Origin of the sequence: Cellulomonas carbonis (genome assembly GCF_014636275.1) — a bacterium.
In the GTDB taxonomy this organism is placed as follows: domain Bacteria; phylum Actinomycetota; class Actinomycetes; order Actinomycetales; family Cellulomonadaceae; genus Actinotalea; species Actinotalea carbonis.
The window spans coordinates 341,454-1,030,334 of the sequence record NZ_BMEB01000002.1 but is presented as its reverse complement, the minus strand read 5'-3'; the positions used below and the strand labels follow the sequence as shown (position 1 = coordinate 1,030,334).

At 74.7% G+C, this 688,881-nt stretch carries 608 protein-coding genes, 10 tRNA genes, 4 pseudogenes and 3 riboswitches (1 of these 625 cut by a window edge); of the genes and pseudogenes, 268 read left to right on the top strand and 354 right to left on the bottom strand.

Annotated features, from left to right (window positions below; translation table 11 throughout):
• Nucleotides 1-98: 98 nt before the first annotated feature.
• A pseudogene (locus tag IEV86_RS09925) lies at nucleotides 99-524 on the bottom strand (FAD-dependent monooxygenase); the annotation flags it as partial.
• A gap of 106 nt (nucleotides 525-630) precedes the next feature.
• On the opposite strand from IEV86_RS09925, the gene IEV86_RS09920 reads away from it, so the two are divergent.
• From IEV86_RS09920 to IEV86_RS09860, 13 genes are all read left to right on the top strand, one after another.
• A complete protein-coding gene (locus IEV86_RS09920; protein WP_043602269.1) occupies nucleotides 631-2,322 on the top strand; it encodes a thiamine pyrophosphate-binding protein in 1,692 nt (563 codons plus the stop codon).
• A complete protein-coding gene (locus IEV86_RS09915) occupies nucleotides 2,319-3,968 on the top strand; it encodes a fumarylacetoacetate hydrolase family protein (RefSeq protein ID WP_081978423.1) in 1,650 nt (549 codons plus the stop codon). Before IEV86_RS09920 ends, IEV86_RS09915 begins: the two co-directional genes overlap by 4 nt.
• On the top strand, nucleotides 3,965-4,645 hold the full coding sequence (locus tag IEV86_RS09910; protein WP_043602319.1) for a GntR family transcriptional regulator: 681 nt from the start codon (nucleotides 3,965-3,967) through the stop codon (nucleotides 4,643-4,645). The genes IEV86_RS09915 and IEV86_RS09910 overlap by 4 nt, the downstream gene beginning before the upstream one ends.
• A complete protein-coding gene (hpaE, locus tag IEV86_RS09905) occupies nucleotides 4,642-6,228 on the top strand; it encodes a 5-carboxymethyl-2-hydroxymuconate semialdehyde dehydrogenase (RefSeq protein WP_229734588.1) in 1,587 nt (528 codons plus the stop codon). Before IEV86_RS09910 ends, hpaE begins: the two co-directional genes overlap by 4 nt.
• Before the next feature lies 1 nt (nucleotide 6,229).
• Nucleotides 6,230-7,363, top strand: a complete 1,134-nt coding sequence (hpaD, locus tag IEV86_RS09900) for a 3,4-dihydroxyphenylacetate 2,3-dioxygenase (RefSeq protein WP_052425790.1) — start codon at nucleotides 6,230-6,232, stop codon at nucleotides 7,361-7,363.
• Nucleotides 7,360-8,151, top strand: a complete 792-nt coding sequence (locus IEV86_RS09895; RefSeq protein WP_043602265.1) for a 2-keto-4-pentenoate hydratase — start codon at nucleotides 7,360-7,362, stop codon at nucleotides 8,149-8,151. Before hpaD ends, IEV86_RS09895 begins: the two co-directional genes overlap by 4 nt.
• On the top strand, nucleotides 8,136-8,933 hold the full coding sequence (locus IEV86_RS09890) for an HpcH/HpaI aldolase family protein (RefSeq protein WP_043602264.1): 798 nt from the start codon (nucleotides 8,136-8,138) through the stop codon (nucleotides 8,931-8,933). Before IEV86_RS09895 ends, IEV86_RS09890 begins: the two co-directional genes overlap by 16 nt.
• A gap of 116 nt (nucleotides 8,934-9,049) precedes the next feature.
• Nucleotides 9,050-9,562 (top strand): SAM-dependent methyltransferase, encoded by a 513-nt coding sequence (locus IEV86_RS09885; protein ID WP_052425789.1) that lies wholly within the window; start codon nucleotides 9,050-9,052, stop codon nucleotides 9,560-9,562.
• 84 nt (nucleotides 9,563-9,646) lie between these two features.
• A complete protein-coding gene (locus IEV86_RS09880) occupies nucleotides 9,647-10,420 on the top strand; it encodes an EI24 domain-containing protein (RefSeq protein WP_043602262.1) in 774 nt (257 codons plus the stop codon).
• Nucleotides 10,421-10,623: 203 nt separating this feature from the next.
• Nucleotides 10,624-12,156 carry an alpha/beta hydrolase domain-containing protein gene (locus IEV86_RS09875; protein ID WP_152605525.1) on the top strand — a complete coding sequence of 511 codons (1,533 nt, stop codon included), beginning with the start codon at nucleotides 10,624-10,626 and terminating at the stop codon, nucleotides 12,154-12,156.
• Nucleotides 12,157-12,281: 125 nt separating this feature from the next.
• Complete coding sequence (gene arr / locus IEV86_RS09870; protein ID WP_043602314.1) at nucleotides 12,282-12,713, top strand: NAD(+)--rifampin ADP-ribosyltransferase; 432 nt, start codon at nucleotides 12,282-12,284, stop codon at nucleotides 12,711-12,713.
• Between the two features lie 71 nt (nucleotides 12,714-12,784).
• Entirely contained in the window at nucleotides 12,785-13,468 is a 684-nt protein-coding gene (locus IEV86_RS09865; protein WP_081978422.1) for a SigE family RNA polymerase sigma factor, read from the top strand.
• Nucleotides 13,465-15,069 (top strand): hypothetical protein, encoded by a 1,605-nt coding sequence (locus tag IEV86_RS09860; RefSeq protein ID WP_052425788.1) that lies wholly within the window; start codon nucleotides 13,465-13,467, stop codon nucleotides 15,067-15,069. The genes IEV86_RS09865 and IEV86_RS09860 overlap by 4 nt, the downstream gene beginning before the upstream one ends.
• Nucleotides 15,070-15,131: 62 nt before the next feature.
• On the opposite strand, the gene IEV86_RS09855 is transcribed toward IEV86_RS09860, so the two are convergent.
• From IEV86_RS09855 to IEV86_RS09790, 14 genes are all read right to left on the bottom strand, one after another.
• Nucleotides 15,132-16,190, bottom strand: a complete 1,059-nt coding sequence (locus IEV86_RS09855) for a LacI family DNA-binding transcriptional regulator (RefSeq protein ID WP_052425787.1) — start codon at nucleotides 16,188-16,190, stop codon at nucleotides 15,132-15,134.
• Between the two features lie 2 nt (nucleotides 16,191-16,192).
• Nucleotides 16,193-17,713: a sugar ABC transporter ATP-binding protein gene (locus tag IEV86_RS09850; RefSeq protein WP_043602255.1), complete on the bottom strand. Its 1,521-nt coding sequence runs from the start codon at nucleotides 17,711-17,713 to the stop codon at nucleotides 16,193-16,195.
• Between the two features lie 56 nt (nucleotides 17,714-17,769).
• On the bottom strand, nucleotides 17,770-18,798 hold the full coding sequence (locus IEV86_RS09845) for an ABC transporter permease subunit (RefSeq protein ID WP_043602254.1): 1,029 nt from the start codon (nucleotides 18,796-18,798) through the stop codon (nucleotides 17,770-17,772).
• The gene (locus tag IEV86_RS09840; protein ID WP_052425786.1) at nucleotides 18,795-19,871 is read right to left on the bottom strand and encodes an ABC transporter permease; all 1,077 of its coding nucleotides are present in this window, start codon (nucleotides 19,869-19,871) and stop codon (nucleotides 18,795-18,797) included. The genes IEV86_RS09845 and IEV86_RS09840 overlap by 4 nt, the downstream gene beginning before the upstream one ends.
• The gene (locus tag IEV86_RS09835; RefSeq protein WP_043602252.1) at nucleotides 19,868-21,367 is read right to left on the bottom strand and encodes a sugar ABC transporter ATP-binding protein; all 1,500 of its coding nucleotides are present in this window, start codon (nucleotides 21,365-21,367) and stop codon (nucleotides 19,868-19,870) included. Before IEV86_RS09835 ends, IEV86_RS09840 begins: the two co-directional genes overlap by 4 nt.
• 173 nt (nucleotides 21,368-21,540) lie before the next feature.
• Entirely contained in the window at nucleotides 21,541-22,536 is a 996-nt protein-coding gene (locus IEV86_RS09830) for an ABC transporter substrate-binding protein (protein WP_043602251.1), read from the bottom strand.
• Between the two features lie 282 nt (nucleotides 22,537-22,818).
• Nucleotides 22,819-23,634, bottom strand: coding sequence for a hypothetical protein (locus IEV86_RS09825; RefSeq protein ID WP_152605524.1), 816 nt, complete (start codon nucleotides 23,632-23,634; stop codon nucleotides 22,819-22,821).
• Between the two features lie 294 nt (nucleotides 23,635-23,928).
• Nucleotides 23,929-24,921: a class I mannose-6-phosphate isomerase gene (locus IEV86_RS09820; protein ID WP_043602249.1), complete on the bottom strand. Its 993-nt coding sequence runs from the start codon at nucleotides 24,919-24,921 to the stop codon at nucleotides 23,929-23,931.
• Nucleotides 24,918-25,922, bottom strand: coding sequence for a DUF4432 family protein (locus tag IEV86_RS09815; RefSeq protein ID WP_043602248.1), 1,005 nt, complete (start codon nucleotides 25,920-25,922; stop codon nucleotides 24,918-24,920). The genes IEV86_RS09820 and IEV86_RS09815 overlap by 4 nt, the downstream gene beginning before the upstream one ends.
• Nucleotides 25,919-27,136, bottom strand: coding sequence for an ADP-dependent glucokinase/phosphofructokinase (locus IEV86_RS09810; protein WP_043602247.1), 1,218 nt, complete (start codon nucleotides 27,134-27,136; stop codon nucleotides 25,919-25,921). Before IEV86_RS09810 ends, IEV86_RS09815 begins: the two co-directional genes overlap by 4 nt.
• A gap of 90 nt (nucleotides 27,137-27,226) precedes the next feature.
• Nucleotides 27,227-28,087, bottom strand: coding sequence for a ketose-bisphosphate aldolase (locus tag IEV86_RS09805; protein ID WP_229734584.1), 861 nt, complete (start codon nucleotides 28,085-28,087; stop codon nucleotides 27,227-27,229).
• A gap of 77 nt (nucleotides 28,088-28,164) precedes the next feature.
• On the bottom strand, nucleotides 28,165-29,049 hold the full coding sequence (locus IEV86_RS09800; RefSeq protein ID WP_052425785.1) for a carbohydrate ABC transporter permease: 885 nt from the start codon (nucleotides 29,047-29,049) through the stop codon (nucleotides 28,165-28,167).
• A 2-nt stretch (nucleotides 29,050-29,051) separates the two neighbouring features.
• On the bottom strand, nucleotides 29,052-30,017 hold the full coding sequence (locus IEV86_RS09795) for a carbohydrate ABC transporter permease (RefSeq protein WP_081978420.1): 966 nt from the start codon (nucleotides 30,015-30,017) through the stop codon (nucleotides 29,052-29,054).
• Nucleotides 30,018-30,098: 81 nt separating this feature from the next.
• A complete protein-coding gene (locus IEV86_RS09790) occupies nucleotides 30,099-31,391 on the bottom strand; it encodes an ABC transporter substrate-binding protein (protein ID WP_043602245.1) in 1,293 nt (430 codons plus the stop codon).
• Between the two features lie 204 nt (nucleotides 31,392-31,595).
• Between IEV86_RS09790 and IEV86_RS09785 the strand changes: the two genes are divergently transcribed.
• From IEV86_RS09785 to IEV86_RS09770, 4 genes are all read left to right on the top strand, one after another.
• Nucleotides 31,596-32,408 (top strand): DeoR/GlpR family DNA-binding transcription regulator, encoded by an 813-nt coding sequence (locus IEV86_RS09785; RefSeq protein ID WP_043602244.1) that lies wholly within the window; start codon nucleotides 31,596-31,598, stop codon nucleotides 32,406-32,408.
• A 149-nt stretch (nucleotides 32,409-32,557) separates the two neighbouring features.
• The gene (locus IEV86_RS09780; RefSeq protein ID WP_043602304.1) at nucleotides 32,558-33,955 is read left to right on the top strand and encodes an acyltransferase family protein; all 1,398 of its coding nucleotides are present in this window, start codon (nucleotides 32,558-32,560) and stop codon (nucleotides 33,953-33,955) included.
• Between the two features lie 199 nt (nucleotides 33,956-34,154).
• Nucleotides 34,155-35,333 carry an aminotransferase class I/II-fold pyridoxal phosphate-dependent enzyme gene (locus tag IEV86_RS09775; RefSeq protein WP_043602243.1) on the top strand — a complete coding sequence of 393 codons (1,179 nt, stop codon included), beginning with the start codon at nucleotides 34,155-34,157 and terminating at the stop codon, nucleotides 35,331-35,333.
• 81 nt (nucleotides 35,334-35,414) lie between these two features.
• The gene (locus tag IEV86_RS09770; protein WP_043602242.1) at nucleotides 35,415-36,086 is read left to right on the top strand and encodes a Type 1 glutamine amidotransferase-like domain-containing protein; all 672 of its coding nucleotides are present in this window, start codon (nucleotides 35,415-35,417) and stop codon (nucleotides 36,084-36,086) included.
• Nucleotides 36,087-36,131: 45 nt separating this feature from the next.
• On the opposite strand, the gene IEV86_RS09765 is transcribed toward IEV86_RS09770, so the two are convergent.
• Nucleotides 36,132-37,286 (bottom strand): endo-1,4-beta-xylanase, encoded by a 1,155-nt coding sequence (locus IEV86_RS09765; protein WP_052425784.1) that lies wholly within the window; start codon nucleotides 37,284-37,286, stop codon nucleotides 36,132-36,134.
• Nucleotides 37,287-37,490: 204 nt separating this feature from the next.
• On the opposite strand from IEV86_RS09765, the gene IEV86_RS09760 reads away from it, so the two are divergent.
• The 3 genes from IEV86_RS09760 to IEV86_RS09750 all read left to right on the top strand — a co-directional run bounded on the left by IEV86_RS09760 (nucleotide 37,491) and on the right by IEV86_RS09750 (nucleotide 39,837).
• Entirely contained in the window at nucleotides 37,491-38,183 is a 693-nt protein-coding gene (locus tag IEV86_RS09760) for a TetR/AcrR family transcriptional regulator (protein ID WP_052425783.1), read from the top strand.
• A 13-nt stretch (nucleotides 38,184-38,196) separates the two neighbouring features.
• Nucleotides 38,197-39,069, top strand: a complete 873-nt coding sequence (locus IEV86_RS09755; protein ID WP_043602240.1) for an alpha/beta fold hydrolase — start codon at nucleotides 38,197-38,199, stop codon at nucleotides 39,067-39,069.
• Nucleotides 39,070-39,147: 78 nt separating this feature from the next.
• Entirely contained in the window at nucleotides 39,148-39,837 is a 690-nt protein-coding gene (locus tag IEV86_RS09750; protein ID WP_052425782.1) for a histidine phosphatase family protein, read from the top strand.
• A gap of 2 nt (nucleotides 39,838-39,839) precedes the next feature.
• On the opposite strand, the gene nrdG is transcribed toward IEV86_RS09750, so the two are convergent.
• The 6 genes from nrdG to IEV86_RS09720 form a co-directional block, all read right to left on the bottom strand.
• Nucleotides 39,840-40,436: an anaerobic ribonucleoside-triphosphate reductase activating protein gene (gene nrdG / locus IEV86_RS09745; RefSeq protein WP_052425781.1), complete on the bottom strand. Its 597-nt coding sequence runs from the start codon at nucleotides 40,434-40,436 to the stop codon at nucleotides 39,840-39,842.
• A gap of 1 nt (nucleotide 40,437) precedes the next feature.
• Nucleotides 40,438-42,651: an anaerobic ribonucleoside-triphosphate reductase gene (gene nrdD, locus IEV86_RS09740; RefSeq protein WP_043602298.1), complete on the bottom strand. Its 2,214-nt coding sequence runs from the start codon at nucleotides 42,649-42,651 to the stop codon at nucleotides 40,438-40,440.
• Nucleotides 42,652-42,759: 108 nt separating this feature from the next.
• Complete coding sequence (locus IEV86_RS09735) at nucleotides 42,760-43,689, bottom strand: carbohydrate ABC transporter permease (RefSeq protein WP_043602238.1); 930 nt, start codon at nucleotides 43,687-43,689, stop codon at nucleotides 42,760-42,762.
• Nucleotides 43,686-44,852: a carbohydrate ABC transporter permease gene (locus tag IEV86_RS09730; protein WP_081978418.1), complete on the bottom strand. Its 1,167-nt coding sequence runs from the start codon at nucleotides 44,850-44,852 to the stop codon at nucleotides 43,686-43,688. Before IEV86_RS09730 ends, IEV86_RS09735 begins: the two co-directional genes overlap by 4 nt.
• A 162-nt stretch (nucleotides 44,853-45,014) precedes the next feature.
• Nucleotides 45,015-46,334, bottom strand: a complete 1,320-nt coding sequence (locus IEV86_RS09725) for an ABC transporter substrate-binding protein (RefSeq protein WP_043602296.1) — start codon at nucleotides 46,332-46,334, stop codon at nucleotides 45,015-45,017.
• Between the two features lie 52 nt (nucleotides 46,335-46,386).
• On the bottom strand, nucleotides 46,387-48,024 hold the full coding sequence (locus IEV86_RS09720; protein ID WP_052425779.1) for a GH39 family glycosyl hydrolase: 1,638 nt from the start codon (nucleotides 48,022-48,024) through the stop codon (nucleotides 46,387-46,389).
• Nucleotides 48,025-48,213: 189 nt separating this feature from the next.
• Between IEV86_RS09720 and IEV86_RS09715 the strand changes: the two genes are divergently transcribed.
• Entirely contained in the window at nucleotides 48,214-49,254 is a 1,041-nt protein-coding gene (locus IEV86_RS09715) for a LacI family DNA-binding transcriptional regulator (protein WP_043602236.1), read from the top strand.
• A 30-nt stretch (nucleotides 49,255-49,284) separates the two neighbouring features.
• Here IEV86_RS09715 and IEV86_RS09710 read toward each other — a convergent pair whose 3' ends face one another.
• Nucleotides 49,285-50,412, bottom strand: coding sequence for a LacI family DNA-binding transcriptional regulator (locus IEV86_RS09710; protein ID WP_043602235.1), 1,128 nt, complete (start codon nucleotides 50,410-50,412; stop codon nucleotides 49,285-49,287).
• 214 nt (nucleotides 50,413-50,626) lie between these two features.
• Between IEV86_RS09710 and IEV86_RS09705 the strand changes: the two genes are divergently transcribed.
• The 3 genes from IEV86_RS09705 to IEV86_RS09695 are packed head-to-tail and all read left to right on the top strand — an operon-like array spanning nucleotide 50,627 to nucleotide 55,496.
• On the top strand, nucleotides 50,627-52,606 hold the full coding sequence (locus IEV86_RS09705; RefSeq protein ID WP_043602233.1) for a right-handed parallel beta-helix repeat-containing protein: 1,980 nt from the start codon (nucleotides 50,627-50,629) through the stop codon (nucleotides 52,604-52,606).
• Between the two features lie 5 nt (nucleotides 52,607-52,611).
• Nucleotides 52,612-53,502 (top strand): dihydrodipicolinate synthase family protein, encoded by an 891-nt coding sequence (locus IEV86_RS09700; RefSeq protein ID WP_043602231.1) that lies wholly within the window; start codon nucleotides 52,612-52,614, stop codon nucleotides 53,500-53,502.
• A gap of 2 nt (nucleotides 53,503-53,504) precedes the next feature.
• Complete coding sequence (locus IEV86_RS09695; RefSeq protein WP_043602229.1) at nucleotides 53,505-55,496, top strand: YjhG/YagF family D-xylonate dehydratase; 1,992 nt, start codon at nucleotides 53,505-53,507, stop codon at nucleotides 55,494-55,496.
• A 127-nt stretch (nucleotides 55,497-55,623) separates the two neighbouring features.
• Here IEV86_RS09695 and IEV86_RS09690 read toward each other — a convergent pair whose 3' ends face one another.
• The 4 genes from IEV86_RS09690 to IEV86_RS09675 all read right to left on the bottom strand — a co-directional run bounded on the left by IEV86_RS09690 (nucleotide 55,624) and on the right by IEV86_RS09675 (nucleotide 59,711).
• Nucleotides 55,624-57,756 carry an alpha/beta hydrolase gene (locus IEV86_RS09690; protein ID WP_043602294.1) on the bottom strand — a complete coding sequence of 711 codons (2,133 nt, stop codon included), beginning with the start codon at nucleotides 57,754-57,756 and terminating at the stop codon, nucleotides 55,624-55,626.
• A 346-nt stretch (nucleotides 57,757-58,102) separates the two neighbouring features.
• The gene (locus tag IEV86_RS09685) at nucleotides 58,103-58,921 is read right to left on the bottom strand and encodes a GGDEF domain-containing protein (RefSeq protein ID WP_052425777.1); all 819 of its coding nucleotides are present in this window, start codon (nucleotides 58,919-58,921) and stop codon (nucleotides 58,103-58,105) included.
• Nucleotides 58,918-59,325, bottom strand: coding sequence for a DUF7793 family protein (locus tag IEV86_RS09680; protein WP_052425776.1), 408 nt, complete (start codon nucleotides 59,323-59,325; stop codon nucleotides 58,918-58,920). Before IEV86_RS09680 ends, IEV86_RS09685 begins: the two co-directional genes overlap by 4 nt.
• A gap of 197 nt (nucleotides 59,326-59,522) precedes the next feature.
• Nucleotides 59,523-59,711: a hypothetical protein gene (locus IEV86_RS09675; protein ID WP_229734582.1), complete on the bottom strand. Its 189-nt coding sequence runs from the start codon at nucleotides 59,709-59,711 to the stop codon at nucleotides 59,523-59,525.
• On the opposite strand from IEV86_RS09675, the gene IEV86_RS09670 reads away from it, so the two are divergent.
• On the top strand, nucleotides 59,701-60,126 hold the full coding sequence (locus tag IEV86_RS09670) for a winged helix-turn-helix transcriptional regulator (RefSeq protein ID WP_043602227.1): 426 nt from the start codon (nucleotides 59,701-59,703) through the stop codon (nucleotides 60,124-60,126). The two genes, IEV86_RS09675 and IEV86_RS09670, sit on opposite strands and share 11 nt — an antisense overlap.
• On the opposite strand, the gene IEV86_RS09665 is transcribed toward IEV86_RS09670, so the two are convergent.
• From IEV86_RS09665 to IEV86_RS09650, 4 genes are all read right to left on the bottom strand, one after another.
• A complete protein-coding gene (locus tag IEV86_RS09665; protein ID WP_052425775.1) occupies nucleotides 60,123-60,446 on the bottom strand; it encodes a PGPGW domain-containing protein in 324 nt (107 codons plus the stop codon). The two genes, IEV86_RS09670 and IEV86_RS09665, sit on opposite strands and share 4 nt — an antisense overlap.
• An 83-nt stretch (nucleotides 60,447-60,529) precedes the next feature.
• Nucleotides 60,530-61,564 carry an aldo/keto reductase gene (locus IEV86_RS09660; RefSeq protein ID WP_043602225.1) on the bottom strand — a complete coding sequence of 345 codons (1,035 nt, stop codon included), beginning with the start codon at nucleotides 61,562-61,564 and terminating at the stop codon, nucleotides 60,530-60,532.
• Between the two features lie 119 nt (nucleotides 61,565-61,683).
• Complete coding sequence (locus IEV86_RS09655; RefSeq protein ID WP_052425774.1) at nucleotides 61,684-62,997, bottom strand: PP2C family protein-serine/threonine phosphatase; 1,314 nt, start codon at nucleotides 62,995-62,997, stop codon at nucleotides 61,684-61,686.
• Between the two features lie 3 nt (nucleotides 62,998-63,000).
• On the bottom strand, nucleotides 63,001-63,975 hold the full coding sequence (locus tag IEV86_RS09650; RefSeq protein ID WP_043602223.1) for an aldo/keto reductase: 975 nt from the start codon (nucleotides 63,973-63,975) through the stop codon (nucleotides 63,001-63,003).
• A gap of 258 nt (nucleotides 63,976-64,233) precedes the next feature.
• On the opposite strand from IEV86_RS09650, the gene trhA reads away from it, so the two are divergent.
• Nucleotides 64,234-64,929: a PAQR family membrane homeostasis protein TrhA gene (trhA, locus tag IEV86_RS09645; RefSeq protein WP_043602222.1), complete on the top strand. Its 696-nt coding sequence runs from the start codon at nucleotides 64,234-64,236 to the stop codon at nucleotides 64,927-64,929.
• 28 nt (nucleotides 64,930-64,957) lie between these two features.
• Here trhA and IEV86_RS09640 read toward each other — a convergent pair whose 3' ends face one another.
• From IEV86_RS09640 to IEV86_RS09625, 4 genes and pseudogenes are all read right to left on the bottom strand, one after another.
• Complete coding sequence (locus IEV86_RS09640; RefSeq protein WP_052425773.1) at nucleotides 64,958-65,587, bottom strand: nucleoside/nucleotide kinase family protein; 630 nt, start codon at nucleotides 65,585-65,587, stop codon at nucleotides 64,958-64,960.
• A 146-nt stretch (nucleotides 65,588-65,733) separates the two neighbouring features.
• A pseudogene (locus IEV86_RS09635) lies at nucleotides 65,734-66,537 on the bottom strand (ATP-binding cassette domain-containing protein); the annotation flags it as partial.
• The gene (locus tag IEV86_RS09630; RefSeq protein WP_043602221.1) at nucleotides 66,534-67,586 is read right to left on the bottom strand and encodes an ABC transporter permease; all 1,053 of its coding nucleotides are present in this window, start codon (nucleotides 67,584-67,586) and stop codon (nucleotides 66,534-66,536) included. The pseudogene IEV86_RS09635 and the gene IEV86_RS09630, both read right to left, overlap by 4 nt.
• A 155-nt stretch (nucleotides 67,587-67,741) precedes the next feature.
• Entirely contained in the window at nucleotides 67,742-68,791 is a 1,050-nt protein-coding gene (locus tag IEV86_RS09625; protein ID WP_229734581.1) for a substrate-binding domain-containing protein, read from the bottom strand.
• 124 nt (nucleotides 68,792-68,915) lie between these two features.
• Between IEV86_RS09625 and IEV86_RS09620 the strand changes: the two genes are divergently transcribed.
• Complete coding sequence (locus tag IEV86_RS09620) at nucleotides 68,916-69,950, top strand: LacI family DNA-binding transcriptional regulator (protein ID WP_043602219.1); 1,035 nt, start codon at nucleotides 68,916-68,918, stop codon at nucleotides 69,948-69,950.
• A 10-nt stretch (nucleotides 69,951-69,960) separates the two neighbouring features.
• On the opposite strand, the gene IEV86_RS09615 is transcribed toward IEV86_RS09620, so the two are convergent.
• The 3 genes from IEV86_RS09615 to IEV86_RS09605 all read right to left on the bottom strand — a co-directional run bounded on the left by IEV86_RS09615 (nucleotide 69,961) and on the right by IEV86_RS09605 (nucleotide 72,766).
• Nucleotides 69,961-70,794 (bottom strand): isocitrate lyase/PEP mutase family protein, encoded by an 834-nt coding sequence (locus tag IEV86_RS09615; protein ID WP_043602217.1) that lies wholly within the window; start codon nucleotides 70,792-70,794, stop codon nucleotides 69,961-69,963.
• 153 nt (nucleotides 70,795-70,947) lie between these two features.
• Nucleotides 70,948-71,898, bottom strand: a complete 951-nt coding sequence (locus IEV86_RS09610; RefSeq protein ID WP_043602216.1) for an SDR family oxidoreductase — start codon at nucleotides 71,896-71,898, stop codon at nucleotides 70,948-70,950.
• Between the two features lie 52 nt (nucleotides 71,899-71,950).
• The gene (locus IEV86_RS09605) at nucleotides 71,951-72,766 is read right to left on the bottom strand and encodes a DUF3159 domain-containing protein (protein ID WP_052425772.1); all 816 of its coding nucleotides are present in this window, start codon (nucleotides 72,764-72,766) and stop codon (nucleotides 71,951-71,953) included.
• Between the two features lie 185 nt (nucleotides 72,767-72,951).
• Here IEV86_RS09605 and IEV86_RS09600 point away from each other — a divergent pair, with 185 nt between their 5' ends.
• Both IEV86_RS09600 and IEV86_RS09595 read left to right on the top strand, forming a co-directional pair.
• Complete coding sequence (locus IEV86_RS09600) at nucleotides 72,952-73,794, top strand: helix-turn-helix transcriptional regulator (protein WP_043602214.1); 843 nt, start codon at nucleotides 72,952-72,954, stop codon at nucleotides 73,792-73,794.
• A 67-nt stretch (nucleotides 73,795-73,861) separates the two neighbouring features.
• On the top strand, nucleotides 73,862-74,827 hold the full coding sequence (locus tag IEV86_RS09595; RefSeq protein WP_052425771.1) for a ribokinase: 966 nt from the start codon (nucleotides 73,862-73,864) through the stop codon (nucleotides 74,825-74,827).
• A 48-nt stretch (nucleotides 74,828-74,875) separates the two neighbouring features.
• Here the strand turns inward: IEV86_RS09595 and IEV86_RS09590 are convergent, their stop codons facing one another.
• Nucleotides 74,876-75,433, bottom strand: a complete 558-nt coding sequence (locus tag IEV86_RS09590; RefSeq protein ID WP_152605521.1) for a hypothetical protein — start codon at nucleotides 75,431-75,433, stop codon at nucleotides 74,876-74,878.
• Between the two features lie 267 nt (nucleotides 75,434-75,700).
• On the opposite strand from IEV86_RS09590, the gene IEV86_RS09585 reads away from it, so the two are divergent.
• From IEV86_RS09585 to IEV86_RS09565, 5 genes are all read left to right on the top strand, one after another.
• Nucleotides 75,701-76,588 (top strand): class I SAM-dependent methyltransferase, encoded by an 888-nt coding sequence (locus IEV86_RS09585; RefSeq protein ID WP_043602211.1) that lies wholly within the window; start codon nucleotides 75,701-75,703, stop codon nucleotides 76,586-76,588.
• Complete coding sequence (locus tag IEV86_RS09580) at nucleotides 76,585-77,424, top strand: Rossmann-fold NAD(P)-binding domain-containing protein (RefSeq protein WP_043602209.1); 840 nt, start codon at nucleotides 76,585-76,587, stop codon at nucleotides 77,422-77,424. The genes IEV86_RS09585 and IEV86_RS09580 overlap by 4 nt, the downstream gene beginning before the upstream one ends.
• An 821-nt stretch (nucleotides 77,425-78,245) precedes the next feature.
• Nucleotides 78,246-79,001, top strand: a complete 756-nt coding sequence (locus IEV86_RS09575) for a hypothetical protein (RefSeq protein ID WP_043602208.1) — start codon at nucleotides 78,246-78,248, stop codon at nucleotides 78,999-79,001.
• A 9-nt stretch (nucleotides 79,002-79,010) separates the two neighbouring features.
• Nucleotides 79,011-80,606 (top strand): DUF262 domain-containing protein, encoded by a 1,596-nt coding sequence (locus IEV86_RS09570; protein WP_043602206.1) that lies wholly within the window; start codon nucleotides 79,011-79,013, stop codon nucleotides 80,604-80,606.
• Between the two features lie 297 nt (nucleotides 80,607-80,903).
• Complete coding sequence (locus tag IEV86_RS09565) at nucleotides 80,904-81,293, top strand: hypothetical protein (protein WP_043602203.1); 390 nt, start codon at nucleotides 80,904-80,906, stop codon at nucleotides 81,291-81,293.
• Nucleotides 81,294-81,404: 111 nt separating this feature from the next.
• Here the strand turns inward: IEV86_RS09565 and IEV86_RS09560 are convergent, their stop codons facing one another.
• Nucleotides 81,405-81,719, bottom strand: coding sequence for a hypothetical protein (locus IEV86_RS09560; protein ID WP_043602201.1), 315 nt, complete (start codon nucleotides 81,717-81,719; stop codon nucleotides 81,405-81,407).
• A gap of 45 nt (nucleotides 81,720-81,764) precedes the next feature.
• The gene (locus IEV86_RS09555; protein WP_043602200.1) at nucleotides 81,765-82,142 is read right to left on the bottom strand and encodes a hypothetical protein; all 378 of its coding nucleotides are present in this window, start codon (nucleotides 82,140-82,142) and stop codon (nucleotides 81,765-81,767) included.
• 52 nt (nucleotides 82,143-82,194) lie between these two features.
• Here IEV86_RS09555 and mobF point away from each other — a divergent pair, with 52 nt between their 5' ends.
• From mobF to IEV86_RS09535, 4 genes are all read left to right on the top strand, one after another.
• Nucleotides 82,195-85,086, top strand: a complete 2,892-nt coding sequence (gene mobF, locus IEV86_RS09550; RefSeq protein ID WP_043602278.1) for a MobF family relaxase — start codon at nucleotides 82,195-82,197, stop codon at nucleotides 85,084-85,086.
• Nucleotides 85,087-85,122: 36 nt separating this feature from the next.
• Complete coding sequence (locus IEV86_RS09545) at nucleotides 85,123-85,335, top strand: helix-turn-helix domain-containing protein (RefSeq protein WP_043602199.1); 213 nt, start codon at nucleotides 85,123-85,125, stop codon at nucleotides 85,333-85,335.
• Nucleotides 85,335-86,636, top strand: coding sequence for a tyrosine-type recombinase/integrase (locus IEV86_RS09540; protein ID WP_229734580.1), 1,302 nt, complete (start codon nucleotides 85,335-85,337; stop codon nucleotides 86,634-86,636). The genes IEV86_RS09545 and IEV86_RS09540 overlap by 1 nt, the downstream gene beginning before the upstream one ends.
• Before the next feature lie 139 nt (nucleotides 86,637-86,775).
• Nucleotides 86,776-89,175 (top strand): SIR2 family NAD-dependent protein deacylase, encoded by a 2,400-nt coding sequence (locus IEV86_RS09535; RefSeq protein WP_152605519.1) that lies wholly within the window; start codon nucleotides 86,776-86,778, stop codon nucleotides 89,173-89,175.
• 362 nt (nucleotides 89,176-89,537) lie between these two features.
• On the opposite strand, the gene IEV86_RS09530 is transcribed toward IEV86_RS09535, so the two are convergent.
• Nucleotides 89,538-89,610 (bottom strand) — tRNA-Arg (locus tag IEV86_RS09530).
• Between the two features lie 136 nt (nucleotides 89,611-89,746).
• Here IEV86_RS09530 and IEV86_RS09525 point away from each other — a divergent pair.
• The gene (locus IEV86_RS09525) at nucleotides 89,747-91,159 is read left to right on the top strand and encodes a DUF2252 domain-containing protein (RefSeq protein ID WP_052425770.1); all 1,413 of its coding nucleotides are present in this window, start codon (nucleotides 89,747-89,749) and stop codon (nucleotides 91,157-91,159) included.
• A 47-nt stretch (nucleotides 91,160-91,206) separates the two neighbouring features.
• Here the strand turns inward: IEV86_RS09525 and IEV86_RS09520 are convergent, their stop codons facing one another.
• Entirely contained in the window at nucleotides 91,207-91,917 is a 711-nt protein-coding gene (locus IEV86_RS09520) for a DUF4386 domain-containing protein (protein ID WP_161784008.1), read from the bottom strand.
• 106 nt (nucleotides 91,918-92,023) lie between these two features.
• On the opposite strand from IEV86_RS09520, the gene IEV86_RS09515 reads away from it, so the two are divergent.
• From IEV86_RS09515 to IEV86_RS09505, 3 genes are all read left to right on the top strand, one after another.
• The gene (locus IEV86_RS09515) at nucleotides 92,024-92,713 is read left to right on the top strand and encodes a TetR/AcrR family transcriptional regulator C-terminal domain-containing protein (protein WP_043602196.1); all 690 of its coding nucleotides are present in this window, start codon (nucleotides 92,024-92,026) and stop codon (nucleotides 92,711-92,713) included.
• A 127-nt stretch (nucleotides 92,714-92,840) separates the two neighbouring features.
• A complete protein-coding gene (locus IEV86_RS09510; protein ID WP_043602195.1) occupies nucleotides 92,841-93,170 on the top strand; it encodes a hypothetical protein in 330 nt (109 codons plus the stop codon).
• Nucleotides 93,171-93,289: 119 nt separating this feature from the next.
• Nucleotides 93,290-94,228: a lipid kinase gene (locus IEV86_RS09505; protein WP_043602194.1), complete on the top strand. Its 939-nt coding sequence runs from the start codon at nucleotides 93,290-93,292 to the stop codon at nucleotides 94,226-94,228.
• A 117-nt stretch (nucleotides 94,229-94,345) separates the two neighbouring features.
• On the opposite strand, the gene IEV86_RS09500 is transcribed toward IEV86_RS09505, so the two are convergent.
• Nucleotides 94,346-94,735, bottom strand: coding sequence for a winged helix-turn-helix transcriptional regulator (locus IEV86_RS09500; RefSeq protein ID WP_043602193.1), 390 nt, complete (start codon nucleotides 94,733-94,735; stop codon nucleotides 94,346-94,348).
• A 105-nt stretch (nucleotides 94,736-94,840) separates the two neighbouring features.
• On the opposite strand from IEV86_RS09500, the gene IEV86_RS09495 reads away from it, so the two are divergent.
• From IEV86_RS09495 to IEV86_RS09485, 3 genes are all read left to right on the top strand, one after another.
• A complete protein-coding gene (locus IEV86_RS09495) occupies nucleotides 94,841-95,701 on the top strand; it encodes an NAD(P)H-binding protein (protein WP_043602192.1) in 861 nt (286 codons plus the stop codon).
• 224 nt (nucleotides 95,702-95,925) lie between these two features.
• Complete coding sequence (locus IEV86_RS09490; RefSeq protein WP_152605518.1) at nucleotides 95,926-96,402, top strand: hypothetical protein; 477 nt, start codon at nucleotides 95,926-95,928, stop codon at nucleotides 96,400-96,402.
• A 26-nt stretch (nucleotides 96,403-96,428) separates the two neighbouring features.
• The gene (locus tag IEV86_RS09485; RefSeq protein ID WP_043602189.1) at nucleotides 96,429-96,998 is read left to right on the top strand and encodes a hypothetical protein; all 570 of its coding nucleotides are present in this window, start codon (nucleotides 96,429-96,431) and stop codon (nucleotides 96,996-96,998) included.
• 85 nt (nucleotides 96,999-97,083) lie between these two features.
• Here IEV86_RS09485 and IEV86_RS09480 read toward each other — a convergent pair whose 3' ends face one another.
• Both IEV86_RS09480 and IEV86_RS09475 read right to left on the bottom strand, forming a co-directional pair.
• On the bottom strand, nucleotides 97,084-97,812 hold the full coding sequence (locus IEV86_RS09480) for a DUF4389 domain-containing protein (RefSeq protein ID WP_052425768.1): 729 nt from the start codon (nucleotides 97,810-97,812) through the stop codon (nucleotides 97,084-97,086).
• 154 nt (nucleotides 97,813-97,966) lie between these two features.
• Nucleotides 97,967-98,368, bottom strand: a complete 402-nt coding sequence (locus tag IEV86_RS09475; protein WP_152605516.1) for a DUF6766 family protein — start codon at nucleotides 98,366-98,368, stop codon at nucleotides 97,967-97,969.
• 116 nt (nucleotides 98,369-98,484) lie between these two features.
• Between IEV86_RS09475 and IEV86_RS09470 the strand changes: the two genes are divergently transcribed.
• On the top strand, nucleotides 98,485-98,964 hold the full coding sequence (locus tag IEV86_RS09470) for a hypothetical protein (RefSeq protein ID WP_043602185.1): 480 nt from the start codon (nucleotides 98,485-98,487) through the stop codon (nucleotides 98,962-98,964).
• Between the two features lie 150 nt (nucleotides 98,965-99,114).
• Here IEV86_RS09470 and IEV86_RS09465 read toward each other — a convergent pair whose 3' ends face one another.
• On the bottom strand, nucleotides 99,115-99,663 hold the full coding sequence (locus IEV86_RS09465) for a type 1 glutamine amidotransferase domain-containing protein (RefSeq protein ID WP_043602183.1): 549 nt from the start codon (nucleotides 99,661-99,663) through the stop codon (nucleotides 99,115-99,117).
• A 168-nt stretch (nucleotides 99,664-99,831) separates the two neighbouring features.
• On the opposite strand from IEV86_RS09465, the gene IEV86_RS09460 reads away from it, so the two are divergent.
• Both IEV86_RS09460 and IEV86_RS09455 read left to right on the top strand, forming a co-directional pair.
• Nucleotides 99,832-100,626, top strand: coding sequence for an alpha/beta fold hydrolase (locus IEV86_RS09460; protein WP_043602181.1), 795 nt, complete (start codon nucleotides 99,832-99,834; stop codon nucleotides 100,624-100,626).
• 17 nt (nucleotides 100,627-100,643) lie between these two features.
• Nucleotides 100,644-101,840 (top strand): PP2C family protein-serine/threonine phosphatase, encoded by a 1,197-nt coding sequence (locus IEV86_RS09455; RefSeq protein ID WP_043602179.1) that lies wholly within the window; start codon nucleotides 100,644-100,646, stop codon nucleotides 101,838-101,840.
• A gap of 101 nt (nucleotides 101,841-101,941) precedes the next feature.
• Here the strand turns inward: IEV86_RS09455 and IEV86_RS09450 are convergent, their stop codons facing one another.
• Both IEV86_RS09450 and IEV86_RS09445 read right to left on the bottom strand, forming a co-directional pair.
• The gene (locus tag IEV86_RS09450) at nucleotides 101,942-102,526 is read right to left on the bottom strand and encodes a hypothetical protein (protein WP_043602177.1); all 585 of its coding nucleotides are present in this window, start codon (nucleotides 102,524-102,526) and stop codon (nucleotides 101,942-101,944) included.
• Nucleotides 102,527-102,578: 52 nt separating this feature from the next.
• Entirely contained in the window at nucleotides 102,579-105,932 is a 3,354-nt protein-coding gene (locus IEV86_RS09445; RefSeq protein ID WP_188484641.1) for a VWA domain-containing protein, read from the bottom strand.
• Nucleotides 105,933-106,155: 223 nt separating this feature from the next.
• Between IEV86_RS09445 and IEV86_RS09440 the strand changes: the two genes are divergently transcribed.
• Nucleotides 106,156-106,965: a hypothetical protein gene (locus IEV86_RS09440; protein WP_052426513.1), complete on the top strand. Its 810-nt coding sequence runs from the start codon at nucleotides 106,156-106,158 to the stop codon at nucleotides 106,963-106,965.
• A gap of 70 nt (nucleotides 106,966-107,035) precedes the next feature.
• Nucleotides 107,036-108,424 carry a UTP--glucose-1-phosphate uridylyltransferase gene (locus tag IEV86_RS09435; RefSeq protein ID WP_043609471.1) on the top strand — a complete coding sequence of 463 codons (1,389 nt, stop codon included), beginning with the start codon at nucleotides 107,036-107,038 and terminating at the stop codon, nucleotides 108,422-108,424.
• Between the two features lie 151 nt (nucleotides 108,425-108,575).
• Here the strand turns inward: IEV86_RS09435 and IEV86_RS09430 are convergent, their stop codons facing one another.
• Nucleotides 108,576-109,310: a GAF and ANTAR domain-containing protein gene (locus IEV86_RS09430; protein WP_043609468.1), complete on the bottom strand. Its 735-nt coding sequence runs from the start codon at nucleotides 109,308-109,310 to the stop codon at nucleotides 108,576-108,578.
• Nucleotides 109,311-109,459: 149 nt separating this feature from the next.
• Here IEV86_RS09430 and IEV86_RS09425 point away from each other — a divergent pair, with 149 nt between their 5' ends.
• Nucleotides 109,460-109,819, top strand: a complete 360-nt coding sequence (locus IEV86_RS09425) for an STAS domain-containing protein (protein ID WP_081978912.1) — start codon at nucleotides 109,460-109,462, stop codon at nucleotides 109,817-109,819.
• Between the two features lie 62 nt (nucleotides 109,820-109,881).
• Here IEV86_RS09425 and IEV86_RS09420 read toward each other — a convergent pair whose 3' ends face one another.
• The 3 genes from IEV86_RS09420 to IEV86_RS09410 form a co-directional block, all read right to left on the bottom strand.
• Nucleotides 109,882-110,712: an ABC transporter permease gene (locus tag IEV86_RS09420; protein ID WP_043609462.1), complete on the bottom strand. Its 831-nt coding sequence runs from the start codon at nucleotides 110,710-110,712 to the stop codon at nucleotides 109,882-109,884.
• Entirely contained in the window at nucleotides 110,709-111,686 is a 978-nt protein-coding gene (locus IEV86_RS09415; protein WP_043609458.1) for a daunorubicin resistance protein DrrA family ABC transporter ATP-binding protein, read from the bottom strand. The genes IEV86_RS09420 and IEV86_RS09415 overlap by 4 nt, the downstream gene beginning before the upstream one ends.
• A gap of 153 nt (nucleotides 111,687-111,839) precedes the next feature.
• A complete protein-coding gene (locus IEV86_RS09410; protein ID WP_081978913.1) occupies nucleotides 111,840-112,625 on the bottom strand; it encodes an AfsR/SARP family transcriptional regulator in 786 nt (261 codons plus the stop codon).
• A gap of 523 nt (nucleotides 112,626-113,148) precedes the next feature.
• Here IEV86_RS09410 and IEV86_RS09405 point away from each other — a divergent pair.
• The 6 genes from IEV86_RS09405 to IEV86_RS09380 are packed head-to-tail and all read left to right on the top strand — an operon-like array spanning nucleotide 113,149 to nucleotide 119,770.
• Complete coding sequence (locus IEV86_RS09405) at nucleotides 113,149-114,690, top strand: M15 family metallopeptidase (protein ID WP_188484640.1); 1,542 nt, start codon at nucleotides 113,149-113,151, stop codon at nucleotides 114,688-114,690.
• Nucleotides 114,690-115,235, top strand: coding sequence for a hypothetical protein (locus tag IEV86_RS09400; protein WP_043607429.1), 546 nt, complete (start codon nucleotides 114,690-114,692; stop codon nucleotides 115,233-115,235). The genes IEV86_RS09405 and IEV86_RS09400 overlap by 1 nt, the downstream gene beginning before the upstream one ends.
• A gap of 10 nt (nucleotides 115,236-115,245) precedes the next feature.
• Nucleotides 115,246-116,037 carry a hypothetical protein gene (locus tag IEV86_RS09395; protein ID WP_043607427.1) on the top strand — a complete coding sequence of 264 codons (792 nt, stop codon included), beginning with the start codon at nucleotides 115,246-115,248 and terminating at the stop codon, nucleotides 116,035-116,037.
• Between the two features lies 1 nt (nucleotide 116,038).
• A complete protein-coding gene (locus tag IEV86_RS09390) occupies nucleotides 116,039-116,575 on the top strand; it encodes a hypothetical protein (protein WP_043607425.1) in 537 nt (178 codons plus the stop codon).
• Between the two features lie 21 nt (nucleotides 116,576-116,596).
• The gene (locus IEV86_RS09385) at nucleotides 116,597-118,426 is read left to right on the top strand and encodes a S8 family serine peptidase (protein WP_043607421.1); all 1,830 of its coding nucleotides are present in this window, start codon (nucleotides 116,597-116,599) and stop codon (nucleotides 118,424-118,426) included.
• A gap of 6 nt (nucleotides 118,427-118,432) precedes the next feature.
• A complete protein-coding gene (locus IEV86_RS09380; RefSeq protein ID WP_043607417.1) occupies nucleotides 118,433-119,770 on the top strand; it encodes an OmpA family protein in 1,338 nt (445 codons plus the stop codon).
• 119 nt (nucleotides 119,771-119,889) lie between these two features.
• On the opposite strand, the gene IEV86_RS09375 is transcribed toward IEV86_RS09380, so the two are convergent.
• Complete coding sequence (locus IEV86_RS09375) at nucleotides 119,890-120,876, bottom strand: aldo/keto reductase (RefSeq protein ID WP_043607413.1); 987 nt, start codon at nucleotides 120,874-120,876, stop codon at nucleotides 119,890-119,892.
• A 60-nt stretch (nucleotides 120,877-120,936) separates the two neighbouring features.
• On the opposite strand from IEV86_RS09375, the gene IEV86_RS09370 reads away from it, so the two are divergent.
• The 4 genes from IEV86_RS09370 (at nucleotide 120,937) to IEV86_RS09355 (ending at nucleotide 124,394) form a co-directional block, all read left to right on the top strand.
• On the top strand, nucleotides 120,937-121,479 hold the full coding sequence (locus IEV86_RS09370; RefSeq protein ID WP_052426280.1) for an SRPBCC family protein: 543 nt from the start codon (nucleotides 120,937-120,939) through the stop codon (nucleotides 121,477-121,479).
• Between the two features lie 215 nt (nucleotides 121,480-121,694).
• Complete coding sequence (gene ddaH / locus IEV86_RS09365) at nucleotides 121,695-122,486, top strand: dimethylargininase (protein WP_052426281.1); 792 nt, start codon at nucleotides 121,695-121,697, stop codon at nucleotides 122,484-122,486.
• Nucleotides 122,483-123,745, top strand: coding sequence for an ornithine--oxo-acid transaminase (gene rocD, locus IEV86_RS09360; RefSeq protein ID WP_043607410.1), 1,263 nt, complete (start codon nucleotides 122,483-122,485; stop codon nucleotides 123,743-123,745). Before ddaH ends, rocD begins: the two co-directional genes overlap by 4 nt.
• Nucleotides 123,746-123,896: 151 nt before the next feature.
• Nucleotides 123,897-124,394, top strand: a complete 498-nt coding sequence (locus IEV86_RS09355; RefSeq protein ID WP_043607409.1) for an Lrp/AsnC family transcriptional regulator — start codon at nucleotides 123,897-123,899, stop codon at nucleotides 124,392-124,394.
• A gap of 9 nt (nucleotides 124,395-124,403) precedes the next feature.
• Here the strand turns inward: IEV86_RS09355 and IEV86_RS09350 are convergent, their stop codons facing one another.
• From IEV86_RS09350 to IEV86_RS09335, 4 genes are all read right to left on the bottom strand, one after another.
• Nucleotides 124,404-125,333, bottom strand: coding sequence for a universal stress protein (locus IEV86_RS09350; RefSeq protein ID WP_043607407.1), 930 nt, complete (start codon nucleotides 125,331-125,333; stop codon nucleotides 124,404-124,406).
• A gap of 156 nt (nucleotides 125,334-125,489) precedes the next feature.
• Nucleotides 125,490-126,074, bottom strand: a complete 585-nt coding sequence (locus IEV86_RS09345; protein WP_229734578.1) for an HNH endonuclease — start codon at nucleotides 126,072-126,074, stop codon at nucleotides 125,490-125,492.
• Between the two features lie 248 nt (nucleotides 126,075-126,322).
• Nucleotides 126,323-127,111 (bottom strand): C40 family peptidase, encoded by a 789-nt coding sequence (locus tag IEV86_RS09340; protein WP_043607403.1) that lies wholly within the window; start codon nucleotides 127,109-127,111, stop codon nucleotides 126,323-126,325.
• A gap of 2 nt (nucleotides 127,112-127,113) precedes the next feature.
• Nucleotides 127,114-127,295, bottom strand: a riboswitch (cyclic di-AMP (ydaO/yuaA leader).
• 237 nt (nucleotides 127,296-127,532) lie between these two features.
• Nucleotides 127,533-128,294: an iron-dependent transcriptional repressor DtxR gene (locus tag IEV86_RS09335; RefSeq protein ID WP_052426279.1), complete on the bottom strand. Its 762-nt coding sequence runs from the start codon at nucleotides 128,292-128,294 to the stop codon at nucleotides 127,533-127,535.
• Between the two features lie 89 nt (nucleotides 128,295-128,383).
• Here IEV86_RS09335 and serC point away from each other — a divergent pair, with 89 nt between their 5' ends.
• Nucleotides 128,384-129,514: a phosphoserine transaminase gene (gene serC, locus IEV86_RS09330; protein ID WP_043607436.1), complete on the top strand. Its 1,131-nt coding sequence runs from the start codon at nucleotides 128,384-128,386 to the stop codon at nucleotides 129,512-129,514.
• A complete protein-coding gene (locus IEV86_RS09325) occupies nucleotides 129,511-130,800 on the top strand; it encodes an MFS transporter (RefSeq protein WP_052426278.1) in 1,290 nt (429 codons plus the stop codon). Before serC ends, IEV86_RS09325 begins: the two co-directional genes overlap by 4 nt.
• A 91-nt stretch (nucleotides 130,801-130,891) precedes the next feature.
• On the opposite strand, the gene IEV86_RS09320 is transcribed toward IEV86_RS09325, so the two are convergent.
• The 4 genes from IEV86_RS09320 to IEV86_RS09305 form a co-directional block, all read right to left on the bottom strand.
• Complete coding sequence (locus IEV86_RS09320) at nucleotides 130,892-132,229, bottom strand: MFS transporter (protein ID WP_043607400.1); 1,338 nt, start codon at nucleotides 132,227-132,229, stop codon at nucleotides 130,892-130,894.
• Nucleotides 132,226-132,696, bottom strand: coding sequence for a MarR family winged helix-turn-helix transcriptional regulator (locus tag IEV86_RS09315; protein WP_043607396.1), 471 nt, complete (start codon nucleotides 132,694-132,696; stop codon nucleotides 132,226-132,228). The genes IEV86_RS09320 and IEV86_RS09315 overlap by 4 nt, the downstream gene beginning before the upstream one ends.
• A 144-nt stretch (nucleotides 132,697-132,840) precedes the next feature.
• Nucleotides 132,841-134,154 carry a UDP-glucose dehydrogenase family protein gene (locus IEV86_RS09310; RefSeq protein WP_043607394.1) on the bottom strand — a complete coding sequence of 438 codons (1,314 nt, stop codon included), beginning with the start codon at nucleotides 134,152-134,154 and terminating at the stop codon, nucleotides 132,841-132,843.
• Nucleotides 134,155-134,273: 119 nt separating this feature from the next.
• Nucleotides 134,274-135,740: an NCS2 family permease gene (locus IEV86_RS09305; protein WP_043607391.1), complete on the bottom strand. Its 1,467-nt coding sequence runs from the start codon at nucleotides 135,738-135,740 to the stop codon at nucleotides 134,274-134,276.
• Between the two features lie 78 nt (nucleotides 135,741-135,818).
• Between IEV86_RS09305 and IEV86_RS09300 the strand changes: the two genes are divergently transcribed.
• The gene (locus IEV86_RS09300; RefSeq protein ID WP_043607389.1) at nucleotides 135,819-136,046 is read left to right on the top strand and encodes a DUF2530 domain-containing protein; all 228 of its coding nucleotides are present in this window, start codon (nucleotides 135,819-135,821) and stop codon (nucleotides 136,044-136,046) included.
• 33 nt (nucleotides 136,047-136,079) lie between these two features.
• Here IEV86_RS09300 and IEV86_RS09295 read toward each other — a convergent pair whose 3' ends face one another.
• The 4 genes from IEV86_RS09295 to IEV86_RS09280 form a co-directional block, all read right to left on the bottom strand.
• Entirely contained in the window at nucleotides 136,080-139,115 is a 3,036-nt protein-coding gene (locus IEV86_RS09295) for a sacsin N-terminal ATP-binding-like domain-containing protein (protein ID WP_188484639.1), read from the bottom strand.
• On the bottom strand, nucleotides 139,112-140,029 hold the full coding sequence (locus IEV86_RS09290) for a DUF3027 domain-containing protein (RefSeq protein ID WP_043610231.1): 918 nt from the start codon (nucleotides 140,027-140,029) through the stop codon (nucleotides 139,112-139,114). The genes IEV86_RS09295 and IEV86_RS09290 overlap by 4 nt, the downstream gene beginning before the upstream one ends.
• Entirely contained in the window at nucleotides 140,029-140,412 is a 384-nt protein-coding gene (locus tag IEV86_RS09285) for a cold-shock protein (protein WP_043610229.1), read from the bottom strand. Before IEV86_RS09285 ends, IEV86_RS09290 begins: the two co-directional genes overlap by 1 nt.
• Nucleotides 140,413-140,534: 122 nt before the next feature.
• Nucleotides 140,535-140,876, bottom strand: a complete 342-nt coding sequence (locus IEV86_RS09280) for a hypothetical protein (RefSeq protein ID WP_043610226.1) — start codon at nucleotides 140,874-140,876, stop codon at nucleotides 140,535-140,537.
• Between the two features lie 95 nt (nucleotides 140,877-140,971).
• Here IEV86_RS09280 and IEV86_RS09275 point away from each other — a divergent pair, with 95 nt between their 5' ends.
• From IEV86_RS09275 to IEV86_RS09245, 7 genes are all read left to right on the top strand, one after another.
• On the top strand, nucleotides 140,972-141,628 hold the full coding sequence (locus IEV86_RS09275; RefSeq protein ID WP_052426567.1) for a TetR/AcrR family transcriptional regulator: 657 nt from the start codon (nucleotides 140,972-140,974) through the stop codon (nucleotides 141,626-141,628).
• A gap of 10 nt (nucleotides 141,629-141,638) precedes the next feature.
• Nucleotides 141,639-144,233 carry a helicase-associated domain-containing protein gene (locus IEV86_RS09270; RefSeq protein ID WP_188484638.1) on the top strand — a complete coding sequence of 865 codons (2,595 nt, stop codon included), beginning with the start codon at nucleotides 141,639-141,641 and terminating at the stop codon, nucleotides 144,231-144,233.
• A 120-nt stretch (nucleotides 144,234-144,353) separates the two neighbouring features.
• The gene (locus tag IEV86_RS09265; RefSeq protein ID WP_043610400.1) at nucleotides 144,354-146,003 is read left to right on the top strand and encodes a DNA repair helicase XPB; all 1,650 of its coding nucleotides are present in this window, start codon (nucleotides 144,354-144,356) and stop codon (nucleotides 146,001-146,003) included.
• A 52-nt stretch (nucleotides 146,004-146,055) separates the two neighbouring features.
• Nucleotides 146,056-147,270 carry a nucleotidyltransferase family protein gene (locus tag IEV86_RS09260; protein WP_188484637.1) on the top strand — a complete coding sequence of 405 codons (1,215 nt, stop codon included), beginning with the start codon at nucleotides 146,056-146,058 and terminating at the stop codon, nucleotides 147,268-147,270.
• 79 nt (nucleotides 147,271-147,349) lie between these two features.
• The gene (locus tag IEV86_RS09255; RefSeq protein WP_052426599.1) at nucleotides 147,350-147,643 is read left to right on the top strand and encodes a PqqD family protein; all 294 of its coding nucleotides are present in this window, start codon (nucleotides 147,350-147,352) and stop codon (nucleotides 147,641-147,643) included.
• Nucleotides 147,640-148,068: a lasso peptide biosynthesis B2 protein gene (locus tag IEV86_RS09250; protein WP_043610525.1), complete on the top strand. Its 429-nt coding sequence runs from the start codon at nucleotides 147,640-147,642 to the stop codon at nucleotides 148,066-148,068. Before IEV86_RS09255 ends, IEV86_RS09250 begins: the two co-directional genes overlap by 4 nt.
• The gene (locus IEV86_RS09245; RefSeq protein ID WP_188484636.1) at nucleotides 148,056-149,267 is read left to right on the top strand and encodes an asparagine synthase-related protein; all 1,212 of its coding nucleotides are present in this window, start codon (nucleotides 148,056-148,058) and stop codon (nucleotides 149,265-149,267) included. The genes IEV86_RS09250 and IEV86_RS09245 overlap by 13 nt, the downstream gene beginning before the upstream one ends.
• On the opposite strand, the gene IEV86_RS09240 is transcribed toward IEV86_RS09245, so the two are convergent.
• Nucleotides 149,244-150,071, bottom strand: a complete 828-nt coding sequence (locus IEV86_RS09240; protein WP_043610510.1) for a hypothetical protein — start codon at nucleotides 150,069-150,071, stop codon at nucleotides 149,244-149,246. The two genes, IEV86_RS09245 and IEV86_RS09240, sit on opposite strands and share 24 nt — an antisense overlap.
• A 128-nt stretch (nucleotides 150,072-150,199) precedes the next feature.
• On the opposite strand from IEV86_RS09240, the gene IEV86_RS09235 reads away from it, so the two are divergent.
• From IEV86_RS09235 to IEV86_RS09225, 3 genes are all read left to right on the top strand, one after another.
• Nucleotides 150,200-150,349, top strand: coding sequence for a hypothetical protein (locus IEV86_RS09235; RefSeq protein ID WP_161784090.1), 150 nt, complete (start codon nucleotides 150,200-150,202; stop codon nucleotides 150,347-150,349).
• A gap of 119 nt (nucleotides 150,350-150,468) precedes the next feature.
• Entirely contained in the window at nucleotides 150,469-152,337 is a 1,869-nt protein-coding gene (locus IEV86_RS09230; RefSeq protein ID WP_229734577.1) for an ABC transporter ATP-binding protein, read from the top strand.
• Nucleotides 152,338-152,432: 95 nt separating this feature from the next.
• A complete protein-coding gene (locus IEV86_RS09225) occupies nucleotides 152,433-153,608 on the top strand; it encodes a polysaccharide pyruvyl transferase family protein (protein ID WP_152605678.1) in 1,176 nt (391 codons plus the stop codon).
• An 18-nt stretch (nucleotides 153,609-153,626) separates the two neighbouring features.
• On the opposite strand, the gene IEV86_RS09220 is transcribed toward IEV86_RS09225, so the two are convergent.
• The 6 genes from IEV86_RS09220 to IEV86_RS09195 form a co-directional block, all read right to left on the bottom strand.
• Complete coding sequence (locus IEV86_RS09220; RefSeq protein WP_043607380.1) at nucleotides 153,627-154,682, bottom strand: glycosyltransferase; 1,056 nt, start codon at nucleotides 154,680-154,682, stop codon at nucleotides 153,627-153,629.
• Nucleotides 154,683-154,696: 14 nt separating this feature from the next.
• Nucleotides 154,697-156,022: a polysaccharide pyruvyl transferase family protein gene (locus tag IEV86_RS09215; RefSeq protein WP_052426276.1), complete on the bottom strand. Its 1,326-nt coding sequence runs from the start codon at nucleotides 156,020-156,022 to the stop codon at nucleotides 154,697-154,699.
• Nucleotides 156,019-157,638, bottom strand: coding sequence for a lipopolysaccharide biosynthesis protein (locus IEV86_RS09210; protein WP_043607351.1), 1,620 nt, complete (start codon nucleotides 157,636-157,638; stop codon nucleotides 156,019-156,021). Before IEV86_RS09210 ends, IEV86_RS09215 begins: the two co-directional genes overlap by 4 nt.
• The gene (locus IEV86_RS09205; protein ID WP_043607350.1) at nucleotides 157,635-158,846 is read right to left on the bottom strand and encodes a glycosyltransferase family 4 protein; all 1,212 of its coding nucleotides are present in this window, start codon (nucleotides 158,844-158,846) and stop codon (nucleotides 157,635-157,637) included. Before IEV86_RS09205 ends, IEV86_RS09210 begins: the two co-directional genes overlap by 4 nt.
• A gap of 336 nt (nucleotides 158,847-159,182) precedes the next feature.
• On the bottom strand, nucleotides 159,183-160,961 hold the full coding sequence (locus IEV86_RS09200; RefSeq protein ID WP_043607347.1) for a hypothetical protein: 1,779 nt from the start codon (nucleotides 160,959-160,961) through the stop codon (nucleotides 159,183-159,185).
• Nucleotides 160,962-161,159: 198 nt separating this feature from the next.
• Nucleotides 161,160-162,785 (bottom strand): hypothetical protein, encoded by a 1,626-nt coding sequence (locus IEV86_RS09195; RefSeq protein ID WP_052426275.1) that lies wholly within the window; start codon nucleotides 162,783-162,785, stop codon nucleotides 161,160-161,162.
• Between the two features lie 217 nt (nucleotides 162,786-163,002).
• Between IEV86_RS09195 and IEV86_RS09190 the strand changes: the two genes are divergently transcribed.
• Nucleotides 163,003-163,926: a right-handed parallel beta-helix repeat-containing protein gene (locus IEV86_RS09190; protein ID WP_052426274.1), complete on the top strand. Its 924-nt coding sequence runs from the start codon at nucleotides 163,003-163,005 to the stop codon at nucleotides 163,924-163,926.
• An 80-nt stretch (nucleotides 163,927-164,006) separates the two neighbouring features.
• Here the strand turns inward: IEV86_RS09190 and IEV86_RS09185 are convergent, their stop codons facing one another.
• Nucleotides 164,007-164,945: a glycosyltransferase gene (locus IEV86_RS09185; protein ID WP_043607345.1), complete on the bottom strand. Its 939-nt coding sequence runs from the start codon at nucleotides 164,943-164,945 to the stop codon at nucleotides 164,007-164,009.
• 255 nt (nucleotides 164,946-165,200) lie between these two features.
• Between IEV86_RS09185 and IEV86_RS09180 the strand changes: the two genes are divergently transcribed.
• Genes IEV86_RS09180 through IEV86_RS09165 form a run of 4 tightly spaced genes read left to right on the top strand, consistent with a single transcriptional unit; the run spans nucleotide 165,201 to nucleotide 169,050 of the window.
• Nucleotides 165,201-166,232, top strand: a complete 1,032-nt coding sequence (locus tag IEV86_RS09180; protein WP_202595172.1) for a glycosyltransferase family 2 protein — start codon at nucleotides 165,201-165,203, stop codon at nucleotides 166,230-166,232.
• Nucleotides 166,229-167,362: a glycosyltransferase gene (locus IEV86_RS09175; RefSeq protein ID WP_161784056.1), complete on the top strand. Its 1,134-nt coding sequence runs from the start codon at nucleotides 166,229-166,231 to the stop codon at nucleotides 167,360-167,362. Before IEV86_RS09180 ends, IEV86_RS09175 begins: the two co-directional genes overlap by 4 nt.
• Nucleotides 167,359-168,228 (top strand): glycosyltransferase family 2 protein, encoded by an 870-nt coding sequence (locus IEV86_RS09170; RefSeq protein WP_043607342.1) that lies wholly within the window; start codon nucleotides 167,359-167,361, stop codon nucleotides 168,226-168,228. The genes IEV86_RS09175 and IEV86_RS09170 overlap by 4 nt, the downstream gene beginning before the upstream one ends.
• A gap of 45 nt (nucleotides 168,229-168,273) precedes the next feature.
• On the top strand, nucleotides 168,274-169,050 hold the full coding sequence (locus IEV86_RS09165) for a hypothetical protein (protein WP_043607338.1): 777 nt from the start codon (nucleotides 168,274-168,276) through the stop codon (nucleotides 169,048-169,050).
• A gap of 185 nt (nucleotides 169,051-169,235) precedes the next feature.
• On the opposite strand, the gene IEV86_RS09160 is transcribed toward IEV86_RS09165, so the two are convergent.
• The 3 genes from IEV86_RS09160 to IEV86_RS18190 form a co-directional block, all read right to left on the bottom strand.
• Entirely contained in the window at nucleotides 169,236-170,651 is a 1,416-nt protein-coding gene (locus IEV86_RS09160) for an O-antigen ligase family protein (protein WP_152605676.1), read from the bottom strand.
• 60 nt (nucleotides 170,652-170,711) lie between these two features.
• Nucleotides 170,712-171,809, bottom strand: a complete 1,098-nt coding sequence (locus IEV86_RS09155; RefSeq protein WP_052426272.1) for a glycosyltransferase — start codon at nucleotides 171,807-171,809, stop codon at nucleotides 170,712-170,714.
• Nucleotides 171,810-172,066: 257 nt separating this feature from the next.
• A complete protein-coding gene (locus IEV86_RS18190) occupies nucleotides 172,067-172,630 on the bottom strand; it encodes an acyltransferase (protein WP_052426271.1) in 564 nt (187 codons plus the stop codon).
• 87 nt (nucleotides 172,631-172,717) lie between these two features.
• On the opposite strand from IEV86_RS18190, the gene IEV86_RS09145 reads away from it, so the two are divergent.
• The 7 genes from IEV86_RS09145 (at nucleotide 172,718) to IEV86_RS09115 (ending at nucleotide 179,893) form a co-directional block, all read left to right on the top strand.
• Nucleotides 172,718-174,829: a TPM domain-containing protein gene (locus IEV86_RS09145; protein WP_188484635.1), complete on the top strand. Its 2,112-nt coding sequence runs from the start codon at nucleotides 172,718-172,720 to the stop codon at nucleotides 174,827-174,829.
• A 126-nt stretch (nucleotides 174,830-174,955) separates the two neighbouring features.
• Nucleotides 174,956-175,744, top strand: a complete 789-nt coding sequence (locus IEV86_RS09140) for a PspA/IM30 family protein (RefSeq protein WP_043610576.1) — start codon at nucleotides 174,956-174,958, stop codon at nucleotides 175,742-175,744.
• Nucleotides 175,745-175,868: 124 nt separating this feature from the next.
• Nucleotides 175,869-176,609, top strand: coding sequence for a response regulator transcription factor (locus IEV86_RS09135; RefSeq protein WP_188484634.1), 741 nt, complete (start codon nucleotides 175,869-175,871; stop codon nucleotides 176,607-176,609).
• Nucleotides 176,610-178,046 carry a sensor histidine kinase gene (locus tag IEV86_RS09130; protein WP_052426391.1) on the top strand — a complete coding sequence of 479 codons (1,437 nt, stop codon included), beginning with the start codon at nucleotides 176,610-176,612 and terminating at the stop codon, nucleotides 178,044-178,046.
• Between the two features lie 200 nt (nucleotides 178,047-178,246).
• Complete coding sequence (locus tag IEV86_RS09125) at nucleotides 178,247-178,999, top strand: HD domain-containing protein (protein ID WP_052426392.1); 753 nt, start codon at nucleotides 178,247-178,249, stop codon at nucleotides 178,997-178,999.
• Between the two features lie 208 nt (nucleotides 179,000-179,207).
• Nucleotides 179,208-179,495: a WXG100 family type VII secretion target gene (locus IEV86_RS09120; RefSeq protein WP_043608206.1), complete on the top strand. Its 288-nt coding sequence runs from the start codon at nucleotides 179,208-179,210 to the stop codon at nucleotides 179,493-179,495.
• A 71-nt stretch (nucleotides 179,496-179,566) separates the two neighbouring features.
• A complete protein-coding gene (locus IEV86_RS09115) occupies nucleotides 179,567-179,893 on the top strand; it encodes a DUF4031 domain-containing protein (RefSeq protein WP_052426393.1) in 327 nt (108 codons plus the stop codon).
• 62 nt (nucleotides 179,894-179,955) lie between these two features.
• Here the strand turns inward: IEV86_RS09115 and groL are convergent, their stop codons facing one another.
• From groL to IEV86_RS09095, 4 genes are all read right to left on the bottom strand, one after another.
• A complete protein-coding gene (gene groL, locus IEV86_RS09110) occupies nucleotides 179,956-181,581 on the bottom strand; it encodes a chaperonin GroEL (protein WP_043608208.1) in 1,626 nt (541 codons plus the stop codon).
• 177 nt (nucleotides 181,582-181,758) lie between these two features.
• Entirely contained in the window at nucleotides 181,759-183,237 is a 1,479-nt protein-coding gene (locus IEV86_RS09105) for a phytoene desaturase family protein (RefSeq protein WP_043608228.1), read from the bottom strand.
• Between the two features lie 132 nt (nucleotides 183,238-183,369).
• Nucleotides 183,370-184,023, bottom strand: coding sequence for a LytR C-terminal domain-containing protein (locus IEV86_RS09100; RefSeq protein WP_043608209.1), 654 nt, complete (start codon nucleotides 184,021-184,023; stop codon nucleotides 183,370-183,372).
• A 22-nt stretch (nucleotides 184,024-184,045) separates the two neighbouring features.
• Nucleotides 184,046-184,342 carry a DUF3263 domain-containing protein gene (locus IEV86_RS09095; RefSeq protein ID WP_043608213.1) on the bottom strand — a complete coding sequence of 99 codons (297 nt, stop codon included), beginning with the start codon at nucleotides 184,340-184,342 and terminating at the stop codon, nucleotides 184,046-184,048.
• Between the two features lie 211 nt (nucleotides 184,343-184,553).
• Between IEV86_RS09095 and IEV86_RS09090 the strand changes: the two genes are divergently transcribed.
• Nucleotides 184,554-185,306 carry a uracil-DNA glycosylase gene (locus tag IEV86_RS09090; RefSeq protein ID WP_052426394.1) on the top strand — a complete coding sequence of 251 codons (753 nt, stop codon included), beginning with the start codon at nucleotides 184,554-184,556 and terminating at the stop codon, nucleotides 185,304-185,306.
• Between the two features lie 9 nt (nucleotides 185,307-185,315).
• Here the strand turns inward: IEV86_RS09090 and IEV86_RS09085 are convergent, their stop codons facing one another.
• On the bottom strand, nucleotides 185,316-185,726 hold the full coding sequence (locus IEV86_RS09085; protein ID WP_043608215.1) for a hypothetical protein: 411 nt from the start codon (nucleotides 185,724-185,726) through the stop codon (nucleotides 185,316-185,318).
• 253 nt (nucleotides 185,727-185,979) lie between these two features.
• Nucleotides 185,980-186,054: riboswitch (cyclic di-GMP riboswitch) on the bottom strand.
• A gap of 102 nt (nucleotides 186,055-186,156) precedes the next feature.
• Between IEV86_RS09085 and IEV86_RS09080 the strand changes: the two genes are divergently transcribed.
• Entirely contained in the window at nucleotides 186,157-186,987 is an 831-nt protein-coding gene (locus IEV86_RS09080) for an SGNH/GDSL hydrolase family protein (protein WP_043608217.1), read from the top strand.
• 98 nt (nucleotides 186,988-187,085) lie between these two features.
• On the opposite strand, the gene IEV86_RS09075 is transcribed toward IEV86_RS09080, so the two are convergent.
• The 8 genes from IEV86_RS09075 to IEV86_RS09040 all read right to left on the bottom strand — a co-directional run bounded on the left by IEV86_RS09075 (nucleotide 187,086) and on the right by IEV86_RS09040 (nucleotide 193,624).
• A complete protein-coding gene (locus IEV86_RS09075) occupies nucleotides 187,086-187,781 on the bottom strand; it encodes a hypothetical protein (protein WP_152605699.1) in 696 nt (231 codons plus the stop codon).
• Nucleotides 187,782-187,860: 79 nt separating this feature from the next.
• Nucleotides 187,861-188,481, bottom strand: a complete 621-nt coding sequence (locus IEV86_RS09070) for a S24/S26 family peptidase (protein ID WP_052426395.1) — start codon at nucleotides 188,479-188,481, stop codon at nucleotides 187,861-187,863.
• A gap of 19 nt (nucleotides 188,482-188,500) precedes the next feature.
• Complete coding sequence (locus IEV86_RS09065; RefSeq protein WP_043608220.1) at nucleotides 188,501-188,923, bottom strand: hypothetical protein; 423 nt, start codon at nucleotides 188,921-188,923, stop codon at nucleotides 188,501-188,503.
• Nucleotides 188,924-189,280: 357 nt separating this feature from the next.
• A tRNA-Thr gene (locus IEV86_RS09060) sits at nucleotides 189,281-189,352 on the bottom strand.
• Between the two features lie 124 nt (nucleotides 189,353-189,476).
• A complete protein-coding gene (locus tag IEV86_RS09055) occupies nucleotides 189,477-190,178 on the bottom strand; it encodes a vitamin K epoxide reductase family protein (RefSeq protein WP_229734576.1) in 702 nt (233 codons plus the stop codon).
• Nucleotides 190,171-191,043 (bottom strand): DsbA family protein, encoded by an 873-nt coding sequence (locus IEV86_RS09050; RefSeq protein ID WP_043608221.1) that lies wholly within the window; start codon nucleotides 191,041-191,043, stop codon nucleotides 190,171-190,173. The genes IEV86_RS09055 and IEV86_RS09050 overlap by 8 nt, the downstream gene beginning before the upstream one ends.
• Nucleotides 191,044-191,138: 95 nt before the next feature.
• Nucleotides 191,139-191,696: a hypothetical protein gene (locus IEV86_RS09045; RefSeq protein WP_188484633.1), complete on the bottom strand. Its 558-nt coding sequence runs from the start codon at nucleotides 191,694-191,696 to the stop codon at nucleotides 191,139-191,141.
• A gap of 98 nt (nucleotides 191,697-191,794) precedes the next feature.
• Nucleotides 191,795-193,624: a serine/threonine-protein kinase gene (locus IEV86_RS09040; RefSeq protein ID WP_188484632.1), complete on the bottom strand. Its 1,830-nt coding sequence runs from the start codon at nucleotides 193,622-193,624 to the stop codon at nucleotides 191,795-191,797.
• 108 nt (nucleotides 193,625-193,732) lie between these two features.
• Here IEV86_RS09040 and IEV86_RS09035 point away from each other — a divergent pair, with 108 nt between their 5' ends.
• The 4 genes from IEV86_RS09035 (at nucleotide 193,733) to IEV86_RS09020 (ending at nucleotide 199,056) form a co-directional block, all read left to right on the top strand.
• A complete protein-coding gene (locus IEV86_RS09035) occupies nucleotides 193,733-195,958 on the top strand; it encodes a bifunctional alpha,alpha-trehalose-phosphate synthase (UDP-forming)/trehalose-phosphatase (protein ID WP_043605416.1) in 2,226 nt (741 codons plus the stop codon).
• 11 nt (nucleotides 195,959-195,969) lie between these two features.
• A complete protein-coding gene (locus IEV86_RS09030) occupies nucleotides 195,970-196,281 on the top strand; it encodes a hypothetical protein (RefSeq protein ID WP_043605420.1) in 312 nt (103 codons plus the stop codon).
• Between the two features lie 300 nt (nucleotides 196,282-196,581).
• The gene (locus IEV86_RS09025) at nucleotides 196,582-197,709 is read left to right on the top strand and encodes an ABC transporter ATP-binding protein (RefSeq protein ID WP_043605423.1); all 1,128 of its coding nucleotides are present in this window, start codon (nucleotides 196,582-196,584) and stop codon (nucleotides 197,707-197,709) included.
• A 99-nt stretch (nucleotides 197,710-197,808) separates the two neighbouring features.
• Entirely contained in the window at nucleotides 197,809-199,056 is a 1,248-nt protein-coding gene (locus tag IEV86_RS09020; RefSeq protein WP_043605426.1) for a DUF4032 domain-containing protein, read from the top strand.
• A gap of 30 nt (nucleotides 199,057-199,086) precedes the next feature.
• Here the strand turns inward: IEV86_RS09020 and rlmB are convergent, their stop codons facing one another.
• The gene (gene rlmB / locus IEV86_RS09015) at nucleotides 199,087-200,112 is read right to left on the bottom strand and encodes a 23S rRNA (guanosine(2251)-2'-O)-methyltransferase RlmB (RefSeq protein ID WP_043605429.1); all 1,026 of its coding nucleotides are present in this window, start codon (nucleotides 200,110-200,112) and stop codon (nucleotides 199,087-199,089) included.
• Nucleotides 200,112-201,554, bottom strand: coding sequence for a cysteine--tRNA ligase (cysS, locus tag IEV86_RS09010; protein ID WP_043605432.1), 1,443 nt, complete (start codon nucleotides 201,552-201,554; stop codon nucleotides 200,112-200,114). Before cysS ends, rlmB begins: the two co-directional genes overlap by 1 nt.
• A gap of 164 nt (nucleotides 201,555-201,718) precedes the next feature.
• Between cysS and IEV86_RS09005 the strand changes: the two genes are divergently transcribed.
• Nucleotides 201,719-202,654 (top strand): NADP-dependent oxidoreductase, encoded by a 936-nt coding sequence (locus IEV86_RS09005; RefSeq protein ID WP_152605614.1) that lies wholly within the window; start codon nucleotides 201,719-201,721, stop codon nucleotides 202,652-202,654.
• 101 nt (nucleotides 202,655-202,755) lie between these two features.
• On the opposite strand, the gene ispF is transcribed toward IEV86_RS09005, so the two are convergent.
• Genes ispF through IEV86_RS08990 form a run of 3 tightly spaced genes read right to left on the bottom strand, consistent with a single transcriptional unit; the run spans nucleotide 202,756 to nucleotide 204,520 of the window.
• Nucleotides 202,756-203,241, bottom strand: coding sequence for a 2-C-methyl-D-erythritol 2,4-cyclodiphosphate synthase (gene ispF / locus IEV86_RS09000; RefSeq protein ID WP_043605435.1), 486 nt, complete (start codon nucleotides 203,239-203,241; stop codon nucleotides 202,756-202,758).
• Entirely contained in the window at nucleotides 203,241-204,023 is a 783-nt protein-coding gene (gene ispD / locus IEV86_RS08995; protein WP_043605438.1) for a 2-C-methyl-D-erythritol 4-phosphate cytidylyltransferase, read from the bottom strand. Before ispD ends, ispF begins: the two co-directional genes overlap by 1 nt.
• 14 nt (nucleotides 204,024-204,037) lie before the next feature.
• Nucleotides 204,038-204,520, bottom strand: coding sequence for a CarD family transcriptional regulator (locus IEV86_RS08990; RefSeq protein WP_043605441.1), 483 nt, complete (start codon nucleotides 204,518-204,520; stop codon nucleotides 204,038-204,040).
• A 191-nt stretch (nucleotides 204,521-204,711) separates the two neighbouring features.
• Between IEV86_RS08990 and IEV86_RS08985 the strand changes: the two genes are divergently transcribed.
• The gene (locus IEV86_RS08985; RefSeq protein ID WP_052426124.1) at nucleotides 204,712-205,251 is read left to right on the top strand and encodes a hypothetical protein; all 540 of its coding nucleotides are present in this window, start codon (nucleotides 204,712-204,714) and stop codon (nucleotides 205,249-205,251) included.
• A gap of 54 nt (nucleotides 205,252-205,305) precedes the next feature.
• On the opposite strand, the gene pstB is transcribed toward IEV86_RS08985, so the two are convergent.
• The 7 genes from pstB to IEV86_RS08950 form a co-directional block, all read right to left on the bottom strand.
• Entirely contained in the window at nucleotides 205,306-206,085 is a 780-nt protein-coding gene (pstB, locus tag IEV86_RS08980) for a phosphate ABC transporter ATP-binding protein PstB (RefSeq protein ID WP_043605444.1), read from the bottom strand.
• A 34-nt stretch (nucleotides 206,086-206,119) separates the two neighbouring features.
• Entirely contained in the window at nucleotides 206,120-207,076 is a 957-nt protein-coding gene (gene pstA / locus IEV86_RS08975; protein WP_043605448.1) for a phosphate ABC transporter permease PstA, read from the bottom strand.
• A complete protein-coding gene (pstC, locus tag IEV86_RS08970) occupies nucleotides 207,076-208,065 on the bottom strand; it encodes a phosphate ABC transporter permease subunit PstC (RefSeq protein ID WP_043605451.1) in 990 nt (329 codons plus the stop codon). Before pstC ends, pstA begins: the two co-directional genes overlap by 1 nt.
• 58 nt (nucleotides 208,066-208,123) lie before the next feature.
• Nucleotides 208,124-209,248: a phosphate ABC transporter substrate-binding protein PstS gene (pstS, locus tag IEV86_RS08965; protein WP_043605453.1), complete on the bottom strand. Its 1,125-nt coding sequence runs from the start codon at nucleotides 209,246-209,248 to the stop codon at nucleotides 208,124-208,126.
• 308 nt (nucleotides 209,249-209,556) lie between these two features.
• Nucleotides 209,557-210,630: a phosphate ABC transporter substrate-binding protein PstS gene (pstS, locus tag IEV86_RS08960; protein WP_229734575.1), complete on the bottom strand. Its 1,074-nt coding sequence runs from the start codon at nucleotides 210,628-210,630 to the stop codon at nucleotides 209,557-209,559.
• Nucleotides 210,631-210,808: 178 nt separating this feature from the next.
• Nucleotides 210,809-211,504: a response regulator gene (locus IEV86_RS08955; RefSeq protein WP_043605458.1), complete on the bottom strand. Its 696-nt coding sequence runs from the start codon at nucleotides 211,502-211,504 to the stop codon at nucleotides 210,809-210,811.
• The gene (locus IEV86_RS08950; RefSeq protein ID WP_229734573.1) at nucleotides 211,501-212,700 is read right to left on the bottom strand and encodes a sensor histidine kinase; all 1,200 of its coding nucleotides are present in this window, start codon (nucleotides 212,698-212,700) and stop codon (nucleotides 211,501-211,503) included. Before IEV86_RS08950 ends, IEV86_RS08955 begins: the two co-directional genes overlap by 4 nt.
• 143 nt (nucleotides 212,701-212,843) lie before the next feature.
• Between IEV86_RS08950 and phoU the strand changes: the two genes are divergently transcribed.
• On the top strand, nucleotides 212,844-213,500 hold the full coding sequence (gene phoU / locus IEV86_RS08945; RefSeq protein ID WP_043605460.1) for a phosphate signaling complex protein PhoU: 657 nt from the start codon (nucleotides 212,844-212,846) through the stop codon (nucleotides 213,498-213,500).
• A gap of 69 nt (nucleotides 213,501-213,569) precedes the next feature.
• Here phoU and IEV86_RS08940 read toward each other — a convergent pair whose 3' ends face one another.
• The 3 genes from IEV86_RS08940 to IEV86_RS08930 all read right to left on the bottom strand — a co-directional run bounded on the left by IEV86_RS08940 (nucleotide 213,570) and on the right by IEV86_RS08930 (nucleotide 217,001).
• The gene (locus IEV86_RS08940) at nucleotides 213,570-214,310 is read right to left on the bottom strand and encodes a phosphoglyceromutase (RefSeq protein ID WP_043605462.1); all 741 of its coding nucleotides are present in this window, start codon (nucleotides 214,308-214,310) and stop codon (nucleotides 213,570-213,572) included.
• Between the two features lie 79 nt (nucleotides 214,311-214,389).
• Nucleotides 214,390-215,679, bottom strand: a complete 1,290-nt coding sequence (gene mshA, locus IEV86_RS08935) for a D-inositol-3-phosphate glycosyltransferase (RefSeq protein WP_229734571.1) — start codon at nucleotides 215,677-215,679, stop codon at nucleotides 214,390-214,392.
• 98 nt (nucleotides 215,680-215,777) lie between these two features.
• A complete protein-coding gene (locus tag IEV86_RS08930; RefSeq protein ID WP_043605464.1) occupies nucleotides 215,778-217,001 on the bottom strand; it encodes an ROK family transcriptional regulator in 1,224 nt (407 codons plus the stop codon).
• 90 nt (nucleotides 217,002-217,091) lie between these two features.
• On the opposite strand from IEV86_RS08930, the gene xylA reads away from it, so the two are divergent.
• Together xylA and xylB are read left to right on the top strand one after the other, a co-directional pair.
• Entirely contained in the window at nucleotides 217,092-218,279 is a 1,188-nt protein-coding gene (gene xylA, locus IEV86_RS08925) for a xylose isomerase (RefSeq protein ID WP_043605466.1), read from the top strand.
• Complete coding sequence (gene xylB, locus IEV86_RS08920) at nucleotides 218,279-219,751, top strand: xylulokinase (RefSeq protein WP_043605468.1); 1,473 nt, start codon at nucleotides 218,279-218,281, stop codon at nucleotides 219,749-219,751. The genes xylA and xylB overlap by 1 nt, the downstream gene beginning before the upstream one ends.
• 165 nt (nucleotides 219,752-219,916) lie before the next feature.
• On the opposite strand, the gene IEV86_RS08915 is transcribed toward xylB, so the two are convergent.
• The 4 genes from IEV86_RS08915 to nadC form a co-directional block, all read right to left on the bottom strand.
• Nucleotides 219,917-220,252 (bottom strand): histone-like nucleoid-structuring protein Lsr2, encoded by a 336-nt coding sequence (locus IEV86_RS08915; RefSeq protein WP_043605470.1) that lies wholly within the window; start codon nucleotides 220,250-220,252, stop codon nucleotides 219,917-219,919.
• A 291-nt stretch (nucleotides 220,253-220,543) separates the two neighbouring features.
• Nucleotides 220,544-220,711 carry a hypothetical protein gene (locus IEV86_RS08910; protein ID WP_188484654.1) on the bottom strand — a complete coding sequence of 56 codons (168 nt, stop codon included), beginning with the start codon at nucleotides 220,709-220,711 and terminating at the stop codon, nucleotides 220,544-220,546.
• Nucleotides 220,712-220,799: 88 nt separating this feature from the next.
• Complete coding sequence (gene lysS, locus IEV86_RS08905) at nucleotides 220,800-222,260, bottom strand: lysine--tRNA ligase (RefSeq protein WP_081978664.1); 1,461 nt, start codon at nucleotides 222,258-222,260, stop codon at nucleotides 220,800-220,802.
• Nucleotides 222,261-222,323: 63 nt separating this feature from the next.
• Nucleotides 222,324-223,307, bottom strand: a complete 984-nt coding sequence (gene nadC, locus IEV86_RS08900) for a carboxylating nicotinate-nucleotide diphosphorylase (protein ID WP_081978662.1) — start codon at nucleotides 223,305-223,307, stop codon at nucleotides 222,324-222,326.
• 74 nt (nucleotides 223,308-223,381) lie between these two features.
• Here nadC and IEV86_RS08895 point away from each other — a divergent pair, with 74 nt between their 5' ends.
• Entirely contained in the window at nucleotides 223,382-223,717 is a 336-nt protein-coding gene (locus tag IEV86_RS08895) for a rhodanese-like domain-containing protein (RefSeq protein WP_188484631.1), read from the top strand.
• 28 nt (nucleotides 223,718-223,745) lie between these two features.
• On the opposite strand, the gene IEV86_RS08890 is transcribed toward IEV86_RS08895, so the two are convergent.
• The 15 genes from IEV86_RS08890 to dacB form a co-directional block, all read right to left on the bottom strand.
• Nucleotides 223,746-225,455, bottom strand: a complete 1,710-nt coding sequence (locus tag IEV86_RS08890) for an L-aspartate oxidase (RefSeq protein ID WP_043605473.1) — start codon at nucleotides 225,453-225,455, stop codon at nucleotides 223,746-223,748.
• Between the two features lie 4 nt (nucleotides 225,456-225,459).
• Nucleotides 225,460-225,867: an aspartate 1-decarboxylase gene (gene panD, locus IEV86_RS08885; protein WP_043605475.1), complete on the bottom strand. Its 408-nt coding sequence runs from the start codon at nucleotides 225,865-225,867 to the stop codon at nucleotides 225,460-225,462.
• Between the two features lie 20 nt (nucleotides 225,868-225,887).
• A complete protein-coding gene (gene panC, locus IEV86_RS08880; protein WP_081978663.1) occupies nucleotides 225,888-226,901 on the bottom strand; it encodes a pantoate--beta-alanine ligase in 1,014 nt (337 codons plus the stop codon).
• Nucleotides 226,898-227,881 carry a Rossmann-like and DUF2520 domain-containing protein gene (locus IEV86_RS08875; RefSeq protein ID WP_043605476.1) on the bottom strand — a complete coding sequence of 328 codons (984 nt, stop codon included), beginning with the start codon at nucleotides 227,879-227,881 and terminating at the stop codon, nucleotides 226,898-226,900. The genes panC and IEV86_RS08875 overlap by 4 nt, the downstream gene beginning before the upstream one ends.
• On the bottom strand, nucleotides 227,878-229,422 hold the full coding sequence (locus IEV86_RS08870; RefSeq protein ID WP_188484630.1) for a PH domain-containing protein: 1,545 nt from the start codon (nucleotides 229,420-229,422) through the stop codon (nucleotides 227,878-227,880). Before IEV86_RS08870 ends, IEV86_RS08875 begins: the two co-directional genes overlap by 4 nt.
• Nucleotides 229,419-229,946 (bottom strand): PH domain-containing protein, encoded by a 528-nt coding sequence (locus tag IEV86_RS08865; RefSeq protein ID WP_052426574.1) that lies wholly within the window; start codon nucleotides 229,944-229,946, stop codon nucleotides 229,419-229,421. Before IEV86_RS08865 ends, IEV86_RS08870 begins: the two co-directional genes overlap by 4 nt.
• A 42-nt stretch (nucleotides 229,947-229,988) precedes the next feature.
• A complete protein-coding gene (locus tag IEV86_RS08860; RefSeq protein ID WP_043610311.1) occupies nucleotides 229,989-230,471 on the bottom strand; it encodes a DUF3180 domain-containing protein in 483 nt (160 codons plus the stop codon).
• A complete protein-coding gene (folK, locus tag IEV86_RS08855) occupies nucleotides 230,471-231,508 on the bottom strand; it encodes a 2-amino-4-hydroxy-6-hydroxymethyldihydropteridine diphosphokinase (RefSeq protein WP_052426575.1) in 1,038 nt (345 codons plus the stop codon). Before folK ends, IEV86_RS08860 begins: the two co-directional genes overlap by 1 nt.
• Complete coding sequence (gene folP / locus IEV86_RS08850; protein WP_438820992.1) at nucleotides 231,501-232,472, bottom strand: dihydropteroate synthase; 972 nt, start codon at nucleotides 232,470-232,472, stop codon at nucleotides 231,501-231,503. Before folP ends, folK begins: the two co-directional genes overlap by 8 nt.
• Before the next feature lie 64 nt (nucleotides 232,473-232,536).
• Nucleotides 232,537-233,214 carry a GTP cyclohydrolase I FolE gene (gene folE, locus IEV86_RS08845; protein WP_229734569.1) on the bottom strand — a complete coding sequence of 226 codons (678 nt, stop codon included), beginning with the start codon at nucleotides 233,212-233,214 and terminating at the stop codon, nucleotides 232,537-232,539.
• On the bottom strand, nucleotides 233,214-235,238 hold the full coding sequence (gene ftsH / locus IEV86_RS08840; protein ID WP_043610167.1) for an ATP-dependent zinc metalloprotease FtsH: 2,025 nt from the start codon (nucleotides 235,236-235,238) through the stop codon (nucleotides 233,214-233,216). Before ftsH ends, folE begins: the two co-directional genes overlap by 1 nt.
• 120 nt (nucleotides 235,239-235,358) lie before the next feature.
• Nucleotides 235,359-235,913 (bottom strand): hypoxanthine phosphoribosyltransferase, encoded by a 555-nt coding sequence (hpt, locus tag IEV86_RS08835; protein ID WP_043610163.1) that lies wholly within the window; start codon nucleotides 235,911-235,913, stop codon nucleotides 235,359-235,361.
• Nucleotides 235,914-236,996: a tRNA lysidine(34) synthetase TilS gene (gene tilS / locus IEV86_RS08830; protein WP_188484629.1), complete on the bottom strand. Its 1,083-nt coding sequence runs from the start codon at nucleotides 236,994-236,996 to the stop codon at nucleotides 235,914-235,916.
• Nucleotides 236,997-237,012: 16 nt separating this feature from the next.
• On the bottom strand, nucleotides 237,013-238,077 hold the full coding sequence (locus IEV86_RS08825; protein WP_043610264.1) for a zinc-dependent metalloprotease: 1,065 nt from the start codon (nucleotides 238,075-238,077) through the stop codon (nucleotides 237,013-237,015).
• Between the two features lie 4 nt (nucleotides 238,078-238,081).
• Nucleotides 238,082-239,491: a D-alanyl-D-alanine carboxypeptidase/D-alanyl-D-alanine endopeptidase gene (gene dacB, locus IEV86_RS08820; RefSeq protein WP_043610266.1), complete on the bottom strand. Its 1,410-nt coding sequence runs from the start codon at nucleotides 239,489-239,491 to the stop codon at nucleotides 238,082-238,084.
• 208 nt (nucleotides 239,492-239,699) lie between these two features.
• Between dacB and IEV86_RS08815 the strand changes: the two genes are divergently transcribed.
• Entirely contained in the window at nucleotides 239,700-240,197 is a 498-nt protein-coding gene (locus IEV86_RS08815; protein WP_043610269.1) for an inorganic diphosphatase, read from the top strand.
• A gap of 155 nt (nucleotides 240,198-240,352) precedes the next feature.
• Here IEV86_RS08815 and IEV86_RS08810 read toward each other — a convergent pair whose 3' ends face one another.
• Nucleotides 240,353-241,798: a C40 family peptidase gene (locus IEV86_RS08810; protein WP_188484628.1), complete on the bottom strand. Its 1,446-nt coding sequence runs from the start codon at nucleotides 241,796-241,798 to the stop codon at nucleotides 240,353-240,355.
• A gap of 558 nt (nucleotides 241,799-242,356) precedes the next feature.
• Between IEV86_RS08810 and IEV86_RS08805 the strand changes: the two genes are divergently transcribed.
• The 5 genes from IEV86_RS08805 to IEV86_RS08785 all read left to right on the top strand — a co-directional run bounded on the left by IEV86_RS08805 (nucleotide 242,357) and on the right by IEV86_RS08785 (nucleotide 247,728).
• Nucleotides 242,357-243,694, top strand: coding sequence for a bifunctional o-acetylhomoserine/o-acetylserine sulfhydrylase (locus IEV86_RS08805; protein ID WP_268235218.1), 1,338 nt, complete (start codon nucleotides 242,357-242,359; stop codon nucleotides 243,692-243,694).
• 86 nt (nucleotides 243,695-243,780) lie between these two features.
• Nucleotides 243,781-244,971: a homoserine O-acetyltransferase MetX gene (gene metX, locus IEV86_RS08800; RefSeq protein WP_229734568.1), complete on the top strand. Its 1,191-nt coding sequence runs from the start codon at nucleotides 243,781-243,783 to the stop codon at nucleotides 244,969-244,971.
• A gap of 61 nt (nucleotides 244,972-245,032) precedes the next feature.
• On the top strand, nucleotides 245,033-245,740 hold the full coding sequence (locus IEV86_RS08795; RefSeq protein ID WP_043607011.1) for a maleylpyruvate isomerase N-terminal domain-containing protein: 708 nt from the start codon (nucleotides 245,033-245,035) through the stop codon (nucleotides 245,738-245,740).
• Between the two features lie 31 nt (nucleotides 245,741-245,771).
• On the top strand, nucleotides 245,772-246,737 hold the full coding sequence (locus IEV86_RS08790; RefSeq protein WP_043607013.1) for a zinc-binding dehydrogenase: 966 nt from the start codon (nucleotides 245,772-245,774) through the stop codon (nucleotides 246,735-246,737).
• A gap of 7 nt (nucleotides 246,738-246,744) precedes the next feature.
• A complete protein-coding gene (locus IEV86_RS08785; RefSeq protein ID WP_043606975.1) occupies nucleotides 246,745-247,728 on the top strand; it encodes an alpha/beta hydrolase in 984 nt (327 codons plus the stop codon).
• A 37-nt stretch (nucleotides 247,729-247,765) separates the two neighbouring features.
• Here the strand turns inward: IEV86_RS08785 and IEV86_RS08780 are convergent, their stop codons facing one another.
• The 6 genes from IEV86_RS08780 to IEV86_RS08755 all read right to left on the bottom strand — a co-directional run bounded on the left by IEV86_RS08780 (nucleotide 247,766) and on the right by IEV86_RS08755 (nucleotide 253,872).
• Nucleotides 247,766-248,803 (bottom strand): hypothetical protein, encoded by a 1,038-nt coding sequence (locus IEV86_RS08780; RefSeq protein WP_052426242.1) that lies wholly within the window; start codon nucleotides 248,801-248,803, stop codon nucleotides 247,766-247,768.
• 133 nt (nucleotides 248,804-248,936) lie between these two features.
• Complete coding sequence (locus tag IEV86_RS08775) at nucleotides 248,937-249,572, bottom strand: ATP-binding protein (protein WP_043606978.1); 636 nt, start codon at nucleotides 249,570-249,572, stop codon at nucleotides 248,937-248,939.
• Nucleotides 249,569-252,520 (bottom strand): FAD-binding and (Fe-S)-binding domain-containing protein, encoded by a 2,952-nt coding sequence (locus IEV86_RS08770; RefSeq protein ID WP_043606979.1) that lies wholly within the window; start codon nucleotides 252,518-252,520, stop codon nucleotides 249,569-249,571. Before IEV86_RS08770 ends, IEV86_RS08775 begins: the two co-directional genes overlap by 4 nt.
• 64 nt (nucleotides 252,521-252,584) lie before the next feature.
• Nucleotides 252,585-253,172, bottom strand: a complete 588-nt coding sequence (locus tag IEV86_RS08765) for an MOSC domain-containing protein (protein ID WP_043606980.1) — start codon at nucleotides 253,170-253,172, stop codon at nucleotides 252,585-252,587.
• Nucleotides 253,169-253,375, bottom strand: coding sequence for a helix-turn-helix domain-containing protein (locus tag IEV86_RS08760; protein WP_043606984.1), 207 nt, complete (start codon nucleotides 253,373-253,375; stop codon nucleotides 253,169-253,171). The genes IEV86_RS08765 and IEV86_RS08760 overlap by 4 nt, the downstream gene beginning before the upstream one ends.
• Nucleotides 253,375-253,872 (bottom strand): DUF2975 domain-containing protein, encoded by a 498-nt coding sequence (locus IEV86_RS08755; protein WP_043606988.1) that lies wholly within the window; start codon nucleotides 253,870-253,872, stop codon nucleotides 253,375-253,377. The genes IEV86_RS08760 and IEV86_RS08755 overlap by 1 nt, the downstream gene beginning before the upstream one ends.
• 188 nt (nucleotides 253,873-254,060) lie before the next feature.
• Between IEV86_RS08755 and IEV86_RS08750 the strand changes: the two genes are divergently transcribed.
• Nucleotides 254,061-255,266 (top strand): zinc-dependent alcohol dehydrogenase, encoded by a 1,206-nt coding sequence (locus tag IEV86_RS08750; protein ID WP_043606991.1) that lies wholly within the window; start codon nucleotides 254,061-254,063, stop codon nucleotides 255,264-255,266.
• Nucleotides 255,267-255,330: 64 nt separating this feature from the next.
• On the opposite strand, the gene IEV86_RS08745 is transcribed toward IEV86_RS08750, so the two are convergent.
• The 3 genes from IEV86_RS08745 to ppdK all read right to left on the bottom strand — a co-directional run bounded on the left by IEV86_RS08745 (nucleotide 255,331) and on the right by ppdK (nucleotide 259,817).
• A complete protein-coding gene (locus IEV86_RS08745; protein ID WP_043606994.1) occupies nucleotides 255,331-255,768 on the bottom strand; it encodes an OsmC family peroxiredoxin in 438 nt (145 codons plus the stop codon).
• A gap of 107 nt (nucleotides 255,769-255,875) precedes the next feature.
• A complete protein-coding gene (locus IEV86_RS08740) occupies nucleotides 255,876-256,892 on the bottom strand; it encodes a DUF368 domain-containing protein (RefSeq protein WP_229734566.1) in 1,017 nt (338 codons plus the stop codon).
• Nucleotides 256,893-257,099: 207 nt separating this feature from the next.
• Complete coding sequence (gene ppdK, locus IEV86_RS08735) at nucleotides 257,100-259,817, bottom strand: pyruvate, phosphate dikinase (RefSeq protein ID WP_043606996.1); 2,718 nt, start codon at nucleotides 259,815-259,817, stop codon at nucleotides 257,100-257,102.
• Between the two features lie 208 nt (nucleotides 259,818-260,025).
• On the opposite strand from ppdK, the gene IEV86_RS08730 reads away from it, so the two are divergent.
• Together IEV86_RS08730 and IEV86_RS08725 are read left to right on the top strand one after the other, a co-directional pair.
• Nucleotides 260,026-262,536, top strand: coding sequence for a sodium-translocating pyrophosphatase (locus tag IEV86_RS08730; RefSeq protein WP_081978758.1), 2,511 nt, complete (start codon nucleotides 260,026-260,028; stop codon nucleotides 262,534-262,536).
• On the top strand, nucleotides 262,533-263,594 hold the full coding sequence (locus tag IEV86_RS08725) for a hypothetical protein (protein ID WP_043606999.1): 1,062 nt from the start codon (nucleotides 262,533-262,535) through the stop codon (nucleotides 263,592-263,594). Before IEV86_RS08730 ends, IEV86_RS08725 begins: the two co-directional genes overlap by 4 nt.
• 1 nt (nucleotide 263,595) lies before the next feature.
• On the opposite strand, the gene IEV86_RS08720 is transcribed toward IEV86_RS08725, so the two are convergent.
• Together IEV86_RS08720 and IEV86_RS08715 are read right to left on the bottom strand one after the other, a co-directional pair.
• Nucleotides 263,596-264,429 carry an SDR family NAD(P)-dependent oxidoreductase gene (locus IEV86_RS08720; RefSeq protein WP_043607025.1) on the bottom strand — a complete coding sequence of 278 codons (834 nt, stop codon included), beginning with the start codon at nucleotides 264,427-264,429 and terminating at the stop codon, nucleotides 263,596-263,598.
• A 79-nt stretch (nucleotides 264,430-264,508) separates the two neighbouring features.
• The gene (locus tag IEV86_RS08715) at nucleotides 264,509-265,120 is read right to left on the bottom strand and encodes a LysE/ArgO family amino acid transporter (RefSeq protein ID WP_052426243.1); all 612 of its coding nucleotides are present in this window, start codon (nucleotides 265,118-265,120) and stop codon (nucleotides 264,509-264,511) included.
• 69 nt (nucleotides 265,121-265,189) lie between these two features.
• On the opposite strand from IEV86_RS08715, the gene IEV86_RS08710 reads away from it, so the two are divergent.
• Nucleotides 265,190-266,062 carry a LysR family transcriptional regulator ArgP gene (locus tag IEV86_RS08710; RefSeq protein WP_043607001.1) on the top strand — a complete coding sequence of 291 codons (873 nt, stop codon included), beginning with the start codon at nucleotides 265,190-265,192 and terminating at the stop codon, nucleotides 266,060-266,062.
• A gap of 13 nt (nucleotides 266,063-266,075) precedes the next feature.
• Here the strand turns inward: IEV86_RS08710 and IEV86_RS08705 are convergent, their stop codons facing one another.
• From IEV86_RS08705 to IEV86_RS08690, 4 genes are all read right to left on the bottom strand, one after another.
• On the bottom strand, nucleotides 266,076-268,292 hold the full coding sequence (locus tag IEV86_RS08705) for a hypothetical protein (RefSeq protein WP_188484627.1): 2,217 nt from the start codon (nucleotides 268,290-268,292) through the stop codon (nucleotides 266,076-266,078).
• Nucleotides 268,293-268,449: 157 nt separating this feature from the next.
• Nucleotides 268,450-268,611, bottom strand: a complete 162-nt coding sequence (locus IEV86_RS08700; protein WP_161784093.1) for a hypothetical protein — start codon at nucleotides 268,609-268,611, stop codon at nucleotides 268,450-268,452.
• Nucleotides 268,608-269,972: a hypothetical protein gene (locus IEV86_RS08695; protein ID WP_188484626.1), complete on the bottom strand. Its 1,365-nt coding sequence runs from the start codon at nucleotides 269,970-269,972 to the stop codon at nucleotides 268,608-268,610. Before IEV86_RS08695 ends, IEV86_RS08700 begins: the two co-directional genes overlap by 4 nt.
• Complete coding sequence (locus tag IEV86_RS08690; protein ID WP_081978884.1) at nucleotides 269,969-270,580, bottom strand: RNA polymerase sigma factor; 612 nt, start codon at nucleotides 270,578-270,580, stop codon at nucleotides 269,969-269,971. The genes IEV86_RS08695 and IEV86_RS08690 overlap by 4 nt, the downstream gene beginning before the upstream one ends.
• 159 nt (nucleotides 270,581-270,739) lie before the next feature.
• Between IEV86_RS08690 and IEV86_RS08685 the strand changes: the two genes are divergently transcribed.
• Nucleotides 270,740-270,940 carry a hypothetical protein gene (locus tag IEV86_RS08685; RefSeq protein ID WP_043608778.1) on the top strand — a complete coding sequence of 67 codons (201 nt, stop codon included), beginning with the start codon at nucleotides 270,740-270,742 and terminating at the stop codon, nucleotides 270,938-270,940.
• Between the two features lie 34 nt (nucleotides 270,941-270,974).
• The gene (locus IEV86_RS08680) at nucleotides 270,975-271,862 is read left to right on the top strand and encodes a carbohydrate kinase family protein (RefSeq protein WP_043608781.1); all 888 of its coding nucleotides are present in this window, start codon (nucleotides 270,975-270,977) and stop codon (nucleotides 271,860-271,862) included.
• 235 nt (nucleotides 271,863-272,097) lie between these two features.
• Here IEV86_RS08680 and cspE read toward each other — a convergent pair whose 3' ends face one another.
• Nucleotides 272,098-272,301, bottom strand: coding sequence for a transcription antiterminator/RNA stability regulator CspE (cspE, locus tag IEV86_RS08675; RefSeq protein ID WP_043608786.1), 204 nt, complete (start codon nucleotides 272,299-272,301; stop codon nucleotides 272,098-272,100).
• A gap of 199 nt (nucleotides 272,302-272,500) precedes the next feature.
• Between cspE and IEV86_RS08670 the strand changes: the two genes are divergently transcribed.
• Entirely contained in the window at nucleotides 272,501-273,235 is a 735-nt protein-coding gene (locus IEV86_RS08670) for a glutamine amidotransferase (protein ID WP_043608787.1), read from the top strand.
• A gap of 63 nt (nucleotides 273,236-273,298) precedes the next feature.
• On the opposite strand, the gene surE is transcribed toward IEV86_RS08670, so the two are convergent.
• Together surE and IEV86_RS08660 are read right to left on the bottom strand one after the other, a co-directional pair.
• A complete protein-coding gene (gene surE / locus IEV86_RS08665; RefSeq protein WP_043608802.1) occupies nucleotides 273,299-274,060 on the bottom strand; it encodes a 5'/3'-nucleotidase SurE in 762 nt (253 codons plus the stop codon).
• Complete coding sequence (locus IEV86_RS08660) at nucleotides 274,060-275,013, bottom strand: PfkB family carbohydrate kinase (protein ID WP_152605725.1); 954 nt, start codon at nucleotides 275,011-275,013, stop codon at nucleotides 274,060-274,062. The genes surE and IEV86_RS08660 overlap by 1 nt, the downstream gene beginning before the upstream one ends.
• Before the next feature lie 172 nt (nucleotides 275,014-275,185).
• Between IEV86_RS08660 and IEV86_RS08655 the strand changes: the two genes are divergently transcribed.
• Nucleotides 275,186-275,446: a hypothetical protein gene (locus IEV86_RS08655; RefSeq protein WP_043608791.1), complete on the top strand. Its 261-nt coding sequence runs from the start codon at nucleotides 275,186-275,188 to the stop codon at nucleotides 275,444-275,446.
• Nucleotides 275,447-275,493: 47 nt separating this feature from the next.
• Here IEV86_RS08655 and IEV86_RS08650 read toward each other — a convergent pair whose 3' ends face one another.
• From IEV86_RS08650 to IEV86_RS08640, 3 genes are all read right to left on the bottom strand, one after another.
• Nucleotides 275,494-275,760: a PspC domain-containing protein gene (locus IEV86_RS08650; RefSeq protein ID WP_043608794.1), complete on the bottom strand. Its 267-nt coding sequence runs from the start codon at nucleotides 275,758-275,760 to the stop codon at nucleotides 275,494-275,496.
• Complete coding sequence (locus tag IEV86_RS08645; protein ID WP_052426461.1) at nucleotides 275,757-277,313, bottom strand: thioredoxin domain-containing protein; 1,557 nt, start codon at nucleotides 277,311-277,313, stop codon at nucleotides 275,757-275,759. Before IEV86_RS08645 ends, IEV86_RS08650 begins: the two co-directional genes overlap by 4 nt.
• Before the next feature lie 97 nt (nucleotides 277,314-277,410).
• A complete protein-coding gene (locus IEV86_RS08640) occupies nucleotides 277,411-277,923 on the bottom strand; it encodes an ATP-binding protein (RefSeq protein WP_229734565.1) in 513 nt (170 codons plus the stop codon).
• 229 nt (nucleotides 277,924-278,152) lie between these two features.
• On the opposite strand from IEV86_RS08640, the gene IEV86_RS17910 reads away from it, so the two are divergent.
• Nucleotides 278,153-278,881, top strand: coding sequence for a DUF5701 family protein (locus IEV86_RS17910; protein ID WP_052426462.1), 729 nt, complete (start codon nucleotides 278,153-278,155; stop codon nucleotides 278,879-278,881).
• A gap of 21 nt (nucleotides 278,882-278,902) precedes the next feature.
• Here IEV86_RS17910 and IEV86_RS08630 read toward each other — a convergent pair whose 3' ends face one another.
• Nucleotides 278,903-279,187, bottom strand: a complete 285-nt coding sequence (locus IEV86_RS08630) for a hypothetical protein (protein ID WP_052426463.1) — start codon at nucleotides 279,185-279,187, stop codon at nucleotides 278,903-278,905.
• A gap of 69 nt (nucleotides 279,188-279,256) precedes the next feature.
• Here IEV86_RS08630 and IEV86_RS08625 point away from each other — a divergent pair, with 69 nt between their 5' ends.
• The 6 genes from IEV86_RS08625 to IEV86_RS08600 all read left to right on the top strand — a co-directional run bounded on the left by IEV86_RS08625 (nucleotide 279,257) and on the right by IEV86_RS08600 (nucleotide 285,107).
• Nucleotides 279,257-279,562, top strand: a complete 306-nt coding sequence (locus tag IEV86_RS08625; protein WP_043608812.1) for a DUF2277 domain-containing protein — start codon at nucleotides 279,257-279,259, stop codon at nucleotides 279,560-279,562.
• Nucleotides 279,563-279,710: 148 nt separating this feature from the next.
• Nucleotides 279,711-279,983 carry a hypothetical protein gene (locus IEV86_RS08620; RefSeq protein ID WP_043608798.1) on the top strand — a complete coding sequence of 91 codons (273 nt, stop codon included), beginning with the start codon at nucleotides 279,711-279,713 and terminating at the stop codon, nucleotides 279,981-279,983.
• On the top strand, nucleotides 279,980-282,901 hold the full coding sequence (locus tag IEV86_RS18185; protein ID WP_188484649.1) for a helix-turn-helix transcriptional regulator: 2,922 nt from the start codon (nucleotides 279,980-279,982) through the stop codon (nucleotides 282,899-282,901). The genes IEV86_RS08620 and IEV86_RS18185 overlap by 4 nt, the downstream gene beginning before the upstream one ends.
• 109 nt (nucleotides 282,902-283,010) lie before the next feature.
• Complete coding sequence (ligD, locus tag IEV86_RS08610) at nucleotides 283,011-284,084, top strand: non-homologous end-joining DNA ligase (protein ID WP_043607239.1); 1,074 nt, start codon at nucleotides 283,011-283,013, stop codon at nucleotides 284,082-284,084.
• A 102-nt stretch (nucleotides 284,085-284,186) separates the two neighbouring features.
• On the top strand, nucleotides 284,187-284,867 hold the full coding sequence (locus IEV86_RS08605; protein ID WP_229734564.1) for an alpha/beta fold hydrolase: 681 nt from the start codon (nucleotides 284,187-284,189) through the stop codon (nucleotides 284,865-284,867).
• A 164-nt stretch (nucleotides 284,868-285,031) separates the two neighbouring features.
• A tRNA-Thr gene (locus IEV86_RS08600) sits at nucleotides 285,032-285,107 on the top strand.
• A gap of 56 nt (nucleotides 285,108-285,163) precedes the next feature.
• Here the strand turns inward: IEV86_RS08600 and IEV86_RS08595 are convergent.
• A complete protein-coding gene (locus IEV86_RS08595) occupies nucleotides 285,164-285,424 on the bottom strand; it encodes a hypothetical protein (RefSeq protein WP_043607236.1) in 261 nt (86 codons plus the stop codon).
• A gap of 265 nt (nucleotides 285,425-285,689) precedes the next feature.
• Between IEV86_RS08595 and IEV86_RS08590 the strand changes: the two genes are divergently transcribed.
• Together IEV86_RS08590 and IEV86_RS08585 are read left to right on the top strand one after the other, a co-directional pair.
• A complete protein-coding gene (locus IEV86_RS08590; protein ID WP_043607234.1) occupies nucleotides 285,690-286,331 on the top strand; it encodes a thioredoxin-like domain-containing protein in 642 nt (213 codons plus the stop codon).
• Nucleotides 286,328-287,008, top strand: coding sequence for a DUF305 domain-containing protein (locus tag IEV86_RS08585; protein WP_052426259.1), 681 nt, complete (start codon nucleotides 286,328-286,330; stop codon nucleotides 287,006-287,008). The genes IEV86_RS08590 and IEV86_RS08585 overlap by 4 nt, the downstream gene beginning before the upstream one ends.
• Nucleotides 287,009-287,036: 28 nt before the next feature.
• On the opposite strand, the gene IEV86_RS08580 is transcribed toward IEV86_RS08585, so the two are convergent.
• The 4 genes from IEV86_RS08580 to IEV86_RS08565 form a co-directional block, all read right to left on the bottom strand.
• Entirely contained in the window at nucleotides 287,037-288,584 is a 1,548-nt protein-coding gene (locus IEV86_RS08580) for an alpha/beta hydrolase (RefSeq protein ID WP_229734563.1), read from the bottom strand.
• A 59-nt stretch (nucleotides 288,585-288,643) separates the two neighbouring features.
• Complete coding sequence (locus tag IEV86_RS08575) at nucleotides 288,644-289,780, bottom strand: DNA polymerase III subunit delta' (protein WP_043607232.1); 1,137 nt, start codon at nucleotides 289,778-289,780, stop codon at nucleotides 288,644-288,646.
• Nucleotides 289,777-290,463: a dTMP kinase gene (gene tmk / locus IEV86_RS08570; protein ID WP_043607230.1), complete on the bottom strand. Its 687-nt coding sequence runs from the start codon at nucleotides 290,461-290,463 to the stop codon at nucleotides 289,777-289,779. Before tmk ends, IEV86_RS08575 begins: the two co-directional genes overlap by 4 nt.
• Nucleotides 290,464-290,572: 109 nt before the next feature.
• Nucleotides 290,573-291,580, bottom strand: coding sequence for a Gfo/Idh/MocA family protein (locus IEV86_RS08565; protein ID WP_043607228.1), 1,008 nt, complete (start codon nucleotides 291,578-291,580; stop codon nucleotides 290,573-290,575).
• 56 nt (nucleotides 291,581-291,636) lie between these two features.
• Between IEV86_RS08565 and IEV86_RS08560 the strand changes: the two genes are divergently transcribed.
• The gene (locus tag IEV86_RS08560) at nucleotides 291,637-292,668 is read left to right on the top strand and encodes a PfkB family carbohydrate kinase (RefSeq protein WP_229734562.1); all 1,032 of its coding nucleotides are present in this window, start codon (nucleotides 291,637-291,639) and stop codon (nucleotides 292,666-292,668) included.
• Here the strand turns inward: IEV86_RS08560 and IEV86_RS08555 are convergent.
• Nucleotides 292,647-293,669 carry an iron-containing redox enzyme family protein gene (locus IEV86_RS08555; RefSeq protein WP_043607223.1) on the bottom strand — a complete coding sequence of 341 codons (1,023 nt, stop codon included), beginning with the start codon at nucleotides 293,667-293,669 and terminating at the stop codon, nucleotides 292,647-292,649. The genes IEV86_RS08560 and IEV86_RS08555 overlap by 22 nt on opposite strands.
• Nucleotides 293,670-293,837: 168 nt before the next feature.
• Here IEV86_RS08555 and IEV86_RS08550 point away from each other — a divergent pair, with 168 nt between their 5' ends.
• Entirely contained in the window at nucleotides 293,838-294,092 is a 255-nt protein-coding gene (locus IEV86_RS08550; RefSeq protein ID WP_043607221.1) for a CDGSH iron-sulfur domain-containing protein, read from the top strand.
• A gap of 35 nt (nucleotides 294,093-294,127) precedes the next feature.
• On the opposite strand, the gene topA is transcribed toward IEV86_RS08550, so the two are convergent.
• The 4 genes from topA to IEV86_RS08530 all read right to left on the bottom strand — a co-directional run bounded on the left by topA (nucleotide 294,128) and on the right by IEV86_RS08530 (nucleotide 300,333).
• Nucleotides 294,128-296,884: a type I DNA topoisomerase gene (gene topA, locus IEV86_RS08545; protein WP_043607218.1), complete on the bottom strand. Its 2,757-nt coding sequence runs from the start codon at nucleotides 296,882-296,884 to the stop codon at nucleotides 294,128-294,130.
• Nucleotides 296,885-296,961: 77 nt separating this feature from the next.
• Nucleotides 296,962-298,053 (bottom strand): phosphatase PAP2 family protein, encoded by a 1,092-nt coding sequence (locus IEV86_RS08540; RefSeq protein ID WP_081978766.1) that lies wholly within the window; start codon nucleotides 298,051-298,053, stop codon nucleotides 296,962-296,964.
• Nucleotides 298,054-298,084: 31 nt separating this feature from the next.
• Nucleotides 298,085-299,614, bottom strand: coding sequence for a DUF7059 domain-containing protein (locus tag IEV86_RS08535; RefSeq protein WP_229734560.1), 1,530 nt, complete (start codon nucleotides 299,612-299,614; stop codon nucleotides 298,085-298,087).
• Nucleotides 299,611-300,333, bottom strand: a complete 723-nt coding sequence (locus IEV86_RS08530; protein WP_052426258.1) for an endonuclease/exonuclease/phosphatase family protein — start codon at nucleotides 300,331-300,333, stop codon at nucleotides 299,611-299,613. The genes IEV86_RS08535 and IEV86_RS08530 overlap by 4 nt, the downstream gene beginning before the upstream one ends.
• A 171-nt stretch (nucleotides 300,334-300,504) precedes the next feature.
• Between IEV86_RS08530 and IEV86_RS08525 the strand changes: the two genes are divergently transcribed.
• Entirely contained in the window at nucleotides 300,505-301,188 is a 684-nt protein-coding gene (locus IEV86_RS08525; RefSeq protein WP_043607215.1) for a hypothetical protein, read from the top strand.
• 100 nt (nucleotides 301,189-301,288) lie between these two features.
• Here the strand turns inward: IEV86_RS08525 and IEV86_RS08520 are convergent, their stop codons facing one another.
• On the bottom strand, nucleotides 301,289-303,586 hold the full coding sequence (locus IEV86_RS08520) for a sodium-translocating pyrophosphatase (RefSeq protein WP_043607213.1): 2,298 nt from the start codon (nucleotides 303,584-303,586) through the stop codon (nucleotides 301,289-301,291).
• A gap of 223 nt (nucleotides 303,587-303,809) precedes the next feature.
• Between IEV86_RS08520 and IEV86_RS08515 the strand changes: the two genes are divergently transcribed.
• Nucleotides 303,810-304,700 (top strand): SDR family oxidoreductase, encoded by an 891-nt coding sequence (locus IEV86_RS08515; protein ID WP_043607212.1) that lies wholly within the window; start codon nucleotides 303,810-303,812, stop codon nucleotides 304,698-304,700.
• Between the two features lie 129 nt (nucleotides 304,701-304,829).
• Here IEV86_RS08515 and IEV86_RS08510 read toward each other — a convergent pair whose 3' ends face one another.
• Complete coding sequence (locus IEV86_RS08510; RefSeq protein ID WP_043607210.1) at nucleotides 304,830-305,165, bottom strand: STAS domain-containing protein; 336 nt, start codon at nucleotides 305,163-305,165, stop codon at nucleotides 304,830-304,832.
• Between the two features lie 222 nt (nucleotides 305,166-305,387).
• On the opposite strand from IEV86_RS08510, the gene IEV86_RS08505 reads away from it, so the two are divergent.
• Nucleotides 305,388-307,934 carry a DEAD/DEAH box helicase gene (locus tag IEV86_RS08505; RefSeq protein WP_229734558.1) on the top strand — a complete coding sequence of 849 codons (2,547 nt, stop codon included), beginning with the start codon at nucleotides 305,388-305,390 and terminating at the stop codon, nucleotides 307,932-307,934.
• A 46-nt stretch (nucleotides 307,935-307,980) separates the two neighbouring features.
• Nucleotides 307,981-308,526, top strand: coding sequence for an NUDIX domain-containing protein (locus IEV86_RS08500; protein ID WP_043610448.1), 546 nt, complete (start codon nucleotides 307,981-307,983; stop codon nucleotides 308,524-308,526).
• 47 nt (nucleotides 308,527-308,573) lie between these two features.
• On the opposite strand, the pseudogene IEV86_RS18110 reads toward IEV86_RS08500, so the two are convergent.
• From IEV86_RS18110 to IEV86_RS08465, 7 genes and pseudogenes are all read right to left on the bottom strand, one after another.
• Nucleotides 308,574-309,020 (bottom strand): annotated as a pseudogene (locus tag IEV86_RS18110) (pilus assembly protein TadG-related protein); the annotation flags it as partial.
• Entirely contained in the window at nucleotides 309,017-309,427 is a 411-nt protein-coding gene (locus IEV86_RS08490) for a TadE family type IV pilus minor pilin (protein ID WP_188484624.1), read from the bottom strand. The pseudogene IEV86_RS18110 and the gene IEV86_RS08490, both read right to left, overlap by 4 nt.
• Nucleotides 309,424-309,864, bottom strand: a complete 441-nt coding sequence (locus IEV86_RS18180) for a DUF4244 domain-containing protein (protein ID WP_229734557.1) — start codon at nucleotides 309,862-309,864, stop codon at nucleotides 309,424-309,426. The genes IEV86_RS08490 and IEV86_RS18180 overlap by 4 nt, the downstream gene beginning before the upstream one ends.
• A gap of 151 nt (nucleotides 309,865-310,015) precedes the next feature.
• Nucleotides 310,016-310,525 carry a type II secretion system F family protein gene (locus tag IEV86_RS08480; RefSeq protein WP_161784100.1) on the bottom strand — a complete coding sequence of 170 codons (510 nt, stop codon included), beginning with the start codon at nucleotides 310,523-310,525 and terminating at the stop codon, nucleotides 310,016-310,018.
• Nucleotides 310,522-311,043 (bottom strand): type II secretion protein F, encoded by a 522-nt coding sequence (locus IEV86_RS08475; protein WP_188484623.1) that lies wholly within the window; start codon nucleotides 311,041-311,043, stop codon nucleotides 310,522-310,524. Before IEV86_RS08475 ends, IEV86_RS08480 begins: the two co-directional genes overlap by 4 nt.
• Nucleotides 311,044-311,258: 215 nt before the next feature.
• On the bottom strand, nucleotides 311,259-312,407 hold the full coding sequence (locus tag IEV86_RS08470; RefSeq protein ID WP_052426604.1) for a TadA family conjugal transfer-associated ATPase: 1,149 nt from the start codon (nucleotides 312,405-312,407) through the stop codon (nucleotides 311,259-311,261).
• Nucleotides 312,400-313,155, bottom strand: a complete 756-nt coding sequence (locus IEV86_RS08465; RefSeq protein WP_188484622.1) for a CpaE-like family protein — start codon at nucleotides 313,153-313,155, stop codon at nucleotides 312,400-312,402. Before IEV86_RS08465 ends, IEV86_RS08470 begins: the two co-directional genes overlap by 8 nt.
• A 241-nt stretch (nucleotides 313,156-313,396) precedes the next feature.
• Here IEV86_RS08465 and IEV86_RS08460 point away from each other — a divergent pair, with 241 nt between their 5' ends.
• Nucleotides 313,397-314,188 carry an HAD family hydrolase gene (locus tag IEV86_RS08460; protein WP_043604652.1) on the top strand — a complete coding sequence of 264 codons (792 nt, stop codon included), beginning with the start codon at nucleotides 313,397-313,399 and terminating at the stop codon, nucleotides 314,186-314,188.
• A gap of 274 nt (nucleotides 314,189-314,462) precedes the next feature.
• Here IEV86_RS08460 and IEV86_RS08455 read toward each other — a convergent pair whose 3' ends face one another.
• Nucleotides 314,463-315,443 carry a Fic family protein gene (locus IEV86_RS08455; RefSeq protein WP_229734556.1) on the bottom strand — a complete coding sequence of 327 codons (981 nt, stop codon included), beginning with the start codon at nucleotides 315,441-315,443 and terminating at the stop codon, nucleotides 314,463-314,465.
• Nucleotides 315,444-315,491: 48 nt separating this feature from the next.
• Between IEV86_RS08455 and IEV86_RS08450 the strand changes: the two genes are divergently transcribed.
• From IEV86_RS08450 to IEV86_RS17880, 3 genes and pseudogenes are all read left to right on the top strand, one after another.
• Nucleotides 315,492-316,931: an NAD-dependent malic enzyme gene (locus tag IEV86_RS08450; protein ID WP_043604700.1), complete on the top strand. Its 1,440-nt coding sequence runs from the start codon at nucleotides 315,492-315,494 to the stop codon at nucleotides 316,929-316,931.
• Nucleotides 316,932-317,137: 206 nt separating this feature from the next.
• A pseudogene (locus tag IEV86_RS18225) lies at nucleotides 317,138-317,485 on the top strand (wax ester/triacylglycerol synthase domain-containing protein); the annotation flags it as partial.
• A gap of 170 nt (nucleotides 317,486-317,655) precedes the next feature.
• Nucleotides 317,656-318,279 (top strand): WS/DGAT domain-containing protein, encoded by a 624-nt coding sequence (locus IEV86_RS17880; protein ID WP_229734555.1) that lies wholly within the window; start codon nucleotides 317,656-317,658, stop codon nucleotides 318,277-318,279.
• Nucleotides 318,280-318,316: 37 nt separating this feature from the next.
• On the opposite strand, the gene IEV86_RS08440 is transcribed toward IEV86_RS17880, so the two are convergent.
• From IEV86_RS08440 to IEV86_RS08430, 3 genes are all read right to left on the bottom strand, one after another.
• Nucleotides 318,317-319,387 (bottom strand): NADH:flavin oxidoreductase/NADH oxidase, encoded by a 1,071-nt coding sequence (locus IEV86_RS08440; RefSeq protein WP_043604697.1) that lies wholly within the window; start codon nucleotides 319,385-319,387, stop codon nucleotides 318,317-318,319.
• Nucleotides 319,388-319,548: 161 nt separating this feature from the next.
• Complete coding sequence (locus IEV86_RS08435; RefSeq protein WP_152605601.1) at nucleotides 319,549-319,752, bottom strand: MFS transporter small subunit; 204 nt, start codon at nucleotides 319,750-319,752, stop codon at nucleotides 319,549-319,551.
• Nucleotide 319,753: 1 nt separating this feature from the next.
• On the bottom strand, nucleotides 319,754-321,127 hold the full coding sequence (locus tag IEV86_RS08430; RefSeq protein ID WP_043604646.1) for an L-lactate MFS transporter: 1,374 nt from the start codon (nucleotides 321,125-321,127) through the stop codon (nucleotides 319,754-319,756).
• A gap of 188 nt (nucleotides 321,128-321,315) precedes the next feature.
• Here IEV86_RS08430 and IEV86_RS08425 point away from each other — a divergent pair, with 188 nt between their 5' ends.
• Both IEV86_RS08425 and acs read left to right on the top strand, forming a co-directional pair.
• Nucleotides 321,316-321,945 carry a hypothetical protein gene (locus tag IEV86_RS08425; protein ID WP_052426051.1) on the top strand — a complete coding sequence of 210 codons (630 nt, stop codon included), beginning with the start codon at nucleotides 321,316-321,318 and terminating at the stop codon, nucleotides 321,943-321,945.
• Nucleotides 321,946-322,052: 107 nt separating this feature from the next.
• Nucleotides 322,053-324,026 carry an acetate--CoA ligase gene (acs, locus tag IEV86_RS08420; RefSeq protein ID WP_052426056.1) on the top strand — a complete coding sequence of 658 codons (1,974 nt, stop codon included), beginning with the start codon at nucleotides 322,053-322,055 and terminating at the stop codon, nucleotides 324,024-324,026.
• Nucleotides 324,027-324,066: 40 nt separating this feature from the next.
• On the opposite strand, the gene IEV86_RS08415 is transcribed toward acs, so the two are convergent.
• Nucleotides 324,067-325,392 (bottom strand): DUF2254 domain-containing protein, encoded by a 1,326-nt coding sequence (locus IEV86_RS08415; protein ID WP_052426050.1) that lies wholly within the window; start codon nucleotides 325,390-325,392, stop codon nucleotides 324,067-324,069.
• 135 nt (nucleotides 325,393-325,527) lie between these two features.
• Between IEV86_RS08415 and IEV86_RS08410 the strand changes: the two genes are divergently transcribed.
• From IEV86_RS08410 to IEV86_RS08390, 5 genes are read left to right on the top strand one after another with little or no spacing between them, the layout of a single operon-like run.
• The gene (locus IEV86_RS08410; RefSeq protein WP_043604689.1) at nucleotides 325,528-326,052 is read left to right on the top strand and encodes a DUF421 domain-containing protein; all 525 of its coding nucleotides are present in this window, start codon (nucleotides 325,528-325,530) and stop codon (nucleotides 326,050-326,052) included.
• Complete coding sequence (locus IEV86_RS08405; protein ID WP_052426049.1) at nucleotides 326,031-326,936, top strand: potassium channel family protein; 906 nt, start codon at nucleotides 326,031-326,033, stop codon at nucleotides 326,934-326,936. The genes IEV86_RS08410 and IEV86_RS08405 overlap by 22 nt, the downstream gene beginning before the upstream one ends.
• Nucleotides 326,937-326,948: 12 nt before the next feature.
• Complete coding sequence (gene mshD, locus IEV86_RS08400) at nucleotides 326,949-327,884, top strand: mycothiol synthase (protein WP_043604640.1); 936 nt, start codon at nucleotides 326,949-326,951, stop codon at nucleotides 327,882-327,884.
• Nucleotides 327,885-327,937: 53 nt separating this feature from the next.
• On the top strand, nucleotides 327,938-330,268 hold the full coding sequence (locus tag IEV86_RS08395) for an RNA degradosome polyphosphate kinase (RefSeq protein ID WP_081978610.1): 2,331 nt from the start codon (nucleotides 327,938-327,940) through the stop codon (nucleotides 330,266-330,268).
• A gap of 9 nt (nucleotides 330,269-330,277) precedes the next feature.
• Nucleotides 330,278-331,261: an NUDIX hydrolase gene (locus IEV86_RS08390; protein WP_043604638.1), complete on the top strand. Its 984-nt coding sequence runs from the start codon at nucleotides 330,278-330,280 to the stop codon at nucleotides 331,259-331,261.
• 50 nt (nucleotides 331,262-331,311) lie between these two features.
• On the opposite strand, the gene IEV86_RS08385 is transcribed toward IEV86_RS08390, so the two are convergent.
• The 4 genes from IEV86_RS08385 to msrB all read right to left on the bottom strand — a co-directional run bounded on the left by IEV86_RS08385 (nucleotide 331,312) and on the right by msrB (nucleotide 334,400).
• The gene (locus tag IEV86_RS08385) at nucleotides 331,312-332,313 is read right to left on the bottom strand and encodes an inorganic phosphate transporter (protein ID WP_043604636.1); all 1,002 of its coding nucleotides are present in this window, start codon (nucleotides 332,311-332,313) and stop codon (nucleotides 331,312-331,314) included.
• A gap of 5 nt (nucleotides 332,314-332,318) precedes the next feature.
• Entirely contained in the window at nucleotides 332,319-332,939 is a 621-nt protein-coding gene (locus IEV86_RS08380; protein ID WP_043604634.1) for a DUF47 domain-containing protein, read from the bottom strand.
• 382 nt (nucleotides 332,940-333,321) lie between these two features.
• Nucleotides 333,322-333,957, bottom strand: a complete 636-nt coding sequence (locus tag IEV86_RS08375) for a hypothetical protein (protein WP_229734554.1) — start codon at nucleotides 333,955-333,957, stop codon at nucleotides 333,322-333,324.
• A complete protein-coding gene (msrB, locus tag IEV86_RS08370; RefSeq protein ID WP_052426048.1) occupies nucleotides 333,957-334,400 on the bottom strand; it encodes a peptide-methionine (R)-S-oxide reductase MsrB in 444 nt (147 codons plus the stop codon). Before msrB ends, IEV86_RS08375 begins: the two co-directional genes overlap by 1 nt.
• Before the next feature lie 192 nt (nucleotides 334,401-334,592).
• Between msrB and IEV86_RS08365 the strand changes: the two genes are divergently transcribed.
• The 3 genes from IEV86_RS08365 to IEV86_RS08355 are packed head-to-tail and all read left to right on the top strand — an operon-like array spanning nucleotide 334,593 to nucleotide 337,305.
• Nucleotides 334,593-335,912 (top strand): hypothetical protein, encoded by a 1,320-nt coding sequence (locus IEV86_RS08365; RefSeq protein ID WP_052426047.1) that lies wholly within the window; start codon nucleotides 334,593-334,595, stop codon nucleotides 335,910-335,912.
• A gap of 47 nt (nucleotides 335,913-335,959) precedes the next feature.
• Complete coding sequence (sigK, locus tag IEV86_RS08360) at nucleotides 335,960-336,571, top strand: ECF RNA polymerase sigma factor SigK (RefSeq protein ID WP_043604629.1); 612 nt, start codon at nucleotides 335,960-335,962, stop codon at nucleotides 336,569-336,571.
• On the top strand, nucleotides 336,568-337,305 hold the full coding sequence (locus IEV86_RS08355; RefSeq protein ID WP_043604627.1) for an anti-sigma factor: 738 nt from the start codon (nucleotides 336,568-336,570) through the stop codon (nucleotides 337,303-337,305). The genes sigK and IEV86_RS08355 overlap by 4 nt, the downstream gene beginning before the upstream one ends.
• Nucleotides 337,306-337,363: 58 nt before the next feature.
• On the opposite strand, the gene IEV86_RS08350 is transcribed toward IEV86_RS08355, so the two are convergent.
• Nucleotides 337,364-337,948 carry a 1-acyl-sn-glycerol-3-phosphate acyltransferase gene (locus IEV86_RS08350; protein WP_043604625.1) on the bottom strand — a complete coding sequence of 195 codons (585 nt, stop codon included), beginning with the start codon at nucleotides 337,946-337,948 and terminating at the stop codon, nucleotides 337,364-337,366.
• A gap of 209 nt (nucleotides 337,949-338,157) precedes the next feature.
• Here IEV86_RS08350 and IEV86_RS08345 point away from each other — a divergent pair, with 209 nt between their 5' ends.
• On the top strand, nucleotides 338,158-341,589 hold the full coding sequence (locus IEV86_RS08345) for an EAL domain-containing protein (protein ID WP_052426046.1): 3,432 nt from the start codon (nucleotides 338,158-338,160) through the stop codon (nucleotides 341,587-341,589).
• Nucleotides 341,590-341,614: 25 nt separating this feature from the next.
• Here IEV86_RS08345 and IEV86_RS08340 read toward each other — a convergent pair whose 3' ends face one another.
• From IEV86_RS08340 to IEV86_RS08320, 5 genes are all read right to left on the bottom strand, one after another.
• Complete coding sequence (locus tag IEV86_RS08340; protein ID WP_052426045.1) at nucleotides 341,615-343,177, bottom strand: glycoside hydrolase family 43 protein; 1,563 nt, start codon at nucleotides 343,175-343,177, stop codon at nucleotides 341,615-341,617.
• Entirely contained in the window at nucleotides 343,174-345,570 is a 2,397-nt protein-coding gene (locus IEV86_RS08335) for a beta-xylosidase/alpha-l-arabinosidase (protein WP_052426054.1), read from the bottom strand. Before IEV86_RS08335 ends, IEV86_RS08340 begins: the two co-directional genes overlap by 4 nt.
• Before the next feature lie 141 nt (nucleotides 345,571-345,711).
• The gene (locus IEV86_RS08330; protein WP_043604623.1) at nucleotides 345,712-346,602 is read right to left on the bottom strand and encodes a carbohydrate ABC transporter permease; all 891 of its coding nucleotides are present in this window, start codon (nucleotides 346,600-346,602) and stop codon (nucleotides 345,712-345,714) included.
• Nucleotides 346,599-347,615: a carbohydrate ABC transporter permease gene (locus IEV86_RS08325; RefSeq protein WP_043604620.1), complete on the bottom strand. Its 1,017-nt coding sequence runs from the start codon at nucleotides 347,613-347,615 to the stop codon at nucleotides 346,599-346,601. Before IEV86_RS08325 ends, IEV86_RS08330 begins: the two co-directional genes overlap by 4 nt.
• Nucleotides 347,616-347,623: 8 nt before the next feature.
• On the bottom strand, nucleotides 347,624-348,934 hold the full coding sequence (locus IEV86_RS08320) for an extracellular solute-binding protein (RefSeq protein WP_043604618.1): 1,311 nt from the start codon (nucleotides 348,932-348,934) through the stop codon (nucleotides 347,624-347,626).
• A gap of 331 nt (nucleotides 348,935-349,265) precedes the next feature.
• Between IEV86_RS08320 and IEV86_RS08315 the strand changes: the two genes are divergently transcribed.
• Entirely contained in the window at nucleotides 349,266-349,796 is a 531-nt protein-coding gene (locus tag IEV86_RS08315) for a flavodoxin domain-containing protein (protein ID WP_043604614.1), read from the top strand.
• Between the two features lie 21 nt (nucleotides 349,797-349,817).
• On the opposite strand, the gene IEV86_RS08310 is transcribed toward IEV86_RS08315, so the two are convergent.
• On the bottom strand, nucleotides 349,818-350,750 hold the full coding sequence (locus IEV86_RS08310; protein WP_081978607.1) for a 5'-3' exonuclease: 933 nt from the start codon (nucleotides 350,748-350,750) through the stop codon (nucleotides 349,818-349,820).
• Nucleotides 350,751-350,830: 80 nt separating this feature from the next.
• Between IEV86_RS08310 and IEV86_RS08305 the strand changes: the two genes are divergently transcribed.
• Complete coding sequence (locus IEV86_RS08305) at nucleotides 350,831-351,481, top strand: DUF2231 domain-containing protein (protein ID WP_152605600.1); 651 nt, start codon at nucleotides 350,831-350,833, stop codon at nucleotides 351,479-351,481.
• Between the two features lie 65 nt (nucleotides 351,482-351,546).
• On the opposite strand, the gene IEV86_RS08300 is transcribed toward IEV86_RS08305, so the two are convergent.
• The gene (locus IEV86_RS08300) at nucleotides 351,547-352,053 is read right to left on the bottom strand and encodes a dsRBD fold-containing protein (RefSeq protein WP_043604612.1); all 507 of its coding nucleotides are present in this window, start codon (nucleotides 352,051-352,053) and stop codon (nucleotides 351,547-351,549) included.
• Nucleotides 352,054-352,345: 292 nt separating this feature from the next.
• Here IEV86_RS08300 and IEV86_RS17875 point away from each other — a divergent pair, with 292 nt between their 5' ends.
• Nucleotides 352,346-352,705: an ATP-binding protein gene (locus tag IEV86_RS17875; RefSeq protein WP_052426044.1), complete on the top strand. Its 360-nt coding sequence runs from the start codon at nucleotides 352,346-352,348 to the stop codon at nucleotides 352,703-352,705.
• A gap of 60 nt (nucleotides 352,706-352,765) precedes the next feature.
• Here IEV86_RS17875 and IEV86_RS08290 read toward each other — a convergent pair whose 3' ends face one another.
• Together IEV86_RS08290 and IEV86_RS08285 are read right to left on the bottom strand one after the other, a co-directional pair.
• Nucleotides 352,766-354,250 carry an AAA family ATPase gene (locus tag IEV86_RS08290; RefSeq protein ID WP_052426043.1) on the bottom strand — a complete coding sequence of 495 codons (1,485 nt, stop codon included), beginning with the start codon at nucleotides 354,248-354,250 and terminating at the stop codon, nucleotides 352,766-352,768.
• A 70-nt stretch (nucleotides 354,251-354,320) separates the two neighbouring features.
• On the bottom strand, nucleotides 354,321-355,739 hold the full coding sequence (locus tag IEV86_RS08285; protein WP_188484621.1) for an MFS transporter: 1,419 nt from the start codon (nucleotides 355,737-355,739) through the stop codon (nucleotides 354,321-354,323).
• Nucleotides 355,740-355,808: 69 nt separating this feature from the next.
• Between IEV86_RS08285 and IEV86_RS08280 the strand changes: the two genes are divergently transcribed.
• A complete protein-coding gene (locus IEV86_RS08280; RefSeq protein ID WP_052426523.1) occupies nucleotides 355,809-356,483 on the top strand; it encodes an ArsR/SmtB family transcription factor in 675 nt (224 codons plus the stop codon).
• A 65-nt stretch (nucleotides 356,484-356,548) separates the two neighbouring features.
• Here the strand turns inward: IEV86_RS08280 and IEV86_RS08275 are convergent, their stop codons facing one another.
• Entirely contained in the window at nucleotides 356,549-357,127 is a 579-nt protein-coding gene (locus IEV86_RS08275; protein ID WP_043609586.1) for a hypothetical protein, read from the bottom strand.
• 57 nt (nucleotides 357,128-357,184) lie between these two features.
• Between IEV86_RS08275 and IEV86_RS08270 the strand changes: the two genes are divergently transcribed.
• A complete protein-coding gene (locus tag IEV86_RS08270) occupies nucleotides 357,185-357,946 on the top strand; it encodes an endonuclease/exonuclease/phosphatase family protein (RefSeq protein WP_043609589.1) in 762 nt (253 codons plus the stop codon).
• A 4-nt stretch (nucleotides 357,947-357,950) separates the two neighbouring features.
• On the opposite strand, the gene IEV86_RS08265 is transcribed toward IEV86_RS08270, so the two are convergent.
• Together IEV86_RS08265 and IEV86_RS08260 are read right to left on the bottom strand one after the other, a co-directional pair.
• Nucleotides 357,951-359,939 carry an ATP-dependent metallopeptidase FtsH/Yme1/Tma family protein gene (locus tag IEV86_RS08265; protein ID WP_052426524.1) on the bottom strand — a complete coding sequence of 663 codons (1,989 nt, stop codon included), beginning with the start codon at nucleotides 359,937-359,939 and terminating at the stop codon, nucleotides 357,951-357,953.
• A 405-nt stretch (nucleotides 359,940-360,344) separates the two neighbouring features.
• Nucleotides 360,345-360,908, bottom strand: coding sequence for a hypothetical protein (locus tag IEV86_RS08260; RefSeq protein ID WP_043609594.1), 564 nt, complete (start codon nucleotides 360,906-360,908; stop codon nucleotides 360,345-360,347).
• Nucleotides 360,909-361,082: 174 nt separating this feature from the next.
• Between IEV86_RS08260 and IEV86_RS08255 the strand changes: the two genes are divergently transcribed.
• Nucleotides 361,083-361,277: a hypothetical protein gene (locus IEV86_RS08255; RefSeq protein WP_043609597.1), complete on the top strand. Its 195-nt coding sequence runs from the start codon at nucleotides 361,083-361,085 to the stop codon at nucleotides 361,275-361,277.
• A gap of 54 nt (nucleotides 361,278-361,331) precedes the next feature.
• Here IEV86_RS08255 and IEV86_RS08250 read toward each other — a convergent pair whose 3' ends face one another.
• Nucleotides 361,332-361,790, bottom strand: coding sequence for a hypothetical protein (locus IEV86_RS08250; protein ID WP_152605776.1), 459 nt, complete (start codon nucleotides 361,788-361,790; stop codon nucleotides 361,332-361,334).
• 249 nt (nucleotides 361,791-362,039) lie between these two features.
• Complete coding sequence (locus IEV86_RS08245) at nucleotides 362,040-362,768, bottom strand: AIM24 family protein (protein ID WP_043609602.1); 729 nt, start codon at nucleotides 362,766-362,768, stop codon at nucleotides 362,040-362,042.
• 111 nt (nucleotides 362,769-362,879) lie between these two features.
• On the opposite strand from IEV86_RS08245, the gene IEV86_RS08240 reads away from it, so the two are divergent.
• Together IEV86_RS08240 and IEV86_RS08235 are read left to right on the top strand one after the other, a co-directional pair.
• Nucleotides 362,880-363,425 (top strand): hypothetical protein, encoded by a 546-nt coding sequence (locus IEV86_RS08240; RefSeq protein WP_188484620.1) that lies wholly within the window; start codon nucleotides 362,880-362,882, stop codon nucleotides 363,423-363,425.
• Nucleotides 363,426-363,497: 72 nt separating this feature from the next.
• The gene (locus IEV86_RS08235) at nucleotides 363,498-363,659 is read left to right on the top strand and encodes a hypothetical protein (protein WP_188484619.1); all 162 of its coding nucleotides are present in this window, start codon (nucleotides 363,498-363,500) and stop codon (nucleotides 363,657-363,659) included.
• Nucleotides 363,660-363,712: 53 nt separating this feature from the next.
• On the opposite strand, the gene IEV86_RS08230 is transcribed toward IEV86_RS08235, so the two are convergent.
• Both IEV86_RS08230 and IEV86_RS08225 read right to left on the bottom strand, forming a co-directional pair.
• The gene (locus IEV86_RS08230; RefSeq protein ID WP_229734553.1) at nucleotides 363,713-365,029 is read right to left on the bottom strand and encodes an MFS transporter; all 1,317 of its coding nucleotides are present in this window, start codon (nucleotides 365,027-365,029) and stop codon (nucleotides 363,713-363,715) included.
• Between the two features lie 87 nt (nucleotides 365,030-365,116).
• Nucleotides 365,117-366,052 carry a PfkB family carbohydrate kinase gene (locus IEV86_RS08225; RefSeq protein ID WP_188484618.1) on the bottom strand — a complete coding sequence of 312 codons (936 nt, stop codon included), beginning with the start codon at nucleotides 366,050-366,052 and terminating at the stop codon, nucleotides 365,117-365,119.
• 135 nt (nucleotides 366,053-366,187) lie between these two features.
• On the opposite strand from IEV86_RS08225, the gene IEV86_RS08220 reads away from it, so the two are divergent.
• Together IEV86_RS08220 and IEV86_RS08215 are read left to right on the top strand one after the other, a co-directional pair.
• On the top strand, nucleotides 366,188-368,530 hold the full coding sequence (locus IEV86_RS08220) for a glycoside hydrolase family 65 protein (protein ID WP_043602726.1): 2,343 nt from the start codon (nucleotides 366,188-366,190) through the stop codon (nucleotides 368,528-368,530).
• Nucleotides 368,531-368,645: 115 nt separating this feature from the next.
• Entirely contained in the window at nucleotides 368,646-369,062 is a 417-nt protein-coding gene (locus IEV86_RS08215; protein ID WP_043602724.1) for a ChaB family protein, read from the top strand.
• Nucleotides 369,063-369,148: 86 nt separating this feature from the next.
• Here the strand turns inward: IEV86_RS08215 and IEV86_RS08210 are convergent, their stop codons facing one another.
• Complete coding sequence (locus IEV86_RS08210) at nucleotides 369,149-369,340, bottom strand: hypothetical protein (RefSeq protein ID WP_043602674.1); 192 nt, start codon at nucleotides 369,338-369,340, stop codon at nucleotides 369,149-369,151.
• A 104-nt stretch (nucleotides 369,341-369,444) separates the two neighbouring features.
• Nucleotides 369,445-370,890 carry an LLM class flavin-dependent oxidoreductase gene (locus IEV86_RS08205; RefSeq protein ID WP_043602672.1) on the bottom strand — a complete coding sequence of 482 codons (1,446 nt, stop codon included), beginning with the start codon at nucleotides 370,888-370,890 and terminating at the stop codon, nucleotides 369,445-369,447.
• A 299-nt stretch (nucleotides 370,891-371,189) separates the two neighbouring features.
• Nucleotides 371,190-371,299, bottom strand: a riboswitch (SAM riboswitch).
• 250 nt (nucleotides 371,300-371,549) lie between these two features.
• On the opposite strand from IEV86_RS08205, the gene IEV86_RS08200 reads away from it, so the two are divergent.
• Entirely contained in the window at nucleotides 371,550-372,653 is a 1,104-nt protein-coding gene (locus IEV86_RS08200) for a right-handed parallel beta-helix repeat-containing protein (protein ID WP_043602668.1), read from the top strand.
• Nucleotides 372,654-372,777: 124 nt separating this feature from the next.
• On the opposite strand, the gene IEV86_RS08195 is transcribed toward IEV86_RS08200, so the two are convergent.
• Nucleotides 372,778-373,620, bottom strand: a complete 843-nt coding sequence (locus IEV86_RS08195) for an NmrA family NAD(P)-binding protein (RefSeq protein ID WP_043602666.1) — start codon at nucleotides 373,618-373,620, stop codon at nucleotides 372,778-372,780.
• A gap of 80 nt (nucleotides 373,621-373,700) precedes the next feature.
• Between IEV86_RS08195 and IEV86_RS08190 the strand changes: the two genes are divergently transcribed.
• Nucleotides 373,701-374,726: an AraC family transcriptional regulator gene (locus tag IEV86_RS08190; RefSeq protein ID WP_043602664.1), complete on the top strand. Its 1,026-nt coding sequence runs from the start codon at nucleotides 373,701-373,703 to the stop codon at nucleotides 374,724-374,726.
• Nucleotides 374,727-374,751: 25 nt separating this feature from the next.
• Here the strand turns inward: IEV86_RS08190 and IEV86_RS08185 are convergent, their stop codons facing one another.
• Nucleotides 374,752-375,993, bottom strand: a complete 1,242-nt coding sequence (locus IEV86_RS08185) for an NAD(P)/FAD-dependent oxidoreductase (protein ID WP_043602662.1) — start codon at nucleotides 375,991-375,993, stop codon at nucleotides 374,752-374,754.
• A gap of 179 nt (nucleotides 375,994-376,172) precedes the next feature.
• Between IEV86_RS08185 and IEV86_RS08180 the strand changes: the two genes are divergently transcribed.
• Entirely contained in the window at nucleotides 376,173-376,970 is a 798-nt protein-coding gene (locus IEV86_RS08180) for a DUF2510 domain-containing protein (RefSeq protein WP_188484617.1), read from the top strand.
• Nucleotides 376,971-377,049: 79 nt separating this feature from the next.
• On the opposite strand, the gene IEV86_RS08175 is transcribed toward IEV86_RS08180, so the two are convergent.
• A complete protein-coding gene (locus IEV86_RS08175) occupies nucleotides 377,050-377,508 on the bottom strand; it encodes an HNH endonuclease (protein WP_081978464.1) in 459 nt (152 codons plus the stop codon).
• Nucleotides 377,509-377,603: 95 nt separating this feature from the next.
• Between IEV86_RS08175 and IEV86_RS08170 the strand changes: the two genes are divergently transcribed.
• Together IEV86_RS08170 and IEV86_RS08165 are read left to right on the top strand one after the other, a co-directional pair.
• A complete protein-coding gene (locus tag IEV86_RS08170) occupies nucleotides 377,604-378,644 on the top strand; it encodes a GNAT family N-acetyltransferase (RefSeq protein WP_152605535.1) in 1,041 nt (346 codons plus the stop codon).
• Nucleotides 378,645-378,794: 150 nt separating this feature from the next.
• Nucleotides 378,795-380,870 (top strand): multicopper oxidase family protein, encoded by a 2,076-nt coding sequence (locus IEV86_RS08165; protein ID WP_081978469.1) that lies wholly within the window; start codon nucleotides 378,795-378,797, stop codon nucleotides 380,868-380,870.
• Nucleotides 380,871-380,936: 66 nt separating this feature from the next.
• Here the strand turns inward: IEV86_RS08165 and IEV86_RS08160 are convergent, their stop codons facing one another.
• The 3 genes from IEV86_RS08160 to IEV86_RS08150 all read right to left on the bottom strand — a co-directional run bounded on the left by IEV86_RS08160 (nucleotide 380,937) and on the right by IEV86_RS08150 (nucleotide 382,980).
• Nucleotides 380,937-381,536: a nitroreductase/quinone reductase family protein gene (locus IEV86_RS08160; protein ID WP_152605534.1), complete on the bottom strand. Its 600-nt coding sequence runs from the start codon at nucleotides 381,534-381,536 to the stop codon at nucleotides 380,937-380,939.
• Nucleotides 381,537-381,613: 77 nt separating this feature from the next.
• Nucleotides 381,614-382,201, bottom strand: a complete 588-nt coding sequence (locus IEV86_RS08155; protein WP_052425838.1) for a DUF998 domain-containing protein — start codon at nucleotides 382,199-382,201, stop codon at nucleotides 381,614-381,616.
• Nucleotides 382,202-382,281: 80 nt separating this feature from the next.
• Complete coding sequence (locus IEV86_RS08150; protein WP_043602713.1) at nucleotides 382,282-382,980, bottom strand: SDR family NAD(P)-dependent oxidoreductase; 699 nt, start codon at nucleotides 382,978-382,980, stop codon at nucleotides 382,282-382,284.
• 215 nt (nucleotides 382,981-383,195) lie between these two features.
• On the opposite strand from IEV86_RS08150, the gene IEV86_RS08145 reads away from it, so the two are divergent.
• The 3 genes from IEV86_RS08145 to IEV86_RS08135 all read left to right on the top strand — a co-directional run bounded on the left by IEV86_RS08145 (nucleotide 383,196) and on the right by IEV86_RS08135 (nucleotide 385,888).
• Nucleotides 383,196-383,268: transfer RNA gene (locus IEV86_RS08145), tRNA-Lys, on the top strand.
• 177 nt (nucleotides 383,269-383,445) lie between these two features.
• Nucleotides 383,446-384,519 (top strand): hypothetical protein, encoded by a 1,074-nt coding sequence (locus IEV86_RS08140; RefSeq protein ID WP_043602659.1) that lies wholly within the window; start codon nucleotides 383,446-383,448, stop codon nucleotides 384,517-384,519.
• Nucleotides 384,520-384,589: 70 nt separating this feature from the next.
• Complete coding sequence (locus tag IEV86_RS08135) at nucleotides 384,590-385,888, top strand: cation:proton antiporter (protein ID WP_081978463.1); 1,299 nt, start codon at nucleotides 384,590-384,592, stop codon at nucleotides 385,886-385,888.
• 52 nt (nucleotides 385,889-385,940) lie between these two features.
• Here IEV86_RS08135 and IEV86_RS08130 read toward each other — a convergent pair whose 3' ends face one another.
• On the bottom strand, nucleotides 385,941-387,263 hold the full coding sequence (locus tag IEV86_RS08130; protein ID WP_081978462.1) for a glycoside hydrolase family 6 protein: 1,323 nt from the start codon (nucleotides 387,261-387,263) through the stop codon (nucleotides 385,941-385,943).
• Between the two features lie 296 nt (nucleotides 387,264-387,559).
• Between IEV86_RS08130 and IEV86_RS08125 the strand changes: the two genes are divergently transcribed.
• Nucleotides 387,560-388,867 (top strand): EAL domain-containing protein, encoded by a 1,308-nt coding sequence (locus IEV86_RS08125; RefSeq protein ID WP_161784012.1) that lies wholly within the window; start codon nucleotides 387,560-387,562, stop codon nucleotides 388,865-388,867.
• A gap of 113 nt (nucleotides 388,868-388,980) precedes the next feature.
• Here the strand turns inward: IEV86_RS08125 and IEV86_RS08120 are convergent, their stop codons facing one another.
• Nucleotides 388,981-389,262 (bottom strand): hypothetical protein, encoded by a 282-nt coding sequence (locus IEV86_RS08120; RefSeq protein WP_043602657.1) that lies wholly within the window; start codon nucleotides 389,260-389,262, stop codon nucleotides 388,981-388,983.
• A gap of 349 nt (nucleotides 389,263-389,611) precedes the next feature.
• Between IEV86_RS08120 and IEV86_RS08115 the strand changes: the two genes are divergently transcribed.
• The 3 genes from IEV86_RS08115 (at nucleotide 389,612) to galE (ending at nucleotide 393,733) form a co-directional block, all read left to right on the top strand.
• A complete protein-coding gene (locus IEV86_RS08115; RefSeq protein WP_052425836.1) occupies nucleotides 389,612-392,218 on the top strand; it encodes an ExeM/NucH family extracellular endonuclease in 2,607 nt (868 codons plus the stop codon).
• 137 nt (nucleotides 392,219-392,355) lie between these two features.
• The gene (locus IEV86_RS08110) at nucleotides 392,356-392,613 is read left to right on the top strand and encodes a GlsB/YeaQ/YmgE family stress response membrane protein (RefSeq protein WP_043602653.1); all 258 of its coding nucleotides are present in this window, start codon (nucleotides 392,356-392,358) and stop codon (nucleotides 392,611-392,613) included.
• 148 nt (nucleotides 392,614-392,761) lie between these two features.
• Nucleotides 392,762-393,733 carry a UDP-glucose 4-epimerase GalE gene (gene galE, locus IEV86_RS08105; protein WP_043602704.1) on the top strand — a complete coding sequence of 324 codons (972 nt, stop codon included), beginning with the start codon at nucleotides 392,762-392,764 and terminating at the stop codon, nucleotides 393,731-393,733.
• 74 nt (nucleotides 393,734-393,807) lie between these two features.
• On the opposite strand, the gene IEV86_RS08100 is transcribed toward galE, so the two are convergent.
• Both IEV86_RS08100 and IEV86_RS08095 read right to left on the bottom strand, forming a co-directional pair.
• The gene (locus IEV86_RS08100; protein ID WP_043602651.1) at nucleotides 393,808-394,728 is read right to left on the bottom strand and encodes an LLM class flavin-dependent oxidoreductase; all 921 of its coding nucleotides are present in this window, start codon (nucleotides 394,726-394,728) and stop codon (nucleotides 393,808-393,810) included.
• A 16-nt stretch (nucleotides 394,729-394,744) separates the two neighbouring features.
• Nucleotides 394,745-395,089 carry a metallopeptidase family protein gene (locus tag IEV86_RS08095; protein ID WP_043602703.1) on the bottom strand — a complete coding sequence of 115 codons (345 nt, stop codon included), beginning with the start codon at nucleotides 395,087-395,089 and terminating at the stop codon, nucleotides 394,745-394,747.
• A gap of 218 nt (nucleotides 395,090-395,307) precedes the next feature.
• On the opposite strand from IEV86_RS08095, the gene IEV86_RS08090 reads away from it, so the two are divergent.
• The 5 genes from IEV86_RS08090 to IEV86_RS08070 all read left to right on the top strand — a co-directional run bounded on the left by IEV86_RS08090 (nucleotide 395,308) and on the right by IEV86_RS08070 (nucleotide 396,515).
• Nucleotides 395,308-395,380: transfer RNA gene (locus IEV86_RS08090), tRNA-Glu, on the top strand.
• Nucleotides 395,381-395,440: 60 nt separating this feature from the next.
• Nucleotides 395,441-395,515, top strand: a tRNA-Asp gene (locus IEV86_RS08085).
• A 43-nt stretch (nucleotides 395,516-395,558) separates the two neighbouring features.
• Nucleotides 395,559-395,631, top strand: a tRNA-Phe gene (locus IEV86_RS08080).
• Nucleotides 395,632-395,820: 189 nt separating this feature from the next.
• Nucleotides 395,821-396,234, top strand: coding sequence for a phage holin family protein (locus IEV86_RS08075; protein ID WP_043602649.1), 414 nt, complete (start codon nucleotides 395,821-395,823; stop codon nucleotides 396,232-396,234).
• A complete protein-coding gene (locus IEV86_RS08070; RefSeq protein ID WP_043602648.1) occupies nucleotides 396,234-396,515 on the top strand; it encodes a DUF3618 domain-containing protein in 282 nt (93 codons plus the stop codon). Before IEV86_RS08075 ends, IEV86_RS08070 begins: the two co-directional genes overlap by 1 nt.
• A 157-nt stretch (nucleotides 396,516-396,672) precedes the next feature.
• Here IEV86_RS08070 and IEV86_RS08065 read toward each other — a convergent pair whose 3' ends face one another.
• Nucleotides 396,673-396,870, bottom strand: a complete 198-nt coding sequence (locus IEV86_RS08065; protein ID WP_043602645.1) for a BldC family transcriptional regulator — start codon at nucleotides 396,868-396,870, stop codon at nucleotides 396,673-396,675.
• 580 nt (nucleotides 396,871-397,450) lie between these two features.
• Between IEV86_RS08065 and IEV86_RS08060 the strand changes: the two genes are divergently transcribed.
• The gene (locus IEV86_RS08060) at nucleotides 397,451-397,645 is read left to right on the top strand and encodes a DUF3073 domain-containing protein (RefSeq protein WP_043602644.1); all 195 of its coding nucleotides are present in this window, start codon (nucleotides 397,451-397,453) and stop codon (nucleotides 397,643-397,645) included.
• Between the two features lie 54 nt (nucleotides 397,646-397,699).
• On the opposite strand, the gene purM is transcribed toward IEV86_RS08060, so the two are convergent.
• The 8 genes from purM to IEV86_RS08020 all read right to left on the bottom strand — a co-directional run bounded on the left by purM (nucleotide 397,700) and on the right by IEV86_RS08020 (nucleotide 408,731).
• On the bottom strand, nucleotides 397,700-398,836 hold the full coding sequence (gene purM, locus IEV86_RS08055) for a phosphoribosylformylglycinamidine cyclo-ligase (RefSeq protein WP_229734551.1): 1,137 nt from the start codon (nucleotides 398,834-398,836) through the stop codon (nucleotides 397,700-397,702).
• Nucleotides 398,833-400,377: an amidophosphoribosyltransferase gene (gene purF / locus IEV86_RS08050; protein ID WP_043602642.1), complete on the bottom strand. Its 1,545-nt coding sequence runs from the start codon at nucleotides 400,375-400,377 to the stop codon at nucleotides 398,833-398,835. The genes purM and purF overlap by 4 nt, the downstream gene beginning before the upstream one ends.
• A 66-nt stretch (nucleotides 400,378-400,443) precedes the next feature.
• A complete protein-coding gene (locus IEV86_RS08045) occupies nucleotides 400,444-400,743 on the bottom strand; it encodes a hypothetical protein (RefSeq protein ID WP_043602640.1) in 300 nt (99 codons plus the stop codon).
• Nucleotides 400,744-400,827: 84 nt separating this feature from the next.
• The gene (locus tag IEV86_RS08040; RefSeq protein ID WP_081978460.1) at nucleotides 400,828-403,929 is read right to left on the bottom strand and encodes a bifunctional metallophosphatase/5'-nucleotidase; all 3,102 of its coding nucleotides are present in this window, start codon (nucleotides 403,927-403,929) and stop codon (nucleotides 400,828-400,830) included.
• A gap of 289 nt (nucleotides 403,930-404,218) precedes the next feature.
• Complete coding sequence (locus IEV86_RS08035; RefSeq protein WP_043602639.1) at nucleotides 404,219-404,596, bottom strand: sterol carrier family protein; 378 nt, start codon at nucleotides 404,594-404,596, stop codon at nucleotides 404,219-404,221.
• 1 nt (nucleotide 404,597) lies between these two features.
• Nucleotides 404,598-407,051: a phosphoribosylformylglycinamidine synthase subunit PurL gene (gene purL, locus IEV86_RS08030; RefSeq protein WP_043602638.1), complete on the bottom strand. Its 2,454-nt coding sequence runs from the start codon at nucleotides 407,049-407,051 to the stop codon at nucleotides 404,598-404,600.
• 105 nt (nucleotides 407,052-407,156) lie between these two features.
• Nucleotides 407,157-407,834 (bottom strand): hypothetical protein, encoded by a 678-nt coding sequence (locus IEV86_RS08025; RefSeq protein ID WP_052425835.1) that lies wholly within the window; start codon nucleotides 407,832-407,834, stop codon nucleotides 407,157-407,159.
• A gap of 135 nt (nucleotides 407,835-407,969) precedes the next feature.
• Nucleotides 407,970-408,731 carry a hypothetical protein gene (locus IEV86_RS08020; RefSeq protein ID WP_043602637.1) on the bottom strand — a complete coding sequence of 254 codons (762 nt, stop codon included), beginning with the start codon at nucleotides 408,729-408,731 and terminating at the stop codon, nucleotides 407,970-407,972.
• Between the two features lie 54 nt (nucleotides 408,732-408,785).
• On the opposite strand from IEV86_RS08020, the gene IEV86_RS08015 reads away from it, so the two are divergent.
• The 7 genes from IEV86_RS08015 to IEV86_RS07985 all read left to right on the top strand — a co-directional run bounded on the left by IEV86_RS08015 (nucleotide 408,786) and on the right by IEV86_RS07985 (nucleotide 415,733).
• Entirely contained in the window at nucleotides 408,786-409,766 is a 981-nt protein-coding gene (locus tag IEV86_RS08015) for a DMT family transporter (protein WP_052425834.1), read from the top strand.
• 46 nt (nucleotides 409,767-409,812) lie between these two features.
• Nucleotides 409,813-410,877, top strand: a complete 1,065-nt coding sequence (locus IEV86_RS08010; RefSeq protein ID WP_043602636.1) for an ATP-dependent DNA ligase — start codon at nucleotides 409,813-409,815, stop codon at nucleotides 410,875-410,877.
• Entirely contained in the window at nucleotides 410,874-411,707 is an 834-nt protein-coding gene (ppk2, locus tag IEV86_RS08005) for a polyphosphate kinase 2 (protein ID WP_043602635.1), read from the top strand. The genes IEV86_RS08010 and ppk2 overlap by 4 nt, the downstream gene beginning before the upstream one ends.
• 89 nt (nucleotides 411,708-411,796) lie before the next feature.
• Nucleotides 411,797-412,135 (top strand): hypothetical protein, encoded by a 339-nt coding sequence (locus tag IEV86_RS08000; protein WP_052425833.1) that lies wholly within the window; start codon nucleotides 411,797-411,799, stop codon nucleotides 412,133-412,135.
• A 50-nt stretch (nucleotides 412,136-412,185) separates the two neighbouring features.
• A complete protein-coding gene (locus IEV86_RS07995) occupies nucleotides 412,186-413,034 on the top strand; it encodes an alpha/beta fold hydrolase (protein WP_043602633.1) in 849 nt (282 codons plus the stop codon).
• 120 nt (nucleotides 413,035-413,154) lie between these two features.
• Nucleotides 413,155-414,528, top strand: a complete 1,374-nt coding sequence (gene hemG, locus IEV86_RS07990; RefSeq protein ID WP_043602632.1) for a protoporphyrinogen oxidase — start codon at nucleotides 413,155-413,157, stop codon at nucleotides 414,526-414,528.
• Nucleotides 414,525-415,733, top strand: a complete 1,209-nt coding sequence (locus IEV86_RS07985) for a TIGR04053 family radical SAM/SPASM domain-containing protein (RefSeq protein ID WP_052425841.1) — start codon at nucleotides 414,525-414,527, stop codon at nucleotides 415,731-415,733. Before hemG ends, IEV86_RS07985 begins: the two co-directional genes overlap by 4 nt.
• 24 nt (nucleotides 415,734-415,757) lie before the next feature.
• Here IEV86_RS07985 and IEV86_RS07980 read toward each other — a convergent pair whose 3' ends face one another.
• Complete coding sequence (locus IEV86_RS07980) at nucleotides 415,758-417,827, bottom strand: acyl-CoA dehydrogenase family protein (protein WP_043602631.1); 2,070 nt, start codon at nucleotides 417,825-417,827, stop codon at nucleotides 415,758-415,760.
• Entirely contained in the window at nucleotides 417,824-418,696 is an 873-nt protein-coding gene (locus IEV86_RS07975) for a TetR/AcrR family transcriptional regulator (RefSeq protein ID WP_229734549.1), read from the bottom strand. Before IEV86_RS07975 ends, IEV86_RS07980 begins: the two co-directional genes overlap by 4 nt.
• A 135-nt stretch (nucleotides 418,697-418,831) precedes the next feature.
• Between IEV86_RS07975 and IEV86_RS07970 the strand changes: the two genes are divergently transcribed.
• The 4 genes from IEV86_RS07970 to IEV86_RS07955 are packed head-to-tail and all read left to right on the top strand — an operon-like array spanning nucleotide 418,832 to nucleotide 423,139.
• Entirely contained in the window at nucleotides 418,832-420,187 is a 1,356-nt protein-coding gene (locus IEV86_RS07970; RefSeq protein WP_043602630.1) for an acetyl-CoA C-acetyltransferase, read from the top strand.
• Nucleotides 420,184-421,533 (top strand): 3-oxoacyl-ACP reductase, encoded by a 1,350-nt coding sequence (locus tag IEV86_RS07965; protein ID WP_043602629.1) that lies wholly within the window; start codon nucleotides 420,184-420,186, stop codon nucleotides 421,531-421,533. Before IEV86_RS07970 ends, IEV86_RS07965 begins: the two co-directional genes overlap by 4 nt.
• Nucleotides 421,530-422,483, top strand: coding sequence for a MaoC family dehydratase (locus IEV86_RS07960; RefSeq protein ID WP_081978458.1), 954 nt, complete (start codon nucleotides 421,530-421,532; stop codon nucleotides 422,481-422,483). Before IEV86_RS07965 ends, IEV86_RS07960 begins: the two co-directional genes overlap by 4 nt.
• A gap of 53 nt (nucleotides 422,484-422,536) precedes the next feature.
• Nucleotides 422,537-423,139, top strand: a complete 603-nt coding sequence (locus tag IEV86_RS07955; protein WP_043602628.1) for a pentapeptide repeat-containing protein — start codon at nucleotides 422,537-422,539, stop codon at nucleotides 423,137-423,139.
• Between the two features lie 93 nt (nucleotides 423,140-423,232).
• On the opposite strand, the gene IEV86_RS07950 is transcribed toward IEV86_RS07955, so the two are convergent.
• The 7 genes from IEV86_RS07950 to IEV86_RS07920 form a co-directional block, all read right to left on the bottom strand.
• On the bottom strand, nucleotides 423,233-423,886 hold the full coding sequence (locus IEV86_RS07950) for a GNAT family N-acetyltransferase (RefSeq protein ID WP_081978457.1): 654 nt from the start codon (nucleotides 423,884-423,886) through the stop codon (nucleotides 423,233-423,235).
• 213 nt (nucleotides 423,887-424,099) lie between these two features.
• Nucleotides 424,100-424,669, bottom strand: coding sequence for a GNAT family N-acetyltransferase (locus IEV86_RS07945; protein ID WP_043602627.1), 570 nt, complete (start codon nucleotides 424,667-424,669; stop codon nucleotides 424,100-424,102).
• An 81-nt stretch (nucleotides 424,670-424,750) separates the two neighbouring features.
• On the bottom strand, nucleotides 424,751-424,930 hold the full coding sequence (locus IEV86_RS18270) for a VOC family protein (protein ID WP_043602626.1): 180 nt from the start codon (nucleotides 424,928-424,930) through the stop codon (nucleotides 424,751-424,753).
• 41 nt (nucleotides 424,931-424,971) lie between these two features.
• Nucleotides 424,972-425,460 (bottom strand): GNAT family N-acetyltransferase, encoded by a 489-nt coding sequence (locus tag IEV86_RS07935; RefSeq protein WP_043602625.1) that lies wholly within the window; start codon nucleotides 425,458-425,460, stop codon nucleotides 424,972-424,974.
• Nucleotides 425,457-426,161, bottom strand: a complete 705-nt coding sequence (gene purQ, locus IEV86_RS07930; protein WP_043602688.1) for a phosphoribosylformylglycinamidine synthase subunit PurQ — start codon at nucleotides 426,159-426,161, stop codon at nucleotides 425,457-425,459. The genes IEV86_RS07935 and purQ overlap by 4 nt, the downstream gene beginning before the upstream one ends.
• 53 nt (nucleotides 426,162-426,214) lie before the next feature.
• Nucleotides 426,215-426,484, bottom strand: coding sequence for a phosphoribosylformylglycinamidine synthase subunit PurS (gene purS / locus IEV86_RS07925; RefSeq protein WP_043602624.1), 270 nt, complete (start codon nucleotides 426,482-426,484; stop codon nucleotides 426,215-426,217).
• Between the two features lie 165 nt (nucleotides 426,485-426,649).
• The gene (locus IEV86_RS07920; RefSeq protein WP_229734547.1) at nucleotides 426,650-427,015 is read right to left on the bottom strand and encodes a hypothetical protein; all 366 of its coding nucleotides are present in this window, start codon (nucleotides 427,013-427,015) and stop codon (nucleotides 426,650-426,652) included.
• A gap of 79 nt (nucleotides 427,016-427,094) precedes the next feature.
• Between IEV86_RS07920 and IEV86_RS07915 the strand changes: the two genes are divergently transcribed.
• Nucleotides 427,095-427,748 carry a nucleoside/nucleotide kinase family protein gene (locus IEV86_RS07915; protein WP_043602623.1) on the top strand — a complete coding sequence of 218 codons (654 nt, stop codon included), beginning with the start codon at nucleotides 427,095-427,097 and terminating at the stop codon, nucleotides 427,746-427,748.
• A gap of 47 nt (nucleotides 427,749-427,795) precedes the next feature.
• On the opposite strand, the gene IEV86_RS07910 is transcribed toward IEV86_RS07915, so the two are convergent.
• From IEV86_RS07910 to IEV86_RS07875, 8 genes are all read right to left on the bottom strand, one after another.
• Entirely contained in the window at nucleotides 427,796-428,842 is a 1,047-nt protein-coding gene (locus tag IEV86_RS07910; protein ID WP_043602685.1) for an alcohol dehydrogenase catalytic domain-containing protein, read from the bottom strand.
• Between the two features lie 53 nt (nucleotides 428,843-428,895).
• The gene (locus IEV86_RS07905; RefSeq protein ID WP_043602622.1) at nucleotides 428,896-429,936 is read right to left on the bottom strand and encodes a zinc-dependent alcohol dehydrogenase family protein; all 1,041 of its coding nucleotides are present in this window, start codon (nucleotides 429,934-429,936) and stop codon (nucleotides 428,896-428,898) included.
• A gap of 126 nt (nucleotides 429,937-430,062) precedes the next feature.
• Nucleotides 430,063-431,676, bottom strand: coding sequence for an amidohydrolase (locus IEV86_RS07900; protein ID WP_306460044.1), 1,614 nt, complete (start codon nucleotides 431,674-431,676; stop codon nucleotides 430,063-430,065).
• Between the two features lie 83 nt (nucleotides 431,677-431,759).
• Nucleotides 431,760-432,749: a phosphoribosylaminoimidazolesuccinocarboxamide synthase gene (locus IEV86_RS07895; RefSeq protein ID WP_043602621.1), complete on the bottom strand. Its 990-nt coding sequence runs from the start codon at nucleotides 432,747-432,749 to the stop codon at nucleotides 431,760-431,762.
• A gap of 10 nt (nucleotides 432,750-432,759) precedes the next feature.
• Nucleotides 432,760-434,061: a phosphoribosylamine--glycine ligase gene (purD, locus tag IEV86_RS07890; protein WP_043602620.1), complete on the bottom strand. Its 1,302-nt coding sequence runs from the start codon at nucleotides 434,059-434,061 to the stop codon at nucleotides 432,760-432,762.
• A gap of 97 nt (nucleotides 434,062-434,158) precedes the next feature.
• A complete protein-coding gene (locus IEV86_RS07885) occupies nucleotides 434,159-435,088 on the bottom strand; it encodes a phosphotransferase (RefSeq protein WP_052425832.1) in 930 nt (309 codons plus the stop codon).
• Between the two features lie 8 nt (nucleotides 435,089-435,096).
• On the bottom strand, nucleotides 435,097-436,383 hold the full coding sequence (locus IEV86_RS07880) for an adenylosuccinate synthase (protein WP_043602617.1): 1,287 nt from the start codon (nucleotides 436,381-436,383) through the stop codon (nucleotides 435,097-435,099).
• Nucleotides 436,384-436,546: 163 nt separating this feature from the next.
• The gene (locus IEV86_RS07875) at nucleotides 436,547-437,023 is read right to left on the bottom strand and encodes a DUF3151 domain-containing protein (RefSeq protein WP_043602615.1); all 477 of its coding nucleotides are present in this window, start codon (nucleotides 437,021-437,023) and stop codon (nucleotides 436,547-436,549) included.
• A 140-nt stretch (nucleotides 437,024-437,163) separates the two neighbouring features.
• Between IEV86_RS07875 and IEV86_RS07870 the strand changes: the two genes are divergently transcribed.
• Nucleotides 437,164-437,541, top strand: coding sequence for an STAS domain-containing protein (locus IEV86_RS07870; protein WP_052425831.1), 378 nt, complete (start codon nucleotides 437,164-437,166; stop codon nucleotides 437,539-437,541).
• 27 nt (nucleotides 437,542-437,568) lie between these two features.
• Here the strand turns inward: IEV86_RS07870 and IEV86_RS07865 are convergent, their stop codons facing one another.
• Nucleotides 437,569-439,764: a SpoIIE family protein phosphatase gene (locus IEV86_RS07865; protein ID WP_081978456.1), complete on the bottom strand. Its 2,196-nt coding sequence runs from the start codon at nucleotides 439,762-439,764 to the stop codon at nucleotides 437,569-437,571.
• A gap of 151 nt (nucleotides 439,765-439,915) precedes the next feature.
• On the opposite strand from IEV86_RS07865, the gene IEV86_RS07860 reads away from it, so the two are divergent.
• Nucleotides 439,916-440,386, top strand: a complete 471-nt coding sequence (locus IEV86_RS07860; protein ID WP_229734545.1) for an STAS domain-containing protein — start codon at nucleotides 439,916-439,918, stop codon at nucleotides 440,384-440,386.
• Nucleotides 440,387-440,504: 118 nt separating this feature from the next.
• On the opposite strand, the gene fbaA is transcribed toward IEV86_RS07860, so the two are convergent.
• Complete coding sequence (gene fbaA, locus IEV86_RS07855) at nucleotides 440,505-441,527, bottom strand: class II fructose-bisphosphate aldolase (RefSeq protein WP_043602613.1); 1,023 nt, start codon at nucleotides 441,525-441,527, stop codon at nucleotides 440,505-440,507.
• Nucleotides 441,528-441,693: 166 nt separating this feature from the next.
• Between fbaA and IEV86_RS07850 the strand changes: the two genes are divergently transcribed.
• Together IEV86_RS07850 and IEV86_RS07845 are read left to right on the top strand one after the other, a co-directional pair.
• Entirely contained in the window at nucleotides 441,694-442,092 is a 399-nt protein-coding gene (locus tag IEV86_RS07850) for a PadR family transcriptional regulator (RefSeq protein WP_052425830.1), read from the top strand.
• Nucleotides 442,089-442,838, top strand: a complete 750-nt coding sequence (locus IEV86_RS07845; RefSeq protein ID WP_188484616.1) for a hypothetical protein — start codon at nucleotides 442,089-442,091, stop codon at nucleotides 442,836-442,838. The genes IEV86_RS07850 and IEV86_RS07845 overlap by 4 nt, the downstream gene beginning before the upstream one ends.
• 115 nt (nucleotides 442,839-442,953) lie before the next feature.
• Here IEV86_RS07845 and IEV86_RS07840 read toward each other — a convergent pair whose 3' ends face one another.
• From IEV86_RS07840 to IEV86_RS07815, 6 genes are all read right to left on the bottom strand, one after another.
• Entirely contained in the window at nucleotides 442,954-444,177 is a 1,224-nt protein-coding gene (locus IEV86_RS07840) for an acetyl-CoA C-acyltransferase (RefSeq protein WP_052426554.1), read from the bottom strand.
• Nucleotides 444,174-444,833: a 3-oxoacid CoA-transferase subunit B gene (locus IEV86_RS07835; RefSeq protein WP_043610064.1), complete on the bottom strand. Its 660-nt coding sequence runs from the start codon at nucleotides 444,831-444,833 to the stop codon at nucleotides 444,174-444,176. The genes IEV86_RS07840 and IEV86_RS07835 overlap by 4 nt, the downstream gene beginning before the upstream one ends.
• Complete coding sequence (locus IEV86_RS07830) at nucleotides 444,833-445,630, bottom strand: CoA transferase subunit A (RefSeq protein WP_229734543.1); 798 nt, start codon at nucleotides 445,628-445,630, stop codon at nucleotides 444,833-444,835. Before IEV86_RS07830 ends, IEV86_RS07835 begins: the two co-directional genes overlap by 1 nt.
• A 461-nt stretch (nucleotides 445,631-446,091) precedes the next feature.
• A complete protein-coding gene (locus IEV86_RS07825; protein ID WP_052426553.1) occupies nucleotides 446,092-446,787 on the bottom strand; it encodes a TrmH family RNA methyltransferase in 696 nt (231 codons plus the stop codon).
• A complete protein-coding gene (locus IEV86_RS07820) occupies nucleotides 446,784-448,157 on the bottom strand; it encodes an ABC transporter permease (RefSeq protein WP_188484615.1) in 1,374 nt (457 codons plus the stop codon). The genes IEV86_RS07825 and IEV86_RS07820 overlap by 4 nt, the downstream gene beginning before the upstream one ends.
• Nucleotides 448,154-449,134, bottom strand: a complete 981-nt coding sequence (locus IEV86_RS07815; protein ID WP_043606943.1) for an ABC transporter ATP-binding protein — start codon at nucleotides 449,132-449,134, stop codon at nucleotides 448,154-448,156. The genes IEV86_RS07820 and IEV86_RS07815 overlap by 4 nt, the downstream gene beginning before the upstream one ends.
• Nucleotides 449,135-449,297: 163 nt before the next feature.
• Here IEV86_RS07815 and IEV86_RS07810 point away from each other — a divergent pair, with 163 nt between their 5' ends.
• Nucleotides 449,298-450,149 carry a YwiC-like family protein gene (locus IEV86_RS07810; protein ID WP_081978748.1) on the top strand — a complete coding sequence of 284 codons (852 nt, stop codon included), beginning with the start codon at nucleotides 449,298-449,300 and terminating at the stop codon, nucleotides 450,147-450,149.
• 36 nt (nucleotides 450,150-450,185) lie between these two features.
• Here IEV86_RS07810 and pyrE read toward each other — a convergent pair whose 3' ends face one another.
• Nucleotides 450,186-450,767 (bottom strand): orotate phosphoribosyltransferase, encoded by a 582-nt coding sequence (gene pyrE / locus IEV86_RS07805; RefSeq protein WP_081978749.1) that lies wholly within the window; start codon nucleotides 450,765-450,767, stop codon nucleotides 450,186-450,188.
• A gap of 69 nt (nucleotides 450,768-450,836) precedes the next feature.
• Nucleotides 450,837-451,646: an SDR family NAD(P)-dependent oxidoreductase gene (locus IEV86_RS07800; RefSeq protein WP_043606945.1), complete on the bottom strand. Its 810-nt coding sequence runs from the start codon at nucleotides 451,644-451,646 to the stop codon at nucleotides 450,837-450,839.
• Nucleotides 451,647-451,805: 159 nt separating this feature from the next.
• On the opposite strand from IEV86_RS07800, the gene IEV86_RS07795 reads away from it, so the two are divergent.
• From IEV86_RS07795 to IEV86_RS07785, 3 genes are read left to right on the top strand one after another with little or no spacing between them, the layout of a single operon-like run.
• Nucleotides 451,806-452,660: an exodeoxyribonuclease III gene (locus IEV86_RS07795; protein ID WP_052426236.1), complete on the top strand. Its 855-nt coding sequence runs from the start codon at nucleotides 451,806-451,808 to the stop codon at nucleotides 452,658-452,660.
• Nucleotides 452,657-453,355 carry a DUF4190 domain-containing protein gene (locus tag IEV86_RS07790; RefSeq protein ID WP_052426237.1) on the top strand — a complete coding sequence of 233 codons (699 nt, stop codon included), beginning with the start codon at nucleotides 452,657-452,659 and terminating at the stop codon, nucleotides 453,353-453,355. Before IEV86_RS07795 ends, IEV86_RS07790 begins: the two co-directional genes overlap by 4 nt.
• On the top strand, nucleotides 453,352-454,122 hold the full coding sequence (locus IEV86_RS07785; protein WP_052426238.1) for a septum formation family protein: 771 nt from the start codon (nucleotides 453,352-453,354) through the stop codon (nucleotides 454,120-454,122). The genes IEV86_RS07790 and IEV86_RS07785 overlap by 4 nt, the downstream gene beginning before the upstream one ends.
• A gap of 125 nt (nucleotides 454,123-454,247) precedes the next feature.
• On the opposite strand, the gene clpB is transcribed toward IEV86_RS07785, so the two are convergent.
• The gene (gene clpB / locus IEV86_RS07780; RefSeq protein WP_081978753.1) at nucleotides 454,248-456,914 is read right to left on the bottom strand and encodes an ATP-dependent chaperone ClpB; all 2,667 of its coding nucleotides are present in this window, start codon (nucleotides 456,912-456,914) and stop codon (nucleotides 454,248-454,250) included.
• Nucleotides 456,915-457,145: 231 nt separating this feature from the next.
• Here clpB and IEV86_RS07775 point away from each other — a divergent pair, with 231 nt between their 5' ends.
• Nucleotides 457,146-457,550 (top strand): universal stress protein, encoded by a 405-nt coding sequence (locus tag IEV86_RS07775; RefSeq protein WP_043606948.1) that lies wholly within the window; start codon nucleotides 457,146-457,148, stop codon nucleotides 457,548-457,550.
• Nucleotides 457,551-457,633: 83 nt separating this feature from the next.
• On the opposite strand, the gene IEV86_RS07770 is transcribed toward IEV86_RS07775, so the two are convergent.
• Nucleotides 457,634-458,566 (bottom strand): ABC transporter permease, encoded by a 933-nt coding sequence (locus tag IEV86_RS07770; protein ID WP_081978755.1) that lies wholly within the window; start codon nucleotides 458,564-458,566, stop codon nucleotides 457,634-457,636.
• On the bottom strand, nucleotides 458,563-459,558 hold the full coding sequence (locus IEV86_RS07765; RefSeq protein ID WP_043606949.1) for an ATP-binding cassette domain-containing protein: 996 nt from the start codon (nucleotides 459,556-459,558) through the stop codon (nucleotides 458,563-458,565). Before IEV86_RS07765 ends, IEV86_RS07770 begins: the two co-directional genes overlap by 4 nt.
• 106 nt (nucleotides 459,559-459,664) lie before the next feature.
• On the opposite strand from IEV86_RS07765, the gene IEV86_RS07760 reads away from it, so the two are divergent.
• Together IEV86_RS07760 and IEV86_RS07755 are read left to right on the top strand one after the other, a co-directional pair.
• Nucleotides 459,665-460,645, top strand: coding sequence for a helix-turn-helix transcriptional regulator (locus IEV86_RS07760; RefSeq protein ID WP_043606951.1), 981 nt, complete (start codon nucleotides 459,665-459,667; stop codon nucleotides 460,643-460,645).
• 7 nt (nucleotides 460,646-460,652) lie between these two features.
• Complete coding sequence (locus tag IEV86_RS07755) at nucleotides 460,653-461,645, top strand: alpha/beta hydrolase (RefSeq protein WP_043606953.1); 993 nt, start codon at nucleotides 460,653-460,655, stop codon at nucleotides 461,643-461,645.
• Between the two features lie 58 nt (nucleotides 461,646-461,703).
• On the opposite strand, the gene IEV86_RS07750 is transcribed toward IEV86_RS07755, so the two are convergent.
• Nucleotides 461,704-464,919: a S8 family serine peptidase gene (locus tag IEV86_RS07750; protein WP_052426239.1), complete on the bottom strand. Its 3,216-nt coding sequence runs from the start codon at nucleotides 464,917-464,919 to the stop codon at nucleotides 461,704-461,706.
• 245 nt (nucleotides 464,920-465,164) lie between these two features.
• Here IEV86_RS07750 and IEV86_RS18100 point away from each other — a divergent pair, with 245 nt between their 5' ends.
• Both IEV86_RS18100 and IEV86_RS07745 read left to right on the top strand, forming a co-directional pair.
• A complete protein-coding gene (locus tag IEV86_RS18100; RefSeq protein ID WP_268235210.1) occupies nucleotides 465,165-465,296 on the top strand; it encodes a hypothetical protein in 132 nt (43 codons plus the stop codon).
• Between the two features lie 43 nt (nucleotides 465,297-465,339).
• Nucleotides 465,340-465,717: a hypothetical protein gene (locus IEV86_RS07745; RefSeq protein WP_043606954.1), complete on the top strand. Its 378-nt coding sequence runs from the start codon at nucleotides 465,340-465,342 to the stop codon at nucleotides 465,715-465,717.
• A 62-nt stretch (nucleotides 465,718-465,779) separates the two neighbouring features.
• Here the strand turns inward: IEV86_RS07745 and IEV86_RS07740 are convergent, their stop codons facing one another.
• From IEV86_RS07740 to IEV86_RS07725, 4 genes are all read right to left on the bottom strand, one after another.
• A complete protein-coding gene (locus IEV86_RS07740; protein WP_052426240.1) occupies nucleotides 465,780-469,184 on the bottom strand; it encodes an EAL domain-containing protein in 3,405 nt (1,134 codons plus the stop codon).
• 227 nt (nucleotides 469,185-469,411) lie between these two features.
• Nucleotides 469,412-474,370, bottom strand: coding sequence for an endo-1,4-beta-xylanase (locus IEV86_RS07735; protein WP_161784053.1), 4,959 nt, complete (start codon nucleotides 474,368-474,370; stop codon nucleotides 469,412-469,414).
• 773 nt (nucleotides 474,371-475,143) lie between these two features.
• Nucleotides 475,144-476,604, bottom strand: a complete 1,461-nt coding sequence (locus IEV86_RS07730; protein ID WP_081978584.1) for a dihydrolipoyl dehydrogenase family protein — start codon at nucleotides 476,602-476,604, stop codon at nucleotides 475,144-475,146.
• A gap of 153 nt (nucleotides 476,605-476,757) precedes the next feature.
• Nucleotides 476,758-477,270 (bottom strand): septum formation family protein, encoded by a 513-nt coding sequence (locus IEV86_RS07725; RefSeq protein WP_161784024.1) that lies wholly within the window; start codon nucleotides 477,268-477,270, stop codon nucleotides 476,758-476,760.
• 212 nt (nucleotides 477,271-477,482) lie between these two features.
• On the opposite strand from IEV86_RS07725, the gene IEV86_RS07720 reads away from it, so the two are divergent.
• From IEV86_RS07720 to IEV86_RS07710, 4 genes are all read left to right on the top strand, one after another.
• Complete coding sequence (locus IEV86_RS07720) at nucleotides 477,483-479,219, top strand: FAD-dependent oxidoreductase (RefSeq protein WP_043604257.1); 1,737 nt, start codon at nucleotides 477,483-477,485, stop codon at nucleotides 479,217-479,219.
• A 107-nt stretch (nucleotides 479,220-479,326) separates the two neighbouring features.
• The gene (locus tag IEV86_RS18325; protein WP_497706742.1) at nucleotides 479,327-479,443 is read left to right on the top strand and encodes a DUF8730 family Cys-rich protein; all 117 of its coding nucleotides are present in this window, start codon (nucleotides 479,327-479,329) and stop codon (nucleotides 479,441-479,443) included.
• Between the two features lie 86 nt (nucleotides 479,444-479,529).
• Entirely contained in the window at nucleotides 479,530-480,729 is a 1,200-nt protein-coding gene (locus IEV86_RS07715; protein ID WP_052425998.1) for a YibE/F family protein, read from the top strand.
• 118 nt (nucleotides 480,730-480,847) lie between these two features.
• Entirely contained in the window at nucleotides 480,848-481,144 is a 297-nt protein-coding gene (locus tag IEV86_RS07710) for a metal-sensitive transcriptional regulator (protein ID WP_043604260.1), read from the top strand.
• 75 nt (nucleotides 481,145-481,219) lie between these two features.
• On the opposite strand, the gene IEV86_RS07705 is transcribed toward IEV86_RS07710, so the two are convergent.
• The gene (locus IEV86_RS07705) at nucleotides 481,220-482,614 is read right to left on the bottom strand and encodes a TrkH family potassium uptake protein (RefSeq protein ID WP_081978586.1); all 1,395 of its coding nucleotides are present in this window, start codon (nucleotides 482,612-482,614) and stop codon (nucleotides 481,220-481,222) included.
• Nucleotides 482,615-482,919: 305 nt separating this feature from the next.
• Between IEV86_RS07705 and IEV86_RS07700 the strand changes: the two genes are divergently transcribed.
• Complete coding sequence (locus tag IEV86_RS07700; protein WP_081978587.1) at nucleotides 482,920-484,017, top strand: sensor histidine kinase; 1,098 nt, start codon at nucleotides 482,920-482,922, stop codon at nucleotides 484,015-484,017.
• Nucleotides 484,014-484,688 carry a response regulator gene (locus IEV86_RS07695; RefSeq protein ID WP_043604265.1) on the top strand — a complete coding sequence of 225 codons (675 nt, stop codon included), beginning with the start codon at nucleotides 484,014-484,016 and terminating at the stop codon, nucleotides 484,686-484,688. The genes IEV86_RS07700 and IEV86_RS07695 overlap by 4 nt, the downstream gene beginning before the upstream one ends.
• Before the next feature lie 57 nt (nucleotides 484,689-484,745).
• Here the strand turns inward: IEV86_RS07695 and IEV86_RS07690 are convergent, their stop codons facing one another.
• The 3 genes from IEV86_RS07690 to IEV86_RS07680 form a co-directional block, all read right to left on the bottom strand.
• Nucleotides 484,746-485,186 (bottom strand): DUF779 domain-containing protein, encoded by a 441-nt coding sequence (locus tag IEV86_RS07690; protein ID WP_043604267.1) that lies wholly within the window; start codon nucleotides 485,184-485,186, stop codon nucleotides 484,746-484,748.
• Nucleotides 485,187-485,298: 112 nt separating this feature from the next.
• A complete protein-coding gene (gene adh / locus IEV86_RS07685; protein WP_043604270.1) occupies nucleotides 485,299-486,822 on the bottom strand; it encodes an aldehyde dehydrogenase in 1,524 nt (507 codons plus the stop codon).
• 226 nt (nucleotides 486,823-487,048) lie between these two features.
• A complete protein-coding gene (locus tag IEV86_RS07680) occupies nucleotides 487,049-488,371 on the bottom strand; it encodes a GAF domain-containing protein (RefSeq protein ID WP_043604273.1) in 1,323 nt (440 codons plus the stop codon).
• 718 nt (nucleotides 488,372-489,089) lie between these two features.
• On the opposite strand from IEV86_RS07680, the gene IEV86_RS07675 reads away from it, so the two are divergent.
• Nucleotides 489,090-489,278: a hypothetical protein gene (locus IEV86_RS07675; RefSeq protein WP_043604275.1), complete on the top strand. Its 189-nt coding sequence runs from the start codon at nucleotides 489,090-489,092 to the stop codon at nucleotides 489,276-489,278.
• A gap of 357 nt (nucleotides 489,279-489,635) precedes the next feature.
• Here the strand turns inward: IEV86_RS07675 and IEV86_RS07670 are convergent, their stop codons facing one another.
• From IEV86_RS07670 to IEV86_RS07650, 5 genes are all read right to left on the bottom strand, one after another.
• Nucleotides 489,636-490,079, bottom strand: a complete 444-nt coding sequence (locus IEV86_RS07670) for a hypothetical protein (RefSeq protein WP_152605582.1) — start codon at nucleotides 490,077-490,079, stop codon at nucleotides 489,636-489,638.
• A 32-nt stretch (nucleotides 490,080-490,111) separates the two neighbouring features.
• A complete protein-coding gene (locus IEV86_RS07665) occupies nucleotides 490,112-490,402 on the bottom strand; it encodes a hypothetical protein (RefSeq protein WP_043604280.1) in 291 nt (96 codons plus the stop codon).
• A 189-nt stretch (nucleotides 490,403-490,591) separates the two neighbouring features.
• Complete coding sequence (locus tag IEV86_RS07660; RefSeq protein WP_043604283.1) at nucleotides 490,592-493,933, bottom strand: type ISP restriction/modification enzyme; 3,342 nt, start codon at nucleotides 493,931-493,933, stop codon at nucleotides 490,592-490,594.
• Between the two features lie 127 nt (nucleotides 493,934-494,060).
• Nucleotides 494,061-494,996, bottom strand: coding sequence for a hypothetical protein (locus tag IEV86_RS07655; RefSeq protein WP_152605583.1), 936 nt, complete (start codon nucleotides 494,994-494,996; stop codon nucleotides 494,061-494,063).
• Between the two features lie 197 nt (nucleotides 494,997-495,193).
• Nucleotides 495,194-495,388 (bottom strand): helix-turn-helix transcriptional regulator, encoded by a 195-nt coding sequence (locus IEV86_RS07650; protein ID WP_043604341.1) that lies wholly within the window; start codon nucleotides 495,386-495,388, stop codon nucleotides 495,194-495,196.
• 126 nt (nucleotides 495,389-495,514) lie between these two features.
• Between IEV86_RS07650 and IEV86_RS07645 the strand changes: the two genes are divergently transcribed.
• Both IEV86_RS07645 and IEV86_RS07640 read left to right on the top strand, forming a co-directional pair.
• Entirely contained in the window at nucleotides 495,515-496,195 is a 681-nt protein-coding gene (locus tag IEV86_RS07645) for a helix-turn-helix domain-containing protein (RefSeq protein ID WP_188484614.1), read from the top strand.
• A 46-nt stretch (nucleotides 496,196-496,241) separates the two neighbouring features.
• Nucleotides 496,242-497,360 (top strand): site-specific integrase, encoded by a 1,119-nt coding sequence (locus IEV86_RS07640; protein ID WP_052426000.1) that lies wholly within the window; start codon nucleotides 496,242-496,244, stop codon nucleotides 497,358-497,360.
• Between the two features lie 80 nt (nucleotides 497,361-497,440).
• Here IEV86_RS07640 and IEV86_RS07635 read toward each other — a convergent pair.
• Nucleotides 497,441-497,513 (bottom strand) — tRNA-Arg (locus IEV86_RS07635).
• 208 nt (nucleotides 497,514-497,721) lie between these two features.
• Here IEV86_RS07635 and IEV86_RS07630 point away from each other — a divergent pair.
• On the top strand, nucleotides 497,722-498,639 hold the full coding sequence (locus IEV86_RS07630; protein ID WP_152605585.1) for an aminoglycoside phosphotransferase/kinase family protein: 918 nt from the start codon (nucleotides 497,722-497,724) through the stop codon (nucleotides 498,637-498,639).
• Between the two features lie 40 nt (nucleotides 498,640-498,679).
• Here IEV86_RS07630 and IEV86_RS07625 read toward each other — a convergent pair whose 3' ends face one another.
• The gene (locus IEV86_RS07625; protein ID WP_052426002.1) at nucleotides 498,680-499,195 is read right to left on the bottom strand and encodes a protein-tyrosine phosphatase family protein; all 516 of its coding nucleotides are present in this window, start codon (nucleotides 499,193-499,195) and stop codon (nucleotides 498,680-498,682) included.
• A gap of 165 nt (nucleotides 499,196-499,360) precedes the next feature.
• On the opposite strand from IEV86_RS07625, the gene IEV86_RS07620 reads away from it, so the two are divergent.
• The gene (locus tag IEV86_RS07620) at nucleotides 499,361-499,795 is read left to right on the top strand and encodes a rhodanese-like domain-containing protein (RefSeq protein ID WP_043604288.1); all 435 of its coding nucleotides are present in this window, start codon (nucleotides 499,361-499,363) and stop codon (nucleotides 499,793-499,795) included.
• Nucleotides 499,796-499,846: 51 nt separating this feature from the next.
• On the opposite strand, the gene IEV86_RS07615 is transcribed toward IEV86_RS07620, so the two are convergent.
• From IEV86_RS07615 to IEV86_RS07540, 16 genes are all read right to left on the bottom strand, one after another.
• Nucleotides 499,847-501,985 carry a PxKF domain-containing protein gene (locus IEV86_RS07615; RefSeq protein ID WP_043604291.1) on the bottom strand — a complete coding sequence of 713 codons (2,139 nt, stop codon included), beginning with the start codon at nucleotides 501,983-501,985 and terminating at the stop codon, nucleotides 499,847-499,849.
• 175 nt (nucleotides 501,986-502,160) lie between these two features.
• The gene (locus IEV86_RS07610) at nucleotides 502,161-502,547 is read right to left on the bottom strand and encodes a VOC family protein (RefSeq protein ID WP_043604293.1); all 387 of its coding nucleotides are present in this window, start codon (nucleotides 502,545-502,547) and stop codon (nucleotides 502,161-502,163) included.
• Nucleotides 502,548-502,667: 120 nt separating this feature from the next.
• Nucleotides 502,668-502,758 (bottom strand) — tRNA-Ser (locus IEV86_RS07605).
• Between the two features lie 148 nt (nucleotides 502,759-502,906).
• Complete coding sequence (locus IEV86_RS07600) at nucleotides 502,907-504,169, bottom strand: threonine/serine exporter family protein (protein WP_043604296.1); 1,263 nt, start codon at nucleotides 504,167-504,169, stop codon at nucleotides 502,907-502,909.
• Nucleotides 504,170-504,334: 165 nt separating this feature from the next.
• Nucleotides 504,335-505,108 (bottom strand): DUF1206 domain-containing protein, encoded by a 774-nt coding sequence (locus tag IEV86_RS07595; RefSeq protein WP_043604301.1) that lies wholly within the window; start codon nucleotides 505,106-505,108, stop codon nucleotides 504,335-504,337.
• Between the two features lie 146 nt (nucleotides 505,109-505,254).
• Nucleotides 505,255-507,312, bottom strand: coding sequence for an alpha/beta hydrolase-fold protein (locus IEV86_RS07590; protein WP_188484613.1), 2,058 nt, complete (start codon nucleotides 507,310-507,312; stop codon nucleotides 505,255-505,257).
• Between the two features lie 197 nt (nucleotides 507,313-507,509).
• Nucleotides 507,510-507,599, bottom strand: a tRNA-Ser gene (locus IEV86_RS07585).
• A 57-nt stretch (nucleotides 507,600-507,656) separates the two neighbouring features.
• On the bottom strand, nucleotides 507,657-509,021 hold the full coding sequence (locus IEV86_RS07580) for a GAF and ANTAR domain-containing protein (RefSeq protein ID WP_052426004.1): 1,365 nt from the start codon (nucleotides 509,019-509,021) through the stop codon (nucleotides 507,657-507,659).
• A 61-nt stretch (nucleotides 509,022-509,082) separates the two neighbouring features.
• On the bottom strand, nucleotides 509,083-509,856 hold the full coding sequence (locus IEV86_RS07575) for a GAF domain-containing protein (RefSeq protein WP_052426005.1): 774 nt from the start codon (nucleotides 509,854-509,856) through the stop codon (nucleotides 509,083-509,085).
• Between the two features lie 237 nt (nucleotides 509,857-510,093).
• Nucleotides 510,094-511,116 (bottom strand): hypothetical protein, encoded by a 1,023-nt coding sequence (locus IEV86_RS07570; protein ID WP_043604303.1) that lies wholly within the window; start codon nucleotides 511,114-511,116, stop codon nucleotides 510,094-510,096.
• Nucleotides 511,110-511,667, bottom strand: coding sequence for a hypothetical protein (locus IEV86_RS07565; RefSeq protein WP_152605586.1), 558 nt, complete (start codon nucleotides 511,665-511,667; stop codon nucleotides 511,110-511,112). The genes IEV86_RS07570 and IEV86_RS07565 overlap by 7 nt, the downstream gene beginning before the upstream one ends.
• 79 nt (nucleotides 511,668-511,746) lie before the next feature.
• Nucleotides 511,747-512,616, bottom strand: a complete 870-nt coding sequence (locus IEV86_RS07560) for a hypothetical protein (RefSeq protein WP_188484612.1) — start codon at nucleotides 512,614-512,616, stop codon at nucleotides 511,747-511,749.
• Between the two features lie 182 nt (nucleotides 512,617-512,798).
• Entirely contained in the window at nucleotides 512,799-513,431 is a 633-nt protein-coding gene (locus tag IEV86_RS07555; RefSeq protein ID WP_188484611.1) for a hypothetical protein, read from the bottom strand.
• 11 nt (nucleotides 513,432-513,442) lie between these two features.
• Nucleotides 513,443-513,991, bottom strand: coding sequence for a hypothetical protein (locus IEV86_RS07550; RefSeq protein WP_043604312.1), 549 nt, complete (start codon nucleotides 513,989-513,991; stop codon nucleotides 513,443-513,445).
• The gene (locus IEV86_RS07545; protein WP_152605587.1) at nucleotides 513,988-516,027 is read right to left on the bottom strand and encodes a DUF6571 family protein; all 2,040 of its coding nucleotides are present in this window, start codon (nucleotides 516,025-516,027) and stop codon (nucleotides 513,988-513,990) included. Before IEV86_RS07545 ends, IEV86_RS07550 begins: the two co-directional genes overlap by 4 nt.
• 11 nt (nucleotides 516,028-516,038) lie before the next feature.
• On the bottom strand, nucleotides 516,039-516,413 hold the full coding sequence (locus IEV86_RS07540) for a hypothetical protein (RefSeq protein ID WP_152605588.1): 375 nt from the start codon (nucleotides 516,411-516,413) through the stop codon (nucleotides 516,039-516,041).
• Between the two features lie 203 nt (nucleotides 516,414-516,616).
• Between IEV86_RS07540 and IEV86_RS07535 the strand changes: the two genes are divergently transcribed.
• On the top strand, nucleotides 516,617-516,913 hold the full coding sequence (locus tag IEV86_RS07535) for a hypothetical protein (protein WP_043604319.1): 297 nt from the start codon (nucleotides 516,617-516,619) through the stop codon (nucleotides 516,911-516,913).
• Nucleotides 516,914-517,043: 130 nt separating this feature from the next.
• Here the strand turns inward: IEV86_RS07535 and IEV86_RS07530 are convergent, their stop codons facing one another.
• The 11 genes from IEV86_RS07530 to IEV86_RS07480 are packed head-to-tail and all read right to left on the bottom strand — an operon-like array spanning nucleotide 517,044 to nucleotide 530,975.
• A complete protein-coding gene (locus IEV86_RS07530) occupies nucleotides 517,044-521,768 on the bottom strand; it encodes an FtsK/SpoIIIE domain-containing protein (RefSeq protein WP_043604322.1) in 4,725 nt (1,574 codons plus the stop codon).
• An 8-nt stretch (nucleotides 521,769-521,776) separates the two neighbouring features.
• The gene (locus IEV86_RS07525; RefSeq protein ID WP_188484610.1) at nucleotides 521,777-524,647 is read right to left on the bottom strand and encodes a hypothetical protein; all 2,871 of its coding nucleotides are present in this window, start codon (nucleotides 524,645-524,647) and stop codon (nucleotides 521,777-521,779) included.
• Nucleotides 524,644-525,159 carry a pilus assembly protein TadG-related protein gene (locus IEV86_RS07520; RefSeq protein ID WP_052426584.1) on the bottom strand — a complete coding sequence of 172 codons (516 nt, stop codon included), beginning with the start codon at nucleotides 525,157-525,159 and terminating at the stop codon, nucleotides 524,644-524,646. Before IEV86_RS07520 ends, IEV86_RS07525 begins: the two co-directional genes overlap by 4 nt.
• Nucleotides 525,156-525,569 carry a TadE/TadG family type IV pilus assembly protein gene (locus tag IEV86_RS07515; RefSeq protein ID WP_043610408.1) on the bottom strand — a complete coding sequence of 138 codons (414 nt, stop codon included), beginning with the start codon at nucleotides 525,567-525,569 and terminating at the stop codon, nucleotides 525,156-525,158. The genes IEV86_RS07520 and IEV86_RS07515 overlap by 4 nt, the downstream gene beginning before the upstream one ends.
• Nucleotides 525,566-526,039: a TadE family protein gene (locus IEV86_RS07510; RefSeq protein ID WP_052426585.1), complete on the bottom strand. Its 474-nt coding sequence runs from the start codon at nucleotides 526,037-526,039 to the stop codon at nucleotides 525,566-525,568. Before IEV86_RS07510 ends, IEV86_RS07515 begins: the two co-directional genes overlap by 4 nt.
• Nucleotides 526,039-526,326, bottom strand: coding sequence for a hypothetical protein (locus IEV86_RS07505; RefSeq protein WP_229734541.1), 288 nt, complete (start codon nucleotides 526,324-526,326; stop codon nucleotides 526,039-526,041). The genes IEV86_RS07510 and IEV86_RS07505 overlap by 1 nt, the downstream gene beginning before the upstream one ends.
• Nucleotides 526,327-526,340: 14 nt before the next feature.
• Nucleotides 526,341-527,258 carry a type II secretion system F family protein gene (locus IEV86_RS07500; protein WP_188484609.1) on the bottom strand — a complete coding sequence of 306 codons (918 nt, stop codon included), beginning with the start codon at nucleotides 527,256-527,258 and terminating at the stop codon, nucleotides 526,341-526,343.
• Complete coding sequence (locus IEV86_RS07495; protein WP_043609424.1) at nucleotides 527,255-528,172, bottom strand: type II secretion system F family protein; 918 nt, start codon at nucleotides 528,170-528,172, stop codon at nucleotides 527,255-527,257. The genes IEV86_RS07500 and IEV86_RS07495 overlap by 4 nt, the downstream gene beginning before the upstream one ends.
• On the bottom strand, nucleotides 528,173-529,486 hold the full coding sequence (locus IEV86_RS07490; RefSeq protein WP_043609427.1) for a TadA family conjugal transfer-associated ATPase: 1,314 nt from the start codon (nucleotides 529,484-529,486) through the stop codon (nucleotides 528,173-528,175). It lies immediately after the preceding gene.
• A gap of 12 nt (nucleotides 529,487-529,498) precedes the next feature.
• Nucleotides 529,499-530,278 carry a CpaE/TadZ family protein gene (locus tag IEV86_RS07485; RefSeq protein WP_052426509.1) on the bottom strand — a complete coding sequence of 260 codons (780 nt, stop codon included), beginning with the start codon at nucleotides 530,276-530,278 and terminating at the stop codon, nucleotides 529,499-529,501.
• Nucleotide 530,279: 1 nt separating this feature from the next.
• Nucleotides 530,280-530,975 carry an SAF domain-containing protein gene (locus IEV86_RS07480; RefSeq protein ID WP_052426510.1) on the bottom strand — a complete coding sequence of 232 codons (696 nt, stop codon included), beginning with the start codon at nucleotides 530,973-530,975 and terminating at the stop codon, nucleotides 530,280-530,282.
• Between the two features lie 297 nt (nucleotides 530,976-531,272).
• On the opposite strand from IEV86_RS07480, the gene IEV86_RS07475 reads away from it, so the two are divergent.
• Complete coding sequence (locus tag IEV86_RS07475) at nucleotides 531,273-531,914, top strand: GAF domain-containing protein (protein WP_043609432.1); 642 nt, start codon at nucleotides 531,273-531,275, stop codon at nucleotides 531,912-531,914.
• A 37-nt stretch (nucleotides 531,915-531,951) separates the two neighbouring features.
• On the opposite strand, the gene IEV86_RS07470 is transcribed toward IEV86_RS07475, so the two are convergent.
• The 5 genes from IEV86_RS07470 to IEV86_RS07450 form a co-directional block, all read right to left on the bottom strand.
• On the bottom strand, nucleotides 531,952-532,362 hold the full coding sequence (locus IEV86_RS07470; protein WP_043609434.1) for a PIN domain-containing protein: 411 nt from the start codon (nucleotides 532,360-532,362) through the stop codon (nucleotides 531,952-531,954).
• A 214-nt stretch (nucleotides 532,363-532,576) separates the two neighbouring features.
• Nucleotides 532,577-533,191: a GTP-binding protein gene (locus IEV86_RS07465; protein WP_043609436.1), complete on the bottom strand. Its 615-nt coding sequence runs from the start codon at nucleotides 533,189-533,191 to the stop codon at nucleotides 532,577-532,579.
• Nucleotides 533,172-533,597: a DUF742 domain-containing protein gene (locus IEV86_RS07460; RefSeq protein ID WP_081978911.1), complete on the bottom strand. Its 426-nt coding sequence runs from the start codon at nucleotides 533,595-533,597 to the stop codon at nucleotides 533,172-533,174. The genes IEV86_RS07465 and IEV86_RS07460 overlap by 20 nt, the downstream gene beginning before the upstream one ends.
• A 2-nt stretch (nucleotides 533,598-533,599) precedes the next feature.
• Nucleotides 533,600-534,049 carry a roadblock/LC7 domain-containing protein gene (locus tag IEV86_RS07455; protein WP_043609438.1) on the bottom strand — a complete coding sequence of 150 codons (450 nt, stop codon included), beginning with the start codon at nucleotides 534,047-534,049 and terminating at the stop codon, nucleotides 533,600-533,602.
• 93 nt (nucleotides 534,050-534,142) lie between these two features.
• Nucleotides 534,143-538,921, bottom strand: coding sequence for a nitrate- and nitrite sensing domain-containing protein (locus tag IEV86_RS07450; RefSeq protein ID WP_188484608.1), 4,779 nt, complete (start codon nucleotides 538,919-538,921; stop codon nucleotides 534,143-534,145).
• Between the two features lie 189 nt (nucleotides 538,922-539,110).
• On the opposite strand from IEV86_RS07450, the gene IEV86_RS07445 reads away from it, so the two are divergent.
• Both IEV86_RS07445 and IEV86_RS07440 read left to right on the top strand, forming a co-directional pair.
• Nucleotides 539,111-540,154, top strand: coding sequence for an NAD(P)H-quinone oxidoreductase (locus IEV86_RS07445; RefSeq protein WP_043606492.1), 1,044 nt, complete (start codon nucleotides 539,111-539,113; stop codon nucleotides 540,152-540,154).
• Nucleotides 540,155-540,256: 102 nt separating this feature from the next.
• On the top strand, nucleotides 540,257-540,868 hold the full coding sequence (locus tag IEV86_RS07440; protein ID WP_043606493.1) for a bacterial proteasome activator family protein: 612 nt from the start codon (nucleotides 540,257-540,259) through the stop codon (nucleotides 540,866-540,868).
• A gap of 56 nt (nucleotides 540,869-540,924) precedes the next feature.
• Here the strand turns inward: IEV86_RS07440 and IEV86_RS07435 are convergent, their stop codons facing one another.
• The 7 genes from IEV86_RS07435 to serS form a co-directional block, all read right to left on the bottom strand.
• Complete coding sequence (locus IEV86_RS07435) at nucleotides 540,925-541,788, bottom strand: EamA family transporter (protein WP_043606495.1); 864 nt, start codon at nucleotides 541,786-541,788, stop codon at nucleotides 540,925-540,927.
• A gap of 113 nt (nucleotides 541,789-541,901) precedes the next feature.
• Nucleotides 541,902-542,858: a carbohydrate ABC transporter permease gene (locus IEV86_RS07430; protein ID WP_043606497.1), complete on the bottom strand. Its 957-nt coding sequence runs from the start codon at nucleotides 542,856-542,858 to the stop codon at nucleotides 541,902-541,904.
• Entirely contained in the window at nucleotides 542,855-543,883 is a 1,029-nt protein-coding gene (locus tag IEV86_RS07425; protein ID WP_438501603.1) for a carbohydrate ABC transporter permease, read from the bottom strand. Before IEV86_RS07425 ends, IEV86_RS07430 begins: the two co-directional genes overlap by 4 nt.
• Nucleotides 543,884-544,032: 149 nt before the next feature.
• A complete protein-coding gene (locus IEV86_RS07420) occupies nucleotides 544,033-545,412 on the bottom strand; it encodes an ABC transporter substrate-binding protein (RefSeq protein ID WP_043606499.1) in 1,380 nt (459 codons plus the stop codon).
• Nucleotides 545,413-545,758: 346 nt separating this feature from the next.
• The gene (locus IEV86_RS07415) at nucleotides 545,759-546,796 is read right to left on the bottom strand and encodes a LacI family DNA-binding transcriptional regulator (RefSeq protein WP_043606502.1); all 1,038 of its coding nucleotides are present in this window, start codon (nucleotides 546,794-546,796) and stop codon (nucleotides 545,759-545,761) included.
• Between the two features lie 95 nt (nucleotides 546,797-546,891).
• A complete protein-coding gene (locus IEV86_RS07410) occupies nucleotides 546,892-547,707 on the bottom strand; it encodes an HAD family hydrolase (protein ID WP_202595162.1) in 816 nt (271 codons plus the stop codon).
• A gap of 14 nt (nucleotides 547,708-547,721) precedes the next feature.
• Nucleotides 547,722-549,014 carry a serine--tRNA ligase gene (gene serS / locus IEV86_RS07405; protein WP_043606507.1) on the bottom strand — a complete coding sequence of 431 codons (1,293 nt, stop codon included), beginning with the start codon at nucleotides 549,012-549,014 and terminating at the stop codon, nucleotides 547,722-547,724.
• A gap of 66 nt (nucleotides 549,015-549,080) precedes the next feature.
• On the opposite strand from serS, the gene IEV86_RS07400 reads away from it, so the two are divergent.
• Nucleotides 549,081-550,271, top strand: coding sequence for a diacylglycerol/lipid kinase family protein (locus tag IEV86_RS07400; RefSeq protein ID WP_043606533.1), 1,191 nt, complete (start codon nucleotides 549,081-549,083; stop codon nucleotides 550,269-550,271).
• 43 nt (nucleotides 550,272-550,314) lie between these two features.
• Here the strand turns inward: IEV86_RS07400 and pheA are convergent, their stop codons facing one another.
• A complete protein-coding gene (gene pheA, locus IEV86_RS07395) occupies nucleotides 550,315-551,274 on the bottom strand; it encodes a prephenate dehydratase (RefSeq protein WP_043606514.1) in 960 nt (319 codons plus the stop codon).
• A gap of 203 nt (nucleotides 551,275-551,477) precedes the next feature.
• On the opposite strand from pheA, the gene IEV86_RS07390 reads away from it, so the two are divergent.
• Nucleotides 551,478-553,991 carry a DUF2339 domain-containing protein gene (locus IEV86_RS07390; protein ID WP_152605645.1) on the top strand — a complete coding sequence of 838 codons (2,514 nt, stop codon included), beginning with the start codon at nucleotides 551,478-551,480 and terminating at the stop codon, nucleotides 553,989-553,991.
• Between the two features lie 75 nt (nucleotides 553,992-554,066).
• Here IEV86_RS07390 and IEV86_RS07385 read toward each other — a convergent pair whose 3' ends face one another.
• Both IEV86_RS07385 and IEV86_RS07380 read right to left on the bottom strand, forming a co-directional pair.
• Nucleotides 554,067-554,801: a glycosyltransferase family 2 protein gene (locus tag IEV86_RS07385; RefSeq protein WP_043606540.1), complete on the bottom strand. Its 735-nt coding sequence runs from the start codon at nucleotides 554,799-554,801 to the stop codon at nucleotides 554,067-554,069.
• 167 nt (nucleotides 554,802-554,968) lie between these two features.
• Nucleotides 554,969-555,808, bottom strand: a complete 840-nt coding sequence (locus IEV86_RS07380; RefSeq protein WP_043606518.1) for a DUF5926 family protein — start codon at nucleotides 555,806-555,808, stop codon at nucleotides 554,969-554,971.
• A gap of 126 nt (nucleotides 555,809-555,934) precedes the next feature.
• On the opposite strand from IEV86_RS07380, the gene pgm reads away from it, so the two are divergent.
• Nucleotides 555,935-557,647 carry a phosphoglucomutase (alpha-D-glucose-1,6-bisphosphate-dependent) gene (gene pgm / locus IEV86_RS07375; RefSeq protein WP_043606521.1) on the top strand — a complete coding sequence of 571 codons (1,713 nt, stop codon included), beginning with the start codon at nucleotides 555,935-555,937 and terminating at the stop codon, nucleotides 557,645-557,647.
• Between the two features lie 6 nt (nucleotides 557,648-557,653).
• Here the strand turns inward: pgm and IEV86_RS07370 are convergent, their stop codons facing one another.
• Entirely contained in the window at nucleotides 557,654-560,404 is a 2,751-nt protein-coding gene (locus tag IEV86_RS07370) for a bifunctional diguanylate cyclase/phosphodiesterase (RefSeq protein WP_161784045.1), read from the bottom strand.
• 130 nt (nucleotides 560,405-560,534) lie between these two features.
• Between IEV86_RS07370 and IEV86_RS07365 the strand changes: the two genes are divergently transcribed.
• Entirely contained in the window at nucleotides 560,535-561,749 is a 1,215-nt protein-coding gene (locus tag IEV86_RS07365; protein ID WP_052426194.1) for an MFS transporter, read from the top strand.
• A gap of 61 nt (nucleotides 561,750-561,810) precedes the next feature.
• Here IEV86_RS07365 and IEV86_RS07360 read toward each other — a convergent pair whose 3' ends face one another.
• From IEV86_RS07360 to IEV86_RS07340, 5 genes are all read right to left on the bottom strand, one after another.
• The gene (locus IEV86_RS07360; RefSeq protein ID WP_043606524.1) at nucleotides 561,811-564,312 is read right to left on the bottom strand and encodes a putative bifunctional diguanylate cyclase/phosphodiesterase; all 2,502 of its coding nucleotides are present in this window, start codon (nucleotides 564,310-564,312) and stop codon (nucleotides 561,811-561,813) included.
• Nucleotides 564,313-564,565: 253 nt separating this feature from the next.
• On the bottom strand, nucleotides 564,566-565,657 hold the full coding sequence (locus tag IEV86_RS07355) for a VIT1/CCC1 transporter family protein (protein WP_202595163.1): 1,092 nt from the start codon (nucleotides 565,655-565,657) through the stop codon (nucleotides 564,566-564,568).
• 93 nt (nucleotides 565,658-565,750) lie between these two features.
• Nucleotides 565,751-567,307 (bottom strand): HNH endonuclease signature motif containing protein, encoded by a 1,557-nt coding sequence (locus IEV86_RS07350; protein WP_043604530.1) that lies wholly within the window; start codon nucleotides 567,305-567,307, stop codon nucleotides 565,751-565,753.
• A gap of 415 nt (nucleotides 567,308-567,722) precedes the next feature.
• The gene (locus IEV86_RS07345; protein ID WP_052426026.1) at nucleotides 567,723-567,971 is read right to left on the bottom strand and encodes a hypothetical protein; all 249 of its coding nucleotides are present in this window, start codon (nucleotides 567,969-567,971) and stop codon (nucleotides 567,723-567,725) included.
• Nucleotides 567,972-568,252: 281 nt separating this feature from the next.
• Nucleotides 568,253-569,233 (bottom strand): TIGR03557 family F420-dependent LLM class oxidoreductase, encoded by a 981-nt coding sequence (locus tag IEV86_RS07340; RefSeq protein WP_043604533.1) that lies wholly within the window; start codon nucleotides 569,231-569,233, stop codon nucleotides 568,253-568,255.
• Nucleotides 569,234-569,570: 337 nt separating this feature from the next.
• Between IEV86_RS07340 and IEV86_RS07335 the strand changes: the two genes are divergently transcribed.
• On the top strand, nucleotides 569,571-570,542 hold the full coding sequence (locus IEV86_RS07335; RefSeq protein ID WP_229734539.1) for an FKBP-type peptidyl-prolyl cis-trans isomerase: 972 nt from the start codon (nucleotides 569,571-569,573) through the stop codon (nucleotides 570,540-570,542).
• Between the two features lie 216 nt (nucleotides 570,543-570,758).
• Complete coding sequence (locus IEV86_RS07330) at nucleotides 570,759-572,447, top strand: bifunctional 3'-5' exonuclease/DNA polymerase (protein WP_043604535.1); 1,689 nt, start codon at nucleotides 570,759-570,761, stop codon at nucleotides 572,445-572,447.
• Nucleotides 572,448-572,546: 99 nt separating this feature from the next.
• On the opposite strand, the gene IEV86_RS07325 is transcribed toward IEV86_RS07330, so the two are convergent.
• Genes IEV86_RS07325 through IEV86_RS07310 form a run of 4 tightly spaced genes read right to left on the bottom strand, consistent with a single transcriptional unit; the run spans nucleotide 572,547 to nucleotide 576,897 of the window.
• Nucleotides 572,547-573,638, bottom strand: a complete 1,092-nt coding sequence (locus tag IEV86_RS07325) for a glycoside hydrolase family 43 protein (RefSeq protein ID WP_052426027.1) — start codon at nucleotides 573,636-573,638, stop codon at nucleotides 572,547-572,549.
• A gap of 8 nt (nucleotides 573,639-573,646) precedes the next feature.
• On the bottom strand, nucleotides 573,647-574,585 hold the full coding sequence (locus tag IEV86_RS07320; protein WP_229734538.1) for a carbohydrate ABC transporter permease: 939 nt from the start codon (nucleotides 574,583-574,585) through the stop codon (nucleotides 573,647-573,649).
• A gap of 1 nt (nucleotide 574,586) precedes the next feature.
• The gene (locus IEV86_RS07315) at nucleotides 574,587-575,549 is read right to left on the bottom strand and encodes a carbohydrate ABC transporter permease (RefSeq protein ID WP_052426028.1); all 963 of its coding nucleotides are present in this window, start codon (nucleotides 575,547-575,549) and stop codon (nucleotides 574,587-574,589) included.
• Between the two features lies 1 nt (nucleotide 575,550).
• Complete coding sequence (locus tag IEV86_RS07310; RefSeq protein ID WP_161784026.1) at nucleotides 575,551-576,897, bottom strand: ABC transporter substrate-binding protein; 1,347 nt, start codon at nucleotides 576,895-576,897, stop codon at nucleotides 575,551-575,553.
• 420 nt (nucleotides 576,898-577,317) lie between these two features.
• On the opposite strand from IEV86_RS07310, the gene IEV86_RS07305 reads away from it, so the two are divergent.
• The 4 genes from IEV86_RS07305 (at nucleotide 577,318) to IEV86_RS07290 (ending at nucleotide 582,595) form a co-directional block, all read left to right on the top strand.
• Nucleotides 577,318-578,358, top strand: coding sequence for a LacI family DNA-binding transcriptional regulator (locus IEV86_RS07305; RefSeq protein WP_043604571.1), 1,041 nt, complete (start codon nucleotides 577,318-577,320; stop codon nucleotides 578,356-578,358).
• Nucleotides 578,355-580,508, top strand: a complete 2,154-nt coding sequence (locus IEV86_RS07300) for a glycoside hydrolase family 2 protein (RefSeq protein ID WP_081978597.1) — start codon at nucleotides 578,355-578,357, stop codon at nucleotides 580,506-580,508. Before IEV86_RS07305 ends, IEV86_RS07300 begins: the two co-directional genes overlap by 4 nt.
• Before the next feature lie 246 nt (nucleotides 580,509-580,754).
• Entirely contained in the window at nucleotides 580,755-581,651 is an 897-nt protein-coding gene (locus IEV86_RS07295) for a methylated-DNA--[protein]-cysteine S-methyltransferase (protein ID WP_152605597.1), read from the top strand.
• Complete coding sequence (locus IEV86_RS07290) at nucleotides 581,648-582,595, top strand: DMT family transporter (protein ID WP_052426030.1); 948 nt, start codon at nucleotides 581,648-581,650, stop codon at nucleotides 582,593-582,595. Before IEV86_RS07295 ends, IEV86_RS07290 begins: the two co-directional genes overlap by 4 nt.
• A gap of 105 nt (nucleotides 582,596-582,700) precedes the next feature.
• Here IEV86_RS07290 and IEV86_RS07285 read toward each other — a convergent pair whose 3' ends face one another.
• The 3 genes from IEV86_RS07285 to IEV86_RS07275 all read right to left on the bottom strand — a co-directional run bounded on the left by IEV86_RS07285 (nucleotide 582,701) and on the right by IEV86_RS07275 (nucleotide 588,727).
• Nucleotides 582,701-585,100 (bottom strand): glycoside hydrolase family 43 protein, encoded by a 2,400-nt coding sequence (locus IEV86_RS07285; protein ID WP_052426031.1) that lies wholly within the window; start codon nucleotides 585,098-585,100, stop codon nucleotides 582,701-582,703.
• Nucleotides 585,101-585,447: 347 nt separating this feature from the next.
• Nucleotides 585,448-587,907, bottom strand: coding sequence for a glycoside hydrolase family 94 protein (locus IEV86_RS07280; RefSeq protein WP_043604540.1), 2,460 nt, complete (start codon nucleotides 587,905-587,907; stop codon nucleotides 585,448-585,450).
• A gap of 247 nt (nucleotides 587,908-588,154) precedes the next feature.
• A complete protein-coding gene (locus IEV86_RS07275; RefSeq protein WP_081978600.1) occupies nucleotides 588,155-588,727 on the bottom strand; it encodes an OsmC family protein in 573 nt (190 codons plus the stop codon).
• A 341-nt stretch (nucleotides 588,728-589,068) separates the two neighbouring features.
• On the opposite strand from IEV86_RS07275, the gene IEV86_RS07270 reads away from it, so the two are divergent.
• From IEV86_RS07270 to IEV86_RS07255, 4 genes are all read left to right on the top strand, one after another.
• Nucleotides 589,069-589,686, top strand: a complete 618-nt coding sequence (locus tag IEV86_RS07270) for a hypothetical protein (RefSeq protein ID WP_043604543.1) — start codon at nucleotides 589,069-589,071, stop codon at nucleotides 589,684-589,686.
• 1 nt (nucleotide 589,687) lies between these two features.
• Nucleotides 589,688-590,869, top strand: coding sequence for an OmpA family protein (locus IEV86_RS07265; protein ID WP_052426032.1), 1,182 nt, complete (start codon nucleotides 589,688-589,690; stop codon nucleotides 590,867-590,869).
• A 97-nt stretch (nucleotides 590,870-590,966) separates the two neighbouring features.
• Nucleotides 590,967-593,063: an elongation factor G gene (locus IEV86_RS07260; RefSeq protein WP_043604545.1), complete on the top strand. Its 2,097-nt coding sequence runs from the start codon at nucleotides 590,967-590,969 to the stop codon at nucleotides 593,061-593,063.
• Nucleotides 593,064-593,486: 423 nt separating this feature from the next.
• Nucleotides 593,487-594,434, top strand: coding sequence for a type IV toxin-antitoxin system AbiEi family antitoxin domain-containing protein (locus IEV86_RS07255; protein WP_043604548.1), 948 nt, complete (start codon nucleotides 593,487-593,489; stop codon nucleotides 594,432-594,434).
• A 95-nt stretch (nucleotides 594,435-594,529) separates the two neighbouring features.
• Here the strand turns inward: IEV86_RS07255 and IEV86_RS07250 are convergent, their stop codons facing one another.
• Entirely contained in the window at nucleotides 594,530-595,465 is a 936-nt protein-coding gene (locus tag IEV86_RS07250) for an NAD-dependent epimerase/dehydratase family protein (protein WP_043604551.1), read from the bottom strand.
• A gap of 207 nt (nucleotides 595,466-595,672) precedes the next feature.
• On the opposite strand from IEV86_RS07250, the gene IEV86_RS07245 reads away from it, so the two are divergent.
• The 9 genes from IEV86_RS07245 to IEV86_RS07205 all read left to right on the top strand — a co-directional run bounded on the left by IEV86_RS07245 (nucleotide 595,673) and on the right by IEV86_RS07205 (nucleotide 605,284).
• Complete coding sequence (locus tag IEV86_RS07245; protein ID WP_081978601.1) at nucleotides 595,673-596,545, top strand: TetR/AcrR family transcriptional regulator; 873 nt, start codon at nucleotides 595,673-595,675, stop codon at nucleotides 596,543-596,545.
• Nucleotides 596,546-596,584: 39 nt separating this feature from the next.
• Entirely contained in the window at nucleotides 596,585-597,568 is a 984-nt protein-coding gene (locus IEV86_RS07240) for a siderophore-interacting protein (RefSeq protein WP_052426034.1), read from the top strand.
• 110 nt (nucleotides 597,569-597,678) lie between these two features.
• Nucleotides 597,679-598,281, top strand: coding sequence for a class I SAM-dependent methyltransferase (locus tag IEV86_RS07235; RefSeq protein WP_043604591.1), 603 nt, complete (start codon nucleotides 597,679-597,681; stop codon nucleotides 598,279-598,281).
• Between the two features lie 209 nt (nucleotides 598,282-598,490).
• Nucleotides 598,491-601,028, top strand: coding sequence for a D-alanyl-D-alanine carboxypeptidase family protein (locus IEV86_RS07230; protein WP_229734537.1), 2,538 nt, complete (start codon nucleotides 598,491-598,493; stop codon nucleotides 601,026-601,028).
• Nucleotides 601,029-601,196: 168 nt separating this feature from the next.
• The gene (locus IEV86_RS07225) at nucleotides 601,197-601,937 is read left to right on the top strand and encodes an HNH endonuclease family protein (protein WP_043604553.1); all 741 of its coding nucleotides are present in this window, start codon (nucleotides 601,197-601,199) and stop codon (nucleotides 601,935-601,937) included.
• Nucleotides 601,938-602,006: 69 nt separating this feature from the next.
• Nucleotides 602,007-602,624, top strand: coding sequence for an L-threonylcarbamoyladenylate synthase (locus tag IEV86_RS07220; protein WP_043604555.1), 618 nt, complete (start codon nucleotides 602,007-602,009; stop codon nucleotides 602,622-602,624).
• A 160-nt stretch (nucleotides 602,625-602,784) separates the two neighbouring features.
• Nucleotides 602,785-604,059 (top strand): sensor histidine kinase, encoded by a 1,275-nt coding sequence (locus tag IEV86_RS07215; protein WP_052426036.1) that lies wholly within the window; start codon nucleotides 602,785-602,787, stop codon nucleotides 604,057-604,059.
• On the top strand, nucleotides 604,056-604,697 hold the full coding sequence (locus IEV86_RS07210) for a response regulator transcription factor (RefSeq protein WP_043604557.1): 642 nt from the start codon (nucleotides 604,056-604,058) through the stop codon (nucleotides 604,695-604,697). Before IEV86_RS07215 ends, IEV86_RS07210 begins: the two co-directional genes overlap by 4 nt.
• Nucleotides 604,698-604,795: 98 nt before the next feature.
• Entirely contained in the window at nucleotides 604,796-605,284 is a 489-nt protein-coding gene (locus IEV86_RS07205) for a nitroreductase family deazaflavin-dependent oxidoreductase (RefSeq protein ID WP_052426037.1), read from the top strand.
• Here the strand turns inward: IEV86_RS07205 and IEV86_RS07200 are convergent.
• Nucleotides 605,217-605,654 carry a DUF2809 domain-containing protein gene (locus tag IEV86_RS07200; protein WP_081978605.1) on the bottom strand — a complete coding sequence of 146 codons (438 nt, stop codon included), beginning with the start codon at nucleotides 605,652-605,654 and terminating at the stop codon, nucleotides 605,217-605,219. The genes IEV86_RS07205 and IEV86_RS07200 overlap by 68 nt on opposite strands.
• A gap of 295 nt (nucleotides 605,655-605,949) precedes the next feature.
• Here IEV86_RS07200 and IEV86_RS07195 point away from each other — a divergent pair, with 295 nt between their 5' ends.
• Nucleotides 605,950-607,941, top strand: a complete 1,992-nt coding sequence (locus IEV86_RS07195; protein ID WP_081978602.1) for a DUF4914 family protein — start codon at nucleotides 605,950-605,952, stop codon at nucleotides 607,939-607,941.
• Between the two features lie 107 nt (nucleotides 607,942-608,048).
• Here the strand turns inward: IEV86_RS07195 and IEV86_RS07190 are convergent, their stop codons facing one another.
• The gene (locus tag IEV86_RS07190; protein ID WP_229734536.1) at nucleotides 608,049-608,978 is read right to left on the bottom strand and encodes a DNA-3-methyladenine glycosylase family protein; all 930 of its coding nucleotides are present in this window, start codon (nucleotides 608,976-608,978) and stop codon (nucleotides 608,049-608,051) included.
• Between the two features lie 354 nt (nucleotides 608,979-609,332).
• Here IEV86_RS07190 and IEV86_RS07185 point away from each other — a divergent pair, with 354 nt between their 5' ends.
• Entirely contained in the window at nucleotides 609,333-610,022 is a 690-nt protein-coding gene (locus IEV86_RS07185; RefSeq protein WP_043605738.1) for a Pr6Pr family membrane protein, read from the top strand.
• Between the two features lie 85 nt (nucleotides 610,023-610,107).
• Here the strand turns inward: IEV86_RS07185 and IEV86_RS07180 are convergent, their stop codons facing one another.
• Nucleotides 610,108-610,833 (bottom strand): DUF2510 domain-containing protein, encoded by a 726-nt coding sequence (locus IEV86_RS07180; protein WP_043605732.1) that lies wholly within the window; start codon nucleotides 610,831-610,833, stop codon nucleotides 610,108-610,110.
• 84 nt (nucleotides 610,834-610,917) lie between these two features.
• Between IEV86_RS07180 and IEV86_RS07175 the strand changes: the two genes are divergently transcribed.
• Genes IEV86_RS07175 through IEV86_RS07165 form a run of 3 tightly spaced genes read left to right on the top strand, consistent with a single transcriptional unit; the run spans nucleotide 610,918 to nucleotide 612,479 of the window.
• Entirely contained in the window at nucleotides 610,918-611,556 is a 639-nt protein-coding gene (locus IEV86_RS07175) for a hypothetical protein (RefSeq protein ID WP_152605625.1), read from the top strand.
• Between the two features lie 51 nt (nucleotides 611,557-611,607).
• Nucleotides 611,608-611,937 carry a hypothetical protein gene (locus IEV86_RS07170; protein WP_043605728.1) on the top strand — a complete coding sequence of 110 codons (330 nt, stop codon included), beginning with the start codon at nucleotides 611,608-611,610 and terminating at the stop codon, nucleotides 611,935-611,937.
• A gap of 59 nt (nucleotides 611,938-611,996) precedes the next feature.
• Nucleotides 611,997-612,479, top strand: a complete 483-nt coding sequence (locus IEV86_RS07165; protein ID WP_052426152.1) for a VOC family protein — start codon at nucleotides 611,997-611,999, stop codon at nucleotides 612,477-612,479.
• Nucleotides 612,480-612,578: 99 nt separating this feature from the next.
• Here IEV86_RS07165 and IEV86_RS07160 read toward each other — a convergent pair whose 3' ends face one another.
• Nucleotides 612,579-612,782, bottom strand: coding sequence for a hypothetical protein (locus IEV86_RS07160; protein ID WP_152605624.1), 204 nt, complete (start codon nucleotides 612,780-612,782; stop codon nucleotides 612,579-612,581).
• Between the two features lie 578 nt (nucleotides 612,783-613,360).
• On the opposite strand from IEV86_RS07160, the gene IEV86_RS07155 reads away from it, so the two are divergent.
• Together IEV86_RS07155 and IEV86_RS07150 are read left to right on the top strand one after the other, a co-directional pair.
• Nucleotides 613,361-613,948 carry a PH domain-containing protein gene (locus IEV86_RS07155; protein ID WP_081978684.1) on the top strand — a complete coding sequence of 196 codons (588 nt, stop codon included), beginning with the start codon at nucleotides 613,361-613,363 and terminating at the stop codon, nucleotides 613,946-613,948.
• The gene (locus tag IEV86_RS07150; protein WP_043605725.1) at nucleotides 613,945-615,669 is read left to right on the top strand and encodes a PH domain-containing protein; all 1,725 of its coding nucleotides are present in this window, start codon (nucleotides 613,945-613,947) and stop codon (nucleotides 615,667-615,669) included. Before IEV86_RS07155 ends, IEV86_RS07150 begins: the two co-directional genes overlap by 4 nt.
• A 29-nt stretch (nucleotides 615,670-615,698) precedes the next feature.
• On the opposite strand, the gene IEV86_RS07145 is transcribed toward IEV86_RS07150, so the two are convergent.
• Entirely contained in the window at nucleotides 615,699-615,854 is a 156-nt protein-coding gene (locus IEV86_RS07145; protein WP_161784039.1) for a hypothetical protein, read from the bottom strand.
• Nucleotides 615,855-615,923: 69 nt separating this feature from the next.
• Here IEV86_RS07145 and IEV86_RS07140 point away from each other — a divergent pair, with 69 nt between their 5' ends.
• On the top strand, nucleotides 615,924-616,370 hold the full coding sequence (locus IEV86_RS07140; protein ID WP_043605723.1) for a hypothetical protein: 447 nt from the start codon (nucleotides 615,924-615,926) through the stop codon (nucleotides 616,368-616,370).
• On the opposite strand, the gene IEV86_RS07135 is transcribed toward IEV86_RS07140, so the two are convergent.
• The gene (locus IEV86_RS07135; protein WP_052426151.1) at nucleotides 616,300-617,130 is read right to left on the bottom strand and encodes a DUF429 domain-containing protein; all 831 of its coding nucleotides are present in this window, start codon (nucleotides 617,128-617,130) and stop codon (nucleotides 616,300-616,302) included. The genes IEV86_RS07140 and IEV86_RS07135 overlap by 71 nt on opposite strands.
• Nucleotides 617,131-617,419: 289 nt before the next feature.
• Between IEV86_RS07135 and IEV86_RS07130 the strand changes: the two genes are divergently transcribed.
• Nucleotides 617,420-618,175, top strand: coding sequence for a glycerophosphodiester phosphodiesterase (locus tag IEV86_RS07130; RefSeq protein ID WP_052426150.1), 756 nt, complete (start codon nucleotides 617,420-617,422; stop codon nucleotides 618,173-618,175).
• Between the two features lie 158 nt (nucleotides 618,176-618,333).
• Here the strand turns inward: IEV86_RS07130 and IEV86_RS07125 are convergent, their stop codons facing one another.
• The 5 genes from IEV86_RS07125 to IEV86_RS07105 form a co-directional block, all read right to left on the bottom strand.
• Entirely contained in the window at nucleotides 618,334-619,431 is a 1,098-nt protein-coding gene (locus tag IEV86_RS07125) for an ABC transporter ATP-binding protein (RefSeq protein WP_043605721.1), read from the bottom strand.
• Between the two features lie 102 nt (nucleotides 619,432-619,533).
• Nucleotides 619,534-620,850 carry an ABC transporter substrate-binding protein gene (locus IEV86_RS07120; protein ID WP_043605719.1) on the bottom strand — a complete coding sequence of 439 codons (1,317 nt, stop codon included), beginning with the start codon at nucleotides 620,848-620,850 and terminating at the stop codon, nucleotides 619,534-619,536.
• A gap of 69 nt (nucleotides 620,851-620,919) precedes the next feature.
• Nucleotides 620,920-621,804 carry a carbohydrate ABC transporter permease gene (locus tag IEV86_RS07115; RefSeq protein WP_043605717.1) on the bottom strand — a complete coding sequence of 295 codons (885 nt, stop codon included), beginning with the start codon at nucleotides 621,802-621,804 and terminating at the stop codon, nucleotides 620,920-620,922.
• Nucleotides 621,801-622,814, bottom strand: a complete 1,014-nt coding sequence (locus IEV86_RS07110) for a carbohydrate ABC transporter permease (protein WP_229734535.1) — start codon at nucleotides 622,812-622,814, stop codon at nucleotides 621,801-621,803. Before IEV86_RS07110 ends, IEV86_RS07115 begins: the two co-directional genes overlap by 4 nt.
• Before the next feature lie 133 nt (nucleotides 622,815-622,947).
• The gene (locus IEV86_RS07105; RefSeq protein ID WP_152605623.1) at nucleotides 622,948-623,625 is read right to left on the bottom strand and encodes a DUF6318 family protein; all 678 of its coding nucleotides are present in this window, start codon (nucleotides 623,623-623,625) and stop codon (nucleotides 622,948-622,950) included.
• A gap of 394 nt (nucleotides 623,626-624,019) precedes the next feature.
• Between IEV86_RS07105 and IEV86_RS07100 the strand changes: the two genes are divergently transcribed.
• On the top strand, nucleotides 624,020-625,156 hold the full coding sequence (locus IEV86_RS07100; protein WP_188484607.1) for a hypothetical protein: 1,137 nt from the start codon (nucleotides 624,020-624,022) through the stop codon (nucleotides 625,154-625,156).
• A gap of 49 nt (nucleotides 625,157-625,205) precedes the next feature.
• Here IEV86_RS07100 and IEV86_RS07095 read toward each other — a convergent pair whose 3' ends face one another.
• The 4 genes from IEV86_RS07095 to IEV86_RS07080 all read right to left on the bottom strand — a co-directional run bounded on the left by IEV86_RS07095 (nucleotide 625,206) and on the right by IEV86_RS07080 (nucleotide 629,261).
• Nucleotides 625,206-625,967 (bottom strand): PKD domain-containing protein, encoded by a 762-nt coding sequence (locus tag IEV86_RS07095; protein ID WP_081978681.1) that lies wholly within the window; start codon nucleotides 625,965-625,967, stop codon nucleotides 625,206-625,208.
• A gap of 98 nt (nucleotides 625,968-626,065) precedes the next feature.
• Nucleotides 626,066-626,560: a DUF6318 family protein gene (locus IEV86_RS07090; protein WP_161784038.1), complete on the bottom strand. Its 495-nt coding sequence runs from the start codon at nucleotides 626,558-626,560 to the stop codon at nucleotides 626,066-626,068.
• Between the two features lie 314 nt (nucleotides 626,561-626,874).
• On the bottom strand, nucleotides 626,875-627,138 hold the full coding sequence (locus IEV86_RS07085) for a type II toxin-antitoxin system Phd/YefM family antitoxin (protein WP_161784037.1): 264 nt from the start codon (nucleotides 627,136-627,138) through the stop codon (nucleotides 626,875-626,877).
• A 47-nt stretch (nucleotides 627,139-627,185) separates the two neighbouring features.
• A complete protein-coding gene (locus IEV86_RS07080; protein ID WP_043605711.1) occupies nucleotides 627,186-629,261 on the bottom strand; it encodes a nuclease-related domain-containing DEAD/DEAH box helicase in 2,076 nt (691 codons plus the stop codon).
• A 128-nt stretch (nucleotides 629,262-629,389) separates the two neighbouring features.
• Here IEV86_RS07080 and IEV86_RS07075 point away from each other — a divergent pair, with 128 nt between their 5' ends.
• Nucleotides 629,390-630,565, top strand: coding sequence for an HNH endonuclease (locus tag IEV86_RS07075; RefSeq protein WP_052426147.1), 1,176 nt, complete (start codon nucleotides 629,390-629,392; stop codon nucleotides 630,563-630,565).
• Nucleotides 630,566-630,668: 103 nt separating this feature from the next.
• Here the strand turns inward: IEV86_RS07075 and IEV86_RS07070 are convergent, their stop codons facing one another.
• Nucleotides 630,669-632,513, bottom strand: a complete 1,845-nt coding sequence (locus IEV86_RS07070) for a DUF2075 domain-containing protein (protein WP_229734534.1) — start codon at nucleotides 632,511-632,513, stop codon at nucleotides 630,669-630,671.
• A 164-nt stretch (nucleotides 632,514-632,677) separates the two neighbouring features.
• Here IEV86_RS07070 and IEV86_RS07065 point away from each other — a divergent pair, with 164 nt between their 5' ends.
• The 4 genes from IEV86_RS07065 (at nucleotide 632,678) to IEV86_RS07050 (ending at nucleotide 636,004) form a co-directional block, all read left to right on the top strand.
• Nucleotides 632,678-633,052: a nucleotide pyrophosphohydrolase gene (locus IEV86_RS07065; RefSeq protein ID WP_229734533.1), complete on the top strand. Its 375-nt coding sequence runs from the start codon at nucleotides 632,678-632,680 to the stop codon at nucleotides 633,050-633,052.
• A gap of 122 nt (nucleotides 633,053-633,174) precedes the next feature.
• A complete protein-coding gene (locus tag IEV86_RS07060; protein WP_043605708.1) occupies nucleotides 633,175-633,570 on the top strand; it encodes an ArsR/SmtB family transcription factor in 396 nt (131 codons plus the stop codon).
• Nucleotides 633,567-635,282: a SulP family inorganic anion transporter gene (locus tag IEV86_RS07055; RefSeq protein WP_052426146.1), complete on the top strand. Its 1,716-nt coding sequence runs from the start codon at nucleotides 633,567-633,569 to the stop codon at nucleotides 635,280-635,282. Before IEV86_RS07060 ends, IEV86_RS07055 begins: the two co-directional genes overlap by 4 nt.
• 155 nt (nucleotides 635,283-635,437) lie before the next feature.
• A complete protein-coding gene (locus tag IEV86_RS07050) occupies nucleotides 635,438-636,004 on the top strand; it encodes a hypothetical protein (RefSeq protein WP_043605706.1) in 567 nt (188 codons plus the stop codon).
• A gap of 33 nt (nucleotides 636,005-636,037) precedes the next feature.
• Here IEV86_RS07050 and IEV86_RS07045 read toward each other — a convergent pair whose 3' ends face one another.
• Nucleotides 636,038-641,044: a hypothetical protein gene (locus IEV86_RS07045; RefSeq protein ID WP_188484605.1), complete on the bottom strand. Its 5,007-nt coding sequence runs from the start codon at nucleotides 641,042-641,044 to the stop codon at nucleotides 636,038-636,040.
• A gap of 305 nt (nucleotides 641,045-641,349) precedes the next feature.
• Here IEV86_RS07045 and IEV86_RS07040 point away from each other — a divergent pair, with 305 nt between their 5' ends.
• From IEV86_RS07040 to IEV86_RS07030, 3 genes are all read left to right on the top strand, one after another.
• Entirely contained in the window at nucleotides 641,350-642,762 is a 1,413-nt protein-coding gene (locus IEV86_RS07040; RefSeq protein WP_081978923.1) for an FAD-binding oxidoreductase, read from the top strand.
• 162 nt (nucleotides 642,763-642,924) lie between these two features.
• Nucleotides 642,925-643,443, top strand: coding sequence for a hypothetical protein (locus IEV86_RS07035; RefSeq protein ID WP_043609721.1), 519 nt, complete (start codon nucleotides 642,925-642,927; stop codon nucleotides 643,441-643,443).
• A complete protein-coding gene (locus tag IEV86_RS07030) occupies nucleotides 643,440-645,098 on the top strand; it encodes an SIR2 family protein (protein ID WP_052426530.1) in 1,659 nt (552 codons plus the stop codon). Before IEV86_RS07035 ends, IEV86_RS07030 begins: the two co-directional genes overlap by 4 nt.
• Nucleotides 645,099-645,182: 84 nt before the next feature.
• Here the strand turns inward: IEV86_RS07030 and IEV86_RS07025 are convergent, their stop codons facing one another.
• The gene (locus IEV86_RS07025; protein ID WP_152605788.1) at nucleotides 645,183-646,229 is read right to left on the bottom strand and encodes a hypothetical protein; all 1,047 of its coding nucleotides are present in this window, start codon (nucleotides 646,227-646,229) and stop codon (nucleotides 645,183-645,185) included.
• 248 nt (nucleotides 646,230-646,477) lie between these two features.
• On the opposite strand from IEV86_RS07025, the gene IEV86_RS07020 reads away from it, so the two are divergent.
• Nucleotides 646,478-647,398, top strand: a complete 921-nt coding sequence (locus IEV86_RS07020; protein ID WP_043609719.1) for an NADP-dependent oxidoreductase — start codon at nucleotides 646,478-646,480, stop codon at nucleotides 647,396-647,398.
• A 93-nt stretch (nucleotides 647,399-647,491) separates the two neighbouring features.
• Here the strand turns inward: IEV86_RS07020 and IEV86_RS07015 are convergent, their stop codons facing one another.
• Nucleotides 647,492-648,745, bottom strand: a complete 1,254-nt coding sequence (locus IEV86_RS07015) for a TerC family protein (RefSeq protein ID WP_081978980.1) — start codon at nucleotides 648,743-648,745, stop codon at nucleotides 647,492-647,494.
• Between the two features lie 516 nt (nucleotides 648,746-649,261).
• Here IEV86_RS07015 and IEV86_RS07010 point away from each other — a divergent pair.
• The gene (locus IEV86_RS07010) at nucleotides 649,262-650,749 is read left to right on the top strand and encodes an MDR family MFS transporter (RefSeq protein WP_081978969.1); all 1,488 of its coding nucleotides are present in this window, start codon (nucleotides 649,262-649,264) and stop codon (nucleotides 650,747-650,749) included.
• A 34-nt stretch (nucleotides 650,750-650,783) separates the two neighbouring features.
• Here the strand turns inward: IEV86_RS07010 and IEV86_RS07005 are convergent, their stop codons facing one another.
• On the bottom strand, nucleotides 650,784-651,254 hold the full coding sequence (locus tag IEV86_RS07005; protein ID WP_043610442.1) for an Ig-like domain-containing protein: 471 nt from the start codon (nucleotides 651,252-651,254) through the stop codon (nucleotides 650,784-650,786).
• A gap of 234 nt (nucleotides 651,255-651,488) precedes the next feature.
• Between IEV86_RS07005 and IEV86_RS07000 the strand changes: the two genes are divergently transcribed.
• From IEV86_RS07000 to IEV86_RS06985, 4 genes are all read left to right on the top strand, one after another.
• Nucleotides 651,489-652,412 (top strand): DUF4190 domain-containing protein, encoded by a 924-nt coding sequence (locus tag IEV86_RS07000; RefSeq protein ID WP_188484604.1) that lies wholly within the window; start codon nucleotides 651,489-651,491, stop codon nucleotides 652,410-652,412.
• Nucleotides 652,413-652,562: 150 nt separating this feature from the next.
• On the top strand, nucleotides 652,563-653,243 hold the full coding sequence (locus IEV86_RS06995) for a DedA family protein (protein ID WP_043606827.1): 681 nt from the start codon (nucleotides 652,563-652,565) through the stop codon (nucleotides 653,241-653,243).
• 63 nt (nucleotides 653,244-653,306) lie between these two features.
• A complete protein-coding gene (locus IEV86_RS06990; RefSeq protein WP_052426225.1) occupies nucleotides 653,307-655,850 on the top strand; it encodes a hypothetical protein in 2,544 nt (847 codons plus the stop codon).
• A 58-nt stretch (nucleotides 655,851-655,908) separates the two neighbouring features.
• Nucleotides 655,909-656,688, top strand: coding sequence for an LLM class F420-dependent oxidoreductase (locus tag IEV86_RS06985; protein ID WP_043606831.1), 780 nt, complete (start codon nucleotides 655,909-655,911; stop codon nucleotides 656,686-656,688).
• Nucleotides 656,689-656,743: 55 nt separating this feature from the next.
• Here the strand turns inward: IEV86_RS06985 and IEV86_RS06980 are convergent, their stop codons facing one another.
• The 3 genes from IEV86_RS06980 to IEV86_RS06970 form a co-directional block, all read right to left on the bottom strand.
• Complete coding sequence (locus IEV86_RS06980) at nucleotides 656,744-656,926, bottom strand: hypothetical protein (protein ID WP_043606833.1); 183 nt, start codon at nucleotides 656,924-656,926, stop codon at nucleotides 656,744-656,746.
• The gene (locus IEV86_RS06975; protein ID WP_043606835.1) at nucleotides 656,923-657,666 is read right to left on the bottom strand and encodes a M50 family metallopeptidase; all 744 of its coding nucleotides are present in this window, start codon (nucleotides 657,664-657,666) and stop codon (nucleotides 656,923-656,925) included. The genes IEV86_RS06980 and IEV86_RS06975 overlap by 4 nt, the downstream gene beginning before the upstream one ends.
• A gap of 68 nt (nucleotides 657,667-657,734) precedes the next feature.
• Complete coding sequence (locus tag IEV86_RS06970) at nucleotides 657,735-658,229, bottom strand: Lrp/AsnC family transcriptional regulator (RefSeq protein ID WP_043606836.1); 495 nt, start codon at nucleotides 658,227-658,229, stop codon at nucleotides 657,735-657,737.
• A gap of 96 nt (nucleotides 658,230-658,325) precedes the next feature.
• Here IEV86_RS06970 and IEV86_RS06965 point away from each other — a divergent pair, with 96 nt between their 5' ends.
• Nucleotides 658,326-659,492, top strand: a complete 1,167-nt coding sequence (locus IEV86_RS06965; RefSeq protein ID WP_043606838.1) for a trans-sulfuration enzyme family protein — start codon at nucleotides 658,326-658,328, stop codon at nucleotides 659,490-659,492.
• 57 nt (nucleotides 659,493-659,549) lie between these two features.
• Nucleotides 659,550-660,605 (top strand): phosphotransferase enzyme family protein, encoded by a 1,056-nt coding sequence (locus tag IEV86_RS06960; protein ID WP_161784051.1) that lies wholly within the window; start codon nucleotides 659,550-659,552, stop codon nucleotides 660,603-660,605.
• Nucleotides 660,606-660,685: 80 nt separating this feature from the next.
• Here IEV86_RS06960 and IEV86_RS06955 read toward each other — a convergent pair whose 3' ends face one another.
• Both IEV86_RS06955 and IEV86_RS06950 read right to left on the bottom strand, forming a co-directional pair.
• Complete coding sequence (locus IEV86_RS06955) at nucleotides 660,686-661,120, bottom strand: hypothetical protein (RefSeq protein ID WP_152605655.1); 435 nt, start codon at nucleotides 661,118-661,120, stop codon at nucleotides 660,686-660,688.
• A gap of 64 nt (nucleotides 661,121-661,184) precedes the next feature.
• A complete protein-coding gene (locus IEV86_RS06950) occupies nucleotides 661,185-661,466 on the bottom strand; it encodes a hypothetical protein (RefSeq protein WP_152605656.1) in 282 nt (93 codons plus the stop codon).
• 208 nt (nucleotides 661,467-661,674) lie between these two features.
• Between IEV86_RS06950 and IEV86_RS06945 the strand changes: the two genes are divergently transcribed.
• Nucleotides 661,675-663,234 (top strand): glucose-6-phosphate dehydrogenase, encoded by a 1,560-nt coding sequence (locus IEV86_RS06945; RefSeq protein ID WP_081978741.1) that lies wholly within the window; start codon nucleotides 661,675-661,677, stop codon nucleotides 663,232-663,234.
• Nucleotides 663,235-663,236: 2 nt separating this feature from the next.
• Here the strand turns inward: IEV86_RS06945 and IEV86_RS06940 are convergent, their stop codons facing one another.
• Nucleotides 663,237-664,082: a MerR family transcriptional regulator gene (locus IEV86_RS06940; RefSeq protein ID WP_043606844.1), complete on the bottom strand. Its 846-nt coding sequence runs from the start codon at nucleotides 664,080-664,082 to the stop codon at nucleotides 663,237-663,239.
• A gap of 194 nt (nucleotides 664,083-664,276) precedes the next feature.
• On the opposite strand from IEV86_RS06940, the gene IEV86_RS06935 reads away from it, so the two are divergent.
• A complete protein-coding gene (locus IEV86_RS06935) occupies nucleotides 664,277-664,744 on the top strand; it encodes an NfeD C-terminal domain-containing protein (protein ID WP_043606846.1) in 468 nt (155 codons plus the stop codon).
• Between the two features lie 31 nt (nucleotides 664,745-664,775).
• Nucleotides 664,776-666,275 (top strand): SPFH domain-containing protein, encoded by a 1,500-nt coding sequence (locus IEV86_RS06930; RefSeq protein ID WP_438501605.1) that lies wholly within the window; start codon nucleotides 664,776-664,778, stop codon nucleotides 666,273-666,275.
• A gap of 110 nt (nucleotides 666,276-666,385) precedes the next feature.
• Here the strand turns inward: IEV86_RS06930 and IEV86_RS06925 are convergent, their stop codons facing one another.
• On the bottom strand, nucleotides 666,386-667,618 hold the full coding sequence (locus IEV86_RS06925) for an MFS transporter (protein ID WP_043606848.1): 1,233 nt from the start codon (nucleotides 667,616-667,618) through the stop codon (nucleotides 666,386-666,388).
• A gap of 95 nt (nucleotides 667,619-667,713) precedes the next feature.
• Here IEV86_RS06925 and IEV86_RS06920 point away from each other — a divergent pair, with 95 nt between their 5' ends.
• On the top strand, nucleotides 667,714-668,520 hold the full coding sequence (locus IEV86_RS06920) for a GNAT family N-acetyltransferase (RefSeq protein WP_052426227.1): 807 nt from the start codon (nucleotides 667,714-667,716) through the stop codon (nucleotides 668,518-668,520).
• A gap of 49 nt (nucleotides 668,521-668,569) precedes the next feature.
• Complete coding sequence (locus tag IEV86_RS06915) at nucleotides 668,570-672,184, top strand: TM0106 family RecB-like putative nuclease (RefSeq protein ID WP_052426228.1); 3,615 nt, start codon at nucleotides 668,570-668,572, stop codon at nucleotides 672,182-672,184.
• Nucleotides 672,185-672,392: 208 nt separating this feature from the next.
• Here the strand turns inward: IEV86_RS06915 and IEV86_RS06910 are convergent, their stop codons facing one another.
• On the bottom strand, nucleotides 672,393-672,665 hold the full coding sequence (locus IEV86_RS06910; RefSeq protein ID WP_043606851.1) for a hypothetical protein: 273 nt from the start codon (nucleotides 672,663-672,665) through the stop codon (nucleotides 672,393-672,395).
• Nucleotides 672,666-672,974: 309 nt separating this feature from the next.
• On the opposite strand from IEV86_RS06910, the gene IEV86_RS06905 reads away from it, so the two are divergent.
• Entirely contained in the window at nucleotides 672,975-673,421 is a 447-nt protein-coding gene (locus IEV86_RS06905) for a hypothetical protein (protein ID WP_043606855.1), read from the top strand.
• A 170-nt stretch (nucleotides 673,422-673,591) separates the two neighbouring features.
• Here the strand turns inward: IEV86_RS06905 and IEV86_RS06900 are convergent, their stop codons facing one another.
• The 5 genes from IEV86_RS06900 to IEV86_RS06880 all read right to left on the bottom strand — a co-directional run bounded on the left by IEV86_RS06900 (nucleotide 673,592) and on the right by IEV86_RS06880 (nucleotide 677,321).
• Nucleotides 673,592-673,915, bottom strand: a complete 324-nt coding sequence (locus IEV86_RS06900; RefSeq protein ID WP_043606857.1) for a cupin domain-containing protein — start codon at nucleotides 673,913-673,915, stop codon at nucleotides 673,592-673,594.
• Between the two features lie 36 nt (nucleotides 673,916-673,951).
• Nucleotides 673,952-674,734 carry a purine-nucleoside phosphorylase gene (locus IEV86_RS06895; RefSeq protein WP_043606859.1) on the bottom strand — a complete coding sequence of 261 codons (783 nt, stop codon included), beginning with the start codon at nucleotides 674,732-674,734 and terminating at the stop codon, nucleotides 673,952-673,954.
• Between the two features lie 15 nt (nucleotides 674,735-674,749).
• Nucleotides 674,750-674,950, bottom strand: coding sequence for a methionine/alanine import family NSS transporter small subunit (locus tag IEV86_RS06890; protein ID WP_043606860.1), 201 nt, complete (start codon nucleotides 674,948-674,950; stop codon nucleotides 674,750-674,752).
• On the bottom strand, nucleotides 674,947-676,545 hold the full coding sequence (locus IEV86_RS06885; protein WP_229734532.1) for a sodium-dependent transporter: 1,599 nt from the start codon (nucleotides 676,543-676,545) through the stop codon (nucleotides 674,947-674,949). Before IEV86_RS06885 ends, IEV86_RS06890 begins: the two co-directional genes overlap by 4 nt.
• Nucleotides 676,546-676,646: 101 nt before the next feature.
• Entirely contained in the window at nucleotides 676,647-677,321 is a 675-nt protein-coding gene (locus IEV86_RS06880) for an LmeA family phospholipid-binding protein (RefSeq protein ID WP_043606862.1), read from the bottom strand.
• A 275-nt stretch (nucleotides 677,322-677,596) separates the two neighbouring features.
• Between IEV86_RS06880 and IEV86_RS06875 the strand changes: the two genes are divergently transcribed.
• Complete coding sequence (locus tag IEV86_RS06875) at nucleotides 677,597-678,238, top strand: hypothetical protein (RefSeq protein WP_043606865.1); 642 nt, start codon at nucleotides 677,597-677,599, stop codon at nucleotides 678,236-678,238.
• An 87-nt stretch (nucleotides 678,239-678,325) separates the two neighbouring features.
• On the opposite strand, the gene IEV86_RS06870 is transcribed toward IEV86_RS06875, so the two are convergent.
• Nucleotides 678,326-681,352, bottom strand: a complete 3,027-nt coding sequence (locus IEV86_RS06870; RefSeq protein WP_188484603.1) for an AAA family ATPase — start codon at nucleotides 681,350-681,352, stop codon at nucleotides 678,326-678,328.
• Nucleotides 681,352-682,572 (bottom strand): exonuclease SbcCD subunit D, encoded by a 1,221-nt coding sequence (locus tag IEV86_RS06865; RefSeq protein WP_043607474.1) that lies wholly within the window; start codon nucleotides 682,570-682,572, stop codon nucleotides 681,352-681,354. The genes IEV86_RS06870 and IEV86_RS06865 overlap by 1 nt, the downstream gene beginning before the upstream one ends.
• A 206-nt stretch (nucleotides 682,573-682,778) precedes the next feature.
• Here IEV86_RS06865 and IEV86_RS06860 point away from each other — a divergent pair, with 206 nt between their 5' ends.
• Nucleotides 682,779-684,980 (top strand): S9 family peptidase, encoded by a 2,202-nt coding sequence (locus IEV86_RS06860; protein WP_081978781.1) that lies wholly within the window; start codon nucleotides 682,779-682,781, stop codon nucleotides 684,978-684,980.
• Between the two features lie 118 nt (nucleotides 684,981-685,098).
• On the opposite strand, the gene IEV86_RS06855 is transcribed toward IEV86_RS06860, so the two are convergent.
• The 4 genes from IEV86_RS06855 to IEV86_RS06840 all read right to left on the bottom strand — a co-directional run bounded on the left by IEV86_RS06855 (nucleotide 685,099) and on the right by IEV86_RS06840 (nucleotide 687,981).
• Nucleotides 685,099-685,488: an STAS domain-containing protein gene (locus IEV86_RS06855; protein WP_229734531.1), complete on the bottom strand. Its 390-nt coding sequence runs from the start codon at nucleotides 685,486-685,488 to the stop codon at nucleotides 685,099-685,101.
• Nucleotides 685,489-685,645: 157 nt separating this feature from the next.
• Nucleotides 685,646-686,128 carry an aminoacyl-tRNA deacylase gene (locus IEV86_RS06850; RefSeq protein ID WP_052426285.1) on the bottom strand — a complete coding sequence of 161 codons (483 nt, stop codon included), beginning with the start codon at nucleotides 686,126-686,128 and terminating at the stop codon, nucleotides 685,646-685,648.
• Nucleotides 686,129-686,297: 169 nt separating this feature from the next.
• Nucleotides 686,298-687,134: a universal stress protein gene (locus IEV86_RS06845; protein WP_043607471.1), complete on the bottom strand. Its 837-nt coding sequence runs from the start codon at nucleotides 687,132-687,134 to the stop codon at nucleotides 686,298-686,300.
• Between the two features lies 1 nt (nucleotide 687,135).
• Entirely contained in the window at nucleotides 687,136-687,981 is an 846-nt protein-coding gene (locus IEV86_RS06840) for a universal stress protein (RefSeq protein ID WP_043607468.1), read from the bottom strand.
• A 287-nt stretch (nucleotides 687,982-688,268) separates the two neighbouring features.
• Between IEV86_RS06840 and gdhA the strand changes: the two genes are divergently transcribed.
• Nucleotides 688,269-688,881: the 5' end (the start) of an NADP-specific glutamate dehydrogenase gene (gene gdhA, locus IEV86_RS06835; protein ID WP_043607463.1), read on the top strand. It continues 725 nt past the right edge of the window; 613 of the gene's 1,338 nt are visible here — the first part of the coding sequence; the start codon lies at nucleotides 688,269-688,271; its stop codon lies off the right edge, out of view.

Sequence of the window (688,881 nt, the reverse complement as noted above, 5' to 3'; positions counted from 1 at the left end):
ACCGGTCCCCGAACGACTTCGAGGACCGTCACACCGCCGCCCTCACCGCGGCATGATCACCCAAACCAAAACTGTCCGGGAAACCGGGTCAGGCTCCCGCGCGCCTGGTTGACGATCAGGTGCGGGAACTCGCTGAGGCCGTGCGGGTCGTCCGGCGGCCGCTCCCCGCGGACGATGCGCGACGGGTCCTGCGGGTCCGGGTGCCAGAAGCACATCTCGGTGATCCGGTACGCCTCCTCGGCGATCCGGCCCGCGAAGCCGAACGCCTGGAACGTCTCGACACTGCGCGCCTGGATGCCGTCGGCCTGCCCGACCCGCAGCCGGCCGTCGCGGCGCTCGACGACGCGCGTGTGCACCTCGGGGAACTGCGCGAGCTGCGCGGCGGCGATCATCCCGGCCGGCCCCGTGCCCACGATCAGCACGTCGACCTCGTCCGGGAGCTCGGCCGGGCGGTCGAGGCCGATGCCTGCGGCGGGCTGGACGCGGGGGTCGCCCGAGACGTACCCGTGGTGGTGGAACTGCATGCGACCGACTCCCCTGACGCCGATGTCGAGGTGGATGGATCGTATATGATGGCTCGTCGCAGCGGCAACGAGGCCCTGCGGTCGCACGCCACGGGAGGGTCCGCGCATGCCGACGGTCTCCGCGCACGTCGCGGTCACGCTCGCCGCCCACGTCGACCACGTCTTCGGCGTCATGGGCAACGGCAACGCGTACGTGCTCGACACGCTCGAGCGCCGCACGAGCGCACGCTTCACGCCCGTCCGGCACGAGGCCGGCGCGGTCGTCGCGGCGGACGCGTTCCACCGCGCGTCGGGCCGGCTCGCGGCCGCCACGACGACGTACGGCGCGGGCTTCACCAACACGCTCACGGCGCTCGCCGAGGCCGTCCAGGCGCACGTCCCGCTCGTCCTCGTCGTCGGCGACGAGCCGACGTCCGGACCGCGCCCGTGGGACGTCGACCAGATCGCGATGGCCTCGGCCGTCGGTGCTCGCACCTACACCGTCGGCCGCGCGGACGCCGCCGCGACCACCGTCATCGCGGTCGAGCACGCGCTCACCTACCGCGTGCCGACCGTGCTCGCGATCCCGTACGACGTCGCGACGCTCGAGGTGGGGCCCGTCCCGGAGACGCCCTCACCGCGCCTGCCCGAGCCGCTCGTGCCGCGCGGGCCGTTCGCCGACGGCGTCGTGCGCGAGATCGCCGCGGCGCTCGCGACCGCGCGCCGGCCCCTGCTCCTCGCGGGCCGCGGCGCCTGGGTCGCCGACGCCGGCAAGGTGCTCGGCGAGCTCGCCGACGCCACGGGCGCGCTCACCGTCACCTCGGCGCTCGGGCGGGGCGTGTTCCCGCGGCCCGAGTTCGACCTCGGCGTCGCGGGCGGCTTCGGTGCGGCGGGCGCGATGGCGCTCGTGCGCGAGGCGGACGTCGCGGTCGTCCTCGGCGCGTCCCTCAACCAGTTCACGATGCGCTTCGGCGAGCTCTTCTCGCCCGGTACGCGCGTCTTCCAGGTCGACGTCGCACCGGCCGCGACGCACCCGCACGTCGGCGGGTACGTGCGCGGGGACGTCGCGGCGGTCGCCGAGGCGGTCCTGCGCGAGCTCACCGCGCTCGGCGACGGTCCGGCACCCCTCGGTCAGCACGGCGCTCCGCGTGCGGACGCCACGCCGTGGCGCGAGACGGTCGACGTCGCCTCCGCGCGGCGGCACGAGCCCGGCGACGGCGTCGCACCCGACGGACGCCTCGACCCGCGCTCGGCCGCCGCCCGGATCGCGGAGCTCCTGCCCGAGGACCGGGTCGTCGTCTCCGACGGCGGGCACTTCCTCGGCTGGTCGAACATGTACTGGCCCGTCGCCTCGCCCGACCGCACCGTCATGGTCGGCACCGCGTTCCAGGCCATCGGGCTCGGCTTCCCGAGCGTCGTCGGCGCCGCGATGGCGCGGCCCGACGCGACGGTCGTGCTGACGACCGGCGACGGCGGCGGGCTCATGGCCCTGTCGGACCTCGAGTCGGCCGTGCGGGTCGCGGGCGGACGCGGGCTCGCCGTCGTCTGGAACGACGGCGCGTACGGCGCCGAGGTCCACCACTACGGGCGCAAGGGCCTGGCGCGCGAGCCGATGCTCATCCCCGACGTCGACTTCGCGGGCGTCGCGCGCGCGCTCGGGGCCGACGGCGTCGTCGTCCGGACCGTCGAGGACCTCGACGTCCTGGCGACCTGGGCCGCGCGACCCGCGGCACGGCGGCCGTTCCTGCTGCTCGACCTGCGGGTCTCGGCCACCGTGGTCGCACCGTTCTACGAGGAGATCGCGAGGGTCAGCGCATGACGGACGACGCAGACCTCACCGGGACCCCCCGGGCAGCCGGGGCAGCCCGGGCCCCCGCCCCCGGCGGGCCCGCCGTCACGGACCCCCGGTTCGCGCCGCTGCCCCAGCGGCCCGGCAAGGTCCTCGCGGTGCACCTCGCCTACTCCTCGCGCGCGGACCAGCGCGGCCGCAGCCCCGCGCACCCGTCCTACTTCCTCAAGCCGTCGAGCTCGCTCGCGGCGGGCGGCGGGACCGTCGAGCGCCCCGCGGGCACCGAGCTGCTCGCGTTCGAGGGCGAGGTCGCGCTCGTCATCGGCACCGCCGCGCGGCGCGTGCCCGTCGAGCGGGCGTGGGAGCACGTCGCGTGGGTCACGGCCGCGAACGACCTCGGCGTCTACGACCTCCGTGCGAACGACCGCGGCTCCAACGTCCGCTCCAAGGGCCGCGACGGGTTCACGCCGATCGGCCCGCGCCTGCTCGACGCGCGCTCGCTCGACCCGGACGGGCTCCGGGTCCGGACGTGGGTGGGCGGCGAGCTGCGCCAGGAGGACACGACCGCGGGCATGATCTTCCCGCTCGCGCAGCTCGTCGCCGACCTGTCCCAGCACCTCACGCTCGAGCCGGGCGACGTGGTCCTGACCGGGACCCCGGCCGGCTCGTCGGTGATCGTCCCCGGCGACGTCGTCGAGGTCGAGGTCGACGCGCCGAACGCCCCGGGCGCACCGAGCACGGGCCGCCTCGTCACGACGGTCACGCAGGGCACGCACGCCTTCGACGGCACGCTCGGCTCGCTCCCGGCCGTCGACGACGTCCAGCGCGCCGAGGCGTGGGGGTCGCGCGCGGCGGCGGGGCTCCCGCCCGAGCCCCCGGCCGACGACGCAGCCGGCGTCGTGCCCGGCGCCGCACCGGACACCGCGCCGGACACCGCACCGGACACCGCAACCGGCGCCGCACCCGCGGTCGCGCGCCCCGCCCTCGCACCCGAGCTCCGCGAGCGGCTGACCCGCACCCCCGTCGCGGCGATCAGCGCACAGCTGCGCCGGCGCGGCATCGACGACGTGCACGTCGACGGCGTCCGCCCGGTGCTGCCCGGCACGAGGCTCGTCGGCACCGCGCGCACGCTGCGCCTCGTGCCGCACCGCGCCGACCTGTTCGCGAGCCACGGCGGCGGCTACAACGCGCAGAAGCGCGCGTTCGACTCGCTCGGCGAGGGCGAGGTGCTCGTCATCGAGGCGCGCGGCGAGGCGGGCTCCGCGACGCTCGGCGACGTGCTCGCGCTGCGAGCCAGGGTCCGGGGTGCCGCGGGGGTCGTGACCGACGGCGGGGTGCGCGACCACGCCGCCGTCGCGGCCGTCGGGCTCCCCGTCTGGTGCCGCGGACCGCACCCCGCGGTGCTCGGGAGGCGGCACGTGCCGTGGGACACCGACGTCACGGTCGCGTGCGGCGGCGCGACCGTCCAGCCGGGCGACGTCGTCGTCGCGGACGAGGACGGCGTCGTCGTCGTGCCGCGCGCGATGGTCGAGGAGGTCGTCGACGCGGCCCTCGCGCAGGAGGACGAGGACGCCTGGGTCGCCGACCAGGTCGCCGCGGGCCACCCCGTCGACGGCCTGTTCCCCATGGACGCCACGTGGCGCGCGCGCTACGACGCGTGGCGGGCGGGCCGATGACGACGACGGACCCGGCGACGGCGTCGCGCAGCAAGTCCCAGCGCGCGTACGACTGGCTGCACGAGCGCATCGCCGCCCGCGAGTACGCGCCGGGCTACCGCCTCGTCCTCGCGACGATCGCCGCGGAGCTCGACATGAGCGTCGTGCCCGTGCGCGAGGCGATCCGCCGGCTCGAGGCACAGGGGCTCGTGACGTTCGAGCGCAACGTCGGCGCGCACGTCGCGATGATCGACGACTCGCAGTACCGGCACAGCATGGCGACGCTCGGCGTGCTCGAGGGTGCCGCGACGGCGCTGGCGGCACCGCACCTCACCGCCGACGACCTGCGCCGCGCGCGCGCCGTCAACGACCGCCTGGTCGCGACGCTCGACGACTTCGACCCGCACGCGTTCACCGCGCTCAACCAGGAGTTCCACGCGGTGCTGTTCGCGCCGTGCCCCAACCCGCGCCTGCTCGACCTCGTCACCGCGGAGTGGGCGCGGCTGCGTCAGCTGCGCGACTCGACCTTCACGTTCGTGCCCGGCCGCGCGCAGGAGTCGGTGCGCGAGCACGAGGAGCTCGTGCGGCTCCTCGAGGCGGGCGCGCCGCTCGCCGACGTCGAGCGCGCCGCGCGCGAGCACCGCTCGGCCACCCTCACCGCCTACCTCGCCCACGAGCACCCGGGAGCGCACGCATGAGCACGCCAGACCGGCCCGAGACCCGCCCCGAGACCCGGCCGGGGAGCCGGCCCGGAAGCCAGCCGGTGAGCACCGACCACCGACCCTCGGGCCTCCCCGAGCGCCTGCGCCACTACGTCGACGGCGAGCACGTCGACTCGCTCGACGGCACGACGTTCGAGGTCCTCGACCCGACGACCTGCGAGGGGTACGTCCACGCCGCCGCCGGGAAGGCGGCCGACGTCGACCGCGCCGTCGCCGCCGCACGCCGGGCGTTCGACGAGGGCCCGTGGCCGCGGATGCTGCCCCGCGAGCGCTCGCGCGTGCTGCACCGCGTCGCGGACATCGTCGAGTCCCGCGACGCCCGGCTCGCCGAGCTCGAGAGCTTCGACTCCGGGCTGCCGATCACGCAGGCGCTCGGCCAGGCGCGGCGCGCAGCGGAGAACTTCCGGTTCTTCGCCGACCTCGTCGTCGCGCAGACCGACGACGCGTACAAGGTCCCGGGTCGGCAGATCAACTACGTCAACCGCAAGCCGATCGGCGTCGCGGGCCTCATCACGCCGTGGAACACCCCGTTCATGCTCGAGTCGTGGAAGCTCGGCCCCGCGCTCGCCACCGGCAACACGGTGGTGCTCAAGCCCGCCGAGTTCACGCCCCTCTCGGCGTCCCTGTGGGCGGGGATCTTCGAGGAGGCGGGCCTGCCGCGCGGCGTGTTCAACCTCGTGAACGGCCTGGGCGAGGAGGCGGGCGACGCGCTCGTGAAGCACCCGGACGTGCCGCTCATCTCGTTCACGGGCGAGAGCAGCACGGGTCGCACGATCTTCGCCAACGCCGCACCGCACCTCAAGGGCCTGTCGATGGAGCTCGGCGGCAAGTCGCCCGCCGTGGTCTTCGCCGACGCGGACCTCGACGCCGCGATCGACGCGACGATCTTCGGCGTCTTCTCGCTCAACGGCGAGCGCTGCACCGCGGGCAGCCGGATCCTCGTCCAGCGCGAGGTGTACGACGAGTTCGTCGAGCGGTACGCGGCGCAGGCGGCGCGCGTCGTCGTCGGCCCGCCGCACGACCCGCGCACCGAGGTGGGCGCGCTCGTGCACCCCGAGCACTTCGCGAAGGTCATGCGGTACGTCGAGATCGGGAGGACGGAGGGACGGCTCGTCGCGGGCGGCGGCCGACCCGACGGGTTCCCGACCGGCAGCTACGTCGCGCCGACGGTGTTCGCCGACGTGCCGCCCGATGCGCGGATCTTCCAGGAGGAGATCTTCGGCCCCGTCGTCGCGATCACGCCGTTCGACACCGAGGAGGAGGCGCTCGCGCTGGCCAACGGCGTGCGGTACGGCCTCGCCGCGTACGTCTGGACCGACGACCTGCGGCGCGCCCACACGTTCGCCCAGGCGGTCGAGTCCGGGATGGTCTGGCTCAACAGCAACAACGTGCGCGACCTGCGGACGCCGTTCGGCGGCGTCAAGGCGTCGGGCCTGGGCCAGGAGGGCGGCTACCGCTCGATCGACTTCTACACGCACCAGCAGGCCGTGCACGTGACGTTGGGGGCCGCGCACCACCCGACGTTCGGCAGAGCCGACGCGCAGACGGTGGAGGGCTGACATGACCGCACCCGTCCCGGGCCCCGGGTCCGGCCCGGCCGCCGACCGGATCCCGACGCCGTCGTCGCCCCCGCCGGACGTCGTGCGGTGCGCGTCGATGGAGCTCGTCGTGACCGACCTCGCGGCGTCGCGCGCGTTCTACGTCGACGTCCTCGGGCTCGTCGTGACCGAGGAGGACGACGACGCCGTCTACCTGCGCACGCTCGAGGAGTTCATCCACCACAACCTCGTGCTGCGCCGGGGGCCGGTGGCGGCGTGCGCGGCGTTCTCCTACCGCGTGCGCACGCCCGAGGACCTCGACCACGCGGTCGCGTTCTACACCGAGCTCGGGTGCCGGGTCGAGCGGCGTCCGGAGGGCTTCGTGCGCGGCGTCGGGGACTCGGTCCGCGTCGAGGACCCGCTGGGCTTCCCGTACGAGTTCTTCCACGACGTCGAGCACGTCGAGCGCCTCGCGTGGCGCTACGACCTGCACACGCCCGGGGCGCTCGTGCGGCTGGACCACTTCAACCAGGTCACGCCTGACGTCCCGCGCGCGGTCGCGTTCATGGAGAGCCTCGGCTTCCGGGTCACCGAGGACATCCAGGACGCCGAGGGCACGACGTACGCCGCGTGGATGCGCCGCAAGCCCACCGTGCACGACACCGCGATGACGGGCGGCGACGGGCCGCGCATGCACCACATGGCGTTCGCGACGCACGAGAAGCACAACATCATCGCGATCTGCGACCGGCTCGGGGCGCTGCGGCTGTCCGACCGGATCGAGCGCGGCCCGGGCCGGCACGGCGTCTCCAACGCGTTCTACCTCTACCTGCGCGACCCGGACGGCCACCGCGTCGAGATCTACACGCAGGACTACTGGACGGGCGACCCGGACAACCCCGTCGTCACGTGGGACGTGCACGACAACCAGCGCCGCGACTGGTGGGGCAACCCGGTCGTCCCGTCCTGGTACACCGAGGCGTCGCTCGTGCTCGACCTCGACGGCAACCCGCAGCCCGTGGTCCCGCGCGTCGAGGCGAGCGAGATGGCCGTGACCATCGGTGCGGACGGGTTCTCCTACACGCGCCCCGACGACGACGCCGACGCGCTGCCGTCGTGGAAGCAGGGCGAGTACAAGCTCGGGCACCAGCTGTGACCCGGACGCTCCCGGCCGACGAGGTCGCGGCGGTCGCCGACGAGCTCGCCGCGGCCGAGCGCGACCGGACCACCGTGCCGCTGCTCACGGCACGCCACCCGGGCATGACGGTCGACGACGCGTACGCGGTGCAGGCCGAGTGGCGCCGCCGCGCCGTCGCCGCGGGGCGCGCCCCCGTGGGCCGCAAGATCGGGCTCACGTCGAAGGTCATGCAGGCCGCGACGGGCATCGACGAGCCCGACTACGGCGCGATCCTCGCGGACATGGTCGTCCCGAGCGGTGCGGACGTCGAGCACGCGCGGTTCTCGAACGTCCGCGTCGAGGTCGAGCTCGCGTTCCGGCTCGCGGCCCCGGTCGGCCCGGGTGCGACGGTCGACGACGTGCTCGCCGCGACCGAGTACGTGGTGCCCGCGCTGGAGATCCTCTCCTCGCGCATCGAGCTCGCGGGGCGCACGATCGTCGACACGATCAGCGACAACGCCGCCATGGGGGCCATGGTGGTCGGCGACACGCACGTCGCGCCGCACGACGTCGACCTGCCGTGGGTGTCGGCCGTGCTGCGCCGCGGGGACGACGTCGAGGAGTCGGGGGTCGCGGCCGCCGTGCTCGGCCACCCGGCGCGCGGGGTCGCGTGGCTCGCCGACAAGCTCGCGCAGCACGGCGACCGGCTCGGGGCCGGTGAGATCGTGCTCGCGGGGTCGTTCACGCGACCCGTCTGGGTGCACCGCGGGGACACCGTGCGTGCCGACTTCCGAGAGCTGGGGACGGTCTCGTGCCACTTCGTCTGAACCCGACGTTCCGTGAGGTCCTCGCCGCGCGCGCAGCCGGTGACGGGCGCGCGCTGGTCGGGATGTGGGTGTGCTCGGGCAGCGCGTTGGTCGCCGAGGTGTGCGCCGGGTCGGGCGTCGACTGGGTGCTCGTCGACATGGAGCACTCCCCCAACGGGCTCGAGTCGGTCCTCGGCCAGCTCCAGGCGGTCGCGGCGTACCCCGTGACGCCCGTGGTGAGGGTCCCGATCGGCGACGTCGTGACGATCAAGCAGGTGCTCGACGTCGGCGCGCAGAACCTCCTGGTCCCGATGGTGTCCTCCGCCGACGACGCGCGCGCGGCCGTGGAGGCGGTGCGGTACCCGCCGCGCGGCCGGCGCGGCGTCGGGTCGGCCCTCGCCCGCTCGGCGCGGTGGGGACGCGTCGAGGGGTACGTCGACGACGCCGACGAGCACGTGTCGCTCGTCGTGCAGGTCGAGACCGCCGAGGGCGTCGAGGCGGCGGGCGAGATCGCGGCGGTCGAGGGGGTGGACGGCGTGCTCGTCGGGCCGGCCGACCTGTCCGCGTCGATGGGGCTGCGCGGTCAGCAGCGGCACCCCGACGTCGTCGCAGCCGTGCTGCGGACGTTCGAGGCGGTGCGCGCCGCCGGGAAGCCCGTGGGTGTCAACGCGTTCGAGCCCGACGCGGCACGCGGGTACGCGGACGCCGGGGCGTCGTTCGTCGCCGTCGGCGCCGACGTGACGCTGCTGGCACGCGGGTCGGAGGCGCTCGCGCGGGTCCTCGCGGACGACGGGGAGCGGTAGGCAGCGCGGCCCTCGGCGGCCCGTTCCGGGGAGACGCGTGCAGGAGCCAGGCGCACGCGACCTGACCCTCACCGGCCTGGGCGCCGCTCGTCGGTCGCGGTCGCTACCGTCGGGGGATGGCGCGTGCGGTACCGGAGCGGATCCTGGCCGCGGTCGAGTCGCTCGACCTGCGGCCCGACGCGCGCGTGCTCGAGGTCGGCTGCGGGACCGGCGTCGCGGCCGAGCTCGTGTGCCGCCTCGTGCCCGAGGGGCACGTCACCGCGCTCGACCGCTCCGCGACGGCCGTCACGCACGCCGAGCGGCGGCTCGCGCGCTGGACCGCGGCGGGCGTCGCCGACGTCGCCGAGCGCGACCTCGCGACGTTCCACGGTGACGGACGTCCGTACGACGTCGTGCTCGCGATCAACGTGAACGCCTTCTGGACGGGTCCCGCGACCGAGGAGGTCGCCCGCCTCGACGAGCTGCTGACCGACGACGGCGCCGTGCACCTGTGGTTCGAGGCCCCGCCCGGCGGGGACGCCGCGAGCGCGGGCGCCGCGGCGCGCGACGCGCTCGACGCGGGCAGCTTCGACGCCGGGCTGGAGAGCGTGGGTGCGCTCGCCCACGTCACCGGCCGACGACGACGGTGAGCGCGGTCCCCGGCGCCGTCGGGCGCGGGGACCGCCCAACGCCCCCCGCGTGACCTCGCGGCCGAGCCCCTACGCTGCCGCGTTGTGAACGAGCTCGCCCACGGTGCCCGCCTCCTCCTGCACGGCTGGGCCTTCTGGCGACGGCGCCCGACGGCGATGGCGTGGGGCCTGGTCCCCGCGGCGATCGCCGGGCTGCTCGTCGTCGGGGTCCTGGTCGTGCTCGTGCTCAACCTCGACCGGCTCGGGGACACCCTGACCGGGTTCGCCGACACGTGGCCGGCCGTGTGGCAGGGCGTCGTCGACCTCGCGGTCAAGGCGCTGCTGCTCGCCGCCGCCGTCGTGCTCGTCGTCGTGAGCTTCACGGGGTTGACGCTCGCGATCGGCGAGCCGTTCTACGACCGCATCTGGCGGGCGGTCGAGGTCGCCGAGACCGGTGAGGTGCCCTCGGGCGACACGGGCTTCTGGCGCGGCGCCGTCGACGGCCTCGTGATGGTGCTGCGCGGGCTCGCGGTCGCCGTCGTCGCCGGGCTCGTGGGGCTGGTGCCGCTCGTGGGGACGGTGCTCGGCTGGGTGGTCGGCGTGCTGCTCACGGGCTGGGTCCTCGCGCACGAGCTCACGACGAGGGCCCTCATCGCGCGCGGGATCGACCGGTCCGAGCGCAACCGCCTGCTGCGCGCGCACCGGCTGCGCGCCGTCGGCTTCGGGGCGGCCACGCAGCTGTGCTTCCTCGTCCCGGGCGGCGCGGTCGCGACCATGCCGGCCGCCGTCGTCGGGTCGACGCTGCTCGCGCACAGCATGCTCAGGGCGCCGGCCGGCGAGGGCGGCGCCACGCACGGGACCGCGGCGGCCGACGCCTGAGCCGGGCCTGAACCGACACCCTCGGGCGCACGTCTGTGCATCTTGCGGCCGGGTGGGTGCGGGACGCGGAGTCCGGACCTAGCGTGCGAACGGCGACGCAACGAGGCGCCGCAGGGGACGGCCCGCTCCCACGCGGGCCGGTGAGGAGCACAACCATGGTTCTCGGACCACGCAGTCGACGTCGCGCGAGAGGGGTGGCCCTCGTGGCCGCCGCCGCGCTCGCCGTCCCCCTCATGACGGTCGCCGGCCCCGCCGCGGCGGCCCCGGTCGCGCTCGACATCTCCGACGAGCTCGCCGAGGCCACCGGCCTCACGGACGTCGTCGGACCGCTGCCCGTCTCGCAGACGTCGTACCCGTTCGGCGCGGCCGACCACCAGCTGGTCCCCCAGGACCTCGACAAGGTCGGCTACGTCGAGGAGGAGTACCTCGTCAGCGGCCTCGCGAACGTCTACACGTGGCCCGAGGACGGCCCGGCCGAGGTCGTCACCGCGGACGCCCCGTACACCACGCGCGTGCTCGTCCGGCGGCCCGCCAAGGAGCAGCACTTCAGCGGCAACGTCGTCGTCGAGATGCTCAACCCGTCGAACCTCTTCGACCTCAACATCGGCTGGGCGCTCATGCACGAGCAGATCGTCCACAGCGGCGACGCGTGGGTCGGGATCACGGCCAAGCCCATCGCGGTGGACGCGCTGCAGACGTTCGACCCCGAGCGCTACGGCGCGCTGTCCTGGGCCAACCCGCTGCCGCTCGACGACCCGGCCAACTGCCTCGTCGTCGCGGCCGACAGCGACCGCAGCACCGAGAACGGCCTCGTGTGGGACATGTACACCCAGGTCTCGCAGTGGCTGCGCAGCGACGACGCGAGCAACCCGCTGACCTACGGCGACGGCACCTCGGCCGTCGAGTACGCCTACGGCTTCGGGTACTCCCAGACCGGCGGGTACCTCGTGAACTACATCAACGCCGTGCGGCCGCTCGTCGTCGAGGAGACGGGTGAGCAGCCCTACGACGGGTACGTCGTCGGTGTGGCCGGCGGGGCCTTCGCGGGCGCCTACCCCATGAACCAGTGCGAGCCCAGGCCTCCGAGCGACGACCCGCGCCGTCAGATCCAGGACGTCGGCGTCCCGGTGATGCGGATCATGTCCCAGTCGGACTACCTCGCCGGGATCGGGTCGCGCCGTCCCGACAGCGACGAGCCCGGCGACCTCTACCGCCACTACGAGATGGCCGGCGCGGGTCACGCGACGCCCGACGAGCTCTACTACTCGGCCGCGCCCGAGGACATCGTCCAGGCCGGGCGCACCGTCCCGCCGATGGCGTGCGACCAGGGTCCGCGCAGCCGCTTCCCGAGCGACGTGTTCTTCAACGCCGCACTGCAGAACCTCGACCTGTGGGTGCGCGAGGGCGTCGCACCGCCGCGCGCCGAGCCGATCCTCGTCGAGGACGGCGCACCCGTGCTGGACGAGTTCGGGAACGTCGTCGGCGGGTGGCGCACGCCGTACCTCGAGGTGCCGACGAGCACCTGGTACGGCACCGCCACGGGCGCGTCGTTCTGCTTCATCGCCGGCTGGGAGGACCCGTTCGACCAGGCGACGCTCGACGCGCTCTACCGCAACCACGGCACGTACGTGCGGGCCGTGAACGAGAGCGTCCGCGAGCTCGAGGAGCAGCGGTTCCTCACGTCCTACGACGCCCGCCAGATCCGCCGTGAGGCGGCGAGGTCGGACATCCCGTGACGTGACGCCGGGCCGGGCCGGGCACCCACCGCTGGGTGCCCGGCCCGGTACCGCATCCCGACCCTGCCCGGAGGAGGACGCCCGTGACCGACGCCGACGACGGGCCGACGCCCGCCCGCGAGCGCGTGACCTACGAGAGCTGCGCGCACGTCGAGGGCCCGTTCTTCCACGGGACCAGGTCGGTCGTGGCGCCCGGGACGGAGCTCGTGCCGGGGTACGGCTCGAACTTCGAGGACGGCCGCGTCTCGAACCACATCTACTTCACCGGGCTCGTCCCCACCGCCGCGTGGGGGGCGCAGCTCGCGACCGCGCTCGCGGGGGCCGAGGGGAACGGTCGGGTCTACGTCGTCGAGCCCCTGGGCCCCTTCGAGGACGACCCGAACGTCACCGACAAGCGGTTCCCCGGCAACCCCACGCAGTCGTACCGGACGCGTGACGCGTTGCGCGTCGTCACCGAGCTCGAGGACTGGGAGCCCCACCCGCCCGACGCCCTCCGGGCGATGCTCGACAGCCTCGCGCGCCTGCGCGAGCAGGGCCTCGACGTCATCGAGGACTGAGCGCGCCGCACCCGCTCAACCTTTCGGGCCGCCGAGCCGTTGGAGGGTCATGAGGGGCAGGTGAGGGGCCGATGAGGGGAACCGAGGCGACGGGCACGCCGGCCGCCGGCACGCCCGCCGCCGTCCCACCCACCCCGCGACCCGACGGCCCCGCGGAGCACGCCGTCGTCGTCCGCGACGGACGGGGCGACCCCGACGCCGACTTCGGCGCGTTCGTGCGCGCCGCCGCACCCGAGCTCGGACGCGTGGCCTGGTACCTGTGCGGCGACCCGGTCCGCGCTCAGGACCTCCTCCAGCACGCGCTGCTGCGCACGTACCTCGCGTGGGGTCGCGTGCACGACGGCGACCCGGTCGCCTACACGCGGCGCGTGCTCGCCAACGCGCGGATCGACACGTGGCGCAAGGACCGCCGCGAGACCCTCACCTCCCCGGACGCGATGCCCGACCCGTCCGCCGACGACGGCGCGGCCGCACGCGCCGAGCGCGACCGGCTCGGGCGGGCGCTGCGGGCGCTGCCGACGCAGCAGCGACGCGTCGTCGCGCTGCGCCACCTCGTCGGGCTGACCGAGGCCGAGACGGCGGCCGAGCTCGGCGTGTCCCTGGGCACCGTGAAGTCCACCGCGTCGCGCGGGCTCGCGCGCCTGCGGGAGCTGCTCGCCGAGGACCCCGGCGCGACGCCGGCACCGCGACCGACCGCACCGACGTCGCCACGCACCCACCCGACCGGACCCACGCACGACGGGAGCGCACCATGACCGGACACGGGATCGGGTCGCGCGGCAGGCACGGGACCCGAGGCACCGACGGCACCGACGGCACGGAGGACCTGCGCGCGCGCTTCGAGGACGTCGCGCCCGTCATCCTGGTCGACCCCGAGCCGGTCGTCCGACGGGGACGACGGCGCCGCGCGGCCGTGCGGGCGCTCTCGGGCCTCGGCGTGGTCGCGGCCGTGCTCGCCGTCGTCCTCGTCGTCCGGCCGGGTGGCGGCGGCGGAGGACCCGCCGTGACGGGCCCACCCCCGGCGGAGCCGAGCCGGCCGGTCGCGATCCAGGTCGCGCCCGCCGTGGTCGAGCCCGGCGGCGTGGTCACGGTCGTGCTCGTGGCGAGCGAGGCGAACGACCTGACCTTCGGCGTGGACGCCGAGGTCGAGCGCTGGGACGGGAGCCGCTGGCGGCGCGCGGGCGTCACGATGCTGTGCCTCGTCGAGTGGCAGTGCGTCGGCGAGGTCGTCGGCCGGATCGACGCCCAGCCCGACATCGGGCTGGGCGCGACGCCCGGCGAGCCCGGGCTCGCGACGGTCCTGAGCACCGAGGGCCTCGACGACGGCTGGTACCGGCTCGTGCAGCGCCCGTACCGCGGCGACGTCGCGACGGGGGTGTTCGAGGTCCGCACCGGTGCGGGCGCCGCGCCGCCGCAGCCGCCGTCGGACGAGGAGCGGCTCACCGTCGACCCCGTGATCGTCCCGGTCGAGGGCGGGCTCGTCCGCGTCGCGACCCAGGTCCCCGCGGGACCGGACGGCACGCTGACGGCGGAGGACATCGAGGCGGTCGACTCCGCGCTCGACCCGTCCGCGGTCGTCCAGCGGTGGACCGACGGCGCCTGGGTCGACGTGGTCGACGTGCCCGTCCGCGAGCGCGAGTCCGACCTCGGCGTCGAGTGGGGGTCGCCCGTCGCGCTCCCCGCGCTCGACGAGGGCTCGTACCGGGTGGTCCGTGCGAGGCCGGGCGGCTCCCCGCTGTGGGGCGTGTTCACGGTGACCGCGACGGCTCCCCCGCTCGAGCAGCCCGACGACGACGCTGCCGACGACGGCGCGCAGGACGACGACGCCCAGGACGACGGCGCCCCCGACCCGGCCGACGGCAGTCCGGACGCGGGCGACGTCGTCGGCGAGGACGCCTTCGCACCCGATCACCCGGTGTGCGCCGAGCAGCCCGGTCGCTGCCTCCTGGAGGCGTGGTGGCGGGACGTCACCGCCACGGTGGACGTCGAGCGGGGCGGCGGCGACCACGACTACGGGGTCCTGCTCACGGACTCCGTGCCGCTGGGCGACGGGTCGCTGTGGCTCACGCTGTTCCCCGCCGAGGCGCCGCCCGCGGTCGTGCCCCAGCCCGCCGTGGTCGGGAGCACCCGGGTGGGTGACGCGACCGTCGAGGTGGGGCGCTGGCCCGACGACGTCGGCGGTGGCGACGCGCGGCGCGTCACGTGCGGCGGCTTCGTGCTCCACACGTCGTCGACGGACGTCGCGGCGGACGAGGTCGACCAGGTCGTCGCCGCGCTCGCGGCCGCGATGCAGCCGTGCCCGGCCGACGTCGCGGCCCTCGCGGCGCGCTACCCCGCGTACCCGCCCGTGCCCTGACCCGAGCGACGGGCAGGGCCACGGGCACGGGCACGGGCACGGGCACGGGTACCCGCACCCGCTCAGAGCGGCTGGACGCGCTCCGACGCCGACGGCTCGAGCGCGTCTCGCACCGCGCTGCGCGTCGACTCGCGCACGACGAGGCGGGTCGGCAGGGGCGTGTCGGTCGTCTCCTCCTGGTCCTCCTCGAGCGTGACGAGGAGCTTCTGCACCATGAGGGCGCCGAGCGCGCTGAAGTCCTGCCGCACCGTCGTCAGCGGCGGGTAGAGGAACGCGGCCTCGGGGATGTCGTCGAACCCCACGACGCTGATGTCCTCCGGGACGCCGAGCGACCGCTCGCGCAGCGCCGACAGGAGCCCGAGCGCGGTGAGGTCGTTCGACGCGAACACCGCCATGCCGGGCTCGAGGTCCATCTCGCGGCCCAGCCGGTAGCCGGCCTCGGCCGTCCAGTCGCCGTACGCGAGGTCCACGACCGGGAGCCCGCGCTCCGCGAGCTCGTCGCGCCAGCCGCGCACGCGCTCGACCGCGTCGGCCGCCCGCGCGGGGCCGGCGATGTGCGCGATCCGCGTGTGGCCGAGCTCGGCGAGGTGCCGCACCGCGGCGCGCGCCCCGCGGTACTGGTCGATCTGGACGAGCAGCGGGCTGCGGCGCGACGACGACGCCGCGGCGACGACGGGCACCGACAGGTCGAGCTCGCGCACCATCTCGAGCACGCCGATGTCCATGACGATCATCGCGATGCCGTCGACGCGCCGTCGCAGGAGCCCCTCGATCGCGGCCCGGACCCCGCCCGGGTCGTCGTCGACGACGGCCACCGTGTCGACGCTGTACCGCGCGGCGTGCGCGGCGATCGAGAAGCTCATGCCGATCCGGGTGGGCCCGTGGTCCGACACGGCGGGCGCGATGAGGCCGAGGGTGCGCGTGCGGCGCGACACGAGCGAGCGGGCGGCCGGCGACGGGCTGTACCGCAGCTGCGCGATGGCGTGCTCGACGCGCTCACGCGTCGCGGGCCGCACGTTCGGCAGGTCGTTGAGCACGCGCGAGACGGTCTGGTGCGAGACACCCGCGAGCCGCGCGACGTCGAAGATGTTGGCGGCGCGGGGAGCCTTGTCGTCGGCCACCGTCAGTCCTCCTGCTCGTCGGGGCTCGCGACGAGCGCAAGGAGCGAGTCGACGGTGAGCTCCGCCGAGGGCAGCGTGTCGACGAGCCGGCCCTCGCGCAGGATCGCGACGCGGTCGCCGACCCGGAGGACCTCCTCGAGCTCGGCCGAGATGAACACGACCGAGAGCCCGTTGTCCGCGAGCTCGCCGACGAGGTTCTGGATCTCGACCTTCGCGCCGACGTCGATGCCGCGCGTGGGCTCGTCGAGCACGAGCACGCGCGGGGCGAGCGCGAGGAGCCGGGCCAGCAGCACCTTCTGCTGGTTGCCGCCCGAGAGGGTGCCCGCGGGTCGGTCCAGGTCGGCGGGTCGGATGCCGAGCGCCTCGACCCAGCTCTGCGCGAGCTCGCGCTGGCGTGCGGGCCGCATGCGCCGCAGGACGCCGCGCTGGGCCTGGACCGAGAGCGTGATGTTCTCCAGCACGGACAGCTCGCCGAGGATGCCCTCGGCCAGGCGGTTCTCCGACGAGTAGACGACGCCCAGCTGGATCGCCGTGCGGGGCGAGTCCAGGTCGACGGGCGTCCCCTCGATCCGGACGATCCCCGCCTCGAGGCGCGAGACGCCGGTCAGGGCCCGCGCGAGCGCGGTGCGCCCGGACCCGAGCAGGCCCGCGACGCCGACGACCTCGCCCTCGGCCAGGTCGACGTCGACCGGCGTGAGGTCGGGCGCCGACGCGATGCCGCGTGCGCTGAGGAACGCCTCGGTCCCGGGCTCGTCGTCGACCGGGACGCGTCGTCGTGCCTTGAAGTCGGAGACGTCGCGCCCGAGCATCTTCTGGACGAGGTCGATGCGCAGGAGCTGGCGCGTGAGGTACTCGCCGACGAGGTGGCCGTCGCGCAGCACGGTCACGCGGTCGCAGATCTCGTAGACCTGGTCCAGGAAGTGCGACACGAAGAGGATCGCGACGCCGCGCGACGACAGCTCACGGATGACCCGGAACAGCTCGGCGACCTCGTCGAGGTCGAGGCTCGACGTGGGCTCGTCGAGCACGAGGACGCGCACGTCGGTCGAGATGGCGCGCGCGATCGCGACGAGCTGCTGGACGGCGACGGGGTGCGAGCCGAGCGCCGAGCCGGGGTCGAGGTCGAGCCCCAGGTCGAGGAGGATCTCGCGCGCCCGCTCGCGCATGAGCCGCTGGCTGAGCACGCCGTGGCGCCGGGGCTCCCGGCCGAGGAGGACGTTCTCGGCGACGGAGAGGTTCGGCAGGAGCTCGACCTCCTGGTACACGGTGCTGATGCCCGCGCGCTGCGCGTCGTGCGGACCCGCGAACCGGACCGGGGTGCCGTCGAGCGTGAGCGTGCCCGCGTCGAGCGGCAGCACGCCCGTGATCGCCTTGATCAGCGTCGACTTGCCCGCACCGTTCTCGCCCATCAGCGAGTGCACCTCGCCGGGGAACATGCGGAACGAGACGTCGTCGAGGGCCGCGTCTGCACCGAAGCGGACCGTCGCCCCGGTCAGCTCGAGCAGCGGCAGCGCCCCGTCCATCTCGCCATTATCGCGAGACGGACGGGGCGCGGCGTCCACCGCCCCCTGCGCGGCGGCTATCGGCGTCGCTCCGCCCGGGCGACGATGGCCCGCTGGATGACGATGAAGAGGAGCAGGAGCGCCCCCACGATGATCTGCATCCACGACTGCTCGGCGCCCATGAACGAGATGATCGTCTTGATCGTCCCGAAGACGGCGACGCCCACGAGCGTCCCGAGCACGTAGCCGCGGCCCCCTGTGAGCAGGGTCCCGCCGATGACGACGGCCGCGATCGCGTCGAGCTCGGTGCCGATCCCGTTGCGCGGGTAGCCGGCGCCCGAGTAGGCCGTGAGCACGAGGCCCGCGAGCCCGCCGCAGAACCCGCTGATGACGTACACGGCGACCTTGGTGCGGGCGACGTCCAGACCCATGAGCCGCGCGGACTGCTCGTTGCCGCCGATCGCGTAGACCGTCCGGCCGAACCGCGTGAGGTGCAGCGTGAACGCGGCGAGCGCGACGACGACGAGCGCGAGGATGCCGGTCGGCGTGATGTACCAGTCGCCGAGCCGGATCCGGTTCTGCTGGAGCCACAGCACGCCGGTGTCCTCGACGCGGATCGACGACAGGCTCACGACGAACGCGAGACCGCGGGCCAGGAACAGCCCCGCGAGCGAGGCGATGAACGGCTGCACGTCGAAGTACTGGACGAGGACCCCGATGAGCAGCCCGATCGCGGACCCGCCGGCGAGCATGACCGTCACCGCGAGCCACGCGGGCACGCCGGACCCGAGCAGCTGGGCACCGAGGATGCCCGTGAACGCCATGACCGAGCCGACCGAGAGGTCGATGCCACCCGTCAGGATCACGAACGTCATGCCGACCGCGAGGATCAGCAGGTACGCGTTGTCGAGCAGGAGCGAGGAGATCGTCCGCGGCGTCACGAAGTCGCCGCGCAGCGAGGCCTCGGCACCGACGAGCAGCAGCGCGAGGATCACGAGCGCCGCGAACGTCGGCGTCATCGCGGCGTGCCTGCTCATGAACGTCCGGGTCGCGGCCGAGACGCGCTCGAGGCGCTCCGTCCGGCCCTCCGTCACCGTCGCGGTCATGCCGCCACCTCCGTCCGTCGGCCGGTCACGGCCTCGTGCTTGCTCGGTCCCGGCGGTCCGGTCGGTCCGTCCCGTCCGGGTCGCCGCACCATGCCGAACGCGCCCCGGACCCGCTTCGACTGGACCATGACCACGACGACGACGACGAGCGCGAAGAACACGGGGCTCTGCGCGGACGGGACGCCGAGGAAGAGGATCGTCGACTCGAGGGTCTGGATGACGAGCACCCCGATGACCGTGCCGGCGACCGAGAACTTGCCGCCCGCGAGCGACGTCCCTCCGAGCACGACCGCGAGGATCGCGTAGAGCTCGATGAACAGGCCCGCGGCGTTCGCGTCGGCGGCCTTGATGTTCGAGGCGTAGACGATGCCCGCGACGCCGGCGAGCGCACCGCTGAGCACGTACGCGCCCCACACGATGCCGCGTGACCGGACGCCCGCGAGGCGGCTGGCCTCGGGGTTGATGCCGACCGCCTCGGTCAGGACGCCCAGCGCGGTGCGCCGCTCGACGAGCGCGATGACCGCGACGGCGACGACCGAGATGACGAGCGCGAACGGCACGAGCGTGAGGTACCCGCTCGCGATGTAGGAGAACGGGTCGGAGTTGACCGTGGTGATGAACCCGCCGGTGATGAGCAGCGCGACGCCGCGTCCGGCGAGCATGAGCACGAGTGTCGCGATGATCGGCTGGATGCCCAGCACGGCGACGAGGAACCCGTTCCACACGCCCAGCACGAGCGCGACCGCGATCGCCGTCGCGACCGCGACGAGGACCGTCCCGAGGTTGCCCGGGTCGTCCGACCCGTCGATGACCGTGAGCGCGACCGCGCCCGAGACCGCCATGATCGCGCCGACCGAGAGGTCGATCCCCCGCGTCGCGATGACGATCGTCATGCCGAGCGCCACGAGCATGAGCGGTGCGCTGTTGCGCAGGATGTCGATGAGCGCGCCGTAGAGCTCGCCGTCACGCATCGTGATCGACAGGAACCGCGGACGCGCGATCGAGTTGACGGTGACGAGCGCGACGAGCGCCGCGGCCGGCCAGAACAGCCGGTGCTTCCAGAAGGTGGTCACGCCGCACTCCCCTTGCCCTCGTTGGCCAGGTAGTCGATGAGGCCGTCCAGGTCGACCTCGGCCGAGTCGAGCTCCCCGATCTTGCGGCGGTCCCGCAGCACGGCGATCCGTTGCGCCAATCGAAGCACCTCCTCCAGCTCGGACGAGATGAAGACCACGGCGAGTCCCTTGGCCGACAGCTCGGAGACCTTGCGCTGGATGTCGGCCTTCGCGCCGACGTCGATCCCGCGCGTGGGCTCGTCCAGGACGAGCAGCTCCGGTGCGGTCGCGAGCCAGCGCGCGAGCAGCACCTTCTGCTGGTTGCCGCCGGACAGGTTGCCGACGACGGCGTCCGGGTTGGCCGGCCGCACGCCGAGGGCCTCGATGTACTCGGCGACGATCGCGTCGCGTTCCGAGCGGCGCATCTTGCGCGCCCACCCGCGGCGCGCCTGGACGCCCAGGACGATGTTCTCCGCGACCGTCAGGTCGGCGATGATCCCCTCGCCGCGGCGGTCCTCGGACGAGAACGCGATGCGGTGGTCGATCGCGTGCCGCGGCGTCGTCATGCGCGCGGGCCGGCCGTGCACGGAGACGTGGCCGGTGTCGGCGCGGTCGGCCCCGTACAGGAGGCGGACCAGCTCGGTGCGGCCCGAGCCCAGCAGGCCCGCGAGGCCGACGACCTCGCCGGGGTAGACCTCCAGGTCCGCGGGCTCGAGGACCCCGCGCCTGCCGATCCCCTCGGCGCGCAGCACGGGCTCGCCCGACCGGTCGACCTCCCGGCGCGCCGTGCCCGACAGCGCCTCGAGGTCGTCGAGCGCGCGCCCGATCATCTCGGTGACGAGCACGTCGCGCGGCAGCGAGGCAGCGAGGTGCTCACCGACGAGCGAGCCGTTGCGCAGCACCGTGATCCGGTCCGAGATCTCGTAGACCTGGTCCAGGAAGTGCGAGACGAAGAGGATCGCGACGCCCTTGGCGCGCAGGTCGCGGATGACGCCGAACAGCTGCTCGACCTCGTCGCGGTCGAGGCTCGAGGTGGGCTCGTCCAGGACGAGCACCTTCGCGTCCAGCACCATCGCGCGGCTGATCGCGACGAGCTGCTGGATCGCGATCGAGTGCGACGACAGGAGCGAGCGCGGGTCGATGGTCAGGCCGAGGCCCCGGAGGTGACGCGCGGCCTCGGCGTGCGTCGCGCGCCAGTCGATCGTGCGTCCGCGTCGCCGCTCGTGGCCGAGCATGACGTTCTCGCCGACCGTGAGGTTCGTGCAGAGGTTGACCTCCTGGTACACGGTCGAGATGCCGGCGGCCTGCGCGTCCGCGGTGGACGTGAAGGTGCGCTCCTCGCCGCCGACGGTGATGGTCCCCCCGTCGACGCGGTAGACGCCCGTGAGGGCCTTGATGAGGGTGGACTTGCCGGCGCCGTTCTCACCCATGAGCGAGTGGACCTCGCCCGGGCGGAGCAGCAGGTCGACGTGGTCGAGCGCGAGCACCCCCGGGAACCGGATGGTGATGCCGCGCATCTCGACGACGTACGGGGAGCTGTCCGCTGCGGTCTGCGTCGATGTGGCCGCTGCGGGGTCCGCAGAGGTGTCCGCTGACATGTGGGGCTGCTTTCCTCGTCGGTCGCGGGGCGGCGACGTCGGACCTGGGGCCGACGTCGCCACCCCGCTGCTCGGTGTGACGGTCCGACCGGTCAGTACTTGCGGTCGGGCAGCGCCTCCTCGGCGGCGGCCTGGTCGAAGGCCTGGTCCTCGACGATCGTGCGCTTGTCGACCTCCTCGCCGTCGAGCACGGCCTTCACGAGCTCGGCGGCCTTCTCGCCGAGCAGCGGGTTGCACTCGACGATGTAGTTGATCTTGCCGTCCACGAGCGCCTGCATGCCGTCGCGGACCGCGTCGATCGTGATGATCTTGATGTCCTCGCCCGGCACGGCACCCGCGGCCTCGATGGCCTCGATCGCGCCGAGGCCCATGTCGTCGTTGTGCGCGTAGACCAGGTCGATCCCGTCGACGCCGTACTTCTGGAGGAAGCCCTCCATGACCGACTTGCCGCCGTCGCGCGTGAAGTCGCCCGTCTGCGAGTCGATCTTCTCGATCGGCGTGCCCTCGATGGCGGCGTCGAAGCCCTCGGCACGGTCGTTGGCCGGGGCGGAGCCCGTGGTGCCCTCGAGCACGACCATCGTGGTGGGCTCGGTGAAGTTCTCCGCGGCCCACTCGCCGGCCTTCTGGCCCTCGAGCTTGAAGTCGAGGCCGACCCACGTGGCGTAGAGGTCCTCAGACGCCGTGACCGTGCGGTCCTCGAGGATCACCGGGATGTCGGCGTCCTGCGCCTCCTGCAGGACGTCGTCCCAGCCGTCCTCGACGATCGGCGCGATGACGATCGCGTCGACGCCCTGGTTGATGAACGACCGCACCGCGGCGATCTGGGCGGCCGGGTCGTTGTCGGCCGCGTTGAAGACGAGCTCGAAGCCGTTCTCCTCGGAGAACGCCTCCTTCATGGACTCGGTGTTGGCGCTGCGCCACCCGCTCTCGGAGCCGGTCTGCGCGAAGCCGACCGTGATGACGTCGTCGCCTCCGCCACCGCCGCCCGAGCCGGCCGCGACGTCGTCGCCACCGTCAGAGCCGCATGCCGAGAGCCCGAGCGTCACGGCACCGAGCAGCGCCAGTCCGGACAGAACCTTGTTCCGCATCTCCAAAACCTCCTTGTTCTGGTCCGGCGTCATCGCCGGCCACGGGTGCCCCCGCCGAGGCCCTCCGTCGGGCCGTGTGATGAATGATAGCGCTCACAATTCCTCACACGTCGAGACGCTGGATGTCACGGTTCGGTAACGTCCGTGCGTGATCAGGGGCTTTCCGGTGCCGGGAGCGCGTGATGTGACACATGCGTACGGGTCACATCGAGCGGACGCTGGTGGGATGTCCGCCCAGGCGCGACCCCGTCGCGGGTCCCCTCCGAGCGGCCCGGCCGCGCGTCAGGCGAGGCGCCGCGCGACCTGCTCCTCGTCGATGAGCGACAGGACGGCCCGACGGTCCGCCTCCCCGAGCCGCCGGAACACGCGGTCCACGAGGAACAGCGAGCGCGTGCTCCGGCCGCGCGCCACACCGAGGGCGATCGCACCGGAGACGAGGACGACCCAGACCACCCACGGCCACGGCTGGAAGCCCGCGAACCCGCTGAGCGCCCCGAGCAGCACGAAGGTGATGAGCTGCGAGAGCGCGACGGCGGCGAGCGCGACGACGACGTCGCGCCGCAGCACGCGGTGCGCGACGTACGCGCCGATCGGGACCGCGGCGACCATCGTCAGCAGCAGACCCAGCACGGTGGCCGCCCCGCTCGTCCCCGCCGAGCCGAGCAGGACCTCGGACTCCGCCGTCGTGAGCACGCCGGCCTCCTCGCCCGCCCACGAGACGGCGGCCGCGCCCACGAACGCGACGACGTACGTGACCCACTCGGTGAGCGCGAGGAGCCCCGCAGCGATGATCGCCGCGTAGACGGGCGGCCGCGCGAACGTCCCCGAGAGCATCTCCTGCACGTGCTCGACCTTGCTCTTGCGCCGCTCACCGCGGCGGATCGCGACCATCGGGACGAGCGCGCCCGAGGCCGTCGACACCGGTGCGGTCACCTCGCTCGGCACGTCCAGCGCGCGCAGCGCGACCGCGGTGCCGGCGATCACGGCGATCGAGATCATCGAGACGACGACGGAGTCGGGCCGGCCCGACGCGGCGGCCGGGACGGATGCGGGCGCGGACGGCGGGACTCCCCTGCCTGGGACGGATGTCGCGCTCATCGCTCACCCCCCGGACGTCTGCCCCGGTCCACCCAGCGTCAGCCCGGGGGTCGACGACAGCAAGGGACCTCCGGCCCGCGCCCGACGACGCCGAGGTCCCGGGCGCGCGCGGACCCCTCCGGGCCCACCCCGCCCCGTCGCTGTGTGAAGCGAACGGGTCGCGTACCGACCCATCGGCTTCACGGAAGCGCCGGCCGCACGGCGAACCCGACGGGCGGCGGCTCGTTCGACCGGCTCCGGGCCCCCGGCTCCGGCTCCGGGCAGGCCCTTGTGCGGAGCCGGTGGAAACGTCGGTCAGGTCGCCGGGGCCGGCGGACGGCAGACGACGACGCGCAGTTCGGCGCCGTCGAGCGCGACCGGGCCGGCCGACGCGGGCACGACGACGGTCGCGCCCCGGCGCACGGGCAGCTCGGCCCCGCCCGCCGCGAGCGTCCCCGACCCGTCGACGACCACGACCACCGCGAACCCGGCGTCGAGCGCGCGCGAGCCGGCCCACCGCTCGACGCGGAAGAACGGCGCGGCGCCGGGCAGCAGGTCGCCGTCGTCGGACGCCGTCGCGCCGCGCAGCCGGGCGACGTCCTCGGGGGACCAGCCACGCCGGTCGACCGCGGCGAGCGCGACGTCGAACCCGAGGCCCAGGTGCCCGGCAGCGGCGCCGTCGATCGCGAAGCCGTCCCACTCGAGGAGGATCGACAGGTCGGTCGGCTCCTGGAGCTCGACGACGAGCGCGCCCTCGCCGATCGCGTGCGGCAGGCCCGCGGGCACGAGCACGGCGTCGCCCGCCGCGAGGTCGAGCGTGTGCATCGCGCCGAGCATCGCGTCGGTCGCCTGGTCGGCGACCCACCCGGCGAGCTCGTCGGCGCCGACGTCGCGCGTGAAGCCGAGGTGGACGCGCGCGGGCTCGAGGACGACCCAGGCCTCGGTCTTGCCGTGTGCGAGTCCGAGGTGCGCGGCGGCGAAGGGCACGTCGGGGTGCGCGTGCACGGGCAGCCGCTGACCCGCGTCGAGCAGCTTGACCAGCAGCGCCGGGTCGGAGCCGAACGCCGCGACGTGGTCGGCGCCGAGCCACGCGACGGGGTCGGCCTCGATCGCGTCGCGCAGGGTCCCGCCGTCGGGCAGCACCGTGAGGCCGACCGGGTCCTGCCCGAAGACCGCGGTGGTCGACGCGACCCAGTCCTCGGGCTCGTGCGTCGCCCAGGTCGCCGTGCCGCGCAGCGCGGCGATCTGCCGACCGCCCGCGTAGAACCGGTCGGCGGGCTGGTTGGCGGGCAGCGCGACAGGCCTCATGCGGCTCCTCCTCGGTGGGGTTCGACGGCGATCCGCACGCCCGTGCGCCAGGTCTCCCCCGGCTCGAGCACGGGCGCACCCGCGTGCGGGAGGTCCCGCTCGGGGCCGAACAGCGGCGCGTTGGTCGGCTCGACGCCCAGCACGTACGCGCCGCGCGCCGGCCAGCTCCACGTGCACAGGCGCGGGAGCGTCGCCCCGGTCCAGGCGACGACGACGTCCGGGTGCTCGTCGTCGCCGAGGAGCGTCGCGCGTGCGCCGCGCACGCCGACGTGCTCGGCGACGACGGGCTCGAGCCCGCGTGCGGGGTCCGGGGTGACGAGCGGGTCGCGCCCGCGCGGCAGGGGGTCGCGCACGACGACGTCGTCGGCCGCGACCTCGAGGCGCGCACCCGGCCGCAGCAGCGGTGCGCCGAGGTTCACGTGGTAGAGCAGCGGGACGCCGACGGCGTGGTCGCCGACGTTGCGGACGACGTCGCGGACCTCGACCGCGGCGGAGCCCGTCGACGCGACGACCTCGCGCTCGACGAGCACGCGCGGCCCGTCGAAGGTCGTGTGCGCGACGGCACCGCGCACGGACACCTCGACACCGTCGCCGGTGGTGCGGCGCGACCAGTGCACGTCGGTCGCGGGCGTGAGGTGGTGCGTGCCGTGCTGGCCGGACGACCCGCGCGGCGGGCCGATGTTGTCGGGGCCGCACGTCGCGAGCAGCCCGCCGAGGAAGCGCGACTCCCAGCCGTGGCCGGGCCCGGGGTCGACCGGGTGCATCGACCGCCACGCGACGGGGGTCGAGCCCCACCACGTCGCGCCGAGGTCGAGGCCCCGGTCGGGCAGCACCTCGAACGCCAGACCGCCCGCGAGCCGGACCGCGACGGTCCGACGCCCGTCGGCGCGGGTGAGCTCCTCGACGGACGCGAGCGCCTCGGGCAGCGTGACGCGGCCGTCCCGCAGCAGGTCCGCCCACGACGGCGTGCCCGCCCCGCGGGCGTCGGGCGTGGCGGTCATGCCTCCTCGCCGCGGCCGGTGGCGAGCGCGGCGAGGAAGCCGCCGATGAACGTGTCGCCGAGGCCGATGGTCGTCGGCGCGCGGACCGCCGTGAGGTCGAGCGCGGGGACGACCGTCGCGTCCGGACCGAGCAGGCGCTCGACCTCGGCGGCGACCTTCGCGGCGTCCTCGCCGGGGGCCGTCGCGGCCGTGGCCGCGTAGTCGTCGGCCGTGAAGCCGTCGCCCAGGCGGTAGCGCGTGCTCGCCATGACGATGCCGCCACGGAGCGCCGGCCCGAGGGACCGGGCGCGCTCACCGACCGCGAGCGCCCAGTGCTGCGTGTGGACGACGAGCGTCGGCGCGGGCACCAGCGCGCGCAGGTCGCCGACGGCGGCCGCGACGTCGGACGGGTCGACCAGGTCGACGCGGCGGCCGAGGTAGGACTGCATCTCGTCCTCGTTGAGGCTGTAGACGTCGACGACGCCGGCCATGACGTCGCGCACGCGCGTGCTGAAGGCCGGGACGTGGAAGCCCGCGTCCTCGAACATGACGAGCGCGCCGTCGGGCATCGCGCCCAGCGCGTCGACGCAGCGCGCCAGCCGGTCCTCGAGCGTCACCGGGTCCTGGATGACGTTGAACGACGAGAGCAGGAACACGTCGGCGGTGCGCAGCGCGTCGGGCAGGTCCTCGGCGATGCGGAGCTCGCGGTGGGGCGGGTCGTTGGCGTAGATGATGCGGTTCGGGCGCGGTGCGACGACGTCGACCGCGCCGGGTCCCGTGCCGAGGCGGACCCGCGCGCCCGCGGGGTACTGCACGATCAGGTGGGGGTCGAGCGTGTCCTCGGTCGCGCTCGAGACGTGGTCGACGGTCGCTGGGAGCAGCCGCCGCACGGTGTCGTCGATCGAGACCAGGTGCACCGTGCTCGGTACGCCGAGGACGTCCATCGCGATCGCGGCCCGCACGCACGTCCCGCCGAGCGTCACGGCCTTGTCGAACCGGGCGGCGACCGCCTCGACGATGTCGGAGGAGGCGACGAACCGCTCTCCTCCGACACCGTCGCGGACGAACGCCAGCAGGCTGCGCACCAGGTCGCGGACCGAGTCGACCGGGGCGTCGAGGTCGAGGTCGTCGGGCCCCACGCCGTGCTCGGCGGCGAGCGCCTCGAGCACCTGAGGGTCCCACCGGATCTCGTAGTCGACGGTCCCACCCATCCCCAGCACGAACTGCGTGCTCATGTGCGGCCTGCTCCTCTCGTGCTGGTGCGCGTCGTCCTGGCGTGCCGGGCCCTCGGGCCCCTCGGGCCCCTCAGCGGCCCTCGGCAGCCGTCAGTACAGGTCGGCCTTGCCTGCGGCGTCGAAGAGGTGGATCTTCTGCGCCGCGACCTCCTGCATCGCCGCGATCGCGGGCGGCTGGATCACGAGGGGCTCGCGCAGCGTGGTGTCCGCGAGGACCTCGCGCATGCGGTCGTGGTACGCGACCTTGATGTCGCTCGAGATGTTGATCTTGTTGACCCCGAGCTTGACCGACTGGCCGATCTCGTCGTCCGGGTTGCCCGAGCCGCCGTGCAGCACGAGCGGGATGGGCAGCAGCTCCTTGATCTCGCGGAGCAGGTCGAGCTTGAGCTCGGGCTTCATGTGCTTGGGGTACAGCCCGTGCGCCGTGCCGATCGCGACGGCGAGGCTGTCGATGCCCGTGCGCTCGACGTACTCGACCGCCTGCTGCGGATCCGTGTAGGTGATCGCGGAGACGGCGACGCCCTCCTCGGCCTGCTCGTCGAGCTTGCCGATCGTGCCGAGCTCACCCTCGACCGACAGGCCGACCGCGTGCGCGGTGTCGGCGACCTTCCGGGTGATCGCGACGTTGTCCTCGAAGGGCTGCATCGACGCGTCGATCATCGCCGACGTGAAGCCGTACTGGATGGCCTCGAGCACCTGCTCGTACGAGCCGCCGTGGTCCCAGTGGATCGCGACGGGCACCGACGAGCGGTGTGCGCGCTGGATGATCGCCGGGAGCGCGTCGCGCCCGAGGTGCGCGACCTCGTCCGGGTGGATCGCGACCATCAGGGGCGCGCGCAGCTTCTCGCTGATCTCGAAGATGCCCTTGCCCATCGCCCAGTCGCTGATGTTGAACGCCGGGATGGCGAAGTAGTTCTCGTTCGCGACCGCCAGCAGGTCCTTGCCGCTCATCAACATGGTTCTTCTACTCTCTGTCCGTCTGCGGGTGTGCGTTCTCGGTACGTTCGTGGATGGAATTCGCTGAGTGCTCAGATCTTGACGGCGCCGGCAGTCATCCCCCCGATGAAGTAACGCTGGAAGAAGAGGAACAGCAGCAGCACCGGGATGCAGCCGAGAATGCTCATCGCCATCATCTCGTTCCACTCGTACGAGTGCTGGCCCATGAGCAGCTGGATGCCGATCGGGACGGTGCGCATGTCCTCGGTGCGGGTCAGCGTCAGCGCGAACAGGAACTCGTTCCACGCGATCATGAAGGTGTAGACGCCGACCGAGACGAGACCGGGCACGGAGATCGGCACGAGAATGCGCCACAAGGCGGTCATCGGACCGGCCCCGTCGACCTTCACGGCCTCGTCGAGCTCTTTCGGGAGGGTGTTGAAGTAACCCGTCATCATGATGATCGCGTACGGCAGCGTGAACACCATGTAGGTGAGGATCAGACCCTGGTAGGTGTTGTACAGACGCAGCCCGACCATGAGCCCGAAGTACGGGATGAGCAGCGTGATCGGGGGCACGGCCTGCACCGAGACGACCACCACGTTGATGGTCTTCTTGCCCCAGAACTCGTACCGGCTGAACGCGTAGGCCGCGAGCACCGCGACGACGAGCGTCAGCACGGTGACCGACAGCGCGACGACGTAGCTGTTGAGGAAGAACCGCAGCTTCACCGGGTCCGTGAGGATCGTCGTGTACGCGTCGAACGAGAACCCCGGCGTGATCAGCCGCGGCGGGAACTCGAAGATCTCCGAGTTCCGCTTGAAGGAGCTCGCGAGCATCCAGACCACGGGCAGCGCCGAGAAGCAGCCGCCGAGGATCAGCGCGACCAGCAGCGCGGCCTTCTTGCCGGTCTTCCTCGGCGCCGTCCGCTGCGGTGCGGGCTCGGCGATGATCGCGGGGTCGGCGAGAGTGGTCATGGTCAGTCCCTCGACTTCTGGTGCCGGACGTAGAAGAACGCGAGCACCATCGACATCAGCAGCACCAGGACCGCCGAGGCGGAGGCGACCGAGAAGTCGTAGCGCGTGAACGCGAGCTTGTAGGTGAAGGTCGACAGGACCTCGGTCGCGTCGATCGGGCCACCGCCCGTCGTCATCCAGATGAGCGCGAACTGCTGCGTCGTCCAGATGAAGTCCAGCAGCGCCATCGAGATGATGATCGGCCGCAGCTGCGGGAGGGTCACGTGGCGGAACTGCGCCCACGCTCCCGCGCCGTCGACCCGGGCCGCCTCGTACAGCTCGCGCGGGATGCCCTGCAGGCCCGCGAGCAGCGAGATCATGAAGAACGGATAGCCGGACCAGATGTTGATGAAGGTCACGGCCGCGAGCGCGGTGGACGGGTTGGCGAGCCACTCCGTCTGCCCCTCGGTCAGGCCGGTCGCCCCGAGCAGGTAGTTGATGACGCCGTTCGGGCTGAGCAGGAGCCGCCACAGCACGGCGACGATCGCGACCGTGAACAGCCACGGCAGGATGTAGATGACGCGGAACAGGCCCTTGATGCGGTCGCCCAGCAGCGGCGAGTTGAGCATCAACGCGAAGCCGAGCCCGATCCCGAAGTGCACGACCACCGAGGTGAGCGTGAAGACCAGGGTGTTGCGCACGGCCTTGAAGAAGACGGGGTCGGTGAGGACCTCGGCGTAGTTCTCGAACCCGATGAACGCGGGGTTCTTGTTGGTGATGACCCCGTCGAGCAGCGAGTACGTGATCACCATGATGATCGGCGTGACCATCAGGATGACGAGCAGGATGCCGGTCGGGGTGAGGAACCCGTAGGGCGTCAGCCGGCGCTTGAGCCGCGAGACGCGGCGTGCGCGGGCCCCGTCGTCGGGGCCGGCCGCCGGCACGGGGGCCTGGCGCGCCTTCCGCGGCGGGCTGGTGATCTGGGACATGACGCGGCTCTCTCTTCGGTGGCGGGTGGTGCCGGTCACGGTGCGCGTGGCCGGCACCACCCGGGGTCCAGGTCAGACGGCCTAGAACTCCTCTTCCCACGTGGCCTGCGCGGCGGCGAGCGCCTCCTCCATGGACTGCTGGCCGTCGAGCGCGCGCTGGAACTCCTCGCCGAAGTCGCGCATCAGCTGCTCGGCGACGGGCAGGCCGGTGAACTCGTTGGCCGGGAAGCCCGACTGGTAGATCTCGAACGCCGTCCCGAAGAGCTCGTCCTCCTCGACGAAGTCCGGCACCGAGTCGACGTTGCCCGGGAACGCGTTGGCGATCGAGGACAGCTCGCTGTTGACCTCCTCGCTCATGAGGAACTCGACGAGCTTGAAGGCCTCCTCCTTGTTCTCGGAGTTCTCGGCGACGCCGATGCCCCACGAGGCGTAGGGGATGCCGCGCTCGCCCTCGTAGCCCTCCTCGGCCGGGATGGCCGAGATGCTGAAGTCGAGGTCGGGGTTCTGCTCGCGGATGAGGTTCACGTGGGCAAGCGAGTCGATCATCATGCCGACGCGGCCGTTGGTGAACTCCTCGACCTTGTCCTGCTCCTTCATCGTGAAGGCGCCGGGGGCGACGACGCCGTCGTCCCACAGGCCCTGGATGAACTCCATCGCGCTGCTGACCTCGGGGTTGTCGACCAGGGCCGGCTGACCGCCGTCGAGCATCGAGCCACCGGACGCCCACACCCACGACATGACGTCGTTCTGGATGCCGTTGGGCGCCTCGAGCGAGAGCGGCAGGACCCAGCCGTACGCGCCGTCGCCCGTGACGGCGGCCGCGGCGTCGGCGAACTCGTCGCGCGTCGTCGGCGGGGCGTCGACGCCCGCCTCGGCGAGGAGCGCGTCGTTGGTGAACATCGGGTAGACGAAGTTGACGACGGGGATCATGTACGTCGCGTCGTCGACCTGGACCTGGCTCGCGAGGCCGGAGTCGTCGTAGCCGACCTCCTCCATGAGGGCCGTCAGGTCGGCGATCGCGCCCTGCTGGGCGAAGTCGCTCACCCAGGCGCCGTCGAGGCCGACGACGTCGGACATCGTGCCCGCGGCCGCGCCGGCGACGACCTGCTCCTTGGTCGAGGCGTACGGGCCGGACAGGAGCTCGACCTTGATGCCGGGGTTCTCCTCCTCGAACTGGTCCATCAGCTCGCGGAAGGCACCCTCCGGGAGCTCGGGCTCCCACCACTGCGAGAACTCGAGGGTGACCTCGCCACCGTCGCCGGTGCCGCCGTCGGTGGCACCACCCGTGTCCGCGGTACCCGAGCAGCCTGTGAGTGCGAGTGCTGCGGCACCGCTGACGGCGATGAAGCGTCCAACGTTCGCGCCCTTGCTCATGACTCTCCTTCTGGGGGCTCTGCCGCTTCCTGCGCTTCGCTGCGCACTCTTGCGGGTTTCTGCAACGTAGACCGGCTGACGAGTGTGTGTCAACCGTCACAACGACGCGTTGTCGTGCGTGGGACGGGTGCGCGGGCTCGGGCGGCGCAGGTGTACGGATGCGCGTTCTTGCACGAACCCGCATCCGTGGGTTTCACTTCCTGCATGTCAACGACGATCGACAGCTCCTCGCGGCGGCTCCCCGCAGGTCGCAAGGCCGAGCTCGCGGCGTACGTCGCGGAGACCGGCCAGGTGACCGTGGCGAACCTGGCCGAGAGGTTCGACGTCTCCCCCGACACCATCCGCCGGGACCTCGACCAGCTCGACGCCGACGGCGTGCTGATCCGCACCCATGGCGGGGCGATCAGCCTCCAGGCGGTGCCGCGGCCCGACACGGGGCTCGACGTGCGCCTGCGTCTGCAGACCCAGGCCAAGGACCAGATCGGGGTGCTCGCCGCGGGCCTCGTGCACGACGGCGCCGCCATCATGATCAACGCCGGGACGACGACGCTCGCGACGGCGCGGCACCTCACCGACCACCGCGACCTCACGATCGCGACGAACTCGCTGCGCCTCGCGACCGAGCTCAACCCGATGGCGTTCCGGGACCTGTACGTCTTCGGCGGCGTGGTGCGGCTCAGTGCGCAGGGGACGGTCGGACCGGTCGCGTTCCCGGCCCACAGCGGCGCCGACCGCGACATCCGCTGCGACCTCGCGCTCATCGGCGTGGGAGCGGTCTCGGCCGACGCCGGCTACTCCACGAGCAACCTCGGGGAGGCGACGATGATGCGCGAGATGATGGACCGCTCCGCGCGCGTCGCGGTCCTCGCGGACTCGACCAAGTTCGGCCGGCGGCTGTTCGCGCAGATCGCCGACCTCGGCCGCGCCGACTACCTCGTGACCGACGCGCCTCCCCCGCCGGACCTCGCCGAGGCGCTCCGCGAGGCCGACGTCGAGGTCCTCACCCCCGCGTCGTAGCGGCGCAGGTCCCGGGACGACGGCGCGGCGGGCGTGTCGCCGTCCGCGCCCGGCCGGGCGTCGGCGCTGTGCGGATCGAGGCGGTCGGATCCCGACCGTCCGACTCCGCAGAGGCCGGCGCCCGGACGCGCGCGCCTATCGTGGTCGGTGTGGGCACTCTGCGTGAGCGGGTGGACCGCACGCCGCCCCGCCGTGAGCGCCACGTCGACCTGCTCCGCGTGGTGGCGATCGGCGCCGTCGTCCTGGGCCACTGGCTGATCGTCTCGATCCGCGAGGAGGACGGTGTCCTCACGGGCACCAGCGCGCTCGTCGAGCTGACGTGGGCGCATCCGCTGACGTGGCTGTTCCAGGTCATGCCGGTGTTCTTCGTCGTCGGCGGGTTCGCGAACGCCGCCTCGCTGACCGCCGCGCGGCGTCGCGGCGAGGGCGACGTCGGCTGGCTGCTCGCACGCGGCGCACGGCTCGTCCCGCCGGTGACCGTGCTCCTGCTCACCGTCGCCGCGGCGGCCGTCGTCGCCCGGCTCGTGGGCGGTGACCCGCGCCAGGTCGGCGAGAGCGTCGCGGCCGCCGTCCTGCCCCTGTGGTTCCTCGTGGCCTACCTCGCGGTGGTGCTGCTCACGCCCGTCGCCCACGCGCTGCACCGCCGGTTCGGACTGCGTGTCGTCGGCGTGCTGCTCGTCGCGGTCGCGGTCGGCGACGCCGCGCTCCTCGGGCCGCTGCCCGACGCCGTCGGGTACGGGAGCTTCCTGCTCGGCTGGGTCGTGATGCACCAGGTCGGGTTCGCGTGGCGCGACGGGTCGCTGCCGCGGGGTGGGCGCGCGGCGGTCACGATGCTCGTCGGCGGGCTCGCGGTGCTCGTCGCGCTCACCGTCCTCGGGCCGTACCCCGTGAGCATGGTCAACGTCCCGGGCGCCGCCGTGCACAACGCGTCGCCGCCGAACCTCGCGCTGCTCGCGCTCGGGACCGCGCAGCTCGGCCTCGCGCTGGCGGTGCGCGGGCCGTCGGAGCGGTGGCTGCACCGACGTGGCCCGTGGACGGCGGTCGTGGCGGCGAGCACGGTGACGTTCACGCTGTTCCTGTGGCACATGCCGACCGTCGTGCTCGTCGGGACGGTGCTCGACGCCCTCGGCGCGCTGCCGCACGCGGACGTCGGGTCCGGTGCGTGGTGGGCGTGGCGGGTCCCGTGGCTCGTGCTGCTCGCGGTCGTGCTCGCGGGGATCGTCGCCGTCGTCGGCCGGGTCGAGCAGCGAGGACTCGGCGGATCTGGCCGGCTGGGCGCCCGGCTCGGTGACGGACGGGCGGACACCGGTACCGGCAGGGCGGTCCAGGGCGGGCACGGCGTCGTCGTCGGCACCGTCGTCGTCACGGCGTACCTCGGTGCCGCGCTCGGCCTGCTGTCGATCGCCTGGGCCGGGCCGGGCGTGCACGGTCCGTTCGGCCTCTCGACGGCGGGGCTGGCGGCCTGGCTCGGCGGTGCCGCGGCGTTGGCCGTCGTACGGCGCACCCGGTCGCGTGACCGACGCCGCGGCGACGTCGCCGCTCACTAGGCTCGCACCAGCAGGGGGCCGGTCACCGGGCGGACGCCGAGGTGTCGGCTCGTGGATCTCGCAGACCGTCGACGCCTGACCTCGTGCGAGCCGGTCCGCGCACCGGCCGGCGGCCCGCGCCCCTGTCGCGGCGAGCGGTGCGGTGCCATGGTGGAGGTCCACGTCGGCCGACGGCGGCCGTCCGGTGGAGGACCGAGCCATGGAGCTGTCCGAGCGCGCACACGCTGCCGACCAGGCGATCGAGCCGGTCACGTCGTTCTTCCTGTCGCTGCGGGCGATGGACGGGCAGGACGGCGTCGTCGACCTGACGTTCGGCGACCCGCACGAGATGCCGCTTCCGGGGCTGGTCACGGCGCTGCGGGACGTCCTCGAGCCACGTGGCACCGACTGGTTCGCGTACAAGTCGAGCCTGGCGCCGGCGCAGGAGGCGATCGCCGCGGGCCTGCGCGACGAGCTCGGGCTGCCCTTCGAGCCGGCCGACATCACGATGACGCAGGGCGCCTTCGGCGCGATCGCGCTCGCGTTCCGGCTGGTCGCCGACGTCGGTGACGAGGTGGTGATCCCCGCACCCGGCTGGTTCTACGCGCCGATGCTGCGCGCCGCGGACATGGTGCCGATCAAGGCCTCACTCGACCCGGAGACGTTCGACCTCGACGTCGACGCGGTCGCCCGCGCCATCACGCCACGGACGCGCGTCGTCGTCGTCAACTCCCCCGCCAACCCGACCGGCCGCGTCTACGGGCGCGACCGGCTCGCCGAGCTCGCGGCGGTGCTCGAGGACGCGTCGGCGCGCAACGGTCGGCGGGTCTGGCTCCTGTCGGACGAGCCGTACCGGCGGATCCGGTTCGACGGCATCGGGTTCACCAGCCCGGCCGCCGTCTACCCGTGGACGCTCGTCGACTACAGCTACGGCAAGGTCCTCCTCGCGCCGGGTCAGCGGCTCGGGTACCTCGCGCTGTCGCCGTCGGTCCCGGACACGGTGCGCGACGAGCTGCGCGCCGCGATGCTGCCGCTGCAGCTCGCGCTCGGCTGGGGCTTCCCCGACGCGCTCATGCAGTACGCGGTGCCCGCGCTCGAGACGGTGTCGATCGACCTGGACGAGCTCACGCGACGGCGGGACCGCATGGTCGGCGCGCTGGCGGACGCCGGCTACGCGCTCACGGTCCCCGAGGGGACGTTCTACCTGTGGGGCGCGGCTCCCGGCGGTGACGCCGTCGGGTTCGCCGCCGCGCTGGCCGAGCGTGGCGTGTACGTCCTGCCCGGGACGGTGTTCGACCGGGCGGGGCACTTCCGGATCAGCCTGACGGCGACGTCCGCGATGCTCGAGCGGGCGCTGCCCGCGCTGGTCGAGGTGGGAGCGGGGCTGGTGCGCGGGTAGCTGCGTGGGCGACTCACGCGATGAGTTCCGGCCTCGGGCCGGGTCTGCCCAGGAACCCACCCGTCCGACCCCGGAGGCATCGTGAAGCTGCTGCTCACCTCGGGCGGCGTGACCAACTCGAGCATCGAGGCCGCGCTCGTGCGGCTGCTCGGCAAGCCGATCACCGACTGCCGCGCCCTGTGCGTCCCGACCGCGCAGTGGGGTCACCCGATGTGCGGGCCGGAGTCCGTCCAGGGCCTCGTCGCCGCGCGGCCGGACTGGCGGCATCTCACCGGCCTCGGGTGGGTGTCGCTCGGCGTCCTCGAGCTCACGGCGCTGCCGAGCATCGGCGCGGAGCGGTGGGTCCCCTGGGTCCGGGAGGCGGACGTGCTGCTGGTCGACGGCGGCGACGCGACGTACCTGGCGCACTGGGTGCGCGAGTCGGGGCTCGCCGACCTGCTGCCGTCGCTCACCGACACGGTGTGGGTCGGCGTGAGCGCGGGGAGCATGGTGATGACGCCCCGGATCGGCGACCTGTTCGTCGAGTGGTCCGGCGCCGCGGACGACCGGACCCTCGGCGTGGTGGACTTCGCGATCTTCCCGCACCTCGACGCGTTCCCCACCAACACGATGGTCGACGCCGAGCGGTGGGCCGCCGGGCTCGGCGTCCCGTCGTACGTCATCGACGAGCAGACGGCGGTCGTCGTGGCCGACGGCGTCGTCGAGGTCGTGTCGGAGGGGCGGTGGAAGGCCTTCGACGCCGATGGCGCGTGAGCCCCGAGGGGCCCACGCGCCATCGACGCGTTCAGCGGGTGAGGCTCAGCGGTTCAGGCCCGGCGGGGTGCGCGGGGACTTGCCCGGGGTGGCCTCGGTGAGGGTCTCGAGCAGCGCGTAGTACGCGGGCTTCTTCTCGAAGTCCTCGGTCATGATCGTCGCGTAGCCCTCGGGGAAGACCCCGGGGACCCACGAACGCGCGTCGTCGAAGCCCCACACCGTGTAGCTGGTGCAGGCGGACACGTTGATGCAGGCCTCGAGCATCGCGTCGTAGCGCTCGGCCTGGAGCGCGATCTGCTCCTCGGTCGGCTCGCCGTCGTCGCCGAGCGGCATGCGGACGTCGGCCTCCGTCACGGCCACCTTCAGGCCGAGCGCGGCGAAGCGCTCGAAGTTCGCCTGGATCGACTCGTCGAAGCCGTACATGAGGCTCAGGTGACCCTGGGCGCCCATGCCGTGCAGCGGCACGCCGTCGGCGAGCAGCTCCTGCGCCAGGGCGTAGTACGCGTCGGTCTTGGTGTTGACGCCCTCGGCGTTGTAGTCGTTGAGGAACAGCACGGCCTCGGGGTCCGCCTCGTGCGCCCAGCGGAAGACGTCACCGAGCAGCGCGACCGGGTCCTCGGCGCACGCCTTGAGGAACGGGTTCGCCTCGGTGCGCAGGCGCACGCCGCCCGCGTCCCAGTCGTCCTGGAAGATCTCGTTGGCGACGTCCCACTCGTAGATCTCGCCGGCGTAGCGGCCGACGACGGTGCGGACGTGCTCCTCGAGGACGTCGCGCGCCTCGTCGCAGCTCCACGTCGCGCTGGCGTCGATGACCCACTGCGGGTTCTGGCTGTGCCACAGCAGCGTGTGGCCGCGGACCTCCTGGTTGTTGGCCTTCGCGAACGCGACGACGGCGTCCGCGCCCGAGAAGTCGTAGACACCGGGCTCGGGGTGGATCTCGGCCCACTTCATGTCGTTCTCGGGCGTGATCGAGTTGAACTCGGACGCGAGGATCTGCTGGAACTCGGTCGGGTTCTTCTTGTCGTAGTCGAGCAGCTCGTTCTGACCCCAGACGGCGCTGCCGATCTTCAGGTCACGGGGCGCCTCCTCGCGCAAGGTCGGCTCGGAAGGTGCCGCCTGGGCGGGCACGGCCAGCGCGACGGCCGTGAGGGCGGTCGCCGCGACGGCGGCGACGCGCCGCATGGTCAGGGGATGGGACATCGTTGTTCCTCTCCTTGGGGGGTTCGAGGGTTTACGTCAACCCGTCGAACTTATCCAGCAGGAGCACGATAAGGATGTCGATAACGATTTCGCAATCGGACCACCAGCGCCCGGGCTGCGCTCGGGGCCGTCGACGGGCGCGAGGCGACACCGCCCCGCCCGCAGGAGGGCGACCGCCCGCCCCAGACTGTTACGATCCGTACCGTGTCGTATCGCAATCCCCCACCTCGGCCTGCCCAGCCCGCCGCCCGACCAGGACGCCCCCGTGACCCCGGCAAGGCGGACGCGATCCTGAGCGTCACGCTGTCCCTGCTCGCCGAGGCGGGCTACGACGCGGTGTCCATGGAGCGCGTGGCGGCGCGGGCCGGCACCTCCAAGGCGACGGTCTACCGGCGCTGGCCCGACAAGAGGGCGCTGGTCGCCGCCGCCATCGGCCACCAGCAGGGCCCACCCCCGCCCGACGTCGACACCGGGAGCCTCCGGGGCGACCTCCTCGCCCTGTGCCGTCGCCTCGCCCAGATGCTCGGCCGCTCCGAGGGCCGGCTCGTCGTGGCCCTGCTCCAGGGCGCTGCTCGCGACCCCGCTCTCGGCGACCTCATGGAGCGCACCGCGGGCCACACCGGGGCCAGGCTGCCCGACGTCGTCCTGCGTCGCGCTGTCGCACGCGGCGAGCTCCCGGCGACGGCGACGTCGTACGCGTTCGACGAGGTCGCCGGGTCGGCGCTGGTCCTCCGGGCGCTGACCGGCGCCCCGGTCGACGACCCCTACCTCGAGCACCTCGTCGACGCGGTCCTCCTCCCCGCCCTCGCCCACGGCGACGCCGGTCCGCCGCCCGGACCGGCGCTGTTCGCGGGCGCCACCGCCGACGACGACGCACCCGACACCACCACCCCCTGACGGAAGGTCCCCCATGCACATCCCCGGCTTCGACCACCAGCGGCTCCCCGGCGCCGACGACGTGCACCTGAACGTCGCCGTCGCGGGCCGCGGGACGCCCGTGGTGCTGCTGCACGGGTTCCCGCAGACGCACCTCATGTGGCGGCACGTGGCCCCCGCGCTCGCCGAGCGGCACACCGTGATCTGCCCCGACCTGCGCGGCTACGGCGACAGCGACAAGCCACCCGCGGACGGCGTCGACACGTACTTCAAGCGGACGATGGCGCGCGACGTCGTCGAGGTCACGCGCGCGCTCGGGTTCGAGCGCTTCGCCGTCGTCGGGCACGACCGCGGGGCGCTCGTCGCCCTGCGCACGGGCCTGGATCACCCCGACGCCGTGACCCACCTGGGGACGCTCGACGTGCTGCCGACCCTCGACATGTGGGACGTGCTGCACGGCGTGCAGGCGTCCGTGGCCTGGCACCTGTACCTCATGGCGCAGCCGCCGGGCCTTCCCGAGGCGATGATCGCGGCGGTCGCGGACGACTTCTTCGCGGCCTTCCTCGACGGCTGGGGCGCGGACGAGCGCGCGATCCCGCAGGACGTCCGCGCCGCCTACCTCGCGGCGTCGAGCGCCGCGGTGCCGTCGATCGTCGCGGACTACCGCGCCTCGGCCACCATCGACCTCGAGCACGACCGCGCCGACCGCGCCGAGGGCCGCCGGCTCGCCATGCCGGTGACGGTCGTCCAGCAGGACTGGGGCAGCGTGCTGGGCTACGACGCCGCGGCGCTGTGGGGCGCCTGGGCGACCGACCTCGACCACCGCACGCTGGACGCCGGGCACTTCATGGCCGAGCAGGCGCCCGAGCAGGTCCTCGACGTCATCGCCTCCCTCCTCGCGCGGTAGGCATCCGGTCCCGACCCTTCACCGCCCGGCCACGTCGGCGTCGCCCGCCCGACGCGCGCCGCACCTACCGTCGGCGCCATGACGACGGACACGACGGTCGCGCCGACGACGACCGGGACGCTCACCCTCACGCTCGTGCGCCACGGGCGCACCTACCTCAACCAGCGCCGCCTGCTCCAGGGCCTGTCGGACTCGCCGCTGACGCGCGACGGCCGGGAGGGCGTCCGCACGACCGCCCGGCACCTCGCCCAGCGGCGCTTCGTCGCGGCGTACTCGTCGCCGTCGGGGCGCGCGGTCGCCACGGCGGCCGAGATCCTCCGGCACCACGACGGCGTGCGGCTCCGCACCGACCCGGGCCTGCGCGAGTACCACTTCGGCGAGTACGAGCGGAAGCACGAGTCGGTGCTCGACCAGGTGATCGCGTGGCCGGAGCTCGTGGGGCAGATCATCGCCGGCACGCACCCGGGGCTGCCGGGCGGCGAGGACGCGGCGACCTTCCTCGGCCGGCTCCGGGAGGCGATGGCGCGCATCGCGTCGGCGCACCCCGACGGCGGCGAGGTGCTCGTCGTCGGGCACGGGCTCGCGCTCGGCGTCTGGCTGGCCACCGTGGGCGACGGCGTCCTCGTCCCCCTGCCGAACGCGTCGGTCTCCCAGGTCCGGCTCACGGCCGAGGGGCTCCGGGTCGACGGCGTCGCGCTCGACGTCGCGCAGCAGGGCGTGCTCGGCGCCCGGCCCGCCCGGCCGCTCGTCGTGGCCGCCTGGGCCTGATTTCACCCCACTGCGGACGGAGCACGTCGCCGCGCCGCGGCCCGCCACGGCACGGCGACGCCCGCAGCGAGGGACGCCGGCACGTCGAGCACCCTCTGGTTGGCGCTGCCGCGGAACGCGAGCGTGAGGTCGCGCCGTCCCAGCTCGAACCGACCGTCCACCAGGACGTCCACCTCGGCGAGCAGCTGGGCCTTGTCCCGCTCGCCCGCGCGGGCCTCCTCGACGAGCTCCTCGAACGTGTAGCCGGTCCAGCACCACACGTCCTTGGCACGGCCGTGCAGGGCACGCAGCCGACGCACGACCGCGAGGCAGACACCGGTGTTGAGGAACGGCTCGCCACCCAGGAGCGACAGCCCCTGGACGGCCTCGTGCGCGAGGTCGGTCGCGATGCGGTCCGCGAGGGCCTCGTCGAAGCACGTCCCGTACCGGAACGACCAGGCGGCCTGGTTGAAGCAGCCGACGCAGGCGAACGGGCACCCGCTGACGTACAGGCTGCACCGCACGCCCTCACCGTCGACCATGACGAACGGCTTGTAGTCGGCGACCCTGCCCCTGCTGAGCCGCTCGGAGCGCCACAGCGCCCGAGGCGCGTTCGCCACCTCAGGCCTCGGGTCCGCCACGGGCGTCGGCAGCCATGTGCTTGGCCCGTGAGGAGATCTCGACGTGCCGGCCGCGGACCATGGGCCGCTGCTGGGGGTTGCCCAGGTAACCGCAGGTCCGCTTGACGACGTCGCACGTGCTCGGGTCCGTGTTGCCGCACGCCGGGCAGGCGAAGCCGCGCTCGGTCGGCTCGAAGTCGCCGGAGAAGTCGCACTCGAGGCAGTGGTCGACCGGGGTGTTCGTGCCGAGGTAGCCGACACGGTCGTAGGCGTAGTCCCAGACGGCCTCGAGCGCCTTGGGGTTGTGCTGGAGGACGGGGTACTCGCAGTAGTGGATGAAGCCGCCCGACGTCAGCGGCGCGTAGTCCATCTCGAAGTCGAGCTTGTCGAACGGCGTCGGGCTCTTGCGCACGTCGTAGTGGAAGGAGTTCGTGTAGTACTCCTTCTCGGTGATGTCCGGGACGACGCCGAACTTCTCCCTGTCGAGACGGCAGAACCGGTCCGTGAGGCTCTCGCTGGGTGTGGCGTAGACGGAGAACTGGTACCCGTGCTCCGCCGTCCACTCCTTCGCGCGACGGTCGAGCGTGCGTAGCACCCGCAGGGTGAACTCCTTGGCGCCTGCCTCGTCCTCCCACTCGCCGCCGAAGAACCGCGCGGCCGCCTCGTAGAGGCCGATGTAGCCGAGCGAGACGGTGGCGCGCCCGTTCCGGAACAGCACGTCGACGTCGTCGTCGGGCTGCAGGCGGTGACCGAAGGCCCCGTGGACGTAGAGGATCGGGGCGTTCGCAGGCAGCGCCTCCTTGCATCGCTCGACGCGATACAGCAGGGCGTCCCGCACCGTGTCGAGACGCTCGTCGAGCAGGGACCAGAACGCGTCGACGTCGGTCGACTCGAGCGCGATGCGGGGCACGTTGAGCGTGACGACACCGAGGTTCATGCGCCCCTCCACGACGTCGTCGCCGTCGCCGTCGGCCCATGCCTGGAGGAAGGACCGGCACCCCATGGGGACCTTGAAGCTGCCGGTGATCTCGACGATCTTGTCGTAGCTCAGCACGTCCGGGTACATGCGCCTGGTCGAGCACTCGAGCGCGAGCTGCTTGATGTCGTAGTTGGGGTCCCCCGGCTCGAGGTTGACGCCGCGACGCAACGTGAAGACGAGCTTCGGGAAGACGGCCGTGCGTCGTTCACGGCCGAGACCGCCGATTCGGATCTGCAGGATCGCGCGCTGGATCTCACGCTCGAACCAGCCCTCGCCGAGGCCGAGACCCACCGAGGTGAACGGCGTCTGCCCGTTGGACGTGAAGAGGGTGTTGATCTCGTACTCGAGGCTCTGCATCGCGTCGAGGATGTCCTTGCGCGTCTTCTCCTCGGCGAACTCGCGGCGTAGGGATGCGTCGTCGACCCAGCGCTCGGCGTCGGCGAGGTGCCTCGCGAAGTTGCGCTCGGCATAGGGCGCCAGGAGCTCGTCGATCCTGTTGACCGAGCAGCCGCCGTACTGGCTGGACGAGACGTTCGCGATGATCTGCGCGATCTGCGCGGTCGCCGTCTGGATCGACCGCGGCGGGTCGACCTGCGCGTTCCCGATGCGGAAACCCTCCGCGAGCATCGTGCGGAAGTCGATGAGGCAGCAGTTCGTCATCGGCGCGTACGGGTGGTAGTCGAGGTCGTGGTAGTGGATGTCGCCCTTGGTGTGCGCGTTCGCCACGTGCGGCGGCAGCATCCGCAGACCGATCGCCTTGCCGACCGCTCCGGCGGTGAGGTCGCGCTGCGTGGTGAAGACGTCCGCGTCCTTGTTCGCGTTCTCGTGGACGACCGACCGGTCCTTGCCGACGAGCCGCTCGATCGAGTGGTTGACGTCGACCGTGCGGGAGCGGGCGAGGTCGCGCTGGACGCGGTAGTCGATGTACGCCTTCGCGACGTCGTACTCGTACGACTCGAGGAGCACGTGCTCGACGACGTTCTGGATCTCGTAGATCCGCACCTCGTCGGGGTACCGCTCGAGCACCTCGTCGACGACCTGGGCCGTGAGCTCCGCGAGAGAGAGCTCGTGGACGGGGCCGAGCTGTCCGTGCACCTCGGTGAACGCCTTGGCGAGGGCGGCCCGGATCCGGCGCTCGTCGAACGCACGGGTGCGCCCGTCGCGCTTGCGGACCACCAGCCGTGCGGTCAGGGCCGCAACCGGTCGCCCGGTCTCCTCGGCCACGTCACGTCCCATGCTCGGCATCGCACCGCCCGTCATCCACGGCCACAAGATGTAGTGGCTTCTCGGAACCGGAACGCTACATCTGGTGCGGATCGTCGACCAGGACCATGGGCCCAGCGGTCAGCCCTTGACCGCTCCCGCCATGACCCCCGAGACGAGCTGCTTGCCCGCGAGGACGAAGACGACGAGCAGCGGTGCGGCGACGAGGAACACCCCGGACATGACCAGCCCCGTGTCCGTCGTGAACGCGCCGCGCAGCTGCGGGATGACGAGCGGCATCGTCAGCTGCGACCGCATCACGACCGCGGGCCAGAAGAAGCTGTTCCACGACCCGACGAACGTGAACAGCGCGAGCGTCGCCGCCGCCGGTCGCGCGGCCGGCATCGCGATCGACCAGAACGTCCGGAACATCGACGCGCCGTCGACGCGCGCCGCCTCGACGAGCTCGAAGGGCAGCGCCTCCTGCAGGTACTGCGTCATCCAGAAGACGCCGAACGCGCCGACCAGCCCGGGGACCGTCAGCGCGAGGAGCGAGTCGATCCAGCCGAAGTCGTTCATCATGACGAACATCGGGATGGTGCCGACCTGCGCGGGGATCGCCAGGGTCGCGATGACCGTGAGGTAGAGCGCCTGCCTCCCCCGGAAGGTCAGCTTCGCGAAGCTGAACCCGGCGAGCGTCGAGAAGAACACCGTCGACGCGCTCACCGCGACCGCGACGAGGACCGAGTTCCCGAACGCCATCCAGAAGTTGAACTGCGACGCCGAGAGCACCTCGCCGAAGTTCTCGAGCAGCGTGAGGGTCGGGAAGAACCTCGGCAGGGTCCCGACCGCGCGCGAGATCTCCTGCGTGCTCGACGAGCCGTACATCGCCGACGCGTACAGCGGGAAGACCGACACGGCGAAGACGACGGCGAGCAGCGCGTACGTGACCCAGCCGGGCCGGCGGGTCGACGGGTTGTGCGAGCGGATGGGCCTACCCGTCGCGGCCCGCTTCTGCGCGTACCGGGCGGCGCCCGCCCCGGCGGTGTTCTCGATGAAGCCCGTGCTCATCGCGTGACTCCTTCCCTGGACCGGTCCGCGTCGGCCGCTCGCCCGGTGTCGGGCGGGCGCGAGGCGTCGGACGTCGACGTCCGGCCGATGATCGTGGGGACGCCCGCCTCGCGGGCCCGGCGCTCGGACTCGGCGGCCGCGACGCGCGCCCGCGCGATCACCGCGTCGCGCCGGGCCTTCGACACGCGCGGGGTCCTCGTCGACGACGACGAGATCGAGCGCGTGAGGAGGAAGTTCACGAGCGAGAAGACGCCGATGACGACCGCGAAGATCCAGCCGACCGCCGCGGCCTGGCCGAGGCGGTCCTGCCAGTCGCCGAAGCCGAGGTTGTAGAGGTAGAGCACGACGGTGGTCCACTGGTTGTCGGCGCCGCCGTTGCCGCCGCCGGTCCCGCCGCCGTCGTACATGCGGACCTCGTCGAAGATCTGCAGACCGCCGATCGTCATCGTGAGGACGACGAAGATCATGGTGGGGCGGATGCTCGGGAGCGTCACCGAGAAGAACTGCCGCATCCGGCTCGCGCCGTCGACCGTCGAGGCCTCGTAGAGCTCGCGCGGCACCGCCTGCATCGCGGCCAGGAGGATCAGCGCGTTGTAGCCGGTCCACCGGAAGACGACCATCGAGCCGATCGCGACGTGCGACAGCAGGCGGTCCTGGAAGAACGGCGAGTCGACGTGGGTCATCAGCCCCATGTCCTGGAGGTTGGGGACCAGCAGCCCGAACTGCCCGAACACCTGCCCGAAGATCATCGCCGTCGCCACGGGCATCACCACGAACGGCAGGAGCACGCTCATCCGCCAGAACGTCCTCGCGCGCAGGTTCTGGTCGAGGATCGCGGCGATGAGCAGCGCGAGGACGAGCTGCGGGATGCCGCCCCACAGGAAGATCGAGAACGTGTTCTCGAGCGAGCGCCAGAACAGCGGCTGCCTGAGCACCCACGTGAAGTTGTCGAGCCCCACGAAGTCGCCCATGCCCGCGCGGCGGTGCCAGTCGTGCAGGGCGACGACGACGTTGAAGAGCAGCGGGAACGCGCCGAAGACCGCGAAGAGGACGAAGAACGGGGAGATGTACAGGTAGGGCGAGAGCTTGATGTCCCACCGGGACAGCCGCTGCCCCCACCCCACGCGGCGCGGTGCACGCGGTGCCGCCGAGCTGGTTGCCATCGTTGGCGCCTTCCGTGAAGTCGTTCGGTGACGCGCGACGCGGTCAGGTGCACACCGGCGGCGTCGGACGCCGGCACCCGGCCGCGGCCGGTCCTCGGGCAGGAGCCGAGGACCGGGCCGCGCAGGGATCACTCGGGGATCACTCGGGGGTCGTTCGGGGGGTCACTCGGCGGTCTCGAAGCCGAGCGCCTCGAAGTTGGCCACGACGGAGTCCCAGGCCTCCGCGGGCGTCGCCCCGCCCGACTCCACGAGCCGGATGCCGTCCGTGACGAGCGTCTGGATGCCCGCGAAGTTCTCGCCGCGGAAGCCGCCCGCTGCGGCGTCGCCGGCGGCCTCGGCGAGCTCGCCGTAGATCTGACCGACGCGCTGACCGCCGTAGAACTCGTTCTCGGCCTCGGAGATCTCGGGGCTCGCCATGGCCTCGAGCTGCGACGGGAACTGCCCCGTCGTGTTGAACCACGAGACGGCGGCCTCGGCCGAGGTCAGGTGGTCGGCGAGCTCGACCGCCCATGCGGTGTTCTCACCGGTCGCGGGGACCGCGAAGAAGGACCCGCCCCAGTTGCCGCCGCCCTCGGGGAACGCGCTCGCGATGCGCCAGCCGTCGATCCCGTCGGCGTTGTCCGCGATGATCCCGGTCATCCACGCCGGGGTCACCACGGTGGCCCACTGCTCGTTCTGGAACCCGGCGCCCCAGTCGGCGTGGCCGATCGCGATGCCCGCGGAGACGCCGTCCTCGGCCGCCTCGGCGAACGTCATGAAGAGGTCCTTCACCTCGGTGTTCTCCGCGAGGTCGTACGGCGCACCCGACTCGGGGTCCTCGAACGCCGCGGGGAGCAGGTTGATCGCGGCCTGGAAGGCGTTGGTCAGCGAGTCGATGAAGTAGTTGTCGTTGGTCGCGACGTACTCACGGCCCGCGTCGAGGAACGACTGCCAGGTGGCGTCCTCGCCGCCGATGAACTCGCCGAAGGACTCCGGGTCGGTCGCGACGCCCGCGGCCGAGGTCATGTCCTGGTTGAACGCGATGCCGAGCGGCCCGATGTCCGTGCCGTAGCCCGTGATCCGGCCGTCCACCGAGCCCTGCGTGACCTTCCAGTCGACCCAGCGGTCGGGGACCTCGGGGAGCTCGACCCAGTCCTCGGGGATCGCCATCATCTCGGTCCACCAGTCGAGCTCGACGAGGTGGACGTCGGACAGGCCCGCGCCGTCGGCGGAGAGGCCGTTGCGCAGCACGGTCTGCGCGGACGCGCCGTCGGGGAACGAGTTCACGACGACCTCGATGCCGTGCTCCTCCTCGAACGAGTCGAGCAGGTCCTGCGGGAAGTCCATCCACGCGGCGACCGTGAGCTCGGCGGGCTTGTTCTCCTCGCTGGGCTCCTCGGCCGCGCTGCCGCCACCGCCGTCGCCGCCTCCGCAGGCCGCGAGGGTCAGGGCCGCGGCGGCCGAGAAGGCTGCTGCTCGGGCGGTTCGCTTGTCGATCCTCATCATCGAGGTCCTTTCGGGTGTGCTGGGTGGGGTCGGTGCGTGGTCGGGTGGGTCAGGGGGTGGCGGCCGGCGCGACCGAGGCGACGGCCCACGGGGCGAGGTCGAGGTCGATCGTCAGGACGCCGGCCGCGTCGACGGCGAGGGTGCGTCGGTCGAGGTCGTCGGCGACCCGCTTGAGGTCGGCGACGTCCTGCCGCGAGAGGTTGAGCGGCTCCCCCATCCGGTGCCACGCCTCGGCGACGTTGCCGTGGTCGGTGTCGAGGACCTCGACGTCGTACACCGCGCCCGGGGTGAGCCCGGCGACCGTGTGCGTGATGCGGCGGGCCGGGCCCTCGTCGGCGTGGCGGCGCGCGTCCGCGTAGCTCGTCGCGCCGCCGACCGACCTCGTGCCCATCGAGTCGGGGTAGTTGAAGAACACGGCCGCGACGGCGTCGTCGTCCGTGCGGGTGATGACGCCGTGCTCGGTCTGCAGCGCGATGGTGCGCCCGAGGCGGTTGAGCATCGCCATCGCGTGGAACGTGGGCTTGTGGATGCCCTGCTCGTTGACGAACCCGAACCCGCCGTGGAACGGGCCGATCCCGCCGCCGCCCTCCTCGAACACGTCGGTGAACGTCCAGTAGGAGATCGAGTCGGCGAGGTCCTGGCACTGCAGGAACGCCCGCGCGATGTACGTCGCCGCGAACACCGTGTCGTGCATGTGGTCGCGGCTGGACGGTGACGTCGACCACTCGGTGATGTGCAGCTCGGCGTCGGGGTACGGGCTCGAGGCGATGATCTTGCGCAGCGCCTCGAGGTCGTGCAGCGTCGCGTCGCGGTTGCGGCTGATCGGGCGGCCCACGCCCTGCGTGTCGTACGCGTAGTCCGTCGGGTACAGGTGCGTCGACAGGAAGTCGATCGGCAGGTCGCGCTCGGCGCAGTAGTCGATGAGCTCGCGGATCCACACGGGCTTCCAGGGCAGCACGTCCGGGTCGGGCGCCTCCGCGGTCGCGGACTCGACGGACCGGTCGTGCGACTCGCCGTCGTACCGGGCGTCGGGGACGAAGACCGACGACGACGGGCCGCCGACCTTGAGCCCGGGGTCGATCGCCTTGATGGCCCGCGCCGTCGCCTCGTACAGCTCGAAGTACTCGGTCCGCGTGCCGGTCCAGAAGTGCGGCACGAGGTTCGGCTCGTTCCAGACCTCGAAGGGCCAGCGGCGCACCTCCTCGATCCCGTAGCGCTCGACCCAGTGCTCGACCGTCGCGGTGACCAGCCGCACCCACGCGCCCATGTCCGTGGGCGGGCTGCAGTGCGCCTTCCACCAGAAGAGCGTCTCGGTCTGCGTCGCGAGCTCGCGCGGCATGAAGCCGAGCTCGACGAAGGGCCGGGCGCCGGCGTCGAGGATCGCGTCGAAGACCTTGTCCACGTACGCGAACGTGTGGACGGGCTGCGGCAGCGGCGTGGCGGGCCCGAAGCCCCCGCCGTTCGAGGCGCGGTAGACGAACATGTCGTCGTGGAAGACGCCGTGGAACCGCACGTAGCGGGCCCCGAGGACCTGGACGGCCTCGCGGAAGTGCTCCTGCCAGTCGACGCGCAGCGCCTCGTTGGCGCGGCCGGCGCCGAGGCACTCGTTCCAGACGTGCCGCAGCGCCTGACCGGCCGGGGCACGGCCGTCGATCAGTAGCGTTGACGGTGACGCGTCGACAGACATCAGGACCTCCGTTGGTCAGCGGGACCCGCTCCTGTGCGGGCCCCACGTTCCGAAACTATTTCGCAACGTGTATCGTGAGCCGACAGTAGGGCGCGGTGCTCGTATTTGGCTAGAGGGTGTACGCAATTCGGCGAGCGAGCAGGGTCGGGGGCGCGCCGAAGTCGAAACAGTTTCGTCAGGAGAGTGGACATGACCGGAGAGCCGGCCCAGCGCCGGGCCACGCTGGCGGACGTCGCGGCAGCCGCCGGGGTCTCCAAGGCGACCGTCTCCAAGGCGCTCAACGGCCGCGACGACGTCTCCGCGGCGACCCGCGAGCGCGTCCTGGCCGCCGTCACCGAGGTCGGCTACCGGCCGACGACGACGTCCGCGTCCACCTCGACGCGGCGGGCCCTCACGGTCGTCTTCGACATCCCCGCGTCGCCGTACATCATGGGCGTCCTCCAGGGCGTGCTCGCCGCCGCGACCGACCGGCACGTCGACCTGCTCACGCGACTGGCCCCGGACCGCGCGTCACGCACGCAGCGGGCCGTCGCCCGCGAGTGGGTCGCCGACCAGAGCGCCGTCGGCGTCGTCGGCATCATCGGGCTCACGCTGTCCGAGCCCGACGGGCTCATCCACGCCGCGAGCGACGCGGCCCTGCCCTTCGTCATCGTCGACCCGGTGGACACGCGCCACCGCCGCATGGTGAGCGTCGGGTCGAGCAACTGGGCCGGGGCGCGCACGGCGACCGAGCACCTCATCGGCCTCGGCCACCGACGGATCGCGTGCATCTGCGGCCCCGAGGCGTCCGACGCCGCGCGCGACCGGCTCTACGGCTACCAGGCGGCGCTCGACGCCGCGGGGATCGAGGTCGACCCCGCCCTCATCCGGTCCGACCAGTTCGACGTCGCGTCGGGCGCCCGGCACGCGCGTGACCTCCTCACGTCGAGCCGTCCGCCCACCGCGATCATGGCCGCCGACGACGAGATCGCCGTCGGCGTGCTCGCGACCGCCCACGCGCTCGGCATCCGCGTACCCGGGCAGCTCAGCGTCGTCGGCTTCGACGACACGCCGCAGGCGGCCTGGACGACGCCGCCGCTCACGACCGTCCACCAGCACCTCGAAGGGATGGGCCGGATGGCCGTCGAGACCGTGCTCGCGATGGCGGACGGGCGCCGTCCCGCGTCGCGGCACGTCGAGCTCGCGACGTCGCTCACGGTCCGCGAGAGCACGGCCGCCGCGCCGCGGTGACGCGACCGGGCCCGCGCCCCGCGCTGCGGTTCAGGCCCCGGCAGGCGCAGCTGACGGGGCCGCGGTCGAGTCGCGGACGACGAGCGTCGTCGCGAGCTCCACGTGGTGGGAGTCGACCCGCTCACCGCGCGCCAGCTGCAGGAGCGTGCGCAGCGCGACACGCCCCATCTCCGCGACGGGCTGCCGCACGGTCGTGAGCGCGGGCACCGACGACACGGCCGCGGAGCTGTCGTCGAACCCCACGACGGACAGGTCCTGCGGGACGCGCAGCCCGTGCCGCTGCGCCGATGCGAGCACCCCGAGCGCGATCGAGTCGGACGCCGCGAAGACCGCCGTCGGACGGTCGGTGCGGTCGAGCAGCTCGTCGGCCATCGCGACGCCCGCCTCGAAGGTGTGCGCCCGCGAGCGCACGAGGGCCTCGTCCGCCTCGACGCCGGCCGTCCGCAGCGTGCTCAGGTAGCCCTGGAGGCGCTCGGCAGAGGGCTGGAACGTCGGGCCACCGCCGGCGAACGCGATGCGACGGTGGCCGAGGTCCAGCAGGTGCCGGGTGGCCTGCACACCACCGGAGAAGTTGGCCGACCCGACCGAGACCGTGGAGTCGTCGAGCGGGTTGGCGGGGTCGACGTGCACGACGGCGACGCCGTGCGCGCGCAGGAGGCGGTGCTGCTCGGCGGTCGGCTCGGAGGTGACGAGGACGACGCCGACGCGGCCCCGCGCCGCCTGGCGGCGGATCCACGCGGGCGAGAGGGGTGCGGTCCCGCCAGCGGTTCCCGGCGCGGTGCCGACCGAGGTGCCGGCCGAGGTACCGACGGAGGCGCTTCCCGAGGTGCCGCGCTCGCTCCCCCGGACGTCGAGCACGTCCACCACGACCTCGACGCCGTGCTCCCGCGCCGAGGCGAGGACGCCCTCGAGCACGCGCATCGCGTAGGTGTCCGCGAGTGTGCGGAAGACCACCGTCGCGGTGCGGACCGCCGTGCCGGCGCGGGGGCCGGTCGTCGGCGCGTACCCGAGCCGCTCCATCGCCTCCTCGACGCGGCGCCGCGTCCCGGCGGAGATGTTCGGCCGCGCGTTGAGCACCTTCGACGCGGTCGAGGTCGAGACACCCGCCTCGGCGGCGACCTGCTCGAGCGTGGGGCGACGACGGCTGGTCCCTGGCACGAGCCCACCGTAGCGGAAACTTTTTCCTCGGCGTCGAGCGCGGCGACGACGCCCTCGGCAGCCCTTCTCACGCTCGGACGACACTTCCCATCGCCCGCAGCGCCGTCTATCGTCACCCGAGACGCGAGACCGCGACGAAAGACTTTCCTCCCGGGCCGCCGTCGGACGACGTCGTCCGAGTGCGCCCCGGGCCCCCGACCGGAGGACGCCCCCCGTGACCACGTTCCACGTCGCCGTGACCGGCTCCGACCGGGCCGACGGGACCCGCGACGCCCCGTTCCGCACGATCAACCGGGCCGCACGCGCGGCGATGCCGGGCGACACCGTCCAGGTGCACGAGGGCACGTACCGCGAGTGGGTGCGGCCGGTGCGCGGCGGCGTGAGCGACGACCGTCGGATCACCTTCGAGGCGGCACCCGGCGAGCACGTCGCCATCAAGGGCTCCGAGGTCGTGACCGGCTGGGTGCGCGACGAGGGCACGGTGTGGCGGGTCGACGTGCCGAACACGCTGTTCGGGGACCTCAACCCGTTCGCCGAGCCCGTCGCCGGCGACTGGCTGCACCCCGGGCCGGGCGGCACCGTCGCCCACCGCGGCGACGTCTACCTCAACGGGCGGTCCTTCCACGAGGTGCACGACCGCGCCGCGGTCCTGGCGCCCGAGCGCCGCACCCGCACGCGCTACCCGTGGACCGCGCTCGACACCGAGCTCGTCGTCCCGGACCGGACCGTGCACGTGTGGTTCGCGGAGGTGTCCGACGACGTCACGACGATCTGGGCGAACTTCGCCGACGCCGACCCCAACGCCGAGCTGGTCGAGATCAACGTGCGCCCGGCGGTCTTCTACCCCGAGCGCAGCCACCTCGACTGGATCACCGTCCGGGGCTTCGAGCTCGCGCAGGCCGCGACGCCGTGGACGCCGCCGACGGCGGACCAGCCGGGCCTGATCGGCCCGAACTGGGCGAAGGGCTGGGTCATCGAGGACAACCTCATCCGCGACTCGAAGTGCTCGGGCGTCTCGCTCGGCAAGAACGCCGCGACCGGGGACAACTTCGCGCACGAGCGGGGGGACAAGCCCGGCTACCAGTACCAGATCGAGGCCGTCTTCACGGCGTCCCACCAGGGCTGGGACCGCGAGCACGTCGGCTCGCACGTCGTGCGCCGCAACGAGATCCGCGACTGCGGCCAGAACGGCGTCGTCGGCCACCTGGGCTGCGTGTTCTCGACGATCGCCGACAACCACATCCACCACATCGGGACCAAGCACGAGTTCTACGGCTACGAGATCGGCGGCATCAAGCTGCACGCCCCGATCGACGTCGAGGTCGTGCACAACCGGATCCACGACACGACGCTCGGCATCTGGCTCGACTGGCAGGTCCAGGGCACGCGGATCAGCCGGAACGTGCTGTACCGCAACCTGCGCGACCTGTTCGTCGAGGTCAGCCACGGCCCGGCGACCATCGACCACAACGTGCTCGCGTCCCCCATCGCGATCGAGCTGTTCAGCCAGGGCAACGCGTTCGTCAACAACCTCGTGCTCGGCGCGGTGCGGATGCAGCCCGTGCTGGACCGCGCGACGCCGTACCACCTGCCCCACTCGACGCAGGTCGCGGGGTACGCGTTCGTCTACGCGGGCGACGACCGGTACGTCGGCAACCTCTTCGTCGGCGCGCGCGGCGGGGTGTACGGCCCGGAGGCGCCGCTCGTCCTCGAGGGGTTCCCGCCCGAGTCGTTCGGGACGCACGCCTACGACGGCTTCCCGGCGTCGTGGGAGGAGTACCAGCAGCGCGTCGGGTCGCCCGGCGGCGCGGGCGACCACTCGCGCTTCCACCACGAGCACCAGCCCGCGTACGTGCGGGCCAACGCCTACGCGGACGGCGCACGCCCCGCCGCGCACGAGGCGGACGCGGTCACCGTGACGGAGGCCGCCGTCGTCCGCGTCGTCGACGACGGCGCCGAGGTGCACCTCGAGCTCGACCTCCCGGCCGCGCTCACGACCCCGTCGACCCCGGTGGTCACGGGCGCCGACCTCGGGCGCGTGCGCATCGCCGCCGCGGGGTTCGAGGACCGCGACGGGTCGCCCGTCGTCGCCGACGTCGACCTCGTCGGGACCCGCAAGGAGCCCGGAACCCCCTACCCGCCCGGGCCGCTCGCGGCGCTCGACGGCGGCACGTCCCGAGTCAGGATCTGGTGAGCCCGATGGCGACCTACTACGCACCGGCCGTCACGGCCTTCGACGCCGACGGCGGCCTGGACCGCGACGGCAGCGTGGCGGTCTGGGACCACATCCTCGGCGGCGGCGTCGACGGGATCGTCCTCATGGGCAGCACGGGCGAGTTCTTCTCGATGCGACCCGAGGACAAGCGCGAGCTCATCGACCTCGCCGTCGAGCACGTGGCCTCGCGCGGGGACCTCGTGGTCGGCACGTCGTGCCTGCGGGTCGACGACACCGTCGAGCTCAGCCGCTACGCGATCGACGCGGGCGCGCACGCCGTCATCGTCATCAGCCCGTTCTACTTCGCGCTCGACGACACGAGCATCGAGGCCTACTTCTCCGCCGTCGCGGGTCAGGTCGACGGCGACGTCTACCTCTACAACTTCCCGGCGCGCACGGGGCACGACCTCAGCGCCGAGGTGACGCGCAACCTCCTGCGTCGGCACCCGAACGTCGTCGGCTACAAGGACACCGTGCTCGACGTCGGCCACACGCGTCGCCTCCTCACCGAGCTGCTGCCGGAGTTCCCCGCGTTCCGGGTGCTCGCGGGCTTCGACGAGAACCTCCACCACGTCGTCACCTCCGGGGGCGCCGGGGCGATCGGCGGGCTCGCGAACCTCTACCCCGAGATCTGCGCCGCGTACGCGCGCGCGGTCGACGGCGGCGACGCGGCCGCCATCGCGGCGCAGCAGCGCCGGATCGACGTGCTCATGGGGCTGTACTCGCTGGCGACGCCCTTCTTCCCGCTGCTCAAGGAGGGCATGATCCGGCGCGGTGTGGCGCTCGAGCGGCACTGCACTCCCCCGCATCACGCAGCGACGCCCGAGCAGGCGGACGCGCTCGCCGCGCTCATGGCCCGGGTCGAGGCGATGTAGCGGTGTCCTGGGAGTCGCTGCTCGAGCCGCACGACGGCATCTACGCGGTCCGGACGCAGGCCCCGGGACCGGAGGGCCGGCTGCCGCTGACCCCGGAGCTGCTGCGCGACGAGCCCAGCGGGACGGTCTTCGGGATGACCCAGAACGCGGGCATGGGCTGGCCGCGGGCCAACATGCTCGGGCCGCAGGTCATGATCGTCTCGACGGCGGGCGGGCTGCGGTCCGACGACGGGCGGCCGGTCGCGCTCGGCCTGCACTCGGGGCACTTCGAGCTGAGCGGCCAGGTGCAGGCCGCCGCGGAGACGATCGCGGGGGCCGGCGGGATGCCGTTCGCGACGTACGTGAGCGACCCGTGCGACGGCCGGTCGCAGGGCACGACGGCGATGTTCGACTCGCTGCCGTACCGCAACGACGCCGCCGTCGTCATGCGACGCCTGATCCGGTCGCTGCCGACGCGCTCGGCGGTGATCGGCGTCGCGACCTGCGACAAGGGCCTGCCCGCGACGATGATGGCGCTCGCGTCGCAGCGCGACCTCCCGACGGTGCTGGTGCCCGGCGGCGTGACGCTCCCGCCCGTGCAGGGCGAGGACCTCGCGCGCGTCCAGACGCTCGGCGCGCGGTTCGCCAACGACGAGCTGTCGCTCGCGGACGCCTCGGAGCTCGGCTGCCGCGCGTGCGCGTCGCCCGGCGGCGGGTGCCACTTCCTCGGGACGGCGGGGACCAGCCAGGTGATCGCCGAGGCCCTCGGGCTCGCGCTGCCGCACTCGGCGCTCGCGCCGTCGGGTGAGCCGGTGTGGGAGGAGATGGCGCGGCAGTCGGCGCTGGCCGTCCTGCGGCAGCGGTCGCTCGGTGTGACGACCGAGGACGTCCTGACCGACGCGGCGATCGAGAACGCGATGGCGGTCCACGCCGCCGTCGGCGGGTCCACCAACCTGCTGCTGCACCTGCCCGCGATCGCGCACGCCGCGGGCCTGCGCGTGCCGACCGTCGACGACTGGGTGCGCGTCAACAAGGCCGTGCCGCGCATCGTCAGCGTCCTGCCCAACGGGCCGGTGCAGCATCCGACGGTGCGGATGTTCCTCGCGGGCGGGACGCCGGAGGTCATGCTCCACCTGCGCGACCTCGGCGTGCTGCACCTCGAGGCGCTCACCGCGACCGGCGAGAGCCTCGGCACGGTGCTCGACTGGTGGGAGGGTTCCGAGCGTCGGGCGCGCATGAAGCAGGTGCTCCTCGAGCAGCAGGGCGTCGAGGCCGACGACGTCATCATGGCCCCGGAGGCCGCGCGACGCCGGGGGCTGACGCCGACGGCGACCTTCCCGGTGGGCAACCTCGCGCCCGAGGGGTCGGTCATCAAGTCGACCGCGATCGACCCGTCGCGGATCGTCGACGGCGTCTTCCACCACGTCGGGCCCGCCCGCGTGTTCACGTCCGAGGCGGCCGCGATCGCCGCCATCAAGGCGCGCGAGGTCGCACCGGGTGACGTCATGGTGCTCATGGGCGGCGGGCCGCTCGGCACCGGAATGGAGGAGACGTACCAGGTCACGTCGGCGCTGAAGTACCTGAGCTACGGCAAGGAGATCTCGCTCGTCACCGACGCGCGGTTCTCCGGGGTGTCGACCGGGGCGTGCATCGGGCACGTCGGGCCGGAGGCGCTGGCGGGCGGGCCGATCGGCAGGCTGCGCGACGGGGACGTCGTGGAGATCCGGATCGACGTCGACGCGCTCGAGGGGACGGTCGACTACGTCGGCGACGCCGGGGGCCGGGTGAGCCCCGAGGAGGGCGCGCGCGTCCTCGCTGCGCGGTCGCCGCACCCGGACCTCGCGCCCCATGCCGCGTTGCCCGACGACACCCGGCTGTGGGCCGCGCTCCAGGCGGCCAGCGGCGGGACGTGGGCCGGTTGCGTGTACGACGCCGACCGGATCCTCGAGGCGCTGCGGGCCGGGGTCGAGGTGCTGCGGGCCGGCGTCGAGGCGCTGGGGGGCGACGGCGCGTAGCCGTCGGACCGGACCCGGGCCTCTCGCTCAGCAGGCCGCCCCGTCCCGGCCGGGTGGCCGACGCCGCACTGCTGCGGCGTCGGCCACCCTCCGTCGCCCTGTCCCCCGACGAGGGCGACGGTCCTGCTCAGCCCTCGGGCGTGAACAGGCGCGGCAGGAAGTCGATCAGGTTGAGCTGCCACGTGTCGAAGCCGTGCGGCCCCGTGGTGGGGCCGTCGAACTCGTGCTCGACGCCGCGCGACTCGAGCATCTCCAGCAGCGACATCGTGAAGGAGTACGTGAAGTCGCTGGTGTCGCCGGTGTACATGCGCGCCAAGGTCGTGCCGGCGTTGACCGCGTCGGCGTCGAACGTCGGCGTGCCGAACACGAACCCGGAGAAGGCGCCGATGTACGCGAACTCACCGGGGTGGGACAGCCACGTGTTGAGCGTGTTCATGGCGCCCAGCGAGAGGCCCGCGAGCGCGCGCTGCTCCGGGTCCGCCGAGACGTGGTACGCCGCCTCGGTGGCCGGGACGATGTTGCCGAACAGTTCGGCCTGGTAGTCCGGCACGTTGCCGTTGGGCATGACGACGACCATCGGCTCGATCTCGCCCTGGAGCGAGAGGTTGTCGAGGATCTGCGGCGCCCGGCCGACCTCGACCCAGTCGCCCCAGCTCTGCCCACCACCGTGGTTGAGGTAGAGCACGGGATAGGCCTCGGCCCGCTCCGGGTCGTAGCCCGGCGGGGTCCACACGTACGCGGAGCGCTCCTCACCGGCGAAGTCGGAGTGGTACGTCAGCACCGACAGGTCGCCGCCGTCGCCCGCGGGCACGTCGGCCAGCAGCCGGTCGTTCTCGCCCGGGACGTACAGCGGGCTGACCCCGGTGAGCGTGTTGACGGTGTCGACGGGGTCCTTGTGGTCGACCCCGTCGACCACGTAGCGGTAGTAGTAGAAGCCGTCCAGCGGGCCGAGGGAGAGACGCCAGCGGTCGCCGACCTTCTCCATCGGGATGCGGAACCACGCACCGTTCGGGGCCCAGTTCCCCCACACGGTGACGTCCTTCGCGTCCGCCCACTGCGTGCCCGTCTCGAACGTGACGATGCCGTTCTCGTCGACGTGCGGGGTCGTGATGGATCCCGGTGCGGGCGGCTCGTACGGGCCGTCGAGCGGCAGGTGCCCGGCCCGCGGGCCGTCGTCGGCGCCCTGCTGGAAGAGCCGCGGGGCGAAGTCGTGGAGCGCCTCGCGCCACGTGTCCCACGTGCCGCCCTGGTCGGGGTCGACGCCGTCGAACTGGTGGCGCACCCCCGCCGCCTCGAGCGTGCGCAGCGCGGCCTCGGTGGCGTCGTAGGCCGGGTCCAGGACGTTGCCCACGTACACGCGCAGCAGGTCCGTCCGTGCGTTGACCCGGTTGACCGTCGCCCTGGTGAGCGGCGCGTCCGGGAGGGCGCCCGAGAACGAGCCGACCGAGCCGAAGCGACCCGGGTCGGCGAGCAGGACGTCCAGGGCGGCCTCGGCGCCCGTGCCGATGCCCGCGACCGCCTGACGGCGACCCTCGTTCGCGACGCGGTAGTCGCGCTCGACGGCCGGCACGAGCGAGTCGACGAGCTCCGCGCGCGGGTCGGCGGTGTTGACGTCCGCCATCACCACGACCATCGGCTCGAGGCTGCCTTCCGCCGCGAGGTTGTCGAGGACCTGCGGGACGCGACCGAGCTCCGTCCACTCCTGGTGGGTCTGGGCCTCGTCCGCGAGGAGGTAGAGCACGGGTGCGGGGCGGCCCCGCTCGCCGTCGTACTCAGGGTGGGTCCAGACCAGCGCCGAGCGGTCGGAACCCGTGACCTCGCTCCGGTACGTGAGCGCGGACACCTCCCCACCGCCGTCGACGTCGGCCATCCACGCGACCTCGGGTCCGGGGACGAAGAACGTGTTCCACTCCGGGTGTGACGTGACCGCGACCGGGCTGCTCGGCTCGCGGAAGGAGACCTTCGCCCGGTCGGCCGTGGTCGCCGTGTAGGTGTAGTAGTACAGGCCCGGCTCCACGGGGCCGAAGCCGCCCTGGTACGCCGATCCGCTCGGGTCCAGGGCCAGGTCCGACCACGTCCCCGCGGGCCCGATGTTGCCCTGGAGCTCCACGACGGACGGGTGGACGCCCACGAGCTCGTGGACCTCCGCCTGCGGAAGCGTGAAGCGGTAGTAGCCCTCGGCGTTCGTGGACACCCAGGCGTCGGGTGCCGGCTCCGCGGCTGCGGCCGGGGTGGCCAGCGCACCGGCGGCCAGCACCATCGTCGCTCCCACCGCCGTCGCGGATGCCCGGCCCCGAGTCGTGCGCGGACCGGCCGGTCCGCTTCGAGTAGTCCTCATCGACTTCCCTTCTCCGATGCCGGCCCGGGCGACGTGTCGCCGCGTCCCGACGTCCCTGGCAGGTTGAGCCAACCTGTCCCCGCAGGTCACGGCCTCGTCGATGCGTGTAAATCGTTTTCCACGACAGCCGCTCTACAGCGATGTAGTTCACGGGGATGCGTCATGCTTGCGGCCGAACGGGTGAACCGTCAAGGGTCTTGATCACGGTACGGACGGACGCCGGAGTGCGATGCCCCGGGCCCGTCAGCCGCGCGACGGCCCGGGCCCGTCAGCCGGGCGACGCCTCCGGCGCGGCCACGCCGACGGACGTCGCCTCGCCCGTCCGGCCCGCGCCGTGGAGCACGCACGCCCCCCGGCCGCTCCGCTTCGCGTCGTACATCGCGGCGTCGGCCGCGGCGACGATCGCGTCGGGGGTCTGCAGCCCGTGGCGTCCGACGGCGACGCCGATGCTGCTCGTCGTGGTGACCCGGTGGGTCCCGAGCTCGTAGGGCGCGCACAGACGCTCGCCGACGCGGCGCGCGACCGCGAGCGCCACGTCGCCGGATGCGACGTCGTCGAGGAGGACGACGAACTCGTCGCCGCCGACGCGGGCGGCCGTGTCGCCGGCTCGCAGCTCACCCCGGATGCGCCGCGCGACCTCCACGAGCAGCTGGTCGCCCGCGGCGTGGCCGAGGGTGTCGTTGACCGCCTTGAAGTCGTCGAGGTCGAGGAAGAGCACCGCGAACGCGGCCCCACGCCGGTCCGCGCGCTCGAGGCGGTGAGCCAGGCGGTCCCAGAAGGCCGTGCGGTTCGCGAGGCCGGTCAGGTCGTCGTGCAGCGCCCGGCGACGCAGCTCCTGGGTCGCGATCGCGAGCTCGGCGGTGCGATCGGCGACGCGGCGCTCGATCTCCTCGTAGGACGCCGCGAGCTCCTCGCCCAGGGCGTTCACGCCGGCGGCCACGGCGTCGACGATGTCGCCCGCGGCACCGACCGTGGCGCGGGCGTCGAACCGGAGTGCGGCCAGCTCCTGGATGACGGCGACGACCTCTCCGAGCCGGCGCTCGAGGTCCGGGGCGGTGTCCGTGCCCGGCACCGGGGTGGTCGTCACACCAGGTGCCCCCTGAGCCACGCGACGGCGGCGACCTCGTCCTCGAAGAGGCGGATCGGCACGTCCGGCCGGCTCACGTTGATGAAGAAGGTCGCCATCATCCGGCTGAGCGGGTTCCCGACGACCAGCGCGACGGCGGCCACGACCTCCTGCCGGCGGATGAACTCCATGCGCGCGGCGCGGTCCTGCGGGCCGGCGTCGGTCGTGTGCACGAGGAGCGGTGCTGCGCGGCCGCCGGTGAGCTCGCTCATCGCGGTGATCACCGCGCGCGCGTCCTCCAGGCCCGACGGGACGTGCGGGGCCCACGCGATCTCGACGACGCCGTCCGGCCGCAGCCAGATGCGGAACTTCTCGCCGGTGATCTCGCCGCGCGCGTCGCTCGTGGGGGTGCGGTGCTCGGACATCGTGGTCGGACCCGTCCCTTCGTTCGGCGGCCCGGCTGACCTCGTGGGTCCCGTGGCGTGGCGTCCCCGCTCACGACGGGTCTGCCCGTCGTGGCTCACGGTTCGTATCGGCCGGGACGGGGGCCCGCGTGAGCAGATCCGATGCGCCCGAGCGGCTGAAAACGCTCGACGCCGCCGGCCCAGCGGCGGTCTCGCCGTCAGTCCAGCACCGCGGTCGCCTCGACCTCGACGAGCACGTCGGGCTCGTACAGCGCCTCGACGCCGATCAGCGACGACGGCGGCAGCGGCGACGGCAGGCCGAGCTCCTCGGCGACACTCGCGACGCCGGCCATGAACGCGCCGATCCGGTCGGGGGTCCACCGGGTGACGTAGAAGGTGAGCCGCACGACGTCGTCGAACGTCGCCCCCGCGCCGTCCGTCGCGCCGCCCGCCCAGCCGTCCGACGAGGACGGCGCGCTCGCGATCAGCGCCCTCCAGCGGGACCTGCTCGGTCAGGTGCTCGACACGTGGTCGGTGCTGGTCCTCGAGCACCTGTGCGGACGGCCGCTGCGTTTCAACGGACTGCGCCGCGCGATCCCTGCGGTCACGCAGAAGTCCCTCACGGCGACGCTGCGCCGCCTCGAGCGCAACGGCATCGTCGAGCGCGCGGTGACCGGCTCCAGGCCCGTCGCGGTCGAGTACCGCATCACGCCGCTCGGCAAGACGCTGCGCGAGCCCGTCGACGCGCTGCTCGCGTGGACGACGGCCCACCTCGCCGAGGTCACCGCGGCGCGCGAACGGTTCGACGACGCCGTCACCTAGGGCGTGTCGCGGCGGGACCCCCACCGGCCGAGCGTCCGGGCGTGGAGTCGGCGCAGCAGGCCGAGCGCCGTCTCCACCCACCTCTTCGCCCACGGGAACTCGGTCCCGAGGATCGCCAGGCCGAGCAGGATCCCCGCGACGCCCGGCCCGGGCAGGACGAGCATCGCGATGCCGGCGGCCACCACGAGCAGCCCGACGACGACGACGCCGATCCGGTACGGCGCGGCCGTCAGCGGGTGCGAGCGGAGGCGGTGGTGCAGGCGGGCGGCACCGCGCCCGGGCCGGGGCGCGGCGCCGTCGTCGTGCGTCTCGGTAGCCATCGTCTGCTCGACGACGGGCGCGTCGGAGAAGTTCCGCGAACGCCCGTCGCGAAGGAGCCGGGCCGGGAGGCGCGGTGCGGCGCTCAGCCGCGTCCGCCCGTGATCGGGCGGTGCCGCTGCTGGACGCCGGCGGTCCCGTACGGGTAGTCGTCGACGCGCGGCGCGCTCGCCTCGGTCAGCCGCGCGATCTCCTCGCCGCTCAGCTCGAGGTCGGCGGCACCCATGTTGTCGGTGAGCTGCTCGACCGTGCGCGCGCCGAGGATCACCGACGTCACCGCCGGCTGGGCGGCGAGCCACGCGAGCGCGACCTGGGACATCGAGCACCCGTGGGCCTCGGCGACCTCGCCGACGGCGTCGATGACGCGCCAGGTGCGCTCGTCGGCGTTGCGCGCCTCCCACGCCTCCATGCCTCGCTTGGGGTTCTCGCCGAGGCGCGTGCTGCCGGTCGGCGGGACGTCGCGCTCGTACTTGCCGCTGAGCCAGCCGCCGGCGAGCGGCGACCACGGCAGGAGCCCGATGCCCGCGTCGAGCGACGCCGGGACGACCTCGTGCTCGATGTCACGCACGAGGAGGTTGTACTGCGGCTGCAGGGTGACCGGCGCGGACCACCCGTGGGCACGCGCGACGTGGACCGCCTTGGTGAGCTGCCAGCCGAGGTAGTTGGAGAAGCCGTAGTAGGAGATCTTCCCGGCGCGCACGGCCTCGTCGAGAAAGCCGAGCGTCTCGTCGACCGGGGTCAGCGCGTCCCAGGCGTGGACCTGGTAGAGGTCGATGTGGTCGACGCCGAGGCGGCGCAGCGAGGCGTCGAGCGCGGTCCGCAGGTGGCGGCGGGACAGCCCGACGTCGTTGGGCCCCTCCCCCATCGGGAAACGGCCCTTGGTCGCGACGACGACCTGCGCGGCCTCCGTCGGGTGGGCGGCGAGCCACCGGCCGATGATCTCCTCCGAGACTCCCGCGCTGTACACGTCCGCAGTGTCGAAGAACGTCCCGCCGTTCTCGACGTAGGCGGTCATGATGTCGCCGGACGTGGCCTCGTCGGCCTCGGCGCCGAACGTCATCGTCCCGAGGGCCTGCGTGGAGACGACCGTCCCCGACCGTCCGAGCGTGCGGTACTGCATGGGGACCTCCGGTGGGTTGGTGCGGGCGCTGGAAGGCGGGCCCGCGTGCGGGCGCCTGCGTACAGGCTGCGTCACCAGGGCGTGCGGGGCGAGCGGGCCGGGCGGCCCGCCCGGCTGCGTCACCGACCGGTCGGCCGCGGGTCGCTCTGGGGGACGTGGAGCACCAGGAGCGTGACGTCGTCGCGGAGCCTCCCCGACGCGAAGGCCTGGACCGCGTCGTCGATCCCCCGCGCGAGCAGGTCGGCCCGGCCGCGGTCGGCGGTCGAGCGCGCCGACCCCGAGGTGGTGACCTCGGTGAGCACGGCGCGCAGCCGCGCCTCGCCGAACAGCGTGATCGCGGCGTCGAGCGGGCGCCCGTCGTCGCCGGCCAGGACCGGCCGCGGTGCGCGGGCTTCGGTGATGCCGTCGGTGTAGAGCACGAGGCTGTCGCCCGGAGCCAGGCCGGCTCGGGCGGCGTCATAGCGGACCCCGTTCACGATGCCGAGCAGCAGGTTCGACGCCCCCACCCCCTCGACGGTGGGTGGAGAACCGTTCGTGGCGCCGCGGACGACCAGGGGCGCGGGATGCCCGGCCGACGCCACGCAGACGGACCACCCGGCGCCGTCCCGCTCGAGGAGCGCGCACACCGCGGTGCAGGTCGCCTCGTGCTCGAGCCCCATCAGCACCGCGTTGACCGTGGCCATCACGTGGGCCGGGTCGGGGTCGACGACGGCGGCCGTCCGCACGGCGTACCGCAGGGCGCCGCTGAGCGACGCGGCGAGCGGGCCCTTCCCCTGGACGTCGCCGATGACGAGCAGCCAGCGCCGTGCGTCGAGCTCGACCACGTCGTAGAAGTCGCCCCCGACGCGCGACGCGGTGTTCGCCGGCCGGTAGATCGCGGCGACGTCGGCGTCCGCGACGACGGGGTGGGCGGGCGGGAGGAGGTCGCGCTGCAGGTCCTCGGCCAGACGCTGGAAGTCGCGCCGGGACTTCGCCAGGGCGTCGCTGAGCTCCTGCTCGGCGGTCACGTCGTCGACGATGACGCACAGTCCCACGACCTCGTCCTCGCGGCGCACCGGGTAGAACGTCGTGCTCCAGTGCCGCACCTGACCGGGCCGGGCCGTCACCTCGCCGGTGAGACGCACGTCGCGCATCGCGACACCGCGGTCCATCACCTGTCGGTAGAACACCTCGGCCTGCGCCCCGACCTCGCCGTTCACCTCGCTCGGCGTGCGCCCGAGCAGCTGGTCGGCCGGCCGCCCGTTCATCTCCTCGAGCACGGCGTTCACCCGGACGTGGCGGAGGTCCCGGTCGAAGATGCCGATCCCGAGCGGCGCGCCCTCGAGCAGGCTGTCGAACTGCGCCAGCACCTCGAGCAGGGCGTCGGTCGATGCCGGGGCGCTCGCGGACGGGCGGGCCGCTGCGCCGTCGTCGTCCCTGGTCTCGGTAGCCATCGCCTACTCGACGTCGGGCGCCTGGTAGAAGTTCCGCTCCCACCGGTGCCGCCGGATGACGGCCCGCTGCTCCTCGGTCAGGCGCCGGCCGTCGCTCGTCGCCGCGTTCCGCTCGACGTTGCGGACGCTGCGCATGCCGGCGATGACGGTCGAGACGGCCGGGTGGTCGAGCACGTACCGCAGCGCGACGTCGGCGAGCTCGTCCGTCGAGATGCCGAGCTCCTCGGTGAGCTCCCGCACGTGCTGCTCGACCTGCGCGGGGCGGTCGCCGCCGAAGTACCGGTTGCGGAAGTCCCCGTCCGGGAAGGTCGAGTCCGCGGTGATCCGCCCGGTCAGCCCGCCCTCGTCGAGCGCGACCCGCACGATGACGCCGACGTCGTGCTGCTGGCACGCCGGCAGGAGGTGCTCCTCGGGCTGCTGGTGGAACGCGTTGTAGATGACCTGCACGGTGTCGACCGCGCCGCTGCCGATGAGCTCGAGCGCGTTCTCCGGCTGGTAGTCGTTGATGGAGACCCCGAAGAAGCGGATCTTGCCCTCGTCGCGCAGCGCGGCGATCGTCTCGAGCCAGTCGCCCTTGCCGACCCACTCGTCGCTCCAGACGTGGAACTGGAGCAGGTCGAACGCCTCGAGCCCCGACGCCGCGAGGCTCTCCTCGAGGCTCGCCCGGATGTGCTCGCCCGGGAACGTCTCGTCCGGGTGCAGCCCCGACGGCGCGGGCCACGTCGCGTTCTTCGGCGGGACCTTGGTCGCGACGAGCACGCCGGGGTGCTCGCGGACGACGCCGCCGACGATCCGCTCGCTCTCGCCGTACCCGCGCGCGGTGTCGATGAGGTTCACCCCGAGCTCGATGGCCCGGTGCAGCGCCGCGACGGACTCGTCCTCGCGAGCCCCGACCCACTGCGACGCGCCGATCCCCCACGCGCCGTAGCCGATCTCCGACACGGACAGCCCGGTGCGACCGAGCGTGCGGTACTCCATGGTCAGCCTCTCGTCGTGCGTCGGGGTGGTGCGGGGTGCTGCGCGGGCGGGAGCCGTCGGGCGGACGGCACCTCGCTCGGTTGATCCCCGACGTTAGGTCGGGGTGGCGCGAGGGGCACCCCGAGCAGGAGGTGCTGCACGCGCTCCGGCCGGCCGCCGACGGCGGCTGGTCCCGGGTCGTCCGACGGCGGGCCTCGCTAGGCTGCACCCGAATCCCCCGCCCCAGCGCGGGCGTCCGGCGCCCCGAGGAAGGTCACCGTGGGCACGACGGAGCACGACACCACCCCGCAGCGCAGCCGCGACGGCAGCGTCCACGTCACCGACGAGCGGATCAACACGGTCACGCACCTCGCGGCGAGCTGCTTCGCCGTCGTCGGCGCGGCGCTGCTCGTCACCCAGGCCGCCGCGCAGGCCGATCCGTGGAAGATCGTCGGGTTCAGCGTCTACGGCCTGTCGGTGCTGATGCTGTTCGTCGCGAGCACGCTGCACCACGGCATCGACCGCGGCCCGCGCGTGAACGAGGTGCTCCGCACCCTGGACTACGTCTCGGTGTTCCTGCTGATCGCGGGCACCGTGACGCCGCTGGTGCTGGTCGTCTTCCGCAACGCCTACGGCTGGGCGGTGCTGGGCGCGGTGTGGGTGATCGCCGCGGTCGGGATCGCGCTGCGGTCCACGCTGCGGGAGCTGCCGAAGTACGTCACCAACACCCTGTACATCGTGCTCGGCTGGATACCGGTGCTGCTCGTGGGCGCCGGCGTACCGCTGCCGTTCGGCGCCTACGCGCTCATGGCGGCCGGCGGCCTGCTGTACTGCGTGGGCTTCGTCGTCTTCGTCGTCGAGCGGCCCAACCCGGTACCCGGCGTGCTCGGCTTCCACGAGATCTGGCACGTGCTGGTCGTGGCGGCAGCGGTGCTGCACTACCTGCTCATCTACCTGTACGTGCTGCCGCACTGACCACGCCAGTCTCCGACCCGAGCGCCGATCACCGGACGAGGAGGTCCGCCAGGTGGCTCGTCGCGGCGATGACGTCGGCGTTGCGCTGGTCCGAGCCCGTCGACCTCTCGCGCGCCTCGGCGGCGGAACGGCCGAAGCGCTCGTGCCTGGCGATGAGGCGTCGGAGTCGCTCCTCCTCGTCCGCCTCCACGTACCAGCACTCGTCCAGGAGCGGACGGACGGCCCGCCAGTCGCCGTCCTCGACGAGCAGGTAGTTGCCCTCGGTGATGACCAGCGGGACCTCTCGGGGGACGGCGACGGCACCGGCGATCGCCTCCTCCAGCGACCGGTCGAAGAAGGGGGCGTACACGACCGCCTCGTCCGCCGCGCGCAGCCGGCGCAGGAGCGCGACGTAGCCCCCTGCGTCGAACGTGTCGGGCGCGCCCTTGCGGTCGTGGCGGCCGAGTCGCCGCAGCTCGGCCTCGGCCAGGTGGAAGCCGTCCATGCCCACGAGCCGAGCGCGTGGACCGAGCGCGAGCGCCAGGGCCTCGGCGATGGTCGACTTGCCGGCTCCTGGGGCTCCCGTGATCCCCAGGATCCGGCGCCCGCCGCGGTCGGCGAGCCGCAGCGCCCGCTCCAGGAGCGCGGGGTCGAGCGCCTCGCCGGCACCCCGGCTCACGGCACGCTCCCCGCGCCCTCGCCGCCCTCCGGGTTTACCCGGTCGGCGGGCGTGGGAGGCCCGTCCGACCCGTCCGTCGACCGGGCCCGCTGCCGCCCCTGCGCGCGCTCGTCGTAGTGGCTGCGGCCCCCGACGTCTTCGGGCCGCGCCGCTCCGGTCATGATCGCGACCGCGTCGGACATGGTGTGGGTCCGTGGGCTCACGACGGCGACCCGGCTGCCGAGCCGGTGGATGTGGATGCGGTCGGCGATGTCGAAGACGTGCGGCATGTTGTGCGAGATCAGCATGACCGGCAGCCCCCGCGCGCTGATCCGCCGGATCAGGTCGAGCACCATCCCGGACTCACGGACACCCAGCGCGGCCGTGGGCTCGTCCATGATCACGAGCTTGGTGGCGAACGCGGCGGCGCGAGCGACGGCGACGCTCTGGCGCTGCCCACCGGACAGGCTCTCCACGGGCTGGCGCACGTCGGGGATCCGCACACCGAGGGCGTCGAGCTGGTGCTGCGCCTCGTCCCGCATGGCGCGCGCGTCGACCATCCTCAGGAGGCTGCCGAGCGGGCCGCTCCGCCGCAGCTCCCGCCCGAGGAACAGGTTGGAGGCGATGTCGAGCGCCGGGGCGACCGCCAGGTCCTGGTAGACCGTCTCGATCCCCAGGGCCCTGGCCTCGATCGGGGAACGGAAAGTCACCGGCTTGCCGTCCAGCAGCAGCTCGCCCTTGTCGGGCGTCACCGCACCGGACAGCGCCTTGACCAGGGTGGACTTGCCGGCGCCGTTGTCCCCGATGACCGCGAGGACCTCGCCGGGCATGAGCTCGAAGTCCGCGTCGACCATCGCGCGGACGTGGCCGTAGGACTTGGACAGCTTGCGGCCCTCGAGGACCGGGGTCCGGCCGTCGGCCTGCGGCGTCTCCGCGCCGCGGCCCTCGGTTCCTGTCGTCGTGCTGCTCATCGTGCCGCCCTCCTTCGCGACGCCTGGTCCAGGGAGACCGCGACGATGACGAGGACACCCGTGGCGAGGTCCTGGTACAGGTTGTCGATCCCCGCCTGGGTGAGTCCCGAGCGGAGGACGCCCACGATGAGGGCGCCGATGAGCGTGCCGACGACGCTGCCGCGCCCGCCGAACAGGCTCGTGCCTCCGATGACGACGGCCGTGATGCTGTCGAGGTTGGCGGTCTGGTAGGCGTTCGGGTCCGCGTTCGGGATGCGGCCCAGTGCCTGCCAGGCCGCGAGCCCGTAGAGCGCACCGGCCGCGACGTACACCGACAGGATCGTGCGGTTCACCTTGATCCCGACGAGGCGAGCCGCCTCCGGGGCGTTGCCCACCGCGTACACGTGACGGCCCCACGAGGTGCGGGCGAGGGCGAACCAGAAGACCGTGAAGACCACGAGGAGCAGCAGCGTGCCCCAGGTGATCCGCACGCCCCCGAGGGTGGTGCCCTGTCCCCAGAACCGCAGGAGCGGCTCGCTGACGGAGTAGCTCCGCGACTCGGAGTACAGGCGCGCGATCGCGTAGACGACGGTGAGCATGCCCAGGGTGACGATGAACGGTGGCAGTCCCAGCCGCGTGACGAGCAGGCCGCTGATCGCGCCGAGGACGACGGTGATGGTCAGCCCGAGGAGGAGAGCCGTCAGCGGGTTGCCGCCCTCGAAGACGAACTTGGCCATGACGATCGTGCCGAGCACCGCGATGGCGCCGTTGGCCAGGTCGATCCCCGCGGTGAGGATGATCAGGGTCTGACCGAGCGCGAGGGTCCCGATGACGATCGACTGCTGGAGGATCAGCGACGCGTTCCCCGCGGTGGCGAACGTGTCGGTCATGAGGGTGAAGAGCACGACCGCGACGAGCAGAGCGGCGAGCGGGCCGACGAGCGGGTTCCGCAGGGCCCTGCCGAGCGCCTGCCGGCGTTCGGATGCCGGTGGGGCGGCCCCGCCGGGGGGCGGGTCGGCGGCCGAGCGCCCGGGCGGTCGGGCGGCGGCGGCAGCGGTGGATTCGCTCATGGTCGGTCCTCGTTCCGTGTCGGTGTGGTTCCGTCTCGGGGCGGCGTCGTGCCGGGACGCACGACGCACCCTCACCGCCGCGGTGGGGGCGAGGGGCTCGCCTCCCACCGCGGGCGTCAGCTCCTGGCCGTGCGGTCACTGCGGGAGACCACCGGTCAGCCCCAGCAGTTCTCCAGGCCCCACGCGGTGTCCTCCGACTCGATGCCCTCGATCGGGTTGTCGGTGATGACGACGCTGCCGGTGTCGACGAAGCCCGACGGCGCCTCGCCGCCACCGGCGGCCTCGACGATCGCGTCGATGCCCTGGCGGACCATCTCGGCCGGGAACTGCATCACGGTCGCCGCGTACTTCCCGTCCGCGACGTCCTGGACCCCCTCGCACCCGCCGTCGATCGACCCGATCGTGACCTGGTCGGTCAGCCCCCGGGCCTCGATCGCCGCGTACGCACCCCGCGCCGCCGGCTCGTTGATCGTGTAGACCGCGTTGACGTCGGGGCTGCGCTGGAGCAGGTTCTCCATCGCCGTCTGCGCCGTGTTCTGGTCACCCTGGGTGTTCTCCATGCCCAGGATCGCCGGGTCACCCTCCTCCAGGCCGAAGCCCTCGAGGAACCCGTCGTGCCGGAAGGTGTCGACCGTGCCCCCCGCCGTGCCGTCGAGCATGATCAGCCGGGGCTCCTCGTCGCCGAGGACGGCCCGCACGTACGCACCCTGGAGCCGACCGGCCTCGAAGTTGTCGGTGGCGAAGGTCGCGTCGACCGCGTCCTCCGGGTCCGTCGCGGTGTCCAGGGCGATGACGACGATGCCCTGCGACCTGGCCTGCTCGATCGCGCCCAGGACGCCGCTGGAGTTGTTGGGGGTGATCATGATGCCGTCCACGCCCTGCGAGATGAGGTTCTCCATGGCCTGGACCTGACCCTCGTTGTCCCCGTCGAACTCGCCGGCGAGGGCGGTCAGTCCGACGCCCTGCTCCTGCGCGTAGTCCGTCGCCACCGTGCGCATCGTGACGAAGAAGGGGTTGGTCTCGGTCTTGGTGATCAGGCCGACGGTGACGTCGCCCTCGCTGGTGGCTTCGCCCCCGTCCGTCTCCGCCGGTGCGTCGTCGTCCGACCCGCAGGCGCCCAGCAGGCCGACCGCGGCGACCGCCGCGACCACCCCCGTCGACCATCGACGCCCACGCCCACCGCTGTTCATCCCGTTCGATCTCACGTCCCGCTCCTTTGCGTCGCCGGCGCTCCTGCTGGGCGCCATCTCCGGGTGATTTCGAGTGAAGCAGGTCACATTTCTTCCGGGCAAGCGTTTGCGCAATCGCTTGCCTGTGCATACTGGCTGCGTGGTCACCATCACGGACGTGGCACGCCGGGCTGGCGTGTCCGCCTCGACGGTGTCGCACGTCCTCAACAACACCCGCTTCGTCAGCGAGGAGGCTCGCGAGCGGGTGCTGGAGGCGATCGACACGCTCGACTACGTCCCCAACCACCAGGCGCGCTCGCTCGTGCGGTCCAAGACCCAGCAGATCGGTGTCGCGATGTCGGCGCTGACCAACCTCTACTTCGGCGAGGTCGTCCACGCCATCGAGGAGGCGACGAGCAAGGTCGGCTACACGCTCGTGCTGGCCGACACCCACGACGACCCGGCGACCGAGGCACGCGTGGTGGCCGCCCTGCGTGAGCGCCGCCTCGACGGACTCCTCCTGGCGCCGTCGTCCGGGGCCGCGAAGGTGCTGGACCGCCTGGCCCGCACCGGGCTCCCGACCGTCCTCGTGGACCGGTCCCCCGACGCCCGCTTCGACGCGGTCTGCAGCGAGAACGTCAAGCCCGTCGCCCAGCTGGTGCTGCACCTCGCCCAGCGGGGCCACCGCCGGATCGCCATGGTGGCCGGCATGGCTGGGCTGACCACCAGCGAGGAGCGCGTCACCGGCTACCGCAAGGGCCTCGCCGCCGCCGGGCTCCCGGAGGTGCCCGAGCTGATGGTCCGCGGCGGCTCCGACGCCGAGCGCACCCGCGTCGTCGTCGGCGCCCTGCTCGACCTGCCGGATCCCCCGACGGCCATCGTGGCGGCCCAGAACACGATGGTGATCGCGACGATGCGGACCCTCCAGGAGCGAGGTCTGTCGGTGCCCGGCGACATCGCCGTCGTGGGTTTCGACGACTTCGAGTGGGCCGAGGTCTTCTCACCGAGGCTCACGACCGTGGCGCAGGACGCCGGCGCGATCGGCTCCAAGGCCGTCGAGCTGCTGCTCAGGCGGATCGCCGGCAGCACGTCCCAGCCGAAGACGGTGCGGATCCCCGCCGTCGTGCAGCACCGCGAGTCCTGCGGGTGCACCCAGGCCCGCCCGGGCGGCACGCACGGCGGGTCGGGGACCTAGTCGCCCGACCTCACCGCGCCTCCCGCTCGCCGAGCAGCGCGTCCACGTTCGGCAGCCCGTCGAACCGGGTGAACGTCCCGGTGTCCGCGATCTCCCGGGCCGCCTCCAGGAAGCCGCCCCAGGCGGTGCGCGCGAGCGTCCCTCCCACGCTGATGCGCCGCACGCCCAGGGCCTCCGCCTCGGCGACGGTGATGAACGGCGCGTTGATGAGCAGGTTCACAGGCTTCGGGGCCACGGCGTCGAAGATCGCCGCGACCTGCTCGCGGGTCTGGATCCGCGGGGCGTAGAGGCAGTCGGCCCCGGCGTCGGCGTACGCGCGCAGCCTCCGGACGGTCTCGTCGAGGTCGGGCCGCCCGACGACGAAGCCCTCCGACCGGCCCGTCAGGACGACCCCGGTGCCGCTCTCGTCGATCGCCTCACGGGCGGCCCGGATGCGCTCGACGGCCAGGCCGACGTCGTGCAGGGGTGAGTCGGCGTGCCCCGTGGAGTCCTCGATCGACAGCCCCGCGACCCCCGTCGCCACGGCGAGCGTGACGTTGGCATGCACGTCCTGCGGATCGACCGCGTACCCGCCCTCGAGGTCCGCGTTGACGGGAACGCCGACGGCGCCCGCGACCTCGCGCAGGTGCTCGAGCGTCTGGTCGAGCGTCAGGTGGCCGTCGGTGCGACCGAGCGTCCAGGCGAGGCCGGCGCTCGTGGTCGCCAGGGCGCGGAAGCCGAGCTGCTCGAGCGCCCGCGCGCTCCCGACGTCCCACGGGTTCGGCATGACGAAGCACCCGGCGGCGTGGAGCTGTCGGAAGGTGGCGACCCGCTCGGCGTGGGTGCTCCCGGCCTGGCTGCTCACGGGGGGCCGCGTCGGGGAGGCACGGGGTCCATCGGACCATGCGACTCCGGAGGGGCCCGGGACGTCAAGGGCTGCGTCGGAGGCGGGTGCCGTCGAGGGGACCACGTCGACACACCAGGTCCGCCGACGTGGCCCGCCCTGACGGGTTCCGCGTCACCTCGCAGGCGTCGCCCCGACGCTCAGCCCCAAGAGCGCCTCCGTGACGCGCCAGGTGCGGTCCGCGTCCGCGGGGTCGCGCAGCGGGCGGAACAGCCGGTGCTGCACCGGACCCCCACCGAGGTGGCCAAGGCCGGCCGGCCCGTAGAGCTGCCCACCGGCCGGCCCCTGCGCGGTGGCGGCCATGAGCGCGGGGAGCGGGGCGCTGTCGATCGTGCCGAGCAGGACGCCCGCGCGGGACAGCCGGCGGATCGTCGCGATCTGCGGGGTGTCGCGGTCGCGCCCGATCTCCGGGCGCGCGACGAGCAGGCTCGTGGGCGCGACGCCGGGGTGCGAGAGGTTGCTCGTGATCCCCCAGCCGGCCGCGCGGCTGCGCCGGTCGAGCTCGAGGGCGAAGAGGCCCTGCGCGAGCTTGGACTGCGCGTACGCCTGACGACCGTCGTAGTCGCGCTCCCAGTTGAGGTCGGCCCAGTGCATCCTGCCGCTGCCGGCCGCGATGCTGATCTGGTTCGTCACCCGGGCGCGGCCCGCGGTCAGCAGCGGGAGCAGGTGCGCGACGAGCGCGGCGTGGCCGAGGTGGTTGGTCCCGAGCTGGAGCTCGAACCCGTCCTCGGTCGTCGTGCGCCCGGGCGGCGTCATGAGGCCCGCGTTGTTGACCAGCAGGTGGATGGGGTCGCCCTCGGCCCTGAGCGTCGCGCCCAGTGCGGCGACCGAGGCGAGCGACGCGAGGTCGAGGTCGCGCAGCGAGACCCGTGCGCGGGGGTGCTCCTGACGGATGCGGCCGACGGCGGCCTCGCCCTTCGCGCGGTTGCGCACGGGCAGGACGACGTCGGCGCCCGCTGCGGCGAGGCGTCGGGCGATGCCGAGGCCGATCCCGTCGCTGCCACCGGTGACGACGGCGCGCCGCCCGGTGAGGTCGGGCAGGGCGAGGTGAGGTGTGCGAGGCATGGTCGAGCTCCTTCGGGTGGGGTGGTGCGGTGGGCGGTGAGGTGCCGCGGGGTCAGCGCGGGGACGACGACGTCGCGGCGACCGCGGACGGGAGTGCCCCGGCGGGCGCGCCGTCGTCGGCGCGGCGGGCCACGACGAGCGTGACCGCGAAGTGCAGGGCGAAGGCGGTCATGGCCCCGACCTGGATCGCGGCGAGGGCGCCGGGCTCGTCGGCGAGGTAGAAGGCGACGCGTCCGACGAGGTTGGCCGACGCCATCGCGAGCCCGATCAGCGAGCTGACCACGTAGACGCGGCGCAGGGCGGGGTGGTGCACCCAGTCGCGCGGGCCGCCGGCGATGCGGTTGACCATGAGGCCCGCGAGCGGACGCCCGGCGGCGAACGCCACGAGGTACGCGACGACGAAGACCGCCGGGAGCGCCATCGTCGGCAGGAAGAACGCACGCGCCTCCCCCGCGAGCGCCGCGACCGTGGCGCAGACCGCGGCGACGACGACGCCCCCGACGGCGGCGCCGGTCGGCTCGCGCCGGGCGACCCGGACCGTGGCGCCGGCCAGGGCGGTGATGCCGAGTGCGACGACGGCCGGGCCGAGGCCCGCGGCGGCGTCCGTGGCGACGAAGGCGACGACCGGGGCCGTGGCGACGGCCAGCCCGACCGGGCCGCCGACCCGCTCGAGGGTCCGCCGGGCGGCGGCCCGGGCGGCCGACTCCGGTGCGAGGTCCGGCATCCCGAGGACCCGGCGCGCGGTGGTGCTCGCGCTCGGGTGCCTCGGGTGCGGGGTGGTCGGGGCGGACGTGGTGGGGCCGGGTGCGGCGGTGGGCGTGCCGAGGTGCTGGTGCCGTCGAGCGTCGACGGCCGGGTGCTGGCTCATGGGCTTCTCCTCATCGGTCGGTCGTGACGTACCGCCAGCGTGGGAGGGTTCGCCGGTCGCAACCAGGGCCTGCCGATCCACCCCTTCGGCCCGCTGGACGGGGGGATCAGCAGGCCGTGGCTCCGCGTTCCGGACCCCGGTAGGAAGGGGGCACCGGACGGACGAGCGGGACGGGTGGGCATCGGATGATCGACAGGGCAGGGCTCGCGGAGTTCCTCCGCAGCCGACGCGAGGCGCTGCAGCCCGAGGACGTCGGGCTCCCGCGCGGACGCCGTCGTCGGACCGCGGGGCTGCGCCGGGAGGAGGTCGCGGCGCTGTGCACCATGTCGACGGACTACTACGCCCGGCTCGAGCGCGAGCGCGGGCCGCGGCCGTCGGAGCAGATGCTCGCCGCCATCGCGCAGGGCCTGCACCTCACGCTCGACGAGCGCGACCACCTCTTCCGGCTCGTCGGCCACCAGCCGCCACCGCGCGGGGCGCTCAGCGAGCACATCAGCCCCGGACTCCTGCGCATCCTCGACCGGCTCGGCGACACGGCCGCCGAGGTCGTCACCGAGCTCGGCGAGACGCTGCGCCAGACGCCCCTGGGCGTCGCGCTCACGGGCGACGCGACGGGCTGGACCGGACCGTCGCGCAGCATCGGCTACCGCTGGTTCACCGACCCCGAGAGCCGCCGGCTGTACCACCCGGACGACCACGCGCACCTGTCACGCGTGTACGCCTCCAGCCTGAGGCGGGTCGTCACGCTGCGCGGTCCCGGCTCGCGCGCGGCCCGCCTCGCCGACGACGCGCTCGCACGCAGCGAGGAGCTGCGCCGGCTGTGGGAGACGCACGAGGTGGGCGTGCGCGTCGACGACGTCAAGCGGTTCGTCCACCCGGAGGTCGGCGACCTCGAGCTGCACTGCCAGACGCTGCTCGACCCCCAGCAGTCGCACCTGCTGCTCGTCTACACGGCTGTGCCCGGGACCGAGAGCCACGAGAAGATGCAGCTGCTGGGGATGGTGGCGCCGCGAGGGGTCGGGGCATGAACTCGAGCGGCGGCCCGCCGCTCGACCCACAGGCCAGCCGGATCCCGACCCGAACCGGGAGGTCTTCATGAGGACAGCACGAGTTGTCGTCGTCGGGTCGGCCAATGCGGACGTCGTCGTCGACGTCGACCACCGCCCGGCTGACGGCGAGACCGTGCTCGGGTCCGACGCCGTCGTGAGCCCCGGTGGCAAGGGCGCGAACCAGGCGGTGGCGGCTGGGCGGCTCGGCGGACACGTGGCCTTCGTCGGGTGCGTCGGCGACGACGCACACGGCCGGATGCTGCGGACCTCGATCAGCGAGGCGGGCGTCGACGTCAGCGCGCTCCGGACCGTCCAGGCCCCCACCGGCACCGCCATCATCCTCATCACGCCCGACGGGGAGAACTCGATCGTCGTCGCGCCGGGAGCCAACCGGCTGGTGGACGAGACGATGATCGACCAGGTGACATGGGCAGCGGGTGACGTGCTCGTCGTCCAGCTCGAGATCCCGTTGCCGACGGTCGAGCACGCCGTCCGCCGCGCGCGGCGGGCCGACGTGCGTGTCGTGGTCAACGCGGCCCCCGCAGCACTGCTCCCGGCGCCGGTGCTCGAGGCCGCCGACCCCCTCGTGGTGAACGAGTCCGAGGCAGCGCTGCTCGTCAGCGGCTCGACCGCGCCCAGCACGCAGGTACCCGTCCCGGGCCCGGCCTCCGACACCGTCCGCCGGCTGCTCGAGCTCGGGCCTCGATCAGTGGTCCTCACCCTCGGCGCACAGGGGGCCGTCCTCGGCCGACGCGACCCGGCAGGCGCCGTCGTCCTCACGCACGTGGAGGCACGGGAGGTGACGGCCATCGACACCACGGGCGCCGGAGACGCCTTCGTCGGTGCCCTGGCGCTGGGTCTGGCCGAGGACGCACCCCTCGACGGGGCGGTCGTCCGGGCGACCGATGTCGCCGCCTGTGCCGTCGGGCGCAGAGGAGCGCAGGACTCCTACCCCACCAGCGACGAGCTCTCCGCGATGACGAGGTCAGCGCCGCGCGTCAGGGACGCCTGAACAGCGAGCTCAGGCGTCGATCCAGGCGCCGGCCCAGGCGCCCCCAGGTCAGGGCCGGTCCGCGACGTGCTCGAGCCACACCCGACCGGTCCACAGCTCCATGCGTCCCGGCTGGTTCGGCGACGGGTACATGCCGGGAGGGTCGACGCCGCGGTCCGGCGCGCGGAGCACCCGGCCGTCGCGGTGGTCGAGCTGCCACGTCCCCCGGTAGTCCCAGGCGGCGCGCATCTCCCCCGACAGGGTCAGCGGCCCCTCGCCGCACCAGAAGCCGCCGAACTGCAGGGTGAGGGTGGTGTACCCCTGCTGGAGCTCGGCGACCGACTGGCGCCCGACGCGCGGGAGGGCCAGCAGCAGGACGACGAGGAACACGAGCGCCAGCGCGCCCAGCACCCCGGCCGTGGCCGGCCCGTGCAGGGCGGAGCGGTCGACGACCCCGGCGACGACGCCGAGCACGAGCGACCCTCCCAGGGCGAGCGCGATGAAGCGGTGCATGAGCGAGCGCGCCGTCGGCTGCACCGACAGGGCGGGCGGGTGCTCGGGGACTCGGGGCAGCAGTCCGGCGGCCGCCGCCTCGGCGTACCCGGGCACCTGCCTCGGATGCGGCACCCGCCCACCCGCGCGTGTGCTCACCGGGCGCACGCGGGCCGGATCGACACCACGGCACGTCGGCGAGGGAGCAGGCGCATGGGGACATGCTCCACGTCGACGACCGCCATGTCCCGCACGGTCCCCCGAGTGGGCGTCTCACGCCGCCTCGGACGGTGGTGGCGACGCGGTCACCCCGTGCGTGCGCGATCACCCCGGCCGCCTGGAGGAACCACCCCGGCTCTGGCCCCGGTCGTCGGGGCAGGGGCGCTGCTAGCGTCCCGAGACGTGTCCGACGACGACTACCTGGAGCTGAACCGCACCAACTGGGACAGCCGCGCGTCGGTGCACGCGCGGGGCTACGGGATCGACAGGTTGCTGGCCGACCGGACGGCGTTGTCCGACGTCGTCTCATTCGACCGCCCGCGGCTCGGTGACATCGCCGGCCTGGACGTCGTGCACCTGCAGTGCCACATCGGCACCGACACCCTCAGTCTCGCTCGCCTCGGCGCGCGGGTGACCGGCGTCGACCTGTCGGCCAGGTCGCTCGACGAGGCGCGGAACCTGGCGCAGCGCGCCGGGGCCGACATCGAGTACGTCCAGTCGGACGTCTACGCGGCGCCCGAGGCGCTCGGCGGCCGGCAGTTCGACCTCGTCTACACCGGCATCGGAGCCATCTGCTGGCTGCCGAGCATCCGGCGGTGGGCGCAGACGGTCGCCGCCCTGCTGCGCCCGGGCGGCCGGCTGTTCATCCGCGACGGCCACCCGGTGCTGAACTCCGCCCTCGCGATGACCGTCGGCGCCGAGCACGCCGACCGCGAGCAGCAGCCGTGGATCACCGGACCCGGAGGGCTGACGCTCGCGCTCGAGCTGCCGTACTTCGAGCAGCAGGAGCCGCTGGTCTGGAGCGAGGAGGACACCTACGCGGGTGACGGCAAGGTCGCCCAGCCGCGCTCGATGGAGTGGAACCACGGGCTCGGCGAGATCGTCACCGCGGTGCTCGACGCGGGCCTGGAGCTGACGTCGTTGGTCGAGCACGACAGCGTCCCGTGGGACGCGCTGCCGGGGTTCATGGTGCTCGACGAGGACGTCGACGAGTACCGCCTGCGCGAGCGCCCGGAACGCCTGCCGGCCACCTTCACGCTGACCGCTCGACGGCGCCAGGAGTTCTCGTGACCCGTGTGCTGGTGACCGGCGTCCGCGGCAAGACCGGTGCTCCCCTGGCGCAGCTGCTCGTCGCCCGGCCGGGTCTCGACGTGCTCGGCGGCAGCAGCGACCCGACGACGGTGACGCTCGAGGGCGTGCAGCCCACGGCCTTCTCCTGGGACGACGCGTCCACCTGGGCGGCCGCGACCCACGGCGTCGACGCGGTGTACGTCGTGCGGCCGGATCGCGCGGACGCACCCGAGCTGATCGGCGCACTGCTCACCGCCCTGGCGCCCGAGACCCGTGTCGTGCTGCTGTCCGAGCGGAACGCCGACTCCCTCGGGCCTGGTGGCTGGGCCGCGCGCACCGAGCACGTGGTGCGCGCCGGCGATCGGCCGTGGACGGTCCTGCGGCCGAGCTGGTTCATGCAGGTGCTGACGGACCAGCGCTTCTTCCTCGGCCCGGTCGTCGAGGAGGGAGAGCTCGCCTTCTCCAGCGGCGGAGCGAGCCTGGCGTGGATCGACGCGCGGGACATCGCCGCGGTGGCCGAGCGGGCACTGCTCGACGACGGTCACGAGGGGCAGGTCTACGAGCTCACCGGACCGGAGTCGCTCACGCTGTCGCAGGTCGCGGACCAGCTCTCGACCGCCGCCGGTCATCGCGTGACCCACCGGGAGATCACCATCGACGAGGCCCTCGACGGCCTCAGCGGGTTCGAGCGTGACCTCACGCTGTGGACCTTCGAGCGTGTGCACGCCGGCAGCTTCACACCAGTGACCGACACCGTCGAGCGCGTGACGGGTCGCCGTGCCCGGACCCTCGAGGCGTTCCTCGCGGACTCGGCCACGGAGCTGCGGCGCGGGTGACCCTGCGTGTCTGCGGACGGCGCCGAGCTCCGGCCACGACCCCCGGCGAGAACGCTGACGGCTGGCGGTGGTCAGCCGGTGGTGGATCGTCCTGACCCAGTCACGCCAGGCGGCGTGATCCTCGCGACCGAGTCGGGAGACGGCCCGCTCACCTACGACGCTCCGGGCGCCGCAGGATGATCGAGGTACCGACACCCGCTTTAGGAGTTCGATCTTGGTTCAAGGACAACTCTCTGACGTGGGAAAATACATGCGGGTAGTTCTCGTAGTGACGCCGTTCCGGGGACCCCGCTGACCACGCGCTGACCACGAGGGCTTCGAGCCGCGCTGTCGACGGCCCCGGCCCGGACCCACTAGTAAGACGCTCACTTAGCAGCGTCGTTGTGGATCAGACCAGATCGGACCGGACGGCACCTCGCTACGCAACGTCGACACGACGCTGACGGTCCGCACGAGGGACGACCTGCCGCTTGCTGCCCTAGGGAGCATCCGTCAAGGCCTGAGCCGGCGAGCGCGTGGTTCGCACCCACGCTGACCACGCGCCCTTGACCGACTGCACCAACCACAGGGACGGACGTTTCACACCAGACCAACACCTTGCGCCCCGAAGCGCCCAACCAGCCGCGCACGATCGGCACCGCGTAGAGCTTCGGCGGCGCGGGTCGGGACCGGACGGGCCCCGGACCGCCACGAGAACCCGGAGCAAGTGGCGCGACCGCTTGGTGCGCTAGCCTCGGCCATCACGTGCGGGTGACCATTGGACGAGGGATGATCGCGGGAAGGTCGCGTCAATGAATCATCGTCGCATATCGCGACCGACAATGATAATAATCGCGGGCGTCGTCGTCTTCGCCTCCACCGTTGCCCTCATCATCGGAACGACAGTCGCCACAGACACAGCGGCGCTACTACTGCAGAACTTCGGCGCCGTCCTTCTGAGCATTGGCCTAATCTCTATCGCATACGACTTATTCGTGCGCGAATCTTATACCGCCGAACTATTCGACCTGACTAACACCGCCCAATCACTTCGCAACCTTGGCCTCCTGGACGCTACCGTCGAAACCGCTGTAGACTGGGAGCGCATCTTTCGCGGCACTCACTCGATCAAGGTGGTAGTGGCAGCTGGGGACCGGATGGTAAGTCTGTGGCCGGAGATTCTCGCTGCCACGAGCGGTCGGCCAATCACTATCGACTGCGTCGTCAATGATCCGAAAGGGCCCCACGCCACCGAAGTGGCGGATATGCGCGGGGCCAGTATCGATGAGAGTCAGGCGCAACTCAGTTCACAGCGGCGCGCCATCGAGAAGCTCTGGGATGCGTACGCCCGAGATGCATCGACTTGCAAAGGGTCGAGGATCCGGCTCGCATACGCCGAACAGACTATCGCCTACGAGTATATTCACACAGACAGCGCGGTGGTGATCCTGCTAGATCGCGCACTCACGCGAAAGTTGGGCGAGAAGCGCATAGCCCTCGTGATGGACCCCGCCCACACGCGGCCACCCGCCGAATGGTGGTACTCACAGTTCAACGAACGGCCGGGTGCGACGGTTTTTGAAGGCGAGGTGAAGTAGTTGCGTGGCATGCACATCAGGGCAGAATTGATCGACTTGCGGCGCCTGCTCGACTTCGTCGAGGCCGGAGAAATTGTGCTCCCTGGGTTTCAACGCGACTACGACTGGTCACCGGCCGCCGTGAAATCTCTCCTCACGAGCATGCTCCTCGGGTGGCCCTCCGGCACGTTGATGTTCACCGAGTACAACGCCGCAGCAAAAGAGGAATTGAACCCTCGGCCATTCGACGGCGCAGAGAGGCTCGCTGATGCGCCTCATTACGTAGTTCTGGATGGGCAGCAGCGCTTGACCAGCCTGTTCCACGCCGTGCGAGGGCGCGGTGACTATAGGTACGCGATTCGCTGGGACCTAAAAATCGAGGGTGCTGGCCGTGACGAGATCGAGGACGCTCTCCTGGTCATCCCAACCGAGAAGTGGCTAAAAGACGCACAGGAGCCATCCTACCAAGTACGAGAGCGGATCATTCCAATCAGTGCTATGGACTCGCCGGCGTCGTACTTCCAGTGGCGCTCAGCCCTCGAGGCGACCGGCCTAATGTCGGACAGTTCGCTCGAGGAGCTCACAGAGTTCTTCCGAAACGTCGCTAACCGCCTCGCCGAGTATCGATACACGGTCACCGTCCTGGATCGGTCCGTCCCACCGGTGGAGTTGGCACAAATATTTGAGATCACGAACCGGACCGGCCTGCGGCTGGGTACGTTCGACCTGATGGTCGCCCGCATCTCCACTCCCGCTTGGAGTTTGCGGGATGCCTGGGACGAGGCGAGGGGGGCATCGCCCGATCTCGCGGGTTGGCTAGGAGACGACGCAACGCCATTGCTTCAGGCAATTGCGCTGAACACCGCTGCTGACGTAAGACAGTCGGCGGTACTGCGGCTCCAAACCGAGGATATCGCCCCCCGCTGGGACGAATCGCTAGGCGCCATGCGCCGCGCCATTGCATTCTTCCGTCAGCGATGCGGCGTGGCCACGCCGGCGTACCTTCCATACGGCGCGATGCTGCCAGCAGTTGCGGCCTTATTCATGCGCGAAGAAGGTAGCAGGGGAACCGAGGAGTCGCTTCGGTCATGGTTCTTCGGGACCGGCTTTGGGCTTGGTTACGATGTCGCGTCGAACACTCGGGTCGTGTCTGACTACGGCAGTTTGGTGAGCGGCTCTTTCGAACCGCGCACAGTTAGTCTCGAGGGACTGCTCGAATCTACCCGTCGAAGCCAAGGTGCGATTTGGCGCACCTTCCTGTGTAGCCTCCTCCTCAATGTTCAACAAAGCGGAAGCGACAGCGATCTTGGCCGGTCGGACCATCCCGACGGCCCGTTGATCCCGCGCAGCTTGTTCGGCCGAGGTTGGTCCAGCGAGCCTTCCGCGCCCCATTTGCGAGTACTGAGCTTCGCACTCACAAGGCGGGACCTAAGTGCTGCTGCCGCCCGAGGCGCCCTGTTGGCACACCGCGATCTCGCAGCTTCACAGTTCCTTCCGAGTCAGATGCCTTCGCCTACGGCAACGCCCGAGGAGTTCGAGGAGTTCTTCGTCTATCGGCTCCAGGCCTTGCTTAACTTCTTGGGAGAGTGGGTGCAAGTGCGCCGAGAGGCAGAGAGGCTCCAGTAGTCGCACGTTCAGACAGTGTCCGCATCGGCAGGGTCACACCGAGTGACACCGTCCGTGCGGATCGGGTGCTTGCAGGTGCCGTTGCGATGGGCATGCCTAGAAGCGCGGCACCGGGCGAACCGCGACACCTCCAGCGAACCCGACGACTTGCATCATCGGATGCAAGAAGAGTCGTCGCCGTCATCGGCTCCTGCGCCCAGGGCTCCAGCCCGAACGGGCGCGGTGACGACGGCCCACCGAGCCTGCGGGGGCTGAGGGTCTCTTGAAGGGGCCAGCGCTGGATGGAACGCTCCGGGCATGAGCTTCGACGTGTTCGCGCAGCGGTTCGTCGGCGGGGAGCCGGCCGAGGCGGAGAACGGTGTGCTGAGCGAGCTTCTTGCCCCACACCTGATGCGGGTCGAGTCGGAGTCCGACTTCGCCGAGCTGCACTTCGACGACGGGACTGCCGACTTCTACGGGGTCGCCGAGCCGGGCACCGGTTTCATGGTGAACCACGTCAGCGGGCAGTTGGCCTGGGAGTTGTTCGTCCGGATGGCGTCAGCCGGCGACATGGCCCTGATGGCCCCTGGCGTGCCGACGATGATCTTTAGCGAGGAGGTGCGGCAGCACCTGCCTGAAGGCCTGGCAGAGGACGCGGTCGTCCTCAGTTCCGGCGCGGACATCCTGCGGACCTTCGCCAACGCCTGAGCCACTATGGCGTCGCAGGTCCTCACATGTGCGAACTCAGCCCGCGGCCGCGCCGGCTCCCGGGAGGCGCGGCACTCCTCGGCGTCAGCGTGGCCTGGCGGCCTCACAAAGCTACGCGGTTAAACGGGATGCGTTGGCTTGGCGAGCGGGCTTCCGCCAGCAGGGCCTCGGGATCTCACCTACGTGGTTCCCGAGCTCGTCGCGGATGACCTTCGTGCGCGTGGCCGCGTTCCAGCGGACGACGAACCTGCCGCGGCGACCGTAGAGCTCCATGAGGTAGTCCGCAGCGCAGTTGACCTCCTCGGTCTTGCGCGCGATATCCGCGTGGCGCGAGCGCTCGTACTCGCCGATGACCGTCCCGTCCATGGTGATCTCGAGGCGAAAGAGCGTGTCGGAGATCGGCTGAGCTTCAACGACGAGGGGCATGGGGCTCCGATCAGTCGAGCTGGACGGTTGGCCGGACCCTAGCGCTCAAAGCCCCGGCGGGTCAGCCCTCGCGTGAGAGCAGACGACCCATCTGGCGCCTAGCGACCTGGGCATCCCAGGACGGCCGCTCTCGTCGACCAGTTCGTGCGGGAGGTCGTCACCAAGCACCTCGAGGATCGCCCGCGCCACCTCAGCGCCAACCAGTTGCGGCGACGCCACCTCCGTCGAGAAGGGCCCCTTGGTTGCGTCGACGACCGCGATCCAGCGCGTTGGTTCGATCGGGAACACCTCGACCGTCAGCGCGGGCACGAGCCAATCGTCCTCCACCCAGCCCGCCTGCGTTAGCGGCTGAGGTTGGTAGGCCCGCTGGCACACCTCTTCCTGAACGCCGTCGCGGCGGCAGGTGCGCATCTTCTCCCTCACCGCCGCACACCTGCAGGTAGCGACGGCGTCGCGAGGGGAGGTGGTTCCGGTGATGTCGATGCACAAGCTGACGGCTGGGGATGGGTACGCCTATCTGACTCGGCACGTCGCCGCGGGCGACGCCGGCCTGGAGCCGGGTGCCTCTCTCACCGCGTACTACGAGCAGACCGGCAACCCGGCCGGACGCTGGTACGGCGAAGGCCTCGCCGGCCTCGGCGACGCGACCCGACGACTGCGCCCCGGTGACGTCGTGAGCGAGGCGGCGATGACGGCCGTGTTCCGCGACGGCGCCGACCCTCTCACCGATGACGCACTCGGCCGGCCCTATAGCCGGTTCGATGACGGGAAGCGGCACGCGGTCGTCGGGTTCGACCTCACGTTCACCGCACCGAAGTCGGTGTCGGTGCTGTGGGCGCTGGCCGATGACGCGCACCGCGTCATCGTCTATGACGCGCACCGGGCGGCGCTGGCGTCATCGCTGGAGTTCGTCGAGCAGCGCGTCATCCGCACGCGCATCGGCGAGGCGGGCCGTCATCAGGTCCGCACCCGCGGGCTGATCGCCGCGGCGTTCGACCACTGGGACACCCGGGCCGGGGACCCGAACCTGCACACCCACGTCGTCATCGCCAACAAGGTCCAGGGGCCCGACGGCGCCTGGCGGAGCCTGGACGGGCGGACCGTGCACGCCGCCGTGGTAACCGTGTCCGAACTCTATGACGCGCTGCTCGCGGACGAGCTGACGCGGCGCCTGCCGGTGGAGTGGTCGATGCGGGACCGCGGCCCGCGGCGGAACCCCGCGTTCAAGGTCGACGGGATCGGCGAGGACCTGCTCGCGCACTTCTCGACCCGGGCCGAGGCTATCCACTGCGCCGAGCAGGAGTGGCTCGCCCAGTTCGAGACAACCCACGGCCGGGCGCCGACCCGGGTGGAGACGACCCGGGCGCGGCAGCACCTGACCCGCGCGACCCGGCCGCCGAAGACGGTTCGGCCGCTCGCGGACCTGCTAGCGGACTGGGCGAACCGCGCCCGCGCGCTGACCGGGCTCGAGCCGCACGACCTCGCCGCCCGCGCACTGACCGGCGCCTACGGGCGGGCACTGCACGCGCACGACGTCGGCCCGGAAGTGCGGGCGGCGATGGTTGCCCAGGTGCTCGATGACGTGTCGACGCGGCGGTCGGTGTGGACGACGTGGAACCTCGGGGCCGCCGCCGTCCGGGCCTCGAAGCTGCTGCGGATGGCTTCGCCGGGCGAGCGACGGGCGCTGCTGAACGAGGTCACGACCGAGGCTGCCGCGGCGTGCGTGCACCTGGACGACAACCGCGACCCGGTGACGCGGCGGGTCGGGGAGTCGCTGTTCACCTCAACCGAGCTGCTCGGCGCGGAGAAGGTGCTCATCGACGCTGCCGAGACCGCTGGCGCGCCGCACCGGCCGGCGGAGATGCTCGGCGCCATCCAGCTGCGCACCGAGCGCCACCTCGGCGCCCTCGCCCCCGACCAGCGTGCGGCCGCCGAGGCCGTCATCACCTCCGGGCGTCTGCTCGACGTGCTGGTCGGGCCGGCTGGGTCGGGCAAGACCACCACCCTTGCCGCGCTCACCTCGTTCTGGCGGCACGGGATCGGATCCGTCGTCGGGCTCGCGCCGTCGGCCACCGCGGCGCGGGCGCTGGCGGAGTCGCTCGAGGTGCCGTGCGAGACGACCGCGAAGTGGCTGCACGAGTCCACCGGCGACGGCGCCACCGCCCGCGCCCTGCGGTACGCCGACGCGGTCGCCCGCAAGTCCAGCCGCGACTACCGGGAGCAGCGGGCGGCCAACGAGGAGCACTGGCGGCTGCGCGCCGAGCAGGACCAGTGGCGGTTCGCGCCCGGGCAGCTCGTCATCGTCGACGAGGCCTCCCTCGCCGATACCCGTACGCTCGCCGCGATCGTCGAGCAGGCCCGCGCGGCGACGGCGAAGGTGCTGCTGGTCGGGGACCACCTGCAACGCGGGTCGGTCGACGCAGGCGGCGCGTTCGGCATGCTCGCCCGCCGCGGACCGACGGCCGAGCTCACCAGCCTCTGGCGGTTCGCGAACCCGTGGGAGGCGCGGGCCAGCCTCGAGCTGCGCCGCGCCCACCCGGCCGCGCTCGACGCCTACGCAGCCCACGGCGCCATCGCCTCCGGCAGCCACGACGCGATGCTCGACGCCGCCGTCGACGCGGTCACCACCGCAGCCGAGCGCGGCCGGCTCGCGGTGCTTCAGGCGGTCGACAACCGGACCGTCCGCGAGCTCAACGCCCGCATCCGCGCCGACCGCATCGCGGCGGGCGACGTCGCCCCGGCCGGGGTGAGCCTGCACGACGGGCTGGCAGCCGGCGTCGGCGACCGGGTCGTTACCCGCCGTAACCACCGGCGCCTAACCACCGCCGACGGGTTCGTGCGCAACGGCGCCCTGTGGGACGTGATCGCCGTCCTCCCGGACGGAGCCCTCCGCGTCCGGCCCGCCGACCACACCGACGCACTCACCGTCCGCCTCCCCGCCGACTACGTCGCCGAGCACGTCGAGCTCGGCTACGCCACGACCATCGCCCGGACCCAGGGCATGACTGTCGACGAGACCCACACGATCGCCACCCCGGGCATGGGCCGCGAGGACCTCTACGTCGCGATGAGCCGCGGCCGCCACGCCAACCGCGCCTACGTCGTCATCGACCAGGGCGACCCAGAGTGCCTGCCCGGCCAGGCGCCGTCGTCGGGACGGGAGGTGCTCGAGCAGATTCTCGCGATCAGCCACGCCGAGCCGAGCGCCACCGAGACGTGGGACACCTACCACCCCGGCCGCGCCGCGCCCCTCGTGCCGCCCGCGCGTCCACAGCAACCGTCGAACCCCTGGCCTCCACAGCCTGCGCCGTATCGCTTGACCACGCCGCCGCCGTCGTTCGCCAGTGGACCGGTGCTCGGCCGCTGACCACCGCCACACCCAACCCAAGAGAAGGAGAAGGTCATGACCACCACCGCACAGCACACCGCTCCCACGACCCCGGCCCGGCAGTACTACCGCGTGAAGGACGCGGCGCGGGTGCTCGGGGTGCCGCCCCGGACGCTGTACCACCTGGTCGAGCACGAGCAGATCCCGTACCGGCGCCTCGGCACGGTGATCCTCCTCCCCGCGGCGTGGGTCGAGCGCGAGCCGACGATCCCGGTCAAGCGGCGCTGATGTCCGTCACCAGGCGGGCGCACCCGACGGGCAACGTGACCTGGCGCGCGAAGGTGTTCTTCGAGGGCCGGGTCATCGCGCAGCGGTCGTTCGGGCGCCGGGTCGATGCCAAGCGCTGGGAGGCGGACCAGCTCGCGAAGCTGGACGCCGGCTCGTGGATCGACCCGGCGCGCGGGCGGATGACGTTCGCGGCGCTGGCCGAGGAGTGGCAGGCCTCTCGTGGTCACCTGGCGGTGCGCAGCCAGGAGACCACGCGGTTCCTGCTGGACAGGTACGTGATCCCGGAGATCGGGGCGTACCCGATCTCCGGGATCTCGGCGGCCGACGTCGAACGGGTGATGTCCGCGCTGACGGCGCGTGGGCTTGCGACGGCGACGCGGCGTCGGGCGCTGTCGATGATCCGGCTCGTGCTCGACTACGCGATCCGCGACCGGCGACTGTCGGTGAACGTGGCGCGGATGGTGGCGCTGCCGCGCGGGGGCACCAAGCGGGAGCCGCACTGGTTGCGTCCGGAGCAGCTCGGCCGGCTGGTGATGGCGGTTCCACCGCTTTGCCAGCCGGTCGTGCTGTTCCTCGGGACCACCGGGTGCCGGTTCTCGGAGATGGCCGCGCTGCGGGTCGACGACGTCGTGCAGACGCCACACGGGCTCGGGGTGCGGGTGCACCGGGCGGCGACGCAGTCCAAGCGCACGAGCGGGGCGGTGTTCGGGCCCACGAAGACGCACCAAACCCGGACGGTGCCGGTGCCGGCCGCGCTGAACGAGTACGTGCAGACGCGGGTCGCCGGCGCGGCGCCGGGCGAGTACCTGTTCCCGAGCCCGAGCGGGGGCGTGTGGACCAACACGAACTTCCGGGCGCGGTCGGGGTGGATGGACGCAACGCGGCGGGCGGGCGTGGAGGGGACGACGATCCACGACTTACGGCACACCGCCGCGTCGCTGCTCAACGCAGCCGGGGCGGACGTGAAGGCGGTGCAGGTGATCCTCGGGCACTCCACCGCGACCATGACGATGGACCTGTACGGGCACCTGTTCAGCGAAGCGACCTGGCAGGCGATGGAGCGACTGCCGGCGATTCCGCTGATGCAGGCGCCACGGGAAATCGAGCCACCGCCTGTGGAGCCCTCCGGTCCTTCCGACCGAGCCGGTCTCCGCACGGACTGCCGACGGCCGGACGCCCCAGGGACGTTCACCTCGGGTATGGACGCACGCACGTACAAGCCGCCTCAGACCCCGGGGCCGAGCGAAGCTGTGGCGAAGCCGCGCATCCACAACACGGCTTGGGGCTCTTGGTGCTCGTGACTGGGCGCTCCCACCAGCTCATCGCGACACGGTGAAGTGTCGACTCCTCAACCACCTTGCTGGCTAGACTCGGCGACGCACGGTGGGCGCGCGTCGCGGTTGCGACCCTGAAGTCGAGGAGTAGGCGAACGTGTTCGAAATGGAAGAGCTCGTCGCCAAGTTGAACCCGCGTCAGACCGCTCTTCTGCTAGGCGCAGGTGCGTCGATTCCCTCGGGAGCGCCGTCCGGTGTCGAGCTTGGTCGCCGACTGTCGATTGATCTCGCGCCGAGCACGTCGGATTCCGACTATTCGCTTAGCGAAGTATGTAGCATTTACGAGCGACAACTCGGCAGGGAAGCGCTCGCATCGCAGGTGGCAGCCTTACTTCGCGCGGTTGAGCCGACAGGTGGTATCCAACTCCTGCCGCGATTTGATTGGTACCGGATCTACGGGACAAATTTCGACCAATTGGTCGAGCGCGTGTACGCCAGTGCCAAGGTGCCACTCGTCGTTCGGCGTAGCAACTTCGACTTCAGTCGCCAGGCCGACCCTGGAGCGCTCGAGTACTACAAAATTCACGGCTGCATCAGTGAGGATGTCGGCTTTGGGCACAAGAGCCGCATGCTGCTAACGGAGGAGGACTACGAGTCGTACGCCGATTTTCGAGAAGCGGCCTTTCGCGCGCTCTCGGCGGACATACTTACCAAGGACCTCTTGATCGTGGGGCAATCGCTAGTTGACCCTCACCTCAAGGAGCTCGTTCGGGACGCGCTCAGGATTAGAGCGAAGTCAGGCACGCCAGGGCGGGTGTTTGTTCTCGCGTTCGCGCGGGATGAGCAACGCGCTCTAATCCACCAAGGGCGAGGTGCCGAGGTCTACTTCGGCAGTCTGGACTCGCTCCTCGGCGGGCTCCTCGAGTCTCTGCCCCCGGAAGAGCAGCGAGCAAGCGACGCATCACCGATCGAAGTTTTTGAGCCCACGCTTCTCCCGGCCGCCCTCATTAGCGTTACGACCGACGCCGCACATGCCATGTCGCTCATGCCCAACGTCAGAGCCGTCTTCAATGGATCGCCCGCGACCTACGCTGACATTGCTGCGGGGCATACGTTCCGACGTTCTGAGCATGCGAGGATCGTCGAAAGCCTTGCCGAGAGGCCCATAGCTGTCCTTCTAGGAGCTGGCGGCGTAGGGAAGACAACGCTGGCGCGCCAGGTGCTCCTAGACATCGGAAACGGTGTTGACGCTGCATGGGAACACACCAACGCGTTTCCTTTGCGCGCCGACTACTGGATAGAGTATGAGAAGCGACTCCGCGAGTTCGGCAAGCGTGCCGTGCTGTTGGTCGACGACTGCGTCGACAACCTCTCACAGGTCAGCCAGATCGCGGACCATCTAGGCAGAGAGAGCAACCCCGCGCTCCGTGTTCTGCTTACGGCGACCACTGGGAAGTGGCAGCAGCGAAGCAAGTCACGGTACGTCTTCAGTCACGGCAACGCGTTCACCCTCTCTAGACTGTCGCGAGAGGACATCAACGAGCTGCTAAGGCTGACAGCGCTCGCTGCAATCCGCGAATTAGTGGAGCCGTCGTTCCTAAGCCTTCCACCGGGCGAACAGTTTCGCATCCTTCGGGAGCGATGCTCGGCCGACATGTATGTGTGCATGAAGAACATCTTCGCTTCCGAGGAGCTGGACTATATCCTCCTACGAGAGTATGGAGAGTTGGAACAGTCCGCGCAGGATATCTACCGCAGCGTGTCGGCCCTCGAGGCACTTGGAGCACGAGTTCATAGGCAGTTGGTGATGCGACTGCTAGGACTCGAAGCAGGTGCACTTGCCGCCACGCTTGCGAGCCTCACGGGTATCGTCACAGAGTTCGACATTCGGCCCAGAGACGGATTATTTGGCTGGGAGACCCGACACCGCGTGATCGCGGCGACCATCGCGCGTTACAAGTATGCCCAACAGGCGGAATTGGATCGCCTCTTTGAGGCGCTTATTGACTCAATCAACCCGTCGGTCCGCCTGGAGGTCGAGACGGCCAGGGCGCTCTGCACAGAGGAGTACGGCATTGACCGACTCTCGGACCCAACGCGACAGGTCGACCTGCTGCATAAGGTCGTCCGGCTGCTCCCCGGCGAGAGCATCCCGAGGCATCGACTGATCCGTCACCTTATCGACCAGGACCGCCTCGATGATGCCGCACGGGAACTGCGCAATGCTGGCGATGCGATCAGGCCCAATCCGGTGCTCGCTCGATACGAGGTGCTGCTTCTGGTCCGCAAGGCCGAACTGACACCAGGATTGATGGCGGAGGACCGGGTAGCGATATTGCTGGATGCTGCAGCAAAAGCAAACGGCATTATCACCAGGTACCCGGACGATATGCACAGTTACCGAATCTATGGAGATGTGGGGATCGCTCTGGCAGGGCGAGGCGCAGGCGTCGAGGTGCTTCAGGACGCCATCAGGAAGGCGTCCGAAGCCGAGACGCGGATTCTTGACCCCGCCCTCGGTGAGGTCAGGCGCCGAATGGAGTCTGAACTGCGTAAGGCGGCGTGAAGCACCCAACTGCGATCAGTGTGCAGCCGTCAGCGATACGTGTCCCCGTCCCGCGAACCACCTTGAGTGCGGATGCGGCAGCCGCGAGTACGCCGGCGGAACCACGGGGTCGGGGAGACTGCGGGAAGGACGACTGGCGGCCGGATTGCCCGCGCGCGCCGCCCGTGGCGCGTCCCGCTTCCTGCAGGCGGCCGAGTGGCATGCGGTCCGACGTCCGCTGATGTCCATCCGCGTTCTCGACGAGCCGTCCACGTGTTGAGACGAGTCGCTGACCACACGCTGACCAATGCCCGGCAAATCGGACAGGGGCCCTACCGCGATCGTTGCGCCTATACCGCCCCTGACCTGCGAAAACACCTCTGTGCGCCTGGGCAGATTCGAACTGCCGACACCCGCTTTAGGAGAGCGGTGCTCTATCCCCTGAGCTACAGGCGCTCCGCACAGGCCCCAGTCGACCCGCGCGATGCCGGATCAGCGTACCGGCCGACCTCGGCGACGGCCGCACCCACCCGCGCAGCGGACCAGCCCCTCTGGTAGAACGAGAACCGGCCGGCGAGCGGAGGCGGACAGCGTGACGACGAGACCGCGAGTCCACACGGTGCTGGAGACGGCGGAGACCGAGGCGTTCGACTCGCTGAGGCGGAAGCCCGCGTCGCGCCGGGAGCGGTTCGCGATCGGCAAGGACCTCCGCAGGAAGGTCCCCCGGCGCTCGCTCGGCGAGTGGAGCCCGCCGTCGGACCGTCCGAGCGCGGTCACCCTCATCCAGCAGTCGCACGAGGGTCGGCTCGCCGAGCTGATCCCCGTCCGGGTCGCGCGCATGCTCGCCTCGCCGTACGGGTTCCTGCGCGGCACGGCGATCGTCATGGCCGCCGACGTCGCCCGGCTGCCGGCGACCGGCATCACCCCCGTGATCTGCGGCGACGCGCACCTGGGCAACTTCGGCTTCTACGCGTCGTCCGAGGGCGAGCTCGTCATCGACCTGAACGACTTCGACGAGGCGCACCCGGGTGCCTGGGAGTGGGACCTGCGCCGGCTCGTCGCGAGCATCGTGGTCGCCGGGCGGGAGAACAACGCGACCGAGGACCACTGCGCCGACGCCGTGCGGTCCTGCGTCGCGGCCTACCGGGCCGAGGTGCAGTTCCTGTCCACCCAGCCGCTGCTCATGCGCTCCTACAACCGGCTCGACGTCAAGCGGATGCACGAGACCGCGACCGAGAAGTCGCTCCGCGCGGAGATCAAGCGCGCAGCGAAGCGGGCCCGCACCCGGACCAGCGACCGCGCACTCCCCCGGTTCACCCGCGAGCACGAGGGGCGACGCCAGATCGTCGACGAGCCGCCGCTCATCACCCACCTGCCCGGCGACGACGGCGACCTCCTCGCCCAGGGCCTGGACGACTACCTCGCCACGCTCGCACCGCACTGGCGGCGCGTCGTCGGCGGCTACACGCTCGTCGACATCGCCCACAAGGTGGTGGGGGTCGGCAGCGTCGGGCTGCGGGCGTACGTCGCGCTGCTGGAGGGGAGCGACCCCGACGACGTCCTCTTCCTCCAGATGAAGCAGGCTCGCCGCTCGGTCCTGGCCCCGTACGTCCACGGCGACTCCGCCTGGCACGAGCACCAGGGCCAACGCGTCGTGGAGTACCAGCAGGCGCTGCAGACCGCGAGCGACCCGCTGCTCGGGTGGACCACGGTGGACGGCCGGCAGTACTACGTGCGGCAGTTCCGCAACATGAAGGGCACGGTGCCGTTGGACGGCCTCGACCCGGCAGCGCTCGTCGACTACGCGGGCATCGTCGGGCACCTGCTCGCGAAGGGGCATGCGCGGACGAGCGGCGCCTCGATGATCGCCGGGTACGCCGGCCGCGGGGAGCGGCTCGACAAGGCCATGGTCAGGTTCGCGCGGGCGTACGCCGACCAGACGGAGGCCGACCACGCCGAGCTCGTGGACGCCGTGCGGCACGGGCGGCTCCCCGCGCCGGAGTGATCGCCCGATGCGGGCGGGCTACGTGTGGGCCCGCCGCGTGGGGCGCCTCACGACGACGACCGCCCGGACAGCACCCCGCCCGCGAACCCCTTCACCACCAACCACCCCGCGAGCACGAGCGACTGCACACCCAGCGGTGCGTTGAGCCCGAGGTACACCGCGCTCACCACCGGCACGGCCCCCGCGAGGAGCAGCACGCTCGCGACGACGCTCAGCGCCGCCCCGGCGAGCCCACACCCGGACAACCATCGCGGCACGAGCCGTCGCCGGTGGAGCACCGCGAACAGCGCCGTGTCGCCGAGGGCGAGCGGGACGATCACTGCCACGTGGTTGACCAGGTCCCGCCCGACACGAAGCAGCTCCGCCTGCACCTCGAGCGAGGCGGCGACCGCGGCGGGTGCGCCGTCGTACGCCTCCCCGACCGGGAGGAGCAGGGCGAGGGCGACCACGCCGACGAGGTGGAACGCCGCGGCCACGAACCGGAAGCCCACGAACGCCGCGCCGAGCCCCGGGTCGGTCCGTCGCAGCAGCGGGTGCAGCGCGACCGCGAACCCCGCGCACGCGGGCACCATGACGGCCTGGAACACGGCGCCGCGGACGACCTGCCCGTGATGGGCGGTCAGGCGGTCGAGGTAACCGGGCTGCTCGAGCACCGGGACCACGCTCAGCGCACCGGCGACCGTCCCCACGACGACGAGCACCCCGGCGACCGTGGTCGCCCTCCTCGGCCGCTGCCACACCGCCGACGTTGCTGACACCGAACCACCCGCCCTCCCAGCGATGCCCCTTACGCCCGTAAGGCGACCGCAGCCACGCTAACTTACGCTCGTAAGCCCGAACAAGACCGACGACATCGGAGCCCGCATGGCCGTCCGCCCCCGCCCGCGCACGCCCCTCAGCCGCGAGCGCGTCATCGCCGCCGCGGTCACGGTCGCCGACGACCACGGGGTGGCCTCCGTCTCCATGCGCAAGATCGCCGAGCGCCTCGGCGTGGAGGCCATGTCGCTCTACCACCACGTCCCCGACAAGGACGCCGTCGTCGCCGGGATCCTCGACGCGGTGCTCGAGGAGATCGACCTCCCCGAGGCCGGACCGGACTGGCGTACCGCCATGCGCCGGCGCGCTATCTCCACGCGCGACGCGCTCGCCCGCCACAGCTGGGCGCTGGGCCTCATCGAGTCCCGCGGCTCTCCCGGCTCGGCGACGCTGCGCCGCCACGACGCAGCCCTCGGCACGCTCCTGTCGGCCGGCTTCGCGGTCGACGACGCCGTGCACGCCGTCGCGCTCCTCGACAGCTACGTCTACGGCTTCGTCCTCCAGCAGCTGCAGCTGCCCGTGGCATCGCCGCCGGAGGCACGGCGCGCGGCAGCCGACCTCCTCGGCCGACTGCCCGACGACCTCCCCCACCTGCGCGCCGTCGCGGCGTCGCGAGCGGCAGGGGACCACCCCACCGCCGACGACGAGTTCCGCTTCGGCCTGGACGTGATCCTCGACGCGCTCGACCGCTCCCTCGCACCCGCCGACCACCCGCCGACCGCCGAACCGCACCCCTGACGGCCACCTCGGCCCCTGCCGACGTCCGACCGACGGGCGCCCATCCAGGGACCTTCGTCCCAGGCGATCAAGCCCTGCACGAACGTGCAATGGAAGGACGGGCACGCAACGGACGAGGGGATCCGCCATGAGCACCGACACAGCCGACCAGCCGACGGTCATGCACGCCGACGGCGCGACCGTCGAGATCCAGTACGTCGACGACGTCGCACTGGTCCAGATCGACTCCGCCGCCACGGGCGCGGGCGCACGCCGCGCGGGCGACCTCGCGTGCGCGGCCCTGCGGGAGGCGCGCCGCCACCACGCCCGCTCCATGCGCACGGCGCTGCAGATGTCCCGCCCGAGCTGCGCCATCGTCCTCGACGCGCTGCGCCGCCGCGTCGGCACGGACGCGTCCGACGTCGAGCTCCGCCGCGCCGGCTCGAGCGTCATGGTCACGGTCCCGCTCCTCCCCTGACCCACGCGCCCGCCGAGCCGGGCCCACCCAGCACCCCACCGAGCGGGACCCCGACCAGCCGACGCACCACCCACCCGGCCCACAGCGCGCGCCCAGCCGCGCGCCCTACGGTCGTGACCATGCCCCCCGGCCACCCCGTCCGCACCGCAGCCCTCGTGGTCAACGCGGGCGCCCGCCGCGGGACCACACCCGACGACGCCCGCGACGCCCTCCTCCGCGCCCGCGTGCCGCTCACGTCGACGCACGCGATCCGTCCCGGCGACGACCTGGAGCAGATCCTCCGCGACCTCATGACCGACCCGCCGGACCTCCTCGTCGTCGGCGGCGGTGACGGGTCGCTGAGCTGCGCGGCCGGCGTCGTCGCGCACACGAGCACCGTCCTCGGGGTCCTCCCCCTCGGCACCGCGAACGACTTCGCGCGCACGCTCGACGTCCCGGCCGACCTCGCGGGCGCCGTCGCGACGATCGCCGACGGGAAGGTCGTCGACGTCGACCTCGGCCGCGCCGGGGGTCGACCGTTCGTCAACGTCGCGTCGGCCGGCCTGTCGGTCGGCGTGACCGACGCCCTCTCCCCCGGCCTCAAGAAGCGGCTCGGCCCGCTCGCCTACCCGGTGGCCGCCGTCGTCGCCTTCCGCCACCACCGGCCGTTCACCGCACACCTCGAGTTCCCCGACGGCGACCACCCACCCCTCGAGCTCGACGACCTGCTCCAGGTGTCGATCGGCAACGGCCGGCACTTCGGCGGCGGCGCGACCGTCGCACCCGACGCCGACCTCGACGACCACCAGCTCGACGTCACCGTCGTCGAGAAGGGCCGGCTCGCCGACCACGTGAGCATCGCTGCCCTGCTGCGCACGGGCCGCTTCATCGAGCACGAGAAGGTCCACCACCGCGCGACGCGCACCGTCCGCCTCGTCACCGACACCCCGCAGCGCCTCACCATGGACGGCGAGCTGGTCGGCGAGACGCCCGTGACGTTCACCGTCGAGCGCAACGCCCTCCACGTCGTCGTCCCGCAGCACCACACGTCCGCGCGCTACGACGGCCCGAGCGCCTGACGGCCGACGACGACGCGGGTCGCCGCGCGCTCCCGGCACCCGTGCGCTCCGGGCACCCACGCGGTCTGGGCACGCCTCCGCGGTCCGGGCACCCGTGCGGTCCGGGCTCCCGCCTCGTCAGGGCGCCCGCACGGCCTCGGGCCGACCGCCCACGATGTCGTCCGCGTTCTCGACGATCCAGTCCATGAGCGGCAGCAGCCGCGCGACCAGCTCCTCGCCCCGCGGCTCGAGGCTGTACTCGACGCGCGGCGGCACCTCGGGGTGCGCCGTCCGCCGGACGAAGCCGTCCGCCTCGAGCGTCCGGAGCGTCGCGGCCAGCATCTTCTCGCTGATCCCCTCGATCGCGCGCCGCAGCTCACCCCACCGCGCGGTGCCGTCCGCGAGCGCGACGAGCACCAGGACGCCCCATTTGCTGGTCACGTGGTCGAGCACGGTCCGCGACGCGCACCTCTCCGGGAAACGCCGTCCGACCGGCCGAGCGGCCCTCACCTCGATGCTTACGTCCATGTGGGTACCTTACGCACAAGTGGGTACCGCGGATCCGGAATGCCGTCGCGCGCGCGCTGTTGATGCGTACAGAGCCTCCGCCGGGAGGCACGAGAGGAGCAGGACATGATCGTCGTCACCGGGGCCACGGGCCCGTTCGGCCGCACCGTCGTCGAGAGCCTGATCGCGCGCGGCGTCGCCGCGTCCGACATCCGCGCGGGCGGGCGCGACCCCGAGCGCCTCGCCGCGCTGGAGGACCTGGGCGTCGACGCCGTCGAGCTCGACTACGACCGCCCCGAGACCGTCCAGGCCGCGGTCCAGGGCGCCGACCAGGTCCTCCTCGTCTCCGGGTCCGAGGTCGGCAGGCGGGTCCCGCAGCACCGCGCGGTCCTCGAGGCGGCGGCCGCGGCCGGCGTCGCGCACGTCGCGTACACGAGCGTGCTGCACGCCGACACGACGACGCTCGCCGTCGCGCCCGACCACCGCGCGACCGAGGACGCGGTCCGCGAGCTCGGCCTCACCGCGACGCTCCTGCGCAACGGCTGGTACTCCGAGAACTACCTCGCGACGCTCGACCAGGCGCGCGCGACCGGCGAGGTCGTCACCGCGGCGGGCGACGGTCGCGTCGCGAGCGCGGCGCGCGCCGACTACGCCGAGGCCGCGGCCGCCGTCCTCGCCGACCCCGCGCTCCAGGGCCGCACCTACGAGCTGTCGGGTGACGTGGCATGGTCGTTCGCCGACCTCGCCGCGACCGTCGGGGACGTCCTCGGCCGCGAGGTCGCGCTCCGCAGCGTTGAGCCTGACGAGTACCGCGCGAACCTCACGGCGGGCGGGCTCGACGCGGGCCTCGTCGAGTTCCTCGTCGGCATGGACGTGAGCATCCGCGACGGCGAGCTCGCCGACACCACGGGCGACCTGTCGCGTCTCCTCGGCCGCCCGACGACGCCGCTCACCGACGCCCTGCGGGACGCCACCTCGGCGGGCTGAGCCGGTCGGGCGCGCGAACGCCCGCCCCGGCCCCGCCCGGCCCCGGCCCGCCGGGCCGACCCCGCTCGGCCCTCCGACCGCCCCCGCGACGGAGGGCCGAGCAGGCCCCGGCCACCCGGGCGACGAGTTCCCCGACCACCCTGGTGCTCGGCGCGCGACAGGAGCACGCTGGAGGTCCGCGGACGACGACGCAGTCGTCGGCGGCCCGGCGCGAGGGGGACGACATGTCCGGAGCACCCGGCACCTCGAACGGCCCGACCGCGCCGCCTCCCGTGCCTACTCCCGCACCTCTCGCCACCGCCGGCCCGGCCGCGGAGCCCCCGGACCCGACGCCCGACGGGGCGCCCCTGCGCGCGGAGCAGCGCCGCGTGCTCGACGTCCTCCTGCATCGCTTCGACGACGCCTACGGGTGGTGGCAGAAGGCGTACAGCACCGCCGCGGAGACGGCGCTGTCGTTCGTCGGCCTGGCGATCATCGTCGCGGTGCTCGCGATCGAGGCCGTACCCGGGTACGACCCGTTCGACACGGCCGAGCTCGTCGCCCTCGTCGTCGCCGCGACCGTCATCACGCTCGCGGGCGTCACGGGCCGTGCGGTCACCGTCACCGCCGCGACGCGGGCGCAGCGCTCCGGGAACGAGGCGCTCCTGGCCGCCGCGGACATGCTCAAGCAGACGCGCGAGCCACCCGGCGGCGACTCGTGAGCGCACTCGGAGGTCGAGCACGCACCGTGCTCTCGAGCTACCTGCTCACCGGCCTGCTCCTGCTCGGGGGCGCGGCGGCCCTGACGATCGAGCTCGGCCGACCGGTCGAGAAGCGCAACGTCGGCACGGCGGCGGGCCTCGTCATCGCGGCCGCCGGGCAGGCGACCGGTGCGAAGCTCGCGCGCGACGGCGCCCGGTCGCAGACGCGCACGCTGTGCCGCCAGGTCGACGCGGGCCTGCGCCGGTACGAGACGGCGATCGCCCAGCTCGACGAGCAGCGGCGCCAGATGCAGCGCTTCGAGGACCCGCACCGACGCGCACCGGACGACGTCGCCGCCGAGCAGCAGTACGCCGCGGCCATCGAGGCGGTGCGGACCCGGTGGGACACGCTCGTGACCATGCGTGACGCCCTGCTCGAGACGATCGCGGAGGCGACGACCGAGCTGCCCGACGACGTGCGGGCGACGCTCACCCGGCTCCGCGACGAGGTCAGCACCGGTGGCGCCGCGATCTCGTCGGTCGCCGCCGTGTCCGAGCCCGCCCGGGCGGCGTTCCTCGACGCCGCACGCGAGCACGCCGGCGTCACGCTGCGCTGACGACGGGCGCCCTGTGCCGGGCCGGCCCCCGGGCGCTCAGGCACCCCCGAACGCCCCGGGCGCTCAGGCGCCCCGGCCCCCGCGCTCAGACGCCCCCAGCCACCCCGCGCGCCGACTCGGCCGGTCCCATGTCGAGCCGGAACGGCGGGTACTCGTCGGTCATGAGCGACGCGTACGCCCCGACGCGGTACACCCACCGGTTCAGGCCCATCACCAGGTCGTACAGCCCACGCGGGTAGGCGCCGGAGACCAGCAGCACGACGCCGACGACGAGCACGAGGATCCCGATGAGCCCGATCTGCGACTGGTACTGCACGCCCTCGGCGTCCTCCCACCGCGTCTGCGGACCGTTGAGCAGCGCGATCACGACGTAGTGCGGGATCGCGAGCAGCCACCACTTGACGAGCGCGAGCCCGCGCGAGAGCTGCTCGGGGTAGTCGACCGTGAGGCCCGTCGGGTAGTCGGGCACCTCGGCGAGCGTGAACGGCGGGTAGCGGTCGGTGCCGAGCACGCCGTACCCGTAGTACCCGACGCGCCAGCTCCACCGCAGGACGCCGACCTGGAAGTCGAAGATCCCCCGCGGGTACCGCCCGGTCACGACGACCGTCACGAGCACGACGGGCCACAGCAGCAGGTACGCGAGCCACAGGAAGGCCAGCACGATCCCGTGCGGGATCAGCAGCACCCACTTCACGAGCCACAGCCACCGCGACAGGCCCGACGGCGGGACGGCGTCCAGCCGCAATGGGTACGACCGCCCACCCGGCGGTGCGGGGTGGGACGGACCGGGTGACGGAGCGGTCGTCGCCGTCATGGCTCCTCCAAGGACGAGCGCCCGGTGGACGCGTGCCGCCCCGGGCATGCCACGCCCCACGCTGCCACCCCGCGCTGGGGACGGAAGTGACGAACGGCCCAGACCGCCCAGGGGACCCGCCCGGCGTCACGCTCCGCCGACGGGTCCCGTCCGCTCAGCCCCGCTGGTGCTCGGTCTGCTCGGCCTCCTCCTCCTCGCGGTACTCGAACTCCGCGGGGTCGACGCCGCGCTCGATCAGGAGCCGGTCGATCTTGGCCTCGATGCGCTCGTCGCCCTCCTTGGACTGCGACGAGCCCCAGAAGTAGAACATCGCGAGGCCGGCGGCCTGCCAGACGAGCTGGAGGAACTCCGACTGCCAGTTCTCGAAGGTCGACGCGAGGAACGACGGCCAGAACTCGGCCCACTCGAACGCCGACCCGTGCTGGGCGGCCTGGTTGCGCTCCTCGACGAGCTGGAACACGAGCTGCCCGGCCCACGACAGGAGGAACAGCGCCCCCGTCACGATGCCGAACGAGTACGCGGTGAAGAACTTCGGACGACCCTGGCGTGCAGACATCTCGACCCCTTCCTCTCGCCCTGCGCGCTCACCATCACCCCGGGCGCAGCGCGTCGCACCCCGAAGACCCGGTCCGACGACGCGCACGCCGCCGGAGCCGCACGTAGCGTGCGCGGATGGGCACCGGGCACGAGCACGACGACACCAGCGGCGACCCCCTGGGCCGCGGGATGCGCAGCACGGTCGGCCGCGAGAGCACGACGTTCGGGTTCTCGATCCTCGTCACCGCGGCGTTCGGGCTGCTCAACGCGACCGAGGGCTCACCGGACGTCGGACGCGTCTTCGCGTTCGCGGTCGGCGCCGTCGCGTCGTTCACGATGCTCGAGGCGATCCTGTCCCGCGGGTTCCGGGCGCCGATGCCGCAGCACGACACGCACGTGACCGCTGTCGGCACGAGCATGAACGCGGTGTCCGTCGTCGGCGGCCTCGCGGCGTGCTGGCTCCTCGCCACGGTGATGACCCACGCGAGCGTGTGGGCGCTCGGCCCGTTCGCCGCCGCGATCGTCTACCTGCTGCTCGAGAGCGTCGAGACGGCGCTGGGCGAGCGCATCGCCGCCCGCTCGGGCGACGACGGCGCCGCGGACGTCACGCCGTAGGAGATCGGACACCCCCACGGACGCCCCCCCGACCCCGCACGGACGCCCCCTCCACGTCGAGATAAGGGTTCGTGTCCGCGTGTCGTGGGACACGCCGACACGAACCCTTATCTCGACGGGGGGGTGTGAGCGGGCCGTCCTGCTCGGGGGTCAGGCAGTCTGCTGCTGGTGCTCGCCCTCGGCGATCTCCTCGATGAGCTTGGCGTTGAACGCGGGGAGGTCGGCGGGCGTTCGGCTGCTCACCAGGCCGGAGTCGACGACGACCTCCTCGTCGACCCACGTCGCGCCCGCGTTGCGCAGGTCGGTCTGCAGGCTGGGGTACGAGGTCAGCGTGCGGCCGCGGACGACGTCGGCGTCCGTGAGGATCCACCCGCCGTGGCAGATGACGCCCACGGGCTTGTGCTGGGCGAAGACGTCGCGGACGAACGCGACGGCCTGGGCGTCCATGCGGATCTTGTCGCCGTTCGCGACGCCGCCGGGCAGGACGAGCGCGTCGAAGTCACCCGCGCTGACGTCGGCCGTCGTGCGGTCGACCTGCGCCTCGTGACCCTTCTTGCCGGTGATCGTGCCCGTCTCGGTCGAGATGAGGACGGCGGTCGCACCGTGCTCGGTCACGGCCTCCCACGGGCTCGTGAGCTCGCTGTCCTCGAAGCCGTTCGTGGCGAGGAACGCGACGGTCTTGCCGGTGAGGTGGGACATGCAGGACTCCCTCGTGATCGGGGTGTGCGGGTCCTTCGACGGTAGGTCGACCCACGCGCCGAGGCACCTCGGGGGCGCCGAGCGGGCGGGGGCCGCGGCCGAGCCGGCGCGCGGGGGCGAGCCGGCGGGCGGGGGCGCACGCGGGCCGCGGCGGTTAACCTCGTCGGGATGAGTGTCGCGGAGCGCAACGACGTCCGCGTCTCCGGCGTGCCCGACGGACAGCCGATCGTCTTCGCGCACGGGTTCGGCTGCGACCAGAACATGTGGCGGTACGTCGCCCCGCACTTCGAAAACGCGTTCCGCGTCGTGACGTTCGACCACGTCGGCTCGGGCGGCTCGGACCTGTCGGCCTACGACCCGGTGCGCCACGGGTCGCTGCGCGGCTACGCCGAGGACGTCCTGGAGATCCTGCGCGAGCTCGACCTGCGCGACGTCGTCCTGGTCGGCCACTCGGTCTCGGCGATGATCGCCGTCCTCGCCGCCGTCGCCGAGCCCGAGCGGTTCGCGCGCCTCGTGCTGGTCGGCCCCTCCCCGCGCTACCTCGACGACGACGGCTACACGGGCGGCTTCTCCGAGGCCGACATCGCCGAGCTGCTCGAGTCGCTCGACAGCAACTACCTCGGCTGGTCGAGCGCCATCGCGCCCGTGATCATGGGCAACCCCGGCCGCCCCGAGCTGGGTGCCGAGCTGACGGCGAGCTTCTGCCGCACCGACCCGGACATCGCGCGGCGCTTCGCGCACGTGACGTTCACGTCCGACAACCGCGCGGACCTTCCGCTCGTGACGGTGCCGACCCTCGTCCTGCAGTGCACGGACGACGTCATCGCGCCCGTCGTCGTCGGCGAGTACGTGCGCGACGCGATCCCGGGCGCGGAGCTCGTCCTGCTCGACGCGACGGGCCACTGCCCCAACCTCAGCGCACCCGAGGCGACGACCGCCGCGATCGCGGCGTTCGTCGGCTGAGCACCCGGTCCCCGGCCGTGCCCCCTCCCCCGGCCCTCCCGACTCCCCCGGCCGACGACGCCGCGTTCCACGACGCGCTCCTGAGCGACGACCCCGAGCTGCTGTACGACCGCGCGCCGTGCGGGTACCTGTCGACCACGCCCGACGGCGTCGTCGTCCGCGTCAACGAGACGTTCCTGTCCTGGACCGGGCACCGGCGCGAGGACCTCGTGGGACGCCGCCGGTTCGTCGACCTGCTGCCCGTCGGCGGGCGGATCTACCACGAGACCCACTACGCCCCGACGCTCCTCATGCAGGGGACGGCGCGCGAGATCGCGCTCGAGATCGTCTGCGCCGACGGCCGGCGCCTGCCCGTGCTCGTCAACTCGGTCCTCGACCGGGACGACGACGGGAAGCCCCGCGTCATCCGCACCGTCGTCTTCGACGCCACCGAACGCCGCCGCTACGAGCAGGAGGTCCTCGCCGCGAAGCGCCGCGCCGAGGAGTCCGAGGCGCGCGCGCTCCAGCTCGCGCAGACGCTCCAGCAGACGCTCATCCCGCCGACGCCGCCGCACATCCCCGGCCTCGACGTCGCCGCCGCGTACCGGCCCGCGGGCGACGGTCGCCACGTGGGCGGCGACTTCTACGACGTCTTCCAGGTCGCGCCGGACGACTGGGTCCTGGTGCTCGGCGACGTCCAGGGCAAGGGTGCCGAGGCCGCCGCCGTGACCGCCCTCGCGCGCTACACCGTGCGCGCCGCGTCGGTCGACCACGACGCCCCGAGCGACGTGCTGCACACGCTCGACGCCGTGCTGCACCTCGCGGACACCGACCGGTTCTGCACCGCCGTCGTCGTCCGGCTCAGGCGCACCGAGGGGACCTGGCGCGCGACCGTCGCGTGCGGCGGGCACCCGCTGCCGCTGCTGCGACGGGCGGGCGCCGCGCCCGTCCTCGTCGGCGAGCACGGCCCGCTCCTCGGCGTTCTGCCCGGCGCGACCTTCACCGACACCGACGTCCCCCTGGGTCCGGGTGACGCGCTCGTGCTCTTCACCGACGGCGTGACCGAGGGCCGACGACGCGCGGGGTTCTACGGTGCCGAACGCCTCCTCCACGTCGTCGACGAGCACCGCGGCTCCGCGGCAGACGTGACCGGCGCGCTTCTCGCGGACGTCATGGCGTACCAGTCGGGCGTCGCCCGCGACGACATCGCGGTGGTGGCGGTCGCGGTCGAGTGACCGCCCGGCCGTCCCCGTGCCCCTCGAGATCAGAGCTGTGGTCGGCGTGTCGCGCGACACGCCGACCACAACTCTCATCTCGACGGGAAGGGCCGTCCCGGTCAGGGGCGGCGGCGGCCCGAGTGGATCTCGAACAGGTCGCGCAGCGACGACGGGCGGCCGTCGAGGGCCTTGCCCGCCGCGACCAGCACGAGCGCGACCGGCTCGACGTCGTCGAGCGGCAGCCCGGTGACGACGGGGTGGTTCTGGTAGACGTACCCCTTGCTCCGCGAGCGGCCCACGACCCACCGCGCCCCCGGGACAGCCGCGACCAGGCACTCCGCGAGGTACCGCGCGACGCCGTCGACCACCCACAGCGTCTTTGCGGAGAACCGCCACGCGTCGTGGTAGCGCGCGTCGAACCACTCGGGCAGCTCGTCTGCGGGCTCGAGCTCCCCCGCGGGGCCGCGCGGGCCGGGCATGCCGAGCGGCGGCGGCTCGTACCCCGCGCGCCAGGACAGCCGCGGCACCGCCCACGCCCAGACCGGCTCGAGGGACGCCGCGCTCAGGTCGAGCTCGTCCTCGCGCGCTGCGCCGTCGGCGACCAGCCGACGACGCAGCGCGTCCAGACGCTCGGGACCGTGCGCGAGGAACTGCTCGAGGAACGCCTTGGCCTCCGCGGCCGACATCTCGACGAAGGTCACCACGGCGTCACCCTACGCACGTCCTCACGCTCGACCTCACGCACGGCCCCGACCGTCACGGTGCGTGGACCGTGAACGGGATGCCCTTCTGCACCAGCAGGTCGATGATCCGCGGGTCGGCGCCGATCGAGCTCGACACGTCGCTGGCGTAGAAGTGCCAGTGCGCACCGCTGATCCGACCGTTGGCCACGAGCGCAGCGTCCTTCTCGATCTGGTTGCGGATCGAGCGGGAGTACGACACGAAGCCCACCTTGGACTCGTGCGCGATCCCGTTGACGAAGACGTCGGCGTACCGGCCCCGCCCGAGGATGCCCTTGGTCGAGAACCAGACCTGCTTGTCGACGCCCTTGGTCGTCGCGCCGTACGTCGCCTCGAGCGCCGCCTCGCCGGCCTTGCCGGTCGCCTTGAACCCGGCGCCCACGGTCACGTTCGCGGCGCGCCCGACGGCCTGCGCGACCTGGTCGAGGTTGCCGCGGCCGGCCATGATCCGGATGAGGGACGCCTGGTCGAAGCCCTCGTCGATCAGGACGTCCCACTGGTCCTTGAGGATCTGGCGCGCCGCGTCGACCTTGATGGAGTCGGGGACCTCGTCCATCTTGGCGACGAGCGTGAGCGCCTCGTCGGCCTTGTCGGTGTTCCGCAGGACGAACCGCACGGCCTTGCCGGGGATCGCGAACGCGTCACCCGCGTAGGGCACGACGCCCGCGAGGCTCATGCCCGCGCCGACCCAGTCGGCGTGGATGGCCGAGCCGATGACGTCGCGCAGGTCCGCGACGCCGCCCGCGATCCACCCGTAGACCGGGATGAAGCTCAGGCCGCCCGAGAGCAGGTTGCCCGCGAGCCACGCGAGGCTGTCCGCACGCCACAGGTCGCCCGCGATGAAGCCCTGCGCGAAGTGGCCGGCGTACGTCCACGCGCTGACCTTGACGTCGACGTACAGCGGGTCGAGGCCCTGGTCGTGGCGGTGGTCGTCCTCGTACCCGTCGGAGAACGAGTCGCCGTCGGTGTCGTACAGGATCGGCGAGGTGCCCAGCACCTCGACCTCGACGCCGTCCCGCTCGCCGTCGCCGTCGCTGTCCGTGCTGAACGGCGACGTCTCGAGGTCGGCCTCGACCGCGTCGGTCAGGCCGTCGCCGTCCGTGTCGGCGGAGTCCGGGTCCGAGAAGACCGCGTAGGTCGGGGCCGTCGTCGGGTTGCCCGGGATCCACGTGCCGAAGAAGTCGGCGTCGATGCGGCTGCCGATCTCCTCGCCGTCGGTGAGGCCGTCACCGTCGGTGTCGGCGACCGCCGGGTCCGACGTGTAGCGGTGGCCCGAGCCCGAGAGGGCGCCCTGGATCTCGATGCAGTCGGGGACGCCGTCGGAGTCGGTGTCCTTCGTGAGGTCCGCGCCGCTGCCGCCCGTGTCCTCCGCGAGGCGGCGGAACACCTCGGGCAGCTCCTCGGCGGTGCGCACGTTGGTGTACGTGCCGCCCGTGCCGGTGGCGATCGAGCCGAGCAGCGCGTGGTCGACCGACGAGCCGAGGCCGATCGTGTAGATCGTGATGCCCGCGGCCTGCGCCTGCGTCGTCAGGCTCGACGAGTACGAGCCCTCGCCGTCGGTCAGCAGGATGACCATGCGCGCGCGGGCGGGGTCGCCGTTGCCGAGCAGGATCTGGTTGGCCGCGCTGACGCCGGCACCGATGTTGGTCCCGCCGACGTCGTCGATCGTGTCGATCGCCGACTTCACCGCGGCCTTGTCCTCGGTGAGGCCCTGCGCGACGCGTGCCGAGCTGTCGAAGTCGACGACGGCGGCGCGGTCCTCGGGCAGCAGCGCGTCGACGAAGATCTTCGCCGCCGACCGGCGCAGGCCCTGCGGGTCGTTCCAGCTCATCGAGCCCGAGCTGTCGAGCACGAGCGCGAGGTCGAGCAGCACGATGTCGGTGCCGCCACCGCCGCCGCGCGGGCGGCACGGGTCGTCCTGGGCGGTCCAGGTCTCGCCCCAGTTGCGGATGTCGAAGATCGCGTAGGTCGAGAAGTGGGTGACGGTCGCCGTGACGGTGCCGGCGGCGACGTCGACGACCTGGTCCTCGGCCGCGGGGTACCACGCGCCGATCTCGGGGTCGAAGTAGAAGACGCGAAGGTCCTCGGGCTGCGCGTCGCCGAGGTCGGCGGGGAACGGCAGCGTCAGGCGCGCCTGCTGCAGGCCGTCCGCGACGGGCGGCGCGAGCGAGAAGTCGTACGCCCTGCCGACCTGACCCCCGGCGCCGACGAGCCGGCCGTCGGCCGTGACCTCGTGGACCACCAGGCCGCCGGCCAGGTCGCCCGTGCCGACGAGCGCGACGTGGATGCCGTCCAGCGCGTCGACCTGCTGCGTCGTCACGTCGGCGCCGTCGAGCACGCCGTCGTCGTCGGAGTCCGGGTCGAGCGCGTCGGTCCCGGCCGGACCCTCGGCGCCGTCGACGAGGCCGTCGGCGTCGGTGTCCGCGGTGAGCGGGTCGGTGCCCGCGGCGAGCTCGTCGGCGTCGCCGAGGCGGTCCGCGTCCGTGTCGCCCTCGGTCGGGCTCGTGCCCGCGGCCTGCTCGGCGAGCGCGTCCAGGCCGTCGCCGTCGAGGTCCTCCTGGCCGTCCGCGACGCCGTCCGCGTCGGTGTCCGCGAGCGCGGGCGAGGAGAACCCGAACAGGGTCTCGACCTCGAACCGGTCGCTCAGGCCGTCGCCGTCGGTGTCGGCCGAGAACGGGCTCGTGCCGAGGCCCAGCTCGAGCGCGTCGGGCACGCCGTCGCCGTCGTGGTCACCGCCCTGCTCGACGCCCAGCCCGGTCAGCCCGCCCGAGGCCTTCGTCCACGCGTTGCGCAGGTGCACGACGACGGACGACGCCGCCGACCGCCCCATCGCGGCGTCCGCGAGCGCGAGCTGCTGCTCGGCCTGGCGCAGCGCGCGCTCGGCGGCGGCCCGGCCGGGCGTCGTCGCCGGCGCGTGGTCGAGGACGCCGCGCAGGTCGCCGACCGCGACGTCGGCGGCGACGCGTGCCGCGCGCACGACGAGGACGAGGCCCTCGGCCCGCGGGTCGGTCGCGCTCGCCGAGCCCGCGAGGCCCGACTCGAGCCACGCGCCGAGGTCGTGCAGGTGCGCGTAGGTCGCGGCGCCGTCGTCGGCGGTCGCGAAGCGCGCCCCGTCCGTCAGCGAGTCGAGGTCCGCGGCGAGCGCGGCGAGGTGCCCGGTGCCGGCCGCGTCGTCGACGACCGGCGTGAGGAGCGCGATCGCCTGCTCGGCGTACGCCCTCGTGTGGACCGTGTCCGGGTCCTGCGCGACGACGCCGAGGGCGTCGCGCCACGACGGCGTCCCCGCCCCCGCCGCCGTGGGCAGCCCCGCGGCGACCAGCGCCGCCAGGGCCACCGTGGTGACCGTCGTCCGTAACCTGTGCAGGCGCATGCGTCCCCCTGTCCCGTGGGCCCGAGTTGATCTCGCAGCCGCTCGGAGCGTAGGGGCGCGGGCGATGTCCGAAACACCCCGTTCGCCCGATCGGAGCACTCGGCCGACGACGGCGTGCGGGGGCGCCGCTGACGGTGCACCGGGAGCCCGTCGCCGCTCCCGCGCCGGAGGACCATGGACCCACCGCCGCGCCCGCGTCGGTGGACCGTGCGACCATCGGCGCATGCCCGACCAGCGACCTCCCGAGCCGCCGCCGGTCCCCGCCACCGGCATCCCGGCCCTCGACGCCCTGCTCGACAAGGCCGTCTCGATCCCGTCGGCCGCGGTGCACGCGCACGTCGACCGGCTGCGCGCGCGCAACCCCGAGGCGACGCCCGCGCAGGTGCTCGCGCTGCTCGAGAAGCAGTACCTGCTGGCCGTGTCCGCGTCCGGCGGTGCGGTCGGTGCCGCTGCGGCGACGCCCGCGATCGGCACGGGCGTCGGCATCGCGCTGACGAGCGCCGAGGTCGCGACGTTCTTCAGCGCGTCGGCGGCGTTCGCGCTCGCCGTCGCGGACGTGCACGGCATCGGCGTCGAGGAGGCCGCGCGGCGCCGCACGCTGCTCATGGCGACGGTCCTCGGCGACCAGGGCAGCAAGGCCGTCTCGACCGAGGTCGGGCTGTCGAGCAGCGGCTGGGCGCGCACGGTCCTGGTCAACATGCCGACCGCGACGATCAAGCGCGTCAACAGCACCCTCACGCGGCGGTTCCTGCGCAAGCAGGCGACCAAGCAGGGTGCGCTGTTCTTCGGCCGGCTCGCGCCGTTCGGCATCGGCGCCGTCATCGGCGCGACCGGCGGTCGCGCTCTCGGCAGGACGGTCGTCGCGTCGGCGCGGCAGGCGTTCGGCCCGCCGCCGGACCGGTTCCCGCGCGTCATCGAGGTCGCCGCGGGCAACGGGACCCCGCTCGAGCTCGACGCGCACCGCGACGTCCGCCTCGTGGAGGCGGCACCCGACGCGCGACGCGACGGTCGCCCGGGCGCGTACGACATCTGACGCGTCGCCGACGGGGTCGACCGACCCGGGCATCTCGCCCATGTCGGACGCGCCCCCTACGATCCGTCCCATGACTGCTGACGGACTCGCCCGCGCCCGCCGCAAGATGACCGAGGCGGGTGTGGCCGCCACGGCGGTCGACGTGTTCGCCCGCTTCTACGGCCTCCTGGAGTCCGGCGAGACGGGCGTGATCGCCGAGTCCGACGTCGAGCCGCTGACCGACGTCCCGCACCTGGACGCGCTGACGGTCGACGACGACGCGGCGCTCGAGGCCCTCGCCGCGACGGCCGTCATCAAGCTCAACGGCGGCCTCGGGACCTCGATGGGCATGGACCGCGCGAAGTCGCTGCTGCGGGTCCGCGGTGACCGGACGTTCCTCGACGTCATCGCGCAGCAGGTGCTCGCGGCGCGCGCCGCGACCGGCGCCCGCCTGCCGCTGCTGCTCATGAACAGCTTCCGCACCCAGGAGGACACGCTCGCCGCGCTGGCGGGCTACGACGAGCTGCGCGTCGACGGCCTCCCGCTCGACTTCCTCCAGAACCGCGAGCCGAAGCTGCTCGTCGACGACCTGACGCCCGTCGAGTGGCCCGCCGACCCGTCGCTCGAGTGGTGCCCGCCCGGCCACGGCGACCTCTACACCGCGCTGCACGCCTCGGGCGCGCTGCAGGCCCTGCTGGACGCCGGGTTCCGGTACGCGACGGTCTCGAACTCGGACAACCTCGGCGCGGTGCCCGACGCGCGCATCGCGGGGTGGTTCGCGGCGAGCGGCGCACCCTTCGCGGCCGAGGTCGCGCGACGCACGCCCGCCGACCGCAAGGGCGGTCACCTCGTCCGGCGGGCGGCGGACGGCCGGATCGTGCTCCGCGAGACCGCGCAGACGCTCCCCGAGGACGCCGACGCCGCGGCGGACATCGCCCGGCACCCGTACTTCAACACGAACAACCTGTGGCTCGACCTGCATGCGCTCGCCGCCGAGCTCGACCGCACGGGTGGCGTGCTCGAGCTGCCGCTCATCCGCAACGAGAAGACGGTCGACCCGACCGACTCGTCGTCCCCGACGGTCGTCCAGATCGAGTCCGCGATGGGCGCCGCGATCGAGGTCTTCGACGGCGCCGCGGTGCTCGAGGTCGACCGCTCGCGCTTCCTGCCCGTCAAGACCACGAACGACCTGCTCGTGCTGCGCTCGGACGTGTACGCCGTCGACGACGCGCACCGCCTCGTCGCCCAGGTCGATGCCCCGCTCGTGACCCTCGACAGCGGGCACTACAAGACGATCGACGCCTTCGAGGCCCGCCTCCCGCACACGCCGTCGCTGCGCGCGGCGTCCTCGCTCACCGTCGAGGGCGACTGGACGTTCGGGCGCGACGTCGTCGTCGAGGGCCAGGCGCGGCTGGCCGACCAGGGCGCGCCCGCCGCGGTCCCCGATGGTGCGCGGGTCGTGGCCGACGGCATCGCCTGACGGACCGGCAGGCACGTCGCGGCCGGTGCCCCCTCCCGGCTCCGGTGGCGATCCGTCGAGTCGTTCCTAGTCTGTGCAGTACCGCGCGGCGCCGGGGTCATCCCCCAGCGCCGCGCGTGTCATGTCCGGCCCCGCGCGTGCCATGTCCGGATCAGACCGACGCGGTCCCGGTGTCGAAGTGCCCAGACGTGGGCGGTTGCCCCGTCGTGGTCGTGACGAGCTCGGCCGCGACGTCGGCGAGCTTGCGGTTCTGACGCTGACTCGCCGTCCTGAGCAGCGCGAACGCCTCGGCCGACGTGCACCGCTCGCGGCCCATGATGATCCCGAGCGCCTGGTCGATCGTGCTGCGCGACTGCATCGCGGTGTGCAGCTGGTCCACGAGCGCCGTCTGCTCGGCGCTGCGCATCGCGACGGCCAGCACGACCTGCGCCCGGTCGGCGAACGCGCGCAGCTGGTCGGCGAGGTCCCCGTCGAACGCGTGGGGCTCGCGCGCGTAGGAGTTGAGCGCGCCGACGGTGCGGCCGCGCGCGACGAGCGGAAGCGACAGGCTGCTCAGCACGCCTCGTTCGACGGCGAGGGCCGGGTACGGGGTCCACCGCGACTCGACCGACATGTCCTCCGCGTACACGACGTCGCCGCCGCGCATGGCCTGCAGGCACGGTCCCCGGTCGAGGCCGAACTGCAGCTCGTCGAGCGCGTAGGCGACCTCGTTGCTCGACGCGACCGTGATCTCCGCGCCGCGCATGCGCGCCATCACGCCGCACGCGGCGAGCACCGGGCTGAGGTCCTGGGCGAGCCGCGCGACCCCGTCGAGGTGCTCCTCGGCCTCGGCCGTCGCGAGCACCAGGTCCAGGAGGGCCGCGTCGAATCCCTCGGTGGTGGTCATGGCAGCTCCCTGTCGTCCGAGCGGAACACGTCGACCCCCGGCGGTCAGGCTACCCGCGCCTCCCGTGGGGTACCGTGATCGCGGGTTGGGGACACAGCCCTCGGATCGGCGACCCGTCGCCGCGTCAGTCCACGAGAGGTCCCCACCGCATGTCGATCTCCCAGCACCCTCCTTCGCCCTCCCGCGGCGAGGACGAGCCACCCGCCGCCCCCGGCGTCGGCATGGCGGTCGACCCGGTCACGGGCGTCCTGCACCTCACGGGCGAGCTCGACGCGGAGTCCGGCCCCACGCTCCTCTCGGACCTCGTCCGGCACGCGGTCGAGGCGCGCGACGTCGTCGTCGACGCGAGCGGGCTGACCTTCGTCGACCACACGGCGGTCCAGGCTCTCCTGCACGCCCGACGGGCCGCCGAGGCCGCGGGTGGCGGCCTCGTCGTCGTCGGCGCGAGCGACGTGCTCACCTGGCTCGCGCACGAGTGCGGCGCGGGAGACCTCCTCGGGACGGAGTGAGCCGGGCCGTCCGGCGCCGAGCAGACCTCCCGGCGTGACGCCCCCGCCGCCCCGGCCGTCCCTCAGCTGCGCCGGCGGTAGGCGAGCATCGTCAGCGGCCCGAACACCGCGACCAGGCCCGCGCTGATGAGCAGCACCGCGAGGACGTCGCCGCCGACGTCGGTCCCGCCGTGGATGAGCCCCCGCATCGCGGAGACGAGGGTCGTCACGGGGTTGACCTGGACGAACCCCTCGAGCCACCCCGGCAGCGTCTCGGGCGCGACGAAGACGTTGCTCACGAAGGTCACCGGGAACATGACCATGTTGCCGATCCCCAGCAGCGCGTTGTCGGAGCGCACCACGAGCCCCAGCAGCGTCCAGATCCACGACAGCGCGAACGAGAACACGAGCAGCAGCGCGAGCGCCTGCACCACACCGACGACGCCCGCCCCCGGCCGGAAGCCCAGCGCGAGGCCGAGCCCGAGGATCACGAGCGACGCGAGCGTGTAGCGCACGGCGTCGGCGAGCAGCGGCCCGACGATGGTCGCGGGACGCCAGATCGGCAGCGAGCGGAACCGGTCGTCGATCCCGCGGTGGATGTCGCGGTTGAGGTTGAGGCCCGTGTAGAGCGTGATCCACGTGACGGTCATGACGAGGATCCCCGGCAGGACCTGCTGCAGGTACGCCCCGGTCGACCCGGCGAGCGCCCCGCCGAACAGGTACGTGAACATGAGCAGGAAGATCACGGGGAACGCCGTCACGTCGAACAGCTGCTCGGGCACGTGCTTGATCTTGAGCATCGCGCGCCACCAGAACGTGCCCGACGTCGAGACGGGCCCGGGACGGGGCGGCCGCTCGCCCGAGAGGACGCTGCGGACGGCGCCCGGGTCGAGGTGCGTGTCGGTGGTGGTCATGCTGCACCCGCTTCCTGGGTCACGTCCGGATCCCCTTCCGCCGGGCGCCCCGTGAGCGCCAGGAACACCTCGTCGAGGCTCGGCTGGCCGAGCGCGAACGTGACGACCTCGATCCGCTCGCGCGCGAGCTCCGCGAGCGCACGCCCCACCGCGTCGGCGTCGGTGACGACCGCGCTCAGCGCCGCGGGGTCGGGCTCGAGGTGCACGGGGGCGTCCAGCACGCGACGCAGCAGCTCCTGAGCCCGGAGCCGCTCGGTGGGCACCGCGAGCCGCACGTGCAGCGCACCGCTGCCGACGGAGGCCTTGAGCTGTCCGCTCGTGCCCTCGGCGATGACCTTGCCCCGGTCGATCACGGCGATGCGCTCCGCGAGCTGGTCCGCCTCGTCGAGGTACTGCGTCGTGAGCAGCACCGTCGTCCCCGCGGCGACGAGCTCGCGCACGATGTCCCACACCTGGTTGCGGCTGCGGGGGTCGAGCCCCGTGGTGGGCTCGTCGAGGAAGATGAGGTCGGGCGTGACGATGATGCTCGCGGCGATGTCGATCCGCCGCCGCATGCCGCCCGAGAACTTCTTCACCTGCCGGTCGGCCGCGTCGGCGAGCCCGAACGCGGCGAGCAGCTCGTCCGCCCGCGCGCGTGCGGCCGGCCGCGTGAACCCCCACAGCCGGCTGAGCAGCACGAGGTTCTCGCGGCCCGTGAGGTCCTCGTCGACCGACGCGAACTGACCCGTCATGCTCACCATGCCGCGAACGGTCGCCGCGTCCTCGACGACGTCGTGCCCGAAGACCCGTGCGCGACCCGCCGTCGGGGTGACCAGGGTCGCGAGCATGCGCAGGAACGTCGTCTTGCCCGCCCCGTTGGGACCGAGCACCCCGTAGACCGCCGCGGCGGGCACGGTGAGGTCGATGCCGTCGACCGCCCGCGTCGCGCCGTAGTGCCGTACGAGGCCCTCCGCCTCGACCGCCGCGTGTGCCATGCGCCCTCCGCCCTCGCGTCGCCGTGCGCCGTCGGCGCACGCCCTCCTCTACCGACCTCCGCCGGGCGCAGGACTCATCGGGGGCGTCGGCCCGGAGCCGTGCTGCCCGGGCCGGGCGGGGTTGGCCCAGCGGGCCGCGGCTCGGTCCGCTCGTCAGCGTGCGCGGTGGCCGTTCGGCGGGGCGAGCGGCCGCTCGAGCGGTCGGGGCCGGACGAGCCCGGGTGCGGCCACGCCGAGCATCTGCTGGAGCGACAGGGTCGGCTCGAGGCCGACCTCGGCGAGGATCGTGGTCCGGTAGGAGCGGTACCGGTCGAGCGCCTCGGCGACGTTCCCCTCGCTCAGGTGCACCTCGATGACGGCGCGCTGGGCGCTCTCACGCAGCGGTTCGAGCTGCACCGCGGCGAGCGCCGCGAGCATCGCGGCGCCGGGCAGCCCGCGCCGCACGAGCTCGTGCGCCGAGAGCTCGAGCGCGTGCAGCCGGAGCTGACGGTCCCGCTCGCGCTCGGCGAGCACCCAGTCCTCGTACCAGCCGGGCAGCAGCTCGAGCGCGTGCAGGTTCGTCAGCAGCGCGTCGGTCGGCACGGCACCCGCGTCGCGCAGGACGTCGAGCGCGAGCGCCTGCGCGCGGTGCACGTCGACGTCGACGTCGGCGCCGATCGTGAGCACGTCGCCGCCCTGCACGAGCAGACCCGGGCAGGCACGACGGACCTGCCACAGGCACGTGCGCAGGTTGGCGTGCGCACGCGTCTCGCCGACGTCGGGCCACAGCTCGCCCGCGAGCACCGCACGCGCGTGGCGCCGCAGCAGCGCGACGCGCGCGACGAGCCGCTGCGCGGCGGGCGGGAGGACGACGTCGCGCGCGCCGTGCCACAGCTGGAAGCCCCCGAGCAGCCGCACGGCAGGGGGATCACGGAGCGGTGCGGCCGGCGTCGTCGACATGAGCACGGAACCCTCCCCCGTCGGGTGCGACGCACCACGTCGAGCCCCGGCACCGTCGCTCGTCCAGTGTTCACCCCCGGCGACGACCGGGACAAGACGTGCGGGAGGACGCGAACCCGCGCGCGACCGCGAACGACGGCGACGCACCGCCGCACCGCACGCGACGACGTCGTGACGACGTGCGCCGCGGCACGACATCGTCACGCACGTCCCGTGCGGCGCGTCGTGCACGGACACGCACGGCGCACGACCGACGACGACGGGACGTTGACGCCGGCACGACGACGTGCGCGCACACGACCGACACGCGCACCGCGCCCGCGCGACACACGCTGGCCGTGCGACGCACGCGCGGACCACGCGCACCTGCGCCGCACGACCACGCCACCGCTCGCGCACGGCGACGCGGTCACCACGAAGCCCCGCACGACGACGCACGCGTGCGCGACGCGGCGACCACGGTGCAGCGCCTACGGTCGCGGCCACGGCACGTGCAGCCCGTGCTCTCGACGAGGAGGGTCACATGGACACCGGTGCGCTCGACGGCGTCCCGCTCGCGACCTGGGGTGGTGACGAGTCGGCGGGGTGGGGCGACGACGAGCCCGCCGAGTGGGGCGAGGACGAGGCCGACGAGTCGCTCACCCCCGACGCCCCCGCGTGGACGACCGAACCCGGCTGGGTCGGCGGCCCCACGGACGAGCCGTCGCGCACGGTCGGTGAGGGGTACGGCGAGGGGTACGGCGCGCACGACGGCGACGCCGGCGCGTGGCTCGCGGGTGAGCCCGTCGCGGACGACGACGTCGGGGACGGCGGTGGGGCCGGCTGGACGGGTGAGTCCGTCGGCGACGACCCGTTCGGCGACGACGAGAGCGAGTTCCTGCCCGCGCTCGCGGCGATCATCCCCGCCGTCATCAGCGCCGCACCCGCCATCATCAGCGCGGTCCAGCAGCTGACGAAGCCGCGACCCGCACCCCGACCGGCGCCACCGCCCGCCGCGGCCCCGCGCCCGGTGCCGGCCCCCGCGCCGCGCCCCGCGCCCGCGCCCGCACCTCGGCCCGCGCCCGCCCCCCGGCCTGCGCCGACGCCCGTGCGGATCGTCGTGCCGTCGCGGCCCACGCCGACGCCCGCGCCCACCGGCGGCGACGCCACCGCCGACCTGCTGCGCCGGCTCACCGAGCTGCTCCCGCAGGTCGTGCAGGTCGTCCAGGCGGCGACGGCACGCGAGTCCGCGGAGGGCGTCGGTCACCACGAGCACGTGCGCAGCCACGTCGGCGAGCAGGCAGCCGGACGGACCGAGCGCACGAGCGAGCGTGCGGGCGAGCGCACGGGCGCGCGCATGACGGAGCGCGCCGCCGAGCACACCAGCGAGCACACCGCGGAGCGGTCGCCGTCGGAGGGTGCCGAGGACGCCGAGGCGTCCGACGGCCCCGCGACCGGACGCGGTCCCCCGCAGCCCCCGGCGACCGACCTGACGACGGACCCGACGACCGGCCCACGCGTCCTGCGCCCTGCCCCCACAGCCGGCGCGACCGACCTCGTGCCCCTGCCCGACCGGTCGGCGCTCAACGTGGGCGTGAGCCCGTGCCCGACGAGCCTCCTCGTCAGCCGCTTCGGGCCGCCGCGTGACCTCGTCAGCGACGAGTGCCGTGCCCTCGCGTCACCGTGGTGGGAGAGCCGGATGGTGACGGGGCAGGTCGGGACGGCACGCGCGCGCGGGCACCGCCTCGCGGTCGAGCTCTTCGGCCGGGCGTTCACCGCGCTCGCGGAGGTCGACCCCGAGCTGCACGCCCGCGTCGGGTCCACCGGGATGCTCTGCGTGCGCCACGTGCGCGGACGTCCCGAGGTCCTGAGCAACCACGCGCTCGGTCTCGCGCTCGACGTGACCCTCGACGGGACCGTCGACATCCGCGGCGACGACCAGGTCCAGCGAGGCCTCGTCACGCTGCACGACGTCCTCGCCCCGTTCGGCATCTTCTGGGGCGCCGGCACCAGACCGGAGGACGCCATCCACTTCGAGGTCGGTGCCGAGGTCGTGCACCGCTGGCTCGACGAGGGGATCTTCTGATGACGACCGACACCGAGCTCCTGCTCCGGCTCGCCGCGCAGCGCGCGGGGTTCACCGAGAGCCAGCTCGACGCGCTGCGCCGCCGCGACTACGCGACGCTCCTCGCCGAGCGCGCGGCCGCCCCGCCGCAGCCCGACCCGTTCGACGACCCGCACGCCGGGACGACGGACGCCGCGTACCTCGGCGCGTCCGGCGCGACGGTCGCTCCCGACCAGGACGCCGCGCGCAGCGCGCGCCTCGAGGCGGACCTGGCGCGCGTGTCGCAGCGCCTCGCCGTCGTGCGCACGCAGCGTGACGCGGCGCTCCGGCTGCTGCGGCAGCTCGCCGACCGCCTCGGCTGCTGCCCGCAGTGCTGGGGCACGGACGCGACCTGCGGGACGTGCGGCGGCCGCGGCTCACCCGGCCACTTCCCGACCGACCCGGGCCTGCTCGACTGGCTCGCTCCTGCGCTCGCCGCCTCGGACGCGGCGCGCCCACCGACCGACGACGCGTCGCGCGCACGGAGCGCGCCCACGGCACCGGCCGCACCGATCAGCCCCACCTGAGGAGACGGACATGACGACGTTGGACGACCTGATGGACGAGTCGGAGCTCTTCGACGAGTCCGAGAACCTTCCCGACTGGGACGAGGGCGCGGAGTTCATCCCCGGCCTCGGCGCGCTCGTGCCCCAGCTCGGCTTCCTCGACCCCATCGGGGCCGGCATCAAGGCGGTGGGCAACGCGCTCAAGCCGCCTGCCCGTCCCGCCGCACCGCGCGTCAACGTCGCGCCCGCGCGCGGCGTCAACACCGCAACCGTGCAGACGCCGCGCGGTCAGGCGTCGGTGCAGCTCCAGACGCCCGTGGTGCACAAGGACGAGTTCAACGCCGCGGTCGGTCGCCTCCAGGCGGCCGTCAACGCGGACTCGGCGCGCATCAACACGCTGCAGAAGGACCTGCAGACGCTCGGGGCACGCGTCGGGACCGTCGTCGGCGAGACGCAGGCGGCGATCGCGAGGAACCGCACCGAGCAGCAGGTCGCGACGCGCAAGCTGCGCATGGAGACCGCGGCCCAGCTGCGCCGGCTGCGCGCCGACCAGCAGCAGGCGCAGACCATGAGCATGGTCATGAGCATGATGCTGCAGTCCAGGCAGCAGGAGCGGTTCGACGCCCACACCCACACGTCGGCCGCCGCGGGCTCCGCGACGACCACGCCCACGGGCGCCGGGTCCGACGACGACAGCTCGAGCTTGATGCTGCCGCTGATGTTCATGATGATGCCGCAGCAGTCGAGCGGGTCGGGGGGCGGCTCGAGCGGCCCCGACATGTCCATGCTCATGATGATGATGGCCATGTCAGGGGGTTTCTGAGATGAGCATGCTCCCGCTCGTCGCGCTCATGTCGGTGCCCAAGAGCCGCCGACGCAAGCTCCTCCCGATCGCCCTGCCGGCGGTCGCGGGCGTCCCCGCGGCCGCGGCCGGTGCGGTGGCCGTCGTCACGGCCGACAGCGTCACCTCGGGCGAACGTGCGGCCGCCGCGGCCGACGCGACCTCGGCCGTGACCGCCGTCCTGACGGCCGCCGTCGCGCACGGCGCCGAGCTCGAGGCCGACGACCTCAAGCACGTGCCGCTCGCGCACCAGGTCGTCACGCAGAACCCGGCGATCCTCTCCCCGGTCGACGCCGGGATCACCGCCCAGCAGGTCCGGAACCTGACGCAGCGCCTCACGAAGCTCGAGAAGGAGCTCGCGTCGAAGGACCAGGAGACGGCCGCCGCCCCGGCCCGGTCCCCGGCACGCCGTCGCACCACCCGGACGACGTCCAGGGCGGGAGCGGCCGCACCCGCGCAGGGCGGCGGTGGCGGTGACGGTGGCGGTGACGGCGGTGGTGGCGACGGCGGCGGCGGCTGACCACCGCGGCCCGGTCCTGCCATGACCGTCACCTTCGACCCGCACCTGCACCAGCTCCTCCTCGAGGAGCAGGAGCGGCACCCGGGCGCGTCGCCCCGACGCGTGGGCGTCATCGCCCGGGTGAGCGGGCCGGACGTCGAGGTGCCCGGCCTCGACGTCGTGGTCCGCGCGGGGACGGTCGTCACGGGGCGGATGGACGTCGACGCCGTCGAGCGCGTGCGGCTGCACCCGGGGGTGCTCAGCCTCAAGCGCTCGCACCAGTACCTGCCGCACGACGTCGTCGTCGTCCCGCCGCCGCGCGTCACCCGGACGTCCCCGCCGGCCGCCCCGGCGCCGGACGGGCCCGCCCCAGCACCCCTGCGCGCGCGCCCGGGCGACGGCCCCGACCTCCCGCCGCTCGCGTGGACGGGCCGGGGCGTCGTCGTCGGCATGCTCGACTGGGGCTTCGACGTCGCGCACGCGGACCTGCGCGACGACGACGGGCGCACGCGCTTCCTCGCCGTGTGGGACCAGCGCGGGGGGCGCACGTCGACGAGCCCCGAGCCGTACGGCTACGGACGCGAGCTCGACGCCGCGACGATCGACGCCGCGCTCGCGACGCCCGACCCGTACGGCGCGCTGTGGTACCACCCGGCCGAGGTCGACCCGCTGGGTCACGGCACGCACGGGATGCACACGCTCGGCATCGCGTGCGGCGGTGGGCGCGCACCGGGGTCCGTCCCGGGGCTCGCGCCCGGCGCGCGCGTCGTCGCGGTGCACCTGCGTGGCGACGACACGCAGCCCGGCGACACGCTCGCGGACTCGGTCCGCATCCTCGAAGGCATCGACTACGTGTTCCGCACCGCGGGCGACGCGCCCGTCGTGCTCAACATGAGCCTCGGACGCTGCGGCGGGCCGCACGACGCGTCACCGCTCATCGTGCGCGCGATCGACACGATGCTCGAGACGCCGGGACGTCAGGTGGTCTGCTCGGCGGGCAACTACTTCGCGAGCGCGCAGCACCGCAGCGCGCAGCTCGCCGACGGCGCGACCGTCGAGTGGGCGTGGACGCTGCTGCCTCCCGTGCTCGACGAGGCCGAGCTCGAGGTCTGGTACCCGGCGTCCGACGAGCTCACGGCCGAGCTGCTCGCACCCGACGGCACACTCGTGGCGCGCGTCGGACCCGGCGAGGAGCGCGTCGCGCGCACGGACGGCCGCGTCGTCGTGTCGGCGTTCCACCGCCGCGCGGACCCCGGTAACGGCGACCACGTCGTGGACCTGTTCATCTGGCCGGGTGCGCCGGTCGGTACGTGGCGCGTCCGGCTCGTCGCGGGCACGGTGCGCGACGGCGAGGTGCACGGCTGGGTCGAGCGCGTGCACCGGGGGCGGCAGAGCGTGCTCGCCGACGCCGACCCGCTCTTCACCACCAACACGCTGTGCAACGGCCGCCGGACGCTCGCCGTCGCGGCCTACGACCACCGGACGCCGACGCCGCAGCCGGGACCGTTCAGCAGCGCGGGCCCGGCCCGCGACCTGCACCCCAAGCCCGACGTCGCCGCGCCCGGCGTCGCCATCACGTCGTCGCGGTCCGCGGTGCGCCTCAACGGGCACGAGCTGCGCGACGGCCTCACGACCATGACCGGCACGAGCATGGCGGCGCCGCACGTCACGGGAGCCGTCGCGCTCCTGCTCGAGGCCGCCGGCCGGCCGCTGTGCTCGGACGAGATCACGCACCTCGTGCGCAGCACCGCACGCGCTGCGCCGTTCCCGCCCGAGCGCGTCGGCCACGGCCTGCTCGACGTCGACGCCGCCCTGGCCGCGCTCGCGGCCGCGAACCCGCCCGCCCCTGCACCCGAACCCTCGACGAGGTGAACCACCATGGATGACGACTTCCTGACCGGCGACTCCGAGGACGCGGTCGCCTGGCTGACCGGCGCGCCCCTGCGCCCCTCGGCAGGGACCCTGTCCACGCGACGCGCACCCGGCCTGCGCGGCGTCCCCACGGAGGCGGCCGTCGCGGCGCTCGAGGCGGTGCCCTCGATGCTCGAGGCCCTCCCGGCGCTCCTCGCCGCCGCGGTCGGTCGGACCGGGTCCGGCTGGGAGAGCACGTCGACCGCGTCGTGGCCGGGCAGCGAGGCGGCACCCTCGTGGGAGGGCGCCGAGGCCGAGCAGGGCTGGGACGGCGCGACGGGCGAGGACCCGCTCCCGGCGCCGGAGACGTGGGAGTACCTCGAGCCCGGCTGGGACGTCGAGGGCGCCGAGGACCTCGGGTCCGAGGCCGAGGCGGGGTTCATCGCCGTCGCGGGCGTGCTCATCCCGGCGGCCGAGCTGGGACTCGGCATCTTCGACCGGCTCCAGCAGCACGTCTTCAACGGCTCGTTCCAGGTGACGTCGACGCCCGCGACGTACATCCACAACCCGAGCCCGACCGGGCTCGCGGTGCAGCGGCGCACGTTCCGGTTCCCCGTGACGGCCCACCACCCGCGGTACTTCATCGACACCCAGACGTTCTGGTTCGACGTGACGCTCGAGTACGACGGGTTCAACGTCCGCCGGGTGTCCGTCACGGAGGACCGGGGCCGGTCGAGCTCGCTCGTCTCGTCGACCTTCTCGATCACGTTCACGCCGTCGGCGTACACGCCGTCCAACGAGCCCGTGTCCGCGGTCGCCTACTCGATCAGCGGTCGGTGGGACCCGGTCGGCTCGGGCGACGAGTCGTTCAGCGGACGCTTCGTCGTCGACGCGGCCGGACGGCTCACCGGGCTGCAGGTCTCCTCCGGGCAGGGCTGGGTGCGCGCCGGCGCGCTCACGCAGTCCGGCGGCGGCCCCGTCCCCCGCCCGACGACGGCGCGCCACGTCACGACCGTCCACTTCGACCCCGCGGGGAGCGCGACCCTCACGCAGGACAAGATCCGGCACGTCCACTCGTGGTTCACGTCCCTGCCCAGCGCGGTGCAGGCCGAGGTCCGCCGCGGCGCGCAGACCATCCGGGCGACCGGGCGCGCGTCGACGACCGGGACCGTGCAGCAGAACCAGGCCCTCGCGCGGCGCCGCGCGGACGCCGTCGCGCGCGTGCTGCGCGACCTCGCCGGGACCAGCGCACGCGTCGACGTCGAGGTGCACGGCGAGCTCGGCGCCCGCACGCCCGACGCCCAGGAGGCGCCCGGCGAGCGGAGGGTCGACCTCGAGGTCGCCTACCAGGTGTACCAGCTGTAGAGCCCGGCTCGGGCCCCGGGTCCGAGCCCGTCCGGCCGCGCGACCTGCCCCGCGCGCCCGGGCGCACGACGGGCCGGCCACCGCCTCGGCGGTGACCGGCCCGTCGCGCACGCCTCAGGTCACCAGCGGCCGTGCACGTGCTCCCGGATGCGCTCGTCGTACACGCGGCGCAGCGCGTCCTGCTGCTCGTCGGTCAACGGAGCGAGGTCCGCGGCCGCCGCGTTCGCACGCGCCTGGTCGGGCCGGCTCGCACCCGGGATGACCGTCGTGACCCCCGGCTGGTCGATGATCCAGCGCAGTGCGAGCTGGGCCGTGGTCGCGCCCTCGGGGGTCTGCGCCGCGACCTCGCGGGCCGCCGCGACGCCCACGTCGTACGGCACGCCCGCGAACGTCTCGCCGACGTCGAAGGCCTCGCCGTGGCGGTTGAACGTCCGGTGGTCGTTCTCCGCGAACGTCGTCGACTCGTCGTACTTGCCCGACAGCAGCCCGCTCGCGAGCGGGACGCGCGCGATGATGCCGACGCCCGCCTCCGCGGCGGCGGGCAGCACCTCCTCGAGCGGCTTGCGACGGAACACGTTGAGGATGATCTGCACGCTCGCGACGTTCGGCCGCGCGATCGCGGTGAGCGCCTCGTCGACCGTCTCGACCGAGACGCCGTACGCGGCGATGCGCTTCTCCTCGACGAGCGTGTCGAGCGCGTCGAACACCTCGTCGCTCGAGAAGACCGGCGTGGGCGGGCAGTGCAGCTGCACCAGGTCGAGCGTGTCGACGCCGAGGTTCTCGCGCGAGCGGTCGGTCCAGCCACGGAACGCGTCCAGCGTGAACGCCTCGGGCACGTGCGGGTTCGCGCGGCGGCCCATCTTGGTCGCGACGACGAGGCCCGCGTCGGGCCGCTGCGCGAGGAGCCGGCCGACGAAGCGCTCGGAGCGCCCGTCGCCGTACACGTCGGCGGTGTCGAGGAACGTCACCCCCGCGTCCACCGCGGCGTCGAGGATGGCCATCGCCTGCTCCTCGCCCACCTCGCCCCAGTCGGCGCCCAGCTGCCAGCAGCCGAGCCCCACCACGCTCACGTCACGTCCGGTCCGTCCCAGCACTCGCGTCTCCATGGCGCCCGACGCTACTACCGCCCGCCTGCTCGTTCCTGCCGCTCGGGCTACCGTGATCCGGTGACCGGACAGGCAGCGACGACGACCGACGCCGCGGCGCGCCACGTGCCCCAGCGGCGGCCCGCCGTGGCCCGTCGCGTCCTGCCGCTCGCGGCCGAGGACGCGTGGACGCTCCTGACGGACATGCGCAACCACGCGCGCTGGATCCCCCTGACGAGGATCGACGCGCCGGCCTCGCTGCCCGTCGGGGCGCGCTTCACCGCCGTGAGCGGCCCGTTCGCGACGCGCGGCGCGCCCGGCTTCCCGGACACCATGGAGGTCGTGCTCGCGGTCCCGCCGCACACCGACCCGCACGGCCCGGGCACGACCGGCGAGGTCACCTACCGCAAGATCGGGCCCGTGCTGCACGGCACCGCGAGCCTCGTCGTCCGTCCCCTCGGCGACGACGCGTGCGAGGTGCGCTGGGAGGAGCGCGTCCACCTGCGCGGTCTGCCGCCCGCCCTCACCGCCCCGCTCCTGCGGCCCGTGCTGGCCGCGATGGTCGCGTTCGCGCTCCGCCGGGTCGCCGCCGAGGTCGGCGGTCAGGGGCGCGCCGACCGCTGACGACGGGCCGCGCAACGATCCGCCGCCGGAGGTCCGATCGACGCAACGAACCGTGCGCTGACACGCATCGTTGCCGTGCGGGCGCCTGGGCCTTCCGGCCCTAGCCTCGTGGGAGCCCCGCCGTACGGTGCCGCCGCACCGAGACGCGACCGCACCCCCACCGACCTCCCGGAGGACCCGTGACGACCCGCACCGCCACCCCGCGCCGCTACCTCATGTGCCGGCCGGAGCACTACACGGTCAGCTACGAGATCAACCCGTGGATGGACGTGACGCGGTACACCGACCGCGACCTGGCGCTGCAGCAGTGGGAGGTGCTCTACCGCACCTACCTCGACTGGGGTCACACCGTCGACCTGATCGACCCGGTCCCCGGCCTCCCGGACATGGTCTACGCCGCCAACGGCGCGACCGTCGTCGACGGCGTCGTGTACTCGGCGCGGTTCCGCTACGCCGAGCGCGCCCCCGAGGGCCCCGCGTACCAGAAGTGGTTCGCCGACCACGGCTTCGTGACGCACACCGCGGCCGAGATCAACGAGGGCGAGGGCGACATCCTCATGGTCGGCGACGTGCTCCTCGCCGGGAGCGGCTTCCGCACCGACCGGGCGTCGCACCGCGAGCTCGCCGACCTGACGGGTCGCGAGGTCGTGAGCCTCGAGCTCGTCAACGGGCACTACTACCACCTGGACACCGCGCTCGCGGTGCTCGACAGCGACCCGGCGCACCCGCTGATCGCGTACTACCCCGGCGGGTTCTCCGAGGAGTCGCAGCGCGTGCTCGCCGAGCGCTACCCCGACGCGATCATCGCGACCGACCGCGACGCCGAGGCGCTCGGCCTCAACGCGGTCTCGGACGGCCGCCGCGTCGTCGTCGCCCCGGGCGCGACCGACCTCGCCGTCGAGCTGCGCAACCGTGGCTTCGAGCCGCACGCCGTCGACACGAGCGAGCTCCTCAAGGGCGGCGGCGGCGCCAAGTGCTGCACGCTGGAGATCCGGGAGGTCCGGTGACCGCAGCCCTCGAGGACCTCACGGGCCCGCCGACCACCCCGGCGGACACCGCCTCACCGGACTCGCACCTCGCGAACAACTACCACCCGCTCCCGGTCGTCCTGACGTCGGGCGAGGGCGCCTGGGTCGAGGACTCCACCGGCCGCCGGTACCTCGACCTGCTGTCGGGGTACTCGGCGCTGAACTTCGGCCACCGGCACCCCGCGCTCGTCGCCGCGGCGCGCGCGCAGCTCGACCGGCTCACGCTCGTCTCGCGCGCGTTCGACCACGAGCTGCTCGCGCCGTTCGCGGACGGCCTCGCCGCGCTCGTCGGCCCGCTGCTCGCGGCGCCCGACGGCGTCCTGGTGCTCCCCATGAACACCGGCGCCGAGGCCGTCGAGACGGCGATCAAGACGGTCCGCAAGTGGGGTTACGAGGTCAAGGGCGTGCCCGCGGACTCGGCCACGATCGTCGTCGCGGCGGACAACTTCCACGGCCGCACCACGACCATCGTGTCCTTCTCGACCGACGACGACGCCCGCAGCGGGTTCGGTCCCTTCACGCCGGGCTTCCGCGTGGTCCCGTTCGGCGACGCCGACGCGATCGCCGCGGCGATCGACGAGACGACGGTCGCGGTGCTCCTCGAGCCCGTCCAGGGTGAGGCGGGCGTCGTCGTCCCGCCCGACGACTACCTGCCCGCGGTCCGCGCGCTGTGCGACGCGAACGACGTCCTGCTCGTCGCCGACGAGATCCAGTCCGGCCTCGGCCGCACGGGCACGACGCTCGCGTGCGAGCGCGTCGGGGTCCGCCCCGACCTGGTCACGCTCGGCAAGGCCCTCGGCGGCGGCGTCGTCCCCGTGAGCGCCGTCGTCGGTCGACGCGACGTCCTCGCGGTGCTCACGCCCGGTACGCACGGCTCGACGTTCGGCGGCAACCCGCTCGCGTGCGCCGTCGGCCTCGCGGTCGTGGAGCTGCTGCGCACGGGCGAGCACCAGGAGCGCGCGGCGCGCCTCGGTGCGCACCTCGGACGGCGCCTCGACGCGATGGTGTCGGAGGGTCTGCTCGTAACCGCACGGACCGTCGGGCTGTGGGCGGGCGTCGACGTCGACCCCGCGCGCGGCACCGGCCGCCAGGTCAGCGAGCGGCTGCTCGAGCGCGGCGTCCTGGTCAAGGACACCCACGGGCAGACCGTCCGCATCGCGCCCCCGCTCGTCATCACGCAGCAGGACCTCGACCACGCGCTGGACGAGCTGGCCGAGGTCCTCCGCGACGCGCGCTGACGCCGCGACACCCGGCGAGCCGCACGACACCGCAGGCCGGCGCCTCCCCCGGCGCGGGGCCTGCGTCGTGCCCGAGGGGCGCTCGGCCCGTCCTCGGCGCGGGTGCGCGGGCCTGCGCGGCGGCCGGGCCGGTCTCGGGCATGCTGAGCGCATGGCGGACGCCCTGGACCGGATCGACCTGGCGATCCTCGACCACCTCGCCGCCGACGCGCGGACGAGCTTCGCCGTCATCGGCGCCCGCGTGAACCTGTCCGCACCCGCGGTCAAGCGGCGCGTCGACCGGCTCCGGGCCAGCGGCGTCATCGACCGGTTCACGGTCCGGCTCGACCCGGCCGCGCTCGGCTGGGCGACCGAGGCCTTCGTCGAGGTGTACTGCACCGGGTCCACGAGCCCGACGACGATGCGCGAGGCGTTCGAGCGCTACCCCGAGGTCGTCGCGGCGAGCACCGTCACGGGTGAGGCGGACGCACTCGTCCAGATCCGCGCGCACGACGTCCGGCACCTCGAGGGCGTCGTCGAGCGCATCAACTCCGAGCCGTTCGTCGTCCGCACGCGCTCGACCATCGCGCTCACGCCGCTCGTGCGGCGCCCCGACACCCCGCCGCGGTCGGCGGCCGGCACGCCGTCGGTCGAGGGTTCGCCCGCCTGAGCGTCCGCGCTACCGCCCGACCGACGTCGGCGACCACTCGTCGTCGCGCGACGGGGCACGCACGACCATCACGGGACACACGGAGTGGTGCAGCACCGCCTGGCTCGTCGAGCCGAGCAGGAGCCCCGCGAACCCGCCCCGGCCCCGCGAGCCCACGACGACCAGGTCGACCGCCGTCGAGAACTCCGTCAGCAGAGCGGCACCCGTCCCGTCGAGCACGTGCCGGCGGACCTGCAGGTCCGGGTGGGCCAGGAGCGCCCGGTCGACGACGACGTCGAGCCCCTCGGCGACGTCGCGCAGCACCTGCTCGTGGTCGACCGACGCAGGCAGCCACGCGAGCAGGCCCGCACCCGTGCCGACCGGGACGGCCGCGAGCGCCGTCAGCTCGGCGCCCCAGACGACCGCCTCCTGGATCGCGCGCTCGAGCGCGGCCTCGGCGGCCGGTGAGCCGTCGACCCCGACCACGACGCGTCGCACCGGGCGCACACCCTGGTCGACGCTGTCGCCGCGCGACGGCACGACGACCGTCGGGCAGTGCGCGTGCGCCGGCAGCGCCGACGACACCGTGCCGAGGAGCCGCTCCGCGAACCCACCGCGGCCCCGCGTGCCGACGACCGCGAGCGCCGCGCCGCGCGAGAGCTCGACGAGGACCGCGGCGGCGTCGCCCGACGCGACGTCGGACGTCACGGCGACCCCGCGCCCCTCGGCGCGCACCTGCGCCTCGTCGAGGACCGCGCGGGCGCCCTGCTGGATCGCGGTGTCGTCGAGGGCCGCGTAGCCGCCGTCGAGCGCCGAGGTGCTGAACGACGGGATCGTGTACGAGCACACCAGGTGCAACCGGTGCCCGTGGACCCGTGCGTACTCGGTCGCCCAGTCGAGCGCGTTCAGGCTCGGTGCCGAACCGTCCACGCCCACGAGCACCACGTCGTCGTGCGTCATCGTCGCTCCCCTCACCGGCCGTGCTGACCGACCGTGCTGCCGCCCGTGCGCCGTGCGGCCCGTCACGACCAGTCTGCCCGTCCGGAGACCCCCGTGGGGCGATCCGCCTGGTGGGACCGTGCCCAACCGCGCGACGGGTCGGCCTGCGTCACCCGCTCAGGCGACGAGGTAGGCCGCCCACGACGGGTGCGGCCGCACCGCCGCCGCGAGGAGCGCGGCCGAGCCGCGCGGGTCCGCGGGCGGCTGGAGCAGCGTCCAGCCGATCTCCGACAGGAGGCGGTCGGCCTTGCGGTGGTTGCAGCGCGAGCAGGCGGCGACGACGTTGGTCCACACGTGCTGCCCGCCGCGCGACCGGGGGTGCACGTGGTCGACCGTGTCGGCCGACCCCGCGCAGTACGCGCAGCGGTGCCCGTCACGCGCGAGCACCGCACGACGCGTCGGCGTGACGGACCGCCGGTACGGCACGTGGACGTACCGCGTCAGGCACAGCACGTGCGGGACCGGCAGCTGCATGCGCTCCGAGCGCAGGACGTGCCCGTCGGACTCGAGGACGACGGCCTTGCCGTTGAGGACGAGCGCGACCGCACGGTGCACGCCGACGACGCACAACGGCTCACGGCTCGCGTTGAGGACGAGCGCTCGGGGCAGACCGCCGGGCTCCGGTGCGACCGTCTCGGGGAACGGCCGGCGGTCGAGGTGCACGCCGACGGCGGTGGTGGGTCTCTCGGTCGTCCTCAGCACGGCAGCCTCCGGGACCAGGCACGGGGACCTGACCGGCTGCCAGGTCCCTCTGGTGGAGCAGCGGTGCCAGCGTAACGGGCGAACCCGCGTGCGTGGCCCCGTGGCGCGCACATGATCGTGACGGCAGCGCATCGGGGCGGTGAACAGGTCGCTCCGACGGCGCCGCCCGCGAGCCGGGCGGCACGCGCGCGAGCCCGGACGCACGAGAGCCCCGGACCGCGCGGTCCGGGGCTCTCGGGGCGTGCGGCTCAGCCGACGCGGATGAAGATGGGGTTGCTCTGCCAGATGTTGCGGAACTGGACCGTCTTGCCCGGGCGGGGCGAGTCGATCTGCGTGTTGCCGCCGGCGTAGATGCCGATGTGGCCGGGCGTCCAGATCAGGTCGCCGGGCTGCGCCTGGTCACGCGAGACGACGGTGCCCGCGTAGCGCTGGTCGGCCGAGCTGCGCGGGAGGGAGATCCCGAGCTGCGCGTAGACGTACGAGGTGAAGCCCGAGCAGTCGAAGCCGTCGGGCGTCGTGCCGCCGTAGACGTACGGGACGCCGACGTAGCGCGACGCGATCTCGATGACCGCGCTGCCCACGGCGCTGGCGGGCACCTCGGCGGCAGGCGCGGGGGCGGCCTCCGCGACGGGTGCGCGCTCGGTCGAGCGCGACGCCGACGAGCTGCGGGCGGGAGCCGGCTCAGGCTCGGGCTCGGGCTCGGGCTCGGGGTCGGCGACGACCGAGATGGTCGGCGTCTCGACGGTCCAGGCGGCCTCGGCGGGAACCGTGACGACCGGCGACGTCGCGAGCGCGGCCCGCGCCTCGGCCGTGAGGGCGGTGACGTCGACGGCGGGCAGGGCGCCCGCGGGGTTCTCGGCCGGGGCGGCCGAGGCCGGCAGGGCCATCGTGACGACCAGGCCGGAGGACGCGGCGACGACGGCGGACCGACGGCCCACGGTCGCGAGCGAGCACGTCGCGGCGGTGGCCAGGTCGTCCAGGGGCGTGATAGGTCGGCGGGCCGCGCGGTGGCGGGCACGCTGCGAAGTTGCGGTCACTCGGAACCTCTCCGTACGCCTGCGAGGTGAGCTGTCGGGTTCGGGTGGGAGATCACCCGGCCTCGTCGGCGTCCGCGGACGCTCCCGAGGCTTCACCCCGAGGACACCGTCACCGGTGCCCGTGGTGGTTCCCCCGCTGCTGCCGTGTGGGTCGTGAGGGGACCTCGATCGGCGGCAGCACTCGGCGATCCGATCAAGGGCTTCACGGAGGAGGGTTCCGGGAAGCACCGCGAATGTACCCGAGCCGCCACCGGGATGTCACGCTCCGGTCACGGCGGTGCGACGCATGTCTCAGATCAGTCACGGCGCGCACCCCGTCGAGCGGGGTGCGCACGGGACCTCGGTCCCGGTCGGCGGGCCTCTCGGCCACGTCCCGGGGCCAGACCTCGGCGGCGGGCAGAGCCCTCCCGGCCGTGCCGGCTCAGACCTCGGCTGCGGGCAGCAGGGAAGCCTCGGCCGGGTCGCCGGCCGCGCCGTCGGCCGCTGTGGCGACCCCGACGAAGACGTGCCGCGCGATGTCGTCCGGCAGGTCGAGCACGAGCTCGGCGCCGTCGGCACCGACCGTGACCATCCCGGCACCCGTCTCGACGCGCACCGTCGCACCCGGGAGCACACCGGCCTGCGCGAGGCGCTCGAGCAGCTCGACGTCGGTCTGGAGCGGCTCGCCGAGCCGCTGCACGACGACCTCGCCGCGTCCGGGCGAACGCCGCGCGTGCTCCACGAGCGACACGACGCCGTCGAGGAAGCCCTCGGACGCCATGTGCTCGCCGAGCTCGCCGAGGCCCGGGATCGGGTTGCCGTACGGCGAGTGCTGGGGGTGGTTGAGCAGCTCGACGAGGCGCCGCTCGACCCGGTCGCTCATCACGTGCTCCCAGCGGCACGCCTCGTCGTGGACGTACTGCCAGTCCAGGCCGATGACGTCCGTCAGGAGCCGCTCGGCCAGGCGGTGCTTGCGCATGACCCGCGTCGCCTTGAGCAGCCCCTGCTCGGTCAGCTCGAGGTGGCGGTCCCCGCTGACGACGACGAGCCCGTCGCGCGCCATCCGCGCGACCGTCTGCGACACGGTCGGACCCGAGTGGCCCAGACGCTCGGCGATGCGGGCGCGCAGGGGGACGATCCCCTCCTCGCTCAGCTCGTAGATCGTCCGCAGGTACATCTCGGTCGTGTCGATGAGGTCGCTCACGTGGCGCTCCGTCCTTCCGCTGCCGTCGGCCCCCAGGTTACGTGGCCACCGGCACGGGGTCCCGCGTCGCCCGCCCTACAGTGGTCGCCGTGCCCGACGCGAGCGACATCGTCATCCCCTCCCCCCTGCTCCCCGTGGACGGCCGGTTCGGCTCCGGACCCTCCAAGGTGCGCCCGGCCCAGGTCGAGGCGCTCGCGTCCGTCGGCCGGAGCCTGCTCGGCACGTCCCACCGCCAGGCACCGGTCCGCTCGCTCGTGCGCCGCGTGCGCGCGGGCGTCGCGGACCTCCTGGGCGCGCCGGACGGCTACGAGGTCGTCCTCGGCAACGGCGGCTCGACGGCGTTCTGGGACGTCGCGACCCTGGGCCTCGTGCGCGACCGCGCCCAGCTGTGCTCGTTCGGCGAGTTCGGCGGGAAGCTCGCCACCGCCGTCGCGCGCGCGCCGTTCCTCGCCGAGCCGACCGTGCGCACGGCAGCCCCGGGCGGGCTCGTGCTCCCCGAGGCCGAGGCGGGCGTCGACACGTACGCGTGGCCCCAGAACGAGACGTCGACCGGCGTCGCCGCGCCGGTGCGTCGTCCCGAGGGCGCCGACGACGACGCGATCGTGCTCGTCGACGCGACGTCGGCCGCGGGCGGCCTGCCCGTGGACCTGTCGCAGACCGACGCGTACTACTTCGCACCACAGAAGTCCTTCGCGTCCGACGGCGGCCTGTGGCTCGCGGTGCTCTCGCCCGCGGCCGTCGAGCGCGCCGAGTCGATCGCCGCGACGGACCGCTGGATCCCCGAGTTCCTCTCGCTGACGACGGCGCTGACCAGCTCGCGCGCCGACCAGACGCTCAACACGCCCGCGATCGCGACGCTCGTGCTCCTCGCCGAGCAGCTCGACTGGCTGCTCGACCACGGCGGCCTGCCCTGGGCGACCGCGCGCACCGCGCAGTCGGCCGCGCACGTGTACGGGTGGGCCGAGTCGCGCGCGTGGGCGACGCCGTTCGTCGCCGACCCGTCCGCGCGGAGCCAGGTCGTCGCGACGATCGACCTCGACGAGCGCGTCGACGCCCCGACGGTCTGCGCCGTCCTGCGTCGCAACGGCGTCGTCGACGTCGAGCCGTACCGCCGCCTCGGCCGCAACCAGATCCGCATCGCGATGTTCCCCGCGGTCGACCCCGCCGACGTGCAGTCGCTCACGGCGTGCGTCGACCACGTCGTCGAGCGCCTCGCGTGACCGCGGCGGCGGACGACCGCACGTCCCGGACGGGTCTGCGCCGGGACCGCCTCACGCTCACGCTCTACGGCACGTTCATCACGTGGGGCTGGTTCCTCTACGGGTTCTCCCCCGCGATGCCGCTCATCGCCGAGGAGCAGGGCGTCTCGCGCGCCGTCGCGGGCCTGCACGGGACCGCGATGGCCGTGGGCACGGTCGTCGCCGGGCTGGTGTCGTCCGAGCTCGCCATCCGCCTGGGCCGGCGCACGCAGGTCGCGCTCGGCGCGGTCGTGTGCGGTGTCGGGCTCGTCGCGCTGCTGCTCGGCCCGTCGATCGCGTGGACCCTGCCGGCCGTGGTCGTGACGGCCGTGGGCGGCAACTTCCTCATCTCGGCCGCGCAGCCCGCGCTCGCTCTGCACCACGGCCGCAACGGTGCCGCCGCGGTGACCGAGGCGAACGCCTCGGGCTCGGGCGTCGGCCTGCTCGCGCCCCTCGTCGTCGGCGCGACCGTCGCGGCGGGCTGGACGTGGCGGCCCGCGGTCGCCGTCGTGCTGGGCCTCGCCGCCGCGGTCGTGCTGCTCGTGCTGCGGCTCCCCGCGACGGGCGCCCTCGGGCGCGGCGTGCGTGCGACGCCCGCCGCCGCTGTCGCGGGACCCGGTGCCGCCGTGGCCGCCGTGAGCACCGGGCGGCGCACCCGGGTGCGCGCGGGCGCCGGCTTCGGTCGCACGTTCTGGCTGTTCTGGGGCGCGATGCTGTGCGGCGTCGCGATCGAGTTCGCGACGACGTTCTGGGCTGCCGACCTCGTCGTGTCCCGCACGGGTGCGGGCCCGTCGGTCGCGACGGCGACGATCTCCGCGCTCGTCGCGGGCATGACCGCGTCACGGCTCGTCCTCGGCCCGCTGTCGATGCGCAAGGCCCCTGAGAAGCTGCTCCTCGGCGCGTACGGCGTCGCCGCGGTCGGCTTCGCCGTCCTGTGGACGGCGACGTCCCCCGCGGTCGCGGTCGCCGGACTCGTGCTCGCCGGGCTCGGGTACGGCGCGCACTACCCGCTCGCGGTCGCGCTCGTCCTGCGGGAGTCGAACGGACGCCCCGACCAGGCCCAGGCGACGTCGACGGTCGGGACCGGGATGGCGGTCGCCGTCGCGCCGTTCCTGCTCGGGGCGCTCGCCGACGCGTTCGGCTCGCACCGCGCGTTCCTGCTCGTCGCCGGACTGCTCGTCGCCGGCGGGGTGCTCGTCGCGCTCGGCGTGCGCTCGGTGAGCCGCGACCGGTCGACGGCGCCGGTCGGCGGCCCCACCGCCTCCTGACGCCGGGCGGCCCCACCGGTGGCCCCAGGGGGCGATGCGTGGTCGCCCCGCGACGGCGCGGGTGGCTCGTCGCGCGGTCGCCCGCCGATGCTCAGGCGGCGGACGCGCGGTCGCCCGCCTGCTGGCCGCCGAGCTTGTACGCGGTCTCCTCACGGACCTCGCTCTCGTCCCGGTCGAGGTGACGCACCTCGAGGTGGGGCCGGTCGAGCAGGTGGTAGTGCACCTCGAGGTTCCAGCGGCGCTTGACCCACAGCGCCGCACCGGTCGCGACGAGCAGCGCCGTGATCGAGCCGATGCCGATCGCCCAGCGCGCACCGAACGTCTCGCCGATCCAGCCGACCACGGGCGACCCGACCGGCGTCGCGCCGAGGAACACGACCATGTACAGCGACATGACGCGCCCACGCATCGCGGGCGTGGTCGAGAGCTGGATGGTGCTGTTGGCCGCGGTGAGCATCGTGAGCGACGCGAAGCCGACCGGCACGGTCGCGATCGCGAACGTCAGGTAGCTCGGCATGAGGGCCATGACGCCCGTCGTGATCCCGAAGGCGAACGCGGCGCCGACGACGAGGCGCACCCGCGGGCGCTCGCGACGCGCGGCGAGGAGCGCGCCGGCGAGCGAGCCGATCGCGAGGATCGAGCCGAGGACGCCGTACTCCTCGGCCCCCATGCCGAACTCGGTGCGCGCCATCATCGCGCTCGTCAGCTGGAAGTTGAGGCCGAACGTGCTGACCACGCCGACCACCACCATGATCACGAGGATGTCGGAGCGGTTCCGGACGTAGGCGACGCCCTCGCGCAGCTGACCCTTGCCGCGCTCGGTCCGCGGTCGCGACTGGAGCTCCGACCGGCGCATCGCGGTGAGCGCGAGGATGGTCGCGGCGAACGTCGCGGCGTTGACGACGAACACCCAGCCCGTGCCGACCGCCGCGATCGCGAGACCCGCGATGCCGGGGCCCACGAGGCGTGCGGCGTTGAACGACGCGCTGTTGAGGCCGACCGCGTTGGACAACCGCTCGGCAGGGACCATGTCCGCGACGAACGTCTGACGGGCGGGCGCGTCGAACGCGGAGATGCAGCCGAGCAGGAACGCGAAGACGTAGATGTGCCAGAGCTGCGCGTGGCCCGAGAGCACGAGGACGCCCTGCGCGGCGGCGAGCACGCCCATCGCGGCCTGGGTCACGACGAGCAGCCTGCGGCGGTCGACGCGGTCGGCGAGGAGTCCGGCCCACGGCGAGAGGACCAGCGCGGGCGCGAACTGGAGCGCCGTCGTGATGCCCACCGCGACACCGGAGTCGGCGGTGAGGATGACGAGGACGAGCCAGTCCTGCGCGACACGCTGCATCCAGGTGCCGATGTTGGCGACCGTGGCGCCGGCGAACCACAGGCGGTAGTTGCGGTACTGCAGGGAGGCGAAGGTGGGACTCACTGCTCGGTGATCCTCCTGAGGATGGTCGTGGCCTGCGCGAGGGTCTCCCGCTCGGCCGGGGTGAGCTCCGCCAGCCGGCGGGCGAGCCACTCGGTGCGACGCCGTCGTGTCTCGCGCACCTCGGCCTCACCCGCGGGCGTGATCGAGACGAGCACCTGGCGCCCGTCGGTGGGGTGCGGGTCGCGACGCACGAGGCCCGCCTCGACGAGGTGGTTCACGGTGCGCGTCATGGGCGGCGGCTGGACGTGCTCGCGCTCGGCGAGCGCGCCGGGCGTCATCGGGCCGACGTTCGACAGCGCCGCGAGGACCGAGTACTGGCCGTCGGTGATCCGGTCAGAGCTGCGCTCCCAGCGCAGCCGGCGGACCGACCGGGTGAGGACGACGCGCAGCTCGGTCGCGAGCGGCGCGGGCCGGCACTGGGCGGCGGTCGGTGGCCGCTCGGTGGCGGCGGACGGGGCGGGAGGCACGGTCCCTATCCTAGGTCATTACCTGCGGTAACGACCTGGCGCGGGCGGGTGACCCTCGTCGCACCCCGGGCGCGACGGAGGCCGGGTGCGCACGCACCCGGCCTCCGCCGTCGTCGGGTCTCGCGGCGCCCGACGCGCCGTGCCTCAGGGGCGACCGAGCGCGCGGTACACCCAGCCGGCGGCCCGCCACTTGACGGGGTCCAGCGCGTTGCGCCCGTCGACGACCACCTTGTGCTTCACGACCTCGCCGAACGCCTCGGGGTCGAGGTCGCGATACTGCTGCCACTCGGTCGCGAGCAGGACCACGTCGGCGTCCTTCGCGGCCTCCTCGGGGGTGGCCGCGTACCGGAGGTCCGGCCACAGGCGCTCGGCGTTCGCGCGCGCCTCGGGGTCCGTGACGACGACGTGCGCGCCCTGGAGCCCCATCTGCGCGGCGACGCTCAGCGCCGGCGAGTCGCGGATGTCGTCGGAGTTCGGCTTGAACGCCGCACCGAGCACCGCGACGCGGCGACCCACGATCGACCCGTCGCAGACCTCGCGCACGAGGTCGACGGTCCGGACGCGGCGGCGCATGTTGATCGAGTCGACCTCGCGCAGGAAGGACAGAGCCTGGTCGGCACCGAGCTCGCCCGCGCGGGCCATGAACGCGCGGATGTCCTTGGGCAGGCACCCGCCGCCGAACCCGAGCCCCGCGTTGAGGAACCGGCGGCCGATGCGCGCGTCGTAGCCGATCGCGTCCGCGAGCTCGGTGACGTCCGCACCGGTCGCCTCGCACAGCTCGGCCATCGCGTTGATGAACGAGATCTTGGTCGCGAGGAACGAGTTCGCGGCGACCTTGACGAGCTGCGCGGTCGCGAGGTCCGTGACGACGACCGGGATGTTCTCGGAGATCGGCGTCGCGTAGACCGCGTCCAGGGCCTCCTTGGCGACGCGGCCGGCGTCGCCCTCGGGGAGCCCGTAGACGATCCGGTCGGGGTGCAGCGTGTCCTCGACCGCGAAGCCCTCGCGCAGGAACTCCGGGTTCCACACGGTGACGGCCTCGGGCTGCGCGGCGGCGACCTGCTCCGCGATGCGCTCGGCCGTGCCGACCGGGACGGTCGACTTGCCGACGACGACGTCGCCCGGGCGCAGGTGCGGCAGGAGCGCCTCGACGGCCGCGTCGACGTACCGCAGGTCGGCCGCGTGCTCGCCCTTCTTCTGCGGGGTGCCGACGCACACGAAGTGCACGGTCGCGCCGGCCGCCTCGGCGATGTCGGTCGTGAAGGTCAGCCGCCCGGTGGCGCCGACCTCCGTGAGCAGCTCGGGCAGGCCGGGCTCGAAGAACGGGGCCTCACCCCGTGCGAGGAGCGCGACCTTCCGCTCGTCGACGTCGACCCCGACGACCTCGTGGCCGAGGTGGGCCATCGAGGCGGCGTGGACCGCCCCGAGGTACCCGCAACCGATGACGGAGATCCGCACAGCAACCCCTTTCCGTCCCGCCTGTCGACGGGAGTGTCCGCATTGATCGTAGTCGTCCCGATTCGCCGGCCGGGGCGCCACCACCCGACCGGCTCAGCGCCGGACGGCGTCGCCGCAGGTCACAGACCCAGCGCGGCGCGGATCGGCCCGAGCGTGAAGTAGGCCACGAACAGCACGGCCGCGACCCACATGAGCGGGTGCACGAGGCGGGTCTTGCCGACCGCGACCTTGAGCAGGACGTACGCGATGAAGCCCGCGCCGATGCCCGCCGTGATCGAGTACGTGAACGGCATGAGCACCATCGTCAGGAACGCCGGGACGGCGATCTCGTAGCTCTTCCAGTCGATGCCCGAGACCTGCATGACCATGAGGAAGCCGACGACGACGAGCGCGGGCGCGGCGGCCTCGGACGGCACCATGTCGACCAGCGGCGACAGGAACGTCGCGAGCAGGAACGCGACGCCCGTCACGACCGATGCGAGGCCCGTGCGCGCGCCGTCGCCGACGCCCGATGCCGACTCGATGTACGCGGTGTTGGAGGACACCGATCCCATGCCGCCCGCGGCCGCCGCGACGGAGTCGACGACGAGGATCTGCGTCGTGCGCGGCGGGTTGCCCTCCTCGTCGAGCAGGTCCGCCTCGGCGCCGACGGCGACCATCGTGCCCATCGTGTCGAAGAAGTCCGCGAGCAGCAGCGAGAAGACGAGCAGCAGCACCGCGACGGGACCGACGACGCCGAACGCGCCGAACAGCGAGAACTGGCCGATGAGCGAGAAGTCCGGCGTCGCGACGAGCGAGTCCGGCAGTGCGGGGCTGTTGAGCTTCCACCCGGTCGCGTTGCTCTCGGCGTCGAACCGGCCGACGCCCGCGACGAGCTCGACGACGACCGCGATGACCGTCGTGGCGACGATCGCGACGAGCAGCCCGCCGCGCACGCGGCGCACCATGAGGACGATCGCGAGCACCAGGCCGAGGACGAACACCGCGAGGGGCCAGCCCGCGACCGACCCGCCCACGCCGAGCTCGAGCAGCGTGCCGGCCCCCGCGCGCACGAAACCCGCGTCGATGAAGCCGATCAGCGCGATGAACAGTCCGATGCCGACCGAGATCGCGACCTTGAGCTCGCGCGGCACGGCCCGGAACACCGCCGTCCGGAACCCGGTGAGCACCAGGACGAGGATCACGATGCCCTCGAGCACGACGACGCCCATCGCGTCCGCCCACGTCATCCCCGGCAGCGACGCGATGCCGTACGCGACGACGGCGTTGAGCCCGAGGCCCGCCGCGAGCGCGATCGGGAAGTTGGCGACGGTCCCCATGAGGATCGACAGGACCCCCGCGACCAGGGCGGTGGCCGCCGCGATCTTCGGCAGGTTGCTGCCGTCGCCGGCGCCTCCGCCGAGGTACTGGCCGGTGCCGTCGGTCACGAAGCCGAGGATGAGCGGGTTCAGGACGATGATGTAGCTCATCGTGAAGAAGGTGGTGAGCCCGCCGCGGATCTCCGTCCCGACGGTCGACCCCCGCTCGGAGATCTTGAAGTACCGGTCGATCGCGCTGGGCGCCGTCCGGGCGGTCGTCTGCGTCATGGCGCACAGAGTGGCAGAACTCGGGTTACCGCCGGGTGACGGTCCGGCGGCGGACATCCCGGCCGATAGGCTCCACGCGTGACCCGCCGCCCCCGGCTCCTGGAGCCCAGTCGGCTCGCGCCCGTCCAGCTGGACGTCCGGCGCGTGTTCCTGGTCGGGATCGCGGTGTGGGTCGTCGCCCTGGTGGTCACCCTCGTGCTGCTCGGCCTCGGCCGCGTCGAGGGGCGTGCCGTCGCGACGTGTGCCACGGGCGTCGTCCTGGGCCTGCTCGCGCTCGTGTGGGAGCGCCGCCACCGCAGCCGCTGAGGCGTGCGGGCGCCGGTTGCGCGCCCGCACCGGTCAGGCGTCGCGCCCCGCGTCGGGCTCGCCCGCGAGCGCCACGCGCTCGGCGTCGACGTCGACCTCCCCCGTGAGCAGCCGGGCCACGAGGTGCCGCCGGGACCAGCCGACGACGGCCGCGACGCCGCACGCGAGCCCCTCGGTGGTCGAGGCGTGCACGACACCGTCGTCGTCGACCCACCACGCCACGGGCCGACCGTCCACCCGGAGGTCCTCGTGCTCGACCCAGGTCCGCGGCGCGTCGGGCAGCAGCCCACGCACCGCGTCCGGCACGTCGCCCCGGACGCCGCGCGACGTGACGGCACCCGCGGCACGGTCCTCGGCCGCGTCCGCGTCGAGCATCGCCGCGACGGCGTCCACCGCGGCCCCGGGGACGACGACGCGCGGCCCGAGGTCGGTGCGCTGCGCCCACGCGGGCGAGCACACCACCACGTCGTCGAGCGCGGCCGCGACCGTCGCTCCGTCGGCGTCGAGGGCGGGCACGCACGGTCCGTCGACCGCGGCCTCGGGGTCGCCGACGGCGAGGCGCGCGAGCGCCGACCACGCCGCGACGGTCTCGGCGGGCGGCAGCGCCGCGCCCTCGTCGAGCGCGCCGAGGACCACGGTCCACCCGGCGGCGTCGAGCTCGTCGAGCCCGGCGACGCCGCCGAGCGCACGCCGCACGGGCTCGGGCAGGCCCGCGACGACGCCGGGCGCCGCGGGCAGGAGGGTCGGCGCCGACGTCGCCGGTCCGGCCGCCCCGGCGTCGTCGGGCTCCCCGGGGGCGAGGGCGAACGGACGGCCGAGTCCGGGCACGAGCCGCCGCAGCGTCCACGCGGTCCAGGACGGCGCACCACCGGGCGCCACGGGACCGAGCGTGCGCGGGTGCTCGGACGCGAGCGCAGCGAGCACCTCGGGCCACGCGCCGGCGCGCACCGCGTCGAGGTCCTCGACGACGTCCTGCGGCGCCGACCGGCCCGTGATGCCTGTCGCGCGGACGTACTCGTGCCAGCGGTCGAGCCGGTCGACGAGCAACGCGACGTCGTCGGGGTCGTCGGGACCCGCGCCGGAGAGGCCGTCCGCGTCCCGGTCGTCGGCGTCGTACGCCTCGGCCGGCACGGGTGTGACCGGCAGCCCGGTGCGTACGCCGACCGCCGCGAGCGCGTCGGGCCAGGCACGTGCGGTCGCGTCGTCGACGGGCGCGAGCACGTCCGGGTCGAACCAGCGCGCGGCGCGCGACCCCGGCAGCACGAGGCCCCGTGCGGGTACCGGCTCCCCGTCGGCCGCGCGCAGGAGCAGCTCACCCCACCACGCGGGCGCGGACAGCCGGGCGCCCGCGCGCAGGGCGTCCCCGACGAGGCGCAGCACGACGGGCGCGACGTCCCCCTCGTCGTCCGCGAGCACGTGCGCACGCACGACGGGGTGGACCAGCAGCGCCGGGGCCGTCAGCGTCTCGGCGCCGAGGCGGGTGTGCAGCGGGTGCGCCGCGTCAGGATGCACGATGCGCAGTCCCCACGCCGCGAGCGTGCCGACGACGTCGTCGGGCAGGGGCTCCGCGAGCACCACGAGGCCGCGCGCGCCCCGGACCGAGCGCCCGTCGGCGAGCGGGACCAGCACCGAGGCGAGCGACTCGACGACCTGCGGACCCGCGGCGCCCGCCGCGTCGAGCAGGCGCCGGTGGTCGGCGGGCGCGAGCGCGGGGAGCGAGTCGACGACGTCGGCCGCGTCGAGCTCCTCGACGGCCAGCGCACGCAGCGCGGTGCGCCGCCGCGGGTCGGCGGCGACGAGCGCGGGCAGCCGCGGCCCGAGCACGGCGAGCAGCGCGGCGTCGTGCCCTGCGGGGCCGGCGAGCACCACCGCGTCACGGGGTGTGACCGGCGGACCGCCGTCCGCCGGGGTGAGCACCGGCGCGTCGCGCAGCGCGCGGAGCGCGGAGTCGTGGAGCGCGGCGTCGAGCCTCCCCGCGGGAAGACCCGTCGGGACGACGCCCAGCGGGTCCTGCCCCTCCGCCCGGCAGGCCGCGGCCAGGTCCGCGTAGGCCTCCCCCGCGGCCGCGACGAGCACGTCCGTGAGCCGTCCCGGGGCGACCCGCCGCCGCGACGGGTCGAGCGGGAACGTGGCGACGAGCAGCGCAGGGAGCGTGCACGGGTCGTCCGTCGGCGTCGGCGCGTGCACCGACCCCGCCGGGGCGGGTCCGCTGCGCGGCACGGCCCACGTGACCCGCCACGCGGTGCGGTCGCGCTCCTCGACGGGTCGGTCCGCGAGCAGCGCCGCGTCGACCTCCCCCGTCCGGCTCACGACGACCCACCGCCGGGCGACGTCCTCGAGCGTCCGGTCCCGGTCCGCGCCCGTGACGGTGACGCTCGAGAGCGCGGGGAGCGCCAGGAGCAGCGGGTCCCCGACGGAGTCGAGCTGGTCGGCGATCGCGCGCGCGGCCGCGTCGTCGCGCAGGCGGAGGACGACGACGGTGTCCCAGCCCGCACCCGGGACGACGGGGGCGAGGTCGCCGAGCGGCCCCGTGCCGTCGAACGGGAGCCGCAGCGCCGGGAGGTGACCGTCGCGTCGCCGGACCTCGTCGGCGAGCGGGCCGATGGCGGCGACCACCTCGGCGGTGCGCGCGAGCGAGAAGTGCACGGCGTCGACGCCGTCCCCGTCGGCGGACCGCGTGAGCAGCGCGACGTCGTCGGCGACCGCCCGCACGGCCGCGAAGCCGACGCCGAAGCGGCCGACCTGGCCGGGGAGGTCGCGCTTGGCCGACGCGCGCAGCGACGCGAGCGACGCGACGCCGTGCGCGTCGAGCGGCGCACCCGTGTTCGCGGCGACGAGCAGCCGGGCGTCGCCGACGTCGACCCGCAGGAGCAGGAGCCGGCCCGGGACGCCCGCGCGGGTCGCGGCGTCGGCGGCGTTCTGCGCGAGCTCGACGACGACGCGGTCGCGGTAGCCGCCGCGCGCGTGGTCCTCCTCGGAGTTCGCGTCCTCGCGGAAGCGGTCCGGCTGCTCGGCCCACGTGGCCAGGACGGTCCGGCGGAGCCGCTCGGTGCCGAACCGGTCGGTCACCCCGGGTCCGCGGCTGCGTCGGCCTCCGGCTCGCTGGGGTCCTCGTCGGCGATCGGCTCGGCCTCGGCGGTCGGCTCGGGCTCCGCGGCCGGCTCGGCCTCCGGAGTTGGCTCGGCCTCGGCGGCCGCGTCCGCGTCCCCGTCCGAGACGGGCTCCTGGTCGCGCGGCGCCGAGAGCGTGACGAGCTCGAGCTCGTCACCGTCCGACGGCGGGTCCGGCCAGTCGCTCGGGCCGGTCGGGACGTCGGTCTGCGAGTGCGCCCCGCAGCCGTGGTCCATGCTCACGACGCGGCCGTCGTCGGGCGACCACTCGTTCGCGCACACGCCGAACTCGGTGCGCAGCGAGCCCGCCATGAGCAGGAGGAAGCCGCACGTCGAGCACGGGGCGCTCGCGGCGATCGCCTGCGGCGCCGTCGGGCCGTGCGAGCCCGCGTACCAGCGCTGCGCCGCCTCCGCGCGTCCGGTGCGCGACAGCACGCGCTCGCGGCCCAGACCGAGCTCGAAGACGGCGAGCTCGTCGGCGTCCGCGTCGCCCACGGCCTCGTAGCCGTGCTCGAGGCGGTCGTCGTCCGGCAGGAGCGGCAGCACGTCGCCCGGCCCGACGTCGCCGGGGCGCAGGCGCTCCGACCACGGGACCCACGCCGGGGCGAGGACCGCGTCGTCCCCGGGGAGCAGGTGGACCTCGCACACCGTCGCGGTGCGGCCGCGCGGGACGCGCGCGAGCGTGACGGTCCACCGCCACCCGCGGTGGCCCAGGGCCGTCGTCGCGAACGTGTGCGAGACGAGCCGCTCGGACTCGACGACGACACCCAGGTGCTCGCCGACGAGCTCGGCCGAGCCCGCGACGTCGACCGCGGCGGCGCGGGCGAGGTCGACGGCCGAGGACAGGACGGCGTCGCGCGTGACGGTGGGCATCAGGCCTCGAGGTCGTCCGCGACGGCCCGGAGCACGGTCGCGACCTTGGTCGCCGCGCCCTTGTCCGGGTACCGGCCACGGCGCAGGCCGTTGCCGACGTGGTCGAGCAGCTTGATGAGGTCCTCCACGATCACGGCCATGTCGTCCGCGGGCTTGCGGTGCGCCTTGACCACGGACGGCAGGGGGTCGAGCAGCTTGACGGACAGCGCCTGCGGGCCACGGCGGCCGTCGGCCACGCCGAAGTCGACGCGCGCGCCGGGCTTCGGGGCCGTGACGCCGGCGGGCAGCGCCGAGGCGTGCAGGAACACCTCGTCGCCCTCGTCGCTGGCGATGAAACCGAAGCCGCGCTCGGCGTCGAACCACTTGACCTTGCCGGTGGGCACTGGGACCTCTGTGTCGTGTCGTGGGGTGGGGTGGGACGCGATCAGGCTACCGGCCCGTGGTCAGGGCGTCCGCGTGGATCCTCGGTGCGGACGTCGAGGGTCAACGCCCTGCCGCCCGCGCGTCACCAGAAGACGGCGAGCACCACGTTGAGGATCGTCAGGCCGCCGATCGCGGCCCACTCGCCCGTGCTGATCGACTCCGCGCGACGGCGGCGCCACGCGAGGGCCGTGACGACCAGGACGACGACGAGCTTGACGCCGATCTTGGTGTGGTTGACGTCGCCGTCACCCATCTCGAGCAGCCCGGTGAGGAGCAGGCCCGTGACGAGCGCGGTGAGCGCGCCGTGGAGCATCGCGGGCTGCACGACCTTGCGCTCGGACCGCGTCTGCACCAGGAACCCGCCGATGATCGAGGCCATCCCGAGCAGGTGCAGGACGAGGAACAGGTTGCGGGCGAGCTCCACGGGATCCTCCGGGGTCGGTCGGGCGCGTCGTTCTCGACGCTGCGTCGGCATCGTAGCAACGCGCTGTCGGCATCGGGTGCCATCATGAGCGCACCATGCCCCGCATCACCGCACCCACCGTCGCCGAGCACCGCGCGCAGCAGCGCGCCGCGGTGCTGCGGGCCGCCGAGGAGATCGTGGTCGAGCAGGGTCGGGACGCCCTGACGATCGCCGCCGTCGCCGCCCGGACCGGTCTCGCGCGCCCCTCGGTCTACGCGTACGTCCGCTCGGTCGACGACCTGCTCGTCGCGCTCGTGCGCGCGGGCTTCGAGCGGTGGGCGGCCGCGCTCGAGCGGCACACCGCCGACGCGACCGATCCCCGGGCGCTCGTCGTGGCGTGGTTCGAGGCCGCCGCGGCGAGCGCGGCCGCGGGCGACCACCGCCTCGCCGCAGCCCTGGGCGGCGTGAGCCTGCCCGACGAGGTCCGGGGCGAGCTGCTCGACGGCCACCGGCGCACGGCGCTCCCGCTCGCGGACGCCGCGCGCCGCCTGGGCGTCGGTGACCCCGAGGCCGCGCTCGGCCTCGTGCTCGCCGTCGTCCACCACACCGTCGCACGCGTCGAGGCCGGTGCGGACCCCGACGACGAGGCGCGCCGCGCCGCCGCGTTCGTGCTCGACGGGCTCGGCGGCCTCCGTGGCGGCCCTGACGAGCGCACCGGTCCCGACGAGCACCCCGAGCGCCCCCCGGCGGAGGACCTCCCCGCCCGGCCGTAAGGTGGTGCGGATGCCCTCGTTCACGCACGCGCTGCGGGTCCGCGGTGAGGACGGCCTCGTCGCCCTGCTCGCCGTCCGGCCCGACCTGGCCGCACCGCCGCCGTCGACGGTCCGGTCGCTCGCCGCGCGCGCAGCCAACCGGACGAGCCTCGAGCGCGCCCTCTCGGGCGTCGACACGCGCACGGTCCAGGTGCTCGAGAGCGTCGTCGCGCTGTCGGGCGCGGTCCCGCCGGCGATCCCGGCGCGCGGACGCACGAGGGCGGCCCCGGCACCCGACCCGGCCCCGGTGCGCCCGGTCCCGGTCGGCGAGGTCCGCACCGCGGTCGGCGGGACACCCGTCGGTGCCCCCGACCGGCTCGGCACCGAGCTCCTCGACGCGGTGCGCTCGGCGCTCACGGCGGCGCTGCTGTGGACCGACCCGCCCGAGGCCGCCGCCGACGTCGACGCCACGACGCCGCTGCTGCCCGCACCCGGCCTCGCCGACGCCCTCGGCCCGCACCCCGCGGGGCTCGGCCCGTCGCTGCGCACGACGCTCGCGCGCCGCGGCGGCGAGAGCCTCGAGCGCCTCGCCGAGGAGGTCGCGCTGCCCGCGGCACCCGCCGCACCGCGCGCGAGCGCGGCCGAGCCCACCGGTGCTGACGACGCCGCCGCGGCAACCACGGCGCTCGTCGCCCGACTCGCGGCCCACCTCGCGCGGCAGGACGTCCTCGACGGCCTCCTGGCCCAGGCACCCGCCGGGACGCGGCAGGTCCTCGACGCGCTCGCCTGGGGTCCGCCGGTCGGCCGCTCGCCCGAGGGCGCGGGCCGTACCTCGCCGGCGCGCGCCGCCGTCGACTGGGCGCTGCGCCACGGGCTCCTCGCGGTCTCGGACGCGCAGCACGTCGTCCTGCCGCGCGAGATCGGCCTCGCGCTCCGCTCGGGTCGCACGCACCGGGACGAGGACGCGCCGCGGCTCGACGGACGCCTCGTCGACGCGGGCACGGTCGCCGCCGAGTCCGCGCAGCACGCCGAGCACACCGTCCGTCTCGTGGCCGGGCTCGTCGAGCTGTGGGGCGCCGAGCCCGCACCCGCGCTCCGCTCGGGCGGGCTCGGCCAGCGCGAGCTGCGCCGGGCCGCGACGCGGCTCGAGACGACCGACGCCGTCGCGGCGCTCGTCGTCGAGCTCGCGGGTGCCACGGGCCTCGTCGTGGAGGACGGCGAGGAGGCGGGCTCGCTCGCGCCCAGCCCCGCCGCCGACGACTGGCTCGCGCTGCCCGTGACCGAGCGCTGGGCCGTGCTGGCCGACGCGTGGATGCGCTCGGAGCGCGCGGCGTGGCTCGTCGGGACGCGCGACGAGCGGGGTGCCCTGCGGCCCGCGCTCGACCCCGAGTCCCGACGGCCGTGGGCGCCGCGGCTGCGCGCCGCGGTCCTCGGCGTGCTCGCCGACGCACCCGGGCTCTCGCCGTCGGCGGACGCGGTGCACGCCGTCCTGCGCTGGCGCGCACCCCGGGCCGCGCCGCCCCAGCACGCCGTCGAGGCCGTGCTCGCGGAGGCCCAGGAGCTCGGCGTCCTCGGGGCGGGCGCGCTGTCGCCGGCCGGTGCGGCGCTGCTCGCGGCGACCGACGACGGCACGTCGCTCACCGACGGCGCCCCGGGCCCGGCCCCGGACGGCGCCGGCGCCACCTCGGACGCCGCAGCACGACCCGCGGACCCCGCGGAGGCGCTCGCCGCACAGCTGCCCGCCGCCGTCGACGAGGTCCTGCTCCAGGGCGACCTCACCGGGATCGTGCCGGGACGCCCGTCGGAGACGCTCGCGACCCTGCTCGCGGAGACCGCCCAGGTCGAGTCGCGCGGTGCGGCGCTGACGGTGCGGTTCACCGAGTCGTCGGTGCGCCGCGCGCTCGACGTCGGGCGCACCGCCGAGGAGGTGCTCGCGGCCCTGTCGCGCCACGCGCGCTCGGGGGTCCCGCAGCCGCTCGAGTACCTCGTGCTCGACACCGCCCGCCGGCACGGGCTCGTGCGTGTCGGGATGGCGTCGTCGTACCTGCGCGCCGACGACCCGGCGCTGCTCGCGGGCCTCACGGAGGACCCGGCGCTGAGGTCGCTGGGCCTCCTGCGACTCGCCCCGACGGTGCTCGCGGCGCAGGCGACGCCCGCGGCGCTGCTCGCGGCGCTGCGCGCCCGCGGGCTCGCACCCGTCACGGAGGGTCCGTCCGGCCAGGTCGTGCTCGGGCCGACCCCCGGGCACCGCGTCCGGCCCGTCCCGGGCCGACGGCGGCGCGAGACGGTCGCGGTCGAGGCACGCGAGGCGCGCGAGCGGCGCCTGCACCGCGTCGCGCGCGACGTCCTCGCGGGCGACCGCCGCGAGCGGGCGCGCGCCGAGGACCCGTCCGCCGACGACGGCGTCCCCTCCCCCGACCCGGTCCTCGGGCTCGACCTGCTGCGCGAGGCCGCGAGCGAGGGCCGCGAGGTGTGGCTCGAGATGGTGGACCCGCACGGCACACCCGTGCGGCGCCGGGTCCGCCCCGTGCGGGTCGACGCGGGTCGCGTGCGGCTGCTCGACGCCGAGCGCGAGACCGAGATGACCGTCGCGGTGCACCGGATCGCGACCGTCACCCCGGTCTGACACCGTTCTGGCCCGTTCCGACACCGTGCGCCGCCGCGCCCACGAGCCGGGGCTGAGGACGGCGGGAACAGCGGGTCCCCGGACGGCGTTACACGCTCGTCCCCGACGACAGGAGCACGCGTGACCGACGGTCCGCTGATCGTGCAGAGCGACAAGACCCTGCTGCTCGAGGTCGACCACCCCGCCGCCGAGGCGTGCCGCCGGTCGATCGCGCCCTTCGCCGAGCTCGAGCGCGCCCCCGAGCACGTGCACACCTACCGCCTGACACCGCTGGGGCTGTGGAACGCGCGCGCCGCCGGCCACGACGCCGAGCAGGTCGTGTCGGTGCTCCTGGAGCACTCGCGCTACCCGGTGCCGCACGCGCTGCTCGTGGACGTCGCCGAGACGATGTCGCGCTACGGCCGCCTGCAGCTCCTCAGCCACCCGACGCACGGCCTCGTGCTGCACGCACTCGACCGCCCGGTCCTCGAGGAGGTCCTGCGGTCGCGCAAGACCGCGGGGATCGTGGGCGCCCGGCTCGACGACGACGACGTCGTCGTGCACGCGAGCGAGCGCGGCCGCCTCAAGCAGGTGCTGCTCAAGCTCGGTTGGCCCGTCGAGGACCTCGCCGGCTACGTCGACGGCGAGGCGCACCCGATCGACCTCGTGCAGGACGGCTGGGCGCTGCGCCCCTACCAGGAGCAGGCGGTCGACAACTTCTTCCACGGCGGCTCGGGCGTCGTCGTCCTGCCGTGCGGTGCGGGCAAGACGCTCGTCGGTGCCGGCGCGATGGCGCGGTCCCGCACGACCACGCTGATCCTCGTCACGAACACCGTCTCGGCACGGCAGTGGCGCGACGAGCTCCTGCGGCGCACGAGCCTGACCGAGGACGAGATCGGCGAGTACTCGGGCGCCCGCAAGGAGGTGCGCCCCGTGACGATCGCGACCTACCAGGTGCTCACGACCAAGCGGAAGGGCGTGTTCCCGCACCTCGAGCTGCTCGACGCGCGTGACTGGGGGCTCATCCTCTACGACGAGGTCCACCTGCTCCCCGCCCCGGTGTTCCGGATGACGGCCGACCTGCAGGCGCGCCGGCGCCTCGGGCTCACGGCGACGCTCGTGCGCGAGGACGGCCGCGAGGACGAGGTCTTCTCGCTCATCGGTCCCAAGCGGTTCGACGCGCCGTGGAAGGACATCGAGGCCCAGGGCTACATCGCGCCCGCCGAGTGCGTCGAGGTCCGGCTCACGCTGCCCGACGGCGACCGGCTGGCGTACGCGACGGCCGAACCCGAGGACAAGTACCGCCTGGCCGCGAGCGCCGCGGGCAAGAACCGCGTCGTCGAGCAGCTCGTCGCACGCCACCCGGACGAGCAGGTGCTCGTCATCGGGCAGTACCTCGACCAGCTCGAGCTGCTCTCGGACCACCTCGACGCGCCGCTCATCACGGGTGAGACGACGGTCCGCGAGCGCGAGCGCCTCTTCGCCGCGTTCCGCACCGGTGAGGTGCGCCGGCTCGTGGTGAGCAAGGTCGCGAACTTCTCGGTCGACCTGCCCGAGGCCGCGGTCGCGATCCAGGTGAGCGGCTCGTTCGGGTCCCGGCAGGAGGAGGCGCAGCGCCTCGGCCGGATCATGCGTCCCAAGGCGGACGGGCGCACCGCGCACTTCTACGCCGTGGTCGCGCGCGACACGGTCGACCAGGAGTTCGCGGCGCACCGTCAGCGCTTCCTCGCCGAGCAGGGCTACGCGTACCGGATCGTCGACGCGGAGGACCTCGAGCCGGACCGGCGCTAGCCTGACGCCGACCCGGGGCCGGGCGGGACGAGGCAGGGGGTGAGGCGCGGGCATGACGGCGCGCACGGACCGCGACCCCGCCGCGACGGCTCTCGTCCGGTGGCTGTTCCGCGACGTCGCCGGGACCGCGTCCGACGTCGCGCCGTGGCCGGCGGAGGCCCCGACGGACCCTCTCGTCCGCCTGCTCGACGTGCACCGCGGCTGGACGTTCCTCGCGCGCCGCGCGGCGTCCGTCCCGGGCCTGCCGGCGGACGTCGCGGCACGGGCCGTGGACGAGCGGCGGTCGGCGGTGACCTACCAGGTCGCGCTCGCCGCGGACCTGCTGCGCTGCGGCGCGGCGCTCGACGCCGCGGGCGTGCCGTGGGTGTGCGTCAAGGGCCCCGTCGTCGCCGCGCTGCACGAGGCGCGGGGCGAGGTGCGCCCGTTCACCGACCTCGACCTCCTGGTCCCCCCGGAACGGTTCGCCGACGCGCTGCGCGCGCTGAGCACCGCGGGCTCGGTGCTCCTGGACCGCAACTTCGCGCTCCTGCGCTCGCGCGTCCCGGGCGAGGTGGACCTGCGCGCCCCGCTCGGCACGATGCTCGACCTGCACTGGACGCTCGTGAACCGCAGCGAGCGACGGCGACGGGCCGCCGTCCCGACCGCGCGGCTGCTCGCGACGCGGGTCGACGTGACCACGGCGGCTGGGCCCGTGCCCGCGCTCGGACCCGCCGAGCGCCTCGTCCACCTGTGCCTGCACGCCGCCGGGTCGGGCGGCGACCGGCTGGTCTGGCTGCTCGACGTCGCCCTCGCGTGCGCCGAGCCGGACGTCGACTGGGACGCCGTCGTCGCGACCGCGCGGGCGTGGCGGGTCGCGCGCGCCGTCGGGCTCGTGCTCGGCCGCAGCGGCGCAGTCCTCGGTGCGCCCGTCCCGGGGCACGTCGTCGCCGCGCTGCGGGGCCGCGGGGACTGGGCCGCGGCGGACGTCCTCGCCCGGCGGCTCGACCGCGGCCGGGCGTCCACGCCCGCGCGGCGCACCCTCGGCGCGCACCTCGCCGCCGGGTCGCTCGAGCACGACCGGCTCGCGTCGCTCGCTGTCCACCGGTCCACGGGACGCCTGCGGCACGGGCGGCGCGCGCCGTTCACGGCGGACCCCGCGGACCCCGGCTCGGCCTTCCACGCCGACGGCACCGTCGAGGACCTGCACGCGTACCTCGCCGCGGTGGCCGCGCACGGTGACCCCGCCGACCCCGCGTCGGGCGTCGAGAACCGTCGACCCGGCCGCTGACGGCCCACGACGACGGCCTCGGCGGCGCGTGCCATGCTTCCGCTGACGCGCGCCGGCGCGACCGACGGACGGGGGCGGGATGGAGCACGACGGCACGACCACGGGCACCGGTCCGGACCTGCGCCTGCGTGAGGGAGCGGTCTCGTGGCGCGAGATCGACGACGAGGTGGTCGTGCTCGACCTCGAGCGCTCGGAGTACCTGTCGGTCAACGCCTCGGGTGCGGTGCTGTGGTCCCTCCTCGCGGCGGGGACGACGCGCGACGCCCTCGTCGACGCGCTGGTCGACCGGTTCGACCTCGACCGCGGTCGCGGCGAGGCCGACGTCGACGCCTTCCTCGCGAGCGCCCGCGAGCGCGACCTCCTGGAGGGATGACCACGCGCACCGGGCCCTCCCGCCTGCACCGCCCCGAGCAGCTCGCGGCCTACCTCGCGGCACCCCGGACGGGTCGCTGGTCGCCGCGCACGTGGCTCGCTGCGGGGTGGGCGGCGCTCGCCCTGCGCCGGACCCGCCGTGCGCTCGCCGCGGACGGCGTCCGGGCCCACGTCCCCCGCCCGCCCCGGCTGCCCGACGGCGCGCGCCGCGGGGTCGAGGCCGTGCTGCGCCGCACGTCGCCGACGTGCCTCGAGCGGAGCCTCGTCCTGCGGACCTGGCTCGCGGCGCACGGCGTGCCGTGCGAGGTCGTCATCGGGGTCCGGCGCGACGCGTCGGGCGACGTGACCGCGCACGCGTGGCTCGACGTCGAGTCCGACGACGCCACCGCCCGCACGTTCCGCGAGATCCACCGGTGGGCGCCGTGACGGCGACCGGTGCCCCCGCCGGCGCGTGGCAGCTCACGCCCCTCGAGCTCGCCGCGGGCCTCCCCCTGGGGCACGACCCGGATCTCGTCCCCCTCGCGGTGACCGACGACGGCCCGCGCGCGGCCGTCGAGGCCGCGGTCCTCGGTGCGCTGCTGCGCCCGCCCTGCGTCGTCAGCTTCTCGGGCGGCCGCGACTCGTCGACCGTGCTGGCGCTGGCGGCCCACGTGGCCGCGCGCGAGGGGCTCGCCCCGCCCGTGGCCGTGACCCTGCGGTTCCCGCGCCTGCCCGAGTCCGACGAGAGCGAGTGGCAGCGCCAGGTCGTCGACCACGTCGGCGTGCGCGAGTGGACGCTGCTCGACACCACCGACGAGCTCGACCTGCTGGGCGACGACGCGCGTGACCAGATCCGCCGGCACGGCGTCCTGTGGCCCCCGAACACGCACTTCCACCAGCGCATCGCGGCGCTCGCCGCGGGCGGTTCGCTGCTGACGGGCTTCGCGGGGGACGAGGTCATGTCCCCCGGCTCGCCGTGGGACCGGCTCGCGCACGTGCAGCAGGGTCAGGTCCGCCCGCGGGCCTCCGACGCGGCGCGCCGGGCGCTCGCGGCGAGCCCGCGCGCGGTGCGGCGGGCGGTGCTCGCGCGCCGCCCGGACCCGACGCCCGCGCGCCCCTGGCTGCGCCCGCACGCGGCCGACGCCCTGCGACGCGCCAAGGTCGGGGCCGAGGCGGAGCTGCCGGTGCGACCCGACGACGCGCTGGTCGACGGGTGGTGGCGGGCCCGGTACCGGACGGTCGCGACCGCGAGCCTCGCGCGCGTCGGCGCGGACCACGACGCCGTCGTCGTGCACCCGTTCACCGAGCCGGGGGTGCTGTCGGCGCTGGCCGGTGCGCACCGGGTACGGCTGCCGCGTTCGCGCGCGCAGGCGCTCGGCGCGCTGGTCGGGGACCTGCTGCCCGCCGAGGTGCTCGTGCGCCGCTCGAAGGCCGAGTTCGGCCGCGCCTTCTGGGGCCCGGGCGCGCGTGACTTCGCGCACGGGTGGGACGGCACGGGCGTCGACAGCACGCTCGTCGACCCGGACACGCTCCACACCGCCTGGTCCGCGGATCGCCCGGACGGTCGCTCGTTCGCGCTGCTCCAGCACGCGTGGGCGGCGTCCGCCCGGGCCGGGGGCGCGTCAGCCGACGACGGCGAGCAGTGAGTCGAGCGCGCGGTCGGCCTCGGACCACGACCGCGGACGGACCCAGCGCACGACGGGGACGCGCGCCAGGTCCATGACCCGCTCGGGTCGGCGCGGGACGCGGCTCAGCGCGAGGTTCGCCATGAGCACGCCGAGCCGCTCCGCGGGCCTGAGCACCTCGACGCGGTGCTCGTCACCCCACTGCGGCAGCACCCAGCCCACGAGCGGCCCGGGGCGGACCTCCGGGTCGAGCCGCACGCGCCACCGCTCGCGAGCGCCGACGACGCCGATGCCATCCCCCGTCGCCAGGCGGCGCGCCGCCTCCTCGCGCAGGTCCAGGCACGCGGGACCGGGCAGGACCTGGCCGCCGTCGACGACGACGACGTCGTCCGCCAGCACCGCGTGACCGCGCGCGTGCAGCGTCGCGAGCGCCGTGCTCTTGCCCGCCTCGCGTGCGCCGAGCACGCCCCAGACGCCGCTCGGCGCGAGGAAGGCACCCGCGTGCAGCGCGTCCCGGTCGAGCCAGCGGCTCACGACGGCGGTCGTGAGGCTGAGGAAGGGGTGCAGGTACGCCTCGGGCGGGTGCTCGCGCGTCATCACGAAGGTCGCGGTGAGCGACACCCGGTCGACGTGCACGTCGCCGTCGGCGCGTTCGAGGCGGTACGCCGCACGCTCCTCGGTCACCTCGTCGGCCGTCAGGGACCTCGCGCCCACCGTGGGCCGCACCGTGAGCACGGGCCAGGCGGGGTCCGCGGGGCGCAGCAGCGCGTCGACGCCGTCGAGGCCCCGGAGCCGCAGTCCGTACTGCGCGCGCTCACCTGCCACGGCTCGCCCTCCTGCCGCGGGCGGGGTACGCCCGGTTCGCCCTCGTTGCCACCGGTTCGGGCGGCCCCTACGATCCCACACAACGGTGGCGGGAGGAGCCCACGCCGCCCAGCAGAGGGGACGACCACATGGATGCCCGGTACACCTCGCCGTCGATCGAGCCGATCGGCTCGCTCCACGGCATGACCCTGGTCACCTACAAGGACGCGACGGGCACGGACGGCATCGTCTTCACGTCGCCCGACGGCGACATCGCCCTCGGCCCCGTCTCGTCCTGACGGCCAGCTGACGGACAGCTGACGGACATCGCGACCGGCCGCCGGGACACCCACCCGGCCGGCCGGTCGCGCTGCGTCCGGGGCCGCCCCGGCGCGACCGTGACCCGCACCGACCACCTGTGAGCGACACCTCCCCCGCCCCCGCGCAGGACCAGCCCCGCACTCCCGCGCGCCGACCCGTCCGCCGAGCCGCCCCCACGCCGGGCCGCCCCGGCCGCGCCGGCCTCCTCCTCGGCGCGCTGCGGACGACCGTCGAGGCCGACCGCCGTGGCGTCGCGCTCGCCGCCGCGCTCCAGCTGCTGGGCGCCGCGGCGGGAGTCGGCGTCGTCCTCGCGAGCAGGCTCGCGCTCGGCGCGGTGCTCACGCCCGGCACCTCGGCCGCGGCGCTCGTGCCCGGGCTCGCGCTGCTGGCGCTCGCGACCGCCGTCTCGGGCGCGGCGGGTGCCCTCCAGGGTCAGCAGCAGCGCCTGCTGGGCGAACGCGTCGCGCAGCGCGTGTGGCGGCGCCTGCTCGAGGCGTGCGCGGCGGTCGACCTCGTGCGGTACGAGTCGACCGCGTTCGTCATGCGCCTCGAGCGCGTCACGTCGAACGCGCTCACCCGGCCGACGGCGGTCGTCACGGGCGTGCTCGGCTCGCTCGGCGGCGTCCTCGGCGTGACCGCGATGGCGGTCGCCCTCGTGGCGATCGAGCCGGTGCTCGTGCCCCTCCTGCTCCTCGCGGGGCTGCCCGCCGTGCTGCTGGCCAGGCGAGCGAGCCGCGCCGAGTTCGAGTTCGCGACGCGTGCGACGCCCGGCCTGCGCCGTCGCACCTACCTGCGGATGCTCGTGAGCCACCGCGCGTTCGTCACCGAGACGCGGGCGGCGGACGCCGCACCCGAGGTCCTGCGGCGGCTCGCGGCCGAGGACGCCGCGCACGAGGAGCGCCTGCGACGACAGGTGCGGGTGCGCCAGGGCCTCAACCTCCTCGGGGCCGGGGCGTCCGCCGTCGGGCTCGCGCTGGCGCTCGCCGTCATCGTGCTGCTCGTGGACGCCGACCGGATCGGCCTGGCCGACGCGGGCGCGGCCGCGGTCGCCGCACGCCTGCTCGCGGGTCAGCTCGGCGGCGTGGTGCGCTCGGCGTCGGGGCTCGTCGAGAGCGCGCCCTTCCTGCGGGACCTCGAGGACTTCGTCGCGCAGTGCCCGCCCGCGGCGCCGCCCGGCACGCCGCGGCGCCTGCGCACCGGGCTGCGCGCGACCGACGTCCGCTTCACGTACGAGGGAGCGGGCCGGCCCGCGGTCGACGGCGTGAGCATCGAGGTCCCCGCCGGGTCCGTCGTGGCGCTCGTGGGCGAGAACGGCTCGGGCAAGACGACGCTCGCGAAGATGGTGTCGGGCCTCTTCGAGCCGACGTCGGGCTCGGTCACCTGGGACGGCGCGCCGCTGCCCGCCGCGGACCTGCGCGCCTCGGTGAGCGTCGTGCTCCAGGACTTCGTGCGGTACCAGATGACCGCGCTCGACAACGTGACGCTGTCCGACTCCGCGACGCCCCCGGACCGGGCCCGCGCCGAGGACGTCGCGCGCCGCGTCGGCCTCGGTGACGCGATCGACCGGCTGCCCGCCGGGCTCGACACCCCGTTGGGCCGTGAGCTCGCCGAGGGTGCCGACCTCTCGGGCGGGCAGTGGCAGCGGGTCGCGCTCGCACGCGCCCTGTACCGGGACCGCGACGTGGTCGTGCTCGACGAGCCCAGCGCGGCCCTCGACCCGCGCGCCGAGCACGAGCTGTTCGCGGACGTGCGGCGCGTCCTGGACGGGCGCGCCGCGCTGCTCATCACGCACCGCTGGAGCAGCGTGCGGCTCGCGGACCACATCTACGTGCTCGACGAGGGGCGCGTGCTCGAGCACGGCACGCACGACGAGCTCGTCGCGCACGGCGGCCGGTACGCCGAGCTGTACGCGCTCCAGTCCGCCGCGTACGGAGTCGGCCTTGGTCACCCCGCCGAGCGTGGTTAGAGTCCCTCCATTGAACGGTTCGTCCTGGTTCGGGACGGGTTCGTAGGGCGCGACGACGCGGCCTGTCCGCCACACCTGTCGACGGAGGGACCGCCTTGGTTGCCGCTGCCCAGCCACCCACGAACGTGTCGACCGCGCCCGCTGCCGGGATGCTGTCCGGCGTCCGCCGCCGGGTCGGCGAGCTGCGTCGGGCGACGGGCTACGTCCCGTTCCTGCGCAGCCACGGACGGTCGGCCGCGTACGTCGGCTGGTCCGGGAACGGCAACCTCGGCGACGAGGCGATGCTCGAGGCCCACCGCCGGCTCCTCGCGCCGTGGGACGTGCGCCAGGTCCCCAACCTCCCCGACAACGCGGTCCTGCGCGCCGTGGGCCGCCGCGGCGCGATCGGCGCGGTGTGCCTCGGCGGCGGGACGCTGATCTTCAACGGGCACTTCCGCGAGACGCTCACCGCCCTGCTGGCCGCCGCCCCGTCCGCACCGCGGACGATGCTGAGCGTCGGCGTCGAGGACCCCACCTACGCCCAGGGGCGGCGCGCCGCCGTCCGGGCCGAGCCTGCGCTGTGGGCGCCGATCCTGCGCGAGTTCCCCACGGTCCGCGTGCGCGGCCCGCGGAGCGCCGCGTCGCTCGCCGAGATCGGCGTCGACGCGCAGGTCGTCGGCGACCCGGCGCTCGCCCTCGCGCTGCCGGCCGACCTCGCGGACCCGCTCTCGGGCGACATGGCCGCGGTGCGCGGCGAGCGCCCGGTCGTCGGCATCAACGTCGGCGTGACGGACGATCTGTGGGGCCAGGACGAGGACGGGCTCCTGGGCCACGTGCGCGACCTCGCGCGCCGCCTCGTCGAGCGCGGCACCGAGGTGCGCCTCATCAGCACGACCACCGAGGACACGGCGCCCCTCGAGCGGCTCGCTGCGGAGGTCCCGGGCGTCGTGGCGCCGCCCGCGTGCGAGCTCGACACCGTGCTGCGTGCGCTCGCGGCCTGCGACGTGCTCGTGGGCGAGAAGCTGCACGCGCTCGTCCTCGCGGCGCGTGTGGGGGTGCCCGGCATCGCCATGGAGTACCGGCCCAAGTGCCGCGACTTCCAGCAGTCCGTGGGCCGCGAGCGCTACACGTTGCGCACCGACGAGCTCACCTCGGGCTCGCTCCTCGAGCTGGTCGACGAGGTGCTCGCCGACCTCGACGCGCAGCGCGCGGCGATGGTCGCCGAGGTCGCGACGCTCGCGACCGAGCTCGAGCGCGCCGCCGACGACGCCCGGAGCACGCTCGTCGCCTGACGCGACGCGCCGCCCTCGTCAGGCGAGGGCGGCGTCCAGGACCTCGGCGAGCCGGGCGGCGTGGCCGCGCGTGCTGAACGTCGCGTCGACCGCCGCACGGCCGAGCGCACCCTGGTCGTCGGCGCCGGCCGGGTCCTCCAAAAGAGCCAGGCACGCGCGGGCCGCGGCGTCGGCGTCACCCGCGGGCACGAGCACGAGCCCGCCGTCACGCGCGTAGTCCGCCATGCCGGGGTTCGCCGTCGCGACCGCCGGCCGGCCGGTCGCGAGGGTCTCCAGCACCGCGGTGGCCCCCGACACGTGCGTGTTGGGACGCGTGAGGACCATCGTCGTCGCGGCGCGCTGGACGAGGTCGCACAGGTCGGCGTGGCCGAGCGACGGCACGAGCGTCGCGCCGTCGACCGCCGCGACGTCCGCGGCGGGCACCGTCCGCGAGACGACGACGAGCCGGCTCGACGGGCGGGCGCGCCGCACCTGGGCGAACGCGCGCAGCACGGTCGGGAAGTCGCGGTGCCGGTCGTTGCCGACGCTCACGACCAGGTCACGGTCGATGCGCGCGGCGTCGTCGACCGGCCGGAAGAAGTCCGCGTCGACGCCGAACGCGATGGGCGCGATGCGCGCCTCGTCGACCCCGAAGGCGTCCCGCAGGACCGGGACCTGGGCGGTGCTGTGCACGAAGACGCGCGCGGCACGGCGCAGCCCCGCCCCGATCGCACGGTGCACGGGCGCGGCCAGCCGACCCTCGGTCGCCCAGATGATGTTCGTGACGACGGGAGCGCCGCCCCGCCGCAGCGCGAGCGGGACCCCCATGCGCTCGTCCCAGCTGAGGACGACCTCGGGACCGCGCGGGACGCCCGGCGCGAGCCAGTCGATCCCCCCGCCGACGCGCCGGACGACGCCGCGCGCCCGGTCGACGACCGACGGCGACGGCCGCCAGTCGCGGACCGCGTAGCCGTGCGCCGCGAGCCGGTCGAGGCCGTAGGGGTAGGCGTCGGGCACCTCACCGGCAGCGTGCCGTCGTCGCCACGCGGCCGTGTCGAGACCGCCGCTGAACACGGGCTGGACGTCGACGCCCATCGTCGTCCCCCCGCTCACGCCGGCGCGGGCGCGGTCGTGCGCGGCGAGGTCCCGGCAGCCCCGTGCGCGCGGACGGCGTCGGCCACCAGGTCGCCCGTCCGGCGCGCCTCGTCCCCGACCGCGGACAGCGCGGTCGCCGCAGGGACCCGCAGCGTCGGCAGGCCCGTGAGGAGCCTGTCGAGCGCGGCGGTGAGCGTCGTGGGCGTCGCGTCGTCGATCGTCACGACGAGGTCCCCCAGGCCGAGCTGGCCCATGACCTCCTCGGTCTTGAACTCGTACGCGATGGGCAGGACCGGCGTCCCGGCGTCGAGGCCCAGGATGGCCGCGTGCAGCCGCGTCGCGACGAGCAGGTCGAACGACCCCAGCAGCGCGAGCAGCTCGTCGGTGTCGTGGAACGCGTCGTCGACACGCGTGCGCGCCGCGACGTCGTCGGGCAGGCGGTCGGCGACGGCGCGGGCGACGACCGAGTCGTCGGTCCAGTACTCGGGGACGCCCTGGCACGTGCTCACGAACGTGACGTCGGCGCCGTGGTCCCGCACGAGCGCCGTCACGAGGGCGGCGACGGCGTCGCGGAACGCCTCGTCGCGGTCCGCGCGCTCCTCGGGCGAGCCCTCGAAGAACGCGCGGCAGTCGCGGATGCTCACGGCGACCTTCGCGCCCTGCGCGGGGATCTCGGCCGCGGCGAGCCGCTCGGACGCGGCGGCGGTGTGCAGCGCGAAGACGATGTCGGGCACGACCCGCACGTGGTCGGTGCGCGCGCCGATCTCCTCGAGGAACCGCAGCGACCGCTCGTCACGCAGGAAGACCGCGTCGACCCGGCCCAGGACGTCGCGCACGACGCGCCGGTTCTTCTCGACGCGGAACGGCCCCAGCGACTGCGGCAGCAGCACGACGGGACGCCCGAGGGCGAGCGCGAGGTCGACCTCGTAGAGCTTGCCCTCGACGGAGTACTTCTCGATGAGGGACGTCCCGCCGGTGTACGCGACGACGTCGGCGGACGCGATCGACGACAGCTGGGCGGCCTCGGCGCGGGTCACGAGGAGCCGCCCGGGCCCGCGACCGCCGCCCCAGACGCGCGCGGCCAGGCGCACGCGCTCCTTGTTGGCACGCCGCACCACGCGGCGCACCAGGCTGCTGCCGGCCGGGCGGTCCACCACGGGGTACGTCGCGGGCAGCACGTCGCAGCCCGGGAAGAGCCGCCGCGCGACCGGCGGCAGGTTGTCGTGCAGCGCCGTCGTCGTCCGCCCCAGACCGGCGTCGAGGACGGCCATCTGCGCGCGCTGGATCGCGGCGTCGCCGCCGTTGGACACGACCGTGCCCAGGTACAGGACCCTCGTCATCGGTTCTCCTCCGTCGGGGCGGACGCGGGGGGCGCCGCCTTCGTGCGTCGGGACGCGCGGCCGAGCAGCTCGCGCACCGTGTCCCGCTCGAGCAGCCACGCGAACGCGCCGTACACCAGCACCCCGGCGGCGACCTGCAGCGTGAGGGCGAGCGGGACGGGCATGCCGTCGGTCGTCACGACGACGCCCCACACGCCGGCACCCATGAGCGCGCCCGCGGTCGCGGCGCGCCAGAGCGCGGCGACGAGCGTCCCGCCGCCGACCTGCACGAGGCGCAGCAGGGGCACGAGGGTCACGGCGGCGGCGAGCACCGTCCGGACGACCCACGCGACCGCGACCCCCATGACGCCCCACTGCACGCCCACGCCGAGCGCGACGAGCGCGACGACCGCGTTGACGAGCCCGAGCCGGAACTGCAGCCCGGTCCGGCCGAGCGCCTGGAACACGGGCGCCGTCGTCGAGGTGATCAGCAGGAACGGGATGCCGATCGACAGCACGGCCAGCAGCGGGGCGACGGCGTCCCACTGGTCGCCGTAGATCACGCCCACGAGGGCTGGGGCGGTGAGGCCGAGGCCGACGGCCACCGGCACGCCCACGATCCACGCCGCGCGCACGAGGCGCAGCCACGCCGACCGCAGCCGCGGCAGGTCCTCGGCCATGGCCGAGAGCGCCGGGTAGAAGACGCCGACCAGCGCACGCGTCGTCTGCTGGATCGGCAGCTGCATGAGGTTGGACGCGCGGTTGTAGTACCCGAGCGCGGTCACCGTCACGAGACGGCCGATGACGACGCGGTCGGCGCTGCCCACCCAGTAGTTGACGACGTTGAACCCGGTGATCCCGCGCCCGAAGCGCCAGATGTCCCGCGCCGCCTCGCGCGACGGCCGCGCGCGCGGGAGCCACCGGACAGCGGCCTGCACCTGGATCACCGACGTGAGGCGCTCCGCGATCGGGCCGAGCACGAGGCTCACCGGTCCCAGGCCCGCGGCCGCGGCGGCGATCGAGACGACGATCCCGACCGACGTCGTCAGCAGGGTCATCCGGCCGATCCGGCCGAACTGCAGAGCGCGCTGCAGGACCGCGACGTGCACGGCGTTGAGCGAGAGCACGAGCGTGAGGCTCGAGAGCATGACGAGGCCGACGAGCTGCGGCTCGTCGAAGAACGCCGCGACGGGCACGGCCGCGGCGCACACGAGCCCGGCCATGACGAGGCCCACGCCGAAGTTCAGCCAGAACGCGGTCGAGAGGTACCGGTCGTCGATCCCGCGGCGCTGGATGACCGCGGCGGGGATCCCGAGGTCGACGAGGATGGCCGCGAAGCCGGTCACGACCGCGACGAGCGCCGCGAGGCCGTAGTCGGCCGGCGAGAGCAGGCGCGCGAGCACGGCGGTCGCACCCACCTGCATGACCTGCACGACCAGGCGGGACCCCGCGGTCCACGCGACGCCGCGACGCACGCGGCCCGCCATGGAGCCGCCGACCTCGTCCTGCAGGACGCGGGGCAGGCCCGCGCGCGACGGCTCGGCGGGGACGTCGTGGTGGCCGCCCGGTGCGGAGCCGCCGGGCGGCGTGGGGGGCGTGGGCGCGGCGGGTGCGACGTCCGCACCCTCGCGGGTCACCGTCTCGCCCCGGCCGCCACCAGCCGGGACCAGAGCCGCCCGAGCCGCTCGGCGGAGGCCTCGAGCGAGTAGTGCTCGACCTGGCGGCGGCGTGCGGCGGCGCCCTTCCGGGCGCGCAGCGCGGGGTCGCCGAGCGCCTCGACGAGGGCCTTCGCGACCGCGGCCGGGTCCTCGCTCGGCACGACCCAGCCGGTCTCGTCGTCGACGTTCTCCGGGATGCCGGCGACGTCGGTCGTCACGACGCCGCGCTCGCGCACGAGGGCCTCGCGGATCGCGACGGGGACGGCGTCGCTGTCGCCGTTGGCGAGCACGCGGCACGCGAGGGCGAAGACGGCCGCGCCGTCGACGCGCGCGAGCGTCTCGTCGTGCCCGAGCGCACCGGCGAAGGTGACGTGCCCACCGATCCCGAGCTCGTCGGTCAGCGCACGCAGGCGCTGCTCCTCGGGTCCCTCGCCGACGATCTCGAGCCGCGCCCCGGGCACCGCGTCGACGACCTCGCGGAACGCCTCGAGCAGCACGTCCATGCCCTTCTTGGGCACGAGGCGGCCGACGCTCACGACGCGCGTGGGGTCCGGCACGGGCGGGACGGGGACCGTGACGTCGACGCCGCACGGGACGACGGTGACGCGTGCCGGGTCGACGCCCATCGCGGCGAGGCGCCGCACGTTGTACTCGCAGACCGTGACGACGTGGTCGACCGCGCCGAGGCGGCGCGCGAGCTCGGGGCCGGCGAGGTAGATGTCGGCGGCGTGCAGCGTGACGGTCACGGGCCGGCCGAGCAGCGCACCCACGTACGACGCGACGACCATGCCGGTCCAGCCGAAGTGCGCGTGGCACACGTCCACGTCGAGCCCCGCGAGGCGTCGGGCCGCGCTCGGCACGCCCTTGAGGACCCGGCGTGCGCGCGCTCCGCCGGTCAGGCGCAGCGTCCGGACGAGCCGCGCGACGGCGCGCGGACGGGCCACCCACCACAGGGCGTCGAGGACCGCGCGTGGCCAGGACACGTCGTCGAGCGTCGTGTACGGGCCCGACCACGACGCGGGGATGCGGTCCTCACCCGTCCGGTCGACCGAGACCACCTCGACGCGGCGGCCGGCTGCGCGCAGCGCCGCGATCTCGTCCCGCACGAACGTCTGCGAGACGACGGGGTACTCGGACAGGACGTACGCGATGGCGCGTACGTCGTGCTGGGCTGCAGGTACAGGCACATCGTCCCCTGGTCGGAGGTTCCCGAGCGGCGGGACCGAGCACCATCGGACGGTTCCTCGGGACGTCGGACCCGGCAACCGCGGCGTTCGCCGTGATGCCTGGGCCGGTCCCGCGCGGCCAGTATGCGGGTTGGCTCGCAACCCGGACAAGTAGGGCACCACGGGCGCACCCGGTGCGGGGCGGCCCGTGGGATCGATCCCGCGCGTGCCCGGACGCCTCCGCGCACGCCGACGCCGACCGGGCGGCGGTGCGAGGCGCCCGGTCGGCGTCGGTGGGTGCGACCGCCGGGCCGAGGCCCGCGATCGCGGTGCGCGGCAGCCCGCGCCCGGGTCGTGTCAGTCGGTCCAGCGGACGACGATCGCCGTCCCGAGGACGTCCATGACGTTGTCGGCGGCGGGCGTGACGCGGTGCGGCGTCAGCACGGGCCCGTACTTGGACCCGGTCCCGAAGCGGTTGGACCGGATCGCGATGTTCTCCGCGTTGATCGCGCCCGACACGTTGAGCGAGACGTTGCCGCCGTCGAGCAGGTTGCCCTCGATCACCACGTTGCGGCTGATCAGCGTTCCCGTCTCGCTGCCGAGCTGGATCGCGGCGTTGCCGCGGTCGCCCGTCGCGGTGTTCGTCGGGTCCAGGGTGTTGTTGCGGATGACGACGTCCTCGGCGGAGATGCCCTGGATCGCGTCCGGGTGGAGGTCGCCCTGGCGCGTCATGTCGTGCACCCAGCTGTCCTCGATGAGCAGGTCGTGACCCATCCGGATGCCGTCGTTGAACCCGTGGACGTCGACCCGCCGCAGGACGGTGCTGTTGACGTCCACGCCGATCTCGGTCAGGCCGCGACCGTCGATCTCGACGTCCTCGAGCAGCAGGCCCGTGTGCTTGCCCTCCATGCGGACCGCACGCTCGCGCGGCGCGTCGGTGCACGTGATCCGCGTGTTGCGGATCGTCACGTCGTCCGCGTCGACGACGACGCACCCGGTGATGTCGAGCCCGTCGACGACGGTGCCGTCCTGGGTGATCGTGAGCGACCCGCTCGGGCGCAGCGTCGTGCCGGCGGGCACGCCGGTGTTGTGGGCCCCCGGGCGCGCGGCGAGGACCTCGGGCGTCAGCGGTGCGAGGACCGGGTCGGCCGTGAAGACCTTGGCCGAGGACCGCGCGAAGCCCGACGACGGCGTGACGCGCATCGTGAGCGACGCGGGGCCCTTGGGCAGGGCCGACAGGTCGACGTCCGCGGTGGCGAGCCAGTGGTCGGCCCGGGCCTCGACCGTCGTGTCCGTCGCGACGACGACGCCGCCGAGAAGCAGCTCGACCTTGCTCGCGGGCGTCGAGGACCAGACCTCGAGCGGCGTCGCCGCGCTCGTCGCGACGGTCTTCTTGTACAGCGACGCGCCGTTCCAGCGGATCTGGTCGGGCTGCGGCGCGACCACGGTCGCGACCGTCTCGGCGATGAAGTTCTTGTTCTCGGTGCGGACCTCGCCGGTCGGCGTGGTGATGCGCAGCGTCGCCGTCGTCCAGCCGGACAGCCCGGTCAGGTCGGCCGTCGCGACGCCCGCCCAGTAGCCCTCGCGGGCCTCGACGGTCGTGTCGGACGCCACGACGCGGCCCCCGATGAGGACCTCGGTGCGTGCCGCGGCCGTCGAGGACCACATCTCCAGCTCGACGGGCTGCGCGGGGACCGTGGAGTTGTGGACGGACCTCCCGTCCCAGCGGATCTGGTCGGGCACCGTCGCGGACGGCTCCGCGATGATGATCTTCTGCGAGCTGCGGACGACGCCCTCGGGGGTCGTGATGCGCAGCGTGACGGTGGTCCAGCCCGACAGGCCGGAGAAGTCCGCGGTCGAGACGCCGGCCCAGTAGCCGTCGCGCGCCTCGACGGTCGTGTCGGACGCGACGACGCGGCCGGCCGCGACGATCTCGGTCCGCGCCGCCGGCGTGGACGACCACATCTCGACGGGCACGACGGTCGCGGGGACGGACTTGCGGTGGATCGAGTCGGCGCCGTACCGGATCTGGTCGGGGACCGTGGTCGCGGACGCGGCCGGGGCGGCGAGGACGGGCAGGACCGCCACGGCGAGGGCCGCGAGGACGGTCGTGACCCTGGAGCGGGTGCGGTGCATGGGCTGGACTCCTCCGGACGGGGTGGCCTTCACCCGTCCGGTCGACCCTGGCGTACGCGTGCTGAGCGTGTCAGGCCCCTCAGCCATGTGACGCTGGTCACACTCACGGGTGAAGTTCCCGTCCCAACCTGGACAGACCGGCCCATCCTGTGCCGCGACTCGTGACGAGACTCGTGCAGTGACCCGCCCAGTGACTCGTCACTTGATGTAGACGACGCGCACCCGCGTCCCGGTCGCGTCCACGACGTTGTCCGGCTCTGCCGGGACCGACTGGCGCGTGATGATCGCGCCGTACCGGGCCCCGCCGCCGAAGCGGTTCTGCCGGATCACGAAGCCCGTCGCCGTGATGGACCCCGACACGTTGAGCGTGTAGTTCCCGCCGCTCATGAAGTTGCCCTCGATGAGCACGTTCTCGCTCGTCTTCGTCCCCGTCTCCGAGCCCAGCATGATCGCGGCGTTCGCGAGGTCGCCCGTGTCCGGGTTCCGCGGGTCCAGGGTGTTGTTGCGGATGACGATGTTCTTCGCCGAGATCCCCTGGATCGCATCCGGGTGGAGGCTCCCCCGCCGGGTCATGTGGTGGATCCAGCTGTCCTCGATCACGAGGTTGGCGCCCATCCGGATGCCGTCGTTGACGTGGTGCACGTCCACCCGGCGGATCACCGCGTCCGTGACGTCGATGCCGATCTCCGTGGAGCCGCCGCCGTCGATCTCGACGTCCTCGAGGAGGAAGCCCTTGTGCTTGCCGTCCATGACGACGGCCCGGTTGCGCGTCGTGCTCGTGCACCGTATCCGGGTGTTGCGGACGGTCACGTCGTCGGCGTCGATCACGAGGCAGCCCTCGATGTCGAGGCCGTCGATCACGGCGCCCGGCTGCGTGACGCGCAGCGTCCCGCTCGGGCGCAGGACGGTGCCGGCCGGCACGCCCGTGTTGTGGGGCCCGGGGCGCCGCGCGAGGATCTCGGCGGTGAGCGGCGCGACGACGGCGTCCGCGGTGAACACCTTGCGCTCGCTCCGCACGGCGCCCTCGGGCGTCGTGACACGCATCGTGATCGACGTGCTGCCGGACAGGCCGGTGAGGTCCACGCGCGCCGTCCCCAGCCAGTGGTCGTACCGCCGCTCGATCGTGGTGTCCGTCGCGACGACGACGCCGCCCAGGAGCAGCTCGACCTTCGCCGCGGGCGTCGACGACCAGACCTCGAGGTCGACCACCGTCGCGACCACGCTCTGCTTGTAGATGCTCACGCCGTTCCACCGGATCTGGTCCGGTGCCGGGGTCGCCGCGTACTGGGGCGTCGCGGCGTCCGTGTCGCCGGCCGCGTCGCCGGCCGGGTCGTACCCGGGGTCGAACGTCGGGTCGATCGCGATGGTGGGCTCATCCGCGACGACGGCCGTGCCGAGGGCCGCGTCGGGCACGTCCTGGGGCACGGGGTCGGTGGTCGGCTCCACGTGCCCCTGCGCGACCGGCTCACCGGCCGGGTCCGTGGCGGGCTCGGTCCGCCCTGCGGGCCCCACGGGCTCCGCGGGCGGGACGGTCTCCTCAGCGGCGGGTCCGGCCGCGGGCTGCGGGGTCGGCTCCGGCGCGGGACCGCTCGCGGACGTCGTGCCGGGCACGCCCACCGGGACGTCGTCGCCGTCCGGTGCGGCGGGCGCCGCCCCCGTCGCCGCCGCGCCCCGCGCGGCAGACGCGGTGGTCGCCTCAGCCATGACCGAGGGCACCGTCGGCACCGAGGGCGCGCTCGGGACGCCCGACGCGGCGAGCGGCGTGACCACGAGGGCCACGGGGAGCGTCAGGGCGACGAGCAGGACGGGAGTCCGGCGGGGCATGGTGACTTCTTCCGTGCTGGGGGCGACGTGCCTGTTCCCATCGACCGGGCCGTCGCCGCCCGAGTGGCCCGACCGGGTGAAATCCCCCTGCCCCCGGCCGGTGCCCGATTTGTTATGGTCACGAGGACGCCGACGTCGCCCCCGCACCCACCAGCCCCGGGCGGCACCCGTGCCGCGGCCTCGCCGCACGCCGCTCACCCCGACCTAGGAGCCGCGTGTGGATCTCGCCGCCCGTCGTCCCGCCCGCCGCACCGTGACCCGTGCACGGCGCCTGGGGCCGGCAGCCCTCGGCGCCGTCGCGGCGGTCGCGCTCGCCGCGTGCTCCGCGCCCCTGCCGGAGGCGCCGACGCCCGCGGAGAGCTTCGACACGGCACCGGAGCGTGCGGACGGTCCGCCCGGTCCCGACAACACCGGGGTACCCGCGGGGACGGTCCTCGAGCCGAGCGACTCGCTGCGGATCGAGGAGGACGGCGCGGTGGTGGAGGGTCTCGACGTCGACGGCTGCGTCGTCGTCGACGCGGACGACGTGACGATCCGGAACACCCGCATCACGTGCACCGACGCACCCGGCGGCCGCGCCGTCGTGATGGACGGCAAGCACACCGGGCTCGTCATCGAGGACGTCGAGATCGACGGCGGCGGCAGGACCGAGATCGGGATCGACCTCACGGACGCCGTGATCCGGCGTGTCGACGTGCACCACGTCAACGACGGCATCCGGATGGGCGCGAACCTCGTCATCGAGGACAGCTGGATCCACACGATGACGCGCCAGGGCGACCTCCACCCGGACGCGATCCAGGGGATCTCGGCCAAGAACGTCGTGATCCGCGGCAACACGCTCGACCCGCGCAACACACGGACCGGCGACCTCGGCAACGCCGCGATCATGCTCGGCTCGGAGACGGGCACGAAGACGAGCGAGGACGTCGTGATCGAGGGCAACCACCTCGACGGCGGCAACTACACGATCAACATCTCCTCGTCGATCACGGCCGAGGGTTTCGTCGTCCGGGACAACGTCTTCGGGCCGAACGCGCGGTACGGACCCGTGCTCACGCGCACCGACGTCCCCGTCGGCGACGGCAACGTCATGCGTGAGACCGAGGAGCCGATCGACGTCGACACGCGCGACGACTGAGCGGGCCGGCCAGGAGGGGACCGCACCGTCCCCGCCCTGGCCCGTACGGGCCGTCCTCGCCCGTGACCCCCGGCGCGTCCTCAGACGGTCACGGCCGCGCGGCGGGCCGCGGCGAGCCGGAGGTCGTCGAGCGTGAGCTCGTCCGCCTCGCGCATGATCGACAGCCCGCGGGCCGCGGTCACCTCGGCGATCTGCTCCTGGTGGTCGTCGACGTGCTCGCCGTGCGCGGCGCGGCGCGGGACCAGGACCGGGACCTTGCCCGCCTCCATGCAGCGGATGAACGTCCCGCAGCCGGAGTGCGAGATGACGACGTCGGCGCGCTCGATCTCCTCCTGGAACTGCGCGTCCGGGATGACGTCGCGTCCGTCGATGTCGAGGTCCGAGACGTCGGTCGCGCCCGTCTGCCACACGATCTGCGCACCGGGCGGCGCGATCTCGAGCACCCGGTCGACGAGCCGGCGGAAGCCCCACGGACGCGCGGTCCCGAGCGTCACGAAGATCCGCGAGATCTCCGGCTCGGGGGCGTCGTCGACGCCGAAGGTGTCCAGCAGGCTGCGCTCGAAGCGCCACCGCCGGCCGTCGGCGAGCGCCGGGTAGTGCGTGTAGCACGGGATCCACGGCAGGCGCGCGAGCAGCGAGCCGGTGACCGAGGGGCCGGTCGAGCGCGCCATGCTCTCGTAGAACGCGGGTCGGGCTCCCACGAGCGGCGCGAGCGGCAGGGCCGTGAGCGCGACCGCCGCGCCCGTGCTGTAGACGCGGTCCACGCCGTGCCGGCGCAGCGCGGCCAGCACCGAGGGCGTCCGGCGCAGGACCGCACCCCAGTCGCGCGCGTCGACCATGGGCACGAAGTGCACGCGACGGCCCGCGAGCATGCTCTCGCTCTGGGGAGTGCGGTGCGTGATCCACAGGGCGTCCTCGTGGCGGTCCGGCTCGACGAGCGGGCCCATGAGCGACATCTGGACGAGGTGGCCCCCCGTCGTCGCGACGAAGGCGGGGCGGCGGGTTCCGGGGCGTGGCACGCGCCTACTGTGGCACCCGCCTCGTGGGCCGACCAACCGGTGCGGCCGCCCCCGGCGCGACCTCCGGCTGTCGAGGGCATCCTGCCCCGGGCGCAGCCGACGCCGTCGCCCCAGGTGGACGCCCCTGACCACCGGTCGCCCGTGGACATGTCCGGGTCGTCCCGGTGTGGCACATCCCACATGTCCGGTTCGTCCGCGCTCGTCCCGCCCACCGGACGTTCCCCCGGAGAAACATGGGACGTGCATGATGGGGGCGTGGACACGGACCGGAGGACCCCGCGCGCGGGGGCGGGGGACCTCGACCCGCTCACCGCCACGAGCCCCGACGGGCACGACGAGCACGAGCTCGACGTGTCCGTCGTCCTCGTCACCTACAACGCCGGCGAGTACGTCCGCGCGTGCCTCGAGTCGCTGCTCGCCGACGGCGGGCCGCGCGTGCGTCACGAGGTCGTCGCGCTCGACAACGCGTCGGACCCGCCTCTCGCCCCGCTGCTGCGCGAGTACCTCGACGAGGACCACGTCGTGACCCTCCCCGAGAACGTCGGCTTCGGCCGCGCGTGCAACGAGGGGGTGCGCCGGGCCCGCGGCCGGCACGTCCTGCTGCTCAACCCCGACGCCGAGGTGCGGCCGGGGACCGTCGAGGCCCTCGTGCGCGCCGCCGACGCCGAGCCGCGCGCCGGGATCGTCGGCGGTCGGCTGGTCACGCGCGACGGACGGACCGACCCGCAGTCGTGCTGGGGCGCCCCGACGCTGTGGAGCACCTTCTGCTTCGCGACCGGGCTCAGCACCGTCTTCGCCGGGTCCCGCCTGTTCGACCCGGAGTCGCTGGGCCGCTGGGAGCGCGACGACGTCCGCGACGTCGACATCGTCACGGGCTGCCTCTTCCTCATGCCACGCGCGCTGTGGACGGAGGTGGGCGGCTTCGACCCCGACTACTTCATGTACGGCGAGGACGCGGACCTCTCGCGCCGCGTGCGCGACCGTGGCCGGCGCGTGTGGATCACCCCCGACGCCGTCGCGCTGCACGAGGGCGGCGCGTCGTCGTCCTCGTCGGCACGCAAGGCCGTGATGCTCATGCAGGGCAAGGTCACCTACGTCCGCAAGCACGCCGCACCCCCGCTCGCCTGGGTGCTGAGGACGCTCCTGCTCGCGGGCGTCGGGCTCCGCGCCGGCCTCGCGAGGGTGCTGCACCGCGAGACGGGCTGGTCGCACGCGTGGCGGCTGCGCGCGCAGTGGCGCGACGGCTACCCGCCGGCGCCCGTCGCCGCGGGCGTGACGAACCGGTGAGGCCGCCCGGCATCGCGCTGGTCGCGAGCGTCCCCTACCGCGGTCACCGCCTCTACGAGCAGCGCCTCGCGGCGGCCCTGTCTCCGCACGCGCGCGTCGTCTACCTCGACCCGCCGCGGCCGCCCCGATCACTCGGCGAGCTGCGCGAGCGCGTCGTCGCGGACGGGGGCCGCACGGTCGTCCAGCCCGCCTGGACCGTCCCGTTCAGCCGCCGTCTGGGGCTGCGCGGTGCCCGCGACAACGCCGCGCGCCGAGCGGGTGCCCGCGCGGCGCGGCTCCTCGGCGGCGCGGCCGACGCCGTCGTGACGACGGGCGTCTCCGCGTCGCTCGACACGCTCGGCGCGCGTCGGCGCGTGCTGCTCGTCAAGGACGACTACGTCGCCGGCGCGGCCCTCATCGGCCAGGACCCGGCCGCGCTCGAGGCCGACCTGCGGCGAGCGGTCGGGGCCGCGGACGCCGTCGTCGCCGTCTCCCCCGTCCTGCGTGACCGCCTGCGCCGGTTCGACGTCGAGGCCGAGGTCGTCCCCGCGGGATGCGTCCTGCCCGACGACGTGCCGCGGGGTGCGCCGCAGGGCCGCCCGCCGCGCGCCGTGTTCCTCGGTGGCGTCTCGCCGCGCGTGCGGCCCGAGCTGCTGCGGTCCGTGGTGGACGCCGGGTGCGAGCTCGTCGTCCTGGGTCGCCTCTCGCTGACCTTCCCCGACCCCGCGCAGCGCGCCGCGGTCGAGGAGGTGCTGGGCGACCCGCGGGTCGACTGGCGCGGTCCCGTCGGGCCCGACGTCGTCGCGGCCGAGCTCGCGCGGGCGGACGTCGGGCTCGTGCCGTACGACGCGAGCTCCTTCAACGCCGCGAGCTTCCCGCTCAAGATCCTCGAGTACCTCGCCGCCGGCGTCCCGGTCGTGTCGACCCCGCTCCCGGCGCTCGACTGGCTCGCGAGCCCGCACGTCGCCGTCCACGAGGACCCGACGGCCTTCGGGGCGGCTGCGGCCGCGACCGGTGCGGGCGCCGACGAGTCGGTGCGCGCCGCGACCCGCGCGTTCGCCGCGGACCACACCTGGCAGCGGCGTGCCGAGGACTGGCTCGCCGTCCTCGGCGTCGCCGGCGCCGCACCCACCGGAGGTGAGCACGCATGAGCCCGCGAGCCAGCATCGTCGTCCCCGCGCACGACGAGGAGGCCGTCATCGGCCGGTGCCTCGACGCGCTGCACCGTGACGCCCGGCCGGGCGAGTGGGAGGTCGTGGTCACCGCCAACGGCTGCACCGACCGGACCGTCGAGATCGCGCGCGCGCACCCGCTCGGCCCCCTCGTCGTCGATCGTCCCGAACCGGGCAAGCCCGGCGCGCTCAACGCGGCCGACGCCGTCGCGACCACGTTCCCGCGCATCTACCTGGACGCCGACATCGAGGTGGACTCGGCCACGCTGCGCGAGCTCGTGACCACCCTCGAGGAGCCCGGTGTGCTCGCCGCGTCCCCGCGCCTGCGGCCCGTCACGAGCGGCTGCTCGGCTCTCGTGCGCTCGTACTACCGGATCTGGCCCGACCTGCCCGTGCTGCGCGACGGCTACGTCGGGTCGGGGATCTTCGCGTTGAGCCGCGAGGGTCACGCGCGCGTCGCCCCCTTCCCGGCGATCGTCGCGGAGGACGACTACGTCCGGCGGTCCTTCCGGGCGGGTGAGCGCCGCACGAGCCCAGGCACGTTCGACGTCCACGTCGCGCGCACCGCGAGGTCGCTCGTGCACCGCGGGGTGCGGACGCGTGCGGGCAACCGCGAGCTCACGGCCGCCGTGCCCGACCTGCCGACGACCCCCGACGGCTCGACGGCCCGCTACCTCCTGCGCCGCGCGCGGTCGGTCCGGGATCTGCCGCACGTCCTCGTCTTCGTCGCGCTCACGGTGGCCGTGCGCGTCCGCGCGGAGATCAAGCTGCGCCGTGGTGACCTCCGGTGGGAGCGCGACGAGTCGTCGCGCGCGCCTGTCGACCGCCCGACCCCATCTGCTTGACTCGTCGCGCCCACCCGCGCCCCGGAAGGAAGTGAGCACAGCCCTGTGAACATCTCGAGCGTCGTCGGCGCCCTCGTCCGACGCTGGTACGTCACCCTGGTCCTGCTCGCGGCGACCGGCTACCTCGCGGCCCAGCTGTGGGAGTCCGCCGAGCCGGTGTACTCCTCGACGACGGTCGTGAGCGTCGTGCAGAGCCCCGCGTACATGGAGACGCAGCAGTCCGAGGACCCGCTCGTCCTGAGCCGCAACCCCTACGGCCAGTCGACGACGACGCTCTCCGCCCTGCTGGCGGACAGCATCGCGCACGGCAACGTCGAGCTCACGGGCGACGCCGAGGGTGCGGTGCTGACCGTCCAGGTGAACAACCAGCGCGCCGAGAGCTTCTTCACCGTCAGCGCGACCGCGCGGGACGCGGAGTCCGCGCTCGCCGCGCTCCGCGTGCTCCAGGAGCAGGCGCCCGTGGTGCTCGCCGACATCCAGCAGCGCGCCGGCGCCCCGGCCGACCAGCTCATCACCTCGATCCTGAGCCGGCCCGCCACGACGCCCGTCGAGGAGTACCCCGACCGCATGCGCGTCGTCCTCGGGGTCGTGCTCGTCGGCCTGCTCGTGACGGCGCTCGTCGCGACCGCGGTCGACGGCGCGGTGCGGGGTGGCAGCCGGCGACGCGCCGCGACCCGCGCCGCACGTGCCGAGCGCACGTCAGCGGCGCGCACGCCGTCCGCGGGCACCGGTGCGCAGGTCCCGGCCGCCCCCTCCCCCGAGGCGTCCACGACGACCAGCGCGAACACCGCACGCGGCGACGCGGACGGCCCCCGCGCCTGACGAGGACGGACGACGACGGGCGGTCGTCCCCGCGAGGGGACGGCCGCCCGTCGTGATGTCCGGGGTGCACGTTCGCCGGCGAGGCGCTCCCGTGCGGGGCGACGGGGCGTCCCGCGGACCTGACGTCGGTCAGTGCCGCCCGCGGACCCGACGTCGGTCAGTGCCGCCAGCGGACCCGGCGTCGGTCAGGCGGGCGCCGCGCCCCGTTCCGGGCCCACGGGTGAGGCGGGCGACGCCGGTGCGTCCGCCACCGCCTCGACGACGCCGCGGGACGCCCCGCGCCCGACGCCGACCCCGACCAGCCCGAGCAGCAGGAACACCGCGAAGGTGGCCTGCTGGAACGCGAGGAGGTCGAAGGCGGCCGCCGCGACGGCCGTCCCGAGCAGGCCGGCGCACAGCGCCCCGTTGAAGGTGCGCGCCGCCGAGCCGACCGGCGCGCGCGACGCGCTCCACGCCGCGAGCGCAGCCCCGCCGAGCACGAGGAGCGCAAGGCCCACCACACCGACGATCCCGTCGCGCACGAGGGTCCCGAGCCACTGGTTGTCGAGCACCGTCTCCAGCACGGGCCCGGACCCTGGGCCGTTCCCGAACCACGGGGCCTGCTCGAACTGCTCGGCCACGCGCGGGTAGTCACCCAGCCGGCCCTGGATGCTGTCGTCCTCGTCGGCCGTCGTGACGAGCTCGCGGAACACGCCCGTGATCTGCGGTGCGACGACGACCGCACCCGCGGCCGCGAACGCCGTCGTGAGCAGCAGGCCCCAGCGGTGGATGGGCAGCAGGAAGACGAGCATGACGACGATCGTCACGACGAGCGTGAGCAGGCCCGACCGGGAGAAGCCGAGCGGCAGGCCGAGCAGGATCGCCGCGGCGGCGACGCCGGCCATCCCCCGCGCGCGCCGCGTCGCGGCGTGCAGGACCAGGTGGATGACGAGCGGCAGGACGACGGCGAGGACGACGGAGTACTCGAGCGGGCTCGACGTCGTCCCGGGCACGCGGTTGAACCCGAGCCGCCCGACGACCCCCATCGCGCCGACCACGGTCGTCGTGATGGGCGTCGCGACGACGTCGGTCCACTTGTCGATCACGCCGACGAACTGCAGGCCGCCGACCGTCACGCACAGCACCGCTCCCGCGGCGAGCCACCCCACGAGGCGGTGCGCGTCCCGCAGCTCCTGGACGGCGACCGCCGCGAGGAGCGTGATGCCCACCCCGGACAGCACGATGAGCACAGAGCGGTTGATCTCCGCACTCTGCTGCGCGTCGAGGAGCCGCGTGTACGCCGTCGTCCACGCGAGCAGGGTGAAGCCGACGTACGCGAGCGCGATCCACGCGACCGGGCGGGCACGCAGGCGTGTGTCGGCCCGCACGAAGCCCGCCACGACGAGGAAGAGGGCGAGGAGGCCCAGCAGCCGGAGCGGGGCCCCGTTGGACCGGAGCGGTCCGACGAGGGCGACCTCGCCCGGCAGCACGAGGAAGACGGCGTACGCGAGCACCAGGACGAGCATGCTGCTGCGCATCCGCGTCCCACGGCCGGGGCCCGGACGCGTGGCGTCACGCACCTCGTCGGGCACTCTCCCCGTGGGCACGGTCGGGGCGGTCACGCGTGGGTCCTCACGGCTCAACACCTACCACGCGCGGGCGGCCGACGGAGGGGGCGGTCGTCAGGCGACCGCGGCGTCGGCGCCCACGGGAGCGCGCACGCCACCGACCTCCGAGACGACCGACCACATGCGGCGCGAGAACTCCTCGAGCGAGAAGCGCTCCGCGTGCCGGCGCACGGCAGCCCGGTCGTGGTCCGGGAAGGTCGAGAGCGTGCGGTGCACGGCCTCGGGGGTCGCGTGCTCGATGAACTCGCCCGAGACGCCCTCGGCGGTGCTGTCGAGGAAGCCGCCCGCTCGCAGGACCGCCGACGGCGTGCCGAACGCGTTCGCCTCGAGGGGCGTGAGCCCGAAGTCCTCACGCGAGACCGAGACGAGGGCGCGCGCGTTCGCGTACAGCCAGCGTAGCTGCGCGTCGCTGACGACGCCGACGGGGCGCACGTGCGGCGCGTCCGCGAACGGCTCCGACGTGCCGGCGACGACGAGCGGCGACCCCGTGCCGCGCGTGCCCTCGACGACGGCCGACGTGTTCTTGTAGCCGCGACCGCGCGCGATCGTGAGCCAGAAGCCGGGCTCGAGGCCCTCGACCGGCTCCTGCTCACCCGCGGCGTCGATCGAGACCGGCGGGTGGAGGACCTCGGCGTCGATGCCGTAGGTCGCGCGGATGCGGGCCGCGACGACGCTCGAGTTGGCCAGGTAGCGGTCGGCCGACCGGGCGGCGCGGCGGTCCCAGGCCATGAGGCCGGGCCGCACGACGCCGAGCGCCCCGCGCGCGGCGCGGCTCGTCAGGTAGTCCTCGGCCTGGTAGAGCCACCGCGCGGGGTTGTGGCAGTAGACGACCTTGCGCACGCCGTCGGGCACGTTGACGCCGTGCGCCCAGCCGGTCGAGCTCGCGACGACGACGTCGGCGGCGTCGGGCTGGGTCGAGTCCCACGCGTTCGCCAGCGCGAGGAGCGCGAGCCGCGGGTCCTTGCGGAACGCCGGCACGCGCTGGAGCCGCGACACGCGGATGTCCACGTCCCCGAACCCGTCGAAGGTCGTGGTGGGGTTGTAGACGCTGGTGTAGAGCGGTGCCCCGGGGAAGACCTTCGTCAGGAGGAGGGCCACCCGCTCGGCGCCCCCGCGCTGCGTCAGGTAGTCGTGAGCCAGGGCCAGTCGCATGGACGTACCTCGTTCGTTATCGGATCGGGTGTCGTTCCAGCGCCATTGCTCGTTTTGTGACGGTAGCACCGGTCGGTCCCCCCTGGGTTGCCCGGGCGTTACGTCCCGTCATCGTCGCCGTGACCGTTTTGTGACGGAACCCCTCACCCACGATGCGAGACGCGGCGGACCCGTTGGGCGGGACGCGCGCTCACGACCTGCGACTCCGCAACGGGAACCCGTGTCCCAGCGACGCAGGTCACACCTCGCCGACCGCCTCAGGGGCGCGCGTCGGTCCCCGGACCCGCGCCCTCGCGCCACCCCACGACCCGCGCGGGGACCCCGACGGCGATGCAGTTCGCCGGCAGGTCCTTGGTGACGACGGAGCCCGCGCCGACCACCGCGCCGTCGCCGATCGTGACGCCCGGCAGCACGACGACCCGCGCGCCGAGCCACACGTCGGCCCCGACGACGACGTCCCGCTCGACCTTGTCCTGGTACATGATCGGGCTGCCCGCGCGCGTGCCGTAGTTGCTCGCGGTGATGAAGACCTCGGGTGCGAGCAGCGCGTTGTCGCCCAGGACGATCCGGCCCGTCGAGTCGCCCGCCCACAGCGAGCAGCGCTCACCGACGTGCACGTCGCGGCCGAGCGTGATGCGCTCGCCGTTGCGCAGGCTCGCGGTCGGGGACATCGCGAGCCCGGGGCCCGCCTGCATCAGCCTGCGCGGGCCGACGTGGGAGTACGACCACGACCGGGCGAGCTTCGCGGCGTGCAGGACGAGCGCGGGGTCGACGACGGCGCGCAGCGCCCGGGTCAGCGACGGACGGGACGGTCTCGGCACGGTGGACCTCCTGCGGAGCGGCGACGTGGCGCGGTCACCGTAGCGGTCGTCGTTGCGGGGGCCCGCGCCGAGGGCAAGGATCGTGGTGTGACGCCCGTCCCCGACGCCCGCACCCTTCCCCACGACGCACCCGACGACCGGCCCGGTCCCGACGGACGAGCCGGGCGGGCGCCCCGGCGGGCGGCCCGCCCGCTGGCGACGGCGGCCCTCGCGGTCGCCGCGCTCGTCGCCCCCGCCGCCGCGGCAAGCGCGGCGGAGCCGATCGACCTCGGCGAGCAGGTCGTCGACGAGGCCGGTGTGCTCGGCTCGCAGGAGGCCGAGGTCCGCGCCGCCGTCGAGCAGCTCGCGACCGACGCCGGGATCGACCTCTACGTCGTCTTCGTCGACGACTTCTCAGGGCGGACGTACGCGGAGTGGGGCACCGAGACGGCGACGCTGTCCGGGCTCGGGGGCAGCGACGCGCTGCTCGCGGTCGCCGTGGAGCAGCGGGACTACTACTTCGACGCGACGCAGGGCAGCGAGGTGCAGGCCGCCGTGGAGCAGGCGCGCGACGGCGTGCGTGCCCAGCTCTCGTCGGACGACTGGGCCGGCGCCGCGCTCGCCGCGACCGAGGGCCTGTCGAGCGCCACGACCACCGGCACGGGCGCCGACCCGGCCCCGGGCGGCTCCGGAGCCGCTGACACGGGTGGCGGCGGGTTCCTCACGCTGCTGCTCGTCGGCGCCGTCGTCGTCGTCGGGTTCCTGCTCATCCGGTCGCGCCGCAGGAAGCCGGCCGGTGGTCCGGGGCAGCCCCCGGCCGCACCGGGCGCGCCACGGCCGCAGGGGCTCGAGGCGCTGCCCACGGCCGAGCTCGACCGCCGTGCCGCCGCGGCGCTCGTGCGCATCGACGACGCGATCCGCACGTCCGAACAGGAGCTCGGCTTCGCGCAGGCGCAGTTCGGCGTCGAGGCCACGCGCGAGTTCGAGCAGGTCCTGACCACCGCCCGCGCGCGCGTCCTCGAGGCGTTCCACCTGCGCCAGGTGCTCGACGACTCGACGCCCGACACCGAGGACGTCGTGCGTGACCACTCGCTGCGGATCCTGCGGCTGTGCCAGGGCGTCGCCGAGGACCTCGACGCGCAGACCGACCGGTTCGACGAGCTGCGCGACCTGCAGCAGCGCGCGCCCGAGCTGCTCGCGACCGACGAGGCGCGGGCCCGCGAGGTCCGGACCCGCATCGAACCCGCGCGCCGCACGCTCGAGCGGCTTCGCACCACCTACCCGGCCGAGGCGCTCGCGTCGGTCGCGGCCAACCCGGACCAGGCCGAGGCACTGCTCACGCAGGTCGACGAGGCGGTCGCGCGCGGGCGCGCCGCGCTCGAGGCGGGCGACCGCGCCGAGGCGGTCGACCTCGCACGGGCGAGCGAGAACGCCGTCGGGCAGGCCGTGACGCTCCTGGACGCCGTCGACCGCGCGGGGGACGACCTCGCGTCGGCCGGACGCCGGCTCGAGCAGGCGATCGCGTCCATCAGCGCGGACGTCGAGGACGCGCGCCGGCTCGCGCCGCGCGGCGCCGAGGTCGCTCCGCGCGTCGAGGCCGCGCGCGCCGCGATCGAGCAGGCGGGCGCGGCGCGGTCGGGGGGCGACCCGCTCGCGGCGCTGCGGACCATCACCGACGCCGAGGCCGCGCTCGACGAGGCGCTCGCACCCCACCGCGAGGCCGAGGAGCGCCACCGCCGGGCCGCGGGCCACCTGCGTGAGGCGCTCGGGCGGGCCGACTCCCTCGTCCGCGCGACCGCGGACTTCGTGACCACGCGCCGCGGCGCCGTCGGCCCCGACGCGCGCACGCGGCTCGCCGAGGCGGCGCGGCTCCTGCAGCTCGCGCGCGACCAGGCCCCGACCGATCCCGAGGCGGCGCTCGCGACCGTGCAGCGCGCCGAGCGGCTCGCGCAGGAGGCGCAGGCGGTCGCCCAGGCCGACGTCGCGGACTACGAGGACCAGCGGCGCCGCCAGGTCGGCTACCGCAGCGGCCCCGACATCGGCGGCATGGTCCTCGGCGGCATCCTGCTCGACTCGATCCTCCGCGGTGGCGGCGGCGGGGGCGGCTTCGGCGGGTTCGGCGGGGGCGGTGGCGGAGGCGGCGGCTTCGGCGGCGGCGGAGGGGGCTTCGGCGGCGGCTTCGGCGGAGGCGGTTTCGGCGGGGGTGGCGGCAGCTTCTGAGCCCCGCGCTCTGGACCGCGTGCGCGGCCACGGCCGCCCGGACCCGCCGGGCACCGCGGACGGCGGCGCGACGTTGACCGGTCAGCGGGCCACCCGGCCCGGACGGACGAAGGGAAGGCACGGCACATGACGGAGAAGCAGAGCATCATCGGCCGCATCACCCAGCTCGCTCGCGCGAACATCAACGCGCTGATCGACCAGGCCGAGGACCCGCAGAAGATGCTGGACCAGCTCGTCCGCGACTACACGAACAACATCGCCGAGGCCGAGCGGGCCATCGCCCAGACGATCGGCAACCTCCGGCTCGCGGAGCAGGACTACAACGAGGACGTCGCGGCGTCGCGCGAGTGGGGCGACAAGGCCCTGGCGGCGTCCTCGCGCGCCGACGCGCTGCGCTCGGCGGGCAACGCCGCCGAGGCCGACCGCTTCGACCAGCTCGCCAAGATCGCGCTGCAGAAGCAGATCGCCGCCGAGACCGAGGTCCGTCAGGCCGAGCCGCTCATCGCGTCGCAGCGCGACACGGTCGACAAGCTCAAGACCGGCCTCGCGCAGATGAAGGACAAGCTCGGCCAGCTCAAGACGCGCCGCGACACGCTCGTCGCGCGCCAGAAGGCCGCGACGGCGCAGCAGCAGGTCCAGAGCGCGATCAGCTCGATCAACGTCCTCGACCCGACGAGCGAGCTCGCGCGCTTCGAGGAGCGCGTGCGCCGCGAGGAGGCCATGGCGATGGGCCAGGCCGAGATCGCGGCGTCGTCGCTCGAGTCGCAGTTCGCCGAGCTCGAGTCCGCCGGCGAGCAGATCGAGGTCGAGGCGCGCCTCGCCGCGCTCAAGGCGGGCAACCGTCCCACGCCGCAGCTCGAGTCGACGCCGGTGACGCCCGCGATCGAGGCCGCGCCGGAGCGCGGGGCTTACTGAGGGCACGGGCGGGCGGACGGGCCTACTGAGGGCCCGCCCGCCCGCCCGGGCGCCCGCGGACGGTGCGCCCAGCCGCCCAGCGCTCGTCCAGCGAACTCCCAGGCTCCGGGCGCACACTGGACGCATGGCCGCCGCCGACGCCCCGCAGACGCCCGAGGCGCGGCTCGTCGTGGTCGACGACGAGCCGACGATCCGCGAGCTGCTCACGACGTCGCTGCGCTTCGCGGGCTTCGAGGTCTACGCCGCGGCCGACGGCGCGTCCGCGCTGCAGCTCGTGCGCGACACCGACCCCGACCTGGTCGTCCTGGACGTCATGCTCCCCGACATGGACGGCTTCACGGTCACGCGCCGCATGCGCGAGCGCGACCAGCACGTCCCCGTCGTCTTCCTCACCGCACGCGACGACACGACCGACAAGGTCCAGGGGCTCACCGTCGGCGGCGACGACTACGTCACCAAGCCGTTCAGCCTCGAGGAGGTCGTCGCGCGGATCCGCGCGGTCCTGCGCCGCACGCGCGCGGCGGGTCAGGCGCTCGAGGCCGACCTGCTGCGCTACGCCGACCTCGAGCTCGACGAGGACTCGCACGAGGTGCGCCGCGGCGGGCGCGTCGTCGAGCTCTCCCCCACCGAGTTCGCGCTGCTGCGGTACCTCATGCTCAACCCGGGCCGCGTGCTGTCGAAGACGCAGATCCTCGACCACGTGTGGCAGTACGACTGGGGCGGCGACGGGAGCATCGTCGAGTCGTACATCTCCTACCTGCGCCGCAAGGTCGACCGCCGGCCCGACGGCACGCCCGAGGACGTCCCGCTGATCCACACCAAGCGCGGCATCGGCTACGTGCTGCGCAAGCCGTCCGGCGTCTGAGTGGGACCGGCAGCGCCGCGGTGGTGGGCCACCGCACCCCTGCGGACGCGCCTCACGGTGCTCTCGACCGCGCTGCTCGTGCTGGGCGTCGCGCTCGCGGGCGTCACCGCCGCGTCGCTCGTCCAGCGCTCGCTCGTCGACGGGCTCGACGCACAGCTCGAGGAGTGGACCCCCCGCCTCGTGCGCCAGGCGACCGAGGGCATCCCCCGGGACCGGCGGCTCGACCTGCCGACGGACTACCAGGTCGTGTTCGTCGCGCCCGACGGCCGGTCGAGCCGCTGGACGTCGGGCCCCGCGCAGACGGGCCCCGAGCTGCCGACGATGACGGTCGACGCCGTGACGGCGCGCGAGGGACGTCCCTTCACCGTGCCGGACACGTCGGGCACGGGACGGTGGCGGGTCCAGGCGCGCGTGCTCGTCGACGACGCGGGGCCCGTCGCGTCCGTCGCCGTCGCGCTGCCCCTGGACGGGGTCGACTCGACCCTCGGGCGCCTGCGCGTCGCGGTGCTGCTCATCACGCTCGCCGTCGGCGCCCTCGGCGGCGTGGGGGCCTGGTGGGGCGTGCGGCAGTCGCTGCGCCCCCTGCGCGAGATCGAGGACACCGCCGCCGCGATCGCGGCCGGCGACCTGACGCGTCGCGTGCCCGCCGCGCCCGCCTCGACCGAGGTCGGGGCCGTCGCGGCGGCGCTCAACAGCATGCTCGCGCAGGTCGAGCAGGCGTTCGCGGCGCGCACGGCCTCCGAGGCGCGCATGCGCCGGTTCGTCGCCGACGCGAGTCACGAGCTCCGCACGCCCCTCGCGACGATCCGCGGCTACGGCGAGCTGTACCGCATGGGCGCACTGCGCGACCCCGAGGAGGTCGGCACGACGCTCGGGCGGATCGAGGACTCGGCCGTCCGGATGGGCTCGCTCGTCGAGGACCTCCTGCACCTGGCGCGGCTCGACGAGAACCGCCCGCTGCGCGCCGAGCCGGTCGACCTCGCGGTTCTCGTCGGGGACGCCGCCGCGGACGTGCACGCGCTCGACCCGGACCGCCCGGTGCGCGTCGTGCCGCTGCGCGACGGCGAGGGCGTCGGGGGTGCGACGGCCGTGGGCGACGAGGACCGCCTGCGCCAGGTCCTCGCGAACCTGGTCGGCAACGTCGTGCGCCACACGCCACCCGGCTCACCCGTCGAGCTCGCGGTCGGGCGGCTCGGCGACGACGCCGTCGCGCTCGAGGTCCGCGACCACGGCCCGGGCATCGACCCGGAGCACGCGGCCCGCGTGTTCGAGCGCTTCTACCGGGTCGACGCCGGGCGCGGGCGCGAGACCGGCGGTGCGGGCCTCGGCCTCGCGATCGTCGCCGCGATCGTCCAGGCGCACCGCGGTCGGGTCGGGGTCGAGCCGACGCCAGGAGGCGGCACGACCGTCCGGGTGACGCTGCCGGCCGCTCGGTGAGCCAGGCGACCCGCTGGGCCCGGTGGGCCCGGTGGGCCCGGTGGGCCCGGTGGTGACCGCCGCCCGGCGACCGCGCGCGCGGCCCCGCGTGGTGCAGGAGACGCGGACGCGGTGCGTGCCCACCGGGACGGCGGGCGCGGCGTCCACGCGCCGGGGCTAGCATGGCTGACCGTCCTTCCCCCGACCCGAGGCGTGTACCCATGGGCGTCACCGACGCACCCCAGTGGTTGACCTCGGCGTTCGTCCGCTCCTGCAAGGGTGCCGGGGCGACCGCCGAGCCCGCTCAGATCGAGGCCGTCGCGCAGGACCTCATCGAGCGGTGGTCCCAGCCCCAACGGCACTTCCACAACCTGCGGCACCTGACCGACGTGCTGATGCGCGTCGACGAGCTCGCCGAGGAGACCCACGAGCCCGAGCTGGTCCGGCTCGCCGCCTGGTACCACGGCACCGTGTTCGACTCCGCCGAGCGCGCCTCGTACGCGGGCCGCGGCGGGGAGGACGAGCGCGCCAGCGCCGCGCTCGCGCGGGCCCAGCTCACCGAGCTCGGCGTGCCGCACGACGCCGTCGAGCGCGTCGCCGAGCTCGTCACCGCGCTCGTCCGGCACACCGCCAACCCCGAGGACTTCGACTGCGCCGTCCTGTGCGACGCCGACCTCGCGATGCTCGCGGCCGAGCCGCAGCGCTACCGCGCCTACCTCGAGGACGTGCGCGCGGAGTACGCGCACCTCCCGATCGAGTCGTTCGTCCGCGCGCGGATCAAGATCCTGCGCAAGCTCAGCGAGCGCCCGCGCCTGTTCCTCAGCCCGCTCGGCGCGGCCTGGGAGGAGCCCGCGCGGCAGAACACGGCGGCCGAGCTGCACCGCCTCGAGAAGGAGCTCCGTCGCATCGAGTCGGCCGAGGACGCCGGGTCCGACGGCACGACCCCCTCGACGCCGGCGGGCTCGCCGGCCTGAGCCGGCCAGGCGGACCTGAGCGGGTCTGGCGGACCTGAGCCGGCCCGGCATGCCTGAGCGGACCTGAGCGGAGCCCCGGACGGGCCCACCGCGCATGCCTGCCCACAGGCCGCGCGCTCATCGCCCGTCCACCGACCGTGCGGCCACCCGCCGGGGGCCAGGTCCACGCCGTCCTACCGTCCTCGCACCCGACACGAGGAGGACGAGCATGAGGTACGAGGTCGACAGCGCCCAGGTGTCCCAGGCGGCCGCGGCCACCGGACGGTCCGTCGCGGCCGTCCGCGCGGAGGTGGCGGCGCTGGTGCGCCACCTCACGGACCTGCAGGACGGCTGGCGTGGCAGCGCGGCGACGGCGTTCGCGGGCGTCCTCGCGGAGTGGACGACGACGCAGCAGCGGGTCGAGCACAGCCTGGACCAGATCACCGCGGCCCTCGACGCCGCGGCCCGCACGTACGCCGACGCCGAGCAGCAGGCGTCACGGCTCTTCGGCCGCTGACCGACGACGACGCCCTCCGGACGACCCGTCCCGGAGGGCGTCGTCGCGTCCGGGCGTGGTTCGATCGACGCGTGACCGTGCTGCTCGACCCGCCGCTGTGGCCCCGCCACGGCCGCGTCTGGGGCCACCTCGTGAGCGACAGCACGCTGGACGAGCTGCACGCCCTGGCCGACCGCGCGGGCATCCCCCGCCGCGCGTTCGACCTCGACCACTACGACGTGCCCGCCGAGCGGTACGACGACCTCGTCGCGCTCGGCGCCCAGCTCGTCGACTCGCGCGAGCTCGTACGCCGTCTGCGCGCGTCAGGGCTCCGCGTCACGGCACGTGACCGGCGTGCAGGCCGGCGCGCGGGGCCCGGTACCGGTCCAGGTACGACGAACGGCGGGCGCCTCCCCTGAGGGAGACGCCCGCCGTCGATCGACCTCGTCGGCCGGGCCTGCTCAGACCTGATCGGTGAGGATCAGAAGTCCATGCCGCCCATGCCGCCGTCGCCACCGGCCGGAGCAGAGGACTTCTCCGGCTTGTCGGCCACGACGGCCTCGGTCGTGAGGAACAGCGCGGCGATCGACGCGGCGTTCTGGAGCGCGGAGCGCGTCACCTTGACCGGGTCGTTGACGCCCGCGGCGAGCAGGTCCTCGTACACGCCCGTGGCGGCGTTGAGGCCCTGGCCCGAGGGGAGGTTGCGGACGCGCTCGGCGACCACGCCACCCTCGAGACCCGCGTTGATCGCGATCTGCTTGAGCGGCGCCTCGATGGCGAGCTCGACGATGCGCGCACCGGTCGCCTCGTCACCCTCGAGGTCCAGCTTCTCGAACGCGAGCTTGCCGGCCTGGATGAGGGCGACGCCACCACCGGCGACGATGCCCTCCTCGACGGCCGCCTTCGCGTTGCGCACGGCGTCCTCGATGCGGTGCTTGCGCTCCTTGAGCTCGACCTCGGTGGCCGCGCCCGCCTTGATGACGGCGACGCCACCGGCGAGCTTGGCGAGGCGCTCCTGGAGCTTCTCGCGGTCGTAGTCCGAGTCCGAGTTCTCGATCTCGGCACGGATCTGCGAGACGCGGCCGGCGATCTGCTCGGCGTCGCCCTGACCCTCGACGATCGTCGTCTCGTCCTTCGTCACGACGATCTTGCGGGCCTGGCCCAGCATGTCGAGCGTGGCGTTCTCGAGCTTGAGGCCGACCGTCTCCGAGATGACCTGACCGCCCGTGAGGATGGCCATGTCCTGGAGCATCGCCTTGCGGCGGTCGCCGAAGCCCGGGGCCTTGACGGCGACGGACTTGAACGTGCCGCGGATCTTGTTCACGACGAGCGTGGCCAGGGCCTCGCCCTCGATGTCCTCGGCGACGATGAAGAGCGGCTTGCCGGCCTGGATGACCTTCTCCAGCAGCGGCAGCAGGTCCTTGACGTTCGAGATCTTGGACTCGACGAGGAGCACGTAGGCGTCCTCGATCACGGCCTCCTGGCGCTCCGGGTCCGTGACGAAGTACGCCGACAGGAAGCCCTTGTCGAAGCGCATGCCCTCGGTCAGCTCGAGCTCCAGGCCCAGGGCGCTGGACTCCTCGACCGTGATCACGCCCTCCTTGCCGACCTTGTCCATGGCCTCGGCGATGAGCTCGCCGATGGCCGGGTCGCCCGCGGAGATGCCGGCGGTCGCGGCGATCTGCTCCTTGGTCTCGACGTCCTTGGCCGCGTTGAGCAGCTGCTCGGTGACGGCCTCGACGGCCTTCTCGATGCCGCGCTTGAGCGCGATCGGGTTGGCGCCGGCGGCGACGTTGCGCAGACCCTCCTTGACGAGGGCCTGGGCGAGCACGGTGGCGGTGGTGGTGCCGTCACCCGCGACGTCGTCGGTCTTCTTGGCGACCTCCTTGACGAGCTCGGCGCCGATCTTCTCGAACGGCTCCTCGAGCTCGATCTCCTTGGCGATCGAGACGCCGTCGTTGGTGATGGTGGGGGCGCCCCACTTCTTCTCGAGCACGACGTTGCGGCCCTTGGGGCCCAGGGTGACCTTGACGGCGTCGGCCAGGGCGTTCATGCCCCGCTCCATGCCGCGGCGGGCCTCCTCGTCGAAGGCGATGATCTTGGCCATTCGGACGGATCCTCCGGTTGTGGCGGTGGGACTGGCCGCGGTGCCCGCGACGGACGGCACGCCGCGCGGCGGTCATGTCCCGCCGCGCGCCGGCCTCACCTGGCCAGACGTTTCTGTCACTCTCGGATCGAGAGTGCTAACTCATTATTGGCACTCGGACCCGGCGAGTGCAAGCAGTCACCCGCGGGCCGGGGACGGGCGCAGGTCGGGCGGGTGGTGGACGCCGAACCGGTCTCGCAGCACGCGCCGCGCGACGTGCCAGCCGGCCATGCCGTGCACACCGGGCCCGGGCGGCGTCGCCGCGGAGCACAGGTACGCGCCCGGCACGCCGACGTCGTACGGGTCGAGCTGCCAGCGCGGACCGACGAGCATCCTGCGCATCGTGATGGTCCCCGCGGCGATGTCGCCGCCGACGTAGTTCGCGTTGTGCTGCTCCATCCGGGACGCGGGCACGCACTGCGCGGCGACGACGAGGTCGCGGACGCCGGGCGCGAAGCGCTCGAGCTCGTCGAGCACCGCGTCGGTCATGTCGCGCGGCGACCCCGCCGGGACGTGCGCGTAGGTCCACAGCGGACGGACGCCGCCCGGTCCGACACGGGACGGGTCGACGACGGACGGGTCGCTCAGCAGCACCATCGGGTGCCTCGAGTGCCGGCCCGCGGCCACCGCGCGCTCGGTCGCGACCATCTCGGCGCGCGTGCCGCCGAGGTGCACGGTCCCCGCGCGCCCCACGTCCGGGTGGGTCCACGGCACGGGCCCCGACAGCACCAGGTCGACCTTCGCGGCCCCGTTCCCGTGCCGGAAGCCCAGGAGCTCGCGGCGGACACGCGGGGACATGCGGTCGCCCAGCACGCGCGCGACGGTCGCGGGGGTGGTGTCGAACACGTACGCACGCGCCTGCGGCAGGTCGGCGCGGGTCCGGACCGGGCTGTCGACGACCACCTCGCCGCCGTGCGCGCGCAGGTCGGCGACCAGCGCGTCCGTGATCGTCGCGGTCCCCCCGCGCGGGATGCACCAGCCCGTGGCGTGCGCGAGGGTCCCGAGCAGGAGCGCGGTCCCGGCTGCGGGCAGGGACGGCAGCGGCGTGATCGCGTGCGACGCGACGCCGGTCAGGAGCGCGGGCGCCTCCTCGCCGCGGAACCGACGCCCCCACAGCGGCGCGACGCCCTGCTCGAGCGTGCGCAGGCCGAAGCGGATCGCGGTGACGAGGTCCCGCGGGAGGCGGCGGTGGTCGCCCAGGACGGCGCCGACGACCGCGTCGGCGTGCTCGACGAGCGGCTCCATGAGCGCACGCCACGCCGGGCCGTCGGGGCCGAGCTCGTCCACGGTCCGGTCGAGCGACCGCAGCGCGAGCGCGGCCCGCCCGTCGGGCAGCGGCTGCGCGTAGGACACCTCGGGCGTCACGAGCTCGACCCCGCGTGCCGCGAGGTCAAACCGGCGGAAGAAGGGCGACGCGAGCGCCATCGGGTGCACCGCGGAGCACTGGTCGTGCACCACGCCGGGGACGAGGCCGGGGACCGTCCGGGCGCCCCCACCGGCCGTGGGCTGTGCCTCGAGGACCCGCACGCCGAGCCCCGCGCGCGCGAGCGTCACCGCCGCCGCGAGGCCGTTGGGGCCCGAGCCGACGACGACGACGTCGACCTCGCTCGCTGTCATCCGTCCCCCGGGCTGCCGGCCGCGACCGTGGCCGCGGGCCGCGACCACCCCACGATCATCGCCGCTGCACGGCGCCCGTGCGCGACGGGCGGGCTCGGCGGGCTCTCGCCGGGCTCGACGGCGTGCGGCGCGTCAGCCCTCGAAGTCGGCGGCCAGGACCGCGAGCACGCCCTCGACGCCGTCGTCGAGGACGACGCGGCCGATGCCGAGCTCGGCCGCGACGGCCTGCGCCGTCGCTGCGTCGTCCTCGACGCCGTAGTAGACGACCGAGCTGCTCACCGCACCGCCGGACCAGTTGCCCGACGACGTCGAGGTGTAGCCGGCGTCGGTGAGCGTCGCTGCCGTGCCCGAGGCCAGCCCGGACCGGTTCGTCGCGTTGAGCACGCGGACCGGCGTCGTCAGGTCCGCCTCGGGGGTCGGCTCCTCGACGGGTTCCTCGACCGGCTCCTCGACGGGCTCCTCGACCGGCTCGGTCGGCTCCGTCGGTTCGGTGGCCTCGTCGGTCGGCTCCTCGGCCGCACCCTCCGTCGGGGTGGCCGGCGTGCCCTCGGGTTCCTCGGACGCGGAGCCGCCGATCGCGGGGAGCGCGACGCCGCCGGGGGCACCGTCCCACTGCGACAGCCAGTAGACCGCCCCGAACGCGAGGACGGGGAAGATCACGAGGACGGCGACGAACGGGGCCCACCGGTTCCACCACGAGCGCGGCGCCCGGTGGACACCCCTGGGACGCTCCTCGTGCGGAGCGACGTCGAACTCGTCCGCGGGGTGGTCGTAGTGGCCCGTCACGGCGGACAGGCTACCGGCCCGGTCAGCCCTCGACGCCCAGGCGGCGCGCGGTACGGGCGCGCTGGCGCGAGCTGCGCATGCGGCGCAGGCGCTTGACGAGCATCGGGTCGTGCGCGAGGGCGGCGGGCGAGTCGATCAGGGCGTTGAGCACCTGGTAGTAGCGCGTCGCCGACATCTCGAACAGCTCGCGCACCGCCTGCTCCTTGGCGCCGGCGTACTTCCACCACTGGCGCTCGAACGCCAGGATCTGCTGGTCGCGCTCCGACAGCTCCGCCCCGTGCGGTGCGACGTCGACCGTCGCGTGCGTGCTCGTCGTCATGCCGACCTCCCTGCTGGACACCCGGGCGGACCTGCTCGCCCGCGTCTGCTCCTGCTGCCCGCCATGCTAGGTCGGAATGACAGGGGTGTCATTCCGCCCGGCGCGTCGCCCGCGGCGCGTCGCGCCGAGCCCCCGCGGGGTCGGCGCACGGCCCACGCGGGCGTCCACGGGTTCACCCGGTCCGTCACCCGGGCGCCGTACGCTCGCGGCCGTGCCGACGCCAACACCAGCGCCCAGGCCCCGTCGCCCTCTCGCCGAGCTCGTCGCCCCGGACTGGGCGGAGGCGCTCGCCCCCGTGGAGGACCGCATCCGGGCCCTCGGGGACGCGCTGCGCGCCGAGACCGCCGCGGGCCGCGCGTGGCTCCCCGCCCCGGACGACGTCCTGCGCGCCTTCCGCCGCCCGCTCGCCGACGTGCGGGTGCTCCTCCTCGGGCAGGACCCGTACCCGACGCCCGGCCACGCGACCGGGCTGGCGTTCTCGGTCGCGCCGGACGTCCGACCGATCCCCCGGTCGCTGCAGAACGTGTACCGCGAGATCGCCGACGACGTCGGCGGCACGCCCGGTCCCTCGGGCGACCTCACACCGTGGGCCGACCAGGGCGTCCTGCTGCTCAACCGCGTGCTGACCGTCCGTGCGGGCGCGCCGGGGTCGCACCGGTCCCTCGGCTGGCAGGAGGTCACCGCGCAGGCGGTCCGCACCCTCGCGCGGCGGCACGCCGAGGGAGCGCCGCTCGTCGCGGTCCTGTGGGGTCGGGACGCCGCGACCGCCGCGCCGCTGCTGGGTGACGTGCCGGTCGTCGCGGGCGTGCACCCGAGCCCGCTGTCGGCGTCCCGCGGGTTCTTCGGCTCGCGGCCGTTCTCGCGCGTCGACGCGCTGCTCGCCGAGCAGGGCGAGCCGCCGGTCGACTGGTCCTCGGCGGGTGCCGCCACCGCCCCCGCGGCGACGGCACCCGCCTCGACCTGAGAGGCCCCCTCAGACCTCTGCCACCACCAGGACGACGCTCACCCCCGTGAGCTCGTCCGCGGCCACCGGCGTCTCCGCCGGCACGACGACGGTCACCTCGGTGCCGTCCACCACAGCGGATCCCTCCGCCAGCAGGGCCCCCCCGGGCCCGCTGAGGGACACGATCGCGTCGTACCCCTGGCAGCGCTCGTCCAGCCCCGACAGCCGGGCGGCGCTCACCCCGTATCCCTGCAGTGCTGCGACGTACGTGACGTCGTAGTCGATGTGCACGTCCGACGAGCTGCACAGCTCCGTCGTCGTGCTCGCGACGAGCAGCTCGTCGCCGATCCCGCCGCCCGCCGCGGCGGCGGCCCGCACGCCCACGAGGGCGAGCGCCACCAGGGCCACCGAGGCGGCCCTGCGGTTCTTCGTGCTGACCATGTCACCCCTCCTGGGCTCCGGCTCCGCGTGCTGCTCCGCGTCGGGCGTCCTGCCCGTCGCCGTCCCGACCGGTCGCCTCCTGCGACCCGGGACGCCTGCCCGAGGGCTAAGGGGTGCGGCCCGCGAGGTGGCCGGAGCGGTGCGGGTGGAGGTGCCGCACGACGCGCGACGTGACGGTCGCCGGTCCGCACACGAGGCAGTCGCGTGCGGAGGTGGCGGTCACCTGGTGGAGGTCCATGGTCGGCCCCTGTCGTTCGGTAGCCCGGCTGACCTCGAGGGTCCCGTGGCTTTGCGTCCCCACCTCGCGATGGGTTTGCCGCTTGTCGCTGACCTGCCCAGGATGACCGACGCCCCCCGGACCGTCCAGGGTGAGGTGAGGTCCCGGACGCCCGGTTTGGGACCTGGCGTCGCACAAGCGCAGACTTGTCCCGTGGATTTCACCCGTGACGCAGGAGCGGCCTGGTCGAGCTACGCGGCCCTCGGCGACTCGTTCACCGAGGGGCTGTGGGACGTCCCCGGCGTCGAGGACCCCGAGACCGCCGACGTGCCGTGCCGGGGCTGGGCGGACCTGCTCGCGACCCATCTCGCCGACCGCCGCGGACCCGACGCACCACCGTTCCGCTACGCGAACCTCGCGGTGCGGGGCCGCCTCCTGGGCCCCATCCTCCGCGAGCAGGTCCCTGCGGCGGCGGCGATGGCCCCCGCGCTCGTGAGCGTCGTCGGCGGCGGCAACGACATGCTGCGGCCGGCCGCCGACCCCGACCGGCTCGCGGCCGACCTCGAGGCCGCCGTCGTCCGCCTGCGCGACGCCGGCGCGGACGTCCTGCTCGGCACGGGCATGGACGCGAAGGACTCGCCGATCATCAGCCGCACGCGCGGCCGGGTGGCCGTGTACAACGCGCACATCTGGTCGATCGCGCGCCGCCACGACGCGCACGTGCTCGACCTGTGGGGCATGCGGTCCCTGCGCGACTGGCGCATGTGGGCCCCGGACCGGATCCACCTGACGACCGAGGGGCACCGCCGCGTCGCCCAGGCGGCGCTCGTGGCGCTCGGGCTCGAGCCCGACGACGCCGCGTGGGACGACCCGCTCGTCCCGCTACCGCCTCTGCCCCGCGCGGCGCGCGTGCGCGAGGACGCGCAGTGGGTCCGCGAGCACGTCTACCCGTGGGCCACCCGGCGCCTGCGGGGACGCTCGTCGGGCGACCTGCGCCGGCCGAAGCGCCCGGCCCTCACACCCCTGGTCGACGGCGCGCCCTGAGGTGAGGCCGGGCAGGAGGGGCGGGCCGAGCAGGGTCCGGTGCGGCCAGCTCGGGCGGGGCGAGCCCGGCACGGCGGGGACCGGCGGGGCCGGGCGGGTCAGGGCACCGCGACGTCGGGATGGCAGACCCTGAACGTGCGCGTCTGACCGGCCCGGATGGTGTCCCACCCGTTGTTGCTCCCGACGACGCTCAGCACGCCGTCGACCGGCGTGCCCGGGGGTGCGAACACCGCCTGGCCACCGGTGATCGTGTAGCCGGTCGTCCGACCGTCGAACGGCGGGACCGTCGTGTCGAGCGCCACGACCCAGTGCGACGGCTGGTTGGTCGTCGTGGTCACGACGACGTCGGCGCACGCGCCGCTCGGCCAGGCGGCGGACCACGTGACCGACCGGACGACCGTCGTCGGGTTGGCGGGCGAGAAGGGTGACGAGGCGACCCAGCGCGCCGGGACGGCCCAGCCGTCGAGGGTCGCGACGACGACGGTGCCGCGCACGGGCGTGAACGCCCCGCTCAGGGGCACCGTGACGGAACCCGACGCCGAGGCCAGCTGCCCGTGGACGCCGGCGTCGGGCAGCGCGACCTGGAGGCGGCCCGCGCACCCGGCGGGCACCGTGACGTCGACCGACGACGTGGCGGTCGTCGACGTCGCCGTGACGGACAGCGTCTGGGCGCACGGCGCGCTCGCACGCACGGTCGTGAGCGAGCCGCTCGAGACGGGCAGCGACGCGGCGTTCGCCGCACCCACCGAGCAGAGGGCGACGACGAGCGCGAGGCCCGTGAGCACTCGTCGCATGGTCACCTCCTGGCTCGTGGGTCCGTGCGCACCGCCCGGTCGGCGGTGCGCGATGAGGACAGGTGGTCCCCGGGTCGCACTACTCGTGGACGGCGCCCACCCGGTCACCGACCGCCATCGCCGGGGGGCCGGCGATCCCGACGGTCGCGGGCTCGTCGCCGGGCGGTCCGCCGGGAGCTGCGTCGTCGGGCTCCTCGTCCGCAGGGTCGGCCTCGCGGTCCGGCCACACGAGCACGGCGAGCGCGACCACGAGCAGCGAGACCCACGCGAGCGGGCTCAGCAGCACCGCCCCGGCGGTCCCGACCCCGGGCAGGTGGAGCACCGCGCGTCCGAGCACGTCGGCGTCGGTGGGCTCCCACGGGTCGAGGAAGTCGTTGTTGTCGCCCTGGAGCACCCACGCGCCCGGGTCGCCGTCGACGATCCGGTGGATCACCCGGGCGCCACCCGTGCCGGGGGGCGTGTAGACCACGACGTCGCCGACCTCGGGCTGCCCGCAGCGGGCCACGACCAGGTCGCCCGTCACGTACGTGGGCTCCATCGACCGGCCCGACACGATGGTCAGCGTCGTGCACCCGCCGAGCGAGCTCGGCCACAGGAACCAGCCGACGACGAGGGCGGCGACGACCCAGACCACGTCCCCGGCACGGCCGAGCAGCCGGCGCGGGCGTGCCGCACCGGCCTGCTCGGCCACCCGGAGCACGGGCGGGCCTCCGACGGGCTCAGCCCGCGATGACGACGGCGACGCCCTCGACGGCGGCCGGGTCGACCGTCGTCGCGGCGGGGTCGACGGGGACGAGGGTGAAGCTCTTGGTGCCCTCGGCCGCGGTCCCGGTCGCCGTGGCGAGCGCCGTGCCGTTCACGTCGAAGACCGTGATGTCCACGCCCTGGTTGGCGCAGGCGGCGAGGACGTCGCTCAGGACGACGGAGCCGGTGCGGTAGGCCTTCGTGGCGGCGTCGTACGCGCTGCCGAACGTCACCGCGATCGCGGTGCCGCCGTCGGGCTGGCAGGACGCGACGACCTCGCTCGCGGCACCGAGCGAGCCGGTGGTGACGTTGAGCTGGGCGGCGGACGCGAGCGAGAGCCCGGCCACGCCGACGACGGCGAGGGCGACGGCGGCGGACTTGCGGCGCGAGAGGGCCATGAGGGGGTCCTTATGGTGTCGGGGCACGGCGAAGGGGGTCGCCGAGGAAGGGGGTCACCGGTCGGGGGAACCGGCCGTCCACGGCGCCGTGGGGGGCGGCACCGTCGGACGGGTCGATTCTGGTGCGACCCGGTGCACGTCCGGCAGCGCACCGCCTGCCGGAGCGGGCGGTCCGCCCGCATTTCACCCGGACGATCCCGACGGATCCGGGCACTTCCGACACCGCGCCACGATCATGGTTCACCCGATCGGACCATGGTCACCGACGGCCGCGCGGGGGTCGGGCCGACGAGGACCCGCCGACGCGAAGGGCGAGCGCGGGGAGGAGAGCCGCGAGCGCGAGCGCGGGGCGAGGAGAGCCGCCTGTCGGATTCGAACCGACGACCGTCCGCTTACAAGGCGGGTGCTCTACCACTGAGCTAAGGCGGCGGGGCGGGCCCAGTCTGCCAGGAGCCCGCGGACGGGGCGCACCGCCGTCCCGTCCCGACCCGCAGCGGGCACGGGACGGGACGGGACGGACGCGCGTGGTCAGGACGGAACCAGGCCCCGGCCGTCAGCCGAGCAGGAGCGCGGGCCCGTACTTGACCGCGATGAGGACCACGAGACCCGTGATCCACAGCCACACGACGACGAGGTCGACGTCCCGCTCGACGGCACGGTGCGCGAACGCCTGGACCCGCCGACGCAGGTAGAGGTTGTCGTCCCGGACGTTGACGTGGGTGAGCGACGTGAACACCAGCGTCGTCGACAGCGTGACGAGCAGGCACCACGGGCACAGGGCCCCGATCTCGACCATCGACTGGTAGAAGAGCCAGTACGCGAAGATCAGGCCCAGGGTGTAGACGAGCTGGGCCGCGGCCATGAACCACCGGGGGAACCTCACGCCGCCGAGCGAGGCCACCGCGATCGTGATGACGACCGGTTCGGCGATCAGCCCGAGGAACGCGTTCGGGAACCCGAAGAGCTGCGCCTGCCACGACTGCGCGACCGCGCCGCACGAGAGCGTCGCGCTGATGTCGCACGCGAGCGTCGCACCGGGGTTCTCGGCCAGGCGCAGCGCGTCGACCGAGAGCACGAACGACGCGACGAGGCTGATGCACGCCGACACCAGCATCGTGGTGAAGATGAACCGGTTGTCGTGCCGGATCCGGAAGATCGCCGCGACGGGCCCCGTGCCGGCCCGCAGGCCCGGCGCCGTGGTGCCGGTCCCGGATCCGACGTCGGCGTCGGTGTCGGTGCCGGTCACGTCAGCCACGGACCTGCTCGACTGCGGCCGCGAGCGCACCCTCGATGCGCCAGTCGACGCCGAGGTCCTCCGACAGGTCCTGGCCGTCGACCAGGACGGTCGGGGTCGCCAGGCGCGGGAGGTCGCGCGACGCCTGCTCGGTCGCGGCCTGGACCCACGGGACGAACGAGCCGTCGCCGGTCAGGTAGCTGCCGTCCTCGATCGCCGTCGCCACGTCGTCGGGCACGCCGACCTCGCGCGCGAGCTCCGCCATCTCGGCGTCGGACAGGCCCTCGCTGCCCTCGGCCGGCTGGTTGGCGAAGAGGATCGTGTTGAGGTCGACGAACTGCTCGGGCGCCTGGTCGGCCACGAGCGCGAGCGCGGCCGAGGAGCGCGTCGAGTACTTGGTGCCGCTCGCGAAGCGGTCGAGGATCGCGACCGGGTGGTAGGCGACGACGACGTCGCCGGACTCGCGGAGCTCGTCGAGCGTCGCGCCGTTGGTCTCCTCGAAGAGCCCGCAGAAGGGGCACATGAAGTCGGCGTACACGTCGACGACGACGGCGTCGTCCGGCGCCTCGCCGTCGGCGAGCACGCCCTCGGCGCCCACGAGGATCCCGCCGTCGTCGGTCGCGCCCGCGGGCGCGGTCACCTCGGCGAGCGGCTCCTCGACCTCGGAGAGGTCGGCGTCGGGGATGTCGACGGTCGTGGTGGGCGTCGCCTGCCCGAGGATCCACACGACGACGGCGACCACGGCGACGAGGCCGACACCGATGAGGCTGAGGAGGATCGTGCGCTGGCGCCTGGCCTCGCGCTCCTGCTGGGCGCGCAGCGCGAGCGCGGCGGCGCGCGCCTCGTCGCGGCGGTCGGCCTTGGACGGGCGGGGTGAGCTGGACATGGGGTTCCTTCCGGGGTCGCGCGGCGTGCGCGGGTGCATGGGGTCACGTGGGCGCGCCGTGCGCGCCGACCGGACGAGCGGCCCTGGGCCGGTGGTCAGGCCGCGGCGAGCGCCGGCGGGCCCCGCCGCAGGACGCCGCCCGAGCCGCCGACCGCGCTCGGCGCCGCGACGGTCGAGGCGACCGCGAGGCGCGCCCGCACCAGCACCACGCTCGCCGCGCCGGGGACGCGCCGCACGACGGCACGCAGCGCGTCGGTCAGGTCGCGCACGGCACCGCGCAGGGCGGCGAGGACGGCGAGCCCGGTCGCGGCGACGCCCAGGTGGGCGAGCAGCACGGGCAGCGCGACCACGACGAGCACCCCGGCGACCTGTCGACCGTCGCCGCCGACCGCGAGCGTGCCGCTCGGGCACTCGACGTCGGTGCGGAGCAGGGCGAGGCGCAGCCCGAGCCAGCCGGCCATGCCGTCGCCCGCGACGCACCGGTGCACGAGCACCTCGGCATCGGCCAGCAGCGCGACGAGCGCCCCGCCGAGCGCGAGCGCGAGCGTGACGGCGAGCCGCCGCGCACCCCGCGCGCCGGAGACGCCAGGCACGACGCGACGGCGTCCGTGCCCCTGCCCGAGCACGTGCCCGAGCACCCGTCCGACGACCATGCCGACACTGTACGGACCCCGGCGCGCCGCCCGGTAGGACGTCGAGCCCGGTTCCGGGAGCACGGCCCGGGCGGTGCCGGTTCGGCTTCCGGCGTGGGTCAGCGCAGGTCGGGCGGCCCCCCGAGCGGCCACCAGTCGACGGGCCCGCCCGAGACGGTCAGGACGACGACAACCGCGACCGCGAGCGCGAGCAGCACGACGCTCACCGCGCCGGCCACGCCGGGCGCGACCGCGGCGAGCACCACGCGCGCACCCGTGCGCGTGGTGCGCGCCGTCGGCCCGAACCAGAGCACCAGGAGGCCCACCGTGACGACGCCCGCGAGCAGCGCGGGCGTGACCCAGGCGGCCTGCGCCGCGAGGGCACCCCCCGCCTCACCCGGGCCGGGCGGCTGCACGACGACGCGTCCCGTGCCCAGCAGCCACCACGTGACGCCGCCCACGACGACGACCGTGCTGAGCGCGACGAGGGCCGAGGGCACGACCCCGACGAGCCCGCGCACGAGGTGCCAGGGCGCCGCGACCGCGGTGCGTGCCGCGTCGCCGCGCCGGACGCCGCGCCGACGACGACGCGCGTGGTGCGCCTCGCGCGCGACGGCGACCGTGCGCGCCACGACCGCGACGGCGACCGCGACGAGCAGCGCGAGGGCCGGACGGGCCGCACCGAGCGCGACGAGGACGGCACCGAGCGCGAGCACGCTGCCCGCACGACGACGCGGCCGTGGCGCCGACCAGTCCTCCTCGGCCGACCCGGTCCCGTCCGGGCCGACGGCGTCGTCCGCCTCGTCGTACGCCTCGTCGTCGTCCGCGTCGTCGTACCGCTCACCGTCGTACGCGTCGTCGTCGTACCCGTCGGCGTCCGCGTCGTCGTACGCCCCGGCGTCGTCCGGGCCACCGTGGGGACCGTCCCCGTCGCCGTACGCGCCGACCCCGCCCGCGACCCGGTCGTCCCCACCGCCCGACCCCGTGTCGCCGTGCCACGGGAGCACGCGCGTCGACCCGGGGGCCCACGGGTCCGCCGCCGTCACGAGCGCGGTCCGGGCGGCGTCGTCGGCGGGGTGGTCCGCGACCGGCGCGGCGGGAAGGACCGCCGTCGAACCGTCGGCGGTCAGCACCGCGGTCGCCTCGTCGGGCGCCTCGCGCAGCCGGGCGAGGACCTGGCCGGGGTCGGCGCGGCGCGCCGGTTCGACCGTCAGCGCGGACCGGAGGACCGCCGCCGTGCGCGGGTCGAGGCCCGCGAGGTCGACCTCGCCGGACCGCACGCGCGCGACGACGGCCTGCACGGGCGCCGCGCCGAACGGCGGCCGCCCCGTCGCCGCGAACGCGAGGACGGCGGCCCAGCCCCACCAGTCCGCCTCGGGGCCCGCCTCGGCCCCCTCGAGCAGCTCGGGTGACAGGTAGCCCGGGGTCCCGACCACCATGCCCGTCGACGTGACGCGCGCGTCGTCCGCCGCCTGCGCGATCCCGAAGTCGATGAGGACCGGACCCCGCGGGCTCATGAGCACGTTGCCGGGCGTGAGGTCGCGGTGCAGGACCCCGGCGGCGTGCACGACCTCGAGGGCGTCGCGCAGGCGCTCACCGAGGTCGACGACCGCCGCGGGCGGCAGCGGCCCGCGCTCCCGGACCCGCGTCGCGAGGTCCTCGCCGTCGACGAGCTCGGTCACGACGAAGGCCTCGTCCGCCTCGATCTCGGCGTCCAGCACGCGCGCGACGTTCCCGTGGCGGATCCGCTGGAGGTGCGCGACCTCGCGCCGGAGCCGCTCTCGCGCAGACGGGTCCGCCGCCAGGTGCGGGTGCAGCAGCTTGAGCGCGACCGCGACGCCGTCGCCGTCGACCGCGCGGTAGACCGCACCCATGCCGCCTCGACCGAGCGGGGACAGCACGCGGTACCCACCCACCTCGGTCCCGGGCGCGACGCCGATCCGCTCCATGCGGTCACGCTAGCGGCGACGCACGTCCGGCCCGGGGCGCCGCGCCCTCGGCAGGAGAGCGGACGCCGCTGTCGTTACCCTCGGGACGGACATCGAGGAGCTGATGGCGTGAGTGGACGGTACGGGCTGGTCGTCGTGGCGAACCGGCTGCCGGTCGACCTGACGGTCGAGGACGACGGCAGCACGAGCTGGAGGAGGTCGCCCGGCGGGCTGGTGAGCGCGCTCGAGCCGGTCATGCAGGCCGCCGACGGCGCGTGGGTCGGCTGGGCCGGGTCGCCCGACGTCGAGGCCGACGCGTTCGACGGCGACGGCATGCGCCTCGTCCCGGTCGCGCTCAGCGCCGACGAGGTGCGCGACTACTACGAGGGCTTCTCGAACGACACCCTCTGGCCGCTGTACCACGACGTGATCAGCCCGCCCGAGTTCCACCGCCGCTGGTGGGACGCGTACCGCCGCGTCAACCGCCGCTTCGCCGAGGCCGCGGCCGACCAGGCCGCCGAGGGCGCGACCGTCTGGGTCCAGGACTACCAGCTGCAGCTCGTCCCGGCGCTGCTGCGCGACCTGCGACCTGACCTGCGGATCGGCTACTTCCACCACATCCCGTTCCCGCCGCTGGAGATCTTCGCGCAGCTCCCGTGGCGCCGGCAGGTGGTCGAGGGGCTGCTCGGCGCCGACCTCATCGGGTTCCAGCGCGCGGGCGACGCGTCGAACTTCGTCCGCGTCGTGCGGCGGCTCACGGACCTGTCGACCAAGGGCCAGGTCATCACCGTCCCTGGCACCGAGGAGACCGCGGCCCGCACCGTGCGCGCCGCGGCGTTCCCGATCTCGATCGACTCCGCCCGCTTCGACGCGATGGCCCGCACCGAGGCCGTCCGCGCCCGCGCCCGCGAGATCCGCCGCGACCTCGGCGACCCGAGCGTCCTGCTGCTGGGCGTCGACCGCCTCGACTACACCAAGGGCATCCGGCACCGGATCAAGGCGTTCGGCGAGCTGCTCGAGGAGGGCCGGCTCGCCGTCCCGGAGGCCGCGCTCGTCCAGGTCGCGAGCCCCAGCCGCGAGAACGTCGAGGCCTACCAGCAGCTGCGCGACGAGGTCGAGACCCTCGTCGGCCGCATCAACGGCGAGCACGGCCAGATCGGCTCGGCGGCGATCTACTACATGCACCACTCCTACCCGCCCGAGGAGATGGCCGCGCTGTACCTCGCGGCCGACGTCATGCTCGTCACCGCGCTGCGTGACGGCATGAACCTCGTCGCGAAGGAGTTCGTCGCGGCGTGCACCGACGACCGCGGGGTGCTCGTCCTCAGCGAGTTCGCGGGCGCCGCGGACGAGCTCGCAGGCTCGCTGCTGGTGAACCCCCACGACATCGACGGCCTCAAGGACGCGATCGAGCGCGCCGTCACGATGGAGCCGCGCGAGATGCGGCGCCGCATGCGCAAGCTGCGTCGGCGCGTGCTCGAGGACGACGTGACCAAGTGGTCGCGCACGTTCCTCGACGCGCTCGCGCTGCGCCCGGGCCAGTCGCCCGGCGCCGTCATGCCCACGCCGCAGGACGGCCTCGCGGACGCGCTCACCGCACTGGTCGACCGCGTGCACGGCGGCGGCTCCGCGCTGCTCGCGCTCGACTTCGACGGCGTGCTCGCGCCGCTCGTCGACGACCCCGACGCGAGCCGCCCGCTGCCGGCTGCGGTCGACGCGCTCGCCACGCTCGCGGGCGTCCCCGGGCTGCACCTCGCGCTCGTGTCGGGGCGCGCGGTGGCAGACCTCGCGGACAAGGCCGGGGCCCCCGAGGGCACCCGGCTCGTCGGCAGCCACGGCGCCGAGCGCGGTGCGCTCGAGGGCGGCGCGCTGCGACGTGAGGAGCTCACGCTCGACCCCGCGCGCTCAGCGCTCCGCTCGCGCATCGGCGACGCGCTCGACGCGGCGGTCGAGGGCACCTCGGCGCGCGTCGAGCACAAGCCCGCGTCCGTCGTCCTGCACACGCGCACGGCGACGAGCGACGACGCCGCCCGGCTCACCGACGTCGCGCTGGACCTCGGCCGCCGCGAGGGCGTCGACGCGATGCAGGGGAAGGACGTCGTCGAGCTCTCGGTCCTGCACGTCACGAAGGGCGACGCCCTCGCGGACCTGCGGCGCGAGCTCGACGTCGACACGCTGCTGTACGCGGGCGACGACGTGACCGACGAGCGCGCGTTCGCGACCCTGCGCCCGGACGACCTCACCGTGCGCGTGGGACCCGGCTCGACCAAGGCGCGCTTCCGGGTGGCCGACCCGGACGCCGTCGCCGACCTGCTCATGTCCCTCGCCGACCGCCTGCGGTCGCGCGAGCCCTAGCATCACCGACCATGAGCGACCCAGCGACGCTGCGCGAGCAGGCCCACCGGCTGCGGCTCACCGCCCGGACCCTGCGCACCCAGGGCCACGGCCTGGACGACCAGGTCCGGCGCATCCGCCGCGAGTACCCGCTCCCGTCCCCCGAGCTCTGGCGGGGCCCGTACGCGGACCGGTACGCCGAGGAGCTCGACACGGTCGTGGCGGACCTGAGGCGCGTGGGCGACGACGTCGCGCGCTTCGCCGACGACTGCGAGGCCGAGGCGAGCGAGCGCGAGGCCCGCGCGGCGCAGCTCGAGGCCCAGGAGGCGGCCGCGCAGCCCTGAGCGCCCGCAGGTCGCACGGCAGTCGTCGGGCGCGTCCGGGGGTCGGGTCACGGCGTCGTCGCGGGACGACGGGCGGGGCGCACGGACCCAGCCGGGTCCCTGCCGGGTCCCTCCCGGGTCCCGGCCCCCGAGAAGCCCGTCGTGGGTCCCACGTCGCCTGTGGCATCATGGCGCACGTCACACGCCGGGGGCTGGGTCACGGTCGACCAGCACGGCGTGGGGGTCGCGGTCGACCCCGTACCGACGCTCTTCACGACGGATCGTCCGGCACGTACCTGCCGGTGAAGGGAAGGACCTGTCATGGCCACGGTCACGTACGACCACGCGAGCCGGGTGTACCCGGGCACGGAGCGCCCCGCAGTCGACGCGCTCAACCTCCACATCGAGGACGGCGAGTTCCTCGTCCTCGTCGGCCCCTCGGGCTGCGGCAAGTCCACGTCGCTGCGCATGCTGGCCGGCCTCGAGGACGTCAACTCCGGTCGCATCCTCATCGGCGACCGCGACGTCACCGACGTCCAGCCGAAGGACCGGGACATCGCGATGGTGTTCCAGAACTACGCGCTGTACCCGCACATGTCGGTCGCCGACAACATGGGCTTCGCGCTCAAGATCGCGGGCACGCCGAAGGCGGACATCCGCAAGCGCGTCGAGGAGGCTGCCAAGATCCTCGACCTGACCGAGTACCTCGACCGCAAGCCGAAGGCCCTCTCCGGTGGTCAGCGCCAGCGCGTCGCCATGGGTCGCGCGATCGTGCGCCAGCCGCAGGTCTTCCTCATGGACGAGCCGCTGTCGAACCTCGACGCCAAGCTCCGCGTCCAGACGCGCACCCAGATCGCGTCGCTCCAGCGCCGCCTGGGCGTCACGACGGTCTACGTCACGCACGACCAGACCGAGGCCCTCACCATGGGCGACCGCATCGCGGTGCTCAAGGACGGCCTCCTGCAGCAGGTCGGCACGCCGCGCGAGATGTACGACCGCCCCGCGAACGTCTTCGTGGCCGGCTTCATCGGCTCGCCCGCGATGAACATCGGGTCGTTCCAGGTGGCCGACGGCGCCGCCCAGCTCGGCCAGACGCGCATCCCGCTCGAGCGAAGCGTCGTCGGGGCGATCCGCCCCGAGGACAAGGGCCACATCACGATCGGCTTCCGTCCCGAGTCGCTCGACGTCGTGAGCCAGGCGCAGGAGGGCGCGATCCCGGTGAAGGTCGTCCTCGTCGAGGAGCTCGGCTCGGACGCGTTCGTCTACGGCGAGCTCGTGGGCGCGGGCGCCGCGGCGCGCGAGATCCACTCGGGCGCCGGCGACGCGCAGGTCATCGTGCGCGTCGACCCGCGTCAGGTCCCGATGAAGGGCGACACCATCTGGGTCGCCATCCGCCCCGGCGAGCGCCACGTGTTCTCGGCCGCGAACGGTCAGCGCATCGACGTCTGACACCACCGCGACACCCGCACAGGGGCGGGACGGCTCCGGCCGTCCCGCCCCTGCGTCATCCTGGGGGCGTCAGCCCGTCGACACCACGCGAGGACCACCGTGCCGCAGTCCCTCCAGATCACCGCCGCCGCGCCGGACCCTGCCCTGCTCGACCTCCCGTGGCACATCCCGCTCGAGGAGTGGCCCGACGACGTGCTCGCCGCGCTCCCCCGCGGCATCTCGCGCCACGTCGTGCGCTTCGTCCGGCTGTCCGGACGCGTCATCGCGGTCAAGGAGATCGGCGAGACGGTCGCCTACCGCGAGTACGAGCTGCTGCGCGCGCTCAACCGCCTCGGTGTGCCCAGCGTCGAGCCCGTCGGCGTCATCACCGGACGTCGGGCCCCGGACGGCGAGCGGCTCGAGGCGGTGCTCGTCACGAAGCACCTGCAGTTCTCGCTGCCGTACCGCGCGCTGTTCAGCCAGACGCTCCAGCCCGACACGATCACGCGCCTCATCGACGCGCTCGCGGTCCTCATGGTCCGCCTCCACCTCACGGGCTTCTACTGGGGCGACGTGTCGCTGTCCAACACCCTCTTCCGTCGCGACGCCGAGACGTTCGCCGCCTACCTCGTGGACGCCGAGACGGGCGACCTGCACGAGCGTCTGTCCGACGGTCAGCGCGCGTACGACCTCGAGGTCGCGCGCGTGAACATCATCGGCGAGCTCATGGACCTCGAGGCCGGCGAGCTGCTCGAGAGCGACACCGACACCGTCGCGATCGGCGGCGCGCTCGTCGAGCGGTACACCGAGCTGTGGGACACCCTCACGGGCGCCGAGCAGTTCGAGACCGGCGAGCGGTGGCGCGTCGCGGCCCGCATCGAGCAGCTCAACCGCCTCGGCTTCGACGTCGGCGAGCTCGACATCACGACCGACGTCGACGGGACCACCGTCCGGATCCAGCCGAAGGTCGTCGACGCCGGTCACCACTCGCGGCGCCTCATGCGGCTCACGGGCCTGGACGTCCAGGAGAACCAGGCCCGCCGCCTGCTCAACGACCTCGACGCCTACCGCGCCGCGACGGACCGCCAGGGCGAGGACGAGGAGTTCGTCGCGCACGACTGGCTCACGACGGTCTTCGAGCCCGCCGTCCGCGCGGTGCCCCGCGACATGCGCGGCAAGCTCGAGCCCGCCCAGATGTTCCACGAGCTCCTCGACCACCGGTGGTACATCTCGAGCGAGCAGAACCGCGACGTCCCGATGGGCGAGGCGGTCGCGAGCTACGTCGAGAACGTGCTCCGCTCGCGCCCAGACGAGAAGGCGGTCCTGGGCATCGAGACGGGCACCCTTCCGCGCATCACGGGGCCCTGACGCCCCCCGGTCCGCCGCCGCGCGCGGCGGTCAGGACGACGCGGTGCGCTGCTTCCGCAGCCGCGCGACCTCGTAGAGGCTGATACCCGCGGCCACGCCGGCGTTGAGCGACTCGACGGCCGAGCCGATCGGGATGCCCGCGACGACGTCGCACGTCTCGCGCACGAGCCGACCGAGCCCCTTGCCCTCGGAGCCGACGACGAGCACGACGGGGTCGGTCGCGACGTGCAGGTCGCCGATCTCGGTCGTCCCGCCCGCGTCGAGGCCCACGACGAAGCACCCGGCGCGGCGCAGCTCCTCGAGCGTCCGGACGAGGTTCGTCACGCGCGCCACGGGGACCCGGGCGGCCGCGCCCGCGGACACCTTCCAGGCCGCGGCCGTCACGCCGGCGGCGCGCCGCTCGGGCACGACGACGCCGTGCGCGCCGAACGCACCCGCGGAGCGGAGCACGGCGCCGAGGTTGCGGGGGTCGGTCACGCCGTCGAGCGCCACGACGAGCGGCGGCTCACCCGCGCGCTCGGCGCGCGCGAGGATCCGGTCGACGTCGACGTACCGGTAGGCGGGCACCTGCATCGCGACGCCCTGGTGGACGATGCCGTCGGTGATGCGGTCGAGCTCGGGCTTGGTGACCTCGAGGATCGGCAGCCCGCGGTCGGACGCGATCTTGAGGATCTCGCGGGTCCGCTCGTCGCCCTCCATGCGGTGCGCCGTCCACAGCCCCTCGCTCGGGACGCCGGCCCGCAGCGCCTCGAGCACGGAGTTGCGGCCCGAGACGATCTCCGGCCCGCCCGCGTCGCGCCGTGCGCGGGCCGCCTTGGGGGTGCTCCTCGTGCCACCGCCCGAGCCCGCGACGGGCTTGCGACGCTGCTGCGCGGCCTCGAGCCGCTCCTGGGCGGCCTTGCGCTTGGCTGCCACGTGGTACGGCCGGTCCTCGGCCTTGGGGGTCGGGCCCTTGCCCTCGAGGGAACGGCGGTTCTTGCCCCCCGTGCCGATGGTGGCGCCCTTCTTGCTGCCGGGCTTGCGGGTCGCCCCGCGCCGCTGCGAGTTGCCGGCCATCAGTCCTCCTGCTCGGGTGCGAGCGCCCAGCGGGCGCCCGTCGGTGCGTCCTCGACGACGACGCCCGCGGCCGCGAGGCGGTCCCGGACGGCGTCGGCGGTGGTCCAGTCCTTCTCGGCGCGTGCTCGCGCCCTGACGTCGAGCTCGGCGCGGACGAGCGCATCGAGCGCCGCCGCGGCCCGCGAGCCGCCCTCGCCGCTCTCCCAGCGCACGGGGTCGAGCCCGAGCACGTCGAGCATCGCCCGGACCGCGACGAGGGCCGTCCGGGCGTCGTCCCGGTCACCCTCGGCGAGGGCCGTGTTGCCCGCGCGCAGGTGCTCGTGCACGACGGCGAGCGCAGCGGAGACGTTGAGGTCGTCGTCGAGCGCGGCGGCGAAGGCCGCGGGCAGGTCCGCGGTCGCGACCTCGTCGTCGGCGGGCGTGCCGACCCGCTCGTGCGCGCGACGCACGAAGCCCGCGAGCCGGTCCCACGTCGCCTCGGCGTCGTGCACCGTCTCGGGCGACCACTCGAGCATGGACCGGTAGTGCACCGAGGCGAGCGCGTAGCGCAGGACGACGGGCCGGACCTGCTCGAACAGCGTGCCCACGAGGAGCGAGTTGCCGAGCGACTTGCTCATCTTCGCGCCGCCCTGCGTGACCCAGGCGCTGTGCACCCACGTCCGGGCGAACCCGTCGCCCGCGGCGCGCGACTGCGCCTGCTCGTTCTCGTGGTGCGGGAACCGCAGGTCGATGCCGCCGCCGTGGATGTCGAACTCGGCGCCGAGGTAGCGGCGCGCCATCGCGGAGCACTCGAGGTGCCACCCCGGGCGACCGCGGCCGAACGGCGTGGGCCACGAGGCGTCCTGCGGGTCGGTGGGCTTGACGCCCTTCCACAGCGCGAAGTCCCGGGGGTCCCGCTTGCCGCCCGCACCGGTCCCGTCCGCCGCGTCGGCCTCGTCGGGCGATGCGCCGACGTCCTCGGGGCGCTGGTTCGTGAGCGCGCCGTACCCGGGGAACGAGCGCACGTCGAACCAGACGTCGCCGGGCCCCGACACGTACGCGTGGCCCCGCTCGACGAGGCGCTCCATGAGCTCGACCATCTCGGTGACGTGCCCCGTCGCGCGCGGCTCGTAGGTGGGGGGCAGCACGCCGAGCGCGTCGTGCGCCGCCGCGAACTCGCGCTCGTGCCGCTGGGCCCACGCCCACCACGGGACGCCCGCCTCGGCGGCCTTGGCGAGGATCTTGTCGTCGATGTCCGTGACGTTGCGGATGAGCGTGACCTCGAGCCCGCTGCGTCGCAGCCACCGGGTCAGGACGTCGAACGCGACGGCGGTGCGCATGTGCCCGATGTGCGGGGAGGACTGGACGGTGGCGCCGCACACGTACATCGAGACCTGTCCGGGGCGCAGCGGGACGAGCTCCCGCGTGGTCCGGGAAGCGGTGTCGAAGAGGTGCAGGGTCACCGCGCAAGGGTACCGGCGAGCGCACGGCGCGCTCCCGGCGCCGTCGACCGGCCCCGGGCGGCCCCGCCGACACCACCCCGGGCACCGCCCCCGCGCGTCCGCAGCGCCGAGGCCCCGTCCGCGGGGCCCTGGACGGCGTCCCCGGCCGACGAGAGGATGGCGGTATGTCGCGCATCGTGGTGGCGACCGCCTACGGCGGACCCGAGGTCCTGCGAGTCGTCGATCAGGAGGTCCCCCGGCCCGGCCCGGGGCAGGTCCTCCTCGAGGTCCACGCGGCGGGGGTGAACCCGGCCGACTGGAAGACGTACTCCGGCGCGTGGGGGCGCGACGAGGCCCGGCTGCCGCTGCGGCTCGGCTTCGAGGCCGCGGGCGTGGTGGTGGGCGTGGGCGAGGGCGTCGAGGACGTCTGGATCGGCGACGAGGTGATCGCCCACCCCGCGCGCGGGGCGTACGCGGACCACCTCGTGGTCGAGGCGTCCTCGGTGGTCCCCAAGCCGCCGACGCTCGAGTGGGCGCCCGCGGGCGGGCTCATGGTGACCGGGACGACGGCGGTCCACGCGATCACGGCGACGTCGGTCGGCGCGGGCGACACGCTGCTCGTGCACGGCGCCAGCGGCGGCGTCGGGTCGATGGTCGTCCAGCTCGCCCGCATGCGCGGCGCACGTGTCGTCGGCACGGCGAGCCACGCGAACCACGACTACCTCGTGGAGCTGGGCGCCGTGCCCGTCGCGCACGGCCCCGGGCTCGAGGAGCGCGTGCGCACGGTGGCCCCGCACGGCGTGACCGCGGCGGTCGACACCGTGGGCACCGACGAGGCGCTCGACGTCTCGGTCGCGCTCGTCCGCGACCGGCACCGCGTGGCGACCATCGCGGGCTTCGGCCGGGGCGCGGCCCTGGGGGTCCAGCGGCTCGGCGGCGGTCCCGGCGCGGACCCGGGCACCGACATCCGCGCCGAGGCCCGACGGCGCCTCGCCGACCTCGCCGGCTCGCACCGGATCACGGTGCACGTCGGCGCGACGTACCACCTCGCGGACGCGGGGCGCGCGCACCGGGCCGGGATGGACGGCGCGGTGCGCGGGAAGCTCGTCCTGGTCCCGTAGCTGCCGCCCGGGGAGGCGCCCCTCGGGCCGGGACCCCGGCGGGGGTCGCTCCGTCGGGACCCCCGCCGGGGTCGCTCAGGCAGGAACCGCGGGCGGTTCGCTCAGGCGGGGACGACGAGCGCGGTCGCGACGGCGGCCACGCCCTCGCCGCGACCGGTCAGGCCGAGGCCGTCCGTCGTCGTCGCGGAGAGCGACACGGGCGCACCGCACGCGGCCGAGAGCGCCGCCTCGGCCTCGGCGCGGCGCGGGCCGAGCCGGGGCCGGTTGCCGATCACCTGGACGGCGACGTTCCCGACGACGAATCCGGCGTCCCGCACGCGCCGCACGGTCTCCGCCAGGAGCGCAGCGCCGGACGCCCCCGCCCACTCGGGTGCGGAGGTGCCGAAGTTCGAGCCGAGGTCGCCGAGGCCCGCGGCGGACAGCAGGGCGTCGCACGCGGCGTGCGCGGCGACGTCGGCGTCGGAGTGCCCGACGAGGCCGGTCTCGCCCGGCCAGTGCAGGCCGCCGAGCCACATCTCGCGCCCGCTGCCGGGCTCCGCGAACGCGTGGACGTCGGTGCCGACGCCCGTGCGCGGGAGCGCGGGCATCAGGCGTCGCCCCGCAGCCGGTGCCGTCCGCCCCGGGCCGGGCGCGACCCGGCGAGGAGCAGCTCGGCGAGGGCGAGGTCCTGACCCGTGGTGACCTTGAACGCGTCGGGGTGGCCGTCGACCACGGTGACGGGGACGCCCAGCGCGACGCACAGGGACGCGTCGTCGGTCGCGGCGGACGACTCGTCGCCCGCCCGGCCCCGCGCCGCCGCATGGGCCTCGTCGAGGACGCGACGGTCGAAGCCCTGGGGCGTCTGGACGGCGCGGAGCGTCGCGCGGTCGACGGGCGTCACGCCGTCGTCGACCTGGACGACCGAGTCGGTGACCGGCACCACCGGGACGACGGCGCTCGCGCCCGCCCGAACGGCCTCGACCACGCGCGCGGTGACGGCACCGGGGGTCAGCGCGCGGGCCGCGTCGTGCACGAGCACGAGGTCGACGTCCGGGGACAGCGCCGCGAGCCCTGCTGCGACGGACGCCTGCCGGGTCGCACCGCCGACGACGCAGCGGACGGGTACCGCGGGCGCGTCCCCGGCCGCCTCCTCGGACGTGTCGACGGACCGGTGAGCACCGCCGCCCGCGCCGGCGAGGGCGTCCTCGACGGCCGACCGGTGCTCGCCCGGGACGGTGACGACCACCTCGTCGACGACGCCTGACGACAGGAGCCGGTCGAGCGCGTGCCGCACGAGCGGGACGCCACCCGCCGGGACGAGCGCCTTGGGCAGGGCGTGCCCGAGACGGCTGCCGCTGCCGGCAGCCGTCAGAACGACGGCGACGCGCACGGGACGCGGAGCCGTCAGGAGGCGAGGACCTCGTCGAGGATGGCCTCGGCCTTCTCCTCCTCGGTGTGCTCCGCGAGCGCGAGCTCCGAGACGAGGATCTGCCGCGCCTTGGCGAGCATGCGCTTCTCGCCCGCGGACAGGCCACGATCGGCGTCACGACGCGAGAGGTCGCGCACGACCTCGGCGACCTTGATGACGTCGCCCGAGGCGAGCTTCTCGAGGTTGGCCTTGTAGCGGCGCGACCAGTTGGTCGGCTCCTCGGTGTACGGCGCACGGAGCACGTCGAAGACCTTCTCGAGGCCCTCCTGCCCGACGACGTCGCGGACGCCGACGAGGTCGACGTTCTCCGCGGGCACCTCGATGGTCAGGTCGCCCTGGGCGACCTTGAGCTTGAGGTAGATCTTCTCCTCACCCCGGATGGTGCGCTTCTTGATCTCCTCGATCAGCGCTGCTCCGTGGTGCGGGTAGACAACAGTCTCGCCTACGGTGAAAGTCATATCGCGGACGTCCCCTTTCGCGGAGGGCCATCTTAGCACGGGCGCCCCGGCGCCCGGTCCTGCGCTGCTCCCGTTTGCGCTGGTCAAGGGCCTGAGGTCCTGGTGAGAGCCTCAGACAGTAGGCTTGCGCCCGGTCCTCGAGCCTGATCCCGAGGCCCCGTCCCGCCCCGCGTCGCGTCCAGGAGACACCCGTGGCCCTGAGCCCCACCAGCACCCCCGCCCCGGCGTCGTCCGCCGCCCTGCGCACCCGCGGTGCGCGCACCCGCCCGACCCCCCGGGCCGCGCGCACGCTCGCGGCCGGCGCCGTCGTCGCGGCCGTGCTGACCGGCTGCTCGGCGACGAACGAGCTCACGACCATCGGCGCGTACGACGCGTCGGACGGTGTGAGCGCGTCCGTCGGCGACGTGCGCGTGGGCAACCTCGTGCTCGTCGGCGAGGACGAGGGCGAGCCCGGCCGGCTGCTGGGCTACGTCACGCACGACGGCCTCGAGGGCACGACCGTCACGCTGTCCCTCGCCGACGGCGGCGAGCCGGTCACGGTCGACCTCGAGCCGTCGGGCACCGTGCAGCTCGGCGACGCGGAGGGCGACGAGCTCGTCTTCGAGTCCCTCCCGGTGATCCCCGGCGCGGTCGCCGACCTGGTGGTCGAGACCGAGCTGGGCGAGACGACGACCGTCCCGGTCCCCGTCCTGGACGGCACCCTCCCGGAGTACGCCGACCTCGTGCCCTGAGGGCCTCGCGCCCTGAGCCCCGCGCCGTGAGCACGTCGTCGGGGCCGGGTCCGCTCAGCCGAAGCGGCCGGAGATGTAGTCCTCGGTCGCCTGGACCGACGGGGTCGAGAACATGGTGCGGGTGTCGTCCATCTCGATGAGTCGACCCGGCTCTCCCGTGCCCGCGACGTTGAAGAACGCGGTGCGATCGCTCACGCGCGCGGCCTGCTGCATGTTGTGGGTCACGATCACGATCGTGTAGTCGTTCTTGAGCTCGGCGATGAGGTCCTCGATCGCGAGCGTCGAGATGGGGTCGAGGGCCGAGGCGGGCTCGTCCATGAGCAGGATCTGCGGCTTGACCGCGATCGCCCGGGCGATGCAGAGGCGCTGCTGCTGACCGCCCGAGAGCGACGACCCGGGGCGGTCGAGGCGGTCCTTGACCTCCTTCCAGAGGTTCGCACCGCGCAGCGACGTCTCCACGAGGTCGGCGGCGTCGGACTTCGAGATCCGGCGGTTGTTGAGCCGCACGCCCGCGAGGACGTTCTCGGCGATCGACATCGTCGGGAACGGGTTGGGCCGCTGGAACACCATGCCGATCTGGCGGCGCACGGCGACCGGGTCGACCGCCGGGTCGTACAGGTCGACCCCGTCGACCGTGACCGTGCCGTCCACGCGCGCGCCGGGGATGACCTCGTGCATGCGGTTCAGCGTCCGCAGGAACGTCGACTTGCCGCAGCCCGAGGGCCCGATGAGGGCCGTGACCGAGCGCGCCTCGATCATCATCGAGACGTCGGCGACGGCGTGGAAGGTGCCGTAGTAGACGTCGAGGTCCTTGACGTCGATGCGCTGTGCCATGGGGTTCGTGTCCTCCGGGGGGCCGTGGGCGGGGTCAGTGCCCGCGGGCGGGGGTGAAGTACCGCGCGACGAGCCGCGCGCCGAGGTTGAGCAGCATGACGATCGCGATGAGCACGAGCGCCGCGGCCCACGCCCGGTCGTAGTTGATCGTGGCGATGCAGTCCGCGGCCTCGGGCGCGCACGGCACGAGGCCCTGCGAGTACTGGCGGAAGACGTACACCGGGAGCGTCATCATGCGCCCCTCGAACAGGTTGTAGTTGATCGAGTCGATCACGCCGAGCGTGATGAGCAGGGGCGCCGTCTCGCCGATGACGCGTGCGATCGCGAGCATCACGCCGGTGACGATGCCCCCGACGGCGGTGCGCAGCACGACCTTGACGATCGTCAGCCACTTCGGCACGCCGAGCGCGTACGCGGCCTCGCGCAGCTCGTTGGGCACGAGGCGCAGCATCTCCTCGCTCGAGCGCACGACGACGGGCGTCATGAGGACCGAGAGCGCGACGGCGCCGACGACGCCGAACCGCACCCCGGGGCCGAAGAAGATCGCGAACAGCGCGTACGCGAACAGGCCCGCGACGATCGACGGGATGCCCGTCATGACGTCGACGAAGAAGGTGACCGCGCGGGCGAGCCGACCGCGTCCGTACTCGACGAGGTAGATCGCGGTGAGCAGGCCGACCGGGACCGAGATCAGCGTCGCGAAGCCGGTGACCATGAGGGTGCCGACGATCGCGTGGTAGATCCCGCCCGCGTCCATCCCGCCGAACACCCCGCGCATCGAGACCACGAGGAAGTAGGGGCTGAGCCGCTCGATGCCGTTGCCGAGCACGGTCCAGATCACCGAGACGAGCGGCACGAGCGCGATGAGGAACGCGGACGTCACCACGACCGCCATGAGGCGGTCCACGACGCGCCGACGCGTGTCGGGGCGCGTGAGCAGGTCGCGCGTCGACGGACGCGCGTCCGGGCGGGAGGTCGTCGTCGCGGTCATCAGTTCGCCCCCGAGAAGTCCTTGCGCCGGGCCACGACCCAGCGGGCGGCCATGTTGACCGCGAGCGTGATGACGAAGAGCGCGAGCCCGGTCGCGATGAGCGCGCTCACGCCGAGCGGGCTCGCCTCCGGGAACTGCAGCGCGATGTTCGCCGCGATGGTCTGGTGCCGGCCGGCGAGCAGCAGCGCGAAGCTGTAGGTGAGCCCCGGCGACAGGATCATGAGGACGGCCATCGTCTCGCCCAGCGCACGACCGAGGCCGAGCATCGAGGCGCTGATGAGACCCGACCGGCCGAACGGCAGCACGGCCATCCGGACCATCTCCCAGCGCGTCGCGCCCAGCGCGAGGGCGGCCTCCTCGTGCAGCCGAGGCGTCTGGAGGAAGACCTCGCGCGCGACCGCCGTGATGATCGGCAGGATCATGACGGCGAGCACGACGCCGACCGTCATCATGACGCGCGGCGGGGTGGCGGCAGGGCCCTCGAACAGCGGGATGAAGCCGAGGTTGTCGGCGAGCCAGCCCCACACGCCCTCGAGCCGCCGCGAGAGCCACAGCCCGCCCCACAGGCCGTAGATCACGCTCGGGATCGCGGCGAGGAGGTCGACGACGTAGCCGAGCGACGCGGCGAGCCGGCGGGGTGCGTAGTGGGAGATGAACAGCGCGATGCCGACCGCGACCGGCACCGCCATGAGCAGCGCCAGCACGGCGGCGACGAGCGTCCCGAAGACGAGCGGCCCCACGTACCGGACGATCGACCCGTGGTCGGGGATCCAGCTGATCGCCGCGAGCTCCTCCGAGCCGGCCGTCAGGGCCGGCCAGGCGCGCAGCAGCAGGAAGGCCGCGACGGCGGCGAGGACGACGAGGATCAGGGTGCCCGCACCGGTCGAGAGGCCCGCGAACACGCGGCCCGCGGTGTCGCGGTGCGGTCGGCGGGCGGCCTGGAGGTCGTCGTCCTCCTGCCGGACCGGGGGTGTGTCGCTGGTGCTCAACGTGGGCTCCGCATCGGGGGGCGTTGCACGGGTGGGTGGGTCGGGCGACGGCCCGGGGTCAGCCGATCCCCTCCAGGACCGGCAGGACCTCCGAGCGCAGCGCGTCGGAGACGGGTGCCGACCCGGCGGTGTCGGCGGCGGCGGCCTGACCGGCCTCGCCGGCGACGTAGGACAGGAACGCGCTCACGAGCTCGCCCGTCGCGGGGTCCTCGTACGCGGTGCACGCGAGCGTGTAGGAGATGAGCACGAGCGGGTAGGCGCCGGGCGCCGTCGTCGTGCGGTCGAGCTCGACGACGAAGCTGGTGGCCGGTCGACCCTCGGCGCGGGGCGACGCGTCGACGACGGCGGCCGCCGCCTCGGGCGAGAACTCGACGAACTCGTCGCCGACGCCGAGCCGCACCGTGCCGAGCGACCCGGCCTTCGACGCGTCGGCGTACGTGATCGTGCCGGTCCCGTCGGTGACGGTCTGCACGACCCCGGAGTTGCCCTGCGCCGACTGCCCGCCGCTGACGGGCCAGTCGCCGCTCGGCTCGTGCGGCCACGCCTCGGGGGCGGTCGCGTGCAGGTACTCGGTGAAGTTCTCGGTCGTGCCCGACTCGTCCGACCGGTTGACGGGGGTGATGCCCAGGTCCGGCAGCGCGACGTCGGGGTTCTCCGCCGCGATCTCGGGCGCGTCCCAGCGCGTGATCGTGCCGGCGAAGATGCCCGCCACGGTCGCGGGCGACATCGCGAGCGAGTCGACGCCTTCGAGGTTGAAGACCACGGCGATCGGCGAGATGTACAGCGGCGCCTCGACGACCTCGCCCGGTGCGCACCGCTCCTGCGCCGCGGCGAGCTCCTCCTCGTCGAGCGGCGCGTCCGACCCGGCGAACGCGACGCCGCCCTCGACGAACTGCGTCCGGCCACCGCCCGAGCCGACGGGGTCGTACGCGACGGACACGTCCGGGTTCGCGGACTGGAAGCCCGCGACCCACGCCTGCATCGCGGACTCCTGCGAGCTCGCGCCCGCTCCGGCGACGGACCCGGACAGGTCGGACGCGACGGGTGCCTCGGCGGGTGCGTCGGTCGGCGCGCCGCCCGGTCGCCACGGGTGGTTGACGGGGTCGTCCGAGCCGCACCCGGCCAGGAGGAGGACGGCCGCGGCGGCCGCCAGGGCCGTCCCGCGTGTCGCGTCGTGTCTCACCGTGCTCCGTCCCGGTCGTGCGGCTGGTCCGTCCGGCCGCGAGGTCCGCGGGCGCGGCCGAACCGTGGGGGTCCTCGCGCCAGCGTGCCTCAGCGTACGAAAACGCTCTACCGCGCACGGGCGCGGAGGTGAACGCAGGGTGAACGGCGCACGAAGACTTCGACGCGCGCACGACGAGCCGGCGACCGGTCCGTGTCGGACCGGCCACCGGCTCGCGGCTCCCCCTGCTGAGCGCCGCCCCTGCGCAGCCCGTGCCGCACCTGGCCCGGGCGCCCGACCGGCCGCCGCCCCCCGACGGCGGCCGGTCGTCAGGCGATCGCGTCGACGATCTCCATGACGTTCGAGCGCATCTCCTCGGAGATCGGCGCCGAGCCGGCGGCCGACGCGGCCGCCTGCTGGCCCTCCTCGCTCGCGACGTATGTGAGGAACGCCTTGACCAGCTCGGCGTCCGCGGCGTCCTCGTACTCGGTGCACGCGAGCGAGTAGGACACGAGCACGATCGGGTACGCGCCGTCGGCGGTCGTGTCGCGCTCGAGCTCGCGCACGAGGCTCGCCTCCGGACGGCCCTCGGCCAGCGGCGACGCATCCACGACGGCCGCGGCGGCCTCGGGCGAGTACGGGACGTACTCCTCGCCGACCTGCACCGCCACCGTGCCGAGCGACCCGGCGCGCGACGCGTCGGCGTAGGTCACGGCACCCTCGGCCTCGGTCACCGTCTGGACGACGCCCGAGGTGCCCTGCGCCGACTGCGTGCCCGAGACGGGCCAGTCGCCGCTGGCCTCGTGCGGCCACGCGTCACCCGCGGCGGCCGCGAGGTACTCGGTGAAGTTCTCGGTCGTGCCCGACTCGTCGGAGCGGTTGACCGGCGTGATCGCGAGGGCCGGGAGCTCGACGTCGGGGTTCGCCTCGGCGATCTCCGGCGCGTCCCACGACGTGATCTCGCCGTTGAAGATCTTCGCGATCGTCTCGGCGGACAGGTTGAGGGAGTCGATGCCGGGGAGGTTGAAGATCACGGCGATGGGCGAGATGTAGAGCGGGAGCTCGGCGACGTCGCCCGGCGCACAGCGCTCGGCGCCCAGGGCGAGCTCCTCCTCGTCCAGCGCGGCGTCGGAGCCGGCGAACTGGACGCCGCCCTCGGTGAACTGCGTGCGGCCACCGCCCGACCCGACCGGGTCGTAGGCGACGTTGACGTCCGGGTTGGCGGACTGGAAACCGGCGATCCAGGCCTGCATCGCCGACTCCTGCGAGCTCGCGCCCGCTCCGGAGAGCTGACCGCTCAGCTCGCCGCCGGTCGACGACGACTCGCTGTCCGTCGACGTCTCGGTGGTGTTGTCGGAGCCGCACGCCGCCAGCGTGAGCGCGAGAGCGCTGATGGCGGCCACGGGGAGGATGCGGCCCTGTCGGTGAAGCGTCACTGTGTTCCGTCCTGTCGCGTCGTGCCGCACGTGGTGCGCGGCATCCGTCGGCGACGCTAGGGAGCCCAGGTGACGTGATCGGCGTCACCCGCTGAACGCGCGGTGAACGACCGGGGAAGATCGCCCGGCGGCACGACCCGCCGGCTCAGTCCGCGTCGTCGTCGGCGAGCTTGTAGCCCAGGCCGCGCACGGTCAGCAGCCGCCGCGGGTTCGCGGGGTCCTGCTCGATCTTGGCGCGCACGCGCTTGACGTGGACGTCGAGGGTCTTGGTGTCGCCCACGTAGTCCGAGCCCCAGACGCGGTCGATGATCTGCCGCCGGGTGAGGACGCGCCCCGCGTTGCGCAGCAGCAGCTCGAGCAGCTCGAACTCCTTGAGCGGGAACGCGACGCGCTCGCCGTCGACGTCGACGACGTGCCGGTCGACGTCGAGGCGCAGGCCGCCGACGGCGAGCACCTGGTCGTCGTCGTCGTCGACCACGTCGGAGCGCCTGCGCAGCACCGCCTTGACGCGCGCGAGCAGCTCGCGCGACGAGTACGGCTTGGTCACGTAGTCGTCCGCGCCGATCTCGAGGCCGACGACCTTGTCCACCTCGCCGTCCTTGGCCGTGAGCATGATGACCGGGACGGAGCTGCGCTGGCGCAGCCGCACGCAGACCTCGGTGCCGCTCAGGCCCGGGAGCATGAGGTCGAGCAGCACCAGGTCGGCGCCGCCGCGGTCGAACTCCTCGAGCGCCTGCGGGCCGGTCTCGGCGACCGACACGTCGTAGCCCTCCCGCCGCAGCAGGTAGGCCAGGGGGTCGCGGTAGGACTCCTCGTCCTCGACCACGAGGATGCGGGTCATCGGTCGGCTCCTTCGGTCGCGCTCGCGTCGGCGAGCGGCAGGCGGACGGTGAACGTCGAGCCCTGTCCGGGCTGGGACCACACGGAGACCTCTCCCCCGTGGTCGGCGACGACGTGCTTGACGATGCTCAGGCCCAGCCCCGTGCCGCCCGTGTCGCGCGAGCGCGCGGGGTCGACGCGGTAGAAGCGCTCGAACAGGCGGGGGACGGCCTCGGCCGGGATGCCGATGCCCTGGTCGACGACGGCGACCTCGACCGTCCCGGCGGCGACGTCGACCGACGTGCCCACCGCGACGCGCGTCCCCGGCTCGGAGTAGGCGACCGCGTTGTCGAGCAGGTTGCGCACCGCGGTGACGAGCAGGTCGTGGCTGCCCAGGACGACCGCGTCGGGCACGGGCCCCGCCTCGATCGCGATGCGGCGCGCACCGGCGGCGGTGCGGGACCGCTCGACCGCCTCGCCGACGACGTCCGCGACGAGCACGTGCTCGGGCTCGCGCGACGGGTCGGTGCTCTGGAGCCGGGACAGCTCGATGATCTCCTGCACGAGCGCCGCGAGCCGCTGGGCCTCGGTGCGCATGCGGCCCGCGAACCGGCGGACCGTCTCGGGGTCGTCCGCCGCGTCCTCGACGGTCTCCGCGAGCAGCGACAGCGCGCCCACGGGGGTCTTGAGCTCGTGCGAGGTGTTGACGACGAAGTCCCGCCGGACCGCCTCGAGCCGCAGCGCGTCGGTGCGGTCCTCGACGATGAGCAGCACGTGCTCGGCGTCGAGCACCGCGACGCGCACGTGCAGCACGAGCGTCGCGCCGCCCACGGCGCTGCGCTGGACCTCGACCTCCTCGTCGACCTGCCGACCGTCCTGCGCCGCGTCCAGGACCAGGCGCTCGACGGCCGGGTTGACGATCCGGTCGCCGCGCACGAGCCCCAGACGGGTCGCGGGCGCGTTCGCCCGGACGACGCGTCCGCTGCGCGTCGCGACGACGGCTCCGGCGCGCAGCGCGTCGAGGACGGCTCCGACGCCGTCCGGGACGGCGTGGTGCTGGCCTCCCCCGAGCGCGCCGCCTGTGGTGTCGTGGACGCCGGCGTCGCGGACGCCCCTGGCCCGTCGTGCCACGAGCACCCCCACCACGAGGCCGACCAGCGCCGCGACCAGGAGCATCGCACCCAGCGTCACGCCGTCGGTCGGCAGGCCATCGGTCACCGGCTCAGGGTATGTTCGCGAGCGGGGCGCTCAGGCCGCTGCGCCCGTCGGCGCGGCGCGCCCGCGGCAAAGGTTCATCGACGGGTCGCCTGCCGTTCACCTGGCGCTGCGAGCCTGTGCCGGCACCGGACGAGAGGGAAGTCATGCGGGACATCTTCACCGCCGAGCTCACGGCACTCGGCGAGGACCTCGCGGCGATGAGCCGCCTGGTCGAGTCGGCGATCTCGTCGGCGGGACGCGCTCTGCTCGAGGGCGACCTCGCCCTCGCCGAGAACGTCATCGCGGACGACCACACCATCGACGCGATCGAGCGCGAGCTCGACGAGCGCTGCGTCGCCCTCCTCGCGCAGCAGCAGCCCGTCGCGCGGGACCTGCGGATCGTCGTCACCGCGCTGCGGATCAGCGCGTCGCTCGAGCGGATGGGCGACCTCGCGCGGCACGTCGCCGCGGTCGCGCGCCTGCGGTACCCGGAGAAGGCGCTGCCGTCCGACGTCGAGCCGCTGTTCCGTCAGATGCACGAGAGCGCGGCGCGCGTGGCGGAGCGGGTCACGACGGTGCTCGAGACGCGCGACGTGCACCTCGCGGAGGAGATCTACCGCGACGACGACCTGCTCGACCAGCTCCACGCGGCGACGTTCCAGACGACGCTGGGCGGCGAGGCCGTCTACACGCCCCAGCAGGTCGTCGACATCACGCTCCTGGGGCGCTACTACGAGCGCTTCGGCGACCACGGCGTGTCGATCGCGCACCGCGTCGTCTACCTCGTCACGGGCGACCTCGACGAGCACGGCGGCCCCTGACCCGGTCTGCCCGCGCCGACGACGACGGGCCCGTCACCTCGCGGTGACGGGCCCGTCGTGCGTGCGGGGTCAGCGACCCTGGTTCGCGACCGCCTGGATCGCGGCGGCGGCGGCCTCGGGGTCGAGGTACTCGCCACCCTTCGTCACGGGCTCGAGCGTGTCCTCGTCGAGCTCGTAGCGCAGCGGGATGCCGGTCGGGATGTTGATCCCGGCGATGGTCTCGTCGTCGATGCCGTCGAGGTACTTGACGATCGCGCGGATCGAGTTGCCGTGGGCCGCGACGAGCACGGTCTTCCCGGCCCGGAGGTCGGGGACGATGTCGCTGTTCCAGTACGGCAGCGCGCGGTCGAGGACGTCCTTGAGGCACTCGGTGCGCACGACCGGCTCGCCCGCGTAGCGCGGGTCCGCGTCCTGCGAGTACTCCGAGCCGAGCTCGATCTCGGGCGGCGGGACGTCGTAGGACCGGCGCCAGAGCATGAACTGCTCCTCGCCGAACTCGGCGAGGGTCTGCTTCTTGTCCTTGCCCTGGAGCGCGCCGTAGTGGCGCTCGTTGAGGCGCCAGCTGCGCTTGACCGGGATCCAGTGCCGGTCGGCCGCGTCGAGCGCGAGGTTCGCGGTGGTGATCGCGCGGCGCAGGAGCGACGTGTGCACGACGTCGGGCAGCACGCCCGCGTCGGTCAGCAGGCGACCGCCGCGCCTGGCCTCCTCGACGCCCTTCTCGGAGAGCGCGACGTCCACCCAGCCGGTGAACAGGTTCTTGGCGTTCCACTCGCTCTCGCCGTGGCGGAGCAGTACGAGGGTGTAGGTCATGGGCCAATCCTGCCCCACGACCGCGCGGGACGGCTGGGCCCTCCGGGACCCGGACGGTCCGCGGGACGGTCCCGGGACGTCAGGCCGCGCCGCGCCGCACGCGGTCGTGCGCGAGGTCGTAGACCTTGACCATCGCCTCGGCCGCGGCCTCCCAGCCGAGCCGGCGTCCGTGCCGCAGCGCGCCGAGCGCGAGCCGCGAGCGCGTGGGCGCGTCGCCGAGCAGACCCGTGAGCGCGTCGGCCCACGCGGGAGCGCGGTGCCCGCGCACGAGCGCACCCGTCACCCCGTCGACGACGACGGTCCGCAGACCGCCGACGGCCGCCGCCACGACAGGGGTCCCGCACGCCTGGGCCTCGGCCGCGACGAGCCCGAACGACTCCGAGCGCGACGGGACGGCGACCAGGTCCGCGGCGCGGTACCAGGCGCCGAGCTCGCGCCGCCCGACGGGCGGGCGGACGACGACGCGCGACGCGACGCCGAGCGACCGTGCGAGCTCGGTCAGCTCGGCGACGGCGCGCGGGTTGCCGCTCGGCCCGCCGAGCACGACGAGCAGCGGCACCGGGCGGCCGCGCCGCGCGATCTCGCCGAGCGCACGCACGAGGACGTCGGGCGCCTTGAGGGGCTGGACGCGTCCGGCGAAGAGCACGACCTGCTCGTCGAGCGGGAGGCCGACGGCGAGCCGGGCGCGCAGCTGCGCGTCCGCGAGCGCGCCGGCGTCGACGGGGCCCGCGGGCACGTCGGCGTGGAAGAGGTCGAGGTCGACCCCGGGCGCGACGACGTGCACGGCACCGGGGTCGGCGTCGTAGAGCTCGACGAGATCGCCCGCCTCCTCGGCGGTGCTCGCGACGAGCGCGTGCGCGGCGGCGACGACCTGCTCCTCGCCGATGACGCGGCCGACGGGCTCGGGGCGGTCGCCCGGGGCGAGCGCGGCGTTCTTGACCTTCGCGAGGGTGTGCATCGTGTGGATCAGCGGCACGTCCCAGCGGTCGGCCGCGAGCCAGCCGACCTGGCCGGACAGCCAGTAGTGCGAGTGGACGACGTCGTACCAGCCTCGTGCGCGCGCCGCCCCCGTGCGCAGGACGCCCGCGGTGAACGCGCACAGCTGTCCCGGGAGGTCGTTCTTGTCCAGGCCCTCGTACGGCCCCGCGGGGACGTGCCGGACGAGCACGCCGTCGTCCATGGGCACGGTCTCGGGCAGGCGCGACGTCGTCGCCCGCGTGAAGATCTCGACCTGCGCGCCGCGTGCCGCGAGCGCGCGCGCGAGGTCGGTGACGTAGACGTTCATGCCGCCCGCGTCCCCCGTGCCGGGCTGGTCGAGGGGCGACGTGTGCACGGACAGCATCGCGACGCGCGGCTGGTCCAGGCTCACGGGCGCACTCCTCACACAGGTCCGTCGTCGGGGGATCGGTCCCCAGTATCGATGATCCGCGCGGACGCCCGTGCTCGCGCGTCGACGGCCGGACAGGCTCAGTCCGCGAGCGGACCCCACGTCGAGGGGTCCTCGACCACGGCGTGCAGGCGGCTCAGCGCCGCACCGCTGAGCGCGGGGTACGGGCCCGCGCGCGCGACGTCCACCGCCACGGGCGACCAGGGCGCCGAGATGACGCCGCGGGCGAGCTCGCGCTCGAGTGGCTCGCGCAGGTGGTCGACGAGCACCGCGTGCGTGCCGCCGAGCACGACCTGCTCGACGTCGACCACGTTGACGACGTTGGCGAGCGCGACGCCCAGCGCGCGACCGGCGACCTCGAGCGCCTCGAGCGTGCGCGCGTCACCCGCGTCGGCCGAGCGGCGCAGGTCCTCGACCGACGCGTCCGCGGGCAGGCCGGCGCGCGCGAGGATCGCGTCCTGGCCCGCGTACGCCTCGAGCGTCCCGGGCCGGTGGCCGCGTGCCGCCGAGACCGGGGCCGTCGCGTCCGCGGCGTCCATGTCCAGGACGGTGTGGCCGACCTCACCGCTCCAGCCGTGGCGACCGGGGAAGATCGCGCCGTCGAGCACGATGGCGGCACCGATGCCGACCTCGCCCGAGACGTAGACGAAGCTGCTGGCGCCGTCGTCGGGCGCGAGCCGCCGCGCGCGGGCCTCGGCGCGGGCCGCGAGGTTGGCCTCGTTGCCGAGCCAGGGGGCGTGCGCGGCGTCGCGTCCGAGCAGGCCGACGACGTCGACGTCGCGCCAGCCGAGGTTGGGCGCGACGCGCAGCGGCCCGGTGACGCGGTCCACGAGGCCGGGCAGCGCGAGCGCGGAGCCCACGACCGTCGCCCCGTCGGCCTCGTGCGGCGCCACGAGCCCGGACCCCAGCGCGTCGAGGCGGCGCAGGACCTCGGCCGGGTCGCTCCCCCGGAAGTCGTCGTGCTCGACGCGCTCGGCGACCACGTCGCCCGCGAGGTCGAGCACGCGCGCACCGAGGTAGTCGACGTTCACCTCGAGCCCGACGGCGAGCACGGTCCCCGACGCGGCGCGCAGCGGCACCGCGGGACGGCCGGCGCGCTGCGCCGCGACGGGCGGCAGCTCGGCGACGAGGCGCGCCGCCACGAGCCGGTCGACGAGCGCCGAGACGGTCGCGCGCGTGAGCCCGGTCGCCGCCGCGATGTCCGCGCGCGACGGTGCGACGGGTGCGTCGACGACGTGGCGGAGGACGAGTCCGAGGTTGTGCCGGCGCAGGCTGGCCTGGCGTGCGGGGTCGACGGCGCGCATGCCTTGACCCTAGCGCCCTGGAGCGCATAAGTTCATCCATACAACAAACCAGGGTCGCGCCGTCGCGGCCCCTCCCGAGGAGAGACGCAGATGGTGCGCAAGCCCACCCCTGAGGACAAGTTCTCGTTCGGTCTGTGGACCGTCGGATGGTCCGCCCGCGACCAGTTCGGCGACGCGACCCGCCCCGACCTGGACCCGGTCGAGTCCGTCCACCGCCTGGCCGAGCTCGGCGCGTCCTACGTGACGTTCCACGACGACGACGTCGTCCCGTTCGGCTCCGACACGGCCGAGCGCGACCGGATCCTCGAGCGCTTCAAGAAGGCGCTCGCGGACACCGGCGTCGAGGTCGAGATGGTCACGACCAACACGTTCAGCCACCCCATCTTCAAGGACGGGGCATTCACGTCGAACGACCGCCGCGTCCGCCGCTACGGCCTGCGGAAGATCCTCCGGAACGTCGACCTCGCCGCCGACCTGGGCGCGAAGACGTTCGTCATGTGGGGCGGCCGCGAGGGCGCCGAGTACGACGCCGCGAAGGACCTGTTCGCCGCGCACGAGCGTTATGCCGAGGGCATCGACACCGTCGCCGCATACATCAAGGAGAAGGGCTACGACCTGCGCATCGCGCTCGAGCCCAAGCCGAACGAGCCCCGCGGCGACATCCTGCTGCCGACCGTGGGCCACGCGCTGGCATTCATCGCCGAGCTCGAGAACGGCGACATCGTCGGCCTCAACCCCGAGGTCGGGCACGAGCAGATGGCGGGCCTGAACTACACGACGGGCCTCGCGCAGGCGCTGTGGTCCGACAAGCTCTTCCACATCGACCTCAACGGCCAGCGGTCCATCAAGTACGACCAGGACCTCGTCTTCGGCCACGGCGACCTGTTCTCCGCATTCGCGACCGTCGACCTCCTCGAGAACGGCTTCCCGGGTGGCGGCCCGCGCTACGAGGGCCCCGTCCACTTCGACTACAAGCCCTCGCGCACCGAGGACGTCGAGGGCGTGTGGGAGTCGGCCGCGGCCAACATGGCCACGTACATCCTGCTCAAGGAGCGTGCGCTCGCGTTCCGTGCCGACCCCGAGGTCCAGGAGGCCCTCGAGGCGTCGGGCGTCCTCGAGCTGTCGCAGCCCACGCTGGGCGACGGCGAGACGGTCGCGGACCTGCTGGCCGACCGCTCCGCGTTCGAGGAGCTCGACGTCGACGCCGTGGCCGCCCGCGGGTTCCACTTCGTGCGGCTCAACCAGCTCGCGCTCGAGCACGCCCTCGGCGCACGCTGATGGCGCTCGTGGCGGGGGTGGACTCCTCCACCCAGTCGTGCAAGGTCGTCGTGCGGGACGCCGCGACCGGGGCGCTCGTGCGCTCCGGCCGCGCCGCGCACCCCGACGGCACGGAGGTCCACCCCCGTCACTGGTGGACGGCGCTCGAGGAGGCCGTCGAGCAGGCCGGCGGGCTGGACGACGTCGCGGCGGTCGCCGTCGGCGGTCAGCAGCACGGCATGGTCGCGCTCGACGCCGACGGCGAGGTGGTGCGCCCGGCGCTGCTGTGGAACGACACGCGCTCCGCGTCGGCGGCGGCGGACCTGGTCGCCGAGCTCGGTGACGGCGACGTCGAGCGCGGTGCGGCCGCGTGGGCGACGGCGACCGGGTCCGTCCCGGTGGCGTCGATCACCGCGACCAAGCTGCGCTGGCTGCGCGACGCGGAGCCGGAGAACGCGGCGCGCGTCGCGGCCGTCGCGCTCCCGCACGACTGGCTCACGTGGTGCCTCGCGGGTCACGGCACGGCGCCCGCGGGGTCGCGCGACCTCACGGCGCTGGTCACGGACCGGTCGGACGCGTCGGGGACCGGGTACTGGTCACCCACGCAGGAGGCGTACCGGCCGGACCTGCTGCGCCTCGCGCTCGGGCGGGACGACGTCGTGCTCCCGCGCGTCGCCGGGCCGTCCGAGACCGCCGCGGTCGTCGAGCGTCCCGGTGGCCGGCTGCTGGTCGGCCCCGGTGCGGGCGACAACGCGGCGGCCGCGCTCGGGCTGGGCATGCGCCCCGGCGACGTCACGATCTCCATCGGGACGTCGGGCGTCGTGTCGGCGGTCGCGTCCGCGCCCACGACCGACGCGTCCGGGCTCGTCACGGGCTTCGCCGACGCGACGGGCGTCTACCTGCCGCTCGTGTGCACGCTCAACGCGTCGCGCGTCCTCGACGCGGCGGCGCGCATGCTCGGCGTCGACCACGCGGGGCTGAGCGACCTCGCCCTCGCCGCACCCGCGGGCGCCGACGGGCTCGTCCTCGTGCCGTACCTCGAGGGTGAGCGGACGCCGAACAAGCCCGACGCGACCGGGTCGCTGCACGGGCTGCGGCTCTCGACGACGACGCCCGGGCACCTCGCGCGCGCCGCGGTCGAGGGCATGCTCTGCGCGCTCGCCGACGGGCTCGACGCGCTGCGCGCGCAGGGGGTCCCCGTCGAGCGCGTGCGGCTCATCGGCGGCGGGGCCCGCTCCGAGGCCGTGCGGCGCATCGCACCGGCCGTGCTGGGGCTCGACGTCGTCGTGCCCGAGCCGGGTGAGTACGTCGCCGACGGCGCCGCCCGTCAGGCCGCGTGGGTGCTCGCGGCGGCCGACGACGCGTCGGCCGCGGCACCCGACTGGGCGGCGTCGGGCGAGGAGACCTTCACGGCTCCTGCCGCGACCCACGTGCGCGAGCAGTACGCCCGCGCACGCGAGCTCACGCTCGACCGGCGCGACGGCGACGTCTGACCGCGTCGGACGTCGGCACGCACGACGGAGCCCCCGGCAGCCCGGCTGCCGGGGGCTCCGTCGTCTCGCGCCCTGCCGTGTCGGGCCCTGTCGTGTCGGACCCTGTCGTGTCAGGCCCGTCGTGCAGGGGCCGTCGTGTCGCGGCCGTCGTGTCGGGCCCGCGCCTCAGCGCGCGTCGAACGCGGCCTTCACCTCGGCGGGGATGCGACCGCGCTCGCTCACGGTGAAGCCGTTCGCGCGGGCCCACTCGCGGATCTCGCCGCTGTTGCCGCCGGACGCCCGGCTGGAACCGCCCGACCGCCGCGAACGACCGCCGCCCGAGCGGCCGCCGACGCGGCGCGCGTGCCCGACCCATTCCGCGAACGAGTCACGGAGCTTCGACGCATTCTCGGAGCTGAGGTCGATCTCATAGGAGACGCCGTCGAGCGAGAACGAGACCGTCTCGTCCGCCGTCCCACCGTCGAGGTCGTCGAGAAGGACGACCTGAACCTTCTGTGCCATCGGTTTCTTCTTCCGGTTACATGGTCAGGACAAGCGAGACGATACCCCTGTCCCGGCGGAAAGCGCGCCACGCAAGGCAAATCGGTGATGTGCGGGACCGGTGAAGAAAGGGCTGCACGAGAAAAGCAGCGCATCGTTTTTCGGGACACCGTGTCCTGAAAGCCTGGCGCGGCGGCCGGGACGACGACGTGGGCGCAGGAATCGGTCCGGGATTCCCGTGGTCCGCCCGCTCCGGGACGCGCGCGGTAATCGGGTCCGCCCGCGGCGTCGCCGGACGCGGCGGCAAAGAACTCAGCGCGCCTGGCGCGCGTTCTCGGAGCGCTCGGCGGCCTCGAGGCGTGCGATCGCCTCGCGCTCGCGGCGGTCCGCGTGGATCACGGCACGGATGACGAACCAGAAGACCAGGCCCACACCGACCGAGGGTGCGAGCGCGAAGAGCACGTCGAGGAAGCCGTCCACGCCCCGCATCGTACGGCCCGCACCTGGCCGACCGGACCGTCGGTCACCTCGCCGGACCGGACCCGACGGGCCCCGAGCTGCGGCGCCCTCAGGCGATCGGCTTCACGAGCGGGAAGAGGATCGTCTCGCGGATATTCAGGCCGGTGAGCGCCATCAGCAGGCGGTCGATGCCCATCCCCATCCCGCCCGCGGGCGGCATCGCGTGCTCCATCGCCTCGAGGAAGTCCTCGTCGAGCGGCATCGCCTCGTCGTCGCCCGCCGCCGCGAGGCGCGCCTGCGCCTCGAAACGCGTGCGCTGCACGACCGGGTCGACGAGCTCGGAGTACGCCGTCGCCGTCTCGATCCCGCGGATGTAGAGGTCCCACTTCTCGACCGCGCCCGGGATGCTGCGGTGGTCGCGCGTGAGCGGGCTCGTGTCGACCGGGAAGTCCCGCACGAAGGTCGGCGCGTGCAGGTGGTCGCCGACGTGGTGCTCCCACAGCTCCTCGACGAGCTTGCCGTGGTTCATCCGCTTCGGGTCGATCTGCAGGTCGAACCTCTCGACCAGCGGCATGAGGTGCTCGACGGACGTCTGCGGCGTGATCTCCTCGCCGATCGCCTCCGAGAGCGACCCGTACAGGCTCAGCGCGGTCCACTCGCCGCCGAGGTCGTACTCGGTGCCGTCGGCGAGGGTCACCGTCGTCGTGCCGAGCGCGTCGAGCGCGGCCGTCTGGACGAGGTCACGCGTGAGCTCGGCCATCGTGTCGTAGTCGCCGTACGCCTCGTAGGCCTCGAGCGTCGCGAACTCGGGCGAGTGCGTCGAGTCGGCCCCCTCGTTGCGGAAGCTGCGGTTGATCTCGAACACGCGCTCGACGCCGCCGACGACGGCACGCTTGAGGAAGAGCTCGGGTGCGATGCGCAGGAACAGGTCGAGGTCGAACGCGTTCATGTGCGTCGTGAAGGGGCGCGCGGCCGCCCCGCCGGCCTGGACCTGGAGCATCGGCGTCTCGACCTCGAGGTAGCCGCGCCGGTGGAAGTTGTCGCGCAGCGAGCGGAGGACCGCCGCCCGGAGCCGGACCGTGTCGCGCGCCGCGGGGCGCACGATGAGGTCGACGTAGCGGCGCCGGACCCGCGCCTCCTCCGAGAGGTCCTTGTGCAGCACCGGGAGCGGGCGCAGGGCCTTCGCGGCGAGGCGCCACTCGTCGGCGAACACGCTCAGCTCGCCGCGCCGCGAGCTGATCACGCGGCCGCGCGCGAAGAGGTGGTCGCCGAGGTCGACGTCGGCCTTGAACCGCGCGAGCGCGTCCTCGCCCACGACGGCCTGGCTCAGCATGAGCTGGAGACGGTTGCCCTCGCCGTCCTGCACGGTCGCGAAGCACAGCTTGCCCGTGTTCCGCAGGAACACCACGCGACCCGCGACGCCGACGACGACGTCGGTCTCCTCGCCCGCGGCGAGGTCGGCGTGCGCGGCCCGCACCGCGGCGATGGTGTGCGTCACGGGGACGCCCACGGGGTACGCCTCGCCGCCCTCGGCGAGGATGCGCTCGCGCTTCTCGCGCCGGACACGCATCTGCTCGGGGAGGTCGTCCTCGGCGGCGGTGGGGGTGCTGTCGGCCGTGGTCACCGCGCGAGTCTAGCCAGCGCGCAGGTCCGACCCGGGCGCACCCGCGTCGCGGGCACCCGTGGCCGAGGCCCCGCGCGCGACGAGGTCGAGCGCGACGTCGAGGATCGGGGACGAGTGCGTGAGGGCACCGACCGAGAGGAAGTCGACGCCGGTGGCGGCGACCTCGCCCGCACGCTCGAGCGTGAGGTTGCCCGTGGCCTCGAGCTCGACGCGTCCGACCTCGGGCTCGCGCGCGCGCACCGCGGCGACGACCTCGCGCAGGACCGGCGCCGGCATGTTGTCCAGGAGCAGGAAGCGTGCGCCGGCGTCCACCGCCTCGAGCGCCTGCTCCATCGTGTCGGCCTCGACCTGGATCGCGACGTCCGGGAACGCGTGCCGCACGGCCGCGACGGCCGCGGTCACCGAGCCCGCCGCGACGACGTGGTTGTCCTTGACCATCGCGACGTCGTGCAGGCCCATGCGCTTGTTCGTCCCGCCGCCGCACCGCACCGCGTACTTCTCGAGGTCGCGCAGGCCCGGGGTCGTCTTGCGGGTGTCGAGGACCGTCGCGCCCGAGCCCGCGAGCGCGTCGGCCCAGCGGCGCGTGTGGGTCGCGACCCCGGACGCGCGGGACACCAGGTTGAGCAGCGTGCGCTCGGCGACGAGGAGCACCTGGACCCTGCCCTCGAGGACGGCGAGCACCTGGCCCGCGGCCACCGCGTCGCCGTCGGCGGCCCGCTGCGTGACCGACGGCGCGGGGAGGTCGAGGCGGCCGGCCACCTGGCGCAGCACCTCCGCGACCGCGGGCAGGCCCGCGACGACGCCGTCGGCCCGCGCGACGACGTGCGCGGTGCCCTCCTCGTCGCGCGAGACCGTCGCCTGCGTCGTGACGTCCCGGCCCGGCGCCTCGCCGAGGTCCTCGGTCAGGGCCGTCGCGACGAGCGCCGCGAGGCGGTCGGCGTCGAGGCCGAGGGCCGTCGCGGTCGTGCGGGTCGGGGTCGGTGCGCTCTCCACGCGGACACCGTAGGGCAGGTGACGCAGACTGGTCCGCGGTCGGGCGCGCCGGCCACCGACGACGAGGAGGACCCGTGCACGAGATCGACGTCACCGAGCTGCACCGGCGGCTCGCGCAGGCCGACCCCAGGCACGAGGCGCCGCACGTCGTCGACGTGCGCGAGGAGCACGAGTTCGCGGGCGGGCACGTGCCCGGTGCGGTGAACGTGCCGCTGTCGCAGCTCGTCGAGCGCGTCGGCGAGGTCACGGGCCTGTCCGGCCAGGTCCTGCTCGTGTGCCACTCGGGCGGCCGCTCGGGCCAGGCCGCGGCGTGGCTCGGTCAGCAGGGGTACGACGTCGTCAACGTGGCCGGTGGCACGGCCGAGTGGGTCGCGCGCGGGTACCCCGTGCACGTCCCCGGCCGGTCCTGACCACGCGCTGACGCGGCCGCCCCGCGCCTCAGGTCGGCTCGTCCACCGGCCGGTCGCGCCACACGAGCGTGCCGTCGGCGTCGAGGCGCCCCACGAGCCGCCGCCGCCACGAGGGCTCGCGCGCGGGGAAGTCCTCGCGGAAGTGCCCGCCGCGCGACTCGGTGCGCATCGCGGCGGCCTCGGTGAGCACGACGGCGACCTGGTGCAGGTTCGTCGTCTCCCACTCGGCCGTCTGCGGGGCCGCGACGACGCCCGGGACCGCGTGCGCACGCGTCGGGATCCCCGCGAGCCCCTGCGCGGCCGTGGCGAGCGCGGGTCCGTTGCGGATGACGCCCGGACCCTGCTGCGCCAGGCGCTGGATCCGGTTGCGGACGGTCGCCGCGACGAGGGCCGCGTCGCCCGCACGGTCCACGGGCTCGACGTCCGCGCCGCCGCCGGTGCCGCCGCCGGCCAGACCCGCCACGTGGTCGGCGACGTGCTCCGCGGCCCGGTGCCCGAAGACCAGCCCCTCGAGCAGCGAGTTCGACGCGAGCCGGTTGGCGCCGTGGACCCCCGTGCACGCGACCTCGCCCGCGGCGTACAGGCCCGGGACGCTCGTGCGGCCGAGCAGGTCGGTCAGGACGCCGCCGGAGTGGTAGTGCTGCGCGGGTGCGACGGGCACGAGGTCGGTCGTCAGGTCGATGCCCTCCGACGCGAGGCGCTCGTGGATCGTCGGGAACCGCTCGCGCAGGAAGTCCGCGCCGAGGTGGCGCGCGTCGAGGAACACGTGGTCCGAGCCGGTCGCCGCCATGCGGCGCACGATCGCGTGCGCGACGACGTCGCGCGGCGCGAGCTCGGCCATCGGGTGCACCTCGGGCATGAACCGCACGCCGTCGGTGTCGAGCAGCAGCGCACCCTCGCCGCGCACGGCCTCCGACACGAGCGCGAGCTGACCCTTCACGCCCGCGCCGAGCCACAGCACGGTCGGATGGAACTGGACGAACTCGACGTCGGCGACCTCGGCCCCCGCGCGCAGCGCCGCCGCGAGCCCGTCACCCGTCGCCTGGGCGGGGTTGGTCGACGAGGGGTACACCTGGCCGATCCCGCCCGTCGCGAGGACGACGGCACGTCCGAGCGCCGCGCCGACGCCGTCGCGCGTGCCCTCGCCGATCACGTGCAGGGTCACGCCGCACACCGCACCGGGCGCGCCGTCGGGCCCGGGCGGGCCGGTCAGGAGGTCCAGGACGAGCGCGTGCTCGATCACCTCGATCCCGGGGTCGTCGCGCACGGCCTCGAGCCGGGCGACGAGCGCGCGGGAGATCTCGGCTCCCGTCGCGTCGCCGCCCGCGTGCGCGATCCGGTCGGCGCCGTGCCCGCCCTCGCGCGTGAGCGCGATGCGCCCGTCGTCGTCCGTGTCGAAGCGGGCGCCGAGCGCCACGAGCTCGCGCACGCGCCGCGGGCCCTCGGTCACCAGGACGTCCACGGCGCGGGCGTCGCACAGGTCGACGCCCGCGACGAGCGTGTCGGCGCGGTGCGCCGCGGGTGAGTCGTCCGGGTCGAGCGCCGCGGCGATGCCGCCCTGCGCCCACACCGTCGAGCCCGACGACAGCGTGCCCTTGGTCACGAGGAGCACGCGGTCGACGCGGCGGCGCAGGCGCAGGGCCGCGGTGAGCCCCGCGATGCCCGAGCCGACGACGACGACGTCGGCGTGCGCCGTCCACCCCGCGGCGGGTGCCGCGAGCCGGCGGGCGAGCCTCACGCGGTCACGCCCGCCACGGCAGGGCCGAGCTCTCGAGCCCCTCCCCCGGCGGGACGGCACCCGGGTCCTCGCCCAGCTCGACGATGCGGTTGTCCGCGTCGACGTGCACGACGTGCGGGCTGTAGGTGCGCGCCTCGGCGTCGGGCAGGAGCGCGTAGGCGATGAGGATCACCGTGTCGCCGGGGTGCACGAGGTGGGCCGCGGCGCCGTTGACGCACACCACGCCCGACCCGCGCTCACCCTCGAGCGCGTACGTCGTCAGACGCGCGCCGTTGGTCACGTCGACGACGTCGACCTGCTGACCGGGCAGCAGGTCCGCCGCCTCGAGGAGGTCGGCGTCGACCGTCACCGAGCCGACGTAGTGCAGGTCCGCAGCCGTCACGGTCGCGCGGTGGATCTTGCCGACCATCATGGGCCGGAGCCGGCCTGTGCTCACGAGGTCCTCCCCTGCGGCGCCGCGACCTGCAGCACCGCGTTGTCGATGAGCCGGGTCGAGCCGACGCGCGCGGCGACCGCGAGCACCGCCTCCCCGGTGTGCGCGGGTCCGACGTCCGTGGCGTCCGCCGGGTCGACGAGCGCGACGTAGTCGAGGTCGACCGCGGGCTCGGTGGCGAGCACCCCGCGCGCGGCGTCGAGCACCTCGGGTGCGGGACGGCCCGCGTCGGCCGCGGAGCGTGCCGCGGCGAGCGCGCGCGACAGCACGAGCGCCGAGCGACGGTCCGCCGCGGACAGGTACGCGTTGCGCGACGACAGCGCGAGCCCGTCGGCGTCGCGCACCGTCGGGACCGCCACGACCTCGACCGGCACGTCGAGGTCGCGCACCATGCGGCGGACGGCCATGAGCTGCTGGGCGTCCTTCTGCCCGAAGAGCGCGACGTCGGGCTGGACGAGGTGCAGGAGCTTGAGCACGACCGTGAGCACGCCGTCGAAGTGGCCGGGCCGGTGGGCACCCTCGAGCCGCTCGCCGAGCGCACCGGCCGACACGCGCACGGCCGGCTCACCGCCGCGGTACACCTCGCCGACGTCGGGGGCGAGGACGACGTCGACCCCCGCGGTCGCGAGCAGCGCGACGTCCCCGTCGAGGTCGCGCGGGTAGCGCGCGAGGTCCTCGGCCGGGCCGAACTGGAGCGGGTTGACGAAGATCGTGACGACGACCTCGTCGGCGTGCTCGCGGGCGGCGCGGACGAGCGCGAGGTGGCCCTCGTGCAGCGCACCCATCGTCATGACGACCGCTCGACGACGGCGCGGCCACCGCTGCGACGCGCGCTCGTCGAGGACGGCGGCGAGCTCGGCGCGCGTGCGGACGAGCCGCGGCGCGGTGCTCGGTGCGGTGCTCGGCGCGGTGCTCGGTGCGGTGCTCGGCGCGGTGCTCGGGGCCCCGCCCGGCACGGCGTCCGGCACGGCGTCCGGCAGGTCGCCCGGCACGGCGCCCGGTGCGTCGGTCATGCGTCCTCCTCGTCGTCCCCGTCGGTGGACGCGTCAGGGTCGGGCTCGGCCAGCACGTCGAGCAGCCGCTCGGCGTCCCGGACGCCGAGGCGACCGCCGGTGAGCGCGCGACCCGTCGCCGCACGCGCCAGCGCACGATACGTGCCCGGGAGGTCGCTCGTCGTCGGCTCGGTGCCCGCGAGCTCCGCGAGGCGTCGCAGGTGCGCCGCGACCGTCCCCGCGTCGCCCCGGACCACGGGACCGGTGAGCGACGCGACGCCGCTCGAGCCGACCGCGGTCCCGTCCCCCGCGTTGGCCGAGGCGCGCACCGCGCTGTCGAGCGCGGCGGCGAGCAGCGGCCCGAGGACGCGGTCCGGTGCGGCGACGCCCGCGGCCGCGAGCGCCTGGGCGGCCTGCGCGACCAGGACCACGAGGTGGTTCGCACCGTGCGCGAGGGCCGCGTGGTACAGCGGACGCATCTCCTCGGCGACGACGACGGGCTCGGCGCCGATCTCGACGACGAGCGCCTGGCCGATGGGCAGCACAGGGGTCGGTGCGGTCACCGCGACGGTGCACCCGGGCAGGCGGCCGAGGTCGAGCGACGTGCCCGTGAACGTCATCGCGGGGTGGAGCGCGATCGGGATCGCCCCGGCGGCCCGCGCGGGTGCGAGAACGCCGACGCCGTGCGCACCGGCGGTGTGCACGACGATCTGCCCGGGCTGCCACGCACCGACGGTCGCGAGGCCCTGCACGAGGTCGGCGAGCGCGTCGTCGGGGACCGTGAGCAGCACGAGCTCCGCGCGCTCCACGACCTGCTCGACCTCGAGGTGCTCGACGCCCGGAAGGAGCGTCGCGATGCGCTCGCGGCTCTCGGCCGAGATGCCGCTCGCGCCGACGACGGCGTGCCCCGCGGCCCGCAGCGCGCTGCCGAGCACCGCGCCGACGCGTCCGGCCCCGACGACGCCCACCCCGAGCCGGCCCGGTGCGGACGACGGCGTCACGACCGCCCCACCTCGGACGGCGGCGACACGGCCGGAGGTGCGGGTGGAGCAGGGGGTGCGGGTGGAGCAGGGGGTGCGGCCGGCGGCGGGGCCGCCGGGGTCGGGGTCGCCGGTTCCGGCGTCGCCGACGCGGCGGGCGCGGCCGGGGCGACGCCGCGTGCGTGCATGTGCTCCATCCAGCGCTCGGGCCCCGCGGACGCGCGGGCCTCGCGGGCGCGCTCGGCCTGGGTCGCGAGCAGGTGGGCGGCGACGTCGGCCGCGAGGTGCGGGACGGTGGGCGACACGGGACCCGGGGTCGAGTGCAGCGCGACGCTCGCGAGGCCGAGGCGGCGCTGGATCGGACCCTGCGTGAGCCCCAGGGACTGCGTGCGCTCGTGCGGGACGACGTCGACCTGCCGGACGAAGCGGCCGCTGCGCAGCACGAGCCCACGACCCGTCAGCGCGTACCCGTTGCGGCGCCACGACAGGGGGTCGAGCCAGCGCGCGGACTGCGGGCTCGTCACGAAGCGGCCGGGCCCCGTGCCCGTGAGCGCGTCGTCGAGCAGCGCGACCGGGTCCTCGGCGCCGAGGTCCGGCAGGACGAGCCAGAGTGCGAGCAGCGCCTCGTCCCGGTCGCCCACGGGCAGCAGGACGCTCTCGGTCTGGGCGTCGGAGACCCCGTACCCGGCGACGTTCACCTGGACGCGCCACCAGCCGCGGCTGCGCCACAGCAGCGGCTGCGTGATGCGCACCGCCTGGACGCGCCCGGGCGGGACGGTCTGCGCGCGGGCCGACGTGAAGCCGTGCCGCAGGCGGATGCCGTCGGGCGACACCGCCGCGCGGAAGCCGAACTCGCTGTTGAACCGCTGCACCGCGTAGCCGGCCGTGCCGAGCAGGAACGGCAGCAGCGTGATCGCGATGCTCGGCTCGCCCGTGACGGCGATCGCGACCGCGACGCCGACGATGCCGATCAGCCCGATGATCGCGGCCGACGACAGCAGCGTCGAGACGAGGATGCGCGAGGCCTCGACCGCGAGGACCTCGCGCTCGGGCGCGACGGGTGCGTGCGGCACCTCGGGCGTGCCGAACTCGACCCCCGCGGCGCGCGCGAGGAGCTCGTTGCGCAGCACCTGCGCGTCGGCCTCGCGCAGGAACGACAGCTTCACCGCCGAGTCGGAGCCTCCCGCGACCTCGATCTTGAGCTCGGCGAGCCCCAGCAGCCGCGCGAGGAGCGGCTGCACGACGTCGATCGCCTGGATCCGGTCCAGGCGAGCGGTGCGCTGCTGACGGAACAGGACTCCCTGCTGCAGGTGCACGGCGTCGGGCCCCACCGCGAACCGCGCCATGCGCCAGGCGACCAACGAGTACAGGAAGCCGATCAGGACCACGCCCGCGATCGCCCCGACGACGGGCCACCAGCCGACGGCGTCGACCGCGTCGCGCGCCGCGGTGACGTTCTCGGCGCCCTGCTGCACGGCGATCGCGAGCACGACGACGAGGACCTTCCAGCCCTTGACCGCCGGCGTGACGGGGTGGAACCGCGACCAGACCAGCTCGCTCACAGCCCGGCCAGCCTCGCCTCACCGCGCGCCGCGAGACGGTCGCGCAGCCGGGACGCCTCGTCGGGCGCCAGCCCCGGGATGACGGCGTCGCTCGCGGGCGAGGCGGTGTGCAGCTGGACCTTCGCGATGCCCGCCCACCGGTCGAGCGGGCCGGCCTGGACGTCCACGAACTGCATGCGGCCGTACGGGACGACGACGAGGGTACGGAACAGGATCCCGCGGCGGACCAGCAGGTCGTCCGCGCGCTCCGCGTAGCCGATCGCGCGCGCCTGGCGCGGCACGAGGAGCGCGGTCCACAGCGCGACGGCGACGACGACACCCGGCACCGCCCAGAGACCCGGAACCCCCGTCAGGACCGCGATCAGCACGCCCACCACGACCGGGGGCAGCAGCACGATCGCGGCCGTCACGAGGCGCACGGTGACGAGCCGCGGCGAGACGCCGACCCAGTCGACGTCCTGCGGGTCGAAGGGATCGGGGCTCACGCCGTGCGCGGCCGGCAGGACCGAGGGTCCGTCGCTCATGCGGTCATCCTCCCACTGCGCGTGGACGCGCCGGACCGGTGCTCAGACGACGCCGTCGGGCACCGTCGGCCCGGTGCCGTCCTCGTCGTCGCCGTCGCGCACCTCGCACCACCGCTCGACGACCAGGCCCACGACCGCGAGGAGCACTGCCGCGGCGAGCGCGACGCCCGCCGTCACGGCGACGTCACGCCGTGCCGCGATCTCCAGGTCGCCGACCGTGAGCAGGACGTGCCCGCCGTACCAGCCGGCGAGCAGCGCACCCGTGTAGGCGGACGCGGTCGCGAGCACGACGGTGCGGGCCGCCCGCAGCGGGTCCATGCCGGGTCGCTTCCCGTCGCGCAGCTGCCGGACCTGCCAGCCGGACGCGAGGACGAGCACCGCGATGACGACGAGCACGGCCGCCGACAGCCACGGCACCGCGAGCACCGTCGCGCCCCGCGCCTCCGCGAAGCGCAGCACGAGCAGCACGACGGCCGCCGCGACGAGCGCGACGACGAGGAGCCGGGTCCACGGGGTCCGTCGCATCAGGCCTCCCCCGGCGTCCGCCACCAGTCGAGCGCCATCCAGCGGATCCCGCCCCGGTCGGGCGCCGTCTCGGCGAGGAGGCGGACGGGGCCGCCACCGAGACCCGGCAGGACGGCGTCGGGGGCGACCTGCGCCCACGGCTCGAGGACGAACGCGCGCTCGTGCGCACGCGGGTGCGGGAGCTCGAGGTCGTCCGTGACCGCGAGGGTCGTCCCGTGCACGACGACGTCGACGTCCACCGTGCGCGGGCCCCACCGCTCGAGGCGCTCCCGCCCGAGGGACGCCTCCACGCCCTGGCACGCGCGCAGGAGGGCCCGCGGGGCGAGCGTCGTGCGGCCCAGGACGACGGCGTTGAGGTAGTCCGGCTGCTCGGGGCCGCCGACCGCAGCGGTCCGCACGAGCGGCGACACCGCGACGACGTCGAGCCCGTCGACCTCGCACAGCTCGTGGACCGCGCGGCGCAGCAGGTCCTGGCTCGGGCCGAGGTTGGAGCCGAGCGCGAGCACGACGTCGACCGGCTCGGCGGGCGGCTCGTCGAGGCGGTCGTGGACCGCCGTCTGCCCCGCGACGCCCGACGGCTCCGCGACGTCGGCCTGCGGGTCCTGCTCGGTGGCCGCGGCACCTGCGTGGCGTCCGCCCGCGGGTGCGGCGACCGCCGGTGGGCGCGCCCGGTCGCGGTGGATCTCCACCGTCACGTCGTCGAACGGCACCGGGATGGGCGCCTGCGGCTTGTGCAGCACGACGTCGACGGCGTGCACGCGGTCGTCGTCGAGCACGACCGCGGCGATCCGCTCGGCGACGGTCTCGACGAGGTCGGCGGGGGCGCCCGACAGGACCGCGGCGACGCGCGAGGTGACGGTGCCGTAGTCGACGGTGAGGTCGAGGCGGTCGGCCGCGGCGGCGGACCGCGTGTCGACGTGCAGGACGACGTCGGCGACGAACCGCTGCCCGTCCCGGCGCTCGTGGTCGAACACCCCGTGGTGGCCGGTCGCGGCGATGCCGGTGATCCGGATCCGGTCGTGCTGCACGTCAGGCACGGGTGCTCCTCGTCTCGTGCGGCGGCCACCGCGGCGGCGCGGGGTCGGCGGGGCGCGCGGTGCCGAGGGGTGGCGCCGCGGCGGGTGGGTGCGTGTCGCGTGCGGCGCGCCAGGCGGCCCCGACGCGGACGGCGTCGGCGGTCGGCGCGACGTCGTGCACCCGGACGCACCACGCGCCCGCCGCCGCGGCGAGCGCGCTCACGGCCGCCGTCGCGTCGTCACGGCGGTGGGGCGGCGCCGGCTGCCCGGCGGCGTCGGCGAGCAGGTGGCCCAGGAACCGCTTGCGCGACGCGCCGACGAGCACGGGACGCCCGAGAGCGATCAACGCGTCCAGGTGCGCGAGCAGGGGCCAGTTGTCCGAGCCGGGCTTGGCGAACCCGAGCCCGGGGTCGAGCACGAGCTGCTCGAGACGGACGCCGTCGGCCAGGAGCGCGTCGACGCGGGCCGCGAGCTCGTCCCGCACGTCCGCGACGACGTCGTCGTACGTCGCGAGGTCGTCCATGACGTCGCCGTGCCCGCGCCAGTGCATCGCGACGTAGACCGCGCCGGTCGCGGCCGCGACCCGGCCCATGTCGGGGTCGGCGAGACCGCCCGAGACGTCGTTGACGACGACCGCGCCCGCGCCGACCGCGGCCTGGGCGACGCGCGCACGCGTCGTGTCGACGCTCACGACGGCCCCCGCGTCGGTGAGCTCGCGCACGACCGGCAGGACGCGGCGCAGCTCCTCCTCGACCGGGACGCGCGAGGCACCGGGCCGCGTCGACTCGCCGCCGACGTCGAGGAGGTCGGCGCCCTCGGCGAGCAGCCGCATGCCGTGCGCGACCGCGGCGGTCGGCTCGAACCAGCGCCCGCCGTCGGAGAACGAGTCGGGGGTGACGTTGACGACGCCCATGACCAGCGTGCGGTCGAGCGACGTCAGGGAGGGCGGGAGCGGCGCGGGGTGCGTCGGTGGCGTCTCGCTCACGCCGCCAGCCTAGGGGCGGCTCGACGGCGCTCGTGCGGGGCGCGGTGGTCGTGCACCGGGCGCCTCAGCGGCCGAGGATGAGGCTCATCGCCTCCGCACGCGTCGCGACGTCGCGCATCTGGCCGCGCACGGCCGACGTGAGCGTCCGCGCCCCCGGCTTGCGCACGCCGCGCATCGACATGCACAGGTGCTCGCACTCGACCACGACGATGACGCCGCGCGGGCGCAGGACCTCCACCAGCGTGTCCGCGACCTGCGACGTGAGCCGCTCCTGGACCTGGGGCCGGCGCGCGTACACGTCGACGAGCCGCGCGAGCTTCGACAGCCCGGTGATGCGTCCGTCGTCGCCCGGGATGTACCCCACGTGCGCGACGCCGTGGAACGGCACGAGGTGGTGCTCGCAGGTCGAGTACACCTCGATGTCCTTGACCAGGACCATCTCCTCGTGGCCCAGGTCGAACGTCGTCTGCAGCACCGCGGCCGGGTCCTGGTGCAGGCCCGCGAAGGTCTCGGCGTAGGCGCGCGCGACGCGGGCGGGCGTGTCCTGCAGGCCCTCCCGGTCCGGGTCCTCGCCCACGGCGAGCAGGAGCTCGCGCACCGCGCGCTCGGCACGTGCCGCGTCGTAGCGCGGGAGCGGCAGCGCGGCGGCGTCCTCCCCGACCTGCGGCACGTCGTCGGCGGGCACCAGGTGACCGTCGCCCGCGACGTCGAGCCCGGGCGCGTCGTCGGCCGTGTGCGTCATCAGCCCAGCCGTCCGTCCGGGGTGCCGCCCGGCGGGACCTCGCCGACCGGTGCGGCCGGGTGCTCCGGCTTGGCGGCGGCGGCCTCGTCCTGGGGCGGCATGTGGCCGTTGCCCGCGGCCTGCTCCGCGGGCGTCCGGACGGGCGGCAGGTCGGACACGGGGCGCCCGTCGCTCGACAGCCACACGTCGCGCGGCTCGCGCTTGACGACGCGGGAGAACACCTCGGCGAGCTCGGCCTGGTTGAGCGTCTCGCGCTCGAGCAGCTCGAGGACCAGCCCGTCGAGCACGTCGCGGTACTGGTTGAGGATCTCGTACGCCTCGTCGTGCGCGAAGTCCATGAGGCGGCGCACCTCGGCGTCGACGATGAAGGCGACCTGGTCGGAGTACTCGCGGCCGTGGCCGCGGTCCATCCCGACGAAGGGCTCGCCGTCGCCCTGGCCGAGCTTGACCGCCCCCACCTTCTCGCTCATGCCGTACTGCGTGACCATCTTGCGCGCGATGGCCGTGGCCTTCTCGATGTCGTTGGACGCGCCCGTGGTCGGGTCGTGGAAGACGATCTCCTCGGCGACGCGGCCGCCCATCGCGTACGCGAGCTGGTCGAGCAGCTCGTTGCGCGTGGTCGAGTACTTGTCCTCCGACGGCATGACCATCGTGTAGCCGAGCGCCCGGCCGCGCGGGAGGATCGTGACCTTGGTGACCGGGTCGGTGTAGCGCAGCGCCGCGGCGACCAGGGCGTGACCACCCTCGTGGTACGCCGTGATCTTCTTCTCCTTCTCGTTCATCAGCCGGGTCCGCTTCTGCGGGCCGGCGATGACGCGGTCGATCGCCTCGTCGAGCTCGTGGTTGCCCACGAGCGTGCCGTTGGTGCGCGCCGTCAGGAGCGCGGCCTCGTTGAGCACGTTGGCGAGGTCGGCGCCCGTGAAGCCGGGCGTGCGCTTGGCGACCGCGTGCAGGTCGACGTCGGGCGCGACGGGCTTGCCCTGGGCGTGGACGTGCAGGATCTTCTCGCGGCCCTGCAGGTCGGGGGCGTCCACCGAGATCTGCCGGTCGAACCGCCCGGGCCGCAGCAGGGCCGGGTCGAGGATGTCGGGCCGGTTGGTCGCGGCGATGAGGATGACGTTCGCGTTGACGTCGAAGCCGTCCATCTCGACGAGCATCTGGTTGAGCGTCTGCTCGCGCTCGTCGTGCCCCCCGCCCATGCCGGCGCCGCGGTGCCGGCCGACGGCGTCGATCTCGTCGATGAAGATGATCGCGGGTGCGTTCTGCTTGGCCTGGTCGAACAGGTCGCGCACGCGCGAGGCGCCGACGCCGACGAACATCTCGACGAAGTCCGAGCCCGAGATCGAGTAGAACGGCACGCCCGCCTCGCCCGCGACGGCACGCGCGAGGAGGGTCTTGCCGGTACCGGGCTGCCCGTAGAGCAGGACGCCCTTGGGGATCTTGGCGCCGACGGCCTGGAACTTGGCGGGGTCGGCGAGGAACTCCTTGATCTCCTGGAGCTCCTCGACCGCCTCGTCCACGCCCGCGACGTCGGCGAACGTGACCTGCGGGTTCTCCTTGGAGACGAGCTTGGCGCGCGACTTGCCGAACTGCATGACGCGCGAGCCGCCGCCCTGCATGCGCGACATGAGGAACCAGAACAGGCCCAGGATGATGATGAACGGGAGCATGATGCTCAGCAGGTTCATCCACCACGGCGTGCGCGGGACGAGCGCGTCCCAGCCGTCCTCGGGCGCGGACTCGATGACCGCGTCGACGACCTCGTCGCCCAGCGGCTCGACGTAGTAGAACTGCACGGCGCGGCCGTGGTCGTCGAAGTCCTCGCTCAGCGTCAGGTCGACGCGCTGCTGGCCCTCGGTGATCCGCGCCTGCTCGACCGTGTCACCGCCGAGCAGCGCGAGGCCCTCGCTCGTGTCGATGCGCTGGACGCCCGGGGGCGTGAGCGAGGTCATGCCGACCCACAGGATGACGACGGCGATCGCGATCCACAGGACGGGACCGCGCGTGAGGCGCTTGAGATTCATGGGCAGCGGGCGGGGCCCTCGTCCCTCCAGGTCGCAGGGTGATCTGCTGGCACGGTACCCGCTGGACCCGTGGCGACCACCCCGTGTTCGCCCAGGGCAGGACGCCCCGTCGGTCCGAGGTCAGTCCGAGTACACGTGCGGCGCGAGCGTCCCGACGAACGGCAGGTTGCGGTACTTCTCGGCGTAGTCCAGCCCGTACCCGACGACGAACTCGGTCGGGATGTCGAACCCGACGTAGCGCACGTCGACCTCGACCTTCGCGGCCTCGGGCTTGCGCAGCAGCGTCGCGATCTCGACCGACGCGGCTCCCCGCGTCCGCAGGTTCGACAGCAGCCACGACAGCGTCAGGCCCGAGTCGATGATGTCCTCGACGATGAGGACGTGCCGCCCGGTCAGGTCGGTGTCGAGGTCCTTGAGGATCCGCACGACGCCCGACGACGACGTCCCGGCGCCGTACGACGACACCGCCATCCAGTCCATCTCGACCGGCAGGTGCAGGCGCCGCGCGAGGTCCGCCATGACCATGACCGCACCCTTGAGGACGCCCACGAGGAGCAGGTCCCGGCCCGCGTAGTCGGCGTCGATCTCGCCCGCCATCTCGGTCAGCCGGTCGGCGATCTGCTGCTCGCTGAGGAGGACCCGCTCGAGGTCGGTGCCCATGTCGGATGCGTCCACTCACTGCTCCCTGGTGCTCGCCGCCGGGCGTCCCGGCTCCGTCGGCGGCGCGACCTCCGCCGCACCGACGGCCAGCCTGCCACAGGACCGAGCGGCCCGACGGCCGCCCGGGAGGGCGACGGCGCCCTGACCGTGCCAGTCCGTGACGAGCGCGTCGACCGCGAGGACGTGCGAGCGGTGCAGCGCGCCCGCGGGCACGCCGGCCCCGACGAGCGCCGCCCGCAGCGCGCGGCGACGCACCGCGGCCGGGGCGCCCGCGAGGACCCCGACGTCGAGGACGGCGAGGCCGGCGCCGACGCCGTCGTGCTGGACCTGCGCCTGCGCGAGCAGCTCGCGGGCCGCGAGGTCGAGCGCGTCGGCGTCCTCCGCGAGCTGCCGGGCGGTCCGCGCGAGCGCGTCGCGCACGCCCGGACCGAGGACGGACTCGAGCACGGGGAGGACCTCGTGCCGCACGCGCGAGCGCAGCGGCGGTCGCGGCCCGTGCGCCCCCGGCGCCGCCGCGCCGGCCGGCCCGTTCGTGGGGTCGTCCCACGGCTCGAGCCCGAGCGCCTCGCACGCCGCGCGCGTCGTCGTCCGCGGCACGTCGAGCAGCGGGCGGCGGAGCACCCCGCGGCGCGCCGGCATGCCCGCGAGCGAGCGCGCCCCGGACCCGCGGGCGAGCCCGAGGAGGACCGTCTCGGCCTGGTCGTCGAGGGTGTGCCCGAGGAGCACGGCCTGCGCGGTGTGCCGGCTCGCCGCGGCGTCGAGCGCGGCGTACCGCGCGTCGCGCGCAGCGGCCTCGGGCCCGCCCGCGGCGCCCACCTCGACACGGACCACGTCGACGGGGTCGAGCCCGAGCGCGCGGCACACCCGCCCGGCGCCGGCGGCGACGACGTCGCTGCGGGGCTGGAGGCCGTGGTCGACGACGACCGCTCCCGCACGCAGGCCCGCGCGCTGCGCCACGAACGCCGTCGCGGCCGCGAGGGCGAGCGAGTCGGCGCCGCCCGAGCACGCGACGAGCACGAGCGACCCGGCGGGCACGTCGGCGAGGCACGAGCGCACCGCGACGCGCAGCGCGGCGACCTCGGGTGCGGGCCCCGTCATGGCTCGACCGCGTGCCTCAGCCGTGCACGCGGCGGACCCACGCACGCGGGTCGGCGAGCTCGAGCGGGGTCGGCAGCGCGTCCGGCCCGGTCCAGACGGCGTCGAGCGCACCCCGGCCACCCGCACGGCGCACGCCGCGGACGAACGCGGCCCCGGTCCGGTACTGCGCGAGCTTCGCGTCCATCCCGAGCAGGCGACGCAGCAGCCGGTCGACCCCGCGGGCTCGCCGCCGCCGCGCCTCCATGCGCGCCCGGAGGCGCCGTCGGGAGGGGATGTCGCGGGCGCCCACACGGTCCATCGCGACGTCGGCGTGCCCCTCGAGCAGGGACATGACGGCGGTGAGCCGCTCGACCCGCGCGCTCTGGGCCTCGTCGAGCGCGAGGTCGAGCAGCGACCAGTCGGGCCGGAGACCGCCCGGCCGGACCGCACGGGCCACGCCCTCGACCATCGCGCGCAGGTCCTGCCCGGGCGAGCGCGTCAGCTCCTCGACCAGCGCCCCGACCTCGCGCGACAGGTGGTCGCGCAGCCACGGCGCGGCGGCGAACTGCAGCGCGTGCGTCTGCTCGTGGACGCAGACCCACAGGCGGAAGTCCTCGGCCGTCGCGGACAGCGCGCGCTCCACGTGCATCACGTTGGGCGCGACGAGCAGGAGCCGCTCGGTGAACGGGTCGTACTGGCCGAGCACCCGGCCCGCGAGCAGCGCGAGCATCGCGGCGGCCTCGGCCGTCGCGGGCACGGGCACGCCGTGCCCCGGGCGACCGTCGCCGACCATGAGACCGAAGGAGCGTGCCGCGGCGCGCGTCCAGCCGGGACGGTCGACGACGAGCACCTGCGCACGCCGGTCCGTGCCGCCGGACGCCGCGAGCGGGCCCTCGAGCCCCGACGAGCGGACCGCGACCGGCAGCGCGCGCCGTGCCGCGGCGTGCAGCGAGTCGACGACGGCGCGCAGCTCGTCGCGCGTCCCGGTCGGACCCGGGTCGGTGAGGCGCCCGGCCCACCGGCCGGCGGCCTCCCAGTCGACGTCGAGCGACCGCGCGCGGTCACCGTCGCGCCGCGTGCGGTCCTGCGTCGGGGTGCTCACCGCCTCACGGTAGCCCGCACGCGCACCCGGCCAGCTGCTGGACGAACGCGTCCACGACGCGGCGGGGCCCGAGCTGCCCGCCCGGCGGCGTGCGGTCCGCGACGACGGCGAACAGCAGGTGCCGGCCCTGCTGCGTCACGACGGTGCCGGCGAGCGACGTCACGCCGACGAGGCTGCCGGTCTTGGCCCGGACGAGGCCGCGCGCGGGCAGGTCGCCGTACCGGTCGCCGAGCGTGCCCTGCCACCCGGCGACGGGCAGGTCCACGAGCACGCCGCGCAGCTGCGCGTCCGCGTCGGCGACGCGCATGAGGTCCACGAGCAGCGAGGTCGGCAGCGCCGAGCCCTCCGCGAGGCCGCTGCAGTCGGCGAGCACGGCACCCTCGACGTCGACGCCCAGCCCACGGACCTCGGCGAGCACGGCGCGCGTCGCGCCCTGGAAGCTGCCGGGCAGGCCCGCGTCGAGCGCGACGAGGCGCCCCACGACCTCGGTGACCGTGTTGTCCGACGTGTGCAGGAGGTAGCGCACGACCTCGCGGACCGTCGCCGAGCGCACGGACGCGAGGGGGACCGCGGACGCCGGGGCCGTCGCGCGCGCGGGCTCGCCGACAACGGTGACGCCGCGGTCGCGCAGGAGGGCCGCGAAGGTCGTCGCCGCGTGCATCGACGGGTCGGCGTGCCGCGGGGGGTACGGCTCCTCGCGGGTCTTGGCGATGTTCACGGCGATCGGGCTGACGCGCGCCATGTACCCCAGCGCGAGGTCGCCGGGCGTCCAGCCGGGGGCCACGTCGGGGCCCGAGAAGAGCGTGTCGTCGAGCGCGAGCGTCACCTCGGTGGTCCCGGCGAGGGCGAGGGCGCGCGCGGTGTCGTCCGCGAGGTCGGCGAGGCCGGCCCGTCCGTTGATCGCGTCGGGGTCGCCCGCACCGGCCGCGAGCATGACGTCGCCGCCGCCCACCAGCACGATGCGCCCCGGCCCCTGCTGGACCACGCGCGTCTCGACCGTCGCGTCGGGACCGAGCGCGCTCGTCGCGGCGACCGCGGTCAGGAGCTTCGCGGTCGACGCGGGCTCGCGCGGCGTCGCGCCGCCGACGTCGACGAGGACCTCGCCCGTCACGCCGTCGGCCACGACGATCCCGACCGACTCCCCGATCCACCGGTGCGCCACGACCGCGTCGGCGAGCGCACGCAGCTCGTCCGCCTCCGGCAGCGGGACGGGGTCGGTCGGCTCGGGGGGGCCGGCGAGCAGCCCTGGCGGCTCGACGGCCCCGGGCGCGGTCGGGAACGGGACGGGCGGCGGGTACGGCGCGTCGAGCGTGACGACGCCCGGGACGACGTCGTAGGCGTCGGCGGTGACCCACCCCGCGCCGAGGAGGACGACGACGCCCGCGACGGCCGCGGTGACGCGCGTCGTGGACATGCACCCTCCGGTCCCCGTCGGCGCCCGTGGGCACGGGCGTGCTCGTGCGGGCGGCCTGCCGGTCGGGCGGCCGCTGGGACAGACTAGTGTCGGCGCATGTCGGTGCAGCACGACCGACGGCGGGCGGCCCGGCGCGCGGGCACGCGAGGACAGGACCGGCCCGACAGGCCACGACGGGCCCGGGCCACCCGGGCCGTGGAGGAGAGCTGTGGAGTTCGACGTCACGATCGAGATCCCCAAGGGACAGCGCAACAAGTACGAGGTCGACCACGAGACCGGCCGGATCCGCCTGGACCGGATGCTCTTCACCTCGACGCGGTACCCGGACGACTACGGCTTCATCGACGGGACGCTCGGCGAGGACGGCGACCCGCTCGACGCCCTCGTCCTCCTCGAGGAGCCGACGTTCCCCGGCTGCCTCATCCGCTGCCGCGCGCTCGGGATGTTCCGCATGCGCGACGAGGCGGGCGGCGACGACAAGGTCCTCTGCGTCCCGATGGGCGACCAGCGCGCGTCGTGGCGCCAGGACATCGACGACGTGAGCGAGTTCCACCGCCTCGAGATCCAGCACTTCTTCGAGGTCTACAAGGACCTCGAGCCCGGCAAGTCGGTCGAGGGCGCCCACTGGACGGGCCGCGCCGAGGCCGAGGAGGAGATCCGCCGCTCGTTCCAGCGGGCCAAGGACGCCGGGCACCACACCATCTGACCGACGGCCGCGGCGTGCGGGGTCCAGCCGTCGCAGGTCCGCAGCACGCACGAGGGCCGGCACCCGGGAGGGTGCCGGCCCTCGTCGCGTCCGGGGGGGCTGCGCCGTCGTCGGGCGGTCGCGCGACCAGCGCTCAGGACGGGGTCAGGACGGGCTCAGGGGCGGCCGGCGAACGGCATGGTCCCCGACCAGCGCACCGAGGTGACGCGGACCGGGACGCCGGGGCGCGACGCCTCGACCATCTGCCCGCCCCCGACGTACATCGCGACGTGCGTGATCGACGTCGGGTCGTTGCCGCGGCCGTAGAAGATGAGGTCGCCCGCGCGCAGCTGGTCGTACGCGATCTTGCGGACCTGCTTGTACTGGTCGCGCGACGTGCGGTTGATCGAGAGCCCGGCCGCCTTCCACGCCTGCGACGTGAGGCCCGAGCAGTCGTAGCCGTCGGGGCCGGTCCCGCCCCACAGGTAGGGCGTGCCGACCTTGCCCATCGCCCACTCGACCGCCGCCTGGCCCTGTCCGGCCGAGCCGCGCTGCGAGCCGGTGCCCAGGCCGTAGGGGTCCGAGGCAGGGGGCTCGGGCCTGGGCTCGGGCTCGGGCTCGGGCTCGGCCGCGGGTGGCGGCGGCGGCGTGGTGGGTGCGGGCGGTGCGGGCGGCGGCTCGGCGGCGGGCGGAGCCGCCGGGGTCGCGGGCGTCGCGGGGGTGGCCGGGGTCGCGGGGGGCGCGGCCGGGGTGGCCGGCGTCGCGGGGGTCGCCGGCGTGGGCGTCGTCGGCGCGGGCGTCGTCGGACCCGCCGGCGTGCCCGTCGCCGGGCCGGCCGCACCGGGGACCCGGACCCCGCGGTCGGCCGCCGCAGCGGCCTCCTGACGAGCCCGGCGCTCGGCGTCGACGGCGTCCTGGCGCGCGCGCTCGAGCTCGACGGTCGTCTGGCGTCGCGCCGCGAGCTCGACGATGAGCAGCTCGCGCTCCGCCGTCGCGCGGTCGACCTGCTCCTGCGCGGCGACCTGCGCCGCCTCGGCGTCGGCGAGCGCGTCGTCGGCCTCGGCGGACGCCGCCTCCGCGTCCGCGAGCGCGTCGGCGGTCCGCTCGGCGAGCGTCGCCTGCACGAGCTCGGCCGCCTGGAAGCGCTGCACCACACCCTGGGCACGCTCACCGAGCCGCTGGACCGCCTCGGTGCGGACCACGAGGTCCTCGAACCCGTCGGCCGAGAGGAAGGCCCCGACGGTGTCCATCGAGCCACCGGACCGGTACGCCTCCATCGCGATGACGCCGAGCTCGGCGCGCGCGGCCTCGAGCTCGACCCGCGCCGCCTCCTCGCGCTCGGCGGCGTCGCGCGCGGCCTGCTGCGCCTCCTCGACCGCGACGAGCGCGCCCGTGTAGCGCTCCGCCGCGGCCTCGACCGCGGTCCACGCCGTGTCGGCGACCGCGCTGTGCTCGGCGAGCCGGGACTCGAGCCGGGCGATCTGCGCGGCGGTCGACGCGACCGCCTCGTGCGCCGCCTCGACCTCGTCGTCACCGGGGGCGGCGACCGCGGGCGCGGCACCGACGGCGAGCGCGACGAGGAGTGCTGCCGCGAGACGGCGTCGCGGCTGGTGCTGTGGCACGGGGGTCCTCGGGTCGTGGTCGCGGGGTGCGTCGCGGGCGCAGGAGGCGCGTCGCGAGGTCGCACGGCGGTGCGCTGCGGGGGCAGCGCGGACCGCCGACGACGACGCTACCCACCAGCAGCCCCATCGGGAACACCCGTCACGCGATTCACATCATTCACATCCGGCACATCGGACACATCGGGCGGTGCGCGCGTCCGGTGACGCAGGCGGGTCACCCGACCGGAGCAGCCCGCGAGCGCACCGCGGACGCCGGACGGCGGCACGGCCCTCTCCCGCGTCGGTGGCGGGTCCGCGACTCGCGCGGCCCGGGCACGAGACGGCGGTCTCACCATCCGGTCGGGGCTTCTCGTGCGGCCGCGACGGGCCTAGCGTGCGTGCCATGTACTGCCGAATGTGCCGCTGACCCGCGCACGTTCGGTGGTGTGCCCGCACCCGGCCGGAACGGCTGCCCCGTCGCAGCCCCGCTGAGGTCCTGGCACCGATCCACGTGCACGTCCGTCCCAGTCCTCCGTGGGCTGGCCAGGTCAGTGCGCTGGCAGTGGTCACCCGCGGCTCATGCCCCAGGAGACCCTCGTGACGAACCCCGCCTGGTCCTTCGAGACCCGCCAGATCCACGCCGGCCAGACCCCCGACCCCGCCACGGGCGCCCGCGCCCTGCCGATCTACCAGACGACGTCGTTCGTCTTCCCCGACGCCGACACGGCGGCCGCGCGCTTCGCGCTCGCCGACCTCGGCCCGATCTACACGCGCATCGGCAACCCCACCCAGCAGGTCGTCGAGGACCGGATCGCCTCGCTCGAGGGCGGCGTCGGCGCGCTCCTGCTCGCGTCGGGGCAGGCCGCAACCACGTTCGCCATCCTCAACGTCGCCGAGGCCGGTGACCACGTCGTCGCGAGCCCGAGCCTGTACGGCGGCACGTACAACCTGCTCGGCCACACGCTGCGCAAGCTGGGCGTCGAGACGACGTTCGTGACCGACCCGCACGACCCGCAGGCGTGGCGTGACGCGATCCGCCCGAACACCAAGGTGTTCTTCGCCGAGTCGGTGCCGAACCCGCGCGCCGACGTGCTCGACATCGAGGCGGTCGCCGAGGTCGCGCACACCCACGGCGTCCCGCTGGTCGTGGACAACACGATCCCCACGCCGTACCTGCTGCGCCCGCTCGAGCACGGCGCGGACGTCGTCGTGCACGCCGCGACCAAGTTCCTCGGCGGTCACGGCACGGCCATCGGGGGCGTCGTCGTCGACGGCGGCAGCTTCGACTTCGCCCAGCACCCCGAGCGGTTCGCGAACTTCAACACGCCCGACCCGACCTACAACGGGCTCGTGTACGCGCGGGACCTGGGCGTCGGCAGCGCGTTCGGCGCGAACCTGTCGTACATCCTCAAGGCGCGCGTGCAGCTGCTGCGCGACCTCGGCTCGGCGATCTCGCCGTTCAACGCGTTCCTCATCGCGCAGGGCCTCGAGACGCTCTCGCTGCGCATCGAGCGCCACGTCGAGAACGCGCAGCGCGTCGCCGAGTGGCTCGAGGCGCGCGAGGAGGTCCGGACCGTGCACTACGCCGGTCTCCCGTCGAGCCCGTGGCACGCCAACGCGCAGAAGTACCTGCCGCGCGGCGTCGGCGCGGTCCTCGCGTTCGAGCTCGACGGCGGCGCCGAGGCGGGCAAGGCGTTCGTCGACGCGCTCGAGCTGCACTCGAACCTCGCCAACATCGGCGACGTCCGCTCGCTCGTGATCCACCCGGCGTCGACGACGCACTCGCAGCTGAGCCCCGAGGAGCAGGCGCTCTCGGGTGTCACGCCCGGCCTCGTCCGCCTCTCGGTCGGCCTCGAGCACGTCGACGACATCCTGGCGGACCTGGACGCAGGCTTCCGCGCGGCCAAGGGGGCCTGATGTCGTCGCCCTCCCCCAGGCCGCGCACACCCACCGAGGTGGACACGCCGGGCCGACGCCGGGCGAGCGCCGTAGGTTGGCACGTCGTGCAGACCGACACCGCTCCCGCCCCGACGGCGCCCGTCGCCGGCCGGCGCGCGCCCGTGTGGGCGGCCGGTCCCGCGGTGCCCGCGAGCGCGGCCTGGCGGGAGGGCGACCCGGTCGGTCGCCGGCAGTTCGTCGACATCGGCGACCTGACCCTCGAGTGCGGCGTGACGCTGCCGGTCCGGGTCGCGTACGAGACGTGGGGCGAGCTGTCGCCGTCGGGCGACAACGCCGTCCTCGTCCTGCACGCGCTCACCGGCGACTCGCACGTGACCGGCCCGGCCGGGCCCGGCCACCCGACCGCCGGGTGGTGGGACTCGCTCGTCGGACCCGGTCGGCCGATCGACACCGACCGCTGGTTCGTCGTCGCGCCGAACGTGCTCGGCGGCTGCCAGGGCACGACGGGTCCCGCGTCGACGGGCCCCGACGGGCGCCCGTGGGGCGGGCGGTTCCCGTTCGTCACGACGCGCGACCAGGTCGCGGCCGAGATCGCCGTCGCGGACGCGCTCGGGATCGACTCGTGGGCGCTCGTCGTCGGCGCGTCCATGGGCGGCATGCGGGTCCTCGAGTGGGCCGTCACGGCCCCCGAGCGCGTGCGCGCGCTCGCCGCGATCGCGACCACGGCGCAGTCGTCGGGCGACCAGATCGCGTGGGCGCACCCCCAGCTCGAGGCGATCCGCTCGGACCCGGGCTGGAACGGCGGGGACTACTACGACCTGCCCGAGGGGGCCGGCCCGCACATCGGCCTCGGGATCGCGCGCCAGATCGCGCACACGACGTACCGCAGCCCGCGCGAGCTGGACGTGCGCTTCGGCCGTGACGCGCAGGACGTCGAGGAGCCCCTCGGCGGGGGCGGCCGGTACGCCGTCCAGTCCTACCTCGACCACCACGCCGGGAAGCTCGCGCGCCGGTTCGACGCCAACTCCTACCTCGTGCTGACCGAGTCGATGCTCTCGCACGACGTCGGCCGCGGTCGGGGCGGGGTCGAGGAGGCGCTCGGCACCGTGACCGGGCGCGCGCTCGTGGTCGCGGTCGACACGGACCGCCTCTACCTGCCCGAGCAGTCCGAGCGCATGGCGGCCGGGCTGCCGGGCTGCGACGGGATGCACCTCATCCGGTCGGACTTCGGGCACGACGGGTTCCTCATCGAGGCCGAGCAGGTCGGCACGCTCGTCCGCGACTTCCTCGGCTGAGCCGCGACGGGGCCGGGACGAGCGGGCGCCGCGTCGGCGCGGCCTCCCTAGCATGGCGGCCATGACCGACCTGGCGACCACCGACCGTCTGCTCCGCGCCCAGTGGCTGCGGCTGCGCGAGTGGCTCGACGAGCTCGACCTGGACTCGACGCAGGCGCCGAGCGTCCTGCCCGGGTGGCGCGTCGCCGACCTCGTCGCGCACCTCGGCCGCTCGCTCGAGGCGCTCGCCGTGACGCAGCCCGCACCGGCCGGCGTCGCCCCCGTGCCCCTCGGCGACTACCTCGCGACCTACGCGCCGCGCGCGGAGAGCATCGACGAGGCGACGCGCGCGCTCGCCGCCCAGATCTCCGACGACCCCCTCGCCGCGCTCGACCGCGTGGCCGAGAGCGCGTTCACCCAGCTGCACGACCTGCGCGCGACGGGCCCCGACCCGGTCGTGCAGGCCCGCGTCGCACCGCTGCTGCTGTCGGACCTCGCGCTCACGCGGCTCCTCGAGCTCGTCGTGCACGGCGACGACCTCGACCGCTCGCTCCCCCACGCACCGGGTGACGTGGTGCTCGACGAGGCGCTCGCCGTCGTCGCCGACGCGCTCCTGCGGGTCCTGCTGGGCGAGGGGGGATGGAGCCTCGAGGTCGTCGAGCCGCGGGCCTGGGTGCGCCTCGCGTGCGGGCGCACGCCCGTCGACGCGGCGACGATCGGCTCCGCGCTGCGCCCCGTGCACACGTCCGAGTCGCTGCCCGAGCTCGCGGGCCACCTGCCCGTCCTGTGACGCGACGACGGGCTACGGTCGCGTCATGACCATGCTCGCCGCCGTCGCCGCACGCACCGACCCCGCGGACCCGCTCTCGGGCCTCGAGCTGCGGGACGTCGAACGTCCCGACCCGCCGCAGCACTGGTCCGTCGTCGACGTGCGGGCCGCGAGCCTGAACCACCACGACCTGTGGTCCCTGCGCGGCGTGGGCCTGCCCGCTGACCGCCTCCCGATGGTCCTGGGCTGCGACGCCGCGGGCGTGACGGCCGACGGCCGCGAGGTCGTCGTGCACGCCGTCGTCGGCGCGACCGGGCACGGCGTCGGCCCGACCGAGCGGCGCTCGATCCTGTCCGAGCAGCACCCCGGGACGCTCGCGGAGCAGGTGGCCGTCCCGACGTGGAACCTCGTCGCCAAGCCGACCGAGCTCTCGTTCGAGGAGGCCGCGTGCCTGCCGACGGCGTGGCTCACCGCCTACCGGATGCTGTTCCGCAGCGCCGCGGCCCGCCCGGGCGACCGCGTGCTCGTGCAGGGAGCGGGCGGCGGCGTCGCGACCGCGGCCGTGGTGCTCGGCGCCGCGGCGGGCGTCGAGGTCGTCGTGACGAGCCGGGACGCCGCCAAGCGCGACCGCGCGCTGTCCCTCGGTGCGAGCGTCGCCGTCGAGCCCGGCGCCCGGCTGCCGTTCCGCGTCGACGCCGTGCTCGAGACCGTCGGGGCCGCGACGTGGGCGCACTCGGTGCGGTCGCTGCGCCCCGGCGGCACGATCGTGGTCGCCGGCGCGACGACGGGCGACGCCTCCCCCATGGAGCTCCAGCGGATCTTCTTCACCGAGCTCACCGTCGTCGGCGCGACCATGGGCGACAAGGAGGACCTCGAGGCGCTGCTGCGCATGCTCGTGCGGACGGGCGTGCGACCCGTGGTCGACTCCACCGTCCCGCTGACCCGCGTGCACGACGGGTTCCGGCGCCTCGCGTCGGGCGAGCAGGTCGGCAAGGTCGTCGTCACGGTCGGCGACTGAGCGGGCCGTGGCAGCCGCGCGGTGGGCGCAGGACGTCCTCGGCCCCGACTTCGAGGCGCTGACGCTGCCGCTCGCCGACGACGACGAGGGCGAGGTGGTCGCGACCCTCGTCCGGTACCGCCCCGAGGAGCCCGAACCGGTCCGACCCGCACGAGCGGTCCTGTACGTGCACGGGTGGAACGACTACTTCTTCCACGTCGGCCTCGCCCGCTACTGGCACGGCCAGGGTGCCGCGTTCTACGCGATCGACCTCCGCAAGTACGGCCGGAGCCTGCGCGAGCACCAGACGCCCGGCTACGTCGACGACCTCGCGACGTACGACGAGGAGCTCGGTCTGGCCCTCGCCCGGATCCGCGCCGACCTCGGCCGCCGGGTGAGCGTGATGATGGTCGCGCACTCGACGGGTGGCCTCGTCGCGGCGCTGTGGGCCGACCGCCACCCGGGCCAGGTCAGCGGTCTCGTGCTCAACACGCCGTGGCTCGAGCTGACGGGGTCCTCGGTCATGCGGACGCTCAGCGCGCCCGTCGTGCAGCAGATCGCGCGGACGGCGCCGCGGTCGCCGATCCTCGTCCTGGACCCGGGCTTCTACGCACGCACGCTGCACACGGCGCACGGCGGCGAGTGGGACTACGACCAGCGCTGGCGGCCGACGCCGTTCTTCCCCGTCCGGGCCGGGTGGCTGCACGCGATCCTGACCGGGCACGCCGCGGTCGCACGCGGGCTCGACCTCAGGGTCCCGGTGCTCATGGCCGCGTCGGACCGCAGCGTCATCGCGCCCCGGTGGCGCGAGGAGATGCGCGAGGCGGACGTCGTCCTCGACGTCGACCTCCTCGCGCGGCGTGCGGTCCTGCTCGGGCCCGTGGTCACGGTCGTGCGCGTCCGCAAGGGCCTGCACGACCTCACGCTGTCGCCGGCCCCCGTGCGCGAGCGCTACTACGCCGAGGTCACCCGGTGGCTCGCGGCGTACGGGTGGGCGGGGCCCACGGCCTGAGCCGTCGGCCGGGCGGGGCCCTGAGCCGTCCGGCCGGTCAGCGCCCGAGCGACGGGTCGACGAGCTCGGCCAGGGTCGGCCCACCCTCGTGCCCCGCGCGCCACACGCGCCAGCCGTCGACGGCGACGCCGCCCGCCGCGTACGTCGCGCTGTGCAGGTCCGCGAAGCACCGGCCGTCCGTGAGCTCGACGACGCCGTCGGGGTGCAGCAGCGCCTCGTGCACCTCACCGCGGCGTGCGCGTGCCCACACCAGGCGGGTCACCTCGCCGAGCCGCGCGGCCAGGTCGGCGAGGACCAGGTCGGGTGCGGGCTCGTCGTCGTACGGGTCGGTCACGGGCGGGTCCGCGGGCGGCTGCTGGAGCGGGATCCCGCCCGAGGTGGTGCCGCGCACGCCCGACGCCCCGACCGGGACGGCGAACGGGGGTGGGACGACGACCGGCCGCGGACGCTCGGGTGCGGGCTCGCGGCGGTCGCGCGGGCGCCGCGGGACCGGCTGGAGCTGCGGCTGCTCGCGCGGGACGGCCGACCGCCCGACGGGCACGACGTCGACCAGCCGCCCCCCGCCGGGCCCCTCGGTGACCCGCACCTGGAGCACCTCGACCTGGTGGCCGCGCTGCAGGAGGAACTCGAGCACGTCGACGACGCCGGGGGCGATGGCCGAGCACACCAGCAGCAGCCGCGCACCCCAGCGCAGCGACGGCGTGAGGAGCTCGGTCGCGGGGACGGTCCGTCGGAACGCCTCCAGGTGCGTCGCGAACCTCTCCGGCCCCGCGCTGTACAGGGCCGCGAGCTCGTCACCGGTCAGCCGCGCCGCCCGGCCGGCGTGCCGCAGCGCGCGCAGGCACGCCTCCTCGTCGAGCAGGCCGACGACCTCGACGACGACCGGCTGCCCGGACGCGTCGACCGCGAGCAGGTGCGGCTCGTCGTCGCGCCCGGGGGTACGCGCACGCAGCGGGAGGAGGTGCTCGCCGAGGAGCGCGTCGAGCTGCTCGGCGACGTCGGGACGGGCGCGCCCGGCGGACGCCGGTGTCTGGAGGGCGACCTGCCGGGCGCCCTCGGGGCGCGAGGAGACCATGCGTGTGTCCGATGTTCAGGGGGCGGGGGGGCCGTCGCCCAAGGTAGTGGTTCGGACATACCGGGCGATACCGCCCGTACGAGGTAATCCCGGGGACCTCGCGACCTGCCGACGGGCGTCGGCGGACCGGCCCTCAGCCCGCGCCGGCGGGTCGGTCGTCGACCACGTCGACGACGAGCGTCGGCCACGTGCGCAGCAGCGGCACCCACGCGTCCGGGGCGCCGGTCGGGAGTCCGCCCGGGACGACGCGGGCGTCGGGCAGCAGCCGCACGGATGTCCCGGTGGTGCCGTCCGGGTCGAGCGGAACGAGGTCCGTCACGGGCACGCCGTGCTCGTAGCGCTGGGACCACGAGCCGTGGGGGCGCCGGTTGGTGTGGACGAGCCACGCGCTGAGCGCGGCGACGGTCGAGATGCCGCGTCGCGGGTGCCCGTCGGGCAGGAGCGGCGCGTCGGCGGTGTCGAAGAAGCGCACGTCACGGGTCGACATGACGGGCTTGCGGACGGGCTGCCCGTGCTCGTCGAGGCGGGTGTCGGTCCCGCGACCGTCGTCGTCGACGGAGACCGACCCGTCCCGGTGGAGCCGCACGACGCACCGGCCCGCACCCCGGTCGTCGGCCTCCTCGGACGCGTACGCGAGGACCTCGAGCACGAGGTGCAGCACCCCGCCGGGCGCGAACCGCTCAGGGTCGGCACGGATCCGCCCGAGGTGCTCGGCGTCGACCGAGCGCGACCACTCGTGGGTCGTGACCGCCCACCGGTCGGTCGTCACCGGCGGGCGATCGCGTCCGCGAGCAGCTGGGCGAGGTGCACGCCCTGGGCGTCCGCGAGCTGGTCGGCCTGCGTGCGGCACGAGAAGCCGTCCGCGAGCAGCACCGTCCCGGGCGCCGCGTCGCGCAGCGCCGGGAGGAGCGCGCGCTCGGCCACCGCGACCGACACGTCGTAGTGGCCGCGCTCCATGCCGAAGTTGCCCGCCAGCCCGCAGCAGCCCGCGAGGCTCGTGACCTCGGCGCCCGTCGCGCGCAGGAGCGCGCGGTCGGCGTCGTAGCCCATGACCGAGTGCTGGTGGCAGTGCGGCTGCGCGAGGACCGAGACGCCGTCGAGCCGGGGCACGTCCCACGCGTCGGGGCCGAGCGGCGCGGGCGCGGTCAGCAGCTCGGCGAGCGTCCGCGTCGCGTGCGCGACGGCGACCGCGCGCGGGTCGTCCGGCAGGAGGTCGAGCAGGTCCGAGCGCAGCACCGCGGTGCACGACGGCTCGACGCCGACGATCGGGATGCCGTTGACCGCGTACGGGCCGAGGACGCCGAGCAGGTCGGTGAGGCGGCGGCGCGCACCGTCGAGCTGGCCGGTGCTGATCCACGTCAGACCGCAGCAGGCGGGCCGGTCGGGGACGATCACCTCGTACCCGGCGTCCTGGAGCACCGTGATCATCGCGCGCGGGACGTCGGGGTCGAACCCGTCGCTGAACGAGTCGGACCACAGGACCACGCGGCGTGCCGGGTCGACGCCCCCGGTGGCGTGCGCCGCGGTCGAGGCGCTGGCCTCACCGAGACCCTGGTTGGCGTGCGTCGAGCCCTCGGCGGACCGCCGCTCCCACCACGTGCGGAACGGGACCTCGGCGAAGCGCGGGATCTCGCGCCGCGTGTCCATCCCGCCGAGCGCGAGCACGGCCTTCGCGACCGGCCGCACGCCGAGCACCGCGTTGGCGACCCGGCCGAGCCGCAGCCGCCCGACGAGCGCCGACCAGCGCGGCAGCCACCCGAGCGCGTAGTGGTTGACCGGCCGCAGCCGGCCCTTGTACGTGCGGTACAGGACCTCGGCCTTGTACTGGGCCATGTCCACGCCGGCGGGGCAGTCGCTCGAGCACGCCTTGCACGACAGGCACAGGTCGAGCACCTCGTGCACCTCGCGCGAGGCCGGTCCGCGCGTCACGAGCGTCCCGTTGGCCATCTCCTGCAGCACGCGTGCGCGGCCCCGCGTCGAGTCCTTCTCGTCGCGCGTCGCGAGGTAGGAGGGGCACATGAAGCCGCCCTGCGCCGACGAGTCGGCACGGCACTTGCCGACCCCGACGCACCGGTGCACCGCGGTCGTCAGGTCGCCGCCGTCGTGCGCGAACGCGAAGCCGGTCGCCCTCGGCAGCGGGCGTGCGTGCGGGCGGCGCAGGTCCGCGTCGATGGGCCGCGGTCGCACGACGACGCCCGGGTTGAGCACGTCGGTCGGGTCGAAGAGCTCCTTGACCTCGCCGAAGAGCCGGATCGCGTCCGGTGAGTACATGAGCCCGAGCAGCTCGCCGCGCGCCCGGCCGTCGCCGTGCTCACCCGACAGCGACCCGCCGTACGACGTCACGAGCTCGGCGGCCTCGGTCATGAACGCGCGGAAGCCGGGGACGTCGTCGGCGCGCGAGAGCGGGACGTCGAGCCGCACGTGGATGCACCCGTCGCCGAAGTGCCCGTACGGCAGGCCGTCGACGCCGTGCCGCGCCATGAGGGCGTCGAAGTCGCGCAGGTACGCGCCGAGGCGCTCGGGCGGCACCGCGGCGTCCTCCCAGCCGGGCCAGGCCTGCGCACCCGACGGCGTCCGCCCGCCGAGTCCCGCGCCGTCGGCGCGGATCTGCCACAGCGACGACGCCTCGGGACCGGGCGGCACGACGCGTGCCGACACCGCCTGCGCGTCCGCGACCATCGCCTCGGCGCGCGCGAGCGCCTCCTCACGGGTCGCGCCGCCCATCTCGACCATGAGCCAGCCGGCGCCCTCGGGCAGTGCGGGCACGTGCGCCTCGCCGCGGTGCCGACGCACGACGTCGACGAGGCGTGCGTCGAGGCCCTCGACCGCGAGCGGCCCGTGGGCGAGGAGGGCCGGGACCGCGTCGGCGGCCGACGGCATGTCCGCGTAGCCGAGCACGACGAGGACCGCCGCGTCCGCGATGGGCACGAGGTTCACGGTGGCCTGCAGGACCGTCACGAGGCTGCCCTCGGTGCCGACGAGCATCTTCGCCAGGTCGCCGCCGCGCTCGGGCAGCAGGTGCTCGAGCGAGTATCCCGACACCTGCCGGCCGAAGCGGCCGAGCTCGGTGCGGATGGTCGGGAGGTTCGCGGCGACGAGCGACGCGAGCCCGGGGACGGCGTCGAGCGCGCCCGCACCGGACCCCGCGGTGAACCGGCGCCCGTGCCCGTCGACGACGTCGAGCGCGACCACGTTGTCCGCGGTGCGCCCGTACGCGACGGCGTGCGGACCGCACGCGTTGTTGCCGATCATCCCGCCGAGGGTCGCGCGGTTCTGCGTCGACGGGTCCGGGCCGAACCGGAGCCCGAACGGCTTCGCCGCGGCCTGCAGCGCGCTCATGACGACACCGGGCTGAACGACGGCGGTCCGCGCGTCGGGGTCGATCTCGCCGATCGCGGTCAGGTGCCGGGAGGTGTCGACGACGATGCCCGGGCCGATCGCGTTGCCCGCGACCGAGGTCCCCCCGCCCCGGACGGTCAGGGGCGTCCCGGTGGTGCGGGCGACCTCGGCGACGGCGAGCAGGTCGTCGGTGTCGCGCGGGACGACGACGACCTGCGGGACGACGCGGTAGTTGGACGCGTCGGTCGAGTACTCGGCGCGGCGGCGCGTCGCGGCGTCGACGTCGCCCCGCACCGCGCGCCGCAGCTCGTGCAGCAGCTCGGGGGTCGCGACGGCCGGGGCTGCGACCCCCGCCTCGTGCGGCGCGGTCGTGGTCACGGGGGGATCCTGCCACGCGGCCCCTGGGACCCGGCGGGCAGGACCGTGGTCCGGACGACGCGGGCTACGGCAGGCGCGACGCGGGCCGGACGGCCGCCTCGCCCGCGCGGGCCGGGTCCAGCGGCACGGGGCTCACGAGGGTCGCCGGACCGCGGTGCAGCACGCCCGTCGTCAGCGGCATGCACCGCACGCCGCCGCGCCCCCGCATCGCGCGGTGGGCGCCGGGCGCGAGCACGCGGTCCATCCAGGCGCACGGGTTGGCCTGACGGCCCGGGCGCAGCCGGACGACGTCGCCGCGCGACTCGATCGCGATCTCCTCCCCCAGCAGCGGCGCGAGCTGCGCACCCCGCAGGACGACGTTGCGGCGTGCGAGCAGCGGGTCGAACGGAGCCGTGCCGAGCTCGGCGGCGATCGCCTCGAGGCCCTCGACGGCGATGAGCGTGACGGCGGCGTCCATGTGCGCGGCCTTGCCGTAGAACCGGTCCCCGACGATCCCCTTCCCCGCGACGACGTCGACCCGGTCGGCGTCGGTCGTGGGGACGTCGGCCGCGCCGTCGCGCGGGCGGCCGAAGTACGCGTGCTCGGGCGAGACGAGCAGGTGCAGCACCTCGACGTCGTAGCGGTAGGCCGTCGCGGGCCTGGTGTCGGTCACTCCTCGACGTACTCGAGCAGGTCGCCCGGCTGGCACCCGAGCACGCGGCACATCGCCTCGAGCGTGCTGAACCGCACCGCCTTCGCCCGGCCGTTCTTGAGCACCGCGACGTTCGCGGGCGTCAGCCCCACGCGCTCGGCGAACTCGCCGACGCTCATCTTGCGGCGGGCCAGCTCGACGTCGATGCGGACGACGATCGGCATCAGATCACCTCGTCCATGTCTGCGCGCAGCGCGGCGGCCTGACGCAGGAGCGCGCGCATCACGACCATGAGCAGGACGACGACGCCGCCCACGAGGACCATGCCGCCCATCGCGATCGGGACGCCGGGGTCCCGCAGCTCGGGCGTGACGTAGATCGTGACGCCGAGCGCGAGCGCACCCGCCGCGAGCAGGAGCCACCCGACGGTCACGGCCCACACGATCCCGTCGACCCAGCCGAACGCGTCGCGGCGGAAGATGCGGTCGGCGACGACCATCCCCAGCAGGCGCCACGTGCAGACGATCACGACCTCGACGCACACGAGCACGAGCACCGCCACGGCGGTCAGGGGCCAGCGCAGGGGCGCGAGCGCCGGCTCGTCCTGCGTGACGCTCGCGATCTGGCCGGGCCACGACAGCGTCTGCCCGACCAGCGCCGCGAGAAGCAGCAGCGCGAGGAGCACCCGCAGCAGGCGCACCGCCGTGATCGTGAGGTTCATGCGGTGAGCCTGGTGACGCACCTATCGAATGTCAATCGAGACGCCGGCCGGGCGTGCCGACGGCGTGGCGTCGCTCGCGCGGGTTCGCCCGGGGCGCGCCCCCGGTCGCGCGGGTCCACGACCCGGGTGAACCTGGGAGGACGGCCGCCGGGGCACCTCCGTGGCCGTCCCCGACCCGTGGAGGACCCGTGCGTGCACTCACCTGGCAGGGAAACGAGAAGCTCTCCGTCGAGACGGTCCCGGACCCGCAGATCGTCGAACCCACGGACGCCGTCGTCCGCATCACGTCGACCGCGATCTGCGGCTCCGACCTGCACCTGTACTCGACGCTCGGGATGTTCATCGACAAGGGCGACATCCTCGGCCACGAGCCCATGGGCGTGGTCGAGGAGGTCGGCCCCGAGGTGACGAACCTGCGCGTCGGCGACCGCGTCGTCGTGCCGTTCGTCATCGCGTGCGGGCACTGCTTCATGTGCACGCGCGGCCTGCCCACGCAGTGCGAGACGACGCAGAACCGGCACGCGTCCAAGGGAGCTTCCCTGTTCGGCTACACCAAGCTCTACGGGCACGTCGCGGGCGGCCAGGCGGAGTACCTGCGGGTGCCTCAGGCGCAGTACGGCCCGATCGTGGTGCCCGACGACGGCTCGCCCGACGAGCGCTGGCTGTACCTGTCCGACGTCGTGCCCACGGCGTGGCAGGCGGTGCGGTACGCGGACGTCCGGCCGGGCGGGACGGTCGCGGTCATCGGCCTGGGGCCGATCGGGCAGATGGCCTCGCGCGTCGCCCGCTTCCTGGGCGCCGAGCGCGTGATCGGCGTGGACCTCGTCACCGAGCGGCTCGCGATGGCGCGCCGGCACGGCGTCGAGACGATCGACCTGCGCGACGTCGACGACGTCCCGACGGCGATCCGCGACCTCACCGACGGGCGCGGGCCCGAGTCCGTCATCGACGCCGTCGGCATGGAGGCGCACGGCTCACCCGTCGCCGAGGCGATGGGACGCGCCACCGCGCTGCTGCCCGACGCGATGGGCCGCAAGGCCATGGAGACCGCGGGGCTCGACCGGCTCGCGGCGCTCTACACCGCGATCTCGACGGTGCGGCGCGGCGGGACGCTGTCGCTCTCGGGCGTGTACGGCGGCACCGCGGACCCGCTGCCCATGATGGAGCTCTTCGACAAGCAGGTGACCGTCCGGATGGGCCAGGCGAACGTCCAGGCGTGGCGCGACGAGATCCTGCCCGTCCTCCAGCGCGACGACGACCCGCTGGGCGTGCTCGACCTGCGGACGCACCGCGTGCCCCTCGAGGACGCACCGGCCTGGTACGAGACGTTCCAGAAGAAGGAGGACGGCTGCATCAAGGTCGTGCTCGACCCGGCGCTGCCCAAGGCCGGCTGACCCCCGGACGACGACGCCCCCGCACCGGACGGTGCGGGGGCGTCGTGCCGCGGCGGTGGCGGCGTCAGGCGAGCGACGCGTCGAGCGAGATGGTCGTGCCGGTGAGCGCCTTGCTCACGGGGCAGGTGTCCTTGGCCTCGCGCGCGGCCGCGAGGAACCCCTCCTCGTCGAGGCCGTCGACCTCGCCGCGGACCGTGAGCTGGATCCCGTCGATGTGGAAGCCGCCGGCCGGGTCCGGCGCGAAGGACACGTCGGCCGACACCTCGAGCGACTGCGGCGTGCCGCCCGCCTGCCCGATGAGCGCGGACAGCTGCATCGCGAAGCACGACGAGTGCGCCGCCGCGATGAGCTCCTCGGGCGAGGTGACGCCACCCGCCTCCTCCGAGGTGCGGCGCGGCCACGAGACGTCGAACGTGCCGACCTTCGAGCTGCTCAGCTCGACCTGGCCGGATCCGTCCTGCAGCGTGCCGTTCCATGCGGTGCGGGCGTGGCGCGTGGTCATGGGGACCTCCGTGGGTCGGGGACGGTCGGGGCACCCGGCTCCCCCGGGCGCGACCTCGACGCTAACGAGCCCGCGCGCGGACGGCACCTGGTCGCGCCCCGTGCGCGTCAGACCGACGGCTCGTCGGCCGCCTCGTGCCGTCCGACCGGTGCCGCGGCGCGCTCGGCCCGCGCCTCGAGCACGAGCAGGGCACCGACCACGGCGGCCCCGGCGACCACGAGCGCGACGACGAGCCCGACGTCGTCGCCCGGGGCGAGGAGACCACGCTCGTCGTCCTGCCACGGCCACAGCGCGCGCAGCGACCCCGCCATGAGACCGGTCATGACGACGAGCGTGATCCGGTGGCGGTGCTCGAGCAGCCACTGCAGGCCGCTCACGAACACCGAGAGGCCGAGGACGGCGCCGAGCGCGAACACGCCGAGGTAGCCGAGGTCGCGGTCGTTCACCGCGGCGATCGTCGGCTGGTACAGCCCGAGCGTGAGCAGGAGGAACGAGCCCGAGATCCCGGGCAGCACGAGCGCGCACACCGCGACGGCGGCCGCGGCCGCGACGACGAGCGGCGAGGGCTCCTGCTCGGCGGCCGGCGGGATCCCGGTGAGCGCGAAGGCCGCGGCCGCGGCGAGCAGCCCGACGAGGACCTCGCCCGGGGTCCAGCGCCCGCCGACCATGCGCGCGGGGACGACCAGCGACGCGAGGATGAGCCCGGCGAAGACGGCGCGGGCACCGGTGGGGTGGTCCTCGAGCACGGGCTCGAGGAGCCGCGCGCCGAGCACGACGGCGGTGACCATGCCGAGCCCGATCGGCAGCACGGCACCCCAGCGGACCTGCCGCAGGTGGTGGCGCGCCGCGCCGGGGTCGCGCCGCCCGCCGAGCCGCGCGAGCGACGTCGCGACACCGCGGACGAGGTGGCCCGCGGAGCGGATGAGGGTCTCGTAGACGCCGACGAGGAGCGCGATCGTGCCGCCGCTGACGCCGGGGACGATCTCCGCCGCCCCGATGAGCGCGCCGCGCCCCACGAGCCCGAGGCGCTCGCCCCAGCCGCGGGGCGGTGCGTGGTGCGGCGCGACCGCGTCCGGCTCGTCGTCGGCGGGGCCGGTCGGTCGGTTCGTCCGATTCGTCGTCACGCGGCTCGAGCCTACCGATCACGCGCGCCGACGGCGGGACGGACCGGCGGGCGGACGGACGGAGCGGCGGACGCACCGGTGGGGCCCGCGTCCTGGGACGCGGACCCCACCGGGCGGGGGCCGTCACCACGGGTGGCCGCCGGAGGGCGACGGCCCCCTGCTACGGGCACCTGACGGGCCCGTGACGGGCGCCGGGCCGGCCGCCGCTCAGCGCGTGTCGCTCCCCGAGGTGACCACCGCAGCACGGCCCGCCTCGAGGCGGGCGATCGGGACGCGGAACGGCGAGCACGACACGTAGTCGAGCCCGACCTCGTGGAAGAAGTGCACCGACTCCGGGTCGCCGCCGTGCTCGCCGCACACGCCGAGCACGATGTCGGGCCGCTCACGGCGACCCTCCTCGACCGCGATCCGGACGAGGCGCCCGACGCCGCGGCGGTCGATCGTCTCGAACGGCGACACCGAGATGACGCCGCGCTCGGTGTACTCCGTGAAGAACGCACCCTCGACGTCGTCGCGCGAGAAACCCCACGTGGTCTGCGTCAGGTCGTTCGTGCCGAACGAGAAGAACTCCGCCGCCTGCGCCATGCGGTCCGCGGTGAGCGCGGCCCGCGGGAGCTCGATCATCGCGCCGATCGGGACGTGCAGCTCGACGCCCTGCTCGGCGGCGACGTCCGCGAGGATCCGCTCGGCCTCGTCCCGGACCAGGTGCAGCTCCATGACCGACGCGGCGAGCGGCACCATGATCTCGGCGTGGGGCCGGCCCCCCTCCTTCAGCCGTGCGGCCGCGGCCTCCGCGACGGCACGGATCTGGAGCGCGAACAGGCCGGGGACCACGATCCCGAGCCGGACGCCGCGCAGGCCGAGCATCGGGTTCGCCTCGTGCATGCGCTGCACCGCCGCAAGGAGGTCGCGGTCGCGGTCGACGACCTCGCCCGTCTCGCCGCGCTCGGCCGCGAGCGCGACCTTGACGGAGAGCTCGGTCAGGTCGGGCAGGAACTCGTGCAGCGGCGGGTCGATGAGCCGGATCGTCGTCGGGCGGCCGTCCATCTCGCGCAGGATCTCGGTGAAGTCCGCGCGCTGGAGCGGCAGGAGCGCGTCGAGCGCGGCCTGACGCTCAGCGTCCTCGCGGGCCAGGATCAGCCGCTCGATGAGGACGCGTCGCTCGCCGAGGAACATGTGCTCGGTGCGGCACAGGCCGATGCCCTGCGCACCCCACACGCGAGCGCGGTGCGCGTCACCCGGGGTGTCGGCGTTCGCGTGCACGCGCAGCCGACGGACCGTGTCGGCGTGCGTGAGCACGCGGTCCACGGCCTTGACGAGCTCGCGCGTGTCGTCGTCGGCGGCGTGCTCGAGCGCGACGTCGAGGCCGTCCTCGAGGTACTGGACGACGGGCGACGGGACCACCGGGACGGCGCCGAGGAAGATCTCGCCGCTGGACCCGTCGATCGCGATGACGTCGCCCTCGCGCACGACCTTCTTCCCGACCCGCATCTCGCGCGCCACGACGTCCACGTCGAGCTTCTCGGCGCCGACGACGCACGTGGTGCCCATGCCGCGCGCGACGACGGCCGCGTGCGACGTCTTGCCCCCGCGCGACGTGAGGACGCCGACCGCCGCGATCATGCCGCCCAGGTCGTCCGGGTTGGTCTCGCGCCGGACGAGGACGACGTCCTTGCCCTCGGCCGCCCACGCCTGCGCGGTCGCCGAGTCGAAGACCGCCATGCCGACCGCCGCGCCGGGCGAGGCCGCCATGCCGGTCGCGAGGAGCGTGCGCTCGGCGCCCGAGTCGAACTGCGGGAACATGAGCTTGCTCAGCTGCTGGCCGCTGACCCGCTCGAGGGCCTCGTCCATCGTGATGAGGTGCTCGTCGACGAGCTGCGTCGCGATCCGGAAGGCCGCGGCCGCGGTCCGCTTGCCGACGCGCGTCTGGAGCATCCAGAGCTTGCCGCGCTCGATCGTGAACTCGATGTCGCACAGGTCGCGGTAGTGCGTCTCGAGGCGGCGCATCGCCTGGCGCAGCTCCGCGTACGACGTCGGGTCGAGCGTCTCGAGGTCCGCGAGCGTGAGCGTGTTGCGGATGCCCGCGACCACGTCCTCGCCCTGCGCGTTGGGCAGGTAGTCGCCGTACACGCCCGAGTGGCCGGTGGACGGGTCGCGCGTGAAGCACACGCCCGTGCCCGACGACGGGCCGAGGTTGCCGAAGACCATCGACACGACGTTGACGGCCGTGCCGAGGTCGTGCGGGATGCGCTCGCGGCGGCGGTACAGGCGCGCCCGCTCGGTGTTCCACGAGTTGAAGACGGCCGTGATCGCGAGGTCGAGCTGCTCGCGCGGGTGCTGCGGGAACTCGCGACCGGACTCCTCGTGCACGATCTGCTTGAACCAGCCGACGAGCTCGCGCAGGTCGTCCGCGGTGAGGTCGGTGTCCGCGGTCACGCCGCGCACGTCCTTCATCTGCTCGAGGGCACCCGAGAAGCGCTCGCCGTCGATGTCGAGCACGGTCTTGCCGAACATCTGGATGAGCCGGCGGTAGGAGTCCCACGCGAAGCGCTCGTCGTCGGAGAACTTCGCCAGGCCCTGCACCGACGCGTCGTTGAGCCCGATGTTCAGGACGGTCTCCATCATCCCGGGCATCGAGAACTTGGCGCCGGAGCGCACCGACACGAGCAGCGGGTCGTGGAAGTCGCCCAGCCCGCGGCCGAGCTCGTCCTCGAGGCGGCGCACCGCCATGGTGACCTCGACCCGCAGGTCGGGCGGCAGCTGGCCGTCGGCCATGTAGGCGCGGCAGGCCTCGGTGGTGATCGTGAAGCCGGGCGGAACGGGGAGCCCCAGACGGGTCATCTCGGCGAGGTTCGCACCCTTGCCGCCGAGGAGGTCCTTGAGGTCCTTGTTGCCCTCGCTGAAGTCGTAGACGTACTTGGCCACGAGACGTCCCTCTCTCACCGGACGGCGGCCCCGTTGCCGCCGTCACGTCCTCCCAGGGTGCTCCTGCCCGCCCCGGGGTGGGAGGGGACCTCGGTCCCGGCCGTACGCACCGACCCGTCCCTAGCGTGGAGGTGCGCGACATCACCGACGGGTCGATGGAACCGGGACCAGGGCTGGCCCGTCGGACTTCTGCGAGAGGGACGACGACATGGCCCACAGCGCCGTGGTCGACCAGGTGGTCACCCGGATCGTCGCCGCCGAGGGCGGCTCGGGCGGCGGGCACGGGGGCGAGGTCAACCTGATCCTCCCCGACCTGTCGACCGTGACCGTGCTCGGCGGCCTGTCCGGCCGGATGCTGCTCGTGCTGGGCCTGGGCGTGTGCGTCCTGGGCCTCGGCTTCGGCGTCGCGACGTTCCTGCAGCTGCGCCGGCTGCCCGTGCACACGTCGATGCGCGAGGTCGCCGAGCTCATCTACTCGACCTGCAAGGCGTACCTCGTCCAGCAGGGCAAGTTCCTGCTGGTCCTGTGGGGCTTCATCGCCTCGGTGATCGTCGTCTACTACGGGTTCCTCGTCGGGCTGCCGTGGGGCCGCGTCGCCGTCGTCATCGCGTTCAGCCTCGTCGGGATGGCGGGCTCGTACTCGGTGGCGTGGTTCGGCATCCGCGTCAACACGTTCGCGAACGCCCGCACCGCCTTCGCGGCGCTCGAGGGCAAGCCGCTCCCGGTGCACCGGATCCCGATGCGGTCCGGCATGTCGATCGGCATGGTCCTGATCAGCCTCGAGCTGTTCATGATGCTCGTGATCCTGCTGTTCCTCCCGGCCGACCTCGCGGGCGCGTGCTTCATCGGCTTCGCGATCGGCGAGTCCCTCGGCGCCTCGGCGCTGCGCATCGCGGGCGGGATCTTCACGAAGATCGCCGACATCGGCTCCGACCTCATGAAGATCGCCTTCAAGATCAAGGAGGACGACGCACGGAACCCGGGCGTCATCGCCGACTGCACGGGCGACAACGCGGGCGACTCGGTGGGCCCGAGCGCGGACGGCTTCGAGACCTACGGCGTGACGGGCGTCGCGCTCGTGACGTTCGTGCTCCTGGGCGTCGGCGAGCCCGCGGTCCAGGCCGCGCTCCTGGTGTGGATCTTCGTCGTGCGCGCGGTCATGGTCGTCGCCTCGGCGCTGTCCTACCTCGCGAACGACGCGTGGACCACGGCGCGCTACCGCGGCGCCGAGCGGATGGACTTCGAGAAGCCGCTCACGTCGCTCGTGTGGGTCACCTCGGTCGTCTCGATCGCCGCGACCTACCTGACGACGTACGTCGTGCTCGCCCCGAGCACGACCGACGGCATGTGGTGGAAGCTCTCGACGATCATCAGCTGCGGCACCCTCGCGGGCGCGCTCATCCCCGAGCTCGTCAAGACGTTCACCTCGACGCACAGCAAGCACGTGCGCGAGGTCGTCAAGAGCTCGCGCCAGGGCGGCGCGTCGCTCAACATCCTGTCCGGCCTCGTCGCCGGCAACTTCTCGGCGTTCTGGCTCGGGATCGTCGTCGTCGGCCTCATGGGCGGCGCGTTCCTCATCAGCGACCTGGGACTCGACGCGTACATGGTCGCGCCCGCGATCTTCGCCTTCGGCCTCGTGGCGTTCGGCTTCCTGAGCATGGGCCCGGTGACGATCGCGGTCGACTCGTACGGGCCCGTCACGGACAACGCGCAGAGCGTCTACGAGCTCTCGGTCATCGAGGAGGTCGAGGGCGTCGAGGACGAGATCCGGCGCGAGCACGGCTTCGACGTCCGGTGGGACACCGCCAAGCAGATGCTCGAGGAGAACGACGGCGCGGGCAACACCTTCAAGGCCACCGCGAAGCCGGTCCTCATCGGCACCGCCGTCGTCGGCGCGATGACGATGATCTTCTCGATCATCATGGCACTCACGGGCGGCCTCACCGAGGGCATGGCGAACCTGTCGCTCATGCACGCGCCGCTCCTGCTCGGCCTCGTGACCGGTGGCGCGGTCATCTACTGGTTCACCGGGGCGTCGATCCAGGCGGTGACGACGGGCGCCTACCGCGCGGTGGAGTTCATCCGGACGACGATCCGCCTCGACGGCGAGGCCAAGGCGTCCGAGGCGGACTCGCGCCGCGTCGTCGAGATCTGCACGCAGTACGCGCAGCAGGGCATGCTCAACATGTTCCTCGGCGTGTTCTTCCTGACGCTGTCGTTCGCGTTCGTCGAGCCGTTCTTCTTCATCGGCTACCTCGTGTCGATCGCCGTGTTCGGCCTCTACCAGGCGATCTTCATGGCGAACGCGGGCGGCGCGTGGGACAACGCGAAGAAGATCGTCGAGGTCGACCTGCACGCCAAGGGCACCGCGCTGCACGACGCGACCATCGTCGGCGACACGGTCGGCGACCCCTACAAGGACACGTCGTCCGTCGCGCTCAACCCGGTCATCAAGTTCACGACGCTGTTCGGCCTCCTCGCGGTCGAGCTCGCCGTCGTGCTCGCCGACCAGGGCCGGCAGACGCTCGTCACGACGCTCGCCGCGGTGTTCTTCGCGATCGCCGCGTTCTTCGTGCACCGCTCGTTCTACGGCATGCGGATCCGCACGTCGCTCACGGACGACGACGACCCGGCCTCGACCGGCGGGCCCACGTCCTCCGCCCCCGAGGCCGCTCCCGCCGACGTCGAGCCGGCGAGCTACGAGGAGGTCGGGCGATGAAGGTCGCCATCCGGTACGAGTCCGCGGTCGTCGACCCGGACGGCCACGTCGCGGGGCACGACGCCGGCGCGACGCTCGTCCGGCGCCTCCTGCGGGTGTTCCCCGGCGCGCTCGTCGTCGGCGCGGGGCCGCGCCGTCACGCGGGCTTCGACGTCCTCCCGCTGGAGTTCGTCGACGGCTCGGACACCGTCGTCATCACCATGGACGTCCTGGACTCCGTGAGCGTGTGGGAGACGCTGCGCCGCACGTGCGACGAGCCGAAGGTCATGAACTTCGTCTGGTGGAGCACGTCGCAGAACCGGCACCGCGTCGAGCGGAGCGCGCTCGCGCTGTCGTGCGCGCTGTTCCCGACCTTCGCCAACTCGGAGCGCACCGCGGCCGAGGTCCGTGAGCTCGTCGCGTTCTGGACCGTCCCGCAGCTCGCCGAGAAGGCCCGCGTCGCGTGGGTCAACCTCGGCATCCGCCTCGAGCACGTCCAGCCGCGCCGCGAGACGTCGGTGCCCGTCGTCCTCTACCCCGCGATCTACCTGTCCGAGCGCAAGCAGCCGCAGCTGTTCCTCGACGTCGTCGCGCGCGTCGCGCGCCGCACGCCCATCCGGGTCGAGGCGCGCCTGCACGAGTCGCACCTCATCTCGGACGACGCGATGGCGCTGTCGCGCCACGAGTGGGCGTGGGTCGGCCCGCTCACGGCGACGCGCGAGGACTACTGGCACGCCCTGGCGCGCACGACGGCGTTCCTGGCGACCGCGTCGGAGGAGTCGTACGGCCTGGAGTACATCGAGGCGCTCGTGGCCGGCGCGGTCGGGGTCTTCCCCGACCGGCCGTGGGTCCACGCGATCCTGCCGCCCGGCTACCCGTTCGTGTACCGGACGCCGTTCGAGGCCGAGGAGATGCTCCTGCGCGCCGTGACCGAGCCCGACGTGTGCCGCAAGGAGCTCGACGAGGTCGCGGGCGGCGACTTCGTCGAGTGGCTGCGCGCCCGGCACGACGACGACGCGTTCGAGCGGGCGATCGCGGAGCGCGTCGAGGAGTGGTTCGGGCCCGTCGCGCACCTGTGACTCACGTGCGCAGCGGGTCCTGGTCGCCGTAGGGCACGAGCCGCAGACGGCGGGCGTCCGCGGCGAGGATCTCGTCGGTGCGGGAGACGAGCTCGTCGACGGTGTCGGCGCCGGCGCGGAAGAACCGGCCCGACAGGGCGTCGAGCCGTCCCTCGCCGATGCCCACGAGCAGGTCGACGCTCGCCTCGACGGGCGTCCACTCCTCGCGGTCGTCGTGCAGCGGCATCGAGCCGGTCATGTCGGTCCGGACGACGCCGGGGGCGACGTCGAAGACGCGGACGCCCCGGTCGCGGTACTGCGCGTCCACGAGCGTCGTGAGCCGCGCGAGCGCACCCTTGCTGATCCCGTACCCCGTGTAGCTGCGGCTCGCGTGGTAGCCGGAACCGGAGTTGACGTTGGCGATCCGCCCGCCACCGCGCCGCACCATGCCGGGCAGCACGGCGTGCGTGACGACCATGGGCCCGCGCACGTTGACCTCGACGACGCGCCACGCGTCCTCGACGTCGTCGTCGGCGAACGGGCCCTCGGTGCGCTCGATCACGCCTGCGTTGTTGACCACGAGGCCGAGGCCGTCGAGCTCGCGCTCGGCCGTCGCGACCACGTCGCGCACGCCGTCGGCGTCGGTCACGTCGACAGCCAGGACGAGGGTGCGCACGCCGTCGGGCGGCCCGGCCTGCTCGATCTCGGCCGCGACGGCCTCGAGGTGCTCGCGCGTGCGGCCCACCAGGGCGACCGACCACCCCGCGGCGGCGAGGCCCAGGGCCAGGCCCCGGCCGATCCCTCGGCCTGCCCCGGTGACGAGCACGGTCCGTGGTGCGTCGATGCTCGTGGTCATGATCCCCATCGTGCCCGGGTCCGCCCGTGCGCGCACAGGGGCACGTGCCCCGGGCGGCGCGCCGTCGGTGGTGCGGACGTCAGCCCGCCACGAGCCCGACCGCGAGCGCGAGCATCACGACGCCGACGACGACGTCGAGGACGCGCCAGGTCGACGGGCGCCGCGCCCAGCGGGACGCCCACCGCGCGCCGAACCCCAGCCCCGTGAACCACAGCGCGCTCGCGACGAGCGCACCCGCAGCGAACCACCACCGGTCCGCACCGTGGTCCTGCGCGAGCGACCCGAGCAGCAGCACCGTGTCGAGGTAGACGTGCGGGTTGAGCCACGTGAGGGCGAGCGTGACGCCGACGACGGCGCGCAGGCGTCCGCGGTCGTCCGGCCGGGCCGGCTCGAGCGCACCGGGACGTCGGGCCGACCACAGCGACCGCAGGCCGAACGCCGCGAGGTACGCCGCGCCGACCCACCGCATGCCGTCCACGAGCCCGGGGTGCCGGTCGACCACCGCACCCATGCCGGCGACGCCGACCGCGACGAGCACCGCGTCGGAGACCGCGCAGATCGCGACGACCGGGCCGACGTGCTCGCGGAGCAGGCCCTGGCGCAGCACCCACGCGTTCTGCGCGCCGATCGCGACGATGAGCGACAGGCCGGTCACGAGACCGGTGAGGACGACGGGAGCGACGGAGAGCACGCGGCGACGCTACGGCCGTGCACCGATGAAGTGAAGCGACAGTTCCTTCGCCGTCATTAGCATCGCTTCATGCGCGTCCGACCCGAGCAGCTCGCCGCCCTCGCGGCGATCGTCGACCACGGCACGTTCGACGCCGCGGCCCGCGCGCTCTCGGTCACCCCGTCGGCGATCAGCCAGCGGGTCCGCGCCCTCGAGGCCGCGGTGGGCCACGTCGTCGTCGTCCGCACCTCCCCCGCACGCACGACGCCCGCGGGCGACGTGCTGCTCCGCATGGCGCGCCAGCAGGCGCTCGTCGAGTCCGAGGCCCTCGCAGCGCTCTCGGGCACGGACGCGCCGACGCGCGAGGTCTCCGTCGCCGTGAACGCCGACTCGCTCGCGACGTGGTTCCGCGCGGTCCTGGCGTCCGCCGCCGGCTGGACGGACGTCACGCTGCGGCTGCACGTCGAGGACCAGGACCACTCGAGCGCCCTGCTGCGCTCGGGTGCGGCCGTCGCGGCCGTGACGTCCGACGCCGAGGCGGTGCAGGGCTGCTCGGTCGAGCGGCTCGGCACGATGCGCTACGTGCCGGTCGCGGCACCGTCGGTCGCCGACCGCCTGCTCGCCCGCGAGGGACCGGGGTGGGCGGGGACACCCGTCGTCCGCTTCGACCGCAAGGACGAGCTCCAGGACCGCGTCCTCGCGGCGCAGGGTGTCCGCGTCCCGCCGCCGACCCATCACGTGCCCTCGCCCGGCGGGTTCGTGGCCGCGGTCCGGGCGGGCCTGGGCTGGGGCGTCGTGCCGCGCGACCAGCTCGGCGACGACCTGACCACCGGTCGCCTCGTGCGCCTCCCCGCCGACGACGTCGAGGTACCGCTGCACTGGCAGTGCTGGCGGCTGCGGACCGCGACCGTGGACCGCCTCAGCGCGGCCGTCCGCGCCGCGGCCCGCACGCTCGACGCGTGATGCGGGCCGCGACTCAGAGGCCGTCGGCGACCGCGGCGGTGACCTGGAGCCACGCCTCCCGGCTCTCGCGCGACAGGGCCCCGACGTCGAGCGGTCCCCCGCCCACGAGCGCGGCGTCGTACGGCACGTCGATCACAACGCGGGTCAGGCGGCCGAAGTGGTCGTGCAGCCGGCGGGCCAGCGCGGCGTCACGTCGTGTCGCCGGGTCGGACAGCACCGTCACGGCGTTGCGGACGAGGTCCTCCTTGCCGGCCGCCCGCAGCGCGTCGACCGCCCAGGCCGCCGACTGCGACGTGTCCTCGCGGACGGTCGAGACGATGACGACCTGGTCGGCCGCCTCGATCGCGGCCTGCCAGTTCGACGCGCGCATGTTGTTGCCCGTGTCCACGACGAGCAGCCGGTAGAAGCGCGACAGCGTCCGGTGCAGCGCGCGGAACGCCGCGGCGTCGATCGAGGCGGCCGACGCGGCGTCCTCGTCCGACGCGAGCACGTCGAACTGCGCCGACTGCGAGCGCACGTACGCGTCGAGGTCGCCCACGCGCGCACGGCTCGGGTCGTCGAACCGCGGGAGGTCCGCGAGGAGGTCCACCGCGGTGCTCTGGTGCCGCCCGTGCTGGGACCGCCAGCCGAGCGTGCCGCGCGTCTCGTTGTTGTCCCACGCGAGCGTGTAGCCGCCGCGGTAGGAGCCGAATGTCGCGGCGACCAGGAGCGTCGCAGTCGTCTTGTGCGCGCCGCCCTTCGGGTTGATCACGACGACGGTCTTGGGCCCGTCGAGGTCCCGCTGGACGCGTGCGATGGCCGACCGGTGGCGCTGCTCGGCCGGCCCGGGCGGGAGCGCCACGAGGCCGCCCGTCAGCCGGCCGAGCGCACCGCGCCAGCCCCGCTGCGCGGGACCCGCGGGGGCCTCGGGCCGCGACGCGAGCAGGTCCCCGAGCGTCGGGAGCGTGCCGGTGGTGTGCGCCCACGGCGACCCGGACGCGTCCGTCCCGGCGGCCGGCGACAGGCCGGACGTGGGGCCGGCTGTCGGGGCGGACGGCGGGGCTGATGGCGGGGCGGACGTCGGGCCGGCGGTCGCCGGGCGCACGGGCGTCGAGCCGGCCGGGCGCGCGCTCGTCCGCACGGGCGCGGTCGGCACGGCGGAGCCGCCGGACGCCGCCGGGGCGTCCGCGTCCAGTCGCGGGACCGGTCGGGTGTCCTCGAGGTCCCGCCGCGCGGACGGCGACGGCCAGGACGGGCGGGGCGGACCGGGCCGCTCGCCTGCTGCCGAGTCGGGGGGCGGGCCCACCCAGCGCACGTCGTCGACCTCCGGCTCCTCGGGGACCTGCGCGGGCATCACGGGCGACAGCAGCGGGTCGGGCACGACAGGCTCCGGGGCGGTGGGGACGGGGGCTGCCACGTCGGCCGGACCACGCGCGGCGGCCTCGTCCGGGACGTCGGCCCGCTCGTCGCCGGGCGGCGCGGCCTCCGCGGCCGCGGCAGGCGGCGGCTCGACCGGCTGCGTGTCCTCGGACGGGACCTCGTCCTGCTGCGCTCGCACGCCCTCGTCCGGGTGCTCGTCCTCCTGCGCTCGCACGCCCTCGTCCGGGCGCTCGTCCTCCTGCGCTCGCACGCCCTCGTCCGGGCGCTCGTCCTCCTGCGCTCGCACGCCCTCGGCGGCGCGCGCTGCCTCCGGGGTCCGGTCCCGCTCGGCGTCGGCCCCGTCCTCGGTCGCGTCGCTCGTCGCGGCGGGTCCGGCAGGGGACGCGGCCGGGGTCGTCGGCGAGGGTGCGCGGACGGGGCGCAGACCGCCGCCGGGCACGACGGCGGGCGCCCCACCCACGACGGTGCCCCGCTCCGGCGTGGCCGCGACCACGTGCTGCGCGCCGGTCGCCGCGTCGTGCGCCGGCGCGCCGGACGGGCCGCCCGACGAGGCACCGTCGTCGGCGGGTGTCGAGGGCTCGCCGTCGGGGCGTCGTCGCAGCGTGCCGGGCTCGCGGACCTCGACGCGCGGCACGACGACCTCGTCCCCCGCCGTGCCCTCGCTCGCCGTCGCGCCCGCATCCGGTGCGGTCCCCTGGCCCGGTCCGGTCCCCGCGGTCGGTGCGGTCCCCGCGGTCGGTGCGGTCGTCTCGGGCGCCGACTCGCGCGTGGGCTGCTCCGCGGCCTGCGCCGCGAGCCGCAGCTGACGTCGGGTCAGGCGCGGCGGCTCGTCCACCGGCCCCTCCGTCGCGCCCTCGCGGTTGTCGTCCACGCTGCTCCCCACCTCGCCTGCGGCACGGCGCGCCCGAGCGCACGTGCGGCACGAACCTACGCCGTGGCCTCCGGTCGCGCACGGTCAGACGATCTTCGCGGAGGTCCCGGCGGGTGGTCCAGCGGGCGGTCCGGCGGTTGGGGCCGCCGTCGTGACGTCAGGCGCCCGACCCCGTGAGCCGGGTGCGTGGGCGGCGTCGGGAGCGACGCAGCACGGCGCGCCGCTGGATGAGGGCCATGCGGCGCAGCTCGCGCTCGAGCGGGTCCTGCGTCCCGGCCGCGGGACCTCCGCGCGCCGGGACGGGCGCCGTCGCCGTCATCGTCCGGCTCCGAAGTCGAGGTGCTCCTCGGCGACGGCGAGCACCGACCAGATCGCCCCGGAGTCGCTGACGAGCTCGTACGTCGGCACCAGCACCGACGCGCCGTCGGTCAGCGTGTGCAGCGCCCCGCCGAGCCGCGCCTCGACGATCGTGACCTCGTCGACGCGCCACGCGAGGCTGCTGCCGGGTTCGAGCGAGCCGGGGACCTCGGGCGCCGACGGCGCCTCCTCGACGCGCGGCTCCGAGCCCTCGGCGTACGCGATCGGCATGCCACCGGACGCGAACCGCGGGTCCGACAGCCGCTCGACGGCCTCCGTCGGGCTCACGACGTCGTACTCACCCAGGTCGACGAGCGGCGCGAGCGAGCCGTAGAGGGACTGGAGCCCCGCGCCCGTGAACGACGCGCTCCACTGCAGACCGCTCCGGCGGCCGTCGACCACCTGGTGCGCCGTCGCGTACGTCCACTGCTCGTCGCCCCACTCCTCGCCGACGACCTCGTACGCCTCGGTGTCGACACCGAGGCGACCCAGGGCGTCGGTCAGCTGCGCGGCGGCCTCGTCCGTCGTCGGCGCGGGGCCGAGGTCGCGCTGCGTGCACGGCTCGACGGGCAGGTCGGAGGACGACACGTCCTCGCCGCCACCCTCGGTCACGGGCACGTCGCCGCACGCCCACGGGTCCTTGGTCGGGTCGTAGTAGCTGAAGGAGCCCGTGCCGTCCGGGTAGAGCTGGACGGTGGCGGCGGTGCCGTCGTTCGGCCCGGCCGACCACATGCCGTCGACGAGCGCGGGCGTGCCGTCCACGCCGAGCGCCGCTGCCGCGTCGGCGACGGTCTGCTCGGTGAAGGCCGCCGCGGCGTCGAACGACCACGCGCGTCCGGTCGTGCGCTCGTCCGACAGGCCGGACGCCGTGAACGTCGCGCGACCCGACCACCCCGGTGCCGCCATGTCACCCACGGCGTCGGAGCCGGCGGACTCCGCCGCACCGGCCGCGGACGCCGCCTGCGGCCCGACGGCGAGCCGGTCCTCCGCGGGCGCACCCTCGGGCGCACCCTCGACCGCGATCGCCGGGGCGGGTGCGTCGTCGCGCTGCGCGGCTCCGACGGCGTACCCCCCGCCGCCGCCGACGACGAGCGCTGCCGCGGCCACGGCCGCGACGCGGGCCGCGAGCGGGACCCGTCGACGGCGCGCGAGCTGGTCCGCGGGCGCCGCGGCGACGCGCGCGTCGACCGCGGCACGCAGCGCGACGAGGTCGGGCTCGGACGCGGCACCCGGGTCGGCCGCGCGCAGGCGCGCCTCGGGGTCCGCCGGTGCGGTGCGGGCTGCCTCGTTCACGGTGACCTCCGGGGTCTGCTCGTCGTTCACCGTGCCTGTGTCGCGGACGGGCCGGTGCTTGCACCGCTCTCCGCGCCACCCGCCCGGCCGCTCATCCCACCCGGGCCCGCTGGGACGTCGTCGCGCGGGGTCGCCTCGTCGGTGCCGACGGCGTCGTCGGCGTCACGCTCGGCCCAGACCTCACGCAGCCGCGCCCGCGCGCGGGACAACGCCGCGTCGGCCCCGCCCCGGCTGATCCCGAGCACCTCGGCGAGCTCGGCACCGCCCAGCCCGTCCCAGGCGTGCAGCAGGAGGATCCGCCGGTCCCGCGGCGTGAGCGCGGACAGCGCGCTGCGCACGTCGTCGTCGGCGATCGCGAGGTGCGCCGGGTCGGCGTCGTCCACCTCCTCCGGGACGTGCTCGACCGGGACGGGCCGGCCCTTGCGGCGGTGGTTCGCGAGGACGAACCCCGCCGTCCGGTACAGCCACGGCAGCTCGGCCTCGGCAGGCACGTCGTCGCGGCGGCGCCACGCCGTCGCGAGCACCTCCGCCGTGAGGTCCTGGACGTCGTCGGCGGCGGCGCGGCGCGCGAAGTAGCGGTGCAGGGCCGTCGCATGGGACCGGAAGAGGTCCTCGAACCACTGGTCGTCGTCGCGCACGAGGGTCCTCCTGTACCGGGGCGCCCACCGCCAGGGCGCCTACCGTGAACTGTGTCGCGGTGCGCACGGATCTTGCACGGGGACGCGCGGGAGGAGGGCAGTCCCGTGTGCGGCGTCCCACCCGTCGGCCTACTGTCGCGGTGAGGGAAGGAGCGCGACATGACCGAGACACCCGAGGCGCGCGACGCGCGTGCTGACGACAACCGCCTCGCGCCGGCCGACGAGCCCAGCGCGTTCGCGGACGCCGACGTCGACGAGGTCGCCGAGGGCGACGCCGAGGAGACGCAGTACGACCTGCGGTCGATGCCCGAGGAGACCAACCCGGTCGCGGACGACCCGGGCAGCCAGCTGAACTTCTGAGGCTCGCGCACGCCCGCGCGCCTACGCTGCGGGCGTGCGCGTCCTCGTGAACGGCCCGGCCAGCTGGAACACCCTCGTCGCGCTGCCGCACCTGCCGGAGCCACGGCCCGGGATGCTCACCGCCACCACCTGGTGGGAGGGCCTGGGCGGGACGTCGGCGGGCAAGGCGCTGTCGCTCGCGCGCCTCGGGGTGCCGACGCTGCTGCGCACGGTCGTCGGCGAGGACGCCGCGGGAGGTCGCGTGCTCGACGCGCTGCGCCACCCCCTCCTCACGGTCGTCGCGCAGCGGGCCCCCGCCTCGGAGCGGCACCTCAACCTCATGGCGCACGGCGACCGCGTCTCGGTGTACCTCGACGCGCCCGACGACCCCGGTGAGCCGCCGGACGCCGTCGCCGCGGCCCTGCACGACGCCGACGTCGCGGTGCTCGACCTCGCGGCGCACTCGGTGCCGCTGCTCGAGCGCGCGCGGCGCGCGGGCACCGAGGTGTGGTGCGACCTGCACGACGACGACGGCGTCGCGTCGTTCCACGAGCCGTTCCGGGCGGGAGCCGACGTCGTCGTCGTCAGCGCCGACCGCCTCGACGACGCGTGGGGCTACCTCGCTGCGCGCGTCGCGGGCGGTGCGCGCTGGGCCGTCGCGACACGGGGCGCACAGGGCGCGATCGCGCTCGGCGCCGACGGGCGACGGCACGAGGTCGGCACCGCGCACGTCGACGTCGTGCGGGACACCAACGGGGCGGGCGACGCGTTCGTCGCCGCGATGCTCACGGCACGGCTGCTGGGTGCCGCCGACGACGAGGCGTTGCGCTGGGGTGCCGCCGCCGGGGCGCTGTGCGTGGCGTCGCGCGAGCTCGTGGCGCCCGACCTGTCGGTCGAGCGCGTGCGCGCGCTCGCAGGGACCGTCGAGCACCGGACCGTGTGAGGGCCGGCGGTCCCGAGGTGGTCGACGACGCGCACGACGGGTCGGCGCACAGTCCCGGGGCGCCCGCACCGTGCTCGCGACCCGAACCGCACCGCGCGCGAGCCCGTACCGCGCCGCCCCGGGACGCACGAAGGCCCCGGCTCCCTCGCGGGGGCCGGGGCCTTCGTCAGTCCTGCGGTCACCTCACACCGTGGTGTGGGGGACCTGCGCCGGGAACCGGCGGGAGGACGTCAGCTCAGATGGGCGTGACGTTCGCGGCCTGCGGGCCCTTGGGGCCCTGGTTGACCTCGAACTCGACACGCTGGTTCTCCTCGAGCGAGCGGTAGCCGCTCGAGTTGATCGCCGAGTAGTGGGCGAAGACGTCGGCCGAGCCGTCGTCGGGGGCGATGAAGCCGAAGCCCTTCTCGGCGTTGAACCACTTCACGGTGCCAGTAGCCATGGTGCTCTCCTTCTGGAGTTCTGCCGGACCCGACCTTCGGGTCCCTCTCATCGCGGTGTTCGTGCGTCCGCTCTCCAGAAAGAGACAACGCGCCGGGCTGTAGGCCGCGGCGCGTCAAGACGTCAAGCACTGCAACTTCGAGACCGAGCCTAACGGACACATCGGCCGCGCACCACCCCTACGGCTAGGCTCGCTGCGCGTGAGGCCCTTCCTGCTGCTCGGCACGCGTGATGACGACGCCGTGGCGGACAGCGAGGCCGCTGCGTTCCGCCGCTTCGGCGGCCTCGACGAGCACGAGCTCCACCGGGTGCGCCTCGAGCGCGAGGCCATGCCGCGCATCGACCTCGACGACTGGTCGGGGATCATCGTCGGCGGGAGCCCCTTCTGCACCAGCGACCCCGAGGACGAGAAGTCGGCGGTGCAGAAGCGCGTCGAGCGCGAGCTCGGCGCGCTGATCGACGAGGTCGTGGAGCGCGACGTGCCGTTCCTCGGCGCGTGCTACGGGATCGGCACGCTCGGCGCGCGCACGGGCGGCGTCGTCGACCGCACCTACGGCGAGCCCGTCAGCGCGGTCCCGGTGACGCTCACCGACGCGGGTCGCGCCGACCCGGTGCTCGGCGCGCTCCCGCCGGTCTTCGACGCGTTCGTGGGCCACAAGGAGGCGCTCAGCACGCCTCCGCCGGGCGCCGTCGTCCTCGCGGGCTCGCCCGCGTGCCCGGTGCAGGCGTTCCGCCTCAAGGAGAACCTCTACGCGACGCAGTTCCACCCCGAGCTCGACGAGCCCGGGGTCGTCGAGCGCGTCCGGGTGTACCGCGACGCCGGGTACTTCCCGCCCGGCGAGCTCGAGCGCGTCATCGAGAACCTGCGCAGCTCCGTCGTCGAGCACCCGCCCACGCTGCTCGCGGCGTTCGTGCGGCGCTACGCGCGCGACTGACTGCGGCCCGGGGCAGGCGCGCGGGTCCGCAGACCGTCCCGGACCGCCCCCCGGGTGACGTTCTCAGAGACGGTCGAGCTCGGGCAGCTCGGCCTCGGGGTCGAAGCACGGCGCCCGGAGGAGGCTCATGGTGGCCCAGCCCGTCGCGAGCAGGCCGGCGTCGGACGCGGCGTCGCGCGACCGGTCGATCTCGGCGTAGCTCACCTGCAGCGCACCGGGCTCGTCGAGCGTGTCGACGCGCGCCTCGACCGCGCCGAAGCGCGCGAGCGGCGCCTTGCGCAGCCCCCTGACCTCCGCGGCCGGCAGGTCGGGCACGTTGAGGTTGAGCACGCCGTCCTCGGCGGGGCGCGTGACGAGCCACCGCAGCCCGTGCGCGGCGACGAGGCCGGCCGTGTCCCAGTGCCGCGGGTCCGAGGCGTCGAGCGACACGGCCATGCCGTGGATGCCGTGGGTCACGGCCGACATCGCCGCGCCGACCGTCCCGGAGTGGATGACGGCGTGCCCGGTGTTGGGACCACGGTTCACGCCCGAGAGGACGACGTCGGGACGCGGGCCGAACGCCTCGTGCGCCGCGAGGAAGGCGATCAGGCCGGGTGCGGCCCCCACGGCGAGCGACTCGACGCCGTCGGGCAGGTGCGGCGGTGCGAGCCGCTCCGTCGCGAGCCGCCCGTCCTCCGTGGCGCCGAACAGCGACGCCGACGCGCCCGAGTACTCGGTCGCGGGTGCGACGACGAGCACCTCGTAGCCCGCGTCGAGCCCGACCTGCGCGAGCACCGAGAGCCCGCGCGAGCCGATGCCGTCGTCGTTGGTGACCAGCGCACGCATCACGACCCCTCCCGTCGGTCGCCGTCGAGGTCGGTGACCTCGACCTCGACGACGTACCGCTCGATCTGCTCCCTGCGGCCCGAGCCGAGCCCGTGCCGCGTCACGTTCAGCGCCCCCGCCGCGGCACCCAGACGCGCCGCGTCGACGAGCGACGTCCCGCGCGCGACGCCGACCGCGAGGCTCGCCGTCATCGAGTCGCCCGCACCGCGGTGCTCGACCGGGGTCACCGGGGGCGTCACGACGAGCGCGGCGTCGTCCGGCTCGACCACGAGGGTCGGCTCCGCCGCGCGCGAGACGACGACCGCGCCGGCTCCCCGCTCGATGAGGCCACGCGCGCCGGCGACGAGCTCGTCGAGCGCGTCGCCGTCCGCGAAGCCCCCGTCGACCATCTCGGAGTGGCTCATCTTCAGGACGTCCAGACCCTCGTCGACCGCGCACGCGGCCGCCCGCCCCGACAGGTCGGCCACGACCCGCCGCCCGGCGGCACGCAGGTCCCGGGCGAGCCGCGCGAAGAAGTCGTCGGGCACGGTCCGGGCCGGCTCGGCACCCGTGAGGACGACGACGTCCGCGTCGAGGGACTCGACGAGAACCGCGCCGAACAGGTCGTCGAGGTCGTGCCGCCCGACGAGGGTCGGGTCCATGTGGGCGACCTCGTCGCGCTCGCCGCGGCGTCGGTCGTGCACGTACGCGCCGTTCGTGCCGTCGTAGGGGGTCGCGCGGACGCGGTACCCCTCGCGCTCGGCGAGCGTGAGCAGCGCGGGCCCGATCTCGCCGCCGAACGGGCTGCACACAACGACGTCGGCGCCGAGCACCGCCGCCATGCGGGCGACCCAGAGCCCCTGCCCGCCCGCGTGGACGTGGACCTCCGGGTCCCCGTCGGGGGCCTCCTCGACCGTGACCGTCAGGAGGCTCGTGACCCCCAGGACGCACACCCGGGTGCTCCGCTCGCCCACCGGCTCCACTCCCCTCGCCTCAGGTCCGAGTCTCACGTCGGGGCCGCCCGGCCGCACCCGGAGCGCGCCCTCCCGCAGGTCGCCGTGCAGGTAGACGGCGTCGAGGGGTGAAAATCCCTGCTTCTCGTCTGTGAGCGTTCACACCGGGCCAGGACGTGCCGATGGAGACGGCATGTTCACGATGACGGAACTCGAGCTCGGTGGTTTCGTCGCGCCGGGGCGGGAGCCGTCGGCCGACCTCACCCTCAGGCTGGCCCAGCGGGTCACGGAACGCCTCGCCCGGACCTCCGAGCCGGACCCCGTCCCGTGCGCCGCGCGTCCGTACACCGGGTTCGTGCACCGCGACGGTGCGTGCCGGTGCTTCTTCGGCGGGCCCGCCCCCGAGTTCCCCCCGGTGGCCGGCCCGCCGGCCCGCCTGCCCTTCGCGTCCTGAGCCCGCCGACCGGCGGGTCGACCGGCCGGTCGGCGGGCTCGTCGTCGTCAGCTCGCCGGCCCCTGCCACGTGGGCTGCTGCCACGCGGGCGGCTGCTGCCACGTCGGCTGCTCGTCCGGCATCAGGACCCACAGGATCGGGTAGATGATCAGCTGGCTGCCCGGCAGGATCATGAGCGCGAGCACGAACAGCACGCGCGCACCCCACGGGCTCAGCCCGAAGCGGCGCCCGAGGCCGGCGCAGACGCCGCCGAGCACGCGCCCCTGTCGCGGGCGGACGAGTCCCTGGTTCCGCAGGTCCTCATGGATGTTCACAGTGCCGTCTCCTTCGTCCCGACCGGTCGGGCGGTGCGCCTGCCGGTGGTCCCATCGTCGGTCGCGGACGTCTCGTCACGCGTCCGGGCAGGACCCTGAACGGGCCCTGATCCGGCCCTGACGCCGCCCTGAGCCGGACCCCCGACCCCGCCCGGCGCGACGGCTCCGCGCACCCTGGCGGCGCGGGTGCGCAGCCGCGTCGTCACGGCGTGGACGACGACGGTGAGCGCGATCGCCCCGGCGAACACGCCCAGGGCCGCGACCGGGCTCTCCATGACCGTGGGGTCGACGACCATGACGGCGGCGAGCGCGACCATCGTCACGCCCGCGACGAGCTTGAGCAGCCGCCCGTGCCGCTCCTGCATGCGCGTGGCGCGCATCGTGACGACGGCGAGGCCGAAGACGGCGAGCTCGTCGAGGAGGAACGGCACCATGTACGCGCCGAAGAGCCCCGCCGCCTCGGCCGGGCCGACGCCGTTCGCCTGCAGCAGGCCCGTCCACAGGACCGGGAAACCTGCCGTGCACGGCGTCTCGAGCAGCGACACCGCGACCGCGAGGGCGACGGTCGCGAGCAGCGCGGGGACGAGCCGGTCGGCACCGGCGGCGGCCCTCATGCGGCGGTAGAGCCCGGGCTTCGCGGAGTCCGCGATCGACAGCGACACCCCCTTCCTGAACGCGAAGTAGTCCTTGATCCCCACGACCCCGACGACGCCCGCGACGACCGCGACCACCGCCTGGATCGCGCCCAGGTGGCTCGCGACCGTGAGGGCCGAGTAGATCCCGGCCATGTAGAGCGCGTACATGCCCGCGGTGACGAGCAGGAACGTCGTGCCGACCGCCACGACGCGGCGCCGGCTCGCGGTCCGCACGACGATCGTCAGCAGCACGGAGACGGCCCACAGCGAGCACGGGTTGATGCCGTCGACGAACCCGATCGCGAGCGTCGACGCGAGCAGCGAGGACCGGCCCAGGTCCACCTCGCCGATCAGCGGCACGTCGACGCTCGCGGCCGCACCGGCCTCGCACGTGAGGGACGCGTCGTCGCACGTGCCGCTGCCGGGGGTCCCGTAGACGCCGGCCGGGACGGAGCGCCCCGCGGACGCGTCGTCGAGCGCCGCCTCGAGGTCCGCGGCGATCTCGTCCGTCCAGCCGATCCACACGCGTCCGCCCAGGACGGTCGTCGGGACCGAGGACGCCTCGAAGCCGAGCTCCTCCCCGGTACGCACGAACAGCGCGCGGTTCGCGGCGTCCCGCCAGACCTCGTGCTCGACGACCGTCAGACCCGGGTACCGCGACGCCGCGTCCTCGAGCCAGGCGGACTGCTCACGGCACCTCGGGCAGCCCTCTCCCGTGAACCGGACGAGCGTGACGTCGTCGTCGGCGGTGGCCGTCGCGGCGACCGGGGCGGCGACCGACGGCGTCGGGCCCGCCGGCTGCAGGGCGGCCGCGGGAGCGGCCGCGAGCGCGAGGGACGCGACCAGGAGCAGGAGGACGCGCGCGGTGCGGTGCACGAGTCGTCGGACCGGCGCTCGCGCGCCGATGCACGGGGTCATGCCTGGATTGTCGGCAGCCGTCCGTCGGACGGGATGGGGCCGAGGTCCCCTGGTCGGCAGACGCCGAGGTCAGAGGACGAGGTCGAGACGTCGACCGTCAGAAGTCGTCGAGGTCCAGCTCGAACCAGACCGTCTTGCCGCCGTCGTCGTGCACCTCGACGCCCCAGCGCGTCGACATCGCCTCGACGATCGCCATGCCGCGCCCGCTCACCGCGGACGGGTCGGTGGCCATGACCACCGGGCTCGCCGTCGCGCCGTCGCTCACCGACACCCGGGCGATGGTCTCGTCGACCGCGAGCTGGACGCCGACGCCGCCGTCGCCCGGGCCGTGGAGGACCGCGTTCGCGAGCAGCTCGCTCGACAGGAGCTCCAGGACCTGGTTGGCCATGCCGGTCGCGCCGCGGGCCGCGGCGGTGCGCACCACCCAGTGCCGCCCGACGGCGACGGACTGACGCTCGCCGGGGAGGAGGATGCTGTCGACCGCGAGCGCGAGGTCCTCCTCGGCGGCGGCCTCGGCGGCCTCGGCCGCGTGCTCGGCGACGTGCCCGTCGGAGGCGACGAGCCTCAGGGTGCGGCCGGAGGACGTGCGCCGCGCCCGGTCGCCCGTCATGTGGTCCTCCCTCTCGTCGCCTCGGGGCACCACCCTGCCAGCCGGCCGGGCCGGGCACCTCTCCTGGGCCGCAGCCCGACTCCCCTCAGTCTGACATCTCCTCAGGGTCGGTGCGCTCCGGCGTCCGGCCGCGGCGCCCGCCGGGACGTCCGGCCGGGAACCGACGGCCGGACAGGTGCGTTCACCGGGTGCGCCGACCAGGCCGCCCCCAGGGGAACCAGGAGGAACCGTGCCGCAGCCCGTCGTCACCGTGCCCGAGGACCTGCCCACCGTCGTCGCCGAGGCGTCCGCACCGCCGTTCGACCCGGCGGCCGACCTGCTCACCGAGCTCGACCGGCAGGTCGAGCTCGTCCTCACCCTCGGCGTCGGGCAGGTGCTCGGCCTCGCACCCGACGACGTCCGTCGGCGCGTCGAGCCACTGCGCGCGGCGCTCGGACGGCTGCTCGTCGACGGCGGGCCCCCGGCCGACGCCGACGCGGTCGCGCGCGAGGACCACGTGCCCCTCGTGCTCGTCCTCGACGGCGGCACGGCCGGCGTCGTGGAGACCGTGCCCGCGATGCGCCGCGGCGCGCGGCGCGGGGTCAGCGTCCTGCCTCGCGACGAGCTGGCCGGCTACACGCCGCTGCCGGACGTCGAGCCCCCGGCCGGGCCGTACCTGCTCCTCGACGTCGACACGGGAGGCGACCTGCGGGGCGTGACGCCCGAGGACGCCCTGGTCCGGGTGCGTGGTCGCGGGCGGACGCCGCTGACCGTCGCGGAGGGCGTGGCGCTCGTCGTCGTGCGGCCCGACGTGCTGCGCCCCAACCGGTGCTTCTCGCTGCCGGGCGCCCGGGCCGGCGACCAGCGGGTGCCCGCCGTGTGGATCAGCGAGCGGCGACCGAAGCTGGGCTGGTGCTGGGACCGCAACCCGCACACGTGGCTCGGGACGGCGCACGCCGCCACGCGCCTGGGCGGCTGACGGGACCCGTCCTGCGGGGCGTCAGCGCTCGATGAGTCGCGGGATGCCGGGCGGGGCGGCCGCCGAGAGCTCCAGGTACTTCGCCTCGGCGCGGTGCAGCCGGACGTGCTCGTCGAGGGTCCAGGTCGGGCCGTTGCGCAGGACCGTCCCGCACGAGCACTCGAGCGAGACGGTGCCGTCGGCGTCGGCGGCGAGGGTGCCGACCGTGTAGTGCGTCGAGCGAGCGCGCGCCTTGGCGTCGCGCAGGGTCGCGCTGACGGGCTCGGGGGTGTGGTCGGGGGCCGTCACCACCCCAGTCTCGCGCATCGTGCCTATCGTGGGACCACCCTCGCTCCCGTCGAGACCGTCGAGCCGTCGTCCCGCATGGAGGCCGCCGTGTGCCGCAACATCCGCCCGCTGCACAACCTCGAGCCCGCGACGACGCCGCAGGAGGTCCACGACGCGGCGCTGCAGTACGTCCGCAAGGTCGCGGGGATGACGAAGCCGTCGCGCGCGAACCAGGAGGCGTTCGACCGAGCCGTCGCCGAGATCGCGCACGTCACCGAGCACCTCCTCGCGGACCTCGTGACGTCCGCGCCGCCCAAGGACCGCGAGGTCGAGGCCGCGCGACGGCGTGCCCGCTCCGCGGCGCGCTACGGCGCGCCGTCGTCGGCAGCGACGGAGGCCGCGGCCGCCGTCTGAGGTACCTCAGACGCCCGTCGGGGCACCTCAGGCCGCTCGGCCGCCCGCGACGCCGGGAGGATCGGGCGGTCGTCCGATCCCCGGCCGACCCCCTCACGCGCACCGTCGTCCCCAGAGGCACCCGCCTCGTCGACAGGGAGGACGCACGATGAGCGCCGCATGGGACGTCACCACCGAGGCCGAGGTCCGCTACCGCCGCGAGCGTCTGCTCGACGCCGCGCGGCCGCGCGTCCCCGCTCGCACCGCCGACCGCACGACCGGCCGCAGCACCGCCCGCAGCACGGCCCGGGCCGCGGGCCGGATCGGCTCGACGCTGCGCGCCGTCGTGCGGCGCTCGACCGGCCGCGGCACCCCGGCCGTGCGGCCGACCCCCCTCCCGCCGCACCCCGCCGGGGTGGGACGATCCGCTGCGTGGCGATGACGAGGTTCGTGGGCCGGTCGGCCGCGGTCGACCGGCTCATGGCCGCCGTCGACCGGGCCGCCGCGGGTGACCCGTCGACGGTGCTGCTCGGCGCGGACGCCGGGGTCGGCAAGACGCGCCTCCTCGCGCACGTCGCGGACCTCGCGGCGGCGCGCGGGGCCACGGTCGTGACCGCGGGCTGCGTCGACCTCGGCGAGGTCGGCGTGCCCTACCTGCCGTTCGCCGAGGCCCTCACCCGCCTGAGCTCGACGACCGGCACCGTCGACGCCCTGGTCCGCACGCGGCCCGCGCTGCTGCGTCTGGTTCCCGGCGGCGAGCCGACGGCGGCGGCCACCGACGACGAGGCGGGGCGGCTCCAGCTGTTCGACGGCATCGCGGCGGCCCTCGCGTCGAGCGGTCGCGCGGGCGCGCCCATGGTGCTCGTCCTCGAGGACCTCCACTGGGCCGACCCGTCGAGCCGCGACGTCCTGCGCTACCTCGTGTCACGGTTCCGCACCGAGCACGTCCTCGTCGTCGCGAGCTACCGCACCGACGACCTGCACCGCCGTCACCCCCTGACGGGGGTCGTGGCCGAGCTGTCCCGGCACCCGCGGGTCGAGCGGCTCGACCTGCCCCCGTTCAGCGCCGAGGAGCTGCGCGCCTTCGCCGCGGCCGTCGTCGGCGCCGACGTCACGGAGGAGACGCTGCGCACCGTCGCCGAGCGCTCCGAGGGCAACGCCTACTTCGCCCAGGAGCTCCTCGAGGCCCCCGACGGCTCGCTGCCGTGGTCGCTCGGCGACGTCCTCCGCGCGCGCATCGACCGGCTCGACCCCGCCGTCGTCGACCTCGCGCGCCTCGCCGCGGTGTCGGGGCGGACGGTCAGCGAGGCGCTCCTGCGCGCCGCGTGGGCCCATCACCCGGCCCACCACCCGGCCCACCGTGCGGGCCTCCAGCCGGCCGACGGCTCCGACGTCGACGCGGTGCTGCGCGAGGCCGTCGCGGGTCACGTGCTCGTCGCCGAGGACCGTCGGATGGCGTTCCGGCACGCGCTGCTCGCCGAGGTCGTCGCCGCCGACCTGCTGCCCGGGGAGACGTCCGCCGCGCACCGCGCCTACCGCGACGCGCTCGTCGTCGACCCGACGCTCGGGTCCGCCGCCGTCCTGGCCCACCACGCCCGGCACGCGCACGACGCACCGACCGCCCTGCGCGCGTCCCTCACGGCCGCCGACGACGCCGCACGCCTGCTCGCGCCGCAGGAGGAGCTGCGCCACCTCGAGGTGGTCCTCGAGCTGTGGGACGCCGTCCCCGAGGGGGAGCGACCCGCCGTCGACCCCGCCGACCTCATGATGCGCGCGGCGTCGGCGGCCGCGCGGGCCGGCCGCGACGAGCGCGCGGTCCCGCTCGCGCGGACGGCTGTCGACCGCGCCGCCGACCCCGCACGCCGCGCGGTCCTGCGCGTGCAGCTCGCGCGGCACCTGCTCTCGATCGAGGACGAGCGCGAGGCCTTCGAGACCGCGGGCCGCGCGCTCGACGAGCTCTCCCCCGACGCGTCGGCGCCGGACCGGGCGTGGGCGCACGCGGTCCGTGCGCGGACCGCGCTCGGCACCGACGAGGACGACGAGGCACGACGGCGCGCCGAGGAGGCGGTCGGCATCGCGCGGTCGGCGGGGCTCGCGGACGTCGAGGCCGACGCGCTGGCCACCCTCGCGGTGCTGCGCGTCGACGACCCGGACGAGGCCGCGCGGCTGCTGGGCGCGGCCCGCGAGCGCGCGGCGCAGGCCGGCGACCTCCTGACGCAGCTGCGGTGCGACTACAACCTCGCGGCGACGTGGTTCTACGCGGGCCATCTGCCGGCCGCGGACCGCGAGCTGCGGACGGGCCTGGACCACGCGCGCCGCGCGGGCCTGACGTGGCACGGCTTCACGGTCCAGATGCAGCTCCTCCAGCACCTGGTCCGGTTCACGCGCGGCGACCTGAGCCCGCCCGAGCCGCCGTCGGCCGGTGCGCCGCCCGTGGCCGCGGCGAGCCTCGCCGCGGTCCGCCTCTACAGCGCGGTCGCGCGTGGCGACGACGACGTGGTGGACGCGGCACGTGCCCTCGAGCCCGCGGGGCGGGTCGACGGCCAGGTCGCCCTCGTGGCGGGCGGCTGCCACGTCGACGCGCTCGCGTGGCGGCGCCGGACCGAGGAGGCGATCGCGCGCGCCGAGGCCGTCATCGAGCAGATGAGCCGTGCGTGGAACGACTTCTTCCTCGGCGGGATCTGGATCGCCGCGCTCGCGCTCGGTGCGCTCGCCGACGGGGCCGCGGACGACCGGGTGCACGGGCGGGCGACCGACGACGCGCTGAGGCGGGGCGACGCGCTGCTCGCGCGTGCCGTGACCTCGGCGCAGCGGGGGCGGCCCCGCGGCGGTCGCCTCGGGCCCGAGGGCCGCGCCTGGCTCGCCCGCGCGCACGCCGAGCACGCGCGGTTGCACGGCGAGCACGCCGTCGCGCTGTGGACCGCGGCCACCGACGAGTTCGGGTACGGCCACCGGTACGAGCAGGCCCGGTCGCGGTACCGCCTGGCGGAGGCGCTCCTCGGCGCGGGCGACCGCGACGCCGCACGTACCGAGGCCGGCGCGGCGCTCGACGAGGCCCGGGCGATGGGCGCGCGACCGCTCGTCACGGCGGTCGAGGCGCTCGGCCGCCGCGGACGGCTCGAGCTGCCCGGCGCGCGCACGGGCGGCGACGTCCTCACGAGCCGCGAGGAGGAGGTCCTGCGGCTCGTCGCCGACGGGCTGAGCAACCGGCAGATCGGCGAGCGCCTCTTCATCAGCGGCAAGACCGTGAGCGTGCACGTGTCCAACCTCCTGGCGAAGCTCGGCGCGACGGGGCGGGCGGAGGCCGTCACGGTCGCGCACCGCCGCGGCCTGCTGGGCGTGGGCAGCGACGCGCACTGACCGGTCACGCGCGACGCACCGCCCCGTCGTGCCGTCCCACCGCCCTGGCCCCCTCGGCTCTCCCCCGCGCCCCCTCGCCCTGCCGATCACGGACCCCTAGCGTGTGCGCATGGCAGCGACGACGCCGGCGACCGAGCTCGAGGTGCGCGGCCGCACCGTCCGGGTCACCAACCCCGACCGCGAGTACTTCCCCGCGCGGGGCCTGACCAAGCTCGACCTCGTGCAGTACTTCGTGTCCGTGGGCGACGGCATCCTCGGCGCGCTCCTGCACCGGCCGACGACGCTCGAGCGCTGGCCCAAGGGGGTCTTCGAGGGGGCGCGCCTGTCCACCCGGGCCGACAACAGCGGGGACGCCTTCTACCAGAAGCGCCTCCCGCAGGGCGCCCCGCCCTACGTCGAGACCTCGACGATCGCGTTCCCGAGCGGGCGGACGGCCGACGAGGTCTGCCCGACCGAGCTCGCCGTCGTCGCGTGGGCGGCGAACCTCGGCACGGTGACGTTCCACCCGTGGCCGGTGACGCGCGACGACGTCGAGGCGCCCGACCAGCTCCGCATCGACCTCGACCCGCAGCCCGGGACGGACTTCCACGACGCCGCGCGCGTCGCGCCCGAGGTGCGCGCGATCCTGCACGAGATGGGCATGGAGGGCTACCCCAAGACCTCCGGCGGGCGCGGCGTCCACGTCTTCGTGCCCATCGAGCCGCGGTGGACGTTCACCCAGGCGCGACGCGCGACGATCGCGCTCGGCCGCGAGCTCGAGCGGCGGCTGCCGGACCTCGTCACCGTCAAGTGGTGGAAGGAGGAGCGCGGGCAGAAGATCTTCGTCGACTACAACCAGATGGCACGCGACCGGACGATCGCGTCGGCGTACTCGGTGCGCGCGAACCCGCGGGCGACGGTGTCGACGCCGGTCACCTGGGAGGAGCTGCCCGACGTCGACCCGGACGACTTCGACGTGACGACGGTCCCCGCGCGCTTCGCGCAGGTGGGCGACCTGTACGCGCCGCTCGTGGCGGGTGCCGCCGAGCGGTTCTCGATCCGCCCCCTCCTGGACCTGGCCGACAAGGACGAGCGCGACCACGGCCACGGCGACCTGCCCTACCCGCCGGAGTACCCGAAGATGCCGGGCGAGCCCAAGCGCGTCCAGCCCTCCAAGGACCGCGACCGACCCAAGGAGGGGTGACCGCACGACCGGTCCGGGATGAGACGCGCGCCCGGCGGCGTTACCGTGACGGAAGGACCGTCCCCGCCCGCGTGAGGAACGACCATCAGACCCATCGTCTTCGTGCACGGCGTCCGCACCTCGTCGGCCATCTGGACCGAGCAGGTCGCGGAGATGAGCCGTGCGGGCCACCACTGCGTGACCGTCGACCTGCCCGGGCACGGCACCCGCGCCGACGAGCGCTTCACGCTCGAGAGCGCGCACGCCGCGATCGACGAGGCGGTCGAGGCGTGCGCCACGCCGCCGCTGCTCGTCGGCATGTCGCTCGGCGGCTACTCGTCGCTCTCGTACGCGGCCCGCTTCCAGCACAAGCTCGCCGGCGTCCTCCTCGCCGGGTGCTCGACCGAGGTCCGCGGCAAGCCGCTCAGCGTCTACCGCCACCTCGCCGCCCGGGCCGTCCGCGCGTTCCGCCCGTCGGCGAGCGCGTCGTGGCACGTCGTCACCGACATGCTGCACGCGCTGCGCGGGCACTCGTTCCTGCGCGACCTGCGGGTCGTCCACCTGCCGGTCTGGTTCGTCAACGGCGCGCGCGACCCCCTGCGCCTCGACGAGCGCCGCTTCGTCGCCGCGCACCCGGCCGCGCGGCTGACGGTCGTCCCCCGCGCCGGTCACGACGTCAACCTGCACGCGCCGCTCGAGTTCAACCGGCTCCTCGGCGAGGCCGTGCGCGCGCTGCGTCACCCGCACGTCCCGGCGGCGCTGCGCCCGCAGCACGCGCACCGCACCCCCGCCGCGGTCCTCTGACGCGCACCCCACGGGCCTCCGGCACGGGGGCCGGGTGCGTCGCCGCGGGAGAGCCCGCGACCGGTCTCGACGACGACGGCCCGGCGTGACCGGGCCCGGACGGCGTCGCTTTGGACACGCGCGCGGCGGTGGGTACAGTAGGCCCCGCTCGCCGCGGCGAGCGCGCCGCCTTAGCTCAGTCGGCAGAGCGTCTCACTCGTAATGAGAAGGTCAAGGGTTCGATTCCCTTAGGCGGCTCCACCACGACGGGACCGGGATCATCCCGGTCCCGTCGCCCGTTCCCGGGCGGGCACCCCCTACGGGATCGCGGGGACGCGGTGCCGGATGCCGCGCCAGAGGTACAGGACCGGGCCCACCCAGCTCACCGCGATCACCGCGGCCCACACGGACTTGCTCCCGCGGACCTGCGCCGCGGGACGGAACCACAGGTCCGTCCAGGCGGTCGCCGCGAGCGCCAGCTGGACCGACGCCCCGATGAGCACGCCGGTCTTCTGGCGGTCGGTGAGGTCGTCCCACCGGCGTGGACGGTGCTCCGGGTGCTCGACCGAGGTGGTCATGGCGTGCTCCCTCCCGAGGGGCCCTGCACCTCCACGCTCCGCCCGGCGCGCGGCCGGAGCGAGGGGCGAAGGTCCCGGACGCGGTCGAGGGTGGTCGAGGGTCCGGTCTCCTCAGCCGGCCGCGGTACCGTCCGTCGCGTCGCCGGGCCGCGACCGCTCACCTCCGTCCGGCGGACGGGGGCTTGGGCGCTCCGGCACCCACCGGTTATCGTCGAGTTGGTTGAAGCATCAACCCCGCCGTCGGGCCGTCCACGCGAGGAGTCACGTGAGCAAGCAGCAGCAGAACCGCGACCGCGAGGCGCGTCTCGCCGCGCTCCGCGCCGAGCAGGAGCGCGCCGACCGCAAGCGGCGCCTCGTGATCTGGGGTGCCACGGGCGCCGTGGTCGTGGGTCTCGTCGGCGCCGCTGCCGTCCCGATCGTCAACCAGGCGCGGCAGAACGCCGAGCTCGAGGCCGCCGCGTCGGCTCCCATCGAGGGCGTCGAGGTGTTCGAGGGTCTGCCGGCCAACCACGTCGAGGGCCCGGTCGAGTACGAGACCGCGCCCCCCGCCGGTGGCGACCACAGCGCGGCGTGGCTCAACTGCGGCGTCTACGACGAGGAGGTGCCGCTCGAGAACGCCGTCCACTCGCTCGAGCACGGCGCCGTCTGGATCGCCTACGACCCGTCGCTCCCGGCTGACGACGTCGCGGCGCTCACCGAGAAGGCGACCGGCGAGGCGTACGCGCTCGTGAGCCCCTACGAGGACCTCGACGCGCCGGTCGTGCTGACCGCGTGGGGCCACCAGCTCGAGCTCGAGTCCGCCGACGACCCGCGCGTCGACGTCTTCCTCGAGCGGTACCTCCAGGGCGAGCAGACCCCGGAGCCGGGTGCCGCGTGCTTCGGGGGCGTCGGGACGCCGGTCGCGTGACGGGCGCGGCGCCGGCCGCCGACGGCGGGCCCGAGGGCGTCACCACCGCCGCGGCGACCCGGAGGTCGCGCCGCGCCGTCGCGGCGGCCGTGGTCGGCGCGCTGCTCGTGCTGGCCGCCGTCGTCGTCCTGCTCTGGTCGCGTCAGGCCGTGAGCCCCGTGGACGCGGGGTTCGCGCGCGACATGCAGGACCACCACCTCCAGGCCGTCGAGATGGCGACCCTCGTCCGCGAGGCGACCGACGACCCCGAGATCCGCTCGCTCGCGCTCGACATCCAGCTCACGCAGCAGCACCAGGCGGGGCAGATGTACGGGTGGCTCGAGTCGTGGGGGCTGCCGCAGAACGTCCGCGAGCCGGCCATGACCTGGATGTCCGACGGCGAGCACGGGCACGACGACGAGGCCGCCGCGCTGACGGCCGACGGGCTCATGCCCGGCATGGCGACCCGGGCCGAGCTCAACGAGCTCGCGGGCCTCGAGGGGACAGACGCCGAGCGCCTGTTCCTCACCCTCATGATCGACCACCACGTCGCTGGGGTCGACATGGCGGAGCACGCCGCGCAGGAGGCGCGCGAGCAGGTGGTCCGTGACCTCGCCGGGTCGATCGCCCGCGCCCAGGAGGCCGAGATCGCGGTGCTCGAGGACCTCCTCGCCGCCCGTGGCGGCGCCGACGGCTGAGCGCCGTCCGCCCTGAGCGCGCGGCTGCTCAGCGCCCGCAGACGGCCCCGTCCTCGGGGACGACCCCGTCCACGAGGTAGGCGTCGACCGTCTCGGTCACGCACGCGTCACCGCGCCCGTAGGCCGTGTGACCCTCGCCCTCCCACGTGAGGAGGGTCCCCGACTCGAGCTGCTCGGCCAGCGCGACGCTCCACTCGTAGGGGGTCGCCGGGTCGCCCGTCGTGCCCACGACGAGGATCGGCGCGGCACCCGGTGCGTCGACCGTGTCGCGCTCGCCGACCGGCTCGACGGGCCACGACTCGCACGTGACCTCCGCGAAAGAGGTCCCGAAGGTCGGGGCGACCTTCTCGAGCTCGTCGGCGAACGCCGAGAACTCGTCGAAGCCCCTCTCCACGGTGGCGTAGTCCAGGCAGTTGATCGCATTGAACGCGACCATCATGTTGCTCGTGTACGTCCCGTCCGCATCACGGCGGAGGTAGAGGTTGGCGAGCTGGTACAGGGTCTGCCCGGAGTCGCGGGTCAAGGCCTCCTCGAGCGCGAGCGTGAGATAGCTCCAGCTCTCGTCGTCGTAGAGAGCAGCTGCCAGGCCGTAGAACGCCATCCGCCTGTTCAGCTCGCGCCCGTCGCCGGCCCGCAGGGGACGTTCGCCGATCCGGTCGACGAGTGCTGACACCTGGTCGAGTCCGTCCTCGACGTCGCCCGTCAGGGGACAGCCCTGGCCGGCGAGGCAGTACTCGACGTAGCTCCGCAGTGCGTCCTCGAAGCCCTCGGCCTGACCAGCGACGAACTCGTCGCTGCCGTTCGAGGGGTCGAGCGCACCGTCGAGCAGGAGCCTCCCGACACGGTCCGGGAACAGGTCGGCGTACACCGCACCCAGGAGCGTCCCGTACGAGAAGCCCGCGTAGTAGAGCTGCTCGTCGCCCAGCAGCGCCCGGATGAGGTCCATGTCACGCGCCGCGCTCGCGGTGTCGATCTCACCGATCAGAGGTCCGGTGTCCTCGGCGCACGTCTCGCCGAACTCGCGGACGACGGCCCGCGCCGCATCGAGGTCCGCCTGGCTCTCGATCGGCCGGTACTCCGCGAAGAACTCGTCGACCTCCGCGTCGTCGCCGCACTCGACCGCGCTCGAAGACCCCACGCCGCGCGGGTCGAAGCCGACGACGTCGTACGCCGCGAGGAGCCGGTCGCTCAACGTGCTCGCGACGGCGTAGTCGAGGAACTCGACCCCCGAGGCGCCGGGTCCACCCGGGTTGATGAGCAGGGACCCGATGCGCTCGTCCGCCGGACCCGTGGCGCGGTGGCGCTTGAGGGCGAGGTCGATCCCGCCCTCCTCGGGGTCGTCCCAGTCGAGCGGTGCCCGCACCGTCGCGCACTCCGCGTCGCCGCACTCCTCCCACACCACGCCCTGCGCGTAGAAGGCCTCGATGCTCCAGCCGTCCTGAGCGCCCGGCGTCGACTGCTCCTTGGGCGCGACGCAGCCGGCGAGGGCGAGCACGGCGACGAGGCCGCCTGCGAGGGAGCGCACGAGTGTGCGCGCCGTCAGGCGGGCGGCGGGCCGGGGGGAGGTCACGAGCACGGGGAGAACGGTAACCCGTGGCCCTGACACCCGACCGGGCCCCGGGCGCAGCCCGCGACTCAGCCCTGCGGGCGCAGCGCGACCGCCATGGCCTCGACCGCGAGGAGCGGTGCGACGTTGCCGGCCAGGCGCGTCCGCGCCTCGCCGATCGCGTCCATGCGGCGGATCGTCTGCTCGGGCGTGCCCTCCCCCGCGAGGCGCTCGACCACGTCCGCGGCACCCGTGTTCACCAGGTCGACGCCGGCGCCGAGCTGGTGCACGAGGACGTCGCGGTACAGCGAGAGGAGGTCGACGAGCGCGCGGTCCAGGACGTCGCGCTGGGCGCGCGTGGCGCGCCGCTTCTGGTCCTCCTCGAGCTGGCGCACCTGCGCACGCAGCGCGGGCGGGAGGGTCTGCCCGCCGTCGGCCCCGAGGCTGTGCAGCAGCGCAGCGCGCTCGGCTGCGTCGCGGTCCGCGGTCGCGCTCTTGGCCTCGGCGGTCGCGACCTCGACGAGCTCACCCGCGGTCAGCACGGCGTCGCCGACGCCCCGGATCGCGGCCGCGAGCTCGAGCGTGCGCGCGCGGCGGCTGCGGGCCTCGGGGTCGCGGGCGAGGCGGCGCGCGAGCCCGATGTGGCTCTGCGCGGCACGGGCCGCCGCGTCGGCGACGGCGGGGTCGGCGCCGTCGCGCTGCACGAGGAGCGCCGCGACGTCCGCGACGGGCGGGACGCGCAGGGCGACCCGCCGGCACCGCGAGCGGATCGTCACGACGACGTCCTGCGGGCTGGGCGCGCACAGCAGCCACACGGTGCGGGGCGGCGGCTCCTCGATCGCCTTGAGCAGCACGTTCGACGTGCGCTCGGTCATGCGGTCCGCGTCCTCGAGGACGACGACGCGCCAGCGGCCCTGCGACGGCGCGCGCTGCGCGACGCCGATGAGGTCGCGCACCTCGTCGATCGTGAACGTGACCTTCTCGGTCGCGACCACCGTGACGTCGGCGTGGGTCCCGGCGAGCGCCGTCGTGCACGCCTGGCACCGGCCGCAGCCGCCCTCCTCGCACTGGAGCGCCGCAGCGAACGCCCGCGCGGCGTTCGACCGCCCGGAACCGGGCGGTCCGGTCACCAGCCACGCATGGGTCATCGCGGACGGCTCGTGCACCGCGGCGCGCAGCACGTCGACGACGCGCTCCTGACCGACGACGTCGTCCCAGACGCTCATGCGCGCGACCCGGACGACGCCGGCCCGGGCACCGCCGACGACGAGCCCTCTGCCCCCACGAGCGCCGCGACGCGTGCCCGCACCGCGGCGTGCACCGCCTCGACGGGCTCCGCGGCGTCGAGGACGAGCCACCGGTCCCCACCCGTGGCCGCCCGGTCCAGGAACGCGCGCCGCGTGCGCGCGTGGAAGTCGTCGCCCGCGCTCTCCAGCCGGTCGGGCGCACCCGAGAGCCGCGCGAGGCCGACCGCCGGGTCGAGGTCGAGCAGGACCGTGAGGTCGGGCAGGAGACCCTCGGTCGCCCAGAGCGAGAGCCGCTCGACCTCGTCGGCGCCGAGCGCGCGCCCGTCACCCTGGTAGGCGACCGACGAGTCGAGGTACCGGTCCGTCAGGACGACCGCACCCCGGGCGAGCGCGGGTCGCACGACCGTGTCGACGTGGTGCGCACGGTCCGCCGCGTAGAGCAGCGCCTCGGCCCGCGGACCCATGTGCTCGCCGTGCAGCACGAGCTCGCGCAGCCTGAGCCCGAGCGGCGTGCCGCCCGGCTCGCGCGTCGTGACGACCTCGCGCCCGGTACCGGCGAGCCAGCCCCCGAGCAGCGCGAGCTGCGTCGACTTGCCGACCCCGTCGCCGCCCTCGAACGACACGAAGAGCCCACGGCGGTCGGTCGTGCGGTCCTCGGTCACGGCGTCAGGGTAGCCACAGCGGCCGACACGGCTGCACGGGCGGCAGCGCACGCACCTCACGCCACCGCGCGCGGGCGGGCCCGACCTCCTCGGCCGGGCCGGCCGCTCGTCACTCCCCCGGGTACGCGACGCCGACCTGCCGACGCACCTCGTCCATCGTCCGCATGACGTCGAGCGTCATGTCCCACGTCATGAGCGGGCTCTCGGTCGCACCCTCCGCGACCCGCCGCGCGACCTCGGCGGCCTGGTACTGGAAGCCGCCGTCGACGAGCCCCTCGACCGTGCGGCGCTCACCGTCGGCACGCACGACCGTGAACGTCGTCGGGCGGTAGAAGTCGCTCGCGACCTCGATGCGGCCCTCGGTGCCGCCGATCACGGCCGTCGTCGCCGTGCGTGACCACAGCGTCGTGTGCAGCGACGCCTGGACCCGCTCGCCGTACCCGAGCGCGATGCTGATCTGGCCGTCGACGCCCGTCGGCGTGAGCGAGCCGAGCGCCTGGACCCGGTCGGGCGCGCCGAGCAGGTGGTGCGCGAACGAGACGGGGTACACGCCGAGGTCGAGCAGCGCGCCGCCGGCGAGCCGCGGGTCGTGCAGGCGGTGCGTCGACGGCAGGTGGCCGAAGGCCTGGCCGTGGTCGGCGAGCACGCTCACGACCTCGCCGATCTCGCCGCGCTCGAGCGCGGCGCGCAGCTCGACGACGTGCGGCAGGAAGCGCGTCCACATGGCCTCCATGCAGAAGACCCCCGCGGCCCGGGCCGCGTCGACGACCTCCTGCGCCTCGGCCGCGTTGCGCGTGAAGGACTTCTCGACGAGGACGTGCTTGCCCGCGGCGATCGCCAGGAGCGCGTGGTCGCGGTGCTCGGAGTGCGGCGACGCGACGTACACCGCCTCGACGTCCGGGTCCGCGACGAGGTCCTCGTAGGTGCCGTGGGCCGTCGGGACGTCGTACTCGCGCGCGAACTGCTCGGCGCGGTCGAGGCTGCGCGAGCCGACCGCGACGATCCGGCCCTCGGTGTGGCCGAGGACCGCCTTCGCGAACGTGTGGGCGATCCCGCCCGGGGCCAGGACGCCCCAGCGGAGCGTCGGTGCGGTGCGGGGGTCCTCGGCGGTCGTCATGGGGCAACGGTAGTGGCGACGCCCGGCTCTCCGGGGACGACCCTAGGCTCGGTCCCGTGAGCGACGACGGCACCCGGCCCGCGCGCGTGACCCCACCCCCGCGCGTGCTCGCCTGCGGGCTCGCGACGCTCGACGTCGTCCAGACGGTCGACCGGGTCCCCCGACCCGACGAGAAGGTCGTCGCGCGAGACCTCCTCGTCGCCGCGGGCGGTCCGGCCACCAACGCCGCGGTCACGTGCGCCCTGCTCGGCCTGGACGCGCGGCTGCTGACGCGCGTGGGCGACTCCCCCGTCGGCCGGGTGGTCGCCGGCGACCTCGCGCGCCGCGGCGTCGAGGTGGTCGACGTCGCCGCACCGGGTGCCTCGCCCGCGGTCTCGACGGTGCTGGTCACGGCGGCGACGGGTGAGCGCGCGGTCGCCTCGGTCAACGCGACGCGCGCGGCCGACGACGGCACGGACGCCCGCGCGGTCGATCAGGACGACCGCGTCCCGGACGACGTCCTCGACGGCGTCGCGGCGGTCCTGGTCGACGGTCACCACCTCGACCTCGCGATCCCCGTCGCGCGCGCCGCGCGGTCGCGCGGGATCCCGGTCCTGCTCGACGGCGGCTCGTGGAAGCCGGGCCTGGAGGACCTGCTGGCGCACGTCGACGTCGCGGTGCTCTCGGCGGACCTCCGCGTCCCGCCCGACCACGCGGGCGACGACGACGGGACGGACGACGGCGACCTCGCCGCGGTCGCCCGCCTCGGGCCGGGCGTGGTCGCCCGGTCGCACGGCGGCGACCCGGTCGACGTGCTCGTCGACGGACGCCGCCTCACCGTCCCGGTCGCCCCCGTCGCCGTGGTCGACACCCTCGGGGCGGGCGACGTGCTGCACGGTGCGCTCCTCGCGTGGTGGGCGCAGCACCACGCCGGCCCGGACGCGGCCGACGCGAGCGCGACGGACACCGCGGCGGGCCTGCGGTTCGCGACCGGGGTCGCGTCGCGGTCGTGCGGGGCGGGCGGCGCGCACGGCTGGGCCGACGACGAGCACGCGCTCGCCGCGGCGCGCGCGGAGCTGACCGGCGGTCAGGCCGCGAGCGGCAGCTGACGACGCAGCGAGCTGCGCCCGGTCTCCCACGCGGCGAGCATCTCGGCACCAGCCAGGCCGTCCACCACGAGGTAGGCCTTGGCACCCCACAGCACGTCGTCGCGGACCGCGGGCTCGAGCTCGGCGAGCGCCCCCGCGAGGTCGCGGCCCGCGATCTGCTCGTGCACCGCGTCGGCCTCGACGTGCTCGTCGAAGTAGAACGTGACGTCGTCGCCGTAGCCGGCGCGCCGGAAGCCGTTCGCGTACTTGCGGCACGGGATCGACGACGTCATCTCGAACGCCGCGAGGTGGCCCGTGATGGCGCCGCGGAGGCGCCGGTGCAGGCCGAACAGGCTCATCATGTTCACCGAGGCCAGCGTCCGGGCCGGCACGACGTCGACGTACGCGCCGTCGGCGTCGTCGAGGCCGAGCGCGCGCATCGTGCCCGCGAAGAGCTCGGAGTGGATGTGCCCGGGGCGCCCGCCGCCGTACTCGTCGGCCTGGATCTCCACGAGCGCCGACTTGGGCCGGCCCGTCAGGCGCGGCAGCGCCCAGCTGTGTGGGTCGGCCTCCTTGAGGTGGTAGATCGACCGCTGCACGACGAACTCGTGGAGCTGCTCGTCGGTCGCCTTCTTCGCGACGTACGCGGAGACGCTCGGGCCGTCGTCGGCGGACGTGAACTCGAACAGCGCCCGCGCGACCTCGTCGGCCGTGCGCGCGGTGGTCGCCGGCACGGGCACGAGGGCGCGGAGCGCGGCCTCGAACGCCGTCTCGAGCTCCCGGCGGGCCAGCAGGAGGTCCGGCTCCCACTCCCACGCGTCGTCGACGCCGTCCACGCCGCGGTAGTGCAGCTCGTACATCACCAGGAGCGCGATCTGGACGTCGTCGTCGGCCAGCACGTCGGTGCCGGACGCGACGACACGGCGCGCCTCCTCGACGACGGCGGGCGCGGGGCCGGGCTCGCCCGCGAGGGCGGTGAGCAGCGCGCTGCTGAGGGGTCCGCGTGGCGTCGGACGGCGCATCGGTGTCCTCCTGGGTGCGGGCGGCGGAACCGCCCGCGGCGACGGTGCCTGGGATGTGCCCGGGACGTCCGGGTCCACGACCAGGCTGCCAGCGGGGTGCGGGCGTCGCATCCGCAGCGCCCGTCCGCTCGACGCGCGCGAGCCGGGAGGTCGAGGTTGACTGCCGACGTGAGCCCCACCGAGCCGTCCGCAGCCGTCGCCGCCCCGTGGGCGTCCATCACCGCGTGCCCCGACGGGCCGCTCCTCGTGCGCGGCGACGTCGAGATCCTGCTCGCGGACGGCAGCCCCGCACCGCGCCGACGCGCGACCGTCGCCCTGTGCCGGTGCGGCGCGTCCGGCATCAAGCCGTACTGCGACGGGAGCCACAAGGTCGTCGGCTTCCGCACCGACGACGAGCCGTCGTGCGCCGACGCGTCGGGCTGAGCGCCCCCGCCGGGCAGAGCCGAGCCGCGTGACCGCTACTTCTTGGCGGCCGGCTTGCGGGTCGTCGTCTTCTTGGCCGTCGTCGTGCGACGCGTCTTCTTCACCGGGCCGCGGGCGCGCTTCTCGGCGAGCAGCTCGGCCGCGCGCTCGAGCGTCACGCTCTCGACCGCGTCCTCCTTGCGGAGCGTCGCGTTGGTCTCGCCGTCGGTCACGTACGGGCCGAAGCGTCCGTCCTTGACGACGACGGGCTTGCCCGAGACCGGGTCGTCACCGAGCTCACGCAGGGGGGCGGCCGCCGTCGCGCCGCGACCGCGCTTGGGCTGCGCGTAGATCGCGAGCGCCTCCTCGAGCGTGACGTCGAACAGCGCGTCCTCGCTCGCGAGCGTGCGGGAGTCGGTGCCCTTCTTCAGGTACGGCCCGTAGCGGCCGTTCTGCGCGGTGATCTCCTCGCCGCTCTCGGGGTCGACGCCCACCACGCGGGGCAGCGAGAGCAGGCGCAGCGCGTCGTCGAGCGTGATGGTCTGCAGCTGCATGCTCTTGAACAGCGACGCGGTGCGCGGCTTGGGCGCGGCCGCGAGCGCCTTCTTTCGGGCGGCGGCCGACAGCGACGGGTCGAGCTCGGGCTCGGGCAGGAGCTCGGTGACGTACGGCCCGTAGCGCCCGCTGCGCGCGACGATCGTCGTGCCCGTCGACGGGTCCTCGCCGAGGACGAGGTCGCCGTCGGCCTGGGTCTCGAGCAGCTCGAGCGCCTTGGCGACCGTGAGCTCGTCCGGCGCGAGGTCGTCGGGGACCGACGCTCGACGGCTCTCCGTGCCGCCCTCGGCGGGCGGTCCCTCGAGGTAGGGCCCGTAGCGCCCCACGCGCAGCGTGATGCCCTCGCCGATCGGGACCGAGTTGATCTCGCGGGCGTCGATGTCGCCCAGGTCCTCGACCAGCTGGTGCAGGCCCTCGCCGGCGTCGCCGCGCGACGCGTCGCCGAAGTAGAAGCGCGTGAGCCACTCGACGCGGTCGACCTGGCCCGCCGCGATCTGGTCGAGGTCGTTCTCCATCGCCGCGGTGAAGTCGTAGTCCACGAGGCGGTCGAAGTGCTCCTCGAGCAGCCGGATCACGGCGAACGCGAGCCAGCTCGGCACGAGCGCCTGGCCGCGCGAGAGCACGTACCCGCGATCCATGATCACCGAGATCGTCGCGGCGTAGGTCGAGGGCCGCCCGATCCCGCGCTCCTCGAGCGCCCGGATGAGGCTCGCCTCGGTGTAGCGCGGCGGGGGCGTCGTGGTGTGGCCCTCGGCGTCGAGCCGGTCGGGCGACAGCGCGTCGCCCGCGGCCATGCTCGGCAGGCGCGTCTCGCCCTTGCGCTCACCGCCGTCGGACGCACCCTCGGAGGGGGTGTCGGCACCGTCGCCGTAGCGCTCGGAGTCGCGACCCTCCTCGTACGCCGCGAGGAACCCGCGGAACGTGATCACGGTGCCGGAGGCCGCCAGCTCGGCGTCGCGCCCGTCCGTCGCGACGGCGCCGAGGCGGACGGAGGCCGTCGACCCGCGCGCGTCGGCCATCTGCGACGCGACCGTGCGCTTCCAGATGAGCTCGTACAGGCGGAACTGGTCACCGGACAGCTCGCGGGCCACCTGCGCGGGCGTGCGGAACGAGTCGCCCGCGGGACGGATCGCCTCGTGCGCCTCCTGGGCGCCCTTGTTCTTGGTCGCGTAGACGCGCGGGCGGTCGGGCACGAACTCGGGCCCGTACAGCTCGGCGGCCTGGCGGCGGGCGGCGTCCGTCGCCTGCGTGCTCAGCGACGGCGAGTCGGTGCGCATGTAGGTGATGTAGCCGTTCTCGTACAGCGACTGCGCGGTGCGCATGGTCTGCCGCGAGCTCATGCGCAGCTTGCGGGACGCCTCCTGCTGGAGGGTCGACGTCGTGAACGGCATCGCGGGCTTGCGCGTGTAGGGCTTGGTGTCGACGCTGCGGACCTCGAAGGCCGCGTCGGCGAGGCCCTCGACGAGGCTCCGCGCGCTGCCCTCGTCGAGGTGGACGACGCCGCGTCCGGTGAGCCGGCCCTGGTCGTCGAAGTCGCGGCCCGTCGCGACGCGCGCGCCGTCGACCTGCACCAGGCGCGCGGGGAACGCGCCCTGGGCGGACTCGTCCGCGGGGGCCGAGACGCGGAACTCGCCGCGCACGTCCCAGTAGTCGGCCGGGCGGAACGCCATGCGCTCGCGCTCGCGCTCGACCACGAGGCGCGTCGCGACGCTCTGCACGCGGCCGGCCGACAGGCCCTGCCGGACCTTGCGCCACAGCACGGGCGACACCTCGTACCCGTAGAGGCGGTCGAGGATGCGGCGGGTCTCCTGCGCGTCGACGAGGCGCTCGTCGAGCGTCCGGGTGTTCTCGAGCGCGCGGGCGATCGCCTCGCGCGTGATCTCGTGGAACACCATGCGCTTGACGGGGACCTTGGGCTTGAGCTCCTCGAGGAGGTGCCACGCGATGGCCTCGCCCTCGCGGTCCTCGTCGGTCGCGAGGTAGAGCTCGTCGGACTCCTTCAGGGCCCGCTTGAGCTCCGCGACCTTCTTCTTCTTGTCGGCGTCGACGACGTAGTACGGCGCGAACCCGTTGTCGACGTCGACGGCGAACTTCCCGAACGGGCCCTTCTTCATGTCGGCCGGCAGCTCGGACGGCTGGGGCAGGTCGCGGATGTGACCGACCGAGGCCTCCACGGTGAACCCGTCACCGAGGTAGCCCGCGATCGTGCGGGCCTTGGCCGGCGACTCGACGATCACCAGCTTGCGACCAGACGGCATGGACGACCTGCTTCCTACGTCAGCGGCGGACCGCGACGGGCGGCCCGGACGACGGGCGGACCCGACGGATGCGCACTCTACGTCCTCGCGTCAAGGACGCCCCGCGCCGCGGGTCCGCGGCGGCCCCCACCGTCCGGCAGGGCGTCCGGCGCCGGGGCGGGCGTGCGACGGCCGACCGGGTCGGCCACGGTGACGGGTCCCCACGGCCCGCGACCGCGCACGACGGGCGGCCCCGCGCCGTCGTCGGACGCCGTCGGTGCACCCCCGCCGGGGCCCGCCGTCGCCCACCGCGCCTCGGCGGCGTCCACCACGAGCAGGACGAGGGCGAAGCCCACCGCGGCGGCCGCGAGCACGCCCAGCGTGCCTCCGCCGTACGCCTGGAGGAGCTCGAGCCGCGAGTCGAGCTCGTCTCCCGCGAGCAGGTCCGCGCGGCTGCGCACGAGCGCGACGAGGGCACCGGCCGCGGCCACCGCGCCACCCCCGAGCAGCACGAGGAGGGTCGCGCCCCGCACGGCGCTGCGCCGCGCGACGGCGGGCCGGCCGTCGACGTCGAGCGCCGCAGCGACGCCCGCCCACGCGACGACGACGAGCACGCCCGCGACGGCGTCGCTCGGGCGGTGCCACTGGCCGACGAGCGTCGAGACGCCGGTCGCGGCCGTGTAGGCCGCCCCGAGCAGGGCCGTCACGGGACGGAAGCGCCGCGGGACGACGAACAGGAGCGCGGCGGCCACGGACGCCGCCGCGGTCGTGTGCCCGGACGGGAGCGTGTTGACGAGCCGGTCACCCACGCCGTGGTCGGGCTTGTCGAGGACCGAGTGCTTGAGGAGCTGGGTCGTGAGGTTCGCGCCGCCCGTCACGACCGCCACCTGGATCGCGAGCACCGCGCGGCGCCGCACGACGGCGACGAGCATCGCGCTGACGAGGACGATCGCGATGAACGGGACGGAGATCACGTCGAGCACGGGCTCGGCGACGCGCCACAGCCGCGACGCGCCGTACTCGGAGCCTTGGAACGCGGCCGCCTCGAGGACCTGGCCGGTGTGCGTCGCGACGAAGACGTACCAGAGCGCGAGGACCCCGGCGCCGGCCAGGGCGGCGGTCACCAGCGCGGGCGCACGGCGACCGGACCGGACGGGCCGGACGGGACGAGGTGGGGTGACGGGCGCCATCCGTCCACGCTAGGTGATGGCCCTGGGAGCGTCAGGCCGGGAGCAGGAACCCGTCGCGCACGAGGTCCCGCACCTGGGGCAGGAGCTCGGCGCGCAGCTCGGCGACGGGCACGTCGAACAGGACCGCGACACCCCCGACGATCTGCCCCACCGCGAGCTCGCCGTCGCACGCCCCGACGAGTCCCGCGAGCGCGGTGCCGGCCTGCACCGCGCGGCCGAAGCCGTCGCCCTGGCGCAGCAGCACGACGGTCGGGTCCACCGAGCCGGGCACGAGGTGCCGCTCCTCGGTCACGTCGGGGGCCACCGTCAGGCGCAGCCCGGCCAGCGCGTCGTCGTCGAGGCCCTCGAGCAGGTCGTGCGCCGCCAGCGCACGCGCGATGTGGGCGCCGAGGGGCTGACGCACCGCCCCGGTGCGCTCCTCGAGGCGCCGCAGCGTCGGTGCGCCCGAGGACGGCCGGCGCAGCAGAACCAGCCCGAACCCGACGGCCTCGACGTCGCGCGCCGCGAAGTCGTCGAGCCACGCGTCGTACGCCGCGGCCCAGCCGGCCGGGTCGCGCTCGGCCGTCGTGCCGCCGTCGCGCAGCCACGTCTCGGCGTACTCCGCGGGGTCCTGGACCTCGCGCTGCACGACCCACGCGTCGAGCCCCGACGCGTCGACCCACTCCCCGACCCGCTCGCGCCAGTCCTGTCCGCGCCGGTGCTCCCAGTTGCCGAGCAGCTGCGCGACGCCGCCGGGCGCGAGCACCGCGCCGACGTCGACGACGAGGTCGCGCACCAGGTGGTCGCCCGCGCGGCCGCCGTCGCGGTACTCGTACGTGGGCATCCCGCGTCGCGGCGTGATGACGAACGGCGGGTTGGAGACGACGAGGTCGAACGGCTCGTCGTCGCGCACGGGGTCGAGCATCGATCCGTGCCGGACGTCGAGCCGCGCACCCGCGAGCGACGCGTTGAACGCCGCGAAGCCCAGCGCGCGGTGCGACACGTCGGTCGCGACGACGGCGTCGCTGTGGCGTGCGGCGTGCAGCGCCTGGATGCCGCAGCCCGTGCCGAGGTCGAGCGTGCGCCCGCGGGGGTCGCGCACCGTGACCTGCGCGAGCGTGGTCGACGCACCGCCCACGCCGAGCACGTGGTCCGTGCGCAGCGCGTCCCCGGTCGCGAGCTCGCCCGGGTCCGACGCGATCCACCAGTCGACCGCTCCCGCGGCGTCGTGCGCGGAGTACGGGCGCAGGTCGACGTGCGCCCGCACCGCGTCGTGGTGGTCGGCGCCCGCGGCGACGACGAGCCCCAGGCGCTCGGCACCGTCGGCCCCGACGCGAGGCAGCGCGGCGTCGAGCGCGCGGCGCGGCACCTCGACGCCGAGGACGAACGCGCGGACGAGCGCACCGACGGGGTCGGCGGGGTCGGCGGCCCGCAGCGCGGGGACGCGCTGCTCGCGGTGCAGCGCCGCCGACGCGACCGGCCCGAGCACCTCCTCGACCGCGGCCACGGTGAAGGGGGCGAGGTCCGCCCGGAGCGCCTCGAGCAGCGCACCCGTGACGGGGCCCGGCGTCACGCGCGTCACGGGACCCGCACCTGGACGAGCAGCGGGAGGTGGTCGCTCGCGCGGCGCGCCTCCTCGCCCTCGAGCCGCCGCGCGCCGCTCGCCACGAGGCCGCGACCGACGAGCACCGCGTCGATCCACCGACGGGGCCGCGCGGCCGGGAACGTCGGTCCGGCCGAGACCGTCGCGTCGTGCAGGTGCAGCGCGAGCGCGCGCCGCACGAGGCCACCCGGCTCCTCGTTGAGGTCGCCCGCGACGACGACGCCCGACGCACCGCTCGAACGCACCAGGTGCAGCAGCCGCACGAGGTGGCTCGCGCGCTCGGCGTCGGTGAGCCCCAGGTGGACGCTCACGACGTGCACCCCCGCGACGGTCGCGTGCGCGAGGCCGCGCCGCGTGCGCCCGGGACGCCACGCGAGGCGCATCGACCGCGCGCCGTGGACGGGCAGGCCGGGACGCACGAGCAGCGCCGTGGTCCGCGCGCCCCCGCCCGCGACGGCGACCGTCAGACCCGCGTCGGCCGCGAGCCGGCGCAGGCGCCGTCGTCCGGTCAGCAGGCGCGGCGGCTCCTGGAGCGCGACGACGTCGGCGTCCGCCTCGCGCAGCACCGCGACGACCGCTGCCGCGTCGTCGCGCAGCTGGCGCACGTTGTAGGTGAGGACGCGCAGGGCGCCGGGCGCACCCGAGGTCGGGGCCGCGGAGGTCTGGGCTGCGGGGGTCGGGACGTCGGTGGCTCGCACCGCCCTATTGGACCGCGACGGGTGGACGCGCACCACCGACGCCCTGCGGGCCGCGTGGCACGATGGCGGTCGTCGCGGGTGTCGTCGGCGCACGCCGGTGCTCACGGGACGCGCCGGTCAGCACCGTCACGCGTCCGCCCCGCGTCGTCCGCCCCACGACCAGGAGACCCGATGCGCCCGTCCCTCGCCCCCGCCGTCGTCGTCGGCGCCGCCCTCGCGCTCGCGGGCTGCACCGGCGGGTCCGAGCCCGAGGAGCCGGGCCCCACGTCCTCGGCGTCCGAGGACGGCGAGGGGACGGACCCGTCGGCCGAGCCCTCCGACGGGCCGACCGACGAGCCGGCCGACGACGAGGCCACCGCGGCGGGTACCGACTGCGTCGTCGGCGACTGGACGACCGACCCCGCGGCGGGGGCGGACACGATCGTCGGGTCGCTCGACCTGCCCGAGGACCCGGTCATCGAGGTCACGGGCGAGTCGTACATGACGTTCGCGGAGGACGGCACCGTGACGACGACCTACTCCGGCGTGGACACGCGCATGGTCCTCACCCTGCAGGGCTCGACGCTCGAGGTCCGCAGCGCGATGGACGGCGCGCTCGTCGGTGCGTGGTCCGCGACCGACGAGGGCACGCTCGCGATCACCGACGTCGACCCGAGCGGCGTGACGATGACGACCGAGACGACCGTCGACGGCGAGGCCCTCGAGGTCCCCGGCATGCAGGAGCAGCAGCAGGCGGCGCTCGCCGTCGGCGGCGAGTTCCGCTACACGTGCGACGACGCCGAGCTGCGCCTGGTCCCGCAGCACGAGGGCGCGGACGCCATCGCGGACTTCGAGCAGGTGCTCACGCGCCGCTGACGCGGGTCCCACGACGACGGCCCCGCCCCCGACGAGGGGGACGGGGCCGTTGCCGTAGGCCGGGTCGGACCATGTGTCAGACCAGGTGTCGGACCAGGTGTCAGACCAGGTGCGCCTCGTGCTCGAGCCGCGCCTCGGCGTCGACGCGCGCCGCCCGCAGGCGCGACGCGATCACCGCGCCGAACGCGATGAGCGCCGCGACGACCGCGATCGACAGGCGCACCACGTGGTTGGCGTCCGGGCCGATGCTCACCTGGACGACCGCGGGCGCGATGAGCAGCGCCACGAGGTTCATGACCTTGATGAGCGGGTTGATCGCGGGACCCGCGGTGTCCTTGAACGGGTCGCCCACGGTGTCGCCGATGACGACGGCGGCGTGCGCGTCGGAGTTCTTGCCGCCGTACTTGCCGTCCTCGACGATCTTCTTCGCGTTGTCCCACGCACCGCCCGAGTTGGCGAGGAACACGGCCATGAGGACGCCCGCGCCGATCGTCCCGGCGAGGAAGCCCGCGAGCGGGCCGACGCCCAGACCGAAGCCGACCGCGATGGGTGCGAACGCCGCGAGGAGCCCCGGCGTCGCGAGCTCGCGCAGCGAGTCGCGCGTGCAGATGTCGACGACCTTGCCGTACTCGGGCCGCGTCTGGCCGGTCATGATGCCGGGCATCTCGCGGAACTGGCGCCGCACCTCGAACACGATCGCGCCGGCGGCACGGGTCACCGCGTCGATCGCGAGGCCCGAGAAGAGGAACACCGTGGCCGCACCGAGGATGACGCCGACGAGGGTGATCGGCGAGATGACCTCGTAGGACAGCATCGCGGTCGCCAGGCCCGCGTCCTCGACGGCGTCCCCGAGACCCGCGAGCGCCTGGCGCACCGCGTCGGAGTACGAGCCGAACAGGGCCGTCGCCGCGAGGACGGCGGTCGCGATGGCGATGCCCTTGGTGATGGCCTTGGTCGTGTTGCCGACCGCGTCGAGGTCCGTGAGCGTCTGCGCACCCTCGGCGTCGATGTCGCCCGACATCTCGGCGATGCCCTGCGCGTTGTCGCTGACCGGCCCGAAGGTGTCCATCGCGACGATCACGCCGACCGTCGTGAGCAGCCCGCAGCCCGCGAGCGCGATGAGGAACAGGGACAGCCACACCGAACCGCCCGCGATGAGGAACACCCCGCAGATCGCCGCGGCGATGATGCCGGCCGTGTAGACGGCCGACTCGAAGCCGACCCCGATCCCCGACAGGACGACGGTCGCGGGGCCGGTCAGCGACGTGCGCGCGACGTGCAGCGTCGGCTTCGACGTCGTGCCCGTGAAGTAGCCCGTGAGCCACAGGATGATGCCCGCGAGCGCGATGCCGATGACGACCGCGACGGTCGCGAGGAAGCGCGGGTCGCCCTCCTGGCCCGAGAGGAGCTCGTCGCCGAGCGGCGTGAGGCCCGCGAAGCTCGACGGCAGGTACACGTACGCCGCGAGCGCCGACAGGACCGCGCCGGCGAGCGCCGAGAGGTAGAAGCCCCGGTAGATCGCGCGGAGCCCGTTCTCGTTGCCGCGGACGCGGGTCACGTAGACGCCGAGCGCGGCGGTCAGCGCGCCGATCGCGGGGACGACGAGGGGGAAGACGAGACCCTGCTCGCCGAACGCGACCTTGCCGAGGATGAGCGCCGCGACGAGCGTCACCGCGTACGACTCGAAGAGGTCGGCCGCCATGCCGGCGCAGTCGCCGACGTTGTCGCCCACGTTGTCCGCGATGGTCGCGGCGTTGCGCGGGTCGTCCTCGGGGATGTTCTGCTCGACCTTGCCGACGAGGTCCGCACCGACGTCGGCCGCCTTGGTGAAGATGCCGCCGCCCACGCGCATGAACATCGCGAGCAGCGCGGCGCCGAACCCGAAGCCCTCGAGCACCGCGGGCGCGTCCGCGCGGAACAGCAGCACGACGCTCGCGGCGCCGAGCAGCCCGAGCCCCACGACGGACATGCCGACGACGCCGCCCGTCCGGAACGCGATGCGCGCACCCTCGGTCCGGCCGTTCGGGTGCATCGCGGCGGCGGCGACGCGGACGTTCGCACGGACCGCGAGCCACATGCCGAGGTAGCCGATCGCCGCCGAGAACCCGGCGCCGAGCAGGAAGAAGATGGACCGGCCGACCTTGATGCCCGTGTCCCCGGGCAGCAGGAAGAGCAGCAGGAACACGGCCACGGCGAAGAACCCGAGGGTCTTGAACATGCGGGCGAGGTACGCCGCGGCCCCCTCCTGAACGGCCGTGGCGATCTCCTGCATCTTCGTGGTGCCCTCGCCGGCGGCCAGCACCTGACGACGCAGCACGAGCGCGAGCGCGAGCGAGAGCACCGCGACCGCGGCGATCAACCCGACGATGATGAGGCTCGATGTTCCGAGCGAGGGCATCCGTCCTCCTTGACGCACGGGCCCTCCGGCGTCGTTGCCGAGGGCGTCCCACGGGCCCCCCTGAGGCCCGGAAGAAGCGCAGTCTACGGGTGAGCCGCAAGTGGGCGAGCGGACGTGGCGGACCGCCTCTCGGCGCGCGGTCCGCGCACGGCCGGGTGAGGCTGGACGCAGGACCGAACCCAGTCGGGACCCCGGCCGACGACCCACGACGCAGGAGGCACGCGTGAGCGACCAGACGACACCGCAGGACCCGACCCAGCAGCACGACACCTCGCCCGAGTCGGACACCATCCCCCACCCCGGGCTGACGAGCCAGATGGACGACAAGCCGGACCACGGCGAGGAGTCGTACCGGGGCTCCGGTCGGCTCGAGGGCAGGCGTGCGGTCATCACGGGCGGCGACTCGGGCATCGGGCGCGCCGTGGCGATCGCGTACGCGCGCGAGGGCGCCGACGTGCTCATCTCCTACCTGCCCGAGGAGCAGGAGGACGCGGACGAGACGGCGCGCTGGGTGCGCGACGCGGGGCGCAAGGCGGTGCTCGTGCCGGGCGACATCCGGTCCGAGGAGCAGTGCCAGGAGATCGTCGACACCGCGGTCCGCGAGCTCGGCGGGATCGACGTCCTCGTCAACAACGCCGCGTACCAGATGGCGCAGGAGAACGGCATCGAGGACATCACGACCGAGCAGCTCGACCGTGTGATGAAGACGAACATCTACGCGATGTTCTGGCTCACCAAGGCCGCGCTGAAGGTCATGGACGAGGGCGGGTCGATCATCAACACGTCCTCGATCCAGGGCTACCAGCCGAGCCCGCAGCTGCTCGACTACGCGGTGACCAAGGCCGGGATCATCAACTTCACGCGCGGCCTCGCGCAGCAGCTCGCCGAGCGCGGCATCCGCGTCAACACGGTGGCGCCCGGGCCGATCTGGACGCCGCTCATCCCCGCGACGATGCCCGAGGGCAAGGTCGAGAGCTTCGGCGAGGACACGCCGGAGGGCCGCCCCGGCCAGCCCGCCGAGCTGGCCCCCGCGTTCGTGTTCTTCGCGTCGCAGGAGTCGAGCTACACGACGGGTCAGCGCCTCGGCGTCGCGGGCGGGAAGATGATGCCCTGACGCGTCGGCCGCGGGCCGCCGCCTGAGCGGCGCACCCGGCGCGAGGAGGCCACGCACGACGGAGCCCCGGACCGCTACGGCGGTCCGGGGCTCCGTTCGTCGCGTGGCGGGTCCGCCCGCCAGGGCGGCTCAGCCCTGGAGCGACTCCTCGAGCGTGGGGTGGATCGTGAAGACCTGCGTGAGCGCGGTGATCCGGAAGACCTTCAGGATCTTCTCCTGCGAGATCACGAGCTGGAGGTCGCCGCCGAGCGTCCGGACCTTCTTGAGCGCACCGACGAGCACGCCGAGGCCGGTCGAGTCCATGAAGCTCACCTGGGACAGGTCGACCACGAGGTTGGTGTGCTCGCCGTCGATGAGCGACGACAGCTCCTCACGCAGCGCGGGTGCCGTGTAGACGTCGATCTCCCCGGTGACCTCGACAACGGTGCGGTCACCGTTCGCACGGCTGGTGACGGTGACGTCCACACCGACCTCCTGGTTCCTCGGGCGCATCGGGCTCTGACCCGGTCATTCAACCAAACCCGCGGCGATCTCACCCACGCTCGACCGCGACGTCCTCGTGCGCCGTGCTCACACGGCGACCTGGGGTGTCGTCGGTCACCATGACCGGACATGACGTCTCATGCTGACCGCCGTGCGCGGTCGGCCGGCCGAGGTCGGCACGTGCCCGGGTGGGAGGATCGGTCGGTGGGATCGGACGCGCTGCTCGACGTGCTCCTCGCGGGGGGTCGCAGGGGCGAGCGGCTGACCCACGTCGAGCGCCTTCCCGCACGCGAGGGCCGGACGGCCCCGTGGCCGGCCTGGGCTGACCCGGACCTCGTCACGGGCTACCGGGCGCTCGGGGTCGAGCGGCCCTGGGTCCACCAGGTCGAGGCGGCCGAGGCCGTGCACGCGGGCCGGCACACCGTGCTCGCGACGTCGACCGGCTCGGGCAAGTCGCTCGCCTTCTGGCTCCCCGCCCTCACCGCGACGCGCTCCCCCTCGCCGGGCCTGCGGCGCGCGTCGACGCTGTACCTGTGCCCGACCAAGGCGCTCGCGGCCGACCAGCTCGCGGGTCTTGACCGCCTGCTCCGCGCGGCGGACGTGCGCGACGTCCGTCCCTCGACGTGCGACGGCGACACCGACGCGACCGAGCGCCGCTGGGTCCAGGAGCACGCCGACGTCGTGCTCACCAACCCCGACCTGCTGCACTTCTCGCTCCTGCCCGGTCACCGGCGGTGGGCACGGCTGCTGCGGGGTCTGCGCTACGTCGTCGTCGACGAGTGCCACGCCTTCCGCGGGGTGTTCGGCGCGCACGTCTCGGCCGTCCTGCGCCGTCTGCGGCGCGTCGCGGCCCACTACGGCGCGCACCCCACCTTCGTCCTCGCGTCGGCGACGACGGCGGACCCGGCGCTGGGCGCCGCCCGCCTCCTGGGCGTCCCGACCGACGACGTCGTCGCGGTGACGGAGGACGCCTCGCCGCTCGGACGCAAGACGTTCGCGCTGTGGCAGCCGCCCGAGCTGCCCGGTCTGGCTCCCGTCCTCGGTGAGCCGGAGCGCACCGAGGTCGTGGGCATCGGCCGGGGCGACGGCGGCGCACCGGACCCGCGCGGCGGCGAGGACCTCCCGGACCGCGGGGAGGACGGCGCCGGGTCGCCGGCCGCGCGCGGGGACGACCGCGTCGCGACGCCCGCCGCGCGCGGGGACGGTGCCGGCGCCCCGCCGCCCCGCCCCGTCCCCCCGCCGGCCGGGTACGACGACGCGCCGACGGCACCCGCGCACCGCACCGCGACCGCGGAGATGGCGGACCTGCTCACCGACCTCGTGCTCGCGGGGGCCCGGACGCTCGCGTTCACGCGGTCGCGGCGTGCGGCGGAGTCGGTCGCCGCGGTGACGCGCGACCACCTCGACGCGGTGCGCCCTGGCCTGGGCGCGACGGTCGCGGCCTACCGGGGCGGCTACCTCCCGGAGGAGCGACGCGCGCTCGAGCGGGGCATCCGGTCCGGTGACCTCCTGGCGCTCGCGACGACGAACGCGCTCGAGCTGGGCGTGGACATCTCGGGGCTCGACGCGGTCCTCATCGCCGGGTGGCCGGGCACGCGCATGTCGCTGTGGCAGCAGGCCGGACGCGCCGGCCGGGCGGGCGCCGAGGGTCTCGTCACGCTCGTCGCGCGCGAGGACCCCCTCGACACCTACCTCGTGCACCACCCGGAGGCGATCTTCGGGGCGAGCGTCGAGGCGACCGTCTTCGACCCGTCGAACCCGTACGTCCTGGGCCCGCACCTGTGCGCGGCGGCGGCCGAGGTCCCGCTCCGCGTCGAGGACCTCGATCTCTTCGGTCCCGGGACGTCGGACCTGCTCGACGTGCTGTGCGAGCGGGGGGCGCTGCGGCGGCGGCCGTCGGGCTGGTACTGGACCCACCCGGAACCGGCGACACGGCTGACGGACCTGCGCGGCTCGGGCGGCGAACCCGTGCGGGTCGTCGAGTCGTCGACCGGGCGGCTGCTCGGGACGGTCGACCAGGGCTCGGCGGATGCGACGGTCCACGCCGGCGCGGTCTACGTCCACCAGGGCGAGACGTTCGTCGTCGAGGAGCTCGACCTCGCCGCGTCGGTCGCGATGGTGCGGCCCGACCGCGTCGACTACGGGACGTGGTCGCGCTGGCTCACGTCGATCGACATCCGCGGCGTGCGGGACGCGCGCACGGCGGGACCGGTCCGCTGGGGGTTCGGGGCCGTCGACGTCACGACGCAGGTCGTGAGCTACCAGAAGCGCCACCTGCCTGACCTCGCGGTGCTGGGCCAGGAGCCGCTCGACCTGCCGCCGAGGACCCTGCCGACCACGGCCGTCTGGTGGACGGCTCCGGCCGAGGTGCTCGCCGCCGCACGGGTCGACGAGGGCGACGCTCCCGGCGCGCTGCACGCCGCGGAGCACGCCTCGATCGGTCTGCTGCCCCTCCTGGCGACGTGCGACCGCTGGGACCTGGGCGGGGTGTCGACGGCGCTGCACGTCGACACCGAGTGCGCCACGGTCTTCGTGTACGACGCGTACCCCGGTGGGGCCGGGTTCGCCGAGCGTGGCTTCCACCTCGGGGCGCGATGGCTGCGCGCGACCCGCGACGCGATCCACGGGTGCGGCTGCTCGTCGGGGTGCCCCGCGTGCGTCCAGTCCCCGAAGTGCGGCAACGGCAACAACCCGCTCGAGAAGGACGCCGCGGTGCGGCTCCTCGACGCGGTCCTCGCGCACGAGCGCTGAGGCGGACGACCACCGGGCGGAGGGTCGGTCTGGCAGGCTCGCCGCCATGACGCCCTGGACGACGCACCGGTCGACGGTCGTGTACGAGAACGCGTGGATCCGTGTCCGGGAGGACGCCGTCGTGCGGCCCGACGGGAGCCCCGGCGTGTACGGGGTCACGGAGGTCCGCAACCCGGCGGTCTTCGTGGTGCCGCTCACCGACGACGACGAGGTCGTCATGGTCGAGGTCCCCCGGTACACGACCGGCGAGGTGTCCCTGGAGGTGCCGGCGGGCGGCTCGGACGGCGAGGACCTGCTCGAGGCGGCGCGACGCGAGCTCCGCGAGGAGACGGGCCTCGACGCCGACTCCTGGGAGCGGGTCGGGAGGATGTTCGCGCTGAACGGCGTGTGCCACGCGCCCGAGCACGTCTTCCTCGCGCGTGGGCTGCGACCCTCGGTCGAACCCGCCGCGCTCGCCGAGGAGGGCATCACCGCGGTGCGCCGCGTCCCGTGGTCCGAGGCGCTCCGACTGGTCGCCGACGGCACGGTCACCGACGGCGAGACCGTCGCCGCCCTGATGTACGCGGCGCTCGCGCTCGGTCGCGTGTCCTGACGGGACCGGCGCCGTCCCGGCCCGCGGCGTCCTGCCGGGCCGGCGCGTGCGACCGCCGTCGCCGGCCCGAGAGGGGTCGCACGCACGACGTCCACGTCGACGACGCCGCCGTCGCGGACCGTGCACGCGCTGAGCTCGGCCCCGTTGCGGGTCGCGACCTCCGCCGCGCGCACGCACGCGTCCGACGTCCGGCCCGCGTCCGACGCGATCTCGACACCTGCCGGGACGAGGATCGCCTCCGCCGCCGCGAGCGCCGCGAGGTCCGCGGCGGTCTGCGACCGCAGCCGCGCGGCCTGCGCGGCGCCGAGCATCCCGATGGCCGTGGCGATCACCACGGCGACCGCGACCACCCCGATCACGAGCACCGTGCCGGCACCCCGGTCGCGCCCGGGGCGGAGCAGCGGGGCCGGGTCGCGCGGCGCGGCTCGGCGCCCTCGCCAGGGCCGCCCTGACGGCAGGGCCCCACGGGGGCCTTCCGCCGGCCCGCCTCTCACGGCTCGGCCCACGCCGTCGCGGAGCCCGTCGCCGTGAGCCGGCCGCCCGTGAACCACGCCCCGGGCAGGGGGCACCGCGTCGTGACCTCGACCCACGTCGCGTCGCGCCGCACCGCTGCCGCGACGTCGTCGCCGGCGACCCGCCGCGCCGCGGCCACGACCTCGTGGTCGCCGTGCCCCGCGGCGGCCAGGCGCGCGCCGGCGCGTGCACCGTCGACGCACCGCAGACGGGCGGCGCCGGCCGCACCGGTGGTCAGGACGACCGCGAGCACGAGGACCACCGCAGGCAGCGCCAGGGCGGTCTCGGCCGTGACCGCCCCGCGGTCGCCGCGACCGCGCGGGCGCCCGGGCCGGCGCACAGGGCCTCTCGCCCCGACGACGCCGTCGCGGCCGCGGCGACCGGTCACAGCGAGAGCGCCCCGCGGACGATCTGCGCGAGCATCCCGCGCACCTCGTCGCTGCGCAGGACCGCGATCAGCAGCCCCGCGAACCCGGCGGCGGCGACCGTCGCGATGGCGTACTCCGCCGTCGCCATGCCGAGGTCGCCCCGGACGGACGCGCTCGCACGGTCGCGCAGTCGCCGCAGGCGCGCGTACCGGGCCGTCCGATCGCGTCGCCCCGAGCGGCCGGCCCGAGCCGTCGGGGTGGCGCCGGTGCCCGCCGCGCGCGCGACGCGATCGGCCATCGGCACGACCGCGCCGCCCACCGCGACGCACGCCGCCGCCGGGCCCGCCGGTACCGCGACGTCGGTGCGCAGCGCGGCCCGGCCCACCGGTCCCGCGGCGCCCGCGGTTCCCGTGGCCCGGCCCGTCGGCCGGCTCCTCATGAGCAGCAGCTCACCCATCCCGTCCTCCTCCTCGCCCGAGTCCGCGGGCTCCGGGGACGCCGCTCGGCGCCCGCGACCAGCGTCGTGAAGGGCCCACCGCGAGCTCGCGGCGACCTCGGCGGACGGTGGACCACCCGGCGTCTCGTCGCCTGTGGACCGACCGAAGGGGTCACCCGGCGAGCCCGTCGGCGGCCATCGAGACGACCACCGGGACCAGGCCGACCAGGACGAATGCGGGGAGGTGGCAGAGCCCGAGCGGGAGGACGAGGCGGACACCGAGCCGCGCGGCCTCGTGCGTCGCACGCGCGTGACGGTCGCGGCGGACGGCCTCCGCCGCCGACCGCAGGAGGGCCGCCGCGGGGGTGCCCTCGTCCCACGCGGGGCGCAGGGCACGCTCGACGGGCCGCAGGACGTCCGGCGTCCGGGCCCACGCGTCGGCCCAGGTCGCACCCAGCAGCAGCGCCGCGCCGGCCTCACGGAGAGCACGCCCCCGCACGCCGCCCGCCGACCGACCGACCGCCTCGAGCGCGCGCGGCACGCCAGCGCCGACGACGCACGCGGCCTCGAGGAGGTCGAGCAGCGCGCCGACCTCCACCTCCGCTCCGGCCCCCGCCGGTGCCGTCGTCGTCGGCGCGTGACCACGGCCGTCCAGACCGTGCAGGCGGCGGGCGACCCTCACCACTCCTCCCCGGCGCGCTCCGCCGATCGCAGGACGGCGGCCGACCAGCGCCTCCCGACGATCGCGAGCACGAGTCCGGCGAGCGCCGACGCGGTCCCGCCGCCCCCGTCCAGCAGGCGCGCGAGCGGGTCGGCGCCCAGTGCGACGCCGAGGGCCAGACCGCCCAGGGGCAGCCACGTGAGGAGGGTCGTGGTGGCGCGCGGTGCGGCGAGCGCGGTGCGCCGCTGCGCCGCGGCCTCGGCGTCCCGTGCGACGGCGAGCGCGACGCGTTCGAGCAGCGCGGAGGGTGGTGCTCCGAGGTCGGCTGCGAGGCGGGTCGCTGCGACGACCGCGGCCGCGTGGCACGGCTCGGCACCGAGCCGGGTCACGTCCTCCAGGACCGGCACGGCGTCGCAGCGCACGCCGACCCGCGCCCACGCCGTCGGGGGCGACGCGCCCACCCGCAAGGCGGCGGCGACCTCGCCGACGGCCGCGACGAAGGAGGTCCGGGCGGCGCCCTCGCCTCCCCGCCCGCGCACGCCCGGTGGCCGGTGCACGCCGGGCACAGGTCGCCGGCGATCCCGTCCGGCCCCGACCCCCCGTGCGGCCCCGACGGTGGGACGGAGCCGCTCGACACGGCCAGGACCGCCGGACCAGCCGCGTCCGGGCACAGCGAGGTGCCCGGACGCCGGCTGCTGCGCGACCGCCCCGACGCCGGCGGACGGCCGCCGGGCCCCGAGCCGCTGCGCCCTGCTCACGCCGACCACCGGTCGACGAACCACGGCCAGGACGCGCCCGTCCGCAGCGGGCCGTCGGGGGACCACGCGGCGACCTCCTCGACCCGCAGGACGTCGTCGTCCCGCCGCACGCGGCCGACCTGCGCGACGTGCCGCCGCCCGCGGGTCCGGGCGAGGTGGACCACGGCGTCGAGCGCCGTCGCGGCCTGCGCCGTGACCGCACGAGGGCTCATGCCGGCGAGCGCGCCGAGCGCCTCGAGCCGCGCGGGGACGTCGGTCGCCGCGTTGGCGTGCACGGTGGCCCACCCGCCGTCGTGGCCGGTGTTGAGCGCCGTGAGGACCTCGCGCACCTCCGGGCCCCGGCACTCGCCCAGGACGATCCGGTCGGGCCGCATCCGCAACGCGTGACGGACCAGGTCCGCGAGGTCGACCGCGCCGGCACCCTCGACGTTCGCGTGGCGGGCGAGCAGCCGCACGAGGTGCGGGTGGCGCGGTGCGAGCTCGCCCGCCTCCTCGACGCACACGATCCGCTCGTCAGCCGGGACGAGCGACAGCAGCGCGCCGACGAGGGTCGTCTTCCCCGTGCCGGTCGCACCCGACACGAGCACGTTGGCGCGGCGCGCCACCAGACCGGCGAGCACGTCGGCGAGGGGGACGGGCACCGCTCCCGCCGTCACGAGCTCCTCGAGCGTCCACGGCACCGGGCGGTGGACCCGCAGGCTGATGAGCGGCCCGCCGTCGGCGATCGGGGGCAGCACGGCGTGCAGCCGCGTCCCGTCGGGCAGGCGGCCGTCGGCCACCGGCGCCGCGTCGTCGAGGCGCTGCCCCGCGGCCGCCGCGAGCCGGACCGCGAGCGCGCGCACCGCCCCGGGCCCGCCCAGGTCGACCTCCGCGCGCTCGAGGCCGTGACCCCGGTCGACCCACGCGCGACCGCCCTCGACCAGCACGTCCGTGACGCCGTGGGCGTCGACCAGCGGCTGGAGGGGCCCGGCGCCCCCCAGCTCCGCGGCGACGGCGCGGCTCAGCGCATCCGCGTCCGCCGTGCCCAGCACACCCGCGACCTCGCGCAGCACGTCCCGCACGGCGGCCGGGTCCGCACCGCGACCCTCGCGCACGATCAGGTCGCGCACGCGCCCGACGAGCGCGCGGTCGGGCCCCTCACCCACGGACCGGCCCCCACGGCGCGACGCGTCGCGTCCGGCCGCGGCCCGGCCGCGTGCGCTCCTCGACGCGCGCGACGGCGCGGGCGAGGCGACCACGCGCCGACGTGCGAGGTCCCAGGCCGCGGTCCACGGCCTGGGGCAGCGAGCGGTCGGTCGGCACCACCGCCACGAGCGGTGCGCCGAGCACGTGCGCCGCCTCGGCGGGGGCGACCTGCGCGCCGCGCCGCCCGCGCAGGAGCAGCCGCACGTCCGCACCACCCAGGCGGGGGCGCACGTCGGCCGCGGCCGCGACGCCGAGGACGTCCTGGCCGGTGGACAGGAGCACGCAGCCCACCGCGCCGACGACGGCGTCCCACCGGTCGGTGCCGACGACGGCCGAGGGCACGTCGAGCACGACCGTCCCGCCACGTCGGACGAGCGCCGCGACGACCGAGCCGACCACGTCCGGCGCCGGACGGCCGGCCTCGGCGCGGTCTGCGCTCAGGACCTCGACGCCCTCCCACCCGACGAGCCGGTCGTCGAGGTCGTCGGGGGCGACCGAGCCCCGCGCCCGGTGCAGGTGCGACCACCTCGCGCCCGGCACCTCCTCGACGCCGAGCAGCACGTCCAGGGTCCCGCCCGCGCTCGCCAGGTCGACGAGCACGCACGGTGCGCCGTCCGTCCGCGCGCGCCGCCGTGCGACGAGCGCCGCCACGGTCGAGGTGCCGACACCCCCGGCGGCGCCCACGACGGCGATCACGTGAGCCGTCACTCGTCCTCCTCGGGTCGTGCGCCCGCCGCCCGGGCCGGCCGGCGAGGTGGTGCGACGATGCCGGCTCCCGGACCGGTCCGTGTGGCGGGCCCGCTCGGCCTGTGGACCGGCTGGGCCCCGTCGCTCCGGGTACGTCGTGCACACATGTGCAGGAGCCCCGCACCGACGCCCGTCGCTGGCTACCCTCGGGCTGGCCCCGCGCCCCAGCGCGGAGCGGCGCCACCACGACGGAGGGACGGCGGTGGGCGGCACGAGCGCGGCGTTCTTCGACCTCGACAAGACGATCATCGCGACGTCGTCGTCGACGGCGTTCTCACGCCCGTTCCGGACGGGTGGGCTGCTGACCCGGCGGGCCGTCCTGCGCAGCGCCTACGCCCAGGCCGCGTTCCTGCTGGGCCGCGCCGACGAGCAGCAGACCGAGCGCCTGCGACGCACGCTCTCCGCGATGGTCGCGGGCTGGGACGTCGACAAGGTCGCCGCGATCGTCGCCGAGACGGTGCGCGAGTCGATCGAGCCCACGGTCTACGCCGAGGCCCTCGAGCTCATCCGGATGCACCAGTCCGCGGGACGCGACGTCGTCGTCGTGTCGGCCTCCGGCTCGGACGTCGTACGTCCCATCGCGCAGATGCTCGGCGCGGACGACGTCGTCGCGACACGCCTCGAGGTCGTCGACGGGCGCTACACGGGTCGCATCGCGCACTACGCGTACGGCCCGGCCAAGGCCGCGGCGGTGCTCGACCTCGCGCGCCGCCGCGGCTACGACCTCGCCACCTCGTACGCGTACTCGGACTCGGTGACGGACGTGCCCATGCTGGGCACGGTCGGGCACGCGGCGGTCGTCAACCCCGACCGTGCGCTGCGCCGGGTCGCGGCCGAGCGGGGCTGGGAGGTCCTCGCCTTCCGACGGCCCGTCGCGCTGCGACCCCGACTCCCGCCGGCGCACCGGACCGTCCCGACCGCCGTCGTCGTCGCGGCCGTCGTCGTGGCCGTGGCGCTCCTCGTCCGGCGCGAGCGTCCCGGCATGCGGACCTGATCTTCCGGTCCTCAGCACGTCCAGCACCAGCGGCCTGTCGAGAGGCCAAGGGCCCTTCCCTGACGGGCCGGACAGGCGTAGAAAGGAAGCACAACAGCACAGCGGGCGACGAGAACCCACGCGCGACCAGTCCCCGAGAGGACCTGCTGACCGGGCTCGTCCCGTTGCGGCAGTATCTGCAGCGCCTGATACCTCGTCCGCCCGTGCTGTCGACGGCGGCGTCCTCCGGGACGTCGCCGTCGTTCTGCGTCCGGACGTCCGAGATCCGGCGCCGTCAGGCCCCGGTGAGACGCCCCGCGAGGACCGCGTCGGCGACCCGCCGTCCCTCCTCCGCGCCGGCCCGCACCGACGACGCGCAGTACGCGAGCCACGCGGCGACGCCGTCGGGGGTACCCGTGGCGAACCGTGCCGCGGTCGAGACGTACACCAGCGGCTCCCGCGCCCACCGCACGTCGGGCACGACGACCCCCACGGGGTCCACGCCTCCCGCCGTCAGCAGGTGCCGGAACACCGCACGCGCGACGAGGCCGTTGCCGTGCGCGAACGGGCGCAGCGCGAGCACCTCGCCGTGCGCGACGGCCGCGACGACGAGCGCGGGGACGTCGGCGGCCGGCGGGGCGTCGACGACCTCGGCGAGGACGCGCAGGCGCTCGGCGACCTCGACCGCGTCGGGGGCGGGGCCGAGACCGTGCAGGTCGCCCGGGACGTCACCGTCGCCGCGGGGTCTGCCGACGGCGCCACCTGCCGCGTCGTCGCCTGCCGGGGCGCCGACCGCCGCAAGGTGGACCCGCGCGAGGAGCTGCGCGAAGGGCAGCCCGCGTCCCTGGGTCGCGCCCGGCGCGACCATGATCCGCTCGACCTCGGCCTGGGCCCTCAGCGCGCCGAGCAGCGTGCCCCCCGCCGGTCCGGACGGGGCTGCAGCTGCACCCCGCGCGACGTCGCGCACGTCGCCGAGCGGGACCCGGACCCCGTCCACCTCGGCCGACGCGTGCGCGGCACGGACGCCCGACTCGGCGCGCGCGACAGGCCACTGACGCCGCAGCGCCCGGTGCCACCGGAGCTCCTCGCACGCGCGCCGCGCGTCGTCGACGGCCGCCGCGACGCCGTCCAGCGTGACGAGCCCCCGGAGCGGGTGCGGGCCGACGGGCGCAGCGACCGGGGCGCCGGCGGGTCGACGGCGCACGAGGCCGGGCACGAGGTCGGGCACGGGGTCGGGCACGGGGTCGGGCACGGGGTCGGGCACGGGGTCGGGCACGGCGTCAGGCTAGGCCCGCGCACCGGCCGGACCGGCACAATGACGGCCATGAGCTCAGCGCCGAGTGTCTCGTCGTCCATCACCGTGCGCCTGCAGGTGCGCGCCCGGCCCACCGCGATCAGCGAGCTGACGACGGCGATCGAGAGCGCCGGCGGCATCGTCACCGCGCTCGACATCACGCGTTCCGAGCACGAGCGGATCGGCGTCGACGTCACGTGCGCGACGCGCGGCGAGGACCACGCCGCGGCCATCGTCGCGACGCTGCGCGAGCTCACGGGCGTCGACGTCGAGCGCGTGAGCGACCGGACGTTCCTGCTGCACCTGGGCGGGAAGCTGTCGATCGAGTCGAAGGTCCCGCTGCGCAACCGCGACGACCTGTCCATGGCGTACACGCCCGGCGTCGCGCGCGTGTGCGAGGCCATCGCGGCGAGGCCCGAGGACGCGAGGAACCTCACGATCAAGCGCAACACGATCGCCGTCGTCACCGACGGCACGGCCGTGCTCGGCCTGGGCGACATCGGACCGCTCGCGGCGCTGCCGGTGATGGAGGGCAAGGCCGTCCTGTTCAAGCGCTTCGCCGGCATCGACGCGTTCCCGATCGCGCTCGACACGACCGACGTGAACCGCATCGTCGACACGGTCGTCGCGATCGCGCCCGTGTTCGCCGGGATCAACCTCGAGGACATCTCGGCGCCGCGGTGCTTCGAGGTCGAGCGCCGCCTGCGGGAGCGGCTCGACATCCCCGTGTTCCACGACGACCAGCACGGCACCGCGATCGTCGCGCTGGCTGCGCTGACCAACGCGCTCAAGGTCGTCGAGAAGCGCATGGAGGACGTGCGGATCGTCATGTCCGGTGCAGGGGCGGCGGGCACGGCGGTGCTCAAGCTGCTGCTCGCCGCGGGCGCTCGCGACGTCGTCGTGTGCGACATCGCCGGCGTCGTCCACGGGGACCGGCCGGGCCTGGACCCGTCGCTCGTGTGGACGGCCGGTGCGACGAACCCGCGCCGCGTGACGGGCAGCCTGCGGGACGCGCTCGTCGGGGCCGACGTCTTCATCGGCCTCTCGGCCCCGGACATCCTGACCGGCGACGACATCGCGACGATGGCGCCCGGCTCGATCGTGTTCGCGATGGCGAACCCGCGCCCCGAGGTCGACCCCGACGACGCGGCGGAGCACGCGGCGATCGTCGGGACCGGCCGGTCGGACTTCGCGAACCAGATCAACAACGTGCTCGCCTTCCCGGGCGTCTTCCGGGGCCTCCTCGACGCCCAGTCGCACCGCGTCACGCTCGAGCTGCTGCTCGCCGCGGCGCAGGCGCTCGCGGACGTCGTGACCCCGGACGAGCTCAACGCGACCTACATCATCCCCAGCGTCTTCAACCCCGAGGTCACGACGCGGGTCGCCGCCGCGGTCGAGCAGGCCGCACGCGCCGGCGCAGCCCCGACGACGACGCAGCGCGACGACCACGCGGTCACCGCGCTCCGCTGACAGCAAGCCCCTCGCGCCGTCGAGACATAAGGCTGTCGAGATGCGAGTTCGTGTCGGCGCGTCGCGGGACACGCCGACACGAACTCTGATCTCGACGCGGAGCCGGGCGCGCGCCTAGCGTCGGTGGGGTGAGGCGCAGAGCCGTGCCCGAGCGGGTCTCACCCGGCGACCTGGTGCAGATCGCGACCGACGTCGGGCCCGTGCCGATGAACGTCGGCGCGCTGCTCACGCTCGGCCCGGGCGCCGACCCCGCCACCACCGCGGCGCTCGTCGCCGGGCGGCTGCACCGGGTGCCGCGGCTGCGGCAGCGCCTCGTCCACCCGCCGCCCGGGCTCGGCCGCCCGTACTGGGTCGACGCCGACCGGCTGCCCGCCGTCCCGGTGGTCGAGCTCGCGGGACGTGGCCTCGTGGACGTCACGACCGACGCGGTCGTCCGGCCGCTCGACCTGCGCCGGCCGCCCTGGCGTGCGGTGGTGGTCGCCGACGACGGCCGGGCGGTCGGCGTCGTCGTCGTCGTCCACCACGTGCTCGCGGACGGGGTGAGCGGCCTCGCGGTGCTGCGCGGGCTCGTCGACGAGGGCGCGGTGCGCGGCGGTGCCGACCGGGTTCCGCCTCCGGAGCCGTCCGCGGCTCCCACCGCGCTCGACCTGCTCCTCGACGCCTGGCGCGAGCGCCGCGGTGCTCGTTGTGCGCGCCGACCGGTCCCCGACGACGGGCCGGGGCGGTGGAGGTCGACCTCGTTCCCCTGCGCTCGGCGACGCGGCGGCACGGTGCGAGCGTCAACGACGCGCTCGTCGTCGCCGCCACGGGCGCGATGCGCGCGGTCCTCGCGGCGCGGGGCGAGGACGTCGAGCGCCTCGTGGTGTCGGTGCCCGTGTCGGGCCGCCCCGCGGCCGACGGCGACTCGCTCGGCAACCAGGTGGGCGTCATCCCGGTCGCGGCGCCGGTGCACGGATCGACCCAGGACCGGCTGGCGGCCGTCGCGGGTGCGACACGCGCAGGCCGGCGGGCGGGCCGCGGCGCGTCGGCCGCCGTCGTCGGCCCCGCCTTCCGCGCACTCGCGGCCGTCGGCGCGTTCCGCGCGGTCGTCGACCGGCAGCGCCTCGTCAACACGTTCCTGACGAACCTCGTCGGCCCGACGGACGTGCTGCACCTCGCGGGCGCCCGAGTCGAGGGCCTGCTCCCGCTCACCGTGACGGCCGGGAACGTCGGCGTCGCGTTCGCCGCGCTGTCCTACGCGGGGCGCCTCACGGTCGTCGCGATCACCGACCCCGGCGTGGTCCCCGAGCTGGACCTGCTCCTGCGCGCGCTCGACCGCGAGCTCGCGGCCGTCGCGGCCCTCCCCTGACGCGGCAGCGAGAGGGCCGCCGGACGGACCGCGGCGCTCAGCCCGCGAACGTCCCCCGCAGGTACTGCGCGGGCCACGGCGCGGGACCGTCGGGGGCGACGGGGACGCCGAGCTCGTGCGCCGCGCGGAGCGGCCACATCGGGTCCCGCAGCGCGGCGCGGCCCACCATGACGGCGTCCGCGTCGCCTGCGACGAGCACGGCCTCGGCCTCGGTGGCGTCCGTGAGCAGGCCTACGGCGGACACGGGCAGCCCGGTCACCTCGCCGACGTGCCTGGCCAGCGGCACCTGGTAGCCCGTGCCGACGGGGATGGTCGCGGGGACGAGACCGCCGCTCGACACGTCGACCAGGTCGACGCCGTCGAGCGACACCAGCGCCGCGGCGACGTCGTCGGGCGTGAGGCCGCCCTCGACCCAGTCGGTCGCGGAGACGCGCACGAGCACCGGCTTGTCCTCGGGCCAGGCCGCACGGACCGCCGCGACGACCTCGCGCAGCAAGCGGGCCCGGTTCTCGGGGGTCCCGCCGTACGCGTCGGCCCGGTGGTTCGACAGCGGGGAGAGGAACTGGTGCAGCAGGTAGCCGTGCGCGGCGTGCACCTCGACGGCGTCGAAGCCCGCGCGGTCGGCGCGCGCGGCCGCGTCGGCGAACGCCCGGACCACGTCCTGGACCTGCTCCGTCGTCATCGCGGTCGGCTCGGCGTAGCCCTCGAAGGCGACGGCCGACGGCGCGACGGTCGGCCAGCCGCCGTCCTCGGGCGGGACCGTCCCGCGGCGGGTGTCCCACGGCCGGTACGTCGAGGCCTTGCGCCCCGCGTGCGCGAGCTGCACCGCGACGGGCGCGCCCGCGGCGTGCACGACGTCGACGACGCGCGCCCAGGCGTGCTCCTGCTCGTCGGACCACAGGCCCGTGTCCTGGGGCGTGATCCGGCCCTCGGGGACGACGGCCGTGGCCTCGGTGAGCAGGAGCCCGAACCCGCCGTGCGCCCGCGCGGCGAGGTGGACGAGGTGCCAGTCGCCCGGCACGCCCTCGACCGCGGAGTACTGGCACATCGGCGCCAGCCACACGCGGTTGCGCACCGTCAGGCCGCGCAGCGCGAGCGGCCGGAACAGCGCGGGGACGGTGCTCCCGTCGGCGGTCGCGCTCCCGAGAGGGGCCCCGGCCGCGGCCGCGTTCGCATCGGTGGTGGTCGTGGTGGACGTCGAGGTGCTCACGGTCCCCCTCAACGACGAGGGCGGCGACGGCATTCCTGCCGCCGCCGCCGTCGCGGCCGTCACGAGAAGAGCGCCGACGCCTTGATCGCCGTCTGCAGGATCCCGTAGCCGAGGAGCGTGCCGACGACGCCCCACAGCGCCAGGGCGCCCGCCCGGAGCGCCGTCGGGCCGCCGACCGCGTCGACCGCGGGCGCGCCGGGCGCGGCCTCGCTCGTCGCGTCCGCGGCGGGAGCGGCCGTCGCGGGGGTCGTCACTGCAGCCATGTCAGGCCTCCTTCGCGGCGCCGACGAGCTCGCGCTCGGGCGTCGTGGTCGTGGGGACGGGCTCGTGGTGGCGTTCGCTGACCGGACGCACGAGCAGGTTGGCGACGAAGCCGACGACGAGCAGGCACGCCATGACCGTCATCGACGGGATGTACAGCTCGGCGCCCTCGAGGCCGGCCTCGCGCCGGCTGTCGACGATCGAGTTGACGATGACCGGACCCGCGACGCCGGCCGCGGACCACGCCGTCAGCAGGCGGCCGTGGATGGCGCCGACCTCGAGCTTGCCGAACAGGTCCTTGAGGTAGGCGGGGACGGTCGCGAAGCCGCCGCCGTAGAACGTCACGATGAAGAACGCGACGGTGACGAACAGCGCGGTCGCGGTGCTGCCCGCCAGCGCGAGCACCGTGTAGAGCGCGGCGCCGACGCCGAGGTACATGACGTACGTGTTCTTGCGGCCGATCTTGTCGGACAGGCTCGACCAGCCCAGGCGGCCGCTCATGTTCGCGAGCGCGAGGAGCCCGACGAAGCCCGTGGCCGAGGCCTCGGTGACGGTGTCGGGGAAGAAGTCGAGGATCATCGGCTTGGCGTCCTCGAGGATGCCGATGCCGGCCGTCACGTTGACGAAGAGCACGATCCAGAGCAGGTAGAACTGGGGCGTCCGGACAGCGTTGCGGACCCGGACGTCGGCGTGCGTCTGCATCGCGCTCTTCTTGACCGAGGGGGTCCAGCCCCCGGGCGCCCACCCGGGTGCGGGGAGCCGGATCACCGCGGCACCCGCGACCATGAGGACCGCGTAGATCGCGGCGAGCGTCAGCAGCGTCGGCACGAGCGCGTCGACGGGCTCGGCCGCGTAGCGGCCCAGGAGCCACTGCGTCAGGGGTGCGGCCACGAGCGCGCCACCGCCGAAGCCCATGATCGCCAGGCCCGTCGCGAGGCCCGGGCGGTCCGGGAACCACTTGATGAGCGTCGACACGGGCGAGATGTAGCCGATGCCCAGGCCCATGCCGCCGATCACGCCGTAGCCGAGGTAGACGAGCCACAGGTGGCCGAGGTGGACGCCGAGCGCCGCGACGAGGAAGCCCGTGACCCAGAAGGTCGCGGACAGCACCATGGCCTTGCGGGGCCCGTTGCGCTCCATCCACACGCCGCCGAACGCGGCGGACAGGCCGAGCATGACGATCGCGATCGAGAAGATGACGGCGATCGGCGTGCCGACGCCCGTCTCCGGGAAGAAGCGCTCGATGAGCGGCTCCTTGATGACGGAGAACGCGTAGACCTGCCCGATGGACAGGTGGACGGCGAGCGCGGCGGGGGGCACGAGCCACCGGTTGTACCCGGACGGCGCCACCGTGCGACGTCGGTCGAGCAGGTTCATGGAGGGTCCTTCCACGGTGAGCGGCCCAGGTGCGGCCGTGGTCGAACCATGGTGACGGCGGTCACGTGGCAGGTCGGGGGACCTTCGTCCGCCGGGGACCCGCGAGCGGCCACCGCGTCGCGGGTCTACGTTGGCGGCAGGGGTGGACGACCCCTGCCCCCGTCCGGACCCGCGCCGAGGGAGGTCCCGTGTCGACGTCGCCGCAGCCCGGCCACGCCGGGGTCCCGACCGGCAACCGCACCCGCCTTCGTGACCGGCGAGCGATCCGCGCTGCGGCACGCGCGTCGCTGCCCGAGGCGTCGCGGCCGCCCGGCTGGGGCCGCCGCCTGCTCGGGGCCCTCGTCGGGCTCGTGACGACACCGGTCGCCGTCGTGCTGACGGGCGTCGGCGCCGCGCGCCTGGCCGAGTCGGCCCCGGCGCGCGGCGGCGGGGACACGCTCGGCGTCGCGCTCCTCGTGCTCGGTGTCCTCGTGCTCGCGGCGGTCGCGGTGCTCGGCTCGTGGTCGTCGGCCGCGCCCGTGGTGGGCGGGCTCGTGTGGGGCGTCGTCGTCGGCGCGGCGGCCGTGGTGGCCCCCGCGCGCTTCTCGGAGGTGGTCGAGGAGCTCGGCGCCGCGGGTGCCCCGGCCGCGACCGAGCAGCTGGTGCGCAGCGCGACGGGTGGGCTCCTGCTCGTCGTCGGGGCGCTCCTGCTCGCGACCGGCACGGCGACGGCGATCGCACGGCGGGTCGGCCGCCGCTCGACCCTCGACGCCGCGGAGGCGGAGGCCACCGCAGGGCTCCCCGACGAGCGCACGGACGCGCGCGGAACCGGGACATAGGTCCCACGTCGAGGAATAGCATCGGCCCGGAACGCACCACCGCTGCTGCGACTGGAGGACCAGTGACGTCCCACGACACCGACGGCTCCACCCCGCTCGAGAACCTCATGACCGAGGACCGGCGCTTCCCGCCCGACCCCGACTTCGCCGCGCAGGCCAACGCCCACCCCGAGATCTACGCGTGGGCGTCCGCCGACCCGGAGGGGTTCTGGGCCGAGCAGGCGCGCGAGCGCCTCGCGTGGACGACCCCGTTCACCGAGGTGCTCGACTGGTCGGGCGCACCCGTCGCCCGGTGGTTCGCCGACGGACGGTTGAACGCGTGCCACAACGCGGTCGACCGGCACGTCGAGGCGGGGCACGGCGACCGCACCGCACTGGTGTTCGAGGGCGAGCCGGGCGACACGCGGACGATCACCTACGCGGACCTCCAGCGCGAGACGTCGCGCGCGGCGAACGCCCTCACCGAGCTGGGCGTCCGGACGGGCGACCGGGTCGCGATCTACCTGCCGATGATCCCCGAGGCCGTCGTCGCGATGCTCGCCTGCGCGCGCATCGGAGCCGTCCACTCGGTCGTGTTCGGTGGCTTCTCCGCCGAGGCGCTGCGCTCGCGCGTCGTCGACGCCGAGGCTGTCGCCGTCATCACGGCCGACGGCGGGTACCGGCGCGGCTCCGCGAGCGCGCTCAAGCCGGCCGTCGACGAGGCGCTCGCTCCCGAGGACCCGTCCGAGGCGCCGACGACCGTGCGGCACGTGCTCGTCGTGCGTCGCACCGGGCAGGACGTCGCGTGGACCGAGGGCCGTGACGTCTGGTGGCACGACGCGCTCGAGGCCGCGTCCGACGAGCACGAGCCCGTCGCCGTCGAGGCCGAGCACCCGCTGTTCATCCTCTACACGTCGGGGACGACCGGGAAGCCCAAGGGCATCTTCCACACCACGGGCGGCTACCTGACGCAGGCCGCCTTCACGCACGACGTGGTCTTCGACCACAAGCCCGGCCAGGACGTGTACTGGTGCACGGCCGACGTCGGCTGGGTCACCGGCCACTCGTACGTCGTGTACGGGCCGCTCGTGAACGGCGCGACCCAGGTGATCTACGAGGGCACGCCCGACACGCCGCACAAGGGTCGCTGGTGGGAGATCGTCCAGAAGCACCGCGTGAGCATCCTCTACACGGCGCCGACGGCGATCCGGACGTGCATGAAGTGGGGTGAGGACATCCCCGGGCAGTACGACCTGTCGAGCCTGCGCGTGCTCGGCAGCGTCGGCGAGCCGATCAACCCCGAGGCGTGGACCTGGTACCGCCGCGTCATCGGCGGCGACCGCACGCCCGTCGTCGACACGTGGTGGCAGACCGAGACCGGCACGATCATGATCTCGCCGCTGCCGGGCGTGACGACCGCCAAGCCGGGCTCGGCGCAGACGCCGCTGCCCGGCATCAGCGCCGAGGTCGTCGACGAGGAGGCGAACCCGGTGCCGAACGGCTCGGGCGGTTACCTCGTGCTGACGCGCCCGTGGCCGTCGATGCTGCGCGGCATCTGGGGCGACCACCAGCGCTTCGTCGACACCTACTGGTCGCGCTTCCGGGGCCTGTACTTCGCGGGTGACGGTGCCAAGAAGGACGACGACGGCGACATCTGGCTGCTCGGCCGGGTCGACGACGTCATGAACGTCTCGGGCCACCGCCTGTCGACGACGGAGATCGAGTCGGCCCTCGTCTCGCACCCGATGGTCGCCGAGGCCGCGGTGGTCGGGGCGAGCGACCCGACCACCGGCCAGGCGGTCGTTGCGTTCGTGATCCTGCGGTCGGACTACGTCGACCGCGTCGACGAGGTGGGCGAGGGCGCGGACGTCGCGGCGACCCTGCGCGCGCACGTCGCCAAGGAGATCGGACCGATCGCCAAGCCCCGCACGATCCTCGTCGTCAACGAGCTCCCGAAGACGCGGTCCGGCAAGATCATGCGCCGCCTGCTGCGTGACGTCGCCGAGCACCGGCCCGTGGGCGACGTGACGACCCTCGCGGACTCGTCCGTCATGGACCTGATCAGCGCGGGGCTCGACAAGCCTGCGAGCGCCGGCGACTGACGGCCCTCGGTCCGGCTCAGCGCAGCGGCGCTCGGTCGGCTCAGCGCAGGAGCGTCCGGACGTCGCCCGCCTCGGCCTCGAGGCGGGCGACGTCGCGCGGGTGCAGCCCCGCGTCCCGCACGGCGTCGAGGAGGAGGCCGACCTCGTCGACGACGACCGCCCGCACGCGTGGGTCACGCGCGGCCGTGCCCACGCGGCGTGCGAGGCGCAGACCAGCGCGGACCACCTGGGGGTGGGTCGGGCCGTACCACCGCACCGCCTGCAGGACCGACCGGACGAGCTCGACGGGTTCGGGGCGGGGTGCGTGCACGAGCGGTGTGCCCTCGTCGTCGAGCCGCAGGGGTGACGGCAGCCGGCGGTGCACGAGCAGCGCGAGTCCCGCGGCGAGGTCGTCGACCGCGTTCACCGCGGTGGTCGGGTCGTTCGTCGAGGGCGAGAGCGCACGGACCGCCATGTCGACGAGCTGCTGGACGACGAAGGCGACGTCCTGGACCGCGTTGCGCGCGTCGCCGACGTGCACGGCCCCACGCACTGCGGCGACCACGTCGTCCGCGTGCTCGCGGGCACCCGGGCCGGCCACGACGGCGAGCGGCTCCGACGGGAGGACATGGTCCCCCGGGCTGACCCGCAGCGCGACGAGCACGTCGCGCCGCCGTGCCACGCGAGCGACCTCGTCCTCCTCGACGAGCTCGACGTAACCGGGGCGGTCCGCCGTGACGACGAGGTCGGTCGCGGGGTCCGGGAGGCGCACCCGCGGCTCCTCGGGCACGTCGGCCGGGTCGGCCGCGAGGCTCTCGGGGTAGAGCGAGTCGACGACGTCGCACAGCGACTCGCGCACCCGCCCGGACAGCGTCCACACCTGGATCGAGTCGCTGATGTGGTGGATGAACCACACGAGGACCGCCACGTCGGCGACGGCGAGGAGCACCGCGACGTTGACGGCCAGGTGCGGGACGAAGACCTCGGCCTGCTGGTCACCGGGGTCACCGAGCACGCGGACCGAGCGCAGCACGAGCAGCGCGTACAGGAACGTGGCGGTGTAGGCCCCGAGCGCGGCCTGGTTGCCCCGGTCCGCCATGAAGTTCGGCACGAGGCGCGGCCCGTACGCGGACGACGTGAGCGCCAGCACGGCGATCGTGATGGAGAACGTCGTGCCGGCGACCGACAGGCTCGCGGTCGCGATCGCGCCCAGGACCTCGCGGCTGCCGCTCTCCCCCACCCGCAGCAGGACCGCGTCGGCCCACGGCGGGACGGCGCCTCCGGCCCGGTCCACCGCGACGAGACCCTCGGCCAGGAGCACCGCACCCGCGCACATGAGGGCGGGCAGGAACCAGAAGCGCTGCCTCAGACGCACCGGTGCTGCCATGCGGCGAGCGTGCCAGGAGGACCGCCGTCCGGCATCCGCACCCCGGGCGGCGTGCTCGCGGGCCGTGCCGGCCGCAGCCGCTGCGGGTGGTCGCGTGCCGTCGCGGGCGCCCGGTCCCGGTGGTACGCACGAGGGATGTGGTTCGACTCGTGGTCCGACCTCGTCCGTGTGCTCGCCGTCGGCGCCGCCGCGTACGCGACGCTCGTCGTGCTCCTGCGGGTGCTCGGCAAACGCACGCTCGCGAAGCTCAACGCGTTCGACCTCGTCGTCACGGTCGCGCTCGGCTCGACGCTCGCGACCATCCTGCTCAGCAGCGACGTCTCGTGGTCCGAGGGCGCGGTCGCGCTCGCCCTGCTCGGCGTCCTGCAGCTCGCGGTGTCGTGGACGACGGTGCACCTGCCCGGGGGACGCGGGGCGGTCACGGCCCGCCCGGTGGTCGTCCTGCGCGACGGGCGGCCCGTCGCGGACGCGATGCGGCGTGAGCGGCTCACCGAGGACGAGCTCCGCCAGGCCGTCCGGTCCTCGGGCCGTGGCGGGCTCGGCGACGTCGCCGCGGTCGTCCTCGAGGGCGACGGAACCCTGAGCGTCGTCCCGTCGTCGGCGCTCGGCGACGCGCGTGCGCTGCACGGCGTCGAGGGGTGGACGGGGCCGACGTCGTGACGGTGCTCGGGTGGCTCTCGACCGTCGCCGGGTTCGTCGTCGTCGTCCTGACGCTGCGCGACGTGTTCCACACGCTGTGGCACGCGTCGGGCGAGGGCCGCATCAGCCGTGGGCTCGCGCGGGTGCTGTGGGGCGCGACCGGCCGCCTGGGCACGCACGCCAGGGACGTCGCCGGGCCGCTCCTGCTCGTGTCCGTGGTCGCGTGCTGGGCGGTGCTCGTCGTCGTCGGCGGCGCGCTCGTCTACCTGCCCGCGATCGCGGCCGGCGGCTTCGCCTACTCCTCGAACCTCGACCCGGCGACGCGCAGCCCCGTCGTGGACGCGCTGTACGTGTCCACGGTGGGCGTGAGCACGCTCGGCTTCGGCGACCTCGTGCCGCGCGACGGGTGGCTGCGGCTGCTCGCGGGCGCGCAGGCGCTGCTGGGCTTCAGCCTCCTCACGGCGGGCGTCTCGTGGGTGCTCCAGGTCCAGGCCACGCTGGTGCGCCGCCGCACGACCGCACGGTTCCTGGTCGCGGTGTGGCGCACGCGCGCCGACGGCGCCCCGCCGCCCGGCGACGCCGTGCTCGCGCAGGCCACCGAGCGCCTCGCGAACGTGCACGTCGACCTCGGGCAGACCGCGCCCTCCTACTACTTCCGGGACCAGGACGCCGAGGCGTCCCTCGCGTGGGCCCTCCACGCCGCCGACGACCTCGCGAGCCGCGCGCGCGGCGCCGACGACGGCGCCCTGCGCGCCGGAGGCGCGGCGCTGGACCGCGTCGTCGACGAGCTCGCAGCGCTCCTGGACCGCCGGTTCGTGCGCACCGGCGGCGACGGCGCACCGGAGCGCGCCGACCTCGTGCGCCGGCTCGCCCGCGACCACGGGCACCCGGCGCCGGACGCGTGATGGGATGCAGGCGTGCTGATCGAGGTCGTGGACGAGCTCCCCCCGACGACGGCGGACGCCGTCCGGACCCTCGCGGACGTCGTGCGCCGGCACGACGGCGTCGAGGCCTTCGGCGAGCAGACGCTCCTGTGGCTCGCGCCGAGGTCACCCGTCGCGCACGTCGTCGCGAGCCTCGAGCGCGAGGCCGCCGGGGACGGCGCGCGCGAGGGCGTGCCGGTCGGCCCCGTCGGCTACGCGCAGGTCGACCTCGGCGGACCCGCGGACGCGCCCGCCTCGGCGGAGCTCGCCGTGCTCCCCGACGCGCGTCGCCGCGGGGTCGGGGGCGCGCTCCTGGACCGCGTGGGTCGTGTCGCCGCGGACGCCGGCCGTCCGGGCGCGCTCGTGTGGGCGCACGGCGACCTCCCGGCCGCGCGTGCCCTCGCGACGTCCGCGGGCCTGACGGTGCAGCGCGAGCTCCTGCGCATGGCGGTCGCGCTCCACGACGCCCCGCCCGCACCCGAGCGCGACGACGTCGTCGTCCGGCCGTTCGTCGTCGGGGCGGACGAGGACGCGTGGGTCACGCTCAACGCACGCGCATTCGTCGACCACCCCGAGCAGGGTCGACTCACGCGCGCCGACGTCGAGGCGCGCGAGCGCGAGCCGTGGTTCCGCGCCGACGACCTGCTGCTCGCCGAGCGCGACGGCCGGCTGGTCGCGTCGGCGTGGACCAAGGTCGAGCCGGGCACGACGACGGGTGAGCTCTACGCGCTCGCCGTCGACCCGGCCGAGCAGGGCACGGGCCTCGGGCGGTTCATGACCTCGCACGTCCTCGCGCACCTGGCCGGACGCGGGATGGCGCACGCCGACCTCTTCGTCGAGGGCGGTCACGCCGCCGCGCGCGCGACCTACGAACGGGCCGGCTTCCGGACCGTCCGGGCGGACGTGCAGTACGGCGCCGACCGGTCGTGACGGGTCGTGAGCACGGCTCCCCTCCGCGCCGCGGGGATGCGACGATGACACGCATGACTGCGCAGTCCCAGGCCACGCCGCCCGCGCCCGACCCCCGGGCCGACGGTGCCGCCGCCGAGGCGGCCGAGGAGCTCGTCAGCACGCCGGCGCCCGCGCCGGGCACCGACGGCACCGACGGCACCGAGGACGCCGAGGGCGCCGGCCGCGCCGACCGCTCGTCGTCGGACGCCGACGACGACGCGTCCGCCCAGGCCGAGGACCCGCTGCCCGAGCACCGCTTCGCCGACCGCGAGCTGTCCTGGCTCGCGTTCAACGAGCGCGTGCTCGAGCTCGCCGAGGACACGTCGCTGCCGCTCCTGGAGCGCGCGCGCTACCTCGCGATCTTCGCGTCGAACCTCGACGAGTTCTTCATGGTCCGCGTCGCGGGCCTCAAGCGCCGCATCGCGACGGGGATGGCCGTGACGGCCGCGTCCGGGCTGAGCCCGCGTCAGGTCCTCGAGGCGATCGACGCGCGCGCCCAGGAGCTCATGATCCGGCACTCGCAGGTGTTCAGCGAGAAGGTGCAGCCGGCGCTCGCGGCCGAGGGCATCACGCTCGTCCACTGGGACGACCTGGGCTCCGACGAGCAGGACCGCCTCCACAAGTTCTTCCGCAAGCAGATCTTCCCGGTGCTCACGCCGCTCGCCGTCGACCCGGCGCACCCGTTCCCGTACATCTCGGGGCTGTCCCTCAACCTCGCCGTCGTCGTCGTCAACCCCGCGACCGGCAAGGAGCACTTCGCGCGCGTCAAGGTCCCGCCGCTGCTCCCGCGGTTCATCGCGGTCGACGCCGCCGGCCGGCCGAGCGCGCCGAGCACCCAGACGGCCGACCCGGAGCGCGGGCCGACGTCGTTCGTGCCGCTCGAGGACGTCATCGCCGTCCACCTCTCCGCGCTGTTCCCGGGCATGGAGGTGCGCGAGCACCACACCTTCCGCGTCACCCGGAACGAGGACGTGGAGGTCGAGGAGGACGACGCCGAGAACATCCTCCAGGCGATGGAGAAGGAGCTCCTGCGCCGCCGGTTCGGACCGCCCGTCCGCCTCGAGATCGCGGAGGACATCGCGCCGCGCGTGCGCGAGCTCATCGTGCGCGAGCTGGGCGTGGACGAGTCCGAGGTGTACGAGCTGCCCGCACCGCTCGACCTCACGGGCCTCAACCTCATCGCGGACCTCGACCGCCCGGACCTGCGCTTCCGGCGGTTCGTGGGCGGGACGCACCGGCACCTCGCCGAGGTCGAGTCCGCGACGCCGACCGACATCTTCGCCGCGATCCGCCGCCGCGACGTGCTCCTGCACCACCCGTACGACTCGTTCGCGACGTCGGTCCAGACCTTCCTCGCGCAGGCCGCGGCGGACCCGCACGTGCTCGCGATCAAGCAGACGCTCTACCGGACCTCGGGCGACTCCCCGATCGTCGACGCGCTCATCGACGCCGCCGAGGCGGGCAAGCAGGTGCTCGCCCTGGTCGAGATCAAGGCGCGCTTCGACGAGCAGGCGAACATCACGTGGGCCCGCAAGCTCGAGCAGGCCGGCGTCCACGTGGTCTACGGCATCGTCGGGCTCAAGACGCACTGCAAGCTGTCGCTCGTCGTCCGCCAGGAGTCCGACGGTCTGCGCCGGTACTGCCACGTCGGCACCGGCAACTACAACCCCAAGACCGCGCGGATCTACGAGGACCTGGGCCTGCTCACGTGCGACCCGGAGGTGGGGCAGGACCTCACGCGCCTGTTCAACCAGCTCTCGGGCTACGCGCCCAAGTCGCGCTTCCACCGCCTGCTCGTCGCGCCCCGGTCGGTGCGGTCGGGCCTGGTCGAGCGCATCGAGCGCGAACGGGAGAACCACCTCGCCGGGCTCCCCGCCTGGATCCGGATCAAGGTGAACTCGGTGGTCGACGAGGAGACGATCGACGCGCTGTACCGGGCGTCGCGCGTCGGCGTCCCGGTCGATCTCGTGGTGCGCGGGATCTGCGCGGTGCGCCCCGGCGTCCCGGGCCTGAGCGAGACGATCCGCGTGCGGTCGATCCTCGGCCGGTTCCTCGAGCACGCGCGGGTGTTCGCGTTCGCGAACGGGGGTGACGAGCCCGAGGTGTTCATCGGCTCCGCCGACCTCATGCACCGCAACCTGGACCGCCGCGTCGAGACCCTCGTCCGGATCGGCGACCAGGGGCACGTCGCGGAGCTGCTCGGTCTGCTGGACCTGTCGATGGACGAGTCGACGGCGACGTGGCACCTGGGTCCGGACGACACGTGGACGCGCCACCACCGCACGGCGGACGGCGAGCCGCTGCACGACCTCCAGGAGCTGCTCATCGCCCGACGCCGGCGCCGGCCGGCCGGCGCACGCTGAGGCCCGTCGGTGACGGCGAGCACCGAGGACCGTCCGGGGACAGTCCAGGCGGCGGGTGCGCTCGTGTGGCGCGAGCGGGACGGGCGGATCGAGCTGCCGCTGGTCCACCGGCCCCGGTACCAGGACTGGTCCTGGCCCAAGGGCAAGCTCGACCCCGGTGAGCTGCTGCCGACGGCGGCGGTGCGCGAGGTGTGCGAGGAGATCGGCGAGGCCGTCGTCCTCGGCGTCGCGCTCCCGTCCATCGCGTACCGGACGTCCGACGGCAAGGGCAAGCGCGTCCACTACTGGGCGGCGCGGCTCACCGGGCCCGACGACGGCGCGGCGCTGTCCGTGCGCGGGTCCGTGTCCCCCGCGCCGGAGAGCGAGATCGACGAGGTCCTGTGGGTCACGCCCACGGCGGCCGCCGACCTGCTGACCCGGCGCGCCGACCGGCTCCCGCTCGAGCGCCTCATGTGGCTGCGCGAGCGCGACCGGCTCGCGACGAACGCCGTCGTCGTGGCACGCCACGGTCGCGCGCAACGACGGTCGGCGTGGAAGGGCGGCGAGGAGACCCGGCCGCTGACCGGGCAGGGGCGCACGCAGGCCGCAGCGATGGTCCCCGTCCTGTCGGCGTTCGGCGTTGGAGAGGTGGTCTCGAGCCCCTGGGAGCGGTGCCTGCGGACCGTCACCCCGTACGCCGAGCGCACAGGGCTGCCCGTGCGGACGGTCGACGCGCTCACCGAGGCGGCGTTCAAGGAGGACCCCGCCAAGGCGGCGGCCGTGGTGGACGACCTCCTGCAGAACCCGCGCGGCGTCGTCGTCTCGACCCACCGGCCCGTGCTGCAGTCGGTGGTCGACACGGTCAACGAGGCGACGCGCCGCTGGACCTTCGGGAGCCTGCCCACCAAGGACCCGTGGCTCAAGACAGGCGAGATGCTCGTGTGCCACGTGAGCGACGGCGCGAGCCCGCGCGTGGTCGCGGTCGAGCGGCACCGGGGCGCCGCGGGCGGCTGACGGCGGCGGGTCGGGTCGGGTCGGGTCGGGTCGGGTCGGGTCGGGTCGGGTCAGCCGATGAGCGCGTCGAGCACCACGAAGACGAGCGCGCCGACGCCCGCCGCCGCGGGGATCGTGAGGACCCACGCGATCGCGATGTTGCCCGCGACGCCCCACCGGACGGCCGAGAGCCGCTTGGTCGAGCCGACGCCCATGATCGCCGAGGTGATCGTCTGCGTCGTCGAGATGGGCGCCTGGAACGCGAACGCCGTCGTGTAGAGGACGCTCGCCGCGACTGTCTCGGCGACGAACCCGCGCGCGGGGTCCAGCTCGATCACGCGCCGACCGAGCGTCCGCATGATGCGCCAGCCGCCCGCGTAGGTGCCCGCCGAGATCGCGAGCGCGGCCGAGATCTTGACCCACAGCGGGATCTCGCTCGTCGCCTGGAACCCGCCTGCGACGAGCGCGAGGACGATGACACCCATCGTCTTCTGCGCGTCCTGGAGCCCGTGGCCGAGGGCCATCGCGGCGGCCGAGACCGTCTGGGCGTGCCGGAAGCGGCGGGTGACCTTGTGCGGGTTCGCGTTCCGGAACACCCACAGCAGCGCGATCATGAGCGCGAACGCGAGGCCGAAGCCGACGAGCGGCGAGAACACCATCGGGATGACCACCTTGTCGAGGATGACGTCCCAGTGCACCGTGATGCCGCCCGCGATCCCGACGCCCGTGAGCCCGCCGATGAGGGCGTGCGACGACGACGACGGCATGCCGAACCACCACGTGATGAGGTTCCACACGATCGCGCCGACGACCGCCGCGAGCACCATGATCAGACCCGTGTGCGCGGGGCGCTCGCCGACGTCGATGATCCCCGAGCCGATGGTCTGCGCGACGCCGGTGCCGAGCAGCGCGCCGACCATGTTGAAGACCGCCGCCATGATGAGCGCGGCGCGCGGCGTGAGCGCGCGGGTCGACACGGACGTCGCGATCGCGTTCGCCGCGTCGTGGAAGCCGTTGGTGTAGTCGAACCCGAGCGCGAAGACGACGACGAGGACGACGAGGACGATCTCCACGTCGGTCAGGACTCCTTGAGCGCGACGGTCTCGACGTGGTTCGCGAGGCCCTCGAACGCGTCGGCCGCGTCCTCGAGCGCGGTGACGACCTCCTTGAGCTTCATGATCTCGACGGCGTCGGTGCCGTTGTGGAACAGGTCGGCGATGAGGCGGCGGTACAGCCGGTCGGCCTCGTTCTCGAGCCGGTTGATCTCGACCCAGTACTCCGGCAGGTCCTTCATCGACCGCAGCCGCGGCATCGCGTCGGCCGTGAGCGCCGCGCACTGCCGCAGGACCTCGACCTGGTCGCGGACCAGCTCGGGCAACGCCCCGATCCGGTACAGCACGATGAGGTCCGCGGCCTCCTCCATGTGGTCCATGCAGTCGTCGAGGCCCGATGCGAGCGCGTAGAGGTCGTCGCGGTCGAAGGGCGTCACGAAGGTCGTGTTCAGCTTGCGGAGGAACGCGTGGGTCGACTCGTCGGCGGCGTGCTCGGCGTCGCGCAGCGCGGCCGCGAGCTCGGGGCGCCGGACCGGGTCCGCCTCGACGACCTGCCCGAGCAGGTCGGCCCCGGTGACGAGCTGCGAGGCGGTCGTGGTCAGCAGGTCGAAGAACGACTCGTTGCGAGGCGACAGGCGCAGGCGCACAGCAGGCTCCGGGGGTGCTGGAGGTGGGAGGCCCCCGGCTCGGGGGCCGCAGGACAGGCTAGGGGCAGAACCGTCACCCCGCGTAGGCCCTCCGTTGTCACGGTCGTCACCTCGCGTTCACCCGCCAGGCCGTGGCGACCGCCCCCGCACGCACGAGCACCCCCGGTCGTCGTGACCGGGGGTGCTCGTGGGGGATGTGACGCCGGACCGGGAGCGCCTGTCGGCGCGAAGGCCGCTCGAAGCGGCTTTGTGTGGAGCCCGGGGCTACCGCGGCCCGACGCCTCCACCACTGTACGGGCCCGTCGTCGGACGCACAGGTCCGGGTCGGGTGAGAAGGCTCACCGGGCTGTCGGGAATGCTGTCGGGAACGCGGTGCGCCCGCTCAGTCGAGGACACCAGTACGCCACAGCCGGGCGGCGTCCTCGAGCTCCTCGGCGGTGCGGACCAGGCCGGAGGCGCCGTGCGTGATGCGGCGCGCGAGGTCGCCGTCGCGGTCGTCCACGAGGTCGGCGTCCAGCGCGGACCCGGTCGACAGGACGCGGCAGAACGCGGCGGCGCGCTCGAGCGCGACGGCGAGGTCCGCGGAGAAGACCCCGGACAGCACCGCGTCGACCACGCGGGACACGTCCTGCGGACCGGGCGGGCTCGCGACGCCCGCGACGACGTCGTGGACCTGGGCGCGCGCGACGCCGAGCCGGTAGCGCTCGGCGACCGTGTGGGGGTCGCGGCGCACCCACTCGCGCAGGACGTACAGGCGCCAGAGCGCCCCCGGGAGCGTGTTCGACGGGCTGTCCGCCCACAGGCCCGCGACCGTGTCCAGGCCCTCGGTCTCCACGAGCCGCACGAGGCGGTCGACCATGTCCGGGTCCTCGGCGGCGCGACCCTGGTGGACGAGGATGCCGGCCGTGGTGTGGGCGACCTCCTGGCGCAGCGCGGGGTCCAGGTCGCCGGGGATCTCCTCGGCGGCCCGCGGGTCGAGCATCGCGGGGCGCCGGGGACGACGAGGGCGGTCCTCCATCAGGCCCCGCTCCCGGTGCCCCCCGCCGGCCCGCCCGCCGCGCCGTCCTCGGCCTCGAACGTGAGCGACACGGAGTTCATGCAGTACCGGTCCCCCGTCGGGGTCTGGGGAGCGTCGTCGAACACGTGGCCGAGGTGCGACCCGCACCGCGCGCAGCGCACCTCGGTGCGGACCATGCCGAGGCTGCGGTCCTCGACCAGCTCGACCGCGTCGCCCTCGGTGGGCTGGTAGAAGCTCGGCCAGCCGCAGTGCGAGTCGAACTTGGTCTCGGCCGTGAAGAGCACGTTGCCGCACGCGCGGCAGCGGTACGTTCCGACACGCTTCTCCTCGAGCAGCTCGCCCGTCCAGGGGCGTTCCGTGCCCGCCTGGCGCAGCACGGCGTACTCCTCGGGCGAGAGCTGCTCGCGCCACTGCTCCTCGGACCTGGTCACCTCGTACGCCATGGGGGCCTCCGGCTCGCGTCAGGGTTTCACGGACAGTGCGGACAGTGCATGGGTGCCGGACCGCGAACGGTCCGCGGTCCGACACTACGTCCGCGTCCCGACACCCGCCGCAACCGGTCCGGGACCCGACCCATCCACCCGCCCTCCGGCTCCGAACCCCTGGTGACACACCACCGAGAACGAGGAGCCATCATGCGCACCACGCACCACCGCACGGGCCGCCGCCGGGCCACGACCGCCGCCGTCGCCGCCGTCACCGCGGCGCTCGCGCTGACGTCGTGCTCGACGGGCGCCGAGCCGGCCGACGAGCCGGCCGCCGCGCAGGAGGACACCTCCATGCAGGACGACATGGACGTGGCCGAGGAGGACATGGCGACGACCCTCATGCCCGCGGGCACGGGTGACCCCTTCGTCGACGCGCGCACCGCGGCGGCGCACATGCCGACCACGGCGCTCACGCTCGCGACCGGCCTGGCCGCGGCGACGGGGACCGAGGGCGACGTCGACAGCGCGGCGGCCGACCTGCGCGCGACGCTCACGGCGCTGCTCCAGGAGCACGTCTACCTCGCGGGCACGGCCGTCGCGACGGCGTACGCGACCGCGCCGGACTCGCCCGAGTTCGAGGCCGCGGCCGCCGCGCTCGACGCCAACTCGGTCGAGCTGGCCGACGCGGTCGGCTCGCTCGCGGGCGCCGAGCAGGGCGAGGCGTTCCTCGCGCTGTGGCGCCAGCACATCGGCTTCTTCGTCGACTACGCGGTCGCCCGTGCGGGCGACGACCAAGCCGGTGCCGACGCCGCCGTCATGAGCCTCCAGGGCTACACGGCCGAGGCCGGGCAGTTCTTCGAGCAGGTCAGCGGCGGGGCACTGCCCGCCGCGGCGATCTCGGAGTCGCTCGGCATGCACGTGACCACGCTGACCGAGGCGATCGACGCGCTCGCCGCAGGTGACCCGGCCGCGTACGCCGAGCTCCAGGAGGCCGCGGCGCACGTCGGGATGGCCGCGGGCACGCTCGCGGGCGGGTTCGACACCGCGCTCGACCTCGAGGGCGACCCGACCGACCCGGCGTCGGAGCTCCGCTCGGGCCTGACCCAGCTGCTCCAGGAGCACGTCTACCTGGCCGGCATCGCGGTGTTCACGGCCTACACGACCGAGGGCGCGACCGGCTCCGACGCGTTCGGTGCGGCCGCGGCCGAGCTCGACGAGAACTCCGTCGCGCTGTCCGAGGCCGTGACGTCGCTCGCGGGCGAGGAGAACGGCGCCGCGTTCCTCGAGCTGTGGCGCGAGCACATCGGCTACTTCGTCGAGTACGCCGAGGCGGCCGCCGCGGACGACGCCGAGGGCATGGAGGCCGCGCTCGTCGAGCTCGACGGCTACCGCCCGCGCGCCGGCGCGTTCTTCGAGGAGGTCAGCGGCGGCGAGCTGCCCGCCGACGCCGTCGCCGAGGGCCTGACCATGCACGTCGAGACGCTCGCGGGCGCGATCGACAGCATGAAGGCGGCCCTCGTCGGCTGACGCGACCGGGCGGGGTCCCCGGTCGGTCTGCCTGGCAGACTGAGCCGGTGACCCCGCCCGACGCCGCCCCCAGCGCGCGCACCGCGGGGCGGCCGGCCGGCAGCGCCGGACCCGGCGCGGAGGCGGACACGCTCCTCCTCGCGGCTGCGGGCGGCGACGAGGCCGCCTTCGCGCGGCTCTACGACCTCCTCGCCCCTGCCGTCCACGGCACGGCCCGCGCGGTCCTGCGAGACCCGGACCTCGCCGCCGAGGTCACGCAGGAGGTCATGCTCGAGGTGTGGCGCACCGCGACCCGGTTCGAGCCCCGCCTCGGCTCGGCCCGCACGTGGGTCGTGACCCTCGCCCACCGCCGCGCCGTCGACCGGGTCCGCTCGGTCCAGGCGCAGCGGGACCGGGACCAGCACGTGGTGGACGGCGACCACCACGTCCCGTACGACGTGGTGGCCGAGGAGGTCGAGGAGACGATGGAGCGCCGACGCGTCCGGGACTGCCTGGGCGGCCTGACGACGACGCAGCGCGACGCCGTCGTGCTCGCCTACTACGGGGGGCGCACGTACCGCGAGGTCGCGGCCGAGCTCGACGCGGCCCTGCCGACCGTCAAGAGCCGCATCCGCGACGGCCTCCTGCGCCTGCGCGACTGCCTGGGGGTGGACCGGTGACGCGCGACGAGGCACGCGAGCTGCTCGGCGCGTACGCGCTCGACGCGGTCGACGACGACGAGCGCCGCGCCGTCGAGGAGCTCGTCGCAGCCGACCCCGAGGCGGCCGCGGAGCTGGCCGGGCTGCGCGCGACCGCCGCCGCCCTCGGCACCGCGACCCCCTCCGCGCCCCCCGACCGCGTCCGCGACGCCGTCCTCGCGTCGCTCGCGACGACCCCGCAGGAGGGGCGCGTCGTCGACCTCGCGCAGCAGCGCGAGCGCCGGGAGCAGCGTGTCCGCCGCCCCCTCCCGCTCGCGTGGGCCGCGGCGGCCGCGGTCGCGGTCGTCCTGGCGGCGGGCGTGCCCGGGACGCTCGCCTGGCAGCAGCACGAGCGCGCCGTCGCGGCCGAGGAGCGCGCCGACCTCCTCGCCGACGTGCTCGCCGACCCCGGGGCGACGCTGCTGCGCGACGCCGTCGCCGGCGGCGGCGAGGCCGTCGCGGTGCTCACCGACGAGCGCGCGCTGCTCGTCGCGCAGGACCTCCCGGGCCTCGACGACGACCGCGTCTACCAGGTCTGGGCGATGCGCGACGGCGTGCCCGTCGCCGCGGGCCTGCTCGACCTGCGCGACGGCGGCGCGGCGCGCGTCCTCGACGACTACCGCCCCGGCGACGGCGTCGCCCTCTCGGTCGAGCCGGCCGGGGGCTCGCAGCAGCCGACGACGACGCCCGTGGTGGTCCTCCTGCCGCAGGCCTGAGGTCCGGCGGACCTCAGGCCCCACGCTGACCCGACGACGAGGCGGACGGCGACGGCCGTCAGACGGGCGCGGTCCCCGCGTCCTCCTCGCGCAGGCGCGGGGTGCTCCCCCGCCCGGGCCGCACGCCGCGCTTGCCCGCGTAGACCGCGCGGACCTTGTCCATGTCCGCGCGCACGTCGCCCGTGACCTCGAGCGTCCCGCCGAACCCGACGGTGCGCGTCGGCCCGTCGACCCACGCGAGCACGACCGGCAGGCCGGTGCCCTGCGCGAGGCGGTAGAAGCCCGACTTCCAGTGGTCGGTCGGCGAGCGCGTCCCGTCCGCCGCGAGCACGAGCACGAAGTCGTCGGGGGCGCTGCGCGCCTGCGCCGTCAGCCGCTCGACGAGGCCGCCACGCGCACCGCGCTCGGTCGGCACGCTGCCGAGCATGCGCAGCAGCGGCCCCATGGGCCACCAGAACAGCTCGCGCTTGACGAGCGTGCGCGGCTGGATGCCCTCGGCCCACAGCACGAGCACCGTGAGGACGAAGTCCCAGTTCGACGTGTGCGGCGCACCCACGAAGATCCCGGTGCGCGGGATCGTGCCCTCGACCCGCCAGCGCGCCGCGCGCAGGAGCGTGCGCGCGAACCACCGGCGGGCGGGCATCCGCCTGGACGCTCCGCCGCTCACGACGGCGCGCCGACGGCCGGGGGACGGGGGTGCCGGGCGGCTGCGGCCGGCAGGTCGTGCAGGTCGGTGGGGGTCACGGGTCAATTCTCACCCGTCGCCGGTGCCGGTCGGACCGCCCGGCGGCTCAGATCCACCGGACGGGCGCCGATGGGCAGGCGTACCGCTCCCGCCCGACCGGAGGCACCGTGGCCCACCCGACGACCGTGCTCGCGTTCGCGCGCAGCACGAGCGGCTTCTACTTCGGGGAGCTGCTGGCCGGGCTGACGCACGAGGTCGCCGCCGCGGGGGGACGCGTCGTCGTCGTCCAGACGCTCGACCCGGGCGACGTCGCGGACGCCGTCGTGCGCACGCCGTCCTTCGACCTGCAGGTCGCGTGGGACGAGGTCGACGGCGCGGTCGCCGTCTCGCTCGCCGCCGCCGCGCCGTACCTGGCGCGCCTGCGCGAGCACGGCGTCCCCGTGGTCCTGGCGAGCAGCCGCCTCGACGGGCTCGACGTGCCCGTCGCGCTGCCCGACAACCGCGGCGGCACGTTCGCCGCGGTCGAGCACCTGCTCGCGCACGGGCACACGCGCATCGGGTTCGTGGGCAACCTCGTGCAGACCGACATCCGCGAGCGCTACACCGCGTACCAGGAGGCGCTCGCCGCCCACGGGCTGCGACCCGACGCGCGGCTGCTCTTCGAGGCCCCCGACAACGCCGAGCCCGGCGGTCTCGCGGCGGCCCGGGCGGTCGCTGCGGCCGCGGACCGCCCCACGGCGCTCATGGTCGCGACCGACCGCAACGCGCTCGGGCTGCTCGAGGGCCTCGCCGCGGCGGGCGTCTGCGTGCCGGGCGAGGTCGCCGTCGTCGGCTTCGACAACATCGAGGCGGGCTGCTTCAGCACGCCGAGCCTCACGAGCGTGAGCCAGCGGTTCGACCAGGTGGGCGCGCTCGCCGGTCGGCTCGTGCTCGACACGATCCGCGGCGCGCAGCCGCCGACGACACCGCAGACACCCGCGGCCGCGCTCGTCGCGGCGCGCGCGTCGTGCGGGTGCTCGGGCGGCCTGCTGCGCGGGACGTCCACGCTGGGCGAGCGGGTCCCCGAGCCGGCCGACGTACCGGCGGACGCACCCCAGGACGCACCGCGGACCACCGCGCCGCTCGTGACGTCGCCGGGGCGGATGCTCCGCGACGAGCTCACGCAGCTGCTCGTCGACCTCGACGACGCCGCGGTACCCGCCCTCACGCCCGACGTCGTCGCGCGGGTCGTCGACGCCGCGGTGGGTCTCCTCGAGGGCGTGGAGGCCCCGACGGCGGCGCAGGCCCGGGACGTCGTCGCGGCGCTGCGTCGGCTCGCGCCGCGCCCCGACGCGCTGCACCGCGTGACCAACGTCGTGATCGAGCACATCGACCGCGCGCCGTGGACGATGCGGCCCACCGAGGCCGGGCACGTGGGCGCCGCCCAGGTCGTCTCGGCGCTGTGGCAGCTCCAGGCCGAGACGTACCTGCGCAGGTCGAAGGCGCAGGAGCGGCTGCTGACCGAGCAGTTCACGCTGTCCGCGAGCCTCCTCGACGCCGCAGGCCCGGACTTCCGGCGGCTGCGCTGGCTCGAGGGCACGCACGTCCGCGCGGGCGTGCTCGCGCTGTGGTCCGGCGACGACGGTGCGCTGCGCGTCGTGGGGACGTACGACCCCGAGGGCCGCCTGTGCGACGTCCCGACCACCACCTCGGTCCGTTCCTTCCCGCCCACCGAGCTGGTCGGGCTGGCCGACGCCGCGCAGCGCGAGGCGTGCTTCGTCGTCCCCGTCCGCACGCGCGACCGCGACTGGGGCCTGCTCGCCGTCGTCGGCGAGATCGACACGTCGTCGTCGCGCGACATCTACCTGCACTGGGGGCAGCTGCTGTGCTCGGCCTTCGAGGGCGAACAGCTCGAGATCGCGGTGCGCGCGAGCGAGGAGCGGTACGCCGCCGCTGCCGCGGCCGCGAACGACGGCCTGTGGGAGTGGGACCCGACGACCGGCGAGCTGTACGCGTCCGAGCGGTGCCGCGCGCTGATCGGCCTGCCGCCGGACGGCCCGATCGACGCCGGCCGCTGGCTCGACGCGGTGCACCCCGAGGACCGCGACCTGGTCGCCGCGACCCTCGCGCGGTCGGAGGACGCGGGTGAGCGTCCCGTGGAGCTCGAGTACCGGGTCCGGGCCGACGACGGCGACTGGCGCTGGCTGCTGGGCCGCGGCGTGCGCGTGGTCCGCGACGGCGAGGTGCACCGCCTCGTCGGGTCGCTGTCGGACATCGACCCGCGCAAGCGGCTCGAGGAGAGGCTGCGTCGCGCAGCCCTCTACGACGAGCTCACGGGTCTGCCCAACCGTCGCCTGTTCCTCGAGCGGCTGTCCGCGGCCGTCGACGAGGCGCGCTTCGACGACGCGCGCCGGTTCGCCGTCGTGTTCATGGACCTCGACGGGTTCAAGCTCATCAACGACTCGCTGGGCCACCTCATGGGCGACCGCCTGCTCGAGGTGGTCGGCGAGCGGCTGCGCGGCGTCGTGCGGTCGGTCGACACCGCGGCGCGGTTCGGCGGCGACGAGTTCGCGGTGCTCCTGGCGGGTCTGCCGGAGGACCGCGTGCACCGCGTCGTCGAGCGGATCCAGCACGCCGTCGCGGCGCCCGTGCACCTGGGCGACCACGAGGTCGCGGTCACGGCGAGCATCGGCATCACGACGTCGGCGGTCGGCTACACCGACCCCGAGGACGTGCTCCGCGACGCCGACACCGCGATGTACCACGCGAAGGGCGAGGACCGCGGGACGACGGCGCACTTCGACGCCGAGATGCACGCCCGCGCGACGGGCCGGCTGCGCGCGCGGGGCGAGCTGCGGACGGCGCTCGCCGACCGGCAGTTCGTCGTCCACTACCAGCCGATCGTGCCGCTGTGCGACACCGTCGTGCACCACTTCGAGGCGCTCGTGCGCTGGCAGCACCCGGAGCGCGGACTGCTCGGGCCGCACACCTTCATCCCCGAGATGGAGGAGCACGGCACGATCGTCGCGCTCGGCGAGTGGCTCGTGGACGAGGTGTGCCGGCAGGTGGCCGACTGGCGGCGAGAGCACGGCCAGGCCGTGACCGTGTCGGTGAACATCTCGCACCGCGAGTTCTGGAACGTCGACCTGATCCCGGGCCTGCGCGACGCGCTCGCGCGCCATGAGGTCCCGCCCGAATGCCTCGTCGTCGAGATCACCGAGTCGGTCATGATGTCCGACCCGACCCAGGCGCGCATGATCATGACGACGCTGCGCGACATGGGGCTGCGCCTGCACATCGACGACTTCGGGACCGGGCAGTCCTCGCTGCACGCGCTGCGCTCGTTCCCCGTCGACGCGCTCAAGATCGACGGCTCGTTCGTCCGCGAGCTCGGGACGGTGGCGCAGACGTCGGAGCTCGTGGGCCTGATCATCGCGATGGGCCGCGCCCTCGGGCTCGAGGTGGTCGCGGAGTGCGTCGAGACCCCCGACCAGGCCGCGCGCCTGCACGAGATGGGCTGCAGCTCGGCGCAGGGGTGGCTCTACGCCAAGGCCGTGCCGGGTGACGAGGCGGGACGCCTGCTCGGGCGCGCGATCGGGCCGGTGGCCGTCGAGGGATGACGGTCACCGGCCCGTGGCCGTGCCGTCAGACCGGCAGGTACTCGAACCGCTCGACGACGACCTCGGTCTGCGTCGGGCTCCCGTTGCTCGTCGCGTAGACGCCGAGCCACAGCCCGAGGAACCCGCCCGTCGCGACGCTGTCGAGCGTGCGCCCGTCGACGACGGCGACCGTCTCCGGCTCCTCGTCGCGGACACCGGCGACGAGCGCGAAGTCCTGGCCACGCGCCGAGACACCGAGCACGACGGCCCCGTCGCCGGCGGGCAGCGCGCGCTCGGCGAGGACCGTCTCGACCCCGCCGCTGCGGTGCACCGCGACGACGCGGCGCGAGCCGTCCGCACCGCCCACGACGGCGAGCCGCGCGTGGTCGTCCTCGGACTGCCGGACGACGACGCCGACCTCCTCGCCCTCGGCGAGCGGGCCGGCCACGGGCCGGACCGCGGTGCGCACGTCGACGTCCTGGTGCTGCTGCCGGACGCCGAGGAAGGCGGGCGTGCCCGGCTCGGTGAGCGTCGTCGGGCGCACGGTCAGCCGCCACCCGTCGCCGTCGGGCTTCGCGAACTCGACCCACGGGCGCCGCAGCGACGTCCAGCGCGGGTCGTCGGGGCGGACCGCGCCCGACGTCGTGCCCTGCGTGACACCCGGCGTCCAGGCCTCGGCGAACGGGACGTCGACCTCGGCCGGCAGGCGACCGAGGCCGGGCGCGAGCACGGGCCAGCCGTCGTGCCAGATGACCGGCATGAGGAACGTCTCGCGGCCGAGGTCGTAGTGGTAGCCGCCGTAGGGCCGCATCGCGAGGCAGACGGCCCACCAGCTGCCGTCGGGCGCCTCGACGAGGTCCGCGTGCCCCACGCCGACGACGTCCTGGCCGGGGCCGAGGTGGCGGTGCGTGAGGATCGGGTTCGCCTTGTTGCCCTCGTACGGACCGGTCACGGCGTCCGCGCGCGCGACCGAGATCGCGTGGTGGATCTCGGTGCCGCCCTCGGCCGCGAGCAGGTAGTAGCGGCCGTCGACCTTGTACAGGTGGGGGCCCTCGGCCCAGACCGCACCGCGCACCGCCCCGGTCCAGACGACGTGCTCGTCGCCGACGAGCCGCTGCGCGACGGGGTCGTACTCGCGGACCCAGACCTCGGTCTGGTGGTACCACTCGGGGTCGGCGGCCAGGCGCGTGCCGTGCATCCAGACGCGCCCGTCGTCGTCGAAGAAGATGGACGGGTCGATCCCGCCCGCGTCCAGCCAGACGGGGTCGGACCACGGCCCGGCCGGGTCCGTCGCGGTCATGAGGAAGTTGCCGCCACGCGTGTCGTCCTGCTGGTCGACGAGCGTGCACACGACGTAGAACGTCCCGTCGTGGTGCCGGATCGTCGGGGCGTACAGCCCGCCGGAGGACCGGATGCCGTCGTAGTCGAGCTGTCCGGCGCGGTCGACCACGTGGCCGACGTGCTCCCACGAGACGAGGTCGCTCGAGCGGTGCACGGGCAGCCCGGGCACGTACTCGAACGTCGACGTGACGAGGTAGAACCACTCCCCCACGCGGCAGATCGAGGGGTCGGGGTAGCAGCCCGGCAGGACCGGGTTCGCGACCCTCACAGGACCTTGACCTCGACCCAGCGGGGGTCGGCCCCGGTGACCTCGTGCACGTCGCCCGTGACCGCGACGACGGCGCGCTCGGTCGCGGCACCCGGCACGGTGCGGACGCGACCGCCGCGCGCGTCGGGGATCGCCCCGCCCGTCATGCCCGCCGTGCCGGTGCGCGCCGACGACGCCGCGGCGTGCGAGCCGACCCACACCTCGACGTCACCCGGCTCCACGACCCGCACGAGGCGCCGGTCGGAGAACGCGAAGCGCGTCGTCGGGACCGTGAACGTCACGCGGCGCGACTCACCCGCCGCGAGACCCACGCGCGCGTAGCCGAGCAGCTGCACGACCGGACGGACGACCGAGCCGCGCACGTCGCGCCCGTAGAGCTGCACGACGTCGACGCCCGCGCGCTCGCCCGTGTTGGTCACCGTGACGGTCGCCGTCAGGGTGCCGCCCGCGACGACGGAGTCGTCCACGTGCAGGTCCGAGTACGCGAAGGACGTGTAGGACAGTCCGAACCCGAACGGGCGCACGGGCGTGGAGTCGGCCGACGTCACGTCGGACGGCCCGCCGAGCACCGCGTGCAGGTAGGAGTACGGCTGCGCGCCGGTCGAGCGCGGGAGCGACACGGGCAGGCGACCCGACGGGTTCACCGCACCGGTCACGACGTCGGCGACGGCGTGCCCGCCGCCCTCACCCGGGAAGAAGGCCTGCACGACGGCGGCCGGGCGCGGGCCCTCGCCGTCGAGCGCCCAGTCGATCACATAAGGGCGGCCCGTGAGGAGCACGAGCACCACGGGCGTGCCCGTCGCGACGACCTCCTCGACGAGGCGCCGCTGGACGCCGGGCAGCTCGAGGGACTCGACGTCGTTGCCCTCGCCGACCGTCCCGCGCCCGAACAGCCCGGCCTGGTCGCCGACGACGACGACCGCGACGTCGGCGTCCTGCGCGACCCGCACCGCGTCGCCGATGCGCGACGCGTCCTCGCCCTCGACCTCGCAGCCGATCGCCGTGAGCAGCTCGGGCTCGGCCATCCCGGCACGTGCGAACGCTGCCGGCAGCGCCTCGAGCACGCTCGGGATCTCGAACCCGATCTCGACGCCCGGGTGGTGCGCGAGCACGTGGTTGGCGAACGAGTAGCAGCCCATCAGCGCCTCGGGCCGGTGCGCGTTCGGGCCGATCACCGCGACGCGCGCGGGCGCCGTCGGCATGGCCGCGAGCGGCAGCACGCCGTCGTTCGCGAGCAGGACGACGGACTCCTCCGCGAGCCGTCGCGCGAGCTCCTTGTGCCGCGGCGAGTCGAGGTCGACCGACGTCGGCGGCTCGTCCTCGAACGCGTCGTCGTCGAGCAGGCCGAGCTCCTCCTTCTGCGCGAGCGCACGCAGGACCGCGCGGTCGACGAACGCCTCGTCGAGGCGACCGTCACGCACGGCGGCGAGCAGGGGCTCGAGGTACGCGTCGCCCGTGGGCAGCTCGACGTCGATGCCCGCCTCGAGGGCGAGCGCCGCGGCCTCGCCGCGGTCTGCGGCGACGTGGTGCATGACCTCGAGGAACGCGACCGCGAAGTAGTCGGCGACCACGACGCCGTCGAAGCCCCACCGCTCGCGCAGCACGTCCGTGAGGTAGGTCGGGTCGGCGGCGATCGGCACGCCGTCGAGGTCGGTGTACGCGTTCATCACGGAGCGGGCCCCGCCGTCGCGCACGGCCATCTCGAACGGCGGCAGGAGCACGTCGGCGACCTCGCGCGGACCCGCGCTGACGGGGGCGTGGTTGCGCCCCGCCTTCGAGGCCGAGTAGCCGACGAAGTGCTTGAGCGTCGCGTGCACGCCGCCCGCCTGCAGACCGCGGACGTAGCCCGTCGCGACGGTCCCCACGAGGTACGGGTCCTCGCCGATGCACTCGTCGACCCGCCCCCAGCGCGGGTCGCGGACGACGTCGAGGACGGGCGCCAGGCCCTGGTGGATGCCGAGCTCGCGCATCGACTCGCCGATCGCCCGGCCCGCCTCCTCGACGAGGTCGGGGTCGAACGACGCGCCCCACGCCAGCGGCGTCGGGTAGGTCGCGGCCTTCCACGCGGCCAGGCCCGTGAGGCACTCCTCGTGCACGACGGCGGGGATCCCGAGCCGCGTCTCGCGCTTGAGGCGCCGCTGCTCGGACCACAGCCACGCCGCGCGCTCGGCCGGGTCGACCGGACGCGTGCCGTACACGCGCGTGTAGTGCCCGATGCCGTGGCGCGTGATCTCGGCGAGCTGGCCGGAGTCCTTCTGGCCCGCCGCCATCTCGGACTGCATGGGCGCCACGGTGCCGTTCTGGTCGAGCCAGTAGCCCACGAGCTGGGCGACCTTCTCCTCGAGCGTCATCCGCGCGTGGAGCGCGCGGACGCGCTCCGACACGTGCGGCATGGCGGGGATCTCGGACACGGGGTCCTTCTTTCGGTACACGGACCGGTCCCGCGGGCGCGGTCGGTCGAGGGTCGTGGGGTCGTGCGGGGTGGTCACCCGGGCGGTGCCGGCTCGCGGCGCGGCACCGCCCGGGGAGCCGGGTCAGCCCTTGACGGCGCCGGTGAGGCCACCGACGATGCGCCGCTCGAAGAGCGAGAAGAAGATCAGCGCCGGGATCATGGACAGCGACGTGAACGCGAGCACGCGGGCCGTGTCGACCGAGTACTGCGCCGCGAACGCCTGCACCCCGAGCGGCAGCGTGTACTGCGTCTCGTTGTTGAGGATGAACAGCGGGAGCATGTAGCTGTTCCAGCTCGCGATGAACGCGAGGATGCCCGTGGTGATGACGCCCGGGAGCGACAGCGGCACGACCATCCTGAAGAAGAACCCCAGCCGGCTCGCGCCGTCGATCGACGCCGCCTCCTCGAGCTCCTTGGGGATCGCCCGCAGGAACGGCACGAGGATGATGATCGTCGTCGGCAGCGCGAACGCGATCTGCGGGAGGATGATCCCCGCGAGGCTGTTCATCAGGCCGAGCTCGCGCACCAGGATGTACAGCGGCGTGATCGCGACGGTCATCGGGAACATGAGCCCCGCCGCGAACAGCGAGTACAGCGCCGTCCGGCCCCGGAAGTCGTAGCGGGCGAGCACGTAGCTGGCCATGACGCCCAGCACGACGACGCCGATGGTCGTGGCGATCGCGCTGATCGCCGAGTTGGCCATCTGCCGCCAGAAGATCTCGCTCTGCAGGACGCCGAGGTAGTTCCCGACCTCCCAGGGGTCCGGGAACCCCGCCGGGCTCGTGATGATCTGCGAGTTGCTCCGGAAGCCGCCGATGACGATGTAGGCGACCGGCCCGATGCAGATGCCGACGAAGAAGAAGGCGATCAGGTACGTCATCGGGCCGCTGCGGCCGAGGCGCCCCGACTCGCGGCGGCGACGGGTGCGTCGCTGCGCCGGCAGCGGCGGTGCGGAGACGGCGCTCGCGCTCATCGCTTCTTCCCTTCCGTGAGCGCGCCCTCGGTGTCACGACGCAGCACGTAGCGCTGGTAGACGAGGGCGATGGCCAGCGAGATGAGGAACAGGACGACCGCGACGGCGTTGCCGAAGCCGTAGTTCCCCGCGTTGCGACCGTTGACGACCATGTAGGTCGCCATGGTCGACGTGCCCGCGGTCGCGGCCACGTACTGGCCCCAGATGATGTAGACGAGGTCGAAGAGCTGGAGCGACCCGATGATCGACAGGAACGCCCAGATCCGGATGGTCGGGCCGAGCAGCGGCAGCGTGATGCGGCGCTGGATCTGCCAGTAGGACGCGCCGTCGATCGCGGCCGCCTCGAAGAGCTCCTCGGGGATGCTCTGCAGTCCGGCGAGGAAGAGGATCACCGCGAACCCGATGTACTTCCAGGTGATGATCATCATCAGCGACCAGATGGCCACGTCCGGGTTGGCGAGCCAGTCGAGCGTGAACGCCCCGAGGCCGATCCGCTCGAGGATGTCGTTGAACGCGCCCGTGGTGCGGAGCATGAGGCTCCAGCCCGTCCCGACGATCACCTCGGAGATGACGTACGGGACGAAGATGAGCACCCGCACGAGGGACCGTCCGCGCATCCGCTGGTTGAGCAGGAGCGCGAGCGCGATCGCCGCGGGTCCCTGCAGGACCAGGGACATCACGACGATGAAGCCGTTGTGCAGCAGCGCGTCGTGGAACGTGTCGTCCCGGAAGATCGTGAGGTAGTTCTCGAGCCCGATGAACTCGGTCGGCGGGCCGAAGCCCTTCCACCGGTAGAACCCGTAGTAGGCCGCCATGATCACGGGGAAGATCACGAACGCCAGGAACATGACGACGGCGGGGCCCGAGAGGAGCGCGATCTCGCCGCGCTTGCGCCAGTCCGCTCGACGCGGCCGGCGGGCCGGGGACGGCGCCGTGCTGGCACCGCCCCCGGCCCGGGAGGGACCCTCGGGCGACGTCGTCGTGAGCGTGTTCTCGCCCAGGGAGTCACTCATGGGTCCGACTACTCCTTGGCCGCCGCGTCGTTCACGGCCTGGACGATGCCCTCAGGGGTGCCGTTGCCGGCGAGCATCTCGACGACACCGGCGTTGAGCGCGTTGCCGACGTTCTGGCCGAACTGCGTGTCGAGCCACACCTGGACGTACGCCGCGTCGTTGTACGCCGCGAGGACGTCGAGCAGCGCCGGGTCGGTCACGACGCCCTGGGCCTCCTGGCTCGCGGGGAGCGTGACGAACGCGTTGGCGTAGGCCTCCTGGCGCTCCTGCGACATGAAGAAGTTGAGGAACGCCGCGCACTCCTCGGCGGGCGCCTGCGACGAGCACGCGTAGCCGTCGACGCCGCCCATCATGGCGCTGGGGTCACCGTCGCCACCCTCGACCTCGGGGAACGGGAACCAGCCCAGGTCCGCCTTCGGCTGCTTGTCCGGCGTGAGGTCGGCGATGACGCCCGGGTTCCAGGCACCCATGAGCTCCATGGCGGCCTGGTCGTTGGCGAGCATGCCGGCCGACGAGGCCGCGCTGCCCTGGGCGTCGGTGGTGAGGAAGCCGGGGTTGAACGGCTCGACGGACGCGAAGTCCTGCAGCTCCTGAGCGGCCTCGGTCCAGCACTCGTCCTGGAACTCCACGGCGGCCGCGTCGGCCTCGATGGCCTCCTGCGAGCAGGTGCGCAGCGCGAAGAAGTAGTACCAGTGGGCTGCGGGCCAGGCGGCCTTGCCACCGAGCGCGATGGGGTCGACCCCGATGCCCTTGAGCTTCTCGACCGCGTCCTCGAGCTCGCCGATGGTCGTGGGCGTGCCCTCGATCCCGGCCTCCTCGAACATCGTCTTGTTGTAGTAGATGCCGCCGGGCAGGACCGAGGTCGGCATGCCGTAGACCTTGCCGTCGACGCTGAAGGCGCTGAGCGTGCCGCCGACGGCCGCCTCGACGTCCTCGTCGATCAGGTCGGTGAGGTCGAGCGCCTGGCCCGCCTCGACGATGTCGGCGAGCTTGCCGCCGCCACGCGCCATGAAGACGTCGGGCGCGTCGCCCGAGTTGAGCGCCGTCTGGAGCTTGCCGTCCATGTCCTCGTTCTGGATGGACTGGATGTTGACCTTGACGCCGGTCTCCTCCTCGAACATCGCCGCGGTCTCGTCCCAGTACTCCTTGCCGGGGCCGGTCGTGGAGTTGTGCCAGAACGTGAGCTCGACGTCGCCGCCACCCTCGCCGCCGCTGCCGCTGCCGCTGCCGCTGCCGGTGTCGCCGCCACCGCACGCGGCGAGACCCGCGACGCTCATGACCGCGGCGGCCGAGACCGCCAGGAACTTCCTTGCCTTCATGGTTCTGTCCTCTTCGTTGAGCTGCACAGACTGATGGGGTCGCCCTCGCGGGGGGATCCGAGGACGCGTGCTGCCGTCACGCCCGCCGTCGGACGTGGCCCGTCGACCTGGTCGTCATCGGTTCTCCTCGTCGTCGTCGACTCGTGGCGGGATCGACAATGCCAACCCGTTGAACTAATTGTCAAACGGTATCGATAACGTTTTCGTCGCGATCTGGGTGACCTGGGTCACGGCGCTCCTGTGGCGCAGGTCACGCGGTCCGTCGCCCCCACGGTACGTCCAGGACCTCCGACCCTGGCAGGTGCCCCGACCGGCGCAGTGGCATGGGGACATGACCGCTCTCGTCGTCTACGAGTCGATGTACGGAAGCACCCGAGCCGTGGCCGAGGCGGTGGGCGAGGGGCTCCGCGAGGGACGTGTCCCGGTCCGGGTGGTCGAGGTCGGCGCGCTCACGAGCGGCCCCGAGCACGGCGCGCTGCCCGACGACGTCACGCTCCTCGTCGTCGGGGGCCCGACGCACGCGTTCGGCATGAGCCGCGAGTCGACGCGTGCCGACGCCGCGCGCGACGCGACCGAGGCGGGCGTGGTCTCGACCGGCCCGGGCGTGCGCGAGTGGCTCGACGGGCTGCACCTGCCCGAGCGGCTCCCCGTCGCGGCGTTCGACACCAAGGTCGCCAAGCCGATGCTGCCCGGCTCCGCGGCGAAGGCCGCCGCGAAGCGCCTCCGCGCGCTCGGCGGACGGCCCGTGACGCCCCCGCACTCGTTCAAGGTGCTCGGCAAGACCGAGGGGCTCGTGGACGGCGAGCTCGACGAGGCGCGCTCCTGGGGCAAGGGCCTCGCGGTCGCGACCGCGCTCCCCTGAGCTCGACCTCCCGGTCGACCGTCAGCGGCCGAGGGCGTCGACCAGCCGCGTCACGCTCGACGTGAGACCCCAGCGCTCCGCGAGCGCGACCAGGCGCTCAGGGTCGGCGGGGCTCGACGGGAGCGCGTCGTCAGCGTCCGCGACCGGGGCGTCGCGCGCGACCCGCACGACGGCCGGCGCGACGGCGAGGTAGGGCAGCCCCTCCGTGAGACGACGCCGCTGCGCGGGCGTCAGCGCGGGGTCGCCGGCCTCGAGTGCCGTCAGCAGCCCCTCGAGCGAGCCGTACCGGTGCAGGAGCTGCGCCGCGGTCTTCTCGCCGATCCCCGCGACGCCCGGCAGGCCGTCGCTGCTGTCGCCGCGCAGCGTCGCCATGTCGGCGTAGGCCGCGCCCGTGGGCACGTCGTACCGCTCGGCGAGGCGCGCCTGGTCGACGACGTCGAGGTCCGAGATCCCGCGCGCGGTGTAGAGGACGCGCACCGGTGCGCCGTCGTCGACGAGCTGGAACAGGTCCCTGTCGCCCGTGACGACCTCGACGGGACGCCGCTCGCCCGCGGGCCGGGCCGTCTCGCGCTCGGTCAGCGTCCCGATGACGTCGTCCGCCTCGTACCCGGGCGCGCCCACGCGCGCGATGCCGAACGCCTCGAGCACCTCGACGATGACGGGGATCTGGGCGCTGAGCGCGTCCGGCACCTCCTCGGCGTCGCCCGTCGCGACGCGGTGCGCCTTGTAGCTGGGGATGGCCTCGACGCGGAAGGCGGGCCGCCAGTCGTCGTCCCAGCAGGCGACCAGACCCACCGGGCGGCGTGCCGTGACGAGCCGCGCCGTCATGTCGAGCAGCCCGCGGACCGCGTTGACGGGGGTCCCGTCCGGGGCCCGCACCGAGTCGGGCACGCCGAAGAAGGCCCGGAAGTACAGCGACGCGGTGTCCAGGAGCAGGAGGGGACGCGGACTCATGGGCCGCATCCTCTCGCCGCGCGGGTCGACCGCGCGAGGGCCAGACTCGACAGCGTCCCCGACCACGCCTGGAGGCTGCGATGACGACGCCCGACGGACCCCGCCACCTCGACCCGGACCCCGACTCGACGACGGGCCGCACCGACGCACCGCCGCTCGTCGGGCTCGCGCTGCGCCTCGAGGACGAGGAGCGCCTCGACCCCGTCGTCGACGCGCTGCGCCCGCTCGCCCGGTCCCTCGTGTCGGACCCGGCTCGCCGCGCGGTCCTGCTCGGCCGGCAGATGGGGCACTCGCTGCACCCGCTGCTCACGGACGTCCCGATCGGCACGTGGGTGTCGGCGCTCGCGCTCGACGTCGTCGGCGGCCGGTCCGCGCGGCCCGCGGCGCGGCGCCTCATCGGCCTCGGGATCCTCGCCGCGGTGCCGACCGCGGTGACGGGCCTGGCGGACTGGAGCCACACGTCGCAGCGCAACAGCCGCGTCGGCGTCGTCCACGCCGCGGGCAACACGGTGGGCCTCCTGCTCTTCGGCGCGTCGTGGATCGCGCGCGGGCGGGGCCACCACGCGCGTGGCGTCACGCTCGGCATGCTGGGCGGCGCGGCGGCGGGCGCGAGCGGGTTCCTCGGCGCGCACCTGTCGCTCGCGCGCAACGTGAACGCGCGGGACGAGGCGTTCGCCGACTCGCTCCCCGCGGCCGGCGCCGACCGGACGGGCGAGGAGCTCACCGTCTGACACGTGGCGACGCGCGCCGTCGCGCCGCCACGTCGGGAGCGCGCGCCGGTCAGGCGCGGTCGTCGTCAGGAGTGCACGTGCGCCGGGCGACCCGTGCTCTGCTCGATGTCGTCCTCGGCGGCGTCGACGAGTCGGTCCGCGAGATGCCGCAGCGCGCGGGCGACCGCGACCTCCTCGCCGATGCGCGGCAGCGACGGGTCGTGCGGGTCCCGACGCGAGCGGCCGACCGAGTCGACCCGCTCGGGGGCCCCCGAGAGCACCGCCTGCGCGACCGTGTCCCGCCCGTCGTGCGACACGGTCACCTGGACCCGCCACGTCACGGCCGGTCCGGCCGGACGGGTCCCGCCCTCGTCGTCCCCGCCGCCGGCCACCCCCGTCGCGGGCCCGCCCGCGTGCTCGACGTGCGCGTCGGGGCCCGGGAAGACGAGCGTGCGCTCCCCCGTGTCCGACCACCGGATGACGTACGGCGGCGAGCCGTCGGGGTGCCGCAGCTCGACGACCTCGCCGTCGCGCACCGGCCCGTCCACGACGCTCGACGCCTGGACGTAGCGGTCGCCCACTGATGCCTTCATCGTCGTCCTCCTCCGTGCCTCGGCCTGCGGTGGGGATCCCTCCATGATGCTCTCCCGGGCGGTCCCCCGGGAGGGTTCGGAGGTCCCGGTCCGGGGGCCCCGGCTGCGATCTTGGTCGAGCCCTCCTACCCTCGGTCGGGACAGGACGGCGGGACGACGAGGTGCCGGCGCGAGCAGCGGAGGGAGGACCGTGAGCACCGCAGCAGCAGCTGGAGCACCTCGAGCACCTCAGGCACAGCACACCCGGACGGGCGCACAGCCCCGCAGGACGGGGGCCCGACGCGCCGGGTCGATGACCTTCCGTCGCGGCGACCTGTCGTCGGTCCGGCACTGGGTCCGGCGCGCGGCGCGCGACGTCGGCCTCACGGAGGACCGCACGGACGACATCGTCCTCGCGGTCAGCGAGCTCGCGGCCAACTCGGTGGACCACGGGGGCGGGTCGGGCTCGGTGCGCGCCTGGGGCGAGGCCGGCGCCTTCGTCGTCGAGGTCGAGGACGAGGGCCACATCGCGGACCCGCTCGCCGGGCTGCGCACACCCGGTCCCGACCAGCTCCGCGGTCGCGGCCTGTGGATGGTCAACCAGCTCGCCGACCGCGTGCACCTCCGGTCGACCCCGGCGGGCACCACCGCGCGCGTCGTCGCCTTCGTCTGAGCCGTCCACGCGCGGCGGACCGCCGCCTGAGGCAGCACGCGACCCGACCGGGACCTCCGCTCAGTCGGCCGCAGGCACCGTCCGCGTGCTCGCCCACGCCCGGAGCGCCGCGACGCGCTCGGCCATGACGACCGACAGCGGCCGCGTCGCGACGAGCTCGGACCACACGTGCGCCGCGGTCGGCGCCGCGCCGTCGGCGTGCGCGGTGTAGAGGGCCGAGACGACCGCCTGCTCGAGCTCCGCGCCGCTGTGCCCGGCGCTCGCGGCCGCGAGGCCTGCGACGTCGGCGTCCGTGAGCGCGATGCCGCGGCGCGCCGCGTGCACCCGCAGGATGTGGCCGCGTGCGTCGTCGTCGGGCAGGTCCACGAAGAAGAGCTCGTCGAAGCGCCCCTTGCGGACCAGCTCGGGCGGTAGCCCGGAGACGTCGTTCGCGGTCGCGACGACGAAGACCGGCGCAGGGCGCTCGGCGAGCCACGTGAGGAACGTCCCGAGCACGCGGCGGCCCGCACCGGAGTCGGCGTCGTCGGCGAGGGCCTTCTCGACCTCGTCGACCCACAGCACGCACGGCGCGAGGACCTCGGCCGTCGCGAGCGTCTCGCGGAGGATGCGCTCGGACTCGCCGACGTACTTGTTGTGCACCGCGGCGAGGTCGAGCCGCAGCAGCGGGACGCCGAGCACACCGGCCGCGGCCTTGGCGGCCATGCTCTTGCCGCAGCCCTGGACGCCGAGCAGCAGGACGCCGCGTGGGGGCTCGAGCGCGGTCGAGCCGTCGAACGCCGCCCGCCGCATGCGGAGCCACCGCACGAGCCGGCCCATGCCGCCGACGTCCTCGACCGGCGGCAGGTCGTACTCGTACGTGAGGACGCCGCCGCGCGCGAGCAGCTCGTACTTCGCCTGCATGACCGTCGGCAGGTCGCTGTGCGCGAGCGCGCCGTCGAGCACGGCCCCGCGCGCGAGCCGCTCGGCCTCCCCGGCCGAGAGCCCCCCGAGGTTCTGCACGAGCAGCGCGCGCGCGTGCGGGTCGACGTCGACCGGGCGGCCCGCTGACCGCGCCCACTCGTGCGCGGCACGGTCCACGATCGCCTCACGCTCGGCGCGGTCGGGCGGCAGCACCTCGACCCGCGCCGCGAGGTGCTCGACCTCGGGCGGCAGCTCGACGCGGTGGCTCACCAGGACGAGCGTCCGCGGCACGCGGGCGGGGTTGAGGCACACGTCCTTGAGCAGGCGCACGGTGACGGGGTCGGTGAGGAACGGGTGCACGTCGAGCAGCACGTAGACCGCGGGCATCGTGCTGTCGCGGATGTGCTTGAGGACGGCTCCGACGTCGGCCGTGAAGTGCTGGCCGCTGCCGGGCGGTGCGCCGAGCGGCGCGAGCCCGTCGGTCACGGTCCAGCGCAGCACCACGGGCGCGGGGCCGCCGGTGCGGTGCGCGGAGTCGGCGACGACGGCGAGCGCGCGCCCCTCGTCGCGCGTCTCGACGACGACGAGGGGCACGCGGCCGGCGAGGAGGGCGGCCAGGTCCTGCGCCGACTGCAGGGTCGTCACGGCCGCGACCCTAGCGTCCGCCCGGGCGTCGGGGGCGGGACCGTGGACGCGCACGCCGCCGGCCCCCGTGTCAGCGGTCCGCGGCCTCGCGCTCGGCCTGCTCGATCGTCACCCGGTTGACGGACAGCAGGGTCCACACGACCATCGCGGTCGACACCGCGGCGGCCCCGACGAACACGGCCGGCAGGCCGAACGCGCCGCCGACGGCACCGCCCGTGAGCGCGCCGAGCGGCATCGCCCCGTAGGCGAGGAGCGTCGACGCCCCGCCGACGCGGCCGAGGAGCCGGTCCGGGATGAGCCGCTGACGCAGCGAGCGCGACACGACGTTGCCGACCATGTTCGCGAACCCGATGAAGAAGCCCATGACGACGAGCGCGGGGACGGTCGGCAGCACGACGGGCAGGACGAGCAGCACCGCCTGGACCAGGAGGGCCGCGCCGATCAGCCGCGCCTCGTCGAACCGCCGCACGAGGCGCTCGGTGACGACGGCGCCGAGGAGGGCACCCACCGCGAGGATCGCGGTCAGCACGCCGAAGAGCGGCGCGGGCAGCCCGACTGCGGACCCCGGGCCGACGACCCAGAGCACGAAGACCGCGAAGTACGCCGACGACGCGAAGTTCATCGCGGTGCTGGTCAGCAGCAGCGGCCGGACCACGCGGTGACGGAGGACGAACTCGAGCCCCTCGCGCAGTCCCGTCCCGTCGGCCCCGGCCGACGACGGCACGGGCGGCGCGACCCGGCCCCACAGCCCGCGCACCACGGCGAGGAGCGTCAGCGCGCAGAGCCCGGCGGGGACGCCGAAGAGCCAGCCCGTGCCGAGCCCGAGCAGCAGGCCCGCCGCGGGCCCGCCGAGGAAGGCGTTGGCGAGCTGCTGGGCGCCGAGCAGGCGGCTGTTGGCCGCGTTGAGACGCGAGCGCGGGGTCACCGAGGGCACGAGCGCGCCGCTCGAGGAGTCGGCGACGACCTCCGCGACGCCCAGGACGAGGAGCAGGGCGAGCAGCACCGGCATCGAGAGCACGCCCGTGACGGCCGCCGCCGTGGCACCGACGAGCGTCGCGACACGCAGCGCGGTCGCCCCGGCGAGCAGCCGCACGCGGTCGAACCGGTCCACGGCGACGCCGACGGGCAGCGAGAGGAGCAGCCACGGCAGCGTCGCCGCCGCCGACGCCGCCGCGATCTCGAGCGGCGAGCGCGTGAGCGTCAGCGCGAGCAGCGGCACGCCGACCTGGAGCACGCCGTCCGCGAGGTTCGACGACGTCGTCGCGGCCAGCAGGTGCTGGAAGCGGCTGCCGAGCGGCTCGACGACGGCGCGCCCGGGGACGCCAGCGGCGCTGCCGGGGGTGCCGGCGGCGCTGCCGGGGGTGCCGGCGGGCGTCCCGGCGGCGCTGCCGGGGGCGCCGGCGGGCGTCCCGGCGGCGGTCGCGCCGAGGGCCTCGACGGCTGCCGTGGTGGCGGTCGCGTCGGTGGCGGAGGCGGTGGGTGCGGTCATCTCGGGCTCCCGTTAGGCTCATGCCAAGAGGTCTATGCAGAAGGTTCTTTGCAAAGGTAGGTCTGCACAGTGGTCGAGCGCAAGAGGTCCGAGCCCACGAACGACGACGAGACCGCGCGGCCGGGCGACGGCGCACCCGGGCCCGCCGTCGGCGCGGCCACACCCGACGAGGACCCGTCGGCGTCGCGGAGCCTGGGGCCGTCGGCTCTCAAGGCGTACGCGCACCCGCTGCGGATGCAGATCATCAGGTACCTCAACGACCACGGGCCCGCGACGGCCACGACGCTCGCCGAGGCGCTGGGCGAGAGCACGGGCCAGACGAGCTACCACGTGCGTCAGCTCGCCAGGCACGGGCTGGTCGTCGACGTGCCCGAGCGCAACCGGGGCCGCGAGCGCTGGTGGCGGTCCGCGTCGGTGCAGGTGGACGCAGCGACGCTCGTCGCCGAGGACCCCGCGCTCGAGGGCGCGGCGCGCGTGCTCCTCTCGACGGTCGTGCGCGACCGCAGCGAGGCGCTCGCCCGGTGGCTCACGCGCGAGAGGATCCCGCCGGCCTGGGGGCGCTCGCTGCACTCGGAGTCGACGCTGCACCTGACCCCGGACGAGCTCGCCGAGATGAACGACGCGTTCATGGCGGCGATGGAGCCGTGGACCCGCCTCAGCGCCGAGCGCCGCGAGGACCCGGCGTGGGAGGGTCAGCCGCTCGTGCGCGTCTACTACGACGCGTTCCCGCTGCTCGACGACTGACGCGCGCCGGCCGCTCCGTGCGCGTCGGTCGCCGTGCGCACGGAGCCCGCCCCGCACGGCACAGGTCAGGCGGCGGCGGGGACCTCCGCGACGCCGAGCTCGCCCACGAGGTGCAGGAACGCGCGGGCGTACGGGTTGTCGTCGACCGCGCGGCGGACGACCGCCCAGTCGATCTGCTCGCGCAGCGCACGTGCGGTCGGCAGCAGGTGCGCGAAGTCGCAGTAGTGCTCGCCGAGGACGCGCAGCTGCGAGGACAGCACGTCCGTCGCGCTCAGCACGGGCATCCGGACGGCGAGCACCTCGATCATGTCCGTCCGGTCGAACAGCTCCTCCTCGACCTGCTCGCCGCACATCCGGTAGAGGACGTCGATGAGCGCGTCGCGGTGGTACGCCTTGAAGAGCCAGTTCTCCGCCGGCTCGCGCACGTCGAGGCCCGCGTCCGCGATCGCCTTGCGCGCGACCTCGAGGTCCTTCTCCATGATCACGAAGTCGGCGTCGTGGCTCGGCTCGGGGGCGCCGCGCGCCCACGCCGCGTACCCGCCGACGAGCGCGTAGCGGATGCCGGACTCGGCGAGCGCCACGGCGGTCAGCCGCAGCGCGTCGTGCAAGGGGTTCGGCGAGGCGGGGGCCGGCTCCACGGACATGGTCCACGTCTACACGAGGAGGTGCGGGGGTGCAGGTCGAGCGACACAATCGCGGGGATGCGGCTCGCGACCTTCAACATCCTCCACGGGCGGTCCCCCGCCGACGACGCGGTGGACCTGGACCGCTACGCCGCCGCCGTCCGGGTGCTCGACGCGGACGTCGTCGCGCTCCAGGAGGTCGACCGCGACCAGCCGCGCTCGCACGGCGCCGACCTGACCGCCGTCGCCGCGGAGGCGATGGGCGCGGTGGACCACCGCTTCGCCGCGACCCTCGCCGGCACCCCCGACGTGTGGACCGCCGCCACCGGCGAGCTCCAGCCGCGCACGGCCGCCTACGGCATCGCGCTGCTGAGTCGGCACCCGGTCCGCGCGTGGCGCGCGATCCCCCTCCCCCGGCTCGACCGGGCGGTGCCCGTGAGCTTCCCGAACCAACCGCACCCCGTGCTCGTCGAGGACGAGCCCCGCGTCGCCCTCGCGGCGGTCGTCGAGACGCCCGAGGGCGTCCTCACCGTCGTCGGGACGCACCTGACCTTCATCCCCGCGTGGAACGCGCGCCAGCTGGTCCGGCTCGTCCGCGCGGTCGCTGACGAGCCCCGGCCCGCGGTCCTCATGGGCGACCTCAACCTGCTGCCGCCGCACCCCGAGCGCCTGAGCCGCTGGCGTCCCCTCGCCGCGGCGCCCACGTTCCCGACGGGCGACCCGGTCGAGCAGCTCGACCACGTCCTCGCCGACGGCCCGGTGCACGCCACGTCGGCAGCGGCGCTCGACCTCGGCCTGTCCGACCACCGCGCGCTCGTCGTCGACGTCGCGCTCGGCTGACCCGTCAGGCCGCGACGGCGCGCGAGCGCGTCTCCTCGACGATCTGGCGGACGCGCCCGACCGACAGCGTCTCCTCGACGAGCAGCGCCTCGGCGACGGCGTCGAGCACCTCCGCGTTCTCGGCGACGAGCGCCGTCGCGGTCGCGTGCGCGTCGCGCAGCAGCGCGTCGACCTGCGCGTGCGCCTGCGCGGCGACCTGACCGCCGACGCGCAGCGTGTCGTCGTCGACCTGGGCGTACCCGAACTCCGTCATGCCGTACTTGGTGACCATCGCGGTCGCGAGGCCCGTCGCGTGCTGGAGGTCGCCCATCGCGCCCTGCGTGTGCTCGCCGTCGAGCAGCCGCTCCTCGGCGGCGCGGCCCGCCATGGCGACGACGAGCTGCGCGAGGGCCTTCTTCTTGGGCAGGAAGATGTCGTCGTTCCCGCTCATCCACGTGACGCCGCCCGCAGGGCCGCGCGGGACGATCGTGACCGACACCGGGTCGTCGGCGTCGGGCAGGAGCGCCGCGGCGACGGTGTGCCCGGCCTCGTGCCACGCGGTCACGCGGCGGTCGAAGTCGGTGACGAGCGCGGACGTGCGCGCCCGGCCCATCGCGACGGTCGCGACGGCCGCCTGGAAGCACGACGCGTCGACGAGCGTCGCTCCGCGGCGCGCGGCCTCCATGCAGGCCTCGTTGACGACGGCCGCGAGGTCGGCGCCGGACATGCCGGGCGTCTGCCGCGCGATCTGCACCAGGTCGACGTCGTCCGCGACGGGCTTGGACCGCGCGTGCACCTGGAGGATCAGGGTGCGTCCGCGGCGGTCCGGGTTCGGGACGTGGACCTGGCGGTCGAGCCGACCCGGGCGGGTGAGCGCCGAGTCGAGGATGTCGGGGCGGTTGGTCGCCGCGAGCACGATGATGCTCGAGCCCGCGAAGCCGTCCATCTCGTTGAGCAGCGAGATGAGGGTGTTCTCGCGCTCGCCCTCGCCGCCGTTGGTCGCGGCGCCGCTGCGGGTGCGCCCGACGGCGTCGATCTCGTCGATGAAGATGATCGCGCGCTCGGCCTTGCGGGCCTCCGCGAACAGGTCGCGCACGCGGCGCGCGCCCACGCCGACGAACGTCTCGACGAAGTCCGAGCCCGCGAGCGCGAAGAACGGCACGCCGGCCTCGCCCGCGACGGCGCGGGCGAGCAGGGTCTTGCCCGTGCCGGGCGGGCCCACGAGGAGCGCGCCGCGGGGACGCCGCGCACCCACGGCCTCGAAACGCTCGGGCTCGCGCAGGAACTGCACCATCTCGCGGAGCTGGTCGACCGCCTCGTCGGCGCCGGCGACGTCCGCGAACGTCACCTCGGGCACCTCGCCCGAGGTGAGGGCCTTCTTCTTCGCGCCGCCGAACGCGCCGGCGGGGCTCGCCTTGCGGACCGCCCAGACGAGCACCCCGAGGATGAGGACCAGCGGGCCGAGCGTCATGAGCGCGTCGCGCCCGAGGTCCGAGCCGCCCGCGGCGGTCGCGAGGGGGACGTCCTCGTCGACGAGCCGCGTCGTGAGCTCGTCGGCGTAGGCGGCCGGGTACGCGGCCCGCACGTCCCCTCGTGCGAGCGTCAGCGTGACGGTCGCGGACGCGTCGTCGAGCGTGGCCGCGGTGACGTCACCGGCCTCGATGAGGCCGAGCGCCTGCGTGAGCGTGACCTCCTCGACGGCCGGGGCGCGCGTGAGCCAGCCCGCCGTGACCGCGCCGCCGACGGCGAGCAGGACGACGACCGCCGCGACGAGCGCCTGGCGCCGCGTCGGTCGCGGGCCGAGCCGGAACGCCCGCTCCTTCGCCGCGCCGGACGAGCCGCCGCCCGGGCGCGACGCCGGGTCACCGGTGTGCTCGATGGTGCGCGGCTCGGCGCCGTGGTGCTCGCGGAGCTGGTCCGTGAGCTGGTCCGTGAGCTGGCCGGCACGCACGTCGACGGCCGACGGCTCCGTCGCGGAGGTCCGGGCGGGGTTCGTGAGGTCCTCGGGGTTCACCCCCCGCCTATCGGCCGCACCGACCGGGGTCATGAGCCGCCGTCCATGAGCGACATCCGGCACCGCGCGGTCCGGACGGCCGACGACGGGCCGACGGCGGGCCTGACGACGAGCCCCCGGGGGCGGGCCGCGAACCCCTCGCGCGCGTCACCGCATGGTGGTGGAGATCACACCGGGACGTTGGTCCCAGGTAGTGCGCGCGTCACCTCGGTCGCCGACACTTGAGCCACCGGGCCGGTGACGACCCACCAGCCCGACCACCGTTCCACCGCCGACCAGGACCGAGGAGTGATGTTCATGCCGACCGATGGGACCCAGCAGGGCGCCGAGCAGCAGGACGAGCTCTTCATCAGCGTGAGCAACCCGCGCCGCGTGCGCCTCTGACAGCGGACACCGACGAGCCCCTCACCCGGTCCGGGTGGGGGGCTCGTCGCTCGTCCGGACCTCGAGCCGGTCACCGCCGCGCTCGAGCCGGCAGTCGACCACCGGGTAGGACCCGAACTCCGCGCGCAGCGGCACCCCCTCGGCCGTGGCCTGGCCGCCCTGCGTGATCACGTAGACGCTGTCGGCGGACCGCACGAGCTCCAGGACCTTGTCCTGGACCCGGCGGTCCGTGCCGAGGCAGCCGCGGAACGTGTCGACGACGAGGTGGCGGCAGCCCGCGAGCGTCGCGAGCTCCTCCCGGTCCGGGCGGGCGGTGATGAGCCGGATGGACCGGGACAGCGTCGGGGACCCGACGGCCAGGACGAGGCTGCGCGAGTCGCCGACCCACCCGATGCGCTCCGCGCCGTCGAGCGCCGCCCGGACGACCATCGCGGCGCTCACGCTCACGGCGGTGAAGCCCTCGGGAGCCCGTGTCCTGACCACCGCCCGCGGGAGCTCCCGCAGCCGCTCCAGCAGGTCCGGCGAGAACCTCTGCGTCGACCAGTACCGCCGCAGACCGGCGATGACCTTCTCCTGCGACCCCATGGCAGGCACCTCCCCGTGCGCAGAACGCGTCGCTGCGCACCGTGCTCCTTCGACCGTAGGACGCCGCAGGGGGCGGCGCACGCCCGGCGCGCTGGGGGACGTCGACGCCCTCGGCCGGCCGCCGTGGCGTGTCGCTCCGGCGATCGTGTCGGTGGTCGTGCCTACCGTCGGGGCATGAGCAAGCACATCTGCGTGTACTTCGACGACGGCGGCCTCGAGCCGGCATGCGAGTGCGGCGAGGCCGTCGTCCTGCTGGTCGACGAGGACGGGGTCGAAGTCCTCGCCGTGCTCGACCGCGACGAGCGCACCGCGACGGTCAGCGAGCTCGGCCTGCCGTCCGAGCGCGAGCGGCTCGCCGTCCCCGCCTGACCCGCTCGCCCGGACCCGCTCCGCCCGCACCGGGCCCGCGGGCCCTCGGTCCGGTCAGCGCCCCGGCGCCGCCCGGACGACCTGGAGGCCGGGCTCGGCAGCGAGCGGCTCGTGGTCGTCCCCCGCATGCACCCCGGCCGCGAGCGCCGAGCCGGCGGCCCCGGACGTCGACGCCACGTGGAACGTGCTCCCGCCGGGCCGGACGTCGCGGGCCACGACGCAGAAGTCGTGCCCGTCGACCGTCACCGTGACGGCCATGGTCTCCGGAACGGTCCAGCCCCACGCGACGAGGTCCTCGGGCGTCAGGCCGTCGAGCGACCCGTTCGCCACCTCGTAGGACCGGAGCGTCGTGGCCAGGCCGCGCATGCTCGCCTGCGTGGCGACGTCGTAGGCCGGCGCGAAGAGCGCCTGCGGGGCCGCGGCGACGCGCGCCGCCCACCCGTCGTCGTCGGCTCGCGCCGCGTGGTCGAGCCCGACCATCGCACCCAGCACCACCGCCGCCCCCAGCAGCACGCGCCGCACCAGACACCCCCACGCCGTCGTGTCGCGCCCCCGCGACGTCACCCGGATGGAGCAAACCTGGCATATCGGGCACGCGGCTGCATCCCGAGCGGCACTCGCACGACGTCCGAGCGGTGGAACGTCCCTCGGGCGCCGGTCGAGCGGGCATGGACAGGGCCCCCGTCCGGCGCCGGCGGTGACGGCGGACGGGGGCCCTGTACCGACCTTGTGTCGGCGCGGTGGCGGCTCTTGCGCGGCGGGTCAGCCGAAGAGGTTCCCGAGGCCTCCGCCGCTGCTCTGCTGCCCGGTCGCCTGGTGCCCGCCCGCGACGACGGACTCGCTCGGCTGGACGAGGACGTAGCCCTGGCCGCCGAACGCCATCTGGAACGTCTCGCCGGTCCCGCCGCGGATCATCGACTTGAGGCCGCCCGTGTCGACCCGGATGTCCATCGAGACGCCGGCCGTCCACAGCACGACGGCCTGGGCGTCGGCGAACGTCGGCGCGGACGCGACGTCGAGCGCCACGGGCTCGCCCTGCGTGGTGATCGCGACGTAGCCCGTGCCGCGCAGCGACACGTTGTACAGGCCGCCCGACATCGCGGCCCCGCGGGCCTGGATGCGGTGGATGTCCCACTGGATCGAGGACGAGAACGCCAGCACGTTCGCGCCGTTGACCGAGACCATGTCGTTCTCGAGGTAGATCACCTGGATGTCCGCGGCCTCGTCGGCGACGAACAGCTCGCCCTGGCCCGTGCACTGCATCATGTCGACGCCCTCGCCGGTGACGGCCTGCTTGAGCATCTTGCCGAGACCGCCCGAGCCCTTGTTCTCGAAGCGCACGTCACCCTGGTAGGCGACCATCGAGCCGGTCTTGGCCCAGACCGGGCCGTAGCCCATCTGGATCTTGAGGAGCTTCTTGTTCTGCAGCGAGAACGGGTCCTGCGAGGCGTTCTCACGGAAGTCCTGGAACAGCGAGCCGTGGATCGGCATGGTGGTGCTCCTCGTGTGCGTCGGGCTGGGCGGCTCGAACTCTAACGACGCGGGCCCCCGCTGCGTAGGCTCTCGACCAGCCGGCTCGCACACGACGCACGGGAGGTCACGATGGGGTTCCTCGACAAGGCGAAGGCCGCGGCCAACGAGCTGGCGGCGAAAGCCGACACGGCTCTCGCGAGCTCGGGGCTCGGCGGCCCGGGCGGCGCCTCGGGCGGCGACGCCGACAAGTACCTGCACGACCTCGGGGTGCTCACGTACCTCGAGCTCAGCGGCCGGCCCGTGCCGCCCGGCGAGCGGGACCGCGTGCTCGGCGAGCTGCGCTCGCTCGACGACCGCGGGGCGATCCGCTCGTGGGCCCTGCACACCGCCCCGCCGCCCGCACCGGGCGCCGCCGGTTTCCCGCCTCCGCCCGGGGCCGCGAGCGCGCCGCCTGCGCCGGGCGGCGCGAGCGCTCCGCCGCCTCCCGGTGCGGGGGCGCCGCAGCCGGGGCCGAGCACGCCGCCGCCACCGCCCCCCGGGCCGCACGGGACGCCGTCGCCCACGGGTGGCGGAGGTGCGCCGACCCCGCCGACCCCGCCGACGCCGCCACCCGCGGCTCCGGCTGGCCCCGCCGCGCCGCCCCCGCCCCCGTCCTGGGCGTCGTCGGACGGCTGAGGCCCCAGGTCGCGGAGCCCGCCACCCGCTCGTACCGTCGGAGCGAGACGTCCCCACCGACAGGAGAGCGCCATGGGATTCTTCGGCAAGGCGATCAAGAGCGGCATCGCGGTCAAGGCGCTCAAGGTCGCGCAGCGCGAGATGAGCAAGCCCCAGAACCAGCGGAAGGCGCGTGAGCTGCTGCAGCGGGTGAGCCGCCGCGGCGGCCAGGGGCGCCCCGGCACGCACCGCTGACGATCCTGACGGGCGGCACCCTCCCCGGGTGCCGCCCGTCGGCACGTCCGGGCTCAGACGGCCGGGCCGGGCGCCGGCGCCCGGCCGCGCAGGACGTGCACGGCCGCCATCGCCGGGACGACAAGCGCGACCGTCACGGCCGCGAGCCCCCCGAAGCCGAGCGCCGCCATCACCGGCCCCGAGGCGATCGCTCCGACCGCGGCCGCCGCGTTCATCCCGGAGTCGCTCACGCCCTGGACGAGCGGCCGGGCCGGCGCGGCGACGTCCTGCGTCAGGAGGGCGCTCGCGGGCACGGTGACGACCGACCACCCCACGCCGAGCACGAGCAGCGCGACGACGACGGCAGCCGTCGAGTCGCGGCCGACGGCCCCCACCGCCGCGGCGACGAGCAGCAGCACCTGACCGGCCACCACGGTGGGCACCCGCCCCACGCGGTCGGCGACGGCGCCGACGACGGGCGCGAACGCGAACATCCCGAGGACGTGCAGGCTGATGGTCAGCCCGACGACCGTGACGCCGTGGCCGTGGTGGGTCAGGTGCACGGGGGTCATCGTCATGACGGAGACCATCGCGACGTGCGCGACGACCAGCGCGACGAGCGCGAGCCGCGCCGACGGGACCCGGCGGATCTCCGCGAGCGCGCCGCGCAGACGCAGCCGCGGCGCCCCGCTGGGCCGGTCGAGGTCGGGGGCGTGGCGCGCGAGGACGTGCAGCGGGTCGGGGCGCAGCAGCACCGCGACGACCACCCCGGTCGCGGAGAGCAGGACGGCGCCGATCGCGAACGCTCCCGCGAACGGCGGCAGGCCCGTCGCCCGCTCGATCGCGGCACCCGGCACGCCGAGGTTCGGCCCGACGACAGCGCCGGCGGTGCCGACCCACACGACGAGCGCGAGGCTGCGCGCGCGGTGCGCGGGCTCGGCGAGGTCGGTGGCCGCGAACCGGGACTGCAGGGCCGCGGCCGACCCCGCGCCGAGGCCCGCCATGCCGAGGACGAGCAGCGCGGTCGAGACGCCGTCGGCGACCGCCGTGCCGTCCGAGCGCGCCGCGGCGCCCGCCGCGACGACGAGGAGGACCGCGCCGGCACCCGCCGCGAACCACGCGCTCGCCAGCGCTCGCCGTCGGCCGTGGCGGGCCGCGAGCATGCCGAGCGGCAGGGCGACGAGCGCCGCCCCGATCGTCGTCGACGCGCGCGCGACACCGGCCCACACCTCCGACCGTGTGACCTCCTCGGCGAGCAGGACGCCCACCGACGGTCCGGCTCCCGCGCCGAGCGCCCCGACGACCTGCGCCGCGACGAGCGTCCCCAGGGTCCGACGACGCGCCTGCACGACCTCGGGCTCGTCCAGCCAGCTGCGGACCCGCTGCGTCACGACCACCCCTCTTCGCCGGCCCACGCCGGCACGCTCGGCCGACGCGCGATTCTCCCGCAGCCGCTCGCGCCGGTCGGCGGCCCGAGGTCAGCCGCCGGCCCCACCGCGGGCGCGTGCCGCCTCGGCCGCCACGGCGTCCCGGTCGAGGGCCGGGCGCCCGCCGAGCCGCGCCACCACGGACGCCGCGGCCGCGGAGCCCCACCACCCCGCCGTCGCCGGGTCCGCACCCTCCAGGAGCGCGGCGGTCAGACCTGCGACGAACGCGTCGCCGCCGCCCGTCGGGTCGACGAGGTCGGTGGGCAGGAGCGGCATGACGACGTGCCCGCCGTCCCACGCGACGACGTTCGCCTCCGAGCCGACCTCGAGCGCGACGACCCGCGGACCCCGTCCGACCAGCTCGGTCGCGGCCGTCACGGCGTCGTCGACGCCCCGCAGCGCACGTCCCAGCAACCCCGCCGCCTCGACCTCGTCCGCGCGGACGACGTCGGCGTGCTCGAGCACCGCTGCCCGTACCGCGTCGTCGGCCGGCGCGCCGTCGACGACCACGAGCGCGCCCGTGTCGTCGGCGCTCCGCAGCGCCTCGACGACGGAGTCCGCCGGCTGCTGGAGCTGCACGAGCACCGCGTCGGCACGTCGCAGGACCGGCGCCGCCGCGCGCACGTCGTCGGCGGTCAGGCCGGTGCCGTCGGGCACGTGCTCGAGGAGCCGCCGCGTCCCGTCCGCCTCGACGACGTCGACCAGCAGCGCGGTGGTCGTCCCCGACCGCCGCACGACTGCGGAGACGTCGAGCCCGTCGAGCCGGGCCTGCGCCAGCACCGCGCGCCCGGCGTCGTCGTCGCCGACCACGCCCACGAGCGCGACGTCGGCCCCGAGCTGGCGGCAGCCCACGCCCTGGTTGGCCCCCTTGCCGCCGAGGACCTCGATCCTGCGGGTCACGTCCGTGGAGCCGCCGCCGTCGGGCACCCGGTCGACCGCGAGCACGAGGTCCCGCGCGACCTGCCCGACCACCACGACACCGCCCACGGCTCCAGCCTCCGCGAGCACGGCACGGCCCGCGAGCCGGAGCACGCCGCGAGCGCGCACGACGGCGCCCCACGGCCCCGGGGAGGGGCGCGCGACGGCGTGCGGGCGGTCGCGTGCTGGTGGACGCTGTCGCCCATGGTCACCCCCGACCCGTGGCACCTGCGGGACCCCCTCGCCGACGACCCGTCCGCCGCCGCGTCGCTGCTCACCGTCGCCAACGGGTGGGTCGGCGTCCGCGGCGCGCTCGACGAGCAGACGCCGGCCGTCCACCAGGCCACCCTGGTCGCGGGCGTCCACGAGGTCGTCCCGCTCGAGCACGGCGAGGAGGCGTACGGGTACCCGTCCACCCAGGAGCGTGCGCTCGCCGTCCCGGACGGCTGGGCGGTCCACCTCGAGGTCGACGGGGCGCCGCTCGACGTGCGCACCGGCACCGTCACGCAGCACCAGCGCGTGCTCGCGCTGCGCACGGGGACGCTGTCGCGCACGCTCCGGTGGGCGGCGCCGACCGGCGCGACGGTCGAGGTGACGAGCTCGCGGTACGCGTCGCTCGCCCGGCCCGAGCTCGTCGTCGTCCGGTACGCGGTCCGGGTGCTCGACGACGCGGCCCGGGGTGCGGTCGAGGTCCGGCTCGGCCTCTTCCCGTGCTGCGACGCGTCCCCCCTGCGCGCGGGGTCCGGCGACCCGCACGACGGCGACCGGCACGTGCCCGACGACGGGTCGGACGCGCGCACCCGCCAGGCCTGCGAGCACACCGGCACGCGCGCGTGGACCGTCCAGCACGTCCCCAGCAGCGAGGTCGGGGTCGTCGTGATGGCCGACGTCGAGGTCTCGGGCGGCACGGTCGCCGGCGAGGCGCACACGACCGAGGTCACGGCGCGGCTCGCACCCGGGGACGCGCTCGACCTGGACCTGCTGGTCGCGTTCACGGCGTCGCGGGACGCGGCCGACGACGAGCTGGTCCGCCGCGCGACGCAGGTCCTCGACGACGCCCGTGCGGCGGGGGCCGAGGCGCTCGACCGCGAGCACCGGGACGTGCTCGAGGGCGTCTGGTGCTGGGCCGACGTCGAGGTCGACGGCGACCCCGAGCTCCAGCAGGCCGTGCGGCTCGGGATCCTGCACGTCGTGCAGTCGGCGGCGAACCTGCTGACCGGAGGGCTCCGCGCCAAGGGCCTGAGCGGCACGGGGTACCTCGGCCACACCTTCTGGGACGCCGACACCTACGTGCTCCCGCTGCTCTCGCACGTCCTGCCGGACGCGGCGCGCGCGCACCTGCGGTGGCGTCACTCGACGCTGCCCGTCGCCCTGGACCACGCACGGACGCTCGGGCTGGCCGGCGCCGCGTTCGCGTGGCGGACGGTCACCGGGCCGGAGAGCTCGGGCTACTGGCCCGCGAGCTCCGCCGCGCTGCACATCGCGGCCGACGTGGCCGACGCCGTCGTGCGCCACGTGGCCGTCACGGGCGACACGGCGCTCGAGAGCGAGGTCGGCGTCGACCTGGTCGTGCAGACCGCCCGGCTGTGGCTCTCCGCTGGTCACCACACCGACGACGGCGCGTTCCACGTCCACGGCGTGACCGGTCCCGACGAGTACAGCGCCCTCGTGGACGACAACGCGTACACGAACCTCATGGCACGCCGGAACCTGCGCGCCGCGGTCGACCTCGTCGGGCGTCACCCGGACGCCGCGCAACGGCTCGGCGTCGGGCCCGACGAGGTCGCGGCGTGGACCCGGGCCGCGGACGCGATGGCCGTCCCGTACGACGAGGACCGGGGCGTCACGCAGCAGCACGCGGGCTTCACCGGCCACGGCCCCTGGGACTTCGCGGCGACCTGCCCGCACGAGTACCCGCTCGAGGACCACCACACCTACCGCGAGCTGTACCGCCGGCGCGTGGTCAAGCAGGCCGACGTCGTCCTCGCGCACTGGCTCGCGAGCGACGCGAGCACCGAGCAGAAGCGCCGTGACCTCGCCTACTACGAGCCGCTCACCGTGCGCGACTCGTCCCTGTCGGCACCCGCGCAGGCGGTCGTGACGGCCGAGGTCGGCCACCTGCGCGCCGCGCACGACCTCGTCCGCGAGACGGCGCTGCTGGACCTGCACGACCTCGACGGGAACGTCCACGAGGGCCTGCACGTCGCGTCGCTCGCGGGCACGTGGTCGGGCCTGGTCGCCGGGTTCGGCGGGCTGCGCAGCGGCGACGGCCGGCTCCGGCTCGCACCCCGGCTGCCCGCGACGCTCGGCGGCCTGCGGTTCGGCGTCCGGCACGGCGGCGCCCGCGTCCGGGTCGAGGTGACGCCCGAGAAGGCGACGTACCACCTGCTCGACGCCGGCCCGGTCGAGCTGCACCACCACGGCGAGCGGCTGGTCCTCACGGGCGACGAGCCCACCGCCGTGCGCGCGGTGCCCCCGCTCGGTGACGTGCCCGACGCCCCTGCGCAGCCGCCCGGCCGCCCGCTGCGCCGGCCCTTCCCCGGCTGAACGGCGGGCCGGGTCGCCGTGGCGGGCGCCCCGGCTCGGGGTGCGGCTCCGACGCGCGCGACCGACGATGGCAGAGCCGCCGGGTCGACCGACGGCGACCGTGGAGGGAGGCGCGATGCCGAAGACGACCAAGGCCGGCACGGCCAAGCAGAGCGAGCTGCCCGGAACCCTGAAGCGCTCCGACGCCAAGGCGCAGCGGACCTTCGCGAAGGCCCACGACGCGGCGGCCGAGGAGTACGGCGACGCCGAGCGCGCGCACCGGGTCGCGTACTCGGCGCTCAAGCACACGCACGAGAAGGTGGGCGACCACTGGGAGCCCAAGGACGAGAAGGGCCCGTCGGACCGCAAGGCCGAGGGCGGACGCGGCACACGGGCCGAGACCAAGGGCGGGGTCGACGCGAACGCGTCCAAGAAGCACCTGTACGACGTCGCACGCCGCCTCGACGTCCGCGGCCGGTCCTCGATGACCAAGGACGAGCTGGTCGACGCGATCCAGAAGGAGAACGGCCGCCGGACCCGCGAGGCCGGCTGACGGACCGGTGGCGTCCGCCGCGTCACGTGCGGCGGACGCCACCCACCCGCGCGGGCGACCCCGCCGTGCCCGGCCTCCGCGCGCGGTCAGTCGATGTCGAAGATCGAGTTGCCGTCGTAGAAGTGCAGCACGTACCGGCAGCGGTCGCAGATGAGCAACGTCATGCGGTGCGACGTGAAGCCCCACATCGAGTCCTGGCGCGAGTGCTGGCGCGTGAACCCCTGGTACCCGCACAGGGGGCAGGCGAGCTCGGGCTGGGCGTCGGGCGGCTGGGTCATCGGGCTCCCTCGGTCGTGGTGGACCCAGCCTGGCCGATCATGAGCCGCCCCGGAAGGGACCCGCGGGGCCGGTCCCGGACCGGCCCCGCAGGTCCCACGCCGCCTCACACCGGCTGCGCGGCGAGGTCCTCGGAGATCCGCGACGAGAGCGTCCCGTCCGCCGCGGTCGCGCCGCCCGTGAACGCGCCGTGGTACCGACGCGCGGGGTGCGTGTCCTCCGCGAGGACCCGACCCTGGCCGTACAGGTTCTCGCGCAGCGTCGTGCCGTCGTACTCGGTCCGCGCCCGCCCACGGCGCTGGAGCTCGGGCACCACGAGGTCGACGAGGTCCTCGAACGTCCCGGGCGTGATGGCGTACGCGAAGTTGAACCCGTCGACGTCGCCCTCGTCGACCCAGCGCTCGAGCTCGTCGGCGACCGTCGTCGGCGAGCCGACGATCACGGGACCGAGCCCGCCGATGCTGCGCTGCTCGACGACGTCGCGCGGGGTCCACGCGCGGTTCGGGTCGATCGTCGTGAGCATCGTCAGCGCCGAGCGCAGGCTGTCGTTCTCGACCTCCTCGAGCGGCTGGTCGGGGTCGAGCTGCGAGAAGTCGACACCCGTCCAGCCGCCGTAGAGCGCGAGCGCGCCCTCGGCCGACGCGTACGACAGGTACTCGCGGAACTTCTCGTGCGCCTCCTCGTCCGTCGGCGCGGTGATGACCGTGACCAGCGTGAAGATCTTGACGGAGTCGCGCGAGCGCCCGTTCTGCTCCGCGCGCGCCCGGACGTCGTCGGCGATCGCGCGCGCCTGCGTCGTCGTCGCGGGGCTGATGAACACGCCCTCGCCGTGCTTGGCGGCGAACTCGCGACCGCGCGGCGACGCACCGGCCTGGAAGATCACGGGCGTGCGCTGCGGGCTCGGCTCGCACAGGTGGATCCCGGGGACGCTGTAGTACTCGCCCTTGTGCCCGATCGGGTGGACCTTTGTCGGGTCGGTGAAGACGCCGCGCTCCTTGTCGCGCACGACGGCGTCGTCGTCCCACGAGCCCTCCCACAGCTTGTAGGTGACGTCGAGGAACTCGTCCGCGAGGTCGTAGCGCGCGTCGTGGCCCATCTGCTTGTCGAAGCCGAGGTTGATCGCGGCGCTGTTGAGGTAGCCCGTGACGACGTTCCACGCGATCCGGCCACCCGTGAGGTGGTCGAGCGTGGAGAACTTCCGCGCGACGGCGTACGGCTGCTCGTAGGTGAGCGCGCACGTGACGCCGAAGCCCAGGTGCTCGGTGACGGCGGCCATGGCGGGCACCTGGAAGAACGGGTCGTTGACGGGCACCTGCACGGCGTCCGTGAGCGACGCGGCGACCGTGTCGCGGTACACGTCGTAGACGCCGACGACGTCCGCGATGAAGAGCGAGTCGAACCGCCCGCGCTCGAGGAGCTTCGCCAGCTCGGTCCAGTACTCGAGCGTGTTGTAGTCCCACGCGCGGCTGTCGGGGTGGCGCCAGGTGCCGGCCGACTGGTGGGTCACGCAGGTCATGTCGAACGCGTTGAGGACGATGCGCTTCTTGCTCATGGGATCTCCGATCCGTGTGCTGCTCGGGGCACGACGGCGCGGCAACGCCGTCGGTGGAAGTCGTGCACGTGCGCGGCGGGGCACGCGTGCGGGGAGCCCTCCGCAGCCGGTGCGGGCACGGGGTGCCCGGCGGAGGACGTGGGAGGGCGCGTGGGAGCCCGTGGAGCCCACAAGGGCTCGGGAAGGGCTCGGACGCCTGCGCGGCCGACGACGGCGGCGCGGCGGGACGACCCGGCGTGCTCGCCGGGGTGCCGGGACTCAGTCCCGGCAGCTGCGCATTCGCACGGTGGTGTCCCCCTCGGTCGTCCTTACCCGTGCGGACGCACGGGTCCGGTCCTCACCCGGAGCACCCCACGACGAGGAGGGTTGCCGGCCAGCGAGCCGGGGCTTGGCGCTGGCGCTCATGACCTGGTCCGGGACGCTAGGGCGTCTCACGGGACGCGTCAACGTCGTCCACGATGCGGTCGCGACGACGCTCCCGTCCCCGACCGGCGGATGGCGCTTCGGGCGCAGCGGGGAGGTGCAGGCCCTGCGGCTCCGCCCCGCGGTGCGCGCGATCAGGACAAACTGTCACGAAAGGGATGACACGGGCGGGCCGTGAGGCGCACACTCGGCGGGTGGCGCCCCGCCGGCGTGGCGCCCTGACCCAGGGGGCACCCATGCGCAGCATCTCGAGGACCGTCGCGCTCGCCGCCACCGCAACCGCCGTCGTCGTCGGGCCGGTCGCCCTCGCCGGACCCGCGGGCGCCGCCGAGCGCGTCACCGCCTGCGGGACGGTGGTCACGGCCGACGCTGTGCTGACGACCGACCTCACGTGCACCACGGGCGACGGCGTGGTGCTCCTGCCAGGTGCCTCGCTCGACCTGCGCGGTCACCGGCTGACCGGCCACGCGGACGGCCGCGGCGTCGTCGTCCCCGCCGACGGTGCCGTGTCCGTCCGCCGCGGGACCGTCGACGGCTGGGGCACGGGTATCGCGGTCGCGGCGTCCGAGGAGGGGGCGGGCGGCACCACGGCGGTCGACCGCGTCCGCCTGCGCGACAACGGCACGGGGATCGACGGGTCGTCGTCGGCCTGGGGCACGGGCGGCGTGACGTTCACGATCACGTCGTCGCACGTCGAGCACAACGGCACGGGGCTGAGCGCCGTGCTCGTGAGCTTCTTCGACGTGGCGTCGTCGGTGCTCGCGGACAACGGCACCGCGGCGCACATGAACTCCAGCGGGATCCGCGTCGTGGACTCGCGCGTCGTCCGGAACGGGACGGCCCTCTTCTGCGACGAGTCCTTCTGCGAGATCGAGCGCAGCGTGGTGCGCGACAACGGCACGGGCGTGGACACGCGCGCGTTCGGGGCGACCGTGCGCGACAGCACGCTCGTCGGGAACACGGTCGCGGTCGCCTCGTTCACGTCCTGGGGGCCCGTCGAGCTGACCGGCAACACGTTCCGCGACAACGGGACGGCGGTGCAGCTCTCGTGGTCGAGCTCGACGGTCGTCGGGAACACGTTCGTCCGCAACGGCGTGGGCTACGTCGCCGACGGGGACGACCCGTTCTTCACCAACCACCTCGAGGCCAACACGTTCACGCGCAACGGCGACGGGATCCTCGCGGTCCACGGCGGCACGACGGTCCAGGACAACTCCGCGGTCCGGAACACCCGCTGGGGCATCCACGCGCCGGGCGCGGTGGACGGCGGCGGCAACACCGCGTGGCGCAACGGGACCGAGCCCCAGTGCGTCGGCGTCGTGTGCGCACCCCGGTCGTGAGCGGCGACGCTTCCCGACCTCCCCGGACTCCCCCACCTCATCGAGATCAGGGTTCCGGTCGGCGTGTCGCGCGACACGCCGACCGGAACCCGGATCTCGACGGGGGGTCGGCCGCGGGTGGGGATCAGACGCGCACGGCCGTCCAGGCGCCCGTGCCGGCGGTGCGCGCGACGTAGGCCGCGAAGGGGGTCGCGGGGTGCCCGAGGACCCGCTCGACGTCGGCCGTGGTCGACTCGTTGCGGCCGTCGAGGATCGAGGAGAACAGCTCGGCGAACGCCTCCGCGAGCTCCACCGGCATGTCGCGGGCAGCGAGCGCGACGAACTCGTCCGGCGTGACGGCCTCGTACCGGACCTCCAGCCCGGTCGCGGCCGAGATCTGGTCCGCGACGTCGCCGAACGTGAGCAGCCCGGGCCCGGTCAGCTCGTAGGTCCGGCCCTCGTGCCCGGGCGTGGTCAGCGCGCGCACCGCGACGTCGGCGACGTCCTCGAGGTCGACGAAGGGCTCGCGCACGGTCCCCGCGGGCAGTGCGAGCACCCCCGCGCGGACCGGCTCGACGAGGAAGTGCTCGCTGAAGTTCTGCGCGAACCACGCGCAGCGGAGCACCGTGAGCGGGACGCCCGCGTCGCGCACGGCCTGCTCGCTGACGCGCGCGCCCTCCTCGCCGCGGCCGGACAGGAGCACGAGGCGGCGCACCCCGAGCGCGGCCGCGCGGGCCGCGACGGCGCCGAGCTCCTCGGCCGCGCCGGGCATCGCGAGGTCGGGGCTGTAGGCGAGGTACGCGGCGTCGGCGCCGTCGAGCAGCGCGTCGTAGGTCGCCGGGTCGTGCCAGTCGAAGCGCGGCGAGCCGGCTCGCGAGCCGATCCGCACGAGGTGCCCGGCACCGGCGAGGCGCGCGGCGACGCGGCGGCCGGTGTGCCCGGTCCCGCCGAGGACGGTGATGGTCTGGGGTGCGTGTGTCGTGGTCATGAGGCGAGCCAACCGCGCCTCCGGTGGACGATCCATGGCCTCAGGGCTCGGCTGCATGCGTCTACGTCTACGCTGGTCCAGTGGACCCCCTCGCCGACTTCCTCGACGGGCCCCGGGCGCGCGGCGCGTTCCTCCTGCGGCAGGTCATGACGGCGCCGTGGTCGGTCGACGTGCGCGACGGCGCCCCGCTCACGCTCGGAGTCGTCCGGCGCGGGGGCGCGTGGTTCGTCCCCCGCACGGGCGAGCCCGTGCGGCTCGGCACCGGGGACGTCGTCGTCGTGCGCGGGCCCGAGCACTACCGGATCGCCGACAGCCCCACCCGCCTGCCTCAGGTCGTCATCCACCCCGGCCAGCGCTGCACCACGGTCGACGGGCACGACGTGTCGACGACCATGACGCACGGCGTGCGGACGTGGGGCAACGACCCGGACGGCGACGACGAGCTGCTGGTCGGCACGTACGAGACGCAGGGCGAGGTCGGCCGCCTGCTCACCGACGCGCTGCCCCGCACGTTCCGCGTGCCGGCCGACGACGACGTGACGTCCGCGGCCGTCGCGCTGCTCGCGGCCGAGCTGGACCGGGACGCCGTCGGGCAGTCGAGCGTGCTCGACAGGCTGCTCGACCTGCTGCTCGTGCACGTCGTGCGCCGGTGGCTCACGGACCTCGACCCGGCGAGCGGCGGAGCGAGCGAGGGTGCGAACGGCGAGACGGGCGAGCACGCGAGCGCGGCAGGCCCGACGACGACGCGCGGCTGGATCGGTGCGCAGTCGGACCCGGTCGCCGGCCCCGCGGTGCGCCTCCTGCACGAGCACCCCGCACGGGCGTGGACCGTCGCCTCCCTCGCGCACGAGGTCGGTGCGTCGCGCGCACTCCTCGCGCGCCGCTTCCACGAGCGCGTGGGGCAGCCGCCGATGGCGTACCTGACCACGTGGCGGCTCGCGCTCGCCGCGGACCGCCTGACGACGGGGAGCGAGACCGTGGCCGCCGTGGCGCGCGACCTGGGCTGGAGCAGCCCGTTCACGTTCAGCGCCGCGTTCAAGCGGCGGTACGGGCTCAGCCCCCAGCACTACCGGACGCACGCGACGGGAGCCGCGGCGCACGCGTGACCGCCTCCACCCGTCGCGGGCACGGTCAGCGCGTGCGGGGGCCGCTCGCGAGACGACGGCGGACCGCGGCGGCCGTGCGACGGCCCGAGACGAGGGCGCCCTGCGCGGACGCCGTGTCGCGGTGGTCGCCGCACACGAGGACGCCCTCACCCAGGTCGACGGCGCGACGGTGCTCGAGGGGCGGCGGCTGGGCCGGGAGCGCGTTCCGGACCTCGTGCCGGACGACCTCGCGCCACGCCCGCGGGTCGACGCCGAACATCTCGCCCGCCTGCCGCCGCGCGGCCGTCTCGTCGGGCGCGTCGTCGCCCAGGAGGCAGCTCACCTGCACGAGGTGCTGCCCGGCGGGTGCGTACGACGGCGCGACCGCGCTCACGACCGACGCGTTGACGACGGGTCCACGCCGTCGGCCGTCGACCACCTCGACAGGCAGGTCGGTCGGCGGCTCGTCGGTCGCGTACCAGTGCGTGACGACGCCCTTCATCGCGGGTGCGGCCACGCCGACGAGCCGCTCCGCCGTGAGCGCGTCGGTCGCGACGACGACGGCGCGCGCCTCGGTGACACCCGACGACGACGTCACGCGCACCCCCGGCCCGGTCCGCTCGACCCGCTCGACCCGCTCGCCGAGGGACACGTCGAGCCCGGCCGCGAGCTGGCGCGGGATCGCGTCCATGCCCGACGACGGGACGCCCGGCGTGCCGAGCACGAACGAGCGCACGAGGAGCCGGACGAACGCCGCGGACGTGCTGCCCTCGTCCTCGAGCACGACCCCGGCGACGAACGGCTCGAGCACCTCGCGGCGCAGGCGGCCGGTGACGCCGGCCGAGGTCAGCGAGTCGGCGAGCGGCGCGTCCGGCGCGCGGAGCAGCCGACCGACCGGACCGAGTGCGGGCGCCGCCCAGCGCGCGAGGGCCACGAGCTCGCGCGGTCGCACGTAGCCGCTGCGCAGGGTCGCGGGCAGGTGCCGGGGGGCGCGGCGCGGGTCCGCGAGGAGTGCGAGGCGGTCGTCCTGCCGCACCGCGACGCCCGCGAGGAACGGGCGCAGGTCGAGCGCGTCGACGTCGAGCAGCTCGCGCACCGCGGGGTACGCGGGGTTGAGCACCTGGAACCCGCGGTCGAGCGTGAAGCCGTCCACGCGGTCCGTGCGCACGCGACCGCCGACGCCGTCCCCCGCCTCGAGCACGCGCACGGCGAGCCCGTCACGCGCGAGCTCGCGCGCGCACACCAGGCCGGCGAGCCCCGCCCCGACGACCACCACGTCGCAGTCCATGGACGGCACCGTAGGCGGCGGCGCGCCGGCCTGCGCACCGACGCGGCCCCCGGGTGCGTACGTGCCGCGCCGTCGTCCGACCGAGCCGGGCGGTGGGCGTGCACGCCCGTCCGGGTGATCCCTCTCAAGCGCCGCGAATCGGACGCCGATGTGCGTCCTGGACGCCGAGGAGGCACAGCATGACGAGCAGCACCGACGGGGCGGGCGGGTCGGACGGTTCACCCGTCGCAGGCTGGTACGCCGACCCCACCGGACCGGGCGAGCGGTGGTGGGACGGCCGGCGGTGGACCGAGCACGCGCGCGCCGTGCCGACCCCGGCCGCGGCCTGGTCCGTACCGGTCGTCACCTCCGCGACGGTCACCCCGGCGGTCCCCGTCACCGCGCCTGCCGGTGCGTGGCTCCCCGCCGACGTCCCCGCAAACCTGGCGGACCCCGGCTCGTCCGGCACCGCGACGACGACGTACGGCGGGCACGTCGCGCAGCCCGGCTTCGGCGCCCCGGGCGGCTTCGGCACCCCGGGCGGCTTCGGGACGGCCCCGGGCGGCTTCGGCACCCCGGGCGCGTTCGGGACGGCCCCGGGCGGCTTCGGCACCCCGGGCGCGTTCGGGACGGTCCCGGGCGGCTTCGGCACCCCGGGCGCGTTCGGGACGACGCCGGGCGGCTTCGGCACCGGGCCCGTGGCCCACCCGCTCCCGGCCGCTCCCTGGGCGTCGACCGCGTACGGACCCCCGCCGGGCAACGGCTCGGCCACCGCGTCGCTCGTCATCGGGCTCGCCGCGCTCGTCCTCGGGCTGACCACCGGGATCGTCTACGGGTCGCTCTTCGGCGTCGTCCTGGGCGTCCGAGGTCTGCAGCGAGCCAAGGAGATCGCCGCCCAGGGCCACCCGCCGGTCGGTCGGGCACGTGCGGCGTGGGGCCTCGGCCTGTCGGTCGTGATGTTCGTCGGCGTGCTCGCGCTGAAGCTCGCGACGGTCTGACCCGACCGCCACGGCCGGACCGCGACGACCCGACCGCGAGGGCTCGCCCGACCACCGGGCACGACCGGTGCCGGCGCGCTCAGGACGACGACGGCGCCCCGTCGCTCCCCACCGCGACGTCGTCGTCGTGCGCCGCCGACACCGCCGACAGAGTCGGTGCCGACCCTGTCGCGCCCGCGCCCGCGCCCGCGCCCGCGCCCGCCGCGAGCGCCGCCTGGATCCGCACGTGCCGCTCGAGGAACGCGCGCTCGTCGAGGCGCTTGCGTCGCAGCCACCCGGTGACCTCGTCGTTGCACTTGCTCGCGTTGCACGACGCGCACGCCGGGGCGATGTTCGCGAGCGTGTACCGCCCGCCACGCGAGATGGGCAGGACGCAGTCCCGCTGGAGCGCCACGCCCGTCGCCCCGCAGTAGGCGCACCCGCCCCACGCCTCGACCAGCGCGGCCCACTGCGTGGCGCTCAGGTCGTGCTCGACCGCCGCCATGCGCCGTCGTCGGCGGCGCGCGTACCGCACCTGGCGGCTGCGGGCGGGAGGCATGGCGGCAGGGTAGGCCGGTCGTCCCGCAGCGCGCGGCCGCCCCGCCGACGACCACCCGCGGACGGCACGCCGGTCGACGCGGGACAATCGGGACCGTGACCCCGCACTCCTCCGCCCCTGACCTCATCCCCGGTGACCTGCCCTCGCGATGGAACGCCTCCACCCCGACGGCCGACGACGTGCCCGACCTGCACGCGCTGCGCTCGCGGCACGAGGTCGCCGCGAAGGGCCGTGCGTCGGCCGGGCCCGAGGACACGCGGAGCGAGGTCGCGGGCGACGGCGCGGCGGCCCGGACGCACGTCGTCGTGCGCGACGCCGACGGCACCGCACGCGGCTGGGCGACGGCGCAGGACCGTGCCGCCGGGCGCGTGCTCGTCGCCGTCGTCGTCGACCCCGACCTCGACGACGACACGGGTGACGCGCTCGCGGGCGCGCTGTTCGCGTGGGCGGAGCGGGCCGGCGTGGCCCAGGCCCAGGCGCGCGGGCTCGCCGCGACCCAGCTCGACAGCGGCGCGTTCGAGCCCGACGCGCGCCAGCAACGGCGCCTCGAGGCGGCCGGCTACGCGCACGTGCGCACGTGGTGGCAGATGCGCCGGCCCGTCACCGCCGACGACGAGGCCGAGCGCCCGACCGGGCCCGGCGTGCGCATCCGCGCGGTGCGCCGCGAGTCCGGCGGCATGCCCGACGCGGCCGACCTCGTCGCGGTGCACGACGTGCTCGAGCAGGCGTTCGCCGACCACTTCAACCACCACGAGGAGACGTTCGACGAGTTCCTCGCCCGCCTGCGGGCCGACCCGGGCCACCGCTGGGACCACTGGTGGCTCGCCGAGCTCGTCGACGACGGCGCCGCCGAGCCGGTCGGCGCGCTGGTGGCGAGCGCGTCGCTCGACGACGACGGCCGGACGGTCGGCAGCTACGTCGACTACCTCGGCGTGCTGCGCACCGCGCGCGGCCGAGGCGTCGCCCGCTCGCTGCTCGACGCGGTGCTGACCGACGCGGCGGCGCGGGGGCGCAGCGGCGTCGCGCTCGAGGTCGACGCGGACTCGCCGACGGGCGCCGCGTCGCTCTACCGATCGATCGGCTTCGAGACGTCGTACGTCACGCAGTCGTGGCACCGGGACGTCGTCGTCGGCTGACGGTGACGGCGCCTCGGGCGCGCCGCACATCCTGTCCGGTTCGCCCCTTTTTTCCCGGTCACCACCGCGCGTACGGTCGAGACGACCCATCAGCGCTGACGGGGAGGCGGGACCGTGGACGGACGACGCCGGCCGGTGACGGACCGGGGCATGACGCGACGGACGGTGCTCAAGGGCGCCGGGGTGGGGTTCGGCCTCTGGTTCGTCGGGGCGCTCGGCGGGAGACCGGTCGCGCTCGAGGCGGCGGCCGCGCCGGGGGTGCTGCCGCTGCTCGACGCCGCGTCGGTGCCGCAGTGGGTCACGCCGATGCTCGTGCCGCCCGCGATGCCCCGGGCGGGACGCGCGGTCCTGCGCGGCGGGCAGAACGCCGACGTCTACGACGTCGCGGTGCGCCAGGTGAGCCAGCAGGTGCTGCCCCCACCGCTGCCGGCGACGACGCTCTGGGCGTACGGCCCCGCGGCGGCGTCGGGCCCGCGCGCGGCGACGGTCTTCCACGCCCCGAGCGCCACGATCGAGGCGCGCGTCGGTCGTCCGGTGCGGGTGACGTGGCGCAACGAGCTCCGCTCGGACACGGGTGCCTTCCTCCCCCACCTGCTGCCCGTCGACCCGACGCTGCACTGGGCCAACCCGCCCGGCGGGGTCGACGGCCGGGACGGACGCCCGACGTTCTCGACGACGCCACCGCCCTACGACGGTCCGGTCCCCGTGGTGACCCACGTCCACGGCGCCGCGGGCGTGGGCGACGAGAGCGACGGCTACCCGGAGGCCTGGTACCTGCCCGACGCGTCGGACCTCCCGGCCGACCACGCCCGGGTCGGCACCTGGTACGACTTCTTCCGCGCCAGGGCGCAGGCGCTGCACGGCGTCGAGTGGGCCCCCGGCAGCGCGACCTTCCAGTACCCGAACGACCACCGCGCCGCGACGCTCTGGTACCACGACCACACGCTGGGCATGACGCGCCTCAACGTCTACGCGGGTCCGGCGGGCTTCTACCTGGTCCGCGGCGGCCCGGAGGGCGACGACGCGGTGCTCGACTCGCGGACCGGTGCGCCTGCCGTGCTGCCCGGTCCGGCTCCGCGCGAGAACGACGGGTTCCCGAGCTCCAAGCCGTACCGCGAGATCCCGATCGCGATCCAGGACCGGACCTTCCTGGCCGACGGGTCGCTCTTCTACCCGGACACGCGCGCGTTCTTCGACGGGACGGTCGGCCCCTACGTGCCCGACGGCGACGTCGCCCCGATCTGGAACCCGGAGTTCTTCGGCTCGACGATCATGGTCAACGGCGCGACGTGGCCCTACCTGGATGTCGAACGGCGTCGGTACCGCCTGAGGCTGCTCAACGGCTGCAACTCGCGGTTCCTCGTCCTGGACCTGTCCGCGGTGCCGGGCGCCGAGCTGTGGCAGATCGGGTCGGAGGGCGGGCTGCTACCGGCCCCGGTCGACCTCTCGGGGACGCAGCGCGGGCGGCTCCTGCTCGCACCTGCCGAGCGCGCCGACGTCGTCCTCGACCTCACGGCGACGCCCGAGGGCTCGTACGTCATCCGCAACCTCGGCCCGGATGAGCCGTTCGGCGGCGGTGAGCCCGACGGCGACTTCGACGCCGCGGACCCCGCGACGACCGGGCGCGTCCTCCAGCTGCGGGTCGGGCCGGCGAGGTCGCCGGACCTCACGACCCCACCGCGCTTCCTGCGCATGCCGGCGGTCGCACCCGTCGTGCCGAGCGCGGTGCGGCGGCTCGCACTGGTCGAGGAGATGTCGACCGCACCGGAGCTCGCGGAGGACCCGCCGCCGGTCGCGGCGCTCCTGGGCACCGTCGACGGCACGGGACGGTGGACGACCCGCGCGTGGGCGGACGCGGTGACCGAGAACCCGGCGGTCGGGGCGGCTGAGACGTGGGAGATCCACAACGCCACCGCGGACGCGCACCCGATCCACGTCCACGAGACGTTCTTCCAGGTCGTCGACCGTGAGCCCGTCGTCGTCGACGAGGAGGCCGCGACCGTGACGCCCGCGGGCGGCGCCCGGCCGCCCGAGCCCAACGAGTCGGGCTGGAAGGACACCGTCGTCGCCTACCCGGGCGAGGTCACGCGCGTCCGGATGCGGTTCGGGCGCGCAGGTCAGTACGTGTGGCACTGCCACGTCGTCGAGCACGAGGACAACGAGATGATGCGGCCCTACCGGATCGGCCCCGAGCAACCGGGACAGCCCCCGGAGCACGCGCACTGAGCGACGGCGCGGGGTGACGCGCCGCCCTGCCGTCGGTACCGCGCTCCGGGGCCCTGCCGCGAGGCGCTACGCCGCAGCGCGCTCGCCCGCGACGTCGACGCGGATCGCGCAGAGGTGCTCGCGGCGCACGAGGTCCACGAGCTGGTCGCGGGTCGGGACCCGGTCCTCGGCGAGACGCAGGCCGACCTTGCGGGCCGACGCCTGAGGGTGCGACGGGTCGATCCTGCCGAGGTAGTCGTCCGCGGCGGCGCCCGGGGTCTCGACGAGCTCGGCGTGCGCGGGCCGACGCACACCCCGGAGCGTCACCTCGACGTCCGGCAGGTCACGGAGGTTGAGCCGCCACGGGGCGTCGGTCACGACGACGAGCCGTCCGTCCGGGGCCGGGTGGTAGCCGACGGGGATGTCGTAGGTGCGGCCGGTCCGGCGCCCCGTCACGTGCAGCAGCATCAGCTCGTCCTCGCCCCGGCCGGCGCGGCCCGGCGACGACAGGAGCCACCGCATGAACGGGTTCACCGCCCGGATGACGGCCTTCGGCGGGTGCGCGGTCCCGACCGGCTCCCGAGGGGTGCCGTGCCGGCCCGAACCCCGCCGGCGGGCTCGCCTGAGCCCGAGGACCACCACGACGAGCCCTCCGACGACGACGACGGTGCGCATGCGACTCGTCATGACCCCTCCCGGGTGCTCGACGGTCCTCCCAGCCTCCTCCTGCGGAGGCGCCGTGGCGAGAGGCCCGACGCGCGGAGTCACGCCTCCCGGGTGCCGAGCACCACGACCGCGGGCCAGAGCGCCTGAGCCGCGGCGAGCACCCGCTCGGTCAGGCCCGTGACACTCGCGCCGAACGGACCCACGTCCTGCAGCGCGAGGACGAAGACCCCCAGGAGCGCGACCAGCACCCCGGCGGCCGACCGCTGCACGGTCACCGAGAGGACACCACGCTCGCCGCGCCGCCCCGCGAGCGCCGGCCACAGGGACAGCGCACCGAAGGCGACCGCCGCGGCGGCCCCGTGCGCCGCGGGCGCGACGTCGACCGGCAGGAGCGCGACGGCGAGCGTCCCGGCGCCGCCCACGGCGTGCACCACCCGGCCCGGGGTGCGGACGCGACGCACGGCGAGTGCGGTCGCCATGTGCGCGAGTCCCGTCACCGCGAGCGTGCCGCCCATGACCCACGGTGCGCGGGCGTGGGTCGCGGCGAGCGCGCTGATCGTCTCCCCGACCGGGTCGAAGTCGGGCTGGAGCGCCGCGGCGAGCGTCCAGCCGCCGACCAGCGCGACCGGTGCGAGCACCGCGGGGATCGGGGCGCGACGCGCGTTCGGGGAGGTGGTCCTGTCCATGCCCCGGCACGCTACGCACGGTCGCCGCCCGGCACCCGGCGGGCCGGTCGGGCACGGACACGTCGGCGCGCACCCGCGGATCAGGCCGGGGTGCCGAACGCGGACGCCGGGACCTCCGTCTCGCCCTGCTCGATCGCCCGCACCACGCGCTCCGCGACGACGTCGGGCTCCAGCCCCGGCCCGAGCCGTGGCGCCTCGCCGGCGATCGGACGTCCCGCGAGCCCCGTCTCCGTGTGCGGCGGCCGGACGTCGACCACGCGCAGCCGCCGTCGGCGCAGCTCGTGCGCGAGGGCCGCGTCGAAGCCCGTCAGGCCCGCCTTGGTGGCCGAGTAGGCCGCCATGCCCGCGGCCGGGCGCTCGGCGACGACGGCGCTGAGGTTCACGAGGAAGCCACCCGGAGGGAGCACGTCCACCGCGGCGCGCGCGAGCCGGATCGGCGCGACGAGGTTGACCAGCAGCAGCTCGTCGAGGACGTCGTCGTCGAGGTCGCTCACCGCACCGAATGCGACGACCCCCGCTGCGTCGACGACGCCGTCCAGCGGACCGTGCGCGACGGCGGCCCGCACCGCGTCCGCGGGCGCGCTGGGGAAGGTGATGTCGGCCGCGTGGGTGCCGAGTACCGCGGCACCGAGCTCGTCGGCGAGGTCAGCGAGCCGCTCCCCCGAGCGCGCGGTCAGTGTCAGCCGGGTGCCGCGTGCGGCGAGCCGGCGGCAGATCGCCGACCCCAGCCCGCCGGTCGCACCCACGACGAGGACGTGCGCGCCGTCAAGTGCCGTCATGTGCCCCAGGGTCGCACCCGGTGCGGGCGGGCGCCCGACTCCGCGGCACACGCTCGACGGGTGCCCTGGAGCGTTGGCCGACGGTGAGGGGCGGGAGATCGCCGTCGGCGGAGGCTCGCTGCACGACGCCCGCTCGGCGGCGGCCTCGCCGACCTGCGGCATACTCGCGTCGAGGGTTCCGTCGAGGGTCTCGCGGAGTCGCGGGTGGAACCCCCGGGCCTCTAGCTCAACTGGCAGAGCAGCGGACTTTTAATCCGCGGGTTGTGGGTTCGATCCCCACGGGGCCCACCGACCGGCATCCTGCTTCGGCTGATGCGTGACACCACCTTCGGCTGATCCTTGACGCCCCGCGACCCGCACCGCGTGGCACCACCACGCCACCCCGCCCGCCGAGGGCCCTTCGTCCCCCGAACCACCCCGTGCGCCGTCCCTAGCCTCGAGTGGTCGATCGAGCGAGGAGCCGTCGTGCCGTCGTCCGCAGCCCCGGAGTGGTTCCCGTTCGCGCTGCGGCTCGACCCCCTCGCCGCGATGCTCAATGCCGAGCTCTCCGACCACCCCGTGTACGACGGCGTCGAGCTGCAGTGGTTCGACGACGACGTCCACGGCACCGGGATGCTCGCGTTCCTCTCGCGCCGTGAGGACCGGACCGTCGACTACTACGCCGCACCTGGCCTGCGGCTTGATCCGCGCGGCTACGGCATCGGGCGCGGTACCCGGTCGTGGACGGTGACGACGTTCGACGAGGCCACCCTGCGCGTGGAGCCCGACGGCGTCGTCGCGCGGGTGCGCTTCACGGACGTCGACGGCCGGACCGTCGAGGTCGACGTGGACGACCGGGACGGTCGACCGCGACGACGGGCGCGCATGCTCGCCCCGGTGAGCTCCGGGATCGAGTCGCCGCGCTCGCTCCTGGTCGTCTGGATGCACGAGTTCGACCTCGTCCACGTCACCGACCGTCCGCCCGCCTTCCGCATCGACGGTCAGGACGTCGCGACCGGTCGCCTGCCCGGCCGGGCGCTCCACCGCCGCCACCTCGTCAAGTACGCGGGGCCGCTGTGCTCGGTCGAGCTGTGCGCGGGAGATGCCGATCCAGCGAGGCCCGACGACGACGCCCGCGTCGAGACGACCGCCGACGGCTCCGGCGTGCGGGCCGTCGTCGTCGCGCGTCCGCCGCACAGCGCGCGGCTGCTCCTCGACCCGCCGTTCCCGGACCCGGCCGCGCTCGAGCCGGCCGCCGCGCGGTCCGGGCGCTGGGCGCTGCACGTCGACGACGCGCCCGTCACGACCGGCGCCTGGCACCTCGAGCGGTCCGACGACGACGTGGCGATCGCCCTCGACCGGCTCACGCCCTGGCGCCCCGTGGCCCTGCCCCCGCTGATGCGCGTCGTCACGAGGCTCGTCCCCGTGTTCCGGCGCTGGCCCACGACCTACGCGTGGCACGGCACCGCAACGGTCGCCTCACCGGGGGCCGTCACCGGCACGTGGCGGCGGACCGGTGGCCACGACGGACGCGCGTACCGTCGCGCGACCGGCAGCTGACCGACCGCGGACCGACCACGCGCTCCGGAGTCCCCGCGCGCCGCTCCCCTCCCGCGCCTACTGTCCAGACGTGATCGAGATCGAGCCCGTCGCGCTGGGCTACGCGGCGATCGGTGTCGCGACGCTCCTCGCCGCTCTCCTGCCCAAGCTGCTGCGCAAGGCACCCGTGTCGATGCCGATGCTCTTCGTCGCGGCCGGCATGGTCGCGTTCGCGCTGATCCCCGAGCTGCCGACCCCCGACCCGGTCGAGTACAACCACGTCGCCCTGCGCCTCACCGAGATCTGCGTGATCGTCTCCCTGATGGGCGCGGGCCTGGCGATCAACCGCCCGTTCGACCGGCGGCGCTGGGCCTCGACGTGGCGCCTGCTGGGGATCACGATGCCGCTCACGATCCTCGCCGTCGGCGTCCTCGGCTGGGCGGCCCTCGGCCTGGGCGTGGCGAGCGCGGTCCTGCTCGCCGCCGCGCTCGGCCCGACGGACCCCGTGCTCGCCACGGAGGTCCAGGTCAGCGAGCCGGTCGACGAGCCGGGCGCCGACGACGACGAGACCCGCTTCGCCCTGACCTCCGAGGCCGGCCTCAACGACGGGCTCGCGTTCCCGTTCACGTGGGCCGCGGTCGCGATCAGCCTGTCGGGCGTCGCGCCCGGCGGGTGGCTCGGCCACTGGCTCGCCGTCGACGTCGTGTGGCGCATCGCCGTCGGGGTCGGGGTCGGCTGGCTCGTCGGGGCCCTGCTCGGCCGCCTGTTCTTCTCGGGTGTCGCGGAGCGCATGCGGCTCGCCGACCACGCGCAGGGCTTCGTCGCGCTCGCCGCCACGTTCCTCACGTACGGCCTCGCGGAGATCGCGCACGGGTACGGGTTCGTCGCCGTCTTCGTGTCGGCGTGCGCGCTGCGCGCGTCGGAGCGCGGCGCTGAGTACCACCACGTCCTGCACAGCTTCGTCGAGCAGGTCGAGCGCCTGCTGACCGTGGCGGTGCTCGTGCTCGTGGGTGGTGCCGTGAGCCGCGGCGCGCTCGACGGCATCGGTCTCGTGGAGGTCCTCGTCGTGGCGGCGATCCTGCTCGTGGTCCGCCCCGTGGCGGGCTGGCTCGGGCTGGCCGGCGGCGGGACGGGCCCGCGCGAGCGGGGCGTCATCGCGTTCTTCGGCGTCCGCGGCGTCGGCTCGTTCTTCTACGTCGCGTTCGCCCTGGAGGAGGGGTCGTTCCCGGACGCGGAGCGCCTCTGGGCCGTCATCACGCTCGTGGTGCTCGGGTCCGTGCTCCTGCACGGCGTGACCGCGACACCGGCCATGCGCTGGCTCGACGGTCACCGTCGGGCCGCCGCGCAGGACCCGTCGTCCGACGGCGACCCGGCCCGCACGACCGTCTGACCGGCCCCCGGGGCACCGCGCGTCGGCGGCGCCCCGGGGGCCGAGCCGTCCGTCAGAGCGGCGGGACGGCGAGCTCGATCAGCTCCCGCGCCTGCTCGGGGAACCACTGCCCGGCAGCGGGGTCGACCATGCCGCGCTCCGGGTCCTCCGGACCCGCGGTGCCACGCAGGCACCGTCCGTCCGACTCACCGGGCACCTTGATCCACAGGTACGCGTCGACGAGCTCGTTCCCGGTGTCCGTCGTCGGCCGCAGCCCGAGGCCTCGCTCGGGCGGGTTGCACCACGTCTCGGGGTCCGAGTAGGTCTCACCCGACGCGTCCCACGGGCCCTGGCCGTTGCGGCTCGTGTCGACGACGAAGTGCGTCGTGGGCTCGACGTCGCCGAGGGATGCCGCGTAGCGCGAGCTCACGCCCGCGGTGTTGAGCTCGGGCTCGGGAGCCGTGTCGCTCCACTCGCCGAGCTGGCTCAGCGCGACGCCCGTCCAGTCGTTCGCGGGACCGCCGCTCCAGTACTGGTTGCCGCAGCCCGCGTAGTCGCCGGGCGTGACCTCGGTGACGTAGGCGATGCACGACGAGATCCACGTCCCGTAGTGCACGAGGTTGGCGGTGTACTGGTAGTTGGACGCGTTGAGGTAGAAGCCGTCGGCGTCCTGGACCCCCGCGCGCAGGAGGCGGTCGGTGATGTCGCCGACGTTGAGCCACCCGCTGTGCGTCCCGTCGAGGTAGACGGCCGTGCGCGCGTTCTTCCCGAGCACGTCGACCGCGTAGCGGAGCATCGCGAAGCGCTCGTCGGCCGCGGTCGCGGGGTCCGCCTCCGCGGGCTGGCACCACTCCTGGACGCCCTCGACGGTCGTGTACCAGGGGATGATGCCGAGGCCGTCGGGCTCGAGGACCACGACCGCGTCGCGGTTGCCGATGCCCTGCGCGAGCGCGCGCACCCAGCGGCGGTACTCCTCGGCGCTGCCCGCACCGCCCGCCGAGTACTGCGAGCAGTCGCGGAAGGGCAGGTTGTACGCCACGAGGACCGGGACGTCGCCGGCCTTGTCGGCGTCGCGGACGAGGTCGCGCACCTCGCGCCGCACCTCGGACGGCGAGCCGCCCGTGAACCACACGGCGGTCGGGATCTCGGCGAGCGCGAGGGCGTCGGCCTGCGCCTGGCCCGTGAGCCCGGTGGCCGCCTGGGCCGTCGTGCTGTCGGGGTCGACGTAGAGGGTCGTGCCCTGGTCGAGCACGGGCCCGTCCGCGCGGGGTCCGCCGCGGCCGTCACCGGCGGTCGGCACGGCGGCTGCTGCGGTCAGCGCGACCGCGGCGAGCGCCGCGAACGCGGGCACCAGGGCACGGCCGAGCGGCTGGGGCAGAGGACGTCGTCGTCTCATGGGAGCGCTCCTACAACGGTTCGGGACCACCACGTCGTGGTCGGGGTAGGGCTGCGGCCGACCGTTCGCACACGGGCGTGGGACCGCTCCCCCAATCTCGGGGCCGGGTCGCCGCCTGTCAACCGTTCGGCCCAGCCGTGCGCGGAGGCCGAGGTCGGACGCGCACGCGCAGCGGGATGCGACAACGGCCGTGCCGGGCTCGTATGGTCGGCGCATCGGACCGGTGGCGTCGCCACCGGTCGCACGACCCGGGGCTCGACGCCGAGCCCCGCCGCTCGACGGGAGCTGTCCGCAGCATGACGGGACCGGTGACGCGCGGCGACCACCGCCGCTCCGCGCCCTCCGGCGCGACCGCGCTCGCCGAGCGCCCGAGCCGTCACGACGCCCCGGCGTCCTCCCGCAGGCCGCGTCCGCGGGTGGGCGACCTCGTCGAGCGCGTCGTGCACCGGACGTCGACCGTGCGCCCCGTCACGGGCCTCGTCGTGCTCGCAGCGCTCGTCGTCGGCCTGGGGACGCTCGTCTGGGTCGCGGGCGGGACGAGCCGTGCGACGACCCACCTCTTCTACGTGCCGATCCTCCTCGGCGCCCTGCTCTTCCGGCTGCGCGGCGCGACGCTCGTCGCGGTCGCCGCGTCGATCGCGACGAGCCCGGCGATGCCGATGGACGTCGAGACCGGGGCGACCCAGCCCCCGGTCATGTGGCTCATGCGCACGGCGATGTTCCTCGTCGTCGGAGCCCTCGCGGGCACGGTCGTGGAGCTGCGCGACCGCTCGTTCGACCAGCGCCTCGCCGCGGACCTCATGGAGACCCTCGAGCGACCGTCCGTCGCGCGGACCCCGGTCGAGCGCGCTCTCGTCCCTGCGGTGCGCCAGGTCCTCGACGAGCGGCCGTTCCACACCGAGTTCCAGCCGATCTACGACCTGGCCGACGGGCACCTCGTCGCGGTCGAGGCGCTCACGCGGTTCGACTGCGCGCCCGCGCGGACACCCGACCGCTGGTTCGCCGCCGCGCACGCGGCCGGCCTGGGGGTCGAGCTCGAGATCGCCGCGATCGAGGTCGCCCTGGCCGCGGCGGCCGACCTGCCCGAGGGCGTCGGCCTCGGGGTGAACGCGTCCCCCGCGACCGTCGCGGACGCGCGGCTCCTCGCCGCGGTGCGACGGTTCGACCGTCGTCCCCTCACCGTCGAGATCACCGAGCACGCCGTGATCGAGGACTACCCCGTGCTGCGCGAGGCGCTCGCGGCGCTCGTGTGCCTGGGCGTCGACCTCGCGGTCGACGACGCCGGCGCCGGGTTCGCGAGCCTCCAGCACATCGTCCAGCTCGAACCGGACGTCATCAAGCTCGACATGTCGCTCGCGCAGGACGTCGCGGGCAGCCCGCTGCGCCGGGCCCTCGCGACGTCGCTCATCGAGTTCACCGAGCGCAGCGGCGCGCGGCTCGTCGTCGAGGGGATCGAGACGCTCGCGGACCTCACCGCGTGGGCGTCACTCGGCGCGCACGCCGTCCAGGGCTACGCCGTCGGACGCCCGGCACGGCTCCCGGTGGCGCGCTCGTGCGAGCTCCTCGACACGATGATCCGCTCGGGTCACGCCGCGCGCGCCTGAGCACCACCCCGCCGCACCACCCACCACCGCGGCCCCGGACGTGCGACGAGGGCCGCCGCACGGTGCGTGCGACGGCCCTCGAGCGGGCCTCGCGGCCCGCGACTGCGGTCGGGTCAGCCCTGCGGTGCGAGCAGGAAGCCGACGCCCTCGCCCGACGCGGTGGCGTCGAGCTGCTGGTCGGCCAGCACCTCGGAGGTCGACGGCTCGACGAAGACGCGTGCGCCCTCGGCCTCGATCACGTCGTCGCCGTCGGCGGGCGCGGGGACCAGCGACAGCTCGAAGCTGCCGACCTCCTCGCGGGACGGTGCGATGCGCAGGCCACCCTCCTGGGGGAGGTCGGCGCGCGAGGCGATGTCCTGCACGGCGTGGCGGGCGTTGTCGGTGAGCGTGAGCATGGAGCTCCTTCGGGTTGCTGCAGCGCCGGGCACGGTGCACCCGGGCGCTTTGGGCCCCTCCACCGTCACAACCGACGCCGCTGACCGCAACACGGGTTCCCACCCATCGGACACGGGTCTCGCGGGCGAGCACGCACCGACCGGGACGGACCGGGTCGGATCCCGACTTCTGCCCAGATGCTGGACGGGGGCGGTGAGAGCCGTGTACCCCTGGACGCGTGACGGTGACCGGATCGCCATGGGGGGTTCACCCCGCCTCCCCATGCTGGCCGCTGCCGGCTCGACGACGAGCCGTCTGCGTCACGCCCGTTCCGCCCCCGCACACCGTGGGGGCCCGGAAGGAGAACCTGTGCCCCACTGGTCCAAGCGCGCCCTGACCGGCGTCACGGCGTTGGCGGTCTGCGCCACGCCGGCAGTCGTGGCCCCCGCGGCCTCAGCGGCGGTCGACCCCGCCTCCCCCCTGGTCATCAACGAGGTCTACGGCGGCGGCGGGAACTCCGGCGCCACCTACACCCACGACTTCGTCGAGCTCTACAACAAGGGCACCGAGCCCGTGGACCTGTCGGCCTGGAGCGTGCAGTACGCGAGCGCGGCCGGCACGACGTGGTCGGGCGTCACCCCGCTCACCGGCACGATCGAGCCGGGCGAGCACTACCTGGTCCAGCAGGCGCAGGGAGCCGGGGGCACGACCCCGCTGCCGACGCCGGACGCCGTCGGCACGGTCGCGATGTCGGGCTCCTCGGGCAACGTCGCCCTGGTGTCCTCCGCCTCCGCGCTGACCTGCGCCGGCACCGCGTGCGCGACCGACGCGGCCGTCGTCGACCTCGTCTCCTACGGCGGCTCCGCCTACGCGGGCAGCGGACCCGCGCCGCGGCTGTTCAACACGACGTCGGCCTCGCGCGACGCGCAGCACACCAACACGGGCGACAACGCGGCCGACTTCGCGGCCGGCGACCCGACGCCGACCTCCGGCCCGGGCGCCGAGGAGCCCGAGGAGCCGCCCGTCGTGCCGCTCCTGACCATCCCCGAGATCCAGGGCACCGGCGCCACGTCGACGCACGTCGGCGAGGAGGTCCTGGTCCGCGGCGTCGTCACCGCGGCCTACCCGACCGGCGGCTACTTCGGCTTCACGATCCAGACGCCCGGGTCGGGCGGCCAGGTCGGCGAGGCCTCCGACGGCCTCTTCGTCTACCAGCGCTCGGGTGCCGTGGCCGTCCAGATCGGCCAGCACGTCGAGGTCCGCGGCACCGTCGCCGAGTTCAGCGGGCTGACGCAGGTCGTCGTGCCCGACGCGTCGGGCGTCACGGTCCTCACGGAGGAGGCGGCCGCGGTCACGCCCGTCGCCGTCCCGTGGCCCGCGACCGACGAGGGCCGCGAGGTGCTCGAGTCGATGCTCTTCGAGCCCGTCGGCACGTACACGGTGAGCAACACGTACTCGACCAACCAGTACGGCGAGGTGGGCCTCGCCTTCGGCGACCTGCCGCTGCTCCAGCCGACCGACTTCGGCCTGCCGGGCACGCCGGAGCACGACGCCGTGGTCGCGGAGAACGCGGCCCGCGCGGTCGTGCTCGACGACGGCGCGTCGACGAACTTCCTGCGCAGCGACAACGGCGACCTCACGCCGCCGTACGTCTCGACGGAGAACCCGGTCCGCGTCGGAGCCGAGGTGGTGTTCCCCGAGCCGGTCGTCGTCGACTACCGCAACAACGCGTGGAAGCTCCAGCCGACGGAGACGGTGACGGCCACGACCCCGCTCTCGGAGCGGCCGACCTTCGAGGACACGCGCACCGCGGCCCCGGACGCCGACCGCCTCGGCGGCGGCGAGTACACCGTCGCGTCGTTCAACGTCCTCAACTACTTCACGACCCTCGGCGACCAGGACCCGGCGTGCGTGCCATACACGACGCCCGACGGTGAGCCCGTCACGGTCCGCACGGGCTGCGCGGTGCGCGGGGCGTGGGACGCGGAGGACCTCGCTCGCCAGCAGGCCAAGATCGTCGACGCCATCACGGCGCTCGACGCGTCGGTGGTCGGCCTCATGGAGATCGAGAACTCGCTCGTCGTCGACGGCGTGGCCGACGAGGCCGTCGCGACGCTGGTCGACGCGCTCAACGCCGAGGCCGGTGAGGAGCGGTGGGCCTACGTCCCGTCATCGGACGAGCTCCCGCCCGCCGAGGAGATGGACGTCATCACCAACGCGATCATCTACCAGCCCGCCGAGGTCAAGCCGCGCGGCGAGATGCGCGTGCTCTCGGAGCTGAGCGGTGAGGGCGAGGCCTTCGACAACGCGCGCGAGCCGATCGCCCAGGTGTTCAAGCCCAAGCGCGGGGGCGGCGAGCCGTTCCTCGTCGTCGTCAACCACTTCAAGTCCAAGGGCTCGGGCGAGGGCCCGGGCAACGACGTCGACGAGGGTCAGGGCCTGTCCAACGCGGACCGTGTCGAGCAGGCCACCGCGCTGCGCGACTGGGTCCCGACCGTGCTGGACGACCACGGCCGCGACCGCATCGAGGACACGTTCCTCGTGGGTGACTTCAACGCCTACTCCGAGGAGGACCCCATGCAGGTCCTCTACGCGGCCGGCTACGTCGACGTGAACCTGTGGATGGAGGAGCGCGGCTTCGAGCGCGAGTACACGTACTCGTTCCGCGGGCTCTCGGGCTCGCTCGACCACGTGCTCGTCAGCACCTCGGTCCTCGACCGGCTCACGGGCGCGGACGTCTGGGAGATCAACGCGGGCGAGTCCGTCGCGCTCGAGTACAGCCGCCACGGCTACCACGGCACCGACTTCTACGCCGAGGGCCCGTACCGGTCGAGCGACCACGACCCGGTCGTCGTCGCGTTCACCTCGGGCAAGGACACCGGCGGTCCGGGGTCCGGCGGACCCGGTCACGGGGGCGTCGTGAGCCACGTCGTCGCGCTGATCAAGCTCCTGCTCGGCTGGTTCACCGGCCGCTGAGGCGCGCCAGGGGCCCGTCGTCACCCTCGCGGGGGACGGCGGGCCCCTCGCACCCGTCTCGACGTGCGGGGTGCACCGGCCCCCACTAGCGTCCCGGTCGAGGGGCTGACAAGCCCCAAGAACGGAAGGGGTACGTCATGGAAATCGGCGGCATCATCAGCGCCATCATCATCGGCCTCATCATCGGTGCGCTCGGGCGGCTCTTCGCCCCGGGTCGGCAGAACATCTCGATCATCGTCACGATCATCGTCGGCATCGCCGCGGCGTTCCTCGGCGCGTGGATCGTGCCGAGCGACGACGGCTTCAGCATCCTCACGCTGATCGTGCAGCTCGTCCTCGCGGTCATCGGCGTGATCATCGCGGCCCAGCTCCTGGGTCGTCGTCGTACCGTCTGACGCGAGCCGTCACAGCTCTCTCCTCGAGAGCCGGACGCCCGGTGGCCCCCAGGGTCGCCGGGCGTCCGCGTGTCCGGGCAGCTTCACGGAGCGCAGGAGCGCTGTTCGGGTCTGTTGGTTTTCGTTCGATCCTGGTAACGTGGTCGTCATGTGGATGGTCACCGGAGGCGCGGGGTACATCGGCGCCCATGTCGTGCAGGCGTTCCTCGACGAGGGCATGGCGGTCGTCGTCCTCGACGACCTGTCGAGCGGTCACGCGGAGTTCGTCCCCGAGGGCGTGCCGCTCGTGCGAGGTTCGATCCTCGACACCCCGCTCGTCGAGGCCGCGCTCCGCGAGCACGGCGTGGACGGCGTCGTCCACCTCGCCGGCTTCAAGTACGCGGGCGTGAGCGTCCAGCGCCCGCTCCACACCTACGCGCAGAACGTCACGGGGACCGCGCACCTCCTCGAGGCGATGGACGCGGCCGGGGTGCGCCGCATCGTGTTCTCCTCGAGCGCCGCGGTCTACGGCACGCCCGACGTGGACCTCGTGACCGAGCGCACGCCCACCGCTCCCGAGTCGCCCTACGGCGAGAGCAAGCTCATCGGCGAGTGGCTCCTGCGCGACGCGGCCCGCGCGACCGCCGACGACGACGCCCCGCTGCGCCACACGTCGCTGCGGTACTTCAACGTCGTCGGGTCGGGTCGCCCGGACCTGTACGACTCGAGCCCGCACAACCTCTTCCCGCTCGTCATCGAGGCGCTGCTCGCCGGCCGGACGCCGCGCATCAACGGCACCGACTACCCCACGCCGGACGGCACGTGCGTGCGCGACTACGTGCACGTGGCCGACCTGGCCCGTTCGCACGTCGTCGCAGCGCGGGCCCTCGAGGCGGGAACCTCTCTCGAGCCCGTCTACAACCTCGGCAGCGGCGACGGCGTGTCCGTGCGCGAGATCATGACCACGATGGCCGACGTCACCGGCATCGCGTTCGAGCCCGACGTCGCGCCCCGCCGGCCCGGCGACCCGGCGCGCATCGTCGCCTCGGGCGAGCTCGCCGCGCGCGACCTGGACTGGCGCATGCGCCACTCGCTCACCGAGATGGCCCGGTCCGCGTGGGAGGCCCGCCGGCAGGCCTGACGTCCAGGTCCCCGTCGGGGCGCGACGCGGGTCGGCCCCGGTCGGAGCCCGGTCAGATCCGGCTGGGGACCGAGTCAGGTCCCGATCGCCCGGATCGCGTCGAGGCGGGACGCGACCGCCTCGAGCACGCGCTCGTCCCCGGCGTAGACGCCGTCGGGCCGGGGCCAGTGCACGACGAGGTCGGTGAAGCCGAGCTCCGCCGCGCGGCCCACGGCGTCCTCGAGGACGTCGACGCTCGTCAGGGAGAACACCGGCGACGCGTCGACGTTGAGGTACCGGTCGACCCCTGCGGGGTCGCGGCCCGCGTCGGAGGCGACCTGCTCGAACCGTCGCACCATCGCGCCCAGACCCGCCCACCACGCGTCGTAGCGCTCGGCGCCCGTCGCGCCCTCCTCGCCCGCCCCGACGCCGTCGCCGGGCCCGTACGTCGCCCACCCCGCGCCGTGCCGGGCGGCGACCCGCATGCCGCGCGGCCCGTTGGCGGCCACGACGAAGGGCACGCGCGGACGCTGCACGCAGCCGGGCAGCATGCGCGCCTCGCGGACCGTGTAGTGCGCGCCCTCGTGGTCGGTCACGGGCTGCGTCAGGAGAAGGTCGAGCACGTCGACGAACTCCTCGAACCGCGCGACGCGCTGACCAGGTGTGAGCTCGGGGTCGCCCAGGACGTCGGCGTCGAGGCCCGTGCCGCCCGCACCGACGCCGAGCACGAACCGACCCCGGCTGACGTCGTCGAGGCCCATCACGTCCTTCGCGAAGGGCACGGGGTGCCGGTAGTTGGGGCTCGCGACCCACGTGCCCAGCGGGATGCGCTCGGTGACGCCGGCGGCCGCGGCGAGGACGGGGACCGTCGCGAGCCACGGCTCGTCGGCGAGCGACCGCCACGCGAGGTGGTCGTACGTCCAGGCGTGGTCGAAGCCCATCTCCTCGGCGCGCCGCCAGCGCGTCCGGTCCTCGCTCCAGCGCAGCTGCGGGAGCAGGACGATGCCGATGCGCACGTGCCCTCCTGGGCGGTCAGGACCAGCCGAGCTCGTGCAGCCGGTCGTCGTCGATGCCGAAGTGGTGCGCGACCTCGTGCACCACGGTGACCGCGACCTCGTCGACGACGTCCTCCACGGTGTCGCAGATCGCGAGCGTCGGGTTGCGGTAGATCGTGATGCGGTCCGGGAGCGACCCGGCGGCCCACCACCCGTCGCGCTCGGTCAGGGCCACGCCCTCGTAGAGCCCGAGCAGCTCCGGGTCGTCCTCGGGCGCGTCGTCCTCCACCAGCACGACGACGTTGTCCATCCGCGCCGCGAGCTCCTCGGGGATCAGGTCGAGCGCGTCGCGGACGGCGTCCTCGAAGGCGTCCCGTGACATCTCGACCACGCGCCCATCATCCCCTGTCGATCGAGGTCCCCGACACCCGGCGCCGGCTGTCCCCGACACCCGGCGCCGGCCGGTTCGCCCCCCAGCCGGATGGGACGCGGACGGGCCGCTGACCTGCGTGGGGAGCCCGGTTTTGGGGATGGGGCGTCGTACCCGTATGCTGTGCGAGGTCTTCGGCGCAACAACTCCGGGGCGTCCCAGACGGGCCCGCCCCCATCGTCTAGCGGCCTAGGACCCCGCCCTTTCACGGCGGTAGCACGGGTTCGAATCCCGTTGGGGGTACGAGCAGGATCGGCAGTTCGAGCAGTGCAGCAGTACCGGTATCCTTGTGATCCACCACAAGGCCCCGTAGCGCAGTCTGGTTAGCGCGCCGCCCTGTCACGGCGGAGGTCGCGGGTTCAAGTCCCGTCGGGGTCGCTCAGCACAAACGCCCGGTCGCAAGACCGGGCGTCGGTGTCTCGGCCAGATAGCTCAGTTGGTAGAGCGTTCGACTGAAAATCGAAAGGTCCGCGGTTCGAACCCGCGTCTGGCCACCGCAGCTCAGGAGGCGCGAGCCCCCACCCGACGCCCCGCCCGGTCCCGCCGGACGGGGCGTTCGTCGTCCCGGCCGGCCGCTCCGTGATCGCTCCGATTGCCGAACACGCGTCGCACCGGTTGTCTGTACCGCAGAATGTGGCTGACACCCCGCTGCTCGCCGAGCGGACGAGAAGGGACGTGGTGACGTGACCAGCACGCGAAGGACCTTCGGCCGCGAGGAGCGGCCGAGCATCGGCGAGCTCGTGAGCCAGCTCTCCGAGAAGACCTCCCGGCTCGTGCGCGACGAGATCCAGCTCGCCAAGAGCGAGCTCGCGACGAAGGCGAAGCACGCGGGCGTCGGGATCGGCCTGTTCGCCGGCGCGGCGTTCCTCGGCTTCTTCGGGTTCGCGGCGCTCATCACGACGGCGATCCTCGGTCTGTCGAACGCGGTCTCGCCCTGGCTGGCCGCCCTGATCGTCGCCGTCGTCCTCCTCGTCGTCGCGGCCGTCCTGGGCCTGCTCGGCAAGAAGGCCCTCGACCGGGGCGTCCCGCCCACCCCCGACCGCGCCCAGGAGAACGTCAAGCTCGACGTCCAGGCCGTCAAGGAAGGACTGCGCTGATGAGCCCCACCACGCCCGACTCGATCGAGGCGGACATCGCCCGCACCCGCGCCGAGCTCCGCGAGACGGTCGACCAGCTCTCGGACCGGCTCTCCCCCAAGAACCTGGCGCAGGAGGCGGTCGAGGAGGCGAAGATCGCCGTCGCCGACCTCAAGCGGCGCGTCACCGGTGAGGTGCGCGAGCCGGACGAGCCCGAGGCGACCCGGACGGGCTGGATCGTGCTGGGCGGCGGTGCGGCCCTCGCCCTCGCCGTCGTCACGAAGGTGATCCGCAAGCTCTGACCGGCGCCGCTGCGGACCGGCGCCGCTGCGGACCGGCGCCTCGGCTGACCGGCGCCGCCGCCTCTGACGACGCAGCGATGCCGCGCGCAGGACGACGGCCCGGGCCCCCGACTGGTGTCGGGGGCCCGGGCCGTCGTCGTACGCGCCGTGCGAACCGTCAGACGGCGCGCTGCTGCGGCACGTCGAGCAGTCTCCTGACCTCGGACTCGCGGTAGCGACGGTGGCCGCCGAGCGTCCTGATCGCGGAGAGCTTGCCGGCCTTGGCCCACCGCGTGACTGTCTTGGGGTCCACGCGGAACAGTGCGGCCACCTCGGACGGCGTGAGCAGCGTCTCTTCCGTTGAGTGCCTGGACACGTCAGTCCTCCTCTCGAAGGTCGGCGCGACCGCTCCCCGGTGGAACGGCCGTCCCCCGCGCGACCTGCAGACATCGTCGCAGGTGGTTCAAAACGGCGCACACCGGGCAACCCCGACACTCCGGGCGCCGGGGCCGCACCCCGCCCGCCCGGCCTGCCTCCACACGCAGCGAAAGCCCAGGTCAGCGTGTCGGACGTCCGCCGCTCGGTCCGCCGGCGGCCCGCCATGCCGACGCGCTCCGTCCCAGCCCGTGGACCCGAGGACGGGTCGCGATGCGGGACGCCGTCCCCGTCCCGGCACACCGTGCCCGCGCGCCACCGACGGCGCGCGCGACCCGCCACGCCGTCCTCGCTGCCACCACGGAGCGCGCGTGGGGAGCGTGTGCGCTGTCACAGCACCCACGAGGCGAGTCACGGCACCGCGACGACGACGCCCGTCCTCGTGTTCGCCCACGGGTGAGCGAGTCGCCGGAACCCGGTTCGAGCATGTACCGTTGGCGCACGACGAAGAACAGCTCCTCGGGGCCGCTCGTGGTGACACACGATGCCGCCCCGCTTCCACGTTAGAGGGGGTCGGTGCCATGGGGCGCGGCCGTCAGAAGGCGAAGCAGACCAAGGTCGCTCGCGAACTGAAGTACTCCACGTACGAGCCGAACTACCGAGCCCTCGAACAGGAGCTGACGTCGCGGAAGACCTACTCGGGTCTCGCCACGACGGAGGACTCCCCGGAGCCGGAGTCGGACGACTACGCCGGTTGGGTGGACGACGAGCGCTGACCGCTCGGCGCACCGTCCCCACGGGACGTCCCCGAACCGGGGGACGTCCCGTGCTCAGGTGCGGTAGCTCCCGCGGAGGCTGACCGCTCCCGCGTCGACGCCCTTGGTGCCGCGCACCACGTCGTCGCCCGTCGCGCCGTCATCGGCGCGGACGCCGCCGAGCACCCACGCGGGGACGCCGAGCGCCTCGAGCCGCGCGAGGGCGTGGTCGACGCTCGCGCCGTCGACGACCGCGACCATGCCGACCCCGAGGTTGAGGGTCCGCTCGAGGTCCGTCCACGGCACCGAGCCGAGCTCCTGCACCATCGCGAACACCGGCGGGACCTGCCACGCACCGCGGTCGACGTCCGCGACGACGCCCTTCGGGAGGACGCGTGCGAGGTTCGCCGCGAGGCCCCCGCCCGTGACGTGGCTGTACGCGTGCACGCCGGCCGCGTCGTCGCGCGCGAGGTCGAGGCACGGCCGGGTGTAGAGCCGGGTGGGGACCAGCAGCTCCTCGCCCACCGTGCGGCCGAGCTCGGGGACGTGCCGCTCGAGCCCCCAGCCCGAGACCTCGAGCACGCGACGGACCAGCGAGTACCCGTTCGAGTGCAGGCCCGACGACGCCATCGCGATCACGACGTCACCCTCGCGGACCCGGTCGGGGCCGAGGACGTCGTCGGCCTCGACCACGCCGGTCGCGGCGCCCGCGACGTCGTACTCGTCCGGACCCAGCAGACCCGGGTGCTCCGCCGTCTCGCCACCGACGAGGGCGGTCCCGGTCTCGGCGCACGCGGCGGCGATCCCGCGGACGACGGCCGCCATGCGCTCGGGCACCACCCGGCCCGTCGCGATGTAGTCCGTCATGAACAGCGGCTCGGCGCCGACCACGACGATGTCGTCCACGACCATCCCGACCAGGTCGGCGCCGATCGTGTCGTGCACGTCGAGCGCCTGCGCGATCGCGACCTTGGTGCCGACGCCGTCCGTCGACGTCGCGAGGAGCGGTCGGCGGTAGCGCGTGAGGGCCGACGCGTCGAACAGGCCCGCGAAGCCGCCGACGCCGCCGAGCACCTGCGGGCCGTGCGTCGCGCGCACGGCGTCCTTCATGAGCTCGACCGCGAGGTCGCCCGCCTCCGTGTCGACGCCCGCGGAGGCGTACGTGACGCCCCCCGTGGGCACCGCCGCGGCCTGGGCGTGCCGGCCGCTCACGGGCGCCGGAGCGCGTCGGCGCCACCGGTCGAGGTCATCAGGGAGCCGAGGCCGTCCTCGGGCGCGCCGAGGGGCAGCTCGCTCTGCTCGAGGAGGTTCTTGCCGAGGCGGTCCGCCGGGGGCAGCTCGATCGGGTAGCGACCCGTGAAGCACGCCGTGCACAGACGCGACGACGGCTGCTCCGTCGCGGCCACCATGCCCGCGAGCGAGATGTACCCGAGCGAGTCGGCGCCGATCGAGCGGCCCACCTCGTCCGGGGACAGGCCCGTCGCGATCAGCTCGGCGCGCGACGCGAAGTCGATGCCGTAGAAGCACGGCCACTGCACGGGTGGTGAGGAGATCCGGACGTGCACCTCGGCCGCCCCGGCCTCGCGCAGCATGCGGACGAGCGCACGTTGGGTGTTGCCCCGGACGATCGAGTCGTCCACGACGACGAGCCGCTGGCCGCGGATCACCTCGCGCAGCGGGTTGAGCTTGAGGCGGATGCCGAGCTGGCGCAGCGTCTGGGACGGCTGGATGAAGGTGCGGCCGACGTACGCGTTCTTGGTCAGGCCCTGCGCGTACCGGATGCCCGACTCTGCGGCGTAGCCGATCGCGGCCGGCGTGCCCGACTCGGGCACCGGGATGACGAGGTCGGCCTCGACGGGGAACTCGCGTGCGAGCGTGCGGCCCATCTCGACGCGGGCGGCGTGCACCGACCGGCCGGCGATCGTCGTGTCGGGACGCGCGAGGTAGACGTACTCGAACGCGCATCCGGTCGGCGTGGGCTCGGCGAAGCGGCGCGTGCGCAGGCCGTCCGCGTCGATCGCGATGAGCTCACCCGGCTCGACCTCGCGGACGAGCGACGCGCCGACGATGTCGAGGGCGGCGGTCTCGCTCGCGACGACCCAGCCGCGCTCGAGCCGGCCGAGGACGAGCGGGCGGACGCCGTGCGGGTCCCGTGCGGCGTAGAGCGTGTGCTCGTCCATGAAGACGAGGCAGAACGCACCACGCAGGCGCGGCAGTACCTCGGCGGCGGTGGCCTCGAGCGTGTGGTCCGGGTCGCCCGCCAGGAGCGCGGTGACGACCGCGGTGTCGGTGGTGTTGCCGCGGGCCAGCTCTCCGCGGCGCAGCGCCCCGTACCGCTCCGCCACGAGCTCGACGAGCTCGGCGGTGTTGGTCAGGTTGCCGTTGTGCGCGAGGGCGACGGTGCCCCCCGCGGTCGCGCCGAGGGTCGGCTGGGCGTTCTCCCACGTCGACCCGCCGGTCGTCGAGTAGCGCGTGTGACCGATCGCGATGTGGCCGGTCAGCGCGTTGAGCGCGGTCTCGTCGAAGACCTGCGAGACGAGCCCCATGTCCTTGTAGACGAGGAGCTGCTCACCGTTCGAGGTCGCGATGCCTGCCGACTCCTGCCCGCGGTGCTGCAGCGCGTACAGGCCGAAGTAGGTGAGCTTCGCGACCTCCTCGCCGGGAGCCCAGACCCCGAAGACGCCGCAGGCGTCCTGAGGTCCCTTCTCGCCGGGCAGGAGGTCATGGGTCAGTCGTCCGTCACCGCGGGCCACGACCCCATGGTGGCACACGCCGACCGAGGGGTCCTCCGGGGCCCGCTCCGTGGGCGCCGGCGCCGTTCAGCGGGCGCGACCCGCACGCTCGACGACGACGGCGACCGCGGCGCCGACGAGCGCCCCCAGGGCCGCCGCGACGACGACGAGGACGGCGAGCACCGTGCCCGTGCCGACGGTCGCGTCGTCCGACCGCGGTACGACGAGCACCGTCACGACCGCCGCGAGCACCGCGAGCGCAGCCCCGGTGAGCGCGAACGCGCGGTAGCGGGGTGCCCGCCGGACGGTCGCCGGCTCGGCGACGCGCTCGAGCTCGTCGGGCGTCGGGCCAGGAGCCGGCCGGTCCTCGTCGTGGGCCTCGGTCATGGCCGGACCCTATCCGGGCGCGCCGACGCCCGGGCGGGGAGCCCGCCCGGGCGTCGGTCGTGCACTGCGCGTCAGGCGCGCCCGTCAGACGGGCTCGGGGCCCTCGGCGTCCGCGGTGAACCACCCCACGACGTCGACGGCCACGTCGACCGTCCCGCCGTGCGGCTGGTCGGAGTACAGCGAGATCCGACCGTCCTCGGGCACCGCCACCACCACGAGGTTGGGCAGCTCACGCCCCTGGATGTAGTTGATCGACGAGACGTTCGGCGTCGCGCCGCCCGTCTCCGGGTAGACCCGCAGGTTGCCGACCGAGCTCGGGCGGATCGCCGTCACGTTGAGGACGACGGTCGTCGCGTCGGCGGGCAGGTCCGCGAGGTCGTTGAGGTCGAGCGTGCGCTCCTGGTGCGCCATGAGCTTCGCGCCGTCGCGGGTGTCGAGCACCCGGTCCGGGACGATCTCGGTGTACTCGGCCTCGGCCGTCACCCAGCCGACGACGTCGAGGACGACGTGCACCGGGTTGCGTGCCGGACCCACGGGCGTGTCGGACCAGAACGACACCGTGCCGTCCTCGGACAGCGTCACCATCGCGAGGTTGGCCTTGTCCTGACCCGGTGCGTAGTTGACGACCGACGTGCCGGGCACGTCGTCGCCGCCCGCGAAGACCCGGAGGTTGCCCGGGGCCGTCGGGCCGGTGACGGTGACGTTGAGCAGCACGGCCGTCGCCTCGGCGGGGACGCCCGCCTCACCGGTGACCTGCACCTCGTACGGGGTGCGGTTCCGCACGGGGCCGACGTACGGGCCGGCCGGCGTGGACGGACGCGTGTCGACGAGCCGGCGCGAGGCCTGCAGCTCGACACCCGAGTCGGGCAGGAGGAACGCGGAGACGTCGAGCAGGACCCCGGCTGCGGGCGCACCACGCGTCACGTAGCAGAGGCGGCCGTCCTCGGACAGCGGCACGAACGTCGTGTTCGCGACGTCCTTGCCCGGCTCGAAGTTGACCGTCGAGCCCTCGGTCGCGCGGCCGGTGGCGCCGTCGGGGTAGACGACGACGTGGCCGTAGCTGTTCGGGCGGACGGTGGTCACGTTGAGCACGACGCCCACGGCCTCGGCCGGGACGGGGCTGATCCCGCCGACCTGGATGCAGACGGGGACGTCGGGCGCGACGACCGGCGGCGTCGGGACGCGCACCGGCTCCACCGGCACGAGCGACGACGGCAGCTGGCCGGGCACCGCGAACCACGCCTCGGTGCCCGTGCCGGGCACGTGCGCGACGAGCGCGACCGTTCCGACGGCCCAGTCGGGGAGCGTGACCTCGACGGTCGCGCGACCGACCTCGTCGGTGCCGTCGACGATCGTCGGGTCGATGTCGGCGCGGCCGACCTCGGTGTCGCCGAGGTGCACGACGACCTCGTCGCCCTGCTCCTCACCGGCGCTGAACAGCAGCGACGAGAGGTCGACCTCGAAGGTCGAGCCCGGCGCGAAGCCGCCCTCGGGCGCCGCGGGCAGCTGGACGCCGACGGCGCGCTGCGCGAGGTCGGGCGACACGGGCGACATCGCGTCCATGTAGTCCACGAACGCCTGGAGGTCGATCCGGCCCGAGTCGGCCCGGTCCTCCGCGGTGACGTCGGCGAACGTCGTGAAGTTGTCGCCACCCGAGGCGAGGAACGAGTTCGCCACGACGCGGTACTCCCCCGCCGGGTCGAGCCACTCGTCGCCGACCCACACGTCGGTGACGCGCTCGCCCTGCGCGGCGGTCGGGTCGTAGGTGTACGTCAGACCCGCGACGCCGAGCTTGAGGATCGCGCGCTCGGCGCCCTCGGGCTGCCACTGCTCCTCGAGGACCTGGACGACCTGCTCACCCGTCATCGTCAGCGCGACGAGCGTGTTGGCGAAGGGCTGGACCTCGGCCGCCTCGCGGAACGTCACGTTGCCGTCGGGGTCGCCCTCGCCGGACGACGCGAACAGGATGTCGGTCCGCAGGCCACCGGGGTTCATGAAGGCGATCTCGGTACCGAGGTCCTGCGTCGCCCACAGCTGGACGTCCGCGACCAGGTTGCCGAGCGTCGACTCACCGCCGCGGTTGGAGGACCCGTCGGCGTTCTGCGCGCGGAAGAGGTCCTCGGTGACGGTGCCGAGCGAGACCGAGCCGAGCTCGTCCGCCTCGAGCACCGCCGCGTCGACGACGTCCTGGACGGCCTCGACCTGCGGGTACTCGAGCTCGCTCGTCTCGTCGTCGACGAGGTCGACGACGTGGGCCTCCGAAGCGACGAGGTCACCCGTGGTGGGGTCCACCGTCAGCTGCACGTGCGCCAGGGCCTCGCCGTACTGGCCGCCCTGCACGACGGGGCGGGCGACATCCGCGCCCCAGCCGTCGACCGGGACCAGGTGCGCGTACCGCTGGTGCGTGTGGCCGGAGAAGACCGCGTGCACGTCGTCGCTCAGGCCGGTCACGAGCTGGCCGAACGACGTCGCACCGGTCGCGTCGGCGACGTCGGCGCCGTTGGCGCCCTCGTGCACGAGGAGGACGATCACGTCGGCCTCGTCGTTCGCCTCGTCACCGTCGCTGAGCTGCGCTGCGACGCGGTTGACCTCGGGAAGCATCGGCTTGACCTCGAGGGTCTCGATGCCCGCGGGCGAGACGAGGCTCGGGAGGTCCTCGGTCATCGCGCCGACGAAGGCGACCGTGAGGCCGTCGACCTCCTCGAGCGCGTACTCCTGGTACGCGGGCTCGCCGGTGGTCGTGTCGTACAGGTTGGCCGCCAGGTACGGGAACGTGTCCTCGACGGCCGGCAGCACGCGGTCGTCGACGTCGACGCGTCCGCGGTCGAACTCGTGGTTGCCCAGGGCCGCGGCGTCGAGGTCCATGAGCTCCAGGGCGTCCATCGTCGGCACGTCGTCGGCGACGAAGGACGTGAAGGTCGAGGCGCCGATGTTGTCACCGGCGGACACGAAGAGCGTGTTGGCGTTGGCGGTCTCGAAGGCCTGGACGGCCCCCGCGAGCGACGCGGCACCGGCGGACTGCCGGTTCTGCTCGAGCCGGCCGTGGAAGTCGTTGATGCCCACGATGTCGATCTCGACGAGGTGGTCGGCGGCAGCGGCAGGTGGGACGACGACGGCAGCCGCGCAGATCACGCCGGCTGCCGTCAGAGGGGCGAGGCGCCGGGTACGGCGCCGGGTCAGGTGCATCGGGCGGACCTCCAAGGGTCGTTCGCGAGCGTCGGCGCAGGTCGCGCCGGGGGACGTTCGGCACGCTAGCCCTCGCCCGCACCCGCCGACCAGACCCTGCGTCCCTTCGGTCCGCGGCCGTGGGGAGATGTTCACGAGCCGGACGCCCCCGTTCAGCGCGTGGACACCTGCGCTGCTCCGAGCGGGTGGTGGGCGCACACGGGAGGGGATTCGCGCACGGGGACGACGGCGACGCCGGCGCACGTGAGGGGGCGCCCCGGCGGATCCCGGCGGGCCCCGGCGGGCGCGGTCAGCGCGGCCGGGCCGCCTGGAGCGGCAGGAGCCGCGACAGGTCCGCGCGCTCGCCCGACGCGCTCACGCGTCCCGCAGCGACCGCGTCGGACCACGTCGTCGCGCCGGTCACGAGCTCGAGCCAGGTCGTCGGGTCGGTCTCGACGACGTTCGGCGGAGTGCCGCGCGTGTGCCGCGGGCCCTCGACCACCTGGACGGCGCCGTCGGGCGGCACGCGCACCTCGACCGCACGGCCCGGTGCGACGTCGGCGAGCTCCTCCAGCGTGAACCGCACCGCGGTCCGGACGACGGACCGTGGCGCGCCCGCCGGGTCGCCGCGCCATGCGGCGACCGCGGCGCGACCCTCGACCGGGTCGGTCCGACGACGGGGAGGCACCTCAGGCGAAGTGGGCGGGCAGGGTCGCGCGGTGCGCCGCCTCGAGCTCGCGCAGCGGCACGCTGAACAGGTCCCGGACCTCGAGCGCGGCACCACCGTCGAGGCCCGCCTCGGCGGCCCCCTCGACGGCACCGGCCGAGCCTGCCCCGACGGGCGGGAGAGTCGTCGTCGCGGACGGCACCGCGGCGTCGTCGGTCACGCCGATCTGCAGGCACGGGACGCCGCGCGCGGTGCACAGGTCGACGAGCCGGACCGACTCGCTGCGCGGGACGGCGACGACGGCACGCGCCGTCGACTCCGAGAAGAGCGCCTCGAAGGGCGTCACGTCGTCGCGCTCGCACAGCTCGTCGAGCCGGACGCGCGCCCCGACGCCGTAGCGCAGGCTCGACTCGACCAGCGCCTGGGCCAGACCGCCCTCGGACAGGTCGTGCGCGGCGTCGACGAGCCCGTCGCGGGACGCCGTGACCAGGACCTGGGCGAGCGCGCGCTCGGCGGCGAGGTCGACGGCGGGCGGGCGGCCGCCCAGCTGGCCGTGCACGACGTCGGCCCACGCCGAGCCGTCGAGCTCGCCCCGCGTGATACCGAGGAGGTAGATCGCCTGGCCCGGTGCGCGCCACCCCGACGGCGTCGCGCGGTGCACGTCGTCGATGACGCCCAGGACGCCGACGACGGGCGTGGGGTGGATCGAGGAGTCGATCGTGCCGGGCTCGCCCGTGCCGTTGTAGAGCGACACGTTGCCGCCCGTCACGGGCACGCCGAGCTCCTGGCACGCGTCGGCGAGGCCCTCGATGCCCTGCACCAGCTGCCACATCGCGTCGGGGTCCTCGGGCGAGCCGAAGTTGAGGCAGTCGGTCACCGCGAGCGGGCGCGCACCCGACGTCGCGACGTTGCGGTACGCCTCCGCGAGCGCGAGCTGGGCGCCCGCGTACGGGTCGAGCTTGGCGTAGCGGCCGTTCGCGTCCGTCGCGAGGGCGACGCCGAGGTCCGTCGTCTCGTCGACGCGCAGCACGCCCGCGTCGTCGGGCTGCGCGAGCGCGGTGTTGCCCTGCACGAAGCGGTCGTACTGGTCGGTGACCCACGACTTGGACGCGAGGTTGGGCGACGCGACGAGGCGCAGCAGCGTCTCGCGCAGCTCCTCGGGCGTGCTCGGGCGCGGGTAGCGCGCGGCGCCGTCGGGCCCGCTCACCGTGTCGGCCTGGAGCGCATCCATCCACGCGGGGCGCGCGTACGGGCGCTCGTAGACCGGGCCCTCGTGCGCGACGGTCCGCGGGTCGACGTCGACGATGCGGCGCCCGTGGTGGTCGATCGTCAGGCGGCCGTCGCCGGTGACCTCGCCGATGACGGCGGTCTCGACGTCCCACCGGCCGGTGATCTCGAGGAACCGGTCGAGGTTGGCGGGCGTGACGACCGCCATCATCCGCTCCTGCGACTCGGACATGAGGATCTCGCCCGCCGTGAGCGTCGGGTCGCGCAGCAGGACCTTCTCGAGGTCGACGTGCATGCCGCCGTCGCCGTTGGACGCGAGCTCGCTGGTCGCGCACGAGATGCCCGCGGCACCGAGGTCCTGGATGCCCTCGACGACCCCCGCGGCGTACAGCTCGAGGCAGCACTCGATGAGCACCTTCTCCATGAACGGGTCGCCCACCTGGACGCTCGGCCGCTTGGAGGGCTTGGTGTCGTCGAACGTCTCGCTCGCGAGGATCGACGCGCCGCCGATGCCGTCGCCGCCCGTGCGCGCGCCGAACAGCACGACCTTGTTGCCGACCCCGGAGGCGTTCGCGAGGTGGATGTCCTCGTGGCGCAGGACGCCGACGCACAGCGCGTTGACGAGCGGGTTGCCCTGGTAGGCGGGGTCGAAGACGACCTCGCCGCCGATGTTCGGCAGGCCGAGCGAGTTGCCGTAGCCGCCGACGCCCGCGACGACGCCGTGCACGACGCGTGCGGTGTCCGGGTGGTCGATCGCGCCGAACCGGAGCTGGTCCATGACGGCGACGGGCCGCGCACCCATGGAGATGATGTCGCGCACGATGCCGCCGACGCCGGTCGCCGCACCCTGGTACGGCTCGACGAAGCTCGGGTGGTTGTGCGACTCGACCTTGAAGGTGACCGCCCAGCCGTCGCCGATGTCGACGACGCCCGCGTTCTCGCCGATCCCGACGAGCAGGTTCTCGCGCATCTGGTCCGTGGTGCGCTCGCCGAACTTGCGGAGGTGCACCTTCGACGACTTGTACGAGCAGTGCTCGGACCACATGACCGAGTACATCGCGAGCTCGGCCGCCGTCGGCCGGCGCCCCAGCAGGTCGACGATCCGCTGGTACTCGTCGGGCTTGAGGCCCAGCTCCGCGAAGGGGAGCGCGAGGTCGGGCGTCGCGGCGGCGTGCTCGACGGTGTCCGTCCCGTCGGCCGGTGCGACGTCCTCGGTGGGGTGCTGCGACGTGTCGGACGAGGTGCTCATCGTTCCCCTACCGGGTGGGCCCACAGGACGGCGTCAGGTTACCCGGCGGGGGTGGGACGACCGACGGCGTCTCACGGCGCCTCGCGCGCAGACCGCGCGACGGCGTCAGGGCTTGCGGCCGCTGCCGTTCCCGTTGCCGTTGCCGTTCCCGTCGGTCTTGCCCGCGCCCCGTCCGGACGTCGCGGCGTCGCCCGCCTGGTCGTCGTCGGCGGCAGGCTCGTCGTCGGCCGGCTCGGGAGCGTCGTCCTCGGTCGGCGCGGGGGCCGGGGCGGGCTCCTCGGCCGGCTCCGGCTCGGGGGCGTCGTCCTCGGCGCGCTCGGCGCGACGCTCGGCGTTCCGCTCGTGCGCGCGTGCGGAGATCTCGGCGCCCACGACGCCGCCGTCACGCGCGTCGGCCGCGACGGACCGGCCGAAGTCGGAGGGGTGCGGCTCGTCGCCGGGCTCGTCCTCCGTCGCCGACCCGTCGGCGGGCTCCTCGGCGACGTCCTCGCCCGCCTCCTCGCCCGGCTCCTCGCCCTCCTCCGTGGAGCCGTCGGCCGGCTCGGCCGCGGGCTCGTCCGTCGGCTCGACGGTCGGCTCCTCGTCGGAGGTGGCGTCGACCGGCGCGACGACCGCGGGCTCGTCGGCGAGCTGGGTCGCGACCGCGGGCGTCACGCCCACGACGCCGACCGCGACGGCGACACCCACGGCCTTGGCGGGCAGCCCGAGCGCTGCGAGCTTCGCGAGCGCGACGGTGAGCGGGGCGAACGGCATCGGGTCCTCCGGGTGGGTCGTCGAGGGCACGCTCCAGGTCGGGACCGTGCTCCGTGGACCCGATGGTGGGCCCCTCGGACCCCGCAGGGCCACCGTCCGGCGCGCACGTCACCCGGACGGGTCCGCCTCGCGGGCGGGTCGTCCTGGTTTGGTCCGCACGCCGGCTCAGGCGTCGAGGGCGGCGAGGACGACGAGGAGGACGGCGTACCCGACGAGGCCCGCGAGGAACGGTCCGACGCGCGAGCGCGCCGCCTCGGGGAGCTCCTCCTGGAAGACCGTCAGGAGCACCGACCCCGCGACGACCGCGGTCATCAGCGCGACGGTCAGCGAGCTCGTCGGTGCCGCCACGCCCGCCGCGACCCACCCGAGCAGCAGCGCCCCGGCGAGCACGAACCGCCCGACGTGCCCGTAGCGACGCGGGTAGCGCTCGGCCAGACCGCGGTCCACCACCAGGACGTGGACCGCGATCGCCGTCGTGAACACGGCCGCCCCTACCGCGTCGGACCCGACCCGTTCGGGCAGCGTGTAGGCGACCGCGACGTTGTACACCGCGAACGCGACGAGGTGGACGACGAAGGCGGAGGCCGACGTGTCGGACGAGCCGCCGTGACGGGGCGACCCCCGGTGCGCCGCGTACCGCTCGGCGAGGTAGAAGACCGTGAAGCCCGCGAGCGCGACGACGAACACCGCGATCTCCTGGAGCGGCACGTGGGCGACCAGCCCCTCGAGCGACTCCCCGAGCACACCGGCTCCGGCCGCGACCTCGGGCAGGAGGTGCAGGAAGACGTACGCGACCGAGATGCCGCCCGCGGCCGAGACGACGGCGCGCTCGTGACCGCCGACGACCGCGCGCAGCCTCGTGGCACCGAGGTGGACCGCCGCGAGCACCAGCGTGGGGAGCAGCGCGGCGACGGCGAAGGACGGCATCCCACGACGCTAGGTCGCGGGCCCCGCGACGGCGACCGGCCGTAGGCTCCGCGCGTGACGACGCGAGGGCGACGCCCCGGCTCGGGCGCGTCGACGCGGGCCGTCGACGCGCTGCTGCTGCTCGTCGCCGCCGTCTGGGGATCGACGTACCTCGCGGCCAAGGGCGTCGTCACGCCGTCGACGGTCGTGGCCGTCCTCGCGATCCGCTTCGCCCTGACGGCCGTCGCGATGGTGCCGTTCTCGCTCCGTGCGCGGCGGTCCGGCGGGGGCCGGACCGCGCACCGGCGACCCCGCGGCGAGACGGCGACTGGCGCGCTGCTCGGCGCCACGCTCGCGGCGATCATGGTCTTCGAGACCTTCGGCATCGCGCACACGAGCGCGACCAACGCCGGGCTGATCATCAGCCTCACGATCGTCATGACGCCGCTGCTGGAGAGCGCGGTCCGCCGGTCGTGGCTCCCCGCCCCGTTCTTCGTCGCGACGGTCGTCACCGTCGTCGGCGTGGCGCTCCTCGCGTCCGGCTCGGGTGGCGCCCTGCGCGCTCCCGCGCCCGGGGACTGGCTCGTCCTCGTCGCCGCCGCGCTGCGCGCCGTCCACGTGACGCTCATGCACCGGCGGACCGACGGCCGGCCGTTCGACTCCGGGCGGCTCACGCACGTGCAGATGACGACGGCCGCGGGCCTGCTCGTCGTCGCGAGCCTCGTCGTCGGCGAGCCGCCAGCGGCGGTGGCCGCCTCGCTGACGGGGCTGCAGTGGTTGCTCCTCGCGTACCTCGTGCTGGTCGGGACGGTCTTCGCCTTCGCGGTGCAGATGTGGGCCGTGCGCCGGACGTCGGCGTCGCGGGTCAGCCTGCTCCTGGGCACCGAGCCGCTGTGGGCGCTCGTCGTCGGCCTCGGCCTGGGTGGCGACCGCCTGGGCCCGCTCGCGCTGGCCGGGGCGGTGCTCGTGCTCGCCGGGACGACGTGGGGCCAGACCGTCGAGCGCCGGCACCGCGAGCGCACGGCGCACCCGGAGGACCTCCCGGTCGCCGCCTGAGGTCCAGGGGTCGCACCCGGGAGGGTCCAGGACCACACTGACGACCATGGACCTCCCGGTGATGCCGCCCGTCGCCCCGATGCTGGCGACGTCGGTCGCCGAGATCCCGCCCGACCACGTGTACGAGCCCAAGTGGGACGGGTTCCGCGCGATCGTCTTCCGCGACGACGACGAGGTCGAGATCGGCAGCCGCAACACCAAGCCGATCACGCGGTACTTCCCCGAGGTCGTCGAGGCGGTGCTGCGCGAGCTGCCCGAGCGGTGCGTCGTCGACGGCGAGGTCGTCGTGACGAACGCCGACGCCACGGGGCTCGACTTCGAGGCGCTGCTCCAGCGCATCCACCCGGCCGCGTCGCGCGTGCGCCTCCTCGCCGAGCAGACACCCGCGGTGCTCGTCGTCTTCGACCTCCTCGCGCTCGGGGACGAGGACCTCACCGGGCGGCCGTTCGGCGAGCGGCGCGCGGCGCTCGAGGCGGCCCTCGGCGGGCGGGGCCCGGGCGTCTACCTCACGCGCGCGACGACCGACCTCGACGAGGCTCGGCGGTGGTTCGACCAGTTCGAGGGCGCGGGGCTGGACGGCGTCGTCGCCAAGGACCCGGCGCAGACCTACCAGCCGGACAAGCGCGTCATGCGCAAGGTCAAGCACGTGCGCACCGCGGACTGCGTCGTCGCCGGCTACCGCGTGCACAAGTCCGCCGACGACGCCGTCGGCTCGTTGCTGCTAGGCCTGTACGACGACGACGGACGGCTCGCGTCCGTCGGGGTCACGAGCTCGTTCCCCATGGCCCGCCGGCGCGAGCTGTTCGCCGAGCTGCAGCCGCTCGTGACGACCGACGGCGAGCACCCGTGGACCCGCGAGGCCCAGGCGTCCGGCACGCGCACGCCGCGCGAGGCCGAGACGAGCCGCTGGAACTCCGGCAAGGACCTGTCGTTCGTGCCGCTGCGACCCGAGCGGGTCGTCGAGGTGCGCTACGACCACATGGAGGGGGCCCGGTTCCGGCACACCACCCAGTTCGAGCGGTGGCGGCCGGACCGCGACCCGCGATCGTGCACGTACGAACAGCTCGAGCGCCCGGTGCGCTTCGACCTCGGGGAGGTGCTGGGCGGATGAGCGGAACGCCGCGGGTCCCGAAGAAGGCCTACGAGAAGGAGCTGTACCGGCTCCAGTCCGAGCTGGTGAAGATGCAGGAGTGGGTGCGGGCCGAGGGCCGGCGCGTCGTCGTCGTCTTCGAGGGCCGGGACGCGGCCGGCAAGGGCAGCACCATCAAGCGCGTCTCGGAGTACCTCAACCCGCGCGTCGCGCGCATCGCGGCGCTGCCCGCGCCGACCGACCGCGAGCGCACCCAGTGGTACTTCCAGCGCTACATCGCCCAGCTGCCCGCGGCGGGCGAGATCGTGCTGTTCGACCGGTCCTGGTACAACCGCGCGGGCGTCGAGTTCGTCATGGGCTTCTGCACGCCCGACGAGTACCACCGGTTCCTGCACCAGTGCCCGATCTTCGAGCGCATGCTCGTCGAGGACGGGATCATCCTGCGCAAGTACTGGTTCTCGGTGAGCGACTCCGAGCAGGAGGAGCGGTTCCGCTCACGCCTCGAGGACCCGATGCGGCGGTGGAAGCTCTCCCCGATGGACCTCGAGTCGATCACGCGGTGGGAGGACTACTCGCGCGCCAAGGACCAGATGCTCGTGCACACCGACATCCCCGAGGCGCCCTGGTGGGTCGTCGACAGCGACGACAAGCGCCGGTCGCGGCTCAACATGATCCACCACCTCGTCGGGTCGATCCCGTACGAGGAGGTGCACCGCGAGGAGATCGTCATCCCCGAGCGCCCGCCCACGCAGGGCTACGTCCGGCCACCCAAGGACACGCAGCGGCACGTCCCCGACCACGCCGCGACGGTCGTCCGCGAGCACGAGGACAAGGCGGACGACGGCGGCTGACCGCCCCTGCGTTCGCCGCACGGACCGTCGCCGCACGTCCGGGACGTCCGCCGCTCGACGGCGCCGCGTCGGCACGGCACTCTTGCGCCATGCGTGAGAGCGAGACGAAGGACCTGCGCGACGTCGACCGGGCGCACTTCAGCGTGACCCTGGACGCGCAGAACGGCCGGCACCGCGGGGAGATGACGCTCTACGGCGCCGGACGGCCCATCCTGTTCGGCCCCGTGGGTCCCGCGGTGTGGGACCACGTGTTCCACGACCCCAACGTCTGGCACGAGCGCGACGACCTCATGCGCCTCATCGCGAGCTTCGAGCTGGAGGTCCTCGGACTGACCCTCTCGGGTGATGCGAGCGAGGAGCGCTTCATCCCCGCCGACGGCGGCGGCCCGCTGCTCTACAGCTCGACGGTCGAGCACCTCTGGCGGTGACGTCCGGGCGCTGAGCCCGACCGGGAGCACCGACCGTGGAGCCGCCTGTCATGCGTACCTTCGAGCGGGACGGCCTGACCTTCGACGTGCGGGACACCGGGCCGCACGGCGGCGGCACGGTCGTCCTCCTGCACGGCTTCCCGCAGGACGGGTCGGCCTACGACGACGTCGCGCCGCTCCTCGCGAGGGACGGGCTCCGTGTCCTCGTGCCCGACCAGCGTGGCTACTCCCCCGGCGCCCGGCCGACGCACCGGGCGGCGTACGCGCTCGGCGAGCTCGTCGACGACGTCGCCGCGCTCCTCGACGCGGCCGACGTCGACCGCGCGCACGTCGTCGGGCACGACTGGGGCGGGTCGGTCGCGTGGGCGTTCGCGACCCGGCACGCCGACCGCACCGAGACCCTGACCGCGCTGTCGACGCCGCACCCGGCCGCGATGCGGGCCGCGCTCGCGCACGGCCAGGCGGCCCGCTCCTGGTACATGGCCGCGTTCCAGCTCCCCCGCGTCCCGGAGGCCCGGCTCCTCGCCGACGACGGCGCCGCGCTGCTGGCGCAGCTGGTGCGCACCGGGCTGCCCGCGGAGCAGGCGCGCCGGTACGTCGACCGCATGCGGGAGCCGGGGGCGCTGCGTGCGGCGATCGGCTGGTACCGCGCGCTGCCCCTGGCCGGGCGGACCCGCGTCGGGAGGTCGCGCGTCCCCACGACGTACGTCCACGGCTCGGACGACCCGTTCTTCGCGCCGCGCGCCGCGACCGACACCGCACGGTTCGTCGCGGCACCGTGCCGCGTGCTGCGGCTCGACGCGGGGCACTGGCTGCCCGGGACGCACCCGGACGAGGTCGCGGCGGCGGTGCTCGACCGGGTGGTCTCGGCGTCCGCGATCGGTCCCGTCAGGCGCTGAGCCGGGCCGCCGGGCCGCCCGCCGTCAAGGGACCGAGGTCCGGCGGGCCGGCGGGCGGCACGGCCCTACCGTGAGGCCGCCCGGTCGGGGGACGCGCCCGGCCCGATGAGCGGAGCAGGCATGGCGGACGCCCTCGACCACCCCGTCGTCGTGGTGGGCGGTGGGCTCAGCGGGCTCGTCGCGGCGCGCACGCTCGCGCGCACCGGGACCTCGGTCGTGCTCCTGGAGCGGGACGACCGCGTGGGTGGCCAGGTCCGCTCGGAGCCCTTCGGCGGCGCGGTGGTCGACGTCGGCGCGGAGTCGCTGCACCGCGGCGCACCGCGCGTCGCGGCGCTGCTCGACGAGCTCGGCCTCGGCACGACGCTCGTCGGGGCGGCTCCTGGCTCCGCGCGGCTGTGGAGCCGCGGCCGGCTGCGCCCGCTCCCGGCGGGTGTCGGCCCGACCGGACCGACACGGCTGTGGCCCGTCGTCCGCTCGGGCGTGCTGTCGCCGGTGGGCCTGCTCCGCGCGGGTCTCGAGCCGGTCCGGGCCCGGCGGCGCGTCGACGGGGACGTGTCGGTCGGGGCGTTCCTCGAGCACCGCTTCGGGCGCGAGGTGGTCGACCGGTTCGTCGACCCCCTGCTCGGCACGCTGCACGGGGCCGACGTCCGGCGGCTGAGCCTCGCCGCGACGGCACCCCAGCTGCTGCCCGCGGCGCGCGAGGGCCGGTCGCTCGTCGTCGCGCGTCGCAGCCGCGGCGCGGGCGGGCCCGGGTTCGCGACCTGGACGGGCGGGATGGCGACGCTGGCCGACGCGGTGCTGAGCGGGACATCGGTCGAGGTGCGCACGTCGACCGTCGTCGAGGAGGTGCGGCGTGGCGCGGACGGCGGTCTCGTCGTCGCGACGTCGTGCGGACCGCTCGACGCCGCCGCGGTCGTCCTCGCGACCCCCGCGGGACCCGCCGCCGACGTCGTCCGCGGGCTCGCACCGGATGCCGCCGCGCTGCTCGACGGCGTCCGCGCTGCGTCCGTCGTGACCGTGCTCGCCCGCCTGCCGCACGGGTCGCTGCCCGAGGGCACGACCGGCGTGCTCGTGCCCTCGTCCGCCGGCCGGCTGCTCAAGGCCGTCACGGTCCTCTCCGCCAAGTGGCCGCACCTCGCGGGCGGCGACGTGCTCGTGCGGCTCTCCGCAGGACGCGCGGGCGAGGACGACGTGTGCGCGCTGCCCGACGACGTGCTCCTCGCGCGTCTGCTCGCCGACCTGGCTGCGGTCACGGGTGTCCCTGCCGAGCCGACCGAGACCCTCGTGCACCGGTGGCCCGCCGCGCTGCCGCAGCTCGAGGTCGGGCACGTCGAGCGGGTCGTCGCCGCGCGCGCCGCGCTCGCCCCGCACGACGTCGTCCTCGCGGGGGCGTCGTACGACGGGCTCGGCCTCGCGGCGTGCGTCCGCTCGGGCCTCGCCGCCGCCGAGCGACTCGCCGACCGCACCGCGGTCCCGGCGGGCGCGTCGTCATGAGCGGCCGCGCACCGCGGCCCGTGCGCCGCCTGCACCACGACACCGGGGACCGCCCGTTCATCGTCATCTGGGAGGTCACCCGTGCGTGCGCGCTCGCGTGCCTGCACTGCCGCGCCGACGCGATCGTCCGCCGCGACCCCCGCGAGCTCACGACCGCGGAGGGGTTCCGGCTGCTCGACCAGCTCGCCTCGTTCGGGGCGCCGCGACCGCTCGTCGTCCTGACCGGTGGTGACCCGTTCGAGCGCCCCGACCTCACCGAGCTCGTCGCGTACGGGACCTCCCTCGGGCTGAGCGTCTCGCTCGCGCCGTCGGTCACGCCGCGCCTGGACCGGACGATCCTCACCGCACTGCGCGACGCGGGCGCCAAGGCCGTCTCCGTCTCGGTCGACGGGGCGAGTGCCGCGACCCACGACGCGTTCCGCGGCGTGCCCGGCGTGTTCGACGCGACGACCGCCGCCGTCGCGACCGTCCGGGACCTCGGGCTCCGGCTCCAGGTCAACACGACGGTCACCGGGGGCGCGCGCGGCACGGTCCGCGAGCTGCCCCAGGTCCTGCGTGCCGTCCTCGACGCGGGCGCGTCGCTGTGGAGCCTGTTCTTCCTGGTGCCGACGGGGCGCGGCCGCGCGCTCGAGCCCCTCACTCCCGCCGAGCAGGAGGACGTCCTCCACTGGCTGCACGAGATCGGCGACCTCGTTGCCGTCAAGGCGACCGAGGCGGCGCACTTCCGCCGGCTCGCGCTCCAGCGCGCCGCCGCCGCGGAGGCCGGGCAGGACCTCGACGAGGCCTTCCCGCCGGGGGCGCTACGACGCGAGCTGCGGGCCGGGACAGCGCTCGCTCTCGGGGGCGTCGAGCGGCAGCGCCGGACGCCCCGGGCGCCGACCGACGTCAACGCGGGCCGCGGGTTCGCCTTCGTCGACCACGTGGGCGACGTGTACCCGAGCGGCTTCCTGCCGGTGCGCGCCGGATCCGTCCGCGACGACGACTTCCCGACGCTGTACCGCACCGCGACGCTCCTGCGCGACCTGCGCGACCCCGCGCGCCTCGGTGGGCGGTGCGGGGTGTGCGAGTTCCAGGACGTGTGCGGCGGGTCGCGCGCGCAGGCCTTCGCCGCGACGGGCGACCCCCTCGCCGAGGACCCGACCTGCACGTGGGTCCCGCTCCTCCCGCGCCCGGACGCACCGGCGGCCGCCACCCCGGTGGGGTGACGGCCGCCGTCGTCGGCTCCGGCGTCAGCCGCGCGCGCCGAGCGACTTCTCCGGGACCGCCATGTCGCCGCTCGCGCGGAGGCGACGGTAGTGCGCGCGTGCCTCCTCCTGCCGCTCGGCCTCGACGCCCGACGCGATGGTCGCGCGCACGTGGCCCTGCTCGAGCCCGAAGGCGTCGACGAGGTCCTGCGCGTGCGGCCGGATGCGGCGCAGGAGCCGCTCGATGTACGACGTCACGCTCCGGGCCCGCCCCGCGGACAGCCGGCCGTGGATGAGGTACCACGCGAGGTTCCGCTCGATCACCGTGAGGCCGAAGAGGTCGCGCAGCCACGTCAGGACGCGGCGCGTGCCCTCGTCCCGGACCTGCGCGAGGCCAGCCGTGAACCCCTCCCACAGGAGCAGGTCGGCGTGCGCGCGGGCCGCCTCGATGAGCGCGTGCTGGTGCTCGTTGAACAGGTCCGCCGCCGCCTCACGCGACAGCTTCCCGGCGGGCCGCAGGGCCTGCGCGAGCTCCTCGACCATCGTCTCGACCCGGTCGGTGAGCAGCTCGCGCTGGGTCTCGGTGTCGCGCAGGTGACCGACGGACCGGCGCACGTTGCCGCCGTCGGCGAGGGTCTGCACGACCCGCGCGAGCGGCGTGCGGTGCAGCGCGGCGTCGGCGGCCCGGCCGGCCATGTACCGGGCCATCGCCCCGGCGTCGGCGCCCTTGAACTCGGCGGCGAAGTCGGCCAGCAGGCGCTTCGCCACGAGCTGCAGCAGCACGGTGTTGTCGCCCTCGAACGTCGCGTAGACGTCCATGTCCGCGCGCAGCCCGGTGAGGCGGTTCTCGGCCATGAACCCCTGGCCGCCGCAGGCCTCGCGGCACACCTGGAGGGTCGTGAGGGCGTGCCACGTCGACGACGGCTTGAGCGCCGCGGCGATCGTCTCGAGGTCCTGCCGGTCCTCGTCGGTGTCCTTCGCACCCGAGAAGACGGCGTCGAAGGTCTGGAGCAGGCGCTCGTGCGCGAACGCCGCCGCGTAGGTCTGGGCGAGGAGCGGCAGGAGGCGGCGCTGGTGCTCGGCGTAGTCGAGCAGCACGACCTCGTCGTGGCCCGTCCCGCTGAACTGGCGGCGCTGGTTGCCGTACGTGATCGCCGTGACGAGCCCGATCTTCGCGGCGTTGACCGCCGCGCCGTCGAGCGAGACCCGGCCCTGCACGAGCGTCCCGAGCATCGTGAAGAACCGGCGGCCCGGGCTCGCGATCGGCGACGAGTACGTCCCGTCCGGCGCGACGTCGCCGTAGCGGTTGAGCAGGTCCGTGCGCGGGACGCGGACGTGGTCGAACCACAGGCGCCCGTTGTCGATGCCGTTGAGGCCGCCCTTCATGCCGTCGTCCTCGCCGCCGACGCCGGGCAGGAACTCCCCGGTCTCGGGGTTCCGGATCGGTACGTAGAACGCGTGCACGCCGTGGTTGACGGGCGTGCCGCCGGGCGCGGCGGTGATGAGCTGTGCGAAGACGACGGCCGCCGTGCCGTGCAGCGCGGCGTTGCCGAGGTAGTCCTTCCACGCCGCGCGGAACGGCGTGTGGATGACGAACTCCTCCGTCTCGGGGTCGTACGTCGCCGTCGTCCCGATGCTCGCGACGTCGGAGCCGTGCCCCGTCTCGGTCATCGCGAACGCGCCCGGGACGTCGACCGACATCGCGCCGGGCAGGAACCGCTCGTGGTGGCTCTCGGTGCCGAGGTGGAGGATCGCCGACGCGAACAGGCCCCACTGGACGCCCGCCTTGATCTGCAGCGACGGGTCGGCCGTGATGACCTCCTCGAACCGCGCGAGGCTCCCCCCGTGGTCGTCGGCGCCGCCGAGCGCCGTCGGGAAGGCGCGCAGCACGTCGCCCTCCTTCGCGAGGATCCGCAGCTGCTCGAGCACGCGCTCGCGGTGCTCGGGCATCGCGAGGGACTCGTCGCGGTGCAGGCGCGGGTCGAGGAGGAACGCGCGCGCCTCGCGGCGGATGTCCGCCCAACGCCCGAGCAGCACCTCCTCCAGGTGGTCGACGTCGACGCGCGGATCGGCGTCGGCGTCGGGCGCGGTGCGCTTCTCGCTCAGGATCGTCATGACTGCTCCTCGTCGTCGAGGTGGGCGGAGACCTGCGGTCGGTGGGTCGTGCGGTCGGAGTCGGGACCGGTCGTGCGGTCGGGGGTGGGGCCGGACGTCGTGAGACCGGACGTCGTGAGGTCGGGCACGCGGTCGGCCGGGGGGTCGGACGGCGTGCGGTCGGGGGCGCCGGCGCGGGACAGCGCACCGACCGGCCCGGCCCACAGCCAGGCGGTCACGCGCTCGACGAGCTCCTCGCGCGACGGCGCGTCCGGGGCGTCGCGGTGCGCGAGCCACCAGTCCCCTGCACCGCGGACGAACCCGACGGCTCCCGCGGCCCAGACGTCGGCGAGGTGCTCACCGAGCCCGGCCGACCCGGCGCGGTCCTGCGCGAGCTGCACGAACGGGCGCGCGATGAGCGCGGCGATCGAGTCGAGGAACCGGTTCAGCGAGGCCGACGCGTCCTCGGCGGCGGGACGCGTGACGAACCAGTAGACGTTCGGGCTGCCCTCGACCATCTCGAGGTAGACGCCGATCATCGACCGGAGCCCCTCGCGCGGCGTCGTCGCGCTCGTCACGGCCTCGTCGAGCCGCGCCTGCATGTGCTCGAGGACGACCTCGCCGACGGCGGCCTGGAGCCCGCTCTTGTCGGCGAAGTACCGGTAGACGATCGACTTGGAGGTGCGCGCCTCGGACGCGATCTCCTCCATCGACACGTCCGGGCCGAGACGGTGGACCGCCTTCCTTGCGACGTTGGCGAGCTCGGTCCGCCGCGCGACGCGGTGGTCGTCCCACCGGGAGGAGCGGCCGTCGACGGGCGCGTGGACATCGCGCGGGGCGGCGACGGGTGTCGCGGTCCCCGGCGTCGTCGCCGATGTGATCCGACTCACGAAACTGACAGTATCAGGTACTGTGGGTGCGAGGCACTACCAGGACGCCACCCGGTACGCCCGGGACCAACGACCCTCCGCCGACCGGCCCGCAGCCGGCCAGGCGCCACCGCTCGACGACGAGAGGACCCCGCCATGGCGGCACCCCGAACCAGCCCCACGCCGGCACCCGCACCCGCCACGACCGGCACCGGCGCCGGTGCCGGCACGACCCGCCGCGCCGTCGTCGTCGGCGGCAACCGGATCCCGTTCGCGCGCGCCGGTGGCCCCTACGCGCACAGCAGCAACCAGGACATGCTCACGGCTGCGCTCGAGGGCCTCGTCGCGCGGTTCGGCCTCGCGGGCGAGCGCATCGGCGAGGTCGCCGCGGGCGCCGTCCTCAAGCACTCGCGCGACTTCAACCTCACGCGCGAGTCCGTGCTCGGGTCGGCCCTGTCGCCCGAGACGCCCGCGTACGACGTCCAGATGGCGTGCGCGACCGGCATGGAGACCGTGCTCGGCCTGTCGAACAAGATCCGCCTCGGGCAGATCGACTCCGCGGTGGCCGGTGGCGTCGACTCGACGTCCGACGCGCCGATCGCCGTCAGCGAGCCCCTGCGCCGAGTCCTCCTGGACCTGTCCCGCGCCAAGACCCCGCAGCAGCGCCTCAAGGCCGTCTCCCGGCTGCGCCCCGCGCACCTCGCGCCGTCCGCCCCGACCACGGGCGAGCCGCGCACGGGCCTGTCGATGGGCGAGCACCAGGCGCTCACGACCGCGGCCTGGGGCATCACCCGCGAGGCGCAGGACGAGCTCGCCGTCGCGAGCCACCACCGCCTCGCGGCCGCCTACGAGCGCGGCTTCTTCGACGACCTCATGACGCCGTACCGACGCCTCACGCGGGACGCGAACCTGCGCGCCGACACCTCGGTCGAGAAGCTCGCGGGCCTCAAGCCGGTCTTCGGCAAGAGCCTCGACGCCCCGGCGACGATGACCGCGGGCAACTCGACCCCGCTGTCCGACGGCGCCTCCACGGTGCTGCTCGCGAGCGACGAGTGGGCCGCCGAGCGCGGGCTGCCCGTGCTCGCGACGATCGTCGACGCCGAGCCGGGCGCGGTGGACTTCGTCCACGGGCGCGACGGCCTGCTCATGGCGGGAGCGCACGCCGTCCCGCGCCTCCTCGCGCGCAACGGCCTCACGCTCCAGGACTTCGACCTCTACGAGATCCACGAGGCGTTCGCGGGCACGGTGCTGTGCAACCTCGCCGCGTGGGAGGACGAGGACTTCTGCCGCGAGCGGCTCGGGCTCGACAAGGCCCTCGGCTCGGTCGACCGGTCGCGGCTCAACGTCACCGGCTCGTCGCTCGCGGCGGGCCACCCCTTCGCCGCCACGGGCGGCCGCATCGTCGCGACGCTCGCGAAGCTGCTCGCCGAGAAGGGCCCCGGCAGCCGCGGTCTCATCTCGGTGTGCGCGGCGGGCGGCCAGGCCATCACCATGATCATGGAGGCAGCGTGACCGACACCTACCTGAACCTGGTCAACACCGGGTTCACGAAGAAGCTCGCCAAGCAGCTCGGCCTGCCCCGGCCCGCGGTGCTGCGACGCCACCGGCCCGGGGCGCCGCTCGTGCCGGGACCCGTCGTCGTGCTCGACGACGCCGCGTCGGAGAAGGACGCCGACACCGTCGCGCAGCAGCTCCTCGACTGGGACCTCGACGTGCGTCGCCACGCGGGGCCCGAGGAGCGGTTCGGCGCGGCCGTCGTCGTCCTCACCGAGGTCGCGTCGCCCGAGGACCTGAGCGCTCCCGTGCTCGCGCTCGGCCCCGTGCTCAAGCGGCTCGCGCCCGGCGGCCGGGTCGTCGTCGTCTCGCGGCCCGCGGCGGGCGCCACGTCGCCCGCCGCCGCGGCGGCGCGCCAGGGGATCGACGGCGTCGTCCGGTCGCTCGCCAAGGAGCTGCGCGGCGGGGCGACCGGCAACGGGATCGTCCTCGCCGACGGCGTCGCGCCGTCCGCGCCGTCCGCGGTCGGGGCCCTGCGCTTCCTGCTCTCGGGACGGTCGGCGTTCGTCGACGGCCAGCTGGTCGAGGTCGACTCCGACGCCGGCGAGCTGCCCACGGACTGGGAGCGCCCGCTCGACGGGCGCGTCGCGGTCGTGACGGGGGCCGCGCGCGGCATCGGTGCCGCGATCGCGCGCACGCTCGCGGGTCAGGGCGCGACGGTCGTCGCGGTCGACGTGCCCGCCGCGGGCGACGCCCTGGCGAAGGTCGCCAACGAGGTCCACGGCACCGCGCTCCAGCTCGACATCACGGCGACGGACGCGGCCGAGCGCCTGCTCCAGCACGTGCGGTCGCGCCACGGACGCCTCGACGTCGTGGTGCACAACGCCGGCATCACGCGCGACAAGCTGCTCGCCAACATGACGCCCGAGAAGTGGGACCCCGTCGTCGGCGTCAACGTCATGGCGCCGCTGCGCATCACCGACGCGCTGCTCGTGTCGGAGGCGCTGGGCGAGGCGCCGCGCGTCGTGTGCCTCGCGTCGACGAGCGGGATCGCGGGGAACCGCGGGCAGACGAACTACGCGGCGTCGAAGGGCGGCGTCATCGGCATGGTCCAGGCGTCGGCGCCCGCGCTCGCCGCCGCGGGCGGGACCATCAACGCGGTCGCGCCGGGCTTCATCGAGACCGACATGACGGCGCGCATCCCGTTCGCGACGCGCGAGGTCGCCCGCCGGTTCAACTCGCTCCAGCAGGGCGGGCAGCCGGTCGACGTCGCCGAGACGATCGCGTTCCTCGCGTCGCCGCAGGCGGGCGGGATCAACGGCCGCACGCTGCGCGTGTGCGGCCAGAACATGGTGGGCCGGTGAGCACCGCGACGGGTCGGTCGGGCGCGACGGGTCGGTCGGGTGCGGCGGACGGGTCCGAGCGCGCGGGTGGGCGGGTCGTCGAGCTGCCCGCGACGCCCGGGCTCGCCGGGCTGTACGGGCGCGGCGTCGTCGGCTCGGCCAGGGCGGCCGTCGCCCGCAGGCGCAGCGTCCGGCCCGGGAGCCTGCCGGGCACGCGCCTGCGCGTCAGCGGCGTCCGCCCCGACCCGACCCACCTGAGCGACTACCAGCACCTGCTGCACGAGGGCGCGTCCGACGTGCTGCCCGCGGGGTTCGTCCACGTGCTCGCGTTCCCGGTCGCGACCGCTCTCATGGTGCGGCCCGACTTCCCGCTCCCGCTCCTCGGCATGGTGCACGTCGCCAACCGGGTCGAGCAGCGGCGCGGTCTGCGGCTCGGGGAGGCGCTCGACGTCGAGGTGCACGTGCGGGACCTCGCGGCGCACCGGGCCGGGGTCACGGTCGACGTCGTCGCCGAGGTCTCCGTCGACGGCGAGCGGGCGTGGGAGGGCGTCTCCACCTACCTCGTCAAGGGCGTCCGGCTCGACGGCGCCGAGCGGCCGGACGGCGCGCGCGACTCGTTCGAGGTTCCCGTCCCGACCGGGCAGTGGCGCCTCGGCGCCGACGCCGGGCGGCGGTACGCGGCCGTGTCGGGCGACCGGAACCCGATCCACACGACGACGCTCGCCGCCAAGGCGTTCGGGTTCCCCCGGACGATCGCGCACGGCATGTACACCGCGGCGCGCGCGATCGCCGCCGTCGGGCCGGCGCGCGGCGAGGCGTACCGGTGGGACGTCGAGTTCGCGAAGCCCGTGCTGCTGCCCTCGACGGTCGCCGTCCGCGTCGCGCCGGACGACGACGGCTTCGGGTACGCGGTCTGGAACCCGCGCAAGGGCACGCCCCACCTGACGGGGTCGGTCACGCCGCTGCGCTGAGAGCCCGACCCGGCCGGCTGCCGGACGTCGGAGGGGTGTGGGAGCGTCGCCGCATGGAGCCCACACCCTTCCGCGGCCGCCTCGAGCCGGGCGGTGACCACGACCTCGTCGCGTTCACCGAGGACCTCGACGGCCAGGACGCCTCGGACTCGCGCTTCACCGACTGCACGTTCGACGCGTGCTCGGTGGACGGGCTGCGCCTGGACCACGCGCGCCTGGTCGACACGTCCCTGGGCGCCGTGCACGGCGGCACGCTCGACGCACCGCAGGTGACGCTCCAGGACGTCGCCGTCACCGACTGCCGCATCGGCGCGGTCGCCGCGTACGGCTCCGAGCTGGTCCGGGTCGAGCTGCGTGGCGGCAAGGTCGACTACCTCAACCTGCGGGACGCGGACCTCACCGACGTCACGCTCGCGCACGTCGTCGTCGGCGAGCTCGACCTGGCCGGCGCGCGCGTGCGGCGCCTCCGGTTGGACGCCTGCACCGTCCGCCGGCTCGACGTGACCGGCGCGACCCTCGAGGACGTCGACCTGCGCGGGGCCGACCTCGCCCGGCTCGACGGGGTCGGGTCGCTGCGGGGCGCGCGGGTCAGCGAGGAGCAGCTCGCCGCACTCTCCCCGCACCTCGCGGCGTTCCTCGGGATCGCCGTCGGCTGAGTCGACCCAGTGTCGAGATACGACTTCCTGTCGGCGTGTCGTGCGACACGCCGACAGGAAGTCGTATCTCAGCGGTCGGGGCAAGGCTCGGGGTCAGGCTGGTTGGAGGGTCGACCGCGGCTCCGGCGTCGCTGCGGCGAGTGCGGGCGCGGCCGAGAGGGGGGTCGGGAGAGGTCCGCCGGTCAGGCGCCGTTCGAGGCCGGCGCGGACGTCGGGCCACTCGCTCGACAGGATCGAGAAGGACAGGGAGTCGGCGGTCGCGCCGTCGGGCGTCGTGCGGTGACCGCGCAGGAGCCCCTCACGCACCCCGCCGAGCCTCTCGACGGCCGCGACGCTCCGGACGTTCGCCGGGTCGACCCGGAGCGCGACCCGGTGCAGGCCCCAGCCGTCGAACGCGTGGCCGAGCAGCGCGAGCTTGGTCGCCGGGTTGGTCGCGCCACCCCACCAGCGGCGACCGTAGAACGTCAGCCCGACCACGGCCCGCCGGTGGTCGCGGTCGACCTCGTACAGCGACGTCGATCCGCGGACCTCACCCGTCCGCGCGTCGAGGACCGCGAAGGACCACCTGGTCGGTGACTCCCACGCACGGAGCACCATGAGCTCGACGTCGGCCGTGGTCCGGGGCCGGGGCGTGCTGAGGCCCGCCCACAGGTCGTCGTCGACGAGCGCGAGCAGCGCAGCCGCGTGCTCGTAGCCGAGCGGGACCAGGGTGACGTCGTGCGCCCCGAGGACGATGTCATGCTGCACAGCCGGTCTCCGTCGTACCCAGCCGTCGGTGCCGCGACCCGTGGCAGGTGCCACGTCCGGCCGCGCCGCCGGTCGTCCTCGAGCCCGCGCGACGCGCGAGGGGATCATGGGACAGCCTGCAGGGTCCTTCGCGCAAGAGGCTGACCGGAGGTGTTTCCTGCTGGTCACCGTGATGTCGATCACGGGTCAGGCGGACGCCACCGTCCGCACGGCTCAGTGGGCCAGGCGCTCCTGCAGACCACGTCGGACCGCTGGCCACTCGTCGGCGAGCACGGAGAAGTACGCGGTGTCCCCGCGCGACCCGTCGGGTGCGACGCGGTGGCTGCGGAGCACGCCCTCGGGCACGCCGCCCAGCCGGCGGATCGCCGCGATGCTGCGCGCGTTGCGGGCGTCGGCGCGCAGCGCGACCCGCTGCATGCCCCAGCCGTCGAACGCGTGCGCGAACAGGGCCAGCTTGCACGCGGGGTTGGTCGAGCCGCCCCACCACTCGCGGCCGTAGTACGTCCACCCGACCTCGCACCGGCCCTGCCCGTGGTCCACGTCGTAGAAGGACGTCGAGCCGCGGACGGTGCCGTCGTCGCCGAGGACGGTGAACGCCAGGCGGCCCGGCGCGGCGTGCGCGGCACGGACGAGCGCGGTCATGTCGGCGGTCGCCCGCGGCACGGGGACCGACATGCCCGCCCAGAGGGCGTCGTCGATCAGGGCGAGGAGGGCCGGGGCGTGGTCCTCGGACAGCGGGACGAGGCGCACGCCGGGTGCGTCGAGCGTGAGGTCGTGGAGCACGCACCGATCATGGCGCGCCCTGGGCGACGACCGGCGCGGAGGTCCGGGACCCGAGAGCCGATCCGCGGTCCCGGACGTCGCTCAGACCGGCGCCACGCGTCGTCGCGGGAGGCAGAACTCGTTGCCCTCGGGGTCGGCGAGCACGTGCCAGGACTCGTCGCCGGTCTGTCCGATGTCGACCGGCCGCGCGCCCGCGGCGAGGAGCCGTTCGAGCTCCGGGTCGTGGACGTCCAGCACCAGCTCCGTGATCCGGCATGCCATGCGGTCACGATAGGTGCGCACCCAGCAGCGTCGCCTCCGGCTCAGGCCTCCGGCGCGAGCCGGTACTCGAAGCAGAGCGACGTGGGCTCGTCCGCGTACGGGCCGTAGTTCGGGATGCGGGTCCACCCGGCGGACGAGTACAGCGCGATGGCCGCGGTCAGCCGGTCGCCGGTCTCGAGCACGAGGCGTCGCAGGCCGTGCTCGTGGGCGAGCCCGTGGATCTCCGCGAGGAGGATGCGGGACAGCCCACGTCCCCGGTGCTCGGGCCGCACGTACATCCGCTTGACCTCACCGACGCTGGGACCGTGGTGCTCGTCCGCCCGCAGCGCGACGCACCCCGCGGGTTCGCCGTCGACGTCGGCCACGACCGTGGCGAGCATCTGCTCGGTCGGCAGGTGCTGGACGAGGTCGCCCTGACCGTCGTAGATGCCGGCCACCTCGCGCTGCTGCGCGACGCGCATCGCCTCGGCGACCGGGTCCGTCCACTCGACGCGGCGCAGCGTGACCGCGCCCGTGCCCTGCGCCGTCACGCGTGGACGAGCGTGCTCAGCACGGACGTGAAGAAGCGCAGCCCGTCGGTGCCGGTGCGCGGGCCGGCGGGGCCGTCGGGCCCGAAGCCCCTCTCGACGGCGTGCTCGGGGTGCGGCATGAGCCCGACGACGTTCCCCGCGGCGTTGCTGATCCCGGCGATGGCCCGGCGCGAGCCGTTCGGGTTCCAGCCCTCGTAGCGGAAGACGACCCGGTTCTCGGCCTCGAGCTCGTCGAGGGTGCGCTCGTCGGCGACGAACTGCCCGTCCTGGTTCTTCAGCGGGATCGTGATGCGCTCGCCCTGCGCGAAGTCGCGCGTCCAGACGGTGTCGACGTTCTCGACCGCGAGCACCTGCTCACGGCACACGAACGTGCGGTGGTCGTTCTTGATCATCGCGCCGGGCAGGAGGTGCGCCTCGGCGAGCACCTGGAACCCGTTGCAGATCCCCAGGACGGGGAGCCCGCCCCGGGCGGCGTCGACGAGCGGCTCCATCACCGGAGCGAAACGGCTGATCGCCCCGGCACGGAGGTAGTCGCCGTACGAGAACCCGCCGGGCAGGACCACGGCGTCGACCCCGTGCAGGTCGGCGTCGGCGTGCCACAACGACACGGCCTCGCCGCCTGCCAGGCGCACGGCGCGCGCCGCGTCCCTGTCGTCGAGCGTGCCGGGGAAGGTGACCACGCCGACGCGGACACCCCTCATGCCGGCCTGCGGCGCGGAGCGCGCGACGGTCGAGGCGGGCGTCGTCGTGCCCGTCACGCGGTGGCCCCGTCGTGCTCCTCGGCGGCCGCGACGCGGACGACGTCCTCGATGACCGGGTTCGACAGCAGCGTCTCGGCCGCGCGGCGCACCTGGTCGAGCACCTCGTCGGTGACCGGCCCGTCGACCTCGAGCTCGAACCGCTTGCCCTGACGGACGCCCGTGAACCCGGAGAACCCCAGTCGCGGCAGCGCGGCGGCGACGGCCTTGCCCTGCGGGTCGAGGATCTCGGGCTTCGGCATCACATCGACGACGACACGTCCCACGGAGTGCTCCCGGTGCTGGTCGGGCGGAGAGGGTGGGCGCGGGGGCGCGTGCTGCGTCCGCGCGGCGTCAGGGTACCGGGCGGGGCTGCGGCCGGACGTCGGGTGCCCACGCCTCGGCCGCCGCCCGGGGGCAGCCCGACGGGGCGCGCGATGGCGGGCGGACGGTCAGCCGCGCGATCGCCGTCGGGCCGCCGCGCCGCCCGGACCTCCGCCGAGCGAGACGGTCAGCCCCAGCAGGAACCCGAAGTCGTACCAGCCGCCTGTGTTGTGGGCCTCGTAGATCCCGACCGTCTCGGTGAACAGCGACACGATGAAGGTGATCGGCGCGATGAGGCCGTGCCACAGTCCCCACCAGAACCCGAACGGACCCTCGCCGTCGGGCGCCACGCTGCCGACCAGCTCGTTCGCGCCCGGTGCGCAGGCGGCGAGGAGCACGACGACGGCGACCCCGAGCACCGGCACGAGCACCCGCCGCCCGGCCGCGCGCCGCGACCCGGCGGACCTCTCCTCGACGGACCGCGCCTCGGCCATGGTGACCACCTCCGCCGTCGAGCCAACACCCGGCGCACCCCCGGCGTCGAGGGTCGGACGTCCTGCCAGACTCCCCTGCATGCCACCGCGCGACGACGTCCTCCGCAGGCTCGCCGACCACGTCCGCTCGCTGGCCGCGCCCACACCGCTGGTCGCGGTCGACGGGGTCGACGGCGCGGGCAAGACGACGTTCGCGGACGCCCTCGCGCACGTCCTCCGCGCGGGCGGGTCCGACGTGATCCGTGTGTCCGTCGACGGGTTCCACCGCCCGCGGGCCGAGCGCTACCGGCGTGGGCGCACGTCGCCGCGCGGCTTCTACGAGGACTCGTACGACCTCGCCGAGTTCCGGCGCGCCGTCGTCGAGCCGCTGAGCGCGGACGGCTCCCGCGAGGTCCGCGTCGCCGCGTTCGACCACCGGACCGACACCGCGGTCGACGCGCCGCCCCTGACGGTCGACGACGGCACCGTGGTGCTGGTCGACGGGATCTTCCTGCACCGCCCGGAACTGGTCGACGCGTGGGACGCGTCCGTCTTCCTCCGGGTGCCGTTCGCGACGACGTTCGCCCGCATGGCCGTCCGGGACGGCTGCCCGCCCGACCCCGCCGACCCGGCCAACCGCCGCTACGTCGAGGGCCAGCGCCTCTACCTGGCCGCCGCCGACCCCGAGCGGCGGGCGACCTTCGTCGTCGACAACGCCGGCGATGCGCCCCTCCTGCTCCGCGGACCCGCCTGACCCACCGGGGGGGGGGAACGCCGCGCGCAGGGACCCGGGCCGAACGGTCAGGGCACGACGACGGTCATCCCCGCCCCGGCCGTGCCCGACCCCATCGCCGCGAGCGCGGCCGGCAGGTCGTCGAGCCCGATCGTGCGCGTCACGAGCGACTCCGGTCGCAGCCGGCCGTCCGCGACCGCCGCGAGCATCGCTGGGTACTCGTGCGCCGCCATGCCGTGGCTCCCGTACAGCTCGAGCTCCCATGCGACGACGCGGTCCATGGGCAGCGCGGGCGGCGCGCCCCCGATGAGCAGCCCCACCTGGACGTGACGCCCGCGGCGGCGCAGGCCGAGCACCGACGCCACCGCGGTCGCGGGGCTGCCGAGCGCGTCGAGCGACACGTGCGCGCCGCCGTCGGTCGCGGCGACCACCCGCTCCGCCACGGCCGCGGGTCCGTCGAGGCTGCGCGCGTCGACGACGGCCTCCGCACCGGCGGCGCGCGCGGCCTCGAGCGCCGCGGTCGACACGTCGACGGCGACGACGCGCGCGCCGGCGGCCACGGCGACCATGACAGCGGAGAGCCCGACACCGCCGCAGCCGTGGACCGCGACCCGCTGCCCCGCCAGGACCCGCCCGTGCACGGTCAGTGCCCGGAACGCCGTCGCGAACCGGCACCCGAGCGACGCGGCGGTCGCGGCGCTCACGCCGTCGGGCACCGCGACGAGGTTGACGTCGGCGTGGTGCAGCGCGACCCGCTCCGCGAACGACCCGGCGTGCGTGAACCCCGGCTGCTCCTGCCGCTCGCACACCTGGTGCTCGCCCGACCGGCACGCGGGGCAGTCGCCGCACGCGCACACGAACGGCACGGTCACGACGTCGCCCGGACGCCACCGGCGCACCTCGGGACCGACCTCGAGCACGGTCCCCGCCAGCTCGTGGCCCGGGACGTGCGGCAGCGTCACGCCGTCGTCGTGGCCCTGCCACGCGTGCCAGTCGCTGCGGCAGACGCCCGTGGCGTCGACGCGCAGGACGACCCCGTCCACCGGGCACGCGGGGACCGGCACCTCGGTCACGAGGGGCGGCTCGCCGAAGCGCTCGACGACGACGGCGCGCATGGTGCCGCCGGTCGAGCCCTCCCGCGTCGGACGCTCGGGAGCTGTCTCGGGCATCACGGGCGCAGCATGACCTTGATCGCTCGCCGCTCGTCCATCGCGGCGTACCCCTCCGGGGTGCGGTCGAGCGGCAGCTCGAGGTCGAACACGGGTGACGGGTCGATCGTCCCGTCGAGCACGTCGGCCATGAGCTCGGGCAGGTACGCGCGGACGGGCGCGACCCCACCGCGGACGGCGACGTTGTTGCTGAACATCCGGCGCAGCGGCAGCCCGTCCTCCATCCCGTTCGGCACGCCGACGTAGCCGATCGTCCCGCCCGGGCGTGCGATCGCGGCCGCCGTGTCCCACGCCGACTGCATGCCGACGCACTCCATGACGTGCGGCACCCCGAGCCCGTCCGTCATGCCCAGGAGGCGCTCGACGGCAGCCTCGCCGCGCTCGGGCACCACGTCGGTCGCGCCGAAGCGACGCCCGATGGCGGTGCGGTCCTCGTGGCGGCCGAGCAGCACGACGCGCTCGGCACCGAGCCGGGCCGCGGCCAGCACGCCGCACAGCCCGACGGCCCCGTCACCGATCACGGCGACGGTCGACCCCGGTCCGACCCCGGCCGCGAGTGCGGCGTGGTGACCGGTCCCCATGACGTCCGACAGCGTGAGGAGCGCGGGCAGCCGCTCGTCGTCCTGCGCCACCGGGGCGACGACGAGCGTGCCGTCGGCGAGCGGCACGCGCACGGCCTCGCCCTGGCCCGCGTCGACGTGCTCCGACCCCCAGCCGCCACCGTGCAGGCACGACGTCTGCAGCCCCGCGAGGCAGTGCGGGCACGTGCCGTCGCTCCACACGAACGGCGCGACGACGACGTCGCCGGGCCGCACCGTCGTCACCTCCGGACCGACCTCCTCGACGACGCCGAGGAACTCGTGACCGATGCGGCCGGGGCCGCCCTTGCGCGGGCCCGGGCGGCGGTACGGCCACAGGTCGGACCCGCAGATGCACGAGAGGAGGACGCGGACCAGCGCGTCGGTGGGCTCGCGCAGCACGGGGTCGGGGACCTCCTCGACCCGCACGTCGCCGCCACCGTGGATGAGGGCTGCCTTCATGCGGACATCCTCCGCGCGAACCCGTCGAGATGAGGGTTCATGCGGCGTGTCGCGCGGGACACGCCGCGCGAACCCTGATCTCGACGGTGGGTCGCGCGGGGGCGTGAGCGGGGACGGGAGGACGGCTCAGAGCGTGCGGTGGGTCCAGCGCCCGGCCAGGAGCGTCCCCGCGACCGGCATGGTCCGCAGCGCGTCGCCGCGCGTCGTGAGCGGGTCCGCGTCGACGACGACGACGTCCGCGGGCCGGCCGGGCTCGACGCGCGAGCGCACCGACGCCGCCAGCGCGACCTCGATCGGGAGCGCCTCGTCGGGGCGCCACGGCTCGCGGCCGTCGCGGGCCCGGTCGACGGCCGCCGAGACCGCCTGCCACGGGTCGAGCGGCGCGACGGGCGCGTCCGAGCCGAGGACGAGCCGGACCCCCGCCCGGTGGAGCGTCCGGAGCGGGAACACGCGGTCGGCGCGGTCGGCCCAGTAGCGCTCGACCACGTCGCGGTCGTCCATCGCGTGCTCGGGCTGGACGCTCGCGGTGACGCCGAGGTCGGCGAACCGGACGACGTCGTTCGGCGCGACCATCTGCGCGTGCTCGATGCTGCCGACCGCGCCCGAGGCGCCGAACGCGTCGAGCGCGAGCGCCGTCGCACGGTCGCCGATCGCGTGGATCGCGGCGTGCAGGCCGTGGCGCGCGGCGAGCGTCATGAGCGGCACGAGCTCCTCCGTCGCGACGTTCAGCACGCCGTGCGCGTCTGGCCCGTCGACCCCCGGGTACGGGTCGTGGCAGAACGCGGTGCGCGTGTTGAGCGAGCCGTCGCTGATCACCTTGAACGGCCCCTGGGTCACGAGCCCGTGCGTGCCCGGGACGACGTCGCCGGTCTCGAGGCCCCGCGCGACCGCGCCGTCGAGGTGCTCGCGCCACACCGCAGCGGCGACCCGCAGGTCCCTCGTGCCCTGCTCGACCCGCCTGCGCCACGCGGTCACGTTGTCGTCGAGCTCGAAGTCGACGATCCCGACGACCCCGCGCGCGGCGGCCGCGGCGGCGGCGTCCGCGACCCACTCGTCGAGGACGTCCCGGGGCACCTCGTGGACCGCGCTCATGAGCGGGAACCAGTCGTCCTCGCGGAGCACGCCCGTGGTCTGGCGCGTCACGCCGAGGCGCCGCAGGGCCGCGGTGCTCAACCAGGCGCTGTGCAGGTCGCCGCACATGACGACGACGGGGGTCGGGGGCAGGCCCGCCGCCGCGATCGCGTCGTCGAGCACGGCCGCCGTGGGCGCCTCGGGCCACAGGCCGTCACGGAACCCGACCGCGACGAAGAGGTCCGGGTCGGCGTCCTCGTGGGCACCGTGCGGGCGGGTCGCGGCGTCCGCACGGCCGGCCCGCTCACGCAGCCGTGCCACGACCATCGCGGCGGCCTCGGGGGCCGACGACGCCGCCGAGACGTCGTAGCGCCGACGGGCGAGCGCCCACTGGCCCATGTGCACGTGGTTGTCCCACAGTCCCGGGAGCACCCAGCGCCCGTCGAGGTCGACCACCTCGGCGCCGCGCGGGGCCGCGAGCGTCTCCCCCGGTCGGCCGACCGCGTGCACGCGACCGTCGGCGAGGACCACGTCGACCGGGCCGTCCACCGCACCGCCGCGCACGTCGACGTCGACCAGGCGCGCGGCGCGCAGCACGGTGACGGGTACCGCCGGGAGGCCGGCCGACGCCGGGCTCGCGGGTGTCCGGGTCGCGGGGTCGCTGCTCACCGGCGCAGCGTACGTCCGTCCCCGGCGGAGGGCAGCGGTCGGCGCGTGCGCGCGCGAGAGGACGTGACGTGGTCAGGCGCGGGTCAGAGGACCGGGTCGCGCCCCGTGAGTCGCTGGAACGCCTCGACGTAGCGGTCGCGCGTGCGCTCGACGACGTCGTCGGGCAGCGCGGGCGGCGGGGCGTCCGACGCGCGGTCCCAGCCGGACGCGGGCGACGTCAGCCAGTCGCGCACGAACTGCTTGTCGAACGACGGCTGCGCGCGACCCGGCTGCCACTGGTCCGCGGGCCAGAACCGCGACGAGTCCGGCGTCAGGACCTCGTCGCCGAGCACGACGGCACCCGCCGCGACCCCGCCGGACGACTCACGCGTGCGCCCGAACTCGAGCTTGGTGTCCGCCAGGACGATCCCGCGTGCCCGGGCGACCTCCTCGGCGCGCGCGTAGACGGCGAGCGTGAGGTCGCGCAGCACCGCGGCGTCGTCGGCCCCCAGCCGCCCGGCGACGACGTCGAACGACACGTTCTCGTCGTGCTCGCCGACCGCCGCCTTGGTCGCGGGCGTGAAGATCGGCGCGGGCAGGCGCGAGCCGTCCTCGAGCCCCGCCGGGAGCGGGACGCCGCACACCTCGCCGCCCGCGCGGTACTCCACGAGGCCCGAGCCGGTCAGGTACCCGCGCGCGACGCACTCCACCGGGAACATGTCGAGGCGCCGGCACACCATCGCGCGCCCGACGACGGCGTGGGGCACGCCCGCCGCCCCCGCCTCAGCCGTGACGACGTGGTTCGGCACGAGGTCGGCCAGCTGGTCGAACCACCACAGGCTCAGCTGCGTGAGGACCGCGCCCTTGCCGGGCACGGGGGTCGCGAGCACGTGGTCGTACGCGCTGATCCGGTCGCTCGCGACCACGAGCACGACGTCGCCGTGCGTGGTCGCGGCGGGCGAGCCGGGCTCCGGGACGTACAGGTCGCGGACCTTGCCCGAGTACGTGTGCGTCCAGCCGGGGAGGGTCGGGGCGGCGGTGCCGGGTGCGGGAGGGCGGGTGCCCGGCGTCGGGGTGCTCGGCGTGCTGGCCATGGGTCCGTCCTCAGGCGTCGGCGGTCGGGACCACGGGCATGCGCGCCGCGATGTCCGTGCGGTGGTGCGAGCCGCGCAGGCGGACGTGCTCGACGCCGCGGTACGCCGTCTCGCGCGCCGCGTCGACGTCGGCGCCGACCCCCACGACCGACAGCACGCGGCCGCCCGACGAGACCAGCGTGCCGTCGTCGTCGCGGGCCGTCCCCGCGTGGAGCACGTGGACGCCGGGCACCTGCTCGGCCTCCTCGACGCCCTCGACCGCGTCCCCCGCGCGCACCGACCCCGGGTAGCCGTGGGCGGCGACGACGACGGTCACGGCGGCCTCCTCGCGCCAGTGCAGCGGCGGGAGGTCGTCGAGCCGGCCCTGCGCGGCGGCGAGCAGGACCTCGGCGAGCGGCGACGCGAGGCGCGCGAGCACGACCTGCGTCTCCGGGTCGCCGAAGCGCGCGTTGAACTCGATGACCCGCAGGCCGCGCGGGGTGAGCGCGAGGCCGCAGTACAGGACCCCGACGAAGGGCACGCCGCGGTGCCGCATCTCGTCGACCGTGGGCTGCGCGACGCGCGCGACGACCTCGGCCGTGAGGTCCTCGGGCGCCCACGTGAGCGGCGAGTAGGCGCCCATCCCGCCGGTGTTGGGACCCTCGTCGTCGTCGTAGGCGCGCTTGAAGTCCTGCGCGGGTGCGAGCGGGACCACGGTCGTGCCGTCGCTCAGGCAGAACAGCGAGACCTCGGGGCCGTCCAGGTACTCCTCGACGACGACCGCGCCGCCCCCCGCGAGGCAACGACCCGCGTGCTCGAGCGCGGCGTCGCGGTCGGACGTGACGACGACGCCCTTGCCCGCCGCGAGCCCGTCGTCCTTGACCACGTGCGGCGCGCCGAAGGCGTCGAGCGCCGCGGCGACCTCCTCGGGCGTCGTGCAGACGTGCGCCATCGCGGTCGGCACGCCGGCCGACGCCATGACGTCCTTCGCGTACGCCTTCGACCCCTCGAGCCGCGCGGCCTCGGCGCTCGGCCCGAAGCACGGGATGCCGACAGCCCGCACGGCGTCGGCCACGCCCGCGACCAGCGGCGCCTCCGGGCCGACGACGACGAGGTCCGCGCCGAGGGTCGTCGCGAGCGCCGCGACCGCGTCGGGGTCGACCGGGTCGACGTCGTGCAGCGTCGCGAGCGCCGCGACGCCCGGGTTGCCGGGGGCGGCGTGGAGCTCGTGCTCGGCGCGGGCCTCCTCGGGCCCGTGCGCGTCCCGCGCGGTCGCGAGGGCGCGGACGACGGCGTGCTCACGGGCGCCGGACCCGACGACGAGGATCTTCACGGGTGTGGAGCCTATCGACGGACCCGGCGTCGTCGTCGGCGGGACCGGCAGCCGGGACGGGGTCGGGTGCGGCGGGCCGGGGTGCAGCCGACCGCCGTCAGTCGGCGAGGACCCGGTCGACGGCCGTCGTGACCTCGGCGACCAGGGCGTCGTCGTGGGCGTCCGCGCTCTCCAGGAGCGCCGCGCACACGTGGACCGCGAGGACGCGTGCGCGGAGGGCCGTCTCGTCGTCGAGGCCGCCGTACGCGTCGAGGAACGCCTGACGCGCCGCGCCGCGGAAGGCCGCGAACGCGATCATGAGGTCGACCGCGGGGTCCGCGAGGGCGGTGTCGCCCCAGTCGATGACGCCCGCCGCACCACCGTCGGCGTCGACGAGCAGGTGCCGCACGTGCAGGTCGCCGTGCACGAGCACCGGCTCACGCGTCGGCGCACCGAGGTGCTCCGACCCGCGCAGGAGGTCCTCCACCGCGTCGCACGGCAGTCGGGTCCCGGCGGCCCGCATCCGCGCGAGCCGCTCGCGCGCGCGGACCACGACCGAGGACGGGTCGCCGCGGCGCAGCGGGTCGACGGGCAGGACGACGCCGTCGAGCGCCGACCCCGCGGTCACGGCGCTCGCGACGTCCGGGGCGTGGAGCGCACGCAGGAACCGGCCGAGCGCCGTGGCGAGCGGAGCACGCTCGTCGTCGGCGAGGCGCGCGGTCGCGAGCTCGGTCCCGTGCAGGCGCGGGCCGCCCCAGAACGGCCAGGCGAACTCGGGCGTCGGACGCCCCAGGTAGTGCGGGCGCGGGACGGGCAGCGGCATGGCCGGCAGGTGCCGCAGGACGGCGATCTCGCGTGCCGAACCCCCGAGCGCGACCGCGCGGTGGATGAAGCGGAACACGAGGTCGTCCCCGACGGAGAAGACCGCGTTGTCCCAGCCGGAGGCGAACCTCCGCACCGGGACGCCGCCCAGGTCGGGGAACTGGGCGCCGATCAGCCGGGCCGCCAGCCGCTCGTCGACGACGACCTCGGGACTCCACTCCGCCACGGCGGGCGTCAGCTCAGGAGGTCGTGGCGGACGATGGTCGCCTCACGGCCGGGACCCACGCCGATCGCGGAGATCCGGGTGCCCGACATCTCCTCGAGCGTCAGGACGTAGCGCTGGGCCGCGGGCGGCAGGTCCTCGAACGTGCGCGCGCCGCTGATGTCCTCCGACCAGCCCTCGAGCTCGGTGTAGACCGGGACGGCGTGGTGGAACGCGCTCTGGTCGTACGGCATCTCGTCGTGGCGGCGGCCGTCGACGTCGTACGCGACGGCGACCGGGATCCGCTCGAGCCCCGTGAGCGTGTCGAGCTTGGTGAGCACGAGGTCCGTGAGGCCGTTGACCCGGCCCGCGTACCGCGCGATGACGGCGTCGTACCAGCCGCAGCGGCGCGGACGGCCCGTCGTCGTGCCGTACTCGCCGCCCGCCTCGCGGAGCCACTGGCCCTGCTCGTCGAGCAGCTCGGTCGGGAACGGGCCCTCGCCCACACGCGTGGTGTACGCCTTGATGACGCCGACCACGCGGTCGATGCGCGTCGGCCCGACGCCCGAGCCCGTGCACGCCCCGCCCGCCGTGGCCGACGACGACGTGACGAACGGGTAGGTGCCGTGGTCGACGTCGAGCATGGTCGCCTGGCCGGCCTCGAACAGGACCGTGCGGCCCGCGTCGAGGGCGTCGTTGAGCACGAGGCCCGTGTCCGCGACCATGGGGCGGACGCGCTCGGCGTACGAGAGCAGCTCCTCGACCGTCTCCTCGACGGTGATCGCGCGGCGGTTGTAGACCTTCACGAGCAGGTGGTTCTTCTGGTCGAGGGCGCCCTCGACCTTCTGCGCGAGGATCTTCTCGTCGAACAGGTCCTGGACGCGCACGCCGACGCGGCTGATCTTGTCCGCGTACGTCGGGCCGATGCCGCGGCCCGTGGTGCCGATGCGACGCTTGCCGAGGAACCGCTCGGTGACCTTGTCGATCGTGCGGTTGTACGGCGCGATGAGGTGCGCGTTGGCCGAGACGAGGAGCTTCGAGGTGTCGACGCCACGCGCCTGGAGCGCCTCGAGCTCCGTGAAGAGCACCGCGAGGTCGATGACGACGCCGTTGCCGATGACCGGCGTCACGCCCGGCGAGAGGATGCCCGACGGCAGCAGGTGCAGCGCGTACTTCTCGCCGTCGATGACGACGGTGTGCCCGGCGTTGTTGCCGCCGTTGAACTTGACGACGTAGTCGACGCGCGAGCCGAGCTGGTCGGTGGCCTTGCCCTTGCCCTCGTCGCCCCACTGGGCGCCGAGCACGACGACGGCTGGCATGTGTGTCCTTCTCTCGGTCGGTGACGTCCGTCGGGCGCGGCCGTGCCGCGGCGCCGAGGGCCGCCCCGAGGTTACCGGAGCGGGGTCCCGCGGACCCCGGCCGCCCACCGCCGGTGGGCCGGCGGTGGATCCGGCACCGGGCCGGCGGCGGGCTGGCGGTGGGCTATCGGTGGGCCCCGTGCGGGCCGCCGTGCCGCAGGTGCGCGACGGCGTCGGGCGACGTGCCCGCGTCGACGAGGAAGGTCCGGCAGCGCTCGGCCTCGTCGCGCTCACCGATCGCGTCGGCCGCCTGGGCGAGCGCGAGCAGCGACCGGAGGAAGCCCTGGTTGGGCTCGTGGTCGGCGGGGATCGGCCCCGCGCCGCGCCAGCCGGCCCGCCGCAGCGCGTCGAGGCCGCGGTGGTAGCCGGTGCGCGCGAACGCGTACGCCGCGACGGCGTCGGGCGGGTCGACCGGGTGACCGGGTGCGCTCATGGGCGGGTCGAGCGCCGCCTCCGCGAGGACCGCCCACAGCAGCGAGGACGCCGGGAAGCGCGGCACGAGCTCGTGCGCGGGCGTCCCGCGGTGCAGGGCCGCGCGCGCGGCGACGTCGGGGTGGTCCTCGGGCAGGCGCGTGGGCTCGGGGCCGAGCAGGTTGTCCATGGCGCCATCCTGCACCGCCCGGACCTCCCGCGTCCCCGATGTGCGCGGCGCGGCGACGCGCCCGAGCAGACGAGGACATGCACTGCTCATGGTCAGTCGTTTACAGTCGCACGGCACCGTACGACGTCTGCAGGAGACCCATGATCGAGATAGCGACCTCGTCGGCGACGACGACGCTGGTGATCGCCGGGGACCTCGACCTCGCCGAGCGCGAGCAGTTCCCCGAGATCGCCGCTCGCGTGACGGGCCTGCGCCGCCAGCTGCTCGTGATCGACATGTGCGGCGTGACGTTCATGGACTCGACCGGCGCGGCGTTCCTCATCTCGCTCGCGGACTCGGGACGCAAGCGGGGCGGAGCGACCGTGCTGCGCGGGTGCGACGAGCGCGACCTCTTCGTGCTCGAGGTGTGCGGCGCGCTCGACCTGTTCCGCCTCGACACGCAGCACTCGTGCGACCGGGCGCCCGAGGCCGACGTCGAGCCCTCCGTCGAGGGGTCGAGCGAGCACGCCGACGCCTGAGCGCACGGGCTCGACCCCGCGGTCGCCTCAGACCGTCGGCTCGGGCGTGCCCGTCGGCCCGGCCGGGCGGTGGTCCGCGAGCGCCGCGCTGATCGGCACCGGCCGCACGCGCGCCCACACGAGCTTCCCGCTCCCGGACGGCCGCCAGCCCCAGTCCGCGAGGCGCTCGACGATCCGCATGCCGTAGCCGCCGACCCGGCCCACGTGGCCGTCGGTCGTGACCGGGGGCGCGGGGTTGGCGTCCTCGACCTCGATCCGCAGGCCGTCGCCCGTGTCGAACAGGCGGAGCTCGACGTGGCCCCAGCCGTGCAGCACCGCGTTCGCGACGAGCTCGGACACGACCAGCTCCGCGCTGGACCCGCCGCCGAGCTCCCACGCCGAGCACGTGCGCAGCACGGCCTGCCGCGCCCGGCCGATCGAGGCCGGCTCGCTCGGCAGGTTCCAGCGCCGGCGGCGCGGGCTGGACGTGCCGTCGACCGCGTCGCCCTCGGGGTCGGGCACGCGCAGGACGACGACGGCGACGTCGTCCTCCGGCTTGTCGGCGAGCCGCGACAGCAGCTCCTCGCCGACGCCGGCGGCGTCCGCGCGACCCGTGCCCGCGACCACCTCGACGAGCGCGTCGAGACCGTCCTTCATGCGCCGGTCGCGACGCTCGATGAGGCCGTCGGTGTAGAGCACGACCAGGTCGCCGGGCACGAGGTCGTGCGCGCCGGCCGACCGGGTGCCCGTCCCGAAGCCCACCATCGGCCCGCCCGCGCCGTCGAGGCGCAGGACCTGCCCGCCACGCGCGACGAGCGGCGGGAGGTGCCCCGCGCGCGAGTACGCGGCCGACCAGCCCGCGTCGGTGCGCCGCAGCGTGACGAGCACGAGGCTCGCCGACCGAGGGATGCGCATGCCCGCGACGAGCTGGTCGACGCGGCGCAGCACCTCGGCCGGGTCCGTCGTCTCGAAGACGTAGGAACGCACGACCGAGCGCAGCTGCCCCATCGCGGCCGCCGCCTCGACGTCGTGCCCGACGACGTCCCCGACGACGAGCGCGACGGTGTCCTCGTCGAGCTGGAGCACGTCGAACCAGTCGCCGCCGACCTGCGCGTGCCCCGAGCTCGGCGCGTAGTAGGTCCAGACGTCGAGCCCCCGCACGTCGGCCTGCTCGGGGAGCATCGCGCGCTGGAGCGTCTCGGCGAGGCGGTGCTCGCGCGCGTAGAGGCGCACGTTGTCGATCACGGTGCCGACGCGGCGTGCGACGAGGTGCACGACGAGGCGCTCGCTCTCGTCCACGGTCGCCGGCCGCCCGGGGGCCGGCACGGTCACCAGCACTCCGAGGGTGCGTCGCCGGCCGGGGACGGGGTGGACGACCGCGTGGTGCACGCCGTCGAGCACGTCGGACGGGACGTCCCGGTCGGGGCGCCCGAGCGCCGCGCGGACCTCGCCGACCAGCCGCGCCGTCGTCGCACCGACCGGCTCGTCGGCGAGCGAGACGACGACCGGGCCGTCGACGACCCCGTCGAGCACGCGCTGGACCGCGTCGGGAGCGGGGGCCGCCGACGCCTCGTCCGTCGAGCGGACGCCGTGCCGGCGCACCGACGCGGTCTCGGCGACGTTCGCCGCGATGCCGTCCGCGCGGTGCAGGCCGCCGTCGTCGAGGAAGAATCCGGCCCACACGACCGCGTCGTCGACGAGGAGCGACGCGATCTCACGCAGCACCGCGGGGTCGTCGACGTCGGAGAGCAGCTCGGACGTCTGGGCGACGACCGTGAGGCCCTTGCGCGCGCGGCGCTCGGCCTCCATCGAGCGCTGCAGACCGCCCGCGTGCTCGACGTGCGCCGTCACGTCGACCTGGATGCCGACCCAGTGCGTCACGGTGCCGTCCGGGCCGGCGACCGGGGACAGCGAGACCTGGTTCCAGAACGGGCGCCCGTCCTTGGCGTAGTTGAGGACCGTCGCCGTGACCGGGCGGCCCTGCGCGACGGCCAGGCCCATCGCGCGACCCGTCTCGGGGTCGGTCCCGGGACCGTGCAGCATGCTCGGGTTGCGGCCGACGACCTCGTCGAGCGTGTACCCCGTGGTGCGCGTGAAGGCGTCGTTGACCCAGACGACGGGGTTCCCGGGCGCGGCCTCCGTGATCACGAACGCGACGTCGGTGGCCTGGAGTGCGCGGTCGCGCAGGGAGGCGAGCCCCGCGGCGAGCTCGGCCGGCCCCGCGGGCGCGGAGGAATTGCCCATCACCCTCTACGATCGTCTAGCGTTCGGCAGGATGCCACTCGCGGCCGGAACGGTCTCGAGTCCTGGGGACGCGAGTCCTGAACCGGCCGAGGGGAGCGACGTGCGAGACGGTAGCGGTCCCGGGTCCCGTGAGGCCACGCAGGGTGACGAGGTGAGCAGCATCGAGAACGTGACCGGTCGCGGTCCGGCGTCCGACGCCGGCGAGTCCCAGCCCGGCTCGGTCCACGTGATCGTCCAGGACGCACGTACACGGATCGTCCTGTCGGGCGAGATCGACGCGGACCTCGCACCCGACCTCCAGGACGCCACCTCGGACGCCGAGGCGACCGGCCTGCCGATCGACATCGACGCCCAGCACGTCACGTTCATGGACTCGTCCGGCATCGCGTTCCTCGCCCGGATCGCGACCCGCTCGAGCTCGCGGATCCGCGTCGTCCGACCGCCCGAGACCGTGCGGTTCCTGCTCGAGGTGACCCGGATCGGCGAGCTGCTCGACGTCGTGACGGACGGCGACGGCGCGGCCGACGCCCCGTCGTCGGAGGCACCGGACCACGGTCTCCCGACGATCGGCCCCGCCGGACGCAGCCGACGGTCCACGCCCGGCCCCGACGACGTCGCCTGAGCCGGAGCACACCGAGCCGACCCCAGGGCCGACACCAGAACCGTTCCACCGACGAGGACGGGCCCCGCGGATTCCGCGGGGCCCGTCCTCGTCGGTGCTCATGCACCCTCGGCCGGGTTCAGCCGATCTTGTTGCCTGCCGAGCGCAGCTGCTGGCACGCCTCGACGATGCGCTGGGCCATGCCGGCCTCGGCGAGCTTGCCCCACGCGCGCGGGTCGTAGGTCTTCTTGTTGCCGACCTCGCCGTCGATCTTCAGGACGCCGTCGTAGTTGGTGAACATGTGGCCGACGACGGGGCGCGTGAACGCGTACTGCGTGTCGGTGTCGATGTTCATCTTGATGACGCCGTTGTCGACCGCCTCGGCGATCTCCGCCTCGGTCGAGCCCGAGCCGCCGTGGAAGACGAGGTCGAACGGGTTCGCCTTGCCGACCTTCGCGCCGACCGCGTCCTGGATCTCCTTGAGGATCGCGGGACGGAGCTTGACGGCACCCGGCTTGTAGACGCCGTGCACGTTGCCGAACGTCAGCGCCGTCAGGTAGCGGCCCTTCTCGCCCGTGCCGAGCGCCTCGACCGTCGCGATGCCGTCCTCGACCGTCGTGTACAGCTTGTCGTTGATCGCGGCCTCGTGGCCGTCCTCCTCGCCACCGACGACGCCGACCTCGATCTCGAGGATCGTGCGCGCGGCCTGCGAGAGCTCGAGCAGCTCGGCCGCGATGACGAGGTTCTCCTCGAGCGGGATGTCCGAGCCGTCGAACATGTGCGACTGGAACGTCGGGAGCTTGCCGGCCTTGACCTGCTCGGCCTCGAGGGCGAGCAGCGGGCGGACCCAGCTGTCGAGGTTCTTCTTGGTGCAGTGGTCGGTGTGGAGGGCGACCGTGACGCCGTAGCCCTTGGCGACCTCGGCGGCGTACGCGGCGAGCGCGAGCGAGCCGGCGACGCGGTCCTTCACCGTCGAGCCGGAGGCGTACTCGGCGCCACCGACCGACACCTGGATGATCCCGTCCGACTCGGCCTCCGCGAAGCCCTGGAGGGCCGCGGTCAGCGTCTGCGAGGAGGTGACGTTCACCGCGGGGTAGGCGAAGCTGCCCGCCTTCGCGCGGTCGATCATCTCGGCGTAGACCTCGGGAGTGGCGATGGCCATGAAGACTCCTGCTCATCAAGGGGTGGGGTGTCGGTTCCCATGGTGGCACGGATGGTCTGGGACCCGTCGGGACCTCTCGGCCGGTGGGCGCGACGTCCGACCTCTCGTCCCACGGTGCCGTCCACGCTAGGTAGACACGCCGACTAGTCAGCCGTACTGTCTAGTCATGCCCACGGACGACCCCTCGACGCACGAGTGGCCGGGTGACTGGCTGCGTGGCGTGCTCGCCGTCTGCGTCCTGCGCGTCCTCGCGGACGGCCCGACCTACGGGTACGCGCTCGGCGTCCGGCTCGCGGAGGCGGGCCTCGGGACCGTCAAGGGCGGGACCCTCTACCCCGCACTGACGCGCCTCGAGCAGGCCGGCCTCCTCGACGTCGAGTGGCGTGCGGGCGAGGCCGGTCCCGGACGCAAGTACTACTCGCTCACCGACGCCGGGCGCGCCGAGCTGCGACGCAGCGCGACCCGCTGGGCGCGGTTCGCCGGCCTCACCACGCGGCTCGTCGCGGATGCGTCCACCGGCACCGACGACGACGCACCCGCCCTCACCGGAAGGCCCCCGACATGACCGACAGGTACGCGCTCGAGCACCGGCTCGCGCCGCACGTCGACGAGCGCTGGACCGAGGCCCTGCTCCTCGAGCTGCGCCTGCGTGGCGTTCCCGGCGACACGATCGGCGCCGTCCTGGCCGAGGTCGACTCGCACGTCGTCGAGAGCGGCGAGCCCGCGCACGACGCGTTCGGCGACCCGGTCGCCTACGCGCGCAGCCTCGACCTGCCGGTCGACGACGAGCCCGGCCCGCGCGCACTCCTCACCTCCACCGCGCCGACCGCCGTGCAGGTGCTCGGCCTGCTGGTCCTCGGCTGGGCCGTCCCGCCGCTGGTCCGCGGCGAGGTGCTCGACCTGACCTGGGGTCACGCGGCGCTCGTCGCGCTGCTCGGTGCCGAGATCCTCCTGCTCGTGCGCCACGCCGACACGGTCCTCGCCGCGGTGGTGCGGCGGCCGGTCCTCTCGTGGCTCGCGCTCACCGCGAGCATGGCGGTGCCCGTCGCGCTCCTGCTCCTGCTGCGCGGCGTCGTCGTCGGCGTCCCGGCCGCGGCGGGCGTCGCGGTGGGAGCGGCGCTGCTGCTCGCCGGGACGGCGTGGGCGCTCGTCCGGCTGCGCACGCACGCCGACGACGCCGACCCGGTGCGCTCGCCGCTGGGCGGCGACGAGCCGTCGACCCGCCGCACCGCGGTGCTCGCGGCGAGCGGCGTCTGGCTCGTGCCGGCCGCGGCCGTCGTCATCACGGCGCTCGCGCTCGTCATCGGCTGAGCGGAGCCCGCCGACCGGCGCCCGTGGGTGGGTCCCCCCGCGGAGGACGCGGGGGGACCCACCCGGCCGGGCGAACCGACCCGGCGGACCGGCCGGGCGGCCGGGCGGGGCCCGGTCAGAGCTCGAGCAGGAGCGCCTCGCCCTGGCCGCCGCCGCCGCACAGGCCGACCGCGGCCCGACCGCCGCCGGCTCGGTGCAGCGCGTGCGCGGCGTGGACGACCAGGCGCGCACCGGACGCGCCGATGGGGTGCCCGAGCGCGATGCCGCCGCCGTCGACGTTGAGGGCGTCGACCGGGACCCCGAGGTCGATCGCCGACTGGGCGACCACCGCCCCGAACGCCTCGTTGATCTCGATGACGTCGAGGTCGCCCACGGCCCAGCCCTGCCGCTCGAGGGCGCGCAGGATCGCCGCCGACGGCTGCGAGTGCAGCGACGCGTCCGGTCCCGCGACCTGCCCGGGTGCGCGCAGCGCCGCGAGCACGGTCCACCCCTCGGCCTCCGCCCGAGCGCGCGTCGTCAGCACGACCGCCGACGCGCCGTCGGAGATCGGCGACGAGTTGCCCGCGGTGATGTGCCCGCCGTCCATGAAGGCCGGGCGCAGCCGCGCGAGCGTCTCGACGGTCGTCTCGGGACGGATGCCCTCGTCGCGGTCCACGACGGTGTCGCCCTTGCGGCCCGGGACCGTGACGGGCACGACGAGCTCCTTGAAGGTCCCCGCCTCCCACGCCGCCGCGGCCCGCTGGTGCGAGAGCGCCGCGACCTCGTCCTGCTGCTCGCGCGTGAGGGCGTAGCGCTCCGCGGTGGTCCGGTCGGTGCACAGGCCCATCGACTCGCACGCCTGGGCGTCCGTCAGGCCGTCGTAGGCCATGTGGTCGAGCAGCTCGATCGACCCGTACGCCGTGCCGACGCGCGACCCCGGCAGCAGGTGCGGCGCGAGGCTCATCGACTCCATGCCGCCCGCGACGGCGACCTCCGCCTCGCCCGAGCGCAGCAGCCGCGCGACGTCGATCACCGCGGTGAGGCCCGAGAGGCACACCTTGTTGACCGCGCTCGCGTGCGCGCTCGTGGGGATGCCCGCACCGAGGGCGGCCTGCCGTGCCGGGTTCTGGCCCGCGCCCGCCTGGAGCACCTGCCCGAGCACGACGACCTCGACGAGGTCGGCCGAGACCCCGGCCTGCTCGAGCGCGCCGCGGATCGCGACCGACCCGAGCCGCGTCGCGGGGACGGTCGAGAGCCCGCCACGCAGCCGTCCCTGCGGCGTGCGCGCCGCACCCACGACGACGACGTCGTCCGGCGACGACGTGCCCGCGGCGGGCCGGCCGTCCGTCGCGGCGCTCACGCCGTCACCGCCACGGTCGCGACGTCGTCGGCGAGCACGCGCGCGCCCGTGCGCTCGCGCACCTCGTCGACCGTGACCCCGGGTGCCATCTCGACGAGCCGCAGGCCCTCGGGCGTCACGTCGAGCACCGCGATGTCGGTGATGACCCGGTCGACCACACGACGGCCCGTCAGCGGCAGCGTGCACTCGGGCAGGATCTTCGGCTCGCCGTCCTTGGCGTTGTGCGTCATGAGCACGACGACGCGGCGTGCGCCGTGGACCAGGTCCATCGCCCCGCCGGGGCCCTTGACCATCGCGCCGGGGATCATCCAGTTCGCGAGGTCCCCGGTCTCGGAGACCTGCATGCCGCCGAGGACCGCGACGTCGACCTTGCCGCCGCGGATCATGCCGAAGCTCGTCGCCGAGTCGAAGTACGCGGCGCCCGGGACGACCGTGACGGTCTCCTTGCCGGCGTTGATGAGGTCGGGGTCGACGTCGTCGTCGGCGGGGTACGGACCGACGCCGAGGATCCCGTTCTCCGACTGGAGCATCACGTGGCGCCCCTCGGGCAGGTAGTTCGGCACGAGCGTCGGCAGGCCGATCCCGAGGTTGACGTACATGCCGTCCTCGAGCTCGAGCGCCGCGCGCGCGGCCATCTCCTCACGTGCGAGCGCCATCAGGTCCCTCCCCCCGCGGGCGCCGTCGCCCGCACCGTGCGCTTCTCGATCCGCTTCTCGATCTCCCGCCCGACGACGACGAGCCGGTGCACGAAGATCCCCGGCAGGTGCACCTCGTCGGGGTGCAGCTCGCCCGGCTCGACGAGCTCCTCGACCTGCGCGACGCACACGCGCCCCGCCATCGCGGCGAGCGGCGAGAAGTTGCGCGCCGAGGCGTGGAACACGAGGTTGCCGAACCGGTCGCCCTTCGCGGCGTGCACGAGCGCGAAGTCGGTCGTGATCGACTCCTCGAGCACGTGCTCGCGCTCACGCCCGTCGACGACGAACGTGCGGACCTCCTTGGGGCGCGACGCGAGCGCGACGCTGCCGTCGGAGCCGTAGCGCAGCGGCAGGCCGCCGTCGGCGACCTGCGTCCCGACGCCCGTGGGCGTGAAGAACGCCGCGATGCCCGAGCCGCCCGCGCGGAGCTTCTCCGCGAGGGTCCCCTGGGGCGTGAGCTCGACCTCGAGCTCGCCCGAGAGGTACCGGCGCGCGAACTCCTTGTTCTCCCCCACGTAGGACGCCGTGATGCGGCGGATCCGGTCGGCGGCGAGCAGGATCCCCAGACCCCAGTCGTCGACCCCGCAGTTGTTGGACACGACCTCCAGGTCCGTCGCGCCCTGCGCGAGGAGGGCCTCGATGAGGCCCATCGGGTTGCCGCAGAGCCCGAAGCCGCCGACCGCGAGGCTCGCCCCGTCCGGGATGTCGGCCACCGCCTCGGCCGCGGTCGGGACCACCTTGTCCAGCCCGTCGCTCACGGGCCCACCTCCTTCGCCTCCGCCCTCGACGCTGAGGGCGGTTCGTGGGTTCATCATGCGTCGTCCCTCACAGCTCGCGCACCAGGCGCCGCACGTGGTCGGCGACCGCCGCGGCCCCGTGGGGCGCCATCACCACGGTGTGGTGGTTGACGCCCGGCACGAGGTGCTCGCGGAGCGCCGGCAGGCGGTCGGTGGGCGGCGCTTCGGTGAAGGGAACGGGTCGCCTGGCGCCCCATCGGCTTCACGCAGCACCCCGCGGCGCGTGAGCCGGCCGGTCGCGAACCCCCGGACCACGCCTCTGCGGATCCCGACGGTCGCCCACCGACCGTCCCGCGCCGCACAGCACGCGGCGGTGTGCACGCTGGGTGAGGAGAACGGGTCGCTTGGTGATCCGACGGCCCACGCACGCGCGGCCGACGACGGCGCTCGCGTCCCGGTGCGCCCGCGGCACCGGGCCCTCGTCAGGCGTGCTGCGTGATCCAGGCGTGCATCGCGATGGCCGCCGCGGCGCCCGCGTTGATCGAGCGCGTCGAGCCGAACTGCCGGATGTGCAGCACCGCGTCGCACGCCGCGACCGCCTCGGCCGAGAGCCCCGCGCCCTCCTGCCCGAGCAGGAGCACGCACGCCCGCGGCAGGGCGTAGCCCTCGATCGGGACGGACCCCGGCACGTTGTCGAGCCCGATCACGGGCAGCCCCTCGGCGCTCGCCCACGCCACGAGGTCGTCGACGGTCGGGTGGTGCTGCACGTGCTGGTAGCGGTCCGTGACCATCGCGCCACGCCGGTTCCACCGCCGCCGTCCGACGACGTGCACCTCGGCCGCGAGGAACGCGTTCGCCGTGCGCACGACGGACCCGATGTTGAGGTCGTGCACCCAGTTCTCGATCGCGACGTGGAACGCGTGCCGGCGCGTGTCGAGGTCGGCGACGACCGCCTCGACCGTCCAGTACCGGTAGGCGTCGACGACGTTGCGGCGGTCGCCGTGCGCGAGCAGCTCCGGGTCGTAGCGCGGGTCGATCGGGGCATCGGGCCCGTCGCCGACCCGCGGCCAGGCGGCCGGTCCACCCGGCCACGGCCCGACGCCGACCTCGCGCTCACCGGTCCCGGCGGGCCGGTCGTCGTCCGCAGCCCCGCCCCCGCCGCGCTCGCCCTCGGTCACGCCGTGCCGCGCCAGGCGTCGCGCGCCCGGAGCCGCTCCGTGCGCAGCAGCGCGTTGTCGTGGATGCGCGCCCCGACCAGGACGAGGACGACCGCACCGATGAGCAGCACCCCCGCGGCGACCCACGGCTCCCATGGCTGCGCGGTCCCGAGCACGATGCGCGCCGGCATGAGCAGCGGCGCGGTGAACGGCACGTACGCGAGCACCCGCTGGACGGGGCCGGGGTCGGTCGCGAGGACCGCGGCGAAGAACGGGAGGACGACGAGCACCTGCATGACGACGGTCGTCGCGTTGAGGTCCTCCTCGCGGGCCGCGAGCGCACCCGCCGCCGCCCACAGGCACGCGAGCATGACGAACCCGATGACGAAGAACAGCCCGAACCACCAGGCGGCCTCGAGCACCTGGTGCAGGAGCTCGTCCTGCCCGGTCAGCGCCGCCCCGAGCAGCCCCGCGCCGACGACGAGCACGACCTGTGCGACGGCGACGACCGTCGAGCCGAGGACCCGGCCGACGAGGAGCCAGCGCACGGGCACGGCCGCGGCGAGCACGTCGACGGCGCGCGTGTGCTTCTCCTCGGCGACGCCCTGCGCGATGCCCATGCCGACCGTGAGGACGGAGACGTAGAACAGCACCGCGAGGCCGACGACGAGCGCCTCGGGCGGGATGCCGCCCGGTGCGCGCGGGTCGAGGAGGACGACCTCGGGCGGGACGCGCGGGTCCGCGAGCGCGTCCACCTGCTCGTCGGTCAGCCCGGCGTCCTGCGCGGTCTCGCGCACCTGGAGCTGGCTCGCCGCGGAGCCGAGGAGCACCTCGAGGTCGGCGGGCACGCCCTCCCGCCCGAGCACGACGAGCTCGCCCACCCGGTCGCCGACGACGGCGACGACGACGTCCTGCTGGCGCACGATCCGCTCGACGTCCGTCTCGTCGTCCAACGTCACGAGCTCGACCTCCGCCGCGGGCAGACCCGCGGGTTCGAGCAGCGACGCGAGCGGTGGGACGTCGCCGCCGTCGGCGACCTCCCGGCCGAGCTCCGCCGCGAGGCGCACGACGGCGTCGGCCGCCTCGCCCTGCACCGCGACGCGGTAGGTCGGCACCGACTGCGCGAGCAGCGCGGGCAGCACCGTCGCGGCCGTGACCAGCAGAAGGAGGACCGCCGTCGTGCCGAGCAGCACCTTCTCGCGCAGCCGACCGCGGACCTCGCGCGCCGCGAGCAGGCCGATGGCGCGTGCCGCGCCGGGTGGCGCGATGCGCGGCCCCCCGGGGGCGCGGCGGGCGCCGGCGGCCGGGCGCGGGTCGGCGGGAGCGCCGTCGGCGTCCGGCGCGGCGGGGCGTGCGCCGTCGTCGCCCGGGCGGGGGTCGTCGGTGCTCACCGGGCGCCCACCCCTGCGAACACCTCGTCGAGCGTCGGGACCAGCGTGACGAGCTCGTGGACCGCTCCGTGGCGCAGTGCGGTGGCGAGCACCTGCTGGTCGTCGGCGTCGTCGGAGAGGTCGAGCTCGAGCGTCGTCCCGCCGGCGGCGTCCCGGCCGGGCCCGGTCCCGCGCCCGTCCCCCGGCCGGTCCCCGAGGCCCGTCCGCCGGGCGCTCCCGTGCAGCGCCACCCCGCGCAGCGCGCGGAGGTCCGCGACCAGGGCAGCCTCGTCGGGGGCCTCCACCCGAACGCGCACCCGTCGTCCGGTGTGCGCCGCGCGCACCTCGGCGACGGCGCCGGCGGCGACGACGCGACCGGCGTCGAGCACGACGACGTCGTCGCAGCACCGCTCGGCGAGGTCGGCGCGCCGCGTCGCGACGAGCACCGGCGCGCCGTCGTCGGCGTACCGACGCACCAGAGCGACGAGCGGCGCGAAGCCCACGGGGTCGAGGCCCGCGAAGGGCTCGTCGAGCAGCACGCACGTCGGCCGGTGCACGAGCGCGGCCGCGAGCCGGACGCGCCGCTGGTCGTCGAAGGCGAGGGCGTCGAGCCGCTCCCCGGCCTGCGCCGTGAGACCCAGGGCCTCCAGCACGTCGTCCGTCGCGGTCACCGCGTCGGCACGGGACAGTCCGTGGAGCTGCGCGAGGTGGACGAGCTGGTCGTGCGCCGTCATGCGCGGGTGCAGGCCGCCCTCCTGAGGGACGTGCCCCCAGCGCCGACGGTCCGCCGCGGTGACCGGACGCCCGTCGAGCGTGACCGTGCCCGTGTCGGGGACGACCGCACCGACCGCCACGCGCAGGGCCGTCGTCGTGCCCGAGCCGGCGCACCCGACGAGGGCCGTGACGCGTCCCCGCGCGGCGGTGAAGGTCACCCGGTCGAGCGCGCGGACGCCGTCGACCGTCCTGGTGACGTCCGTGAGCCCCAGCCCGTCCTGCACCTGTCCCGTCCTCTCGCCGCCCCCGCCGACCCTACCGATCCGGGCGGTACCGGACCGCCGCAGACCGGGGTCGGGCCCGCGGCCGAAGCCGCCGTGGAGGGCGCGGCGGGACGGGACGTTCGTCCCGCCTCGGCGAGGGGCCCGCGTGCGTACCCTCCGCGGGATGTCCACCCGTCAGCGGCGCGCCGCACCCGCAGCGAGCGGCTCCCTCGCGGGCGGGGCGCCCCGCCCCCGACGGCGGCGACGTGGCCCGGGCTGGGTGCCCAAGCAGCACGGCGCGTGGGCGATGCTCGTCGCGCCCCCGCTCGTCGGCGCCGTCACGTCGGGCCCGACGTGGCGGCACGCGCTGCTCGGCGTGACCTGGCTGGTCGGCTACCTCGCCTACGACGCGACGGCCCTCTGGCTCAAGGCACGACGACGACGCCGGTGGTGGCCGCCCGTGCGGGCGTACGGTGTCGCGGCGCTGGCCCTGGGTACGGCGCTCCTCGTCACGACGCCGGGCCTGATCACGTGGGGTGCGGTGTACGTGCCGCTGCTCTCCGCGAGCCTCGCGCTGTCCGCGGCGCGCAGGGACCGGTCGCTCGCGAACGACGCGGTGACGGTGGTCGCCGCCGGCCTCGTCGGCGTCGTCGCGTACGGCCTGGGGGTCGACGCCGAGCCGGCCACCTGGCTGCCCGGGGCGTCGTCGGCCGAGGCGTGGCTGCCCGCAGGGGTGCTGACCGCCTACTTCCTCGGGACCGTCCTCTACGTCAAGACGATGATCCGCGAGCGCGGCAACCGGGCGGTCCTGGCGGGCTCGGTGGCGTACCACGCGGCCCTGCCGGTGGCCGCGGCGGCCGCCGGACCGACGCTGGCCGCCGTGGTGGACGTCCCGCTGCTCGTGGCGCTCCTCGTGCTGCTCGCCGCGCGCGCCGTCGTCGTCCCGCTGCGGGCGCCCGGCGCGACGCCGCTGCAGCTCGGGCTGGGCGAGATCGCCGCGACGGTCGCGCTCACCGCTCTTCTCCTGGTCGGCTGACCAGCTCCGTCGGCCGACCGGGCCGAGCTCGGGGCGTCAGGCGAGGCCGAGGTCCGCGAGGTCGTACACCGCGAGGTACGGCAGGCCCTCCGCCTCGATCCGCTCCCGTGCGCCCGTGCCGCGGTCCACGATGACCGCGACGCCGACGACCTCCGCGCCCGCCTCGCGCAGCGCCTCGACGGCCGTGAGGACCGAGCCGCCCGTGGTCGACGTGTCCTCGACGGCCACGACACGACGCCCCTCGACGTCCGGCCCCTCGATGCGGCGCTGGAGCCCGTGGGCCTTGCCCTCCTTGCGGACGACGAACGCGTCGAGGTCCTGACCGCGGGCCGCCGCGGCGTGCAGCAGCGCGGTCGCGACCGGGTCCGCGCCGAGGGTCAGGCCGCCGACCGCGTCGATCTCTGCGGTGCCCAGGCCCGCCTCCTCCATGACGTCGAGGAGCACGTGACCGACGAGCGGCGCGGCGCGGTGGTGGAGGGTCACCCGGCGCAGGTCGACGTAGTAGTCGGCCTCCTTGCCGGAGGACAGCGTCACGCGGCCGTGCACGACGGCGAGCTCGCGGACGAGGTCGCGCAGCTGCTCGCGCGGGGTGGGGCTCAGGACCAGGTCGTCAGGCACGGCGCCCAGGCTAGTGGGTGGCTCCGACGTCGCCGCCGGCCGGTCGCGGCGGCCGGTCGCGGCGGCCGGTCAGGCGTCGCGCCCGCTCGTCCCCGGCTCGTCCTCGACCTTCGCCGACGCCCTCATGCGACGGTCGCCCGAGAGCGCCCGCACCGCCGAGCGGGGGAGCATGCGCGCGATGCCCGAGACGACCTCGTAGCGCAGGCTCGGCGTCGAGATCACCGCGCCGCGGCGGACGTCCGCGAGCGCCGTCGCGACGACCTTCTCGGCGTCGAGCCACGCGGCGTCGGGCATCGAGTCCCGCGTCAGCCCGGCCCGCTCGTGGAACTCGGTCCGGACCAGGCCCGGGCACAGCGCCGTCGCGGTCACTCCCGTCCCGCGCAGCTCGACCGCGAGCGCCTCGGTGAACGTGCGGACCCACGCCTTGTGCGCGGCGTACGTGCCCATCGTCGTGAGCGCCGCGACGGAGGAGACGTTGAGGACCGCGCCGCGACCGCGCGGCACCATCGCCCCGAGGGCCGCGTGGCTCAGCACCATGACGGCCCGCACCATGACGTCGAACGCGGTCTCCTGCGTCGCCAGGTCACCGCCGACGAACCGCTGCCCGAGGCCGTAGCCCGCGTTGTTGACGAGCAGCCCGACCCGCCGCTCCTCGGAGCGCAGCCGGTCGGCGACGCGGTCGACCTGCGCGCGGTCGGCGAGGTCGGCCGGGAGGACCTCGACGTGCACGCCCGCGGCGGCCCGCAGCTGTCCTGCGAGGCGCTCGAGCCGCTCGGCGTCGCGTGCGACGAGGACGAGATCGTGCTTGGCGGTCGCGAGCTGCCAGGCGAACTCCAGGCCCAGGCCCGCGCTCGCCCCGGTGATCAGTGCCGTGCCCATGCGGCCAGCCTAGGGGCCGGTGCGCCGGAGGTCAGCGTGACCGCCCGGCATGGCCCTCGTCGCGGGGCAGCCCGGGCAGCGCGGGGCGCCGTAGCCGGCCGGCGACCCCGCCACGGGGCGTTCCGGTCGTGTCCGACCCCGCGGGTAGCGTGACGCGCCATGCGGATCGCGACCTGGAACATCAACTCGGTACGGGCCCGGGCGGACCGTGCCGTCGCCTGGCTCGAGCGCACGGGCACCGACGTGGTCGCGCTCCAGGAGACGAAGTGCCGCGACGACCAGTTCCCGTACGCGGTGTTCGAGATGGCCGGCTACGAGGTCGCCCACGTGGGCTCGAGCCAGTGGAACGGCGTCGCGATCGCGTCCCGGGTGGGCCTCGAGGACGTCGAGGTCGGGTTCCCGGGGCAGCCCGCGTTCGGCGCGGACGAGCCCGTGGTCGAGGCCCGCGCGCTCGGTGCCACGTGCGGCGGGGTCCGGGTCTGGAGCCTGTACGTCCCGCACGGGCGGTCCCCCGGGGACCCGCACTTCGCCTACAAGCTCGCGTGGCTCGAGCAGCTCCGCGTCGCGGCCGCCGGGTGGATCTCGCCCGAGGGCGGGGACCCGGACGCCCGCATCGCGCTCGTCGGCGACTGGAACGTCATCCCGTACGACACGGACGTCTACGACGTCACGGCGTTCGAGGGCGCGACGCACGTCACCGCGCCCGAGCGCGACGCGTTCTTCCGCTTCGCCGACGCGGGTTGGACCGAGGTGTCTCGCCTCCACGTCCCGGACGAGCACCGCTACACGTACTGGGACTACCAGCAGCTGTGCTTCCCGAAGAACAAGGGCCTGCGGATCGACTTCGCGTGGACGTCCCCCGCGCTGACCGAGCGGGTCACGGGTGTGACGATCGACCGCGAGGAGCGCAAGGGCAAGGGCGCGTCGGACCACGTCCCGGTCGTCGTCGACCTCGCCGACGACCCGTCCGGGTCTGCCCGGCCCGACGACGCGCCAGTAGCGTTCCCGGTATGACGACGCCCTGGTCGGCGCCCGACGGCGCCACGCCCCCGAGCTCGTGGTCACCGGACGGCGGCGCCGACGCAAGCCCTCCCGCGGCCGGGAGCGCGTCGGCGGACGCTCCGGCGGCACCGTGGGGCGGCTCCCCGCCCGTGTACGGCACCGCCACCTCGCCCACCGTCACGACCACGGTGCGGCCGGCGGGGGACGGCGGTGCGCAGGTCGGCCCGAGCGGGTACGGCGACGCGAGTGGGTTCGCGGGTCCCGGCGGGCACGGCGGTCAGGGCGCGGACGGCGGCGGGCACAGCCGCGGCGGCGCGGGCGGTCCGGGCGGGCAGAGCCCCGACGTCGACGACCCCTTCCGTGTCGGCGGCCTCGGCCCGAACCTGCGCCCCAGCCCCGTGCCGTGGGGGCAGTACCAGCAGCACCTCGGCTACGCCGCGTACGGACCCGCGCCGGTGTGGGCCGCACCCCGGCGGACCGACCCGATGGCGGTCACGTCGCTCGTCCTCGCGATCTGCGGCGTCGTCGTGCTCCCCGCACTCCTGCCTCAGGTCGCACTCGTGCTGGGCCTGGTGGCGCTGCGCCGGACCCGCCGGACGGGCGACGACGGGCGCGGCATGGCGATCGCGGGCGTCGTGATCGGCGGTCTCGTGACCCTCGGGACGGTGCTGCTCGTCGCGTTCCTCGTCAGCGCGGGGACGGCATGACGCAGGACCCGTCCGACCCGCACGGGGGCTGGGCGTCGCCGTCCGGCTCGTGGAGCCCCGGCCCGGCGCCCCGCGCGCCCGTCCCACCGGACGGAGGGACGGCGACGCCGGGCGCGACCCCGTACGCGTCGAACCCGACCGGCCTCGCGGGCGCCGTTGCGGCGGGCGTCCGCGCCGGTCGGCCCGGTGACGCCGACGGGCTGCCCGGACCGGCGGCGGGGTGGTACCCGCAGGAGGCGTACTACGCCCCGGGCTGGTCGGCGCCCGTCCAGCAGCCCGCACCTCGTGCGCCGCGCGACCGGCGGCGCCTGCTCGTGCCGCTCGCCGCGGTGCTCACCCTCGCGGTCGTCGTCGGCGGCGCGCTGGGTGCCCGCTACTGGGCGGACACCCGGACGCTCGGCGAGGTCGAGGGCGAGGTGTCCGCGGCGCCGCGGCAGCTCACGACGGGACACTGCGTCGAGACGCTGCCCGACGACGGCGCGCTCGGCCGCGTGACGGTGGTCCCGTGCGACGTGCGGCACGAGGCGGAGGTCGTCGGTGTCCACACCTACGACGACGGCCCGTGGCCCGGGCAGGACGCGGTCGACCGCGAGGCGGGCGCCGCGTGCGAGATGGACAGCGCGCAGACCGAGGCGGGTGCGCGTGCCGTCGTGTGGGCGCCCGGCCGGGTCGCCTGGCAGCAGGGGGACCGCGAGGCGCTGTGCCTGGCGTGGTCCCCCGAGGGTGCGGTCGGCTCGTGGGCTGACGGCACGGCCCGGTCCGGCTGACCGCCCCGCCCCCGCAGCCCGGCGAGCACCCGGCGCGCCCCACCCGGCACGCTGACCGGAGCGCAACGGGGAAGGTCCGTGCCGGATGGCGGCACGAACCTTCCCCGTCGACGCGTCGGCCGTCGTCAGCGCGTCAGGAGGCCGCCCGGCGGGAGCGTGTCCGCCCCGCCGTCCGAGCCGTCCCCGCCATCGGCGCCCTGGTCGGCGCCGCGCACCTCGATGCCCGTCTCGCCGCGGTCGACGACGACGGTGCCGCCGTCCTGCACCTCGCCCGCGAGGAGCATCCGCGCGAGCCGGTCGCCGATCTCGCGCTGGACCAGCCGACGCAGCGGACGCGCGCCGTACGCCGGGTCGAAGCCCTCGATCGCGAGCCACTCGCGCGCCGCGGGCGTGACCTCGAGCGTGAGGCGGCGGTCGGCGAGCCGGTCCGCGAGACGCCGCAGCTGCAGGTCGACGATGCTGCCGAGCTCCTCGAGGCTCAGCGCGTCGAACACCACGACGTCGTCGAGCCGGTTGAGGAACTCGGGCTTGAACGACTGCCGGACCGTCTGCATGACGGCCTCGCGCTTCGCGGTGTCGTCGAGGGTCGGGTCCACGAGGTACTGCGAGCCGAGGTTCGACGTCAGCACCAGGATCGTGCTGCGGAAGTCGACCGTGCGGCCCTGGCCGTCGGTGAGCCGACCGTCGTCGAGCACCTGGAGCAGGATGTCGAACACCTCGGGGTGCGCCTTCTCCACCTCGTCGAGCAGCACCACCGAGTACGGCCGGCGCCGGACGGCCTCGGTGAGCTGGCCCCCCTCCTCGTAGCCGACGTACCCGGGGGGCGCGCCCACGAGGCGGGCGACGGTGTGCTTCTCCGAGTACTCCGACATGTCGATCCGGACCATCGCGCGCTCGTCGTTGAACAGGAAGTCCGCGAGCGACTTCGCGAGCTCGGTCTTGCCGACGCCCGTCGGGCCGAGGAACAGGAACGAGCCCGTGGGCCGGTCGGGGTCGGCGACACCCGCACGCGAGCGGCGGACGGCGTCGGAGACCGACGCGACCGCGCGACGCTGACCGATGAGGCGCTCGCCGAGCACCTCCTCCATGCGGAGCAGCTTGGCGGTCTCGCCCTCGAGCAGGCGGCCGGTCGGGATGCCGGTCCACGCCGAGACGACCTCGGCGATCTCGTCCGGACCGACCTTCTCGGCGATCATCGGCGCCTCGTCACGGCTGACCTCGCCGCGCCGCTGCTCGGCCTCCTCGGCGGCGGCGATCTCCTTCTCGACCGCGGGGATCTCGCCGTACAGGACGCGCGACGCCTCGCCGTACTCGCCCTCGCGCTGGTAGCGGTCGGCGGCCATGCGCAGCTCGTCGAGCCGCGCACGAAGGTCGCCGAGCCGGTCGTGGCCGGCCTTCTCGCTCTCCCACCGCGCGGTGAGCCCCGCGAGCTGCTCGCGACGGTCGGCGAGCTCGGCCCGCAGCTTCTCGAGGCGGTCGCGCGACGCGTCGTCGTCGGCGGTGCGCAGGTAGGTCTCCTCCATCTCCAGGCGCGTCACGGCGCGCTGGAGCTCGTCGATCTCGACGGGCGAGGAGTCCATCTCCATGCGCAGGCGGGACGCGGCCTCGTCGACGAGGTCGATCGCCTTGTCGGGCAGCTGGCGCCCGCTGATGTAGCGGTCGGACAGCGTCGCCGCGGCGACGAGGGCGGCGTCGGAGATCGACACCTTGTGGTGCGCCTCGTACTTGGGCGCGATGCCGCGCAGGATCGCGACGGTGTCCTCGACGCTCGGCTCGCCGACGAAGACCTGCTGGAACCGCCGCTCGAGCGCGGGGTCCTTCTCGATCCGCTCGCGGAACTCGTCGAGCGTCGTCGCGCCCACGAGCCGCAGCTCACCGCGCGCGAGCATGGGCTTGAGCATGTTGCCGGCGTCCATGGACCCCTCGGAGGCACCCGCGCCGACGACGGTGTGCAGCTCGTCGATGAAGGTCACGACCTCGCCCTCGGAGGCCTTGATCTCCTCGAGGACCGCCTTGAGCCGCTCCTCGAACTCACCGCGGTACTTCGCGCCCGCGACCATCGCCGCCAGGTCGAGCGCGACGAGGCGCTTGCCGCGGAGCGACTCGGGCACGTCGCCGTCGACGATCCGCTGCGCGAGGCCCTCGACGACGGCGGTCTTGCCGACGCCGGGCTCGCCGATGAGGACCGGGTTGTTCTTGGTGCGCCGCGACAGCACCTGGACGACGCGGCGGATCTCGCTGTCGCGACCGATGACCGGGTCGAGACGACCCTCGCGCGCCGCGGCGGTGAGGTCGCGCCCGTACTGCTCGAGCGCCTTGTAGGTCCCCTCGGGGTCGGGGCTGGTCACGCGCGCCGAGCCGCGGACGGCGGGCAGCGCTGCCACGAGCGCGTCGCGCGTCGCGCCGACGGCGTGCAGGGCCTCGGCGGCGGACGACGAGCCCGCCGCGAGCCCCAGGAGGAGGTGCTCGGTCGAGACGTACTCGTCGCCGAGCCCCTGCGCCTCGGTGCCGGCCGCGGCCAGCGCGGCGCTGAGCGGCCGGGAGACCCCCGGCTGCGCGACCGAGCCGCCCGACGCGGACGGCAGGGCGGTGCGCGCGGCCTGGACGCGACGGGTCAGCGCCGTCCGGTCCGCCCCGACCGCGTCGAGGAGGCCGACGGCGACGCCGCTCGGGTCGGCGAGGAGCGCCTCGAGCAGGTGGACGGGCTCGATCTGCGGGTGCCCGGCCGCCGAGGCCTGCTGGATGGCCGCGGCGAGGGCCTCCTGCGCCTTGGTCGTGAACTTCGAGTCCATGGGTGTGGTCCTCCGCTGCGTGACGGTTCTGCACGGGGTCAGGGTCTGCCCTGGGCAACGACGCCAGAGTTGAGTCTATTCCGCTCAACTTCGCGCCGCGAGCCCGTGGACCCGCGGGGTGCCGACCCCTGCGCCACGCCCGCGCGACGTCCCGGGCGTCGGGTCGCACGTCCTGCGATGATCGGCTCGGGTCGACGGCGACCCCCCTTCACCAGAGGAGAAGATGCCGCTGTGACGATCATCGTCGGGTACACCCCCACACCCGAGGGCGAGGCCGCGCTGGACCACGCGGTCATGGAGTCCCACAACCACGGCGACGAGCTGCTCGTCGTGAACGTGTCGGGACGCAGCGACCCGCCCGAGACGACGTTCGCGTCCGACAACCAGATCAAGGACCTCAAGCGGCGCCTCGACAAGGAGACCGTGCCGTACACGGTCCGCCAGCTCGTGCGCGGACGGGACGCGGCGGACGAGATCCTCGCCCTCGCCGAGGAGCACGACGTGCGCGGCATCGTCATCGGGGTCCGGCACCGCACGCCCGTCGGCAAGCTGCTGCTCGGCAGCAACTCGCAGCGGATCCTGCTCGAGGCGCGCTGCCCTGTGATCGCCGTCAAGGGCCGCCGCCCCGGCGCGTGAGCCGCCCGGGCGCGACGGACCCCTGGCCCGGCGGTCCCCCGCCAGGCCAGGGCCAACGCCCGGGCACCCAGGTGCCGCGGAACTCAGTCGCTGCTGCGCGCGATCGTCCGCACGCCGACGACGAGCCCCACGACGGCCGTGAGCACCGCCGCGAGCGCCGCCGCCGGCACGGCGGGGTCGCCCAGGCGCCCGTCGAACAGCGCGCGCTCGGCCTCGACGACGTACGCGAGCGGGTTGAGGTCGGCGGCGACACGCATCCACCGCGGTCCGTCGTCGAGCGGCAGGAGCATGCCCGAGAGGATGAGCAGCGGGAACAGCACGGTCTGCTGCACCGCCCAGAACATCCACTCCTGCTTGCGCACCGCGAGCGCGAGCGCGTAGCTGAAGGCGCCGATCCCCACGCCCATGACGGCGAGGAGCGCGAGGCCGACGAGCCCGCCGAGCACGTGCGGCCGGAACCCGAACGGCACCATGACGACCACGACGACGAGCGCCTGCGCGAGCAGCGGGACGACCTCCTTGAGCGCGCGCCCGACGATCTGCGCCGAGCGCGCGACGGGCGTCACGAGCAGCCGCTCGAACGCACCGGTCTGCATCTCGTACTGGAGGTTGGATCCGGTCGTCGACGTCCCGAAGAGCGTGACCATGACGAGCACGCCGGGCACGAACCACTGCCAGACCGATGTGCCGCCGAGGCCCTCGCGCTCGACGCTCGCGGCGAGCAGCGGGCCGAACAGACCGAGGAAGACGACCGGCTGAACGAGCCCGAAGACCACGCTGAAGGGGTCCCGCAGGACGGGGCGCAGCTCGCGCTCGAGGACGACGGCGACGTCGCGCCACCACGAGGACCGCGGCGGGAGGTCCGGCTCCCCTGAGGGGCCGGCCTGCGACCGGCCGCCGGCCGACGTCCCGGCCCCGGGGCGGGCCCCCGTCGTGACCGCGTCCGCCCGGGCGCCACGGCCGGTGCCCGTCGTCGTCCCCGTCGAGAGGTCGTGTGAGGTGCTGTGGGTGCTCATGCCGCGTCCTTCCCGGCGTCGTCGGACGCCTCGGTGCTGATGGCCGACTCGCGCAGGCTGCGACCCGTGAGGTGCAGGAACACGTCGTCGAGCGTGGGTCGGTGGGTCTCGACGTCGCCGACGCGGACACCCTCGCGGACGGCGGCCTCGACGAGCGGCGCGACGGCGGCCGTGGCGCGTGCGACGCGCAGGGTGACGACGACGCCGTCGCGCTCTGCGTCGCGCGTGCCCGGCAGGGCGCGGGCGAGGGTCGCGAGGCGAGCCGCCGAGTCGGCGTCGGGTGCCGTCACGACGACGCGGTCGCCCGCGAGGTCGCGCTTGAGCTCGTCGGCCGTCGCGTCGGCGATCACGCGCCCGTGGTCGACGACGACGACGCGCTCGGCCATCGAGTCGGCCTCGTCGAGGTAGTGCGTCGTCAGCACGATCGTCACGCCGTGCCGCTCGCGCAGGCGCCGGACGTGCTCCCACAGGTTGGCGCGGTTCTGCGGGTCGAGGCCCGTCGACGGCTCGTCGAGGAACAGCAGCGGGGGCGTGTGGACCAGCCCCATCGCGACGTCGAGCCGGCGCCGCTGACCGCCCGAGAGGTCGGAGACCTTCTGCCGCGCCTGGTCGGCCAGGTCGAGCACGTCGAGCAGCTCGTCGGCCCGCGCGCCCGACGTCCCGCGGTCCAGGCCCATCATGAGCCCGTGGGTGACGAGCTCGTCGCGCGCCCGCTGGACGTGGCCCGCACCGTTCCCCTGGCCGACGAACCCGATCGACCGCCGGACCGCGTGCGGCCGTGCGACGACGTCGTGACCCGCGACCCGCGCGCTGCCCGCGGTCGGCGGGGTGAGCGTGGTGAGCATCCGCAGGAGCGTCGTCTTGCCCGCGCCGTTGGGCCCGAGCACCGCGACCAGCTCGCCCCGCTCGACCCGCAGGTCCACGCCGCGCACGGCGTGCACCGTCCGCTGCCTGCTCACGAAGTCCTTCGTGAGGCCTGTCGCCTCGATCATCCCGATCCCCTTCCCCCGGTCGGACCGCCGCTGCGTGCGGCGTCGAGGACCACGTTCGCGCCCTATCCGGCCGGATCCTGTCCGCTGAGACGAGCAGGATGGGTCCATGACGACATCGCCCTCGGCCCGGCTCCTGTCGCTGCTCTCGCTCCTGCAGGCGCGACGCGACTGGCCCGGCGACACGCTCGCCCACCGGCTCGACGTGAGCCCCCGCACGGTCCGGCGCGACGTCGACCGGCTGCGCGACCTCGGGTACCCGGTGCGGTCCACGCGCGGGCGGGACGGCGGCTACCGGCTCGACGCGGGCACCGCGATGCCCCCGCTCCTGCTCGACGACGACCAGGCGGTCGCGCTGACGGTCGCGCTCCGCACGGCCTCGACCGGGATCGCGGGCGTCGACGAGGCCGCCCTGCGCGCGCTCGTCACCCTCGGCCAGGTGCTGCCGGCGCGTCTGCGCGCACGCGTCGAGGCCCTCGAGGTCACGGCCGTGCCGCGCGCGACGGACGCCCCGGCGGTCGACCAGGACGTGCTGCTCGCGGTCGGCCGTGCCGTCCACGCGCACGAGGTGCTGCGCTTCGACTACCACCGTGCCGACGCCGACGGCGCGCCCGAGCGCCGTCGCACCGAACCGCACCACGTCGTCACGTGGGGTGGCCGCTGGTACCTCGTCGCGTGGGACCTCGACCGCGGCGACTGGCGCACGTTCCGCCTCGACCGCATGAGCCCGGTCGTGCCGACGGGGCCGCGGTTCACGCCCCGCGAGCTGCCCGCGGCCGACGTGGGCGCGTACCTCGGCGAGCGGTTCCGGTCCCCGAGCTGGCCGTGCACGGGCGAGGCGCTGCTCGAGGCGCCCGCGCACCACGTCGCCCGGTGGGTGGGGCGCGGCGCCGTCGTCGAACCCCTCGGACCGGACCGGTGCCGCGTCGTCATGGGCGCGTGGTCGTGGGTGGGCCTCGCCGCGACGCTCGGGATGTTTCGGTGCGAGCTGACCGTCGTCGGGCCGCGCGAGCTCGTCGAGGCCGCGGACGAGCTCGCGCAGCGGTACGCGCGCGCGGTCGCGGGCGCGCCGCCGTCGGGCGCGGCATGATCAGGTCATGGGTGCGACGACGCAGCACGAGGGCACGTCCTGGGGTCCCGACGTCCTCGGCGAGGGCTGGGAGTCGCTGACCATCCCGCTCCCGCCGGACGACCAGGGCGACGGCGCCGTCGCGACGCTCGTGCGGCGGACCCCGCGGGACGGTGAGGAGCCGACGCGACGCGCGGTCCTGTACGTCCACGGGTACGTCGACTACTTCTTCCAGACCCACCTCGGCGACGCACTCGCCGCGATGGGCTACGCCGTGTACGCGCTCGACCTGCGCGACCACGGCCGGTCGATCCGCGACGGCCGGCTGCCCAACTACACGACGCGCCTGTCCGTCCACGCGCAGGAGCTCGACCGCGCCGCACGCCTCGTGCGCGACGACGGGAACGACACGCTCGTCGTCATGGGCCACTCGACGGGCGGGCTCGTCACGAGCCTCTGGGCCGACGCACGCCGCGGACGCCCGGGCTCCGGTCCCGACGCGCTCGTGCTCAACAGCCCCTGGCTCGACCTCAACCGCCCGTGGGTCGACCGCGTGATCACGACGCGCGTGGTCGACGTCCTCGGCCGGGTCGCGCCGCGGCGGCGCGTCGGAGCGCTCGGGGACGCCTACGGGCGCTGGCTGTCCGACCCGTCGGGCGGCGGCTGGGAGTACGACCTGACGTGGAAGCCGCACGGCGGGTTCGGCGTGCGCGCGGGCTGGCTGCGCAGCGTGCGGCGTGCGCACGCCGCCGTCGCGCGCGGGCTCGACGTCGAGGTGCCCGTGCTCGTGTGCACGTCGGACGCGACGGGTCCGCGCGACCGGGTCCACGACGCGCTCGACCGGACCGACAGCGTGCTGGCCGTCGAGCACATGTGGCAGCGCGCGCCGCGGCTGGGTCGGGACGTGACGGTCGTGCGGGTGCCCGGCGGCGTCCACGACCTCGCGCTCTCGCCCGAGCCCGCGCGGACCGTGTACCTCGAGGCCGTGCGGGACTGGCTGGAGCGGAGGCTGCCCGGATAGCCGGGGCGCCGGGGCGCGGACCGGCCGGGCGCCCCCGCGCCCGGCCGGGACCGCACCGTCAGCGCCGGAAGTAGCCCGACACGTCGACGACGAGGTGCGTGCGGGCCGTCTGGGAGTAGAACGACAGGCGCCCGTCCGCGCTCGTGCGCACGATCGCGAGGTTCGGCTCGTCTCGGCCCCGGACCACGTTGAGGTTCGACACCGTCGGGACCACGCCGTCGGTCCGCGTCGGGAAGACGCGGATGTTCGACAGGGCGTCCGGGCGGGCGGCCGTGACGTTGACGACGACGGCGGCCGCGTCGGCGGGCACCGCGGCCGTCCCCGCCACGTGCGCCGACTGCGCGACGCCGGGCACCAGGGGCCCAGGCAGCCCGGTCGCGGACCGGCTGTCGATGATGCGCTGCGGCTCGACCGGAACGAATCCGTGCGACCCCGTCGGGCTGTAGTACCCCGCGAGGTCGGCGACGAGCGCGACGTCCGCGGACTGCGTGTAGAACCGGACCTTCCCCGCGTCGCCCACGCGCACCGTGACGAGGTTCGGCTGGTCGCGTCCCGGCTCCAGGTTGAGGTTCGACACGGTCGGCGGGGTCTGGTCCTCCGATGCCGCGGGCGCGGGGTAGACGCGCACGTTGGTCCTGGCCGAGGGCCGGACGCCCGTGACGTTGAGGACGACGGCGCTCGCGTCCGCCGGGACGCCGTTGCGGCCCGCGACGACGAGGTCGACGGCCCGCCCCGCGCGCAGAGCGCCTCGCGGCACGCCCCCGGTCCCGTCACGGAGGTCCATGACGCGCACCGGGTTCACGGGCTCGTACGCGGTCGCGCCGCCCGGCGAGTAGTAGCCCGCGAGGTCGACGACGAGGTGCGTGCTCATGCCCTCGACCGCGACGGCGACGTCGTCGTAGATCGACGCGCGCCGCACCGTCACCAGGTTGGGCTGGTCGACGCCCGCTACGACGTTGAGGTTCGCCACGAGCGGAGGACTTCCGTCGGCCGCTGGGTAGACGCGGATGTTGCCCGTGCCGGACGGGCGTGCCGCCGTGACGTTGAGGACGACAGCGGTCGCGTCATCGGGAACCTGGAAGCCCGACCACTCCGCCGTCCTGAGCTTGATCGGCGAGCCGGGTCGGACCTGACCCGGTGGGATCTCCCTCGTCCCGAGTCGCGTGTCGAGGATTCGGACTGGAGTCAGAGGTGTGAAGCGGTCTCCGTCCCCGTCGACGGTGAACCACGTGCGCAGGGGGCGATCCGGAGTCGCGTCGTCTGCGCCCACGACGCCGTCGACCACGAGCCCGTAGTGGCGGCCTGGGACGAGAGGGCTCCGAGGCGTCACCGTGATCGTACGGGTGTCCGCGTGATAGGAGACGACGGCCGACACCGCAGCCCCCGTGGCGCCCTCGCGGAGGCGAACGGTGGACGACGAGACCGACGCGGCCGCCAACTCCCGCTCGACGGCGACCCGGATCACCGTGTCGGGCGCGACACCGGCGGTATGGCGCGTCGGGTCGACATCCGAGAACCACGCCGCATGAGGAGATGGCTGGACCGGCCCGACACCGCTTCCCGTGACGGTCACCTCGTAGGAACCCGAACGGCGGGCGCCGTCGCCCGCCTGGCCGTTCGCGTTGCGCACGCCCACGAGGAGCGGCCCGGTCCCGCCGAGCAGCACGTCGACGGTCTCGACGGAGCCATAGCCAGTTCGATCGTCACGCACTGCGAGGACGGATCCACGACCCTCGCGGACCTCGACGACCGGGTCGATCATGCCGGTCATGTCCAGACCCGCCCCTGTGTGGGCGACGATCACCCGGTACGCCCCCGGTGGCACGTCGTACCGGTACCAGTCCTCGTCGCCCTGGGGGGTCAGAGAGGCCATCAACGGCCGGCTGGGCATCGCGGGGACGGCACGTGCCGGGGTCTCACCCGAGCGATCACCTTCTCCGTCGATGAACCCCAGCGGACCGCGGTCGAAGGGCAGTCCCGCGCCGAGCCCCAGCGCGGCCGCGGCGTCGACGACGCCCGACCCGTACCAGGGGTCGATGGCCCGGGGCCCGGCATCCCGCGCCGTCGCGGTGAGGCGTCGCTCGACCTGCGCGGGCGTGAGACCCACCTTCCCGACCACGAGCGCCGCGATCCCCGCCACGAACGGCGACGCCGCCGACGTACCGGTGATCGCGACCCACTCCCCTCCCGGCACCGGAGCGATGACGTCGACCCCGGGTGCCGCGAGCGTCACGGAGTCGTCCCAGCTGGAGAAGGGCGTCAGGAGACCGAGGTCGTCGGTCGCGCCCACCGACAGCAGCCCGTCGATCCCCTCGGCGTACGCCGCCGGGTACATCGGGACATCGCTGCCCTCGTTGCCGGCCGCCGTGACGACGACGGCCCCCCGCGCGACGGCGTCGGCGACCGCGGCGCGCACGACGGCGGCCTCCTGCGACCCGGCGAGCGAGATGTTGACGACCTTCGCGCCGTGGTCGACGGCCCAGGTGATCCCGGCCGCCACGTCGGCGTCGGTCGCGAACCCGTCCTCGTCGGCGACCCGCACCGGGAGGACCCGCGCGCCCCAGGCCGCGCCGGGGACGCCGATCCCGTCGTCGGCGCGTGCGGCGACGATCCCCGCGACGGCGGTGCCGTGACCGTGCGGGTCCGACGCGTCGGCGTCGTCGTCGACGAGGTCACGGCCGGGGAGGACCTTGCCGGCGAGGTCCGGGTGCGTCGAGTCGACACCCGTGTCGAGGACCGCGACGACGACGCCTGAGCCCGTCGCGACGTCCCACGCCCGCGGGAGGCGCAGCAGGTCGTAGTCGGGCCAGGCCCACTCGAGCAGCGGGTCGTCCGTCCAGCCCGTGATCGCGCGGACGTGGTTGGGCTGGACGGCCAGGACGGCGTCGTCGGCCGCGAGGTCCGCGACGACGTCGGCGACCGGACGACCACCCGTCGCCACGAGCACCGCGTCGGCACCGTCGGTCGCGGCCGCGGCGCCGAGGCCCGCCGCACGGAGCGCGGCGCCGCGCTCGCGGGTCCGCGCGCCGTCCGCGAACCGGACCAGCACGACGTCGTCCGCCGCCGGGGGTGCGTCGTCGGGGCCGGGCGCGTGCTGGACGGCGGAGCGACCCGTGGCGAAGCTCGCGGCCGGGACGCCGTCGCGGCTCGCCGGCCGCTCACCTGCCGACCAGTCCGGCGCGGCCGGACCGTCGGCCGCCCCTGCGGGAAGCCCCGCCACGACGAGTCCTGCGCCGACGACGACGGCCGTCGCCCCCCTGAGTGCTGCGCGCACCGTTCCTCCGCCTGCCCTGCGTCGCCGGGCCGTCCCCCGGTGGATCCTCGACGGCGCCGGTCACCCGTCCGCGGAGTCGACCAACGCTACGGCCGTGCGAGCCGCTCCCGTGGGGCGTCGTGCCCGATGTCACCCGCCCGGCCCTGCTCGTCCGGCCGCACGCGCGGGCAACCCCTCACGTCCCGCGCGCCGCGTCCGACAGGAGGGGTGAGGGTCGCCGCCGCGGCCCGGGAAGGAGCACCCCGATGCCGGCGATCCGCTGCAGCTGCATCCTCGACGAGCGCCTCCGACGCGTCGTCGCGGACCCCACGTGCCCCGCCACCCTCGTGCACGAGCTCTTCCACGCCGAGGGCACCGCGGGGCTGCCCGAGGCCTGAGCATCCGGCCTCGGCCGAGCGATCGGGCCACTACGGTCGGCGCGTGATCATCGCCGCCGTCGTCGCGTGCCTCCTCCTCGCCGCGCTCGTCGCGTTCCAGCTCGCGCTCGCCGCGGGCGCCCCGTGGGGGCACCTCGCGTGGGGCGGCCAGAACGAGGGCCGGCTCCCGGGCCGCCTGCGCCTCGGCAGTGCGGTGTCCGTGCTGCTGTACGCGGTGTTCGCCGTCGTGGCGCTCGACCGGGCGGGCCTCGTCGACGTGCTTCCCGACGGGTTCACGGCGGTCGCGTGCTGGGTGCTCGCCGGGTACCTCACGCTCGGGGTCCTCATGAACCTCGCGTCCCGCAGCCGCGCGGAGCGGCTCGTCATGACGCCCGTGGCCGCCGCGCTCGCGCTGTGCTTCCTCGTGCTCGCGCTCGGCTGAGCGCGCCGCCCGCCCACCGCGCCGCGCCGCGCCCGACGGCCTCCGAAGTCCCGGCCGGGCCCTCAGCCGACGACGACCGCGGTCCGGTCGGCGAGCATCGCCTCGGCCTCGGGACCGGGGAGCGCCCGCGCGAAGAGGAAACCCTGCGCGTCGGTGCAGCCCATCTCGCGGAGCCGGTCGGCCTGGGCCTGCTCCTCGACGCACTCGGCGATCACGTCCAGCCCCAGCACCTGACCCATCTCGACGATGATCCGCACGAGCTGGGTCGTCTGCTCGACGCGACCCACGTCCCGCACGAACGACCCGTCGATCTTGAGCGCGTCCACCGGGAAGTCGCGCAGCGCGTGCAGCGAGGACTGGCCGGTGCCGAAGTCGTCGACGTGCAGCCGCACGCCGAGCGCGCGCAGAGCGGTCATCACGGCCCGCGCCGCGGACGCGTCGGTCATGATCACGGACTCGGTGATCTCGACGACGAGCTGCTCCGCGGGCACGCCGTGCCGCGCGAGGGCCGCGGCGACGTCGTCGACGAGCGACCGCGACCAGAACTCCTGGTGCGACACGTTGACCGAGACGCTCGGCCGCAGGCCCTCGGCGGCCCAGGCCGCGAGCTGCCGGCACACCTCGTCGAGCACCCAGGCGCCGAGCGCGACGATCGAGGCGTTGTCCTCCATGTCGGGCAGGAACGCACCCGGCAGGAGCAGGCCGCGCTCGGGGTGCTCCCACCGGACGAGCGCCTCGAGGTGGCGCACGGGCGACCCGTCGAGCGCGACGACCGGCTGGTAGTGCACCCGGAACTCCCGCTGGGCGAGCGCGGCCCGCACCTCCGCCCGGGCCCGCAGCCGGCTCGCGGCGCGCACGTGCATCTCGCGGTCGAACACGGACGCCGACCCGCGCTGCGCGGCCTTCGCGTCGTACATCGCGGTGTCCGCGTCGCGCAGGACGTCCTCCGCCTCGGCGTAGCCGGACTCCGACGTCGCGATCCCGACGCTCGCGGTGACCGAGACCTCCTGGCCGTGCAGGACGACGGGCTCCGCGAGCCGCCGCTGGATGCGCTGCGCGATCACGAGCACCTCGTCCGGGACCGGGTCGGTGAGCAGCACCGCGAACTCGTCGCCGCCGAAGCGCGCCGCGGTGTCGACCGCGCGCAGCTCGCCGCGCAGCCGGTCCGCGACGACCGTGAGCAGCTCGTCGCCGACGAGGTGCCCGAGCGTGTCGTTGACGAGCTTGAACCCGTCGAGGTCCATGAAGATCACGGCGTACCGCGTGCCGCTGCGGCGGCGCGTCTGCTCGACGGCCATGCCGAGACGCTCGAGGAACAGACGACGGTTGGGCAGCCCCGTGACCGCGTCGTAGAGCGCACCGCGCCGCAGCTGCTCCTCGAGCTCCTTGCGCTCGTGCACGTCTGAGAGCGATCCCACGACGCTCATGCCGCCGTCGGACGTCATCAGCCCCAGGCCGCGTCCGAGCACCCAGCGCCACGACGCGCCGCGCCGGACCCGGAACTCGCGCTCCTGCGCGACGTCGGGCTGCTCGATCGCGCGCAGGACCGCGCGCTCGATCTCGCCCCGGTCGTCGGGGTGGATCCGGTCGAGCCACTCCCGCACGCGCATCCGCGTCCCGGCCGGGAGGTCGAGCAGCTCGTGGAACCGCTCGGACCCCACGAGCACGCGCGTGCGCAGGTCCACCTCCCACAGACCGTCGTTCGCGGCGCGCGCGACCTGCGCGTAGCGCTGCTCGCTCGCCCGCCGCGCGAGCTCGACCTGCTCCTCCTCGAACGCCGAGCACAGCAGCGCGGCCCAGTAGTGGTAGTGGTCCTGGGACGAGGTCGGGTCGATGTCGCCGACGAGCGCGAGCAGGCCCCACTGCCGCTCGCCCGTGCCCACCGGGACGACGAAGCACGCGCCGCCGTCGGCGGGCACCGCGAGGTCGACGAGCGCGCGCGGCGGGAAGGAGCGCACCTCGTACCGGTCGCCGACGGCGTCGTGCAGCGCACCCTGCGGGTCGTAGACGCCCGCGACCTGGAGCCGCCCGTCGGCGGGGTCGCCCGACCACAGCGCGAGCACGCCCGCACGCACGTGCGTCCCGGACAGCCACGCGAGGTCGCGCGGGTCGACCGCCGACGTGTGCAGCAGGCCCGACGCGATCCGCAGCTGCTCCGACAGGAGCCGCTCGAGGTCGTGCGACCGCCTCAGGAACGCCTCGGCCTGGCGGTGCCACAGCGCGGTGACCAGCGGCGGGACGGTGCCGTCCGTGCCGTCCGTGCCGTCCGTGCCGTCGGTGCCATCCGTGCCGTCGCTGCGGTCGGTGCCGTCGCTGACCGGTCCGCAGCGCCCGACGTGCTCGATGAGCGCGTTCGCGACCCGGTGCAGCAGCTCGGGACGCGGCGCGAGCCGGTCGACGACGCGCAGCACCGCACGGGACTGCTCCGGGGTCGGGCTGGCCCCCGCGACGATCGCGCCGACGGCGTCGAGTCCGGCGGCGTCGTCGGGCGCGGGGTGGCTGCCGAGGCCGTGCGCGAACGCGTCCTGCAGGAGCTCGCCGACCTCCTCGGCGAGCACGTCGCACGACGCGTCGGGGACGACCGCACCCGGGGACCGCGGCGCGAGGATCCGGTGCCCGCACCCGCAGGACTCGCGGCGCGCCAGGACGGCCGACGCGGGCACCTGGGGGTCCTCGGGCACGCGCTCGCCACGGATCGCCGCGAGCACGAGACGCCCCGCGAGCGCGCCGACGTCCTCGAACTGCAGGCTCATGCTCGACAGCGACGGCCGGGCGAAGACGCCGGCCTCCATGTCGTCGAAGCCGACGACGGCGACGTCCTCGGGGACGCGGAGCCCGTGCGCTCGCAGGCCCTCGAGCAGCCCGAGGGCGGTGTGGTCGTTGCTCGCGACGACGGCGGTCGGCCGCTCGGCCGCGACCGCGATGCGGTCCGCCGCCGCGCGCCCCGCGGCCTCCTGCCGCTCGCCGCCCGAGAAGCACAGGTCGTCCCCGCGCGGCAGGCCGTGCAGCGCGAGCGCCTCGCGGTACGCGGCGAACCGCTCGCGCAGGTCCGCCTGCGCGAGGCTGCCGACCCACGCGATGCGCCGGTGGCCGTGCGCGACGAGGTGCTCGACGGCGGCGAAGGCGCTGCCGTGGTTGTTCGGGAGCACGATCGGGGCGGTGAAGCCGTCGATCGCGTGCGTGAGGACCACGGGTCGGCCCGCGTCGCGCAGCCGGACCAGCAGCGGCGCACCGACCGCGAGCGAGATCGTGACGGCGCCGTCGACGTCGTCCCACGCGACCGGCACGTCGAAGCGGGGCTGCTGGACGACGCGGTCGGCCTCGTCGTTCGGGTCGACCGTCTGCGCGACGACGAGTCGCCCACCCTGCGCCGCGACCTCGCGGTTGAGTCCCGCGAGGAGCCCGCCGAAGTAGAAGCCGCTCGTGCTGCGCGCAAGGGCCAGGACCGTCAACGGCCGCACGGCCATCTGCTCACCTCGTCGGAGCTGGGTCTGGCGGGTCGCGGCGGGGGCCGTCGTTGCCCGGTCGCGGTCGTCACCGCGGCTCGCCCTGCCCATCGGCGCGGTGGCGCTCGGCTTGAGCCTCCGTGTCCCGAGATCACCCGGGTGAGGCGGCGCCGGGGACGGCGACGGCCGCCGGGGATGCGCTCCCGACGGCCGTCGCCTGCTCCGTGCTGCCCTCTCGGGGCGGCCTCCTACTCCGCGCCGCCGACGGGCAGCGTGAACGTCCACCCGTCCGCGAGCCGCTCGGTCACGACCGTCCGGACGGCCGCGACCGTCCCGGCGCGGTCGCCCCCGCCGTCGTGCACGAGCACGAGCTCCCCGGGCACCATCGCAGCGCGCAGGGCCGCGGTGAGGGTCGCCTCGTCCTGGGTCTCCCAGTCCGAGATGGTGTTCGTCACCGCGAGCGGCTGCATGCCGAGCGCGACGGCGACCTCGGGCGTGCGACCCCACGACCCGTTGGGCGCGCGGAAGTACGGCACCGGCGCCTCGGGGTCACCGAGCGCCTCGCGGATGATCCGGAGGTTCTCGACGAGGTCGGCCTGGACCTGCGCCGGCGTCCACGAGCCCATGTCGGCGTACGACGTGGTGTGGTTGCAGAGCGTGTGGCCCTCGTCGACGATCCGGCGCAGGATCTCCGCACCGCCGGCGGCCTCGATGTTCTGCCCGATGACGCAGAACACCGCCTGGATGTCGTGCTCCGCGAGCAGGTCGAGGACCTCCTCGGTCTCGCCCAGGTTGGGCCCGTCGTCGAACGTCAGCGCCGCGACGTCGCCGTCGCCACGCGCCGCGCTGACCGGGGTGGCGGTCGGGTCGACCGCACCCCCGGGGACGACGTCGGGGTCGGTGGGCACGGGCTCCTCCTCGGGGACGGTCGGCTGCTCGGGGGCGACGTAGCCGACGACGTCGACCACGAGGTGCACCTGCCCGCCGGTGGGCACGTCGGACCAGAACGTCACGACCCCGCTCGCCGGGATCTCGACGACCACCATGTTCGGGATGTCCCGACCGGGCACGTAGTTCACCGACGACGCGTCGGGCGGGGTGCTCCCGCCGCCGGCGGCGTCCGGGTACACGCGCAGGTTGCCGATCGTCGTCGGGCGGACGGCGGTCACGTTGAGCACCGCCGTCGTGGCGTCCACGGGCAGCGGACCGAGGTCCGCGAGCTGCACCGAGTGCGCCGTGCGGCCCGTCAGCGGGCCGCTGAGCGGACCCGTCTGCGAGCCGGGACGCGTGTCGACGACGCGCACGGGCGGGACCGGCGTGAGCGACGCCCCGGGCTGGACCCAGCCGACGACGTCCACGACCACGTCGACCTCGACCGACGAGTCCGACCACAGCGTGATCCGGCCCGACTCGGGCAGCGCGACGAGCGTCGCGTTGGCCTTGTCCTGACCGGGCACGTAGTTGATCGTCGACGCGACCGGCACGTCGCCACCCTCGGGGTAGACCCGCAGGTTGCCGACCGACGTGGGTCGGACGACGGTCACGGTGACGAGCGCACCGGTCGCACCCTCGGGCACCCGCGCCTCGCCCACGACCTGGACCGTGTGCTCCTCGCGCGGCGCGAGGCCGTCGAGGTCGCCGATCCGCAGCGGACCGGGGCGCGTGTCGAGCAGCCGGCGCGGGGCCTGCGTGACGACGCCCGAGTCGGCCGTGACGTAACCCGTCACGTCGAGCAGGACGCCGGCCCGCGAGCCGCGCGTGACGTAGCAGACCTCGCCGTCGGCCAGGCCGACGAACGACGAGCTCGCGACGTCCTTGCCGGGCTCGAAGTTGACCGTCGACCCGTTCGGGACGCGGGTGAGCGTCGTCGGCCCACCCGGGTAGACGACGACGTGCCCCGGACCCGTGGGCCGGACGGTCGTGACGTTGAGGACCACGCCCGTCGCGTCCTCGGGGACGCCGGCGGTGCCCGCGACCGGGACGCACGTCGGGTCGAGCGGCGCGACGCGCCAGTCGGCGTGCACGCGCGACGGCGTGACCGTCACGACGCCCGGCCGGTACGGCGCGGACGCCTCGTCGACCAGGCGCGCGACACCCCAGCGGCTCGGGCTCTGGTAGCCCAGGCCGGTCGGGTCGGCCCACGTGCGCACCGAGGTGCGCGAGCCGTCCGCCGCGTCGTTGACCTGCACGTCGAGACCGTGGACGGAGCCGAGGCCGCCCGCGTCGCCCAGCTCGATCGCCGCCTCGACGACGTAGCCGCCCGTGACGACGTCGGTCGCGCTCTCGAGCCGCGCGTCCTGGTACGCCTCGTCACCCGTGCCGAACGAGCGCACGTTCTCGAAGCTGATGCGCAGCTGGTTGTCCTCGTAGCGGTACGAGCCGTTCTTGACGTTGCCCGTGTCGAGGAAGATCTCGACCGAGTCGTCCTCCCACGGGTCGGACGCCGACGCGTCGAGGACCGGGTCGCTCACGCGCGCCAGCACGTAGAGCCGGTCCCCGTGCCACAGGGTCCGCACGACGGCGGACGCCCCCCGCTCGCCCTGGACCTGCGTGTGCGTGGAGAACGTCTGCGCGTCGGCCCACACGTCGTCGACGACGCCGTCGACCGTGGGCGCCGCATCCGCCGCGACGACGTCGGTCACGGACAGCTCCTCGACGAGCGTCAGGGTGCCGACGGCGCCCTCGCTGTTCCACGCCGTCGTCGTCGCGCCGTCGGTGACGCGCACGTCGAGCGAGAGCGTCGAGCCCTCCGCGACGGGCTCCGCGAGCGGCAGCCGCACGACGGCGACCCACCCCTCGTCGGTCGAGCGGACCACGCGGTCGTCGCCGGACGCGTCGTCGCGGGTCACCGTCACCGAGCCGCCCTCGAGCAGCAGCTCGACGGCGTCGGTCGCGTCGTCGGTCGCGTCCGCGACCTCGACCCGCACCGTGAGGTGGTCGGGCGCCCAGCGCAGACCGAAGCCCGCGTCCTCACCGACGCGCACCTGCGGCAGCAGGCCCCACACGTCGGCGTCGGGCGCCGCGTCGTCGAGCGCGACGTCGCCGCGGAAGACGTTCGCCGCCTGCTGCCGCGGCTGCAGGTTCTCGGGCTCGGCCACGCCGTAGTACGCCTGCTTGGCGGCGAGCGCGTCGGTGAACAGCAGCGGGGCGCCGCTGTCCACGCGCCAGCTGCGTCCGTCCGTGAGGCCCCACACGGTGACCGAGTACAGCTCGGCCGCGTGCTCGCGGAGCATCGCGAAGACGTCGCGGTAGTAGTAGCCCTGCTCGACGAGGTTGCGCTGCGTGACCGGCGTGCCCGTGGTCACGTCGAGCTCGCTGACGACCTGCAGGAGCGGGTCGCCGTCGGCCGTCGTGAGGTCCGCGAACAGCTCGATCGCCGCCTCGAGGTCACCCACGCTGCGGCTCAGGCTGACGTGGAACTGGTGGCCGACACCGTCGACCGGCACGCCGTCGGCGATCAGCCGCTCGACGAGCGCGAGGAGGCGCTGGGCCTTGCCGGCGTCCTCGGTGTTGTAGTCGTTGATGAAGAGCGTCACGGGACGGTCCGTGCCGTCGGCCGCGTACGTGGTGTTGAACGCCTCGTCGGCGTACCGGAACGCGAGGTCGATGAACTGCGGGCCGAGCACGCGGTACCACTCGCTGCGGCGCAGGCCGTCGTCACCGCCCTGGTCGGCGACGACCTCGTTGACGACGTCCCACGCGACGAGCGGGTTGGTCGCGCTCCCGAACTCCCCGTACGTCTCGGCGAGGTGCTCGGCGACCGCGAAGATGTGCGTCCGCATGCGCTCGCGCAGCACCTCCTGGTCGGCCGCGCTCGTCGTCAGGGGCGTGCCGTCGGCGCGCTGGAAGAACCAGTCGGGCGTCTGGCTGTGCCACACGAGCGTGTGGCCGTAGACGCGCAGGTCGTTCGCCTGGGCGTACTCCATGAGCGCCGTGGCCTGCGGGTCGGGCCGGAACGTGCGGTCCTCGGCGTACCACGCGTACGGCTTCATGTGGTTCTCGCCGGTGATCTGGTCGAAGTGGCGCAGCAGCAGCTCCGACGGCGCACCGGTGGTCTCGCGCTCGTCGATCGCGACGCCGACCGGGAAGTCGACCGTGTCCTTGATCGGGGTGAGCGGCTCGACGGCGACCTCCTGCGCGGTGACGCGCACGTCGTCCACGAGGAACGACGCCGTCGCGTTCGACGACTCGAGGTACAGCAGCCGCACGCCCTGCGCCGGCACGGTGTAGGTCGCGCTGATCTGCGTCCACGCACCCGGGCCGACGGCGGAGGCCGTCGCGATGTTCGTCCAGGGGTTCTCCTCGACGTCGAGCTCGGCGCTGAGCGTCACGGGCGACGTGGGCTCGCCGTCGGCCATCCGCACCCACACGGACAGGTCGTAGGTCGCGCCGGCCTCGAGGGCCACGGTGCGCTGGACGCCGTTCCAGGTCTGCGTGCGGCCGGTCACCTGGAGGGCGCCGTCGCTCTCGTGGCCGCCCGCGACGAGCGCCGCGGTCGCGCTGCCGTCGCCGCGCGCGGTCCAGCCGTCGAGGTCGCCCTCGAACGTGCTGCCGACGACGACGGTGCCGGAGCCCCCGCCGTCGCCGCCGTCGCCGCCGTCGGCCGGGCCCGTGACGACGAGGTCGTCGACGAGGTAGCCCGGGAACGCGCCGTCGATCGCCGCGCCCTCGAGGTAGACCTTGGCGGAGTCGAGGCCCGCCGGGAGCGTGTACGTCGCGGTGACGTCGGTCCAGCCGGCCGCGGTGACGTCGGCCCCGCCGCCGATCCAGACGTACGCGGGGTCGCCCGTGCCCTGCTCGACGGCGGTGAGGTGCATCGACGACGCACCCTCCGTGCCGTCCGCGAGCCGCGCGCGGAAGCTGAACGTGTACTCCTCGCCGGGCGTGAGGACGCCCGTGAGCGAGGTCTCGATGCCGTCGTGGCCGGCGGTGCGGTCGCTGACGCTCAGCGCGCGCCCGCCGTCGACGTCGACGACCTCGAGCGACGGCCCACCGCTGGCCGTCCACGGCGCGGTCGTCCCGTCCTCGAAGTCGGTGCTGATCACCGCGGCAGCTGCCGCGACCTCGGCGGCCGCTGCCTCCTGCGAGGCCGCGGTCTCCCCTTCCGGTGCGGGGGCCGCGAACGCCGTCGGCGCCGCCCCTCCCGCGAGGACCAGGGCGAGCAGCCCTGTCCCCCACCTGCTGATGGCCGTCCTGACCGGCGTCATCATCGCTCCCTTGCGATCACGGTTGGTGGTCGAGGTCACCCTAGGAAGCGCGCCGGCGGTTTGTATATGGATTGAACAAAGAATCTCGATAACGATGTCGACAACGGTGTCGGGCCTCGCCGGCCGGGGGCCGGGCTCAGGCGCCGGGCGGGCTTGCCGGCGGGCTCGGGCGGCGAGCTCGGCCGGTAGGCCCGGCCGGCGGGCCGGTAGGGCCGGCCGGCGGGCCGGTAGGGCCGGCCGGCGGGCCGGTAGGGCCGGCCGGCGGGCCTCCCGCCCGCCGGCCCGGACTGTGCGGACCCGTCGACCGGCATCCGACCGACCGCACCCGCGGAGCGGACTGACCGACCCCCGACCCCCCAGCCCGCGAGCGCTCTACGCGAAGAGTTCGGGCCGCATTCCGACCCGAACACTTCACACAGCGCCCACCCGGCGCCGGGACGGGCCTTCCGCGCGGCCGCCCACACCGTGCGGACCTGTCGAACGGCATCCGACCGACCGGATCCGCACAACCCCTCCGACGCCGCACCCGCGCCCGCCCGGCGGCCCGGACGGCGCGGACCCCGTCGACCGACCGACCGCACCCGCAGAGCGGACTGACCGCCAGCGGCTCGTGCGGAACGCACCGGCCGGCCTCCGCGGACCGCGTCGACCCGCCGCGGCGAGCCGGCGCCGCCCACGAACCGGCGCCCCCCGGACCGCCGCCGCCCGCCGGACCGCCGCCGCGCCCACGAACCGGCGTCCCCCGACCGCCGCCGCCCCCCGGACCGGCCGGGTCAGCGCTCCTCGAGCGCCGCGAGCGCGTCCTCGATGCCGCGGTGGAACGTCGGGTACGCGTAGATCATCGAGCGGAGGGCGCCGATCGGGACCTCGGCGTGGACCGCGAGCGCGAGGAGGCCGAGCACCTCACCGCCGACGGGCCCCGCGCTCGTCGCACCGACGAGGACACCCCGCTCGGCGTCGGCGACCAGCTTGATCAGGCCCTCGTTGCCGGGCCCGTGGATCCAGCCGCGCGCCGACGACGAGACGTCGGCCGCGCCGACGGCCACGCGCGCGAGCCGGTCCCGCGCCTCCCGCTCCGTGAGCCCGACGGTCCCGACCTCGGGGTCGGTGAACGTCACGCGCGGGAGCGCGTGGTACCGCAGGGGCGGGTGCTCGCGGCCGAGGACGTCGGCGACGACGGCGCGCGCCTGGTGCATCGCGACGTGCGTGAACGCTCCCTCCCCGGTGACGTCCCCGACGGCCCACACGCCGTCGGCGACCCGTCCGCGCTCGTCGACGTCCGCGGTCCGCGCGTCGGCGGGCACCCCGACGGACGGGAGCCCGACCCCCGCGACGTCGACGCGTCGACCGGTCGCGACGAGCAGCCGCTCGGCGGTCACCTCCTCGCCGCCGTCGAGCTCGACGACGACGCCGTCCCCGCCACGCCGCACGCGCCGCGCCGCGACGCCCGTGCGCACCGTCCCGCCGTCGGCCTCGATCGCCGCCCGGACGACGCCCGCGGCCTCGGGCTCGTCGCGCGCGAGCAACCGCTCACCGCGCTCGACGAGGTCGACGCGCACGCCGAACCGCAGCATCGCCTGCGCGAGCTCGCACCCCACCGGCCCACCGCCCAGCACGACGACGGACGCGGGGAGGCCGGCCGCCTCGGTCGCCTCCCTGTTGGTCCAGTACGGGACGTCGCCGATCCCCTCGACCTGCGGCACGGCGGGCGCCGACCCCGTCGCGACGACGACGCCGCGCGTCGCCGTGTACGGCACGCCGTCGACCTCGACGCGCCCCGGCCCGACGAGCCGCCCCGTGCCGCGGACGAGGGTGCCGCCCTTGCCGGTGAACCGGTCGACGGCGACGGCGTCGTCCCAGTCGTCGGTCGCCTCGTCGCGGATCCGCCCGTGCACGTCCGACCAGTCGGGCCGCACGCCGCCGAGCCCACCTGCGAGCCCGGGCACGCGGCGCGCCTCGGCGAGCGCACCCGCGGCACGGACCATCATCTTGGTCGGCACGCACGCCCAGTACGGGCACTCACCGCCCACGAGCCGGTTCTCGACGCCCAGCACACGGAGCCCGGCCTCGGCGAGCGTCCCGGCGACGTGCTCGCCGCCCGGCCCCATGCCGATGACGACGACGTCGTACTCGGTCCCGCCCTCGGCGTCGGGACGGCCCGCGCCGGGAGGGCGCTGGTCGTCGTGGACCCCGCCGCCGCCCTGGTCGTCGTGCCCGTCGCCGCTCGCGCTCATCGTGGTCCCTCCGCCGCCGCAGCCGCCACCGTCACCGCACGCTATGCCGGTGCGCGGCGCGCGTCACCAGGTGCCCGGAGACGGCGGACGTGACGGCGGCCAGCCGGTTGGCAGAGCGGCGGGCCGGACGGCAGCCGGACGGCGGTCCCGGCGTCAGCGCCCCGCGGCCGCCATGGACCCGGTGACCCCGCCGTCGAGGTCGACGAGGATGCACACGACCTCGCGGTCGTCCATGAGGTCCCAGGACTGCTCGGACGGGTAGAGCATGGTGAAGTCGAGCGCGGAGTCCTCGTACGGCAGGCCCACGAACGCCTCGAACTCGCCGTAGCAGAGCTCGTCGGCCTTCTTGGCGACGGCCTCGTCGCCGGGGAAGTCGCCGTCGTCGAGCAGCGTGGTGGCGTAGACCTCGGCGTCGTGCGGGTCGCCGCACGGGACCGTGGGCACGGACTCGACCTCGGTCGCCTCGGCGAAGGCCTCGGTGGTCTCGAGGCAGTCGCCGACGCGGATCGAGAAGGCGTCGGCGTCGGCCGCCTCGACGATCTCGCCCGAGGCGTCCCGCACGGGCTCGTCGGCCCCGCCGAGCAGGTCGGCGACGGCGCAGCCGGACGTCATGAGGACGAGGGTGGACGCGGCGGCGAGCGCGGCGAGCCGCTGGGTGGTGCGCACGGGGGTCTCCTTCGGGTGCGGGTCGGGTGCCGCGACCGGTGGCACACCTCCGAACGGCGCGAGAACGCTACCGGCGGTGGACACCGCCCCACCGGCGTTCGACGCGGGGCGTGCGTGGGCACGCACGGGCCGCGGCGCGGACCACCCGTCCGGCCGATAGGGGCGGCCCCTGCAGACTTGCGAACCCATACCCCGGGGGGTATCTTCGTCGCATGCCCACCACCACTACGTCGTCCTCCCCTGCGCCGCGACGCGTCGTCGTCGTCGGGGGCGTCGCCGGAGGCATGAGCGCCGCTGCCCGCGCGCGCCGCCTCGACGAGAGCGCCTCGATCGTCGTCCTCGAGCAGTCCGAGTACGTCTCGTTCGCCAACTGCGGCCTGCCGTACCACCTGTCCGGTGAGATCGAGCGGCGCGACTCCCTCCTGCTGCACACGCCCGAGTCGCTGCGCGCCGCGCTCGCGCTCGACGTGCGCACCGGCAGCCGCGTCACGTCGATCGACCGCGAGCGCCGCACCGTCTCGGTCCAGACCGCGGACGGCGCGTACGAGCTCGAGTACGACGCGCTGCTCCTCGCGCCCGGCGCGGTCGCGGTGCGGCCGCCCGTCGACGGGCTCGACCTGCCCGCCGTCCACTCGCTGCGCACCATCCCGGACCTCGACGGGCTCCTCGCGCGCGTCGGCTCGCTCCCGGCCGGCGCGCGCGCCGTCGTCGTCGGCGCGGGGTTCATCGGCCTCGAGGCCGTCGAGGCGCTCGCCGTCCGCGGGCTCCAGGTCGAGCTCGTCGAGCTCGCCGACCACGTCCTGCCGCCGCTCGACGCCGAGCTCGCCCCGCTGCTCGCGGAGGAGCTCGGCGCGCACGGCGTCGGCCTCCACCTGGGCGTCTCGGCCACGAGCGTCACGCCGGCAACCGGCCAGGGCACGGACGAGGGGTCGGTCGTCGTCACGCTGTCCGACGGCACGCGGCTGCCCGCCGACGTCGTCGTCGTCAACGTCGGGGTGCGCCCCGCGAGCGACCTCGCGCGCGACGCCGGGCTCGAGCTCGGCGCGCGCGGCGCGATCCGCGTCGACGCCGACCAGCGCACGTCCGACCCGCACGTCTGGGCGGTCGGCGACGCGGTCGAGGTCGTGCAGGCGGTGACCGGCGACGTCGGCCCCGTGCCGCTCGCGGGCCCGGCGAACCGCCAGGGTCGCCGTGCGGCCGACTCGATGCTCGGCCGGCGCACGACGCAGCAGGCCGCGGTGCTCGGCACGGCGATCGTGCGGGTGTTCGACCTGACCGCGGCCGTGACCGGCGCGAGCCAGGCGTCCCTCGAGCGCGCCGGCATCCCGCACGAGGTCGTCCGCATCCACCCCGCGCACCACGCGGGCTACTACCCCGGGGCCGAGCAGGTCCACCTCGTGGCGAGCTTCGCGCCCGACGGGCGGCTGCTGGGCGCCCAGGGCGTCGGGCGGGCCGGCGTCGACAAGCGCATCGACGTGCTCGCGACCGCGCTGCGCGCCGGCATGACCGCGGACGACCTCGCCGAGCTCGAGCTCGCGTACGCGCCCCCGTTCGGGTCCGCGAAGGACCCGGTCAACATGCTCGGCTTCGTCGCACAGAACGTGCTCGAGGGGACGATGCCCCAGTGGCACGCCGCCGACCTCGACGAGGTGCAGGCCACGGCGCTCGTGCTCGACGTGCGGTCGCGCGGCGAGTGGGCGCGTGGGCACCTGGACGGCGCCCTCAACATCCCGCACACCGAGCTGCGGGACCGCGTCGACGAGGTCCGCACCGCGGCCGCCGGCCGTCCCGTCGCCGTCCACTGCGCGAGCGGCGTGCGCTCCTACATCGCGACGCGCGTCCTGCTCGCGGCCGGCCTCGACGCCCGGAACCTCTCGGGCGGCTGGCTCACGCTGACGGCCGCACGGCCCGAGCTGCTCGACCCCACGCCCGAGCCCGTCGACGCCTGACCCCCCGGCGCCTCGCGCCACCCACCCGGCGCACCCGCGCCACGGCGTCGCCCACGACGCCATCCCACCCGGCGCACCCGCGCCGCCCCCACCAGAAGGAGACACCCATGTGCAGCCCCGCCCGATGCTCCCGCTGCGGCAAGACCACCTGGACCGGCTGCGGCATGCACGCCGACGCGGTCCTCGCGAGCGTGCCCGCGCCGCAGCGCTGCACCTGCCGCTGAGGCGGTGACGTGCGCGCGCCGACACGCGCGCACGACGACGGCGCGCGTCCCGGCGCTCGCACGCACGTGAGGGATCCTGCGGTGCCATGAGCCACCCGCACAGCCACCCGCACACCCCCGTGCGTGCGAGCCGCCGGGCGCGCGCCGTCCTCGCCGTCGTCCTCGTCCCCGTGCTGCTCGCGACCGCGGTCGGCGCGTGGCTGCTCCGCCCCGGCGACGAGCCGCGGCCCGAGCTGACGACGACGGCGCCCGGGACGGCCTACGCGACGGCGACGGTGACCGGCGTCTCGCAGGGTCCGGAGGACCCGCAGCCCGTGCTCGACGTCGTGATCGGCGGCGACGGCGGCGAGGAGGTCCAGGTCCACGTCCCGCCCGAGCAGGTCGACGCCCTGCGGGCCGGTGACGAGATCCGGGTGCTGTCCCTGCCGCCCGACATGATCGGGACCGGGCCCGGGTACGTCTTCGTCGACCACGTCCGCACGCCGTCGCTCCTCGCGCTCGCCGTCGTGATGACGGTGCTCGTGGTCGCCGTGGCCCGGCTGCGTGGGCTCGCGTCGCTGGTCGGCCTCGGCCTCTCGCTCGCCGTCCTGGGGACGTTCACGCTCCCCGCGCTCCTCGTCGGCCGGCCCGCGCTCGCCGTCGCGGTGGTCTCGGCGTCCGGGATCATGGTCGTCGTCCTGTACCTGGCGCACGGCTTCTCGGCGCGGACGACGACGGCGCTGCTCGGCACGCTCGTCGGCGTGGCGCTCACCGCGGGCATCGCCGCCTGGGCGACCGGCGCGGCCCGGCTCGACGGCCTCGGCGGTGAGCACGCCCTCGACCTGATCCAGCTCGCGCCGTCCATGCCACTGAGCGGTGTCGTCCTGTGCGGCTTCGTCCTCGCGGGGCTCGGCGTCCTCAACGACGTGACGATCACGCAGGCCTCGGCGGTGTGGGAGCTGCGCGCGTCCGCACCGGACGCGAGCCGCCTGACGGTCTTCTCGCGCGCGATGCGGATCGGCCGGGACCACATCGCGTCGACGGTCTACACGATCGCGTTCGCGTACGTCGGGGCGGCGCTCCCCCTCGTCCTGCTGGTCGCGATGAGCGACCGCGCACTCGTCGACGTCGTCGGGTCCGGCGAGATCGCCGAGGAGGTCGCGCGGTCGCTCGTCGGCTCGATCGGCCTCGTCCTGGCGATCCCGGTCACGACGGCGATCGCCGCGCTCGTGGCGGGCCCGCGAGCACTGGTCGCGGCGCCGGCCGACCGGCACGACACCCCCGAACCGATACCCGCCGGGGTATAGTGGATCCCGGGCCGTGCGCTCTGCCGGCCCTCCCGGCGCCCCCCTCGCCCGCCCGCCCGACCACCCCGACCGCCCCCGGCCCCCTGCACGGGGGGGCCGACCCGTCCCAGGAGGACACGTGGAGCTCGACCGCGACGAGATGACCAAGGTCGTCAACCGCCTCAAGCGCGCCCAGGGCCAGCTGGCCGCGGTCGTGCGCATGCTCGACGAGGGCCGCGACTGCGAGGACGTCGTCACGCAGCTCTCCGCCGTCTCGCGCGCGCTCGACCGCGCCGGCTTCGCCATCATCGCGTCCGGCATGCGGCAGTGCCTCACCGAGCCCGCTGCCGGCGCTGCGGTCGCCGACGGCGGCGAGGGCGAGCAGCCCCGCCTCGACGTGGCCAAGCTCGAGAAGCTCTTCCTCTCGCTCGCCTGAGCCGGGCCGCGGCGGCTGAGCCGCCCGCAGGCCGAGCAGCCCCTCCTCGGCGCCCCGGCCGCCCCGGTCGGTCGCTCAGCCGATCAGCGGCCTGCCCTCGGGCAGGTGGAAGAGCCGGCCGTGCTGACGCAGCACGAGCGCCGACACGAAGGTCACCGGACCCAGCCGGCCCGCGAACATGAGCACCACGAGCAGGAGCTGGTGACCGACAGCGAGGTCGGCCGTGATCCCGGTCGAGAGGCCGACGGTCGCGAACGCCGACACGACCTCGAACAGCACCTCGTCGAGGTCCCACGCGCTCGTCGTCGCGATGACGAGCGTCGCGCCGATGACGACGGCGACGCTGAGGAGCGCGACCGAGAGCGCCTGGCGGATCGCCTCGGGCGCGAGCCTGCGGTCGAAGAGGTTGACGTCGGGGTCCCCGCGCAGCTCCGACAGGATCGCGAGGAGCAGCACGGCGAACGTGCCGACCTTGATCCCGCCCGCGGTGCCCGCGCTCCCGCCGCCGATGAACATGAGCACGTCGGTCGCCAGCAGGGTCCCGTCGTTCATCGCGCCCGTGTCGACGCTGTTGAACCCGGCGGTCCTGGGCATGACTCCCTGGAAGAAGCCCGCGAGGACCCGCCCGGCCGGGTCGAGCGCGCCGAGGGTCAGCGGGTTGCGCCACTCGGCGACGGTGACGAACAGGCTCCCCCCGACCAGCAGGACGCCCGTCATGACGAGCGTGAGACGCGTGTGGATGCTCCAGCGCCGCGGCCGGCGGTGCTGCCGCAGCAGCTCGATGATCACGGGGAAGCCGAGGCTGCCGAGGATCACCGCGACCGCCACGGTGACGGAGATCCACGGGTCGGTCGCGAACCCGACGAGGCTGTCGCTGAAGAGCGCGAAGCCGGCGTTGTTGAACGCGGAGACGGCGTGGAAGACGCCGAGCCAGACCGCCCGGCCCAGGGGCTCGCCGTACGTCGTCGCGAAGCGCACCGTGAGCACGAGGGCGACCACGGCCTCGACCACGAGGCTGATCCGCGCCACACCCAGCAGCACCGCGCGCACGTCACCCATGCCGAGGCTCTTGGTCTCGGCCGTCGCGAGCAGGCGCGAGCGCAGGTCCAGCCGACGCGACACGAGCAGGCCGAGCATCGACGCGAGCGTCATGATCCCGAAGCCGCCCGCCTGGATGAGCAGCAGGACGACGGCCTGGCCGAACGGCGACCAGTACGTCGCGGTGTCGACCACCGCGAGGCCCGTCACGCACAGCGCCGACGTCGCGGTGAAGAGCGCCTCGACGAGCGACGCCCCGCCGGGTCCGGAGCGCGCCACGGGCAGGAGCAGCAGACCTGTCCCGACGGCGAGGCCGACGCCGAACGCCCCGACGATCGCGCGCCACGGGTTGATCGCCCGTCCGCCGGACCGCGCGGGACCGCGGAAGTCGTCGAGCAGGCCGAGGTCGTCGGCACCGCTGTGGAGCACCATGGACGGACACCTCGGACGGACGGGCTGGCCGAGCCGGCGGGGGGCTGGACGAGCGGCGGGCTGGATCGCGCGGCGCGACGTCGGGCCGACCTCGCGAGGAGGGCGCCGCACGAGCCTAGGAACGCCGGGGCCCGACGACGACGCCCCAGGGCCCAGACGGGCGTCAAGGTTTCGTCAAGACGTGCGGCGGACGCGCGCCCGGCGCCCGCGGAGGCCCGCAGGAGCGACCCTGCGGGGCACCCGCCGACGCCCCGACCGCGCGTCCCAGCGCCGTCGACCCGATCCCCCTGTGCCACCCTGACGGCGTGCGATCACGTCGGCTCGTCGCCCCCGCACGCGCCGCGGTGGCACCCGCGCGCACCCTCACCGCCGTCGTCACGACCGCGGTCGGCCTGCCGCTCGCGACCGTCGTGCTGCTCGGTCTGCGCGACGGGCTCGCGCTGGGCAGCGTGCTGCTGCTCTACCTGTTCGCGGTCGTCGTCGTCTCGGCCCTCGGCGGGCTCGTGCCCGGGCTGCTCGCCGCGGCGGTGTCCTTCATGCTCGCGAACTGGTTCTTCACCCCGCCGTTCCACACCCTCGCCGTCGACAGCCGCGACAGCGTCGTCGAGCTCGCGGTCTTCGCCGCGGCCGCGATCGTCGTCGCCGCCGTCGTCGAGCTCGCGGCGCGCGACCGCCTCGGGTACCAGCAGGCGCTCGACGCCGAGGTCGCACGCACGCGTGAGCTCACCGCGGAGGACCGGGCCCGCGCCGCGCTCCTCGCGGCCGTCGGCCACGACCTGCGGACGCCGCTCGCGAGCACCAAGGCGGCCGTGAGCAGCCTCCGCCAGCCGGACGTCACGTGGCCGACGGACGTCCGCGACGAGCTGCTGGGCACGATCGAGGAGTCGACGGACCGGCTCACCCGGCTCGTGACGAACCTTCTCGACATGTCCCGTCTGCGGTCGGACGCCGTGACGGCGAGGCCCGCGCCGGTCGCGCTCGACGAGGTCGTCGGCCGGGCCGTGCTGCGCGAGCACCTGCCCTCCCTCGACGTCGACGTGCCCGACGACCTGCCGCTCGTGCTCGCCGACGCGGGCCTCCTCGAGCGCGTCGTCGAGAACCTCGTCGAGAACGCCGTCCGGTTCAGCCCGCCGGACGGCCGGGTCGAGGTGCGCGCGGACGCCGACGACGAGCACGTCCGCCTCGACGTCGTCGACCACGGCCCGGGCATCCCGCTCGAGCGGCGCGACGAGGTGTTCGGCGCGTTCCAGCGGCTCGACGACCGCGACGCCGGCTCGCACGTCGGGCTGGGCCTGGCGATCGCGCGCGGCTTCGCCGAGGCGATGGGTGCGACGGTCGTGCCGAGCACGACGGCGGGCGGCGGCCTCACCATGACGGTGCACCTGCCCCGGGCGGCGCGGTGACCACGCTCCTGCTCGTCGAGGACGACGCCGCGCTCGCGCGGACGCTCCGCGTGAGCCTCGGCGCGCACGGGTACGAGGTCCACGTCGCCGCGACGGGCGCGGAGGCGATCGCCCGTGCGTCCGCCGACCCGCCCGGTGTCGCGATCGTCGACCTGGGCCTGCCCGACGTCGACGGCGTCGAGGTGGTCCGCGCACTGCGGGACGCCTCCGAGGTCCCGGTGATCGTGCTGTCGGCACGCACGACGCAGGACGACAAGGTCCTGGCGCTCGACGCGGGCGCCGACGACTACGTCACCAAGCCGTTCGGCATCGAGGAGCTCCTCGCGCGCCTGCGCGCCGCCCTGCGCCGCGCGCAGCCGTCCGACCGGCTCGCCGTCGTCAGCACCGGTGGGCTCGTCGTCGACCGCCAGGCGCGCCGCGTCGAGCGGCACGGGGCGACCGTGCACCTGACGCCGACGGAGTGGAACGTCCTGGAGGTGCTGCTCCGCTCCCCCGGCGACCTCGTGACGCAGCGGGACCTGCTGCGCGAGGTGTGGGGGCCGCAGTACGCACGGGAGACCAACTACCTGCGCGTCTACGTCGGCCAGCTGCGCCGCAAGCTCGAGGACGACGCGTCGTCGCCGCGCCACATCCTCACCGAGCCCGGCGTCGGCTACCGCTTCGTCGTGTGACCGCCTGAGGTCCGTCGGTGGCGCCCGGCGCCGGTCCCTGCCGCCGGCGCGACGGCGTCAGCGCTCGCCGCGGGCGAGGAGCTGCTCGGACTCCGCGTCGGTGAGCAGGCGCGAGCGGATGAGGAACCGCACGCCCTCGGGCGCCTCGACCGAGAACCCGGCACCGCGTCCCTCGACGACGTCGATGGTCAGGTGCGTGTGCTTCCAGTACTCGAACTGGGCGCGGCTCATCCAGACCGGGACGGTGAACACGCCGTCGCCGGCGTCCTCGTCGCCGTCGCCGTCGCCCGCACCGCCGTCGGGCCGGACCGTGAGGTCGCCGAGGTGGACGTCGGCGTCCCCGGTGAGGAAGTCGCCGTCGGGGTAGCACATCGGCGACGAGCCGTCGCAGCACCCCCCGGACTGGTGGAACATCAGGTCGCCGTGCCGCGCGCGCAGCCGCGTGAGCAGCGCCGCCGCGGCGGGCGTCAGGTCGACCCGCTGGACGTCCTCGGTCATGCGGCTCCTCCTCGAGCTGGTCGTACCCGCTCCCCCACCCGTACCTGCTCTCCCGGGTGCGCGGCCGGCCGGTGCCCCCTGGACCGGCCGGCCGTCTCCCCCAGCGGTCCGGTCAGAAGAAGCCGAGCTTCTGGCCCGAGTACGACACCAGCAGGTTCTTGGTCTGCTGGTAGTGGTCGAGCATCATCTTGTGGTTCTCGCGGCCGACGCCGGAGCCCTTGTACCCGCCGAACGCCGCCGCCGCGGGGTATGCGTGGTAGCAGTTCGTCCACACGCGACCCGCCTCGATGTCGCGACCCGCGCGGTACGCGATGTTCGCCTCGCGCGACCAGACGCCCGCACCGAGCCCGTAGAGCGTGTCGTTCGCGGTGTGGATCGCGTCCGAGTAGTCGCTGAAGCTCGTGACCGCGACCACCGGGCCGAAGATCTCCTCCTGGAAGATCCGCATCGAGTTCTTGCCCTCGAAGATCGTCGGCGTGACGTAGTACCCGCCCTCGAGGTCCCCGCCGAGGTGCGCGCGCTCGCCGCCCGTGAGGACCTTGGCGCCCTCGGCCTTGCCGATGTCGATGTAGGACAGGATCTTCTCGAGCTGGTCGTTGGACGCCTGGGCGCCGATCATCGTCTCGGTGTCGAGCGGGTTGCCCTGCTTGACGGCCTGCGTGCGGGCGATCGCGTCGGCGAGGAACCCGTCGTAGATCGACTCCTGGATGAGCGCGCGCGACGGGCACGTGCAGACCTCGCCCTGGTTGAGCGCGAACATCGTGAAGCCCTCGAGGGCCTTGTCGTAGAAGTCGTCCTTGGTGCGCGCGACGTCCTCGAAGAAGATGTTCGGGCTCTTGCCGCCCAGCTCGAGCGTCACGGGGATGATGTTCTGGCTCGCGTACTGCATGATCAGGCGGCCCGTCGTCGTCTCGCCCGTGAAGGCGATCTTGCGGATCCGCGGGGACGACGCGAGCGGCTTGCCCGCCTCGACGCCGAACCCGTTGACGACGTTCACGACGCCCGCGGGGAGCAGGTCCCCGATGAGCTCCATGAGCACGAGGATCGACACGGGCGTCTGCTCGGCGGGCTTGAGGACGACGCAGTTGCCGGCCGCGAGCGCGGGCGCGAGCTTCCACGTCGCCATGAGGATGGGGAAGTTCCACGGGATGATCTGCCCCACGACGCCGAGCGGCTCGTGGAAGTGGTACGCGATGGTGTCGGCGTCGATCTCCGAGATCGAGCCCTCCTGCGCGCGGATCGCACCGGCGAAGTAGCGGAAGTGGTCGATCGCGAGCGGCATGTCGGCGGCGAGCGTCTCGCGCACGGGCTTGCCGTTCTCCCAGGTCTCGGCGACCGCGAGCATCTCGAGGTTGGCCTCCATGCGGTCCGCGATCTTGTTGAGGATCACGGCACGCTCGGTCGCGCTGGTGCGGCCCCAGCTGCGGGCGGCGCCGTGCGCGGCGTCGAGGGCACGCTCGATGTCGTCGGCATTGCCGCGCGCGACCTCCGTGAAGGGCCTGCCGGTCACCGGGCTCGGGTTCTCGAAGTACTCGCCCGACGACGGCGCGACCCACTCGCCACCGATCCAGTGGTCGTAGCGGTCGCGGAAGGTGACGAGGCTGTCGGGTGAGCCGGGGGCGGCGTAGACGGTCATGGACGGACCTCCGAACCGAGGGGCGGGGCGCCGCGGACGGCGCGTCCCGCGCGCCGCACCGTTGCGACGCGCTCCCGACGCTAGGCACGCGGGGGTTGCACGACCGTTGCACCGGGCGGCCGGGTGGCCGGGCCGGCACCGGGCGGCCGGCCGGCCGCTGTGCGGAGCCCGCCGGTCGCCATCCGACCGTCACACTCCGCACACCCGCCGACGACGACGCCACGGGTCAGGCGGTGCCGAGCCGTCGGTCCAGGAGCAGCAGGCGGGCGCGGGCCCGGGCCGCGGCGGGCGACCCCGCGGGCAGGATCCCGGTGAGCCGCCGCCACGCGGCCCAGTCGTCGGCGCCGCTCGGGTGGAGCGTCCACGCGAGGACGGCCTCGACGTCGTCGGTGTGCTCAACCGCGGCGCGCAGCTCGGCGTCGAGCTCGTCGCGGAGTGCGACGACGCCCGGCGCCTGCGAGCGCGGCAGCACCGGACCCGGGTACGAGCGGACCGCTCCCGCGACGTCGCCCGCGTCGAGCAGCGCCCGCACGTCGACGAGGTCGGTGACCAGCGGTGCGGCGAGCCGGTACGGCCGTGAGCCGCCGAGCAGGTCGCCGACGACGCGCCGCAGGCGGGAGACCTCGGCGCGGACCGTCACGTCGGACAGGCCCGTCGGGTGCAGCGCGAGCGCGAGCCCGTCGGCGCTCCACCCGTCGGGCTGCGTCGCGAGCAGCAGCAGGAGCTCGCTGTGGCGCAGTCCGAGCCCGACGGCGTCGTCGTCGGCCCGTCGCAACGACCCACCCGCCCGGCCCAGCACGTCGAGCCGGGCCGGGGCGTCCGACGGCGACCGGACGGCCGTGGCAGCCGACCCACGCGGCGCGCCCGGCCCGGCCGCGACGAGGTCACGCAACGCGCGGGCCGCGAGCTCGGACTCCATCGCCGCGACCGCCGACCGCACGAGGCTCAGCGCGAGCGGCGACGCCGCACCGTCGCGACCCGTCAGGTCGAGGACCCCGAGCACGCGACCGTCGGGCGCGTGCACCGGTGCGGCAGAGCAGCTCCACGGCTGGATCGCGCACGCGAAGTGCTCGGCGGCGTAGACCTGCACCTCGTGGTCGGTCGCGAGGGCGATCCCCGGCGCGCTGGTCCCGGCGACGGACTCGTGCCACGTCGCCCCCTCGACGAAGCCCGCCCGGCCGAGCGCGGTCCGCACCGTGCGGTCCCCCTCGACCCAGAGCAGGCGCCCGTCCGCGTCGCCGAGCGCGACGACGAGCCCCTCGGACTCTGCGTCCTCCACCAGGAGGCGCCGCACGATCGGCAGCAGCGGCGCGAGCGGGTGGTCGCGGCGGCGGCGCGCGAGCTCGTCGTCGGGCAGGTCGACGACGACGGCCGGGCGCTCCGGGTCGACCCCGCTGCGCCGGCTGCGGCGCCACGAGTCCAGGACGACGGGTCGGACGGCCTCGGGCGCACCGCCGGCGAGGAACGCGTCGTGGGCCGCACGCACGCGAGCGCCCAACGTGGCCGGGTCCGCTCCGGACGGCCACGCGACCCACGGGCTGGCGGACATGGGGATCCTCGGGACGACGGTGTCCGGACGGGGCGACGCCCGAGCAGGGTAACCCGCGGCCGGTCGGCGGCGGCACTACGTCAACGTCCACAACGCCGAGCACCCGGCCGGCGCGACCCGCGGACAGCTGGACCGCTGACGCCGCCGACCCACCTCACGCCCGGGACGACGAAGGCCCCTCACCGAGGTGAGGGGCCTTCGATCTGTGCGCCCGGAGGGACTCGAACCCCCAACCTTCTGATACAGGGTTGACCATCGCGTCAGTTCTCGATGGATTGCGTTCTCGCTGTTCATCCAGGCCCGGCGGGCTTGGGCGCGCACCTCGACGCTCGTTGTATCGCGACGGTTCTCATCGTTTTTGATGAGTAAGTGGTGGGTCAGGCCCACGCGTTCGCGTCGCTGTGGCAGCGGAGCACCGTCGTCGCGCCATCACCCGCACGGCGGCGTCATCAAGCGAGTGTGTGTCCTGAGCGGCAGCCGACCCGTGGTCCCGGCCGAAGGACCGTGCCCGGAAACCACGCCGCCCGTGCGCGCGACGGGCCGCTTATCACCTGGGTTGACGCGACAGGACTTCCCAACGACCAACCCGACGGACAGCCCCAGCAAGACACCCGCGGCCGGGCCAGCTGCGGACCGCGCGTTACCGTCGACTCCTTGTCGGACGTCGCGCTTAGTCTCGACCGCGAGGCCGGCACACGGCCGGCGACAACGGAGGTACATGATGGCCGGACGCGACGAGGTTGAGCAGGCGCTCCTCGACAGCATCCAGGAGCTCGCCCGGGACGCGGCGACAGCAATGAACCGCGGGAGTGAGGTCCCCAAGCACAGCGCGGAGGCGGCGCTGGCCCTCGCGCAAACCTGGGAGATCGTTCGGGTCCGCAAGCCGGGACGCGCGGCGGTGGTCTGACGGGTACGCGCCACGGGCAGTGCCGCCTGGCCGACACTCCAGCGGCACTACCCGCGGGCGCCCTCTTGGATGAGAGTGCCGCGCGTGCTCTCCGGCTGCCGCCCGCTTCTTGAGCCTGATGCAGGACTGGATCTTCGCCGAAATGCCCCAGCGGCCTGGGCGGGGCGCGGGAGCGCACTCATCGATGCTCGGAGCGGGGCGGCCGATGGCCTCGAGGAGTCGCGCCTGGCGCGCTCCATCTCGATGAGCAGTTGGAGCGCAGGCCGGCTTCGGAGGCCCGGGTTATCAGCGCTGGCGCGTGGTGCGGGCCGCTCGCGTGGAGGCAGCGAGCCCGGCCATCCCCCGGGTTGCCGGGCGCTAGAAGTTGGTGACCTTGAGCGAGCCGGCCGCGAATCGGTCCTCGATGCGCTTGAGCGCCTGCCCCGCCACCTCAAGTTCCGGGAGCGCCCGGCCCTGCCCGTACCGAACCTCGATGCTCAGCTGGTGAAGCATCTCGTAGTCGTCGCGGATGAACCGGTAGATCGTGCCCACGAGGTCATTCACCCCCCAGTCGACTGGTGCGCCCGGGCGACGCCTGCCCTTGTGTCTCGACACGTGCCGGTCGTCCGCGGTCAGGGGGACTGGCGACTTGCCCAGCCGATCGGGATCGTCGAACACCGGGTCGAGCAGCAGCGCCGCCTTCACGAGGTGGTAGGCGCTGTAGAAGAAGCAGACGAACGCCCACTCGTCTCCAGCGGCGGCAAGAGCGTCGCCAACTTTGCGGTGCCGGTGCGCCCTCGTGGCATGGTCGTCGGCGCTCATAGCGCCGCGAGCCCCCATCAAGCCGGCAGTGCTCAGGCAGCGAAGACGGCGGACCGCGAGTCAGCGGTCTGGCCGGACCCTGCGCACGACGCGCCGAAGACGTAGTCGAGGGCCAAGTCGTCGATGAAGATTTCGCGCACCTCAGCCATGGCCTTGATCGCCTTGGCCCTGGAGTCCCAGTCGTCGTCACGCAGGCAGATCTCCATGTGGGCGCTGCGGTCGACCTCGTCCGACCAGACACGGACCAACTCAACGTCCGCGCTCATCAGAGCGCCCAGCGTGTAGTTGCCGAGAGAGTCGATGATCACCTTGAAGTCGTCCACCCGGGACTGCTCCTATCCACGCCGAAGGCCCTCACAGTTCCGCGAGAGCCCGGAGTCCGAGTCTGCCACATGCCGAGTTGAGCTGCACAGGGTTAGTGACGCCCTTCACGAAGCAGCCGGTGCCCTCTTCGCCTACATCGGCTGCCTGCGCCCACACCTGAGCCGCCGAAGGACGTGTGCACGCAGTCGTCACAGTCGAAGGGCCGCCTCTATCCCGTCGTCCGAGCCGTCCGAGTTGCCTAGACCGCGCCGGGGCCGGCGGTCCCTGGGCGCGGTCGGCCAGCGGACGCCGACTGCCCGCAGGCTGTCGAGGGTATGCAGTGGCCCAGCGAGGACGGCGTCGAGTACGTCCGCCTGGGCGGGTTCAAGTTCGACGAGGCGGATCAGGACCGTAAGCAGGTCGATCAGTTCGGTGGTCCAGTCGGGGTCCCACGCGTCGACGTGTATCAGGTCGAGCGGCGAGGTCTTCTTCCCACCAGGGACGGCCTTGCGGTAGTTGAACCAGGACTTGAGGACGTTCTTGCCGCCGACGGCGTACTCCCACACGGCGGGTTCGACCGGCTCGAAGGCCCCCGCGTCGGCTCCGGACCCGAGGGTGAGCGTCCGCGTCGAGACCTCGTAGGTCATCACGTCAGGCATGGCGGCGATCGGTGTGACCGCCAGCGGCTGCCGTGGGTCACCCTTCGGGAACCGCACCGCGCCCTCCGGCCGCCCTGGGCCCGTGAACCGTTCTCCGTAGGTGTGGAGCCATAGGACGTTTCGCCCTAGGTCGACGGCAAGCGACCACAGTTTCGGATCGGCCGTGAGCGCGAGGCGGATACCCGGGGTGGCGAGCTCCTCTGCGAAGGTGCGGGTGAAGTGCGGGTGCGCGACGAGACCAGCCGTGTAGGCGAGGACGTCCTGGTGCGTCACCGGGGCGCCCAGGGACGTGCTCAGCGCAGCCAGGAGTCCGGGCGCCAGGTTGGGACTGCCGTCCGGATGCAGCAACGGCAGGGCCCGCCCCCCGCGATGGTTGAAGTGATCGAAGTCCGGGATGAGGGCCGAGAAGACGAGGCCCGGCCCATCATGAACGTCGGCTGAGTGCTGCTCAATAACGTAGACCTGGCCCTGGATCCTCGCGTCCCAGAGGTCTCGTCGCGGCATGTCCATGACGCGGTGGTCGGGAATCACCCACTGGCGGTCAAGGGCTCGATAGCCGACTCGGACCGGCACGGGACGGCTGGTCTTGTCCACGGACAGGGGCACTGCGGTGGCCTGATGCGTGTCCACCCCGGGAAGGGGCGCCTTGCCCTTGGCGAGGTTGGCGTCGCGACCCTCCTTGAACAGTTCGGACTTCAACGCCGGGTCGGCCTCGGTCAGCATCCGCAGCCAGCGCTTCTCGAGGATCCCGCGGCTGGGGGCATAGACCCATCGACGCGTCGGGAACACGCCGGGCGAGTACCACGGCATGACGTCGACAACCGCCGGGTAGTCGTCCCACCCGCCACCAGCGGCCGGCGTGAGCGGCGCGGTCCACCCGGGCCGCACCTCCTGCCAGTCCGGGTCGTCGAGGGTCATCCCGGCCAGGGCGGCGAACTTCTCAGCCTGGCGGCCCGTCACCGAGCGGTACCGGATCGTGGCGGGCTGCGCCCCCTCGGCATCGGGACGCCGGATGAACAGCCCGATGGCCAGCGGCTGACGGACCCCGGGGAAGATCCGGGTCGGGACGTCTGGTGTCTGCCCTTCCGGGGTGAGGTCGATGATCCAGCCCTCGCTCGCGTACGAGCGGAGGTAACGGCGCATCCCGGCGAACCCCGGTCCGGTGAGGTACCCAGACGTGGAGATGAAGCACACCACGCCGGCGTCCCCGTCGACGTCCTGCTTGGTCGACTCCCAGACCTTCCAGGTCGCCCACCGCCAGAAGTAGACGTACAAGTTCTTCAGCTTGGCCTTGAAGCGGCCGGTGCCTGGCTCGAAGAAGTCCTCGAGGATCGCGCGGGCGCTCTTGCCGTGCGCCGCGCTGCCGGACTCGACCCAGCCGCCGTCCCCCACTGCAAGTTCCTTGTATGGGGGGTTCCCGATGACCACGGTGACGTTGGCCTTGGCCTTGACCTTGTTCGCCTTCTTGCGGGACTGGGCGATGAGCTGGAGGCCCGACCCGATCTGGGCCTCCGCGGCGTGAGGGTCGTCCAAGGTGTCGGTGACATAGAGGTGCATGCCGCCTGCTGGGGCGCTGGCGCCGTGGGCGGCCAGCAGGTCGGTCGTGCGCAACTCGGCCACCGCGTAGGGACCCATCTGCACTTCGAAGCCCACGAGGCGCTCCGCGACCTGCCCGAGGACCCCGGCGACTGCCCCCGGTCCATCAGTCTGCTCGACCTGGTCGGCGACGCGCTCCAGGATGGTGTGCAGGTAGGTGCCGGTTCCCATCGCGGGGTCGACGGTCAAGACGTCGGGGTCGCGGAAGCCGTCGGTAAGGCCCAGGCGCGTCACGAGTGCTTCCTCGGTCAGCCGCACCATGTGCTCGACGACCTCGCGCGGGGTGTAGTACGAGCCGGACTGCTTGCGCAGGTCGTTGTCGTACTGCTCCAGGAAGTCCTCGTAGAGGTGCAGATAGGTGTCCCGTCGGCCCTTCCGCACTCGCGGCCAGTCCACCGCCCCGACAACCCGGACGAGCAGGTCAAGGGTGACCTTGAAGTCCTTGGCGACGGCGTCGGTCAGAAGTTGAAGGGCTCGGCCCATCAGGGAGTGCTCGTCGCCAAGTCGTACGCCGACCTCGTGCAGGGGCTCGCCCGCGACGTCGATGCCCTCGGTGCGGGCGAGCAGCAGGGCAAAGGTCACCGCCTGGGCGTACCCGTCCGCGAACGTCTCGTCCTCGGCATGGGGGAACAGGAGGGTTCGCCAGTCGCGGGCCAGCCCGAGGAACGGCTGGAGATACTCCTCAGCGCCCTGGGCGACGGCACGCCGCTCCAAGTTGAGCTGGTCGAGGACCTCGCCGCGGAGCAGGCGAGTGAGGGGTGCCACCGCGCGGACAAGGGCGCCCACGCTCGTGATCGGCGCAGGCTTCCAGCGCAGGAAGTTGGTGAGGAGGGACTCGAACTCCGGCGGCGCGGTCAAGGCCGACCCTGCCGATTCCAGGGCGCCGGTGAAGGAGACCGGCTGCCCCACCTGCTCCCCGTCGCGGTACAGCCGCCAGTCCGTGCCGTTCGTGTAGATGAGGTTCGGCAGGTCGCGCTGACGCTCCCACTGCCGCCGGTCGTGTCCGGTGAATGACGAGGGGTCGATGCTCTTGCCGGGCGCCTTAACCTCGATGTATCCGGTGATCGCGCCCTTGACGCTGACCCCGTAGTCGGGCCGAACCTGCCGGTCGGTGTCCCGGATCTCGTCGTGGAATTCGGCGGGGACGCCGAGGGCTTCGCCCCCCGCGCGCAGCAGCCCTTCCAGTGGGGCGCGGATCGCCGCCTCACGGTCTCCCTGACCGGCGAGCTTGGCCCGGCACACCTTGCCGAACTCGCTGACCGCGGTCACGAGCCACGCGTTCGGCTGTGCTGTCACGAAGGCCCCCTACGTCGTTGGTCAACCCCGGTGCACGCTACCCGGGTCAGGCCCTGTGACCTGGGACCCTGCGCACGGACCGGTTACGCGCGCGCACGCGCGTAGGACCCTGCGGAAACCGCACGAACTAGCCCGAGGGCACCGGGACCACGGTGCCGCGGGCGAAGTCGAGTCGGACCGCGCGTCGGTCAGCACGGAGGAGGTCGCCGGGCGTCAGCCCTGCCCGCGTCGCATGTCCGCGGTACTCGTCGGCCGTCTTCGCGTGAGCCGTGGGCTCAAACCCGTAGGCGTCGAGCAGGAGCTGACCGATGATCGCGGTGGTCTTGCCCTTCAGCTTCGCGGCCAGGAGAGCATCGAGTCCAGCCTGCAATTGGAGGCGCGGGCCAGCGACGACCCGGCCGAAGCGGCAGCGGCCGTAGAAGTACTCCTCCGCGACGGCCCGGAGCGGGGCGGTCAGCAGGTCGGTCACCCGGTCGATCCCACGACGCCGCGCCTCTTCGCCCTTGAGCTCAAGTTCGAAGCGCACGACTCCGCGGTCCGCCGCCGCCAGCGCGAGCATCTCGTCTCGCGCCTGCCCGCGGGCCTTGTGCATGTAGTGGGCGTGACGGTCGTACAGGCGTCCCCGCCAGCGGGTCGTCGGCCGCTCGAGCGTCTGCACACCCCCGGAGGGCGCACCGTACGCGACGTTCCCCGACCGCAGGCCGCGTTCATCGAAGAGGTCGCGGAGCAGCGCGGCAGCACCATCGACCGCCTCGAAGTCTCTGGCGAGGTCGACCCGGACCACCTCGAGGTCCTCGGCAGGGCACATCCAGGTGAGGCGGTTGCTCAGGTCGCTGTGCACCTTCTGGACCACCCTGACGACGTCCTCGGGGGACGCGGGCAGTCGGTTGTCACCGTGCAGCATGCGGGGGACGGAGAACTCCACGCGCGCCTCAGGGCCACCACGCCGAGTGTCCGCCCGGAGCCGGTAGCCCTCGGGCAGCCAGAACTCCGCGCTGGTCTGGACCTCGAACACCTCACCGGTGGCCAGGTCGACCTCACGCCGGACGCGCTGTCGGGGCATGGAGGTCAGCGCGGCGGGCGCAATGGGGCCCCTGACGGTGAGCGTGTCGACACCGAACCGGTCGACGACGGGGAAGGAGCCGTGGAGGAGGAAATCCTGGTGGTCGTGTGACCTGTCAGTAGGCGCGGCGTCGGGAACGACCTCATCTCGATGCGCTGTCCGTCGACCCGTGAGGGGTCGGGCGAGGTCAGGGGCAGTCACGCCCCCGCCAGCTTCGACTCGATCCAGGTGTCGACGTCGCCCTCACGGAACCGCAGGTGCTTCCCCACGCGCAGGCCGGTCGGCCCCTCGCCCTTGCTCCGCCAGGCGTAGATCGTGCGGACGGGCACGCCAAGGCGGCTGGCGAGGTCGGTCGGGGTCAACAGCCGTCCAGGGTGGGCGCTCATGGCCATGCCACTCATCATCCTTCATCTTTGATTGGTCGTACGCCATCACTTGGCGACCGCACGCTAACCTTGATCGCTAGTCCTTCGCAAGTCGAACTTGCACCTTCATCTTTGATCTGTCAGTCTCGAGCTATGGCCGGACGCGAGATGCACATGGGACCCACGGGCGACACCGTCCGGGAGAACGTCGCCTTCTTCCGCGAGCTGAGCGGCATGACGTTCGCCGCCCTGAGCAGGAGGCTGGAGGAGTTGGGCAGGCCCATACCGCCGTTGGGGCTTCGGCGGATCGAGGCCGGCGAACGGCGGGTTGATGTTGACGACCTCGCGGCGCTGGCCGTGGCGCTGAACGTGAACCCGAACACCCTCCTCTTCCCACGGACGATGGGAGACTTCATCGAGGCGCGGGTCACGGGGGTGGCGGAGCAGCCGGCCAGCCGGGTCTGGCAGTGGGGCCGCGGCTGGGCCCCCCTCATCGGACAGTCCATCCGGATCGACGCCTTCCGGGAGTTCGTGCGCCCTCATGTCGTTCTCGGTCCGGAGGAGCGCGCTGACGCTCGGCGCCGCTGGGTGGAAGGCGAGCTCCGCAGGATCGAGGAGGAGGACGCCGCCTTGCTCGCCACCCTTGAGGCGGAGGAGGGCAGGCGCATCGACCCTGCCGACTTTGATCCGGGCACGGAGTTCCTCAAGGAGGAGCTTCGCGCGCTCGATCCGGAGGACGACGCCGCATGGGCGGAGCGACCTGACGATCCAGCCCCACCGGCGAGAGGTTCGAGGATGGACCCCCGCGAGAACTGGAGACCTGCACGTGCCTAGACCGCCGACACCCCTCGGGGCATGGGGCAGGATCAACACCGCCCAGGTGGGGCCCGGCCACTATCGCGCTCGGGCAAGGTTCCGGGACTTCGACGGCCGCACTCGGCTGGTCGAGGCTTCAGGGACCAGCCGCGGGAAGGCCGAGGCGGAGTTGCTGGATCGCCTGCGCAGCCGGGCGCGTCCAAGCCTGGAGGACCTGACCGGCACGACGCGCGTTGGGGTCGTCGCCGACCTCTGGATGGCGGAGCTGAAGGACTCCGACCTCGCCGCGAGCACCCAGGAGAAATACCGGCACCTGGTGGACAAGCACGTGCGCGCCGCCCTGGGCAATGTGCGCCTTCAAGAGCTGACCGTGGGCCTGCTCGACCGGCACCTGCAGGCGGTCCGCGAGAAGAAGGCCGGAGGCGGCGCGGCGACCGCGAAGATGTTGCGGACCGTCCTGATCGGCATCCTGGGTGTGGCCGTGCGGCACGATGCGCTCCAGGTCAATCTGGCAAAGCAGACCCGAGGTGTCGCACTCAAGACGAAGCCGGTGGTCGCCCTCACCGTCGACGAGGTCCACCGACTACGTCGCGCAGTCGCGTCCGACGCGGCGGCGGTCCGCGCCGATCTCCCTGACCTCGTGGACCTGATGCTGGCGACGGGCTGCCGCATCAACGAGGCCCTCGCGCTGCGCTGGACCGAGGTGGACCTGAAGAACGACGAGCCGACCGTGCACATCGGCGCCACCCTGACTTGGCACCGGGGCGCTGGGCTCGCGATCCAGGAGCATCCCAAGTCCGCCGCCGGTCAGCGCACCCTGATCTTGGCGCCCTTCGCGGTGGAGATGCTCCTGCGCCGCAGTGTGAACCAGCAGCCGAACAGCGCCAACGTGGTCTTCCCGTCCTCAGCCGGCACCCTCCGGGACTCCCACAACGTCAGCCGCCAGTGGCGGGCGTTCCAGCAGCGAGACCCGCGGTGGTCGGCCGTGACGTCCCACACCTTCCGCAAGACCGTCGCCACGGTGTTGTCGCGGCAGTTCGACGCCCTGACGGCGTCGGCGCAGTTGGGCCACTCGAGCTCGGCCGTCACCGAGAAGCACTACATCGCTCGGGCTCACCGCGGCCCCGACGTCCGCGAGACCTTGAGCGCGTTCGCGGCCGACCAAGGGCAATCCGATGGGTAAGTGATGGTCCTCGACCCCGTAACCCGCCTACGACGAAGGCCCTGCCCGGCGTTTTCGCTGGTCAGGGCCTTCGTGTGCTGTGCGCCCGGAGGGACTCGAACCCCCAACCTTCTGATCCGTAGTCAGATGCTCTATCCATTGAGCTACGGGCGCGTGGCCACAGGGCCGCAGACGAGAATACATGCGACCGGCCTCGACTCCCAATCGCGGGCGCGTGACCGAGCGCACACCGTCCCGGCCGAGCGTCCCCCGAACGGGTGAGTGCTCAGCGTCGCGAGCGGGGGTTACACTCCTGCTCCCCAACCCGGTCGAGGCGCAGCGCCGACGACGCGCGCGGTGGAACGTCCTCACCGGAGCCCGGATGTCCCTCACCCTCCCCGGCCCTGCCCTCCCAGCGGCCGAGCCGACAGCCGCGTCGGCCCGAGCGGCCCCGCCGGCCGTCGACGCCTACCCCATGCCGGCCCCCGGCTGGGGCGTGGCCGAGGCGCTCGAGGCACTCGCCGAGGCACGGCTCGCCCTTCCCCTGCCGGGCGTCGAGGCCACCGTCGTCAGCGCGCTCACGACCGTCGTCCTGCGCGTCGGCGACGTGGCGGTCAAGGTCTACCCGCCCGGCACGGACCGCGAGCACGTCGCACGCATCGCGACCGCGCTCGCAGGCAGCGACACCGCGCTCCTGCCGCTCGCCGCGCCGGTCGTCACGTCGTGGGGCGTCGTCTCGGTGTCGTCGTGGCTCACGTCCACGCGCCCGGTCGACTGGCTCGAGACGGGTGCGCTGCTGCGGCGCTTCCACGTCGACCACGCCGACGCCGACGTCGCCGCGTGGGACCCGCTGCGCCGCGTCGTCACGCAGGTCGCGGGCCTGGCCGACGACGACGCCGCGGTCCTCCTCGACGCGCGGACCGTGCTGCTCGACGAGCTCGCGCGCCTCGACTCGCCGCTCGGCGTCGGCGTCGTGCACGGCGACGTGTCCCCGCTGAACGTCATGCATGCGGGCGCGCGCGCCGTGCTCATCGACCTCGACTTCGTGGCGCGGGCCCCGCTCGAGTACGACCTGTCGAGCCCGGCGCGTCGCGCCGACTCCGGCGAGATCGACGCCGCGACCTACCTCGGCTTCTGCCGCGCGTACGGCACGGACGTCCGGGCGTGGGACGGCCGCGTGGTGCTCGACCGGATCGCGCAGCTCGGCGGCGTCGCGTTCCGGCTGTGGGACGACCGACGGCTGGGCCGACCGCTCGACTGGGTCGCCGACGCCGTCCGGACCTGGCGCACGCCGCTCTGAGGCGGACCGCCGCGGCGCGACGCCACCCGACGAGGCGCCCTCAGCCGCGGTCGGGGGCCGGGAGCGACCGCAGCCACTCGGCGAACCGGGCGTTGTTCACGGTGTCGTCGCGACGCTCCTGGACGTGCGCGAGCGCCTCGGCGCCGCTCACGCCGAGCACCTCGCGCACGACGAGCGACGTCATGAGGCCCGAGCGGTTGCGACCGAACGTGCAGTGCACGAGCACGCGGTGGCCGTCCTCGATCAGCCCCGCCACGAGCTGGGCGAGCCGCAGCGTCAGCGCCGGGTCGGGCACGTCCTCGCCGTCGACCAGCGGCGCCTTGAGGTAGAGCAGGTCGTCGGTCGCTCCGGCCGGGGGGTGCGCGTCGGCGTCGGCGATGTCGACTACCGCGGTGATCCCCGCCTCGCGCACCCAGCCGAAGTCGACCGGGCACCCGCCCTGCCACAGCCGTCCCGGGAGCAGCTCGCTCGGCGGGTCGGCGGGTCGGACGCCCGGCAGCTCGACGGCGGCGGTTGTGAGCGCGGTCTCGGCGGTGGTCGGCGCGGTCGTGGTCACAGCGGCAGGCTAACCACGCCGTCCGACGACGGCGCGTCGGGCGGGTGTCGGCCGTACGACGCGCGGCTGACGGCGCGGTGGCGAGGGCCCGACGCCACACCACAGGAGATCCTGCGACCCGCACGGTGACGCGAACCCGACGCATCGCGATATACCCTCGGGGGTATGCGCACCCGTCCCCGCCCCACCCGTCTCCGCCCGGCCCGCGTCGCCGGCCCGCTCGCCGCCGCCCTCGCGGCCGGCCTCGTGCTCAGCGCCTGCGGAACGTCCGCGCCGGACGACGCCGTCACGCTCGTCGACGTCGAGGAGGCGGCAGCCCTCGCCGCCGACGACGACGTCACCGTGCTCGACGTCCGGACACCCGCCGAGTTCGGCGAGGGCCACCTGGCCGGCGCCGTGAACGTCGACGCCACGGCCGACTTCACCACGGCGATCGCCGACCTCGACCCGGAGGAGACCTACCTCGTCTACTGCCGGTCCGGGAGCCGGTCGGCCACCGCGACGGCCGCGATGGCCGAGGCGGGGTTCACCGACGTGCACGAGCTGAGCGGCGGTGTGCTCGCCTGGCAAGCGGCGGGCGGCCCCCTGACGGCGCCGTGACCGTGGGGCCGGTCGACGACCGGCCCCACGTCCGCGCCTCGGGGCGCTCCGTCACCGGGAGAGCTGGAAGTCCGCCTGGAGGACGGCCCCGCCACCCAGGTCGAGCGTCATGGTCTTGCAGGACCCGGCCCAGGCCGGGCTGGTCTTCCAGTTGAGCTGGTAGTACCCGCCCCCGAGGTTCTGCAGGCCGCTGCCGCCCGCGACCGTCTGCTCGACGTCGTCAGTGGTCGTGGCGAGCCCGCACGCGAGGTTGCGCACGCTGACCGGGGCGCTCGTCAACGTCGTGACCGGAGCGCCGGACGCGTCGGCGACGTGCCACTTCAGCGGCACCGCGCGGCCCGCCTTGACGCGGTTGAGGACGGGCTGCGGGTCGACGGGTGCGCCCGGGCCGGAGACGGTCCACGCGACGAACGAGCCGCCCGACCCCGCCGGGAGCGCCGTCGTCGAGCCACCGACCGTGACGGTCACGCCCGTACCCGACACCTCGGTCACGTCGGCGCCCGCCGCGGTGTCGACGACGCGCGCCGAGGTGCCGGTGGGGACGGTGACCACGACGGCACCGCCGTCGGTCTCGACCCGGACGGTCCCGGTGAGCGTCCGGACGACGAGGCTCCCGCACGTGAGCACCGCGCTGCTGCCTGCGTCGAGGCGGACCGTGAGGCCGCACACCGACAGCGTCGCCCGCGTGGTCCCCGGACCCGCCGGCCCGACCGTGACGAGGACGCCCTCGGCGGGGTCCTCCGCATCGGCGACCGTGACCGCGAGCCCACCCGCGTCGACGACCGCCCCCGACGTCGCGGGCACCGTGGACGCGTCCACGAACGCACCCGCCGCGGTCCCGGCGGGCTGGAGCGCGTCGACGACGCCGTCGCCGTCCGCGTCGACCGGACCCGACGGCGCGAAGGTCCGGCGGAACACCCCGAACGCGTAGGGGTCGGTCACCGTGGGGTCGTAGAGCGCGAGCGGCGCGCTGAACAGCACGCCCCCGACCGCTCCGAGCGCGAGCAGGGGGCTCGACCCGCCGAACGCCCCCGCGGGCTTCGCGTCACCGAGGGTGGCCAGGTGGACCTCGCCCGTGGTCAGGTCCTTGACGACGACGTCGTCGGCCGTGTCGGTGTCGTCCGGGTGCAGGTTCGACGCGCGCGACGTGAACGCGACCGACAGGCCGTCACCCGCGAGGCGCGGGCTGATCGCCACGCCGTTCGCGGCGACGCCCTCGGCCGACGACGACGCGCGGACCGGGAGCGCGTCCGCGGCGTCCCGGACGAAGACCTCCTCGAGGTACGGACCCCCGGCGAGGTCCCCTGCGAACGCGACGCGCGTGCCGTCCGCGGACAGCGAGGGGAAGAAGAAGGACGAGAAGCCCGTCGGGTCCTGCGACGACGCGAGCGTCCGCTGGCCCGTCGCGAGGTCGACCAGGAACACGTCGGGGAACTTCCACACGTCCTGGTCGTCCGGCGTGAGCGGGTCGCCGACGTTCACCGCGACGACGGACCCGTCGGCCGAGACGTCACCGACGACGCTCGAGGAGACCGGGTCCTCGAAGTCGGCCCGGTCGCCGAGCGTCAGCAGCGTGAGCTCCCCGGTGCCGAGGTCCTTGGCGTACACCTCGACCTCGACGCAGAAGTTGTCCTCGGGCTGCGGGCACCCGGGCGGCAGCGGCACGAGGGGCGGGAAGTTGCCGGCGCGCGACGCGAAGACGAGGACGCGCCCGTCGTCCGACACGCGCGACGGGGCGTAGCTCGGCAGGTTGCCCTTCTCGCCGGTCGAGCTCGTCGAGGCGAGCGTCAGGGACCCCGTGGCGAGGTCCTTGACGTAGACGTCCTCGTTCACGTCGGTGTCGGAGGGGTCCAGGTTCGTGGCGTGCGTCGAGAAGACGACGTAGCGCCCGTTGCGCGAGACGACGGCGCCGCGGCTGCGGTGGAAGCCCGCGGCCGGCGTCCCGTCGGCCGTCGCCGACACGAGCGTCGTCGTGCCGGTCGTGAGGTCACGCGCGTAGAGCTGCTGGTCCGGACCGTGGAACGCCGCGACCGTCCCGTCGTCGCTGAACGAGAGGACGTGCCAGTCCGCCTCGACGAGCTCCGCCTCGCCGCCGTCCGCGCCGAGCGCCGCGGGTGCGCCCGCGGCGAGTCCGCCGAGGGCCAGGCAGGTGGTGGACAGGACGGCGAGGGACCTCGTGCGTGGGGGCATGGCAGTTCTCCTGGTGCGATCAGGAGCAGCGCCCCCGGCCCCCGCTACCGACGTACGGACCTTTCGGACGATACGGGGCAAATGTGACCTGCGTCACTACGCCGATCGAGGGGCGAGGCGCCCCGGTGCGGGCCGGGCGCCGACCGGCCCGCACCGTGCCGCCGGACCGGGCCGCCTACGACGCCGTCGACGTCGAGATGTTGAGGATGTTGCCGTCGGGGTCCTCGAACCACGCCGCGCGCATCCCGTCCATCGAGGCGACGCCGTCGGACCACGTGACGCCCTCCAGGTCGTACTCCTGGAAGGTGACCCCGCGCCCGCGGAGGTCCGCGACCTCGGCGTCGAACGACCCCTCGGGCACGTCGAACGAGACAGCCGTCGCCTTGTTGGTGCCCGCGTACTCGGACCGGTAGACCAGGAGCTGGACGCCCCCGGCCCGGAAGAGCAGACCGTCGGGGATGTCGCTTGCCGGCGTCAGCCCGAGGGTCTCCTCGTAGAAGCGGCGGGCCCGGTCGACGTCGCTCACGGCGACGACGGGCATCGCGGCATGGTCGGAGAGCATGGTGCCTCCAGCGCGGACCAGGCGACCGTCGACTGGTCGGCACGTCGAGGCTACGCCGGGGGGGTACGGACGCTCAACGGTCGGCCGCGAGCGGCCGGACCTCGGGGGCGAGGAGCTGGGCGGAGACGGTGGGATTTGAACCCACGGAAGGGTGTGACCCCTTCACGGCCTTAGCAGGGCCGCGCACTAGACCTGACTATGCGACGTCTCCAAGGTGATGCAGCGGTCAGGCTACCCGGCGCCGTGACCGCACGGCAAAGCGTCGGCGCGCCGTCGTCGGCCCCGGCTGGGCACCCGGCCACGACCCCCGCCCGGCGCCCGGCCAGGCACCCGGCCGGTCGCCCGGCCCGGTGCCGGACTCAGCGCTCGAAGCCCCACGCGCGGTCGGTCAGGATGCGCGCCGCCGCGAGGCCGAAGGCGATCGAGATGACGACGAACACCGCCTGCACGCCCGCGGTGACCGCGACGTCGGCGTCGCCGTTGTTGAGGCTGACGAACGCCCGGTACACCGCGGCCCCCGGCACCATGATCACCACGGCCGGCACGGAGAGCGTGATGCGGGGTAGGCGCATGCGGGGCGCGACGCCGGCCGCCATGACGCCGACGACGAGCGTCGCGACCATCGTCGCCGCCTGCACCGCCATCCCGAGGTCCGCGAGCTCGAGCCGCAGGGTGTTCGCGACCATGCCGATCACCGCGGCCGCGAGCGCCATGCGCACCGGCGAGTTGAACAGGAGCGCGAAGCCGAGGACCCCGAGGAAGCTCGCGAGGAGCCGGAGCAGGAGCTCGACGAGCGGCGGGATCGCGAGCGCCGCCGCAGGGTCGGGTGCGAACCCCGTGATCCACGAGACGGCCCACACGCTGATCCCTGCCGCGAGCAGCACGACCAGCGCGTACACCTCGCGCGCCACCCCCGCCGAGAAGTCGAACTTCGCGAGGTCGAGCGCGCCCGTGACGAGCGCGAAGCCCGGGACGAGGAACAGCACCGCGGAGATGTACCCGGCCTCGTGGCCCTGCCCGACCCCGCCGAGCGCGTCGAGGCCCTGCACGAAGCCCAGGTAGACGAGCACCGCGACCGCGGCCGCGAGGCCGGTGACCGCGAACTGGTTGACGTGCCGGTGCAGGAAGTACCGACGCACGGCCTGCCCGGCGCCCGCCGCCAGCAGGACGCCCACGACCTCGATCACGCCGCCGTTGTTGAGGAACGCGAACGCCGCGCACGCGACGGCCGCGAACAGTGCGTTGAGGACCGGCGGGTACAGCGGCCGGAGCGCCTCGATGCGGTCGAGCTCGGCGTTGACCTGGTCGACCGTCGCCCCGGGGCGGAGGCCGTTCGCGAGGTGGGTGAGCTCCTGGAGGCGGTGCGCGTTGACGCCGATCGACCGCACCTCGGCGACCTCGGTCCGGAAGATCGGCCCGCGGTGGGACGTCGCCGTGATCTCGGTGAGCGTCACGTGCGCCTGGTGCCGGTCCAGGCCGAGGGCCTGGGCGACCTGCTGCATCGCGGTCTTCACGCGGTAGCTGCCCGTGCCCGACGACAGCATCGCCTTGCCGACGCGGAGGATCGCCCCCGACTGGCGGATCAGCTCGACCGGCTCGAGGTCGTCCTCACGGATCGGCATGGCGGCCTTCCTCGTCGGCGGTCCGGTCGCGGCGGCCCGTCCCCGCCGGGTGCGCGACCACGGCGGTGTGAACGGCGCCAGGGTAGCCATCCGTCCCGCCCCGGTTCAGGGACGGACGTCCGGGAGCCGGGCCGCGCCGGCCCGCGACCGGCCGACGACGACGCGTCAGACGCCGCGCGCGTACCTGGCGCGGCCGAACGAGTAGACGCCGAACGCGACGAACCCGAGGGCGACGAGCGCGAGCAGCACCTTGCCGAACGGCGCCTCCCGGAGGGTCATCAGCGCGCCGTCGAGGCCCTCCGCCCGCTCGGGGTCGGCGGCGGCCGCGGCCGCGACGAAGAGCCCGCCGAGGATGATCACGGCGACACCGCGGGCGACGTAGCCCGCGCGTCCCGCGTGGACGACCCACGACGGCGGCGTCTCGCGCAGGTCGCGGAGGAACTTCTTGCGCCACCCCTTGACGAGGTGGTAGCCACCGACGGCGATCGCGCCGAGGCCGACGAGCGCCACGAGCACCCGCCCGGCCGGCTGGGCCATGAGCTGCGCCGTCATGCTCTGCGTGCCCCCGCCACCGCCGCCCGAACCGGTCACGACCTGGAGCGTGAGGCCCGCGAGCACCAGGTGCGCGACGCCCTTGGCGCCGTCCTTGACGCGGTCCTTGGTGTCGGTGCCGAGGACCGCGGAGACGATCTCCCAGAAACCGAGGAGCGCGAAGCCGACGAGCGCGATCCACAGCAGCACCGCGCCGCCGGGCGTCCCGGCGAGCGTCTGGAGCGCACCCGAGGCGCTCGCCTGCTCACCCCCGCCGCTGCCGAAGGCGACCTGGAGCGCGATCCAGCCGATGAGCACGTGGACCACGCCGTTCGCGGCGTGGCCGAGCCGCCAGCCCTTCGTGACGACCGGGTTGTCCGCCGCTGCGCGCGCTCCTCGGTTGATCATGCGGCCACTGTGGCAGCGGTCGGCCGTCGGCGCTCGCCGAGCGACACGACCCCGCCCGATCGAGGGACGACCGGGCGGGGCAGCGCGAGGGGTCGGGTGACGGCCGGGCGGGGCGCCGGAGATGCCGGACGCCCCGCCCGGCGTCCTCAGCTGCGCGGGCCGCGCGGCGGGAGGAACCGCTCCGCGACCTCCGTGACGTTGCCCGCGACGTCGACGACGCGCACGCGCACCGTCACGGCGCGGTGGCCGACCTCGACGGGCCCGGTCCACGTCGTGTACCGACCGTCGTTGCGGTTGAGCGCGTACTCGACGCGAGCGATTCCCGAGTCGTCGTCCACGTCGAGCGTCACGGTGCGGGAGTCCTCGTCGAGCACGACGTCGACGACAGGGGCGGTCGTGTCGGCCGCGAGCGCCGCGCGGACCGCCTCCGAGTGCAGGCCGAACGAGTCGCCGACGCGCGGGAGCCAGCAGTCGTCGTTGTGCCGACCCTCGGGGTACACCACCGCCGTGTGCTCGACGCCCTTGGCCGTGAGGATCCCGTCGATCGCCCGGACGGCGCCGTCGAAGCGGTACTCGTCCTCCTCGCACGCGTCGAGGAAGTACTCGTGCACCGAGAGCTCCTCGGGCGTCATGCGCGTGACCTCGGCGAGCGGCGACGGCGACTGCCCCGCGGGGCCGCCGGGCGACGTGATGCCGAGCATCGCGGGAGCGAGGTTGAGCGCACCCATGTGCGACGCGAGGGACGAGAACAGCTCGGGGTGGGCGAGGCCGATCGACCACGCGCCGAAGCCGCCCATCGAGACCCCGCTGAGCCCACGGAACTCGCGGCCGTCGAGCGTGCGGTACTCGGCGTCGACCTGCGGCACCAGCTCGGTGAGGAACATGCTCCGCCACGGCGTCCCGCCCTCGTGGTCGACGTACCAGAGCGACTCGCCGTCGGGCATGACGACGATCGACTCCTCGAGACCGCCCGAGGTGTAGAGCCCGTCGAGCACGGACCCGAAGTCGCGCGGCTCCCACTCGCGGCTGCCGCCGTTGACGCCGTGCAGCAGGTAGACGACGGGGTACTCGCGGTTGGGCTCGTCGTAGTACGACGGCGGCAGGTACGTCACGTACTCGCGCGAGGCGCCCTCGAGCTGCGACTCGACCGCGTCGCGGAAGAACCGGGACTGGTTGCCGAGCTCGGTGCGCGTCGCGCGGTCCAGGACGAGGAACTCCTGCGTCGTCGGCTGGAAGGTGACCGTCTCCCCCGCGACCGTCCCGGTGATCGTCCGGTTCGTGTCGACCAGGAGCCGCCCGTCCGAGCTCTCGACGACCTCGACCTCGCCGTCGGTGAGCGTGAGGGAGCCGGCGCGCTCGACCCACGCGCGCAGCTCGCGCGCCCGGCGGTCGACGTCGTGCCCGTCGTGGACGTAGTCGGGGCTGAGGGTCCGCAGGTAGGCGTCGACGTCGCCCGCGGCGAGCGCGTCGGCCTGCGTCGCGAGCAGGTCGGTGACCCACGCGGTCGTCGCCGCGTCCGCGAGCGGACCGGTGATCCCGTGGACCTCCGCGCGCAGCGCGTCCTTCGAGTACAGCCCGATCGGGCCCTTGTACCAGCCGCCGTCGCCCGACATGTCGAGCACGCGCACCGCGAGCGTGTTGGTGCCGCCGAACACGGGGGCGTCCGCCGGGACCGGGTAGAGCCGCTGCTCGAACCACTGGCTCTCCGCGTCGGGCGGGAGCGAGCCCGACCCGCCGATGCGCACGCCGTTGAGGTACGCCTCGTCGACGTCGTCGATGAAGCCGAGCGACGCGACGAGGTTCGCGCCCGCGGCGTCGGCCGGGAGGTCGAACGTGAGGCGGTACCAGCCGAAGCCGTCGTACCCGGTGAACTGCGGTGCGCCGTCGACCTCCGGCACCTGGACGGTGGTCCAGGACGAGTCGTCGAAGGCGGGGTCCGCCCACGCGAGGTCGTCGCCGAGCGCGAACCGCCACGTGCCCGCGAGGTCGAGCGCGACGGTGGCCGCGGTCGTCGACGCCGTGCTGGTCGAGGCCGTGCTGGTCGAGGCCGTGCTGGTCGAGGCCGTTGCCGTCGGCGCGGGCGGCGCAGCCGAGGCGGCCACGGGTGCGGCGAGCAGCGCGCCCGCCGCGGCGAGGCACGCCAGCGTGCGCAGCGGGGGGCGGACCGGTCGGAGCGGAGGTCGCAGAGGGGATGGCGATGTCATGAGCACCCACTTCGTCGTCGGGTCGTGCCGCCGGGGCGGCATGGGACCGCTCGTCTGTGAACGGTCCCAGAGACCGGCGCACCACGCGTCCGCGATGCACCGGATGTCGCGACGCTACCTGTGACCGGTCACAGACGTCCAGACGTCGGCACGAGGCCGGGTCGGGTGTGCGGGACGGGTGTGCGGGACGGACGGGGCGGAGGGCAAGGGATTCGAACCCTTGGGTACGGGGTCACCGCACCAACGGTTTTCAAGACCGTCGCTTTCGGCCGCTCAGCCAGCCCTCCCGGCGCCCGCTGCCGGACGCGGCGCCCATTGTGCCAGTGGTGACGCGGCGTCTCGCCTCACACGCCCCGGGAGGGCGCCCCACCCGGCGTCGACGAGGCCCCGGCGGCGTCGGCCGGTCCAGGTCTCGCGTCCCCCGACCGGACGGTCTGGTCGACGATCAGCCGCGCGACCTCGCGAAGCTTCACGTTGCGCTGCTGGCTGAGCCGCGCGAGGTGCTCGAACGCCTCGTCGCTCGAGCACCTTCGGCGCGCCATGACGATGCCCTTGGCCTGGTCGATGACAGCACGCGACTCGAGCGCGGTGTTGAGCTGCTCCGTGAGCGTCTGCAGCTGCTCCTGCTGACGCAGGCTCGTCAGGACGGCGCCGACGGTGTGGCCGAGCAGCTCGCCGACGTGCACATCCACCGCGCCGAACGCGTCCGGCGTGCTGCTGTACGAGTTGAGCACGCCGAGCACCCCGTCCTCGGCGACCACCGGTACGGCGAGGCACGACGCCGCGTCGTCGGGCGACAGCCGCTCGGCGAGGCGCGGCCACCGCGGGTCGCGCCACAGCGCCCCGCTGACGACCGTCTCGACGGTCGCGTGCGCCTGGGCGCACGGACCCTCGCCGGCCATCAGCTGGAGGCCGTCGACGTGCGCGGCCGACGCCCCCGTGGACGCCACCATCTCCGGCTGCAGCGGCGACCCGAGCTCGAGCGAGACCGCCGACGCGGCGGGCTGCGCCACGAGGGTCGCCTGCGCCATGCGGCCGAGGAGCTCGGTCGACAGGCCCGTCTCGGACCGCGCCTGGGACAGGTCCGCGAACGCGGAGACGAGGTCGAGCACGCGGGATGTCGAGAGAGCCGCCTGGGTCGCCGTGGGCAGGAGGGTCCACGTGACCCGGTCCCGAGCGGGAGCCGTCACGGCGAGCGTCACGTCCTCCGCGATCCCGTGCCGCGGGACGAGGGTCGTGGTGAGCCGTTCGGGCTCGGGCCCCGCGGCGGCGAGCGCGGTCCGTACCGCGCCGCGCGCGGACGGTGCGACGAACGCCTGGAGCGGCTTGCGCAGCAGCTGCACCACGGACACGCCGAGGTACCCGGCTGCGGCCGCGTTGGCCGCGACGAGCGATCCGGAGCGGTCCGTCGTCACGACCGGCACCGGGAGGACGGACGCGAGCCAGTTCTGGTGGCGCTGACCGGCGTCGCGCTCGGCCGCGAGCGCCGCGATCTGCTCCTGCTGCGCGCGCAGCCTCTCGTCCGCCGCGCGCAGCTCCTCGTGCGCGGTCGCGAGCTCCAGCGCGGCCGTCGGCCACGGCGCGTCCGGGCCCGCGCCCTGCTCGTCCTGGACGCCGTCGGCGGGGCGGCCGAGGAGGTCACCCACGGCGATCAGGCCCGCCGTGTCGGCCTCGGTCGACCGGACCGCGCCCGCGTCCTCCGGGTCCATGGCAAGCCCCTTCCCGTGGCCCGGCTCCCAGCGTTGCACGCCGGGTGACGGGACGGGTCGTTCAGGCACCGGCGGCTCGGTCGCGGGCAGGGACGGTGCGACGGGGCGGAGGTGCCGCGACGCAGTCGCGGACGGGGACCTCGAGGACGGGGGCGGGCCGGTCGAGCGCCGCGAGCACCGTCCGCGCGACGTCGCCGAGCGTGACCGCACGGCCCGACGCCGCACCGAGCAGCATCGAGAGCGCCTCCAGCGCCGTGCACCCGTTGCACCGCACGACCGCGGTGAGCGCCTCGTCGACCACGGCGGCGTCGCCGGGGGTCGCGAGGAGGGCACGGAGGGAGGCTGCGGGCTCCGGGTCGAGCCCGGACGGCCACCCGGTGGCGGGGCCCGGTGGGGCCGCTGCGGTGCCGAGCGCCCGCCCGACGGTGGCGGCCGCCGACGACGCGTGCGCGGCGAGGCGCCCGACGGCGTCGCCGGGCCACGCACCCGGGACGGTTCGGTAGGCGGTCACGGCGAGCTCCACGGCGTCGTCGACCCGCGCGGGGATCGCGAGCGCCGACCGGAGCCCGGAGCCCAGCACCGCGGTCCGCCACGGCAGCCAGCGGTCCTCGACGACGACGTCGGGGACCATCACGCCGCAGGCGGCGTCCAGCGCGTCGAGGCACGGGCCGAGCTGGTGCCGCGCGACCACCGCGTCGCACCGACCGGCTGCGGGGTCCGAGGCGGCGACCGCCGCCGGATGGCCGTGGACGCGGAGCACCGCCCCCACGGGGAGGCCCAGGTCGCAGGCCGTGGAGACGACCGACGTGACGAGATCTCGGACGAGGGTGACCATGAGGTGCCGTCCCGTACGCCGCGCGGCGTACCAGCGAGTGCACGCGCCTTCCGGCGCACGGCCATGGTCTTGACCGGAGCTCCACCCTCGCACCGGGTCGGCACTCCCTCAACCCGAGCGCGTCCTGGGCTCCAGCGCGCGCCCGCTGGTGACACGGGCGAGCCGGTGTCCGACCGTGGAGAGCCGTAGAGGTCGCATGGCTCGGGCCGGGCGGTACGGGGCCGCCCGGGAGGCCGCTCAGCCCCGCGTGACGACCGACTGCACCTCGGCGACCGGCACCGCGACCGTCGTCCACGGCGACTCGAGCGAGTCCGGGAGCCCGGGCAGGGTGAGCGTGGTGCCGTCGACGCGGAAGCCGACGTCGTACACGAGCCGCATCCGCGCGGCGTGCGCGGGTCCGGCGTCCGTGGCCTCGGTGCCTCGCGCGGACGACCGGACGTACACGTGCGAGCACGCGTCGGACTCCGTCGTCGTGAACGGGCACGTGATCACGCCCGAGCCGTCGCCGGGGTCGACCTCGAGCCGCGCGGGCGTGCCGACCGCCGACACCGCACCCGACGACGCCGAGATGGCGCCCGGCCCGGCGCCCTGCGCCCAGAACCACGTCTCGACCCCCACGACCGTGCGGCCGGGCGGGTTGAAGCCGACGTCGAAGACCGGGGCGCCGAGCGCCCCGAACGCCGACTGGGCGAGCTCGCTCAGGCTCGGTCCGGTGTCCTCGGGCAGGTACCACGACCAGCCGTACTCAGCGGGCCCGTCGGCCGGCTCGCACCACTGGAACGTGTAGATGTGCTCGGGGCTCGGGCGCTCCTCCATCGGCCAGTCGGCCTCGGGGATGCGCGACGGGTTGTTGACCGAGCAGGCCGTCGTGCCGACGCAGAACTCGTAGTCGCCCATGCCGATCACCGACGACAGGTCGCACGTCGGGGTGCTCGGCCCGCTGCTGCCGCCGTCGCCGGGGGTCGTCCCGCCGTCCTCGTTCCCGCCCGGGCACGCCTCCTCCCAGATGATGTTGCCCTGCTCGTCACGGCCCGCGTCGACCAGCATGCAGCCGTCCTCGGCCGACGCCGGCGGCGCGAGCACCACGGGCGACCAGAGGACGAGCCCCGCAGCGGCGAGGAGCGTGACGAGCCGCGCGACGCCGGCCAGGCGCCGGGCGAGCCCGCGGGAGGGTGTGCGGGACGGCGTGGCGGTCAGCTCGTCGCTCAGCCTGTCGCTCAGCCTGTCGCTCAGCCTGTCGCTCAGCCTGTCGCTCAGCACTGGATCTCCGTCTCCTGGGCGCCGAAGAGCCTCGTCACCTTCCACGACCCGTCCGCCTCGGTCAGCTCCCAGCCCTGCGGCAGCACGCCGTCGTCTGCGGCGACCTCGGTGCCGTCGGGGCCGATCGCGACCCACGGGTCCTGGTTCACGCACTGCTCGACGCGCGCCGTCGTGCCGTCGACCGTCACGACGGGCTCGCCGAGCTCGGGTGCGCCGGACCGCTTCATGCCGATGTCGAGGTACTGCGCGACCCGGCCGACCTGCTGCCCGGTGACCTCCTCGCTCGCGATCGCGAAGAACGGCGCGGCGTCGGGGTCCGGGCCGTTCTCCGACGCGATGACGGCGTCCCAGAAGGCCGAGTGGACCTCGAGGACGTCGGCGACGACGGCGGGGTCGGCGGTCGGGGTGGGGCTTGGCGTCGGGCTGGGCTCCGCCTCGACGGCAGGCGTCGTGGGGGCGGGCTCGGGGACCTCCGTGGAGCAGCCCGCGAGCACGCCGACGAGCACGGCAGGGGCGAGCAGAGCGGGGGCGATGCGCGACGGCACCCTCATCGACGAAGCCTCCGGAGGATCGCGGACCTGACGGACGATGATGACACGGCCCCCGCCGGGGCGGCTCGGCGTGGCCGACTCAGCCGGAGGCGGTGACCAGCGACTGGATCTCGGCGACCGGCACCTCGGCCGACGCCTCGACGCTCTGGCCGGTCAGCTCGCGCGGCGTCGGGTCCAGGCTCGACACCCACGACGCCGTCCACCGGGCCTCGGCCGTCATCGTCGCCGTCGGCACCGACAGCCCCGCCTTCACCGGCTGGTTCGCGCTGGACCGGTCGAACCACACCCGGCACGCCCCGGCCGGGTCCGCCCCCTCGCTCCACGCCACACCCGCACCCACGCACTGCGCCCCGTCCGAGCCCGGTGCGTGCACCGACAGCCCTGCGAGAGACGCGTCCACCCGCGCCCACGTGCCCGTCGACACCGACGCCGTCACCGACACGCTCTCGAGCGCGTCCTCGACCCACACCCACGTGTCCACGCCCACGACCGTCGCGCCGTCGCCCGCCCGCATCGGGTTCCACGCGAGTCGCCCGACCGGCAGCTCCATCTGCTCGTACGCGATCTCCGCGAGCACCTCGGGCGGCACGTCCGCACCCGGCGGCACCTCCCCCGGCACCACGTAGACCGCCGTGTGCGTGTCGAAGTACCGGTTCGTGTAGTCGAAGAACCCGTCCCAGTCGCCGTCCGGCCAGTGCGCGCTCGAGCAGCGCGGCGACCACCACCCGCCCTCGGTGTCGTCCCGGTGCTCCCCGTAGCCCGGGTACGGCTCGAAGTGGTCCTCCTCCGGCAGACGACGCATGAGCTCGTCGAACCGGCCCTCGTCCCACCACGACGCGTACTCCGCGCCCGTGGCCACGAACCCGTACCAGCACACCGGATGCGCCCGCACCGACGACGCCGGCACCTCGACCTGCTCGCCCCCGCCACGCACCGCGGTACCGCTCACCTGCACCGTGATCGACCCGCCACCCGACGACGCACCCGCTCCGCCACCGTCCCCCGGGGACGGTTCGGAGGGGCAGCCGCGGTCCTGGCAGCCACCGGGCGGAGACGTCGACGCGGCGGCGGGACTGCCGACAGCGACCACGACCGCCGTCGCGAGCCCCAGCAGCGCGGGCCCGACCGACCTCAGCACGACCCGCCCACCTCCTGGGAGGCCACCATCCAGCCGGTGGGGCCCTGCGACAGGTCCGCGCGGATGCGGATGGGCTGCAGCCCTCGCTCCGCCCCGGTCTGCGCCTCGCCGCTCGCCGACGTGAGCGTGCTGTCCCTCTCGTCGAGGCACGCCTCGACGATCGCCGCACCCGAGCCGCCCTGGACGTCGCGGAGGTCGAGGGTCGTCGTCCCGCCGACGACGTTCCCCGCGGTGCGGATGTTCTCCACCGTGTTCCGGACGGTCTCCACGATCTCGGGGGCCGCCAGGAGCTCGAGCTCCGGCGTCACCCCGCCACTGGTGAGCGACCGGCGGTACTCGACCTCGAACAGCGTGTACGCGTCCAACGCGGCACGGAGGTCACCGGTGACCTCGGGCAGGTTCGTGAACGTGATCCCCAGCTCCGCGTCCGACCGGTCCATCGGCCCCTCCGCCGTGGGCGCCGGGGTCGGCGTCGGGGTCGGGGTCGGCTCGACCGTCACCGTCGGCGACGGCGGCTGCCCCACCGTCGGCTCGTCGGCGGTGCAGCCCGCCAGAACCCCCACCAGCACCACAGCGACCACCGGGACGACCGCACCCCTACGGGCCGTGCCACCCATCCTCGTCACCACGCCGACCCTCACGACTCCTCCGCCTCAGGGAACTCCTCGCCACCGCACGTCCACGGCACCAGCGACTCCACGAACCGCGCCACGTCCTCGAACCCGTCACGCCCCTCGACGGTCTCGAACAGCTCGACGTGGACCATGCGCGAGTCGTCGCACACCCAACGGCCATTCGGCCGACGAGCGGGCCCCGTCACGTAGCCGCCACCGGGCGCGTCGGCCTCGATCGCGACCGCGTTCTGGGTCTCGCTCAACTCGTCGCGGTACTCCTGCGGGGCACCCCAGCCATGGCCCTCGATCGTCTGCCAGAGGACGCTCAGCACCGTGTCACCGTCCCCGTCCAGCACCGCGCACCGGAAGGTCCAGAACTCCGACTCCCTCTCCCCGGTCTGCTCCACCTCCGGGTCCTCGATCCCGGTCAGCAGCTCCGCACCACGGGCCGGGACCCCGTCGCACACGAACGGCGCCTCGGCCTCCACCGGGACCGGGTCCGTCGACGGCGCGGAACAACCCGCGACGACCACCGCGACCGCAGACGCGGCGAGGACCCCGCTGCCCCTCACCGCTCCGCCCCGCGCTCACGCCCGCGCACGAACTGCGCGTCGACGTCCGGGATGAGCTCGGCGATGTCCACGCCGGCACCACCACGGATCCAGTTCATGAACGACTCCCTCGTGTCGGCATCGGTCAGCACGGACTCGTCGAGGCTCCCGCCCGAGAACCACGGGTACGTCCTGCCCTCGAGGTCCTCCCGACGCATGTCCTCCAACCGCGTCGACTCGGCCAGCGCGAGCGCCATCGCGATCTGCAGGTCCTGCCGCGCCGCCTGCTGGGCGTCGAAGTTCCGCCCGTCGGCCGCTGCCTGGTTCCCCGTGACGGAGCTCGTCAGCGAGTCCTTGCCCGCGCTCAGCGCCTGATCGGCGAGGAACGACGTGAAGGTCTTCCCGGTGGGGACGAGTCCCACGACGTCCGCCGTCAGGTCGACGAACCTCTTGTTCCGCTCGTCGACGGCCTTGCCCGCCGCCTCGCTCGCGCGCTCCAGGTTGCCCATCATGAACCCGACCAGCGCCGCCGAGTCCTGCACGGCGCCGGCCACGAACGCCCGGTACGACGCGTCGTCGTCGTACGACTGCACCGCAGAGTCCATCCGGTGCGCGTTGAACGCCGCGACCGCCGCCGCCATGTGCTCCATCGCCGCGTCGTCCGTCAGCACCTCCCCGAAGACCGTGTTCAAGGTGTCCAGCGAGAAGTCCGCACCCACGGGCAGCCCGAGCGCCCACGGGAAGTCGGCCCCGGGTTCCGACGTGGACGGCTCGTCCGGCCCGTCCGTCCGACCCGCCCCCACACGGTCGACGTCGGCCACATAGGCGGCGAGCAGGTGCGCGAGGCTGTCCTTGCCCGCATCCCCGATCTTGGTGTCGCCGTCACGGCTGCCCAGGAAGTGCACGGTCGCCGACGCGAGCCACGCCGCGCGCTCCTGCAGCTCGACCGGCACGTCGGCCCGGTGGAAGGCCGTCGCGCCCGCGTCCAGCGCCTCACCCAGGGCGTTGAAGTCGTCCGCGCGCCAGGACCGCTCCTGGATGAGGTACTCCGCACGCTCCTGCGCGACGTCGCCGCCGCCGTCGGGGTTGACGAAGTCCAGCGCCGCCTGCGGGGTCCGGCCCATCGCCTCGAACAGACCGACGAACGGGTCGTAGTGCGCGCCGTCGTCGTCCGTGCCCAGGCGCCAGCTCATCACCTCGCCGTTCATCTGCTGACCCCACACGGGGCCGAACTGGTCCTTCTCCCACTCGTACAGAACCTCTCCCGCGTCGACGAGGAACGCGGACTCGTACTCGCCGAACCGCAGCACCTGGGACAGCCCCCACCCGGCGCCGTCCGGCACCTCCGTGGCCCGCTCGGCCATCTCCCGCGCGAAGTCCGGGTGGTCCCGGCGGAACCCCGACGAGTGCGACGACGTCGCGAGCCCCTGCCCGTACGCCTCCATGAACTCCTGCTGGAGCTGCGAGATCCGCTCCATCACGTGGGTGTTCTCGTCCCACACGATGTCGGTGTCCTCGTACATGTACTGCATGTTCCGCGAGTACGAGTCGGCCAGACGGCGCAGCACCAGCGGCACCTCGACCGCCCGCTCCGGGCCCAGCTCGCCGAACAGCCCGTCGGTCACCGCCGGGTCGTCCGCGTACTTCGCCATGAGCGTCGTGTAGTGCTCGAACCGCTCGACGTCCTCGCGCGACGGCGTCCGGTTGCCCGGGTCCAGCCCCTCGATCCCGCGCGCGATCTGCACGCCGAGCTGGGCCTTGACGTTCGCGAGGGTGTCCTCGCCGGTCAGCTCGTACGTCAGGACGCCACCGGCCGGCACGTTGCCGCCGTCGCCCGTGTTGTAGACGATCGCGAGCTCGACGCGCGTCTCGAGCTCGTTCGCGAGCTGGCTCGCACGGATCAGCGGGTCCGAGAGCGCCTTGAGCGGCGCGGTCGAGCACAGCGCCCGACCCGCCGCGTTCGCGACGTCGGTCCACTCGTCCATCGCCTCGTCGAAGAAGCCCCGGATGTCACCGACGACGCCCCGGCACGCGTCGACGTCGATCGAGACCCGCACGCACCGCGACATCAGTACCCCCCGTGGTGCCGCGACGAGCCCACCCGCGCGTCGATGCGCGCGCTGCTCGCCTTCCAGCCCTCGTACGGGTCGTCCGCGTCGACCTCGGCGGGCTCCGACGCCGCCTCGTCGCTGCACAGACGACCCTGCGCCTCGAACGCCGCGGTGACGGCGGAGCCGACCCCCTCGAGCTCCTCGGCGTAGACCGTCCGGTCGCGCGACGGCGAGACCCACGCGTCCTCGAGCCGGGCCAGCACGCCCGCGAGCGGGTTACCGCCCGACGGGGCCAGCCGCGTGGGGCCCTGGTACGCACGCGCCGACGCCGAGCGGCACCGCAGCCTCAGCAGGTTGGTCCGCATGTCGGGCGCCTCGTCCTGCTCGCTCATGCGCCACACCCCCCGTCCCCGGCGGCCCCCGCCACCCGTCGCACGTCGCCCCGCGCCACCCGCGGACGGCGCACCGCCGGTCACCCTAGCGGTGGTGCGGACCCCAACCGGGCGAAGTCACCCGAACTGGTGCATCACTCCCACATCCCGTTCGATCTCTGGCAAGGTGAGCGCGTCATCCGACAGACGACCCAGGAGAACTCATGGCTCTGACCGCCGAGCTCAGCACCCTCGAGGCGCTCTACACGACGCTCAAGAACAACGTCACGAACGCGTACGAGATCCGCACGTCCACGGACCGCGACCTCGGCAACGCCGTGTGGGAGACGCCGAACGCCGAGGCGTTCCGTGCAGCGTGGGAGCAGTTCCGCCCGCACCTGCAGAAGTTCGAGGAGACCCTCGCCGCGGCCGCCACGGACGTCGCCAACAACCACAACAACAACGCCGCCGTCAACGGCGTGAACGACGCCCCGAACCTGGCGCCGGTCTCGCCGCTCTGACGCGGACGTGACGACGGGCCGGCGGACCTGAGCCGCGGCCCTCGACGCACGGTGGCCCCGGACCGCACGACGGCCCGGGGCCACCCGTCCGTCCGGGGCCGCTCGACGGCCCCCCGTCCGCCTGTCGCGCTCAGTCCGTCGGGGTCGTCATCGGGACCTGGACCCACTCCCACGAGCCGGCCCGCACGAGGATGCCGCGTCCCTGCGGCACCGCCCCGCCGACGGATCGCGGGAGCCTGGCCGTGAAGACGTCCCCGTCGGCCGACGAGCGCGGCGCGAGCAGGAGGCCCGTGCGGGCCTTGCGCAGCGTCGCCGTCACGCCGCGGTACATGCCGGTCACCTCGTCCACGCCGCACGCGACGGCGAGCGCGTCGCCGGTGTCCCGGATGCCCTTGTAGTACTCCTCCGCGACGGCGCTGAGGGGGTGCTCACCGCCGAGCACCTCGAAGTCGTCGACCACGAGCAGGCGCGGCCCGCGCACGTCGAGCGCGGCGCGCAGAGCGTCGGGGGCGTCGTCGGCCGTCAGCACCGCCGTGACCCCGCGCCCGCCCGTCGTGGCGAGCTCGCGCAGGGGGCTCCGCCGCGGCGCGACGACGGCGACCTTCCACCCCCGCGCGAGCGCGTCGCGCGCGGTCGCGAGGAGCGCGGTGCTGCGTCCCGACCGCTGCGGCCCGACGACGAGGAACCCGGGACCGTCGACGTCGACGTCGAGCGAGCGGACGCCGAGCGTGTCCCCGCCGACGCCGACGAGCAGCTCGGTGCGCGCCGCGGGCTCCTCGCGCAGCGCGACCGCCTGGGCCCAGTCGAGGACGACGGGCAGCTCGTCGACGCGGCGTGGCCGCAGCGAGCGCGGGAGCCGCCCCGCGCGCGCGGTGGCCTCGGCGGCGAGCCGCTGGAGCGCGGCGACCTGCGCGGTGCCCGAGGCGTCGTCGGTGAGCAGCGCGAGCTGCACCTCGGTCGCGTGCTCGCCGCTGCGGAACGCGCGCCCCGCGGGCATGCGCGTCGGCACGTCCTTCTGCCGCATGCCGACGTAGGAGTAGTCGTCCGGGGACGGCATGCGCAGGAGCAGGCGGTCCTCCAGGGCGGCGCCCATGCGGCCGACGAGCATGGTCCGGTCACCCGTGAGGACCGCCCGCAGGCCCACGGCCTGCCCCTCGCGCAGGAGCGTGAGCAGCTGGTCGAGCATCTGCCCGCCGTCCGACTGCTCGAACGCCGCGACGAACCCCTCCCACCGGTCGAGCGCGAGCACCACGTACGGGAGGCGGTCGTCGGGCGCCGCGGCCGCGCGCTGCTCGCCGACGTCCGCGAACGCGCCGGCCGCGAGCAGCTGCTGACGGCGCGCGACCTCGGCGCCGAGCATCGCGAGCAGGCGACGCACGCGGTCGGGCTGGTCGCGCGTCACGACGGCACCGACGTGGGGCATCGCGACGAGCGGGAGCAGCGCCCCGTTGCCGCAGTCGATGCCGTACACGTGCACGTCGCGCGGCGACGTCTGCGCGGCGATCCCCGCGGCGACGAGGCGCAGCGCACTCGACCGACCGGACCGCGACTGGCCCGCCACCGCGAGGTGCGAACCGCCCACGAGGTCCCACGTGAGCGTCTCCTGGCGCTGGAGCGCGGGCAGGTCGCCGAGGCCCAGCGGGACGGGCGGCACGACGCCGACGGTCCGCTCGGTCACGACGAGGTGGTCGGCGAGCACCACGACCTCCGGCAGAGCGGGCAGCCACGGGCTCGGCGAGCGCTCGACGCCGACCGACTCGGTGGCCCCGGTCACGGCGCGGACCAGCAGCGCGAGGTCCGTCGGCGTGCTGACGTCGTCGTCCGCGCGGGCCACGGGCGCGGGGGCCGCGGTGCCGAGCGTGGACCAGTCGAGGACGCGTGCGGCGACCGTGGCGGTCCCGCCCTCGGCGCGCGGCCGCCCGCCCACGCGCGCGGACTGGAAGAGCATGAGCTGCGAGTGCCCCAGGCGCGCGTACGCACGGCCCGGGTTCGACGGCGCGATGTGCGCCGCGACGTCGGACTCGACGACGTCCTGGCTGTCGCCCGGGTCGGTCACGCGCAGCGCGATCCGGAGGTTGGTGTTCGACTTGATCTCGGCGCTGACGACGCCGGCGGGACGCTGCGTCGCGAGGATGAGGTGCACGCCGAGCGACCGGCCGCGCCGGGCGATGTCGACGAGACCCGTGACGAAGTCCGGCAGCTCCGCGACGAGCGCCGCGAACTCGTCGATGACGATGAGCAGGCGCGGCATCGGCGGGTCCCCGGGGCCGCGCCCGGCGAGGTAGTCCTCGATGTCCTTCGCGCCCGCGTCCGCCAGCTGGTGCTCGCGGCGGCGCAGCTCGGCACCCAGCGACTCGAGCGCGCGCGTCGTGAGGTGGCCGTCGAGGTCCGTGACCATGCCGACGGTGTGGGGCAGGTGCGCGCAGTCCTTGAACGCCGCGCCGCCCTTGTAGTCGACGAGCACGAACGTCATCTCGTCGGGCCGGTTGCCGACCGCGAGCGACGCGATGATCGTCTGGAGCAGCTCGGACTTGCCGGATCCGGTCGTGCCGGCGACGAGCCCGTGCGGCCCGTCCGTCCGCAGGTCGATCGCGAACGGCCCGTCGGCACCCTCGCCGATCACGGCCGTCGTCGTGCGGCCGCCCGCTGACCACCCCGCGGCGACGCGCTCGGGCGTCGGCGGGTCGAGCCGGAGCACCGACAGCAGGCGGCTCTGGTTCGGGACGGTCGACGCCTCGGCGACGCTGCTCACGTCGTGCACGGGCGCGAGCGCGCGTGCGAGGCGCTCGAACCAGGCGGGCTCGACCAGGTCCGCGCGGACCGCGTCGACCGTGGGCCGGCCCGTGTGCTGCACCCGCAGCGCGCCGTGCACGCGGCTCACCACGGCGCGGCACTCCTCGGGCAGGAGCGTCACGTCGTCGTCGAGGCACAGGAAGTACATCTGGTGGGCCGGGCCCTCGCGCAGCAGCGGGACCATGCCGGGGAGCAGGCGCAGCGCCCGGGCGCCGTCGAGCACGACGAGCAGCGGCTCGAACGCGACGCCCCTGCCCCCCGACGCGGCCTCGCGGCGCGCGTCGAGCACCGCGGCCAGGTCGGCGACGCGGCGCGCGGTCGTCTCGGCGTCGGTCCCGACGACGGCCAGCGGGCCCGAGCCCTCGCCCGCGCGCAGGTGCGGGAGCCACCGCACCCACGACCACGTGGCTGCCTCGCCGCCGTGCGTCAGGACGGCGAGCCGCACGTCGGCGGGGCTGTGCAGCGCGGCGACCTGGGCGACGACCCACGAGGCGACCTGCTGCGCGAGCCCGTCGCGGCCCGCGACGCCCGTGACGCCCGCCTCGGCGAGCCGGACCGTCACCGGGACGTCGGGCGCGGTCCACGTGAGCGCGCCCTGGTGCTTGTCGCGTGCGGGGTCGGTCAGGACGACCTCGCTCGGCAGGTCGGCGGTGCCGACCCGGACGAGGAGCCAGTCGGGGTCGGTGGTCCGCCGCTCCCACAGCCGCGCACGCGGTCCGGTCGCCTGGAGCAGCACCTCGGCCGGGTCGGGCGCCTCGTCGCGGCGCGCGCGGCGCTCGACCATGAGCGCCTCGAACGCGGCCTGCTCGACGCGCGCCCGCTTGGCCGCGTACTCCGCCGCCTGCTCGACGTGCCGCGACCGCTGCGTCCGGCGGCCGTGCCACCAGTTCGCGAGCATGAGCAGCGGCGACAGGGCGATGAAGATCAGGGTGTAGAGCCGCTGCGTCACGAGGAACATGCCGAGGCCCATGACCATCGGCGCGATCATGACGAGCACGGGGATCGGCTGCCGCGCCGGCGCGGTGGGCTCCTTCGGGAGCACGAACTCCGTGAGCCGCGGCGCGGGGAGGAGGCGCGGCGGCCGGTTGTAGTCCATCGTCGCGCCGCCCGGGCTCGGGCTCAGCGACGCGTCCGGCGGCCGGGGCACGCCGTGCTCGAGCACGCACTCCCCCACCGTGAGCGGGACGCCGGGCTCCCACGTCTCGGCCCCGGTGAGGCGCGTCCGGTCGAGCTCGACCGGCGCGCGCGGCTCGTCGGGGTCGACCGTCACGTGGTCGGGCATCGCGGACGGCTCGGGTCCGCGACGCCGATGACGCCGACGACGACGCCCGCGGGTCTCGGACGGGACGTCGCCGTCGCCTCGGCGCGGCACGACGATCGGCCCGGTGAGCGGCGAGACGCGCACCGGGGGGTCGGCGTCCTCGAGGTCCCCGTCGAGCGGGCGCACCGTCACCGCACCGTCCGGCCGGACCTCGAGCTCGACGCGCGGACCCGCCCCGGTCCGCAGCGAGCTGCCGGGCCCGGGGCCCACGCGGTGCCGCCCCGGCCCGAGCCGGCGCACGGCCCCCGCACCCGGGCCGGAGACGACGCGCAGCTCCACGGCACCCGACGGCTCGGCGAGGCTCACGTCGAGCGGACCACCCACGCCGACGACCGCGCCGTTGCGCAGCGGGCTCGACGCGACCGGCTGGGCGGGGTCGAGGACGAGCGCGCCGACGACGAGCTCGGGCGGGTCGCCGACGAGGACGTCGGTCGCGGACGGCCCGCCGGGGACGGCCCCCGGCCACCGGCCCGCCGAGCGGTCTGAGGAACCTGCGGACCCTGCCGGTCCTGGGGGCTCGTCCGGCAGGTCGACGACGACGCCGAGGCGACGACCGGTGTCGCGCACGAGGCCCCGCGGCGCCGCAGCGCCCGTACCCACCCCGCCGGACGCACGGGGCCCACCCAGCTCGCGCTCGAGCCGCAGGGCCACGTCCCCGACGGTCGCGTCCTCGTCGCAGTCGACCGCGAGGTCGACGAGGTCGCCGTCGGGTGAGCGGGCCGCGCTGAGGTAGAGGCGCATGGCCGCCGTCAGGCGGAGCCGGGGAGCGTCGTGCCGCCGCTCGAGCCGGACGGGAGCAGCTCCTCGAGCAGCGCCGCCGTCGGCGCGGAGACCGACGGGACGCCCGACGCGTGCAGCGTCGCCTCGACGTCGGCCGCGACGTCACGCACCGCGTCCGGGCCGCCGGTCGCCATGGTCGCGCGGAGCAGGTCGCGCCAGAGGAGCTCCTCGAGCGGCGCGACGCGCAGGCCCGACCAGGCGGCCTCGCGGGCCGCGCCCGGGTCGTCGTCGTTCCAGCACAGGACGACGAGGCGGTGCGCGGCGTCGACGAGCAGGGACCGCGCCGCGCGCTCGAGCCGGACGCGCGCGAGCCACGCGTAGCGTCCCGCCGGACGCTCGGCGAGGACGCCGCCCTGAGCGAGCCGGAGCACCGCGGCGAGGTCGGCGCGCTCCTGCGCGGGCGTCCCGCCGCGCGACCGCGCGAGCAGCGACCGCACGACGTCCCAGTCCAGGACGGCGCCGGCGCCCAGCCGCAGCCGCCCGTCGGCGAGCCGCTCGAGCACGGGGCGGCCGTCCGGGTCGGGGCCGAGCCACGTCGCCGCACGGTCGATCGTCGCGTCGCGGACGGCGGCGGTGACACCGCGCGGCCAGAGCGCGCCCGCGAGGACCGTCGGGTGGACGCCCGCGGGGTGCAGCGCGAGGTGGACGACGAGCTCGGTGACGAGGGCTCGTCGGTCCTCGTCCACGACGCCCGGCGCGTGGACGCGCGGCGCACCGAGGATCGTGACCCGGACGGGCGCCGCCTCGAGCGAGCCGAGGTCGAGCGGGCGGTCCGGCGGGTCGACCGGCGGCCGCTCCCCCGTGTACTCGTGCTCGAGCGCGATCCGTTCGAGGTCGAGCGGCCCGTCGGGCTCGGGCTCGGGTGCGACGAGCTCGGCCAGCAGGGCGACGTCGCGCGCGGCGAGGCGGTTGGCCCGCACGACGACGCCGAGCACGGGCACCTCGAGCCCGCCCTCCGCGTCGACCACGAGCTCCCACCGCGCACCGGGGAGGGAGCCGACCGCGACGACGCCGAGCGGGGACCGCTGGTCCGCGGACGCCGCCTCGACGAGCGCACGGGACGCGTCGCCGTCCGCCGCGAGGGGTGAGCCGAGCACCGCGTACTCGGGGACCCACGCCGCGGACCCGGCGCCGCGCAGCCGGCCGCTGAGCACGCTCGTGCCCAGCGCGTCGACGCGGCGGCCGCGTAGCGTCGGCAGGACCGCGCCGACGTCGGCCACCGAGCGGTACCGCTCGGGCCGGAGCGCGGTGAGCAGCTCGGGCAGGTCGAGCCCGGTGACCCGCAGGCCGTCGCTCCAGCGGTTGGTCGCGAGCTCGGCCGCGACCGCCGTCGCGACCTCACGTGCGACGGCGGGGTCGCCCGTCACCGCGACGGGTCCCTGCGCGGCCTCGAGGTCGAGCAGGACGTCGGCGCCGTCGTCGTCACGGCCCACGGAGACGAGCCCCGGGAAGGGTGCGGGACCGCCGCGCGCGCGGCCGAGGTCGCCCGCCGCGAGCGTCCAGGCGGCGCCGTCGCGCTCGGCCGTCCACGCGCCCGGCGCGTCGGGGTCGGGAGGCGAGAGGAGCAGCGTGAGGCGCGTGTCGTCGACGACCGCGCCGTACGCACCGGGCAGGTCGCGGCCGGCCGTGCGCAGCGCGTCGGCGAGCTGGCGCAGCCCGCGGTCGAGCAGGTCCACGCGGCCCGGCGTCGCGCCGACCCGCAGCGCGACCTCGGCCTCGACCGCGTCGTCCGACGGCTCGGGGGTGCGGCGGCGGCGCCGGACCTGCTCGACGAGCGCGAGGACGCCCGCCGCGAGGAGCCCGACGCCGACGAGCTGCGAGCCGCTCAGGCCGCCGACGAGGTCGTCGGCCGCGCCCGCGTCCGTCCCTGCACCCACGTCGGCGGCGGTGTCGGCCGCACCGCCGTCCTGCGCGGGCGGCGCCTCCTGGACCGGCGGCGCCTCCTGGACGGGGGCCGGCGTGCTGACGGCGACGACGCGCTGGGCGCCGGCCGCGTCCTCGGGCATGACGAGCAGCCAGCCCGGCTGGATGAGGCGCGCGAGCGTCAGCTCCTGGCCGTCGGGCTGGTCGCGGCCCTTGTTGAGCTCGAAGACCTCCTGGTAGCGCCGACCGTCGCCGAGCTCACGCTCGGCGATGTCCCAGAGGTTGTCGTGGTACCGCCCCTCGGGCGGCGAGACGACCGTGACCTTCTTGCCGACGAGCTCGGCGCCCTCGTCCGGGTCGAGCACGATGTCGCCCAGGCGGTACTCGACCGACCCGGCCTGCTCGACGGGCGCGGACACGACGGCGGACCCCGCAGCGGACCCGAGAGCGGACCCCTGCTCGCCGACGGCCTCGGACGTGGCCGAGGCGGAGACCGACGCGGGCGCCGGCTCGGGCAGGTGCGTCGGCGCGCTCAGCGCGGTCGCGGGCCCCGCGGCCGTCGCGAGCAGGAGGACGGACGCGACGAGGGTCCGGGCGAAGCGCTGGCTCGGACCCGCGAGCGGGACCCGCCCGGGCAGCCCGACGCCGCGCAGCGCGCTGCGCAGCTCGACGACGACGCACCACGTGAACTGCAGCCACGCGATCCACACGACCCAGACGAGGACGGCGAGCACCTGCTCGGGCCCGATCGTGCCCATGAGGTCCTCGCGCGTGGGCAGACGCGTCGGCACCGCGGGCGGCCCGTCGAGCAGGAGGAGACCGACGGGCACCCCGACGACGAGCACGAGCAGCAGCAGGGCGGACCCGATCGACGTCGCGAGGTGCGAGCCGGTCGGCGCGGGCTCGACCGTCTGGAACCGGGCCGGGCCGGTCCGGGGCGGGGCGGTCGACGCCGTGGGCGGGGTGCTGCGGCTCATGGTGCTCCTGTGCCGATCTCGTCGGTGATGCCGACCGCCGCACGCGCGACGGCCGAGCCCTCGACGTCCAGCGAGTCGATGAGGACGAGGGACAGCAGCGCCGTCTCGACCTCGCCCTGCAGGTGGACCTCGACCTCGGTCGCCGTCGCGACGACGCCGATGTCGGCGGGTGCGTGGCCCTGGGCCACAAGGAAGTCCTCCGCCGCGCGGCGCGCCGCGGTCGGGTCGATGGACACCTGCCCGCCCGAGCGCAGGGACCCGATGTCCACCTGGTTGGCGCCGGCGCGCGCCGCCTGCTCCGCGGCGTCGAGCAGCGCGGCCCGTGCGTTCACGGCGCGTCCCCCGTCGACGACGAGGCCGGCGACCGCCATGAGGACGACGACGAGCCCGAGGACGAGGACGCTCGCGGCGCCGTCGTCGCCGCGCGCGACCGTCCGGAGGCGGCACGCGTGGGCGGACGCCACGAGCCGTCCCCCGACGGGGCGCGCGCTGCGGCGGTGCTGTGCGGTCACGGTCCCCCCGTCCTGCGGTACTGGTCGAGCGGTGCGGAGCTGCTCGCCGACACCGGGCTCGTACCACGGAGCCCGATCAGCCCCAGATCGTGCCACGACACCCGGCACGTCAGGTCGACCCGGACGACGCCGCCGGCGACGAACGACCCCGACAGGACCGCGGGGTCGCACGACACCGTCGACGGCAGGGCGTCGGCCGCGGTGCCGCGCGCAGCGGCCGACGCGCTCGCGAGGTCGCGCTCGAGGGTCGCGGCCCGGACCGCCTCGCGCGCGGCCGCCTCGGCGGCGCCCTCCGCCGAGACGTACCGGCCGAACGCGACGACGAGCATCATGACCATGACGAGGACGGGGACGAGGACGACGATCTCGACCGCCATCGAGCCGCGGTCGCCGTCGGGAACGCGGCTCACAGGTCGGGCCTGAACGTCTCGACGGGGCCCTCGATGCTGACCGAGACGCGCGGCGCGAAGCCTCGGACGATCTCGGCCGAGCGACCCGTGACCGTGACCCGCACCTCCTGCGTCGCCGGCAGCGGCGTCGCGTCCACGGTCACGTCCGTGAGCGCGTTCCCGCCCACCGCGGCTGCGAACTCGATCCCGCGGCGCTCGGCGTCGGCGAGCGCCGCGGGTGTGCCCTCACCCGCCCGCGCGACGCGGGCGGCCTCGCGCGCGACGGCACCGGCGACGTGGTTGCCGTGCCACGTGAGCCCGAACTGGACCGTGAGGAACGTGACGAGCATGAGCACCGGCGTGTACATGACGAGCTCGACCGAGCTCGCGCCGCGATCGGACGCGGCGAGCCGCCGCACGGAAGCGCGGCGCGGGAGGCTCGGCGCGGGACACCGGCCCTCCCGCGCCGTCGCTCCGTGCGAGGTGGGCATCAGGGGTTGCCACCGCCGCCACCACCGCCGCCGCCCCCGCCACCGGGCGGGTCGGGGATGGTGATGCTCTCGGCGTTGCGCGTGACCATGTTGTAGATCACCAGGCCGACAGCCGCCGCGAGGACGACGAGGATCCCGGTGATGATCACCCACTCGATCGCCGAGGCGCCGAGGTCCTCGGTGCTGCGGGCGCGCGCGACGCGTCGTCGCACCTCCATGAGCAGGAACTGGCCTGCTGCGAGGGCCGGTGAGTACATCGTCAGTCCTTCCGTCGGTGTCGAGGTCATGGTTCCCGGGATGGTCAGCTGCCGCCTCCGAGGACGGTCACCATCGCGGGGTAGATGAGGAAGATCAGGAAGCCGACGCAGAGCAGGAGCTGCGCGACGAGCATCGCCTGCGAGTTCTCGCCGGCCTTGCCCTCGGACTCGGCGAGCTCGCGCCGGCGCATCGAGTCGGCGCGAGCCGAGAGGGAGTCGCGGACCTTGGCGCCGTCCTCGGCGACCAGGGCGAGCGCCGCCGCGAGGTCGCGCAGCTCCGCGATCCGGAGCTCGGCACCGAGCTGGCCGAGGGCCGCCCACGGGGTCTCGCCGCGCAGCCGCGCCGAGCCGAGTGCGTTGCGGATCCGCACCATGCCCCAGCCGTCGCTCAGCTCCGACGCGCTCTGGAGCGCCTCGGGCACGCCGCGCCCGCCCGCGAGGCTCATAGCGACCAGGTCGAGGAACGAGCCCACGACGTGCCGGAAGTCGCGCCGCCGGTCGGCCGCCTGCGAGCGCACGAGGACCTGGGGCACCACGGCGCCCGTGAGCGCGAGGGCCAGCGCTGCGAGCAGCGGGACGTGCACCGCGACGCCGATCCCGAGCAGCACGGCCAGGACGGCGACGACGAAGGGCACGAGCAGGCCGGCGAGGGCCGCGAGGACCGTGACCGCGAGGTGCGTCTCCATCGGGCGGCCGACGACGGCGAGGTCGGACCGCAGCTGACCGAGCTCGAGGCCCGCCCCGTCGAGCGCGCGCGCGGCCCGACGGCCCACGCCCGCGGTCAGCCCGCCCGTGTCGGCCCCGGCGCGCAGGCCGGTCACGACGCCGGAGCGCTGGTGCGAGCGCACGAGGTCCAGGCGCGCGAGGTCCACACCGGCGCGCGAGCGCGGCGGTGCGAGGACGAGGCCGAGCAGCAGCAGGCCCAGACCGGCGACGCCGCCCGCGACGAGGACGGGGGTCACGACGCCCCTCCCGCGTTCCCGGGCCCGGCACCGGGCGGTCCGGCGACCGGAGCCCGGACGCCCGTGCGCTCGGGTGTCGCGACGAGGAACCGCTCGGGCACGTCGACGCCCGAGAGCCGCTTCATCCACAGGAAGCCGCCCGCGAAGCACGCGGCGACGGCCACGAGGGCGACCTGGCCCGCGGGCGTCCCGTAGGGCGCGACGTAGTCGGGGTTGATCGCGGTGAGACCCACGATCACGAAGACCGAGAACGCCATGACGATCTGCGAGGACCGGCGCGTCGAGCTGCGCCCGGCGGCGACGCGCTGGCGCATCTCCAGGTCGGCGCGCGCGGCCGCGGAGAGCGAGCCGAGCACCTGTCGCAGACCGGGACCGCGCAGCCTGGCGTTGAGGATGAGGGCGGCGACCACGAGGTCGGCGCTCGGGTCGTCGAGGTCGTCGGCGAGCCGCTGCAGCGCGACGGCGAGCGGCACGCGCACGCGCAGCCGGTCGACGAGGAGGCGCAGCTGCGGCTGGATCGCGGGCGAGGCCGCGTAGACGGTCGCGGGGATCGCCTGCTCGAGGCCCACCGCGCCGGCGATCGTGTCGCGCAGCGACTCGGTCCACGCCGCGAGGCCCTCGACGCGCGCGACGGCCTCGCGCTCGGCGCGCGCCCCGCCGAACAGCGACGGTGCCGCGACGACGAACGCGCCGACCGCGACGGCCGCGACGGGCCAGCGCGTGGCGACGAGGGTCGCGAGGCCCAGCGCGACCCCGAGCAGCGTGCGGCGGCCGAGGCGAGCGACGAGCCCGGGTCCGGACCGCACGACGCCGTGCTCGGTGCGCGCGGTCCCCGTGAGCGCGACCACGAGCAGCAGGACGCCCCCGCCGACGGTCGCGCCGAGGAGGGTCAGCAGCAGGACGTCGACCGTCACTCAGGCCCCCTGCGCCATCGCGTAGCCCGGCGCGTAGCCGACCGCCACGAGGTCGTCCATGCACGCGATCGGTGCTGCGGGGACGGCGGACCCGTCGGGACCGGGTGCGAAGACCTCGCTCGACAGCACGCGGCCGTCGACGCCGTTGACCTCCCGGATGCTCGCGACGAAGCGCCGCAGCCGCCCGCCCTCGTGGTAGCTGTTCTGCTTCTGCACGAAGACGACGAAGTCGATCGCGCCCGCGATGAGCATCATCGTGGCGTCGACGGGCAAGCGCTCGGCCGACTGGATCGCGTACGTCGAGATGCGGTTGAAGACCTCGATCGAGCTGTTGGCGTGGATGGTCGACAGCGACCCGTCGTTGCCCTGGCTCATCGCGTTGAGCATGGTCACGATCTCGTCGCCGAGCACCTCGCCGACGATCACGCGGCTCGGGTTCATGCGCAGGCTGCGGCGGACGAGCTCGGCCATCGAGATCGCGCCGTTGCCCTCCGAGTTCGGCAGCCGCTCCTCGAACGCGACGACGTTGGGGTGCAGGTCGCGGTACTCACCCAGGCCGAGCTCGAGCGCGCGCTCGACCGTGATGAGGCGCTCGCCGGGCGGGATCTCGTTCGCGAGCGCGCGCAGCAGCGTCGTCTTCCCCGCGTTGGTCGCACCCGCGATCATGATGTTCTTGCGCGCCGCGACCGCGGCCGAGAGGAACGCCGCGACGTCGGGCGACATCGAGCCGAACCGCACGAGGTCGTCGAGGTGGACGCGGGACAGCCGTGCACGTCGGATCGAGATCGCCGGGCGGGCGCACACGTCCATCACGGCCGAGAGCCGGCTGCCGTCGGGCAGGCGGATGTCGAGCTGCGGGTTCGCCGAGTCGAACGGGCGGCTCGTCAGGCCCGAGTACGCACCGAGGATCTGCACGAGCTCGACGAGCTCGTCGTCGGAGTCCGCGACGGGCGGCATGCGCACCTCACGGCCGTCCGCGTACTGCACGAAGACGTTGTCGCAGCCGTTGATGTCGATGTTCTCGACGTCCTGGTCGTCCAGGAGCGGCTGGAGGCGGCCCACGCCGAAGAGCGCCGCGTGGATGCCCGAGGAGATCTCCTCCTCCTCGACGGGCGACGGCGGCGTCCGTCCGGCCGTGAGCTCGGCGCGCGCGTGCGCGTCGAGGACGCGGTTGATCACGGCGCGCGCGAACTGCCGCTCGTCCTCGGCCGACATCGGCGGCAGGCCCGCCGCGGCGTCGTCGCGCCGCTGACGCGCGAGGATGTCGGCGACCTCCTCGCGGAGCCGCCTGACCAGGAGCTGGTCGAGTGCCACGTGACCTCCCGATCAGTAGGTGGCCGGCTCGCCGACGCGGCGAGCGGCCAGGTGGTGGAGGGGCTCGACCAGCTCGCGCACGGAGCGCACGAGGAGCGAGTGGGCGATGCCGCGCTGGAGACGGCCCGCGACGACGTCGGCCGCGCGCGAGTCCTCGGCGACGCGGCCGAGCACGTCCGCCTCGACGCCGCTGTGCGCGAGGAGCTGCGCGAGGTCCTTGGTCGAGCGGTGGTCCGGGGCGGTGGTGACGACGACGACGCCGAGCGCCGGGCCGCGTCCGTGCGCGTCCCGCACGCCCGCCATCCAGCGCAGGCGCTCGCGGAGGTGCCCGTAGGCCTCGAGGCGCGGCCGGACCGCGAAGAGCACGACGTCGGCCGCGGCCAGGACCGGCACGACGGCGCTGCCGGGGGCCACGCGCCCGCAGTCGACGACGACGTCCCGCCCGGGCTGGCGCGCGAGCGCCGTCGCGACCGCGGGCATCACGGGACCGATGCCCGTCACCTGCTCGGGGCCGGCCACGCCGCACAGCACGTCCAGGCCGCCCTCGACCTGCTGGAGGTGGTCGTCGAGGTCCGCGACCGGCACCCCGCGCCGCGCCTCGGCGGCGAGGGACAGCAGGCCCGTGTCGGGGTCGAGCACGCCGCCGTCAGGCGTGCGGCCGAGCAACGCCAGGTCACCGCCGGCCAGGTCGCAGTCGGCGAGGACGACCGGTCGGGGCCACACGGCCGCGAGCACCCGGGCCGTCGTCGTGACGCCCGGCGCCCCCTTGGCCCCCGCGAGCGCGATCAGCACGTCAGCCGTCCCCCAGGAGCGTGCCGCGCTCGACGAGCACGGCCGCCAGGTTGCCGGACGCGGCGAGGGTCGCGACGGCGGCGCCGTCGCGGTCGTCCACGATCAGCGTCGCGACGAGACCGCGGGACGAGCCGACCGCGTCGCCGTCCCCCTGCGAGCGCGCCGAGCTGACGAGAGCGTCGGGCACGAGCGTCGACCCGTCGGCGACGTCGACGAGCTGGACGACGTCACCGGGCTGCAAGCCACTCGCGGGCGCGCGTCCCGCCTCGAGCACGGCGCCGACGGCGACCAGGCCGGGCTGGAGCGTCGCCGTCTGCGTGACCATCGCCGTGTCGAGGAGCTGACCCGCGGAGATCCCGGTGCGCGCGTAGGTGCCGAGCACCTCGTCCGCACGGTCGACGGGGACGAGGAGCGTGCCGTCGGCGGCGACGGGGACGGACGTGAGGTCGTCACGCGTGATCTCGGCGCCCGCCGCGATGTCGCGCGCCGCGACGAGCACGGGCGTCCGCGAGTCGGCGCGCAGCGCGAGGAGACCCGCGACGGCCGCGCCGCCGACGATCAGGAGGACCGCGAGGGCCGCGAGCATCGGACGGCGCTCACGCGGCGGCGGCGGGAGCCGGTCGCCCCGCTGGGCCGCCGTCGACCGCAGCCCGCGCTCGTCCCGAGCGCGCCGACGGTCGTCGCGCGAGTCGCGCACCGGCGCAGACCTGAGTTCTGTCATCGACCTCGAACACCCTCATCCGGACGTGCTGGACGACCCCCCTGGCGCAGTGAGGCCAGCGCCGATCATAGGGAACACGGCACGACGGACCGGCCATGACCACCCCAACCGGACAACTCGGGCACGGGCGCGAGCACCGAGGTTCCCCCGAAAGAGGGAGCCCGGCCCGGTCGTGGACGCCGCCCAGCACATGACAGGCCGGGGGGCGTGTGCCACGGTGAGATCGACGGTCGGAGTCGAGCGAACGGCTCAGCGCCCCACCCGAGGAACGACATGACCGACGTCGACCTTGTCCCCGCGCCCGTGCTCCGCGCCGGAGCCGCGGCGGAGCCGCCCCTCCTCGGCCTGCCCACCCTGATGCGGTGGACCGGGACGTCGGCGGCACGTCTCACGTCCCGCCTGGGGCCGACCGCCACGGTGTCGGTCGTCGTCCGGCTCTCGAGGCGCCGCGTCCTCCACGTGGACCCGCCGACCGGCCCGGCAGCGGACTCGCGGCTCCTCGTCGGCGAGGGACCCTTCCGGGAGTCGCTCGACCGGATCGGCGCCCTGCGCATCCCGGACCTCCGGCACGAGACCCGGTGGCCCGCGTGGCGCGACCTCGCTGCTCAGGAGGGTTCGCGTGCGGCGCTCGCGATGCCGGCGCGCGGTTCCGGCAACGTCGCCGTGGTCATCGCAGCGCGCTGCCGTCGACCTCGTCCGTGGACGTCGATGGAGCTGGTGATGGTGGACTCCGTCGCCCAGGAGGTCGCGCGCGCCGTCCAGACGTGCGCGTCGCTGCTCGCCGCGGCGCCGGCCGCGGCACGCGCCGACGGGAGCGCGGCCGAGGCCCTCGAGCAGGCTCTGGCGCGACGTGCGGGTGAGGCGGGAGCAGGCGGGCTCGAGGCGGTCCGCGACCTGGCCCGGACGCACGGCTGACCACCCGCCGGGGTCGACCCGCGCGTCACGCCACCCGTCACGACGCCGCGAACCACCAGCCGTCGTGCCTGCCGGGCGTGAGCACCGCGACGCCCTCGAGGTCGGCGGCGCGCGCGAGGGCGACGTCGTAGGTCGCGAGCCCGCCGACGCCCGCCTCCGCCAGCACGACCCCGAGGTGCAGCGCCCGGAACGCGTCCAGGCCCAGGACCGCCGCGTGCTCGACCGCCTGGTCGGAGAAGCGGACGACGCGCGTCCGGGTCGCGATCTCGTGCGCGCGGCCGCGCGCGACCGCGTCCATCCCGCGCGCCACGTGCCGGAGCTGGGCGAGTCCCAGCGGCGACGTCACGAGGTCGTCGGCGTGCTGGGCGGACCAGCGCAGCCACGACACCGACTCGGGGTCCGTCGCGAGGGCGCGCGCGAGCGCGGACCCGTCGGCGTACGTCGTCATCGCTCCCTTCCCCTCCGGCTCTCCCGGGCCGGGCGGACGCCCGCACCGCCCGCAGGGGCCGGCTCGGGCCCGCTCGGGCCCGCTCGGACCCCGACCGCGCACCGTCCCGCGTGATGATCCGCGAGGCGCCGACCCGCGTCCAGCGGCCGGACGGGTGGACGACGACGGCGGCGCAGCCCGAGGGCTGCGCCGCCGTGGCGTCGACCGGCAGAGGTCAGGCGGCACCCGCACGCAGTCGCTGCATCGCGAGCTGCACGAGGGAGATGAGGGTCTGCTTGGTCGCGGCGCGCGAGCGCGCGTCCGTGTACATGAGCGGCACGTGCGGCGGGACCGAGAGGGCCTCGCGCACGTCCTCGAGCTGGTGGCGCGCGACCCCGTCGAAGCAGTTGACCGCGACGACGAACGGGATGCCCCGGCTCTCGAAGTAGTCGACCGCGGGGAAGCACTGGTCCAGCCGCTCGGTGTCGACCAGCACGACGGCGCCGATCGCACCGCGCACCAGGTCGTCCCACATGAAGAGGAAGCGGTCCTGGCCGGGGGTGCCGAAGAGGTAGAGCCACAGGGACCCCGGCAGCGCGATGCGACCGAAGTCCATCGCGACCGTCGTGGTCGTCTTGCGGTCGGTGACGCCACCGGCGTCGTCGACGCCGACCGAGTGCTCGGTCATGGCGGCCTCGGTGTTGAGCGGCTCGATGTCGGAGATCGAGCCGATGAACGTCGTCTTGCCGACGGCGAAGCCGCCCGCGACGACGATCTTGACGACTGTGGGCGCGACACCCCCGCCGACCGTGCGGTCGGACACGGCGGTGTCAGAGGGCTGAAATGCCATTGAGAACACTCTCCAGCACGCTCAGGGACAGGGCGGGGGACTGACCGGTGTGCACGCTGACCGGGGTCGAGGTGTGGACACGGATGTACTGCGCGTCGGCGAGGTCGGTCACGAGGACGCGGACCACGCCGAGCGGGAGCCGGAGGAGCGCCGACAGCTCGGCGACGGACACGAACGTGTGCGCCGCGTGCTGCAGGATCGCGCGCTTCTCGGGCGGCAGGCCGTGGGAGCTGACCGCCCCGGGGAGGACCTCGACGAGGGCCTCGAGGGGCAGGTCGGAGTTGGCTGCACGGACACGACCGCCGGTGACGGCGTAGGGCCGCACCGTCCGTGCCTCGTACTCGCTCCCGTCGTCGGTCGGGTCGTCGGCGTACCGACCCGCCTCGGGGCTCTCCAGGGACGTCATGGTCAGATCGCCGGGGACCGGACCGCGCCGTCGACGGGGAGGGCGCCGCGCATCTCGGTCACGAGCTGCGGGGTCAGCGTCGTCTCGGTGCGGGAGACGAGCATCGCCATCTCGTAGCCGATCAGGCCGACGTCGCAGCTCGAGTCCGCGACGACCGCGAGGACCGAGCCGTTCGAGACGCTCATGAGGAAGACGAACAGGTCGTCCATCTCCACGATCGCCTGGCGGACGTCGCCCGCACGCAGCTGGCGCGCGGCGCCACGCGTGAGGCTCGACATGCCCGCGACGATCGCCGCGAGCTGGTCGCCGCTGGTGCGGTCGAGGTTCTCCGACATGGCCATGAGCAGGCCGTCGGCCGACACGACGAGCGTGTGGCGGGTGCCGGGGACCGTCCGGACGAAGTTGTCCAGGAGCCAGCCGAAGTTGGCTGCTTCCGTGCTGAGCGCTGTCACTTCTCCTCCTCGAGGTTGCCGGCCTGGCGGCGGCGGGGGGTGCGTGCGGTCACCGTGAGGTGGCCCGCTGGGTCAGGTCGGAGTCCGGGGCGGTCACACATCGTGACCACCCGTAAGACCGTCCTCGGTGCCGGTGTGGGAAGCCCCCACGCCGGTGGTCTGGGGTCCGTCGGGTGCGCCGGCCTGGCGGCCGCGCGTGGTGCCCGACTGGAAGCTCGACAGGAGCGAGCGGACCTGGTTGGCGTCGCGCTCGGGCCGCTGGCCCGCGGGACGCGTCTCGATCTCGGGCGCTGCCGGCACCGCGGCCGGCGTGCGCCGGACGAGCGACGACGCCGCACCGGACACCTGCTGCGGCCGGTAGCTCGAGAGCTGGCTCAGCTCCGCGAGCGCCTGCTGGGCGATGTCCGCGCGCTGCGCGAGCATGTTCGTGACCTCGTCGTCGAACGGTCCGTTCGCCGGCTCGGGCGTGAACGTCTGCGGCATGAACGTGCCGGTCGGCGCCGGGCGCGAGGTGAGCGGGGCCGACGGCTCGGGCGTGCTCGGCGCGGGCGTGGGCTGCCACGGCTCGCTCGGCACGTCCCATCCACCTTCGGGCGTCCACGCACCGGCCGCGGCCGGCGCGGGGGCCGGGGCCTGACCGGCGGGCGGGGCGGGCTGCGGCGGCGCGGGCCGCGGGGCCGGCACCTCCCAGCTCGGCGCCGCCTGCGGACGCGACGACGGGAAGAACGCGGCGGCACGCGGCACGTCGGCCGACGGCTCGGCGACGGGCACGGGCGGGACCGCGTGGGCGCCCGGGTCCGAACCCCAGGCCGACTCGCGCACGGGCGCGGCCGGAGGTGCGGGAGGCGCCGGAGGCGCCGCGTGCGCGGCCGGAGGCTCGAAGGTCGGCAGCGGGGCCGGCGCGACGTCCGCGGCGACCGGGGCCGGCGCGTCGAGCGGGGCCGGCGGGAACGCCGGGGCCGACGGGAACGGTGCGGGCGCCGTCTGGATCGCGGCGGGCGTGGCCGCCACGGTCGCGACGGGCGCCGCCGCCTGGGCGGAACGCTTGCGCCCGAACGGCCACCACGAGCGCTTGGCCGGTGCTGCGGCGACGGCCGGGGCCGCCCCGGTGGTCGCCGCGGCGAGCGCCTCGACGGCGGGCGCGACGGGGGCGTCCCACGTCCGCTCCCACGTCGGGGTCGCGGCGGCCGGGACGGGCTCCAGGGCCTGCTCGAGGGCCGGCGCGGACGTCGGCTCGGCGTCCGGCGCGAAGGCGGGCTCGTGGACGGGCAGCGGCGCCGGGGCGGGCTCCGACGTGAGCTCCGACGGCACGGCCCACGCCGGCTGCTGCTCGGCCTGCTCGACCGGCTCCTCGACGGACCCGGCCTGCGCGGGTGCCCACAGCGGGGCGTCCGCGGCGGGCGCGGCCCACTGCGGCGCGTCGACGACGGGCAGTCCGTCGGGCTCGGACCACGGGCTCGCCTCGGCGGCGGGCTGCGCCCACGGCTCGGCGTCCTCGACCGGCCACACCGGCTCGGGTGCCGGCGCGGGCTCCTCGGGCTCGAGCTCGAGCTGCGGGACCGCGACCGGCGCGACCTCGTCGGCGGGCGTCGGGGACGCCCACGGCTGCGGCGTCGCGGGGTCGCTCCCCCAGCCGGCCTGCTCGGGCTCGCCCCACGCGTCGGCCTGCTGGGCGACGGGTGCCGGCGGCCAGACGGGCGAGTCGGTCGCCGGGCGGAGGGCGTGCCGACCCGTGATCCGGGCGGGCTCCTCGGGTGAGCGGTGCGGGGCGGGGGCCTGGGCGTCGGCCACCGGCTCGACGACCGACTCGGCGACCGGCTCGGCGGCGGGGGCCGCGAACGACTCGGTGACGGGTTCGGCGCCGACCGGCTGCGCCGACCACGCCGCGAGGGCGTGCTGCCCGGCGTCCACCTCGGGCTGCTCGGCCGACCACTCGACGGCGGCCTCTGCGGCGCCCTGGGTGGCGCCCTGGGTGGCGCCCTGCGTCGCGACCTCGTGCTGCGCCGGGGCGTCGTCGTCCTCCACGAGCTGCGGCACGACGAACGCGGGGACCTCGGGGGCCGGCGGCTCCTGGGCGGACGTCTCGTCCCGGCCCGAGCGGCCGAAGAACGCCGCGGCACCGGCCGCGGCGGCCGCGAGGCGGTCCGCGCCGTCGCCCGAGGCGCGCACGGGCGTGTCGCTCTCGACCTGGTGGATGGCGGCGGCGGCCAGCTCGGCGCGGCGCGAGCGGAAGCCGCTGAACATCGCGGCACGCGACTCGGGCGCCGCGACGGGGCCCGACGCGGTCGCCGCGGGAGCGACCGGTACCTGGGGCGCGGACGACGTCCGGACCGGGAGACCGGAGGCGGCGCCGCGGACGGGCAGGTCGGACGACGCACCGCGGACCGGGAGGTCGGAGCCGCCGCGCGTCGGCAGCGGGCCCGTCGCGGTGGTCGGCTCCTGGCCGGACGGCTGCCAGCCCGCGGCCGCGGCGGGCGTGCGGGTGGGCAGCCCGGTCGACGGCTGCGCGGGCGTGCGGGTCGGCAGGCCGGACGCGGACGTCTGCTCCTGCGGCTCCTCGCGGCGGCGCACCGCGAGCGGCGCGGCGTTCTGGACGACGGGCGGCGCCCACGTCTCCTCGACGGGCACGCCGGCGGCACCGGCGAGCGCCTCGGGTGCGGGGGCGAGCGGGATCGACGGCGCCGCGGCGGCGTCGTCCTGCTCGCGGTAGCTCGCGCTGGGAGCCGGGGCCTCGGCGTCGGCGCCGCGCGAGCGGCGTCGCGGCAGGCCGAGACCGGTCTGGCCGTCCGTGAGCGCGGCGAGGTCGACCTCCTCGGCCGGGTTCTCGACCGAGCCGAGGCTCCCGGGCGCGACGTCCTGCACGCCGTCGGGCAGCGGGGCGAACGCGGTGTCGTGGACGACGGCCGCGGCCTCCTCCGGGAGCGCGAAGCTCTCGGGCTGGTGCACGGCCGCCTGGAGGGGCGCCGTCTGCGGCAGCGAGGCCGTGTCGACGAACAGGACGACGGGGATGCGGATCGTCGCGAGCGTGCCCGTGCCGTCCGGCCCCAGGCCGAGCTCGACGCGGGCGCCGAGGCGGCCGGCGATGCGGCCGACCACGAAGAGGCCGAGGCGCTGCGCACCGACGACGTCGCTCGCGGAGGTCGTACGGATCTTGTCGTTCGCCTCGGCGAGCTCGGCGGCGGTCATGCCGAGGCCCTGGTCGAGCACGGTGATGATCGCGTGCGTGTCGTCGAGGCCCGTCGAGACGTGCACCGGCGTGCCGGGGTCCGAGAACACGGTGGCGTTCTCGAGCAGCTCGGCGAGGAGGTGCGCGGTGGGCAGCGCGACGTGGCCGAGCATGAGCGGGTCGACCGGGAGGTCGAGCTGGACGCGCTCGTAGTGCTCGATCTCGGACGAGGCGGTCCGGATCACGTCGGAGAGCGGGATGGGCTCGCGCAGGCGGCGGCCCGTGTCGATGCCCGCGAGGACGAGGAGCGACTCGGCGTTGCGGCGCATCCGGGTCGCGAGGTGGTCGAGGCGGAACAGGTCGGCGAGCGTCGCCGGGTCCTCCTCGGAGCGCTCGAGGGCGTCGATGAAGGACAGCTGGCGGTTGAGGAGGACCTGGTCGCGGCGCGCGACGTTGACGAACATCTCCGCGATCGAGGCACGCAGCGCGGCCTGCTCCTGGGCGACCTCGATGGTCGTCTCGTTCACCTGGTTGAACGTCTCGGCGAGGCGACCGATCTCGTCCTGGGAGTCGACGGGGATGCGGGCGAGCGTGAGGTCGGGTCCCTGTCCGGGGACGGCGACCTGCTCGACGAGCTTCGGGAGCTGGTCGCGCACCGACGCCGCCGCCGCCGTGAGGCGACGGACGGGCTCGACGATCCGGCGCGCGATGGCGAGCGCGACGACGACGGAGACCGTCACCGCGAGCAGGGTCAGGGTGATCGTGAGCGCCGCGGTCCGCAGGGCCGCGTCGGCCGTGGCCTTGGCTCGCACGACGGCAGCGGCGCGCAGCTCGTTCAGGACCGGGTCGTAGGTGGTGATGTGCTCGTTGGCGAGCTCGACCCACTTCTCGGGGGTCGTGAACGTCGCGAAGTTGCTGGCACCGGACTGCGCCATGAGGCGGATGTCGCCGTAGGTGCCACCGCCGAGCGGGATCTGGGGCACGACGACGCGCTCGCCGAGCTCGAGCTGCGCGACGCCGAGCGTCGCGGCCTCCTGCTGGACGTTGGTCGACGGGAAGAGGTTGCCGAGCAGGTTGACCTCGGCGACACCGCGCTCGCCCTCGAGGATCTCGCGGCCGAGCACCTGCTCCTGCCGGAAGTCCTCGACGAGCAGCATGACGTCGGTCTGGGCGGCGATGATCGTCGCGAGGCGCCGGTCGTCGAGCGACTCGGCCACGACGGCCGGGAAGCCGGTCACGCGCTCGGCGACCTGGACGTACCCGACGTAGGCGTTGCGCATGCTCAGTCGGTCGGCGTCGACGGCGCGGCGCAGGTCGTCGAGCGCGGACATCTGGTCCTGCAGGCCGGTGACGGCGCGGTTGACGACCGGGTCGAGCTGGTCGAGGTCGATCCCGTTCGCGGCGCGGTTGGCGGCACCGATCGCGGCGTCGGTGGACGCACGCACGGTGCTCAGCTCGCTTCGCAGGTCGAGCCGCTCCGCACCCTCCGCCGTGACGAACGACAGCGTCGCCGACCGCTCCGCCTGGAGCGCACGCGTGAGGTCACGCGCCTTGTCGAGGGCACCGAGCAGCTCGGTCACGGTCCGCGCCACCCGCACGTCCTCGATGGACTGCATCGAGATGGTGCCGGCGAGCGCGAAGAGCACGAGGACGGGCACGGAGAGCGCCGCGAGGACCTTCCCGCGGATGCCCAACCTGCGAAGCATGGTGTCTCCTTCACTGCGCGTTGGTGCGCCACCGCGCGTGGTGCTGGACGACGGCAGCCCACAGGGTGCAGCGCTGCCGTCCGAGACACATCGGCGCGGAACCGGCCGAGCATGAGGGTGTTGGGCCAACTACCTGTGGCCGAGCACACCCTAGCGGCGCGTTTTCACCCGCCTGCAACACTTCTGACCATGTTTCTGGTCGAGATCAGCGCCCCCGGCGGACCCGAGCAGCTCGTGCTCCGGGAGGCCCCGGACCTGCGGCCCGGACCGGGCGAGGTCCTGCTCCGGGTCGCGGCCGCGGGGGTCAACAACGCGGACCTGCTCCAGCGCCAGGGGCTGTACCCACCGCCCGACGGCGCGCCCGCCTGGCCGGGCCTCGAGGTGTCCGGCCGGGTCGTGGCGCTCGGGGCGGGCGTCGACGACGACGTGGCGAGGGCCGGCGCGGGAGGCGGGGCCGGACCCTCCACGGACGACGACGGCGCGCGGTGGCGACCCCGCGTCGGCGACGAGGTCGTGGCGCTGCTCGACGGGGGAGGCTACGCGGACCAGGTCGTCGTCCGTGCCGAGCAGGTCCTCCCCGTGCCCGCCGGCGTGGACCTCGTCGACGCGGCGGCGCTGCCCGAGGCCGCGTGCACGGTCTGGTCGACGCTCACCGCGGCGCGCCTCTCGCCGGGCGAGTGGCTGCTCGTGCACGGCGGCTCGGGCGGCGTGGGCTCCTTCGCGGTGCAGTACGGCGCGGCGGTCGGCGCGTCGGTCGTGACCACCGCCGGCGGCCCGGCACGGACCGAGCGGTGCCGCACGCTCGGGGCCGACGTCGTCGTCGACCACCGCAGCGAGGACTTCGTCGAGGCGGTGCGCGCCGCGACCGACGGACGCGGTGCCGACGTCGTCCTCGACGTCGTCGGCGCGGCCTACCTCGACCGCAACCTGCGGAGCCTCGCGACGGGCGGCAGGCTCGCCGTGATCGGCATGCAGCGCGGCCGGCGGGGCGAGCTCGACCTCGGGCTGCTCCTCACGCGCCGCGCGACGGTGCTCGGCACGACGCTGCGCTCACGTCCGCCCGCGGAGAAGGCGGCGATCGTGGCCGGCGTCGCGCGCGACGTGTGGCCGCTCGTCGCCTCGGGCGCGATCCGGCCGGTCGTCCACGAGCGCGTCCCGCTCGCGGACGCGGCGCGCGCGCACGAGGCGCTCGCGTCGGGCGACGTGTTCGGCAAGGTCCTGCTCGTGCCGTGACGCCCCGCGGGACGCGGTCGCGGGTCCTGCGGCAGGCGCACGCGCGTCGGGGCCGCACGCCTCGCTGTGCCGCACGTCGGAGGCTGTGACCATGATGGGTGGATGAGCGAGAGCCTCCCCCGTCCTGCCGACGACGACCGCGACGCGCCCACCGTGGCCGACGCGCCCGACGCTCGCCGGGGCGACCACGCGGACCCGGCCGACGACGTCACCGAGGAGGGGTCGACCCCGGGGCGCGGCCGCGGGTCGGTGCCCGACTCGCTGTTCAGCGGGTCGCCCGCGAAGGTCATGCGCATCGGCACGATGGTCAAGCAGCTGCTCGAGGAGGTCCGCAGCGCACCCCTGGACGAGGCCGCGCGCGGTCGCCTCGCCGAGGTGCACGACCGCTCTCTCCGGGAGCTCGAGGAGGGTCTGTCCGACGACCTCGTCGCCGAGCTGCGCCGCATCACGCTCCCCTTCTCCGACGACGGGAACCCGAGCGACGCCGAGCTGCGCGTCGCGCAGGCGCAGCTCGTCGGGTGGCTCGAGGGCCTCTTCCACGGCCTCCAGACGGCACTCGTCGCGCAGCAGATGTCGACGCAGGCCCAGCTCGCGCAGATGCGTCGCGCGCTGCCCCCGGGCTCGCTCCCGCCGGGCGCCGCGGTCGCACCCGGCGGCGCCGAGCCCGGCGCGGGTCCCGTGCGCGAGGAGCGGCACCCCGGCCAGTACCTCTGACGACCACCCCGGCCGGCGGCTCCCACTGCTCCGCGCACCGGGGCCGGTCGACGGCCTCAGGCGGTCGCCGGCGGCTCGGCGGGGACGGCGGGGCGTCGGCGCAGCGACGTCAGCGCGATGGCCGCCGAGACCAGCACGAGCCCGACGAGCTCGAGCGGGTGCGGCCACTGCCGCAGCACGACCGCGCCGACCACCGCGGCCGTCGCCGGGAGCAGCGCGAGGAGGATCGCGAAGACCGCGGCGCCGACGCGCCTGAGCACGACCTGCTCGAGCGCGTAGGGGATGACCGACGACAGGACCGCGACGCCCACGACGGCCGCGAGCAGCGTCCACGACCCGAGCACGGGCGCGGCCGGTCCGACGAGGAGGGGTGCGGTGACGAGCCCGCCCGCGGCCATCGCGACGGCCAGCGTCGTCACGCCGTCGCCGCGGACCGCGACGCGTCGCCCGAGGACGATGTAGCCGGCCCAGAACGCGGCCGCGGCGAGGATCGCGACGAGCCCGACGGCGACACCGGGACCGCCCGCGCCGAGGGTGACCCCCGCGAGGAGCACGACCCCCGCGGCGGCGAGCGCGATGCCCCACCGCTCGCGCGCGCCCGACCCGGTCACCGCGGCGACGACGACCGGGCCCACGAACTCGATCGCGACCGCGGTCCCGAGCGGGAGGTGGTCGATCGCGACGTAGAACGTCACGTTCATCGCCGCGAGGCACGTGCCGAACGCGACCGCCGCACCGAGGTCGCGGCGCGTCCACGTGCGACGCCAGGGCCGCCGCCACGCCAGCAGGACGAGCGCGGCGACGACGACGCGCAGCCACGCCACCGCCGGGGCGGGGATCCGGTCGAAGAGCCCCACGGCGAGGGCCGCGCCGACGTACTGCGTCAGGCCCGACACCACGAAGATCGCCGGGGCCGGCACCCGACCGAGTGCGCGGGCGGGGGCTGACGTCACCGCGCAAGGCTACGACCGCAGCGCGACGGCCCCGCACCCGGCTGGGTGCGAGGCCGTCGTCGTGCGCGGCGGTGCGGAGCTCAGCCCTTGACCGAGCCGGCCAGCAGACCGCGGACGAAGTAGCGCTGGAGGAACAGGAACACCAGCATCGGGACGATCATCGAGACGAACGCACCCGCCGAGAGCAGGAACCAGTCGCCGCCGCGCGAGCCGACGAGCTCGGCGATCCGGACGGTCAGCGGCCGCACGTTCGGCAGGCCGCTCGCGAAGGTCAGCGCGACGAGCAGGTCGTTCCAGACCCAGAGGAACTGGAAGATCGCGAACGACGCGATCGCCGGCACGAGCAGCGGGAGCAGCACGCGGAAGAAGATCTTCACGTGGCCCGCGCCGTCGACGCGCGCGGCCTCGACGAGCGACGGCGGGATGTCCTTCATGAAGTTGTGCAGCAGGAAGATCGCGAGGGGCAGCGCGAACATCGTGTGCGACAGCCACACCGACCAGAAGGTGCCGTTGATGCCGAGGTCGACGTAGGTCGTCAGCAGCGGGATGAGCGTCACCTGGATCGGCACGATCTGCAGCGCGAAGATCGCGACGAAGAGGAAGTTGCGGCCCTTGAAGTCGATCCACGCGAACCCGTACGCCGCGAGCAGCGCGATGCTGATCGGGATGACGACCGCCGGCAGCGTGATGACGATCGTGTTGATGAGGTCGGTCCACAGGCTCTGTGAGCCGCCGAAGAGCGCCTGCTCGTAGTTCGCCGTCGTGAAGCTCGGGTTGCTGAAGATCGTCCACCAGCCCGTCGACCGGATGTCGATCTCCGGGCGGAACGACGTGACGAGCAGACCGATGGTCGGCGTCGTCCACAGCAGCGCGATGACGACCGCGATGAGCGAGGCCCACGGCGAGCTGAGCTTCTTCGTCGCGATGCTCGCGCGGCGCTGGAGCCCGTTGCGACGGCCCGAGCCGGCACCCTCCGGTGCCGTCTCGCCCGGCTCGCGCGCCGCGACGCCCTGCGGGGGGAGGGGCGTGGTGGTCATCGGATCTCCTCGGCGAGTCGCATCTGGCGGATGTTGTAGACGACCAGCGGGATCACGAGCACGAAGAGGATCACCGCGAGCGCCGCACCGAGGCCCTGCTCGTTGATGCGGAAGCTCTGCGTGTAGAACTCGTTCGCGATGACGGACGTCTGGTAGTTGCCACCGGTCATCGTGCGGACGATGTCGAAGACCTTGAGCGTGCCCATCGCGATGGTCGTCAGGACGACGACGAGCGCGGGCCGGATGCTCGGCACGGTGATGTAGCGGAACATGCGCGCACCCGAGAGGCCGTCGAGGCGTGCCGCCTCGACGATGTCGTCGGGGATCGCCTTGATCGCGGCCGAGAGGACCGTCATCGCGAAGCCGGTCTGGATCCAGACCATGACCGCGATGAGGAAGAAGGTGTTGGTCGGCGGGTTGAGCGTGAACTGCTGGCTGTCGAGCCCGAGCAGCACGAGCAGCTGGTTGAGCAGACCGATCTGCGGCCGCTCGGCCGGCCGGAACTCGTAGACGAACCGCCAGATGATCGACGCGCCGACCATCGAGATCGCCATGGGCAGGAAGATCAGCGTCTTGGCCAGCCGCTCGAACCGCGTGCGGTCGACGAGGACGGCGTAGACGAGGCCGATGAACGTCGAGACGATCGGCACGAGGATGACCCACAGCGCGGTGTTGCGGAGCACGACCTGGAACTGGGGGTTCGTGAACGCGGTGATGTAGTTGTCGATCCCGACGAACTCGGTGCCGTTCCGGTTCTGCGTCGACGTGATCATCGTCTGGATCGCGGGGTACACGAGACCGAAGAGCACCGCGAGGATCGCGGGACCGACGAACCCGGCGGTGACCGCCCAGCGCGGGACCCGCTTGGGCTTGTCGACCGCGAACAGGATGCCGCCCATGACGAGCACGAACAGCAGGATCACGACGACCATGAGCGTGAGCTTGTGCGGCGTCGTCGTCGCGTTCGTCAGGAAGTCGCCGATCTCACCGAAGAGCCAGCTGAAGTATTCCCTGAGGTAGTCCATGTGCACTCCTGGGCAAGGGCGCCCTGCGCCTGGTGGGGGCCGATCGGGTGACGCGCATCACACGCTACGACCTGGGTGACACGGAGCGGCAGGGGCTCGCTGGTGGTGCGAGCCCCTGCCGGTGTCCGTACGTCCGGGCTAGCGCCCGATCAGCTCGCGGGCCAGGACGCCTCGATCGCGTCCGCGACCTCCTGGCTGCTCTTGTCGAGAGCGAAGAAGTTGACCATCTCGGTCCAGAACGTGCCCGCACCCACGGCACCCGGCATGAGGTCCGAGGCGTCGAAGCGGATCACGGCGTCGGGCGACGCGAGGATCGTGGACGAGAGCTTGTCGAAGTCCGTCGCCAGGTTCTCGACGTCCAGGCCGCTGTTCGCGGAGACCCAGCCACCGGCCTCGGTCATCTTGGCCTTCTCGTTGGCCCAGTGGTCCGACGAGAGGTAGGTCTGGAAGGCCTGCACCTCGGGACGGTCGTCGAACGCGGCGACGAACTCGCCACCACCGAGGACGGGCTGCGTGCCCTCGGTCATCGACGGGAGGTAGAACGCGAAGACGTCGCCGTCCTCGGCCACCTCGGTGCCCTCGGGCCACTGGTTCTGGTAGAAGTTCGCGGCGCGGTGCATCCAGCACTCACCCTCGAGGATCGGGAAGCCACCGTCGGTCCACGGGGTCGTGGCGATCGTGGTGACGTCGCCGAAGCCGGCGTTCACGTAGTCCGGGTTCTTGAGGATCCCGGCGACCTCGTCGAGCGCCTCGACGATCTGCGGGTCGTTGAACGGGATCTCGTGCGAGACCCACTGGTCGTAGACGTCCTCGCCCGCGGAGCGCAGGACGACGTCCTCGACGAAGTCCGTGGCCGGCCAGCCGGTCGCGTCACCGGACTCGATGCCCGCGCACCAGGGCTTGCCGCCGTCGGCGACGATCTGGTCGGACAGGGCGATCATGTCGTCCCACGTCTCGGGGATCTCGTAGCCCGCGTCCGCGAACATCTGCGGCGAGTACCAGACGAACGACTTCATGTTCGCGCCGAGCGGTGCGGCGTAGAACTCGCCGTCGACCGTGCCGTACTCCTTCCACGACGGGGCGAAGAACTCGTCGACGTTGGCCTCGGTCTCGTCCGGCGCGGGGACCATGGCGTCCGGGTTGTCGCGGACGATCGTCTGGAGGAGGCCCGGCTGCGGGATGTAGGCGATGTCGGGCGCGTTGCCGGCCTGGATGCGGACGAGCAGCTGCGCCTCGAACTCGCGCGAGCCCTCGTACTGGATGGTGGCGCCGGTGCACTGCTCGAAGAGGTCGTACGACTCCTCCTGGTCGACCGACTCCGGCTCGACGATGGAGGTGTAGACCGAGACGGTCGTGCCGCCCAGGTCCCCGTACTGCTCGAACGGCTCGCACTCCTCGGAGCCCGCGGCCTCGCCGCCGCCGCCGCCCTCGGTGCCCTCGTCGTCGCCGGGCATGCAGGCCGTGAGCGCGAGCACCAGCCCGAGCCCGCCCGCGACCGCCGCACTGCGGCGCCTGCTGTTGATGCGCATTCCTGCGTCCTCCACCTCGATGTGTCCTTCGCACCACCGGACGCGCGCACTCCGCGCCGGTGCGGTCAGGGAGTATGCAAGCGCTTTCATCCGGCCCCGCGCAAGCGACTTGGGGCCTCGGTGCGGCCTCGAACGCGTAACGATTCCGTCACACACCCGGGCGGGGGTGCGTTCGCGCAGGTCAAGGCCAAGATCCGACGCGCGCCACGGTTCGCGCCCGCGAGCCGTGGGAGCGCTCCCGCTCACCCGTTGGGACGCGTCACGGCGCGCCGGGCCAGCCCTGGCCGACGCGAGCGGGTCGGCCCCCGGGTCAGCCGCCGCCGGCGCCCGCGGGTCAGCCCGTGGATCAGCCCGCGCGCCGCACGACACTGGGCCGCCCGCGCGGCGGCGGTGCGGTCGACGCGCGCACGACCAGCCGGGTCGGGTACACGACCTCCTGCGGCGGCGCGCAGCCCGCGATCATGTCCAGCACGATGCGCGCCCCGGCCGCACCCTGCTCCCCCGCCGCCTGCGCCATCGTCGTGAGGCCGATGATCTCGCCCATGTCGTGCCCGTCGACGCCCATGACCGACACGTCCTCGGGCATCCGCAGACCGCGGTCGCGCAGCGCGAGGATCGCGCCCATGGCCATCTCGTCGGACGCCGCGAACACCGCAGTCAGGTCGGGCACCTGGTCGAGCAGCCGGTGCATCGAGGCGCGGCCGCCCGGTGTGTCGAAGTGCCCGTGGACCTCGAGCTCGGGGGACGCCTCGATGCCCGCCTCGCCCAGTGCCTGCCGCCACCCCGCGGCGCGGTCGACGGGCGGCGACCACGGCGACACGTCGTCGGGCGCACCCGTGATGTGACCGATGCGGCGGTGCCCGAGGCCGATGAGGTGGTTCGTCGCCGTGAGGGCCGTCTGCCGGTCGTCGAGGCGCACCGTCACCATGCCGAAGCCGCCCCAGCCGATGCACACCATCGGGTGACCGAGCCGCTGGAGCACCTCGACCTCGTCGGGCTCGAGCGGCAGCCCGACGACGAGGATGCCGTCGACCCGGCGCCGCAGGACGCTCGGGTCGACGCGCGGCCGCCCCGCCTGCCGGTCCACCTCGAACGTGTACAGCAGCACGTCGAAGCCCTGCGCGCGCAGCGCGCGCTCGGCGCCCTCGATGACGTTCGAGAAGAACCAGCGGTTGATCCAGGGGCTGATCAGGCCGATCGTGCGCGTGCGCCCCGAGGCGAGGCTCGCGGCCGACGGCGACGCGACGTAGCCGAGCTCCTCGGCGACGGACCGGACGCGGTCACGCGTCGCCGCGTGGACGTTGGGCAGGCCTCGCAGCGCCCGCGACACGGTCGCCGTCGACACGCCGGCGGCGCGGGCCACGTCCTCGATGCCTGCGGCCATGGCGGGGATTGTCCTCCTGATCGGGTCACCGGGTCCACCGGCAGGGCGCCCGCGGCGCGCGCGCGGTCGTCGTCCGGCGCGCCCGGGCCGCACCGTCACCCGGTCGGAGCACCGCCGAGCAGGTCGTGCAGGACGGCGAGCGCGCCGCCCTCCTCCCACGTGCCGGTCACCTCGTCGGCCGCGGCGCGCGTGACCTCGTCGGCGTGACCCATCGCGACGCCGCGCGCCGCCCAGCGCAGCATCTCGACGTCGTTGCGCCCGTCGCCCACCGCGACGGTCCGCTCGGGCGCGACGCCGAGCTGCTCGCGGACCGCCTCGAGCGCGGTCGCCTTGGACACGCCCTGCGGGCTGAGGTCGAGCCACGCCGTCCACCCGACGGCGTACGAGACCTCGTGCAGGCCGATCCGCTCGACCATCGCGTGGAAGTCGGCGTCGGTGTGCTCGGGGCTGCGGATCACGACGCGCGTCGCTGGGACGGCGCACAGCCGCTCGAACTCGACGAGGGTCACCTCGCCGTCCATCTCGCCGGGCGGGAACTCGCCGCTGACGAAGAACCCTCGACCGACGTCCTCGACCGCGAACAGCGCCTCGGGCAGCTCCTCGCGCACGAGCCGCAGCGCGGGTCCGGGGTCGAACGTGACCATGTCCGTGATCCGGAAACCGGCGTCCGCGGCCCGGTCGAGCTCGACGCGCACCGCACCGTTCGACGTCACCGCGGGACCGACGTCGAGACCGAGCGCGTGCGCGATCGGCAGCATCGAGTGCGCCGAGCGGCCCGTCGAGACCACGACGTGGTCACCCGCCGCGCGCAGCGCGCCGACCGCCTCGGCGATCCCGTCGCCGAGGTCGCCCGACCAGTCGAGCAGCGTCCCGTCGAGGTCGAGCGCGACCAGCCGGGGTGCAGCCGCCACCGGCCCCGCCACCGTCACGCGCGCGCCGTCGTGGGGCTCAGGACCTCGAGCCCGCCGAGGTAGGGCCGCAGGCCCTCCGGGACGCGCACCGAGCCGTCCTCGAGCTGGTGGTTCTCGAGGATCGCGACGATCCAGCGGGTCGTCGCGAGGGTGCCGTTGAGCGTCGCGACCGCCCGCGTCTGACCCGCGGGCGTGCGCTCGCGCACCCCGAGCCGACGCGCCTGGAACGTCGTGCAGTTGGACGTCGAGGTCAGCTCGAGCCACCGCTGCTGGCTCGGCAGCCACGCCTCGCAGTCGAGCTTGCGCGCGGCGCTCGAGCCGAGGTCGCCCGCGGCGACGTCGATCACGCGGTACGGGACGCCCGCGAGCGCGAGCATCTCCTCCTCGAACGCGAGCAGCCGCTCGTGCTCGGCCTCGGCGTCCTCGACGGTCGTCCAGCTGAACATCTCGACCTTGTGGAACTGGTGCACGCGGATGATGCCGCGCGTGTCCCGGCCGTGCGAGCCCGCCTCGCGGCGGTAGCACGCCGACCAGCCCGCGTACCGGCGGGGCCCGGCCGACAGGTCGAGGATCTCGTCCGCGTGGTAGCCCGCGAGCGCGACCTCCGACGTGCCGACGAGGTAGAGGTCGTCGGCCTCGAGGCGGTAGACCTCCTCCGCGTGCGCGCCGAGGAACCCGGTGCCGCGCATGATCTCGGGCCGCACGAGGGTCGGCGTGATCATCGGCGTGAACCCCGCGGCGACCGCGCGGTCCATCGCCGCGGTGAGCAGCGCGAGCTCGAGCCGCGCCCCGACGCCCGTGAGGAAGTAGAACCGTGCGCCCGAGACCTTCGCACCGCGCTCGGTGTCGATCGCGCCGAGCAGCTCGCCGAGCTCGAGGTGGTCCCGCACGCGGAAGCCCTCGCCGTACTCGGCGGCCAGGTCGCGCGGCTCGCCGACGTGCCGCAGGACGACGTAGTCGTCCTCGCCGCCCGCGGGCACGCCGTCGACGACGACGTTGCCGATCCGCATCGCGACGTCGTCGAGCTCGGCGCCCGCCGCGTCGGCGTCGGCCTGGGCCGCCTTGACCTGCTCGGCGAGCTCCTTGGCGCGTGCGAGGAGCGCGGCCTTCTCGTCGCCCTGCGCCGACGCGACCTGCTTGCCGAGGCCCTTCTGCTCGGCGCGCAGCTGCTCGAACGCCGTGAGCGACGACCTGCGCCGCTCGTCGAGCGCGAGCGCGCGGTCGACGAGCGACGGGTCCTCCCCGCGCAGGCCCTGGCTGGCACGGACGACGTCGGGGGTCTCGCGGAGGATGCGCAGGTCGATCACCCTCCGAGGGTAACGACCGTCGCGGTCCCGGGTGTGCGGCGGCCCGGCCACCCCTACGGTGTCGCCATGACGTGGGTGGGCTGGCTGGCCGTGGCGGCGACCGTGATCGCGCTCGTGGCGCTCGTGCTGGTGCTGCGCACCCGGCAGGCGATGCGGGGGCACGGCCTGTCGCCGTCGCCGCGCGCCGCCGAGGCGGGTGCCGAGGGCACCGCGTCGACCGACGAGACACCCGCGGCGCACACGCTCGTCGCGTTCGTCGCGAACCCCACCAAGCCCGGGGTGCCCGAGCTGCGCGACGCCGCGGTGCAGGCGTGCGCCGCGCGCTACCTCCCCGAGCCGATGTGGTTCGACACCACGGCGGAGGACCCGGGCATCGGTCAGGCGCGCGAGGCGATCGAGAAGGGTGCGCAGCTCGTCGTCGCGGTCGGCGGGGACGGGACGGTCCGCGCCGTGGCCGAGGGGCTCTCGGGCACGGGCGTCGCGATGGGGCTCCTGCCCCAGGGCACGGGGAACCTCCTCGCCCGCAACCTCGACATCCCGCTGACGGACGTCGAGGAGATGCTCCGGATCGCGCTGACCGGTGACGACCTCGCGATCGACGTCGGCTGGCTCACGGTCGTCCGCGACGAGTCCGACGTGCGCGACGACATCGCGGAGGCGGACCCCGAGGCCGTCGCGCCCGAGGAGACGCCCGCGGACACGGCCGAGCCCGCGCGCGACCACATCTTCCTCGTCATGGCAGGCCTCGGCTTCGACGCCGCCGTCATGGGCGACACCGACGAGGACCTCAAGGCGAAGGTCGGCTGGTTCGCGTACTTCCTCGCGGGCGCCAAGCACCTGCGCGGGCGCCGCATGCGGGTCGCGATGTCGGTCGATGGCGAGCCGTGGCGCGCCGCGCGACTGCGCAGCATCGTCTTCGGCAACGTCGGCCGGCTCCCGGGCGGCATCACGCTCATCCCCGGCGCTGAGGCGAACGACGGCGTCCTGCACGTCGGCGCGCTCGACGCGCGCGGCGGGATCCTCGGCTGGCTCCAGCTGTTCAGCGAGGTGAGCATGCAGCGGTTCGGCTTCCGGACCGAGCTGCCCAACCGGATCGGCCGGATCGACCACGTCAACGCGCGCGAGGTGCGCGTGCGCTCACGCGACCCGCAGCCCGTGCAGGTCGACGGCGACACGATCGGCGAGGCGCTCGAGGTCGCGGCCAAGATCCAGGAGCGCGCCCTCGTCGTGCGGGTGCCCGTGGGGGACGACGACTGAGTCGTCTCGCCGGACCGGTGACCCCGGTCGGTGGCCGGTCCCCTCAGTGCGCGCGGCCCTCGCGCAGCGCCTCGACCCACGTGCGTGCCGCGGCGAAGTCGGCGTCGAAGGTCCCCGGCCGGACGTCGCCGTGCGGGCGGTCGACCCGGGGGTACGAGCCGAGGAACCGCACGTGCGGGCACACGCGGTGCAGGCCCATGAGGGCCTCGGCCATGCGCTCGTCGTCGACGTGGCCCTCGGCGTCGATCGAGAACGAGTAGCGACCCAGCGAGTCGCCGATTGGCCGTGACTCGATGCGCGAGAGGTTGACCCCGCGCGTCGCGAACTGCTCGAGCATCTCCAGCAGCGCACCGGCCTGGTTGCTCGGCAGGTGCACCACGAGCGTGGTCTTGTCGGACCCCGTGCGCGGCGGGACCGGCCCCGGACGGCCGACGAGGACGAACCGCGTGACGGCGTGGTGGTTGTCGGCGACGCCCTCGGCGAGCGGCACGAGGCCGTACGGCCCGACGGCGGGCGGTGGCACGAGCGCGGCGTCGAACCCGGGGTGCCGCTCCCCCGACGCGAACGTCGCCGCGGGGGCGGTGTTCGACGTCGCGGGGACGTGCTCGGCACCCGGGACGTGCTCCGCGAGCCAGCGGCGGCACTGCGCCCACGCGTGCGGGTGGGCCGCGACGCGACGCACCGACCCGATCGTCGTCCCGGGTCGGGCGGCGAGCACGAACGAGACCGGCACGATCATCTCGCGCTGGAGCACGAGCGGGTCGCCCGTGGCGAGCGTGTCGAGCACCGCGGTCACGGAGCCCTCGACGGAGTTCTCGATCGCGACGACGGCGTGGTCCGCCCGGTCCGCCCGCACGGCCTCGATCGCGGACACGACGTCGACCTGCGGGAGGTACTCGGCGTCGTCGGGCGACGCGACCTGGCGCAGCGCCGCCTCGGTGAACGTCCCGGCGGGGCCCAGGTAGGCGTAGCGCGGTCGACCGTCGTGCCCTGTACCCGTCATCTGCCCGTCATCCGCCCGCCGTGTGCCCGTCGTTCCGCCGTCGTGCCCGCTGGTGCCGCGTCGTGCCCTGCCGTGCCCTGCCGTGCCCGCTGGTGCCCGCTGGTGCCCGCTGGTGCCCGCTGGTGCCCGCCGTGCCCCGCCGTCCGTCCTGCCGGCGCACCGGCGGAGCCGGGCCGAGCGTAGTCCGCACGTAGGCTGATGCGGTGCCCCGTCCCACCCCCGCCGCACGTCGGCGGCGCCTGCGCCGCGCCGTGGCCGCGGTCACGGCGGTGGCGATGCTCGCGACGGCGCTCGCGGGTGCGGTGCTCGCGTTCGCACCCCCGGCACGGGCCGCGACCGACGACACGACCGGTCCCGCGGGTGCCGCCGGTGCCGACAGGGTCGTGCTCGTGGGGACCGCCGGCCTGCGCTGGGACGACGTCCACACGCTCTCGACGCCCGCCCTGTGGGAGCTGTCGCGCAGCGGCTCCATCGGCACGGTCGCGGCGCGCAGCGTGCGCTCGTCCGCGTGCCCCGCGGACGGCTGGCTCGCGGTGTCGGCGGGTGCTCGTGCCGCGGACCTGCCCGGCGAGCGCTACGGCGAGTGCCGCGCGCTGAGGTCGCCGTCGGTCGACGCGCCCGTGCCCGGCTGGTCCGACTACGTCGAGGCCGCGTCGCGGTCGCGGTTCGACGCGACCCTCGGTCTGCTCGGGACGCTCCTGCGCTCGGAGCAGGTCCCGGCCGCGGGGTTCGGTCCGGGTGCCGCGATCGCGCTCGCCGACGGCGACGGGACGGTCGTCGGCACGCACCAGGCGCTCCCCCGCGACCCGGGGGCGATCACCGAGGCCGTCGAGGTGGCGCTCGACGACGCGCGCCTCGTCGTCGTCGACGCCGGGGCCGTGCGCGACATCGGGCGCGCGACCGTCCCGCGCCCGGAGGACGAACCCGAGCAGCCCGACGACGACGCGCCGGTCGAGCCGCAGCCGACGGGCGAGGAGCCCGAGGGCCCCCAGGTCATCACCGAGCCGACGCGCGCGCAGCAGGTCCAGCCCGTCGACGCGCGGATCGCCGCGGTGCTGGAGGCGGTCGACGACTGGGACGGCGGGGACGTGACGGTCCTGGTCGTGTCGCTCGCGGACTCGGGGACGGTCGCGCGCATGCAGCTCGCGGCCGCGGCCGGGCCGGCGCCGGACGGCGAGCGCTACGTCGAGTCGCTGCTCGGCACGCGCTCGACGCGGCAGCCGGGCTACCTCCAGGCCACCGACGTCACGCCGACGCTCCTCGCGCTCCTCGGGCTGTCCGGCGAGGCTCCCGCGGGTGCGCTCGTCGGGAGCCCGGTGCGGCCCGTGCCGGGACCGGGCAGCGCGATCGAGCGACTGGCCGCCGTCGTCGACGTCGACCGGCACCAGGTCGCGGCCGATCCGGTGATCCCGCGCACCTACACGTGGCTCATCGTCGTCAACCTGCTCCTGCAGGCCGTCGTCGTCGTCGGGCTGAACGGGCGCGTCATCGCGGTGACCGGTGCGCTCGCGCACCGCGTGCGCGACGCCGCCGCACGCCGCCGGTCCGCGCACGTCCCGACCGGGCGCGCCCCGCACGCGGCGAACCCGATGGCCGCGGTGCCGGTGCTGCGGGGGCTGCTCGTCGCGGGTGTCGCGGTGGGCTCGTTCCCCGTCGCGACGACGCTCGCGAACCTCGTCCCGTGGTGGCGCGTGACCTCGTCGGGCTGGGCGGTCGTCGGGGCGATCGGCCTCGGTGTCGCGGTCCTGTCGACCCTCGCGCTGCTTCCGCCGGTGCGTCGCGCGGTCCTCGGCCCGATGGGCGTCGTCGCGGGGGCCACGGCGCTCGTGCTCGCGGTCGACGTCGCGACCGGGGCGCGCCTCCAGCTGTCCGCGCCGCTCGGTGTCGAGCCGGTCGTCGGCGCGCGCTTCTACGGCTTCAACAACACGTCGTTCGCGCTGTTCGCGTCGGCGTCGCTGCTCGTCGCCGCGGCCGTGGCCGACCCCCTGGTGCGTGCGGGCCGACGGCGGCGCGCCGCGGTGGTCGTCGCGGTGATCGGCGTCGTCGCGACGGTGCTCAACGGGACGCCCGGGCTCGGCAGCGACTTCGGCGGACCGCCCGCCCTTGTCCCCGGCTTCGCGATCCTCGCACTGCTCGCGGCCGGGATCCGGTTGTCGTGGAGGCGGATCCTCCTGGTGGGCGGCGGCGCGGGGATAGTCGTGCTCGCGTTCCTCCTGGCCGACTGGCTGCGACCGCCCGAGGACCGGACCCACCTGGGACGGTTCGTCGACACCGTGCTCGACGGGGGGCTCGGTGCCGTCGTCGGGCGCAAGCTCTCCCAGAACGTCGCCAACCTGGGCGGGACCTGGCTGACGCTCCTCGCGATCGGCGGCATCGCGCTCGTCGTCACGGTGCTCGCGCAGCCCCTGCGCCGCGCGGCCGCGGCGACCGACGGCGGCGCGTACGGCTGGCTGTCCTCGGGCGAGCCGCTGACCAACCTCGGCACGGCCGCACCGATGCTGCGGCCCGCGGTGCTCGCGCTCGCGGTGACGCTCGGGATCGGCTTCCTCGTCAACGACTCGGGCATCGTGATCCCCGCGATGGGGGTCTCGGTCGCGGTGCCGCTGCTGGTCGCGGTCAGCGCGGGGTGGCTGCTGCGCGTGCGCGCCGAGCGCGACGCCCTGGAAGGCCGGACCGACCAGCGGCGTGGGACGCGCCAGGGCGCGACGACGGGCTGAGGGGCGGCGGGCCGGACGCCGGCTCGGGGGCCTGGGTTGCGGGCCGGAGGGTGGCGGGCCGGAGGCCCGACGGGCTCAGCGCCCGCGGCCGACCGCGCGACGCATGCGGCGCGCGTTGACGGCGAGCAGCACGTCGCGGTACTGCGCGGCGCGGTGCAGCTGACCCCTGAGGTCGGTGCCCGACGGGCGGTGCCGCAGGTCGCACGGCACCTCGACCGCGACGAACCCCTTGGTCAGCAGGTCGATCGTCATGCCGGTCTCCACGCCCCAGCCCCGGGCGAGCGGCGTCGCGGCCTCGAAGGCCTCGCGCGTCAGGCAGCGCATCCCCGACAGCGGCTGCGTCGGCGTCCACCCCGTCATCGACTGGATGGACCGGCGCGCGAGCCCGACGACGATGCCGCGGCCACCCGCGCCGGGCTGCGGCGGCAGGAGCGCGATCGACACGTCGGCCGACCCCTCGAGCACGGGCGGCACGAGCGGTGCCGTGTTGACCGCGGACTCGGCGAGGTCCCCGTCGATGAACAGCAGCAGGCGCGGCTTGCGGTCCGGCGCGTCCCGCATCGCGACGACGGCGGCGCCGGTCTCCATCGCGGCGGCCTTGCCGCGGTTGTGCGAGTGGCGCACGACGACGGCTCCCGCGTCGCGCGCGACGTGCTGCGTCGCGTCCTCGCTGCCGTCGTCGACGACGAGGACGAGGTCGACGTTCGGGATCGCGCGTGCGGCCCGGACCGTCGCCGCGATCCGCCGTGCCTCGTTCTTCGCGGGGATGACGACGGCGACCCGCTGGGCGTCGCGACGGGTGGTGGCCACGGCCACACCCTAACGATGGTTCGGGACGGCGTCATCGCGACGCCACGTCCTGGTCAATCGTCGGCAATCCCGGGACGACGCTCGTCCCGGGCACCGTCGTGCCGGATCCCGCGGTGCCGGATCGCGCCGGCCGCCCGCGGTAGGGGACGGGCGGTCGGCGACGGGCGTCAGCGCAGCGTCAGCTGGCGCGCGACGAGGCCCGCGCGGGCACGCCGCTCGTTCGCGTCGAGCGACCCCTCGACCGCGAGCGCCGCGTCGAGCCGCTCGCCGAGCGCCGCCACGGCCGCGTCGAGGTCCTCGAGCGACACCGACTGGTCGAGGTCCCACACGGGGACCAGGAGCCCGCACGAGCGGAACGCGCCGATGAACCGGCCCACCGAGCCGCCGTCGCCGAGGCCGGACTCGCGGCGCGCGTGCAGGCGCGCGAGCGCGTCGAGGAAGACCTGCTCGTCGTGCGGCTGGGCCCAGCGCAGGAAGTCCTTGTCGCCCATGTGCGCGCGGTAGGCCGCGTCGACCGAGGTGAGCCGCTCGGTCTGGATGACAGACTCGTTCATGCGGTCGAGCGCGTCGCGCACGTCCTCGGACTCGTCGATCCCCGACCCGACCCACCAGTCGAAGCCCTCGTGGACCGTGACCTCGAACGGCACGGTCAGGTCGAGGACGTCCTGGAGCCGAGGCCCGGGCTCGGGCAGCCGCGTCGCGGTCACGGGCGTGCCGGCGGGCAGCTCGGCCGCCTGGAGCAGCAGGTCGGCGAGGTCGCGCGACGCGTCGCCCGAGCCGGCGTTCTGCTGGAGCGCGACCATGAGCGTGCCGTCCGCGCGGTGCAGCGCCGGCCAGCCGAGCGGCAGGGCGGTCGCGACGACGACGTCGCGCGAGCCGTGCTCGGCGGTCGTGCGCGCGGTCCCCGTCGCCGACGGGACCACCTCACGCATCGCGACCCAGTCGGGCTCACCCGGCAGACCCTCGAAGGGACGCAGCACGAAGTCGACGGACGCTCTCTTGGCCATGGGCAGCGAGGGTAGCCGAGGCGACCGGGGCGCGCGGGGGCCCGCGGGACGGGCTCGGGGGACGCAGGAGGACGCGGGGCGGACGGTCCTTGCGCCGGACGGGGCCCGGGGTGCTTGGATCGACCCATGCACGAGCGCGCCGGAACCCCCGCCCTGCCCGAGGACCTCATCGACGTCGACGCGGTGGTCGGCGCGTACTACGACCGGGTGCCCGACGTGGACGACCCGGCGCAGCAGGTCGTGTTCGGCACCTCGGGGCACCGCGGGTCGTCGCTCGACGGCGCGTTCAACGAGGCGCACATCATCGCGATCACCGCGGCGATCGTGGAGTACCGCCGCTCGCAGGGCACCGACGGGCCCCTGTTCATCGGCCGCGACACCCACGCGCTGTCCGAGCCCGCGTGGCGCACCGCACTCGAGGTCCTGGCGGCCGCCGACGTCGACGTGCACGTCGACGCGCGCGACGGCTTCACGCCGACCCCCGCGGTGTCGCACGCGATCCTGCTGCACAACGGCGCGGGCACGGCGCAGGGCGTGCGCACGGGCGGGACGGGCGTCGGGTCGACCGGCGGCACGGGCCTCGCCGACGGGATCGTCGTCACGCCGTCGCACAACCCGCCGCGCGACGGCGGCTTCAAGTACAACCCGCCCCACGGCGGCCCCGCCGGCTCGGACGCGACCGGCTGGATCGCCGCGCGCGCCAACGAGCTCATGCGGCAGGGCGTCGGCAGCATCCGGCGGGTCCCGTTCGAGCGGGCCGTCGCCGCGCCGACGACGCACCGGCACGACTTCCTCTCGGCGTACGTCGACGACCTGCCGACCGTGCTCGACATCGACCTGATCCGCGCGAGCGGCGTCCGCATCGGCGCCGACCCGCTCGGCGGCGCCGCGGTGCACTACTGGGGCGAGATCGCCGAGCGGCACGGCCTGGACCTGACGGTCGTCAACCCCGAGGTGGACCCGCGCTGGTCGTTCATGACGCTCGACTGGGACGGCAAGATCCGGATGGACTGCTCGTCGCCGTCGGCGATGGCGTCGCTCGTGCAGGCCATGGCGGGCCGGGACGCGGACGGCACGACCCCGTTCGACGTCGCGACGGGCAACGACGCGGACGCCGACCGGCACGGCATCGTGACCCCCGACGCGGGCCTCATGAACCCGAACCACTACCTCGCCGTCGCGATCGACTACCTGTACGGCGGCGCTCGCCCGGGCTGGTCGCAGACGGCCGCGATCGGCAAGACGCTCGTGTCCTCGGCGCTGATCGACCGGGTCGCGGCCGCGCACGGGCGCGACCTCCTCGAGGTGCCGGTGGGCTTCAAGTGGTTCGTGCCGGGCCTGCTCGACGGCACCGTCGGCTTCGGCGGCGAGGAGTCGGCGGGCGCGTCGTTCCTGCGCCACGACGGGACGGTCTGGAGCACCGACAAGGACGGCATCCTGCTCGCGCTGCTCGCGTCGGAGATCACGGCCCGGACGGGCTCGTCGCCGTCGCAGCTGCACGCCCGGCTCGTCGAGCGCCACGGGGAGTCCTGGTACGCGCGGGTCGACGCACCGGCGACGCGCGAGCAGAAGTCGGCGCTCGCCGCCCTGCGCCCGGAGCAGGTGACCGCGACGACGCTCGCGGGCGAGGAGATCACCGCCCGGCTGACAGAGGCGCCCGGCAACGGCGCGTCGATCGGCGGCCTCAAGGTCACGACGCCCAACGCGTGGTTCGCGGCGCGCCCGTCGGGGACCGAGGACGTCTACAAGGTCTACGCGGAGTCGTTCGTCTCGGCCGAGCACCTCGCCGAGGTGCAGAGCGCTGCGCAGGAGCTCGTCACGCGGACGCTCGCGGGCTGACGCGGGTCACGCCGACCGGCGTCCCCCGGCGGCGAGCCACGCCGCGAAGTCCTCGGGCGGCAGGGGCCGCGACCACACGTACCCCTGCGCCGAGCGGCAGCCGACCGTCCGGAGCTCCGCGACGTGCGCGGGCGTCTCCACGCCCTCCGCGACGACCTCCAGGCCCAGCGACTCGCCGAGGCGTACGAGCGTCGTGACGATCGCGCGCGAGCGGACGTCGTCGAGCATGTCCGCGACGAAGCGGCGGTCGATCTTGATCATCGAGATCGGCAGCTCGATGATGCGCGTGAGCGGGCTGTAGCCCGTGCCGTAGTCGTCGGCGGCGAGCGCGATGCCGGCGTCGCGCAGCGTCGCGAGCTCGTCGAGCAGCGCGTCGCTCACCTCGTCGAGGTGCGTCTCGGTGAACTCGAGCACGAGCCGGTGCGGCGGCAGCCCGGTCTCGGCGAGCGCGTCGCGGACGACGTCGACGAACCCGGGGCGGTCGAGCTGCCGTGCCGAGACGTTGACATGCACCGCGGGCGCCTGCGCGTCGGGACGGTCGGCCGCTGCGGCGTCTGCGCCGGACCCCGCCGTCCCGCCGCCCGGGACCGGCCAGGCGGCCGCGAGCGCGCACGAGCGGCGCAGCACCCACGCGCCGAGCTCGGGCATGAGGCCCGCCTGCTCCGCGACGTCGAGCCACTCCCCCGGCGCGAGCAGGCCGCGCTCGGGGTGGTACCAGCGCACGAGCGCCTCGGCGGCGGTCGTCGCGCCCGTGCGCAGGTCGAGCACGGGCTGGAGGTGGACCTCGAGACCGCCGTGCGCGAGCGCGTGGCGCAGCTCGCGCTCGACGCGGACCGACCGCAGCGCCCGCTCGCGGTGCACGTCGGAGTAGACGACCGCGCGGCGCTTGCCCTCGGCCTTCGCCGCGTACATCGCGGCGTCGGCGTCGCGGAGGAGGTCCTCCGGCGTCGCCCCGCGCGCGCCGCGCACGATCCCGATGCTCGCGCCCACCGTGAAGGGCTGCGCCCCCACGAGCACGGGCCGCGACACCGCGTCGAGGACCGCGCGCGCGAGCTCGTCGGCGTCGTCCTCGCCGTCGGCGACGGGTCGCAGCAGGACGAACTCGTCGCCGCCGAGCCGCGCGGCGAGGTCCCCGGGTCGCAGGAGGGCCTGGAGGCGGTGCGCGACCTCGACGAGCACCTGGTCGCCGACGGTGTGGCCAGCGGAGTCGTTGACGTGCTTGAAGTCGTCGAGGTCGCAGAACAGCAGGAGCAGCCCGGGCCCGTCGTCGGGCAGCGTCTGCAGCGCGAGCCCGACCCGGTCGCGCAGCAGCACCCGGTTGGCCAGCCCGGTCAGGGAGTCCTGGAGCGCCTGCGCGGTGAGGCGCTCCTCGGCCTCGCGGCGCGCGGTGGCGTCCACGAGCTGGCCGACGAACATGTCGCGGCCGACGCTCTCGGGCAGCCGCGACAGCGCGACCTCGAGCCAGCGGTGCCCGTGGTGGGTGCGCAGCTGGACCTCACCGCGCCAGCCGTCGACCGAGCCGCGACGCACCGCCGCGACGACGCCGTGCAGGAGGTGCCGGTCGTGGTCCTCGAGCCGGCTCGTCCAGCACGCGCCGAGGAGGTCGTCCTCGGTGTCCTCGAGCAGCCGGGCGGTCACGACGTTGAGCTCGACGACGTCGAGCCCGCCCGCGACGTGCCCCACCCCGGTGTGGTCGGGCGCACCCGGGCAGCGCCGCAGCAGCATCATGCCGACGAGCGACTCGTTGAAGCCCTGCCGGAACAGCCGCTCGCTCGCGGCGAGGCCCTCGACGGTGATCCGGCGCGCGCTGACCGACACCGCGAGCGGGAGCGTCACGACCGCGAGCGTGAGCAGGTACGCCTGGACGAGGTGGCTCACCGACGGCGCACCGGGCGCGGCCTCGTGCGTGAACGGGCCGCTCCCGAGCGAGCTCGCGGTGGTCACGGCGACCGCGACGGCGAGCAGCTGCGACGCCGCGACGCGGGGCGGGAAGCGCAGCGCGCCCCAGACCAGGAAGGGCAGGACGACGAACGTGAGGGGCGCGCCCTGGTCGGGCCCGTAGGTCGCCGCGACCGCGACCGCGAGGGCCGCGGTCTGGATCCCGAGCTCGACGCGCCGCAGGCGCGCGCGGACCCGCGTGAGCCGGAGCCCGAACGGTGCGATGACGGCGATCGACGCCGCGTGGCTCAGCATCACGGTGCGCGCGGTCGACGTGAGGTCGGCGTAGCCCGAGAGCTCGACCGTCAGCCCGGCCACGAGGCCCATGACGGCCGCACCGGCGGCGACGGCACCGAAGAAGCGGACGACGTCCTCGATCGTGCCGAGCGACGGGCGGCGGCCGTCCCGGCGCAGGAGCCACGCGACCGTGAGCACCTCGAGCGTGTTCGCGAGGGCCATGCCCGCCGACGTCGCCAGGGGGCGCCCGCCGAAGCCGAGGTTCGCGGCGAAGGTCGTGACCAGGACCAGCCCGAGCACGAGCGGCAGCCGCCGGCGCGGGGCCCACGCCGCCGCGACGACGCCGAGCCCGGCTGCGGGCCACCACGGTGCGATCCGACCCGGGCTGCTGCCGAGGACGACGGCGAACGTGGCGAGCGCGAACGTCCCCACGGCGACGAGCACGAGGGTCAGGGGCCCGAACCGGAGGAGGCGGTCGACGACACCGCCCGGCGCGTCCGTGCCGGGGCCGTCCAGGACGGCCGGGAGGTCCTCCGCGAGCAGATGAGCGCCCGGCGGCGTCTGCTCGGCGGTCGTGACCATCGTGTGCCCTTCGTGCGGTGCGCGTCCGGAGCCGTCCATCATCGCGGGTCACCCGTCCGAGGGACAGGGCCGACCGGGTAAAACCCCGCGCCGGGCCGGTCACGTCGGACCCGACTGGCAGAATCGGCCGGTGATCCACACGTACGCGACCGTGCTCCGGCAGCCGGGTGCACTCGCGTTCTCCGCCGCGGGGGTCGCGGCACGCCTGCCGATGTCCATGGTCGGGCTCGGCATCGTCCTCATGGTCGAGCGGCTCTACGACTCGTACGCGCTCGCGGGCCAGGTGTCCGCGGCCAACGTCATCGCGCACGCGCTGTGCGCACCGCAGCTCGCCCGCCTCGTCGACCGGCGCGGGCAGGCGCGCATCATGCGCCCGGCCGTCACGCTCGCCGCGACGAGCCTGACGGCGCTCGTCGTGACCGCCGCGACGGGCGGACCCGTGCCGCTCCTCTTCGTGTTCGCCACGCTCGCGGGCGCGACGGTCGGCTCGATCGGTGCGCTCGTGCGCGCGCGCTGGTCGTTCGTCCTGACCGACCCGCGCCAGGTGCACACCGCGTACTCGCTCGAGTCCGCGCTCGACGAGCTCGTCTTCATCATCGGGCCCGTGGTCGTCACGCTCCTCGCGACGGGTGTCGCACCCGCCGCCGGGCTGGTCCTGCCGATCGTCGCGATGCTGGTCGGCGGCCACCTGTTCCTCGCGCTGCGCGCGACCGAGCCGCCGCCCACCGTCCGCGACCCCGGGGTGCGGCACGGGCACGTGCTCCGGTCGGGCGGGATGGTCGTCGTCGTCGCGGTGTTCGTGGCGGTCGGGGCGATCTTCGGGGCGACCGACGTCGCGACGGTCGCGTTCGCCGAGGCGGAGGGGTCGCCCGGTGCGGCGGGGGCGGTGCTCGCCGTCTTCGCGGCGGGGTCGATGCTCGCGGGGCTCGGGTACGGCGCCCGGCACTGGGCGAGCCCGCTGTGGCTGCGCTTCGCGACGAGCGTCGCCGCGCTGGCCGTCGGCGTCTCGCTGTTCTTCGTCGTGACGAGCCTGCCCGCGCTCGCCGCGGTGATGTTCGTGACGGGCTTCGCGATCGCGCCGTCGATCATCACGGGCAACGGGCTCGTCCAGCAGCTGGTCGAGCCGGGGCGGCTCACCGAGGGCCTGACGTGGGTCAGCACGTCGCTCGGCGTCGGCGTCGCGCTCGGGGCGTCGAGCGCGGGCGCCCTCATCGACGTCCAGGGGCCGCGGGGTGGGTTCCTCGTCGTGGTGGCGGGTGCGGGCCTCGCCGTCGTCGCGACGCTCGTCGCGCTGCCGACGCTGCGGACGCCCGCGCGGACGACGCCGGTGGCGCGACCCGCCTGAGTCCTCGCGGAGCGGGGCCGCGGGGGACGGGGCGGCGGCGGGGTAGGGCAGCGCGGCCGGGTCAGCGGGGGCCGAGCCGGCGCGCGAACGCCCGGGCCCGGCGGGCGGCGTCGTCTGCCGCGAGGAGCCGCTCGACGTCGGGCAGGTCGAGCGGGCGGCCGAGCAGGAAGCCCTGACCGTCGTCGCACGCGAGCGCGTGGAGGCGACGCAGCTGGACGCTGCTCTCGATCCCGGCGCCCACGACGCTCATCCCGAGCCCGTGCGCGACCTCGATCACGGCGGCCGCGAGGTCCGGGTGGTCGGCGAGCTCGGCGAACCGCCCGAGCTTGACGACGCTCACCGGGATGCGCGGCAGCAGGGCGAGGGCCGCGAACGACGAGCCGAAGTCGTCGACCGCGAGCTGCACGCCGATCCCGTCGAGCGCCGAGAGCACGTCGGCGAGCTCGGCGCCCTCGTTGAGCAGGGCCCGCTCGGGCACCTCGAGCCGCAGCTGGGAGGGCAGGAGGTCGTTCTCGGCGAGCACTGCTGCGACCTGCTCGACGAACCCGTCGGCGCGCAGCTGGCGGACGGTCACGTTGACGGCGATGGTCAGCGGGTCGGCGTCGTCGTCCGCGTCCCGCCTCCACCGCGCGAGCTGCGCGCACGCCGCGCGCAGGACCCAGCCGCCGATCCCCGCCATGAGGCCGCGGCGCTCGGCGAACGCGATGAAGTCCCGCGGGCCGAGCGTCCCGCGCTCGGGGTGGTCCCAGCGCAGGAGCGCCTCGAAGCCGAGCACCTGCTGGTCGACGAGCGACAGGAGCGGCTGGTAGACGAGCCGGAACTCGCCGTCGTCGAGCGCGCGGCGCAGGTCCGCGACGAGGGTCGCCGAGCTCACCTCGCCCTCGGCGTCGTCCCCGGAGACCCGGAACCGGTTCCGTCCGCCCTCCTTCGCTCGGTACATCGCCGCGTCGGCGTCGCGGAGCAGCTCCGACGCGGTGGTCCGCGGGTCCGCCGACAGGACGACGCCGACGCTCGCGGACACGCGCAGCGACAGCGGGCCGTCGACGACGGGCTCGGCGAGGACGCGCACGACGGTCTCCGCGAGGCGCCGGACGTCGTCGTCCTCGGTCACGCCCTCGCGAAGGATCACGAACTCGTCGCCGCCGAGGCGAGCGACGAGGTCCCGCGGGCGCGTGACGGACGTGAGCCGCGCGCTGAGCTCGGTGAGGACGCGGTCGCCGACGTCGTGGCCGTACGTGTCGTTGATCTCCTTGAAGTGGTCGACGTCCACGAAGCACAGCGCGAGGCGGGCCCCGCGACGGCCCGTGCGGCGCACGGCCCTGCCGAGACGGTCCATGAGGAGGTACCGGTTGGCCAGGCCCGTGACCGAGTCGTGCATCGCCTGGTGCGCGAGGGCGGCCTCGGCCTGCTTCGTCGCGGTGATGTCACGCGTCGAGGTGAGCACGCCGACGACGGCGCCTGTGCTGTCGCGGTCGGGCGAGACCGTCGTGTGGAACCAGGCCTCGGCTCCGTCGTCCGTGCCCGGCACCGAGAACTCGATCTCGTCGGGCTCGCCCGTGCGGAGCACGCGGCGCAGCGCCTCCTCCCACAGCGCGAGCGACGTGTCGCCCATGCCGATCTCGCGGTCGGTGCGGCCGATGAGCTCCTCGAGCGACGTCCCGCGGGACTGCTCGCCGGCGGGGTTGATGTACTGGTAGCGCAGCTCGCGGTCGTACTTGGCGATCGCGTCGGTGGAGGCGTCGAGCACCGCGCGGAGCTGGGACTCGACGCGGCGGAGCTCCGCGTTGGCGGCCTCGGTGGCGTCCGCCATGAGCGCCATCTCCTGCTCGGCGCGCACGAGCGACGTGATGTCGCGCGAGATGCCGTAGACGCCGACGACCTCCCCGGCCGCGTCCCGCAGCGGGAACGTCGACACCGAGACCCAGCTGTCGGGACGGTCGTGCCAGCGCTCGCGGACCTTCTGCTGCACGATCGGGCGGCCGGTGCGCATGACGCGCTGCTCGTCGTCGTACGACGCCGCCGCGTAGGCCTCCGCGTACAGGTCGAAGTCGTCGAGGCCGACCATCTCCTCGGGCGTGCGGCCGTGCTGCCGCGCGCAGCCGAGGCTCGCGCGGAGGTAGCGGCTCTCGCGGTCCTTGACGTACACGACCTCCTCGTCGCTGCCGAGCAGGTTGAGGACGAGGAGCCCGTCGACGTCGAGGGTCGTGGTGGCGGGGAGGGCGGTGGTGGTGGGGAGATCGGGGTCGATGCCGCCGGCCGGCGTGTCGTCGAGCGCGTGCCGCGGGTGCGGGGCGTCGCCGGTCCGCGGGTGCGGGGCGTCGCCGGTCCGCGGGGCCGTCGCCGAGTCGGCGGGCCGTCGGCGCCCTCCCCGCGCGCGGTCGGCCGGCGTGTCGGGACGAAGCTCGGCCGGGGTGCCAGCCCGGGTGCCGGTCGAGGGGTCGACCCGGGTGCTGGGCGCGGTGCCGGGAGCGAGGCCGTCGGCGTGCGGGCGCGGCGCAGCGGCGGCGGTGTCGACGAGGGGGTCGACCGCGTGCCGCTGGTCGCGTGGCAGCCGATGGCTCATCGTCGCGCCTGCTCACTTCTCGGGGTCGTCGCCGACAGTAGCGGCCGACACGCGCGGTCGTTCCGGGTCCGATGGGGCAATTCGGCCGGTCGGGTGCATGGATTCACCCGGTTCGCCGGGCTCGCGGCGTGAGCCGACCGCCAGGTGGGTCCGTGGGGCTGGTGCACTGGTCAGCGGCGCGTGGTCACGGTCCGGCAGCTCGCGCCTCACGCTCTCCCGGCCGCGCCCCGCCGGCCGCGCCCCGCCGGCAGGCTCAGCCGACCGTCGCGCCGAAGACGGTGCCGAGGCCGTAGGTGACGAGCGCGGCCCCGGCGCCCACCGCGAGCTGGCGCAGGGCACGGCTGAACGGTGGGCCGCCCGAGATGAGGCCGACCATCGCTCCCGTCAGGAGGAGTGCGAGCCCGACCGCGACGACGGCGACGACGAGCGCCACCGAGCCGTCGAGCCCGAGCAGGAACGGCAGCACGGGCACGGCGGCCCCGGAGCCGAAGAAGCAGAAGGACGAGACGGCCGCCCCGAGCGCCGAGCCGACGACGTCGTGCGGCTCGCCCGCGGTGCGCGAGTGGTGCGGCGACGGGGCGTGCAGCGCGCCGACGTCGGCGGCCTCGAGGTCGGCCAGGACCTCGTCGGCGCGACGCTGGGCGTCGTCGGCGGACATGCCGCGGGCGCGGTAGACGAGGCTGAGCTCGTTGGCGCTCACGTCGAGGTGCGGGAGGGCGGCCGCGGCTGCCGCGCTCGGGGCCGACGCCGCGAGGAGCTCGCGCTGCGACCGGACGGAGATGTACTCGCCCGCACCCATCGAGAGCGCCCCCGACAGCAGCCCGGCGAGTCCGGTCAGCAGCACCGTCGCGGTGGGCACCCCCGCGGCGGCGACGCCGATGACGATCGCGAGGTTCGACACGAGCCCGTCGTTCGCGCCGAAGACGGCGGCCCGGAACGTCCCGGACAGCTGGTTGCGTCCCCGGGTCGCGAGCGCGCGCACGACCTCCTCGTGGATCCGCTCGTCCGCGGCCATGGTGGGTGTCGCGTCGAGATCGGCCTCGTACGTCGCACGGGCCTCCGCGCGCTGCGCGAGCGCCAGCACGAAGACGGAGCCGAATCGCCGCGCGAGCCACGCCAGGATCCGGAACCGGATGTCGCCGCGACGCGGCTCGCCGACCTGGTCCCCGAGCAGCTGCTCCCAGTGCGCGGCGTGCCGCCCCTCGGCCTCGGCGAGGGCGAGCAGGATCTCGCGCTCCTCACCGTCGCGGTGCCGCGCGAGATCGCGGTAGACGGCCGCCTCGGCACGCTCGTCGGCGAGATGACGGCGCCAGCGGCGGAGGTCGGCGGGGGTGGGGCCTGTCACGGGACGAGCCTGCCACGAGCCTGCCGGTCGTCGGCGGGACAGGGGGGACGGGGGCGGGACGGGGCGGGACGGCGGCGGACCGACTTCCCTCCATCAGGGCCCGCGACCGCGGTCCGAGCGGGAGCCGTCGCGACTCGTGGCCGCAGTGGGCGTCGTCCGCCGTCGAGCGGGCCGGGTCGCCGTGAGCGACCGCCCCGCCCGGTCGGCGAAGGTCCAGCCTGACCGACCGAGTGCAGGCGCGACGGCGCGCGGAGCCGCGGCGCTGGTCCTGTCACGCGCGACCGACCCGGGCCCCTGCGCCTGGGCCTGGGCCTGGGCACGGGCCTGGGCCTGTCCCTGCGCCTGCGCCTGCGCGAGGGCCTCGGCCGTTCTGGCTGCGACCCGCCGTGCTGTGCGACGACCCTCCCCCGTCACCGGCTGCGATCCACGAGCCGCACGGCGGGCGGGCGTGATGGTGACCCCCGTCCGGTGGACGTGGTCGTGGTGGTGCCAGCAGAGCAGGATCGCGTTGTCGACCGAGGTGACGCCGCCGTCGGCCCAGTGGTGCGGGTGGTGGACGTCGCAGCGGGCCGGTGGTTCGTGGCAGCCGGGGAAGGAGCAGTGCCGGTCCCGCGCGATGACGGCTCGTCGAAGGGGGCCTGTGACGGTGCGCGCCGACCGCCCGACGTCGAGCACCGCCGACGCCGGACCGAACACGATCCGCGTCACCTCGCTGTCGCACGCGAGCCGCCGCAGGAGCGTCGTCGGGACGGGCGTCCCGTCGTCGAAGGTCGCCGGCGGGGTGTCCGCGCGGGTCAGGCCGACCTCGGGCACCAGCCGGTCCAGGTCGACGTGCACGCTCAGGTGGGGGCGAACGGCAGCCCCGGCACCCGTGAGCCCGTGGTCCAGGACCGTCCGCGTCAACGACGTCAGCGCATGAGCCCTCCGCTGCGAGGACGTGCGGGTGTCGTCACCGCTCGGCGTGCCCGCTGCCGAGGCGAGGGCCGCCGCGAGCAGCTGACCGTGCTCCTCCGTGAGGAACCCCGCGAGGTGGTAGCCGCCCATCGTCCTCGCGACGTCGAGGAACTCGCGCTCGACGGCGTCGCGGAACCCTCGCTCGTCGGCGTCGGGGTCGGCAGCGGCCGACCACCGCCGGACCAGGCTGCGGAAAGGATCGGCGGCGAGCAGCGTCGCCTGGTCGAGCAGGAACCGCTCGCCGCACGCCGACGTCCTGTCCCGCAGCGCGTCCCGTCGCGCCTCGCTCGTCGCCGCGACGGTGGCGAGGACCCGCGCGTGCTCCAGAGGGACGGAGCCCCGCGTCACGGCCTCGGCCGTCGCCGCGAGCTCGTCGCGCAGCGCGCGGCCCAGGCGGACGTCCCGCCGCGCCGCTGCCGTCGAGCACCCGGTCCGCGACGCGAGCCACACGGGGAAGCTCCGCGCCCCGTCGAGCGCCCACCGGCCGTCGGCCTCGACCACGGGGAGGACACGCACCGCGACCCCGGTGATCCGGTCCGCGAGGCGGCGGAGTCCGACGTGGAGGTCGGCCGCGACGACGGCGTCGAGCGCCTCCGGGTCGACGTCCTCGACGAGCGCGTCGACCGCCCGGGCGAGGACGGAGAGGCGCGCACCGAGGTCCGCACGCCCGGTCGCCCCGTCCGTCGTCGTGCCCATGTGCGCCCCCTGCGAGCCCCGCGATCCCCTCGATGACAGGGATGACGCTACGACTTACCACTGACATGGAATTGCGCCGGGCAGCAATCACCCGTGAATCCTCGGATCGTCCCGCAACCCGGCTTTGCAGCCACCCATGAACGCCCTTTCGAAGGGCTGCATGAACTGTGGAGGAAATGCATTCTGGCGAATTGTGGACAGCCGCGACGGGCGCTGCGCTGCCAGTCCGGGTCAGCAGCCGCACGGCGGAGCGATCGAGCGCCACCGCCACGCGACCGCTGGGCACCAAGGCCCGCCCTCGAGCACCTGCCTACGACCTCAGGCGCCGACCCCGCCCCCGAGCACCGACCCCGCCCCCGAGCACCGGCCCCCCGACCTCAGGCCCCGGGGCCCGACCCAGGCGCCGTCCCCGACCTCAGGCGACGGGCCGCCAGCCGTGACGACCGCGCTCGTGGCGCTCGATCCCGTCGGCGAGCAGCGCGATCAGCGCAGCGGCGTCGGCCGGCGCGAGGCGTACGGTCGCCACGCACCTGCCCTGGCGCCAGGTGCTCAGCACCACGACGCCGTCGTCGTCGTGCCACGTCGCCTGGAGGCCGCGGTCGCCGCGGACGTCACGCAGCGCGACCGAGTCCACCAGCGCAGGAAGGCCCACGAGCTCGCCCATGACCCGACGATCCTCCCGTCCCTGCGCGATGTCCAGGGCCGGGCGGGCGACCGGGCCCGGGCAGGCGACCGGGCGGGGCGGGCAGGCGGGCGATCGGGCCCGGGCGGTCGCAGCCCCACGCGGGCGACCAGCGCACGGGGCCTGTCACTGCACCGGGGGACCGCTCACCACCGCACGACCGTCACGCCCGCGCCACCCACCCGGGCACCGCTGACCACCGCGCGACCCGCACCGTCGCCCGCCACCGACCCGGACCGGCAGCCCTCACCGCCCCGCGCCGCTCACCCCAGCGCCTTGAGCCGCTCCGCGAGCGGTCCAGCGACCTCGTCGAGGAACTCCTGCTGCTTCTCGTCGCCGATCTGCACGATCGCGAGGTCCGTGAACCCGGCTTCGACGTACGCCGACGCCGCCTCGACGATCGCGTCGAGGTCCGGCCCGCACGGGATCGCGTCCGCGACGTCGTCGGGCGTCACGAACTGCGACGCGGCGTCGAACGCCTCGGTGGTCGGGAGGTCGGCGTTGACCTTCCAGCCGAAGCCGAACCAGCGGAACTGCTCGTGCGCGCGGCGGGCGGCGACCTCCGGGTCGGGGTGCCAGCTGATCGGCATCTGCCCGATGCGCCGCGACTCCCCCAGACCGGCCTCCGACCGGACGCCCTTCCAGTGCTCGACGGCCTCGGCGTCCGGCTCGACCGCGACGAGGTGGTCCACCGCCGTCGCGAAGCGCTCGATCGACTGGGGGCCCGACACCGCGGCGCCGATCTCGACGCGCTCGTCGGGCAGGTCCCAGACCTTGGCCGAGTCCACGCGGAAGTGGTCGCCCTCGAACGTGAGGCGCTCGCCGTCGAGCAGCGCGCGGATGATCTCGACGGCCTCCTCGAGCATGTCGTGCCGCTCCCCCACGGCGGGCCACCGCTGGCCGACGACGTGCTCGTTGAGGTTCTCGCCTGCGCCGAGGTTGAGGAGGAAGCGGCCCCCAGACAGGACGCCGAGCGTCGCGGCCTGCTGCGCGACGACGGCGGGGTGGTACCGCAGGATCGGGCAGGTCACGTAGGTCATGAGCTCGATGCGCTCGGTCGCGTGCGCGACGGCGCCGAGGGTCACCCACGCGTTCGGGGCGTGCCCCTGCTCGTCGAGCCACGGGAAGTAGTGGTCGCTCGAGACGAGGAAGTCGAAGCCCTGACGCTCCGCCTCCTGCGCGTAGCCCACGAGCTCCCGCGGCCCGCTCTGCTCGGTCATGAGGGTGTACCCGATGCGCGTCATCCACCGAGGTTCACACCGTGCGCGCCCCCTCGCACGCGGGCGGCCCCGTCGACGGCCACCCTGGCGCGCGGCGGGCGCGACGCGCGGGGCAGCGGCCCGCCGACGACGGCGACTCGGCGCGCGCGCTGCCCGCGCGGCGCGTCCACAGGCGAGGGCCGCTCGTCCCACCCCACAGCCGTCGCGGACCGCACCCAGCGACCTCCCAGGGTCCGGGCGTAGCCTCTCGGGGTGCGCCACCGGCGTACTGTCACCCGGTGTCCGCATCTCGCGGACGACGACGGCCGGCGCGGACGCCACGGCGAACGCCGGCCCGGACCTCGACGACGAAGGACTGCCTGTGCGCCGACTGGCCGCCGCCCTCCTGACCACCACGCTCCTGCTCGCCGGCTGCGGGCAGTCCTCCGAGGAGCCGGAGACCGAGCCCACGGAGTCCGCGAGCACGGACGGGGCCGACGGCGCCGCCGAGGCCACCCCCGAGGACCTCGCCGCGCTCGAGGCCGTCGAGGTCGAGGGCGACCTGGGAGCCGCTCCCACGCTCACCTTCGAGCAGCCGTTCGCCGTCTCGGCACCCGTCGCGATCGTCGAGACCGAGGGCACGGGCAGCGAGCTCGCCGAGGGCCAGTCCGTGACGTTCCACTACGTCGCGTACGACGGCGACAACGGCGAGACCCTCGGCTCCACCTGGGAGACCGACCAGCCGCTGCGCATGAAGCTCGGCGACCAGCAGTACTACATCCCCGCGCTCACCGAGGCGATGGCCGGTCAGAAGGTCGGCACGCGCTTCCTCTTCGCGACCCCGGGTGGCGAGGCGACCGAGGAGGCCGAGGCCTTCGCCGCAGCCGTCATGGCCGTCGAGGTCATCGAGGCCAAGGACGTCCCCACGCGCGCCGAGGGCACCGCCGTCGCGCCCGTCGAGGGCCTCCCGACCGTCACGCTCGGCGAGGACGGCGCCCCGAGCGTCGAGATCCCCGAGGGCTCGACCGCCCCGACCGACCTCACGGTGCAGCCGCTCATCGAGGGCACCGGCCCGGAGGTCCAGCAGGGCCAGACCATCTCGGTCCAGTACCACGGCGTGAAGTACTCCGACGGCGAGGTGTTCGACTCGTCGTGGGAGCGCGGGACGCCCGCGGAGTTCGCGATCGGCGTCGGCCAGGTCATCCAGGGCTGGGACCAGGCGCTCGTCGGCCAGGAGGTCGGCAGCCAGGTCCTGCTCGTCATCCCGCCCGACCTGGCGTACGGCGGGCAGCCGGACCACGAGCTCGCCGAGGAGACGCTCGTCTTCGTCGTCGACATCCTCGACGCGTACTGAGCGGCGCATGAGGCCCGCGGGCCGCTGAGCACCGCCTAGGCAGGACCGACGGCCCCGTCCACCCGGACGGGGCCGTCGGCGCGTCCGGCTCGGGCCTCCGCACCACCGTGCCTGCGGCGGCGGCGTCCCCGCCCGGGCCCGCGGCGGCGGCGCCCCGCAGGAGCCGTCGTCCGGGCCCGCGCCCCTCGCTGTCGGCGCCTCGCGGGAGGATGCACCGTGCCCCTCGTCGTCGTGAGAGACCACCCCGACCGCCCGGGGACGGTCGAGCTGCTCGACGCGACCGACGACGGCACGGTCACCGGGCGCACGCCCGTCCCGCTGCCCGACCTCACCGCCGAGGTCGCACGTCGGGAGGCCACGACCGGTCCGCGCTGGGTCTGGGACGACACGGCACGCCGCTACCCGCCGCTGCTGAGCGCCGGCGTGCGGGTCGCGCGCTGCCACGACCTGCGCCTGTGCCACGCGATCCTCCGGTCGAGCGCGGCGACGGCCGGGGCCGACCTCGCGACGGCGCCCCCCGGCCGGTGGGACGCCCCACGCCCCGGGGTCCCGCGCACCGACGACGACGCACCGACGCTCTTCGACGCCCTTCCCCAGGCCGGGCCGCTCGCACCCACCGGTGACGGGCCGAACGAGCCCGACGAGCTGCGCCGCCAGCTCGACGCCGTCGCGGGCGCCCGCGAGCCGGGTCGGCTGCGCCTGCTCCTCGCCGCCGAGTCGACGGGAGCGCTGGTCGCCGCGGAGATGCACCACGACGGCCTGCCCTGGGACACCTCCGTGCACGACGCGCTCCTGACCGGGCTGGTCGGTCCCCGGCCGCTCGGCGGGGACGCCCGCCCGCCGCTGCTCGAGGCCCTCGCCGACGAGGTGCGGACCGCGCTGGGCCGGCCGCGCCTCAACCCGGACTCGCAGCCCGAGCTGCTGTCGGCGCTCCGCTCGGCCGGGCTCGACGTCACGAGCACCCGCACGCACGAGATCCGCGCGCTCGACCACCCCGCGGTCGCGCCGCTCCTGGAGTACAAGAAGCGGTCGCGGCTGCTCTCGGCCAACGGCTGGCACTGGATGGAGTCGTGGGTCCGCGACGGCCGCTACCGGCCGGACTACGTCCCGGGCGGCGTCGTCACCGGGCGCTGGGCGTCGAGCGGCGGGGGCGCGCTCCAGCTCCCCGCGGCGGTCCGCGCCGCGGTGCGCGCCGACCCGGGGTGGACGTTCGTCGTCGCCGACGCGGCGCAGCTCGAGCCACGCGTCCTCGCCGCGATGTCGGCGGACGCCGCGATGGCGGCCGCGGGACGCGCGGCCGACCTCTACCAGGGCGTCGTCGACGCGGGCATCGTCGAGACGCGCACCCAGGCCAAGTACGCGATGCTGGGCGCCATCTACGGGGCCACGACGGGTGCCGCGGGCGCCCTCATGCCCGAGCTGACGCGTGCCTACCCGCGTGCGGTGGGCCTCGTCGAGGACGCCGCGCGCGCCGGCGAGCGCGGCGAGGTCGTGTCGACCTGGCTCGGCCGCTCGTCGCCCGTGCCGGGCGAGCGCTGGTGGGCCGACGTGCGGCGCGCGTCCGAGCAGGAGGCGCGGCCCGAGGACGTCCGGACCGCGCAGCGCAGACGCCGCGAGTGGGGCCGGTTCACGCGCAACTTCGTCGTCCAGGGCACGGCGGCCGAGTGGGCGCTCTGCTGGATGGCGTCCGTGCGCCGACGCATCGCGCCGATGCCCGGCCGGCCGCACCTCGCGTTCTTCCTCCACGACGAGGTCCTCGTGCACACACCCCGCGAGCTGGCCGACGACGTCGCCGCCGCCGTCCGCGATGCCGCGGCGGAGGCGGGCCGGCTGCTGTTCGGCGCCGCCCCTGTGGACTTCGCGCTCGACGTGTCCGTCGTCGACTCCTACGACCAGGCCGTCTGACGCCGGACGGCACCCCGGCCGCACCCGGACCGCACCCGGACCGCACCCTCGCCGTACCCCCGCCGCGCGACCCGCGACCCGCGACCCGCGACCGGCGCGTCAGCCCTCGGGCGCCACGACGGGTCGCCCGTCCTCCCAGCCGAGCGGCAGCACGTTCATCGCGCGATACGTCGTACCGCCGTACCAGGAGTGGAAGACGAGCACGTCGTCGCCGTCGGGGCCGACGACGACGTCCTGCCCGCCCGGCCCCTCGTACCGCCCGTCGAACATGTCCGACGAGAAGAGCGGGTCGGGGTGCTTCTCCCACGGTCCGTCGAGCGACGAGGCCTGGGCGTACCCGATCGTGTACGCCGCGCCGCCGTAGCTGTTCGCCGAGTACAGCAGCGTGAAGGTCCCGTCGCGCTCGACGAGGGTGGGCGCCTCGACGAGGTCGCCCTCCCACGCGAGGTCCTGCTTGACCATCCGGACGGGCTCACCCGCGAGCGCGGTCCCGTCGGCGGTGAGGGGCGCACGGTAGAGCCACGTGTCGTACCCGCAGCAGTTGCCGTCGTTCTTCCACAGCAGGTGCAGCGTGCCGTCGTCGGCGCGGAACGTGCTCGCGTCGATCGCCCCGCCCTCCTCGGGCGGGCACACGAGCATCTGGTCGCCCACGACCTCGAACGGTCCCCCAGGGGCGTCCGCGACCGCGACGCCGATGCACTGGTAGGTCGGGCGGAAGTTCGTCGCCGTGAAGAACAGCACGTAGCGGCCGGGCTCGACCTCGGTCACCTCGGGCGCCCACGTCTTGCCCGGGATGACCCACGACGGCAGCTCCGGCAGCGCGTCGTCGAGCGTCTCCCACTCGACGAGGTCGGTGGACCGGGCGACCCGCAGGTTCCGGTTGTTCCCGTTGGTCGCGTACGCGTAGTACACGCCGTCGACCTCGAGGACGTCGGGGTCGGGGAAGTCGTCGCCGACCACGGGGTTGACCGCGTGCGGACCGTCCGCCTCGGACCCACCCTCGGGCGACTCCTCGCTCGGCGAGGCAGCCGAGCCGCCGCCGTCGTCGTCGTCGGCGACCCCGCCACCGCCGTCGCCGCACCCCGCCACGAGGAGCGCAACCGTGGCGAGGCCGGCGACGACGGCGGCCTGGGCGCGCGGGCGGAGCCCGTGGCGCCGCCCGCGACGCAGCCGACGACGCGCGGGACGCACGGGGCTCCTCACCCCTTGAGCCCCGACCGCGAGACGCCCTCGATGATGAACCGCTGCAGGAAGACGAACAGGATCAGCACCGGGACCGACGCGATGACGGCACCGGCCATGAGCAGGTCGTACCGGACCGCGTTGGCGGACTGGAGCGTCGACAGACCGGCCGGCAGCGTCTGCAGCTCGGGGCTGAAGAGCACGTACACGGGCCAGAGGAAGTCGTTCCAGTTCGTCAGGAGCGCGAGCAGCCCGAGGGTCGCGAGCGCGGGCCGCGACAGCGGCAGCACCAGCCGCGTGAAGATCGTCCACGGGTTCGCGCCGTCGAGCCGCGCGGCCTCCTCGAGCTCCTCCGGGATCGACAGGAAGAACTGCCGCAGGAAGAACACCCCGAACGCCGACGCGGCCGTCGGGACGATGACCGCGGCGAGCGTGTTGAGCCAGCCCAGCTCACCGACGATCAGGTAGTTCGGGATGATGAGGATGACCGGCGGCACGAAGAGCGTCGCGATGATCAGCCCGAACACCAGGCCGCGGCCACGGAACTGCATGCGGGCGAGCGCGTACGCCGCCATCGCCGAGGTCACGACGACGATCGCCGCGTTGGACAGCGCCGCGATGAGCGAGTTCGCGAACCAGCGCAGCACCGGGGTGCCGCTCGCGGAGAGGATCGACTCGTACGCCTGGGTCGTGAACGGGTTCGGGATCCACTCGGGCGGGATGCCCGCCGCACCCGCACGCGTCTTGAACGACGTGACGATCATGAAGACGAGCGGGCTGATGAACAGCAGCGCGAGCAGGACGAGGATCGCGTAGCGCACCGCGGTCCGCCACGGTGAGCGGGCGGCGCCCGCACCCTCGTCGGACGCCCGGCGCACCGGCCGGCGCGGTCCGCCCTCGGCGGGCCCGGTGGTCACGTCCACGGGGCCGGGCTGGTCGGTCGACGTCGTGGCCACGTCAGGACCTCCTCTCGCGGAACAGCCAGAACACCAGGACGCTCAGGACCATGAGGAACGCGGTGAGCACGTAGCTCATCGCGGCGGCGTCGCCCATCGAGAAGTTCCGCAGGCCCGTCTCGGCGATCTGGTAGATCGCCGTCCGCGTCTCGCGGCCCGGCCCGCCCTGCGTCATGAGGTAGGACTGCCCGAACATGTTCGCGGACGCGATGATCGTGATCATCGTGATGAACGCGAGGACGGGACGCAGCCCCGGGAAGGTCACGTTCACGAACTGCTGCCACCGGCTGGCGCCGTCCACGCGCGCCGCCTCGTACAGCTCCTTCGGGATGTCCTGCAGGGCGGCCAGGTAGATCACGGAGTTGTAGCCCATGGTCCACCAGACCGTGACCCCCACGAGGGCGACCCACACCGCGGGCGTCGACGTGAGCCACGCGGTGTCACCCGGCAGGCCGAGCGCGCCGAGGTAGTGGTTGACGAGCCCGATGTTGGCGTCGAGCAGGTACCGCCACAGGACGCCGACGACGGCGACGCCGAGCACGTACGGCGCGAAGTACACCGCACGGAACAGGTTGCGCCCGGGGAACTTCCGGTTCATGACGAGCGCGACGAGCAGTGGCAGGACCAGCAGCAGCGGGACGCTCGCGACGGTGAAGATCCCCGTCGCCTTCATCGAGTTCCAGAAGATCGAGTAGATCCCGGAGCCGCTGTCGAACAGGTCCTGGTAGTTCTCGAGCCCGACGAACGGCTTGCCCGGCAGCGTGTAGTCCCACCGGTGCAGGCTGATCCAGAGCCCGAGGACGATCGGCAGCAGCACGAAGCCGATGAAGAGCACGAGGTACGGCAGCAGGAACAGCCACGGGGTGACCTTCCCGTGCTTGGCGACGCCGCGTCGCGACGCCCGCTGGTCCCGTCGAACGGCGTCGACCGTGTCCCCGGGCGCCGCGACGCGGGTCTGGCTCATGTCAGCCCCCGAAGCTCTCGAGGTTCTCCTCCATCAGCTCGGTCGCGCGTTCCTCGGCCGACTCGAGGGCCGCCTGCGGCTCCTCCTGCCCGAGGATCGCGTTGGCGACCGCCTGCTCGAGCGTCTCGGTCTGGACCGTGCCGATGCCGGGCACGGGCGGGAGGAAGCGGACGTTGTCGAGCAGGTTCGCGATCGGCTCCTGAGGCATGCCGGCGACGGCGTCCTCACGGATCGACTCGCGCGCCGGGATCATGGCGGCCCCGGCCCAGTCGGCCGACTGCTCGCTCATCCAGGCGATGAAGACGCGGGCGGCCTCGTACTTGTTCTCGTCCTGGGTGGCCTGCTTGGTCATGAAGAACTGGTGCGAGTTCGCCCACATGAGCTGCTCGTCGAAGATCGCGGGGATCGGCGCCAGCGCGTACGGCAGGCCCGACGCCTCGAGGTCGTTGATCTGCCAGATGCCGTCCCACGTGATCGACGTCTCGCCGTTCTTGAACGCGACGTACTGGGAGTCCTGCGCGACGTCGGACGGGCTGTAGCCCGCGTCGACGATCCCGCGCATCCACTCGAGCGCCTCGACGCCCTCCGCGGAGCCGAACGTCGCCTCGGAGCCGTCCTCAGCGTACGGCTCGCCGCCGTTCTGCCACAGGAGCGACAGGAACATCAGGTGGCCCGGCCACCGCGCGGGCATCCAGAACGGCTGCTGGTAGCCGGCCGCCTGGAGCGCGTCGAGCGCCGCCATGAACGACTCGGAGTCGGTCGGCGGCTCGGTGATGCCGGCGGCCTCGAAGTGCTCGGTGTTGTAGAACATCGCGAGCGAGTGGACGTCGAGCGGGATGCCGTAGCGCTGGTCGTCGTAGATGCCGGCGTTCCAGACCTCCTCGCTGAAGTCGTCCTCGCTGATCTCGAGGGCCTCGGCGACGTCGTCGAGCGGCACGATGACGCTGCGCGCGGCGTTGGTCGCGAGCTGGTCGAGGTGCATGACCCCGACGTCGGGGCCCTCGCCCGCGTTCACGGCCGCGGGGACGCGCTGGTAGAAGTCCGCCCACTGGATCGTGTTGGGCACGACCGTGATGTTCGGGTGCTCCTCGTTGAACTGGTCGACGAGGTCCTGCATGAAGGGACCGTCGCCGCCCGTGAAGCCGTTCCAGTAGGAGAGCTCGACGTCGGGGCCGTCGTACTCACCGGTGAACTCGCCAGCACCCTCCGGAGCGCCGCCACCACCGGCGACCTCCTCGGGTGTCGTGCCGCCGCCGCACGCCGCGAGCGCGAGCGCCGCGGTGAGGGTGACAGCACCTGTGGCCAGGGTCCTGCGGGTGCGGACACGCTGCCGCGCAGTGGTTCTCATCATCGAGCTCCTCCAGGTCGACCTGGTCACCCGGAGGGCGTCGGCGCCGACCGGGGTAAACCTTGTACCGCCAAGGTCTACCGCATCGCGGTAAACCTTGTACAGCCTCTGTGGTAAACCTTGTACTGCGGTATCCGTCCTGGCTAGCGTGACCCGCAGGTGGCGACGTCGCCACCGGGGGGAGGTCACGAAACGGTTACTCCAGGCGGACCGCGGCGCACGTCGCACCGGACCGGGACGCACCGCCCACCCGCGGCCGGTGGGCGGAACGGCCCCGCCTCCGGGCGGCCACGAGCGGGAGGATCGGTACCGGTGGTGCAGCGCAGGACGCCCGGCGACCACCCGGTCGACGGCGACCGGTCGGGGACGCCGACCGGGGACGCGCGGACGACCGAACCCGGCATGGTGTGAGGAGACGTGGTGGCCAGGATCCGGTTGCAGGACGTCGCGGAGCGTGCGGGCGTGTCGATCAAGACCGTCTCGAACGTCGTCAACGGCAAGGGCACCATCACGCCCGCGACGCGTGAGCGCGTCCAGCAGGCGCTCGCCGACCTGCAGTACCGACCCAACGTCGCCGCGCGGCACCTGCGCCGCGGCGCGAGCGGCATGATCGCCGTCGCGCTGCCCGAGCTGACCCAGCCGTACTTCGCCGAGGTCGCGTCCGAGCTCGTCCGCGCCGCGAAGGCCCGCCACCTCACCGTCCTGCTCGCGCAGACCGACGGCCTCGCCGAGTCCGAGCGCGCGATCAGCGACGGCCTCGACATGCCGCTCATGGACGGCCTGGTCATGAGCCCGCTGGCCCTGACCGCCGAGGACCTGCGGCACCGCCTCGACAGCACGCCGATCGTGCTGCTGGGCGAGCACGTCGGCATCGACTCGCCCTTCCCGCACGTCGCGATCGACAACCGGCGGGCCGCACGCACCGCCACGGCGCACCTCGCGCAGATCGGCCGGCGTCGCATCGCGGCGATCGGCGCCAAGCGCACCGACGGGCCCAACGCGACCCCGGCCGAGACCGCCGAGCTGCGCCTCGACGGCTACCGCGCGGGGCTCGCCGACGCGGGCCTGCCGTGGCGCGACGAGCTCGTCGCCGCCGTCGCCGACTTCCACCGCGCCGACGGCGCCTCGGCCATGCACCGCCTGCTCGACCTCGCCGAGCCGCCCGACGCCGTCTTCTGCTTCAACGACCTGCTCGCGCTCGGCGCGCTGCGTGCGCTGCGCGACCGCGGGCTGACCGCGCCCGACGACGTCGCCGTCATCGGCATCGACGACATCGAGGAGGGCCGCTTCAGCACGCCGAGCCTCAGCACCGTCGCACCCGACAAGCGTGCGATCGCCGAGACCGCGATCGACCTGCTCATGAGCCTGCGCGGCACGGCCGAGCCGTCGCCCGTGCACGCCGTCGCAGGTCACCGGCTCGTCGCACGCGAGAGCACCACCGGACCGGGAGGGCCACCATGACCGAGCACACCGACCGCACCCCGGCCGACGACGACGCGACCGCGCGTCCGACGTCGCCGTCGCGCGACCGCCAGGACGCCCACGCCGCGGCGGTCGAGGGCCACCCGTCGTCGGGCGTGCTGCGGGCCACGCGGCAGGACGGGACGTACCCGCGGCCCCAGCTCCTGCGGCGGCACTGGGCCGACCTGTGCGGGCCGTGGGAGTTCACGATCGACCGCGACGACGTCGGCCTCGACGCGGGCTGGTGGACGGCCGAGGGTCCCGCGAGCTCGCCGTTCGACGCCACGATCCAGGTGCCGTTCGCACCCGAGTCGGAGGCGTCCGGCGTCGCCGACCGCGGCCCGTTCCGCGTCGTCTGGTACCGCCGTCGGATCACGGGCGCGGACCTGGACGCCGCCGGCTTCGACGTCCAGGGGCACCGGCTCCTGCTGCACCTCGGCGCGGTCGACCACACCGCCGACGTGTGGCTCGGCGGGCACCACGTCGCGCGGCACGTGGGCGGGCAGACGCCGTTCACCGTCGACGTCACGCCGGTGCTCCTCGCGCACCAGCGGCGGCTCGCGACGGGTCTCACGCAGGGTGGGGACGGCACGGACGGTGCGGACGCGTCCGCGGACGGTCCGGGCGCACGCTCCGGCGGCCGCTGGGACGACCTCGTCGGGCCCGACGGTCTCACGCTCGTCGTCCGCGCCGAGGACGACCCGCTCGACGTCTCCCAGCCGCGCGGCAAGCAGGACTGGAAGGACGAGCCGCACGTCATCTGGTACGACCGCACGACCGGCATCTGGCAGCCCGTGTGGCTCGAGGCCGTGCCCGACGTGCACCTCGAGGACCTCGCGTGGGAGGCCGACGTCCCCGACGGCTCGGTGCTGCTCACGGCCCGGCTCAGCGCGCCGCCGCGCGCGTGCACGACGCTCGCCGTGAGCCTCCACCTCGGCGACGAGCTGCTCGCCGAGCAGCAGGTGCGCGTGCTCGACCGCGACGTGCGCATGCGCATCGACCTGCCGCGGCAGGCCAACGGCCAGCAGTACGAGGAGATCCTCTGGTCGCCCGAGCGGCCGACGCTCGTCGACGCCGAGGTCGTGCTGCACGTCGCCGACGACGGGCTGACGGGAGCCGGCGACGCCGAGGACCTCGAGGACGACGTGAGCCGCTGGACGCACCACGTCGGCCCGCACGTGACCGACGCCGTCGCGTCGTACCTCGGCCTGCGCAGCGTCGCCGTCGCGAACGGATGGTTCCTGCTCAACGACCGGCCGTACTACCTGCGCTCGGTGCTCGAGCAGGGGTTCTGGCCGCAGTCGCTCCTCACGGCGCCGAGCGCCGACGCGCTGCGCGAGGAGGTCCGGCTCATCAAGGAGCTCGGCTTCAACTCGGCGCGCGTGCACCAGAAGGCCGAGGACCCCCGCTTCCTGTACTGGTGCGACCGGCTCGGCCTCACCGTGTGGGGCGAGACGGCCAACGCGTACGCGTACTCGCCGCGGTCCGTCGAGCTGCTCACGCACGAGTGGCTCGAGCTCGTGCGCCGCGACCGGTCGCACCCGTCGGTCGTCACGTGGGTGCCCCTCAACGAGAGCTGGGGCGTGCAGCACGGTGCGCACGACGTGCGCCAGCAGCACTACGGCCTCGGGCTCGTGCACCTGACCAAGGCGCTCGACCCGACGCGGCCCGTCGTCTCGAACGACGGCTGGGAGCACACGGACTCCGACATCTGGTCCGTGCACGACTACGCCGAGCGCGGCGACGAGCTCCGCGAGCGGTACGGGACCCCCGAGGCGGTGCGCGAGCTGCTCGAGGGCATCGGGCCGGCCGGCCGGCCGATGCGCCTCTCGGCCGCGGCGCCCGTGCCCGACCGCGGCCAGCCGCTCATGCTCACCGAGTTCGGCGGCGTGAGCTACGCGGGCGGCCGCGACGACGCGTGGGGCTACTCCACGGCGACCGACGACGACGACTTCGCGGCGCGCGTCGGCGACCTGCTCGACGCAGTGCGCGCGTGCCGCCCCGTCGTCGGCTTCTGCTGGACCCAGCTCACCGACACGGGCCAGGAGACGAACGGCCTGCTCCACGCCGACCGGCGGCCCAAGCTCCCGGTCGAGGTGCTGCGCAGGCTCGTCGTCGGCGACCAGAAGGAGCGCCCGAGCGCGGGCTGAGCGCCGCCCGCCCCTCAGCGCCCGGACCCGGACCCGGGCCCGCGCCCGCGGCCGCGCCCGCGGCCGTGCGGACCCTGGCCCGGCCCGTCGAGATACGACTTCGTGTCGGCGATTCGTCCGACACGCCGACACGAAGTCGTATCTCGACGCGGGCTGGGGGCTGGGTGGGCGGGGTGGCGGGATCACGTCGCGGGATGTCCGGAAGCGGAGTGCTGCGTGTCGGTGCGCGGGCCTAGCGTTGCGGCCGTGGAGCACACGAGGGAGCGGGTCGTCCGGGCGTGCCGGGCGATGGTCGAGGCGGGCGGGCCCGTACCGGCCGCCGAGCTCGAACGCCTGACGGGCCGCAGCGCACGCCAGCTGACGCGGGACTTCGCGGCGGTCGTCGGGACGTCGCCGCGCGCGTTCGGGCTCGCCGTCCGGTCGGGCGAGGCGCGGCGGCTGCTGCGCGAGCACGAGCAGGTCACCGACGCGGTGTTCGCGGCGGGCTTCGGCTCGACGCGTGCGTTCTACGAGACGACGGGGCCGACGCTCGGCATGGAGCCACGCCAGTGGGCCGCGGGAGGGACGGGTCAGGTGCTGCGGTGGACGGCGGTCACGACGGAGCTGGGCACGGTCGTCGCGGCAGCGGGTGACCTCGGCCTCGCGGCGGTGCGGATCGGCGACGACGTCGACGCGCTCGTCGACGAGATCGCGCGCGAGCTCCCCGCGGCGACGCTCGAGCGCGACGACGACGGGCTCGCCGACCTCGCCGACGGGCTGCGCCGTCTCGCCGCGGGCGGGAGCCCCCGGACCGAGCTGCCCGTCGACCTGCACGGCACCGCGTTCCAGGCGCGTGTGTGGGACGCGCTGCGTCGCATCCCGGCCGGCCAGACGCGGTCGTACACCGAGGTCGCCGCCGAGATCGGCGCACCGACGGCGGTCCGTGCGGTCGCGAGCGCGTGCGCGCGCAACCCCGTCGCGCTCGTCATCCCGTGCCACCGGGTGATCCGCGGCGACGGGTCGATGGGCGGCTACCGCTGGGGGCTCGCCGTGAAGGAACGCCTCCTCGCACGGGAGCGCGAGCGGGCGGCTTCCGGCCCCGGCTCCAGCCCACCGCCGCGGGAGCCCGCGCCCCTGCGCGAGCCGGCGGGGGCCACGTCGTGACCGCGACCACCGCCCCCGCACCGGCGACCGCAGCGCCCCTGCGGTCCTGGTTCCCGGGGTTCCTCCTCGCGGGCCTGATCTGGGGCTGCTCGTTCGCGTTCATCGCGGTCGGCCTGCGCGCGCTCACACCCGTGCAGGTCGCGTTCTGGCGGCTGCTGCTCGGGGCGACCGCGCTGCTGCTCATGAGTGCCGTCATGCGCGTGCGCCTGCCGTCGGACCGGCGGACGTGGGGCCACCTCGTGGTCGTCGCGGTGCTGCTCAACGCCGCGCCCGGCGTCCTGTTCGCGATCGGGCAGCAGCACGTGTCGAGCGTCATCGCCGGGATCATCAACGCGATGACGCCGCTCGCGACGCTCGCGGTGATCCTGGCCGCATACCCCGAGGAGCGGCCCACCGCACGGCGCGTCGTCGGCCTGCTCACCGGCTTCGCCGGGGTCGCCGTCGTCATCGGCGTGTGGCGCGGGCTCGGCTCGGGGCAGTGGTCCGGGATCCTCGCGTGCCTCGCGGCGATCACGTGCTACGGGCTCGCGCTGCCGTACTCGCGGCGCTACCTCACCTCGACGGGTCAGCGGCCGCTCGGCCTCGTCACGGGGCAGGTCGCGCTCTCGGCCGTGCTCATGCTGCCCGTGGTCCTGCTCACCGGGATCGCACCGCACGGCGAGGTCACGCCGACCGTCGTCGGCGCGATGCTCGCCCTCGGCGCGCTCGGCTCAGGGGTCGCGTACGCGCTGAACTTCCACGTCATCGCCGTCGCCGGACCGGGCACCGCGAGCACCGTCACGTACCTGTCGCCGGTCGTGGCGGCGGTCGTGGGCGTCGCGTTCCTCGGCGAGCACCTGTCGTGGAACGAGCCGGTCGGCGCCCTCGTCATCTTCGCGGGCGTCGCGATCGCCCAGGCCAAGGCCCGGGCCCCGCGCCCGCCCCGGGTCCCCGCACCGAGCTGACGTCGGGGCGCGGCGGGGACGTGGGGCCCCGCCCGCCCGGACGAGCGGGAGGGCCCACGCCGCCGCGCGACGTGAGCCCTCCCCCTGCTGGTCCTGCCGACCGGATCAGCCCTCGGGCGTGGACACCCGCAGGTACTCGAACTCGGCGGTCGCGGGCTCCTCACCCGCAGCGGCGCCGTGTGCGACCAGCCCGATCCGGACGTCGGCGTCGGCCGGGAACGTCCAGACCCCGCCGTGCACCCAGGTCTCGCCGTCGGTGCTGGTCGACGCCTGCACCTCCTGCTCACCGGACGCGTCCTCCGTCTTCGTCAGGCGCAGCCACGTCGTGTCGGACGGCGGACCCACGATCGTCCCGCCGTACTGGAGGCGTCCGGCGTACGGGATCTCGTAGCCGAACTCGGTCTGGCGCGTGTTCCAGATCGCCACGTGCGACAGGCGCGCGAAGCGGTCGTCGTCGACGTAGGCCACGATCCCGGCCTGCTGGTAGTTGCGGATCGTGTCGGTGCCGAGGTCGATCGTCACCTGCGTCTCGGCGACCCAGTCGCCGTCGGGCGCGTCGCGCAGGAGCACGCCCGCGGTGTTGCCGCCGCCGACCAGGTCGGCCGCCTCGACCTCCCAGCGCAGCACGCCGTCGGCCACCTGGACCGCCGGGTCGCGCAGCGCGGTCCAGCCGTCGCCGAGAGCGTCGCCCTCGAACTCGTCGCCGTCGACCACGGCACCCGGTGCGGGTGGCGTCGCGACGTCGTCGACCTCGAGCTCACCGTGCGGCAGCACGCTGAGGTTGTCCACGTGGACATCGGCACCGCTCGCGGACGCACCCGCCGGACCGTGCGCGCGCACCGACGACGGGATCCCGACCTCGACGACCGCGAACGGGTCGCCCAGGCGGGCGTGGCTCATCTCGGCGTACGCGACACCGTCGACGACCTCGAGGACGAGCGAGTGCCACGTCGTGAGGTCGATCTGCGGCGGGATCGGCGTGCGCTCCTCCGCGACCGTCCCCGGGCGACCCGTGCTGTCCGCGACGGTGAGGACGAGCTCCCGCGCGACGGGGTCGACGGCGACGCGGATGCCGGACGCCCGGTCGCTCACGCCACCGGACAGACCCGTGCCGAGCCCGACCGTCGACGTCGAGCCGCCGGTGACCCGCACGTCGGCCTCGACGCGGACGTCACCCGTGGGCCCGTGACGCGTCACGAGCAGGCCCGGTCCGCGGGACGCCGCGTACGTCCCGGCGTCGTCGTCGGTGCCCGTCGTCCAGCGGCCCACCGTGGTGAACCCGTCCCGCAGGCCGTCCTCGAACGACGCGACGGCGCGGCCGCCGGTCGCGGGACCGGCCTGCTCGTCGTCGGACGCCCACTCGCCGGCACGCACGGTCGGCCAGCCGTCGACCCAGTCGAGCCGGTCGACGAGCATCGGGCGCTCGTTGATGCCGTCGGTGCCGTCGAGGTACGGGTCCTCTCGGTCGATCGCGTGGTAGACGAACCAGTCCTGACCGGCGAGGTCCGTGACGACGGCGTTGTGTCCCGTGCCGACCCACGCGTTCCCGTTGGGTGCGATGACCGGGGTCCCGCCCGCACGCGACTGGAGCAGCGGCACGCCCTCGCGGTCGAGGTACGGGCCGTCGAGCGTCTCGGAGCGGCCGACGTGCACGCTGTAGCCGGTCGTCGGGCCCGCGCAGCAGTTGGCGGACGAGGCGAAGAGGTACCAGTAGCCGTCGTGCCGCACGACGTACGCACCCTCGTACTTGTTGTCGATGGTGACCTGCGTCGGCTCGCCGACCGCCTCCGTGCCGTCCTCGGACAGCTCGGTGACCCAGATGCCGCCGTAGTACGAGCCGTAGAACAAGTGCTCGGTCCCGTCGGTGTCGGTCACGTGGTGCGGGTCGAACGTCCACAGGAAGTTGTCCGGCCCCTGACGGCGCGGGTCGACGACGGCGTCGCCCGAGTCCGTCCACGGCCCCGTCGGGTGGGGTGCGGTGGCGACGCCGATCGCGTTGTCGTTGATCTCGTCGGTGAGCGTCGTGTCGGTCACGACGTAGTACAGGCGGTACTCACCGTCGACGTAGCGGACGTCGGGAGCCCACAGGGCGGCGTTCCGGTCGCGGTCCGCCCACTCGGGCAGCGTGTCCTCGGTGAACGCGTCACCGACGTACTCCCAGGTCACGAGGTCCGTCGAGCGCGAGATCGGCAGGATGTGCCGCACGCCCTCGCCCTCGCGGAGCGCGTCCGTGGTCCCGAACGCGTACCAGTAGCCGTCCTTGCCGCGGATGACCGCGGGGTCGGCGAACGTGTCCGCGAAGTCCTCGCTCACGGGGTTCGTGTAGGACGTCGCGGTGACGACGGGGTCCTTCCCGGGCCACGTGGGGCCGTGGGAGCTGCCCGCAGCGGGGGTCGCCGCGAGCGTCGCGGCGACCGCGCCGGCCGAGAGCGCGGCGATCACCCCGCGCAGGGGTCGGGTCGTGCGGGCCGAGCGGCCCGCGGTCGGAGGGTGTGTCAGCAGCATGGGTGGTCCTACCGATCGACGGTGAACGGGGACGACGACGCGCCGCCGGGTGGGACGCGCGGGTGCGGGACGGCCGACCCGACGACGACGTCGGACAGCGCCCCGGAGGTGGACCGCCGGGTCGGCGGCCGTTGGTAAACCTTGTACCGGACAGTCCTACCTCATGGGTAAACCTTGGACAAGAGGGGCGAAGCGGGAAGAAGGGTCAGCCCCGACGGGTCAGGACGGGCGGGGCCACCCCGGGCCCGGGCGGGCTTGGACGGGCCCGGACGCGACGAGACCCCGCCGGGTGCAGGACCGACGGGGTCTCGTGGGCGGCAGCTGCCGCCGGGTCGCGGCCGCCCCCCTCAGAGCTCCGCGACCACCCGGACGGTCGACCCCGCCTCCGCGTACGGCACGAGGTCGCCCCCCAGCGGCTCGCCGTCGACGGTCAGGCGGGCTCGCGCGCCCGGGGTGCCCGTGTTGCGCACGGTGATCTCGTAGGTCGCACCGCGCGCGACGCGGCGGACCGTGAACTCGGGGACGTCGGGACCGATCTGCGGGTCGACGACGAGCCCGTCGTACTCGGGCCGCACGCCCAGCAGGTACTGGCTCACGGCGACGAAGTTCCACGCCGCGGTGCCCGTGAGCCACGAGTTCTTCGCCTCGCCGTGCCGGACGGCCTCCTTGCCGGCGATCATCTGCGCGTAGACGTACGGCTCGAGGCGGTGGACGTCCGAGATCTCCTCGCGGTAGGCGGGCGTGATGCGCCGGTAGTAGTCGAACGCCCGCTGACCGCGGCCGAGCACCGTCTCGCCGATGATCACCCACGGGTTGTTGTGGCAGAAGATGCCGCCGTTCTCCTTGTAGCCCGGCGGGTAGGTCGACACCTCGCCCATGTGCACCTGGTACGTCGTGTACGCGGGGAACTGCAGCACCATGCCGTGGTCGGTCGCGAGCATCTCGCCGACCGAGTCCAGCGCGCTCGTCGCCTTGTCGCTGCCGTTGCCGTCCACCCCGACGCGCGCCATGACGGCGAAGCCCTGCGGCTCGATCCAGATCTTGCCCTCGTCGTGCGCGTCGGTCCCGATCGGGTTGCCGTCGTAGTCGTACGCGCGCAGGAACCAGCGGCCGTCCCACGCGTGCTCGAGCATCGCGGCGCGCATGACCTCGACCGCGGCCCGGGCCTGCTCGGCGACCTTGGGCAGGCCGCGGTGCTCGGCGATGCGCGCGTACTCGGCGCCGTAGAGGACGAACTGCGCGGCGATGAAGACCGACTCCGCGACGCCCCCCGCCTGGTTCTCCGTCGTCTGGAACGACTCGCCCGGCTCGGTCGAGAAGCAGTTGAGGTTGAGGCAGTCGTTCCAGTCGGCGCGCCCGATGAGCGGCAGCCCGTGCGGGCCGCGGTGGTCGAGCGTGAACTGGAACGAGCGCGTGAGGTGCTCGAACAGCGTGTCCGCGATGGTCTCGTCGTTGTCGAACGGCACCTTCTCGTCGAGGACCGCCCAGTCGCCGGTCTCCTTGATGTAGGCCGCGACGCCCGCGATGAGCCACAGCGGGTCGTCGTTGAAGCCCGACCCGATGTCGTCGTTGCCGCGCTTCGTGAGCGGCTGGTACTGGTGGTACGCCGACCCGTCGGGCAGCTGCGTCGCAGCGATGTCGAGGATGCGCTCGCGCGCCCGCTCGGGGACGAGGTGCACGAAGCCCAGGAGGTCCTGGTTGGAGTCGCGGAAGCCCATGCCGCGCCCGATGCCCGTCTCGAAGTACGACGCCGACCTGCTCATGTTGAACGTGACCATGCACTGGTACTGGTTCCAGATGTTGACCATCCGGTCGAGCCGCTCGTCCGTCGAGCTCACCGAGTAGGTCGACAGCAGGTCGGTCCAGTACGCGCGCAGCCGGTCGAACGCGGCGTCGGCCTGCTCGGTCGTCGCGAACCGTCCGAGCAGCGCGTGCGCACGCTCCTTGTTGACCACCTGGTGCGCGTCGTCGGCCCACTTCTCGTCCTGCGGGTTCTCGACGTAGCCGAGGACGACGACGTACGTGCGGCTCTCGCCCGGCGCGAGCTCGAGCTCGAGGCCGTGCGACCCGATGGGGTACCAGCCGCTCGCGACCGACCCGGCCGACGCGCCCGCACGCGGGACCGCGGCCTCACCGAGCCCGTTCCACGCCCCGAGGAAGGTGTCGCGGTCGGTGTCGAACCCGGCAGCACGCGTGTTGATGCCGTAGACGGCGTAGTGGTCGCGGCGCTCGCGGTACTCGGTGCGGTGGTAGATCGCGCTGCCGTGCGGGCCGTCCTGCTCGACCTCGACCTCGCCGATCGACAGGTTGCGCTGGTAGTTGGTCTGGTCGTCCTGCGCGTTCCACAGCGCGAACTCGAGGAACGTGAAGAGCTTCAGGGACTTGGTGACCTCGGACGTGTTCGTCACGGTGATGCGCTGGACCTCGGCGTCCTCGCCCATCGGCACGAAGAGCAGGGTCTCGACCCGGACCCCGCGCCGCTCACCGGTGATGTGCGTGTACCCCAGGCCGTGGCGCGTCTCGAAGTGGTCGAGGTCCGCCTTGACGGGCAGCCACGACGGCGTCCACACGTCGCCGCCGTCGTTGACGTAGAGGTAGCGGCCGCCCGCGTCGGTCGGGATGTTGTTGTAGCGGTACCGCGTGAGGCGGCGCATCTTGGCGTCGCGGTAGAACGAGTAGCCGCCGGCCTGGTGGGACACGAGCGAGAAGAACTGCTCGTTGCCGAGGTAGTTGATCCACGGGTACGGCGTGTGGGGCGTGGTGATGACGTACTCGCGGGCGTCGTCGTCGAAGTGGCCGTAGCGCATGGGGTGATCGTCCTCGGTCTGACCGTCGCCGGTCGATGTGCGGCTGCGCCGTGGGAGCGCTCTCACGGCAACTGTAGCGCTGGGCGAGCGCATCCGGAAGGGACTTCGGCAGGGTGCTGGGACGCGCCGGGGCGTCACGGCGGGGGTCCGGCCGACGTCGCGGCGAGGGGCTGCCCACGCGGCGCGGCGGTCGCCCGGCGACGCGGGGCGCCGACCACGTCCGGTCGGCGCCCCGCGCGGTCAGGGCTCAGGCACTCGTCACGTGCAGCGACGTCCGCACGGGCGTCGGGTTCGCGAAGAGGTCCAGCACCGGGCAGTGCGCGTCGACCGCGGCCTGGAGGGTCGCGTACCGCTCCGCGGGCTCCGGCCCGACGAGCTCGACGTCGAGGCTCACCTCGGAGAACCCCGCCCGCACGTCGTCGTCGAGGCCGAAGAAGCCGCGGACGTCGAGGTCGCCGACGGCGGTCACGCGCACGTCGTCGAGCCGGATCCCGAGCCGCGCGGCCCAGAACCGGTACGTGACGACCTGGCAGCCGATGAACGCGCCGAGCGCGTACTCGACCGGGTTGGTCGCGGAGTCGTCGCCGCCGAGGGACGCGGGCTCGTCGACGACGAAGCGGTGCTGCCGGGTCTCGACGTCGGTCGCGACGGCTCCCGTCGAGGTCCCGGTCGCGGTGAACTGCACCGCGGCGCGCGACGCGTCGTCGGCGACGGCGGCCGCGGTGGCCGAGACGATCGCCGCGAGCTGCTCGTCGCGTGCCGCGGCGAGGTCGGCGCCGCGGGTGGTGGTGGTGGTGGCGGTGGTCGGGGTCGTGGTCATGTCGTGCTCCTGGGTCCGTGCTGTCGTGGGCGCGGGGCGGGCGCACGCGACCAGGACCGGGGACGACGACGCGACGCGCGCCGGACCGGCGCGGTGCGTGCGGGTGACCGCCAGGTGGTGGGGCGCGCGCCCTAGAGCATTCGCGCCGCGAGGCGCGTCACGCCGACCGTCGCCGCAGCCAGGACCGCGCAGGCGGTCGGTGCGGGGGTCGTGGCCATGCCTCGACCGTAGGGCGCGGTCTCGCGCACCGGAACGTCACGTCCACGATGCGGCACGCCGCTGGCACACGGGCGGGGGGCGGTTCGCCCAGTGTGTCCCGGTTCCCGCTACCCTCGCCCACCGTGACCTCGCGCCCCCGTCCCCGCCGCTCGACCCTCCTCGGCGCCTCCGCGGTCGCCTGCGCCGTCGCACTCGTCGCCTGCACACCGGGCGGTGGGGACGACCCCGACGCGTCGTCGTCGGCCGACACGTCCGAGCGCTCGGGCGGCGACGGCGGTGACGGCGGCGGCGCCGGCGGCGACGGCGGCCCGGTCGTCGTCGGCGGGCACGAGTACGAGCCGATCCTGGAGGGCACCTTCCCGGTCCCGGGCACGGCGGGCGACGACGCGACGACCGTGGGTCTCGTCTCGCTCGTGGGCTCGGGTGACACGACCGAGCTGCGGCTCGTGCTGACGCCGCAGTTCTCGAGCGCGGACGAGGGGATCTCGATCTACGAGATGCTCGACGACCACGTGGCGCCCGAGATCTGGGACGTCGCGGGCCTGCGGTCGTACGACGTCGTCAGCGACACCGGGATCGAGCTGGAGACCGACGTCGTCGCCGCGCAGACGGCCAACGGCGAGCCCGTCCTGTACCAGGGCTTCTTCCCGGCGCTCGAGGGCCGACCCGAGGCCGTCGACGTCGTCGTCCACCCGGCGTGGCCCGTCTTCGAGGACGTCCCCGTGACGTACGAGGACTGACGTGCGGCTCCCGACCCGGGCACGGGTCCCCCGCCGGACCGCCGTCGCGACCGCGACCCTCGTCGGCGCGGTCCTGACGGCCGCGGCCGCACTCGCGGCTCCCACGGCGCTCGCGGCCCCGGCCCACGCCTCGGTGGCGCCGACCGACGCGACCGACCGGCCCGGGGTCGACGTGCTCACGGTCGACGACCTGGGCGGGATGCCCGACGACGCGACCGTGTCGCGCTCGGTGCGCACCTACGGCCCCGGCGGCCCGCGCGAGTACTCCGGACGGCCTCGGCACTTCGACCCCCAGGGGACCATCACGTCGGTCCAGCAGGTGCAGACCCGGGGCGACGACGTGCTCGTCACGCTCGCGTCCGACCTGCTCTTCGACGTCGACAGCGCCGAGCTCGCCGACGCCGCACGGCAGCGCGTGACCGAGCTCGTCGCGGACGTCCCGCAGGGCGCGACGCTCGCCGTCGACGGCCACACCGACTCCGTGGCGTCCGACGCGTACAACCAGGACCTGTCGCAGCGGCGCGCGCAGGCCGTCGCGGACGTGGTCGCCGCCGCCCGTCCCGACCTCGCACTCGAGGTGCGCGGGCACGGCGAGTCCGCGCTCGCGGTCCCCGAGTCCGGCGACGACGTCGCGGAGGACCGCGCGCGCAACCGGCGGGTCGAGCTCCGCCACACCGCCGCGGGCGCGGTCTCCACGGACACCGAGACCGCGCGCCCCGAGCCCGTGACGGGCGAGTACCTCCCCGGTGAGCCGCGCATCAGCGGGGTCGACGCCGCCGCCGTCGTCGTCGAGCACGTCGTCGAGGTGCCGGCCGGCGACGACGCCGGGACGTCCGTGCGGGTCGGCGTCGAGCCGGTCGTCGTGCGCGGGTCCGTCGCCCGGGTGCGGATCCACCTCACACCGCTCGAGGGCGACGGCCGGCACACCGTGTACGGCATGACGGGCGAGGGCTCCTTCTACCCGCGGGTGATCGACCCCGTGAACCTCACGACGTACCGGGTCCTGCGCGAGACGGGGATCGAGTGGTCGACGAGCACGGTGCTCGCCGCGACCGTCGTCGACCGGCCCCTGCGCTACGAGGCCTACGTCGCGCGCCCGCTGCACGACGTGGCGACCGTCGACGTCTCGGTGCTGCCCGAGTGGCCCCGCCTCGAGGGCGTCCCCGTCGTCCGGGACGAGTGAGCCGACCGGCCCGTCGACGGACGGAGGTCCTGTTCCCCTCACCGGAGTGCCTGGCTAGCCTGCCTGCAAGGGCCACTCCAATGAAGGAGATCCGAACATGGACCAGGCAGAGACGCCGAGGATCCGCAACGTGGCCCTGGTGGGCCACAGCGGTGTCGGCAAGACGACGCTCGTCGAGGCGCTGCTCCACCGGGCCGGGGTCATCCCGCGGCCGGGACGCGTCGAGGAGGGCTCGACGGTGTGCGACACCGAGCCCGAGGAGATCAAGCGCGGCATCACGCTGTCGCCGGCGGTCGCCCCCTTTCGGTGGACCGCGTCCGACGGCGCGACGTACCGCGTCAACCTCGTCGACACCCCCGGGTACGCCGACTTCGTCGGCTCCGTCGACGCCGCGCTCGCCGTGGCCGACCTGGCCGTCCTCGTGGTCAGCGCCGTCGACGGCGTGGAGGTCGGCACCGAGGTGGCGTGGCGGCAGTGCGTCGAGCGCGGGATCCCCCGGCTCGTCTTCGTGACCAAGGAGGACAAGCAGCGCGCCGACTTCCACCGCGTGCTCGACCAGCTCCGCGAGCGCTTCGGCGCCGGGATCGTCCCGCTCGAGCTGCCCCTCGGCGAGGAGGAGCGCCTGCACGGCGTCGCCGACGTCCTCTCCGAGAAGGGCTTCGAGTACGAGCCCGACGGCACGCACCACGCCGAGCCGCTGCCCGACGACGTCGCCGACGAGGAGCACCGCCTGCACGACGAGGTCACCGAGGAGATCGTCTCGGGCGACGACGACCAGCTCGAGCGGTACCTCTCGGGCGACGTCCCGAGCGCGGCCGAGCTCGAGCGGACCCTCGCGCACGAGGTGCTCGACGGGACCGAGGTGCCCGTGCTGCTCGGCTCGGCGCTGACGGGCGTCGGCATCGACCGGCTGGCGGACTACCTGTGCGAGATCGGACCCGCGCCGCGGCCCGTGACGGTGCACGTCGGCGGACCCGACGGGCAGGAGGTCGTCGTCGAGCCGGACCCCGACGGCGAGCCGCTGCTGCACGTGTTCCGGACCGTCGCCGACCCGTTCGTCGGGCAGGTGTCCCTGTTCAAGGTGCTCAGCGGCACGGTCCGCAACGACGACCGCCTGGTCAACGCGACGACGGGCGCCGAGGAGCGCCTGCACGGCATGTTCCACCTGCGCGGCAAGGAGCACCTGCCCACCGACGCCGTCGTCGCGGGCGACATCGCCGCCGTCGCGAAGCTCGCCGACTCCCCCACCGGCTCGACGCTCGGCCGGCGGGCCGTGCGCGTCGTCGTCGACGGCGTGCCCGCGCGGCCGCCCGCCTACGCGCTCGCGCTCACGCCCGTCACCCAGTCCGACGACGACAAGCTGTCCGGCTCGCTCGCGCGCCTGTGCGCCGAGGACCCGACGCTCAGCGTCGACCGGACGACCGACGTCGGCGCGGCGAGCGGCGGCCACTCGCAGACGGTGCTGCGCGGCGCGGGCGACGTGCACCTCGCCGTCGCGCTCGAGCGGCTCGCGCGGAAGTTCGGCGTCAACGTCACGACCGCGCCCGTGCGGGTCGCGTACCGCGAGACGATCGCGGCGGCCGCCGACGTCGAGGGCAAGGTCAAGAAGCAGTCCGGCGGCCACGGGCAGTTCGCCGTGGTGCAGCTGCGGGTGTCGCCGCGCGGGCGGGGCGAGGGGGCGGCGTTCGTCGACTCGGTCGTCGGCGGGTCGGTGCCGCGCAACTACATCCCCGCCGTCGAGCGCGGCGTCATGGAGGCGATGGAGGCCGGCGGGCTGCACGGGTTCCCCGTGGTCGACGTGCGGGTCGAGCTGTACGACGGGAAGTTCCACTCGGTCGACTCGTCCGACATGGCGTTCCGGACCGCGGCCGCTCACGGGCTGCGCGAGGCGCTCCAGCGCGCGGGGACCGTGGTGCTCGAGCCCGTGTCGCTCGTGACCGTGACCGTGCCCGCCGAGCTCCAGGGCGACGTGCTGGGCGACCTGTCGGGCCGGCGCGGGCGGATCAGCGGGTCCGACGTGCTGCCCGACGGCCGGTCCGTGATCGAGGCGACGGTGCCCGAGGCCGAGCTCGCACGCTACGTGCTCGACCTGCGGTCGCTCACGGGCGGCCGCGGCTCGTTCACCGCCGAGCACAGCCACTACGACGTCGTCCCGTCCCACCTGGTCGACAAGGTCGCCGTCCCCGTCGGGTGACGGGGGCGGCGGGGGCCCTCCACCCCGCTCTATGGGGAACCTCCGTTCCGGATAGCGGCACCCACCTTCCTCATAGGCGGCTCCGCGGCCCGCCGACCCGCGGAGCCCGGCCGCGCCCGACCCCACCCCGCCGTACGGGGAACGTCCGTTCCGGATAGCGGCACCCACCTTCCTCATAGGCGGCTCCGCGGCCCGCCGACCCGCGGAGCCCGGCCGCGCCCGACCCAACCCCGCACTACGGGGAACCTCCGTTCCGGATAGCGGCACCCACCTTCCCCACAGGCGGCTCCGCGGCCCGCCGACCCGCGGAGCCCGGCGCCTGGCGCGCGCCCGGTGCGCGGCCTGAATGCCCTCATGGCGGTGTGTCCACAGTTCTGGCGGACCCGATCCTGCCGTCGCGCTCGCGTGGTCCACCGTCGCGGGATGAGCAGGATGCCTTCGGACCTCCGCCGCCTCGCGGACCGACAGGACGCGGTCCTGAGCGCCCGTCAGATCCTCGACGCCGGGATGTCTCGCAGCCGCGTCCAGCGCCTCGTCGAGGAGGGCGCGTGGCAGCGTCAGCACCCCGGGGTCTACGTCGTGCACTCAGGGCCGGTCGAGTGGCGGTCGAGGGCGCATGCGGCCCTTCTCCACGCAGGCGACGGGGCGGCCCTGAGCCACCACTCGGCGGCGTACGTCCACGAGCTCGTCCTCCGACCACCCGCCTCGGTCGAGGTCGTCGTCCCCCATCAGCGGCGCGTCGTCGGGTCCTCGGAGCTCCGGATCCGACGACGTCGCGCGATCGTCGCCGAGCGGCGCGCACGACTCGTCGTCGTCGACCGTGCCGAGACGGTGCTGGACCTGCTCGGTGCGGCGCCGAGCGAGGATCGCGCGGCGGCCGTGCTGTGCGAGGCACTGCGCAGGCGGGTGCCGCCCGACCATCTCCTTGACGCACTCGGTCGCCGCGCTCGCCTACGCCATCGGTCGCTCGCGCTGGACGTCCTCGGAACCCCGACCGTCGAGGTGGAGTCGCCGCTCGAGCTGCGCTACCGACGGGACGTCGAACGGCGCCACGGGCTGCCTCGGGCGGTGCGCCAGCGGTGGGAGCTGCTCGACGGACGCTGGCTGCGCGCCGACGCGGTCTATGAAGGGCTCGGGGTGCGTGTCGAGCTCGACGGCGAGGTCGCTCACCCCGGTGGCCGGACGGACGCCGACGTGTGGCGGGACAACGCGGTCGCCGTCGGCGGCGGAGGGATCACGCTGCGGTACCGCTGGCCCCACGTCGTCGCCGATCCCTGCGGAGTGGCCCGTCAGGTCGCCGAGGCGCTCGCGGGGCGCGGGTGGACGCGTTCACCACGCCTGTGCGGGCTGGCCTGCACGGCGACGCGGTGACCGCGATGGCCCCGTCGACAGGAACGTCGTCAGTGGGGAAGGCCGACACCCGACGGCGACGCCGGCCTTCCCCACTTCCCCGACCGATCGCCCCCTCAGGTGCGGGCGGGGGTGCCGCGGTAGGCCGCGACCTGGGCCTCCAGGACCTCGTCCCACGGCGTCGGTGCGAGTCCGAACGTCCGCTCGGCGGCCGACGAGTCGAGGACGAACGGGCGCTCGAACTGGTACGCCACCTCGCCGAGCTCGCGGAGCATCGGGTTCACCGCCCCGAGCGCCCGCAGGAGCATCCGCGAGTGCTCGCGCACGGGGACCGGCTCGAGCCCCGCCACGCGGCACAGGTCGGCGACCAGCTCGCGCTGGGTCCGGGGCGCGTTGCTCGGCACGTGCCACGCCCTGCCCCACGCCCGCTCGTCGGTCGCGGCGACGACGGCGAGGCGCGCGACGTCGTCGACCGACGTCCACGAGTGCGCGACGTCGGCGCGCGGCAGGACCGTCACCGGCCGACCCGCGAGGAGTCTCGGCATGACGCGGTCGCCGACGTGGCTGCCCGGCCCGGGGCACACGTAGTCGGAGCCGCGGACCTCCGTCGCCCGCAGCCGCCCGTCGTCGTGCGCCGCGAGCGCCTGCTCCCACATCGCCGCGCGCACCCGGCCCTTGGTGCCGTTCGCAGCAAGGGGAAGGTCCTCCGTCATGGGCCCGTCGACGGGGCCGTACCCGTACAGGTTGCTCACGGTGACCAGGACGGCGCCCGCGCGCTCGGCCGCGGCGAGCAGCGATCGGTGCAGGGGCGGCCAGTCCGCCGCCCAACGGTGGTAGGGCGGGTTGGCGGCGTTGTGGATCGACGCGGCGCCGACGGCGAGCGACGTGAGCCGGGCGGCGTCCGACGCGTCGGCGGCCACGCGGCGGACGCCGGCCACGTCCGGCCCGGAGCCCGACCGGGTGACGACGACGACGTCGTCGCCCTGGGCCGCGAGGCGACGGGCGATCGCGCTACCGACGGGGCCAGCCCCGACGACGACGTGCAGCGACATGGTGCGCTCCTTCTCGCCGGCGAGCGGCGTGTGATCGGCGATCCACTCCGAGAGCGGTGCTCTCGCGTGATGAGCGTCGCGTGCGAACCGCCTTGCTGTCAAGAGCACTGCTCTCGTCGGCGTGCACCGCTCCCGGAGCGTGGCAGGATCTCCCGCGTGGAACCCCCTTCGACTCCCGCGACAGGCAGCACCGCGCCGGTCGACGGCATGGACCGCTCACCCGGTCCAGCAGCCGCCGGTTCCGCACCAGGCGCATCCGCACCCGGCGGGTCCGCACCCGGCACGCCAGCACCCGGCACGCCAGCTCCCGGCACGCCGGCACCCGGCACGCCAGCACCCGCCGCGCCCACGCCCGCCGCGTCGGCACCGCGCACCGCCCGCGAGCGCGCTCGCGCCGAGCTCACCGCCGAGATCAAGGAGCGCGCCCTCGCCCAGCTCGCCGAGGGCGGTGGCGCGGCCCTGTCCCTGCGCGCCGTCGCCCGGGAGATGGGCATGGCGTCGTCGGCCCTGTTCCGCTACTTCCCCAACCGCGACGCCCTGCTCACGGCGCTGATCGTCGACACCTACGACCGCCTCGGCGTCGCGGCCGAGTCCGCCGCTGCCGCCGTCGAGGGCGAGCCGGTCGGCGAGAGGTGGGCCGCGATCTGCCACGGGGTGCGGGACTGGGCGCTCGCCCACCCCCACGAGTACGCGCTCATCTTCGGCTCGCCGATCCCCGGCTACGTCGCGCCGCAGGACACGGTCGGCCCCGCGAGCCGGGTCCCGGTCCTGCTCACCGGGCTGCTCGCGGAGCTCCTCGCGACCGGCGCCCACGACCCCGCCGCGGCCCCACCGCTGCCCGACGACGTCGTCGCGGCGGTCGCGCCCGTCGTGGGGATGCTGCCGCCCGGGGCGCCGCCGGACCTCATGGTCCGCGGCCTCATCGCGTGGACGTACCTGTTCGGCGCCGTGTCGTTCGAGGTGTTCGGTCACCGGCACGGGGTCGTCGCCGACGCCGCCGCGTTCTTCGACCACGAGGTCCGCCGCATCGCGACGCTGCTCGGGATCACGGGCCCCGGCGCCCACGGCTCGGGCACGTAGCCTGGCCGTCCCGCCGACCAGCCCATCCCCGGAGCGTCCGTGACCCAGCCCGCCCCGTCCGCGAGCACCGCCCCGTCCGCGAGCACCGACCCGTCGGCGAGCACCGACCCGCCGACCGCCTCGCCCGAGGCCACCGCACCCGCGAGCCAGGCACCCGCCGACGCGCCGCCCGCGACGACGGCACCCACGAGCCAGGCACCCTCCGGCACGGCTCCCGCGAGCCCCATCCGTCGCGTCGCGCTCGAGGTCGTCGCGCGGCGGCTGACCGTGCTGCGCGTCGAGCCGCTCGGCCGGTCGATGCGGCGCGTGGCGCTGGGCGGGCCGGAGCTCGCGGGCTTCCGGTGCGAGGGGCCGACGGACCACGCCAAGGCGTTCTTCCCGCCCACGCCCGACGACGACGTGCCGATGCCCGAGCTCGTCGACGGACGCTGGGTCGCCCGCGAGGGCGAGCGCCCGGTCAGCCGCGACTACACGATCCGCACCTTCGACCCCGCGGCGGGCGAGGTCGTCCTCGACATGGCCGTCCACGACCACGGTCCCGCGGGTCGCTGGGCGGCGGCCGCCCGGCCCGGCAGCCGCCTCGGCCTCCTCGGGCCCAAGACGACCAAGCTCCCGCCCACCGACCGCGACTGGTACCTGTTCGCGGTCGACGAGACGGGCCTGCCCGGGCTGGCCAACTGGTTCGACCGCCTCCCCTCCACGGCGCGCGTCCTCGCGTTCGCCGAGGTCGACGGCCCCGAGGACGAGGTCCCGCTCGCCGGAGCGCACGAGGTCACGTGGCTCCATCGCGGGACCGCCGAGCGCGGCACCACGACGCTGCTCGCCGACGCGGTGGCGCGTGCGGGCCTGCCCGGCCCGACCGGTCGGGGCTGGGTGTGGGCCGCCGCGGAGGCGACGGCCGTGCGCGGGGTCCGGCGGCACGTCACGGCGCTCGGCGTGGACAGGTCCTGCTCGTCGATGACCGGCTACTGGCGCGTGGGGGTCGCGGGCTTCGACCACAAGTCGCCCGAGGCGACGGACTGACGGCGTCGCGGCCGCCCGGGCCTCGCGACCACCGACCGCCGCTCGGGGCGCCCGTCGCACGCGCTCGCCGCTCGCGACCCGTGTCGCACCCGGCCGGTACCGTCGGGACCATGCCGCGCAGCCGTTGGGAGCAGAAGGTCGAGGCCGATCCCGAGCACTCGCACTGGTACGTCGAGCGGTTCCGCCGCATGGCCGCCCAGGGTGCCGACCTGGCGGGTGAGGCGAGGTTCGTCGACGCGATGGTCCCCCGCGGCGCGCGCGTCCTCGACGCCGGCTGCGGACCGGGGCGCGTGGGCGGTGAGCTCGCACGGCGCGGGCACGTCGTCGTCGGCGTCGACGTCGACCCCGTGCTGATCGCCGCGGCCGAGGAGGACCACCCCGGGCCGACGTGGCTCGTCGGCGACCTCGCCGAGCTCGACCTCCCGGCCCGCGGCGTCACCGACCCGTTCGACGTCGTCGTGTGCGCGGGGAACGTCATGACGTTCCTGGCACCGGGCACGGAGGTCGACGTCCTGCGGCGCATGGGGGCGCACCTTGCCCCCACGGGCCGCGCGGTGATCGGCTTCGGGGCCGGTCGCGGCTACGACGTCCGCGCGTTCTTCGCCGACGTCGAGGCCGCCGGCCTGCGGCTCGACCTCGCCCTCGCGTCGTGGGACCTGCGGCCGTTCACCCCCGACGCCGACTTCCTCGTGGCGGTCCTGACGCGAGGCTGACACCGGGCTGACGGAGGCCGACGCCGGGCGACGGAGGCCTCACGGAGGGCCGACCGCGGATTGTCGGGGCAGTCCCGGCACGTCGACACGACGACACGCCGGATGAGGCGCGTCGGCGGGTGAAAACCTCTTGAGCGGGACCCGCCGCGGCCGATGGGAGGAGTCCCGAGTCGCCTGCAGGGGGCGACCCGCTCCCCAGGAGTCAACGCGTGACCAGCTCTTCCGTGCGCACCGTCGCCCTCGCGGCCGCGCTCCTCACGTCGATCGCGACGGCCCTGCCCGCCGCCGCGTCGGCGGACCCCCGGCTCACGACCGCGTCCCCCGCGGCCGAGGGCACAGCACCAGCCCCGCTCGACCCGGCGCCGCTCGACCCAGCCCCGCTCGACCCGGCCCAGCCGACCGCCACGCCCACCGCCCCGCCCGCGGCCGACCAGCCGCTCACGGAGCCTGAGCCCGAGGTCGTCCCCGAGCCGGAGCCTGCCCCCGAGGGCGCCGACGCGCCGTCCGCTCCCACGGACGTGCCCGCGATCGCCGCGCTCGAGATGCCCCCGCAGGGCTACAACGGCGAGGTGCGCGGCGCCGTCGGCGCGTGGGCCGGGTTCGCGAACGGACGCATCCCGGCCTCGGTCATGTGCTCGCCCGCGTGGGCGACCCGGCACCTGTTCCGCTGCGACGCGAACCGCGCGCTCGCGGAGCTCAACGCGGCGTACCGCTCGGCGTTCGGGGTCAACCTGTCGCTGACGTCGTCGTACCGCAGCTACGACGAGCAGGTGCGGCTCAAGCAGCTCAAGCCGACGCTCGCGGCGACGCCCGGCACCTCCAACCACGGCTGGGGCCTCGCGGTGGACCTCGGCGGGGGCGTACAGAACTTCGGCTCGCCGCAGCACAACTGGATGCGCGCGAACGCCAACCGCTTCGGGTTCTTCCACCCGCGCTGGGCGCAGATCAACGGCTCGCTGCCCGAGGCGTGGCACTGGGAGTACGCAGGCGCCGTCGCGTCGGGTCGCACCGACCAGGCGCGCGGCCTCGCGATGGAGCTCACCCGCACGCAGCCGTGGGACGGCGTCGCCGAGCGCGCGTGCCTCGGCGACCTGTGGCAGCGCGCGAGCCGGTGGGACCGTGCCGCCGCGGGCGCCGGTGACCTGCGCGGCATCCCGCAGCTGAGCATGAGCGCGCTGTACGGCTCGCGCTGGGCGACGTCGTCGGCCGCCACCACCTACCTGCAGAACCCGCAGACGCAGATCGAGCGCGGCCTCGCCGCCGTCACCGACCGCTTCGCCGGTCCGTGCCGGGCGCTCACGGGGATCCCGATGGCGAAGGTGCGCCACCCGTACCTGTCGGCGGCGACGGTCCCGCAGGGCACCCCGGTCACGCTGCGCGCGACGACGTACGGCACGCTGCACTGGAAGCTCGAGGTGACCGACGCGCGCACCAACGTCGTCCTGCACCGCTCGTCGGGCACCGCCGTCGAGGGCGGCCCGGGCGTCGAGGCGACGTGGAACGGCCGCACGCTGACCGGCAAGGTCGTCGGCACGGGTCCGTACCGGTTCACGGTCACGGGTACCGACGGGCACAGCGGCACGCCCGTCGCGCCGTGGAGCGGCGTCGTCGGCGTCACGGGCTCGCAGGTCCCGCCCGTGGTGGCCGCCGCACCGCTCGTCGGCGACCTCCGCTTCGTCCCGATCACGCCCGCGCGCGTGCTCGACACGCGTCCCGAGGCGCAGTCCGTCGGACCGGCGTCGCGGCTCGACGTCGTCGTCGCCGGTGTGCACGGCGTGCCCGCCGACGCCAAGGCCGTCGCGCTCAACGTCACCGCCGTGAGCCCCGCGGGGCCGACGCACCTGCGCGCGTGGCCCGCGGGTCGGCCGATCCCGAACAGCTCGGTCCTCAACACCGACCAGAACCGCTCCGCGACCGCCGCGGGCGTGGCCGTCGGCGTGGGTGGCCAGGGCAAGGTCAGCCTCTACAACGACGCGGGGTCCGCGCACCTCGTCGTCGACGTCACGGGCTACTGGACGACGGCGGGCGGCGTCGGCTACGGCGCGCTCGCCGAGCCGGCCCGCGTCCTGGACACGCGCACCACGGGCGTCGTCCCGGCCCCCGGTGCCCCGGTCACGGTCCCGGTCGCGGGCCGCGCCGGGGTCCCCGCGGACGCGACGGCCGTCGTCGTCAACGTGACGTCGGCGCGCTCGCGCGGCAACGGCAACGTCGCAGTCGTCCCGCAGGGCCGTGCGGTCACGACGTCGACCGTCAACCACCTGCCCGGCAACGACGTCGCGAACCACGCGACGGTCGCGCTGCGCAACGGGCGGCTCGACGTGCACGCCGCGGGCGGCACGGGCCACGTGGTCGTCGACGTGGTCGGCTGGTACGGGCCGGGCGGCGCCGCGCGGTTCACGCCGATCCAGCCGACGCGCGCGATCGACACGCGCGGCACCGGTGTGCCCGTCGGCCCGGCCGACACGCTCACGGTGCCTGTGGTGGCGAGCACCGGCATCCCGCGCGACGCCGTCGCGGCGGCCGTGACGCTGACCGCGACCCGGCAGAGCGCCGCGGCGACGTACCTCACGACGTGGGGCACGGGCGCGGAGCGGCCGGGGACGTCGGTGCTCAACACCGGGCACGGACGCGACCAGGCCAACCTCGCGATCGTGCGCCTCGGCGAGGGCGGCTCGGCCGACGTCTACAACAACGCCGGCACGACCGACGTCGTGCTCGACGTCACGGGGTACTTCCGCCGGCCCTGACCGGACCGGGTCCCGGCGTGCGGTGAGCGCGCCGGGCCGGCCCCGCTCGACCACGTCACGCGCAGGGCGCGTCCGTCCCCAGGACGGGCGCGCCCTGCGTCGTCGTGTCGGACCGCCGTGGCACGCTCACGGGCCGTGGGCGGACGGCGGTGGGGCGGGAGCAGGGCGGTGCGACGACGACGCCGCTCGCGCGCCGCGACCGCCCTCGCGACGCTCGTGTCGGTGCTGCTCGCCGGTGCGCTGCTGACGGCGACGGACGTCGGCGCCGATGCCGGCCTGCCGGACCTGCTCGGTGCGCGCCGGCCGACCGGGCACGTCGTCGGCGTGACGCAGGTCCAGCTCGACCGGGCGCGGGAGGACCTCGCGTCGCTCGAGGTCGCCGGACGGGCGCCGATGACGGGATACGACCGCGACCAGTTCGGCCAGGCGTGGGCCGACGCCGACCGCAACGGCTGCGACACGCGCAACGACGTGCTGCGCCGCGACCTCACGGACGTCGTCCTCGACGAGCGGACGGGCGGGTGCGTCGTCCTCACCGGGACGCTCGTCGACCCGTACGGCGGCGGGACGATCGCGTTCGAGCGCGGCGAGCGCAGCGCCGACGTCCAGGTCGACCACGTCGTGGCGCTCGCGGACGCGTGGCAGAAGGGTGCGCAGCAGTGGACGCCCGCGCAGCGCGAGCTCTTCGCGAACGACCCGGCGAACCTGCTCGCCGTCGACGGCCCGCTCAACCAGCAGAAGGGTGCGGGCGACGCCGCGACGTGGCTGCCGCCCGAGCGGGGCTTCCGCTGCCGGTACGTCCTGCTCCAGGTCCGGGTCAAGGCCGCGTACGGGCTGCGCGTGACCGCGGCCGAGCGCGACGCGATGGACCGGTGGCTCGACCGGTGCGTCGTCCTGGAGGGGCCGTGAGTCGGGTGCGCGGCGCCGAGGGTGACGTCCGTGATCGACGTCGCGCCGTGACGGACCTACCCTCGGCAGATGGCGCGCTACCTCGACGTCCACCCCGCCAACCCCCAGCCGCGGACCATCGGGCAGGTCGTCGCGATGCTGCGCGACGACGCGCTCGTCGCGTACCCCACCGACTCGGGCTACGCGTTCGGCGCGGCGATGGACAGCCACACGGCGGCCGATCGCATCCGCCGCATCCGGCACCTCGACGCGAAGCACCACTTCACGCTCGTGTGCGCCGACTTCGCGCAGCTCGGCCAGTTCGTGCACCTCGACAACGCGGCGTTCCGCGCCATCAAGGCAGCGACCCCCGGGCCGTACACGTTCATCCTCCCCGCGACCAAGGAGGTGCCGCGCCGCCTCGCGCACGAGCGGAAGCGCACCGTCGGGGTGCGGATCCCGGACAACGTCGTCGCGCAGACGCTCGTCCGCGAGCTCGGCGAACCGCTCCTGTCGAGCACGCTCCTGCTGCCGGACCACCCCGAGCCGCTCACCGAGGGCTGGGCGATCAAGGAGGAGCTCGACCACGTCATCGACGCGGTGCTCGACGGCGGCGAGGTCGTCGCGGAGCCCACGACGGTCGTCGACTGGTCCGAGGGGTACCCCGAGGTCGTGCGCGTCGGGGCGGGCGACCCGGACCGGTTCTGACCCGACGGCCGGCTCCGGTTGTCGCGTCGGCCGCGAGCCGGAGGAGCGCCCTGGGGACCACCCCGAGGACCGCCCTGGGGACCGCCCTCACCCGCGCGAGGGAGCCAGGACCCTCCGCACGGGTGTCGTCCGGCGACGGCGTCTCCGCGAGGATCGGCGCATGAGCCGACGTGCGTGGGTGCTGCCCGGTGTGCTCGCGTCGCTGCTCGCGGTCCTGTTCGTCACGACCCCGGCCGACATCTGGGTGCTCGAGGACCCCTCGTCCGGGACGTACGGCATCAGCTGGTCCGCCGCGATGACGCCCTGGGTCGCGGCCGTCGTCCTCGCGCGCGTCAGCCTCGTGGTCGGCGTCCTGCTGTCGGCCGTCCGGCCCGGGCTCGCGACGCTGCTGGGCCTCTGGCCGTTCGGGCTCGTCGTGGTGATCGGGTGGTTCGACTGGGGGTGGTGGCTCGGCCTCGTGATGATCGCCGTCGTCGCCGCGACGCACGGTCGACGCATGGCACTCGCGCCGCTCCTCGCGGCCCTCGCCGTGGCGACCGTCTACTGCCTGACGTTCGTGCCGGCCATGCTGCCGGTCGGGCCCGTGACGTCGGGCACGGGCCCGCGTCCCGAGGCCGAGGTGCTCACGGTCTACCTCGGCATGACGGTCGCGGCCGTCGCGATCGCGTGGGCGATCGGCGCGGGCAACCGGTCGCGTCGCCGGACCGCCGAGGCCGCCGTCGCGTCACGCCGCGCGCTCGAGTCCGAGTCCGTGACCGCCGAGCGCGCGCGCATCGCCCGGGACCTGCACGACGTCGTCGCGCACCACATCTCGCTCGTCGCGGTGCGCGCCGAGAGCGCGCCGTACACGCACCCGACCCTGGGAGAGGACGCCCGGCGCGTGCTCGCCGACATCGCGACCGACGCGCGGGGAGCGCTCAACGAGCTGCGTCAGGTCCTCGTCGTGCTCCAGCGCAGCGAGGGTGACGGCGCCGCACGCGCACCCCAGCCGGGCGCCGACGACGTCGCGACGCTCGTCGAGCAGGCGCGCTCAGCGGGTCAGGACGTGCGGTTCACGCGGTCGGGCGACGGCGCGGTCCCGCCGACCGTCGGCTACGCGCTCTTCCGGGCTGCGCAGGAGGCACTGACCAACGCCCGCCGGCACGCGCCCGGGTCACCGGTCACGCTCGACCTGTCGGCGCACGGCGCGCTCGCACGGCTGCGTTGCACCAACCCCGTCGCCGCCGACGACGACGTCGCCCCGGGCCGCGGCCTGCTCGGCATGCGCGAGCGCGTCGAGTCGGTGGGCGGGGTGCTGACCGTGACGTCCCGCGGCGGGGTCTTCGGCGTCGACGTCGTCGTGCCCACCCGGGTGGGCGCCGCACCGCTCACGGAGGTGCCGCGAGCGGTCGGTCCCGCTCGGGTCGCGCCCGCCACGCCCGGGGGCGGCGCATGATCCGCACGGTCGTCGCGGACGACCAGCCCGTGGTGCGGCACGGGTTCGCCGCGATCCTCGACTCGGCACCGGACATCGAGATCGTGGGGTCGGCCGGCGACGGCCGCGAGCTCGTCACGCTCGTCCGGGAGACGGCGCCCGACGTCGCCGTCGTCGACGTGCGCATGCCGGTGCTCGACGGCATCGCCGCGACGGCGCGCATCACGGCCGAGCACCCGTCGACGCGCGTGCTCGTGCTCACGACGTTCGACCTCGACGAGTACGTCTACGACGCGCTCCAGGCCGGTGCGAGCGGGTTCCTGCTCAAGGACGTCCCGGCGGACCGGCTCGTCGAGGGCGTGCGGGCCGTCGCGGACGGGTCGATGCTGCTCGGGCCCAACGTGACGCGCCGCCTGGTGTCCGACGTCGCGGCCCGCACGCCCGCACCCGAGCCGGTCCCGGGCCTCGACACGTTGACGCCGCGCGAGCACGAGGTGCTGCTCGCGGTCGCGCGCGGTCTGTCGAACGCGGAGATCGCCGCCGAGCTGTGGGTCACCGAGCAGACCGTCAAGACCCACGTCGCGGCGGTCCTGCGCAAGCTCGCGCGCCGCGACCGCGTGCAGCTCGTCATCGCGGCGTACGAGTCAGGTCTGGTCTGACCGGCGGGTCCGACCGGCGTCACGACGGCACGCGACGGCGCGACCGGCCCCCGTCGGGCGACGGGAAGAGACCGGGCCCGCGACGTGTTGCCGCTCACATGCCACTGACCGGGGAGTACGCACCGAGCCCGTCCGACTGGGCGCGCCAGCAGGCCGAGACCTTCGAGGCGACGAACGGCGCCGAGGCGAACACGCTGCGCGGCGTGCCGATCGTCGTCATCACGTCGGTCGGCGCGTCGTCGGGGAAGCTGCGCAAGACGCCGCTCATGCGCGTCGAGCACGACGGCGAGTACGTCGCCGTCGCGTCCAAGGGTGGGGCGCCCGAGCACCCGACCTGGTACCGCAACTTCCTCACCAGCCCGTTCGTCGAGCTCCAGGACGGACCGACGCGGCGCGACTACCGCGTGCGCGAGCTGTCCGGTGCCGAGCGGGAGACGTGGTGGGAGCGCGCCGTCGCCGTCTGGCCCGACTACGCGCAGTACCAGGCCAACACCGACCGCCAGATCCCGCTGCTGCTGCTCACGCCGGTGGACGCGGCGTCGGACGCGGCCCGGCCGGGCGGGGAGTCGTCGCAGCCCGCGGGCTGACGAGCCGGACGACGCCCGACCCGGCCGCGGCACCCACCGCGTACGCGGCCAGGTCGGGCGCCCAGAACGTCGAGCCGAGCACGAGGCGCACCACGGAGCCCAGCGTCGGCGCGGCGTCCGCGAGCGCCACCGCGACCCCCGCGAGCTGGAGCAGCTCGACGACGACGCACACCGCGAACGCGACGCCACCGACGACGACGGCGCGCAGCCGCGGGAGCGCGATCGCCAGCAGGACCGTGACGAGCACCGCGTAGAGCGCGCCGCCCACGAGGTCGCCGACGACGCCGCCGAGCGCCGTCGTCGCCAGGCCCAGGACGACCACGACCACCGCGGTCACGGCCAGTCGGGCGCGCGACCGCTCGGGAACCATCGGGCGACCGTACTGCGCCGCGGCCCGGTCCCATGCCTCCGGCGCCCGCACCGGCCGGGGCCCTGAGAAGGCGACCGGTCCCGCCCACCGCCGCGCCGCCGGCGCGACCGGCGGACCACCCGCGACCACCATCCGGGACGGCGGGACCGGATGCTGACCGAAGGTCCCATGCGCCGGGGACCGCCCCTCCGTAGCGTCCGTGATCGGACAGCGCCAGTCCGTGCACCCCGTGCCGCCCGGCGCGTCGGCGCACGGCGGCGGATGCGGCGCGACGCGCCCGGACGAGGGAGTTCCCATGACCGCCCCGACCCTGACGGACGCGACGCACGGTCCCGACGCGCGCACCGACGACGACGCCTCCTCGCCGGGCCGGTCCGACGCCGCGGCGCTCGCCACCCTGGACCTGCCCGACGACGTGCGCACGGTCCTGACGTCGGCACGCAGCGTGGTCGTCCCGCGCTCGCGCGACGAGCTGTACCGGCTCGCGCTCGGGCCCGACGGCGGTCCGCGCTTCTCGGTCGCGTACGACGTCGCGGGCGAGCCGGTCGTCGAGGCCGAGGTGGTCCGCTGCCGCAACGGCGTCTCGGTGAACTACCCCGAGGACTACATGCGGCGCCGGGACCCCGACTGCATGCGCATCGGCGACGACCTGCCGTCCGACAAGCCGCGCTTCGCGGACCGGCACGGCGGTCCCTTCGCACCCGTCCGCACCGAGACCCTCGCGTGGCTCGCCGAGCAGGACCTCGTCGTCGTGCCGTTCCGGGCGGGCGGGCCGCGGTTCGGGTACCCGTCGCTCGGCGTCGTGCCGGTCAACGCGGCGTTCTTCGCGCTCGCGCTCGCCGACCTGCAGGGGTTCACGACGCTCGACGACCTCGTCGCGCAGCACGGCGCCTTCGCGCCGCGGTCGGTCCTGTACGTCGCGCCGCCGTTCCGGCACACGCACTTCGCGGGGCGCCAGGTCGTCGTGCACGACCGCACCGAGACGCTGCACGAGGTGTTCGCCTACAACCTGTACCCGGGGCCGAGCGCCAAGAAGGGCGTGTTCTCGGTGCTGCTCGACATCGGCGAGCAGGAGGGCTGGCTCACCGCGCACGCGTCGAGCGTCCGCGTCACGACGCCGTACGAGAACGAGACGATCGTCATGCACGAGGGCGCGTCGGGCGGCGGCAAGTCGGAGATGTGCCAGGAGATCCGGCGTCAGGAGGACGGGCGGATCCTGCTCGGCACGAACGTCGTCACGGGCGAGCCGTACGTCATCACGCTGTCCGAGACGAGCCGGCTCGAACCCGTCACCGACGACATGACGCTGTGCCACGCGTCGCTGCAGACCGGGTCCGGCAAGCTCGTCGTGACGGACGCCGAGGACGGCTGGTTCGTGCGCGTCGACAACCTCACCGAGTACGGCGAGGACTGCCACCTCGAGCGCGTGTTCATCCACCCCGCCGAGCCGCTCGTGTTCTTCAACCTCGACGGCGTGCCCGACGCGACGTGCCTCCCGTGGGAGCACACGCTCGACTCGACGGGGACGCCGTGCCCGAACCCGCGCGTCGTCGTGCCGAGGCGACTCATCCGCGGCGTGGTCGACGAGCCCGAGGAGGTCGACGTCCGCACGTTCGGCGTGCGGATGCCGGCGTGCACGCGCACGAGCCCGACGTACGGCGTGATGGGGATGATGCACCTCGTCCCGCCCGCGCTCGCGTGGCTGTGGCGGCTCATCGCGCCGCGCGGGGACAAGAACCCGTCGATCGGTGAGAGCGCCGACGCGGTGCAGCGGCTCGCGCACGGCGGCATGGTGTCCGAGGGCGTCGGGTCGTTCTGGCCGTTCTCGACCGGGACGCGGGTCGGCGGCGCGAACCTCCTGCTGCGGCAGATCGTCGACGCGCCGCGCACGCGCTACGTGCTCACGCCGAACCAGCACATCGGCGCCTACAAGGTCGGCTTCGCGGCGGAGTGGCTCACGCGCGAGTACCTCGCACGGCGCGGCGGCGGGCGGATCCGGCCCGACCAGCTCGTCGCGTCGCGCTGCCCGCTGTTCGGCTACACGCTGCGCGAGATGAAGATCGACGGCCAGCTGATCCGGCCGACGTTCCTGCGGACCGACCAGCAGTCGCAGGTCGGCGTCGAGGCGTACGACGTCGGCGCGCGCATCCTCACCGACTTCTTCCAGGCCGAGCTGGCGCAGTACCTGACCGACGACCTCGACCCGCTGGGGCGGGCGATCATCGAGGTGTGCCTGCGCGACGGCGGCATCGAGGAGTACGAGGCGCTCACGCCGATGGTGGGGTGAGCGGGCGGGTCGGCGCCGCGCTGGACCCCCTCCGGGGAAGGTCAGTGCCGCATGGCGACGCCGACCGTCCCCACTCCGTGGCCCACCCCGGCGGCGGTGCGTCGCCGTCAGCGGCGGCGGTGGTCCTCGACCGCGAGGCGCGGCCCGAAGCGCGGGGCGCGTGCGACGCCGGTCAGGAGCAACGCCCGGATGACGCGGTAGCGGTGCGGGCGGTAGGGCTCGAGGAGCGCGAGCATCCCGTCGTCGTCGACACGGCGGCCCACGAGCGCGTGACCGACCTGGTTGGGCAGGTGGAAGTCGCCGACCGACACGGCGTCGGCGTCGCCGAGCGCACGCTGGGTCGTCTCGGCGGCGGTCCACGGCCCGATGCCCGGGATGGTGAGCAGCCGGCGCCACGTCTCGGCGACGGGCATGTCGACGGACTCCTCCAGCCGGCCCGCGACCCGCGCCGCGGCGACGACGGCGCGCGCCCGGGCGGGGTCGACGCCGGCGCGGTGGAAGTCCCACACGGGCACCGACGCCCAGGCCGCAGCCGACGGCGGGACGTGCATGCCCTCGGGTGCGGGACCCGGCGCCGGTGTGCCGTGGGCCCGGACGAGCCAGCGCCACGCGTCCTGCGCGGTCCGCGTGATGACGCGCTGCTCGAGGACCGCGGGGACGAGCGCCTCGAGGACCAGGTCGGTCCGCGGGATGCGGACGTGCGCCGACCGGCGCAGCGCGTCGCGGACGGTGCCGGGCGGCGGGTCGAGGCCCGCGTCGTCGTCGTGCTCGCCGAGCATCGCGGGTGCCCGGTCGAGCGCCTCCTCGGCGCCGTCGCCCCACGCGGACACGTGCACCGTGGACGGTCCGGTCTGGTGCAGGCGGACCGTCGTCGGCCCCGAGCGCAGGAGCGTCGCCCGCCACACCGCGCCGTCGACCGTCCGCACGAACGCCGGGTCCCGCGGGCCGCGCCGCAGCGGGGACAGGGTGCGGTGCACGTCGGTCGGCCGCGACAGCTCGACCGTCCGCACGAGCGCCGCGGCGGCCTGGGTCTGCACCGGCCCAGGGTCGCACGCGCACCTGACAGGGCCCCCGGAGGCCGGCCCGCCACCCGCCACCCGGGTCGCCGCCCCCCGCCGCCCGCCACCCGCTCCCCGCCGCCCGCCGCCCACTCCCCGCCACCCGGGTCGCCGAGTTCGCGTGTTCGGGTCCGAGCTCGCGGACGTCGCACGCGAGCTCGACGGTCAAACGCGAAGTCGGCGTCGGACGACGCACCCCTTGCCCGCCGCCAGCCGCTCCCCCGCCACCCGCTCCCCCGCCAACCGCGCTCCGGCGTGGGTGCCCACCCGGCGTGCCGGCCACTAGCCTTCCGTCACCCCAGCACCGTCGCTGCACCGGAGGAACCGCCGCCCATGGACGTCGTCGTCGTCGTGTACCGCCTGTTCGTGGCGCTCCTCGCATTCGTCGCGACGAAGGAGATCTGGCTCGAGGGCGACCTGCACGGGCTCGTGTTCTTCACGAACCAGTCGAACCTCGCGTTCGGCGTGGTGCTCGTGTGGGCGGCGGTCGCGTCGCTCGGCCGGGTGCCGCAGCCGCCGGTGTGGCTCAAGGGCGGCGTCACGCTGTTCCTCGGCATCACCGGGCTGATCAGCCACTTCGTCCTCGCACCCGAGGACCCGGACGCGCCCGTGCTGTTCCTCGGGCTGACGTCGGGGCAGATCGAGCACCAGATCACGCCGATCGCCGCGTTCGCCGACTTCGTGCTGCTCGACCGGCACCGCCGCGCGTGGTGGAGGACGCCGCTGCTGTGGCTCGGGTACCTCGTCGCCTACGTGTGCTTCACGACCCTGCGCGCCGAGCTCCTCCCCGAGCCGCACTACCCGTACGGCTTCATCGACCTCGGCGAGCTCGGCTGGGGCGGGCTCGCTGTCAACGTCGCGATGTACGGCGTGGGCTTCTACGCCCTGGGCATGGTGATCGTGACGATCGACCGGTTGCTGCCCGTCGGCCCGCTGATCGGGTCGGCCGGTGAGCGCGGGCCGCTCGCTGCACGGACGACGAGCGGGACCGCCCGCGAGCGCGACGAGGCGGGCGTGCGCTGACGACGCCGACGGCTCAGAGGTCGCTGAGAGCGCTGACGCCGCCGACGGCGCAGAGGTCGCCGAGCGCGCCGAGTGCGCAGCCCGGTCAGGCGGTACCGGCCGCGTTCACCGCGAGCACGACGAGGATCGCCGTGCCGACGAGGCCGCACACGATGCCGGTGATCGCCCGTCCGCGGCCGTGGCCCTCGTGCTTCGAGGCGCGCACGAGCGCCCAGACGCCGGTCGCGATCGCGAAGGGCCCGAGCACCCAGATGCCGAGCGCGAGCAGGCCGAGGTAGCCCGCGGTGATCGACTGCCACGAGCGGCCGACCGGGAGCAGCCAGTGCACGACGTTCCGCGGGCCGTTCTCGGGTGCGGGCGGCGTGCCCCACGCCGGGTAGACCTGCCCGTCCCACGGCCTCGTCACCATGGGCTGCGCGCCGTACCCGGCGGCGTACGGCTGGGCTCCGTACGGCTGGCCTCCGTAGGGCTGTGCTCCGTAGGGCTGCGCGGCGTACGGCTGCGCAGCGGAGGGCTGCCCGCCGTAGGACGGCTGGGCGGCGTACGCCCCACCGAGGTGCGGGTCCACCGTCGCGGCCCCGGGCGCATGCCCGGCCGTCGCGGCCACGGGCTGCGCGTACGGCGACGCGAAGTCCGCGGTCGGCTCGGGAGCGACGGCACCGGCCGACTCACCCGCGGTCGACGGGCCTGCGGGCTGCTCGGCGGCGTCGGGGGTCGTGTGCTCGGTCCACGCGGCGCCGTCGAACCAGCGCAGCACGCCGTCGGTGATGCCGTCGCGGTACCAGCCGGGCGCGGGAGAGGTGTCGGACACCCTCCGGCTGTCGACACTCGACCGGGTGACCTTGACGGGACCCGGCCCGGTTCACCCTGTCGGGCCTGCAGAACAGGACCGGTCGTGCCGATGAGTCCTTCGACGACGACGTTGGAGGACACGGTGAAGGTGATCGGCGACACGTGGAGCGCGACCGCTCCCGGCGCACGGGACGCCGACCTCGCGCGGACCCTCGACCCGCTCACCCGCTACGGCTGGACGCTCCTGCACGGCCTCGACCGCCCGGGCCGACCGCCCGCCTCGATCGACCACGTCGCCGTCGGCCCGGGTGGTGTCGCGGTCATCGCCGCGGTCCCCCGCCCCCACGCCCCGGCGGACCTGCTCGCCCCGACCGACGACGTCCAGGCCGTCGCCCGGGCCGCGGCCGAGGTCACCGCGCTGCTCGCGCCGCAGCACCGCCGCACGGTCAGCGCGCTCGTCCACGTCCCCTCCCTCACGCGCGGTCCCGCGGCGATGCTGCACGGCGTGCGCGTCGTCGGGCCGCACCTGCTGGTCCCGCACCTGCTGTCGCTGCCGGAGCGGCTCGACCCGGCCGAGGTCGACGAGCTCGCCCAGCAGCTCCGCGACCGGCTCGCGGGTCCGGCCACCCAGGTGGCACCGCGGCGGATCGGACGCCGACGCCCGTCCGTGGTCCGCGAGCTCGTGCGCTACGTGTCGGTGGTCGCGGCGACGTGGGGCGTCATCACCTACGTCCTGCCCTGACGTCGGCTCGCCGCAGCCGCCGGCCCAGGCCCGGCTCGTAGGGTTCGGGGCGTGCGCCTCCCCACCGCCCTCGTCGCCGCCGTCTCGCTGGTCGCGGGCTTCGCCGCCGCGCAGCTCACCGGACTGCGGTGGGCGGGTGCGGTCGTCGTCGTCGCGGGTGCGGCGTGGTGCGTCGTGCGTGAGCGGCCGACGACGGCGTGGTGGCGGCTCGCCGTCGTCGTGGCGATCGGGGTCGGCGCGTTCGTGCTGTCGCACGTGCTCGCGGACCTCCTCGGGGCGTGGCCCGCGGTGGGTGTCGCGGCGCTCGCGCTCGGGCTGGTGACGTGGCTGGTGGTCGACCGCGAGCGCACGGGCGGCGACAGGTCCACCGTCCCCCGATGACTTCGGGGCGTGCGGGAGGTCCATCCCCTCGACCGACGATCCCGTCCCGAGGAGCCACCATGACCGTCCAGATGAACCCGTACCTGGGCTTCCGCAGCGAGGCCCGCGAGGCGCTCACGTTCTACGCGTCCGTGTTCGGCGGTGAGCCGACCTTCAGCACGTTCTCCGACTACGGCATGAACCAGGGTCCCGACGACGCCGACCGCGTCATGCACGGGCAGCTCGAGACGGCCGCGGGGTTCGTCCTCATGGCCGCGGACACGCCGAGCGGCATGGAGCGCACCCAGGGCAACGCGTTCTCGGTGTCGCTGAGCGGCGGGCCCGAGGACGACGCCGCGCTGCGCGGCTACTGGGAGAAGCTCTCCGAGGGTGCGCAGATCGGCGAGCAGCTCACGGTCGCGCCGTGGGGCGACGCGTTCGGGATGCTCACGGACCGGTTCGGCGTCGAGTGGATGGTCAACATCGGCGGCGCGGCGAACGCGGGCGGCGACGGGGCGGCCGGCGGCCAGCACGCGACCGACGAGGCGACCGCGCAGATCTGAGCACGGACCTGACCGGGCCGGGCCTCCTCCCCCGCGGGTCGGGGCCCGGCCCCGCGTGATCGGGGCCCGGCCCGCGTGGTCGGGGCCTGGTCCAGCGGGTCACCACAGGTGGCAGGCGCACCCGCACAGGTCGGCCGCGCCCAGCTCGTCCGCGCTGGGACAGCCCTCGTGCTCGTCCGTCATGCACATCGAGCACGTCGGTGCCGGCTCGCCGAGCAGCATCCGCGACAGGTCCTCGAACCGGACCGGGTCGTGCAGCTGGACCATCGTGACCACCTCCTCCGGGACGCCGTCGTCCCTCACCGAGCACATCGGCGGGCGAGGCGACCGTCGTCGGAGTTCGCACGAGACGCCCCTGATCGGAGGCGGGTGAACTGCGCGAGGCTCCGGGGACGCCGCCGGTCGGCGGGCCTGCGTGGGTTCGGGTGGTCGGCGACGGACGGTCGGCCTGGGGGTGGGTGCTGATGCTCGCCGCCGCGGGCGCGCGTGGACGCGATGGCGGAGGACGTGCGGGGGCTCATGGCGTCGCTCGACCCGACGGGTGGTGCCGGGTGAGCGGGCGGGCCGCTCGGGTGAACGTCCGCCATATCCGCCCGAAACGGACACGCGCCGCGGCCGCCCGTCGCTAGCGTCCGGCGGCGGCGCGCAGTCCGTGCGCCCCAGCCTTCGAGGAGAACCGTGCGTATCGAGTGCGTGAGCAACCCCCACCTGAGGCGGGTGGCGATGGTGCCCACCCTGGCCCTCGTCGTCAGCGGTGTGTCCGCCGCGGGCGCGGTCGCCAACGACCTCCCTGCCGAGCCGGCCGCCGAGGTGCTCGCGGCGTCGAGAGGAGTCACCATCGTCTCCTTCGCTCCGACCCGGGCGTGTGCCAGGCTCGCGCCATGCCGACGGACGACCTCGCCGACGTGCCCGCCACGACCGAGCCGGCCGGCGCCCCGCCGGTGACCGGCAGCGATGGGTCGGTCCGCGCCGAGCAGTGGCCCGCCGTCACGTTGGGGGAGCCCGCGCACCGGGTCTCGCCACGGGCGGTCGCCTACTGGCGCGTGTCCGCACTGGTCGGCTGGGTCGTGTTCCTCGCGGTCCTCGTGACCGCGTGGCTGCTGTGGCTCGACCACCTCGCCTGGCCGCCCTACGCGCTGGGCGCGGTCACGGCGTGGTCGGTCGTCCACGTCGTCGTCATGCCGCCGCTGCGGTACCGCGTGCACCGCTGGGAGGTCACACCCGTGGCGGTGCGGACGCGGTCCGGGTGGATCGGGCGTGAGCAGCGGATCGCGCCCATGTCGCGTGTGCAGACCGTCGACTCGACGCAGGGCGCGATCATGCGGGCGTTCGGGGTGGCGTCGGTGGCCGTCACGACCGCCTCGGCGGCGGGTGCGATCACGATCGAGGGGCTCGACAGCGAGACCGCGGAGCGTCTCGCTGCCGAGCTGAGCGCCGTGACCGCCGCGACCCCCGGCGACGCGACGTGACGGACCCCGTCGCGGTCCGCGGCGGTACGGCGGACGGCGGGGGCGACGGCGACGTGTCGGGCGCGGGTGGGTCGGGGGCCGGTGAGCTCGCGGACGCCACGTGGCACCGCATCGACGGACGGATGGTCCTGATCACCGTCGTGACGCGGCTCGTGTCTCTGGCCGTCCCCGTCGGCGTCGTCGTGCTGCGGCTCGGTTCCGGTCAGGACGCGTGGTGGCAGCTCGCGCTCGCGGCGCTCGGCACGGTCGTCGCGATCGGATCCGCGGTCGCGTCGTGGCACGCGACGCGCTACCGGCTCGACGACGAGCGGCTCCAGGTCCGACGCGGCGTCCTCAACCGCAAGGTCCTCACGGCGCCGCTGGACCGCGTGCGCAGCGTCGACCTGGAGGCACCCCTGCTGCACCGCGTGCTCGGCCTCGCGAAGGTCACGATCGGCACCGGGAACGACCTCGAGCGCATCACGCTCGACTCGCTCGGGAAGGAGCAGTCCGCGCGGCTCCGTGAGCAGCTGCTGCGACGGAGCCGGGCGGCTCGCGGGACCGTGGAGGCGGTGGCGGCGGCCACGTCGTCCGACAGCGGGCGGCCGCCCGGGGAGGTGACGGCGGAACCGGCGGCGGTGCCCCTGCTCGGTGGTGCGGCGGGCGTCGGTGGTGCGGCGGGCGTCGGCGCGACGGCGGGCCTCGGCGCGACCGCCGACGGCCCTCCCCTCCCGGCCGCCGACGACGACGGCCGTACGTCGTCCGCGGCCGTGCTGGCCCGGCTCGACCCGTCGTGGATCCGGTACGCGCCTGCCCGGTGGCTCGGTGGCGGCGTGGTGCTCGTCGGGGGCGGCGCGGGCCTGTGGGCGCTGCTCGGGCAGACGGCGGTCGGGCGGTTCGTGACGGGCGTGCTGCCCGACTCGACCCCGGTGCTCGTCATGCTCGGCGTGGTGGTCGCCGTCGTCGGTGGTGCGCTGGTCGCGACGGCGCGCTGGGCGTCGACGTGGTGGGGCATGGCGCTCACGCGCGAGCCGGGTGGCACGCTGCACCTCCGCCGCGGGCTGACGACGACCTCCTCGACGACGGTCGAGGAGGCACGGATCCGCGGGCTCCAGCTCGACGAGCCGCTCCTGACCCGGCCGCTGCGTGGCGCCGAGCTCCAGGCGCTGACGACGGGGGTCGGGCTCGGTGGGACCGTCGCGCTGCTGCCGGTGTGCCCGCGCGACGTGGCGGTCGCCGTCGGCCGCGAGGTGCTGGGCGACGGCGACGACGGCGGCGACCCGTTGACGGCGCCGACCCGGCGGCACGGCCCTCGCGCGCGTCGTCGGCTGCTGGTCGGGGCAGTGGTCGACACCGTGGTGCTCACGGGGATCGCGGCCGCGGTGGTCGCGTGGCGCGGCTGGGACGTGCGGTGGCTCGTCCTGGGGGTGCTCGTGCTGGCGCTGTCGCTCGCGCTCGCGGAGGTCGAGCACCGGCACCGCGGCCACGCGCTCGCGGCCGGTCACCTGGTCGTCACGTCCGGGCGGCTACGTCGACGCCGGACCGTGCTGCACACGCGCGGAATCATCGGCTGGACGCTCGAGGAGTCGGTGCTGCAGCGGCGGCTCGCGCTGTGCACGCTCACGGCGACGACGGCTGCGGGTCCCGAGGCGGTCGCGGTCGAGGACGTGCCGGTGGTCGACGCCGTGGCGCTCGCGACGCTCGCGACGCCCGACGTGTGGGTCGGCGTCGGCCGGAGCTGACCAGCGGCGGGTGCTGACCGCCGGCGGCCTCAGCGGAGGTCGGTGCGGAACTCCGTCCCGGCGACCCGCACCAGGAGGTGCGAGCCCGGCGGCAGGCGGACGGGGCGCGGTGCGCGCCGGACCTGGGCGGCGGTGCGCGGGACGGCGTCGGGGAGGACGCCCGGGTGGCGGATGGGTCGCTGCACTCGTCGGCTCCTGGGGTGGCGGTGGCCCACGGTATCGATGCGGGAAGGCCGTCGGGGAAGGATGACCGGGTGGAGGTCGTCTGGGCGGTGGTCACGGTGGTCGCGGCGGTGCTCGTCGCGGTCGGGTGGGCGGTGCGCGGGGTCGTCGTGGTCACGGACCGCACCCGCCGACGCGCGGGCGCGCCGCGGTGGCCGCTGGGCGGCCGACCGTGGGTCCGGGTGGTGGGCGACGGTCGCCTGGCGTGGGTGTGGACGGTCCTGCTGGCCGGTGCGGTCGCGCTGCTCGTGCGCGCTCGTGGCGACGAGGTGCCGGTGGTCGCCGTCGTGGCGTCGTCGATCACCTACGGGCTCGCGTGGGCGGTGACGGCGGGCGTCTGGGCGCTCGTCCGGGAGCGCCGTGCGACCGGACGGACCGGCCTGGGCCTCGCGCAGTGGCGCATGCTGCTCAGCGTGCTCCTGGGCGCGCTGGTGGTGTCGGCGTGGGCGGTGGATGCGTGGCTGCGGTCGGGCGGGTGACGGGCCGGGACGGGCGGACGGCGGGGACGGTCGGGCGGCCGGGGACGACGATGTAGCCGTCGTCGACGTCGCCGATGACGCGCATGCGCTCGTCCCTCGTGCCCCAGAGCCAGGCGAGGTAGGCGCACAGGACCGCGTCGACCTCGTCCTCGACCGCGCCGAGGTGGAACGGCCGGGTCGCCGCGGCGACGGCGTCGCGGATCTGCGCCCAGCGTGACGACGTGCTGAGGAGCAGCGGGGCGTCGAGGTGCTGCTCCATCAGGTCCATGAGGCGCAGCAGCTCGTCGCGGCACGCCGTCACCGACCGGCCGCGCTTGCGCTTGTACCGGAGCACGGTCGGCAACCCGAAGAGCGTGATGGTCGCGGGGTGCGGGTAGACCTCGATCGCGACGGACACGTCGGTCCGGTGCCGGCTCGCGGGGTCGACGTCCCAGCCGTGCCGCTCGCTGAGCGCGAGCCCTCGCGGCCGCTGGAAGAGCGGGTTGGCGCGGTTCGACGAGTGCGCACCCGCGTAGTACGGCCCGAACTCGGCGTTGACGAGCCGCTCGCACGTGCGCTGACCGCTGTCGTTCGGGACGACGAGCGGGGCGTCGATCGCGGCGACGACGCGGCCGGTGGAGGCCGAGGCGACGAACGCGTCGACGTCGTCGTCGGACCGGACGCTCGCCGACGCGACCAGCGCGCCGTCGTCGTCCAGGGCGGCGAGGCCGGTGCGGTTGCGGGCGGACCACGCGAGGTCGATGCCGAGGTAGGTGGTCATCTCAGGCGACCGCGGACGAGGGCGGGTCGTCGCCGGTGAGCACGCGCCGACGATAGGGGACGCCAGGCGCCGACGACGACCGGGGAGCGCGGTGGGGCTCGGCCACGAGCACGGTCGGTCACGGCGGCAGGACCCCGGCGGCAGAGCCCCGTGCCGGCCGGTCCGTCCGGTCACGTCGACGTGGTCCGCGGACGGTGTTCACCGGCCGGGAACATGCGGTTCAGCCCGGCCTGGGACAGTCCGCGAGGAGACCGCTGCACCGTGCAGCCGGCCCGTCCGGAGGAGCGCCATGCCCTGGTACGACCAGTCACGCCCGCCGCTGGCGATCGCCCACCGCGGCGACCACCGCGAGCACGTGGAGAACACGCTGCCCGCCATCGAGGCCGCCGCCCGAGGCGGCGCCGACATGATCGAGATCGACGTCCAGCTGGCCGGTGACGGCGAGGTCGTCGTCGTGCACGACGCCACGCTCCAGCGGCTGTGGGGGGACCCCCGGCCGGTCGCGGCCCACACCACGGAGTCGATCCGGGCGCTCGGTGCGGGTGACCGACGCATCCCGACGCTGCGTGAGGCGCTCGAGGTCTCGCGGGACACCGGCGTGCCGCTCGTGATCGACCAGAAGACGCCGGAGGCCGCGGCGGCGGCGCTGCGCGTCGTCGAGGACGCCGGCCTGGTGCGGGCGACGTGGTTCTGCGGCGAGCTCGCCGGGCTGTGGAACGTGCGCGGGGCCAGCGCCGCCGCCCAGCTGTTCCTCAACTCGATCGGCCTGACCCCGCCGGACGTGCGGGTGCTCGGGCTCCTGCGCCCGGACATGTACAACCCGGAGCACACCACGCTCGCGCCCGTGCTGGTGCGCGCCCTGCACGCGCTCGGCATCGGCGTCTCGTGCTGGACGGTCGACGACCCGCGCGACCTGGAGCGCCTCCTCGGGATGGGCGTCGACGCCGTCATGTCCGACGACCTCCCGACGGCGCGCGCGCTCGTCGACGCCCGCGACTGGCGGGCGGTGGCACGGCACGAGCTCGCCGTCGCGGTCGGCGCCTGAGACGGGTCACGGGACGGGAAGGGCCCGATCGGACGCGAGCACCGCGTCCGGTCGGGCCCGTCGTCGGTGGGCCGCGGCGACTCGTCGGTACGGCCGGGGCGACTCGTCGGTCGGGCCGGGGCGACTCGCCGGTCCGGCCGGGGCGACTGCCCCGCCGCTCAGGTCAGCGCGTCGCCGTCGGGCCCGAACAGCAGGACCTCGCCGACGTGGACACGCAGGGCGAGGGTCTCCCCCTCGGTCACGGGCGTCCGCTTGTCGGTGCGGACGACGAGCCGGTCGGACCGGGTCGTGACACCGGGTGTGAGGCCGAGGGCCTCGGCGTGGACGAACGTCTCCGCGCCGGTCCGCTCGACCCGCACCACGCGGGCCGTCAGGTGCCCGGGCTCTGTCGCCCGGCTCGGGTCGACGAGGTCGAAGCCCTCCGGCCGAATCCCGAGGGTCACCTCGGAGGGCGCGTGCACGCCGACGCCGATCTCGAGCGCCGGGCCGACGACGGCGCGGCCGTCGCGCACCGGCACCGCGTCGAGCAGGTTGATCGCCGGGGACCCGAGGAACCCGGCGACGAACGTGTTGACCGGCCGCTCGTACAGCTCCGTCGGCGTGCCGACCTGCTGGAGCCGGCCGCCGTGCAGGACGCACACCCGGTCGCCCATGGTCATGGCCTCCGTCTGGTCGTGCGTGACGTAGACCGTCGTCGTGCCCAGCCGGCGCTGGAGGCCGGCGATCTCGGCGCGCGTCGACACCCGCAGCTTCGCGTCCAGGTTCGACAGCGGCTCGTCCATGCAGAACACCTGCGGCTCGCGCACGACCGCGCGGCCCATCGCGACCCGCTGCCGCTGACCGCCGGACATGCGTGCGGGCCTGCGGTCGAGGACGTCCTCGAGCTGGAGCATGCGCGCGGCCTCGGCGACCCGACGGCGGATCTCGTGCCTCGCGACGCCCGTGTTGCGCAGCGCGAACGCCATGTTCTCCCCGGCCGTCATCGTCGGGTACAGGGCGTAGCTCTGGAACACCATCGCGACGTCCCGGTCCCGCGCCCGGCGCCCCGACACGTCGACGCCGTCGATGAGCACGCGGCCGCCGTCGACGGGCTCGAGGCCCGCGAGCATCCGCAGGCTCGTGGACTTGCCGCACCCGGACGGCCCGACGACGACGAGGAACTCGCCGTCGTGCACCTCCAGGTCGAGCGCGTCCACCGCCGGTCGCGGGCTCGCCGCGTAGGAGCGCGTCGCCGCCTCGAAGGTCACTGCCGCCATCTCGTCACCTCTTCCTGCGTGCGGACTCCGCCCGCTCTGCGCCTGCGTGGGTCACGGGGCTGCGCCCGGGCCGGCTCACCGGGCCCGGGCGCAGCCCGCGGCTCACAGGTGGGGCTCGATGTCCCGCTCGAACACCGTGCGGGTCTCCTCGTCGAGCTCGGCGAACACCGTCTCGACGTCCTCGCCGCCGGTGGTGATCCGGTCGAGGGCCGCGCCGATCCGCGCACCCCCGCCGGGCACGAAGACCCGGGCGTTGTCCTGCGACTGCGTCACGGCGAGCTGCTCGAGGGCCGTCCGGAAGTTGGGGTGCTCCTCGAGGTAGCCCTGGGTGTCCGGGTGGTCGACGGCGTCCTTGCGCACCGGCATGTAGCCGGTCGCCTGGCTGAACGTCACCGTGCTGTCCGAGCCCGTGAGGAACGCGACGAGCTCCATCGCGGCCTGCCGGCGCGCGTCGTCGATCCCTGCGGGGATGCCGATCCCCGCGCCACCCGTCGTCACGCCCGGCTGCGGGCCGGGGAGGAAGGCCGTCGCGAAGTCGAACTGCGCCGCCTCCGTGAGGCCCGAGAGCGAACCCGTCGACTGCAGCAGCGCGGCGGCCTGACCGGCGCCGAACTGGTTGTTCGCGTCGTTGCTGATGGCGATGTGCCCGGCCTGGACCTGGTCCTGGAGGAACTGCCCCGCCTCGATCGACCCGGGCGAGGAGAACGTGGGCTCCCAGCCGTCGGAGTACGCCCCGCCGAACGTCCAGACCATCCCCTGGAAGTACCAGTCGAGGTAGTTGGAGCCGTCGGGGACGACCAGCGGCGCGACGTCCGGGTCGGTCGCCTTGAGCTGGGCGGCCCAGCCGGCGAACTCCTCCCAGGTCTCCGGGCCGCGGTCGGGCAGACCGGCCGCCTCCCACATCTCGCGGTTGTAGTAGAAGATCGGCGTCGAGCGCGCGTACGGCAGGGCGTAGTGCGCACCGTCGAACGCGTAGTCCTCACGCAGCGCGTCGACGTAGCCCTCGGAGTCGACGTCGAGCTCCTCCCACAGGTCGTCCATGGGGGCGAGGGCGTCGTTCAGGGCGAAGTTGAACCAGGTGACGTCGGAGACGACGACGGCGTCCGGGAGGTCACCGCCGGCGAGCGAGGCGTTGAAGCGCTGAGCGAGCTCCTCGTAGTTCGCGCCCGCGGTCACGAGGTTGACCGCGATCCCGGTCTCCTCCTCGAAGGCCGCGAGGAGCTCCTCCTCGACCTCCTTGGAGTCGCCCGGGTGGTTGCTCCAGAACGTGAGCTCCTGGACGGCGTCGCCGTCGGCCGGGGTCGCGCCCCGCACCCCGGAGCCCTCCGAGGTCGTGCTCCCGGTGCCTGCGCACGCGGCGAGCGCCAGGGTGAGCCCGCCGGCGACGAGGCCGGTGCCGATCCGTCGGATCGAGGTCATGGATGTCCCTTTCGGTGGTGATCGGTGTTGTCGTGCGAGGTGCCGTCGGGGGCGGGGTGGCCCCAGGGCTCAGCCCTTGACGGCTCCGGTCGTGAGGCCCTTGATCATGTGGCGTTGGAGTGCCACGAAGACGACGAGGATCGGCGTCATCGTGAGCACCGTGCCCGCCATCACGGGCCCCCAGTTGGTGAGCCCCTCGGCGTCCTGGAGCTGGGTGAGCCCCACGGGCAGCGGGGCGACGGACTCGTCGTCGGCCATGAGGAGCGGCCACAGGTACTGGTTCCACTCGTTGACGACCGTGATGAGGGTGAACGCGACGACGGTCGGCCAGGACATGGGCAGGACCACCCGCCACAGGGTCCGCAGGGGACCGGCCGCGTCCATCTCGGCGGCCTCGAGGATCTCCCGGGGCAACGAGACGAAGTGGTTGCGCAGCAGGAACGTCCCGAAGGCCACTCCCGCGAGCGGGACGATGATCCCCGCGTAGGTGTTCCGCCAGCCGAGGCCCGCGACGAGCGCGTAGTTGCTGATCATCGTGATCTGGTTCGGGACCATGAGCGCGGCGATGACGAACAGCAGGACCGCGGTGCGGCCCGGGAACCGCAGGAAGGCGAGCGCGAACGCCGACAGGACCCCGAGCACGACCTGGACCACCGTGAGGACGACCGTGATGATCACGGAGTTGCGGAGGAAGTCGGTGAACGCGACACCGCTGCCCACGGCCGAGAAGTTCTCGAGCACCACCGGGTCCGGGACCCAGGTCACGGGGACCGTGTAGATGTCCGGCCGCTCCTTCAGGGCCGAGACGAGGATCCAGTACAGCGGGAGCGCGACGACGACCACCACGAGCAGCATCGCGAGGTAGCCGCCGAGCGCACGGACCGGCGTGCGCCGCTCGTGCGGTGCGCCCGCCGGGGCCGCCGACCGGGCGGTGCGCCACGACGTCGTCGTCACCGCTCCTCACCTCGCCGCATCACGAGGACCTGGACCGCGGTGATGAGCAGCAGGGCGAGGAACATGATCGTCGCGACGGTCGCGCCGTAGCCGGCGCGGAGGTTGACGAACGTCTCCTGGTAGACCTGGTAGACCATCGTCGTCGTGCCGTCCCCGAGCGGACCGCCCCGCGTCATCGTGTGGATCACGTCGAACACCTGGAAGCTGTTGAGCAGGACGGTGATGAGCAGGAAGAACGTCGCCGGGCGCAGCTGGGGCCACGTCACGCGGCGGAACGCCGTCCACGTCGACGCGGCGTCGATCTCCGCCGCCTCGTCCAGGTCACGGCGCCTGCCCTGGAGCGCGGCGAGGTAGATCACGAACGTGTACCCCAGGTTCTTCCACACGTACGTGACGGTGACCATGAACAGCGCCCACGACGGGTCCTGGTAGAACGCGGGCGGCTCGGCGCCGACGCGGCGCAGCAGGTCCTGGACGAGGCCGAACGTGGGGTCGAAGACGAACTGGAACGCGACGCCGACCGCGGCTCCCGCGAGGACGAACGGCGCGAAGACGAGCGACCGGACGGCGTCGCGCCCGACCAGCTTCTGGTCCAGCAGGAGCGCGAGCGCGAGCCCCAGGACGATCGACCCGACGACGGCGGCGCCGGTGAACACCACGGTGTTCCACACGACCGTGCGGCTGCCGGCACTGGTGAACCACTCGACGTAGTTGTCCCAGCCGATCCAGGTCGCCGTCGGCGAGGAGATGTTCCAGCTCGTGAACGACAGGCGGATGTTGTCCGCGAGCGGCCGGTAGGTGAAGACGGCCAGCAGCACCAGGTTCGGCAGCAGGAACGCTGCCGCGACGAGGCCGTCGCGCCACCGGTACGGCAGGTGCCCGGGGAGCCGGCCGCGGACGGCGGGGCCTCCGGTCGGCCCGGTCGGGGCTGGGGCCGGACCGCCAGCTCTCGACGGGTTGCCCGGCACCCCCTGCGCGCCAGGCGCCTCGATCGTCGGTCCCGCACTCACGAGAGGCGACACTGTCCGGCGCGGATGAGGCGCGACCGAACTCGCCCGCACCTCCGCGTGTCCCGACGGTGAACTTCGTGTCACGGAGGTGCGGGGCGGTGGCGACGGGCGGATGCGCGCCACGCGAGAGGCGTCACGGTGAAGCGTGGTCCGCGGACGGGCCGGCCGAGTCGGGTGAGCGCACCAGACCGAAGAGCATCCTCCATCCGTCGGGAGTGTGCGCGACGACGATGTCGAACAGGACGTGCTGCGCGTTCGCGGACCCGACCACCGCACCTTCCGGGTCGACGCGCTGCATCGGTTCACTCGTCAGCTCGAACGTGAAGCCGTAGACGCCCTGGTCCGGGTCGACCTCGAACGGGACGGGGATCCCCATGGCGGTCTCTCCACCCACGGTCGAGTCACCGATCCCGAAGATGGCCGCGACGTTCGCGGCGGTCAACCAGCACCACTTGCAGGCTTGCTCGCTGATCCGGATCCACTCGGTGAGGTCACCCGTGCGGAAGGCGTACCGCTCGAGCTCGACGAAGTAGGCGGCTGCAGCGGCTGCTCCCAGGTCGTCGGTGCGGTCCATCGCCCTCGGCCGCTCGGGGTGACCCGGAGGGCGCTGCTCGGCCGACTCATCCGTCGCCTCGACCGCGGGTCCGGTCGTGGCTGCGTCGTCGACGGGCTCGTCATCACGGCCGGATGCAGACAGGTCGACACGTTCCTTCTCGGCGCGGGGAGGTGCGGGGTCGGGAACGCAGGCCCCGGTCAGCAGGGCGGTGATGGCGACGACGACGGCCATGGCGTAGCGGGTTCTCCTGGTCACGGGCGTGACGCTAGGAGCGTGCGGCGTGGCGGGTACGGCGGGCCCCCTCGGACTGTGTGCGGGACGGGATCCACAGGTCCAGCCGATCGAGACGCCCAGACCGACCCGGCGGCTGGGCTCTCGTGGTCCGTGCGCGGGATTCCGCGCGATGTCCCCCGTTCGATTCATCCAGGTTCCGCCAGCGCCGGCCGATGGTCCTTGCGTGACCGTCCCGCCCGACCATCTCCCTCGCTCTCCGAGCGGACGCGTGCCGCAGTGGGTGGTCGACGAGGCGGCGGGGCGTCGGGGTGCGCCGACGACGTGGCGCGCGGCTCCGTCCGGTGCCTCGGTGCCGCGGGCCGCGCGGCGACGCACGCGTCGAGGCTCGCGTCGAGGCTCGAACGTCGGCGCCGTCGTGCTGACGGTGGTCGTCGTCGGCGGGGCGTGGTGGCTGACGTCGGGAGCGCCGGGCCTCCCGCCCGGTGTGATCGCCGCCGCACCCGGCGGTGCGGCGGTCGACGGACCTGGCGGCGACGGGCGCGGGCTCACGGGCGGCATCGTTCAGGACGGACAGGGGCGGCCGGACGCGGTCCCGCCCTCGGCGGAGGTGGTCGCGCTCGCGGACGAGGCCTTCCTCTCCGAGGAGGGTCGGGCACTGCTGTACGCGAACCGCGTGGAGGTGCTGGACGCGGCGTCCTTCGCGGGGCGCTGCATCTTCGGGCCGTCGCTGCGTCCCGCCCCGGCCGGCGGCGCGGTCGGCTGCCACGTCCCCCTCGAGCGGTCGGTCGTGGTCTACGCCCCCGCCGACCCGAGGGCCCGCGGGTTCGTCGTGAACACGCTCGCCCACGAGACGCTCCATGTCGCGTGGGTCGCGCTCAGCCCCGACGACCGTCACCGGCTGACCCCGCTCCTCGAGACCGAGATCGCCGCCGTCCCGGCGGACGACCCGATCCACGAGCAGATCGCGGGCTCCGTCGGCACCAACCCCGACGCGCGTCCGACCGAGCTGTTCGCGTACCTGGGCACCCAGGTGTGGCGCGAGGGTGGGCTCGCACCCGAGCTCGAAGCGGTCTACGCGCGGTTCGTCACGGACCGCGCGGCACTCGTGGCGGTCCACACGACGTTCCAGGGCGAGCTCGACCGGATGGTCGCCGACGTCGAGGCGGCGTACCGGTCCGTCGCCGAGGTGGAGTCGTCGAACGCCCAGGCCAGGGCGCAGCACCACGCCGACGCCACCGCCGTCGAGAGCTACCGCACCCAGTACGACGTGCAGGTCGCCGAGCTGGCGGCGATGCCCGTCGCGGAGCGCGAGCGCCTCCTGCTCAGCTGGGTGTGGTGGGACGGGACCGAGCTCCCGATGGCGCCCGCCGACGACACTCTCAACCGGGCGGCCGAGCTGCTGGCGCGCGACGACGCCTCGTTGCGATCGCGGGACGAACAGCTGCGCGCCGCGGAGGCGGCGGCGGGTGCGGAGCACGCACGCGTCGACGCGCTCGCGGAGGACCTGCGCGCGCTGCAGGCTGAGCTCGACCCGGCGAGCCCGACGGACTGACGCGGGTTGCAGGCCGCGGCGCCGGTCGTGCGCTGGGGGACGGGATGCGTCAGCGGTCGGCGACGAGGCGGGACGGAGCGTCCTCGACGGTGGCGGTGAACGGTGCCGACGTCGTCGTCGCGGTGCCGGTGACCGGGAGCCAGGGTCCGTCGTCGGCGACCCGGTACTCGCCGCGCCAGGTGGTCGTGACCCGGACCTCGTACGTGCCGACGTCGGCGTACGGGCGCGAGACCGTGTGGTCCGGGTACGGGGCGCCGGCGCTGTCGGTCACCAGCGGCAGCTCGCCGTCGCCGAAGTCCCACGACCAGCGGACCGGCGTGACCCGCACCGTCACCGGCACCCCGAGCACCGACGTGGTGAGCTCTTGCGGGGTCGGATCGGTGTAGACGATCAGGTCCTTCCCGACCAGACCCCGCCCGTCGACCGGCTGGTACCGCGGGACCGACGGGGTGATCGGCAACCGGCGCAGGTCCTCCTGCCGCACGACCACGACCGCGCCGCCCTCCTCGAGGCAACCGCCCTCGTCGACCAGCTGCCAGTCGCCGACCGGGTCGCCCGTCGCAGGGTCGACCGAGGAACGCAGGAGCGGGTCGACGCCGGTGGTGCCGTCGTCGCAGACCCGGCGGACGACCAGGCCGGCGTCGTCGCCGACGCAACGACCGTCGCCGAGCGTGTCGCGGTCGGGCTCCTCACCCGTCCAGTGCGAGACGGAGCCGAAGTCGCAGCCACCGACCGGGATGCGGCGGTAGACGTGGTCGTCAGGCTGCGTTCCGGGCCTACTCGTGCGGCCATCCGTTCCTCTGATGAACACGTTCGAGCCGTCAAGGTCTCCCGAGAAGCGGTCCTCCCCGCTACCGGAGGTAGCAGCCAACACCACGACGAGCCCCGCCACGACAAGCGGTGAAGCCGTCACGAGGCGCTCTTCTCGGACCCGGCGACAGACAAGAGGCCCCACTCGCCGTTCACGGGCATCACATCAAGCACGAGGAACCCGTGGCCCACCGCCAGGTCGGCCACGACCTCGCCCGCAGCATCCAACTCCTGCCCAGGGCCCGCGCTGTACTCGATCTCGACGGCATACCCGTTGAGGGCGGGGTCGTGGCCCACTACCGCTGGCTCCCCTGTCGTGGTCTCTGCCCCGACGTAGCGGCCGCCGCTGCCGTAGACGCGCACGGCGGCGTCGCGCTTGTTCTGGCAGAACCCGCAGTCCGCCAGACTGATCTTGTCCCACTGCTGCAGGTCACCCGTTCGGAACACGTACTCCTCGACAGCGAGGAAGTACTCCGCCGCAGCCACCGCGCCGACCTCGTCCATCCGCTCCATCTCGGCGGGGCGTTCCGGCGCGGTGATCGGCTCCTCGGTCGGGGTCGGAGTGGCCTCCGGGACGGACGGTGACGGGTTCACCGTCCACCTCGGCGTCGGCTCGCCCGCCGGCTCCCCCGAGCACCCGACCACCCCAGCGGCCAGCACGACGGCGAGCGCGATCGAAGCCCGATGTCGTCGTCGAGCCCCGGCATGCGGGCGCGCCTGTGTCCGTTTCGTCCCCCTGCTCACGAGCACCGGAACGTAGCAGCGGACGGATCGCGCGCACAGGACTCCCGAGCCCCTGTGGACGAACTGGCGTCCCGCAGCTCGTCACCAGACCTCGGAGGCCCCCGTCCGCGTCACCCGCAAGCCGCTCGTCGCACCTCGTCCGCGCCAACCGAGCGGCCGAGGCCTCAGAACCGTTCGTCGTCGAGCGCTGCCCAAAGAGCAGACGGGACGTCGGCCTCCCGTGGCAGAGGAAGGTCAGCGACCGGCCGACGAGCCGCTCTGGCGAGCCCGGCATCGAGCGCCGCACGGAGCGAGGAGTCATGCACGGGCACCAACCGCGCGACCGGTCGTCCCCCGTCCGCGACGGTGAGCACCTCCCCGGCTGCTGCGCGCGCGACGTACCCGGAAGCGTGCGTCTCGAGCTCGGCGATCTCGATGACGTTCGTCATGCCACCCATGGTGGCGCCCCGCCGAGCGTCGGAACACCCCGCGGAGTTCACACCACCCCGACCCACAGCCCGTCCCGCGCGCGCGTCATCGCGACGTACAGCTCGCGCCGCAGCCGCTCCCACCGCTCGCGCTCGGTGTCGTCGGCGGGTGGAGTCGCGTCGCCGATCTGCGTCGCGCGCACGTCGGGCAGCAGCACCTGCTTGAACTCGAGCCCTTTGGCGCGCTTGATCGTGCCGATCTTGACGGCGTCCGTCTGCGACCCGTCGTAGTCCTCGAGCATCACGACCGGGGCACCGTCGGCCCTGAGTGCCTCCGCGGCCCGCTGGGCCGCGCGGCGCGACATGCACAGGACGCCGACGTCGCCGGGCCGCGTGCCGACCTCGCGGACGACGGCCCGCGCCCGCGCCACCAGACGGGCGTCGCGCTCCCGCCACGACCGGCAGTGGTCGATGACCGGCTCGGGCCCGGTGCGCGGCACGTTGGCCGGTGTGTCGCCGCGCGCGAGCACGCCCTCGATGTCGGCGAACTCGTCGTCGGCGACCATGCGGGACGCGAAGGCGAGGATCTGCGCGGTGTTCCGGTAGTTGACGTCCATGACGACGCCGCGTCCCGCCAGGGAGATCCCCACCTCAGCGAGTGTGTAGCCACCCGGGTAGATGGACTGCTGGCCGTCGCCGATCAGGGTGAACCCATCCGCCGCGTCTCCGACGAGCCCGTAGAGCATCCGGACCATCGCGCAGCTGAGATCCTGCGCCTCGTCGACGATCACCGACGAGTACCCGGTCAGCGGTTCACGCCGCAGCTCCGCCTCGGCGAGCAGGATCACGTCGGCGTAGTCGTGCACCCGACGCCGTCGCAGCTCGTCGTCGTAGGCGCGGTGCAGGTCCCAGACGGCGCGCCGCTGCTCGACGGTGAGGCGGTGCCGTCGGCCCGTCCGGGCGACGTCCGCGTACGCCGTGACGTCCTGGACGCCGCGGCCCTTGAGCACGTAGTCGATCTCCTCGCGCCAGTACCCCGGGCCGTGGGTCGCCGCGGCGAGCAGACCGTGCCGGCCGACGGCGTCCCAGGCGGCCGCGAACGCCTCGTCGGCAAGCGCGGGCTTGAGGTTGACCCCCACGCCGCGCTCCTTGAGGAGCGTCAGCGCGAAGCCGTGAACACCGGTGAAGTGGACCTTCTCGACGACGTCGGGCGCCATCCTCCCCAGCATCTGGCGCATCACCGCGGGGAGCGTCCGCACGAAGGTCGTGACCAGGACCCGGCCGGGACGCGTGCGCGCCAGGTAGGCGGCGCGGTGCAGGCCGACGACGGTCTTGCCCGTGCCTGCCGAGCCGCGGATCCGAGCCGGCCCGTTGAACGACCGCCGCACGAGCTTCGCCTGGTAGGGGTGGAGGAACGACATCCACTCCTCGATGGGGCTCGCGAGGATGCCCTCGAGCAGCGCGGCCTGGACCTCGTCGTCGGAGAGCAGCGCCTCCTGCACCGGCTCGGGTGGCGGCGCGACGACGGGCTCGGGGACGACGACGTTGACCGGCGCCGGTGCGTTCACCTGCGGGAAGAGCGTCAGGGCCCGCCCGAGGACGACGTCCACTTGGCTCGGCGTGAGGCGGTTTCCGAAGGACGCGACGTGGCGCAGCACGTCCTTCTCGCCGACGACCCGCACCGGGCCCACCGACTCGTTGATCCCCTGCCGACCCGCGAGGACGACGACGGCCCGCACCTCCCCCGGTGCGAGACCGACCTCGGCGAGGTCGCCCTCGGCGGTGTATCCGAGGTCCGCCAGCGCCATGACGTCGTCGGTGACGTCCTCGTCGCCGCGGTGGATCCGCCCACCGTGGATCGACACGTCCTTCCACGCCTTCGTGTCGACGATGAACACACCACCTGGCCCCACGACGACGAGGTCGACCTGCGCGCGACGCGACCCGGGCCAGCGGCGGTCCGCGAGGAGGTGGTGTCCGACGGCGGTCAGCGGGGCCAGCGCCAGTGCGGTGCGCTTCTCGGTGACCTCGGCGACCCCGTAGCGGGCGGCCGTGGCGCGCGCCTCGGCGGCGGCCTGTGCGTGGGCGTCGGCGAGCGCGAGCTGGCGGCGCGCCTCGGCGCCGGCTGAGTCCCCTGCGGGCATGTGATGTGCCTCCCTTGGGAGGGAGATCGGCATGACGATGCCCGGAGTTGATCGCTAGGGGAAGCAAGTTGCTCCCGGTGACCCGCACGGCCCTTGCGCTTGAGGACCAGCGGCGCTCAGCTTGAGGCATGGAGTCCGTTGGCGTACTTGAGGCTGCCCTCGAAGCGGCGTTTGCCCAGTACGACGTGGAGGGTGAGCGACGACTTCGGGTGCGCTTCGACATGGCGCACTCGCGGCACGTCACCGTTCGGGATGGTCGCCGCTACGACGCCGACATTTTGGGGTCACTCATCTTGGCGCAAGCGAGTTCCCGCCTTGCTCGGCTCGTGACGGACTCACCCGCTGCACTTGTCGAAGCATCGGGCGAGAAGGTCCGCTCTCTGGCCGCGTGGAGCCGGGAGGATGAACTCGCGTGGCGAATGAGCGTCTGGGACGCCGTACGCGAGAACGACGCCGACGCACGGTGGCTGCGCGAGCGTGGGGTTTACGGTGGGATGCAAGGCATCTGGGTCGACGCCGAACGGACTCGCGCGCTACGGGATCTCGGGGTGGCTGTAGCCGTACGCCATACGGGTCGACATTACGCAGACGACATCGACGATCGCATGGCGATCTACTACTACCCCCGCACCGCGCGACCAGCCTCGCGGGACATGAACGAGGTCGAAGCCGTCAAGAATGCTGCGGAGCTGCACCTGCCGATCTTCTTCATCGGCGAGGGACCCCGGGGGTTGCGGCCAGTTCGGTTGGCGTGGGTCATCGCGGCGGATGACCGGGCTGAAGTCTTCCTCCTCGAGTTCGCCGAGGCAGAGCCGCGCCACTTGGATGTAGACGAGTCCCGGCACCCCTTCGAGCTGACGGTGAACCGCCGCAGGTCTCGGTCGACAACCGAACGCCTGGTCCGGGCACCCGAGTTCAAGTACCGCGTCCTTGCACGGCACGGAGGTCGGTGTGCGGTCACCGGCCTTGGGATACCCGTGGTGCTCGACGCGGCCCACGTGGTTCCCGTTGCGGACGGAGGGTCCGACGACGAGCGCAATGGACTCCTGCTCACGGCAAACCTGCACCGCGCATTTGACGCGCACCTCTGGGCAATCGAGCCGAGCACACTGCTTCTACACGTAAGAAGACAGGGCCCCTCGCTATCTGAGCTCCAGGTCGACGCGCTCAGCCTCCGCTCCGACGTGCGGCCCCCGCACCGAGACGCACTCGAATGGCGGTGGCGCAAGTTTGCCCACTCAACGAGGAGTACAGACCTTGGCGACACGCTGGCTGACGCCCGGGTCTCAGGGCGGATCCAATAGCGGAACAGCGAAGCGCCTCGCTGATGATGCGTCAGCGAGGGTCTGACACCGCTCGCTCGAAGTCATGGACAGGAGGCTCGTCGACAGTTCCGGCGACAGGTCGTCACCGCGCCGGATTCACCAGCTCGCCCAACATCTCCCGCGTCTCTCGATCCGTCGAGTACAGGACCGTCCCGACCATTCCGCGCGTGAGCAGCACCTTGTAGACGTGCCGCACGAGCCGGTCGAACGTCGCGTCGTCGACGGCCTTCCGGTTCCGGAAGTCCGGGTCCTTGTTGAACTCGCGCTGCGACACCCACCGGTCGGTCCGCCAGACGAGGTCATCACCCAGGATCACGCCGTTCCAGTCGTACTCGAACCCCTGCGCCGTGTAGACGCAGCCGACCTGGCCAAAGCCCGCCGGGTCCGTGGCCCACAGCTGGGAGGGTGGCGCGCCACCGACGGAGCGCTCGCTCTTGAGGTTCCACGGCCGCGACCAGGCCCCGATCGACACGTCCCGCACGAGGGTCCCGTCCGGACGTGGGTCGCTCCACCGCCAGCAGTAGCCGGCGGTCATGCGGGCGCCGTAGCCCTGCGCCAGGACGGAGCCCAGTCGCTCTTCGAGGGCGCGCGGGGTGTCCACGACCTCGACGGCGAAGTGCGGCTCGTCGCTCCACGGGACAGGGCCGTCGCCCTCGAGCCCGAGCAGCTGCAGGACCCAGGCCAGGTACGCCTCGGACCCACCGGCGCGGTACTGGGCGCTCAGGTCGACGTGGTGCAGGTCGAGACCACGCGCGCGAGCATGTGACTCGATCTCCGCGACGCTCCCCATCTCCCCCGGGCGCACGACCTGGTGCTGGTCGAGCAGGAACACCGGCACACGCGCGGCGTCGATCAGCTCCTCGATCTGCGGGCGTGCGGTCTCGCGCAGCTCCTTCCGGGTGTACCGGTTGACCGACTTCTCCCGGAGCCGATGGGCCTCGTCGAGGATCAGGACCTCGAGCCCGTTCTTCTCAGCCGTCATGAAGCTGTTGAAGTACTTGAACAGGCTCTTCACCTGGCTCGAGCCCTTGCCGGCGACCTGTCGGAGCGTCGACGTGAACGACTTCGACCCCGTTGCGTGGAGCACCGTGTGGCCCTGCCGGGCGAGCTCGCCGAGGAGTGACAGCGCGATGACGCTCTTGCCGCTGCCGGGTCCGCCGGCGATCACGACGACGACCTTCCGATCCGCGCGTCGAGCCTTCTCGACAGCCGCGAGCACGAGCTCGTAGGCGACCCTCTGCTCGTCCAGCAGCACGAACTGCTCACGTTCCTGGATCTCCTTCGCCGCGAGGGAGAGGAGCTGCTTCGACGGCGCGATGGCCGACGCCAGGAACAGGTCCGCCGCTTCAGCGCCTGACGTCGGGGCAAGGCGGCTGCGCAGGAAGTCGTGGAACTCGGATCGTCGCTCGCCGGTGAACAGCCGCGCCTCCGCGGCCGCCGCCATACCGCGCAGACCGGCGACTCCGTACTCGGTCGCGTTGTGCAGGTACGCCACGCCGACGACGGCGTCCGTCCGACCGTCGAGCGCCCGCACGAAGTCGGTGAGGTAGCTCGCGTAGCCCGACACCTGCGCCGCCGGATGGAGCACCGGTCGGTACGGAGCACCCACCACGTCGACGAGCGTGTCGCTGCCTTCGAACGGTGCCGCCGTCCCCCACTGCTTCAGCTCGACGACGACGTACGAGGGAAGTCCCGTTCGCGGATGGACGCCGGCCAGCACGACGTCGGCGCGCTTGCTCGAGAGCGGGAGCCGGTGCTCGGGGATGACCTCGACCGCGTCGAGACCCGCGTCGCGGAGGTCGGCCGAGAGCACCGGGAGGCTGCCGCGCCAGGACCGGCGCTCGCTCGGACCCGGTGCACCCCAGCCTGACCAGAGGAAGTGCTCTGCCAGCCTGCGCTCGACCTCGCTCGCGTCCCCGTCGCACAACGTCGCGAGCGTCCGCCCGCTCCACCGAAGAACCTGCACCGACGACGCCCCCTGGGCAGCACGAATGAACGTGCGGAGGGGGCATGTCCACGTCGAGGCATCGGCGCGGAAGTCCGTCGGACCGCGTTTGCTCCAGGACAGTAGCCGCCGTCAGGCTCGCGCCCGTGGACGACACCGAGGCTGACCCCCGTCCGGGTGACATCAGCGAGCTGACCAAGCGCATGCGGGACTTCACGGAAGAGCGGGACTGGGGCCGCTTCCACGACCCGAAGTCGCTGGCGCTGGCTCTCGTCGGAGAGGTCGGCGAGCTCGCCGAACTGCTGCAGTGGATATCCGCCGAGGATGCCGTGGCGCACTTCGCCGAGCCGAGCAGGCAAGCGCGGATCGGCGAAGAGCTCGCGGATGTCCTGCTCTACCTCGTCCGGCTGGCCGACGTGCTCGGCGTCGATCTTGGTGCGGCGGCCGTGTCGAAGCTGCGTGACGGAGCGACCCGCTTCCCGCCCGACGAGGTGCGGGGCGTCGCACCCCACCGCCCTTAGTCAAGGGTCAAGGCACTTCCGCCATGGCTGAGTCCTGCGTGCTTGAGCATGACGGATTGACCAATCTCTCAATTCGCTATGGTGTCCACGACGCCCGCTCCGCGCGACCTCCGAGGCCCCCCATGCCCTTCACCCACCTCACCCCCACCACCCCGCTCCACGAGGTCAAGGCCCAGCTCTTCAAGGCCCTCGGCCACCCGATCCGGGTCCGACTCCTCGAGCTCCTCATCCCCGGTGAGCGCGCGGTCGCCGACCTCCTCACCGACACCGGCCTCGAGGCGTCCCTCGCCTCGCAGCACCTCGCCGTCCTGCGTCGCACCGGATTGGTCACGGCCCGCCGCGAGGGCAACACCGTCACCTACCGCCTCGCCGACCCGAGCGTCGTCGACCTCCTCACGGCCGCCCGCACCTTCCTCGCGACGACCCTCGCCGGGACCCAGGGCCTCCTCAGCGAGCTCGACCGCCCCCTCGGCGCCCCCGCCGAGGGATCCCAGCCGTCGACGACCACCCCGCGATGACCACCCCTGCCGCCACCCTCGCCACGGCGACCCACCCGGTCGCCACGGCCGTCCGCACGGCCGCACGGCGCACGCTCCCCCGCCGCGCCGACTACGCCGACCTCCCCCGCACCTGGCGCGCCGACCTCGTCGCCGGCGCCACGGTCGCCGTCGTCGCCCTCCCGCTGGCGCTCGGCTTCGGCGTCACCTCGGGCGTCGGCGCCGCGGCGGGGCTGGTCACGGCGATCGTCGCCGGGCTCGTCGCGGCGGTCTTCGGCGGGTCGAACCTCCAGGTCTCGGGGCCGACGGGCGCGATGACCGTCGTCCTCGTGCCGATCGTCGCGCGCTACGGGCCCGAGTCGGTCGCCACCGTCGCGGTCATGGCGGGCGGGCTCGTCGTCGTCGGCGGGCTGCTCGGGCTCGGGCGGCTCGTCGCCTACATCCCCTGGCCCGTCGTCGAGGGGTTCACCTTCGGCATCGGCGTGACGATCGCGCTCCAGCAGGTGCCGCTCGCGCTCGACACCGCCAAGGCCGACGGCGAGAACGCGGGCCTCGTCGCGCTCCGCACGCTGGCCCTCGTCGACTGGTCGGCCGCCTGGCGTCCGCTCGCCCTCGTCGCGCTCGTCGTGGTCCTGATGACGATGCTCCCCCGCTGGCGCCGCGGCATCCCCGCCTCCCTCGTCGCCGTCGTCGTCGCGACCGTCGCCGCCGAGGCGGCGCACCTCGACACGACGCGCATCGGCACCCTTCCCTCGACCCTGCCCACGCCGACGCTGCCCCTCCTCACGCCCGAGGCGACCAGCGCGCTCGTCTCCGCGGCCGTCGCCGTCGCGGCCCTCGCGGCGCTCGAGTCGCTGCTGTCGGCGCGCGTCGCCGACGGCATGGCCGACGACCTCCCGCGCACCGAGCCGAACCGCGAGCTCGTCGGGCAGGGGCTCGCCAACGTCGCGTCGGGGCTGTTCGGCGGGATCCCCGCCACGGGCGCGATCGCGCGCACCGCCGTCAACGTGCGCTCGGGCGCCCGGACGCGCGCCGCCGCCGCGCTGCACGCCGTCGTCCTCGCGGTGGTCGTCCTCGCCGCTGCGCCGCTCGTGTCGCGCATCCCGCTCAGCGCGCTCGCAGGGGTGCTGCTCGTGACGGCGGTGCGCATGGTCGACGTGCCGACGGCGCGCGCGATCCTCCGGTCCGGGCGCTCGGGGGCGCTCGTCCTGCTGCTGACGTTCGCGACGACGATCGTGTTCGACCTCGTCGTCGCCGTCGAGCTCGGCGTCGCCGCCGCGGCCGTCCTCGCGCTGCGCGCCATGGCGCGCGCCAGCGGGCTGCACCGCGAGCCGATCGACGACCCCGAGCTCGACGCCGGCACCGAGCACGCCCTCCTGCACGAGCACATCGCGGTCTACCGGATCGACGGCGCCCTGTTCTTCGCCGACGTCCGCCGCTTCCTCGACGAGCTGATGCAGGTCACTGACGTGCGGGTCGTCGTCCTGCGGCTGTCCGGCGTGCGGGTGCTCGACGCGAGCGGCGCCAACGCGCTCGCCCAGGTGGTCGCCGACCTCCAGCGACGCGGTGTGGTCGTCCTGCTCAAGGGGCTGCGGCCCGAGCACCGACGCGTCGTCGAGGCCGTCGGCGTGCTCGACGCCCTCCAGCACGAGAAGCACCTCTTCGACACGCTGCCCGACGCCATCGAGCACGCACGCAGCCACGTGCGCCGCAGCGTCGTCGTCGGCGGCTGAGGGGCGCGGCCGGCGCCGTCGCTCCCGGGGGGTCGGCCCCGCGCCTCGGCCCGGAGTGCCCAGGGCAGCCGGGTCCCGATGACGCCACCCGGCGGCCGCACGCTCCACCCGTCCGGCCCACGCGTCGATGACGGCGGGACGCGAGGCTGAGCGCTGTGATCCGCCGCCCGCACGTCGCCGCCGTCGTGGCGGTGGCGATGTCGACCGCGGGCGCGGTCGCAGGGTGCGCCGCGCACGCGAACCCCCTCGCCGGGCCGGTCTACGTGGCGCACACCTGCACCGCCGAGGACGTGCTGGTGGACTGGTGGCAGCCGGGCATCCCGTTCGGCCCGATGCCGCGGACGCTCCGCGAGACGCCGTCGGAGCCCTTCGACCCCGTCGCCGTGGTGCTGTGCGAGACGGGCTACGACCTCGACGCCTCCGACGAGCCGACGGCCGTGCTGGTGACCGAGGTCCGGTACGAGGGCGACCTCGGCGCGGTGCTCGACTACTTCGCGCAGCCGTCGACCCCTCGCGACGACTCCCACCCGGACTGCGCCGCGGCCGGTGCGCAGGCCCCGCCACCCGTCCTGTGGCTCGTCGACGCCGACGGCCGCGCGACGCTGCCCGGGCTGCCGACCGTCCGCTGCGGCTTCTACCGCGACGGCGTCATGGACACGCTGGTCCCGCTCGACGCGGTCGACCGGGTCGAGCACGTCCTCGAGCTCGACCCCGAGGCCTGAGCTCCCGCGACGAGCCCTCGCCGCGCGGCCCCGCTACTCCCAGCCCTCCGTCGCGTCCATGAGCCGCGCACGCCCGCCGCGGACGACGGCGCGTCCCCGCTCGAGCAGCGTCGCGGCCATGACGGCGATGAGGCCGACGACGGCGACCGCGACCCACGCGCCGGCCTCGCCGACGGCGGGCAGCAACGCGACGAGCGGCAGCCCGACGGCCAGCACCAGCCCGGCGACGACGATCCCGGCCCCCGTCACGAACCGCCGGCGCACGCGCGTGGCGACGCCCCACAGCGCGACCGCCACACCGATCGCCGCGGCGACGAGCGCGTGCAGCACCGAGTCGGTGAACGCGGACGCGAACGACGAGACGACGAGGAACGCGACACCGGTGAGCTCGAGCCCGGCGACGCCGTCGGCGGCGGGGGGCAGGCCGCGGTCCCGCCGGTCGGCACGCCACACACCGACGACGACGAGCGTCGCGAGCCCCACCGGGACCGTGTACCAGGCGACGGAGCCGCTGATCGCGTGCGTGGCGTACGCGGCCCACGCGAGCCACGCCACGACGGGCGCCGCAAGGCGCAGCCCGAGCTCGCGGTAGGCGACTCCGAGCGCAGCGGCCTGGACGGCGGCGGCCGCGAGAGCCGCGGCCAGCAGCACGGGCGTCGGCTCGTCCGCCCCGGTCGGGGCCGCGGCGGGTGCGGCTGCCAGGAGCAGCGCGACGGCGACCGTCGCGACGCCGAGCACGGCAACCGGTCGCTGCCACGGCACGCCGGGAGGCCGCTGCCAGCCCCCGTGCGCGTCCTGCCACCCCATGTGCGGGTCCTGCCGCCCGCCGTCCGCGTCCCGCCGCCCGGCGGGCCCCGCCGCCTCGACGCCGCCACGCGCATGCCGAGCCCCCGCCTGCGCGACGAGCACGAGCGCGGCACCCGACAGCGCCGCGAGGACGGCGAGGACGCTGACGCGGGTCGTCGCCGACGCGTCGGCCGCGGCGAACCCCGTCAGTACCGCCGCGAGCGCGGGGACGACGGCGAGCTCGCGCCACCACCCCCACGGCAGCGCACGCTCGGCGCCGCCCGCCGCGAGCGCGAGCAGCACCCACGCGACGACGTGCCACCAGCCGACCTGCGGCTCGACACCGGGCGGGACGTCGCCGATCGGCGCACCGCCCCACGGCAGGACCCACAGCGTGGCTCCGACGGACAGCAGCAGCCCGACCGTCCCCCACGGCGGGACCCACGACCGCCCCCGGCCGAGTCGCCCGACGACGACGACGAGCGCCAGCACAGCGACCGCACCGACGACCGCGGTGACGTCGGTCGCGGTCTGCGGGCTCCACTCGACCCATCGCAGCAGCGCGACCCACGCCGCGGTCCCGGCGGCAGCCCCGATCCACTGTCGGGCCGTCCGGACGACGCCCGTCTCGCGGACGGCGGCGAGCGCGGTGTGCGCCGCGGCGAGGGTCGCCAGCGAGAGCGCCGTCCAGCCCGCTCCGCTCTCTGCCGCGGCCGAGACGACGAGCGCCGTGCCGATCCAGCCGAGGACCTCGCTCAACCCGCGGCGCCGCGCGAGGCGCACGGCCGCAGCGACGACGAGGACGCCGACCGCGAGCCGCACGAACGGACGCGACGAGCCGGTCGCGGTGGCGACGGCCACCACGGCGGGGACCGTCGCGGCGACCGCGAGCGCGACGTCCCAGCGGGCCCAGCGGACGCGTGGCGCCCCCGGGCGCGCGACGAGCCACCCGAGCCCGGCGAGTCCGGCGGCGACGGCGACGTGCGCCCACGCGCCGGGGTGGTCCTCGCCGAGCAGCGGGACCGCGGAGACCCAGGCGAGCAGCAGCGCGGCCGCACCCACGGCACCGACGCCGCCGAGTGCCGCGACCGCCGCGAGCACCACGGCTCCTGCGAGCAGCAGGACCCCGGCGGCTGCGTCGTCGGGGACCGTGACGGCGACGACGAGGCCGAGCGCGAGCTGGACGGCTCCGACGACCGACGGTGGGAGGGCGACGCGGTGTCGGGGAAGCGGCCGCGGGTCGGTCGGGCGCGCCCGGTCGGCGACGAACCCGCCGACCAGGAGCAGCCCGCCGAGCCCGATGCCCGCACCGGCGACCACCACGTCGAGGTCGAGCCGGTCGACCGCGGGCACGGCGGTGCGGAGCGTGAGCGCGACGGCCGGCGTCACCGCGGTCCACGCCGTCCACACCATGACGGCGTGCCGGCCGCGCGTGAGCACCACCTGCGCGATGACGACCGCGAGCGCGGCGACCGTCGGCCACGCCTCGCGGGCGCCCACGACGGCGAGCAGCGCCGCAGCGAACGCGGCCCACGGCAGGACGGCGCGCAGACGCGGCCCCGTCGGCATGCGCGTCCCCGCGGCGTAGACGAGCGCGGCGACGAGCAGCACCAGCACGGCCCACGTCGACTCGAGCGGGAGCGCGCCGCCGACGTCGAGCGCGACCGACGTCGTCACGGGTACGCCCGTGAGCGCGATCGCCCACGGGGCGACGCGACCGATCCCGGCACCGTCCAGCAGTGCGCCGACCGGCGACCACCCGACGTCGCCCGCGACGGCCGTGAGCAGCCATCCGGCCGTCCCGGCGGCGAGCACCGCGACGACGCCCCACGGCTCCCCGACCGCGAGCACCAGCGCGGGTAGGGCGGTGACGTGCCCCGCGAGCCCGGCCGCCGCGGCCGCGTGCCCCGTGCCGCGGGCGCCACGGACGCCGGTCCCGGCGGACGGTGCGCGACCACCCCCGACGGCGTGCGCGACGACGACGGCGCCGAGCCCGATGGCGCCCAGCCCCCACCCGCGCACGCCGTCGGGCACGTCGGTCGCGAGGAACAGCGCGAGCCACGCCCACCAGACCAGCGGGGTCGCGGCGACGACCCGCCACCACCCGCGGCCCGGACCGCCGACGACGGCGACCACGAGCGACCCGGCGACGACCGGGACGACCCACCGGTCCTCCAGGGCGAACGCGGCTGCCACCGAGCCGACCGCCGTCACGGTGACGGCACCGACCCACCACCACGCCCAGAACCGCGGTGTCCCCGGGCGGCGGAGGGTGCCGCGAGCCAGCACCGTCGCCGCCAGGACGACCGCCGCGGCGGTGACCAGCGCGACCGTCCCGTCGGTCGCGGCGCCCACGGCGGCGACGAGCATGACGGGCGCGACCGCGGCCACCACGTCGAGGACGACCGCGGAACCCGGCAGCGGCGGCGGGTCCACGCGCCGGACCACCGACCACGCGACGAGCAGCGCCGCCGCGACGACCGCCCACCACCCCGGCTCCGACACGAGCACGGCCACCACCACGGGCAGCGCGCCGACCACGATCGCGAACGCCGTCGACCCCCGACCGTCGCGGGTCGACCGGCGCCGCGCGAGCAGCTCGGCGAGCCCGATCCCGACCAGCACGGCGGCGAGCAGGGCCGCCGGCACGGCGACGTCCGCGGAGCCGAGGAGGGGCAGGTCGGGAGACAGCAGCGGTGACGCGTCGTCGGCGGCGACGAGGCGCAGGGTCGCGAGCGCCCAGCCGACCACGAGCACGACGTCGGCGGTCGCCGGAGCGACCCGCGGCGAGAGCGCGACGGAGGCGGCGAGCGCGGCGACCGTCACGACGACCGGCAGCACCGGCCACCCCTCGGCGGCCCACGCGACGACGCCCAGGACGCCGACCACGACCGACCCGGGCAGCACCGCCGCGAGCGCGCCGTCGACGCAGCCGGACCGCGCGTCGTCGTCGGCGGTCGGCGCATCGGGGCCGGTCCTTTGACGGTCGACCGGCCGCTCCCCGCGGCCGGCGACCAGGGCCCGGGCGAGCAGCGTCCGCGCGACCAGCGTCGTCGCGAGCACCGCGAGCGCGACGACCGCGACCTGCGCCGCACCCGGGACCGCGACGTCCTCGCCGCGCGGGACGGGCCGCGCGAACCCGACGGCCGCCATCGCGGCCGCGAGCCACACCACCGGGGCGACGACCGCGCCGAGCGCCGAACCGCGCCGACCGGCGACCAGGTACGCACCCGCGAGGACGGCACACGCGACGGCCGCGCCGATCGGGAGCGCCGCACCGTGCGGGTCGGGCGGGAACCCGTACCCGTCGACGGTCGACGTCACCACCATGAGCGCGAGCAGCAACCCGCCGACGCCGACCATCGTCCGCGCGACGAACCGCGCACCGCTGTGGCCGAGCACCCGCGCGGCCACGAACGGCACGAGCGCGACCGCGAGCTCGGCGACGGGCCGCAGGGCCGGGCTGACGTCACCGAACGCGAAGGCCACGAGCCCGAACACGCCGACGAACAGCAGCAGGACGCCGAGGTAGGCCAGGCCGTGCACGGTGAGGTCGGCGTCGAGCCGCGTCCGCAGGCTCGCCCACCACGTCGCGACCCGACCGGGAGCACGCGGCGGCATCGCCTGCCCCGCCATCTGTCCCGCCGGCCACGGCGCCGACGGGGCGGGGTGCGGCCGGGTCGGCGCGGGGGCGTGGCCGGTCGGCACCGCACCCGGCGGGACCTGCCACGCCGTCGTCGGCATCCCGGACCCGGGCGCCGCCGTCGGGGCCGGCCCGCGCGGGACCGGAGTCGCCGTGGGCGCGATCGCGCCGCCGGAAGGCGACCACCCACCGGCCGCCCACCCGGTCGACGCCGCACCCGCGACAGGCCCGACCGAGGCCCCGGACCCCGCGAGCTCCTCCGCGAGCCGACCGAGCGCGACCGCGTGCTCGTCGGTCACGACGCCGCGTCGACGCGCCTCGGGCAGCAGGACGCGCGTCACGAAGGCGACGCCCTCGCCGGGAGCGGCACTCGTGGCCCCGCCGACCCGCGCCCCGGTGGAGGCCGCCGACCCCGGCACACCGGCCTCCGTCGACCCGCCGCCCGTCGCGGCGCCGACACCGGCCCCGGGCACACCCGCACCCGGCCCGCCGCCGAGCCAGTGCCGCACGCCGTCGGACTCCCACGGCGTCCACCGCGTGCCGTCCCACCAGCGCAGCGCCGAGCGTCCCGTGCGGTCCGGGTACCAGCCCGGTGCGGCGTGGCCGTGCATCGCTTCCCCCTCCGACGGTTCGCCCGCGGTCGGGGACGTCGGCACATCCTCCCGAAGTCGGGCACGCGGTGGACACGGGTCCGGGGCCGCTGTGGGTGGACGTCACCCGACGCGCCTAGTGGACGACGCTGCGGGCCACGCGTGGGCGCCCTGTCGGCGCAGCCCGCGAGGAGGCGGACAGCGCGATCCGACCCCCCGACCCGCCCGCGACCCGATGACTTCGCGCCCTGGGACCGGTCTACCCGCACGGACGCTGCACCACCCCGCAACGCCCGCCGCCGACGCACGCCGCGAGGGAGCCCCGCATGACCACGTCGTCCACCACGTCGTCCACCACCCCGACGGCGACCGCCGCCACGCCCGCCACGACCCTCGACGACCTGCGCACCCGCCTCACGGGCCGCGTCGTCGAGCCGCACGACGCCGACTACGACGCGCTGCGCACCGTCGCCGCGGGAGGCGTCGACGCCCGTCCCGCCGCGATCGTCCGCCCGGCGACCGACGACGACGTCGTCGCGACCCTCGCGTTCGTCCGGGCGACCGGCATCCCGGTCGCCGTCCGGTGCGGCGGCCACAGCAGCGCGGCGCACTCGACCGTCGACGGCGGCGTCGTGATCGACGTCCGGGACCTGCTCGGCATCGAGGTCGACGCGGACTCGGGCACCGCGTGGGTCGGCGCGGGCCACACCGCGCGCGAGGTCACGGCGGCGCTCGCCGAGCACGGGCTCGCGGTGGGCTTCGGCGACACGGGCGAGGTCGGCGTCGCGGGCATCACGCTCGGCGGCGGCATCGGGTTCCTCTCGCGCGCGCACGGGCTGACGATCGACAACCTGCTCGGCGCCGACGTCGTGACGGCCGACGGCCGCGTCCTGCGCACCGACGCCGCCAACCACCCCGACCTGTTCTGGGGGCTGCGCGGTGCGGGCGCCAACCTCGGCGTCGTCACGCGTCTGCGCTTCCGCGTCCACCCGGTGCGCGACGTCGTCGGCGGCATGCTGCTGCTACCGGCGACCGCTCCCGTCCTCGCAGGCCTCGTGGCCGCGGCGCAGGCGGCGCCCGACGAGCTCGGCGTCATCGTCAACGTCATGCCCTGCCCGCCCCTGCCGTTCGTGCCCGCGGACGTGCACGGCCGCCTCGTCGTCATGGCGCTCGTGTGCTGGTCGGGTGCGGCGGAGGACGCCGACGCGGTCCTCGCGCCGATCCGGTCGCTCGCCGAGCCGATCGCGGACCTCGTCGCGCCGACGCCGTACGCGGGCATGTTCCCGCCCGACGCACCGCCGGAGCACCCGACCGTCGTCGCGCGGGGCCTCTTCACGGACGTCGTCGACGAGCCGCTCGCCGCGCGGCTGCTCGACCGGCTCGCCGAGGTCGACGGGATGCGCGTCGCGCAGCTGCGCGTGCTGGGCGGCGCGATCGCGCGCGTGCCCGACGACGCGACCGCGTACGCGCACCGGTCGGCGCGCGTCATGGCGTACGTCGCGGCGTTCGTGTCGCCCGAGGACCGTGACGAGCGCGCCGCGTGGGTCGCCGCGACGGCCGCGGCGCTCGACCGGGGCGTGCCGGGCGTCTACGTGAACTTCCTCGGCGAGGAGGGCCCGGACCGCGTGCGCGACGCCTACCCGGGTGCGACGTGGGACCGGATCGCGCAGGTCAAGGCGACGTACGACCCCGAGAACCTCTTCCGACGCAACCAGAACGTGCCGCCCGCAGCGGTGTGATCGACGCGCTCCCCCGTCGGCGGGTTGCGCCCACCCACGTCGTCCACACATCCCCGCCGTCCACGCCGTCCCCAGAGCGGCCGGTCCGCTCGACGACGCCTGCCGCGCGCTCCCTAACGTCCCGGACGCCACCACCCGGGTGGCTCGTCCGAAGGGGATCCCGTGGTCATCCGTCGCACCGTCCTGCCCGTCTCCGCCGCACTCGCCGTCGCGTGCGTGCTCACCCCGAGCGCGTCCGCCGTGACGCCCGCACCGACGGTCGCCGGCGTGCGTCCCGTGGTCGGCGGCGGGCTCGAGGCGGCCTCCGACGACGCCGAGGAGCGGCCCGGGTGGGACCGGATCCGTGGCCGGCTCAGCGAGCCGCCGTGGGTCCTCGAGGAGGAGGCCGCCACCGACGACGAAGCGGCCGTACCCGCCGACGGCCCTGCCGAGCCCGCGGACCCGGACGCCACCGACCGCGGAGGAGACGGCGACGGAGGAGACGGCGACGCTGCCACCGCGACGACGGGTGGCCGCATCGAGGCCGGGGACGGACAGGGGGCGGCGTCGCGGTCGACGGCTCGCGACGCACGACTCACGGGGCCCGCGCTGCTCGAACGCGTGGCGGTGGCGCGGCGCTCGTCGGGCACCCCCCTCGTCCCCGCGCGACCCACGTGGCCCGGGGTTACGTTCCCGGCATGACCGACGCCGGCCACGTGTTCGTCGTCCGCGGTCGGCTCGAGCACCTCGACCACGACGCCACGCTCATCCCGACGGACCGCGACTTCGTGGTGACGCCCGCCTGGGCCGCTCCGCTCGCCGCGGCGGCCCACGGGGCGACCGGCGGCTCGGCCCGGACGTCCGCACGGCGTGCCGGCACCGCCCACCACACCGACCTCGAGGACGGCGGTGACGACCCGGGCATCGACGAAACAGGCGTCGGCGACGCACCCGCGACCGACCTGCCCGGCGACGACGACGCGTGGGCGGCGACGGTCCGCGGGCTGCGGCCGACGTCGTGGTGGGAGCGAGGGTGGGGCCGCGCGGCCGACGGCCGACCCGCCTGGTTCGTCGACAGCGCCGCCTACGACGACCCCGAGGCGACGCTCGGCCCGATGGTCGACCGCGTCCACGCCGTCCTGATGGACATCGCGTCGGCGGGGATCAGCCCGCGCAGCGACCGACCGCGACCTCTCGTCGCGCTGCCCACCCTCGGCGTGCGCCAGGGCGGGTTCGGCGACCTGCGCGGCACCGTGATCGACCGGCTGCTGTCCGTGTGCCAGGACGTCGTCGAGCGGACGGGTGTGGACGTCGTGGTCGTCGCGGCGAACGACCCCGACCACGCGGCGTTCCAGGCAAGGCGCCGCGCTGCCGGCGGGCGGCACGCCGCGCACCTCACGCCCGAGCTGCTCGACCAGGCGCGGATGCTCGCGCGGCGGGCGCTCGAGGGGTCGCTCGCGCTGTTCCTCGGCGCCGGGGTCGGCATGTCGGCCGGGCTGCCGTCGTGGTCGCGGCTCATCGAGCGCCTCGCCGAGCGCGCGGACGCCGACTTCGGCCGGCTCTCGTCGCCGCTCGACAAGTCGGAGCTGCTGCGCCGTCGGCTCGGCGACGACCTGGGCTGCATGGTCGCCGAGGAGGTGCGCGGCACCGACCGGTACGGGATCGTCCACGCGCTCATCGCGGCGTTCGACTGCGAGCAGGCCGTCACGACGAACTACGACGACCTCTACGAGCGGGCCGCCGCCGACGCGGGACGCGAGCTCGCTGTCCTGCCCTGGGCCGCGGCACGACCGGGGGCGCCGTGGCTGCTGAAGATGCACGGCGACGTCGAGCACCCGGAGAGCATCGTCCTGTCGCGGTCGGACGTCGTCGGCTACGACGCCCGCTCACGGCCCATGAGCGCCGTCGTGCAGGCGCTCATGGTCACCAAGCACCTGCTCGTCGTCGGTGCGTCCATGACCGACGACAACTTCCTGCGGCTCGCGCACGAGGTCGTCGCGTTCCAGGAAGGAGGTCCGACCGGACCGGCCCCGCTCGGGACGGTGCTCGCCCTGCGGCCCGACCCCGCCGCCGTCGAGCTCTGGCGCGGCCGCTTCGAGCACCTCTCCGCATCGCAGGACGCCGACGGCGAGCCGGGCGACCACGCGCGCCGCCTCGCGGTCCTGCTCGACGCCGTCGCGATGCACGCGACGCCCCCCGCACACCTCGCGGACGAGCGGTACGCCGCACTGCTGCCCGACGAGGAGCGCCCCCTCGCCGACGCCGCACGCGACCTGCGGCGGAGCCTCGACGCGGTGCCCGGGCGCAGCGACTCGTGGCGCGCGCTCGAGCGCGCGCTCGACGAGATCGGGGCGTGATCCGCCGCGAGACCCGTCCCGACGCGACGACGCCCGACCCTCCGTGGAGGACCGGGCGTCGTGCGACCGGGGTCGCGGACCGGGTCAGACGAGGCCGTCGCAGCCGTCCTCGTGCGGCAGCAGCGGGCGGATCGCCGCCTCGTACGTCACGCCGTCCTGCTCCCACATCGTGAGCTGGTTGGCGCCGCGCAGCGTCTCCAGCAGCGTCGCCGCCTCGTCACCCTCGACGACGACGCACTGCTCCGCGTCGGCGAGCGAGGTCGGCACCGGCCACGGGAGCACCTGCCGCTCGATCTCGGACGGCATCGACCCCTGCTCGACCGGCTCGTCGTCGGCCGTACCCTCCGACGGCGCACTGCCGTCGACGCCGCCACCATCCGTCGCGCCACCCTCCGTCGCGCCACCCTCCGAGGCGTCCGCACCGCCCTCGGCGCCGTCCCCCCCCTCGAGCGACGGGTCGAGCACCGGGACCTCGGCCGGCCACGCCATCACGGCGAAGGTCTCGAGGGGCAGCTCGGTGGGCTCGCCCGACGACGCGACGAGGTCGTTGGCGTCGGCGATGAAGCCCGCGAGCGCCTGCCGCGCCACGACCTGCTGCTCGTCCAGCGCGTCGCCGACCTCCTCGCCGAGGCCCAGGGCCTCCGCGGTGTGCGTGTAGGACTCGCCGTCGACCGTGAGGACGAGGGTCGTCGCACCCGCGTCGGCGATGGGCGGCATGCCGTAGTCCGGCGCCTCGGCGAGCAGCCCTGCCTCGCGGGCCTGCTCGACCAGCGCGTCGACGTCGTCGGCCGACAGCTCGTGGAGCTGCAGGTTCGGCAGGAGCGGCTGCGGGTAGATCTCGATCATCGGGCCCTGGACCACCGCGCGACCGTCGTCGTACACCGTCAGCTCGGGCACCCGCGCGAAGTCCCACCCGCGGGGCACGAACCCGCCGCCGTGCGACACCTGAAGGAGCGGCGCGCCGTCGGCCGTGGGCGTCCCCCCACCGTCGCGGTCCGACCCGTCGCCCCCGGCGTCGGCCGACTCGCCGCCGAGGCTCGCGCACCCGGCGAGCGCGAGCGTCGCGGCCGCGGCGAGCGCACCCAACCGGCCGAGCGCACCCCGGGTCGTGCTCGTCCCTGTCGTCCTCACGCTGCGCATGGCACACCCCTCGCTCGTGGTCGTGGATCCCCCTGCGGGCCGCCCCGCCGTCGGCGGTCGACCTCGTCCCTCTGCCCTGTTCGTGTGCCGACAGCCGCCGTCCTTGCACGTCGGACCCGCTCGAGCGCCCGGACCGTCCCGCCGCCCGCCCCCGGGGGGGTGCGAGGCAGGGCACCGCTCCCCCACCGTGCCACGCAACCCCCCGGAACATCCCCGCCGCCCGCCCGGTTGCCGCCCGCATGAGAGCCATCGCGTACCACCGCTACGGCGGCCCCGAGGTCCTGGAGCTCGTCGACCTGCCGACGCCCAAGGTCGGCCCCGACTCCGTGCTCGTCCGCGTGCACGCGACGAGCGTCAACCCCGTCGACTGGAAGGTCCGCGAGGGCGGCCTCGACCCGCTCATGGACGCCGTCTTCCCGGTCGTGCCCGGTTGGGACGTCGCGGGCGTCGTCGAGCAGGTCGGCCTCGACACCCCCGAGTTCGCCGTGGGCGACGAGGTCTACGGCTACGTCCGCAAGGACGTGCTGGGCGGCGGGACGACGGCCGAGCTGGTCGCCGCGCCCGTGCGGACGCTCGCGCTCAAGCCGACGTCGCTCGACATGGCGCACGCGGCGGCGGTCCCGCTCGCGGGCCTCACCGCCTACCAGGCGCTCCGTCGGCTCGGCGTGACCGAGGGCGACGTCGTGCTCGTCCACAACGCGGCCGGCGGCGTCGGGACCTTCGCGGTCCAGATCGCGCAGGCGCTCGGGGCGCGCGTCATCGGCACCGCGTCCGAGGGCAAGCACGAGTTCCTCCGCGGGCTCGGCGCGACGCCCGTGTCGTACGGGGACGGGCTGGTCGACCGGGTCCGGGCCGAGGCGCCCGACGGCGTCGACGTCGTCCTCGACCTGGTCGGCGGCGTCGTCGGCACGACACCCGAGGTCGGCACGCCCGACGTGCGCGTCGGCTCGATCACCGACCCCGCCGCCGCGGAGCTCGGCGGCGAGTACATGTGGGTCCGGCCCGACGCGGCCGACCTCACGGCACTCGCGGCGCTGATCGACAGCGGCGCCGTGCGCGTCGAGGTCGCCGCGACGTTCCCGCTCGAGGAGACCGCCGCCGCGCACGAGCTGTCCGCCACGGGCCACGTCCAGGGCAAGGTCGCCATCACCGTCCCCTGACCAGCGCGCACCCTGCACGCACCCTGACACGCGGACGGGGCGTCGTCGTCGGTCTCCCGACGACGACGCCCCGTCGTGCTGTGCGGCTCGGCCCTACGGCTTGGGCCCGAGCGGTCCGTGGCCGTCGAGGTCCGGACGCGGGGTCAGCGACACCGGACGCTCGGCGCCGACCGCCACGCGCTCGTGGTGCTCCGACACGGCGCGCTCGACGAGCTCGACGACGTCGTCCATGGACCGCACCCACAGGCGGTGCTTGGGCGGGAGCGCGCGGATGACCTCGAGCTCCTGGACCAGGCGGCCGTAGATCTCCTCGCGGTACGTCTCGTCGGTCTCGATGTCGAGGTACTCCTCGGCGTGGTGCTTGGCGGCGTTGATCGCGTTCTGCGCCTTACCGCGCTGGCTGCGCAGCGAGATGATCACGGTGACGACGAGGACGCCGATGATCACGCCGAGGGACAGCTGTGTCGACACCTCGACGACGGGGACGTGCTCGCCGTCGTTGATGAACGGCACGTTGTTCTCGTGCAGCGCGTGCAGGATCAGCTTGACGCCGATGAAGCCGAGGATCGCCGCGAGGCCGTACGACAGGTAGATGAGCCGGTCCAGCAGGCCGTCGATGAGGAAGTACAGCTGGCGCAGGCCGAGCAGCGAGAACACGGTCGCCGTGAAGACGATGAAGACGTTCTGCGTGAGGCCGAAGATCGCGGGGATCGAGTCGAGCGCGAACAGCAGGTCGGTGCCGCCGATCGCGACCATGACCAGCAGCATCGGCGTCATGACGCGCTTGCCGTTCTCGACCGTGAAGAGCTTGTCGCCGTCGTAGTGGTCGGTCGTGTGGAACAGGCGCCGCGCGAGCCGGATGATGAAGTTGTCCGCGGAGTGCGCGTCCTCACCCTCGGGCTTGAGCAGGTTCCCCGCGGTGATCAGCAGGATCGCGCCGAAGATGTAGAACACCCACGCGAACGAGTTGATCAGCGCCGCGCCCAGCAGGATGAAGCCGGTCCGGGCGAACAGCGAGAACACGATGCCGAAGAGCAGCACCTTCTGCTGGTCCGCACGCGGCACCTTGAAGCTCGCCATGATGATCAGGAAGACGAACAGGTTGTCGACCGACAGCGCCTTCTCGGTGACGTAGCCCGCGAAGTACTCGGTGCCCATGTCGTGCCCACCGAAGACCCACACCGCGATGCCGAAGACGATCGCGATCCCCACGTACAGCGCGGACCAGATCGACGCCTCGCGCAGCGTCGGGATGTGCGCCTTCCGCACGTGGAAGAAGAAGTCGAACAGCAGCAGGCCGACGACGAGTGCGATCGTCGCCCCCCACACGGCAACGGACACGTCCATCCAGGGTCCTCCAACGAGCAGTGGGCGCGAGCGCGCGGGTCATCGATCCAGGCTGAGCAACGCCGGGGGGCGTCACGCGGTTCCCGACGGCCCGCGGACGGCCGCCGCGATGCCCACCCAGGGTGACATGCCGCCGCGGTTACCCGCGCTCCGGGCCGCCCCCCGCGTCCTCCAGCCGAACCCCCACCGTCGAGACAAGACTTCCTGTCGGCGTGTCGCGCGAATCGCCGACCGGAAGTCTTACCTCGACGCCAGGGGTGGGCGGGGTGGGTGCAGGGGTGGGTGCAGGGGTGGGTGCAGGGGTGGGTGCAGGGGTGGGCGGAGGGGTGGGCGCGGCGCCCGCGGCGGAATGCCGCGGTCGGGCGCAGAGTTGGCACTGACCGGGCCTCGCGCCCGACAGCACCGACGGAGGGCAGCACCCTGAGCAGCGACGACCGGTCCGGGACCGCACGCACGACGCCGACCCGCGCCGACGTCGGGTTCCGCAGCGAGCGCGGCCCGGTGCTCGTCGCCCTCATGACGACGACGGGGCTCATCGCGATCGACGCGACGATCCTCGCGACGGCCGTCCCGACGATCGTCGGCGACCTGGGCGGCTTCAGCTCGTTCCCGTGGCTGTTCTCGATCTACCTGCTCACGCAGGCCGTGAGCGTGCCCATCTACTCCAAGCTCGCGGACACGATCGGCCGCAAGCCGATCCTGCTCTTCGGCATCGCGATGTTCCTGCTCGGGTCGGTGCTGTGCGGGCTCGCGTGGAGCATGCCGGCGCTCATCGCGTTCCGCGCGGTCCAGGGGCTCGGCGCGGGCGCGGTCCAGCCGATGGCGATCACCGTCGTCGGCGACATCTACTCCCTCGCCGAGCGCGCCAAGGTGCAGGGCTACCTCGCGAGCGTGTGGGGCGTGTCGGCCGTCGTCGGGCCGACGCTCGGCGGGCTGTTCTCCGAGTTCCTCACCTGGAACTGGATCTTCTTCGTCAACGTCCCGCTGTGCGTCGTCGCCGCGTGGCTGCTCGTGCGGCACCTGCACGAGACCGTCGAGCACCGCGCGCACCGGATCGACTGGCCGGGCGGACTGCTCCTGACCGTGTCGCTGAGCCTGCTCATCCTCATGCTTCTCGAGGGCGGCAACGCCTGGGCGTGGACGTCGCCGGTGAGCGTCACGGGCTTCGCGGTGGGGCTCGCCCTCCTGGCGGCGTTCGCGCTCGTCGAGCGGCGCGCGGTCGAGCCCGTGCTGCCGATGTGGGTGCTGTCCCGCCGGCTGCTCGCGACGACGGCGCTCATCGCGGTCGGCGTCGGCGTGATCCTCATGGGCATCACGACGTACGTCCCGACGTACCTCGAGGCGCTGCTCGGCGCCTCGCCCCTGGTGTCGGGGCTGACGCTCGCGCTGCTGACGATCGGGTGGCCGATCTCGGCGTCGCTCGCGGGGCGGCTCTACCTGCGCATCGGCTTCCGGCCCACGGTGCTCATCGGCGGCGCGATCGTGCTCATGGCCACGGCGGCCCTCGCGGCGACGAGCGTCCGGCCGTCGCTCGTCACGGTCGGCGCGGCGTGCTTCCTCGCCGGGTTCGGGCTCGGGTGGGTCGCGGCGCCGAGCCTCATCGCCGCGCAGTCGAGCGTCGGCTGGGGCGAGCGGGGCGTCGTCACGGGCGCCAACATGTTCGCGCGGTCGGTGGGCAGTGCCGTCGGCGTCGCGATCCTGGGCGCCGTCGTCAACGCCGTCATGCGCGGCACGGACGCGTTCGCCGAGCCCGAGCGGTTCAACGACGCCGCGACCGGGGTGTTCGTCGTCGTCGCCGTCGTCGCCGTGGGCACGGTCGCCGCCGCGCTCGCGATGCCGCGCGAACCGCGCCCGGCCCAGGGTGGCGTGCCGACGGCGACCTCCGCACCAGGCGCCGCGGGCAGCCCAGGCGTCTCGGGCGCCGCACCAGGCTCCGCGGCCACGCCGGGCGTCTCGGGCGCCGCACCAGGCACCGCGACCGGGAGCCCCGCCGCGCACGGCTGACGGGGCCCCCGTCGCGACGGGGCTCCTGCGAGGGTCAGACCGCGGGCGTCGTCACGAGCACGACCTTCGAGGCCGCCCCGTTCACCTTGGCGGTGCCGGAGAAGACGGCGCGCAGCGGGTGCGTGCCCTCGGCGAGCGTGACGGGTGCGGTCCAGACGCCACGCGCGAGCGTCCCGCCGCCGACGACGACGCCGTCGTCCGTGAGCGTGACGTCACCGGCGACGACGCCGCCGGCCGTCGTGCGCACGGTGATCGTGACGACGTAGTCGGTGGGGTCGACCGTGGTCGACACCGGGTTGACGCGCAGCTGCACCTGGGGCAGCGGCTTCGGGGCCGGCTTGGCGACGGGCTTCGTGGTCGGCTTGCTGGTCTGCTTCGTCGCGGTCGTGGTCTTCGTCGACGACGACGGCGACTTCGGGGCGGCGACCGCCGCGGAGGCGGGGCCGAGCGCGACGGCGGTGCAGAGCGCGAGCGCCAGGGCGCGACGGCGGGTGGTGGTGGACACGGGTGCTCCTCGGGGGACTGGCGGACCCGTCAGGTCCGCTCCGCCGCCCGATCGTCAGCCGGGGTCGACGCCTGACCCCTCGATCTTGGGCCCGACGTCGTTTCACCCCCACGACCTGCGCGAACGCGGACAGAGGCCGCGTGACGGGTGTGCCGACCGATAGGCTCCCCGCGCCGCGCCCGGCTCGTCCGGATCCGGTGCGCCCGTGACGCCGTAGAGCTGGAGAGAACGCCCGTGAGCAACCCCGACGACCACTCCACGGGCTTCCCGCCCGCTGACAGCACCGGTCAGGGCGGCCCGACCCCGCCCCCGCCGCCCGCCTCGACGCCGTCGTACGGCGCGCCCGCCGGCGGCTACCCGACCCCGGCGGACGCGACGCAGCCCTACGGCGCGCAGCCCGGCGCGTACGGCCAGCCCGACGGCGGCGCCGGCTGGGCGCCGGCACCCGGCTACGGCGCCGGCCCCGGCTACGGCGCACCCGCCGCCCCGAAGAGCAACGGCATGGCCGTGACCGCTCTGGTCATCGGCATCATCGCGCTGCTGCTCGCCTTCATCCCGGTCGTCGGGGTGATCTCGGTGCTGCTCGGCATCGTCGCGATCGTGCTCGGCATCATGGGAAGGCGTCGCGTCGTCCCCGGCGTCGTCGGCGGCAAGGGGCTCGCGATCGGCGGCATCGTCACCGGCGCGCTCGGCCTGGTCATCGGCCTCGTCGTCTCGGTGATCCTCGGCCTCCTCGTCAACGCCGCGGTGACGGACGAGGACTTCCAGCGCGAGCTCGAGGAGGAGATCGAGCGGCTCGAGGAGGGTTCCGACGTCAACGGCGGGGCCACGACCGAGGAGGAGGCGACCGACGTCGTCGCCGAGGAGGAGGCCGCCGCCGAGCGCGTCGACTTCTCGTTCGTCACCTGCGAGCTCCTCGCCGACGAGGCCGTCCTCATCTCGGCCGAGGCCGCCGACGGCGAGCTGCTCGAGGTCAAGGACGCGGTCCTCGCGTCCGACGAGCGCGAGACCTACGTGGTCCCGACCGGCACCGACGAGGCCGTCGTCATGGGCTGCACCGGAACGGGCGTGTGGTCCGACGGCACCGAGCAGCCCGTCGCGCTCGAGCTGAGCACCGACGCGACCGGCGAGGCGTACGTCTACTACGCCGCGCAGTGACCGCCTGACCGACCGGCCTCTCGGTCGATCCAGCGCCCCGGGCGAGCGCGCACGCGCCGCCCGACCGCTCCACCCGCTCGACCCCGACGGGGGCCGCGGCGCACGGGCCACCCGCCCTGCGCCACGGCCCCCGTCGTGCTTGTCTGAGGCGTGCTCCTCGCCGCCTCGTCCGACCCGTCCCGCCTCACCGGGCTGGCCGGCTGGGTCGTCGACACGATCGAGCTGCTCGGCCCGTGGGGCGTCGGGCTGCTCGTCGCGCTCGAGACGGTCTTCCCGCCCATCCCGAGCGAGGTCGTGCTCCCCGTGAGCGGCTTCCTCGCGGGTCAGGGCCGCATGTCGGTCGTCGCGGCCGTCGTGGGCGCCACGGCGGGGTCGCTCCTCGGCGCAGGCGCGCTGTACGCGATCGGGGCGCGCCTCGGCGTCGACCGGCTGCACCGCGTCATCGACCGCGCGCCCCTCGTCGACCATGAGGACCTCGACCGCGCACGCTCGTGGTTCGACCGGCACGGCTCGACGGCCGTGCTCACCGGCCGGTTCGTACCCGTCGTCCGCAGCCTGGTGTCGGTCCCCGCGGGCGTCGAGCGCATGCCCGTGGCCCGCTTCCTGCTCCTCACCGGGCTCGGGTCCGCCGTCTACAACGGCGTCCTCGTCGGCGCGGGGTACCTGCTCGGGGGTCGGTGGACCGACGTCGGGCGGTACAGCGACCTCGTCAACGCCGTGCTGATCGGCGGCCTGGTCGCGCTCGTCGGCTGGTTCGTGGTCAAGCGCCTGCGGTCCCGGCGCCACGCGCCCGCCGGTCGGGGGTCCGGTCGTCCGTCCACAGGCGGGTGACGGTCCGGTCACGACCTGGGGACGCACGGCCCGCAGAACCGGACGAACCGTCATCATTCGACCGTGACGTCCGCCCGCCCCCTCGCCGCGCTCCTCGGCGCGCTCCTCACCCTCACCCTCGCCGCGCCCGTGGCGCCCGCGACCGCCGCTGCCTCGGGGACGGCGGACGCCGACACCCCGAGCGCCGCCGTCACGGGTGAGGTCGTGCGCCTCGCGGTCGAGAACCTCGACGGCACCGCGCACGAGCTCACGGCGGTCGTGCCCGACGACGGCGACGCGGTCCGGGTCGCCGACGACGCGCTCGCGACCGTCCCGAGCGGGAGCGTCGTCGAGGTGGTGACCACGGCCCCGACGGCCGCCGACCAGGACCCGACGGCGCTCGACTCGGGCGCGGACGTGCGCGAGGTCGAGGTGCTCGGGGCGCCGGGTGGCGCGGAAGGCGGTGGAGCGGGGGGCGATCCCTCCGCCGACGACGACGCCCCGCTCGGCATGCTGTCGCCCGGCACGCGCGCGGTGCACGTCATGAGCGCGACCATCTCGGGCCAGCTCTCCGACGGGTTCTCCGCCGACGACCTCGCGGAGCTCGTGCGGACCGACGTCGCGCCGTACTGGAGCGCGTCGACCGACGGGCAGGTGCGGCTGACGGTCGGCGCGAGGTCCGAGGGCGCGGTGCACACCGGGTGGGACGCGGACGAGGGGTGCTCGACCGCCGAGGTGTTCGAGCTCTTCGACTGGAGCGCGCGGCGGCTCGGGGCCTTCCCGGCAGCCGGGCAGCGCCGCCACACCGTCACGTACACGCCGCGCGTCGAGGGCTGCTGGTTCGGCGGGATCGCGCACATCGCCGACGGCGGGTCCGCGTGGATCAACGGCGGCGTGGGCAGCCCGGGGCTCGCCGACCTCGTCGGCCACGAGCTCGGCCACACGCTCACGCTGGGCCACTCGAACACGCGCTTCGAGTGCGCGGGCGGGGCCGACGGCTCGCTCGCCGACTGCCGCCACACCGAGTACGGCGACGGCTACGACACGATGGGCAGCGCGACGGGTCGCGACGGCCCGCTCAACGGTGCGCACCTCGCGACGATGGGCCTCCTCACGCCCGAGTCGTCGGTGACCGCGACGGGCCCGACGACGGTGGTCCTCGCACCCGTCGCGTCGGGTGCGGGCACGCGGTTCCTGCGCCTCACGGCCGACGACGGCGCGACGTACGTCGTCGAGCACCGCGGTGCCGTCGGGGCGGACGCCGACCTCGGCAGCCGTCGGCTCGCGTGCCCCGTCGTGCCGACGCCGTGCGCGTCACCGCAGCTGCTGCGACCGGGCGTGATCGTGCACCGCGTCGACAGCGCCGCGTCCGGCGAGCCGTCGTACCTGCTCGACGTCGGCGCGGCGCGGCCGCTGCACGACTCGTCGACCCCCGAGCCGACCCTCGCGGCGGGTGCGTCGTTCACGACGGCCGACGGGTCCTGGACCGTCGTCGTCGACGAGGTGGGTGCGACCGCGACGGTCCGGGCCGTCCCCCGCGACGACCCGCGCCGCTACGTGCCGGTCGGTCCGGTCCGCGTGCACGACGAGCGGACCGGGGTGCCCGCCGGGACGCCGGTGTGCCTCGACGTCACCGGGACGGACACCGGGGTGCCCGCCGACGCGACCGGCGTCGTGCTGACCGTCACGACCGTGCGGCCGACGTCGGTCGGGAACGTCGTGGTGTACCCCGAGGGGCGCGACGTCCCCGCGACGAGCACGGTGAACCTGAGCCCGGGCCGCGACGTCGCCAACACGGCCTTCGTCGCGCTGCCGCCGAGCGGGCGCGTCTGCTACCTCGTGCGCGGGCCGGGTCAGCCGGGCGTCGTCGTCGACCTCACGGGGTACCTGCGTGACGGGTCCGGGGTCGAGCTCACGGCACCTCGACGGCTCGAGGACCGGTCCGCCGTGCGCTCGGGCACGCCCGTCACGGTGCAGGTCACAGGGCGGGCCGGGGTGCCCGACGGCGCGACCGCCGTCGTCCTCAACGTGACCGCGGCCCGGACCACCTCGGGCGGGCACCTGCGCATGTGGGCCGCGGGCGCATCCGTCCCCGCGACGTCCACGCTCAACTACCTCCGGGGCGGCGACCGGGCCACGGCCGCTGTCGTGGCCCTCTCCCCCGACGGCGCGCTCACCTACCGGTCGCAGACCGCCGACGGCGGCCCGGTCCGGGTCGTGCTCGACGTCGTGGGGTACGTGACCGAGGGCGCCGCGTACAGCGCCACCGGGCCCCGCCGGGTGCTCGACACCCGGACGTCGGATCGCGTGCCTGGCGGCGACGCGCGGACCGTGACGCTCGACGCCGCGACCGGCGTGCCCGAGGACGCGACCGCGGCGGTGATGACCGTCGTCGCGGTCTCGCCGACGGGCGGCGGCCACCTCCGGGTCTTCCCCGCGCGAGCGGGTCAGCCGCCCTCGACGTCCGTCCTCAACTACGTCCCCGGGCGCGGCAACGACGTCGGCAACCTCGTCGTCACGGCGATCGGCGACGACCGTCAGGTCACGCTGCTCAACGTGCAGGGCGGGCGCGGGACCGAGGTGGACCTCGTCGTCGACGTCGTCGGCTACCTGACGGACGCGCCGTGAGACCACGGGGCCGCGGCGACCGGCGACACCCGCGGGGAGCGCTCCGTACGATCGCCGGATGACGCACCCCATCCGGATCGGTGTCCAGATCCAGCCCCAGCACGCCGAGTACGCCCAGATCCGCGACGCCGTGCGCCGCGCCGAGGACGCGGGCGTCGACGTCGTCTTCAACTGGGACCACTTCTTCCCGCTGTACGGCGACCCCGACGGCAAGCACTTCGAGTGCTGGACGATGCTCGGCGCGTGGGCCGAGCAGACGAGCCGCGTCGAGATCGGCGCGCTCGTGACGTGCAACTCGTACCGCAACCCCGAGCTGCTCGCGGACATGGCGCGGACCGTCGACCACATGTCCGGCGGGCGGCTGATCCTCGGCATCGGCGCGGGCTGGTTCGAGAAGGACTACGACCAGTTCGGGTACGAGTTCGGCACCGCCGGCTCGCGCATCGCCGACCTCGCCGCCGCGATGCCGCGCATCACGGCCCGGCTCGCCGCGGGCAACCCGGCGCCGACGCGCGACATCCCCGTGATGATCGGCGGCGGCGGCGAGCGCAAGACGCTGCGCGTCGTCGCCGAGCACGCCGACATCTGGCACAGCTTCGGCGACGTCGAGACGCTGCGCCGCAAGAGCGCGATCCTCGACGAGCACGGCGAGGCCGTCGGCCGCGACGCCTCCGCCGTCGAGCGCTCGGTCGGCGTCAACGCACCGCCAGCCGACGTCGCGGACGCCCTGGTCGACGCCGGGGCGACGCTCTTCACGATCGGCATCGGCGGGCCCGACTCCGACCTCTCGCTCGTCGAGCACTGGGTCCGCTGGCGCGACGAGCGCACCGAGGGCTGACGCCGGCGGGGGCGGCTGCCGAAGCGGCCGCCCTGCGTCGTCGGACGTCCCGACCTCAGCGCGGCATGAGGAGCGCACCGGCGACGATCGCCACCAGCGCCCCGGCGACCACGAGCAGGGCACGGTTGCGCACCGCGGCGTGCCCGATCCCGTCGTGCGGTCTCGGCAACCACCACGACAGGCCGACGAGGGCCGCCACGGCGGCGACCCACAGCGCGACGGCGCCGGCCGCGCTCATCGCAGCGGGAGCCCGACGATCCACGCGCCCCCGACCACCGCGGCCGCGACGCACACGAGGAGGAACACCCCCACCCACACCAGGCCAGGGACGCGCGTCAGCCCGGCGAGCACGTCGGCGTCGGACGCGCCGCGGCGCACACCGCGCCGCCGCTCGCGCGACCTCGACACCTGCAGCTCGACGACGGCACGCGGCGCTCCGAGCAGCAGGAACCACGTCACGACGTACGCGACGGCGACCTGCCACGCGGCCGGCGCCCACGTCGTGACACCCCACAGCAGCACGCCGCTGACGAGCACCGCCCACAGCCCGTAGAGGTTCCGGATCTGCACCAGCAGCAGCGCGAGCGCGACGAGCAGCACCCACAGCACGCCGACGGCGTACCCGCGCCCGAGCAGCCACGACGCACCCAGGCCCAGCACCGCGGGAGCGGGGTAGCCGGCGAACGCGGTCGCGACCATCCCCGGCCCGCGCGGCCGGCCGACCGACACCGTGAGGCCCGACGTGTCCGAGTGCAGCCGGATGCCCTGCAGCCGGCGCCCCGTGAGCACCGCGACGAGTGCGTGACCGGCCTCGTGCACGATCGTCAGGACGTTCCGCGCGACGCGCCACAGCCCCGGCACGAGCAGCACGACGACGACGAGCGCGGCCGCACCGAGGACGACGACGTCGTCGGGCACGGGCTGCGGGGTCGTCGCGGTGCGCCACGCCTCGCCGAACCACGCACGGACCTCGTCCACCGCACCTCCACGTCCCTCGGCGCCGTCGTCGGCCGCGCGCGCCCCAGCATGCCCGAGGGAACCGGTCCTCACGCCGTCGGCAGCACCCCGGCGCCCGGGATGACCTCGAAGACGAGCTGCGTCTCGGTGTGCCGCACCGCCGGGTGGACGTTGAGGTGGTCGAGCACGAGGTCGCGCAGCGCGGCGGCGGACCCGACGGCGACGTGCACGAGGTAGTCGTCCTCGCCCCCGACGTGGAAGATCGTCAGCGCGCCGGGCAGCGCGGCGAGCACGGACCGGAACGCGTGCACGACGTCGCGGCTGTGGGTGCCGAGCCGCACCTTGATCACCGCCTGGAGGCCGAGGCCGAGCGCCGCCGGGTCGATCTCGGCCGTGAAGCGCGCGATCACGCCCGCGTCGCGCAGCGACCGCACGCGCTGCAGGCACGTCGACTCCGCCACGCCGACGCGGGCCGCGAGCGCGGCGTTGGTGAGCCGCCCGTTCGCGACGAGCTCGGCGAGGATCCCGAGGTCGACGGCGTCGAGCGACGGGCGCACGTTCTTCGGCGGGCGAGGGACGTCCATGCGCCCAGGATGCAGCATCTGCGGCACGGCCCGCTTGACGCGACCGGACCTTCGGCGCATCTTCCCGTCCGCCGCGGATCCGGCCAGCATCAGCCCATGACACCGCTGTCACCCGACTCCGTGGCGGTCCACGCCGGCCGCGCCGACCTGACGGCGCTGGGCGTGCACGCGCTGCCCCTGGACCTCTCTTCGACCAACCCCCTGCCCGGGATCGACAGCGGCGGCGCGTCCTACGAGGCGATGGCTCTCGGCGGCCACCCGACCGACGGCGGCCACGTCTACTCGCGCCTGTGGAACCCGACCGTGGCGCGGTTCGAGGAGGCGCTCGCGGCGCTCGAGCACACCGCCGAGGCGGTCGCGTTCTCCTCGGGCATGGCGGCCGTCACGGCCACGGTCCTCGCGGCGCGCTCGCGCGGCGTCGGCGCGCACGTGGTCGCGGTCCGCCCGCTCTACGGCGGCACCGACCACCTGCTCGCGTCACCGCTGCTCGGCGTCGAGACGACGTTCGTGGCGCCGGACGGCGTCGCGGCGGCGGTCCGCCCGGACACGTGCCTCGTCGTCCTCGAGACGCCGGCCAACCCGACGCTCGAGCTGGTCGACGTCGCGGGGGTGGTCGCCGCGGCCCAGGGGCGACCCGTCGTCGTCGACAACACGTTCGCCACGCCCGTGCTGCAGAACCCCGCGGACCAGGGCGCGACGCTCGTCCTGCACAGCGCGACGAAGTACCTCGGCGGGCACGGCGACGCCGTCGGTGGCGTGGTGGCCACCGACGAGGAGTGGGCCGCCGCGCTGCGGCGCGTGCGTGCCGTGACGGGCGGGATCCTGCACCCGCTCGCGGGCTACCTCCTGCACCGCGGTCTGCCGACGCTGCCCGTGCGGGTCCGGGCGCAGCAGGGGTCGGCCGAGAAGCTCGCAGGCTGGCTCGCGGAGCTCCCCGCGGTCCGGCACGTGCACTACCCGGGGACGGCGGACGGCGACCCGCTCGGCCTCGTCGGCCGGCAGATGCGCGGCCCGGGCGCGATGCTCGCGATCCGCCTCACGGGTGGCTTCGAGCAGGCGGCCCGCGCGGTCGAGCGGGTCCGGCTGTTCACGCACGCGGTGTCTCTCGGCGGCGTCGACTCTCTCGTCCAGCACCCGGCCGCGCTCACGCACCGCCCGGTGCCGCCCGAGGCCAGGCCCGGCGCGGACGTCCTGCGGCTGTCGGTCGGGCTCGAGGACGTCGAGGACCTCCAGGCGGACCTCGCTCAGGCGCTCGCGGCCTGACCGCCTGAGCGCACCGGCGCGGAGGGGGCGTCGCCCGGCGACCTAGCCTTGCTCGTCGTGACCACCCCCGCGCCTCCGGAGCCGTCGCACCCGGGCCCCACGCCTCCGGAGCCGTCGCAACCGGCCCCCACGACCTCCGGAGGCGGAGCCACGCGGACCCAGTGCCCCCGCGACGCGGACCTCCCGCACCTGGTCGCCGCAGCCCTGGCGCGCTGGGGCCTGCGCGGGGCGGACGTCGTCGGCGTGCGCCGGTCGTACAACACCGTGGTCCACGTCGAGGTCGGCCACCGCCACCTCGCGCTGCGGGTCGCACCCCGGGTCGGCGTGCACGCCCCGGGCAGCGACGAGGCCGAGCGCACCCTGCTCGACCACCTCGCCGCGGCGGGCGCGGCCGTTCCCCGCGTGCACCCGACGATCGACGGCGCGGCCTCGACGACGGTCGACGGTCCCCACGGGCGCGTCACCTGCATGCTCCTGGACTGGGTTCCCGGCTCGGAGGTCCCGCGCCCGGCGACGCCCGGCGACGCCGCCGACCTGGGGCGGCTCTCCGCCACGCTCCACGACGCCGCCCCCACGGCACCCGGTCCGCCGTCGGGCGTGCTGGACGGTCGGCGCGTCCTGACGTTCCACGTGCCGGACCGCCTCGGCGAGGCCGGCGACCACGCACCCCTGCTGCTCGCCGCCCGGGCCTCGGCGCAACGGGCGCTGGACGACCTGTGGTCCTCGGCGCCCGAGCCGCCCCGCCTCCTGCACGGCGACCTCACGCCCGCGAACGTCGTGCGCTCGGGCGACCGGCTCGTCCCGATCGACTTCCAGGACGCGCTCCGGGGACACCCCGAGCAGGACGTCGCCATCACGCTCGTCCGGCTCGCGCGCGACGACGCGGCCGACGGCGGTGAGCGCTGCGCGGCCTTCCGCGCCGGGTACGAGGCGGTCCGCCCGTGGCCCCTCACGCCCGACGTCGCGCCGCACCTCGCGGCGGCCCGCAGCGTGCAGCTCGCGAACCTCGGCCTCGTGCTGCGCAACCCCGGGCTCGCCGAGCACCTCGACCTGCACGCGAGGGCCCTGCGGCCCTACGTCGAGCGGTCGGGCGCAGCCGCCGCGGACCGCTGAGCGGCGAGCGGCGATCGGCGGACCGCTGACCGACGCGCCGGTGAGCGGCGGCGTCCCGCCGTCGTCGGCGCGCGGGGCCCTCAGTCCGGCTGCCGCGCCTCGCGGATCGCGAGCACGACCGGCGGCGCGAGGACGGCTGCGGTCGTCGCACCCGCGATCGCCGCCCAGGTCGCGTCCGAGGCCGCGAGCGCACCCCCGTCCACGAGCCGCAGGGCCGCGCCCACGGCCGCCGTGACGACGACGGCGAGCGCCGACCAGCCGAGCACCGCGAGCCGCCGTCCGGGTGCGACGAACCGCCGCACCACGAGGACCGTCCCGACGGACCACACGAGCAGCGCGACCGCCCCGCCGGCCAGGAGGCCCATGATCACGGCGGCGAGGTCGGCCCACGTCTCGTGCTCGGGCGCCTGCGCGGCGTAGAGGGCCCCGACCCCGAGGCCGACGACGACGCCCGCGACGCCCGCCGCGACCAGGACGCCCACCATCCACAGCGCCAGGCGCGACCTGCGGCTCATGCGGACCTCCGAGGTGCACGGGAGCCGGACCGTCGTCGGCCCGGGTGCCCGCACGCTAGCGGGGTCAGCGCGACGAGCCGATGCGGGACGTGCTCGACACGCGCCGGACGAGCTCGCGCACGCCCTCGCCGCTCAGCACGAACGTCTCCTTGTCGGTGCACGACCACGCCTGCTCGCCGTCGACGTGGCCCTCGGCGCGCTGCACGAGGAACGTCACGTGGCCCCGTCGGTCCTGCGGGAGGGGCGTGACCTTCCACGTCACCTCGTGCCCGTCCAGGGGGTGCAGCCCGTGGAGCACGACCGACGTCGCACGCTCGTGAGCAGGACCCGCATCGAGAGTCGTCATCACACACCTCGCCGTCGTCAGCCGTCGCCAGTCGTCGGCGGCCGTCGGCACAGGCCGGCCCCGACCGGACGGCACCGCGCCGCCCTCACCGTCCAGATCGGCACCCGCCCGGCGGGGACAAGTGCTCCCGGAGGTGAATCACGACGCGCGCGCGTCGGAGCCCCGGCATAGCGTCGTGCCGACCGCCGACCGACCAGTGAGGCAGCCCATGAGCAGCACGAGGACCGACGACGACGCCCGGCAGGGCACGCCCGAGGGCACCACCGGCGCCGACGACCAGCTCACGGACCCGTCGCCCGGCGAGCTGACCGACCGCGCACCCGCCGCGGACGAGGCACCCGGCGCACCGCTCGTCCTGGTGCTGCACGGTGCGCGGGGCGACCTCTCGCGGCGCTCCGTCTACCCGGCGCTCGCGACGCTCCAGCGTCGCCGTCTGCTGCCGCAGCACTGGGCGCTGCTGGGGACGGGCCGCGAGGACATGGCCGACGACGAGTTCCGCGCGCACGTGGCCGCGTCGCTCGAGGAGTTCGGCCACGAGGGCGACGACCCCGAGGCCCTCACGCGGCACAGCGTGTTCTGCAGCGAGGTCGGCGACGACGACCCGGGCACCCTGCCGGCGGCGCTCGAGCGCGTCCGCGGCGTGCTCGCCGACGCGGCGGGCTGCGACCGCGACGACGTCGTCGTCGTGCACTACCTCGCGATCCCGCCCGCGGCGTTCGAGCCGCTCACGCGCAACCTCGGCCGGCACGGCCTGACGCGCGGGCCGGACGGGCGCGCTGAGACGGTGCGCGTCGTCTACGAGAAGCCCTACGGCACCGACCCGGATTCGTTCCACCGCCTCGACGCCGTGGTGCACGACGCGCTCGAGGAGCGGCAGGTCTTCCGGATCGACCACTTCCTCGGCAAGGAGGCGACGCAGAACCTGCACGTCCTGCGCTTCGCGAACGAGCTCTTCGAGAGCGTGTGGTGCCGCGACCACGTCGAGCAGGTGCAGATCGACGTGCCTGAGACGCTCGACGTCGCGCAGCGCGCCGAGTTCTACGACGCGACCGGGGCCGCGCTCGACATGGTCGTGAGCCACCTGTTCCAGGTCGCCGCGCAGGTCGCGATGGAACCGCCGAAGGGCATGAGCATCGACAACCTCGTCGCGGCGCGCGAGGCGGCGATCGCGTGCTTCCGGCCGCTGGACCCCGCCGACGACGTCGTGCTCGGCCAGTTCGAGGGGTACCGCGACATCGAGGGAGTCGACGACGCCTCGACGACCGACACGTTCATCGCGGCACGCCTGTGGGTCGACAACGACCGCTGGCGCGGCGTGCCGTTCCTGCTGCGCACCGGGAAGAGGATGGCCGCGTCGGCGCAGCGCGTGACGCTCGTGCTGCGCCGCGACCCCGTCCGGCTGTTCGGCGACAAGGTCGAGGCGGGGCTCATCAGCCTGTCGCTCAAGGGCGACGGCGCGATCGAGGTCACGACGAGCATCAAGAAGCCCGGGCCCGAGCTCGACCTCGTCCCGGGCACCGCGCGGCTGGACCTGTCCGACGTCGAGGGCGCCGAGCCGCTGTCGCCCTACGCGTCCCTCGTGCACGACGTGCTGGTCGGCGACCGGACGCTCTTCACGACGCCCGAGGGCCTCGAGGAAGCGTGGCGCGCGTTCGCGCCGATGCTCGGCGACGCGCGTCCCGACCCGCTGCCCTACGCACCCGGGTCCTGGGGCCCGGCCGAGGCGGACCGCCTCGCCGAGCCCCACGGGTGGGTCGTCCGCGGCTGACGTCAGCCGCGCGCGACCGGCACGCAGACGTCGGTGACCCACGCCGCGGGGTCGGGTGCCTCCATGGGGCCGACGACGTACACGTCGAACATCGGACCGTCGACGCGGTAGCCGTTCTCGGCGACCCAGCGCCCGATGGCCTCGGCGGCGGCCGGCATGCCCTCGTACGGGCCGTGCAGGCGGCCGCACGCGACGGTCGTCCCAGGGAGCTCGACGCAGCGGACGTCGTCGGAGCCCTCGAACGGCGCGACGACGTCGAGCCGGACCTCCACGTCGGCGTCGTGCTCGACGACGTCGGCGTCGTGGAAGACGGCGGCGGAGACGCCGTCCGGGGCGGGCACGGCGCCCACGCCGGGCAGCGCGGCCATGAGCCGGCCCCAGAGCTGCCCCTCGGCGCGGTACTCGGGGATGACGTCGCGCAGCGAGGCGACGGTGCGGGGCGCGAACGTGCGCAGGGCGACCTCGACGGGCGGGGTGGTCGTGGACATGGGTTCCTCCAGCTGGGCGATGAGGTGGTCCACCTTCCGGAGCCGGGCGGCGACGGCGTCGGCCTCGGTCTCGAGGTCGCCGCGGCGACCCTTGAGCACCGCGGCGAGGAGCGCGCGGTCGTCGAGGGCCGCGGCGCACCGCGCGAGCTCGGCGACCGGGAGCCCGACGTCGCGGAGCTCGACGACCCGGGCCGCCGTCCGCAGCAGGTCCACGGAGTAGCGGCGGTACCCGGTCCACGGGTCCGTCTGGGTCGGGTGCAGGACGCCGTGCTCGTCGTAGTGACGCAGCATCCGGACGCTGATCCGGGACAGCCGCGAGAACTCGCCGATGGTCAGCAGTCGCGCGCCGGAGGAAGGCATACCCACAGCACAGACCCTGCCACCGTGTCAGGGGCAAGGTGCCCGGATCCGCGCGGCCGGCACGCGGCGGACGCCGGACGGACGAGCCGTACCCCGGGCGGGCCGTTCGGGTGAGTCCGGTGGAAAGCCCCGAACCGGGCACGCGCACGTCGGTAGGCTCCCAGGGCGATCATCGTCGTCAGCAGGGGGACCGCATGCTCACCTTCGTCATCATCGGCGCCGCCGGCCTCGTGGTCCTGCTCGGGTCGCTCGTGCTGGGCGACGCCGTCGAGCTCGGTGACGGTGCGGTCTCCGGCACGTCGCTCGGTGCCGGCGCGGTCGGCTTCGGTGCGATCGGCGCGATCACCACCGCGCTCGGCCAGCCGGTCGGCGTCGCGTACGCCGCGTCCGCCGTCTTCGCGGTGCTCGTCGTCGTGGGCGTGGGGCGGATCATCGCGGGCCTGCGCGCGACCGAGGACGGCAAGCCGCGCGACCTCACGGGTGTCCAGGGCGTCGTGACCTCGACGATCATGCCCGGCGGGTCGGGCGAGGTCAGCCTCGACGACCCGACCGAGCTCGAGCGCCGCCTCGCGTGGTCCGACCAGCCGATCGCCGCCGGGACGCGCGTCGTCGTCCTCCAGCAGTCCGGCAGCCGGGTCAAGGTCGCCCCGGCCGACGCCTGACCTCCTCCACCACCACCAGAAAGGGGTCGGCGTGCCCAACGTGGACCAGCTCGCCTCCCAGACGATCGTGACCCTCTCGATCGTCGCCCTCGTCATCGCGCTGCTCGCGATCGTCGGGTTCGTCGCCAACCGGATCCGGCGCGTCCCGCCGAACGAGGCCCTCATCATCGTCGGCCGCGGTGCCGGCAGGGCCGCCGCCGGGGAGACCGGTCAGCGCGTCGTCGTCGGCGGCCGCGTCTTCGTGTGGCCGATCCTCCAGCAGGGCTTCCCGATCTCGCTCGAGCAGCGCCAGATCGGCATCACCGTCGAGGGCGTCGACAAGAACCGCATCAAGATCGCGATCAAGGCGTCGATCAACTTCAAAGTCCGGGGCGACGAGGAGGGCGTGCGCCGCGCCGCGCAGCGCTTCCTGTCCCAGCAGGGCACGCTGACCGAGATCATCAAGGAGTCGCTCGAGGGCTCGCTGCGGTCGATCGTCGGCGACATGACGATCGAGCAGATCATCAGCGACCGGAAGGGCCTGTCGGACCGCGTCGTCGAGTCCACCAAGGCCGACCTCGCCGAGCAGGGCCTCCAGGTGGACCTGCTCAACATCTCCGACATCTCCACGCCCGGGTCGGACTACCTCGCGAACCTCGGCCGCGCCGAGAACGCGCGCGCCCGCCAGGTCGCCGAGGTCTCCGAGGCCGAGGCGCGCCGCGCCGCCGAGTTCGCCGTCATCGAGGCGGCCGAGCAGATCGCCGAGCGCCAGAAGGCCCTCGACCTGCGCAAGGCGCTCATCAAGGCCGAGACGGACCGCGCCAACGCCGAGGCCGAGGCGTCGGGCCAGCTCGCGCGCGCCGAGCAGGACAAGCTGGTCGCGGCGCTCCAGCGCGAGGCGCTCGCCGAGCAGGCGCGCGTGACCGAGGAGCAGCTCGACATCGACGTCCGCAAGCCCGCCGAGGCCCAGGCGTACGCCGCCGTCCAGAAGGCCAACGCCGAGCGTGACGCGACGAACGCCGCGACCGAGGCCGACGCGTTCAAGCGGACCACGATCGCGACGGCCAACAAGACCGCCGCGATCCAGGACGCCGAGGCGGCCGCCGAGGCCGTCCGCCGCGCCGGTGAGGCCGAGCGCGACCGCCAGGTCGCCCTCGCCGCCGGTATCCGGGCCGAGGGTGAGGCGCGCGCCGCCGCGACCGAGGCCGAGGGCCGCGCCGAGGCCGCCGCGACCGACGCCAAGGCCGAGGCGCTCAAGAAGTACGGCCAGGCCGCCCTCGCGCAGGAGGTCATCTCGCGCCTGCCCGAGATCGTCCGGGCCGCCGCCGAGCCGATCGCGTCGGTCGGCCAGATGACGGTCGTCTCGACCGACGGCGCGTCGTCGCTCACGAAGAACGTCGCGTCGGTGCTCGGCGAGGGGCAGCAGGTCATCAAGCAGCTCACCGGGCTCGACCTGACGCAGCTCATCGGCGGCATCGCCGGGACGGTCGCAGGGTCGACCGGGTCCACCACGTCGAGCCCGACGTCGGACGGGCGCGTGCCGAGCGCCTGACCCGAACGCACCCGGACGCCGTCGGCCCCCGCTGGGGTCGGCGGCGCCCGTGCGTCGTGAGACCCGTCAGGACGTCGGGCGGTCCGCCGGTGCCCGTGCCGCCGGCCCGGTCAGGACGCCGGGTCGACCACCCGCGCACGACCCGCGACGAGCAGCGCCGCGCCGACCGCGACCGTCACCGCCCCCGAGACGAGCAGGCTCGCGCGCGCGCCGATCGCGGCGACCACACCCGCGCCGATGGCGAGCCCGACGAGGTTCGCGACCTGGAGGCCGCCGCTCACGGCGGCGAAGACCCGGCCGCGCTCGGCGTCGGCGGTCCGGGCCCGCACGAGCGCGTTGAGCGCGACCCGCTGCGCCGCGTTGGCCGCGCCGCCGAGCACCCACCCGATGCCGACGGCGACGATCGAGACGACCGAGCCGGTCACGAGCAGGCCGACGCCCATGAGCACGACCGCGCCGGCCAGCGCCCGGAAGAGCGCCTGCTGGCCGACGAGGCGCCCCGCGGCCCACCCGCCCAGCACACCCGCCGCGGGCCAGAGCGCGGTGACGACGCCGTACGCACCGGGCCCGGCGCCGACGTCACCGAGCACGTAGAAGACGTCGGCCACGTTGACGACGACGCTGACGAGGGTCGCCGCCGCGAGCCCGCCGACGCCGAGCAGCAGCACGCGGTCGGTCCGCAGTCGCGCGAAGCCCAGCCACAGCCCGCCGTCGTCGGCACCCGCGGCCCGCTCGGGGCGGCGGTGCGTGCGGACCGCGAGCACGGCCACCGCGAGCACGCCGTAGGACGCGGCATCGACGAGCAGCGCGGTGCGCACCGAGGTCGCCTCGACGAGCAGCCCCGCGACGGCGAAGCCCACGAGGAAGCCCGTCTGGCTGATCATCGAGAACCAGCCGTACGCACGCGTCGCCCGCTCCTCCCCCGTGACGCGCGGGAGGAGGGCCGCGATCACCGGGTTGCTGAGCGCGGTCCCGACGCCGAGCAGCACGAGGGCGCCGACGACGACGCCCTCGCGCCCGGGGCCGAGCCCGACCACCGCGGCCAGCAGCACGGCGACACCCTGCAGCAGCGTCGCGGCGACGAGCAGGGGACGGTTGGACACGCGGTCGACGAGGCGCCCGACGACGGGTGCGAGGAGAGCGATCGGCACGAGCTCCGCGCCGAGCGCCGCCGCGACCCACGCCGCCCCCGACGGCTCGAGGTGGACCATCACGGCGAGCAGCGACAGCGAGCCGCCGACGGTCGAGACGCCCGTCCCCGTGAGCAGGATCGCGAGGTCGCGCCGTGCCGTGCGCGCGTCGTGGGTGGGCGCGCCCGCCGTCGGCGGTGGTGCAGGGGTCACGGCGGTCGAGCCTGGCACACGGGCGGGTGCCGGTGCGGGTGACGGCGCGGCAATCGGGTGGCGCTCCGACGGCGCGCGCACCGAGGATGCGTCCCGTGGACGACGTGGACGTGGCCGACGACGGACGGAGCGGTCCGGGTGCGGAGCGACCGCTCACCCGGTGGGTTCAGCGCGCCCACGCCGACGCGTGGCGGGAGCTCGCGCTGTGCCGGCCCGACGGTGCGGTGCTCGACCTGCCCGGCGCGACCCTGGTGTCGTCGGGGCTGCCGTTCCCGCAGTACAACGGCGCGGACGTGAGCGACCCGACCCTGGTCGACGTCGACGCCGTCGGCGCCTGGTTCGCCGCGCGCGGCCTGCCGTGGGCGTGGCGGCTGCCGGCCGGGACCCCGTGGCCGCACGGGCCGCTCGTCGTCCGGCAGCGGCTCATGGGGGCCCGCCCGGACGAGCTGCTGCCGGCTGCCGCACCGGACGGTCTCGTGCTCCGCGCGGCGGATCCCGAGGACCTGGGGACGGTCGCCGCCGTGGACGTCGAGGCGTTCGGCGGGGACGTCGCCGCCGCGCGCGCCTGGATCGGTCCGCAGCTCGCGGCGACGCACGTGACCGTCGGCCTCGCGCTCCTCGGCGGCGAGCCCGTCGGCACCGCCTACACGGTGCGCTCGGACGGCGCGGCCGGCCCGGCCGTGCTGCTCGCGGGCGTCGGCGTGGTCCCTCGGGCGCGCGGTCGGGGCGTCGCCGCCGCGCTGTCGTCCTGGCTCGTCGCCGAGTCCGTCGAGGCGGGTGCCGAGCTCGCGCACCTCCAGCCCGACGACGAGCGCGCGGCGCGCGTGTACGCACGGCTGGGCTTCAGCGAGGTGGGTGGCCTCGACATCCGCGCCGCGCCCGAGGGCCCGTCGGCGTCCTGACCCGCCGGTCGGCGGCCGCGGTGTCAGAGGTCGCCCCTAGCCTCGAACCATGCTCCTGCTCGACGACGCGACGATCGTCTACTCCGCGACGGACCTGGCCACGGCCTCGTCCTGCGAGTACGCGCTGCTGCGCGGGCTCGACGCGAAGCTCGGTCGGGGCGAGGACCTCGTCCTCCCGCAGGACGCGATGCTCGAGCGCGCCGCACGGCTCGGCGACGTCCACGAGGCGCGTGTTCTCGCCGAGCTGGTCGAGCGCTTCGGCCCGTGGGACCCGTCCGCAGGGACGGGCGTCGCGCAGGTCGAGCGGCCCGGGCGCGCGCTGGCGCGGGACCGCGCGACGCTGGCGGCGAAGCACGCCGAGACGCTCCACGCACTCCGCACGGGCGCCGACGTCGTGTTCCAGGCGGGCTTCTTCGACGGGCGCTTCGGGGGCTGGGCGGACTTCCTCGTCCGTGAGCGCGCGCTCGAGACCGCCGCGCCCGTGTACGCGGTGCACGACACCAAGCTCGCGCGGCACGCCAAGGTCACGGCGCTGCTCCAGCTCGCCGCGTACGCGGACCAGCTGCTCGCCGACGACGTCGCCGTCGCCCCCGAGGTGCACCTCGTGCTGGGCGACCGCACGACGACGAGCCACCGCCTCGCCGACCTGCTCCCGGTCTACCGGCTGCGCCGCGCTCGCCTGGAGCACGTGCTCGACGAGCACCAGGCGCAGCCCGACCCGGTCGCGTGGGGCGACCATCGGTACCGCGCCTGCGGGCGGTGCGCGGTGTGCGCGCCGGAGGTCGAGCGGACGCGGGACGTGCTGCTCGTGGCGGGCATGCGGTCCACCCAGCGCGCACGGCTGCGTGACGTCGGGATCACGACGCTCGACGAGCTCGCCGCGAGCGCGGGGGCGGTCGACGGCATCGGTTCGGGCACGCTCGAGGGGCTGCGCGCGCAGGCGCGGCTCCAGGTGCGGCAGGACCCACCGGTCGGCGCCCCGTCGGAGGTGGACGGTCCGGTCGTCGACATGTTCGCGCCCGAGGTGGTCCACGCCCTCCCAGCACCCGACCCGGGCGACATCTTCTTCGACTTCGAGGGCGACCCCCTGTGGACGGACGACGGCGCCGACTGGGGCCTCGAGTACCTGTTCGGCGTCGTCGAGCACCCGACCCGAACCGGCGGCGAGCCCGTGTTCCGGGCCTTCTGGGCGCACGACCGCGCGGAGGAGAAGAAGGCGCTCGAGGACTTCCTCGCGTACCTCACCGACCGCCTCGAGCAGCACCCCGGCATGCACGTCTACCACTACGCGGCCTACGAGAAGACGGCGCTCCTGCGTCTCGCGGGCCGGCACGGGGTCGGTGAGGACGTCGTCGACCGGCTCCTGCGCGCGGGCGTCCTGGTCGACCTGTACGCGACCGTCCGGGCGTCGCTGCGGACGGGCCAGCGCTCGTACTCGCTGAAGAAGCTCGAGCCGCTGTTCATGTCCACGAGCCGCAGCGGCGACGTCACGACCGCGGACGCCTCGATCACCGAGTACGCCGACGCGTGCGCACTGCGCGACGACGGCGACCTCGACGGCTGGCGCGACCGACTCCGCGCGATCGCCGAGTACAACGAGTACGACTGCGTCGCGACGCTGCGGCTGCGCGACTGGCTGCGTGAGACGGCCCGGTCGGCATCGGCGGCGGCCGGGACGACGTCCGCAGACGCCGCTGCGGCCGGGGACACGGCCGACACGGCCGACACCGAGGATGCGCCCGAGCGCGACGACCTCGCCGAGCGGCTGCTCGCGTTCGCCGACGACCCCGCCCTCCGCGCCCCGGACGGCAGCCGGACGGCGGACCAGCAGGCCGTCGCGCTGCTCGCCGCGGCGCTCGGCTACCACTGGCGAGAGACCAAGCCCTTCTGGTGGGGCCACTACGACCGGCTCGTGCACGAGCCCCCGGACTGGAGCGAGAAGCGGGGGACGTTCGTCGCCGACGAGGTCGAGGTGCTCGAGGGCTGGCACGTGCCCGACGGCAAGCGCACCACCGTGCGCCGCCTGCGGCTCGTGGGCCGGCTCGAACCCGGGTCCGACCTGCGCGCCGGGTCCTCCGCGTGCGCGCTGTACGACCCTCCCGTACCGGAGTGCGCCCAGGTCTCGGTCGACGGCCGACGCGGGTGGACGGCCAAGGTCACGGTGCTCGAGGTGCGCGCCGAAGGCGACGGCGCTGCCGTGCGCGACGTCCTCGTCGTCGAGGACGGGCTGCGCGGGAAGGACGCCCCGCACGACGCGGTCCCCATGGCGCTCGCGCCCGCCGTCCCGCCGGACACCCGCGGGATCGCCGCGGCGATCCGCACGCTCGCGGAGCAGGTCTCGGACGGGCTCCCCGGACTGCCCGACCACCCCGCGATCGACCTGCTGCGGCGCCGCGCCCCGCGGACCCGCGCTGGCGCGCTGCCGGGTGACGGGACAGGCGACACCGACACGATCATCGCTGCCCTGACCGACCTCGACGGCTCGTACGTCGCGGTCCAGGGACCTCCCGGGACGGGCAAGAGCCACACGGGCGCCCACGTCGTCCGCGCCCTCGTCGAGCGCGGGTGGCGCGTCGCCGTCGTCGCCCAGTCGCACGCCGTCGTCGAGAACCTGCTCACGAAGGTCGTCGAGGCAGGGGTCGACCCGGCGTGCGTGGGCAAGCGGCCCGACGTCACCGTCGGACCCTGGCAGTCGCTCAAGGACACCACGGCGATCGCGGCGTTCCACGCGGCGCAGGCCGGCGGGTACGTGCTCGGCGGCACGATGTGGGACCTCACCAACCCGGGCCGCGTGCCGCCGGGCGGGTTCGACGTGGTCGTCGTCGACGAGGCCGGCCAGTTCTCCCTCGCCAACACGGTCGCGGTGTCGACGGCGGCGAGGAACCTCCTCCTGCTCGGGGACCCGCAGCAGCTCCCGCAGGTGAGCCAGGGCCGGCATCCCGAGCCCGTCGACCGGTCGGCCCTCGGCTGGCTCACCGACGGCCACGACACGATGCCACCCGAGCTCGGGTACCTCCTCGCGCGGACCTGGCGCATGCACCCGGAGCTGACCAGGGTCGTGTCGACGCTCTCCTACGACGGGCGCCTGACCGCGATGCCGCTGACCGCCGACAGGTGGCTCGAGGGCGTCGAGCCGGGCGTGCACTGCGTCCTCCTCGACCACGAGGGCAACGCGGTCGCGTCACCCGAGGAGGCCGACGAGGTCGTCGCCCAGGTCGACCGGCTCGTCGGCCGTCGCTGGGTCGACCCGGCCGCCGGCGAGGACCGACCGCTGACGGCCGCGGACGTCGTCGTCGTCGCCCCCTACAACGCCCAGGTGTGGACCATCCGGCGTGCGCTCGAGGCTGCAGGTCACGGTGCCGCACAGGTCGGCACCGTCGACCGTTTCCAGGGTCAGCAGGCCCCCGTCGTCGTGGTGTCCATGACGGCGTCCTCGGCCGACGACGTCCCGCGCGGCATGGAGTTCCTGCTCAGCCGCAACCGGCTCAACGTCGCCGTCTCACGCGGCAAGTGGGCGGCGGTCGTCGTGCGCTCGGCCGCGCTCACCGACCACCTCCCGCACCGGCCAGCGCAGCTCGAGGAGCTCGGCGCGTTCATCGGCGTCTGCGAGCGCGTGTCCGAGCCCGCAGCGCGGTCGAGGCACGAAGCCCTGACCTCGGCCTGACGGCGTCGCCGGCGGAGCCGCCCGGCGGCCTGGCCCGGCCACCCGGGGGCATGGCCTGTTCCCCCGCGCGCGCCTGGCGCGTCCCCGCGGCATCCCCACCGTCTCCCTGCCCGCTGTGCGGACTCCGTCGATCGCCGAGCGACCGACCGACTCCGCGCAGCACACGCCCGCGACGCCGAGCCCGCCTCCCCGGCGAGCCGGAGGGGTCTCAGCGGGCGGAGCCGCCCGAGAGGAACACCGTGCGGACGAGCGCGATGACGTCGTCCTCGCCGGCAGTCGAGGCGTCACGGTGCGCCTGCATCCACACGGCGGGGTTGCTGATGTCGCCCTCCGCGCGCTCGATCAGGTACGTCCCGGGCGCGCCGTCGTCGGCGAGGCACGTGACGTGCCAGGTCGCGACCGTCCGCGACGAGGGGTCGACGCCGTGCAGGGACAGCACGACGCGCTGCTGGTCCAGACGAGGCTGGGCTGTGGTGGTCACGGGGTCCTCCTCCCGGAGTGCTGGTTCGTCTCCCCACCCATCGACGCCGCCGGACGGCGGCTGAGCCCCCTCCGAGGGTGACCCTGCACGCGGCACCCGTCCGGGCGACACGCCGCACACGCACACCGACCCCGTCCGGCGGCGCCGGCATCCGGCTCACGCCACCGCGACCCCGTCCGGCGGCGCCGGCATCCGGCTCACGCCGCCACGGCGGCGGGCAGTCACGCCCGCGTCCGGCTCCCGCCGCGCCCGGACCCCCGCGCCGCTCTCCGGTTGCCGGTCGCGCCCTGCCGTCGTTCCATCGTCGGCATGACCACGCCCGACGGCCCCGACGCCGCGCACCAGGTCCCCGACGGCGTCGGCGACGCGACGGTCGAGGCGGTCGGCAAGCTCACCGCCGCCCTCGAGGTCGTCGAGGAGGCCCGCGGGATGCTCTACGGCGTCCACCGCATGACGGGGCGCGCCGACAACGACCTCCTCGAGGCGATCCACGCCCTCGAGGACGCCGGCCACGCCGACCTCGCGCGTCGGATCCGCGAGGACCTCTTCGGCCAGAACGTCCTGAGCCACCGCTGGACCTTCCAGGTGGTCGAGGACTACGACGACAACTACTGGTCCCGCTGGCGGCACTGGGAGAAGGCCGCGCGGGACGAGCTCGTGCAGGGGCGCCGCCACGTCTACGAGGCGCAGCTCAAGGAGCAGAACCGCACCCACGGCCGCCCGGGTCACGAGGCCAGGCCGGTCGACGGCGCCTGAGGCCCGCTAGGCGCGGCCGGTCGACGGTGGCTCGGGCCCGGTAGGCGCGGCCGGTCGACGGCGCTGAGAGCCCGGTCCGCCAGACCCGTCGGCTGCCCCTGATCGTCGGTCGGGCGCGGGCGCCGCCGACCCTGGCCCGGTCAGCCCTGGTCGCCGCCGACCCGGCCTCGTCAGCCCGGTCGACGCCTCTGGACGACGACCACCGTCATCTCGGTGTCCGCCCACGAGGTGTGCTGCTCCCCCGCCGACCAGACGACCACGGACCCAGCCCGGACCTCGTGCTCGACGTCGTCGCCGGCGGCGACACGGCCGTTCCCCGAGACGACGAAGAACACCTGCTCGCGGCCGGCGGGGTGCTTGGGGAGCGACGCCCCGGCCTGGATGACCGCGACGTCGACCCGGACGAGCTCGGCGTCGGTCCCCGGCGTGAGCATGCTCATCACCACTCCGGGCACACCCGACAGCGGCGACGGCTCGACGTGCTCCAGCCTCATGCCCCACCCCCTCCGGGCCCCCGCCCGGGCGACGCCTCAGGCGTCGGCGAACGCCGCCAGGCCGAGCGCGACGGACCGGTCGAAGAGCAGCTCGCGCTCCTCGGCGGACAGCGACGCGTCCTTGAACAGCAGGTCGGAGATCGTGCAGATCGCGAGCGCCTCGCGGCCCTCCGCGTCGGCCACCGCGTACAGACCCGCGGCCTCCATCTCGACCGCGAGCGTGCGGTGCTTGACGAGCGCCTCCATCGTCGTGGGCCGGTCGGCGTAGAAGTTGTCGGACGAGAGCACCGTCCCGACGTAGACCTGGCCGGTGCGCGCGCGGCGCCGCCGTCGGCCGTTGCCCTTCTCCGTGGTTCCGGCCCCGCTGGCGGGCGCCGAGCCGGGCCCGATCCCCCCGGCGGCCGCGGCTGCGGCGGTCAGGCCGAAGCTCGCCACGTGGCTGTAGTGCATCCCCGGGATCTTGTTGGCGCTGATGCCGGAGTCGGTGTGCGCACCGGAGGCGATGACGACGTCGCCGACCTCGAGGTGGGGCGCCATGCCGCCCGCCGTACCGATGCGGATGATGCGCTGCACGTCGTAGAAGCGGAACAGCTCGGTCGCGTAGATCGCGATGGACGGGATGCCCATGCCCGACGCCAGCACCGACACCGGTCGGCCGTCGAACGTCCCCGTGTACCCGAGGATCCCGCGGACCTCGGTCACGAGCCGGGCGTCCTGCAGCACGGTCTCCGCGATGCGCTTGGCCCGGCGCGGGTCACCCGGCATGAGGACGTCCGGTGCGAAGTCACCCGTCTCGGCGCTGATGTGCGGGGTAGGCATGGTGGCGACTGTAGTTCAGCGGGACGTGCCGGGCGGCGTGCCCCCCGGCGTGCTGCCGCCGCCCCCGGCGACGCCTCCCGGGTGGTCACCCGGATGGTCGTCGAGGACCTCCTCGGTCTCGCTCGCGTCCCGGCGCAGCAGCAGGATGCTCACCGCGAGCCCGCCCCAGATGAGCAGTCCCGCGAGGACGAGGAAGACGATCGCGATCGGGGTCACCGGGCACCTCCGGACGGGTCGGTCGGACGGGGCGGGGGAGGCCCGGCCGGGGCGCCGCCGACGCGCGCGCCGGACCGGTGGATCCCGGGCAGCGCGTCCGGCACGAACTCGTCGATCGGCCGGCGCCACGGCACGAGCGTCATGCCCACGGCCACGAGCAGCGCGACCGCCACCGAGCCCCAGCCGAACGTCGTCAGGAACCACACGGGCATGTCGCCGTAGCGCTCGGTCAGCAGCGTCCGGATGCCCGACACGAAGATGTACCCGAGCACGAGCGGCACGGCGATCGCGATGAGGTACCGCCACCACCCGCCGACGACGACGCCCGGCCGGTCGTTGAGGTGCGTCTGCAGCTCGCGGAGGCGGCGCAGGACGAGGCCCAGGACCACCGCGGTGACGACGGCGCTGCCGACGACGCCCACCTCGTTGATGTACTTGTCGGCGACGTCGAGGACGAGCACGCCGGTCGTCGTCGAGAACAGCACGGTCGAGATGACCGCCGCGGAGCCGCCGACGACGACGGCCGCGGTCCGCGTCGACCAGCCGAGCTTCTCCTGGAACGCGGCCGACACGACCTGCATGATCGAGATCAGGGACGTCATGCCGGCGAGCGTGAGCGACGCGAAGAACAGGACCCCGAACACCGGGCCGCCCGGCATGAGGCTGAGCAGCTGCGGGAACGCGACGAACGCGAGGCCGACGCCCTGGATGGTCTCGAGGTCCGCGACGGCGACGCCCTGCTGCCCGGCCATGAAGCCCAGCGCGCTGAACACCCCGATGCCCGCGAGGAGCTCGAACGACGAGTTGCCGAACCCGACGACGAGGGCCGTCGACGTGAGGTTGGCGCGGCGCCGGAGGTACGACGCGTACGTGACCATGATCCCGAACGCGATCGACAGCGAGAAGAAGATCTGCCCGTAGGCGGCGATCCACACGCCCGGGTCACGCAGCGCCCCGAAGTCCGGCGTGAAGAACGCGTTGAGGCCGTCCGCGGCGCCGGGCAGCGTCACGGCGCGGACGACGATCGCCGCGAACATCACGACCAGCAGCGGGATGAACACGACGTTCGCGCGCTCGAGGCCCTTCTGGACGCCGAGCGCCAGGATCACGATCGTCACGCCCCAGATGAGCAGCATGGGGACGAGGACGCCCGGGACCACCTCGACGGAGACGAGCTCGTTCTCCGGGACGCGCAGGTACTCGCCGAAGAGGAACCCGGCTGGGTCGTCCCCCCAGGCCTGCGTCGCCGCGAAGACGGTGTAGCTCGCGGCCCACGCGATGATGACCGTGTAGTAGAGCATGATCACGATCGAGATCCCGACCTGGAACCAGCCGAGGCTCTCCGCGGGACGCGAGATGCGCCGGAACGACGTGGGCGCCGCGCCGCGGAAGCGGTGGCCGATCGAGTAGTCGAGCAGCAGGACCGGGATGCCGGCGGTCAGCAGCGCGACGAGGTAGGGGATGAGGAACGCCCCACCGCCGTTCTCGTAGGCGACGCCCGGGAACCGCCAGATGTTCCCCAGACCGACGGCCGAGCCGACCGCCGCGAGGATGAAGCCCAGCTGCCCGGACCACTGCTCCCGCGTGTGTGCCACGGCGGATCCCTTCGACGCTGCGATGCGCTGCCGCTCGAATCTAGGTCCGGGAGCGCCTGGTCGGCATCCTCGCGCGTCTCACCACGCGCGCTTTTCCACGATCACTGGGTGGGCAGCACGACGTCGGAGCCCTCCGCCTCGATCCTGACGCCCTCCTCGACCACCGTCAGGCGCGTGAGCTCGAGGCCCTCGGGCAGCTGGTCCACGGGCACCGTGAGCGCGTCGAACCGGCCGCCGAGGCCGGGGACGTCGTCGGGGTCGACGCTGCCGCCGAGCGCCCTCAGCTCGACGACGTCGACCGCGATCTCACGCCCGGCGGCGGCGGGGGCGAGCACGACGTCGACCGTGGCGGTGAGGACCTCGAATGACGTGACGAGGTGCTCACCCTCGACGCGCAGGTCCGCCCCGAGGTCGAGGACCTCCGACAGGTCCTCGGTGCGCGCGAGCGCGGACATCGTCGCCTCGCGGGCCGTCGTGGGCTGGTCGGTGCTCACACCGGCCAGGTGGACGTCGACGTCGTGCAGCGGGAGGCCCTCGAGGACGGCGGACGGAGCGGTGACGCGCACGGTGTCGAGCTCACCGCCGATCAGCTGCGTGAGGAACGGGACGCCGCCGATGGCGACGTCCGGCTCGGTGTCCAGCCCGGGGATCTGGCGACGCAGCTCCGAGGCGAGGCGCTCCTCGGTGCGGTCGCGCGCGACGCCGTCCGCGACGACCGCGCCGCCGACGAGCACGCCGAGGACGAGCACGGTCCCCACCACGCCGCGTGCACCCATGGTCGAACCCTAGGGACGGGCGACGGACCCCGCCGTGCGAGGCGTGACGGGCGGCCGCGGACGCGGCTCGCCGCCCCGGCTCGGAGCCCTGGCTCGGAGCCGTCGGGGCCGCTGCCTGCATCGCGCCGCCGGGTCACCCGGGAGTGTGATCTGTCTCACCATTCGGCGCGGCGGCACGAATATCCGGCGGGGATGCACGATATGCCCGACATCGCTGGCATGCCCCTCGCGGCGGACCTAGCCTGATGGTGTCTCCTCAAGGGTGAGGGCTGGGTGTGGACGTCGTCGCGTGGGTACTGCTGCCGGCCGTGGTGATCGGCCTCGTCGGCATGCTCGCGCTGCGCGGGCACCAGCACCCGCCCGGCTTCCGGGCCGTGCTCGGTGCGATCGTCGGCGGCCTGTGGCGGTGGGTCCGCCGCGGGGCTGGCCGGCACCGGGACCGCGAGCAGTCGCACGAGGCGTCGCGGCGCGGGGGCGTCCGCCCCGACCGCCGCGGCCCCGGTCACCACGCCGACGCACCCGACCCCTTCCACGTCCTCGAGCTGCAGATGCGGCTGGGCTTCCTCGCGGACCAGGTCCGCACGCTCGAGACGGACCCGACGATCTGGGCGCGGGGCCGTCGGCTCATGGCGACCCGGGCGGCGTACGACGCGCTGCTCGCGGAGGCGTGCACCCTCGCCGGGGTCGACCTCGACGCGGCCACCTGGCCCGCCGCGGAGGCGGACGACGAGCCGGTCGAGCCGACCGTCGCGGTCGGCGACACCGTCATCGGGCCGCCGACGCAGCGCCCCGGCCCGGAGGTCGCGGACGCGGCGCTCCTCGCGGGCCTGCTGCACGAGGAGCCCGGGCTCCAGCGTGACGAGATGCGGCGGTTCCGCGGCGAGATGGAGCTCGCCGCACGCGGCTGGTCCTGGTAGGTCTCCACCGCTGGTGGGCCTCCGCCGCTGGTGGGCCTCCGCCGCGGGTGAGCCCGCCGCTGGTGGGCCCTGGTTCCCGGCGCCGCGTCAGGCGCGGACGGTCAGGGTGCTCCCGCCGCGCGGCAGACGCCGGACCTCGACGCGCTCGGCGATCGACTGCTTGAGCGCCTCGACGTGCGAGACGACGCCGACGACGCGCCCGCCCTCCCGGAGCCGGCCGAGCTCGGCCAGGACGACCTCGAGCGTCTCGGCGTCGAGCGTCCCGAAGCCCTCGTCGACGAAGAGCGTCCCGAGGTCGGTCCCGCCGGCCTCGGCAGTGACGACGTCCGCGAGCCCGAGCGCCAGGCACAGCGACACGTAGAACGTCTCGCCCCCGGAGAGCGTGCGCGGGTCGCGCTCCGCCTCGATGTGGTGGTCGACGACCTTCATCGCGAGGCCCGTCCGGCGGGCGCGCACGGCCTCCTTCTCCTCGCTGCGCACGAGCTCGAACCGTCCTGCGGACATCGCGGTCAGGCGTGCGTTGGCCGCCGCCACGACGTCCTCGAACCGGCGCGCGAGGACGTACGTGGCGAGCGTGAGGCTCTTGGTGTTGTCCCCGCCGCTGGCCGCGGCGAGGTCGGCCATCCGGACCACCGGGACGGCCTCGCGCCGGAGGTGCTCGGCCCCCGCGAGTGCGGCGCGCAGCCGGTCGACGGCGCGCTGGGCGGCCCGTGCGCGGTCCGCGACGCGGGCGGCGTCCTGCGACGCCTCCGTCGCGGCGGCCTCGGCCCGCTCGTGCTCGGCCGTCGCCGTCTCGACGTCGGCGTTCGCGTCCTCCGCGAGGTCGCGCAGCACCGGCTCGGCGAGGCCGGCCTCGACGGTCGCGAGCGCCTGCCGGTGCTCGTCGACACGTCGCGTCCACGCCGCGACCGTCGTGCTCGGTGCCGACGCGGCGCGCGCGGCCGGGGCGTCGGGGAGGTCGGCGACGACGAGCGCGGCGGCGACCTCGCGCTCGCAGCGGTCGGCGTCGGCGTGGGCGCGTTCGAGCGCACCGAGCGCGTCGAGCCAGCGGCCCACCTCGAGCGCCCGCGCCCGGACGGCCGCCACCCGCTCCGCGACCGACGCGCACCCGTCGAGCTCGGCGGCGACGGTCGCGGCGTCCGCGTCGACCTGGCGGTGCTGGGCGTCGATCCGGGCGCGCTCGCCGCTGATCCGCGCCGTGAGCACCGAGAGCCGCTGGTCGAGCGCGACGGTCTCCTCGTCGTGCCGGACGAGCTGCCGCTCGAGCTCGGTGCGACGCCGGACGGCGGCCCGCGCGCGCGTGAGGTGGTCCTGCGCCGCGAGCAGCGCGACCTTCGCCGCCTCCGGGTCGAGCCCGCCCGCGGCGACGAGCCGTGCGGCGGCCCGCTCGCGCAGGGCCGCGACCCGTGAGCCGGCCGCCGACGCGGCCGCCTCCGCCGCGGCACGGGCCGACTCGGCAGCGGCGACCTGCTCGTCGTCGACGTGGTCCGCCCCGATCGACGCGGGCGCGGGGTGGTCCGGGCTCCCGCAGACGACGCACGGCTCACCGTCGGCCAGGGTCGTGGCGAGCTCGCCGGCGACGCCTGCGAGGCGTGCGGTGCGCAGCGTGGCCTCGTGGCGGACGGCGTCGGCGGCGCGCGACGAGAGCGACGCGGCCTCGGTCGCAGCACGCTCGGCCTCGATCGCGAGCGCCGCGGCGTCGTCGGCGGCCTCGAGCTGCTGCTCGGCCACCCCGACGGCGGCCTCGGCCGCGGCCACGCCCTCCGCCGCCTCGCGGGCCTCCGCGAGCGACTCCTCGACGCGCAGCCGTCCCTCGGGCCGCTCCGCGCGGGCCGCCTCGAGCTCCGCCTGCTCCACGAGCAGGTCCTGGAGGGACGCCTCGTCCGCGGCCACGGCCGCGCGTCGGGCGGGCAGGTCCGCCTCGACCTCGGCGACGCGGGCGAGCACCGCGAGGAGGCCCGTGCCGTCGTCGCGTGCGGCCTCCAGCGCGGTGGTGAGCCCGTCGTCGGGCAGGTCGCGCAGGTCCTCGGGCGCACCGGCCCGTGCGACCGCGACCGCCTCGACGGCGTCGGCCCGCGCGGCCGTCGCGCGGTCGGCCCGCTCGAGAGCCGGCACGACGCCGGCCGCCCGCACCGCGGCGTCGCGCCGTCGGGCGAGCTCCGCCACGTCGTCGGCCTCGTGCTCGAGCTCGGCACGGCGCTCGCGCAGGCGGGCGCGCCGCTGGACGGCTTCCGCGAGCGCACGCTGCTCGTCGAGCGCCGCACGGGTCACCGCGCACGCGGCCCTCGCGTCGGTCGCGACGGCCTCGGCTGCGCGTGCGGCAGCGGTCAGCCGGTCGACGTGGGCCGCGGCGAGCTCCTCGAGCCGGGCCGACGCGTCGTCGCCGATCCCGGCGGCCGCGGCGTCGGTGAGCGCCTGCGCGTCGTCGGCGTCCAGGTCGGCGGCGCCCGCGAACCCCGCGACCTCCTGGCGGACGAGCGCGGTCGCGTCCTGCACCTGGCGTGCGACCTCGGCGCGCATGCGCTCGAGCCGCACCTGGAGGCGCTCGTACAGGCCCGTGCCGAAGACCTTCTGCAGGAGGCCGCGGCGGTCCTCGGGGCGCGCGCGCAGGAAGTGCGCGAACTCGCCCTGGGGCAGGACGACCGTCTGCACGAACTGGTCGCGCTCGAGGCCGACGACGCGCAGGAGCTCGGCCCCGGCCTCGTCGAGGCGCGTCGACAGCAGCTCGCCGTCGTCGGGCCGGTCGGGGCTCGCGAGCCGCCACAGCCGGACGCTCGCCTGCTGCGTCGTCGTGCCGGTGCCGCGCTGCTTGGGACGCTGGTACTGCGGCGTCCGGCGCACCCGGTACACGCCCGACGACGTCTCGAGGACCAGGTCCACGAACGTCTCGACGTCGGGCGTCGCATGACCCGAGCGCAGCCGGTCCTCGCTCGCGTCGCGCGACGCGACCTTGCCGTACAGCGCGAACACGACCATGTCGATGATCGTCGACTTCCCCGCGCCCGTCGGGCCCTCGAGCAGGAAGAGCCCGCCCGCGCCGAGCTCCGCGAAGTCGATCGTGTGCCGGCCCGGGAAGGGGCCGACCGCCTGGAAGGTGAGCGTGTGCAGGTGCATCAGGCGCTCCGCTCCGCGGCGAGGACGTCCTCGTAGGCGCGCCGCAGGACCGCGACCTCCGCGTCGGTCGGCGCGGCGCCCGTGACGTGCTCGACGAAGTCGGCGGCGACCTGGAGCGGGTCGCTCGCGGCCGTCACGACGCGCGCACCCCGGACCTCCTGGTCGCGGTCGGGGCGGTGCTCGACCGCGAGCGCGTGCGGGAAGCGCGACCGCACGCGCGCGTAGAGCTCGGCGGGGCGCGCGGCGTCCGTGACCACGACGCGCAGCCAGTCCTCGACGTGCGGCTCGCCCGCCGCACCGAGCAGCTCCTCGAGCGTCCCGCGGACCTCCGCGAGGCGTCGCGGGACCGGGGCGGGCACCAGCTCGGTGCCGCGGACGCCGTCAGGGCCGAGGTCGACCAGCACGGTCGCCTTGCGCTGGTGCATCTCCGAGAACGAGTACGCGAGCGGCGACCCGGAGTACTGCAGCACGGGACGGCGCCCCTCGGCGTCGTCGGGTGCGGTGAGGCGCTGCGGACCGTGCAGGTGCCCGAGCGCGACGTAGTCGACCCCCGCGAACACGCCGGCCGGGACGGCGTCGACCCCACCCACGCGGATGTCCCGCTCGGAGTCCGACGCCGCGCCGCCGACGACGAACGCGTGCGCCATGACGACGCTCCGTGCGCGCGGACCCGAGGCCCGCGCGGCGAGGTCGGTCCGCACGCGACGCATCGCGGCACCCATGACGGCCTCGTGCGAGCGCGCCAGCAGACGCCGGCCACCCGCGGAGACCTCGTCGCCGGGTCCGGCCGCGTCGTCGTCGGCGAGCTCACGGCGTGCGGCGTCCGGGTCCAGGTACGGCAGGGCGTGCACGACGACCGGCCCGTCGTCGTCGGCCAGCTCGACCGGGCGGCCCACGTCGGCGACGCGCGCGCGAAGGTGCACGCCGCGCCGCATGAGGTCGGCCGCGAACCCGAGCCGGACCGCCGAGTCGTGGTTGCCGGGGGTCACGACGACCGCCGCGTGCTCGCTCAGCCGCGAGAGGGCGTCCGCGAGGAGCGCGACCGCCTCGACCGGCGGCACGGCACGGTCGTACACGTCGCCCGACACGACGACCACGGCCACGTCCTCGGTGCGCGCGAGGTCGACCAGGTGGTCGAGGTACGCGGCCTGGTGCTCCAGCAGGTCGACACCGTGGAGCGTGCGCCCGAGGTGCCAGTCGCTGGTGTGCAGGATCCGCATGGCGGCGACGGTAACCGAGCCCTCCGACACGTCCCGACCCGCCGCGCGGGGTCACCCGATCGGGTGGCGGGCGGGTGCGAGGATCTGCGGGTGAGATCGGTGCGGGCCCATCAAGTCGCGGGGCCGCGCGCCGATGGAACGAGAGCCCAGCGCCGGCGCCCGCCGTCGGCCTGCCCCGCACCGGACGATCACGCCTGGAGGTCCTGATGTCGCCCACGCCCGAGAACGGTCCCGGCCTGCGGCTGGTGCAGGAGGCCGGCTCCGACGACGGCGCCTTCGCGGGGCTCACCACGGCGTTCCACGACCTCGACGAGTACGTCGCGCTGCCGCGCATGTCGGGCCTCGTCCTGTCGCCCGACGGCTCGCGCCTCGTGACGCAGGTCGCGACGCTCAACCACGACGCGACCAAGGTGCACACCGCGCTGTGGGAGGTCTACCCGACGCGCGCCCGGCCCGCGCGCCGCCTCACGCGCAGCGCGCAGGGCGAGTCGGGAGCGGCCTTCACGCCCGACGGCGACCTGCTGTTCACGTCGTCGCGTCCCGACGCCGACGCGACCGAGGACGCCGAGAAGCCGCTCGACAAGCCGGCCCTGTGGGTCCTGCCCGCGGGCGGCGGCGAGGCGCGCATCGTCGCGACCCGCCCCGGGGGCGTCGGCGGCGTCAAGACGGCCCGCTCGTCCTACGCCGTCGTCTTCACGACCGACATGCACCCGAACGCCAAGGACGGCGCCGACGACGAGCGCCTGCGCACGCTGCGCAAGGACAAGAAGGTCTCGGCGATCCTGCACGACCGGTACCCCGTCCGGTACTGGGACCACGACCTCGGCCCCGAGGCGCCGCACCTGCTCGGCTGGCACTTCCGCGCGGGCGACGACGTCGCGCGCTCGGTCGAGGTCGCGAGCCGCAGCACCGAGCACCTCAAGGTCTCGGACCTCACGCCGACGCCCGGCCACGCGCTGCGCGAGGCCCAGTACGACTTCAGCCCCGACGGCACGTTCGTCGTCTCGACGTGGGAGATCCCGCAGGCCAAGGGCGCGATGCGCACCGTCCTGGTGCGGATCGACGTCGACACCAAGGAGCGCACGGTCCTCGTCGACGACCCCGACGCCGACCTCACGTCGCCCGTCATCTCGCCCGACGGCAGCGCCGTCGTCTACGTCCGCGAGTCGCTCGCGACGGCCGACACCGCTCCGCAGCAGACGCTGCACCTGCTTCCCCTCGGCGACCCGGTCGAGGGCACGAGCGCGTCCGACGTCGAGCCCCGCCGGCTCGTCGCGCACTGGGACCGCTGGACCACGGGCCACCAGTGGCTGCCCGACGGCTCGGGCCTCGTCGTCACAGCCGACCAGGACGGCCGCGCGCCCGTGTTCGCGATCGACCTCGCGAGCGACACGGTCGAGCAGCTGACGTCGGACGACAGCGCCTACTCCGACCTGCAGGTCGCGCCGGACGCGCGGTTCGTCTACGCGCTGCGCAGCTCCTACCTCGCCCCCCCGCACCCCGTCCGGATCCACCTCGCCGAGGACGAGCACGGTCGCCCGCGCGGCACCGTCACCGTCCTGCGCGCGCCCGCGCCGCCGCCCACGCTGCCCGGGACGCTCACCGAGGTCCGCACGACCGCCGAGGACGGCCGCGAGGTGCGCGGCTGGCTCGCGATGCCCGACGGCGCGAGCGCCGAGAGCCCCGCACCGTTCCTGCTGTGGATCCACGGCGGGCCGCTCGGCTCGTGGAACGCGTGGTCGTGGCGCTGGAACCCGTGGCTGATGGTCGCGCAGGGCTACGCGGTCCTGCTGCCCGACCCGGCGCTGTCGACCGGCTACGGCCAGGACTTCGTGCAGCGCGGCTGGGGTCGCTGGGGTGCCGAGCCCTACACGGACCTCATGGCGATCACCGACGCGACCGTCGCGCGCGACGACGTCGACGAGACGCGCACGGCCGCCATGGGCGGCTCGTTCGGCGGCTACATGGCCAACTGGGTCGCGGGGCAGACGGACCGCTTCCGGGCCATCGTCACGCACGCGAGCCTGTGGGCCCTCGAGCAGTTCGGCCCGACGACGGACGTCGCGTTCTACTGGGGCCGCGAGATGAGCCCCGAGATGGCGGAGCGGTACTCGCCGCACCGGTACGTCCAGAACATCGTCACGCCGATGCTCGTCGTGCACGGCGACAAGGACTACCGCGTGCCCGTCGGCGAGGGCCTGCGCCTCTGGTACGAGCTGCTGTCGAGCTCACAGCTCGCGGCGGACGACGACGGGCGCACCGCGCACCGGTTCCTGTACTTCCCGGACGAGAACCACTGGATCCTGTCCCCGCAGCACGCGAAGGTCTGGTACCAGGTGGTCAGCGGGTTCCTCGCCGAGCACGTGCTGGGCGAGGCGCCGAACGGGCTCCCCGAGACGCTGGGCTGAGCCCACCGCACCCGCTCGAGGGCGTCGCCGCAGCCGCGGCGGCGCCCTCGCGCCGTCCGGCGCGACCCGGCGACGCCACGGCGTCAGGCGACCGGCGCGCTCGACTGACGCCACGGCGTCAGGCGACCGGCGCGCTCGACTCGACGGCCATGACGCCGCCCATCCCGATCATGTCGAGCAGCTCGAGCACGTTCGCCTGCGGGTCGCGCAGCACGAGCGGCCGCCCCTCCTCGAGACCGACCTTGTGCAGCTGGAGCAGGAACGCGAGGCCCGACGAGTCGATGAACGTGACGGCCGCGAGGTCGGCCACGACGGGCAGGTCCCGCTGCATGCACTCGACCATCGCGCGGCTCGCCTGCTCGCGCAGGCCCGCGTCGATCTCGCCGCGGAGGCGCACGAGCAGCCGGTGACCCTCGTCGGCGACGTCGATCCCGTCCGCCGGCTCGTCCAGGACCGGTCCCGCGTCCGCGGGCGCGGCGAGGTCGGCTGTCACGTCGTCGTGGATCACTGGCTCTCTCCGGGTCGACTGCGTTCTCTCCCGAGGGAGGACGAACCGGCGGCCGGCAGGGTTCCCGGCCGCGCAGCCGACACTAGGTCCCGACCCTGACAGCCGCCCGACGAGCCGGGCCCGACGGCGACCTCTCCCCGCACGGCCGTGACGGACGTCACCCGGGCGGAGCAGCGGACCCGTCGCTGCGCCCGCCGGCCGCGTCGTCGTCCCGTGGGGCCTCGGGGTCCGTCACGTCCGCGACCGTCGCACCGAGCGCGAGCACGAGGCGGCTCCCGTCGACCGTCGCCGCGACGCCGTGCGCGCCGGCCCCGATCGAGACCGGGTGCCCCGGCACGCGCGCGTCCGCGACGACGGGCAGCGCCGTGAGCGACCCGAACGGCGTGATCGTCCCGCGCTCGTACCCGGTGACCTCGCGCGCGGCCCGCGCGTCGGGCATCGACAGGCGGGACACACCCAGGAGCTCGCGCAGCTTCGGCCACGAGATCGTCCGGTCGCCCGGGACGAGCACGAACAGGTGGTCGCCCTCGCCGCGCCGCACGACCATCGTCTTGACGACGCGGTCGGGCGTCACGCGCCGCGCGGCCGCCGCCTCGGCGAGGCTGCGGACGGGCCCGTGCCGCACGAGGCGGTAGCGCAGCCCGGAGCCGTCGAGCGCGGCGACGGCGCGCTCCTCCCCGGGGGTGGGAGCAGGCGCGTCACCCGGTGACGGGGACGGGCTCCCGCCCGGGCCCGGTGGCGTCGTGTCGGTCACGTCCTCCATCGTGGCCGACTCCGCCCGCGGGCGCCCGTCCCCGTCACCGAGGGGTCTACCTGCGCACCACCAGCACGGGGCACGGCGCGCGCAGCAGCACGGCATGGCTCACGGAACCCAGCAGCATGCGCGCGACGCCGTGCAGGCCGCGGCTGCCGACGACGAGCAGCCGCGCACCCGCCGCCTCGTCGAGCAGGGCGCGCGCGGGCACGCCCTGCACCAGGTGCGGCCGCACGTGCAGCGCCGGGTGCGCACGCTCGACCGACGCGAGCGACTCGGTCAGGGTCGCGGCCGCGTCGGCCGCGGCGCCCTCCTCGAAGCCCCCGGCGATGACCCCCATCTCCGCGTAGACCGGCGGCCGCTCCCACGCGTGCACGACGACGAGCCGGCTGCCCGTTCGCTCCGCCTCGACCGCGGCCGCCCGCACCGCGACGGCCGCGTGCGCCGACCCGTCGCTGCCGACGACGACGCGGTCGGCGTCGGGGCCGGGGAGCGCGGGGACGACCGCGACCGCGCAGTCGGACCCGGCGACGACCTGGTACGCCCGCGAGCCGAGCACGCGCTCGGCCGCCGTGAGCCGGTGCGTCCCGACGACGACGAGCTGGGCCTCGCCCGACGCGCGCGTGAGGGCGTGACCCGCGCGCTCGTGCGACACCTCGGTCGTCACGGCGACGGACGGCGCCTCCGCCCGGGCGGCGTCCGCGGCGCTCGCGAGCACCGCACGCGTCGGGTCGCCGAGGTCGGCCGTCACGGGCACGTCGGGCCCGACGGCGTGCAGCAGCACCAGCGGTGCGCCGCGGTCGGCGGCCGCGCGGGCGGCCCACCGCACCGCGGCGTCGCTGGACCCGGTCGTGGAGATCCCCACGACGACGGGCAGGTCGACGGCGCGCACCTCAGCGGCGCACGACGAGGACGGGGCACGGCGCGTGCAGCACGATCGCGTGGCTCACCGAGCCGAGCAGCATGCGCGCGACGCCCTGCCTGCCGCGGCTGCCGACCACGACGAGACGTGCGTCGCGTGCCGCGTCGAGCAGCGCGGTCGACGGGTCGGCCCGCAGGAGGTGGCGGTGGACCGGCAGGTCCGGGAAGTCCTCCGCGAGGCCCGCGACGGACTCCGCGAGCACGACGCGCGCGCTGTCCTCGACGGCCTTGTCGGGACCGCCGATCGCGTAGCCGAACTCGAGGTACGCGACGGGCGCGGCCCAGGCGTGGACGACGTGCAGCTCGGCACCGGTCCGGTCCGCCTCGACGGCGGCCGCGCGGATCGCGGCGAGCGAGTCGGGCGAGCCGTCCGCGCCGACCACGACGCGCGGCGAGGCGTCGTCGGCGAGCGCCGGCACGATCGCCACGGGGCACTCGGCGCCCGCGGCCACCTGGTACGCGAGGGAACCCGAGAACATGCGCTCGGTGCGGGTCATGCGGTGCGTCCCGACGACGAGCAGCTGCGCGTCGGCCGAGCGCGACGTCAGGGCGCGGCCCGGGCTCTGCCGGTCGACCTCGGTGCGGGCCTCCAGGTCGGGGACGGCCTCGAGGACCTGCTTCTCGGCGTCGGTGAGCACGGCCTGCGCGGCCTGCTCGAGCGCGTCGTCGTACGCGAAGTCCACCGCGAGGGGCGGGTAGCCGACGGCGTGCACGACGACGAGGGGTGCGTTCCGCAGCCGTGCCGCGTGCGCTGCCCAGACCAGCGCGGGCCGGCTGGAGTCGGTGCCCTCCGCACCGACGACGACGGGGCGGGTCATGGCGTCCTCCTCCCGGACGGGGCCCGCGCCCGGAGGTCGGCACACGGGCCGTTCACCTCCACCGTCCGCCTCGTCGGCGGCGGGCGGGAGGGTCCTACGTCCCGGGTGCGGCAGCACGTGGTCCGCCGGACCGCCGGCGATGAGGCGGCGGACCGCCGCCGGTCCGTCCGGCGATGCGGAGGAAATGACCGGCGGACGGGACGCCGCGTCCCGTCCCGGGCGGGCGTGGCATCGTCGGACGGTCAACCCGACCCTGGCCGCCACGGCCGGACCGACGGAGAGGTTCCATGGATCGTCAGCTCGAGCCCGTCTTCGAGCAGGTGCTGCAGCGCAACCCCGGTGAGGCCGAGTTCCACCAGGCCGTGCGCGAGGTGTTCGACAGCCTCGGCCCCGTGCTCCGCCGCAACCCCCAGTACGCCGACGCCGCGGTGCTCGAGCGCATCTGCGAGCCCGAGCGCCAGATCATCTTCCGGGTGCCGTGGGTCGACGACGCCGGACGCGTGCAGATCAACCGCGGGTTCCGCGTCGAGTACAGCTCGGCGCTCGGCCCGTACAAGGGCGGTCTGCGCTTCCACCCGTCCGTGTACCTCGGGATCGTGAAGTTCCTCGGCTTCGAGCAGATCTTCAAGAACGCGCTCACCGGCATGCCGATCGGCGGCGGCAAGGGCGGCTCCGACTTCGACCCGCGCGGCCGCTCCGTGGGTGAGGTCATGCGGTTCTGCCAGTCGTTCATGACCGAGCTGTACCGCCACCTCGGCGAGCACACCGACGTCCCCGCGGGCGACATCGGCGTCGGCGGCCGCGAGCTCGGCTTCCTCTTCGGCCAGTACAAGCGGATCACCAACCGCTACGAGTCCGGTGTGCTGACCGGCAAGGGGGTCACGTGGGGCGGGTCGCTCG

What these genes read in the sequence shown, in the direction of transcription:
- IEV86_RS09920 (WP_043602269.1), top strand. Translation starts at nt 631, where the DNA reads ATGCCGACGGTCTCCGCGCACGTCGCGGTCACGCTCGCCGCCCACGTC.
- IEV86_RS09915 (WP_081978423.1), top strand. Translation starts at nt 2,319, where the DNA reads ATGACGGACGACGCAGACCTCACCGGGACCCCCCGGGCAGCCGGGGCA.
- IEV86_RS09910 (WP_043602319.1), top strand. Translation starts at nt 3,965, where the DNA reads ATGACGACGACGGACCCGGCGACGGCGTCGCGCAGCAAGTCCCAGCGC.
- hpaE (WP_229734588.1), top strand. Translation starts at nt 4,642, where the DNA reads ATGAGCACGCCAGACCGGCCCGAGACCCGCCCCGAGACCCGGCCGGGG.
- hpaD (WP_052425790.1), top strand. Translation starts at nt 6,230, where the DNA reads ATGACCGCACCCGTCCCGGGCCCCGGGTCCGGCCCGGCCGCCGACCGG.
- IEV86_RS09885 (WP_052425789.1), top strand. Translation starts at nt 9,050, where the DNA reads ATGGCGCGTGCGGTACCGGAGCGGATCCTGGCCGCGGTCGAGTCGCTC.
- IEV86_RS09865 (WP_081978422.1), top strand. Translation starts at nt 12,785, where the DNA reads ATGAGGGGAACCGAGGCGACGGGCACGCCGGCCGCCGGCACGCCCGCC.
- IEV86_RS09860 (WP_052425788.1), top strand. Translation starts at nt 13,465, where the DNA reads ATGACCGGACACGGGATCGGGTCGCGCGGCAGGCACGGGACCCGAGGC.
- IEV86_RS09850 (WP_043602255.1), bottom strand. Translation starts at nt 17,713, where the DNA reads ATGGACGGGGCGCTGCCGCTGCTCGAGCTGACCGGGGCGACGGTCCGC.
- IEV86_RS09845 (WP_043602254.1), bottom strand. Translation starts at nt 18,798, where the DNA reads ATGACCGCGACGGTGACGGAGGGCCGGACGGAGCGCCTCGAGCGCGTC.
- IEV86_RS09835 (WP_043602252.1), bottom strand. Translation starts at nt 21,367, where the DNA reads ATGCGCGGCATCACCATCCGGTTCCCGGGGGTGCTCGCGCTCGACCAC.
- IEV86_RS09830 (WP_043602251.1), bottom strand. Translation starts at nt 22,536, where the DNA reads ATGCGGAACAAGGTTCTGTCCGGACTGGCGCTGCTCGGTGCCGTGACG.
- IEV86_RS09825 (WP_152605524.1), bottom strand. Translation starts at nt 23,634, where the DNA reads ATGAGCGCGACATCCGTCCCAGGCAGGGGAGTCCCGCCGTCCGCGCCC.
- IEV86_RS09820 (WP_043602249.1), bottom strand. Translation starts at nt 24,921, where the DNA reads ATGAGGCCTGTCGCGCTGCCCGCCAACCAGCCCGCCGACCGGTTCTAC.
- IEV86_RS09815 (WP_043602248.1), bottom strand. Translation starts at nt 25,922, where the DNA reads ATGACCGCCACGCCCGACGCCCGCGGGGCGGGCACGCCGTCGTGGGCG.
- IEV86_RS09810 (WP_043602247.1), bottom strand. Translation starts at nt 27,136, where the DNA reads ATGAGCACGCAGTTCGTGCTGGGGATGGGTGGGACCGTCGACTACGAG.
- IEV86_RS09805 (WP_229734584.1), bottom strand. Translation starts at nt 28,087, where the DNA reads ATGAGCGGCAAGGACCTGCTGGCGGTCGCGAACGAGAACTACTTCGCC.
- IEV86_RS09800 (WP_052425785.1), bottom strand. Translation starts at nt 29,049, where the DNA reads ATGACCACTCTCGCCGACCCCGCGATCATCGCCGAGCCCGCACCGCAG.
- IEV86_RS09795 (WP_081978420.1), bottom strand. Translation starts at nt 30,017, where the DNA reads ATGTCCCAGATCACCAGCCCGCCGCGGAAGGCGCGCCAGGCCCCCGTG.
- IEV86_RS09790 (WP_043602245.1), bottom strand. Translation starts at nt 31,391, where the DNA reads ATGAGCAAGGGCGCGAACGTTGGACGCTTCATCGCCGTCAGCGGTGCC.
- IEV86_RS09785 (WP_043602244.1), top strand. Translation starts at nt 31,596, where the DNA reads ATGTCAACGACGATCGACAGCTCCTCGCGGCGGCTCCCCGCAGGTCGC.
- IEV86_RS09775 (WP_043602243.1), top strand. Translation starts at nt 34,155, where the DNA reads ATGGAGCTGTCCGAGCGCGCACACGCTGCCGACCAGGCGATCGAGCCG.
- IEV86_RS09765 (WP_052425784.1), bottom strand. Translation starts at nt 37,286, where the DNA reads ATGTCCCATCCCCTGACCATGCGGCGCGTCGCCGCCGTCGCGGCGACC.
- IEV86_RS09755 (WP_043602240.1), top strand. Translation starts at nt 38,197, where the DNA reads ATGCACATCCCCGGCTTCGACCACCAGCGGCTCCCCGGCGCCGACGAC.
- IEV86_RS09750 (WP_052425782.1), top strand. Translation starts at nt 39,148, where the DNA reads ATGACGACGGACACGACGGTCGCGCCGACGACGACCGGGACGCTCACC.
- nrdD (WP_043602298.1), bottom strand. Translation starts at nt 42,651, where the DNA reads ATGGGACGTGACGTGGCCGAGGAGACCGGGCGACCGGTTGCGGCCCTG.
- IEV86_RS09735 (WP_043602238.1), bottom strand. Translation starts at nt 43,689, where the DNA reads ATGAGCACGGGCTTCATCGAGAACACCGCCGGGGCGGGCGCCGCCCGG.
- IEV86_RS09730 (WP_081978418.1), bottom strand. Translation starts at nt 44,852, where the DNA reads ATGGCAACCAGCTCGGCGGCACCGCGTGCACCGCGCCGCGTGGGGTGG.
- IEV86_RS09725 (WP_043602296.1), bottom strand. Translation starts at nt 46,334, where the DNA reads ATGAGGATCGACAAGCGAACCGCCCGAGCAGCAGCCTTCTCGGCCGCC.
- IEV86_RS09720 (WP_052425779.1), bottom strand. Translation starts at nt 48,024, where the DNA reads ATGTCTGTCGACGCGTCACCGTCAACGCTACTGATCGACGGCCGTGCC.
- IEV86_RS09715 (WP_043602236.1), top strand. Translation starts at nt 48,214, where the DNA reads ATGACCGGAGAGCCGGCCCAGCGCCGGGCCACGCTGGCGGACGTCGCG.
- IEV86_RS09700 (WP_043602231.1), top strand. Translation starts at nt 52,612, where the DNA reads ATGGCGACCTACTACGCACCGGCCGTCACGGCCTTCGACGCCGACGGC.
- IEV86_RS09690 (WP_043602294.1), bottom strand. Translation starts at nt 57,756, where the DNA reads ATGGTGCTGGCCGCCGGTGCGCTGGCCACCCCGGCCGCAGCCGCGGAG.
- IEV86_RS09680 (WP_052425776.1), bottom strand. Translation starts at nt 59,325, where the DNA reads ATGTCCGAGCACCGCACCCCCACGAGCGACGCGCGCGGCGAGATCACC.
- IEV86_RS09665 (WP_052425775.1), bottom strand. Translation starts at nt 60,446, where the DNA reads ATGGCTACCGAGACGCACGACGACGGCGCCGCGCCCCGGCCCGGGCGC.
- IEV86_RS09660 (WP_043602225.1), bottom strand. Translation starts at nt 61,564, where the DNA reads ATGCAGTACCGCACGCTCGGACGGTCGGGGACGGTCGTCTCCACGCAG.
- IEV86_RS09655 (WP_052425774.1), bottom strand. Translation starts at nt 62,997, where the DNA reads ATGGCTACCGAGACCAGGGACGACGACGGCGCAGCGGCCCGCCCGTCC.
- IEV86_RS09650 (WP_043602223.1), bottom strand. Translation starts at nt 63,975, where the DNA reads ATGGAGTACCGCACGCTCGGTCGCACCGGGCTGTCCGTGTCGGAGATC.
- IEV86_RS09630 (WP_043602221.1), bottom strand. Translation starts at nt 67,586, where the DNA reads ATGAGCGAATCCACCGCTGCCGCCGCCGCCCGACCGCCCGGGCGCTCG.
- IEV86_RS09610 (WP_043602216.1), bottom strand. Translation starts at nt 71,898, where the DNA reads ATGCCTCGCACACCTCACCTCGCCCTGCCCGACCTCACCGGGCGGCGC.
- IEV86_RS09605 (WP_052425772.1), bottom strand. Translation starts at nt 72,766, where the DNA reads ATGAGCCAGCACCCGGCCGTCGACGCTCGACGGCACCAGCACCTCGGC.
- IEV86_RS09600 (WP_043602214.1), top strand. Translation starts at nt 72,952, where the DNA reads ATGATCGACAGGGCAGGGCTCGCGGAGTTCCTCCGCAGCCGACGCGAG.
- IEV86_RS09595 (WP_052425771.1), top strand. Translation starts at nt 73,862, where the DNA reads ATGAGGACAGCACGAGTTGTCGTCGTCGGGTCGGCCAATGCGGACGTC.
- IEV86_RS09575 (WP_043602208.1), top strand. Translation starts at nt 78,246, where the DNA reads ATGATAATAATCGCGGGCGTCGTCGTCTTCGCCTCCACCGTTGCCCTC.
- IEV86_RS09570 (WP_043602206.1), top strand. Translation starts at nt 79,011, where the DNA reads ATGCACATCAGGGCAGAATTGATCGACTTGCGGCGCCTGCTCGACTTC.
- IEV86_RS09565 (WP_043602203.1), top strand. Translation starts at nt 80,904, where the DNA reads ATGAGCTTCGACGTGTTCGCGCAGCGGTTCGTCGGCGGGGAGCCGGCC.
- IEV86_RS09560 (WP_043602201.1), bottom strand. Translation starts at nt 81,719, where the DNA reads ATGCCCCTCGTCGTTGAAGCTCAGCCGATCTCCGACACGCTCTTTCGC.
- mobF (WP_043602278.1), top strand. Translation starts at nt 82,195, where the DNA reads ATGTCGATGCACAAGCTGACGGCTGGGGATGGGTACGCCTATCTGACT.
- IEV86_RS09545 (WP_043602199.1), top strand. Translation starts at nt 85,123, where the DNA reads ATGACCACCACCGCACAGCACACCGCTCCCACGACCCCGGCCCGGCAG.
- IEV86_RS09540 (WP_229734580.1), top strand. Translation starts at nt 85,335, where the DNA reads ATGTCCGTCACCAGGCGGGCGCACCCGACGGGCAACGTGACCTGGCGC.
- IEV86_RS09535 (WP_152605519.1), top strand. Translation starts at nt 86,776, where the DNA reads ATGGAAGAGCTCGTCGCCAAGTTGAACCCGCGTCAGACCGCTCTTCTG.
- IEV86_RS09515 (WP_043602196.1), top strand. Translation starts at nt 92,024, where the DNA reads ATGGCCGTCCGCCCCCGCCCGCGCACGCCCCTCAGCCGCGAGCGCGTC.
- IEV86_RS09510 (WP_043602195.1), top strand. Translation starts at nt 92,841, where the DNA reads ATGAGCACCGACACAGCCGACCAGCCGACGGTCATGCACGCCGACGGC.
- IEV86_RS09505 (WP_043602194.1), top strand. Translation starts at nt 93,290, where the DNA reads ATGCCCCCCGGCCACCCCGTCCGCACCGCAGCCCTCGTGGTCAACGCG.
- IEV86_RS09500 (WP_043602193.1), bottom strand. Translation starts at nt 94,735, where the DNA reads ATGGACGTAAGCATCGAGGTGAGGGCCGCTCGGCCGGTCGGACGGCGT.
- IEV86_RS09495 (WP_043602192.1), top strand. Translation starts at nt 94,841, where the DNA reads ATGATCGTCGTCACCGGGGCCACGGGCCCGTTCGGCCGCACCGTCGTC.
- IEV86_RS09490 (WP_152605518.1), top strand. Translation starts at nt 95,926, where the DNA reads ATGTCCGGAGCACCCGGCACCTCGAACGGCCCGACCGCGCCGCCTCCC.
- IEV86_RS09480 (WP_052425768.1), bottom strand. Translation starts at nt 97,812, where the DNA reads ATGACGGCGACGACCGCTCCGTCACCCGGTCCGTCCCACCCCGCACCG.
- IEV86_RS09475 (WP_152605516.1), bottom strand. Translation starts at nt 98,368, where the DNA reads ATGTCTGCACGCCAGGGTCGTCCGAAGTTCTTCACCGCGTACTCGTTC.
- IEV86_RS09470 (WP_043602185.1), top strand. Translation starts at nt 98,485, where the DNA reads ATGGGCACCGGGCACGAGCACGACGACACCAGCGGCGACCCCCTGGGC.
- IEV86_RS09465 (WP_043602183.1), bottom strand. Translation starts at nt 99,663, where the DNA reads ATGTCCCACCTCACCGGCAAGACCGTCGCGTTCCTCGCCACGAACGGC.
- IEV86_RS09460 (WP_043602181.1), top strand. Translation starts at nt 99,832, where the DNA reads ATGAGTGTCGCGGAGCGCAACGACGTCCGCGTCTCCGGCGTGCCCGAC.
- IEV86_RS09445 (WP_188484641.1), bottom strand. Translation starts at nt 105,932, where the DNA reads ATGCGCCTGCACAGGTTACGGACGACGGTCACCACGGTGGCCCTGGCG.
- IEV86_RS09440 (WP_052426513.1), top strand. Translation starts at nt 106,156, where the DNA reads ATGCCCGACCAGCGACCTCCCGAGCCGCCGCCGGTCCCCGCCACCGGC.
- IEV86_RS09435 (WP_043609471.1), top strand. Translation starts at nt 107,036, where the DNA reads ATGACTGCTGACGGACTCGCCCGCGCCCGCCGCAAGATGACCGAGGCG.
- IEV86_RS09430 (WP_043609468.1), bottom strand. Translation starts at nt 109,310, where the DNA reads ATGACCACCACCGAGGGATTCGACGCGGCCCTCCTGGACCTGGTGCTC.
- IEV86_RS09425 (WP_081978912.1), top strand. Translation starts at nt 109,460, where the DNA reads ATGTCGATCTCCCAGCACCCTCCTTCGCCCTCCCGCGGCGAGGACGAG.
- IEV86_RS09420 (WP_043609462.1), bottom strand. Translation starts at nt 110,712, where the DNA reads ATGACCACCACCGACACGCACCTCGACCCGGGCGCCGTCCGCAGCGTC.
- IEV86_RS09415 (WP_043609458.1), bottom strand. Translation starts at nt 111,686, where the DNA reads ATGGCACACGCGGCGGTCGAGGCGGAGGGCCTCGTACGGCACTACGGC.
- IEV86_RS09410 (WP_081978913.1), bottom strand. Translation starts at nt 112,625, where the DNA reads ATGTCGACGACGCCGGCCGCACCGCTCCGTGATCCCCCTGCCGTGCGG.
- IEV86_RS09405 (WP_188484640.1), top strand. Translation starts at nt 113,149, where the DNA reads ATGGACACCGGTGCGCTCGACGGCGTCCCGCTCGCGACCTGGGGTGGT.
- IEV86_RS09400 (WP_043607429.1), top strand. Translation starts at nt 114,690, where the DNA reads ATGACGACCGACACCGAGCTCCTGCTCCGGCTCGCCGCGCAGCGCGCG.
- IEV86_RS09395 (WP_043607427.1), top strand. Translation starts at nt 115,246, where the DNA reads ATGACGACGTTGGACGACCTGATGGACGAGTCGGAGCTCTTCGACGAG.
- IEV86_RS09390 (WP_043607425.1), top strand. Translation starts at nt 116,039, where the DNA reads ATGAGCATGCTCCCGCTCGTCGCGCTCATGTCGGTGCCCAAGAGCCGC.
- IEV86_RS09385 (WP_043607421.1), top strand. Translation starts at nt 116,597, where the DNA reads ATGACCGTCACCTTCGACCCGCACCTGCACCAGCTCCTCCTCGAGGAG.
- IEV86_RS09380 (WP_043607417.1), top strand. Translation starts at nt 118,433, where the DNA reads ATGGATGACGACTTCCTGACCGGCGACTCCGAGGACGCGGTCGCCTGG.
- IEV86_RS09375 (WP_043607413.1), bottom strand. Translation starts at nt 120,876, where the DNA reads ATGGAGACGCGAGTGCTGGGACGGACCGGACGTGACGTGAGCGTGGTG.
- ddaH (WP_052426281.1), top strand. Translation starts at nt 121,695, where the DNA reads ATGTGCCGGCCGGAGCACTACACGGTCAGCTACGAGATCAACCCGTGG.
- IEV86_RS09355 (WP_043607409.1), top strand. Translation starts at nt 123,897, where the DNA reads ATGGCGGACGCCCTGGACCGGATCGACCTGGCGATCCTCGACCACCTC.
- IEV86_RS09350 (WP_043607407.1), bottom strand. Translation starts at nt 125,333, where the DNA reads ATGACGCACGACGACGTGGTGCTCGTGGGCGTGGACGGTTCGGCACCG.
- IEV86_RS09305 (WP_043607391.1), bottom strand. Translation starts at nt 135,740, where the DNA reads ATGACGCAGACGACCGCCCGGACGGCGCCCAGCGCGATCGACCGGTAC.
- IEV86_RS09290 (WP_043610231.1), bottom strand. Translation starts at nt 140,029, where the DNA reads ATGCCCACCGTCACGCGCGACGCCGTCCTGTCCTCGGCCGTCGACCTC.
- IEV86_RS09275 (WP_052426567.1), top strand. Translation starts at nt 140,972, where the DNA reads ATGCCCCGCATCACCGCACCCACCGTCGCCGAGCACCGCGCGCAGCAG.
- IEV86_RS09270 (WP_188484638.1), top strand. Translation starts at nt 141,639, where the DNA reads ATGCCCTCGTTCACGCACGCGCTGCGGGTCCGCGGTGAGGACGGCCTC.
- IEV86_RS09260 (WP_188484637.1), top strand. Translation starts at nt 146,056, where the DNA reads ATGACGGCGCGCACGGACCGCGACCCCGCCGCGACGGCTCTCGTCCGG.
- IEV86_RS09255 (WP_052426599.1), top strand. Translation starts at nt 147,350, where the DNA reads ATGGAGCACGACGGCACGACCACGGGCACCGGTCCGGACCTGCGCCTG.
- IEV86_RS09250 (WP_043610525.1), top strand. Translation starts at nt 147,640, where the DNA reads ATGACCACGCGCACCGGGCCCTCCCGCCTGCACCGCCCCGAGCAGCTC.
- IEV86_RS09235 (WP_161784090.1), top strand. Translation starts at nt 150,200, where the DNA reads ATGGATGCCCGGTACACCTCGCCGTCGATCGAGCCGATCGGCTCGCTC.
- IEV86_RS09220 (WP_043607380.1), bottom strand. Translation starts at nt 154,682, where the DNA reads ATGGGCGTCGACGTCCAGCCCGTGTTCAGCGGCGGTCTCGACACGGCC.
- IEV86_RS09215 (WP_052426276.1), bottom strand. Translation starts at nt 156,022, where the DNA reads ATGACGAGGGTCCTGTACCTGGGCACGGTCGTGTCCAACGGCGGCGAC.
- IEV86_RS09200 (WP_043607347.1), bottom strand. Translation starts at nt 160,961, where the DNA reads ATGCACCGCACCCGCTCCAGGGTCACGACCGTCCTCGCGGCCCTCGCC.
- IEV86_RS09195 (WP_052426275.1), bottom strand. Translation starts at nt 162,785, where the DNA reads ATGCCCCGCCGGACTCCCGTCCTGCTCGTCGCCCTGACGCTCCCCGTG.
- IEV86_RS09170 (WP_043607342.1), top strand. Translation starts at nt 167,359, where the DNA reads ATGAGCCCGCGAGCCAGCATCGTCGTCCCCGCGCACGACGAGGAGGCC.
- IEV86_RS09155 (WP_052426272.1), bottom strand. Translation starts at nt 171,809, where the DNA reads ATGCGACTGGCCCTGGCTCACGACTACCTGACGCAGCGCGGGGGCGCC.
- IEV86_RS09140 (WP_043610576.1), top strand. Translation starts at nt 174,956, where the DNA reads ATGACGGAGAAGCAGAGCATCATCGGCCGCATCACCCAGCTCGCTCGC.
- IEV86_RS09135 (WP_188484634.1), top strand. Translation starts at nt 175,869, where the DNA reads ATGGCCGCCGCCGACGCCCCGCAGACGCCCGAGGCGCGGCTCGTCGTG.
- IEV86_RS09125 (WP_052426392.1), top strand. Translation starts at nt 178,247, where the DNA reads ATGGGCGTCACCGACGCACCCCAGTGGTTGACCTCGGCGTTCGTCCGC.
- IEV86_RS09120 (WP_043608206.1), top strand. Translation starts at nt 179,208, where the DNA reads ATGAGGTACGAGGTCGACAGCGCCCAGGTGTCCCAGGCGGCCGCGGCC.
- groL (WP_043608208.1), bottom strand. Translation starts at nt 181,581, where the DNA reads ATGGCCAAGATCATCGCCTTCGACGAGGAGGCCCGCCGCGGCATGGAG.
- IEV86_RS09105 (WP_043608228.1), bottom strand. Translation starts at nt 183,237, where the DNA reads ATGACAGCGAGCGAGGTCGACGTCGTCGTCGTCGGCTCGGGCCCCAAC.
- IEV86_RS09095 (WP_043608213.1), bottom strand. Translation starts at nt 184,342, where the DNA reads ATGACGACGAGCACGCACGCGACGGTCGACGTCGCACCGCACGGGGCG.
- IEV86_RS09085 (WP_043608215.1), bottom strand. Translation starts at nt 185,726, where the DNA reads ATGGTCAGCACGAAGAACCGCAGGGCCGCCTCGGTGGCCCTGGTGGCG.
- IEV86_RS09075 (WP_152605699.1), bottom strand. Translation starts at nt 187,781, where the DNA reads ATGCGACGAGTGCTCACGGGCCTCGCGCTCGTCGTCGCCCTCTGCTCG.
- IEV86_RS09065 (WP_043608220.1), bottom strand. Translation starts at nt 188,923, where the DNA reads ATGGCCCTCTCGCGCCGCAAGTCCGCCGCCGTCGCCCTCGCCGTCGTC.
- IEV86_RS09050 (WP_043608221.1), bottom strand. Translation starts at nt 191,043, where the DNA reads ATGTCCAGCTCACCCCGCCCGTCCAAGGCCGACCGCCGCGACGAGGCG.
- IEV86_RS09045 (WP_188484633.1), bottom strand. Translation starts at nt 191,696, where the DNA reads ATGGTCGTCGGACGGGTGCTCGGGCACGTGCTCGGGCAGGGGCACGGA.
- IEV86_RS09040 (WP_188484632.1), bottom strand. Translation starts at nt 193,624, where the DNA reads ATGGAGCGGATCGGCGTCGCGCCCGGGACCGAGGTGGGTGGGTACCGC.
- IEV86_RS09030 (WP_043605420.1), top strand. Translation starts at nt 195,970, where the DNA reads ATGAGCGACCCAGCGACGCTGCGCGAGCAGGCCCACCGGCTGCGGCTC.
- IEV86_RS09025 (WP_043605423.1), top strand. Translation starts at nt 196,582, where the DNA reads ATGGCCACGGTCACGTACGACCACGCGAGCCGGGTGTACCCGGGCACG.
- rlmB (WP_043605429.1), bottom strand. Translation starts at nt 200,112, where the DNA reads ATGGCCGGCAACTCGCAGCGGCGCGGGGCGACCCGCAAGCCCGGCAGC.
- IEV86_RS09005 (WP_152605614.1), top strand. Translation starts at nt 201,719, where the DNA reads ATGTCGCGCATCGTGGTGGCGACCGCCTACGGCGGACCCGAGGTCCTG.
- ispF (WP_043605435.1), bottom strand. Translation starts at nt 203,241, where the DNA reads ATGCCCGCGCTCCCGCGCACGGGCGTCGGCACCGACGTCCACGCGTTC.
- IEV86_RS08990 (WP_043605441.1), bottom strand. Translation starts at nt 204,520, where the DNA reads ATGACTTTCACCGTAGGCGAGACTGTTGTCTACCCGCACCACGGAGCA.
- pstB (WP_043605444.1), bottom strand. Translation starts at nt 206,085, where the DNA reads ATGGCACAGCGCATCGACGTCAAGGACCTCGACGTCTACTACGGCACC.
- pstA (WP_043605448.1), bottom strand. Translation starts at nt 207,076, where the DNA reads ATGACCGCGACGACGACCTCCCGCCCGGACGCGCGTCCGTCGACGCGC.
- IEV86_RS08955 (WP_043605458.1), bottom strand. Translation starts at nt 211,504, where the DNA reads ATGACCCGCATCCTCGTGGTCGAGGACGAGGAGTCCTACCGCGACCCC.
- phoU (WP_043605460.1), top strand. Translation starts at nt 212,844, where the DNA reads ATGCGGGACATCTTCACCGCCGAGCTCACGGCACTCGGCGAGGACCTC.
- IEV86_RS08940 (WP_043605462.1), bottom strand. Translation starts at nt 214,310, where the DNA reads ATGACCTACACCCTCGTACTGCTCCGCCACGGCGAGAGCGAGTGGAAC.
- IEV86_RS08930 (WP_043605464.1), bottom strand. Translation starts at nt 217,001, where the DNA reads ATGCGCGCCGTCGACCCCGCACGCCAGGCCAGCCTGCGCCGGCACAAC.
- xylA (WP_043605466.1), top strand. Translation starts at nt 217,092, where the DNA reads ATGGTGCGCAAGCCCACCCCTGAGGACAAGTTCTCGTTCGGTCTGTGG.
- xylB (WP_043605468.1), top strand. Translation starts at nt 218,279, where the DNA reads ATGGCGCTCGTGGCGGGGGTGGACTCCTCCACCCAGTCGTGCAAGGTC.
- IEV86_RS08915 (WP_043605470.1), bottom strand. Translation starts at nt 220,252, where the DNA reads ATGGCACAGAAGGTTCAGGTCGTCCTTCTCGACGACCTCGACGGTGGG.
- lysS (WP_081978664.1), bottom strand. Translation starts at nt 222,260, where the DNA reads ATGCGTGTCCGGCGCGAGAAGCGCGAGCGCATCCTCGCCGAGGGCGGC.
- panD (WP_043605475.1), bottom strand. Translation starts at nt 225,867, where the DNA reads ATGATGGTCGGCAAGATCCACCGCGCGACCGTGACGGCTGCGGACCTG.
- panC (WP_081978663.1), bottom strand. Translation starts at nt 226,901, where the DNA reads ATGACCGACGCACCGGGCGCCGTGCCGGGCGACCTGCCGGACGCCGTG.
- IEV86_RS08865 (WP_052426574.1), bottom strand. Translation starts at nt 229,946, where the DNA reads ATGAGCGACGGACCCTCGGTCCTGCCGGCCGCGCACGGCGTGAGCCCC.
- IEV86_RS08860 (WP_043610311.1), bottom strand. Translation starts at nt 230,471, where the DNA reads ATGCGACGGACCCCGTGGACCCGGCTCCTCGTCGTCGCGCTCGTCGCG.
- folE (WP_229734569.1), bottom strand. Translation starts at nt 233,214, where the DNA reads ATGACGCACACGGCCGACGACGCGCCCGGGCTCGACGTCGCGGGCGAC.
- ftsH (WP_043610167.1), bottom strand. Translation starts at nt 235,238, where the DNA reads ATGAATCTCAAGCGCCTCACGCGCGGTCCCGTCCTGTGGATCGCGATC.
- tilS (WP_188484629.1), bottom strand. Translation starts at nt 236,996, where the DNA reads ATGACGGGGCCCGCACCCGAGGTCGCCGCGCTGCGCGTCGCGGTGCGC.
- dacB (WP_043610266.1), bottom strand. Translation starts at nt 239,491, where the DNA reads ATGTCCACGACGCGCGTCACCGCGGCCGTCGCGGGCGTCGTCGTCCTC.
- IEV86_RS08805 (WP_268235218.1), top strand. Translation starts at nt 242,357, where the DNA reads ATGCCCCAGGAGACCCTCGTGACGAACCCCGCCTGGTCCTTCGAGACC.
- IEV86_RS08795 (WP_043607011.1), top strand. Translation starts at nt 245,033, where the DNA reads ATGACCGACCTGGCGACCACCGACCGTCTGCTCCGCGCCCAGTGGCTG.
- IEV86_RS08790 (WP_043607013.1), top strand. Translation starts at nt 245,772, where the DNA reads ATGCTCGCCGCCGTCGCCGCACGCACCGACCCCGCGGACCCGCTCTCG.
- IEV86_RS08780 (WP_052426242.1), bottom strand. Translation starts at nt 248,803, where the DNA reads ATGGTCTCCTCGCGCCCCGAGGGCGCCCGGCAGGTCGCCCTCCAGACA.
- IEV86_RS08760 (WP_043606984.1), bottom strand. Translation starts at nt 253,375, where the DNA reads ATGCCGATCGTCGTCCGCATCGACGTCGAGCTGGCCCGCCGCAAGATG.
- IEV86_RS08755 (WP_043606988.1), bottom strand. Translation starts at nt 253,872, where the DNA reads ATGAACCTCACGATCACGGCGGTGCGCCTGCTGCGGGTGCTCCTCGCG.
- IEV86_RS08745 (WP_043606994.1), bottom strand. Translation starts at nt 255,768, where the DNA reads ATGACCACGCGCCACGCCCGCACCGCATGGAACGGCACGCTGCAGGAC.
- IEV86_RS08730 (WP_081978758.1), top strand. Translation starts at nt 260,026, where the DNA reads ATGGCCCACAGCGCCGTGGTCGACCAGGTGGTCACCCGGATCGTCGCC.
- IEV86_RS08725 (WP_043606999.1), top strand. Translation starts at nt 262,533, where the DNA reads ATGAAGGTCGCCATCCGGTACGAGTCCGCGGTCGTCGACCCGGACGGC.
- IEV86_RS08720 (WP_043607025.1), bottom strand. Translation starts at nt 264,429, where the DNA reads ATGACCACGAGCATCGACGCACCACGGACCGTGCTCGTCACCGGGGCA.
- IEV86_RS08710 (WP_043607001.1), top strand. Translation starts at nt 265,190, where the DNA reads ATGCGCGTCCGACCCGAGCAGCTCGCCGCCCTCGCGGCGATCGTCGAC.
- IEV86_RS08700 (WP_161784093.1), bottom strand. Translation starts at nt 268,611, where the DNA reads ATGACGGCGACGGCGCCCGTCCCGGCGCGCGGAGGTCCCGCGGCCGGG.
- IEV86_RS08685 (WP_043608778.1), top strand. Translation starts at nt 270,740, where the DNA reads ATGACCGAGACACCCGAGGCGCGCGACGCGCGTGCTGACGACAACCGC.
- cspE (WP_043608786.1), bottom strand. Translation starts at nt 272,301, where the DNA reads ATGGCTACTGGCACCGTGAAGTGGTTCAACGCCGAGAAGGGCTTCGGC.
- surE (WP_043608802.1), bottom strand. Translation starts at nt 274,060, where the DNA reads ATGCGTGCGCTGGTCACCAACGACGACGGCATCGGCTCGCGCGGGCTC.
- IEV86_RS08655 (WP_043608791.1), top strand. Translation starts at nt 275,186, where the DNA reads ATGTTCACGATGACGGAACTCGAGCTCGGTGGTTTCGTCGCGCCGGGG.
- IEV86_RS08645 (WP_052426461.1), bottom strand. Translation starts at nt 277,313, where the DNA reads ATGACCCCGTGCATCGGCGCGCGAGCGCCGGTCCGACGACTCGTGCAC.
- IEV86_RS08640 (WP_229734565.1), bottom strand. Translation starts at nt 277,923, where the DNA reads ATGACGGGCGACCGGGCGCGGCGCACGTCCTCCGGCCGCACCCTGAGG.
- IEV86_RS08630 (WP_052426463.1), bottom strand. Translation starts at nt 279,187, where the DNA reads ATGCGCGAGACTGGGGTGGTGACGGCCCCCGACCACACCCCCGAGCCC.
- IEV86_RS08620 (WP_043608798.1), top strand. Translation starts at nt 279,711, where the DNA reads ATGAGCGCCGCATGGGACGTCACCACCGAGGCCGAGGTCCGCTACCGC.
- IEV86_RS18185 (WP_188484649.1), top strand. Translation starts at nt 279,980, where the DNA reads ATGACGAGGTTCGTGGGCCGGTCGGCCGCGGTCGACCGGCTCATGGCC.
- ligD (WP_043607239.1), top strand. Translation starts at nt 283,011, where the DNA reads ATGGCAGCGACGACGCCGGCGACCGAGCTCGAGGTGCGCGGCCGCACC.
- IEV86_RS08595 (WP_043607236.1), bottom strand. Translation starts at nt 285,424, where the DNA reads ATGACCACCTCGGTCGAGCACCCGGAGCACCGTCCACGCCGGTGGGAC.
- IEV86_RS08575 (WP_043607232.1), bottom strand. Translation starts at nt 289,780, where the DNA reads ATGAGCGTCTGGGACGACGTCGTCGGTCAGGAGCGCGTCGTCGACGTG.
- IEV86_RS08565 (WP_043607228.1), bottom strand. Translation starts at nt 291,580, where the DNA reads ATGACGACCGCCGAGGACCCCCGCACCGCACCGACGCTCCGCTGGGGC.
- IEV86_RS08555 (WP_043607223.1), bottom strand. Translation starts at nt 293,669, where the DNA reads ATGCGCCGTCCGACGCCACGCGGACCCCTCAGCAGCGCGCTGCTCACC.
- topA (WP_043607218.1), bottom strand. Translation starts at nt 296,884, where the DNA reads ATGCCGTCTGGTCGCAAGCTGGTGATCGTCGAGTCGCCGGCCAAGGCC.
- IEV86_RS08540 (WP_081978766.1), bottom strand. Translation starts at nt 298,053, where the DNA reads ATGGCGCCCGTCACCCCACCTCGTCCCGTCCGGCCCGTCCGGTCCGGT.
- IEV86_RS08525 (WP_043607215.1), top strand. Translation starts at nt 300,505, where the DNA reads ATGCGCCCGTCCCTCGCCCCCGCCGTCGTCGTCGGCGCCGCCCTCGCG.
- IEV86_RS08520 (WP_043607213.1), bottom strand. Translation starts at nt 303,586, where the DNA reads ATGCCCTCGCTCGGAACATCGAGCCTCATCATCGTCGGGTTGATCGCC.
- IEV86_RS08500 (WP_043610448.1), top strand. Translation starts at nt 307,981, where the DNA reads ATGACGCCCTGGACGACGCACCGGTCGACGGTCGTGTACGAGAACGCG.
- IEV86_RS18180 (WP_229734557.1), bottom strand. Translation starts at nt 309,864, where the DNA reads ATGGGTGAGCTGCTGCTCATGAGGAGCCGGCCGACGGGCCGGGCCACG.
- IEV86_RS08450 (WP_043604700.1), top strand. Translation starts at nt 315,492, where the DNA reads ATGAGCTCAGCGCCGAGTGTCTCGTCGTCCATCACCGTGCGCCTGCAG.
- IEV86_RS08435 (WP_152605601.1), bottom strand. Translation starts at nt 319,752, where the DNA reads ATGGCTGCAGTGACGACCCCCGCGACGGCCGCTCCCGCCGCGGACGCG.
- IEV86_RS08430 (WP_043604646.1), bottom strand. Translation starts at nt 321,127, where the DNA reads ATGAACCTGCTCGACCGACGTCGCACGGTGGCGCCGTCCGGGTACAAC.
- acs (WP_052426056.1), top strand. Translation starts at nt 322,053, where the DNA reads ATGACCGAGGACCGGCGCTTCCCGCCCGACCCCGACTTCGCCGCGCAG.
- IEV86_RS08415 (WP_052426050.1), bottom strand. Translation starts at nt 325,392, where the DNA reads ATGGCAGCACCGGTGCGTCTGAGGCAGCGCTTCTGGTTCCTGCCCGCC.
- IEV86_RS08410 (WP_043604689.1), top strand. Translation starts at nt 325,528, where the DNA reads ATGTGGTTCGACTCGTGGTCCGACCTCGTCCGTGTGCTCGCCGTCGGC.
- IEV86_RS08395 (WP_081978610.1), top strand. Translation starts at nt 327,938, where the DNA reads ATGACTGCGCAGTCCCAGGCCACGCCGCCCGCGCCCGACCCCCGGGCC.
- IEV86_RS08375 (WP_229734554.1), bottom strand. Translation starts at nt 333,957, where the DNA reads ATGGAGGACCGCCCTCGTCGTCCCCGGCGCCCCGCGATGCTCGACCCG.
- msrB (WP_052426048.1), bottom strand. Translation starts at nt 334,400, where the DNA reads ATGGCGTACGAGGTGACCAGGTCCGAGGAGCAGTGGCGCGAGCAGCTC.
- IEV86_RS08365 (WP_052426047.1), top strand. Translation starts at nt 334,593, where the DNA reads ATGCGCACCACGCACCACCGCACGGGCCGCCGCCGGGCCACGACCGCC.
- IEV86_RS08350 (WP_043604625.1), bottom strand. Translation starts at nt 337,948, where the DNA reads ATGCCCGCCCGCCGGTGGTTCGCGCGCACGCTCCTGCGCGCGGCGCGC.
- IEV86_RS08335 (WP_052426054.1), bottom strand. Translation starts at nt 345,570, where the DNA reads ATGCCGCACGTGTCGGAGCGCGTCCGCGCGCTCCACGCGCGGATGACG.
- IEV86_RS08330 (WP_043604623.1), bottom strand. Translation starts at nt 346,602, where the DNA reads ATGAGCGCGAGCGCCGTCTCCGCACCGCCGCTGCCGGCGCAGCGACGC.
- IEV86_RS08325 (WP_043604620.1), bottom strand. Translation starts at nt 347,615, where the DNA reads ATGAGTGACTCCCTGGGCGAGAACACGCTCACGACGACGTCGCCCGAG.
- IEV86_RS08320 (WP_043604618.1), bottom strand. Translation starts at nt 348,934, where the DNA reads ATGAAGGCAAGGAAGTTCCTGGCGGTCTCGGCCGCCGCGGTCATGAGC.
- IEV86_RS08315 (WP_043604614.1), top strand. Translation starts at nt 349,266, where the DNA reads ATGACCGCTCTCGTCGTCTACGAGTCGATGTACGGAAGCACCCGAGCC.
- IEV86_RS08310 (WP_081978607.1), bottom strand. Translation starts at nt 350,750, where the DNA reads ATGAGTCCGCGTCCCCTCCTGCTCCTGGACACCGCGTCGCTGTACTTC.
- IEV86_RS08305 (WP_152605600.1), top strand. Translation starts at nt 350,831, where the DNA reads ATGACGACGCCCGACGGACCCCGCCACCTCGACCCGGACCCCGACTCG.
- IEV86_RS08300 (WP_043604612.1), bottom strand. Translation starts at nt 352,053, where the DNA reads ATGAAGGCATCAGTGGGCGACCGCTACGTCCAGGCGTCGAGCGTCGTG.
- IEV86_RS17875 (WP_052426044.1), top strand. Translation starts at nt 352,346, where the DNA reads ATGACCTTCCGTCGCGGCGACCTGTCGTCGGTCCGGCACTGGGTCCGG.
- IEV86_RS08285 (WP_188484621.1), bottom strand. Translation starts at nt 355,739, where the DNA reads ATGACCGCACCCACCGCCTCCGCCACCGACGCGACCGCCACCACGGCA.
- IEV86_RS08275 (WP_043609586.1), bottom strand. Translation starts at nt 357,127, where the DNA reads ATGTCCGTGGAGCCGGCCCCCGCCTCGCCGAACCCCTTGCACGACGCG.
- IEV86_RS08270 (WP_043609589.1), top strand. Translation starts at nt 357,185, where the DNA reads ATGCGGCTCGCGACCTTCAACATCCTCCACGGGCGGTCCCCCGCCGAC.
- IEV86_RS08260 (WP_043609594.1), bottom strand. Translation starts at nt 360,908, where the DNA reads ATGGGGTCGCAGGAGAAGGTCATCGCCGGTCTGCGGCGGTACTGGTCG.
- IEV86_RS08255 (WP_043609597.1), top strand. Translation starts at nt 361,083, where the DNA reads ATGAGCAAGCACATCTGCGTGTACTTCGACGACGGCGGCCTCGAGCCG.
- IEV86_RS08245 (WP_043609602.1), bottom strand. Translation starts at nt 362,768, where the DNA reads ATGCCGATCCACGGCTCGCTGTTCCAGGACTTCCGTGAGAACGCCTCG.
- IEV86_RS08240 (WP_188484620.1), top strand. Translation starts at nt 362,880, where the DNA reads ATGGGGTTCCTCGACAAGGCGAAGGCCGCGGCCAACGAGCTGGCGGCG.
- IEV86_RS08235 (WP_188484619.1), top strand. Translation starts at nt 363,498, where the DNA reads ATGGGATTCTTCGGCAAGGCGATCAAGAGCGGCATCGCGGTCAAGGCG.
- IEV86_RS08220 (WP_043602726.1), top strand. Translation starts at nt 366,188, where the DNA reads ATGGTCACCCCCGACCCGTGGCACCTGCGGGACCCCCTCGCCGACGAC.
- IEV86_RS08215 (WP_043602724.1), top strand. Translation starts at nt 368,646, where the DNA reads ATGCCGAAGACGACCAAGGCCGGCACGGCCAAGCAGAGCGAGCTGCCC.
- IEV86_RS08210 (WP_043602674.1), bottom strand. Translation starts at nt 369,340, where the DNA reads ATGACCCAGCCGCCCGACGCCCAGCCCGAGCTCGCCTGCCCCCTGTGC.
- IEV86_RS08205 (WP_043602672.1), bottom strand. Translation starts at nt 370,890, where the DNA reads ATGAGCAAGAAGCGCATCGTCCTCAACGCGTTCGACATGACCTGCGTG.
- IEV86_RS08200 (WP_043602668.1), top strand. Translation starts at nt 371,550, where the DNA reads ATGCGCAGCATCTCGAGGACCGTCGCGCTCGCCGCCACCGCAACCGCC.
- IEV86_RS08195 (WP_043602666.1), bottom strand. Translation starts at nt 373,620, where the DNA reads ATGACCACGACACACGCACCCCAGACCATCACCGTCCTCGGCGGGACC.
- IEV86_RS08185 (WP_043602662.1), bottom strand. Translation starts at nt 375,993, where the DNA reads ATGGACTGCGACGTGGTGGTCGTCGGGGCGGGGCTCGCCGGCCTGGTG.
- IEV86_RS08180 (WP_188484617.1), top strand. Translation starts at nt 376,173, where the DNA reads ATGACGAGCAGCACCGACGGGGCGGGCGGGTCGGACGGTTCACCCGTC.
- IEV86_RS08175 (WP_081978464.1), bottom strand. Translation starts at nt 377,508, where the DNA reads ATGCCTCCCGCCCGCAGCCGCCAGGTGCGGTACGCGCGCCGCCGACGA.
- IEV86_RS08165 (WP_081978469.1), top strand. Translation starts at nt 378,795, where the DNA reads ATGACGCGACGGACGGTGCTCAAGGGCGCCGGGGTGGGGTTCGGCCTC.
- IEV86_RS08160 (WP_152605534.1), bottom strand. Translation starts at nt 381,536, where the DNA reads ATGACGAGTCGCATGCGCACCGTCGTCGTCGTCGGAGGGCTCGTCGTG.
- IEV86_RS08155 (WP_052425838.1), bottom strand. Translation starts at nt 382,201, where the DNA reads ATGGACAGGACCACCTCCCCGAACGCGCGTCGCGCCCCGATCCCCGCG.
- IEV86_RS08150 (WP_043602713.1), bottom strand. Translation starts at nt 382,980, where the DNA reads ATGACGGCACTTGACGGCGCGCACGTCCTCGTCGTGGGTGCGACCGGC.
- IEV86_RS08130 (WP_081978462.1), bottom strand. Translation starts at nt 387,263, where the DNA reads ATGAGACGACGACGTCCTCTGCCCCAGCCGCTCGGCCGTGCCCTGGTG.
- IEV86_RS08125 (WP_161784012.1), top strand. Translation starts at nt 387,560, where the DNA reads ATGACGGGACCGGTGACGCGCGGCGACCACCGCCGCTCCGCGCCCTCC.
- IEV86_RS08120 (WP_043602657.1), bottom strand. Translation starts at nt 389,262, where the DNA reads ATGCTCACGCTCACCGACAACGCCCGCCACGCCGTGCAGGACATCGCC.
- IEV86_RS08110 (WP_043602653.1), top strand. Translation starts at nt 392,356, where the DNA reads ATGGAAATCGGCGGCATCATCAGCGCCATCATCATCGGCCTCATCATC.
- galE (WP_043602704.1), top strand. Translation starts at nt 392,762, where the DNA reads ATGTGGATGGTCACCGGAGGCGCGGGGTACATCGGCGCCCATGTCGTG.
- IEV86_RS08095 (WP_043602703.1), bottom strand. Translation starts at nt 395,089, where the DNA reads ATGTCACGGGACGCCTTCGAGGACGCCGTCCGCGACGCGCTCGACCTG.
- IEV86_RS08070 (WP_043602648.1), top strand. Translation starts at nt 396,234, where the DNA reads ATGAGCCCCACCACGCCCGACTCGATCGAGGCGGACATCGCCCGCACC.
- IEV86_RS08060 (WP_043602644.1), top strand. Translation starts at nt 397,451, where the DNA reads ATGGGGCGCGGCCGTCAGAAGGCGAAGCAGACCAAGGTCGCTCGCGAA.
- IEV86_RS08045 (WP_043602640.1), bottom strand. Translation starts at nt 400,743, where the DNA reads ATGACCGAGGCCCACGACGAGGACCGGCCGGCTCCTGGCCCGACGCCC.
- IEV86_RS08040 (WP_081978460.1), bottom strand. Translation starts at nt 403,929, where the DNA reads ATGCACCTGACCCGGCGCCGTACCCGGCGCCTCGCCCCTCTGACGGCA.
- purL (WP_043602638.1), bottom strand. Translation starts at nt 407,051, where the DNA reads ATGAGCACCTCGTCCGACACGTCGCAGCACCCCACCGAGGACGTCGCA.
- IEV86_RS08020 (WP_043602637.1), bottom strand. Translation starts at nt 408,731, where the DNA reads ATGCCGTCCTTCGCCGTCGCCGCGCTGCTCCCCACGCTGGTGCTCGCG.
- IEV86_RS08010 (WP_043602636.1), top strand. Translation starts at nt 409,813, where the DNA reads ATGGACCTCCCGGTGATGCCGCCCGTCGCCCCGATGCTGGCGACGTCG.
- ppk2 (WP_043602635.1), top strand. Translation starts at nt 410,874, where the DNA reads ATGAGCGGAACGCCGCGGGTCCCGAAGAAGGCCTACGAGAAGGAGCTG.
- IEV86_RS08000 (WP_052425833.1), top strand. Translation starts at nt 411,797, where the DNA reads ATGCGTGAGAGCGAGACGAAGGACCTGCGCGACGTCGACCGGGCGCAC.
- IEV86_RS07995 (WP_043602633.1), top strand. Translation starts at nt 412,186, where the DNA reads ATGCGTACCTTCGAGCGGGACGGCCTGACCTTCGACGTGCGGGACACC.
- hemG (WP_043602632.1), top strand. Translation starts at nt 413,155, where the DNA reads ATGGCGGACGCCCTCGACCACCCCGTCGTCGTGGTGGGCGGTGGGCTC.
- IEV86_RS07985 (WP_052425841.1), top strand. Translation starts at nt 414,525, where the DNA reads ATGAGCGGCCGCGCACCGCGGCCCGTGCGCCGCCTGCACCACGACACC.
- IEV86_RS07980 (WP_043602631.1), bottom strand. Translation starts at nt 417,827, where the DNA reads ATGACGATCCTGAGCGAGAAGCGCACCGCGCCCGACGCCGACGCCGAT.
- IEV86_RS07970 (WP_043602630.1), top strand. Translation starts at nt 418,832, where the DNA reads ATGGCGGCACCCCGAACCAGCCCCACGCCGGCACCCGCACCCGCCACG.
- IEV86_RS07955 (WP_043602628.1), top strand. Translation starts at nt 422,537, where the DNA reads ATGGAGCCCACACCCTTCCGCGGCCGCCTCGAGCCGGGCGGTGACCAC.
- IEV86_RS18270 (WP_043602626.1), bottom strand. Translation starts at nt 424,930, where the DNA reads ATGGCATGCCGGATCACGGAGCTGGTGCTGGACGTCCACGACCCGGAG.
- purQ (WP_043602688.1), bottom strand. Translation starts at nt 426,161, where the DNA reads ATGAGGGGTGTCCGCGTCGGCGTGGTCACCTTCCCCGGCACGCTCGAC.
- IEV86_RS07920 (WP_229734547.1), bottom strand. Translation starts at nt 427,015, where the DNA reads ATGGCCGAGGCGCGGTCCGTCGAGGAGAGGTCCGCCGGGTCGCGGCGC.
- IEV86_RS07915 (WP_043602623.1), top strand. Translation starts at nt 427,095, where the DNA reads ATGCCACCGCGCGACGACGTCCTCCGCAGGCTCGCCGACCACGTCCGC.
- IEV86_RS07910 (WP_043602685.1), bottom strand. Translation starts at nt 428,842, where the DNA reads ATGCGCGCCGTCGTCGTCGAGCGCTTCGGCGAGCCGCCCCTCGTGACC.
- IEV86_RS07905 (WP_043602622.1), bottom strand. Translation starts at nt 429,936, where the DNA reads ATGAAGGCAGCCCTCATCCACGGTGGCGGCGACGTGCGGGTCGAGGAG.
- IEV86_RS07895 (WP_043602621.1), bottom strand. Translation starts at nt 432,749, where the DNA reads ATGGCCAGCACGCCGAGCACCCCGACGCCGGGCACCCGCCCTCCCGCA.
- IEV86_RS07880 (WP_043602617.1), bottom strand. Translation starts at nt 436,383, where the DNA reads ATGCCAGCCGTCGTCGTGCTCGGCGCCCAGTGGGGCGACGAGGGCAAG.
- IEV86_RS07875 (WP_043602615.1), bottom strand. Translation starts at nt 437,023, where the DNA reads ATGGACAACCTGCTCGGCCCCGAGCCCACGCGCCTGCCCGAGGACCAC.
- IEV86_RS07870 (WP_052425831.1), top strand. Translation starts at nt 437,164, where the DNA reads ATGATCGAGATAGCGACCTCGTCGGCGACGACGACGCTGGTGATCGCC.
- IEV86_RS07865 (WP_081978456.1), bottom strand. Translation starts at nt 439,764, where the DNA reads ATGGGCAATTCCTCCGCGCCCGCGGGGCCGGCCGAGCTCGCCGCGGGG.
- fbaA (WP_043602613.1), bottom strand. Translation starts at nt 441,527, where the DNA reads ATGGCCATCGCCACTCCCGAGGTCTACGCCGAGATGATCGACCGCGCG.
- IEV86_RS07850 (WP_052425830.1), top strand. Translation starts at nt 441,694, where the DNA reads ATGCCCACGGACGACCCCTCGACGCACGAGTGGCCGGGTGACTGGCTG.
- IEV86_RS07845 (WP_188484616.1), top strand. Translation starts at nt 442,089, where the DNA reads ATGACCGACAGGTACGCGCTCGAGCACCGGCTCGCGCCGCACGTCGAC.
- IEV86_RS07835 (WP_043610064.1), bottom strand. Translation starts at nt 444,833, where the DNA reads ATGGCGCTCGCACGTGAGGAGATGGCCGCGCGCGCGGCGCTCGAGCTC.
- IEV86_RS07810 (WP_081978748.1), top strand. Translation starts at nt 449,298, where the DNA reads ATGTCCACCCGTCAGCGGCGCGCCGCACCCGCAGCGAGCGGCTCCCTC.
- IEV86_RS07800 (WP_043606945.1), bottom strand. Translation starts at nt 451,646, where the DNA reads ATGGGCACGGCACTGATCACCGGGGCGAGCGCGGGCCTGGGCCTGGAG.
- IEV86_RS07795 (WP_052426236.1), top strand. Translation starts at nt 451,806, where the DNA reads ATGCGGATCGCGACCTGGAACATCAACTCGGTACGGGCCCGGGCGGAC.
- IEV86_RS07790 (WP_052426237.1), top strand. Translation starts at nt 452,657, where the DNA reads ATGACGACGCCCTGGTCGGCGCCCGACGGCGCCACGCCCCCGAGCTCG.
- IEV86_RS07785 (WP_052426238.1), top strand. Translation starts at nt 453,352, where the DNA reads ATGACGCAGGACCCGTCCGACCCGCACGGGGGCTGGGCGTCGCCGTCC.
- clpB (WP_081978753.1), bottom strand. Translation starts at nt 456,914, where the DNA reads ATGGACTCGAAGTTCACGACCAAGGCGCAGGAGGCCCTCGCCGCGGCC.
- IEV86_RS07770 (WP_081978755.1), bottom strand. Translation starts at nt 458,566, where the DNA reads ATGAGCACCCACAGCACCTCACACGACCTCTCGACGGGGACGACGACG.
- IEV86_RS07765 (WP_043606949.1), bottom strand. Translation starts at nt 459,558, where the DNA reads ATGATCGAGGCGACAGGCCTCACGAAGGACTTCGTGAGCAGGCAGCGG.
- IEV86_RS07760 (WP_043606951.1), top strand. Translation starts at nt 459,665, where the DNA reads ATGACGACATCGCCCTCGGCCCGGCTCCTGTCGCTGCTCTCGCTCCTG.
- IEV86_RS07755 (WP_043606953.1), top strand. Translation starts at nt 460,653, where the DNA reads ATGGGTGCGACGACGCAGCACGAGGGCACGTCCTGGGGTCCCGACGTC.
- IEV86_RS18100 (WP_268235210.1), top strand. Translation starts at nt 465,165, where the DNA reads ATGCCGGCGATCCGCTGCAGCTGCATCCTCGACGAGCGCCTCCGACGC.
- IEV86_RS07740 (WP_052426240.1), bottom strand. Translation starts at nt 469,184, where the DNA reads ATGGCCGTGCGGCCGTTGACGGTCCTGGCCCTTGCGCGCAGCACGAGC.
- IEV86_RS07735 (WP_161784053.1), bottom strand. Translation starts at nt 474,370, where the DNA reads ATGACGCCGGTCAGGACGGCCATCAGCAGGTGGGGGACAGGGCTGCTC.
- IEV86_RS07730 (WP_081978584.1), bottom strand. Translation starts at nt 476,604, where the DNA reads ATGAGCGCGAGCGGCGACGGGCACGACGACCAGGGCGGCGGCGGGGTC.
- IEV86_RS07720 (WP_043604257.1), top strand. Translation starts at nt 477,483, where the DNA reads ATGCCCACCACCACTACGTCGTCCTCCCCTGCGCCGCGACGCGTCGTC.
- IEV86_RS18325 (WP_497706742.1), top strand. Translation starts at nt 479,327, where the DNA reads ATGTGCAGCCCCGCCCGATGCTCCCGCTGCGGCAAGACCACCTGGACC.
- IEV86_RS07715 (WP_052425998.1), top strand. Translation starts at nt 479,530, where the DNA reads ATGAGCCACCCGCACAGCCACCCGCACACCCCCGTGCGTGCGAGCCGC.
- IEV86_RS07705 (WP_081978586.1), bottom strand. Translation starts at nt 482,614, where the DNA reads ATGGTGCTCCACAGCGGTGCCGACGACCTCGGCCTGCTCGACGACTTC.
- IEV86_RS07690 (WP_043604267.1), bottom strand. Translation starts at nt 485,186, where the DNA reads ATGACCGAGGACGTCCAGCGGGTCGACCTGACGCCCGCCGCGGCGGCG.
- adh (WP_043604270.1), bottom strand. Translation starts at nt 486,822, where the DNA reads ATGACCGTCTACGCCGCCCCCGGCTCACCCGACAGCCTCGTCACCTTC.
- IEV86_RS07680 (WP_043604273.1), bottom strand. Translation starts at nt 488,371, where the DNA reads ATGTCCGCCAGCCCGTGGGTCGCGTGGCCGTCCGGAGCGGACCCGGCC.
- IEV86_RS07675 (WP_043604275.1), top strand. Translation starts at nt 489,090, where the DNA reads ATGATGGCCGGACGCGACGAGGTTGAGCAGGCGCTCCTCGACAGCATC.
- IEV86_RS07670 (WP_152605582.1), bottom strand. Translation starts at nt 490,079, where the DNA reads ATGAGCGCCGACGACCATGCCACGAGGGCGCACCGGCACCGCAAAGTT.
- IEV86_RS07655 (WP_152605583.1), bottom strand. Translation starts at nt 494,996, where the DNA reads ATGCCCCGACAGCGCGTCCGGCGTGAGGTCGACCTGGCCACCGGTGAG.
- IEV86_RS07650 (WP_043604341.1), bottom strand. Translation starts at nt 495,388, where the DNA reads ATGGCCATGAGCGCCCACCCTGGACGGCTGTTGACCCCGACCGACCTC.
- IEV86_RS07645 (WP_188484614.1), top strand. Translation starts at nt 495,515, where the DNA reads ATGGCCGGACGCGAGATGCACATGGGACCCACGGGCGACACCGTCCGG.
- IEV86_RS07630 (WP_152605585.1), top strand. Translation starts at nt 497,722, where the DNA reads ATGTCCCTCACCCTCCCCGGCCCTGCCCTCCCAGCGGCCGAGCCGACA.
- IEV86_RS07620 (WP_043604288.1), top strand. Translation starts at nt 499,361, where the DNA reads ATGCGCACCCGTCCCCGCCCCACCCGTCTCCGCCCGGCCCGCGTCGCC.
- IEV86_RS07615 (WP_043604291.1), bottom strand. Translation starts at nt 501,985, where the DNA reads ATGCCCCCACGCACGAGGTCCCTCGCCGTCCTGTCCACCACCTGCCTG.
- IEV86_RS07610 (WP_043604293.1), bottom strand. Translation starts at nt 502,547, where the DNA reads ATGCTCTCCGACCATGCCGCGATGCCCGTCGTCGCCGTGAGCGACGTC.
- IEV86_RS07600 (WP_043604296.1), bottom strand. Translation starts at nt 504,169, where the DNA reads ATGCCGATCCGTGAGGACGACCTCGAGCCGGTCGAGCTGATCCGCCAG.
- IEV86_RS07595 (WP_043604301.1), bottom strand. Translation starts at nt 505,108, where the DNA reads ATGATCAACCGAGGAGCGCGCGCAGCGGCGGACAACCCGGTCGTCACG.
- IEV86_RS07590 (WP_188484613.1), bottom strand. Translation starts at nt 507,312, where the DNA reads ATGACATCGCCATCCCCTCTGCGACCTCCGCTCCGACCGGTCCGCCCC.
- IEV86_RS07580 (WP_052426004.1), bottom strand. Translation starts at nt 509,021, where the DNA reads ATGGACCCGGAGGACGCGGGCGCGGTCCGGTCGACCGAGGCCGACACG.
- IEV86_RS07575 (WP_052426005.1), bottom strand. Translation starts at nt 509,856, where the DNA reads ATGGTCACCCTCGTCCGAGATCTCGTCACGTCGGTCGTCTCCACGGCC.
- IEV86_RS07565 (WP_152605586.1), bottom strand. Translation starts at nt 511,667, where the DNA reads ATGAGGGTGCCGTCGCGCATCGCCCCCGCTCTGCTCGCCCCTGCCGTG.
- IEV86_RS07540 (WP_152605588.1), bottom strand. Translation starts at nt 516,413, where the DNA reads ATGAGCGAGCAGGACGAGGCGCCCGACATGCGGACCAACCTGCTGAGG.
- IEV86_RS07535 (WP_043604319.1), top strand. Translation starts at nt 516,617, where the DNA reads ATGGCTCTGACCGCCGAGCTCAGCACCCTCGAGGCGCTCTACACGACG.
- IEV86_RS07530 (WP_043604322.1), bottom strand. Translation starts at nt 521,768, where the DNA reads ATGCGCCTCTACCTCAGCGCGGCCCGCTCACCCGACGGCGACCTCGTC.
- IEV86_RS07525 (WP_188484610.1), bottom strand. Translation starts at nt 524,647, where the DNA reads ATGAGCCGCAGCACCCCGCCCACGGCGTCGACCGCCCCGCCCCGGACC.
- IEV86_RS07510 (WP_052426585.1), bottom strand. Translation starts at nt 526,039, where the DNA reads ATGCCCACCTCGCACGGAGCGACGGCGCGGGAGGGCCGGTGTCCCGCG.
- IEV86_RS07505 (WP_229734541.1), bottom strand. Translation starts at nt 526,326, where the DNA reads ATGACCTCGACACCGACGGAAGGACTGACGATGTACTCACCGGCCCTC.
- IEV86_RS07475 (WP_043609432.1), top strand. Translation starts at nt 531,273, where the DNA reads ATGACCGACGTCGACCTTGTCCCCGCGCCCGTGCTCCGCGCCGGAGCC.
- IEV86_RS07470 (WP_043609434.1), bottom strand. Translation starts at nt 532,362, where the DNA reads ATGACGACGTACGCCGACGGGTCCGCGCTCGCGCGCGCCCTCGCGACG.
- IEV86_RS07465 (WP_043609436.1), bottom strand. Translation starts at nt 533,191, where the DNA reads ATGGCATTTCAGCCCTCTGACACCGCCGTGTCCGACCGCACGGTCGGC.
- IEV86_RS07460 (WP_081978911.1), bottom strand. Translation starts at nt 533,597, where the DNA reads ATGACGTCCCTGGAGAGCCCCGAGGCGGGTCGGTACGCCGACGACCCG.
- IEV86_RS07450 (WP_188484608.1), bottom strand. Translation starts at nt 538,921, where the DNA reads ATGCTTCGCAGGTTGGGCATCCGCGGGAAGGTCCTCGCGGCGCTCTCC.
- IEV86_RS07445 (WP_043606492.1), top strand. Translation starts at nt 539,111, where the DNA reads ATGTTTCTGGTCGAGATCAGCGCCCCCGGCGGACCCGAGCAGCTCGTG.
- IEV86_RS07440 (WP_043606493.1), top strand. Translation starts at nt 540,257, where the DNA reads ATGAGCGAGAGCCTCCCCCGTCCTGCCGACGACGACCGCGACGCGCCC.
- IEV86_RS07430 (WP_043606497.1), bottom strand. Translation starts at nt 542,858, where the DNA reads ATGACCACCACGCCCCTCCCCCCGCAGGGCGTCGCGGCGCGCGAGCCG.
- IEV86_RS07425 (WP_438501603.1), bottom strand. Translation starts at nt 543,883, where the DNA reads ATGGACTACCTCAGGGAATACTTCAGCTGGCTCTTCGGTGAGATCGGC.
- IEV86_RS07420 (WP_043606499.1), bottom strand. Translation starts at nt 545,412, where the DNA reads ATGCGCATCAACAGCAGGCGCCGCAGTGCGGCGGTCGCGGGCGGGCTC.
- IEV86_RS07415 (WP_043606502.1), bottom strand. Translation starts at nt 546,796, where the DNA reads ATGGCCGCAGGCATCGAGGACGTGGCCCGCGCCGCCGGCGTGTCGACG.
- IEV86_RS07400 (WP_043606533.1), top strand. Translation starts at nt 549,081, where the DNA reads ATGACGTGGGTGGGCTGGCTGGCCGTGGCGGCGACCGTGATCGCGCTC.
- pheA (WP_043606514.1), bottom strand. Translation starts at nt 551,274, where the DNA reads ATGACGGGTACAGGGCACGACGGTCGACCGCGCTACGCCTACCTGGGC.
- IEV86_RS07380 (WP_043606518.1), bottom strand. Translation starts at nt 555,808, where the DNA reads ATGGCCAAGAGAGCGTCCGTCGACTTCGTGCTGCGTCCCTTCGAGGGT.
- pgm (WP_043606521.1), top strand. Translation starts at nt 555,935, where the DNA reads ATGCACGAGCGCGCCGGAACCCCCGCCCTGCCCGAGGACCTCATCGAC.
- IEV86_RS07370 (WP_161784045.1), bottom strand. Translation starts at nt 560,404, where the DNA reads ATGGTCACGACCGCCGAGCAGACGCCGCCGGGCGCTCATCTGCTCGCG.
- IEV86_RS07360 (WP_043606524.1), bottom strand. Translation starts at nt 564,312, where the DNA reads ATGAGCCATCGGCTGCCACGCGACCAGCGGCACGCGGTCGACCCCCTC.
- IEV86_RS07350 (WP_043604530.1), bottom strand. Translation starts at nt 567,307, where the DNA reads ATGGGCACGACGACGGACGGGGCGACCGGGCGTGCGGACCTCGGTGCG.
- IEV86_RS07345 (WP_052426026.1), bottom strand. Translation starts at nt 567,971, where the DNA reads ATGGGCGAGCTCGTGGGCCTTCCTGCGCTGGTGGACTCGGTCGCGCTG.
- IEV86_RS07340 (WP_043604533.1), bottom strand. Translation starts at nt 569,233, where the DNA reads ATGACGCGCATCGGGTACACCCTCATGACCGAGCAGAGCGGGCCGCGG.
- IEV86_RS07315 (WP_052426028.1), bottom strand. Translation starts at nt 575,549, where the DNA reads ATGAGCCAGACCCGCGTCGCGGCGCCCGGGGACACGGTCGACGCCGTT.
- IEV86_RS07310 (WP_161784026.1), bottom strand. Translation starts at nt 576,897, where the DNA reads ATGAGAACCACTGCGCGGCAGCGTGTCCGCACCCGCAGGACCCTGGCC.
- IEV86_RS07300 (WP_081978597.1), top strand. Translation starts at nt 578,355, where the DNA reads ATGACCGAGCACACCGACCGCACCCCGGCCGACGACGACGCGACCGCG.
- IEV86_RS07285 (WP_052426031.1), bottom strand. Translation starts at nt 585,100, where the DNA reads ATGCTGCTGACACACCCTCCGACCGCGGGCCGCTCGGCCCGCACGACC.
- IEV86_RS07280 (WP_043604540.1), bottom strand. Translation starts at nt 587,907, where the DNA reads ATGCGCTACGGCCACTTCGACGACGACGCCCGCGAGTACGTCATCACC.
- IEV86_RS07275 (WP_081978600.1), bottom strand. Translation starts at nt 588,727, where the DNA reads ATGACCACGACCCCGACCACCGCCACCACCACCACCACCCGCGGCGCC.
- IEV86_RS07260 (WP_043604545.1), top strand. Translation starts at nt 590,967, where the DNA reads ATGGACCAGGCAGAGACGCCGAGGATCCGCAACGTGGCCCTGGTGGGC.
- IEV86_RS07255 (WP_043604548.1), top strand. Translation starts at nt 593,487, where the DNA reads ATGAGCAGGATGCCTTCGGACCTCCGCCGCCTCGCGGACCGACAGGAC.
- IEV86_RS07250 (WP_043604551.1), bottom strand. Translation starts at nt 595,465, where the DNA reads ATGTCGCTGCACGTCGTCGTCGGGGCTGGCCCCGTCGGTAGCGCGATC.
- IEV86_RS07245 (WP_081978601.1), top strand. Translation starts at nt 595,673, where the DNA reads ATGGACCGCTCACCCGGTCCAGCAGCCGCCGGTTCCGCACCAGGCGCA.
- IEV86_RS07235 (WP_043604591.1), top strand. Translation starts at nt 597,679, where the DNA reads ATGCCGCGCAGCCGTTGGGAGCAGAAGGTCGAGGCCGATCCCGAGCAC.
- IEV86_RS07220 (WP_043604555.1), top strand. Translation starts at nt 602,007, where the DNA reads ATGGCGCGCTACCTCGACGTCCACCCCGCCAACCCCCAGCCGCGGACC.
- IEV86_RS07215 (WP_052426036.1), top strand. Translation starts at nt 602,785, where the DNA reads ATGAGCCGACGTGCGTGGGTGCTGCCCGGTGTGCTCGCGTCGCTGCTC.
- IEV86_RS07210 (WP_043604557.1), top strand. Translation starts at nt 604,056, where the DNA reads ATGATCCGCACGGTCGTCGCGGACGACCAGCCCGTGGTGCGGCACGGG.
- IEV86_RS07205 (WP_052426037.1), top strand. Translation starts at nt 604,796, where the DNA reads ATGCCACTGACCGGGGAGTACGCACCGAGCCCGTCCGACTGGGCGCGC.
- IEV86_RS07200 (WP_081978605.1), bottom strand. Translation starts at nt 605,654, where the DNA reads ATGGTTCCCGAGCGGTCGCGCGCCCGACTGGCCGTGACCGCGGTGGTC.
- IEV86_RS07195 (WP_081978602.1), top strand. Translation starts at nt 605,950, where the DNA reads ATGACCGCCCCGACCCTGACGGACGCGACGCACGGTCCCGACGCGCGC.
- IEV86_RS07185 (WP_043605738.1), top strand. Translation starts at nt 609,333, where the DNA reads ATGGACGTCGTCGTCGTCGTGTACCGCCTGTTCGTGGCGCTCCTCGCA.
- IEV86_RS07165 (WP_052426152.1), top strand. Translation starts at nt 611,997, where the DNA reads ATGACCGTCCAGATGAACCCGTACCTGGGCTTCCGCAGCGAGGCCCGC.
- IEV86_RS07155 (WP_081978684.1), top strand. Translation starts at nt 613,361, where the DNA reads ATGCCGACGGACGACCTCGCCGACGTGCCCGCCACGACCGAGCCGGCC.
- IEV86_RS07135 (WP_052426151.1), bottom strand. Translation starts at nt 617,130, where the DNA reads ATGACCACCTACCTCGGCATCGACCTCGCGTGGTCCGCCCGCAACCGC.
- IEV86_RS07130 (WP_052426150.1), top strand. Translation starts at nt 617,420, where the DNA reads ATGCCCTGGTACGACCAGTCACGCCCGCCGCTGGCGATCGCCCACCGC.
- IEV86_RS07125 (WP_043605721.1), bottom strand. Translation starts at nt 619,431, where the DNA reads ATGGCGGCAGTGACCTTCGAGGCGGCGACGCGCTCCTACGCGGCGAGC.
- IEV86_RS07120 (WP_043605719.1), bottom strand. Translation starts at nt 620,850, where the DNA reads ATGACCTCGATCCGACGGATCGGCACCGGCCTCGTCGCCGGCGGGCTC.
- IEV86_RS07085 (WP_161784037.1), bottom strand. Translation starts at nt 627,138, where the DNA reads ATGACGAACGTCATCGAGATCGCCGAGCTCGAGACGCACGCTTCCGGG.
- IEV86_RS07080 (WP_043605711.1), bottom strand. Translation starts at nt 629,261, where the DNA reads ATGCCCGCAGGGGACTCAGCCGGCGCCGAGGCGCGCCGCCAGCTCGCG.
- IEV86_RS07075 (WP_052426147.1), top strand. Translation starts at nt 629,390, where the DNA reads ATGGAGTCCGTTGGCGTACTTGAGGCTGCCCTCGAAGCGGCGTTTGCC.
- IEV86_RS07060 (WP_043605708.1), top strand. Translation starts at nt 633,175, where the DNA reads ATGCCCTTCACCCACCTCACCCCCACCACCCCGCTCCACGAGGTCAAG.
- IEV86_RS07055 (WP_052426146.1), top strand. Translation starts at nt 633,567, where the DNA reads ATGACCACCCCTGCCGCCACCCTCGCCACGGCGACCCACCCGGTCGCC.
- IEV86_RS07045 (WP_188484605.1), bottom strand. Translation starts at nt 641,044, where the DNA reads ATGCACGGCCACGCCGCACCGGGCTGGTACCCGGACCGCACGGGACGC.
- IEV86_RS07040 (WP_081978923.1), top strand. Translation starts at nt 641,350, where the DNA reads ATGACCACGTCGTCCACCACGTCGTCCACCACCCCGACGGCGACCGCC.
- IEV86_RS07030 (WP_052426530.1), top strand. Translation starts at nt 643,440, where the DNA reads ATGACCGACGCCGGCCACGTGTTCGTCGTCCGCGGTCGGCTCGAGCAC.
- IEV86_RS07020 (WP_043609719.1), top strand. Translation starts at nt 646,478, where the DNA reads ATGAGAGCCATCGCGTACCACCGCTACGGCGGCCCCGAGGTCCTGGAG.
- IEV86_RS07015 (WP_081978980.1), bottom strand. Translation starts at nt 648,745, where the DNA reads ATGGACGTGTCCGTTGCCGTGTGGGGGGCGACGATCGCACTCGTCGTC.
- IEV86_RS07010 (WP_081978969.1), top strand. Translation starts at nt 649,262, where the DNA reads ATGACGACGACGGGGCTCATCGCGATCGACGCGACGATCCTCGCGACG.
- IEV86_RS06985 (WP_043606831.1), top strand. Translation starts at nt 655,909, where the DNA reads ATGACGCACCCCATCCGGATCGGTGTCCAGATCCAGCCCCAGCACGCC.
- IEV86_RS06980 (WP_043606833.1), bottom strand. Translation starts at nt 656,926, where the DNA reads ATGAGCGCGGCCGGCGCCGTCGCGCTGTGGGTCGCCGCCGTGGCGGCC.
- IEV86_RS06970 (WP_043606836.1), bottom strand. Translation starts at nt 658,229, where the DNA reads ATGGACGTCCCTCGCCCGCCGAAGAACGTGCGCCCGTCGCTCGACGCC.
- IEV86_RS06965 (WP_043606838.1), top strand. Translation starts at nt 658,326, where the DNA reads ATGACACCGCTGTCACCCGACTCCGTGGCGGTCCACGCCGGCCGCGCC.
- IEV86_RS06955 (WP_152605655.1), bottom strand. Translation starts at nt 661,120, where the DNA reads ATGAGCCGCAGGTCGCGCCTGGCGCTGTGGATGGTGGGCGTCCTGGTC.
- IEV86_RS06950 (WP_152605656.1), bottom strand. Translation starts at nt 661,466, where the DNA reads ATGACGACTCTCGATGCGGGTCCTGCTCACGAGCGTGCGACGTCGGTC.
- IEV86_RS06945 (WP_081978741.1), top strand. Translation starts at nt 661,675, where the DNA reads ATGAGCAGCACGAGGACCGACGACGACGCCCGGCAGGGCACGCCCGAG.
- IEV86_RS06940 (WP_043606844.1), bottom strand. Translation starts at nt 664,082, where the DNA reads ATGCCTTCCTCCGGCGCGCGACTGCTGACCATCGGCGAGTTCTCGCGG.
- IEV86_RS06935 (WP_043606846.1), top strand. Translation starts at nt 664,277, where the DNA reads ATGCTCACCTTCGTCATCATCGGCGCCGCCGGCCTCGTGGTCCTGCTC.
- IEV86_RS06915 (WP_052426228.1), top strand. Translation starts at nt 668,570, where the DNA reads ATGCTCCTGCTCGACGACGCGACGATCGTCTACTCCGCGACGGACCTG.
- IEV86_RS06905 (WP_043606855.1), top strand. Translation starts at nt 672,975, where the DNA reads ATGACCACGCCCGACGGCCCCGACGCCGCGCACCAGGTCCCCGACGGC.
- IEV86_RS06900 (WP_043606857.1), bottom strand. Translation starts at nt 673,915, where the DNA reads ATGAGGCTGGAGCACGTCGAGCCGTCGCCGCTGTCGGGTGTGCCCGGA.
- IEV86_RS06895 (WP_043606859.1), bottom strand. Translation starts at nt 674,734, where the DNA reads ATGCCTACCCCGCACATCAGCGCCGAGACGGGTGACTTCGCACCGGAC.
- IEV86_RS06880 (WP_043606862.1), bottom strand. Translation starts at nt 677,321, where the DNA reads ATGGGTGCACGCGGCGTGGTGGGGACCGTGCTCGTCCTCGGCGTGCTC.
- IEV86_RS06870 (WP_188484603.1), bottom strand. Translation starts at nt 681,352, where the DNA reads ATGCACCTGCACACGCTCACCTTCCAGGCGGTCGGCCCCTTCCCGGGC.
- IEV86_RS06865 (WP_043607474.1), bottom strand. Translation starts at nt 682,572, where the DNA reads ATGCGGATCCTGCACACCAGCGACTGGCACCTCGGGCGCACGCTCCAC.
- IEV86_RS06860 (WP_081978781.1), top strand. Translation starts at nt 682,779, where the DNA reads ATGTCGCCCACGCCCGAGAACGGTCCCGGCCTGCGGCTGGTGCAGGAG.
- IEV86_RS06840 (WP_043607468.1), bottom strand. Translation starts at nt 687,981, where the DNA reads ATGACCCGCCCCGTCGTCGTCGGTGCGGAGGGCACCGACTCCAGCCGG.